Origin of the sequence: Streptosporangium sp. CA-115845, assembly GCF_050943795.1 — a bacterium.
Lineage (GTDB): Bacteria > Actinomycetota > Actinomycetes > Streptosporangiales > Streptosporangiaceae > Streptosporangium.
In genome coordinates this window covers 8,551,491-9,470,932 of sequence record NZ_CP191988.1, presented here as the reverse complement: position 1 = coordinate 9,470,932, position 919,442 = coordinate 8,551,491, and the positions used below count along the sequence as shown (strand labels likewise).

The following is a 919,442-nucleotide window of genomic DNA, read 5'->3' as shown; positions in this document are numbered from 1 at the left end:
CGCCGTACAGGGCCATCCGCCTGCGCGCGTAGAGCGCGAAGTACGCCGGGTTGGTGGCGCCGAGCAGCCGGAACCTGAGCCAGTCGGGATCGTCGGGGCGGTCGCCGCCCACCGGCGCGAAGAACCCCTTCGGTGTGGAGTCGGCGCCGACGACCAGTGCCACGTCGCAGAGGCCGGCCAGGATGCGGGTCCTGGCGATGTCCAGCGCCTGCGCGCCCGAGGCGCACGCCGCGTAGCAGGAGGCGATGCGCGCCCCGTTCCAGCCCATGGCCTGGGCAAAGGTGGCGCCGGCGACGAAGCCCGGGTAGCCGTTCCTGATGGTGTCGGCACCCACCACGAACCGCACGTCCGTCCATTCCAGACCCGCGTCGCGCAGCGCGGCCCTGGCCGCCGCCACCCCGTACTCGACGAAGGGCCGCCCCCACTTGCCCCAGGGGTGCATTCCCGCGCCGAGGATGACGACGTCGCTCATGAACTCTCCCCGTTCCGTCGCTCCGCTGTGGTGCCGGTGGTGCCGAGGGCGCCCCACATCCAGACCGGCGGGCCGTCGGCGAGCGGGCCCGTGGTCAGTTCGAGTTCCATGCCCACCCGCAGGTCGTCCACCGTGAGGTCCTTGACCTGGCCGAGCACGACGATCCCCGTCCCCGTCAGCTCCACCGCCGCGAGGGTGACGGGAACATAGGGATCGGCGGTCACGAACGGGGCGGGCGGCGGGTAGCAGGAGTTGGTGTAGGACCACACGGTGCCCCGGCGCGGCATGCGCGTCTCCACCAGGTCCTCGCCGTCGCAGTACGGGTTGCGGCAGAAGCCCGTCCGGGGCGGAAAGTAGACGGTCCGGCAGTCCGCGCAGCGGGTGCCGAGCAGGTGCGCGGTGCCGCCGTCCACGGTGAACCAGCCGTTGATCACGGGTGCGGTCATAGGGCCAATATGACACAAGCGCTTGCTAGGTAACATCCCCCCTTCGGGGAGCGGGCCCGGCGGAAATCCGTGGGCCGGCCGCCGACCCGCATGTCACGGCGCGGGCGAGAGACGCACGCGGGCTCCCGGCGGCAGGCCCAGCCGTTGGGAGGCGTCGCCGGAGTTGATCGCCAGCGCGACCAGTCCGACCGAGTCGACGAAGGCCACGACCTCCCCGGGAGGGACCGCGGTGAAGGACTCCTTGAACGGCACCGCGAGCCGCCATCCGCCCAGCCAGACCACCAGTGTGTCCCCCGGTGAGACACCCAGCGTCACCAGGTCGGCGGCGCCGATCGACAGCTGGACGTTGCCGTGCCGGTTGACCGACAGCACCTCCCCCTCGGCATAGTCGTCCTGGACCGTCGAGGTGGGCGCGGGCAGCGAGATCAATCGGTTTATCGGGATCTCCGGCCCCAGTTCGGCCGGATGCCGCCCGATCGCCAGATGCGCCGCGACGGGCGCGAAGAGGTCGCGCCCGTGGAAGGTCGGCGAGAGAGGAGGCAGGAAGAACTCCTCGTTGGACAGCTCGTAGGCGGCCCGTGCCCCTCCGCTGGCGTGGATCGCCCACGACAGCAGCCCGTTGTCCGGGCCCAGGAACACGTGGTCGCCGGCCTCGACCGCCACGGCCCTGCGCGAGCCGCTGGGATCCACCGCGGCGACGTGCACGCCGGGAGGCAGGTAGGTGATCGTCTGGGCCAGGATCGCCGCACCGCGCCGCACGTCTCCCAGAGGCACCAGATGGCAAACGTCAATGATCCGCGACTCCGGAGAGATCCCGACGATCACGCCGTGACAGGCGGCGATGTAGCCGTCTTCCAGTCCGTAGTCGGTGAGAAGGCTGATGACAGAGGTCACACTTGGTGACTGTACGGCTCCGCATCCGTCATGAACAGCGCGAAATTCCGGACTATTCTGACTTCGGGCCGCGTGTGCGCGGTGTCATCGCCATGTGCCCCGACCGAGGAGGAAGCCATGGACACCGAGCCGAGCTCCGGCGACAGTGCCGGCGACAGTGCCGACGGCGGGGCTGCCCGAGAGCCCGCATCGCGTGCTCTCACCGACAGGGAGCAGGAGTTGCTCGCCTTCGAGCGCCGGTGGTGGCGCCACGCGGGGGCCAAGGAGCAGGCGGTCCGCGAGGCCTTCGACATCTCCGCGACGCGCTACTACCAGCTGCTCAGTGAGCTCATCGAGCTACCCGCGGCACTTGCCCACGATCCGATGCTGGTCAAGCGCCTGCGCCGGCTCCGTGAGACGCGCCGGAGCGACCGAGCCGCCCGGAAGACGGGCTTTCGCCCCTGATGCCGGGTAACCGATCGCGGAGGGTGGGACCGATGCGGCGTGCCCGGGTTGGCCGAGAAGCCAGAAAGATGGCTTGCGTCGCCGATCTCCGGGTACGACCGGTCGGGCGGACGATCGCCGGAGGGCGGGGCCGATGAGACCGATGAGACGGTGAAGACGGAGAGGAGCCGGACATGACGGCGAACCCGCCCGACGGGCTGAAGGCGATCGTGGCCGACCCCGGGGGAGCGGTGATCGGGCTCGACTTCGACGGCACGCTGTCCCCGATCGTCTCCGACCCCGCGGAGGCCAGAATTCACCCTGATGGGCCCGGGGTGCTGGCCAGGCTCGGCGGCCTGGTCGGCGCCGTGGTGATCGTGACCGGCCGCCCGGCCGCCACGGCCGTCGAGTACGGCTCTCTGGCCGGCGTGCCCGGCGTGGTGGTGCTCGGCCACTACGGCCTCGAACGCTGGGAGGCGGGTGTGCTGGCCGCGCCGCCCGTCCACCCGGGCCTCGACCTGGTCCGGGCGGGGCTCCCCGCGCTGGCCGAGGGGTGGGATGGGGTCAGGGTCGAGGACAAGGAGCGGGCGATGGCCGTGCACACCCGGCAGGCCGCCGACCCGTGGGCGACGCTTGAGGCGCTGCGCGAGCCGGTCGCCGTGCTGGCCGCCAAGGCCGGGCTGGTGGTGGAGCCGGGCAAGTTCGTGCTGGAGCTGCGCCCGCCGGGGATGGACAAGGGGGTGGCGCTGAGCGCCTTCCTGCGCGAGCGGACCGCCAGGTCCGTGCTATTCGCCGGGGACGACCTGGGAGATCTCGCGGCGTTCGCGGCGGTGCGAGCCTCCGGGCTGCCGGGGGTGACGGTGTTCAGCGGGTCGCCCGAGATCGAGGTGGAGGCCGACATCGTGGTGGACGGGCCCCCGGGGGTCCTGGAGCTTCTCAGCTCGATCGCCGACGCCATCGAGGGAGAGGCGCCCCGCTGAGCGGTACCGCCGGCCTGCCCGCTCAGGCGCGCCTGGCGGAGCCGAACAGTAGCCCGCCGACGGCCAGCCCGATCAGGACCGGGACCATGAGGAACGCCTGCTGGGTGCCGAACCCGTCGGCCAGCGCGCCGAGCAGGAACGGCCCGCTCCCCACCGCCAGGCCGGCGAAGATCGAGGCCAGGGCCGACGCCTGGTCCCGCCGCCCGCCGGAGGCGGCCAGCACCCGCGACAGCGCCATCGGGAAGTGCAGCGCGACCCCCAGTCCGGATACGGCCAGGCCCGCGTAGGAGAACACCGGGTCCTCGCTCAGCCAGAAGATCGCCCATCCGGCGGCGGTGACCAGGAGCGCCCCGATGAACAGCGCGGTCGGCGGCACCCGCAGGGCCAGCTGACCCCCGGCCAGCCGCCCCACCGCCAACCCGGCGGTGAACGCCGCGACCGCGGTCGCCGCCACCGCCGCGGGCAGTCCGGTCTGGTCGGAGAACAGCTTGGCCGCCCACAGGTTGAAGCAGAACTCCATCGCGACGCAGCAGAACAGCACGGCCCCGGCCAGGTAGAAGCGCCAGCCGAAGCGGGACCCGGCCTCCGGGGCGGTTCCGGCCGCCGTGTCCCCCCGTTCCGGAATCCAGACGCGCCCCATGAGCAGCGCGAGTAGCACGGTCAGCACGGCGGGTACCAGTAGCGCCGCCCGCCAGCCGAAGACGCTCTGCGCGGTGGCGCTGACCACGAAGGGGACCCCGATGCCGACGATCACACAGACCGCGTTGGCCTCGCTGATCGCCGCCGGGCTCGCGGGACCGTGGTGGTCGTCGAGCGCGGCCATGCCCGAGTACAGGGTGATGGAGGACATCCCGCTGGCGACGCCGTAGCCGAGGAGGGTGATCGACAGCGTGGTGGGGGCCGCCGCGACCAGGAGCGTGCCGACGCTCATCCCGGCCAGTCCGGTCCAGGTGACGGCCCGGCGGCCGATTCTCCTCGTCAACCAGGGGAGGGCGAGGCCGGTGATGATGCCGCCCAGGGCCATCGAGGTCCCGTGCAGCCCGGCGACCGCCTGGGAGATGCCCTGGTCGATGCGGAGCAGCGGGAGCGCGGCGCTGAGGCCGTACAGATAGGTGGCGAAGACACCGAGCTGCAGGTAGATCAGCCAGGTCGCGCGGTCGCGGATCAGCCTGACGGGGGCGATCGCGGTCAATTCAGGCTCCCCGTAGGTAAAAAGGTAGACAGCCGTGAAAACTATCTCACGAGGGTCCGAAGCTTCCTGTCCTTATCCGAGAGCGTCGAGCTGCTCGGCGAACCACCGGTGCGGCGGAAGCGCGGTCGCCGCCGTGGCCAGCAGGGCGCCCCTCCTGGCACGCTCGGCCTCGGGCATCGTCAGCCCCTCGTGTAGCGCGGCGGCCGTGGCCGAGACGTCGTAGGGATTGACGGTCACCGCGTGCTCGCCCAGCTCGGCGGCGGCGCCCGCCTCTCGCGACAGCACCAGCGCGCTGCCCGGCGACAGGATCGGCCCCTCCTTGGCCACCAGGTTCATGCCGTCGCGGATCGGGTTGACCAGCAGCACGTCGGCCAGCCGGTAGGCGGCGAGCGAGCGCGGGTAGTCGTCGTCGACGTTGAGGATCAGCGGGTCCCAGTCCTCGGTGGCGTACTCGTCCTCGATCTCCTTGGCACAGCGCTGCACCGCCGCGGTGTACTCGCGGTACTCGGGCAGGTCGTGCCGGGACGGGTAGGCGAAGGCGAGGTGGGTGACCCGGCCGTGCCACTCCGGGTGGGCCGAGAGGAACTCCCGGTAGGCGACCAGACCCCTGACGATGTTCTTCGACAGCTCCGTCCTGTCGATCCGCACGATCAGCCTGCGGTCGCCCACCTGGGCGCGGAGCGCGGCCATGTGCGACTCCACGTCGGGCTCGGAGGCCCGTGCCCAGAGTGCCTTGCCGTCCACGCCCAGGCTGTGCGTGCCGACCCGGGTGGTCCTGCCCTCGTGCGTGACCGTACGGCTCGCGCGCTCGACCCGGGCGCCGAGCACGGTCTCGCAGCAGTCCATGAACGCCTCGCCCCAGCGGGCGGTCAGGAAACCCGCGTGGTCGGCGCCCAGGATGCCCTCCAGGACCTCGGTCGCGACGTCGTCGGGGAGCAGGCTGAAGTATTCGGGCGGGGCCCACGGGGTGTGCGAGAAGTGGGCTACCCGCAGGTCGGGCCGTTCCCCCCGGAGCATGGCCGGAACCAGGCTCAGGTGGTAGTCCTGCACCATCACCCGCGCCCCGTGCGGGGCATCCTCGGCCAGCGCCGTCGCGAACGTCTCGTTGTACGCCCGGTAGGACTCCCACTCCCTGCGGAACCTGGCGTCGAAATGCGGTCTGTTGGGGGTGTCGTACAGCAGATGGTGGACGAACCAGAGCGTGGAGTTGGCGACCGCGTTGTACGCGCGGTGGAAGGTCGCCGGGGGGATGTCAAGCATGCGCAGCGCCCCGGTCTCGTAGCCCGCCCGGTCGAGGCGGCCGCCGGGCGCCAGCCGCACCGCTCCGCGGTCGCCGTCGGACAGCGCAGCGCAGACCCAGAGGACGTCGAGGTCCTTCGCGACCTCCGACAGGCCCGACACCAGGCCGCCCCCTCCCCTGCGCATGGACAGGGAGCCGTCCTCGGAGAGGGTGAAGGAGACGGGACCGCGGTTGGAGGCCACGAGGATCGCGTTCATCAAATCCTCCAGTGTGGAGACCCCTGCCTTCAGGCGGGGGAGGAAACGCGGCACGGGGCCGCACGGATGTGAATCGAACTCGCGTTCGCACTTAACTGATCTGGTGGTAGAACGTGAGACATGGCGCAGATCGTGAAGCGGGCCTTCAAGTTCCGCTGCCACCCGACCCCCGAGCAGGCCGAAGAGCTCGCCCGGACGTTCGGCTGCGTGCGCCTCGTCTACAACAAAGCCCTCGAAGAACGCACCCGCGCCTACACGCTGGAAGGCCGCAAGGTCTCCTACGTGCAGTCCTCGGCGGCGCTCACCGAGTGGAAGCGCACCGATGATCTCGGCTTCCTGAACGAGGTGTCGTCGGTGCCGCTCCAGCAGGCACTGCGCCACCTGCAGGCGGCGTTCACGAACTTCTTCGCCAAACGCGCCAAGTACCCGACGTTCAAGTCCAAGAAGAAGTCCCGGCTCAGCGCCGAATACACCCGCTCGGCGTTCACCTACCGAAACGGGCGGATCACCCTGGCGAAGATGACCGCGCCACTGAACATCGTGTGGTCGCGTCCGCTGCCCGAGGGCGCGGAGCCGTCCACGGTGACGGTGTCGAAGGACGCGGCGGGGCGCTGGTTCGTGTCGATCCTGTGTGAGGACCGCATCCGCCCGCTGACCCCGACCGGTGACATGGTCGGGGTGGATGCCGGGATCACCTCCTTGGTCACCCTGTCGCGGCCGATCCCGGGCGTGACCGACGCCGACGGCAAGGTCACCAACCCGCGTCATGAGCGGGCCGACCGGCGTAGGCTCGCCAAGGCTCAGCGAAGCCTGGCCCGCAAGGAGAAAGGTTCGGCGAACCGGGTCAAGGCCAAGCTCACGGTGGCGCGGGCGCACGCCCGGATCGCCGACCGCCGCCGCGACTTCCTGCACAAGGTCACCACCTCGATCGTCCGCGAGAACCAAGTGATCGCGATCGAAGACCTCACGGTGCGCAACATGGTGAAAAACCACAGTCTGGCCCGCGCGATCTCGGACGCCTCCTGGCGGGAACTGCGGTCCATGCTGGGGTACAAAGCGCAGTGGTACGGGCGGGAACTCCTGGTCGTGGACCGGTGGTTTCCCTCCTCGAAGTTGTGCTCGGCCTGTGGCGCCCTCCAGCGGTCCATGCCGTTGGGTGTTCGCGAGTGGGTGTGTGCCTGCGGCGCCGTCCACGACCGGGACGTCAACGCCGCCAAGAACATCCTCGCCGCCGGGCTGGCGGAGAGGTGAAACGCCTGTGGAGCCGGTGTAAGACCTCAAGGGAGATTCCTCCTGGCGGGCAGCCGGCGGTGAAGCAGGAACCCTCACGGGCGACCGTGGGAATCCCCTCCCTTCAGGGAGGGGAGGAAGTCAACAGATCCCTTCACTGGCTAGGGACACGCTTGTCCAGAAGATTAACCGGCGCCCGGCCGGGATGCCCTGCTCTTCAGGCCAAGGAAGAATGGCGTTCATTTGAGTGTGTCAGCTCTTGTCGGTAGCTCAGTTAGTGCGTCCCGGTTTCATGACTTTTCGGTGATGGATCGGAAGCGCGGCCCCCCTGATGGCGCCGGTTGGGAAGACGGGGAACCCGGCCCGGGGCGTTCCAAGGGGCGCCCGCGTGGCGTGTGGCTTTTGGGGGCTTAGGGGCAACGGCTGGATTAGGGTGGCGTTGCCCGCGGGGCGCTCTCCCCCTCTTGCTGTGAAAGCCGAGGTCGAGGAGGGAATCATGTCCCGCAGACATGCCGTCGTCACGGGCTGCGTGCTGGTGATCACCGCGCTCACCCTGACGGGCGTGCCGGCCGCCGCCAGACCCCGGACGAAGAGTGTTCCGGTCATCACATCCGTCCGGAAGCCGCCGTCGGGCATGCTGGAGGCGTTCCAACGCGATCTGGGACTGACCAGGCGGCAGGCCCAGGCGCGGCTGCTCAACGAGGCTCGCATGGTTCCGGTCGCGACGCAGCTCCGCAGGAGGCTCGCCGACCGTTTTGGCGGCTCATGGCTGGTGGGAGCCACTTCGCAGACCCTCGTGGTGGCCACCACCGACGAGGCCGACATCCCCCACATCATCGCGGCGGGCGCCCGGGCCGAGATCGTCCCCCGGTCGATGGTGGAACTCCTCCTGATCAAGGAGAAGGTCGATGCCCTGTTGCCCGCCAAGCCACGTGTGGCGGGCGTGCGCTACGTCGATGCGAAGAGGAACAAGGTGGTCGTCCTGTCCGCGCAACCCACGGTGGCCGATAACCTCATCAAGAACGCGAATGTGGACACGGACGCGGTGAGCGTGGTGTCGTCCACCGAGCAACCCCAGCCGCTCCACGACGTACAGGGCGGCGATGCCTACTACGTCGGTGTCGCGAGCCGCTGCTCGATCGGTTTCTCGGTGACCCACGAAGCCCAGGCGGGGTTCGTCAGTGCCGGTCACTGCGGTAGGACGGGTGATGCCACCACCGGTTTCAACCGGGTGCCCCAGGGGACCTTCCAGGCATCTGTCTTCCCGGGCAGCGACTACGCCTGGGTCGCGGTGAACCACAACTGGATGCCCAAGCCGGCGGTCAGCAACGGCATCGGCGGCACCGTGTCCGTCATCGGCTCCAAGGTGGCCGTCGAGGGGGCCTCGGTCTGCCGGTCCGGTTCCACCACCGACTGGCACTGCGGGGTCATCCTGCAGCGCGACACCAGCATCACCTACCCCCAGGGTGTGGTCTCCGGGCTGACCCGCACGAACGTCTGCGCCGAGCCGGGCGACTCGGGTGGCTCGTTCATCTCCGTGGACCAGGCCCAGGGAGTCGCCTCCGGTGGCTCCGGCGACTGCACCACGGGGGGTGTCACCTACTTCCAGCCGATCAACGAGATCCTCACCGCCTACGACCTGACCCTGGTGACCGACGCGATCACCTCGCCGAGCACGGGCACCTGCACCGGCTACCCGAAGATCTACGTCGGTAGTCTGGAGAGCGGTCAGGTCGCCTACCGGCCGAGCACCGGCTACTACCGGGCGACCGTCACCGGCCAGCACCATGGCTGCCTGGACGGGGACGACGGCGTCGATCTCGACCTCTACCTCGAGAAGTGGAAGGGGACCAGCTGGGGCACCGTCGCCGCCTCGGACAGCTCGGGTCCCGACGAGCAGATCAGCTACACCGGCACGGCCGGTGCCTACCGCTACCGGGTGGTCTCGGTGAGCGGCTCCAGCCCCTACACCCTGGGGTTCACGACGCCTTGACGACCGGTCCGGTGTTCCCGGAGGACTCCTCCCGAGGGCACATATAAGGCTGAAGATCAGCATATTTCGGGTTTGTCGACTTTTGTAACGAAGCCGAAGGTCGGCAACGGGGATCCCCGACCGTAGGATGTCCAGCGACCGTGACCGCTGATGGGGGCTCGTGATGGCGCTGGACGAGACGACCGAGGAGCTGGCCCGGGCGGCCGCCCAAGGTGACCACCGCGCGCTCGGCGAGTTGCTGAAGCGTATCGAGCCCGCGGTGCTCCGGCACTGCGGGCGCATCCTGCCCTTCCGGCAGGACGCGGAGGAGGCCTGCCAGGACACCCTGCTGGCGGTGGCACGCAACATCGGTCGCTTCGAGGGGCGCGCCAAGTTCAGCACCTGGCTGCACATCGTGACCGCCAACTGCGCCAGGACCACCTACCGTTCGCTGAAGCGTCGCGCCGCGGAGCAGAGTTCGGACGAGTTGCCGCTGCAGAAGCCGGACGTCGCCAGGGTGAGCGTGATCGCCGGGTCCCGGCTGGACCTGCTCGACGTGATGGAGGCTTTGGAAGCGGAGAAGCCCGACCTCGCCCAGGCACTGGTGCTGCGCGACATCTGCCAGCTCGACTACAACGAGGTGGCCGAGCAGCTCCGCATCCCGCTGGGCACCGCCAAGTCCCGCATTCACCAGGCGCGCAAGTACGTCCAGGGCGCTCTGGGCGACGCCTACGGCTTCTGATCTCGGCGGGTCCGGGGGTTCGCCCCTCGCGAGGGTGAGGCGAGATCCGCTCGAAATCGTCTGCCGCGTGGCGTGTGGCGTTTGAGGCCTTGGAGGCAACGGCTGGATTAGGGTGGCGTTGCCCGTATCGCATGATCGATCTGTGGTGTGCGGCGTTCTCCCCCTCTTGCTGTGAGAGCCGAGGTCGAGGAGAGATCCATGTCCCGCAGACATGTCGTCGCCATGGGCTGCGTGCTGGCGGTCACCGTGCTCCCCCTGACGGGCGTGCCGGCCGCGGCCGGACCGAGGGGGACGGGTGTTCCGGTCACCGCGTCCGCCTGGAAACCGCCGTCGGGCATGCTGGAGGCGCTCCAACGCGACCTGGGCCTGACCAGGGAACAGGCCCAGGCACGCCTGCTCAACGAGGCACGCCTGACGGGAGTGGCGGCGGAGCTCCGTGCGAGACTCGGTGACCGTTTCGGCGGCTCATGGCTGATGGGAACCATCGCGCAGACCCTCGTGGTGGCCACCACCGACGAGGCCGACATCCCCCACATCATCGCGGCGGGCGCCCGGGCCGAGGTCGTCAAGCGGTCGCTGGCGGAACTCGACAGGCACATAAACGGCCTCGACCAGTCGGTACCCGGCGCCAAGAACGAGGGAAGTGTCCGCTATGTCGACGCGAGGAACAACAGGGTCGTCGTGCTGTCGTCGGAGCCGTTGGTCGCGGAGGATCTCATCGAGGCCGCCGGCCTCGACACGGAGGCGGTGAAGGTGGTGCCATCCACCGAGCGGCCCCGGCTCCTCACTGACGTGCAGGGCGGCGACGCCTACTACGTCGGTGTCGCGAGTCGTTGCTCCGTCGGTTTCTCGGTGATGCGCGGGGCCCAGGCGGGTTTCGTCAGTGCCGGTCACTGCGGTAAGACGGGTGATGCCACCACCGGTTTCAACCGGGTGCCCCAGGGGGTCTTCCGGGCGTCGTCCTTTCCCGAGAACGACTATGCCTGGGTCGCGGTGAACGCCGGCTGGACGCCCAAGCCGGTGGTGAGCAACGGCGTCGGCGGCACCGTGCCCGTCGCGGGCTCCAGGCCGGCCCTGGAGGGGGCCTCGATCTGCCGGTCCGGCTCCACCACCGACTGGCACTGTGGCCTCGTCCGGCAGCTCAGCGCCAGTGTCACCTACCCCCAGGGCACCATCCACGGCCTGGGCCGTACCAGTGTCTGCGCCGAGCCGGGTGACTCGGGTGGCTCGTTCATCTCGGTGGACCAGGCCCAGGGGGTCACCTCCGGCGGCTCCGGGGACTGCACCACGGGTGGTGTCACCTACTTCCAGCCGCTCGACGAGATCCTCACCGCCTACGACCTGACCCTGCTGACCGACAGCACCGCCACCTCGTCGGGTGACATCTCCCCGGGCGCCGCTCCATCGGGCAAGCAGGACTGCAACGGCTACCCGAAGACCTACACCGGCACGCTGAACAACGGCCAGTCCGTCTCCCAGCCGAGCCGGTACTACCGGGCCGCCGTCGCCGGTACGCACTCCGCCTGCCTGGACGGCGGTGACGGCGTCGACTTCGACCTCTACCTCCAAAGATGGCAACGGTCGAGCTGGGCCACCGTCGCCACCTCCGACGGCGCGGGTTCCGACGAGCAGATCAGCTACACCGGCCCGCCCGGCTTCTACCGCTACTGGGTGGTCTCGGTGAGCGGCTCCAGCCCCTACACGCTGAGAGCCAAGGCACCCTGACCTGCCTGCCACGGTCCTCGCTCCGGCTCCGGCCGGCGTGCCGCCGAACGGCCTCAAATCGTCTGCCGCGTGGCGTGTGGCGTTTGAGGCCTTGGAGGCAACGGCTGGATTAGGGTGGCGTTGCCCGTATCGCATGATCGATCTGTGGTGTGCGGCGTTCTCCCCCTCCTGCTGTGAGAGCCGAGGTCGAGGAGAGATCCATGTCCCGCAGACATGTCGTCGCCATGGGCTGCGTGCTGGCGGTCACCGCGCTCACCCTGACGGGCGTGCCGGCCGTCGCCGCCGACTCCCGGGCGCAGGACGTTCCGGTCACCGCGTCCGCCTGGAAACCGCCGTCGGGCATGCTGGAGGCGCTCCAACGCGACCTGGGCCTGACCAGGGAACAGGTGCAGGCACGTCTGGCCAACGAGATCCGTATGTCGGGGATCGAGGCAGACCTCCGCGAGGCGCTCGGCGACCGTTTCGGCGGCTCGTGGCTGATGGGAACCATTTCGCAGACTCTCGTGGTGGCCACCACCGACCCCGCCGACCTCCCCACGATCGTCGCGGCGGGCGCCAGAGCCGAACTCGTCAAACGGTCGCTGACCGAACTCGCCGGGCTGATCAGTGACCTTAACGTGGACCTGCCGGGAAAAGGCGGAGGGGGCGATGTGCGCTTCGTCGACGCCAGGAACAACAGGATCGTCATCCTGTCGAAGAGCCCTCTGGCAACCGAGGATCTCGTGGAGGCCGTGGGGGCCGACTCAAGTGTGGTGAAGGTGGTGCCGTCCACCGAGCGGCCCCGGCTCCTCACTGACGTGCAGGGCGGCGACGCCTACTACATCGGCACTTCGAATCGTTGCTCCGTCGGTTTCTCGGTGATGCGCGGGGCCCAGGCGGGTTTCGTCAGTGCCGGTCACTGCGGTAAGACGGGTGATGCCACCACCGGTTTCAACCGGGTGCCCCAGGGGGTCTTCCGGGCGTCGTCCTTTCCCGAGAACGACTATGCCTGGGTCGCGGTGAACGCCGGCTGGACGCCCAAGCCGGTGGTGGGCGACGGCAGTGGCGGTACCGTGCCCGTCGCGGGCTCCAGGCCGGCCCTGGAGGGGGCCTCGATCTGCCGGTCTGGCTCCACCACCGACTGGCACTGCGGCCTCGTCCGGCAGCTCAGCGCCAGTGTCACCTACCCCCAGGGCACCATCCACGGCCTGACTCGTACCAGTGTCTGCGCCGAGCCGGGTGACTCGGGTGGCTCGTTCATCTCGGTGGACCAGGCCCAGGGGGTCACCTCCGGCGGCTCCGGCAACTGCACCTCGGGGGGTGTCACCTACTTCCAGCCGCTCGACGAGATCCTCACCGCCTACGACCTGACCCTGCTGACCGGCGGCGTCGCCACCCCACCAGGCGGCGTCCCGTCCGCTCCGGCGGTCTGCACCGGCTATCCGAAGGTCTACACCGGCATGCTGAACAACGGCCAGTCCGTCTCCCAGCCGAGCCGGTACTACCGGGCCGCCGTCGCCGGTACGCACTCCGCCTGCCTGGACGGCGGTGACGGCGTCGACTTCGACCTCTACCTCCAAAGATGGCAACGGTCGAGCTGGGCCACCGTCGCCACCTCCGACGGCGCGGGTTCCGACGAGCAGATCAGCTACACCGGCCCGCCCGGCTTCTACCGCTACCGGGTGGTCTCGGTGAGCGGCTCCAGCCCCTACACGCTGAGAGCCAAGGCACCCTGACCTGCCTGCCACGGTCTGGCGCGGGAGGTTTCACGGGACGTCCACCGCGACGCGGTGCCTGCCGGCAGCGGCGGCGCGCCTCCCGGGGCCGGGGCGCTCTGTCCGGCAGGTAACACGTCATGTCTCGCAGAGTGAGACAAGTGGCCGGGGCGGCGGTACGGCGATGTAGAGTGCTTAAGACCTGCGTGTCAGGTTTCCAACTGAATATTTGCTCATCCAGAGGGGTGGAGGGATCGGCCCTGCGAAGCCCCGGCAACCATCCCGGTTCAAGACTCGTGATCGACACGAGGTCGGCCGGGACAGGTGCCAATTCCGGTCTGTGACCAGGGTGGTCCGCAGACGAAGATGAGGGAAAGGCCTCGCTTCATGGCGCTCGCAACCACTGAGAACACCACCGCCTCGCTTGGTCGTGTCGAAGACACGCAAAACCAGCCCTTCGGCCCCGCCGTGGCCCTGTCCTGTCGCGAGTGCGGTACCCGCTACGACCTTGGCCCGAGCTTCGCCTGTGCCGAATGTTTCGGGCCCCTTGAGATCGCCTACGACTTCGGGCGGGTGACCCGGGAGCAGATCGCCGAGGGGCCGGCCAACATCTGGCGTTACCGCTCGTTGCTGCCCGTCCCCGCCGACGTGGCCGCCAAGCCCAACATGGAGCCCGGCTGGACCAGGCTCGTCAACGCCGGCAACCTCGCCCGTGAGCTGGGCATGCGCTCGCTGCACGTGAAGGACGACTCCGGCAACCCCACGCACTCTTTCAAGGACCGTGTGGTGGCCATCGCCGTCGAGGCGGCCCGTAACTTCGGCTTCCACACCCTCTCCTGCTCCTCCACCGGCAACCTGGCCGGTGCCGCTGCCGCCGCCGCCGCGCGGGCCGGGCTGGACGCCTGCGTGTTCATCCCCGCGGACCTGGAGCAGGCCAAGGTCGTCATGGCCTCCGTGTACGGGGGCAGGCTCATCGGCATCGAGGGCACCTACGACGATGTGAACCGCTTCTGCTCGGAGCTCATCGGCGACGAGCTGGGCGAGAAGTGGGGCTTCGTCAACGTCAACCTCCGGCCGTACTACGCCGAGGGCTCCAAGACGCTGGCGTACGAGATCGCCGAGCAGCTCGGCTGGCGCGTTCCCGACCAGATCGTCGTGCCGGTCGCGTCGGGCTCCCAGCTCACGAAGATCGACAAGGGTTTCAAGGAGCTGATCGAGCTCGGTCTCGTCGAGGACAGGCCGTACAAGATCTTTGCGGCCCAGGCCGAGGGGTGCTCCCCGGTCTCCGCCGCCTACAAGGCGGGCCACGACGTGATCCGCCCGGTGAAGCCGGACACGATCGCCAAGTCGCTGGCGATCGGCAACCCCGCCGACGGCCCGTACGTGCTGGACATCGCCCGACGCACCGGCGGCGCGGTCGAGGACGTCACCGACCCCGAGATCGTCGACGCGATCCGGTTGCTGGCCAGGACCGAGGGCATCTTCGCCGAGACCGCCGGAGGTGTCACCGTCGGCGTGCTCCGCAAGCTGGTCGCGGCGGGGAGGCTCGACCCGGAGGCGGAGACCGTGGTTCTCAACACCGGCGACGGTCTCAAGACCCTCGACGCGGTGGCCGCCGAGGCGCGCCCCACCGCTGTGATCCGCCCCTCTCTTGACGCATTCCGTGCGGCAATCGCCTAGAAATCATGAAAGGTACTGAACTATGAGCGTTTCTGTGCGGATTCCGACGATTCTCCGGACTTACACCGATGGTGCTGCCGAGGTGAGCGGAGAGGGTGAGACCCTGCGCGACGTCCTCCAGAAGCTTGACGCGGACTTCCCGGGGATCGGCGCCCGAATTCTTGATGAAACGGGTAAGATTCGCCGTTTTGTCAACGTCTATGTCGGAGATGAGGATGTCCGCTTCGCCGACAACCTCGACACGGCCACGCCCTCCGGCGTCCAGATCTCCGTCATCCCGGCGGTCGCCGGGGGCTGAGTCCCGCCCCGCCCGCGCTGCGCCGGTCGCGCCCGCCTCACCTTCCGGAGCGCTCGCGACACCTTCTCCATGACACCCGCCCGGCTTCGGCCGCGTGCGGGTGTCCTGCTTTGTGGCGTAAACCGGTATTCGCGGTGGGGAAAGATAATGTAATCTTTAACTAACTAATAGTGATAGTCAAACTATGTTCTCGTACTAAATGCTCTTGTAAAGAGCCGGTTTGGTGCTTGACTCTGTTGCCCTACCGGTTCCCACAGGTATGGTCGAGGGCGATCGATGTGGCGAAGTCCGCCCCGGAGATTGAGGACCTCGCGCGAGGAATGGGCGTCGTCCTTAAGTCCAGTAAGAGGAGTCGCAAGTGGCGCAGGGCACCGTCAAATGGTTCAACGCGGACAAGGGCTACGGCTTCATCGCGGTAGACGGTGGTAAGGATGTGTTCGTCCATTACTCCGCGATCATGATGGATGGCTACCGTGCACTCGAGCAGGGCCAGCGAGTCGAGTTCGAGATCACCCAGGGTCAGAAGGGTCCCCAGGCGGAGTCCGTCCGGGCGGTCTGACATGGCCGTCCCGTGAACCCGCGGGGAGGGGTCGGCGGACCCCGCGGCAGCGCAGTCCGCTGGATCCGCACCACCTAGGTCCGGCTCGCCTGCCCAATCGGCGAGCCGGGCCTTCGCTTTGCGCGGAACACACACCCGCATGACGCGGAGCATGCGCTGACGTGGCACGGAGCGGATGTCCGCGCCGGGCACGGCGCAGGTCAAGGGATCGTGGCTTGCACTCGACAAGGTAGAGTGCTAAACACATTGTTGGCACTCACGCATAGAGAGTGCCAACCCTGGATCGAGGCGATGGGGCCCACCGAACGGAGTCGTGGGCCCGCATGCCGTCGCGGGCGTCGGCTCGGTCCGGTGCAAGCCACCCTGTCTCTGGGAGGTCTAGCCGTATGGCAGCCAAGATGATCGCGTTTAACGAGGACGCCCGGCGCGGTCTCGAGCGTGGCATGAACCAGCTCGCGGACGCCGTTAAGGTGACCCTCGGCCCCAAGGGCCGCAATGTCGTGCTGGAGAAGAAGTGGGGCGCCCCCACCATCACCAACGATGGTGTCTCCATTGCGAAGGAGATCGAGCTCGAGGACCCGTGGGAGAAGATCGGGGCCGAGCTCGTCAAGGAGGTCGCCAAGAAGACCGATGACGTCGCGGGTGACGGCACCACCACCGCCACCGTGCTCGCTCAGGCTCTCGTACGCGAGGGTCTCCGCAACGTCGCCGCCGGCGCCAACCCGATGTCCCTGAAGAAGGGCATCGAGGCCGCCGTCGAGCGCGTGTCGGAGGAGCTGTCCAAGCTGGCCAAGGACGTGGAGACGAAGGCGCAGATCGCCTCCACCGCTTCCATCTCCGCGGGTGACCCGCAGATCGGCGAGATGATCGCCGAGGCGATGGACAAGGTCGGCAAGGAAGGCGTCATCACCGTCGAGGAGAGCAACACCTTCGGCCTTGAGCTTGAGCTCACCGAGGGCATGCGCTTCGACAAGGGCCTCACCTCGATGTACTTCGTGACCGACCCGGAGCGTATGGAGGCCGTCCTCGACGACCCGTACATCCTGGTCGTCAACTCCAAGGTGTCCGCCAACAAGGACCTGCTCCCGGTTCTCGACAAGGTCGTGCAGGCCGGCAAGCCGCTGCTGATCATCGCCGAGGACGTCGAGGGCGAGGCCCTGGCCACCCTGGTCGTCAACAAGATCCGCGGTCTGTTCCGCTCGGTCGCCGTCAAGGCGCCCGGCTTCGGTGACCGCCGCAAGGCCATGCTGGGCGACATCGGCATCCTGACCGGTGCCCAGGTCATCAGCGAGGACCTCGGCCTCAAGCTGGAGTCCACCACCCTGGACCAGCTCGGCCGTGCCCGTCAGGTCATCGTCACCAAGGACGAGACCACCATCGTCGACGGTGCCGGCGACGCCGAGCAGATCGCCGGTCGGGTCAACCAGATCCGCGCCGAGATCGACAACACCGACTCCGACTACGACCGCGAGAAGCTCCAGGAGCGTCTCGCCAAGCTGGCCGGCGGCGTGGCCGTCATCAAGGCCGGCGCGGCGACCGAGGTCGAGCTCAAGGAGCGCAAGCACCGCATCGAGGACGCCGTTCGCAACGCGAAGGCGGCCGTCGAGGAGGGCATCGTCCCCGGCGGTGGCGTGGCGCTGCTGCAGGCCGGCGCCAAGGCGTTCGACAAGCTGGAGCTCTCCGGCGACGAGGCCACCGGTGCCGCGATCGTCAAGAAGGCCCTTGAGGAGCCGCTGAAGCAGATCGCCGTCAACGCCGGCCTTGAGGGTGGCGTCGTGGTGGAGAAGGTGCGCAACCTTCCCGCGGGTGAGGGCCTCAACGCCGCCACCGGCGAGTACGTCAACCTGTTCGAGACGGGCATCATCGACCCGGCCAAGGTGACGCGTTCCGCCCTGCAGAACGCGGCGTCCATCGCGGCGCTGTTCCTCACCACCGAGGCCGTCATCGCCGAGAAGCCCGAGAAGGCCGCGGCCGCCCCCGCCATGCCCGGCGGCGGCGACATGGACTTCTAAGTCCAACCGCTTTCAGGTAAAAGAGGCGACCCCGGGATCTCGGGGTCGCCTCTTTTGCGTGTCTCCCCGAGGCGTTGTCTGTCGTCGTACGTCTTTGACGGGGGCGGCGCCGCCGGAGAGGCTACGAGCTGTGGCGTTCGATCCGGCGGCCGGCCCGTGCGGAGTCGCGGGCGGGAAGGGGGCCTCGAAAAGCCGGGACCGAGCAGGGCCGGGGGTCCGCGATCACATCCATGCCGTCCGGCCGGCTTCGGTGCTATCAAGCAATAAATGGACAAGGCGGGCGGAACAAGAGTTCAAGCCGGTGTGTCGTTTCCGGGACACGCTGCCGTGCGGCCATAGAACGAAGTCCTTGCTGTAGCGACGGGTTCTTGGTGGTACGGCGGTATGCGAGGGGAACGATGGAGCATAACCACTGGAAATCGCCCGGTCGGTTACAGAGAGGTGGGTGGCGGTCGCGCGTCCGTTCAGCCGTGGTGGCGCTGGTCATCGTGGCCGGACCGGCGGTGCCGACGGCCACGGTTGTGGCGACCACGCCGCCGGAGAACGTCGTTTACGTGGCCAACTCACAGTCGAACACCGTGTCGGTGATCGACACGACGACCAACAAGGTCACCGCCACCATCACCGTCGGTGAGAACCCCATCGGGGTGGCGGTCGCCCCCGACAACGCACATGTCTACGTGACCAACGCGCAGTCGGACAACGTGTCGGTGATCGACACGAGGAGCAACAAGGTCAGTGCCACCATCCCCATCGACGGCCACCCCGTCGGGGTCGACGTCTCCTACGGAGGCACCCGCGTCTACGTGACCGATGTGCAGGCGAACGTCGTGTCGGTGATCGACACGAGGAGCAACAGGGTCATCGCCATCATCCCGGTCGGCCACAGCCCCTTCAGACTCGCCGCCGCTCCCTATCGCCGTGTCTATGTGGCCAATCAGGACTCCGACACCGTGTCGGTGATCGACATGGTGACCAACAGGGTCATCGCCACCATCCCGGTCGGCCACAGTCCGTTCGGGATCAGGTTCTCTCCCACTCGTCCCCGTGTCTATGTGGCCAATCAGGACTCCGACACCGTGTCGGTGATCAACACGAGAACCAACAAGGTCATCGCCGAGATTCCCGCAGGTAACCATCCTTTCAGGATCGCGGTCTCCGATGACGGTGCCTACGTCTACGTGACCAACCTGATCCCGAACGTCGTGACGGTGATCGAGGCCAAGACCAACAAGGTCACCACCACCATCTCGGTCGAGGGCTCTCCTTTCGGAATCACGATCTCCCCCGACGGTGCCCAGATCTATGTGGCCAACCTGGACACGGACAGCGTGACGGTGATCGACCCCAAGACCAACGGGGTCATCAGGGTCATCCCGGTCGGGACAAATCCTTTCGGGATCAGAGCGGCGCATCACATTCGCCGGAGTACCACTCCGATCAGAGCGCGCGGGCCGGGGAGCGGGCCGTAGCGCCCGGCATCGGCGCCCCGGAGTCGCCGATCAGGCGGTCACCCGGCGAGCTGGGCGGGAAGCTCCCGGGCGTGCAGGACGGTCAGTGAGGTGACGGCCCTGGTCAGGACCACATACAGACGGGCCAGGCCGCGGGGTTCGGCGTCGACGATGTCCGCGGGTTCGGCCACGATCACGTGGTCGTACTCCAGGCCCTTGGCCAGGGTCGCCGGGATGACCAGGAGGCGGTGGTCCTCGACGGTGTCGGGGCTCAGCACCCGGTGGTCCAGGTCGGCCAGGGCCTCGGACGCGGCGCCCACCAGGGCGTCGGGGACGATGACGCCGATCGAGCCCTCGCGGGCGAGTGCCTCCCGCGCGGCATGGGCCAGCGCCGCGGCCAGGTCGGGTGCCGGCCGCACCGACAGGGAGCCCGCGCCGGGGCGCAGTGACCGGGGGGCGGCCAGGTCCGGGGCGACGGAGGGCAGCAGCCTGGCCGCGTAGTCGAGGACCTCGCGGGGCACCCGGAAGCCGAGGGTCAACTCGGTGACGGCGCCGTCCTCGAAGCCCAGATGACTCAGGACCTCGGTCCAGGACCGGGCGGACCAGGGCGTGGTGCCCTGGGCGAGGTCGCCCAGGACGGTGGCGGAGCCGGTGCGGCAGCGCCGGCCGAGGGCGCGCAACTGCATCGCCGACAGGTCCTGGGCCTCGTCCACGACCAGGTGGCCCAGCGGGACGGTCCGCTCGATCATGTCGCCCAACTCGTCCATCAGCGCGCCGTCGGCCGCCGACCACTTCGCCGAGCGGAAGGACTTGGGAGGCTTGGGCCAGAGCAGCAGCGACCGCTCGGCGGCGGTGAGATCGTCCTTGGCGGCGGCGGCGAGGAAGGCGGGGTCGCCGAACAGCCGATGGAGCACCTGCTGCGGGGTCAGCTTGGGCCAGACCGCGTCCACGAGCTGCCTGACCGGCTTGGACCTGGCGACCGCGTCCTGCACCCGGTCGTCGGGAGACTCACCGCGCTGCTCCATCCGGACGAGCACCAGGTGGGCGAGCCGCTGGGCGAGCGTCGCGCGCCCCGGACCGTAGCGGGTGGTGCCGCGGAGCGAGGCGACGATCTCGCGGACCTCGTGGTCCGCCACCCGGTAGCGGTTGATCCCCTTGGTGAACAGCACACCCTCGGTGGGCTTGACCACGTGCGCCCACAGGGCGCGTCGTAGCACCCCGACGATCCTCGCGTCGCCCTTGAGCGTGCCGACCGCGGGGTCCTCGGGCGCGGAGTGGTCGCCGAGGATCCCGGCGACCGTGGTCTGGTCGACCTTGACCTCGCCCAGCGCGGGCAGGACCGAGGAGATGTAGGAGAGGAACGCCCGGTTCGGGCCGACGATCATCACGCCCGACCTGGCGAGCCGCTCACGGTGGGTGAAGAGCAGGTAGGCGGCCCGGTGCAGGCCGACGGCGGTCTTCCCGGTGCCGGGGGCACCCTGGACGCACACCGTCCGGCCGAGTTCGGAGCGGACGATCTCGTCCTGGTCGGGCTGGATCGTCGCGACGATGTCGCGCATCGGTCCCGAACGGGGACGCTCGATCTCCTCGGTGAGGATCCTGCTCTGGGCGAGGGCGGCGCCGCCGGAGTCGAGGCGCTCGTCCTCGTAGGCGGTCAGGTCGCCGCCCTGGTAGCCGAATCGGCGACGCAACACGACGCGCATCGGGTCGGACGGGCTGGCCTGGTAGAAGGCCCGCGAGACCGGGGCGCGCCAGTCGATCACCAGGGGGCGGCTGCGCTCGTCGTGGACGTGCCTGCGCCCGACGTAGACCGTGCCGGGAAGGTCGTCGTCCGCCTGGCGGTCGAGGCGGCCGAAGAACAGGGGGGTGCCCGAGTGGTCGGCGAGCGCCGCCACCCGCTGGTCCAGCAGCGCCTGCAGGATCTGCTGGGAGACCCAGTCTCCGGCGGCGTCGGAGGAGAGGGACTGGGCGTGCTCGCGCATCGCGCGCAGCGCCGTTCTGGAGATGGCCAGGTGCTCGCGCTCGGCGGCGAGGATCCGGGCGGGATCGTCGGTTATGTCAGGGGCCAATTGATGTGTGGGCACGCTGAAGCGCCTCCCATTCGATAAACGGAGGTGGTGGCCATCGGGTAGCGAATGGGCCAGCTTAGCGGTGGCGCCGGTGTGTCTCAAAAGGATTGACGCCGGACTGGGGCGCGGCGGGCGCGGGTATTCCGATGGGCATGTGGATCTCCCCTGTCATACCGACGGTCGCCAATCTTCTCCTGGCCGCGCTCTGGGGGCTTTTGGTGTTCGCGGGCTGGGGGGCGGAGGCATTCTGCTCCGACCCGGGCTGCGTGGCTCGGCTGGACGGGGTGGCCGGGGCATCGGCCCTGTTCGCGGTGATCGCGGCCGGTTGCACGGCGGGTGCCTGGCTGGTACCCAGGATTCGCGGTGACGAAAATCGTTTTATCACTCTGATGATCGCTGCGATGATCATGTGGATGATCGCGGAAAGCGTTTTCTTTGTCGGCGGACTGATCGTTCGGTAATCATCCTAACACCCTCCGTCATTCTCCTGTGAAATGGCGAAAAAGCCAGGCGAACATGGTGACTCCCGCAGATCATGGGGGTATGTCGCCAGTGGCCGCAAGGCCTAGCGAGGGGGTGGTTTGTTTGTCGAAAGCCCGCGGGATTTCGTGGACCTGACACAAATTGACGACGTGTTCGCCATGTGGGGCTATTCTCCGGCGAGCACGTCGTCCGCGTCGATGATCTGATATGCGTACCCCTGCTCGGCCAGGAACCGCTGCCGGTGGGCGGCGAAATCCTGATCGACCGTGTCGCGGCTGACCACCGAGTAGAACCGGGCCCCGCCTCCGTTCGCCTTCGGCCGGAGCACCCGGCCGAGCCGCTGCGCCTCCTCCTGCCGCGACCCGAAGGTGCCCGAGACCTGGATGGCCACCGCCGCCTCCGGCAGGTCGATCGAGAAATTGGCGACCTTGGAGACGACCAGGACCTGGATCTCCCTGTCGCGGAACGCCTGGAAGAGCCGCTCCCGCTCCTTGACCTTCGTCTCGCCCTTGATCACCGGCGCGTTCAGGTGCTCGCCCAGCTCGTCGAGCTGGTCGATGTACTGCCCGATGACCAGCACCTGCTCGCCCGGGTGCTGCCGGACCAGCGCCTCGGTCACCCGCGTCTTGGACGGTGTGGTCGCGCAGAACCGGTAGCGCTCCTCGGACTCGGCCATCGCGTAGGCCAGCCGCTCGGCGTCGGTCAGCGTCACCCGCACCTCGACGCAGTCGGCCGGGGCGATCCAGCCCTGGTTCTCCATCTCCCTCCACGGCGCGTCGTACCGCTTGGGGCCGATCAGGGAGAACACGTCGCCCTCGCGGCCGTCCTCGCGTACGAGTGTCGCGGTCAGGCCCACCCGCCGCCTGGCCTGCAGGTCGGCGGTCATCCGGAAGATCGGCGCGGGCAGCAGGTGCACCTCGTCGTAGACGACCAGGCCCCAGTCGCGGGCGTCGAACAGTTCCAGGTGCCGGTAGACGCCCTGCCTGCGGGTCGTCATCACCTGGTACGTGGCGATGGTGACGGGCCGGATCTCCTTCTTCGTACCGGTGTACTCGCCGATCTCGTCCTCGGTCAGCGAGGTCCGCTTGAGCAGCTCCTGCTTCCACTGGTGCGCCGAGACCGTGTTGGTCACCAGGATCAGCGTCGTCGCCTTGGCCTGCGCCATCGCCGCCGCGCCCACGATCGTCTTGCCCGCGCCGCAGGGGAGCACGACGACGCCGGAGCCGCCGTGCCAGAACGCCTCGGCGGCCTCCCGCTGGTAGGCGCGCAGCTCCCAGCCGTCCTCGGTGAGCGCGATCGGGTGGTGCTCGCCGTCGACGTACCCGGCCATGTCCTCGGCGGGCCAGCCCAGCTTGAGCAGATGCTGCTTGATGTTGCCGCGCTCGCTCGGGTGCACGGCCACGCCGTCGTCGCCCAGCCGCTCGCCCAGCAGCGGCTGGATCTTCTTGGAGCGCAGCACCTCCTCCAGCACTGCCCTGTCGGTGCTGGTCAGGACGAGCCCGTGGGCGGGGTGCTTCTCCAGGCGGAGCCTGCCGTACCGCGACATCGTCTCGGCGACGTCGACCAGCAGTGCGTGCGGTACGGGGTAGCGGCTGTGGGCGATCAGCGCGTCGATCACCTGCTCGGCGTCGTGCCCGGCGGCCCGCGCGTTCCACAGCGCCAGGGGGGTGACGCGGTAGGTGTGCACGTGCTCGGGCGCGCGCTCCAGCTCCGCGAACGGGGCGATCGCCTTGCGGCACTCCCCGGCCTTCTCGTGATCGACCTCAAGGAGCAGGGTCTTGTCCGATTGGACGATCAGTGGTCCGTCAGTCACAGACTTCTCCCTATGGTCGCTGCGGGCTACGGCGGATCAGCTCATGGTCGCACTCACGGGTGCGCCCCGCTCCATGTCTCCTGTGTGCAACGGGCGGGAACGCCCAGGCAGTCCCGCCTCCCGCCCGGCGTGACAGATCTCACCACCCGGCGATTCCGCGCCTGCCCGGTCTACGGCACCCCGCGGGTGGCGGTCCCCGGGGATGTTCAGTCGAAGGCGCCGTTGATGCCGGCGATGATGAAGGCGGCCACACCCAGGATGATCAGCCCGATGTTGATGCCGATGCTGATCCAGGTCCACTTGAGCAGGTTCCTGGCACCCGGGGGGTCGGTGTCCACCCTCCCCAGGGCGACACTCGACAGGACGACGCCGACCAGACCGCCGAGGGTCACGTAGCAGCTCAGCGTGAGCACGATGCTGATGACCATGGCGACGATCGCGTGGGTCCTGACACCCTCGGTGTTGCGGTGCGGGGGTGCGCCGTAGCCCTGTCCGTAGCCGGGCTGTCCGTAGCCGGGCTCGCCGTAACCCTGCCCGTAACCCTGCCCGTAGGGCTGCTCGCCGTAGCCCTGAGCGTAGCCGGGCTCGCCGTAACCGGGCTGTCCGTAGCCGGGGGCCTGTCCGTAGCCGGACGGCTGGAAGTGCTCGGAGTGGGGACCCTGCTGGGGCTGACCGTAGCCGGAGGTCTGGCCGGGCCCGGTGTTGTAGGGGCTTTTCCAGTCGTCCGGGTTGGTGCTGGGGCCTTCGGAGTGACCGCTGCTCACTGTGGATCTCTCGCTTCTGTGGAGCTCGGAACATCAACAGATATCACGATATGGGTCGTGAGCCGTGCGCCTTGGCGAATGGACTCGGTCGCATTCCGGCAGCTAGCCCCTACCCCCTGGAACTTTTGCCCATCGCGGCCGCTCAGGCGACGCCCTGCCGCGTCGTCGGCCACCGCGCTACGCCGCGGCTCCCTCCCTCCGCCTCGCGAGGCGCCACCCGACCGATCCTCGCGGTGGCGAGATCCGCGGGACAGAGCCCAAGGCCGGGACGAGACCGAAAAGGGGCCCGCGCGTCCCGGCGAGTGACGCGGTCCCGCAGGACCGGTGACCGAGCTCGCGGCGGCCCCATCCCGAGATCGAGACTACCTCGTGGCCCTTCCCCGGCACGCCGGGGCCGTTCCCGGTCTCGGCCGGATCCGCCGAGAACATCTCAGGCGATGTCGGCGATGTCGGCGATGCCGGTGATGCGGTGCAGGGCGAAGCGGTGCACCGCCGCCCGCGTCTCGTCGTAGGCGGTGAGATAGCCGCCCTCCATCCGGGCCGGTTCGAGGATCCGGCTGGTGGCGTTGCCCTGGGAGTCGAGGTAACCGATCCAGACCTGCGATCCCTGCCGGATGGCCTCGCGCAGGGCGACGATCGTGGAGGTGGCGGGGGAGCGCGGCACCTGGCCGCCGGGGGCGGCCACCGGGGCCCTGCGGGCCTGGTGGGCGGCGTCACCCGCGCGCACGGCGCGGACGGCGGCCGCCACCACGTCGGCCTCGGGGCCGCCGAACGTGACCGGGGCGCGGACCGCCAGGGTGCTCTCGGCCCTGCGGACGTCGAGCTGGTTGATGATCACGTCGCCGTCGAGGGACTCCGCGGCCGGGGCGTAACCCATCGCGCGCAGCGAGTCGACCAGCGTCGGCCGGGAGGACTTGGAAGCGATCACCGTGGGGGCGAGCCGCCGCAGCCGTAGCGGGATCGCCCGCTTGTCGGCCATCACCTCGTCCAGCAGCGAGGAGTCGTCGCACCGCACGTACGCGCTCGCCGTGCCGACGCGCATCCGGCCGTGGCGCCGGGCCACGTCGGTGACCAGGTAGCTGAGCGGTTGCGGCACCGGCGTGGTCGAGTGGCGCTCCAGCATGGCCAGCATCTCCTCGGCGCCCTGCCCGGAGTCCAGCGCCCGCCGGATCGACCGCTCGTCGAAGCGGTAGACCGTCGCACCGCCGGTCGACTCCACCTCGGCCGCCAGTGCCAGCCACCGTCTCAGGTCGCCGGTGAGCGGCCCGGGGGCGACGGCGGTCAGGTCGGCCTGGAGGAGCACGTGGTCGAGCGGCTCGGGCAGCAACGGGAGCAGCAGGCGGGCGGCGGAGGCGGCACGGCCACCGCCTGGGATGCCGGGGTCACCGGAGAGGCCGGGGCCGTCGAGGACCTCGGGAAGCAGGGCGCGGCCGTGGCCGGAGAGCAGTCCGAGGCCGGTGACACCGATCTGCTCGGCCTCGCGCAGCGTGAACTCCACCAGCTGGTCGCGCTGGCCGCCGCGACGGCGGGGCTGCTCCCAGGCCAGACGCATCCGTACCGTGTCGAGAGTGGGGGCCACCCCCGGTGTCGAGGCGAGCATGGCCAGGGTGGTGGCGCGCACCTCGGCGGCGGCGGCGCGGCGCAGGTCGGGATGGAGGGCGTTGAGCAGCCGGTCACGCTCGTCGCGCTCGCCGATGACCCCCGGCACCCGGTCCATGGTGAGCCAGGCGCCTGCCAGCACGGCCCAGCGGTCCTCGGTGGCCTTCACCCGCCAGCCGTCGTAGCCGGGGGTGGGCATCCACTCCCCGTCGACCGCGCCGCTCGCCGCGACCAGCCCCGCCGCGTAGCACACCTCGATGATCAGCCCCGCCACCCACTCGGACAGGTCGAGCAGGGTCGCGACCCGTCTGAGATCGCGCACGGCCAGGCCGCCGCTGCGGAGCACGCCGGGCGGGTCGACGCTCCAGCGTTCGCACAGCTCCTCCACCGCGCGGGTGAAGGTGAACGCCTGTCCGGCCGCCGTACGGTCGGCGAGCCTCTGGTCGCGCTCGGTGCCCCCGGACGTGGGAGGGAGGGGGGACAGGTCCCGGTGAATCCGGCCGTCGCGCAGGAACAGCGCGACCTCGCGGGGCAGCACCACGGTCTCCTCACCGGTGGCGGCCAGCAGCGCGCGGGAGAGGAGCTGCTCGATCGGCGACTGCGCGGTGGCGGCCCGAACCTCGCGGCGGGCGTTGGGCACCCGGCCGCTGGCCGGCCCCCAGGCCAGCTCGTTGAGCGCCGACCGGGCCTGTGGCGAGACCTCCTCGACCAGCCGTCCGATGATCTCCGGATCGCCGAGCAGCGTGGCGAGGGCCTCCCTGGTGTCGCCGCCCTCACCTCCGGCGTCCTGGATCAGCTCGGCCAGCCGCTCGGCGGAATGGTGCCGGAACGCCTCCTCGGCGGGCGGGCCGAGCCCGGCGGGACCGTCCAGCACCCCCCGCACACCGGGGGCCGGAGTCAGGGCCCGGTCGGGCCCGTAGACCAGCGCCATGGTGCGCAGCCGCTCGACCGCCTCCTTGAGGGCGCTCTGGAAGGCCGGGCCTGCCGCCCCCGGCAGGGCGCGGGCCATCTGGGCGCGTAGTGACCGGTAGGAGACAGGGGCGGGGAGCACGACCAGCGTCTCCATGACCGCGAGTGTGAAGCGGTTGAGCCGGTCGAGCGCCCTGCCCACCGCCGACGGGCTGCCGGCTCGCCCGGCCAGCCCCTCCAGATGCGCGGGCACGGGGGTGATGAGCTCGGGGCGTACGGAGACGAGTGCCCGCAATCGGTCGTCGCTCTGACTGCGCAGCCACTCGGTGAACTCCGTGCTCATTCCGTCAATGGTAAGAGGCTTGACCGACATCATGCGGCCTGAGCGAATTCCGTGATCACACGAAGGGGGTGAATCGATCACGTGATGGGTGGTGAATGGGGGAAGAGGCTCACGAGCGAGGCGATGTCGAGAGAGGATGGCCAGCGTGATCGAGCGTGCCGACCAGCTCGTCCTGGACTACGTCAGCAAGGCGGCCGACGCCGCCCAGGGCGTGCTGCAGCCGAGGCAACGGATCGACTTCGTCGCGGTGCTGCGCAGGCGGATCGACGCCGAGCGGGCGGGAACGGACGATCCGGCCGCCGTGGAGAGGGTGCTGGCCCGGTTCGGTGACCCCGCCGCGCTGGTCCGCCGCGAGCTGCGCCGCCTGGGCGTCCAGCCGCGTTCCCGGGCCTCGGGCGTCGTCGCTCCGGCCATGCCTCTTGCCGCGCCCACAGCGGACGATTCCGCCCCCGGCTCCGATCCGGCGGATTCCGGTGCGGCCGGCCGCGAGGCGCGGGACCCCGGTGGGACCGCACCGGGCGATCTCGGTGTCCCCGCTCCCCGTCGGCCCGTGCGGGGGCATCCGTACGCCTCGACGGGAGTCCCCGCGGATGCCGCCGAGCCGGCACCGGGCGATCCCGGCCCCTCGGCCGCTCGCGGGTCGGGGCGAAAGGACCAGGGGGCGTCACCGGTCATTCCCGACGACGGCCCGGGTGGCGGAGAGGACTCCGTGGACGAGTGGGAGGACATCGTGGAGGGCGATCCGCCGACCGAGGAGATACCACCCATCCGGGATTCCTCGCCGCAGGAAACACAGGGCGTGCAGGGAGCACAGGGATCCCCGCCTGAGGCGCGGGAGGCCTCACCGGCGGCACCCGCGGCATCGGGAGCGGTTCGTCCGGAGGACACGGGGCCACGGCCCGAGCTGCCGCCCGGTGTGGCCAGGGGCATGCGAGAGGCGGAGGAGCTACTGGCCAGGCGGCGGGTACGCGGTCAGCGGGGGTGGCCGCGCCGGCGGAGCCCGGCTCGGTCGGGAGAGGACGTCGCCCCCGCCGCGCGTGACACCCGGGCGATCCTGCTGGGCCACCGGCGTGAGACGGTCGGCATGGGCCTGCTCGCCCTGGCCGGGCTGCTGATCCCCATCCCTCTCGCCCCGATCGCGATCTTCCGGATCCCGGTGCTGGTCTGGGCCGTCGCGGTGCTCGTCGTGATCGCCTGCCAGAGCTGGCACACCTCGGACAAGGTGCTCGGGTTGGCCGCTCCGATCGTGAGCTACACCCTCGGTGGCGGCCTGGTCGCCCTCGTCCGGGCCAGGAACGACCTCGGCACCGTGGTGGATGAGTTCTTCGGCATCAGCGGGCTCATGTTCCTGCTGGGCGCGGCATGGGGGGTCTTCTGGCTGGCCTGCCGCCTGCTCGACCCCGAGATCGCCGCGGGGCGGGGAGGCAGGTGACGCTCCGCGGGCCGTGCCGGGGGCTCTCAGCCGATGGCCTGGACCGCCGACCGGGGCAGCAGGCCGAGCGCGAGGCACACCCAGGCGGCGACGAAACGGTCGCGCTCCGCGCGGCCGGGGGGTTCGCCCACGGTCTCCTCGAACAGCCGGTAATGGACCACCGCCCCGCCGAGCACGGCACCGATGGCGGGCCAGTCGGCATCGGCCCCGGCGTACTCGGGCTGGGCGCGAAACCAGGTGGTGATCGCGTCGAACATGGGCTGCAGGAGGCCGCCGCGTACGGTCGCGACCAGCTCGGGGAACTGGCTCAGGTCGCGGAAGAACACGCGCGTGAGGTCTCTCTCCTCGCGGACCTTGGCCAGCCCGGACCTGCACAGGTGGGCCAGCCGCTCCTCGATCTCGGTCGAGGTGTCGACGACGCTGAGTTCGGCCAGGGTCTCGGCGATCTGCGCCCGGGTTCTGGCCGCGTGCTCGTTCACCGCCGCGGCCAGCACCTCGTACTTGGACTTGAAGTGCCGGTAGAGACCCCCGGCGCCCGGTGACAGCCCGGAGGCGGCCTCGATCTCGGCCACCGAGGTTGCCGAGTAGCCCCGCTCGGCGAACAGTCGCAGGGCCTCGTCGATGATCCGCTCGCGCGTTGATCTGGTCATCTCTCTGCCGATACCTCCACCATGACCCTATCCAGTGCCGACCATGCCGGGTCGCACCGCGCCGGTCCAAGCCCGTTGCGAGGGCACGCCGGCCGACTCGCCGAGAGGGCGTGCCGGCCGTCGGGTGCTCAGGGGGAACCGTCCGGGGAGGGACCGTTTGCCGGCGGATAAGTAAATCCTTCCGGTGCAGGGTTCCACAGTGGACGGCGTCATGTACAACACTTGGGATTGGCCATATTTAGGGGGATTTGGCATTCTTTGAGGTCTTCTCGAAGAAACCTCTTCGAGTAGCCGACAAGGAGCGGTGAGTGACCCGATGAACTCGGTGGGATTCGACCTCGATCTGACGCTTGCCGACACCCGCGCGGGCATCGCCGCCGTTTACGACGAGGTGGCGTCGCACACCGGCTTCTTCATCGACAGCGGCGCCGTGCTGGCCAGGCTGGGGCCGCCGCTGGAGTGGGAACTGGCCAACTGGATGCCCGCCGCCGAGGTCCCCGCGGCGGCCGACGTCTACCGGCGGCTTTACCCGTCGATCGCGGTCCCGATCACCACCCTCATGCCCGGTGCGCGCGAGGCGGTCGACGCGGTACGGCGGGCCGGGGGCAGGGTCACCGTGGTGACGGGGAAGAACGCCCGCGACGCGGCGCACACCGTCGAGTTCCTCGGCCTGGAAGTGGACGAGCTCGTCGGATCGGTCTTCGGGGCGGCCAAGGGGCCCGCGCTCGCGACTTTCGGCGCCGCCGCCTATGTTGGAGATCATGTCGCGGACATCGAGGCGGCGCGAGCGGGAGGAGCCGTCAGTGTGGCGGTGGCAACGGGCGTCTATCCGGCGGTGGAACTGCGTGATCACGGAGCAGATGTGATCCTGGGTGATCTGACCGAGTTCACCGAATGGTTCGACAGCTGGCGAACTCCCACGGCTCTTGTGTAATTCGGGCCCCAATACACGGTCGCTCTCGGCGTCCGCTGGGCATAACCTACATCCATTCCTTTTCACGACAGTCTGAACGAGGTCACCCCTGTGCCGAGTGGCAAGGTCAAGTGGTACGACGCCGACAAGGGTTTCGGTTTCCTCACCCGCGACGACGGCGGTGAGGTCTTCGTGCATTCTTCCGCGCTGCCCTCCGGCGTGGACTCCCTCAAGCCGGGCCAGAAGGTCGAGTTCGGTGTGGCCGAGGGGCGCCGCGGCCAGCAGGCGCTCTCGGTTCGAGTGATCGACCAGCCCCCCACGCTCGCCAAGACCGCCAAGCCCAAGGGCAAGCGCAAGAAGCCCGACGAGATGGTCGTCATCGTGGAAGACCTGATCAAGCTTCTGGACACGGTCTCCACGTCGTACCAGAAGGGCAAACACCCCGAGGCCACGCACGCGAAGAAGATCGCTGCCGTGCTCCGGGCGGTGGCCGACGACCTGGACGACTGAGAGCCCGCCGACCGTCCGCCCCCCGCGTGCCCGGCTCAGCCGTGGGGGGTGGTCAGCGGTCTGGTCCGCTTCTCCGTGGGGGCGTTCTCCGGCCGCACGACCACGGTGGCCGTCCCCGCGGCCCGCGGCCTGACCCACTCGGCGGACACCCCGTCCCGGGCGAACCGCTCGGTACCTTCGGCGGGACGAGGCGTGCCCGGACCCCGGGCGGCCTCGACCCTGGCGTCCACCTCCCGGACCCGCCTGCGGCGACGGACCAGCAGCCAGCCGAGCGAGCCCGCCAGCACCACGGTCATCAGGGCCAGCCCGGCCGATCCGCCGGCGAACAGCGAGAGCAGCAGCCCGATCAGGCCGCCCAGCACCCAGGAGATCTGCAGAAAGGCCTCCACCACGCCGAACGTGGACGAGCGCACCTCCTCGCCGATCTCCCGTTGCACGATCGCGTCCAGCGCGAGCTTTCCCAGGCCCTGGGCGAAGGCGGCCACCAGCGCGACCGCCACCGCGCTCCACAGCTGGAAGACGACCGCGGCCAGCACCGTGATCGCGGTCGTCACCGCGAGCGTGGCCAGCACGATGACCTGCGGGGAGTGGTTGCGCACCCAGGAGGCCACGGCCGTGCCCGCCAGCCCGCCGGCGCCGGCGGCCACGGCCAGCACACCGATGGCGACCGTCGGCGGAAGGCCGGGCAGGTTCCTGTCCTGCACGAGGAAGAGCAGGTAGAAGAGGAGAAACCCGGAGTAGAGGCGGATGGCCACGTTGGCCCACATCGCCTCGGCCACCACCGGGCCCACGTTCAGCATCGTGCGCCAGCGGTGCGGCCGCTCCTCGCCGCTCTCGTCCAGCTCCTCCAGGTCGGGGGAGTCGACGTGGCGCGGGAGCCGTACGGCCAGCACGCCCTGGAGCAGGAAGAGCACCGTCGCCCCGCGCAGCACCCACTCGGCGCCGAGCCAGGCGCTGACGCCCGCGCCGACCGGCACCGCGACGCCGGCCGTGACCAGTGCGAACAGGGCGACCCTCGCGTTGGCCGTGACCAGCGCGATGTCGGCGGGCAGCACGCTCGGCATGATCGCCGCACGGGAGACGTTGTACGCCTTCGACAGCACCAGCACGGCCAGCGCCGCCGGGAAGATCGTGAACACGTCGCCGGGGACGATCGCCGCCGCCATCGCGAAGCAGAGCAGCCCGCGGCCGAAGAGGGTGCCGGCCATCACGAAGCGCCGCCCCGAGCGGAACCGGTCGAGGACCGGGCCGACGAAGGGCGCGACCACCACGAACGGGATCATCGTGATCAGCAGGTAGAGGGCGACCTGGCCGCGCGCCTCGTTCACCGGGAGCTTGAAGAGCGTTCCGGCCAGGGCCGCGGTGACCAGGGCGTCACCCGCGCTGTGCGCGGCGGTCAGCTCGATCAACTGGCCCAGCCCGGTGCGGCCCGCGCCCTGGGCGTGGGTCAGCCGTCGCGCGGCCCTGCCCACTCGCTGGGTGCCGTTGACCGCGCCCAGGGCCGCCCGCGTGGTCGCCCGGCCCGTGCCCCGGCCGGCGCGCGCGCCGGCCCGGCCCGCGGCGACGGCCGACCTGCCGACCCGCCGAGAGGCGTCACTCACCGTCTTGCGAACCCGTTCCCACCCAGCTGCCACGTATCAGTCATACCCGAAGGGCGGGGGAGTTGTCCGGTGCGCCTGGTCACTCCCCGGGCTGAAGGGAGTCCGCGGTGCCGTTCGCTCCGGTCATGGGTGAGAATTGAACTGTGAGCGCAGTGAGCGAGCGAGCCAGTAGGGACAGCAGCCGTCGTGCTGCGGGGCTGACGGGAGAAGACTCGTGAGCCGGACTCGATCCCGCGCCGCGGTTCTTGACCAGGCGTGTGTCGCGGCCGTCGACCTGGCCCGTGCCGCCGTCGAGGAGACCGTCAGGCCGGGCGATGTGGGCGAGCACCTCGGGGTCGAGGGCGAGGGCGACCGTGTCGTCACCCACTACTTCGCATGTCTCGACCGCGCCTACCGCGGCTGGCGCTGGGCCGTCACCGTCGCCCGCGCCTCGCGGGCGCGCAACGTGACGGTCAGCGAGGTCGTGCTCCTACCGGGGGCGGGTGCGCTGATGCCGCCGCAGTGGGTGCCCTGGAGCGATCGGCTCCGCCCGGGCGACCTCGGCGTGGGCGACCTGCTGCCCACCTCGGAGGACGACGACCGGCTCGCTCCTGGCTTCACCGAGACCGGTGACGACTCCGACCAGCAGATGATCTTCGAGTACGGCCTCGGCCGGGCCCGGGTGCTCTCCCCGATCGGCCGTGACCGAGCCGTGCGGCGCTGGCACTCCGGCGAGTCGGGACCGCACACCCCGCTCGCGCACGCCGCCCCCGCCCAGTGCTCCACCTGCGGTTTCTACTGGCCGCTCGCGGGTGCGCTGCGTACCGGCTTCGGCGTCTGCGCGAACGAGTACGCCCCCGACGACGGGCGGGTGGTCGCCGCCGACCACGGCTGCGGCGCGCACTCCGAGGCCGCGGTGCTGCCGCACCAGGTCGAGCCGACCGCGCCGATCCTCGACGATCTCTCGCTCTCGTACGACACCGCCGAGGACGTCCCGGAACCCGACCTGATCGGGTCGGTGGACGATACGGCCTCCGAGCCGCTCGGTCACTCCTGACCCGGCGCCGCCGGGTCTGTTCCGCCCCGCAGCCGCCCCCGCCGCCCATCCCAGCGGTCCGCCCGGCCGTCGCCGTTCGGGCGCCGCTCCCGTGGTGTCCCGGCCGGGGCGCCTGGCCGGGTGGGCCCCGACCTTTGGAAGATCGCCTTGACTGACATCTTCGGCACCGAACGACTGCGCTCCACCGTCCTGGCCGCCTGGAAGGCGTCGCCCGCGCGTTTCCGCGAGGACGCCAACGCGGAGGAGGACTTCGCGCTCGGCGGCTACCGTGACCGGCTGATCGTCGAGCTCGCACAGAACGCCGCGGACGCCGCGCTCCGCGCCGGGGTGCCGGGAAGGCTACGGCTCTCGCTGCGCGAGGGTGTGCTGTCGGCGGCCAACATCGGCGCTCCCATCGACACCCACGGGATCGAGGCGCTGTCCACGCTGCGCGTCTCCGCCAAGCGCGGCGACGCCCACGCGGCCGGCCGGTTCGGCGTCGGGTTCGCGGCCGTGGTGTCGGTCTGCGACGAACCGGTGATCGGCTCGCTCGGCTCAGGGGTCGTCCGCTGGTCCCGTGACCAGACCGCCGCCCTGGTGGCCGCCGAGCCCGAGCTGGCCAAGGAGCTCGCCGAGCGCGGAGGGCACGTCCCGCTGCTGCGCCTGCCCTTCCCCGCCGGCCCGGTCGAGATCCCCGCCGGGTTCGACACGCTCGTGCGGCTGCCGCTCCGGGACGGGGCGGCCGAGAGCGCCGTCAGAGCGATGTTGAGGGAGACCAGCCCGGCTCTGCTGCTGGGCCTGCCCGCTCTGGAGGTGATCGAGGTCGACCTGGACGGGGAGACGAGGATCGTCACCGCGGAGGGCTGGAAGGTCGTCTCGGCCTCCGGGCGGTTCACCCCCGAGCAGATGGCCGAGCTCTTCGCCGACCGCCCGACCGAGGAGCGCTCCCGGCCGCACTGGCTGGTCCGCTGGGCCGTACCCGTGAGCGAGGCGACCGGGGAGCCCCGGCCGCTGCCCGCGCCGGTGCCGCCCGTGGTGCACGCGCCCACGCCGAGCGACGAGCCGCTTGACCTGCCCGTGCTGTTGATCGCCTCGTTCCCGATGGCCACCGACCGGAGGCACGTCGCACCGGGCCCGCTGGCCGACTTCCTGGTCGAGCGCGCCGCGGACACCTACCTGGAACTGCTCACCGGTCTGCCGCGGACGCCCCGGCTCCTCGACCTCGTCCCCGGCCTGATGGGCAAGGGCGAGCTTGACGCGAGCATCCGCCGGGCGATCCTGCGCAGGCTCCCGGACGCCCCGCTGCTCCCCGCGCTCTCCCTGCCGGCCGACCAGGGGTCCGAGGCCGGCCCCGGCGAGTCCGGAGCCTCGCCCCTGCTTCCCGACGACCTCGCGGAGAGCGTCGGCGCGGCCTGGGCTCCGCCCGCGGTCGGCGCGGACCTGGTCATCTCGGGGCGGCAGGCGTCCGTGGTCACGGCCACGGCCGAACTGCTGGAGATGGTCGCTCCCCTGATCGGTGGGCTGCTGCCCGCGGGGTGGCCGTCACGGCATCCGGCGATCAACGCGCTCGGCGTCAGGCGGGTGCAGCTCTCCGACATCGTGGACATGCTCTCCGGCGACGCCGTCAAGGACAGGGATCCGGCCTGGTGGCGGTCGCTGTACGAGGTGCTGCCCGCCGACGACCCGGAGGCACTCGGCGCGCTGCCGGTGCCGCTCGCCGACGGCCGCCTGGTCAGGGGGCCGCGCGGCACGCTGCTGCTGACCGACGGCTCCGCGCTGGATCCGGCCGTCCTCGCCCCGCTCGGGCTGCGCGTGGTGCACCCGGACGCGGCCCACCCCCTCCTGCTCAGGCTCGGCGCGGGTGAGGCGACGCCCCGCACGGTCCTGGAGGATCCGCTGACCCGCTCCGCCGTCTCGGAGTCGCTGGAGAGCCCCGACTCGGAACCGGTGGCCCAGGCGGTGCTCGCGCTGGTCGACGCCGCGGGGCTGACCGCGGGCGACGCGCCCTGGCTGGCCGAGCTGGCGCTGCGCGGCGCCGACGGTGAGCTGTACCCGGCGGGTGAACTGCTCCTCGCGGACGGGGCGCTGGCCGGGCTGCTCGACACGGAGACGCACTTCGGCACCGCCGCGCCCGAGCTGGTCGAGCGGTACGGCCGGAGGGTACTCGCCGCGGTCGGGGTGCTCGACGGCTTCGCCGTGGTCAACGACCACGACGTCATGATCGACCCGGACGAGTGCGACCACGACCTCGACCGCGAGGACGAGTGGCTGGAGACGGTTCTCGACCTGCTGCCCGAGATGAACGTGCCGCCGGTCGCCCGGGAGTTCTCCGCGGTCCGGGACCTGGAGTACGTCGCCGACTGGCCCGCCGCCCTCACCCTGCTGTCCCGCCCGCCGCTCCGCTCGGTACTGCACCCGCTGCGGGTCCTGGTGTCGGGGGAGGTCGTGGAGGTTCCGTCCTACACCGCGTGGTGGCTCTCCACGCACCCGGTGCTCGGTGGCAGGCGCCCCACGCAGCTGCGGCTCCCGGCGGGTGACCCGCTGCTGTTCGGCCTGTACGGGGACGCCCCGGCGGATGTCGACGAGGCCGCGCTGGCGATGATCGGCGTCCGGAGCACGCTGGCCGACCTGCTCGCCTCCCACGGAGGTCCGGACGAGCTGCTCGATCTGCTGGGCGACCCCTCCGTGGAGGTCGACCGGGCGCAGCTCCGCTCCCTGTGGGTGGCCCTCGCCGCCGTCGACCCCGCCCGCGTCGCGCCCCCGCGCGCCGTCCGCGCGGTCCTGGGCGACGAGATCGTCGTCGTCGACGCCGCTGACGGCCGGCCGGTGTCCGCCGACGCCGAAACGGGGGCCGGTTCGGGGAACGAGGGCGCGGGCGAGCCGGTCGTGGTCGAGGCGCCCGACCTGCTGCCGCTCGTCGCGGGACGGCCGTTGATCCTGGCCCCGTTCGACCTGGCGGAGGCGCTCTCCGAGCTGCTCGACCTGCCGTTGGCCGGTGAGGAGGCGGCCGGGGAGGTGACGTCCTCGGGTGAGGTCCGCGACGTCCCGCCCGCCGTACGGTCGCTGCTGCCGACCGCGCCCGTGAGCTACGTGGCGCACGAGCGGCTGCTGGTGGACGGTGTCCCCGCGGCCTGGCGGTTCTTCGAGGGCACGGTGCACGCCTCGGATGTGGAGGGGCTGGCGCGCGGGCTCGCCTGGGCGTCCGGCCAGTGGGGCGACCGGCTCGCGGTGGCGGCGCTGCTGCGCGATCCCGCGGCGGTGCCGCTGCTGCTCGCCGAGGCCGACCTGGACAGCTGGACCGCCTCGACCTAGGGGCTCGACCTAGGGGCTCGACCTGGACGATCGTCTCGGGCACGCGTCTTTCGTCAGGTCACGCTCGCACCGGTTCCGGGCACGCTGCCGGAATCGGCGCGGGCGCGGCCGGTACGGGGGGTGGTCGAGCGGCTCAGAAGATCGCCGTGGTGGGCTCGATCGGACCCTCGGACGGGGGCGGGGGACGGCGGTCGCGGCGGCGTACGAACCAGAGGCCGAAAAGGCCGCCGCAGATGCCCGACACGCACATCCAGATCCACCAGCGGTGCTCGGGGTCCGGCTGCACGACCAGGAGGACGACCAGGGCGACGGCCCACAGACCCGTACCCGTGAGGATCGTGAGCGTGTCGTTGGTCTTCAACGGCTGCAGATCCGGACGGCGTGGCTGGTTCACGCGCTCCAGACTAGGCGACGGAGCCGCAGTGTTCGCAAAACGGATTACGTCAAGACGCGAATCCATCTCGAAACCATCACCATCGGCTATCAGGTCTTCCCGGAAGGGGGACTCGCTGTCACCCTGCGTGAGTGAAAGATAGTAAAACCTCCCAAATAAGTGGACTTGACCGTTTCTTCCACATCTCCGACCGGGGCTCCACTGTGGGCCGGGAGGTGCGCGGCGGTCTCGCCACGTTCTTCACGATGGCCTACATCGTCGTGCTCAACCCTCTGATCATCGCTACCGTCCCTGACGTCGAGGGCCAGTTCATCGGCGACGGAAGCGTGCCCAACGTCCCGCTCGTCGCGGCCGGTACCGCTTTTGTGGCGGGAGTGCTCAGCATCCTGATGGGGGTCGTCGGCAAGGTCCCCTTCGCGATGGCCGCGGGCCTCGGCCTGAACGCCTTCGTCACCTTCGGCATCGCCTCGCAGATGTCCTGGGAGTCGGCGATGGGCCTGGTGTTCCTGGAGGGCTTGATCATCGGGCTCCTGGTGCTGACCGGGTTCCGCACCGCGGTGTTCAACGCGATCCCGCCCCAGCTCAAGACCGCGATCAGCGTCGGTATCGGCCTGTTCATCGCTCTGATCGGTTTCGTGGACTCGGGCTTCGTCCGCCGGGTGGCCGCGGGACCGCCTCTGGAACTCGGCATCGCGGGTTCGCTGGCCAGCTGGCCGATCTTCGTCTTCGTGGTCGGTCTGCTGCTGATGGTGGTGCTGGTGGCGCGCAAGACGAAGGGCGCCATCCTGATCGGCATCATCGCCACGACGGTTCTCGCGATCATCGTCCAGGCTGTCACCAGGGTCGGCGCCGCGACGGTACCGGGCCAGGACCCCAACCCGGCGGGCTGGCAGCTCGTCGTTCCGGAAATGCCCAAGGAGATCTTCGGGTTCCACAACCCGCTGGTGCTGTTCGCGGAGTTCGACCCGATCGGCGCCTTCGGCTCGGTCTCGGTCATCGTGGCCCTGCTGCTCATCTTCACCCTGCTGATCACCGACTTCTTCGACACCATGGGCACGATCGTGGGCGTCGGCGGACAGGCCGGGCTGGTCAAGGAGGACGGCAGCCTGCCCAGGACCCGGGAGATCCTCCTCGTCGACTCGATTGGCGCGGCGGCCGGAGGCGCGGCCTCCGTCTCCTCCAACACGACCTACATCGAGTCGGCCGCGGGTGTCGGCGAGGGCGCGCGCACCGGTCTGGCCAGCGTCGTCACCGGTGTTCTGTTCCTGCTGGCGATCTTCTTCTCGCCGCTCGTCGCCGTCGTCCCCTACGAGGCCGCCGCCCCCGCCCTGGTCGTGGTCGGCTTCCTGATGATGACCTCGATCCGGGAGATCGACTTCACCGACTACGAGATCGCCATCCCGGCCTTCCTCACGATCGTGCTGATGCCGTTCACGTACTCGATCGCCACCGGTATTGGTGCGGGTTTCGTTACCTTCGTGCTGATCAAGCTGATCAAGGGCAAGGCCCGCGAGCTCCACTCGCTGATGTGGATCGTCGCGGCGCTGTTCGCCGTCTACTTCGCCCTCGGCCCGATCAAGGCCCTGCTCAACCTGGGCTGAGAAGTGGTGCGGAAGCCGCCTTGGTGCTCGATTTCGTCGGCCACCAAGGCGGCTTTCGCGTGTCAAGGGCGGCTGCTTCACGCCAAGATTGGCGAGCCCTGGCCGTCCGGTGCGCCGTACGGCCCGTGTCGAGAAGTAAACCCCTTGGAGGGAATCACGTGCAGTCGTATATAGTTAGCAAAGGTAATGACTTATGCTAACGAATCACCCCAAGAAGGACCGCGTCGCGATCCTGCGAAGCGACGCCGGTCTGGCTTCGGCCCTGCGCGTGTCTCTGGCACGACTGAACAGGCGCCTGCGCAGGCAGGCCGCGGTGCACTCGCTGACGCCCACCCAGCTCGCGACCCTCGCCGCCGTGGAACGGCATTCCGGGATAACCCTCGGAGAATTGGCCGATCTAGAGAAGGTGCAACCGCCCTCGATGACCCGCGTGATCGCCGTGCTGGTCGAGCGGGGGCTGGTGTCGCGTACACCGCACCCGACCGACCGGCGCCAGGTGACCGTGAGCGTGACCGACCAGGGTTCGGCACTGCTGAAGGAGGAGCGCCGTCTCAAGGACGCGTGGCTGACGCGGCAGCTGAAGGAGCTGACGCCCGAGGAGAGGGCGACGCTCAGGCAGGCGGCCCCGATACTGGAGAAGCTCAGCCGGATCTAGCCGACCCCGAGGAACCCGGGGCCCCGGCGGTCCCGCGTGACGCCGGGGCGTCCGCCGTGCCAGGCGGAAAGTCCAGGAGAAGGCCCAGAAGAAGGCTCGGGCTGAGGGCGCGGATGCGGCGGCGGGCCGCGAGGACCGCCACCGTGAACGAGCTCCAGGCCACCGAGAGCGGATCGGCCCAGGCCGTGCCCGAGACGCGGGACGGGATGTTCCGGTCGCTCCGCGTCTACAACTACCGGCTGTTCGCGGCCGGCGGTGTGGTCTCCAACGTCGGCACCTGGATGCAGCGCACCGCGCAGGACTGGCTGGTGCTCGACCTGACGAAGGGCAGCGCCGCCGCGCTGGGCCTGACCGTCGCGCTGCAGTTCCTGCCGCTGCTGCTGTTCGGCCTCTGGGGCGGCATGCTCGCCGACCGCTACCCCAAGCGGCGGCTGCTGATCGCCTGCCAGTCGTTGATGGGCCTGCTCGCGCTCACCATGGGTGTGCTCACGGTGACCGGCTCGGCCCAGGTCTGGCAGGTCTACGTGATGGCCTTCACGCTCGGCCTCATCGCCTGTGTCGAGGTGCCGACCCGGCAGGCGTTCGTCGTCGAGATGGTCGGCCGCAAGGACCTGTCCAACGCGATCGCGCTGAACGCGTCGAGCTTCAACCTGGCCCGCGTGGTCGGCCCGGCCGTCGCCGGTGTCCTGATCCACGCACTGGGCGGTACCGGTCCGATCTTCCTGATCAACGCGGTGTCGTTCGCCGCGGTGCTCAGCGGCCTGCTGCTGATGCGCACCTCCCAGCTGACCACCCCGGAACCGGTGCCCAGGGGGAAGGGCCAGCTCCGTGAGGGCCTGCGCTACGTGATGGCGCGGCCCGAGCTGCTCATGCCGATACTGCTGATCGCCTTCGTCTCGATGTTCACGCAGTCGTTCTCGATGTCGATAGCGCTGATGGCGCGCGAGACCTTCGGGGCCGGCGCCTCCTCGTTCGGGCTCGCCTCCAGCATGTTCGCGGTCGGAGCGCTGGCGGGTGCCCTCGTGGCGGCACGGCGGATCAAGCCGAGCAGGCACCTGCTGGTCGCCGGCGCCGTCGCGTTCGGCCTGTTCCAGATCGCCAGCGGCCTGGCGCCCTGGTATCCGCTCTACCTGATCATGCTCGTGCCCGCCGGCATCGCGCTGATCTCGGTGAACACCGCGGCCAACGCCGGCGTGCAGCTGGCCACCTCGCCGGAGATGCGCGGCCGGGTGATGGGGATCTACGTGCTCGTGTTCACCGGGGGAGCCCCCCTCGGCGCGCCGCTGCTCGGCTGGATCTCCGAGCTGGGCGGGGTACGTACCGGAGTCGTGATCGGCGGGGTGCTCACCCTGATCGGCACCGCTGCGGCGACAATGCTGACAAGGCTGATCAGCAGGAGGTCGCATGCGGCTGTTCGTGGGATTACCGCCGCCGGCGCCGGCGCGCGATGAGCTCGTCCGCGCCCTCGAACCTCACCTGGCGCGATGGCCGGGGCTGCGCTGGCTGGACGCGGAGAACTGGCACGTGACGCTGTCGTTCCTGGGGGAGGTGCCCGACCGGGTGCTGCCCGAGCTGCGGACGCGCCTCGCCAGGGCGGCCGCGCGGCACGCTCCGATGACGCTGTCCTTCGCCGGCGCCGGCGCGTTTCCCTCGGCGGGCAGGGCACGGGTCTTCTGGACCGGGCTGTGCGGTGACCTCCTCCGGCTGGGCCGCCTGGCCGACTCCGTGGCGGCCGGGGCGCGCCGCGCCGGAGCCGGACAGGCGGAGCACCGGAGGTTCACACCGCATCTGAGTCTGGCCAGATGCCGCCCCGAGACGGACATCGGTCCCCTGGTCGAGGCGTTCGGGCCGTTCTCCGGCACCGAGTGGGAACTGGAGACGGTGCACCTGATACGGAGCGACCTCGGAGCCAAGGTCCGCTACGAAACGGTTGGGGAATGGGACCTGGCGGCGCGGGCACCTCGTGGGCAGGGCTAGGCTCCAGATCGTGGATCGTCCCCGTCGCTGGCTGCTGCCCACGGTGCTCGTGCTGCTCGTGCTCCTCGTGGTGATCGGCGCCCTCGTGTCCTAGGCCCTGTTTCCAGGCGCCCTCGCGGGTACCGCCTACCAGGCGTACTCCTCCGGCGCCGTCTTGAAGCCGGGGAAGATCTCGTCCAGGCGGGCCAGGGCCTTCTCGTCCAGCGTGATCTCCAGCGCCTTGACGGTGCCGTCGAGCTGGTCGAGCGTGCGCGGCCCGATGATCGGCGCGGTGACGACCTTCTGGTGGAGCAGCCAGGCCAGCGCGAGATTGGCCGGGTCCACCCCGAGTTCGTCCGCGAACGCCTCGTAGCGCTCGATCTTGTCGCGGTGCTTCTCCAGCTCGGCGGTGATCTCCTCCGAGGCCGACCGGCCCTTGTCGATCTTCTTGAGGATGCCGCCGAGCAGGCCGCCCGCGAGCGGGCTCCACGGGATCAGACCCAGGCCGTAGTCCTCGGCCGCCGGGATGACCTCAAGCTCGGGGGCGCGGACGATCAGGTTGTAGTGGGACTGCTCGGAGACCAGGCCGAGAGTGTTGCGCCGCCGCGCGCTCTCCTGGGCCTTGGCGATGTGCCAGCCCGCGAAGTTGGACGACCCCACGTACAGGATCTTGCCCTGCTGCTTGAGGATGTCCATGGCCTCCCAGAACTCCTCGAACGGGGTGTTCCGGTCGATGTGGTGTGCCTGGTAGAGATCGATGTAGTCGGTCTGCATCCGCTTCAGCGACGCGTCGGCGGCACGCCGGATGTTGAGCGCGGACAGGCGACCCTCATTGGGCCAGTCGCCCATGTCACCGTAGAGCTTTGTGGCGATCACCGTCTTCTCGCGGCGCTCGCCTCCCTTGGCGAACCATCGACCGATGATCTTCTCGGTGATGCCCTCGCCCTTCTTCCAGCCGTACACGTTGGCCGTGTCGAAGAAGTTGATCCCCAGCTCATGGGCGTGGTCCATGATCGCGAAGGAGTCTTCCTCCGAGGTCAGGGGTCCGAAGTTCATCGTGCCCAGACAGAGGCGGCTGACCTTCAGGCCGGTACGGCCAAGCTGCGTGTATTCCATGCGCCCCACACTAAATACCTGGAGTGCACTCCAGGCGAGCGGATCAGCGGGGAAATCCGTGCCGGCCGGCCCCGTCGCGTCTGTGCCGCCCGCCGGTCCCGCCGGGGCATGATGGCTGGATGCTGAGTAAGCCGGGGGAAGTCTTGGTTCGCGCGTTCGCGGTGGTCGGCCTGACCGCGGCCATGGCCTTCACGGGGCAGAGCGCATCGGTGGGCGATGGGCGGGCGGCATGGGCCGATGCGGGTCATGGCACGGGTCATGGCACGGGGCGGGGGGAGCGGGCGGACGGTGAGGAGCGGATCCTCTTTCGCTTCAAGGACAGCCGGATCAGCGAGTCGAGCGGGCTGGCGGTCTCGCCGACCCACGAGGACGTCTACTACACGCACAACGACAGCGGCGCCGGGCCGGTCTTCTACGCGGTCGGTGCCAAAGGTCAGACCCGCGCGACCTTCACCCTGCGGGGGGCGGAGGCCCGCGACTGGGAGGGCATGGCCGCCTCCATCGACCAGAAGACCGGCCGGGGGGTGCTCTGGTTCGCGGACATCGGCGATAACCTCGACGGGGCCTGGCCTGACATCTCGGTGTACAAGGTCGCGGAGCCCACGGTGCTGAGCGACGCCGTCGTCCCCGCCGTGCGCTATCGCTTCCGCTACGAGGACGGCGGGCACAACGCGGAGGGCATCATGGTGAACCCCCGCACCGGGCGCCTCTACATCGTGACCAAGCAGTTCGCCGGCGCCGTCTACGAGGCACCGAAACGGCTGCGCACCGACCGGGTCAACGTGCTCCGCAAGGTCGGCTCGGCGCCCATCATGGCCACCGACGCCGCCTACGCCCCCGACGGGTCGAGCTTCGTGATCCGGACCTACTTCTCCGCCACGGTCTACCGCGCTCCCGGCGAACAGATCACCCGGGTGACGATGCCGCAGTTGGAGCAGGCCGAGTCGATCGCCTACACGCGTGACGGCAGGTACCTGCTGACCGGTAGCGAGGGGAGGCGCAGCCCGGTCTACCAGGTGCCGCTGCCCGAGGAGGTTCTCCGTGAGGCGGCTCCGGAACCCACGACCGCCCTGCGGCGGGCGGCTCCCACACCGGTTCCCACGCCGGATCCCAAACTGGCCCCCACGCCGGTCGCCGGGGCGAAGGCCGAACAGGACGACACCGGCGAGGACGCTGGGGTGCCGACCTCGGCCGTGCTGCTCTGGCTGGCCATCGCCGCGGGCGCCACGGGCACCATCACCCTGATCGCCCGTAACACCCGCTGAGAGACGGCCGGGCCTTTCCGGAACGCTCGCCGCCCGGCCTCGTGTGCGCTCCGCTCCGTGCGAGCCCGGCCGCGATGGCCGCCGGAAGATACTCAGGCCCGGTTGAGTAGCACAGCACAAGCGGAGCGCAAGTCGTGTCCGCCATCCTTCGGTCATGCGTGACGAGATCCCGGTACCCACCTCCCACCGCTCCCCGCCGCAGGTGAGCTGCCCGGAGTGCGCCGCACCTCTCGCCGGGACGTATGAGCGCTGCCCGAGCTGCGCGCTGCCCCTGCGGGGGCCGGTGGCGGCCGAGCTGTGGCGGCTCGACGGCGCCCTCGCCGGGCTGCGCACCCGCGAGGCGGAGCTTCTTCTACGCCGGGACCACCTCCTCGGCCTGCTGGGCGAGGAGCGGACCCGTCTGGTCGGTGGTGGCCCGCCGATACGGCAGACGTCCCCGGCGACCGGGGAACCGGCCCCGGTCCCCGGGGCGGCACCCCCGCTCGCGTCCCCCTCCGGGCCGCCGGGGGGTGGGGGTGGGGTCGGTCTCCCCGAGCGGCCGGGAGTGGCACCCGGGCCGGGGAGGGACCTCTCGCCCCGGGCGGTGCAGAGCCTGCTGCTCGGCGTTGGCGGGCTGCTGCTGGTCGTCGCCGCAGTCGTGTTCACGGTGGTCAGCTGGGGAAACATGGGCCTCGGCGGACGGGCCGCAGTCCTCGCCGCGGTCACCGGGCTGACCTTCGCCGCGCCGGTGCTCCTGGTGAGGCGCGGGCTCGTCAGCACCGCCGAGACCATCGCGTTGTTCGGCGTCGCGTTGCTCTTCCTTGACGGCTACGCGGCCTGGCGGACAGGGCTGGCCGGTGCCGACGGCCTCGAGGGACCCCACTACGCCGCTCTCCTGTTCGCCCTGGTCGCGCTCGCCGTGGCGGGGTACTCGCGGCTCCTCCCGCTGAGAACGCCGCTGCCCGTCGCGGTCGTCCTCGCCCAGTTCCCGCTCGTGTTGCCGGCCTTCTATGAGACGGCGTCGTGGATCGCCCACGTCGCCCTCGCGGTGACGGCCGCCGCCGACGCCGCCTTCCTGGTCCGTCGCGCCGCCCGCGGCGGGGAGCGGGAGACGTCCGGCGATCTCGCACGGAAGGTGCCTGGGCGTGTTCCGGCCGGTAGGCGCGGGGTGCGGACGACGGTCGCGGCCTGCTTCGGCGTGGTGTGGGGCCTGGGGGTCTGCCACGGGCTCCTGGGCTCCTTCCTGCAACTGCTGAGCCCCTTGCCCGCCGGCGCGGCCGCGGCCTCCTCGGTCAGGGGAGTCCTGCTGGTCGTGCTGGCCGTGATGGGGCTGGCGGTCGCGCGGGGAGTGCGAGACACGGGCTGTCTCGCGGTCGTCACCGCGGTCTCGGCGTTCGCGCTGGCGGCGGGCCTGGCGGCGCCCGTCTGGCCGATGCTGCCGCACACCTGGTGGGTCGTCCCGTACACCGTGGCGGCGCTGGTCACCGTGGCGGTCATGCGGTACGCGCCCGGCCTGGACGAGCCGAGAGTCCGCTCGGTCGGTGCGGTCTCCGCCGGGGTGCTGGCGACGCTCACCGCCCTCCCCTCCGCGGCCGCGGTGGGCTTCACCCTTTTCGCGCCGTTTGATCGACTTGGCGATATTTGGTCGGGATCTCCCGCTTTTGCGGAGGCCCGGTTGATCGCGCCGTTCCCGCAGTTCCCGGTGGTGTCCGGACTACTGGCCGTCGCCTCCATCGCGGCGGCCCTTCGGGGACGGGCGGCCATGGGGTTCGCCGCGCTCGCCACCGGGGCGCTCGCGGTGGCCGTCGCCCCCGTCGCCTTCGGCTGGGGGCACGCGGTGGACCTCACGGTCCTGCTGGCGCTGGCCGTCGCGCTCGTGGTCGGTACGGCCCTGGCAGGGCGACCGCGGTGGGCGGGGGCCCTCGCGGTCGCGGCCGGGACGGTGTCCGCAGTGGCGCTGGCCACCGCGCTCGCCGATCGGACCTCCACGTACGCGGCGCTCGCGGTCCTGCTCGCGGCCTGGGGGGCGGCGGCGTTCACGGCCAGGCTGCGGGAGGCCAGGGCGCTCTCGCTGGTCGTGGGCGCGCTGGCGGCGCCCGGCCTGGTCTGGGCGGTCTGCGCGGGGACCAGGTGGCTCCCCGCCGGTGACGCCCTGTCCCTGTCCCTGGCGGTCGGCGCGGTGCTCGCGGCCCTGCTCGTCTTCCGCCGCCCGGTGGTGGGGGAGGGCCGAACGGTCTCTAGCGCGCCGGAGGCGGAGAAGGGTCGGGCGATCTCCGATCCGGAGGGAGGGGAGGCGTTCGGTCCGAAGGCGGGGCAGAGCAGGGAGGCCCTCGGTTCGGAGACGGGAGAGAGCAAGGTGGGCTTCGGCCTGGAGGCGGAGGAGGGCAGGCGGGGCGGTGATCTCCGCTGGGCCACCGGGCTGGTGTTGAGCGCCGTGCTGGCCGTGTTCGCGGTTCTCTCCGCACATACCGCCGTCGCCGCGACGCTCGCCTTCCACCGCCCCCTCGTACGCCCGTGGACGGCCGTGGACGGTCCGGCGGGCCGCTACCCGTTGCTCGCGGTGGTGATCGTCCTCGTCGCCGTGGCGGCGGTGCTGATCTCCTGGCAGGTCGCGCGGTGGCGGGGCGCGCTCAGGGCGGTGCTGCTCGCCTGGCCCGCGGTGCTGGTGGCCCTTCCGGTGTCGGTCGCTCTGCCGTACAGCGTGGAGGTGGGGTTGTTCGTCGCGGGTGTCGTCCCGACGGCGTGGGTTGTGGCGCGCGGCCGTGCGGGTCGGCTGTTCGGCGGGGTGGCAGCGCTGTGGGCCGCCTTCGTCGCGATCTCCTGGGCTCTGATGAGCGAGCCCGCCACCCTGATCGTCCTGCCGGTCGTGGCGGCGGTCGCCGTGGCGGTCGCGCTCGGAGAGCGGGCGACGCCGGTCACGACCGGACCGGGTGGTCAGGGGACGCCGGTCGCGGCCGGGTCCGGAGACAGGGCGACGCCGGTGGCTCCTGTCGCGGCCGGGATGGCGACGCTGCTGGCGGGAGGGGAGGCGCTGGCGGGAGGACTCGCGCTGGACCGGCCGGTCGCGCACGCGGTGTTCGGCCTGCTCGCCGTGGCCTGCGTGGCGGCGGCCCTGGCCGCCTGGTTCAGGAGGGCGAGGTTCGCGGCGGGGGTGGAGGCGGCGGGGTACGCTCTCGCGGCGGCGGGCCTGTCGCTCGCCTCGGACGGCCTGCCGTCGGCGAGCCTGGCCTTCGCCGTGGTGGGTGTGCTGCTGACCGGGACGGCATTGCGGCCCGACCGGCGGTGGGCCGGATACGCGGGGACGGGGTTTCTGCTGCTGGCCTCCTGGCTGCGGCTGCTCGCCTCCGACGTCAGCGTGGTCGAGGCGTACACGGTGCCGTTCTCGCTGGTGCTGCTGGCGTTCGGCTGGTGGCGGGCGCGGGGCGGGAAGGTGTCGTCCTGGATCGCCTACGGTTCCGGGCTCGCCTCCAGCCTGGTGCCGAGCGTGCTCGCGCTGCTCGCCGGTTCTGGCTGGCTCCGGCCGCTGCTGCTCGGGACGGTCTCGCTGGCCATGCTGCTGGCCGGTGCCCGGTTCCGGCTCCAGGCCCCGGCGGTGCTCGGCGGGCTGGCCCTGGCCGTCGTCGCCCTGCACGAGCTGGCGCCGTGGCTCGTGGAGGTGGCCGTGCTGGTGCCCCGGTGGGTGCCGATGGCGCTGGGCGGGCTGCTGCTCGTCTCCGTCGGCGCGACCTACGAGGCGCGCCTGCGGGACGTGCGGCGCCTGCGGGCCGCGGTCGGCCGGATGCGCTGACCGTTCCGGGCCCGCGAATCCCGGCCGCGCCGGTCGTCGGCGGCCTTCCCGGAGCCCAGCCGCGGTGATCCCGAGGTACGGTCCGCCGGTCTTCCCGGAGCCGGGACACGGCGCTTCTTTCCGGGCTCAGCCGGGAGAGCGCGGGGTGCGTCCGGTCGCGTGGATGGAGGTACGGTCCGCCGGTCTTCCCGGAGCCGGGACACGGCGCTTCTTTCCGGGCTCAGCCGGGAGAGCGCGGGGTGCGTCCGGTCGCGTGGATGGAGGTACGGTCCGCCGGTCTTCCCGGAGCCGGGACACGGCGCTTCTTTCCGGGCTCAGCCGGGAGAGCGCGGGGTGCGTCCGGTGGCGTGGACGAGGGAGGCCGCCACGTCGGCGTCGATGGGAAACCAGGCGTACAGCCCGGTTATCTGCAGGAGACGTTCCAGGACGTCCGACACCTCCGCCAGCCGAAACCAGCCGCCCGCCTCCGAGGTCATGCGCGCGCCGCTGAGAAGCACCCGCAGCCCGGTGGAGTCGCAGAAACTGATCTTCTGGGCGTCGATGACGATCCGGGGGCGGTATTCGGAGACCAGCCGCTCGATGGTCTCCCTGAGTAGTTCGCTGGAGTTGCGGTCGATATCGCCCGCGACGCTGATCACGGTGCAGCCGGCACGCTCGTGGTGGTCGACGCCGATGGAGAGTTCTCTGCTCATCGCCTCGCATTTCCACCCGGTGAAGCTGTCGGTTTCGGCTGTCGTCCGACCTGATCAAGGTATACCCCGCCGGACCACCGGGGTGGGCGACGGGCGGGAGACATGTGCGTAACGGCTACGAGGACCATCGTTCGTCTCCCGTGCCGGCCGGCCGGTCCGGAACGTGACCCCATACCGAAGATGAATGACCGCATCCAGATTTATTGCCCCGACATATTCGGGTATTCCTCAAGCGTCCCGGATGGATTTCCGGCAATAGGCAATGATAGTTAAGAACCAGAGGGGTTATCCCTTCTCTTCCGGTGAGGATTGCCGCTAACTTTCGAAGATGCGCGTTCTGGTAACCGGGGCATCAGGTTTCGTCGGCTCGCATGCGGTCGCCGCGCTTCTCGCCGACGGGCACGAGCCGCTTCTTCTCATACGCAATCCAGAGAGAACGCGCGAAGTGCTGGCCGGTGTCGGGGTGACGGAGCCGATTCCCCTGCACAGGGCCGATATCCGCGACACGGCGGCCGTGCGGGACGGGCTCGAACAGTGTGACGCGGTCATTCACGCCGCCGCGGAAATCGGGGTCATCGGTCGTGTCGGCGACCTGGCCGGTACGAATGTGACCGGAGCGAAGAACGTCCTCGGGCAGGCCGTCGAACTCGGTCTCGACCCGGTCGTGCACATCTCGAGCATCGGCGTCTTCGTGCCCCCGACCGGCCCGGTGATCACGACCGAGAGTCCGCTTTCCACACCGAGGAACGAGTACGGCAGGAGCAAGATCTCCGCCGAGCACTACGCCAGGCGGCTCCAGGAACAGGGGATGCCGGTCACGATCGTCTACCCGGCGGCGGTCGCCGGACCGTGCCAGCCCTCGCTGGACGCGCTGATGGACGGGCTGCGCGCGGGGCTGGAACAGGGATGGCCGATCACCGCCGGCGGCGTCGGCGTCGTCGACGTACGGGATTTGGCTCTCGTGCTCGCCCGCTGCCTCGAACCGGGGCGGGGACCTCGCCGGTTCATGCTGGGCGGGCACTACCTCACCTGGGCGCAGCTCGCCGACGTCTGCGACGAGGTGACCGGGAACCGCTGCCGGAGGTTCCGGGTTCACCGCTCGGTGCTGCGCGGCGCGGCGGCCGTGGTCGACGCGATGAAACTGATCAAGGAGATCGACTACCCGCTGACCAGGGACGCCGTCGAGATGATGGTCACGATGGTCCGCGCGTACGACACCCCGACCCTTGAGGCGCTCGGCGTGGGGCTGCGGCCGGTCCAGGAGACCGTCACCGACTCGCTGCGCTGGCTGGCGCAGGAAGGGCACCTCGGTCTGGACAAGGTCGGCAGGCTGGCGGGTAGTGTCACGCGGTAACGCGATCCCTCCAGCGTGACGGGGGTGGCGGCGGTGACCACCTCACAGTCAGGAGTCGACGATGGACGTCGGGTTGGCCGAGGCCGGTTCGTGGGTGGGCGTCGGCGATGGGTGCCGGGGTCGAGGTGTGGGCGGGGAGCGGCGATGAACGTCGGGGTCGTCGGTGCGGGGATCGTCGGTCTGGCCGTGGCCAGGGAGGTGGCGCTGACCCGGGGGGCCAGGGTGACGGTGCTGGACAAGGAGGACCGCGTCGGAGCCCACCAGACCGGGCACAACAGCGGCGTCGTCCACGCTGGGATCTACTACCGGCCCGGCTCGCTCAAGGCCACGCTCTGCCGTGAGGGCGTGGCACTGCTGCGGCAGTACTGCGCCGAGCACCGCATCCCCTACGACGAGGTCGGCAAGCTCGTCGTCGCCTCGACCTCGGCCGAGCGGCCCGAGCTGCGGCGGATCGCCGAGCGGGCCCGCGCGAACGGGGTTCCCGGCATCGCCGAGCTGGACGCGCTGGCCCTGCGGGAGGTCGAGCCGCACACCGTCGGCACGGGTGCCGTGCACTCCCCGCGCACCGCGATCGCCGACTTCCCCGCCGTCGCCAGGCGTCTGGCCGCGGATGTGGAGGAGAGTGGCGGATCGGTGCTGCTCTCGCATCCGGTGCGCGCGGTACGGGAGACCGCGAGCGGGGTGAAGGTCCTGGCGGGGGAGCGGACGCTGAGCTTCGACCGGCTGATCGTCTGTGCCGGGCTCGGTACCGACACCGTCGCACGGATGGTCAAGGCCGCCGGGGACGTGCGGATCGTCCCTTTCCGCGGTGAGTACTACGCGCTGGCCGGCGCGGCGAAGGACCTGGTCCGAGGGCTCGTCTACCCGGTTCCCGACCCCCGCTACCCGTTCCTCGGCGTGCACCTGACCCGCAGGATCGACGGCGAGGTGCTGGTCGGCCCCAACGCGGTCATGGCGTTGGCGCTGGAGGGCTACTCCTGGCGGGACGTCGACCTGGCGGAGCTGGGCCGGATTCTGGCCTGGCGTGGCACCCGGCGGCTGGCCGCCCGGCACTGGCGGACCGGGATCAGGGAGGTGACCGGTTCGATGGGCAGGAGGTCGTTTCTGAAGGCCGCGCGCCGCTACGTGCCGGCCCTGACCGCCGCCGACCTCGTCAGGACCACCGGCGGTGTTCGCGCACAGGCCGTGGACGCCTCCGGCGGCATGCTGGACGACTTCGCGATCGACGTGCACGGCCGCGTCACCCTCGTGCGCAACGCCCCCTCCCCGGCGGCAACCTCCAGTCTGGCCATTGCCAGACATATTGTGGGGTTAGCCTCTGTGTTGACCAGTTAACTGCTTTCTCATGTGGGCCGGTGAAAATAGACCAGTGACCGACTCACCCGAGGCACGTCTGCTGATCGTCGAGGACGAGCCGAACATCCTTGAGCTTCTGGCCGCGAGCCTGAGGTTCGCCGGGTTCGGCGTCAACACGGCGGGCAACGGCACGGACGCCGTCGCCGCCGTCCAGCGGCACCGGCCCGATCTCATCGTGCTTGACGTGATGCTCCCGGACATGGACGGCTTCGACGTCGTACGGCGTCTGCGCGGCGGCGGCAGCGACACCCCCGTGCTCTTCCTCACCGCGCGCGACGCCACCGAGGACAAGATCCGGGGGCTGACCCTGGGCGGGGACGACTACGTGACCAAGCCGTTCAGCCTGGAAGAGGTCGTGGCCCGGATCAGGGCGGTGTTGCGCCGTACCGGCTCCGGCGACCTCGCCCCCCGCCAGCCCCGGCTCAACTTCGCGGACATCGAGCTCGACGAGGAGAGCCACGAGGTGTGGCGCAAGGGCAAGGCGGTGGCACTGTCACCCACGGAGTTCAAACTGCTCCGCTACTTCATGGCGAACGCGGGGCGGGTGCTGTCCAAGGCCCAGATTCTCGACCACGTGTGGGACTACGACTTCCGGGGCGATGTCGGGATCGTGGAGTCCTACGTCTCCGTGCTCCGTCGCAAGATCGACAACACGGATCCGCGGCTGATCCACACGCTGCGCGGCGTCGGATACGTGTTGCGCCTGCCGCCGACACCGTGATGCTCAACGCGACCCCGCTGCGGGTGAAGCTGATCGCCGTCATCCTGGCCCTGCTGATGATCGCGCTCACCCTCATCGGGTTCGGCAGTGTCTCGATCATGCGTGGTTACCTGATCGACCGCGTCGACACCCAGATCGACATGATGGTCGACACCGCGCTGCGCCGGATGAACCGGGGAGTCATACCGATCGGCAGGCCGCTGTCGCCCGATGCGAAGTTGGAGCTCCGCGACTCCGGTGGCAGGACCTTCGACGCCTACATCGGTGCCGACGTGGAGGGCAAGTCGGGGCCGTCGGTGCCTCAGGGCCAGGACAACCGGCCGTTCGACAGCGGCGGCTGGCGAGCTCGCGCGGTCCCGCTGACCGGCGGTGGAAATCTCGTCGTCGCCGTTGACATGGCCGAGGTCCGGCAGATCGTCGGCCAGCTGGCGCTGGTGGAACTCCTCGGTGGTGGCGGTCTGATGCTGATGCTCGCCGGGGCCGGGATTTTGATCATCCGTAGGAGCCTGCGTCCGCTGGAGGAGATCGAGCGCACCGCCGAGGCCATCGCCGCCGGAGACCTGAGCCGCCGGGTCCCCGATGCCGACCCGCGCACCGAGGTGGGCCGCCTCGGCCGGTCGCTCAACGGCATGCTCGCCCAGATCGAGGCCGCCTTCCGGGCCCGTTCGGAGTCGGAGTCCTCGGCTCGCAGGTCGGAGGAACGCATGCGAAGGTTCGTGGCGGACGCCTCGCACGAGCTCCGCACGCCGCTGACCTCGATCCGGGGGTTCGCCGAGTTCTACCGGCAGGGGCCGGGAATCGACGCCGCGCCGCTGATGCGCCGGGTCGAGTCCGAGGCGGTCAGGATGGGCCTGCTCGTCGACGACCTGCTGATGCTCGCCCGGATGGACCAGCAACGGCCGCTGGTCATGCGCCCGGTCGACCTGCTCGCCATCGCCGCCGACGCCGTCCACGACGCCCGCATCCTCGTCCCTGAGCGCGAGGTCACGCTCTCGGTGGACGGTTCCGCGCTCATCGTCTCCGGTGACGAGGTACGGCTCCGCCAGGTCGTGGGCAACCTCATGACCAACGCGCTCACCCACACTCCCGAGCGGACCCCCGTGCGGGTGGCGCTCTCCGCCGATGACGGGATGGCCGTCATCGAGGTCGCGGACGAGGGGCCCGGCCTCACCTCCGAGCAGTGCGAACGCGTTTTCGAGCGGTTCTACCGCGTCGACTCCGCCCGGGGCCGCCGCGCCCCCGAGGACGGTGGGAGCGGGCTCGGCCTGGCCATCGTGGCCGCGATGGTCGAGGCCCACGGCGGCAGCGTCGCCGTGGACTCGGAACTCGGCAAGGGCGCGACGTTCCGGGTGCTTCTTCCCCTCGCCCCCGAGTCCGGCTGACCTCCCGTCCGGTACGACGCCGTCTGTTCGGGGTGGGGCCGGGGTGTGGCGGCCCCACCCCGGCTCTCGTGCCGACGGTCGTCCGGGCTCAGCGGGCGCCGGTGCCGGACTCCGGCCAGCTGCTGTCGGGGAACTCCCCGCCGGCCGCGCCGCCGGGCAGTACCACCCGGTCGTTCTCGGCCAGCCCTGAGGTGATCTCGACGTACTGGTCGCTCCGGACGCCCGTCTCCACGACCCGCTCGACGCCGCCCCGCACGGTGACCCGGGAGACCCCCGCACTGGTCCTTACCGCCTGGGCCGGGACGTAGAGAGCCTCCGCCGACTTGGCGACGGTCACGGTGACCGAGGCGGTCTGGCCCACCATGAGGTCCGCCGGGGGCTCGTCGAACGCGATCGTGACGCCGTACCTCACCAGGCGGTCCGTGGTGGTCGCGGTGGGGGCGATGCCGGTCACGGTGCCCGTGTACCGCTTCCCCTGCCGGGTGGCCAGGGTGATCGCCGCCTGCTGGCCCAGCTCCAGGCTGCCGATGTCCGACTCGGTGAACAGCGCCTCCACCTGAAGATCGTCCAGGTCTCCCAGGGTGAGGAACGTCCCGGTGCCCGCGCTGTCGCCGACCGCGCCGGCCACGGACATGACGGTGCCGTCGGCGGGAGCGACGATCCGCACGCCCGCCAGTTCCTCCTTGGCGTCGGTCAGCTCCGCCTGGGCCTGCTTCACGCGGGCCTCGGCCTGCTCCACGCTGAGCGTCCCCCGCCCGGCCCCGCCGGCGGAGGCGCCGGCGCCCTGCCCGGTGTTCGGGGCGGTGCCCTGCTTGGCGGCCTGCCCGGAGTTCCGGCCCGCACCCGCACCCGCGTTCGCGCCGGCACCGGCACCTGTGCCCGCGCCGGTGTTCGCGCCCGGCTTCGGGGTGGAGCATCCGGTGGGCCCGGGGGTCGGCGTCCTGGCGGTGGTGGGCCTGGCGGTCGCCGTCGGCCTGGCTGCGCCGGTGGGGGCGGCTGTCGGGCCGGGGTGGGCCGTCGGTCCTGCGGGCCCACCCGGGCCGGTCGTCGGACCGGAGGGCTGGGCCGTGGGCGTCGGCTCCGAGGTCGCGGGCGGCCCGCCACTGTCCGGCCTCGCGGTGACGGTGACCGTCGCGGTGGCCGTCACCGTCACCGTCGGAGCGGCCGTCACGGTGACGGTGACCGTCGGGGCGGGCTGGGGAGAGTCGCCCCCCGGCTGTCCCGCCGCTGACGGGGTGGCCGTGAGCGCGGCGGCCGTCGTGGAGGAGCGCACCGGGTCGGGTACGGGCGTCGGGGTGACCGGTGCCGTCATGAGGCGGTACCCGGCGGGTGCGATACCAGCGGCCGGGACGACCCGTACCTCCCGCTCCGCTCCGGTCGCCTCGGGTGCCGGGGCAGGGGTGCTCGTCCCGGTCGGTGCGGGGGTGGTGCCCGCCCCCGGAGGCCGCGTCGCGGTGGGCTCGCATCCGGTCTGCCCGGCGGGATTGGACCGGTCGGTCCCGGTCCGGCCCGGTGTCGACTGCTGCCGGGGAGCTCCGCCTGTCGCATCCCCTGCTGTGCTTCCGGTCGTGCTTCCTGCCTCCTCCAGCGCCTCCTCGGCCGCCGCGAGCTGTGCCTTCGCGGCGGTGTAGCGCTCGCGTGCGGGTGCGGAGCCGATCCTGGCGAGCACATCCCCCTTGCTGACCTTGTCCCCGGCCCTGACATGGACCTTCGTGACCGTGCCCGATCCGCCGAAGGCCAGGTCCCGGGTGCCGTCGTCCACGGTGTTGCCCGCGGCCGACACCGCGGCGGTCACCGTCCCGCGCCTGGCGGAGGCCAACTCCACCCGGGGAGCCTGGCCGGAGCCGCCGTCGAGCACGACGATCGCGCCCGCGCCCACCAGGACGAGGGCGGCGAGGGCAAGCCCTCCCACGCGCAGGTTCTTCGACAGATGGGTCGGTCTCATGGCGGACAATCCTGGACCGTCTGATTCACAGCATGCTCACAGGCGCCTGAAGGTTTGCTGTGCATCCTGAGCGGTACGACACGGTCTACAGGAAATCTTCAGCCTTTGTCGGGGTAGGTTCAAGCCTGGTACGCCAGGGTCGAGCGCTGTGAAGCTGTCGACCAAGCGCGGAGCGCTGATCGTGAACGGGACCCTCGGGGTCCTGTTGCTGGGCGGAGTGGTGATCGCCTACTCCTCCCTCGGCGGCGAGGCCTCGTCCGCCGACGCCGCGGTGCGGACCGTGCAGGTGGCCCGGGCCTCCGTCTCCGCCTCCGTCTCCGCCTCGGGGACCGTGGCCAGCGCCCGCGCGCGGGCGCTGGATTTCGCATCGAGCGGCACCGTCGAGAAGATCTACGTCAAGGTGGGGGACAAGGTCACCAAGGGCCAGATCCTCGCCAGGCTGGACGACGACTCGGCACAGGAGAGCCTGGACGCGGCCGCCGCCGCCCTCGACACCGCGGACGACGACACCTCGACCGCCGCGGCCTACGCCCAGTACATCACGGCCAGGAACACCTACCGGGCCGCGAAGCGCGCTGTGGACGGCACGGTCATCAAGGCGCCGTTCTCCGGTACGGTCACCGCGGTCAACGGCACGGTCGGGGGCTCCTCGGGCGCCTCCGCCAAGGCCACCGGAAACACGGGCAACTCGGGCAAGGCCGGTTCAGGTTCCTCCGGCGGTGCGGAGAGCGGCTCGGGCGGTTTCATCGACATCGCGGACACCGGCAGGCTCCAACTCGTCGGCACCTTCACGGAGTCCGACGTCACCCGGCTCAAGGTCGGCCAGGTGGCCTCCATCGGGTTCGACGCGCTCAACGGCGTCACCGCGGCCGGGAAGGTCACCCAGATCCAGCCGATCGCCACCACCAGCAACAACGTGGTCCAGTACCCGGTGACGATCTCCTTCACCGAGGTGCCGGACGAGGTCAGGCTGGGCCAGACCGCCACGGTCGGGGTCGTCGTCGAGAGCGTGCGGAACGTGCTCGCGCTCTCCTCCACGGTGATCTCCACCACGGGCTCCCGCAGCACGGTGACGGTCCTGCGCGACGGGCGGCAGGTGCCCGTCCAGGTGGAGGTCGGGGTCAAGGGCGACACGCTCACCGAGATCAGATCCGGGCTGAACGAGGGCGACCAGGTGGTCCGCCCGGCGGCCACCGGGACCACCCAGCAGGGCGGCGGCTTCCCCGGCCTCGGGGGCGGGGGCGGCGGTCGCGGTCGCGGTGGCGGTGGCGGTGGCGGCTTCGGTGGCGGGGGAGGGGCCGGCAGATGACCGTCCCCGTCCTCTCCCTGAAGGACATCACCAAGGTGTACGGCCGGGGAGACGCCGAGGTCCGGGCGTTGCGCGGTGTCTCGCTCAGCGTCGAACGGGGCGACTACGTCGCCATCATGGGCGCCTCCGGATCCGGCAAGTCCACGCTCATGAACATCCTGGGCTGCCTGGACGTGCCCACTTCGGGCGATTACCACATCGATGGCACCGACGTCGGCTCGCTGGACGAGCGCCGGCTCGCCGTGCTCCGCAACCGGAAGATCGGCTTCGTCTTCCAGTCGTTCAACCTCATCCCCCGGATGAGCGCGCTCGCCAACGTCGAGCTGCCCATGGCGTACGGCGGGGTCGGCGCCGCGGACCGGCGGGCCCGCGCCCTGGCGGCCCTGGAGCAGGTCGGTCTCTCCGACCGGGTCCGCCACGAACCGAACGAGCTCTCCGGTGGCCAGCAGCAGCGGGTGGCCGTGGCCAGGGCGCTGGTCACCGCGCCCGCCCTCCTCCTCGCCGACGAGCCGACCGGCAACCTCGACACCGCCTCCACCGAGGACGTGCTGGGCATCCTCGACGGGCTCAGCGTCTCAGGCAGGACGATCGTGATCATCACCCATGAGGACGATGTGGCCGCTCACGCCAAGCGGGTCATCCGCCTGGTGGACGGCCGGATCATCGAGGACCGCCGTCAGGCCCCCGTCGACGGGCTCCCGCCCCGCATGCCGGAGGTCATCGCGTGAGCCAACTGGAGATCCTGCGGTTCGCGCTCCGCGGGCTGGCCGCGAACAAGCTGCGCAGCTTCCTGACCACGCTCGGCATCCTGATCGGGGTGGCGGCCGTGATCCTGCTGGTCGCCTTCGGCGAGGGAGCCTCACAGAGCATCCAGCAGTCCATCCAGCGGCTCGGCGCCAACACCCTCACCATCTCGGCGTCCTTCGCCGGGGGCGGTGGCGGAGGCGGTGCCGGTTTCGGCGGCGCCGGGGGAGGCCGGGTGAGCGCGGGACAGAACACCGGCCCGCGTACCCAGGCCAGGCCGCTCACCCTGGAGGACGCCAGAGCGCTGACCGACCGCGAGCAGGTGCCCTCGGTACGGAGCGTGTCGCCCGTGGTGACCACGAACTCGGCCGCCGCGGTCCACGAGGGCGCCGGCCATACGATCGCGCAGCTCGTGGGCACCTACCCCAGCTACTTCGAGGCGACGAACAAGCCCGTGGAGAGCGGCACCTACTTCGTCAACGACGACGTGATCGCCGCCAGGAAGGTCATGGTGATCGGGCGGACCGTGGCCGAGGGGCTGTTCGGCACCGCCGATCCGGTCGGCAGGCCGGTCAGCGTCTCAGGCGTGCCGTTCACCGTGATCGGGGTGCTCAAGGAGTCGGGCTCCACGGGCATGCAGGACGCCGATGACGTGGCCATCGTGCCGTTGCCCGCCGTGCAGCAGAGCCTGACCGGGTTCGGCGCGCTCGGTTCCATCATCGTGCAGGCGACCGGCGCGGACGCCACCGACTCGGCGCAGGCCGAGGTCACCGCCGTACTCAACCAGCGGCACGGCATCACTCCGACGGGCACCGCGGACTACCGGATCCTGAACCAGGCCACCCTGCAGGAGACGGTCAGCTCGACCATCGGGATCTTCACCGCCCTGCTCGGCGCGGTCGCCGCCATCTCCCTGCTGGTCGGCGGCATCGGCATCACCAACATCATGCTGGTCACCGTCACCGAGCGGACCAGGGAGATCGGCATCAGAAAGGCCATCGGCGCGCCCAGGAGCGCCATTCTCGGCCAGTTCCTGCTGGAGGCGACGGTGCTGAGCCTGGTGGGCGGCCTGTTGGGCGTCGCGATCGCGTTCGCCGGCACCCGCTTCACGATCGCCGGGATCTCACCGGTGCTCGTACCGTCCTCGATCGCACTGGCCCTCGGCGTCTCGGTGGGCATCGGGCTGTTCTTCGGCGGCTACCCGGCCAACCGGGCGGCCAAGCTCCGGCCCATCGAGGCCCTGCGCCACGAGTGACCCGTACGGCTTAGGCAAGGAGAGAGACATGGGCGGCAACGCCGACGAGACGGTCCCGGCGGGGAGATCCCTGGAGGGCTCCCCGTTCCGGGGGGACCTGGACAGCGAGCTGGCGGCCCGGCCGCCGCGCCGGCTGTCCACGCTCACCCTCGTGCTGGGCGCCGGGGTGATGCTCGTGGCAGGGGTGATCGTGGGTATCCAGGTGCAGAAGGCGACGGGTGTCACGTCCGGTCCCACCGGTGTCCCGGGAGCCGCGATGCGGCAGGGCGCGGGTCCCGGCGGTTTCAGTGGATACGGCGGTCTTGGAAACGGGCAGCAGGGTGGCCAGGGCGCGGGCCGGGGCCAAGGGCCGGGGCGGGGCGGTGGTGGCCGGGGCGGCATGACCGTCGGCACCGTGCAGCGGGTGGAGGGCGAGAAGGTCTACCTCCAGACGACCGACGGATCCGTCGTGACGGTGAACACCACGGACGAGACGTCCGTGCGCCTCACCAAGGAGGGCAAGGTCGCGGACCTCAAGCCCGGTGGCACGGTGGTCGTACAGGGAGCCAGGGCCGAGGACGGCTCGGTCAGCGCGACCGCGATCAACGAGGGGGGCGGCCGACGGTGAGCCGGTTCCCAGGAAACGTTCAGCTTCGGCTGAGCTTCGTTCCAGAGAGGTGAGCGAGCCTCGGGGGGTGCTGGACAGAGTGGAAGCCCGATTGCTGGTCGTGGACGACGAACCGAACATCAGGGAGTTGCTCTCGGCCAGCCTGCGACTGTCCGGGTTCGAGGTGGTGACCGCGGTGGACGGTCGGGAGGCCGTGCAGTTCGCCGAGCGCATCCGCCCCGACCTCGTCGTGCTGGACGTGATGCTGCCCGACATGGATGGCTTCGCCGTGGCCGGGCGGCTGCGGGAGATGAGCGGGCAGATGCCGGTGCTCTTCCTCACCGCGCGGGACGGTACCGACGACAAGGTCGCCGGGCTGCGCGTGGCCGACGACTACGTGACCAAGCCGTTCAGCCTGGAGGAGGTGCTCGCCCGTATCCGGGCCGTGCTCCGGCGTACCAGGGGAGACCTCGACCTGCCGGCCCGCCTGCAGGTCGGTGACCTGGAGTTGGACGAGGAGGCGCACCAGGTCTGGCGTTCCGGCGTTCCGGTGCGGCTGTCGCCCACCGAGTTCAAGCTCCTGCACTACTTCATGGTCAACAGCGGCAGGGTGCTGTCCAAGGCACAGATCCTCGACCACGTCTGGAACTACGACTTCGGCGGCGACGCCGGGGTGGTCGAGTCCTACGTCTCCTACCTGCGCCGGAAGGTCGACACGGCCGAGCCGAGGCTCATCCACACCCTCCGCGGGGTGGGGTACGTGCTGCGCCCCCCGCACAGTGATTGAATTTTCAGCCGACATTCAGCTCTACCTGACCTGATTTTGAGTTTTGTGTGTTCAAATAGACACTGCACGACCCCCGATCGCCTCGGAGCCATCCGATGGACTCGGGCTCGCCTCCAGCTGCGGGGGAGACGAGTCCGGCATGGTCCGCGGCTGGGATCCGAGGGCTGGGCCCCACCGCTTTACCGAGTTCGCCCCCGTAACCCGGTCAGGCGGTGGGGCCAATTTCGTCTGGAGGGGGTCCCGCCGGGAGGATCGACGGTCTGCTGGAGGCGACGCGTCGGCCGTGTTCGCCGCCACGACCCGGGCGAGCGGTGGCGCCGATCGCGTCTAGAGAGGCATCCTGTCGGGCAGGATCGACCGTATGGGCGACAACGACGGTCTGCTGGAGACGTTGCGAGAGTTGCGGCGACATCTCGACCGTGACCTGTTCCCTCTCGCGATCGGCGACGTGGCGGCTGACCGCCGGGCACTGCGCGAGCTGACCGGCCAGCTCGACGACTACCTCATCCCCAGGCTGAGCGCCATAGACGCCCCGCTGCTCGCCGTCGTCGGCGGCTCCACCGGGGCCGGCAAGTCCACGCTGGTGAACTCCCTGGTCGGTGCGGACGCCTCCGAGCCCGGCGTGCTGCGGCCCACGACGATGGCCCCCACCCTGGTCACCGGTCCCGCCGACCGCGACTGGTTCACCGCCCAGAACATCCTGCCCGGCCTGCCCCGCGTCACCGGGAACGGCAGGGGCGAGCCCGGCACGCTCAGGGTCGTCAGCACCGAGGCGCTCCCGCCGGGACTGGCCCTGCTGGACGCCCCCGACATCGACTCGGTCGTCACCGCCAACCGCGAGCTGGCCGCCCAACTGCTCGCCGCCGCCGACCTGTGGCTGTTCACCACCACCGCCGCCCGGTACGCCGACGAGGTCCCCTGGAGTTTCCTGCGCTCGGCCAGGGAGCGGAGCACGGCCTTGGCCGTCATCCTCTCCCGGGTGCCGCCGGAGGCACTGGGGGTGGTGCGTAAGGACCTGGCCCGGCTGCTGGAGGCCAACGGTCTGGGCGGAACTCAGCTTTTCGAGGTGCCCGAGCTGGTGCTGCCCGAGGAGAACGCCCGGCTGCCACGCCAGGCGGTCCAGCCGATCGCCGACTGGCTCACCGCCATCGCCGCCGACTCCCGTTCCCGCGCCGACGTGGTGCGCCACACCCTGTCCGGTGCGCTGGAGAGCCTCTCCACCCGCGTTCCCGCGCTCGCCGGAGCGGTCGAGCGCCAGCAGGCCGGGGGCGCCGAACTGCGCTCGATGGCGGACGCCGCCTACGCCGTGGGCCTCTCCTCCTTCGACGAGGGCATGCGAGACGGGTCGCTGCTGAGGGGGGAGGTCCTGGCCCGCTGGCAGGACTTCATCGGGACCGGTGACCTGATGCGCTCCCTGGAGAGCCGGGTCGGCCGGCTCAGGGACCGGGTCGTGGCGTTCGTCACCGGGCGGCCCGCGCCGGAGAGCGAGCTGCGGGTCGCGCTGGAGAGTGGGGTGGAGGCACTGATCAAGTCCTCGGCCGACGGTGCCGCCGAGCGCCTGATGGAGTCGTGGTCGTCGCACCCGGCAGGGCGCGCCCTGCTGGAGCGCGAAGGGGTCGCCACCGCGGGGCGTCTCGGCCGGGCCTCCGCGGACCTGCCCGCCAGGGCGCAGGAGGCGGTCAGGGGCTGGCAGTCGTACGTGCTCGACCTGGTCAGAAAGGAGGGGGCGGACAAGCGGACCACCGCCCGCGTCACCTCGTTCGGACTCAACGGCGCCGGGCTGCTGCTGATGCTCGCGGTGTTCGCCTCGACCGGTGGCCTGACCGGCATCGAGGTCGGCATCGCCGGAGGCACCAGCGTGCTCAGCCAGAAGGTCCTGGAGGCCGTCTTCGGCGACCAGGCCGTCCGCACCCTCACCGTCAAGGCCCGCTCCGACCTGCGTGCCCGGGTGGCGATCCTGCTCGGTGCGGACGCCGACCGCTTCATCGCCCTCCTGGACGCCGTCCAGCCCCCGGAGAGCACCGCCCCCGCCCTCCGCGCCACCGCGGACGCGGTACGCGAGCACCTGCGCGAACTGCCCGTCGCGAACCGCCGGACCGCCCTTTCGCCGGGCGCGGCCCCTGAAGGCTCAGCCCCCGAAGGCGCGGGTTCCGCCGCTTCCGCCACGACGGCGCCTGAAGAAGGCTCGGAGACCGTACGCGATTCCCGGCGACGGCCCGACGGCGTCCAGCATCCGGCCGAAAGGCCGGATTTCCCGCACGCGACCGGTGGACCCGGTCATTCACGCTCGCCGGGCGGATCCGACGGTGCTCCACGGGCGGACGGTGAACCTGATTCTCCGCGTCCGCCGGGCGGACCTGATGACGGGGGCCGGCGGGCTCCCGGCGCGGGAGAGGCGGGCGAGGAGTGAAGCTGCTGCGACGGGAGAAGGCGGTCTCGCTGGACGACCGGCTGGCGGCGCTGGCGCGGGCCGCCGACCTGGCCGACGGGCGGCTGGACGCCGAGGCGGTCGCCGCGGCGCGTTCGGTGGTCTCCCGTGCCGGAGTACGGGCAAGCCTGTCGGTCGACCACACCGCGGTCGCGCTGGCCGGAGCCACCGGCAGCGGTAAGTCCTCGCTGTTCAACCTGCTGTCCGGCACCTCGCTCGCCACGGTCGGGGTCACCCGGCCGACCACCTCGACCGCCCAGGCCGCCCTCTGGGAGGGCGGTGGCGCGGGACCGCTGCTCGACTGGCTGGGTGTCCCCCGCCGCCACGAGCTTCTCGACACCTCAGGCTCGGCCGGTGCCACCCCCGAGAGGGATCGCGAGATCCGCTCCGCTGACGTCGCCCAGGAGGAGTTCGCCTCTGGGGAGCACGAGCTTCTCGACGTTCCCGGCTCCGGCGTTTCCGAGGGTGGTCGCGAGATTCGTTCCGCCGGCCCCGTCCCCGCCGCTCCCGTACCCGTCGGTCAGCCGTCCGGGATGGACGGGGAGGCCGCGGGACTGATCCTGCTCGACCTGCCCGACCACGACTCGATCGAGCCTTCGCACCGGCTGGAGGTCGACCGGCTCGTCGAGCTGGTCGACCTGCTGGTCTGGGTGCTCGATCCGCAGAAGTACGCCGACGCGGCGGTCCATGACCGCTACCTCAGGCCGCTGGCCCGGCACCGGGAGGTCATGGTCGTCGTCCTCAACCAGATCGACCGGCTCTCCCCGGCCGCCGCCGAGCGGTGCCTGAAAGACCTCCGGCGGCTCCTCGACGCCGACGGGCTGGCCGGGGTGCCGGTGATCGGGGTCTCCGCCCGCACCGGCGCGGGCATCCCCGAGCTGCGCTCCCTGCTCGCCTCCCGGGTCGCCGGCCGGCGGTCCTGGGCCGCACGCCTCGCCGCCGACACCGGCATGGCCGCCGACGCGCTCGGAGAGGCGTCCAGCGCCACCACTCCGGGAGAGAACCCCTCGATGGACAATCTGGTGAAGCCGCTGAGGGACGCGCTGTCGGAGGCCGCCGGGGTGCCGGCCGTCGTCGAGGCCGTGGCCAGGTCCTACCGGCACCGCTCGGTCGCCGCCACCGGATGGCCGCCCACCCGGTGGATCCGCCGTCTGCGGCCCGACCCGCTCCGTCGCCTCCGCCTGGACGCCACCAGCCGCGTCTCCGGGGAGCCTGGGGAGCAGGGAGACATCGTCGGGAGGACCTCGATCCCGGTGGCGACGGTCGTCCAGCGCTCCCGGATGGACAACGCGATCAGGGAGGCCGCGAGAAGCGCCTCGGCCGGGCTGCCCGCGCCGTGGACGGCGGCCGTGCGGCAGGCGGCGAGGTCACACGGGGACGAGCTGGAGGACGGCCTGGACCGAGCGGTCGCCACCACCTCTCTCGGTGCCGCCCGGCGGCCCCTGTGGTGGCGGCTGGCCGGGCTGGCGCAGTGGCTGGCGCTGGCGACGGTGCTCGCCGGAGGGGCCTGGCTGCTCGCCCTGCTCGCCATCGACTACCTACGACTTCCGCAGCTCTACCTGCCGACCGCGGGAGAGCTGCCCTGGCCGACCACGCTGCTGATCGGGGGTGTCCTGCTCGGCCTGCTGATCGCGCTGCTCTCCCGGGTGGCCTCCTGGCTCGGCGGCCGGCGCCGCGCCCGCAGGGCGGCGAGGGCGCTGCGGGCGAGTGTCGGCCGGGTCGCCCGCGAGCTGGTGCTCGACCCCATGGAGGAGGAGCTGTCCCGATATCACCGCTTTGCCGAAGCGGTCACGCTGGCCCGGAACGGGACTCGCAGGTGAGGTGATCTCTCAGGAGAGAAGGTGCGCTCTGGGGGCGAGCGCCTCCCGGTAGAAGGGGACGGACCCGGAGAAGGGAGATCGGTGTCCGTCACGCAGGAGGCGCTCAGTTGGGTCCTCACCGCAAGGCCGGGCCGGTCGGTGCCGGTCGGGGCGTCAGGTGAGGGACGGATCAGGCGACGAGGTTGACGTAGTACGTGGAGTAGCCGTTCATGTCGATCAGACGGGTGCCCACGCGCCTGGCCGCGGTGCTGCCGATGTTGATGCAGGAGTCGAAGGCGTTCTGATAGACGTACATCGGGCCGTAGGCGCCGGTCCAGACGGCCCCGTTGGCGGCCTCGGCGTAGTAGGCGGCGTAGCGGTTGTTGGTGTTGAGGACGAACGCCTCGCCGCCCGGGTCGATGGCCCACCAGCCCCGGGTGCCCCACTGGCCGTAGTCGCGGCAGCCGTCGGGGCTGTAGAACATGATCGCGACCCACACCTTGGAGCCGTAGCGGTTACGGAAACGCAGCTGCATGTCTACTCCTCCGCTTCCGTGAACCGCAGGGCGAGGGGCCTGTCGTCAAGCGTCTCGCCGGCCACCGGGGGAAGGTGGTCGTCGCTCTTCGCGACGACCGCGACGCGGTCGGCCGCTCCCGGCCGCTCGCTCGTCTCTCCCGTGCTGGCCGCCGTGGCGTCCGCGAACGCCACCCGGGGGTCCGGGGGATGTTCGGTGCCGTTGTCCGGCATGGTTGCTCACCTACATTCGTTTGAGTGCGTAGGGTGATCGAGCAACAACATACAGTCACATTCAAGGTCATGTAAAGAATCGTTTTCATTTCCACGGCGGGGAGGGTGCGGGAACGTCTTCGTGGGGATCTCGGCCTTACCTCGGCGCCCGGCCTGCCGGTGGAGATCGTGGCAGGCGAGGGGGAGGGGGCGGACGGCTACGTCATCGCCTGTTTCGGCGACCCCGGTCTCGACGCCGCCCGCGAGCTCGCCGCAGGGCCGGTGGTCGGGATCGCCGAGTCTGAAGGAGTCGATCCCCAAGCGCCTTTCGGTAAACCTGTCCTTCGACCCGGAAGCGAAGGGCAGGGCGTCGGATGCTCAGGCACCCTCGTAGAGACGAGCCAGGTCAACGAGTTGTACATCCATGCGGGTCTGCGTGACTTCCCGCAGTTGGGGCATGAAGCCGGCGGCGCTGAACAGTAGAAGCCGGGTGCCGGGGGTGGTGCGGTCGTCGCGACGGATGAGCAGCTCCCGGAGACGCTCAAGGCGCTCAAGGTGAGCGCGGCCGATGACGTCGCCGTACTTCGCCTCACCGATCGCGAGGATGACCTCTTTGCCCTCGCTGTCACGGCCGAAGACGACGACGTCGATTTCGTGGCTGTTCCTGGCCGCCGGGTCGGGCAGAACACCGGAGGCGACTCGGGTACGCAGACCGCCGAGGGTTTCGGGGTGGGCATACCAGCGTGTCCAGGTGCGGGCGAGGTGTTCGAAGTGCGGACCGAGGACCTTGCTGCGGAACGCCGTCTGCGAACGGTCCCAGACCTGCTCGGCATAACCGGGACGCTCCAGGTCGGTCCACTCCGGCCTCATGATCGCGTGATAGAAGCTGAGAATGGGTTCGGTGATGCGGTAGGTGGAACGCTTTCCGTGGAAGGCGTCCGGATCCCGGGCGATCATTCCGACGTCTTCCAGAAGCGTCAGGGAATGACTCAGGTCGGTGGACTTGCGGCCAAGGTATCCGGCAATGCCGCCGCGGGTGTGGTTGCCGTTCGCAATCGCTGACAGAACGCCGTGGTACAAGGCGACGTCCCGTAGCTCGGGTTCTTCGGCGAGGAGGAACCGGGCTTCACGGAACAGAGGGCGCCCCGGGTTGAGCACGTTGCGAATCACCCACGGTCCGAAGTCCTCGATGCCGTCAGGGATGTCGCCAAGGGTGAACTCGCGCCGGTAGGCGGGGGTGCCGCCAACGACGGCGTTGACGAGCAGCGCCAGGGCGGGGTCGGAGATGTCCCAGAAATCCCGGGCCAGCCGGTAGTCAAGGGTGGGGACCACCAACTCCAGGCTCGCACGGCCACGAAGCGGCGCGGTTCCCGCGAGCAGCGACCCCATGAAGGACAGTGCCGACCCACACAGCAGGAGCCGTACGGCGCTGCCCTGACGCTGCCCCTGAGGGCCGAGAGCCCGTTGGATCAGGGAGGGAAGCTGCGGCGAGGCCTTGACCAGATAGGGGAACTCGTCAATGACCGCGGGAGTCGGTCCGGCGACGGCGATGGTCATGAGGAACTCGACGGCCTCGTCCCAGTGTGCGAACCTGCGAGGGACCGGCTCGTCGAGATGGCGGGCGAGTGCCGTGCCGAACTGCTGGAGAGACTCGGTCTCGGTCGCCTCGGTCGCGGCGAAGTAGAACCCCCCTGTCGCACGGCAGACCGCGTCCAGCAGGAAGGTTTTGCCTTGACGACGACGTCCGGACACCACGCCCAGCGTCGCCTCAGGCCCCGGGTAGCGGACGAACCGTGACAACTCCGACCACTCGTAGTCACGATCGAACATCCCTGCCGGCTTGTCCATGATCACCTCCATCAATGATGAGGACGTTTATTATAGGTCAACTCATCATCGGTTCTCAGGGATGGGGCAGAGATGAGAGAGCGAGCGGGGCGCCAGGCCGGGGAGGTCTCGCCGCCGCGCACGCCGTCGGTGTCGAAGGCCCTGCCGGGGAACCGTCACCTTCGGCGGGCCCTCGGAGATCTACGCTCGGGGTGCCCCGTACCAGCGCCAGGTGGTCAGACGCGGGCGCCCGGGGAGTTCGGCGCGTCCGGTGGCCCACAGCAGGGTGGGCCAGGGCTCCGTGCTCGTCGGGGCGTCCGGGAAGAGCCGGGCGAGCACCCGCGAGCACAGGCCGGCGGGCGGGGTCCAGGCGAGCCCCAGCCCCTCGGCCAGATCGTGGGTGTGCACCAGGGTCTCCACGATCCCCATCGCGGCGAAGCCCTCCGGGTCCGACGTCCCGTGCACGTGGTGGGCGCGGACCTCCGGCGGTGTCGTACGCACCATGGCGACCAGCAGCGCGCCGCTCGCCTCCAGCACCTGCAACAGCCCGGCCGGCCCCGCCGCCCGGTCCGCGTGGATGGCGTTCGCGGGGCCTTGGGGTCTTCTGCGCTCCCACGCGAAGGGCACGACGCCGTCCAGGGGCGGTGTCCTGGGGCCCAGTTGGGCGGCGTACGAGAAGAGGTCGTCGCTGAGATGCTCGACGGTCTCCCAGCAGTCCCACTCCAGCGAGCCGGCCTTGTCATCCCAGGCCGACGGGGGCGCCTCCCGGAGGACGCCGACAGCGAGCTGAACGGCCAGGTCAAGGTCGTCCGCCGGCACGGGGGAAGATCCGGCTTCGGTTGATCGGTGCATGGCGGGAACGATATCGCCGGCGTCGGGAGTCGGGCTCCGCCGGAGAGCCTTCGGTGAAAGGAGTGGAACCTTCCCCTGGGGGAGGTTCCACACTGAATCTCATGATGAGCATCGGCGAATTCGCGGAGTTGACCGGACTGAGCCTGAAGGCGCTACGTCTCTACGACGAGCAGGGCCTGCTGAAGCCGACCTCGGTAGACCCGTGGTCGCGGCACCGGCGCTACCGCGCCTCCCAGTTCGCGGTGGCGACCCGGCTGAAGGTGTTGCGCGCGGCCGGTGTCCCACTGGCCGACGTCCCGCGGCTTCTGGCCGATCCTGATACGGCCGCTGCGACGCTCGCCGAGCATCGCAGCAGGGTGGTCGCGGAGCGGGAACACCAGGATGAGGCGTTCGAAGTCCTCGGACGGTTGCTGGGCGGTGAGGATCGCCACGATTGGCAGGTGGCGGAACGCCAGGCGCAGCGGCAGCACTGGGCGGGCGTCGTGCTGCGGATGCCGAGGGGTGACGATCTCACAGCAGACGAGGTGGAACGCGCGAACGAGGAGGCCAACGAGGGGTTCGCCGCGCTGTGGCGGGCCCTGGCGGAGATCGGCAACGCGCCGACCGGCCCGTTCTGGTCGACGTTCCGGGCCACACCCGGCAGTGACACGGCGATCGAGATGATGTGTTGCTGGCCTGTTGCCCAGCCGCTGCCCGCCGGATTCTCGGTGCCGGAACGGACAGTCGAGACCGGCACCGTCGAGGCGGCGCTCGAACTGGTGGTGCGCTGGCGATTCGAGGAGCCGGTGATGATGATCGACGGCGCCGCGCACCCGGCCGTGCTCGCACTGCTCGCCGCGGTGGAGGAGCGCGGACTGGACGTGGACCTGTCCCGCCTACGTCAGATCGGGCTGATGGAGCAGGGGGAGAGCGTGGGGATCGAGGTTGTGATCACGGTGGACCCGGAAGTCAGGTGAGTGGTCCCGTGCCGCCGCCACCGCCCGGTCGGCGGGGCGCACATCGGTCCGCAGGGGCAGGCCGCCGATGGTGAAAGGTCCGTCCACCCCGCGATTATGTCGGCCCCGTCATGGTCTGACCGTGCCGGTACGCGGGACCATGCCATCGCTCACCCGGCTTTCGCGCAAGATCGGTGACGAAGAAATACGACACAAGGTGTCGGGTTTTTGGTCGAGCATGGTTTCACCGGTCGGTATCGATGGCGGGCGTGGACCGGGCCCTACGGATAGACAAGGACTTCAATGCGCGAAACGCCAGAAGAGCTCAAAGAGCTTCAGGCCCTCCTCGACGCCTCCCTCTCCCGCTCCACCTCGCACCTCCGCTCGATCATCAGCAGCGAGCGCACCCTGACCGCGGAGCAGCTCACCGGGGTCCTCACCGGCATGTGCACCCTCGCCCTGTCCACCGTGACGGCGAAGGGCGAGCCGCGGATCAGCGGTGTGGACGGGCACTTCCTGCACGGAAAGTGGCACTTCGGCACGGCGCGCAACGCCGCCAAGGCCCGCCACCTCGCCGCCCGCCCCGCCGTCAGCGCCGCGCACATGCGCGGTGAGGAGCTGGGTGTGTTCACGCACGGCACGGTGGAGATCCTCAACCCCCAGGACGGCGAGCCGGCCGCGGACTGGCCGGACCTGCTCGCGTACTTCAAGGACTTCTACGGTGACGACGCCTTCGACTGGGACAAGGACGTGGTCTACTACCGGCTGCATCCGCACTGGACGGCCGTCTACGCGTCCGACGTCGCGAAACTCACCGCGGCGTCCCACCCCTGATCAGCGGCACAGCCCCTAGCGGGACCATGTCCCCTATGTCCGAGCCGGCTGGGTTGCTGTCAGCTTCTCGGTCGTAAACGACCGAGCGTGCAGCTCCTCGCCGTCGATGGGTTCGACGGTTCAGGCCGCGTCGTCGGCAGCGTGACTCACTGCCCAGCCCGCCACACCGCGCGAGGCGATGTTGCGGGCCGCGTTGACGTCGGCGTGCTCAGCGAAACCGCACGACGTGCAGGAGAAGGTGGCCTGATCGGGCCGGTTCCTCTTGTCCAGAATGTGGGTCTAGATCCTCAGCATCGTTCAAGGCGTTGGCGTCATCGCTCAGGCGCACCGCCTGCAGTCCGAGAGCGGCTTCGGCCCCTCGATGCCCAGCACTCTCAACGTCAACACCTTCATCGGCTGTTGACTCCCGGAGGGGGGTGTCATAAGTTTCACACGGCGATACTTCATAGTATCCCACGAAATTTCGTGACTCACGACCCTAGTGATGCCTGCTGAATCACGGCATCACGGTGGGGTGGACAGCCCGCCCAACGTTTCGGCAACGAGCGGGCGCCATGGCCGCGAGTTTAGGAGACAGGAACATGGAGACGGCGATGTCCAACGCGGCACAGCTACCGACCTTCGATCTCAACGAGCCGGGGGCGCAGGACGAGCTCTACGAGCGCTACGCGGACCTGCGCTCCAAGAGCAGGGTGGTCCACAGCGATCGCTTCGGCGGCTACTACATGCTGACGCGATACGAGGACATCAAGGCCGCGCTCACCCAGCCTGACCTGTTCGCATCCGGCCAGGGTGTCACTATTCCCCATTTCGGACTGCCGATCCCGGCCCTTCCCCTGGAGGCGGACCCGCCCGAGCACAAGGCCTTCCGCGCCTTGCTGCTGCCGCTGTTTCGGCCCAGGCAGGTCGCGAAGTTCGGGGAGTACGTCGAGGAGGTCACCGCCGAGCTCATCGACGCCTTCATCGAGCGGGGCGAGGCCGACCTCAAGGCGGAGCTGTGCGAGGTCGTCCCCTCGCGCCTGACCGAACTTTTCCTCGGCCTGCAAGACGGTGAGTGGCAGCGGCTGCGCAGCTTCGGTCCGAGGCTGCTGCAGACCTCCCGGGAGCAACTGCTCGCCGAGAACGAGGAGGTCGCCCGTGAATTGATGTCGTTCTTCCGGGAGGTGCTCGACCGCAAGCGGGCCGACCCCAAGGACGACCTGCTCAGCCTCCTCGTCACCGCGGAGGTGGACGGCGCGCCGCTGGCCCCGGACCAGGTGCTGGGAATGGCGATCCTGGTCGGGGAGGCCGGGCACGCCACCACGATCAGGTCGCTGACGAGCACGTTCTTGATGTTGGGCCTCGACATGGAGCTGCGGCAGCGGCTGATCGACGACCCGGCGCTGATCCCCGCCACGATCAACGAGATTCTCCGGCTCGAAGCGCCGTCGCAGATGTTCGCCCGGACCGTCACCCGGGACTGCGAGTTCGCCGGGCACCGGTTCAAGGCCGGCGACAAGGTCGGAATCCTCTTCGGCAGCGGCAATCGTGACGACAAGGTCTTCGATCGACCGGACGAGGTCGACCTCGAACGCAAGCCCAACCCGCATCTGTCGTTCGGCGTCGGTATCCACCGCTGCGTCGGAGAACCCCTCGCCCGGCTCGAAATGCAGGTCGTCATCGAGCAGGTGTTGCGCCGTCTGCCGGACTACCGGCTGAAGGATCCGGACAATGTCGAGTGGCTCCCCGGGTTCCGCCGGGAGCTGGCCACCCTGCCCGTCACCTTCTCCGCAGGCGCCAGGATGACCGGATGAGAGCGTTCCGTCTGATCAAGCCAGGCGAGCCGCCGGCAGTTGTCGAGGTGCCCACTCCCCGACCGGGACCGGGCGAGGTGCTGGTCAAGGTCGCGGGGGTCGGCGCCTGCCACACTGACATCACCCTGATGGACGCCGAAGCCGGTTTCACGCCCCCGTTGCCCTTCACGCTGGGGCACGAGGTGTCGGGGTGGGTTGCCGAGCTGGGCGAGGGCGTGACCGGGCTCCACGTTGGGCAGCCCGTGCTGGTCTACATCTCGTGGGGGTGCGGACGCTGCATCCGCTGCGCGAGCGGACTGGATCACTGGTGCTTCAACGGGGCGAACCTGGCCGGGATCGGCCGCGACGGGGGGCTGGCCGACTATCAGCTCGTCCCCGACGCGCGCTACGTCGTCCCGCTGCCAGAGAACCTTGACGTGTTCGAGGCCGCTCCGTTGGCGGACGCCGGTCTGACGCCGTACCACGCGATTCGCCGCTCCGCACACAAGCTGGTGTCGCCGATGTCGACGCTCGTGGTCGTCGGCGTCGGAGGGCTCGGGCACCTGGCGGTCCAGATCGCGCGGGCGACCTCGGCCGCCACCGTTGTCGCCGTCGACATCAGCCAGGACAAGCTCGAGTTCGCGCGCAAGCTCGGTGCCCACCACGCGATCCTGGCAGGGCCCCACGCCGCGGCGGCGGTGAAGGAGATGACTGCGGGCCGTGGTGCCGACCTCGTCGTGGACTTCGTCGGGAGCGACGCCAGCGGCGCGTTCTGCGCCGCCGCGGCGGGAAGTATGGCCGAGATCACGCTCATCGGTGGTGCAGGCGGATCGATAACCGTCGATCATCGCTCGCTGCAGCGCGACACCTCGGTCACCCGCTCCGGGATGGGGTCCATTCCCGACCTGCACGAGGTCGTCGCGCTGGCAGCGTCAGGAGCGATTGGAGTCGAGGTCGATAAGTACCCCTTCGCCGAAGTGGACGCCGTCTACGATCGACTCAGGAACGGCCAGGTCAAGGGGCGCGCGGTCATCACACTGGACTGACACGGGACGGAGCCGGGTCCACCGCTCCGGCGAGTGTTCGCGGGGGCGGCGATCGCAGCAGCCCACTACACGACGCGCGGACACCTCCATCCTGGGACCGGGACGAGCCGTGACGTGGTCGCAAACTCCTATCGACACAGCAGCCACTCCCCGGAGCACGGCCTCGCGAAAGGACCGGCTTGTGACCTCGACCACGAGTCCGGCCCGGGACCTTCGCACCCTGGACTTGTACGACCCGGAGGTGGAGTGCTACCAGGTGCGCGCACCAGGACCGGGTCACCAAGAGCGACCGCTTCGGCGGCTACTACATACTCAACCGCAATGAGGACAGGCTCGAGAAAGGGCGCGGGATGTCGGACGCGAAGTTGACGATGACGATCGGGGGCCGGGCCGTACGGACACCGCGCTCGCTTCCGGTCGTGGACCCGTCGACGGGGGAGGTGGCCGCACACGCCCCCGCCGCGGAGGCGGAGCACGTCGAAGACGTCATGTCGGCGATGGCGGCGGCGCAGCCCGGGTGGGCTGCCGAGTCAGTGGACGCCCGGGCACAGATGATGCGTCAGGGCGCTGACGCGGTCGCCGCCTCGATTGACGAGATCGCCCGGCTTTCGACCCTTGAGCTCGGCGCTCCGCTGGCCTTCTCCAAGGGGCTGGTGATGGGCGTGATCTCCGCCCTGCGGTACTTCGCCGACCTCAAAGTAGCCGGCGAAGTCCTCAGCGACGGTGAGACCGAGCGAGTGGAGGTGTTGCGGCGTCCGGTGGGGCCGGTCGTTGCGATCACCCCGTGGAACGTTCCCGCGTACATGATGGGCCTCAAAATCGGCCCAGCGCTAGCGGCCGGCAACTGCGTGGTGGTCAAGCCGTCGCCCTACACCCCACTCGCCACGCTCCGTGTCGGGGAGATATTGCGCGAGGTGTTCCCGGCAGGGGTGCTGAACGTCGTGTCGGGCACCGACGAACTCGGGCCCATGCTGGTCGGCCACCCCGTCCCGCGGAAGATCACCTTTACCGGTTCGATTCCCACCGGGAAGGCGATCGCCGCGGCCGCCGCCAAGGACCTCAAGCGGGTGACCCTCGAACTGGGCGGCAACGACCCGGCGATCCTGCTCGACGATGTCGATGTCGAGGCGATTGCACCGAAGCTCTTCTGGGCCGCATTCACCAACTCCGGGCAGGTCTGCATCGCGATCAAGCGCATCTACGTCCCTGCGCACCTGCACGACGCCCTCGTCGACGCCCTCGTCGAACTCGTCCCATCGGTGAAGCTCGGGTCAGGGCTGGACGAGAGCACCAACATGGGGCCACTGCAGAACCGCGCGCAGCTCGACTTCGTGTCCGCGCTCGTCGAGGACGCGAACACCAAAGGTGCCACGGTGGCCGCCGGCGGCCGGCCCGAGAACCGGCCAGGCTACTTCTACCCGCCCACCATCATCGCCAACGCCGCCGCAGGGATGCGCGTCGTCGACGAAGAGCAGTTCGGGCCGGTCCTTCCGTTGGTCCCCTACGCCGACCTTGACGAGGCCGTCACCCAGGCCGACCACGGCTACTTCGGCCTCGGCGCCTCGGTGTGGAGTGCGGACCTCGACCGTGCCAACGCAGTCGCCGACCGGTTGGAGGCCGGGCAGGTGTGGGTCAACACCCACCAGTCCACGCTCGGCTTCTCCCAGCCGCTTACCGGCGTCAAGCACAGTGGCCTCGGGGTGGAAAAGGGCCGCTGGGGTCTCGAGACCTTCACCGAGGTGCAGACTCGCTACGTATCGCGGGCCTGACGTTCTGGAACAGGTTCTCATCTTGATCATTAACCTGCACCCTCGGTCGGCTCTGTGAGCCGGCCGGGGGTGTTGCCGATGTTCTGCACTGTGAAGCTCTCAATCGATTCCCGGTCTGTGCAACGCGCCTGCACCATGCTCGGGACATGAGCAACGAGCTTCCCGCCGACCTGCTCGCCGAGGCCGGGCAGTGGATTGCCGAGACCGGTCAGGGCATCACGCCTGCCGAGTACATCGCTCAGGCTGTTCACCGGCAGATGCAGCAGGATTACCGGGCTGCCAAGGAGCGAGAGGCGCGTCGGGTCGAGGCTATCCGCACTTCCAATCCCGAGGGGTTCGCGGCTGGTGAGCGTCGAGCCGAGGAACTGGTCGCCAAGTACTCCAGCCAGAACACGGTGTGAGTGACAGGTTCATCCTGAACCCTCTGCTGTGGGCGATGCGGATACCGCTCCGCACCCAGCCGTACGGCGGTGAAGACACGCCGTTCTGAACCTGCGACCGGGCGGGTCGCACTCTGACGGGCCGGGCGTGTGACGCGAGAATATCACCTACGTCCTATTCATACCCGACAGTCCCCCTTACGGCTTAAATGACGAATTTGCTAGTTAGCGCAGGTATGGCGTCTCTTGTTAAGGCCGCTTAACGGATTCTCTTTGACCCACTCTTTGCCTTAGGTAAGGTTTGTCCGGAAAGCGTGAGGCTGCTGTTTCCTCAGTGGTCGAGAACTACCCGCGAGACCGGGAGCAGGGCGATATGCGAGCCCTCGCTGGAAAAAGCTTGCCCCGGGTCGCATGCAGAGCAGTGGCGATACCCGGGGCGTACGTGAGCCAGCATAACTCACTCCCGGTCACGGCGGGAGATGCACGATGAATCGTGATGAAGCAAAGCGGATCGCGGACCTGCTTTCCCCGGCTCGCCTGGGGCCTTACCTGGCCGCATCAGGTGGGGATCTGGAGGTCGGGCTCCGGCTCTACGCGTGGAACCTGGAGGCGGGGTGCGCCTTCTCGGGTGCGCTGCAGTTCCTTGAGGTCGTGCTGCGTAACGCCATGGACAGTCGGCTTGCCGCACACTACAGGCGCCGTGATTGGTGGAACGAGCCCAGCCTTGTCCTGGCTGACTATGCGCGTCGTGCCGTCGACAAAGCAGAGAGTGCAGTGCGGCAGCGTGGGCAGTTCGTAGCGGACGACATCGTGACGGAGCTTTCGTTCGGTGTCTGGGTGTCGCTCCTGTCTCGCCGGAGCAACTACTACACGCAGCTGTGGTGGCCGGCGCTGAGGCACGAGTTCTCCGGCTACTCCGCTCAGGCACCCGCTGCTCTGCACAACGATCTTTCTCACCTGTGTCAGCTGCGTAATCGGGTGGCGCACTGTGAGCCGATCCATCACCGGCACCTGACGAAGGACTTCGAGAGCCTGCTGGGAGTGCTGGAGGCGATCTCGCCGGAGGCCGCCATGTGCCTGAAGAGGTTCAGTCGGATTCCGGAGGTCCTGGACCGCAAAGCGGGTGTTCTGGACGGCAGCCTGCTCCCTCGGATCTGAGGAGGCCGCTGCATGGGCGTGAAGCTCACGATGGGGGACATCGCAGAGCTTGCCGGGGTCACGCGGCCGGCGGTGAGTAACTGGCGGCGCCGCTATGAGGATTTCCCCCCGCCGGTGGAAGAAAACGTTCCACAGCCGCTGTTCGACTCCACACGAGTGAACACATGGCTCGACTCCCTGCCTCTCCGCGCGACGGAGAAACTGGACGGACACGAGACCTACGGGGAACGGTTCCGGGAGCGATTACGGCTCCGCACGATTTCGGAACTACGGGGAACCCTTCCCGGTGATGACTTGGTGGCGAGAGGGATCGCTCTGGCGGCGGTCACCGCGATCTTGAGGGAGCCGTTCGGAGCGATCCCCTATCACCAGATCAGCCAGAAAAGGCCGGATTTGGTGAACCTGTTTAAGGACCCGCTTGGTGGGTTGGACACCGAGAAGGATCGGTTGTCCGAGATCGTGGCAGAGATGCTCCAGGAGGCTTCGCCGGTCGATGTAGCGGACCGGCTGCTTGAGCAAGCCGACCGGGTCGGCTCCACGATTCGTGCCAGGACTACTCCGCAGCAGGTCAGTGAGTTGATCGCGGCCATCTCAGCGGAGAAACCGTGGCGATCGATATACGACCCGGCGGCTGGTTTCGGGACTCTGCTACGACGACTATTGCGGGGGTCCTCACTGAAGGCTTCAGAGATATTTGCGGCCGACGAGGACATGTTCGCATTGCGGTTGTTAAGGCTGAGTCTTCTCGCGGAGAATCGCGAGGTCACCGCACACTGTCAAAACTCGTTCACAGCCAACGGCATCAAGGCCGACCTCGTTATCTTGGATTCTCCGGTTGTGGCCGGAGATGACAACAGGCAGGAGCTGCCGGATCCGTTCCGCTGGGTGCGACTAGCCCACCGGCATCTCAACCCCGGGGGGCGAGCCCTGGTTGTAGTGCCTGCCTGGGCGCTGAAGAAAACCAGAGCACGCGACAGAAAAGCCAAGTTGCGCGCGGAGCTCACACAGAAAGGCTTGATTCGTGCGGTAGTACGTTTTCCGCCTCGGGTGCACTCGTTCCATGTGGCCGCGGAGCTGGCGCTGGTTGTGGTCGACCAGCAGCCGGATCCGGAACGGCGGGTGTTGCTGGTGGAAGCCGGCACTCTGGCCCGCTCATACGGTGTCGGTTGGATTGCCGAGGTCGCGTCCTTGCTGCGGGATCCGCCGACGGAGCCTGGAAAAGGGATCGCCTGGGTACGGGCCGCCGACTGCGACGATCGGAGATCGCTTCTTCCTGAGCCGAGTATGGCAGAGCCGCCGACAGAGAATACTGCGGCCGATCTGCTCGATGCGCAGCACCGCCTGGCCCGGCTGTTCCCCGACGATCAGGAGTTCCAAAGGATGCCGGTCGTCACCAACCGGGCGGAGAGGGTGTTCCGTGAACTTGGGACGTACAAGAGGTCGAAGCAACTCGTCCTGATCCCCGGTCATCGGATTGCCTCTCGCTACGTGGGCCAGGGCAGCACACCACTTGTGGGAGTTGAGGAACTTCGTAACCTGCGGCGGATCGGTGACCGGACCGTTGACGAACTGGCCCTGGGGATTGATCTCGGAGGGTACGAGGCGGTCAGGTTGACACTGCCGGGTGACGTGATCGTGCTGTCGATCGACCAGATCCACGCCTATGTCGATGTCGAGGGGGACAAGGTCGTGGAGGCTCCCGCGCAGGTGCTTCGGATCAGCAGAAGGAAACGAGAGGACAGGACGACCGAGGAACCCCGGTGGATGACGCCCAGGGTGCTCGCGGCGTTGCTGATGGCGATCGGGGTTCCGGAACACGCCACAGGGCCACTGGTCAGACGCGTTAACCTGGCAGAACTGAGATTGCCCGAACTGACCCCCGACGAAGTGGCGACGCTGGACAGCGTGCTCAGGCAGGTCGAGGAACGTGAAACCGGACTTCGATTCAGGCTCGCGGCACTGCGAAGCTTCGAGACCGCGCTCATGACCGGGGTCGCGGACGGCTCCCTGCGGGTGATCGGGGAGTCGGTCGATGACAGTTGAAAGGGACCACGTGGCACCACCACGCAGGAGCGACTCGGCCGCGCCCGCCGATATCAAGGACGTCCTGTGGAAGGCTGCGGACAAGCTGCGCGGCAGCATGGACGCCGCCGAGTACAAGCACTTCGTGCTCGGGTTGGTCTTCCTGAAGTACGTCTCGGACGCGTTCGCCGAGCGCCGCGACGCGATAGCGGAGGAACTGGCCGCTGACGGTATCGAGGGGGATGCGGCGGAGCGGCTGCTCGACGATCCCGACAGCTATATGAGCGAAGGTGTCTTCTACGTTCCCGAGCCCGCCCGTTATGACCAGGTGGCGGCCAGGGCTAAGACGCCACCGGGTGGGATGACGGTCGGTGAGGTCATCGACAGCGCCATGGCCGCGATCGAGAAGAGGAACCTGGAGCTTGAGGGCGTCCTTCCGAAGATCTTCAACCGGACCGAGGTGGATCAGCGGCGCCTGGGCGAGCTGATCGATCTCATCGGCCGGATCGGTTTCCGCGACGAGGCTAAGAAAGCCCGCGACCTGCTCGGCGAGACCTACGAATACTTCCTGGAGAGGTTCGCCAAGGCCGAGGGTAAACGGGGCGGTGAGTTCTACACTCCGGCCAGCGTGGTGAAGCTCCTGGTGGAGGTCCTGGAACCGCAGCCCGGTGAGCGGGTGTACGACCCAGCCTGCGGCTCCGGCGGCATGTTCGTCCAGGCCGAGAAGTTCATCGAGTCCCATGGCGGCCGTGCCTTCGACATCTCGGTTTTCGGCCAGGAGCTCAACCAGAACACCTGGCGGCTGGCCAAGATGAACCTCGCTATCCACGGCATCGGCGCCAATCTCGGCTCCGAGTGGGGCGACACCTTCCACAACGACCGTCACCCCGACCTACGGGCCGATGTGGTCATGGCCAACCCGCCTTTCAACGTTTCCGACTGGGGTGGCGAACTTCTTGGTATGGATCCTCGGTGGAAGTACGGCGTACCGCCGATCGGCAACGCCAACTTCGCCTGGCTTCAGCACATGGCGGCCAAACTCTCCCCACGTGGCCGAGCCGGGATCGTTCTGGCCAACGGGTCGATGTCGTCCAAACAGTCGGGCGAGGGCGATATTCGCCGTGCCATGATCGAGGCTGATCTAGTCTCCTGCATGATCGCCCTGCCTCCACAGTTGTTTCGCAGTACGCAGATCCCGGCTTGCCTGTGGTTCCTCGCGCGAGATAAGGGACCGACGCGCGGTCTGGCGGACCGGCGCGGTGAGGTGCTCTTCATCGATGCTCGCGACATGGGTGTGATGGAGAACCGGACCGAGCGGGTGCTGACCGAGGAGGAACTCGCCGAGATCGCCGGGGCTTATCGCGCTTGGCGGGGAACGTCCAAGGATCTCTACGTCGACGACGCGGGCTTCTGCTACTCGGCGAATCTCGATGAGATCAAGCAGAACGACTATATTCTCAACCCCGGTCGTTATGTGGGCGCGACCGTTGTCGCAGAGGACATTGAACCTATCGCAGATAAAATCTTCCGATTGACCAAAAAGCTCTTCTCTGACTTTGAGGAATCGGCTCATCTTGAATCTGAGGTTCGCGCTCAGCTCGGGAGGGTTGATGTCTGACTGGCCGACGCGAACTCTTCGAGACCTGATTGCCATCAAGCATGGTTATGCTTTTAAAGGCGAATATTTTTCTGACACTGGTCCTGGGCCGTTACTTGTGACGCCTGGAAATTTCTCCATCGGAGGCGGATTTAAGAATTCCAAGCAAAAATTCTACACAGGTCCGATTCCAGAAGGATTTTTGCTGTCATCTGGTGATCTCATGGTGACGATGACCGACTTGAGTAAGTTTGGAGACACTCTAGGATATCCAGCCCTGGTTCCTGCCGATGCAGACTATCTACATAATCAGCGAATCGGTTTGGTTTCAATTTCCAATCCAAATTTAATCAAAAAGGAGTTCTTGTACTATTTGCTATGTGCCTCGAACTATCGTCAGCATGTAATCGCTGGTGCATCGGGTAGCACTGTAAGGCATACAAGTCCTGATCGTATTCGCGACTTCTCCTTTTCCTGTCCTGGAATCCAAGAGCAGGTAGCCATCGCTCGGGTCTTGAGGGTTTTGGACGATAAGATCGTGGTCAATGAGCGCATCACGGTAGCTGCACTTGAGTTGGCTGAAGCGTACTTCCTTGAAGTTTCGATCTCTTCCGAGCGTAAATCCTCTTCGATTGGTGACCTTGTCGCAGCAGGTTCGGTCGATTTTGGTGATGGGTATCGAACTAAGAGATCTGAGCATGGAAGGCCTGGTATTCCTATTCTTCGGGTCGCCGAAGTTCTTGATGGGCGTATAGAGGCTAAGTTTGAAGACTTCGTTCATGAGGACTATCGGAAATCCATGCAGAAAAAGACCTCCCGGCCAGGCGATATCGTCTTGACGACGAAGGGTACGGTTGGCAGGGTAGCTGTGGTCGGAGCTGATGATCCTGAGTTCGTGTATAGTCCACAGCTTTGCTACTTCCGCGTATATCCCTCTGCGCCGTTCTCTCCCAGCTACTTTCATCTTTGGCTCCGGAGCGACGAGTTTCGTCGTCAAGCTGCGCAAATGAAGGGGCAGACGGATATGGCTGACTATCTCAGTATTGGAGATATCAAACGTCTACGGATTTCTTTTCCAGATCACGCGCGGGGCTCTCAGGTGACAGCCGTTCTTCATCAGCTGGAAGGGCTCATGGACAGTCGTCTTCGCGAGAACCGTACATTGGCTGAGCTCAGAGACACCCTGTTGCCGAAGCTGATCTCGGGCGAGATCAAGATTAAGGACGCGGAGAAGGATGTAGAGAACGTCATCTGACGGCGGGAACCGTGCGGGAAAGTGTCGGTTTCGGGATATATGTTGATTAAACGAGGTATCGGGGGCCAGTAGCGTAGGGAATGAGGGCGCGATGGGGAAGCCGGGCTGGGCTCCGATGGAGGAGGACTGGGAAGCGTACGCTCTCGAATGGCTGGGAGAGTGGGGGTGGGAGCCACTCAGGGGAACTCAGATCGCGCCGGAGAAAGGGCAGCGGCCGAGCTGGGACGAGCTGGTCATCGTGCCCCGGCTCCGGGACGCCATCGAGCGCATCAACCCCGATCTCCCTCAGAAGGCCGTGAACGACGCGGTCAATCAGGTGCTCCGCAGGGAGACGCAACGCGCGTTCAGCGCGAACAAGGCCATACACGAGAAGTTGACCCGTGGAGTGACCGTCTCCTACCGCGACGAGCGCGGCCAGGAGCAGAACCGGACCGCCTGGCTGCTGGACTTCGAAAACGTCAACGTCAACGAGTTCGTCGCGGTCAACCAGGTCACACTCAAGCACGACCGGCGAGAACGACGTTTTGACATTGTCTGCTACGTCAACGGCCTGCCACTCGCGATCTTCGAGTTGAAGCGAGCCGACGACCCCTACGGCACCACCGAAACCGCCTACAACCAGCTCCAGACCTATGTGCGCGAGTTCGGCCCGGTGGGCTTCGCCGTACCGGCGATCGTGGTGGCGAGTGACGGGGTCTCCGCCCGGTACGGTACGCCGTTCACGCCGTGGGAACACATGGCGCCCTGGGATGTGGACGAGCAAGGGGAACCGGTCCGGATCGCTCATGGGACCGCGCTGGAGGTGCTGATCTCGGGGTTGTTCGACCCGCCGCGCTTCATCGACATCCTGGCGAACTTCGTGTCGTTTTCCAGGAAGGGCAACGGACTCAAGCGGCTGGCGAAGGCTCACCAGTTCTACGCGGTCAACACGGCGGTGGCCAAGACGCTGGTCGCCGCAGCCAAGGATGGGCGCGCCGGGGTGGTCTGGCACACCCAGGGGTCGGGCAAGAGCCTGGCGATGGAGTTCTACACCGCGAAGATGCTCCGGCAGCCGGCGCTTGGCAATCCCACGATCGTCCTTCTCACCGACCGGACGGATCTGGACAACCAACTGTTCGAGGAGTTCGCCGCGAGCGAGCTGTTGGGCGAGGCCCCGATCCGGGTGAGTTCGCGTGAGGCACTTCGAGAGCAGCTAAGGACTCGGCCCACCGGGGGGATCGTCTTCTCCACGTTGCAGAAGTTCAGTCTGACCAAGGACGAACGGAACGCGAAAGTCGAGAATCATCCGATGCTCTCGGACCGGCGTAACGTCGTGGTGATCGTCGATGAGGCCCACCGGAGCCACTACGAGTTGGTAGGCGTCAACGGCCTCGCCAGGAACTTACGACAGGCGCTGCCGCACGCCACCTTCATCGCGTTCACCGGAACCCCGATCGCCACCGCAGACGCCAACACCTATGCGGTTTTCGGACCCGTCATCGATGTCTACGACCTGTCCAGGGCCGTTGACGATGGCGCCACGGTGAAAGTGTTCTACGAGAACCGTCACATCCCGGTTCGCTGGCGAGCTGACGTAGACCCCGATGACCTTGATGAGCGGGTGGACGATCTCACCTCCGACCTGGACGATGAAGAACGCCTCAAGGCACGTCATGCCTTCAGCGTCTACGAGGAGATGATCCAGGCCGACGGGCGCCTCGCCAAGGTCGCCTTCGACATCGTCACTCACTGGAAGCATCGCCGCGCGGAGATGCTCAAGACGACGGGGTTCGCGGGCAAGGGATTGATCGTCGGCTTTTCCCGGGCGGTCTGCGCGGCACTCTACGAAGAGATCATCAAACTGGAGGAGAGCTGGCATCACGATAACGACCTTGAGGGAAAGATCAAGGTCGCTTATACCTCTCGCCCTTCGGACAAATGGCCGGTGTCACGCCATGTTCGTAACGCGGGGCAGCTCAAGGAGATCCAGCGTCGGCTGGTGGATGAGACAGACGAGCTTGAATTGGTCATCGTCCGGGACATGTGGCTGACCGGTTTCGACTCGCCGCCGCTGCACACGCTCTATGTGGACAAGCCGATGCGGGGTGCGGCGCTCATGCAGGCCGTCGCCCGGGTGAACCGCCGCTTCAAGGAGAAGGACGCCGGGCTGGTCGTCGACTATCTCGGCATCGCCGAGAGCCTGACCGAGGCACTGGCCGAATACACATCCGCGGACAGGGAGAATCGCACGATCGGTGACCCGACCTCCACAGCGGTCGATCTGGTCGTGGAGCGACATGGGGTGATCTGCGGGATCCTCTCCGGTTATGACTGGCGAGTGGTCAGGGATTCCGGTGCCCCCCGTGCTCATGTGAACGCGGCGCTCGGAACGGTGGACTACCTCCGTGACCCCGTTCGGGAGGCTCAGGACCTGGAGGCACGACGGGAAACCTTGCCCAAACGGTTCACCCAGGCGTACCGGACGATGTCGCAGGCGCTCACTCTCTGCCCCACCCACGAGCGTGTCGCGCCGCTCATGGCCGACATCCGATTCTTTGATTCGGTCCGCCTCTACATGGCCAAGTTCGACGCGGACTCGCGTAGCTCCCGAGGGCTGGCAACCCCGCAGGACATCGAGATCGCGCTACGGGAACTCGCCGCGCAGGCGCTGGACTTCGGTGAGGTGGTGGACATCTACCAGGCCGCCGGGATCGAGAAACCCGACCTGACGAGGCTGGATGAGGTGTTCGTGGAACGCTTCCGCCAGAGCATGCGCCCAAACCTCGCCATCGAGGCTCTACGACGCCGGATCGAAGAGGAGAATCGGGCAGCCAACCGGCTCAACCTTCTCCGCCAGGGCGAGGTGACATCAAAGATCGAAGAGTTGTTCTCCGCTCGCATCAACGCCGCGATGAAGCGCTACGAGAACCAGGCGCTCGGCTCGGCGGAGATCATTGCCCGGTTGATCGATGTCGCCCGCGAACTCGCCGCCGATCGGGGACGAGCAGATGCAATGGGCCTTAACGAAGCCGAGCTGGCCTTCTACGACGCCGTGGCGGCCAATCAGTCAGCCAAGGAGATTCTTGGGGACGCCAAACTGGTGCTGATCGCCCGCGAACTCGTCAAGGCGATCCGGAGCGACGCCGTCATCGACTGGGAGGAACGGGCTCAGGTCCAGGCCCGGTTACGTAGCAAGGTCAAGCGTCTCCTCGCGAAGTACGGATACCCGCCGGACGACGAGCCCGAGGCCGTCAAACTCGTCCTGCGACAGACGAAGGCCGTGGCGCGGGAGTGGGCCACCACCACTCGTTGAACTTTCACGAGCTCTCCGTCCGGGTGGCCAGAGAGCTCGTTGGGGGCGTGAGCCTGAACGGCGGGAAGTCAGTCGCAGTCGCCGTTTTTGATGGTGGCGATGAAGGCGGTCCATTGGTGGGGGGTGAGGGTGAGGGTGGGGCCGGTGGGGTTTTTGCTGTCGCGGATGGCTCGGTGGTTGTTGGAGAGGTTGGCGATTTCGACGCAGTTGCTCGCGTCATCGCCGGAGAGGGTGGATTTGCGCCAGTGGGTGGTGTGAAGTTCCTGGGTCAGGTCGTCCATCGCTGGATTGCCTCCTTGATCATGTCGCGTGAATCGCTCCGGGATAGGGCGTCCGCACGGATCAGGTCGTATCTGAATTCTAGTCTTTTTACCTCTTCGGCCCGCTCGCTTACCCGGTCCCCGGTGCTCTGGGAATCGATGTAGGCCACGGGAGGTGCGCTTCCCGGCATGTCGGCGATGGTGAAGCCGCCCAGCAGGCCGAGCACGTTGCGCGCGGTGTAGGGGAGCACCTGAAGAGAGAGCCATGGGCTCTCCGACATCTCCAGAAGGTAGTGGAACTGGCCCCTCATCACCTCGGGATCGGCGATGGGACGGTGCAGGATGCCCTCGTCCAGGATGGCCCAGAGCATCGAGGGGTCGGGTCGGCGAAGAATGTTCTTCCGGTCCATCCGGGCCACGATGTTCTCCTTCACCTGCTCGGACGTGACGCCGGGGCTGCGGCTGAGGATGGCTTCCGCGTACTGCTCGGTCTGGAGGAGGCCAGGCACTATCAGGGGTTCCCAGATGCGCTGGGAGACCGACAGGGGTTCGAACTCCAGCCAGGGGCGGAACCAGCGGGGGACCTGGGTGGCGACGCGGTCCAGGCGGTCCAGGAGGTCGACGAGCGTTGTGCCCAGGTCGAATGCCTCGTCCAGCTGATGGGCCAGTTTCCTGGTGGGCGCCCGGTGACCGTTCTCCAGCATGCTCAGATGGCTTACCGCGATGGGGACCACGGTGCAGAGTCGCCTCTGGGTAAATCCAGACAAAATCCGGTATTTCCGTAGCTCTCTGCCGAATTGAACGCGTGTGGATTCGTATGAATACGTATCGAACTCCAGCTCCGAGTCCGGCTCGGGCTCCGGATCCACGGCGATGCTCATCTCGGTCTCCTCTCGTTGCCTCTTTAACAGTCTCCTTCATTTTCATTTCCGGGGGAATGGATATTAAGTTCTCGCGGGTTCACAGTGTTGTGAACTTACTTCGCGAACTGTGAACCTGTGATAAGTGCGGATCGGCTTCCGCTGTGCCTCGGCGTTTGGGACCGTGTACCTGTCGAGCTGTAGCTGTCACGGGATGTCAGTTAATGGCTCCGGTGACGGCAGGTCGGCTTAATTCGGTCGGAAGGGGCAATTCCATGGAACCGGAGACGTTCAGCGAAATACTTCTGCCCAGTAATGTCGAAGCCGCTTCGCGGGCGCGGGAGGAGGTCCGTAAATGGCTGGGGGAGAGTCATCCGGCCTATGAGAACGCGCGGCTGGCCGTGTCCGAACTGGTGACCAACGCCGTCCAGCACGCCCGGCACGGGGTCGCAGGCCGAGGGGTTACCGGGCACGTCGCCGGGCGCGGGGTCACTGGGGACGGGATCGCCGGGCAGGCCCAGATCTCCGCTGCAGGGGCTTCCAACAGCGGAGCCGCCAATGTCAGAGCCGCCAATGACAGGGTCGCCAACAACGATCCGCTGATCCTGCGGCTGATGTCGTACGGCGGGTTGCTGCGCGTCGAGGTCGCGGACACGGGCTTGAGCACCGAGGAGCCGCACGCTCGGGCGGACCCGGCATGCCTGCTGATGGAGAACGGCCGGGGACTGGCGATCGTCGGCATGCTCTCCGGCGGGAACTGGGGCTACCGCTCGCACGGCCGGCACCCCGGCCGGACCGTCTGGTGCGAGCTTCCCGCCGATCCGCCCTCTGACGAGGGTCTCACCGAGACGTCAGCCCCGCCGCCTCCGGATGACCTACTCCCCGGAACGCCCGCCTTCGCCCAGATGCCGCTGCCTCAATAGGATGACGCGCCGCTCCCGGCACTCGCTGGGAGCCATTTGAGCCACCCCCGGCGGATGGCGGCACGCGGGTCGTCCCCCACGAAGAACCTGCGACATATGCCGCTCCAGCTCCGCTTCCCCCAGTGGAGTACCCCGCCGGGGGTCTTACCCTGGTGCCGGAACCTGGCTCACGGGCGCCGCCACGGGAGAACGACGGGTGCCACGACGCTTCGGGTAGGCCGGACACATCTTCGGTTGCCCCGAAGTGAGGACGAGCCCGGCACGCTGTCGTCGCGCTGTCGTCGCGACGTGCTGGAGCGCGTTCAGCACTCAAGCGAATCGGAAATCACTCCGGGGAGTCGGCGAAGATCACTATTTCGTCGATGTCGCCGTCGACGGTGACGTGCACCACGTCCATCCCGGTCAGCAGGCTCCGGCCGGAGGCGTCCTCATAGCGCCACCCGAAGCGCGCCCACTCTCCCGGTGCGTCCACCCGGGTGGTGCGGACCATCAGGCAGGGGCCCGACGGATGTCCCTGCACCACCTCGGTGATGAAGTCCTCGACCGCCTTGCGCCCGACACCTCGGCCCAGCGGCCCCCAGAAGACGACGTCGCCGGTAAGGGCACGGCTCAGCAGCGTGGCCCGCCGCGCCGGGTCATCGGCATTGGTCGCCGCGATGAAGGCGTCAACGGCATGGTCGTGGAGGGCGTCATCCGTCACGTCGCGATACTAGCCAGCGGATCCGCATCGCGAAGATGCGAAGTCACCGTTGCCGACTTCGTTTGACTGCTGATGCCTTCGGACAGGTGTGGATTTCGGCGGTCAGGTCGATCACGGGGGCTGACTTGATCTGCCTGATGAGGGCGTCGGCCTCCGCGTTCCAGCGGTGGGTGGAGGCGAGGACGGGATTGACCGGCATGCCGATGCGCTCCTGAGCACGGTCGGCGGCGGCATAGAGGGCAGCCCGATCGACCTCACCGACGACGAGTATGTCAATGTCGTGGGGGACGGGTCCTGGATTTCCAGCATGACGGGCGGCCCACGAGCCGAAGATGAGCAGGCGCTCGGTGCCGGGGATACCGGCGAACTCCTCGCTGATGATCGTGTGAGGGCCGTACATGTAGTTCAGGATCTCGGTCACGGGCCGGAACAGCGGGTGGTCGGGATTGGCATGCAGGACGTGAGATCGCCCGATCTCGGTAGTAGTGATCAGCTCCGCGTCGATGAGGCGATGAACTTCGGCGTGCAAGGTGGAGGGGCTCACGCCCAGATCTCGGCCGAGAGAGGCGAGAGTCCAGTTCTGCCGAGGCCGTAGATAGATGGCGGCCAGGATCTCCGCCTGGGTCTGAGTCTTGAAGATAGGAACGATGGGCGCTGCGACGCTTCGCATAAACCGAATATATCTTCGGTTATACCGAACATCAATCATCACGGTGGCGAGGTTCGGTCCAGGGCCGTCGCGGTGTGCCGTAGGACGTCCAGTAGGGGGATGAGCAGGGGGTGTCGTTCCGCGCCCCGGCGTACGGCGGTGAAGACCCGGCGTTCGGGGCCGGGGACCGGGCGGATCTCGACGCCGGACAGGTCGGTGCCGCGCAGGGCCAGGCGGGGCACCATCGCCACCCCGGCCCCGGCGGCGGCCAGCGCGACCACCGCGCTGAAGTCGTCGGAGGAGTGGGCGAACTCGGGGATGAAGCCCGCGTGCTCGCAGGCCAGCGCGATCACGTCGTGGCAGGGGTTGCCCGGGTAGGGGCCGATCCAGGTCTCCCCGGCCAGGTCCGCGACCGTCACCTCGCGCTCCGAGAGGGCGTGGTCCCGGGGGAGCACCACGTCGAACGGTTCGGAGTAGAGCGGGATGCGCGACAGGCGCCGGTCGTCCTCGGCGGGGGCCCCGCGATACTCCACGGCCACGGCCGCGTCCACCGCGCCGTCCAGGACCATGGTGAGGCTCTGGTCGCCCTCGGCGTCCAGGACCCGCACCCGGATGCCGGGTTCGGCGTCCCGCAGGACGCCGACGGCCGGGGCCACCAGGAGTCCGATCGCGGTGGCGAACGAGGCCACCTTCACCTCGCCCGCGGTACCGGCCGTGTAGGCGGCGATATCGGCCTCGGCCCGCTCAAGCTGGGCGAGGACCTCGTTGGTATGGCCCAGCAGGATACGGCCGACGGCGGTCAGCCGTACGCCCCGGCCGTCGCGGTCGAGCAGCCGGTGGCCCACCTCGTGTTCCAGGGCGGCGAGCTGCTGGGAGACCGCCGAGGGGGTCAGGTACAGCGCGGCGGCGGCCGCGGTGACCGTGCGGTGGTCGGCCACCGCCCGCAGGGTCCTGAGCCGCCGTGTCTCTATCACCTCCGTATTCTCCCCGAGGTCGTTCGTACGCGATGCCTTCGGGAACGCGCTCCCATCGGCACGACCTCGGCCGAACCGTCCGGCGCGGGCTTCCCCGGACCCGCCGTCCCCCTGACCGCGTCCGTTTCCTACAAGACCGCGGCGGGGAGGCATGGTTGGGTTGAGCCGTACCAGGGTCCGGTGTTCCGGCTGGTCACGCGTGTCTTGGCGGGCTGAGGGCGGCCCGCGATCCAGGACACCTCACGACATCCCACCGCGAACCTGTGATCGGAGGACTTGATATGAAAGCCCAACTGGACGTCATCGGCATGGTCGTCGAGGACATGGGCCGCTCGCTGGCCTTCTACCGGCTGCTCGGCCTGGAGGTGCCGCCGGAGGCCGACGGGCAGCCGCACGTCGAGGCGGTCCTGCCCGGCGGCCTGCGCCTCGCCTGGGACACGGTCGAGACGATCCAATCGTTCTACCCCGACTGGCGGCCCGGGAACGGGCAGGGGATGTCGCTGGCGTTCCGGTTCGACACTCCGGCCGAGGTGGACGAGGCGTACGAGCAGCTGGTCCTTCTCGGATATGAGGGGGACAAGGAGCCATGGGACGCGTTCTGGGGGCAGCGGTACGCGGTGATCCACGACCCGGACGGCAACGGCGTCGACCTGTTCGCTCCGAACGCGGAGAGCTGACCGGAGGGCGGACGGCGCGCGGATCGGTTCCGCGCGTCGTGGGCGAGCACGGCCGAGCCTCGGTGATCCCGTCGCGGCGATCTCGTCACGGCGACGGGGGCCGTGACGAGTGCCCATCCGCGGGGCCGGGAGCCGAACTCAGCCGCGGGCGGTGGCGAACGCCGCCAGGGCCCGGTCGACGTCTTCGGTGGAGTGGGCCGCCGAGAGCTGGACCCGGATGCGGGCCTGGCCGTGCGGGACGACGGGGTAGGAGAAGCCGATCACGTAGACGCCCAGCTCCAGCAGGCGTTCGGCCATCGCGGCGGCCTCGGCGGCGTCGCCGATCATCACCGGGACGATGGGGTGGTCGCCGGGCAGGATGTCGAACCCGGCCTCGGTCATACCGGTGCGGAACCGCTCGGTGTTGGCGCGCAGCCGGGTGCGGGCCTCGTCCGAGCCGCTGATCAGGTCGAGGACGCGCAGTGAGGCGGCGGCGATCACCGGGGCCAGGGAGTTGGAGAACAGGTAGGGGCGCGAGCGCTGGCGGAGCAGCTCGCAGATCTCCCTGCGGGCCGCGACGTAGCCGCCGCTGGCCCCGCCGAGCGCCTTGCCGAGCGTGCCGGTGAGGATGTCGACCCGGTCACGTACGCCGTGCAGCTCGGGGGTGCCGCCGCCGTGCTCACCGACGAAGCCGACGGCGTGCGAGTCGTCGACCATCACCATGGCCCCGTACCGCTCCGCCAGGTCGCAGATCTCCGCCAGCGGCGCGACGTAGCCGTCCATGGAGAAGACGCCGTCGGTGACGATCAGCCTGCGCCGGGCGTCGGCGGACTCCTTGAGCCGTGCCTCCAGCTCGGCCAGGTCGCGGTTGGCGTAGCGCAGGCGCCGGGCCTTGGACAGCCGGATGCCGTCGATGACGCTCGCGTGGTTGAGCGCGTCGGAGATCACCGCGTCCCGGTCGTCGAGCAGGGTCTCGAAGACGCCGCCGTTGGCGTCGAAGCACGAGCTGTAGAGGACGGTGTCCTCCTGGCCGAGGAAGGCCGACAGCCGCGCCTCCAGCTCCTTGTGCACCTCCTGGGTGCCGCAGATGAAGCGGACCGAGGCCATGCCGAAGCCCCAGCGGTCCAGGGCCTCCTTGGCGGCGGCGATCACCTCGGGGTGGTCGGCCAGGCCGAGGTAGTTGTTGGCGCAGAAGTTCAGCACCTCACCGCCGCCGGCCACGGCGATGTCGGCGCGCTGCGGGGTGGTGATGACCCGCTCCGGCTTGAGCAGCCCGGCGGATGCGATCTCGTTCAGGGTGGTACGGAAGTCGTCGCGGACGTTGTCGAACATCAGGCGGTCCAATCCAAGGTGATCTTGCCGATTCCGCCGCCGGCGGCGGTGTCGAGGTCGCGGTGGGAGCCGGACATCAGGCTGTCCAGTCCAGGATGACCTTGCCGGTCCTGCCGCCGGCGGCGGTGTCGAAGGCCACGTCGAAGTCGCGGTAGGAGAAGCGGTCGGTGATCACGGGGGAGAGGTCGAGGCCCTTCTCCAGGAGTACGGACATGGCGTACCAGGTCTCGTACATCTCCCGGCCGTAGATGCCCTTGATGGTGATCATCGAGGTCACGATGGTCGCGAAGTCGACGGCGAACTCCTCGGCGGGCAGCCCGAGCATGGCGATCTTCCCGCCGTGCGACATGTTGGCGATCATGTCGCGGAGCGCCTGTGGGTTCCCGGACATCTCCAGCCCCACGTCGAAGCCCTCCCGCATACCGAGTTCCCGCAGGCCGTCGGCGACGGACTTCTCGGCGACGTTCAGCGCCAGGGTGACGCCCAGCTTGTTCGCGATGGCCAGCCGTTCGTGGCTGACGTCGGTGATGACCACGTTGCGGGCGCCCACGTGGGTGGCCACCGCGGCGGCCATCAGCCCGATCGGCCCGGCCCCGGAGATCAGCACGTCCTCGCCGACCATCGGGAACGTCAGGGCGGTGTGCACCGCGTTGCCGAACGGGTCGAAGATCGCCGCCACGTCGAGGTCCACCGGGGTCCGGTGCACCCAGACGTTGGAGGCCGGGAGCGTCACGTACTCGGCGAAGGCGCCGTCCCGGTTGACCCCCAGCCCGACCGTGCTGCGGCACAGGTGCCGCCGTCCGGCCATGCAGTTGCGGCACTTGCCGCAGACCAGGTGCCCCTCGCCGCTGACCAGATCACCGGGGGCGATGTCCTCCACGCCCGGCGCCACCTCGACGACCTCGCCGCAGAACTCGTGCCCGACGACGAGCGGCGTCCGCAGGGTCTGCCGGGCCCAGGCGTCGAAACTCCGGATGTGCAGATCCGTCCCGCAGATCCCGGTCCGCAGAACCCTGATCAGCACCTCTCCGGCGCCGACCGACGGCTCCGGTACGTCAACCAGCCACAGGCCGGGTTCGGCCCTCTCCTTGACCAGCGCTTTCATGCGGATCCCCCCTCAACTCCGAACCCTACGCACTGTGCCCGGCCGCCTTCGGGGGTGTCCATCGCGGTTTTCTTAACCCCGCCCACAGCATTGCTTCACGCCCGATACCCGTTTTCCAGCGGGGTACCCGGACGCTAAACCGCAAATCGGTCAGATGGCCGGTTCTCACACCGAGATCGACCCCCTCGACGGAACCAGCCGCCTCAACGAGGACGACCCCTGTCACGACGACGATCGTCGTGACAGGGGCCTCGAAGCCGGGAGCGGGCGGGTCAGGGAGTGGTGCGGTGGTGCTCCTCCTGGGGGACCGAGAGGCCGTCGGCGGGCAGGGGGGACGGGGCCGCGTTGAGCTGGCGGGGACCCAGATCGGCCTCGGCGGCCTCGGCGACCGCCTCGGCGGCGGCCTGCTCGGCCTGGGCCGTCTCCCTGGCGGTGTCCTCGCTGATCGCGGGGGCCTCGCGGGTGGCGGCCGACTGCGGCAGCGCCTCGGTGAACGCCTTGGAGACGCCCTGGATGGCCGAGGTGACCTCGCTGGGGATCACCCAGAAGGTGTTGTTCGGGCCCTTGGCCAGCTCCGGCAGCACCTGGAGATACTGGTACGCCAGCAGCTTGGGGTCGGGGTCGTTGCGGTGTACGGCCTGGAAGACCTCGTCGATGGCCTGGGACTGGCCCTGGGCCTTGAGGATCGCGGCGCTCCGGTCACCCTCGGCCCGCAGGATCGCGCTCTGCTTGTCACCCTCGGCGGTGAGGATCTGCGACTGCCGCTGGCCCTCGGCGTTGAGGATCGCCGCGCGCTTGTCGCGCTCGGCGCGCATCTGCTTCTCCATCGCCTCCTTGATGCTCTTCGGCGGGTCGATGGCCTTGATCTCCACCCGGTTGACCCGGATGCCCCACTTGCCGGTCGCCTCGTCGAGCACACCGCGGAGCTGGCTGTTGATCGTGTCGCGAGAGGTCAGCGTCATCTCCAGGTCCAGCGAGCCGACGACGTTGCGCAGCGTGGTGACCGTGAGCTGCTCGACGGCCTGGATGTAGTTGGCGATCTCGTACGCCGCCGCCCGGGGGTCGGTGACCTGGAAGTACAGGACCGTGTCGATCTCGACGACCAGGTTGTCCTCGGTGATCACCGGCTGGGGCTGGAAGGAGACGACCTGCTCGCGCAGGTCGATCATCGGATAGACCCGGTCGATGTACGGGATCACGAAGTTGAGGCCGGGCTTGAGCGTGCTGTGGTAGCGGCCGAGCCGCTCCACGTTGCGGGCCCGTGCCTGCGGGACGATGCGCACCGAGCGAATTACGGTGAACACCGCCAGCAGGACGATGAGAAGCCCGGCTATGAGCAGAGCGTCCATGCATTCACTCCCGGGGGTACACGAGAGCGGTCGCGCCCTCGATCTCGATGACGTCGACGGTCGCCCCGGCGGGTATCACCAGGGTCTCGTCGTAGGCTCTGGCGGACCACTCCTCGCCGCCGATCCGCACCCGGCCGTCCTGGCCGGTCACCTCGCGCAGCACGTACGCGGATCTGCCGACGATCGCCTGGATCCCGAACCGCTGGCTCCGGGGCTGCAACCCCTTGAGGTGGCGCCTGGCGACGGGCCGGATCGCGACCACCCCCGCGCCCAGGGAGGCGACGAAGACCAGGAGCTGGAGCGGGATCGGCAGTCCGAGACCGGCGGCGACGGAGGCGACGAGGGCGGCCCCCCCGAGCAGGCCGAGAGCGGTGGTCAGGGTGAAGATCTCGGCGATTCCCAACACGAGCGCCAGGATCAGCCAAACGACCCAGTAGTCCATGCTCCGGCCCTCCTACCTTGTTCAACGGGTCGGACGTCGGGGAGGTTCCTTTCCCTACCGTATGTCTTCTGCTCGACGCCTGTCAGGGGTGGTCACCACCCGCTTACCTCGCGGGTGAGATCCTGCCCGACACCTCGCCCAGGGTGATCACGGTTCCGCCGGGTCCCGGGGCCGTCGCGGTGATCGTAACGGTGTCCCCGTCCTCCAGGAACGACCTGGTGGAGCCGTCGGGCAGCTTGAGCGGCTCGGTCCCGTTCCAGGTCAGCTCGATCAGCGAGCCGCGCTCGCCCGGCCCGGTGCCGGAGATCGTGCCGCTGGCGTAGAGATCGCCGGTGCGCAGCGCGGCGCCGTTGACGGTCATGTGGGCGAGCATCTGGTCGGGCGTCCAGTACATGTCCCGGTACGGAGGCCGGGAGACGACCTCGCCGTTCACCGCGACCTCCAGCCGCAGGTCGAGCCCCCAGGGCTCCTCGCGGCGCAGGTAGCCGAGCGGCTCGGGATCCTGTGCCCGGCCCTCGACGCGCGCCTCGGACAGGGCGGCGAGCGGGGTGATCCACGGTGAGATCGAGGTGGCGAAGGACTTGCCGAGGAACGGGCCGAGCGGGACGTACTCCCAGGCCTGGATGTCGCGGGCGCTCCAGTCGTTCACCAGGGTCACGCCGAACACGTGGTCCTCGAAGCGTCCGGCCCGGTCGCCGAGGGCGGTCGGCGCGCCGACGACGAACCCCAGCTCCGCCTCGATGTCCAGCCTGACGGACGGGCCGAAGACCCCCGCGCCGCGCTGCCCGGACGGCCGGGTGATCGGGGTGCCCGACGCGACCACGGTCCCGGCCCTGCCGTGGTAGCCGACCGGCAGGTGCCGCCAGTTCGGCTTGAGCGGCTCCTCGTCGGGGCGGAAGATCCGGCCCAGGTTGGAGGCGTGCTCCAGCGAGCAGTAGAAGTCGACGTAGTCGGCCACCTCGATCGGCAGGTGCAGCGTCACCTCCGCCAGCGGGACGAGGTGCGGCTCGACTACCGACCGGTCGGTGCGGAGCTTGTTCTGGATCAGGGCGCGGGTGTCCCGCCAGGCGACCGGGCCCCTGGCCATGAAGGCGTTGAGCGAGCCGGTGGCGAACACCTCGTCGTGCAGGGCCCCGGCCAGGTCGACGATCTGGTCGCCGTACCGGACGCCGACGCGAGGGGTCTCCCCCTCGTGGCGGGAGAAGACTCCGTAGGGCAGGTTCTCCAGGCCCCAAGCCATCACGTGCTCTCCTTCGTTGTGCGGGTGGTCGTGCTCGGGCGCCGGGCGACGAGGCCCAGCGCCGTCAGGTCCTCGATCGGGGTGCTCGTGCTGCATGATCCGTACGACACCAGCAGCTTCCTGGCGCGCGTCGCGGTCTCCTGGGGCACGGCCCGCGCGAGCCGCACCAGCTCGCCGACGTCCGTCAGCTTCAGCACCGGCACCGGATCGCGGCCTTCGGTGGCCGCGCAGACCGCGAGGACCAGGTTGAGGAAGCCGTGCCGGTCCACGCCCAGCGCGGAGTCGAAGTGGCGGACCGCGTTGTGCAGGCCCGCGGTCGCCTTGAACGGCACGCCGTACTCCGCGCAGTGCGCGATGAGGGCGCCCAGGTCGACGGCGCTGGGAAAGGCGTCGGCGGTCAGTCCGCCGCAGCGGAACTTCAGGCCGGGCCCCGAGCCGTCGCGCGGCAGGGGCCCACGGACGTCGAGGGGCACCTCGACGAAGAGCCTGGCCCCGGCGGGCAGCTCGTCGGCCAGCCGCTCCGACACGGCCTGAGGTGTCTCGTCCGGCGTCCGCCGCACCTCGACCAGCTCGACGGCGAGGCCGTCGAGTGGCGGGAGGACGGGGGTGTCCATGATCAGGCCGAGCCGGATCGGGAAGGTCAGGTGGTCGCGGAGCTCCGCCAGGCGGCCGGCCGGGCAGAGGAACCGGTGGGTGAGCACCGGATCGTTGCCGGCCAGGTCGTTCCGGTGCCGCTCCAGGGCCTCGGCCATCGGCAGCCCGGTCGGCGGGAACAGTCCGGCGTCGTCGACGAGCCCGCGGAAGAGCGCGGCCGTTCCCGTTCCCAGGTCCGTGTTCAACTCTGTGCCCATGGCCCTGCCCATACCCGGTGGCGACCCGGTGACCGGGTCCGCCCCGCACCTGTACCCGGGCCGGCCGAGGAAGCGGGGCCGGTGCTCGGGCCGGCCGTGGCAGCCGAACCCGCCGCCGGGCACCCGCCCGTCAACGGGCCCACGTCCACGCGTAGCCGGGGTCCTCCACCGACAGGCCGGCGGGGCCGAGGTCGAGGGGACGGAAGGTGTCGACCATCACGGCCAGCTCGCTCGTCTGGGTGTGGCCCTGCCCGACCGCCTCGATGACCGCCTCGACGGCGCCCGGCTGCGGGCCGTGGGTGAACCCGGCCGGATGCAGCGAGACCGAGCCGACGTCGATGCCCGAGCCCCTGCGCGCGGTGTAGTCGCCGCCCGCGTAGAACATCAGCTCGTCGGAGTCGACGTTGTGGTGGTTGTACGGGATCGGGACCGCGTCGGGGTGGAAGTCGAGCGGCCGGGGGCAGAACGAGCAGATCACGAAGTTCGGGCCCTCGAAGGTCTGGTGCACCGGCGGCGGGGCGTGGGTGCGCTTCACGATGGGCTCGAAGTCGTTGATGTTGAACGCGTACGGGTAGAGGCAGCCGTCCCAGCCGACCACGTCGAACGGGTGGTTGCGGTAGACCAGCCAGGTCAGCCCGCCGCGGGTGCGGACCAGCACCGGCACCTCCTCGCCCTCGACGATGAGGGGCTCGCCGGGGGAGCGCAGGTCGCGCTCGCAGTAGGGGGCGTGCTCCAGGAACTGGCCGTGGGTGGACAGGTAGCGCTTGGGGGGGCGGATATGGCCCGCGGCCTCGACGGTGAACGCCGTGACGCGGCCCTGCGGCACCCAGCGGTGGATGGTCCCGGTGGGGATGACGACGTAGTCGCCCTCGCCGGCCTCGATCACCCCGTACGTCGACTCGAACCTGACCCGTCCGCTCGCGATGTAGACGCACTCGTCGCCCATGGAGTTGCGGTAGAGCTCGCTGGGCGTCTCGCTCGCGGCGTACGACATGCGGACGTCGGCGTTGCCGGCGAGCAGACCGCGCCCGGTGACCAGGTCGCCTCCGACCGGCAGGTCCTGGGTGCGCAGGTGACGGGGGGAGAGAGGCAGGTTGGGGACGAGCCGGCCGGCCTCGGTGGGCTCGACGGCCTCGGCCTTGAGGATCGCGGTGGGGAGATGGCGGTGGTAGAGCAGCGACGAGTCGCTGGAGAACCCCTCCTCACCCATCAGCTCCTCGGCGTACAGCCCGCCGTCGGGCCGCCGGAACTGCACGTGCCGCTTGCGAGGTATCTCCCCCACGACCCGGTAGTACGGCATCCGCTTCTCCCGCCCTGTCCGCTTATCGGACACTCATGTCCTTTATACGAACAACCATCGGTCAGGGCGGGATGGATGTCAAACGTCATCCACCGGTTCCCGGTGTGCCGGACGGCCTGACAGCCGGGCGTAACGGTGGTGGAGAAAGAGATGCCGGGGCCGCTGCGCGAGGGATCGGTGTTCCGCCGGCCGGTGCGGGGCCTGGAGAGCCGCACCTCGACCGTCAAGCACGCGGCCCCTGAGGGAGGCCGAACATGAAAGAGGGGCCCGCTGAGGAAGCGGGCCCCGGTTGCTCCGGCGACAGAGCGCCGCTTAGCGCATCAGGGCTTGCGGCCGACGGCGCAGAACTCGTCCACCTCGCGGAGGCCGCCGACGATCGACGGTCCGGGACGCCAGAGCGGGCACGAGACCACGCCGGGCTCCACCAGCTCCAGGCCCTCGAAGTAGCTCGCGATCTGCTCGGGGCTGCGCAGGATGTACGGGACCGAGCCGGCCTCGTTCCAGATGGCGATGGCCTTCTCGAACTCCTCGCCGTTGACGACGTTGGTGCCGTCGGCGACCGCCAGGTAGCTGCCGGAGGGCAGCGCCTCCAGCAGGCGGCGCGTGATCGCCCGCCCCTCGTCGATGTCGGGGATGTGGCCCAGGATGTTCATCAAAATGAGCCCGACGGGCCTGTCGAAGTCCAGGGTGGTCTGGGCCGCCTCCAGGATCCTGCCGGGGTCGCGCAGGTCGGAGTCGATGTACTCGGTCGCGCCCTCGGCGGTGCCGGTCAGCAGGGCGCGGGCGTGCGTCAGCACCATGGGGTCGTTGTCGACGTAGACGATGCGCGCGTCCGGGGCCACCCGCTGGGCAACCTGGTGGGTGTTGTCGGCGGTGGGCAGCCCGGTGCCGATGTCGAGGAACTGGCGGATCCCGCCCTCGCCGGCCATGTACTCGACAGCGCGGGAGAGGAAGGTCCTGGAAGAGCGGGCGATATCCACGATCTCAGGAAATATCCCGACGAACTGGTCGCCGATCTCGCGGTCGATGGCGTAGTTGTCCTTGCCACCGAGCCAGTAGTTCCAGATCCGGGCGGAGTGGGCCACGCCGGAGTCGATCGGAGTCGCCGACCGCCGGTCGGAGGCGTGTGGGGAGGTCTCGTCGGGCACGGGGGCTCTTTCTCTGGCGTCAGGGGGAAGATCTCTATTTTGCCACCTTGCCGGTCCTATGCCGTTCTCGTCATTTTTTGTCGTTTATCGCCGTATTCGGTGCGCGGGGCCGTCCGGCGAATGAGGCCGGACGGCCCGGGGGCGTTGGAATCCGGGGGAGGGGGCCCGGCCGGCCGAGCCGGAAGGGCCGCGGCGAGAGGGCGACCGCGACATGGGGTGATGTCCAGTTTTGTAGCTGCTGGGAGCTTTTGAGGGGACTCTTGCCCATGTATGCGAGGTGTCGTAATGTATGACGAAATATCGAAGCTGCTGGTATGTCTGGAAGGCCGCCGTGGACTCCGTGGGGCAGAGAAGCCGCTCCGAGGCTCTTGGGAGAGCCGTCGATGCGTGAGTTGACGCGCGGTCTCCGACCGTCGGTGCGCCAGCGGGAAGTCGGTCGCCCAGTGAACGAATGGGGGAGCCCGGCGTGAGCCGAGTCGTACGACGCCCCGGTTCGATCACGCGACTACGTGTGCTGGAAGCCGGGAGCGGACTCCCGACGGCCATCGTGGCGCGATTGCTGCATGACTCCGGAGCGACCGTCCTGCGGACCGCGCGGACGGGACCCGACCCGTTCGCCGAGAGATACCCCGCGCTGCGTTCATGGTCCCGTGACTGGATGGAGGTCGATGCCGGAAACGGCATGGACGATGCCCTGGCCTCGGCCGATGTCCTCCTCGTCGGCGCTGAGGATCACCCGGATGCGGGGCCGCCGACGCGTCTTGAGCTCGCTGAGCTGGTCTCCCGGCATCCCCGGCTCGTCGTGCTGGAGATCGACGGTTACGTCCGGGGCACGAACGACGTCACGCCCGCCGTCGACCTGCTGGTGCAGGCCCGGACGGGATTCGTGTTCGAGCAGTTCAGCGACCGGCCGACGCAGATCGCGTTCGCCCCGTCGCTGTACGGTGCCGCCCTGCTCGGCACGATAGGCGTGTGGGCGGCGCTGCACGCACGTCGGCGCACCGGGCGCGGTGGCCGGGTGCGGGTTTCCATGCAGCAGGGGCTGGCACTGTTCTGGCCGCATCTGTGGCTCTCCGCCGAACACCCCGACCAGGCGTTCGACACGGTGCCGCCACGGGATGTGAAGCACCTCGTGCTGCGCTGCGCGGACGGCGGATATCTGCAGATCGTGCTCGGCGTGCCCGGGGCGGTGGCCCGGGTGCATCGGGTGCTGGGCATCCCCGGCCCCGTTGATCCCGCCGACCGGGGTGTTCCCAGCCTGGCCCGCGGCGCGGAGAACTACTTCGCCGACCGTGACCTGTTCAGCCGGTACGCGGCACGCTTCCCGCGCGACGAACTGGTCGAGGCCTTCGCAGCGGCCGGTGTTCCGGTGGAGCCGGTGCTGGCACCGGGGGAGTTCTTCGACGACCCGCAGGTACGCGCGGCAGGGCTGGTCTGCGCCGCCCCGGATGGGCGTGAGTATCCGGCTGGGCCGGTGGACCTTTCGATGGCGGGAGATCCGCCCGCGGTGCGGCCCGTCCCACGGCGGGTGCGGTGCGGTGAGAGCGCGCCCCTGGCCGGTCTGAGGATCGTCGACCTGGGTAACTGGGTGGCCGGACCGTTCGCCTCCAAGCTGCTCGCCGACCTCGGCGCCGATGTGATCAAGGTCGAGCCGCCGGCCGGGCTGTCCAATCTGACCGGTATCCGCAATACCCTGACCTCCAACCGCGGCAAGCGCAGCGCCGTCGTCGACATGAAGACCCCCGAGGGGTACGAGATCGTGCGGCGGCTGGCCGCCACGGCCGACGCGGTGCACCACAACTTCCGGCCCGGCGTCGCCGAGCGCCTTGGCGTGGACGCCGCCTCACTACGGGAGCGCCGGCCCGGCCTGGTGTACCTGCACACCACCGCCTACGGGCGAACCGGGCCGCGTGCGCTGCGCGGTGGGTTCGACATGGTGATGCAGGCGCTGTGCGGGCACGAGGTGCGTGCGGGCGGAGTGGGGAACGAGCCGCTGTGGTACCGCGCCCCGTTCGTGGACTACTGCGCCGGCGCGCTCGGCGCGATCGCTCTGCTCGCGGCCCTGTACGAACGGGACGAGACCGGCGCCCCGGTGGACGCGCACACCAGTCTGCTCGGCGCGGCGATGTTCTTGCGGGGGGAACTGGTTCGGGAACCGAACGGCTCGATCGCGGGTGCCGCGGTGTTGTCCGCCGACCGCACCGGCTTCCATCCGGCCGAGGCGCTGTACCGGGCCGCGGACGGCTGGCTTGCCGTCGCCGCGTACGGCGAGTCGATGGCCACCGCGCTCTCGAACGCGCTGAAGCTGACCGGGCTCGGCCCGCCGTCGACATGGAACGAGCAGGCCGCCCATGCCATCGGCACCGCTATAGGCCGTATGACCTGCGACGACGCTCTGAGTTTGCTGGGCGCCGCAGGAGTGTGGGCGACGCGGTGCACCGGCGACGCCTTCGCGGCGATGCTCGCCGACGACGCGGCGCGCCGGTCCGGTCTGGTGATCAGCGCGCCGGACCCCCGATACGGCCGGGTCACCGGCTGTTTCGGCCCGCTGATCGGCTTCTCCGGCTGGACCCCGGACCCGGACGGCTTCCGCTCGGCGCCGCTTTCCGGCGAGCACACCGCCGCCCTGCTGGCCGAGGTCGGCTACTCCGCCGACGAGCGCGCCCGCCTGGAACGCGACGGCATCGTCCGGGCCGCCCCCGGCGGCCGGATGCTCACAGACCAGATACCCACCACCTGAACGGCATCTGCAGCAGCACGATTTCAAGGACGGTATGACCGCATGACCGCGTACAAGACCATCGAGTTCACCGCCGACGGGCGTCTGGCCTACCTGAAGCTGAACCGCCCCGAGCGGCTCAACGCGCTCAGCGACGAGCTGGAGTCCGAGATCCGCACCGCACTCCTGGAGTTCGACCTGGACGACGACCTCTGGGTACTGATCATCCACGGTGAGGGCCGGGCGTTCTGCGCCGGGCTCGACGTCAAGGAGCACAGCTCGTTCTCGTTCGGCGCCGACGACGCCACCCGTAAGGCCAAGGCGCTGGAGGCGGTGCGCAGCGGCCATGTCGGCGGCGCCCAGCACCTTCGCGGCACCGGCGGCGAGGGCTGGCTGGGCCGGACGGCCAACTACAAGCCGGTCATCGCGGCGGTGCACGGTTACGTGCTGGGCGGCGGCGCGCACCTGGCCGCCGAGTGCGACATGATCGTGGCCGCGGAGGACGCCCGGTTCGCCATCAGCGAGACCACGACCGGCATGTCCGGCTCGCGCACCTGGGCCAAGATCAAGACCTTCATGCCGTCGAAGCTCGCCTCGGAGATGCTCATCACCGGCCGCCGGATCAAGGCCGAGGAACTGCACCGGCTCGGCCTGGTCAACCGGCTGGTCCCGGCGGGCGAGCACCTGAAGGCCGCCGAGGAACTGGCCCGCGAGGTGCTCAAGGCGCCGCCGCTGGCCACCCGGGACGCGGTGCGGGTGACCAGAAAGCAGTGGGTGCCGATCGCGACCGCGCTGGACGAGCAGATGCAGCTGTCCCGACTCGACCTCACCGAGGACTTCCGCGAGGCCGGCCGGGCCTTCGCCGAGAAGCGCCTGCCGAAGTTCCAGGCCAGGTGAGCGGGCAGGACCGGATGAGCACCGGACACCCTTCCGGCGGCAACGCCCCCGGAGGGCACGGAGGGCGACCGCTCGCCGCCGACGGGAATCCCGAAGGCGACACGGGCCCGGCGGCGTCCGGCGGCGGGTTGCCGGGGCACGGGCTGCGCGTCGTCGACCTGGGCACCGGGATGGCCGCGGCACTGGTGAGCACGCTGCTCGCTGACGCCGGAGCGGTCGTGCACCGGGTCGCCCCGCCCAGCGACGAGGTCTTCGACGAGATCTATCCGGCACACCGTGGCTGGCGGTCGGTGACCGTCCCGGCGGACCCGGCCGACCTGGACGCCCTGCTGGCACAGGCCGATGTGTGCCTGGTCGGCGGCGAGGATCATCCGGTGGTCACTCCGCGACACGACGCCGCGGACCTCGCCGACCGGTACCCGCGGCTCGTCGTGGCGCACCTGACCGGCTACGCCGCCGGGCACGCGCCGGGCGCACCCGCGGTGGACCTGCTGGTGCAGGCCCGCACCGGGATGGCCGCCGAGCACTTCAGCGACCGGCCGCTGTACTTCGCCGTGCCGTTCCCCACCTACGGGCAGGCCATGCTGGCCACGCTCGGGGTGTGGGCGGCGCTGCTGGAGCGGGCCGGCAGCGGGCGCGGCCAGGTGGTGGGCGCCTCCCTCCAGCAGGGGGCGGCGCTGTTCATGATGCCGTTCTGGATGCGGGCCGAGCGGCCGGACGCCGAGTTCGGCAAGGTCACCCCGAAGGACGTCAAGCACCTGATCTTCCAGTGCGCCGACGGCGGCTACGTGCAGTTCGTGATGGGTGTGCCGTCGGCGGTGGCCAAGCTGTACCGGATCCTCGGCATCGACGTGCCGGTCGACCCGGCCGACAGGGGCATCCCTCGGGTGGGTGCCTCACCGGACACCTACTTCGGCGATCGACCGCTGATCGCGGCGCATGTGGCGAAGCTGGACCGGGCCGACATCCTGGTCGCGGCCGAGGCCGAAGGACTGCCCGCGGCGCCCGTGCTCGACCTGGGCGAGTTCCTGGACGACGAGCAGCTCGCCGCCAACGGGGTGCTGGTCGACCGGGACGGAAGCACCGGGTCCGGAAACGTGATCGGCTGCCTCGGTTCGACGCCGGCTCCCGCGGAGACGGACGGTCCGGTGGCGACCGGCCCCACCGGAGGCGGGCCGCCGCTGGCCGGTGTGACCGTCCTCGACTTCGGCTCCTACGTGGCCGGTCCGTTCGCCAGCCGGCTGCTCGCCGACCTCGGCGCCTCCGTGCTCAAGGTCGAGTCGCTCGGCGGCGACCCCAACCGCGGCCTGCAAAGGCACTTCCTGGCCGCGCACGTGGGTAAACAAGCCGTGGCGGTTGACGTGAAGACCCCCGAGGGGGCCGAGGTGCTGCGCCGCCTGCTGGCCCGCGCCGACGTGGTCATGCACAACCTGCGGCCCAAAGCGGCCGAGCGGATGGGCGTCTCGCGCGAGGCGGTGCGTGCGGTCAGGCCGGACGCGGTGACCCTTCAGGCGTTCGCGTTCGGGCCAACCGGTCCTCGGGCCGACGCGCCCGGCTTCGACATGGTCATTCAGGCGCTGCTCGGGCTGGAGCGCCGCGCCGGCGGCCCGGACGGCCCGCCGCTGTGGATCAGGACGCCCTACCTGGACTACGTGTCCGGCGCACTCGGCGCGGTCGCCGTGCTGATGGCGCTGCACAGGCGCCGGACCGCGGGCCGGGCCGGAGACATGTGGGTCAGCCTGCTCAACGCCGGCATGTTCCTGCTTTCCGACCTGCTGCGGGAGGCCGACGGCACGCTGCGCGGGGCGCCGCCGCTGGACGGGGCGCTGCAGGGCGTGCACCCCGGAGAGCGGCTGTACCGGGCCGCGGACGGCTGGATCGCGATCGCCGCGCGCACCGAGGAGGCCGCGCTGGCCTTGTGGCGGATCATGCTGCCCGGGGAGCCGCCGCTGCCGCGCGCCGCCTGGGACGGTGCGGTCGCGGCCCGCTTCGACGAGGCCTGCGCCGGGCGCACCGCCACGGACCTGCTCGCCGCGCTGGCGGAGGCGGGCGTCTGGGCCGAGGAGTGCCGCACCGACGGCCTGGCAGAGCTGGAGCGGGTGGAACGGGCCGGGCCGGAGCGCGACCCAGCCGTCGCGCGCCTGCTCGCCGACCGCGCCGACGACCGGTACGGCCGGCTGACCGGCTGCCTCGGCCCGCTGGTCTCCTTCTCCCGCACCGAGACCCCTGCCGACGGCCTGCCCGGCGGTCCCGGCTATGGCGCGCACACCCGGCAAGTCCTCGCCGAACTCGGCTACACCGGCGCCGAGACCGAGGAACTGCTGCGAGCCGGTGCCGTCCGATGACATCCCCAACCGAGGAGTTTCACCATGACCGCTGACTTCGGAGCGTTCGACGGTCCGTCGGTCGCGCCCGAGCTGGCCTACCACACACCGTTCGACGAGGAGGAGGAGCTGTACCGGCAGACTGTCCGGACCTTCCTCGACAAGGAGATCGAGCCCACCTTCCACCAGCTGGGCACTGACAGCGCGTCCCGGCACGCGGCGTGGCGGGCGGCCGGCCGCGCCGGCATCCTGGGCGCGGTGATCCCCGAGGAGTACGGCGGCCCCGGCGCGAGCCCCATCGCCAACGTCATCCTCTCCTACGAGATCGCCCGCTCGCAGTGCTACGGCACCGTGGGCAGCCTGTACTGCACCGACCTCGCCACCAGCGCCTTCCTGGACGGCGCGTCGCCGGAGCTGGCCCGCCAGTGGGCGCCGCGGATCCTGGCGGGGGAGGCCATCCAGTCGATGGCCATCACCGAGCCGGACGCGGGCAGTGACGTGCTGGCCATGCGCAGCTTCGCGGAGCGAGACGGCGACGACTACGTGCTGTCCGGTGACAAGACGTACATCACCAACGGCGACATCGCGGACATGCTGTACGTGGTGGCCAAGACGTCGAAGGAGCGGCGCGGGCGCAGCCTGACCATGTTCCTGGTCACGCCCGAGATGGCCGGGGTGACCCGTCGGAAGCTGGCCACCACCGGCTTCCCGGCCGGCAACACCGCCGAGCTGCACTTCGACCAGGTACGCATCCCGGCCTCGCACGTGCTGGGCGGTGAGGGCGGCGCGATGCGGATCATGATGGGCTCGCTGGCGCTGGACCGGCTGCAGATCGGCTTCCGTGCCCTGGGCCAGGCCGAGCTGGCGTTCCAGCAGACGGTGGAATACGTCAAGCAGCGCGTCGTGTTCGGCAGCCCGCTGTTTGAGTTCCAGAACACGAAGTTCGCGCTGGCCGACATGAAGAGCGAGATCGAGGTCGGCCGGGCGTACCTGCACGAGATGGTGCGCAAGGTGCGCAGCGGCGTCGCCACCGCCACCGAGGGGTCCGTCGGGAAGCTGTGGCTGTGCGAGATGTCCAACCGGGTCATCGACGGGTGCGTACAGCTGTTCGGCGCCATGGGCTTCATGGACGAGACGCCCATCTCACGGATCTACACCTCCAACCGGGTGCTGCGGATCTACGCCGGGACCTCGGAGATCATGAAGCAGTCCATCGCCCGCGACCTCTGACCTGGCCGCGCACGGAGAAGGCCGCCGTCCCCTCCAGGGAACGGCGGCCTTCTCCGTGCGCGGGGCGCTAACGGCGCGGGGCCCAGGGGGCGATGCGGCGGCCGATCCAGGTGACTGAGGACTGCAGTGCGACGCCGATCAGCGACACCGTCACGATGCCCGCGTACATCCGGTCCGCCAGGAACACCTGCCAGGAATTCCAGATGAGGAAGCCCAGGCCGTCCCGGCCCTGCACGAACTCGATGCCGATGACCAGCAGCACCGCGGTCCCGATGGCGATGCGCAGCGAGGTGAACACCTCGGGCACCATCGCCGGCAGGGTCACGTGCCGGAACGTCTGCAGACGGCTCGCTCCGAAGGACCGGGCCGGTTCCAGGTAGCCCTCGGGGATGCCGGCCACCGCGGACATGGTGGAGATCACCACGATGAAGAAGACACCGAACGCCACCAGCAGCACCTTCGGGGTCATGCCCAGCCCGAAGACCATCAGCAGCAGCGGGAGCACCGCGAGCTTGGGCACGGTGTACAGAGCGCTGATGATCGGCTCGATGGCGGTGCGCAGCTTGCGGATGCTGCCGAGCAGCACGCCGAGCAGGATGCCGGCCAGCGATCCGCCCAGGTAGCCCAGCATGAGCACCTGGATCGTACTGGCCGCCGCCTCGATCACCAGGCCGGAGGAGACCAGCTCGACGAAGGAGACCACGATCTCGCTCGGCGGGGGCCAGAACCGCTGGTCGACCAGCCCGCTGCTGGAGATCGCCTGCCATACGGCGAGGATGAGGACGGGCGTACCGAACCGCAGCAGGTTGTCGACCAGGACCCGGCGCCGCTGGAACCGGACGGGGTCGCGCTCAGCGAGGTCCGGCCGGCGCAGGACGATGTCACCGCCCTCCTGGCCGGTCCGTGCCCGCTTCTCCGCCTGTACCAGGTCGGTCATCGTTCCCACCTCTCACTCCCCAAGGTTTCCGGCCGCCCGCTCACGCGGACGCCCGGGAGCGCGGCTCCATCGCGGACCGCAACTGGTCCCAGATCTCGCCTTCCAGCTCCGCGAACGTGGAGCTGCGGCGGATGTCGGCAGAGCGGGGCCGCTCGAACGGCACCTCGAACTCGGCCACCACGCACCCCGGCCGGGAGCCCATCACCATCACCCGGTCGCCGAGCAGGATCGCCTCGTCCAGGTTGTGGGTGATGAAGATGACGGTCCTGCGGTCCTCCTGCCAGAGTTCGAGCAGCTCGGCCTGCATGATCTGGCGTAGCTGCGCGTCCAGCGCGGCGAACGGCTCGTCCATGAGCAGGATCTGCGGCTCCACCGCGAAGGCGCGGGCGATGGAGACCCGCTGCTTCATGCCGCCCGACAGTGCGGACGGGTAGGCGGACGCGAAGTCCGCGAGGCCCAGCCGGGTCAGCCACCGGGAGACCCGCTCCCCGGACACGGCCGCCGGGATCTTGGCGATGTCCAGGCCGAAGCGGACGTTGGCCTCGACGGTCTTCCACGGGAAGATGCTGTAGTCCTGGAACACCACCGAGGTCAGCGGGGCCTCCCCGTTGGTGCTGCGCAGTGACACCTCGCCGGCACTGGGGCTCAGCAGCCCGGCGATGATGCGCAGCAGGGTGGACTTCCCGCACCCCGACGGGCCGACGATGCAGAGGAACTCCCCGTCCCTGACGTCTAGGTCGATGGGGCCCAGAGCCTGGATGCTGGAACCACCGGATGCGAACACCCGTTCCACGCCGCGTACCGCGACTCTATTGTCGTTCACGACTTCTCCGCTCTTCCGGTTCTCGGCTCTCCCGGCCGGCGGCGGTCGCTCCCTGCCGTCGTCATCCGGTGCCCGATAGGTGAAAAGGGGCCCCGCCGCAGCGGGGCCCCGCCGCCAGGCTCAGCCGGCGTTCTTCAGTTCCTCGGTGAAGGAGGTGTTGAAGAGGTTCTGCTCACCGAGATCGTCCTTGTACTGGAGCAGCCCGCTGTCGATGCTGCGGTAGTAGCTCTGGTAGATCGAGGCGTTCTCGGTGTGCACGTTGTAGTCCGCCTCGAAGGCCGAGGGCTCGGTGGTGCGGATGGAGTCCTCGGGGATCTTCTGCGCCGCGGCGAGGGCGGTGACCACCTCCTTGGCCTGCCGGTAGTCCTTGAGCAGGTACTTCTGGGTCGTCCTGGCCAGCGCCCGGGTGAAGGCCAGCCCGGTCTCCCGGTCCTCCTTGATCAGGCGGTCGTCGAACATGTAGAAGACGCCGGTGGTCGGGGCGATCGCGCCCTTGACGAACTCGCAGCACGCGTCATCGGCCACCACCTTCTGGTACGGGGTCGAGGCGTAGGCGGCGCCGACCGCGCCGTTGCGCAGCGCGTTGATCGAGTCGGCTGAGGTCAGGTCCTGCCACTCGACGTCCTTGGGACCGATGGCGACGTTGTTGCTCTTCAGGTGCTCGAACAGCGAGGCCCACAGCGCGGGGCGGTTGCCGCCGGGGCCGGCGAGCTTGACGCCCTTCAGGTCGGTCAGGTCGAACTTCCCGTTGTCGCCGAAGATGCTCTTGTTGACGTACAGGCCCTGGTCGGTGCTCTCGGGCCGGCCGCCGCCGGGGAACACGATCCGGATGTCCTCGCCGGACGCGATGAGGTTGAGCAGGCCGGGGGAGACCTGGGTGGCCAGCACGTCCACGTTGCCCTGCGTCATCATGACCAGCGCATCCTGCGTCTGCAGGAACTCGAACCGGATCTGGATGTTCTCCTTCTCGAACTCCCCGAGGCTGTCGGCGAGCGCGACTGCGGCGTAGGAGCCGACGATCGACGAGATGCCGATCCTGATGGTCTTGCGCTCGGCGAGCGGCTTGGGCTTCAGCTGCGTGGCCAAGGCGTCGTCGCCCGTGGCGGAGAAGGCGCTGACCTCTCGCTTCTCTGTGGCGCCGGAGTCGCCGCCGCAGGCGGTGGTGGCCAGGGTGAGGGCCAGCGGCATCGCCACTGCCATCAGCCTCAAGCTGGGACGCATCGTTCAGTCTCCTCATGGGCTGCGAATCAACCCCGCAGGCCGTTCATCGCTGGGGAGGAGATGACGGCCGGGTGACGGCGGGATTTCGGTAACGGGGGGGATCAGGGGTCGCCTGACACCGGCGCGGCACTGCTGGCCCGCCGGTACGGCGCTCATGGTCGGCTGGTGGCTTGTCGTTGTGGGTGGCGCGGTCGCGGGCGGCGCGGGTGGCCGTGTCGGTGACACGGCCGGGCGTTCTCGCGGTGCCGGAGCCGACCGGGCCGGGAGGTCCGGCTACCGGTCAGTCAGATACTTCATCGAGCATCTCGATATCTCACAATGCATGCCGATATCTCGTGTAAAAATATGGTCTGGGACATGCTGCGTCAAGGATGCGGTGGCCTCGTCTCTGCGGAGGACCGTATCCGGTGTCCCGCTTGGCCATCCGGTCCGTCCTGCGGTGATGGGCCGAGGTCCGGGGTGGGCCGGTGGACTGGTCTGCCCACTCCGGGACGGGGTGGCGGCGGGCGGACGGTCGTACGCCGCGGTACCGACACTCTTGTCTTGGGTAACGACGTACCGTAGCGTATCCCGAAATAGCGACGAAATACTACGTATCTTGACGAAATGGTAATGAAACGCCTGCAAGGGACGTAGTCGGGCGTGCCGGTTGCAGATACAGGCGGCCTGGCGGGCCGGGCGCGCTCGCCGGCCCTGCGCCGTCCGGGCCACGCCGGTTCCGGTGCCTGGGCCGCGGCGGCCGGTCCCGTGCTCCACGGCGGGTGGTCCCGTCCTGTCGACGCCGGATCCCTGCGGGGCCGGATCCCGCCGCCCCGCCGGGCGGCGCCTTCGGACCTTATAGATAGGTCCCGTAATCCCGGTGTAGGTCGCGGCACTCCGTACTCGCGGGTGCCATCCGACAGGAGAACAGGCTTCCGGTGGAATCGGCCGACCGGTCTGGAAGCGGTTCTCCACATGTCAAAGCGGGTTTCGCCGTCCACGGTCATCGCGGTTGGTCTCCGATGTCAAGGCCCCTGGCAGGCAACGGAATTTCGTGTAATATCACGAAAGGTCGCAGCAGAAGCAGATCCTTGGGGGGTCACCGTGCCAGTAGACGCAGCAGTCACCGGGGTGGGGTCGCGATGAGCGCCCGCTCTCTCCTCGGGGACCCCGCCGCCGGTCCGGTCCCCCCGCTGGTGGCCAGCTGCGAGCACTGCCTCACCGTCACGTGGGCGGGCGTGCCCGCCTGCTCGTGCGAGTTCGGCCGCTCCGCCGCGACCGAGGAGTCCGCCCTGGGCATGCGCCTGGGTGCGCCCGGCGGGGCCGCCCGGTGGCCGGATGGGTCCGACTCATTGCCTCCAAGTCGCGATATCTCGTAAGATGCAACGAAATAACATGGAACTGGAAGCGGGGTGGCGCATGGGAGCGGCCGGTATCGAGGCGGCCACGGGCTTGGTCGGACGGGTGGACCTGTCCCGGCTGGTGAACCCTTCATCCGTGGCGATCATTGGAGCATCGGACCGTCCGGGCAGTCTGGGTTCACGAACAGTCGCAAATCTTCTCGACCATTCGGACTTCACTGGCACGGCGTACCTGATCAGCCGGACCAAGAAGACCATCCACGGCCTGCCCTGCCATCAGAGCGTGCTGGACCTGCCGGAGTCCCCCGACGTCGCCCTGCTGGTCGTCCCCGCCGCGCAGACGCTCTCCGTGCTGCGCGAGTGCGCCCAGAAGGGGACCCGGTTCGCCATCGTCTTCACCTCCGGGTTCGGCGAGATGGGTGAGGAGGGCAAGCGGGCCGAGGCGGAGATGGCGCAGATCGGCCGCGAGTCCGGGATGCGCATCTACGGGCCCAATTCACCGGGCCTGTGCAACCTGAACCGGCGGCTCGGCCTGATGTTCTCCCCGTCGTTCCACCTGGACCAGTTCGCCGGCCCGATCGGCCTGGCCACCCAGGGCGGCGGCATCGGCCGCTGCTTCCTGCAGGCCATGGAGCGCGGCGTCGGCGTCGGGTTGTGGGCGTCCACCGGCAACGAGGTCGACCTGACCGTCGCGGACTTCATCCGCCACTACGCCGACGACGACGCCATCACCGTCATCGCCAGCACCATGGAGGGCGTCAAGAACGGCCCCGCCTTCGTGGACGCCGCACTGTACGCCGCCGAGCGCGGCAAGCCGGTCATCGCGCTGAAGGTCGGCCGCTCCGACTACGGCGCCCGGGCCGTCGCCTCGCACACCGGCTCGCTGTCCGGCGCCGCCGAGGTCAACAGCGCGGTGTTCCGGCAGGCCGGGGTCGTCGAGGTCGACGACATGGACGAGCTGATCGACACCGCCGCGCTGTTCGCCCGCAAGCGGCCCACCGGGCGCGAGCGGGTCGCCGTGTACGGGTTCTCCGGCGGCGGCTGCGCGCTCGGCGCCGACGCCGTCGGCAACGCCGGGCTGGAGCTGGCCGAGTTCTCCGACAAGACGCTGGCCCGGGTGCGCGAGGTGCTGCCGGACTACGCCGCGGTGACCAACCCGGTCGACGCCACCTCCGACATCCTCAACCGCACCGAGATCGGCTACGAGAGCCTGCGCGCCGTCGCCGACGACCCCGACGTGGGCCTGGTGCTCTACCCGTTCCCCTGCGACTACGAGGAGCTGACCGAGGCGATCGGCGCGTCCATCGCCCAGGTCCAGCGGGAGACCGAGACGCCGATCCTGCCGGTGTGGATGAGCGACCGGCTCGGTCCCGGCTACGACGAGCTGGTCAAGGGCGGGCTGGTCCCGGTGCGCAGCGTTCGCAACGGCACCGCGGCGTTGCGCCGCTGGGTCGAGCGGGGCCGCTGGACCCACCAGGAGGGGTGGCGCCCGCTCGGTGTCGCGCCGTCCGGCGGCGAGCGGATCGTGCACACCGAGCCGATGGCCAAGAAACTGCTGGACCGGCACGGCGTGCCCGTCCCGGCCTCCGGAGTCGCCGCGACCGCGGACGAGGCGGTCGCCGTCGCCGAGCGCGTCGGGTACCCGGTGGTCCTCAAGGTGGTCAGCGCGCAGATCACCCACAAGAGCGACATCGGCGGCGTCGCCGTCGGCCTCGCCGACGCCGGGCAGGTCCGCGCGGCCTACCACCGGATCCGGGAGGCCGTGCCGGCCGCCCGGCCGGATGCGGAGGTTGGCGGCGTGCTGGTGGAGGCCATGGCCCCGGCCGGTCTGGACGTCCTGGTCGGCGTCTCCCGCGACCCGGTGTTCGGCCAGGTCGTCACCTTCGGCCTGGGCGGCGTCCTGGTCGAACTGTTCGGTGACGTGTCCCGGCGGCTGCTGCCGCTCACCCCGGACCAGGCCCGCGCCCTCGTCGACGAGCCGCGCTGCGCCGCCCTGCTGCACGGTGTGCGCGGCGGCGAGCCCGGCGACGTGGACGCCCTGGTCGACCTGCTGGTCAACGTGTCCCGTTTCGTCGAGGCCAATGCCGCGGCCGTGGACGAACTCGAACTCAACCCGGTGCGGGTGCTGCCCGCGGGACAGGGCGTCGTCGCCCTGGACGCGGTGCTGGTCACCACCGGGCCCGTGGAGGCAACCCAGTGATCAAGACCGAAATCGGCCAGACCACCCCGGACCGCATCACCGTCCGCGGCCACGACCTGGCGAACGAGCTGATCGGGCAGATCGACTTCGTCGACATGATCCTGCTCGTCACCATCGGGCGCCGGTGTGAGGGCAACGAGAAGGACATGCTCAACGCCATCATGGTGACCGTCACCGACCACGGGCTCACCCCGAGCGCGCTGGCCGCCCGGCTCACCTACCTCGGCGCCCCCGAGGCGCCGCAGGCGGCGGTGGCGGCGGGCCTGCTCGGGGCCGGCAGCGTGTTCCTCGGCGCCATGCAGGACGCGGCGGTCATGCTCCGCGAGGCCGGCCGGGACCTCACCGAGGACAGCTCGGACGAGGAGATCGCCAAGACCGCCCGCGAGTTCGCCGCCGCGCGCCGGGCCGCCCGGGCGCCGCTGTACGGGCTCGGCCACAACATCCACGTCGACGGCGACCCGCGGATCCCGGTGCTGCGCGCCGTGTCCGAGCGTAACGGCTACTTCGGCCGGTACTGGCGGCTGCTGCTGGCCCTGGACGAGGCCAGTTCCACGGTGTACTCGCGGCGGCTGCCCGCCAACACCGCCGGAGCGGTCGGCGCCATGGTGCTCAGCATGGACCTGCCGTTGCACCTGGCCCGGGGCCTGGCCCTGGTCGGCCGGTGCGCCGGCCTGCTCGGCCACCTCATCGAGGACGAGCAGGCCCCGATCGGTCAGGAGCTGTGGGACCTGGTGCTGCGCCAGGACGAGCGGAACAAGCTGCCCGGGGATCCCCGATGAGGAGCCCGGACCTGACGAGGAACATGGACCGAGCGGAGAGCCCGGGCCGCCGAGCCGCCGAGGAGTGCCGCCATGCTGCGCGCTGACATGAACGAGACCCTGTCCCGAGTGGGGCGGGGCACGCCGATGGGTGAGTTGTTCCGCCGGTTCTGGCTGCCCGCGGTGCTGACCTCCGAAGTCGCCGAGCCGGACTGTCCCCCGGTGCGGCTGCGCATTCTCGGCGAGGACCTGGTCGCGTTCCGGGACTCCTCCGGAAAGATCGGCATTGTCGCCGCGTACTGCTCACACCGGTTGGCGCCGCTGTTCTTCGGGCGCAACGAGGAGGGCGGGCTGCGCTGCGTCTACCACGGCTGGAAGTTCGACACCGGCGGCCGGTGCATGGAGACGCCCAACGTGCCGCCCGGCGCCCCGGACATCCGCAGGAACGTGGGCATCACCGCCTACCCGGTGCACGAGAGCGCCGGGGTCGCCTGGATCTACATGGGGCCGAAGGAGGTGCAGCCGCCGTTCCCCGCACTGGAGTACGCCAACGTCCCGGCCGAGCACGCGTTCGCCGCCCGCTGGCTGCAGCGCACCAACTGGTCGCAGGGCATGGAGGGCGAGATCGACAGCTCGCACATCAGCTGGCTGCACCGCGACTTCGACAAGAACACCACCAAGCAGAAATCGACCGGCGCGCAGATGTCCAGCGACGCCGCCCCGCACATCGAGCTGCGGCAGACCGAGTACGGCCTGGTCTACGGCGCCCGCCGCGAGCACGAGGGTCAGTACCTGTGGCGGGTCACCCAGTTCATCCTCCCCATGTTCAGCCTCATCCCGCGGGCACCGGGTGACTTCGTCTCGGGCGGCGGCCGGGCCTGGGTGCCGGTCGACGACAACCACACCACCGTCTTCACCTTCGGCTACCGGGTCGACCAGCCCATCGGCCAGGAGGAACTGGACACCTACTACAACAGCGGCGCCCTGTTCCCGCCGCGGATGGAACCTGGCCGGTACGAACTGCCCGACGGGTACGCGATCGACACCTGGCTCCCGCTCGCCAGCAAGGAGAACGACTACCTGCTGGACCGGGAGATGCAGCGCACCGTCAACTTCACCGGCATCTGGGGCGTGCACGACCAGGACCGGGCGCTCGCCGAGAACTCGCGCAGCATCGGCGGTGCCGACCCCGGCATCATCGACCGGTCCGCCGAGCACCTGGTCAGCTCCGACCGGGCGGTGGTCGCCGCCCGGCGGATCCTGATCAACCTCACCGACGCGCTGAAGAAGGGCGTGGAACCGGCCGTCGTCGCCGACCCGGACGCGTTCGGCGTCCGCGCGATCAGCAAGCTCACCCCCATCGCGAGCTTCGACGAGTTCATGGCGGCCTATGGCGAGGAGACCCGGGCGACCGGCGTGTGCCGGCCGGTCCCGGTCGAGTAGGGCCGGCGGATGAGCGCACGCACGCTCGGGCTCGGCCTGGTCGGGCTCGGCCTCGCCGGAGGCGTGATGGCATCGGCCGCCCACACCCATCCGGGCATCCGGCTGGCGGGGGCGGCCGACCCCGACCCCGCACTGAGAGAGCGGTTCGCCGGCGCGGAGGGGCTGCCGGTCCATCCCGGCATCGAGGGGCTGCTGGCCCAGCCCGACGTGGACGCGGTGTACGTGGCCACGCCACACCAGCTGCACCGCGAGCACACCGTCGCCGCGGCCCGGGCCGGCAAGCACGTCGTCGTCGAGAAGCCGATGGCGCTGACGGTCGCCGACTGCGACGCCATGATCGAAGCGGCCGGGGCGGCCGGCGTGGTCCTGGTCGTCGGGCACACCCACGGGTTCAACCCGGCGGTGGCGCTCATCCGGGATCTGGTCGGCTCCGGCGGGTACGGCTCGCTCGGCATGATCGCGCTCTGGAACTACACCGACTTCCTGTACCGGCCGCGCCGTCCCGAGGAGCTGGACAGCGCCCGCGGCGGCGGCATCCTGTACAACCAGATCCCGCACCAGGTCGACATCGCCCGTACCGTCGCCGACCGGCCGGTGCGCTCGGTGCGCGCCACCGCCGCCGTCCTCGACCCGGATCGCCCCACCGAAGGGGTGTGCGCCGCGCTGATCGAGTTCGAGGGCGGCGGCGCCGCCAGCCTGGTGTACAGCGGCTACGACCACTTCGACAGCGACGAGTTGCACGGCTGGATCGCCGAGGGCGGGGGCACCAAGACACCCGCGCACGGCACCGCGCGGCGCCGGCTGGCCGGACTCACCCCCGAGCAGGAGCAACGGTCGCGCACCGCCGACTTCGGGTACGGTGCTCGCTCCCCGCTGCCACCGCCGCACCAGCCGCACTTCGGCGAGCTGGTGGTCACCTGTGCCGGCGCCGACCTGCGCTGTTCGGCGGACGGTGTCACCGCCTACACCGACCGCGGCGTCGAGCAGCTGGCCGTGCCGCGGACGCAGTGGTGGCCGGGCCGGGGGAACGTCCTGCAGGAACTGGTGGACGCGGTCGTGCACGGCCGGCCCGCACAGCACGACGGCGCGTTCGGCCGGGAGACCGTCCGAACCTGCCTGGCCATCGCCGAGTCCGCCCGCGAGCGGCGCGAGGTCTTCCTCAGCACCCAGGAGGTGTCCATCCATGTCCCAGTCCGCTAAGCCCCTGACGGTCCGTGTGCAGGCGGTGCGCTGGGAGGCCGAGTCGGTCCTCTCCTACGAGTTCCGTAGCCCGGACGGGGCGGCGCTGCCTCCGTTCACCGCCGGTGCCCACATCGACCTGCACCTGGGCAACGGCCTGGTGCGCGGCTATTCGCTCTGCGGTGACCAGGCCGAGACCGACCGCTACGTGGTCGCGGTCAACCGCGACCCGAACAGCCGCGGCGGCTCGGAGTGGATTCACGCCAACGTGCGCGCCGGCGAAACGATCACAGTGTCCGCGCCGCGCAACAACTTCCCGCTGACCGAGGACGCGGAGCACAGCGTGCTCATCGCCGGAGGCATCGGGATCACGCCGATGCTCGGCATGGTGCGTCGGCTGGCCGCACTCGGCCGCGACTGGACGCTGTACCTGGCGGTGCGCGCTCGTGGCCAGGCGGCGTTCCTGGACGAGCTGACCCGGCTGGCCGGTGACCGGCCCGACCGGATGCGATTGCACGTCGACGAGGAGAACGACGGTGCCTTCCTGGACATCGAGGCCGTGGTCGCCACGGCGGGCGACACCGCGCACCTGTACTGCTGCGGGCCGGTGCCGATGCTGGAGGCGTTCGAGAAGGCCACCGCGGAGCTGCCGCCGGAGCGCCGCCACCTGGAGTACTTCGCGGGCAAGGACGACGTGGCCACCGAGGGTGGGTTCGAGGTCGAGCTGACTCGCACCGGGATCACGCTGACCATTCCCGAGGGGTCCACCATCCTTGACGCGGTGCTGGAGGCCGGGGTGGACATGCCGTACTCGTGCGGCGAGGGCGTCTGCGGTTCCTGCGAGACCCGGGTGATCTCCGGCACGCCCGACCACCGGGACCTGATCCTCACCGACCAGGAAAGGGAGGCCGGCGAGACCATGATGATCTGCTGCTCCGGCAGCAGTAGTGCCCGGCTCGTCTTGGAGCTGTGAACGGGCCCGCGGGCGGACCGCGACCGACGAGCCGACAGGGCCGGCTGGGCCGGCCAGGCCGAAAAGGAGGAACGAGTGGCTGAGATCGTGCTGGGCATCGGCACCTCGCACAGCCCGCTGCTGGCCATCGAGCCCGCGCTGTGGGCCGAACGCGCCAAGGACGACTACCGTAAACAGGAGCTGTACCTGGCCGACGGCCGGGTGGTGTCCTACGCGGAGCTGGCCGAGGAGATCGGCGACCGGTACGCCGGCCGGGCCGTGCCGGAGAACTTCGAGAAGCAGGCCCTGCAGGCGCAGCAGGCGCTGGACCGGCTGGCCGCGGCCATCGCCGGGGCCGAACTGGACGCACTGGTCGTCATCGGCGACGACCAGGAGGAGCTGTTCAGCCGGGCGCACATGCCGGCGATCGCCGTCTACAACGGCCCGGAGATCGTCACGCACCCGAAGAACGAGGTCAGCCCGAACCTGCCCGGCTGGTACCAGGAAGCCAACAAAGGCTACAAAATGGACGCGGTGCACCGCCACCCGGTCGCCGTCGACCTGGCCGATGGCGTGATCGAGGGGCTGATCGAGGCGGGCGTGGACGTCGCGGTGGCCAGCGAGGTGACCGATCCGCACCAGGCCGGCTTCGGGCATGCCTACGGCTTCGTCATCGACCGGCTCTGCGGTGACCGGCCGATCCCGATCCTGCCGGTCATGCTCAACACCTACTTCCCGCCCAACGTGCCGCGGCCCGGCCGCTGCTACGACGTCGGGCAGGTCATCGGCCGGACCCTGGCCGCGCTGCCCGGCGGACAGCGGGTCGGCGTGGTCGCCTCCGGCGGGCTGACCCACTTCGCGGTCGACGAGGACCTCGACCGGCGGCTGCTGGCCGCCCTGGAATCAGGGGACGTGGACGCGCTGCGCGCGCTGCCACCGTCCGGCCTGCGTTCCGGCAACTCCGAGATCCTTAACTGGATCATGACCGCCGGGGCGGTCGACGGCCTGACCGTGACCGACTCCGAGTACATCCCGGTTCAGCGCACCCCCGCCGGGACCGGCATCGGGCTCGCCTTCCTCGTCTGGCGGCCCGCCCCCTCTGCACCCGGGAGCTCCCTGTGATCATCGACGCGCACGGCCACCTCATCACCCCGCCCGCGGTCTTCGCGGTGCGCACGGTCCTGCAGGCATCCAACGGCCAGCACTCCAAGGAGTGGTACCTGGACCGGTACATCCGGGACGAGGAGATCACGGCCTCCGCCGACAAGGGCGTCCGGCTGATGGACCAGGTCGGCACAGACGTCCAGATCATCTCGCCGCGGCCGTTCGTGCTGATGCACTCGCACCCGGTCGTCAAGGACGTGCGGCTCTGGGTGGAACTGCAGAACGACCTCATCCACCGCACCGTCTCGCTGCACCCGGACCGCTACCGCGGCATGGCCGGACTGCCGCAGGTGACCGGAGAGCCCGTCGAGATCGTCTTCGACGAGCTGGAGCGCGCCATCGGCGAGCTGGGCTTCGTCGGCGTGCTGCTCAACCCCGACCCGGACGAGGGTGGCGGCCGGTCGCCGCGGCTGTCCGACCCGTACTGGTATCCGCTGTGGGCCAAGCTGGTCGAGCTGGACGTGCCCGCGCTGATCCACAGCGCCGGCTGCCGCGGCCGGGAGACCTACGACGAGCACTTCGCCACCGAGGAGAGCCTGGCGGTCACCTCGCTGGTGCACTCCGAGGTGTTCGACCGGTACCCCGATCTGAAGATCATTGTCAGCCACGGCGGCGGCTCCATCCCGTACCAGATCGGCCGCTGGCGCGCGCACTGGTGGCTGGACCTGGCGACCAAGAAGAAGCACATCGCGCAGTACTTCCGCGACCTGGAGCACGCCGGGATGAACGGCGAGCCGCTGCCGGCCGCCCCGGCCGACCTGACCAGCTTCGACGACGCGCTGCGGCAGTTGTGGTTCGACACCGACGTGCACAGCTCCCACTCGCTGGAACTGCTCTTCCGTACCGTCGGCACCGACCGCTGCCTGTTCGGCACCGAGCGCCCCGGCAGCGGCGGCGCGATCAACCCGGCGACCGGCCGCTCCTTCGAGGACTTCAAGTACACCATCGACCGTATCGACTTCCTGACGGACGAGGACCGCGCCCTGATCTACGAGGGCAATGCCCGTCGCGTCTTCTCCAGGCTGGCCCGGTGACCGCCGTGACGGCCGGAGCGGTCACCGCCGAGCTGGTCCGGGAGGCAGCCACGCTGCCCGCGGCCACCCTGCACGAGGCCGCTGGGAAGATCGGCGCGCTGCCGGCGGCGATCGGCCCGGTCCGCCCCGGCATGCGGGTGGCCGGCCCGGCGCTGCCGGTGCTCAGCCCGCCCGGGGACAACCTGTGGCTCCATCGCGCCATCTACGCGGCCGAGCCCGGCGACGTGCTGGTGGTGGCATTCGGCGACGGAACCGACCCGCTGGAGTACGGACACTGGGGCGAGGTCATGGCGGTCGCGGCTCTGCACCGCGGCATCGCCGGACTGGTCACCTCAGGCGGCGTCCGGGACGGTGACCAGATGGCCGAGCGCGGTTTCCCGGTGTTCGCGCCGTCGCTGTGCATCCGCGGCACCGGCAAGGACCCGGACGGCCGCGGCTCGGTCAGCGCGCCGGTCCGGATCGGCGGTGTGACCGTGCACCGCGGCGACCTGGTGGTGGCCGACGGCGACGGCGTCGTGGTGCTGCCCGCGGCTGACGCCGCCGGGGCGGTGCGGGCCGCGGCCCGGCGTGAGGCCGCCGAGCAGGAGATCTTCGACAGGCTCGCCGCCGGCGAGAGCAGCCTGGACATCTACCGGCTGCCCGGTGAGGGGGAGCGGTGAGGCGGCGCAGTGTCTTCGTCCCCGGCCTGGAGCACGGGACGAACCCCATTCCGGCGGCCTCCCGGGTCGGCCCGCTGCTGGCCACCGGAGGCGTCCGCGGCGTTGACCGGATGACCGGTGAGCTGCCGGCGGACGTCCCCGGCCAGGTTCGGCACGCGTTCGCCAACCTGCGGGCCGTGTGCGAGGCCGGTGGTGCCACCACCGGAGACGTGGTGCACGTGACGGTGTTCGCCGCCGCCGACGTGCGGGCCGCGGTGAACGAGGAGTGGGTCGCGATGTTCCCTGACCCGGCCTCCCGGCCCGCCCGGCACCTGATCCGGCACGACCTGCCGGGCGGGATGCTCGTGCAACTGGAGGCCACGGCGTACGTGACGGAAGGAGAGACGGATGGGTGACGATCTGGTCGCACGGCTCGGCGCGCTGGACACCTGCGCGGTGTCGGACGCGATGGACCGGCTGGGCCTGGCCGGGACCGTGCCGGGCCTGGCCCCGCTGACCGGGCACCGCCGCATCGCGGGCCGGGTCACCACGGTGCGGCTGGGCGACGCGGCCGACACGCCGCCGAGCGGGCGGCATCTCGGCACCGCCGCCGTTGAGGCGTCCGGGGCCGGTGACGTCATCGTGGTCGAGCACGGGCGGACCGACGTGTCCGGCTGGGGCGGCATCCTGTCGCTGGCAGCGGTCGGCCGCGGCGTCGAGGGGGTGATCGTGGACGGCGCCTGCCGCGACGTCGACGAGAGCCGCGAGCTCGGACTGCCGCTGTTCGCCCGTGCCGCCGTCCCGGTCACCGCGCGGGGCCGCGTGGTCGAACGTGACTGGAACGTCCCGATCACGATCGGCGGGGTCGGCGTGGCCCCGGGCGATCTGGTGATCGCCGACGGCAGCGGGGTGGTGTTCCTGCCCGCGGCGCGCGCCGGGGAGATCCTCGCCGCCGCCGAGCAGATAGCCGAACGAGAACGGGCGATGGCCGAACAGGTGAGGGCGGGCGTGCCCGTGTCCCAGGTGATGGGCGCCCGCTACGAGACGATGCTGCAGGAGAACCGATGAGCACCACGACGACCACCGCGGCCGACAGCGCGGCCGACAGCGCGATCATCGCCGCGCTCAAGACGCTGAGCTGCACCGACGTCAGCGACGCGATGGACCGGCTGGGCATCGCCGGGCACTGCCTGGGAATCATGCCGCTGGACCGTTCGTTCCGGCTGGCCGGCCGCGCCTGGACGCTGCGCTACGGCCCGGTGGGCCGCGACCCTGGTACGGTCGGCGACTACATCGACGATCTCGGCCCCGGCCAGGTCGTGGTGCTGGACAACCAGGGTCGGCTGGACGCCACCGTCTGGGGCGACCTGCTGACCTACACGGCGGTCCGCAACGGCGTCGAGGGCACCGTCATCGACGGCGTGTGCCGCGACGTCGATCGCTCGGTCACCACCGGCTATCCGGTCTTCTCCCGCGGCAACTGGATGCGCACCGGCAAGGACCGGGTGCGCGTCGAGGAGATCGGCGGCCCGGTGTCGGTCGGCGGTGCCCGGGTCGAGCGGGGCGACTGGCTGCTGGGTGACGGCGACGGCGTACTGTGCATCCCGGCGTCCCGGGTGCACGAGGTGATCACCGCCGCCGAGGAGATCCGGAACGCCGAGGAGCGGATCCGCGATGCGGTGCGGAACGGCCGCTCGCTGCGCGCCGCCCGCGAGGACGTTGGCTACCACAGCCTCCAGACGAGGCGCTGAGGCCGTCGGCGTCCCGGGTTCCGGGGCGCCGGCGGCACCGTGGTGGAACCGCCGCCCGGCCGTTTTCCGGAGCGGGGCCGATGGTGAGAGACAAGGCAGGGTGAGATGAGAGTCAGCGTTGATTTGGACCGGTGTGTCTGCACCGGCACGTGTGCGTTCGTGGCACCCCAGGTGTTCGCGATCGAGAACCACAGCGAACTCGTGGTGCTCCGGCCCGAGCCGGACGAGTCCCTGCGCGACCTGGTCCTCGACGCTGAGGAGCAGTGTCCCACCGGCGCCATCCAGGTCACCGGCTGACGGCCGCGGCCTCGCCCTGACCCGCCCGGCCGGACGGGTCAGGCGCCGCGGCCGAAGACGGTGTCGCGGACCTCCAAGACGATCTCGAGCAGCCGGTTCTCGTCGGCCTGGATCCGCTTGGAGGGGCCGATGATGCCCAGACCGACGATCTCGTCCCCGACGCTGCCCGAGACGGCGAAGGAGCTGACGCCGACCGTGCCCTCGTCGACGGACCGGAACCAGCCGAGCTCGCGGTGCTTGCGCACCTCCTCCTCCAACTCCCGGGGGTTCGTCTTGGTGTTCTCGGTGAGCCGGGGGAGCGGCTTGAGGCGCAGCAGCCGGCTCAGGTCATGCTCGTCGAGCCCGCTCAGCAGTGCCTTCCCGATCGCGGTTCCGTTGATCGTGAACGTGTCGCCGACCTCCACCACGTACCGCAGCCGGTGGCCGCCCTGGGAGACCGCGACGATCTTTATTCGGTCCCCGGTGAGCACCGCGCACGAGGCCGTTTCCCCGGAGCGCTGCGCGAGCAGGCTGCTCGCCTCCGCGCCGAACGCCGACAGCGCGTCGTTCTCGGAGATGGCGGTCGCGGTGGCCAGCAGCCGGCCGGTCGGGTAAAAGCGCCGCGTCGTCGCGGTGCGGCTCACGTAGCCCAGCTCGTGCAGCGTGTTCAGCAGATCGGAGCTGCTGCTCTCCGGGATGTCCAGCAGACGGGCCACCTCGGATTTGGTGAGCTCCCGCTTCTCCCGCGCGAAGATCTCGAAAAGTGCCATCGCCCGGGCCGCCGCGGGCACTGTGGTGCCGCCGGCCTCCACCGGTCCCCCCCGCGACCGTCGTCCGCGTCGTGCGGGCGCGGTCGGTTCCGCAGCCTGTGCCATTGGCAAACCCTCTCACAGTTTTCGCACACATAGGCGCTGCGCGACATCCGTCCCTGATACCCAACGGGCGGAAGGCGACAATCAGATGATCAATACCAGACGTGTGATAAAGGCAGAAAAGTCGCAAATCGCGTCCGCCGCCGGTTCGATCGATGGTGCCGCCAGGCGCCGTCGGTCACGGGTGACCGAATGGTGCCAGCCGGTGTGAAGCGGGACAAGGATACCGTGATGAGGGCGCCTAATCATCGCCAGAGAACACCGCATAGGTGAATGTCCGCGATTTCTTCGCGTTTGCCGCTCCGCGCGGAGCGTGCGACGAAGGCATGTGGATCTTTTGGACTTCCCGGTGGGGACCGTTTCGTCCGGTGACCGGGTACGGGGGCGAACAGGGTCGTACGTCGCCCGGTGGCGCAGGGCCCCGGGCTCCGGGAATCACCGGGTCGGTCCGGTCCGGTGATTCCCGGAACGGCCGCTACGGCATGAACTTGCCGCCGTTGACGTGGAGTGTCTGGCCGGTGATGAAACTCGCCTCATCCGATGCCAGGAATGCGACGGCGTGGGCGATCTCCTCCACCTCCCCGGTTCGTTTCATCGGAATCCTGGAGGTGTCCAGCGGCGCACCCGCCCGAGTGGTCCCCTCGGTCCGGATCGGGCCTGGTGAGACCACGTTGACCCGGATCAGCGGGGCCAGTTCCGCGGCCAGCGCCCTACTCATCCCGAGCACCCCGGCCTTGCTGGCCGAATACGCGATGAGATTCGGATTGGCCATGGAACCGGCGCCGGAGGCGATGTTGACGATGGATCCGCCGCCGGTCTCCACCATGCTCCGGGCGGCTTCCCGGCACACCGTGAACGTGCCGGTCAGATTGACGCCGATGACGAGGTTCCAGATCTCGTCCGTGGTGTCCAGCGCGGGTGCGAACGGAAAAACACCGGCGCTGTTCACCACGGTTCCGATACGCCCGTACTCGGCGACCGCGAACTGTATGAGAGAACGGACGTCATCCGGCTGCATGACGTCCGCGCGAACGGCCGAGGCGGCCACTCCGAAGCGCTCACCGCATTCCGTGGCGACCGCCTGCGCATTGTCCGGATCGAGGTCGGCGATGACGAGCGAATCACCGCGCGAGGCGAATTCCAGAGCGATGGCCTTGCCGATTCCGCGGCCCCCGCCCGTCACCAGTGTCGCGGTGCCCGTTGATTCCGGCACGAGTAATCCTCCATTGTCGAGCGTCCGGTGCCCGGCCGTTCCCGGCAGGGTGCCCGCGCGCGGTCAGGCCCAGCGCACCGGGAGACCGGCCATGCCGCGGGTGAGGAACGAGCCGAGCCACTCGACCCGGTCGGTGTTCAGCGCCAGTCGCGGTGCCGCGGCCAGGTGGGCGAAGGCCACCTGTGCCTCCAGCCGTGCCAGGCTCGCGCCCAGGCACATGTGGATGCCGCCGCCGAAGGTCGCGTGCCGTGAGTTGCCGCGGCGGATGTCGAACCGATGCGGGTCCTCGAACACCGCGGGGTCGCGGTTGGCCGCCGACAGGATCGCGTACACGTGCTCGCCCTTGTTGATCCGCACGCCGTCGAGTTCCATCTCCTCGGGGGCGATCCGGCACAGGCTGTTGCGAGCCGGCCCCTCGTAGCGCAGCATCTCCTCGATCGCGGACGGGATCACGTCCGGGTTCGCCCGCAGGTCGTCGTAGGCCTCGGGGTGAGTGAGCAGCAGGTGCATGCCGTTGGCGATCAGGTTCTTGGTGGTGCTGAACCCGGCCGAGTGCAGCAGCATGCAGTTGGCGATGATCTCCAGGTCGGTGATCTCCTCGCCGGCCTGGATGAGCTGGGAGATGATGTCGGTCCCGCCGGGGGTGGCCCGCCGTTCCTTGATCAGCTCTTCGAAGTACGCGAAGCACTCCGCGGCGGTGGACTCGCGGCGCGCGGCGACGTCGGCGGGTTGGGTCAGTGGCTCCAGCGAGCCGTGCAGTGCCTCGCCCCAGGCCAGGAAGTCGTCCTCCATGGTCGGGGGAACGCCGACGAGCCGGCAGATCAGCCGCAACGGCACCTTGTAGGAGAAGTCCTGGATGAAGTCGAACTCGGCCCGGTCGCGCAGCCCGTCGAGCAGGTCCTGGACGATCTCACTGATGTCCTGCCGGTTCTGCTCGACCGCCCGGGGGGTGAACAGCCGGGAGACGACGGCGCGCAGCCGGGTGTGGTCGGGTGGGTCGCGGAAGGCCAGGCTCTCCAGGAAGATCTGCTGAGTCGGAGTGATGCCCTCCTTGCCCTCCATCTCCTCCCGGCTCCAGCGCCGGTCCTTCACCAGTTGCTGGGTGGCGTCGTAGGACGTCACCAGGATCGGGCCCTGCGCGGTCCGATAGACCGGCGCGTGCTCACGCAGCCGATCGAAGAACCGGTAGGGGTCGGCGGTGATCTCTCCGCGGTCGGGATGGTGCGACGTGAGATAGAGCATCGCCTCCTCGGCGATGCTCCGGCTCTGCGGCGACGCCGCGAGATCGGTTGCCATGCGAGATCTGGCCTCCTCTGTGTGCTCCGTGCAGGCTCTACGAGGCGGGCACGGCGATTCGTCGCCGGTGACGGCGGTCATGCGTGCGGGACCCGGTGGCAGGACGGCCGGCCGGATAACCCTATTGCGAAGCTCTGTCGCACTATACGGTATTTCGTGATGCTAGCCAATGCTTTTGGGGTGTCCGCAACAAGCGGACGGGTCGTGAGGTCGCCCACCGGGCGGGGCGCCCCAGGGGGGCGGGCCGGGTGGCGGGGGTCTCGGCAGGGCTGTGACGTCGAAGTCACGGCATGTCGCGGAGATTCACGGGTGGGCGTTGTTGTCGACATGGCATGGGGAGTGCGAAGTCGGATGACGGGAGATTCGATGGCGGGCGGCCTTGCGGCATGTATGCGAAATATCGTAGGTTTCCACGAAGCTACATGGTTGGCCGACAAAGGTGAGCTGTGACGCTTGAGGATACGCATGGGCGTGGGTCGGCTTACCCCGCCGGGCCGGCTTCCGCCGCCGGGTCCGGGCAGCGCCCGCTCGTGGGCCTTCCGCGGGGCGGCGCATCCGGTACGCGGCGGCAGCGATCAGAGAAAGGCATGAGGATGGCGCCACCGACAGAAGAGGCACAGCGGTTCAGCGGGTGGCCGGTCCACGGCGGCCCGCCGCCCGAGGGCTCGGTGGCCTGGGTGGTCGGGGTGGGGGCACGGCAGGGGACCGGCGCGGCCGTGGCCCGCCGCTTCGCCGCCGCCGGCCTGCACGTGGTCGTCACCGGTCGGACCAAGGAGAAGGTCACCGCGGTCGCCGAGGACATCGAGGCCGCGGGCGGCCGGGCCACCGCCGTCGTCGGCGACGCCGGTTCCGAGGAGGGCCTGCGCGAGTCACTGGCGGTCATCGACGAGCTGGGCACCCTGGCGATCGCCACCTACAACGCCGGCGGCTCGCAGTGGAAGCCCGGCATCCTGGAGATGGACACCGAGTTCTTCGAGTCGGTCTGGCGCACCAACTGCCTGGGCTCCTTCATCACCGGCCGGGAGGCGGCCCGGCGGATGACGGCCTCCGGCGGCGGGGTGATCATGTTCACCGGCTCCGTCTCCGGCCTGATCGCCCGGCCCAAGCTCGCCGCGTACGCCTCGGCGAAGTTCGGGCAGCGCGCGCTGGCCCAGGCGCTGGCCCGTGAGTTCGGCCCGCGTAACGTGCACGTCGCGAACGTGATCGTGCACGGCCCGATCGACGGCGACCGGCTCAACTCGGCGTTCCCGCACGCCAAGGACAGCCGCCCGGCGGACGGCATGGTGGACATCGAGCAGATCGCCGAGACGTTCTGGCAGGTCGCCGTACAGCCCCGGACCGCGTGGACCCAGGAGATGGACATCCGGCCGTACTGCGAGGAGTTCTGATGGCCCCGGGGCCGTACGCCCCGGAGGCGAGGCCCGACTATCCGGGCCGGCTCCGGCTCGACGGCCGCGGGTACGTGGTGCTGGGCACCGGCGACGGCATCGGCGGCGCGGTCTGCGACGCGATCGCGCAGGCCGGGGGCCGGGTGCTGTGCGTGGACCTGGACGGCGAGCGCGTGGGGAAGACCGCGGCACGCTGCGGTGGCGAGGCGATGACCGCCGACGTGACCGACCGGGAGCAGCTGACGGCCGTGTTCGATCGGGCCGAGGAGCTGTTCGGCGAGAGCTTTCACGGCATCGTCGACGTGGTCGGGGTCTCCTTGGCCGAGCCGCTGGCCGACGGTACCGAGGAGTCGATGCGCCGCCAGTTCGACCTGGTGCTACGCCACCCGGTGCTGCTCACCCAGGTCGCGATCCCGCGGCTGGCCGCCCTCGGGCACGGCAGCGTGGTGTTCATCGGCTCACTGGCCGGGACCGCCAACACGCCCCGGCTGGGGCTGTACGGCACGGCGAAGGCGGCTGTGCACCATCTGGCGACGGCCTGCGCCCAGGAGTTCGGGCCCTACGGAGTCCGCACCAACGCCGTCGTCGTCGGCCGGATCCTGGGGTCGGGCGGGACGCCGAACCCGCCGGCGGAGGCGGTGCGCGCCGTGGAGGCGGTCGTCCCGCAACGCCGCTGCGGCTTCCCCGACGACATCGCCTCGGTGGTGCTCTTCCTGCTGTCGGATCTGGCGGGGTACGTCAACGGCGCGGAGATCCCGGTCGACGGCGGGATCGGCGTGGTGTCCCCGCTGCCGAGCACCCACCCCGCCAACCGCTGACCGTTACCTGTTTACGGTCAGCCGAATACTGGCTTCCAGGCGGCAATCGCCAGCCTGGTACACCGGATGTATTCCGACTTGTCGTACGACCATGCGAAGCCCCGAAACGATGCCGGGCTCGCAGCCCGAACCGGCGGGTGCGCGGTCGCCCGCGCCCGGCCCGGAAGGAGAACCATGACGGAGACCACTGGAACCGCGGGCAGCACGGCCCACCCCTCCCGCGACGCCATTCGGCAGACGGTGCTCGGCTACGTGAGGGGATTGGAGAACTCCGACTTCGACGCGGTGGCCGACCTGTTCGCCGACGACGCCTTCTACTCCCACCCGCCCTTCGACCCGGACAGCCCGAAGCGGGCCGAGGTCATCGGGCGGGAGGCGGTGCGGGCGCTGCTCAAGGGCAGGCGCGGCACCAGGAAGTGGTTCCACGAGATCCAGACGCTCTTCGTCGCCGACGACCGCTGCCTGATCGAGGGCATCGTCCGGGAGTCCGAGGGCGGGCCGATCCGGTCCTCCTTCGCCGGGGCGGGCACCTTCGACGCCGAGGCCCGGATCACCCGGTGGGTCGCCTACCGCAGCGTCCCCGCCATCGGCGAGTCCCTGGACTGAGACGTGCCGGATTCGAGAGGCCGGGAAACGGCGGAGGAGGCACCGTGGCGGACGAACTGAAGGGCGCCGTCGCCCTGGTCACCGGGGCCAGCAGTGGGATCGGGCGGGCCACCGCCCTCCGGCTCGCCGCCTCCGGGGCCGCGGTGGCGCTGGTCGCGCGCCGGGAGGACCGGCTCCGCGACCTGTGCGACGAGATCACCGGCCTGGGCGGCGGCGCGGTCGCCCTCCCGGCGGACCTGACCGATCCGGCCCGGGCCGCCGGTGCGGTGGAGGACGCGGTCGCCGCGTACGGGCGGCTGGACATCCTGGTCAACAACGCCGGAGTGATGCTGCTCGGCCCGGTGGCGGACGCGCCGGAGGGGGAGTGGGAGCGCATGCTCGACCTCAACCTCCGCGCCGTGCTGGCGACGACCCGGGCGGCCCTGCCGCACCTGCTGGCCGCGGCGGAGTCCGCGCCGCGCCGGGTGGCCGACGTGGTCAACGTCGGCTCGGTGGCCGGCCAGGGCGCGGGAGCGCGGGCCGGCAACGGCGTGTACGCCTTGACCAAGGCCGGGCTGGCCGCCTTCTCCGAGTCGCTGCGCCAGGAACTGGCCGGGCAGCGGGTCCGGGTGGCGCTGGTCGAGCCCGGTGCCACCGTCACCGAACTGGCCGACCACGTCCGCCCGGAGGTGCTGGCCGAGCGCAGGAAGGCGATGGGTGACGTCGTCCGGCTGTCCGCGGACGACGTCGCCGACGCCGTCGGGTACCTGGTGACCCGCTCCCGCGAGGTGGCGCTGAACAGGATCGTGATCCGGCCGACCGCCCAGGTGTGATCGGCGGACGGTCGCCCCCACCGGCTTTGTAACGAAATATCGGACACATTTATGAAAGGTCGCGACGATATGTCGATCGCGGCCGGCTGGAGGGTGGAACGTGGAGCGTGACGAGACGACGGGCACCGGGCTGCCGGTGTCGGAACCGCCCGTGCCGGCACCATCAGGGCAGGAGCCACCCCTGGCGGGGCTGAAGATCGTCGACTTCTCCGAACTGGCCCCCGGCCCGTTTCTGACCCGGTGCCTGCGCGACCTGGGCGCCGAGATCGACAAGGTGGAACGCCCGGCCAGGGACGGCGCCTTCTCCACCCACCCGGGCACCTACCGGGTGCTCAACGACGGCAAGCAGATCCACGTCCTGGATCTGAAGACCCCGGAGGGCCTGGCCCGCGCCGAGGAGCTGGTGGCCGGGGCCGACGTGCTGGTGGAGGGCTTCCGCCCGGGTGTCATGGACCGGCTCGGCCTCGGGTACGGCACGCTCGCCGGGCGGCACCCCGGCCTGGTCTACGTCTCCATCAGCGGCTTCGGGCAGGAGGGGCCGCTGAGCCGGATACCCGGTCATGACCTCAACTACCTGGCCGCCTCCGGACTGCTCGGCCTGATGGGCGAGCTCGGCGGCCCGCCCGCCCTCGGCGTCGGCGCCCCCGTCGGCGACCTGCTGGGGGCGGTGTACGCGCTCAGCTCCACCCTTACCGCACTGCTCGCCCGCAAGGACACCGGCCGGGGCCGCCACCTGGACGTCTCCATCACCGACTGCCTGATGCACGGCATGAACATGGTGATCGGCCAGCTCCAGGCCGACGGCCGCGCTTCGCTGCGGGAGGCCAGAGAGGCGGTCTTCACCCGCCCGGCCTACGGCGTCTTCGAGACCGCCGACGGCGAGTACCTGAGCATCGCCGCCCTGGAGGAGCACTTCTGGCAGCGCACCGTCGCAGCCCTCGACCTGGACCTGTCCGGCCTGGACACCGCCACCTTGGGGGATCGGCGCCGCAACACCCGCGAGATCAATGCCAGGATCGCCGCGGCGGTGCGCGGCCGGGACGCCGAATCCCTGACCGAGACGCTGGAGGCCGCCGACGTCCCGGTGATGCGGGTGCTGTCGCCGCTGGAGCTGGCGGACTCCCCGCACGCCAGGGAGCGTGGTCTGTTCACCTCCGCCGGCGACATCGGCTACGTCCGCTTCCCGGTGCGGATCGGCGACGAGGCTTAGGAGGAATCGACGTGGACTTCCGACTGGACGAGACGGCGGAGACCCTCGGCGGGCTGACGGGCGGTCTGCTCGCCCGCGGGCTGCCGGACGAGCGGATCGCCTCGGCCGAGTTCGAGGCCGCCGGGTACTCCGAGGAGGCGTGGCACGGTCTGGCCGAGGCCGGTGTCCTGGAGGCGTTCCTCCCCGAGGACCTGGGCGGCACCGACGCCGACGCCGTGGTGCTGGCCGCCGTGCTGCGGCAGGCGGCCCGGTACGGCGGCCTGGTTCCGGCACTGCCCGTGCTGGCCTACGGCCTGCACACCCTGGCCAGGTACGGCGGCACCGAGCACCGGGACCTGCTGGAGAGCGTGGCCAGGGGCGGCGCCCTGGTGACCGGCGCGGTCCGCGGGCCCGGCGGCGGCCGGGCCCTGGACACGGACGTGACGGCCGAGCCGTACGACGGCGGCCACCGGCTGACCGGGGTGCGGACCTACGTCCCGTTCGGCGCGCAGGCCGAGGCGATCCTGGTCCCGGCGCGGATCACCGGCGGACCGGAGGACGGCATCGTCGGGGTCTTCGTGGTGGACGCCGCCGCCCCGGGGCCGGCCGCCGCGGCGCACCCGGTCACCGACCATGTGCCCACCGCCCGGATCGCCCTGGACGCGGTGGCGGTGCCCGGACACGCGCTGCTGGGCGGGCCGGCCCTGGCCGCCGAGGCCGCCGGACACCTGGAGCTGTCCGCGCTGCTGGGGGTGGCCGCCACCGTCTCCGGCCTGCTGGAGCGCGCCATGGAGCTGACCGCCGAGCACGTGAAGGCCAGGAAGCAGTTCGGCCGCGCGCTGGCCCAGTTCCAGGCGGTCACCATGCAGATGGGCGACGTCTTCACGGCGCAGCGCATCCTGGAGAACACCTACCTGGCCGCCGCCTGGCAGCTGGCGGCCGGCCGCACCGCCGAGGCCCGGCGGAGCCTGTCGTCCGCCTGCTACCTGGTCTGCCACGACGCCGTCCCGGCGCTGCTCACCTGCCAGCACCTGCACGGTGGCACCGGCCTCGACATCGACCACCCACTGCACCGGTACGTCACCGGCGGGCTCGCTCTCGGCCAGTTCCTGGGCGGCACCGAGGCCTGCCTGGACGCGGCGGCCGACGCCCGGCTCAGCTGAGAGAGGACACCACCGTGTACATCGACCTGACCCCCGAGGAGCGCGAGCTTCAGCGGGAGGCGGACGCCTACTTCGCCGGCGTGGTGACCGAGCAGGAGCGCGCCCAGCTGCACGAGGACGAGTTCGGCCCCGCGTACCGGGCGGTGTCCCGGCGACTGGGCCGCGACGGCTGGCTCGGCCTGGGCTGGCCGGTGGAGCACGGCGGCCGGGGCCTCGGCCCGATGGCCGACCAGATCGTGGTCAGTACCGCCTTCCGGTACGAGGTCCCCTATCCGCTGGTCACCGTCTACTCGGTCGGCCCGGCACTCCAGGAGTTCGGCACCGCGGAGCAGCGGCGGGAGTTCCTGCCGCGCATCCTCGCCGGCGACCTGCAGGTCTCCATCGGCTACAGCGAGCCCGGCTCCGGCACCGATCTGGCCTCGCTGACCACCTCCGCCCGGCGCGACGGCGACTCCTACGTCGTCAACGGCCAGAAGATGTTCATCTCCGGCGCGCACACCGCCGACTACCTGTGGCTGGCCTGCCGCACCAACCCCGAGGAGCCGCGCACCCGGGGCATCTCGATCCTGCTGCTCGACACCGCCCTGCCTGGCTTCAGCTGGACGCCCATCCGCACGCTGAACCGCTCGCACCAGGTCAACGCCGTCTACTTCGACGACGTCCGGGTACCCGCGAACCGGTTGATCGGCCAGGAGAACAAGGGCTGGTCGGTGGTGGTCAGCCAGCTCAACTCCGAACGGTTCATCGTCGGCCCGGCCGGTAAGATCCAGGCACACCTGGACCGGCTCCGGCACTGGGCCGCCGAGACGCCGCTGGGCACGCCGGGCGGGGAGCGCCGGATGGCCGACCTACCCGAGGTACGCCGGGCGCTCGCCGAGCTCGACGCCATCGTCACCGCGAACGAGCTGCTCAACTGGCGGATCGTCGCAGACACCGGTACCGGCACGCTGGGCGCCGCCGACGCCTCGGTGAACAAGCTGTACAACTCCGAGAGACTGGTCGAGGCCGGTGCCCGGATCGCACAGCTGGTGCAGCGCTACGGTGATCCCGCCGACGAGCTGACCGCCGCCGTGCTGCGCGACACCGACCACGCGTTCAAGACCGAGCTGAAGCTGCCGGTCGGCGGCGGCGTCAGCGAGATCCAGCGCGAGTTGATCGCCACCGTGGGCCTGGGCCTGCCCAGGGCGCCCCGATGAGCGCCCCGGGAGTCCCCGGCGTCGCAGTGGCGGGCGGGACCGGCGCCGGACCCGCGCTGGTCGGGTACGACGCGGACCACGAGCGCGGTGTCGCCGTGCTGACCCTGGACTCGGTCGCCAACCGCAACGCGCTGTCCAGCCCGCTGCTGGACCAGCTGGCCGCACTGCTGCGGCGGGCCGCGGCCGACGACGCCGTCCGGGTCGTCGTACTGCGCGCCAACGGTCCCTCGTTCTGCTCCGGCGCCGATCTCGCGGCGGTGCGCTCCGGCGCGATGACCCCGATCGTCGAGGGTGTCGTCGAGGTGCAGCGCCTCATCGTGACCATGCCCAAGCCGGTGGTGGCGCGGGTGCACGGTACGGTCCGGGCCGGCGGCCTGGGGCTGGTCGCCGCCGCCGACATCGCCGTCGGGGCACTGGAGAGCAGCTACGCCCTCACCGAGGTCCGCCTCGGGCTGGCCGCCGCCGCGGTCAGCCTCACCGTGCTGCCCAGGCTCGGAGACCGGGCCGCCGCCGACTACCTGCTGACCGGCCGGGTCTTCGGCGGAGCCGAGGCCGAGCGGGCCGGGCTGCTGACCCGCGCCGTGCCCGAGGCCGAGCTGGACACCGCGGTCGACGCGTACCTGGAGGACCTGCTGCTGGGCACCCCACAGGGCCTGCGCGAGGCCAAGGCGCTGCTCACCGCCCCGATGCGTGCCCGGATGGACGAGTTCGGCCAGGAGATGGTCGACCTGTCCGCGCGGCTGTTCGCCTCCGCCGAGGCCGGGCGCGCGATCGAGGCCCTGCTGTCCGGGATCCGGCGCTCCCGCGGTGCCTGAGAGCAGGCGGCGGCGGGTGCGGGGAGGGGGACCCCGCCGGGGCGTCAGGTGAGCGAGCCGGACAGTTCGGCGGCGGCGGCGGCGACCCGGGGGCCGACGGACTCCTCGTCAAGGGGGGTGAAGGCGACCACGCCCACCGACGCCTCCAGCCAGGGGAGGCCGGGTACGGGGGCGGCGATGCCCCGGGCGCCCTCCTGGAGTTGCCCCTCGGAGACCTGGTAGCCGGTGCGGCCCTCGCGCAGGGCGAGGATGGCCAGCCCGGCGGCGCCCCGGGTCAGCGGGTGGCGGGACCCCTCGCGGTAGGCGACGTGCATGTTCGTCCAGGAGGGCTCGACCACCGCCACCGCCAGGCCCTCGTCGCCCTCGGCCACCGTCAGGTGCGCGGTCGCGCCCACCTCCTCGGCCAGCCCGCGCAGGGTGGGCAGGGCGCCCTGGCGCAGCAGCGGCTGCACGGCACGGGCCAGGACGAGAACCCCGAAACCCAGGTGGACCCGCCCGGCACTGTCCCGGCGGACGAAGCCCTCGCCCTGCAGGGTGGTGAGCAGGCGGTACACCGCCGGGCGGCTCAGCTCCAGCTCGGCCGCCAGCTCCGTGGGAGTACGGCCCCGGCGCCCGTCGGCGAGCAGGCGGAGCAGTCGCAGGCCGCGCTCCAGGGTCTGCGAGGATTCGGCCGGCATCTAGGACACCCACTGGGCTGGAACCATGCCCCGATTATCGCCGCCGCCCCGGCGCCGGCCGGTACGTCCCCTGCCGAAGGCGAGCACGCTCCGGCCCCGGCGGAGTACGTCGCGGAGATCCTCGACGGCGCCGGGGAGCCCGAGCCCCGCTTCGGCCTGCACGAGCGGGTCCCCGCCAGAGGCCTGCGTACGAGCGGTCAGCCGGATCTGTGACAGGGGATCCGGGGTCCGGCCCGGTTCGCACGAGCGGTCAGATCGATCGGTGATCAGTTGTCATGCCGGTAATAACCGGCAGCCGGGAATGTGGAGGGCTTTGGCAAGAATTGCGAGATACCCCTGACGTAAGTTGCTAGGTCCCTGTACCTCGGCGAGGGGACCTTGAGCATGAGCGAGACGCTGATCGCCCAGGTTGAGCGGTGGGCACGGGAGATCCCTGACGCTCCGGCCTACACCTTCCTTGACTACTCCGCCGGGCGCGACGGGGTGCGGCACACGCTCTCCTGGTCGAGGACCCATCTACGGGCCCGGGCGCTGGCCGTACGGCTGCGCGAGGTGATGCATCCGGGCGAGCGGGTGGCGATCCTGGCGCCGCAGGGGCTGGAGTACGTGGTCGCGATGCTCGGGGCGATGTACGCCCGGGTGATCGCGGTACCGCTCTTCGCGCCGGACCTGCCCGGTCACGCCGACCGGCTGATCCGCGCCTACGCCGATGCCGACCCGGTGTGCGTGCTCACCACGACGCCCGCCCTGGAGGGGGTGCACGCCTTCCTGGACGGCCGCTCCGCGCCCCGGCCCAAGCGGATCATCACCCTGGACACGGTCTCCGACCTGCTGGCCGACGAGTGGGAGCCCGAACCGATCGGCCCCGGCGACCTGGCGTACCTGCAGTACACCTCCGGCTCGACCCGGGCCCCGGCAGGGGTCGAGATCGGCCATGGCAACTTCACGGCCAACGCCAGGCAGCTGTGGACCGCGTTCCGCGCCACCCCCAGGGTGTCCACGGCCGCGCTCTGGCTGCCGCTCTTCCATGACATGGGCCTGATCGCCACCATCGCCGCGCCGATCGTGGGCGGCAACCAGGCGATGTTCATGGACCCGGTGGCGTTCGTCATGCACCCGGTGCGCTGGCTGCGGATGCTCTCCGGGCAGGAGGACGTGTTCACCGGCGGCCCCAACTTCGCCTACGAGTACACGGCGAGCCGGGTCACCGAGGCGGAGAAGGCCACGCTCGACCTGTCCGGGGTGTCGATCATGCTCAACGGCGCCGAGCCGCTCCGGGGCGGCACGATCGACCGTTTCTCCGAGGCGTTCGCCAGGTGCGGGCTGCGGCCCGAGGCGCACACCCCCGGCTACGGCCTGGCCGAGGCGACGGTGTTCGTCACCGCGATGGACCGGGACCTGCCCGCCCGCGTCACCCTGTTCGACCGCGACGCGCTGACCGCGGGGCGCGCGGTGCCGCACCCGGGGCGCGGCCGGGTCAGCGACCTCGTCTCCTGCGGGGTGCCGACGGGCCAGCGGGTGGTCATCGCCTCCGCATCCGGCACGACGTCCGGCACGGCCAGACCTGACGGCGAGGTCGGCGAGATCTGGGTGCGGGGGCCCAACGTGGCGCGGGCCTACTGGCGGGACGCCGAGCGCAGCGCCGAGGTCTTCGGCAACGTCCTCGAAGGGCAGGACGGCACCTGGCTGCGCACCGGTGACCTGGGCGTCATGTACGGGGGCGAGCTCTACGTCACCGGGCGGATCAAGGACCTGATCATCGTCGACGGGCGCAACCACTATCCACAGGATGTGGAGATGACCGTGCAGGAGGCCGAGGAGGCCGTCCGCAGGGACCATGTGGCCGCGTTCGCGGTGCCGGGGGAGGAGACCGAGCGGCTGGTGGTGGTGGCCGAGCGGTCACGGAAGGCCGATGGGCGGGACCTCGGCGAGGTCGCGGCCAACATCCGCGCCGCTGTCACGAAAAATCATGATCTGCGGCTGCATGACTTCGTACTGGTCGAGGCGGGGGCCGTGCCGCGCACGTCCAGCGGGAAGATCGCCAGACGTGCCTGTGCGCGGGCCTACCTGGACGGCGAGTTCCCGGCCGGTGCCGTCCCCGCCGACGGGCTTCCGGCCGATGGGCTTCCGGTCGACGGGCCCTCGGCCGATGGTCAAGGTGCCGACGTCTGATGTTCGAGTCGCTTGGGCGGGCCGTCTACCGAGGGCGCTGGTCCCTGCTGGTCCTGGGGACGGTGTTCGCGGTCCTCGCCGGCTACTTCGGGCTGGGGCTGTTCGGCAGGATGTCCGACGGCGGCTTCGAGGACCCGGGGGCCGAGTCGACCTCGGCCGCCGAGTGGAGCCGGCAGTGGTTCGGCGGCGACTCACCCGACGTGGTGGCCCTCTACACGCATCCCAGGTACGAGGCCGCCGACGAGCGGTTCGAAAAGGACGTGCGGGAAGCGCTCCGCGCGCTGCCCGCCGAGCAGGTCGCGAGCACCACCACCTACTGGTCGGCCAAGGCCGGGGAACTCGTCTCCGAGGACGGGCACTCCACCTACGCGCTGATCACCCTGCGCGGCGGGCAGCTGACCAAGCAGAGCGGGTACGAGAAGATCAGGGACGAGCTCCGCAGGGCGCCCGCCGGATACACGGTCAAGATCGGCGGCAGGATCCCGCTGCTCAAGGACCTCAACGCGCAGACCGGTGCCGACCTGCGGCAGGCCGAGGCCATCTCGATGCCGATACTGCTCGTCCTGCTCGTCATGGTCTTCGGCAGCCTGGTGGCGGCGGGCCTGCCACTGGTCGTCGGGCTGCTCTCGGTGGCCGGGGCACTGTTGCTGCTGAGGCTGCTCACCGAGGTCACGGACGTCTCGGTGTTCTCGCTGAACGTCGTGACGATGCTCGGGCTCGGCCTGGCCATCGACTACTCGCTCTTCGTGCTGAACGCCTTCCGGGAGGAGATCCACCGGGGGGCGTCCACCGAGGCGGCGGTCGTGCGGACCATCGTCACCGCCGGACGCACCGTCGCCTTCTCCGGGCTGACCGTGGCGACCTCGCTCAGCGGGCTGCTGCTCTTCCCACAGATGTTCCTGCGGTCGATAGGGCTGGGCGCGGCGGCGGTGGTGCTGGTCGCGATGGCGTCCGCGATCGTCGTGCTGCCCGCGCTGCTGGCCGTGCTCGGGCCGAAGGTGGACGCGATCAAGGTCATGCCCGACTTCGGCAGTCGCAGAGGCGGGACCTGGCACGCCATCGCGTCCAGCGTGATGCGCCGCCCGGTCGCGTACCTCCTCGGGGTCGGGCTGCTCCTCGTCGCGCTGGCCGCGCCCTTCGCGCACGCGCGGTTCGGCAGCGTGGACCATCGCGTACTGCCGGAGGGGTTCGAGAGCCGCCAGGTGGCCGAGGAGATCAACGCGAGGTTCGCCAAGAACGCCCTCGCGCCGATCGAGGTCATCGTGCTCGTCGAGCGCGACCTGGTCGGGCCGATGACCGCGTCGGCGCCCGGCGCGCTCACCTCCGAGGTCGGTACCCAGCGCGGCCCCATCGGCGTCGGAAACTCGGGGATCACCCCGGTCACCCCGGTCGGCCCGCTGGACGTCAAGGTCTTCGCCGAGCGGCTGGCGGCGCTCGACCACGTCACCGGCGTCGACGTCACCGGCGTCTCCCAGAACAGCGGCGCCGTGCGGCTGGCGGTCCGCTACGACAGGGACCCGATGTCGGACGAGGCCCGCGCGCTGGTCGACAGGATCCGCGAGCTGCCACCCGAGCCGAACTTCCAGGACGTCGTCGTCGGCGGCCCCACCGCGGCCCAGCTGGACCTTCAGGCCAGCCTGCGGGCCACCCTGCCGTGGACCGCACTGGTGGTCTGTCTCATGACGGGCCTGCTGCTGTTCGCCGCGTTCGGCTCGATCCTGCTGCCGGTCAAGGCGATCCTGATGAACGTCGTGTCGCTGGGGGCGTCGTTCGGCGTGATCGTCTGGGCCTTCCAGGACGGCCACCTCGCGAGCGTCCTGGGCTTCACCCCGACGGGGAGCATCGAGGCGACGATCACGGTGCTGATCCTGGCCGTGGTGTTCGGGCTCTCCATGGACTACGAGCTGTTCCTGCTCAGCAGGGTCCGCGCGGAGTGGCTCAGAACCGGCGACAACACCGTGGCCGTGGCGGTCGGGCTGGAGCGGACCGGAGGGGTCATCACCAGCGCGGCCCTGCTGCTGCTGGTCGTCATCGGGGCGTTCTCCACGGCCGGGATCACGATCGTCAAGATGCTCGGTGTCGGCATGTTCGTGGCCATCGTGGTGGACGCCACCCTGGTCAGGGCGCTGCTGGTGCCCGCGACGATGCGACTGATGGGCGAGGCCAACTGGTGGCTGCCGAGCTTCCTGCGCGGCTTCCACCGGCGGATCGAGATCCGCGAGCACGCCACGGGCGAGCTTCCCGCCACGTACGTGATGGTGGAGCGCGCGGGTGCCCCCGGTGCCCACCGCGCCGCTCCCGCGCGCCGCCTCGCCCACTTCCCGCGGCTCCCGCAGATCGCCGCCGGAACCTCCCCTCAGGTTCCCGCCGGGCCTCCCCAGCCACCTCCCGCCGAACCACCGCCGATCGCCCCCGCCGTTCCGGTACGTGTCATCAGGACCGGCCGCGACGGCGACTGGCAGTGGGCCGAGGAGTTTCCCCCGCCCCCCGCCTCACCTCTGGACCCGCATGTCCCGGTACCGGACGCCCGTGCGGCGTGGGAGGAGAGCCGGGGCTCGCGCCCGGACCCGGCGGTACCGCGCAACGGGTCCCGCACCCCGTCTCCCGAGCCCGGTACGGCACGTCCCTGGCGGTCCCGGATCTCGGATGCCTCCTTCCGGCAGAACCGGTCGAATCCCTACCCCATGCCCGGGCTCGACGTCGAGCCGCCCCCGCCCCCGCCCCCTGCCGCCCGGCCGACGGCCAGGCCCGCCGCCGCGTCCACCGCACCGCCGACGTCCGGACCCGGGCCGGCCGGGGGGAGGACCAGGAAGGTCATCAAGCCGAACCTGGACGGTCCCGGCTGGCACTGGGCCGAGGAGCAGGAGAAGCCGTCCGCACCGGAGCCCCTGCTGACCGTGCGGGACGCGATGGAACAGTCTCCCCGTCACCCGGCCCCGGCGCCGGTACCTGAGGAGGTGGGGAGGCCGGAACCCGGGGAGGGGACGGGGGACGCGCGCCGCGTACCGAGCCTGCCGCCGGTCAGCAGCCATCTGATCGACCAGCTGGAGCCGCTGGGGCCGGTGGCCAGGGCGATCGAGCCGGGCCCTCCGGCGTTCCGGCAGGCGATCCCCGAGTCCCCGCAGGCTCCCCCCTCGGACCCCTCCCCGCCTGTGGTTCCGCAGCCCCCGGCCCCGACCTCGGCCCCGTCACCGTCGTCGCTTCCGGCCTCTCAGCTTCCGGCCTCCCAGGTTCCGGTACACCAGGTTCCGGTACACCAGGTTCCGGCCTCCCAGGTTCCGGTACACCAGGTTCCGGCCTCCCAGGTTCCGCGACCTCCGGCGGGGGCGCGGCGGAGGGCGACGGTCCCCGCCTCCCCGCCCGCCGCCGTACCGCGTGGTGCGGGGGAGCCCGTGGGCAGGGCGCCCGCGAGGCGGGAGGCGGAGGAACCGGCGGGAGGCTGGGTCGCGGTGGGCACCAGGACCACGCGGATCGTCCGCCCCAAGGCCGACGGATCCGGCTGGGAGTGGACAGAGGTGGACGAGTGAGCGACCGGGCCGTACCGGGCGCGCGGCCCAGGCCGGACGCACAGGTCGTATCGTCCACCGCGTCGCCATCAGGGTCGCCGGCGACAGCGCCGGCCGCGCAGCGAGGGCTGTTGCTGCTGGTCATCGGGCTGGCTGGATTCGTGACGACCCTGGACAACACCGTCGTGACGGTCGCGCTGCCCACCCTGCAGGCGGAGTTGGGCGCGTCGCCGGCGGCACTCGAATGGGTCGTCACCGGCTACGTCCTCACCTTCTCGGGCTTCATGCTCGCCGGTGGCAGGTTGGCCGACGTCTACGGCCGTCGCAGGGTGCTCGTCGCGGGACTGGCCGTCTTCACGGCGGCGTCCCTCGCGGCGGGGCTGGCCACCTCGGTGGGCGCGCTCGTCGCGGCCAGGCTGGTGCAGGGTTCCGGGTCGGCCCTGATCCTGCCCGCGATGCTGGCGATCGTCGCGGTCGGTAACGACGAGCGGCAGCGGTCCGTCGGGGTCGCCGTCTGGATGGCGTCAGGGGCGGGCGCGCTCGCCCTGGGGCCGGTCGTCGGCGGCTATCTCACCCAGCACGTCCACTGGAGCTGGATCTTCCTGCTCAACGTCCCGCTCGGCGTCCTGATCATCGCGCTCGCGACCGTCACGATCCCGGAGTCGCGCGACGAGCGGGCCGCCCGGGTGGACGTTCCAGGGGTCGCGTCGTCGGTGGCCGTGCTGTCGGCGGGTACCTTCGCCCTGACCTTCGGGGCCGAGCTGGGCTGGACCTCGCCGCCGATCCTGGTCGCGGTGCTGTTCGCGGTGGCCGCCGCCCCGGTCTTCGCCGTCGCCGAGAGGCTCGGCGCGGACCCGATGGTGGATCTCGCGCTGTTCCGGTCGCGAACCTTCACCGGCGGGGTGATCGCCCAGGTGCTCTGGGGACTCGGGGTCAACGGGGTCTTCTTCTTCACCGCGCTGTTCCTGCAGGGCGTGCTCGGTTTCAGTCCCACCGCGTCCGGGCTGGCGTTCGTGCCGCTGGCGCTGCTGGTCGTCGTGGTCACGCCGCTGGTGCCGTTCGCGGAACGCCGGATCGGCGCCGCGCGCACCGTGGCGCTGGGGCTCGTCCTCGTCGCCGCGGGCATGGCCGCCGTCGCGTTCCTGCGCCCGGGGGACGGCTGGGCCGAACTGCTGCCATCGGTATGCGTGATCGGGATCGGCTCGGCGCTGACCATGCCGCTGGGGTCGGCGGTGCTGGGCGCCGTACCCGAATCCAGGGCAGGGGTGGCCGGGGGTGTGTTCAGCGTGGCCCGGGAGATGTCGGGGCTGTTCGGCATCGCGATCATCGGGGTGATCGTCAACGGTTCCGCGAGCTTCACGGCCGGCTACTCGACGGGCCTGCTGGTGGCCGCGGGGCTGGTCGTCACGGGGGCGGCCATCAGCCTGGTGACGCTTCGATGAGGTGCCGGACCGGTGGGTTTCGGCGGGCAGTCGGCTCTGGGAGGCTCCGGTGAGGATCGCGGTCCTGGCGTTCGGCTCGCGGGGTGACACCCAGCCGTGCGTCGCGCTCGGCGCCGGGCTCGCCCGGCGGGGGCATCAGGTCATGATCGTGGCGGCGGGCCGCTACGGCGGGCTGGTCGAGGAGGCGGGGCTGGAGTTCAGCCCGATCAGCGTGGACCCGCTGAAGATCATGGAGTCCGAGGAGGGGCAGGCGTGGCTGCGGAGCGGCCCCACCGGGTTCGCCAGGGGGTTTCGCACGATCGTGGAACCGCTCGCCGAGCGCCTGGTCGCCGAGGTGGACGCGGCCTGCGCCGGAGCCGACCTCGTCCTGTCACCCGCGCTGGGCGGTTTCGGGCACCATCTCTCCGAGCGGTACGGCATGCCGTACGCGCTGCTGCACTTCCAGCCCAGCGAGCCCACCCGGGCCTTTCCCAACCCGCTGGTGCCGTTGCGCACGCTCGGCGGAGCCGGTAACCGGGCCAGCTACGCGCTGGTCGAGGGGTTGAGCTGGCTGCTGCTCGGCCGCATGGTGAACCGGCTGCGGGGCCGGGTGCTCAAGCTCGGGCCCATGCGGGGCAGCCCGTTCCGGCGGGCACGGGCCGATCGAGTGCCGGTGCTGTGCGGGGTCAGTCCCTGGATCGTCGGCCGCCCGCGGGACTGGCCGGACTACGTGCACCTGACCGGTTTCTGGTCGCTTGAGCGTGCGCTGCCCCCCTGCCCCGAGATCGTGGCGTTCCTCGACGCGGGGCCGCCACCGGTCTTCGTGGGTTTCGGCAGCATGGTTCCGGCCGACCCGGTCGCGACGGCGGAGACGGTGGTGGCGGCGCTGCGCCGGGCCGGGGTGCGGGGAGTCCTGCAGGGCATGCCGTACGAGGGCGCCGACGACATGCTCGTCATCGGCGATATCGATCATGGGTGGCTCTTCCCACGGATGGCCGCGGTGGTGCACCACGGCGGCGCCGGGACCACGGGGGCGGGCCTGCGGGCCGGAGTTCCGGGGGTGATCTGCCCCTTCTTCTCCGACCAGCCGTTCTGGGGAGCACGGGTGGCGTCGCTGGGGGCCGGGCCCGCGCCGCTGCCGATCGGAAGGGCCACCGTGGGAGCGCTGGCCGCACGGGTGGTACATGCCGTACGGGATCGGGGAACGCGGGCGGTGGCGGCGCGGCTGGGGGAGCGGCTGCGGGCCGAGGACGGGGTGGGACGCGCGTGCGAGGCGCTCGGAGTCTGACCGTGCCGTTCGGGCCACCCGAGGCCCGCCGGCCGTGCTCCATACCCGCCGGTGACCTCCCGATTTTCCCGCTGGCTGCAATGTGCCGACGCCGCTTCCCCGCGATCCTCGACATGAGGACACGACGGTGGTCGTCATCGACTCGACACCGCGGCGGAGATTCCCCGTCTCCCCGGGCGGCAGCCCTCATCACCATGATGTTGTCCCCGTCGCCCGTTGTCTGCGCCGGCGGCCTGCGTTTGTCGCTTCACGCCAGCGGGATCCCGGCATTCCGGCTACCTGCGACGCTCCGGGCTCCCGCTCGCGTGGGACGCCGGATCAGCCGGAAGGTATCGAAGTCCTGTGGGTCCTTGACTGGGGCTGTTGAGTCCATTGCGATCTGGGTAAAGTGTGGATCGATCGTTTTTTGCCAGCTTTATCCGGGGAGTTCAGGACATGCGACTTACTCTGCGCCGGACCTTCGCCGTCGGCGCCGCGCTCGCGCTCGTCGGGATCATGACGCCCGGGGCCGCGTACTCGCAGGACGATCCCCGCAGCTGCAACGATCTGATGGGGGCCGACGCCCCGGCCTACGTCGTGTGCCACTGGCTGGCCAAGCCGGAAGAGGCCCTCGGCGTCGCGCTCTTCTGGGGCAGCGACGACGCGGCCAACCTCAAGGAGGCCAGCCCGATCGACGGCAAGTTCATCGACTGCTCGGCCGGCGCCTGCCCTGAGCCGCCCGGCGGTGGTGCCGAGGGCGACGAGAACTCCCCCCTCCCCGAGGGCGCGGGAGAGGACGGCGCGCCCCAGTGCGAGGCGGGCCAGCAGTGCTCGATCGACGGGCACGGCGAGGGCGGCGACGGCACCGTCAACAGATCCGAACTGACCGGTGCCGCCACACCGACCTCCACGAGCACCCAGGATCCCGCCGTCGCGGCGGCCGCGCGGACTCCGGCCGGTCAGGCGATCACCGCGGCGAAGGCCCGGCAACTGCGGGTCTGGATCGACACCGAACTGGCCGACGACTGGAAGGCGGGCACCGAGACCTTCACCGCCGCCGTCAAGCGCGTCGGCGCGCTTGCCGCGCGTCCGGAGGTCGCGGGCATCCGGTTCACCTCCCAGCTGGGCTACAACAGCACGTTCACGACGGACGAGGAGATCACCGCGTTCGTCACCGCGGCCTCCGACGCCCTCCGCCAGGCCGCGCCCGGCAAGCGGCTGGGCGTCCACACCGTGGTCCCCGAACTCGCCTGCGGCGCCAACGACACCTGCAAGACGGAGATGCGCAAGCGGTACCCGCTGCTCGCCCCCGAGAAGATCGAGTCCCCGCTGATCGCGGGCCGCGTCGACCAGCTCTCCCTGGACACCGGCCTGCTGTACGGCGGCTACGACACCTGGAAGATCGACGCCGAGCAGGCCCACCGCAACCAGTGGATCCAGGTCCGTGCCCGGTCGTGGGACGTCCTGACCCAGATCGCCGCGGAGGAGACCGGTCTCGTCGGCCAGGTGACCGATGAGCAGATCGCCTCCCGGCTGTCGGTGCCCGTCAAGGACGGCGCCGCCCAGCAGGTGAACGTCTGGACCCGGGCCCAGGACGCCCAGGGCACGGTGAACCGGCTGACCGCCTGGGAACAGCTGAAGAAGCTCACCCCGATCCAGCGCCGCCTGGCCGCCGTCTACGACCCGGCCAACCCCGAGGTGGACGTGACCACCGACCTCAAGAAGCTCTCCGAGGCCTTCGGCCAGATCTATCTCGCGGCCGCCTGACGCACTCTCTCGATCTCCCTCGATCTCCCTCGATGTCCCGGTGAAGCGGCTCAGGCCGGTTTCACCGGGACCGTGGACCGGCAGACCTGGTCGGCGGGGCGAGCGGTGGAGTCCCCGGCCTCCTGGCTTTCCGGATGCCGATGGCCACCAGGCCGGGCGGGGAGAACGTCATATGCCGTCGTGATCGGTGAGATGTTCCAGCGCGGTGAGGTCGATCTCCATGACACTCGTCCCCGGTGGCAGGCCCAGGGCCTGGATCGTGGCGGTGTGCAGCTCGCCGGCGTGGCCGAGCACCGCCTCGCCGACGAGCAGTTCCAGACAGCGTCCAGGGCGCCAGGGCGCGTACTCGGTGGGGCGCGTGATCAGGCCGGCCCCCATGACGTGCGCGGCCGTCCGCGCGGCGTCGACGGCGCGGGCCCACGACGACTCGCCGGTCAGCGCGATGGCGAGATGGCTGGGCTGGGCGGGGACGCCGGTGTTCAGCGCGTCGAGCCGGCTCGCGGTGGGGCGGCGGTCCGCCAGGAGCGAGAGGGCGGGGCCGGCGCCCGTCCGGGCTGCGAAGACCACTCCCTGCTCGAAGAGCGCCGGGTAGTGATTTCCCAGGGCGAGGTTGAGCCCCAGCGCGGCCAGCAGCCCGGGAAGGAGCGTGGTGCGCAGTGACGGCTCGCGCGGGCTGATCGGGTTCGTGAGCGTCAGCGTGGCGCGGCGCGGGTCGTCGGGCGCCAGGCCGAAGGCGTCCCATGCGGCGTCGCAGACGAAGGGGAAGCGCGGCGTCTCGACATACCCCGCCCCCGCCAGCGCGTGCCCGATCCGCCGCCGCAGGCTCTGCGAGCGGGTGAGCCCCCCGCCGGCCTCCCGTCCCCGCGGGCCTCTTCTGCCGTGGCCGCCCCGGATCAACGGGATGATCTCCAAATCGGGTACGGCCCGTGCGGCCGGCACGGCGCGTGTGGTGGCCGTGGTCCGGGGGCGGGGAGTGGGCCTGGGCCTGCCGCCGGGGGCGAACTCGTCCATTCCGAGCGGGAAGCGGATGTCGCCGTCGACGATGTCGCGGATGTCCTTCAGGCCGTGCCGGAGCATCAGGGTGCGCTCGACGCCCACGCCGAAGGCGAACGCGCCGTACCTGTGCGGATCGACGCCGCAGGTGGTCAGCACCCGGGGGCGGACCGTGCCGCACCAGCCCCACTCGATCCATCCCCCGCCGCCGCACGTCCCGCACGGGCCCCCGGAGACGTCCCCGGAGACGTCCTCCCGGACGCCGTGGCAGACCGCGCACTCCACGTACACCTTCGCCGACGGGTCGGTGTAGGCGGACCGGTGGGTGCGGAGCCGGGTCACCGTGCCCCTGCCGAACACGGCGGCGGCGAAGTGGTCGAGGGTCTTCTTCAGGTCGACCATGGTGAGCCCCAGGTCGACGGCGAGGCCCTCGACCTGGTTGAACACCGGGCTGTGGATGGTGTCGGCCGGGTCGGGACGGAAGGCGCGGCCCGCGCAGACCAGGCGGAGTGGCGGGGGCTTGCCGAGCATCGCCCGCACCTGCGCCGGTGAGGTGCGGGTACGCAGCACGAGGCCCGACCTCCCGCCGGGCTCCGAGGGGTCTTCGAGGTGGAAGGCCCGGTCGGGGGTGCGGCCGGGGTGGTCGTCGTCCATGTTGAGCGCGTCAAAGGCGAACCACTCGGCCTCGACCTCGGGTCCTTCGACGATGCGGTAACCAAGGTCGAGAAAGACGTCGGTCATCTGCTCGGCCATGACGGTCACCGGATGCCGGGCCCCGCGCGAGTCGTGCGGCGCGCTCCCGGCACGTCCGCTGGATGCGCTCCTCATTGACTGTGCTGCCTCTTCCTGTGTGAGCGCGCTTCCCCGAGACGGTCAGGCGAGAGCCGCGGGTCACCCTTCGCGGGGATACGACGGCACGCGACCGGACGACCTCGCACGTGAGACCGGAGGTCGCCTTCGGGAAGGGGGATCCGCGTCCGATGTCCGTTACGGAACGCCGGGGTTCACGCGCGACCTCGAACGTTCACCACGCTGGGTGTTGAAACAACTACTCAAAGTTATTATCTGGTCAACGGTGAGTCAACACGCCACCGGGTCGGCGATGAGGGTTCGAGAGGACGGCCGTTCCGTCAGGGGCAGGTCATCGGCGCGTGTCCGCTTCTTTGAGAAGCGGATTCCCCGGGGCCCGCCGAACACCGCCGGGTGATGTCGACGGCAGCGGATCGTCGGGCCGGGACCGGCGACCGCCGCGCGTCCGGCTCTCACGTCCCGCCGAGCAGGTTCCAGGCGTCCTCCTGCTCCCGGGGTGCGGAGGCGTCGTCCTGGGCGGCCTGCAGGCCCAGGGCGGACAGGATCATCGGGAAGGACCTGCGGAACTCGCGCTCCCAGTAGGGCCAGCTGTGGGTGCCGTCCTGGTACAGGTGCACCACGGGCTTGATGCCGTGGAAGCGGAGCTTGGCGATCAGGTCTCTGGCCGTGTAGGCGGAGATCGGCTCGCCGAGATGGGCCGGGCTCCAGGGGGCTCCCGGCGGGTCGAGCTCGCCCAGCCTGCTGGTCGTGCCGCTGGAGATGTAGATGCTCACGCCGCGCAGGTTCCTGGCGTGGGCCGCGGGGTCGTTGGCCTTCCAGACGTTCCGGTTCCTGAGCGGATCGCCCCACAGCGCCTGCGGATCCTGTCCCTCGGAGGCCTGCGCGTTCATGATGAGCTCGGGGATGCCCGGCAGGCGGGTGGACATGACGCCGCTGTAGGCGCCCACGAAGCGGAACATCCCCCGGTGCAGCGCGGCGTACTTCATCGCGCCGTACGCGCCCATGGAGAGCCCCGCGACGGCGCGGCGGCTCCCCGCGCGGTAGCCGGTCTCCAGCAGGCGGCGCACCTCGGAGGTGTGGAAGGTCTCCCAGCCGGGTGCGCCTCCCTTGCCCTTGTTGTACCAGTTCGAGTAGTTGCCCGCCCGGCCCGCCTCGGGCATCACGATGATCGCGTCCATGTTCTCGGTCATGCTCGCGATGTCGGTCATCCGGGTCCACGAGGTGTAGTCGTCGGCGCCGCCGTGCAGCAGGTACAGGACCGGCCAGGTGCGGCGCGCGCCCTTCGACCAGCCCTGGGGCACCAGCACGCGGACCGGCAGGGTCGCGTTGACCGAGGGCGACGAGATCTGGAGGTCGAGCACGCGCGGGCCGAGCCAGGTCTCCTTGACCACGCGCGCGGCGCCCGGCCTGGCGGCAGGCCAGGGCCCCCATGGGCTCCTGACTCCCTTGCCGGCGGAGGGGCTTGGGCTCGGCTGTGGTCTCACCGCCGGTCTCACCGCCGAGGCGGTCCTGCCCGCCGATCTCGCGATCAAGGCGTTGCTCTCCGCGGGTTTCCTCTTCCGGGCGGCCCTTCCCACCGGGTTCGTCTCCGGAGCGGACCGGGCCGCCGTGCCTGCCTCGCCGCTCCGGTCACCGGGCGCCGACGCCCAGGTCGGGTCGGCGTGCGCGGTCGAGGGGAATCCGACGACAAGCGCGGTCGCCAGCGCCAGGAGTCCGCGTCGAGCAGGTCGCATGGTCGTTCCTCCGCCCGGCCTGGAGACAGTGGCCGTGGCAGGCGACCCTAGGCGGGGTGATCACCTCTCAGCTATGAGCGTTCGCAACGAAATGACGCTGTCACTTGCGCTTTAACCACAAATCTCATCAGATATCGCGCGTTATCACGTTCGTTATAAAACGCCGAGATGGATTGTGGTCTGCCATGGCTCCCTTATCCCGATATGTCTGGGTAAGTTTGCCGACCACCTCGGGTGTTCTTGGAGCTGCCACGTGGACCTGTTCGGTGAAGACGAGATTCGCCGCTTCCTCACGGGGCGTATCGCGGCCCGCTGTCGCCTGTCCCTCGCGGATGTCGATCCCGACCGTCCCCTGGAGGCGTTCGGGCTCTCCTCCCGCGACGCCGTCGCGGTGGCGGGGGAGCTGGAGGTGCTCCTCGGCCGCGAGCTGGGACCCACGCTGGTCTGGGAGTATCCCACGATCAACCGCCTGGCCAGGGGGCTCGCGCCCCGCGCGCGGACCGCCCCGGAGAAGGCCGGACCGGCCGTCTCCGACGAGCCGATCGCGGTGATCGGCGTCGGGTGCCGCCTCCCCGGCTCGGTACGCGGCCCCGGAGACTTCTGGCGGCTGCTCATGGCGGGCGGCGACGCCGTCGGCCAGGTGCCCGAGGGCCGCTGGGAGCCCTTCGACGACGGATCTCCCCGCACCGCCGAGGCTCTGGCCAGGACGACCAGGCACGGCGGCTTCCTGGAGGACATCGCCGGGTTCGACGCGGAATTCTTCGGGATCGTCCCCGGCGAGGCCGAGACCATGGACCCGCAGCAGCGGCTGCTGCTGGAGACGGCCTGGGAGGCGCTGGAGCACGCGGGCGTCGCGCCCCGGTCGTTGCGCGGCAGCCGTACCGGCGCGTTCGTCGGTATATCCGGCAACGAGTACGCCCACCTGACCACGGCCGACACCGCGAGGGTGGACGCCTGGACGGCGACGGGCGCGGCGTTCAGCATCGCCGCCAACCGGCTCTCCTACCTGCTGGACCTGCGCGGGCCCAGCCTGGCGGTCGACACCGCGTGCTCGTCCTCGCTGGTCGCCACACACCTCGCCGCAGGCAGCCTCAGGTCGGGGGAGAGCGACCTGGCCATCGCCGCCGGGGTCAACCTGCTGCTCTCACCCGTGATCACCATGGCGTTCGACCAGGGCGGCGGCACCGCGCCCGACGGGCGCTGCAAGAGTTTCGACGCCTCGGCGGACGGGATGGTCAGGGCCGAAGGCTGCGGGGTCGTCGTGCTCAAGAGGCTGTCCGACGCCCAGCGGGACGGCGACCGGGTCATGGCGGTGCTCCGCGCCACCGCGGTGAACCAGGACGGCCGGTCGAACGGGCTGGTCGCGCCCAACCCCGAGGCCCAGGAGGAACTCCTGCGCGGCGCCTACTCGGGTCTGGGCGGTCCCGGCTACATCGAGGCGCACGGCACCGGCACCTTCCTGGGCGATCCGATCGAGGCCCGCGCCGTCGCCGCCGCCCTCTGCGAGGGCCGTACCGCGCCGCTGCTCCTGGGCTCCGCGAAGAGCAACCTCGGCCACCTGGAGGCCGCCGCCGGGATCACCGGCCTGATCAAGACGGTCCTCGCCCTCCATCACGGCGTGATCCCGCCAAGCGTCCACTTCCACCGGCCCAACCCGCACATTCCCTGGGAGCACCTCCAGGTCGTCACCGCCCCCACCCCCTGGCCGGACGGGTACCCCCTGGCGGGTGTCTCCTCCTTCGGCTTCGGCGGCACCAACGCCCACGCCGTCCTGGAGCCCGCTCCGCAGTGGCGGGAACCGGAGAGCGAGGGGCCGGCAGCGAAGATCTTCCTGCTCACGGACGTGTCTCCCGAGCGGGTCAGGGATCATGCCGGGACGCTCGCGGACTGGGCCGACGCCGAACTCGCCGAGCCCGCCCAGCCCGACGCCGCCTCCCCGGACGCGTCCGCCGCCGGGAGCACCCCCGCCCCGGGGGCTCGGCGGCAGGTCTCGCTCGGCGATGTCGCGCACACCCTCGCCCGGCGGGCGGGGCGGGGCAGGGCAGGGGCCGCGGTCGTGGCCGCGAACCGGGAGGAGCTGGTCGCCGGGCTGCGGGCGGTACGGGACGGGGCGGGCGTCACCGGAGCGGCGCCGGCCGGGGGGCGCGGGCCGGTCTGGGTGTTCTCCGGCTACGGATCGCAGTGGGCGGGCATGGGAGCCCGCCTCTACGCGGAAGAGCCGATATTCGCCCGGACCGTCGACGAGCTGGACCCGATGCTCGCCGGGGAGGCGGACATCCGGCTGCGCGAGATCATCGCCGAGGGGGCGGACGCGCCGGGGGTGGCCGTCGCGCAGCCGGTGATCTTCGCGGTGCAGGTGGCGCTGGCCCGGCTCTGGACGGCGTACGGAACGCGGCCGGCGGCGGTCGTCGGGCACTCCATGGGGGAGGTCGCGGCCGCCGTGGTCGCGGGCGGGATCGGGCTGCGGGACGCGGTACGGGTGATCTGCCGCCGGGCCGCGCTGCTCGGCACCATCGGCGGCGGCGGGGCCATGGCGGTGCTTGAGGTGCCCGCCGAGGAGGTGCCCGGTGACCTGCACGTCGCCGTGTACTCCTCGCCCAGGCAGTGCGTCGTCACCGGCGATCCCGGCCGGCTGGCCGCCTTCGCCGCCGAGGTCGAGGCCCGCGGCCTGCTCGCGCGGCTGCTGACCGCCGAGGGTGCCGGGCACTCGCCGCAGGTCAAGCCGCTCCTGCCCAGGATCCGCGAGGCCCTGGAGGGCATCGCGGGCGGCAAGCCGGAGCTCCCGTTCTACTCGACGGTCTTCGACGACCCCCGCGAGGTGCCGACCTTCGAGCCCGCCTACTGGGCGGCGGGGGTCCGCCGCCCGGTCCGCCTGCTCGACGCGATCAGGGCCGCCGCGGCGGACGGTCATACCCTCTTCACCGAGATCAGCCCGCACCCGGTCCTGGCCGGAGCACTGCGCGAGAGCCTTCCCGCGGGAACGGTGATCACCCACTCCCTGCGCCGGGGCCACGACGAGGAGATCCGCGCCCAGCTCGCCGCGACCGTGGTCGCGATGCCCTCGCTGCTGCCGTCCTGCTCCGGCACGCTCGCCGACGTTCCGCCGTCACCCTGGCGGCACGAACGCCACTGGGTCTCCGCCACCAGGTCGTCCGCGCTCCCGCCGGGCACCCATCCGCTGCTCGGGGTGCACGTCGAGAGCCCGGCGGGGCACGTGTGGACGACCAGGCTGGACGACCTGTCCGACGTCCCCTGGCGGCTGGAGCCCGCGGCGTGGCAGCCGCACGGCCTGCCGGTCATGCCGCTGGCCGCGGTCGCGGCCCTGGCCCAGGCGGCGGCCCTCGCCGTGTACGGTCAGGCCGAGCTGGCCGACGTCGCCCTGAACGGCTTCCTGCCGCTGCCCGCCACGGTCACCACCACCCTCACCCCTTCGGGCGAGATCGAGATCGACGCCAGGAACGCCGCCGGGGTCTGGGGCCGGTACGGCGCCGCGAGCGTCGTCGCGGACTCGCCCGTCGTCGCCGCCGTACCCAGCCCGGCCGAGCTGGCCGGACGGCTGCGCGTACCGGCGGGGACGCCGGTCGAGATCGAGGTGCTGGAGCCGGACGGCACCCCGGTCGGGCTGCTGGCCAGGGACGTCCTGGCCGGCGCGCTACCGGTGCCACTGGCGGGCAAGCTGGTGCGGCGCCTCTGGGTCACCGAGGCGGGCACCGGCACCCGGCCCGCGGAGCGGGGACTCGACTCCCCTCGGGGCCGTGGCTGGCTCATCCTGGCCGGAGACGAGAGCCCGCGGGCCGAGCGCCTGGCCGCCGAGCTCGCCGCCGCCGGGCACGCCGCCCGCACGCTCACGATGCCCTGCCTCTCCCCGACTCCCGTCGCGGCCTCATCCCTGGTGCCGGCCCAGCGACCCGCCCCGCACGCCGAGCCCCGCCTCGTACCATCGCCCCCGACCGGGATGCCGGCGAGTGACGAGGTCGTGCTGCTCGTCCCCGCGGGGCTGACCCCGGCGGGGAGCGAGGCGCTGCTCCTCGCCGTGACCGCGGTCGTCCGTGAACTCGTGGGGCCGCGGGCCGGTGCGGGGCCCGGCGGCGGTGCCGGCACCCGCCTGAGGGTCGTCACCGACCGGGCACAGGCCGTACTGGACGGGGAGCCGGGTGACCCGGGGGCCGCCGCGCTGCGCGGGCTGGTCCGGGTCCTGGCCTTCGAGCATCCGGAGCTGCGAGCCTGCCTGGTGGACGTCGACGACACGGAGTCGCTCCTGACGGAGCTGGCGGCCGACGAGCCGGACGACGAGGTCGCCTGGCGCTTCGGCATCCGGTACACCGCCCGGCTCGCCGCGGTACCCGACCTGGCGGGCGGCCCCGACACCGACACCGACACCGGCGCCGGTGCCGGCACGGTCGGGCGGCGCAGGGCGACGCCGGTGGTACGGCGCGGCGGGGGATACCTGATCACCGGAGGGTACGGCGGCCTGGGGCTGGTCGTGGCCCGCTGGCTGGCCGAGCGGGGCGCGGGGCGGATCGTGCTCGGCGGGCGGTCGGGGCCGTCCGCCGAGGGGGCCGCCGAGATCGAGCGGCTGCGCGAGCTGGGCGTCGACGTCCAGGTGGTGACCGGCGACCTGGCCGCGCCGGGGGTCGCCGTACGGCTGGTCAGGGCCGTGATCGACGGAGGGGTGTGGCTCCGTGGCGTGGTGCACGCGGCGGGCGCGCTGGACGACCGTCTCGTCGTCGACGTGGGCTCGCCGGACCTGCACCGGGTCTGGTCGGCCAAGGTCCACGGTGGCCTGGCGCTGCACCGGGCGACCAGGCACGCGAGCCTGGACTGGTGGGTGGCGTTCTCCTCGGCGGCCGCGCTGCTCGGCTCGCCCGGACAGGCCGCCTACGCGGCGGCGAACGCCTGGCTGGACGCGCTCTGCGACCTGCGCAGGTCCGAGGGACTGCCGGGAACGACGATCAACTGGGGCACCTGGGCCGAGGTCGGCGGGGCGAGCCAGGCGGCGCTGCCCGCCGTCTCGCCCATCACGCCCGGCGAGGGAGTCGAGGCGCTGGAGGCACTTCTCGCCGCCGAGGCGGACGCGGCGGGCGTGCTGCGGCTGGACGTGGCGACCGCCGTCGAGCTGTTCCCCGGCATCGCGCGCATGCCGTACTTCGCCGGCCTGGCGGGCGCGGGGGCGAGCGCCGGAGGCTGGGCGGGTGCCGAGGCCCTGGCCGACATGGAGCCGGGCAGGGCCGTCGAGATCGTGGTCGGCAAGATCAGGGAGCGGACGGCGGCGGTGCTGGGGGTCGACGCCGCCTGGCTCCAGGAGGACACGGTGCTCACCGAGGCGGGCCTCGACTCGCTGGCGGCCACCCGGCTGCGCGGCACGATCGAGCACGACTTCGGGGTGGTGGTGCCCGCCGCGCCGATGCTGCAGGGGGCGACCCTCGGGGACGTGGCCATGGCCGTCGCCGCGGAGCTCGGCCTGCGCGGCGCGGCGGCCCTGGCCCGCCAGGTGGAGCCGAGGGACGCGGCGGAGCGGCAGGTCGTCGCCGCGCTCACCCGGATACTCGGGCGCGAGCCGGGGGTGACCGAGGAGATACCCGAGGACGTCCTGCCGGTCCTGCTCGACGTCCTCGGCCGGGAGACGGGCCGTGCCCTCGCCGAGGGCGAGGGCGAACGGGCCGGCCTGCGGACCGGTGCCCAGCTGGCCGACCTGGTGCGGGGGATCGACGAGGAGGAGGCCGCCCGTGGCCTCGTCCGCCCGCTCACCCCCGCCGCCCACGCCTACCTGGCGGTCCGCCCTACGGAGGCGGGGGAGCGGGTGCCGCTCTTCCTGGGGCATCCGGCGGGCGGGACCACGGGGGTGTACTCGCTGCTGGCGGGGCTGCTCGGCGCCGAGCAGGTGGTGTTCGGGCTGGAGCGGCCGGCGGACATGGGCGTGTTCGGCCCCGAGGCCGGGGTCGAGGAGCGGGCCGCCCGGTACGTGGAGGAGATCAGGAAGGTGTGCCCCTCCGGCCCCTACCGGCTGGGGGGTTGGTCGTTCGGGGGAGTCCTGGCGTTCGAGATCGCGCGGCGGCTCGGCGCGGAGAACGTGGAACTGGTCGCGATGATCGACTCGGGTCTGCCCGACGAGGTCGAGGCGGCGGAGCGGGCGGAGATCGTCGCACGGCGGTACGCGGACTTCGCCGCCTATCTCGACGAGACCTACGGGGTGCGGGTCCGCCTCACCGGTGAGGAACTGGTGGCCCTGGACGAGGCCGGGCAGCTCGCGCTGGTGGAGGCGCGCGTCGCCGAGTCGGGGGTGCTGGACCTGCTTGGGGAGGCCATCCTGCGGCACCAGATCACCTCGCACGAGGACACCCGGGCGCTGGAGGCGTACCGGGCGGGGAGCTATCCGGGGCGGGTGCTGCTCTACCGCTCGACGGAACCGACCCCGTGGGCTGTGGAGGACGTCCGCTACGCCCATGCCGACGACCCCTCGCGGGGGTTCGGCCCGTTCAGCCCGGCACTGGAGATCGTCACGATCCCCGGTTCGCACCACCTCAACCTGCTCGATCCGCCACACGTCGAAGTCATCGCCGCTCACCTTGGAGGCCAGGAATGACCCTCGCACAGGCCGTCGTCGACGGCGCCGATCCCGAAGAGCTCGCGCGGCTCGACATCCCCACGACCTTCAGGGCCGCGCACACCCGCAAGGGTGAGGTGGGCATGTTCGGCCGGAGCAGGCACGGCGTGAACGGCGTCGACAAGGACATCACCAGATCCGTCCACGTGGGCGAGGTGCCCATGCCGGAGCTCGGCCCCAACGAGGTGCTGGTCGCCGTCATGGCGAGCGCGATCAACTTCAACACCGTGTGGACGGCCATGTTCGAGCCGATCCCCACCTTCGCCTTCCTGGAGCGGTTCGGGCGCGAGGACCCCCGGCACGACAGGGACTTCCACGTGCTCGGCTCGGACGCCTCCGGGGTGATCGTCCGGATGGGCGCCGCGGTACGGCATTGGAAGATCGGTGACCGGGTCGTCGTCTCGCCCGCCTACGTCGACGAGCAGGACCCGATCAGCCACTCCGACTCCATGCTCGGCTCCGACCTGCGCGCCTGGGGGTTCGAGACCAACTACGGCGGGCTGGCCGAGTTCGCGGTGGTCAGGTCCACCCAGCTGCTGGCCAAGCCCAGGCACCTGACCTGGGAGGAGGCCGCCTGCAACATGCTGTGCGCGTCCACCGCCTACCGCATGCTCGTCAGCGAGCGCGGATCCCGGATGAAGCAGGGCGACGTCGTGCTCGTCTGGGGGGCGACCGGCGGGCTCGGCGCGTACGGCGTGCAGCTGGTGAGGAACGGCGGCGGCATCCCGGTGGGCGTCGTCAGCTCCGTGGAGAAGGCGGAGCTGCTCCGCAGGATGGGCTGCGAACACGTGGTGGACCGCTCGCAGTTCGAGCATCTCGACGATGAGAAGGCCTGGCGGAGGTTCGGCGCCGAGGTCCGCCGCCAGGCCGGCGAGGACCCGCATATCGTCTTCGAGCACACCGGTCAGGACACCTTCGGCGCCTCCGTCTACGTCGCGCGGCGCGGTGGCTCGGTCGTCACGTGCGGGTCGTCCAGCGGCTACGACCACGCCTACGACAACCGGCACCTGTGGATGAAGCTCAAGCGGATCGTCGGCTCCCACGGGGCGAACTACCAGGAGTGCCACGAGGTCAACCGGCTGCTCTCGCTGGGCCTGCTGCATCCCACCCTGTCGGCCGTCTATCCGCTCGCCGAGACCGGCGACGCCGCCCGCGCCGTGCAGCTCAACGAGCACGTCGGCAAGGTGGGCGTGCTCGCCCTGGCGCCCACCGAGGACCTCGGCGTCGAGGACCACGCGCTCAGGGAGCGCGTCGGCGAGGACCGGCTCAGGCTGTTCCGGAGCCGGTAGGGGCGCCGGTGCGGCGGGAGCGGGCCAGAGCCAGCCCGCCGAGGACCATGGCGATCAGCCCGACCACCAGGGCCACGAAACCCCCGACTATTCCGTAGCCGGTGCCGGGACCACCGTCGGCGGCGGCCACCACCAGCCCGCCGATGACCGCGCCGGCCAGCCCCGCCACCAGGGCCACGATGGCCCCCCTTCGGCCGTTGCCGGTGCCGACACGACCGGTGGAGCGGGCCAGAGCCAGCCCGCCGATGACCGCGCCGGCCAGCCCCAGCAGCGCGGCCACCAAGGACCAGAGACGCCCGGAGGTCAAGGTGTAGGCACTGGCGGGGTCCGGCTGGACCACGACGTGCGCGGCCACCGGTGCGGCAAGCTCGAAACCTTCGATCAGGGCGGCTCCGGCCACCGCAAGCACATATCGGACCGACATGAGGTGCTCCTTCTCTCCTGCTGCGAGTGGACGTCGCCTGATCATGTCCGCCGGACCCACCGCCGGTCGTCCGGCGGACGCAGGCAATTCGCGCTGCCGCCGATGCCGCAGCCGGCTACCGCGGACGCCGCAGGAGCCGCGAAGGTACCGCGGGTGCGGTAGCCGGCCGATCATCCGCGCGCAGGAGTCGCCCGCGCGGACATCCGGCTAAGGTGCGCGCATGGGTACGGGACGGGCCGGTGTCAAAGATTGGGCGATCGCCATCTGCGTGGCGGCGACGCTGCTGGTCACCGGGCTGTCCGGGCAGGACTCCGCCACGAACCTCGACCTGGTCGGCTACCCGCTGCTGGCGGCCGGCGGTTTGGCGCTGGCCGCGCGCCGCCGGGCTCCGGTTCCCGTCCTGGCCGTCACCGGGCTGTGCGCGGTGGGTTACCAGGCGGCCGGTTTCGACGTGCCTGCGGTTGCGTACCTGTGCGCGGTGTACGCGGCCGTACGGGCGGGACACCGCACCATCACGGTGGCGGTGAGCGTGACCGTACTGGCCGCTCTCCCCCTCGCGGCCCTGGCCTCGGGTCTGCACGACACGGGCGAGGCGCTCGCGCAGGCCCGGGGCGCCCTGGAGATAGCCTGGCTGATCGCCGCGGGTGCCGCGGGTGAGGCGCTGCGGCAGGCCGAGCGGCGGGCGGAGGAAGCCGAGCGCACCCGGGAGGAGACCGCGCGGCGCCGCGCCGACGAGGAGCGGCTGCACATCGCGCGGGAACTGCACGATTCGCTCACCCACCAGATCTCGATCATCAAGGTGCAGGCCGAAGTCGCCGTCCACGTGGCTCGCAGGCGTGGCGAACAGGTGCCGGAGGCCCTGCTGGCGATCCAGCAGGCCGGACGTGAGGCGACCCGGGAACTGCGTGCGACCCTGCGGGCGCTGCGCGAGGACGACATGACCCCGCCGCGTGGGCTCGACCACGTTCCGGAACTGGTGGAACGGGCCCGTAGCATCGGTCTGGACGCGACGCTGACGATCGAAGGGCAACGACACGACGTGCCGGCCGCGGTGAGCCGGACCGTCTACCGGATCGTTCAGGAGTCGCTCACCAACATCGCCCGCCATGCCGCCGCCGCTACCGCGTCGGTCCGGATCGACTGCCGTCCGGACGCCCTCGCGATACGCATCGATGACGACGGCAGGGCCACACCGGACACCGCCCCGGTGCCCGGCGTCGGGCTGCTCGGGATGCGCGAACGAGTCACCGCCCTCGGCGGCCGGCTGCGCGCGGAGCCGCGCAGCGAGGGAGGCTTCACCGTCCAGGCTGAACTTCCCGTGGACCGAACGTCATGATCCGTGTCCTGCTGGTCGACGACCAGCCGCTCCTGCGCAGCGGATTCCGCGCGCTCCTCGACCTCGAAGACGACATCGAGGTGGTGGCCGAGGCCGGCGACGGGATGCAGGGCCTGGCCCTGGCCAGGGAACATCTGCCCGACATCGCTCTCATCGACATCCAGATGCCGGTCGTCGACGGCATCGAGGCGACCCGGCGCATCGCTGCGGACCCGGCCCTGGCCGGGGTGCACGTCGTCATCCTGACCAACTACGGCTTTGACGAATACGTCTTCGACGCGCTGCGCGCCGGCGCAGCCGGATTCCTCGTCAAGGACATCCAGCCGGAAGACTTCCTGCACGCCGTACGCGTCGCCGCGCGCGGCGACGCGCTGCTCGCCCCGTCGATCACCCGCAGGCTCATCAACAGGTACGTCACCCAGCCGCTCAACACCGGCACGGGGCTGAAAGAACTGACCAACCGCGAACGTGAGGCCGTCGCCCTGGTCGCGCAGGGCCTGTCCAACGACCAGATCGCCGAGCGCATGGTGATCAGCCCGCAGACTGCGAAAACTCACATCAACCGAGCCATGGCCAAGCTCCACGCCCGCGACCGCGCTCAGCTCGTGATCATCGCCTACGAATCCGGACTGGTGGTCCCGCGCGGCTCCTGACCTCTCCTCCCCATCACCCCGCGCTGAACTCTCCGAGCTCGAAACGCCCACCGAGCCCCGGCCGGGGGCAAGACCGGCCATGGCGACGCCGGTCACCCGGAGCTCGTGGACGGCCCGGCTGCCTGGTATCCGCCTCGTGTCTGCCGGGCGGTCCGCGGTGATCAGACCGTTTCCGGCTTCCCGGGGCGTCCGCGGTGATCAGGCCGTTCCGGCGGCGGCGGACTGGCGGGCCCGCAGGACGATCTCCAGCTCGAACCGGACGTCCGGGTCGCTGAGCTGGTCGCCGTACAGCTCCTCCAGTTGCCGCAGGCGATAGCGCACGGTCTGCGGGTGCACGTGGAGCCTGGCGGCGACCTCCCCGGCACCCCGGCCGTGCCGCAACCATGCCAGCAGCGTCTCCGCCAGCCGGTCCTGCTGGCTGGGCCGCAGGTGGGCCAGGGGCGCCAGCCGCACCTTGGTGAGCGCGGTGACCAGCTCCTCGTCCTTGAACACGATCAGCGTGGCCATGTGGTCGGAGCAGCGGAGCAGGCCGCGCTGCTCGGTGAGCACGCCGCGCCTGTGCAGGTCGAGCGCCTCGCGGGCCCAGCGCAGTGAGGTCGCGGCGGCGGCCAGCGGGACTGCGGGACCCACGGCCGCCTTCCAGCCGCGCAGGCCTTTCTCCAGGGTCTGGGCCTGCCCTGGGCCGTCGGGGTCGGGCACGATCAGGCAGGGCCCCGGCCGGTCGAGGCCGGCCAGCACGTCCGGCGGCATCGAGGGGGGACGGTAACCACCGGGATGCTCCTCCAGCGCGACCCCGGCCACGGTCCTGGGCAGCCGCCATCCGGCGGTCTTGGCCAGGTCGGCGATCGCGTCGGGGGACGCGGCCGGCTGGCTGAGCAGCAGGTCCATCAGCCGGTGGCGGCGGCGCTCGATCTCCCCGGCCGCGCGGGCCCTGGCCTCCTCGAACCCTTCGGCCGCGGCGTCGGCCAGTTGGTCGAGATAGACGAAGATGGCCTCCCCCAGGTCGTAGAGGTGCTGCGGGGTGAGGCCGAGTTGCTCGGACTGCTCGGTGAGCCGCCGCCAGGCGACCCGGGCGCCCAGGCGCATCGCGGTCTGCAGGGGGTCGAGGTTGCGGCCCTCGTTGGCCTCGCCGCGCCCGATCGTCCGGAAGACGTCGGGCTCCCACGGCGCGTTGGGGTTCTCGATCCGGTCGACGAACTGGCGCAGGGCCTCGTCCACGGCCAGCCTGATGGCCTTGATGTAGTTCGTGTCGGCCGGCCGGGCATACTCGGGGATCCGCGCCGTGATCTCGTCGATCACCTGGTGTGCGACCTGAGCCAGGCCCGGCCTCAGGAGCCTGGCGGCATTGGCCGGAGCCGAACGCCACAGCCGCTGGTCGGGCAGGTCGTGAGATCTCGCTCTTCGGCCGTTCAAGCCTGGGACAGCGATCCGGGTGTGTTCCTTTGTCGCCATAGACCCTCCTGTCGGAGTGCGCCTCAGATTCTCACCTAATTGACACTTTGGACAATTAGCAAACGCTTGTTCTTGTCTCAAATGCAACATGTGATGTCTTCGACGGGAGGGACTGATCGGGGCTGAGCGGTTCCGTGCCTGGCCAAGGGGTACGGGAGGCGGCCGTGAGACCGGTTGCCGGCGGAACTCGAGTCGGCGGGCCGGTGGCGAGGCCGAGATCGGTGGGGCCGAGGCCGGTGAGACCCGCTGTCGGTGAGACCTGCTCCGGCCGGGCGTCGGTGGTGGTGGGACCGGACCTGATCGGGGTGCCCGGTTCAGGCTCCAGACGGGCACCCCGATCGGATCAGGCCGGTCAGCCCCTGGTCTGGGCGAGATAGCCGGTGAACTCATCCAGGGAGATGAGGCCGTCACCGTCCTGGTCGATCCTGGCGACGGCCGCCTCGGCCGCCTCGGGGGTGATCGGCTGGCCGAGCACCTCCATGAGCCTGGTCAGCTCGGTAACCGAGATGAGGCCGTCACCGTCAACATCGACGATCTTGAAAGTTGTCGCGTAGTCGTCCGCCACGATCGCATCCGCCTTAGGCAGCAGGGAAATCAGACGGCAAGCACACTAGCCCCGTTTTCCGCACGTTGGGGTGGGTGGGGTTCGGCTGAGTCGTTGACTCGCTCGAGCGGCTCGGAACCGGTACGACATGCGGTCGTGAGACAACGCGCGCAGTTCGGTGTCCCGAGTGTGGAAAAGACCCTCGGGGCGCTGCCGGTGGTGGCGGATTTCTGCCGGAAGTTGAGGATCGCCGATGTGGTCGATGCCCTCTGCCCCGTGGGTGACCTGGCCGAACTCACCCACGGCCAAGTCATCGAGGTGCTGGTCGCCAACCGGCTGACCTCTCCGGCGCCGCTGGTCCACGCGGCCGACCGGGCTCAGGCCTGGGCGGTGGGCGAGGCCTTCGGCATCGAGGCCGACCTACTCAACGACGACCGGATCGGCCGAGCGCTGGACGCGATCGCCCCGCACCTGGATCACCTCACCGGATCGGTCGGACCGACCGCGATCGAGGCGTTCGGCGTCGAGGCCTCCCGCATGCACTGGGACATGACCTCGATCTCCCTGCACGGAGCTTATGAGCAGGCCGAACAGGGATATGCGGCGCCGAGGTTCGGCCATCCCAAATGCCCTTTCCGGCTGAACCTGGAGGATCGACCCCTTTCAGGTACCGGCTGAGCTCGGAGGATTGCCCCTGTCCGGGTGCCACACGGGCAGGGGCGCCGCCGATTCGATCGGCGGCGCCCCTTTTTCCGCGCCTTCACGGCTGGAGGGTCAGTGAGTGGTATTGATCAGCCCCGCGCGTTCGCCATCGTCCGGCACGCCTCGGCCCATGTCCGGCACGCGTCGGCGCACTCCTTCATCATCGGGTCGCTCTCCATGGACATGCACGCGTCGGCGCACTTGTTCGCGGCCTTCGCGCACATCGCGGCCATCTCCTTCGCCATCGGCGACTGGCGCATCATCATGTCAGCGCAGAGGCGGGTCATGTCGGCGCAGTCCATGAGCGGGCCTATCAGCGCCATGTCGGCGTACCGACCCCCCTGCATGAGGCAGTAGGTCATGGTCTGCTCGCAACGGCTGTGGCTCTCCAGGCACATGTCAATGCTCTTCTGTACCTGAGGGTTCATCTTCACCGCATGGCTCATGCTTGCTCCCCGTGTTCGTGACCGCTCTGCTTTAACGGCCGAAGATCTCGCACCAGTGTTGTGCCCCGCCGGGCGCCTTGGCCTCCCAGAAAGAAGCGGCTTTAATACCCCGTCGAGATAGTTTTGTGTATAAATTCACCTATCGTCTGTAGGGTTAGTGGGAAAGTCATGGAGGTGGGCGGCTCCTCCCAGATCTGCGAGGAGCCGCCCGCCGGACACCGGGCCGGAACGTGTTCCGGCCCGGTGTCCCCCGCCACTCAGAGCACGGCGCCCGAACCCTGGCGTGCGGGAGCCGGGCCCTTCCGCTTGGGCCGTGGCGGCGCGCCGGGCTTGCGCTTCTCCAGCTCGATCGCCATCGGCCCCGCGACCAGCGAGGAGGAGAGCGTGCCGACGACGATTCCGATCAGCAGCGCCACCGCGAAGTCGGTCAGCGAGTCGCCGCCGAGCACCGCCAGCGCGGCCAGGATGAACAGCGCGCCCAGACCGGTGTTGACGGTACGGGGCACGGTCTGCAGGATCGAGGTGTTGACCACCTCGGCGAACGAGCTCTTCGGCCGCGCACCCCACAGCTCGCGGACCCGGTCGAAGACCACCACCTTGTCGTTGACCGAGTAGCCGATCACGGTGAGCATCGAGGCCAGGAACACCCCGTCCACCGGCTTGCCCAGCCAGGCGAACGCGCCGATCACGATCGCCGCGTCGGCGACCAGGGCCACCACCGTCGCCAGGCCGAACGTCCAGCGGAACCGGAAGGCGAGGTAGGCGAGCTGTGCGGCGAGCGCGACGCCCAGCGCGATCAGCGCGTTGCGGCGCAGCTCGTCCCCGAGGCTCGGCCCGATGAGCTCGTCGCGCTCCTTGGTGACCTGGCCGCCCTCGCTCTCCAGCGCCTTCTCGATCTTCACCACCTCGGCGGGAGTGATCTGACCCGTCCGTACGGAGATGTCCTCATCGGAGGCCTGCACCACCGCGTTGGGGAACCCGGCCTTGCTGACCAGCTCGCGGGCGGCGTCGGCGCTCATCGGGGTGGTCGTGGAGTACTCCACGAGCCTGCCCCCGGTGAACTCCACGCCGAAGTCGAGCCCCCGCACCGCCACCCCGGCCACGGACGCGGCCACCAGCAGACCGGTGATCGCGAAGTACCCGGCGCGGCGGCTCATCAGGTCCGGCTTGCGGGTGTTCAGCCAGGTGCGGACCCGCCCGATGTTGGACAGGCCGGTGATCTTCGGCCGTGCGGACACCACCTTGAACCTCACCGCCCACTGGGCCAGGACGCGGGTGATGACCATCGCGGTGATCAGCGAGGCGATCACACCGATGCTCAGCGTGACGCCGAAGCCGCGTACGGGGCCGGAGGCCAGGAAGAACAGCAGCCCGGCGGCGAGCAGGGTGGTGATGTTGGAGTCGGCCACCGCGCTCCACGCGTTGCGGAACCCCTTCTCCAGCGAGCCCCCGAGGATGGGCGTCTCGGCGTACTCCTCACGTGCCCGTTCGAAGACCAGTACGTTGGCGTCGACGGCCATGCCGATCGCCAGCACGAAGCCCGCCAGTCCCGGCAGGGTGAGCGTGGCGCCGAGCCCCACCAGTGCCGCGTACGAGATGAGGGCGTAGCAGGCCAGGGCGATGGCGGCGAGAAAGCCCACCAGCCGGTAGATCACGATGATGAACAGCGCGGTGAGCGCGATGCCGATGACCGCGGCCCAGGCGCTGGCCTTGATCGCGGCGGCGCCGAGCGTCGGGCCGACGGTCCGCTGCTCGACGATCTCGACGGGCACCGGCAGCGAGCCGCCCTTGATCAGCAGGGCCAGATCCGAGGCCTCCTCGGCGGTGAAGGTACCGGTGATCTGGGTGGTGTTACCCGGCAGGCCGACCTTGCAGCCCACGTCCTCGTTCACCTGGGGGGAGACGATCACCTTGGAGTCGAGCACGATGGCGATCCTGCGCTTGGGGTCGCCCGGCTGGTTGCAGGCCGCCTCGCCGGTCAGCTTGGCCCACGCCGCCCGTCCCTGATCGCGGAAGTCGACGGTGATGAACCAGCCGCTGCCCAGCTGGGCGTCGATCCCGGCCTCGGCACCGCCGACGCCGTCACCGGTGAGGGCGGCCGGTCCGATGTGCAGCGGGGCGCCGCGATCGTCGGGCAGGATCTGCTCTCCCTTGCCCGGCTTGGTCTCCGCTCCCGGGTCGGGGGCGCCGAGGACGGGGTGGAAGGTGAGTTGCGCGGTCTTGCCGATGACCTCGGCGGCCTTGGTCGGGTCCTGCACACCCGGCAGTTCCACGATGATGCGCCGCTCGCCGGAGCGGGCCAGCGGCGCGTCCGCCACGCCCAGGCTGTCGGCCCGGCGGCGGAGCACCTCAAGGGTGCGGTCGGTGGCCGCGGCGTCGGCCTTGACCGTCGGCGAGTCCTTGGTCTCCAGGACGAGTTGGGTACCGCCGCGCAGGTCGAGACCGAGGCGCGGCGACATTGTCAGGGCTATGTACAACGAGGTGGCGATGACGGCGAGCGCCGCTATCGCGCGTACCACCGGGGCACGCGACATGGAAGCCTCCACAGGCTGGGGGAGTTGTCCTCGGTCACGCCGAAGGAGCGTTCAGGGACGGCGGCACGCTTCGCGTACGGCAGGAACGCCTTTCGGCTGGAGAGAAGGCGTTCTCCGGGTACGGGAAAGACGTTTTCGCTCGCGGCGAAGGCGTTTTCACGTACGGCGAAGAGACCCGGAGCGGTTCCGGGGTGTTTCAGCCGGTTGTGGAGGCGGGTGGTGCGCGCCCCGGCCTGACGAGCAGGGCCGCGAGCGGGTGGGTGTCCTCGTCACCCGCCGGGCGGGTGAGCGGGCCGGCGGCGAGGAACAGGTGCCGGAGGTCGGTGGGCGGGGTCGCGAGCGGGTGGCCGCCCCCGCCGCCCAGGCCGGCCCCGGTGCCGGCGAACCCGGAGGCCAGGGAGTGCCGCTGCACGCCGTCCAGGAGCGGGCGCGACAGCGGCTGATGCTCGCCGACGGCCTGGACGACCGCGGTGTGCCGGGCGAGGGCGGCGCTGCTGCCGCCCAGCCCTCCGGAGACCAGCAGCGGCAGCAGCAGGGTCAGCAACCAGCCGAAGGGCGCGCCGCGCCTCAGCTGTCGCATGATCTCCTCCTGACCGTCATCGCTGTCCACCGTAGCCCTTCGGAGCCGCTGCGATCCCCCTCACGTCAACTCCGGGGTGCATTACCCCATAAACGCACAAAGGAAGGGTAATGCGGACGCATGCGACTCACCCATACCGCCGACCTGTGGTGGAAGAGGGGGACCTGCTCCGCGAGGGCGACCGGTTGCCCACTGTCAAGGAGGTCGTGGCGCACCTGGCGATCAACGCCAACACCGTCCTGAAGGCCTACCGCGAACTTGAGTGCGAGGGCCTGGTCGCCGCCCGGCCGGGGGTCGGGACGTTCGTGACCGCGATGCTCACCGACACCTCGCCGGCCGCGTACGGCCCGCTGCGGCTGGAACTGCAGCGCCGGCCGGCCGAGGCCCGCCGGGCGGGCCTCGACGACGAGAGCATCGAGGCCCTGTTCATGACTACCTTTCGGACCACCGCTCAGGAGGACATAGCGTGACTTCTTCCGTCCCGAGGTCACGTTCTGCCCGGAGAACTGCGGCTGATCCTGGGGCGGCCGGGTGGTCGCCTCCATGGTCACCTCTCAGCCCTGAGCGGTCTCCGATCCGGTGTCGCCGGTCTCTCCCAGCTCGGTGAAGAGGGTGAGCTGGAGCCCGGCCGGGCCCTCAAGGCGGGAGTTGAGCGAGTTCCACGGGGTCCGGACGGGTTCGGCGACCACCGTGGCCCCGGCTCCGGCCAGCTTCGCGGTGACGGCGGGGGAGTCGTCGACCTCGAACGCCACCCGGATGTGCCCGGCCACCCGCCGCCCCACCTCGACCTGGTCGATGAACTCCGCCTGCGAAGGATCGGCGATCTCCAGCGTGGCCCGGCCCGCCTCCAGGATCGTCACCCTGCCGTCGGGTGAGGAGTAGGCGGCCCGCTCGGGCAGGCCGAGCACGTCGCGATAGAAACGCAGCGCCTCCTCGTAGTCGGCGGCGGTAACGACCAGGCGCATCTCCCGGACGGTCATGACGGCTCCTCACACGGTCAAAACGATCATCCCGTGCGGGACAGCGTGATCGGCACATCCGGTATTCCTCGCCCGGCTCACCGCGGGCCGGGAACCGGCACGGGCACGGCGCGCTCCCGGCCGGTACGGGCGATCGCCGAGGGCCGGGAACTCATGGCCGGTATGGGCGATCACCGAGGTGTCGTGGGCCCACAACGGCGGGGGCGACCGCCGGGGTGCCGTGGCTCAGGGCCGGTGCGGGTGATCGCGGCGCGGGTCCCGCCTGGTCTTGAGCCTGTCCAGCCGGCGGATCAGCTCGTCGCGGACCTCCACGAGCGCGGCGGGCAGATCCTGCTCGTAGGAGTGGGTCACCAGCGGCTCCGTGCCCGGGAGCACGCATTCGAGCGTCACCCGCTGCTGGGGCGTGTCACGGTCCTTGACGCTCAGCCGCAGCTCCACCGCGTCACCGGGATGGCAGAGCAGCCGCTTTCCCAGCCCGGCCAACCGCTCGATGATCCCCTGACGCTCGCTCTCGGCGAGGCCCGTCCCGAACCTGAGCCGCTCGGCGACGACGCCCTGCTCCTCGGCACTCGCATCTGTCATCGTCGACAGCCTCCTCTGGATGTGGTCACAACATTACAGTCAGTCACCATCGCCGCCCCGGGTGGCGTCGGCCCGACTTCCCATCCGGTGTCGCCGGATGGTGAAACCCGGTACCTCGGCTGCGGATTCTCCTGCTGTAGGGGGGCTAAAATCCCATTCGGTGTCGAGCGCGAGGAGAACGGTCCCGGATGGATCTGAATACGCTGCGTGATGTTTCCGAGCTGAGTGACCCCATCGAGCGCGCACGGGTTCTGGGCCGTCTCATGACCGAGGAGCAGGAGCGCCTTGAGGAGGCGGCGAAGATGCGCCGCCAGGCGATCGCCGAGGCTCGTGACTCCGGCATGGGCCTGGAGGAGATAGGAGCCCACCTGGGCGTCTCCCCGGGCCGGATATCCCAGATGCGGAAGGGGCCGACGGCCCGTGCCCCCGAGGGAGCGGCGGGCCGCGCGCCGAAGGTGCTGGTCCGGCGGGCGCTGCCGACCGACCCCGCCGTGCGCGCCTCCGCGTCCCTCTTTCTCGTCGAGGCGGAGCGGCAGGGGATCAAGCCGGACCGCAGAATGCTCTATGTCGGCCCGGAGCCGGTGAGTGATCACGTGGCGGCCTGCCTGCGCGTCGAGCCCGGCACCGAGGTGATCGCCCGCCGGAAGATGATGACGGCCAACGAGGTTCCGGTACGGATCGCCACCAGCTACTTCCGGGCGGACCTGTTCGGGGGGACGCGCATCGCCGAGCCCGAGTTCGTCAAGCCGTCGCTCCAGTCGGCGCTGATCGCCCTCGGGCACGTCTTCGGCCATGCCGAGGAGAACCTGACGGCTCGCCCGCCGACATCCTTCGAGTACGACACCCTGGAACTCGAACCGGGGGAGTGGGTCGTGCAGGTCCTTCGAGCCGGATACTCCAGCGAGGACACACCGGTCCACGTCCTGGAGACGATCTGCGCCGCGAACAGGCACATCTTCTCGATCGGCCAGGTCTCCGGGGACGACGAGTTCTGACCGGCCTGCCGGCAAACCCGGGCCGGTCACAGCCGTCACGCCCGTCCACTGCCTGATCGTCGAGATCCGGCTCCCCGTACCGTCGAGATCGGAGAGAACGCTGTGACAGTCACGGCCGCGACGCGGACCTCGGTGTCCGTTCCCAAGGACATCCTGGCCCGCCGGGTGCCCGTCGCGCTGAAGCCCGGTGACCGGGTGGAGTTCACCAGGGCGGGCGCCTACGCCTGGAACATCTCCCACCACGATTTCCTGATGCACCGGAGACCGAGCTTCCACTACCTGTCCTGAGGTGGCTCTCCAACCCGGAGGTGAAGATACCTTCAAGTGCGCATATGCTGCGCTTCATCGCTTTCGTGCATAAAAGGGAGAAGCTCGCCGTGTACAAGGAGTTCGCAATCGAGGCTGTGGTCTGGGTCATCCCCGTAGCGGTGCTGCTCGGGCTGGCTTTTATGATCACTGCCTGACCTGGACGCGGCCGAAGAGCCACCACAGCCACACCTGTGAGGCCACCAGCAGGGGAGTGAGCAGCAGCATCGAGGGAGTGAGCAGGGCGAGCGTCGCCGAGTCCGCCAGGTGCTCCGCCAGTGGCAGGCGGGCCCCGGCCAGCAGGCAGACCAGAGTCATCCCGGCCGACGTCAGGGCGTAGACCGTACGCCCGCCCGCGGGCCCGGCGAACCGCCGGGCCCGCTCCAGAGGGGCGCCGTCGAGCCGGAGCCCGGCCAGTGCCAGCCCGTGAGCGGCGAACAGGACGGCCCCCAGCGGAGCGGCGACCAGCGCGCCGAGACCGACGGCGAACCCGTCGCCCATCCCGACGAGGATGACCCCCCAGCTCAGCACCGCCAGCCAGCTGCCCGCGACCACGGCGTTCTCACACCAGGCCCGCCAGGCGGCCCGGTCCACCCGCCCGCGCAGCCAGATCCCCGCGTCACGGGCGACCCAGCCGAGCAGCAGCGCGGCGAACGGCAGGTACATCCCGCTGAGCAACTCCCCCTCCAGCACGGGGAACGCGCCGACCAGTACGCCTACCGCGGTGACCAGCCAGACCTCGTTCGTCAGGAAGAACGGGGTGATGGAGGCGAGCACCCGGCCGCGCTCCTCGGGGGTGCGGCCGAGATACGGCAGCAGCATGCCGACCCCGAGATCCGCGCCCGCGAGGACGAAGTAGCCGACCGCGAAGAACGCGAGCAGGGCGATTTCCATGGCGATTTCCCTTTACGAAGGCCGGTGGACAGCGGGGCTGTCAGAAGGCCAGGACCGGAGTCGGCTCGGCCGGGGCCGAGCCGGTGGCGGGTGCCTCGGGGCCCTGGCGGGCGCTGCGCGCCAGGATCCAGGTGTTGACGGCCACCAGCAGGACGGACAGCGTGGTGAAGGCGATCAGCGAGAACCAGATCGTGCCCGGCGACATGTCGCTCAGCGCGTCCTCGGTCTTCAGCAGGCCGTTCACCATCCAGGGCTGGCGGCCCACCTCCCTGAACACCCAGCCGGCGATCATGGAGACGAACGGCAGCGGGATCATCGCGATCAGCAGCAGATACCAGGCCCGCACCCCCGGGACCGTCCGGCGGAACAAGGCGAGCAGCACGCTCAGCCCCGACACGAGCAGCAGCACCGTGAAGACACCCAGCATGATCATGGCGCCGGCCTGCGTCGGCGCGGTGGGCGGGATGTAGTCCCCCGGACCGTAGGTGGTGACCATCTCGGCCTGCAACTGGGCGATCTCCGCCTCCCGCCCGGCGAAGACGGCGCGCTTCATCGGCTGGAGGGACGGGAACTGCACGCCGCCGAACGCGGCGTTGGCCAGCAGCGCGGGCAGCGTGATGAACACGCCGATCCGCAGGGACCTGCGGAAGAACTCCTGCTCGGCCGTCCCGCGGCGCAGGTGGTAGGCGCTCACTCCGGCGAGGAAGAACCCGGCGACCACCAGGGCACCGGAGAGGATGTGGGCGAACGGGAGGAGCGCGTCGGAGTTGGCGAGCACCGCCGTCGCGTCGGTGAGCCGCAGCGCCCCGTCCACGACCTCGGCGCCGACCGGGTTCTGCAGGAAACCGTTGGCGACGAGGACCCAGTACGCCGAGGCGTAGGCGGTGATCGTGACCACCCAGATCACGCCCAGGTGCGCCCAGCGGTTCAGCCGGTCCCAGCCGAAGATCCACAGGCCCAGGAACGTCGACTCGATGAAGAAGGCGACGAGGGTCTCCATCGCCAGGGAGGCGCCGAACACGTTCCCCGCGAAGTGCGTCAGCCCGCTCCAGGCCATCCCGAGCTGGAACTCCATCACCAGTCCGGTGAGGATGCCCATCGCGTAGTTGATCACATACAGCCGTCCCCAGAACCGGGTCATCCGCATGTGCGTGTCGGAACGCTTCAGCGTCGCCCGGGTCTGCATGACCGCCAGCACCGTGGCCAGGCCGAGGGTGAGGGCCACGAACAGAAAGTGTGCCCCCGAGGTCACGGCGAACTGCAGGCGGGCGAGATCGAGCGTCTCCATACCGCTCATGCTTCCGGCGCGGTCACCGCCCGCGCGTCCCTCCCCGGGAGGCATCTGCCGTACTCCAGGAGTCGCGATCTCCGGCAGTGGCCGTACGACTCCCAGTGCACTGGCCCGGGTTCGCGTGCGGGGTCCGGCCTCGCCGGGGACGAGGGCCGCGTGGGCCTTCCGCAGCAGCGCCCGTGCCGTGGAGACCGGCCAGTCGTGCAGGACGCGGACGAACGACAGCGCGTCGTACCCGCCGGGCACTGGCCGGGGCCGGCTACCCGACGCTCGCCCAGGTGGCCACCGCGACCGAGCGGGAGCTCCGGCGGCTGCACGGCATGGGCCCCAAGGGCGTCCGCGGCCTGCGCGCCGCGCTCGCCGAACGCGATCTCACCCTGGCCGACCAGGAGGGATAAGCCCTGCGACGGCCGGTTGGGCAGGTTCCCCGGCATCGAGTGAAAAGCATTCGACATCCCCGGCGTCACGTTGAAATAGTGGTCGGCGCTGGATGCCGGTAAGGGCGGTGATCCAGCCGGGGCCGGCAGCTCGCTCGTCCGTGTCGCCCGCGTTGTCGCCCGCGTTCTCTCCCTCCCCGGCGGAGGCGCCGGTCGCGCGGGCAGGGCCCCGGTGGATATGTCGATCAACAGTGGGTGAGTCATGATTCCGGTCGGTGAGAAGGAGATCCGCGGATCCTTCGTCAACTGCTCCAAGGGGGAGGCGCGCAGGATCAACCTGCCCAGGAGCCTGCCGGAGACCCCCTGGGCCGACCTTGACTTCCTGGGCTGGCTCGACCCCGGCGCGCCCGACCGCGGCTACCTGGTCGTCGAGCGGCGCGGCGAGCTCGTCGGCGTCACCCTGCGCCTCAGCCGGGAGGTGCGCAGGAGTTATGCCAAGAGCACGGTCTGCTCGATCTGCGTGACACCGCACGCCGGCACCGGGATCTCCCTGTTCGTCGCGCCCAGGGTCGGCGCCGCGGGCCGCCAGGGCAACACGGTCGGCACCTACATGTGCGCCGACCTGGCCTGTTCCCTCTACGTGCGGGACATCAGGAAGACGGAGCTCGGCGTAAGGTTCGAGACGCTCACCAACGAGGAGCGGATCATGCGAGCCGTCGTCAACCTGGAGAGCTTCCTGGACAAGGTCTTCGACGGCGACCTGAGCTCGGGCGCGGCCTGAGCCGTACCCGCCCGGAACCACAGCCGCCCGGAGCCGCGATCGCGGCTCCGGGCGGTCCTGTCACCAGGCGACCGGCAGGGACGTCAGGCCGTACACGACGCTGAAAGAGCGGAAGTGCGCCTCGGGCTCGACCACGCGCAGCTCGGGGAAGCGCCCGAGCAGTGCGGGGAAGGCGATGCGCATCTCCATCCGGGCCAGCGGTGCGCCCAGGCAGTGGTGCACGCCGTGGCCGAAGGCCAGGTGGCCGGGCGCGCCCCGGGTGATGTCCAGCGTCTCGGGGTCGGGCAGGAACCCGGCGTCGCGGTTGGCGGCGGGCAGCGCGCAGACCACCAGCTCGCCGGGCCCGATGACCTGGCCGGCGATCTCGACCTCCGTGGTGGTCACCTTGGCGGTGCCGGAGTGGACGATGCTGAGCCAGCGCAGCAGCTCCTCCACCGCCGCGTCGATGCGCTCGGGCTCCTTCCGCAGCAGCTCCAGCTGGTCGGGATGGCGGAGCAGGGCCAGCGTGCCCAGTCCGAGCATGTTGGAGGTGGTCTCGTGTCCGGCCAGCAGCAGCAGGGTGCCGATGCCGACGAGCTCGTGCACCGTCAGGTCGTCGCCGTGCTCGCGCACCAGCGTGCCGAGCAGTTCCTCCCCGGGGTCGACCCGGGCGCGGGCGACCAGTTCGCCGATGTAGGCGCGCGACTCCAGCTGCGCCGCCAGACGCTCCTCGAAGGGCGCCCCCACATCGAGCATCTTGCTGCTTGTGCGCTGGAAGTCCTCCCGGTCGGCGTACGGCACTCCCAGCAACTCGCAGATCACCAGTGAGGGGATCGGCAGCGCGAACGACGACACCAGGTCGGCCGGGGACCCGGCGCGTTCCATCGCGTCCAGGTGCTCCTCGACGATGCGGGTGATCCGCGGCTCCAGCCGGCGCATCCGGCGGATGGTGAACTCCGGCGTCAGCGCCCGGCGTAGCCGGGTGTGCTCGGGAGGATCGAGGGCGAGCATGTTGCCCGCGCGCAGTGCCGCGACCTCCTCCTTGCTCATCTTCGTGTCGGACGGCACGAAGTCGATCCCCACGGCGTTGCTGAACCGTTCGGGGTCGCTCAGCACCGTCCGTACGTCCGCGTAGCGGGTCACCAACCAGGCGTCGACGCCGAAGGGGGTGCCGGCGCGCCCGATCCCCTCCCCGTCCCGCAGCGCTCCCAGTTCCGGATCCGGGTCGAACCCCGCTCGCCGCATGTACAGCGGAGGCGTCGGAGTCTCGCTCATGTAGCTCCCTTGCTGACCGGCCGTCCTGACTGTTCCGAAAAAACGATAACCAGCCGCCGCCTCCCCGCAAGGGATCCCGGCGGGTGCGATATCGCCCACCGCGCTGACCTGCGCGCGCCTCGGAACCTCCGCCTTGTGAGGACTTATGAGGGCGGCACCGACGCTCCTGCCGGACCGACCGAAAAGGCCGGCGGGCAGGCTGCCACCGGCATGGCGGAGCCGGCCGCGGTGACGATGCTCCGTGCACTCGTATTCGATCTAGCATGACGGTACGGCCCCGTACGGTGATCCGTCCGAGATGCATCCACCTGTTCACGGGGTTCCGGGTGATGACCGCGGTCATCATGCCGGATCGGTGATGTGAGAGGGCGGCAGGACGATGGACACCAAGGGATGGGCGGTCAGCGTCCCCTCGGGGTATCGCGTCGGTGACTGGCGGGTCGGCAGGCCCGTCGCCACGGGGAGCTGGGCGAGCGTCTACCGGGGAACGCGAGACGGGAGCGAGGCGGCACTGAAGTTCCTGCCCACCGGCACGCTCACCCGACGGCAGTTACGGCACCTGCGGGACATGACGGAACGGGAGATACGCCTGCACGACAGGCTCCGGCACCCCCGGCTGATCCGGCTGCGGGAGACGCTGGTCGTCGACGACGCCGGGAACTCCGAACTCGACGGCGCGTGCGTTCTGGTGATGGACCTGGCGGAACGGTCACTGGCCGATCTGATCGGGAAGGGGGCTCCGGTTCCCGGCGCGCCGAGGCTGATCGCCGAGATCTGCGAGGGGCTCGCGCACATGCACGCCGAGAGGTGGGTGCACGGAGACCTCAAGCCCAACAACGTGCTCGTGATGGCCGACGGCTCGGTACGGCTCGCCGACTTCGGCCTGGCCACCGAGATGGACGGGACGCACGGCTACCTTCCCCCGATGGGCTCGGTGGATCACGTGCCTCCCGAGCGCTGGGGGGAGCCGCTGAGCGAGAAGGGGCACGCGGTGCGGGCCTCGGCCGACATCTGGGCGCTGGGCGTGACGGCGTGCCAGCTGTTCACCGGCCACCTTCCCTTCAGCGCCCCCACCGCTCGCGCGCGCTACGTGGCCGCCGCCGAGTACGCGGCGGGCGAGTCCCCCCTGTCGCTTCCGGTCTCGCTGCCCGAGGCCTGGCGCTCCTGGGTCAGGGACTGCCTGGACCCCGACCCGAGGTCCAGGCCCAGCGCGGCCCACCAGCTCTACCGCGCGCGACTGCTGGCCGGCACCTTGGCGGGTTCGCCCCGGCGAACGGGCCGCCGGGTGGCGACGACCATGGCCTCGGCCGTTCTGGTGCTGGCGGGTGTCTCGGGGGCGGGGATGGTCGACTCGCGGGTGGCCGACCCGTTCGGGCGGTGGCTGCGCTCCGACTCCGACATTCCCCGGGAGTATCGCGCGCTGATCGTCGAGGCCGGCACGATGTGCGCCGAGCCGGGTCTGAGCCCGGCACTGGTCGCCGGAATCCTGAAGGCGGAGAGCGGCTTCGACGCGAACCTGTTCGACGAGGCCGAGGGCGAGTACGGCCTCGCGCGCTGGACGCCGTCGGTGCTCCAGTACTACCTGCCGGCCGACCGCCGGGGCACCCTCCTCACCCCGCCCCTCTCGCCCGAGGACACCATCCCCGCCGTCGGCCGCTACCTGTGCGGACGGTTGCCGCTGCTGGCTGGGGTGCCCGGAGACCCCGGGCTGCTGGGCGCTGTGGCGTTCCGCTCCTCCGACGACGTGGTCCGCCAGGAGGGCGGGATTCCCAGGCGCTTCCAGGCCCACGTCGACCTGGTACAGCGACACCGGGCCGCCTACGAGCCGTGATACACCCGTTGCACGGTCCCCGAGGGCGATGACCACTTCACGCTGGTCAACCCCGACGGCGAGGGTGGTCCACCGGGCCACCCTCGACAGGGTGTGATCAGCTGTCCAGCCGCTTCAGATGCTCCTCCCGCACCAGGTCGAAGCGGAGCGCCACGGAGACCAGCGCGGCGCGCTGCCAGTCGGCCTTGCGCGAGCCCGACGGCGGCTTGACGCGCAGTTTCGTACGCGCCAGATAGTCGATGTGGAAGTTGACCGCGGCCCGGGTCAGTTCCGCGCCGCCGGGAACGTCGCGCAGCCGCTCCAGGATCTCCGGCACCGTCGGGATGACCGGGGACGAGCCGTCGCGCAGCCGCGGCTCGCAGAGCGCGATCAGCACGAGAAAGTACTTCGCCGTCTCGTCCACGGGGAAACCGGAGACGGTCGGCTCGCCGACCGCCGCGCTCTCGGGCGCGTCGGGGTCGATGAAGCTGTGCTGCGAGGCGAAGACCAGGAAGGAGCAGGCGCCACCCGCCACCGGGAGCACCACGCGGGCGAACTCGAACGGCACGGGTGCCGCCACCCGCCGCGGAGCCACCTTGAGGAACTCCCCGCCGCCCTCCGGGTTCTCCACGACCAGGGTGGCGTCATGGCTGAGGTTGGTGAGCAGCCAGTAGTCGTCCACGGCCCGGATGATCCCGGCCCGCCGGGAGATCCCCGGATGGTCCAGCGGGAAGTCGACCGGGGCGCTCTCCGTTCCACGGCCGAAGGTGACCTCGCGACCCGGAGGAAGCTCGATGACGACCGCTCCGTCGTCGGGGGCCTCGGCCTGCAAGAGGATCGTCCGCATCTGTTCTGCCCCCTAGCACCCTGGAATCTTCCAGGTTCCCGGAACATCAGCCTATGTCGGACAATGTCGCTGTCAGCGCTGAATGTCAGGGGATCACATCGCGCCGGCGAATGCCGCCCGGGGAGGGGCCACGGTACGTACGCGACCGGTGACCGCCGCCGTGCTGGGGCCACGGCGCCGCCTCCAACGTTCGCGAGAACGCCGGGCCTCTCTCCGGGCTGAAACAGCGGCTGGTCAACGAGGTCCCGCTGTCCTGACAGATCGGCGTGCGCGGGACGGCAGGCTCTTCCTCGCGATGCCGCTGTTCGTCGTCGCTGCCGCCCCTGACCGGCGGTCTCAGGAGGCTCGCACCCTTTTTCCCGAGAAAGCGGGTAACAACCGAGGGCCCCCGGCCACTTCCCGGTGTCAGAAGAACACATCCGGGACGAAGGGGGCGGGGCGGTGACGGACGACTCGCAGAGATTCACCGACATGTACGACGAGTGCCGGCAGCGCGTCTGGGCCTACGTGGTCAGCCGCGCGGGACGGCAGGTCGCGGACGAGGTGGTGAGCGAGACGTTCGCGATCGCCTGGCGACGGCTGGAGGACGTGCCGGAGCCGGCGCTGCCATGGCTCCTCGGGGTGGCCCGCAACGTGCTGCGCGACAACATCCGGGCGGAGATCCGGCGGGACGCGCTCAGCGCCGAGTTGCGGGCCTGGACCGAGGACGACGTCGCGGAGCAGGTCACCGAACGGCTCAGTGTGCTCAGGGCGCTGACCGGGCTGTCGGAGGACGATCGGGAGATCCTGATCCTGACCGCCTGGCAGGGGCTCTCCCCCCGCGACGCGGCCCAGGTCGTCGGCTGCTCTCCGACCACCTTCCGAGTGCGGCTGCACCGCGCTCGCCGGCGGCTCAAACAGCGGATGGACACCGCCGTGAGTCCCGAGCCCCGGATGAGGAACCTCAGCGAGGAGTGGTCATGAACCCCATCGATCAGCTGCGGGCCGCACGCCCCGCGCACCTGGACGACACCCCGGTCGACCCGCGCACCAGGGCCGCCGAGCTCTCCCGCGCCATGGCGCGGCCCCGGCCGGCCCCGGCCAGGCGCAGGATCGTACGCCCGGTGTGGGGTCTCGGCCTCGCCGGAGCCGCCGCGGCCGTGACCGCGGTCGCCGTCACGATCTCCGCGACCGGCGGTACGGCGCCGCGCGCGCCCTCCGCCCAGGTGATCTCGAGCCCGGCGACCACCACCCCGCGCATCGAGCTCTCCGGGCGATCCATCCTGCTCGCCGCCGCCCACGGGGCGGCCCGCCAGCCGGAGGTGACCGGTGCCTACTGGCACACCGTGTCGGTGAGCCGGAACCTGTTCGAGGCGGCCGACGGGGACTACACCGTCGTGGACCGGCAGCGGAACGAGGTGTGGACCCCGTCGGCGACCGGCGGGGAGCAGTGGAGCCGGACGCGCTCCCTCGGCGCGGAACCCGCGGGTCCGGACGACAGGGCGGCCTGGGAGCGGACCGGTTCCCCGGCCGAGATCCAGGTCAGGTCCCCCAAGGGGGGCGACAATCCGAAATTCGGCGATCTCACCCTGTCGACCGAGCCGGGAGCGGCGCAGGACGGCCACGCCCCCCTCGTCGACGGGGACAAGGTGTTCTGGCTGGGCCGCAACGTCACCATGAAGGATCTGCGCGGCCTGCCGGAGGACCCGGACGGGCTCAAGGCGTGGCTGCTGCGCTCGTACGGGGGGCACGGCACCGAGTCGGACGCCCCGATGTCGTCGGACGCCTGGCTGTTCGCCGTCACGGTCGGGCTGATCACCGACATGCCGGTCACCCCGCAGGTGCGCGGTGCCGCCTTCCGGATGCTCGCCGACCTGGAGAGCATCGAGGTCGTCCGGGACGTCGTCGACGCGGAGGGCCGTACCGGCAGCGCCGTCGCCATCGAGGAACGGGTCAGGGCGAAGGCGGACGCCAAGGGCGGCGAGGGGATCCTGCGGAACCGCCTGATCTTCGACGAGGCGAGCGGGCGGGCACTGGCCAGGGACAGCGTCGTGGTACGGCCGGGCGGCCTGCAGGCCGGATTCGCGCCGGGCACGGTGTGGCACTCCCAGACCATCCTCGAAGCCGGTTGGACCGACGAGAAACCCGCCTCCTGACTCCCGGAGGGCTCGCCGCACCGGCTGGCCCTCCGGGCGAGGCGCCGGACCTCCCCAGCCGCTCGGAGAGCGGTACGGATTCGGTGTTCCGTTCCGCCGGCGGCCCGGCGCGCGGTGGCAGACTGAACCGTGTTTGACGTGGATCCGAGCGGGCGGGAGCCGGGATGGGTACGGAGGAACGGATCGAACGGGCCGGGTTGCTCCACGAGCGCGCGATCTTCGGCGGCGAGGGCGAGGCGCTGCTCTGGGCCGCCCTCTTCCACCAGGTGGTCCGCCGCGACGACGACACCGCGGTGCCGATTCTTGAACGCTCGTACGAGCTGGCGACGCGGGTCGGCGACCGGCTGACGATGTCCTACGCGCTCCGGCACCTGGGCGTCGCCGAACACACCGCGGGCCGGTTGGAGGTGGCACGGGAACGCCTGGAGGAGTCGGTACGGCTCCGCCGGGAGCTCGGCTTCCTACCCGGTGTCGCCGCGAATCTGGTCGGGCTGTGCTACATCGCCCTCGCGCAGGGCCGCCGCGACGACGCGCTCGCCCTGGTCGAGGAGGCGGGCGCGCTCGCCGAGGCGACTGGCGCGAAGGCCATCCTGCGCCAGGCCGAGGAGGCACGCGGGCGGCTGTAGGTCGCCTCGCCGGGGCCCGGACGACGGCGAGGCCCTGCTGGGTCCGGGCCCCGCGCAGGACCGGCTCCAGGACGTGATCGGGCTGTTCGCCGGTTATGTCGATGTCGGGAGCGAACTGCGCGACAGACACCGCCGCTAGCCCCGTTTTCCGCCCGCGCCGCATCGTTGCAGGTCAGTAGCTATATCTCGGGGGTAATCACTCCAGTTCGATCGGGGTCACATGCGGAATGCAGGGCTGGCGCCACGGGAAGGGAGAAAGGATTTAGCCTGAAATCAGAGATGCCGATCGTTGGGAGGCGGCCATCGACATCGTTCTGCTCGGGACGGCGCTCTGCCTGTCGTTCCTCTGCGGCTGGACCGTGCTGAGATCGCGCCCGCCACGGAAGGCCACGCTCGGCCGGGACGAGCTCGCCTACCTGGCCGGTGGGCCACCTCGGGTGGTCAACGCCGCACTGGCGGAACTCGTGGTCCGGGGCACGGTCCGGATCTCCACCGATCAGCGGGTGCGGATTGTCGCGGGTAAGGCCGTACCTGAGGGACCGGTGGAGAAGGCCATGGCCGAGGCGTTACGGGCGGCGCCCGACGGCCTGGGGGCCTTCGAACTGCACCGGCTCGTCCAGCACGACGTCGAGCGGTTCACCGCCCATCGCCCTCGTCGTTCGCTGACCATTCTGGCCGTCATCGCGACGGCCGGGCTGTCGGCCATCCTTGTCCTGACGGGCACGAGTGTTCTACGCCCCACCCCGGCGGCCTCCGCCGCGGTCGCGGTGTTCGCGCTGTCCGCCGCAGGCTGCCTGCTCACCCGCCACGCCGTGGGACAGGGATCCCGCCTGCTGCGGAAGGCACGGCTCGCGCGGCCGCACGCTGACCGGACATCGGGTGAACCGGCGGACGTCGTCGGGCCGCGCGTGGCGCTCTACGGCCTGAGCGAGCTGCCCAACCGTAGAGCGAGGGATGCGCTCGGCCACCGGCCCCCTCCTGTCGTTCGCAGGAGGCGGCGAGCACGCCAGGGTTCCTTCCTGCGGGCACCGGAACCCATCCTGCTGGGACAGGGCGAGAACATGAACAACGCCGGAGACGGCGGGGGCGGTGGCGAGGGAGGCGGTTGAGTCTCCATGCCGGTCGGTATCGCCTCTCCGGTACCAACGCCGATCCGCCGCGTCTCCGTGGGCACGGGGCCCGCGGGGACGGCGGCGAGCTCCACGTTCGGGTCAGCCGACGCGCTGGTCGAGCCCCCAGCGACGCCGGAGGGCGTTGTCGGCCGCGCCGAAACACATGTCCACGACGATGCCGATGATCAAAATCACGATCATCGTCGCGAGGAGGCCGGGCGCGTCGGAGAGCTCCCGGGCGTTGTCGAGCTGTTCGCCGATCGACGCCTGGTGGGCGATGATCACGAGAAGCTCGCCCGCCATCAGGGACCGCCACGCGAACGCCCAGCCCTGCTTGAGCCCCGACAGGAACGACGGCAGCGACGCGGGCAGGATGACGTGCCGGTAGAGCGCCAGGCGTCGCAGGCCGAGGATGTGCCCGGCACGGAGCAGGATCGGCGGGGTGTAGTCCACGCCGGCGATCAGTCCGTTGGCGATCGACGGCGCCGCCCCGAGGACGACCACGAACATGATCGCGCTCTCGCTGAGTTTGAAGAACAGGATCGCCAGCGGGAACCACGCGATGGAGGGCATGGTCTGCAGGCCCGTGATCAGGGAGCCGAGCGCTGCCCGCAGAGGCCGGACCCGTGACACGGCCGCGCCGACCACGAGCCCGACCAGCACCGCGATCGCGAACCCGGTGATCGCGCGGCGCATCGTCACGCCCAGGGCCTCGTAGAACTCGGCCTCACCGAGACGGTTCCACAGATCCTCAAGGACGGTCACCGGTCCGGGAAGGACGTACTCCGGGCGCCACCCGCTGAGCACGACCAGCTCCCAGGCGGCGAGGACGAGGACGATCGCCGAGATCATCGGCCAGCTTCTGGCCCAGACCCTTGAGGCCAGGCTCTGCCGTTCCCGGTTGGACAGCTCCAGCGCGTCCAGACCGGCGATGTGCTGGGAAAGATCAGCAGTCATTGGGCACCCGCTACTTCTCGATCCCGGCGCCGACGGGCGGCTGCGCCGCCGGCTTGGCGTGGCGCAGCACCTCCTGGCGCAGCCTGTCGGTGATGGTGGAGGCCAGTTCGGCCACTTCACCGGAGTCGGTACGGCGCGGCCGCGACAGCGTCACCGGGAAGTCCTCGATCACCTTGCCGGGCCTGCTGCTCAGCAGGACGACCCGGTCGCCGAGCCGTACGGCCTCGCGTACGTTGTGGGTGACGAACAGGACGGACAGCTCCCGCTCCCGCCAGATCCGCTCCAGCTCGTCGTGGAGCAGGTCACGGGTCATCGCGTCGAGGGCGCCGAAGGGCTCGTCCATGAGGAGCACGTCGGCGTCCTGGGCGAGGGCCCTGGCGAGCGCGACCCGCTGGCGCATGCCACCGGACAGCTCGTGCGGGCGCTTGCCGCCGAAGCCGCCGAGATGGACGATCTCCAGGAGCTCCGCCGCCCGTGCGCGGCGCTCCTTCTTCGTGGTGTTCCTACCCGAGCTCGTCACCCGGAGCGCCAGCTCGATGTTCCCCGAGACGGTGAGCCAGGGGAACAGGGCCGGCTCCTGGAACATCATCGCGATGCGGGCGTCCCCGGTGTCGATCTCTCCGGCGGTGGGGCGGTCCAGGCCGGCGACGAGGTTGAGCAGCGTGCTCTTGCCGCAGCCGGACGCGCCCAGCAGGCAGACGAACTCGCCCCTGTCCACCGAGAGCGCGACCTGGTCCAGGGCCAGGAGCTCCCTGCCGTACACCTTGGAAACCGCGTCCAGCCGGACCGCGGGCTGGTGCCCGTCGGCCCGGCCGGGGCGCAGCTCCTGTATCGGAGCTGTCACTTCGCCTCCCTGACCGGCGGCTCGCCGGCCCGTGACCGGGCGGGTCGCCTCGACTCTGCTGTGCTGTGCTCGATCACTTGTCGCTCACCGCAGGCCGGCTCTTGGCCGCCAGGACCTCGTTGAGGATGGTGAGGTCGTAGATGCCGTTCAGGTCCACCGGGTCGAGCAGGCCGACCTTCTGGGCGTGGTCGGCGCTGCCGACGAGGGAGGACGCGATCGGGTCGTTGGTGAAGGTGATGTTGCCGAAGGCGCTGTCCAGGACCGCCGGCGCGACGGGCTTGCCGGTCAGCTCCTTCAGCTCCGCGTTGACCGCCTCCTTGGCGCCCGCCGGGTCCGACTGGATGAAGGCGTTGGACTCGACGTGCGCCTCGATCAGCTTCTTCACCAGGTCGGGGTGGTCCTTGAGGAACTGCTGCCGGACGATCAGATGCGTGATCACGAACTGCTTGTTCGGCCAGAGGTCGGCCTCGGTGAGCAGGATCTTGCCCTTGCTCTCCTGGACCAGGCGGCTCGCGAAGGGCTCGGGCACCCAGGCGCCGTCGATGTCGCCGGTGGCGAAGGTCAGCAGGGTCTGGGCGTTCTCCTGGGGGAGGATCGAGACCTCGCCGCCGCCCTTGGTGTCGGTCTCGATCCCCTTCTCCTTGAGCCAGTAGCGCAGCGCGACGTCCTGGGTGTTGCCGAGCTGAGGCGTGGCGATCTTCTTGCCCCTGAGGTCCTCGACTCCGTTGATCTCGGGCTTGACCACGAGGAACACGCCGCCGGACGCCGCACCTGCGACGATCTTGATGGCTTCGCCCTTGGACTTCGACCAGGCGTTGATGGCCGGGTTCGGCCCGATGTAGGTCGCGTCGACGGCGTCGGAGAAGATCGCCTCGGTCGCGGCCGGTCCGGCGTTGAAGGTCGAGACCTTCAGCGTCGCGTCGCTGCCGAGTGCCTTGGCGAAGAAGCCCTTCTGCACCCCGACCAGGGCCGTGGAGTGCGTGATGTTGGGGAAGAAACCGAGACGGACCTCGGTCGTCTTCGCCGTGTCGCCGCCGGAGGACCCCCCGCCTCCTCCGCAGGCCGCCGCGAGGGCTGTCACCGCGACCGCGGCCAGTGCCACTGCCGTCCCCCGGAGCCTGCGAACCCTCATTGCTACTCCTTAATTCCTACTTAATAAGTCGGTTAAGTGCATAAAATGGCAAACGAGTCCTCCTGTCAAGCGGCGGTGACCGCACGGATACGAGTCGTTACCGGTTCGTGTTTCTCGGTGCGACGCCGCCGACGGGACCGTACGGCCGGCCCGCACACATCAAGCGACCAACGCGGCGGCATGAGGGTTCGACCTCAAGATTCGACCTCAAAACCGTGCCGGCTCCTGGACCCCGAGGTGCGAAAGCCGCGGAGCCGACACCTCGGTGCCTCGACACGCGATAACTTCTTGGAACGCATCCCGCATGCGCCCGAGGAAGCCAACGGACAGGACCCAAGATGCGCGTTTCCGTGATCGGATGCGGTCACCTCGGTGCTCCGCACGCCGTCGCGATGGCCGAGATAGGCCATGAGGTGATCGGTGTCGAGTCGGATCCCGACAGGTGCGGAGCCCTGGGCAACGGCATCGCCCCCTTTTTCGAGGAGGGCTTCGAGGACCTTCTGGTCCGGCACACCTCCTCCGGCCGGCTCCGTTTCACCACCGACCTGGGGGAGGCCGCGGACTTCGCCGACCTGCACTTCATCACGGTCGGCACCCCGCTGCGCGAAGACGGCCATGGCTACGACATGGCCCAGGTGATCGACGCGACGCGGTCGCTGGTCCCGCTGCTGAGCAGGCCGGCCACGATCGTCGGCAAGAGCACGGTGATGGTCGGCACCGTCGAACGGCTCCAGAGGATCATCGACGCTGACGCGCGGGTCTCCGGTGTGGAGCTGGTCTGGAATCCGGAGTTCCTGCGCGAGGGTCATGCCGTGCGGGACTCCCTGTTCCCCGACCGGGTCGTGGTCGGCCTGACCTCCCGGCAGGCCCGCGAAGCGGTCGAGGAGGTGTACGCGCCGATCCTCGACCACGGGGTGGGGCTGATCCTCACGGACCCGCCCACGGCGGAGGTGATCAAGTCGGCCGCGAACGCGTTCCTGACCACCAAGATCTCGTTCATCAACGCGATAGCCGAGGTGTGCGAGTTCGTCGGAGCGGACGTGAACACGGTCGCCCACGCGATCGGCGTCGACAAGCGGATCGGGCATGACGGGATGCGGCCGGGCATCGGCTACGGCGGCGGGTGCCTGCCCAAGGACGTGGCGGCCTTCGCGAACCGCGTCGGCGAGCTGGGCGCGCGGAACGCGCACGGATTCCTGACGGCCGTCGAATCGATCAACGCCGACCGGGTCCCGGCGGCGGTCAGGCTGATCGAGAAGGCGCACGGCGGTCCGATCGACGGCCGTACCATCGCCTTCCTCGGCACGGCGTTCAAGGCCGGAACCAGCGACGTACGCGACTCGCCCGCCCTGCGCCTGGCCGAGAGACTGGCCGAACGCGGCGCGACACCGGTCATCTACGACCCCGCGGCCATCGCCGCCACCCGCGAGTTGCACCCCGAATTCAGCTACGCCGACACCGCCGAGCGGGCCATCACGGACGCCGATCTCGTCGTGCTCGCCACCGAGTGGCCGGAGTTCACCGCCGACCCCAAGCTCCCCGCGGACACCGCCGACCTGGTACGCCACCGGGTGCTGGTGGACGTGCGCAACGCGGTCGAGCCGGGCCCGTGGCTCGCCGCCGGATGGGAGGTCTGGCAACTCGGCCGCCGGCCCCAGCGGCCGGGAAAGTAAAGCCGACCCGGGGTTGTCGTGATCGCTTCCGGCAGGGGGTGGCGGTGCTGCCCCTTCAGGCTCGCGTCATGGATCCGCCTTACCGAAAGACAGAACAGCCTCGCGGTTTGCGACACCTCTGCGCCGGGGTCCGCGATCCAAGGAATCCAGCCGGAGCCGTCACAGGCCGGAGGGCTGTCCTGTCTTAGCCGGTGACCGGATGGCGACGGACACCCCGGCGGACAGGAAGGTTTGTCATGAAGATCATGGTAATCGGCGGCACCGGTCTGATCGGGTCGAAGCTCGTGACGAAGCTCGGCGAGCACGGCCACGAGGCGGTGGCGGCAGCCTGCTCGCCGCGGAGGCGGCGGCAGGCGTCGGCCACCACGTCGCGCTCTCGCTGGTGGGGACCGAGCGGCTGCTAGAGAGCGGCTATTTCCGGGCGAAGCTCGCTCAGGAGAAGCTGATCGAGAACTCGTCGATCACGCGCGCTACTTCGGAGCCGAGTTGGGCGAGGGGAGCCTGGTGCCGGCCGGCGACGCGATTCTCGGCGAGACCCGGTACGGCGACTGGCCGGGCCGGACCACGGCCGCGAGGTAGCGCGCCCCCGCCGGACATCGCGACGTCGTCGCGGTCGCCGAGGACCGGTTTCGTCACGCTGCGAAGGAGGCGAACATGTCGACGAGCGGCTGCGGTGCCCGGTCGTTGAAGACGGTCTCCAGACTCTGCGCGGACTCCCGGGCGGACTTCTCACTTCGCTCGAAGAGGGTTGCCTCATAGGCGGACAGCGCGGCCTCGGTGTTCCCCGGGTGGGCGGCGAGCGCCTGTCCCAGATCCGCACCGTCGATCATGGCGAGGTTGGCGCCTTCACCGGCGAAGGGGGACATCAGGTGTGCGGCGTCGCCGAGCAGCGTGACGCCGGGGACGCGCTCCCAGCGGTGTCCGACGGGCAGCGCGTGGATGAGGCGGGGGATCAGCTCGCCGTCGGCGTCGACGATCAGGTTGCGCAGGCCGGAGGCCCAGTCCGTGAAGTGGTTCGACAGCGCGGCCTTGGCGGCGTCGGTATCGGTGAAGTCGATCGTGGACAGCCAGTCCTCGGCAGCGCGCAGCGCGGCGTAGACGTGCAGGCTGCCGTCGGTCCCGCGATGGGCGAGGAATCCCTTCTCCTCCAGCAGGACATGGGCGTGCTTGTCGAGGACTCGCAGGGCTTCGCCACCGGGGTGGACCTTGGCCCGGAACTGCTCGTGCAGTCCAGCGGCGTGCAGGGCTGCCTGGCCGGAGTCCCGGTGGATGTCGAGCATGCGGCCCTGGGCGCGCGCGTGCCGGTCGGCGTCCAGGTCGAAGACGGCGGACTCGATCCCATTCACGTGCAGGACACGGGCCAGGGGCAGGCCACCGAGTCCGGCGCCGATGATGGCTACGGGATGGTGCCTTCGCTCTCTGAGTCGGTTCAGTCCATGGTTCGTGGGGTGGTGCGCGTGCCGTTGATGACGGCCCTGAAGGTCCAGGCCAGGCGCTGCTGGGGGGTGCCGGAGACGAGATCGGCGCCGAGTGCGGCGATGCGTGGATGCGTCTGGGGGGAGACCTCCCCCAGTGCGGCGATGAGCCCGTTGTGTTCATCCTCGGCATCGATGGCGCCGTCGCGGGCGGACTGCTCGGCGGCGGTGGCGGTGGCCACTTGCAAGAGCACGTCCACCCCCCACCCGGCCTGCGCGTCGGGTACCTCGCCCTCGTGCAGCAAGGCGAGGATCGTCTCGACCAGCGCCAGCCGGAAGGTTCCCTGCCGGGCCGTGCCGGAGTGGCCGGTTGAATGTGCCTGTCAGGTTCGAGGTGATGTTTCGGGGGCGACGAGTTCGACCTCGAATCCGTCGGCGTCCTCCAGGTAGGCGGCATAGTGCCGCTCACCACCGGCATGGGGATGACGTTGCGGGAACAGCAGGGTCCAGCCGTGCCGCGGTGCCCGCTCGGCCAGGGTGTCGACCATGGCCCGGCTCTCGACGTGGAAGGCGAGATGGTTCAGGCCGGGGCTCCGACCCGAAACTGCCACACGCGTCTTCGGCAGTCAGATGGTGGGAGTCGCGTCGGGCGGCAGGTGGTATCGTCGCGGTGTGCGAATGATCTGTCGTTTTCTCGGCTGGTGGCGCCCCTGACGGGCGGCACCATTCATCCGCGTACTGACACCGCGGCCGCCCAGTTCGGGCGGCCGTTTTGTGTTCCTGAGCTTTCGGCAGCCCGACCAGGACGGCCCCTGACTCTGAGGGAGCCAACCGATGCCTCGACGACTCACGGGCTTCACCCCGTCCGGCGACCTGCACCTGGGCAACTACATCGGCGCGATCGCCCCGATCATCTCCCAGCAGGCCACAACCGACACGGTGGTGTTCATCTCCGACCTGCACGCCCTGACCCTGGACCACGACCCGGCCAAGGTACGGCGGCGGACGCTGGAGTTCGCCACCATGTTGCTGGCCGCGGGCGCCGACCCCCAGGCGTGCCTGTTCCTGGTCCAGTCGCACGTGCCTGAGCACACCGAGTTGCACTACCTGCTGGAGTGCACCACAGGCTACGGCGAGGCACAACGCATGATCCAGTTCAAGGAGAAGGCCGCCCGCCAGCAGCAGGTGCGGATGTCGCTGCTGACTTACCCGATCCTGATGGCCGCCGACATCCTGCTCTACGACACCGACGAGGTCCCGGTCGGCGAGGACCAGCGCCAGCACGTAGAGCTGGCTCGCGACGTGGCGCAGAGGTTCAACACCCGCTATGGCCCCACCTTCACCGTCCCGCGGGCGGTCAACCCGCCGATCGCAGCCCGGATCATGGACCTGGCCTCGCCCGGCGACAAGATGAGCAAGTCGGCCTCCTCGGCGGCGGGCACTCTGTGTCTGCTGGATGAGCCACAGGTGCTGCGGCGCAAGGTGATGCGCGCGGTCACCGACACCGGAAGCCAGGTGACCTACGACCCGGCACACAAGCCTGGTGTGTCCAACCTGCTTACCATCCTGGCCGCCTGTACGGGTGAGGAGCCATCTCGACTGGCCGGACGGTTCGACCGGTACGGCGAGTTGAAGGAAGCGGTCGCCGATGCCGTGGTGACCACCCTGGCGCCCGTCCGCGAACGCTACCTCGAACTCGCCTGTGACCCGCGGCATGTCCGCACGGCGCTCCGAACCGGTGCCGACCACGCCCATGAACTGGCGGGCAGGAAGATGCGGCAGGTGAAGGCGGCGATCGGCCTGTTGCCCGGCTGAGTCGCCCCCTGTTCTCTCTGGTTGATCATTTCTCGGTGCAGGCGTCGGGTCCCTGTCAGGGACGCGCAACGGCCGGAGCGCGACCTGCGGCCGGGGCGGAAACTCCCAATTCGGAGGCGGTCCCATGGTCGGCGCGGCGGGCTCGGTCCGGTTGACGATGGCGATCGGCCGCAGCGGGCGCATCAGCCCGGCAGCGCCCCCCGCGACCGGCGACCGGGCAGCGGCGACACATCAGTGCGTGGGTGCCGGCGACGCGGCCGAGGTCCGCAGGCGTATCTGCGTGTCCAAGCCGAAGGCGGTGGTGTAGAAGCGGTCGGCGGTGGTGGGGTCGGCCACGTCGAGGGTGACGGATTCGATGGATGCCATGGCCATCACGCTGGTTGTGGCTCTGCGACCGGTGCTTCTTGATTCCTGATCGGTCTGGTCACCTGTTTCGCCACGCACGGTGGCATTCCCGCCGTCGCGCGTGCCGCGTGGTGCCGGTAGGTGCTGGGCGGCACGCCGACCAGTTCGGTGAAGCGGGTGCTGAAGGTGCCCAGTGACGAGCAGCCGACCGCGAAGCAGACCTCGGTGACGCTGAGGTCGCCACGACGTAGCAGTGTCATCGCGCGTTCGATGCGCCGTGTCATCAGATAGGAGTACGGCGACTCGCCGTAGGCGAGCTTGAACCGGCGGCTGAGGTGTCCGGCGGACATGTTCACGCCGCGGGCGAGCGCCTCGACGTTCAGCGGTTGTGCGTACTCCCGGTCGATCCGGTCGCGGACGCGGCGCAGTAGCGCGAGGTCGTTCAGGCGCTGCGCCGCGGCGCGTGCGGGTCCCCACGAGGGGTGACACATGAGAGAACTCCTTCGTATTCTTCGCAGCCGGTCATCATGGCCGAATCGATGACCGGACGGCTCAGCGAAGCTCCTGGATGCGGACCAGGTTGCCCGCGGGATCGCGGAAGGCGCAGTCGCGGGTACCGTACGGCTGCTCGGTCGGCTCCTGGACGACCTCGGCGCCGCCGGCCTGCAGCTTTTCGAAAGTGCCGTCGAGGTCTGCGGCGGCCAGCAGGATGCCGGCATAGGTGCCCTTGGCCATCATCTCGACGATGGTGCGGCGCTCGTCGTCGGTGATGCCGGGGTCGGCGGCCGGCGGCGTCAGGACGATGGACGTGCCTGGCTGGTCGGCGGAGCCGACCGTGATCCAGCGCATCCCGTCGAATCCGACGTCGTTGCGGACCTCGAAGCCGAGGGTGTCGCGGTAGAAGGCCAGGGACGCGTCCGGGTCGTCATGCGGGAGGAAGCTCGTGTGAATGGTGATTTTCATGACAATTAGCCTAGCTGCGGCTCCGTGACCTGTGCTTCTCGATTCCTGATCGATCCGGCCACCTGTTTCGCCACACACGGTCGCACCCCCGCCTGGCGCCTCCTCCTCGGCTGTCGATCGGCCGGAGGAGACCTGCGTTCCGGTCATGGCAGGCCGGGCATGCTCCCGGGCCGGTTCAGGTACCGGAAAATCAACCAGGGCCGCCGCTCGCACCGCGTCATCGCCGGCTCCTCGCCGATGGTCGACTCCGTGGCGATCACGTCGAAATCCGGCCGGCCCACTTGACCTCAACCATGATTCAGCTACGACCCTGGTTCCCGAGGCGTTGGAAGAACGCCGCACACCTCTTGTACCAGCGGAGGACCATCGTGCCCGAAGAGCCGTTCCAGCTCGCAGTGATCGTTGGCAGCGTACGGGACGGCCGGTTCGGCCCGACCATCGCGAACTGGATCACCGACCAGGCCCGCCGGCACGGCGGCTGGAACATCGATGTCATAGACCTGGCCGAGATCGACCTGCCCATGGGGCCACCGGGTTTCGGCGGCACGCCCACACCCGCCGCGACCCGGGCCCTTCGGACGCTGACCCCGCGCCTGGAGGCGGCCGAGGCATTCATCGTGGTCACCCCCGAGTACAACCACAGCTTTCCCGCCTCGCTGAAGAGCGCCATCGACTGGCACAACCGGCAGTGGCACACCAAGCCGATCGCCTTCGTCAGCTACGGCGGCATCTCCGGCGGCCTGCGCGCGGTCGAGCAGCTCCGCCTGGTCTTCGCCGAACTACACGCGGTCACCATCCGCGACACCGTCAGCTTCCAGCACGCCCGGGGTAAGTTCGACAAGGACGGGAAGCCGACCGACCCGAGCGGCTGCACCACCGCCGCCAAGATCATGATCGACCAGCTCGCCTGGTGGGCGCGAACGCTGCGCGACGGCAGGAGGACCTACCCCTACACGCCGTGAATGTGACGTTCTCCAGCTCAAGCTCATACAGTCGGGCGGTGTTGTACGGCAGAGCCGGCGAAAGCGCCGCCATCGACGACCTCATCGAAGCCGTCGGGGCGGGAGAGGGGCGCGCGCTGGTGTTGCGCGGCGAGGCAGGGGTGGGCAAGTCCGCCCTTCTCGACCTGGCCGCGGCGAAATCCACGTCCCCCGTGTTGAGGGCGAGCGGCATCGAGGCGGAGACCGGGCTTGCCTACGCCGCGCTGCACGAGCTCCTGCGTCCGGTGACCGGTCTGCTCGGCAGCCTGCCGGGTCCGCAGCGCGATGCTCTGCGCGGCGCGCTCGGCCTGGCGCGGGGCAGCGCGGACCGCTTCCTGGTGTCGGCTGGTGTGTTGTCGCTCATGGCGGAGGCGGCGGCGGGCGAGGGGCTGCTGGTGCTGGTAGACGACTTCCAGTGGATCGACCAGGCGTCGGCCGACGCGCTCTTGTTCGCCGCCAGGCGGTTGCGCAACGACGGGGTCGGCCTGCTGCTGGCCGTACGCGGTGAGATGGGCGTGCGCGGTCTGCAGGAGCTGCCCGTCAACGGCCTCGACGCCGACAGCGCCCGTCACCTGCTGCGCGGTGCGGCGCCGCAGGTCCAGTCCGCGCTCATCGAGCAGACGGGCGGCAACCCGCTGGCGCTCGGCGAGATCGCCAGGCTGCTCGCTCCGGAGCAGCTCGCCGGTCGAGCACCCCTGCCCGATCCGCTGCCTGGCGGGGCGCTGCTCTTCGGCGAGCAGGTGGCCGCACTCAGCGACAACGCCAGGCTCGTCGCGCTGGTCGCCGCAGTCGAGGGCAGCGGTGATCTCGGTGTGATCATGCGCGCGGCACGGATCCTGAACGTCGATCCTGCCGCGCTCGTGGAGGTGGAGGCCGCTGGTCTGGTGGTCGGCGAGGGCTCGACGATCACGTTCAGGCATCCGCTGGTGCGCTCGGCCATCCAGGACAGCGCGGGCTCGGTACGGCTGCGCGGCGTGCACGCCGCGCTGGCCGAGACGCTTGAGGGCGACCGCCGGGCCTGGCACCTGGCCGCGGCGACCGTGGGCGCCGACGAGCGAGTGGCACACGAGCTGGCTACCACCGCGCGCCGGTCACGCGAGCGCGGCGGTTACGCCGACGCGGCGGTGGCCCTGATCAGAGCGGCGGAGCTCACGCCGGACACGGACAACAGGGCCGGACGGCTCAAGGACGCGGCCACCTCCGCCTGGCTCGGCGGCCGTCCCGGGTTGGCGGAGAGCTGCCTGGCCCAGGCGCGAGAACTACGGCTCGATCCCGAGCTCGACCAGCTCAGAGGCCGGTTCGAGCTGCACACCGGCGATGCCGGCGAGGCGCTGCGGATCTTCAAGGCGGGCAGCAGCCTGGAGGTGCTCGCCGACGCGGCCGAGGCGGCGGCCAACGTCGGCGACGTCGCGGCGATCGTCGAGGTCGGGCGCAGGGCACGGGAATTTCCCGAGTCGTTCCTGCGCGAGGTGCTCGTCGGCATCGGCGCGACGCTGGACGGCGACAGGCGAGGCGGCGCCAGGGCGCTCAGGTGGGCGCTGCAGCGTACGGACACGCTGACGGACGCCGCCGGGTACCTGTGGGCGTCCGCGGCCGCGATGTACCTGGGCGAGACCGACGCCTCCACCGGCTACGTGATCAGGGCGGGCCGGATGGCCAGGATGTCGGGCATGGTGGGCCAGCTGCCCATCGTGCTGGAGTTCGTCTCCACGGCGGAACGGCTGGCCGGCAACCTCGCTGTCAGCGAGGCCATCGCGGAAGAGGGGCTCGGGCTGGCCAGGGAGGCCGGTTACACCAACTCCGTCGCCGCGCACCTGGCCAATCTGGCAGCCGTCGCCGCCTGGCGCGGTGACGAGGCGGCCTGCAGGACGTACGCCAACGAGACTCTCGCGATCGCGATCCCGCATCGGCTCGGGCTGCGCGTGGGCGGGGCGCAGTACGCGCTGGCCATGCTCGACCTGGGGCTTGGCCGCTTCGACGCGGCGCACGCCAGATTGACCTCGGTCGCGGCGAAGGGCGCGGGCGAAGGGCATCCGACCGTGACCTGGCGCTCGGCCCCCGACCGCATCGAGGCGGCCGTGGGCGCGGGTGACCTGGGGGCGGCCAGGCGGACGCTGACCGGGCTGGAGCTGTGGTCGGCCAACGCGCGGTCGCCGGAGTCGCGGGCGCTGCTGGCCCGTTGCCGGGCGCTGGTCGATGACGGTTGCTTCGGCGAGGCGCTGGAGCTGCACACCGAGGCGTTCGAGCGGGCCAGAACGGCGTTGCTGTACGGCGAACGGCTCCGCCGTACGCACAAGCCAGGCGAGGCCAGGCCGCATCTGCGGGCGGCGATGGAGACCTTCGAGCGCGCGGGAGCCGAGCCGTGGGCCAGGCGAGCGTACGAGGAACTACGGGCGACCGGCGAAAGCGTGACCAGGGCCGGGCCCGACGCCCTGGCGATGCTCACCCCGCAGGAACTGCGTATCGCCAGGCTGGTCGCGCAGGGCGCGTCGAGCAAGGAGGTGGCAGCCAAGCTGTTCCTCAGCCCCAGGACGGTCGAGTACCACCTCTACAAGATCTATCCCAAGGTCGGCGTCACCTCACGTACTGAGCTCACGCGGCTAGTAGTCCTACGGATGGCACCGGTGGCCGGAGACGACAAGCTCTGACCATGCAAAACATTGAGCTGTGGAGTGAAGAGTTCGGCAACACGACCGACGAGCCGATCCTGCTGATCATGGGGTCCATGTCGCAGGGCATCCTGTGGCCCGACGAGTTCGTCGGCAGGCTGGCGGCCGGAGGCAGGCGGGTCATCCGCTACGACCATCGCGACACCGGGCGCTCGACCAGCGTCGACTTCGAGGCGTCGCCGTACAGCTGGAGGGACATCAAGGACGATGTCCTGCGGATCATGGATACCCACGGGCTGGAGAGCGCCCACCTGGTCGGCCACTCGGCCGGCGGGCTGCTGGCCCAGTGGGTGGCCGTCGAGCACCCCGAGCGGGTCAGGACGCTGACGGTGATCGGCGCATCGCCGCTTGGCGAGTTCGAGGGCGAAGTGGTCATGCGGGCCCTCATGGGACAGCCCCAGCCTGAGGGCAGCCTGCCGCCGCCCACCAAGGAGTTCGTCGCGTTCTTCCAGCAGACCATCGCGGCAGCGCCGCCCAAGGACCGCAACGAGCAGATCGACCGGCTCATCGCGGAGGCCAGGGTCTTGCACGGCCAGGGAATGCCGTTCGACGAGGACGCCGAGCGGCGCTTGCAGGAACGGATCTTCGAACGTGCCACGAACCTGGCGTCGGTCGTCAACCACCGGCTCGCGCACGGCGCCGAGCCGAGAGTCGAACCGGTGGACAGCCTGCACCTGGTGAAGGCACCCACCCTGGTCGTCGAGGGCACGCACGAGCCGTGCAAGCCGGGTCACGGTGCGCTCATCGCCGAGCGGATCCCCGGGGCCGAGCTGCTGATCATCGAGGGCATGGGGCACATGCTGTCTCCCCCGGTGCACGAGCAGATCGCCGCGGCGATCCTCGCCCACACGGCGGGCTAGCGTGCTCTGAATCCGGCTCATACCCCGCCGCCGATATTCGAGGCCTTACCGAAAGGCAGGACATCGTCGCGGTTTGTGACACCTCGGCGCCGGGGATCCGCAGTCCGAGGAATCTCACCGGAGCTGTCACAGGCCAGACGGCTTTCCCCCCTCCTAGCCGGCGACCGGATGGCGACGGAGGCTCCGGAGGACAGGAAGGCTTGTCATGAAGATCGTGGTAATCGGCGGTACCGGCCTGATCGGGTCGAAGCTCGTGACGAAGCTCGGCGGGCACGGCCACGAGGCGGTGGCGGCAGCACCGCGCACCGGCGTCAACACCCTCACCGGCGAAGGGCTCGCCGAGGCCCTGGCCGGCGCGCAGGTGGTGATCGACGTGTCGAACTCCCCGTCCTTCGAGGACGCCGCGGTACTGGAGTTCTTCGAGACCTCCACCCGAAACCTGCTCGCCGCGGAGGCGGCGGCAGGCGTCGGCCACCACGTCGCGCTGTCGGTGGTGGGGACCGAGCGGCTGCCCGGGAGCGGCTATTTCCGGGCGAAGCTCGCTCAGGAGAAGCTGATCGAGAACTCGTCGATCCCGTACTCGATCGTGCACGCGACGCAGTTCTTCGAGTTCGTCCGGAGCATCGCCGACGCGGCCACCGACGGCGGCACGGTCCGGATGGCCCCCGTGCTCTTCCAGCCCATCGCGGGCGACGAGGTCGCCCAGGCGGTCGGCGGGATCTCGGTGGGATCGCCGGTGAACGGGAGGGTCGAGGTCGCCGGGCCCGAGCGGTTCCGGATGGACGAGTTCTTCACCGACGCCCTGGCCGCCTGGGACGATCCGCGTGAGGTGGTCACCGACCCGCACGCGCGCTACTTCGGAGCCGAGTTGGGCGAGGGGAGCGTGGTGCCGGCCGGCGACGCGATTCTCGGCGAGACCCGGTACGGCGACTGGCCGGGCCGGACCACGACCGGGAGTTGACATCCTCTCCGCCCTAAAGGCCAAGGCCGTGAAGTCATGGGCTGATCGGCGCTGCCAAGATGATGTCGATAGCCCGGCACCGCCCTCTCGGGGTCGTCGATCAGGCAGCGGTGACACATCAGGGCGTGGGGACCGGCGACGCGGCCTCCCATGCGAACCCGTCCGGGTCGGTGAAGGGCCCGGCGTCGCCACCGATCATGAGCCGGTGCGATCCGGTGCCGTCGGGAGAGACGCCGACGTCCTCCGCCCTTGCTCCGCCGCCGCGCGCAACCGGTGGTTCATGGCCTCCTCGACACCAATGGTGATCACGTTGGGGCTGTACGGCAGGCCGCGTAGCGGCTTGCATCGGGAGATGGGCCAGAGTGACGAGCGGTTCCGGCTGGTGGCGTACGGGCAGAACGCCGAGGACGTGGTGTTGACGCGGGCGTTCGCCGATCGACGGGCGGGTTTCTTCGTGGACGTCGGGGCGGGGGAGCCGGTTCGCGGGTCGCTGACGAAGAATCTGGTCGATCGGCTGGGCCGGCGCGGAGTGAGCGTCGAGCCGCTGCCCGGGCGGCGCGGCCCCTCCGGGTTCGTGCCGCCACGCCGGCCTGTCAGGGCGTCCGCCAGTAGGTCATCGTCAAGGACGGGTGTCCCAGCGGTAGAGGGCCCAAGCGCGTCGTAGCAGGCAGCGGACGGTGATGATGGCACTGGCCAGGGCGATGAAGAACTCAACTGGGGCTTCCCGTCGCTCGGTGCAGCGGAGGAGCTTACCGAAGTTGTTCATCCAGGAATTCGTTCGCTCGACTACCCAGCGTCCGCTCGGGTCGAGAACGCATGACGGGACGGCAGGCACAGTTCCCCCGGTGAGCATGCAGCATGGCTGCGAACGGCCTAAGCGGCGGACCGTAGCCTGATCGCGTGGCTGAGAGCGGTCTGCTCTGGATCGGGAAGGCGGCGCTCGGCGTGGAGCATGCGCAGGGCGGTCGTGATGCGCTCCTCGTCCTCAGGCCTGCCGAGACTGCCCATATAGGCGGGAAGAAGCAGACTCAGCGATTCGAGATCGGCGCGTTCGCAAAGCCGCATGAGGAGTGCGCGAATCGGGTTTTCATCCTCTGCCCCCGCCGCTGTATCCGTGGCCCGCAGCCCTCTGGCGATGCAAAGACCGAGCCATTCTCCATACGGGCCTGCCGGAACGTCGGCCAGATGCTCGGCCGCCGACTCGAAGTGCTTACGGGCCTGGTCGGCCTGACCGAGGTCCAAGTGGGCGCGGCCCATGTTGCCGTGGAGTGAGGCGTAGAAGCCGCGGACGCGGTCGTCGCCGACCCGGTCGGCACGGGTCAGGCACTCCTGGTTCCAGCGCAACGTCTCCTGCGGCGTCGGCTGGTGCCTGGCGAGGTAGTGCGCGGCTATGCAGGCGTCGTAGTCGTTCTCGGCGGCTTCCCATGCCCGCAGGAACAGGTCACGCGCGTCGGCCTCCCGGCCTTCGCCTTCGGCTTGCATGCCCTTCGTGCACAGTTGCACGACGACGTTTTCGGGGTTCATCTCGGCTCCTCGGGGGCGGGTGTCTGAGGCGTTGCGGAAAGGTCAGCCGTGGGCGTCGAGGCTGATCGGCATGACCAAGGTGGTGAAGCTTCCTTGGTCCGCGGAACGCACGACGACCGGTTGGGTCACGGTGGAGATCTCCAGTAGGACGTCGGGGCCGACGCTGGCTTCCAAGGCTGGTGCCAGGACGGCCGGGTCGAAGCCGATCCTCAGTGGCAGGTCCTCCTGGCAGACGGCAGGCAGGGCAGTGGCATAGGAGTGATCAGGCAGCGAAACGACAACTTCGTCTTCGCCGAGCCTCAGGGCGATCCCTGGCGTGTCGCCGCAGTTGTAGACGGCGGCGAGCAGCGCCAGCCGGTCCACGATCACGCGGCATTCAGGGAGAGCAAGGGCGGAAAGCATTTCGCGGTAGGCAGGGAACCGGCCGTCGACCACCGGGACAGTGCGGGATTCGGACGTACTGTGTGCTCTGCCCCCGTCCGGTCCGATCTCGATGGTCACCTCGGCGGAACGCGCAGCCCACGCCCCGATCTCGATCAGGGCGGCCGCGTCCATCAGGAATCGGCAGGAAGGTCCATCCATCGCTGCCGGTTTCAGGATGCGCATCGAGAGGCGGTAACGATCGGTGGCCACCAGCCGGACCTCGGCATCGTCGATCTCGACGAGGACACACCTGAGTTCCGGGTGTTGCTCGTCGTGGCCGACGGCCGGCGCGACCTGACGGGCCGCACTGGCCAACTCGACACCGCCGACTCGCACCCAGGCCGGAGATCCAGCCTCGGAGAAGGAGCGCAGAACCGCCGCGATCGTGGCATCAGCCGCCTGGATCTGATTCCGCACTCTGCTCCGGTGCCGCTCCAGCACAGCGCGGGCTTCTTCCGCGGAACCGTCGAGCACCGCGGTGACGTCGGCCAGCGGCAGATCCGCCTCCCGCAGACTTCGCACCAGACGGGCCCGAGGTTCCTGGTCAGGGCTGTAATAGCGGTAACCGGTCACCCCGTCGACGTGCGCAGGTCGCAGAACGTGGCAGTCGTCATAGAAACGCAGCGCGCTCGGGGCGAGACCGACGCGCCGTGCGAAGGCGCTGATGCTCACCAGTTCCGTGGTGCCGTCCATGACCGCGATTCTCGAGGTTCATCCAACTTGAAGGTCAAATCGCACTCGGTCAGCAGCCGACGGAGGCGCGAGCACGAAAGCACCTACTGGCGGAGGCTCTTAGTTGAGTTCGAACCAGATGACGGTTTCGGTGGGGGCGCGATGGAATCCCCAGTTGCGTTTCCTGCGGAGGACGAGGCGGGCCGCCGGGGTGGTGGCGGCCGCATGTGCTCGGCCGGAGCCGTGGGTCGGTGTCAGGTTCGAGGTGATGTTTCGGGGGCGACGAGTTCGACCTCGAATCCGTCGGCGTCCTCCAGGTAGGCGGCATAGTGCCGCTCGCCACCGGCATGGGGGTGACGTTGCGGGAACAGCAGGGTCCAGCCGTGCCGCGGTGCCCGCTCGGCCAGGGTGTCGACCATGGCCCGGCTCTCGACGTGGAAGGCGAGATGGTTCAGGCCGGGGCGCCGCCGGTCGTGTTCGGCCGCGCTGAGAGCGGGCGACTGCTCAAGGACCAGATAGGTGCAGCCGAGCCGCCAGCTACGCCCGTCGGCCCAGTTCTGGAAGAGGGTGTAGCCCAGTTCGCCCAGCAGCCACCCCCAGCCGGCGACGGCCCGTGGCAGGTCCGGCACCCAGAGCTCGACATGGTGCAGCATGCCGGTGGTCGCCTTGCTCATCCCGCGATCCCCTTCCGTGCGTCCGACCAGGATGTCGCACTCGAACCGGGCTCCGGCCCGACCAGCCGTTCGGCACCGGGAAGCTGCGATGACAGGTGTGACTGGGCGGCGCGGACGGCAGCACGCTGGTGCACGGCGACATCCGCCCTGACAACCTGCTCATCACCAGGCCGTGGCGAGGAGCAATTCCGGCTGGTGGCGTACGGGCAGAATGCCGAGGGCGTGGTGTTGGCTGGTGAAGTCGGCCCGGGGCGGGTGGTTGTGACGGCTGAAATGGCCCCACTCTGACGGCTTGGGACGCGCCGGCGCACCAACCAGCCCGGCATCGACATCCACGGCATGGCCGTATCTGTCGAACAGGAGTCAAGTCCATCGGTCAAATTGGGCCTTCTCAGCCGCCCGGTCGGCGGGTTATCAAGAGCCTGAGCCCCGCTCACGACCACCACTCCGATGTGGACGAAGGATGACATGCGCCGGCTATGGGCAGTGATCGTACGAACGCTCTGCATCGCGGCCCTGGCCGCGACCGGGCTCGCCGCGGCCGCCCCGGACGCCGCGGCGGCCGAGCCTCCCCGCCGGGGGTTCGCCGTCGTCAGGAGCGGCGCCGTCGTGGACTCCATGCGCCAGGCGGGCTCGTGGCCGGACGGGCTCAAGGTCGAGGCCACCCCGGGCGGCCCCGGCCAGGTGTTCGTGAGGTTCCCGCAGATCGGCATGGCCACCGGGGGAGTCGCCCACGTCACGGCGATCTCCCAGTCCGCCGACTGGTGCCAGGTCCAGGGCTGGTGGCAGTCGGGCGCCGACGAGATCGTGGCGGTGCAGTGCCACCGGTACGGTGTGGGCCCGATCGCCTCGTGGTTCTCCGTCACCTTCGGGTACAGCGCCCAGTACCTGCCCGCGCCCCAGGCGTTCGGGTACGTGCACTGGGACGGCTCCGCCGTGGCCGCGCGGTTCAACTCCTCGGCGCCGACCGCGGTGAACACCGCCGAGCCGCTGACGGCCCCGGGAACGTGGCGGGTCACCCTGCCGGGGCTCGGCTCGGCGGGCCACGCCGGGAACATCCAGGTCACCGCGGTCGACTCGGCCGTACCGGCACGCTGCAAGCTGGGTGGATGGAGCGCGACGACGGCCGCGCAGAGCATCGTGGTGCGCTGCTACGACGCCACCGGCACATCGCTGAACACCGGATGGAGCCTGACCTACCACCGTGAGCGGGCCATCACCTGGACACCTCAGCCGTACCGCTTCGCCTACACCTTCGACAACGCCCCCGACACCTCGGGCGTCTACGTGCCGACGCCGTACCCGGTCAGCCACAACTCGCAGTCCGGGGGCGTGCAGCTCAGCAGGCCCGCGGTCGCCAGGAAGCAGGTGATCTTCGGTGGTCTCAACGGATACCGGGACAACGTCCAGGTCACCGCGTTCGGCTACGGCTCGGAGTTCTGCAACCTGTTCGCCCCTTGGGAGTCGTACCCGGCGTACGTGAGCATCCGGTACGTCACCTGCTACAACGGCGCCGTCCAGGTCGACCACCCGGCGATGATCACGTACGTGGCCCGCTAGTGCGGTGTTCGTTCAGGTGTTTGAGTAGGCGCCGGTGTGGGCGAGGACTCCCCGCACCCGCTCATCGACCAGGGACGCGGTGATTCCGGCAGGTGTCGCTCTGTCGTGGAGGATTCGGATGGGCGGCCGATCTGCCGCCGTTCCACATCAAGATCCGGGACGCTGCGGGGATCACCAGCCTGGAGGGGCCCGATCCGCCGTCGAAACCGATCAAGGTCTTGGCCTGCCGCCGCCATGGCCGGGCGCCTGGGACGACCTGAACACTTTGCCTTTGCGCTAAGTGTTTCGGTGGGCAATACTTAGCCGCATGGCACAGTATTCGGCGGAGCTCGACGGCGTGTTCGTCGCCCTCGCCGACCCGACGCGGCGCGGCGTCATCCGACGCCTTGGCCGCGGTCCGACGAGCGTGGGCGATCTCGCCCGCGAGTTCCCGATGACCCTTCCCTCCTTTATGAAGCACGTGCGGACGCTCGAGGAGAACGGCCTGATCCGCACGGTCAAGCTCGGCCGGGTGCGCACCTGCGTGCTCAACCGCGACCGTCTCGCTCTCGTCGACGGCTGGCTCGCGGAGCAGCGCCAGATCTGGGAAGAGCGCACCGACCGGCTCGAACGCCTCGTCATCGATCCGAAGGAGAGACGACCATGAACCCCGATCTTGACCTGACCCTGCGGCGGGTCATCCGCGCCCCCCGCGCCGCAGTGTGGAGCGCGTGGACCGATCCCTCCCGCTTTGAGAAGTGGTGGCTCCCGGCGCCGACCGTGTGCCGCGTCGACCGCCTCGACGTCCGGCCCGGCGGCGCGCTCGTGACGCGACTGAGCGACGACGGGGTGGACTTCGTCCCGCACATCAACGCGAGCTTCCTCGTCGTCGACGAGCTCGAACGGATTGTGTTCACGAACGCGATCGACAGCGCCTGGCGCCCCGCGAATCCCGCGCCGGTGCCCATGACAGCCGAGATCACGCTGAGCGATCATCCGGACGGCACGGACTACCGGATCATCGTCCGGCACGGCGATCCGGCCGCCCGCGCACGCCATGAGGAACTCGGCTTCTTCGAAGGCTATGGCTCGGTCACCAAGCAACTCGCCGTGGTCGCGGAGAGCCAGGCCGCGCGGTGAAGATCGCTCTCACGGAGTTCGTCACCCTCGACGGGGTCAGCCAGGGCCCCGGCTCGCCGACCGAGGATACGAGCGACGGCTTCACCCGGGGCGGCTGGCTCGTGCCCCACCTGGACGAACTCTTCGTCCGGCGTACCTCCGACTGGTTGGACCTCGCCGACGGTCTGCTGCTCGGGCGGCGAACCTACGAAGCGTTCGCCCGGGACTGGCCGCAGATCACCGACCCGGACGACCCGTACACCGAGCGGATGAACTCACTACCGAAGTATGTGGTGACCAACACCCTCACCGAAGGGAGCTGGCATCCGACGACCGTGCTCCGCGGCGACCCGATCCAGACCGTCGGGGAACTCAAGGCGCAGCCAGGACGGGAACTCCAGATCCACGGGAGTGCGCGACTCGGCAACGCCCTGTTGGCGGCGGGCCTCGTCGACACGCTCCGGCTCGTCGTCGCCCCGGCCGTGACCGGTTCCGGGCGGCGGCTGCTCGACCACCCGAGCGGACCCGTCGGCCTTCGACTCGTCCACCACGAGGTGACGGCGAACGGCCTGCTGCTGCTCCAGTACGAGACTGTCGGTGCTGCCCCGGTAGCGGAATACGAGGGCGTCACGGCCTTTGTCTAGTGCGGCGACCAGGACCGGATACGTTCACCGGGTTTGATCACGCCGCATTCTCGCACCTACAACACCCCGTGACTCGACTTCGGGCGCCGGAGTGGTGCGGCCACTGTCCGAACACGGATATATCCGAGACCAGGCATGGCACGGCGACGCACGGGCCGAGGCAGCCGCCTGGCCATGGTCGGTCGATCGAGGCCGGGTGCTGAGGCGTGGCGGCGCGGTCCCTTCGGGCTCGCGCCGCCACGCCGGGCCGATCAACCCGAGGGAGAGAAACCGTCCCCCGTTTCTGAGAGAAGTCGACCCCGAGGGGATTCGCCTGTCTCTGCGCTGAGGCCGAGGAACCCGTGGACTACCGGTATGTCGCGATGGGGCGGGCGGGGTACGAGGGCCGTACAGGTCAGCGCCGGTAACCGATGGTGGTGGCCAGGGTCTGCACGCCAGACACCCGAGGGTGTTGGTTGATCAAGGTCACCGCCATCGCGCGGATGGCCGGCCGGGTGCGGACCTCACTGACAGACTCCTGGCATGCGTTCAGCAGCGCCAGCGCGGTCTGTTCAGGTTTGCCCCACTGCCACCATGCCCGGGCCAGGTCGGTGAACAGGCGCCCACGCCGTTCGGGGGTGGGCAGCCGGCGGGGGTGCACGCCGCGCCCAGCGTTCGTAGCGGCATCGCTCAGGTCGGATCTCACGAGCGGGCACTCATGTGTGGCCAGGGGCCCCCACGTGACTCACCAAGATCGTGTACGGAGCCGCCAAGAAGACCTGGGTCTTGCCGAGGACCATCGCGCCTTCGGGTATCTGGGCGCGGTCGCAGCCGGTCGGCCAGAAGGCGAACGTGGGAGCCGGGCCTGCCGGTCCCATGCCTGGATCTGCTCGACCATCGCGATCGCGGCCTCCTCGCCATGCGCTCCGTAGGCACGTGCCTCGAACTCGACTCCGGCGCCCTCCAGGGCCGGGCGTACCGCCAGGTAGGCGAACCAGTCGCCCCGCACGACACCAAAGGGGAATCAGCCACCGCGCTCCTGGTCCAGTTCGGTTCCCCCGTCCACGGCCAGTTTGCAGAAGCCGGGTAGGAAGCCCGCGAACCACAGGTGCAGGTCGGCGAACGAAATCCCGTGCCTGACCGTGACGCCGGACCACACCGCGGCGTGCTCGGTCGCCAGTACGTCATCCAGCAGGTTCGGACTCTCCGGCACCTCAGCGTCGAAATCGTCGAAGCGGAGGTCGACGTGGCGACCTTGGGCGTCGGGGAGCCGGAAGACCCGCTCGGGGTGCTCTCCATCGCCCCGCATCGGGGCCCGGAAGAAATACAAGCGGCTGCGTTCCCTCAAGCGGTTCAAAGCCTGGTGGACCAGGATCCTCGATCGAGACCCCGGCCTGTTCAAGCACTGGGCCTGGGAGAGCAACTTCCTCTGGAAAGGATGAGAAGAGCCGTGTAACGGGCGACGGTTACGCGCGGTTCCGTGGGAACCCAGGGCTGAGACGCCCTGGGCCACCCGACCCTCTGATCTTCGCGTATGCCCTGATTGGCGCTGATGGTGATCTATCACGCATAGCGAGCTGTGACGGTGAGGTCACGTCGATAACGGCTTGGGGAAGAGCGACGGCTCAATACCGTCCTGCGGCAGGCCATCGCCGAACCGGCCATCGAACTCGAACACGCACGAGGCGCCACTGCCCAAGCCGCATCATCGACCTGTTAATCCGATCGGCTGATCGCAGGGGTCCTGGGCGCGACGCCGGGTCGGCGACTCTTGCCAGCACCTCCGAGACTTACGCCGGGTCACCAGGAGGGGCGCGTCGGTGCCCGGATCGCGGCATGAGAGTGCGCCGCGGGCGAAACGCCGCTAAAGATTCCCGTCGCCCTCTCTTCAGCCCGGTAGCGGAAAGAAATCACTGAGCGCGTCCCGAATGCTTTTCCCCAGATCTGTGTGAGCGTCGCCGCCTTCCAAAGATGCGACGATAAACTTTCTGATCAGCAGGGCGTCCGCGTCAGCCATCGCTCAGGGGCTGCTCTGACGGGCGAAACTCGGGTCGGAGGGATCGGCTGCGTCGCAGCGAGAGATTTCTCCGGGGCCGTGTCGATCTGCGGGCCACTCGTTCGACGTGAGGGTGCGAGAGCCGAGAGGCGGCCCCGCTGGACGAGGAGAATGTGTTGCCGAAGTACATGCTGATCATGCGGGGCACCGACGAGTCGAACGCGGCCGTGATGGCCAACATCGACGAGATGATGGCCACGACCCGCCAGTTCATCGAGGACCTGTTCAAGGCCGGCGTCTACGTCGCGGCCGAAGGGCTGGACGATCCGGGCCAGGGCGTCGTGGTCGACTTCAGCGGCGAGGCCCCGGTGGTCACGGACGGGCCGTACGGGGAGACCAAGGAACTGTTCGGGGGCTTCTTCCTGCTCGATGTCGCCTCGAAACAGGAGGCGGTCGAGTGGGCCAAGCGGGTCCCGGCGGCCCCCGGGGCCAAGATCGAGGTCCGGCGGGTGCCCGGGAGCAATGAGGTCCCGCAGGTCGACGAGTGATCGTTAAAGACTGGGCCGGACCCGAGAGCAACGGCCGGATCTGATGGGTACGGCCGATGTCGAGGCCGTCTGGCGGATCGAGTCGGCGCGGATCGTCGCCGCGCTGACCCGGTTCACCGGCGATTTCGGGCTGGCCGAGGACGCGGCCCAGGAGGCGGTGGCCGAGGCGCTGGTGTCGTGGCCGCTCGCCCCTCCGGCGAATCCGGCCGGCTGGCTGATGGCCACGGCCCGGCGGCGGGCGATCGACGCGATCCGCCGCCGGACCGCCCTCCGGGACCGATATGCCCTGCTGGCGGCCGACCCGGCGGTCGACGAAGAAATCGACCCCGACAGGATCGACGACGACGTCCTGGCGCTGATGTTCGTCAGCTGCCACCCGGTGCTCTCCCCCGAGGCCCGGGTGGCGCTGACCCTGCGCGTGGTCGGCGGCCTTTCCAGCGAGGAGATCGCCCGCGCGTTCCTGGTACCCGTGCCGACCGTGCAGGCCCGCATCACCCGGGGCAAGAAGACGATCGCGGCGGCCGGGGTACCGTTCGAGCTGCCGCTGGCCGGCGAGCGCCGGGAACGGCTGTGCGGCGTGCTCAGCGTCATCTACGTGATCTTCACCGAGGGGTCGACGGCCACGTCGGGCGACCGGCTGCTGCGCCCCGACGTCGCGTACGAGGCGATCCGGCTGGCCCGCACGCTGGCCGCGCTGCAGCCGGAAGAGCCGGAGGTGCACGGCCTGCTCGCGTTGTGCGAGCTGACGGCCGCGCGCTTCCCGGCCCGGACCGGCCCGGACGGTTCGCCGGTCCTGCTCCAGGACCAGGACCGGCGGCGGTGGGACTTCTCGGCGATTCGCCGTGGGCTGGCCGCGCTGACCAAGGCATCGACTCGCGGCCTCGGCCCCTACGGCCTGCAGGCCGCGATCGCCGCCACCCACGCGTCGGCGCCCTCGGTCGAGGCGACCGACTGGGACCGGATCGTGGTGCTCTACGAGGCGCTCGACCGGGTCGTGCCCTCGCCGGTGGTCGAGCTCAACCGGGCCGTCGCCGTGGCCATGGCCTCGGGCCCGGCGCAAGCCCTGGCCATCGTGGACGAGCTGATCGCCTCGAACCGGCTCCCCGGTTCGCATTTGGTTCCGACCGTACGCGGCGAGCTGCTGGCCCGGCTCGGACGGCGACCGGAGGCGCGCGCCGAGCTGGAGTTGGCGGCCCGGCTCTGCGCCAACCAGCGCGAACGCTCAGTGCTGCTGCGCAAGGCGGCCACGCTGGGCTGACTTTTTTCAGCTCGGCCAGCCGGGATTCGAGCGCGGCCCGGATGCCGTCGATCGCGTCGGCCACGTCGGCCGAATCCCCGAACGCGGACGGCGGGAGCGCGGCGAACCCGGGGAGGAACTCGCCTGTGGTCGGCGCGTGGACCTCGTCCGGGACCGACCGTGGCCCAGCAGGCGCTTCCGAGCGGCGATGTATGAACCGCCCCGGGTTTGATAGAGACCTCAGGTGAACCGGAAGGAGGTGTACTGGGCGGATTCAACCGGTCGTCGCAACACCTCGATCTTCGAGGAGGATGTTGTGGCGCAAGGAAGGGCGCATGCGGCGCTTCAGGCTGGTCGTCCGCCGCTTCGATCACCGGGGCGGCTTCCGGTCAACCGGCGTGAGGAGAGGCAGAGGTTCTGGAGGCTGATCGCCGAAGGGCTGTCGAGCGAGGAGGCCGCTGTCGCGTGCGGTGTGTCGATGCCGCTGGGGCCGCGGTGGTTTCGTGAGGGTGGCGGTATGCCGCGATTCCGGCCTGCCGCGCGTGCGGCTCCCGGCGGGTTACCGCTTCGCAGCCGCGTTCTCGCCCGACGGCCGTACGGTCACCACGGGCCGACTGGACGGTTTCGTCGTCCTGTGGGACCTCACCGAGCTCGTCGACCTGCGGGCGCACGCCCGCGAACGGGCGTGCGCGATCTCGGACGGCGGGCTCAGCCGTGTCGACTGGTTCCGCTACGTCGGCGCACTGCCCTATTTCGACACCTGCGCCGCGTGAGACGGCCCGCCGTCCGCGGGGCGCAGACCGGCGAGCGCCGCCACCCGCAGTCCGGTGTGGAGCTCGCAGCGCACCCGTCCGTCCCTGAGGTCGCTCCCCGTGATCTCGCGGATCTTGTCGAGCCGGTAGTACAGGGTGCTGCGGTGGATGATCAGGGAGGCGGCCGTCTCCTGGGCGTCGGCGCCGCTGTCGAGGTAGCTTTCCAGAGTCGCCGCCAGTTTCGCACCCGATGGCGCCTCCAGCAGGCGGCGGACCGGCACCGGGAGGTCCTCCAGGGTCAGTGACTCCAGCGGCAACTGGACGAGCAGGCGATCCAGGCCCAGGCCGCTCCAGTGGGCCGACTGGCCGTATCGGGCCGAGTCGGCCGTTGCCGCGCGGCAGGCCATGACCGCCTCACGGTGCGAGGCGTGGACCTGCGCCAGGGACGGCCGGGCGTTGCCGGCCCCGGCCCGGAGCGCCTCCAGCCCCGGACGCCTGAGCAGCTTGGCCAGCCGGTCGGGGTTCACCCGACGAGGGATGACCACCACCCCTTCCTGGCCGAGCACCGCCCCGCACGCCTTCAGCGAGGTCGACTGCGCGATCTCCGTCAGGGCCTGCTCCACCACGAGCCCGGTTCCCGTGGACCGCGCCCCTGTCGGCCCGGTCGGCCTGAAGACCATCGTGGAGTATTGGGCAGCGGAACTCACCGCCTCGATCTCCAGCAGCTCCGCGGCGGCCGTCTCCCGTTTCGCGGCGTCCCCCGAGAGGAGCTCGGTCAGCAGGCGGTGGGACCGTTCCCCGTTCCGCTGGCGCTGCAGTGTCCGCAGGGTCAGTAGAGCACCGATCTCTGGCTCCGCCACCGAGAGGAGCCGACGGTGGCGCGCCGGCACCTCCCCGCCGGGGTCGTGATCGATGTAGGCGATGTATCCGACGAGGTACAGGTCATACCAGACCGGGTAGACGACCCGCGCGGGGGTGCCGTCGTGCGGGGGCAGGCGCACGGGGTTGTGGGCCCTTCTCACCTCATAGGCGGCGATCATCTCCCGGGCGCGGGCGCTGGCCCTGCGGGACAGGATCACCGACCGCCGGACCTCGTCCACGTCGTTCTCGTGGACGCTGAACGCCACGACGTTGAAGTCGGTGTCGTAGAGCACCAGAGGGCGGCCGAGCCGTTCCGCCAGTGTCTGAAGCATGTCGTCGAGACTCATGGAAGCCCCCCTTCCCGTCCGACACCGTGTCGGATTATTCGCCCGCAGATTAGTTCATCTGTTACGAGGCGATTACCAGACGGCGCGCGTAGCCTCCTCGAAACGCGGGTTTCATGGCGGTTTCGAGGAGCCGCCCAGGATTGGAGCGTTTCGTTGAGCCAGTGTGATTTTACTGCGGTCTCCGGCCGCCTGTTCTCCGACGGATGGCGTCCCGGCGGTGGCGGAACCGCCGACGTACGCGAGGTGGCGACCGGCGAACCGATCGGCATGATCGGCCTCGCCGACGTCGCGGACGTCGAGCGGGCCGGGAAGAGCGCCTCGGCCGCGCAGCGCGAATGGTCCAGAGCCTCCTACAAGGAGCGGGCCTCCGTCATGGTCAGGGCGGCCCAGGCGCTGGAGTCCATGCGGGCCGACGTCGTCGAGATGATGATGCGGGAGACGGGCAGCATCCGGGCCAAGGCCGGTCAGGAGGTCTCCAAGGCACTGGACGAGCTGCGTGCGGCGGCCGGTCTCGCCGATCAGCCCTACGGGCAGCTCCTGCCGCACGAGGACGCCTCCGTGCTGAGCATGGCCAGGCGCGTTCCCGTGGGCGTCGTCGGCGTCATCACCCCTTGGAACGCTCCATTGATGCTCGCCATCAGGTCGGTGGCCCCGGCGCTGGTCCTCGGCAACGCCGTCCTGCTCAAGCCGGACGTCAAGACCGCGCTGAGCGGGGGGACGGTGCTCGCCCGGATCTTCGAGGCCGCGGGTCTGCCGACCGGGCTGCTGCACGTCCTTCCCGGTGACGCGCGGACGGGAGAGGCCGTCGTGCGCTCCCGGTACACGTCGGTCATCTCCTTCACCGGCTCCTCCGCCGCCGGACACCGGGTCGGCGAGGTCGCCGGCGCCATGCTCAAGCGGGTGGTGCTGGAACTCGGCGGGAACAACGCGCTCATCGTCCTCGACGACGCCGACCTGGATGCCGCCGTCAACAACGCGGCCTGGGGGTCCCTGCTGCACCAGGGGCAGATCTGCATGGCGACCGGCCGCCACCTCGTGCACGAGCGGATCGCCGACGAGTACGCCGAGCGGCTCACCGAGCACGCCCGTTCCCTCGTCGTCGGCGACCCCAAGCGCGCCGAGGTGCGGGTGGGCCCCCTCATCGACGTGAATCAGGCCGCCCGGGTCCACGCCATCGTCACCTCCTCGGTGGAGTCCGGCGCGGTGCTGCGGACGGGCGGTTCGCACGAGGGCCCCTTCTACCAGCCCACCGTTCTCGACCGGGTCTCCCCGGACGCCGAGGCCTTCACCAAGGAGATCTTCGGCCCGGTGATCCCTGTGACCCGTTTCGCCTCGGACGATGAGGCGGCCGAGCTCGCCGGCCGGACCGCCTACGGCCTCTCCGCGGCGATCCACACGCGGTCCATGCAGCGAGGGCTCGCGCTGGCCGAGCGGCTGCGCACCGGCATGGTCCACATCAACGGGCAGACGATCAACGACTCGGCTCACGTCCCGATGGGCGGCATGGGCGAATCCGGTAACGGCGGCCGCTACGGCGGGCACTGGAACCTGGACGAGTTCACCTACTGGCAGTGGATCACCGCCCGGCCCACCCCGCCCACCTACCCCGTCTGATCTCTCGGAGACCGCCATGACCAACGCGCTCGACAAGGGTGCCCCCATCAGGATCGTCCTCGACCAGTCACGCTGCGAGGGCTACGGATTCTGCGCCGAAGCCGCCCCCGACCTGCTCGAACTCGACGACGAGGGCGAGCTGACCGTCCTGGTGGAGCAGGTCGCGCCCGAAGCGGTCGACCGCGCCGAGGCCGCCGTGCGCGTCTGCCCGGTCGCCGCGCTCAGGCTGGGGTCGTGATCAGGGACATCGTGGTCGTCGGCGGCTCGGCCGCCGCCGTCACCGCCGCCGACGCGCTGCGCCAGTACGGTCACGAGGGCACCATCACGATCGTGAGCGAGGAGCGGCACACGCCCTACGTGCGGCCGCCGCTGTCCAAGGGGATGCTCAAGGGCACGGAGACACCCGAGTCCGTGCTCATGCCACCGCTGCGTGCGGACATCGACTTCCGCCCCCGGACCCGCGCCGTCGGACTCGACCGCGAGCGCCGGCGGGTGCTGCTCGACGGCGATGAGGAGCTCCCCTACGACGGCCTGGTGGTGGCGTCGGGAGCCCGGGCCAGGCGGCTGCGGGCGGAGGACGCCGACGAGTTCGTGGTGCGCGACCTGGACGACGCGCTGCGGCTCCGTGCCGCGCTCGCCGGCGCGGGCTCGCTGCTGGTCGTCGGCGGCGGTTTCCTCGGCATGGAGATCGCCTCGACGGCCCGCGGACTCGGCCTGGAGGTCACCGTCGTCGACCGAGACCCCCCACTGGTGCGCCAGTTCGGGAGTTTCCTGGCCGAGCACATGATCCGCGCCGCCCTTGACGAGGGGGTTCGGATCGTCCGTTCCCCCGATGGCGTCGAACTCCTGGGCGGCGACCGGATCACCGGGGTGCGGACGTCCGGGGGGGAGACGCTGGAGGCCGACGTGGTGGTCAGCGCGGTGGGTGACCTGCCCAACGTCGAATGGCTGGCCGGTTCGGGGCTCGGCGATCCCGCGGGCCTGCTCGTCGACGACAGGTGCCGGGTCGCGCCGGGCATCGTCGCCGCCGGTGACGTCGTCGCCCGCGTCAGCACGCGCACCGGACGGCCCAGGCGCACCCCGCACTGGGGCAGTGCCATCGACCAGGCCAGGACCGCGGCTCAGGCCCTGCTCAAGGGGGACGATGCATCGCCCTACCGGCCCGCGCCGTACTTCTGGACCGAGCAGTGGGGGTTCGACATCAAGATCTGCGGTGAGATCCAGCCTGGCTCGGCCGCGGAGATCCTCTCCGGAGCGATGTCGGAGCGCAGCGCGCTCATCCGGTGGACCCGCGACGGCGCGCCGGTGGCCGCCGCCACGGTGAACCACCGCATGCCCCTGGTCAAGCTGCGCCGGCTCGCGACCTCCGTCTGAGCGACCTCCGTCTGAGCGACCTCCGTCTGAGCGGTCGCCGTCTGAGCGGTCGCCGCCCGAGCGGCCGGCGACGTCTCGGCGCCCGACTCCTCCACCACCACCCTTTCCACACATGGGAGCACAAGGATGACCTCCACCCCCCAGGGCCCGTCCCTCGATCTCGACCTGTTCAGCGACGAGGCCCTGACCGACCCGTTCCCCCTCTACCAGCTGATCCGGGACACCGCCCCGGCCGTCTACCTCCCCAGGTACGACGCCTGGGCGCTGGGCCGGTACGCCGACGTGCGCGCCGCCCTCGCAGACTGGGAGTCCTTCAGCTCCGCCCAGGGGATCGGCCTCAACGACCTGGCGAACGCCGCCACCAGGGGCATGATCATCGCCACCGACCCGCCGGAGCACGACAAGCTCCGCAACGTCCTGGCCGCCAGGCTGTCGCCCAAGGCGATCCGGCAGCTCAAGGAGGACATCGAGCGCCGGGCGGACGAGCTGGTCGAGCCTCTCGTCCAGGGGCGGGAGTTCGACGCGGTCAACGACCTGGCACGCGCCTTCCCCATCTCCATCGTCCTCGACCTGATCGGCCTGCCCCAGGACGGGCGCGACAAGGTGCTCGGCTGGGCCGACGCCGCCTTCTCGGCCAGCGGCCCGCCCGGAGCGCGCACGGATGCCGCGTTCCCCCTCCTGCAGGACCAGCTCGCCTACCTGTCGGGCATCAGGCCCGAGGAGCTGACCCCGGGAAGCATGGGCCGGGCCATCTACGACGCCGCGGCGGAGGGGAAGATCGCCCAGGAGTCCTGCGTCCCCCTCATGTCGGCCTACGTGACGGCCGGGCTCGACACGACGATCAACGCGATCAGCAACGCGGTCTGGTACTTCGCGCGCAACCCGGAGCAGTGGGACCTCCTCCGCCGGGACCCCTCGCTGATCCCCAGCGCGTTCAACGAGGTGCTGCGCATGGAGGCGCCGGTGCAGTTCTTCTGCCGGGTCGCCACCCGCGACGTGGACATCGACGGCGTGCCGCTGCCCGCCGGGTCGCGCCTGATGATGCTGTACGCCTCGGCCAACCGCGACGAGCGCAAGTGGGACGACCCCACCCGGTTCGACGTCACCCGCAACCCGATGGACCAGCTCGCGTTCGGCTACGGCATGCATGGCTGCGCGGGGCAGGGGCTGGCCCGGCTGGAGGGCCACTCGATCCTGGCCGCGCTGGCGCGCCGGGTCGAGCGGTTCGAGGTCGGCGAGCCGGTCCGCCGGCTCAACCAGCTCATCCGCGGGCTCGACGCCCTGCCCGTCGTCGTCCACCCGGCCGCGGCCTGATCTCTGAGGAAAGGCTGGGACAGCATGCGTGCAGTATGGTTCGCCGAACCGGGGCGGATCGAGACCCGGGAGGTGCCCGACCCCCAGGTCGTCGACCCCACCGACGTCGTCGTCGACATCCTCTTCACGGGCATCTGCGGTTCGGACCTGTGGACCTACCGGGGGCTCGTGCCGCACGGCGAGGGGGGCATCGGCCACGAGTTCATCGGCCGGGTGCGGCAGGTGGGGCGCGACGTCGGCACGCTGCGCCCCGGCGACACCGTCATCGCTCCCTTCCTGTTCTCCGACGGTGAGTGCGAGGAGTGCCGGAGGGGCCTGCAGCCGCTCTGCGCGAGCTCGGGCATCTGGGGCAAGGACTGGGACGGCGCCCAGGCCCAGGCCATCCGGGTCCCGCACGCCGACGCGACGCTCGTCGCACTCCCCTGGGAGGACATCGACACCGACCTCGCGCGCAGGCTCATCCCGCTCTGCGACGTGTTCGCGACCGGCACGCACGGTGCCGCGCTGGCCGGTGTCGGAAGCGGCGACACCGTCGTGGTCGTCGGCGACGGGGCGGTGGGCATCTCCGCGGCGATGGCCGCGGCGCGCGCCGGTGCCGCCCGCGTCCTCCTCCTCGGCGACCGGCCCGACCGGCTGAAGGTCGCCGAGGGGGCGGGCGCGGAGACGCTGCGGGTCTCCCGGGACGAGTCGCCCGTCGAGGCCGTCCGCGACCTGCTGGGCGGACGCCTGCCCGACAGGGTCATCGAGTGCGTCGGCATGCAGGGCGCCTTCGACGCGGCGCTCGACGTCGTCCGCCCGGCGGGCACGGTCGGGTTCGTGGGCGTCCCCCACGGGGTGGGGCCGATCCCGCCGGCGCGGATCTTCGGACGGCAGATCCGCGTCGCGGGCGGGGTCGCGCCGGCCCGCCACTACCTGCCGGGGCTGATCGACGACGTCGTGAACGGCCGGCTGGACCCGTCGCCGCTGGTCGACCGGGTCTACGGGCTCGACGAGGCCGCCGCGGGCTACGCCGCGATGGACGACGGTTCGATCCTCAAGGCCGTCCTGCGGACGTCCTGACCCCGGACCCGTTCTCATCCCGGACCTGTCCTGACCCCGGACCTGTCCTGACCCCGGACCCGTTCTCATCCCGGACCCGTTCTCATCCCGGACCTGTCCTGACCCCGGACCTGTCCTCACCCCGGACCCGGTCCGGTTCCGGGCCCATCCTGCCCCCGGATCCGGCCGGAAGGGGGCCGGCCCCAGCCGGCCCGGCCCCTTTCGGCAGCGGCCGGGCCGTACCAGAGCAACCCGCGGCACCCTGCCGCCCTTCCTCCCCAGGGCCGAGGCCCGGGGTCTCCACGCTGGAGGAATCCGATGACAACCACATCCAGAGTCATTGTTCTCGGCGCCGGGATCGGAGGTCTCACCCTGGCGCTCGAACTCCACCGGTCGGGGATCGACTGCGTGGTGCTGGAGGCGGCCACCCAACTGGGCGCCCTCGGGGTCGGGATCAACCTGCTCCCGCACGCCACCCGCAACCTGGCGCGACTGGAGCTGGAGGACGACCTCGCGGCCGTCGCCGTCACCACCCGAGAGTCCGCCTTCTTCAACAGGTTCGGGCAGCTGATCGCCCGTGAGCCGGCGGGCCGTTTCGCGGGCTACCCCTGGCCGCAGTTCTCGATCCACCGGGGCGACCTCCAGCAGGTCCTGCTCCAGGCCGTCCGAGACAGGCTCGGTCCCGACGCGGTACGGCTCGACCACCGGGCCGTCCGCGTGACCCAGGACCGGAACTCGGCCACGGCACACGTCAGGCACGCCGACGGCTCCACCTCGGAGGTCCGCGGCGACATCGTCGTCGGCGCCGACGGCGTCCACTCGGCCGTGCGGGCGCAGCTCCACGGCGACACCGCCGTACCGCACTACACCGGCTACATGATGTGGCGGGGGACGACCGTCTGGCCGCGGTTCCTCACCGGGGCGAGCATGGTGCGGGCCGGGTGGCTGGCGACGGGCAAGATGGTGATCTACCCGATCCGCGACGACGTCAACGCCCGGGGGGACCAGCTCGTCAACTGGGTGGCGGAGGTCGAGGGCCCCATGCTCGACGCCCGCGACTGGAACCGCCCCGGTCTGATCGAGGATTTCATCGGCCCCTTCGCCGACTGGCACTTCGACTGGCTGGATGTGCCGGCGATGATCCGGGCGGCGGAGGAGGTGCTGGAGTACCCCATGGTCGACCAGGACCCCCTCGGACACTGGACCGACGGCCGCGTCACACTCCTCGGCGACGCCGCGCACCCGATGGTGCCCCGCGGCTCGAACGGGGCCGCCCAGGCCATCCTGGACGCCGGTGCCCTGGCCGCGCACCTGGCCGCGAGCGGGGACCCGTACCAGGCCCTCGGCGCCTACGAGGCGGAGCGGCTGGAGGCCACCTCCCGCGTCGTGCTGACCAACCGGGTGAACCCGCCCGACGCCCTCCTGCGGGAGGTCTTCGACCGGACCGGCGACCAGCCCTTCGAGGACATCGCGGACGTCATGACCCCCGAGGAGATCAGCCGGTTCGGCGAGAGCTACCGCGACGTCGCGGGCTTCTCCCTGACAGCGCTCGCACAGCCCTGACCGTTCACACAGCCCTGACCGTTCGCACCGCTGTTCCACCGCCGTGTTCCAGCGGCGTGTCCCCAACTGTTCCCCACCCCGCCCCCTGCCGCCGTGTTCCGACACGGTGTTCCGACACGGTGTCGGAACACGGCCCCGGAGCTTCGTGCGGCCGTCCGGTGCTCCCGCCTCCCGACGGCTCGTAACGTCGGCCACAGGCGGGGCGCCCGGCCGCGAAAGGGCTGCCCGACCGCCTCGGAGACCGCGGAGCCCGGCACGGGAAGCCCCGGAAATCCCCGATCGACTTTCGAAAACGACCCAGGAGACAACGATGGACGTGACCGGCGCCCTCGGCGCGATGACCGGTGACAGGTACCGCGAGAGCCTCGACGACGGCCGGGAGGTCTGGCTGGGCGGCGAGCGCGTGAAGAACGTCGCCGAGCACCCCGCCTTCCGTGGCGCGATCGACGAGTTCGCCAGGCTGTTCGACCTGCGGCTCTCCGACCCCGAGGCCCTTGAGATCGGCACCTTCGTCTCCCCCGAGACGGGCAACCGGGTGAGCCGCTCGTACACGCTGCCGACCACCCCCGAGGAGCTGCGCGCCAAGTTCGCCGCCACCGAGTGGTGGATGCGCGAGAGCTGGGGCCAGCAGGGACGCTCGCCCGACTTCATGGCCAACGTCGTGGTCGGCCTGCACGACTTCCGGGACGAGTTGGAGAAGAACCGCCCCGGCTTCGGCGCGAACGCCGCCGCCTACCACCGCTTCGCCATGGAGCACGACCTCGTCCTCACCCACGCGCTCGGCGACCCGCAGATCGACCGCAGCGCGAGCCCGCTCGACGACCCCGACCTGGCGCTACGCGTGGTGGAGGAGAACGACCGCGGCGTCGTGATTCGCGGAGCCAAGCAACTGGCCACCCTGGCGCCCTTCTCCCACGAGGTCCTCGTCTACCTCAACGGTGTCTCCGCCCAGCGCGGCGCCGAGCGGTTCGTCCTGTGGTTCGCGCTGCCGATGAACGCCAAGGGCCTGAAGATCCTCTGCCGTGAGCCGCTCGGCGCCCACGCCAACGGCCACAGCCACCCCCTCGCCAGTCGCTACGACGAGCAGGACGCCATGCTCTTCTTCGACGACGTCGAGATCCCCTGGGAGCGGCTCTTCCTCCTCGGCGACGGCATGCTGGCCCTGCGCGGTCTGAGCCGCATCAACGCCTGGAGCATGCAGAGCACCCACATCCGCTTCCACGAGCGGCTCAAGGTCTTCGTGTCCGTGGCGGCCATGCTGGCCAGGAGCATCGGCGTGGACGGCTTCCGCGGCATCCAGGAGGACCTCGGGGAGCTGATCTCCTACGCCGAGACCCTGCGCCTGGGCATCGTCGGGGCCGAGATGTCGCCCCAGCGCACCCCGAGCGGGCTCCTCGCACCGGCCTCCAGCTACGGCCTGGGCTTCTGGTCGGCCGAGATCTCCTCGCGGGTGGTGGAGATCGTCCGCCGCGTCGGCGCCTCGGGCCTGATCATGCAGCCGACCGAGGCCGACCTGGCCAACCCCGAGCTGCGCCCCTTCCTGGACAAGTACATGCGCGGGCACGACATCGGCGCGGACCGCAAGGCGCGGCTCTTCCGCCTGGCCTGGGACCTGGTCGGCGACGGCTTCGGCTCCCGCCAGGAGCTGTACGAGTACCTGCACCGCGGCGACCCGGGCGCCGGGCGCACCCGCCTGCTGCGGACCTACGACCGCTCGGCCGTCGACGGCCGCATCACCGACCTCATCTCCTCCCCGCTCCCCGCCTGAGTATCCACCGCCGGACGAGGCGGCCCCGAACCTACGGAAGAACTCATGATCATCGATGTCCACGGTCACCTGACCGCCCCCGCCGAGCTGTACGCATGGAAGGCCGGTCTGCTGTCCCACCGGGGAGCCCACGGAGGCAAGCCCCCGGCCATCAGCGACGATCGGCTGCGCGAGGCCCACTTCGAGCCGCACCCCAGCTTCGGGAACGTCTCCCACTTCGACCACATCGACGGCGCCGGGGTCGACCTCCAGCTCATCTCCCCCCGCCCCTACCAGATGATGCACAGCGAGCAGCCCTCGAAGATCGTGCGCTGGTTCACCGAGGAGACCAACAACATCATCCACCGCTCCTGCGAGCTGTTCCCCGGGCGGTTCAAGGGCGTGGCCGGCCTGCCGCAGAGCCCCGACCTGGACCCGGCGGAGTGGACCGCCGAGCTGCGCCGCACCGTCACCGAACTCGGCTTCGTCGGCGCCCTGCTCAACCCCGACCCCTACGAGGGCACCCAGGTGCCGCCCGCGCTCGGCGACCGCTACTGGTACCCCGTCTATGAGGCTCTGTGCGAGCTGGACGTGCCGGCGCTGATCCACGCCGCCGGTTGCCGGCCGCCGACGCGGGAGCCGTACAGCCTGCACTTCATCCAGGAGGAGACGGTCGCCGTCTGGAGCCTGCTCTCCTCGCGGGTGCTTCAGGACTTCCCCGACCTGAAGATCATTGTTTCGCACGGCGGCGGGGCCATCCCCTACCAGGTCGGCCGCTTCCTGCCCTCCGGCGTCCGCGCCGGCGGCACGCCGTACCTGGAGAAGCTGCGCCGCCTGTGGTTCGACACCTGCCTGTACACCAAGGACTCCATCGAGCTGCTCATCCGCGTCGCGGGCGTCGACCGCTGCCTGTTCGGTACGGAGAAGCCGGGAACCGGCTCCCAGATCAACCCCGAGACCGGCGGCTGGTTCGACGACATCCACCTGCTGGTCAACGACATCGACTGGCTCACCGAGAACGACCGCGAGGCGATCTTCGCCAAGAACGCCGCCGACCTCTTCCGCCTGTAGAGCACCCCAGTCGGACACCCGCACCACACGAAAGGCAGATGATGGCGACAGTCGTGGCCGGCATCGGCACATCACACGGACCGCAACTGAAGACCCCGCCGACCCGCTGGGCCGAGCGGGGGGAGGCCGACCGCCGGAGCTCCACCCTGGAGTTCCGCGGCGCCCGCTACACCTTCGACGAGCTCAAGGCCGCGCGCCAGGACTTCGCGCACGAGTGCACGGACGACGTCCAGGCCGCTCGGTGGGAGGCCTGCCGGCACGCGATGGACGGCCTGGGCGCGCACCTGCGCGACGCGGAGGTGGACGTCCTGGTCATCGTCAGCAGCGACCACAAGGAGGTCTACGACGACCGGCTGCTGCCCGCCTTCGCGATCTACTGGGGTGACGCGGTCGACCACGTCCCCTTCACCCCCGAGCAGCTCGCCGCCATGGCGCCGGGGCTGGCGGAGGCGGCCCACGGCGACGTGCCGGAGCGAACCGTCACCCGTCCCTGCCGGGCGGACCTGGCCCGCCACCTGATCGAGTCGGCGGCCGAGGAGGGCTTCGACGTCGCCGCCTCGCGGAGCCTGCCCGCGGGACGCTACGGCAACCACGGCATCCCCCACGGCTACGGCTTCATCTACCAGCGGATCGTCGGCGAGCGATCCACGGTGCCGATGGTCCCGGTCTTCATCAACACGTTCTACGAGCCGAACCCGCCTTCGGCGCGGCGCTGCCTCGACTTCGGCCGCGCGCTCGGCCGCGCGCTCGCGTCCTTCCCGGAGGACCTGCGGATCGGTGTGGTGGCCTCGGGCGGGCTGTCCCACTTCGTCATCGACGAGGACCTCGACCTGGCCTTTCTCACGGCGCTGAAGGCCGGAGACGAGGAGCACCTGGCGTCGGTTCCGGCGTCGGAGATGCGCTCCGGCAGCTCCGAGCTGCGCAACTGGATCGCCGTCGCCGGGATCGCGGAGGAGACCGGCCTGTCGGTGAGCTCGGTGGACTACCAGCCCTGCTACCGCACCGAGGCCGGCACCGGCAACGCCATGGGATTCGTGACCTGGTCGCCCGCGAGAGAGGAAACCACCCGATGAGCACCCCGGCGAGCACCGCGGCCCCCGGCGGCGCGGCGGCCGAGGTCGTACGGCTCCGCGCCCTGGACAGCTGCGCGATCTCCGACGCGCTCGACACCCTGGGCCTGCCCGGAGCGGTGACCGGCCTGAAGCCGATGTGGCCCGCCGGGCGCGTCATGGCCGGCGTCGTCCGCACCGTCAAGGCGGCGCCCAAGTCCGCGGCCGGACCCGCGACGCACATCGCCACCCCCCTGGTGGCCGTGGCCGACCCCGACGACGTGGTGGTCATCGACAACCACGGGCGCACCGACGTCTCCTGCTGGGGCGGCCTGCTCGCCGAGGCCGCCGTCCAGCGCGGGGTGGCCGGCGTCATCGTCGACGGCGCCTGCCGCGATGTCCAGGACTGCGAGAGCGTCGACCTGCCGCTCTTCGCCCGGACGGCCGTGCCGGTCAGCGCCCGGGGACGGATCGTCCAGGAGGACATGGACGTGCCGATCCAGGTGCGCGGCGTCCGGGTCAACAGCGGCGACCTCGTCATCGCCGACCGCAACGGCGTCGCCTTCGTCGCCCGAGCCGAGATCGGACGTGTCCTGGACCTCGCCGAACGCATCGCCGCCCGCGAACTCGCCATGGCGCGGGCCGTGCGCTCCGGGCGCGACGTCATCGACGTGATGCACGACTCCCAGTTCCCGACGATCACCGCGGAGGCGGTCCCATGACCGACAGCATCGAACAGCGGTTCGCCGCGCTCTCCACCGCGAGCGTCTCCGACGCCCTCGACCGCCTGGGCCGTACCGGCAGCCTGCTCGGCATCGCGCCGCTCGGCCCCGGCCAGAGGATGGTCGGCCGCGCCTACACGGTGCGCTACGTCTCGGCGAGTACCCCGCCGGGGACCGTCGGCGACTACCTGGACGACGTGCCCGCGGGCGGCGTCGTCGTGCTGGACAACGACGGCCGCCTCGACTGCACCGTCTGGGGTGACATCCTCACCGCGGTCTCCCACGCCCGCGGCATCGCCGGAACCGTGATCGACGGCGTCTGCCGCGACGTGCACCGGGCGCTGGACCTCGCCTACCCGATCTACAGCCGGGGACGGTTCATGCGCACAGGCAAGGACCGCGTCGAGGTCGCCCAGGTCCAGGAGCCGGTGAACATCGGCGGAGTCCAGGTCCGGCCGGGCGACCTCATCGTGGGAGACCAGGACGGGGTCGTCGCCGTGCCGCGAGACTGCGAGGACAGGGTTCTGGCGGTCGCCGAGGAGATCTCCGAGCGCGAGGACGGGATCCTGCGGAAGGCGCTCGACGGATCCACCGTCGCCGAGGCCCGCGCGGCCTACGGCTACCACGACCTGCAGCGGAAGGAAGCGTCTTGAGCGCGCCGAGCAGTACGGACGGTCACGTCGGCACCGACGCCGACACCGGGGAACTGCTGGCCATGGGGTCGGCCACCCTGTACGAGGCGTCCGGGCTCGCCTGCGATCTGGACCCCGCGTTCCGCCCGGCCTGGACCGGAGCCCGCCTCGCCGGGACCGCGCTGCCCGTCCAGGCCGCGGCCGGGGACAACCTCCCCCTGCACTGGGCGCTGGAGGCCGCGCGCCCCGGCGACGTCCTCGTCGTCGACGCGGGCGCCGCGCCGTTCGGCTACTGGGGCGAGGTCCTGGCGGTCGCCGCGCAGCGGCGCGGGGTGGTCGGCCTGGTCATCGACGGCGGTGTGCGCGACACCGAACGCATGCGCGCCCTGAGGTTCCCGGCGTTCAGCACGCACGTCGCGATCCGGGGGACGGTGAAGGAGTGGCCCGGCACGGTCGGCTCCCCGATCCTCCTGCGGGGACGGCCCGTCAGGCGCGGTGACCTGGTCGTGGCGGACGAGGACGGGATCGTCGTCATCCCCGCGGACCAGGCCGGGCGCGTTGTGGAGGCGGCCCGGCAGCGGACGGCCAAGGAGGACGCCTACATGCGCCGCCTGCGAGACGGAGAGCTCACCTTGGACATCTACGGATTCCGCGGCCTCGGGTATCCGCCCGGCCACGAGAGGGCGGGGGAGTAGCCCATGAGCGCGCCGACGACAGCTCCGGGCACCGCCGTGGACTCCTTCCGCCGCGCCGCCGGCCTCTTCGCCTCCGGTGTCACCGTGGTGACGACGCGCAACGGCGCCCACCTGTACGGCATCACCGCCACCTCGTTCGTCTCCCTCTCGCTGAACCCCCTGCTGGTGGCGGTGTCCATCAACGCCCACAGCCCCTTCCTGGAGGAGGTGGACACCGCCGGCCGCTTCGCGGTCAGTGTGCTGGAGAGCGGTCAGCGGGACGTGTCGCAGTACTTCTCCACGCGCGGGCGCGGCCGGGCGGAGGGGGCGTTCCCCGGAGTCGCCACCCACGAGGAGCAGACCGGGGCACCCGTCGTCACGGGCTGCCTGAGCTGGTTCGACGCCCGGCTGCACGCGATCCTCCCGGGAGGCGACCACCGCGTCCTCATCGGCGAGGTCGCCGCCGCGGGCGGGACGGCGGGCCGGCCTCTGCTGTACTGGGCGGGCGGCTACCGGCGGCTCGACGCCGCCGACGACGGCACCCCCGACGACCGGATCGAGGCGTTCGCCGACGCCCTCTCGGTACGGCTGCACGAAAGCGGCCTGTCCCCCCAGGAGCTGATCGAGGCCCAGAGCGCGCTGGAGCCGGCCGCCGCCGAACTGGCCGCCTTCCGCCGGAGGACGGACGGACTGGCCGCGCTGCGGGAGGCCCTGGAGGGCTCCCGGGCGGCGGCCTCCAGCTCCGGCCGCTTCACCCAGGAGTCCGTGGCCTTCCACGTGGCCCTGGGCGTGGCCAGCGGCAACCCGGCCATCGCGGCCTCGCTGCAGTCACTCGCCCGCTCCTGCCATGCCCACTACGCGGCCGGCACCGACGCCGAGGCGACCCGGCGGACGCTCGTCGCCCACCAGGAGATATACGACGCCATCGCGGCCGGCGACGCGGTCCGCGCCCGCGAGGCGACGACCGAACACCTGTCGGTGGTGGGCCGACGCCTGTGCCGCCCGGCCGGGCCGGCCGCCACCGCGACCAAGGAGCCATGACATGTCCGTCGACAGCACGCGGGGGACCGTCCGCATCACGGCGGGGCAGGGGCCGGACCAGCCGGAGCGCACACCCGAGCTTGACTCCCTCTACCGGGGGTTCGAAGAGGAACTGCTGGTGCCGCTCTGGACCGAGATCGGCGACCTGATGCCGCGGAGTCCGCGGTCCAAGGCGCTTGCGCACGTCTGGCGGTGGAGCGCGATGCTGCCCCTGGCCGGGCGGGCCGGGGAGCTGGTCCCCGTCGGGCGCGGGGGTGAGCGGCGGGCGATCGCGCTGGCCAACCCGGGCCTGGGCGGGCGGCCGTTCGCGACGCCGACTCTGTGGGCGGCGATCCAGTACCTCCGCCCGGGAGAGGTGGCGCCCGAGCACCGGCACACCCAGAACGCCTTCCGGTTCGTCGTGGAGGGCGAGGGCGTGTGGACCGTCGTCGACGGCGACCCGGTGGCCATGCGCCGGGGCGACTTCCTGCTCACGCCCGGCTGGCGGTGGCACGGCCACCACAACATCGCCACCGAGCCGATGGCCTGGCTGGACGGCCTGGACATCCCCTTCGTCCACGCCACGGACAGTGCCTTCTTCGAGTTCGGCCCCGAGCAGGTGTCGACCACCGAGACGCCGGACCGGTCGCGCTCGGAACGGCTCTGGGCCCACCCGGGGCTGCGCCCCGTCTCCCGGCTCGGCGACACCCCCTCCTCGCCGATCGCCGCCTACCGCTGGGAGCACACCGACGCCGCCCTCCGCGACCAGCTCGACCTGGAGGACGAGGGGCACCCGGGCGTGGTCGAACCCGGCCACGCCGCCGTGCGCTTCACCAACCCCACCACCGGCCACGACGTCATGCCGACGATCCGAGCCGAGTTCCACCGGCTGCGCGAGGGCGCGCTGACCGCGACCCGGCGGGAGGTGGGCTCCTCGGTCTGGCAGGTGTTCGACGGACGCGGGCAGGTGACCGTCGGCGACCGCCGGTGGAGTGTGGAGAGAGGGGACCTGTTCGTCGTCCCCTCCTGGCAGCCGCTGACCGTCGGCGCCGAAACCGGCCTCGACCTCTTCCGGTTCAGCGACACCCCGATCTTCGAGCGTCTGCACCAGGACCGCTCGCATGTGGAAGGAGCACCCCGTTGAAACTCGCGACCCTTCGCGTCCCCGGTGGCACCCGCGCGGTGCGGGTGGAGGACGGCGGATACGTCGACCTGGGGGCGTCGGACGTCGGCGCCCTCCTGGCCCGCCCCGACTGGCGGGAGCACGCCGCGACCGCCCGGGGCGCCGGGATCGAGCCCACCGGGGAGGGGTTCGCGCCGGTCGTCCCCCACCCCGGCAAGATGATCTGCGTCGGGCTCAACTACCGCAACCACATCCTGGAGATGGGCCGGGAGCTCCCCGAGTTCCCGACGCTCTTCGCTAAGTACCCCGAGGCGCTGATCGGCGCCACCGACACCATCGAGCTGGCGCCGGAGTCCGGCGCGGTCGACTGGGAGGCGGAGCTGGGCGTTGTCGTCGGAGCCACGGTACGGCGGGCCACCGTCGAGCAGGCCGAGGCGGCGATCGCGGGGTTCACCGTCGTCAACGACGTCACCATGCGCGACTGGCAGTACCGCTCGCCGGAATGGCTGCAGGGCAAGACGTTCGAGGGCACCACGCCCATCGGCCCGGTGCTGGTCACCCCCGACGAACTGCCCGGCGGCGTGCGTCCGGCACTCACCCTCACCGGGTCGGTCGACGGTGAGACCGTGCAGGAGGCGAGCACCGGCGACCTGGTCTTCGACCCGGTCGAACTGGTCCGCTACGTCTCGACCATCCTGACCCTGCGGCCGGGCGACGTCATCGCCACCGGCACCCCCGGCGGTGTGGGGCACGCCCGGAAGCCTCCCCGCTACCTGGCCGACGGCTCCCGGCTCGTCACCGAGATCAGCGGCATCGGGAGGCTGGACAACGTCGCCCGTGTCCCCGCTTCGGACCCGTCGTGACCGGGGGAGACACCGCCCGTATCCGGTCGCTGGAGTGGATGGAGCGCGGCACGGACCTGTTGGCCGGGGCGCTCGACCGGCTCGCCGACGCCGACCTCGACGGCACCACGCCACTGCCCGGCTGGTCCCGGCGGCATCTGGTGGCCCACCTGGGCTTCAACGCCGCCGCGCTGCGCCGGCTGGCCTCCTGGGCCCGCACCGGCGAGCCCAATCCGATGTACGCCTCGCCGGAGCAGCGCGCGGCGGAGATAGCGGAGGGCGCCTCCTGGCCCGCCGGACGGCTGCGCGACCTGGTCTCCAAGCACAGCGCCGGGCTCCTCGCCGATCTCGCCGCGCTCGACGACCGGCAGTGGGGCGCGCCGGTCGTCACCGCGCAGGGCCGCACCGTCCCCGCGTCCGAGATCCCCTGGCTGCGCGTCCGGGAGGTCGCCGTCCACGCCGTCGACCTCGACGCCGGCGTCGCGTTCGCCGACCTGCCGGTCGACTTGTGCGAGGAGCTCCTCTCCGACGTCGCCGCCCGCCGCTCAGTGAAGGGGGATGACCCCGCCCTGTCGCTGGTGAGCGCGACCGGCCGTACCTGGTCGGTCGACGGGCCGGGCACGCCGGTGCGGGTCGGGGGCGAGCCCGGCGAACTGGCCCGCTGGCTGACCGGGCGCGGGGCGGGCACGCTCACCGACGAGCACGGTGCCCCGCCTCCCGCTCTCACGGCCTGGCTCTGACCCACGCCGGAGAGCGGGCCGCCCGGCTCTGACCACGCCCAAGAGCGCCGACCCGCGCCGGGGAGCGGACCGCTTGGCTCTGACTGCGCCCAAGAGCGGGCCGCTTGGCCGACCCGCGCCGGGGAGCGGACCGCGCCCAAGGGGGCGCTGGCGCGAGGGGGCCCTCGCGCGAGGACGGCCGCCACCGGGGCCGGGGCGGTCGTGCTCAGGACGGCCGCTGGTCGCGCCTGAGCGGGTGGTCCTCGGGGACCTCGACGAGGACGACGGATGTCCCGTCGGGGTCCTCGATCCACATCTCGACGAGGCCCCACGGCTCCTGCCGCGGCTCCCGGGTCACCTGGACTCCCAGGGCGGCCAGCCGTTCGTGCTCGGCCCGGACGTCGCGGACCTGGAGCCATATTCCGACCGCCTGGCCGGACGCGCCCTCGGAGCGCCCGGAGACCTCCAGGAATCCCTGGCCGAGGAAGAACACCACCCCCGGATCGCCGGGCGGCCCGAACTCGCGGTAGACCGCGAGGCCCAGCCCGTCGCGGTAGAACCGGCGGCTGCGGTCGGGGTCGGCGGGGCGGAGGAGAATCCGGCTGCTGAGGACTTCCATGCCCCGGATCATGCCCGCGCCCGAGGAATCCATGGGTGCCGTGGGTTTTCCACAGCCCCTCGCGTTCGTCCTCGTCAGCTCCGAGGTTTCCTTAAAATGCCCCGATGCCTTCTACCGATGTTCCGGGTGAGGTGGCCGGCGCCGTCACCGACGGGCACCTTTACCTCGATCCTCAACCAGGGCACCGTGACAGGGCCGCACAACCCCTCATGTCAACATCCACCATCACACGCTTGAGCAGGCCGAGGAGTTCCCCAGGTGGTTACCGGCTCCCCTTTGCAAGCAGGATGTCAGGAGTTCGAATCTCCTAGGCTCCACCACACTTCAGAGGCCATCTCCCATGATCAGGGAGTGGCCTTTTTGATCTTGTGCAGCAGCAAAATACAGCAACGGCTACGTATCAGGGCTGCTCATCGAACTGGATGAGTGCCGTCCGTGTGCCCTGAGGTGGAGAGGCCATCGTAAGCCTGGCCGCCTTGGTTTCCTATTCCCCTGCCTGCCTCAGGGCTGCAGCCTCTGGCTGTGGGAGGAATTCGGGAGGCGCACTCAGGGAGGCCGGGCTTAGGTGTCGGGTGCGCCAAATGAGCGTGCAGAACAGTGCGCGCCTCGCCGAGGAGTTCGGCAAAGCGCGTGGATCTTCGACGGAGCGTTGTCGTCACGATTCCCGAGAACGGCACCATGGCGTCCGATGTCCGTGGCCATGCAAAGTGGGCCAGACCCACACGCACTTGGCCGTTGACAGCCAGGAGCAGTGTTGTGGCGTGGCCTGCTGGCTCCTGTGCACCTTCAGAACCTTGACCGTTCCGTCGTCGAGACTGACGACGCGCTTCCGGCCGGTCTTAGTGGTGCCCTCGATGCGCTCACCGTCGATGAATGCGGCTGAGCCGGTAATGGTGAGCTGCTTACCGTCGAGTGTGGCGTGCAGGTGAGTGATGGCTGCTTCGAGGTTGACGCTGATCCGTGGAAACGAAGGGCGCAGTGCAGCATCGGATATGATTAGCGCATAAAAAAGTATCCTCTGTCCGTATCGGACAGAGGCTTCATGCTTTCGATCCTAGCGCTCGGGGAATCTACGGCTGGCTCGAAGAAGATCATCGACCATACCGGAGTCGAGGATCCGGGATAGTTTATCAGCTGCGCTTTCTAGGCTGGAAAAGTGCACAGGATCCCATCTGGAAAGTTTCCTGGAAGCCCTGTCTAGAGTCTCGATTAGATCTGGGTCCAGTGCGCGACGTCCTTTGGAGTAAACCTCGGCTAGTTCGTCGATGACGCTGCGGAGGGCCATAGCTGCCCCTCGATCGGTCTTCTCTAGGCGTGTTAGGGCGGAGACTATCTTATCGTCACGAACCTTAAGGCCCTCCGCGACGATCTGCTTCAGGCCGCTGGGTGTAACTTCACGTAGACGTTTGAGTGCTTCAGCGGGACTAGCTTCTCGCTGTTCCTTCCATCGGTGAAGTGTCTCCACTGAATAGTCCTGGGGGCGCTCCTTGTCTATGCGGAGATGGTGAGGCTCGCACAGGAAGATGAGATTTTTGATGTCGCGACGATCATCGTCATCCATCGTATTATCAAATCTTGGACCGTTCGGATATGCAGCTCGAATATGGCTGATGAACCCGATGATGTAGTACTTGCCCTCGTCCTCCCGCAGGACAGGCTCGGGGCAGCCGGGGTAGTAGCACAGTCCGCCGCTGAGATGCGCAAGAGCGGATTTGGTGCCTTGGGTGTAGTCGCGAGGACCTGGCATCCGTTCCTCCTTGAAAGGTATGAGGAGGATAAACAGGCCAGCTGACAGGATCGTGCTATATCCGCGTTAAGGTAACAAGAAGCTTACTCGAATGTTACAGCACCAGACCCATTCGGGTGGGCCGATTTGTCGCCTATGTGATTCATGCACGACAACTGAAAGTCCCTACCTGCGGGCACCCGTAAGTGACGTTTTCTCAGCGACGTCCGCGGAGGTGGTGTACGCGGCTTAGCGATCACGATGGTTGATCCGCTTCATGCTTCTCAGCTTGAACGCTGATGCTGTCAGCTCGTGGGGACAGCACCCAAAAGATGTGATCTTGCTAACGGAAGTGCTAACACCGTCCCTGGGTGTGGGTGGACATCCATAGAAGGTGATCAAGAGTGAGGTGTCTTCGAACGGGATGCTAACCAGGGGCGAGGGCTTCATGGCCCGTGAGACGAAGACGGCGGGATTGATCCTCGATTCCGCCGCGACGATCAGCAAATGTCATGCGTAACCGCGGAACCTGATGGCCCAGTCGTCGAAGTCGTCGCGGAGATGGGCCGGGTCAATGGGCTTGAGGCGGATCTGGGGTCGTTCGTCCATCCACCAGATCTGAAAGTCCGTCACCGTTCCCACCGCGGGCCATCGGCCGGAGTCATGCGACAGGAGAAGGACGTCCACAAAGCCGACCACGGGGAGACGGAGATCCACGAAGATCCCGGTCACTCCGGCGGGCCACGGAGCAGGGAGAACGGTCCCTTGTAGTCTCTGCCCAAGCATGAACTGTGATCGGAGCCGGAGCCATGCTTCCGCGCTCACGGATGTCTCCTCATCACCGGCTCGGCGCATGCCTCATCGGTCGCTCTTCGAGAAGTGCTGGCGTCCTTAGGCCCGCAAGTGCGAGCCAGGGCCGGACAGAACGGCAGATCACGGACGCGGCCGGGCCGGTTACGCGGCACAGTCACGGCGATTGCGCTATGTGCTGATCCTTGACGTCCCTCACTGGCGTGGTCCTGACCCGCCGTCCTCGTCTCGATATCCACGTGTAACGCCGCGCTGCGGCCTGGAGAGTCGAAGATTCGAGGGTGTCAGCGCACATCCAGCCGGGCAGCGCGGGTCAGTAGGTAGCGGCGCTCGGGAAGGCTGGTCGTGAGTCGGGCTGCGGTACGGTACTCCGCGGCCGCAGCCGCCCTCTCGCCGGCTTCCTCAAGCAGGTGCCCGCGCACCGCGTGCAGCCGGTGATGGCCGGCCATCCGCTGGTCCCCGGCTACTGTCTCAAGGACGGCCAGCCCAGCTGCGGGGCCGCTCAACATCGCCACCGCCACAGCGCGGTTCAACGTGACCACCGGGTTGTCAGCGAGCTGGTCGAGCACCTGGTAGAGGGCGGCAACCTGCGCCCAGTCGGTGTCTTCGAAGCGTCTCGCCTCGGAGTGCACGGCGGCGATCGCGGCCTGCAACTGGTACGGACCTGGCCGCTTGCGCGGCAATGCGTCGGTCAGCAACGCGATGCCTTCATCGATCATCACCCGGCGCCACCGGCCGCGGTCCTGTTCCGCGAGCGGGACCAGTTCGCCGTCCACGCCGATGCGGGCCGGACGGCGGGCATCGGTGAGCAGCATCTCGGCGAGCAACCCGCTCACCTCAGGGACATCTGGCAGCAGCCGGTGCACCATCCGGGCCAGGCGGATCGCCTCCGCGCACAACTCGCCGCGATGCAGCGACTCCCCTGCTGTGGCTGTGTAGCCCTCGTTGAAGATGAGGTACAGCACGTGCAGGACGACGTCGAGGCGACGTGTGCGATCCCGGTCATCGGGCATCCGGAACCGGCCGCCCACCTCCAGGATGCGTTTCTTCGCGCGGCTGATCCGCTGCGCGAGCGTCGCCTCGGGTAGCAGGAGCGCGCGGGCGATCTCAGCGGTGGTCAGGCCGCCGACCGCCCGCAGGGTGAGCGCGACCTGCGCGGGCGGATTCAGCGCGGGATGGCAGCACAGGAACAACAGCAGCAGGGTGTCGTCCGCGTCCCCGGCAGGCGGGACGTCGGCCGCCGGTGACAGCAGGTCGGCGGGCAACACGCGTAATGCTTCTTGCTGCTCACGTCGGCGGCGGGCCTGCTCGCTGCGCAGCAGGTCGGTCATACGGCGGGTGGCGACTGTGGTCATCCAGCCCGGCGGATTGTCCGGCATGCCCTGCTTAGGCCACTGGGTCGCGGCCGCGAGCAGCGCCTCCTGAACGGCCTCCTCGGCGAGGTCGAAGTGGCCGTAGCGGCGCGTGAGTGCGGCGAGGACCTGCGGCGCGAGCTCGCGCAGCAGGTCCTCCATCCGCGGGGGTACGGTCACATCTCCCGGCCGGCGTCGTCCATGATCGGCCGCAGTTCCACCCGGCTGTGCACGATCGCCGCAAAGCGCGCGGCCAACTCGACCGCTCGGTCGTGCGAGGCGACGTCGATCACCCCGAACCCGGCGAGCACCTCCTTGGCCTCGGCATACGGTCCATCGGAGGCGACGGGCCGCCCGTCACGGATCTCCACGGTCATCGTGTGCGAGGGGTCGGCCAGCCCGAAGCCGGTCACCATTTCGCCGGAGGCCGCGAGGTCGGCGTAGAACGCCGACATGGAGCGGAAGTGCTCGGCGACCTCCTCTGGAGACCAGGTCGCCTCCGTAGCGCCGAGGCCCAGGATGTCCCACGCCGACGCTTCGCCAAAGGTCATGATCATGTACTTCATCGGGCCAGCTCCTCCACCCGCGTCATGTTCGACTCGTAGCCGCCGCCCGGCCACTGCCAGGCGCCGGCGTTGTGCACGCCATCGGCGTCGAAGGCGCCGACGAACTTGGCCGGGGAGTCGACGCCGTCGTACCAGATTGTGAGGGTATCGTCGGCCAGTTCATAGACGTACTCGAGGATCTCGCCGTTCTGGCTGAAGAAGTGTGAGCGCAGCTGGCCGCTTTCGGCGTGGAAGCCGATGTACTCGACGCCGCGGTTGACCTCACCATCTTGGACGAGCTCGACGTGCTGTACGAGAAAGCCGCCGCCGTCCATCCACTCGTAGCGGACCGTACCCGACAGGCCGGGGCCATCGATGGCCCAGGTGCCGACGAGCGGTTCCAGGCTGCGCAGGGTGTTCATTGTCGCGGTCACGATGTTCTCCTCTGATGTAAAGGTGAAGGGTCAGCGATGGCCGTGCCGCAGTACCGCAACGGCGGCCGCCAGCAGCAAGAACACCAGCGGCAGCGCCGGGCTGGTGCCGAGCGCCGCGACGTTGGTGATGGTGGCGCCGATCATCAGCGCGACGAGTCCGACGGCGGCCGCGCGGGCCAGCTGCGGGACGAGTAGTCCGGCGGCACCCGCGAGCTCGAGGCAACCCACGACGATCCGCAGCCACTGGCCGACCCCGATCTCGGCGAACATGGCCGTCATCTGCGCGTCGCCGAAGAGCTTCAGCAGCCCGCCGGAGGCGAACTGCAGAGCGAGGCCGAGCTGCACGACCCAGGACAGCGCGGTTCGGATGCGGCTGCGGGTCCGGGTAGCGGTCCTGGTCGATGGCGTAGTCGTTGTGGTCACGGTGGTCTCCTTGGTGTGTGCCGTGCTTCACCCTCTCTGTCGGAGACGTGCGGGCGCTCTCGACAGTGCAGCCGAAATCTTTTTGTCGTGGTGACGGGGGTTCAGCCCGCCGGGACCCGCCAGCCGCGAGCGGACGGCCCACCTCTGGTGCTCAGCCGCTGCCGAAGCGCCCAATACCGGCAACGACGCCGAGAAATCATCAAAGAAATGGCTGGTCCCTTGGGTACGCTCGCGTGGATGAGAACGACCTGGCCCTACAGCAGCGAAGTACAGCAACGGAGGCACACAACCCCTGTCGCCGACGACCGTCCCCACACGCCCGACTAGGGAAAGAGACCCTCCACGTCGTGACTGGCTCCCGTTTGCAAGTAGGCGCTCATATGACACCAGCACAAGACACGCTTCACGTTCTCGCTCATACTGATGTGACATGCGCCCTAGCTCAAGCCGGTTTGATCCCTGTATGGGCTCAAGATTGCTTTGTTCCGCGTTTCATGGTTGTCCTCGGGCCCCTGTCGCGCGATTCACCTTGGACCTTGGCTCGATCGGTCTTAATTCGCAACGAGGGGTCAACCGCAAAAGTAGAGGGAGATTTTCTCCACGCCTGCTGCTGCGCTGCTGACTCAGGGGATAGAACCAGGTGGTCAATGTCACATAGTTCGAGCGGCTGAAGATTCTGAGCAGACCGCTCTGCATTCATAGCACTCAGCAAGATCGAGTGCATTGCGTCCACTACCTCGTAGACATTATCTGCTTCATAGTACTTGCGTAGTAACTTGCGGTCACCAATGCGTGCGGCTTGCAGCTTCGTACCTGCTAATGCTGCTACGGTGTCCCCTTTTAGAGACTCGATGAAGCCATCGATTAGCTGCTCACGTAGGTCTTGTCGCGTCTTCAGGCGATGGTTGATGAGAGCGACTGCCATGGCTGCCGTTGCACCGATGAGAGCGCCACCCAGTCCAATGAGCGCGGACACAAGCTGGATCGACATGGGCGAAAGGTAGCGCAACAACCAGCCGCATGGTGGATGAATCGCATTATCTCGTTTCACTCGTCATTACTGGCTCGCTCCAAACACCCGAGGAGTTCGTATGCGTCAACGCTCGATCTCACCGGGTTACCGCTTGACCGCGCTACTCTCCAAGTTGAGCTGGATCCTGCCTAACAGATGCCTGATCTCTTTCAGATGTCCTCCGGTCTCTAGATCTCCACCCGGAACTTGCGTCGCGGGCGGTACTCCGCGCGTGTGGACCTGTACCATCGGTAAGCTGGCTACGTCGCCCAACTTATTTGCAACCATCGACGTAAACGTGTGGCGACGCAGGGATACGGGCTCCATGCTGATGCCCATGGATGTAGAAACTCCTGAGTGGGACTTGCTGAGACATCTGTCTAATGGGGCAGCGTTCAGCGAGGCAGGCAAGATGGCCATTGACTAGGTGGTCGAATCGCTCTCGACAACGCTGGGACCGTCTTGGCTTCGGCGGCAGTACCGGAAGCGGGGGCGTTTGCCGGCCGAACTGTTGATGTTTGCGAGTCACCGCGCAGCGCTCCCACGGTTTTTGATGCTCGCACTAAGACTTGAATCGGCTGCGGGCGAGCCAACCTTTGAACCCGTGCTACAGCAGTTGCGGCAAGAGCCAACAAACTCTGATTGGCGCCACCTCCTGCTTCGGTTGGAAGTGGCACGTGCGGCCAAGGCCGCAGGCTGGCGGTGTCTGTAGGGGCTACAGATCCGAAGGTAGCGGAGACGACTATCGAGACAGCGAATGGTGCGGTGCTGAAGCGGCTTGTGGCGCCACATCTAGCGAGAGAAACGGTCGTCATTTCGCTGCGACCTGAGGCTGCGTCGATGGGGCATGCTTGGGCCGCCGCCTACGCCGGCGAGCTCTCATGGCTTGATGAGGACCTCGCGGCAGCCAAGCTGCCATCACTGGCCACGTTTTAGGCGTGACGGCCTGAACTCACCCCTGAAAGGGGTCAGGGAAGCCCAGACAGGTGAGCGGCAAGTAGGCGGAATCGACGGATCTGCCGAACTCTGCTCTGTTCCGTCGCTGTTCCGTGAGAGCACCAAAAGCAGTAAGAAGTGACGTGAGACGCCCGCAAACGTAACCGCTGCTCAGCGACATGATCGAGCCGTTTCCGCAAGTGACGGCACCCGGCATCCGAGATCACCCAGATCTACGAGGGCAGGGCACACTCAGGGCACATGGGCACGAGAAACAGCGCGAAACGATGAGAACCAGTGAATGCCAAAAGACCAGCTCGCAACGCCTTCTAGTACTCCAGTGACACTTTGCGATCTTCGGCAGGCGGGGTCGCACGAAGACGGCCATCACGCGATCATTCGGAGTTTGTGAAGACACTCGAAGATCGCGTGATGGCCGTGGCCGACAGCGTAGACCCTGCTCGCCCTGGCCTTTCTGGCCGTGGTCGCCGCGGCCCAGCCAGTTACCGACGACCGGCATATAGCGCTGACGATGCCCGAGATCCGCCGTCTGCCGGCCGTACTCCTTCCGCCCGGCCCCGCCGGATAGCGGAGATCTTGCGCTGGTCACAGTGGCGACGCCGCCATCAGGCCATCGCCCGTCGATGCCACTACCAGCGCCGATCTCAACCCTGATCTCAAAATGTCACTGGAGTACTAGAGGTCGTGCCGCCGAGCAACTCGGCCACGCCTAAGCCCTCGTTCGCCTGGCTGGCCCGTATGCGCTGGAGCGCCTGGCCCAAGCCCATCCCGACGACCGCTCGATGATTGTCGAGGTGATCCGGGCCGCCAAATAGCGGGGTTTCGGTATTTTGTGTGAGGTAAGTCACATTCAGGGATTTGCGGGTTCTCGCCCGTCGGTGCACGTTCACGACTGTGATCTTTACCAGGCTTAACAAGGTCTCGAAGTTGCGGCATCGCGGCAGATCATTGCCCCGAGTAACTGGTAAGACACTTTTCTGTGTGTTGACCGTTCTTGTCATCTCGATCAACATCCACGGTGATCGTCCTCTTATTTGCTCTTTATCTGCTCTCTGACGCATGAAGGCCCCTTATCTGGGGTCTGCGTCAGCGTGCCTGCGGAAGGGTTCGGGATGCGGGTTCGGCGCGTGCGAGTTCGGCTGATGGCCCTGGTGATCGGGGTTGTGATGGCGGTTCTGATCTCCGGGGTGGGGGTTCCCGAACGTCTGACTCAGCCGGCGGCCGCGGCCGTTCCCACGTCGGATCCCGAGCCGTCGGTGGATGGACGTGCCGTACCGAAACCCAAGCTCGGTAAAGGTGCGGAGGAAAGCGCACCTGCGGTGGAGCGAAAGGATCCGGTGTGGCCCAAGCCGGGCAGCGCCGAGGTGGAGGTGAAATCCACTCTGGTGCGGGCCGGTGAGTTGCCGGTCCGGGTGGGCGCGGTGAAGTCCGGTGCCGAGGTCGGCACGGTGAAGGTGGAGACGCTGCCGGTCGAGGCGGTACGCAAGCTGGGCGGGGTGGGGGTGGCGGCCCGGTTCGAGCGGGTCGACGGTGGTGATCAACCCGGGAAGGTGCGGGCGGAGTTCTCCTACGCGAGCTTCCGTGACGGGTTCGGCGGTAACTTCGCCGGCCGCCTGCAAATCTGGCGCCTGCCCGCCTGCGCCGTCCAGACGCCGCGTCCGCGCGAGTGCGTGGTGCGCCCGCAGGCGGTGAAGGCGACCAACGACCTGAAATCCGGTGTGCTGGTGGCGGAGGTGGAGATCGGACAGGCTGCACCGGCCAAGGTCCCCGCTGCGCCGAAGAACGACGCGAAGGCCGCCGCGAAGGCGGCGGCCGAGGCGACGGCGGCCAAGCGGCTGGCCGAGGGTTCGGTGTATCTGATGGCCGCCGGGTTGACCGGCCCGGACGGCAACTTCGGCGCCACCGACCTCAAGCCGTCGGGCACCTGGCAGGCAGGCACCTCGGGCGGGTCGTTCAGTTACGACTACCCGCTGCCCGAAGCGCCGTCGCCGATCGGCAATGGCCCCGACCTGTCGCTGGGGTACGAGGCCTCTTCGGTGGACGGTCAGGGGTCGTGGACCAACAACCAGTCCGGGGTGGTGGGTGCCGGTTGGGAGCTGAACAGCGGGTTCATCGAGCGTAAATTCCGCCGCTGCATCGTGGACAACTTCTACAACGAGCAAGCTGACCTGATCTGGACGGCCGAGGAGATCGGCACCGCGGGCAAGGCGTTGTGCTGGGAGTCACCGGACGCCAACGACGGCGACGCGACCACCAACGACATGTCGCAGTCGGAACTGGTGCTCAATGTCGGTGGCCGGTCGGCGCAGATCGTCAAGGACCGTATCTCGGGGCTGTGGAAGACGGTGCCGGACTTCGGCTGGAAGATCGAGCAGTTGCCCGGTGGCGCCGACAGCCAGGCGTACTGGAAGGTGACCTCGGCCGAGGGGCAGGTCTCCCGGTTCGGTTACCGCAAGGACGCTCAGTGGCAGGTGCCGTATGTCGGCAACGAGTCCGGTGAGCCGTGTTACGACCGGTATATCGCCGATGCGATCCCGCCGACCTGTACCGGGGTGTGGCGGTGGAATCTGGACCAGTCGATCGATGCCAACGAGAACGTCATCGACTACACCTATAACCGGGAGACCAACTACTTCTGCCTGCCCAGTTGTCTGCATGAGGCCTATCGGGTGCTGCCGTATGACCGGGGCGGGTTCCTGGCCAAGGCCGAGTGGGGCCACAACACCCAGGTGGCCGGCAGTGTGCCGACCACCCGGACGAGTTTCACCACGTCCGATCGTGGGTCGACCGATGTGCCGACCGACCTCAAATGTGACGTTCAGGTGGGGTGTGCCAACGGTGCGATCGCCTTCTACTCCACCCGCAGGCTGGATTCGGTGCTGACCGAGTCGCTCAACCCGGCCACCAGCGCGTGGGATCCGGTGACCCGGCTGAACATGACCTACACGTGGGTCTACACCCGCACCGACTTCGGCGCGCCGTACGACCCGCTGCTGTGGCTGGACACGGTCCAGCAGACCGGTCTGGCCGGCGGGAGCATCACGCTGCCTGCGACCGACTTCGACGCGACCATGCTGGCCGGGAAGATGGTCTACGACGACATGTCCGACTGGACGGATCTGCTGTCGTGGCGGATGGTGCCGCGGATCGGCGCGATCGCCAACGGGATGGGCGGGCGGATCGAGGTCGTCTACGGCCAGGCCGACCCGTGTTCGGGCGGCAAAGGCCGCGACGGCACCAACTACTTCAACGACCACACGGGTGACTGCTACAAGATCGACATGAGCGAGGGGGGCAACGAGGCCTGGACGCTGTACTACAAGCAGCTGGTCACCAAGGTCACCGAACGCGACATGGTCGCCGCCTCCCCGGACATGGTCAACGGCTACGAGTATCTGGGCGGGCCGGGCTGGGCTTCACCAGTGGAGTACGCCCAGCCGGGGCTGGTGCCGCCGTCCACCGACTGGCGCGGGTACGCCACCGTACGCACCACCCGCGGATCCGGGTCGGACCCGGCGGACTTCACCGTCACCTCTGACACCTTCCTGCGCGGCATGGGCACCTCTGTCACCAACTTCGAGGGCACCACGGTCACCGACGTCAAAGCCCTGCAAGGCCAGGTGCTGCAGGAGCAGAGCTGGAAGCTGACCTCTTTGAGTCCGCGTACCTTCGCCGAGGTCGAATCGACCAGGTATGAGTACACGGTCCAGTCCACCGGCAGCGGCCCGGGGGTGCAGGACCCGGCGTTCGTGCTGCGCACCAAGGAACGCAGCCGCGAACAGGTGAGTGGCGGCACCTGGCGGTGGACCGAGTCACGCACCGCCTACAACGCCGACGGACTGCCCAACAAGGTCAACGACTACGGCGACACCGCGATCGCCACCGACAACACCTGCTCCACCACGACGTACGCCCGTAACGTCGCCGCCGGGCAGTGGTTCACCAACCTGCCCTCGACCGTCGAGCGGCGCTCCGGCGACGACTGCGCCACCGGCGCGGTGCTCGCCAAGAGCATCAGCCTGTACGACGGCGGCACCGACCCGGCGACCAACGCCCCCAGCGACGGCAACGTCACCGAGACCCGCACCTACGCGAGCGCCACCAGCGTCTCCACCACCAAGGCGACCTTCGACGACTACGGCCGGCCGCTGACCTCCACCGACGCGCTGAACAAGACGACCACCACCTCCTACAGCCCCGCGGTGGGATGGCCGCACGTCGGCGCCACCGTCACCAACCCGCTCGGCCACACCGTCACCACCACGTCCTCACACCTGAGCGGGCTACCGGCCTCGCTGGTCGACGCCAACAACAAGCGGCTGGAAATCGACTACGACGCGCTGGGCCGTACCACCACCCTGTGGGGTCCGGGCGAGCCACGCGCCGGCGGCACCCCGACCGCGACCGTCGCCTACGACGTCTCGGCCACCGCACCGGCCAGGACGACGATGCGCAAGCTGCTGTCCGGCACCGGAACGAACGCGAAGTATCTGACCACCTACTCCTACGACGACGGTCTGGGCCGGGCCCGCGAGGTCCAGTCGGCCTCCCCGGCGGGCGGGCGGATCGTCGTGGCCACCACCTATGACGCCCGCGGTCTGACCAGAGCTGTCACCCAGCCGGCCTACAACACCGGCGCGCCGGGCAGCGGGCTGCTCAACCCGGTGCTCACGGCCCTGCCGCAGTGGACCGAGACGCTGTACGACACCCTGCAGCGCCCCACCGCGGTGATCGAGCGCAGCCTGGCCGCCGAACTGCGCCGCACCACCACCGCCTACCCGGGCGCCGACCGGATCGAGGTCACCCCGCCGGTCGGCGGCAAGACCGCCACCGTCTCGGACGCGGCCGGGCGGGCGGTGAAGACCGAGGAGTGGAAGGACGCGGTCGTCCATCACGACACCGTCTACGGCTACGACGTCGCCGGCCAGCTGGCCAAGGTCACCGACGCCAATGGCAACGTCCGCACCTTCTCCTATGACTGGCTGGGCCGACGCACCGCCGCCACCGACCCCGACGCGGGCAGCGGCACCACCGGCTACGACGCCATGGGCCGGATCCTGTGGGGCATCGACGGCAACGGCACGAAGATCTCCTACAGCTACGACGACCTCGGCCGGCGCACCGCCCAGTGGGTCGGCGAGGCCGGCACCGGCACCAAGGCCGCCGAGTGGGTCTACGACACCCTCGCCAAGGGGCAGCTGACATCGGCCACCCGCTACGTCGGCGCCAGCGCCTACACCGACACCGTCACCGGCTACGACGACTCCTACCGGCCGACCGGCACCAAGCTCACCATCCCCGCCGCCGAGGGCGCGCTGGCCGGTGACTACGCCTTCACCGCCGGCTACGACCGGGCCGGTAACCTCACCGGGCAGGGTATGCCCGCCGCCGGTGGACTGTCGGCCGAGACGCTCGCCCTGTCCTACACCGATCTCGGCCTGCCCAAGACGCTGACCTCGAACCACGCTGGCTCCACCACCTACGTCAAGGACACGCTCTATTCGGAGACCGCCCGGGTCTCGGAGCGGCACTACGGCGCGAACGCGCAGGTGAAGCGGGCCTTCACCTGGGACACCTCGACCGGCTGGCTGTCGCGGCTGACCACCACCGCAAAAGCCGACACCGCCACCCCGGTCACAGCCCAAGATGATCAGGTCACCTACAACGCCGCCGGTGAGATCACCCGGATCCTGGACGCCGCCTCCGCCGTCCCCGGCACCACACCGGGCCAGTCCGAATGCTTCACCTACGACGGCCTGTCCCGCCTGAGCGCGGCGTTCACCACCACCACCGCCGCCTCCTGCGCCACCGGCCCCGCCACCGGAGGCGTCGACCCCTACAACCAGAGCTACACCTACGACGGCGTCGGCAACCTCACCGGCCTGACCGACGGGGCGACCACCGCCACCTACACCTACCCCGCCCCGGGCGCCTCGGCGGTACGGCCCAACGCGGTCACCTCCATCGCCCGCGCCGGCGGCACCGTCGGCACCGACACCTACGGCTACGACAACGCCGGGCAGCTGACCGCCCGCACCGTCGGCGGCAAACAGGGCACCTTCACCTGGAACCCGCTCGGCCAGCTGGACAAGGCCGTCATCGACGGCGCCGAGACCTCCATGGTCTACGACGCCGACGGCGAACGGCTGATCCGCCGCGAACCCGACGGCACCGCCACCCTCTACCTCGGTGCGATGGAGCTGGAGCTGTCCGGCGGGACGGTCAAGGCCACCCGCTACTACACCGGCCCGGACGGCTCCACCGTCGCGCTGCGCACCACGAGCGGGATCAAGTGGCTGGCCTCGGGCCTGCACGGCTCCACCCAGCTGGCCGTCGACGACGCCACCGGCCAGGTCGCCCGGGAACGCTACCTGCCCTACGGCCAGCGCCGCGGCTCCGACGACCTGCCCTTCACCGACCGCGGCTTCCTCGGCAAGATCGAAGACGACTCCACCGGCCTGAACTACCTCTCGGCCCGCTACTACGACCCCTCCATCGCCAAGTTCGTCTCCACCGACCCGCTGCTCAGCCTCGACAAACCCCAGTGGCTCAACCCCTACAGCTACGGGGGCAACAACCCGATCGGAGCATCCGACCCCACCGGGCTGCGCCCCGAGGCGCCCACCGGCAAGGCCGATCCCTGTTCCAAGCCCAGCAGCCGGGCCTGCAAGCTCCAGCGCAAGCAGCAGGCCGAGACCAACGCCGCCGCCGCGAAGGCCGAAGTCGACCGGCAGTTCAAACTGATGCTCGACGCGGTCCTGGCCCTGGCCAAGATCGCCGCCGACGAACTCGGCATCACCGCCGGCATCCAGTGCTTCACCACCGGCAACCTCGGCGCCTGCGGCGAAACCGCACTCAACATCCTCGGCTCACTCGCCGGCGGCCTCGCCGGAAAACTCGCCACCAAGTACGCCCTGCCCTGGAAATGGAAGAAGGCCTACGAGCTCGGCAAGAAGCTCTGGAAACACGCGGGCGACGCCATCAACGCCTTCAAGAGCTGGGTCACGGCCAAGGACAAACTAAAGATCGCCGAAAAGGCCAGGGAGACCGCGCAGAAGGCCTACGCGGCATGCGGAAAGCCGAGCAGTTTTGTGCCCGGCACCAAGGTGGTGATGGCCGATGGCACCGAGAAACCCATCGAACAGGTCAAGGTCGGCGACAAGGTCATCGCCACCGACCCCGAGACCGGCACCACGAGGGCGAAACCCATCATTGCGCTCATCACCAGCAAGGGTGTCAAGAACCTGGTGCAGATCACCGTCGACACCGACGGCGACAAGGGCAGCGCCACCGGCGTGGTCATCGCCACCGACGAGCACCCCTTCTGGGTCAGCGATCAGCGCGCCTGGGTGCAGGCCACCAAACTCCAGCCGGGGAAATGGCTGCGAACCAGCGCCGGTAACCAACTCCAGGTCGTGGGAATCGCGAAGTGGACTACTGGCTACCAGCGTGTTCACAACCTCACAGTTGCGGACATTCACACGTACTACGTGGCAGTCGGAGGAGCGGACACTCTTGTCCACAACGCACCCTGCCCTCATGATCTCGACGGAGTCGATCATGCCCTTGACAGGCATGGTCACGACTCCTATGGAGCGAGCGATGACGGGGTATGGGATGAAGGAATCGATGAAAATGTGCTTGGCGAACTCGCCCGTGAGACCGAAGGAAAAGTAGGCAAATATCAGAAGAAGTACGGAACCATCATCTATTATGTGGACGCGGGTAGGATCATCGGCAACACGAAGCGTAGGGGCGGTAAGCTGAGCACAAGATACGCGGTCGTTCGGGATAAGCAGGGCCGCCTAGTCACCATGTATCCGGTGTAACGTATGGCGAGCATAAAAATGCAACTGCTGAGCGAGTTCCGCAGGCCACTTTCTGACGAGATATCCATCTCTCTCGATATCCTGCAGTCGATTCTTTTAGACAGGGAGACGTGCCCCCTCCTTATCCACATAGATGCGTATGGCGATACGGTATTCAACCGCTCGCAAATGGAGGCCATCATTTCGGAAATAGAAGGCCTGCTAAATTCCCCTCATCAATTCTCTCCTGAGCAGAAAATATTTCTCGATCATCTAAAGAACCTGTGCCTCCTAGGGGATGTTGGACCTCATCGCTATCTATGGATAAAAGGGATGTAACGTTTCGACGCAGTCAAGCGAGTGGCTGACCGGCAGGCAATCACGTCGACGATGGCGAGGTTCGGGTCGCTGTAGACGGTGGAGTGGGGCGACTCCGGTGTCCTTCATCCTGGCGGGGGCATCGGTCCAGCAGGCGGGCGGATACAGGAACCGGTTGACGAAGGCATGACCGGCATCAGAGGCGTAGGTGAGCATGGGAAGCACCTGGCAGTTCTCGATCTGCCCGGTGGCGCCGCAGTGCTGCGGTGCCACCCCGACCGATGTAATACGGCTCTTCGATTTTGAGGGTGAACATCCCCCTCAAAATCGAAGAGCCGGTAAACTGAAGGCCGAGGACGTGCCTGAGATCAGACTGGTTGAGCGTGATGGCAAACTATTTACCCTTGACAATCGACGCCTACTCGCCTTCCAGAGAGCTGGAGTTGCCATCCGATACCGTATGGCGACCCCAGCCGAGATTCGGCGCGATCGATTTAAGTTCACCACCAAGAATGGCGGCACCTCCATCAGGGTTCGCAAATAAGAAGATTCCAAATGACAAGAAATCAGAGTCGAGGAAACATGGAAGATCTGAACGATGAAAGTGATCAGGTTGAGTCACGCATGGATTTAGCATCCTTCATCTTGCAGCTTGGAAAAGATCTGAAGTCCCGGCCGGAGGACTGGGAAAATGTAACTCTCACGTCGTATCTTGATGCGCTGGCCGCATGGACTGCGGATATGGAAGGTTACTTCACATCGAAGGGAGAGGCTGTTCCTGAACTCCCCACATGGCAACTGTTCGCCATGATGCTGAAAGCTGCCGCAAGGTACGAATGATCCGGTTAGGTGATCTCAGCGACTTTCACGTCAGGTACTGAGCCGATCGTAAGTTTTGGGACTACTGGTTCAGGCGCCGATGTAGGCCAGGTGAGGGTCGGTGAAGAAGGCCTGGACGATGTCGGAGCGCTTTTGCAGCCGGTGCATGCCGCTGTGCATGGCCGCGGCCAGTTCGTGCTCGTCGGCGACCGCCTCACGGGCCGCCCGGGCCTTGATGTTCTGGCCGACCCACTCATCGGGGTTGAGATCGGGCGCGTAGGCGGGCAGGAAGAACAGGCGCAACCGGCCGCCGGTACGCGCGACAAAATCACGGACCGCCCGGGCGGTGTGGATCGAGGAGCCATCGACGATCAGGAAGATCAGCCCGGTGACGGTCCGCAACAGATGCGCGCAAAACCCGACAAACGCCTACCGGTCCATCGAGCCGCGCCCCAGCCGGTAGCGCAGCGTGCCGTCTGCCCTTACCGCCGAGAACATCTTGACCGAGCAGCGGCCCGCGTCGGCCCTCACCTTTGGACAGGGCCGTCATCGACGGCGCCGAGACCTCCATGGTCTACGACGCCGACGGTGAACGACTGATCCGCCGCGAACCCGACGGCACCGCCACCCTCTACCTCGGGGCGATGGAGCTGGAGCTGTCCGGCGGGACGGTCAAGGCCACCCGCTACTACACCGGCCCCGACGGCTCCACCATCGCACTGCGCACCACCTCCGGCATCCAGTGCTTCACCACCGGCAACCTCGGCGCCTGCGGCGAAACCGCACTCAACATCCTCGGCTCCCTCGCCGGCGGCCTCGCCGGCAAACTCGCCACCAAGTACGCCCTGCCCTGGAAATGGAAGAAGGCCTACGAGCTCGGCAAGAAGCTCTGGAAACACGCGGGCGACGCCATCAACGCCTTCAAGAGCTGGGTCACGGCCAAGGACAAACTAAAGATCGCCGAAAAGGCCAGGGAGACCGCGCAGAAGGCCTACGCGGCATGCGGAAAGCCAAGCAGCTTCGTCCCCGGCACCAAGGTGGCGATGGCCGATGGCACCGAAAAACCCATCGAACAGGTCAAGGTCGGCGACAAGGTCATCGCCACCGACCCCGAGACCGGCACCACGAGGGCGAAACCCATCATTGCGCTCATCACCAGCAAGGGTGTCAAGAACCTGGTGCAGATCACCGTCGACACCGACGGCGACAAGGGCAGCGCCACCGGCGTGGTCATCGCCACCGACGAGCACCCCTTCTGGGTCAGCGATCAGCGCGCCTGGGTACAGGCCACCAAACTCCAGTCCGGCGCATGGTTGTGGACCAGCTCCGGTGACCAGCTCCAGACGGTGGGGATCGCGAAGTGGACCACGGGCCACCAGCGCGTTCATAACCTTACAGTTGCTGAAACCCACACGTACTACGTGCTGGCAGGGGCCACGCCGGTACTCGTACACAATGCCGGTTCGGATGATGACTGTATCCCCGGCTATGAAAACCCTGGCCACCATGACCCGCAGGGTGGTCCGAATCCGTATAATCCCAACAAGGGTGTCTTGCCAACTGACGCGGCAGAGCAGTTTCAAAACAGTACGCTTATAGACGGGGTGCGCTGGACAAAAATCGGCTCCGGCAAGAGAGCTGTCTACTATCGATATTCAAATGACGGACACGGGAATTGGCATTGGAGTGGAAGCTCTAATGGTGTCGATAATCGGGGCAATCCTGTAGAGATTCCCTTGAACCATATCCCTATTCAGATCCGGCGGAGGTAATGGTTGAGGTTCCTTGACGATAGTGGTCGAGTTGGGTTGCTTGTAAGCCCCGTCCTTGGCCACCGTATGTTTCGATTCCAGCTGGTCGTAGACGGCCAACTGGTGGGCGATCGGGATGGGTGTATCCTCGGGTCGGTGATGGCGCAGCTCAAAAATCGGCCGCATATAGACGATAAAAGGCTCGACATGCTGGATACCGATCCTGCCGAATTCATGGAGCTGCTTGCCGCCGACGAATTTCTCCACGACTCGACCATTATGTCGAGCGTAGAGTCACTGGATCGGTGGACAGTGTACAGTTATGTGCGCGCTGGGCTATTTATCATAGTGGCACAGGAAGTCGCAGGGCAGGACGCCAGTCCAATTTTCGTCGCAGGTGTCGATGAAGTCGAGTTCAACTCGATCGTTGACGCAGCTCGAAGGTATTGGCTGGAGTCTCAGTGAGGTGATCTCAGCAAGATCAACTCGGGCAGGTGGTGCTTGATGTCATCAGAATGACGCTGGCGGACATGAACCGGGATGGATCGCGATCGGGCCGTCCTCGGCCGCGACCACGGCGTCTCCCGCGCCACCGCCTACCGCTACCTCGACGAGGTCATCGACGTCCTGGCCGACCAGGCACCCGACCTGCACCAAATATGGTGTTCAGGAACCCTGCTGAATCTACGCTCTTCTGCGAGTTCGATGCGGTCCTCAGTGCTGATTTCTGGCCAGCACTTTGCGCTCTTGCGCAACTACACGGCGATGACCGGATCCAGCTCCTGGTTCTCGATCCTGATGGAGACTCGTACTATGCTCCGGAGTACAACATGTATCCGGCAACCTCGATAGCCCTCACCTCAAGTGCGAATGAGTACTGGGAGGTAATAAGCGAGGAACCTTCCGGCGATGATACCGGCGCAATCGTTTTCTCGGCAGAGGCCATCGCATTGACGGGGGTCTCCGGAGAGTGGGAGTGCTGGGGCGAGAGGAGTTTCTGACCTACGGTGTTTTCGTCCGAAGCGGTACGACGGGCACTGCCACGTCAAGAGGATGTCGAGAACGGCCTGGCGGCTCCGTCTCAGGGGCGGATGTGGCCACCGTGGCCGTACCACATCAAGGAGACCCGGCATGACGATCCAGCGGATGGACAACGTCCTCATCGTTGTCGACGACCTTGACGCTGTTATCTCGTTCTTCGTCGAACTTGGCATGGAGCTGGAGGGCAAGGCGCCGATCGAGGGACGTTGGGTGGAGCGTGTCATCGGGCTCGACGACGTCCGGCAGGACATCGCAATGCTGCGGACCCCGGACGGCCACGGCCGAATCGAGCTGGCGATGTTCCACACGCCGAAGGCGATCAGCGCCGAGCCGAAGGACGCACCGGCGAACACGCTGGGCATTCGTCGCGTCATGTTCGCCGTCGACGACATCGAGGACGTCGTTGCCCGCCTGCGCACCCACGGCGCCGAACTCGTCGGTGAGCTGGCGCGGTACGAGGACAGCTATCGGCTCTGCTACGTCCGCGGCCCCGAGGGCATCATCGTCGGACTGGCCGAACAGCTCGGCTGAAGGCTGCCGTGCACCTAAAGAACCATCCGGGCACCCGCGCCCGGGAGGTGCGCCGGACCGCCGGTCGCGTACGCACCCGCGAGTCCACCGCCACCCCTGACGGCCAGGTACCCCGTGCCACTCAAACTTCGATGGCACGAACCTAATGATCGTCAAGGTTCGGTGGCGCAGGACATTGGTGCGGGCGTTCGCCGATCGTCGGGCGGGAGAGCCGATTCACGGGTCGCCGACCTGAGGTTTCGGTAGTCCCCAAAACCGGGGCGGGGTTGTCGTGATCGCTCCTGGCGGCGCACTGCCGGTTTTGTCAGAGCCCTGGGCCTTTACTCCATCTCCAGTCGTAGTTTTTCCGGCCATACGATGTCGGGGCGGATGATCTTCATCCCGTCAATGGTCTGCCCGAGGGGAAACCCTCATCGCATGTCATGAAGTAGCCGCACTTCGCGCGGAGTGCGGCTGCCAGATGCAGTGCGTCGGTCGCGCCGAAGGGTTTCGAGCACAGCCGTCGACGCTCTGACCGCCCAGCCAGTCCGGTGCGATCCCCAGCAGCTCTGAGACCGGTGCGGGTGTTGTCGGTTCTTCGGGGAGGGGCTCCAGGTGTTCGATATCGATCTTGATCACCTGTCCGCGGTCGTTGCGCCACACCGTCCCACGAGCCAGTACTCGTCTGCGCCACATGCTTTCAACGACGGTCTGCATCTCGGCGGGGAGCCGTCCGGGAACGGCCCGTCGCGTTGAGGGGTCGAACAGGCTCACCGAGGACACGCCCTTGTTCAGACGACGCACGCTCATCTGGTCGATCCAGCCGGCTACCGACCCGAGGGAGACCTGCGTTCCGGTCATGGCGAGCCGGGCATGCTCCCGGACCGGTTCGGATACCGGAAAATGTCGCTCGCGCCGTGTCGTCGTCGGCTTCTCAACGGTAGGGGGCAAACAGCACGTGAGCATCATGGACCGTTGTCCGAGTCCGGGTGACCGCTTCTGCCAAAAGGGCCTGACCTTGGGACAGACTCGGGGTCTGCGCCCAAGATCAGTACATCGGCGCCGGGCTGTCAGGTGAGTTCGAACCAGATGACGGTTCCGGTTAGGTCGCGGTGGAAGCCCCAGCGGGTGGCGAGTTCGTTGACGAGGAGGAGTCCGCGGCCGCCGGTGGCGCTGAGGTGGGGGTTTCTGACGCAGGGGATCTGTGCGGAGCCGGGATCTTGGATGGTGATGATGACGCCGTGCGGGGTGAAGGCCACTGTGACGACGAACTCCCGTGGCCGGTCGTTCGGTGTGGTGTCCGTGGTTCCGGCGCCTGAGGTTTCGGTGTCGGTGGGTTCGGCGTCTGCCGGTTTGGCGTCGGTGCGACCGGCTGAGTGTTCGATGGCGTTGGTGGCCAGTTCGGCGGGGGCGTCGGCCTCGATGAGGCTGATGCGCTGCCGGTAGCGGGTGGGGGAGAGGGCCCACCAGTTCGCGGCCGGGATCGCCAGGTCAGCGGTGGCCGACCTGGCGAGCTGGAGCCGAGCCGCCCCGAAGTTCCAGGTCCATCACGCGGAGCTGTTAACGACGCGCGAACGGTGACCCCCTGACGACGCCTGGGTTCTAGTGCTTGTCGCAACACACCTGATCATTAGGGGCGTGTTGATGGTGAGGCGAGGACCCAAGCGCAGGTTGGATGTCGAGTCGGAGTACTGGGCGACGGTCTGTCCGGAACCCTCGTAGCACCCCAACCACGGCCGGATAGGCGACGGTTGATTACGCGAGGTCGCCAGAGTGGCACCCCATCATGTGGCGCCGCCGATCCACCCCGCCGCTGTAGATCCGCGGCCGATGTCCGTCCCCTCGCGCAGGGCGGTCACGTCACGTGCGCTCGATCGGCAGGGCCGGGCTGGTCGGGTGTTCCGTGGCTGGGCCAGGCGACGTCGTCAACCGCCAGAAACGGCTCGTGGGCCACGGCCGCGGGGGTCACCCCGGCGAACTCCATGACGTCCCGATGCAGGTGGGACTGGTCGGCGTAGCCGCCGTCCGCCGCGACCCCGGCAGCGTCGTGCCCCGCGGCCAGGCGGTGGGCGGCATGGTCGAAGCGGACCAGCTTCGCGGAGCGCTTAGGCGGCAGGCCGATCTGCGCGTGGAATCGCGACCACAGGCGCTTGCGGCTCCAGCCGAGCTCGGCCGCCAATCGCTCCACCCGAACCAGGCCGCGGCTGACCACGATCCGCTGCCAGGCCCAGGCCACCTCCGGCTCGACCGGCGACCCCGCCTCACGCCGACGGGCGAGCAACGCCTCGATCAACGCGAAGCGATCCTGCCAGGAGGAGACCTCGCCCAGTTGCTCGCTGATCCGTGACGCCTGCCTGCCCCACAGGTCGTCCAGCGTCACCACGCAGCCGTCCAGCTCGGCCGGGTCGACGCCCAGAATCGCGCGGGCGACCACAGGGGACAGGCGCATCTGAACACACGCGATGTTCTGGCCTCGCACCCACACCGCGCCGCCGAGCCCGAGCCCGGCGACAAGACTTCCCCGGTGCTGCCGCCCGGCGACGTCCTCAACGACGGGCGAGCCGGCCCCCAAGTCCAGAACCAGCGTCACAGCCGGGTGCGGAATCATCCGGTGACCCTCCGGAGCCATGCCCCGGTCACGGAAGCCGGCCATGGTGACACCCGCCACCCGGCTGCGCCGCACTGAGGATGCGACGTCCCACATAACGGCATCGTCACGTTCGCGCACAGTGGACCGCATGCTCCCATGCTAGGGGAGCCGAGCGAGGGGAACATTTGTTCAATACACCGGCGCGCACCGGCGGCGACAGTGGGCTCATGACCATTCCTGACGGCACCACGGAAAGTTCGACCCTGGCCCTGGACGACGGCGACGTCTACGTGTGCCAGGACGGCCCCCACGATGCCCCCGCACTCGTCCTCATCCACGGGTCCGCCTCCTCGGCACGCTCGTGGGACGCGCTGGTTCCGATGCTGACCGGATCCCATCGCGTCATCCGGATCGACCTGCTCGGGCACGGCCGATCGGCCAAACCGGACGGCCACGACTATGCGACCCCGGACCAGGCACGCCGGGTCGGACAGGCACTGGACCGGCTCGGAGTCAAGCACGCCATATTCGCCGGCCATTCCAGCGGCGGCGTGGTCGCCACCGCCCTCGCCGAGCAACGACCCGATCTGGTGACCGCGCTCGTGCTCATCAACACCGGCCCCAGCCTGGACGCCTTCATCGCGGCTGGGTCCGCCGCCATCGACCCCACGCAGTGGCCGCCGACAGACGAGCAGATCCGCCAGTTCGCGAGCACCGGTTTCAGCCGCGCCGGCTACCAGATCCCGCAACAGCTCCTGGACGAGGTGCGCGCCATGACCTACCACACGCTCACCATGACGATGCAGGCCACAACCGGCTACCTGAAGCAGCAGGCGCTCCCGGAGCGGCTGGCGGTCCTCGGCAAGCCGCTGCTGGTGATCTTCGGCGAGGACGACCGGAGGTGGCGCTCCTCGTCCGCCGCCGATTACCGCGCCGTTCCCGGCGCGAGGGTCGAGCTGCTGCCCGGTCTCGGACACTCACCCATCCTGGAGGATCCGCAGCGGACCGCCACCCCCCTGCTGGCCTTCGCCGAGATCCACGCCGCCTCTTCGACAGAACGATGACCACCACCACCGACCTCGCTCAGACGATCGAGCAACCGGATGCCGACTCCGCGGCGGGACAGAGCATGACACCGCTGCTGCGCCCTCATCTGCGGAGTTTCGCGGCCGTGGTGATCCTGCAGGTCATCGGCGCGCTCGCGGGTCTGGCCCCGCTGCTGGCGGTCGTCGAACTGGGCCGTACCCTGCTGTCGCCCGGCCCGATCGACCACGCTCACGTCTGGACCGTGGTGATCGCGGGTGCGGCCGGCCTGCTCGTCCGGCTGCTGTTCACCGCCGCGTCGTCGGGGATCGGGCATGTTCTCGACAGCCGGGTGCGACTGACGTTCCGCCGGCAGCTGGCCGCGTCGCTGGGACGCGTCCCGATCGGCTGGTTCTCCCGGCGCCGCACCGGCGAGCTGGCCAAGGTGGTGGGCGAGGACGTGAGCGCCGTGCACCCGTTCATCGCCCACGCCCCCGGCGAGCTCGTCGCCGCGTTCGTGGTGCCGCCGGTGTCGCTGATCTACTTGTTCACCGTCGACTGGCGGCTCACGCTGATCACGCTGATCCCGGTGGTGCTGGCGATAGCGCTGGTCCCGCTGCTGATGCTGCCCGCCAGGACGCGCGAGCAGGAGGCCTACGACGCGGCCATGGGACGGATCGCCAGTTCCGTCGTCGAGTTCGTGCAAGGCATCTCGGTGGTCAAGGCGTTCGGCGGAGGCGAGCGCGCCCACCGCACGTTCCTGACGGCCGCCGACGACTTCGTCAGCATCTTCTCCCGCTGGGTGCGCGGCATGTCCGTGATCGCCGCCGGGATGCAGCTGGCGCTGTCGCCGCCGTTCGTGCTGCTCATCGTGCTGATCGGTGGCGCGGCGCTGATCACGTCTGGTGGCCTGGCCCCGGCGGATCTGCTGCCGTTCCTGCTGCTCGGGCTGGGACTGACCGCTCCGGTGGCGGCGCTCGGCCACGGCTTCGACGATCTGCAGAGCGCCGGCCGCGCGGTCGGCCGGATCAAAGACGTGCTCGCGGTCCGGCCACTGCCCGAGCCCGCCCACCCGAGTCCGCCGCAGGGGCACCGGGTGGAACTGCGTGACGTCCGCTTCGCCTACGACGCCGACCACGAGGTGCTGCGCGGCATCGACCTGGTGCTGGAGCCGGGGACGGTCACCGCGGTCGTCGGGCCGTCGGGAAGCGGCAAGTCCACGCTGGTCCAGCTGCTGCCACGGTTCTTCGACCCCACCCACGGCTCGGTCCTTCTTGGCGGCGTCGATCTGCGCGAGATCGGCAGCCGGGAGCTGTATCGGCAGGTGTCCTTCGTCTTCCAGGACGTCCATCTGCTGCGCGTCTCGGTCGCAGACAACATCGCGCTGGCGGTGCCGCGGGCCGGCCGCGACGACGTGGTCCGCGCCGCCCGGCTGGCCGGCATCCACGACCGCATCCTCCAGCTGCCGCGCGGATACGACACGGTGCTCGGTGAAGAGGCCAAGCTGTCCGGAGGCGAGGCGCAGCGGATCTCCATCGCCCGCGCGCTGCTGGCCGACGCGCCCGTTCTGGTGCTGGACGAGGCGACCTCCTTCGCCGACCCGCAGACCGAACAGGCGGTCCGCCGGGCCCTGGCGACGCTGAGCGGTGACCGCACGATCGTCGTCATCGCCCACCGGCTGGAGACGGTCGCCGACGCCGACACCGTCGTGGTGCTGGAGAACGGAGCGATCGTCGAACGCGGCAGGCCCGCCGACCTGCTGACACGAGGCGGAAGGTTCGCCGCGTTCTGGCGATCCCACCGATCCGCCGAGATCGAAACCCACGGTGGCGTACCGCGAGGAGACGAGCCCCGATGATCCGAATGCTGCTGCGCGTGCTCGGAGACGAGTACGCCCGGGCGATGCGCCGCACCGTGATCCTGATGACGATCACCGCGGTGGTCGAAGGTTTGTCCTACGCGCTGCTGGTCCCGGTGCTGCGGGCGCTGCTCGGCGGTACGCCCGCGGACGCCGTGCCCTGGCTGGTCGCGTTCGGGGCCGCGGTCGCCCTCTACGCCGTGCTGCGCTACATCAGCGACTTGTCCGGCATGCGGGTCGGGACCACCATGTTGCGCGGCATGTATCACCGGCTCGGCGAGCACCTGGCCCGCCTCCCCCTCGGCTGGTACAACGCCGGTCGCATCGGCGAGGTGTCCGTCCTGGCCGGCCGCGGCCTCCTGCAAGCCATGGGCGTGGCCGCGCATCTGCTGGCACCGTTCATCTCCGCCCTGGTCACGCCCCTGACCATGGTGGTCGTGATGACCGCCTTCAACTGGCGGATGGGGCTGGCCGCGTTGCTCGCCGCACCCGTCGTGGCGGCGATCCAGGCCTGGACGGCACGCGCGACGGCCGCCGCCGACGCCGAGCGTCACGAACGCGACCAGGAGGCCGGCGGGCGCGTCATCGAATTCCTCCAGGCCCAGCCGGTGCTGCGGGCCGGCGGCCGGACCGGCGAACGCTTCCAGCTGCTCGACGACTCGCTGCTGGATGTCCAGCGCGCCTCCCGCCGTACCGTGCTGGCGACGCTGCCCGGCGCCGTGGGGCTGACGCTCACCGTGCAGGCGACCTTCACCGGGCTACTGGTCCTGGGCGCCCACCTCGCGCTCGGCGGGAACATCGGCGCGGCGGAGATCCTGGCGATCCTGGTGCTGGCCGCCCGCTGCGCCGACCCGCTGCTGTCGCTGTCGGACATCGGCGGCAAACTCCGCGGCGCGCGTTCGGAGCTGGCCAGACTCGAGACGGTGCTGCGCACCGAGCCGCTGCGGGAACCTCGCGAGCCGATCCAGCCTGCGCACCACGGTCTGGAGTTCGACGCCGTCACCTTCCGGCACGGCGGGCGCACGGTGTTCGACGAGGTGTCGCTCACCGTCCCCGAGGGACAGCGGCTTGCGGTCGTCGGGCCGTCGGGAGCGGGCAAGAGCACGCTGCTGCAGCTGCCGGCGCGCTTCTACGACGTGGACGCCGGCGCGGTGCGCGTGGGAGGCGTGGACGTGCGCGCGATCAGCACCGAGGCGTTGATGGCGCGGATCGCCATCGTCTTCCAGGACGTCTACCTCTTCGACGGCACCATCGAGGAGAACGTGCGCCTGGGCTGTCCCGCCGCAGGCGTTGCCGAGGTACGGGCCGCGGCGACTGCGGCACAGCTGGACGAGGTGATCGAGCGCCTGCCCGGCGGATGGGCGACGAACGTCGGCGAGGGCGGCGCGCTGCTGTCCGGTGGGGAGCGCCAGCGGGTCTCGATCGCGCGGGCGCTGCTGAAGAACGCCCCCATCGTGCTGCTCGACGAGGTGACCTCGGCGCTGGACCCGGTCAACGAGGCGGCCGTCCACGAGGGCATCGAACGCCTGATGGCCGGCCGGACGGTGGTGATGGTGGCCCATCGCATGCGCACCGTCCAACGCGCCGACCGCGTCATCTTCCTGGACGGCGGCCGGATCGCGGAGGAAGGCAGCCACGACGAACTGCTCGACCACGGCGGCCGCTACGCCGACTTCTGGAACATCTCCTTGGCTCCCGCTGCGCGGGAATGAGCCGGAGCGTCGGGCGATCCGCCAGGGGCGCTCGTCCATACCGCCGCCCGCCTGGTGTTCGACAACGGCACCACCCCGGCGGCTGCCCGGGAGGCCGTATCTCCCGCATCGGCGACGGCCAATATCAGCGCGGTGAACTCAGACACCGCAGACTCCGTCGCCCTCCGCAACACCCTGGCAGCCGCCGCCTCACCGCCCGGCTCGTCGAACTCCTTCACGACTGGAACCACACCCGGCCCGCCCGGCCGATCATCACCGTCTACCGGGCAGGAACCCCCGACGACCAGCTCGGCCCCGGCGTCCGCATCGAACGTTCCGACACCCGCCTCACGATCACCTGGTGACCCCACCGGAGGAGACGCCGAGTACGCCGACCGCCGAGCGGGAACCGTCCTAGTGCTGTGACCGGAAACCTTCACCGGTCTCGCGTGTAGCCGCTGGCGTCGGTTGGATGTGTCCTACACGTCCGGCTGGCGCGAGGAGGCGCGGTGGGAGAACCGGTCCGAGTACGAAGACTGATGGACGCCGAAGGGCAGAAGCTGCAGCAGATCGTCCGCCGGGGCAGCACCAGTTCGGTCCGGTACCGGCGGGCGATGATCGTGTTGGCTTCGGCCGGGGGGAACACCGTCGCGGTGATCGCGCGCCTGGTGGCCGCCGATGAGGACACCGTCCGCGTGCAGGCTCTGCCCCTGGCCGCGCAGGAGCAGAGCCATGTCGCAGCGTGGCCTCGGGTCAGTCAGTGAAGACCAGCTTGGAGTACTGGTATTGGGTCTTGCCGTTCTCGTCGCCGTTATGGACCCGGCCCGTCATGACCTGGTTGGAGGGCGCCATCGAGGTGTGGCTGCTCTCCTTGTACTGGTCGCTCCAGATCGGGCCGGTCACCTTCACCTGGCGGTTCTGCCAGTACAGCGCGGCGGTGCGGTACCTCGTGGGGCCGTTCTCGTCCTTCTCGTGCCATCTGCCGACCAGCACCTGGTCGGCCGGGGCGACGATATAGCCCTCGCTCTCCTTGCGGGGCTGGGTCCAGTCACCGGAGTGCACGGAGACCTGCTGCCCGTTGATGTAGATCGTTCCGCAGTAGTACGTGGTCGGGGCGTTCTCATCGCCGACGTGCCTGCGGCCGGTGAGCACCTGGTTCACCGGGCAGATGAACTGGGAGTTCTTCTCGGACGGCATCGTCTTGGTGTAACCGGCCCGGACCTCGATCGTGTATTCGGCGGCCGCTGCGGGAGAACCCATGGTCACGGCCGCCAGCGCGGCGACGGCCAGCGCGGCGGACACGGTCGTGCGGTGATTCGTCATCGTCTTTCCTTCTTTCTCGTGCCAGTACGTCTGTGGGTTCAGCCCGCGAAGGTCACCGTCGAGTACTGGTACTGGGTCTTGCCGTTCTCGTCCCCGAGGTGCAGGCGGCCGGTCATGACCTGGTTGTGTCCAGCGGTCCAGGAGTGGTTGTTCTCCTTGTAGATGCCGCTCCAGGTCTTGCTGATCAACTGCACCTGCCGGCCCTGCCAGAACAGCGTCGCGGGGCGGTACCGCGTCATGCCGTTCTCGTCACCGGTGTGCATCCGCCCGGCGATCGCGACGCTCCCCAGGGTGGGTTCGTAGAAGGAGTCCTTCTCCTTCATCTGCGTACTCCAGTCGAGCAGCGACACCCTGACCTGCTCACCGTTGATGAAGATGGAGCTGCAGGAATACGTGGTGTCGGCGTTCTCATCGCCGTAGTGGCTGCGACCGGTGAGCACCTGGTTCGTCGGGCAGGTGAAATTCGACCGCCACTCCTTCACCGTCTCGACGTGAGCGCGCTGAACGCTGATCGTCACCGCCGAGGCCGACGCCGCCGAGACGGGCGCCATCGCCACGATCGCCAGCGCGGCTACCGCCGTCGCGACGGGCATGGCCTTATGAAACATCCCCATACTTGCTGGATCCCCCTGTGTTGCCGCGAATGGATCTCATCCGCCCCACAGGTCTAAAAGATCACGCTTGGAAACGTCTAGGACTTGACTTGGGCGGGTGAGGGTCAGCCCCTCTTACCTGAGCGCTCCTGTTCGATCCACTCCCGCAGAGCGGCAATGCATTGGTCGTCCATCAGTCTTCGTACTCGGACCGGTTCTCCCACCGCGCCTCCTCGCGCCAGCCGGACGTGTAGGACACATCCAACCGACGCCAGCGGCTACACGCGAGACCGGTGAAGGTTTCCGGTCACAGCACTAGCCACGCGTGGCTTTGTTGGTTGAGGACGTGGCGGCGCTGCCTCTCCAGGCTCGCGCCGCCACGTCGGGCTGTCAGGTGAGTTCGAACCAGATGACGGTTCCGGTGGGGGCGCGGTGGAAACCCCAGCGGGTGGCGAGTTCATTGACGAGTAGGAGTTACACCGAAAACCACCGTACAGTTCCAACTCCCCGCCGCCATCCTCGCCCGTATGCTCCACATCCACATCGACGTCGCCTGGCAACGAGCCTCCTCCGGCGACTGGATGACCTACGCCGCCGACGTCAGTCGCCGAAGGAAGGACTCATGAAAGCGTCGATAGTGGTCGCGCAGATCCCCATTACCTGGGACATCACAGAGAATCTGTCGACCATCGCGGCGGTCCTGGCCGACGCTCAGCCGGGCGAGATCGTCGTGCTCCCCGAGGGCGCCCTGTCGGGTTACGGCTCTGACTTATCGGTTCTCAGCCGCCTTGACCCCACGGCGCTCACACGCGCCATCGACTATGTCACCACGTTGGTGCGCGAGAAAGCGGTGCACCTGTTCTGCGGATCACTGCTCTTCGAGCACGGCGCCTGGTGGAACACAGCCCTCTACTTCTCACCGCACGGCACCAGATGGACCTATCGGAAGATCAACTTGGCGATGAACGAGCGCGGCCTGCTGGAAGCCGGATCCGAGCTCCCCACGCTCCAACTTCACCTGGCCGATGGCCCCCTCACCGTCGGCGTCCAGATCTGCCGCGAGATCCGCTTTCCCGAACAATGGCAGTGCCTAGCCGACGCAGGAGCACAAGCCTTCATCTACCTCACCCACGCCGCCAACCTCACCGAGCCGGCCGGAGTCTGGCGAAGCCACCTGATCAGCCGGGCAGCAGAAAACCAGCGGTTCGTCCTCGCCGCCAACGTCGCCGATCCCCACCAGCACTGCCCCAGCATGATTATCTCGCCACGCGGAGAGAGTCTCGCCGAACTGCCCGCCAACAGCACCGGCATACTGCGAGCAACTATCGACACAGATGAGGCCGCCGACTGGTATCTCGGTCAGCGGAGGCGCGACGTCGTCCACCTTCGCTACCTGAACAGGCCGACAGATCAGGCATTCGGACAGTCCTGATATCCGACAGTGCCCGTGGCTCCGTTGGTTGAGGGCGCGGCGGCGCTGCTCCTCCGGGCTCGCGCCGCCACGCCGGTCTGTTATGTGTACCACTGCGTCGCCTCCAGGAGCGCCGCACCGTCGACGGGTCCTGGCTCGACACCCTGCATCCTCGCCTGGACGCCGATCCGGCGACCTGGCACAGCCCTGACCAGGCCACCTCGATCCAGACGACGCGCTACGGCACAGCGATCGCGACCGCATGGGATCGGCTGCATCATCAGCTCACCCGCCGGGCCGCCTGGATCGACCACGACGGCGAGCTGCCGATCATCGAGGGCACGCTCATCCGGCTGACCGTGGAACGGCTGCCAGGCGATGCCCATCCCCGGCCGGTCTGGCCATGGTCCTCAGCCCTGGGCCTGTCGGCCGCCCGGATCGACCTGCTGTGGCAGGCGTTCCTCCGCAGATTCGACCTGGAGCATACGTTCCGGCTCTTCAAAAAGATCAGATTCTCCGGCGGACGTAGGCCCGGATGAACAAGACGGCGCATCCGGCGGAGGCAGTGGCCATGGCCGTCATGGCCTCGGGATCTTTCATGATCGCCGCGTAGATCGCCACCACGAAAGAGATCGCCGCAGCTGTCAGATATGTCTTCCACACAATGGCCGGCACGGGCGGCCGCGAGGGGCGGCCAGGAGGGATCACTGTCACGCTTCACATCCTGCAACACGAGCCCTCCGGCTACGCGCTGATCGATGGGCCGGTCTCGCATCTCCGGCTCGCCCCCCGATTGTTCACGTCCAGGGAGATGGTGTGCGGTAAGCCGCTGCTGAAACGCGAGGATGTACTCCTCCCGATCGGTGAACACCCGATTCGCGGTGAACGGCTTCGCGGACGAGGTATCGGTCTATGTCAACCCATATCGCGCCAGGCGCGATGAACCACGTTCGGAGCAGCTCGCGTACCTTCTCGGAACGTTCCCGGCGTAGGCGTGCGTTGCCGTTGCACAGGACCTCGGCTTCGACCAGGGGAGAGGCGACCATCTCGGCCTCTCGGATGAAGATTCCCTCGAACACCGCGGCGGCGCTGCGCCACCGCTCCTCGCCCGTGCTCTTGTTGATGTCCTCATTACGGGTGATCAAGTCGAGATACACGTTGGCGTCGGGATACACGCGGGGGAGGCTAGGCACGCCTCGCCTCCCGGATGTGGTCGTCGACGCTCTGACCGCCCAGCCAGTCCGGTGCGATCCCCAGCAGCTCCGCGACCGGTGCGGGTGTTGCCGGTTCTTCGGGGAGAGGCTCCAGGTGTTCGATATCGATCTTGACCACCTGTCCGTGGTCGTTGCGCCATACCGTTCCGCGAGCCAGTACTCGTCTACGCCACATGCTTTCCACGACAGCCTGCATCTCGGCGGGAAGCCGTCCAAGAACGGCCCGTCGTGTCGAGGGGTCGAACAGACTCACCGAGGACACGCCCTTGTTCAGACGACGCACGCTCATCTGGTCGATCCAACCGGCTACCGACCCGAGGGAGACCTGCGTTCCGGTCATGGCGAGCCGGGCATGCTCCCGGACCGGTTCGGACACCGGAAAATGCGGACCGGCCGTGTCGTTGACCGTGGCGAGGGAGACTTCCTGGACACCGTTGCCGGGTTTCCCGATCCTCAACAGCCGCTCCACCGTGGTCGCGGTGTAGTACTGGGGAACTTCGGGAGTCTCCTGAAGTTGCTCTACGCCGGAGACCAGCGCGTCGATGGAGGCGAGCAGGGAAGCGTGGTCGCGGCGCGGAGTCTTTCTGGCGCTCAGGCGTACAACCAGCTCCTGGTCGTCATGGCCAAGGTCCTGCACGATCCATGCGGGCCTGACGGTTTTCCGCTGGGCGAAGACATGATCGATCTCATTCAGCGCACGCTGAACCTGGGTGAGAGTATCGGTGTACCGCGCGAGATCGATCCGCTCGCTCCCCTCGCGGAGGCGGATCTCCAACGCATTGGCACTCATGACCTCACCGTAACGGGACCGATGCGACAGGACCATCAACCGGGGCCGTCGCTCGCGCCGCGTCATCGCCGGCTCCTCAGCGGTAGGGGGTAAGCACCCTGGGTGAACAGCACGTGAGCATCATGGACCGTCGCCAGAGTCCGGGCGACCACTTCTGCCGAAAGGATCTGACCTTGGGGCAGGCTCGGGGCCTGCGCCCAAGATCAGTACATCGGCCGGTCTGTCAGGTGAGTTCGAACCAGATGACGGTTCCGGTGGGGTCGCGGTGGAAGCCCCAGCGGGTGGCGAGCTCGTTGACGAGGAGGAGTCCCCGGCCGCCGGTGGCGTCGGGGCGGGGATTTCTGGTGCGGGGGATCCGCGCGGAGCCGGGGTCCTGGACGGTGACGATGACGCCGGGCGGGGTGAAGGCCACCGTGACGACGAACTCCGGTGGCCGGTAGCCCGGGGTGGTGTCCGCAGTTCCGGTGTCTGAAGTTCCGCTGTCGGTCGGCCTGGCGGAGTGTTCGACGGCGTTGGTGGCCAGCTCGCTGGTGAGGAGCATGGCGTCGTCGCGGAGCGGATGATCCTCGCCGAGGATCTCGGCGACGAAGTTCCGCGCGGGCCTGACCTGGTCGGTGGTGGCCGGGAACCGCTGGGAGATGACGGGCGTGTGGTTCGGTGTCGTCGACCAGCCGGGTATCCGGCCCAGGTGCGGTGACCACATCGCGGTGGCCGGTCCGGTGGCGTCGCCGGTTGTCGTCCGGAATCGGTCAGCGAGCACGCCGACGAGTACGGACAGCAGTCGTACGGTCATCCCGGTCACCTCCCTTGCTGGTGATCTCGGTGCTCTGGCTGCCTCCGGCGACCCTGATGTCCCTGACGGTCGTCTGGTGGTCGATGCCGGGTGGCTGTTCGGGGTGGGGGTGGAAGTCCTCGATGTGCTGCATCCGCGCGGCCAGTTCGGCGGGAGTGTCGGCCTCGACGAGGCCGATGTGCTGCCGGTATCGGATGGGGGAGAGTGCCCACCAGTGTCCGGTGGTCTTGCCGTACCAGGGGCACCAGCCGGGGAAGCGGAGCGTCAGCGTGCGCAATGCCCGGGGGTCTTCGCCGGGTTCGTGCCGGAGGTTCTCCACGTTCGCCTCGATGGAGGGCGTGCTCATGCTGTCACCCCCTTCCGGTACGACTCACGTCTGCCGGGCCGTATACCCGGCGGCGATTCGCGCCCGTACGACGGTGCGGCCGGTCGCGAGTGGCGTCCCCTGCTGATGGGAGAACCCACGAAGGGACGGCTCGGCGGGCGTGGGGCCACGGTGGCCGGTGCGGGAGGCGCGGGCAGTCGGCCGCAGAGCCCGAGACGGCGCCGGGCCATCATCCGGGTACGGACCTGGGCCGGGGTGGGGTGTTCCCACAGGTGCCCGGGCCGATGCGGCAGGCTGGCGGCGTCGTGCGCGTACGGGGGATGGCCACACCAGCGACAACCGAGAGGGGTCGGTGGTCGATCGGCATGCCAGCGGACCCGGATGGTCTTTGGGGTTCTACTAGGGTTGAGCACAGTTCGCACCTCCAGTGTGCGGGCGAGGTTCTGCCAGGCGACGTCATTCGCCTGGCAGAACCGTTTTCTTCAGCGTCCTTGGCCTGCTGGTAGCGCCACCGGACTAGCTGAGCTCATAACGGCCCATTCGGGCACTAGCTCCGAGAGCTCCCTAAGAGTTCAAAAGGTGCACTGGGCAATAGTCACACCTTCATCACCCTCGGTGATGGATACTCTTCACATGGTGACGGCTGGCCGCAGAATTTTCAAGGCCAAGATTTCATCGCCAATATTGTCTGGTTTCAGTGGTTAAATTGTTTGATTGGCTCATTTAAGGTGTGAAGAGGGGTCCAATGATCGGCAGTCCTACCGTCAAACGACGACGTCTGAGCGCCGAGCTCATCCGGCTACGCGAGCAAGCTGGCCTCACACACGATGAGGTCGCCAAGCGCTTGGAATGGTCGCGTGGCCGCCTCACTCACATGGAGCAAAATAAGTGGGTTCTGCCTGATATTGGCAATGTTCGGATGCTGCTGGATCTCTACGGCGTTGTTGATGCCGCCGTGCGTGAAGCGATACTCGATCTCGCCAGGCAGTCCCGCGAAAGAGGCTGGTGGGCCAAATACAAGGACGTGTTCGGCGGCAGCCTTCCCGGCTTCGAGGCGGAAGCAACCCAGATCCGCACGGTCGAGCTCGTGACCATCCCCGGTTTGCTGCAGACAGCCGCCTATGCCACGGCAGTCTTCCAAGCAGGACAGGTCCTTGATCAGGCTGCTGTTCGGCGGCGGGTCGAGGCACGCCTGGCCCGGCAGGCGATCCTTACCCGCGACAACCCACCCCAACTCTGGGCCGTCATCGACGAGGCGGCACTGAGGAAGATGGTTGGCGGCCCACTTGTCATGGCCGAGCAACTCGCCCACCTCGTCAACATGGCGATACAACCCAATATCACTGTTCAGGTGCTGCCTGATTCGATCGGTGCGCATGCGGCCATGGGGAGTGGGTTCGTCGTCCTGGACTTCATGGGCGATCTGGATCCATCGATCGTCTATCTGGAGACGCCAACGGACAATCTCTTTTTGGAGCGGGCAGAGGAGGTTCAGGCGTATACGCTCATGTTTAATCGTGTGGTAGCGGCTGCACTGACCGTCGAGCAGTCCGTACGCCATGTGACTGCCTTGGTTGATCAACTAAAGCAGGAGGAGAGGTAACAACCGTGGGCCGAATCACCCCTGTACTCACCTGGCGCAAGAGCAGCCAGAGTGCCCAACAGGACAACTGCGTAGAGATGGCAGAGCTCCCTGACGGCGGCCGTGCCGTACGGGATAGCAAGGACCCGAACGGGCCAGTGCTGCGCTTCGCTAGCGGCGAATGGCAGACATTCATCAGCGGTATTAAAAGCGGATCCTTCGAGGTCTGATTAGCTAACCAATGGTTCAGCTGGATCCTCCATGGCAAGCGACCGACGTTGCCGGAGGTGTGTTCGAGGCTGTAGCAGTAGATCTCAATTCCGCCAATGAGATGACCATCTCATTGGCGGAAAAAAAATGCTGATGAATTAATTGCTCTGCTGCTCATGGAAGACATCAGCGCCGGTCTTTACATGGTCAGAGATCTTGCGTTACCCCGCGATAGCAGCGCGACGGAACAAGTCGGCGGGCATCTCCTCATCGAGCTGCCAGGTCACGGCCATGGGTCTCTCCCCCTGGTGTTCCACGTACCGGGCGGTGCCGTGGAAGACGAACGGTTCGGGGTGGCGGTTCTCGTCCTCCTTGCGCTCCCGGGTGAACAGCAGCACGTGGCTGCCCTCTTGTTCGTGGTTCTGGTAGCGGAGTCCAGTGGCTGACTGCGCGCTCGTGCGGTGCTGAGACTCCCAGTGGAACAGGGTCGGGGTGAGCGCGAAGTCCCGGTACATGGTTTGCGGTGAGAACTCCTTCTCGTTCTTGTGCAAGGTGACGAAGAGCGCGTCGCACCGTGTGGTCGGGATCCATGCGACACCTTCGCGCATGGTTGACGTCATGGAGCCACCCAGCTTCGCCCAGCCGAGGGCCGCGAGGATCTCGTCAGCCGAATACTGGGCGTTGACCGAGAGGGGTACCTGTCCCAGCGGCTCAGGCAGAGGTTTGGCAACGTACCTGGGATGCTCTGCGCCGTAGGCGACTACCTGCCGAATCTCCTCGCATAGCGCGGGCTCGGCGCGCAGCTGCGCGAGAGCCTCGTCGTAGGAGGTGAAGCTGCCGCCGTCGCGCCAGAAGGAGAAGAACAGCATGCGGGCGAAGGTCTGGTCGGTGGGGGAGCACTGGCTATAGAACGGACCGTCGGGTCGTAACAGACGTACGTACGCCTCAGCTCGTCGCTGGTCGTCTACGTGAAGCAGAGCACGTATACGACGGCCAAGCGCATCCTCCATGGGAGAGGCATCATCCTTGATGAGCCCAGTACGGCGCAGCAGTGAAGTCCAGTAGCGTCGGTTGCGGTAGATGTCGTGGATATCGCGGCCAGTGGCTTCGAGGTAGTTAATAAGGGACGTCTCTGCGAGGGAGCGAATCTCCTGGGTGAGTGTAGAGATGGTGGCGTTGAGCTGGACCTTGAGCTCGGCAATCAATCGGTCTTTGGTAACTCGGTCCAAAACGATCTGACATCCTGGCGGCAGCAGCGGGAAGTCCTTGTCTACCTGCTGCTTCAGACGTCCTCTGGCGAACCCAGTTAACGCATGGAATCGGTTCCCGAACCTGTACTCCTTGCGGTGTTGCCCGACGAAGTCGAGGACGGTCAGCACGTCCTTGTCGGGCGTACGGCGTAGTCCACGGCCGAGTTGTTGGAGGAAGACCGTCGCGCTCTCGGTCGGTCGCAGCAGGAGCAGTGTGTTCACATCGGGGATGTCCAAACCCTCGTTGAACAGGTCTACGGCGAAAAGGAACGTGACTTTCCCATCGCGCAGGGCAGCCAGCGCCGCCCTGCGCTCGGCGGGGTCAGTCGATCCGTCCACGGCCAGCGACTTCAGGCCCGCTTCGGTGAAGAACTCGGCCATGAAGTGTGCATGCCGTACTGAGACGCAGAAACCCAAGCCGCGGACCGCCTGCAGGTCGCTGACCTTATCCAGCAGTGCGTTGAACACGAGTCGAGCCCGGTCACTGTCACCGGTAAGGACCTCGTCGAGTTCGCGACCGAGGTAGGCGCCGCGCGACCAGGTTACGCTGCTGAGGTCGGTCTCGTCGTTGATCCCAAAGTAGTGAAAAGGACAGAGCAGGTCGGCGTCTAGAGCGTCCCACAGGCGCAGTTCGGAAGTGATGTGCCGATCGAAGAACTCGTCTTGGACCCAGGTGCCATCGGCTCGCTCAGGGGTGGCGGTGAGGCCGAGCAGTTCCTTCGGCTTGAGGTGATCGATGATCCGCCGGTAGGTGACAGCGGAAGCATGGTGGAACTCATCGATAACCACGACATCAAAGTGGTCGGCGGCGAAAGTGTCGATGCCGCGTGAGTTGAGGGACTGGACTGAGGCGAACACGTGCTGCCAGCGCCGGGACTGATCGTCGCCGACGTGTAGTTCGCCGAAGTCGGGGGCGGCCAGAACCTGCCGGTAGGTGCGCATAGCCTGCTGCAAGATCTCTTTGCGATGTGCAACGAACAGCAGAGAGGGGCGCCGGCCCAATCGCTGTTGCAGGTTGCGATAGTCGAAGGCGGCCACGACCGTCTTTCCGGTTCCGGTAGCCGCCACCAGCAGATTGCGGTGCCGGTCGTGCACAGTCCGCTCGACGTCGAGGTCCTCCAACATCTCTTTCTGATGTGGGAAAGGATGGGGTACCAGCGCGGGGATGTCAAAGATCCGCTCGCCTGCCTTTGAGCGAGACAAAGCCTCATCAAGCCGTTCGCTGTCAGCCTTCGGGTCGTACGGTTCGAACTGCTGTCTGTTCCAGTAAGAATCGAAGGTGCCCTCGAACTTGTCCAGCAGTCGCGGGGTAGTCACTGCAGATAGGCGGACATTCCACTCCAGGCCGTCCAGCAAGGCAGCGCGTGACAGGTTAGAACTGCCGATATAGGCCGTGTCGAAACCGGTACGGCGGCGCAACAGCCAAGCCTTGGCATGCAGGCGGGTTACATTCTGTTCGTAGCTGATCCGGACCTCGGCATCGAAATCATCTACGAGCCGATCCAGCGCCCGCCGCTCGGTCGCGCCCATGTAGGTGGTGGTGATGACACGCAGCGGGACGCCTCGGCGGCGCAGTTCAGCAAGTGGCTTCTCTAGGATGCGCAGCCCGGACCATTTGACGAATGCGCATAGCAGGTCTACCCGATCGGCACTAGCCAGCTCAGCTGCTAGTTCATGTGCCAGGTTCGGGTCCTCCCTGGCATTGGTAAGTAGCGCCGCCTCCGACAGCGAGGTCAACGGCCGCTCAGGAAGGACCGCGCCGGGCACGTCCTTGACGACCGACAACAGCCTGTTCGGTCCGTTCTCGATGGACTCGGGGCCGGCCAGGCGCAGCAAAAGTCGATTCGCCAACTCCACTTGCTCGTCGGTGCTCTTGAGCGCGGTCATCGCTCGGGTTACCGCCTCCCCGATGAACCGGCCGAGCAGGTGAGCGACCTCTTCCCCATCAACCTGAGAGACTTCGACAATGTGGCCCGATTTGCGCCAATATTCAACCTGTTGGGCGAGTTGGCTGGTGAGCAGAGAGTCGTACAGGCCCAGAACGGGTACATCATCCACGGGTTGGTGCCACCTATTCGCGACGTCCGAGGAGGCGCTCCTCCTTGATCGACGATTAGCGTAGCTTCTCCCTGGTGGTGATCAAAAGGATCAGATGTCATGGACTTTCGGACATCCGTAAGGCCGCGGTTGCGGAGTAGTTCCGGAAGTATATTCCGCCGACTTCTCGTGCGACTTCGTTGATGAAAGGGGGTAGCGGATGTCTCTTAAGTGGTAGACCGTCGAACTTTAATCTTTGCAAGATTGAATCTTGCTGCCGCGTTTCCTGTATCGGCTGTATCTGTGTGTCGCCCTTGTTTAATCTTCTCCGGTAGTGACTTCTATGCGAGAGAATCCTGTCTCTAGTTCTTCGTATACACAAGATATCCCTACGTTGCGGAGGAAGTTGATTAGATCGTCACTTGGACGGTGTGGGAGCAGAAGCGCCAATTTTGGCTTGGGGGTGATGTGGCGCTGATAATCAAGTAGCTGGCCAACGCTACGTCGTACTGCATCGCGTGTTGTGGTTCCCTTAGCTTCGTATAGCTCGTTCTCTTCTTGGTCGTACAGGTCTGTAAAAAGAGGGCGAGTCTCGCCCGCTGGGGTAATCTTCCAGCGCTGAAAGTTGCGACCAATGTAGGAGACGTATCTAGCGCAGAGCTCGCTTTCCCGGCGGACGGCAGTTGTTGCTCTTCCTCCAGGATTTTCGAAGGTTTGCGATACGTATGCCTCCAGAGGAACAAGCGCAGCTTCAGTTGTAAGCCGGATATCTCCGCTGCTGCTCTGATCGGTATCGCGATAAAAAACTTCACCCAGTGGGCGGAGTCGGAACACGAAGACAGTGCGTGACTCTTTTTCTTGGTCGAGCGCCTCTTCTAGAAAATATGGTCGCTCTCTATCTACTTCGAACTTGCCGATATAGCGATGGTTCTTCTGACCCGTGCCCGGGATCAGCCCATCGGCTACGAACAAACGGAGAGCGCGGCGCTCTATCCGATGTTTGAGGATGGCTCGATTGCCATCCCGCATTTGCTGATCATCGATTCGTCCTTCACCAGTGTAGAGGAAGATGGTGTGGTCCTCATTCCAGCCATCGAAGTTGTAGCCAAAGGCTTTACCGCGAGTGGGGTCTGAGTAGATGAACACATTCGGAGTCTTTCGAGATGGCTCGATGCCTCCGTACTTGGCGCCCCCGTACCGCGTCATGCGCTCTTCGCGTCCCATAAGCGATCCCACAGGGGTATTCCACCCATCATTGGTCATGCTGGACAAGATAGGGCACTGCGGTGACAAAGTAGAGATTGTCTAGCTATGTCCGATTCAAAGGTGCGAAGCGGGTCTCAAAGATCATCGGGGCGCGGAGACTGCTCTACCTACCCGAGCTGAGCCCGGCTGAGGGGATGTGCTCGGTTCTTAATGCGGCCTATGCAACTCTGCGCCAAGATCGTCGACCGGGTTCGTTCACGCGTCTGTCGACACCCCTGAGAACGCGATTCACGACCCCGTAACCACGATCGGGACTACCGGTCGAGGCCATCCGAGCCGCTGGCCTGCCGGTCGTCCCCGAGCTGTGGATTCCCGCCAGTGAATGCAGCCAGTGCTACGCGGGCTGTGTCGACGACCCGAGGGAGAGCTGACCGTGAAACCACAGTGGGACGACCTTCCCAGCAACGTACGCGGCACCGTCGAGCAGCAGATTGGCCAGGTCCTCAAGGTCGAACCGGTGACCAAGGGACTCATGCCCGGCCTCGCCGCCCGGCTGCACACCGAGGACGGCGGAACCGTCTTCCTCAAGGCCGTCTCCACCGTCAGTCCGGCCGCCTCCCTGTACGAGCGGGAACGACGGGTCGGCACCGTACTGCCGCCCGGACTGCCCGCGCCCCGCCTGCGGTGGAGCGGCGAGGTGGAGGGGTGGATCGTGCTGCTGCACGAGTACGTCGATGGCCGGGACGCCGATCTGTCGCCCGGTTCGCCGGACGTGCCGCTGGTGCTGGACACCCTGGTCGTCCTGAACGAGGCGCTGCTGGCCCGCGTACCGGCCTGGTGGTCCGCACCCGCGGATGCCGTCACCGGCCTGGCCGCGCTGTGGACGCTGTTCCGCCTGTGCAAGGCGCGGTTCGGCCCGGTGGAAGGACGCGATTTCCGGGCGCGGCACGCCGAGCTGCTGGACTGGGCCCGCAGCCACGGGCGACTGTACCGCGCCGGCGTGCTGCACATCCTCGCCTGGTTGGCTTAGATGGACGTCATGTGTGCTCTTCTTCGCCCGAGCCCTCAGTACGGCACCCGCGGTTCCGGAATGATCCTGACGTTCTTCGGCACCGTCTGGTGGCTCGTCGGCTCCGTCGTCCTGGACGGCTCCGCCCGTACCGCCGCCCTCGTCGCCGGAGCCGTCCTCGCCGCGGCCTTGTTCGTCCTTGCTGCCCGCCTCGACGGAACCGGCGGGCGCGAGGCGTACGAACGCAGCGCGCGCGCCTTCAAGTGGAGTAACGTCGGCCAGGGAGTGGGGATCGCGGTCGTCATCGTGGTCGGGAACATCACCGGCGGGTACAGCTGGATACCGGCACTCATCGCGATCGTGGTCGGCGCGCACTTCTTCCCGCTGGCGCGACCGTTCGGCCGCCTCGAGTACCGCTGGACCGGCAGCTTGCTCATCGTCGTCGGCGTGGCAGGCTGCGCCATGGCGCTCTCCGGGGCCTCGGAGTCCGGGGTCCAAACCGTGGCCGGTCTGGGCTCTGCCACCGTCCTGTGGGCCACGACGGTGTGGCACCTCGTCTCCGGCGTCCCTCACAGATCCACGCCGCGACAGCAAAGCGCCGACACAGGTTCCTGATAGGAGTTCGTGCGGGCCGATGTTCCGAGGCCGGTGCTGATGGCGAACATGCGGTGGCTGGCCCGTTACCGCAGGCGCCGGTGTCTGCGCCAAGACATCGCTGACCGGCTGACGGATGTCTTTCGGGAGCCGGATCCTTTGCAGGCGGCGTGCTGTGAGGTCGGTGGACGACGTCCGCGCGTTCGCGGCCGAACACGGCCCGATCGTCTACAAGGCGCTACATCCCGATTCCCTGGGTGTGGCAGGTCCGCGACGGCGGCACGATCACCACTCCTCTTTCCGGGTGGATGGGCGGGGTCGCGTTCGCGCACCTCACCCTTGCCGACGACGGCACCGCCAGTGGGCGGTTCCTGGAGGACGACGTCTACTTCATGACCGCCCGCCCTCATGGCCCGCCTCCGATGTCTTCTCCCTTTCTCGGGATCGGCGACGGCAGGAGCAGCCTGGTGGACCCGCGTGTCCTGGACGATCCGGCCGGGCTGTTCGTGGGGCAGCTGGCCGCGCCGTCGGCGGTGAAACTGGGTGGCGGTGCGGAGGTCGCCCTGCTGGACGTGGCCACCGGCTCACAGGCCACCACCCGGCCCGACCCGGCGGGTGGGTGGACGGTTCGCCAGCACGGTCCGCTGCGGCTGTGGGACGCGGTCGAGGACGCCGTCCTGCTCTGGCAGGACGCGGGATCTCCGCACCAGTCGGCGTACGGGCTCACCGTGAGCGGGGAGCGTCAGCGTGTCTGGCTGGGCGACCCCGGCGGGCCGGGCTGGGACCTGCCCGTCTGAGTTTCCCAGCCGCCGGTGCGGCCTCTCGTGTCGGACCGGCTGCTGGATTCCCTCTATGTCGCCCTGGCCGAGGAGGCCGGACGCGCGTCTGTCCCCTTCCAAGCGTGTGGACATCGGCTGGCACACCTTCCTGGCGTACACCCGCGAGTACCAGGACTTCTGTACGAGGGGCGCCGGCCGGTTCATCCACCACGCGCCCGCTGACACGACTTCCCAGCCCATGACCACGATCGGGACTACCGTCGAAGCCATGCGAGCCGCCGGCCTGCCGGTCGTCCCCGAGCTGTGGATCCCTACCAGCGAATGCAGCCAGTGCTACGCGGGCTGTGCCGACGACCCGAGGGAGAGCTGACCGTGAAACCCCAGTGGGACGACCTCCCCAGCAACGTACGCGCCACCGTCGAGGAGCAGGTCGGCCAGGTCCTCAAGGTCGAACCCGTGACCAAGGGACTTATGCCCGGACTCGCCGCCCGGCTGCACACGGAAAACGGCGGGACCGTCTTCCTCAAGGCCGTCTCCACCGTCAGTCCGGCCGCGTCCCTGTACGAGCGGGAACGACGGGTCGGTGCCGTACTGCCGCCCGGCCTGCCCGCGCCCCGCCTGCGGTGGAGCGGCGAGGTGGAGGGGTGGATCGTGCTGCTGCACGAGTATGTCGACGGCCGGGACGCCGATCTGTCGCCCGGTTCGCCGGATGTGCCGTTGGTGCTGGACACCCTGGTCGTCCTGAACGAGGCGCTCACTCCGTGCCCTGGCGAGGTTCCGGAGGTCGCGGTGAACCTCGCGGGACTGCAGGCCAAGGCCGCGAGTCTGCTCGCCGGGGACCTGCCGGACCGGAGCATGTACGAGACGGCGCTGGCCAAGTTCAGCCTCGATGTGCTGGACGGTGACACCCTGCTCCACTACGACCTGCACCCCGGCAACTTCCGGATCGATGACGGGAAAACGTACGTCATCGACTGGGCGTTCGCGGTGCGTGGTGCCGCGTGGGTGGACGCCGTCATGCTCGCTCCCCGTTTCATCGAGGCGGGCCACACCCCGGAGCAGACCGAGGCGCTGCTGGCCCGGGTACCGGCCTGGCGATCCGCGCCCGCGGACGCGGTCACCGCCGTGGCCGCGCTGTGGACGCTGTTCCGGCTGTACAAGGCGCGGTTCGGCCCGGTGGAAGGACGCGATTTCCGGGCGCGGGCCGCTGAGGCCGGGCGAGTATGGGTGCGGCATCGCTCCTGCTGACCTGCTCCTGGAGGACCTGACGTGACCGTGCATGAGGCCGTAGGGCTTCGCTCTGCTCTCGCTGATCAGCTCACCTGTGGCCCGGTCTGGCGGGAGGCGGTTGAGGCCGTGGCCCGGAGGGCGAGTGGCTGGTCAGTCAGCGCGGGCCGTTGCGGCTCTGGGATGCGGTGGAGGCCGCGCTGCTGGCCTGGCATGACGCCGGCTGCCCTGACCGGTCCGGGTACGGGCTCACCGTCACCGAGGACCGCCAGTACGTCTGGCTGGGCGACCCCGACGGGCCGAGCTGGGACCTACCTGCCTAATTGGGGGTGCGTGCGCTGGAGGTGGATGTCGACTCCGGCACGGTTGCCCTCCCCGGTGAAGCGGCCGAAGCATCTGGTCTCCTTCCAACGACCAGGAGTCGTTGCTGGGTGCGCTTCCGGACGCCTTGCGCCGAGGAAGCCACCCGGTCAGTCTTCGTCGGGCAGGCTGATGGTGAATACCAGGCCGTCGTTGTAGTCGAGGTTCAGCTGCAGGCGGGTCTTCAGTGCTTCGAGGTCGGTGCCATCGATGCGGACGCCGTTCAAGACGATGTCCTGTGCGGCGTCCCGAGCGCGGCCGATGTTCCGGACGATCGTGTATGACGTCCCCCAAGAGCCCTGAACGGTGCTGCGGACAGTCCATCCGGGGCCACGGTGCCGAGTCTCCATGCCGTGGTAGGTGACGGTGCTGCCGGTCGGCGCGTACGCCTCATGGGCGGCAACCGAGACGACGATAGCGCTGTTGAAAGCAGCGCTGAGCAGCTCGCCTTCGGCACACATGCCGTCCTGACCGATGCGGCAGGAGTGGCAGACGCGAGCATGGTAGTCCAGGTTGGACTGGGCGGCGTCTGCAGCGGTCCGGGCGGTGATGACTGCGGCACGCGGGTTGGTTGTCGCAGGTCCCTCTGGGGCGGCCTGGATCTCGTTGTTGGTCACGTGGCTCCCTCTCTAACATTGTCTGGCTATGCAGACGATGTTAGAGAGGGAGGTGAGACTTTCTCCGAGAGAACGGACAAAGAAAAAGGGTCTCGCTCAAAGACGAGACCCGGCGACTACCTCTTCGGCTTCGGCCCTCCGCCTGCGCCCTGTCCTGGCCGGCCGGCCTTCCAGGCGCGCCACTCCGCTTCCCGCTCCGGCAGCCAGCCCTTCACCGCCAGCTTGCCCTCCCCGATCTCCGCGTCCGGCTTCGGATACGGATGCGTCTCCGCGTACCGGTCCAGCCACTTCGTCACCGTGCCCGGCGACACCTCGAACCACGCCGCGACACCGGCCACACCCACATAGCGGACCACCGCCGACCCCTCAGTCCGCTGTCCACCCATGAGGACAAAGTAACCCAAGGGGGGCCGCCCATCGACCGCCCCACTCGGCACTGGTGGGCGACACACCGGAACGAGGCGCGTCTCAGGAGAAAACGCGGGTAGTGAACCAGGTTGCCTGGCTTGATGGGTGGTTCAGATCGGACGAAGTGCCAGAGAGGCGCTTGTCAGAACCGAGGGTGCCTGCGTATCGGCCTTTGGCTCCGTTCGCCCACGCAATGATGAAGAAGATCCCCCTGCCGTCCACCGAGCCTTGCTCGATTGTCCCGACAGCGCCGGGGTAGGAGGCGGTCCCGAAAAATCTCCCGCTGCTGTCCTGAGTCAGGTTAAGCGTTACTGTGAACCCGTTGCTCTGGTAGAGCCGCCATGTGCCACCAGCATAGAATCCAGGCGCCGTGACGGTCACCGTCCGCAGAGCGAAGGGCGTGGCGTCGGCGCCGGCGGCTCGGGACTGGGCGATGCCACCGATGCTCAGAGCGAGACCGAGGCTGACTGCAGCAAGCTTGCTATTCACGGGTAGTTCATTCGTTTTCCCAGGTCAGGTGTGGACAGCATCGCAGCTGAACTCGTCTGTAGCGCGCAGTACGCGCCGAACCGGAAGACGGAAGCCCGAGTCGACGAGATGGACCAGCTGTACGAGCGCCTAGTCCAGGATGGGCTGGACAACACCAACCCCCTCTGTGTCCCACTTGACGCTGACACAGAGGGCGGCACCGCGCACGGTTCCGGCCTCGGCGTCCACCGCTGGGTCGTCGAGCAGACGATCGCCCTGCTGCACTGGTTTCGCCGGCTCCTCACCCGCTGGGAGATCCGCGACGACATTCACGAAGCCTTCTTGACCCCTCGTGCTGGCAATCATCTGCTGGCGACGCCTCAGTAAATGACCAGGCAGAAGACCTCAGGTCAGCGGGCGGTTGCCGCTGGGAGAAGTGCGCCCACGGCGTCGGCGTAGTAGTCCGATTCGGCCACATGGAAGGCGATCTGACGGAAGGTCCATCCCTTGCCGGGTGAGTTGTCGAGCTGGTCGGGGGTGAGCGCGTTCAGCCGGTCCGCCCAGATCTGGGCGAGCCGGGTGAGGCGGCTGCGAGCCTCGTCCAGGTCCTGCTGGCCGAAAGGGGCGAGGTCGGCGGGGGTAGTGATCGCCGAGGCATGCCAGTGATCGGGGATGGTCTCGTGTCCGGCCAATCGGGCTTCCACTTCGGCGAGGTGGTCGAGGAGATGATCGCTCACTCGCCGGATTGCCTTGTGCGGGGTGTAGGTTCGCCCGTCAATCTGTAGCGGGCGGCCATCCCACGCGATCCACGTGGCCGCCAGGCCAAGGACATGGTCGGTCATCGCGGTCACAACCTGTGCCGGCTCGCGGCCATCGGTGGTCGGGGACTCATCGGTCATTGTCGGCCTCTATTTCAAAACGTTGCAGGGATGTCTCCGTCGGGCCACCAGGTGATCGAGATGCCAGAGAGGATTCGGTGACCGACATCCCACACCGTAGGTGGCGAATACTTCGGCGGCCGCCGAAGCATAGAGGTGCTAGAGCACGGCCGCCACGTCCATGAACGGGAAGAGCGGCCTTGTTACCCCAAACCCTCGCATCACAACGGCACGCTATCCGAGTGTTTTGTTAGGAGTTCTGAGGCTGGTCTACCGCGACGAGACGTGGGTGACGCAGGTCGACGGTGTGATGGTCGGGGAGGCGCGCGGTCTCGCCTGCGGGGCGCCCACGTCGTCGTCGACGATGCCCGGCCTGGTCGTGCGGATGTTGGAGGCCGCGAGGATTTCCGGTGGTGAGGAGGTGCTGGAGATCGGGACCGGAACCGGCTACTCCACGGCGCTGATGTGTCATCGGCTCGGCGACAGGGCCGTGACCTCGATTTTCCGGGTGGATCCGCGTGTCCTGGACGATCCGGCCGGGTTGTTCGTGGGGCAGTTGGCCGTGCCGTCGGCGGTGAAACTGGGTGGCGGTGCGGAGGTCGCCCTGGCCGAGGAGGCCGGACGCGCCGGTGGAAGGACGCGATTTCCGGGCGCGGGCCGCCGAGGCCGGGCGGGCCTGGGTGCTCTATCGCTCACTCTGACGGGACGGCCGCACGGAGCAGGTCGAGGACCTCGACGTGCTCGGGATGGAACGAGAGCCGATACTCCCCGTCCTTGGCGGTGGTCACCAGGACCTTCACCCAAAAGTCCTTCTTGTCGTCGTGATCGAGCACGTCGATCTCCGCTCCCGCCAGGGGAATCACGACCTGGACGAACTTCGCCCCCTTGTCGATGGAGAGCACGACCTTCGTCGTCGACACCGTCACGAAGCCGAAGAACACCTTGTCAGGGGCGGGGGCCTTCGGAAGCTGAACGATCCCCCCTTCGACGGTCACCGATCCGTCTGGGTGGCGGATAGGCCGCCGGAGCCAGCGCTCCACCGGAGGACACCCCACACCGCCTAGCAGCGCCGCCAGGACGGCCATAACGGCACCCGCGATGAACCAGAGGACTTTGAAGACTCGTGTCATGCTCCCACCCCCCCGCACGACTAACGTCCGGGTTCGTCCCAGTGGTTCCCCGCGGTCATTCGGCGACTGTGCCCTGATCCGGAGCAAGTCGGACTGTGGCTGATCACCGGACCGGTCCCCGTCCGCGTGCTTCCTGGCCGTTCGATCTCAGCTTGACTCTGCCGTTGCGTAAACATCTACCGTCATGGACGAGCCGGAAGAACCGGCTCGGTGATGGTGGGAAACAGGTGGGCAGGCCATGGCATGGTCGATCGCACAGGTGGCGCGGATGTCCGGAGTGACGTCGAGGACCCTGCGCCATTATGACGAGATCGGGCTGCTGACACCTGCCTGGGTCGGCGGGAACGGCTATCGCCACTACGAGGAGGATCAGCTGCTGCGACTGCAGCAGATCCTGGTACTGCGGGAGCTCGACCTCGGTCTCGCCGAGATCAAGGAAGTCATCGACCGGCACACCGACCCGGTGGCGGCACTGCGCGAGCACCACCGGCGGCTGCTGAGGGAGCGCGACCGGCTGGACGCGGTGGCCCGCATGGTCGCTCGTACCATCACCGAACTCCAGGAGAACGAAGGGAAGAGTGGCATGTCCAAAATCAGTAGGCCGGAGAATCTGTTCGAGGGGTTCGACGGGGCGCGGTACGGTGCGGAGGCCCGCGAGCGGTGGCCGGGGCAGTGGGAGCGGTCCGGGCAGCAGGAGCTCCTGGACACCCTGACTCCGCAGGAGATCGACCGCATGCAGCAGGAGGCGACGGCGGGAATGATCCGGATGGCCGAGCTCATGGCCGCCGGGACACCGGCCAACGACCCCGTGGTTTTCGCCGAGCTCGACGCTCACTACCGGCACATGACCCGATTCTGGACACCGACCGCGGTGGAGTACGCGCGTCTGGGTCAAATGCAGGCCGACGACGAGGGGTTCAGGGCGAATTACGAACGGATCGCCGAGGGCCTGGCCGCGTACATGCGCGACGCCATGGCCGCGTATGCGCACGCACGGTTGAGCTGAACCTCGTCGCATAGGGGTGAAGGAGCTGCAGATCCTTCACACCGTCGCTCCAGAAGCCTCGCCTGCGAGGAGCCTTGACGCCGTCCGCCGCGCCCCCAACGTAGCCATCTGTAGCCGAGGGCGTAGCGCTCGACAGCCGCCTCGGCGAGTTCCACCGTCGGGCCGCTGTGCGGGGCGTCCAGCAGGGCCAGGCGTAGCGAATCTCGGACGGCGGGCAGTGACGCGGTGAGCCAAGGACGGTTCTGCTTCCCTGTGTACCGGGATTTTCACGGTAGTCCCGGTCGGCTGTACGCGGTTCACCGCGCGACCGCGTCCGCATTGGGGGCCGTGACGAGCTGCCGCCGCAGGGGGAGGAACGCCACCAGGTAACCCGCGGCTCCAACCGGGATCAGGTCCAGCGTCACCACGGGCACCAGACTGCTCGCCAGCACCACGCCCACACTCCACCAGGGCAGGAGGCGCCGGTAGGCCAGCATCCCAGTGAGCACTACCATGCCGACGTACAGGAACTGCGGCCCCACCTGGTAGAAAGCGAGATCGACCCCGGGCAGCGCGCGGAACTGGCGGCTGAGCTCGCGCATCCCCGCCTTGTCGGCCGCGAGCAGCCCCTCGACGATGTCCGCCACGAACTGCACGATCGACGCGCCTGCTCCGACCAGCGTGAAGACCACGACTGCCTCCCGGTGTAAGCCAGGGGCGAGGAGGCGGCGGATGCCCAGCACCAGGAACACGAAAAGCACCAGAGCGGCCAGGTTCACCACGTGAGCGGCCTGCCAGTCCAGGCCGGGCCCATACACGCCGTCCATGCGGCCGACTATCCGGATGAGCCCGTACGCGAGCATAAGAAGCGGTGCGGCCACGGCCGCGAATTTGGCGATCTTCATGGAGTCGATGATGATCGTCGCCGATAATCAGGGCATCGGGGGCTACCCCTACTCCTTCCCTGAGGTTACCTCTAGCTGGCGCCGAGGAAGCCACCGGCCCTGCTCGTTCGCGACATGGTCAGTTTCCGCCAGGCAGGCTGATGGTGAATACCAGGCCGTCGTCGTAGTCGAGGTTCAGCTGCAGACGGGTCTTCAATGCTTCGAGGTCGCTGCCATCGACGTCGTCACGGCTGTAGCGGAACAGTGAGAACGTCACTGGCCTGTCATGCCGTACGTCGCGGGCGACCCTGGGGGCCATGGCGAGCACGGTCAACAGGCGGCCCTCCTCATCCTGCGGGATGCCGGTGCGAGCGGTGTCCTCGTCGGTCCATGCCACGGTGTCGGTCCATGCGGCGGTGGTGAACGTGACGGGTAGGAAGCCGAGCTCGGCGCGGAGCACTTGAGAGATTTCGATGAGGGTGCCGTCGGCGCGGTTTCGGCGGCCGGTGAGTCGCGGGTCATCTTGAGCAGGGGTGATGCACTCGATGCGGACGCCGGTCAGGACGACGTCCTGTGTGGTGTCCCGAACGCGGCCGATGTTCCGGACGATCGTGTATGACGTCCCCCAGGAGCCCTGGACGGTGCTGCGGACAGAGTCCATCCGGGGCCGCGGTGCCGAGTTTCCATGCCGTGGTAGGTGACGGGGCTGCCGTTCGGCGCGTACGCCTCGTGGGCGATAACCGAGACGACGACAGCGCTGCTGAAAGTAGCGCTGAGCAGTCCGCCTTCGGTACACATGCCATCCTGACCGACGTGACAGGAGGGGCAGATGCGAACGTGGTAGTCCAGGTTGGACTGGGCGGCGTCTGCGGCGGTCCGGACGGTGATGACTGCGGCACGCGGGTCGGTTGTCGCAGGTCCCTCTGGGGTGGCCTGGATCTCGTTAGCCTCGGTGGGCTCGTGCTCATGGGAGCCCGCCTTTACACCACCACCGGACGCGTGACCTCGGCCTCCGGCCAACCGACAACGGCACAGACCTCGACGTCCACTACCGGATCGCCGACAGCACCGTCGACTCCGCGGACTTCGTCGCGGGCATCGAGATCGGCTTCGGCCAGAGCCTCGACAAGCTCGCGGCGACCCTCGCCGCGGACTCGCACCACACCGAGCGCGACACCGAGCGCGACACCGAGCGCGACACCGAGCGCGACACCGAGCGCGACACCGAGCGCGACACCGAGCGCGACACCGAGCGCGACACCGATAAAAGGAGCACGAAATGACCACCTCGACCGCCCGCAGGGTGACCGCGAACCTGAGCCTCACCATCGACGGGCGCTACAACGGTCCCGGTGGGCCCAGCGATTTCGGGGCGTTCGCCCCGTATGTGACCAGCGAGGTCGCGCGAAACCACATGACCGGCATCTGGGAGAACGCGACGACGGCGCTGCTCGGCCGCATCAATGCCGAGGGGTTCCTGGGGTACTGGCCGTCCGTCGCCGCGGACGAGAACGCCGATCCGCGTGATCGCGGATACGCCAAGTGGCTGGTCGACACGGAAAAGGTGGTCTTCTCGACCACCTTGACCGAAGCGCCGTGGGAACGCACCCGCGTGGTGAACGCCCCCGTCGCCGACGTCGTCGCCGAACTCCAGGCCACCGGCGAGGGCGACATCCTCGTCAACAGCAGCGCCAGCCTCATCAAGCCGCTCCTGTCGGCGGACCTGCTCGACCGGCTGAACATCATGATCTTCCCCGAGATCGCCGGGGGTGGGCGGCGACTGTTCGACGACGGCCTGCCGGCCACGAAGTGGACGCTCACCCACCAGGAGACCGGCGAACTGGGCGAGATCGCCATGGTCTACGACCGAGTCCGCCGAGCCGGTGGCTGATCGCCATCTGTCCGGTGCGCTACATGATGTGGTAGGTCCGTGACGGAGGCGCGATCACCGTCCTCTTTCCGGATGGATGGGCGGGGCCGCGTTCGCACACCTCACCGTTGCCGACGACGGCACCGCCGGTGGGCGGTTCCTGGGACAAAACCTCAGCAATCACCTGGGTCCATGGCGATGAAGCGATAGACGTCTCGTAAGCGCCGGCGGTCTCAAGGGATTGATGTTCCGATCCGAGGAGTACGCCAGACGTCGGTGATGGAGCCGGTGGCGGTGATGTCCCGGGTGGGGTCGCCTTCGACCAGCACCAGGTCCGCGCGCAGACCGGGGGCGATCCGGCCGCGGTCGGTCAGGCCGAAGTGGTGTGCCGGGACGCTGGTCGCGGCGGCGAGCGCCTCTTCGGCGCTGAGCCCGGCCTCGGTGAGCAGACGCAGCTCACGGTGCATGCCGGCGCCGTGGGCGGGCACGAACGGGGTGGCGTCGGTCCCGGCGAGCGGCCTGTGGCCTGTGCACGGCCGTGACCAGGTCGCCGCGCTGTTCATGTCCGTCGCCGCGACGCTGCCCGCCGACGGGCTGGATATCCGTTACCGGCGTATGGCCGGCGACCCGTGCGCGCTCGTCTTCTCCGGCGACAGCCCGCTCGCCGTGGTCGTCGTGGATCTCGCGCCCGGTGGCGACCGGGTCGCCGGCATCTACTCGGTCACCAATCCCGACAAACTCGCCGGGATCCGCTGAACACGACGTCTTGTCAGCCGATGGCACTTTCGACGCCGCGGTGGCCTCGCTCCTGCTGACCTGCTCCTGGAGGACAGGCCGTACGGCCTCCGTGAGCAGCGTGTCCACCGGGCTTTAGTCGGCGACGGCGGCGTCTCGCGGGCCTCCGTAGACGGGGTTCCTGTCGTAGCGCTTTTCGGTGACGAGCAGGCGGATCACCCCCTTGGCGTTCTCCTCCGCCTCCCAGACGATCCAGTCGTCGCCGACGGGCTTCTCCTGCGTGCGCTCCTCGCCGAAACCTCCGGGGTTCCCCGGCGGGATGGACATGATCAGGAAGATGACCTTCCTGCCCCGCTTCCTGAGCTCCGGCAGGACCTCGCCGACGGTCTTCTCGTCCACGCGGAACCCCTCCAGTGAGCGGCCCTTGAGCGTCGCACTCCGGAATTCCGCTTTGATCTCCGCTGGGTCGGGGGCGGGCACGGGCACGCAGGACGTCACCGGCCCCTCCATGAGATAGGTGCTGGTGCTGCTGCTTTCCCCGCTCTCGGGGGCGCTGATGGTCCAGACGAAGGTCTGGCCCGGTCTGAACAGCCTGGTGTCGATCCGCATCTGCCAGCCGTGCTTCTCACCGGGGATGTTCCCCGGCCGGCTGTACAGACCTTGGGGGATGTCCATCACGTGCTTGCCGCGCGGTTGGCGGCATCGCTGTCCCCAGGGAACGTAGTCGACGATGGCGGGAACATCGAGGTTCTTCAGCCGCTTCTCCAACCCCACGGCATCACGGAAGTCACGGACCTGAATGGTCACCATCCCGTTGGCAGCCTTGGTGACGGCCCAGGAGGTCGACACTCCGGAACCGCTCTCCAGCAGGCTCGGGCCTACCACCGCACCCGTGGAGACCACGACCGCGGCCGCCAATCCCAGGGCAAGCCGCCGGGGGGCATACCCACGGGCCCTTGTCACCGTGCCCGGCTCTTCCGAGGTGATCGCGGCCAGCAACGCCCGCGCCTCCGCGTCGGCCGGGTTACCTCCCCGCCTGCCAGGCTCGACCCTGGCCAGCGACTTCACCACTTCGATCTCGTCGATGTTCTTCATAGCGGCCTTTCCACCGGTATAAAACGACTCTCTGTGGTAAAGCTGACATCGGCCGCTGCGAGGGCTCGGGAAAAGCGCCGGCGGGCACGGTGGAGTCTGATGCGCACGGCATTGCGCGACACCCCGAGTGCTGTCGCGATCTCCTCGCGATCCAGGCCCTCCCAGGCGACCAGCGACAGCAGCTCGCGGTCATCGTCGGACAGGGTCCGGAAGACCTGGCCGATCGCTTCGAGCTCGACCTTGCTGTCCGGGGAGTCTCCGTACAGGTCGGCCATCTTGGCATCGAGCCCGATATGGCGTGCCCGTCGGCGGTTGTCACCTCGGTAGTGGTTGGCCAGTACCTTGCGCGCCACGCCGTACAGCCAGAGCGTGGCCTCCTCTCCCTCCGGCAGCTCGTCCACCCGCCGCCAGGCAATGGTGAAGGTCTCCGCCACAACGTCCGCCGCGTCCTGCGGCGAATCACAGCGGCGGGCGGCATAGGCCGTGATCTGGCCGTAGGCCTGGTTGTAGACAGCCTCGAATCTGACCAGCCGCTCGTCATCCACGGGCGGTCCCATGGCAACTCTCCTCATCAACTCACTTAACGGACAACCCTGCCTATGTGCGCGGATGAAGCATCATTTCCAGTCACCACGAAAAAGTTGTCCCGTCTCACCTGGCTGTGCTCGACGCGAGGGGCGTGAGCAGGTCAGATGCGAACTGACCGGGAGAGGCGAGGGGACAGTCCTGGTCGCTGTTGTCGTTGAGATGTGAAGCGAGGGCTCTGCCTCCCCCGGTGTTGTCAGCCGGTCGCGTTTCGGCGATCCTGCCTGACCGCGGCGATCACGCGGTACACAGTTCGCGGCGCTGCCTGGGGGGACGTCGTCATGCTCGCCCCCGTTTCATCGAGGCGGGCCACACCCCGGAGCAGACCGAGGCGCTGCTGGCCCGGGTACCGGCGTGGCGGTCCGCGCCCGCGGACGTGGTGACCGGCCTGGCCGCGCCGTGGACGCTGTTCCGGCTGCACAAGGCGCGGTTCGGCCCGGTGGAAGGACGCGATTTCCGGGCGCGGGCCGCCGAGGCCGGGCGAGCATGGGTGCGGCATCGCTCCCGCTGAACCAGCGGATTCGAGTCTCGGCGTCGGAAATATCTCCCGGTAGGCTGCCGCGATGAACCGTACTCGGCGTGCCGTCGGCGCCGTCGTGGGCTCGGCGGTAGGCGATGCGCTGGGCGCTCCCTTCGAGTTCGGCCTCGCCGGGGTGTTCTCCGCTCGGTTTCCCGTTCCCGGCAAGGAGAACGAGATGTGCGGTGGTGGCGGCTGGCACCCCGACGACGCCACCGAGTTCAACGGTGCCGTCTGGCCCTGTCTCGGCTCGGCGCTCTGGGCACTGCGTACCACTTCCAGCTATGCGGACGCGGTGCGCGTCGCGATCGACCTGGGCGGTGACACCGACACCGTTGCCGCGGTCACCGGCGGTCTCGCCGGTGCGGTCTACGGAGCCGACGCCATCCCCGTACGCTGGACCGAACCCCTGCACAAGCTGCTCGGCCTCGACCCCGCCCATCCACGGCATCGACTCGGATCCGACCTCATAGGACTGGTCCTCACCCGGTTCGGCAGTCGCCCAGCGCCCCTCGATGAGCACCAAACGCCCGCCAGGGCGTAGCAGGCCGATCCATCGGCGCAACGCCTCCTGTGGATCAGGCAGGGTCCACAGCAGGTGACGGGAGAGGATCACATCAAAGGACGTCCCCGCCTGCGCGGGTGGGTTACTCGCGTCACCCACCATCATCAGCGCATCGAAGCCGGCCGCGGTGAGCTTGCGCCGGGCCTGCTCGACCATCAGCGGCGCCAGATCCACCCCGACCGGCCGGTGGCCCTGCTCGGCAAGCACCAAGGACAACGAGCCGGTGCCGCACCCCAGATCCAGGACATCGGCAGGCGAAGGAGGAATCCACGAGCGCAAGCGCTCTCCCCACGCGGCCTTGACTTCTGGATCGCGAAGACCATGGTCGGCCTCCTCGTCGAAGGAAGCGGCGAAAGCGTCCCAGAAGGACGCGATTGAAGTACTGGTTTCCGGCATCGGCCGATCATGTCACCCGTCACTGACAAGAAGACGGGGCAGGCTAAAGCTCTCCTGTCGGCTAGGACGGCTCCACGGTTCAGACGACCTCCACGTACGAGAGTCGCCGGGCGGTTCGTTCACCACGCGCCCGCCGACCCGGCCTCCGGCTACGGGCCGGAGGCCGAGGCGACCGTCAAGGCCGGCCGAGTTGTGTGAATGCGGCCGGTGTCACGTCGGCCACGTCGATGACCCGAGGGAGAGCGCCTCCACTGGTCTGGGCCGCGCGATGAGCCCCAGAGCGGCTCTCCGTGATGTCGCAGGCGTGGTTTCGATCAGCCATCGAGCCGGACTGGCGCATACCGGCCTGGAACGATCCATGTGCGAGCTTCGCGGAAAAATGTAAGTGTCGCCGGACAACCTGGAAGGCGGAATGACGTGAGTGAGACTGCGATTCGGCCGAACGAGACGACGGTGCCGTTGATGCCGTGCGCGTCGGTGGAGAACACCTTGGCGTTCTATGAGGCGCTGGGGTTCGAAGCCGACTACAAACAGAGCAAGCCCTATGTCTTTCTGGCGCTGCGGTGGAGCGGATTCCAACTGCACTTCGGCCCGGCGCCCAAGGACCTGGATCCGGCCCGGGAGGAGTCCGGGGGCTGCCTGGTCATGGTCGATGCCGTGGCGCCGTATCACGCGGCGTTCATCGCGGCGATGCGCCGGGTCCACGGGAAGGTGCTGGGTTCCGGCCTGCCGCGGATCACCCGCTACCGGCCGGGCGCGTCCCGGTTCACGCTGATCGATCCGTCCGGGAACTCGATCACATTCATCCAGCGCGACGAGCCGGTCGAAGTGGAGTACGGCGGCTCGAAGAAGCTGACGGCCCTGGCCAGGGCGCTGGACAACGTCCGGATTCTGCGCGAGTTCAAGAACGATGATCTGCAGGCTTTCCGTGCGCTCAAGTCCGCGGTGCGCAGGCACGGCGCGGACGCTCCGGTGGTCGAGCGGGGCATCGCGCTGTGCCATCTCATCGACCTGGCCGTGGTCCTCGGCGAGCCCACCGATCCGTGGGTCGCCGATGTGCGCGCTCTGGAGCTCAGCACCGACGACCGGCAGCGCATCGAGTCGGAACTCGGGTATCTCCCCGGCCTGCGGGAGTGGCTTCCCTGAGGAGCGCCGTACTGCCGCCCGGCCTTCCCACCCCGCGCCTGAGTGGAGCGGCGAGGGATCGTGCCGCCGCATGAGTACGTCGATCTGCCGCTTGTGCCGGACGCCTCGACCGTCCTGCACGAGGCGCTCACGCCGTGCCCCGGCCGTGCTGTGGACGTTGTTCCACCCGCAGGTGGAAGGACGCGATTTCCGTACCTGTGCGGCCGAGGCCGGACGGGCCTGGGTCGGCGGCGAGCCGTTCCTTCTTGGGCCGGCTGTCGCTCCTCCTCAGTCCTTTCAGGAAAGACAGGTCAGGCCACCCTGGAGGCCGGGGCTGTGAAGGTGTTGCAGGCGCCGGGGGACCGGGTTTCGAAACCGTGCCTCTGCCAGTAGAGCCGGTTCTTGGTCGTGCCGTTGCCCGGAATGCTGCTTTCGACGCGGTGCCGGTCGATGATGAAGTCGTATCCGTGCACCTTGGTGTGGCCCAGGGAGTCCCAGACGCTCCCGATGAAGGCGCCGGCGAGGCAGATGTTCTGCAACGAGATCTTGGCGTTCAGGGCGAGGGCGCCGGCCTTGGACAGTTTCCTGGCGGCTCGGCTCTCCTGCGCGAGGACGCCGACCAGTCGCTGGACGTGATAGCCGTATCCGATGGCGAGGCTTTCGAGCATCCGCGGGTCGTCGATTTCGTCCAGCACGCCGTAGTCGGTGACCATCAGATAGATGGTGCTGTTCTTCTGGCAGTAGAGGCTGAACGTGTCTCCCGGGCGGTAGGTGCCACAGGCGGTCTTGATGCGAGAGCCGTACGCGGCCTTGACCTTCGGCGTGCGGTACGCGATGCCGGCCTTTTTCACCTGCGCCTCCCATGCTCTGTCGAGGCATGCGGAGACGGTGTCGACATAGATCCGGACGGAGTCGAAATCACCGCCCCTGACGGTCGGTTCATCGCAGATCCGGGTCTTTAGTTCTCCGGTCCTGTAGATCGGGTTTTTGGTGAAGGCGGCGGTGCCGGCCGGGACGGGGCCGTTCGATTCCGCGCTCGCCGTGCCGATGAGCGGCGTGCTCGCGAGTACGCCGGCCATCAGCAGGGTGAAAAAGGTACGCATGGCCGCGAACCCTACCGAGACCTCCTAACAAAATGATCTCCACGTATGGCGATGACCCCTTTCCGGGCCGTACGTCGTCGGCCGGCCGCACCGTGGCTGCGGACTCTCAAAGCTCGTCGCCGGCTGGCTCGGCATGCAGGACGGCGGCGTCAGCCGCAGTGACCGAACATCTGCACGTAGGTCGCGGCCGGGGTGATGGACCCGGCGGCCGGATCCGCGCTTCCCCAGGCTGCTTTGGTGTACAGCTCGGTGAAAGCCGGGTTGAGGATGGTGTCGCGGTGTGGCTTGCTGTTCATCCACCAGGTGACGGCCGCCCGCGGCGTGACAGAAGAGGTTCCCCACCCCGCGTAGGTGTTCTCGCCGACGGAGAACGAGGCGCAGCGGCGACCGTAGCCCACCGCCTGGGCACGGCTCAGCGGGGTTGAGCCGGTCTGCGGGTTGATGTGCGGGTCGCACTGGCCGGGGGCGCCCTGCACGGGGCGGCAGTTCTTACCCGGCTCCACCTTTCCCCACCAGCGCAGTCTGACGGCGTCCGCGGCGTGCCTGGCCGCGGCGGTGCCGAGTGTGGGGGCACCGTTCTTGCCCAGCGAGAGGTATCTCTTCAGCGGCTTCAGGCCGGCCCGTTCGGCGTTGACGAGACACAGAACCGCTGTCTCGATGGTGGTCGCCTGCGCCCTGAAGTCGAAACGTCCCCGGCTGGTGTCGGGGAACGCGGACTGGGGCCGGTAGACGACGTCGATGTTCGCGCAGGCTCCGGCGCCTTTCAACGGGGCGGACGCGGCTGCTGCCGGCGGTGCCGGTGAAACGGCGCCGGCCAGGCTCAGCAGGAGGGTGCCGGTCACGGCGACGGCGGCCTGCCTGTGGCGTGATACGGGTCGCCGCTGCTTGCGGGAGAGCTGCAGGAGGCTGCTCATATGGGGGACTCCTCGGCGTCGGTGTCCCTCAGTGATAAGCCGGGAAACTTACAAATGCCTTGCGATGCCCTTAAAGACCCTTCGGCGCATTTTGGTGGTGTTTCGGGGCCGCACTGTGGGGCGAAGCGGCCGGGGCGGGTCCGTTCGAGCCCGCCCTCTCCGTACCGGTGAGCGACACACTCGCGAGTACGCCGGCCATCAGCAGGGCGAAAGGGTACGCATGACGGCGAACCCTACAACCGACATCGAACATCGCCGTCGGGGCGATTCCGGCCAGTACAGTACGTGGGTGGCGAACCTACGGGAGCAGATTCTCACCGAACTCGGCGTCAAGGCGACCATTGTCCCCAAAGTCGAAATCTCGTCGTGGGCACCGACCACGCGGCCGAGGCGGTGACCGGCTTCTTCACCAAGTACGGCGACGGCGGTGTCGACATCACCCCGCTGACCGGACTGACCAAGCGCCAAGGCGCCGCCCTGCTGCAGGAGCTGGGCGCACCACCGAGTGTCTGGGAGAAGGTGCCGACCGCCGACCTCGAGGACGACCGGCCCGCGCTGCCCGACGAGGTGGCACTCGGCCTGAAGTACACCCAGATCGACGACTATCTGGAAGGGGTCGACGTCACGCCGGACCTGGCGGCGAAGGTGGAGTCGGTATACCTCGCGACCCGGCACAAGCGGGCCGTTCCAGTCACCCCACTCGACGACTGGTGGCGGCGTTGATCCCACGGGAGCTGATGGCGGCCGCCCTGGCGGTCGTGACGGTTCCCCTCCTCGGCGGACAGGCCCAGGCCCGGACGTCCTCCTCCGCCATCTCGGTGATGAGCTGGAACGTCTGCGCGGGCACCAACGCCGGCTGCTTCTTCTACGGCAGGAGCATGCTGGCGGTGGCGGCCAAGCCCGGCTACCGTGCCGTCTTCGGCGGGGACCTCAACCTGGCCCCGCCGGACAGCGGGCAGAGCACCGCCGTGAAGAGACGCATCCTGGCGCCGGTCTACGCGGCCTACGCCGAGTGCGACCAGAACGGCGACCGCGACGGACGGTGGACCGAGAAGCACGTCCGCGAGGACGGCGGCGTCTCGAAGCGCAAACTCGACTACCTCTTCGCCCCCAGGGGAAGCGTGACCCGGTGTCATGTGGCGCAGGAGGCCGCCTCCTCCGACCACAAGCCCATCTACCTCAGGGCCAAGCTCGGCTGACCCCCGCGTACGGCGAAGGCCCGGCCGGGCCCTTCGGCCTACGAACGGGGACGGGACCTGGCGGCCGCGCGAGTCCGTCCTCCGTCCTCACAACCAGGAGCCGACCGCGGCGACCAGGGAGACCACCAGGATGACCACCCCGACGGTCAGGAACAGCACGCTGTGCAGCACGCCCTTGCCGCCCACCCCGTCCAGACGGGCGCGCTGGGGTCGCTCGGGGTCGTAGACCACCATGACCTGCTGGCCCGGACGGACCGGCGACGGGTTGGAGCCCAGATCCGACTCGGTCTCCACCACGGAGCCCTGCACCGTCTGGAACTGCAGCGTGGGGTAGTACACGCCGCTGTCGCCGCCGTTGGTGCTGGACCAGCGCAGTCCCACGACGACGCCCGGCACCCGCACCCCGTGCCGCCGCAGCCGCTGCCCGACAGTCATCACCCGGATGCCGACCCCGGCGAACAGCGCTCCGAACGCGATTCCAAACAATGGCACGGTGCTCATGTCCACCGCCTCCTTCTCATCTCGTCCAAGGGCCCGCACCGCGCCGAGCCGTTCCGGCTCGGGAGGACCGCGGATGAGGCTAGAGGCCGACACTGGAGAACGACTTGTAGATCATTGGGGCGCCCCGGCCGCGGGTGACCGCTGTCGACGAGAACCGCCGGCCGCGCACCCGAACGGTCCGTTCAGCGGTCGTCCGCGCGGCGGTGTGGTGGTGTCACGGCCGCGTTGGCGAGGCGGGTGGACAGTTCGCGGAGGTGCCGGGCGAGTTCCGGTGGGGATTCGACCTCGAAGTCGACGTCGAGCATGGCCACCACGAGCACGGCGATGTCCAACGAGTCCGTGGCGAGTTCCAGCAGGCAGGTGTGGTCGTCGACGGGGGTCACGATTCCGTTGACGCGTCCGGTGATGTCCGTCGCGGAGGCGTGCACCCGCAGCCGGGCACGGAGTGGCCACATCTCGAAGCCCATCGTTCTGCGCAGGTAGGCCGCCACGTCGCCGTCGGGTGGTTCGCGGTGGGTGAACCGGGGACCGTTGGGCGTTCGCAGGGACATCCGGTCGACCCGGAAGGTGCGCCAGTCCTTCCGTTCGACGTCCCAGCCGACCAGGTACCACTTCGGCCCCCAGCAGACGAGGCGATGTGGTTCGACGTCGCGGCGGGACTCGGTCTCGTGGTGGCTGACGTAGTCGAAACGCAGCACCTCGGGAGCTCGGATCGCGGCCGAGATCGTGGTGAGCACCGCCGCCTGCACGGTGGGCCCGCCCTTGGACGGCATCGCGACCACCGCGCTTCGCAGCGCGGTGACCCGGTGCCGCAACCGGGACGGCAGCATCTGCTCGACCTTGGCCAGGGCGCGCAGTGAGGCCTCATGGTCCGTCGCCGTGGTCTGCAGCCCGACCGTGACCGCCACCGCCTCATCGTCGTCCAGCAACAGCGGGGGCAGCGAGGCGCCGGATCCGAGCCGGTAACCGCCGGCCGGGCCCATCGAGGCGTGGATCGAATACCCCAGCTCACGGAGCCTGTCGACATCGCGCCGTACCGTTCTGGTGGTGACTCCCAGTCGCTCGGCGAGTTCCGTGCCGGACCAGTCGCGATGCGTCTGCAGCAACGACAGCAGCCGCAGCAGTCGAGTGGGCGTTTCCAACATTCGTCCACTATCGCCGTTGTGTAGGAACGGAGCTGTCCTATACGCGGCGCATTCTTGGCGGCATGAGCACAGAAACGCCCTTCCGCATCGATATCCCGCAGGCAGAGCTCGACGACCTGCGGGACCGGCTGGCCCGTACCCGCTGGCCGGACGAACTGCCCGGTGCCGGCTGGTCCTACGGGGTGAACAGGGGCCACCTCGTCGAGCTGGTCGAGCACTGGCGCACCGGCTACGACTGGCGGGAGCACGAGGCCCGCCTCAACAAGGTCCCGCAGTTCAGCACGGAGATCGACGGGCAGAACATCCATTTCCTGCACGTACGCTCGCCCGAGCCGGACGCCACCCCGCTGATCATCACTCACGGGTGGCCGAGCACGGTGTACGACTTCCTGGACATCCTCGGGCCGCTGACCGACCCGCGGTCACACGGCGGGGACCCGGCGGACGCCTTCCACGTCGTCGTCCCGTCGCTGCCGGGCTTCGCGTTCTCCGGGCCGACCCGGGAGACCGGCTGGGGGATCAACCGCACCGCGCGGGCCTGGGCCGAGCTGATGCGACGCCTGGGGTACGACCGCTACGGCACCCAGGGCGGCGACTGGGGCAGCATCATCTCCCCGGCGATCGGCCGGGCGGACCCGGAGCACGTCATCGGCGTCCATGTCAACGCGCTGGCCAACGCCGCGACAACGGTCGATCCCACCGAGCTGGACACGCTCTCCGCGGCGGACCGGGAGCAGGCCGGGCAGAACCAGAGGTGGTGGTACGGCCGCTCCGGCTACGCCACCCAGATGGCCAACCGGCCGCAGACCCTGGCGTACGCGCTCAACGACTCCCCGGCCGGTCAGCTCGCCTGGAACCTGGAGTGGTTCGTGGACTACGACCCGGCCCGGAGCGAGCAGACCCCGATCGACCGTGACGTCATCCTGACCAACGTCACGATCTTCTGGCTGACCGCGACCGCGGGATCGGCCGCCCGGCTCTACCGTGAGGCCGGGCCGGAGTCGTGGGGCCCGCGCCCCGAGCCCGCACCGGTCCCGACGGGGGTGGCGAACTTCCCCGGCGACCGGGCGATCCGCGGGCTGGCGGAGCTGTCGAACACGATCACCCACTGGTCCCACCACCCCCGCGGCGGCCACTTCGCATCCCTCCAGGCCCCGGACCTGCTGGTCTCGGACATCCGGCAGTTCTTCCGGACAGTACGACCGCGGTAGCGGCGGCCCGCCTTCCACGCCGGGAATATCGGGGCTTCAGGGTGGACGTCACGGATCGATCGCGATCGAGGGAGATGTGGGCTTTCTCGGCTGTCCCCGGGTGACATTGAGGAAGTGCAGGATTCCTCGGGACTGATGCGGGACGGGGTACGGGCCCGGATCGCCGCGCTGGCCCGGGCCGCGGGCGGCGGAGCCCACCGCTGGTCGTCGCCTGTCCTGCTGGGCGTGCTGGCGGCGGGTGCGTTCGGGCCGCTGATCACCGCGGGCATGGGCGGGGCGGCCCTGGTCAGCGCGGCGGTCGGCGCGGTGACGGCGGTCGGCGGGAACGTGCTGACCGACATCGTGAAGGCCGGAGTCCAACGGCTCGGTGACAGGCCTTCGCCGCAGGACCTCGCCACCGAACTGGAGCGGGGCGTCCAGCGGGTGCTGGAGGAGGGCGGCCACCGGGCGGAGACACTGCGCGCGGAGATCGCGGGCGTCCTTCGCGAGATCGACGCGGTCGGCGTCGCGGTCGAGGAGGCGGTGCGGTCGGGCGACCGCGACCTCCAGACGGCCCTGGCGGCAGGCCTCGCCGCGCTCGGCACCGAGTTCGCCGAGTTCGGGTTCGTGCCGGCCGAACTGGAGGAGCGGCTGCGGCTGATCCGCGAGTCGGTGGACCGGCAGAGCGCCGATCTTCAAGTGGCGGTCGGTCTTCAGTATCGGCAGGCCACCGACACCCGCCTGCTGCTGGAACAGGTCTCCGTGATCGAGCGCCGGACCCGCTCGGACCGCGTGGACGGCTCCCCGGTGCGCTGGACGCACGGCTCGCCCTACCGGGGGCTGCTGCCGTTCGGAGAGTCCGAATCGGAGGTGTTCCACGGCCGCGAGGAGATCACCGCCGAGCTGGTCAGCACCCTGTCGCAGCGGCTGACCGGCCCGGGGCTGGTCGTGGTGACCGGAGCCTCGGGCGCGGGCAAGTCGTCGCTGCTGCGAGCGGGCCTGGTCCCGGCGATCGGCCGTGGTGAGCTGTCCGCGGAGACGCGTGACTGGCCGCTGTACGTCATCGACCAGCCGACGCGATCCCCGCTCTCCCGGCTGGCCACGCTGCTGGCCGGACTGGCCGGGCTCGACGCCCCGTCGGTCCTGCAGAGCCTGACCGACGATCCGCGGCACGCCCACCTGCTGGTGCGGCAGGCGCTGGAGGTGAACGCCCGGCGTGCGGACCGGCCGGTCCCCGCCCGGCTGGTGCTGATCATCGACCAGTTCGAGGAGATCTTCTCTCTCGGTGGTGACATCGCGGAGCGGTCGGCCTTCCTCACCGCGCTGGGCGCGATCACCGAGCCCGCCGCCGCCCTGGTGATCCTCGCGGTGCGCGGCGACTTCGTCGACCGTTGCGCGGCCCATCCGCTGCTGGCCGCCGCGCTCCGGCGCGGTCCGTTCATCGTGGGCCCGATGAGCGGCGCCGAGCTGCGGCGCGCCATCACCGGACCCGCGGACGTCGCCGGGCTCACCATCGAGCCCGGCCTGGTCGACGTCATTCTCGCCGAGCTGGGCTCCCCCTCGGACGGGTACGACATCGGAGCCCTCCCGCTGCTCTCCCAGGCCATGCTGACGATCTGGGAGCACCGGGAGGACGACCGGCTCACCGGCCGGGGCTACGCCAGGACCGGGGGAGTGCGCCGCGCGGTCGCCACCAGCGCCGAGGAGGCCTACGCGGGTCTCTCGCCCGCACAACGTGAGCTGGCCCGTGACCTGTTGCGGAGTCTCACCCTCGTCGGCCGCGACGGTGTGCTCGCCCGCCGTCCGATCCCGCGTACCGCATCGCAGGATGTCGCCGGTGTCCTGGAGATCTTCTCCCGGCGCCGTCTGGTCGTCCTCGACGCCGACAGCGCGCAGCTCGCCCATGACGTGCTGCTGCATGCCTGGCCCCGGCTGCGCGACTGGCTGGAGGGCGACCTGTCGAGCTTCGCCCTCTACGGCAGGTTCACCGCCGACGCCGAGGAATGGGCGTCCGGCGACCGCGACCCGTCCTTCCTCTACCGGGGCACCCAGCTGGCCGCCGTCCACGCCGCCAGGCCGAGCTGGACGTCCGAGGCCCATGCGCTGGGCGAGGTCGCCACCGAGTTCCTCGCCGCCGCCGACGCCACCAGGCGCCGGACCGTGCTGGTACGCCGAGCCCTGGCGGTCACCGCCGCTGTGCTGGTGGCGGTGATCGCCCTGACCACCCTGGTCGCCGTCCGGGCGGCCGAGGTGGCCGAGCATGAGCGGACCCTCGCCACCGCCCGCCTGCTCGCCTCCCAGAGCGAGCTGTTCAGCACCGCCGATCCCGCCCTCTCCGCCCGCCTCGCTGCGGCCGCCTACCGGACCGCCCAGACCCCGGAGACGGAACTCGGCCTTCTCAACGTCTACCGCCGCCCCTACCGGGGGAAGCTGCCCGAGCAGAAGGACAGGATCACCGCCTTCGCCTACGCTCCCGACGGGAAGGTCCTCGTCACCGCGGTCAACGACGGCACGGTCCGTTTCTGGGACACCGCGACCCGGCGCCCCTTGAGCAGTGGACTGTCCGGACCGGTCGTCGACGCACTGGCGATCAGCCCCGATGGCGGGACGCTCGCGCTGGCGGTCGGGAACGGGATCTGGCTGTTCGACATGGCGACCCGCACATCGCTCGGGGACGTGGGAATCCCCATCGACGCGGCCATTGATCTGGCCTTCAGCCGTGACGGCAGGACACTGGCGGTGGCGACACCCTCTCAGGTCGTGTTCTGGGACCTTGAGCGAAAGCGCATCGACACTCGTTTCGACGCCGCCGCCGGTGTCTTCGCGATAAAGGTCATCTTCAGCGGGGACGGTGTCCACCTGGCCGCCGTGGGTGCTCCCTCGGGATCGGTCACCGTCTGGAGGATGAAGGACATGCGCAGGATCGCGGTGATCTCCGGCAGCGAGGCCGCTTTCAGCCCCGACGGCAGATACCTGGCGGCGGGCGGGATAGGGGAAGCGGTCCAGGTCTACGAGACGAGGACGGGCCGCTCGGCCGGTCGCTCGCTCCACGGATTCACCGGAAACCTCGACGACGTCGAGTTCAGTCCCGATGGCACCACGCTGGTCACGAGCAGCTGGGACGAGGCCAACGAACCGGACAAGGTCCAGCTCTGGGATGCGGCGAGCGGCAGGCGGAAGGGAAGCCTGATCACCGCCCTGGCCGGAGGCATCAAGTCCGTGGCCTTCAGCCCCGACGGCGGCACCCTCGCGGGGGCGCAGGGGGCCGACGTCCTGTTCTGGGACGCGCGGCACAGCCACGCCGACCTTGTCGAGACCGGGAAGGAGACCAACAGCGCCGTCTTCAGCTCCGACGGGAGAACGCTGGCCACCGCCGGTGTCTCGGCGAGGCTCTGGGACGTGGCGAGCCGCAGGCCGCTCGGACCCGCTCTCCCGGGAAAGCTGGGAATCGGGCTGCCGAGCGTCGCCCTCAGCCCTGACGGAAGGACGTTGGCCGCCTCCGGGAGTGACGGCGCGGTGCTGCTCTGGAGCACGGCCGAGCAGCGGCCGGTCGCTGTCCCGCTGCGCGGGCACACCGGCGACGTCCGGGCGATCGTCTTCAGCCCCGACGGCCGGACCCTGGTCACCGGCGACGACACCAAGATCCTGCTGTGGGATGTGGCGACCAGGACCTTGCGGGCCTCGCTGCCGACCCGGCAGAGAGATCTCGTGTTCGCCGCCGCCTTCAGTCCGGACGGCCGGGTGCTGGCCACCGTGAACGGGACCGACGTCCAGTTCTGGGACGTCTCGACGCACCGGCTCCGGGCGACCCTCGTCTCCACCCATCTGAGCACGATCCGAGCGCTGGCCTTCAGCCCGGACGGGCGGCTGCTGGCCACGGCGAGCCATGACGGCACGGTGCGGTTGTGGGACGCGGCGACGCGACGTCCGGCGGGCGGCGCCCTGGTCGGGCATAACGATGAGATCTTCGCGCTGGCCTTCAGCCCGGACGGCCGGACCCTTGCCAGCGGCGGAGGGGATCGTGCCGTCCTGCTCTGGGATGTGGCGACCCGCCGGGCCCAGGGCGTCCCGTTGACCGGGCACGGCGACTACATCTTCTCGATCGCCTTCAGCCCGGACGGCAGGAGACTGGTGACCGCCGGGCGGGAGACGAGCGTACGGCTCTGGAACGTGGAAAGGCCGGCCGATCCGCTCGGGTTCGCGTGCTCGGTGGCGGGCGGGTCACTGTCGGCGGAGGAGTGGGAGCTTTACGCGCCGGGCGAGAACTACCGGCCCGCCTGTGGGTGACACGACGAGCACACGTCGACGCCCGGCGGCCCCGCTGCTCGGGGAGGCCGCCGGGCCTGGTCCAACGGCGTCAGCCGGCGCTGGTGTTCAGGCTGGGGCCGTCGTCCTCGCTGCCGCTCTCGGTGTGGTCGGTGGGGCCGTCGCCGCCCTTGTCCCCGCCCTTGTCCCCGCCGGGGAACGAGTCGGCGGGGAGGGGCAGGGGGGTCGCCTCGCAGGGCGCGACCGCCCCCTTGACCACCTGCAGCGAGGTCGCCATGGGTGGCCTGTCCGCTCCGGCCTCATCGACGGTGATCGCCAGGACCAGCGTCCGGTCCGCATTGATCTGCCCCTTTTCAATCTTGAACGCGACCCCCTGGCCCTCCTTGCCGATGCTGACCTGTATCTGCCCGCCCGCGCCCGCCTGCTCGCCCCGGGACTGCTGGCAGGTCTGGCCGGCGGGCAGGTAGTCGACCACCGCCCTGACGCCCGCGTCGGCGAGTTCGGCCTGCAGTTCGCCGGGGTCGCGGAACTCGTTGATCCGCACCTCGACCGATCCGTCCGCGCCCTTGTCCACCGCGTAGGCCGGCGTACCGGCTCCGACGAACAGGGTGAGCGCCACCGTGGCGGCCGCCGCGGCCCCCGTCGCCGCGGCGGACAGCCCCAGGAGGCGACGGTTCGGGCCGCGTCGCACCGGTGTCCGAACAGCCATGTCCTCTTCCGCCATTCTTGTAGTGATCTCTGTCTTGAGTGCACTGAGCAGGCGCTCTTCGAAGTTGCCGCTCACGCCTCTCCCTTCACGTACACAGCCGACGGCGAAGCGACGTTCTCCAGGGCGCGTCTGGCCCGATGTAGCCGGACTCGTGCGGTGACCTTGCCGATGCCCAGGGCCGTGGCGGCTTCCGTGACAGTGAGCTGGTCGATCGCCACGAGCTCCAGCACGGCCCGCTCGCCCTCGGGCAGGCCTGCCATCGCCTCCAGCGCGCGCCGCATCCGGCGCTCGGCGTCGATCCGCTCCTCCATCCGGGTGAGATCGTTGTCGTCCATCATTCGTCTGCCCGCGACGCGGCTGGTCGCCCGCACCTCGCGCGCCGCCCTGCGATGGTGGGCCGATACGACGTTGCGTGCCACGCCGTACAGCCACGCGATCTCACTGCCCCGGCCGGGCCGGTAGGTGTTCGCCGAGTCCAGGGCCGCCAGGAAGGTGTCAGCGGTCAGGTCGGCGGCCAGATGAGGGTCGCTCACCCGGCGTACGACGAACCGCATGACAGCGTCGACGTGGCGGCGGTAGAAGGCCTCAAAGGCCTCGGGATCCTCACTGAGGCGCACTGGCCTCGCTCCCTTCGTCGTTCGCCCTTACACCTCTACTTGGACCGAGCGACGCGAAGCGTTTCCGGGCGGACTCGACGTGGCCACCGTCCGGCGGGATCCCGGCCCGAGGCGCGGGCGAAAAGGGCTGGCGGGCTCCTCGTCCCAACAGGCACCATGTGCGGATGCTGATCAGGGAAGCCACCGCTGAGGACTGGCCCGCCATCTGGCCGTTCTTCCATGAGATCGTCGCCGCCGGCGAGACCTTCCCCTACCCGACCGATCTCGGGCAGGACGTCGGGCGCGACTGGTGGCTGCTGCCGTCGCCGAACCGTACGGTCGTCGCCGTCGACGACGCGGGGAAGGTCCTGGGCACGGCGAAGATGAACAACAACCGGGATGGCAACGGCTCGCATGTCGCGAGCGCCAGCTACATGGTCGATCCAGCGCGTTCCGGGCAGGGGGTGGGCCGGGCGCTCTGCGCGTACACGCTGGAGTGGGCACGGGCGGCCGGCTTTCGCGCGATGCAGTTCAACGCGGTCGTGGAGACCAACACGCACGCGGTGAGACTGTACGAGTCGCTCGGCTTCGAGGTGCTGGGCACGGTGCCGGAGGGTTTTCTGCACCCGACGAAGGGCTATGTCGGGCTGCACGTCATGTATCGCGCTCTCTGAGGGGCAGCGAGGCGGGCAGTCCAAAGGGCACGAAGTGGTCGGGGCCGATGAACGAGGTGATCTCACAGATGCGGTCGCCGCGCAGGGTCAGCACGTTGAGCGCCCAGGCGAGGTACGCGCCGAGGTCGTCGTACCAGACGTAGGAGGCCACCGCGGGCTGGCCGTTCGCGCTGGTCGAAAGGTGCCGCCAGTCCGGGCACGCGGTGATCGGGACCCGTACGGCGAAGTCGGTGACGGCCGCCAGGCCGTGGTACCAGTGCGCCAGCGGCGGCATCGACCAGGTGACGTCCTCGGTCAGCAGCGCGACCAGGGCGTCGGCGTCGCCGCTTTCCAGCGCGGCGGAGTACCCGGCGACGATCTCTCGCAGGCGCGCGTCGCCGACCTTCCGCAGGGTCCGCTGCTGGCTGCGGGAGGGGACCTTCTCCGCGACGATCCGGCGGGCTCGTTGCAGGGCACTGTTCACCGACGCGACGCTGGTGTCCATCGTGCCGGCGATCTCGGCGGCGGAGAAGCCGAGAACCTCGAAGAGCAGCAGCGCCGCCCGCTGGTTGCCCGGCAGGTGCTGCAGGGCGGCGACGAAGGCCAGCTCGACGGCTTCGCGCTGCTCGTAGCGCGCGTCCGGGGCGGCCGGCCCTTCGGCGAGGCCCGCGTCGGGATAGGGGCCCAGCCAGGCGACGTCGGCGAGCGGGGCCTCGCCGACCATGGCGTGGTCGCTGGACGGGCCGAGGTCGACGGGCATCGCCCGCCTGCCGCGGCGTTCGACGGTGTCCAGGCAGGTGTGGGTGGCCACGGTGTAGAGCCACGAGCGCAGCGAGCCACGGCCCTCGAAGCGCGCGAGCCCTCGCCACGCCCGCAGCAGGGCGTCCTGCAGGGCGTCGTCGGCGTCGTGGGTGGAGCCGAGCATCCGGTAACAGTGGGCGTGCAACTCCCGGCGGAGTGGCTCCACGAGGCGGGTGAAGGCGGCGTCGTCGCCGTCGCGTGCCCGGGCCAGGTCGGGGTCCTCGGTCCGTGCGGAAGAAACTTCGCTCACAGGCGATGATTCTGCCGCACGGTGGCGGTCCCCTCTTTGACGAGAACACCAGACGAGAACACCAGGAGGACTCCCATGACCCACCATCCCGTGCCCGGCTGGTTCGACATCTCCACGCCCGACGCACCGCGAGCGCGACACTTCTACCAGGAGATGTTCGGCTGGCCGATGAACGTGCTGGACGAGACCTACTCGCTGGTGGGCGGGGAGGGCGGCCGACCGGCGGGCGGGATCGGCCAGGCCGGTCCGGACAGCCCCTACACCGGGATCGTCGTCTACTTCCCGGTCGACGACGTGGACACCGCCCTTGAGCAGGCAGAGAAGCTCGGTGGCAGCCGGAGGCTGGAGCCGCAGAGCGTGCCCGGGATGGGGAGGATAGCCGTGTTCGTCGATCCCGACGGCAACCCCGTCGGCCTGCTGAGCCCCTGACATTCACCACCGACCAAGGAGGACGGGTCGACATGACCGAAACAGAGCTGAAAGCCGATCTGCACCGGTACCTGCAGCAGGCGCGTGAGGCGCTGCTGTGGAAGCTTGACGGGCTCTCGGAGTACGACGCCCGCCGCCCGATGACGCCGACCGGCACCAACCTGCTGGGGCTGGTCAAACACCTGATCGGCGTCGAGTTGCTCTATCTGGGATACGTGTTCGGGCGGCACTTCGAGGAGAAGGTGCCCTGGTTCGGTCCCACCGGCCGCCTGGAGGACATGGACCCCACGGCCGAGGACCCCAACTCGGACATGTGGGCCACCGCCGAGGAGTCCCGCGAGTACGTCGTCGGGCTGTACCGGCGGGCGTGGGAGCACGCGGACGCCACCATCGAGGCGCTTCAGCTGGACGAGACCGGCCACGTGCCGTGGTGGGCCGAGGGGCAGAACAAGCCGACGCTGCACCGGGTCCTGGTCCACCTGACCGCCGAGATCCAGCGGCACACCGGGCACGCCGACATCGTCCGGGAGCTGATCGACGGGGCCGCCGGGGTGCGGGAGGGGAACGACAACCTGGCACCGGGCGACCGGTCGTGGTGGGAGGAGTACCGGAACCGGCTGGAGCGGGTGGCCCGGGAGGCCGGCCAGGGCTGAGCCCGCCTTCGCACCAGGCGGCCGGGGCGGCGGCCGGTCAGCGGCGCTGGTCGCCGCTGCGGCCGCGGCCCCGGTCGCTGGTCAGGGTTGCCAGCAATGGGCCGAGGCGGTACTCCACCGGGGTCGTCAGGGCGATCTCGGTGGTGGACCGGACGACGCCGCGGAGCGTCAGGACCTCCTGGATCAGCGACTGCAGCTCGGCGTGGCTGCGGCAGGCCAGCCGGACCATGACATCGCTGGTGCCGGTGGTGATGCAGACCTCAAGGACCTGGCTCAGCCGCCCGAGCGCGTCGGTGACCTCGCCCAGGGTGCCCTGGGCGAGCTGCAGGTGCAGGAACGCGGTCACCGGCAGGCCGAGGCGCTCCAGGTCGACGCGGGCGCTGAAGCCGGTCAGCACCCCCGACTCGACGAGCCGCTGATAGCGCGCCTGGACCGTGTTCCGCGCGACCCCCAGCCGGGCCGCGAGCTCGCTGGTCCCGGCCCGGGGGTCTTCGGACAGGGCGGTCAGCAGCTCCGCGTCGAGCCGGTCAATGCTGGTCACAGTGCTCACCTGTCGTCGTTTGTGGTGGGTGTTAACTGAGCAGCACGCTCAATATTTCTGCAGAACCTTGACGTGCCAGCCACTCTAACCTCAAATTTACCGACATATGCGTCAGCTCTGGTGAAGGAGGCACACATGACCCAGACCGCCGATCCTGTGGCCGGGGCGGGTGCCCGCATCGACCTCGCCGATCGCTACCGGCCGGGTTCCGGCCCGGTGCTGCTGACGGGAGTCCAGGCCGTCGGCCGGTTGATCGCCGAGCAGCGTGAGCGCGACGAGCGGGCCGGTCTGCGCACCGCCACGTTCGTGTCGGGATACCAGGGCAGCCCGCTGGCCGGTCTCGACAGGACGCTCGCCGGTCTGAGGTCCGACGACCTGCGCCTGCTGCCCGGTCTCAACGAGGAGCTCGGCGCCACCGCCGTCTGGGGCAGCCAGAGCGCCCTGCCCGGCGGGCGGCGTACCCACGACGGCGTGGTGGGTCTCTGGTACGGCAAGGGGCCCGGCGTCGACAGGTCGGGCGACGCGATCCGGCACGCGTCCACGTACGGTGTCGACCCGCGCGGCGGGGTGCTGGCCCTCGCCGGTGACGACCCGGGCTCGTCGTCGTCCACGCTGCCGTGCGTCAGCGAGCGCGCGCTGGCCGCGATGGGGCTGCCCGTGCTGTACCCGCGCGACGCCGAGGAGATGGTCGCCCTCGGGCTGTACGGCATCGCCCTGTCCCGGGCGTCCGGCTGCTGGGTCGGCGTCAAGGTGGTCACCGCGGTGGCCGACGGGCTCTTCACGGTCGACCGCGACTTCGCCGACATGCACATAGAGGTTCCCGGGATCGAGTGGGAGGGGCGGCCGTGGACCTACCGGCAGCGCACCATGCTCTCCCCGACCGACAGCCTGCTCGCCGAGGCCGACCTGTTCGGCCCCCGGTGGGCGATGGTCGAGGCGTTCGGAGCCGCCAACCCGCTGGACGTCGTCGAGGTCGACCCCGCCGACGCCTGGCTCGGGATCGCGGCGCCCGGCGCGACGTACGACGCGGTGCGTCAGGCCCTGGTCGACCTGGGCCTTGACCAGCGGGATCTTGAGCGGGCCGGGATCCGGTTGATGCGGATCGGGATGCCCTACCCGCTCGGGGCCGGCACCCTGCGGCGGTTCGCGCGCGGGCTCCGCCAGATCCTGGTCGTGGAGGAGAAGACCTCCTTCGTCGAGAGCCAGGTGCGTGACCTGCTGTACGGCTCGGCCGACGCTCCGGCGGTGCTGGGAAAGCGGGACGCGGACGGCCGGCCGCTGGTGCCCGCCGGGGGACTGCTGAACGCCGACCGGCTGACCGGGCCGCTGCGCAGGCTGCTCGCCGACCGGGTCGAGCTCGCCCCGCCGCCACGGGCACCCCGGATGGCACTCACCCTGACACCGGTGACGAGCCGCACCCCGTACTTCTGCAGCGGCTGCCCGCACAACCGGTCGACCGTGCTTCCCGAAGGATCGCTGGGGGCCGGCGGCATCGGGTGCCACACCATGGTGACGATCGCCGACCGGGAGAGCGCGCAGGTCACGTCGCTGACCCAGATGGGCGGCGAGGGGACGCAGTGGCTGGGACAGTCGCAGTTCACCGACGTGCCGCACATCTTCCAGAATGTCGGCGACGGCACGTTCTTCCACTCCGGCCAGCTGGCGCTGCAGGCGTGCGTGGCGGCCGGGGTGAACATCACCTACAAGATCCTCTACAACCAGGTCGTCGCGATGACCGGTGCGCAGGACCCTCAGGGGGCCCTGAACGTTCCGGCGCTGACCCGCAAGCTCCACGCCGAGGGCGTGGCCAGGATCATCGTCTGCGCCGAGACGCCCCGCGGTTACGGCAGGCGGGCCCGGTTCGCGCCGGGGACGCTCGTCTGGCACCGTGACCGGCTCGACGAGGCGCAGCGACTCCTTCGCGACGTGCCGGGCGTCACCGTGCTCATCTACGACCAGCAGTGCGCGGCCGAGGCCAGGCGGCTCCGCAAGCGCGGCAGGCTCGCCGAGCGGACCGAACGGGTCGTCATCAACGAGAGCGTCTGCGAGGGGTGCGGCGACTGTGGGGTGAAGAGCAACTGCCTGTCGGTGCAGCCCGTGGAGACCGAGCTCGGACGCAAGACCAGGATCGACCAGACCTCCTGCAACACCGACTACACCTGCCTGCAGGGCGACTGCCCGTCCTTTGTCACCGTACGGGTCGCCCCCTCTGGTGAATCCGCGCCCGGTGGGTCGCGACCCGAGCCGCCCGAGGTGGCGGATCCGGTCATTCCGGTGGCGAGCCCGACGTACGACGTGTTCCTGGCCGGGATCGGCGGCACGGGCATCGTGACGGTCAACGCGGTCCTGGCCACCGCCGCCCTGCACGACGGCCTGCGCAGTGCCGGCCTCGACCAGACCGGCCTGTCGCAGAAGGCGGGCCCGGTGACGTCGCACCTGCGGATCTCGGTCGACGGCGGTGAGCCGGCCAACCGGGTCAGTACCGCCGGTGCCGACACCGTGTTGGCGTTCGACCTGCTGGTGGGCGCCGACGCCAAGCACCTGGCCCTGGCGAACCCCGACCGCACCGTCGCGATCGCCTCGACGAGCCGGACCCCGACCGGGGAGATGGTCTACGACGCCGGGCTCGGCTACCCGGACGCCGAGCCGATGCTCGCACGCCTGCGGAACTCGACCTCCAGGCTGCACGAGCTGGACGCGCTCGGCGCCGCCGAGGCGCTGTTCGGCTCCACGGACGTGGCGAACCTGCTGGTCGTGGGGGCCGCGTTCCAGGCCGGTGCGCTGCCGCTGACCGCGCGGGCCATCGAGCGGGCGATAGCGCTCAACGGGGTGAAGGTCGACCTCAACACCGCCGCCTTCCGCTGGGGCCGGGTCAGCGTCGCCGACCCGGCCGCGTTCGCCCGGGCCGTCTCGGGTGACGGGGGGTGGCCGGCCGCTGCCGGTGGCGGCCCGGACGGCTCCGAGTTCCTGGCCGGCCGGTCGCTGGAGGGCGAGACCGCCCGGCTGGCGGGCCTACGGGCCGTGGAGCTGCGGGCGCACTCCGGTGCGGACCTGGCCCGGCGCTATGTCGACCTCGTCGAGACCGCGTGGACCGCCGAGCGGGCGGTGGGTGAGGCGACGGCCTTCAGCGAGGCGGTGGCCCGTGGCGCGCACCGGCTCTGGGCCTACAAGGACGAGTACGAGGTGGCCCGCCTGCTCACCGACCCCGCCACCGACCCGGTCGCCGGGCAGCTCCCCGGGGCCACGAAGGTCACCTACAACCTGCACCCGCCGATGCTGCGGTCGATGGGAATGAGCAGGAAGCTCAAGCTCGGTCCCTGGTTCCGGCCGGTGCTGCGCGGGCTCGCCAAGGGGCGGGTGCTGAGAGGTACGCCGCTGGACCCGTTCGGGTTCGCGCACGTCCGCCGGCTTGAGCGCGCGCTGGCGGCCGACTACCGGGGCATGGTCGTCGAGCTGGCCCGGACCCTCGACGCGGGTGGCTACGACCGCGCGGTGCGGGCCGCCGAGGCCGCGGAGCTGGTACGCGGCTACGAGGAGGTCAAGCTGGCGGGCGTCGAGCGCTACCGTGAGCGGCGCGGCGAGCTCGGTGTCCCGCTCGCCGACGAGGTGCTGCGGCTCCTGCGCTGATCACGACCTTTGAGATCGGCATCAAGAAACCGGCTCCGGCCAGGCTCGGGAGGGCCCGGCCGACCGGCTTCCGGTGGTCTTCCGGCGGGAGAGGCCCCCCGGCGGGGGAGGTACCCGCTTCGCTAGGCTCGGATGATGGGCTCTTCTAGAACGCTTGTGCTGTGGGACATCGATCACACGCTGGTCAGCATCGACGGGGTTGGCAAGGACATATACGCCGAGGCGTTCCAGACGGTCACCGGGCAGCCGATGCGGCGGGTCGCGGCCATGGCGGGGCGGACCGACTGGGCGATCACGGCGGAGACGCTCCGGATGCACGACGTCGAGGTGTCGGAGGAACTGCTGAGCTCCTTCGTCGCGGCCCTCGCCGAGGCGTTCGTCGTCTACGAGGCGGAGATCTCGCAGCGGGGCAGGGTCCTGGCGGGGGTGCGCGAGGTGCTCGACGTGCTGGCGGGCCGGGTCGACGTGATCCAGTCACTGCTCACCGGGAACATGGAGCCGCTGGCGATCGGCAAGCTCAGGGCGTTCGAGCTGGAGGGTTTCGTGGACTTCGAGGTGGGGGCCTACGGGATGGACCACGAGGACCGCGCGGTGCTGGTGGGCCTGGCGCAGCAGCGTGCCGCGCGGAAGTACGAGGAGTCCTTCACCGCGCGGAACACGGTGCTGGTCGGGGACACGCCGAACGACGTGCTGGCCGGCCTTGAGGGTGGGGCGAGGGTGGTGGCCGTCGCCACCGGTTCCAGTGACGTCCGGGCCCTGAAGGAGGCCGGCGCGGAGCTGGTGCTGGAGGATCTCGCCGACACCGCCGCCGTGGTACGGGCACTCCTGGAGCCGTCGGAGCTGTAGGGCGGTCCCGGCCGTCTCCAGGTGGCCGGGCCGAGCGACCCCATGGCGCGTCCCGCGCGGATTCCCCGTGGTCGCGGGACGGCCGCGCGCCCGCGGCCTCCGGCGAGAGGCGGTCGCCCTACCTTGAGGGCGGACCGGCGGTCATGGCACGTACGTCGACGAGCCCGACCAGTTCCGGCAGGACCGTGCCCAGCGGGGCGTCGACGGCGAGCGTCGCGTAGCCGTCGCCGCGGGTCGGGCCCTGGTTGACGATCGCCACGGGGATGCCGAGCTTCGCGGCGTGCAGCACGAACCGGCGGCCGGACATCACCGTCAGTGACGATCCGAGCACCAGCAGCAGGCGCGCTCGCTCCACCAGGGCGTAGCACGCGCGGACGCGCTCCGGCGGGACGGTCTCCCCGAAGAAGACGACGTCGGGTTTGAGCACCCCCCGGTCACACGCCCGGCAGCCGACCAGCTGGAACCCGTCGACCTCCTCGTCCGCCAGCTCGACGTCGCCGTCCGGGTTGATCGCGCCTGCCCGGGCGGCGAACCGGGGGTTCGCCAGCGTCAGGCGATGATCCAGCTCCTCGCGCGGGCTCGAATCACCGCAGTCCAGGCAGATCACCTGATGCAGGCTGCCGTGCAGCTCGACGACCGCCTCGGCGCCGCCCGCCTGGTGCAGGCCGTCCACGTTCTGTGTCACGATGCCGGCCACCAGGCCGCGCCGCTGGAGCCGCGCGACCGCGTGGTGGCCGCTGTTCGGCCTCGCCCCGGTCATCGCCCGCCACCCGAGGTAGCTCCGCGCCCAGTAGCGCCGCCTGGCGGCCGGGTCGCCGGTGAACGTCTGGTAGGTCATCGGGGTGTGCCGGACCAGGGAGCCGAGCGGCCCCCGGTAGTCGGGAATCCCCGACTCCGTCGATATCCCGGCCCCGCTCAGCACCACGACACCGCCCGCGGCCACCAGCTTCGCCAGCGTGCTCGTATCCTCGCTCACCCTCCCATACTGACCCACCTCGCATACCGCACGCTCTCGGGCCTGCCATCCTGCTCTCCGGGAGCTCGGGGACGGCCGCCCTGTGGGCGTCCGGGGCCGCGTGGTTGTGACGCGGTGCCGCCGGTCGGGGTGTGGTCAGCGGAAGTCGGCGGCGTGGTCGGCCGCCCACCGGTGGAACGGGGTGGCCGGTGCTCCGGTGAGTTCCTCCACGGTGGAGGTGGTCGACTCCGGGGCGGCCACCATCTGCGCGTGCCCGTTGATGATTCCCTCCGCCGCGGCGGGCGGCCAGCCCTGGCCGAGCAGCTCGCGCAGCGCGATCTCCGGTGCGAGCTCCTCCCAGCGCGTCGGCCGGCCGATCGCCTCGCCGATGGCGGTCACCTGCTCCACCTGGGTCAGCGTCTCGGGGCCGGTCAGCACGTACTTCGCCCCGGCGTGGCCGGTGCCGGTGAGCACGCTCACCCCCGCGGCGGCGATGTCACGCTCGTGGATCAGTGGCCTGGCGGCCGCACCGTGCACCCAGCGGACGACGCCGGTGTCCCGGATCTGGGAGACCCACATCAGGGTGTTGGCGGCGAACCCGCCGGGCCGCAGGAACGTCCACTCCGCTCCGGACCGCTCGATCAGTCCCTCGATGAGGGCGTGGGAGCCGAGGATCGAGTTCGGGTCCTGGCCGGGGGCGTCGGACGTGCCGCGCGAGGAGAGATAGACGACGCGGCGGGCGTGTTCGGTGATCCTCTCGATGGTCGCGGGCGCCGCGTGGTCGGCCGCGAGGGTCGGCCAGACGAGGAACACCGAGTCGACCCCGTCCAGGGCGGCGTCCAGGCTGCCGGGGTCGGCCAGGTCGCCGCGTACCACCTCGGCGCCCTCCGGGAGCCTGGCGGACGCGGGATCGCGGGCCAGCACGCGCACGGCGGCGCCCGCGCCGAGGAACTGGGCCACGGCCTGGCCGCCGACCTTGCCGGTCGCCCCGGTAACCAGAATCATGATGATCTCCTTCGTCAGTGGGAACGTCGCGATCAGTCTTCAACTTCAACTTTGGTTCAGGTCAATGGAGTCAGGGAGGATGGGACCGTTGTCCACCGAGCAGCAGCCGTTCCCCGCAAGCGAGGGCGTCCGGCGCGTGGCCGGGACGCCGTGGACGCGCGGGCGGGTCCTCGCGTCGCTCGCAGTGCTGGTCGCCGGGCTGTTGATGTTCCACGACGCCGTGCCGAACGCGGTGGGCAACCTCGGCGGCCTGCTGGAGACGTTCCTGCCCTGGGTCGGCCTGGCGGTTCCCCTGCTGGGGGTTCTGGCGCTGCTGCGGCGTTCGGCTCTCGCGGCGGTGGCCCTGCTGCTCCCCGCGACGGCCTGGGCCGTTCTCTTCGGCGGCCGGCTGCCGCCCGTCGAGCGGGGAGCGGCACACGATCTGACCGTGTCCCAATTGACGGTGTCCCAATTGACGGTGCTCCAGCACAACGTCGCGGACGACAACCCCGACCCGGCCGGAACCGCGCGGGCCCTGGCCGGAGCCGGTGCGGATCTGGTCGCGCTGGAGGAGGTGACCCCCGAGACACTGCCCGTCTACGGGGCCGCCCTCGCGCCGGACCATCCCCACCACGCCGTCGTGGGCACCGTCGGGCTCTGGTCCAGGTATCCCCTCACGGACTCCCGGCCGGTGGACATCAGGCCGAAGGACATCGAGGGCGACTGGAACCGGGGGTTGCGGACCACGGCGCGGACCCCGTACGGCGACGTGGCCGTCTACGTCGCACACCTTCCCTCGCTCCGCGTCCGGCTGCCGGACGGCTTCGGCTCCGGCCGGAGGGACGAGAGCGCCGTCGCGCTGGGCGCGGCCCTCGCCGCGGAGAGGCTGGATCGGGTCATCCTGCTGGGCGATCTCAACGGCACCCTCGACGACCGGGGCCTGGCCCCCCTCACCTCCCGGCTGATCCCGGCGCGGGAGGGTTTCGACTTCAGCTGGCCCGCCGCCTTCCCCGTCGCCAGGATCGACCACGTCATGACCCGCGCGGCGACGCCCGTCAGCACCTGGACCCTGCCCGCCACCGGCAGCGACCACCTGCCGATCGCCGCCCGCATCAAGCTCTGACGCACACAGGCGAGCAGGGGCGGCCGCCGGCCGTCATCCGTGGTCCCGGGTGTCGGTGGTCCCGGGTGTCGGTGGTTCAGGGTGTCGGTGGTTCAGCGTGACGGCCACGTCGATCGCGCCGCCGTGCGGGACGGGCGGGATGTGCGCCCGGCGGCTGCCAACCTGATCCGGATCACGCTCCCGCTCCGGTGTGGGTCGAGGTGAGGTACGGCAGGGCGGTGCGGGCCTGGTCCCCGGCGGCAGCGGAGGTGCTCGCCATGGACGGAGTGGGACAGGGGACGCGGGGAGGTGTTCGGCGTGACCGGAGGCTGCACCGGGACCGGACCGAAGCCCCGGCCCGGCCTGAAGATCAGCGGTGTCCAAGCCATACGATCCTCGGAGGAACCTCCAGCGCGTTTTTCCTGGCCCGCCCGCCGAATCCGACGTGCCTGTCGCCAGATATCGGGCTCTCCGCATGCCTGGACCCCGAGGTCGGCGACTGCTGACAGTTGCCGGCCTCGGGGTCCACGGTGTGGGATGTTTCCGCCGTGGCAGCGATACCGTGTCACGGCGACACTGAAGGCGCCGACGAACGCGATGCCGTTGCAGGCGATCCTCCAGTCACGGTCACAGAACCGGTGGCGGATGTCGTTCCATCCGAGGCAGTGGTGCTTGTGGCGAAACCAACGCACGATCGCCACCACGCATGGTGACAGGCGTGTGCTTGTTCGTCATTCGTCACCGACCGCACGGTCGGCCCGCCCTTGGTTCCTTCGACGACTTCGCCGACGGCCAGGTCCTCCAGATCCGGAGGTCGGGTCGCATCGTCGATTATGTCCGTGGCTCTTCTATCGTGATCTTCTTGCTTGGACCGCAGGAACGATCAACGAGAGCAGCGCAACTGAGGCGAAGCGGGCGCCCCACCGGTGCGGCAGTCGAGAGGCCACTTGACCGTTGGAACCTTGGTGGTGGTAGCGCCGGCCTTGTTCGGAGCGCCGGCCTTGTTCGGAGCGGTGGCCGCGACGTTGTTTCCGAGAGTGGCGCCGACGGCCCCGGGGCTGGTGCCGCCGTTTGCTCCGGGCCTGTGGGGAGGCACTACCCAGTTGCGGGCGTCGGCGTCGGCTTTCTGTCGGGCCTCTGCCTCTGCCTTCTGACGGGCCTCTGCTATGGCCTTGTTGAGTGCCGCTGCCCAGTTGCGGGCGTCGGCGTCGGCCTTGTTGCGGGCCTCTGCCTCTGCCTTCTGTCGGGCTTCTGCTTCGGCTTTCTGCCGGGCCTTTGCCTCTGCTTCGGCCTTGCTACGGGCCTCTGCCTCTGCCTTCTGACGGGCTTCTGCTATGGCCTTGTTGAGTGCCGCTGCCCAGTTGCGGGCGTCGGCGTCGGCCTTGTTGCGGGCCTCTGCCTCAGCTTTCTGTCGGGCCTCTGCCTCTGCTTCGGCCTTGTTGCGGGCCTCTGCTTCTGCCTTCTGCCGGGCGTCGGCGTCGGCCTTGTTGCGGGCCTCTGCTTCTGCCTTCTGCCGGGCGTCGGCGTCGGCCTTGTTGCGGGCCTCTGCCTCAGCTTTCTGTCGGGCTTCTGCTTCTGCTTCGGCCTTGTTGCGGGCCTCTGCTTCTGCCTTCTGCCGGGCTTCTGCTAGGGCCTTGTTGAGTGCCGCTGCCCAGTTGCGGGCCTCTGCCTCTGCTTCGGCCTTGTTGCGGGCTTCTGCTTCTGCCTTTTGCCTGGCTTCTGCTTCTGCTTCGGCCTTGTTGCGGGCTTCTGCTTCGGCCTTCTGTCGGGCCTCCGCCTCTGCCTTTTGCCTGGCTTCTGCTTCTGCTTCGGCCTTGTTGCGGGCTTCTGCTTCGGCCTTCTGTCGGGCCTCCGCCTCTGCCTTTTGCCTGGCTTCTGCCTCTGCTTCGGCCTTGTTGCGGGCCTCTGCTTCGGCCTTCTGTCGGGCCTCTGCCTCGGCCTTCTGCCTGGCCTCTGCCTCTGCATCGGCCCTGTTCCTGGCCTCCGCATCAGCCTTCTGCTTGGCGGCACTGTCGGCGTCGGCAGAGGTGTTCAGATGGAAGTCGACATTCTGATGAATTCTCTGCGACTGGTTCGACAGCTGGCGCTGGAACTGGCGATGCCACGACCGTTGCCTCTGGAACTGCCTCATCACGTGACGGCGCCAGGAAGTCCCGCAGCCACCGCCGCCGCACCAACTGCCTAGAGCGACGCCGGCGCTGGCTGTGGCTGTGGCGCTGGCTGTGGTGATGGCGGTCGCGGCGCCGAGGCCGACAACTCCGCCTGTCAGCACCGTGCCGCCGACGGCGAATACCGCGATGGCGTTTTTGATCTTGGACACTACATGTCCCCCTCAAAAGGATCGATTGCCCCCTGCTTCGACGTTCTCAAAATCGGCTGGAAAACGTCTTCCCTAGCCCTTAGGGATCATCTCTGCGAACCCTTGATTTCCTTGTGTATCGCGGGATAAACGGCGATCATCCACCTCTTTCGCTTGATTACCTCCTGTTGGCGATATTGAACTTATTTATTAACTTGCACATCTCTACGTCAAGGCGCAATGCCGCCAAGTTTATGATCTTTTCGGCAAGTGGCTATAATCTCAAGCATTCAACCTCAAATCCGATAACCAGTCTTTGGTGTTGAATGCTCCTTTCTGGTGGCATCTATCGAGACAAGAGTGGATTGCTGCACAATGCGACTGGATGTCGCTGGCGGGTAGATTATTGGCCTTGGTCATTCAGCTTCATGAAAGATATTTATCCGACATGCGACTGATTTAATGGGGGACGGCCCTGTATATGGTGCTTCGATCCGCCGCGCCAAAAGAACTCTCGTGGGTCTTCCGCGTCGACCGGGGCGGTGCTGTCGCCTGACCGCTGTCGCGCTCCTGTGCTGGGCGCGTGCGCGGGCTTGCCGGCTGCATCCTCGATGACGTCATCGAGCAGGCGAGGGCCGCCTCCGGCTGCCTCGGCTTCGTGCCGGCGGCCGACTCGGAGGAGCCGGATCGGATCAACGCTTACGAGCGGTGGGAGTCGGACGCGCATCTTGAGCGGTTCCGCGGCACGGGCCCGGAGCCCGACCGGCGTGCGGCCATCCGCGACGCGCGGATGGCCAAGCACGGGGTGGCGATGGGGGCGGCGGCGATCCCTACGGCGGTGCCGATGGTCCTGGGGATGTCGCGGGCCTGCTCCCGCAGGGCGCGCTTCTCGTCGGTCAGCGCGCTCAGGTCAGCGCGCTCAGGTCAGCGTGATCAGGTCAGCGTGATCAGGACGGAGCGCTCGGCGGCCGTGGCGACAACGACGCCACGGCCGCACCGGTCCGGCACCGAGCCGGACGGATCACGGTGAGACCGGCGTGGGCACCTCCTCCGCGGTCGTCTCGTCGCCCTCGATCGCCGCACCGCTGAACTGCGCGGAGTACAGGCGGTGGTAGGCGCCGCGGGCGGTGAGCAGCTCGTCGTGGGTGCCGTGCTCGACGATGCTTCCCTCCTCCATCACCAGGATGAGGTCCGCGTCGCGGATGGTCGACAGCCGGTGGGCGATGACGAAGCTGGTGCGGTCCGAGCGCAGCGCGGCCATGGCGTGCTGCACCAGGACCTCGGTGCGGGTGTCGACCGAGCTGGTGGCCTCGTCGAGGATGAGCAGCGACGGATCGGCGAGGAAGGCGCGGGCGATGGTCAGCAGCTGCTTCTCGCCGGCGCTGACGTTGCTCCCCTCCTCGTCGATCACCGTGTCGTAGCCGTCTGGCAGGGTGCGCACGAAACGGTCGACGAAGGTGGCCCGCGCGGCGGCGAGGATCTGCTCCTCAGTGGCCCGGGGGTTGCCGTAGGCGATGTTCTCGCGGATGGTGCCGCCGAACAGCCAGGTGTCCTGGAGCACCATGCCGATGTGCGAACGCAGGTCGTCGCGGCGCATCGCGGTGATGTCGATGCCGTCGAGGGTGATCCGGCCCGAGTTCAGCTCGTAGAAGCGCATGACGAGGTTGACCAGGGTGGTCTTGCCCGCGCCGGTCGGGCCGACGATCGCGACGGTGTGCCCGGGGTCGGCCACCAGGGACAGGTCCTCGATGAGGGGCTGCTCCGGGTCGTAACTGAAGGACACGTGCTCGAACTCGACGCGGCCCCGCCTGGCGGTGGGCACCACCGGGTCGGCCGGGTCGGGCTGCTGCTCCGCGGCGTCGAGCAGCTCGAAGACCCGCTCGGCCGAGGCCACCCCCGACTGCAGCAGGTTGGCCATTGAGGCGACCTGGGTCAGCGGCTGGGTGAACTGCCGGGAGTACTGGATGAACGCCTGCACGTCGCCCAGGCTTATCGAGCCGGTGGCGACCCGCAGGCCACCGACGACGGCGATGGCGACGTAGTTGAGGTTCCCGATGAACATCATCATCGGCATGATGATCCCGGAGATGAACTGGGCGCCGAAGCTGGCCTTGAACAGCTCCTCGTTCCTCTCCCTGAACACCTCCTCGACCTCGGGGCGGCGTCCGAACACCTTCACCAGCTCGTGGCCGGTGAACGCCTCCTCGATGTGGGCGTTCAGGGTGCCGGTGTGCTTCCACTGCGCGACGAAGTGCTTCTGCGAGCGCTTGGCGATCACCCCGGTGACGACCATCGTCAGCGGGATGGTCACCAGGGCGATCAGCGCGAGCAGCGGCGAGATCACGAACATCATCGCGAGCACGCCGATCAACAGCAGCAGCGAGTTCAGCAGCTGGCTCATGGTCTGCTGCAGGGTCTGCGAGACGTTGTCGATGTCGTTGGTGACCCGGCTGAGCAGCTCGCCGCGCGGCTGGCCGTCGAAGAAGCGGAGCGGAAGCCGGTTCAGCTTCTCCTCGACCTCCTCCCGCAGCCGGTAGACGGTGCGCTGCACCACGTCGTTGAGCAGGTACCCCTGGAACCAGGCGAAGACCGACGACGCGACGTAGAGCCCCAGCACCCAGAGCAGGACCGTGCCCAGCGCGCCGAAGTCGATGCCCTGACCGGGGACGACGTCCATCCCCGCGAGCAGGTCGGCGAAGTTGTCGTTGCCGGAGGCGCGGGCCGCCTCGATCGCCTGCTGCGTGCTCGTCCCGGCGGGCAGTTGCTTGCCGATCACCCCGGTGAAGATCAGGTCCGTCGCGTACCCGAGGATCTTCGGCCCGACGACGGAGAACACCACGCTGATCACGGCGAGGCCGATCACGGCCAGCAGCTTCGGGCGATCGGGGCTCATCCGCCGGACCAGCCGCCGCGCGGAGGGACCGAAGTTCATCGACTTCTCCGCGGGCATCCCGGCCCCGCCCATGGGGCCCCGGCCGAAGCCTCCGCCGCCGATGGGTGGCCGCGGTCGCGTCGTCGTCGTCGTGGGACTGTCACTCATGCTGCGGTCTCCGCGGCTAGTTGGGACTCGACGATCTCGATGTACGTCGGGCAGGAATCCAGCAGCTCGTCATGGGTTCCCAGGCCGACGATCACGCCGTCGTCCAGGACGATGATCTGGTCGGCGTCGGCGATGGTGGAGACCCGCTGGCCGACGATGATGACGGCGGCCTCGGCGGTGTGCGGGCGCAGGGCGGCGCGCAGCCGCGCGTCGGTGGCCAGGTCCAGGGCCGAGAACGAGTCGTCGAACAGGTAGATCTCGGGCTTGCTGACCAGTGCCCTGGCGATGGACAGTCGCTGTCGCTGCCCGCCGGACACGTTCGTGCCGCCCTGGGTGATGGGCGCCTCCAGGCCCTCGGGCATCGCCTCGACGAAGTCGCGCGCCTGGGCCACCTCCAGCGCCTCCCACAGCTCCTCGTCGCCGGCGTCCGGGTTGCCGTAGCGCAGGTTGCTGGCGATGGTGCCGCTGAACAGGTACGGCTTCTGCGGCACCAGGCCGATGCGCGACCAGAGCAGCTGGGGGGCGAGGTCGCGGACGTCGACGCCGTTGACCGAGACCGTGCCCGAGGTGGCGTCGAACAGCCTGGGCACCAGCGAGACCAGCGTCGTCTTGCCGGAGCCGGTGCTGCCGATCACGGCGGTGGTCTGCCCCGCCGCCACGCGGAAGGAGATGCCGGACAGCACGGGTGCCTCCGCGCCCGGGTAGCGGAACCCGACGTCGCGCATCTCCAGCTCGGCGCGGCCGCTCACCTGCCGTACCGGGTCGCTGGGCGGCGTCACCGACGACTCGGTGTCGAGCACCTCGGTGATGCGCTCGGCGCAGACCGCGGCGCGCGGGATCATCATCGAGATGAAGCTGGCCATCATCACCGACATGAGGATCTGCATCAGGTACATCAGGAACGCGGTCAGGGCGCCGATCTGCATCTCGCCGCTGTCCACCCGCCCGGCGCCGAACCAGAGCACGGCGATGCTGGAGACGTTGAGGATCAGCATCACGGTGGGGAAGATGAGCGCGGTCAGCCGTCCCACCCGCAGCGCGGTGTCGGTCAGCTCGTCGTTGGCGCCGGCGAACCGGCGGGTCTCCTCACGCTCGCGGACGAAGGCGCGTACCACGCGGATGCCGGTGAGCTGCTCGCGCAGCACCTGGTTCACCCGGTCGATGCGCTCCTGCATCGCGCGGAACTGGGGGACCATGCGGACGATGATCAGACCGATCGAGACCAGCAGCGCGGGGACGCAGACCAGCATGAGCCAGGACAGGCCGAGGTCCTGACGCAGCGCCATGATGATGCCGCCGGCGCCCATGATGGGGGCCGCGACCAGCATCGTGCAGGTCATCACGACGAGCATCTGGACCTGCTGCACGTCGTTGGTCCCGCGGGTGATCAGGGAGGGGGCGCCGAAGTGGGAGACCTCCCTGGCGGAGAAGCCGCCGACCTGGTGGAAGATCGCCGAGCGGACGTCGCGTCCGAACCCCATGGCCGCGTGGGAGCCGTAGTAGACCGCCGCGATCGAGCAGGCGATCTGCACGAGGGAGACGGCCAGCATCCAGCCTCCCGCGGTGAGGATGTAACCGGTGTCGCCGGTGGCCACGCCCTGGTCGATGATGTCGGCGTTCAGGCTGGGCAGATAGAGCGAGGCGATGGTGCCGACCAGTTGCAGAACCACCACGGCGGTCAGCGCCGCCGAGTAGGGGCGCAGGTAGGTGCGGAGCAGGCGGGTCAGCATGGGGTCTCTTTAGGTGGGGTGGCCGGGAGAGGGGCGTCGTACCGGGGGGCCGGCCGTCGGCCGGTCTCGCCCGTCGTCCCGGTAACCGGGATCATGAGGATTTCCTCCAGCGGGGGAGTGTCGGACTCAGCCTGCGACCTGAACTTCGGTTGAGGTCAAGGGAACGGGCCGAGGTGGGGACAGATGCGGTCCTCGACCGGCGGCTTGGAAACGATCTCCGAGAGCGGCAGCGGGTCGCCTTCGATGAACTCCCGATGGTCGCGCGCGACAGGCGGCGGTCATGGCGCAGCCGGTCGTGGGGGCTCGATCGGGCCGGTGAGCACCTGCCGGATGAGGGAGCCCTGGCACGCCGGTCATCTTACAAAGCAAGTGGACAGGCTGCTCACCTATTTATTGCGGTTCAGCCGCATGCGGGGTTCGGGGCGGCGTTTCGAGGGCCAGGAGGTACGGGTGGGGCTGCTGTGAAAGAAGTGATCGTTTCCGGCGGAGCGTGGAACCCTTTTCCGGCAAATGTAGGAAAACGGCGCGAAAACCCCCATCTTTCACCCGATGCGGCGGGCATCATCTGCGATCTACCGTCGTGTGGCAGACAACCTGACATCACCACGACAGCCGTCTGCCTGTCGGCCAGGAGATCACCTGATGCCCCGTGCCCTCGCCCACCGTCCGTGGGTGCCCACCGTCACCGAGGATCGCGTCCAGTCCGTACTGAAGGCCGTGACGGACCAGACCGCCTCCTCGATCCAGAGCGAGATCGAACGGCTGGTGGCCGGCAACCGCCGCATCCACGACATCGAGTCGGTCAACCTGAACCCGGCCACGAACATCATGAACCCCCGGGCCGAGGCGCTGCTCTCGGCCGGCCTCGGGTCGCGGCCGTCACTGGGGTACCCGGGTGAGAAGTACGAGATGGGCCTGGAGGCGATCGAGCAGATCGAGATCATCGCCGCCGAGCTGGCCGCCGAGGTCTTCGGCGCCGGCTACGCCGAGGTACGCGTCGGCTCGGGAGCGCTGGCGAACCTCTACACCTTCATGGCCACCTGCGAGCCCGGTGACACGATCATCGCCCCGCCGGCCGGCATCGGTGGCCACGTCACACACCACGAGCCCGGTGCGGCCGGCCTGTACGGGCTGAACATCGTTCCCGCCCCCATCACGCCGGACGGCTACACGGTGGACGTCGACGCCCTGCGCGAGCTCGCCGAGCGGGTCCGGCCGAAGCTGATCACCATCGGCGGCAGCCTCAACCTGTTCCACCACCCGGTGGCGCGGATCCGCGAGATCGCTGACTCGGTCGGCGCCCGCGTGCTCTTCGACGCCGCCCACCTCTGCGGCATGATCGCCGGAAAGGCGTGGCCGCAGCCGCTGGCGGAGGGCGCCCACCTGATCACCATGAGCACGTACAAGAGCCTGGGCGGGCCGGCGGGCGGGCTCATCGTGACCAACGACGCCGAGCTCGCCGAGCGGCTCGACGCGATCGCCTACCCGGGACTGACCGCCAACTTCGACGCGGGCAAGACCGCCGCGCTCGCCATGACCATGCTCGACTGGAAGGCGGCGGGGCCCGCCTACGCGCAGGAGATGATCGCGACCGCGCGGCGGCTGGCGGACGAGCTGCTCGCCCTCGGCGTCCCGATCTTCGCCGCCGACCGGGGGTGCACCCGCTCCCACCAGTTCTCCGTGCTGGCCCACCGCTACGGCGGCGGGCAGCGGGCCGCCCGGCGGCTGCGCGAGGCGAACCTGCTCAGCAGCGGCATCGGCCTGCCGGTGGAGGCGGTCGAAGGGGACGTGAACGGCCTGCGGATCGGTACGCCGGAGATCGTCAGGCTCGGGATGACCGAGGCGGACATGCCGGAGCTGGCCTCGTTCATCGCCCGCGGCCTGGACGAGAACGTCGACCCGGGCACCGTGGCGCCGGAGGTCACCGAGTGGCGGAGCCGCTTCTCCGGGGTGCGCTTCACGGTGGACAACCCCTCCTGAGGGGGGCATACGCCGCGCCGTGCTGAAATCCGCCCGTACCCCGGTTCCCGTGTTAGCGGCGTGGCAGCCGGGGTAGGGCGGCCGTGCGCCCGTCGCCGTGTCCCCGATCCGCGAGACACGCCTCAGGCGCGCGCCGACCAGCGGGAGAGCAGCTCGGCCTCCCGGTCGGGGGTGATGGTGGCGGCCGTGCCGAAGGACGCCTCCGCCTCGCGGATCTCGCGGATCGACCGTCCCAGGGGGCGCGGGTCGAGCCCCGCGGCGCGGGCGGCGGCGGGGTCGGCGGCGTTGATCGACTTTTGCGGGTCGCCCTCGGACCACAGGGGCAGCGACAGGCCGTTCTCCCCCTCGGCGAGCAGGAAGTCCTGCCCGACCCAGGTCAGGGTGGTTCCCGGCGGCCCGACCTCGGCCACGATCGCCTCCAGCAGGTCGCCGAAGGAGAACGGCGGGGGAGGGCTGACCGCGTGGAAGGTGCCCGGATGCCTCCCCTCGACCATGGAGACGATCCAGGAGGCCATGTCGCGGGCGTCGATCACCTGGATGGGGTCGCCGGGGTCGCCGGGCGCGAGGACCTCGCCGCCGCGCGCGATCCGGTTGACCCAGTAGGTGAAGCGGCCGGTGTGGTCATGCGGGCCGATGACGTACGTGGGCCGTACGACCAGCGTCGAGGCCCCGAACGCGTCCACCGAGGCCCGCTCGCACAGCACCTTCATCGGCCCGTACACCTCGCCGGTCACCGTCTCGGGGATCGGCCCGTCGAGCTCCGCCAGCGGGGAGTCCTCGGTGAAGCCCGGCCGCTCGGGCGCCCGGTAGACCGCGGTGGTGGAGACGAAGGCGTACTGGCCGGTGGAGAGCGCGCCGGCGAGCGAGGTGACCTGCGACGGGTGGTAGGCGCTGACGTCGACCGTCGCGTCCCACCGCCGGTCGCGCAGCACGGACAGGTCGGCATTGCGGTCGGCGAGCAGGTGCTCGGCCTCGGGGAACAGCTCGGGGCCCGTCATGCCCCGGTGCAGCAGGGAGATCTGGTGCCCGGCCGCGATCGCGGCCGCGGTGATGTGCCGGCCGACGAACCGGGTGCCGCCGATGATCAGGATTCGCATACCTCACATTGTGGCGAATCCGCTGAGGTGACTCGCAGCGCGTTTCGCGCCTGGCCGAGGTGGCGGCGGATCGGTCGAAAGGCCGCCGGGCGGCGGCTCCGTGAACGCCGGCACCCGTTCCGGCGATCAGCGGTCAGTAGCCGCCGAACCAGCCGGGGACGTCGAGCCGGAAGACGTCCCCCGAGGTCACGGCGCGCAGGTCGGACTCCAGGGCGCGCAGACGGTCCTCACCGAGGGTCCTCGCCCAGCCGGCGCGCAGGTCCTCGAAGATGCGCGCGGACCTGGCGAGGCTGTCGACGCCCCGCTCGGTGAGCCGCACCGTCTTGCGGCGGGCGTCGTCGGGGTCGGGGCGCCGCTCGACGTAGCCCAGCTGCTCCAGGGTGTCCACGGTCTTGCCAGCCGCCTGCTTGGAGACGCCCAGCCGCCGGCCGAGCTCCACGGCGGTGCTGCCCTCGGGGCCGATCGCCTGCAGCACGAACCCATGCATCGGACGCATGTCGGGGTGTCCCTGGCGGGCGAGCTCCGCGTGGAGCTCGTCGATGAGCATCCGGAAGCCGAGGAAGAGCCTGAGCGGGAGTTCGAAGCCCGGGGGGTCGGCCGGCACGATCGCCTCCCGCCTCGCTGTTCGACAATGGTGTTGTCGAGCTTAGGGACTCTCGCCGTATCTGTCATCCACGGGGTGGCACACACCCCGGGTGGGCATGCGGGCGGGCACCGGCCACGCGAAGGATCGTCTTCACCGCAGGCGCCCGTCGGGGCGGCGCGGGTCCTGGAGCCACTTGTCGGTCTGGCGGGTCGCGTTGGGCGCGCCGGGGGTGCCGGGCGAGCGGCGGGTGGCGCGGGTCTCGGTCACGGTGAAGTCGGCCACCACGTGCCGGTTGTGCAGCAGGAAACCGACGACGCCCGCGATCGCCTGCACGCTGCCCCCCGCGCGGGCGCGGCCGGTCAGGAGGTAGACCAGCGGCGTGGACGGCTGGTCGAGGGCGAAATGGCGGCCGTGGTGGTGCGCGTCCTGGAGCGTTCTTATCGGGATCGGCCGTGAGGTGGTGAACCACGCGGCGACCTCCCAGCAGGGCTGGGCCTGGTCGCCGTCGGTCGACTCCTCATAGCAGGTCGTGCAACCCCGGCGAGCGTCCTGCCCGTGGGGGCACGCCCAGGCGGCGAGGTCGTGCGGCATGCTGCGCTCGGACATGAGCTGACCGTACCTTCCCGTACGGGGAGACCGGCGTTTCGCCGTCCCCCCGCGCCGGGGCATCGGGTTTTCCGCTGGATGGCCCCGGCGTCGTGCTGTCTCGGTGCTGTCGCCTGCCCGGTTCCGGTCCCGGTACTCGTCCGCGCACCCGAGTGCGCCCGCGAAATATCCATGTATTTCGTGGTTTCTGCAGGTCATCGAGAGGAAGGAGTGATCTTGGGGGTGTTTCGAGGTCTTCGGTGTGGGCATCGGACCGATCGGGGGCATCGAACGGGGGACGCATGGCGCGTGGGTTTGACGCGTCCGCTCACTACGGGCGGCGCATCGCCGACGTTCACGACGGCGGCATCACGGTGAACGACTCACCCGGGGGCGTGTGCGGACCCCTGACGGATTCCGGGTTCCCGGCGGACCCGGATCTCCCGGCGTCTCCGGAGCCGCCGAGGTCTCCTGGGCAGCCACGTCTTCCGGATCTCCCGGAGTCCTCGGCACTGTCGCGCCTCCCCGAACTGCTGGGCCCTCCCGGGCCCGGACCGTCACGTGCCACGAAGCCCCCGGGCTCCCCGAAGTCCCCGACGAAGGCCCCGACGAAGGCCCCGACGAAGGCCCCGAGATCCCTGAAGCCCGCGAAGTCTCCGGAGCGCGCGAAGCTCGCCAAGCGCCCGGACCCGCTGGACCTGCCGGTGCCGGGCAGGGTTCCGGTGCTGCCCGCCGCGCGGGGCCCGATCAGCGCCCTGCTCTTCGAACGGCTGGTACACCCACCGCACCGCTTCGGTCTCCTGTCGCTCCCACTGCTGTCGTTCCCCGCCCGCTTCGCGGGCCCGGTCCTCGCGGACGAGGACGTGCAGCTGGCGCTCTTCGTCTGCTACGAGCTGCACCACCGGGGCTTCGAGGGCGTGGACGAGCGGTGGGAGTGGAACCCCTCGCTGCTGGAGGTGCGGGAGATCCTGGAGGCACGGTTCGAGGAGGGACTGGCGCGGGCCGTGTCATGCCCGCCCGCCCAGCGGCCCGAGCACATGAGCCAGGCGCTGACCGATCTGGTGGCCGCCGCCGTCGACGGCCCCGACCTGCCGGGGTTCCTCCAGCGGCAGGCCGACCTCGCGCAGTTCCGCGAGTTCGTCGTGCACCGGTCGATCCACCACCTGAAGGGGGCCGATCAGTGCACCTGGGCGATCCCCCGGCTGAGCGGACGCCCCAAGGCGGCGCTGGTGGGGATCCAGGCGGGCCGGTACGGCGGCGGGCGCGTCGAGCGGATGCACTCCGAGCTTTTCCGTACCACCATGCGCCGGCTGGGCATGGACGACTCCTACGGCGCCTACCTCGACCAAGTCCCGGCGATCACGCTGGCCGTCTCCAACACGATGTCGCTGTTCGGGCTCCACCGGCGTCACCTCGGAGCGCTGCTCGGCCATCTGGCGGCCGCCGAGATGACCTCATCGGTTCCCAACCGTCGCTACTCCAGGGGCCTGCGGAGGCTGGGGGCGGGCGAGGCGGCGAGCCGTTTCTACGACGAGCAGGTGCGGGCCGACGCCGTACCCGAGCAGACCGCCGCGCACGACATGTGCGGCGGGTTCGCACGGCAGCACCCCACGCGGGCCGGTGACGTCCTGTACGGGGCGGCCTGCGCGCTGACCCTGGACCGGCTCTTCGCCGAGCACGTCATGAGCCGGTGGCGGCGCGGCGTCTCGTCACTGCGGGAGGTGGGCGCGGCGCGGCCGTGACCCCGGCCACCGATGGCGTGACGACCGAACCAGGCGGTACCGGCGGGGGGAGGCCCGTACCTCAGTCTCCGCGCCCGCCCATGGCCTGGCGGATCACGTCGCGGGTCCGGTCCACGAGCGCCAGCGGCGTCCCGAGCAGCAGGTTCCTGACCGCCGACTCGGTGCCCGGATGTGGGTGGGTCGGCGCCAGCGCCTCGGCCGCCTTCACCCCGGCGGCCAGGGCCCGGCGCTCGGCCTCGCTGGTCTGGGTGCGGAACCGGGGAAACTCGTGGCGCTCCTCGGCGTGGGCGTGGGCCAGCACCGCCGCCCGCAGGACCTGCAGATGCCCGGAGAAGTCGGGATGGTCGGTGCCCAGCCTCTCCAGGTCGGAGAGCATCTGCTTGGCCTCCCGCTCCTCGGCGAGGCGCTGGTCGACCACCTCGTCCCCATCCTCGATCTTGAGGCGTGCGTAGGGGTGCACGACCTCCTCCTCGGCGGTCTCGTGCACGGCCAGCATCCGCACCAGGCGCTGGAACGCCTCGGCCCGCCGGTTCCCCGCGGGAGCGTCCTCCACCTCGTCGAACAGATCCCTGATCATCACATGCTGGCGCACCAGCAGGTCCACGACGTCGTTCTCATCCATCAGCTCGGGCACGTTCCCGTGGTCACTCATAGGTCCCCCCTTGTCAACAGAACGCTTACCCCCATCCGGGCACCGAAACCTGAGGTGACCCGGCACGGGCCGCGCACCGGTGACCGGGTACCCGGAGACGTCCGCGCGAAGCCGCGGTCAGACGGTGATCCACTCGGTGACGACGGTCGCGCCCGCGAGGTGGCAGCGGAGGCTGAAAGGCCCGGCGGGGACGTCGTGGACGAACCTGCCCAGCTCGTCCGTGGCCAGCGTGACCGGATGGTGCCCGAGGACCTCGACCTCCGCGGGACCCGGTGGCATCAGCTGGCCCACCACGTGCCCGCCGCCGGCGGTCACGGTGACCTCCAGATCGACGGTCAGCTCCGCACCCTGGAAGGTCAGCATCCGCGGCGCCCGCTCACCCCGCACCCGTGAGGGCCCGCTCAGGGAGTCGAAGACCAGCTCGGCCAGCTCGGCGTCGAGCGCGCGGAGCGCGTAGGCCTCGACGGCGGTCTGCAGGAGGTCGGAGGGAACGGGATCGAACAGCTCGACGGCGCGGCGCAGCTCCGCCTCAAGCGCGTCGTCGCTCATCGGAAGCCCCGTTCCGCGAGGAGGACACGCAGCCGCCGCAGGCAGCGCTGCCTGATCGGCCCGATGCTCCCGACGGCGATGCCGAGCGTCGCCGAGACCTCCTGGTAGCTGACCGGCGGCGAGGCCATGAGCAGGCGCAGCAGCCGCCGGCAGTTCTCACCCAACTCCTGGAACGCCTGCCACATGGCCCGCATCCGCTCCCGCTCCATCGAGGCCTCCTCGGCGTCGACCACCGCCTGCTCGGGGGTACGACCGTCGGCGGCGCGGTCGAACACCTCGGGGTCGTCGCTCGGCGAGACCCGCCGGGCGGTTCTGATCACCTTGACGCACTCGTTCCGCGCCGTGCTGGCCAGCCAGGCCCCGACCCTGTCCGGCTCGCGGATCCGCGCGAGGTTCTGCGCGAGCCGGAACCAGGTCGTCTGGTAGACCTCCTGCGCGTCCGCGTCTCTCAGCCCGTGGGCGCGCACGACGGACCACACGAGCGGGCTGAGGCCCTCCACCAGGGATTTCCACGCCGCGGTCTCCCCGTCCACCGCGGCGCGGAAGAGGATGCCGGTCGAGTCTCGATCCACGGTGACGTCCCCTTGCCCTCGGGACTGTCATCGTACGACGGAGGGCCGATTCGGCCGCACCGGTTTTCAGGGCACGACCGGGACACTTTGCACGCTCGACGGCGTCCAGGTGGCGGGGATGAGGGTGGGGGCGGTCAGGCCCTGCACCCCCCTGCCGGACAGGGGGGTGCTCAGGAGCTCGGCGGCGGCCTGCCGGGCGTCGGTCACGTTGTTCCGCACCATGTGATTGACGATCATGCCGACGACCAGGGGCGCGGAGAAGGAGGTGCCGCTCCACTGCGCCAGCCCGTCGAACTCGACGCGTTCGCGGATCGCGTTCGGCGACGCCGCCATCTTCTCGCTGAGCTCGCCCCGGTGCGGGGGGAACTGGCAGGTGCAGTCGTAGGCGGAGCCGTACCGGCAGTGGTCGTAGGTCGAGTGCTGGTAGTCGTAGGGCACCGGGGTGTCGTCCACCGCGGTGAAGGCGCTCACCAGGCGCTCCCCGGGAGCGTACGCCGTCACCCACGGCCCGTGACCGCTGAAGCAGGCCCGGTCCTGGCCGTCCTTCCGCAGCGCGCCCACCGACACGACGGCACCGGCGTAGTCGGGGTCGTCGGCGTAGGCCGCGGGATGGAACCGCTCGTCGCTGCCGTTGTTCCCCGCCGCGGCCACCAGCAGTGTCTCCGGGTGGTCGGTCACCAGCTCCCGCATGAAGTCCTCAAGCCCCATGAGCGTCCTGTGGTCCGTGCTCAGGGTCCCCGCGGACAGGTTGATGATGTCCGGCCACCTGTTCAACGGCCGCATCTCCCTGAGCAGGAGGTCACCCAGGCACTTCTCGGAGATGGCGCCCGCGTTGACGAGCGCCCCGTTCACCGTGATGGCGGCGCTGGGCGCGACGGCGCTGATCAGCCCGGCGATGAAGGTGCCGTGACCGACGTACTGCTTGAGTATCCCCTCGGAGTCCAGCTCGATCTCCTTGCCCTCGCCCTCGACGAGGCTCATCCACGGGTGCGACCGGTAGTTCTCCACCAGTCCCGTGTCGATCACCAGGACGGACACCGGTCCGGCCGTCGCGCCGGCGACCCGCTTGGCCACCGCCGGGTTGGGCGGCCCGCATCGGGCCACGGGTACCGGCTCGTCACCGGGGCAGCAGTTCACCGCGATGGACACGATGTGGTTCCTGGACACCATCCGGCGGCCGTTGGCACGCTCCAGCTCGTCGACGGCCCGCAGCGCGTCCGACACGTCCCGGTCGCGCCAGCGCTCCGCACGGTTCAGCGGCCCGACTCGGATCCTGGACACGCCGCCCGGGCTGTCCTCCTCCTGCAGCTCCACGCCACGGTCACTGCCGCGATCCCGGCGGAACGCCCTCCGGATCGCCTGGGCGACCTCGGGAGCCTCGTCCCGCCTGGCGAGGACGCAGCCCTTCTCATAGAGGAACCTGGGCGAGTCGTCCGGGCCCGCCGCGAGCACGACCTCCTCTCCCATGGCGGCCTGGATCTGGTCGAACTGTTCCTGGAACCTGTCTGGTGCCATGTTCACTGTCCTGTCTCGGAGATTCCTCACATCGCCATGGGTTAGGAGCCGCGGGGCGCCCGGCTGATACACCCCTGCGTACGAGCACAGCGGCATGGACGCTCCGAACACATCACGTCTAACATCGATCCGTGACCGGGGGAAGCCCGCGGGTCCCGCCTTCCGCGGGAGATGCTCTCGACCTGTTGCCCCTGGTGTTCGCCCGTCCCACCGACGCGCTGGCCGGAGCGCGGGTCGTGCTGGCGGGCGCCCCTTCCTTTCATGACGCCTCCGTCGCCCACCAGGTGATCGGCATCTGGCAGCGTGACTTCGGCGACCTCACGACGGCGATCGGCCATCTCCGGCAGGCCCGCGCCCTGGCGGCCAGGTCCGGCTCCGCGGACCGCGAGGCGGACGTGCTGGCGACCCTGGGGGCCGCCCTCATCCACGCGGGCCGTACCAGGCAGGGGATGACGGCGCTGGAGGCGGCGGTCGAGAGGGGCGGCGGGCTCACCGGCGCCCGCGTGCTGTTCCGGCGCGGCTACGTCTGGTGGGTCCTCGGCGGGCACCGTGAGGCGCTCGACGACCTGCGCCGGGCCATCCCCGCCCTGCGCCGGGCACAGGACACGATCTGGACCGCCCGCGCGCTCACGCTCAGGGCCACGGTCCACCTGGCCATGGGATCCGTGGAGCGGGCCGAGGCCGACTTCGTCGCCGCCGAGCGGCTGTGGGACACCACCGACCAGGAGCACGACAAGGCCGACGCGGTGGAGAGCAGAGGACTGGCGGCGTTCAGGTCCGGCGACCTCCCCGCGGCGCTACACCACTTCGACGAGGCCGCGAGCCGTTACCAGGCACTCGGCACGCCCATGTTCGTGCTGCACATCCGGCGGTGCGGGGTGCTCCTGGCGGCCGGGCTGGCGCGCGAGGCGCTGGAGGAGGCCGACGCCGCCACGGAGCTGCTGAACCGCACGGGAGGGCAGACGACCCGCGGCGCCGAACTCCTCCTGATCGCCGCGCGGGCCGCGATCGCGGTGGGCGAGCCGCACGCGGCGACCGCCCGCGCGAGCACGGCCGTCCGGCTCTTCTCCAGCCAGCGCCGCGACTGGTGGCAGGCCCACGCCCGGCTGGTGCTGGTCCAGGCCAGGTTCGCGGCCGGAGAGATCTCCGGCCGCTCGGTACGCGACGCCGCCGCGGTCGCGCTGCGGCTGGCGGAGCTGCGCGCCCCCGAGGCGGTCCAGGCGTCGTTGCTGGCCGGTCGCACCGCCCTCGCCCTCGGCGCCGACGCCGAGGCCGAACGGCACCTGGCCGCCGCGGCCAGGGGCAGATCACGCGGTCCCGCCTTCACCCGGGTGGACGGTTGGGTGGCGCAGGCACTGCGGGCGGCGGCGGCGGGGCGGACCCGCGGCGTGCTGGACGCCTGCCGACGGGGGCTCGACCTGCTGGACGAGTACAGGATGACGCTGGGCGCCTCGGAGCTGCGGGCGCGGGCCACCGCGCAGGGGGCGGAGCTGGCCCTGCTCGCGCAGCGGGCGACCCTCGCCGGAGGGAGCCCCCGCCGGTTCCTCGGCTGGAGCGAGCGCTGGCGCGCCACGGCGCTGGCGGTCCCGCCCACCCGGCCGCCGGACGATCCCGAGCTGCTGCGTGACGTGACGGCCTTCCGCGAGATCAGCAGCCGGATCGAGGCGGCGCGGCAGAAAGGCAGCCCGGCCCCCGCGCTGGAGCGCGAGCAGCGGCGGCTGGAGAGGGGGATCCGCGACCGGACGCTCCGGATGCGCGGCGAGGGCGGCACCGACGGGCACCGCTTCGACGTGGACCTGCTGCTCGGCGAGCTCGGTGACGGGTGGCTGATCGAGATCGTCGCCGTCGACGGCGACCTGCACGTCCTGCTCTGCGGCCGGGGCCGGGTGCGCAGGTTCGCCGCGGGACGGCTGGCCGACGCGGCGATCGACGCCGACCACGCCCGCGCGGGTCTCAGCAGGATCGCGTACGGGGGCTCCGCGGCCAGGCTGCCCATCCTCGAAGCCGGCGGGCGCCGCCTCCAGGAGTCACTGCTCGGCCCCGCGGTGCGCCACCTCGGGGAGGGGCCGGTGGTCGTCGTACCGCCGGGCAGGCTGCACGGCGTGCCCTGGGCGCTGCTGCCCGCGCTGGGGACGCGGGTGCTGAGCGTGTCGCCGTCGGCGAGCGCCTGGCTCCGCGCCCGGCGGATCGAGCCGTCGCCGTCGCGGGAGCGGGTCGTGCTGGTCAGAGGCCCGGGGCTGGCGACGGGTGGTGCCGAGATCCCGCCCCTGGCCGCCAGGTACGGCGAGGCGACGGTGCTGGAGAACGGCACCGCGGTCACCTCGGCCGTGCTCGCGGCGCTGGACGGCAGCAGGCTCGCGCACATCGCCGCGCACGGCACCTTCCGCTCCGACAGTCCGATGTTCTCCTCCCTGGGGATGGACGACGGCCCGCTCACGGCGCACGACCTCGAACGGCTCCGTAGCGCCCCGTACCGGATCGTCCTGTCCAGCTGCGACTCCGGCAGGCTGCAGCCGGTCGGCGCGAACGAGCTGCTCGGCCTCGCCACGGCGCTGCTGCCGCTGGGCACGGCCGGGATCGTGGCGAGCTCGGTGCCGGTCGACGACGAGGCCGTGGTGCCGCTGATGCTCGCCCTGCACGAGGGGCTGCGGCGCGGTCTGAGCATGGCCGAGGCCCTGCGCGACGCCAGGTCGTCGATGCCCGGCGACGCGCTCCACCGTGCGACGGGCTGGTCCTTCTCCGCCATCGGAGCGGCCTGACCCGCCCGGCTCCTCTCATCGGTGCCCGCCCGTCCGGCCGTCGCGCCGGCCGACGGTGAAGAGCCCTTCCAGGCCGGCGCGGTCGCTGCTGCCGAGCCGCGCGTAGGCGTCGCACAGGTGGTTGGCGACCGTGCGGATCGACACCGTGAGCTGCTCGGCGATCTGCCGGTTGGTCAGGCCCGCCGCGGCGAGGCTGACGATCTGCCGCTGGCGGGCGGTCAGCCTCGGCAGCGCGAGGTTGACCAGCGCGGAGCTGCGCGCCCCCTGGCAGGCGCCCGCCAGCGCCGAGGCCCGGTTCCTGGATGCCTGCGAGGCGCGCCGGTCGGAGTGGACGAGGGCGGCGTGCGCGGACGCCTCCGCGGCGTGGAGCATCAGGCCGAGGTCGGCGAGCCCCCGCGCCACCTTGTCCAGGGCGTCCCCGTCGCGCCGGGCCAGCGCGCGGGCGTGCCGCGCCAGCAGGGGAGCGAGGTCCCCCTCCGTACGGTCGGCCAGTTCCCCGAGCCGATCGGCGACCAGCTCGGGGGAGCCGAGCCGCACCACGTCGTGCAGGGCGAACAGGTCGTCTCCGAACAGGCCGTCTCCGGCGACGCCGAGCGCGGACCGCAGGGCGCCGTCGAGGTCTCCCTCGGCGGCGAGCGCCCAGGTCCGCGCCGGTACGGCGGCGGATGCCCACGGCCGGCGGTCCTGGGTGGGCGCCTGCGACCGGCCGGCCCCGGCGGGTGTCGGTGACCGGGTGTCCCCGGCGGATGTCCGCGGCCAGGTGGCCGTGTCGGGCGCGGGCGACCGGGTGTTCCGCGCGGGCGCCGGAGGCCGTGCGCCGGCCGTCTGCCACGGGCGCGTCCATGCCTCCCCGGCGGGGGCGGGACCACGGGAGAGGGCCTGCCAGGCCGTCGTCAGGTCGCCGACGTAGGCGGCGGCGTGGGCGAGTTCGGCCAGGCAGGCGCGGTGGTGGGGAGAGCGGCGCAGTCCCTCGCGGCTCCAGGCCATGGCCTCGCGGGTCTCCCCGCGGAGCCGGGCGACGCGGGCGCGCCGCGCGCAGAACTCCGGCATCGCGGGCTCGTCCCAGCCGGTGTCGTCCTCGGCCATCCGCTCACCGATGCCCCGGGGTATCTCCGCGAGCCTTCCCGCGTACGCGCGTGCGGCCAGTTCCTCGCACTCGGCCGCCAGTGCCGAGGCCCTCGGGGGCCTTCGCCCGCCGGAGGGCCGGCCCGGGCGGGAACGTTCCATCGCGGCCCGCAGCACCGGGCCGTGCAGCGGGTGGACGAGCCGGTCGTCCACGGTGACGAGCCCCCTCGCCCGCAGGCGTTCGAGGACGCCGGGGGCCACGAGGGCGCCCGGCGCATTCGCACCCGTGCCCGCCGCACCCGCGCTCGGCACACCCGTGCCCAGTGGTTCGCCGGACGCGATGAGCTCCAGCGCGTCCCGCTCCTCGGTGTCGAGGTCGCGGATCGTCTCCTCCACCAGCTCCCGGACGCGCGCGGTGATCGGCGGCGTGCCCCGCCAGGTCCAGGTGCCCGACACGTGGCTCAGGTCTCCGCCGGCGTGCACGGCGACGACCAGCTCGCGCAGGAGCCGCAGGTCGCCGCGGCTCGCCCGGTACAGGCGCCGGACGGTGAGGGCGTCCACGTAGCCGCCCACCGCTCGCGCCAGCAGCTCGGCGCAGGCGCGCTCCGTCAGGGGGGCCAGTGCCAGGCGCGGCAGCAGGTTCTCCTCCCAGAGCCTGGAGACGCCCTCCGGCGCGGGCTCGCCCTCCCTGACCGTGACGAGCAGGCGGGTACGCCCGCCGAGTGCCAGCTCGTGGACGAGCGTGGCCGAGGCGTCGTCGAGCAGATGGGCGTCGTCCACGACGAGCACCGACTCACGCATCGCCTCGGGTACGGCCTCGGCGGTCAGGCGGCTCCGGCCGCTGCCCGCCGCACCGGTCACGACGATCCCCCGGCGACCGGTGGAGAGGTTTCGCCGTACGAGATCAAGCTCCTCAGCTCTGGCCGTGAACGGCCAGGGAGACCGTGGGTTTCTCACAGCGATATGAGGCGCGCCGCCCGCCGGTGATACACGCGGAGCCGAGTTCTCCGACATCCGGCTGAAACCGGCTCTCGCCGGTATGCGGGCCCGAGGGCGGGTGGCGCGCGGTCACCTGGTCGCGGTGGTCTCCTCGGGCAGGGTGGGCTCGAAATCGAACCAGATCGGCTGCCAGTCGCTCAGCTCGTGTCTGGTGGCCGCCGCCGTCGGCGGCCCCGACCTGCCGGGGTTCCTCCAGCGGCAGGCCGACCTCGCGCAGTTCCGCGAGTTCGTCGTGCACCGGTCGATCCACCACCTGAAGGGGGCCGATCAGTGCACCTGGGCGATCCCCCGGCTGAGCGGACGCCCCAAGGCGGCGCTGGTGGAGATCCAGGCGGGCCGGTACGGCGGCGGGCGCGTCGAGCGGATGCACTCCGACGCGGCTTCCCGCCGCGCCGGTCACGACGATTCCCCGGTGACCGGCGAGAATGGCGACCGGTTAGGGGAACACCGTCAGTTTCGGGGTGGCGGTCGCGGACAGGCGGGCAAATTGGACGTTAACGTCGGCCGGCCCCCCGCTCCAGTTCTGGTAGCACTTCAGGGAGATCGTCCCCGTGCCGGTCATCTTGACGACGTCATGGAACGCCATGGAGCCGTAGAACTCCTGGGCAGTGTGGAGCTGGCTCTGCTGGCCACCCCCGTAGCTGGACTGGTAGACCTCGCCGTTGGTGGCGTTGAGGTCGCACCGAACGCCGTACTTCTCGTATCCGCCGCTGTAGCGAAGGCTCGCCTGCACAAGGTAGTCACCGGCGGGCACCTCGCGCAGGATGGCCAACTCCTTCGCCGGACCAGAGAGCGCCCCTGAGCCCGTGGCGAAGTAGATCTGGCCGGACTGCGCGGGGGTTTCGCCCTTCGGGCCCTGCGGTCCCTGTGGCCCTTGCGGTCCCGTGGGACCTGTTTGATTCCACGAGATCTTCTTCTCGCCGGGCTGGCATTCGCCTGGCGCGATGGTCGGCGTGGGCTGGGGCGCCAACATGGTCTCGTTCGGAGAAGGCGTCGGGTTCATCGTCGGCTGGGCGGTCGGGGGAATCCGTACGATGCCGCCGCTGCCAACGCACGCGGTGATCACTCCGCTCTCGACCGCCACGGCGGCGACCGCCACCCCCGACCCTCCGACGACCAGTCCGACCAACGCCCCGATCGCCATGCCTCGCTTGTTTCCGCTCATGACCCCGCCCTCCTGAGTGATGGCGCCCTGCCATCGCATCTGAAGGAAAGGTCACATGCGGTACTGGGAACTGACTTGTAGCTCGCTGCAGAGGGAACCGGCTCCCACAGGTATCCAGGTGCCCTGTCCCGCCGGCCCCGCGACGCGCCTGTTGGCGAGCGCCGACAGGCGCTGCCCAGGCACGTGCCCGCCGCGACGCGCGGTCACCTGGTCGCGGTGGTCTCCTCGGGCAGGGTGGGGGGCTCGAAATCGAACCAGATCGGCTGCCAGTCGCTCAGCTCGTGGAAGCGGCGCAGCTCGGCGACGCCGCTGAGCCAGCCCATCCACCCGGCGTACGGGGGGTTGCCCTCGTCGAAGCCGCTCATCATGAAGGTGAGCCGTGTCGCGCCGTCCGAGCCCTCCAGCTCCCAGCTGGAGACGCCGAAGCCCGGCCACTCCAGGGAGAACCTGCGGCCCGGCTCCACCTCGACGACCTTCCCCGGTGCCTCGTCCACCTCGAAGCCGCCCATGGCGAAGCGCCCGCCGACGTACGGCTCGATGTCGATCCGGTAGCCGAACCACCGGCTGAACTTCGCCGAGTCGACGAGCGAGTCGTACACCTTCTCGGGCGAGGCGCCGATGAGGAACCGCTCCTGCATTCGCGGGGAGGTGAAGTCGCACTTCGGGGTGAGCTCGCGGCCCTCCAGGTGGTCGACCAGGTTCGCGATCGACAGGCACCAGAACGTCTGCAGCGTCCCCAGGACGCCGCCGTTGCCGGAGATCGCCTCCCGGTAGTCGAAATGGGTCTGGGAGAGCGACAGGGTGGTCGACTCCGGGCCCTCCTCCGCCAGGCTGATCTCGACGGTCGTCTCCTCGCCGCCGATCGACCAGGACAGGCGCAGCGTGTGGTCGTCGACGTGCAGCGGGCGCTGGTGAGGCGCGTGGCCCTCGGGGATGTGGCGTCCCCAGAACTCGTACCGGTGCGGCAGCTCGACCTCGGCGTGTTCGGCCAGCCAGATCCGCAGCTCGCCCGGGTCGGTCAGGGCGTGGTGGACCGCCTTGAGCGGTGCGGCCACGCGGGCGTTCAGCCTCATCGGCTCACTCACGGGGTTCTCCCTTGGGGTAGCAGGCCACGGCGAGCTTGAAAGCGTCACCTTCGGTGCCGCCGTAGCGGGTGAAAAGGTCCTGCAGGGTGGACTGGAGGTCGTTCAGGAACTCCTGGCGCCGTTCCGGCGGCACCCGGATCTCACCGGACACGCCGACGGACGGCAGCTCGGGCGCGGTCCTGTCCAGTGCGCCGATATCGGCCTGGACCTCCTCCATGAGGTCAAGCAGGTAGCCCAGGCCCAGCTCGTCCTGGGTTCTGCGCAGGCCGATCCGGCCGACGAGACGGGGCGAGAGCCAGTAGGAGCGGGCGCTCGCCTGGTAGACGCCCTCGTGGATGCCGCGCACCCTGCGCTCGGACACCTGGGTCACCAGGCCCGCCTCCACCAGGCGTTTCACGTGGTAGTAGACCCGCTGCGGGGTCTGGTCGAGCAGGGCCGCCACCTCGGTGCACGAGCGCGGCTCGGCGAGCCGCCGCAGCACCTCGATACGCTGCGGTTTGAGCAGCGCCTCGGCCTGATCGATCTGCTCCAGATACAGGACATCTCTCATCGCAAAATCGAGCCTGTACGTAAAATTTCATTTTGTCAATGACTCGGGTGCATCGCCCTCCTGGCAGGGCGGCCAGGACGGAGTCGAAGGGCGCGAGCCCGCACCGCGCGGGTGGGTGGATGCCGAGAGAGCCGCCGGTGCGGGCCGGCCGCCTCACCTTCCGGTCATCGACCCGATCACTGGCCGGGTCACTGGCCGGGTCACTGGCCGCTCCGGATGGCGGATGCGGGCGTCCATTCACGGTGGCGGATGGGGGAGAAGCCGACGCCGGGGCCGTCCTCATCAGGGCTCGGCGCCGGAATGGATCGCGGGCTCTGCGTGATTTTCGGCGATATTAGGGATCTATTCCCGTACATGTCGCGATAGATGCGTAAATAGTCGGTCATCATGGTGTCTGTCCGGGCCCGCGGTAGACCTGGGGGCGGCAGCCCGGCTTCATGGATTCATCCCCGGCCGGACTGGTAAGGGCAGATCCAGGCAAAAACCACGCTGCCGAAATTCACCAGCATGGTGTGCGGGGTCCGGCCTGCCGTCTCGGTGACCTGGAGCCTGACCACGGAACCGGCCCGCATCCAACTCGCCACGTCGTCCTCGGTGGGTTCGTGGCCGTGCAGGCGCAGCATCAGATCGTGGGGCTGACCGGATATCCGTAGATGTAGTTCGCATGTGGGTTCGATATCCGCCATGATTCGCCGTCCAATGTGGCATAGACCCGGCGGGGTTGTCGGCGTCCCTTCGAGCCTACTCCCGCCGTGCGCGCGCCCCCGGACCCGCGTCCGGCGGATGGCCGGTCATCCTGATCGGCAGTGATGAGATGCCCCGCTCACATACTTTCGAGCGCATTGTCGTAATCCTCGACTTCAAAACTGAAAATGCCGGAAAAATCGCTGATTCTTCCCTGTCATTGAGCGGCCATTGAGCATTCAAGTGCTGATTCTCGTGGATATTTTCAGCAATCCGCGATCTCATATTCCCGCCAGTCCTTCGGGATCTTTTCTGGGATGAGGAGAGTCATATGGCCAATTCGCGAAGAATCGCGGCGATCGCGGCCGCGATCGCGACGGCGGTCAGCCTCGGGGCCGTCGGCGCGCAGGCGTCGACGGCGGACGCCCGACGGTCGACGGCGGACGCCCGGTCGGAGGCCGCGGCGCCCACGAGGGGGGTCCGGATCACCCGTTTCCTCGGCGAGCAGCGCCTGCCGAACAAGATGCGGTTCCGGGGGACCACGGTCGGCGGCATCTCCGGCATCGACCGTGACCCGCGTACCGGCACCTGGTACTTCATCTCCGACGACCGGTGGCGCTACAACCCGGCCCGCTTCTACACCGGCCGCCTTGACATCAACCCGGTCACCGGAGCCTTCACCGGGGTGAACCTCACCGGGGTCACCACCCTGCGGCGCCCCGACGGGACCCCCTACCCCGCCTACGGCCGGGCCGAGTCCGCCGATCCTGAGACGATCCGCTACGACAGGTGGAGCGACCGGCTGCTCTGGGGCCACGAGGGCGACCGGCCGGACGCGACGCATCCCGAGATCCCGGTCTCCGACCTGTTCGTCCGCTGGACCAACCCCCGGGGCCGTCACCTCGGGGAGCTGACGACCCCCCGCAACATGAAGATGACCGCCACCGACAGCGGCCCCCGGCGCAACTTCGGCTTCGAGGGCCTGACCTCCACGGCGCGCACCATCACGGCGGTCACCGAGGGCCCCAGGTACGAGGACGGCGAGCCGCCGACCGCCACCAAGGGCGCCCCGGCCCGCATCACCGTGTGGAGCCGCGACGGCAGGCCGCGCGGGCAGTACGTCTACCCGATCGACCCGCTGCCGGCGGCGCCGATCCCGCCGACCGGCCAGTCCGACAGCGGCGTCTCGGAGATCCTGGCGATCGACGACTACCGCTACCTCGCCCTCGAACGCTCCTGGATCGAGGGCGTCAACTACAAGGTCAAGCTGTACGAGATCGACCTGCGCGGCGCCACGAACGTGCTGAACAGGGACAGCCTGTCGACCGGCCGCCCGTACCGCCCGGTTTCCAAGCGCCTGGTCTCCGACCTCAGCACGGTGCGGACACCGGTGCAGAACCTGGAGAGCCTCGCCTGGGGACCGCGTCTGCGCAACGGTGAGTGCACGCTGGTGATCGGTTCCGACGACAACTTCAGCGAGCAGGAGGTCACCCAGTTCCTGGCCTTCGCCGCCAGGGGCTGCTGACAGGGCGGCCGGCACCTACCCGGACGCTGAAAGACTCCGGCGCGGCCGGGACCCACGACACGGGTCCCGGCCGAGCCGGTCCATGTGGGGCCACCTCGCGGGAGGCCGACGAGGATCCCCGGATGCGATCTCCGGGGTCGGTTCCTGAACCCGTGGCCGTGATTCGACACCGAGTGTACGGAAGTCGTTACCGCGCCATTCCGGTCCCTGGTCGGTGTAACTTTCCGCATTAAAGGCCGACACTAATTATCCGGCCCCCGCTGATTCCCGCTCCGTGCGGCTCGCTCGGCTGGATTTTCCCGGCTGGGAAAACCTTCGAAGGCCCGCTTCGCGCTGTCGGCGTGAGGCGGGTTTTCGTCTTTGCGTACCAGGTCATCCGGGTGATCGCCGATCTCCGGGAGCTTTCAGGCCGAGAGGTCCGGCCATTGCCGCCTCGGTCGCCGGCGGGCGACTTTCTTCTCCGATTCCCGCTCCGAGCTATCCGCTACGTGCCAGAATTTTATTCGCGTAATGGCAGATTTAACAATTTGGCTATACGATCGCCGTTCGTGGCTGAAGTTGATCTTTCGGGACCCCGATTGGCCGACGACCTGTTCTTTGTCATGCATGACAATGCGACCGGCCGGATGAGGCTTCATGCCCGCCTGACCGGTCTGGGGCTGGCCGCCGCCATCCTGGGAGAACTGATGCTCGCCGGGCGGATAACCGTGGGATTGGCGGCGGGGCAGATACAGCTCGTCGTTCTCGACGCGGCGCCGCCCGAAGACGCGCTCACCAGGACCGCCCTGGACCACATCGTCGCCGAACCCGCACACCGCTTCCGTACCTGGTTGCAGTTCCTCGCCCGTGCGGCACTCGCCGACGTGGCGGCCCGGATGACCGCCGACGGGCTGCTGCGCCCGCCCGGCAGACGCCCGTCGCGGAGGCAGGTGCCGGTCGACGTGAACATCGCGGCGTGGCCCGGCGGGCGCGTCAACCTGGCGATCCAACGCCGTGAGCCACTTGGCGTCCAGGACAGCGTCCTGCTGGGGCTGCTCGTCGCGACCGGCGGCAACCAGCTCGTCCTGTGGGAGCAGAACCCGAGATACCTCTCCGATTCGATCACCGCCCTCCCGGCGCCGCTCCAGGAACTGATCGCCCAGACCGAGGCTGCCGTAGGTGACTCCGTCATCAGCCGCCGGTGAACCCACCCCCCTCATTTCAAGGATCCCAATGTCCGTGACAGAACGAAGGGCCGGCGCCGTTTCCGCCGCGCTCGCCCAGGACCGCCTCGGTGTGCCGTCGGTGGTGTTCTTCGTCATCTCGGCGGCGGCGCCGCTGACCGTCATCGGTGGCTCGGTGACCGCCGCCTACGCCGCGACCGGCGTGACCGGCGTGCCGCTCGCCTTCATCCTGCTGGGAGCCATCCTGGGCCTGTTCGCCGTCGGTTACGTGACAATGGCCCGGTACGTCGTCAACGCCGGGGCGTTCTACGCGTACACCGCGAAAGGGCTCGGCAGGCCGGTGGGTGTGGCGACCGCGTGGGTCGCGTTGCTGGCCTACAACGCGCTCCAGGTGGGTCTCTACGGCATGATCGGTGCGGCCGCCCAGCCGCTGATCGCCGACTGGTTCGGAAGCTCTCCGCCCTGGTGGGTCATCGGGCTGGTCGCCTGGGTGCTGACCGGGGTGCTCGGTCTCCTGCGGGTCGACGTGAACGGGAAGGTCCTGTCGGTACTGCTGCTGACGGAGATAGCCGTGGTCGTCGTGTTCGACATCGCGGACCTGATCAATCCGGCGGCCTCGGGCTACAGCCTCGACGTCTTCGACCCGTCGAACCTCTTCGTCCCCGGGATCGGTGCGGTGGTCGCGATCTGCATCGCGTCCTTCGCGGGCTTCGAGTCGTCGGTGGTGTTCTCCGAGGAGACCAAGGATCCGAGGCGCACGGTGCCGATCGCGACCTACGTCGCACTCGCCGTCATCTCCGGGCTCTACGCCGTGTCGTCCTGGGCGATGACCGTGCCGATCGGCTCGGACAAGATCGTCGAGACCTCGCGCGAGCAGAGTTCGGCCCTCTTGTTCAACCTGGCCGGGCAGCACCTGGGGGCGACCGTCGCCACCATCGGCTCCCTCCTCTTCGTGACGAGCCTCTTCGCCGCGCTGATCGCCTTCCACAACACGATCTCCCGCTACGTCTTCGCCCTCGGCAGGGAGAGGGTGCTGCCCGAGACCTTCGGTCGTACCTCCCCCCGGACCGGTGCCCCGGTCAACGGCTCGGTGGCGCAGAGTGTCATCGGGCTGGTCACGATCGTCATATACGCGGTCTTCGGCCTGGATCCGGTCGTCCAGCTGTTCTTCACCGTCGGATCGTTCGGTGGCCTGGGACTGCTCATGATGCTGGCGGCCACCTCGATCTCCGTGCTGGTCTTCTTCGCCAAGAACCCCAACGAGGAGAACGCCTGGCGGACCAGGATCGCCCCGGGTATCTCCTCGGTCCTGCTGATCGTGGTCATCGTGCTCGTCATGGCCAACTTCGACACCGTGCTCGGCGTGGCCCCTGACTCCCCGCTGCGCTGGATCATGCCCGCCGTCTACTTCGTCGCCGTGGGGCTCGGCGCCCTGTGGGGACTCGTCCTGCGGGCCAACCGGCCGAAGATATACGCGAACATCGGGCGGGGCGCCCAGGCGGCCGTGGGAGGGACCGAATGACAGAGATCATCCGCGTTCAGAACGCTCCCGGAGCCGCCGAGACCATCGGCGCGATCATCGCCACCTCCTTCCACGAGCAGGAGATCTCGGCCTGGATGATCCCGCCGGACGACGATCGCCGCCGGGTGATGCCCCCCTTCTTCTCCATGGTCACCGAGAGCGCCCTCATCCACGGCGAGGTCCACGCGCCGGCCGACATGTCCGCCGTGGCCGTATGGTTCCGCAAAGGCGCCGAGCCGCTTCCCGAGATCCCCGACCGGGACGCCCGGGTGGAGGCGTTCGCCGGCCCCCACGCGGAGCGCATCGGGCAGATGGGGGAGGTGATGGACAAGCGCCACCCCCACGACCCGCACCACTACCTGGCGTTCCTCGCCGTGCTCCCCGGGTACCAGGGACGGAGGACGGGGACCCGGCTGCTCGAGGAGTACCACCGCGGGCTCGACGAGGCGGGCATATCCGCGTACCTGGAGGCCAGCAGCACCCGCAGCCGCAGGCTCTACCTGCGCCACGGCTATCAGGACCTCGGCGACCCGATGTTCATGCCCGACGGCCCGCCGATGTTCCCCATGTGGCGCCCGCCGAGCCCCTGACCGGGTTATGACCGGAACCCGGGTTCTCGAACGTGTGGTCCGGGGCGCCGGAGACGGCGTCCCGGACCGGCGGCTCGGCGAGAATCCCGGCAGGCGGGGTGTCATGGCGGCGTGATCCGGGTGGGCTCCCGAGCCGATACAGCGCTGGATGATCACGTGCTACCATCCGTTCCATGATCTTCTTTTTCCACCTGCGTTAAGGGACCGTCGGCGAGGCGAGGAACCCCCGTCGTCGACGAGGCGGGGCGGCGTGGCGCCGTCCCGAACCTTGACGTGGGAGAAGAACGATCATCATGCGCACTCGCGCGCGTTTTCTCACCGCCCCGCGTCCCAGCGCCCTCGCCGTCTCGTGACGGCGGCGCGCCTGGTGGCGCGGTGCGTCCGGGGACTGGAGCCCATCGTGGCCGCCGAGATCCTCCAGCTCGGACTCGGTCCGATCACCCATCTGGGCCACCGTGAGGTGCACTTCCGCGCGCCTCGACCGGAGCCCGGGGTGGTCCGGCTGCGCACCGCGGACGACGTGTTCCTGCTCGCCGCCCAACTGCCGGACATCGGAGCGGCCAGAACGGGTGTCGACACGCTCGCCGGGCTCGTGGCCGTCACCGACGTGGACAGGCTGCTCCGGCACCGGCTGGGCTGCGGAGGCTCCGGCGAGCTCGCCGGTGTCGAGGTGTCGGCGTCCTTCCTGGGAAGGCGGAACTTCAACCGGTACGACGCCGAGGACGCCGTCGGCCGGGCCCTGGCGCGGAGGCTGGGAGCCGGCTACCACTCGCGGCGCGGGGGCGTCGCGCCCCCACCGGCCCACAGCGCGTGGCGGCTGATCCTGGACGGCACCCGGGCGACGCTCATGCTGAGGATCACCGACCGGCCACTGCACCGCCGTACCTACAAGCGGTGCACGATCCCGGGCACCCTGCATCCTCCGCTGGCCGCGGCGATGGCCCGGATGGCCGACATCCAGTCCGATCACCGGGTGCTCGACCCCTGCTGCGGTGCCGGAACCCTGCTCATCGAGGCCGGACACCTGCGGCCGGACGCCCGCTTCTGTGGCTTCGACCTGGACCCGGACGCGCTGCGGGCGGCACGCGCGAACGCGGCGGACTTCCGGGCCATCACCGTCCGCCCGGCCGACGCCGGCGACCTGCCGTTGGCCGACGGCAGCATCGACCGCGTCGTGTGCAACCCACCCTGGGGTGCGCAGGTCGCCGCGCACGGCCTGCTCGACGGGGCTCCCTCCCGGTGGTGGACGGAGCTGCGACGGGTCCTCGCCCCCGACGGAACGGCGGTGGTGCTGATCCCCGACACCGACGACCTCGGCACCGCCATCCGGCACCGGCTGGTCCCCGTCCACATCCAGCAGGTCCGGCTCTCCGGCGCCAGGTCGTACATCGTCCGGCTCATGGTGGGGGAGAGGCGTCCACGGCTGACGTCCCGGCGCCGGACACAGGGAGGATGAGCGCGGATGCGGCGGGGGCGACCCCGCCGCATCCGGCCCCTGACCGGCCTCCGCGTGGCGGAGAGCGAGCGGGCCGGGAGGTCAGAGCAGGGCGCGGACCTCGCGTTCGAAGCCCGCGACGTGTTCGGCGGCGAGCCGGGCGGCCTGCTCCTCCTCGCCGTCGACGACGGCGCGCAGCAGCGGGCCGTGCTCCCCGACATGGCCCGCCATGCCGGGAAGCCGGTCGACGAACAGGCACCAGATCCGGGTGGCCAGGTTGTCGTAGCGGACCAGGGTGTCCTCAAGGTAGGGGTTTCCGGTGGCGGCGTACAGGGCGCGGTGCACGCGCAGGTCGAGACGCATCAGCTGCTCCGGCGGCAGGGTGGAGATGCGCTCGGGGGCCAGTTCCGCGCCGAGCTCGCCGAGTGCGATCCGGTCCGCCGGCGTGGCGCGCAGGGCCGCCTTGGCCGCGGCCACCGGCTCCAGCTGCTGCCGGACCTCGGAGATGTGGGCGAGGTCGGTGATGTTGACGTCGGTGGCGAAGGTGCCGCGGCGCGGGTAGGCGACCACGAGTCGCTCACCCTCCAGCCGCTTCAGCGCCTCGCGGACGGGTGTCCTGCCCATGTCGAGTGAGGCGGCGAGGTGGTCCTCCTTGATCGGCATCCCGGGGCGGATGTCGAGCATGACGAGCATGTCGCGGATGGCGCGGTATGCCTGCTCGGCGAGCGAGAGCGGTGACTCGTCGTCCCCGCCCCCTACGTTGACCGTCGCTCGCACCTGACGTAGGTTACCCCACTAACTGATATATCAATAGTTTACTAGGCGGCCTCGACCCGAACGGAGCCTCGGCGTGACCACGAATCCGCTCCCCGAGCACCCCGCCCTGCTCTGGCGCAACCTGGAGCCGAAGCCGTCGTATGACGCGATCGTCGTGGGCGGCGGCGGGCACGGGCTCGCCACCGCCTACTACCTGGCCAGAAACCACGGCATCGGCAACGTGGCGGTGCTGGAGAAGGGCTGGCTGGCCGGCGGCAACATGGCCCGCAACACCACGATCATTCGCTCCAACTACCTGTGGGACGAGAGCGCCGGGATCTACGAGTTCGCGCTGAAGCAGTGGGAGCGGCTGCCCGAGGAACTGGACTACGACTTCCTGTTCAGCCAGCGGGGCGTGCTCAACCTCGCCCACACCCTCCAGGACGTCCGCGAGGCCCACCGCCGGGTCAACGCCAACCGGCTCAACGGTGTCGACGCGGAGTGGCTGGAGGCCGAGGAGGTGGCCGAGGTGTGCCCGATCATCAACATCTCCCCGGACGTCCGCTACCCGGTGCTGGGCGCGACGTTCCAGCCCCGGGCCGGCATCGCCAAGCACGACCACGTGGCCTGGGCCTTCGCCCGCGCCGCGGACGCGCTGGGGGTGGACCTCATCCAGGACTGCGCGGTCACCGGCTTCGTCAAGGACGGCGACCGGGTCGTCGGCGTGCGCACCACGCGGGGCACCGTCAACGCAGGGGTGGTCGGCCTGGCCGCAGCAGGTCACAGCGGTGTTCTGGCGGAGCAGGCCGGCTTCCGGCTGCCGGTCCGGTCGCAACCGCTGCAGGCACTGGTCTCCGAGCTGTACGAGCCGGTCCACCCCACCGTGGTCATGTCGAACCACGTGCACGTCTACGTCTCGCAGGCGCACAAGGGCGAGCTGGTCATGGGCGCCGGCGTGGACTCCTACAACGGTTACGGCCGGCGCGGCTCCTTCCATGTCATCGAGAAGCAGATGGCGGCGGCGATCGAACTGTTCCCGGTCTTCGCCCGCGCGCACGTGCTCCGTACCTGGGGTGGCATCGTCGACGTCTCCCCCGACGCCTCGCCCATCATCGGCAGGACGCCGGTGGAGAACCTCTACGTCAACTGCGGCTGGGGGACCGGCGGGTTCAAGGCCACCCCGTCGGCCGGATGGACCATGGCCCACACCATGGCGACCGGGGAGCCGCACCCGCTGAACGCGCCGTTCTCCCTGGAGCGGTTCACCACCGGCGCCCTCATCGACGAGCACGGCGCCGCGGCCGTGGCCCACTGACCCCGCGATCTCGCCAAGGAGCCGCCGCATGCTGTTGCTGAACTGTCCCTGGTGCGGTCCACGCGACGAGACCGAGTACCACTACGGCGGGCAGGCCCACGTCCGCTACCCGCAGGCCCCGGCCGACCTGACCGACCAGGAATGGGCCGAGTACCTCTTCTTCCGCGACAACCCCGAGGGCCCCTTCGCCGAACGCTGGGTGCACAGCACCGGCTGCCGCCGCTGGTTCAACGTCGTGCGGGACACCACCAGCTACCAGGTGCTCGCCGTCTACCGGCCCACCGACCCCCGCCCGGAAGGATCGCGATGAGCGCCCAGCCCCACCGGCTCCCGTCCGGCGGCCGGATCGACCGTGACACGGTGCTCCGCCTCACCGTCGACGGCCAGGAGCTGACCGGCCACCCGGGTGACACCGTCGCCTCGGCGATGCTGGCCGCGGGCAGGCTCGACGTCGCCCCCTCGATCTACCGGGGGCGCCCGCGCGGCATCGTGGCGGCCGGTGTCGAGGAGCCGAACGCGCTGCTTGAGGTCCTCGGGCGGTGCCCGGAGTCGATGCTCCCGGCCACCACGGTCTCCCTCGTCGACGGGCTGGCCGTGCGGACGCTGTCCGGCCTGGGCCGGCTCGACCCCACCGGTGACGAGGCCGTCTACGACAAGAGGTTCGCGCACACCGACGTCCTGGTCATCGGTGCCGGCCCGGCGGGGCTCGCCGCGGCCTCCGCCGCCGCCAGATCGGGCGCCCGGGTGATCCTCCTCGACGAGCAGTCCGAGCCGGGGGGATCGCTGCTCTCCTGCCGGGAGGAGACGGTGAACGGCTCGCCCGCGCTGGACTGGGTGCGCGAGGTCGTGGCCGAACTCGAATCCGCCCCCGAGGCGAGGGTGCTCGGCCGCACCACCGCCTTCGGTGGCTACGACGACAACTACGTCGTCGCCGTCCAGCACCGCACCGACCATCTCGGTCACCCGGCCCCCGAGGGCGTGTCCCGCCAGCGGGTCTGGCACATCCGGGCGGCGCGGGTCGTGATCGCCACCGGTGCGCACGAGCGCCCGCTGGTCTTCGCGGGCAACGACCGCCCCGGGGTGTTCCTGGCCTCGGCCGTGCGCGGCTACCTCAACCGGTACGCCGTGACGCCCTGCTCCCGCGCCGTGGTGAGCACCACCAACGACAGCGCGTACGACACGGTGACCGACCTGGTCGCGGCCGGCGTCGAGGTGGCGGCCGTGATCGACGCCCGTCCCGCCCTGTCGCCGCGCGCGGCCGAGGTCGCCGGGACCGGAGTGCGTGTCGTGCCGGGCAGCGCGGTCGTCGAGACGACCGGCACCCCACGGGTCGGCGGCGTCCTGGTCAGCGCTCTGGACGACGACGGACTGCTCAGCGGCGACGTCGAGACCATCGGGTGTGACCTGCTCGCCGTCTCCGGCGGCTGGAGTCCCGTCGTACACCTGCACAGCCAGCGGCAGGGCGGGCTGCGCTGGGACGACGTGCTCGCGGCCTTCGTCCCCGAGGGGACCGTCCGCGACCAGCGGGTGGCCGGTTCGGCCCGGGGCACCTTCGACCTCGGCGGCTGCCTCTCGGAAGGCACCGAGGCCGGGGTCGAGGCCGCCGTGGCCGCCGGGTTCCCGATCGAGGCCGAGGCTCCGGTGGGACGGGCGGCCACCGGCGAGTACGGGCCGGTCCGGCAGCTCTGGCTGGTGCCGGGGCGGACCGGTGAGCCGGCCGACTGGCACGAGCACTTCGTCGACCTGCAGCGCGACCAGACCGTCGCCGACATCTGGCGGGCGACCGGTGCGGGCCTGCGCGGCATCGAGCACGTGAAGCGCTACACCTCGATCGGCACCGCGCACGACCAGGGCAGGACCTCCGCCGTGAACGCGATCGGCGTGATCGCCGCCGCTCTCGGCGGCACCCCCGGGGAGATCGGTACGACGTCCTACCGGGCGCCGTACACCCCGGTCTCCTTCGCGGCCCTCGCCGGGCGCGAGCGAGGCGACCTCCTCGACCCCGAACGGACCACCCCGATCCACCCCTGGCACGTCGCGCACGGCGCCAGGTTCGAGATCGTCGGGCAGTGGCTGCGCCCGCGGTACTTCCCCAGGGAAGGTGAGGACATCGACGCGGCGGTCGCCCGCGAGAGCCGGGCCGCCCGGCGGGGCGTCGCCATGATGGACGCCACCACGCTGGGCAAGATCGAGGTCTGCGGCGCCGACGCGGGCGAGTTCCTGGACCGCGTCTACACCAACGCCCACCGGAAACTGCCGGTCGGCTCCGCCAGGTACGGGGTCATGTGCAAGCCCGACGGCATGATCCTGGACGACGGCGTGAACCTGCGCCTCGACCGGAACCGCTTCCTGCTCACCACCACCACCGGCGGTGCGGCCGGTGTCCTCGACTGGCTTGAGGAGTGGCTGCAGACCGAGTGGCCCGAGCTGGACGTGTACTGCACCTCGGTGACCGAGCAGTGGACGACGATCGCGGTGGTGGGCCCGAAGTCGCGGGAGGTGGTCGCGCGGGTGGCCCCGGACCTGGACGTCTCGGCCGAGGCGTTCCCGTTCATGACCTTCCGCGAGACCACGCTGGCCTCCGGTGTACCCGCCAGGATCTGCCGGATCTCCTTCTCCGGCGAACTCGCCTACGAGATCAACGTGTCGGGCTGGTACGGCCTCGCCGTCTGGGAGCAGGTGTACGCCGCCGGAGCGGACCTCGACATCACGCCCTACGGCACCGAGACGATGCACGTGCTCCGCGCGGAGAAGGGGTACCCCATCGTCGGGCAGGACACCGACGGGACCGTCACGCCGCAGGACGCCGGCATGGACTGGGTGGTCTCGAAACGCAAGGACTTCATCGGTAGCCGCTCCTACACCAGGGCGGACACCGCGCGGGCCGACCGCAGGCACCTGATCGGCCTGCTGCCGGTCGACCGGGTGACCCGGCTGCCCGAGGGCACGCAGATCATCGCGCCGGAGGTGCCGGTCACCCCGGAGCGGGGACCCGTCCCGATGCTCGGGCATGTCACCTCCAGCTACCACAGCGAGGCGCTCGGCCGGCCGTTCGCCCTCGCGCTCGTCGCCGGCGGCCGGGACCGGATCGGGGAGATCCTCATCGCCCAGGTGGGCGACTCCCCGGTCGAGGTCGAGGTCACCGGACCCGTGCTGTACGACCCCGAAGGGAACAGGCGTGACGGCTGAACTACGGCGGAGCCCGCTGGCGCACCTTGAGGACCGGATGCGCGGCGCCCGGGGCGGGTCACTGCGGGAGCTGCCGTTCCTGACCATGGTCTCCGTCCGGGTGGCCCCCGGATCCGCGGCCTTCGACCGGATCGGGGCGGTGCTGGGAACCGGCCTGCCGGAGCGGGTCGCGGACACCGCTCAGGCGGGAGCGCACACCGCCCTGTGGCTGGGCCCGGACGAATGGCTCGTGGTCTCGTCGGCCGAACCCGGCCCGCTGGTGGCGGACCTCGTCGAGGCCCTGGCGGGTGATTCCGGCACGGTGGTCGACGTGTCGGCGAACCGGACGATTCTTGAGCTCAGCGGGGCCGCGGCGCGTCAGGTGCTGGAGAAGGGCTGCCCAGCCGACCTGCATCCCCGGTCGTTCGGCCCCGGCGACGCGGTGACGACCACGCTCGGACCGGTGCCCGTGCTGCTCTGGCAGTCCGGTCCCTCGACGTACCTGATCCTGCCCCGCGCCTCCTTCGCCGACTACGTCGCCCGGTGGCTGCTCGACGCGATGACCGAGTTCGCCTCCCAAGCCGGGTGACGTCGACGGTCCAGGAACACACGAACGGGTCGCTTTCCTCCGGGACGCCGGGCCCCTGGTCGGAGACCTCGATGGCGAGCGCGTCTCCGATTTCGACGACGCCGACGCAGACCTTCCCCGCCCCGTGAACGCCGCTTCGCCGACGGCGTCTGCGCGCTGGTGGTGGCGTCGGTGGCGACCGGGTTCGCCGGGGCACTGTTCGATCCGGGGGGGCGCTCGTTGCTGGCCGTCGCCGCCGCGGACCGGCGGGTGCGGGCGTTCGGCTGGTTCAACATGGCAGGACAGACGGGGCTGCTGCTCGGCCCGCTGGCCGGACTCGCCGTGATGGGGCCGGCCTTCGTCCCGCTCGTGGCCTGGCCCGGTCCCGTCCCGCACGTGGCGGTGGCCGACGAGGGCCTCGCCGGGCAGTCGGCCATGGCCCCGATGCTGGTCGCGGCCGCGCTCCTCGCGCTCGGCACCATGCTGATCTGCCCGTTCGAGATGGAGGTGATCGTCGCGATGTCCGGCGGACGGCTGGTCGCCACCCACTACGGGCTGTACGCCACCCTGTCGGGCATCGGGGTCACGGCCGGCAGCGTGCTGACCGGCACGTTGTGGGACGCCGCCGGGCGGTGGGGCCTGGCCTGGCTGCCCTGGACCATCCTGGTCGTGATCGGGTGGGGCTGCGCGCTGGCGATGACGCTGCTGGATCGGCGACGGCTGCTCACCCCGTCCGGGGCGAAAGGTGAACCGGCTCTCATCGAGCGCTGACCAGGTGGTATGCCGCGTTTTTCGGCTCAGCACCCGCCCGGTCGATGATGGCAGGCCGGCCGTCATCTCACCGGTCGCGGCGCGCTCCGGCCGTACCGGCGTCGTGGAGGCCGGCGACGGTCCGGGAAAAGGGTGACCGCCTCCGGGCCGTTGGCGGGGGCCGCTATGGTCGTCCGATGAACTCTCGCCGATCCCCGGGGGTCCTGGAAGCGGAGATCCTCACCGTGCTTCATGAGGCGTCCGGCGCCCTGTCGCCGGGGGAGGTACGTGACCTGCTCAGCGGCAAAGGGGGTGGCGAGCTCTCCTACAGTGCCGTGGTGACCACCCTGACCAGGCTGCACGACAAGGGTGTCGTGACGCGTGAGCGGTCCGGGCGGGCCTACCGCTATGCCGCGCCCGCCGACCCCTCGGGGCTGGTCGCCTGGCGGATGAGACGACTGCTCGACGCCGAGGCCGACCACGCACCCGCCCTGACGCATTTCATCTCCGGGCTCTCGGCCGGCGACGAGGAACTGGTCCGGCGACTGCTGCTGGGGGAAGACCGGTGATCGACCACTTCCTCCTGTCCACGCTCGTGGCTCCCGTGGCACTGGTCGTCTCGATGGCGGCGCTGGTCGACCGGCAACATCCGGCACCGGCGGCGGTGGCCTTCGTATCCTCGGCCGTCGTGGTCGCGGCCGCGAGTTCGGTGAGCGTGGCGGCCGTCTCGATCCATGCCCTCCTGGTCCTCAGCCGGGGTGATCTGCTGGAATGGCCGTACTGGACCGCCCTGGCCTTCCTGGTGATCGCCGTCGCGAGCTTCGCCGGCGGCACCCGGCGGGAGCGGCGGTCGCTGTGCGCCGCTCGTGAGCAGGCCGCCGCCCTTCCCGGCGGCGACGTCGTGGTGGTGGCCGAGAAACGACCGGCTGCCTTCACCCTCCCCGGGCGGCCGGGCCGGATCGTGGTGACCCAGGGCATGCTGGACGCTCTCGGCGAGGAGAGTCACGCGGTGGTCATGGCGCACGAGCACGCCCATCTGAGCGGCCATCATCACCGCTGGCTGCTGGCCAGCCGGTTGGCCGTGGCGGCGCACCCCTTCCTGTGGCAGGTTCGTCACCTGGCGGGATACATGATCGAGCGCTGGGCCGACGAGCGGGCCGCCGAGCAGACCGGTGACCGCAGGGCGACGGCCCGGGCGATCGGCGAGGCGGCCCTGCTGTCCCCCGGTGGTGAGATACCGTCCGGGGCGGTGCCGTTCCTGGGCCTTCGAGGTCCCGGGCCCGTCCCACGCCGGATCGCCGCCCTGCTCAAACCACTGCCCAGCCCGCGCGGCGCGTTCCTGCTCGCGGTTCCCATCCTGGTGGCAGCGGGGTCGGTGGTGTGGACCGGAGAGGCCATCGTCGACCTGACGCAGTCCGGCGGCCTCTGCGAGAGCGGCGTCGACACTCGCCGCTGACTCCGTCCGGGCCGGTATGGCGATGACACACTCGCCCTCCCGCCGACGCCGGAAGTGATCGTCCCGGGAGGCCCGCGGCCGGGTGCGCTCCTCGCCTCGCCTCGCCTCGTACGACGTGCGTAGCCGGGGACCTCTCCTGGAGCCGCGTGTCGCGGTTCCGTCGCGTCGCCACGTCGCCGACCAGGCCCCTTACCGTGACCGGCGCTGGCCCCGCGGCAAGCACTTAGGTTAGGCTCTGCTAACTTCTACAGCGATGTAGCTGTGATCGGGAATTCTTCTCCATGACCGAAGGAGCACCACGGTGCCGACGTTCCTCCCCAAAACCGTGCTCGCGCTGGCCACCACCGGTGTTCTCGTCCTCGGGCTGGCCGCCTGTGGTGGCGAGTCCGCGGACAGCACCGGAGCCGCTGCCGGCCCGACGGCCGACAAGAAGATCACCGTCTACAGCGGGCGCAGCGAGTCGCTGGTCAAGCCCTTGCTGGACAAGTTCACCGCGCAGAGCGGCATCGCCGTCGAGGCCCGCTACGCCAACACCGCGGCCATGGCCGCCCAGCTCCTCGAAGAGGGGGAGAAGTCACCGGCGGACGCCTTCTTCGCCCAGGACGCCGGCGCGCTCGGCGCGGTGGCCAAGAAGGGCATGTTCGCGCCGCTCCCGGCCACCGTGCTCGACAAGGTGCCGGCGACCTACCGCGCCAAGAGCGGGGAATGGGTCGGTGTCACCGCCCGCTCGCGGGTGCTGGCCTACAACCCCGACCTGGTCCCCGCCGCCCAGCTGCCCGCCTCGGTGTTCGACCTCACCGATCCGGCCTGGAAGGGCAAGGTCGGGGTGGCCCCGACCAACGCGTCCTTCCAGGCGTTCGTCACCGCTGTGACGGTGCAGCACGGACAGGCCAAGGCCAAGGAGTTCCTGGCCGGGCTCAAGGCCAACGAGCCGCAGATCCGTGAGGGCAACGGCCCCATCCTGGAGGAGGTCGACTCCGGCAAGCTCGCCGTCGGCCTGATCAACCACTACTACCTGGGCGAGCTGGCCAAGGAGCGGGGTAAGACGCCTGACACGCTCACCGCCAAGCTGCACTTCTTCCCCGACGGCGACAGCGGCGCCCTGGTCAACGTGGCGGGCGTCGGCGTGCTGAAGAAGGCCGCCCAGAATCCTGACGTGCAGGCATTCGTCACCTACCTGCTCGGCGCCGAGGCACAGAAGTACTTCGCCGAGGAGACCTTCGAGTACCCGGTCCTGGCCGACGCCGCACCGCCCGCGGGGGTGCCCGCTCTGGACGAGCTGAAGGTTCCCTCGGTCGACCTGAACGACCTCGACCAGCTTGAGGCGACGATCGCGCTCATCAAGGAATCGGGACTGGTCCCCTGAGAGCGTCACCGCTCTCCGCGAGGCGGCCAGGTCGCGGCGGATCCGCCGCGACCTGGCCGCCGGCCACGCGCATCTTCGCGCCACGGTGGTATGAGCCCTTTTCAGCCTTCTTTCATCGCCGGGACCGGGGCCAGGCGCCCGGTCCACTCGTCGTTGACGTTGCCGGCGTTGACCGGCCGGCGTTGCGAGGCCACGTACAGCCCCGCCGACAGCATCAGGGCGACGGCGAAGACCACCCCCACGCCCAGCACACCGTCGCCGATCACACTCGCGCTCGCCCAGGCCAGCGCCCCCACCGCGGCCGCGGCCGGGAGGGTGACCAGCCACGCGGCGGCCATCCGGGCCGCGACGCTCCAGCGCACCCGGTCCAGGTGCCTGCCGATGCCCGCGCCGATCACCGACCCGGTGCACACGTGCGTGGTCGACAGCGGGAGGCCGAAGTGGGAGGAGGCGAAGATCACGGCCGCCGAGGAGCCCTCCGCGGTGAACCCCTGCGGGGTCTCGATGTCGGTCAGTCCCTTGCCCAGGGTACGGATCACCCGCCAGCCGCCCAGATAGGTGCCCAGCGCGATCGCGGTCGCACTGGCCACGATCACCCACAGCGGCGTTCCCGCGTCCTTGCCGATCGCCCCGGCAGCGATCATCGCCAGCGTGATGACGCCCATCGTCTTCTGCGCGTCGTTGGTGCCGTGGGCCAGCGACACCAGTGACGCCGAGCCGATCTGGCCGTACCTGAGCCCTCGCCCGCGGGTCCCCTCCGGCGCGTTCCCGGTGATGACGTACATCAGGTACGTACCGGCCGCCGCCACCAGGACCGCAGCCAGCGGCGCGAGCACGGCCGGGACCAGCACCTTGGACACGATCTCGGATCCGTTGACCGCCGAGGTGCCCGCCGCGATCACCGTGGCCCCGATCACACCACCGATCAACGCGTGCGAGGAGCTGGAGGGAATGCCGAAGTACCAGGTCAGCAGATTCCAGGCCAGACCGCCGATCAGGCCGGCGAAGACCACCGTCAAGGTGATCGCGCCGGTGTCGACGATGCCCGTCGCGATGGTCGCCGCGACCTTCAGCGACAGGAACGCCCCGGCGAAGTTCAGCACCGCCGACAACCCGACCGCCACCCTGGGCCGCAACGCCCCGGTCGCGATCGAGGTCGCCATGGCGTTGGCCGTGTCGTGAAAACCGTTGGTGAAGTCAAAGGACAGCGCCGTCACGATCACGATGGCGAGCAACACGATGTTCGCATCCATGCCCTCACCTATGACACCTCGGACGACGTTTAAGCACGTCAGAGTGTCCATCGCGCAGAGTTGACCTTACCGTCGGCCGCCCGTTGCCAACGTGGTGCCCGGCGACCCGTCCCGGAGGACCCGGATCGAGGCGACCCGACGATGAAGTGTTCCGACTCCGGAGACATGTAGGGAGTCCTTCTTTTCCTGTCCATTGCATCTTGTGGGCCGTGTCATGTTCGGAGTGCAATAGGCGCATGGCTGTACGTAAGCACTGGTGGAGGCGGCCATGGCCCGCCAGGAGGAGCGTTCCCATTCCGGCTCCTACGGCTCAGGAATTGGCCGCACTGCCGGTGAAGGACCGCGAGGAGCTGCGGCATCAGCGGGCCGGAAGCCGTATGCAGGTGGTAAGCAGTCTCGCGGTGGTTCTGGGGGTGGGATTCACCGCTTTCGGATTGGTCTACACCGCGAGGACCCTGGAGGCCACCCAGGAGGCGCAGATCACCGACCGCTATACCAAGGCGGTCGAGCAGTTGGGTAATAGAGGCTCCCTGGACGCGCGGATTGGCGCGATTTACGCACTGGAGCGGCTGGCCTCAGACTTCGATTGGAAGGCGCCCATCTGGAAGGCGCCAATCTGAACGGGGCGGACCTCACCAAGGCTCACCTGGGTGATGTGCGTTTGAACGGTGCTCAACTGAGGGACGCTCGCCTGATCGGCGCGTACCTGGGCGGTGGTTCGCTGCAGGGGGCGGACATGAGTGGCGCCTATCTGGGCGAGGCGCACCTTAAGGGCACCAGCTTGATCGGTGCCGATCTGGGTGGCGCTAATCTGGACAGGGCGGTTCTGAGTGGATCGGATTTCAGCAGGGCTGATTTGAGCGGCGCAAGCCTAACCGAAACAGATCTGACCGGTGCACGTCTGGGTGGGGCTCAACTGGAGGACGCGGACCTGTCCGGCGCGTATCTTCATGGCGCGGATCTACGGGGTGCGACGGGAATCGATCCTGTTCAGGTGCGCCGCATCGCGAAGACGGACGGCAGGACCAGGTTCTGACGCCGGCATGGCGTTGAGCGGCGAGACGTCTGCGTCCCTGAGATGACGGCGGAGCGGCGTACCGGGTAAGCGAACAGGCGGGACCTTCGGGATCATGAGGTTCCCCGACGCTAAATGATCAGAAGCCGTCGCGGTCATGGAGCATGAGTCGTTCCACGCACCCAATGGTTGTCCTGCACAACGTATCTGTTGAAGACCTTTTTCGTGATTGAAATGCGACGAAAGCGCACTTGTCGTAATGCATACAGCTTCCTGTAATTGAAGAGTGGCTGAGCCATTTGAGATGGGGACACCGGCCGAGGATGATCCCGGTTCGGCTCTTCGGGATGCGGAGCCGCCGAGCGTATGGCGGTCACGTATTTTTCGGATTTTTGCGAAATATCGGGCTAAAAGCAAGGAGGCGAGCGCACGCGCGCCGTGGGAGTTGTGGATCGCCGTCGCGATCGGCATCGTGACGATCACCGGTGCCGCGCTCACCTACGTCTCCATCCGGGTGGACTCCGCGGCCGTGGACGCTGACCGCCAGGCGGTGGTGGAAACCGTCCAGGTGCGGTCGAGCCGGGTGGTCGCCAACGCGCGCAGCCGCTTCGAGGGCAGCCAGATCACCCAGTATCGGGTCATGAACGCGCAGGCGGACGCGATCGAGCCCACCGACCCGGCACAGGCGCGGCTGCTGCGCAGGCTGGCCGACGGTTTCCTGGCCGCCGAGTGGCTCGACCTCCGCTACCGCACCGGCACGGGAGCCACCGCCACCTGGAACCACGACCTGCGCAGGGAGGCCGTCATCCGCGAAAGCGAGTACAACTCGGTCCCGCAGGGGCAGCCCGAGCTGACCGTACGGCGGGCCGACGCTCTGCACGACCGTTCCGGCAGGCTGGCGCTGTGCGTGGTGGCGTCGACTCTGATCCTCGTGGGACTGACGATCGCCCGGCTCGTCCCGGCCCACCGGTGGCGACCCGCCGTGTTCACGGCGTCGCTGCTGGGCTATCTCGCCCTGCTGATCGTCGCGCTCCCGCTGGCCCTGGCTTCCGGGTGAGGCGGATCGATGGAGATCAATCTGGAATCCCCCGCGGTCGAGGACCTCGACACGCCGTACAAGCGCCACCTCTCGCTCGCCGTCGTGCTGATCGCGCTGCTGGGCGGTGCCCTCGGCTATCTCGCCAGTGACGCGGGCGCGCGTGAGGACCGGACGATGCGTGACGCGCAGCGTGCCGCCATCACCGCGATGAGCGAGCACATAACGGTCGAGGCGGAGGCCGAGGAGAACCGGGTCAACCTCGGCGCCATGACCCCCCTGAAGCAGCGGCACGACCTGGACGCGATCCGGGCCGAGCTGCTGGAGAGACGCGCCGAGTCGGCGGCCGCCACCCGCTGGAAGCGGGCGTACTCCCAGGTCCAGAGCACGTCGGCACTGACCTCGGGGAAGTACGTCAACCGGCTGGACATGCTCTACTCCGACCTGTACGTCGATGCGAACCGGGCCACGCTGCGTCAGCAGTCCGCCCAGGAGACCGCGTCGGAGTGGGGCGACAAGAACAACGTCTACGTGGCGGGGGTGACCCTGCTCGCCGTGGCCCTCGCCCTGCTCGGCCTGTCGCTCACCGTCAGCGTGTCCACCCGCCGCTACCTCGTGTGGCCGGCGGCCCTCCTCACCGTCACCTGCCTCGTCAGCTCGGTGGTCGCCCTCGTCACCCCGCCGGAGACGACCTCGGAGGAGGCGGTCAGAGCCGTTGCCGAGGGGGATCGGCTGGCCTCCCTCCGGGACTTCAAGGGGGCGGTCAAGGCGTACGACCGGGCCGCGGCCGCGGACGGCGATTACGTGACGGTCTACGAGCACCGTTCGGCCGCGCGGGTCCTGGCCGCCAGCCCGGAGAGATCGACGTCGAACTACGTCTACAGCTCCGCTCCGCGGAGCGCCTGGGTGGCGGCCGCTGCGGATCTCACCCGGGCGCTCGAACTCGGCGGCGAGCGCTACGTCGTGCTGCTCCGGCTCGGCGGTGTCAACATTCACCTGCCCGATCACAAGAAGGCCGAGGAGTACAGCAGGCGCGCCATCGCACTCAACCCGGCGCCGCCGCTGCCCTGGCTGAACCTGCTGGCGGCACTGGCCGGCCAGGGCCGGGCCGCGGACGCGAGACGGCTGGCGGCCGACCTCATCAAGAGGATCAAAGCCCGGCCGGATCCCGCCGAACGCGCGGAGCTCTACGCCGCCATGCGCACCACCCTGGACATCGTCGCCTCCCAGCGTGACGACATCCGTGACCTGGCCGCCGAACTCCAGGGCGCACTGGTCGGCGCGCAGGGCGAGGAACTGGCCCCGAACACCAGGCAGGCACCGGCCGCGACCGTGTCCAGGCTCGCGGTGGCCGTCCAGGGGGCGCGAATCACCGCGGGCTACACCTACCGGGATCTGCCCAAGGGAGCGCAGGTCGGCATGATCACCTACTACCGCCCGAGTTCCACCGACGAGTGGTCCCAACGCCATGACCTGGTCCAGATCGCGGCCTCGACGCTGGAGAAGTCATCGGGCGAGGGCATCTGGAGTCTCGTGGACGGGAACTGTCCGCCGGCGGGCGAGTACCGGGTCGATCTCTACACGGGCACCCGGCGGCTCGCCTCGGCCACCGCCCCCGTGACGACGGTGAACACCGCGCTGCTGAAGCCGCACAACGACTGGATCGGGGGACTCGCGCTCTGCCGTCCGGACACCTGGAAGTTCTCCGCGGACCTTGCGGGCAGCGCCGAGCTGACCTCTCCCGACAACCGGCAGCAACTGAGCGTACGGGTCACCACGGTGGATCCCCCGTCGGGGAAGCAGGCACGTACGGAACTGACCGAGAGGATCCGGGACGGCCTGATCCGGCGGTTGCCGGCCGGGACCACGGTGACCCGGCGCAACACGGCACAGTTCGGCGGGGTCGAGGGGATCGGCTGGCAGCTGACGGTCAGCGACCAGGAGCAGGCCTACGTCTGGGCCACCCTGGACGACACCGGCCTGCTCCGCACGCTGCTCGCCCGTTTCCCGACGGACGAGTCGAACGAACTCGCCACGCTGGCCACCTATATCCAGTTCGGCTGATCACCCGCGTCGTACGACCAGTGCCTCGACGCCGCCGAGCGGGAGATCGAGGCCGGAGAGCCTCCAGCCGACCTTCGGCTCCCCCGGACGGCATGGCCGCCGATGTACCGGCACGGCATCGGTTCGCACTCCCCCATTCATGTCATGACTGGGGTAACCCGCCTCCCCGTGCCATCGAACGTCAGAAGGCCTAGCCCGCTGACTCTGTATCTGGTACAGATTAATCTATGTATAAGATACACGGTACGACATACACAGAGAGGGCGGGCATGACCGACGTCGCGATCCATGCCCGTGGCCTGAGCAAATCCTTCGGTGCGACGCGGGTGCTGAACAGAGTCGAGCTGACCGTTCCGACCGGCTCGCTGCTGGCCCTGCTCGGACCGAACGGGTCAGGCAAGACGACAACGGTCCGGATCCTGACCACGCTGCTCGCCGCGGACAGCGGCACCGCCACGGTGGGCGGCCACGACGTCGCGCGGGAAGGCGTCGCGGTACGGCGCAGCATCGGCCTGACCGCCCAGCAGGCCACGGTGGACGACCTGCTCACCGGCAGGGAGAACCTGGAGCTGTTCGCCGGCCTGCACCACCTGGGCAGGCGGGAAGCCCGGCGGCGGGCGGCCGAACTCCTCGAACGGTTCGATCTCGGCGCCGCCGCGAACCGCCGGGTCTCCACCTACTCCGGCGGGATGCGCCGCCGCCTCGATCTGGCGGCGAGCATGGTGGCCGTACCGCGGATCCTCTTCCTCGACGAGCCCACCACCGGCCTTGATCCGCGCAGCCGGGCGGAGCTCTGGTCGGTGATCCGCGAGCTGCTCGCCTCCGGCACCACCATCCTGCTGACCACCCAGTACCTGGAGGAGGCCGACCGGCTCGCCGACCGGATCGCGGTGATCAACAACGGCCGCGTCGTCGCCGACGACACCCCGGCCGCCCTCAAGCGCCAGGTGGGTTCCGAGCGCCTGGTGCTACGCCTGTCGCGGGCCGAGGACGCCTCCCGGGCCGGCACCGTCCTGTCCACCGGCACCGGACCGCGTCTCGACGCCGACGCGCGGGAGGTCACCCTGGCACTGCAGGGCCCCGACCAGTTGCGTCACACGCTGAACCTGCTGGCGGAGGAGGGCATCGCCGTCGAGCGGGTCGAGCTGCGCAGCCCCACCCTGGACGACGTCTTCTTCGAGTTCACGGCGGTGACGGCATGAGTGGGACGACGATGGGCGATCTGGGCCGTCTGATCACCCGCGCGCTGCGCCACGAGACGCGCACCCCCGACGCGCTCATCGTGAACATCGCGCTGCCGGCGCTCATCATGATCCTCTTCGTCTACGTCTTCGGCGGCGCGATCACCACCGGGTCCAGCGGGCTGACCTACATCAACTTCGTCGTTCCCACCGTGTTGCTCATGTCCGGCGGGTACGGCGCCGCGTTGACCGCGGTGAGCGTCGCGGACGAGATGACCCGAGGAATGATCGACCGTTTCCGGACCCTGCCCATCAGCGGCTGGGTGGTGCCCGCCGGGCATGTCGTCGCCTCGGTGGTCCGCAACGTGGTGGCGACCGGGATCGCCCTGGCCGTGGCGATCGCCCTGGGTTTCCGCCCCGACGCCACGCTCGCCGACTGGGCGCTGGCGCTGCTGCTCGTCGTCGGGTACGTGCTGGCGGTGTCCGCGATCGCGGTGCTCTGGGGGCTGCTGGTCACCTCGACCCAGGCCGCCGGTGCCTTCAGCTTCGTCGTGATCTTCTTCCCGTACCTGTCGGACGGTGTCGTCCCCGCGGAGACCATGCCGAGCCTGCTCCGCGGTTTCGCCGAGCACCAGCCGACCACGCCGATGGTGAAGACGCTCCGCGGGCTGCTCCTCGACCACCCCATGGGCGACGCGGGGTGGCTCGCCACCGCCTGGCTGGCCGCCGGCGTGGCGATCAGCATCCCCATCGCGGCGGTGCTGTTCCGGCGCCGCACCTCGGCCTAGCCGGGTCGCCGGCCCGGCCCGGCCGGTACGCGGGGAACGCCGGTGCGACCGGCCATGCGGGTGTCCCGACGGGGGAGCACACCACATGGCCGGTCGTTCTCAGGCGGGAGAAGACTAGGGTGTGATCACGAAGCTCGACCCCGGTTCCTTCACGATGTTGCCCTTGGCCGAGTTGGTGATGGTGACGTTCGTCAGCGTCGCGCTGCCGCGGGCGCCGCTCATCGCCAGGATGCCGGCACCGTTGTTGGACCTGTCGATCCGCACATTGGTGATCGCGACGCCCGGCATGTTGCCGCCCCCCGTCTTGAACTGGATGCCGTCGTAGGTCGAGTCGTGGATGTCGGTGTCCCGGATGGTGACACCGGTGATGTCCCGGTTCGCCGCGAAGAGCGTGATGGCGCCGAACTCCTGGTCCTCGTTCCAGAAGACGCCGCCGCACCGGTAGAGCGCGTTGTTGGCTATCAGGGTCTGCCCGGAGAAGGGCAGCGGGTCGTGGTCGGTCGCCAGCATGATGCCCGGGTAGTTCATGGTGTCGTAGACCAGATTATTCTCGATCTTGTTGCCGTAGCCGCCGTAGATCGCGATGCCGGTCGCCCGCCAGGGCAGCTGGATGGTGTTGTTGATGAACTGGTTGTCGTGCCCGATGTCCACCGCCGGGTCCTTGACGTACCGGTTGGCCCAGACCGCCAGGGAGTCGTCGCCGGTGGTGCGGAACGACGAGTTGAACACCCGAGAGTTCCGCGTGCCGTTGCTGAAGTTGATGCCGTCGGCGTAGGTGTTGCGGATGCGCATGCCGCTGAAGTCCAGCCCGTCGGCGGGCCCCCACAGATCCGGGATGTTGTCGTAGTCACGGCCGACCCAGACGCCCACGTTGGCGTGCTCGATCCACACGTTGGAGATCTTGGTGTTCTTGCCGAACCGCCCGTTCAGCCCCACCCCGCCCTCGGCGTTGCCGTCGCCGCCGCGAATGCGGCCCGAGCCGAAGATGGCGATGTCGGAGATCTGGACGTTGTCGTCGATGTCGAAGCCGAAGTTACCCTCGTGCGGGTGGTTGATACCGCCGGTCGCCAGGTGCGGCTCGGTCAGGGTGTACAGCTGGGAGTGCCACATCCCCGCTCCGCGGATCGTGACGTTGCTGATGCCCACCTGGTTGAACTGACCCCGGTTCAGCGGATCGTCGGTGAGGATCTTCTTCTCCTGCCGCCACTGTCCGGCCGGGATCCACACGCAGCCGATGACCCCGTTCTGGTCGTCCGTCACCGCCCGCTGGATGGCGGCCGTGTCGTCGAGCCCGTCGTTGGGCACCGCGCCGTACGTCGTGATCGAGGTGCAACCGGCCGGCTGGCTCGCCGGGGGTGCCACCTGCTCCAGGTCGATCAGGTCGATGATGTAGAACGAGGCCGTGTCGGTGGCGTCGCGCTGCAACCGGAACGTGGTCCCCACCGGGTAGGTCGACGACAGCAGCGCGTGCGACTCGTCGAACAACCGCCGGGCGTCGGCCTGCGGGGTGTTCGTCAGGGATTCCGGGCCGTCGCTGTTCCCGTACAGCCAGCTGTGCCGCGACGAGAAGGTCAGCTTCTGGGCGAAGGTGTTGTTGATGTACAGGCTGATGGTGGCCTCGATGCCGCCGCCGTTCGGCGCGTCGGGGATGGAGTTGCGCACCACGATCGAGTTGGCGGAGTTGGTCGAGGTGAACTCGACGAACTGCCCCGTGCTGTTCAGCCGCACCGACTGCCGCCCTGAGGACTCGGTGGCGAAGTTGGTGTGCCCGAAGGTGCGCAGCGGATCGGTCGTCAGCAGGGTGCCCTGGTACCTGGCGGCCTCGGCCTCGTACTCGACCCACGGAACCGCCGCCCCGCGCCCGACCACGATCGCCTGGGAGAGCGTGTTGTTGGTCTCGTTGGTCTCGGCGACGACGTTGGTCGCGTCGGCGGTGGCGGTGATGGTGGCACCGCCGCTGGTGGCGGTCCAGCTGCCGCTGACGGCCACGTTGACCGTCGCGCCCGCGGCGATCGACGGGGTGTTGGTGTTGAGCGTGGTGCCGCCCACCGTCAGCCGGGTGACCGTGGTCGCGCCCGTCGCGGTGTTCCCGCGGTTCTTCACCGCCACGGTGAAGGTGACCGCCGCGCCGACCGCCGGGTTCGGCGGGTTGGAGCTGATGCTGAGAACCTGCAGGTCGGGGCCGGGAGCCTCGGTGACCACCAGCGGCGACGCCGCGGTGAAGGTGTTGTTGCCCTCGTTCTGCTCGAAGACCGTGTTCGACTCGTCCACCTTGGCACTGACCTGATAGGTCGCCGCGCCGCGGGTGCCGATGTTCGCGGTCACCGTGGCCTGGGCGCCGGCCGCGAGAGCGGCGACCGGAGCGGTGCCGGCCAGCGTGCCGCCGAGGTAGAAGTTGACGTTGGTCGCGCCGGAGGCGGCGGTGCCGATGTTCTTCACCGTGCCGGTCAGCGTGATCGCGTTGGTCTCGATCGGCGCGTTCGGGGACCAGGTGAGAGCCGAGACCGTCAGGTCGGGGTTCGGCGCGGGGACGCCGATGACCTGGAACTCGGCGACCTGCCCGGCGGGTGCGCCGGTGTTGCCGTTGAACTTCAGCTGGATGTCGGCGACGGTGGCGTTGACGTCGATCGTCACCGTGTTGCCGCCGGAGGCCGGGTTGAACGTGTAGTTGGCCGCCGACACCAGGTTGGTGTAGCCCGTGGCGTTCTGCTCCCGGCCCAGGACCTGGATGTTCTGGGTACGGGTGCCCCACGCGGCGTCCGGGTTCAGCTTCAGCACGACCGAGCCGACGCTCGCGTTGGCGCCGAGCTTGACCGCCAGCGTGTTCGGGTAACCGGCGTTGCCCTCCCAGTAGGTGGCCGTGTTGTTGTCGTTGGCGTTGGCCGCGACGAACGTGTGCACGTGGCCGGACTCGACCGTCTCCTTGCCGATGGCCAGGTTCGAACCGGGATCGCCGGTGCCGTTGCGGGTCACCGTGTTGCTGTTCGCCGAGACGTTGCCCGCCGCGTCCTTGGCCCGCACGAAGTACGTCACGGTCGCCGACGCCGGCTGGTCGTCGGTGTAGGTCAGCACGTTGCCGACGCTGCCCCGGAGCTGGTTGCCTGCGTAGACGTCGTACCCGGTGACGCCCACGTTGTCGGTCGAGGCGTTCCAGGTCAGCTTGATCTGGCCGGAGACCGGCTGGGTGAAGGCGAGGTTGCCGGGGGCCGACGGCTTCTCGGTGTCGCCGCCGCCGGCGGCGGCGTAGATCTCGAACTCGGAGATCTGCGCGGCGGGCCAGCCGGTGTTGGCGGTGACGTTGACGCGCCAGTACCGGTGGGTCGCGGCGCCGAAGTCGATCGTGACCTTGTTACCGGTCGCCGGGTCGAACGTGTGGTTCGCCGAGGCCACCACCGTGCTGTAGGTGGAGCCGTCGGCGCTGCCCTGGACCGAGAGGGTCTGGGTGCGGGTCTGCCAGACGGCCGGGGCGGGCACCTTCAGCACGATCTGGTCGACGCTCGTGGCGGTGCCGAGGTCGATCCGCGCCCACTGCGGGAAGCTGTTGTTCGCGCTCTCCCAGTAGGTGTTCTGATTGCCGTCGTTGATGGCCGACACCGTGTACTCGGCGTTGGAACTGCTGGCCTGGGTCGCCTTGCCCGGCGACAGGTTGGGTCCGCCCGCGGCGGAGGCCGGCACGACCGACCCCATGACGAGCAGACCGGCGACGACCGTGGTCGCCAGCATGGCCGCCATCAGCCGTAACGGTCCGTACGGTTTTCTCATTCGCGTTCTTCCATCTCTCGTCGAGCACGACAGGGCCGAGACGTGAAGGCATGCGCCTTCACCGCACACGGATGGGGGGCAGGTGCATGGGCGCAGCGCATTCCTGAAGTTGCGAAGAGCCGCGAGAAAAAGAACTTTTCTTTGCAAGAATCTTGCATAGTGTTGGCCAAAGGTTACATACGTGCTACGACCGCGTCAACGGTTGAAAAACGGCTTCCCGGACTGGCTTGACGCCGGGTGTGAAGAAGGTCGAGACGGCCTGTGGACACCCGGTTGGGGATGGGGGCCGCTGTGGATCGTCAGGATCTCGCCCGCGTCGCGGTCGTACAGCGCCCTCTGGGGCCGGCTGTCGAGATGGCGGCGGCACTATACACCTAACCAAGCGCTTGCTACTCTCCGCGCATGCTCTCCACGATTGTCTGGGGCACCGGCAACGTCGGCCGCGCGGCCATCCGAGCCGTCGAGGCCCATCCGGCGCTGAAACTCGCGGCAGTGCTCGTCCACAACCCCGACAAGGTCGGCCGCGACGCGGGCGACCTCGGCGACCTCGGCCACGAGCTGGGGATCGTCGCCACCGACGACATCGACGCGGTGCTGGCCACCCGTCCGCACGCCGTGGTGTACGCGGCGTCCGGCGACATCCGCCCCGACGAGGCCCTCGCCGACATCATCAGGGCGATCCGGGCCGGAGCCGTGGTCGTCACCCCCTCGCTGTACGCGCTCTACGACCAGCGGGGCGCCCCGCCGGAGCTGCGCGAACCGGTGCTGGCCGCCATCGCGGACGGCGGCGGCTCGCTCTTCGTCTCCGGCGTCGACCCCGGCTGGGGCAACGACGTACTGCCTCTGCTGATCAGCGGGCTCGGCACCGTCGTGGACGTGATCCGCTGCCAGGAGATCTTCGACTACTCCACCTACGACCAGCCCGACTCGGTCCGCTACCTGGTCGGCATGGGCCAGCCGATGGAGTACGAGCCGCCGATGACCGCGCCGACGGTCCCGACCATGGTCTGGGGCGGGCAGGTACGGCTGATGGCCAGGGCGCTCGGCGTCGAACTCGACGAGATCCGCGAGACCCTGGACCGGCGCGCGCTCGACGCCACGGTGAGCACCACGACGATGGGCGAGTTCGAGGCCGGCACCCAGGGCGCGGTCCGGTTCGAGGTACAGGGCATCGTCGAGGGCGAACCCCGCATCGTCATCGAGCACGTCACCCGCATCCACGCCTCCTGTGCCCCGGACTGGCCGATGCCGCCCGACGGCGTCGGTGCCCACCGGGTCATCATCGAGGGCCGCCCGCGTATCGAGGTCACGGTCGAGGCCGTCGACGAGGGCGGCAACCGGTCGGCGGGCGGGAACGCCACCGCGGTCGGCCGCCTGGTGAGCGCCATCGACTGGCTGGTGGACGCGGAACCCGGACTCTACGACGCGCTCGACGTCCCGCTGCGCCCGGCGGTCGGCAAACTCGTAAGGAGAGAACCGTGAACATCGACATCCCCGAGGGCAAGGACGCGATCGGCTACGTGTGGGGGGAGATGGTCCCCGGCATCGGGGTCGCCGCCTCGAAGTTCTCGATGGCGGTGTACGCCCACACCACCCTCGGACTCCGCGAGTTCGAGGCCGCCCGGTTGCGGATCGCGCAGATCAACGGGTGCGTCTTCTGCCTCGACTGGCGGACCGAACGGGACGGGCAGAAGGTCGAGGAGGAGTTCGCCGACGCGGTGACCGAGTGGCGTACCACCGACGCCTTCGACGACCGCACCCGGCTGGCCGCCGAGTACGCCGAGCGGTACGCCCTGGACCACCACGGCCTCGACGACGAGTTCTGGACCCGGATGACCGCGCACTACAGCCAGCTGGAGATCGTGGAGCTGAGCATGAGCCTCGGCTCCTGGCTGGCGTTCGGCCGGCTCAACCACGTGCTGGGCCTGGACACCGTGTGCGTGCTGCCCAGCGGTCGATCGCCCTCGATCTGACCCAAGTTACTTCCCGGTACGTGGTGGCCTAACATCCGGGAAACATGTAGAACTTGTTCTAATACGCCGAGAGTGAGGAAAATCACATGAGTGACAAAACCTCGCGTAGAACAGGTTCCGAAGGCATCTCGCGCCGTGGATTCATCACTGGAACCGGTTCTATCTTGGGAGTCGCGGCGCTCGCGACTCCCGCCACAGCAGCCCAGGCAAAAGCCGCACGCGCAGCCGTTCCGATCGCCGACGGGGCCCGTGTCCCGGCCCTGGTGATCGGCACCGGCTACGGCGGCTCCGTCGCCGCCCTGCGCCTCGCCCAGGCGGGCGTCGACGTGCACATGATCGAGATGGGCATGGCCTGGGACACCCCGGGCTCCGACGGAAAGATCTTCTGCAACACGACCTCGCCGGACCAGCGCTCCTACTGGCTCCGCACCAAGACCAAGGCACCCCTCAACTTCTTCCTCGGCTTCCCGATCGACCGGGACATCCCTCGCTACACCGGCATCCTGGACGCCGAGGAGTTCGGCGGCATCACCGTCTACCAGGGCCGCGGCGTCGGTGGCGGCTCGCTGGTCAACGGCGGGATGGCGGTCACTCCCAAGCGGGAGAACTTCGCCGCCATCCTGCCGTCGGTGAACGCCGACGAGATGTACAACACCTACTACCCGCGCGCCAACGCCGGGCTCGGGGTCGGCACCATCGACCCGGCCTGGTTCGACACCACCGCCTGCTACCAGTACGCCCGGGTCGGCCGCAAGCACGCCCAGCGTTCCGGCTTCCCGTTCGTCTTCGTGCCCGACGTCTACGACTGGGACTACATGAAGCAGGAGGCGGCCGGAACCGTCACCAAGTCGGCGCTGGCCGGTGAGATCCTCTACGGCAACAACCACGGCAAGAAGTCACTGCAGAAGACCTACATCGCCCAGGCCAAGGCCACCGGCAGGGTCACCGTCTCGGCGCTGCACCAGGTCACCTCGGTCGCCCCGGCGGCCGGTGGCGGCTACACGGTCGTCATCGACCAGCTCAACACCACCGGCGCCGTCACGACCACCAAGACCGTGACCGCGGACAAGGTGTTCTTCGCCGCCGGCAGCGTCGGCACCAGCAAGCTGCTGGTCAGGCTGAAGGCCACCGGCGCGCTGCCCAACCTGAACTCCGAGATCGGCAAGGGCTGGGGCGACAACGGCAACGTCATGTGCGGCCGGGCCAACCACCTGTGGGACCCGACCGGCAGCCTCCAGTCGACCATCCCCTGCTCCGGCATCGACAACTGGGACGCCGGCGGCGCGTTCGCCGAGGTCGCCCCGCTGCCCACCGGGATCGAGACCTACGCCTCGCTCTACCTGTCGATCACCAAGAACCCGAACCGGGCCCAGTTCTCCTGGAACGCCGCGACGGGCAAGGTCGACCTGAACTGGCAGCTCGCCTGGAAGCAGCCGTCCATCGACATGGCCAAGACCATCTTCAACAAGATCAACTCCAAGGAGGGGACGATCTACCGGACCGACCTCTTCGGCGTCTACAAGATCTGGAACGACACTTTGACGTACCACCCGCTCGGCGGCGCGGTGCTGAACAAGGCCACCGACAACTACGGGCGTCTTGCGGCTTACCCGGGCCTGTACGTCATCGACGGGTCCCTGATCCCGGGCAACACCAGCGTCAACCCGTTCGTCACCATCACGGCCCTCGCCGAACGGAACATCGAGAGGATCATCGCTACTGATCTGTAGGGATGGTCTGATGACGTCGGCCACGGGCGCGTGTGGCCGACTTTATTTCGAAAAAGTGCATAGGGCAGGCATTACGATGAAATGCTCTGCTCTTCAATCATTCGAAGATATTTCTCGTATGCCTCGTCCACATGACTTGAGCTTCGAATTAGAATCCCTTCCTCCATCCGGTACGTGCGGCTAGGATCTCCACGGAACGATAACCAATTGAAGCTGGTATTTATCCAAGTTCTATCCGAGATTAGAATCTTGGCATGTGAGTTCTTCAGTCGCGCGAAGGTGAAGTTCTCTTTAAACCTGGTAGCGAGATTTCTCAGTCGCGAGAGTGCACGTTCGTGACTGTCGCGATCGTCATCGCCTATTCCATAGGCGATGTGGATCTTCACCTTACGGCGAAGCAGTCTTTCTAGATTTCCGATGAACGTAGTATCTACCACCGAATTTTTGACCCACGGAGCGATAATAAGAAGTCGTCGAGCACTCCCGGTAAGAGCTTCCCGCAAGAACTCTGGGTGCTCATGAACGCTAATGTCGCGAACTTCGAATTTGCTGTGCAGTGGAACTGCGGCAGATTCAACCTCATCAGATTTAGTAGGAATAGCAGCGGGGTAGGTTGTTAGGGGAACCCTGACAGCTTCGAGGTCGTCCGGAAGAGATAGGCGTTCTGCGGGCTCGCCAATGTTGATGCCGAGGGCACTCGGCCCTCCGACGCTCAACAAAGCGCGTTCGTGGAGCGGGCTGAGTTGACCATCGACCACAACCCCAAGTTGCACCTCTGCACGCACATCATCCGCAAAGATCAAGAGCTTTACTGGGAGATAACGATGCTTTTTCGGTGACACACGTTCGACAGCGAGAACGTCTAGCTTACCTTCACGCCTATCGCTGCCCGAGATCAGTTTATTCAGGCTTGCAACCGTTACATCAGAAGGCAAGATGCGTTGACTACGTGCTGCTGGCAAGATAATTAGACCTGCATCCTCGGCTTCCTTCTTCTGCACAAGAAATTCTGGACGATATGATGAAACGGCCCAAGCTAACCGGTCAAAGGTGATGGGCAGCGGACGCTGAACTGGACGAGTCGACTCGAGCTCTACTGCCATGACACGCCCCTGGGCTGTCAGCCCGACAAGAGTCTTTCGGCTAGGCAAGCGCACGAGATTATCTGCTGCTAACTGTTCGACCACTGCGGATTCGGCGAGCTTGAGATCCAGTCCAAGAACGCTGGCCATTTGAGCTGGATCATGGATTCCCATATCAGCAAGTCGGATAACAAACTCGTCGAGCAAGGGCAGCGGCTTCCGCTCTTGCGCTAGGACATCCACTGTCAACTGAGTGACAGGGAGGGCAGCGTCAGCGACCGCGACAAGTCGCAGGCCAGGTCGGCTTGCCTCATATCGCTTAGCGGTTGCAGCGTCAGAGTCGAACACGCTCAGCCTCCGAAATCTTGCAGTCCTGTGGATGCTCTTCCATGTAGTTCACCACCTTCTGTAACGCTCCTGGGCTTGATCGGCAAAAGTCAGCATCACCTATGACCGTTAAGCCATATCGAGCACGGGACAGTGCCACATTGATTCGCCGCCAGTATTTATCGCCGAGGAAACCGAGTTTCCCTTGGGGGTTACTTCGGGTTACAGAAAAGATTGCAAAATCTGCTTCCTTTCCCTGAACCGCATCTACGGATTGAATCTCAACGTTTAGATGCTGGAGCTTGATTCCAGTAAACTTGCGGTGGATCTCGTCAATCTGGAGCCTGTAGGGTGCGATGATCAGAAGGTTTAGCTTACGCCCACTGGGGGGCTTGATAGCACCAAGACCAATCGCAGTGTCGATTGATTTCAACCTGTCCACGACCAGGGCGGCCTCAGCGCGGTTTGCGATGCCACCGTTTGGCCCTTCTTGCTGAAATCGCTCCGAGCCCAGACATCCTGTGTCAATCCATGATACGGGGCCCCACAGTGCATCGTAACCTTTTATTCCATCAACTATTGGAGATTTGAGCTTTTCGTCGTAGAAGCAGGTGGAAACCAGGTCGCCGATTGGCCTAATCATTCGGTATTGCTCGACTAATTCCTGCTGAATTGGAAATGCGGTCTCCTTGATCAAATAGTCGAAGACGGTGGTAGAAACGAACTGAGGGTCCAGACCATACTCCTCAAGCTTTGCCTTCGACCGAAGAAGTTCTTCGTCCATAGGTGGCAGTTGGCGTGTGTCGCCGACTAATATCCACTTATGGGCACGGGCGAGAGGGACGAGAGCCTCTGTTGCAGTCGCTTTGGACGCCTCATCTAGGATACACAAATCAAAATCTAGATCACGAACAGCGGAATGCCCAAGGAATCCTATGCAGGTACCCGCAACAACGTTCGCGGTCTTCAGAAATACATTTGCTAAATGCTTATCGGATGTTAGTCTCAACATCCAGTCGGCCTGGAGTTTAAGTACCTGCAAGAGGTGTCGAGCTGAGCTCTCACCATCGAGTAACAGTTCTACGGCATCTCGTGCTTCCTCTTGGCTAATCGCCTCTCGAATAGTGAGAGCCCCTGCAAGATCACTACGACTTGCTTTGATCAGCTCTTCCTTGCGCTCGAACAATCTATCCAGGAGATCGCGAGTAGCTTCCATATCCTCGGCTAGTCCAAGGCCGGTTGCCAAGTCAGAGGACGGGGCAGAGTTGGAGAGCGCCTTCACCCTTCTCTGTACAATGTCTACTTCGGCCAATACATTTGCAAGTTGCTGAAGGCTCAGGGCAGCTCGAAGGTAAGATTTGTCGATGCGAAGCCGCTTGGACTCTTCCGCAAGATAATCCTCAGCTCGCTTTTGGATCTCGCGTGCCCATCGCTCCATAGCCTTGTCCAGAAGTAGATGCTGAACAGCGGGATCTACACGAGGATCTTCTGGGCGTCCGAGACGAACCAACCCTGGGATGCCGGCCGCATCAAGTCTTTCCAACGCGTTATCCACGGCGACGTGGGTCTGGCTGACGATCAGTACACGTGCCTCTGGATTCTGCCGGAGAAGCTGCGCAACGATCTCAGTGATTACGCTCGTTTTCCCTGTACCAGGTGGCCCCTGGATCAGCAGGAAATCCTTCGAGCCGAGGGCGTAGGAGACAGCCGCTCGCTTACTCTGGTCTAGTTCGCTTCGTTGCCAATCCTCAATGGGGAAGCTTTCGGGTGCTACGCATGTGGTGGGGTCGAGTAACAATGAGCGCAGGTCAGACCGTGCCGCAGTCCCATTTTTGATCTTCTCGATCGCCTCCTGTTGGCGTACAAGAGCTATCTTTGTCGCCTCCAAATACGGGACGAGTTGCCCCCGATTTGGCAGATTGCGTCCTTCGCGGCGTAGCGACAGAGTGACATAATCAGCTTCCTGTCTTACTACTTCTCCTCTAGCCAACGTCCGTCGTGATTCTGGGATCACGACATCCCATTCCTGCCCCAGAAGGTCGAGGCTAACCGACTCTGTTAGTGAGAACGTTACCTCTCTGCCGTTCTTAGCTACCTCACGGCCGTGATAGCTGAGAGGGCGACGCTCACCACGTGCGAGGTCCTCACGTGCATCAAGGACTTGCAGCCACTTATTGAAAAGTTCGTTCTGCTCCTGACGGTTCTGTGCAACCAAACGGGCTTCTTGGCGAGCCAGCTTATGCTCCTCAAGAGCATCAATGAAAGCATCAATGCCTGTCTGAGCCTTGTTAATATCAGACGGAGGGGAGCATTGGAATGAGAAGCTTCGCCCGAGAGAAAGTGCTACACGTTGTGCCTTGTCGCGCCATTCCTCTTCGCATTTCCTAACCCCTACCACCACTAGAGCTGGCTCGGTCTGGTTGCGCTTGAGGGTTATCTGGTAATCATGACCAGTGAGATAGATCGTTTGTTTGTCGTGCCTCTGGTTAGCTGAATCAAACTTAAATTCCGCAGACCCTCCACGGCTGAGGTCTCGTTGTAGTAGATTTGCAGCGACCTGACGATCCTCGAGCGCATTTTCTCCAAGAACATGCCTAATAGCGCTTTTTGTCAATTGGAGCCAGATAATCCCAGCGTCTACACGGACCGCCCGAGCCTCTTTTATGCTATTCAGGCGTTGGGCTAATACGGAGCCATTTGCTGGACGTTGTGACGCATCTGTATTAACGCATTCCTCTAGGAGTCGTCGAATGTCCGGTGGAACGTCGATCCGTGCTAATGCAGGTTGAATATCCCCGTGCTGCCGTAAAGTATCTTTGGTCAGTGCCTGTATAAGAAGCACGGCAAACGAATAGACATCGCGTGCATATGGAAAAGAAGTCTCGTCTACGCCTGGCGGTGTGTACGGTTCTGATCTGAAGTCGCCGACGGTCAGGCCGGGTGGAATCAGCTTTTCCTGCATCTTGGCGATACCAAAGTCGGCTAACTTCGGAGCCCCTGAGCTATTGAATAGCACGTTCTGCGGCTTTATGTCGCGGTGCGCTACTCCTTTGAGGTGCGCATGTGCCAGCGCCTCGGCAAGTGGCTGAGCAACGCTCGAAGAGAGATTATCCCAAGAATATGGGCCTTGCTTGTTTAGAACGTCCGAGAAAGAATCATCTAGCCATTCCAAAACTAGATAATGGCTTTCGCGCCCCGAGTCCCAACCAGAATCCAGCAGCTTGACAATGTTAGGATGGTGAACGGCGCGAAGAGCCTCAGTCTCTCGTTGAAAGAGCTGATGTGTGATCCGTTCATCTGGCACGCCTCGAATGAACTTGATCGCGACCTGCGATCCTTCTGCCTCTATGTCAACAGCTCTTTGAACCTCGGCGAGACCACCGGTTCTCCTGGAGCCCTTGATGAGGTAGTAGCGATCCTTGATCTGCTCTGGCATCCGCCACTCCCCTCGGCAGTGAGCCCTCGCTGCGGGGACCACGTGCACAGTTTGCCCGACAATCTGGAACGGGGCAAAGGCAGCGCTAGCATCGGTTCAAATCGAACCAAGATGGCTGCGCCTGCGGATACGCTGTGTGAACCTTGCACCGCCTCATGTCGTGCTCGGTCTTGTGTAGCCAATCCACCGCCTTCCGGATACCTCGTAACTCCGGCATACCGAACACTGGGTCATAAACCGCCGTCGATGATCTATCTCCCAAGCTTCAGCCTCACTGGGAGTCCACGTGCTTTGGCAGATCGGTGTGTTCCTCTGTCGGCGCCTCCAACTCCGTCAGCGCACCGCGAAGATCCACTGACAAGACGAAGGTAAGTTCGGTGAGCATCTTGGGCGTCGCCGCATCCTCATCGTGGGGATCGATTAGGCCAATATCAAGGTTGACGTCCTTGGTTGCGAGGAGCGCGGCGCCGCTAAAGACCTTAAGACGGCCAGACGCTTCCCGGCGGGCAATGGCACCGTCCGGGTCGGGTTCTCCTACCCCGAAGGCACGCCTCTCGAACTCCCTCAGGTGCCCGGGCAGTAACGGAAGGAACAGAGGGAGGAATAGATGCGCTACCTGGAGTGGCGTATGCAGGACCAACTATCACACAGCTTTACGCAAGGCGATGTCTGAGCACGCCGAGAGGATCTTCGCTGACGCTCTCCCTAGCGTGCTCTCGCTGCTTAGGGACGAAAAGTTACGTTCGACCCTTTCCCCTTGAATGGTCGGCCAGAAGATCATCATCCAGGTCACGTCCACGGAAGTGGTGTGTGAGTTTCCCCAGGTGATGGGTGTGAGGTGTTATTTGTCGGGGTTGTTCTCTGGCTTGGCTTCTTCCGGATCGTCGGGGCCGGGGCCGACGAAGTTGCCGAGGTTGGGGACGGTGTAGACGAGTTTCTCTGTGCGGAGTTGGCGGAGTGCCTTGCGGATGGTGTCCCTGGCTACGCCGAACTCGTGGACGAGCCGAACCTCCGACAGAAGGTGCTTGGGGCCGTACTCGCCTGTGGTGATGCGTTGGCGAAGGACATCGGCGATCTGTTCCCAGCGGGACCGGTCCGGCTCAAAATCGATCATGCTACCTACGATAGAAAGCCATTCCCAGGGGTCTGTATGCGCATCGTGGGATCATACGGGGTAGGACGGGGTAGACAGGCATCCACGATTCTGTTTACCCTGGCTGCATGGCGACGGCAGACAGCAACCTGGACGAGACCTGTCCACCCCCTCCTGAACAGGGCATTTCCCGCATCGATGCGAGTGCGGTGGAGGCTGCCGAGGAGCTCCGTGAAGCCCTGGCCCAGTACGGGATCGCGGCTGATGTGCATGACGGGTACGGGCTGGCGCTCGTGTCGGTGTGGGTGGATTTGATCGTGTGGTGTCGCGAGGGTCAGTTCTGGTGGCGTACCGGGTGAAACCCTCGTCAGTACCGTCCGGTCTACGCCCGGCATTCGCTGGCCGAGCCTGACCGGGCCGCGCATCGGGTTGCCCTGCGGTACGCGGAGTTGCGGCGGATCCAGCCGCTGCCGGAGCCGGAGCAGAGAGCGGCGTACCCGGCATGATCGCGCATCATCGGTGTGCGAGATCGCTCCGGAGGGCTGCCGGGGGAGTCGTGTGGCCTGCGGAGAATCTCCGCCAGGGGTGTTTCCTGGCCTTCGAGCGTGACCGTGAGCAGCCGTTTCGGCTCGTGCCGGTCCGGGGCGAGGAGTACGGGCAGCGGGCCGTCGACCTGGTGTGGGGACAGGTCACCCGGCTCTGCCGGCTGGGCAACGGTGGCCGGGAGAGGAGGCCGCCGCTGTTTCTGCTGGCGGTCTGCTGCTCGTTCGACGCGGACGCCTGCCTGATCACCACCTTGTTCAACCATTCCCCCGTACTGCTCCGGCCTCCTGCGGCGGGGTGGTGAACCCATGAACGGGCGTGACGGCGTTGGTCATGGAGGGGTGGCGCCGTCACGCCTCACCACAGCGGCAACCATGGAGGAGGACGCGATGTCCAAGCAATTCGACCTGTTGGCTTCCACCGCGGGGAACCTGCTGGGGCCTGGGCCGGTGATCGAAGGGTGGCAGACCAGGCAGAGTCGCGGGGAGGTGTTCTTCGCGCGCCGTACCCCCGGCCGGGTGCTGACCGAGCGGGACATGCGCGCAGGGCTGACCCGCTACCTGGTCGCCGAAACGGCCGGGGAACTTCTGCGGCTGGCCACCGAGCAAGAACACATCGAGGACCGGTTGAAGAGGACGCCCCTGAAGTCCTGTCCGCACTGCGGGCGTGTCCAGGGGGAGACGCCGCTGATCGTGACAGCCACCGAGTCGGTCACCGCCGAACGATGCGCCCGCAGTTACGGGCGCCTGGCCGGGTGCGAGCATGTCCGGGCCGAGTGGACCTATCGGCTGCCGTTCCCCGACGGGGCCCGCTGCCGGGACTGCGGCGCCTGCTGGCAGTTCGACCTGATCCCCGCCCAGGTGTCGGCCCGCCTCAACGGCCACACCCCTTCGTAAGAACACCCGGCATCCCGAAGCCGTCCACGAGTTCGTACGCCCAGACGGTCGAGGCGGGGTCTGATCCGGGCACCCTGCGTCAGGCTAAAACAGGATGTTTGGTGATGAAGTTCTCGCTATGGGAGGGGTGGGGGGCTGTGGCGGTGGCAAAGCACGACCTGGAGGCCAGAGGGCCTCGGGCTGATCGACCCAAGCGCTGGCACTTCACGGCGGAGTACAAACGATGCATGGTTGAGCAAGCCGCCGCCGCGTTCAGTTGAGACGCATTCCCAGGGCCGGGAGATGGGGTTGCGGCTCAGCGCGGCGAGCCAGCGCGTACCCGGTTGCGCCGCCCTGCTGGAAGGTCCGCACCACCCGCCAGCCTTGCGTCTCGTAGTAGGCAACGAGACCGGGAAACGGGCCGGCGCCCCGTCTTACCCAAGACCGCCCTTGAAGCGCTGCTTGGTGCAACGCCCACCAGGTGATCAAACTGCCCGGCTTGTGGTGGGCATAGGCGGGATCGGTCACGGTCGTGGGTCACGTCCAGCGAAGTGGTGTACGAGTTGATCTCCGCGTGATCCTGTTTCTGCAGGTTAAGCGGTAAGTGTCTGCGGGATGGGTTTCTGCTGCGGTGTGTCGCTCGTGATCACCCGCATCCGGGCCTTGGCCAGAACATCCAGCCCCATGTAGCGGCGAGCCTCGGTCCACTCGTCGGTCTGCTCGGCCAAAACCGCACCGACAAGACGGACGATCGAGCCCCGGTCGGGGAAGATCCCGACCACGTCGGTGCGGCGGCGGATCTCCTTGTTCAACCGTTCCTGCGGGTTGTTCGACCAGATCTGCTTCCAGATCTCCCGAGGGAAGGCGGCGAAGGCCAGCAGCTCTTCCCGGGCGGCGTCCAGATGCTCGCACGCGGCCGGATACTTGGCCTCCAACGCCTCGATCACCCAGGCGTGCTGGGTGCGCACCTGCTCGGCGGTGGGCTGGTCGAAGATGGTGCGCACCAAGGTCGCCACCCACGGCTGCGCCGACTTCGGAACCGTGGTGAGCAGGTTGCGCAGGTAGTGCGTGCGACAGCGCTGCCAGCAGGCGCCTGGCAGGGTCGCGCCGATCGCGCCGACCAGCCCGGCGTGGGCATCGGAGATGACCAGCTGCACGCCGGACAGGCCGCGCGTCACCAGGCCGCGCAGGAACGCCGGCCAGCCGGCGCCGTCCTCGGCGGAGGTGACCTCCAACCCCAAGATCTCCCTGTTGCCGTTGGCGTTGACCGCGGTGGCCACCAGCACGTGCACGTTGATGATCCGCCCACCCTCGCGGACCTTCTGCGTCAACGCGTCCAGCCAGACGAACGCATACGGGCCGGCGTCCAACGTCCGGGTGCGGAAGGCCTCTACCTGGGCGTCCAGCACCTTGGCCATCTCGCTGACCTGGCTTTTGGAGATGTGTTTGATGCCGAGCTGTTCGACCAGCTTGTCCACCCGCCGGGTGGAGACCCCGAGCAGGTAGCTGGTGGCCACCACGCTGATCAGGGCTTGTTCGGCCCGGCGTCTGCGTTCCAGCAGCCAGTCGGGAAAGTAGGAGCCTGAGCGTAGTTTCGGGATGGCGAGCTCGACGGTGCCGGCCCGGGTGTCCCAGTCGCGAACGCGGTAGCCGTTGCGCCGGTTGGTGCGCTCATCGCTGCGGGTGCCGTACTCGGCGCCGCACAGGCTGTCGGCCTCGGCCGACATCAACGTCTCGGCCATGGTCTTCACCATGGATCGCAACAGATCCGGGTTCCCGTGCTTGATCTGCTCCGCCAGCCAGCTCGCGGGGTCCACACTGTTGTTCACGGCCATCGCTTTCTTCTCCTTCGATCTTGAAGTTCGCACTCGAAGGATCACGCGATGGCCGTCCTCATTTCACGGCGCCACGCCCACTACCTGGGGAAACCTGTACACCACCTCCGTGGACGCAACCCGGTCGTGGCTAGGAACAGCGCAGATTCGGCGCGTTCGGCTTCATCTGGCCAGCCAAGTGATGGCGTGTTCTCAAACACGCTCGTCACTCCGGCTATGGTCGCGGTGGCTGTGTGTACCAGCACCCACGCTGGGATGTCCGAGATGCCTGCCTGCCCGGCGAGCATGTCAGCGTTCTCGTGCCAACCGTCCCAGCCTTCGATCTCGCGTTCCCGCATCCAGGCGGCGCGCGCCCGAATCAGATCAGCGACAGGGCCGATGTCATCACCGGTCGCAGGGCGCATCTCGAACACGGAAGTCACCCTAGCCCTTCGCTAACTCAGGGGCCGGTGAGGCGGCGGTCGCCGTTGGTGGTTACCGCGTAGACCTGCCGGTTGTAGTACGGGTAGTAGTTCCTGATGTTCCGCTTGATCTGGCGGGCGTGCAGCTGCACCGCGTTGAAAATTGCTTTCTTGTCGGGGGCCTGGTGTACGGAAATGCCGTACCTGAGCCTTCAAGTCATCGCTGCTGTTCGGTAGGGGTCCGCGGGGTCGTTCCTGCGCGCCTTCACCTGGGGCAACGTGCGACAGTTGGAGAAGGTCACCCGGCGCTGCCGCCACATCCACCGGCCCCGAGCCCCGGAAGGACACCGGACCGGCCGCGACCCGCGCGCGGCGGCCCCTTCACGGCCACAATCTGGGCTCTGACCTGCGGGATTCGTCCTCGTGGAGTAATCGGACCAGAAAACAATCACAAGGAATCACGCCATGGATTCAGGCTGAGACATGGCTCGATCGAGTTCGACGGAGCCGCGTCGTTCCTGCTCGGAGGGTTAGCGGAAATATGGCGAGAAAGTCCAGCTGATCGGATTTTCGTGCGGAGTTACATATTTCGAGACGCGCTCGTGATCAAGGTCCGGCAGGCTTTCTTTTTTCTTCTCCCTGTCGGACGACCAAGGAATCCATATGAAGCGAGTGATCGCGAGTGTCACGGTGGCCACGGCCGCCCTGCTCGTGGCCGCGGCTCCCGCCCAGGCCGCTCCCGCTCCCGCAGACCCGGTCAAGGCGTTGAAGAGCCGGCTCGTCGCGGGCCAGGGTGTGAAGTTCACCGAACTCAGCACCTTGACATCCTCCCCCTCGTAAACGAGGGGGATTCCCACGGTCGCCCGTGAGGGTTCCTGCTTCACCGCCAGTCGCCCGCCAGGAGAAATCCCCTTTGAGGTCTTACACCGGCTCCACAGGCGTTTTACCTCTCCGCCAGCCCGGCGGCGAGGATGTTCTTCGCGGCGTTGACGTCCCGGTCATGGGCGGCGCCGCAGGCACACACCCAGTCCCGGACGCCCAATGGCATGGACCGCTGGATCGCCCCGCACGCCGAGCACAGCCTGGAGGAGGGGAACCAGCGGTCCACGACGAGGAGTTCCCGCCCGTACCAGGCGGCCTTGTACTCCAGCATGGACCGCATCTGACGCCAGCTCGCATCCGAGATCGCGCGGGCCAGGCTGTGGTTCCTCACCATGTTGCGCACGGTGAGGTCCTCGATCACGACCGTTTGGTTCTCACGGACGAGACGAGTGGTGACCTTGTGCAGGTGATCACGGCGCCGATCACCGATCCGGGCATGGACGCGGGCGACCTTGAGTTTCGCCTTCCGCCGGTTGTTCGACCCCTTCTCCGTGCGGGCGAGGCTGCGCTGAGCCTTGGCCAGGCGCTTGCGGTCGGCCCGCTCGTGCCCGGGGTTGACGATCTTCTCCCCGGTGGAGAGGGTGACCAGGGCGGTGAGGCCCGCGTCCACCCCAACCGTACTCGCGGCCGGGGGGAGCGGGGTGATGCGCTCCTCGACCAGCAGGGACACGAACCAGCGCCCGGCCGCGTCCCTCGACACGGTCACCGTGGACGGCTCGGCCCCCTCGGGCAGCGGACGCGACCACACGATGTCCAGTGGCCCGTTCATCTTCGCGAGGGTGATCCGGCCGTCCTTCCATCGGAAGGCGCTACGGGTGTACTCGGCGCTCGCCCGGGACTTCTTACGGGACTTGAACGTGGGGTACTTCGCGCGTTTGGCGAAGAAGTTGGAGAACGCGGCCTGCAGGTGGCGAAGCGCCTGCTGGAGCGGGACCGAGGACACCTCGGACAGGAACGCGAGGTCCTCGGTCTTCTTCCACGCGGTGAGCGCGGCCGAGGACTCCACGTAGGAGACGCGGCGGCCTTCCTGGGTGTAGGCGCGGGTGCGGTGTTCGAGGGCTTTGTTGTAGACGAGGCGGGCGCAGCCGAACGTGCGAGACAGCTCCGCTGCCTGCTCGTCCGTCGGGTAGAAGCGGAACTTGAATGCCCGCTTCACGATCTGCGCCATGTTTCACACCCTACTGCAAGATCAGTTAAGTGTTGGGTGGGGTGGGTCGTGCGGGTCCAGGCACGCTCAGGCGCTAGAGCGCCTTCCCGCTCCCGTTTCCTCCCCGGCCTGAAGGCCGGGGTATCCACGGGAGTTATTAGATGAAGGAGGAGGGCAAGACCGAGCCCTACCTCAAGCGTACGGGTTCGTTCCAGTTCGGCAGGGCCGGGATCGTCGCCTCGGACATCAGCTCGAAAGGCGCGGCGCCGGTCGACCCGAGGATCGGGCAGCTCAACGGCATGTTCGCCCCCGGGCGGACGATCCGGATCGGCACCACGAGCTACTCCCGGGGTGGCACCTACCGCGACAAGATGCCGAGCGGCAAGAGCTGGTACAAGAGCCCGGACGGCATGACCGGCGACGTGGCCGGCTGGTTCAGCCAGCTGGTGAACGTCGCAGAGCCGGCGACCCTCGCCGCTCTGCTCAAGGGGGCCAAGCAGACGCGTAACACCTACACCGGCACCACCACGTTCGGCCGGCTCGCCAAGGTCTCGCCCTGGTTCCGCGCCACCCTGCCGATCAGGTCGAGCGACAAGACCGTGGTGACGTTCAGGCTCACCGTGGACCGTAACCGGCTCCCGCGGCAGCTGACCACGTCCTTCCCGGTCACCGGCATCTTCGACAGCGCCGGCTGGGAGGGAAAGACGCTCAGCGCCGAGACCCGCTTCACCGGCTGGGGGAGCAGGGTCTCCATCAAGGCTCCGCCCGCGAACAAGGTGACCACCAGGCTTGAGGACAAGGACGGCCTGCCGTAGCGGTGCCGCGCCATGAGACGAGGATCTCCCGGTGTGCTGCCTCCCGCATCGGGGTTCCCCACGAAGCAACGTGGCTGGGGATCCTTCGTCAAGGAAACGGGGCCGCGCCGCCTCAGCGTGGTGATTTCTTGAGGTCACTCTTCGAGGAGGCAGAAGGGATGGCCTGCGGGGTCGGCGTAGACGTGCCATCGACGGGTGGCGTCTCCGGGGTCGAGCAGCGTGGCGCCGAGGGCGAGGACCTGCTGCCGGGCCTGGTCGAGGTCCTTGACGTCGAGATCGAGGTGGAACTGTTGCGGGCGGGTGGGGTCGGGCCAGCGTGGCGGCCGGTAGTCCTCGACGCGTTGGAAGCAGAGCACCAGACCGGTCCTGAGGTGCAGGGTCGCCCAGTCGTCGTCGAGCGACCAGCGGGGGTCGGGCCGGTTGACCGTGCCGCCGAGAAGTCCCCGGTAGAAGCGGGCGAGTTCGAGAACGTCAGAACAGTCCAGCACCACACACTGCAGGCTGCCGATCACATGTCTCCTTGTCAGGGACCGGTGAGGCGGCGGTCGCCGTTGGTGGTCACCACGTAGACCTGCCAGTTGTAGTACGCGTAGTAGTTCCTGATGTCCCGCTTGATCTGGCGGGCGTGCAGTTGCACCGCGTCGACGTACGCCCAGGAGTGGTTGTACGCGTACAGCGCCTTCCGGTAGTCGCGCGGTGCTCCCGAGGCGCGCAGGTAGTTGGCCGCGGCGAGCAGGGCGTCGCGGGTGTCCTGGATGTCGCCGCCCATCCCGTAGGCGGCCCAGGTGCCCGGCATGAACTGCATGGGTCCCTTGGCGCCGGTGTGGCTCGGTGAGCGTACCCGGCCGAACTTGGTCTCGACGAACATCACCGCCGCCAGGATCTCCCAGTCGACGCCGAACCGGCGCTCGGCGTGCCTGAAGTGGCCGAGCAGGACGTCGGCGGGCTTGGCCGGTTGGACGCGGAACTTCGCCGACCCGCTGATGGGGCGGACCAGGGAGAGCAGGTTCCGGATGGCCGTCACGTTGTCCTTCGCCTGCGCGGCCAGGGACTTCGACAGCCTGGCGTAGGTGCGGGAGGCGACCTCCGGGTTGCGGGCGAGATGGCGGTAGAGGCGCTGCTGCTGCAGGGCCAGCAGCACCACAGACTCGGGGGGCTGTCCCTTGCCGGGGTCCCCGTTGCGGATCCAGTCATTGATGGCGCGTCGAAGCCCCTCGATGGTGGTGGTCAGGGAACCGGCCAGCTTCGCCGGATCCTTGGGGATCGCCGCCTTCGGATCGGGCCGGGCGTGCGCCCGCTCTGGGACCTGTGACGTCGGAGTCGGTAGTACGGCTGTCCGGCTTGGCGCGGCAGAGGGGGCGGCACCCGACGAGGCGGCACCCGACGAGGCGGCGCAGCCGGAGGTCGCGACGGCCAGGCCGACGAGCGCCGCGACCATCGGTCTCCACCGGCCGGTACGTACGGCCGGTGGTACGGGCATCGCCCGCCCGCTCGGTCGGTGGCCACGAATTCCCGCGCGCTGATCACTCATCGGTCTCAACGTACCCGAGCGACGGCCCCTTGGGGGTGAGCGCCGAAACCAGCCCAGCCCGGCGCGATCGTATGGGGCACCTGGTACGAGCGACGAGACCGCCGGAACCCGAGCTACCAGAGCGTCCAGGGGCTTTCGCTGCCCCCGCCGAAGGCGGCGGTGCCGCTCCTGCGCCAGCGTTGCCGGACGTCGAGTTTCGCACCTGTGCGCTGAGCGGTGACGGTGAATGGGCCGCAGGTGGCGACCGCGCCGTCGCCGGCCGGTGACAGACCGGTGCAGATCATGGGCGCGGACACGTTGGTATCGGCGTCGGTGTTGTACAGCTGGACGTGTACGTCCGAGCGCACATCGGCGGCGCCCCGGATACGGCCGAGGAGATGGAAGACGTCGCCGACCAGGGCCATGCACGGTGACATCTGTGTGCCGGTGCCGTCTCCGGTGGAGATCCATGCCCTGCACCGCCACTGGGGTTTCGGCTGTTCGGAAGCGGGGGTGTCCGCCGGGGCCTCGACTTCCGGTGCCACCTCCGTCTTCGGCCGTGTGGGTTTCGGCGACGGTGTGGCGGTGCCCTTGGCCTTCTTGGCGGGCTCAGCGGTGATGACCGGCGGGGTGGTGGGCACCGGCTTGGGCTTGGGCTTCCTGGGTGGCGGGGACTCTTCCGAGGAGGTGGCGTCGGTTTGCGGGATCGGTGGTGTGTTCCGGGCCGTCATGGGGGGAGCCAGGGCGGCCGCGGTCGTGGCACGCTCTACCGGCGTGGTGGAACCGGCCTCGCCGGAGGAGCTCACGACCAGGGCCACCGCGGCTGAGGCGGCCAGCGCGGTCGTGACCGCCGCCGCGCCGATCAGGCGCGGCCTGAGCCGCGATCGTGATTCGGGACGGGGACGAGGTGAGGTGGCGGCCATGTCGGAGGCCGCGCCGGGGGCCAGGGGTTCGCGGGTGATCGCGGGGTCGGCCGTCCGGCTGATCGGGGGAAGCGCGGGTAAGCCGGCCAGGGCCGGCACCAGGGCGTGTGCGGTCGCGGCCACGTGATCGATGGAGGGCCGCCGCGCCGGATCCTTCGCGACACAGGCAGTGATCATCGACCAGACGGCATCGGGCATCCCGGCCAGCCTGCGTGGGGCCGAGATCGCGTGCTGGCGCAACACGGCCATCGGATGGTCGCCGACGAAGGGCGGACGTCCGGCCAGCAGCTCGTACAGCACCAGGCCGGTCGCGTAGACGTCCACGGCAGGGGTGGCGGGTTGCCCGTCGGCCACTTCGGGCGCCAGGTAGGAAGGGGTGCCGAGGATCAGGCTGGTCTGGGTCAGACCGGGGCCGTGCGCGAGACGCGCCACGCCGAAGTCGGTCAGCCGTGCCTGTCCGGCGGCATCGACCAGGACGTTCTCCGGTTTGACGTCACGGTGAACCACGCCGTGGGCGTGGGCGTGCGTCAGTGCGTCGGCGATCTGGCCGATCAGGCGTACGGCCTCGGCGGGAGGTAACGAGCCACGCTCACGCAGCAGTGCCCGTAGATCCTTGCCGTCGACGAGATCCATCACCAGGGCGAGCTGGTCGCCCCCCATCACGAAGTCGCGCATCGTGACAATGTGGGAATGGCGCAGCGCGCGCAGCACGTTGCGCTCCTGCACGAACCGCAGTACCAGACCGTCGTCGGCGCTGAGGTTCTTGTGGAGAGCCTTCACCGCCACCGGCTCGCCGGTGGCCACCGAGCGGGCTCTCCACACCGTGCCCATTCCCCCGGTGCCGATCTCTCCCAGCAGCTCGTACCGGCCGGCGAGTAGCGCCTCAAGACCGTCAGCCGTCACGCGTGCCCCCTCGCTTCACCAGGCGATCGTTGAATTAACGAATTCATCGAAACTAGAAGAGATAGCGATATTTTGCCGGATTCCCCCCGCGGGACCGGCTCATTGGGTTGATCGATCCACTCCAGGTGAACGGTAGCCCAGGTGGCGGACAAGCGCCCGCAAGAGGATGCACTCCGCCGGGTCAAGATCGTATAGCGCGATGGCGCATAAAAGAATACGGAGTTTCGGTTCTTGACGCCGGATACCCGGGAGTGCAGGGGGCAAGCTGCGGTCGAGGGCGCGGTAGGCCGGCGAGAACAGCCTCACCGCGTAGGCCGAGATCGGGCCCGGCCGCGAAGTTGACGTTGTCGCCGAGGATGTGCATCCTGACGTGCCATTCCCGGGGGGCTAGGGGCGTGCCGTACAACGCCTGGTCGGCGCGGGTGTCCGGGGTGTCAAGCGAACCTTGGGAAGAGCCCGGCGGGTGTTCCGCCGACCGGCCAGGTGGTGTCCGGCAGGTAGACGACGTGAGCCTGATCTGCGGCTTCCGGGTGGAACAGGACACCCCTGCTCATGCGGGCGGGGAGAGGAGTGTCCCAAGCGGTCATCCTGAGTGCCGTTCACGTCACGCGGGCAGGCGGAAGTGCACTCCAGAGCCCGCTACCCCGGTATCCGGGCACGCAGGGCCTGGATGGACCAGTCGAACACCGGCGCCAGGCTTTCCGGGGCCGGCCAGCCGTTGATCACTGCGAGCAGCCGGAGGTATCGCTCCCTGCGCGGGTCGTTCGCGGTCTCCAGCAGAGCCAGTAGCCGGTGCCGCAGGTCGATGTCGTCGAGGCGGCCGAGGAGGTGCCCGTACTGAGCCGTGACCGCCGCGACGACCGGATCGGCGCGGGGCGAGACCGGATCGATGCCGGCTGCCAGGGCCGGGCCGACCTGGTCGCGGACCACTGCGGCAAAATCGCGACGCGGGCCCGTGGTCCCGCCGTGGGCGCGCTCGGCCGCGTACCGCTCGGCCATGCGGCGCATGCCGGCCCGAAAATCCGGGTCCTGGGACAGTTCGGCCAACTCCACCCACGCCTCGACCTGCTCGGCCTCGGGGTCATCGGGTAGTTCGGGGGTCATCGAGCGGCTGATCCCCCCGAACGCGGGGTCGGCGTCCAGGTCGCCGAAGACGGTGCCGAGAAAGTCGCCGATCAGCCGTCGGCGCTCGTCCTCGGAGAGCTTGGCCAGCTTGTGCATGAGATCCATCTCCTTCGGGGTGGAGCCGCGCTTGGCCACCGCCGTCAGCACCGCGCGCCGCAGGCGCAGCACACGGATCTGCGTCGCCAGTGCTTCGGCGTGCGCCGCGGCGACCTCGGGAAGTGAGATCTCCCGGTCCACGACCTTCCGGATCGTGGGCAGGTCCAGTCCCAGGTCGCGCAGCGTCCGTACCAGGTCCAGGCGTGCGACGGCGTCGATGCCGTAGAGGCGGTAGCCCGTGGGGCCGCGTTCGGCCGGCGGCACGATCCCGCGGTCGGAGTAGAACCGAATGGTCTTGACCGTCAGCCCGGTCCGCCGGGCCAGATCACCGATCGAGTAGAGTGCGTCACCGTCCATGCCCTCACCTTCGCGCCTCCCCCTGGTGGAGACTCAAGCGGCCTCGACTGAGTGCGGCATCCGAAGTACCAGTCATGATCACCTCCGTCCCTTCGACGCCTAGGCTCGTGCGGTACGGGCCTGCGAGTACACGGCTGTCGCCGCCAGGGCCATCAGGCCGAGCATCCAGTACTGCCACGACTGGGAGAGGCCGAGGAAGACCGTGGCGTTCTGGATGACCTGCAGCAGGATGACGCCGAACAGGACGCCGACGAAGCTGCCCCGGCCGCCGAAGATCGAGGCACCGCCGAGCACGACCGCGGTGATGCTGGCCATCGTGTAGCTGACGCCGGCGGTCGGGTCGCCCACGCCGATCTGGGCCATCAGCAGCAGGGCGCCGACCACGGTGAACAGCGCGCTGGCCAGGTAGACCACGAGGTGGACGCGGGCCACCGGGATTCCGCGCTTGCGCGCCGCCTCCTCGGACGAGCCGGCCCCGCGCAGCCGGAGCCCCATCATGGAGCGCCTGGACATCACCTCAAGCGCGACCAGGACGGCGGCACCGACGATCACCGCGTACGGGATGGGGCCGACGCGCGCACCGAGCGCCTCGGTGATGACCGTGGAGATCGAGCCTCCGGGCGAGTCCCGCATGACCAGGGAGAGTCCCTGGAGCGCGGTGTAGGTCACCAGTGTCGCGACCACCGGTGTCACCCGGGCGAATCTCACCAGCATGCCGTTGGTCAGTCCCACACCGGTCGCGGCGAGGATCATCAGGACGAAGCCGAGGATCCACCATCCGGAGCCGTACCCGTCGAGCACGTAGAACGACGCGATGACCACGAGGGTCCCGCTCAGCGGGCCGACCGACAGGTCGATACCTCCGGTGAGCATGACGATGAGCTGGCCCGCGGCGAGGAATAGCACGGGGGCCAGCAGCCCCAGCATGCTGGCGATGTTGAACTCGGACAGGAAGCGGTCGCTCCGGGTCGCGCTCACCGCGGCCAGCAGCACGATCGCGACGGCGAGGAACGCGCTGGGCGCCTGCTCGCTGGAGAGCAGCTTGCGGAACCGGCCGGTGCCTCGTACCCGCCCGGTGGCCTCGGCACTCTGCGCCGAGGTCGCGGCGGTGAGGGACGCCTCGGTGATGGCGTGCTCGGAGATCTGGTCCCCGGTCAGCTCGCGGACGACCTCACCCCGGGAGAAGACCAGCACCCGGTCGCAGAGCCCGGCGAGCTCGACGTTGTCGGAGCTGAGCACCACCACCGGTGTCCCGGAGTCGGCGGTGGAGCGGAGCCGGTGGTAGATGTCGGAGCGGACACCGACGTCGATGCCCTGGGTGGGCTCGTCGCAGAGCAGCACCTTGGGCGCGGAGAGCAGCGACCGGCCGAGCACCACCTTCTGCTGGTTGCCGCCGGACAGGTGGTCGACCGCGGAGTCGGGTGAGGCCACCTTGATGCCGAGTTTCTTGATCTCCTCGGCCACGATCGCGTTCTCCGCCGAGCCGCGTACCACTCCGGCGACCGCGGTCCTGCCGGTGGCGGCGACGCCCAGGTTCTCCTTGACCGACAGTACGGTGGCGACGCCCTCGACGTGCCGTTCCTGGGGCATGAGCACCACCCCGGACCGCCGGGTCCGGCGGGGGCTGCCGAGTTCGACGGCCTGGCCGTCGACGGTGACGGTGCCGCCGGTGACCGGATCGGCACCGCCCAGCGCGCGGATGAACTCGCGCTGCCCGTTGCCCTCCACCCCGGCGAGGCCGAGGACCTCGTTGCGGGCCAGCGTGGTGGTGATCCCGCGGAGCCGGTCCGAGCGCAGGTCACGGACCTTCATCACGACGTCGCCGACCGAGAAGGGGCGCGGCGGGAACAGCGCGTCGATCTCCCGTCCCGCGATGCGGGTGACGATCTCCTCCTCGGTCACCTCCGAGGCCAGGAAGGTGCCGCGGACCTGCCCGTCGCGCAGCACGGTGAGACGGTCGGACAGGGCCATCACGTCGGGCAGCCGGTGGCTGATGTAGACCACCGCCATCCCGTCCGCGGCGAGCTTCCTGACCTGCTCGAACAGCCTCTCGATCTCGGCCACCATGAACGGCTCGGTGGGCTCGTCGAGGATCAGGACGCCGGGCTCGCAGGCGAGGGCTCCGCAGATCTCGACGGCCTGCTTCTCGGCGAGGGTCAACCGGCCGGCCGCGGCGGCCGGGTCGATGTCCATCCCCATGGGCAGCAGTTTTTCCCTGACCCAGTCCTGGGCGTCGCCGAAGGAGGGGCGGAGCCGTTTCGGCACGCTCAGCAGGAGGTTCTCGGTGACCGTGAGGTCGGGGAGAAGTGCCGGATGCTGGAAGGCGATGGCCAGGCCCTGCTCCCTGGCGGCGATCGGCGACGACTGCCGCATCGGCGAGCCCGAGATCTCGACGGTGCCCGCGTCGGGTGCCAGCGCACCGGAGGCCACCGCCATGAGCGTGGACTTTCCGGCGCCGTTCCCGCCGACCAGGGCGTGTACCTCACCCGGGTGCGCCTGAAAATCGACCCCGTCGAGCGCGACGACGCCGGGGAACCGTTTGGTCACCCCACGGAGAACCAGTCCAGCGGTCGATTCGACCATACGAAGGATCACTCCTTACTCGGGCTCAATGTGTTCCGCCGGGCGCGTGCCCGGCGGAAGACAACGAGTGATCAGCTGTAGGCCTGCTTGAGCTGCTCCGGCGTGAGCTCGGAGGACAGGATCGCGCTGGCGGGAAGGTCGGGGTCACACTTGGGGGCCTTCGACTCGTCGAGCGTGTTCTCGAAGATCGGGATGTTGATGATCTCGGGCTCGTCGTTCTTGATTCCCTGGTGCGCGGCGACGGCCTTGCGCAGCGCGAGACGGATGATCCAGGTACGCGAGGACACGGTCACGGTCTGGAAGTTCGGCTGCTTCTTGGAGTTGTCCTTCCAGGCGCAGGCGAAGCCGTTGAGGTCGTTGGCGGTCCACAGCGGCAGCGGCCGGCCGGCCTGCAGGAAGGCGCGGATGCCACCGAGGGAGGCGTCACCGGAGTCGGTGATCACGCCGTCGATGGTCGGGTACTTGGTGAGCAGCCCGGACACGACCTTCTGCATCTGGGCCGGGTTCCAGTTGGTGTCGATCGGCTTGCCTGGGTCGTTCAGCAGCTTGACGTTCGCGCAGGCGGCGTTCTCCTTGAGCTCCTTCTCGATGCCGACCATCTCGGTGATGCTCTGGGTGTTGCCCGGCGTGCCGCCGAGGAAGACCACGTTGCCGCCCTTGTCGCCAAGGGTCTCGCACATCCAGCGGGTCCAGGTCACGCCGTCGTTGACCGTGTTGTGGCCGACGAACGTCGTGTAGTCCGTGCCCGGCTTGCCTCCGGGGTTCGCCGTCCACGGCACCACCTGCACGCCCGCCTTGTAGGCCTCGCGCAGGGTGGGCAGCAGCGCCTCGCCGGCGTCGGGGAAGACCACCAGGGCCTCCACCCCCTGGGCGACCAGGGCCTTGACGTCGCTGATCGCCTTCTGCGGGTTGTTCTGGCCGTCGGCGTACGGCAGCACGGTGATGTTGGGACACTTGCTCGCCTCGTCCTCGAACTCGGCGCGAGCCGTCTTGCGGAAGGCGTTGTCACCGGTGCCGTCGGCCAGGGCGACCTTCACCGGCTTGGTGCCGCAGAAGTCGGCCATGGGGCGGAGCTGGGAGACGTCTCCGGTTCGGGCCACGTCGCTGTAGACGGCCTCGACACCGCCGCCGGCGGCGGCCGGTTCACCGGGGCCACCGGCGCAGCCCGCGGCGCCGAGGGCGGCGAGGGCCAGGACGGCGACAGACTGACGAGTCCGCAGGCGGGTTTTGCTGAGGGACATTGCGATCTCCTGTTGGGGGAGGCCTCTAGGGCGAGGACAGCGTGGAAGCGGGTTTGAGGGAGCGACTTCGCAGCCGCGCTCGTACGGAACTCCAGGGCACCCCGCGGGCCACCACGCTGAGCGCGAGCACACCGGCCTGGACCAGGAGCTGGGTGGCGGTGGAGGCGCCGGCGGCGAGGACCACCTGGTTCAGCTGGGTGAGGAACAGCGCGGCGACGGCGGTGGCGGCCAGGTTGGTGATGCCGCCGGACAGCAGGCTGCCGCCGAGGACGACGGCCGCGATGGTGGGGAGCAGGTAGGTGTTGCCGAGCATGATGTCCGGGGTGCGCAGGTAGCCGGCGAGCAGGACTCCGGCCAGCGAGTAGCAGATACCGGCCACCACGTAGGCGCCCACCTCGTAGGAGCCGGTGGGCAGGCCGAGCAGCCGCGCCGCGGGCCGTCCCGCGCCGACCGCGATGAAGCGCCGGCCGGGCACCGTGTGCCGGATGCCCCAGTGCGCGAGGCCGACCACCACGACCGCGATCAGCAGCAGGTTGGGGATACCCGCCACCGAGCCGACCGCGAACGCGCTCAGCGCGGGACTGGCCGACGCGGGGAAACCGCTGGAGACCTGCAGCACCACGCCGATGAGGATCGAGTTCACCGCCAGCGAGGCGACGAACGCCGCGATGGATAGCCGGACCACGGCGATGCCGATGACCAGTCCGCCCAGCGCGCCCGCGATCAGCCCGAGCGCGACGGCCGCCCAGACCGGGACGCCCGACACCGCGGGCAGTTTGGTGGCCAGCACCGCGGCCAGCGCCATTCCACCGGGCACCGACAGGTCGATGCCGCCGTGCGAGACGACGAGGGTCTGGCCGAGCGCGGCGATCGCCATCACCGCCGCGAACGGGAGCATCGACAGCACGGCGGATCCGGAGAGGCTGCCGGGTGAGATCAGCGGGCTGACGGCGAAGAGCAGCAGCGTGATCAGCCAGATCGAGGAGAACCGGCCGCCCCGGAGGCGGCGCAGGTCGAGCAGCCCGCCAGGACCGGCGCGCTTCGCCGGAGGCGAGGTCGTGTGCCGAGACATTTCCGAGTCCCTTCCTGGAAATCCGTGCTCAGATGGCGGTGTAGCCGCCGTCGACGGCCACGTCCGCGCCGGTCATGAAGCCGGCGGCGGAGCTCAGCAGGAAGGTGACCACCTTGGCCACCTCGTGCGGATCCGCCAGGCGCGCGATCGGATGGCCGGCGATGAGGCTCTGCCGGGCGGCTTCGGGATCGGGCTGGGACCGCAGGTAGGTGGCCAGCTGCTCGGTGGCCACCGAGCCGGGGCTGACCACGTTGCAGCGGATCCCCGAGGCGGCGTAGTCCACGGCGATCTGGCGGGAAAGCTGCAGCACCGCCCCCTTGGAGGCGCAGTACGCGGGCTGGTTGGGCAGGCCGACCGTCCCGGAGATCGAGGAGAGGTTGACGATCGCCCCGGGGGTCCGCTGGGCGAGCATCGCGGTCACCACGTGCTTGCACAGCAGGAAGGTCCCGGTCGCGTTGATGGTCATGACCCGGTTCCAGTCGTCGAGGGTGGTGTCGACCAGCGGTTTCGCCACGATCGTGGCGGCGCAGTTCACCAGCCCGTCGATCCGGCCCCACCGGTCGACGGCGATCCGTACCGCACCGGCGACCGCCTCCTCGTCGGTGACGTCCAGCCCGTGTGCCACGGCGTCGGCACCGTCGGCGCGGAGTTCGGCCGCGAGCCGCTCAACAAGATCGACACGCTGATCGGTGAGCAGGACGGACACGCCGGCTGCCGCGCATTCGCGCGCCGTCGCGGCACCGATCCCGCCTCCGGCACCACTGAGGATCACTACTTCCGGCACGACTCAGTCCCTCTCAAGCACAATGTCCGATTTGGTCGGCCAGACTGACATGCAGCACGCTGCATGTCAATGGCGAAAGCTGCATTGACGTGCAACATGTTGCATGCCACTCTGGGGCATATTCAACTCACGGCGGACCCAAGGGGTGGCACTTTGCCCGGCGCAGATACCGAAACCGGCATCCGGATCGGGGTGGCTCAGATCGGCGTCGACCGAACCGATGTGGCGGCGAACGTCGATCGGGTCGTCGACACCCTGCGAGAGGCCGCCGCGACCGGGCAGCGACTGGTGGTCTTCCCGGAATGCGTGCTCACCGGGTACCTGTTCGACTCCCGGGCCGAGACGCACGCCGCCGCGATCAGCGCGGGGGACCCGAGGATCGGCCGCGTCGTGGACGCCTGCCGTGAGTACTCCACCCACACGGTGGTGGGCCTGCTGGAGGAGGCGGACGGACGCGTCCACAACACCGCCCTGGTGCTCGGACCCACCGGGATCATCGGCAGGTACCGCAAGCAGCACCTGCCCTACCTGGGCGCGGACCGGTTCGTCGACCCGGGCGTCGACGCGGCGCCCCGGGTGGTCGACACCCCCTTCGGCCGGGTCGGCGTGATGATCTGCTTCGACCTGCGGTTCCCCGAGTCCGCCCGCGAGCTCGCGCTGCAGGGCGCCGACATCATCGCGATGCCCACCAACTGGCCGGAGGGAGCGGACATCCTCGCCGACCACATGGTCCGGGTACGCGCCCTGGAGAACCTGGTCTATCTCGCGATCTCGGACCGCGCCGATTCCGAGTCCGGAACCCGCTTCATCGGCAGGAGCCAGATCATCGCCCCCTCCGGGACGGTGCTGGTGGACGCGGGGGAGAAGGAAGGGCTGTTCGGGGCGGCGATCGACATCCGGGAGTCCCGGACGAAGAGGCTGATCATCAGGCCGGGCGAGTTCGAGCTCCCGGTGTTCTCCGGGCGACGCCCCGAGATGTACGGCGAGATCACCCGCCCGGTGACCCCGGGCCGGTAACAGAAAGGCGGACACCACATGTGCGGGCCGGCACTCATCAGCGAGGAGACCAGGAACAGGATCGCGGCGTACTGCGCCACGTTCCGAGAGGTCACCCGTAGCCCATTCGGTCCCGACGACGAGATCGGCATGCTGAACCTGCTCACCCCCGAGGCCTCACGCGAGGTGCTGCGGCGGGCGGACGGCGGCAGCGTCATCGACCTGTCGGTCGACTACTTCGTCGGGATGCCCTCGTGGACGAAGGCCGGCGACCCCGGTTTCCAGCAGTGGATGACGCACACGCCCGCCGGTACCGTCCTGGACGACATCACCGGAATGGGCCGCGCGCAGAACGAGCTGGTCTCCTACTCGGGTGACGCCATCTCGATGTACACGCACTGCGGAACCCACATCGACACGTTGAACCACTTCGGCTACAACGGCCAGATCTGGAACGGGTTCTCCGCCGAGGACCACATCACCTCCCGGCACTGGACCAAGTGCGGTGCCGACAAGATCCCGCCCATCATCGCCCGCGGAGTCCTGTTCGACATCGCCGCGCTGCACGATGTCGACGTGCTCCCGGACAACCACGGGATCGGCGCGGACGACCTGCGCGAGGCGATGCGCCGCCAGAACGTCGAGTTCCGGCCGGGTGACGTGGCGCTGGTGCGTACCGGCCGGATGCGCGCCTGGCCGAAGATCGACGCCTACATCGACAACAGCCCCGGCCTGAACCTGGAGGGGGCGCGGTTCCTCGCCCGGCTCGGCGCCTCGGTCATCGGCGGCGACACCCTCGCCCTGGAGCAGATGCCCGCCGCGGACGAGGAGAACTGGCAGGTCGTGCACACCTACCTCCTGGGGGAGGCGGGCATCCCCATCATGGAGGTGGTCGACTGCGAGCAGATCTCGGCCGAGGGACTCTACGAGTTCGCCTTCGTGGCCGCCGCCCTGAAACTGCGCGGAGCGACCGGCGCCCCGATGCGCCCGCTGGCCATGCCGCTGCGTCCCTGACGCGGCCCCATTCTCCCCTGATCGGATTGACCCCCGGAGGCCTTACCACCATGCCTGCCAAACCCACTGAATCGGTCATCGACCGGAGTCGTACGTCCTACGGTGACGACGGTTTCAGCAAATACCTTCGGCGGGCCTTCCTGGCCTCCAGCGGGTACGACGACGAGGCGCTGGACCGGCCGATCGTCGGGATCGCGGTGACCGGCTCCGACTACAACACCTGTCACCGCGACATGCCCGCCCTGCTCGCGGCGGTCAGGCGCGGGGTCCTGGAGGCCGGTGGCCTTCCGATGGAGTTCCCCACCATCTCGCTCGGGGAGATCCTGACCTCCCCGACGACGATGCTGTTCCGCAACCTGCTCGCGATGGACACCGAGGAGATGATCCGCGCCCTCCCGATGGACGCCGCGGTGCTGCTCGGCGGGTGTGACAAGACCGTGCCGGCCCAGCTGATGGCCGCCGCCTCGTCGGACAAGCCGGTACTGCTTGAGGTCGTCGGACCGATGATGACCGGCAGCTGGCGGGGTGAGCGGCTCGGCGCCTGCACCGACTGCCGGCGCTTCTGGGGCAGGCACCGGGGCGGGGAGCTCGACGAGGCCGAGATCACCGACGTGCGCAAGGAGCTCGTGACGACCGCCGGCACCTGTGCGGTGATGGGAACCGCCTCCACCATGGCCTGCGTCACCGAGACCCTCGGCATGATGCTGCCGGGCGGCGCGACGCCCCCGGCCTCCACCGGCGCCCGGCTCAGGCACGGCGCCGAGACCGGCCGCCGCGCCGTGGAGCTCGCCCGGTCGGGCGGTCCGACCCCCAAGGAGATCCTGACCCCCGCGGCGTTCCGCAACGCCATCCGGGTGCTCTCGGCGATGAGCGGTTCGACGAACGCGCTGATCCACCTGACCGCCGTGGCGCGAAGGGCCGGGGTGGAGCTCAACCTCAGGGACTTCGACGTGATCGGCGCCGAGGTGCCGTTCCTGGTCGACTGCAAGCCCGCGGGCTCGGGGTACCTGGAGGACTTCCACCGTTCCGGAGGGCTTCCCGCGCTGCTGAAGGTCCTCGAACCGCTGCTCGAACCGGAGACCGTCGGGGTCTCGGGGAACACCCTGGGATCGCTGCTCGCCGAGACCCCCGCATGGGAGGACTGGCAGACCACGATCCGCCCGCTGGAGGACCCGCTGGGACCCGCGGGGAGTCTGGCGGCGCTGCACGGCACGCTGGCCCCGGGCGGCGCGGTCATCAAGACCGCCGCCGCGAGTCCCCACCTGATGAACCACACCGGCCCCGCGCTGGTCGTCGACTCGGCGGAGGAGGCGGCCCGGATCCTGGACGACCCGGATCTGGACGTCACCCCGGACCACGTGCTGGTACTGCGCAACGCGGGCCCGATCGCCGCGGGCATGCCCGAGGCCGGTGCCCTGCCCATCCCGGCCAAGCTGGCCCGCGCCGGGATCCGGGACATGGTGCGGGTCTCCGACGCGCGGATGAGCGGCACCTCCTACGGCACCGTGGTGCTGCACTGCGACCCGGAGGCCGCCGCCGGAGGACCGATCGCGCTCGTCCGCAACGGCGACCTCATCAGGCTGGACGTCGCGGCGCGACGGCTCGATCTGCTGGTGGACGAGGACGAGCTGGAGCGGCGACGCGCGGACTTCGTCCCGCCCGAGCTGCCCGAGCGCGGCTGGCGGCGCCTGTACGCGCAGACGGTGCTCCCGGCCGCCGAGGGTGCAGATCTTTCGTTCCTCTGATCCAGCGGAGCAGTAGTGCTGCATGTTGCATGCTGCACTACTGTGCGCGTGGTACCGTTCTTGCCCAACAGCGGTGTCTGATCAGTCAATCGGGCGCCGGACCGATCCCCCCGGGAGTTTGTCGGATGGAACAGATTGCGGTGGACCAGGCATCGCTGACGGCCCGGACCTTCGAGGTGGTTCGCCGTGCCATCATCACCGGCGAACTGGCTCCCGGGACGCTGCACTCCGTGGTGGGGATAGCGGCCCAGCTCGGCGTGTCCAGGACTCCGGTCAGGGAGGCCCTGCTCCAGCTGGCCACGCACGGAGTCGTCAGGTTCGAGCGCAGCCGCGGGGTCCGGATCCTCCAGATGACCACGCGTGACATCGAGGAGATCTACTCGCTCCGCTTCCTGCTGGAGGTCCCCTCGGTGTACCGCGCGGCGACCATGATGAACGACGGCCGGCTGGCGATGGTCTCCGAGGCCCTGGAGAAGATGGGCAAGGCGGGCGAGGCCGGGGACGAACGTCTCTTCCAGGAGGAGGACGTGAAGTTTCACCAGCTCATCCTGGAATCGGCGGGCAACGAACGGGTGACCCAGTGCGTCGCGATGACGCGCGCCCAGATGTCCGCCCGGGGCCTGTCCACGACCAAGACGCGGACGCTCTCCGACATCTGGCGGGTCCACGAGCGCATCCTCGACAACATCCGGGCCCGCGACAGCCAGGGCGCCGCGCAGGCCATGTACGACCACCTGCTGGAGACCACCCGCCTGCTGCTGACCCAGTCGACCGGCGACCCGCAGGCCGGCGCCGGCTTCGAACCCCCGACCCTCCCCACCTTCCCGCACCAGGACCGTACGTAGCGCGTCGTCGCCTGAGTTATCCGGCGCTTTCCTGGAGGGGCTGGGTCAGGTTGACCATGTTTCCGTCAGGGTCGTGGATGTGGGCCACGCGTTCTCCCCAGGGCATGTCGGTCGACGGACCGAGCACCCGTCCGCCGGCCGCTCCGGCCTGCTCCAGCAAGCCGTCGACGTCGTCGACCCGCACGCTCAGCAGGATCCGCTGCGGGGCGGACAGGTCGGTCGCCGCCTCGTTGACCAGTCCGAGTTCCGAGTCACCCAGCTTCAGGTTCACGAAGAAGGTGGGCCCGTCGCCGGGGAAGCGGATCACCTCCACCGCGCCGAGCAGGCGCTCGTAGAAGGCTTGCAGTCGATCCAGGTCGGGTGTGACGATGATGGGCTGGACAGTGGTCATGTCCGCTCCTCCGGTCTGCTGTGATGAGCCGTCCACGGTGATACGCGGTGGCGTCACGAAACTCATCGGTGTCCGCAGGACTAAGCCGGAGCGCCGAAAAGCGGGATCAGCCGGTCGGCGTCCAGGTATGCGGTGATGCCGCTGATCAGGCCCTCGGACACGTCCAGGAGGAGCAGCGCGAAGGGCACGTGGACGCCGTCGGGACCTGGTCTGGTCTGCCAGAACGCCGGCGAGCCGTTCGCCGCGACCGGGACGAGACGCGCGCCCGCGCAGGACGCGTCCGGGTCCAGCAGCGCCTGCTCGATCCGGTCGCGGCCGCGAAGCCACCAGGTGAAGGGAGGCATCGACATCGTCGCGTCCTCGTGCAGCAGGGCGACGAGCGCGGTGATGTCGTGACGCTCGAACGCGCTGCAATAGCGGGCGAGCAGTTCGCGCTGGCCCGGGTCGGACGGCCGGAACGGCTCACCGGGCATGACGTCAACCGTCTTGAGCGTCGACCTTGCCCGCTGCAACGCGCTGGTCACCGACGCGACGGTGGTCTCCAGGAGGTTCGCGACCTCCTCGGCCTTCCAGGTCAGCACATCGCGCAGGATCAGCACCACCCGCTGCCGGGGCGGCAGGTGCTGCAACGCGGCGACGAACGCCAGCCGGATCGTCTCCCGCCGCACGGCCAGCTCTTCCGGATCGCCGTCCATCGGCAGCACGAGACCGTCCGGAACCGGCTGGATCCAGATCCGCTCCGACACCGGCGCACCGATGCTCGGTCCGCCGTCCGCGGCCCGGCTGAGATCCATGGCCAAGGCCCGGCGTTGCGTGCTGCGCAGCATGTCGAGACAGATGTTGGTGGCGATGCTGTAGAGCCAGGTACGCAGCGACGCCCGTTGCTCGTCGTAGCGGTCGAACGCCCGCCAGGCACGCAGCAGCGTTTCCTGCACCGCGTCTTCGGCCTCGAAGCCGGAGCCGAGCAACCGGTAGCAGTAACCGGTCAGTTCGGCCCGGAACGGCTCCAGCCGGGAACCTTCGCCGATCAGCGTCTCCGCCATCCCCTGACCATATGCGCCGTCACCGACACATCACGCGGGGGAGACCGAGGTACCGACGGCGATGTCCGTTGATCCCGCGCGGCGCGTGCCGTCCTACGCGGATTCGACTCAGACCTGCCACTCGTCGTCGCGGAGCAACTCGATCGCGCCGCCGTCATGCCCGATCCCCGTGACGGTGACGTCGGGGCCGCCCACCATGAAGTCGACGTGCACACCGGAGATGTTGACCCCGGCCGCCTCAAGCCCGGCGGCGTCCCGCTCGCGCAGGTGCTCGGGCACGCCCGGAGGCAGGCCGGCACCCCAGGCCAGATGGCAGGTGGCGTTCTCGTCCAGCAGGGTCTCGAGAAAGGTGAGGCCCGATCGCCCGACCGGCGACGAGCCGTCGACCAGGGCCAGCTCGCCCAGACGGGCCGCGCCCGCGTCGGTCGCCTGGTGGGTGCGGACCACGTCGGCGCCGGCGCTCGCCCTCACCTCCGTCACCACCCCACCGGTGAAGGTCAGCTCCAGGTCGCGGATGACGCTCCCGTTGAGCGCGAGTGGCCGCGTCGAACGGACGGTGCCCTCCACCCGGCGGTAGTCAGGCGTGGTGAACACCTCCTCCGTGGGGAGGTTGGCCTGGAAGCGGTGCCCCCGCACGGATTCGAGGCGCGCCGCGGTCCAGTGCGCGTCCGGGAGCAGGCCGATGGTCAGGTCGGTGCCCGGCCCCTCGAACCGGACGGCGTCGAGCCGCATCCCGTTCAGCACCTCCGCGCGGCCCAGCAGCTCGGTGATCCGCTGCTCCCAGGCGGCGCGGGGATCGGGCCGGTCCAGGCGCAGTATCGGGCGCAGGTGCTGCCAGAGGCGGGTCTCGTCCGGCTCCCCGAAGACCGCGCGCGCCCATTCCGCGGTCGGACAGGGGACTATCGCCCAGCGGACGAGGTTGCCGAGCTGCAGCCGCTGCCTCGACGTGAGGTACGGCATGCGGTCCAGGCCCGCCCGTACCTGGTCCTGCCCGGCGAGGAGATCCGGTGCCACGACGCCGCGGATGTTGAGCAGGATGCCGCAGTGGCGGGCCAGTTCCTCGTTGCGTGCGTCCAACCAGGCCGGAACCTCGCTCAGCGTGGCCGCGTCCGCGTGCTGGACCCGGGATCGTTTCGCGTAGGGGTCGAAATACCAGATGTCGGCATAGCGGGCACCCCGGGCGTAGGCCGCCTCGGCCAGGGCACGGGCGAGCGGGGCGTGCTCGATCTCGGCGTTGATCAGCACCCGGTCGCCGGCGACGACCGGTACGGCGACGTCGAAGACGACGTCGGCGTAGCCGGCCAGCTCAGTGGTGGGAATGGTCATGGCTGTCTCCTTGGGGTGAGGTCCTGCGGGCCTTGCGGGAGCGGGAGAGGAACAGCAGTGGCGCCAGGGCCGGCACGCAGCCCGCGACGGCGAAGCCGTAGGCCAGGCCGGACGACTGCACGATGGCGCCCAGCGCGAGCGCGGCCGTCATGAACCCGAGATCGAAGAACGCCGTCGTGGTGGCCACCGCCGAGCCGCGCCGCGCGGCGGGCAGACCGGCCACCGCCATCGTGAGGAACGCGGGAAGCCCCAGCGCCTGCCCGGCGCCGATCACCGCCGCGGCGGCCAGCGCCCCGGTCACGGACGGCCAGGCGACGAGCAGGGCCAGCCCGGCCGCGGTGACCAGCAGCGCCGCGGTCGCCGTCGCACGCGGGTCGATCCGGTTCGTCCATCGTTGGCCGCCGAGCCGCACGGCGAGCAGCACGCCGCCGTAGACGAGGAAGTGCGGGCCGCTGCCGCTTCCGCCCAGCGCGGCGACGTGCAGCGGGAGGAAGGCGCTGAAGGCGGTGTATCCCCACACCGACGCCCAGTACGCCAGCCCGGGACGCAGTCCCGCGCGATGCACGAGCGGCCCGGCCTTCCTCGGGCCGGTGGGATCGCCGGCGTCGGCCGGGCCCGCGGGCAGGAACAGGCAGGCCACGAAGGCCGCGAGGGCGACGGCTCCGGACAGCGCCCATACGGCCCGCAGGCCGGCGACGGAATGGCCGGCCTCGGCGAGCGCCGGTCCGGCGAGCAGGCCGGCGTTGACCGCGATGGAGAAGCGGTTGATCGCGGCACCCGGACGGTCGTGATCGCTGGCCGCGGCGGCCAGACCGACGTAGGCCAGGGCCTCCCCGGCTCCCGCGACGGCCCGGCAGGCCAGGAACAGCGGCAGCGAATCGGCCACGAGCACGGCGAAGGAGGTGATCGCCAGCAGCGCGGCGCCGGTGCAGGCCGCCGCCCTGCGGCCGCGCCGGTCGGCCAGCCGACCGGCCAGTGGGCGGAAGAGCACGGCGCACCCGGCCGTGATCGCCAAGCAGCCGCCGACCAGGCCAGGACCCTGCTCCAGCGGGCCGGTGACGTACTTGGGGATCGTGGGGATGAGCAGCCCGAGCGACAGGAAGCAGGCTCCCGCGCACGCCATCAGCAGGCGGGTCATCGCACATCGTCGAGTTCCAGCAGGATCGCGGTCATGCTCACCTTGACCCGGTCGCCGGAGCGGGGCGGCCCTGCCTTGTCGTGGGCCAGCGCGACCGCCTGCTCGACCAGCCCGACGATCTCCTCCCACACGGCGCGATCCAGCCATACCTCGGCGTCCATGGACATGCGCTGCAGCCTGGTCTGGGCGAGGCGCCGTGCCAGGTCGGTGGTGAGCGCCTCGTGCAGGAGCTGCCGGCCGTTCGCGCGATCTATCCGCGCGCCGCTGGAGGGGTCGTAACGGTAGAGCCGGCGGGGCCTGCCCTTGCCACCCGGTGACGGCCGCTCGTCCACCTGCTGCAGGAAGCCGGCCTCGGCCAGCTGGCGCAGGTGGTAGCTGGCCGAGGCGTGGGCGATGTCCAGCTCCTCCGCGACCTCGGTGGCCGACATGGACGCACCGGTGAGCAGCGACACGATGCGGATCCGGAGCGGGTTCGCCAGCGCACGCAGCGGCACCAGGCCGTCACCCTTTTCCCAAGACATGTTGGGATTATGGCATTTCCAACACCTCTTGGGAAAGGGGTGGCGGGCACCATCCTGGCGCCTCACCGAGTTCACGGTGCCGAGTGGTGGTGACAGGGGACCCCGCCGGCCCACCTCGCGAACGCGTTCTGGCCATGCTCGACGCCGCGCTCCGCTTCAAGCAAAATCTTGGGCCAACCGCACCGGCGGCCGGATTGTTTCGGACGGCGGAATCTGCGGCCGTGAACCACGTAACCGGTTGAAGCGCTGTGTACTCGTCGAGGACTTCGAATGGCGTCCGATGACCAACGGATGAATGAAGTCGGCCCCGGCTGTGGAAGCCCTCGATATCGCGGCTCGGTGGCCCTTCGCTCGACCGGCGAAAAGGTGCCGCTTCGGCCATTCGTTCTTCAACGCCGAAAAGAACGATTTGGCCATGGCGTTATTGTAAAATGTGCCGGTACGGCCAACGGGCCGCCGAATATTCCACCTCTTCGGTGCGGGGGCCGTCGAGGGCCATGCGCACTCCTGACTCGGCAGGCTTCTATAACCTTTGGCTACTGCAGCCCTAGCAAGTGATTTGTCCGGAATCTCTGGGGTGTCTCGGTTCTACCGTGGGTGCGTTCTCATGTCAACCCGCCTCGGTGCGCATTTTTGATGGCCTGCGCCATCAGGCTGACAGAGCCTCAATAAAGTCGCTGTGTTTTGATTATAAGTGAGCTGACAATGCTTTTATGTCTGATGGTAACTCCATGGCCCGTCGGCCCGAATTTTGCGTACCACAAAAACTGGTAGCGATATTGAAAGTCCGGTTGTGGCGGCACACACTCGATGTTGAGAAGGCCACCCCCCAGATTTTTGGAGCCACAATGAACCGAGCCGTAATCGGAATTCACGGGCGTAGAAAATCGATGCTCAGGCGCCTCGCATCCGCCGCCGTCGCGGTGCTCGCCGTGGCATTCCTCTGCGTGCCGCCCGCCGCCGCCCTCGCGCTGCCGACACCAAAGGATCTGACCGCCTTCCTCGACCTCGAATGCTTCAAGACCAACCCGTACCAGCCACCCGCCACCACGCTCACGCTGCGGCACATCAATCCCGTGCTCAGTACCCTGCCGATCGAGACCGTCACCCTCGGCCAGCGTGAGCAGCTGTGCGTGCCGGTCGCCAAGAACACCCAGACGCCGCCGTCGCCCGCGCTCGACTTCATCAAGTACATCGACCTGGCCTGCTACAAGATCTCCGGCACCACGGTGACCACGGGCCTGGTGCTCAGCCACCTCAACCCGCTGTTCCAGAGCCTGCCGCGCACGCAGATCTCCATGAACACCCCGCAGCAGTTGTGCGTGCCGGTCATCAAGAACAACGTGGCCCCACCCGCCGAGGTGCTGTCGCTCGTCCGCCACATCGACCTCAAGTGCTACGGCATCACCCCCAACAACCCGCTGAACCAGCAGGTGTCCCTGCGCCAGCTCAACCCCGTCCTGACCCCGATGATCCCCACGCACGGCGCGCAGATCCTCTACGCCCGCCAGCTGTGCGTCCCGGTGCAGAAGGCCGGTGACAACATCCCGGGTGAAGTGTTCAACATCGTCCGGTGGATCGACCTGGAGAAGTTCGACATCGTCACCCCGGCCCTGCCCACGGTCTCGCTGACCCTGCGGCACATCAACCCCGTCCTCGCCGGCCTCCCGGTCGAGCAGGCCACCCTCAGCGGCGCCAGCCAGCTGGCCCTGCCGGTCGCCAAGAACGGCAACCTCCCCCCGGGCTGATCCGCTGACCCGGAGCCCCTCCACCGGTGCCGGTGGAGGGGCCCATGGATGAGGACGCTCAACCCCGGCCGCTCAGAGCCGCCAGGTCCAGGACGTGGTAGCCGCCCGCCGTCTTCCAATGGAGGTACCTGGCATTGGAGATGCTCACCTTGTCCGTCTCCCGGCCTGGCAGGCGCACCGCGGTACGTGTCCGGGCGTCGAGAAGCCATCCGACCCCGCCCTCGCGCCACGCCGCGAAGCGTCCGTGCCGCGAGATGTCGACGTTCCTGGCACGCGGGTCCAGGCCGGCGACGGTGCCGTCGCCGTACTCCAGGCGATCCCGGTCCCTGCCCACCTGGGCGATGTACGAGGCCGGATCGGGAACGCCGCGCCTGGCCCCGTCCGGGCCGTAACGGGCCGGCGGCGAGCCGGTGAACTCCTCGGGATCCGACGAATCCGCCGCCACCACAGGGGACCTCGCGAGGAAGGTGTCACCCTCCCAGACGATGTCGTACAGTCCCCGCAGCCACAGCCGGGGAGTCCTGTCGCCGGGGCCCATGCGGTAGACGCCCACGTCTCCGGAGGCGTTGGTGACGCACCCGGAGAAGTAGAGCTCACCTCGATGGAACTGGAGGTCGATGGGATATCGCCAGGCGGTCCCGCAGTGCCCCCCGGGAACGCCCCAGGTGTTCATCACCTGCCGGGTCAGGCCGGTGCGCATGTCGGTGACCTCGAGAATCCACCCACCCGGCTCGCTGTTTCCGAGGAGCTTCACCACGCGCGTGCCGTGCGCCGCGGCGGCGGCGGTGTACGACTCCCTGTTCTTGCGTTGCAACAGCGTGCTGCGGCCGGTGACAGGGTCGAGGATGTCGACGTGGTCGAGGTACGGGAGGTACCGGGAGAACCTGCGGACGATGAGCCGCCCGTCGGGCAGGGCGCCGACGACGGAACGGGACATCGTGTCCCTGGAGGGGATCCACAGGATCCTGGCCCGAGGGTAGGCCCGTGCGAAAGGCGTTTCGGCCTTCCGAACGGGAGAGGGCACGGGTGGGGGTGTCTCCGACGGGCCGAGCCACGCCGGCGAAACATCTTCTTCGAAAGGGATGCTCGGAGCCTGTCCGTCGGGGGCCGACGGCGGTACGGCGGGCCCGCAGGCGCAGACTCCCATCAGCAGTACGGTCGCGATCATGCGGGGCCGGTGCTTCACCCGGGTCCGTACCGGGACGGGAGGTTCCCGATCGCGGCTCCGAAGGACACCGTCAGCGCCATCCGTGCCGTCGGCGCCGCGACCCGCCTGCGGTCCAGGGGCCACCGCGAACACCTCCGATCGCACTTCTCGAAGCACCACTGACAACTTAAACGATCGTCATCAGATGGATGAGAAGGTTTCTCCGGGTCTCCTTCGGACGCATGCCTTATCCGATGTGGGTTTGTGCGGTCGGCTCGGGGCGCGGTGTCGGTGTCGCCACCGGTCCGTTTCCCCGAGCCGCCGTCCCGAACCCGCCGTGCGCCTTTCAACGCAACGGGCTCTCCACGTGTCGTGCCCGGTGGTCAGCTTGTCGCCGCCGGTTCGATGGTCCACTGCCCTGCCCGGCGTGTCTGCGCTTGGTGCGCCGGTAGCCGGTGCCCATCAGGGTGAGCCACCGGGTGTGGAAGTGCTCATCCAGTGCCGTCAGGGCGATGCTGGCCAGCAGCGGGGACAAGATCCCGCCCTGGGGAGCGCCGGTGAGGCTGTCTTTGAACAGGCCGTGGTGCATCACCCCGGCCTTGAGGAACGCCTTCACCAGCGCCAGGACGCGCTCGTCGGAGATCCTGGAGCGGATCTGCTCCAGCAACACGGTGTGATCGATCTGATCGAAGCACGCCTCGATGTCGGCCTCCAGCACGACGTGATAACCACGCCGGGCCAGGTAGACGATCTCCTCGATGGCGTCCTGGGTGCGCCGGTTGGGCCGAAACCCGTAGGAGACCGGCAGAAAGCCGGCCTCGAAGATGGGTTCCAGCACCGCCTTGAGCGCGGCCTGCACGACACGATCCTTCACCGTCGGGTGCCCAGATCACGCAGCTTCCCGTTGGCTTTGGGGATCTGCGTCCGCCGCACCGGCGACAGACGATAGGTACGGGCCTTCAACTCGTCCCTGAGCTGCATCAAGAACGGCTGCACTCCCAGCCGGGCTTCGATCGCGGCCACGGTCGGCCCGTCGATCCCGGCCGCGGAGTACTACGGCGGCTCCGTCCCGTCCGCGCTCTTCGGCGGGCAACGCGCCTATCCCGCCCCAAGACGCCGGATGCGCCCGGGAGCGGGACTGATGCGCGGACGGTTCCCACGTTCACTGCCGACCGATCGAGAGGTGAGGTGCCCGGCTATACCCCTGCGGCCTCGCCACGGCTACGCCGTAGTCCTTCACCGTGACCTTCCAGGCCCAGCAGGGGAAACCGACCTGGAAGTTCACCGAGACCGCCTCCGCCATGGCACGGCGAGGCAGTGACGGTGACGCACCGCTGACCAGCCCACATCCACCGGGTTGGAGCCGGCACGCTATCGAGAGGCGTAACAACACCGGTTCCTCGCGTACACCTTCCTCTCTCGCTCACCGGGCCCGGCCCATCCGGTAGTCCCGAGCCGACCCGACTTCGTCGCGGCTGCTCCCACCCTTCCCGGCGTTCCTCCAGGTCAGGCTGCCGCCAGCTTCACCTGTCCGCTACGACAGACAGGCGGCGGAGTCCTTTCACCTCCGCTCGGTCCAACAGCACTTCGCGGCGCACCCCCTCATAACGTGGAGACCGAACCAAGAGAGGTTCGGTCGTGTCAGGAACCACGAGACGTCGCCTTGATCCGGAGTTCCGGGCCGGAGCAGTGAGGATCCCTTTCGCGATCACTGGCCTACGGCTGCACACGGTGACACCCGGCCGTATGTGATCGCTAAGGGGAGCACGCTGAACCCCAGGTCAGGGGCCTTAGGCGATGCGGGCGAGGGTGATCCTGCGTTGGGCATCCGCGGCGGCGTCGATGAGACGCCTGCCGATCTCGGCGAGGTCCGCGGTCTGCATCCGATAGCTGGGCATGCACACGGAGATACCGGCGATCGGCCTTCGGCGGGCGTCGACGACCGCGACTCCGACGCCTCCGACTTCGGGACGGTAGGAGCCGCGGTTGATCGCGTATCCACGGGCGCGCACTTGAGACAACTCCTCGCGGATCTCGGCCTGGTCCGTCATCGACCGCTCGGTATAGCGCTGCAGCGGGACGGCCAGGATCCAGTTGAGTGTTTCGGCGGGTAGGGCGGCCATGAGTGCGAGTCCCGGCGACACACAGTGGGCGGGGGAGCGGCTTCCGAGGGTGCTGACGGAGCGGACCGGTTTCGGTGAGACCAGCTGTTCCAGATAGATGATGTGCCGGCCGTGGAGCTCGGTGAGATGGACGGTCTCCTTGGTGGCATCGTGGAGTTCTTCCAGGATCGGCCGCAATGTGGCCTTGAGGTCGTGCTTCGCCTGCGTGGAGGGCGAGAGGCCGAGGATTCCGGGGCCGAGCCGGTAGTGCAGGTCCGCGTCCTTCACCAACCAGCCACGATCGACGAGTGTCTTGGCGAGCCGGAAGGCGGTCGCCTTTCCGGTGCCGAGCCGGTCCGCGAGCTGGGTGACGGTGAGGCCGCTGCTTTCGGCCAGGAGCTCGATCATCGTCAGCGCCCGGTTCACCGATGACAGTGCCTTGGTGTCAGCCATGTTGTTCACCATAGCGGACCGATCCCCGGAAGAAGTGTTCCGCTATGGTGAACAACCTATTGCGCATTGAGAAACTGCCTGCATATGGTGCACACCACCCCCCCGCAATCGCTGGGGCCCCGGCCTTAGGAGAACCACGTGGACGATGTCAACGGCGTGCGCAAACGCCAGGTGCGATCGGCTGGCATCGCATCCATCACCGGATGGGCGATGGACCTGTATGACCTCACCGTCATCCTGTTCGTGGCCTCGACCATCGGTCCGCTGCTGTTCCCGGAGGGGAACGCGACCCTGCAGCTGACGTTCGTGTACGCCTCGTTCGCGGTCACTCTGCTACTGAGGCCGCTCGGCTCGGCGCTCTTCGGTGCCTACGCAGACCGCAACGGACGCAAACTCGCCATGCTCGTGTCCATCAGCGGTGTCGGCATCTCGACCGCCCTGATGGGCGCCGTACCCACCTACGAGACGGCGGGCTACCTCGCGCCGTCGTTGTTCCTCCTTCTGCGAATGATCCAGGGCATCTTCGTGGGCGGGGTTGTGGCGTCGACGCACACGCTCGGAACCGAGACCGTCCAGCCCGGGCATCGCGGCCTGATGTCGGGCCTGGTCGCGGGTGGCGGCGCGGGTGCCGGAGCCGTCCTGGCGTCGATCGCCTTCTTCGTGATCTCCACGCTGTTCCCGGGAGAGGCCTTCACCACCATGGGGTGGCGGGTCATGTTCTTCACCGGCATCGTCACGGCCATCTTCAGCTTCTACGTCTACCGCCGGACCGAAGAGTCCCCGCTGTGGGCCAAGAACCAGGAGCGTCCCGCCCGGCAGAAGTCGCCCCTGCGGCAGGTCTTCACCGGCCGGTATCGCACCGTGATGCTGGTCAACACCACCGTCACCGCCGGCGGCGCCGCGTTCTACTACCTCACGGTGGGCTTCTTCCCGACCTTCTTCGGTGCGAACATCGGCATCGAGAAGACCCCCGCGGCGATCATCCTGATCATCGCCAACCTGGGTGTGATCGCGGGTGGCATCGTCGGTGGCCGGCTCAGCGACCGGTACGGCCGCCGTCCGGTGTTCGTCGGGTTCGGGACGCTCGTCCTCGTCGCGGTTCCCTTCGTGTACCCGTGGCTGGCGGATCGTCAGCCCGGCGAGGTCGTCCTGGTCACGGTGGTCGCGGCCCTTATGGCCTTCGTGGTGATGGCGGCGGGCGCACCGATGCTCATCTTCCTCAACGAGCGCTTCCCCACCGAGATCCGCGCCACCGGCACGGGGCTGAGCTGGAACCTCGGCTTCGCGATCGGCGGTGTGATGCCCGCGATCGTGACCTTCTTCAGCCCGGAGGTCAGCGACATCCCCTCCCGCCTGGCGATGGGCATCGCCGCCTTCGGCGTGCTGTTCCTGCTGGGGGCGTTCATCGCCGGCGAAACCCGCCATCTGGGCCTCGGCGAGGCGGCCTCCGGTACCGGCTCCGACCGTCCGGCGGGTCTGGACGACCCGGTCGCGCAGAACTGACCCGGCCGGCGACCGCCACCCTTTTCCATCGACGCACTCGGAGGAGTGTCATGCCCCTGATCCGCATCAACCACGCCGCACCGCTGAGCCCGGAGGTCGTCGAGAACCTGCTCCGAACCGTCACAGACGCGTACGTCACGGCGACCGGCTCCGACCCGGCGGCGGTGCACGTACTCGTCGAGCGGGTGCAGCCGGAGAACTGGGCGGTGGGAGGCACCAGCCTCGCCGCCCGGAAAGCCCGCTGAACGCACGATGCCCCAACACCGAAAGGACGCCACGACCATGTCCCATCCCCCGCACGGTCCACTGAGTGACCGGACCGCCGTCGTCACCGGCGCAGGAGGCGGCCTCGGCCGGGCGGTGGCGCGCGCTCTCGCACGATCGGGCGCTCGCGTGGCGTGTGGCGACCTCGACGGGCAGGCTTCGTCGGAGACGGCGCAGGGCATCGTCTCCGACGGAGGGACGGCGCTGTCGTGGCAGGTCGACGTCACCGACGCGGCAGCCGTGCAGGGCTGGCGAGACGAGGTCACCACGCGTCTGGGCCCGGCGTCGATCATCGTCAACGTCGCCGGCGCGATCGACCGGCGGCTGCTCCTCGACCTTGATCACGACGCGTTCATGCGCGCCGTGGACGTCAACCTCGGCGGTCCTTACGCGGTCATCCGGGCGTTCGCCCAGGACCTGCTGGATCGCGGGAACGGCCGGATCGTCAACGTCGCCTCGGTGGCGGGCCTGACCGGATACCCGTGCCCCAGCTATGCCGCGTCCAAGGCGGGACTGGTCAACCTGACCCGGTCCCTCCTCACCGACTTCTGGGGAACCGGCATCACCGTCAACGCCGTGTGCCCGGGCGCGATGGACACGGCCATGTTCAATTCGGCGCAGATCCCCGAGATGGCGCGGCGTAGCCCGGCCGGGAGGATCGTCACCCTGGACGAGGTCGCCGCCACCGTGGAGTTCCTGTGCCAGGACGCCGCGGCCGGGGTGAACGGCGTCGCCCTGCCCGTCGACGGCGGAGCCACCGCCGTCATCAAGTACTTCGACAATGAGTGAGGCATCGGCGATGACGACGGGTCCGGACGACCGCGAGGTCGTCGTGCTCCTCCACAGCCTCGGGACGGACCGGCGCCTGTGGCAGCACCAGGTCACGGCCCTCGCCGGCCGATACCGGGTGATCACTCCCGACAGCCGGGGTCATGGAGGCACGGCCTGGAAGGGGCCGCTGCGTCTGGAGGACTGGGTCGCCGACCTGCACGCGGAACTCGCCTCCGTCTCCGGCGAGGTGCACCTGGTGGGTCTTTCCATGGGCGGCATCCAGGCGGTGGCGTACGCCGAGCGGCATCCCGATCGCGTTCGCAGCCTGGTGCTCGCCAACACCTTCGCCACGCTCGCGCCCGAGATCGCCGACCGCCGGATGGAGACCATCGGGCGGGGAGTGTCCGAGCAGGGCATGGCGGGCTACGCCGAGACGTACCTGGGAGAGACCCTCACCCGGCCGCTCGCGGCCGGGGACCGCGCCGTGCTGCACGACGCCATCGCCTCCGTCTCGGCCGAGGCGTACCTCGCCTCCTCCGAGGTCACCTTCCGGGTGGACAACACCGGTCGCCTGGCCGGCATCGGCGTTCCCACGCTCGTGCTCGCGGGAGCGGACGACGACAAGACCCCGTTGCCGTTGTCGCGGGAACTGGAGCACGGCATCCCTGGGGCTACCCTTCGGGTAATCCCCCAGGCCGGCCATTTGTCCAATATCGAGAACCCGGAAGCGTTCACCGAAGCGCTGACGACGTTCTTCGCCGCGGTCGGCGGCGAGCGGCACCTGGGGAAGGAGACGGCTGTATGACGGTCACCGTCATCACTGGAGGCGCGAGCGGGATCGGTGCGGCCATCACCCGATCCCTGTGCGCGGACGGGCTGCGGGTCGTCGTCGTCGACCTGCGCGTTCCCGAGGAGCGAGTCGACGGCGCGGAGTACGTCGTGGCCGACCTGAGCACCGCCGACGGCATAGCGGCGATGTGCGAAGGGCTCGCCGCCGGCGGCGTGACCCAGGTCGACCACCTCGTGCACTGCGCGGCGGCCACCCACTGGTCGTCGTTCCGCGACACCGAGCGTGAGGTGTGGCAGCGCGTGCTGCGCACCAACCTGGAGGGGAGCATCGCGCTCACCCAGGCGATCGTCCCGATGATGGTCAAGGGCGGCCGGATCGTGCTGTTCGCCTCCGGCACGGTGTTCAAGGGGCCGCGCAACCTCTTCGCCTACGTCGCCTCGAAGGCGGGGGTCATCGGGTTCGCCCGCTGCCTGGCCGACGAACTCGGCGACGACGAGATCACGGTGAACGTGATCAGCCCGGGCATCACCGCGACGCCGATGATCGCGCCGATGGCGCACACCGAGGAGGCGAACATCAGCAGCCGCTCGCTGAAGCGCCGCGCCCTTCCGGAGGACATCGTCGGGCCGGTCAGATTCCTGCTCTCCCCGGGCGCCGCCTTCGTCACCGGCCAGACGCTCTGCGTCGACGGCGGCTCAGTGAAGCACTGAGCCCCCCGCAAACACATCACCGAAACACATCACAGTACTGAAGAGGAAGGGCACAAGCGTGACCAAGCCCAGTCGCCCCGTGCAGACAGTCATGGCCGGAGGTTTCCGCACCGCCTATGTCGAGGCCGGTGACCCCCAGCGCGACACGGTCGTACTCATCCATGACGGCGGTTTCGGCACCACCGCGGAACTCTGCTGGGGACCGGTGATCGACGCCCTGTCCAAGGACTTCCACGTGGTCGCGCCGGAACTCCTCGGCTGGGGCGGCACCGACAAGGCCGTCTTCCTCGACCGGTCCCCCTACGCGGCGCGCATCGTGCACATCGCCGCCTTCTGCCAGGCGCTGGACATCGACCGGGCACACTTCGTCGGCGCCTCCTTCGGCGGCTCCCTGCTGCTGCGGGCCCTGGTGGAACCCGGCAGTCCCTGGCCGGTCGACCGCGCCGTCAGCATCTCCGGCACCGGTGGACCGTTCCGGGTCCCCGAGGGCATCGCCGCGCTCGCCGACTATGAGCCCAGCCTTGAGGCGGCCGAGAAGATGACCCGGTTGATCGTCCGCAGCACCGAAGGACTGGACGACCACATCCGCCGGCGGCATGAGAACAGCCTCATCCCCGGCCACTGGGAGTCGCTGATGGCGCCGCGGCTGAGCAACCCCGCCGTGCAGCGGCAGCTTCCCCCGGACACCTTCCTTGACCGGATGCGCGAGCTGGAGACGCCGCTGCTGCTCGTCGAGGGACGGTACGACACGCTTCTGGAGACCGGATGGTCCAAGAAGCTGACCGACCTCGCGCCCGGGGCGACCGCTGTGGAGGTCGACTACAGCCACGAGCCGAACATCGAGGCCCCGGAGGAGACAAGCCGCATGATCGCCGCTTTCCTCCACAACGGGACAGTGTGACCACCGATGCCGATGCACCGAGAGCACCGTGACGTCATCGGTTCCGCCGAACTCGACTACGACCACATCCTGCCGATCACCGAGGACGACGACTTCATCGCGCGGGCGCTGGCGGAGGCGGAAGTGCCCGCCCTGCTGGCCGCGCTGGCACTGGTCGACGACGATCCCGAACTGCTCGGCGACCAGTTCAAGCCGCCGCTGCCCCCCATGGACTCCGTGATCGCTCCGCAGGGAGGGATGAGCGCGGCGAGCCTGGAGCGCGCACGCGAGGTGGCGCTCAAGGCGCTCGTCCGTTTCCGTGACCGCGGGTCGGTCCTCGCCGAGGAGCCGGGCACGGACGTCCTCAACCGCAGCATGCGGTTCCTCACCAAGGACGCCGGACCCGAATACCTCCCACTGCTCCGCCACGAACTGGGGCTTCCCCGCGGATACGGGGCACCGAACTGGTCGAAGCAGGACATCGCCCCGGAGACGGACTTCACCGTCGCCGTCATCGGGGCCGGCATCGCCGGCATGGCCGCGGCGTACCGCCTCCGCCAGGCCGGTGTGCCGTTCGTGATGTTCGAGAAGAACCCGGAGGTGGGCGGCACCTGGTGGGAGAACGTCTACCCCGGGTGCCGGCTCGACACCCCGAACTACGCCTACAGCTACTCGTTCGCCCAGAAGCCGGACTGGCCGCAGCAGTTCTCCGAGCAGGTGGAGATCGAGGCCTATCTCCAGGACGTGGCGACCCGGTTCGGGCTGCGTCCGCACATCCGCTTCGGCACCGAGGTCGTCGAGGCCCGCTTCGACGAGGCGGCGCTGGGGTGGAACGTGACCACCCGGGACTCCGACGGCGACACCGCCACCCACCACTTCCAGGCGATCATCACCGCGGTCGGGCAGCTCAACCGCCCCAACATCCCCGACATCCCCGGCCGGGACACCTTCGCGGGCCGCTCGTTCCATTCCGCGCAATGGGACCGGGACCTCGACCTCACCGGCCTGCGGGTGGCGGTGATCGGCACCGGCGCCAGCGCGTACCAGATCGTGCCCTCGATCGCCGGCCAGGTCGACCACCTCACGGTGTTCCAGCGCAACGCGCCGTGGATGCTGCCCACACCGACCTACCACGATGACATCCGGCCCGGCATGTCCTGGCTGCTGCGTCACGTGCCGTACTACGGCCGCTGGTACCGGTTCTGGCAGTTCTGGCTGGCTGCCGAGGGCCGGCTGCCGTTCGTCAAGGTCGATCCCGAGTGGACCGATCCGGACTCGACGTCCGCCGCGAACGCCGAACTGCGCCGCCAGCTGCTGGAGCACCTGCGCCGCCAGCTCACCGACCGCCCGGATCTGCTGGCCAAGATGACCCCCACCTACCCGCCCGGCGCCAAGCGGATGACCCGGGACAACGGGGTGTGGGCGGACGCGCTGAAGCGCCCGAACGTCGGCCTCGTCGTCGACCCCATCGAGGCCATCACCGAGAAGGGGGTGCGCACGGCCGACGGGACCGTGCACGAGGTCGACCTCATCGTCTACGCCACCGGCTTCCTCGCCTCGGACTATCTGGAGCCGATGACGATCCGCGGGCGAGACGACCTCGACCTTCATGAGTACTGGGGTGGGGACGCCCGTGCCTACCTCGGGGTCACCGTGCCCAGGTTCCCCAACCTGTTCATGCTGATGGGGCCCAACACCGGCGTGGTGGTCAACGGCAGCGCGATCTTCATGGCGGAGTGCGCGGCCGAGTACACCGTCGAGTGCATCGGGGAGCTGCTGCGATCCGGGTACCGGTCCCTCGACCCGCAGGAGAGCGCCCTGAAGGAGTTCTGCGACCGGGTCGACGCCGGCAACAAGCTCAGGGCCTGGGGCGCCGTCCAGGTCAGCACCTGGTACCAGAACCGGTTCGGGCGGGCCTCCCAGGTCTGGCCGTTCGCGCTGCAGGAGTACTACGAGATCACCCGCTCGCCCGACCTCGCCGACTACGAACTGCTGGGTCACCACACCGAACCGGAGAAGGCCGGATGACCGACCAGGACCTTTCCGTCCCCGCCAGGTCGGACCAGACCATCGTGCGCGTCGCCGCCAGAACCCAGGTCGCCGACGCCGTCGTCGCGCTGACCCTGGAACACCCCCAGGGCGAGCGGCTGCCGGCCTGGACTCCCGGCTCACATGTGGACCTGGTCCTGCCCAGTGGCCTGACCCGCCAGTACTCCCTGTGCGGCGACCGGTGGGACGCGTTCACCTACCGGGTGGCCGTACTCCGCGAGCCCGACGGCCGCGGCGGCTCCGCCGCCGTGCACGACACCCTGCGGCCCGGCGACCTGCTCGGGCTCGGCGGGCCCCGCAACCACTTCCCGATGGTGCCCTCGGACGAATATCTGTTCATCGCCGGAGGCATCGGGATCACCCCGCTGCTGCCGATGATCCGGCAGGCCGACATGGTGGGGGCCGAGTGGAAGCTGCTGTACGGCGGGCGCCGGCGCACGTCGATGGCCTTCCGCGACGAACTCGAGCGCTACGGCGACCGAGTGCGTCTCGTACCGCAGGACGAGTACGGCCTGCTGGACCTGGCCCCCTGGCTCGGCACGCCACGAGAAGGGGCGAAGGTCTACTGCTGCGGCCCCGCCCCCCTGCTCGCCGCGGTCGAGTCGGCCTGCTCCCCGTGGCCGGAGTACAGCCTGCGCACCGAGCGGTTCACCGCGCCGGAACTGGACGCGCCGGCACGCACGGGATCGTTCGAGGTCGAACTGCGCCGCTCGGGCAAGAGCGTCACCGTCGACCCGGACGTCTCCATCCTCGACGCGGTACGCGGCGCGGGCGTCGACATGCTCTCCTCCTGCAGGCAGGGCACCTGCGGCACCTGTGAGGCCGCGGTGCTCGACGGTATTCCCGACCACCGTGACTGCGTTCTGGACGAGGCGGAACGGGCCGCGGGCGACTGCATGCTCATCTGCGTTTCCCGCTCCCGCGGCGACCGCCTCGTCCTCGACCTGTGACCGAGCGTCCATCACGTTCACCGGAGCCGAATCATGACCTCCATCCACCAGGATGCCGCCGCCCTCCCCACCAGTGACATCGACCCGTTCGACCACGAGAACCTACGCGACCGAACCCCCATGCAGATCGCCCTGCGCGAGGCGGGCCCGGTGGTGTACCTCAACCGCTATGACGTCTACGCGCTGGGCCGCTACGACGAGGTCAGCGCCGCCATGCTCGACTGGCAGCACTTCCAGGTCGGCGCCGGTGTCGGTCTGGCCAACTTCCACACCGAGAAGCCTTGGCGCCCTCCCGCCATGCCGACTGAGTCGGACCCTCCCCTGCACGACGCCCCTCGCCGGGTACTCACCAAGGTCCTCAGCCCGCGGGTGCTCCAGCGGCTGCGCGAGCAGTGGACCGCGGACGCCGAGGAGCTCGTCGATCGGCTCGTCGCCGCGGGCGGCGAGTTCGATGCCATGCCCGCCCTGGCCGCCGCCTTCCCGCTCAAGGTCTTCCCCGACGCGGTCGGCCTGCCCGACGAAGGCCGGGAGGATCTCCTGGCCTACGGCGACCTGGTCTTCAACGCCTTCGGCCCCTTCAACGACCTTTTCACCCGCAGCGCGAAGCGGCTGGCCGAACTCTCCGCGTGGGTCACCACCCTGTGCGCCCGGGAGGTTCTCGCCGAGGGCGGGTTCGGCGCCGAGATCTGGGCCGCCTCCGATCGGGGCGACATCACGCCGCAGCAGGCGCCGCTCGTGGTGCGCTCACTGCTGTCGGCCGGGGTCGACACCACCGTGCACGGGATCGCCGCGATCCTGCACGCGTTCGCCACGCATCCGGAGCAGTGGCAGCGGCTACGTGAGCAGCCGCAGCTCGCGCGCGTCGCCTTCGACGAGGCCGTACGCTGGGCCTCCCCCCTGCGGATCGTGTTCCACACCACCGCCACGGAGACGGAGTTCGCCGGCACGACCGTCCCCAAGCACAAGAAGATCCTCATGCTGCTCGGTGCGGCCAACCACGACCCTCGCCGGTGGCACGATCCCGACGCTTTCGATCTCACCCGCGATCCGTCAGGCCACCTGGGTTTCGGCATGGGCATTCACCAGTGTGTCGGCCAGCACGTCGCCCGGCTTGAGGCCGAAGTCCTGCTTACCGTCCTCGCGCGCCGCATCAAGCAGATCGAGCCGGCCGCTCCGCCCCGCAGAGGCCTCAACAACACACTGGAGACCTGGGAGTCCCTCCCCATCCGGGTGAGCAGTTGAGGTCCCGCCTCCGTTATGCGTGGTCTGCGCTTCCTGCTTCGTGACCGGGACGCCGAATACCCCGCCGCCTTTTGTTTCTTGGTGAACGTCCAACGGATCCCCGCATTGAGGATGGCCAGGGTCCGCGGGTGACGGGGGCTGTAGTAGAGGTCGGCGTTCCCGGTGCCGGTGCCACGGTGAGATCTCTGTGGCGTCGAGACCCGGCCGGCGGTGCCGAGGGCCGGGACCGGACGTGAGGCCCGGTCCCGGCATGGATGATCAGCTGTTACGAGGCGTCAGTACTCGACCTTCACCGAGGCCCCGGAGAATGCGGTGGTGGCGTACAGGCTGATGTAGTGGTAGCCGGCCGCCGGGTTGGTCACCGTCAGGGTCTCGCTGTTGCCGGAGTCGGTCGACCGCTGCGTGTACGCCGACTTCGTGGCCCACGCGCTGGGGCTGTAGTAGAGGTCGGCGTTCCCGGTGCCGCCGGACGACGTGACGACGATCCTGGTAGTGCCGGCCGGGAGGTACAGGTAGAAGTAGGCGTGGTTACCGGCGGTCGCGGACACGTTGCCACGCCGGCAGTTCCTGCCCAGTTCCCTGGTGTCGGACGAGGTGCACTCGGGCAGGGTGCCGCCTCCGGACGTCACGGTCACCTGCCTGGTGGTCGACACGGTGGCGCCGCCGTTGTCGGTGACGGTCAGTTTCACCGGGTAGGTGCCCGCCGCGGCGTACGCGTGGGTGGGGTTCGCCGCGGTCGAGGACGCGCCGTCGCCGAATTCCCACGAGCGCGAGGCGATCGTGCCGTCGGAGTCGGTCGAGGTGTCGGTGAAGGTCGCGTTGAGGCCGCTGACCGTGGAGGTGAAGTTCGCGGTCGGCGGCTTGTTCGTGCCGCCGCCGCCCGAGCAGGAGCCGGACGCGCAGGCGGTGAGCCAGCTCGACCAGTCGCTGTCGTAGCGGGTGCCGATGGTGCTGGTCAGGAAGGTGCGGGCGCCGCTCCAGTTGCCCGTCCGGTAGTTGCCGAGGACGGTGCTGACGTCAGCCGGGTGCTTCTCGAACAGGTATCGCACGGCCAGGTAACCCCAGCGGTAGATGCGGGTCGTGTCGTGCGAGTAGTCGGTGTCGAACAGCGTCCTGAGCGGGTACGTCTTCTTGGCCGCCTCGGTGATCGCCGCGTCGTAGGTCACGTTCCGGTAGGAGTACGACACGTACTCGGCGAAGCCCTCGATCCACCAGATGGTCGGAGTGGTGATGCCGGCGGTGAAGTCGCCGTACATGTCGAACCGGCCGTCGAGGTAGTGGGTGTACTCGTGGTTGAGGTTCCAGATCTCGAACGCGGGCCGCAGCCACTCCGCCTCGTAGGCGATGAAGCGCGGCTGGTTACCGGCCGCGGCCGGGTCGCCCTCCAGGTACATGCCGCCGTTGTTGGTGTCGATGCCGAACATCGTCCCGGCGTAGTTCTGGTAGTCGGTGCTGGAGTGGAAGACGACGACTTCGATGGTGGTGTTGTTGTCGTTCGCCACGGGGCGGTTGCCGTCGTTCACCAGGTTGTGGAAGTACGCGTCCTGGCTCTTGAGGCTGTCGCAGGCGGTGGTGAGCTGCGCGGAGGTCAGGGCCTGCGCACGGATCGTGATGCTGGAGCTGCAGGTGTACCGGATCGGCAGAACGGCGGCCGCGAGCCGCGCCTGCAGGTCGCAGGTGTCGTAGTAGGAGCAGTTGGCCTTGTCGTAGTAGTCGGTCATCTCAGCGACGCCGACCCACATGGGCGCGGTCGTCCCGGAGATGTCGCCGCGGTCGAGCAGGGCCTTGGCCATCGGCCGCACCTTCGACCGCAGGGCGGTTTCCTGAAGGAAGCGGGCCATCTCCCGGCCGGCGTTCGACGCCAGGTAGCTCTGGTCGGTGCCGAGCAGGTTCCAGTTGTCGCCGGCGAAGCCGTACAGCGTGTCGATCACGCTGGGGTCCGCCTGGACGGCGGTCACGAACGCCGGGAGCTGGTGGCCGCGGAAGAGCACCGTGTAGACGTTGTTGACCGCGTTCAGCATCCACCAGCTCGCGTTGTAGGAGCTGTTGTAGCCATTGAGCAGCCGCTTCACCACGTAGAGGTAGCGGTCGTTCTCCTCGGCGCTGTCGATCAGCGTGACCGCCTCGGCCAGCACCTCGCCGTTGGCGTCGCTCACCGTCGAGGACGTGGAGTTGCCGAAGAAGGCGTCCAGGCCCGCCTCGATCGCGGTCTTGAGCGACGGGCCGTACGTGCCCACGGTGGACGCGTTGTACCAGTGCACGTAGTAGCCGGCGCGCAGGTAGAGCACGAGCTGAGCGGTGCCGGTGGAGTTGTCACCGGGGTAGTACGACCCGTTGTCACGCAGGCCGTACGCGACGCTGCTCATCTGCGCCTCGCGGAAGGCGTAGTAGGCGTCGCTGCCGGTGAGGCCGAACAGGGTGTTGACGCAGTCGGTCGTGGAGGACTTGATCTGCTGGACCAGGGCGCTTCCGGTCCGGCTGGTGAAGTCGCTCACGGTGCACGCGGCCGCCGCCTGCACCGTGGCGGCGGACTTCGCCTTCTCCTTCATGGACGGGCGCGGGTGCGCCGGGGCGGGCTCGGGCCGATCGTAGTCATGGCGCAGCCGCTCGGTGGAGGAGGGCATCGGCGCCCGTTCGCTGACCGGGAGCGGAGAACGCCGGACGTGGTCGGCGCCGTCGGTCGCGAGCAGCGCCGGCGCGGGGGGCGGCGTCTTACCCGCGGATGCCGTCACGACGGGCTTGGCGATGGGCTCGGTGGCGGCCGACGCGGCCGCCGGTTGTAGGGCGAGCCCCAGGCCGAGGGCCGGGACGAGGACGAACGCGGCCAGTGACGATTTTCTGAGCGCGCGCAGGGGTGGGGTGATTCCCACGAGCAACCTCCGGGGGGTGTGGAAGAACGAGCGTGAGGTTGGATGTGACAGGGGATGTCGCGGCGGCCGGAACGGGCCAGGACGCGGCGGGGGCTCCGCCGGGTCCTGGCGGACCGGCGGGCCACGTGGCTCAGGGATTCGGAGAGCGAAGTGGTGTTGCCGCCCGTAGTTTGGTGACGAAACCAGACCGGCGGTCATAAAGGCGCACATAGTTCTTGGTTATGACCCCGTTGCGGCCCCGTCTGAGCTGCGGCGGAGCGGGTTGGCCCGGCGCGAACAAGTGGGTGTCGTCCGGCCTCGTGCGGCACACGTGACCGGCCCGGAACCGGAATCGCGGCGTGCCGGAGCCTCCCCGGGCTGGTGGAGACGGGGGCGGGAAGGAGGAAGAAACAGTCATGCGTAAGGAGGGGCAACAAATTTTGTCCGAAAATTCAGGCACTGGTCATTAATTGCCGCATAATTCTTTGTTATGGATCTCGATATCCGTCATCTCCGTATGATCTGTGCGATAGCGGAGTCGGGCAGCCTGACCAGAGCGGCAGCTCAGGTGGGGCTTTCCCAGCCGGCCATGACGAACCTGCTGCGCCGGATGGAGACCTTCGTCGGGGGCGAGCTCTTCGTCCGCAGCCGCTCCGGGGTGGAGCCGACACCGCTTGGCAACCAGGTCATCGCCCGCGCCCGGATCGTCCTGTCCGAGGTCGACGCGCTCTTCGGCGACCTGCATGGGCCGTCGGAGACCCGGTCCCTGCGACTGGGCTCGGTCCACGTCGGTTGCGTAGGCAGCATCGTCAACCGGGTCGGCGACGTCCTGCCCGGGCGCGAGATCTCACTACGGATCGAGCCCTCCACGGCGCTGCTGGCGGAGGCGCTCACGCACGGGCGGCTCGACGCGGCGCTGCTCGGCGTCATCGAGGGCTTCGAGGTCACGCTGGCGCCGCCGGTCACCAGCCGGGCGCTGGTATACCGGTATCCGATATTCGTCGCCCTGTCAGCAGGGCACCCGCTCGCGGGAAACGAGGAGATCCGGCTGGCCGACCTCAAGGACGAGGCGTGGATCAGCCCTCCGGGAGCCGACGACGGCTCCCTTGCCGCGCTGCGGGCCTCGTGCCGGGCGGCCGGTTTCGAACCTCGGTTACGCTTCGAGGCGCCGAGCGGCGCCGGCCGCCCCCTGGTGGCGGACGGGCACGGCGTGCGGCTGGTCGATCCCTGCTGGACCGCGGCGCCGGGCACCGTCGTACGACCGCTCAGGGGAGAGCCACAGGTGGCACGGCTGCTCGTCGCGTGGCACAGGGACCGCCTGGGCGATGCGACCGCCGGGGCGCTCTATCGCGGCCTCGCCGCGGCGTTCGTCGACCACGTGCACGACAATCCCCTCTTCGGGCGCTGGTGGGAGGCACACCCCGAGGTACATCCGCTGGTGTGAGGCCGCTCGCCCGGGGACGCGCGTCCTGCCGGGAGACGGCCAGGCCGCTGGAGATCCATTCCCGGTACGGCCCCGAGCGCCTGGCCGGCCAACCGCGGCCGTGCGCGCCGTACAGGCCGCGTTGAAGCAGCGCTGGAAATCCCGTCTTCATGATGCTGTGCTGCTCAAGAGATACCTATGACGCGCATAGGTCACAACGCCTTGCCGTGGAATCAGTGAGCGACCCGGGACGAAGCAGCCCAAGTTGCCCATTTTCGAGATAAGGGAAGAAGCGGACGTACGTCAAACGTCTACCACTTCCAGACATATACCCCTAATGTTCATCGCCATGAAGATTCGTGCGATCATGGTGGCTGCCGGGGCGTCCGTCCTGCTCTTCTCCGGTACGACCAGTGCCTACGCGTATCCGGTCAACGATGCCCCGGACTTGACCAACAACTCTCTTTACGTCGCCGGTAAGCTCCCCGGCGCGGCATGCGCGAAGAAACCCGCCAAGGGAAAGACCCTGGCCTCGGTCACGAAACAGGTCAACGCGATCATCTCCTGCCTGAACAACACCTGGGGTTCCTACCTCAAGGAAGCCAACCTGCAGTTCGTCCCGACCCTGGTGGAGATGAAGGGCAAGTACAAGACCGACTGCCGAGGGCGGACGCTGAGCCCGAAGAAGTCAGCGGTCTTCTACTGCGGGAGACGCGCCAACTTCATCGTGCAGATCCGTTCTGACTGGATCAAGGCGTCCGACGACGTTCAGATTTTCGCGCAGCTGAGCTCGGCGTACGGCGAGCACGTGCAGAACATGGTCGACATCGCCGAGGCCTACAACGCCCTGCACGCCGACGACGGCACTGAGATGTCCGAACAGCTCCGCCGCTACAACCTGCAGGCGCAGTGCATCAGCGGAGTAACCGCCAAGAGCCTGTGGCCCGCTCTCGGCTACCCCGCCAAGGATGCCAAACGCCTGGCGGGCCTGGTGAAGGCCGGGGCGGACAACGGCAAGGGCGGCATCTTCGGCCAGGGGGCCAACCTGGCCTACTGGTTCAACCGGGGCCACTCCACCGGCAACCCCAAGTCGTGCAACACCTGGACCGCCCCGGTCGGCAAGGTCGCGTAGCCCGTCGCGGCGGAGTCCTGTTGCCGCCGTTTTCCCGTTCGACGGCACGGCTCTCACTTCGCGGGCGCCGTGCCGGACCTGGACGGGCTACCGGTGCACGCCCATGCCGATGAGCGTTGCGACACGAGGTCTGAGCTTCCTTCTGTAGTCCGGACACCGGTGGTGTGTCATCAGGTCATTCGACGCCCAGTGCCTTCTTCACCCGGAGGGCGACTTCATCGACGCTCCTCATCGCCTGCCACTCGCCCTCCTCTTCCTGTCCGCCCACGAGCTTCGAGCCGTTGGCGAAGGGCGGTAACGGTGCGCCCGGCCGAGGTGCAAGATCGCGCCGAGGCCATCCCCGATGGGTCCCGGGAGACCCCAACCCCGGCAGCCAGATCAAACCCTCGCCAGGGGCGAGTTGCGGGAGGCTCCTCCTGCGCCCAGCTCGTCGTGAGGAAGCGGGGAACCCGTCGAGAAAGCCCCACGTCTCAACAGTTGTGATCAACCAAGCGATGGCAACAGCACTGGTGATCGGATCGCTGCTGGGCGGAGCCGACGTGGCCCGCGCGGGCGCCGCCGAGATCCCCAAGGGGTTCCTGCTGACCGAGCCCGCAGCGACCGCGGGACCGATCGTGGAGGACGAGGAGTGGTGGAAGATCAGCAACAGTCTGTCCCGGCAGCTCGAACTCAATCCCTGTGGCACGAAGGGGAAACCCCGCGACGGCCGGGTCGCGATGCGCACCATCACATACTCGAACAGCGCTCCCTCCGGGAGCAGCGAACAGCTCGTGCTGTACAGGAGCACCGGGTCCGCCCAGGCCGCGTTCCGCAAGCTTCGGGCGGACCTGGCCAGGTGCCCGAGGCTGGCAACGGCGAAGGGCGACACCGGCTCCGGGTTCGGCTACGTCGGCAAGCCGTTGCGAGTCGGAGACGAGGCCCTGTCTGTCACAGGTCACTTGTACAAGCAGTGGAAGCGTGAGCGTGAGCCCGCCGAACTGGGGATCGTCGCCCGCCGGGGCGCCGCGCTGTTCTTCTACACCGACATCGGCAACGGTCTGGGAGCGGGCAAGAAAATCGTCAACCAGGCGAAGAAGATGACGAAGAAGGTGTGTGACCTGCCCGGGGTGTGCGGGTAAGTCGCCCGTTTCGGGAAAAGACCCATGTACCCCTCGCCGGTGTCGAGCAGTACCGGCAGGGGGCACCGTATGCCGCCGTGTGGCCCATGAGCCACCCGAGTCGACCGGCTCGGCGCCCGGAATCGCCGCGGCCCCTCAGCCGCGACGGCCACGGGCATGGCCGACGGCCTGGACCTTTGACGGGCCATGCGGGTGTGGTCAGGCGTGGCGGCTGACGACGGCGTACTGGACGTCGTGGAAGAAGTTCAGGAACTCCTGGAGAGACAGGGTGAACAGCCCGGTGTTCTGTTCGAAGGGGAGGTTCCCGTCCAGGTCGGGGGAGCCTCGGTGGTGCGGGTTGCGCAGGGTGACGGTCGACTTCTGGAGATCGAGAGCGGCGACCGCCTTGACGAGTGACGCCGCGTTCGTCAGCGCGGTGCCCAGCGCGGGGTTGGTCACGTAGTCGGGGGCCGGCGAGTCTCCCGCGAGCACCAGGCGGACCCCGCTGATCGCGTACTCGTGGCGGGCGAAGATGTAGGGGCACGGGCCGTGCTCGGCCATCGGCTCCGCCAGTGACGCGAGCAGCCTGACGACCCTGTCCGCCCAGAGCTCCTTCGACCGGAGCGGCCGCAGAGCCTTCGTGACCTGCGCGCACGCGTCCTGGAATACGGCGTCCCTCCCCAGGGTCGCGATGGTGTCACGTTCCTCGTCGAGTACGGGCCGCAGCTTCTTCCCGATCTCGGCGAAGTACTGTGCCAACGGGCCCTCGTACCGCTCTCCCAGCGCGATCAGCTCCGCACCGACCTTTCGCCAGCTCACCGAGGCGGTCGGCACCGCGATGCACGGCGAGCTCCCCGCCACCTGATCGGCCACCATGAGCAGCATGTTGAACAGCTCGCCGGTCACCAGGTCGAGCCGCTCCGGGCGCTCGACGACCGCCTTGCCCAACGGTTCCACCTTCACGCCGCGGCTGTAGCGGAGCCGGTGACCGTACAGGCAGGCGAAAAGTACCTCGGAGAACTGCATGCCTTCGCGGATCAGGCGATAGCCGTCCTCCTCCGGGGCGTCCTCGGTGGGAGCGTCGGTGAAGTAGAGGCCGTAGGCGGCGACGAAGGCGGCGAACGCCCTCTCCATGATCGGCACCCAGATGGCCGTCGTCACCGGGAACGCCTCTTCCAGGTACGCGTCGCCCCCCAGGGTCCTGCGGCGTTGCACCACGGAGTTCCCGCATATGGCCCTGACTCGGGCCCCCAGCAGGATGTTTTTCGCACCCAAGGTCGTGCTCTGTACGAAGAGCGGCTCGACGTCGACGAGCTGCGGCAGCCGGAACGATCGATCCATGAAGGAGATCGTCCGAGTGAACGTGACCAGGAAGGCCGACTTGTTCTTCCTGATCATCCGCTTCAGCTGATCGGGGTCGTGGTCGGCGATGGACGCGAGCAGGGACAGGAAGTAGCAGTCGCCGAGGCTTCCCTGGCATACGTCATCGCCGCTCGGCCCGCCCCCGAGGTACAGCTTCTCCTTCTCCTGGGTCAGGCGTACCACCTTCGGCAGCTTCTCGCCGGGGACTTCCGCCGGCTTGTCGAGGACCACGTCGCCGGAGTGGACGGTGAGCCCTTTGGCGACACGGGGCTCGGGCAGCTCGACCATGAAACCGTTCTGAGTCGAGAAGAGGTTCGGTCCGTGCAGGTGCAGCTTCGCGTACGCGGCCTTCGCCTTCATCTCGTCTGTCAGGAAGGTCCCCGGGCGCAGCGTCGCCGTGTCGAGCGCCACCCGAAGGGTGATGGACAGCTCACCGTGTTCCGCCTCCGCGTCGTCGAAGTCCGGCCCTCCGTCCGCGTACACCTCGATCAGATCGGCGAACGCCTCGGCGAGCTCGGGGGGAATGCATTTGAACGCCGCCTCGCGCTCCTTTCCCGTGCGGCCGGCCCACAGCCGCAATATGGTCGGCCACCGTCCTGCGCTGTCCTCGGCGGCGAAGTGCAGAGCGGCCTGCTCGGCCACCTTCCGTACGGCGCCGACCTTCAGCAGGAGACCCGACAACCGGTCGAGGTGTTTCTCCAGTCGCCCCTTCAGCATCGCCCGGCCGGGAACGGCGTCGGTCAGGCCCGTGATGGCGGACTGCACCGCCTCGCAGTGGGCGGCGAACTCCGGCACGCTCGTGACGTCCTGGATCGACGGCGCGGATCCGAGGGTGACGAGTGCCTCGACCTGGGCCGCGTCGGCGTCGGAGACCACCGCCGCGGCGTCCACCCAGCCGGTCTCGCTGCCGATCGTGATCCGGACATTTCCGCTTTCGATCTTAAAAGGCATGTCGGCGAAGGTGAAGACCGTCCCGAATGGGAGAATTTTTGGCGTTTTACTACCATCAGGGGTAAATCCAGACTCACTGATGAATGTTCCGTTCACAGGCCACTCCGGGGCGTATTTCAGGCCGAGTCGGCAGATCCTTTCACTTGGCCTGTATACGGTCAATGAATGGATACATCTTTGTGACTCCGGACAGGATTCCTCCTGGCCTTGCCGATCGAACTCCGCCCGCGGCACGAACACGGTGGACTCCTCCCCCGTCTGAAGATCGTACCGAGCCGACAGGCACCGACCCGAGCCTTATTTTCGTCGTTCTCCCCGTTTCCTCCGCAGATTTGGGTGATCTCCGATACGTGATCAGGACGCCTGCGAAAACAGCTCGATCATGGGAATGAGCAGCGGTTACGCCTACGGGTGTCTCGTGTCACTTCTCGCTCTGAGGGTGAAAGCTGGACGTTACGGTGGTTGGAGGGCCAGTCCGGTCTCGGCGACAAAGCCTGTCAGCGATCGTCCAATTGAGCCACCTGAAGATACTGACCCGCCAGTAGCGGATGCCCGGTATCTGGCGTTGTCCTCTGTGTCAGGCTCAAGTGGAACAGGCCGGTCACAGGGCGATGCCCGGATCACCAGCGCTAGGGCCTGTCCTGTGGATCTTTTGCCCACTACGGTCAGGCGGCGCCTCGCCGCGTTGTCGTCGGTCACCGCAGCACGCTGCGGCTCCCTCCTCCGCCGTGCGAGACACCACCTGACCGATCCTCGCCACGGCAAGATCCACAGGACAGGCCCTAGGAGGGGCAGCGTGAGTGGAGGGACCCCGAGAAGTGATCCAGACGCGGTGAGAGCCGGTGGTCCGGTGGTGCTTTGGTGAGGTGCCGCGCCGGTCAGCCGGAACCGGTCGGTCCGGGAGTGTCGATCCAGCGGGCGGCTGCGTCGAAGGTGTCCGTCGGGGTGCTGTTGAACGCGATCGCCGCGTTGGGAGCGTGTCGTCGTACCAGGTTGACGACCTGCTCGAACAAGTCAAGCTGATCTTCGGATTTTCGTACGCCGCCGCCGATGACGACGCATTCCCAGGGCCGCGCGCGCAGGGTATGGCTGACGATCGTTTCCACGTCGTCGCTGCCGTCGAGGCCGAACAGGCAGGTCTCGACGGCGACGCCGTGCTCGGCGAATCGAGCCATGCCGGCCTCGATCGCGTCGGCCACCGGCTTCGGGTCCCAGGACCCGGGAACCCGATACGGGTCAAGGCCGATTACGAGGACGCGGGGTACCGGGGTTGTTGTGTCCACACCTGGGACCTTACGTCACAGGGGTTGCGGCGCGTGGCTGCGTGGGCTGCTCATCGGTGTGTGCACGACGCGGCGCAGGCCACTGGTGCCTGGTAGCCGAGGGAGCTGTGTCGTCGGCGGTGGTTGTAGTCGTCCTTCCAGTCGCTGATCACGATCCGGGCCGCCCCGGGGCCTTCGTCGTTTTGGGGCTGCCTGGTCAGCCACTCCGAAGACATCCCGCAGTGCTAGGTGTTAAGCGCGGCACGGCAAGATGTTCGGGACTACAGGGCTACCTGTGACACGAACAGGCGGATGCGCTCATCATCCCTTGACTCGCTCCGCGATCCTTCAGGTTCCGCGAGAAAGGTGAGATCAGCGCCAGTAGTCGCGTTCTGGCAGACGCAGCCACACGTCAGGCGGGCCGGTGACCGCGCGCGGGTCAGTCAGCCGCAGGCCCGCATAGGCACATGAGTAGGCAACCGCGTCGTACCGGTAGAGGTAGGAGAACAGGACCTCCAGGGGTCCCTCGTCCTCCCAGGGAGCTCCACCGGGATGCAGGTCCCAGCCGACGATCTCGCCGTCGCGAACGATGCTGCCCTGGTTGCCGCTCTTGGGATTGGCGTACAGGCCGTAGCAGACGGTACCTGCGGACAGTCGCCTGCTGATGCCGGGCGTCTGCGGCATGTACCCCCATGGCTGGGTGACAACGCAGCCGCCGGGTACGTCGGTAACGCCGACGAAGGCCATCGACTCCTCGCTGAAGGGGTCGATCCCGTCGAGGAACTCCTCGGGATCGAGGATCTCGACCGTGGCCTCCAGCCGCCGCGCCGCCTCGGCCGCGTCGATCCCGGCCACGCACGCCAGCCCCGTGCCGTCGCAATAGAGGTCGCTCAGCGCCGCTCTCAGACGTTCGGCCTCCACCACCGCGGCGGCCTCGTCATCTGTCAGGCCGTTCACTCCGATGGGGCGGCCGAACAGGTCGGGTTCCGGGCCGGCCAGGGTGAGGCGCCCGGGTGACCAGCCGCTCATCATCGGCCTCCACGGGTCGGCCCCGGCGGCCACCAGGGCACGGGCGTTGTCGTGGCGCTCCTCGTACACGGCGACCCAGAGGGCGGTGCGGCCCTCGTACATGGCGTCGACGTCCTCCACCCGACCGGCCAGCTCCGCGACCTCCTCGGGTGAACCCTCCTCGGCCGCATCGTGCAACGCCGACTCGTCGTCATACATGCCTATAACTCCTTCCGAAGGTGACATGAAGGACACACTGCGGCACCGACAAAATGGTGCCGGCGAAGATCCATGGGAGCGGGTCGAGGCCCAATGCCCTCGAACCTGTGGTCAGGGGAGGCGAGAATCATGGCCGACCCGGGAAACGCCTTCAAGATCGTCCCCTAGATGTCCTCCGATCATTGACCTACGGTTGCACACGACGGCATCCGGCTGCATCGGCGTTCTATGCCCGGATTTGCTGGAGCGACGCTGTACCATCAGCTGATTGACGCCGACCGGCGCGTCCTGGGCCAATCCGATCGAGGCGCAGTTCGGGCCGTTGCGCAGCTTCGTGATGGGTAACTCGAATCATCCCAATCACACCGTGCCGGCCCGCAAGCTCCAGGCTTATCCGCGCCGGCGTAATGCCAACACGCGTCATCCCGACGTACTGGCCAAGCAACGGAGAGAACGTGCCCGGCTCCGGAGCGAAAAGCAACGCCGATGGGGTCACCCTTGGACCTGAGCCGCGTGATCAGCAAACTCCGTGAACGTTCGTGGTCACCTCACTAGCACCTTTCTTCGTGCGGTACGGTCGGCGGCAAGATACGTCTTTTCATGTCGGATCTTTGGGCGTAATCATGAGGAGTGGGGACTAAAGGCTGGCGGCGTGCCGCGTACGGCGCATTCGCCGTAGGTGCCTTGGCGCTGATCGTCGTCGTAAGCATCAGAGCAGGCTGGTGGGAGGCTCCGAAGGGGCAGGTAGCCCTGGGCTGGGCCTGGCTGGAACGCAGCAGCTGGATATTCGGTGTTCTGAGCGGTTTCCTTGGTTACCTCTCGTGGCGGCTGAGCTCGAAAGCGGCAGCAATTGGGAGTTCAAACGCGGCGGTCGTGCAAAACGGTGATGGAGTCCAGCCAGGTCAGCCTGCGTCCACCAACGCATCGCCGGTAACCACTCAGATGGCCGAACGGCATCCTGAGTTGCTGGACCGGCACAGCGATCGCCAGGAGCTTCGAACGAGACTGCGCAGCGGCCCGTGGGGCGTCATCGTGGTCAGGGGCCAGCCGGGTATCGGAAAGTCGAAGCTCGTGAAAGTGGTCTTGGAGGACCTGGAGCGGTATACACACGGCCGGGATCACCCAAGGATTTGCCCGCATGAGGCCATCCCTGGCGTACGGCTGGACATCAAGACACTCATCGACGACCTCGAGGCCGGGACCGGGCCGGCGACCGACATCCGGCCCGGTGAATCCTCGCTCGCCCGGTTCGAAGCGGCGTTGGAGGCGCTGGGCAATGCTCCCGTAGTGATCGTCATCGAGTGCGCCGAGAACCTGGTGGACCGTAACAGCAAGCATCTGGTGGATTACGACCTGGACGAGGCGTTCGAGATCCTTGCCACTCACCGCCGGCACCGGGTGACGGTCTTGCTCGTCACGCAGCTTCCACCGGAGTCTCCCGAAAGACGCACGTGGCCGTCGGAAGCTCAGACCATCACCATCCGTGGCCTGCCGCGCAAAGAATTCGTTATGTATTTTAACGATCTTGACCGTGACGGCGTGCTCCGTTTGGAGAAGGTGCCCGACGCACTCACCGTTTTCCACGAGAAGCTCCAGGGCAACCTCCGCCTCGCCGAACGGGTGTACGCGATTCTGGCAGGCGACGGCGTGACTGTGTCCACTCTCGCAGGCAAACTGTCCGGATTAGAGACCAAGGAGGTATCGCAGTACCTCTCTGACCTTCTGATCAGAGGCCTCAACCCGATTCAGCGCCGCGTGCTAGAGGTTCTCGCCGCCTACGAGACACCCGTTGCGAGCGCTGCGGTGGCGGAACTCCTGGCTGGGGAATCGCCCGAGGACGAGGTCAGCGGCGTGCTCCAGAAACTGCAGGCCAGGCATATCGTTCACCGCACCTCGGATGAGCGCTACTGCCTGCCGCCGTCGGACGCGGAGTGGACGCCGGAGGACGATGCGGAATGGAGAAATCTACTGCTCGACGCCTCGGACGCGCTGTGGCGGCGTAAGTTGGACGATCCACGTGGCATCGACGACCTCTACCTTCATTTCGCGGCGCTGAACGCAGCGTTGAGAGCCGACCTCTACGGATCGGCCTACGAAAGGATCGATTTCATTGACCGCATACTCCGTAGATGGAACTGCCCGTTCCTGCTGATTGAGCAGCGTGAAGCCGTCAGGGGATCCATAGGCGACGACCATTATGAGATGGCGAACGAGAACGCGCTCGGAGATCTGTATGCGGCGCGAGGGCAGATGGTCAAGGCGGCCGAGGCGTACGACAAGGCACTGCGTTACTCGGACCTCCTGGATGATCCTAAGAACCGCACGAAGATCCGCGCCAACATGGCCATGATGTACTGGCAGCGGAACCAGATTGAGAACGCTTGTGACACTTACAATCTCGCCCTGAGAGACGCGCAGAATGACGGAAATCTGAGGGTTCAGTTGAGCGCGTTCGAGGGCCTGGCGGATTGTCACCGGCGCTGGGGCCAGTACGACGAGGCCGTCAAACTTGCCCAGCAGGCGCTGGCCGTACCAGAGGAACCAGAGTATCCACTCAGCGCTGATGCGCAGGCATACGCCTCCTCCCGAACCGTCAAGATCGCGTTGAAGCTGGCCCGCTGGTATGCCGAACTGGGGCAGGATGCCGACGCGATGCGCCTACTCACCGTTGCCAAGGGCGAGGTGGACGGACACAGAGATGACTCGCTGAAGGTGGCCTACCTGGACGGGAACGCCGACTGGCTGCTCGGTCGGCATGACATCACAGGGGCGATCAAGGACGCGACCTCGGCCGTGGAGAAGGCGCTGCAGGTGCACGACCCTGTCATTCTGCTACAGGCGCGGACCACTCTATGCTTCGCCCACCTGCTAGGGGGTGACTACATCGAGGCCGCACGCAATATCAGAGGCGCCACCCGATACAGGCAGGCGGGTCGTTCCCTCATCGTGCTGGCACTGGATGCGCTGGTTGCCCGGCATCGGTCGAATCCCGGAGAGGCTGACAGACGCTTCAGGGAGTTGCACAAGGAAGCGACGGAGCGGATCCAGCTGGACGACCGGGACTTCACCGCCTGGGACTTCAAGGCGTTCGCCATGTGCGGCAGACGCCTGGACGATTCGGCTGACCTGTCCGAAGCTGTCGAGGCGTTCCGAAAGGCCAGGAGTCTGCCTACCCGCCCTTCTCCGGGCCTGGTGCGGCGTATGAGCGTTCTCTTGCAGGAGCTGGACAAGACCGGCCGGAAGCCGGGGCGCCTGGACTCAGTGATCGAAGCGATCAACGATGGACGGGCCGGTCCCGTCGGAGCATGAAGCCTAGCCTGAGCGTGCAGTTTGGGAACGAACGGTCATGTGGAGCCATCCTTGCTCCTGGGCGTGGATGATTGCCTCAATGCGGGTACGCACGCCCATCTCCTTATACAGCGACTGCAGCAGCCGGAACATCGCGCGCTCCGAGTAGCCGACCTGGTTGGCGAGTTGGGCCACCGTTGTGCCCGCCGCCAGCCGTCGCAGCCATAACAGCTGCTCCGGAGCCGGAGACTGGGAGGTCGTGGCGTCCGTAAGCGCGCCTCTGGCCAGGGCCGCGGAGACGGTCGCCGGGAGCACCGCCTGGCCGTCCATCGTCGCCTCTACAGTGCGCCTCAGCGTCACGGCTGTCACCCCACGCGGGAGCACCGACCGGGCGCCGTCGCGGACCGCTCTCACTCCCAGAGCCACAGAGTCTTCCTCGACCAGCGCGATCACGACATGCGCAACCTTCACCTCCCGTAACCTGTTGAGTACTTCCCAGTCGTGGTCGGACTCCAGTGTCAGCAGCACGAGGTTCCGCCGGCCCGGACGCAGCCATGCCAGCACGTCCGGTGGCGTCTCGACCGTGCAATCGGTCTCGGACAACGCGGCGACGACCCCCTGCTGAAACATGGGTAGGGGATCCACAACCGCGACATGGGCAGTCACCGGTGACGCAGGATCCCTTCTCAGATCGGTACGGCTGTTGCGTGGTCGCAGCACGCCGGCAGCCGAGGCACGAACGGGCTCCAGCCTAGAGATGGAGATTCGTCGAGCGGTCCTGATCGACACGGCTCGCCTGGCAGGGTTCTGCGAGATTGCGTCAGGTTCATGCCAGCGTCTGCCGTGGACCTGCACCCGATGCCTATTTAGCGTCGAGGCCCAGGCGACCCGCTGGGAGGTCTCAATGGTTTACGACGATGACACCGGCCAATCCGACGCGCACATCATCGGCATCAACGATTGGGCGCAGGCCGACGAAAACAGGGCGGTTTCTACCGCGAACCGCAAGCTCATTGTCGACCTTTTCAAAAAGGACCCAACGCTGGGGGCGCTGGGCATCCGCGATCGCCTGAAAGCTCGCGGCCACAATGTCCCACTGGAAGACATCAAGAGCGTTCTCGCCAAGATACGGTCGGCCAACCAGAAGCAGGGCTGACTGTGTTCTCACATTGCGAGATCGAGGGCGATGGGCGGGTTACTGAAGTTGATACAGGCCAGCGTGAGGTGCTCCAGAGATTCCGGACAAGCACGGGCCGTCCGTTCTCCTCCTCGGCTTATTCAGCCGTCTGGCAGGAAACTCGACGGCTGGCCCTCGCTCCCGAACAGGTCGCATCGCCTCTGGCGGCTCGGCCGTACGACCTGCGCCACGCGGCCGTCTCACTCTGGTTGAACGCGGGCGTTCCGGCCACAGCGTTGACGTGCTGCTCCGTGTCTACGCCAAGTGCATGGAAGGACAGCAGCACCGTGCCAATGGGAAGATCGCTGATGCCCTCAGCGGTTGATCCAGAATTATCCTGATGGATTTCTATGGTTGCTGAGTCCGTGGTTATAACGATCGGAGGGCTCAGCGTCATGGTTTTTACATCAAACCCGCCGTCCATATTGCCCCTGTATGCATCGGTCGGGCCTTCCGCGGAGTTTGAAGATGCCTTGTACCCGATGAGCCCAGAAGACATAGGGCTCATCGAATCGGTAGCCAAGCGTACGAGCCATTTCGTAGAAGCCCTTCCCGGGCTCCTTGTCGCCGTACTTGTGAGTGACGATGGATGTCAGAGCAGGTCTTCCCGCCTTTTGCTCATCCTCGAAGATGGCTCCGAGCTGGTGGCTCATCAGAGCTGAATGGGGGTCGAGCTTCACCGTCGCTACCTCGCTCGTGACCTCTCCGTACCACGTCATACGGCGATCGTAGGCCGCGTTCAGGATGCCTGACGAACCTCTTCTTCGGCCGCATCCCACTGCTCGTCGGTTAGACCGAACTGTGAACCTGATCTCCTCATAGCCCTCCCCGTGTTGTAAAATCCGCTGGATTCGACCGTGATCAGAACTTCATGCCAACCGGAAGTGGAATGCTTTCGACAGTCTTCGAATGCGTATCCTTCTCAGCTCGTTTCAAACGGGCGGTTAAAAAACGTGAGCGTGCAGCTTGAGGCGATCACAAGAGTCTTGCCGCTGGGGGAGAAGCCGACAGCGCGCAGCTCGCAGGAATCCTCTCGGTGCACGTGCCACCAGGATGAGCCTGCTTCGCCTCGATAGGGACTGCTGTTCAAGGACAGCATCACGCTCTCAACAGGCCAGTCCGGGGCAACGACGTCGACCGTCCAACCATCAGACGTAGTGGTGTGGAGACCGCCCCCCCACAGACCGGCCATGGGCACGGCGACGCCGGTAAGCGGACCTATCCCCTCGTGGACGAGTTCGTTGGTGTCAGGCCACCCGGCATCGGGGTCCGGGTCACGGGCGATTCGGGTGCCCGTCGAGCACTCGAACAGACCCCTGCCGTTGCTTGATACGACGAGCAACAGGTCATCGGGACGTTCGGGGACCACACCGAACCCGACACAGGACAGGCCGCCCACCGCTACCGGGGGCAACGGCTGCCACGGCGCGGGCGGCGGCTGAAGAGGGGCGGCACGGAAACGAGTGCGTAGCTGATCCTGATACGAGGTCATCCGGCGGTGGGCTTCGGGTAGTAAGGGCGCAAGGTCGCCGCGAGGAGGCGGTCGAGCATCCGGTCCGGCAACATCCGAGACAGGCGGGTGAGCAGGGCCGCGTCGCGGCCGACGGTGTAGCGGGTGCGCGGCCTCGCGGCGGTCACGGCCTTGGCGATCACCCGGGCGGCAGTATCGGTGGAGGTCCCGCCCGTGGTGCCCGCCGCGGTCAGCGCCTTGATCGCCTCGACCAGCGGCCCATAGCGACCTCGGTGCTGCGGCGACATGGCCTCGGCCAGCCGGCTCGTGGTGGCGATGCCCCGTTCGCCCATCTCCGTGCGGACTCCGCCCGGCTCGACGACGACCACCCGCATCCCCAGCGGCGCCACCTCCTGGCGCAGGGCGTCGCTGACCGCCTCCAGGGCGAACTTCGTGCCCGCGTAGGGGCCGAAGGTGGCCATGGCGACCTTTCCGCCGACCGAGCTGATGTTGACCACGCGACCGGAGTGGCGCAGCAGGTCGGGCAACAGCGCCTGGGTGACGGCGACGTGACCGAACAGGTTGACCTCGAACAGTCGGCGCCACTCCTCCAGCGGCAGAGCCTCGACCGGGGCGTTGACGGAGATCCCGGCGTTGTTCACCAGCGCTCGCAACGTGCCTGCCCGCGAGCCGACGCGGGCGGCGAGCTCGGCGATGTGGCCGGGCTGGGTGATGTCGAGGATGACCGGCTCGATGCCCGGGGCGCGGAGCGCGTCGGCGTCACGGTCACGGCGGACGCCGGCGAAGACGTGGAATCCCCGGCGGGCCAGCTCGCGGGCGGAGGCCGCGCCGATCCCGGTCGAGGCTCCGGTCACGACGACACATGGGCGAGTTTCAGATGACATTGTCACCTGAATAACGGTAGGCATTTCAGATGACAGTGTCAACGCTATAGTGGCTCGCATGATCAGCCGTGCGGAATCCGCCGCCGCGACGCGACGCGCCCTCCTGGACGCCGCCGCCGACCTGCTCGACAGCGGCGGTCCTGGCGCGGTGACGTTGCGGGAGGTCGGGGCGCGCGCGGGGGTCACCCGCGGCGCGCCGTACCGGCACTTCTCCGACAAGGACAGCCTGCTCACCGCCATTGCGGCCGAGGCCCTGGACCGGCTCGCGGACCAGGTGGAGGCCGTGCGAGCCGAGCCTCAGGCGTCCCCGGCCGACAAGCTCCAGCGCGCCTTGTCCGCGCTCATGACGATCGGCCGCCGTCAGCCGCACCTGTACCGGCTGATGTTCGCCTCCCCGGCCGGCGGCGACCCGGCCGCGATCCACGCGGCGGCTCAAGCCGCCGACCGCGCCATGGACGTGTTCCTCGCCGTCGTCGCCGAACTGATCGGCGTACGGAACGCCCGGCGCTTCGCGGCACTGCTGCTGACCAGCGTGCACGGGATCACGGACATGGAGGTCAACGGGCATCTGTCCGCCGGCAAGTGGCAGACCACGGCCGAGGAACTCGTCTCGACCCTGGTGTCCATGATCGACCGGCAGGCTCGCAGCAGATAGCCGCACAGAGAACGGCAACGCGCCACTCCTGATGTCACGCACTTTCTGCGCCCCACCTCGCCGCCGCGCGGCCAGACTCGTGTGGTCGGCTTTGGGGCCGCCGCCGATCGTCCTTACTGCGGCATCCTGCCCCATATCTCCATGTTTGGCGGGCCGCGCCCGGATTGGTGCGCTGGCCTAAGGCGATACCTCACCGGACTGGATGCCCGAGGGTCAACCAGTGAAGGACTCGGGGCCGAAGCGACCCCAAGCGACGAAAGCGGCCATGGCGAGGTAGATCAGGTCGCCAACGATCGTGATCTTCTCCCCACGGCACAGACGCATGGTGATCGCGCAGGCGAACAGCAGGACAAGTCCGGTGGCGGCCAGCGGGACCAGGACCGGCGCGATGTCGAGCGCCGCAGGCAGGATCAGGCCAACAGCGGCCAGCTGTTCAACGGCTCCGATGGCTTTGAGGGCACCGGGGCTGAAGTCCAGAACCCATTGGGCGGAGGCACCCAACGCGGCCATCTTCTCCCGCGGCACGAACATCTTGGCGCTACCGGTCAGACAGACGGCGGCCAATACTCCGGCGGTGATCCACAGCGCCACATTCATCGTCAACTCCCTAACCGAGGCCTTCCACACACAAGACGAGACGGCCACCCGATCTGTGACGTCTCCGGACTCCCACCGCAGGGGTACGGCGCACCAACCGCGTGCACTGATGCGAGAGCCCACTCGTCTGGGGAGCGAATGACGGACGTAGGTGGGCGCGGATGGCGGGAGCGGATTCGCCTGTTGCGCCCTGACGCCAGGGCTGCGGAGCTCCGAGATCCGGTGCGGGCGCGGGCGTTGGGACGCCCGCGCCCGCACCGGTCACTGGGTAGCGTCCGAGAGGACCCAGATGGGCACGGGGACACCGGGTGCGTAACTGTTCACGGTGAGGTCGACCCCGATCGCCGGCGCCGGATCCAGGGAGCCGCGCAGCACGATCTCGTTCACGCTGCCGGCCGTACTGGACGCTTGCATGAACCAGCGCTGACCGGATGAGCCGTCGAAGTCGCGGCCGACGTTCCCGGCCGACCCATCCGAGCCACGATCCACCGGCAGCGTTGCGTTGATCGTCTGAATCCAAGGCGCTTTTTTCAGGAAGGAAAGCTTTTCGCGGAGTTCAGAGTTTTCTCGCTCGAGTTCGCGCAGCCGGGCGCGCTCGGGGCCACTGAGGGAGTGTGGTTCTTCTTCCGCTACGCGGGTCTGCGGCCGGAGGAGGCGGCGGACCTTTGTCTGAAGAACTGCACCCTGCCCGAAGCGGGATGGGGTCAGATCATCCTGGAGAGGGCGCGACCGCAGGCGAACAAGCGATGGACCAACTCGGGGGAGACCCACGAGTCGCGCAGCCTCAAGCACCGGGCGAAGAAGGAAACCAGGGAGATCCCCATCCCGCCTGTCCTGGTCGCCATACTCCGTGAGCACATCGACGCCTACGGCACCGAGGACGACGGCCGGCTCTTCCGGACGACCAAGGGAGGTTCCTACTCCAGCTCGGCATGCTCCTACGTCTGGCAGGAAGCGCGAGCGCTCGTCTTCACCGATGAGCAGGTGAGGTCACCGCTCGCCGCCCGACCCTACGACTTGCGACACGCTGCCCTGTCCCTCTGGCTCAACGCGGGCGTGCCGGCTACCGAGGTGGCCAAGCGAGCCGGGCACAGCGTGGAGGTTCTCCACCGGGTCTACGCCAAGTGCATGGAGGGGCAGCAGGAACGGACGAACGGGAAGATCAGCAGCGCTCTCGACGATTGATTGCCATAGATGCTCGCCTCGGGCCCCGGCATAGGCTGGGGTCTTTTTCATTGGGAGCAGCCGCGGTCGTCACGCCGGGCTGGCATGGGCAGCCAGGATGCGCCAGCCGTACTCGTTCGTGTGGACCCAGGTCCGGGTGTAGCTCATCCGTCCGCCGAACGGCGTTCCGGCGAACGTGCCCTCCAGCGTGCCGAGAAAGCAGGTGACACCGGTGCTCCCTTCGACGAGTACGGTGAGGTCCTCCTGGACGAGTTTCGTCATGACCTGTGTCCGCGAGCGGTGGTTGTGGAGATCGAGCTGCTTGGCCTCCGGGTAGCACCTGCCGTCCGGCGGTCCGGTGAAGACGAGCCGCTCGTCGAGCAGCCGGTCCAGCTCCTTGACGTCTCCGGCGAGCTGCGCCGCTTGTAGGCGTTGCTCGGCCTCGTACAGCTCATCTATGAGGGCGCGGTCGACCATGAGGGTTCCTTTCTGGACAAAGGTGTTCGGGAGCTTAGACGGACCTTCGGCAGAAGCGCGCTATCCGATGTGCGGCCCTGTGACCTCGGCCAGGAAATGTTCGATCCGCAGACGCATCGACCGGTCCATCGGCAGTGAGCTGACCTGATCGCGGGGCACCCAGCGCACTTCGCGGGATTCGTCACTTGGCGTCGGCTCTCCGTAGACGGCTCGGCCGGTGAGCACGATGGAGAACTTCTGTCGAGCCTCACCATCGCTGGTGTAGAGGATCACATGCCTGGGGTCGGTGTACGTACCAACCATGCCGGTGATCTTACACCTGATCCCGGTCTCTTCCAGAGTCTCTCGAATGGCCGCCTGCGGTAGGGACTCGCCGAGGTCGATGGCGCCGCCGGGGACAGCCCAGTTGTCGTTGTCGCTGCGGCGGATCATCAGAATGTCCCCGGCATCGTTGGTGACCACGATGTTCACCGACGGGACCAGGCTGTTGGGCGCAGGAGCGGCGGGGTCGTCATAGAAGTCGATCCGGCAGGTCATGGGGCAGAACCCTACCGGCGTGGGCACCGGGCCAGACGCTTTCGAAGCTGTCCAAATAGGTCGAGATCATGTCTCCAACCGAGGCCAAACGCGTCAGGACCAAGCTGCCCCTCCGGGACATCGCTGCTCATGACAGAGCCTCTCCGGCGTTCCTGCGGTCCATCATTCTCTCTCCGGGAAGTCACTCGCCGACGGTGCGCAAGATGTCCATCGCGTGGATCACGTCGGTGACCACGTGGTCCGGCGGGCGCTCATGACCGGCCCAGGCTCCACAGCCGATCCAGACTGTACGCAGGCCGGCTGAGTGAGGTGCTCCAAGGATTCCGGACAGACCACTCGCTAGGGTGGTAACAGTCCGAAGGAGATAGAAACATGCCGAAAGGTTCCAGGCGTAGGTTCAGCCAGGAGTTCAAGGACGAGGCTGTGCGCATGGTCCTCGATGGCCCCCGTACGATCGCCGAGGTCGCCAGAGAGTTCGGCGTCCACGACACCACGCTCGGCAATTGGGTGAACACCTACAAGCGAACGCGTGCGGAAGAAGAACCGCACTCCCTCAGTGGCCCCGAGCGCGCCCGGTTGCGTGAACTCGAGCGGGAAAACTCCGAGCTCCGCGAGAAGCTTTCCTTCTTGAAAAAAGCCGCGGCCTTCTTCGCGGCCGAGAACAATCGGTGACCGCGAAGTTCGAGTTGATCGACGCGGAGAAGGCCAACCATAAGATTGTGAAAATGTGCGACTGGCTGGAGGTGTCCCGCTCGGGGTATTACGAGTGGCGCGACCGGCCCGCCTCGGCGACCGCGCAGCGTCGCGACCTGCTCCAGGACCTGATCGCGGGCATCTTCTACGAGCACGAGGAGGTGTACGGCTACCGGCGCGTCCACGCCGAGTTGCTGCGCCGCGGTGAGCGCTGTTCGGCTGAGCTGGTACGGGTGCTGATGCGCGAGCTGGGCCTGCTGCCGGCGCAGGTGCGGCCCTTCACGCCGAAGCTCACCGAGCAGGGCGCCTTCCGGGGCATCCCCGACCTGGTCAGACGCGATTTCACCGCCGTCCGGCCCGGCGTCAAGCTGGTAGGCGACATCACCTACATCCCGACCTGGGAGGGGTTTTGCTACCTGGCCACGGTGATCGACTGCTACAGCAAGGCCGTGGTGGGGTGGGCGATGGCCGATCACTACCGCACCGAGTTGATCACCGAGGCGATAGAGAACGCGGTACAGGCCTTCACCATTGAAAAGGACGCGATCTTCCACTCCGATAGAGGGTCGAACTACACGTCCGATGAATTTGGTGCCGCACTGAAGAGGTTGGGTATTCGGAGGTCCGTTGGCCGTACCGGCATATGTTACGATAACGCCATGGCCGAATCGTTCTTTTCGGCGTTGAAGAACGAGTGGCTGAAACGGTATGTTTTCACCAGCCGGGCGAAGGCTCGCCGAGCCGTGATCCGTTATATCGAGGGCTTCTACAATCGGCGCCGACTTCATTCATCTGTTGGTTACCGGACGCCATTCGAAGTCCTCGACGAGTACACAGCACTTCAGTCGGTGGCGTAGCTCACGGCCGCAGATTCCGCTGTCCGGAATGATCTCAGCCCCTCAGGGTCTCCGGCATATCAAGCAGGAGTGATAGGAGACTGATCGCCTGTGGTAACCGAGCCGGTGATATCGCGCCCGGCTGCTACCGCTCCCTTTCCTGATGCGGTGACCGTGGTGGTGACGGTGCGGCCAGCGGCGGCGTCAGCCTGCTCCAGCAGGGCCCGCATCTGGGCGGCCAGCTCTGCCATTGCCTCGAGTACCTCTTCCCCCTCGGGAGTTACGCCAAAGATGCGTTGTAGCAGTGCACGTCCCCATTCGACTGTGGCATCAGCAGCCTTTTTATCGGCCCTGGCCAGCACCGCGCCACCATAGGTAGCGACCGCCGTTGTGGCGTACGGCGACACCTCCTGGACCAGGCTCACCAGCTACTCTGCGTCATCCAGTGGCAAGGCTTGACGGAGGAGAGCCGCGGCAGCCGATCGCCCCGACCGACTACGGCTAGCGCCGAAGTGAGCGATCGTCACGGCCGCCACTATGACGACACCACCGAGAAGCTTCCTTGTCTCACGAGGTCTATAGCCTGGCGATCGAAAGCGCGTGGGCGGCGCGGGCCGCGACCGGCCGAAGAGCCGCAGCGCGGCCAGCGACCGCCCGACGCGCGGCGGGCCGCCGCAGGTGGCACGCCTTTAAAAACGAACAGATAAGTTACGTTCGATCTTGAACTGAGTGCTTGCAACTGAGTGCTTGTCGTGTCCCAGGACATGCTCGACACTTCAGTCCCACCAGATGCTTGACGGCTCCGACTGTTTCGAACCAGGCGACGCTCACGCTCCGCGGCAGAAGCGGATGTTCAGCGCCGTCAGGGCGGACAGTCTGTTGCGCGTAGCGGCGATCGCAACCCGCGACGCTTACGCGGCCTGCCCGTTCACCTCGAGCGTGACGCCTGGCTTCTCGGCCCAGAAGGCGAGCAATCCGGCGATCTCCTCCACCCTCGGGAACGGCTCCGGGTAGGACCAGACCACGTCCTCGGCCACACCGTCACCGATCTGAACCGACCAGTAGGCGGCATCGCCCTTGAACGGGCAGTGCGACGTCGTTGTCGATGATCTGAGCATGTCCATCTTCACGTCCGCCGACGGCAGGTAGTACCGCGGTGGACAGCCCGTCTCGGTGAGCACGATCGGCCGGGAGGAGGTCGCGATGACCACGTCCTTGACTCGCACCACGACCTGATCCGATACAGGCGTGACCTCGATTTCATGTCCTCGTGTGTTCATAGACCGATCCCATCAAACGTCCCCCGCGGCCGCCAGCGTAACGCTTCGCGGCATGAGCGGGCGTTCCCGTGTGAGGGAGTGCTGTGTTGCCGGTTGGCGGCTGCGACGTGTAGGACGACTCTTGTCTTACGTCCGTACGCCCGAGGTGCCGGGAGCCGAATCATGGATGATCGTTTCAACGTGATCGTGAGCGCAGGATCGCTGAAGGTGACGGACGAGCACGCAGTGCATTTCCCTCATCGGTGGACGCCCGAGGGCGTGAGCGTCAGGGCGGACTTCACCGGAGGACATCTCCTTCACCTCGCGGCCGCGGGATGCATCCTCAACGACCTTTACCGGGAGGCCGCCGCACTGGGAATCGAACTCCAGGGAGTGCGCGTTTCCGCAGCCGGCGGCTTCGATACCGAGAGCTGGACGTCAACCGGGATCACCTACACCGTCGACGTCAGCTCCACCGCTCCAGCCGAGAGCATCGCCCACCTGATCGACACCGTGGACTCCGTCGCCGAGATCCCCCGCGCCATCCGACGGGGTGCCACCGTGCAGAGGATCGGCTAACCGACCATCCGGGAACGCGACCAACGAGGACTTCCGCACCGCTACGGCGCATGAGCACGCGGTTGGCGGCATGAGCGAGCGTTCCGATCTGGCATCCTTCCGGCATGGGCGTTGCGTCTCGTGCACGCCCGAATCCCTGCGAGGAGTGGGCCTGATGGCGGAGCGAGGCACTGACCACTGGAGTGAAACCTACTGTGACCGGCGCTTCCACCCGCCCCACCTGACGGGCCTGCCCTACTGGTTCTTCTGCCGACTTGAACCCGGCCACGACGGAGACTGCGACTGTGAAGCAGCCCGCGAAGCAACGAACACGACAGACTGAGGGCTATGGGATCGATGTTCCGCAGCTCAACGCCACACACTTCGGGGCGGTACTCGCCGACTGACCGCAACTCGGCAGACCAGTGCGTTCGAGTCCCTTTTGGGGTCATGAGTCAGGTGCCGGAGGCCATGTAGGCGGCGAGGATGTAGTTCGGGTGCCGGTCGAGGTTGTTACGGGCGCGGTCGTAGCGCATCGTGGTGCGCGGGTCGGCGTGGCGGGCAGCTATTTGGACGTCTCGCAGGTCGACTCCTGCGTCGAGCATGGTGGTGACGAAGGTGTGGCGCAGCATGTGCGGGTGGAGCCGTGGTAGCCGCACGACCGATTCGGCCGCGAGGTTCCGTAGGCGTCGGGTTGCGGCGTGCCGGTCCATCCGGGCACCGCGGGTATTGAGCAGAATCGGCCCGCTCACCCGTTCCCCGACGGCGCGTTCGATGGCCCGGCCAACCGCCGGTGGGAGCGGCACCAGGACGACCCGGGTCCCCTTGCCGACGACGCGCAGGACCCGGTGGCCGTGTTCCTCGCCGAGATCGTGGATATCGGCTCCGGTGGCTTCGAAGATCCGTAGTCCGAGGAGGCCGAGCATCGCGACCAGGGCGAAGTCGTTGGGATTGGCAGACTGGCGTGCCACCGACAGCAGTGCCTCGAACTGCAGATGCGACAGCCCAAGAGTCGGGGACTCGGGTGGGACGTTGGGACGGCGGACATGGTCGGCGGGCGAGTGCTCCAGCACCCCGTCGATGACGCAGGTCCGGTAGAAGCCGGCCACGACTGACAGGCGCCGGGACACCGTGGAGGGCCGGAAGCGCCGGATCTCTTGAAGCCAGCGAACATAGAGCTCGACCTGAGCCCGCTGTACGGACAGTGGCTTCAGGTTCCGCTCGGTGCACCAGCCTAGGAAGATCCGAAGATCGGACTTGGTGTGCATCCGAGATGTGCCCTTGTAGCGGGCAAGGTAGGCGGCGGTCGCCATCCGCAGCGGATCAGTACCCACCGCTCCGGTCGTCGCTGGCAGGAACTCATCGAACGAAGTCATACCCGAAGCTGCGCCCCGCCCCGGACGGAAGACCAGAGCCGACCCGCCTACCGACCGCCCAGCTTGCGGCATGGCCGGACGTTCCACCGGGAGCCGCCTACGCTGAGGCTGTGTCCGACGATAACGGAAGCCGGCCAGCCCGCGTCGAGGACGTGCACGAGCTGGCTCTGGCCATGCCGCACGTCACCGTCGAGTACGGGACCGGCGACAATCCGGTCTACCAAGTGGGCGGGAAGTCGTTCGTCTTCTTCCGCAACCCACGGCCGGATGCGGTCGACCCTGACACCGGGGAGCGCTATGTGGATGTGATCGTCTTCTGGGTTGAGTCCGAAGCGGACAAGCAGGCGCTGGTTCAGGACGAGGCGTCGCAGTTCTTCACCACCGCGCACTTCGATGGTCACCCGTCGGTGCTGCTGCGGGCCAGTCGGATCGGTGAGCTCACCCGGAACGAGCTGGCCGAGGTGGTCCAGGACGCGTGGCTGTCCCGCGCATCAGCGCGCAGAGCGGCAGCCTGGCTCCGCGCACATCACCCGGCATGATCACACCTCGCCTCCTTGTCCTGCCTACGGGGCGGCGTGAGGATCGCGGCATGAGAGGGCGAGGATGCGAACGCCGATTCAGGCGGCGATGATTCATGAGCGGGGACGGCCAGTGTCGGTCGACAACGCCCGCAGGAGAGGAGCTTGTTGTGGCGAAGTTTGTGACCATTGGGTACGGCGATCAAGTCGGCTACGACCGCACCGATGCAAGCGTGCGGGACGCGGCGCACGCGCATGACGCCCGATTGCGCCAGGAGAGGGTCGACATGGGCATCGCCGGTCCGCCCGTGCAAGTGCGTAACCACGACGCGGCCGAGGTGACCACGGAGGACGGGCCTTTCATGTCTTCCGCGCTTCCCGTAGCCGGGTTCGCCATCATCGAAGCAGCGACGCTGGCCGAGGCCATCGACATCGTGTCGCGTACGCCTTGCGCCGTCGCGCATGGCGTGGTCGAGGTATGGCCGTTGCAGGAGCCGCAGTAAGTGAAGTCTGCGTCCGCTCGTTCATCGGCAGGGTCGGGCACCCGCTGCCCGACCCTGAACGAACTGTGACGACCGGTCCGCGGCATGAGAGTGCATTGCCGTAGTCCCGCGGCGGCCCGGCGAACCGGTCTGGACGCGACCCGGAAGGTCATCCCGTCCACCCCGGTCAGCGTGTCCACACTTGGGAGGCCCAGAAACAGCGCGAAGCTCTTACGCAGCGAACCCCACGCATGGAGGCGTACTGCCCACACCACGCTGGTCAACGTGGCCGAGGTGCCAGGCCCCTTTCAGAGCACCAAGACGGCGGCGCCGCCTAGTGACCCAGACACGGCCTTGGCCAGGCCAAGGGCGGACTCCTCCAGTGTAAACGTCGCGCCGACGGGCACCGTCAGGGACCCGTCGCCGAGCAGGACGGCCAGTGCGGCGAGCCGGTCACCGTCCGGGCGTACGTAGACACTGGACACGGTGATGCCGCGCTCCTCTGCCGGAGGGTCCGACGTGATCGTGACAAGGCGTCCACCGTCGGCCACCGCCCGCATCGCCTCGACCGCACCACCGCGCACGGCGTTGGCGGCCGCGGCGACACCGGCGCCGCCGGTCAGCCTGCGGACCTCCTCCGGCCAAGCGACGTCATGGTAGTCGAGCACCTCCTGGGCTCCCGCGGCACGGACGCGCTCCCCGCTCGACGGGCCGGCCGTCGCGACCACCCGCAGCCCGCGCAGCGTCGCGAGCATGACGAGCAGCCTCCCGGTGACCCCGCCGGCGCCGTGGACCAGCAGTGTCTCTCCGTCGAGCACCTCGCTCACGACCTGGTCCGCGGTCAGTGCGGGCACCGGAAACGCCCCGCGACCTCCCAGGACACGCCCGCGGGCTTGCGCGCGACCAGGTCTGCGGGCGCGATGAGCCGCTCCGCCCAGGTGCCCTGCTCGCGCAATGGCAGTGGGTGCGTCAGGACCTCGTCACCCGCCGCGAGGCCGGTGACCTCCTCGCCCACGAGAACGATCCGCCCGGTCCCCTGGACACCCAGCGCCATGGGCGGGCTCACCCCGACGTCCCAACCGCCCGTACGCACGATGTCGTCCCAGTTCCCGATCCCGGCCGCCACGACCTCGACGAGCACCTCGTCGGCCGCGAGTGCGCGTGGCTCAGGAAGATCGAGAACCTCCACGTCGCCGCCCACCCGGCGAATGCCCGCTCCACGCATCTCTGCCTCCCGCACAGCCCGCTGGAGACCATTCTGCTCGACGTGCGGTCGGGACCTGGGCAAAGGCCCTCGGATCGTGGGTCTGGAGGCCTACGGTGAGCGACCTGTGCGGTGTGCGGCCGGGTCAGCAGCTGAAGTGCTTCCTCGCGATCTACGGGCGATCAGCCCTGACGCACGCGGAGTCCGCTCATCGGCATGAGTGGACGTAGCAGCTCCCTCTTGGGCCTGCGGTCACGGACGATGAGGAATCGATGCATGATCCCTAGGCCAGCCATCAAGCATCAACTGGACAGATACGTCAAGCATCAGGTGGGATCAGACACTTGAGGTGAGTATTTCTCAGATCGTCTGAGTTGCGGGTTCGGCGCTCTCCCAGACGCGTTCGAAGCTGTCCAAGTAGGTCGTTGCCGTACTGTCGGTTTCGGTGTGCGTCAGGTAAATGACGGGTGCCTCGGGGGCTCGGGTGCCGTAGGCGTGGAGGTTGACCAAGAGGTCATCGTCCGCACGGTAGATCGAGTTGTAGAGCACCGTGTGATGGAGTCTGATCTCGACTCCGTCGACGTTCTGGAGCGGCCGGTAGAGGGTGAGCGCGTTTCGGACGCGGGCGGCCATGACGTCGCCGCCGGTGCCTTCCTCGATGCCGCGGGCCGTCACGTGTGGACTGTCGGGGTGCCCGAGGAGAATGCGCACCCTGGCGCCGGCCTGGGCTCGGTTGGTCAAGATGCGGAGGAGCCCGGCGTCCTCGGCGAGGAACAGCCCGCTGTAGACGAGGATGCTGATCTCCTTGTCCGCGGACTCGAAGAACGTGCGCCAGGTGTCGGCCGACACGGTCCAGCGGTGCGGGTAGACGGCCTTGATCTCACCGGGGAGGCTCCGTCGGTTCCGGATCTCCTCGGGCCACAGGTCGCGCTCGTCGACCTTGAGGAGATCGGCGACCGCCAGACGGTGGCGAGGATGCGGGATGCGGCCGCTGATCCAGCGGGAGACGGTCTTGGGATCCACCGCCAGGCGGGCCGCGACATCGAGGGGTTGCAGCCGCGCCCGGATCAGCGCGTGACGGAGGTTTTCGTTCATCGGGGGTGCACCTTCCGCAGCAGGAGGGCCAGTGCTCGCGACGCTAACACAAGACGTCCCCAGACGTCCCTAACTTGCGGTGCTGGAATCCCACCCGGAAAGCGAAGCTCATCGGCATGGAGCCCGGCTCACGGGCTCCACCCTTCACATCCGATGGGGGTCCTGTTCATGGGAACCGTGAAAGAGAACCAGCAGGCCTACCAGGTCGAGTTGCTCACCGCGCTGCGGAACGAGCTGATCAACCGGGAGATCATCGCCGTCCTGATCGCCGACCAGAAAGACCAGCCGTGCCTGGACGTCACCGACAGCGCGTTCCGTACCCGCCGCATCTACGTCCACCTGCCGTTTCTGTGGTTCTACTGGGGCGACGAGCACGACGAGCGCATCTCCTGCCTGCGCCTGTTCCCCGCGGCCGACGCGATCGCCGACGCGGCCCGGGCCGGCTGGCGCGAGGGGGAGCAGGGAGAGCTCGGCCTCGACTTCAGCAAGATCGTCGATGCCTACCGTTCCTGACGCGATGCCGACGAGGGAGAGCAGGTGGCTGACCGGCGGCCTGATCTATCCGCAGCTCGCCAACCGGCTCCGCGCTCAGATCACCATCGGTGACTACCCGGCGGGCAGCCTCCTGCCGTCTGAGTCGGTTCTGGCCCAGCAGTTCCACGTGGCCAGGACGACCGTACGGCGGAGTCTGGCCGTTCTGGAGGATGAGGGGCTGATCGTCACGCTGCCCGGAAAGGGGCGCGTGGTGAAGAACGCCGACGCGCAGACCCAAGCGTCGTACCGCTATCAGGAGATCGCGGACGCCCTCCGCCAGCAGATCCAAGCCGGGACCCTCGCCGTCGAAACCGCATTGCCCAGCGAGCACACGCTACGGCGGCAGCATGAAGCCTCGCGCAACACCGTCCGTCACGCTCTGGCGGAGCTGGAGCGCGAGGGGCTGATCACGACGGAACATGGCAGGGGTCGGTTTGTGCGGCCTCTCCATGATTGAGACGTCCTGGGACGTCTCATCTGCAATTCTGGATCCGCTCCGGGGGGCGGCGTCTATCGTGAACCGCATGGGACAAGCTGACTGGGCGCGTGACCTGGCCAAACAACTCCTTGCCGCGCCTCTGCCGCGCCGGTGGGCACACACCCAGGGAGTGGCCGCGCGGGCCGAGACGCTGGCACCGATCCTCGGGGAGGAAGCCGATCTGCTGACCGCCTCGGCCTGGCTGCACGACATCGGCTACTCACCCGAGCTGGTCGACACCGGCTTTCACCCGCTGGACGGTGCCCGCTACCTGCGCGATGTCCACCAGGCCGATGACCAGCTGACCCGGCTGGTCGCACATCACTCGTGCGCGGTCTACGAGGCGACTGAGCGAGGTCTGCTGGATGCGCTGAGCGAGGAGTTCGATCGGGAGCGTCCGGAGCTGGTGGAGGCGCTGACCTACTGCGATATGACCACCAGTCCGGACGGTCTCGTCCTGGACGTCGATGCTCGTCTGGCGGAGATCCACTCTCGGTACGGCTCCGAGCACCTGGTCAGCCGGTCCATCACCAACGCGACCCTGTGCATCACCTCGGCCGTGCGAGCGGTCGAAAGTGCGCTGTCCAACGAACTGAGAAAGTACGACAGTTAGGCAGCACGACAGTTAGGCAGTTAGAACGCGTTGGTGCTTGCCAGGTGGGATACCTGGCTATCCGATGTACGGCCCCGTGGCCTCGGCCAGGAAGTGGCCGATCCGCAGCCGCATCGACCGATCCATGGTCAGTGACTCGACCTGGTCGCGGGGCACCCACCGCACTTCGCGGGACTCATCGCTCGGGGTCGGCTCGCCGCTGATCGGCCGGCCACACAGCACGATGGAGAACTCCTGGCGGGCCTCGCCGTTGGAGGTGTAGAGGATGACGTGCCTGGGGTCGGTGTAGGTGCCGACCAGGCCGGTGATCTCGCAGGTGATCCCGGTCTCCTCCAGCGTCTCCCGGATCGCCGCGTCCGGCAGGGACTCGCCCAGGTCGATCGCTCCGCCGGGGACGGCCCAGTTGTCGTTGTCGGTGCGGTGGATCATCAGAATGTCCCCGGCGTCGTTGACGACCACGACGTTCACCGAGGGAACCAGACTGTTGGGCGCGGGTGCTGAGGGGTCGTCGTAGAAGTCCAGCCGGCGGGCCATGGCTCAGGACTCTACCGGGGTGGCCCGGTTCCAGACGGCTTCGAAACTGTCGACGTAGGTCGAGACCATGTCGCCACCGGTGACCTTGCGCAGGTGCATGACCGGGGCATCCGCGGCGAACCTGCCATAGATGTGGGTGTTGACCAGAAGCTGGTCGTCGCCGCGGTAGATGGAGTTGTACAAGATGGTGTCGTGCAGCCGGATCTCCACACCGTCGCGCTGCCGCAGTGACCGGTAGAGGAGGAGCGCGGTCCTGATCTGAGCGGCCATGCCATCGTTGAGACCCTCGTCCGCGCCACGCTGCGCGACCTCCTGGCAAGCAGGATCTCCGAGCAGGATCCGCACCCGTACGCCCGCCTCCGCTTTCTCGGCGAACAGGCGCATGATGCCGGTGTCCTGGGCGATGAAGATGCCGCTGTAGACCAGTACGCCGATCTCCCGCTCGGCCGCCGAGAACAGACGTCCCCAGGTGTCCTTGGGGACGGTCCAGCGGTGCGGATAGACGGTGACGATCTCGCTCTCGGACACCGCCGCCGTCTGTTTGAGTATCAGCGCGCCCGGCCACAGGTCCGCTTCCTCCAGGCCGAGGAGTTTGGCGACCGCGAATCGATGCTTTCGGTACGGTATGCGGCCCTGGGTGATCCACCGCTCCACGGTCTTGGCGTCGACTCCGACGGCCTCGGCCAGTGTGTCGACCGTGGTGCCGTGTTCGAAGAGAGCCACCCGCAACCGCTCGTTCGCCATCTCACCTGCCCGTAAGAAGGGACGTTCAGGGACCTGGCAATCGTAGACCGGCCGTTCTGAACCTGTCCCATCCTGTAGTGATCCCGTCCTGCCTGGTAACGCCCCGTTTTTCGGATTAGTACTACCAGCGCTAACGGTCGACGGCGAGGGGCTATGAATCGAGCAGAAGCGATTCTGTCGGGTCACACAGGCAGGGGTTCGAAGATCCTTGACGATCTGTCCATATGCCGCCCGATCTTCCGGATTTCTCGTTACCATCTTCGATGGAGGCGATTCAATGTACAAGTACAGCCGTGACGAAGAGACGTGGGATCAGCTTACGGAGGTCGGGCTGGAGTTCCTCATCGAGCGTGCTCAAAGCCCAGGTGAGACATCGTACGAAGATCTCAACAATGCTTTGATGCAGAGAACTGGCCTTTCTGGCTTCGACTTTGGGCGGGCTGATGAGCGAGCTGGTATCGGATACCTCTTGGGACTGATCGTGGATAGGACCTATCCAGAAACCAAGCTGATGATTTCGGCACTCGTTACACATAAGGGCGGAACTGACCCGGGTGGCGGCTTCTACGCTCTAGCAACAGAACTTAAGCTGCTCCGGCCAGGCGCTTCGAAGGATGAGAAAGACGTGTTCTGGGTGGATCAATACACTCGAGTGCAGGAGTACTACTCCGGAGCTGTCCGGCCCAGGTCTCACTGATCCGTTAGGCGTCCCGCGTACGCCTGCTGTAGGAGTCGCCGATGTCGGCGCGTCGAATCGACCCTAACATTCAGTCCGAAGCCCTGGAGGAGAGCGCGGAGTTCTACGGCCTCCTGGGCTTGGAGGAGGTCATGAACCACGGCTGGATCATGACCCTCGCCTCTCCGTCCGCTCCCACGGCGCAGGTCAGCATCATGACCGGTGACAAGACGGCACCCGTCACTCCGGACATGAGCATCGAGGTGGATGATGTGGACGCCACCTATGTGGCCATGTGTGACAGTGGTGCCGAGATCGTGCATCCGTTGCAGGACGAGGAGTGGGGCGTCCGCAGGTTCTTCGTCCGTGATCCGAACGGTCGCGTGGTCAACGTCCTGGGGCACCGCTGACCTCGGAGATTCAGGGACAGCGGTAGCAGCCGATGTATGGCACCGCCCGGCCAGCCAGGTGGTGACCGATCCGCACTCGCAGCGACCGGTCCATCGTCAGCGTCTCGACTTCTTCACGCGGCGGAGCCGGACTGCGTAACTCCTATGGAGCCTCTGTGTACTCTCGCAACTAGAAGGCCGCGGTCGAGTTCGATCAACCAGTCAACCGCCTAACGCTCCAAGCCACGCGCCTGGGCGAACTCCGTGGCCCATACCTGGAACGCCTTGTCGAGATCCACGAGGGTGTTGTCCAGATCGAAGAGCGCAAGTCGTTGCACGGTGGATCATCCTAGGTCGGCACTTTGCCGGGTCTGAAAACTCACAGCAAAATGATCTACGTTGTGCTTTGATCTCTCGTTGTAGTGGCGGCAAGAAGAGCAGGAAGTAACTCGGCTGGAATCATGGGGCAGCGATGTCAAAAACGCGCGGGGGACGAATGGCGGCTTCGGGTCGGTGGCTGGCTGCAGGGGGAAGCGCCGCTTTAGCGCTTGGGGTCGCGGCCGCCGCTTGGCCCGCCCTGCAACCATCCTGGTCCGATTACCCTGGCACAGCCAAAGAGGAGGTTGTCTCGGTCAACTCCTCGACGCGCGAGGCGCTCCTTGAGGCCGCTGGCCGTTTCTTGGAGACAGATCCCGATCGTGTCGGAAACTACGTCTTGGCCGGTGAAAGGCCGGATCTCAGTCCGCGTGTGTTCTGCCACGAGGAATTCGTGGAGGTACGCCGGACAAGCTCTCAGCTGTTGCTCGGGGTCGTGGCCGTGTGTGAGGAACTCGCCCGCTCTGGGACCTTGCTCGTGGGCGGCACCGGTTACCGGACCTCGCTTCTTCTGACCGTCGAGTCGGTCAACGGAGGCTTCACCGTACGGCAGGTGGAGGAACCTCTGGACGGAGACCTGAACATCCCTTCGGTGCGCGAGATGTTCTCTCCCGGAGGAGCACCGCGGGCATTGGAACTGGCCGCCACCGGTTCGGACATGCACGATGTGGTCAGAGAAGAGGCCCGCGAGGTCTTCGGCTTGCCCTCGGACACCGATGTCACGTACATCACCGAGTTGGAGAGCACTTCCAGCCCTCGCCCGTAGTCCATGGGCTCATCCACGTGACGTTTCCGGTCAGCCCCTGGCCGGTCCATCTACATGACGGGCATGACCCGCACAAAGATCATTCTGTAGGAGCTTCGGGACGGCTGCGGAATCGGGAGGCTCTGGCGTGTCGGCGGTTCGCCGAGTTGGGGGACGACCTGCGGAAATACCGTCAAGATCATTCCGTGTATATTCCGCAGCCCCTGGCGCAGGGCTGCACCCGGCTGCCTAGATGTGCTGAGGTGTGATCATGAATAGCCCCAGGTCAGGGCCGCATTCGCTGGTAAGAAGAGTGCCCCCGGCATGATTCGAACATGCGACACCCGCTTTAGGAGAGCGGTGCTCTATCCCCTGAGCTACGGAGGCAGGGGCTCCTAGTAAGAGTAGCGAAAGTGGCGAGTGGTTGCGCGCTTGGCGGGGGAGTTCGGGGCGGACTGCGGGTTATCGGTTCGCTGAGCTGGAGTAAAAGGGCGGCAAGTGGGCGGGTGTGCGAGGTTGGGCGAAGTTAGCGTCACGCTCCGTGATTGATAGGAGACGGAAGCGTATCCGTGGGCGCCGGGCGCTGCGGCCGGCGGTGCTGTGTGGCGCGATGCTGGCGCCCGCGCTTCTGGCCGGAGGGTTGCTGGTGGCCGAGCTCACGGGTTACGAGGCGGCCATCCGGATGGCCGACGCCGGTACGGGGCCTGAGGTGTCCGGGGAGGCGGGGGGCGAGGGGCGTGGGGGGCGGCAGGGATCCCGGGAAGGCGCCTGGAATGGTGCGATGTCCCGACCAGGGAGTGGTGGTGAGGCGTCTCGGGTGGGAGCTGGAAGTGGTGCGGAGCCTTGGATGAGGGCTGGGGATGGCCTGGAGCTCCGGGTGGGGGAGGGTGTGGGGCTGCTGGACGGGGGAGTCTCGGAGGCGGATGCGGGACTGTTGGGCGTGGGAGCGGCGGGAGAGGATGCGGGGTCGCTGGGCGGGGAAGTGGCGGGAGAGGGGGCGGGGCTGCTGGGTGGGGAAGCTGAGCTACCGGACGGGGAAGTGTGGGGAGCGGGACTGCTGGATGCGGAAGCGGCGAGGGAAGGCGCTGGGCTCCTGGATGGAGGGGAGCGGGGAGCGGGGGCGGAAGTGACGAGGAAGAGGATGGGGCTGCTGAACGAGGGGGCGACGGGGGATGTGGTGGCGGTGGTGCCGGTCGCGGTTAGGGCGGTGCGGAGCGGGGTGTTCGGGCCGAGGTTACTGCCTCCGCCCCTGCGGCCGGAGCGGGTGTACGGGGGGTGGATGCCGGTCGCCGCGAAATCGGACGTGGGCCGCTCGGCGAGTGGGGGCGGCAGGGTCGGTGGGACGGGCGAACTGGGTGGGTTGAACCAACCGGGCCAACCTGGCTATTTGAACCAACCAGGCCAGCCCGGTTACCTGAATCAACCGGGCCAACCGGGTCGATCAAGTCAATCGGGCCAACTCGGCCAACCGAACCAACTGGGGAGGTCAGGTCAAACGAGCCAGCCGGGTCAAACAGGCCAGCCGGGCAGCATGGACGAGGCGGATGTGGTCGTACCCGTGAGGGTCCCCAGAGACCCCAGAGGGCCGCGGAGGGCCGCGTCGCGGCCGCCGGTGGAGCCTGAGCCTCGGGAGGAGCGGGAGCCCTGGGACGGCTGCCCGGCGGAGTGGCGGGGGACGTGGCTCTGGGAGGTCTGTCAGGAGCACACGCGGCAAGAAGTCTGACTTGTCCGGTCGCAAAAAGGGGTGTTCGGCGCATAACTGCTGTGGAGGTCTGGCCCGGGTAGTTGGCCAGCTGTAGTAGCGTGCGTGCCTGACCCAGGTCACGAGTTCGCAAACGGAGGGGTCGAACGTGCCACCTCGTCGATCAGCGGGTCTGATCGCCGTCGTCGCGACGATGCTTTCCCTCCTGCCGGGGGCCGCTGTCGCGCAGCGTGCGTCGGCGGAGGTTCAGGCCGTCGTCGTCGCCGATCCGGTGAATCTCACAGAGCTGCGTCGCGAGGCGGAGAAGGCGACAAAGGACCTTGAGGCAGCGACCAAGGCGCTGGAGCAGCGGCGGACCCAGATCCGTGACTCGGAGAAGCAGCTCACCGCCAAGCTGAGGGAGCTGCAGGCGGCCGAGAGGGCTTTCGAGCAGGTGCGGCAGCCGCTCTCGGACCTGGTCGGGCTCCTCTACCAGCAGCCCCTCGGCGGGGACGTGGCCGGTTTCCTGTCCGGCGAGTCCAACACGGACACCCTGCGGGCCATGGCCGGTGTCACCCAGCTCGTCGCCGAGCAGGACCTGATCCTCAAGGACAGCAGCCGCCTGCAGCTGGAACGGGAGCGGCTGGCGGGCGAGGCGCAGGAGCTCCGGGCGACCAACCTCCTCGCGGAGGCGCAGATGGGCGCCGAGATCGAGACGCTCAGGGGGCGCTCGCAGAAGATCGTGCAGTCCCTGACCAAGGCGCTGGTGAAGCTGGGTGTCAAGATCAACAAGAATGGGCAGCCGGCGGCCGGGTGTGACCCGACCAGGGCGACCTCGATGGGCGACTTTCCCAACGGGCTCATCCCGCAGGCGTACCTCTGCCCGCTCCAGCAGCCGGGCAACCAGCTGCGCGGTGACGCCGCGCTCGCGTTCATCAGCCTCAACGAGGCGTACAAGCGGCGGTTCGGCAAGCCCATATGCGTGACCGACAGCTACCGGAGCCTGGCCGAGCAGCAGTCGGTCTACTACCGCCGCCCCGGCTTCGCCGCGGTTCCCGGACGGAGCAACCACGGACTGGGGCTCGCGGTCGACCTGTGCGGGGGCGTCGAGCGCTTCCGCTCGGCCGAGTTCAACTGGGTGGAGGCCAACGGCAAGAGGTTCGGCTGGATCCACCCCCAGTGGGCCTACGTCAGTCCTTTCGAGCCCTGGCACTGGGAGTACGACCCCAAGCTCGGCTCCCTGTTGTAGGGGCTCCTGGCAGAACGGTCCGCGGCCTTAGAAGTCGATCTCCCAGAAGAGTGCGCCTGCCTCTTGCGGGCCCGTGAGGATCTCCACCACTGGACCCGGGTCAGTACTGGGAGGCAGGTCGACGGAGAGATAGGTGCCTTGCAGCCACTCGTGGGCCAGGCCGGATACCACGACTTTGCCGTGCAGCAGCTCGTGGAGCTGGTCACGGTGAGGGTGCTGCTGGACCAGGGCGGCGCGCAGGGTGCGGTGGCCCGACTTCTCGACCACAGCGGAGACCAGGTGCTGTTCGTCGATGGTCACGATGTCGCGGTGGCAGATGCCGTAGGTGAAGAACGGCAGGCAGGCGATCTCGAACCTGTCCGGTGCCAGCCGGCGGGTCCACAACTGTTCACGCCAGCCGTCCTGCCGGTCGGAGAGATCTGCGTGGATCATGTAGTTATCGGGTCCACGGCCGATCGGGTTGTCGTGCGTGATGATGGTGATGATGCGCCTCCCCGCGAGAGCTGCCGATGCGGCCATACTGCAGCAATCGGCGCCAGCAGACAGGGGCGCAGCCCAAGCTGAGCAGGGCTTCGTGGACATCATCACGGATCTCTGGAGCACTTCGCCGTCGAGTGGGAACTGCTCAAGCCGCTGCCGGACGAACCGTTCGAGCGAGGTCTGACCGCTGTCACCGAAGATTGATGGCCAGTAGGACCGAGGCTCCGGGCGGCGGAGTGGCGCGGAGACCTTCTGAGGCGCGTAATTCCCGTGCGCGACCTCTTGTCGGCGGTTCACATTTCGGGCATGAATGGATATACCTTCGAGCCCGCCGCCCCCTTGGTGCAGTCGAGCGAACTGCTGGGCTTCCCTCCCGACGCCCGGGTGTTCATCGTCAACTGCGACGACTTCGGGATGTACGACGCGATGCATGCTCGGGTGGCAACACGAAGGTTCCAAGGCTGGGAACGAGCTTGACGAGGCCCAGATCGCGCAGGTAGCGGAGGACGTGACGAGCGGTGTTGTTCCCGACGGCATAGTCGCCCATGATCGCCACGATGCTTGGGACCTTGTGTCCGGGTGGCCACTCACCGCTGTGGATGCGCTGCTCAAACGTCTCTGCGACCTGCTCCCACTTAGGTCGGCCAGGCTCAAAATCGATCATGTTGGCGCCCATATCCGTTGTCGGCATGCCTTACCTATGTAGACCTCGACGGGTCGGCTGCTCACCGTCGACGCCCTGATGAGCTGGGTCGTGGCCGGTTCGGCCGCATCGAGCCGCAGGCGCCTACCTCATGGCCTACCGACCGTGCTCGCCCTCATCCGGCGCCGCCGGACGAGGAGATCCTGCGGCGGTCTCAGATTTCTCCCGTACGGATGCCCATGAGGAAGTCGTTCCAGGTTGCCGGGGAGAAGGTCAGTACGGGGCCTGACGGGTCCTTGCTGTCGCGGACGGCGACGATGTCCGGCAGGTTGGTGGCCACCTCGACGCAGCCGTTGCCGCCGTCGCTAAGGGTGGATTTGCGCCACGCGGGAGTAGGTGTCAGGTCCGGCATCTTGGCATCCTCTGTACGTTCAGGTTGCGGCGGCAATGGCGCGGAGAAAGACGAGGGAATCATCGGGATTAAGTGCCATCGCGCATAGGTGGTCGAAAACCAGGTTATATCGGTACACCTCGGTATCTGCCTCGATGTAGATGCTACTCGCCAGCGTCTCGATATAAACGACGTCCGGATGGGTGCCGGGGAGGCCCAAGATTGCAAAGGGGCCAACAACGGCAGGATGTGCCCCGGTATCGTGTGGCAGGACCTGAATTGTCACGTGTGGTTGCTGGGCCTGGGCAAGCAAGTGGGCGCATTGCTTACTCATCACGCCGGGATCGCCCATTATGCGGCGGAGTGCGGCCTCGTCGATGATCGAATGGATGTTCAGGGGCTCGGGCTTGCTCAACGTGGCCTGGCGAGTCATTCGCACTTCGACGCGCCGATCGATCTTCTCAGCCGGTTCCTGGGACATCATCGTCGCCTCGATGACAGCGCGTGCGTAGCCCTCGGTCTGGAGCAGTCCGTGCACGAGCTGCATGCTGTAACACCTGATCACGGCAGCATCGGACTCCAAACCGATGTAGCCCGCATAGTCGGACGGCAGGTCGTCGTAGGCGTCCCACCATCCGTGCTCACGGACTGACGCCTGCAAGGTGATCAGACTCTGGCGCACCTTCCCTGACACCCCGTAAGCGTCCAGCAGGGTGATCAAGTCGGCAGCCTTCACCCGGGATGTGCAGTGCTCGATACGACTGATCTTGGATGGCTGCCACCCGACTCGTCGCGCCGCCTGCTCTCCGGTGAACCCTTTGAACTCACGAAGCCGACGCAACTCTGACGCCAGTCGGCGCTGCCGTACTGTCGGACCCGAGCCAGCCATCATGATCCAGTCTTCCATGAAGAATAGAAGTTTCTGAAATTCTCTGGAAATCCTAGCGCTCCGCCGTCACCTGGAGAGATGATGCCTGCGACATAAGAATTACGTGATGACTGGAGGATGACTGATGCTCCCTGTCGCTTCATCCTTCCGGGTTATGTGCGTTATGTCGCCATTCGCTCTGAGGGCGTACGTACGTTCCCTTGCCGGGGATGGTACGGATCAGGAAGTCGTCTTTCAGGAGGCGCAAGACCTTCTGGATCGTGGTCCTGGCAACGCCGAACTCCTGTTCCAACTGGGTAAGGCTGGGGATGACGGATCTTTCCCGATATTCGCCACTTACTATGCGCGTACGAAGGGCGCTGTAAAGCTGCTCCCAGATCGTGCGATCTTCGTCCCACTCCATGATTCGTACCGTAGAGGGCTGCACTTTGCCCTACTTAACCCGCTCAGGCTCTACCCTGCTCCACTGTGGTGCACCAGGGTAGAGCCTGGTGCCATGCTCGTTCGTGCCCAGCGACACGAGACCCGCCCGGCGCTGCCACGACCGGACGGGTCCTTGATCAGGAAGGTCCTCCTGAACCGTGACCAACCCTAGTGCTCCGGTTCTCGACCGACAGGCGGCCAGCAGTTGCGGTTGTTTCGTCGACGAGCCGCCGATGCCGATGGGGTGTGCCGCCTGCGGGCACGCGCCCTACGCGCACGGCTGCCCAGACCGGTCCGTCGATCATGAATACGCGCAGCCCTCCGGCGCTCTGATGGCCACGCGACTGGAGGCTCGCTGCACCGGGAACCGCTCCTTGCCCTGCTTCGAGTCGCCCGCTCTCGCGGCCCCGGCGGAGGTGATCCCGCTGGTACCCGCTCAGCGGTCTGCCGAGCAGGCCCCGGCCGCCAAGTCCGCAGTACCGGTATCGCCGCCCCGGCGGGTGCCCTGCCGCCGTCGCCCGGTGCCCCTGGTCAGGTCCGCTCGTACCAGACCGCCCCAGCCCGGGGGCAGGTATCGCTGCGTGCCCCGTCCCGGGCGAACGACCGCCTGCGCTCTGCGTCGCGTAGCGGTCACCTCGTCTTCGTACCGGCCGCCCGGCCCGTACGGCGTACCCCTCCATGTCCTGCCCTGCCCCATGAAGCGGGCCCGTCCTCCGCTACCAACGTCCGGACGGGCCCTTGATCGGATGGAGGTCCAATCAGTGGACGATGTTAGTTCCAGCACCCCAGAGTCGACCATCCCCGGTTGGCGGCTGATCCTCAGTGACGCCGGGCGGCTGTGGGCCAGCAGGGAGGAACCCTTCTCCCTGGCCGCGTTCCACGCCGGAGCCGAACGGACCATCGACGCCGACACCCTCGACACGCTCCGGGCCGAGACCGACCGGCAGGAGGCCATCGCCAAGGAGGCCAATGCCCAGGCGGCTGCCGTCACGGAGACCCCCGCCGGGGAAACGCAGGAGCAGGCCACCGGGCGGGTGATCTCATGATCCGGCGACGGCCCGCCCGCCCGCGTGGACGCCACCGCGGCGGCCAGGCCGCCCCTCCCGTGCCGCACTACACCTGGGACCACGAAGCCCGCGCCGAGGCCGCCATGCTGGAGATCACCTGGCCCGGCTGGGCCGTGCTCTACGGCACCGGCAGTCGTCTCTTCCACGCCATCGCCACCTGGCCCACCCCCGAACCGCTGCTCCTCTGCGACCGCAGCGTCGAGGGGCTCAAGGCGCAGATGCGCGAGGCCGAGACGACCGCGCTCCTGCACCGCTGGGCACTCACCTCCACCTCGGCCAGCATCGGCCACTTCTGAGCAGGCACGGCGGCCACGTCCCTTCCCCGGTCCAGGCCGCCGTGCCGTCTTCAACGCAGACAAGATGCCCGTACGGTACGTGACGCGAGCGGGCGTGCTCATGGCCCGCTCGCGTCCGTCAGGCGGGAGCACCCGATGACCAATCCGTTCCAGCCCTGGGGTTAAAAGCACACTCCTGGGAATCACCTAGCGCGAGCGCCGATCGTGATGGAGAGCCGTCCGCCTGCCTGGGCGGAGGCCAGTTCGGTCGCCTGGGCCGAGGTGGTGGCCAGTACGACGAGGGCGCCTCGTTCCGACTCCTCGTCCGGGGTGGCCAGGACCGTGACGTCCTCGGCCACGGTCGTCGCGGGGGCGGTGCCGTCCCACGTCGAGGTGGCGGCGGCGAGCACGTCCACCACGTCACCCGGCGAGAGCAGGCGCGCGGTCTCGGGGTCGGCGACGCGGACCGGGGTGGCGACCGTTCCGGGGCCGTGGGCGGTCAGCAGGCCGGGGCCGAGCAGGCGGACGTCGGTCAGCGGCTCCCCGCGCCGCGCGGGACCGGCCAGGATCTTTCCGGCGAACGGCGTGCCGGGTCTCAGCGCGCCGTCGGGGACGGTGTCGGGCCTCAGGGCCGCGGGTGTCAGGTCGGTCCCCTTCAGCGCGCCGCCGGGGAGATCCCTGGCGGCGGTCAGGACGATCACCGAGGCGGTGTCCGGGCGCAGGGCCAGCAGGGCGCATCCCATCGCCAGGGCGGCGACGAGGGCGGCGAGTAGGCGGTGACGGCGGACGAGAAGGCGGCGCAGGGCGCGCATGACTGACTCCATGGATGGGAGCCGGGCGGCGCGGTGCCCGTGACGGAACGCCCCGCCGGATGGCGGGACGGGGACGACTGCCGGCGATCCCATGGAATCGGTGATCGCCCGGCGATGTCTCAGGAGGTGGGCTCAGTCGGGGAGGTCGAAGGGGAGCTTCAGGCCGTCGAGGGTGGTGGGGCAGGGGCAGGTGCGGTCTTCGGGGAGGGCGGTGACGATCTCGGAGATCAGGGAGCGCATCCGGGTGACGTTGGTGGCGAAGAAGGCGAGGACCTCCTCGTGGGTGACCCCCTCACCCGCCTCGACCCCGGCGTCGTGGTCGGTGACCAGGGAGATCGAGGTGTAGCAGAGGGCCAGCTCGCGGGCGAGGATGGCCTCGGGGAAGCCGGTCATGCCGACGATCGACCAGCCGTTGCCGCTGAACCAGCGCGACTCCGCGCGGGTCGAGAAGCGCGGGCCCTGGATGACCACGAGGGTGCCGCCGTCGGACACCTCCCAGTCGGCGGAACGCGCGCTGGAGACCGCCGCCTCGCGGCCCGAGGGACAGTAGGGATCGGCGAAGGCGACATGGACGACGCCGCCCTCGTCGTAGTAGGTCTGCGTGCGGCCGGCGGTGCGGTCGACGAGCTGGTCGGGGACGACCAGGGCGCCGGGGCCGATCTCGGGGCGCAGCGAGCCGACCGCGCTGGGGGCCAGCACCTGGCGCACGCCGAGGGAGCGCAGTGCCCACAGGTTCGCCCGGTAGGGGATGAGATGCGGGGGGAAACGATGGTCGCGGCCGTGGCGGGGCACGAAGGCGACCGAGCGCGATCCGATGCGGCCGACGGTGACGACGTCACTCGGTGGCCCGTACGGTGTGGTGATCTCGACCTCTGTGGCGTCGTCGAGCAACGAGTAGAAGCCCGAGCCGCCGATGACTCCGATGTCCGCGCGAGTGCCCATGGCGCCGAGATTAGCGCCACGGCCGGGTCCCTGAGGAGCCCGGGTGACGGCCTGTGGATAACCGCGCACCTCGGGCATCGGGGCCTGGAACCTAGGACGCCGCGGGGGCCGGGCTGCTCGCCACCTTCGCCGGCTTGGAGTCGGACTTCGACTCGGACTTCGAGTCCGACTTCGACTCCGACGAGGTCGAGGAGCTCGACGACTCGGACGACTTCGACGAGTCCGACGAGCCGTTCGAGGAGCTCACCGTGCTGGACGAGGACGACCGGCTGTCGGTCCGGTAGAAGCCCGAACCCTTGAAGACGATGCCGACCGCGGAGAACACCTTGCGCAGGTCACCCGCGCAGCTCGGGCACTCGGTGAGAGCGTCGTCGGAGAACTTCTGGACGATTTCGAACTGGTGGTTACAGGCACTGCAGGCGTACTGGTAGGTGGGCACGCGCTCCTCCTCATGTGGTCCGCGCCGATTGGCACTCTAGTGGCGCGACTGCTAATGGTACGCAGCCGACAAGCTTAAACGCGAGTTGGCGTCTTCGCATTCCAAAGGGAGATCTCGATCAGACGCCACGCTCGCCGTACCAGCCCGCGAGCTTGCCCTTGCGGCTGATCGCCCGCATCCGGCGCTCGACGGTGTCCCGGCAGGCGGCCGTCGTCACGATCAGGAGCTGGTCCTCGACCCTGATCCTGGTGGAGTCGGTGGGGACGAACGTCCGGCCCTCCCTGACGATCAGCGTCACCTGGGCGTCGCGGGGCAGTCGCAGCTCGAAGATCTCCACGCCCTGCAGCTTGGACGTCGGCGGCACCTTGACCTGGAGCAGGTCGGCGTTGAGTTCCTCCAGCGGCGCCGACTCGACCTCCAGGTCGCGGGCCTCGTCGGGGGTGGACAGCCCGAGGAGTTTCGCCACGAACGGCAGGGTCGGCCCCTGCAGCAGCGTGTAGACGACGACGATCACGAAGACCTCGTTGAACACGAGCTTGGCCGTGCCGTTCTCGATGGAGGTGGCGGCCCAGGGGATGGTCGCGAGCACGATGGGCACCGCACCGCGCAACCCGGCCCACGACAGGAACGCCTGTTCCCGCCAGCTGAGCCTGGCGATGCCCGTCAGCCGGGTCAGGAAGGCGGAAACCATGATCGACAGAGGGCGGGCCACCGCGACCAGGATCAGCCCGGCGACCAGGCCGGGTACGACCGCGGCCGGCATCTCCGAAGGGCTGACCAGCACCCCGAGCATGACGAACAGGCCGATCTGGGCCAGCCAGGCCACGCCCTCGGCGAAACCTCGCGAGGACGCCCGGTGCGGCATCCGGGAGTTGCCCATGACCAGCGTCGCGAGATAGATCGCCAGGAAGCCGCTGCCGTGCAGCAACACGGCTCCCGCGTAGGCGACGAACGCGAGGGCCAGCACCGCGATGGGATACAGGCCGGAGACGGGGAGCGCGATGCGGCGCAGCGCGTAGATGCCGAGCGGGGCGATCGCCAGGCCAACGGCCGCGCCCACCACCAGCTCGAAGAGCACGTCGAACAGCGCGACCCCGAGGCTGGGCGAGGTGGCGGTGCTCAGCAGCATCACCGCGATCACCGTGGGCGCGTCGTTGAAACCCGACTCGGCCTCCAGGATGCCCGCGAGGCGCGGTGGCAGGGGCAGGCGGCGCAGCACGGAGAAGACGGCGGCGGCGTCGGTGGAGGCGAGGATCGCGCCGAGCAGCAGCGCGGTCCGCCAGTCCAGGCCGAGGAACAGGTGCACCGAGATCGCGACGGCCGCGATGCTCACCCCCACGCCGACGGTGGCGAGCACCAGGGCGGTGGGAATGGCTCCCTTGACGTAGCTCCAGGTGGTGGTCAGGCCACCCTCGGCCAGGATGATCGCCAGCGCGATCAGGCCTATCTGCTGGGCGAGCTCCGGGTTCTCGAACTGCAGCCCGAGCCCGGACTCACCGAGGAGCACTCCGAAGCCCAGGAAGATCAGAAGGCTGGGCAGTCCGCTCCAGTGGGCGACACGTACGGCGACGACGGCCGCGATGACGACTCCGGCACCGAGAAGCAGCCAGACGTCCAGCCCCATCTGGTCCCCTCTCTGTCTGTGGGGACCATTGTGTCGCATTCGAAACGGGCGTCACGCACGCCCCACACGCACAGCGGGTCACGGTCCGGGTGCACAGCGGCCCGGGACAGGCGGTGATTGTGTGTTCACGATGCCGACTCCGGTGACTCACCGTGGTCGGACACATGTTCCCGGCGCCGGTCGTGGAGATCTCCGGGCCGGTCGGGTGCCCGGGGCGTTGGTGTCGGGGGTTTCCTGGGGCGATCGGGTGCTCGCGTGCCGACTGTGGAGATCTCCGGGCCGGTCTCGTGCTTTTGGGCGATCGGACGCTCAGCTGCCCGTGGCACCCGTCCTGAAGATCCCCTCGGGCATCGCCGCGTAGCGGACCGCCATGTCGTGCGGCTCGGCGGGCACGTCGTCGAGCAACTCGCCCTCGTGCAGCAGGGCCACGGTCGGCACGTTCGGGCCGACCCTGGCCAGTGCCCGGTCGTAGGAGCCGCCGCCCCGCCCGAGCCGCAGGCCGGTGGACCTGTCCACCGCCAGCGCGGGCACGATCACCAGTGCCGCGGTCCTGATCGCGTCGACGCCGCGGCGGGTGTCGACCGGTTCCATGATCCCGAAGCGGCCGGGGGCCAGGGTGTCGGGACCGTCGTACACCGCCCAGTCGAGATCGTTGTCGTCGCGGAGCACCGGCAGGATCACGGTCGCGCCGTGCTTCCACAGGGCGAAGACCAGCCCGTGGGTGGCCGGCTCCGTCCCGGCCGACCAGTAGCAGGCGACGAGCCCGGCCATCTGGACCCAGGGCCGGTCCAGCAGGGATTCCCTGATCTGGACGGAGGCCGCATGGCGCCGCTCATCGGGGATCGCGGCCCGCGCCGCCTCGATAGTGGCACGCAGCCTCAGCTTGTCCACAGGTCCCTCCACTATGGTTTCGGTTATGGCCGACTTCGATGCTGTGACGAAAGCCGTTGTTCCCGCGGCGGGTCTGGGCACCCGTTTTCTTCCGGCGACCAAGGCGACCCCCAAGGAGATGTTGCCGATCGTCGACAAGCCCGCGATCCAGTATGTCGTCGAGGAGGCGGTCTCCGCCGGACTGCTCGACGTCCTCATGGTCACCGGGAAGAACAAGCGTTCCATCGAGGATCACTTCGATCGGGCGATCGAGCTTGAGGAGGCCCTGGAGGCCAAGGGCGACGACGAGCGCCTCTCCCAGGTACGCGAACCCGCGGACCTGGCCACCATCCACTACGTACGGCAGGGCAGGCCGCGCGGCCTCGGCCACGCGGTCCTCTGCGCCAAGCAGCACGTGGGCGACAACCCCTTCGCGTGCCTGCTCGGTGACGACCTCATCGACTACCGCGACGAGCTCCTCAAGCGCATGATCGAGGTACGCGGCGTGTACGGCGGCAGCGTCGTCGCGCTGATGGAGGTCCCCAGGGAGCAGGTCTCCCTGTACGGCTGCGCCGCCATCGTGCCCACCGACGAGGACGACGTGGTCAGGGTGACCGACCTGGTGGAGAAGCCCCCCGCGGAGGAGGCCCCGTCCAACTGGGCGGTCATCGGCCGGTACGTGATCGACCCGGCCGTCTTCGAGGTCCTGGAGAACACCCCGCCGGGGCGCGGCAACGAGATCCAGCTCACCGACGCCCTGCGTACCCTCGCCGGGCGTGGCAGCGACCAGGGCGGCCCGGTGCACGGAGTGCTGTTCCGAGGCCGCCGCTACGACACCGGCAACAAGCTCGACTACCTCCGTACGGTGGTGCAGTTCGCCGCCGACCGCCCCGACCTGGCACCGGAGTTCCTGCCCTGGCTCAAGGAGTTCCTGGCCGCGCGATGAGCTCCATGAGATCGGTCGACGACCACCTTTCCGACATCCTGCGCACGGTCCGGGTCCTCGCTCCGCTGGAGGTGGAGCTGGAGCAGGCGCTGGGCACCACGCTGGCCGAGGAGGTCACGGCCCCGGTTCCGCTGCCGCCCTTCGACAACTCCGCGATGGACGGCTACGCCGTGCGGGCCGAGGACGTCGCCGACGCCCCGGTGACGCTCCCGGTGATCGACGACATCGCGGCCGGCGACGGCCGGATGCAGGCCATCGGCCCCGGCATGGTCATGCGGATCATGACGGGGGCCCCGCTGCCCGCCGGGGCCGACGCGGTGATCCCGGTCGAGTGGACCGACGGCGGTACCGCGCAGGTGGTGATCAACCGCTCCGCGCCGCCGGGGAACGCCATTCGCAGGTCGGGAGAGGACGTGCGCGCCGGTGACGTCGTGCTGCCCGCGGGCACCCCGATCGGGCCCGCGCAGCTCGGAGTGCTGGCCGGGGTGGGCCGCCGCCGGGTGCTGGTGCGGCCCCGTCCGAGGGTGGTGGTGATATCCACCGGGGCCGAGCTGGTCGAGCCCGGCCTGCCCCTGGGCGACGGCCAGATCTGGGAGTCCAACAGCTTCGCTCTGATCGCCGCGGTCCGCGAGGCGGGTGGCGAGGGCTACCGGGCGGGGATCGTCGTCGACGACGCCGCGCGGTTTCTCGACCAGCTCGACGCGCAGCTCCTGCGGGCCGACCTGGTGATCACCAGCGGCGGTGTCTCGATGGGGGCGTACGAGCCGGTCAAGGAGGCCCTCGGGCCGCTCGGCACGGTCCGCTTCGAGCGGGTCGCCATGCAGCCGGGCATGCCCCAGGGTTTCGGTGTGGTCGGCGAGGACCACATCCCGATCTTCGCGTTGCCGGGCAACCCGGTGTCGTCGTTCGTGTCGTTCATGGTGTTCGTCCGGCCCGCGCTGCGGAAGATGGGCGGTCTGGCCGCCGAGCCCACGGCGACCGTGCGGGCGGTCACCACCGGGCCGCTCCGCTCGCCCGAGGGCAAGCGCTCCTACCTGCGCGGCGTGCTCGGCCCCGAGGGCACCGTCGACCCGGTGCGCAGGCAGGGCTCTCACCAGCTCGCCGCGCTGGCCTCGGCCAACGCCCTGATCGTGGTCCCCGAGGACGTCGTCGAGCTTCCCGAGGGCGCGAGTGTGGAGGTCATCCCACTGTGACTGGATTCACGCACATCGACGAGACCGGCGCGGCGCGCATGGTGGACGTCTCGGCCAAGGAGGTCTCCGTCCGTACGGCGACCGCCACCGGCAGGGTGCTGCTCTCGGCCGAGGCCGTGGCGCTGCTGCGGTCGGGGGAGGTCCCCAAGGGCGACGCGATCGGCACCGCGCGGATCGCCGGGATCATGGGTGCCAAGCGGACCCCGGACCTGATCCCGCTCTGCCACCCCATCGCGCTGCACGGGGTCAAGGTCGAGCTGGCCGTGGTCGACGACGGCGTGGAGATCACGGTACGGGTCAAGACCGCCGACCGTACCGGTGTCGAGATGGAGGCGCTGACCGCGGTCTCGGTCGCCGCGCTCGCTCTGATCGACATGGTCAAGGCGGTCGACCCGGCCGCCGTGATCACCGATGTCCGGGTCGAGGAGAAGACCGGCGGCAAGACGGGCGTCTGGACCAGGGGAACCTCATGAGAGCCCTGGTGATCACCGCGTCCAACCGGGCCGCCGCCGGGACGTACCAGGACACGTCCGGGAAGCTGCTGGCCGGGCTGCTCGCCGAGACCGGGTGCGAGGTGGACGGCCCGAGGGTGGTTCCCGACGGCGAGCCGGTCGAGGCGGCGCTGCGCTCCGGGGTGGCCGAGGGGTACGACGTGATCGTCACCACCGGCGGCACCGGGCTGACCCCGGCCGACCTCACCCCGGAGATGACCCGGCGGGTGATCGACCGGGAGGTCCCCGGCATCGCCGAGGCGATCCGCCAGGTCAACCGGGAGAAGGTACCCACCTCGATCCTGTCGCGCGGGCTCGCCGGGCAGGCGGGTGGCACGCTGATCGTCAACCTGCCAGGTTCCTCCGGAGGGGTGCGCGACGGCATGGCCGTGCTGGCGCCGGTGCTCCGGCATGCCGTGGACCAGATCCGCGGGGGAGACCATCCTCGCTGACCCGTACCTTCGCGCGGGCCCGCCCCGGCTCCCATGGCACGGTGACCGGTGTTGGGGGGATGATGGAGGGCGTGGATCGACTTCGTGGCTGGCCGGTGACCCTGACGGAAGGTCCGGTAGGACTTCGACCGCTGCGGCTGCGGGACGTACGCGTCTGGCGGGAGTCGCGGCTGCGCAACGCGAACTGGCTCCGTCCCTGGGAGCCGAGCAATCCTGAAACCCCCCTCTTCAAGACCGGCCTCGGTCCCTACATCTCGATGGCCGGAACCCTCCGCAGGGAGGCCCGGCAGGGCCTCGCACTACCGTGGGTAGTCACCTATGAGGGCGCCTTCGCCGGGCAGCTCACCGTGGGCGCCATCGTCTGGGGCTCCGCCAGGTCGGCACAGATCGGTTACTGGGTGGACGGCGCGCTGGCCGGTCGCGGGATCATCCCCACCGCGGTCGCCATGGCGGTCGATCACTGCTTCTTCACCACGGGGCTGCACCGGGTCGAGGCCAATATCCGGCCGGAAAATCATGCGAGCCGCAGAGTGGTTGAAAAACTTGGGTTCAGGGAAGAGGGCATCAGACGTAGGCATTTGCACATCGATGGTGCCTGGCGTGACCACATCTGTTACGCGCTCACGGTCGAAGACGCGCCGAGAGGGTTGCTTGTGCGGTGGCGGCGGGCCCGTGAGGCGGCCGCCCACGGCGGCACTCCGCACGAAGAGGTTTGAAGATCTCACGACACACCGCATCGAATGCTCGTCAAATAGTGACACGCGGTCTTACGGTGCGTGACATGAGCACATCGAAGGCGCCGGGAGACCACCCGCGTCTTCATGCTGCCCGGAGGTGGCCGTGAGCAGCGTTGTCCTGTATTTGGCCATTGTCATCATGTGGCTGTGCGTGCTCGTGCCCATGTGGTTGCGCCGCGACCGCAACACCCTCGTCGAGACGACCAAGGACCCCGAGTCGTACGCCTACGACGAGGATTCCGCCGAGACCCTGGTCGAGCCACCGCACGGATCCTCCCCGGAGTCCCCGGCCGAGTCCTCCTCGGGAGTCCTTTCCGCCACCGGGACCATGTCGGAGTTCCCGGCGGGCGACGACGCGTCGCCGCCCGCCGGCCGGGAGACCTCGGCGGGTGCCCAGACCGCCCCCGAGACCCCGCCCGCCCGCCGGCCCAACCCGCGGAGGGTCGCGGCCGAGCGCCGTCGCGCCGAGCTCCGCCGCAGGGGGAGGCAGGTGGCCAAGCGCAGGCGGCTGACCTTCTGGTGCGTGCTGCTCCTGCTCGCCTCCGTGGTGACGGCCGCGGTCCAGGTCATCCCATGGTGGGGCGTAGCGCCCTCCGTGGTGCTTCTGGTGGCCTATCTGGCCATTCTCCGGGTCACCGTGCAGATCGACGCCGAGCAGCGGAGAGCGGCCGCCAAGGCCCGCGCGGAACGTGCCAGACGCGCCCGCCGTCGTGCCGCCCTGCTGGAGGCCCAGCGCCCGGTGGCCGAGGTCATCGACCTGACCGCGCTCCGCGACGAACTCTTCGATCAGTACGCCGAGACACCCCGCCGCGCGGTCGGCGACTGACGGTGGCAGTGACGGTGGCTCTGGATGGCGCGAGTGCCCCCGGAAGTTTGCTAATCTAGTCCACGTCTTGGGGATGTAGCGCAGTCCGGTAGCGCACTTCGTTCGCATCGAAGGGGTCAGGGGTTCGAATCCCCTCATCTCCACCAAGGGCCGTTCTTGAAACGGCTGGATTGAGGTTGACGGGATCCCGTCTGATCATCGCGATCAGGCGGGATCTTGTCGTTTCAGGGGTTTCCGAATTGGGTTCGCCCTGGTTTGGGACCTGTGGAGCTGGTGCCTGGAGAGGCCCGGGTGGTGTCAGGCCGCTGGTGGAGGTCCGAGTTCGCGTCGCTGGGCATGGCGAAGCCGACGCCGGGCTGGGTGCTGCGTCACGGTTATCTGGTTTGCGGCTCATGGGGCGGGTGGTGGCCTGCTCCGGCCCATGAGTGGCGTGCGGTCGACGGGCTCTGCTGGAGTTTCGAGGTCGTCAGCGGGTGCGTCGGGTTCGTCTGGGGGCTGGTGGGTGTGGCGCCACTGGTCGAGGAAGTGGTCGTTGGCGACCGCGACGAGCAGCGCGATCAGGATGGTCTGGGCGACGCGGCCGTGGGCGAGCCGGTTCTTCGGATCACCAAGGTCGAGGTCGTGGCCCTTGAGGCGGCCGTTCAGCCCTTCCGTCATGGCCCTGGCAGTGGAGTACGTCCCCGCCAGGAGGGGCTGAGGTAGGGCAGGTCCTGGCGGAACTTGTCGAGGTGGCCGAGGTCGCCGGGGTGCAGGGTGATGGTGTGCTGGTGGCAGATCTTCGGCAGTTCACCGGCCTTATGGTCGGGGGTCGGGGGCAGGACGCGGGGTTTGGCCGCAGGATGGGCGGCTCGCTGCCGGGCGTCGGTCAAGTCGACTGCGGTGGGCCGGCTGGGCTCGCGCTGGTGGAGGCGGTCGAAGCGGGGGCAGGTGACCGACGGGGAAGTGCCTGCTGCCGGGCACTGGAAGCGGATGGCTCCGTCTGCGTTCGCGCTTTGTTTGAGACGCAGCAAGTACGGCCCTCGCGCGTTGATGAGCGCGGTGAGTTCCTGCGATGGTGTGCGGATGGCGGTGTCGTCCAGGCCGGTGGTCGCCTGGGCGAGCCGGTCGGGCATCAGCGGGCAGGCCAGGGTGCCGTCGATGAGCAGGGCGCCGTGGGCACTGCCCTGCACTCCCCGCTGATCGACTTTGTAGTCGAGGGCGAGTCGGTAGCCGAGTTCGCGTGCGGGTTGGGCGAAGTGGGCGGGTTGCTGGTCGGCGTAGGCGCGGTCGACGACGGCGAAGGCGGTGGGGAAGCCGAGCGCGGCCAGGGGTTTCAAGGTGGTGATGGCGTTGGTGCCGATGCGTTTGCCTGGTGTGTCCAGGACCAGGCCGAGCGCCAGTTGCGGGAAGGAACCGAGAACCGAGCGGGTGCGGGCGGCGACGGTGAGAGTGGCGCTGTAGCCGTACTCGGCTGGGCCGGCCCCGGCGGAGTGGTGCCAGCCCGCGGTGATTTCGGTGGAGGCGATCAGTTCGCCGGTGGAGCGGCGAGTTCGGGGTGGGCGGGCGAAGACCGGGGTGGCGGTGGTGTCGATGCCGACGTCGCCGCGGAATCCTGCCAGGTGGCTGCGGCCTTTGCTCCAGCGGACCGGGGTGAGCACGAGTGCGGTGACGATGTCTTGCAGCAGGTTCCGCTGGCGGGTGTGGCTGGGATCGTCGTCTTGCCAGGCGGTGGCGAGCGGGTCGGCCTGGTGCTGGGGCAGGCGGGTGCGGCGGTCGTGCCGGGCCGGATCGAGGAGGCTGGTGAGCCGGTCGAAGGCGCGGTAGAAACGCCGGTTGTCGGCCAGGCAGGCGTGCGGATCGTCGGCAGATGGCCGGTCGGTGTCCAGTCCCAGATGCTCGCGGGAAGTCGGGGACAGACCGAAGGCGGCCAGCCGCCAGGCTTCGGCCAGGGTGGCTTTGCCGCTGTGGTGGATCGAGACCATCAGGCAGACGAGCACCGCCCGGATCGGCATTCCCGCCGGTCCGGGGCGTGGGCCGAGCTCGTTGTCGATCAACGTCATGATGCCGGAGTTGTCCAGCAGGCGGGTGTAGTGGCCGGCGACGGCGTCGGGGATCTGTGCCGTCTGCTTGGTGGGAGGTCGGGGTCGGATGGCTTGGGCTCGGGTGGTGCGCGGCGGCCAGGCGCGTGGCTTCGCCGTACTCACCTGCCGCGGCCGCGCAGCAGCGCGACCGCGGTGAGCTCGTCCAAGGCGCAGGGTCCCGGCGTTAATTCGCTATGTCTCGGTTCGTCGGATTGATCAGATGGCATAGACGGCGAAGGCGTCATCGTGGTTGAGGAGGTCGCGGCGGGCGTGGGCGATGTTGGCGCGGCCGGCCAGCCGGGCGGTGCTGATCGTCAGGTTTCTGAAGCCGGCGAGCGCTCTGGGCGCGGTTCCCGTCCTGACCTGGGAGTTGTCCTCCCGGAAGGTAACGTCCCTGACCCAATGGAGACGGTTTTCCACTGTCCAATGCGCCCGCTCGTAATGGTTGAGATGAGCGGGCCCGGCCGCTTCGGCGGGCAGGCTGGTGATGCCGTACACGATCTCCTTGCTGGTCCAGACACCGTCCAGATCGCCGATATCGCGGCGGAGCCGGAAGGCTTGGCGGGCGCCGGGAAACAGGGTGTCGTCTGCTTCGGCGGTGCGGATGGTGCGGCGTTCGGTGCGGTCGTGCCCGTGATCGTCATCAATGGCGGTGGTCGCGCGCCAGCCGGAGTCCGGGCCGGTCAGCAGGGCTTGGGCGGCGGCACGGGCCAGCGGCTGGTTACCCTTCAAAATGAGGATGTGGTGGGCGTCCAGCTGCTGGGTGATCAGGCGGGCGGTGGCCTTGGTGGTGTGCAGCGCGTCCAAGGTCAGCACCATCCCGGCCGCGTCCAGCCGGGTCAGCAGGGCACGGGCGGCGGGTCCCTCTCCGCGTTTGTCGGCGACCTGGCCTTGGCCCAGGATCACGCCGTGCTCATGACTGATCACCCCGATCAGGAAGACCCGCCCGCCCTGCTCGGTCCGGGCGCCGCGACAGGCCTTGCCGTCGAGGGCCGCGCCGGGCAGCAGCCCGTCGGGGGCGGGATGGGTGAGCCGCCGCTGCGTCACGCGGCGTTGCTCGCGCTCGACAGGTCCGGGGGTGTCGGGGATCTGCGGTACCGGAGCCGCCTGACGTAGCACGTCGGCCACATAACCGCTGATCGCGGTGTCCAGCGCGTCGGCGTCCAGGTCGGCCGGGACCCGACGGAAAGTCCGCTCACTGGGCACGACGAACAGGCCGGTGAACGGATCGCGGTAGGCACCCAGCCGCTCCGGCACCGCTTGCGAGGTCCGGGCGGCCCACTGCCGGATCGCCGGACGCTGTCGCCGCCGACCACGAGCGTGGCGCACGCCGTCAATGTCAAGATGACCACCAGCCGGTGCCGCAGCCCGCAGGTCGAGCGCCGCTCGGGTACGGCCGCCAACCGGCGCATCAACGCCGATTCCACCACGACCGGATCAGCCGTCAGTTCGGCTTCCCACAATGCCAGGTCGGTGAGCTGGTCAAGAGCAGCGGCGCAAGGAGAGCTGGTCAGGGAAGATGGGGACACGAGCGCGACTCCTGCGGCGATCTTCGGATTTGAGACCTGAAAGATCAGCAGAAGTCGCGCTCTTTCGTCTTTCACCTGGCCAAATGCTCAACGTCGCCATACCGCATCAGAACCCGGGAACGCCGGGGCCCTGGTCGACAAGGAAAGAATCGACGGGGCCGCGTATTTGCGTGCGGAAAATCAGTACACTAAAACTTCCTGCCACGAACTGGGGCATACCGTTGGCCTGGCGCACTACGACCCGGCGTTGACCCCCGTGGAGGGCCATGACTGCATGCGAGACGGCCTCTGGGCAGATGGAGAACTGTGGACGCGAACCTATAACTATCATCACATAGACCATATCAATGCATGGTTCTAGCAATTGACGATGCCCATGGAGTATTACTTGAATTCGACGAGCTTCCGTCTCGTGATAGCTCTTACCCTCTCCATTACCATGATCTCCGGCTGCGGCACTCAGCAATCTTCACGAACTTCAGCTGAGATCATTGGACAGACAACCAGAGCAGCGTCCGACATAGACACGTCGGTGCTTCGAACGGCGCTTTTTGATTACGATCACAAGAGTTCGCCCGAGGAGCTAGTTAAATCCAGGGATCATGAGGCCATCGTCGCCGGAAGTGTCGAGGGGTTCGAACAGGGACGAGACATATATGCCATCGAAGGTGACCCATATCCGGAGAAGCGCGTGGTCATGCACGTGCGCGTCGACTCAAGCATAAAGGATAAGGGAATCGTTAGTGACGGCCGCGTCTACGTCGACCTGGACCAAGGTGGTCTATATCACAACGGAAAGCCCCGCAAGTCCCTGGATGATTTTCGAAAGGCCATACCCGCCGGCACAAAAGTAATGCTCTTCCTCTTCTCGGACCGGCGAATGGCCTTTCGGATCGAAGGGGCCGAGAATGGCCTGCCGAGCGGTGCCGTTTTGGCGGCCCCCGACCCACAGGGGATGGTCTTCGACAACGGCCCGAAGCTCCTGGGCGGACAGGAAGACCTGGAAGGCGAGTGGCAGGCGATGAGAAGCGTCGATGAAGTCGCTCTCCGTGTGAAGAAGGCACTGGGCGTCGAATGACCTGATGGCACACGTCATACGAACCGCTGGGCGGTCCGGAGCGGATCTCCGGACCGCCCAGCGGCACTCTGCGCCTTTTCTGTCTGTAGTTGAGGGCAAATTGAACTTCCAGCAAGGCCGCAAGTACTTTACCCGCGCGTACAACGCCAAGACAGATGAGGGAACGCTCCACGTCACGTTCACATCCGCGTTCAAGAAGAAACTGACGATGGAACGCATACTCCTTCAGGACCAAGATGAGCAACATCCTGATGAAGTCGATGTGCTGCTTTCCACTGCCGAGTTCACGGCAAGGGCGCAGCACTACTGTTAAGAATACTTCCGGGCAGTCCTCAAGATAGCCTCCCGGATCTTCTGTGTGAGCTCAGCCGTGACCGCGGTAGCGTCTGGGAAACGATCACCTTCATTTCGGGAAGCGATCTTGTGGGCTCCGGTTCCGTCCCAGGTCAGCTCTACTCGTGAACGCCCCACCAGGTCAGAGGCCACTTCCGAGAGATCGGGGGTGGCCTTCTGCGTTGCTGGGTGACCAACTGAGTGACTATGGGTTGGGGAGGCGCCGCCCAGGCAGCGAACGGAGTCAGGTTTTTGGCTCAGCTGTGTGGCAGGCCGCCTCGTCAGGTGTAGGAACTCAAGTCCCACCTCCGCACAATGCCGTCACCGGTGACGGCGATTGGTTGATCGTTCACCTGGCCGACCGCGGCTACGGGGTCGATGGGGTCGATTCCTGGTTCGCCAGTTCGCCGAGGAGTTCATGCGTGGTCAGGTCCCACACCCGCACGATCTTGTCATAGCCGCCGGTGAGGGCGATCGGTCGGCCGTTGACCTGCCCGACCGCTACCGCATGAACGGCCTCTATGCGGCCGGTCGTCAACGCGCCGCTGGGTACGCGCGTGGTCAGATCCCAGACTCGCCCGTCGTCGCTGGTGACGGCGACCGGTCGGCCGTTCACGTGTCCGACCGCCACCGCCCAGACCGTGTGAGTGAAGTCATCCTTGGCGTGCTCGGCCATCGGCTCGCCGACGGGTTCGCGTGTGGTCAGGTCCCACACGCGCACGGTGTTGTCTCGGCCGCCGGTGACGGCGACCGGCTGACCTTTCATCTGCCCGACCGCCACCGCATGGATGAGGTCGGTGTGGCCGGTCATCGGTTTGCCGATGGGTTTGCGTGTGGTCAGGTCCCACACCCGTACGGTGTTGTCGTAGCCGCCGGTGACGGCGATCGGTCGGCCGTCGACCTCGCTGATCGCCACCGCGTGGATGGCTTCGGTGTGGCCGGCCATCGGTTTGCCGATGGGTTTGTACGTGGTCAGGTCCCACACTCGCACGGTGTTGTCGTAGCCGCCGGTGACGGCGACCGGCTGACCTTTCATCTGCCCGACCGCCACCGCATGGATGATGGCGGTGTGACCGGTCATCGGTTTGCCGATGGGTTTGCGTGTGGTCAGGTCCCACACCCGTACGGTGTTGTCGTAGCCGCCGGTGACGGCGATCGGTCGGCCGTCGACCTCGCTGATCGCCATTGCCTGGACGGCTTCGGTGTGGCCGGTCATCGGCTCGCCGATGGGTTTGTACGTGGTCAGGTCCCACACCTGCATGGTGCCGTCATAGTCGTCGGTGACGGCGATCGGTCGGCCGTTGATCTGCCCGACCGCCACCGCCTCGATGGTGTCATCCAAGTTGACGACATCGTCATAGCCGAACAGTCCTGTGGAAGGCCAGAAGATCGCGAAGAGTGCAATGGACACGACGAGCGTGCCGAGCGCCACGCAGGCCGTCACCGCGGCGATCCACCCAAGGCGTTGGCGGGCGGTCGGGACAGCCTGACCGAGGTCGGGGGAAGCACTCGCGTGTGGCTCGGTCGTGTCGTGGCCGAGTGCCTTGGGATCACCCGTGTCCCGCTGACCCGTATCAGGCACCGTATATCGTCCTTTCCGGTCGGCGTCACATCTCGGGGTGGCCGGGCGGAGCCATCCGATCACCGACAGCCGAGAAAGCGAGCCGTTACGTTCGCTTTTCGAGTCATGACGCCTTACATGTGGTAGATCACACTAAACACTAATCAATCCGCATTGAAGGAGCACTTCCTTCATAATCGTCCGGCCTCGGAAGATCTGTGGCTACCAGCCCCTGAGGGGATTACGCTCAGATTCTGAGCAGTAGCGATGTTTTGTCCCCGCTTAGACCGACCATTACTGTTCCGGGCGGTTCTCAAAGAGGCGGTCCATTGCTTCAGCTCCTTCCAGGAGCATCGGGCGGAGCTGCTTGCGGTAGACGGTCTCGGTGACCGAGGTGTTGCGGTGGCCGACCAGGCGGGAGATGTTCTCCAGGGGTACTCCGGAGTCCGACAGCAGTGAGACGAAGCTGTGCCGCATCTCCCGGGGTGTCCACTCCCTCTCGTTCAGGCCGGCCTTCTTGAGCACGGCCCGGAACGAGCGCCGGACGTTGTGCGCGTCGAGCTCCGTGCCGACTTTGGACGCGAACACGAGGCCGTTGTCCTGCCAGTCGTCACCGGCCGCCCGCTTGGCCACCTCCTGACGCTCGCGGTGGAGCTTGAGCGCGTCAGCACAGCGCCTCGGTATGGCCAGTGTGCGCCGGGATTTGCGGGTCTTGGTGTCGCCGCCCTCCCGCACCGACCGCCAGACCATGATGGACGGCGGGGTGCCGTCGAGGTCGACGTGTGACCAGGTGAGCGCCCGCAGTTCCTCCGTACGGGCCCCGAGCAGCAGCGAGAGCACGATGTAGGCGTGCAGCGCCGTCCCCTCGGACGCTTTGAGCACGGCTTCCGCCTGGTCGAGGGTGAGTGACTTGGACGGACGTCCTTCCTTTCCCCTGGGGATCTCGCAGAGCAGTGCGACGTTCCGCTTCACCTTGTCGCGGGCCTGGGCGCGGGAGATGGTCCGGACGAGGATCGAGCGTAGTTCGCGGAGGGTCCGCGTGCTCAGTTCCTTCGCCTTGTCGGCCAGCCATCGGTCAACGTCGTCCGCGGTGAGGTCGACGAGCTTCCGCGCGCCCAGGCCAGGGATGATGTGCTTGTTCGCGAGGATCGAGCACTTGTCCACCGTCGCGGACCCTCGGCCGCTGAGCCCGAACTCCGGCCGGTTTCATACGGCGTCGGCGACGGTGTAGCCGGTCGAGGAAACGAGGAGCCCGTCTTCGTAGTCGCGGATGATCTCCTTGAGTTTCTTCATGGCCGCGGTCTTGGTTCTGCCGCTGGCCTTCTTCACGATCCGCTTGCCCGCCGGGGTGTAGCCGACCGTCACCGAAGCGATCCAGCGTTGCCGTGTCTCGTCCCAGTGCAGCCCGCCGTCCCCACGGCTACGACGTTCGGTCATCAGACAGCCTCCTGCTCCAGGAGCGCGATGTACTCGCGGATGGCGGATGCTGGGATGAGCCGGGTACGGCCCTTGACCGAGCGCAGCCGTCCCGAGCGCATCAGCTCTGCGGCTTAGGCCGAGCCGTCGCATGGCGTCGGACACCCGGTAGAGCCGGGCCTCGGTGGTCGAGATCAGGCCAGTGGCCAACGGTTCCTCCCGGCGGTGAGAACGCCGAGGCGAGAGCGGATTCCCCGCTGTTCGAGCTGGGCGAGGTCGGACCGTCTTACCCGCCGGTCGAGAGTGCCGGAGGTCTCGGCGGTCTTCGTGGCCTACTTGGCGACATAGCCGGCCACTGCCGCCTCGGAGAGCGCAGCCCCGTCCGGGCCGGTCGACTCGATTCGCCGCACGTCGACCGCGCCCCAGCGCAGCTTTTGCGAGTCTTCGCCGTCCGGGCCGGGGCCGTTGAGACGTACGGCCTTCGCTGCGGACTCGATGGCTTCGGAGAGCAGTTCGACGGTGGCCCAGGCCGGGCGCGTCAAGCCCGGCCGTGCGGTTCTAAGCCCTGGTGAGCCAGGTGACCTGGGCGCCGTTGTCGAAGGACTCGCGCCGGGTAGAGGTGAACAGGGTAGGGCGGAACTGTCCGGAGAACATGGGGATGCCTGTTCCCGCCACCACGGGGTAGCTCTTGAGGATGATCTCGTCGATCTCCGGGAGCAGGGAGGCGGCGAGCTTGCCGCCGCCGCAGAGGTAGATGTCCATGCCGGTGTCCTCGGCCTTTAGCCGCCGGATGAGCTCGATCGGGTCGCCGGTCTCCACCTGCACCGTGGGGTCGTCGATCGTCAGCGTGCTGGAGACGACGTACTGGCGCAGGTGGGAGTACGGGCTGGTGGTGGGGACGTCCAAGGCCGGCTCGTAGGTGCCGCGGCCCATCACCAGCGTGTCGAAGACCTTATTGGGCACGTCTTCGAGGCCGACAAGCTTGCGGACGTGGGTGGGGAGCGTCTCGGGGTAACGGTCGTTTATCCAGGCGGCCATCTGGTCCGACACGGGGTAGAAGTCGAACTCGGCGTTGGGGCCCGCGATGTAGCCGTCGAGTGAGACGGCGATGTAGTAGACAAGCTTTCGCATATCGATCAACTCCCGATGTAGTACTCTGTTTGGAGTGGTTAAAACGTAGTACTACAGGCGGAGTGGTGTCAATGCGGAGAAATCCCGAGCGGCGGCAGGCGCTGATCGACGCGGCCATCGAGGTGCTGGCCAAGGAAGGGGCGCGGGGGCTGACCTTCCGGGCCGTCGACGCGGAGGCGGCTGTGCCCCCGGGCACGGCCTCCAACTACTTCGCCAACCGCGACGACCTGTTCACCCAGGTCGGCGGACGCATCTATGAGCGGTTGCTGCCCGACGAGGCCACGATCGCCCGCAGCCGGGAAGGCGTGCAGGACCAAACCCGCTACGCCGAGCTCATGCACGAACTGGTGGATCGGGTCTCCGCCTTCAACTCCGGCTACCTGGCCCTGCTCGAACTCCGGCTGGAGTCCACTCGGCGCCCCGAGCTGCGCGCCGTGCTGACCAAGCGCATCCGCGAGGACATCGACGCCAACCTCGGCCACCACGCAGCCTCGGGTCTGCCCGGCGACTCGACCTCGGTGCTGCTCCTCTACCTCGCTCTGAACTGGCTCATCGTGGAACGGCTGACGCTGCCCGACATCTTCACCGAGCAGGAGATCCACAAGCTGGTGGACGCCGCCGTGCAAAGATCGCTGAATGCCTGACCCGAGGATGCTGGGAAACGATCATTCCCTACGCGGGAAGCGATCTTCGGACGCTCCTGTCCCGTCAGGTCATCCGCTCTCGTGAACACCCCACAAGACAAAAGGCCCGATTCCAGATCATGGGACCGGGCCTTTTTGCTGCTCAGGTGGCGTGCAGGTCGTTGGTGGCCGGGATCGCGCGGTGTGGTGTCCGCTGAGGGATCCAAGGCTGGAGTCAGCGAAAAGTCAGCGGACGTTCTCGGAGCGGGTGAACTGCCGCGCTGTGACGAGGGGGCCAGCCGATGACTGGGTCAGGCACCGGGGTTGTCGAGGATGACGACGGGGGCATCCTCCACGTCCGGCCACTCGCTCTCCAGGCTCATGCCGGTGGCCGCCTCGATGAAGGCGAACGCCGCGCTGCGCTTACCGCTGTAATCCTCTGGATCGAGGCCGGCGAGCATGGCGCGAAAGTCGGCCAGGACAGTTGGGTCGCCTTCCTCAACGGCGTACTGGGTGAAGAGGAAGTCACGCATCCGCGCTCTGATCTCGCCGTCGGCCGCGTGGAGGATCGTGTAGCCCCCGTTGAAGTGCCAGGTCACCATCCACACGCGTGACTTCGTGCTGAGGGCGGTGAGGACGCGGTCGGACAGGCCGAAGCCGTAGGCGAGTTCGAGGAAGCCCCAGGTTCCTTCTCCTTCGGAGACGAGGAGGACGGGTCGGTTCTCGTCTGCGGCCTCCTCTCGGGGATATTCCATGACGCGCCGCTCGGGATCGCGGCCTCCGTTCAGTTGCCGCAGGAGGTCGTCCACCGTGATCTCTTCGTTGAGGGGTTGCGCCACGGTCCAGGTGAGTCCGTCCTCCAGCCACTGATGCCGCTCGAAGAAACTGCGGTAGTAGTCGATCACATGATCATTGTGATGGAAGCCAGAGACGAAATACGCTCATGTGGTGGAGTTGCCCCGGTTCGGTAGACGCATCAGGGCTTTCGGCTACGCGGCAGCATAGTCGTCTTCGTGAATGGGTTTGAGGGCTTGGCGTCGCTCGTATTCGGCGGGGCTGAGTTGTCCGTTGGCGGAGTGGCGACGGCGCGGGTTGTAGAACCCCTCGATGTAGGCGAATACCGCGCGCTCGGCTTCTGACCTGGTGCGGAAGGTCCGCCGGTCGATCAGCTCGCACTCCAGCGAGGCGAAAAAGCTCTCGGTGACGGCATTGTCGAAGCACGTGCCGGTCCGGCCGGTCGAGGGGCGCACGCCGGCCTGCTCACAACGTCGACCGAACGCGATCAAGGTGTACTGACTGCCCTTGTCGCTGTGATGAATCACCCCGGAGCCGGGGCGGCGCTGGTGGATCGCCATCGCCAAGGCGTCGGTGACCAGCTCGGTGCGCATGTACTCGGCCATCGCCCAGCCGACGATCCTCCAGGAGAACACATCGAGCACGACCGCCAGGTAGAGGAAGCCCTGTCAGGTCGGCACATACGTGATATCGGCGGTCCAGATCCGGTTCGGCTCGGCTGCGGTGAACTTCCGTTGCACCAGATCGTTCGCGGCGCCCCTGCCGTCACAGATCGTCGTTCGCGTGCCCTTGCGACGGCTCACCCCGGCCAGGCCGGCCGCGCGCATCAACCGGGCCACTCTCTTGCGGCCGACACCGATGCCGTCGAGCTCGCGCAGGTCAGCATGGATGCGCGGCGCCCCATAGATCTCATCGGAGGCCGCATGGTGGCGGCGGATCTTCTCGGTCAGCTCCGCGTCCTACCTGGCACGCCTCGACGGACCGCGCCTGGCCCAGGCGTAGTAGCCCTGGCGCGACACACCCAGCGCCCGGGCCGGCAGGGAGACGTCGTGGTGGTCTTTCTCCGCATCGATCAGCCGAAACTTCATCTCAGCGGATCCGTCTCCCGCGCGAAGAAAACCGCGGCCTTACGCAAGATCTCCTTCTCCTCGCGGAGAGTCTTGTTCTCGCGACGCAGTCTGGCCAGTTCGTCCTTCTCGGCGCTGGTCAGGCCGTCGGCGCGGCGGCCGTCATCGAGGTCGGCCTGGCGCACCCAGACACGGATCGACTGCGCGGAGGGCTGGAACTCCTTGGCGAGTTCCTCCGGCGACCGTCCCGCGCGCACCAGCTCGACCATCTGCCGGCGAAACTCCGGCGGATAGTTGTTCGGCACAGTGGACTCCTTCTTTCGGGAACCAGGGTTCCTCAGAGATCAGGTGTCCACCAAAGCGGGTCAACTCCAGCTGGATGTGCGTCGGGTCCTTAAGGACGACCTCCTGCCATTCATCACTGATCGCTGTTTGGCCTGGTCAGAACGGCATCCGTGGCGATTTCGCGACGTCACAACCCTAGTGCAGTTCATCTCGAGGTAACAGTTCAGGAGAGTTCGTCCTCCAACCACTGATGCCACTCGAAGAAACCGCGGTAATAGTCGATCACATGATCATTGTGGCGGAGGTCGAGCCGCAGGATGAAGGCCCGACTTCAGGTAGCGGAATCGAGCTTTCTTGTCGTATCTCCGGTTAACTCCACCAGTCTTGTTCGGGCAGCTTGAGCCACATGCCGGCCTGGCCGTTGATCGATCGGGCGTCAGCCGGACGGAGGCCCGCTCCGGCGAAGCAGTAGGCCTCGGCGTGGTAGTGGTAGAGGTAGGTGGCGAGGATCTCCTCTGCGGATTCTTCGGAGTAGACGTTGCCGCCGCCGGGGTGGGTGTCCCATTCCTCGATGGCGCCGTCACGGGCGATGGCCCCCTGGTTGCCGCTCTTGGGATTGGCGAACAGCCCGTAGCAGACGGTGCCCACCGACAGGCGTTCTATGACGCCGGGGTTGGACGCGGTGTATCCACATGGCTGAAAGACGACGCATCCGCCGGGCACATCGGTGATACGGATGACGGACAAGGTGGCGTCGACATCCGTCCAGGGATCCTCCATGATCTCTTCAACGTCAGCATCATCAGCCGGTACGGCCTCCAGGCGCCGTACCGCCTCGGCAGCGGTGATGTCGGCGACGCAGGCGAGGCTGTGGCCGTCGTCGTCGAAGCGCCCCAACGCGGCGGTCAGACGTCTGGCCTCTGCCACGGCGGCGGCCTCGGTGGCGGATAGGTCGGCCTCCCCAGCGGGAAGAGGGAACAGATCAGGGGTGGGAGTGGCCAGGCTGAGCCGTCCGGGGGACCAGCCGTTCATCATCGGTCGCCACGGGTCCGCTCCGGCGGCGACCAGGGCACGGGCGTTGTCGGGGCGGTTGTTGAAGACGGCGAGCCAGAGTGCGGTGCGGCCCTCATCCTCGGCATCGACGTCGTCGATGCGCCGGACCAGTTCCGCGACCACTTCCGGCGAGCCATTCTCGGCTGCCTGATGGAGGGGCCGTCCATGGAAGTCCGTGCCCGAATTCGGGTCGGCACCCGCGTCGAGTCGAGCACGGATCAGAGCGAGATCCGTCCAGGCGTTCCAGCCCATGCCGGACCATCCGGCTCCTTCGGTGACAGCCATGGCACTCCTTGAGGGGATGTACTGGATACGAGCGCTGATCATGGCGGACAAGGCCGACAAATTCGGGCCGGTGGCGGGAAGTGCCACAAGCAAAGTGCAGCTTTCCGTGGTCATGGTCATCCTGGCGGTCTGACAGAGAGGGACGGCATTGACGGTGTTTGGTACCGGTATCGGGAAAGATCGCGCTATGCGCCTGACTCGTAACCCCCTCGGCCTGCTTTTCACCGGGGCTGTCGGACTGGCCTCGCTCCTGACGCTCTTCGAGGTGAGCACTCCCGGCCTGTCCTACTGGGCATTTCTGCTGGCGCTGTACTGGCTGGCGCTTGCCATCGCCTGGGCCGCACTGTTGGGTAAAGGCGCGCGGGGGCGGGCGCCCTGGATGTTCGTCCCACTCGTACTGGTGCTGGGCACCGTGCTGCTGGTCACGGTCGACGCGCCCCTTCACGCGCGCTTCGCCTTGTCGGAATCGAGCCTGGAGCGCTACGCCCGGTCGGTGCGCGACGACGACGATGGCCGTGATCGGTGGCGGGGCCTGTATCGGGTGGGCTACAAGGAGAAGATCCCGGGAGGAGCGCAGTTCATGGTCACCTCGCTCACGATGAATTGGAAGAGCTACGGCTTCGCCTACAGCCCAGATCGGGCACCAGAAGAGGGCAGGTATGAACACTTCAAGGGCCCTTGGTACATCTGGAGCGATGGGCCCTGAACCCCAACGATGCATGACCTCCCGATTCCACGCCGATGTGTGCCTGTCCCTACCTGAAGGCGCCGATCATCATCATGGACAACCTGTCGGCCAACACCACACCCGCCATCCGCTCCTGGGCGCGCCGTCACAAGGTCGAGTTGTGTCTCACCCCGACGTATGCCTCCCGGGCCAACCCGATCGAGCCGCCTTTCGGGCCGCTGCGCAGTTTCGTGATCGCCAACTCCGACCTGCCCAATCACCTGGTGCTGGCCCGTGATCTGCAGGCCTACCTGCACTGGCGCAACGCCCACGCCCGTCATCCCGATGTGCTGGCCGCCCAGCGCCGCGAACGCGCCCGCATCCGCAGCGAACGACAACAACGCTGGGGACGACCTCGCCCCAAAGCCTCATGAGAGTCAATCCGGGAAACATATGTGGTCACCGCTGGTTATGACGACTTGAAGTGGCTGGACTGAAGTTGACGGGATCCCGTCTGATCATCGCGATCAGGCGGGATCTTGTCGTTTCAGGGGTTCCCGAATCGGGTTCGCCCTGGTTCGGGACCTGTGGAGCTGGTGCCTGGAGAGGCCCGGGTGGTGTCAGGCCGCTGGTGGAGGTCCGAGTTCGCGTCGCTGGGCAGGGCGAAGCCGACGCCGGGCTGGGTGCTGCGTCACGGTTATCTGGTTCGCGGCTCATGGGGCGGGTGGTGGCCTGTGTTGCCCGCCGCCAGCCCTGGCAAGCGTCGGCGGCGTTGATCACTAAGAAGAGGATGCGCCGCCGACCCCTCTGCCGGCCCTCGCGCGCGGATTGGTGAGCGACTCAGTTCCGATGCGTGGGCAGTTCTGGGCGTTCGTCGGTCCAGCCGATCGCCTGGTACGAGGTGGAGAGACGCAACTCCGCCTGCCGCCCGTTCGCGAGCTTGGTGGTGTTCGTCCTCACCTCGGCAAGAAGCAGGCCGGTGCTGGGATCGACCACGAGCCGAACCTTGGTGAACAGGCCCGGCTCTATCTCCTCCTGATAGGTGAGCACCTGCCCGCGCCGGTTCAGCGGATCCGTCATCTCCCCCTCGGCCCGTATGCCGGGCAGAGACGCAAGGATCCGGTACGCGGATGCACGAGTCTCGGGCGAGGCCGGCAGGCCACTGATGATGCCCACACATTCCCGCAGAAGGATGTGCGCCTTCGCCTCCTCCACGTCCATCCCGGATCCGGCCAACTCCAGCCGGCCGATGCGCTCTTCCAGGTAGCTCCGGAGCGTCTCGGGCTCGCTCGGGATCGCGCGCACCTCCTTCCAGGTCATCAACTTCCCCGCCAGGTCACCGGCCGAGCCCTTCCACTTGCCATAAAGCCGTTCGGCGATTCGCTCACCTGCCGCCGCCTCCAGCGGCCTGGACGGGACGGAAAACAGCTGCTCCGTCTTCATGTTCTTGGGGTATCGCCAGCTGGTAGGCGCCCCCGCGGCCCGCCAGGCCGCCTCGTCCTGCGGGGTCGCGGGCTTGACGCCGAGATCCTGCCAGATGCGCCAGTACCGCAGATCCGGCCGCTTCGCCAGCCACGTCTCAAGGGACCGGCTGCCCTCAAGCACATAGCTGCGGGTGGGGTCAGTCAACATCCACTGGTTGACGGTCGCGGTGCGCCAGTAGTCGCCGCTCGCAGGGGCCTTCTCCACGGCGACGGCAGCAGCGAGCAGGATTTGCCAGGCGGTCGGTTCGGCCGTCGCGGACACCGACGTACTGGGCTGAGGCCCGACGGAGATCGTGCTGTCAGACAGCATCGCGGGGGCGATGACCGCTACCGCGGTGGCGGCCGCGGCCAGGCCGAGCAGAGCGCGGCCAGGAGAGGGCATGAGCCGTCGCCGGGCCGGGACGCGCTCCAGCGAGACGATCTCCGCCAGCAGCGCGTCCGCCCCCGCGGTGGACGCCCGGCCGGCCAGGTCCTCATCCAGCATCAGCCGCGCTGGCGCCGTCGTTCGGACAACTTCGCGCACTAGCCGATTGACGAGGAAGATCCGCGTCCACCGCGACTTGTGAGGGCGGTTCCCTTCAAGGAACCGAAGCCGTTGGCTAGCCAGGGATCGGGGAGGCTCATGTTCCAGCTCCTTGATGAGAGCCTTCAGCTCATCCATCGCTGTCCTCCTTCAATGGATTAACGTCACCCAAGGCGTCGCGCACTTTGCGGCGAGCTCGGTTGAGCCGTGACTTGACCGTGCCGAGTGGGATGTCGAGTGCTCGGGCTGCTTCGTCATACGTCATGTCGCTCCAGGCAACGAGGAGCAACACGTCCCGATCCCCTCGTGACAGCAGCGAGAGTGCGTGGAGCAGAGCCGGCCGTGCCCCTGCTGCGATGAGGTCGTGTGTGATCGCTTCTTCCGGCCCCTCGACGCGTTGAAGGGGATGCTGCCGTTCCAGGGCGCGGTAGCGGCTGACCTCCGCCCGGCGATACCGGGCGATGAGCTTGGTTGCGATTCCGAGCAGCCACGGCCGGGCGTCTCGGTAGGAGAGGTCATAGGACCGGCGCCTGCGAAACGCGATCAGGAACGCCTCGTTGACGAGGTCCTCGGCGACTTCAGGGCCGAGCCTGAAAGAGACGTACCGGTAGAGCATCGCGTGATAGCTATCGAACAGGGCCGCGAACGCCTCCGGGTCATTGAGAGAGCTCGCAATGATCTCGGCATCGCTCACCGCGTTCAGCGCGTCAGTCGCCATGGAGGTCTGGTCTGATCATGAAGGTCCTTTCCGCGATGTCGTCAGATATGTATTGCCACGACTCTTTTCAAGTGTTCGCGGGGCTGAGTTTCCCCCGCAGGACGGACGCAGCACGCTGACCCCTCGGGAGCTCGGCTGGGAAACGATCACGACCATCTCGGGAAGTGATCTTCACTTGGGTTTGTGGCTGCGCTGGCGGATGCGACGTGAAAAGGTCCGGGGCCAATACCTCACCCGCATCAGTGAGCGGCCACGACGTCCCCGGTCTGAATCGGACGAGGAGGCGGAAGCGGCTTTTGTGGAGACATGTCCGAATCATGGCAAGGGGAATCTGTCGGTTCCGGCTGATATTCATGATCACCCAGCGTTTCCGATCATCAGTGGAGCCGTGTCATGACGTCAGCGGGCAGATGGGATCACACGGACCCGGCCACGAGGGCCGCCTACCAGCGGTTCGACGAGCTCACCGAGCAGGGACTCGACCCCGGCCCCGGCGTCGACTGGCGGGTCTACGGCACCTACGCGCAGATGAAACTCTGGCTGGGGCCGGAAGGCGGCCACGACTACGACGAGCGGGTGCTGCGCGTGGTCCGGTCGGTGGCCGAGCGCGACATCGACTTCACCTACCGGGAAGCGCACCACCTCATGGGCCGGGCGGAGTACTGGGTGCGGCAGGGGCACACCCGCTACGAGGAGCTGTTCCGGATCCCGCTCGCGGCGGCCCGCCGGTTCGACTACCAGCTGCGCCGGGACCTGCTGCGCTGGCTGACGTCGGGACCGTGGCTGAAGGACGCGCGGACGCTCCTGGCCGAACAGGTGACCGAGCTGCTCACCGAACCCGCCGAGCACGGCCCGGCCGGGGTGGTCCGGGCCGAGATCGGGGACACCGACCACTTCGCCCGCATGCTGGCCGAGGAGTACGGCCCGCGCCTGGTCGAGGTGCTGCCGCTGTTCCGCCACTGGAACACCGCCCGCTCGACCAAACCCAGCGCCCGGTGGCTCAGGAACGCCGCGCGGATGCTCACCCCCGGCGCGGTCGCCCTGGTCCGTGAGTTGCTCACGCGGCTGGTGGCCTACCGGGGCGGAGACTGGGTCGTCCGCTATGACGACGAGGAGTGGTGGGACAAGGTCTTCCTCAAGGAGCACACCATCGTCGTGGTGCGCGGCATCCTGTGGACCTGCCAGGTCATCGACGAGCGCTGGGTGACCTCGCTCGTCACCGACGTCGCGATGACCTGCGGCACCGGCAGCAACGGGATGGGCTCCACGTGCCGCTGCGAACCCGTCACCAACGCCGCCGTCGGCGTCCTGGCCCGCAGGGGCGGCCTCGACGTGATCGTCCCGCTGTCCAGAATCCAGGCGAAGGTGCGCGCGAGGTCCGTACAGAGGAATCTGAGCCTCGCCCTCGACGCGGTGGCCGGCGAGAACGGGCTGACCCGCGAGCAGCTGCTCGACCGGACGGTCCCCACCTTCGGCCTGGACGCCGGCGGCGTCCGCGAGGAGAAGATCGGCGACTACCGGGTCAGGCTGTGCGCCGACGTGCCCGCCCTGCGCTACGTGAACGCCGCCGGCAAGACCGTCAAGTCGCTGCCGAAGGATCTGCGCGCGGAGCTGTCCGACCTGCGGGCCATCCTGAAGGAGCTCAAGCTGGCGCAGGCGGCCGAGCGGTCCCGCTTGGAACAGGCGATCGTCCATGAACGGACGTGGCACTGGCGCGAGGTGACCGAGTACTTCCTCGACCATCCCGTCACCGGCCCCTACGCCCGCACCCTGGTCTGGCAGATCGCCGGCGGCCCGGCGGCCCTGCCGGTCAAGACCGCCGACGGCTGGGAACTGGCCGGCCACCGTCCCGCCCCCGACACCGTGGCAGGCCTGTGGCACCCGATCCACGCGACCGCCGACGAGGTGGCGGCGTGGCGCGACCATCTTCTCGAGGGTGGTGTACGCCAGCCGTTCAAGCAGGTCTTCCGCGAGATCTACCTGCTGACCCCCGCCGAGGAGCGGACCGGCACCTTCTCCAACCGTTTCGCCGGCCACATTCTGCGCTACGGCCAGGCCCGTACCCTGCTGGGCCAGCGCGGCTGGACCGGCCGGTCGATCGGCAACTGGGACTACGCGAACGGCGGCGACCAGGGCGAGGTGGTGCGCGACCTGGCAGGCTGGCAGGCCCGCTGGGCCATGCACATCGTCTCCGCCCCCGGAGCCGAGACCACCTTGCTGTGCGCCACCGAGGGCATCACCTTCCACTGCGACGGGCAACCGGCGTCGATGGCCGACCTGCCGCCGCTGGTGCTGTCGGAGATCCTCCGCGAGGCCGACCTCGCCGTGGGCGTGGCCTCGGTCGCCCGCGACGACCAGGCGCTGATCGGCCACGAACGCTATTGGCGCTCCCACGGCTTCGGCGAGCTGACGGAGACGGCCAAGACCCGGCGCGAGGTGCTGGCGCGGCTGCTGCCGAAACTGAAGATCGCCTCCCGGGTGGAGCTGACCGACAGATTCCTTCTTGTACGGGGTGATCTGAAGACGTACAAGATCCATCTGGGGTCGACGAACATCCTGATGGAGCCCAACGACGCGTACCTGTGCATCGTCCCGGCGAGCGGGCGCGCGGCCGGATCGGTGTTCCTGCCGTTCGAGGACGACGGGGGGACGCTGTCGATGATCCTTTCGAAGGCGTTCCTCCTGGCCAACGACACGGCGATCACCGATCCGACGATCATCCGGCAGCTCGGCTGAACGACCGCTCCCTCTCTGTCAGACTTCTGCGGCTTGCCGCCTCCGTTGCCGTCGCGCCCGACCCGCCCTGTTGGGTGCCGGCCCATCTGCACCCAGTTGTGCAGCGTGTACTCGTTGATACCAAGATCCCGCGCGATGTGCGCGACGGGTTGGCCGGTCTCCTTGACGATACGCACCGCACCGGCCCGGAACTCCGGATCAAGGCGACGTCTCGTGGTTCCTGACACGACCGAACCTCTCTTGGTTCGGTCTCCACGTTATGAGGGGGTGCGCCGCGAAGTGCTGTTGGACCGAGCGGAGGTGAAAGGACTCCGCCGCCTGTCTGTCGTAGCGGACAGGTGAAGCTGGCGGCAGCCTGACCTGGAGGAACGCCGGGAAGGGTGGGAGCAGCCGCGACGAAGTCGGGTCGGCTCGGGACTACCGGATGGGCCGGGCCCGGTGAGCGAGAGAGGAAGGTGTACGCGAGGAACCGGTGTTGTTACGCCTCTCGATAGCGTGCCGGCTCCAACCCGGTGGATGTGGGCTGGTCAGCGGTGCGTCACCGTCACTGCCTCGCCGTGCCATGGCGGAGGCGGTCTCGGTGAACTTCCAGGTCGGTTTCCCCTGCTGGGCCTGGAAGGTCACGGTGAAGGACTACGGCGTAGCCGTGGCGAGGCCGCAGGGGTATAGCCGGGCACCTCACCTCTCGATCGGTCGGCAGTGAACGTGGGAACCGTCCGCGCATCAGTCCCGCTCCCGGGCGCATCCGGCGTCTTGGGGCGGGATAGGCGCGTTGCCCGCCGAAGAGCGCGGACGGGACGGAGCCGCCGTAGTACTCCGCGGCCGGGATCGACGGGCCGACCGTGGCCGCGATCGAAGCCCGGCTGGGAGTGCAGCCGTTCTTGATGCAGCTCAGGGACGAGTTGAAGGCCCGTACCTATCGTCTGTCGCCGGTGCGGCGGACGCAGATCCCCAAAGCCAACGGGAAGCTGCGTGATCTGGGCATCCCGACGGTGAAGGATCGTGTCGTGCAGGCCGCGCTCAAGGCGGTGCTGGAACCCATCTTCGAGGCCGACTTTCTGCCGGTCTCCTACGGGTTTCGGCCCAACCGGCGCACCCAGGACGCCATCGAGGAGATCGTCTACCTGGCCCGGCGTGGCTATCACGTCGTGCTGGAGGCCGACATCGAGGCGTGCTTCGATCAGATCGATCACACCGCGTTGCTGGAGCAGATCCGCTCCAGGATCTCCGACAAGCGCGTCCTGGCGCTGGTGAAGGCGTTCCTCAAGGCCGGGGTGATGCACCACGGCCTGTTCAAAGACAGCCTCACCGGCGCTCCCCAGGGCGGGATCTTGTCCCCGCTGCTGGCCAACATCGCCCTGACGGCACTGGATGAGCACTTCCACACCCAGTGGCTCACCCTGATGGGCACCGGCTACCAGCGCACCAAGCGCAGACACGCCGGGCAGGGCAACTGGCGGCTGATCCGTTACTGCGACGACTTCGTTGTCATGGTGTCCGGGACAGCCGATCAGGCCGAGATGCTGCGCGAGCAGATCACGGCGATTCTGGCCCGGCTCGGCCTGCGCCTGGCAACGGACAAGACCCGTGTGGTCCACGTTGACGACGGGTTCGACTTCCTCGGCCAACACATCCGCCGCCAGCGGAAACGCGGCACGGCCAAGCTCGTCGTCTACACCAAGCCGTCCGCGAGAGCCGTTCAGGTGATCAAGGACCGGACAAACCCAAACGGGCGCCTGCCGTTGATCTGGCCACCACCGACCGGTCACAGTCCGAGCGCCCGCTCCCTGATCGACTGGCACTGACTCAGGGCGTGTCACCCGCCCTGTCCACGATTCCCGAGCCGAGCACCGATGTGCCCGTGCTCTGGCCGTCGCGCACGACCTTCACTCCCATGTAGCGGTAGTCGCCCGAGTTGAGCACGTAGTAGAGCTTGCCGTGTTCCCCCGCGTCGAAGACCACGCCGACGCCGTGGCGGCCGTCCATGTCCGTGGCGTCCTCCTCGACGGAGACATGGGGGATCTTCGCCAGCGCCCGGAACATGGCCGCGGCGGTGTCCGGCGGGATCACGGGCCCGTACTTCATGTACCACCCGATCGTCCCGAACGTCTTGGCGTCCTGCGCGACCTCGGGCGGGCAGGACGGCCCGCAGATCGACAACGGCGTACGCTCCGGAGCGTCGCCACGGAAGTGCCGCAGCAGCGCGTCGGGATCCGTGGGCAGGGCCTCCACCTCCTGCTGGGTGCGTCGCACGGTTGTCGGTCCCTTCTCCACCGGGCCCACCTTCAGCTCCCGGCCTTCCTCGCGCAGCGCCGACCTGATTCCGTCCATGCGATTCCAGGTCTCGAACGCCGGCAGATCGGCCCCCATATGCTGCGACTCCTTGAGGTAAAACCACTGGTCGGGCCGGATCTCGGCGGCCGTGCTCTGGGCCGCCATGAGCGCGGCCCGTTCCAGCACCATCGCCGCGCTCGACGAGGTCGGTCCCGTCTCCGGCCCGCCCCCGCCGGGCCGGACGAGGATTACCGTGGTCGCGGCCGCCAGCACACCCGCCGTGGCCAGCGCGAGCCCGAACCTCATCCGGTACGCGGGTCGCGTGCGTCGTGCGGGAGCCCGCTCCGTGTGCGCGGCCATCCTGAGCCGGACCTCCGACACGTCGGGCTGTTCGGGAACCTCATCGCGCATCTGGCGCAGCATCTCAATCTCGTTCACCTTGGTTTACCCCTCTTCCGGATCGACGCCGGACAGCACCCGGCGTAGTTTGGTCCTCGCCCTGTTCACCCGCGACCGGACGGTCCCCACGGGCACGCCGAGTGCCGCCGCGGCCTCCTCGTACGTCAGCTCCGCCCAGACCACCAGCAACAGCGTGTCCCGGTGCGCCTGGGAGAGCCCGGCCAGCGCCTTTGCCAGCCGCCTGCCTGCCACGCCCGCGCTCACCCGCCGGTCCACCTCGTCCGTGAACGGCTCGGTCGCAGGGTCGACGCCGGTGCGGCTCAGCGCCTTGTACAGGCCGATCTCACGGCGCCGGTGCCTGCGGACGAGGTTGGTGGCGATCCCGTAGAGCCAGGACCGTTCGTTGCCCTTGCTGCCGTCGTACGACGCCAGGTGCTGCAGAGCCACGGCGAATGTCTCGGCCACGATGTCGTCGGCAGGCTCAGGGCCCAGGCGCCGGATGACGTAGCGCTTCAGCTCGGGGGCGTGACGGGTGAACAGGGTGGCGAACCGCTCGGATTCGTGCCAAGGCGACGGGCCTTCGGCGGTGTGGGGCCGGGGTGAGGGAGCCGCCCGGCTCTCGTGTCGCATCTGTCGCCTCTCGGATGTCCTCGTACATGACACGAGTAATTGCCATGACTGCGGGCAAAGTTCCGTGATTTTCGACGATCCTGGGTGACCCAGAGATGATCCTGGACGGACTCAGGGCGGTGTGCCGCCCGAGGCGCCCTCGGGCGAGGCCCGCTTCCAAGCCGGGGAGCGTCGTCGGCTCCGCGGTATCGCCCTCAGCGTGGGAAACGATCAACCGATACGCGGGAAGCGATCTCCTGGAAGGTCCTTGCTGGTCAACGCAGTTCGTGAACACCCCACCAAGGGCCGTTCTTGAGTTGGCTCAGGAACGGCTGACGAGATCCTGGGGCCGCCGGCCGGGCTGATTTCGGCTCGTGCGGTGGCGCTGGTGGTGGACCGCCGGGAAAGCCCGTACGCCCGAGGCGTCGCCCGGTGCTGTCTCGGGCGTGAACAGTTGAGGCAGATGAGATTGATCTTGGCGTTCGGGGCCTACCGTGCGGAGGCTTCGATCCGCCGGGGTACGGCGCCCGCCCGCGGTTCCTTCAGGTCCGGGATGCGGTTGTAGAGGGTGCCCGGGGGACGCCGAGGTGATCGAGCGGCGCGGACGACCACCGGGCGGAGTGCGTCAAACGAAGGTCTCTTGAAGAGTGTCAGGGGTGGATCGCGCTTGGGGTCTCACTCCCCAGGCGGCTCAGCGCCTGCATGGCCTCGCGCTCTATGCGTGAAAGATCGCAGAGGACGGTGCCTGCCTGTGCGAGGCACTGCGCGTCGCCTGATTCACCGGCTTTTGTGATCAGTGCTGCGGCTTCCGTCCACAGGAGGGCTGCCTCGGCGTACAGCCTGTAGCCGGTGCGCAGGTGGCTGCTGTCGAGCAGTTGGGCGCATTCGGCGAGAAAGTCGCGGTAGAGGTTACGGAACAGGGCGCCGCCGGTGCCGGCCTTCTCCATCAGAAGGGCGGCCTGCGGTAGGTCCCGCTGCGGGTTGTCGGTGCGCTGGAGCCAGGTGCGTACCAGCTTGCCGGCCTTTTCGATGCCTCGGTGGCCCAGGTTGGCGATGGGTGGGTTGAGGAAGGCGTCGGCGCAGGCGGTGACGGCGGGAATGATCTGGCTGTGTGGGGGAGGCGGGTTCCTCGGAGCGGTGAGGGTGAAGGAGCGGTGCTTGGCGGTCATCGGGCCGCGTGCGGCTCTGGCCTGGGCGAGGCTGGTCAGGCTGGTGGACACCGCTCCGCCTTGCTGGTCGGTGTCCACCAGGTAGGCGTCGTGGTCGTCGTAGCCGTACATGGCGACGACATGGCCGCCGAAGTGCACCTTTGATCCGAAGTAGTCCAGGTGGTAGCTGTCGAGTTGCAGTCCGACGGGGTGGCCGGCGTCGATGGGGGCCGCCACGTTCTTCCACGCCCTGCGGGGGGAGGTGGTCTCCTGGACCAGGAGTTCCAGTCCGAGTCTGGTGGCCAGGTTTTCGGTGAGGTCGAAAGGCTTGACCCGTCCTCCGAGGAAGGGGAGGTTCATGTTCTTGCTGTCCCAGTAGATGAAGGACAGGCCGGAGCCGAGGCCGAAGAGCATGGGCTCGGACAGATCGAGTCCTTGGTGCCGCAGCAGCACTCCCAGAGCCGTCGTCTCGCAGTGCTGCGTACCGCGGGTGTCGACGTCTCTCACCCTCGTCATGCCGTGCTCTCCTGGATGGGGATGATCAACCGGGTCATCAGTTCTTCTCGTGGTGCCTCTGCCGGTCCGACGAGATAGGCCTCACGTACGGGTGCTTGCGGGCGCAGCCCGCGCTCGTGGACGGCGGCGAAGAGTGCGTTGTAGGCCAGGGGCAGCTGGGCGTAGGGCCCGATGTGCACGGTCTCGGCCACGGGTCCGCCGGGTAGCACCTCGAACTCCAGGCCGGGCGTCCCTGCCCCCTTCGGCGGCTGCGCTCCGACGGCGATCTCCATCCGCTCCTCCAGATCCAGCGGGTACAGCGCCCACAGCGGTGGCTCCCATGTGATTCCCGCATCGCCGAGCGCGGGCAGCAGCCGGCCTACGCACTCCTCGAACTTCTCCCCGATCTCCGCGGGGGCGCAGACCGCTCGTACCACCGCCAGCCGTCGCTCCGGCTCTCTGCCCATCGTCACCTCGTAGCCGGGCAGGCCGCCCGCCGCCAGCCGCTCCAGCATCTCCAGCCGCGCCCGGTCCCTGCTGATCCGTTCGGCCAGCCGGTCCCGTTCAGCGCGCAGGATCTGTGCCCTGGACTCGGGATCGGCGGCCAGGGCCTGGGCGATCACAGCCAGGGGGAGGTCCATTTCGCGCAGCAGGGCGATGGTCAGGGCATCGCGTGCCTGTTCAGGTGCGTAATAGCGGTAGCCGGAACCGGCGTCCACGCGGACCGGAGCCAACAGCCCCGTCTCGTCGTAGTGCCGTAGCTGCTTGACGCTGAGTCGGCACAGGCGGGCGAAGCGCCCGATGGTGAGAAGTTCGTCTTGCACGCCATCATGGTGGACCCTCCCACGGTGGGAGAGTCCAACGCCGTACCCATTGGCCGCCTCGCTCCTTTTCGCCTGGCCGTTCTCCGGGGCGACGAACGCGCCGGTCCTGACGGAGTTTGTCCTTGGTGCCGAGGTCGTCGGGGCCCAGCGTGATGGTCGACTTCTGGCGGATGCGTGGCAGTTCGGCCAGGGGAAAGGGGCGTCTCCTCTCGTGGGCGGGCAGCGGGATCGTGGGTTTGGCGGCCAGGTGGGCGGCGCGCCGACGGGCGTTCGTCGTCCAGGACGGCGAGGTCGACCTGGCCGCGCTGCCCGGCCGCCCCCTGCTGGGAGATGGGGGCACGCCCGCCCTGAACCACTTTGATCGCAGACAGGATGCACCGGGGGACGTCGACCGCCTTGCCGGCCTTTCGGGCAGGCGGCGTCTGTGGCGCGCCCGGAGTCGCCGGATGTGTCGATGCCTGCAGTATCCGCCCGCTGCTCACCGCTTGGGCGGCCTGCGGTACGTGACCGGCTTGTCCCCCTTCCCGGGGAACGCCATGATCAGCAGACGTTGGCCGTTCCCTTGCACTCCCTTCCACTTGAACCAGTCGTAGTGCACGCGGATCCGGTAGTGACCCGCCCGGCCGTTGAGCGACAGGTCGGGAAACTCGGTGCCGCTCAGATCGTCCCTGAGCACGATCTCGCCGGTGGGGCTCTCGTAGCCGACCTCGGCGACATGGTCCCAGCCCCTGGTCTCCACCGGCGGGCGGCGGGTGTAGGTCTCCAGCGTGACGCAGAGGTCGAAGTCGGAGTGCGTCAGGATCATCAGGCGGCCGGGGAGGGCGGCCACCAGGCCGGCGTCCTGAGCCTGTTCGAGCAGGCCGTCCTCGGCCGGGTCCTCGCCGTCCTCGGTCGGCTCGTAGGTCTCCACGACCCCGTAGTCCGTCCACTGGGGTTCCTTCATGCGGATCACCGTGGCCGGTTTGATGAGCGGGCGGTGGCGCGGGCTCGAGTCGCACATGCGCTGCGCGTCGTCCTGCCACTCCTGCATCTCCCGGTCCTGTTCGGCGGCCGCGGCCTTGACCACGGAGCCGGCGCTGGGGCAGATCTCCGCGAGCGGGTAGGTCAGGGCATCGCGCTTCAGCCCCTCCGTCGCCTGAAGGAGGGCGACCTCCTGGGGATCGTTGCGGGTGTAGATGCCGCACAGCCAGCGGGCGCGGGCGAGGATCACGGCGTCGGGCGTGGTGGCGCCGAACTTGATCAGGTTTGCCTGCCGGAGGGAGCACACGAATCGCTGGTCCCGGGTGAGCTCGGGTTCCTCGGGCTCGCCCCTCCACGGCTCGCGTGGGTTGCAGTCCTCGGCCGCGGTGATCGGGCTGCGGGCCTGGTCCGCCACGGGCACGAACCCGAGCGCGACCAGTGTGGCAAGCGCGGCCGGCAGCACGTGGTGACGTACGCGCCGGGCGGGCGCGACCGGATACAGGAACAGCAGGAGCAGGGCGGAGGCGAGCAAGGCCGCGCTGTACCACGACGGTGAGATACCGAAGAAGATCTCACCGTCCTTCCCCTGGGCGAACAGCCCCTCCGGGTAGATCTGCGTGCCTTCGTAGAAGAAGTCGCCGAAGTCCCCTGACGCCGACGTCGCGGTGAGCGCGCTGACGAAGCCCACGGCCGCGGCGATGGTCAGAGCCAGCGTCGTGAACCGCACGAGGTGGCGGGTCCGGCGCAGGACGGCGGCCAGGATCAGCAGCGCGGGACCGCCGACGCCGACGAAGACGTCCAGGACGAACCATGTCAGAGCATGCTCGCTGCCCCCGTCCACGCGGACGAACTGCTCGATCGCGCCTCTGGGGCCGATCCAGAGGTACATGCCGTGCGCGAGGTTGACGGCGGCGGGGATCAGCGGGAGCACGATCGCCACGGCGGGCAGCGGCCACCGCCTGGCCGCCGACCGTGCCGGCGCCTGCCCCGGGACCGGCTGCGGGAGGGGATTCGCCAGCTCGTGGGCGGTCCTGGCCTCCCACACCAGCCCAAAGACGCTGGCAGCGCCGAGGAGTGTGTAGACCGTGAGGATGGTGGGGAACCCGGTGCCGCCGAAGGAGACGATCCCGCTGGGCTGGAGGACGGACACCACCTGCGCGATGACGCCTATCCGGACGGTCGCCGCGCTCCAGCGGGGATCCCTGGCCTGGGCGATCAGGATCGACACCGACCACGCCAGCCAGACCTGGCCGTACCCTCCGGCAAGGGTGAAGATCTGCGCGGCGGAGTTCAGGGCGAAGGCCTCCGTGATGTTCTGGCCGATGCCGCTCACGCAGGCGATGATCCCGACGACGAGTGAGAACAGCCGCAGCCTGCGGGAGACGATGTCACGGAGCACCAGGAAGAACAGCCAGACGATGGACAGCTGCACGAAACCGGAGGAGATCCCCGTCACCGACCAGAACCAGTACATCTCCAGTGCGAGAATCAGCGGGCTGCCGGCGATGACAAGCAGGCCGTGGCCGACGCCGAGGTACAGGGCGAGCCGCAGCAGGCCGACCTTCCTGCCCCGGTCTGTCAGCTCGCCGCGGGCGCGCCCGCGCAGCACCTGCCACAGAGCCCATGCCTGGAGCGCCCCGATGGGGACCAGGACGAGCGCCAGCCCCCACGGGACGGTGAACGTGTCTTCGCCGGGGGCCAGGAACCAGCCCATGCTGGAGTCACGGGTGACGACCTTCCAGAGGAGGTCGCCCCTGTCGGTGGTCAGCGCGAAGGCGCCCAGCGCGGCGACCGCGGCGAGGTAGCCGAGCGCGATCAGGGCGGCGATCCTGCCGAAACGGTAGCGACGCATGGCCATCTCTTGAGGGCGGAGCGGTCAAAGCGCCCAACCCTAGCGAGTCACCAGGAAGTTGATCAAGTCCTGGTGAGTGCGGAGTTTTCGCGAGCCGCTGTCGCTTCTTGCCACGCTGGGGCGCCTGCCCACGTGGTGCGACCCACGAGGTGCAACGGGGCAGGCGGCCTGACGGTCATCCGTGCCGGAACCGGCCGGAGCCATCGGAACGTGCCGGAGAGGTTCACATGGGAAGGCCGCCCGTCACCTAACCGATCAGGCCGTCCCCGATTCCCGGCTCGTGGCCAGGTCAGTGATCAGCGGCTCAGCCAACTCGATCTTGCGATCGCTGCCGACGTCTCAGCTCGTCACGTCAGCCTGGTGGAGACCGGCAAGTCCAACCCGAGCGCCGACATGGTTCTCCGGCTCGCGGATCAGCTCGATGTGCCGTTGCGTGAGCGCAACCGGCTGTTGCTCGCGGCCGGCTTCGCACCCCGGTACGCCGAGCGGCCGCTCGACGGGGACGCGCTGTCGGCGGCCTGGGGCGCGATCGAGAGGGTGCTCCGCGCACATGAGCCGTACCCGGCGCTGGTCCTCGATCGCCGATGGAACATCGTGATGACCAATCGCGCTATTGACCCGTTCCTCGCAGACGTTGCCCCCGACCTGCTGCGGCCGCCGATCAACATGGTGCGGCTGGGACTGGACCCGCGCGGACTCGCTCCTCGGATCGTGAATCTGGCCGAGGTGCGTGGGGTGCTCCGTACCCGAATCGCGCGTCAGCTTGCCACTGCTCCCGACGCCGAGCTCGCTGCGCTCTACGAGGAACTGCTGGCGCCCGGCTCCGAGGGCGAGAGCCACCCGATCGAGTCCGAGGTCGTGATTCCGATGATCTTTCGCTTCGGCGAACGAGAACTGCGGCTGTTCTCGACCACCACCACGTTCGGCACCCCGACGGACATCACCCTGGACGAGGTCGCGATCGAGTCGTACTACCCGACGGACGCGGAGAGCGCCGCCTACTTCACGAAGTCCGACGCCGGCGCTTGAGCGCGGTTCTCGCCGAACGCGTCGCGGCGGTCATCCCCACCCGTTCACGACCGGAGCCTGGGCACTTGTCCACGGCCTCGCCTCCCTCGCCCTCAAGGGCTCCGACCCACCCCGGCTCACACCCGCTCGTGCACACCCCACCCAGGGCGAAGGGACGCTCCCAATATCGAGAGCGGCCCTTTGAGCGTTGTGGGTGACTCACTGAGTGATCTGACTTTGCGCCGCCGGCCGGCTCCGCTATTTCCGGCGGAAGGTGACGATCGACTCGGAATCACCGTTGGCCACGTTGACCATCAGCCACAGCTGGGAAGTGCCGGGGACCCGCTCGATCAGTGCGTGGTGCCCCACCCCGTCCGGCGGGGGTACCTCTTTCGTCCAGTTCCGGCCGTCCCAGTGCAGGACCGAGACCCCACCGGGCTCGTCGTGGTCCTTGCCCGCGAACCAGACGTCGTCAGGCCCGAACGCGGTCACGCTCTGCAGCTCGGCCTTCCACGGCGGGATGGTGGGCCGCTCCCAGGATCGGCCGTTCCAGTGCAGCACCAGGGGCCGTTCACCGATGCCGCCCACCGCCCAGACGTCGTCGGGGCTGATCTGCAAGATCGTGGTGAGGGAGCCCTCGGGCAGCGTGGTCTCCTCGTACCTGCCGTTGTGCCCGTGCCAGATCACGGGCTGCACCGAGTCCCGCATCCCGGCGACCCAGGTGTGACCGGCGCCGCTGTCCACCGCGACCAGCCTGGTCTCCTCGCCGCCGAGCACCTTTTCGGTGACGAAGGCGGTGCCGTTCCAGGTAAGTACCGAAGTGTCCGAGATCACGACCACCCGGCGGCCGTCCACGGCCACGTCCCGCCCGTACCCAGAGAGCCGGTATCGCCGCCAGGCGTGCCCGTCCCAGTGCTGGGCCAGGGTCTCGTCGAAACCTCCGCCCAGCATCCACGCGTTGCGCGGCCCGTCGGAGTCGATGCTCGCCAGGCTGCCCAGAGCATCCTCGACGGGCACCGCGCGCCACCGTGACCCGTCCCAGGTACGCAGCGACGTCCTCACGCTGTCCTCCCAGCCGGTGTACCCGATCGCCCACGCCGACTCGGGACCGACGGCGGTCACGTCGCGCAGGCCACGCTCCCACGCGGTGTCGGTGGACAGACCGGGGACTTGGACCCACCTCTCGGAGATCTCCGTGGTAGGTGTGGCCGATGCCGAAGAGGCCGACACGGTGGGCGTGCTCGACGGTGAGGGGGCCGGCGCGGCGAGCGGGGGCTGCGCGGCACAGCCCAACGTGATCAAGCAGGCGGCCAGCGCCGTCACTCGCGACCTCATAGTGGCAAATCGTACGACTTCCGCCTGCGGTTACCACCGGCCAAGGCCTCAGCCGTCGCTTGATACGCCGCGCGCACTGTCCTGGGCCGCCGCGACCTGGCCGGGCGGCAGACCATGGCCGTCCGGCTCAGGCTGCTGTTCGCCCTGTAAGCCCACGCGCTCCCAACTGTGTGGCGCCACGCACCGACATCAAAGGCTGCGGCGCTCTTGCTGCCTTCGGCCTGACCTCACCGAGCGCTACTCGACTTCAGTGGATTGTTGCCTGGCCGACAAGCATTCATGATCACCAGGCGGGTCGCCGTACTCCGAGGGGAAGCTCGGTCTCTGAGGAGGAACGCGGACAAGCCCGAGTCCGCAGCGAGGACTCGGGCTTGTCTGTCAGTGACCTGCGGCGGAAGGAACCCGTCAGGCGACGCGGGACGCCGGTGCGGTCCAGGTGTTGCACGCGGCAGGGGAAGCGCCGGCGAAACCCCGCTGCAGCCAGGCCGCCCGGTTCTTGCCCGTGCCGTGACTGCGTTCCTTGTTGACCTTCTCATCGCCGCTGCCCCGATAGTGGTCGACGACCTCCTTCCAGTCCTCGCCCCGGTAGTTCTGCGACGACCAGACACTGGCCATGAACACCGCTCCCAGGCAGTCGGCCTGCAGTTCCAAGCGGCGGCTCTGCGCCAGCGCCTGCGTCTTGGTGCGGGCCGGCATGTCTTTGTAGGCGGTCCACATGCCGGTGAGGTTCTGCACGTGGTGGGCGTACTCGTGCGCGATCAGGTGCAGCATCACCGGGTCGGCCGGCGCTTTGACGGCGTAGTCGCTGATCATGATGACCAGTCACCGCTCGCTGGTGCAGTAGCGGCCGGTGTTGTACGGGCCCTCGCCCTGCCCTCGCTGCACATGGCGGATCCGTCCCGACCACGGTGCTGCCGCCTTGACCAGCATGTCCTGGCGTTCCACCACGAGGGTGGACAGCCCTAGTTCGGTGGCAGGCGCAAGGCCGGTCGGACCTGCTCCGATGACGATCACGTCGACGTTCACGCGGAGAGTGTAAGTGTGCTCTGTTCGCTTACCGCAACGATAGTGGGATGCTCAGCCGTGGCATCGGCGCTCAGCGGCCGAACAGTCCATGCGGATCGAACAGGCGCTTCATGTCGCGCTGGTGCGGAGTACGCAGCACGTGGTGCCGAGGCCGTTCCAGATCCGTCGGCGGCGATCCGAACGGATAAGGCGTGCCCCCGGCACGGCAGGCGAGGTGGTGAATGCGGCGGTTGTCGTTCAGCAGGGCCGCGACGCGCGCCGGAGTGGATGGATACGCGTTGGGGAGCAGGCTGAAGAGCACCGGCTGGTCGCCGGCCGGCAGCAGCATGTTCGGCGTGCGCAGGGCGCGACGCGTCAGCACCTGGATGATGACGGGCCCGTGCCGCTGATCTGCCGGCGACCTCGTGTCGAGGGCGGCGCTGATCACGTCCGCCGACCGGCCTGCGGGCAGGAAGACACTGAGATACGGGTGCGGGGCCTGCCACAGCCCCGCCTCGGACATCAGCCGGACGTCCGGGGCCATCCGGTCGGCGAACTCCAGCGCGTCGCACTCCTTCGCGACCCACTGGCCGGGCGGCACGGACAGGCCGGACAACGGATCACACGTCGCTGCGGGCGTCCACCGGTCGCCCACCGGATGGGCGACCTTGATCTGGTAGATCCACGGCCGGTCGTCCGGCGACGGCAGGTGCAGCCTGACGTCGGGGCCGAACGTGAGCGCGAGCCGATCCGGCTCGTTCGGGACCGCGAAGCCCTGAACGGAGGTGACACCCGTGGCGGCGGTCAGGATCCGCTGGTCCTCGATCATCTGGCGGAGGTCCGTATAGAGCGCCTTGCAGGTACGGACGACAGGCGATGCCGGAACCAGGGGAAGCCGTGCGGCGACGATCACGCCGAACTGTCCGAAACCGGCTCGGCTCGCGTCGAAGAGGTGCCGATTCCGCCGAGCAGAGCAGGTCACCACCTCACCGGTGCCCGTCACCACGGTCAGTTCGTCGACGTTGTCGGTCTGGCCGCCGGCGTGGAACGAGGAGCCCCCGAATCCGCCGGCCGACAGAGTCCCTCCGACGCTGAGCCCCAGATAGTCGGTGAGCACCGGAGGGATCAGGCCGTGTTTCAGCGTGTGCCGGACCAGGGTGTCCCAGCGCACGCCGGCGCCCACATCGGCCTGCCGGGTGCGCTCGTCGACGGAGAGGTGGTCCAGTCCTGCGGTCGACAGCGCCAGCCCGCCGGAGACCTGGGCCTGCCCGCCCGTACTGTGCCGCCGGCCCTGTACGCCGATTCCCCAGCCCCGTTCCACGGCGAGGTTCACGGCGGCGGAGACCTGGCCGGCAGTGGTGGCCCTGAGCGCCGCGGAGGGACGGCAGCGGATCAAGCCTCCAAAATCGCCCGTAGCCGCGTCGAGTGCCCCGGCATCGGTCCGAATCGGAAGGCCGACCGCCGCGGGATCGGTCATCGTGATCCGAGAAGGCCGGCGGCGATTGCCACAAGCGAGCGCGCTGGGCGTCCGACCAGGTCCGCGACGTCGGTGGTCACCGGTGCGGCCCAGTTCGTCCGGTACTCCCGGTGTATGTCGATGAAAGAGTCGACCCGCCACGCGGGGATCCCCAGGGCCAGCCATTTTCTCCGCGCGTCCTCCAGGGAGACGTTCACATAACGGATGGGATGGCCGAGTGCCCGGGACAGGCGTTCGGCCACTTCGGCGAAGGACAACGTTTCCGGCCCGGTCAGCGTGTACGACCTGTGCTCGTGCCCGGGTTCGGTGAGGACCGCGGCCGCCGCCGCCGCCACATCCCGATGGTCGATCATGCTGATCCGCGACCCGCCCATGGGTGCCGAGAGCACGCCATCCCCCAGCGAGGCCGCGTAGATGGTGAGGTTGTGCATGAAGAAGTTCGGCCGCAGGTGGGTGTAGGCGAGCCCCGAGGCGACGATCTCGTCCTCGGTCCGGGCGTGCCAGCGCGCCTCTCTCAGCGGAGAGTCCGGGCCGGCGCCCATCGCGGAAACCTTGACCAGGCGACGGACACCCGCCGACACGGCCGCGACCACGACGTTGTGCTGGAGCTCCACCTGAGCGGGCTCCTCCTTGGAGAGCAGGAACACCTGACCGACACCGCTCATGGCGGAGTCAAGGCCACGCGGGTCGTTCATGTTCCCGACCGCGGTCTCGACACCGTGCCGCGCCAGGCTCTCCGCCTTGGCCGCATCGCGGGTCAGCACCCGCACGGGGACAGCCTTCGCGGCGAGCAGTCGCACCAGTTCGCTGCCGATACGGCCGGTGCCGCCGGTGACCAGGATCATGTTCCCTCCCGCCTGACGGTCGGCTTCGGTTCCTTCAGCAGGTGCCGCAGCCGTGCCCGGTGGCAGGCCGGACGCCTCGTATTCCGGGCATGCCCAGCATGGTGACGTTCGGTGGGGTTCCCGCGGGCGTGGGTGGGTGGGCCTGGCGCCTTTCCCAGGTGTCGCCGGCGTTGGTCCGGCGCAGGTGCAGGATGCCGTCGTCGGCGAGGAGGTGGTGCGGGGCCGCGTGGGTGATGGTGGCGGTGACCGCGTCTCCTGGACGTGGGGTCGCGTGGCGGGTTTCGCCGGATGGGGGCGATGGTGTGAAGTGCACGAGGCGGCCGTCGGGTGCCCGTCCCGACAGGCGGCCCGTGGAGCCGTTCTTGCGGCCCTGGCCGTCGGCGATGATCAGTTCGAGGGTCCGGCCCACCTGGCGCTGGTTCTCCTGGAGGCTGATCTGGTCCTGCAGGGCGACGAGCCGGTCGAACCGCTCCTGCACGACGTCCTTGGGGAGCTGGTCGTCGAGTTCGGCCGCCGGGGTGCCGGGACGTTTGGAGTACTGGAACATGTAGGCGCCGGCGAACCGTGCTTGGCGGACGAGGTCGAGGGTGTCCTGGAAGTCGGCTTCGGTCTCGCCGGGGAAGCCGACGATGACGTCGGTGGTGATGGCGGGGTCGGGCAGGACGTCGCGGGCGTATTGGAGGATCTTCAGGTAGCGGTCGCGGCGGTATGACCGGCGCATGGCGCGGAGGACGCGGTCGGACCCGGACTGCAGCGGCATGTGGAGTTGCGGCATGACGTTGGGGGTGTCGGCCATGGCGGTGATCACGTCGTCGGTGAATTCGGCCGGATGGGGGCTGGTGAAGCGGACCCGTTCGAGGCCGTCGATGTCACCGCAGGCGCGTAGCAGCTTGCTGAAGGCCTGGCGGTCTCCGAAGCCAACGCCGTAGGCGTTGACATTCTGTCCGAGGAGGGTGATTTCGAGTGCGCCGTCGTCGACCATGGCTCGGGCCTCGGCGAGGATGTCGCCGGGGCGGCGGTCGGTCTCCTTGCCGCGTAGGGAGGGCACGATGCAGAAGGTGCAGGTGTTGTTGCAGCCGACGGAGATCGCGATCCAGGCGGCGTAGGGGGATTCCCGGTGGGTGGGGAGCGTGGAGGGGAAGGTTTCCAGTGCCTCGCGGATTTCGATCTGAGCGGTCTTGGCTACCTGGGCGCGTCGCAGGAGGGTGGGAAGGGCGGCGATGTTGTGAGTGCCGAAGACGACGTCGACCCAGGGTGCGCGCTTGATGATGGTGCCGCGGTCCTTTTGCGCGAGGCATCCGCCGACGGCGATCTGCATGCCGTCGTGTTTGTGGTCGCGTAATCCGCGGAGGGATCGGTAGAGCTTGTTGTCGGCGTTCTCGCGGACGGCACAGGTGTTGAACACGAGGAGGTCGGGGGGCGTTCCGGGTTGGGCCGGTGTGTATCCGGACGCCTCCAGCATGCCTGCGATGCGTTCTGAGTCGTGCACATTCATTTGGCAGCCGAATGTGCGTACTTCGTAGGTGCCGGGCATCGCGGCCTCCAACCCCTGCGGTTTTCTGCTTTGTGCAGTTGGCAGAGAAGGGCCTCCGTCCCCATGGTGGGGACGGAGGCCCTTGAAACTCTGGAGGCACCGGCTTTTTTGAGAAGCCGTGTCTCCGGGTGGAGTCTTTTTGAGAGACTCGACCCGGAACCCTTTTGAGGGGTTCCCCACCGCCGGGCCCTTTTGAGGGGCCTGACCGCCGACCCTTTTGAGGGGTCGACCGCCTCGGCGGCTTAACCTCGAAGGTAGTCAATCCCCCCATACTCGTCAAGATCTGTCTTAATTTTATCCGAAATGGGGTGACGAAGGAGATGCGGCATGGCGTTATAGCTGGGCAGATGACATAACCGGCATCGCCAATCATGAGTTTCGGCGTCGCCGATTCCCTGGCGGACACGGGGGCGGTGGATGTAAGGGAAATGCCGAGCGAGAGAACAACCACCGGGACGCTGGTTTCACAGCTACCTCTCGGCAGAGGAGAAATTCACGGTCGCGAGTGTGGCGACGGTGTGGAGGTATGGGGCAGGTAGCGTGCAAACCATCGTATGGATGAGGTGTCGCCCCTACCGTCGCAAGATATGCAGACAGTGGATGTACTGGTCGTGGGTGCGGGCCTGGCCGGCCTGCGCACAGCCCGCCTGCTCGCGCGACGGGAACTGAACGTGCTGGTGGTCGACCGTCGCAGGTCGCTGTCGGCGGGCATCCGCACGACAGGGATCTTCGTGCGCCGCACCCTCGATGACTTCGACGTGCCGGATCACCTGCTCGGGCCAGGTGTCCGGGACGTGCTGCTGTATCCGCCGTCGCGGCGGGCACCGATCCGGCTCACCAGCGACCGGGACGAGTACCGCGTGGCCGACATGGCGGCCGTCTACGAGCACGCGCGCCGCGCGGCGGAGTCGGCCGGGGCACGGGTCCTGCTGGGCGTACGGTATGTCGGCGCGTCGATGGGTTCTGTGCGGTTCGCGGGGGCGGAACCGGTGACGGCCCGGTTCGTCGTCGGCGCGGACGGTGCCCGCTCCCGGGTGGCCCGTGATCTCGGCCTTGATGTCAACCGGCGCTTCCTCGTCGGCGCCGAGATCGTCCACCCGATCGCGTCGGGCACGACCACCCCGGCGTTCCACTGCGTGCTGGACCCCCGGGTCGCTCCGGGGTACCTGGGATGGGTCATCGACGACGGCCGGCATGCGCATGTCGGCGTCGCGGGATATCCGAACGCGATGCGCACCGGTATCCGCAACCTGCTGGACGCTTTCGCCGCGGACGCGCCCGGCCACGTGGCGCCGGCCGGTCCGGTCGAGCGTCGAGGTGGTCCGATCCCGGTCGGCGGTGTGCTGCGACGGTTGGCGTGCCCCGCCGGGCTGCTCGTCGGAGACGCGGCGGGCGCGGTGTCGCCGCTGACGGCCGGTGGGCTGGACCCTTGCCTACGCATGTCCGAACTGGCCGCGGCGGTCACCGCCGGGTACCTGCGTACCGGCGACCAACGCGTGCTGAGCCGGTACGACGGGGGCGCGTTGCGGGCCCGGTTCCGAGGCCGGCTGTTGCTGCGCCGCGTGTTCGCCGGCATCCGATCCCCCGCTGTGGCAGAGGCGGCGGTGACCGCGCTACGCGGTCGTGCCCTGGCGGCGCGGATCCTGTTCGGCGACGGCTCGTTTCCCGAGGTCGACCCACGGCTCGCGGACCCGGCGATCGACCACCCCCGCCGGTGACGCCGACCGGCTCCCATGATCCGCCTGTGGTGTACGCCAGGCCCGGATTCCCCGCGACCGAGCGGCACAGGGCGAGCAGCTGATCACGGAGCCGGTGCCGTCCAGCGGAAACCGTAGCGGCCATGGGCACACCGTCAGTCCACGCGGCGGTGACCGCTCGGTGCGGCACGGGCCGATACGGCTCCCAGTGACCTCCAAGCCGGATCCCAGACCCGCCTGCGACGGTGATCCTCTCGAATCAGAGGAAAAGGGGAGTCATGTTCCACCACGGTGTTCGCCGGTTGGCAGCGACGCTGCTGGCCGCCTTGACCGCCGCCGCGCTGCTGCCGTCCGCTCCGGCGGCTGCCAAGCCGGTGCAGGCGAAGATGCCGATCTCGGTACTGCTGTGCAAGTTCCTCGACCGGCCCGAGGAGCCGAAGGACCGGCAGTTCTTCAAGGACATGCTCACCACCGACGGGGTGGGCAAGGGCGGGCTGGCCGACTACGTGACCGAGCAGTCGCGCGGCCGGGTGTCGATCGAGGGCAGTGAGGTGTACGGCTGGTACACCATCCCCAAGACGTTCGAGCAGTGGAACAGCGGGGGGGTGTACGAGTGGTGGGATAAGAAGGAGGACTGTCTGAAGGCCGCCGAGAGCCAGGGCTACCGTCATCCGGCCGGGCGTCCGCTGCTCGTCATGGTCAACACCGACCACGGCGGGGTCGAGAAGACCTTCTACAGCGCCCGTCCCGACCGCTCTGCCGTCCTGGACTCCAGGGCCTGGACCCTGCCGAGGCTCGTCTACGAGGTCTTCTTCCTCTACAACCTCGACTGGGGCTACTCCGAGGTCGGCAGCACCCGGCAGAGGCCCGGCCTCCAGTTCGGCAACCCGTGGGACGTGATGTCGACGGGGCAGACCTTCGCCCCGCCCTCCGAGCACTTCGGGGAAGGGGTGATCGGGCTGGCCGCGCCACGGCTGGACGAACTCGGCTGGCTGCCCGGCTGGCGGGTGCTCACCCTCGGCAAGGACGGAGTCGCCACCCAGACGGTACGGCTCGCGCCGCTGGAGCAGCCTGAGCGGCCCGGCATGCTGATGGTGCGCGTGCCGTACGACCCGGCATCACCGAACCGCTTCCTCACCGTGGAGTTCCGGAAGAAGACCGGCCGCAGCAGCGCCATCCCCGCCGACACCGTCCTCATCCACGACTACGACTACATGGTCGGGCACAACGGGAGCCCCACCCTGCTGGTGGACAGCGTCGAGAACCCGAAGCCGCTCCAGAGCTTCACCAAAGACGGCGTCCAGGTCCGACTCGACTCGATGACCGAGGACTCGGCCACTGTCACCGTCACCACCGACCTCACCACCAAGTGCCGGTACGGCTTTGTCCCGCGTAACGCCGTCGCCGGTGACGACGCCTGCGTGACGGCCGCCGCCCGCGATCAGGCCGCCGCCGACAACCAGAACCAGAACGGCCGCCATGAAGGTGACGGCTCCTGCCGTGTGGGCTTCGTCTTCCGCGGGATCACCGCCGGCGACGCCGCCTGTGTCACCCGCGAGGTCAAGGCGGAGACCGATCGAGACACCGCCGAAGCACCCAACCGGCTGAACACGGCCAAGCACGTGTGGGGGCCGAACGCCTGCAAGGACGAGTACGTCTGGCGCATGGCCGACGACTCCGACTACGTGTGCGTCTCGTTGACCACCCGCTACCAGACCCTGGACGACAACGCCGCCGCCTCCAGCCGCTGGACCGACGGCCCCTACGGGCCGAAGACCTGCGTGGCGGGCTACGTCTGGCGCGAGGCATACATCGGCGACCAGGTCTGCGTCATTCCCGACCGCCGCGACCAGGCCCAGGCGGACAACAAGGCATCCTGGGACCGGGTCCGGACGAGCTGACCCGCCAGCGGCGAGAACGACCCGGCTGCGGCGCGCGGCTCCGACCTGCGCGCCACAGCCGCTTCCACCCGCCACCACCTGGCAGTCGTCCTCCACCAGGCCGACTGGCTGTTGCGATCCCCGGACGCCCCGCATCACCAGGAGGAGCCGTAGGAGCCCGCATTGCGGCAGCCGCTGTGTCCTGGCCTTCCTCAGCGCCTCACCCAGATCCATCCGCTGCCGTCCTCGTCGTAGGAGGGGTTGCCACCGACCGCGATGACCTGGTCCCCTCCGGGGACTCTGGCCATGTCGGAGACCGCAGGGGCGTTGCGGGACTCGGGTGACTTCTCGTAGGTCCAGGAGCGGCCGTCGAAGTGCAGCAGGATGCGATCGTCGTCGTAGGAGTAGTTGGTGGCGCCGAGCCATACCCCGCCGCGGCCGTCCGGGGCCACGGCTCCGAACGAGACCGCTCCCGAAGGGATGCCGTCGGCCAGGTTCCATCGGCTGCCGTCCCAGCGCATCAGCAGTGCGGCCACGCGGTGTCCTGGCCGCACGACCGTGCCCGCGACCCACACCTCTCGCGACGATCTCGCGGCGATGTCGTAGAACTGGACCTTCGCGCCGCTGAACGAGGACGGCGTCGGCGAGATGGTCCAGCGGCGTCCGTCCCAGTGCTCGATCACGGTGAAGGAGTCCGAATCGTCGGTGGCGATGGCCCACACGTCGTCCGGGGTCGCCGCGCTCAACCGCCATATGGAAGGAGAGGGGGCGGAGACCTCGGACCAGCCCGACGGGGACCAGCGCGCGAGGGGAAGAGGACGCCAGGACGGACGGCTGCGTGTGCCGACGTTCTGTTTGCCGGCCACCCATACCTCCGCGGGTCCGGTGACGACGGCGTCATGGACGTCGGCCGAACGCGGCCAGGGCGGTCTTTCCCGGCGTGTCCATCGGCGGCCGTCCCAGCGCCACGCGTCCGCGTCCTTGTCGAAGAGCCAGACGTTGTCCGGGGACGTGCCGGACAGCGCCCTGGGATACAGCAGTCCGTCCGGCGGGCGGGCGGACCGCCACGCGCGGCCGTCCCAGCGCAGCACGCCGCGGCCCTGCCCACCGCCCTCGCCGTCGGCGCCCACCGCCCACGCCTCGCCGGGCCCGGTCACGACGACCTTGGTCATCCCGGCGCCCCCGCCGCCCAGCTGCTCCCACACTCCCGAGGACAGAGCAAGGCCGTCCCCGGCCGGAGTGCTGTGGCCCGGCGCCCTCCTCCGGGATTCGGCGGTGCTCCCCGAACATCCCGCCACGACGAGGCTCAACACCGTGATCGCGGCCGCTTGCCTGATCATGAGTGGATTGTACGGAGAAGCGCCGTGGAGCAGAGGCGCGAAAGCGGAATCCCGGACACCTCGTACGGCAGGCCGGTCACGGACTGGCCGTGCCGCCCGGCGAGATCACGGTGATCGTCGGCGCGAACGCCTGCGGGAAGTCGACGCTCCTGCGCTCCCTGCCCCGGCTGCTCGCGCCCCGCGAGGGCCGTGTCGTCCTGGACGGCAGACAGGTGCACCGCATGCCCGCCAAGGAACTGGCCCGCACGCTCGGACTGCTGCCCCAGTCGCCGGTCGCGCCCGAGGGCATCACCGTGCTCGACCTCGTCGGCCCCGGACGCCAAGGCAATCGCCGACAGGACGGTGCAGCGAGGAGAAAAGCCTGTCAGCTCATATCGCCGTTTCTGTAGAGTTCGGGGTCATGCGTACCCCTCGTATCGTCCTGCTGGCCGGGGCACTGGTCGGCCTGTTGCTTACCGGCACCGCCCATGCCAATGTCGGCACTGCCCGCACCGCCGGCGGTCCGGTTCCCACCGGATCCAAGGCGCTGACCCACAACCCGCTGTACCGCAGCGGCAAGATGACGGTGCCCTGCGGCCGTCACCCGGATGACTTCGCCAGCGTCGGCGCCGCCAAAAAGCACCTGACCGCGATGCTCGGCTGCCTGAACGCCTCGTGGTCCGCGCAGCTGAAGAAGGCCGGCCTGCCGTTCAAGAAGCCGGCGGTCCGGTACCTCACCAAGTCCACCAGCGCATGCGGGTGGCGCTGGCCCGAATATGTGGTCGGCATGTACTGCGTCAAACAGCGGCAGATGGTCGTCCGGATCAACGACTACGCCATCCAGGACCCGGCGGACCCGGACCTCCTGGTGCTGATCGCGCACGAGTACGCCCACCACGTGCAGAATCTCAGCGGCATATGGGCCGCCGTGCGTACACCGGTCCGTAGCAAGGCAAAGGCGCTGGAGCGCAACCGCCGAAATGAGCTGCAGGCCGAGTGCCTGGCGGGGGTGTTCGCGGGGAGCATCTGGCCCTCGCAGCAGTACACGGCCGAGGACTGGGCGGAAGCCGTGGACATTCTCGGGCGTAGCGGTGATGAGGAGATCGGCGCGGACCGCACCCACGGCACGAGCAAGAACCGGGTCGCCTGGCTGCAGCGCGGCTTCGACAGCGCCTCCCCGGCCGCGTGCAACACCTGGACCGCGACAGCGTCCAGCGTCGCCTGACGGCGGCCTCCTCGCGGGAGGGGAAAGCAGTGGCGGGCCCGTCCGCGATCGCTTCGTGCTCATCGCGGCGGGCCCGCTGTCGCTGTGCTCCCGAGCCCCCTTCATGCCGGCTGGTGAGACGGCCGCGTATCGAAGGTCGTGTTCGTCAGGCGTTGTCGCGTCCTGAGGCGCGGGTTCGGGACGGCCGGCCATGCGGGCCATGAGCGCGGTTCACCGCGCTCAACTGTGATCCGCGCAGCGTGGCGTCGGGCGTCGTGAAGGCGTCCTTGCCGGAGGCCGGGGCGGTCACATCTCCCTGGATGACATCCACCCGGGCCAGGGTGGGGACGAACTGCGCCCGGTTCGGCTGACGCCCTCGGCAGTCTGGAAGGATATGACCGTGGACCGCCGTGGTTTCCTGCTCGCCGGGCTCGCCCTGGCCCTCACCGGGTGCGGTCCCTCCGGCATGAAGGGATCCGCTGTGCTCAACGAACAGTCGCTGACCGCCGCCGCCCAGGGCGACGTGGCCAAGGTCCGCGAGGCGATCGCGAACGGGGCCGACATCGAGGCCCGGAACCCGCAGCGCCGTACCGCCCTGCTGCTCGCCGCGGCGGCCGACCACGTGGAGGTCGCCAAGGTCCTGGTGGCCGCGGGCGCGGATCCGAACGCGCTGGACTTTCAGCACGACACGCCCTGGCTGGTGACCGGGGTGACCGGCAGCGTGGCCATGCTTCACGCGCTGCTCCCGGCCAGGCCGGACCTGACCATCAGGAACCGGTACGGCGGAGTCTCGCTGATCCCGGCATGTGAGCGCGGCCATGTGGACTACGTGCGCGAGGTGCTCAAGACGGATATCAACGTCGACCATGTCAACGACCTGGGCTGGACCGGACTGCTGGAGGCGGTCATCCTCGGCGACGGCTCCGCGCCGTACCAGGAGATCGTGGGTCTGCTCATCGCGGGAGGCGCCGACGTGAACCTGGCCGACAAGGACGGCACGACCCCGCTCCAGCACGCACTCGACAGGAGCCAGAGCGAGATCGCCGCCATCCTCCGCTCCGCCGGAGCACGGTAGAAGGGCTTTGTGAAACCGCCGGCCCAGCCGCACCGCCCGCTGCGCTGCGACGAGCCGGCGCGGCCATGAACAGGCGCAGGGAAAGGCGCACGCCCCCGGCTCCCCGGAGTGGTCAGGCTTCCCGAAGGCACCCGCGGCACCGAGTCCGGTGTCCCAAAACCTTGTTGGCGAAAGCCCAAAACGCACCCTAAGATCCGCTACCGATGTTCAAGGCCCCTCCAATCGCCGACCCAAGGACCGCATGTGACGATGCTCAGCAGGCGAAGGCTTCTCCAGGCGGGTACCGCGATGGTGCCCGCGGTCGTGCTCGGCGCGCCGCCCGTGCGGGCGAGCAGCGCCCCGGCGGTGGAGGTGTCCGGGGTCGCGCCCACCGCGCTCGCCGGGTTCGACCAGGTCCTGAAGACCTACATCACTGAGCGCGACATCTCCTGTGCCCAGCTCGCCATCGTCAAGAACGGCAAGCTCGTCCTGGCGCGCGGTTACCGGTACTCCAGCGACGGCCGGGCCGTCCCCGCGGTGTCGCCCACCTCGCTTTTCCGGATCGCGAGCCTGAGCAAGCACATCACCGCCACCGCCATCATGCGCCTGGTCCAGGACGGCAAGCTCAGCCTGGGCGCCTCGGTGGCCGGCCTGCTCGGCCTGTCCACCGCGGCGGATCCCCGGCTGGCCAGTGTGACGGTGCTGCGGCTGCTGCAGCACACCGGCGGCTGGGACAGCGCCATCTCGAAGGACTATCTGTATCTGGACCACGTGATCGCCGGCACGCTCGGCGTACCGCTGCCGATCACTCAGGAGCACATCATCACGTACGCGAGCAGCCGCCCGCTCGACTTCGCCCCCGGCAGCCGCTACGCGTACAGCAACTACGGCTACATGCTGCTCGGCCGGATCGTCGAGAAGGTCTCCGGTCAGAGCTACGAGTCCTACGTCAAGCAGAAGCTGCTGGCGCCCGTCGGCATCACCCGGTTGAAGCTCGGCCGTACGCTCCGCGCCGAGGCCGCGCCCGGCGAGGTGTTCTACGAGTCGCGTTTCACCGGTAAGACCGTCACGGATCCTACGGGCACCGTGGTACCCATCCCGTACGGCGGCTTCAGCATGACCAACCGTGGTCCCGGCGGTGGCTGGCTGGCCTCCGCGGTGGACCTGGTCAGGTTCGCGAAGGTTTTCGACGCGGCCGGTCCGGTGCTCAACGCGACCTCCATCGGCAAGATGTTCGCCAAGCCGGAGATCGGTGTCACCTCAAGCGGTTCCTGGTACGGCGCGGGCTGGTGGGTGCGCCAGGTGACCGGGCACCTCAACACCTGGCACGATGGCTCGCTGCCCGGCACCTACACCTATCTGGCCCGGCTGCAGAACGGCTTCACCTACGCCGCGCTGTTCAACCGCCGGGAGGAGAGCGGCAGCCTCGACTTCGACGTGCTGAGCCCGCGGATCAACGCCGAGATCGGCAAGGTCACCACCTGGCCCACCACCGACCTCAGCTCCCGTTACTTCTGAGCACCTCCCGCCCCCGCCGAGCCGGCGGGGGCATGACGGGGCGTACGCCGTGCGGTCAGCTCCAGTGGTCCCGTTCGGGCAGCCTCAGTCACATGCCGGAGCGTCGACCACGCCGCCTATGGCAAGCGCCGGCGCAGCCGCCGGCAGCAGAAGGACAGCGAAGCCGATCCCGGAGCCGGCGGGGCGGCTTCCTGTCCGAGATGTTCAACGCGTTGAACATCGTGTCGCGGGCTGACGTGGAGGAAACCGGGCGGGTTTTCGCCGGCATCGTCACTGGTCGTGAACGGTCGGGTGCCAATGAGATCACGGAAGCATGATGGGAAACCTGATGACGCTGGATCACCATGGACCGTATGCACAGGTGAAGGCGGGTAGCGGCCAGAGTCGCGCCTGCACCTGGATCGCTGCACATCGAACGGTCCAGGGGTTCGAAATACCTGGCCGCGGACTCCTCCGGACGGTGCCGGCTCGCGCGTATCGCGGCGCACAGGTCGGCGGCCGTGACGACGGCGACCGTCGCCGCCACCGCTGTGACGCGGCCACGTCTCCAGCCGGTGCGGCCGGCGATCGCCCGGCCCAGCAGAGTCAGGTCCGCGGTGCCGAGGGCCGCGATCTGGCTCCTGCCGGTGGTCGGCGCGGTCTTCGACCGTCGACAGCGCCGTACCCGAACAATCAGCGCCACTAGGCTTGTTCGGGGAGGTGGTGGCCGTGTCCGATCAGCGGGGAGGGACCGTCGGCGAGGAGTCCGGGCCGTTGCGCGTGACCATCGGCCATCTCCTGCGGCGGGTCTTCACCGGCATCACCGGTGAGGCCATGCGGGACGGGCCGCAGTCCCGTGACTTCGTGGTGCTCGACGTGCTGGCCGACGAGGACGCGCCCTCGCAGCAGGACCTCGCACACCGTCTCGGCATCAACCGGACGATCATGGTCAAGCTGCTCGACCGGCTCCAGCAGGCCGGTCACGTCACCCGGACCCGCAACCCGGCCAACCGCCGTACCTATGTCCTGTCACTGACCGACGAGGGCCGTACCGCGCTGAAGGACATGCGCCAGGCCGTCGCCGACCGGGACGTCCGGCTCACCGCCCCGCTGACCCCGGCCGAACGGCGGCGCCTCACCGAGCTGCTGAGCAGGCTGGTCGCCCACGACGAGCGGTCCGCCGGCCGGTCCATCGTCGCGAGCACCGAACACCTCATCGCCCAGGCCCACTACCACCTGCGCCGGCTCGGCGACCACAGGTTGGCGGAGTACGGCCTGCGCACCCGTCACTTCGGCCTGCTGCCCGCCCTGGACCGGCTCGGACCCTGCCCCCAGCAGCGACTCGCCCAGTACCTGGACCTCACCGAACCGGCCGCCGCGTCGCTGGTCGAGGAACTCGTCCAGGCCGGGATCGTGGTCCGCGGCCAGGACCCGCACGACCGCCGCCGCTATGCCCTGGAACTCACCGACCTCGGCCGCGCCCGCCTCCCCGCGGTCCGCGACGCGATGCTGGGCGTCGAGCACGACATTGAGAAGACCCTCGGCCCCGAAGGTGCCCAGGACCTCCGCGCCCTGCTCGTCAAGCTCCTGCGGTAGGCGAGTTCAGCGGGAGCGCTCCACTCGGCCCTCGTAGACGGTTCCGTCGGCACCGAAGATCAGGAAGCGGTCGTGGGTGACGGCCAGGACGGTGCCGGAGAAGGTGGCCAGGCCCTGTCACGGGGCCTCGGCGCCGGCCAGGTCCAGGTTGCCGGTCGGCTCGTCGAGCAGGAGCAGGCGCCCGTCTGGCGGCACGTAGGTCAGCCGGTCCACCTCGACACGTCCCGCCACTGCCGCCCCCCTTTACGCCACCCTGCCGGGAGACCGCGCTCCCCGGCAGCCGGCGGGCCGGAGTCGGTGCCGGGGCGGTGGGTGCTCACCGCCCCGACGGGGTCATGCGAAGGTGAAGGTCAGCCGCGGCGCCACTTCTGGTTGGCGCCGCCGTTGCACTCCCAGAGCTGGAGCGGGGTGCCGCCACCGCCCCAGCCGGTGACGTCCACGCACTTGTTGGCCTGCGGGTTGACCAGGTCGCCCGCGCCGCTCAGGACGAACTGCTGTGCCGGGTTGCCGCTGCAGTTGGCGAGCTGGATGGCGGCGCCGTTGGCGGTGGAGCCCCAGGCCACGTCCATGCAGAGGCCGAAGGCGCGGACGGTGCCGTCGCCGGGGAAGGTCCAGTTCTGGGCGTTGGTGTTGTTGCAGTCCCACAGCTGCAGGCGCTGGCCGTCGGCGCCGTTGCTGTTGGGTACGTCGATGCACTTGTCCTGCCAGCCGATGAGCCGGCTGGTGTTCCCGCCGCCGGTGGTGGTCAGGGTCAGGCCGTACGCGCCGAGGACCTCGTTGACCGGCTGGTAGAAGGTGTTGCCGCCGGTCGAGCAGTTTCCGGAGCCGCCGGAGGTGATGCCCTGGGCCTGGTCACCGGTGATCCAGGCGCCGCCCGAGTCGCCGCCCTCGGCGCAGGCGGTGGTCTGGGTGAGCCCGTAGACCAGCGATCCCGAGTAGTTGACGGTCACGTTCTTGGCCTGGATGACGCCGCAGCGCCAGCCGGTGGGGGGTGGACGAGGCGTGAGAGCGCTCTCTTGGGAGAGACTTTTACATTTGTAATATTTCAAGTCAAGAAGGTCATCCCCGAACGTGATCGCCGGGCGGGCGCTCGCAGACCCGCGTCCGGTTGGTGACCTGCGAGGTTTTGGCGCTGCCGGAGATGGCGCCGCGGGCCGGGGCCACCGCGGACTCCGGCGGGAAACACCGGAGGAAGACGTGCTGAGCCGGCCGGGGCGCGTCGTGGAAGCGGCCCCGGCCAGGGGGTGGATCAGATGGAGCCGCTCTCGATCGCCTGCTTCAGGCCCGCCTGGGTCACCTCGTGGGAGGCGACGCCGTTCGCGACGACGAAGTCGATCAGTGAGGTGTCGGCGTCGAAGGTGAGGTACTCGGTGACCTTGGTCTTCCCGCCGGTCAGCTTCGTGAAGACGATCTTCTGGTGCGTGACGACGCCGGGCAGCGACCAGGTGTCCGTCTCGTAGTAGAGGGCGTTCGCGTTGATGCGCTGCTGCGCGTGCGTGTTACTGGTGACGATCGCGCCCTCGTAGGGGATCTCCTCGACGGCGGTGAAGTTGATGTGGCGCTTGCCGTACTTGAACCAGTCCTTGTGGGTGACGACCCGCTTCAGGAACGAGTGCATGCCGACGTGGTTGTTGATGTTGGAATATGCCGCGAACACCTTGGTGGCGGGGGCGTTGATCGTGATCGAGATGCTGCTCTGGGCCCGGCTCCGGCCGGAGCCGGCGGCGGGAGGCGTGGTGTCGTAGAACTTCTGGGTGTCCCATGCGGCCTGCCACTCGGCGGCGAGCTGGGCGTCGCTCGCCGGAGTGTCGGCGCTGGCGGGGCTGGAGAAGACGGTGATGACAAGGGCTGCGGCGAACAGCTGGGCCGCGAGGAGTCGAAGGTGCTTCTTCACGTGTACCCCAAGAGGAGACAATAGGTGCATGTGATCTTCTATCGCATGTTGTTGTGATCTACGAGATTTCGTGGCGAAGAAGTGATAAATTTTCGCGACGCCGTACACCCCGGCGCGATGTACCGGGTGCGGCAGCGCCGGTGACCTCTGCCCTCGGGTGCCCTCAGGTGCGTTCCTGCCGGGGCAGGACCACCTCTCGCAGGATGAGCAGGACGGCCGCGGCGATCGGGATGCCCAGCAGCGCGTCACCGAGCAGGGCGCCGACGATCGTGGCGAGCGGTGGCACGTCGACCGGGCTCTTCAGCACCGCTGCCGCGGGCTCCGGCGCCGCGCCCGGCCGGGCCCTCGTACGGCTCCGGTCGGCCGCGGCGCCGGAGCGCGCGAAGGGAGATCAGGTCATGTTGACGTACTGGCGGGGCCGGAGGGCGTGGCTGCGGAGGGCGGCCAGGGCGGCCGAGCGTCCGGCGGGGGTGAGGCTGCCGTCGACGCGCAGGCCGAAGGCGTCCAGGCGCCTGTTCAGCTCGGTGAGCGAGGCGTCGACCTCCACGGTCTGCCACTCCGCGCAGTCGATCACCGCCGTGACGTGGTCGCGGTCGGCGGGGGCGCCGTCGGCGAGCAGCATCAGCGCCACCTCCCTGGCCGAGGTACGGAAGCCGCTCTCCCCGGAGACGGGGGCGAGCAGCGCGGCGGCGGCGGTCTCCCAGAGCAGGTCGGCGTCGCCGAGCAGGCGCTCACCCGCCGGGGTGGTCACCAGGCGCCTGCCACTCTGGCGCAGCGCGCCCATGTGGCCCTGGGCCACCTCGCGGACCGCCGCCAGCTCCGCGCCGCTCCAGGTGCTCTCCGCGAGTACGGAGCGGGCGAGGTTGTCCCGCTGGGTCAGCGGGATGCCCCCCGGGCGGCGGCCCAGGGCCAGCAGCCAGCGCAGCGCGCCCAGGTGAGCCTCGTCGGGTGCCGGGATGGGGGCGTGCAGGCGCACCTCGAAGGGCTGGGCGAGCTCGCGCCAGGCGGTGCCCCGGCCGAGGACCCAGCGGTTGAGCCGCTCGCCCTGGACCCGGTGGAGCCAGTTGTCGCCGCCCAGCTCCGGACGGGGCGCGGTGAGCCAGTGGCTGGTGAGCGTCTGCCGTTCGGCGGAGTCGGGGGTGAGCCTTCCCGAGACGATGGCCAGCTCCAGCGCGGCCGAGCAGGCGCCGTGCGCGCCCAGCTCCTCAGGGCCCATGATCGAGCTCCAGTGCAGCTCGGGGACGTCGGGCGGGAGCACGCCCGTGGCGTCCAGGGCGCTCTGGTAGGCGGCCATGCCCGCGTCCTCGCCCAGGCGGGCGTAGGTACGCAGGATCTGGGCGGTGGTGGGGGAGGAGCAGAGGGCGGCGTAGCGCTCCAGACCGCCCAGCCGCAGCAGCCGGCCCAGCGCGTGGGCGATCACGGTGCGGTCTCCGGTGACCTTGGAGGGCAGCGTGTACCAGAGGAACTCGCACACGTTGAGCTCGGTGATCGTCTCCAGCGGCTCGCCGCCGGTCAGCCAGTCGATCGCGCTGCGCGCGTGCTCGGCGGAGGCGGGCTCGGAACGCTCCAGCTCCGACAGGAGTGCGGCCACGTCCGGTGCAGGCATGCCTCGAAGTCTGCCGTATGCGGGCCTGCTCTGACGATGAACGTGACGTAATGGATCCTGCACGGTGCCTACCCTAGGAAATGTCTTCTAAGTGGCTCATATGCGAGCTGTCAGATCCAGCCTTTCTTGAAAAGCATTCGTGAACTCCACTCGGCGTAGGGGATGATCTCGGCGGTGAGCACCGGGTGGAGCCACCAGAAGTTGACCAGTGCCAGCAGGGTGAAGGCCCCCACGATCGCGGCACCGGCCATCCGCCGCCCGGGCGGGGCGCCGGACGGGCCGATGATCATTCCGGCCGCGAGCACGATCGCCAGGATCATGAACGGGACCATGGGGATCGCGTAGAACAGGAACATGGTCCGGTTGTCGGCGATCGCCCAGTAGAACCAGGGGAGCCAGCCCGCGACGTAGCCGAGGAGCACGGCTCCGGCGCGCCAGTCACGGGTGGCGACGTACCAGGCGACCATGGCGATGAGGGCGGCCAGGCCGCCGTACCAGATGACCGGGGTGCCGACACCGAGCACCGCCTGCGAGCAGCTGTCGGTGCCGCAGGCGCCCTTGGGGCTCTCGTAGAAGAACGCCACCGGGCGGAGCAGCAGCGGCCAGGACCAGGGGTCCGACTGGTAGTTGTGCGGGGTCGCCAGCCCGGTGTGGAAGCCGAGCACCTGGAAGTGGTAGCTCAGCCAGGAGCGCAGCGAGTCGAAGACGAAGAACACCGGGCCCTGCGAGGTCGCCTGCGCCCAGTTGCGGCCCCAGCCGCCGGGGGAGGCGAACCAGCCGGCCCAGGAGGCGATGTAGGTGAGGGCCGGCAGCAGGGCCAGCGCGGGCAGGGCGCTCGGCAGGTCTTTGCCGAAGACCCCGCCGTACGGTCTGCGCAGGCCGACGGCCCGGCGGGCACCGGCGTCCCAGACCAGTGACATGATCGCGAAGGCGACCAGGAAGAAGATCCCCGACCACTTGACCGCGCAGGCCGCGCCCAGGCAGAGCCCGGCCGCGATCCGCCACGGCCGCAGCCCCAGCCAGGGGCCCTGATCACTGAGCGGCGAGCTCTCGTACCAGTCGACCAGTCTCCCGCGCGCCCAGTCGCGGTCGGCCACCAGGCAGGCGAACCCGGCCAGCACCCAGAACATCAGGAAGATGTCCAGCAGCGCGGTCCGCGACAGCACGTAGTGCAGGCCGTCGACCGCGAGCAGCAGCCCGGCCAGGCAGCCCAGCAGGGTCGAGCGGGTCATCCGGCGGGCCACCCTGGCCAGGATCAGGATCGACAGCACCCCGACGACCGCCCCGGCGAACCTCCAGCCGTAGGGGGTCATGCCGAAGAGCTGCTCGCCCAGACCGATCATCCACTTGCCCAGCGGCGGATGGACCACGTAGGAGGCGCACTTGTCGATCTCCGCGGGCGCGCACTGCTGCCAGATCTCGGTGCCGCCCCGCATCAGGATCTTGTCGGCGTCCTTGACGACGTTGTGCTCGGCACCGAAGTTGATCAGTGCCCAGGCGTCCTTGGCGTAGTACGTCTCGTCGAACATGACCGCGTTCGGGTGACCGAGGTTGGTGAAGCGCAGGATCGCCCCGAACACCGTGACCAGCAGCGGCCCCAGCCAGCCCCACAGGGGGTTTCCCGGCATCGGCGGCACCAGACGGTCACGAACGGAACCCGAGGGCCCGCCGTCGGGCTGGGGCTCCGGCTGCTCTGACGCCTGGCTGGGGAAGTCGGTCACGGCCACCCGGACATCGTACGGTCCCCTTACCGCAGCTAGCCCAGGAAACACCTCACTACAGGACTAAATGGTTAACTTCTCCCCGCGCCGGGGGGCCATCCGAAATGCGGGAGGATGGAACGGTGACGGACAACGGCAGGCTTGTGCTGGCAGGGGCTCCGATCGGGCAGGCGGGCGACGCCTCACCCCGGCTGAGGCTGGCGCTGGAGAGCGCGGACGTGGTCGCGGCGGAGGACACCCGGCGGCTGCGGCGCCTGGCCGGGGAACTGGGCGCCGAGATCGGCGGCCGGGTCGTCTCCTACTACGACGCCAACGAGGCGGGGCGGGCCGCCGAGCTCCTCGGCGCGCTCCAGGACGGCAAGACGGTGCTGGTCATCACCGACGCCGGCATGCCGGGCGTCTCCGACCCCGGCTACCGGCTGACCCACCTGGCGGTCGAGGCCGGGATCGCGGTCACCTCGCTGCCGGGGCCGTCGGCGGTGACCACGGCGCTGGCCGTCTCGGGGCTGCCCAGCGACCGGTTCTGTTTCGAGGGCTTCCCGCCGCGCAAGTCCGGTGAGCGCTCCCGCAGGCTCTCGGCCCTCGCGGAGGAGGAGCGCACGATGGTGTTCTTCGAGGCGCCGCACCGGCTCAGTGCCGCGCTGGCGGCGATGGCGGAGGCGTTCGGCGCCGACCGCCGGGCGGCGGTCTGCCGTGAGCTCACCAAGACCTACGAGGAGGTGCGGCGGGGTGGTCTCGGCGAGCTGGCCGAGTGGGCGGCCGGGGGCGTCAAGGGGGAGATCACCATCGTGGTCGCCGGGTACGCCGGGCAGGCCCTGCCGCCGGTGATCGAGGACCTGGTGGACGAGGTCGCGCGCCGTGAGGAGACGGGGGTGCCGAGGAAGCAGGCGATCGTGGATGTGGCGAAGGCGGCGGGAATCCCCAAACGGGATCTTTACCAAGCTGTCCATCGAGGCTGACTTTTCACCATAATTCCCTGAATGGGATCAACACGGGATCGTCTCTTGCCGCCTATGTCGGGAAATGTCGCCTGGGGCTGGCTGGGGCCGTTGCTGGTCGCGGCCTTCGGGGGGATCCTGCGCTTCGTCGGCCTCGGGCGGCCGAACGCGGTCATGTTCGACGAGACGTACTACGCCAAGGACGCCTGGGCGCTGATCAACCACGGGGTGGAGCGGGCCTCTCTCGGCACCGTGAAGGATCCCATCGCCGACAGGATGATCATCCAGGGGAACACCGACTTCCTGGTCAAGTGCACCCCGCCGGAGGCCGACCCCTGCCCGCTCTACGTGGCCCATCCGCCGCTGGGCAAGTGGATGATCGGTCTGGGCGAGCAGCTCTTCGGCATGACCCCCTACGGCTGGAGGTTCGCCGGGGCGGTCGTCGGGGTGCTGTCGATCCTGATCCTGGCCAGGGTGGCCCGCCGGATGACCCGCTCGACCCTGCTGGGCTGCCTGGCCGGACTGCTGCTCGCGGTCGACGGCCTGCACTACGTGCTGTCGCGTACCGCGCTGCTGGACATCTTCCTGATGTTCTGGGTGCTGGCCGGGTTCGCCTGCCTGGTGGCCGACCGCGACTGGGCGCGCGGGAGACTGGTCGACTGGTACGAGACCTCGCCGCTCAGTGATCAGGGCCCCTGGCTGGGACTGCGGCCGTGGCGGATCGCGGCCGGGCTCTGCCTGGGCGCGGCCTGCGCGGTCAAGTGGTCGGGGATCTTCTTCCTGGTCGCCTTCGCGATCATGTCACTGGTCTGGGACGCCGGTGCCCGCCGGGCCGTCGGCCTGCGCAGACCGTACCTGGGAGTGGTCAACCGGGACCTGACCGGTGCCCTGCTGGCGATGGGCCTGCTGCCGGCCCTCACCTACATCGTCTCCTGGTCCGGCTGGTTCGCCTCGTCGCTCGGCTGGGGCCGCAACTGGGCGCAGGCGACCTCGCAGGGCCCGGTGTTCTTCGTCTTCGACTCGCTGCGCTCCTGGCTGAGCTACCACTTCCAGGTGCTGGGCTTCCACACCGGGCTGAGCGAGGGGCATCCCTACCAGTCCGCACCCTGGACCTGGCCCCTCCTCTCGCGCCCGGTGGCGTTCCACTACCAGAGCCCCAAGGGCGCCTGCGGCACCGACAACTGCGCCGAGGCGGTGCTCGGCGTCGGCACCCCGGTCATCTGGTACGGCGGCCTGGCCGCCCTCATCGCCATGGTCGCCTGGTACGTCGCCACCCGTGACTGGCGCGCCGGGGCCCTGCTCCTCGGCTACGCCGCGGGCTGGCTCCCCTGGTTCTACTACGCCCTCACCGACAACCGGACCATGTACCTGTTCTACGCGATCCCCATGCTCCCCTTCATGATCCTCGCGCTGACCATGGTCGCCGGGCTGATCATCGGGCGGGCCGGCGCCGCGCCCAACCGCAGGGCGCTCGGGGCCGCGGTCGTCGGGGCCTTCACCCTGCTGGCGCTGGTCAACTTCTGGTGGCTCCACCCGGTGCTGGCCGCCGAGGTCATCCCGCACTCCCAGTGGTGGTCGCGGATGCTGTTCCGGAGCTGGGCGTGACGGGTGTGGTGGGTGTGCCGGACGCGGCGGGCCGGGAGAACCCGTGGCGCAGCGAGATCGCGGCCGCCAGGCAGGCCAGCGGCACCGCGGGCAGCAGGTAGCGGTAGTCGAACTCGGCGGTCGCGGCCGGGGCCAGGATGAGACCGAGGGCGGCCAGCCACGGCAGCAGCACGGGGCCGCCCAGCCTGCGCCAGCGCACCGCCACCCCGGCCAGGCCGATCAGCAGCAGCACGCCGATCACGAGGCCGGGCAGCCGGACGATCCGCTGGTAGCCCTGCATGAAGCCCGCCCACGGGTCGTGGACGTCGGTACCGATCACGCGTGGCTTGCCCTGGATCGGCGCGGTCCGCAGGCCCGGATCGTACTTCTGCGCGTCGGTGTCGGTGTTGCCCCGGTACGACGACCAGGCAGGGAGGATCTTGTTCTCCGGCAGGAACTCGTACTGCCGGTAGGTGTTGAAATCCGGGAAGCGCGGCCGGTCCCAGCGGAAGGCGCGGAAGAAGTCGCCGGCCACCAGGCTCAGATAGTCGAGCGGCTGGGACAGGATGGCCCGCTGGGCGAACGCGCCCGCCGTCTTGTTCGTCTCCGGGGTGAACGTGCTGCCCACCCCGAAGGCGTGGAAGCGCTGGCCGTTCTGTGCCCACCAGAGGTACTTCTGCCCGGAGAAGCCGCGCTGGCCCGGCGGCGCGCTGATGCACAGCAGCGCCAGCTCCAGCTCCTCGCGGGGGTCGATCCGCATCTTCTCGCAGTCGGCGAAGAGCGCCGTCCGCATGTAGAGGATCGCGCCGTCACTGTTGGTCATCGCGAAGTTGCCGTACGCGGAGGCGAACCAGGCCATGTAGCCGACCACGGGAAGCGCGCACGCGGTGATCATCGCCGCGATCGTCTTCCATGCCGTGCGCTTGACCAGCAGGTAGACCACGACCAGCGCGAGGATCGGCAGGCCGATCGACCGGGTGAGCGCGGTGAGGGCCAGCAGCAGCCCGATCACCGCGCCGGTCCGCCAGGACATCCGCCGGTGCCAGAGCACCAGCGTGATCACGGCCACGACCAGCAGCATGAACATCGCGTCGGACATGACCAGGTGTTCGAGCTGGATCTGGTACGCGTCGAACAGCACCGGCACCGCGGCCAGCGTCGCCCCCCAGCCGGGCAGGCCGAACCTGCCGCGCAGCAGGGTGTAGATCAGCACCGCGATGCCCAGGCCCATCAGGTGCTGCACGAAGACCACCAGGCCGAAACTGTGCAGCGGCCGCAGCGCCAGGAGCAGGAAGGAGTAGCCGTTCGGGCGCAGCGCACTGGGCCGGTCGGGGTTCACCGCCCCGGAGACGTACTCGTAGGAGTCGTTGAACCACAGGGCCGGGCCATAGCCGAGCATGGTGACCACACGCAGCAGGAACGCCAGCGCGAGGGCGGCCACGAAGAGGCGATGCCGGTACAGGAACGCCCGCAGGCGAGTGACCCGGTCGGGCGGAGGCACGTCCAGGCGAGGGCGGTCGGCGACGGTCACCATGCATTACAGGATGCCAGCCGTTTCAGGGAGTTGACCCGGGCGAGGGGCTTCAGAGGGCATCATGGTGAGACTGGCCTGTGCCGTGACTGAAGGGTTGAGACGTGGAACTGACCGTGGTCATGCCTTGTTTGAACGAGGCGGAGACCGTGGAGACCTGCGTACGCAAGGCACTGGCCTGCATGCGGGAACACGGGATCGACGGGGAAGTGCTGATCGCCGACAACGGCAGCACCGACGGCTCACAGCAGCTCGCACGCGAGGCCGGGGCCCGGGTCGTGCACGTTGACGCCAAGGGGTACGGCAACGCCCTGATGGGCGGCATCCGCGCCGCGCGCGGCCGCTACGTCATCATGGGCGACGCGGACGACTCCTACGACTTCACGGCGCTGCTGCCGTTCGTCGAGCAGCTCCGTGACGGCGCCGACCTGGTGATGGGCAACCGGTTCAAGGGCGGCATCGCGCCGGGCGCCATGCCCCCGCTCCACCGCTACCTGGGCAACCCGGTGCTCTCCTTCATCGGACGCCTCTTCTTTCCCAGCGCGATCGGTGACTTCCACTGCGGCCTGCGCGGTTTCCGGCGCGACTCCATCCTCAGGCTCGGCCTGCAGACCGGCGGGATGGAGTTCGCCAGCGAGATGGTGGTCCGCTCGACCCTGTCGGGCCTGGACGTACGCGAGGTGCCCACCACGCTCTCGCCCGACGGCCGCTCCCGCCCGCCGCACCTGCGCTCCTGGCGCGACGGCTGGCGCCACCTGCGCTTCCTGATGCTCTACAGCCCGCGCTGGCTGTTCTTCATCCCCGGCCTGGTGCTGATGACCCTCGGCCTGGTCGCGGGCGCCGCCCTGACCTTCGGCCCGGTCTACATCGGAAAGCTCGCCTTCGACGTCGACACCCTGGTCGGCGCCTCCGCCATGGTGGTGATCGGCTTCCAGGCGGTGCTGTTCGCGCTGTTCACCAAGGTGTACGCGGCCGAGGAGGGCTTCCTGCCGGAAGATCGGCGGGTGCGCAGGCTCATCGACATCGTCTCCCTGGAGAAGGGGCTGGTCGTCGGCGGGCTGCTGGCCCTGGGCGGTCTGGGCGGCCTGGTCGCCTCCCTGGTCCACTGGCAGACCCGCAGCTTCGGCCCGCTGATCCCCTCGGAGTCGCTGCGCCTCGTCGTGCCCTCGGCCACCGCGCTGATCGTGAGCTTCCAGACGATTTTCGCCGCGCTGTTCATCAGCATCCTCGGCATCCGCCGTACCAAGGAGACGCCCATCGACGTGGCCGCCTCCGCGGCGGAGGAGGCCGCCGAGGCAGTCAAGCGCGCCTCCGCGGCGGCGGAGGTGGCCGCGAGTGCCACTACCGGCAGGGAGAGCACCAAGGCCTGAGCCCGCGTCCCTTAGGCTGGGCACCATGTCCCAGCACATCCTGACCGCGGTCGCCTGGCCCTACGCCAACGGCCCCCGCCACATCGGGCACGTCTCCGGATTCGGCGTGCCATCCGACGTCTTCAGCCGCTATCAGCGGATGGCGGGCAACATGGTGCTCATGGTGAGCGGGACCGACGAGCACGGCACCCCGATCCAGGTGCAGGCCGACAAGGAGGGCCTGAGCGCCCGCGAGCTCGCCGACCGCTACAACAGGGTGATCGTCGAGGATCTCCAGGCGCTCGGCCTGTCCTACGACCTGTTCACCCGGACCACGACCGTGAACCACTACGCGGTGGCACAGGAGATCTTCAAGGGACTCCACGCCAACGGCTACATCTTCCCCCAGACCACGATGGGCGCCATCTCGCCCTCCACCGGGCGCACCCTGCCCGACCGCTACATCGAGGGCACCTGCCCCATCTGCGGTTACGAGGGCGCCCGTGGCGACCAGTGCGACAACTGCGGCAACCAGCTCGACCCGGTCCAGCTGATCAACCCGGTGAGCAAGGTCAACGGCGAGACGCCGGTCTTCGTGGAGACCGAGCACTTCATGCTCGACCTGCCCGCGTTCGCCGAGGTCCTGGCGTCGTGGCTGCGCTCCAAGGAGGGCGACTGGCGGCCCAACGTGCTGAAGTTCGCCCTCAACATGCTCGGCGACATGCAACCCCGCGCGATCAGCCGCGACCTCGACTGGGGCGTGCCGATTCCGCTGGAGGGCTGGAGCGACCAGGCCAACAAGCGGCTCTATGTCTGGTTCGACGCGGTCGTGGGCTACCTCAGCGCCTCCATCGAGTGGGCGCGCCGCTCCGGCGACCCGGAGGCCTGGCGCCGCTGGTGGCAGGACCCTGAGGCCCTCGGCTACTACTTCATGGGCAAGGACAACATCGTCTTCCACGCGGAGATCTGGCCGGCGATGCTGCTCGGCTACAACGGCCAGGGGGCCCGCGACGGCAAGCCGGGCTCGCTCGGCGCGCTGAACCTGCCCGCCGAGGTCGTCTCCAGCGAGTTCCTGACCATGGAGGGACGCAAGTTCTCCTCCTCCCGCCAGGTCGTCATCTACGTGCGTGACTTCCTGGAACGCTACGACGCCGACGCGCTGCGCTACTACATCGCGGTGGCGGGCCCGGAGAACCAGGACACCGACTTCACCTGGTCGGAGTTCCTCAACCGCAACAACGGCGAGCTGGTGGCGGCCTGGGGCAACCTGGTGAACCGCTCGATCTCGATGGCCGCCAAGAACTTCGGGGTCATTCCCGAGGCGGTCGACCTCACCGAGGTCGACCGCGCCATGCTGGAGCGGAGCCGCTCGGCCTTCCCGAAGGTCGCGGCCGAGTTCGAGCAGTGCCGGTTCAAGAACGCGACGAACGAGGCGTTCGAGGTCATCCGCGAGGCCAACAGGTACCTGGCCGAGCAGGAGCCCTGGAAGATCAAGGACAACCCCGAGCGGGTGAAGACCATCCTGCACGTCGCCCTGCAGGTGGTGGACGACGCCAAGACCCTGCTGACCCCGGTGCTGCCCAACTCCTCCAACAAGATCTACGCGATGCTCGGCGGCACCGGTGTCTGGGCGGGCATGCCGGAGATCCAGGAGGTCACCGACGAGGACGGCCGGAGCTACCCGATCATCACCGGCTCCTACGACGGCGCCGCGCGCTGGGAGTCCGTCCCGATCCGGGTGGGCACCCCGCTCTCCCCGCCGACCCCGCTCTTCGTCAAGCTCGACCCGAAGATCGTCGACGAGGAACTGGCCCGTCTGGGCGAGTAGCGGCGAAGGCCACCGGGCCGGGGAACGGGCCGGTCTCACCCGGCCGGCCCCTGCCCGGTAGCGTCGGCCGGCGGGCCGGTGCGCGCGGGGCCATGGCCCGGCCCCGGGCATGGGAACGAGCCGGTCCGCGCGGGGGCGCCGGGCGCGAGCGGGACCGGCTCCTCGGTAGGTTGGACGGCGTGAGCACGCAGAAGCTTCCCGCCGCCCCCGAGCCCCTGCCGGCAGAGGTGTTCGACAGTCACTGTCACCTGGACATCATGGTGGGCAACCGCCAGGCGTCCTCGGGCGATCCGGTCGCGCAGGCCGCGCAGGCGGCTCAGGCGAGCGTCGAGGGCATCCTCGACGAGGCCCGCGCCGTCGGTGTGACGCGGCTCGTCACGATCGGCTACGACCTGCCGTCCTCGCGCTGGAACGCCGAGACGGCCGCGCTCCACCCCGATGTCTATGCCGGGGTGGCCGTCCATCCCAACGAGGCGCACGCCTCGACGCCGGAGACCCTCGCCGAGATCGAACGGCTGGCCCGCCTGCCGCAGGTCAGGGCGGTGGGGGAGACCGGGCTCGACTACTACCGCGACTGGGCGTCGAAGGACGACCAGCACGCCAGTTTCCGGGCGCACATCGAGATCGCCAAGCGGACCGGCAAGGCCCTGGTGATCCATGACCGCGAGGCTCACGACGACGTGCTGCGCGTGCTGGCCGAGCAGGGCGCCCCGGAGGTGGTGGTCTTCCACAGCTTCTCCGGTGACGCCGAGATGGCGAAGCAGTGCGTCGATGCCGGATATTTCATGTCATTTTCTGGGCCAGTCACCTACAAGAACGCCGGATACCTCCGCGAGGCCGCGCGGGTCGCGCCGAGGGAGCTGATCCTCGTCGAGACCGACGCGCCCTACCTCCCGCCCATGCCGCATCGGGGCAAGCCCAACGCGCCCTACCTCATCCCGCTCACGCTGCGCTGCCTCGCGGAGGTCAAGGAGATCGACCTCACCGACCTCGCCGCCGCCGTCAGCGCCAACGGAGAGACCGTCTTCGGCTCCTGGTGAACTCCGGCCAGGTCCATGGCCGCGGGCGTGGGTCACGTACCGACGAGCTTCGCGTGACCTCGCTCAGCCCACCGCGGCGCCGAAGTCGGCGGAGGCACCGCCGTCCAGGGCGGGGATCCTTCCGGTGCCCGGCGAGAGCGGGACCCCCTGGGCGTCGTTGCGGCCCAGCAGGATGACCGTTCCCACGCCCGCCTGGTCGGGGGCGCCGACGACCAGCCGGTTACCGCTGAACCCAACGGACCAGCCGAAGTGGTCGCCGGCCTGACTCTGGGCGATCAGCCGGCTCCCCGCCGGGTCGCCCACCGGTACCAGTCGCACGCCGCCGCGCCGGTCGGGGCCGTCGAAGGGCACGCCCACGGCGAGCCTGACCCCTCCGGAGGCGGTGAACGCCAGCGAGAACCCGTATCCCTCGCCCGCCGCTCCCTCGGAGCCCTGGTCGAAGCCGGCGGCAGGGGCGATCTCCAGGGTGCTTGAGGCCTGGAACAACTGGACAAGACCGGAGTCCTGCACGCCCCCGCCGTCACCGAGCGGGGCGCTCACCGCGAGATAGCCGACGTCGCCCTCCTCGGCATAGGCCATCGCGTAACCGAACAGGTCGCCCGCGCCGGCGTCGACGATCTCGCGGAGGTCCCACTTCTTGCTCCGGTACTCGCTCCGGGACCCGGGTACGTCGAAGATCACTGTGAGCGCCCCCGCGTCCAGTTCGCCCCCGCCGGCCTGGGGTCCCGTTCCGTCGTCGTTCTCGTACGGCGATCCGACCGCGAGATCCGGCTCGCCAGGGACGCCGCCCAGTTTGCCGATCGCCAGCGACCAGCCGAACATGTCGCCGACCTCGCCGTTGCCCGTGACGCCCTTGGACTCCTGGGAGATCCGCCGGCCCTCGCCGGACGTCTCGGTGTCGAACAGGTAGACCGCGCCGGAGTCGGCGACACCGTCGGTGTTCTCGTGCGGGGCGCCGACCGCCACCAGCGTCCCGCCGGAGGCCAGGGACCAGCCGAAGTGAGCGTCGGCCTCGGGGGAGGGAGAGACCAGGCGGATCGTCCTGGGGTCGGGGCCGCCGTGCACCACGTAGACCGCGCCCGCGTCCCGGTAGCCCGCCACGTCCGCGTACGGGGCGCCGATGAGCAGGTCGGCGCAGCCGTCGCCGTCGATCCTGGCCAGCCGCACCGACCACCCGAAGCCGTCACCCGCCTCGGTCTCGGCGACGGTCACGGCCTTCCCGCTTTCCCCCCGGCCGAACAGCACGTGCACGGCACCCGCGCCGGCCGGCCCGCCGGGGTCGGCGAACGGATCGCCGACCGCGATGTCGTCCACCCCGTCGCCGTCGAAGTCGCTCGCGCCCGTTCCGGTGCAGTCGGCGGCCGGGGTGGAAGCGGCATCGGACCAGGCGGATCCGGTGGACGACCACGCGATCGCGGTCGCGGCCACGAGAGAGAGCAGCAGCCTCATGACACCCTCACCTCTATCTCCCCGCCGCCCTCGATCACCGTTCCGGTCAGCTTCGCGGGTTTGCGGGACGGGGGCAGGTCGTAGACCAGGACTCCGTCCACCTTCGCCCCGGGGGGCAGGATGGCCGGCGGCTCCGTCGAGGAGCTCTCGGCGGTGTGCGCCGTGCCGGCGTCGTCGAGCAGGGTGAGCGGGGTGCGGCTGAGCCGGGCCGCCTCCCCGCCGGTGTTGATCAGCGTCCACGGGATCGTGCAGAGCATGCCGCGTACCGGGGTGGCGCCCTCGTAGCCGGTGAGTCCGCACGTCGGGGTGCGCGGGATGATCAGCTGCGGGTCCTTGAGGAAGGAGCCCGTCGTGACCCTGCGGCCCACGCCGGTGGCGCCGGTGCCGCCGGTGCCGCCGGTGACACCGGTACTGCCCGCCCGCGTCTCCCCCCGGTCACCCGGGTCCGGGCCCTGCAGGTTCAGCAGCACGACGACCGTGACGGCCAGTGCCGCGAGCACGGCCAGCCCGGCGAACAGCCAGCGCCGCCGGGGTGCCGTCCTGCCGGCGCCAGGCGTGTCCGGTTCGGCGGAAAGCCGGAGGCCAGATGGCGTCCGGGCCGGGACGGGGCCGGTGAACGGGTGTGACGGCGATGTCGTGGGTTCGGGTCGCGAGGGCGAGCGGGAGTCCGCAGGTGCCGGTGCCGGTGCCGGTGCCGGTGCCGTGGCAGGGCCGGGCGGCGCGGGCGTGGCGGGTGCGGTGGCCGGGTCCGCGGGCTCCTGGATCGGCGGGGCGGGAAACCGCGTCCCCAGGTTCAGCGCGCTGAGCGTCTGGGTGGAGTCGGGCTCCACGTTGGCGGGTGGCTGCCAGGACTCGTGGAGCAGGTCACTGGCTATCAACGTGGGCGGGTCGGCCCGGGTGGGAGCCGGTGAGGACGGAGCGGCGATCCCGCCGCCGACCAGGGCGATCAGCAGGTCCTGGGCGGTGGGCCGCTGGTAGGGGTCCATCGCGGTCGCGCGGCGGGCCAGGTCGTTCAGCGGGGCGGGGAGCGCGCCCAGGTCGGGCGGGTTGTTGAGCAGCCGGGTGGCCATCGTTATCAGGTCGCCCCGCCCGTAGGGGTGGCGGCCGTTGCCCGCGTACGCGACCAGGCAGCCCCAGGCGAAGATGTCCGCGGCCGGCGTGATGGCCAGGCCCCGGACCTGCTCAGGGGCCCACCAGCCGGGGCTGCCGAGTACCTCGCCCGAGCGGGTGAAGCTGTGCGTGGAGTCAAGGGCCCTGGCGATGCCGAAGTCGATCACCCGGGGCCCGGACATGGACAGGATCACGTTGGCGGGTTTGAGGTCGCGGTGCACCAGGCCGGCGATATGGATCGCGGCCAGCGCCGCCGCCACCCCCAGGGCCACGCCGTGCAGCGTTCCGGGCTCCAGCGCGCCGTGTTCGGAGATCTGGCGGGACAGCGGCGTGCCCGCGATGTACTCGGTGACCATGTACGGCCGGTTGTCGTCGCCGGTGCCGTTGTCCAGCACCTGCGCCGTGCAGAACGAGGCCACCCGCCGGGCGTTCTCGACCTCCGCGTGGAATCTCGCGGCGAAGCCGTCCTCGACCGCGACCTCCGCCTTCACCACCTTGAGCGCGACCGGTCGTCCGGCCGGCGCCAGTGCCAGGTAGACGGTCCCCATCCCGCCCTCGCCAAGGCGTCCGAGCAGGCGGTAGGCCCCGATGCGCTCGGGGTCGGTGGATCGCAGCCCTTCGACACCGGGCTGGTTCACGTCCTCTTCACCGGGAAGGTTCCCTTCCTCGCAGTCGGTCCCCCGTATGGCAACGTTATCCACAACGGAACCTCTCGTGCTCCATCACGCGTCCTCGCATGGGCTTCGGTGCGGGAAACTTGTCGGGTGACATGGGAGAGCGACCTTGGGTGATCGAGGCAGACATATCGGAGACCGCAGCGGTTCGGTGGGCGTGCAGTCCGGGCCACTGCGTGAGGGACCAGCATGAGCCTTCTTGGTCCAGCGGAAATACGTATTTTGGCGAACAAGCTCAATATTCGTCCGACGAAGAAGCTCGGCCAGAACTTCGTGATCGACGCGGGCACGGTCCGCAAGATCGTGAGGGTGGCCGAGCTTGAGCCCGATGACGTGGTCATCGAGGTCGGTCCAGGGCTGGGGTCGCTCACGCTCGCGCTGCTTCCCGAGGTCCGCGGCGTGATCGCGGTGGAGATCGATCCCGTTCTCGCCGCCCAGCTGCCGCTGACGGTCGACCGGCACGCCCCGGAGCTCGCCGACCGGCTCACCGTGGTGCTCGCCGACGCCATGCGTGTCCTGCCCGAGGATCTGCCCGCGGAGCGGCCGAGCGCGCTGGTCGCCAACCTTCCCTACAACGTGTCGGTCCCGGTGGTGCTCCACCTGCTGGAGACGCAGCCGTCGCTGCGCAAGGTCCTGATCATGGTCCAGGCCGAGGTCGCCGACCGGCTGGCCGCCGCCCCCGGTTCCAAGGTCTACGGCATCCCCTCGGTCAAGGCCGCCTGGTACGCCGACGTCCGCCGGGCCGGTCCCGTCGGCCGCACCGTCTTCTGGCCGGTTCCCAACGTCGACTCCGGCCTGGTCTCGATGGTCCGGCGGGAGCCGCCCACGACGGTGGCCACCCGCGAGGAGGTCTTCGCGGTGGTGGACGCCGCCTTCGCCCAGCGTCGCAAGACCCTGCGTGCCGCCCTCGCCTCCTGGGCTGGTACGGCCCCCGCCGCGGAGCGGGCGTTGCGGGCCGCCGGGATCAACCCCGCCACGCGCGGCGAGCAGCTTACGATCGAGGATTTCGCGAGGATCGCGGAGAACCGTACGCCTGAAAGCGGTACATAGTGTGATTTGCCGGTTCGTTTACGTGCGGGGGAGAGGGATCCCGTTACGATCTGACGTCGTGACCAGTGAGCGAGCCCCCATGGGGGACGCATGAACTCCGTGACCGTCCGCGTACCAGCGAAGGTCAACCTGCAACTTGCCGTCGGACCGCTGCGGGATGACGGCTACCACGACCTCGTCAACGTCTTCCACGCCGTCTCGATCTTCGATGAGGTCACGGCCACCGCGGAGACCGGGATGAGCGTCCGGGTGGAGGGCGAGTCCGCGGACCAGGTGCCCGAGGACGGAGACAACCTCGCGATCCGGGCGGCCCTCGCGCTGGCCGGGCACGCGGGCCGCCCGTACGGGGTGAACCTGCTCATCCGCAAGTCGATCCCGGTGGCGGGCGGCATGGCGGGCGGCAGCGCCGACGCCGCCGCGGCCCTGGTCGCCTGCAACGAGCTCTGGGGTCTCGGCCTGCCGCGTGAGGACCTGATGGAGATCGCCGCCGACCTCGGCAGCGACGTCCCCTTCGCCCTGCTCGGCGGTACGGCGATCGGCACCGGCAGGGGAGAGCGGCTGACCTCGCTGGAGGTCGCGGGCACCTTCCACTGGGTGTTCGCGCTGGCCGACGGCGGCCTGTCCACGGCCACGGTCTACGCCGAGTGCGACCGCCTCCGCCAGGCGAGCGGCGAGCTGGTGGCCTGGCCCCAGGCCGCCGAGGCACTGCTGGCCGCGCTCCGCGTGGGTGACGCGGAGGCCCTTGGTGCCCAGCTCGGCAACGACCTGCAGCCCGCCGCCGTGGCGCTGCGCGGCTCGCTGGCCCGCACCCTGGACGTGGGGCGGGAGCGGGGCGCCCTCGGCGCGCTGGTCTCCGGCTCCGGGCCCACCTGCGCCTTCCTCGCCCGGTCGGCGGCCCACGCGGGCGAGCTGGCAGCCGACCTGAAGGACGCCGGCGTGGCGCGCGACGTCATCACCGCCCACGGCCCCGTGCCCGGCCCGGCGGTCGTCTAGGCCCCCGTGGTCACCGGCCCCGCGGGCGCACGACCGGCCGGTCTCGCCGGTCGAGGCGGCCATCCGATGGAGGTGCGGGGCCCCCGTTCCCGAAGACGCCGTCAGGGACGGGACGGTTCTCGCGGCGGGGGCCGCGTGGGCCGGGAGCGGATAGGCTTGTCTGGCGATGAATCTGGTCAATCTTGAGTCGGTCTCCCACTCCTACGGTCCCAAGCCCCTGCTCAACGACGTCTCACTCGGCATCGAGGCGGGCGACCGCATCGGCGTGGTCGGCCGCAACGGCGGTGGCAAGACCACCCTCATCTCGGTGATAGCCGGTGACCTCAAGCCCAATGCCGGGCGGGTCACCCATAACCGGGGACTCCAGGTAGGGGTGCTGTCGCAGGGCGACGACCTCGACCCGGTGCGGCCGGTGCGCGACATCGTCCTCGGTGACAGGTCCGAGCACGAGTGGGCGGGTGACGCGGGCATCCGTGAGATCCTCGCCAGCCTGCTCGGCGACATCGACCTGACCGCGCTCGCCGGGAGCCTGTCGGGAGGTGAACGGCGCCGTACCGCCCTGGCCAAGCTGCTCATCGACGAGCACGACCTGATCATCCTGGACGAGCCCACCAACCACCTCGACATCGAGGCCATCGACTGGCTCGCCCGGCACCTGGCCGGCCGCAGGACGGCACTGCTGGTCGTCACCCACGACCGGTGGTTCCTCGACGCGGTCTCCACCAGGACGTGGGAGGTCACAGACGGTTCGGTCGAGCGCTACGAGGGCGGGTACGCCGCGTACGTGCTGGCCAAGGCCGAGCGCGCCCGGGTGGCCGCCGCCTCCGAGGCCCGCCGCCAGAACCTGATGCGCAAGGAGATCGCCTGGCTCCGCCGGGGTCCGCCCGCCCGCACCTCCAAGCCCAAGTTCCGCATCGACGCCGCCCAGGCGTTGATCGCCGACGAGCCTCCGGCCAGGGAGAGCGTCGAACTGGTCAAGTTCGCCGCGGCCCGGCTGGGACGCACGGTCTACGACCTTGAGGACGTCACGCTGCACGCCGGGGGGCCCGGCCAGGGACCGCTGGTCCTCGACCACTCGACCTGGCAGTTCGGTCCCGGCGACCGGATCGGCCTGATCGGAGTGAACGGCTCCGGCAAGTCCTCGCTGCTCCGCCTGCTCGCCGGTACCGTGCACCCCGACTCGGGCAGGCTGGTACGCGGCAAGACGGTCCGCCTGGCGCACCTGTCGCAGGAGTTGGGCGAGCTCGACCCGGAGCGCCGGGTGCTGGAGACCGTCGAGGAGATCCGCAAGTTCGTGCAGGTCGGCAAGAAGGAGTGGACCGCCTCCCAACTGCTGGAGCGCCTCGGCTTCAAGGGGGACGCGCAGTGGAAGGTCGTCGGTGACCTGTCCGGCGGCGAGCGGCGCCGTCTGCAGCTGCTCCGCCTCCTGATGGACGACCCCAACGTGCTGCTGCTCGACGAGCCGACCAACGACCTCGACATCGAGACGCTCAACGAGCTGGAGGACCTGCTCGACGGCTGGCCGGGCACGTTGATCCTGGTCAGTCACGACCGTTACTTCCTGGAGCGGGTCACCGACAGGACCGTCGCCCTGCTCGGTGACCACAGGCTGTCGATGCTCCCCGGCGGAGTGGACGAGTACCTGTCCCGGCGGGCCTCGGGTGCGGCGGTGTCCGCGCGCGCGGCGTCCGGCGCGGTCTCCGGTGCGGCCTCCGCCACCTCGGCCGCGGTCGCGAAGGAGACGGTGGCCGGTCTGTCGGCGCGTGAGGAGCGCGATCTCCGCAAGGAGCTCTCCCGGCTGGAACGCCAGCTCGACAAGCTGAGCGGACGCGAGGCGAAACTGCACGAGTCCATGGCCGACGCCGCCGCCGACTACGAGCGGCTGGCCTCGCTCGACGCGCAGCTGAAGGAGATCCTCGCGGAAAAGGACTCGATCGAGGGTGAGTGGCTGGAACTGGCCGACCGCCTGGGTGAGTGAGCCTTCCCGGAGGCTGCCGATCGCTGCCCGAGCCGTCCGCGAAGGCTCGTGGGTTGGCTGAGGACGGGCGGCGCGCCGGGTTTATCCCGCTGCCCTCGGGCATGGAGGTCAGTGCGCTCCGGTGTCGGTTGCGTCAAAAGGGACGAGTAGCGTGCGCAGCAGGTCCGAAAGGGCCTGCTGTTCGCGTTCCTGCAGGCTCGCGAGGAGCTCGCGTTCGCGGCGCAGCAGGTCGGCGAAGGCGTCGTCCACCCGGGTCCGCCCGGCGTCGGTCAGGGAGACCAGGACGCCGCGCCGGTCCTCGGGGTCGGGGCGCCGCCTCACCAGCCCGGCCGCGGCCAGCCGGTCGATCCGGTTGGTCATCGTCCCCGACGTCACCAGCGTCGCGCGGAGCAGGGCTCCCGGGCTCATCTGGTACGGCTCCCCGGCCCGGCGCAGGGCGGTGAGCACGTCGAACTCCCAGGTCTCCAGGTCGTGCTCGGCGAAGGCGGCCCGGCGGGCGCGGTCGAGGTGGCGGGCCAGCCGGGAGACCCGGCTGAGCACCTGGAGCGGCTCCACGTCGAGGTCCGGGCGTTCCTGATTCCAGGCGGCGACCAGCAGGTCGACCTCGTCCTTCGCCCCGGCCGAACGGCTGGAGTCGTGGTCCGCGTGGTACAGGGTCATACCGGGAGTCTATCTGTCTTGACATCGAGATATCTCGCCGGATATCAATTGTCTTGATGTCGAGATATACCTGGGACCCCGTGATCTACGGTCGCTACGCCGACGAGCGTGCGCGCCCCTTCTTCGATCTTGTTTCCAGGATAGCCGTAGAGAACCCCGGCTACGTGGTCGACGCGGGCTGCGGCACCGGCGAGCTCACCGCCGAGCTCGCCAGGCGCTGGCCGGATGCCCGGGTCCACGGCTTCGACTCCTCGCCCGCCATGATCGAGAAGGCGCCGGCGGGCGGTTCGCTCTCCTTCTCCGTCGACGACGTCACGCGCTGGCGCCCTGAGCGGCCGGTCGACGTGATCGTGTCCAATGCCGTCCTGCACTGGGTGCCCGACCACCGCGAGCTGCTGTCGCGCTGGGTGGAGGCCCTCGCCCCCGGTGGCCGGCTCGCCTTCCAGGTTCCCGGCAACTTCGACGCTCCCAGCCACGCCCTGGTCCGCGAGCTCTGCCGGACGAAGTGGCGCGACCGGCTGGGCGACCTGGCCCGCCCCACCCCGGTCGACGACCCGGCCGGCTATCACGACCTGCTCGCTCGACCGGGCTGTCGGGTGGACGCCTGGGAGACCACCTACCTGCACGTGCTCCCCGGCGACGACGCCGTGCTCTCCTGGATCACCGGCACCGCCCTGCGCCCCATGCTCGACCGCCTGGATCCCGCCGAGGCCGCCGGCTTCCTCGCCGACTGCGCCGCCCTGCTTCGCGAGGCCTACCCCCGCGGGCCGTACGGCACGGTCTTCCCCTTCCGCAGGATCTTCGTGGTCGCCGGGAAGTGACCGGGTGACGCGCCGCCGCCCGCCCGGCGGGGGCCGGCGGGTTGGCGATCTCGGGAGCGGGTTTCCGGCCCAACAACAGGGCATGAATGGATATATGGGCAAATTAGGGGATGACCTGTGGCAATAGAGATCGAGGATAAGTTCGACGTGCCGGAGGATTACCAGCTGCCGGACCTCACCGGACTTCCGGGCGTCGGGGAGGTCGTGGGCCCGAAGAGCCATCGGCTGGTCGCACTCTACTTCGACACGCCCGATCTGAGGCTCGCCGCGCGGGGGATCACCCTGAGAAGGCGCAGGGGCGGCACCGATCCCGGCTGGCACCTCAAGCTTCCCAAGGCCAAGGGCGTACGGCAGGAGATCACCCACCCGCTGACCCGGAGCATCAAGATCGTTCCTGCCGAGCTGGCGGATCTGGTGCTCGCCTACACCCGGGGCGCCCCGCTGGCGCCCGTCGCCGAGTTGGACACTCGCCGTGCCGTCACCACGCTGGTCAACGACACCGGGGTGAGGCTGGTCGAGATCGCCGACGACCGGGTCAAGGGCACCGTGCTCGGCGACGAGCCCCACGTCGAGCGCTGGCACGAGGTCGAGGCGGAGATCCTCCATGGCGACGAGAGGCTGCTGAAGAAGGTCGGAAAGCGGCTGCGCAAGGCCGGCGCCAGTCCCGCCGAATCGGCGAGCAAGCTCGCGCGCCTGTTCGGTGGCGCCGGAGCGGCCCCCGAGCAGCCGCGTGCCAGGACGGCCCCGGGCTCCGCGGGTGAGGTCGCCGTCGGTTATCTCACCGCCCAGGTCGGCGCGTTGCTCACGCAGGACCCCCGGGTCCGCAGGGCCGAGGAGGACGCCGTGCACCAGATGCGCGTCGCCGCCCGGCGGCTCCGCAGCGCGACGAAGTCGTTCAGGACGGTCGTCGGGGGCACCGGGAGCGTCCAGGACGAGCTCAAGTGGCTCGGCGCGGTCCTCGGCGAGGCACGCGACCTGGAGGTCATCCGCGAGCGGTTCGCGAGCAGGCTCGACAGCCTGGACAGCGCGCTGATCGTGGGTCCGGTCAGGGCCCGTCTCAGCTCCGACCTGCTGGACGACGAGCACGAGGCCCTCGACCGGATCAGGGACGCTCTCGGCTCCGAGCGCTACTTCGCCCTGCTCGACGCCCTCGACGACCTGATCGCCACCCCCGTGCTCACCAAGGCCGCCGGCCGGCCCGCGGAGACCCTGAAGGCCGTCGCGGCCAAGAGCTGGCGCCGGGTCGCCAGGGCCTACGACACCGCGCTGTCCATCGAGGACCCCGTCGAGCACGAGCTCGCCATGCACGAAGTGCGTAAGGCGGCCAAGCGGGCCCGTTACACCGCGGAGGTGCCCGGTATGAAGAAGCTGGCCAAGCGGGCGGAGACGGTACAGGAGGCGCTGGGCACCCACATGGACGGCGTCGTCGCGCAGGAACGGCTGGTGGCCGAGGCCGCGAACGCTCGTCTGGCGGGGGAGGACACCTACACCTACGGCGTGCTGACCGGCGTGGAGCGGGCCGGCGCCGAGCGCGCCGGCGAGGAGTTCCCCCGGATCTGGGCCGACACCGCGGCCGCCGTCGCGAAGCTTCTCTGACGTCCTCTCGACCGCCACGCGCTCGGGACCGGCGAGGACCCGGACGGACCCGCTGGAGATCGCGTCAGACGGTGTAGCGGTCCACGGCCACGACCCGGCCGCCGTTGTGGTGCAGCACCGTGAACGCGCCCTTGGCCAGCCGCGCGTCGCCGGACCGGCCGCCGACTTCGGAGATCAGCTCGGGCAGGGTCTTGCCGTGGCCGCAGAGCGCCGTGGGCCGGTTCGAGGCCAGTGCCTTCTCGACCAGGAGCAGGGAGGCCTGGAAGTCGCGGTAGGTCTCCGACAGGACGGGTTCGAGCCGGACCGGCAGGCCGGCCCGTTCGGCGTACGGTTCCAGGGTCTGCACGCACCGCCTGCTGGGGGAGCTGACCAGCTCCGCGGGGCGGAAGGCGCCCAGCACGCTCGCGAGCACCTCGGCCTGCCTCAGGCCGTTCTCGTCGAGCGGCCGGTCGTCGTCGTCGCCCTTCCAGTCCTGCCGGTTGCCTGCCAGGGCGTGCCGTACCAGCACGAGCGGGGTGGTCGCCGGCGATGCCGCGCCGAGCGCGCGGAGCAGCCCGGCATCCCAGTCGTAGGTCAGGCGCCGTGCGGCCTCCTCGACAGGCAACCAGACCACATCGTCGACCTCGCGCCTGTCGGTACGGCTCTCCTCGGAGACCATCCTGGCCAGCCAGTAGTCGACGTGCTTGGGCAGCCCGCCCTTCGTGTAACGGCTCGGCGGCAGCGACCGGCCGAGCTCCACGGTGGTCCCCGTCTCCTCGGCCACCTCGCGCAGCGCGCCGGTGATGGCGTGCTCGCCGTTCTTCAGCTTCCCCTTGGGGAACGACCAGTCGTCGTACTTGGGCCGATGGACGAGGGCGACCTCAGGCGCGTCCGGTGAACCGCGCCAGACGACCGCCCCGGCCGCGCGGATCATGCCGTCCGGGTGGACGGCGTGCTCAGTCATCGACGGCCCTCCACCTACGGGTGCCGATCAGATGGGTCTGCAGGTCATCGCCGGGATGCCGGACCCAGGTCCCGTCCGGGTTGAGCCACCAGGTCGCGGTGTCGTCGGACATGGCCCGGTCCAGCAGGCCGCTGAGGTAGTTCCGCTGCTGCTGGCTGGAGACCTTGACCAGCACCTCCACCCGGCGCTCGATGTTGCGGCGCATCATGTCACCGCTGCCGATCCAGACCTCCGGACGCCGGCCGTGGCCGAACTCGTAGATCCGCGAGTGTTCGAGGAAACGGCCCAGCACGCTCCTGACCCGGATGTTCTCCGACAGCCCCGGTATGCCGGGGCGGAGCGTGCAGACCCCTCGTACCCACAGATCCACCGGTACGCCGGCCCGCGACGCCCGGTAGAGGGCGTCGATGATGGGCTCGTCGACCAGGGAGTTCGTCTTCATCCTGATACCGGCGGGGCGGCCCGCCTCCTGATGGGCGATCTCCCGCTCGATCCTGGCCAGCAGGCCGCCGCGCAGGGAGTGCGGGGCGACCAGCAGCCGCCGGTAGGCCGAGTGGTTGGAGTAGCCGGTCAGGTGGATGAACAGGTCCGTGACATCCTCGCCGACCAGCCGGTCGGCGGTGAGCAGGCCCAGATCCTCGTACAGCCTGGCGGTCTTGGGGTTGTAGTTGCCCGTGCCGATGTGGCAGTAGCTGCGCAGCTCGCCCGAGACCTCCTGCCGCACCACCAGGGCGAGCTTGCAGTGGGTCTTCAGCCCCACGACGCCGTAGACCACGTGGCATCCGGCGCGCTCCAGCTTGCGCGCCCAGGTGATGTTGGCGTGCTCGTCGAACCTGGCCTTGATCTCCACGACCACGACCACCTGCTTGCCCGCCTCGGCGGCGTCGATCAGCGCGTCCACGATCGGTGAGTCGCCGCTGGTGCGGTAGAGGGTCTGCTTGATGGCCAGCACGTTCGGGTCGGCGGCGGCCTGCTCGATGAACCGTTGCACGCTCGTGGAGAACGAGTCGTACGGGTGGTGCAGCAGCACGTCCCGCTCGCGCAGCACCGCGAAGATGTCGTCCTCGACGTGCACCACCTCCGCGGGCACGAACGGGCGGAAGGTCAGCTCGCTCCGGTCGAGGTCGGCGATCGCGTGCAGCCCGGTCAGGTCCAGCGGCCCCGGCAGCCGGCAGATCTCGTGCTCGGCCACTCCCAGCTCGTCCACCAGCAGGTCCAGCACCTCGGGGGTGATGGTGTCCTCGACCTCCAGCCGGACCGGAGGGCCGAAGCGGCGCTTGAGAAGCTCGCGTTCCAAGGCCTGCATGAGGTTCTCGGTGACGTCCTCGTCGACGTCCAGGTCCTCGTTACGGGTCACCCGGAAGGCGTGGTGTTCGACGATCTCCATACCTTTGAAAAGCTGCCCCAGGTGAGCGGCGATGACATCTTCCAGCGGGACGAAACGGTTCATGGACGCCGTGACGAAGCGGGGAAGCCGGCTGGGCACCTTGACCCGGGCGAAGACCGTGTTGCCGGTCGAGGGGTTGCGGACGGTGACCGCCAGGTTCAGTGAGAGTCCCGAGATGTACGGGAAGGGGTGGGCGGGGTCGACGGCCAGCGGCGTCAGCACCGGCCTGATCCGCTCCCTGAAGAGTTTGCGCATCTCGGTGCGCTCGTCGCGGCCGAGGTCGTCCCAGCGCACGATCTCGATGCCCTCGGCGCTCAGCTGCGGGCGGATCCGCTCGTAGAAGCAGGCCGACTGCCGCAGCGCGAGGTCGTTGGCGATCGCCGCGATCCTGGGCAGTTCCTCGCGGGGTTTCAAACCGCTCTTCGTGCGGAGCAGGAGGCCGGTGGCCATCCGCCGTTTCAGCCCGGCCACCCGTACCCGGAAGAACTCGTCCAGGTTGCTGGCGAAGATGGCGAGAAACCGCACTCTCTCCAGCAGCGGCAGGGACGGATCCTCCGCCATCTCCAGAACCCGTTGGTTGAACTGGAGCCAGCTCTCCTCCCGATTGAGGAAGCGCTCTTGCGGGAGAGGAAGTCCGTCGGGGGTGGAACGGGCGAGTTCAGCGGACATATGACCAGAATGCCCGCTTTTGTTGAACAGAACGTTAATTTCGTCTCAACGGGCGCCGTTGTTTACTCACTTGGCTCAAGCTTTTCCCTCTCTTCACCAACGAGTTTCGCTCGCTTGACGGCCTCGCGTTCGGCGGCCCTGGCCTCGCGGAGCATCGCCTTCTCCAGCTCCTTCTGCTCCCGCTCGCGGGCCCGCTCCTGCTCCCTCAGCAGTCGCTGCTGCTCCTTCTGTTCCCGCTCGCGTGCCTTCTCCAGCTCCCGCTGCTCGCGGAGCCGGGCCTTCTCCTGCTCCCTGGCCAGTTTCTCGGCCTCGCGCTGTTCGCGCTCGCGCAGCTTCTCCTGTTCCTTCTGCTCCCGCTCACGGGCCTTCTCCTGCTCCCGGAGCTCCTTTTCGGTCGGGGGCGAGGGCGGCTGAGGCGCGGGCGACCGTGATCCCGCCGAGTGCGGTGACGGCTGGGCGGGGCGGGGCTGCGGGCGTGATCCCGGTGGATGGGGGCCGGTGTCGGCCGGGCGCTGTGGCGCCTGGGCTAGCCGCTGCCCCAGGCCGCGAGAGGAGGCGGTGAGCCGAGGGCTCGGGTCCAGCCCGGTCAGACCGTTCCAGGCCAGGTTGACCAGGTGCGCGGCGACCTCCTCGCGCGACGGACTGCGCACGTCCAGCCACCACTGGCCGGTCAGCGCGACCATGCCGACCAGCATCTGGGCGTACATGGGGGCCAGCTTGGGGTCATAGCCCCGTTCGACGAACTCGTCGACCATGACGTCCTCGACCTGGCTGGCGATGTCGTTGATCAGGCTGGCGAACGTGCCGGTCCCCGAGGCGGCGTGCGAGTCGCGAACGAGGATGCGGAAACCCTCACTGTTCTCCTCCACGTAGGCCAGCAGGGCCAGGGCCGCCCGCTCCAGCTTGATCAGCGAGTGCGAGGCGGACAGGGCCTCGGTCACCATGATCAACAGCTTCTGCATCTCCCGGTCGATGACGACCGCGTACACGCCCTCCTTGCCGCCGAAGTGCTCGTAGACCACCGGCTTGGAGACGTTGGCGGTCGCCGCGATCTCCTCGACCGATGTGCCGTCGAACCCTTTCTCCGCGAACAGGGTCCTGCTGATCTGGATCAGCTGTTCCCGGCGTTCCTTACCTGACATCCGCCGTCGGGGTTCGCTCACGGTTCTAATAATGCTGCTCCGCTGTGTTGATTGCGACGCTGGCGCGTCGCGGTTCGGCCGTGTTAACGGCGACGCTGGCGCGTCGCGGTTCGGCCGCTCTTACCCGGCTCCTTCCCTCGTCGAGCGGGGTCGCTCGTCCCTCGCAACCCCGCTCTCCTCGGTCCAGTCGCCGGCGCGGCCTCACGGGGGAGTCCCTCAGGGACGGAGCACGGGGCATGTCCCCGGGATGTTTTCCGAGGCGGGTGACCGGCACGGCCTCGGGAGGACCGTCCCCGGGGGAGAGGACGCGTCCCCGGGGGGGAGGGAAGGAGAGGTGGGGGTCAGGTGGCGATGCGTTTGGCGGCCAGGCGTTCGGGGGTGGGCCAGCGGACGTCGTAGGCCCAACCGGCCTTCTCGAACCAGCGGATGACACCGGCGCTGAGGTCGATCTGCCCCTTCAGCGCGCCGTGCCGGGCGCAGGTGGGGTCGGAGTGGTGCAGGTTGTGCCAGGACTCGCCGAAGGAGGGGATGGCCAGCCACCACACGTTGCGGGACTTGTCGCGTGATTCGAAGACCTCCTCGCCGAAGACGTGGCAGATGGAGTTGATCGACCAGGTCACATGGTGCAGCAGGCCGACCCTGACCAGGGTGCCCCAGAAGAAACCGGTGGCCATGCCCCACCACGACCAGGTCAGCAGGCCGCCCAGCAGGGCGGGCATGACTATCGTGGTGATCGCCAGGACCGGGAAGAACTTGTGCAGCTTGATGATGTCCGGGTCCTTGACCAGGTCGGGGGCGTACTTCTCACGGTTGGCCCGATCGGCCTCGAACAGCCAGCCCATGTGCGCCCAGAGCAGGCCCTTGGACACGGCCACGAAGCCGGTGCCGAAGCGCCACGGCGAGTGCGGGTCGCCCTCCTTGTCGGAGAACTTGTGGTGCTTGCGATGGGTGGCCACCCAGTCGAGCACCGACATCTCCATCGAGAGGCTGCCCGCGATGCCCAGCGCGATCTTCAACGGGCGCTTGGCCTTGAACGAGCCGTGCGTGAAGTGGCGGTGCAGACCGACGGTGACACCCAGCCCGGTGACCACGTAGAAGACCACCGCGATCACGATGTCGGACCAGCCGAGCCCCCAGCCCCAGGCGAACGGGATGGCCGCGGCCAGGGCGATCAGCGGGGCACCGACGACCACCCCGAAGGTGATGATCTCGGGCAGTGTTTTCGGCTCTGGGTCTACGTCGGGTTTCGGGCCCGGAGCTGGGCGTTCTTCGATGACGGTCATGCGCTACCTCGCGGTGGTTCGGAAAAGGCAAGGATTCACGTGCGGCTACGCCACCGTAACCTACGCCATCGTAAGTTAGGAATCCCTAAGCACCAAGTGTGTGGAAGCTGACCCTCCGGGGCTGGCGCCGTAGCGGCTTCGTAATCTGTTCTACCCGTGTCTGACCTGCCAAACGACGGGTTCTCCAGGCTCATTGCCGGGGCGGCTCGACTTCGCGAGCACGACGGCTTCCAAACCGCGCGCGTTCGACACCGCAGGCTCTGTATCGTAGGGGGGCCAGGCGTACGGGGGTCATCCCTGCGGTCTGGTCGATCCGGCATTGGGTAATTGGCAGCCCGCAAGGTTTTGGTCCTTGTTGTCCAGGTTCGAGTCCTGGTGCCGGAGCCGTCTCTTATGTCTGCTTTATTGGCTCGGCTAGTCGGCTGGGTGGGTTCCCGAACGGGAAGGTATCCTCACGTTGTCGAGCAGGTGACGGTGCCATGCCCTGGGGGTGGATGTCCGTCATCGTGCTCCGTCATGTCTCAGCCGCGACGCCGAGGGAGCCTCGTCCGTGAGTGTGCCGCGCCCGGCCGCCGTGATTGTCCTTGCCGCAGGCGAGGGCACCCGGATGAAGTCGAGAACACCAAAGATCCTTCATGAACTGTGCGGCCGTACCCTGGTCGACCATATGCTCGCCGCCGCGAGAGGGCTCGAACCCGAGCGGCTCATCGTTGTCATCGGCCACGAACGGGAGCGGGTCCAGGCGCATCTGGCCGGCACCGGCCCCGACGCGCAGGTCGTCGTCCAGACCGAGCAGAAGGGCACCGGTCACGCCGTCCGTACCGTCCTGGAGACGGTGGGCACCATCGGCGGCACCGTCCTGGTGACCTATGGCGACACGCCGCTGCTGCGCTCCGAGACCCTCGCGGCCCTGCTCGAACGGCACGGCGAGGACGGTAACGCCGTCACCGTGCTGACGGCCGAGGTTCCCGACCCGTACGGCTACGGCCGGATCATCCGCGACGCCTCGGGGGCGGTTCTGGAGATCGTCGAGGAGAAGGACGCCGACCCCGCGCAGCGGGCGATCAAAGAGATGAACTCCGGCGTCTACGCCTTCGACGGGTCCCTGCTGGCCGACGCGGTCAAGCGAGTGTCCACCTCCAACGCCCAGGGCGAGGAGTACCTCACGGACGTCCTCGCGATCCTGCGCCAGGACGGCCACCGGGTCGGCGCTCACGTCGCGGCCGACTACGTGGAGGTGGAGGGTGTCAACGACCGCGTACAGCTCGCCTTCGCCCGCCAGGTTCTCAACGCGCGCCTGCTGGAGACGCACATGCGGGCCGGGGTGACCGTGGTCGACCCGGCCAGCACCTGGATCGATGTGGACGTCACCCTCGAACAGGACGTGGTGATCCACCCCGGTACCCAGCTGCACGGCCGTACGGCGGTCGCCGAGGGCGCCGAGGTCGGTCCCGCCAGCACGCTGACCGACACCGTCGTCGGTGCGGGGGCGCTGGTGCGCAACGCCGTCTGCACCGAGGCCGTGATCGGCCCCGAGGCCCTGGTCGGGCCGTACGCCTATTTGCGCCCAGGCACCGTGCTGGCGCGCAAGGCCAAGGCCGGAACGTACGTCGAGATGAAGAACGCCCAGGTCGGAGAGGGTGCGAAGGTGCCGCACCTGAGCTATGTGGGTGACGCGACGATCGGCGCCGGCGCCAACATCGGCGCCTCGGCGATCTTCGTCAACTATGACGGGGTCAACAAGCATCACACGACGGTGGGCGAGCACGCCTTCGTCGGATGCGACACCATGCTCGTCGCGCCGGTCAACATCGGCGACGGCGCATATACGGCCGCGGGTTCGGTCATCGACGGAGATGTCCCGGCAGGGAGCATCGGGGTGGCCCGCGGACGGCAACGCAATATCGAAGGGTGGGTCGTGCGCAGGCGCGCGGGCACCAGATCGGCTCAGGCGGCGCTGAAGGCCGCCGAGCCGGGGAAACAGCAGGGGAGCCAGAAGTGAGTGAGCGGAGCGAGCGGCCCGATGGGCGCGGCGTCGCACGGACATCGATGTGCTCTCCGGCGAGGGGGACGGCATGAGCGGCATCAAGAAGACCGGCGAGAAGAACCTGATGTTCTTCTCCGGGCGGGCGCATCCGGAGCTGGCGGACGAGGTGGCGAGTCACCTCGGGGTCGACGCGGCACCGACCACGCTGCGCGACTTCGCCAACGGGGAGATCTACGCCCGCTACCAGGAGTCGGTCCGTGGCTGTGACGCGTTCGTCATGCAGAGCCACACCGGGCCGATCAACCAGTGGATCATGGAGCAGTTGATCATGGTGGACGCGCTCAAGCGCGCCTCCGCCAAGCGGATCACCGTGATCATGCCGTTCTACGGCTACGCCCGCCAGGACAAGAAGGGCCGGGGCCGCGAGCCCATCACCGCCCGCCTGATGGCCGACATGTTCAAGACGGCCGGCGCCGACCGGCTGATGTCGATCGACCTGCACACCTCCCAGATCCAGGGCTTCTTCGACGGCCCGGTGGACCACCTGTTCGCCATGCCCGTCCTGGTCAACTACCTCAAGGACAAGCTCGACCTGGGCACGACCACGATCGTCTCACCCGACACCGGGCGGGTGCGGCTCTCGGAGCGCTGGGCCGACACGCTGGGCACCCCGCTGGCCTTCATCCACAAGCGCCGCGACCTCGACGTGGCCAACCAGGTGAAGGTGAGCGAGGTCGTCGGCCGGGTGAAGGGCCGGACCTGTGTGCTGATCGACGACATGATCGACACCGCGGGCACGATCTGCAAGGCGGCCGACGCCCTCTACGAGCAGGGCGCCACCAACGTGATCGTGGCGGCCACCCACGCGGTCTTCTCCGACCCCGCGGTCGACCGGCTGAAGAACGCCAGGGTCTCCGAGGTCATCGTCACCAACACGTTGCCGCTCCCCGAGGACAAGAGGTTCGACAAGCTCACGGTCCTGTCGATCGCTCCGCTGATCGCCCGGGCCATTAACGAGGTCTTCAGCGACGGTTCGGTGACCAGCCTCTTCGAAGGCGACAGTTAGTTACTCGTCACCTCCCCGCCGAACATCACCTTCCCCCTCGGGGACGCGCCGTCCACCCACCCTGGGAACGTGCCCGTGCCCCGTCCCCGAGGGACGATCCGCGTGAGGTCCCCAGAAACATCCTGGGGACGTGCCCGTGCTCCGTCCCTGAGGGACTCCCCGTGAGGCCGCGCCGGCGACTGGACTGAGGGAGAGCGGGACCGTGAGGCCGCGCCGGCAACTCGCGAGGTACGAGCGGCCCCGGTCGACGAGGGAAGGAGCCGGGTTTGAGCGGCCGAACCGCGACGCGTTAGCGTCGCAGTTAACACGGTAGGCTTGTCAGGTTGCGTTTGTAACGCCTTCCGCTAGGGCGGGTGAGGGGGAACGCAACTTCCGATTCTCGAGATCCCTAGGAGATCAGCCATGTCCGAAGTGGTAATCGCCACCGAGCTCCGCGACAAGTTCGGTAAGGGCGCCGCCCGCAAGATCCGTCGCGAGGACAAGGTGCCCGTCGTCCTTTACGGACACGGCTCCGAGCCGAGGCACCTGTCCCTGCCGGGTCACGAGCTGCTGCTCGCCCTGCGTACGCCGAACGTGCTGATCCGCCTCAAGGGTGCGGTCGACGAGCTCGCGCTGCCCAAGGGTGTTCAGCGCGACCCGCTCAAGGGCTTCCTGGAGCACGTCGACCTCCTGCTCGTCAGGCGCGGCGAGAAGGTCACCGTCGACATTCCCGTCGTCGTGACCGGCGAGGTCGCCGACGGCATCCTCGACCAGCAGCTCGTCTCCGTCTCGGTCGAGACCGAGGCCACCCACATCCCCGAGGGCGTCGAGGTCGACGTCGAGGGCCTGGAGGTCGGCACCCAGATCACCGCCGCCGACCTGAAGCTGCCCAAGGGCACGACCCTCGCCGCCGACCCTGAGGCGCTGGTCCTGATCATCTCCGCGGCCCCGGTCGCCGAGCCGGCGGTCGAGGGCGAGGCCGCCGAGGCTGCTCCGGCCGAGGGCGCGGCCGCCGAGGGTGCCGAGAGCGCCGAGTAGTTTTCTCTGCTAGATCTGTCAGGGCGGCCCGGTCCCGGGCCGCCCTGACGCGCGTATGAAGGGGATGCCGATCGTGGACCGCTGGTTGGTCGTGGGCCTGGGAAACCCCGGGCCGGAGTACGTAGGAAACCGGCACAACGCGGGGTTCATGGTCCTGGACGAGTTGGCCGCGCGTGCCGGTGGGCGGTTCAAGGCGCACAGGTCGCGCTCGGAGGTGCTGGAGGGCCGCCTGGCGGGTGTCCCCGCGGTGCTGGCCAAGCCGCTGTCCTTCATGAACCTGTCCGGTGGACCGGTCAAGGCCCTGGCCGACTTCTACAAGGTCGACCCGGCCCGGGTGATCGTGGTCCACGACGAGCTGGACATCCCGTACGGCGCGCTGAGGGCCAAGCTGGGCGGCGGTGACAACGGTCACAACGGGCTGAAGTCGATCACCAAGTCGCTGGCGACCAAGGACTACCTGCGGGTGCGATTCGGCATCGGCCGCCCGCCGGGCCGGATGGACGCCGCGAGCTATGTCCTGCGTGACTTCGCCACCGCCGAGCGCAAGGATCTCGGGTTCCTGGTCGACCGCGCGGCCGACGTGGTGGAGTCGCTGATCAGGGTCGGCCTGGAGCCGACCCAGAACACCTTCCACGCCGGCGACCTGAACGTTTCAGGACCTCCTCGCTAGCGACGCTGCGCGTCGCGGTTCGGCCGCTGGGACCCGGCTCCTTCCCTCGTCGTTCATCCGCTTCGCTCCTTCACTCCTCAGTCCAGTCCCCGGCGCGGCCTCACGGGTTGTCGGCGACGCTGCGCGTCGCGGTTCGGCCGCTGGGACCCGGCTCCTTCCCTCGTCGTTCATCCGCTTCGCTCCTTCACTCCTCAGTCCAGTCCCCGGCGCGGCCTCACGGGTTGTCGGCGACGCTGCGCGTCGCGGTTCGGCCGCTGGGACCCGGCTCCTTCCCTCGTCGTTCATCCGCTTCGCTCCTTCACTCCTCAGTCCAGTCCCCGGCGCGGCCTCACGGGTTGTCGGCGACGCTGCGCGTCGCGGTTCGGCCGCTGGGACCCGGCTCCTTCCCTCGTCGTTCATCCGCTTCGCTCCTTCACTCCTCAGTCCAGTCCCCGGCGCGGCCTCACGGGTCGTCCCTCAGGGGCGGGGCACGGGCACGTCCTCACGGGGCTTCTTGGGCCGGGGGCGGGGTCAGGGCCATCAGGTTCTGCAGGAGTTCGGCCTGCTCGATGGCGTCGTCCAGGGCGTTGTGCGTGTGCGGCCGCTGGGAGAGCAGGTGCCTGGGCATCTGCCGCTTGGTCGCCCAGCCGATCGGCACCCCCGCCTTGGCCGCGTACAGCGTCTTCATGTCGATGCAGCGCGAGTGTCCGAACGGTGAGGCGCCGGCGAATCGCATGAAGTACCAATAAATCCACATCCAGTCGTAGGAGAGCGGGTAGGCCGCCAGCACCGGTGTGCTGTTCCCGCACGCGTCGCGGATCCACGCGGCGGCCTCCCGCATCGCCTCGGCCGGGTCGCGGCCCTCGCGGATCAGTGTCTCCCGGTCAAGCCCGCTCACGGCGAGCGCCTCGGGCACATGGTCGTCGCTGATCGGCCGCAGCTCCGCGTAGAACGTACGGATCTGCGGATCGACCGGTTCAAAGACCTTTCCGGTCATCCGCCCGGCCACCGCCATACCAAGGCTGACCATCGAATACGGTCCCGGAATGGGGCCATCGGCCTCGACATCCACAGATATGTACGTTTCGGTCTTCAACCTTCGGGCCTCTCTTGTCGCCGCTACCATTACGTAACTGTCTGTCCGTGAACGGTTACGCAGGGGGAGCGCGTGCGCGACGTGACCGCAGTCCAGGCCGTATCCGGAGCCGGATCCGGAGTCGTGCCGGCCTCGCGCCGTCACATGCCGGACTGGGTGCGGGGGCACCGCGCGATGGCCCTCGCCGCCGACACCATCTGCGCCGCCCTGGCCGGAGCCCTCGCGCTGCTCGTTCGATTCGGCGAGGTTACCGCCTACGTTTTCCCGTACGTCATGCTGAGCGCCGCGCTGCCCGCCGTCTGGGTCTGTGTGGTCGCGCTGAACCGCGCCTACGAGCCTCGGCTCATCGGCCTGGGCTCGGAGGAGTTCCAGCGGATTCTCCAGTGCGGCTTCATGCTCACCGCCGCCCTCGCCGTCGGTGCCTACCTCACCAAGACCGATGTGGCCCGCGGCTACGTGGTGCTGGCGCTCCCGCTGACGACGCTGCTCACCCTCCTGGCGCGGTACGGGCTGCGCCGCTCCCTGCACCGCAGGCGGGCCCGGGGCAGGTGCATGCGACGGGTGGTGGCGGTGGGCCACCGGGTGGCGATCACCGAGTTGGTCCGCAGGTTCCGCCGGGAGCGCTACCACGGCATGGAGGTCGTCGGGGCCTGCGCACCGCGTGACGGGATGGGCGACGTGGAGGGCGTGCCGCTTCTCGGCGACTTCTCCGACGTCGCGCTCGCGGTCGGGCAGGTCCATGCCGACACCGTGGCCGTGCTCGCCTGCCCGGAGATGGACGGGGTGGCGCTGCGGCGACTGGCCTGGCGGCTGGAGAAGACCGACACGGACCTGGTCGTGGCCCCCGCGCTGATGGAGGTGGCCGGGCCGCGGATCACCATCCGTCCGGCGGCGGGGCTGCCGCTGCTGCACGTGGACCACCCCGAGATCTCCGGCCTGCGCCAGGTGGTCAAGAACCTGTTCGACCGCATCGGCGCCGGAGTGCTGCTGGCGGTGCTGCTCCCGCTGCTGGTGGGAGTGGCGGCGGCCGTACGGGCCTCCGGGCCCGGACCGGCGTTCTTCCGGCAGACGAGGGTGGGCCGCGACGGCGCCGAGTTCACGATCTACAAGTTCCGGACGATGCGCGCCGACGCCGAGCGCCGGAAGATCACCTTGTCCAGTGACGGACAGGGTCCGCTCTTCAAGATCAAGAATGATCCGAGGGTGACCCCGCTGGGTGCCTGGCTGCGCCGCCACTCGCTGGACGAGCTGCCCCAGCTGATCAACGTGCTGCTGGGACACATGTCCCTGGTGGGCCCTCGGCCGCCACTACCGGAGGAGGTGGCCGGGTACGGTGACGATGTCCGCCGCCGGTTACTGGTCAAGCCGGGCATGACCGGTCTGTGGCAGGTGAGCGGTCGCTCTGACCTGTCCTGGGAGGAATCGGTACGGTTGGACCTGCGTTACGTGGAGAGCTGGTCCCTCATGCTGGACCTGCAGATCCTGTGGAAGACCTGGTCGGCTGTCGCGCGAGGAGCTGGAGCATACTGATGACCGTTCGCGACGATCACACACTCGCCGCGGAGTTGGCGACGACGGCCGGCGAGAAGCTGGCGGCTCTGCGCGCGGAGCGGGGTTTCGGCAACCCTTCCGAGCTGCGCAAGGAGGGTGACATCGCCTCCCACCTGTTCCTGATGGAGGCCCTGGCACGGCTGCGCCCGGACGACAGCGTGCTGTCCGAGGAGGCGACCAGCGAGGAGCGTCTCGACCCGCGCAGGCTCCGCGCCGAGCGGGTCTGGATCGTCGACCCGCTGGACGGCACCCGAGAGTTCGCCGAGGAGGGCCGCGAGGACTGGGCGGTCCATGTGGCGCTCTGGGAGCGTGGCACGCTGACGGCCGGAGCCGTCGCGCTACCGGCCCAGGGCCGTACGCTCTCCACCGTCGAACCTCCGGTGCGGACCGCCCCCGAGGCGGACGCCAGGCCGCGGATCGCGGTCAGCAGGACCCGCCCGCCGGAGTTCGTCCAGAAACTGGCCGCTCTCGTCGGCGCGGACCTGGTACCGATCGGGTCGGCGGGCGCCAAGATCTCCGCGGTGCTCACCGGAGCGGTCGAGGCCTACGTGCACGCCGGGGGCCAGTACGAGTGGGACTCCGCCGCGCCCGTCGCGGTGGCCCTCGCCGCGGGGGCCCACGCCAGCCGCATCGACGGCTCGCAGCTGGCCTACAACCAGCCCGACCCCTCATTGCCGGATATCCTTGTATCCCTACCGGGACTGGCGCCGATGTTGCTCGCTGGAATCCGGGATCTGCACCGCTAATCCCCGCTAGGAGAGTTTGATGCTTCAGCGCGACTACACCACGTCGCAGCTCGACGTCCTCGAGGCAGAGGCCATCCACATCATGCGTGAGGTCGCGGCCGAGTTCGAGCGTCCCTGTCTGCTCTTCTCCGGTGGTAAGGACTCCATCGTCATGCTCCGCATCGCGGAGAAGGCGTTCTGGCCCGCGCCGATTCCCTTTCCACTGATGCACGTCGACACCGGCCACAACTTCACAGAGGTCATCGAGTTCCGTGACCGCCGCGCCGCGCAGCTGGGCGCGCGCCTGGTCGTCGCCAGCGTCCAGGACTCCATCGACGCCGGGCGCGTCGTCGAGGAGACCGGCCGCAGGGCCTCGCGCAACCGGCTGCAGACCACGACGCTGCTGGACGCGATCGAGGAGAACGAGTACGACGCCGTGTTCGGCGGCGCCCGCCGTGACGAGGAGAAGGCCCGCGCCAAGGAGCGGGTGTTCTCCTTCCGTGACGACTTCGGCCAGTGGGACCCCAAGAATCAGCGTCCCGAGCTGTGGAACCTCTACAACGCCAGGATCCGCAAGGGCGAGCACATCCGGGTGTTCCCGCTGTCCAACTGGACCGAGCTCGACATCTGGGACTACATCCGGCGCGAAGGCATCGAGATCCCCTCGATCTACTACGCCCACACCCGCAAGGTGTTCGAGCGCGACGGCATGCTGCTGGCCGACAGCGAGTTCATCACCCGCGACGAGGACGAGCCGCTCCAGGAGATGACGGTCCGCTACCGCACGGTCGGCGACGTGACCTGCACCGGCGCGGTCCAGTCGGGTGCCGTGACGGTTGAGGCGATCATCGAGGAGATCGCCGTGAGCCGGATCACCGAGCGCGGCGCCACCCGCGCCGACGACCGCGCCTCCGAGGCATCCATGGAGGATCGCAAGCGGGAGGGCTACTTCTAGTGCTCACCCACCCTCCCGTCTCCCTTCTTCCCGCGCGGTCCCGCGCCGCACGCCGTACGACCTCTGGAGAGCACCTCTGATGGACATCCTTCGCTTTGCCACGGCGGGAAGCGTCGACGACGGAAAGTCGACGCTCATCGGACGGCTGCTCTTCGACTCCAAGGCGATCTTCGAGGACCAGTTGGAGGCCGTCGAGCGCACCTCCCGGGACCGTGGCACCGAGTACACCGACCTGTCGCTTCTCACCGACGGCCTGCGGGCCGAGCGGGAGCAGGGCATCACCATCGACGTGGCCTACCGCTACTTCGCCACTCCCAAGCGCAAGTTCATCATCGCCGACACCCCCGGGCACATCCAGTACACCCGCAACATGGTCACCGGTGCCTCCACCGCCGACCTGGCGATCGTCCTGATCGACGCGCGCAAGGGCGTGCTGGAGCAGTCACGGCGGCACGCCTTCCTCACCACGCTGCTGCGGGTGCCGCACCTGGTCCTGGCCGTCAACAAGATGGACCTGGTCGACTACGCGCAGGAGCGGTTCGAGGAGATCCGCGAGGAGTTCACCGCCTTCGCCTCCAAGCTGAACGCGCCGGACCTGACGTTCATCCCGATCTCCGCGCTGCACGGTGACAACGTGGTGTCACGCTCGGAGAACACCCCCTGGTACAACGGGTCCTCGCTCCTGCACCACCTGGAGAACGTGCACATCGCCTCCGACCGCAACCTGGTCGACGTGCGCTTCCCCGTGCAGTACGTCATCCGCCCGCAGCGGGCCACCGACCCGGCCTTCCATGACTACCGGGGCTACGCCGGCCAGATCGCCGGAGGCGTGCTGAAGCCGGGGGACGAGGTCATGCACCTGCCCTCGGGCCTGGCCACGCGCATCTCGTCGATCGACACCTTCGACGGGCCGGTCGACGAGGCGTTCGCGCCGATGTCGGTGACCCTCCGGCTGGAGGACGACATCGACATCTCGCGCGGCGACATGATCTGCCGCCCGAACAACCAGCCGCACGTCTCCCAGGAACTGGAGGCGATGATCTGCTGGATGGCGGATTCCAGCAAGCTGGCCCCGCGCGCCAAGCTGACCATCAAGCACACCACCCGTACGGCCCGTGCCCTGGTCAAGGACCTGCACTACCGGCTGGACGTCAACACCCTGCACCGGGACGAGGCCGCCTCCTCGCTCGGCCTCAACGAGATCGGACGCGTCTCGCTCCGCGTCACCCAGCCCCTGTTCGTGGACGACTACGCCCGCAACCGCCTCACCGGTGGCTTCATCCTGGTGGACGAGGCCACCAACAACACGGTCGGCGCCGGCATGATCGTCGACGCCAAGTAGTCCCATCCCGCCGCCCGCGCCCGCAGCCCAAGCCTCTCCCCCCGGTACAACGGGGAGGGCCAGGCTCGGGCCGCGGGCGGTTCGCCGTTCCCGGGCCGTCCACGGCGCCGGGGCTTCGGGAGCACTCCGTTCAGGAGACGGACGCCGCCGAACCCGCTGGGTAGATCCTTTGTCCGTTCTCTGACCTCTCCGTTACGCTCCGCGCTAGCCTCGGCACGTTCCGTATCCGTCGGGTAAGGATTCGTGCCTGTGTCTGATAGTCCGTCACCTGCTCGGGTGGTTTTCCTGGGCGGCCTCGGCCGCAGCGGGACCACGCTGCTGGAGCGCCTGCTCGGGGAGGTCCCCGGCATCGTGCCGCTCGGCGAGGTCGTCCACCTCTGGGCCAGGAGCGTGCTCGCGGACGAGGCCTGCGGATGCGGCGAGCCCTTCGGGGTGTGCCCCTTCTGGGACAAGGTCGGGATGCGTGCGTTCGGGGGCTGGTCCGCGGACCTGGCCCACCGGATGATCGCGCTCAGGGCCCGCGTCGACCGCACCCGGCGCATCCCGACCCTGGCCAGGCTGCTGGCCGAGGAGCGGGCGGGCAACGGCAGGTGGCCGACGCCCGGCACCGCCGAGCTGGACGAGTATGTCGCCGTCCACCGCGATCTGTACGACGCGGCGGGGGAGGTCGCCGACTGCCCGGTCGTGATCGACTCAAGCAAGCACGCCTCGCTGGCCTTCTGCCTGGCGGCGGCCGGGGTCGACGTCCACGTCGTGCACGTGGTCCGCGACCCCCGCGCGGTCGCGCACTCCTGGCGCAGGCGGGTCGAGCGTCCAGAGGACGGGCGTCCGATGACCCACTGGTCACCCTCCCGTACCTCGCTGCACTGGCTGAGTGAGAACCTCAGCCTCGGACTCCTCGCCCGCAGGGGCGTCCCGGTCACCCGGGTCCGCTATGAGGACCTGCTCGGCGCCCCCGCCGACACGCTCAGGCGCCTGGTCGCCGGGATCGGCCTCCCCTGCCGCCTCGACTTCCTCTCGGGCAGCTGGGCGGAGCTCTCGACGGCGCACACCGCCTCGGGCAACCCCATCCGCTTCACGGTCGGCCGCACCGAGCTGACCAGGGACGACAGCTGGTGTGCCGCCGCGGGGTCCCGGCAGCTGCGCCTGGTTACCGCGCTGACCTGGCCGCTCATGATCAAGTACGGCTATCACAGGAGACTCGTCAACGACCCCCTCCTGAAGGAGGGGGCTTGAGGCGCAGCGATGCGCTTTGAAGCCCCGCGTTGACCAGCCCTGGCCATCAGCTCAAGGAGGTGCGTTGTGATGGCTACGTTGAACACGAGATCGCAGACCCACCGGCAGGTGCTTCCTCAGCCTGCCGCTCTGGAATCCGTGGGAGCAGACACGCCCGAGGGTGGGCACGAAACGGCTCACGGACACCGCCGCCAGGCGGTACCTGGTGTTCGACCTGGGCGAGGGGAGACCGGTCCGGCCGCACCGCCGCACCGGCGTCACCCCGAGGGCGCTTCGGTGTCTGAGGGAGCGAGCCGTGAGGTTCACCTGGCCGTGTTCGTCCTGGACGCCCACGGCCACCCGCTCGACCCCTGTCACCCCGCTCGCGCCCGCCGCCTGCTGGCGGCCGGGCGGGCGGTGGTTCACCGCCATACCCCGTTCGTCATCCGTCTTAAGGACCGCGACGCGGCGACCTCGACCGTTGAAGGCGTGCAGGTCGGTATCGACCCCGGCTCCAAGCACACCGGCCTGGCCGTGTTCACCCCGTGCGGCTTAAGCGGCGTGAACCGGGGGGGAAGGTATGCGATCCAGCTCGACCACCGAGGCGCACTGATCCGCGACAGGCTCACCGCCCGCTCGCGGTATCGACGGCGACGCCGTAGCGCGAACCTGCGTTACCGCGCGCCACGGTTTCTCAACCGCACCAAGCCGAAAGGGTGGCTCGCGCCGTCGCTGCGACACCGCGTCGACACCACCATGTCCTGGGTGGCGCGGCTGACCCGGTGGGCGCCCGTGACCGCCGTGCACGTGGAGAAGGTCTCCTTCGACACCCACGCCCTCTCGGCGGGCAAGCCGTTGGAAGGCGTTGAGTATCAGCAGGGCACCCTGGCCGGGTACGAGGTCCGCGAATACCTGCTGGCCAAGTGGGGCCGGGCGTGCGCGTACTGCGGCGCGAGCGGCGTACCGCTCAACCTCGACCACATCCACCCGCGTTCCCGGGGCGGCTCGGACCGGATCAGCAACCTCACCCTGGCCTGCATCGGCTGCAACCAGACCAAGAACGCCACCCCGATCGAGGAATTCCTCAAGGGCAGGCCAGCCCTGCCGGCGAGGATCCTCCGGCAGGCGAAGGCTCCGCTCCGGTGGCTCGTTCGACATCACCACCCGGCACGGTCGCGTCGCCGGAATCAACCACCGGCATGTCCGTCACCTTCAACGCGCGGACGGCTACGGCTACACGACTCGGAAAGAAGCCGATCGACATGACTGACCGGTCAGGGCACGCTCGGGCCTTGACGGCCCTCCCGCTCCCGATTCCTGCCCGGCCTGAGGGCCGGGGCATCCTCGGGAGGTTCTGGTGAACACATCGGTGGGTGTCGTCATCCCCACCCGGGGACACCGGCCCGACCAGCTGCGCGCGGCCACGCTCGCGGTGCTCGGCCAGGACCATTCCGGCCCCGTCGAGGTGGTGGTGGTCGTGGACGGCGGAGATCCGGCCTGGGTCGCCGACCAGGTGGCCGACCTCCTGGCCAGCAGGGCACTGACCCCCGGCCGGCGTGGGGCGCCCTCGCGCGGGGTGCGGGTGATGGCCAACCGGCTCACCCCGGGCCTGCCCGGCGCCCGCAACACCGGCATCGCGGCCCTCGGCACCGATCTTGTCGCCTTCTGCGACGATGACGACCAGTGGCTGCCCGGCAAGGTCGCCGCCCAGGTCGCCGCGCTGGAGGCGGAGCCGGACGCGCGCTTCTCCAGTTGCGCCATCGAGGTCGAGTACGGCTCGCGCCGCATTCCCCGCCTGGCGGGGACCAGCCGTGTCACCTACCGCCATCTGGTGCGCTCGCGCATGGTGATGGTGCACTCCTCGACGTTCGTGTTCCGGCGCGGCGGGCTCTGGGTGGACGAGAGCGCCCCCAAGGGCCAGAACGAGGACTGGGACCTGGCGCTGCGCGCCGCCGCCCAGCACCCCATCGTGCACGTCGACCGGCCTCTGGTCCGGGTGCGCTGGGGGGGCTCCTCGTACGTGGCCCGCTGGGCCGACCGGATCGCCGGGCTGCAGTGGATGCTCGCCCGGCACCCTGATCTGGCCGTGGATCCGCGCGGCGCGGCGCGGGTCTACGGTCAGCTCGCCTTCCACCATGCGGCCCTCGGCCAGCGGCGGGAGGCGGGCCGCTGGGCCTGGCGGGCGTTCACCGCCCGCCACGGCGAGCCCCGGGCACCCATCGCGCTCGCGGTGGCGGCCGGCCTGGTCCCCGCGCGGACCCTGCTCAGCGTCCTGCACCACCGAGGGCACGGCATCTGATGGCGCCCATCACCGAGCGTCCGCGCGTGACGGTCCGCTACGGCCCGCAGGTCGCCCCGCCCTCGGCCGGTCAGGCCGTCGAACGCCTGCCGGTGCTCGCGCGCCACGGCTCGCAGGTCGCCCCGCCCCTGCCGGGGCGGGGCGCCGAACGCCCGTCAATGATCGCTCGCCACGATCTGCTCGTCGCTCCGTCGGAGGTGGGGCGGGCCGCCGATCGTCCGCGCGCGACCGCCCGCTACGACCTGCCGGTGGTTCCCACCATGATGGGGCAGGTCACCGGGCATCCTTTGGCGCCATCTCGCCACAACCCGCAGATCGCCCCGGCCACGACGGGCAAGGCCGTTCACGCCGTGATGTCGATCCCGCCCGTCACCGACCACCGGTCCGCGACCACCGGGTACGGTCCGGTGCCCGGCCTGCCCGCCGTCGCCGGGCGGGCCGGGACGCCGGCCGCCAGGCGGGGGGCGGTGCAGGTCGCCCCCCGCCGGCGGCCCCGGCCGGACAAGGCCACCCGCAGACGCCTGCGCAGGCGCGTGCGGGTGGCGGGCGTCGCGATCGACCCGATGACCGAGGGCGAGGTGGTCGACCACGTGGTCGCCGCGCTGAAACGCGGTGAGGGCGGCCACCTCGTCACCCCGAACATCGACATCAGCCGGATCGTCGCCCGTGACGAGCGGGCCCGCGGGTTCGTCGAAGGCGCCGACCTCGCGGTGGCGGACGGCATGCCGTTGGTGTGGGCGGCGAGACTGCTCGGCACCCCCCTGCCCGGCCGGGTCGCCGGTGCCGACCTGATCTGGTCCCTGTCGGAGGCCGCCGCCTTCTACCGCCATCCCGTGTACCTGCTGGGCGGCCCCGCGGGCGCGGCCGTGCAGGCGGCCTGCGAGCTGGTGGGCCGTCACCCGAAACTGATGATCGCCGGAGTCGACGCCCCGCCGTACGGGTTCGAGGACGATCCGGAGAGCTATGCCCGGGTACGCGACGCCGTGATCGCCGCGGCACCCCGGCTGGTCTTCGTCGGGCTCGGCTTCCCCAAGCAGGAGCGGCTCATCGCCTCGCTCCGCCGGGACCTGCCGGGCACCTGGTTCGTCGGCTGTGGCTCGGCGATCGCCTTCGCCGCGGGCACCGTCCGGCGGGCTCCGGCGTGGATGCGCAGAGGTGGCCTGGAGTGGCTCTTCCGGCTGATCCGGGAGCCTGGCAGGCTGGCTCGCCGCTACCTGGTCGACGACCTGCCGTACGCTCTCAGGCTTCTCGCGGTCTCCCTGCTGCGCGGGCTCTTCTCCTGAGAGACCGTCGTCCGTCAGGAGGCCAGCTCCCTGACCCGGAGGGCCTCCTGCGGGCTCAGCCTGGCGTCGGCCTCGGCGAGGGCGCGGCGCGAGTCCATCGGCCGGTAGGCCGTGCGGGACAGGCCGCTCCAGGCGAAGCCGCCGCTGCCCGCGCCGGACGCGGCGGTGCACGCGCGGCGGACGCGCTCCTCGGCGCGGGCCGACCACGTCAGGCCCGCCCACCCGTACAGGCGGCGAAACTCCGTCAGCGGGTCGCGGGCCAGGTCCTCGTAGCGGGCCAGGGTTATCTGAGGATGCCGCTCGGCCAGGTCGGCGGCGGTGATCCCGGCCGCCCGCCACAGGGCCACCGCCTTGGCGATGCGGTCCTGGGAGCCGACCAGCGGGCGCAGCGCCTCCAGGTGGGGTTGGTCGCGCATCAGCAGTGGCTGTTCGAGTAGCTCGTGGAAGTAGACGGTCCAGCCGAGCCGCTGCCAGCTACCGACGAAAGCCACCGGGTCGCGGAGCAGGATGATCACCCGGCAGCCGAGCCGGTCGGCGAACCATCCGGCGGAGAACAGCGCGAACGGGTCGTCAAGCAGCGCCCGGCGGCCGCCCAGCCGCCCCAGCGTGAACGCGGTGCCGTACCGGACCATCCGTGCCAGGTCGTACGGCGAGCGGTTGCGGCGCAGTTCGGCCCGGAACCCGTAGCGCAGCGCGACGGTGCGGGTGAAGGCGGGCAGCCAGAGCCGCTCGTTGCCGGTGCAGATGTACTGGAAGCGGTGGCCGACCACGGAGTCGAGGACGCCCGGGGAGCCGCCAGGCGGGTGCTCGGGGTTGAGCGGTTCGTTGACGTAGACCAGTTCCCGGCTCGCCGTGAGCATCCTGCCCGTCCAGCTCGTCCCGGTCCTGGGCAGTCCGGTGACCAGTACGGGGGGTGCGGTGCCCATCAGGATGCCCGCCACGGGCTCAGGGCGGCCAGGCTGTGCGCGCCGAAGGGCCGCAGGCCGTACCGGCGGTGGATATGCCAGAGCGGCAGCAGGTTCTTGACCACCGTGCCCCCCGCCCAGCCGAGGGCGGCGCCGAGCGAGCCCAGGGAGGGGATCAGCAGCAGGTCAAGCAGCACGGTCGTGGCGACGGCGGCGGCCAGGTTGGCCAGGCTGGCGCCGGTGTGCCCGGCGGCGGTCAGCACCACGTCGGCCATCCCGCACGCGGTGGCGAGCGTCATCGTCGCGGCCAGCACGATCGCCACCGGTGCCCCGGAGGCGTAGCCGTCCCCGAAGACGGCTCCGAGCAGCCACGGAGCGAGCGCCGCGTACCCGAGCCAGACCGGCCAGGTCAGCAGGGCCAGCCAGACGGTGGCCGACTGGTACAGCTCCCGGGCACGTGGCAGGTCGCCTTCGGCCAGGGCCCGCACCAGCCTCGGTTGGGTGGCCTGCGCCAGGCCCTGGCCGGCCAGCTGTCCCACGACCTTGAAACGGGTGGCGGCGGTGTAGACGGCGGCCTCGGCCGGCCCGGCCAGCAACGCCACGACCACGATGTCCAGCCGCTGGAACACCGCCTGGATCCCGGCCGCCAGCGATCGGGGCCAGGTGTGGCGCCACAGGTCGTGCGCGGTGCCCGGCAGGTAGGGCGTCCGAGGCAGCCGCCGGTGCAACCAGGCCGAGGCCAGCAGCAGCACCGGCAGGTACGGCAGTGCCCAGGCCGCGGCGAGCAGCGGCACCGAATCGCGGCCCGCGAGCACCACGGTCCCGACCAGGGCGAGCTGGGCCAGCGGCTGGAGCACGCCGTCCAGCAGCACGGTCGGCCGCATCGAGCCGAACCCCCGGGTCGCGCTCACCATGACGCCCGAGCACGTCACCGCGGGCAGGGCCATCGCCAGCACCCGCAGCACGGGGTCGGAGGTACTGAGGATGACCGCACAGGCGGCCGCCAGCGAGAGTGACGCGACCGGGACGAGCGCCGCGCGGACGTAGCCGGAGGTGCAGCGGTAGTCGAAAGGACGGGACCTGGCGATGAAGTGGACGAGCCCGTTCCCCGCGTCCAGCCGCAGGACCGTGGCGACCGCCAGGCACAGGGCGGTCGCCGAGAAGAAGACACCCGCCGTCTCCTGGCCCACCCCCCTGGTGACCAGTACGACGGTCAGGAACTGAGCGGCGGCCCCGGCACCCGCGCCCAGCAGCCCCGCCACCCCGCTCCGCGCGGCCCCGGTCAGACCCGCCAGACGGGTGGGGCTCAGCGGCGCCACGACGGCTCCCCGCCCAGCCACGAGGTCAGCAGGGTGTCCTGCTCCTCGAAGCGGCCGGCCAGCTCGCGGCGGAGCCTGCGGGGCATCGGAGCGGGTCTGGTCCTGGCGTTGTGCCGTTCGAACACCGGATCACCGAGGTGCGGCAGCCCGAGGAAGGCCAGCACGCGGTCGTAGACGAGCTCCGGTTCGGCGAAGAACCGGCCGCTGTCGATGACGAGCAGGCGATCCCTGCCGACCAGTGGCTCCAGCCGGGCGAGCTGCTCGGCGTAGCGGCCCCTGGCCAGGTAGGCGTGGTGGCGGTGGGCCAGGTTCGTCGAGTGCGGCGAGTCGCGCAGGGCCTGCGCCGCTCCGGTCAGGCGGTCCTCCTCCAGCTCCACGGCCCTGGCGAAGGACGGCTCCGTCTCGAACCCCCTGGCCAGTTCGTGGGCGTGCGCGGAGAAGGCCCGCTCGACGGGGTCGCGGACCAGCACGATCAGCCTGGTACCCGGCAGGTCGCGGGCGATACGGGGGCCGGCCAGGGGATGGAACAGGTAGTAGGGCGACGACTCGAAGGACTGGGGCCGGCAACCGTACCTGCGTGCCAGCACGGAGGCCGACATCCGCAGCGGAAAGTGCGCCCGGTACCAGGACAGGCCCCGGTCGTACGCCATGTCGAAGTAGTGCACGCCCTTGCGCAGCACCGGTTTGAGGACGAGCGGGTGCTGGGACAGGGCGCGGTACAGGGAGGTGGTGCCGCAGCGCTGCGCCCCGATGATGAGGAAGGAGGGCAGCACCCGGCTCCCCGAGGTGAGGCGTCCCATGCCCCACGTGGCCGCGTGGAGTGAGCGCTTCAGCACGGGTCTCATGGGAGGGTCCCCTGGTGGTCGGCGTGGTCGATCCGGGCGCCCCCCGTGGCCACCTGGAGCGAACGGCTCAGCGCGGGTTTCACAGCAGGCTCTCCTGGGAGTCGACGACGGGGTTGAGCCAGAGTTCCGGTGGGCCGAGGGGCGCGTGGCCGTCGGCCGTGTGCCGGTCGGCGAGCGCGATCAGGTAGCGGATGGCGGTCAGCCGGGATTCGGAGGCCGACAGCCCGAACGGGGCCAGGACCCGCAGGGCCCGCGCCACACAGGCCCTGGCGGCGGTGGCCGGATCGTCGCGGCGCAGGGCCCGTTGGAAGAAGTGGTGGACGGCGTCGAAGCCGAGCGGTACTCCGGTGCCGAACCGCTCCCAGTCCCAGACCAGCAACCGCCCGTCGGGGCCCCGCGAGATGTTCCAGGGCGTCAGGTCACCGTGCCAGGCGAACCCCCGCCCGGAGATCGGCACTGTCCCGGCAGCCTGAGTGGAGACTGCGAGGGCACGATCTGCCGGGACCGGGACCGGCTCCACGGGGATGCGGGCGATCTCGGTGATCGCGTCGGTGAGGACGCCGCAGGGGATCCGTCCCCGCCGTACCGGGAGCGGGGTCAGCGCCAGCACGGACAGGCCGCGCCAGGATCCGTGGTGCAGCACGGCGGGCGGGACGACCGTCTTCAGCGGCACGCCGGCGAGCAGGTCGAGCGTCCGTGCCTCGTGTGCGACGAGCTCCCTGGTCAGGTCGGTGTCGCCGACCTTCACGAAGGCGATCGGCCCGTCGGGGCCGCGCGCCTCCAGGATCGGCTTGCGGTTGGCGCGCAGGGCGGGGCGCACGCGCAGTGTGACGCGGACGGGGGTGTCGAACACCTCGCTCAGGTGGTTCTCGATGCCGTCCTGCCCAGACGGCACGATGAGCCTCCCGCCGGGGTGCCACCAGGCGCGGGGGACCAGCCTGCGGGGGAGCAGCCGGTGGGGGAGCAGGGTGTAGGGTCTCGGGGCGCCGGGACCGGGGAACAGCAGGTCGATGGTCTCGTCGAGGTAGCGCAGACGGGCGCGCGCGTCGTTCATGCGGCGGTGCTCTCCATCGAGTTCCTCCAGAGCAGCGCGAAGGAGATCAGATACAGGCTGAGCGGTGTGAACAGCCCGTCGTAGACGAACATGTAGAGCAGGGTGAGGATCATCACGAGCACCCCCGCCATGCCGATCGGGCTCCGGTCGCGCCAGTGGCGGCGGACGGCCCCGGCGAAGAACGCCACGTAGAGCACGGCCCCGGTGAAGCCCTGCGTGATCATCAGGTACCAGAGCTGGCCGTCGCTCCCCAGCGGCGGGTGGCCGCAGGTGGGACACCAGCCGCTCCTGCCGGTGGTGATCGTCCGGTGGTTGCCCATGGCGTTTCTGGTGTTGCCGTAGCCGATGAGCGGTGAGGTGCCCGCGGCGGCGACGGTCGCCGACACGGTGAAGGCGCGGATGTCGTTGCTGTGCGGGCTGTCCAGCCGCTGGGCCACCATCGCCTGCAGCGGGCTGAGGGCGAACACCAGCGCCCCCGCGGCCAGAGCCGAGCAGGCCGCGATGCGGGCCCGCGTGCCCAGGCGCACCAGGACGTACGCGGCGGCGACGCCGAGCCCGATCCACAGGCCGCGGTTGAGCGAGTAGACGACGGGGATCGCGGCCAGCGCGGTCAGCGGGATCATGGCCAGGCGCCTGCACGGGCCGCCGTACACCCACCAGCCGATCACGAACCAGACGAGCAGCACCGAGATGTTGCCGCCCCAGGCGTTGGCCCACTCGAAAGGCGCCTCCGGGCGGGGGGAGGCGTGGCCGAGGACCTTCTGCACCTGGGCGGCGGTGGGATGGATCAGGTTGTGGACGAAGGGGTTTCCGCTGATCCAGCCGGGGAGGATCAGCTCGACCGGTGAGGTGAACTCGGCGCGCGGGGCGAACACGCCCAGCAGGCCGCCCGCCACGGTTGTGACGAACAGTGCGCCGAGCATGCGCACCAGGGTGAGCTGGGGCAGCTCCTCCTCCGTCAGGTTGCCGAGGTAGAGCACCATGATCGTCAGTGACAGGTAGAGGCAGAGGCGCATCAGGTAGCCGACGAGCCGCCCGGCGCCGAACTCGCCGTAGGTGCCCGGCGGCATCTCGCCGAGCATCAGCGCGCTGATCAGATAGCCCGCCAGGAGCAGCAGCCAGAGCCCGAACCCGCGCGGCGCCCTGATCGGCCGCCTCCGCAGCAGGATCAGGGCCATCGCCGGGGCCACCACGACCACCGACAGGCCACCGAAACCGAGCGCCCACCAGAGTGGATATCCCACCAGGAGCGCGGCGATCGGCCAGGCGGCCGGACGCAGCCTCCTCACAGCCGATGTCCCCTCCGCCCGGCCGTGGCCTGCCGCCCGGATGGAACGTTCCCGAACGCCCCGGGCACGCCCCCGGCGTCCGGGGAGTCCGGTGCGGCCCGGTCACCGCCCGCCAGGCCCGCGAGGGGCCGTTCGGCTCTCCTGGGGCGCGCAGCGCCGGGCTGTGCCGCGGACGAGATGTGCGGGGTCCGCGCGGGGCCGGACGGGAGATCGGCTGGGGCGGCGTCACCGCCGCCGACGAAGGCGCCGATCACGCGGACTCCGCGGTCGTTCAGGGTCCGTACGGCATCCCTCACCTCGCGAGAGGAGGTGCCCGGCACGGCGACCACGAGCACCGCGCCCGCCAGGCCGCGGATCTCCTCGCCGCCGAGGGCGTCCAGACCGGTCAGACGCCTGATGTCGGCGGTGGTCCGCAGGGCGGTGTCGAGGCGGTCACGGAGCCAGGCGACCCCGACCCCGCAGAGCAGTCCCGCCATGAGGCCGCCGCCCAGGTAGAGGGGCGGGCGGGGAGCGCTGGGGGCGGTGGGTGCCACCGCCTTGCTGATCACCGATCCGGGAGTGACGGCGATGGTCTTGAGGGCGTCGTACCTGGCGGTGAGGGTTTGGGCCTGGCGGCCGAGGATGTCCTGCCGCTGGAGGGCGAGGGCTCGCTCCGTGGTGCCCCTGCTCAGCAGGGGAAGCGTGGTGGCGACCTTGGCGAGGCCCGCGTTGACCTGCCTCAGCTTGACCAGCACGGCCTTGAGCTGGGCCGTGAGCATCTGGGTGGACGACTCCCGGCGCTGGGCCAGGTAGGCGAGGGCGTAGGCGCTCGCGCCCGAGGCGGCCGTCTTCGGGTCGGCGGCGGTGCAGGAGATCTCCAGGACCGAGGTGTTGGGCGGCACGGAGACCACGGCGGGACAGCCGGGAGCGCCGGACAGCTCGCGGGCCTTCGCCGCGACCACCGCGGACCGGGCGACCTGGGCCTCGGTGTCGAGATTGAGGGGTTCGCGCTGGCGGTTGGTGACCTGGTTGGTCTGTTCCGGCGAACCGGTGGCGGTCACCAGGACCTGAGCGGAGGCGGTGTAGGAGGGCGGGGTGAGCCGTAGCAGGGCGGCGCCGCCACCGGCTCCGGTGAGGAGCAGGGAACAGATGATCAGCCATCGGCGGCGGAGGAGCGACGCGTAGTCCGCCAGGTCTCCACCTGCGCGGCGGCCGGGGGCGTCCGGTGACGGGCTCATGTTTCGCGTGTGCCTCTCCGGCGAACAGGCGCTGGGAACCCTAGGAACTATAGGTCGGCTGCCCATTCCCCCGAACCAATACACAAGATTTTCTTCGCGTCGATCCCGCTAATCACGGTGAGATAACAGCTATTTATCCGACATTTCCCGTCGGTTGCTCCGAGGCTTCGGCATGGACCGGTAAAGTCGGGGACGAGGCACGTCCAGGCGGTGGGAAGGTGTTTCCCGGTGATGGTCGAAGAATGCGTGTGCGCGACGGCTGTGAGGAACCGGTGCATCGGACAAATGCCACTATGGACATAATTCCGCGTATGGTAAGAATTGCCGGTTCGGCTGTCGTCCTGGCGCTGGGACTGGGCACTCTCGGACTGGGCATAGCGGGGCTGAGCGGGCGCGGCCAGACCTCCAGCGCCTCGAAGACCTCCGACGCCGCGGGTGCCCGGCAGGCGCCGGACATGCCGGGCGCGCCGGGCACCTCACCGGGCACCTCGCCGGGAGCGGAGAGTCCCGGTGCGTCCCGGGAGCCTCGGACGCCCGCGCGGGTACCGGGCCCGACGGGCGAGCGGCCACGGGCCGCCTGCGAGGTCACCGGAAGGCTCGTCCCCTCCTGTGGCGCCTGGTGGGGCGTCGCGCCGGAGATCTTCACCGGGAGGCGTCCCGAGCGGGCACTGGCCGGAGCCGAGCGGCGGATGGGCCGCCCGGCCGACATCATGCACGTCTACCACCGGGGGGACGAGCTCTTCCCGACCCCCGCGGAGCGCGCCATCGCCCGCGATCCCGACGGCCGCAGGCTCCTGCTGATCAACTGGAAGCCCTCCCTGGACCACACCTGGGAGCAGATCGCGCACGGGGCGCTGGACGAGCGGATCGACCGGCTGGCCGCCCACATCGTGAGGACCTTCCCGGAGAAGTTCTTCCTCACGGTCCACCACGAGCCGGAGAACGACGTCAGGGAGGCCCGCGGCGCGGGAATGTCCGCGGCCGACTACGCGGCGATGTTCCGGCACGTGGTGCGGCGCCTGCGGCACGGGGGCGTGACCAACGCCGTCACCGTGATGACCTACATGGGGGCGCCCAACTGGGCGTCGGAGCCCTGGTTCGAGAGGCTCTACCCCGGTGACGACGTGGTCGACTGGGTGGGGATGGACCCCTACGTCGACCACCGGGTCCACAGCTTCGACGGGCTGGTCAACAAGACCCGGCCCGATTTCCCCCGGTGGCCGGGGTTCTACCGCTGGATGAGTGAGCGCTTCCCGGGAAAGCCCGTCATGCTCGCCGAGTGGGGCGTCTTCGAGCGCCACGACCGGCCCGGGTTCAAGGAGTGGTTCTTCGCCTCGGTACGCGAGGAGATCCGCGACTATCCGCGGATCAAAGCCCTGGTCTACTTCGACTCGCCACGCGCCCCCCGGGGCGACACCCGCTTCGACACCACCCCCGGCGGCCGGCGGAGCTTCGCCGAACTCGCCCGCGACCCGCACCTCGACGCCACCGTCCCCGCGGACTGATCCTGACGTCGGCGCGGGCCACGGGACCGGGATCCGTCAGCGGATCCAGCCGCCCTGGATCAGCGGGTCGAGCACCTGGTGCACGGCCCGGTCCACGCTGATGCCCGTGGTGTCGATCTCCAGATCGGCGTCGTCCGGCTCCTCGTACGGATCGGAGATGCCGGTGAACTCGGGAATGAGCCCCGCGCGGGCCTTGGCGTAGAGCCCCTTGCGGTCGCGGCGCTCGCACTCCGCCAGCGGGGTGGAGACGTGGACCAGCAGGAAGTCGGCGCCGACGGCCTCGACCATCGCGCGCACCTCCTCGCGGGTGGCGGCGTAGGGCGCTATGGGTGCGCAGATCGCCAGGCCGCCGTGCCTGGCGACCTCGGCGGCGACGAAGCCGATGCGGCGGATGTTGAGGTCGCGGTCCTCCTTGGAGAAGGTCAGACCCGCCGACAGCAGGTGGCGCACCACGTCGCCGTCGAGGTAGGTCACCGTGCGGCTGCCACGCTCAAGCAGCGCGTCGCGCAGCCCCCGGGCGACGGTCGACTTGCCGGAGCCCGACAGGCCGGTGAAGAAGATCACCAGCCCCCGCCGGTGCGGGGGCCCGGGGATCGTCACGGGGTCCGGACCCGCCAGGTGCTCGGTCGCGCCGTAGGCCTCGGCCACGCGCTCGCGCAGTTCCAGATCGATGGCGGGTTCCCTGGGCGCCAGCGGCACCACCGCCACGAGCGTGCTCTCCGGCAGCCCGTCACGGGCCTTGAGCGCGGCACGGACCACCGCGGGCCCACCCTCGCCGTACGCCAGCGGGAGAAGCAGGATCGACGCCTTCAGCTCCTGCGCGGTCGCCACGATCTCGCCGAGGTCGCTCAGCGGCCCGCGCATGGTGACGGCCAGGACCGCCTCCTGCTCGCCCACCTCCTTGCGGACCCGCGCCGGGGTGTGGCGGAGCCGGGCGAACGGCCCGTGCTCGGGGGCGTCCAGGGCCTCCACGGGGCCGGCGACGAAGCCGTCCTCACGCCCGGTGACGGTCAGCACGGCCAGTGCCGCACCCTCGGGGTCGCGCAGGGTGATCCGGTCGCCGGGGGCGGCGGGGTGGTCGTCGGGCAGCGTGAGGGTGACCGGCGCGGGCCAGGGCGTGCCGTCGGCAAGCGTGCCGTGCTCGTCCACGGAGTGCGCGTCGGCCGAGCTCAGAAAGCCCGTCAGCGGGCTGAGGGCGCCGGAGAGCAGCAGTTCGAGGTCGGCCAGCTCGCGGGCGTCGGGGGTCCACTCGAAAGGCGCCGTCATCTGCTCCCGCTCCACAATCCCGATCGTCGGACTTTCCGGTCCCGCCTGCTCAGGATGGGCGCCCCGTCCGGTGACCCCGGCTCCACCGCTCCGGCGGATCTCAGATCAGCCGGGCGAAATGGCTCTGGGGCTTGCGGATCACCATGGTTATCTCGTCGTGAGACGCGGGCCGGCGGCCCCTGGAGAGGACCTCCACCACCGAGCAGGCGGCGCGGGCAAGCTTACCGAGAGGTCCGTTGAGCGCGGGCCCGCTGCCGGCGGAGATGTCCTCGGTCACCATCAGCCCGCGCACCAGGCAGAAGGAGTGCATCCCCTCGCGCGAGGCGATCTGCTCGTAGACGGCGGGCAGCGGGCCCACCGTTCCCGAGGGGACGAACCTGCGCCACAGCATCCGCCGCAGTCTCGACGGCGCCAGCCGGTCGCAGGCCCCGTACGCCGAGGCCCGGTCGCGCATTCTGACCAGCAGCAACCCGCCGGGGCGCAGGCCGGTGAGCAGCCGGTCGAGCACCAGTTCGGAGTGTTCGATCCGCTCAAGCAGGAACGGCACGTAGACGATGTCGAACGCCCGTGGCGGCACCGGCACGGAGCGCAGGTCGCCCAGCGCCCACGAGTCCAGGTCCTTGCGGGCGGACGTGCTCGTACGCAACGCGGGCAGATCCTCGTCGATCCCGATGACCCTGGCCTCCGCCTGCGCCAGGTCGAGCGGTTCCGGCCATCCGCACCCGGCGATCAGGACATCGAGCCGCCGACCGAGCTGGCTGGTCCACTGCTCCCTGACCCGCTGACTCAACAGGTCGTCTCGATCGACGACCGATCTCACCTCTGACATGTAACCAAGAGTAATCAACCCAGCACGATTCATCGCGCATTTACCGCTGTTACATGGCGGTGTATATGGCGACGCTGCGCGTCGCGGTTCGGGCCTGCCCATGGCGACGCTGGCGCATCGCGGTTCGGCCGCTCTTGTCCGGCTCCTTCCCTCGTCGAGAGGGGTCGCTCGTTCCTCGCGAGTTGCCGGCGACGCTGGCGCGTCGCGGTGAGGCCGCTCTTGTCCGGCTCCTTCCCTCGTCGACCGGGGCCGCTCGTTCCTCGCGACCCCGCTCTCCTCAGTCCAGTCCCCGGCGCGGCCTCACGGTCCCGCTCTCCTCAGTCCAGTCGCCGGCGCGGCCTCACGAGTCAATGGCGACGCTGCGCGTCGCGGTGAGGCCGCTCTTGTCCGGCTCCTTCCCTCGTCGAGAGGGGTCGCTCGTTCCTCGCGACCCCGCTCTCCTCAGTCCAGTCGCCGGCGCGGCCTCACGGGTCGCGGGCGGTCTCGCGTGCCCGAAGGCCGGAGCACCGGTCCGCAATTCGGTAGCCTTGACCAGGTACCCCCCGTGTCCGTACGGCTCGGGGCTGTCGTGTTGCCGTCGTGGGGCTGTGGGCGAATCTGATGAGTCTTTCCGGACTTCTTGACCTTGTCGCCGGGGAGCCTGAGCTGGCTTCCCTTCTTCGGGATGTGCGCGGGGGCGACTCGTCCGACGTGTCGCTGGTCGCGCCGCCTGCGCTCCGTCCCTTCGCGGTGGCCGCGCTGGCCAGGGAGGGCGCGGAGAAGGCGGCCAGGACCGTCCTCGCGGTGACCGCGACCGGCCGCGAGGCCGAGGATCTCGCCTCGGCCCTGACCAGCCTCCTGGACGAGAGCACCGTCGCGGTCTTCCCCGCCTGGGAGACGCTCCCGCACGAGCGCCTGTCGCCGCGCAGCGACACCGTGGGCCAGCGCCTGGCGGTGCTGCGCAGGCTGGCCCACCCGGTCGAGGGCGATCTCTCGGCCGGCCCGCTGCATGTGGTGGTCGCGCCGATCAGGGCGCTGCTCCAGCCGATCGTGCGCGGCCTGGGCGACCTGCGACCGGTGCGGCTGCGCGCCGGGGACGACGCCGATCTCGACAGCGTCGTCCACAGCCTGGTGGAGAACGGCTATCACCGGGTCGACATGGTGGAGAAGCGCGGGGAGGTCGCCGTCAGGGGCGGGCTGCTCGACGTCTTCCCGCCGACCCAGGAGCACCCGCTCCGGCTGGAGTTCTGGGGCGACACCGTCGAGGAGATCCGCTGGTTCAAGGTCGCCGACCAGCGCTCGCTGGAGGTGGCCGAGGACGGGCTGTTCGCCGCCCCCTGCCGGGAGTTGCTGCTGACCGCCGAGGTCAGGGAGAGGGCGAGGGAACTCGCCGAGACGCACCCCTCGCTGGCCGAGATCCTGGAGCAGCTGGCCGAGGGCGTGCCGATGGAGGGCATGGAGGCGTTCGCGCCGGTGCTCGCCGGGGAGATGGACCTGCTCGTCGACCACCTGGGGGAACGAGCGGCGATCTTCGTGTGCGACCCGGAGCGCATTCGCGGGCGCGCGGACGAGCTGGTGCGGACCAGCCAGGAGTTCCTGGAGGCGTCCTGGATCAACGCGGCGTCCGGCGGCGAGGCGCCGATCGACCTGGGTGGGGCGGCGTTCCGCACCCTGGAGGAGATCCGCGACCACGCGCGGCGGCTCGGCCAGCCCTGGTGGTCGCTCGCGCCGTTCGGTGTCGAAGGCGAGGGTGACGGTGCTCAGGGCGGTGGGCCGGACGGCGGGCTGGTGCTGAGGGCGCGCGAGGCGGAGGCCTATCGGGGCGACACCCAGCGGGCGCTGTCGGACATCAAGGGCTGGCTCGACTCCGAGCGGGTGGTCGTCCTGCTGAGCGAGGGCCACGGCCCCGCCGAGCGCATGGTCGAGCTGCTCAAGGGCGTCGACCTGCCCGCGCGCCTGGAGCCGGGCCTTGAGCGGATCCCCGACTCCAAGGTCGTCCACGTCACCACCGGCCTGATCGAGCACGGGTTCGTCACCCCGTCACTGGCCGTGCTGACCCACCTCGACCTGGTCGGCCAGAAGGCGTCGACCAAGGACATGCGGCGGCTGCCGTCCCGGCGCCGCAACATGGTCGATCCGCTCCAGCTCAAGGTCGGCGACAACGTCGTGCACGAGCAGCACGGCGTGGGCCGCTACGTCGAGATGGTGCAGCGCACCGTACAGGGCGCCACCCGTGAGTACCTGGTGATCGAGTACGCCAGGGGCGACCGGCTCTATGTGCCGACCGACCAGCTCGGCGAGGTCACCCGCTACGTCGGCGGCGAGTCGCCCACGCTCAACCGGATGGGCGGCGCCGACTGGGCCAAGGCCAAGACCAAGGCCAAGAAGGCGGTCAAGGAGATCGCCGGAGAGCTGATCCGCCTGTACTCCGCCCGGATGGCCTCGCCGGGACACGCCTTCGCGCCCGACAGCCCGTGGCAGCGTGAGATGGAGGACGCCTTCCCCTATGCCGAGACCGGTGACCAGCTTGAGGCCATCGACGAGGTCAAGCGCGACATGGAGCGCCCGATCCCGATGGACCGGCTGGTCTGCGGCGACGTGGGTTACGGCAAGACCGAGATCGCGGTGCGGGCGGCGTTCAAGGCGGTGCAGGACGGCAAGCAGGTGGCGGTCCTGGTGCCGACCACGCTGCTGGTGCAGCAGCACATGTCGACCTTCGCCGAGCGGTTCTCCGGATTCCCGCTCAATGTCAGGCCGATGTCGCGGTTCCAGAGCGACGGTGAGGTCTCCGCGACCCTGGAAGGTCTGCGCGAGGGCTCGGTCGACGTGGTGATCGGCACGCACCGGCTGTTCTCGTCCGAGGTCAGGTTCAAGCAGCTCGGCCTGATCATCATCGACGAGGAGCAGCGGTTCGGCGTCGAGCACAAGGAGGCCATGAAGCACATGCGCACCCAGGTCGACGTGCTGGCCATGTCCGCGACCCCGATCCCCCGCACGCTGGAGATGGGGCTCACCGGCATCAGGGAGATGTCCACGATCCTCACCCCGCCCGAGGAGCGGCACCCGATCCTCACCTTCGTCGGCCCGTACGACGAGAAGCAGATCGGTGCCGCGGTCCGGCGCGAGCTGATGCGCGACGGCCAGGTCTTCTTCGTCCACAACCGGGTGGCCAGCATCAACAAGGTCGCGGCCATGCTGCGCGAGCTCGTGCCCGAGGCCAGGGTCGCCGTCGCGCACGGCCAGATGCAGGAGCACCAGCTAGAAAAGATCATGGTGGGCTTCTGGGAGCGCGACTTCGACGTGCTCGTCTGCACCACGATCGTCGAGTCGGGCCTGGACGTGCCCAACGCCAACACCCTGATCGTCGACCGGGCCGACAACTACGGACTCTCCCAGCTCCACCAGCTGCGCGGCCGGGTCGGCCGGGGCCGCGAGCGCGGCTATGCCTACTTCCTGTACCCGCCGGAGAAGCCGCTCACCGAGACCGCCCACGAGCGCCTGGCCACCATCTCCCAGCACACCGAGATGGGCGCGGGCATGTACGTGGCGATGAAGGACCTGGAGATCCGCGGCGCGGGCAACATCCTGGGTGCCGAGCAGTCGGGTTTCATCGCGGGCGTCGGCTTCGACCTGTACGTGCGGATGATGGCCGAGGCGGTGCAGGAGCAGAAGGCCAAGCTGGCCGGCACCTACCAGGAGGACGAGCGGCCCGACGTCAAGGTCGAGTTGCCGATCAACGCCCACATCCCGCACGACTACGTCACCTCCGAGCGACTGCGGCTGGAGGCGTACAAGCGGATCGCCGCGATCGGTTCCGACTCCGACATCGGCACGGTGCGCGACGAGCTCGTCGACCGGTACGGACGGCCGCCCCAGCAGGTGGAGAACCTGCTCGAGGTCGCCCGCTTCCGGATTCGCGCCCGCCGTGCCGGGCTCACCGACGTCACCCTGCAGGGCCAGAACATCAAGTTCGCGCCGGTGGAGCTGAAGGACTCCCAGCAGGTCAGGCTCCAGAGGCTGTACCCGAAGGCACTGCTGAAGCAGGCGGCCGGTACGTTGCTGGTGCCCGTACCCAAGACCAGGCCCCTCGGGGGCCAGCCGCTGCGCGATCTGGACCTGCTCAAGTGGTGCGGGGATCTCGTCGAGGCGATGTTCCTCGAAACCGCGCGGGTAGAGTAAGCACGTTTGTCGTGAAGGGAACGCATGTGAAGTCGACCCGAGTGCGCGTCATCCTGGCGGTCGCCGCCGCCGGTGTCGCGCTGACCGCCTGCTCTCCGAACCAGATCGGCGCCGCCGCCGTCGTGGGTGGAGAGCGCATCAGTTCCAGCGAGCTGAGCAAGAACGTCCGCGAGTACGAGGAGGCACTGGCCAAGGCGGGCGTCTCCGCCTCGCAACTGCAGTTCCAGGACAGTGTCCCGCAGCTCGTGCTCTTCCAGCTGGCCAATGCCAAGCAGTACGCGAAGGTCGCGGAGAGCAAGGGCATCACGGTCACCGACGGTGAGATCGACCAGGTGATCGCGGGCCAGGGCGGCCAGGAGAAGTTCGAGCAGCAGATGCTCCAGCAGGCGGTGGCCCCCTCGCACGCCCGCGAGTTCATGAGGTCGCAGGTGCTGATCAGCAAGCTCGTCGCCAAGTACGGCGGCGGCACCGACGAGGCGGCCATCCAGCGCGGCCAGCAGCAGGCGATCAAGGACCTGCAGGCCATGCCGATCACCTGGAACCCGCGCTACGGTCAGCTCAACCAGCAGCGGAGCCAGGAGCAGCCGAGTGTCTTCGTCGACGCCGGCCGTTTCGGTGCCGCCGGGGCCCCCGCCGCCCCTGCCGCCGAGCAGCCCGAGACCCCGCAGCAGTAGCCTCCGGGCATGTCGCTGATCATCGTCACCACCTCGCCCCGGGTCGCCCCGGGGCTGCTCAGCCATCGCGCCTGGCAGGTTCTCGCCGAGGGGCCGGTCCGCACCGGGGCTGCGGACCATCCGCACCTGCCCTACCTGGCGGAGGCCGGGATCGACGTCGAGGTGGTCGCCTGCGACCCCGCCGCGCTGGTCCGCGAGGCGGTGGCGGCGACGGTCGTGTGGCTGGAGGCCGACGAGGCGCTGATGCGCTCCATCGGCCACGCCGCCGTGGCGCGGCAGGACCCGCCGGTGATCGAGGTCGTCCCTGGCTCGTACGACCTGCCGGGCGCGCGGCTGCTCGACCTGGTCTCGGTGATGGACCGGCTGCGGGTCGAATGCCCGTGGGACGCCCGGCAGACCCACGAGTCCCTGGCCCCGTACCTCATCGAGGAGGCCTACGAGGTGCTGGAGACCATCGAGGAGGGCGACCACGCGGCACTGCGCGAGGAGTTGGGCGACCTGCTCCTCCAGGTGGCCTTCCACGCGCGGGTCGCCCGCGAGCGGCTGGACGGGTTCGACATCGACGACGTGGCCGACGGGATCGTCGCCAAGCTCGTCCGCCGCCACCCGCACGTCTTCGCCGACACCCGGGTGGAGGGTGCGGGCGAGGTCAGTGCCAACTGGGAGACCATCAAGGCGGCCGAGCGCGCGGCCAAGAGCGGCGGCGATCCGGGCTCGGCGGTCGACGGCGTCCCGATGGGCCAGCCCGCGCTCTCCCTCGCCGCGCAGCTGCTGCGCCGCGCCGAGCGCACCGGAGCCCCAACGGACCTCCCCGAGGGGGTGCCCGCCGACGGCCTGGGAGCGAAACTCTTCGAGCTCGTACGGCAGGGGCACGCGGCCGGTCTCGACCCCGAGGCCGAGTTGCGCGCCGTCGCCCGCGCCTACCGGCGAGCCATTGGCGACGCCGGCGCGGGTTGATTGCGACGCTGTGTTGATTGCGACGCTGCGCGTCGCGGTGAGGCCGCTCTTATCCGGCTCCTTCCCTCGTCGTTCATCCGCTTCGCTCCTTCACTCCTCAGTCCAGTCGCCGGCGTGTCCTCACGGGTAGTCCCTCAAGGGGGGAAGCACGGGGCGCGTCCTCGGGGCCTCACATGAAAATTGCGCGAACATTGTTCGGAGGCGTCCCGGTCGCCGTGTCGGCAAGTAGATCTCGGTACGCTGCTGAGGCAAACTGTCCTGCGACTTTAGGAGCGTTTCGTGGCTTCCATCGAGGGCGTTACCGCCCGAGAGATTCTTGACTCCCGGGGTAACCCGACGGTCGAGGTCGACATCCTCCTGGACGACGGCAGCCAGGGGCGTGCCGCGGTTCCCAGTGGCGCGTCCACCGGCCAGTTCGAGGCCGTCGAGCTCCGTGACGGCGACGAGCGCTACGGCGGCAAGGGCGTGGAGAAGGCGGTCCTCGGTGTGACCGACGAGATCGCCGACGAGATCCTCGGGTTCGACGCCACCGAGCAGCGCAGCGTCGACCAGATCATGATCGACCTGGACGCCACGCCCAACAAGGCGCGGCTGGGCGCCAACGCGATCCTGGGCGTCTCGCTCGCCGTGGCCAAGGCCGCCGCGGACAGCGCCGAGCTGCCGCTCTTCCGCTACCTGGGCGGGCCGAACGCGCACCTGCTGCCGGTGCCGATGATGAACATCCTGAACGGCGGCGCGCACGCCGACACCAACGTCGACATCCAGGAATTCATGATCGCCCCGATCGGGGCGGAGACGTTCCGCGAGGCCGTGCGGATGGGCACCGAGGTCTACCACGCCCTCAAGGCGGTGCTGAAGGAGAAGGGCTACGCCACCGGCCTCGGCGACGAGGGCGGTTTCGCTCCGAACCTGCCCTCCAACCGTGACGCGCTCGACCTGATCCTGGTCGCCATCGAGAAGGCCGGGTACGTGCCCGGCGAGGACGTCGCGCTGGCCCTCGACGTGGCCGCCTCCGAGTTCCACACGGGCGGCGTCTACACCATCGACGGCAAGGGCCTGTCCGCCACCGAGCTGATCGCCTTCTACGAGGACCTGGTCGCGAACTACCCGCTGGTCTCCATCGAGGACCCGCTGGACGAGAGCGACTGGGAGGGCTGGAACGCCATCACCCGCGCCCTCGGCGACAAGGTCCAGCTGGTCGGCGACGACCTGTTCGTGACCAACCCCGAGCGCCTGGCCCGCGGCATCGCCGAGGGCACCGCCAACGCGCTGCTGGTCAAGGTCAACCAGATCGGTACCCTGACCGAGACCCTCGACGCGGTGGATCTGGCCCACCGCAGCGGTTACCGCTGCATGATGAGCCACCGCTCCGGCGAGACCGAGGACACCACGATCGCCGACCTCGCCGTGGCCACCAACTGCGGCCAGATCAAGACCGGCGCCCCGGCCCGCTCCGACCGGGTGGCCAAGTACAACCAGTTGCTCCGCATCGAGGAGCTTCTGGACGACGCGGCCCGTTACGCGGGTCGGGCGGCCTTCCCGCGTTTCCGGCGGTAGTTTCTTCTGGCGGCTCGCACCCGTTCCGAGCACGGGCCGTACCTCGGGAACGCCGGACCGCGGTCCGGCGTTCCCGAGATACGGAGATCGGCAACCGCCGGTGTCGGAGCCGCTGTGCGGGGCACGGTGGACGGGGCACGGTGGACGGGGCCGCGAGAACGTGGGGACGAGGAGGGGCGCATGGCGACACGGCCGCAGTTGACGGGACGGGCCGCGGTCCTCGCGATCGTGGTGTGCGCGATCGCCATGAGCCTCGCCTACCCCATCAGGGAGTACGTCGCCCAGCGCCGCCAGATCGCCCAGCTGGAGCAGGAGAAGGCCAGGGAGATCGCCGCGATCAAAGCCCTGGACGACCGCCACAAGCAGCTCCTGGACCCCGGTTTCATCAAGCGGCAGGGCAGGGAGCGGCTCTTCTACTGCGACCCCGGGCAGAAGTGCTACGTCGTCATGGGCGAGTCGCCCGCGCCGGGCAGGAACACGGCCGGTGAGCGGAAGGCGGTCGCCAAACCACCGTGGTACGAGACGCTGTGGGACTCGGTCAAGGCCGCCGACAGCGGCACCGGGCAGAAGGCGGCCAGGGCCGCCGGGTGACGCCGATACCCTGGTTGTCATCTTCTTGGGGGTGTCACGAATGGTTGATGACCGCGACGTGGCGGCGGTGGAGCGACAGCTCGGCCGGGCGCCGCGAGGACTGCGCGGGGTGGCGCACCGCTGCCCGTGCGGGCTGCCCGACGTCGTCGAGACCGCACCGAGACTGCCCGACGGATCGCCCTTCCCGACCCTGTTCTACCTCACGTGTCCCAGGGCCGCCTCGGCCATCGGCACGCTGGAGACCTCGGGGATGATGCGGGAGATGCAGGCCAGGCTCGCCGCCGATCCGGAGCTGGCCGAGGCGTATCGGGCCGCCCACGAGGACTACGTGGCGCGCCGTGACGCCGCGGCCGCCACGGACGGCCTGGAGCCGCTGCCCCGCGACATGCAGAGCACCGGGGGCATGCCCACCCGGGTCAAATGCCTGCACGCCCTGGTCGGGCACGAGCTCGCGGTGCCGGGGAGCAACCCCTTCGGCCGTGAGGCCCTCGACGCGCTCGGCGAGTGGTGGGCCGCCGGGCCGTGTGTGGACGTCGAAGACGTAGAGGAGAGCAAGTGATCCGCGTCGCCGCGATCGACTGCGGTACCAACTCCGTCCGCCTGCTCATCGCCGAGGTCGGCAGGGACAGGCTGATCGACGTCGAGCGCCGAATGGAGATCGTCCGGCTGGGGCAGGGGGTCGACGAGACCGGCAGGCTGGCGACGGACGCCCTGGAGCGTACGTTCACCGCCATGCGCGGCTATGCCGAGCTCATCGACCGGCACGCGGCCACCTCGGTCCGCGTGGTCGCCACCAGCGCGACGAGGGACGCCGCCAACCGGCAGGACTTCGTGGACGGCGTACGCGAGATCTTCGGCGTCGAGCCCGAAGTGATCACGGGCGTCGAGGAGGCGGAGCTGTCGTTCGTCGGGGCCACCCGCGAGCTGGTGCGGTTCTCGCCCGAGACGGGACTGCCCGCACCCGAAGGCACTCGCCCCCCGTACCTCGTGGTCGACATCGGCGGCGGCTCGACCGAGTTCGTGCTCGGCTCGACGCATGTGGAGGCCGCGTTCTCCGTCGATATCGGGTGTGTCCGGCTGACCGAGCGCCACCTGCGCGGCGCGGGTGACCCGCCGTCGGCGAAGGCGGTCGAGGCGGTGACCGCCGACATCGACGACGCGCTCGACCAGGTGGCGGCCGAGGTGCCGGTGGAACGGGCGTTGACGCTGGTCGGGCTTGCCGGTTCCGTCACCACGGTCGCCGGAATAGCGCTCGGGCTATCTGAATATGATTCGCAGAAAATTCATCACTCGCGAATTACCGCAGGTCAGGTGCATGACATCGCCGGCAGGTTGCTTGGAATGACCGCCTGGCAGCGGGCGACGATTCCCGTCATGCACCCCGGCAGGGTCGACGTGATCGGGGCGGGCGCGCTCATCCTCGACCGGATAGTGACCCGTTACGGTTTCGGCGATGTGGTCGCCAGCGAGCGCGACATCCTCGACGGCATCGCGTGGTCCGTAGCCACATCATAACAAGACCTAGACAATTCACCTGTTTAGGGAGTATTGAGGAAAGCTTCCCGTTTATGGTTAGGTAAAGAAGCTTTAGTGGGACTTTGCCGTGGGCCCGGCACAGCTTGTTGTCGGGGCGGCAACCGTCTCCAGGGCAAATCTTGCTTCCCAACGAACGGAGCATCCCCTCATGAAGTCCGGACTAGCAAGAAAGCTAGCCGCAGCAGGAGCCAGCGCGGCCATGCTGGCAACCATGGCAGTAGGCATGCTGGCCACGCCCGCAGCGGCGGCCAGTGGGTCGGGTCAGACGGTCGCGGCCGTCGCCAAGCCGAAGCCCGCGGTGTGGGCGGGCACTCCCAAGGCGTCTCCCTCGAAGTACGAGGGTGAGTGCCCGGTCAAGGTGACCTTCTCCTCGAAGATCAAGGTGAAGGCCGTCAAGGCCAAGACCACCGTCGCCTACCGGTGGTTGCGCGGAGACGGATCCAAGGGCAAGGTCCAGACCTTCACCTTCCGCGGCAAGGGCGTCAAGAGCTTCACCGTCAAGGAGAAGGCGACCTTCAAGGGCGATGTCAAGGGCTGGCAGGCCATCCAGCTCCTGGCTCCGCGTGCCGCCACCTCCGCGAAGGGCCGTTTCTCGGTCTCCTGTGGCGCCGGTGAGGACGACCACGAGGTCGTCAGGCCCGGTGTCGGTGCGCAGGTGTGGGTCGACGAGGGTAACTGCGAGGCTACCCTGATCGGTCGGATCAACACCTCCGGCTCCCGCTGGGTGCGTTACCAGTGGGTCGTCAACGGCCGCGTCGTCGACCGTGACGCCGTTCACGTCAACGGCTCGCGCAAGGTCTACCACGTGATCAAGCCCCGTGACGACTTCAGGGGCTGGGCCGAGCTGGAGATCATCGACCCGGTCGAGACCTCGTCCAACCGCGCCTACTTCAAGATCTGGTGCAAGGACACGTCGCCGAAGGTCTCCGCCTACGTCAGCGCCCCGACCGACTACGCCGGCGCCTGCCCGGTGGCCCGCACGTTCACCGGCACGATCAGCGTCTCGCACGTCCGTGGCGCCGTGAAGTACCGCTGGATCCGCGACGGTGTCGCGGGTGACTGGCAGAGCGTCTACTTCAGCGGTCACGGCGCGCAGAGCCAGAGTGTGACCGACACCTGGACCGCCTCGGCGTCCGGCTACGCCAAGCGTGCGATCGAGATCTACGGTGGCCCGACCAGTGGCATCGCGGTGGGCAAGGTCTTCTGCAAGCCCACCTCCACCCCGACCCCCACTCCGACCCCGACCCCGACCCCCACTCCGACCCCCACCGCGACTCTTCCCGCCTGATGGCCTGACAGTCGCGACAGCGTGCCCGGCGGCTGACGCCGGGACGTGTCCGGAGTGAAACAGGCGGTGTCCGCACCCAGCGGGCGCCGCCTGTCGCCTTTCCACTCCGATCGCCCCGCCTCCCCGGCGGGCCTGCGGGAGGCGAGGGCCCGGTGGGCTCCGCGGTCTCCCGCATCGGGCACCATCGGATTCATGACCTGTGTTCCTCCCGGATCCGGCTGGCCCGGTGATCCCGCCCAGCCCGACACCCCCGTCGCCCACGACCCCGCCGAGGTGCGCGAGCTCGCGGAGAAGAGCGGCAGCCTCGCTGAGCTCACGGCCGCCCAGTCGGTCTGCAGGGCCTGTCCGCGCCTGGTGGAGTGGCGCGAGGAGGTGGCGACGGTCAAGAGGCGGGCGTTCGCCGAGGAGACCTACTGGGGCCGGCCCGTCGCCGGATGGGGCGCGGAGCGGCCCAAGATCCTGATCGTCGGACTGGCCCCGGCGGCGCACGGCGGCAACAGGACCGGGAGGATCTTCACCGGCGACCGCAGTGGTGACTGGCTGTTCGCCTCGCTGTACCGGACAGGGCTGGCCGTACAGGAGACCAGCCTGCACGCGGGCGACGGGCAGCGGCTCGTCGGCGCGCGGATGGTGGCGGCGGTCCGGTGCGCTCCGCCCGCGAACAGGCCCGAGCCGGCCGAGCGGGCCACCTGCTTCCCCTGGCTGGCCCGTGAGGTCGCCCTGGTCTCGGCGGACGTACGGGTGGTCGTCGCGCTGGGAGGCTTCGCCTGGCAGGCGATCTGGCCCGCGCTGAAGGACGCCGGATACGCCCTGCCCCGGCCGAGACCGCCCTTCGGGCACGGCGCCGAAGTGGAGATCACATCCCCCGGGGGAAATCCCGCGTACCTTCTCGGCTGCTACCACCCCAGCCAGCAGAACACCTTCACCGGCCGGGTGACCGCACCGATGCTCGATGAGCTCTTCACCAGGGCGAACGTGCTCCGCAACTTGTGAACTCAATCACAATCAGAAGATCGATAGAAATTTTCGCGAGAAGAGAGGGCGTTTCTAGCTATCGGCGAAAATTTCGGATAAATTGCCAGGCTCTAGGCTGGCGCGGCCGGGGGTGCGCACGTATCCTTGTGAAAGGTTTCACAAGCACCGAGACCTAAGGAAGGCGTCGAAGTGGACCGCAACTCCAAGCACATCGTGGTGGTCGGTGGAGGCTATGTCGGCCTTTACACCGTGCTGCGCCTGCAGCACACGCTCCGCAAGGAACTGCGCGAAGGAAGCGTGCGAATCACTGTCCTCACCCCCGAGTCCCACATGACCTACCAGCCCTTCCTGCCCGAGGCGGCCGCCGGAAACCTCTCGCCCCGGCACGTGGTCGTCCCGCTCAGGCGCGTGCTCTCGAAGGCGACGATCCTCAACGGCAAGGTGACCAAGGTCAACCACGCCGCCAAGAGCCTCACCTTCGCGCCCAACGTCGGCACGGCGCACGAGATCGACTACGACATCGTGGTCATGGCCGCGGGCTCGGTCTCCCGTACGCTCCCCATTCCGGGCCTGGCCGACGCCGCGATCGGTTTCAAGACCGTCGGTGAGGCGATCGCGCTGCGAAACCGGGTGCTTGAGCTCCTCGACCGGGCCGAGAGCGACGGCGACGAGGCCCTGCGCAGGCGGGCGCTGACGTTCGTCGTGGTCGGCGGCGGCTTCGCGGGTGTCGAGGCGCTCGCGGAGCTGGAGGACATGGCGGTCGACGCCACCCGCTACTACCGCAACATCTCCCGCGAGGACATGCGCTGGGTCCTCGTGGAGGCCACCGACCGCATCCTGCCCGAGGTCGGCCCCGAGATGGGCAAGTGGACCGCCGAGCAGCTGCGCGAGCGCGGCATCGAGGTCAAGATGAACACCCGCCTCGACTCCTGCGAGGGCGGCCTGGTCAAGCTCTCCGACGGCGACGAGTTCGAGTCCGCCACCATCGTGTGGACCGCCGGGGTGAAGCCCAGCCCGGTCGTCAACGCCGGAGACCTGCCCCTCGACGAGCGTGGCCGGATCAAGACGAGCCCCCGGCTGACCGTGGTCGGCGTCGAGGACGCCTACGCGGCCGGAGACGTGGCGGGCGTGCCCGACGTGACCAACCCGGGCCAGTACTGCGCGCCCAACGCCCAGCACGCCGTACGGCAGGCCAAGGTCCTCGCCGACAACATCACCCGCAGGCTCCACGGGAAGGAGCAGATCGACTACCGGCACAGGTATGTCGGCTCCGTCGCGGGGCTGGGTCTGCACAAGGGGGTCGCCAACGTCTACGGGATCAAGCTCCGCGGGCTTGCCGCGTGGTTCATGCACCGCACCTACCATCTGTCGCGGGTGCCCACGATCAACCGCAAGGTCCGCGTGACGGCCGACTGGACCCTGGCGCTCTTCTTCAAGCGCGAGACCGTCTCTCTCGGAGAGATCGAAGAGCCGCGTACGGAGTTCCGCGCCGCGGCGACGACCTGAACTTCTCCGGGGGTGGACACTCGCGTCCACCCCTGGATTCGTCGTTGTCGGCGGTGTGCTATTCCTTGACCGGGTTCCCGAATCCAGGACGGGTCCGTAGATTTGGAGCAGTGAGTCATGCGACGGTTGGCTTGAGCAGTTACGCATGAGTGGTCCGTTACGTATGATTAGGCGCCCCCGTAGCCCAATGGCAGAGGCAAACCCCTTAAAAGGGTTCGAGTGAGGGTTCGAGTCCCTCCGGGGGTACCGCATTGCCCATTCGACAATCGGCCTGTGACCAGTGCAAATGTGGTCACGGGCCGATTTTTCTTAACTACTTGGGATTCGATGGAACCCTGGTATAAAATAGTAACCATGGGGAACGAGGCGAACCTGGAGCCGATGCTTCGGGCCAATGGGATCGCCCGGCAAGTGATCGATCACCTCGGGGACAAGTGGTCCCTGCTGGTGATCGCGGCCCTGGGGCACGAGGCTCAGCGGTTCTCCCGGCTCAAGGCGCGGATCGAGGGGATCAACCAGCGCATGCTGACCCGAACGTTGCGGGCGCTGGAGCGCGACGGCATCGTCGAGCGCAACGTCTATCCGACCTCGCCGCCCAAGGTGGAATACGTGCTCACCCGGATCGGCCGCGACCTCTCGGTCACCGTGACCGGTCTCTGCGAGTGGGCGCGCCGCAACCTCGACGAGGTCGAGGCGTCACAGCGCCTTTTCGACGAGAGATCGGCGAAGGAGATGTGAGGTCCGGGAACCAGACGCGCCGACCGTTCGTTGGCAACATCGGCGGTAGCCGTACGGTCACTTGAACAACATGGATATCAGCACGATACGGCCGTGTGACAACCGATCTAATACGCTGATCGCGTAGGTCGCAGCGTGGAGGCAGCGATGGAGAGCAAGAACCCCGTATTCAGTCGGCAGGCCAAGGGGCATCAGCAGGGATGGGGCATGCCGACCCCCACCCCTGACCAGCTTCAGGGAATGTACAACACGCCGTCGTACGCGCCGCCCGCACAGCGGACGATGACGATCGACGACGTGGTCGTGCGTGGCTTCATCACGCTCGGCACGCTCGTTGTCTCGGCGGCGGTCGCCTGGGCGCTCAACCTTGGCATGGGCGCGGCGATCGTCGGCGTCATCGTCGGCCTGGTGCTGGCCCTGATCATCTCGTTCAAGCAGAGCACCAACCCCGCGCTGATCCTCGGCTACTCGGTGGCGTACGGCGTCGCCATCGGCGTGATCAGCCACGTTTACAACAATCTGTACAGCGGCATCGTCTTCCAGGCGGTGCTCGGTACGGCTCTGGCGTTCGGTGCCATGCTGACGGTCTACGCGTTGCGCATCATCCGGGTGACGCCGAAGTTCACCAAGTTCGTGGTGGCCGCGGGTCTGGGCCTGATGGGTCTCATGCTCGTCAACCTGCTCGCCGGCTTCTTCATCGAGGACGGCATCGGCATCCGCTCCGGTGGTCCGCTGGCCTACGTGTTCAGCATCGCCGCGATCCTCATCGGCTGCTTCTTCCTGCTGCTGGACTTCGACGAGGTCGAGCGCGGGGTGCGGGCCGGCGCCCCGGAGAAGTACTCGTGGCTGATGGCCTTCGGCCTGACCGTCACCCTGGTCTGGATCTACCTGGAGATCCTGCGCCTGCTGAGCTACTTCTCGAGTAGCGACTGACCGTAACGTCAGGAGGCCCCGCCGGATTCGATCCTGCGGGGTCTTCTTTTTTCTGAGCCGATGTGTGAGTGAACGGAAGGCAACGGGGGATAGACGAACCGCGACGAGAGAGAGCATCTCGGGGCTTGCCATCTGCGCTTTCGTGATGCACTGTCGAGCAAAGGAGCCTATCCGTGGAGGTGCCCATGTCGTTGAACCACTCAATGGAGACGCAGAGCAAGCTGATCGCAAGGGTCCCGGATATCACGGGACGTGCACTCCCCGAGTGGTTCCGAGCCATCGACAACGGCCCGTCGTTCCTTCGCTGTGATGAGCGCGCCACCTGGCTCGCGAGCGAGCACGGGCTGTCCCACGGCTACGCCGCCGCCATAGTGCACGAGCACGAGCGGCACCGCCGTACCCGCCACCTGTAAGTCGACTATCTCCGCCAAGCCCGCGCCACCTTGGTGGTGCGGGCTCTGTCGTGTGCGCCATGATGAGCTCATGGATCATGAAAAGGCGCGCGGATTCATCCGCGCCAACCATCGCGCGATCATGCTGACCTCGCACCTGGACGGACGCCCGCAGCTCTCCCCGGTCACCGTGGGGCTCGACGCGGAGGGGAACCCGATCGTCAGCACCCGGGAGACCGCGGCCAAGGTCCGCAACCTGCGTAGGGACCCGCGACTCTCACTCTGCGTGACCACCGACGCCTTCTTCGGCGAATGGATCCAGATCGACGGCACCGCGGAGATCATCTCGCTGCCCGAGGCGATGGAGACCCTGGTCTCCTACTACCGCGACATCTCCGGTGAGCACCCCGACTGGGACGACTACCGGGCCGCCATGGAGCGGGACCGACGAGTGATCGTGAAGATCACGATCACTCGTGCCGGCCCCGACGTCCACGGCTGACCGGGGCGTCGGGGGTCGGTCCCGGCCCCGGCCTCAGCTGAGGCGTTCCAGCACCATGGCCATGCCCTGGCCGCCGCCGACGCACATGGTCTCCAGCCCGATCGACCTGTCGTGGAAGGCGAGGCTGTTGATCAGGGTGGAGGTGATGCGGGCCCCGGTCATCCCGAAGGGATGGCCCACCGCGATGGCGCCGCCGTTGACGTTGAGCCTGTCGATGTCGATGCCGAGATCCTGGTAGGACGGGATGACCTGGGCGGCGAACGCCTCGTTGATCTCGACGAGGTCCACGTCGCCGATGGACATGCCCGCCCTGGCCAGGGCCTGCTTCGAGGCCTCGACAGGGCCCAGGCCCATGATCTCGGGGGACAGTCCGGTCACGCCGGTGGAGACGATCCGGGCGAGCGGGGTGATACCGAGCTCGGCTGCCCTGGTGTCGCTCATCACGATCACCGCGGCGGCGCCGTCGTTCAGCGCGCAGCAGTTGCCTGCGGTGACCGTGCCGTCGGGCCGGAAGACCGGTTTGAGGGCCGAGACGGCCTCGTAGGTGGTGCCGGCGCGGGGGCCGTCGTCCTTGCTCACCACGGTTCCGTCGGGCAGGGTCACCGGGGTGATGTCCTTCTCCCAGAAGCCGTTGGCGATGGCCTTCTCCGCCAGATTCTGGGACCGGACGCCGAACTCGTCCTGCTCCTGCCGGGAGACGCCCTTCAGCCCGGCGAGGTTCTCCGCGGTCTGGCCCATCGCCACGTAGACGTCGGGCAGCAGGCCGTCCTCGCGCGGGTCGTGCCAGACCTCGCCGCCGCCCTCGGCGGCCCTGGCCGAACGGGCGCGGGCATCGTCGAACAGCGCGTTCTGCGTGTCGGGCAGCGAGTCCGAGTTGCCCTTGGCGAAGCGGGAGACGCACTCCACGCCCGCCGAGACGAACACGTCGCCCTCGCCCGCCTTGATCGCGTGCAGCGCCATCCGGGTGGTCTGCAGGGAGGACGAGCAGTAGCGCGTCACGGTGGTGCCAGGCACGCCGTCCAGGCCGAGCAGGGTGGCGACCACGCGGCCGATGTTGAAGCCCTGCTCGCCGCCCGGCAGGCCGCAGCCCAGCATGAGGTCGTCGATCGTGGTCGGGTCGAGTTGGGGGACCTTGGCAAGCGCGGCCTGGATGATCTGTGCTGTCAGGTCATCGGGGCGGATCTCCTTGAGGGACCCCTTGAAGGCGCGTCCGATGGGCGAGCGCGCGGTCGCGACGATGACTGCCTCGGGCATGTGGCTCTCCTGGGTTCGTATCTGCTCCTCCAGCGGAGCGTACCGTGCGGTATGCCCAAAGCCACGCCCAGGGCGGCATTGAAACAGAACTTTGTACTAGATGCACAGTGCCCCGTCCGGGGACGGGGCACTGTCGCGAGTCGACCGCCCCTCGCGGGCCGCGGATGTCGCGCCCGGTGCCGGTCTCACACATCGGCCACGGATGTCAGCCGTACATGCCGGGCGAGGTGCCGTCGCCGTCCTTGATCCCGTGGAGGCCGCCCTTCTCGTCGCGCCACATCCGCCAGCCGTTCTGGCTGCCGGTGAACCAGGCGGGCGGGACGCCCGGACCGGACACCCGCTTGCCGTCGGCCAGCCTGAACTCGCACAGCGAGGCCACCGAGTAGAACCCGGAGTTCTGGCCCTTGAGCGCGAGCGGTTTGGGATCGGTCGCGCAGAAGGACCAGCCGTGCTCGTCCTTGACATCGGCGTTGCGGCCGGTGGAGAGGTCGAACGTGTTGCCCGGCTTGTCGTGTCGCAGGAAACCGACCTTCTCCATCCGGGGCGGGAAGGCCAGCCACCAGCCGGACTCGGGAACCTGCTCGGCGGAGATCTGGCCGAGCACCCGGCCGCTGTCGGCCTCCAACCGGGCGAACCCGCCGTACTGGCCCTGCTGGTCGACCGGGCGGACCACCGGTGCGAAGCCGGGACTGCCGCTGGGATAGACACGGACCACCGACGGGCGCATCCAGTTGACGGTGCCGTCGGCGAGCTTGACGGAGAACAGGCCGAAGGCTGAGACCTTGCTCGTCTTCGGGTTGGTGTAGGGGGCGACGTACCCGACGAGGTTTCCCGTCGTCGCGCCGAAGGACCAGCCGCCCGACAGGTCGACCCCGGAGCCCAGGGCCTGCTCGACGGGGACCCGCCAGATGACCTTGCCGGTCTTCAGGTCGTGCGACTCCAGGACGGGATGGCGGGCGAGGCGGAGGAAGACCACCCGGGAGGTGTCGGACCACTCGACCTCGGCGATGCCGGGGAGCTTCCATACGATCCTGCCGGTGGCCGGATCGAGCACGACGACGCGGGCGCTCGCGAGCGCGGTGTGCTCGGACACGCACACGAAAGCTCCGCACCGCTGGGGGCCGAAGGTGGAGTGCACCGGGCGGCTCCATCTGCGCGCCCCGGTTCTGGCGTCGAGGCCGACGAGCGTGGCCTTCCAGCGCCCCCGCCTGGCGGGGTCGACCGTCACCGCGACGGTCTGCCCGGTGGCGGTCTCGACGATCGCGGGAGCGGGCACCCCCATCCCCGGCAGGCGGCCCGCCATGGTCGAGGGGTGGGCCCACAGTTTCCTGCCGGTGGCGAGGTCGACGGCCACCGCCTCAAGCGTGCCGTCCGGCTTCATGGAGGTAGTCATGGCTACGCCATCGGCGACGGTGGTACGGCTGACCACGTTCACCTCGGTGTTGTGCCAGGTGGGATGGTCAGGGGTGGCCGCTTCACTGCCGGAGCAGCCGCCCAGGGTCAGAGCTCCGGCGAGCACCAGGGCCGGTTTCGCGAGGGGCCGGATCACGGGTATTCCACTCCAATGCGGGCGAGGCGTTACGGCTTCGCGGCGGAGGGTGACCGTGTTCAGGCGCTGTCGGGTCGCTTTCCGGGCCTCCGGCCGAGCAAGGTCACCCATCGTCCCTGGGGTCCGGTCGCTCGACCGGCGACACGGGTCGCGGAGACCTCGGCGCCGGGCTCCTCCGCGGCCTTGGCCGCCGCGAGGTAGATCGATTCAGTGCGCTGGACGCGAGGTTCGGGCCAAAGCTCCAACGCACTGCATACGGAAGGTAGCACTGCGTAAGCTATCTGGAGATAGCCTTGGCTAGATGGGTGATAACGATCAAGGCCGAACATCTCCGACGGGTTCATGTCGAACTCCGGCCCCAGCAGGTCCGCGAAGGCCACGGTCCGCCCGCCCGCCTCGACCACGGCGACGGTCTGCGCGGCGGCCAGCTGGCGGCTCCACCGCCTGGTCACCCAGCGCAGCGGCTGCGCGATCGGCCTGACCGTGCCGAGGTCGGGACAGGTGCCCACGACCACCTCCGCCCCCGCCTCCCGCAGCCGCCGGACCGCTTTCTGCAGGTGCCGTACGGCCTGGGCCGGTACGGTCTGCGAGGTGACGTCGTTGGCGCCGATGAAAATGACCGCGATCTCGGGCCGGGCCTTGAGCGCCTCGTCGACCTGGTCGCCCAGCTCCGCGGAGGTCGCCCCCGACCTTCCCGCCACGGTCAGCCGCACCGGCCGCTCGGCGATCACGGCCAGCCCGTTGGCGATCAGCACGGCGGGTGTCTCCGCGGGGTTCGTGGTACCCAGGCCGACGGAGGTGGAGTCACCGAGCATGGCCATCCGGATCGGCTCGCCGCCGAAGGCCCCGTACACGCCGTCAGAAGGCGGTCCGTCCATGCCGTGCGGGCGGCCGACCGCGCGGCGGGCCACCATCGCCTCGGCCAGCAGCAGCCCGTAGGTCACCGCGCCGAGCACGGTGACGCCTCCCCCTCCCAGTGCGGCCGCCGCGGCGATGCGACGGGCGGCTCGCGCCGTCCCGGGTGTCCAGATCACGTGACGTTGCTCCCTCCGTACGGGGCGGTAGCGTTGCCTTGGAACATGGCCGAGGTCCCGCCACCCCCATGGGATCACGGCGATCAACACAACAAGCTGACAGAGCTTTGGTATTTCGAGGTGATATTCCGGTGCGCGTACATGACTCGCTCGTCGAACTGATGGGCAACACCCCTCTCGTCCGGCTGCAGAAGGTGACGGAGGGTATTTCCGCCCAGGTGCTGGCGAAGGTGGAGTATTTCAACCCAGGCGGTTCGGTGAAGGACCGCATCGCGGTGCGGATGATCGACGCCGCCGAGAAGTCGGGCGAGTTGCGGCCGGGGGGCACGATCGTGGAGCCCACCTCGGGCAACACCGGAATCGGCCTGGCCATCGTGGCGCAGCAGCGGGGGTACAAGTGCCTGTTCGTGGTGCCGGACAAGGTGGCCCAGGACAAGATCGCGGTGCTGCGCGCCTACGGTGCCGAGGTCGTGGTCTGCCCGACGGCGGTCTCTCCCGATCACCCCGACTCCTACTACTCCGTCTCCGACCGACTGGCCAAGGAGACGCCGAACGCCTGGAAGCCGGACCAGTACTCCAACCCGAACAACCCGGAGAGCCACTATCGCTCCACGGGCCCGGAGATCTGGGAGCAGACCGAGGGCCGGATCACCCACTTCGTGGCGGGCGTCGGCACCGGTGGCACGATCAGCGGCACCGGCCGCTATCTCAAGGAGGTCTCCGGCGGCCGGGTTAAGATCATCGGCGCAGACCCGGAGGGCTCGGTCTACTCCGGCGGCACCGGGCGGCCGTACCTGGTGGAGGGCGTCGGCGAGGACATCTGGCCGGCCACCTACGACACCACGATCTGCGACGAGATCATCGCGGTCTCCGACAAGGACTCCTTCGGCATGACCCGCCGCCTGGCTCGCGAGGAGGCGCTGCTGGTGGGCGGCTCCTGCGGCATGGCGACGGTGGCGGCGCTGCGGGTGGCCTCGCAGGCCGGTCCTGACGACGTGGTCGTGGTGCTGCTGCCCGACGGTGGCCGCGGCTACCTTTCGAAGATCTTCAATGACGAGTGGATGGCCGACTACGGCTTCCTGACCACCTACAGCGACGAGGGCCTGGTCAAGGACGTGCTGACCCGGAAGAACTCCGGTATGCCGGAGTTCGTGCACACCCACCCGTACGAGTCGGTCGACACGGCCATCTCGATCATGCGCGAGTACGGCGTGTCGCAGCTTCCGGTGATGAAGGAGGAGCCGCCGGTCATGGCCGCCGAGGTGGTCGGCTCGATCCTGGAGCGAGACCTGCTGGACGCCCTGTACCGCGGCCGGGTGCGGCCGACCGACCCGCTGGCGGCCCACATGTCGCAGCCGCTGCCGACGATCGGCGCGGGGGAGCCGATCTCCATCGCCGTCGAGGCGCTGGAGAAGGCCGACGCCGCGGTCGTCCTCGACAACGGCAAGCCCGTCGGGCTGCTCACCCGTCAGGACCTGCTTGCCTTCCTCGCCAACCACTGAGCTCGCCAACCACTGAGCTCGCCAACCACTGAGCTCGCCAACCACTGAGCTCGCCGATCACTGAGACCGCCGATCACCGAGACCGCCCGAACGTCGGCAGGGAGACCCCGGTCGGGGTTCGGGCCGTCCCCGCGGGTCAGAGGGGGAACTCGGCCGTCACCTCCCAGGCGCCGGAATGGGTGGGCCCGGCCATGAGCCTGCCGCCGAGCGCCTCGACGCGCTCGGCCATGCCCACCAGGCCGAAGCCGCCGCCGAGGTGGGAGATCCTGACATCGGACGCCGAGCCGTAGTTGCGCACCCGCAGCCGCACGGCGTCCCCGGCAGGGTTTTCCGGGTTCCCCGGCTCCCAGCCGTTCCCCGCGCGCCTGCTCTTGGCCCAGACACGCGGGTCGGAGCCGTCGGTCAGCCTCAGGTCCACCTCGACCCAGCCGGTGCCAGGAGCGTGCCGGCGGACGTTGGTCAGCGACTCCTGGAGGACCCGGTGGAGGGTGGTCATCACCTCCGGGGCCACGGTGCCGTCGGTGATGCCCTGACCGATGTCGAAGGCGACCTGGGGGCCGGCGGTGGAGAAACGCTCGACCATCGTGCGCATGTCCATGAGCGTGCTGCCCGGTGAGCGGGTGGCCTCGTCCTGCGCGCGGAGCACGCTGACCAGGCGGCGCATCGAGGTCAGCGCGTCGGCCCCGGCGCCGGCGATCGCCTCCAGGGAGGGGATCACGGCCTCCGGCTTCCGCTCGGCGACGACCTTGGCGGCCTGCGCCTGCACCACGATCCCGGTGATGTGGTGGGCGACCAGGTCGTGCAGCTCCCTGGCCAGCTCCAGGCGCTCGGCCCGCCGTACCGATTCCACGGCCTCCCTGCGGCGCTCCTGCTGGAAGCGGAGGTAGGCGCCGATACCGGCGGCGAACGACCAGCTCACGAAGAGCAGGAAGCCGGTGACCACACTGGCGGTCGTCTCGTTCAGTCGTACGCAGGAGGCCTCCAGCACGACCATCGCCGCCAGCGAGAACAGCGCGGCCCGCCGCACCGGCTCGATCGCGCGCAGCCCGCCGACGGTGAGGACCAGCAGCGTCCCGATCTCGGCCAGGCCGGGCGTGCCGTTCCCCTCGGCGATGCCGATGACCAGGCTGCACAGGAACGACACCGCCAGCAGGGCGACGAACCCGCCGACCCGCCGGCGGCGGCGCCACAGCACCGCCGCGACGCCCACCACACCGCACACGAGACTCGGCCACGTCGCCCCGTTGCCCGAGCCCGCCACCACCAGAACGTCGATCAGCAGGAGCAGGAGGAGCCAGCCGATCAACACGATCTCGCTGAGCCTTTTGACCCAGTAGACGAGCCGGTTCGTTTCCCCCACGGTCCCAGAGCCTAAACCTGAAGGGGGAGGTGACGTATCGGCCGTTCGGCTGAGCCGTCCCGGTTCGAACCGGCCCTTCAGCGGAGGCGGTGCCAGGGCGGCCGCACCGATGCTTGAGACGTCGAAGGGGGAGAGGGAAATGACCGTCGTCGGAACTCTGCTGCCGGTCGTCGGCCTGCTGGTCGGCGTCGCCCTGACGCTCGCCGACCCGGTCCTGCTCTCGCGGATCACCGGGGAGCGCGCCGAGGGAATCGCGGAGGGTGGTGCGTAGTGGTTGTTCGTGCTCTTCGGTGGGGGAGTGCGGGAGGGCCGTACGGAGCGGTCGTCCGCGCTCTGGGAACGCCGATGTTGCGAGTAGCGTTGACCCCATGAACCAAGGATTCGAGACGCTGGCCATCCACGCAGGTCAGGAACCCGACCCCTACACCGGGGCGGTGGTTCCGCCGATCTACGCGGTATCCACCTACAAGCAGGACGGCGTGGGCGGTCTGCGCGCCGGATATGAGTACAGCCGGTCGGCCAACCCGACCAGGACGGCGCTGGAAGAGGCCATGGCCGCGGTCGAGGGCGGCAGCCGCGGTCTGGCCTTCGCCTCGGGCCTGGCGGCCGAGGACACGGTGCTCCGCACGATCTGCAAGCCGGGCGACCATGTCATCATCCCGAACGACGCCTACGGGGGCACCTATCGCCTGTTCGCCAAGGTTCACGAGCGCTGGGGGTTGCACTACGACCCGGTGCCGCTGGGCGACCTGGCGGCGGTGGCGGCCGCGGTGACCCAGAAGACCAGGATCATCTGGGTGGAGACGCCCACCAACCCGCTGCTCGGCATCGCGGACATCGCGGCCCTGGCCCAGCTCGCGCGCGACTGCGGTGCGTTGCTGGTGGTGGACAACACCTTCGCCTCCCCGTACCTGCAGCAGCCGCTGGCGCTGGGCGCGGACGTCGTCGTGCACTCCACCACCAAGTACGTGGGCGGCCACTCCGACGTGGTCGGCGGCGCGCTCGTCGCACGCGACGCCGGGCTGGGCGAGCAGCTCGCGTACCACCAGAACGCGATGGGCGCGGTGGCCGGGCCGTTCGACGCCTGGCTGACGCTGCGCGGTCTCAAGACGCTCGGGGTGCGGATGGACCGGCACTGCGAGAACGCCGAGCGGGTGGTGGACCTGCTACTCGCCCATCCGCGGGTCACCTCGGTGCTCTATCCGGGCCTGGCCGATCACCCCGGTCACGAGGTGGCGGCCAAGCAGATGAGGCGCTTCGGTGGCATGGTCTCCTTCCGGATGGCCGGGGGGGAGGCCGAGGCGGTCGAGGTGTGCGACCGGACCAGGCTGTTCACCCTGGGCGAGTCGCTCGGCGGGGTGGAGTCGCTGATCGAGCACCCCGGCCGGATGACCCACGCCTCCGTGGCGGGCTCGCCGCTGGAGGTCCCCGGTGACCTGGTCCGCCTGTCGGTCGGCATCGAGTCGATCGACGATCTCCTCGCCGACCTCACCCAGGCGCTGGGGTAGGAACGCGGGCGTGCTCAGGCCGGGTTGAACCAGACCATCAGCGCCAGGATGACGATCCAGATCAGCACGATCACGCCGGAGAACGCGGCGATCCGGCCGACCTGAACCTTGGCGTCGTCCTCCGGGCTCTCGCTGGAGAGGACCCGGATGGCGGCGCCCTGGTCGCGGGCCACCATGAACAGCAGTCCCAAGGTGACGATGAAGAGCGTCATGGAGGCCGACAGGTACGGCCTGCCGAGGAACTCGCGGCCCAGCAACAGGCCGAACAGGAAGATCCCCAGGGAGGCGAAGCCATAGATGCGGGTGGTCTTGTGCAGGTAGCGCAGGACGTCGACGTTCTTGGCACGGATGAATCTGGGAGTGGACATCATGGCGGCGGTCACCGGGCCCAGAGCGAAGATCGAAAAGCCGATGTGCAGCCAAAGCAGCAGGTCTGTCATGTGCCAGACATTAGTCTTCGTCGATCTCTTCTGGGTACGGCTCGCTTGGCCGTCACCGACCTGCAGTGATCTTTTGAAGGAGGTTCCGGTGCGGCGGGCGGGTGGGTCCCGGCCCCTTGGTCGTCCCGCGGGTGCCGTGAAGACCGGGGTGGCCGGACATCTGGGGGGATGTCACTCGCCGTCGATGGCGTCGTGCCGGTCCCGGCCGTGCGGGACCATGCACAACTCGAAGCAGACGCAGACAATGAGCATCAGTGCCACGAGAATTCCCGCGAGCATCGGACTCATTCCTCCCCCTTGAATTGGTGAACTTTCTTTACTAGGTAGACGGCGGCAGTCCCGAAGGCGTTGTTACGGAAGGGTCACGGTTTGAGGAGTGGCCGATCTTCGAATCCTGCTCTGACCACACCCGGGGATGAGTAGGATCGAAAGAGTCCGTTCCCGTGTGATGAGACCGGCGGCGAAGTCGTGGTCGTGCCGGGCGGGCCTTCCAGCGAACAGAGATTAAGACGGCACGAAGGAGTGCCAGCCGTGGCTGTCAAACACGTTGAGCCGTACACCGAGGAGTGGCGGGACCAGCCGGCCCACTATGCCGGCCTCGTGGTCGAAGCCCTGGGTGACCAGGTCGAGAGCTGGTGGCAGGGGCCCTGTGACCCGCGCACCGTCACCGTCCGCCTGGCCGGAGGCGACGCGCTGGTCTGGGACGAGGAGAGCGGCTGGCGCCGTGGCCGCTACGCGAGCGGTGATCCGGGCACCCCCACGGTCCTCGCCGACGATCGCTATCTCGGCGGCGGCCTCCTGCTCTCTCCCCGGCGGATCCCCTCCGCGATCGCCGACGCCCGCGCGGGCGTCGGCAACAGCACGGCGTGGCGTCCCTGCTACCGCTCCTACCGCCACTACCACGACGGCTTCGACCTGGCGCTCGACGGCTACGCCGACTTCTGAGCCCTCAGGTAGGCTGGGGACCCGTCAGCGCGTGCGGCGGGCCCGCAGGAAGTCGCTGACGACGTACTCTCCCAGGCGGTCGGCGCCGGGAGAGAAGACCCGGCCGCCGTTGCGTCGCCCGACCTCGTTCACGAAATCCTTCAGACGCTCGTCATCGGCGAGCATGAAGACGTTGAGCGTCGCTCTGCGCCGGGTCATCTTGTCGACCTCGGCGAGCGTCAGCTCCAGCGTCTCCTGGGTGGGCGGCCACTCGAAGGCCGCCGAGCCGTTGCGCCGCAGGTGGGCGGTGGGCTCACCATCGGTGACCACCAGCACGACCGGCTCGAAGTCGGGGTGGCGGTCCAGGTGGCGCCCGGCGATCAGCAGGGCGTGGTGCAGGTTCGTCCCCTGAACCATGTCCCACTCCAGGCCCGCCAGCTCGTCGGGCTGCAGCACGCGGGCGTAGTTGGAGAAGCCGATGATCTGCACCGAGTCCTGCGGGAACTTCGAGGCCACCAGCGCCTGCAGCGCCATCGCCGTCTGCTTGGCGGCTGCCCAGGTGCCGCGGAGCGCCATCGAATAGGACAGGTCGACCAGCAGGCAGACCGCCGCCGCCGTACGCCGCTCGGTCTCGGCCACCTCGAAGTCGTCGACGGACAGGGTCACCGCGCCGGTGCTCCCTCCGCGCCGGACGCCGTTGATCACCGTGCGGACCACGTCGATCGGCTGCTCGTCGCCGAACCGCCAGGGCCGTGAGGAGCCGGTGAGCTCACCGGCCGAGCCGGCGTCCACCTGGTCGTGATCGCCGCGGCGTCCGCTCTCCAGGGAGGCGAAGACGCGGCGCAGCGCGGTCTCACCCAGGCGCCTGACGGCCTTCGGGGTGAGCTCCAGCTTGCCGCGCCGGCGCAGCAGGTAACCCTGCTGCTCCAGCTCGCGCTCGACCTGCCTGAGCGCCTGCAGGTCGTCGACGGCTGAGCGGCCGAGGGCACGCCGGATCGCGGCCTCGTCGATGTCGTCCATCCGGGCGCCGGGGTAGTCCTGGCGGAGCGCGGCCTCCAGCTGGGTCAGGTCGGCGAGCTCGTCCAGCGCGCTCACCGCGTCGGACATCCCCATCGGCTCGTCGCCGCTCAGCCGCTCCGGGGTGTTCCAGGCGAGGTCGGGGCGGCGGGCATACAGGGACTCGCCCAGGCGGCGCATCTGCTCGTCCAGCCCGGCCTGGGCGAGCGTCTGCTCGATCAGCCGGCCCAGTTCCTCGCGCTGGGCCGGGGTCAGGGAGGCCAGCAGGCGCTGGGTGGCCGCGGCCCGCCGGGCGAGGGTGTCGACCAGCTCCTCCAGGTTCCGCGGCGACTCCGGAAACATGTCCCCATATTTCGACATGAACTGCTCGAAATCAGCCTGAGTGTGCTCGCCACGGGCATCCCGGTCGAGCATGTCGTTCAGGTCGGACATCATCTCCCTGACCCGCTCCATGGCGGCGGGGTCGGGATCGGCCAGGGCCTGCCGCATGCCGCGGAACTGGCTGTCGAGCACCTCCCCGCGCAGCAGGTCGCGCAGTTCCTCGAAGGTCTGCCTGGCGGCGGCCGAGCGCCACCGGTAGTCCCCCAGTTCCCGGATGGCACTCGCCGTGTCGTCGGGAAGGGCGGCCAGCTCCGCCTCACGCAGCCTGGCCTCGTCCGAGGGGTCGGGGAACAGCTCGGCCCGCTCCTGGCCGATCGCCTTGTCCAGCAGTGCCCTGGCCCGCTCCAGCGTGCCGTCCAGGCGCCCGCGCTCGCGTAGCTCCCGGCGCCGGCGCCGCACCTCGCGGAGCAGATCGTCAAGCCCGCGCCGATTCTGCGCGCCCGGCAGGCCCTCCTTGAGCAGGTCCCGCAGGGCGTGGGCGGGGTTGGAACCGGACAGGATCGCGTCGCCCATCCGGTCCAGCGCCGAACGGACGTCGTACGGAGGGGCGAGCGGGTCGGGCCCGTCCCGGTATTCGCCATAGCGATAGCTCATGCCAGACACCTCAGGTGCGGTAGGTCGTCGTGCCGTCCACCTCGTCCTTGGAGAGCCGACGCAGGAGGTACAGGCCCTCCAGGGCGAACTCCAGCGCGGCGGCGGCGTGGCCGGGCGACTCGTCGCCGATGCCGAGCTGGGACATGATCTTCGCCAGGCCCTGCACCGGGCCGATCCTGCGCAGCAGCTCGGCCGCCGGGACCGTCACCCCTGACTCGACCTGGACGCCCTCTGCGAACCTGTCCAGCAGCGGGGCCAGGTCCGTGCCGCCGAGCGTGCCGCGGAACGTCTCGGCCACCGCCCTGCGGAGCAGGTGCGAGAGCACCTCGGTCTCCCGGCCCTCCTCGCTCACCTCGAACTCCACCTTGCCGCGGAGCGTGTGCACGATCCCCGGCAGGTCGGCGACCCTGGCCACCGCGTGGTCCTCGCCGGTCAGCGCCGCACGCCGGACGGCTGAGGCGGCCGCGGTCTCGGCCGCGGCGATGGAGAAGCGTGCCGAGACGCCCGAGCGCGCGTCCACGGCGGTGGACTCGCGGACCAGCCGGGTGAAGCGGGCGATCACCTCGATCAGGTGGTCGGGCAGGTCGGCACCCACCTGGTCGAGAGCGGCCTCCTGACGGATCAGCACCAGCTCGGTCTCGATCGAGAGCGGGTAGTGGGTGCGGATCTCGGCGCCGAAACGGTCCTTCAGCGGAGTGATGATCCGGCCGCGATTGGTGTAGTCCTCGGGGTTGGCGCTGGCGATCAGCAGGATGTCCAGGGGCAGGCGCAGGTTGTAGCCCCTGACCTGGATGTCGCGCTCCTCCAGCACGTTGAGCAGCGAGACCTGGATGCGCTCGGCCAGGTCGGGCAGCTCGTTGACGGAGAACACGCCCCGGTTGCTCCTGGGGACCAGACCGTAGTGGACGGTCTCCGGGTCGCCGAGCGTGCGCCCCTCGGCGATCTTGATTGGATCGATGTCGCCGATCAGGTCGCCGACGGAGGTGTCCGGGGTGGCGAGTTTCTCGCCGTACCGCTCGTCCCGTTGTCTCCAGGAGATCGGCAGTTCCTCACCCGCCTCGTCGGCCAGGCGGCGGCAGCGGACGCACGAGGGCTGGTAGGGATGGTCGTTGATCTCGCAGCCCTCGACGACGGGGGTCCACTCGTCGAGGAGCCCGGTCACGGTGCGGATCAACCGGGTCTTGCCCTGGCCACGCTCACCGAGCAGGACCAGGTCATGGCCGGCGAGCAGCGCCCGCTCCAGGTATGGCAGGACGGTGTCGTCGAAGCCCACGATGCCGGGGAACCGCGACTCTCCTGCCCGCAGGCGGGCCAGGAGGTTCTCACGGATCTCGGCCTTTACCGTACGGTGAATATGGCCGCTCGCGCGCAGCTCGCGCAGAGTACGTGGCTCTGGGATTTGAGGCACGGGATCGAGCCTACGTCCACAACACCCGATCCGGCACTCTCATCCCTCTTTCGGATCTTGACTATTGTGTGGGGCTTGACGCGAGTGCTTGTGTCGGCAGTGGGGAGAATCGCTCCAAGACAAGACACCGGATGACTTCAGGATCAAGCATCAGGACGGCCTCGGAGGGGGACGTCAGAGGGTTCCGGCATTCACGAACTTCACGGCGAGCTTCGGGCGAGACCACGGTCACTCCCGGGCGAGCCGTCAGACAAGAGGGAGAGGCGAGACGAGTGGCGCTGATGACGAGCCGTTTCGCCGATGGCCTCGCGGTGGGGTCCGATCTGGTCGCCGCAGCCGAGACCGCGGTGCGCCAGGCTCTGTCCGGTCTGTCCGGACCCGCTGACCTGCTCTGCTTTTTCATCTGCGGGGACGATCCCGACGACGTCTCCCGCGCCGGACTGCGTGCGATGAGCATGGCACCGGGCGCCGCCGTCCTTGGCTGCAGCGCCACCGGGGTCATCGGTGACGGGCAGGGGGTGGAGGTCACCCCGGCGGTCAGCGCCTGGGCCGCCACCCTCGGCGGGGCCAGGCTGACGACCTTCGCGCTCGACACGCTGCGGACCGACGACCGCTTCGTCGTGGTCGGCCTGCCCGACCGCGGCCCCGACGATCACGCAGCCATCCTGCTCGCCGACCCCTATACCTTCCCCACCGACGGTTTCGTCGAGCGATCGGAGGAGGTCATGGGAGACCTTCCGCTGATCGGCGGTCTGGCCAACGCGATCCAGGGCCGCGGCGCGGTGCGGCTGTTCGCCGACGGAAGGATCTACACCGAGGGGGCCGTCGGGGTGCTGCTCAGCGGTGACCTCAACGTCAGCACCGTGGTCAGCCAGGGCTGCCGCCCGATCGGCCCGACGATGGCCGTCACCTCCGTCGAGGACAACCTGCTGCTCGAACTCGCGGGGCAGCCCGCCCTGGCGCGGCTGGAGGAGATCGTCAGCGCCCTGGACGAGGACGACCGCGACCTGGTCGCCTCGGGGCTGCAGATCGGCATCGCCATGGACGAGTACGCGGAGCGGCACGAGCGCGGCGACTTCCTGATCAGGGGTGTGCTCGGCATCGACCCCGAACGTGAGGCGGTGGCCATCGGCGACGTCGTCGAGATCGGGCGTACCGTCCGGTTCCAGGTCCGCGACGCCGCCACCGCCGACGAGGACCTGTACGAGCTGCTCGACGCCCATCGAGAGGCGTTCGGCCGGGTGGACGGTGCCCTGCTGTTCTCCTGCAACGGCCGGGGCTCGGCCATGTTCGGCAGCGCCGACCACGACGCCGTCGCCGTCCGCGACACCCTGGGCCCCATCGGGGTGGCCGGGTTCTTCGCCGCGGGAGAGGTGGGCCCGGTAGGCGGCCACAACCACGTCCACGGCTTCACCGCCTCGGTCCTGGTCTTCTCCGCCCGTCCGCCCGCCGACCACCCGTAAGATCAGCGGATCTTGAGCTGCTCGTCGCCGAAGCCGGATGGGCCGAGAAGCGATCGGTCCCGCCATTCGGACTGGACGGTCATCGCGAGGCGAGGGCTCTGTTCGCGGTATGGGCCGCTCGGTGTTCGGCGTCCACGATCTTCTCCAGTGTCTCGGGGTCCATGACGATGGCGGACGAGGGGATCTCGGCACGGCTGCGCGGGGAGATCGGCAGGCCGATGGCGGCGAACCGGTTCGCCAGGCGCTCGAACGCCGCACCGTCGACGCCGGAATCGTTGATCAGCGCCTCAAGGAGGGTGCTGCCCCTCGGCGCGAAGAAGGTGCCCTCGCTGTCGATCGCGACGATCGGCGGCCGCTCCGCACGCTCATCCGGGTGCAGCCAGTATCCGTACACGCCATCGCCGTACGAGGGCGAGTTGAACGTCTCCACGACGGGGAACAGGTGGTTCAGCACCTCCGACCAGGACCCGCCGATATCCCGGTTGGCGTCGTCGTCGAACACCGGATGGGTGCTCCCCGGCCCCAGCACGGTGATCTCCATCTCGTACAGCGGGTCGGCGTCCCGGCCCGCGTCCAGGGGCCGGGCGGCCTGGATGGCGACCATCCGCAGCAGCTCGCCGGGGATCGGGCGGTCGCCGAGCCACCGCGTCGCCCATTCGACGTACTCCTCCTCAGTGAACCGCCCATCCGTCATCTCAGGACACCCTGCCCCCCCGGTGTGAGCCACCGCGTACATCTTGCGCTCCGTGTTGTCCAGGAACCGATTCCGATCCCATCTCTGTGAGTCTGCCCGCACCGTCTTGTGAAGTTCTTGTAAGCGACTGGGGGCGATCGCAGGTGGTGGCCGGAGCCCCGTACGGCGCGCGCTCCCGCCCGGTCCGGTGCGAGAACGCGAGCGCGCGTCGTACGATGGCCCGCATGTCGGAGTCCCGGGTGACCTACGAGGATGTGGTCGCCGCGCGCGAGTCGTTGGCCGACGTCGCCCTGCGCACTCCGCTGCTCCACTCACACGTGCTGTCGGGCGTCGTCGGCGGGCCCGTCCACCTCAAGTGCGAGCACCTGCAGCGCTCGGGTTCCTTCAAGATCCGGGGGGCGTACGTCAGGATCGCCGGGCTGACCGAGAGTGAGCGGCGGCGAGGGGTGGTCGCGGCCAGTGCGGGCAACCACGCGCAGGGCGTGGCACTCGCCTCCGGACTGGTCGGGACCTCCTCGACGGTCTACATGCCGCAGGGAGCGCCGCTGCCCAAGGTGGCCGCCACCCGCTCGTACGGCGCCGAGGTGATCTTCGCGGGAGACACCGTGGACGTCGCGCTGGACCGGGCGAGGGAGCACGCCGAGCGGACCGGAGCGGTGTTCATCCACCCCTTCGACCACCCCGCCGTCATCGCCGGGCAGGGCACGATCGGGCTGGAGATCGTGGAGCAGCTCCCCGAGGTCGGCACGATCGTGATGTCGCTGGGCGGCGGCGGGCTGGCCGCCGGGGTCGCGCTGGCGGTCAAGTCGCTGAGGCCGGGCGTGCGGATCGTCGGGGTCCAGGCCGAGCGGGCCGCCGCCTACCCGGCGTCGCTGGCCGCCGGGCATCCGGTCGAGGTCCGGCCCGCCTCGACGATGGCCGACGGCATCGCCGTGGGCCGCCCGGGTGAGCTGCCCTTCGAGCTGATCCACTATCTGGTCGACAACGTCGTCACCGTCACCGAGAGCCAGATCTCCCAGGCGCTGGTGCTCTGTCTCGAACGGGCCAAGCAGGTCGTCGAGCCGGCGGGTGTGGCCGGGGTGGCCGCGATCATGGCCCACCCGCGGGTCTTCGAGCCGCCCGTGGTGGCGGTGCTCTCCGGGGGCAACATCGACCCGCTGCTGCTGGTCAAGGTTCTCCGGCACGGCCTGGCCGCGGCGGGGCGCTATCTCACCGTGCGGGTGCCGCTCTCCGACAGGCCGGGTGCGCTGGCGACGCTGCTGGCCAGGCTGGCGGAACTCGGCGCCAACGTGCTCGACATCGTGCACGAGCGGCTGGGCATGCACCCCGGCGAGGTCGAGGTGCAGCTCCAGCTGGAGACCAGGGGGCCGGTGCACTCCGAGGAGGTGCTGGGCTCCCTGCGGACGGACGGATACAAGATCAGCTTTACCTGAGTCCCCAGGACCCGGCACGCCAGGTTCGCAGCCGGGTCAGGGCGGGCGCGGGGATGCCTCGTCCGGCTTCTCAGGGGGGCCGGACCCGGCCCGTGAGGCCCGCCGCCGCGTCACCAGGTGGACGGCTTCTCCGCGGTGAACAACCAGGCGTCGAAGAGGGCTTCGAGGTTCTTGCCGGAGATCTTCTCGGCCATCGCGATGAACTCCGGGGTCGTGACGCTCCCGTACTTGTGCGTGGCGACCCACTGCTTCAGGAGCTTGAAGAACGCCGGATCGCCGATCCGCTGCCTGAGCGCGTGCAGCGTCATACCGCCCCGGGTGTAGACGGAGTTGTTGAACAGGTCCTCCGGCCTGGCCCGGCCGGGGGCGTAGCTCCAGATGGGGGCGTCGGCGGCGGCGGCGTAGTTCCTGCGGAAGAGCTGTTCGGTGGTGGACCGGCCCTCGTGCTCCGACCAGAGCCACTCGGCGTAGGTCGCGAAGCCCTCGTTGAGCCACAGGTCCTTCCACCGCTTGATGCTGAGGCTGTCGCCGAACCACTGGTGGGCCAGCTCGTGGGCGATGATGTCGTCGTCGGGGGCGAACCCGCCGTACATGGGCTTGGTCTGGTTCTCCAGCGCGTAGCCCGCGGGGAAGTCGTCGACCACGCCCCCGGTCGAGGAGAAGGGGTAGGGGCCAAAGAGCGTGCTCCAGTAGTCGGTGACCTTGCCCGACACGTCGTACAACCTCCGCAGCGAGCCATGGAAGATCGGGTCGACGGCCGCCAGATTCTTCAGGCCCCCGGCGGTCTTGCCCTGAAGCACCTCGAACCTGCCCAGCGTCATGGTGGCCAGGTAACTGGCCATCGGGTGGCTCTCCCGCCACCGGAAGGTCGTCCTGCCCCCGACGGTCCTCGGCTCGCCGACGAGCTCGCCGTTGGCCAGCGCCGTCAGCCCCGCGGGCACGGTGAGCTCGAAGTCGTAGCGCGCCTTGTCGGCGGGGTGGTCGTTGCTGGGGAACCAGGTCTTGGCCCCGTTGGGCTGGCCCGTGACGAAGGCGCCGTCCCGGGTCGGAATGAAGCCGTACGTGCCCAGATTGGAGGAGTTCCGGACAGGTTTGGGCTCTCCGGCGTACGCGACCTCGACGGCGAACGTCGCCTCGTCCGGGATGGACTCGGCGGGGGTGACGGTGAGCTCGCTTCCGGCCCGGTCGAATCTCGCGGGCCTGCCGTCCACGGTGACCCGGCTGACCGTGAAGCCCGAGAGGTCGAGGTTGAAGCTCGCCAGGTGCTGGGTGGCCCGGGCCTCGATCCTGGCCGTCCCGGCCAGGTGTTTGGAAGACGGGGTGTAGCCCAGCTTGAGCAGGTAGTGGTCGACGTCGTAGCCGCCGTTGCCGTCGGTGGGGAAGTCGGAGTCGCCGATCCCGGGGGCGCCGGGCCTGGCCCTGTTGTCGGCGGAGCTGGACATGGGGGAGGCGGAGGGGCCAGACACCGTCGAGTTCACCGTCGAGTTCACTGTCGAGTTCACCGTCGAGTTCGCCGCAGGGACGCTCTCCCCGCTCGACGCGGCACAGGCGACCGTGCCGATGGTCCCGAGCGTGCTGAGCAGAGCGGCGGTCGCCGTGGTGGCCAGCCGTTTGTACGCCATACCCCTAACACTCCTTCCCCGGCCCGCTGAGCCGAGCTCGTGCATGGCACACTACGCGACTGACCTGCGTCGATCAGGCGTCTATGACAAGCGTTCTGGCTGCGATGTCATGCACGGCCTGCTTGCGTGACTGAAAAAGGATGAAAGCCAGGTCTATCCACCCCAGGCAGCAGGTGATGTACATCACCCACCGGACCAGCTCGCGAATCGCGGTCTGCCCGACGTCGGCCCTCCGCCCGCCGAGGTCGGCCACGCGCAGGTGGAAGAGGCGCTTGCCGAGCGTCTGCCCGTTCCAGAAGGCGGTCAGCAGCCAGTAGTACAGAAAGCCGATCACCGCCACCAGGAGGGTCTCCGCGCGGGGCGTTATCGCGACGAAGCCCTCGGAGCCCGTGACGGTGCTGACGGTCCGGTAGCTGAACGGTGCGGAGATGAGGCTGATGATGACGAGGTCGAGGATGCCCGCGAACAGGCGGCGCCATCGTCCACCCAGCCGCATGTCCCCGGCCTGGGGGGACCCGCCGAAGGGCCCCCCGCCGTAGCCGGGACCGGGACCGTAGCCGGGGTCGGGGCCTGGGGTGTGGCCGGGGCCGGATTGCGGGCCGGGGCCGGGGTGCGGGCCGGGGCCGTGGTGAGGACCGGGGCCGGGGCCTGGGTGGCCCGGCCCCGGCGGAGCGGGATCGGACCACGGGTCCGATCCCCGGTCATCCGGCGGTGGCGGTATTGATCCCATTCGCAGGTGATTGCCGGAAGAGCGCCATCACAAAGCCAAAGGCGGTTGTGGGTTACCTCTGAGCCGAGGTCACAGGTTTCCCCTGAGGTCCTGCTCACGCTCGATCGCCTCGAAGAGCGCCTTGAAGTTGCCCTTGCCGAAGCCGAGCGAGCCGTGCCGCTCGATCAGCTCGAAGAACACGGTCGGACGGTCCTGCACCGGCTTGGTGAAGATCTGCAGCAGGTAGCCGTCCTCGTCCCGGTCGACCAGGATCCCGCGCTTCTTCAGCTCCTCGATCGGCGCGCGGACCTCGCCGATGCGCTTCCGCAGTTCCGGGTCGTCGTAGTAGGAGGCGGGAGTGTCCAGGAAGCCGACCCCGGCCTCGCGCATGCGGTCGACGCTGCCGAGGATGTCGTTGGTGGCCAGCGCGATGTGCTGCACGCCGGGGCCGCCGTAGAACTCCAGGTACTCGTCGATCTGCGACTTCTTCCTGGAGATCGCCGGCTCGTTGAGCGGGAACTTCACCTTGCGGGTGCCGTCCGCGACCACCTTGGACATCAACGCCGAGTATTCGGTGGCGATGTCGTCGCCGACGAACTCCGCCATGTTGGTGAAGCCCATGACCCGCTTGTAGAACTCCACCCACTCGTCCATTTTGCCGAGTTCCACGTTGCCGACGCAGTGGTCGACGGCCTGGAACAGGCGGCCGTTCTTCACGTCGGGGGCCGCGACCAGGGGGTCCGCCGGGAGGTAGCCGGGCAGGTAGACACCGCTGTAGTTGGACCTGTCGACGAGGGTGTGCCGGGTCTCGCCGTAGGTGGCGATCGCCGCGACCACCACCTTGCCGTGCTCGTCCTCCAGCACCCGCGGCTCCGACAGCCCCCGCGCGCCCTGGGCGAGCGCGTGGGCGTAGGCCGTGTCCACGTCGGGGACCTCGATGGCGAGGTCGATCACACCGTCACCGTGCTCGGCCACATGGCGGGCGACCTCGGTGCCGGGGCGCACCGCCCCGCGGAACTCGAACCTGGCGGCGCCCGAGGTGAGGACGTACGCCACCTCGTCGCGGCTGCCGTTCTCCGGGCCCCGATAGGCCACGAGCCGCATGCCGAACGCGCTGGAGTAGTAGTGGGCGGCCTGCTTGGCGTTGCCCACCGCGAAAACCACGGAGTCCATACCGTTCACCGGAAAGATATCGCTCATGCGAGTACTTTCTGATTTGCTGGTCTGTTTGTGCAACACTCACATTAAATAGTGCACAATATGCACAATCAGTTGCCGATCATCGCGGAGCACCTGTACATCATGACGATCGATCAGCTCGACGCCCGTCTCATCGCCCTGCTCGCGGCGGAGCCCAGACTCGGGGTGCTGGAGTGCTCGCGGCGGCTCGGAGTGGCCAGGGGGACCGTGCAGGCACGCCTCGATCGGCTGGTCGCCCGGGGGGTGGTCACCGGGTTCGGCCCGGACATCGCCCCCGCGGCACTCGGCTACGACGTGACCGCGTTCGTGACCCTGCAGATCCGCCAGGTCAGCGGGCACGACCCGGTCGCCGTGCAACTCGCGGCCATCCCCGAGGTGCTGGAGGTGCACACGATCACCGGCGGTGACGACATGCACTGCCGCGTGGTGGCGCGCAGCAATGCCGATCTGCAGCGGGTAATTGACCTGATCGTTGACGTCCGGGGCGTGGTCAGGACCTCGTCGGTGATCGCCTTGGACACCCCTGTGCCATACCGTGTTCTGCCTTTGGTGGCCGATGTCCCACGCAAGGGGAGGAGCTAGCCGTACCATGCCAAGCAGGGGCCAGACACCGTTATCCATCGTTTACCCTTAACGGTCCGCGCAACCGTCGGGGGTCTGCGACGGATCCGATCGGGGGGTCACGCGTGCTAAAGGGCGGGACGGGCAGTCCCAGGAGGAAGCTCCTGCGGATCACACTCATCGTCTTCGGCGTCGGTGTCATCTCGGTGATCGGCCTGCTCGGGGTGGTGTGGGCGATGACCCCCATCCCGGACAGCACGCAGCCCAGGGCCACCGCGCAGGGCTCGGTGATCTTCTACCGGGACGGCAAGACCGTGCTGGCCAAGCAGGGGGTCAACCGCAAGAGCGTGACCCTGGACAAGGTTCCGCAGAGCCTGCGGAACGCGGTCATCGCCGCGGAGAACCGCTCGTTCTACAACGACCAGGGCATCTCCCTCAAGGGCACCTTCCGGGCCATGTGGTCCACGGTCACCGGGCAGCAGCTTCAGGGCGGCTCCACGATCACCCAGCAGATGGTCCGCAACTACTACAGCGGTCTCAGCCAGGAACGTTCCATAATCCGCAAGCTCAAGGAGATCATGATCTCCCTGAAGGTGGACCAGTCGAAGTCGAAGGACTGGGTGCTGGAGCAGTACCTCAACACGATCTACTTCGGCCGGGGCGCCGACGGGGTCCAGGCGGCGGCCGACGCCTACTTCCGCAAGGACGTGGGCAAGCTGACCCTCGCCGAGGGGGCCTACCTCGCCGCGGTGATCCAGCAGCCCTCCAGGTTCGCCGACCCGCAGGGCGCGGACCTCTACGCGGCCAGGGACCGCTGGAGGTCGGTGATCGACGGGATGGTGGCCATCGGGGCCGTCACCTCCACCGAGGCCGCCGAGGTGACCTTCCCCACCCTCAGAAAGCCCAAAGCGATCTTCGCGCCCAAGGGGCAGGAGGGCTACATGCTCGACCAGGTGGCGGCCGAGCTCAAAAGCAGGGGCTACACCGACGAGGTCATCAACCAGGGCGGGCTGAAGATCGTATCGACCTTCGACAAGAACCTGATGGCCGCCGCCGAGCGCGCCGTCACCTCGGTCCTGCCGGAGAGCACCCCCAAGAAGGTCCGCGCCGGGCTGGCCGCCGTCGATCCCGCGACCGGTGAGGTCCTCGCCTTCTACGGCGGCCGCGACTACGCCGCCAACAAGTTCGACAACTCGTTCTCGGCCAAGGTACAGGCCGGATCGACCTTCAAGGCGTACACGCTGGCCGCGGCCCTGAACAACGGCTTCGGCCTCGACACCAGGGTCGACGGCAACTCGCCGCTGCGGATCGCCTCCGCAGACATCCCCAACTCGGGCGGCTACTCCTACGGCCAGGTCAACCTCGTCAAGGCGACCCAGAGTTCGGTGAACACCGCCTTCGTCGACCTCGCCCAGAAGATCGGCCTGAACAAGGTGGTCAAGGTCGCCGAGGCCGCCGGAATCCCCGGCAAACAGCTCGACCCGCATCGGGCCGCGGCCACCCTCCCGCTCGGCGTGGCCTCGGTGAGCGCGGTGCAGAACGCCTCGGGCTTCGCCACCTTCGCCGCGGAGGGCGTCCACCGCGAGGCCCATGTGATCCGCTCGGTCACCGACGCCGACGGGAAGGTCGTGAAGAGCTCCACCAGGGGGAAGCGCGCCTTCAGCGAGCAGGCCGCCATCGACGCCACCTACGCGCTGACCCAGGTCGTCGAGGCGGGCACCGGCTCGGGAGCCCGCCTGTACGACCGCCCCGTGGCGGGCAAGACCGGCACCACGGACGAGTCGGCGGCCGTCTGGTTCGCCGGGTTCACCCCGCAGCTGGCGACGGCGGTCAACATGTTCCGCGACGACAACAAGCCGGTGACCGTGAACGGCAGCGCCCAGTACGGCGGATCCTATCCCGCCCAGATCTGGCGCGCCTTCATGACCGAGGCGATGGACGGCAAGCCGGTCAAGGAGTTCAAGGAGCCGTCCAGCTACGGCTACTCCAACCCGTACGACGACTACGGCTCCGGCGGCCGATACGACGACCAGGGCGGTGACCAGGGCATTGTCACCCCCAACCCCGACGAGCCCGGCACTTTCGGCCCCACCCAGAGCACGAGTCCCGGACCGGAGACCCCCGGCCCCGGCCAGACCTCGGCTCCGGGCGACGAGGGGCGGGGTGGCCCCGGCAACGGCCCGGAGGGCCAGGACGGCGGAGGCGGCGACGGGCTCGGTCTCGACGGCCTGGGCCGCCGTGTCGTCGCCCCCGCGGGGAGCGAGTGACCCTACGCCCCGCTCGCCAGCTCGGCTCGCAGGGCCGTGGGGGTGGTGACGGGCATCCGGCAGGTGAAGCCACGGCATACGTAGGCCGCGGGCACGCCTCCCACCAGGCCCCGGCCGGCCAGGAGCGGGATCTCGCCGGAATCGGGCTCTCCGAGTGCCAGGACCAGGCCGGGCAGGGGTGACATCAGAGCGGCCCGGTGCAGGGCCGCCGTCGCCGGATCGCCGGCCGGCCCCACGACCGCGACCTCGATCGGGCCGGCCACCGCCGCCTGTGCCACCGCCAGGCCCCACCCGGCGAACCGGGCGTGCCTGTCGGCCAGGACGGTGACCGTGCCCAGGGCCGCCTCGGCCGCCGCCCTGTGCCGGGACGAGCCGGTCAGCGCCGCGTACGACAGCAGCGCCCCCGCGGCGGCGAACTGGCCGGAGGGGGTGGCGTTGTCCGTCGGGTCCTGCGGGCGCTGGAAGAGCCGCTCGGCGTCGTCGGCGGTGTCGTAGAACCCGCCGGAGCCATCGGAGAACCGCTCCAGAACGGTCTCCAGCAGTGACTCGGCCCGCCGGAACCAGTGGACCTCCCCGGTCACCCCGGAAAGGGTCAGCAGGCCCTCTGCGAGGTCGGCGTAGTCTTCCAGGACCCCCGCGTTGGTGCCGGCGCGGCCGTCGCGGGACGTGCGCAGCAGCCGGTCACCGTCCAGGTGGAGGCCGTCGATCAGGGTGGCCGCCTCGCGCGCCGCCTCGACGAGATCCGGCCGGTCGAACAGGGCGCCGGTCTCGGCGAGGGCGGCGATGGCCAGGCCGTTCCAGGCGGCCACCACCTTGTCGTCGCGCCCGGGCCGCACCCGGCGGGCCCGCGCGGCCAGCAGCGCGGAGCGCACCCGGGCGAACCGCTCGGGATCGGTGGGGTCGGAGGGGAGCTGGAGCACCGAGGTGCCGTGCTCGAACGTCCCCGTCACCTCGAACAGGTCGATCGCCCAGGCACCGTCCTCCTCGCCGAGGACCTCGCGGAGCTCCCGGGGGGTCCAGGCGTAGAACCTGCCCTCCACACCCTCGCTGTCTGCGTCCAGGGCGGAGGCGAAGCCCCCCTCGGGGGTGCGCATCTCGGCCAGCAGCCAGTCGGCGGTCTCCAGCGCCACCCGCCGGCCCAGGGCGGAGCCGCCTGAGCGCCACCAGTGCGTGTAGACCCGCAGGAGCAGGGCGTTGTCGTAGAGCATCTTCTCGAAGTGCGGCACCACCCAGTCCGCGTCCACGCTGTAGCGGGCGAACCCGCCGCCGAGCTGGTCGTAGATGCCACCCCTGGCCATGGCCTCCAGCGTCCGGCCGGCCATGGACGTCGCCGCGTTCGCGGTCGCCCGCGCGTCCTCGCCGGTGGGGGTCGCGCCGTAACGCAGCAGGAACTCCAGGGCCATCGACGGCGGGAACTTGGGCGCTCCGCCGAAGCCGCCGCGGGCCGAGTCGAAGGACTCGGCCAGGCTCTGCACGGCCCGGGTGAGCGTGCTCGGCGTGGGCAGCGGCCCCGACGGCATCGCCGACTGCTCGTTCAGCGCCTCCACGATCTTCGAGCTCTGTTCGAGCACCGCCTCCCGGTCGCCGTTCCAGGCGTTCGACACCCCGGCCAGCAGCCGCTGGAACTGCTGCCTGGGAAAGTAGGTGCCGGTGTAGAAGGGGTGGCCCTCCGGAGTGGCGAAGACGGTCATCGGCCACCCGCCCTGGCCTGTCATGGCCTGGGTGGCCGTCATGTAGACCGCGTCGACGTCCGGACGCTCCTCGCGATCGACCTTCACGTTGACGAAGTGCTCGTTCATCAGCGCGGCCGTGCCGGGGTCCTCGAACGACTCGTGAGCCATTACGTGACACCAGTGACATGCCGAGTAACCGACGCTGATCAGCAGGGGAGCGTTCCGCCGCCGTGCCTCCGCGAAGGCCTCGTCGCCCCAGGCGAACCAGTCGACGGGATTGTCCGCGTGCTGCAGCAGGTAGGGGCTCGTCGCGTCCTTCAAGCGGTTCATGAAGACCCTTCCGGTGTACGCGGTGCGTACTTCTCCTCGCGAGGTGCGCGGAGATCGCGCGTCACGGTTCTTCTCACACTAGACCGAGAGGGACACCGACACCTGGCCGGAACCCGGTTGACGGTCACGGGCAGGGCGTCCGTCCCCGGCGCCGGAAAGTTCCCGGGATCACCGCCCCGGGGTTCCGGGGCGGTGATCCCGGGAACGACCGCGAACGCGCTGCCCACTCGCTGATCGCTCCGGCGGCCCGGCCGAGGGGCTGGAGGTGGCACCGGGCGGGAGGGGAAGCCGGACGTGTGCCAGGTGCTCTCCGAGGCCGTGATCGCGAAGGCCTCCAACCCGCCGAGCCTCCGGGTGCTGCTTCCCGCGAGGTGAGGGTCGTGCCCCAGGGGCCGCCGCGCGGGGCGGACGGTCGTCTTCCCGGTCGCCTCCCGAGGCAGGCTCGCGAGCCGTCGGCCAGGGGAAGGTGTGTTCATCGCGCTTCGGGCGTAGGCTCACTGGGCGTGGATCTCGACTTCGTCTGTGTGCACGCCGGAAGGGCGGCTTCCGAGCTGACCCGGCGTGATGTCGCCCGTGCGCTGCTCGCCGTGCCGTCCGGGGTGGCGCTGGTGGCGCTGCCCGATCTGAGGCGGGCGCTGCTGGCGGCGGGCAACCCGCTGTCGGTGCCGTTCTGGGACTCCGCGAAGGCGACCCTCAGTGCGATCGAGTCCGGCGGTGCGACCGTGGGAGACGTGCAGCGCTGGATGGAGTCCACGGGCACCGAGCCGCTCCTGCTCACCCGCAGCTTCTTCGTCTGGCCTGAGGAGGACGAGCGGGGACCGGTCGGCGAGGAGATGTTCAACCGGCTGGTCGCCTACCTGGAGGAGCGGGTCGCCGCGGGGGAGATCGACCCGGACGCGCTCGCGCGGGGTGACGAGCAGGCCAGGGAGGTCTACGCGGACTTCCAGGAGCGCTGGCTCACCGGCCCGCTGCCCGACGGGCGAGTCCCGGGAACCGTGGTCTCCGACGAGCAGGACGAGGAGCTGTTCGCCGCCTGGGACGAGGAGGAGGCGTTCGCCCTGGGCGAGCTGCGGCGCATCCTGGCCGAGCTGCCCGAGCCCGAGCGGCCTGTCAGGGAGTTGCGGGCCGCGGCCACCCGGCTGCGCGAGGTGCTGGCCGGCCCCGGCTATCCGGGAAACGTGCTGCGGGCCTGCGCCGGGTACGAGGGGGAGCCGCTGCCGGCCGACGACGAGGAGCTCTGGCTGACCGTCACGGCTGGTATCGCGGGGCCGATCTCCGATCTGCCGGAGGAGGAGGACCGGCTGGAGGTCTTCACCGACCTGGACGGGGAGCTCAGCCACGAGGACTCGGTGCTGGCCGCCCTGTGCGCGATCCACCACGCCGACTGGCTGGCCGTGGTCGCGGCCCTGGCCAGGCGCGGTCCCGGGGTGCTGGCCTCGCCCGAGCGAATCGCCCGGCTCATCGCCGAGTCGGAGGACATCGACGTCGACATGGACGAGCCGGAGGACCTGGAAGCGGCCGAGACGCTCTTCAGCTCGGTCACCCCGCTCTGGGCGTGTCTGGGGATCGTCGACAGGACCGAGGTGCTCACCCCACTGGGCCGCTGGGGCCTGCCCAGGGCGCTGGAGCGAGCCTGGTCCTCGACGGACGCCCTCGGGGACTGAGGGCGAGGGCCGCGGTCCGGTCCTCGGCGGACCGACGCCGGGCCGCGCGGAGGGGCCGGTCGGCCAGGTCCGGAGAACCGGGCGCCTGCCGTACGGCCGCCGGGGTCAGGCGTCCTCGTCCAGGAGGTCGAGGTAGCTCTCCGGCACCAGATCCTGGTATTCGGGGTGGCGCCGGATGTAGCGGGCGATGAACGGGCAGAGCGGCACGACCATCCGATCGGAGGCACGGCTCGCGTCGAGAGCCGCGGCGGCCAGCCGCCCGCCCAGGCCCCTGCCCTCGAACTCGGGGAGGATCTCGGTGTGCGTGAAAATGATCTTCCCGGATCGGAGCCGGTACGCGGCGAACCCGGCGACCCCGCCGTCCAGCAGGATCTCGAAGCGGGCGGCCTCGTGGTTGTCGGAGACCTCGATGTCGTCGGCCATGCTCATCCTCGGAGTGTCGGCCCTGCCGGGCGGGTTTTTCGCGCGTGTCATGCCGTCACCGGCTGGGGATCAGGCGATGTGGGTGATCGCCCTGGGGCGTCCCTCGATCGCCCCCGGCAGACCGGGGACGTACGCGGAATCGGGCTAGGGAGCGGTCGGTGTCGTGCTGCCGGCGGTGCTCTGCTGCTTCCTCAGCTCGGCCTCGGAGGGGACCTCGATCCTGGAGATCTGCTTCCTCATCGACTTGACGAGCAGGTAGAGGGCGAACCCCATCGCCGCCACGACGAGGAAGCCCACGAGGCCAGGATTGACGACGGACTCATCGAGGACGTTAGGTGTAATCACACGTCAAGTCTGCCACCGCCGCCTCCCGGTCGCGTCAGTGGCAGGCGTGCGAGACCGTGTCCGCGTGGATTCCGGTGAACAGGTCGTCCTCGGGAAGCTCGACGTCCACGAGCGCGCGAGCCAGGTGGTAGTCCTCGGTCGGCCAGATCTCACGCTGCAGGTCGCGCGGGCAGACGAACCAGAAGCCGTCCGGATCGACCTGGGTGGCGTGCGCGAGCAGTGCCTCGTCGCGGATCTCGAAGTAGTCGCCGCAGGGGACCCGGGTGGTCACCGGCCACTTCTGCGGGCGGTCCTCCCAGCGGGAGATCCAGTCGGCGTAGGGGGAGCCCATGTCGCGGGAGTTCATCGCCTCGTGCAGCGCCTCGAACCGGTCCTTGGTGAAACCCATGTGGTAGTAGAGCTTCAGGGGCTGCCAGGGCTCACCGGTGCCCGGGTAACGGTCGGGGTCGCCCGCCGCCTCGAACGCCTCCACCGAGACCCGGTTGGTCATGATGTGGTCGGGGTGCGGATAGCCGCCGTCGTCGTCGTAGGTGAGGATGACGTGCGGCCTGAACTCGCGGACGGCCGCCACCAGCGGGGCCGAGGCGACCTGGAGGGGCTGCAGGGCGAAGCAGCCCTCGGGTAGCGGTTCGCTCTCGTCCTCGGGCAGGCCGGAGTCGACGAACCCCATGAAGCGCTGCCGCACGCCGAGGATCTCGCGGGCGCGCTCCATCTCCAGGCGCCGCACCTCGCCGATGTTCTCCAGGATCTCCGGGCGCTCCATCTTGGGGTTCAGGATCGACCCGCGTTCGCCCCCGGTGAGCGTACAGACCAGCACGTCCACGCCCTCGGCCACGTAGCGCGCCATGGTGGCGGCGCCTTTGCTCGACTCGTCGTCGGGATGCGCGTGGACGGCCATCAGCCTGAGTGGTGCACTCACGGGCTCGGTGTCTCCTCTGTGTCGGTCGCGCTTCGGATCGTCGTCGGTCGCCTCGCGGACGGCCTAACCTGGCCGTATCCCCCGCTCCGCTCGACGCGGTGCCCCGCGCGCCCTCGGCTTACGTCACTCTGTGAAGAGGTTAGTTTCTCTTGGGCGGTCGCGAGGGCGAGGCCCCCGCAGGGGACAATTGTCTCGGATAACACCGAGGTAGTGCAGGGAGATTCCGTCATGGCCACCAGCGAAGCCGAAAAGGGCCGTCAGAACGGCCCGATCCTCGGCACCCCGGACGATTTTCCCGACCGTCCGGAGAGCAGGGGACGCTTCGTCGTGCACGTCGTGATCGCGATCCTCTGCGCCGTGTGCGCGGGGGGCTGGGGCTATGTGATGTGGGCGTCCAAGGGCAACACGGAGGTCATCGACCAGGTCATCGCGTTCGATGCCAGCCGCGGCGATTCTGTGCAGATCATGTTCGAGGTCGTCAAACCGTCTGATCGCGCGGCGCTCTGCCGGCTGCGGGCCACCGACGTCAGCCACGTCGAGGTCGGCAGCAAGGAGGTCAATATTCCGGCTGGTGAGGGGTATGTTCGGCTTACTGAACGGCTAGAGACCAGTGCTCAGGCCACTTCCGGTCACGTCCAGTACTGCTATCTCGTATAGTGAGACATTTGAGGAGGCGGACGAAGGGCTAACTTGTTAGCCTGTCGAGATTCGACCGTCCGCAACCCCCAAGCACGAAGCCCCCTAGAGGAAGCAAGGAGAACCCGTGGCCGACTCCCACAACGAGAGCGTCACCTGGCTCACTCAGGAGGCGTACGACCGCCTGAAGGCTGAGTTCGAGCATCTCTCGGGGCCCGGGCGCGTCGACATCGCCAAGAAGATCGAGGCGGCCCGCGAAGAGGGCGACCTGAAGGAGAACGGTGGCTACCACGCCGCCAAGGACGAGCAGGGCAAGATGGAGGCCCGTATCTTCCATCTCCGTCAGATCCTGGACAGCGCCAAGGTCGGTGAGGCACCCCGCACCGAAGGCGTGGTCGGCCCGGGAATGACCGTCACCGTCCGCTTCGAGGGCGACGACGAGGAGGTCGCCTTCCTGCTGGCCTCCCGCGAGGAGAGCGGTGCCCCGATCGACGTCTACTCGCCCAAGTCGCCTCTCGGCTCGGCGATCAACGGCAAGAAGATCGGTGAGAAGGCGACCTACACCATGCCGAACGGCCGTTCCAACACCGTCGAGATCCTTGAGGCCGTGCCGTACGTCGGCAACTGACCTCCCCATACTCCGCTGATCCGTTGATCCGCCGGGACGGGTGTCCCGGCGGATTGCCATGTCCTGGAGGATTTGGCGGGGGGTTTGTAGTCTTGCGGTCTTATTGCAGATAAGACGCTTTTTGATGGGTTCGCGTGCATCGCCGGGCGGTGTACGGCACCCTCATAGGGTCGGCCTGGTGGGAGAAGGGGATATGTCGTGTTCGATCGGCGGCCACGTGTCTCCGACCTGATCCGGGAGGCCCGCCAGGACCTCGCCTACCGTCCCCGTCTTCGCTACAGCCGCCGCACCGCCCGTCTGATGAGGCAGGCGGTCCCGATCCTCGCCGTTCTGCTCGTCGGCGTGCTGGCCATCGGCCTGATGATCTACACGCAACTGCCGGAGGCCGATCCGGAGACGGTCACCATGCGCAGGTCCGTCGCCACCGTGCCGACCCAGGTGGCGAAGCCCGTCCAGCCCGCGCAGGCGCCCGCTCCGGTGGCGCCGCTGACCTCGATGCGGAAACCGCATCTTTTCGTCGTGGCGCCCAGGCCGCTCAGTTCGTCGGTGGTGGCCAAGATCGCCCAGCTCTCCGGGGTGCGGGCGGTGGAGCGCACCGACGCCGCAGAGGTGATCCTGGACGGCAAGCGGGTTCAGACGCTCGGGGTGAACCCCTCGACGTTCCGCGCCTACACCCCCAAGCCGACGGCGCGCTCCGACAGGCTCTGGCAGAACGTCTCGGCGGGGGAGGTCGCCGTCTCCTTCGTCCTGGGCAACGACGGGGGCATGCCGCTGGGCAAGACGTTCACCACCGCCGGGCAGAACCTGCGGGTCGGCGCCTACGCCACGATGGGCATGGGCGCCATCGACGCGGTGGTCTCCCGGCCGACCGCCCGCGCACTGGGCATCCCGGAGAACAACGCGCTCGTGGTGAGCGCCCCGAAGGCCGACTCCACGAAGCTGCGCCGCGCGCTCCTGCGCGTACTGCCCAAGGGGGGGCAGGTCGCCGTGATCAACCCGGTGCTGACGGCCCCCCGGAGCACGAACTGGCCGGCCGGTTCCTTCATGACCACTCCCCAGGTCAGGACCGCGCTCGCCGCCGCGATCAGCAAGCTCGGCCGCCCGTACGTGTGGGGCGCGGAGGGTCCGGACAGCTTCGACTGCTCGGGCCTGGTCCAGTGGGCGTACCGCCAGGCGGGGATCACGGTGCCCCGGGTGACGCACCAGCAGTTCGTCTCGGGCCCGCAGATCCCGCTCGCCCAGATCCAGCCGGGGGACCTGCTGTTCTGGCGGCACGATCCCACCAACCCCGGCTACGTCTCGCACGTGGCGATCTACTGGGGAGACGGCAAGATGCTGCAGGCTCCCAGGACCGGCGACGTGGTCAAGCTCAGCCCCGTCACCACCCGCAACTTCGCCGGGGCCGTGCGGGTCAGCCCGGCGGTCGCCGCCCGCGTCCGCTAGGCCCCGTCCCCTGGATCTTTCGCCTACCGGGTGCCGGTGAGCGGGAGGCCGGCGGCGAGCTGCTCGACGGTCGTGGCCTCGTATCCCCGCTCGGCGAACAGACGCAGCGCGTGCTCCTGAATCGCACGGCGGGTCTTCGCCTTCTTGCGCTCGCGCAGCCCTCCGGCGCGTTGGGGTGATCTCATTCGCCGACTCTCGCGTCTGCGCGGGCCGCCATGGACAGCGGCCGTGAACGTTGTAATCTAAATTACATGGAAAAAGATAAAACAATGGAGAAGCTGCGCGGCTGGTTCTCGGGACGGCTGCCCCGGGAATGGTTCGAAGGCGAGCCTGAGATCGTGCTGGACCGTGAGGAGATCGCGGTGGTCGGCAGGCTCCGGGCTCCCCTGCTCGGCGACGACGTCTCGGAGGTGGAGCGTTCCGCCGCGCTGGAGGGCGGCATCCTGCGCTTCCGCGAGGAGACCAGGGAGCGGCGCGTGGAGATCGCGCTGGAGGCCGAGCACCGATTCCGCAGGAAGGTCTCCTGGGGGGTCGCGGTCGGCGGCGAGACGGTGATGTTCACCACACTGTCGGTGCCCGTCATGACCAGGCTCAGGCAGTCGGAGCGCCGGGTGCTCGACACCCTCGTGGCCGCGGGGGTGGCCCGCAGTCGCAGTGACGCGCTCGCCTGGTGCGTACGTCTGGTGGGCGACCACACCGACACCTGGCTGGCGGATTTGAGGGACGCGCTACGGCATGTCGACCGTGTCCGGGCCGCCGGGCCCGACGTGAACTCCTGAGGCTGGGCAGCGGGAATGGCCGATAAATTGGTCTGAACCTGTCGGCTGATTGGTTTAGACCTTTCTCATTGGCCTATACCACTGCGGGAAAGGCTTTTTTAGGGCCGTTTTTTCTGGGTAGGGGCCTCAGAGCCCTGCGGCTCCTGCCAGGCCATACACCTCCGGGGGCGCCGGGTCGGAAGCGCCTTGACATCTGATCGCGCGAATTCACTGGTCTACGCCAATTGGATTAAGCGCGGTTCCGTCGTTAATGATGTTTTGGCCCCGTGAAGCGTAAAGGAGCCCGAGCAGTGTCCCTTACCGTAGACGTGAACACCACCAGCCCGACCAGTCATGCGGAACTGGCCGAATGGGTCAGGGAGATCGCCGAGCTGACACAGCCGGACCGGATCGAATGGTGCGACGGCTCCGAGGCCGAATGGACGCGCCTGACGAACCTGCTGGTCGAGCGAGGGACCTTCACACGCCTGGCCAAGCGGCAGAACAGCTTCCACGCCGCCTCCGACCCCAGCGACGTCGCCCGGGTCGAGGACCGGACCTACATCTGCTCCGAGCGCGAGGAGGACGCCGGGCCGACCAACAACTGGGTCGCCCCCGCCGAGATGCGCCGTACCTTCGGCGAGATCTTCAAAGGCAGCATGCGCGGTCGGACGATGTACGTCGTGCCGTTCTGCATGGGGCCGCTGGGTGGCGAGATCTCCCAGCTCGGTGTGGAGATCACCGACTCGCCTTACGTGGTCGTGTCGATGCGCGTCATGACCCGGATGGGCGAGGACGCGCTGCGCCTCATCGAGGAGCGCGGCGGCTACGTCAAGGCGGTCCACTCGGTCGGTGCCCCGCTCGAACCCGGTCAGGACGACGTGCCGTGGCCGTGCAACTCCGTCAAGTACATCAGCCACTTCCCGGAGACCCGCGAGATCTGGTCCTACGGTTCGGGGTACGGCGGCAACGCCCTGCTCGGCAAGAAGTGCTACGCACTGCGGATCGCCAGCACGATGGCCCGGGACGAGGGCTGGCTGGCCGAGCACATGCTCATCCTCAAGCTCACCCCGCCTTCAGGGGAGACGCGCTACGTCGCGGCGGCCTTCCCGAGCGCGTGCGGCAAGACGAACCTCGCCATGCTCCAGCCGACCATCCCGGGCTGGAAGGTCGAGACGATCGGCGACGACATCGCCTGGATGCGCTTCGGTGACGACGGAAGGCTGCGGGCCATCAACCCCGAGGCGGGCTTCTTCGGCGTCGCTCCCGGCACCGGCGAGTCCACCAACGCCAACGCGATCGAGACGCTCTGGGGCAACAGCATCTTCACGAACGTCGCCCTCACCGACGACGGCGACGTGTGGTGGGAGGGACTCACCGACCAGCCCCCGGCGCACCTGACCGACTGGAAGGGCCGCGACTGGACGCCGGAGTCCGGCGAGCCGGCCGCGCACCCCAACGCCCGCTTCACGGTCCCGGCCGCGCAGTGCCCGACGATCGCCCGTGAGTGGCAGGATCCCGCGGGCGTGCCGATCTCGGCGATCCTGTTCGGCGGGCGCCGCGCCAGTGCGGTCCCGCTGGTGACGGAGGCGCTGAGCTGGCAGCACGGCGTCTTCATCGGGGCCAACATCGCCTCGGAGAAGACCGCCGCCGCCGAGGGCAAGGTCGGTGAGCTGCGCCGCGACCCGTTCGCGATGCTGCCCTTCTGCGGCTACAACATGGGCGACTACTTCGCCCACTGGCTCAAGATCGGCCAGCGTGAGAACGCCGAGCTGCCGCGCGTCTACTACGTGAACTGGTTCCGCAAGAACGATGAGGGCACGTTCATCTGGCCCGGTTTCGGGGAGAACTCGCGCGTGCTCAAGTGGATCGTCGACCGCCTCAACGGCCAGGCGGAGGCGGTGCGCACCCCCATCGGCCTGCTCCCCGCCAGGCTCGACACCGACGGCCTCGCGGTCTCCGAGGAGGACATGCGGACGCTGCTCAGCGTCGACGAGGAGATCTGGCGGCAGGAGGCGGCGCTCATGCCCGCCTTCTTCCAGACCTTCGGCGACCGCCTGCCCCGTGAGCTCTGGGAAGAGCACGAGGCACTCGTCGCCCGCCTGGGCTGACACCGGCAAAGGGGTCGAAGACGGGGGAAACTTCTGACAGGCTGTGCGCGTCCAACCGGATACACGGGACGTCACGCCTGCGATCCCTTTCCCCCGAGGAGGCGGACATGGGGTTCCCGCTGTTCGTCATCGCCTTCGCCGCGGCCCTGGCCATCGTCTCCACGGCCTTCACGCTTGGCCGTGAGCACCGCCGGGTCCGCTCGGCGGTGACCCGCCACCACGGCGGGTCACCGACCCCCTATGAGCTCGCCTACCTTTCCGGAGGCCCGCGCCGAGTGGTCAACACCGCGCTCGGCATGCTGGCCAAAGCCGGTGTGATCCGGGTCTCGCGGGGCGGTCAGGTCAGCCTGGTCGCCGGGGCCCTGCCCGCTTCCGACCCGATCGAGCACGCCGTCACAGTGGCGCTCGCCCAGCGTGGAGGCGCAGCCCCGGTGGGCGAGCTCCGCCACGCGGTGGCCGGTGGACAGGCCGTCGACGGCCTGCACTACCGGCTGCTGGGGCTGGGCCTGCTGGTGCCCGAGAGCGCGCTCGACCACGCGCGGGGACTGCTGAACCGGCTCCTGGTCACCTCGATCGTCGCGCTGGTCCTCGCGGTGGGCATCCTGGTCACGGGCGCCAAGGGGAGACTCGGCGCCGCGGCGCTGCTGGTGGGACTGATCGCGGCGCTCCTCGGGTTCTCCGTCTATGCGCGGCACAAGCGGTTACTGCGCGACGTCCTGAGCCACGCGGGCCACGACGTGCTCGCCTCCGCCCGCAGGACCTACGTCCGGGGCGCCCGCCCCGTCTCGCCCGGCCTGGCCTTCGCCGTCGGCATCCCCGTCGCCCTGTACGGGCTGGGGGAACTCGACGAGCCGGGCCTTGTGGAGGAGCTCCAGCGCCAGAGCGTGAGTGGTTCCGGGAGCGGTTGCGCGGTCGGCGCCTGCGGTGGCGGTGGCGGCGGTGACTTCGGATCCGGGAGCTGGGGCGACTCCGGGGGCGGGTCGAGTGACGGTGGCGGTTGTGGTGGCGGGTCCGGTTGTGGCGGTGGGTGTGGCGGGGGCGGTTGCGGTGGGTGAGCGTGACCCGGTCGCCGCGGCGAGAACGGTCGCCGACGGGGTGTTCCCGGCGGCGGTCGAGCCGGGTGTGGGCATCGGCTGGCGGCCGGAGATCGACCTGACCGTGGAACGGCTGCCCGGGGTCGACTTCGTCGAGGTCGTCGCCGAGAACATCGACCCGGCCCGGCTCCCCGAGTCGCTGCGGGTGCTCCGCGCCCGGGGAGTACCGGTGATCCCGCACGGCGTCGGGCTGGGCATCGGCGGTGCCGAGCACCCCGACCCCCGGCGGCTGGCGCGGCTGGCGGACTGCGCGCGCGCCCTGGAGGCACCGCTGGTCAGCGAGCACCTGGCCTTCGTCAGGGCGGGCGGCATGGAGGCCGGCCACCTACTGCCGGTGCCGCGTACCAGGGCCGCGCTGGCCGTTGTCGCGGAGAACGTGCGGCGGGCGCAGGAGGCGCTTCCCGTCCCGCTGGCCCTGGAGAACGTCGCGGCCCTGTTCGGCTGGCCGGAGGACGAGATGACCGAGGCCGCCTTCCTCGGAGAGCTGGTGGAGATGACCGGCGTCGGGCTCCTGGTCGACGTGGCGAACCTCTATACGAACCAGGTCAACCTGGGTCTGTCGGCCACCGCCGCGCTGGACGGCCTGCCACTGTCCGAACTCGCCTACGCCCATGTCGCCGGGGGCCACTCCCGCGGGGGGCTGTGGCACGACACCCACACCGCCCACGTCCCCGAGGAGGTGCTGGACATCCTCGCGGAGCTGTGCGCCAGGGTCGATCCGCCGGGGGTGCTGCTCGAATGGGACGACGACTACCCCAGCGACGGCGCGCTGGAACGGGAGCTGGGCCGGATCCGCGGCGCGATGTCCGGTGTCTGAGGACGCGGCCAGGGAGGCACTGGCCGGGGCACAGGCGGCGCTGATGGCCGCCCTGGTGGCGGGGGAGGAGGCGCCGCCGGGGTTCGACAGGGAGCGACTGCTGATCCAGGAGTCGAGTCTGATCTCCAAGCGGCGCAGAACGGTGGCCCGTCTCCGGCCCGACCTGGCCGCGCTGCTCGGCGACGGCTTCGCCGCGGAGTTCGACGCGTACGCGCGAGGCCGCCCCAAGCCGCCGGGCGGCTCGCACGCCGACGCCCGCGACTTCGCCGACCGGCTGCGCGCGGCGGGGCGGCTGCCGGAGGAGTCCATCGCCGCTGAGCCCGCCCCCGAGCCCCGCCGATGGCCGCTCTTCGCCAGGCGCCGTTAGAAACGTGTGACCCTCCCTGTTCGTCCATGTTCGTCCCCTGGGTAGTGGACCTCGGGAAGGGAAGTCGTCCCGGAGGTCGGCATGCACATCACCAAGATCATTATCACCGTGCTCGTCGTGCTCCTTCTGGTCGCCGGGCTGATCGCGCTACGCCTGGCCGTGCACTCCTCGCGCGCACGCCGTTCAGTCGGCGCCAGGGGCCGGAAGGCCGGAACGGCGGCTGCCAAGGGTGCCAAGGAGGCCAAGGGTGCCAAGGAGGCCAAGGAGGCCAAGGAGGCCAAGGAGGCCAAGGAGGCCAAGGAGGCCAAGGGCGCCGGGGGCGCCGGGGGCGCCGGGGGCTCTGTGCGGCGGAGGCGCCGTCGGTTAGGTTGAGCCGGTACCTGATCGAGTGCCTGTGCCGGGAGTGACCATGGGGAATTTCGCCGATCACGCGACCTGGCCGCTGCGCCCCGAGGACGAGGGGACGCATCCGGCCGGTGCCGAGCCGCTGTGGAGCGAGTCGGTCTACCTCGACTTCACGGCCGAGGACGGCTCGCTCGCCGGTTACGTCCGGCTGGGCCTGTATCCCAACTGGAACCGCGCCTGGTACTGGGCGTGCCTGGTCGGCGCCGGCAGGCCCACGGTGCTGCTGGTCGATCACCATGTCCCGCTCCCCGGTCCCGACCTCGCGGTGCGGGGCGAGAACTTCCAGGCCACCCATGACGTGACGCTCCCCATGCGGTCCCTGCGGGTGAGCCTCGAGGCCGGGGCGGCCGCCGTCCTCTCCGACCCCGCCCTGGCGTACCGGGACCTGGACGGCGCCGCCACCACCCCGCTGGCGTTCGACCTGGAGTGGCGGAGTACCGGCGAGGCCTACCCCTACGGCTTCGTCCCGCGCTACGAGGTCCCCTGCGAGGTCGCGGGGACCATCCGGGTCGGTGGCGAGGAGATCGCCTTCTCCGGTCATGGTGAGCGCGATCACAGCTGGGGAGAGCGTGACTGGTGGGGGGTGTCGTGGCTGTGGAGCTCGGGCCGGCTCGACGACGGCACGTTCTTCCACGGCATGCGGGCGAACGTCGGTTTCGAGATGCCCTGGCCCTGCTTCACGGCTTCGCCGGGCGGGGCGCTGGAGCACCGTGAGGGCTTCACCGCGGCGAGCGAGTTCGGGGAGGACGGATTCCCGTCCGGGGCGCGGCTGGAGGTGCCGGGGATGCCGATGACCGTCGTCCCGCTCGCCTTCGCCCCGGTCGCCATGACGTCGCCGGACGGGGAGACCGCCCGCTTCCCGCGTGCCCTGTGCCGGTTCGAGGCCTCCGACGGGCGCCTGGGGTACGGATGGACCGAATGGCACCAGCCACCCGGCTGGCGGGGACATGGATGGCGTTGATCACGTTTTGATGGTGTGAGCCGGGGATACCCTCTCTGAGGTGGGGGGAGTGCGTTGTCTCGATGGTTCTTATCTGACCGTTACGCCGGTGGCGTGCCGGGACAGCGTCGGTATGCCGTACGAGATAACGCTCGAACTCCATCGTGACGGCGCGCTGTACGGGACGGTGGGCGAGCGCTGCGGCTGGATTCTCACCCGTCTGGCGCGCGGGATCGCCGAGGCCCGCGCCGGCCACGAGGCGCGGTGGCCCGATCCCGACGACCGCTTCCCCGGCGACGCGGAACTGTTCGCCTTTCGTTACCGGGCCAGGAACGGTGTCGTCGGCGGGGGCGAACTCCGCTGCCAACTGCGCACCATTCCGATCTGGGTGCCCGGACGGCGAGGACCGGCCGGGGCGTGGCGGCTGACCAGGAGAGCGTTCCTGGAGGCGTGGAGCGGCGGCGGGGTGGGTATGCGCGCCGTGCTCACCTCGGCTGAGCTGGGGGTTTTCGTGGAAGAAATCCTCACAGAGGCCGAAGAATGCCTAGGGCCATACAAGCCGGGCAAGTCGGTCAGATCCCTCTAGAGGGGGCGGAGGGGTCCGCGGGACGGCGATAATTGCCTGTCAGCGCCCATTCATGGCGGGTGCTGAGGGAGGGGCTCCAATGGGCGTGCGCGATCTCGTCTATCGACTCTACGAGCGCCGGCTCGAAGCGAAGCTGTCCCGTCAGCGGGAGATGTTTCCCCGGCACGTCGGCGTGATCGTTGACGGTAACCGCCGCTGGGCACGCTCGATGGGCATCGACGACGTGAGCCGCGGACATCGCAAGGGTGCGGACAAGATCTCGGAGCTGCTCGGCTGGTGCCGCGAGGCCGGTGTCGAGGTCGTCACCGTGTGGCTGCTCTCCAGCGAGAACATCAACCGTTCCAAGAACGAGCTGGACCTCCTGATGAAGATCATCGAGGACGTGGTCCAGGAACTCGTGGCCGACGGCTGGCACATCAAGCCCATGGGTGCGCTAGATCTTTTGCCGGACCACACGGCTCGTGTGCTTAAAGATGCAAAAGAAGCGACATCACATCGTCCCGGTTTGATTGTGAACGTTGCCGTTGGGTATGGAGGAAGGCGTGAGATCGCTGATGCGGTGCGCTCCCTTCTCCAGGAGCACGCGAGCAAGGGCGCGAGCATCGAGGACCTTGTCGAGGTCCTCGATGTGGAGCACATCGCGAAGCATCTCTACACGCGCGGCCAGCCCGACCCGGATCTGGTCATCCGTACTTCGGGAGAGCAGCGGCTCTCCGGCTTCCTGCTCTGGCAGAGCGCCCACTCCGAGTTCTACTTCTGCGAGGCCTACTGGCCTGATTTCCGCAGGGTCGACTTCTTGCGGGCACTCCGCTCGTACGCCGCGCGACACCGTAGGTACGGTTCCTGAAACACCACATGAACGACCCCTTTCGGTCAGTCTTAAGCAGTTGGAAGTAGGGCATTCAGGACGTACCGTAAGAAGTAGGAGAGCACGACTCACCTACGCCGGAGAGGGCCCGCCTTTGCGTCACGATTCGCTGAGGAGGGCCGGTCACCGGTCCCTGCTCGGCATTCTCGTGAGCGGGTCCGAGGCCGGTCCGCATCCCAGCTCATGGCAGGGCGCCGTCCTTGGCGCCCGGGGGAGAACGCGTGGCAAACCCTTCGTCCTCACCCACGTCGCCGGCAGTCAAGCGGCGCACGTACGTCCTGGACACCTCGGTGCTCCTGGCGGATCCAACGGCGATGAGCCGTTTCGCCGAGCATGAGGTGGTCATCCCGATCGTCGTCATCACCGAGTTGGAAGGCAAACGCCATCATCCAGAGCTCGGATACTTCGCGCGCAAGGCGCTGAGGTACCTCGACGACCTGAGGGTGACGCACGGACGGCTGGACGAGCCCATGCCGATCGGCGAGGGCACCATCCGGGTCGAACTCAACCACAGTGACCCATCCATCCTGCCCGTCGGGTTCCGGCTCGGCGACAACGACACCCGCATCTTGACCGTGGCCCGTACCCTCGCCGCCGAGGGACACGACGTGGTGCTGGTCTCCAAGGACCTGCCGATGCGGGTGAAGGCCGCCTCCATCGGTCTCGCCGCGGACGAGTACCGCGCCGAACTCGTGGTCGAGTCCGGCTGGACAGGCATGGCGGAGCTCCAGGTGACCTCCGAGGACGTCGAGACGCTCTTCGAGCACGGCACCGCCGACCTGGAGGAGGCGCGCGACCTGCCCACCCACACCGGCCTGCGGCTGCTGTCGAGCAGGGGGTCGGCGCTGGGCAGGGTGCTGCCCGACAAGTCGGTGCGGCTGGTGCGCGGCGACCGCGAGGTGTTCGGCCTGCACGGCCGCTCCGCCGAGCAGCGGATCGCGCTCGACCTGCTGATGGACCCCGAGGTCGGCATCGTCTCGATGGGCGGCCGGGCGGGCACCGGAAAGTCCGCGCTCGCCCTCTGCGCCGGCCTGGAGGCGGTGCTGGAGCGCCGCCAGCACCGCAAGGTCATCGTCTTCCGCCCGCTGTACGCCGTGGGCGGCCAGGAACTGGGCTACCTGCCGGGTTCCGAGAACGAGAAGATGAGCCCGTGGGCACAGGCCGTCTACGACACCCTGGGCGCGGTCACCACGCCCGAGGTGATCGAGGAGGTGATGGACCGGGGCATGCTGGAGGTGCTTCCGCTCACCCACATCCGCGGCCGTTCCCTGCACGACGCCTTCGTCATCGTGGACGAGGCGCAGTCGCTGGAGCGCGGGGTGCTGCTCACCGTGCTGAGCCGGATCGGTGCCAACTCCCGGGTCGTCCTCACCCATGACATCGCCCAGCGCGACAACCTGCGGGTGGGCCGGCACGACGGCGTCGTGGCGGTGGTGGAGAAGCTCAAGGGGCACCCGCTGTTCGCACACGTCACGCTGACCCGCTCGGAGCGCTCGCCGATCGCGGCGCTGGTCACCGAGATGCTGGAGGACATCACGATGTGACGGGTGTGCCGGACCTCCAGGCATGATCGCGCGAAGCGCGGTCGCGGGTGTCGTAAGGCACCCGCGACCGCGCTTCGCGCGTCATCGGCCAGGGGGGCGCTCACGGCGCGTGGACTACGGCACCGGGCGCCAAGGAGCGCTCACGGCGGCAGCCGCACCCCGGGGGCCGCGAGCTTGCGGAACTCGAAGCAGGTGTGCTCGCCCATCGACTCCGGGACTCCGGGGAAGAGCCGGGTGATCTCGACGCTCCAGATGCTCTCCTGCTTGTTCTGCCGGATGGTGCAGGTGATCTGGGCAAGGCCCTCCTTGGAGATCTTGCCCTCGCCCGTGATGATCACATTCAGCCGGTAGCCCAGGCTGTCGTCCGGATCGTTGCGCTGGTCGGTGTTGTCGGAGTACCGGGTGGTTTTGGTGTCGTAGTGGCTGAAGTTGTTGAGCGCGCTGGTCAGTCCCCGTTTCGGCGGCTGCTTGCCCGCCCGGAAGAGGGTGTCGATGATGTTCTTGGCCGAGTCGGAGACCACCGGGATCCTGGCCGGTTCCAGCCGTCCGTCACGGAGCAGATAGACGGTCACCCAGGTCGGGCTGTAGCTGATCACCGGCGGGCGGCCGTAGTCCTGGACCTCGGTGGGAGAGATGCCGCATCCGCACAGGACCGCGAGGGCGGCGAGCAGGCAGGTGAGGCGTCTCATGCCGGGGGCAGCCAGACCGTGAAGAGGGTTCCCGGCCGCTGCGCGCGGACCGAGATCGTGCCGCCGTGCAACTGGGCGTTGGCCCGCGCGATGGACAGGCCGAGCCCGCTGCCGTCGCCCCGGGCGCCCGCCTTGTAGAAGCGGTTGAACACAAACGGCAGATCCTTGGCGGGGATGCCCTTGCCGTGGTCGCGCACCTTCACCTCCAGGCCGTTCGGGGTGCTGCGGGCGGTCACCATCACGGGAGGCTCCCCGTGGCGTAGGGCGTTGCCCACCAGGTTGGCCACGATGACGTCGAAGCGCCTGGGGTCGACGGAGAAGACCAGTCCCTGGGGCACGTTCACCCGTACCTGATCCGACCAGCCGCGCATCTCCAGGCAGTCCCAGATCACGTCGATGATGTTCACGGTGTCCACGTTCAGCGTCGCGGTACCCGAGTCGAACCGGCTCGCCTCGATGAGCTGCTCCACCAGGGTCCGCAGCCGCGCGATCTCCCGCAACACCAGTTGCACGGCGGCCGCGGGCTCGGGGGGCAGCCGCTCGGCCTCCTCGGAGAGCATGTCGGTGACCGCGGTCATCGCGGTCAGCGGAGTCCTGAGCTCGTGGGAGACGTCGGCGACGAAGCGGCGGGACATCGCCTCCAGCGAGCGGAGCTCGGAGACGCTCCGCTCCAGGGCGGCGGCGGTGTCGTTGAACGTGGCGGTGAGTTCGGCGAGCTCGTCCTGGCCGTGCACGGGCAGGCGGGTGTCCAGGTGGCCGGCGCCGAGCGCGCGGGCCGCGGAGCCGAGCCGCCTGACCGGTAGCAGGAGCTGCCGGGCCGACAGCAGTCCCAGGGCCAGCGCGATGATCAGCATGGCGACGCTCGCGACGGCCAGTGGCTGCCGCAGGCCGTTCAGGAGGCGTTCCTCCTCGATGAGGGGGGCGAACACGAAGACGGTCATCCCGGTGGGCTGGGCGGTGTGGATGGGCTCGATCCGCCAGACCGGGGTGCCGATGAGCAGCCACATGCCGCCGTTGATGGTCTGCCGCTTGGCGACCATCCGCTGGGTGGCCCTGGCGGCGAGGTCGCCGGGGACGTCCCTGATGCCGAATTCGCCGTCGGGGTAGAGATAGTCCTCGTAGCGGACCACCACCCTGCCGCCCTGCGGGCGCAGGCTCTTCTGCAGCGCGCTGATCTCGTCGTCGGTCGGCGGGCTGTCTCCGGGCCAGAGCGCGCCGATGGGCACCCTGCTGCCCTCCAGGATGTCGCGCACGTCGCTCACGGCCACCTGCTCGGCACGTCCGATCATGCGGCTCTTGACGAACTCGTAGCCGATCCCGGCGACCAGCGAGGAGGCGGTGACGGCGATCAGGGTGAAGGTGATCACCAGACGGCCGCGCAGGCCGGTGTGGGTACGTTTCACGGTGGGCTGAACCGGTAGCCGAATCCCCGTACCGTGTGGATGAACTCAGGCTCGGCGGGAACCGCCTCTATCTTGGCGCGGACCCGCTGGACACAGGCGTCGACCAGCCGGGAGTCCGCGACGTGCGTGTGGTCCCAGACGGCCCGCAGCAGGTATCTGCGGTTGAGCACCTGGCCGGGATGGCGGACGAGTTCGAGCAGGAGCCGCAGTTCGGTGGGGGTGAGGTGGACCTCGCGGCCGCTCAGCGACACCTTCAGCGCGCCCCTGTCGATGACCAGGTCGCCGAAGGTGATGCGGTCGGAGGCGACCGACTCCATCCGGCGCAGGACGGCGCGGATGCGGGCGTCCAGCACGCGCGGCTCGACCGGCTTGACCACGTAGTCGTCGGCCCCGGCCTCCAGCCCCACGACCACGTCGAGGTCGTCGCCCCTGGCGGTGAGCAGGATCACCGGAAGCTGGTCCAGCCTGCGGATGCGGCGGCACACCTCGACGCCGTCGATGCCGGGCAGCATGACGTCCAGGATGGCGATCTCGGGGCGGCGGGACCTGATGTGCTCAAGCGCCTCCTCACCGCTGGCGTATGCGGTGACGGAGTGGCCCTGCCGGGTGAGCGCCAGCTCCAGCCCGGTCCTGACCGAGGGGTCGTCTTCGACGAGGAGGATGCCTGCCACCGGGTAATCATTCTCCCAAGGCTTGGATGGATCTGCCAGGTCACGAACCCTGACATAAGGCAAACAGTACCTGAACAAGGCAGCCAGGCCACGATTCGGGCGCTTCCGTGATCACATAGGGAGGCGAAGTGGCGCCGTAGGGTAAAATGTGAGCAAAATCACTTCCATCTTTTCCTTGCCGGGAAAGCACCCGTGGCCTGGTGATTAGCTTAGGAGAAGCCCGGTGGATCTCGTATGGCGCCGACCAACTCTTCCGTTCTGGTTGCGGACCACCCCCCTCCGCACGGCAAGCTCATAGGTCGTGAGTCCAGGATCACAGCAACTGAAGGACCGCTCGGCGGCGCCCCGTGCCCGCCGCGCGAACCGCAGAACGGCCAGGACGAAGGCGCCGGGCCGTCTGACCCCCAAACGCGTCCTGATCCTGGGCACCGCGGTCGTGGTCGTGGTGGGTGGCGGAGCCTTCACCGCCTACACCGCGATCCAGAACGCCTCGGCGCCGCCCACGCAGCCGCTCACCCTGGAAGAGATGGCGCAGGTGCTCGGCTCCGACCCGTTCGGCTCCGACCTGGAGTCCGACATGCTGAAGGCCCAGGCGGCCCAGGCGCTCAAGGCCGACAAGATCGCCGCCGAGCGGGACAACCGCAAGGTGCTCAACCCGGTCAAGATCGTTGACGAGGCGCCGGGTGGTGGCGGGTTCAACCCGCAGCGGCTCCCCCCGGGCACCGCCAACCCGACCGGCAACAGGGCGCTGGGCAAGCAGATGCTGGAGTCCAGGGGCTGGGCCGACCAGTGGGGCTGCCTGGAGAAGCTCTGGATGAAGGAGAGCGGCTGGAACGAGCGCGCCATGAACACCTCCAGTGGCGCCTACGGCATCCCCCAGTCCCTCCCCGGCCACAAGATGGCCAGCTCGGGAAGCGACTGGCAGACCAACCCGGCCACCCAGATCGAGTGGGGGCTCACCTACATCAAGGGCCGCTACGGCACGCCCTGTGGGGCCTGGGCCCATTCCCAGGCCAAAGGCTGGTACTGAGAGACCAGGACTCGGCAAGTCTGACCGTCTCCCGGTCCCGGGCATCGCACCCTTGGCCGCATGGATGTGAAGGTCAGCGTGGTAGTGCCGGTGCACAACCCCGGTGATGGCGCCGACGCCTGTATCCGGTCGGTGCTGGAACAGTCGATGGCCTCCGAGGACTACGAGGTGATCTTCGCCGACGACGGCTCCGACGACGGGATCCAGCAGCGCCTCGACGCGGTGGCCGCGGTGCGGTCGAACGTCAAGGTGCTCCACCTGGAGCGGACCGGTTCGCCGATGCGCGGCCGCAACGTCGCACTCATGGTGGCCAGAGGCGAGTACGTCTACCTGCTCGGCCAGACCGACCGTCTGGAACGGATGGCTCTGGAGCTGATGTACCGGCGTGCCGTGGAGACCGAGGCCGACATCCTCATCGGGCGGCTGGTCGACGACCAGAAGCCACCCTCCCCGGTCTTCGACGTCAACCATGAGCGTGCCGACGTGGTCAAGGACCGGCTGCTCACGCTGCTCACCCCGCACAAGCTCTTCCGCAGGGCCTTTCTCGACGACGAGGCGCTGAACTTCTCCGACCCCGGCGGGCGCCTGGCCGAGCAGGCCTTCGTCGTCCGCGCCTACCTGCGGGCCAAGATCATCGTGGTCATGGCCGACCAGATCTGCTGTCACGTCGCCGAGCGGCCCGAGCCGCAGGAGGACCCGTACGTCTGGGCCGCCGAGTTGCGCGAGCTGCTCGACATCGTCGACGACGAGGTCCCCGAGGGCCGCAGGCGCGATCGGATGTACGCCCAGTGGTTCCGCACCGCGGTGCTGCGACGGCTCGGCGGAGGTGCGTTCGCCACCTCCTCCCTGGGCAGGGCGGCCACCTTCACGACCCTGCGCGAGTTGGTGGTCCAGCGTTTTCCGCCGCGCCTCGACCTGCTGCTGCCGGTGCAGTTGCGGGCCCGCGCCGCGCTGCTGCGGTCGGGCAGGCTCGACCAGCTCGTCATGCTGGCCGGAGCCACCCAGGGCACCCACCTGCAGGCCGACCTGATGGACGTCGTCTGGGACGACGGCGTGCTCACCATGGGGCTGACCGTGGAGATCATGCAGCCCGACGGCACCCCGATGCGCTTCATCCCCTACGGGCAGGACGGCCTGCTCTGGGAGCCTCCGGTGCCCCTGGACGGGCTCCGCCTCCCACCCGAGATGGCCGACGTCAGCCAGGCCGCTGCCAGGGCGCGGTTCGAGGTCTACATCAGGCACGAGGAGACCGGGGTCGTCTACTTCCTGCCGGTGGAGTGCTCGATGATCCGCTGCCGTCACCGTAACGGGGTCAGGCTCCAGGTCACCGGCACGGCGCGGCTGGACGTCGACTCGGCGGCCGTGGACGGCCCGCTGACGCCGGGGCTCTGGGAGATCCACGTGCGCATGTACGGGGGGGCTCAGCAGGCCCGTACCCGGGTGACCGGGTCCCCGCTGAACTGCACCGGGGTGGTCGCCGACTACTCCAAGCGGCTGGTCGTCCCCTGGTGGTCGGACCGGGGGGAGCTGGGGATCTGCGTGGAGCCCCGCTCGTTCTCCGAGTCGATCGTCCTGGTCTCGCCGGGTACGACAGTGATCAGGCAGCGCAAGCACGTCTTCGTGGTCGTGCCCGTGCCGTACGTGCCGCCGAGCGGGGGGCCGCCCGTGGAGCTGGTGCTCCGCCAGAGCACCGGCAGGGAACGCGAGGTCGCCGCGCCCGCCCTGGTCGAGCCAGGCGTCCCCGGGCAGCTCGCCGGGCGGCTGATCGCCAAGATCCCGACCCGGCTGGCGTACCGGGAGGGGTTCCTCGCGCCGGGCGTCTGGGCGCCCTTCCTACGGGTGGACGGCAGGGAGACCGGGCTCCGCTTCAAGATGGAGATGAACCGCGGCGGGCGAGTGGAGATCCTCAAGTCCGCCGCGGCCCGGCCTCCCGAGCCCTGGTACCCGCTGCTGAAACGCCTCGCGCTGCGGATACCGGGGGTCAGGAACGCGGTCCGGGTCACCAAGACCGTGCAGCGCCGCTACATGCTCAGCTGACATTCGCCGGGCAGAGACCGGTCAGGCACCCAGCCGGCACTCGTTGGGCAGGTCACCGCCGGAGGGCCTCGGCAGGGTCGCGCTCGGCGGTGGGTTCTGCCCGCGCTCCACCCAGCCCTCCATGGCCTCGAACGCGCTGCGGAAGCACGGCAGCAGCGGGCGAAGCCTGTCGGGGTAGGCGGCGTAGAGGCTGTCCACATGGGTTCCGTCGGTGACCCGGTAGTACCGGAACGGCCGGTGCCCGCCGACCATCTCCGCGTAGACGTCACCGGAGCGGGAGATCGGCAGCAGCGTGTCCAGCGTGCCGTGGATCGTGATCAGCGGCTTGCCGACCCGGCCGGTGAGCCCGATCTTCCGCATCGCCGCGTACGGCTTGCGCGCGTCGTAGTCGTAGTCGGCGTCGCAGGCGGGGGTGCCCGAGGCGCAGAACGGGGTGCCCGCCTCGGCGTCGCCGTCGAAGGTGGGATCGAGCTCCTCGCGGTAGACGCGCTGGGTCAGGTCCCAGTAGTACTGGTAGTGGAAGGGCCACAGGAACTCCGACCCGCGTGCGAACCCGGCGTCGTACATCGCCTGGGTGTCGCCCGCCGGATAGGCCCGCAGCGCCGGGGGCAGGTAGTTGAGCAGGTTGTCGCCCTTGACCCGCCAGAGCGTGCCCTCCCAGTCGATCCCGCCGTCATAGAGCCAGGCCCGGTTCTCCAACTGCCAGCGGACCAGGTATCCGCCGTTGGAGATGCCCGCCGCGTAGGTCCGCTTCGGGAGCCTGCCGTAGCGCTGCGCGACGACGGCCTTGGCCGCGACCGCGACCTGCGTGACCCGGTCGTTCCACTCCGCGACCGCGTCGCCGGGCCTGCGGCCGTCCTGGTGGAAGGTGACGCCGACGTTTCCCTTGTCCGTCACGGCATAGGCGTAGCCCCTGGCCAGAGCCCAGTCGGAGATGGTGAAGTCGTTCGCGTACTGCTCCCTGTTACCGGGGGTGCCCGCGACGACCAGCCCGCCGTTCCAGTCGTCGGGCAGCCGGAGCACGAACTGCGAGTCGTGGTTCCAGCCGTGCGTCGTGTTGGAGGTCGAGGTGTCGGGGAAGTAGCCGTCGACCTGGATGCCGGGCACGCCGGTGGGGTTGACCGCCCCCGCCGGGTGCAGGCCCGCCCAGTCGGCCGGGTCAGTGTGCCCGGAGACGATCGTGCCGGCCGTCGTGAGGTCGTCCAGGCACGCCTTCACCTGGTGCTCGGCCCCAGGCACCACCACCCGGTCCAGCCTGGCGCAGTGCGCCGGAGAGGTCCCCGCGCTCGCCGCGGGACTGCCCGCCAGGAGGGCGGTGAAGACGACGGCGGCGAGCCCTCCGGCCCAGCCGCGACGCGATGGTGTTGCCATGGACACTGTCAGCTCCGCTTCAGATGGTCGTCAATGATGGTGCGGAACTCCTCGGGACGTTCGATGTGCGGGCTGTGACCGGAGTCCAGCACGACCTCGGTGTACGGGCCGTACCGCTCCAGGACGGCGCGGGTCTGGGTGACCATCGGCTGCGCCGGGGTGCCCGGCGACCCGGGGACGACGCCCAGGGCGCCCAGGTGGGCCAGGTCGAACATCGAGGTGTCGGAGACGATCACGTCGGCCTCGCCCCTGACCCACAGGATCGGCGGCTTCGGGTCGATCGTGTGCAGGTCGTCGATCCGGAAGTGCGTCGGTGCGAACGCGTTGAGCACGCCCCGGGTGCCGGGCGAGACCCCCGGCCACTCCTCGGACCCCACCGCGTCACCCGGGTAGTGGTCCTCGCCGGTCCGGGTGGAGAGCATCGACGCGACCAGGGCGTCCTCGTCCCGGATCACCGTGCCGGGCTTCACGTACGTGGTCCGCATCACGTTCCTCGGTGACATCGGGGAGTCGTCGGAGGCGTCTCCCGCCGCGAGCAGCCGCACGAAGTCCGGGTTGGCGGAACCCGCGCCGGCTCCCGTGCCGTCGGGGTGGTTCAGCGCCCCGTCGGGGCCGTGCGTGCCGCCGAAGCCGTACGGGGAGATCGGGTTGACCAGCGTCACGCTCCGCACGACGGCCGGCCGGTCCCGCAGCGCCTGCAGCACCACCCCGCCGCCCATGCTCCAGCCGACCAGGTGCACGCCGTCCAGTCCGAGGGCGTCGACGAGGGCGAGCACGTCGTCGGAGTAGTCCCGCAGGCCGCGGGTGGCGTCGACCGGGGCCGGCTCGGTGTCGCCGAAGCCCCGCAGGTCGACGGCGAGCGGCCGGTGGCCCGCCTCCGCCAGGGCGAGCAGGGTGTCCCGCCAGAAGGCGGAGCTCGACACGTTCCCGTGCACGAACAGCACCGTCTCGCCACCTGCCGCCCCATCGGCGATGGACAGCATGTTCTGGGTGATGCGGGCGGTGGGTACCCGCCGGTTCTCGATGCGCATCAGATGTCTCTCCATCATGCTCAGCGGGTGGTCGGGGCCTCGTCGCGGGTACCGAGGGTGACGAGGTCACGTCCCCGGGTCTCACGTGAGACGTACACGGTGATCAGGGTGAGTACGGCGGCTCCGACCACGTACAGCATGACCGGCAGCGACGACTCGTAGGCGCTCAGCAGGGCCACCGCGATCAGCGGGGCCAGGCCGCCCGCGATGATCGAGGCGAGCTGCGAGCCGATCGACACGCCCGAGTAGCGCATCCTGGTGGCGAACAACTCGGAGAAGAACGCCGCCTGCGGGCCGTACATCGCACCGTGCAGGATCAGCCCGACGGTCACCGCCAGGGTGACCGCGGCGAAGTTCTTCGTGTCGATCAGCGGGAAGAACGCGAAGGCCCACAGGCCCACCCCGGCGGCGCCGAGCAGGTAGACGGGGCGGCGGCCGAGCCGGTCGGAGAGCGCCCCCCACAGCGGGATCGAGACGAAGTGGACGGCCGACCCGATCAGCACCGCGTTGAGCACGACGGGCTTGGTCAGCCCCGCCGACGTCGTCGCGTAGACCAGCACGAACGCGGTGAGGATGTAGTAGGAGACGTTCTCCGCGAAGCGGGCGCCGATCGCGGTGATCACGTCCCGCCAGTGGTGCCTGAACACCTCGACGATCGGCATGGACGGGGCGGGCTCGGCGTTGGCGACGGCCTGCTGGAAGACCGGCGACTCGCTGATGGACAGCCGGATCCACATGCCGACCAGTACCAGCACGCCGGAGAGCAGGAACGGCACCCGCCATCCCCAGCTCAGGAAGGCCTCGTCCGTCTGGATCGCGGCCAGCGCCGCCAGCACGGCGGTGGCCAGCAGGTTGCCGCCGGGGGCGCCCGCCTGCGGCCAGGAGGCCCAGAAGCCGCGGCGCTCCGCGTCGCCGTGCTCGGAGACGATGAGCACCGCGCCTCCCCACTCACCGCCGAGGGCGAAGCCCTGGACGAGCCGGAGCAGGGTCAGCAGCAGCGGCGCCACCATGCCGATCGCGGCGTGGGTCGGCAGGCAGCCGATCAGGAAGGTCGCCCCGCCCATCAGCAGCAGGCTGAGCACCAGCAGTTTCTTACGGCCGACCCGGTCGCCGTAGTGCCCGAAGACCAGTGCGCCCAGCGGGCGGGCCACGAAGCCCACCGCGTAGGTCAGGAACGCCAGCAGGGTGCCGGTCAGCGGCTCCGACTCGGGGAAGAAGAGCTTCGGGAAGACCAGGGCGGCGGCGGAACCGTAAAGGAAGAAGTCATACCACTCGATCGTGGTGCCGACGAGGCTGGCACCGACGATCTTTCCGATGGGGGTTCGGGTTTTCTCTGCCATCTCACTCACCAGGGGGAGTCGCTGTTGGGGGGATTTCGGCTACCGTACGTAGTGACCGGCGCCACTCCTATGGGGATGACAGCCATAGCCGACAAGCGTCCTATGTGGGTGTTCGGGGACCGTGCGATACGCCCGCGGCGGCCGGGCTTGGCGGCCGGGGCTTGGCGCAACCGGGGATCGAGGCGGAGGACCGGGCGGCGCGACCGCGTGGGCCGCTGAGTCAGCCGCTGAGACGGTGCAGGCGGAGAGCGAGTTGGATCTCCAGGGCCCGGTCGGGCGCCTGCCAGTCGTCGCCGAGGAGCTGGCCGATCCGATCCAGGCGCTGGGTGACCGTGTTGACATGGATGTGCAGGGTCTCGCTCGTACGCGACAGCGAGCCGCCCACGCCGAAGTACGCGGTGAGCGTCCGCACCAGCGCGGTGCCCTTGCGGGCGTCGTAGTCGATCACCGGGCCGAGCGTCGAGGTGAGGAACGCCCCGATGTCGCGTCCCTCGCCGACCAGCAGTCCGACGAAGCCGAGCTCTCTGGCGTCGGCGCCGTCTCCGGCCCGCCCCAGGGCCACCAGGGCGTCGGCGCAGCGCTGGGCCTCCCGGTGCCCCGCGGCCACCTCCGCGGCGCCGCGTACGGGTCCTCCGGCGCCCGCCGTGGCCGGGTGGCCCAGCGAGGCGCTCAGTTCGGTCGCCACCCGCTTCGCCAGCGGGCCGGGCCGGTCCCCCGGCAGCAGCAGGACCACCTCGTCACCGCGCTGGGCGGCCAGGCCGTGGTGCAGGGCCGCCTGGGAGGACGCCCAGAAGGCGGCCCGCTCCCGCCCGCCGCTGTGGCGGACCACGACCACCACATGGTCGGCGTCCAGGTTCACGCCCACCCGCCGGGCACGGTCGGCCAGGCCGTCGAGTTCGGGCCGCGAGATCAGGTCGTCGAGCAACTCGCCCCTGACCCGGCCCTCCGCCTCGGCCACCGTGCGCCGGAACAGCAGCAGCAACGCGGTGACCAGCGCGGCCCGCTCCAGGATGCGATGATCGGCGTCCGACATCTGGCCGCCGTTGCGCAACACCAGCGTGCACAGCGGCTCCGCTCCCACGTCCACCGAGGCGACCAGCAGGTTCCCCCGCCACACGGTGCGCCCGAGCGCCCTCGACGACCGTGCGGCGTCCGCGATCACGTCCGCCGCCTTCCGCGGCGGCTGCCCGGAGCCCTCCTTCCGCCCGGCACCGGACCTCCGGGCCGGCTTCCGGGCCGACCTCTGGGTGGATCTCGGCGCCGATCTCTGCTCGGATTCCGCCCGGTCGGGCGTCTCCTCGTCCAGCGTGCCCTCCAGCACGCTCGCGTCCCCGGCGATCGGGCGTCCGGCGTCGTCGAGCACCGTCAGCGAGCCGCCGAGCACCTCCGTCACCACCGCCGCCACGTTTTCGATCCCGCCGCCGCGCAGCACCAGACCGGTCATCCGGTCGTGTGCGAGAGCCGCGCGTTCCACCGCCTGGCTGTGCGCGTTCACCTGCCGGCTGGCCTCGCTGAGCTCCTCCAGCGCGTTCCTGGTCTCCTGCAGCAGCCGGGCGTTGTCGATCGCCACCGCCGCGTGCGCGGCCAGCGAGCCGAGCAGCGCGACCTCGTCCTGGGTGAAGGGCCGTACGCTCCGATTGGCCGCGAACAGCACCCCGATCACACGAGTGCCCAGCTTGAGCGGCACGCCGAGGATGGCGACCAGCCCCTCCTCCAGCACCGCGTCGTCGATGTCGGTCTTGTGCCGGAAGCGCGCGTCGGCGAAGTAGTCGGCGGTCGAGTACGGGGTGGCGGTCTGGGCCACCAGCCCGCCGAGACCCGCGCCCATGGGCAGCCGTAGCGCCCGGAACTTCGCCGAGACCGAGCCGTCGGTCACCCGCATCCAGGTGTCGCCTCGCTCGGGGTCGTGCAGTGTCATGTAGGCGGCATCGGTGCCGAGCAGCTGTCTGGCCCGGTGCACGATGGCCTCCAGGACGGCGTCCAGATCCCGCAGTCCCGCGAGGTCGCCGGCCGTGTCGAACAGTGCGGACAGCTCCGTCTCACGCTTCGCCCTGCGCCGCAGCAATGCCCGTACCTTCAACGCGGTGAGCTTGGCCTCTTCCAGCTCGGCCAGCGCCTCCGCGCCGATCCCGGCGCTCCTCGCCGCGAGAACGGGTCCCTCGAACTCGACCGCCGACGCCTCCCTGGCCAGCAGCTCAAGAAAGACAGTGTTGAATGCGACGCTGGCGCGTCGCGGTTCGGACGCTCTTATCCGGCTCCTTCCCTCGTCACTCATCCGCTTCGCTCCTTCGTTCCTCAGTCCAGTCGCCGGCGCGTCCTCACGGGTAGTCCCTTGAGATGGGGCGTTTGGCCCGTCCCCATGTTGTGTCCTTGCGTGTTGTCGGCGACGCCGGGATCCGGCTCCTTCCCTCGTCGTTCATCCGCTTCGCTCTGTGTTGTCGGCGACGCTGGCGCGTCGCGGTGAGGCCGCTGGGATCCGGCTCCTTCACTCCTCAGTCCAGTCCCCGGCGCGGCCTCACGGGCTCTCCTCGGTCCAGTCGTCGGCGCGGCCTCACGGGCTCTCCTCGGTCCAGTCGCCGGCGCGGCCTCATGGGGGGTCCCTTGGGATGGGGTATTTGGCCCGTCCCTATGTTGTGTCCTTTTTACCTGAGGTGGTTCGCTCCCCGGGGCGGGCTTGTGGGAGGTCAGCGGGCGGTCCAGCCGCCGTCGAGGGGGAGGGAGGTGCCGGTTATGGAGGAGGCGTGCGGGCCACAGAGGTAGGCGACGAGTTCGGCGACCTCGGCGGGTTCGATGAGCCGTTTGATGGCGGCGGGGGCGAGCATGATCTGCTCGACCACCTCGTCCCTGCCGATGCCGTGGGTCCCGGCCTGGGCGCCGATCTGGTTCTCCACCAGGGGGGTACGGACGTAGGCGGGGCTGACGCAGTTGGAGGTGACGCCGTGCGGGGCGCCCTCCAGGGCGATCACCTTGGACAGCCCTTCGAGGGCGTGCTTGGCGGTGACGTACGCGGACTTGTAGGGCGAGGCGCGGAGCCCGTGGACCGAGGAGATGTTGACGATCCGGCCCCAGCCGCGCTCGTACATTCCCGGCAGCGTCTCCCTGACCAGCAGGAAAGGTGCCTCCACCATCACTTTGAGGATTTTGGAGAACACCTCGGGGGGGAACTCCTCGATCGGGGCGACGTGCTGGAATCCCGCGTTGTTCACCAGGATGTCCGTGCCGGGCGGGATCGCCCGGGTGAAGTCCGGTGCCGACAGGTCCGCGACGACGGGTGTCCCCGAGATCTCCGCGGCGACCTTGGCCGCGGCCTCGGCGTCGATGTCGACCACCAGCACGTGTGCTCCGGCCGCGGCCAGCCGGTGCGCGCAGGCGCGCCCGATCCCGCTGCCCGCCCCGGTCACCACGGCTCGCCGACCCGCTAGGTCCATCATGCTGCCGAATCTAGGCAATGACCTGAATCCCAGCCCATGTCGCCCACCCCCACACTCCATTCCCGGTATATGTGGCCTGACTCCGCCCTCCCGCCCGGTTCGGGGAGATGCCGATGCGTGCCGGAGTACGAGCCTCCCGGGCCGGCCACCGCCGAGGGGAAGGCGGTGTCTCAGATGGTGACCGGATACCTGAGCGCCGGCTCGTCGCCGGGGAGGCCGCGGATGCCCCAGTTGACCTTGGGCGACTCCAGGATCACGATCTCCAGGTCCTCGGCGGGGAGATCGAGTGCCTCCCCGGTCCTGGTGAACAGGGCGCGGATCAGCGCGCGCTTGGCCTCGTCCGACGGATCTCGCGGTGGCGTGGGCCGGTCAGGTGGTGCCTCGCGAGGCGGGGAAGGGAGCCGCGACCCGGCGCGGCGGGGCGCGTCCGGGCGACCGTGGCGGGCGGAGGCGCGGTAGGTGGCAGCTAGGACGGAGGCCGGGTCATGGACAGCACGTCGAGCAGGTCGTCGAGCCGTTCCTCGGTGAGGGCGCCGTTGGCGACGTGGCCGCGCTCGATGACGACCTCGCGGATGGTCTTGCGCTCGGCCAGGGCCTGCTTCGCTATCTTGGCGGCCTCCTCGTACCCGACGTAGGGGTTGAGCGGGGTGACGATCGACGGCGAGGACTCCGCGTACTCGCGCAGGCGGTCGGTGTTGGCGGTTATGCCGTGTACGCACCGGTCGGCCAGTAGCCGGGAGGCGTTGGCGATCAGCCGGATGGACTCCAGGATGTTGCGCGCGATGACCGGGAGCATCACGTTGAGCTCGAACGTGCCCGAGGCGCCGGAGAAGGCGATGGCCGCGTCGTTCCCGACGACCTGGGCGACGACCATGGTCACCGCCTCGGGGACGACCGGGTTGACCTTGCCCGGCATGATCGACGAGCCGGGCTGGAGGTCGGGCAGGTTGATCTCGCCCAGCCCCGCCCGGGGACCGGAACCCATCCAGCGGAGATCGTTGGCGATCTTGTTGAGCGAGATCGCGACCGTACGGAGCTGGCCGGAGAGCTCCACGATGGCGTCCCGGGCACCCTGGGCCTCGAAGTGGTCGGGAGCCTCGGAGAACGGCAGCCCGGTGGCCTCGCGCAGCTTCTCGATGACCTTGGCCGCGAAGCCGGGAGGGGTGTTGACGCCGGTGCCGACCGCCGTACCGCCCAGGGGCAGCTGGGCGAGGTGCGGAAGCGCGCCGCGCACCCGCCCGATGGCGTTGTCGATCTGCGTGGCGTACCCGCCGAACTCCTGGCCCAGCGTGACCGGGGTGGCGTCCATCAGGTGCGTGCGCCCCGCCTTCACCACGCCGTCGAACTCCAGTGACTTGTCCCGCAGCGCGGTGGCCAGGTGCCGTAGGGAGGGGAGCAGGTGGTACGACACCTCGGTCATGGCGGCGACGTGGATGGAGGTGGGGAACACGTCGTTGGACGACTGTGAGGCGTTCACGTGGTCGTTGGGGTGGACGGGGCGGCCCAGCCGCTCCTCGGCGAGGGTGGCGATCACCTCGTTGGCGTTCATGTTGGAGGAGGTGCCGGAGCCGGTCTGGAAGACGTCGACGGGGAACTCGCCGTCCCACTCGTTCTCCGCGACGTCGGTGGCGGCCTCGGCGATCGCCTGCGCCATCTCCTTGTCGAGCACCCCCAGTTCGGCGTTGACCTCGGCGGAGAGGGCCTTGATCAGGCCGAGTGCGGAGATGTGCGGAACCTCCAGCCCGCGCCCGGAGACGGGGAAGTTCTCCACCGCCCGCTGGGTCTGCGCCCGCCACTTCGCGCCCGCAGGCACCCGCACCTCGCCCATCGAGTCATGCTCGATCCGATACTCGCTCATACGTCCAGTCTGCGTCCCAGGGAGTGAATCAAACCGGCGGGTGCGGGTTCTTACGGGGGAGTCCTCAGGAGAAGGCGGCCACCACCAGGATCATGATCACTACCAGTGCGATCGCGGCCACGCCCATGAGGACGAGGATGCCGATCGGGGGCTTTTTCGAGGGGGCCTGCCGCTCCCCGGGGGCGCCGGGGGTGTGCCGGCCGTTCTGACCCGCGATCGCGAACAGGTCGGTGCCCAGGCCGGGAGAGCGGCCGAAGGCGCCGTCGGAGGAGTCGGGCCCCGGCGGGCGCCAGGGCTGCGAGGACATCGGGGCTCCCGGGCCGGCGGGCCGGTTGCCGGGGAGCGGGCCGTGCGGCGGGGCGGCGGGAGCTTCCGGGCGTCCGGCGACGGGCGCCCCGAACTCCGGATCGACCGGGGGAAAGCCGTGCGGCGGGGTGGCGGAGAGATCCGGCTTTCCGCTGTCGGGGAATCCGTGCTCGTCCCCCTGCCGCCCGAAGGCGCCCGGGCCGCGACCCGCGGTCGCGGGTCCCCGGGCGACCGGAGTCCCGAGACCGGAAGGGCCCCCTCGCCCCGGGACCGGCCCGCCCGGCTCCGCGAGGGGCGGGCTGTCCGGGTAGGGCGAGGCCGTCGTGCGGCCGGGGGCCGCGGCGGGGGGTTCCGCGGCGGGCGCCGTTCCGCCGGGGATGCGCAGGCCGCCCTTGGGGCGGATGACCACCATGGTGCGGTCGGCGTCGAAGCCGTCGGTGTCGTCGTCCTCCTCCGCGTCCGGTGCGAGGGGTGTCTCCGAGGCGGGAGGGGGCGGTGCGGGGGCGGGGGCGGGGGGGATGGAGTCCGCGAGGTGCGAGGGGGTGTCCGCCACGGCCCGGAGCATCGCGCCCGCCTGAGCGGCTGTCAGCCGCGCCGTGTGGTCCTTCTCCAGCAGCTGTTCGAGCACCGGGCGTAGTGGCCCCGCCTGGGTCGGCGGGTCGACCTGCTCGCTCATCAGCGCGGCCAGGGTCTCCGCCACCGAGGCCCGCTCGTAGGCCGGGCGGCCCTCGACCGCGAAGTACAGCGTGGCGCCGAGGGACCACAGGTCCGACTCGGGTCCGTTGTGCTCGCCGCGGGCCCGCTCGGGCGCGGTGTATCCGGGAGAGCCGATCACCATGCCGGTCTTGGTGAGGCTCGTGTCGCCCTCGGCCTTGGCGATGCCGAAGTCGGTGAGAACCACCCGGCCGTTCTCGGTGATCAGCACGTTGCCGGGCTTGACGTCGCGGTGCAGCACTCCCTGGGCGTGGGCCGCGCGGAGCGCCCCCAGCAGGTCGGCCCCGATCTCGGCGACCAGGCGGGGCGGGAGCGGCCCCTCCTCCTCGATCACCTGCTCCAGGGAGCGTGCCTGCACGAGCTCCATGATGATCCAGGGGCTGCCATCCTCGACGATGGCGTCGTGCACCGTGGCCACCGAGGGATGACTGATACGGGCGGCCGTGCGCCCCTCGCGGATCATCCGTTCCCGAAGTTCGGCGCGTTGCGCCTCGCTGAGGCCGGGCTCCTGACGGATCTCCTTGATCGCGACTTCACGGCCGAGGGAACGGTCACGGGCTTTCCACACTGTGCCCATCGTGCCCCGGCCGAGCGGCGCGATCAGCTCGTAACGGTCCGCGAGCACGCGCATCTGCTGTTCCGGCATGAGAAGAAGATAGCCATTCCACCTTGAGAAGCGCTTTACCCGCGCTTACGGAGTTCCCTCGGCCAGAGAAGACGCGGGAGCATCAACCTTATAAGGGGTGTCATAAAACGGACAAATGGGCGATAGTTTGGCGAAACATCCGCCGGCTTTCTGTGTACGCCCTCGCCAGGGCGCCAGTGCGCGCGAGGTTGGGGCACCGGTGCCGACATCGGCCCGGACGGCGGCGGGGCCGACATGGGCGACGAGAGCCGAGGCGCCGACGTCGGCGCCGGCACCGAGCCGAACCGGTGCAGCCCGCGGTGCTGGGAGCGACGGCCGAACGGCGGAACCGGGGTCCCGCCGGACCCGCCCATGGGCGGCCTGCCGTCGGGGCGCCTGGCGGGCCTGATGTCGGGCCTGACATCGGGCCGTGCGGGCCTGACGTCGGGCCGGGCCGGAGGCATGGTGAAGGAATCCTCGACCAGCCCGCCGGCCGCCACCCGGGCGAGCATCAGCGAGGCCCGTCCGGTGTCGAGCCGGGAGTTCGGGTCGATCGTGAGGAGGCCCCGCAGCACCGGCGTCAGCGGGCCTGCCCGCTCCATGGGGATCGGCTCGCCACTGGTCAGCGCGGCGAGCGCGGCCGCGGCCGTACGGCGGCCGTGCAGGCCGCGGCCCTCGACGGCGGTGTAGAGGGTCGCGCCGAGTGACCACAGGTCGCCGGACGGGCTGGCCTTGGCGCCCAGCACGCGCTCGGGGGCGATGTATCCGGCCGAGCCCAGCACGATGCCCGCCTGGGTGATCGACACGTCGCCTTCCAGCGCGGCCAGGCCGAAGTCGGTGAGCACCGCCCGGTCGTCGGTCACCAGGACGTTGCTGGGCTTCACGTCGCGGTGGAGGATCCCCTTGGCGTGCACGGCGCGCAGCGCCCCCAGGACCTGGCGGCCGATCTCCGCCACCTGGCGTGGCGGCAGCGGGCCGTGGTCCTGCAGGAGCTGCTCCAGCGATCTGGCGCGGAGCAGCTCCATCACGATCCAGGGGCGCTCGTCCTCGGTGACGACGTCGAAGACCGTGATGACCGAGGGGTGGGCGACCATCGCGGTCGCCCGTCCCTCGCGTTCGGTCCTGGCGCACAGCTCGGCGCGGAGATCCTCATCGAGGATCAGGGGGAGGCGGACCTCCTTGACGGCCACCTCGCGGTTGAGCAACTCGTCATGTGCGCGCCAGACAGTGCCCATGCCACCGCGCCCAACCGGTTCTGACAGCCGGTAGCGCGCTGCAAGAAGGTATCCGGGCGGCGCACGCATGTGGTGCAGCTTACCGATTTGCGTAATGAGACCAGTAGAGACCGGGCCGAATCTTCTTGCCAACTTCGGTCAGATTTTCGCGCTCGTAACTGTTGGGAAGCGCTGCGTGATATCTGACAAATTGCGAGGGGCCACAGCTTCTCCCGATAATCGGGACGTATGCAGCGATACTGCAGGTAATAAGCATATTTCCGGCATCGAAGATCGTTGGCGGGCGCCCGAGGTCGAGTTCGTCGACCTCGGGCGCCGGTGTCACGGAGTCCGGGGAAGGCCGGTGGCGGTCAGCGGCGGCCGATGCTCAGGACGGGCCCGGTCGTGTCCGTGAAGAAGTCTTCGCCCTTGTCGTTGACCACGATGAAGGCGGGGAAGTCCTCGACCTCGATCTTCCAGACGGCCTCCATGCCCAGCTCGGGATATTCCAGGACTTCCACCTTCCTGATGCAGTCCTGGGCGAGGCGGGCGGCGGGGCCGCCGATGGAGCCGAGGTAGAAGCCGCCGTGGGTTTTGCAGGCGTCCGTGACCTGCTTGGAGCGGTTGCCCTTGGCAAGCATGATCTTGGAGCCGCCGGCGGCCTGGAAGCGTTCGACGTAGGAGTCCATCCGGCCGGCGGTGGTCGGGCCGAAGGAGCCGGAGGCGTAGCCCTCGGGGGTCTTGGCGGGGCCGGCGTAGTAGACCGCGTGGTCCTTGAGGTACTGCGGCATCTCGCCGCCCGCGTCCAGCAGTTCGCCGATCTTGGCGTGCGCGATGTCGCGGGCCACCACGAGCGGTCCGGTCAGCGACAGGCGGGTCTTGACCGGGTACCTGGTCAGCTCGGAGAGGATCTCCTGCATCGGGCGGTTGAGGTCGATCTTCACCACGTCGTCCGACAGGTGCTCGTCCGTGGTCTCCGGCAGGAACCTGGCCGGGTCGGTCTCCAGCCGCTCCAGGAAGATCCCCGCGGGGGTGATCTTCGCCAGGGCCTGGCGGTCGGCGCTGCAGGAGACCGCGATGGCGACGGGGCAGGAGGCGCCGTGGCGGGGGAGGCGGATGACGCGGACGTCGTGGCAGAAGTACTTGCCGCCGAACTGCGCGCCGATGCCGAGCCTCTGGGTGAGCTCGAAGACCTTGGCCTCCAGGTCGGTGTCGCGGAAGCCGTGGCCTGCGGGGGAGCCTTCGGTGGGGATGGAGTCCAGGTAGCGGGCGCTGGCGTACTTGGCGGTCTTCAGGGCGAACTCGGCGGACGTGCCGCCGACGACGATCGCCAGGTGGTACGGCGGGCAGGCGGCGGTGCCGAGGGAGCGGATCTTCTCCTCCAGGAACTGGAGCATCCGCTTCTCGTTGAGCACGGCCTTCGTCTCCTGGTACAGGAACGACTTGTTGGCGCTGCCACCGCCCTTGGCCATGAACAGCAGCTTGTACTCGTCGGGGTGGCCGAGCGGGTCCTCGGCGTAGAGCTCGATCTGCGCGGGGAGGTTGGAGCCGGTGTTCTTCTCCTCCCACATGGTGATGGGGGCCATCTGGGAGTAGCGCAGGTTCAGCCGGGTGTAGGCGTCGTAGACGCCGCGGGAGATGTGCTCGGCGTCGGCGCCGTCGGTGAGCACGTGGCGGCCGCGCTTGCCCATCACGATCGCGGTGCCGGTGTCCTGGCACATCGGAAGCACGCCGCCCGCCGAGATCGAGGCGTTCTTCAGCAGGTCGAGGGCGACGAAGCGGTCGTTCCCGCTCGACTCGGGGTCCTCGATGATCTTGCGGAGCTGGGCCAGGTGGGACGACCGCAGGTAGTGGGAGATGTCGTGGACGGCGGTCTCGGTGAGCAGTCGCAGTGCCTCGGGCTCGACCTCCAGGAACCTGCGCCCCGCGGCCTCGACGACCCGCACCCCCTCGGTGGTGATCAGGCGGTACTCCGTCTCGTCCGGTCCCATGGGAAGCAGGTCGGTGTAGTCGAACTCGGGCATCGTCGTAGGTCCTCCGTGCGGGCGCCGTTTTCCTAGAGGGTACGGCCCTCGCGATCGTGCCCGACCTTCGCGGTCGGGCGGGAGGCGACTCTCCCCTTCTCTGTGCGAGCACCAGGGGACAGATCGTATGAAAACTACATATTTGGGACAAGAGTTAATGGCATATGCGTCTTTTGTCCACACATGTCCGAAGAAACGAGAGAAGCTGGAAAGGGGCCGGGCCGAGCGTCCGGTGGAGGTTGGGAGACATCATGGACATCGGAAACACCATCATGACCGGTGACATCATCCTGCTGATCCTCGTGGCCGTCTTCGTGGTGGCCGGTCTCGCCATATCACTGATAGCCATCACGCTGACGAGCATCAAGGAAGGCAACGGGCGGACTCCCCAGTGGCCGGTGAGCTGGCCGGACTCTCGGCGGACTGTCCCCAGGCAGCGGATCAGCGCCGAGTCCGGACAGGCGATCCTGCCCCCGCACCAGGGGGCGGTGCCCCTGCAGCGGGCCGACAAGCTCACCGAACGGGTCAGCCTGCCCCCGCAGGACGACGCGTCTTCGCAGGCGGTGAACCTGCCCCGGTAGTGGGCGCACCGGCTCTGAGGCCGATGACGATGCCGGTGACCACCAGTGCCGCGCCGAGCAGGTCGGGCACCGAGGGCGCACCGAGGCCGAGGACCGCGCCGGTGACGATGGCGCCGACCGGGATCAGCCCGGCGAACAGTCCCGCGGTCCCCGGGCCGAGCCGGGGCAGGGCGTCGTACCAGAGGAGGAACGCCACTGTGGTCACGATCAGCGACTGGTAGCCGAGGCCCGCGATCTCGGGTGCGGTCGGCACCCGGATCATCGCGGTGCCGTCCGCGAGCAGGCCCGCGATGACCAGCAGTGGCACGGCCAGCGCCGCCGAATAGGCCGAGACGCGCACGGCGCCCAGCTTCGGCAGCAGCGGGATGGCCAGCATGGAGAAGCAGATCTCGCAGCCCAGCGCGCCCAGCGACCAGAGCAGTCCGGCCAGGTCACCGCTGCCCAGCCCGGTGGCCACCGTGGCTCCGGTGACGACGACCGCCGCCGCCAGCAGGAGCCGGGGTGAGGGGCGCCCGCCGAGCAGGGCCAGTGCCAGCGGCACGGTGCCGAGGACGGTGCCGACCAGGGCCGGGCCGCCGTGCCGGGTGGCCTCGATCACGCACACATTGAAGATCACCAGCCCCGTCAGGGAGAGCGTCGCCAGCAGTGCCGTCTCACGAGGCGTGAGCCGCACGAACCGCAGCCCCGCCATCCGGGTGATCGCGAGAAGGACCGCGGCCGCCAGCAGGTAGCGCATGGCCTGGCCGCCGTAGACCGGATAGTCCCCGATCACCCCGGAGACCCCCGCCAGGGTTCCCACCAGGAACATCGCTCCCGCGGCCTCGCTCAGGCCGCGTAACTCCGGCCGGGAGGCGGTGCTGACATCCACGTTCATGTGCGGAATGCTAGGAAGCCAATGGCTCCCCTGTCGGGTCCAATGAAGCATCGAAACAGAGGACCAATTGGCCGATCTGCATCTCGTCGTCGACCGTGCGGCGGGCGGCGTCGCCGCCCAGATCGCCCGCGAGCTCCGTGAGGCGGTGCGGCGTGGACGCCTGGCGGCCGGGGTCCGGCTGCCCGCCAGCCGCGAGCTGGCCAGGGACCTCGGGCTCTCCCGGGGGGTGGTGGTCGAGGCGTACGAGCAACTCGTCGCCGAGGGCTTCCTGATCTCCAGGACCGGGGTGGGCACCACGGTGGCCCCGGCCGCCGGCCGCCCGGCGGCCCTTCCCGGTGGTCTTGCCGGCGGCCTTTCCCAGCCGCCGGACAGCGCGCCCTCGCCCGCCGATCCCGGGCCGACGAGCCCTGCGGAGGGCCGCGAGCCGTATCACGGGCGCCGCTCCACCGCGCCCGACCTGGGGGCGTTCCCCAGGGAGCGGTGGCTGGCCTCGATGAGGCGTACGCTCGCCGCGCTGCCCGTCGAGGCCCTGGACTACGGCGACCCCGGCGGTGTCTCCGCGCTCCGCGAGGAACTGGCCGCCTACCTCGGGAGGGTCCGGGCGGCCGATGTGGTCCCGGACAACCTGGTGATCGTGGGCGGGGTGGCTCAGGGGTTGAGCCTCACGGTCCAGGCGCTCGCGGGGCGGCTTCCCCGGGCTCGGGCGCGGCACGACCTCGACTGGTTCGTCCAGCGGGTCGAGTACCCGGTGCCCTCCCCGGGCCGGATCCTGCTGGCGGTCGAGGATCCGGCCGGGGTGCGCCAGCTACCGCTGCTCCGCGCGGCGGGAGCCGACCTGGTCGCCGTCCCCGTGGACGACGAGGGCATCGATGTCGGGGCACTGGCCGAGACCGGGGCGCGGGCGGTGATGCTCACTCCCGCGCACCAGTACCCGACGGGGGTCGTGCTCTCGCCCCGCCGCCGCGCCGAGCTGATCGAGTGGGCCGTCGCGACCGGCGCGATGATCCTGGAGGACGACTACGACGCGGAGTTCCGCTTCGACCGCGACCCGGTGGGCTGCCTGCAGGGGCTGGCCGCCGACCGGGTGGTCCTGGTCGGGAGCGTCAGCAAGTCGCTGGCCCCAGGGCTCCGCCTGGGCTGGGCGGTCGCGCCGCCCCGGATCGCCGGGTCGCTGCGGCTGGCCCGCGGTGAGCTGGACATGGGGTCGCCCGTCCTGGAGCAGTACGTCCTGGCCGACTTCGTGGCCACCGGCGACTACGACCGGCACCTGAGGAGGATGCGCCGGCAGTACCGCGCCCGCCGCGACGCCCTGGTGCTGGCCCTCGGCGAGCATCTTCCCGAGATCACCGTGCGGGGCGTCTCCGCCGGGCTCAACCTGCTCGCCGAGCTGCCGTACGGCTGGGACGAGGCATCGGTGGTGGCCAGGGCCGAGGAGTGCGGGCTGGCGGTCGAGCCGGTGGGGCCGATGCGGTACGCCCCCGGCCCGCCCGCGCTGTTGATGGGCTTCGCCCGCCTGCCCGGACACCGCGCGGACCAGGCGGTCCGCGCCCTCGCCAGGGCCCTAGGAGGCTGGTGTTAAACGGCCGCTTAGCGATCATGGTGGAGCGTCACACCCACAGAGCGTCCATTCCGGAGGCAGATTCGGCCTCCAAGTGGAGTGTGTGCTCCCGATCCTCACCGTTTTTGACGGCTTGGTGGAGGGACCAAGATTACTTCGCGCGAAAAACACCAGCCTCCTAGGGGCGCGCGGCGAGTTCCGGTTCCGGCTGGAAACCCCTGGCTAGGAACACGATCAGGGCCACCAGGACCACGGCGGGTACGAACGCCACGCGGACGTTCACCTCGTCGTTGAGGGTGCCGACCACGGCGGCGCCGACGAGGAAGCCGACGTAGTTGAACATGTTGACCCGCGCGATCGCGGTCTCCGCCCCGGCGCCGAGGCGCCCGGCGGCCGAGAACGACTGCGGGGCGATGACGGACAGGCCGATGCCGATCAGGCCGAACGACACGACGGCCACCACGATGCCGGGTGCGACGACGACGCCCAGCGTGCCCACGGCCGCGATCACCGCGCCCGCGCGGACGACCGGCGCGGGTCCGTACCTGCGTACCGCGAGGTCACCGGGGACCCGCGCCAGGAGCATGGTCGCCTGGTAGACGAGGTAGGCGAAGGGAACCAGCCAGCCGCTCGCCGTCAGCGCCTTCTCCATGTAGATCGTGCTGTAGTTGGAGACCGCCGCGTCACCGACGTACAGGAACGCCATCGCCAGGCAGAGCGGGATGATCGGCCGCCACGGCACCCGGGCCGCTGCGTGCGCGGCCTGTTCACCGGCCTTTTCGGCGTCCCGCCCGTAGAGGCGGGGGAGCATGACCACGGAGATCACCGCGCCGATCAGCACCGGGACGGAGAAGGACCAGCCCAGCTCGACGCCGAGCGCGCTGAAGGCGGAGTTGAATCCGGCGCCCAGCATCGAGCCGACACTCCACACGGCGTGGAAGCCGGTCAGCACGCTCATGCCGTACCGGCGCTCCACCGCGACCGCCTGCATGTTCATCGCCGCGTCCACCGCGCCGACGAACAGGCCGAACGCGGCGCTGAGCGCGTACAGCCCGGCGAGCTGCCCGTTCCAGCCGGACAGCGCCACGATGACGCAGACGCCGACCTGGGATACGCGCAGGATCGGGGCACTGCCGTACCGGCTCGCCAGCGGGCCCGCGATCGCGCTGCCGGCACCGGCGATCACCGGTACGAGCAGCAGGACCAGGGTGAGGTCGCCGTCGCTGAGCCCGAACCTGTGCTGGAGGTCGATCACATGGGTGAGCAGGGTGGCGAAGCAGAGGCCCTGGACGAAGAACGCCGCCCAGGTCGCCACGCGCGCCTGTCTGTCACGAGGGAGGGGCACGACGACCTCCGAAGAACATGAGGGGGGTTCAGGTTCTCGTCAGAGTAGGGGCGGCGTACCCGGCGGTCAATGGCCGGTTACCTGCCGGTTCTGCCTACTGGGCCGGGGTTTGCGATAAGACGGAGGGATCGGCGGAGCGCTCGGGAGGCGACGACCCGAGCTCACCGTGCCGGCCGTCCGCTTTTCCGGAACATGTCGGTGACCTGGCGACGCTACCGGAGCCCCGGCAGGGATTATGGTCGAGGTGTGGAGAGTCCCCGGCCCCCTGCCACCCGCCGTCACAGCCCCGAGCCACGTCCCGCCGACCTGAGAGCCGGAGATGCCGATCGAGAGAGGGTGGCCGCCGTACTGGGCGACGCGCTCGCCGACGGGCGTCTCGGCCACGACGAGTACGACGAGCGCGCCGAAGCGCTCTACCGTGCCCGCACGCTGGGAGAGCTCTCCGCACTCACCGCCGACCTGCTCCCGCCCGAGGCACAGCCGCTCCGCACCGACGTCGGCCCGGTGACGGCCCTGTTCGGCTCCCAGGAGCGCAGCGGCCGCTGGGTCGTGCCGACCAGCTTCTCCGCCACCGCGATCTGCGCCAACGTCAAGCTCGACCTGTGCGAGGCGCTGCTCCAGTCCAGCCGGGTGACCCTGCAGGTCACCGTGGTGGGCGGCACCCTCACCCTGATCGTCCCCGAGGGCGTGCGGATCGAGATGCCCGCCTCGTCCTTCATGGGGGGCAAGAAGAACCAGGTCCCCCCGGCCTCGCCCGACGGCCCGGTCATCGAGATCACCGGCGTCGTCACGCTCGGGAACATCGTGGCCAAGTCCCCCAAGCGCCCTCGCCGCCCCTGGTTCCGCCGCTAGCTGGCGCTGTCGAAGTTGATCGCGCTGTACGCCCGCAGCTTCCAGAGCTGGTGCTCGCTCTCGATCTTCCGGATCGTCCCGGAACGGCCGCGCATGACCAGGGAGTTGGTGACGGCCCGTCCCGCGCGGTAGCGGACGCCCTGCATCAGCTCGCCGTCGGTGATCCCGGTGGCGGCGAAGAACACGTCGTCGGACCTGACCAGGTCGTCGGTGCTCAGCGTGGCGTCGAGGTCGAGGCCCGCGTCCAGCGCCCGGCGGCGCTCGGCGTCGTCCTGCGGCCAGAGCCTGCCCTGGATGACGCCGCCCAGGCACTTGAGCGCACACGCGGCGATGATGCCCTCCGGCGTGCCGCCGATGCCGAGCATCAGGTCGACACCGGTGCCCACCCGGGCCGCCATGATCGCACCGGCCACGTCGCCGTCGGTGATGAGCCTGATCCGGGCGCCGGTCTCCCGGATCTCCTGGATGATCTTTTCGTGGCGGGGCCGGTCGAGGACGACCACGGTCACGTCCGAGGGCTCGCCGCCCTTGGCGCGGGCCACCGCGGCGATGTTGTCGGCCACCGGCGCGTTGATGTCCACGGACGAGGCGGCCTCGGGGCCGGTGACCAGCTTGTCCATGTAGAAGACGGCGGACGGGTCGTACATCGAGCCGCGCTCGCTGACCGCGATCACCGAGATCCCGTTGGGCATGCCGAGCGCGGTGAGCCGGGTGCCGTCGATCGGGTCGACGGCCACGTCGCACGCCGCGCCGCTGCCGTCACCCACCTGCTCGCCGTTGTAGAGCATCGGCGCGTTGTCCTTCTCGCCCTCGCCGATCACCACCACGCCGCGCATCGACACCGTGTTGATCAACTGGCGCATCGCGTTCACCGCGGCGCCGTCGGCGCCGTTCTTGTCACCCCGCCCGACCCAGCGGGCCGCGGCCATCGCGGCCGCCTCCGTGACGCGGACCAACTCCAGGGCGAGGTTGCGATCAGGGGCGTGCTCACCCGTGGCGAGGGCGGCAGGAACGGACGTCTGATCGGACATCTGATCGGGCATGGTGGGAAACCCCTCTCGTGGATAATGCAACGATCGTAGTTGGCGCCCCTCTGACCGGTCGGCGGAGGATAATGTGCCCACCATGAGCAGCGACGCAGAACAGCTGGTGAAAGGCGTGGGCGCGCGGACCTCCGAGCGGGGTGCCGCCACGCGCGCCGCGTTGCTGTCCGCCGCCAGGGAGATTTTCGTCACAAGCGGATTCGCCGAGGCCGGGGTCACCGACGTGGTCGCCCGCGCGGGAGCGAGTGTCGGAAGTCTTTATCATCATTTTTCCGGCAAGGCCGACCTCTACCTCACGCTCTTCGACGAGTTCCAGGCCCGGCAGACCCAGCGGACCAAGCAGGCGGTCGGTGAGGCCAGGGCGGCCGGCGAGAGCGATCCGATGCGGCTGTTCATCGCCGGGGCCCGCGCCTACCTGGAGGGTTGCCTGGCCGAGCGGGAGATCTCCGCGCTGTTCCTGCGTGGTGACGGGCCGCCGGGGTTCGAGGTCATCGTGCGCGACCGGCTCCGGCAGTGGGCCAAGCGCAACGCCGCCCTGTTCGAGGGAGACGAGGGAGCGCTGGTCGTGGTCCTCACCGGGGCGCTCGCCGCCGCGGTCTCCGAGGTCGCCCTGTCCGACGACGAGGACGCCTCACGGGCGCTCGTCGAGGACGTGCTGGCCATCATCGCCCAGATCCGCCGCCCCTGAGGGCGGACCACCCTCCCGAACAGATAGTGTCGACAGTCGTGCGAAGGTTCACTCAGGGCTTCTACGGCTATGTGGTCGCGATGGCGGTCTGCCTGGCCGCCGTCGGCCTGTTCCTGCTGGTCACACCGCAGAGCAGGACCGAGCACATCCCCAAGGTCGACTACTCGATCGCGCTGGCCGACCTGCGCCGTACGGCGCCCTTCCAGATGTGGGCCCCCGAGCCCGTCGCCGCCGGGTGGGTCCCGAACAGCTCCCGGAGCACCCGGGAGAACGGCGCCACCACCTGGAAGCTCGGCTTCGCCACCGCCAAGCGCTTCCACGCGATGCTCGCCCAGAGCGACGAGAAGCCCGCGGCCGAGTTCGCCGGCAGGCTCTCCAACACCTCCACGGTCACCGGGACCGTCCAGATCGACGGCGTGACCTGGGAGCAGCGGGTCCGCGAGGACAAGAACCAGCGCTCCCTCGTACGGTTCCTGCCCGACGTCACGATCGTCGTCACCGGAACCGCCCCCTGGGACGAGCTGTCCGCCCTGGCGGGCTCCCTCAAGCAGCAGCCGAGGAACAACTCCTAGCCGAGTGGTTCCGAAGTGATCAGCGGGCGGTCCGGGCGCCGGGAATCGCCGCTGTGACCGGCCACGTGCCGTCTGCGTTCATACCGTGCTCGATGACTCGGCTGCGCGGCGCCTTGTCGAGTTCTTGATGTTTCCCTCCTCGGCCGAGACGGACCTGCTCGGGATGACGCCGAGGCTTGGTGCCTCGACGTTCTCGATCGTCTCAGCGCGCCCAGCCGCTCCAGGAGAGTTCGGCGGCTCGGTCGCCAGCCGAGCGAGAGCGAGCAGCAGGAGTTCGCTGCTGGACCAGTCGGCGCGGTCGCCGCGGCCCAGTTCCACGACGTGCCGCATGACCTCATCGGGGGCAAAGCCCAGCGCGGCGGCGATGTGTTTGGCAGCTTGCAGAAGTTCATGGTCTCGGGCCGCCATGAGGTGGTCCTACCCTTCGGTGAAGATCTGGTCGGCTTCGAGCTGGGCGGTTCGACATCGGTCAGGGAACATCAAGGGTGTTCGATGCCAGGTCGGCGACGACTGCGATGTGGTCTGAGGGCCATGCTCCGCCGACGGGAGCATCGCCGGCGCATTGCACGGAGCGGACACGACCAAGTCCATCAAACGCCTGTGCCCCCTTCCCGTCCAGACTCTCCCGATGGGAAGCGACACCGACGACAAGCCCGGTGAACGCTCTGCCGGCAATCCACAACTCTCGTGAACGACCGGTTTCGTGAGGTTCGCCACCGCGGCGCCGGCCGCTTCCACCGGGCAGGCCGGCGCGGACGGCTACGGCCCACCGCGGGCCCAGGCCGCGCTCGCGGTGGTCGTGCCGGCACTCACCACCTTCCTGCATGCACCTGATGGCCAGAGGTCGAGACCGTCCTAGTCGCCGGGGAGCCCTTCGCCGAGGCGGCCGGCCGGGCCGAGGCCCAGACCGGTTACAAGGTCGCCCTGCTCACCGGCACGATCCCGTACGTGTTCGAACCCGCCCGTCAGGACGGGGCGTTTGGGAAGGATCCCGTCGCCTGAGGAGCGGCCCGTCAGGCGGCGGCGCAGCCAGGGGGTGAGGTGTGTCGCCGCCCAGCGGAGATCGGCGAGCAACGCCGTTCTGCTCCGGGGCAGGTCGGCAGGGAGGGGGGCGGCGGTGCGGCCGAGAGTGGCCAGGACATGGTCGGCGACCCGGCGGTGGCCCAGCGGGTTGAGGTGCAGGCGATCCTCGCTCCACAGCTCGTGACCGTCGAACGCCCGGTCGCCGAACAGGTCGACCAGGTAGGTCCCGCGCCGCTCGGCCACCTCCGTGACCAGATCGTTCATCGCGATGATGCGGGGCCGCAGCACCCGGGGCAGTGGGAGTCGCACGCTCATGTCGGGAAACCGGAAGAGCACCACATCCGCACCCGACGCGCGCAGACGGCCGACCACCTGGTCGAAGCGGTCGTGCATCGCGGCCACGTCGAAGCCGCGCCGCAGCGCGTCGTTGCCACCCGCGGCGACACTGATGAGCGATGGGCTCATCGCGACCGCCGCCTCTACCTGCTCTGCGGCGACATCGTCGAACCTGCGCCCCCGAACGGCCAGGTTCGCGTAGCCGAAACCCGGCGAGCTGAGATCCGCTGCCACGAGATCCGCCCACCCGCGGAACGTGCCGTCGGGAAGCGGGTCGCCGACCCCTTCGGTGAAACTGTCGCCGAGCGCGACGAAGCTCGTCACGGGGTCCACTGCGGGTCACGTCCAAGATGGGCGGCCAACCGCTGATAGACCGATGCGCTGTCAGGGACCTCGACCAGGTGGCCGAACGCCTGCCCCGGTCCACGGCTCAGCGGCATTCGGAGCACCATCTCCAGCGCGGCCTCCGCCAGATCCGGGGCCAGGTCGCCGGGCCGGCCGAGAGCACGGGCTGCGTCCCAGCCGTGCACGACGCCATCGATGAAGTGCATGGAGACGGCGAACGCGCCGGGGAAGACACCGAACTCGCGCACCTCCACCTGCCGTTCGAGCATGCCCTCGGCGGCGAACGCCTCTGTCACCAGGTCGACGGACCGCTGGAAATCCTCGTGGGGATCCGCACCGAGCACGCCGCTGTCCCACACCGAACGGTCAGGGGGAGTGCCGCTCGCGGCGGCGGCGAAGCCGAGATTTTCGCAGACCTGGTGGCGGATCAGCCCGTGCAGGGTCCAGTCGGCGCACGGTGTGGGCCGCCTGAGATCCTCAGGAGTGACAGCGGCGACGACCTTCCCCAACGCGTCGCTCGCCCGCCGGTCGAGTTCGAGAATGTCCATGCGGCTCACCCTAGGAGCGGGAGCGGCCCTGCCTCAGTGCCAAAAACAGCCAAACTGATTGGGCCACTCTAGACTTGCCCTCGTGTACGTGAGCTTGGAAGGGCGCACCGACCTGGCCGGCCAGATCTACCAGCAGATCCGCACCGCCGTGCTCGACGGGCGGCTACGGCACGGTGAGCCGTTGCCCGCCACCCGCGAACTGGCCCGGGAGCTCGTAGTCTCGCGGAACACCGTGAGCGCCGCTTACGACCGGTTGGCCGCCGAGGGCTTCGTCGAAGGCCGGATCGGCGCCGGCACTTTCGTCTGCGCCGACGCCCTGCCGCCTCCGAGTCCCCGGATGGGCCACGGCCGGCTTCGGCCGCGCGCCGTCTGGCAGGGGATCTCCATACCGCGCGGCCTGGATTGGCGGCCCCGCTACGACTTCCGTCCCGGCCTGCCCGACGTCCGGATGTTCCCCTACGAGGCGTGGCGCCGGCTGGTCTCCCGGGAGCTGCGGAGCTCGGCCGTGGGCAGTGGCATGTACGGCGACCCGCTCGGCCACGCCGGGCTGCGCGCGGCCATCGCCAGGCACGTGGGCGTCTCCCGCGCCGTGCTCGCCGATCCCGGCGCCATCGTCGTCACCTCGGGCGCGCAGCAGGCGCTCGATCTGATCGGCCGGGTGCTGCTCGAACCCGGTGACCGGGTGGTCGTCGAGGATCCCGGCTACCCGCCGCCGAGGCGGCTGTTCGAGTCGATGGGCCTGCGGGTCACGTCGGTCCCCGTCGATGGCGAGGGACTGGTGGTGGACGCGCTGCCCGCCGACGCCCGTGCGGTCTACGTCACGCCCTCCCACCAGTTCCCGTTGGGTATGCCGATGTCGCTGGCTCGCCGGATGGCGCTGCTCGCCTGGGCAGAGGAGCGCGGGGCCGCCGTGATCGAGGACGACTACGACAGCGAGTTCAAGTACGGCGGGCGGCCCATCGAGCCGCTGCAGAATCTGGACAGGTCCGGCCGGGTGCTCTACGTCGGCTCGTTCTCCAAGGTCATGCTGCCGACGCTGCGGCTCGGCTTCCTCGTCGCGCCGCCCGCACTGCTGCCGGCCCTCAGCGCGGCCAAGTACGTCACCGACTGGCACACCTCGCTCCCCGGCCAGGCGGCACTGGCCGGCTTCATCGACGAGGGACTGCTGGCCCGGCACGTCCGCAGGATGCGAACCGAGTACGAGGCCCGTCATCGGCGTGTCGTCCAGCGCCTGGCCGGTCCGCTCGACCTGGTGACCTCCGCCGCCGGGCTGCACACCAGCGGCTTCCTGCCGACCGGCCACCGCGGCATCGCCCACCGCGCCCGCGACGCCGGGATCGGCCTGATGTCCCTGTCCGACTTCGCCGTACGCCCGACCCGTCCGGGCCTGGTCATCGGCTACGGCGCCATCCCGCTGGACCAGATCGACGACGGGCTCACCCGGCTCCTCTCGATCATGGACACCGAGGAGGCGCGAGTTCGCGCCGATACCCGCGGGTAGACATACGGTCGGCGTCGAACGGCCGCGCCGGGGTCATCGGCCGGCTGGGCGCCGTTGAAGAAGATCGTCGGAACCGCTCGGCCGGCGTCAGCCGGTCGCCGAGGGCGGGCTAGAAGGGCGTCTCTCCGGCAGGGTCGGAGTGCCGCCGCTGGGCCATGGCGGCCGCGAGCTTCACCCGGGCACCCTGGAGCCACTCCTCGCAGACCGCGGCCAGCTTCTCGCCGCGCTCCCAGAGCTCGATCGACTGTTCCAGGGTGAGTCCGCCCGCCTCAAGGCTGCGGACCACCTCGGTCAGCTCCTCGCGCGCCTGCTCGTACGACGGTCTCTTCTCATCGGCCACGCACCCCACCTTAGATCGTGATGCCCACCCGGTGACGCCGTGCCGTACCGGGACTCGCCACCGGCTCGCGAGGCCTCCCCGCGACGGCGTGCTCGGCAAAGCACCTCCCCGGTCGCTCCGCAGGGGAGTACGGCTGGAAGAATGCCCAGGTGAACGTTCGTGACGCGACCACCGGGGACATCCCCGAGCTGGTGCGCCTCCGTGAGATCCTGGCCGACCGGATGGCGAGGGACGGCAGCCTTCCCATCGAGGAGGAGTGGCAGCAGGCCTACGCGGAGAGCCTCGAAGAGCGGCTGGGCAGCCTCGACACCGCCGTCTACGTGGTGGACTCCCCGGAAAAGGGGCTGGCGGCCTGCGGGATCGGCCTCATCTTCGACCGTTTTCCCGGCCCCAGCCGTCCCGACGGCCGCTACGGCTACATCCAGGGCATGACCACCGACCCGCGCCACCGGCGCAGGGGGCACGGCCGGGCCATCATGGGGGCCCTCCTGGAGTGGTACCGCGACAGTGGGATCCGCAGGGTCGACCTGCACGCCACCTCGGACGCCGAGTCGCTCTACCGGCGGCTGGGGTTCGTCGACGACGGCTACCCCTCGCTCACCTGGCGGGATCACTCCTGACCCGCACCCGGTCGTCGGGGAAGCGCACGGTCAGCTCGTCGCCGGGGGAGACCTCGCTCGCCAGCCGTACGACATCGCCCGAGGGGCGCTGCACGATCGCGTAGCCGCGCTCCAGGGTGGCGGCCGGGGAGAGCGAGACCAGGCGGGCGCGCAGGTGCTCCAGCGAATCGCCCGCGCGGTCCAGGGAACCGGTGAGGGAACGTCGCGCCCGGTCCCTGAGCTGCTCGGCCTGCTCGGCCCTGCGCTCGATCTCACGCACCGGGTCGGCGAGGGAGGGGCGGGAGCGGGCCGCGGCCAGCCAGGCCGTCTCGCGGTCCAGCCAGCCGCCCACCACCCTGCGGCCCCGGTCCCTGAGCTGACGGATCAGCGTCATCTGCTCGCCGACGTCCGGCACCACCTTCTTCGCCGCGTCCGTGGGGGTGGACGCGCGCACGTCGGCGACCAGGTCGAGCAGCGGGTTGTCCTGCTCGTGGCCGATCGCGCTGACCACGGGCGTGCGGCAGGCCGCGACCGCCCGGACGAGCGCCTCGTCGGAGAAGGGCAGCAGGTCCTCCATCGACCCGCCGCCCCGCGCGACCACGATGACGTCGACCTCGGTGTCGGCGTCGAACGTGCGCAGCGCCTCGATGACCTCGCCGACCGCGTACGGCCCCTGCACGGCCACCGGCTCGACCTTGAACCGCACCGCCGGCCAGCGGCGCCGCGAGTTCTCCAGCACGTCGCGCTCGGCGGCCGAGTCCCGGCCGCAGATCAGGCCGACCGTGCCCGGCAGGAACGGCAGCCGCCGTTTCCTGTCGACGCCGAAGAGCCCCTCGGAGGCGAGCAACCGGCGCAACCGCTCCAGCCGCGCCAGCAGTTCGCCCACCCCGACCGGCCGCATCTCCAGCGCGGTGAACGCGAACGAGCCCTTGTTGACCCAGAAATCGGGCTTCAGGTGGGCCACGATCCTCGCGCCGTCGACCGGCCGGGGGACGGTCGCCTCGTAGACACCACGCGGGCAGGTGATCCGGGCCGACACGTTGGCCACCGGGTCACGCAACGTCAGGAACACCGTGCCGCCTCGGGCGGTCAGCTCGGTGATCTGCCCCTCGACCCAGACGGTGCCGAGCTTGCCGATCCAGCCGCCGACCATCTGCAACACCGTGCGAACCGGGAGGGGCTGCTCAGGGGTGGTGTTCGAGCTCATGGCCGGGAGCCTACGCGCCGGAGGCGACTATTCCGCGGCCTCCAGCTTGGCCAGGCGGTTCTCGTACATCCGTACGACGGCCTCGCGGCCTGCGGTGGCGCGCTCGTAGGCGAGCAACTCCCGGATCTGCTCGGACGTCCTGCCGCGCATCCGCGCCCGCAGCGACGCGACGGTCAGCCCCGCGTAGCCGGGCAGCGGCTCGGCCGCCTCGGGTGCCGCGACCCTGGTCTCGGTCACCTCGACCGCCGCGGCGTCGGTGCTCTCGGGCTTCGCGGTCTCGACCCGCTCGACCTCGGCCCGCACCGCCGCGGGCGTCTCGACGGGGGCGCCGCCCTCCGCCACCGGGGTCGCCGGGGCGGCGGCCTTGGTGGTCTTGCGTGCCCTGGTCGTCCTGGCCTTCGGGGCGGCCTTCGGGGCGGCCTTGGGGGCGGCGGCCTCGGACTCCACGGACTCCACGGACTCGGCGGCCTTGGCCTTGGCCCGGGTGGCCCTGGGCTTCTTCGCGGCGGGGGCCTCGGTGGCCGGGGTTTCGGTGGTCTTCGCCTCGGTGGCGGGGGTTTCGGCGGCCTCCGGTTCGACGGTGGCGGGGGTTTCGGTGGTCTTCGCCTCGGTGGCGGGGGTTTCGGCGGCCTCCGGTTCGACGGTGGCGGGGGTTTCGGCGGCCTCCGGTTCGGTGGCGGGGGTCTCCGCGGCCTCCGGTTCGACGGCGGCCGGAGTCTTGGCGGGGGCCGGGGTCCTGGCGGCCTCTGCCTCGGTGGTGGCCTGGGCCTCCGTGGTGGAGGGCTCCACGATGGGGGCCTCGGCGGGCTTGGGCTCGGCGGCCTTGGTCTCCGGGGCGGTGGCCGGTGCCTCGGTGGCGGCCGGGGTCTCGACGGCCTCGACGGCCTCGGTCCTGGCCTCGGTGGCGGAGGGCTCCGCCGCCTTGGGCTTGGCGGGGCTGAAGATGACCGGCTCGCGGGTGGTCCTGGCGCCGTTGCTCTCGGCGGTGGTCGCCTTGTCCGCGGCCTTCTCCGGGCGCGGCGCGAAGATGACGGGCGCGCGGCGGGCGGGCTTCTCCACCTGCTCCGCGGCCTTCTCACCGGTCTCCGCCGACTGGCCGTCGAGCGTCTCGCGGGACCCGTCGGGCTCTTCTCCCTGGCCGGAGGTACCCTTGATCTTGGACCGTACGCGGTCGCCGAGGAGCAGGGCCTGACCCACCCCGCTCAGCGCGGTCTGCAGCATGTGCAGCGGCAGGTCTTTTGCCTTCTGCGTGACATTACGGATCATGTCGGGGACTGACATATCGTCTCCCTGGGAGGTCTGTATCGAGAAAGGCTAGTGTGGCAAGACTGTGCCGCATGAGCTTGTGGGACGTATGGGCTGTCTCGCGGGCGTCTCCACGTAGCATAAGAGCATGACTTCCAAGACCTCCGCGACCCGACGCGTACTGGTGGCGAAGCCCCGCGGTTACTGCGCTGGGGTCGATCGCGCTGTTCAGGCCGTGGAGAAGGCGCTGGAGCAGTACGGTGCCCCGATCTACGTCCGTAAGCAGATCGTCCACAACACCCACGTGGTCAAGACGCTGGAGGCACGCGGAGCGATCTTCGTCGAGGAGACCGAGCAGGTGCCCGAGGGGGCCATCGTGGTCTTCTCCGCCCACGGCGTCTCTCCGGCGGTCCACCAGGAGGCCGCCCGGCGCAGCCTCAAGACGATCGACGCCACCTGCCCGCTGGTGACCAAGGTGCACAACGAGGCCAGGCGCTTCGCCTCCCAGGACTACGACATCCTCCTCATCGGCCACGAGGGTCACGAGGAGGTCGAGGGCACCGCGGGCGAGGCACCCGACCACATCCAGCTCGTCGACGGTCTGGAGTCGGTCGGCGCCGTGCGGGTCAAGGACCCCGAGCGGCTGGTCTGGCTGTCGCAGACCACGCTCTCCGTGGACGAGACGGTCGAGACGGTCTCCCGGCTCAAGGAGCGCTTCCCGAACCTGATCGACCCTCCGAGCGACGACATCTGCTACGCCACCCAGAACCGCCAGGTCGCCGTCAAGGAGATCGCGGCACAGGCGGAGCTGGTCATCGTGGTCGGCTCGGAGAACTCCTCCAACTCCAAGCGGCTGGTCGAGGTCGCCCTCGACCACGGGGCCGACGCCTCCTACCTCGTCGACGACGCCTCGCTCATCGAGGACGCCTGGCTCGACGGTGTCACCACGGTCGGCGTGACGAGCGGCGCCTCGGTGCCGGAGGAACTCGTCACCGAAGTCCTGGCCCGACTCGTCAGGCATGGCTTCGAGGACTTCGAAGAGGTCGAGTCCGTCCAGGAGAGCGTGCGCTTCGCGCTCCCGCACGAGCTGCGCAAGGACCTGCGCGCCACGGTCTGACCGCCCCGCTGTTCGAGGAGTTCCGCCGCCGCTACGGGCATGACGCCGTCCCCGACCCGTCACGGCCGGCCATGGCCGGCCGTGAGCTCTCGTGCCCGGCGGTTACGAGCCCTCGCGCGGTGTGCCGTACACCTTGGGCTCGAAGTATCCCTCGGGCTCGGGGGCGAAGGCGGCGTCGCCGCTCCTCGGCGCGGGAACGGAGGCCTTGCCGACCCTGAGCTCGTCGCGCAGCTCACGGACGCAGCGGGTCAGACCGCGGCGCCAGGCGACGACCAGCACCAGGAGCGAGCCGCCGAACAGCCACGGGGCGCCCTGCGAGAGCGCGGTGTACATGCCCAGACCGAAGGCCTGGATGGGCGTGGACGCGAACAGGGAACGGACCGCCTCGATGAGCACGGTGGTCACGAAGAAGACCAGGGGTGGAGAGACCACCAGCGACAGCAGGTCCCTGCGGTTCACCAGCACCGCCGCGGCCACGCAGCCGGCCACGAACGCCGCCCCGGTCAGCGCCGCCACCCCGAACAGCGCCTGCAGCACGCTGCCCACCAGCGTGGACGCCAGCACGAGGGCCAGCGCGCCCCGGACGGTCAGCCGGATGCCGCCGGCGGCCCGGCCAAGTTCACTCATACGATCACCCCGCCGGCCGGCTGTACGCCGCCTCGCTCGTCCATCACTCGCCCCCATGACCTCGGCCCCACGTCGTCAACCCCGTCGCCTCCAGTGTCCGGCCGTCGGCGCCTTGGGAGAACAGTTTCAGGGCAGGTCGTTGGCCAACCTACCGTTCAGGCGGGATACGAGAGGCGAGCTTGGCTCCTCTTCCGCGAGCAGTTCCGGCGAGGTCAGCGCGCGTGGCAGGTCCTCGACCGCCTGCGGCCTGTCCAGATCGGTCTCGACCAGTCCCAGATCGTTGAGTTTGCGCGCGCTCACCAGCACCCGGGTCTCCAGCGAGCCGACGGTCCTGTTGTACGACTCCACGGCCCGGTTCAGCGAGCGGCCCAGAGCGTCGACGTTACGCCCCATGCTGCTCAGCCGCTCGTACAGCTCCTTGCCGACCTCGAAGATCGCCCGCGCGTTCTCGCTGAGCGCGGCCTGCTGCCAGGCGTACTGCGCGGTGCGGAGCATGGTGATCAGTGTGGTGGGGGTGGCGATGTGGACCCGCCGCCGCATGGCGTACTCCAGCAGGGCGGGGTCGCGCTCCAGCGCCGGGGCGAGGAACGCCTCGCCGGGGATGAACAGCACCATGAACTCCGGTGCCGGGCTGAACGCCTGCCAGTAGGTCTTGGAAGCCAGCCGGTCCACGTGCTCGCGCACGTGACGGGAGTGGGAGTCGAGCCGGGCCGACCGGTGGCCGGGGTCGTTCGACTCGGCGGCCTCCAGGTAGGCGGCGAGGGAGACCTTGGAGTCGACCACGATGTTCTTGCCGCCGGCCAGCCGTACCACCATGTCGGGCCGTAGCACGCCGTCCGGCGTGGTGACGCTCACCTGCTCGTCGAAGTCGCAGAACCGCTGCATCCCGGCGATCTCGGCGACCCTGCGGAGCTGGAGCTCTCCCCACCGGCCCCGGGCCTCGGGGCGTTGCAGGGCCCGCACCAGGGAGCTCGTCTGGGCACGGAGCTGCTCGTTGCTCTCGCGGACGACGTCGATGTGCTTGGCCAGCTCCGCGTGGGCGGCCCGCTGGCCCGTCTGCGTGTCGCGCAGCTGCGTCTCGACGCGGGCCAGGGTGTCCTTCAACGGCTCGATCAGGTGCTCGACCGCCTGCTTGCGCTGCTCCAGCTCACCGGCCGCCTCGGCCCGGTTGGCGGCCAGTCTCGTCTCGGCCAGCTCCAGGAACCGCAGGTTGTTGACGTCGAGCGCCCGGCTCGACAGGGCCTGGAACCGCTCGGAGAGCTGCTCCTCGATGTAGACGACCTTCTCCTCGGCGATCTTCGCGCGGGCCTCGGCGTCGGCCAGACGCGCGATGACGTCGGCGGCTCCCGAGGAGGCGCGCGCCCGGCCCAGCAGGAAGCCGATCGCGAGCCCCGCGGCGAGGCCCACCGCGAGCTGGAAGGAGAGCGCCATGACGTCCACCCCGGCATGATTCCAGGCCCGGTCACTCCTGGCTCGCCGACACGCCTTCCGAAGGCGCCCGGGGCCGGAAGGGGAGCTGCGGAATCGTGTCCGAACCTGGCCGAACCGGGGAGAGTCACCTGGACGGCTCCGGTCGGTGCCGAACCATCGGCGGCGGGCGCCCGAACGGGATGTCCACCACCCTGTGACCTGCCCGTGGCGGGTAGCAGTGGGTGATTCCGCGTAAACTCGGCTCACGTGAGCCTGAGCATCGGCATCGTCGGATTGCCCAACGTCGGCAAGTCAACGCTTTTCAACGCGCTGACGAAGACCGCCAACGCCCTGGCGGCGAACTACCCGTTCGCCACCATCGAGCCCAACGTGGGCATCGTCGGCGTTCCCGACCCGCGTCTTGAGAAGCTGGCCGAGATCTTCGGGTCCGCGAAGATCCTGCCGGCGAAGGTGGAGTTCGTGGACATCGCCGGGCTGGTCCGCGGCGCCTCGGAGGGGCAGGGGCGGGGCAACCAGTTCCTCGCCAACATCCGCGACACCGATGCGATCTGCCAGGTCATCCGGGTCTTCAACGACCCCGACGTGACCCATGTGGACGGCGGCGTCGCCCCCGGGCGCGACATCGAGACGATCAACACCGAGCTGATCCTCGCCGACCTGCAGACCCTGGAGAAGGCGATTCCCCGCCTCCAGAAGGAGTCTCGGACCAACAAGGACCGCAAGTCCGCGCTGGACGCGGCGGAGGCGGCCTTCAAGCTCCTCGACGGCGGCACCACCCTGTACGCCGGGGCCTCCGGGGCCGGGATCGACCCGAAGGACCTGCGCGAGCTGCACCTGCTGACCGCCAAGCCCTTCCTGTACGTCTTCAACCTCGACGCGGACGAGCTGGTGGACGAGGAACTCAGGGCCCGGCTCTCGGCGCTCGTCGCACCGGCCGAGGCCGTCTTCCTGGACGCGAAGATCGAGTCCGAGCTCGTCGAGCTCGACGACTCCGAGGCGCTGGAGCTCCTGCAGTCCGTCGGCCAGGAGGAGTCGGGCCTGGCCCAGCTGGCCAGGGTGGGCTTCGAGACCCTGGGCCTGCAGACCTACCTGACCGCCGGCCCCAAGGAGACCAGGGCCTGGACGATCTCCAAGGGCGCCACCGCCCCTGAGGCGGCCGGGGTCATCCACACCGACTTCCAGCGCGGCTTCATCAAGGCCGAGATCGTCTCCTTCGACGAGCTGGTGGAGACCGGCTCCATCGCCGCCGCCCGCCAGGCCGGCAAGGCCCGGATCGAGGGCAAGGACTACGTCATGCGCGACGGCGACGTGGTGGAGTTCCGCTTCAACGTCTGATCGATCACCCAGAAGGCCCGCGCTCGCCCGATCGAGCGGGGGCCTTCTCCTGTCCTACCAGGTTCGTACCGACTGCTCGGCCGGGAGCGGCCGCGACGCGTTCGCGCGGTCGTCCGCCGGTGATCGTCCCGATGCCCCACCAGGCCCGGTCGACGACCTCCTCGGCCTGCGGCCCGGCCACATCGGACGCCGTGCCGGTGGGCGCCCTCGCGGCCCGATCGTTGTTCGGACTGGGAAACGGGTCCATTCCGTGGGGTTGTGACACTGGGTGACGTATTTCGTGTTAAATGCGCAGGTCGCGACAGTCCGGGGACCGTCCAGTTAGCAATGCGTGGCGTTTGAGTAATCGACCCATGCGCTGGCCAGGGGTAATGCGCTTTTCATTGGGCATCGGCGGCATCGCCGGTCTCGCCGGGGTTCCAGACCGGGTTTGCTCAGTCATCACGATGCCTGCAGCATAGGCGTGGCTTTCCTGGAAGAATCGGCGGGGCGGCTAGAGTAAGTGCGTCACCATGGCCAACGGGATCGGCGGCGATACGACACCGTGCGGCCGAGGATTGACGCGAGCGGAGGCGTGATGGCTCGAAGGTCGACGGTCCAGCGTGATCCCCGGATCGCTGGCGACCCTGAGCTGTCGGCATACCCGGACTTCCCCGACGACCCCGATCTCGGACGCGCCCCGGCGCGCGGGCGGGGCGCGTCGCGTGGCCGCTGGTCCGGTGGAGGCGGTCGCTGGCTGGTGTGGACCGGCCGCGCCGTGCTCTGGGCGCTGATAGTCGTCATCGTGGTGAACGGGGTCCGCGCGCCCTTCGAGCGCTTCACCCAGCAGAACGCCCCCTCGGGCGCGGCACCCGTCTCCGACAACGGGTTCCCCGCCGCCCAGGGGTCCGCCTTCGCGACCCAGTTCGCCGAGGTCTACCTGAACTTCGACGGGGCCCGTCTTGAGGAGAGAGGGTCGCGGCTCGCCCCCTACCTGCCCGAGGGCACGGAGCCGCAGTTCGGCTGGGACGGTTTCGGCCGGATGAGCGCCGGCGCGGTGGAACCGTACGGGATCGAGGTCGTCGACGCGGACAACGCGGTCGTCACCGTCCTCTACCAGTCGGACAACCGCCGCCAGCTCCTGTCGGTGCCCGTCTACCACGACCGGTCCACGAAGAGGTTCGTCGTCGCGGGGCGTCCGGGCATCCTGCCGGCGCCGAAGGCGGCCAACCTGCCGCCCAAGGCCGCACCCGAGCGTGACCGCGCCGCGGAGCAGGAGCTGCGCACCCCGCTGGAAGACTTCTTCAAGGCCTACGCGGCGAGCGACACCGCCTCGCTGCAGCGCTACGCCGACGCCGGGATCACCCTGGAGGGATTCGGTGGCGCGTTCACCTTCCTGCAGCTCAAAGAGCTCGCCGTGCCCCTTGGCGGGGGAGCCGGCCGCGAGGTGACCGCGACGGTCCTGTGGGGTGTGCCGTCAAAGGCGAGGCAGTCCACCGACCCGGAACCCGCGGATCCCGGCCAGATGGAAGGCAAGCTCGAGCAGGCCTATCTGCTCACCGTGGTCAAGCAAGGCGACAAGTGGTTCGTCAAGGACATTCGCGGTGCGTATCGATCTGTGGCGAGGTAACGCATGATCGAATGGTGTCGGTCCACGGTGAGCAGACCCCCCCTGATCGATGAGCCGCCGGTTCGGGTTCGCGCGCGAGTGCGTCGCGGGCCCGTCGCCGCCCGGGGGCCGCGATCGTGAGTACGGAGGACAAGAAGTGATTCTCAAGACCATGCTGCTGAGCGCCCTGGAGTTCGCTCAGCCCACCGCCCCTCCGGCAGGCGTCAACACAGAAGGCCTCGCTGACTTCCTCCGCAGTTTCTTCGCACCGCTCTTCCTCGTCATCGTCTCGGTGGTGGCCCTCTTCTTCCTCTTCACCCGTGAGATCACCAGATTCGTTCAGTTCATCATCCTGGCGATCGCCATCGGAGTGATCTTCTACGTGCCGAACATCATCGAGGTGACTGCCAAGGCGATCGCGGGCGCACTGGGCATCTCGGGGGGTTGAGACCGCCTCCAAACGGTCAAACAAGGAGAGGCGGAGAGGAGGATCACGTGGATCTGCCCACGTACACCAATATCTGGAGGATTGAGAAGCGGCTCTACAAGCTGTACGACCTACGGCTGCCGACGCCGCTCCCGATCGTCTGGATCGGTGGGTTCGTGGGAGTGCTGGCTCCGTGGTCGCTCCTGCTCTACCTGCTCGGCCTGCCCTTCGCGGCCCCCTGGCACGTGATCTACCTGGTGCCGCCCGGTGTCGTCACCTGGCTCTCCACCCGGCCGGTGATCGAGAGCAAGCGGCTCACCGAGCTGCTCCAGTCGCAGATGCGTTACATGGGCGAGCCGCGCACCTGGTGCCGGATGGCCCCCATCTCCGAGCCCGCCGAGGTCGCGCTGAACGGCCGGATCTGGCGGGCCGCGCCGCAGCCCGCCTCGGTCCGGGTCAAGGCGTCGCGCAAGGCCCGCCACGCCCAGTCCAAGCGCGCCGCCGCACGCTCGCGCGAGGTGCGTCCGGCCGTGGCCGCCGCGGCGGTCGCCGCCGCCACCGCCCCGGTCGCCCGCGAGCGCATCGCCTGGGGCGAGACCCGCGCACTCCGGCAGGGCACCGCCCCGGCCCTCGCCCAGACCGAGGCCGCCCGGCCGACCCCGGTCGCCGTCCCCGTCCTGTCCGCGGTGCCCCGCGCCTCGCTGCCCGCCGTGCCCCCGGAGCCGGCTCCCGCCGAGACCGTCACCTCCCTGCCGGATACGCCGATCGCCGACGGCTCCGCCGGCCGGCCCAAGGCCCGGCAGGACCGTCCTCCCGTACGGGAGGACGCCGAGGACACTCCGGCGACGCCCGGCACGCCCGGCACGCCCGGCACGCCCGGCACGCCCGACACGCCCGACACGCCGGAGGCTCCGGCCGCTCCGATCAGCACCGAGGCGCTGCGCAGGCTGCGCAGGCTCGCCGCCTCCGCCGAGGCCCAGCGCGCCGCCGCCCCGCCCGCGCAGCCCGCCTCTCCCGAGCCCGAGGCGTCACCGGAGATCTCCGTGCCCGCCTCGCGCTCTCCCGTCCGGGAGCGTCCCGAGGTCCCGGCCGTGCCGCCGCCCTCGCCCTCGGCTCCGGAGCCGGCCCGGGCGGAGACACCCGCCAAGGGCCGTACGGTGCCCGCCGAGAGGCCGGCCGTCGTGCCCGACCCCGTGGAGAAGCCCTCCGCCCCGTCTGTTCCGTCCTTCGTGCCCAGGTTCGTCGGACCGGCGCCGGCAGGACGTCGTGACGCTGAGGCGGCCGAACTCCCGCCGGACGACAGGAGCGCCCGGCGCCAGCACCGCAGGGGGCGGCCCACGCCGATCGGCCGGGCGGCCGACACCTCGAAGGCATGGCCGCCCGAGCGGCCCGCCGGGACGCAGGCGGGTCCCGGGATCCCGGGGGACACCGGCGTCCAGGCAGGTGCCGGCATGTCGATCCGCGCGGTCCCCTCGGGGGCGGCGAAGGCCGATCCGGTGGCCCCGGTGGTGCCGGTGCCCACCTCCTCGACCGGCGAGGCGGGGGCCAGGGTCCGCCGGGTGGAGTCGGTGGTCGGCCGGGACTCCTCGGGCGGCTGGCGGCGGCTGGCCCAGGTGGTGATCGGGCCTGGCGGCGGCGGCCGTACGGACGGCTCGGAGATCGACGAGGCACGGGCCAGGGCGGTGTTCAGCGGCAGCCGCCGGGTGGTGGTGCTGGGATGCACCGGCGGTGCCGGGCAGACCACGACCGCGCTCATGCTCGGCCACACCCTCGCCCGCTACCGGGAGGACCGGATTCTCGCGGTCGACGCCGGCACCGGCTCGCACGCCCTGTCCGGCCGGATCCAGGGCGAGTCGCCCGAGACCCTGAGCTCCCTGCTCGCCGGCCTCGACAACGTCCAGGGGTATCTGGGCATGCGCGCCTACACCAGCCGTTGTGCCTCGGGGCTGGAGGTTCTCGCCGGGGACACCGACGCCGGTGCCGAGCAGCGCCTGTCCGACCGCACGCTCTTCTCCGACCGGCGGCTCGGCCAGACGATGGACACGCTCGACCGGTACTACAAGATGATCGTCATGGACCCGGCGGCGGCCCTGGCCGCGCGGGTGCTCCCCTACGCGGACCAGCTCGTCCTCGTCGTCCCGGCCAGTGAGGACGGGCCCGACGCGGTGGCCATGACCTACGAGTGGCTCGACGGGCACGGCTGCGCCGACCTCCGTCGCCGGGCGGTCATGGTCGTCAACGGGGTGAGCCGCCGCAGCATGGAGGACGTGGAGCAGGCGGAGGCGGTCGCGCGGGGCAGGTGCCGGGCGATCGTCAGGGTTCCCTGGGAGGACGCGCTGGCTCCCGGCAGGGCCGATCGGGTGGAACCGTCCCACCTGAGGGCGCCGGGCCGCCGGGCGTACCTGGCCCTGGCGGGTGTCGTGGTGGCGGGCTTCGGAACGGTGCAGGCGGGTCGACCCAGCGAGGAGGAACTAGCTCAGTGATCCCCCGGGCGCGAGAAGACGTGGTGAACGGGCGTGACGAGGTGCGGGTGAGCGGGCGGGCCGGAGGCCGTGCAGGCAGGGCCGTACGACCGGTTGGGGAGGGTCTGTGAGTCGTGCGTCCCGAGCGCGCAGCCGCCTCGCCGTCCGGTACTTCGACGACCGGATCCTGCTGACCGACTCGTCGGTCTGGGCCTATTTCAGGCTTCCCACCGTGAGCTACGAGTTCATCACTCCCGAGGAGCGGGAGGCGCTGGCCACCAATGTCACGATCGCGCTGGCCGCCATCCGGATGCCGGACGCCGAGGTGCACCTGCGGGTGGCGCACCGCACCTACCCGGCCGCCGAATGGGCGATGGCGCTGAACGCCACCTCCGACGAGGGCCCCGGCTGGCGTGACTACCTGGAGGACATGTACCGGCACGTCTGGGCCAAGGACTTCTGGACCAAGGAGGTCTACCTCGGCGTGCGGCTCGGCACGCGCGGCAGGCAACTGGGCACCGGGGTCCTCTCCCAGCTCTTCGGCTTCTATCAGCGCAGCGAGAAGGCCCTGGGCATCGAGGACGACCACGTCCCCAAGGCGGAGATCGCCAAGTGGTCCGAGCAGGCGGAGCGGCTGGGCAGGGCGCTGTCGGCCAGCGCCCTGTACGCCAGGCACGCCAGCTCCGTCGAGCTCGCCTGGCTGTTCCAGCACGCCACGACCGGCTCCCTCGGTGACCCTCCGGCCTCGGCCAGCCCCAAGCGGCGGTGGGGGCAGGGGGAGATCGAGTCCCTCGTCGAGGGGCAGATCCACAACGGCAGGGCGCTGCTCCGGATCGAGCAGCCGCACGGTGACTCCTACGTGGCGCACATGTCCTTCGCCCGTTTCCCCGACCTGATGCCCTTCCCCGACGGCGAGCCCTGGATGCACTTCGCCGACCAGCTGCCCTTCCCGGTGGAGATCAGTTCGAGGATGCGGCTGATCCCGCCGGTCAAGGCGAGCAAGGACGTGGCGCGCCAGCTCGCCCACGCCCGTGACATGGACATCCACATCCGCGAGGCCGGGGCGGAGGCACCGCTGGCCCTGGCCGAGCAGATCGACGCGGCCCGGATGCTGGAGCACGGCATCACCAAGGAGCGCCTGCCGTTCGTGTACGGCTGGCACCGGCTGATCGTGTCGGCCCCGACCGAGGAGATCTGCGTGCAGCGGGTCGAGGCGGTCGTGGAGCACTACCGCGACATGGGCATCGACATCGTCAACTCCACCGGCGACCAGTTCTCGCTGTTCTGCGAGACGCTGCCGGGCGAGCGGGTCAGGGTCAACGCCTACGCGCAGCGGCAGCCGCTGCGCACCATCGCGGGCGGCATGGCCACCGCCACCGTCGACCTGGGCGACCGGACGGACGAGGGCGGCTCGGGCTGGATGGGGCCGTACGTGGGGGAGACCCTGGGCCGGGCGCGCAGCATCGTGCACTTCGACCCGCTGGTGGCGGCGACGCGCAACCGGCCCACGGCCATCGCCATCACCGGCGAACCCGGCGGTGGCAAGACCACGCTGGCGCTGTTGATGATCTACCAGATGGCGCTGCGCGGGGTGACGGTCGCGGTCATCGACCCCAAGGGCGACGCCGACTCGCTGGTCCAGCTGCTACGGAAGCGGGGCAGGAAGGCACGGATCATCCCGCTCGGCTCCGCGGCACCGGGCCTGCTCGACCCGTTCTCCTTCGGTGACGACCTCGCGGCCAAGAAGACGATGGCCACCGAGACCCTGCGCCTGCTGCTGCCGCGTATGTCGGAGGAGCGCGAGTCGGCGATGATCCAGGCGGTCGCCGCGGTCTCCAACGCCGAGGACCCGTCGCTGGGCAAGGTGGTCGACTTCCTGGAGCAGACGGACGACGCCGCCTCCAAGAACCTGGGCGCGGTGCTCCGCTCCATGTCCGACATGCATCTGGCCAGGCTCTGCTTCGACCCCTCGGGCGGCGACCAGATCGACACCGAGGGCTGGACCACCGTCTTCACCCTGGGCGGTCTGACCCTGCCCGACGCCTCCACCGGCCGCGACGACTACTCCTACGAGCAGCGGCTGTCGGTGGCGCTGCTCTACCTCGTCGCGCAGTTCGCGCGGGGGCTGATGAACGGCCTGGACCGGCGGACCCCCAAGGCGATCTTCCTGGACGAGGCATGGGCGATCACCTCCACTCCCGAGGGCGCCAAGCTGGTGCCCGAGGTCAGCAGGATGGGCCGCTCCCGCAACACGGCGCTGGTGCTGGTCTCGCAGAACGCCGGTGACCTGCTGAGCGAGCAGGTGACGAACTGTCTCTCCTCGGTGTTCGCGTTCCGCTCCACCGAACGGGTCGAGGTGGAGCACGTGATGGCGCTGCTCGGCGTCGAGGCGTCCGAGGAGCACAAGGCGGTGCTGCGCTCGCTCGGTAACGGTGAGTGCGTCTTCCGGGATCTGGACGGCCGGGCAGGCCGTATCGGGGTGGACCTGATCTCGGATGAGCTGCTGCGCTGGCTGGATACGAACCCTACCCACGACAAACCCGACGAGAAAGTGCATGATCTTCCTGGGGGCGACAGAGTCGGTGGGCCGGGGGCTGCGGCGCTGGAGGTGCGGTCATGAAGGGCTCTCGCAAGAGGGGTTCCCGCAAGGGAAGACTGGGCAGGCGGATCGCCATCGGGCTGGTGGCACTGGCCGCGTTCCTCGCGCTGCCAATGGTGTTCCCCGACGACGCGTCCACGGCCGTCGCCGCCGCTCCCTGCGACATGTCGCCCGACCTGTCCCCGGACATCGTCGCGGGAGGCGTGGACGGCCTGATCAAGCCGCCGGTCCCCGACGCGGCGCAGCCGGGTGCCCAGGCGGCGGCCCCGGCGGTTCAGGGCAACTACGCGACCTACGGCATGAGCGGCCAGTTCTGGCACACCCACCAGCTCGGCTGCGACGACATCGCCGCGGTGATGGGCAACGCGATGGCCAACACGGTCTTCCTGTGGGCCAAGGCGCTGGACCGGCTGACCATCACGACCTACCAGGCGGCCGCCACCGAGGGGCCGCTGGAGTCGATCAAGAACGTCGTCGACGACATGGTGGTCCGCCTGGCCGACGCCATGTACTGGCCGTTCCTGCGGCCGCTGGTGATCCTGGGCGCCATCTGGCTGGCCTGGTACGGGCTGATCCGCAAGCGCGCGACCACCACCGCCGAGGGCGTCATCTGGATGGTCCTCGCGGTCACCGTGGCCGTCTGGTTCTTCAGCCGCCCCGGAGACCTCACCGGGCTGGGCAAGGTCGTCACCGACAAGACCGGCGAGGTGGTCAACTCCGCCTTCTCTGGACTGCCCGGCGCGGGTGGCACCTCCTGCCTGCCTGCCAAGGGCGACCTCAACCCGCAGCCCCAGGGCGGTGGATACGGGCAGAGCGGCGTGCCCGGAGTCGAGCAGAACTCCGACGCGCTCTGGTCCACCCTGGTCTGCAAGCCGTGGCTGATGGGCCAGTTCGGCACGGCCGACGCCGACGCCCCCGTCATCAAGGCGTTCGGCGCCAAGCTGCTGGAGATCCAGACGATCGACGCGGCCGAGATGAAGGCCCAGCAGGCGCCCGAAGCGGGCTCTCACCAGGCACGATACGAGACAGAGATCGCCGACAAGCTGCAGAACACGCCGATCTTCCCCCTTTTCCAGGGCAAGGACTGGACGAACCGGCTGGGGGTCGCGATCGGCGCCTTCATGGCCGCGGTGGTCGCGGGGCTGCTGATCTTCCTGGTGGCGGTCTCGCTGCTGGTGCTCAAGGTCGGGTTCCTGCTGCTGTTGATCCTCGCGCCGGTCTTCCTGCTGATCGGCGTCCATCCGGGATCCGGGCGGATCATCGCCATGCGCTGGGTGGAGATGCTGATCGGCACATTGCTCAGACAGGCGGTGCTGGCCCTCGTCCTGGGCGTGCTCGTGTACGGCTACGCGCTGATCATCTCCACCGCGATGCCGTGGGGCATGCAGGTCATGTTCATGGCGATCCTGACGATCGCGGTGTTCTTCTACCGGCGGCCCTTCCAGCACCTGTTCGCCTCCATGGACGGGCACACGCTCACCACCCGGATGCTCGGCGACGCGGCCACCGCGCCGACCCTGCAGCGGGCCGCGTCCGCGCTGCCGCCGGTCGCCGCGGCCAGGGTGGGCCGCTGGGGCATGCGCAAGGCGGAGCCGATGCTCCAGGCGGCCGCGATGGCCGGCGGAGCCTCCGTCGGCGCGGCGGCCGCCGCCACGGTCGCCCAGGGCAGGGGACGCGGCGAGGACGGCGCCACGCCGGCCACTCCGTCGGGCACCCGGGTCCCGGTCGGCGCGCAACCGGCGCCGCTCGACACCGACTCCCAGGCGGCGGGGCGGCGCAAGGGCACCGGCCGCCCGGTCACCGTGGCCCGCCCGGGCGCGGCGCCACCGCTCAACCTCTCTGGTGCCGGTACGGGCGGCGGCGCGCCCCCCACCAGGTCCGGAGGTTCCTCGGGACGCGGCTCCGGCGGCTGGTTCGGCGGCTCGTCGGGAGGCTGGGCGCCGCAAGGCGGCTCCTCGGGCAACGGGGCGTCCTCGGCGGGCAGGTCGTCCGGCCCCTCGGCGGTCAGGCCCGCCGCGCCGTCCTCGGGTGGCGGCGGCCGGTCGGGCGGCAGCATCTTCGGCGGCTCCTCGCGAGGCGGCTCCGGCTCGGGGTCGCGTAACGGCGGCTCCTCGGGGTCGAAGGGCTCGGGCGGTTCGAGGTCGGGCGAGAGCATCTTCGGCGGCTCGCGGAGTTCCTCCGGCGGTTCGCGGAACCGGGACGCCGGGGGCAGGTCGTCCGAGGCGCCACCGCTCTGGATCACCAGGCGAGCGGAGCGCGGTGGTGATGCCGGTGAGCCGCCACCGTTCTGGCTCCGCCCGTCCAACCCGGACAGGGACTGACGTTGACCGAGGGAGGCAACCGGCGGGGAGCCGTCTTCGCGGTGCTGGTCGCGGTGCTCGCGGCGGTCGGCGTCTATCTGACCATGTGGCCGGAGAGCGGCGGTGGGGTGGAGAACCCGGCAGAGCCCGCGGGTGCCACCCGTACCGTGGCATCGGGACAGGAGCCGGTCGTGGAGCCGACGCGCCCGGAGGCGACGGCCAGCAACGCGCCCTTCGACGTCTACTCCTACCTGCCGATGACCAAGCAGGAGCTGGCGGCCGCAGCCGACTACGCGCAGCGCTTCACCGCCGAGTACGGCACGTTCAGCTACGACGAGGACCCGGCGGTCTACGGCGACCGCCTCAAGGGTTATACCACGGCCGAGTTCTCCGGGGTGATGCTGCGCACGGTCACCTCGCCGGGCACCGTCGAGGCGAACAGGGCCGACGAGGTCGTCTCGGTCGGCGCGGCGCGGGTGAAGGAGATCCGGCAGATCAACAGCGCCTCGGTGGTGTTCGTGGTCGTCGGCACCCAGAACGTCACGGCCAAGAGCGGGGTGAACGAGAGGACCGCGGAGTACGCCGTCACGCTCATCCAAGTCGGTGCCGAATGGCGTGTCCACGACCTCCAGCCGGCGGATTCCGGCCAGGAGGGAGACGAACAGCCTTCCGAGACCGGCGCGGCCGGATGAACGGCGGAACCTCATGAGGGAGAACAGACACCTGCGCCTCGCGCTGGTCCTCGGAGTCGCCGGGCTCTGCATGATCACGCTGATCATGGCGCCGATGATGATGATCAGCGGTTTTCCCTCGTTCCCCTCCATCACCGGGCAGGCGCAACCCGACTGTGGGCAGAACGTCCAGACGGTGGGCGACGAGTCGGAGACCGCGACGTCCGACATCCCCGAGGAGTATCTGAAGCTCTATCGCGAGCACGGGCAGCAGGTCGGCGTGCAGTGGAACGTGCTCGCCGGGGTCGGCAAGCGCGAGACCGACCACGGCCGCTCCACGCTCCCCGGCGTGCGCAGCGGCGTCAACTACGCGGGCGCCGCCGGGCCGATGCAGTTTCTCATCAGCACCTGGGGAGGCAAGGCCAAGATCAAGATCCCGTCCACGTTCAACGGTTACGCCTCCGACGGCGACGGAGACGGCTGGGCCGACGTGTACAACCCGGCTGACGCCATCCTAGGCGCGGCGAAGATGCTGAAGCGGAACGGCGCGCCGGAGGACGTACGGCGTTCGCTGTTCGTCTACAACCGTGCCTGGTGGTACGTCGACCAGGTCATGGAGATCGCCAAGAAGTACGCCAAGGACGGCGAGGTCACCACCCCGCCCGAGGCGGACGACAGCTGCGACGAGCCCATGCTGGAGGCGGCGCCGACCGGCACGGTGGCCGGGATCCTGCAGTACGCGCTGGCCCAGCGCGGCAAGCCCTACATCTGGGGCGGCACCGGGCCCGCCGGCTACGACTGCTCGGGGATCATCTACATGGCCTACCGGAGCGTCGGCCTGACCATCCCGCGCACCACGTTCGTCCAGTGGCCGTTCGGCGTGAAGATCCCCGCGGGGCAGGAGCAGGCGGGGGATCTCGTCTTCTTCAACGCCGGTCCCGGCACCGGCCCGAACCGTCCGGGGCACGTGGGCATGGTGGTGTCGCCGGGCAAGATGATCGAGGCGAGATGCCGGCTGTGCGGGCCGATCAAGGTCACCACCTACCGGGAACGCACCAGCATCATGGGATTCACCCGCCCGCTGCAACACCCCCAGATCCTGGAGCAACTCAAGCTGAGGGAGCAGGGCTGACAGAATCGGGGGCGTCATGTTCGGAGCGGGACGGCCTGGCCTACCCGGCAGGTGAACCGCTTCCTGTTACGGTTCCTGTGTTCGAAGCGGTCAGGGCTTGACCATCGCCCAACTCGGCCGGGGGAAGCGAGAAGCCGCTTTCCTCGGGGAGCGGAGGAGCCACGGAAAAGGTCGTTGTGGGTGCCGCCATCGTCGACGGCCAGGGCAGGCTGCTCGCCGCCCAGCGCGCCGACCCTCCCGAGCTGGCCGGCGGCTGGGAGCTGCCGGGAGGCAAGGTCGACCCCGGCGAGGACGAGCACACGGCGCTGGTCAGGGAGTGCCAGGAGGAGCTCGGCGTACTGATCGAGGTGGGCGAGCGGGTCGGCGGCGACTGGGCGCTCGCCGGCGGCTACGTCCTGCGGGTCTGGTTCGCGGTGATCGCCGAGGGCAGGCCGGAGACCAGGGAGCACCTGGATCTGCGCTGGCTGGAGGTGGACGAGCTCTACGACGTGGCGTGGCTGCCCGCGGACCTGCCAATCGTGCGGGCGGTACAAGGTCGTCTCAACGATGGGCAAGGTCGGTTCAATAAGGATTGATCGACTCCGCACCGTGACATAACTGCTACTGGACGTGGCGATGTCACGTGTCCGTACCCGGGGAACGGAGATATGCGGTGACCGTATGGTGGCGTGGTACTCGGATCGTGTCGGCAGTCGGAGCGGGGGTGCTCATCCTCGGCGGCGCCTCGGGGGTGTACGCCGCCCAGCCGGCCGAGCCGGCCGAGTTGCCCCTCGACCTGGCCGTCGCCCCCGGTACGTGGTCGCGGTGGAGCCGCACCGGAGAGGTGATCCGTTTCCGCATCCGCCTGCGAGGGCCGGGTACCGGCGCGCGGCTGGCGGTCGTGACGACCCCCGCCGATGCCCTCAGAAGCATCGAGTGCCCGGTGGTGACCAGGCCCGCGACACCGCTCCCCAAGGGAACGGCGGTCTGCTCGGTCGGTGACCTGCCCGCCGACGGCGGGCTCGTCGACGTGCTGCTCGCCGCGCCGCAGCGTCCCCGGGACATCACGCTGACCGCGATGGCCCGGATGCGCGGACCCGGTGGCGAGACGGTGCAGCAGGGCCAGGGCACGCTCAAGGGCTCGGATGTGGTGACCCGGCAGGTGCGGGGCACCGTCGGGGGCACCGTCGGGGACGCTGTCGGGGACGCTGTCGGGGACGCTGTCGATGACACCGCCGGAGGCACCGTCGGGGGGCCGGACGCGGTGATGCGGCAGATCCGGGGCGCCGCCGGGATCCCGGAGCCCGCCCACGCCCAGAGGGAGGTCAGGCAGACTCTGCCCGTCTCCGGGGTGAGTGCCGGGGCGTCGCCGTCGCACGGCGGCTCCGGTGTTCCGGAGATCTCCGGCCCTTCCAGGATTTATCTGGGAGATGCTTCGCCGGCCCGGCCCGCGGATCCGTACCCGGGCATGGAGACGCTCGGTGGCGTCGACCTGGTCCTCAACGCTCCCCAGGCAGTCGGGGAGCGGGGCTGGGTTCCGAAGATCGCCCCCGGCGCGTCGAAGGCGGAGAAGGTCGAACAGCGCGCGCTGGCGTTCCTTTTTGACGTTCTGGAAAGGTCGTCGGGCCCCGAGGCGCCGCGATCGGTCGTGGCGGGTGCGGGTGGCAGTGCCGCTACGGGCATGGGCGGGAGCACGGCCGTGCCCTCGACCCCGGTGGCTCCCGTCCCGGCTGTTTCCTCGGCCCCGGCTGCCCCCTCGGCCCCGGTGGCTTCCTCGGCCCCGGTGGCTCCCGAGGGCTCGGTTCAGCCGGGAACGCGGCTTCCCGCCGACGCCGCCGTTCCGGGCACCGCACCGGAGACGAGCGGCGGTGTGGCCGGCCAGGGCCCGGCCGTGGCCGTACCGAAGCCGGTGAAAACACCTGAGGAACAGCTCCTTCAGCGACAGAACGGCAGGAACCATCCGGTCATGGGGTCTCACGCGGGACGCGGGGCGGCCGGGCGGAAGATGTCCAGGAAGCAGCGGGCGGCCTGCCGGTCCAACACGCGCCGCGAGGGGGCGGGCCGGCCGATGCTCGGGCCCGTGGGACCCGGCTATCCGGCAGGCGGCCAGACGGTGATCGGCAAGCCCGGAGCGCGCCGCCCGGCGGTGGCGCCGATGGGGCCCGGTTACCCGGGGGCCGTCCAGTGGCCGGCCGGACAACTCGTCCAGCCCGGTCAGGGCATGCCTGGCCGACCGGCTAAGCCGGGTCAGGGCATGCTCGTCCAGCCTGGTCAGCTCGGTCAGGGCATGCCCGGTCAGCTCAGTCAGGGCATGCTCGTCCAGCCCGGTCAGCTCGGCGCGCAGCCGCAGGGGATGGGGCAGCCGATGCTTCCGGGCCATCCGGGGGCAGGCGGGCAGGGAAAGGCCGGCCGGCCCGGTGCGCCGCAACGGGAAGCGGGCGGGCCGGTCGGTCCCGGCTACCCAGGGACCGGCTACCCAGGGACCGGCTTCCCGGGAGCGGGACAGCAGGTGCCCATGGCGCAGCCGCCGGGCGGCCAGGCACCGATGATGCCGCAGCAGATACCGCCGCTGCCCATGGGGCAGGTGCCGGGTGTACCTGCGCAGGTGCCGCCGGCCTCCGCGGGGATGGCGGGGGCGGGCCAGCCGCCCGGTTTCGGGACCGGGGCCCAGTTCCAGTTGCCGCCGGTGGGATCCTTCCCCGCCGCCGCACAGGTCCCCGTACCGCAGGGTGCGCCCCTCCCGCAGGATCTCGACGGTCCGAACACCCAGGTCCAGGCGGTCGCCGAGTCAAGCCCGCTGCTGACAGGGGTACGGGGCCTACCAGCGGTGGGAGCGGCGGTGGGAGCACTCCTCGGCCTCCTCTGGCTGCAGCGGAGGATCCAGCGCCGCCGTCGTTCGCGACACGTTTTGTAAAAGGCGATTTACTGTTACTTTTGCCCAACTAGTATTTCTTTGGCGTGTTCATGGTTGATTGCACGGAGGGCACCGGTGACGCGAGCACGGCTCAGGGTAGCTGTCTCCGCCGTTGTGATGTCTTTTGGGATCAGCGGTGCCTTCCTGGTCGCCGTGGCACCGCTCACCGGTTCCTCCGTGGCCGGCGCGACGGTCAGGACGATGGTCGCCGACCCGTCGTACATCCCCGGATGTGACGTCGATCCGGCGGGGCCCTGTGAGGAGCCCACGCCGATCGTCACGGTCACGGTCACCGAGGATCCCGGGGGCGGCACTCCGGAGGAGAGCCCGGTCCCGCAGAAGACCGTGACCACCACGGTGACCGTCCCGCCGGCGAAGCCCTCGAAGACCCCGACCCCGCCGCCCGCGCAGGAGCCGGTCGCTCCGCCGGCCCAGGAGACCTCGGCCCCGATCGCTCCGCCGGAGACCGAGGCCAGCCCTTCGGCGTCCGAGGAGGCGGAGGTCCAGTTCCCGGCCAGCACCCCGTCGGACACGCTTCCCGCCGCCACGCCCACCCCCGAAGAGAGCGCCACGTTCGACGAGAACGCCGCCGGCTCCTCCGTGGCCGAGATCCGCAACGCGAACGCCGAGTTCGACGGGGCCACGCTGAGCCGCCAGCTCGGCATCCCGGCGCTGATCCTGGTGCTGCTGGTGCTGTTCGCCGTGCTGATCTTCGAGGGCAGGCTGCGCCGCCTGGCCCACGCCGCGGCCATCCGCCGGGCCGGTCCCCGGGGAATGGGTCCCCGCGTCGATTCGATGGACCCGATGGCCTATCACGGCGGTCCCGGCTACGCCGCCGGACCCGGTTTCGTTCCCGGCCCCTACCAGAGCGGCACGGCCTACGCGCCGATCATCAGCCTCGTCCCGATGCAGATGTACTCTCCGGTCTACCCGGAGGGTTACGCCCCCGGGCAGTACCCCTACGGCTACGAGCAGACGACGGCGTACCTGCCCGGGCCCGGCTACGAGCAGCAGGCCACCGGCCACGGCGACCCGTACGGTCAGACCGTCCAGGGGCAGGTGCCCTACGGCCCGGTGGGCCAGGACGGCTCGGCGGCCGCGTTCCACGGCACCCAGCCCTTCGGCCAGGAACCGCAGGGTGATCGGAACCTGCCGGCCGGCCCCCAGGGCGATTTCCAGCCCTTCGGACCCGAGTCGCAGGGCGCTCCGGGTCAGGGCGCTCTGGGTCAGAGTGGGCCGGGTCAGAGTGGGCCGGACGAGCATGCCCAGCCCGAGTTCCCCGGGGCGCCGTTCCCGCAGGAGCCCGCCCGAGGCGGCCCTGGCGGCCACGGGGGTTCCGTCGACGGGGCGCACGGCAGTGGGGCGCACGGCAGTGGCGGCCCGCCGGTTCACGGTGGTCCCGGCGGTGATACGGCGACGCTGATCGGTCCCGGTGGCCCCGGTAGTCGGCCGGACGCCGGCGAGCAGCCTCCCACGGGGCCGGGCTCGACGGCGGTCTACCCGCTCCCCGGTCAGGACACCGGCAAGAAGAAGCGCGGTCTCTTCCGCCGTTCCAGCTGATCTTCACCGGCCCGGCGGTCACCGTCGTGGCCGGTCGCGGCTCTCCCGAGCCGCTGATCGCGCCGCCGGTCTGAGACACCGCGGAAAGTCGCGGGGGGCTGAGCGCCGTGGTCGAAACATCGGGGAAACACGGCGGCGCCGCCCGGGGAGAGCCCCGTGGGCGGCGCCACCGTGCAGGGGTCAGCTCTTCGAGCCGGAACGCTTGAAGATCTTGTTGCCCAGCCAGACCAGCGGGTCGTACTTCCGGTCGACGACGCGCTCCTTCATGGGAATCAGCGCGTTGTCAGTGATCTTGATGTGCTCGGGGCAGACCTCGGTGCAGCACTTGGTGATGTTGCAGTAGCCCAGGCCGTGCTCCTCCTGAGCGGAGTCCTTGCGGTCGGCCACGTCGTACGGGTGCATGTCCAGCTCGGCGATCCGCATCAGGAAGCGCGGACCGGCGAAGTCGGGCTTGTTCTCCTCGTGGTCACGGATGACGTGACAGACGTTGTTGCACATGAAGCACTCGATGCACTTGCGGAACTCCTGGGACCGCTCGACGTCGATCTGCTGCATGCGGTACTCGCCCGGCTTCACGTCGGCCGGAGGAGTGAAGGACGGGATCTCCCTGGCCTTCTGGTAGTTGTACGAGACGTCCGTGACCAGGTCCTTGATCACCGGGAACGTCCGCATGGGCGTCACGGTGATCGTCTCCTCCTCGCTGAAGGTGGACATCCGGGTCATGCAACCGAGCTTCGGCCTGCCGTTGATCTCCATGGAGCACGAGCCGCACTTGCCGGCCTTGCAGTTCCAGCGGACGGCGAGGTCGGGGGCCTGGGTCGCCTGGAGCCTGTGGATGATGTCGAGAACGACCTCGCCCTCGTTCACCTCGACGGTGAAGTCCTCAAGCTTGCCCTCGCCGCCCTCGCCCCGCCAGACGCGGAACTTCGCCTTGTAACTCATGGTTACTCCTTGGCCAGCGCGTCAAAGGCGGCCAGCTCTTCCTCGGTGATGTACTTCTTCAGCTCGTCGCGGTCGAACAGCGTGATGAGGTCGTCCCGCATCGCGGTCTGGACCTGCTCCTCGACCGTGATGCCGGAGCCGTCCGGGGTGAGGGCACAGCGCAGGATCTTGGTCCGCCACTCGGCGGACATGACCGGGAAGTCGTCACGGGTGTGGCCGCCGCGGCTCTCCTCGCGCAGCAGCGCAGCCTTCGCCACGCACTCCGAGACCAGGAGCATGTTGCGCAGGTCGAGGGCGAGGTGCCAGCCCGGGTTGTAGATCCGGTTGCCGGCCGCGCCGACGTTCTGGGCCCGCTCCTTGAGCTTCTCCACCGCCTCCAGCGCCTCGGAGACCTCCTCGGACTTGCGGATGATGCCGACCAGCTCGTTCATCGTCCGCTGCAGCTCGTGGTGGACCTCGTACGGGTTCTCGCCCGAGTGCTCCAGCGGGGCCAGCGCCTCCGCGCTCGCCGTGGCCACGGACTCCTCGGAGATCTTCGGCCGGGCGGCCAGGCCGTCCACGTACGAGGCCGCTCCCATGCCCGCGCGGCGGCCGAACACCAACAGGTCCGACAGCGAGTTGCCGCCCAGCCGGTTGGAGCCGTGCATGCCGCCGGAGACCTCACCGGCCGCGAACAGGCCGGGTACGGCCGCCGCGCCGGTGTCGGCGTCGACCTCGACGCCGCCCATGATGTAGTGGCAGGTCGGGCCGACCTGCATGGCCTCCTTGGTGATGTCGACGTCGGCCAGCTCCTTGAACTGGTGGTGCATCGACGGCAGCCGCTTGATGATCTCGGCGGCCGGGAGGCGGGTGGAGACGTCGAGGTAGACGCCGCCCTGGGGCGATCCGCGTCCCGCCTTCACCTCGGAGTTGATGGCCCGCGCGACCTCGTCGCGGGGGAGCAGCTCCGGAGGGCGGCGGTTGTTGGCCTGGTCGGTGTACCAGCGGTCGCCCTCCTCCTCGGAGGTGGCGTACTTGTCCTTGAACACCTCGGGGATGTAGTCGAACATGAAGCGCTTGCCCTCGGAGTTCGTCAGCACCCCGCCGTCGCCGCGGACGGACTCGGTGACGAGGATGCCCCGGACCGAGGGCGGCCAGACCATCCCGGTGGGATGGAACTGGATGAACTCCATGTTGATCAGGTTCGCCCCGGCCAGCAGGGCCAGCGCGTGGCCGTCGCCGGTGTACTCCCACGAGTTGGACGTGACCACGTACGACTTGCCGATGCCGCCGGTGGCCAGCACGATCGCGGGGGCGTCGAACAGGATGAGCCTGCCGTTCTCCCGCCAGTAGCCGAAGGCGCCACAGATGGCGTCGCCGTCCTTGAGCAGGCGGGTCACCGTGCATTCCTGGAAGACCTTGATGTACGCCTCGGCGTCACCGTGGAGCTTCTCGTCCTCCTGCTGGAGCGCGACCACCCGCTGCTGCAGGGTGCGGATCAGCTCCAGGCCCGTGCGGTCGCCGACGTGGGCCAGCCGCGGGTACTCGTGCCCGCCGAAGTTACGCTGGCTGATCTTGCCGTCCTTGGTGCGGTCGAACAGCGCGCCCCACGCCTCCAGCTCCCAGACCCGGTCGGGCGCCTCCTTGGCGTGCAGTTCGGCCATCCTCCAGTTGTTGAGGAACTTGCCGCCCCGCATGGTGTCGCGGAAGTGCACCATCCAGTTGTCGTCGCTGTTGACGTTGCCCATGGCCGCGGCGGCGCCGCCCTCGGCCATGACCGTGTGCGCCTTGCCGAACAGGGACTTGCAGACGATCGCCGTACGCTTGCCCTGCTGGCGGGCCTCGATGGCCGCCCGCAGCCCCGCTCCGCCGGCGCCGATGACGACGACGTCGTATTCGTGACGCTCGATTTCCACTGGTGATCCTTATGCGAACGGGAAGGGAATGATGTTCTTGGCGACCAGTCGGACGTAGATGTCGGCGCCCATCACGCTGAACATGGAGATCAGTGCGAGCTCCTGGTGCTTGGCGTTGAGCTTGGAGACGATGCCCCAGGCCCGGTAGCGGACCGGGTGCTTGGAGAAGTGGTTCAGGCGCCCGGCCGTGATGTGCCGGCAGGAGTGGCACGACAGCGTGTACAGGTTGATGAGGATCGCGTTGACGATCAGGATCCACGTGCCCAGGCCGGTCGGCTTGGCGATCAGCGCCTTCACCGCGTCGTACGCCAGGATGAGGCCGATGACGATCGCCGCGTAGAAGAAGTAACGGTGAATGTTCTGAAGAATCAGAGGGAAGCGCGACTCACCAGTGTACTTCTTGTGCGGCTCGGCCACCCCGCACGCCGGGGGCGAGAGCCAGAACCCCCGGTAGTAGGCCTTGCGGTAGTAGTAGCAGGTGAAGCGGAACCCCGCGGGGAGGCCGAGGATCAGCAATCCCGGGGGCAGGGCGTACCAGTCGCCGAACGGGGCGAGGCCGAACAGCCGCGCCTCCTCCGGACAGCTCGTCGCGAGACAGGGTGACGCGAACGGCGCGTGATATGGGGACACGAAGTAGCTCGCGTCGAAGATCGCCCACGTGGCGTAGACGAGGAATGCCGTGAAGATGATGAATGTGACCAGTGGATAGCGCCACCACGGGTCGGTTCGCAGGGTGCGCTCCTTGATCTGCGCACGTTGCCTTCTGGCCGGGCTCTCGGCCGTTGTCTGGGTCATCGAGACCTCTCCACCTCCCGCGAACCCCGCTCGCCTTGGGGTCCGGGTCGTTTCAGTTGTGCCGCGCGCTGGGCCATGGTCGCGCCGGCTCACACGTGCGCGCGCATGTTGGTGGGGGATACGTTACGACGGAGCCCGGGGGTTATGTGAGAGAGGTCACTGGTAATTTCACTAGCCAGGTGTGATTCCTGTCACGTTGGCGCGCAGAGGTGCCCTGCCTGCGACGTCTCACGAGATGGACGATCACAGGGAGGTCTCGGGGGCCGTGAAAACGGGCACCGGAATCCCGGCCTCGGGGATCTCGCCCGGATGGACGACACCCGGCGGACCGGGGGATCCCGCCGCCGGGCGTGGCGTGCCGTCAGTAGTGCTGGCCGGAGTTGGGCAGCTTGACGACGGTCACGAAGAAGTCGTCGATCCGCCGGACCACGCTGATGAACTGGTCGAAGTCGACGGGCTTGGAGACGTAGGCGTTGGCGTGCAGGTTGTAGCTGCGCAGGATGTCCTCCTCGGACTCCGACGTGGTCAGCACCACCACCGGGATCCCGCGGAGCTTCTCGTCGGCCTTTATGTCCTGGAGCACCTCCCGGCCGTCCTTGCGGGGCAGGTTGAGGTCGAGCAGGATCAGGTCGGGCCGGGGCACGTCGGCGTACTCGCCCTCCTTGCGGAGGAAGGACATGGCCTGCTCGCCGTCGTTGACCACGTGCAGCTTGTTGCGGACCTTGTTGAGCTCGAACGCCTCCCGCGTCAGCAGGACGTCGCCCGGGTCGTCCTCGACCAGCAGGACGTCGATCCAGCGCAGGTCATTCATCAGCGGTCTCTCCTGAGGGAAGGGTCCAGCGGAAGGTCGTACCGGTTCTGGTGGTGTTCCCGGGTTCGCCGTCCTCGGTGTCCAGCCAGATGTGACCGCCGTGGTACTCGACGATTTTCTTGCAGAGAGCCAACCCGATGCCGGTGCCCGCGTAGACGTCCCGCCCGTGCAGGCGCTGGAAGATCAGGAAGATGCGGTCAGTGTACTTACTGTCGATGCCGATGCCGTTGTCGGTGCAGGAGAACTCCCACATGTCCCCGTCGCGCCGTACCCCGATGTGGATCTCCGGTGGATCCTCCGAGTGGAACTTGATCGCGTTGCCGATGAGGTTCTGGAAGAGCTGGGTGAGCTGCACCCGGTTGCCGTGCACCCGGGGCAGCTCGTCGTGGGTCACCGTCGCCCCCCCGTCCTCGATCGGCGCGGCGAGGTTGTTCAGCGCGGCCTTGAGCGGCACCGTGGCGTCGATGTCGACGCGCTCGCCGCCCATCCTGCCGACCCGGGAGAAGTCGAGCAGGTCGTTGATCAGCATCTGCATGCGCTTGGCGCCGTCGACCGCGAAGGCGATGTACTGCTTGGCGCGATCGTCGAGCTGGTCGCCGTAGCGCTGCTCCAGCATCTGGGTGAAGCTGGCCACCTTGCGCAGCGGCTCCTGCAGGTCGTGACTGGCCACATAGGCGAACTGCTCCAGCTCGCTGTTGGAGCGCCGCAGCTCCGTCGCCTGGTCCTCCAGCTTGCGCTGCGTCTCCGAGGCCCGTCGCCACTCGGCGAGGATGCGGCGGCGCATCGCGTCGACGTGGCCGGACAGCTCGGCCAGTTCGGCGGGGTGCTCGACCCTGAGCTTGTGGTCGAAGTCCCCCTGAGCGACCGCGCGCACCTGCTCGTTCAGCTCCGCCAGCGGGCGGAGCACCGCGTGGCGCACGATGAGGACCGAGACGATCGCGACCGCGACCAGTGCCCCGGCCACCCCGACGAGCGCGATGTAGAGGGCCTGCCAGCCACGGTCGAGCCGAGCGCTGCCGATCTCGTGCAGCCGGCTCAGGTGGCTCTGCAGATCCGAGAGGGACTGCCGGATCTCGGTGAACCGGGTGGCGTTGATCGTGGCGTTCTGCCGGGCGGCGTCGGTCTTCAGCGTCGGCACCGAGGCGATGACCTGCTCCGCGTAGTCACGCCGCCAGGCGTCTCCGCCGGCCTTCAGCCGGGCCACCTCGGCGCCGACCGCCTGCCGCTCCGGTATCCGGGGGACCAGCGCGGTGAGCGCGTCCATCGCCCGGTGCTCCGCGGCGAGCGCCTCCCGGTAGTCCTTCAGGGAGGTCTCCTCGTTGGTCCTGCCGTACGCCCGCACCGAGCTCTCCTGCGCGGTCAGCGCGTTGGAGATCTCCAGGGTGCGCAGCGTCGCCGGATCGATGACGTCGACCAGGGTCTCCCTGGCCTGGCGCGCGTCCTCGATCGACCTGATCGTGACGACGGCCGAGACCATGAAGATCAGTGCGATGCCCACCCCGGCGAACAGGAACCAGCGCCCCACCGGGAGCTTCCCGAAACCCCTCGCGGGGGTGAGTGCCGGCAGGGGACGAGGGCTGGTGCCGCCGCCCGGACGGTCGGTCATCGTTTTCCGTTCCGTGAGATGAGCACGGTCGCCAGGTCGTCGCTGAGCGCGTCACGGTTCAGCTCGATGACGCGTTCGATGAGGCGGTCGAGTTCGATCCCGCCCTGCTCCTGAACGAGCCTGAGCAGGCCCTCGGTGCCGAGCAGGTCGGGTCCGCCGCCCACGGTGGCCTCGATCAGCCCGTCGGTGTAGAGCAGCAACGACCAGTTGTCGCCGAGCGCGACGTCGATCTCCGACCAGTGCACGTCCTGGAAGATGCCCAGCGGCGGTCCCGAGGGGGTGCCCGGCACCACGCCGATCGCGCCGTCGCGGATCAGCAGCGGCGGCGGGTGGCCGACCACGTGCATCCGCGCGCGGCTGAGCGCGGGGTCGATGGTGGCGATGCACAGGGTGGTGAAGATCTCCGCCGACTTGCGTTCCAGGCGGAGCACCGACTCCAGCGTGCCGAGCAGTTCGTTGCCGGTGTGCCCGGCCAGCACCAGGGTCCGCCAGGCGATCCTGAGCGCGACCCCCAGCGCGGCCTCGTCGGGACCGTGCCCGCACACGTCGCCGACCACCACGTGGACGGCGCCGTCGGGGCTCTGCACGGTGTCCCAGAAGTCACCGGCGAGCAGGGCGCGCCTGCGTCCTGGCAGGTAGCGGGCGTGGTGTTCCAGAATCTCGGTGGTCAGCAGCGGGACCGGGAGGAGCCCGCGTTCGAGGCGGGAGTTCTCCTTGGTGAGCAGTTCGGCCTCGACCAGTCTGCGCTGGGCCAGGTCGGCGCGCTTGCGCTCCATCGCGTAGCGAATCGCCCGCGCCAGCAGGCGACCCTCCACGTCCTGCTTGACCAGGAAGTCCTGGGCGCCCGCGGCGACCGCCTCCACGCCGACGTGGGTGTCGTTCAGGCCGGTCAGCACGAGCACGGCGGCATGCGGCGCCATCGAGAGCACCTGCTCCAGTGCCTCCAGGCCGGTCGCGTCGGGCAGGGAGAGGTCGACGAGCACGCACTGCACGTCGGAGGTCAGCCGGTCCCTGCTCTCGGCCAGGCTCCGCACCCAGATGATCTTCGGCGGGTTCTCCGCCTCGCCGAGCAACTCCTCCACGAGAAAGGCATCGCCCGCGTCGTCCTCGATGAGAAGAAGCGTGAGCGTTTCATTGGCGGGGGCGGTCACTGACGCCTCTTCGTGAACTCGGGAGAACCTGTCAACGCTACGTAGAATAGTGCGACACGTCAGGTACCGGGGTGCCGATGCGAGGTGATTCACCGCCCGCCGGACGCCGGGAGTCAGCCCTGGATGATCAGGTCCAGCCCCTGGGGGAGGCTGCCCTCGTGGGCGGCCTCGGTGAGGAAGAGGAGCAGGGCCGCGCGGAAGGCCTGGGCCGCGCGGGTGGGCTCGACGTCCCTGCGGTGCGCGATGGCGATGGTGCGGCGCAGCCCGGGAGGAGCCAGGGGTGTCCCGGAAAGTCCCGGGCGGCCGTCCAGGACCATCGAGGGCACCAGCGCGACCCCCAGCCCGGCCTCCACGAAGCGCAGCACGGAGTCCATCTCGCCGCCCTCCACCGCGAACCTGGGCTCGAACCCGGCCTGCCGGCAGGCGTTGAGCGTGGCCTCCCGCAGGTCGTATCCGCGTCTGAACATCACCATCGGCCGGTGGCGCAACTCTTCGATGCGCACGTACGGCCTGCGGACGCGGGTGGTCGAGGGAGAGGCGACGACGAGGTTCTCCCGCAGGACCTCCTCGGTGACGAGGGCGGGGTCGTCGCTGTGCAGCGGCATGATGATCAGCGCCAGGTCGAGCTGGCCCCGGGCGAGGGTGCGGACCAGGTCGCGGGAGCCGCCCTCCTCCACGAACAGCTCGATGCCGGGGTAGGCGTGGTGGAACCTGGCCAGCGCGTCGGCGAGCAGCCCCGCGCAGAGCGAGGGCGTGGCGCCCAGCCGGACCCGGCCGCGGCGCAGCCCGGCCAGCTCGCCGACCTCGCTCCTGGCGGTCTCGGCGTCGGCCAGCATGCGGCGGGCCAGCGGTAGCAACGCCTCGCCCGCGGGGGTCAGCGTGACGTTTCCCCGGGCACGACTGAACAGCGGTGCGCCGAGCTCGGCCTCCAGGGCCTTGATCTGCTTGCTCAGCGAGGGCTGGGCTACGCGCATCCGCTCGGCGGCCTGGGTGAAGTGCCGGGCCTCGGCGACCGCCACGAAATAGGCGAGTTGCTGGAGCTGCACGTTTCCCTAGCGTACGGACCCTCCGACCGCGGATTCGGGGCGGGTGGTGGTGAGGGAGACGATGTGAGATTGCTCGCACCACATGGTGAGACGCGGCGCCGCAAGCAGCAGGGACGCAGAGGTGATAGCCGCAGGCTATGGAAACCACATCCGCGATGACTTGGACTTGGATAAATCCCCTTACCTAGCGTCACAAGGGTGACTGCCACGATTGAGCGCGGATCCGCCACCGCGCCTGTGAAACCCCCCGCGGACACCGCGAAGACCGCGAAGCCCGGGCGAAAAGGCGGCTTCCTGGGCTCCTCCAACGGCAAGAAGGCCGTGATGGCCATCACGGGTGCCGTGATGGTGCTCTTCCTCATCGGCCACATGGCCGGAAACCTCAAGAGCTTCGCCGGTGCCGAGTCGTTCAACTCCTACGCGGCCTTCCTGCGGACCATGGGCGAGCCGATCCTCCCGCACCGGGTCCTGCTGACCGTTGTCGAGGTCGTGCTGGTCGTCGCGGTCGCCCTGCACATGTGGTCGGCGATCTCCCTGGCCCGGCGGGCGGGCAAGGCCCGCCCGGTCAAGTACGCGGCCAGGCGCAAGTCCAGGGCGAACGGCTACGCGGTCCACACCATGCGCTACGGCGGCGTCATCATCGTGCTGTTCGTGATCTACCACCTGCTGGACCTGACGTTCGGCGCGGTCAACCCGGCCGGTGGCGGCGCCACCCCCTACGACCGCCTGGTCGAGGGCTTCGCGCCGTCGCGCTGGTGGGTCACCCTGGTCTATGTGCTCGCCCTCGTCATGGTCGGCCTGCACCTGCGCCACGGCCTGTGGAGCGCCTTCCAGACGCTCGGCCTGGCGAGCAGCCGCAGCTACCGCCCGCTGAAGGCCGTCGCCGCGGGCCTGTCGGCGCTGCTGGTCATCGGCTTCCTCGCGGTCCCGGTGGCGGTCGCGATCGGAGTGATCAAGTGAGCAAGAGCGCGAACCCGGCGGATCTTCCGCACGGAGAACAAGGGGTGAGGGCCACGATGAGCACGGGATACACCGAAGGTGAGCCGATCCGTGACACCAAGGCTCCCGACGGCCCGATCGAGGACCGCTGGGAGAAGCGCAAGTTCTCCGCGAAGCTGGTCAACCCGGCCAACAAGCGCAAGCTCCACGTCATCGTCGTGGGCACCGGGCTGGCGGGCGGCTCGGCCGCCGCGACCCTCGGCGAGCTCGGCTACAACGTCACCTCGTTCTGCTACCAGGACACGCCCCGCCGCGCGCACTCCATCGCGGCCCAGGGCGGTATCAACGCCGCCAAGAACTACCGCGGCGACGGCGACTCGATCTACCGGCTCTTCTACGACACGGTCAAGGGCGGTGACTTCCGCGCCCGCGAGTCCAACGTCTACCGGCTCGCCCAGGTCAGTGTGAACATCATCGACCAGGCCGTGGCCCAGGGCGTGCCGTTCGCCCGTGAGTACGGCGGTCTGCTCGACACCCGCTCCTTCGGCGGCGCGCAGGTCTCCCGTACCTTCTACGCCCGAGGCCAGACGGGTCAGCAGCTGCTGCTCGGCGCCTACCAGGCGCTGGAGCGCCAGATCGCGGCCGGCACCGTCAAGATGCACACCCGCCACGAGATGCTCGACCTGATCGTCTCCGACGGCCGGGCACGCGGCGTCATCGTCCGTGACATGGTCACCGGCGAGATCGAGCGGCACGTCGCCGACGCGGTGGTGCTGGCCAGCGGCGGGTACGGCAACGTGTTCTTCCTGTCGACGAACGCCAAGGGCTGTAACACCACGGCGATCTGGCGGGCACACCGGCGCGGCGCGATGTTCGCCAACCCCTGCTACACCCAGATCCACCCGACCTGCATCCCGGTCAGCGGCGACCACCAGTCGAAGCTGACCCTGATGTCGGAGTCGCTGCGCAACGACGGCCGCGTGTGGGTGCCGCTGAAGGCGGGCGACGCCCGTCCGGCCTCGGCGATCCCCGAGGAGGAGCGCGACTACTACCTGGAGCGGATCTACCCGGCGTTCGGCAACCTGGTCCCGCGTGACATCGCCTCCCGCGCGGCCAAGAACGTCTGCGACGAGGGCCGCGGTGTCGGCCCCGGCGGCCTGGGCGTCTACCTCGACTTCGCCGACGCGATCCGCCGTCTGGGCCGCGAGGCGGTGGAGAAGAAGTACGGCAACCTCTTCGAGATGTACGAGCGGATCACCGGCGAGGACCCGTACGCCCAGCCGATGCGCATCTACCCCGCCGTGCACTACACGATGGGCGGCCTGTGGGTGGACTACGACCTGCAGTCCACGATCCCGGGCCTGTTCGTGATCGGCGAGGCCAACTTCTCCGACCACGGCGCCAACCGTCTCGGCGCGTCCGCGCTGATGCAGGGCCTGTCCGACGGCTACTTCGTGCTGCCGACCACGATCGGTGACTACCTCGCGAACGGCCCCTACGGTGAGGTCGACGAGGACGACGTGGCCGAGGCCGAGACCGCGGTGCGCCAGAAGATCGACAAGCTGCTGACGAACAACGGCAACCGCACCGCCGACTCCTACCACCGTGAACTCGGCAAGATCATGTGGGAGTACTGCGGGATGGAGCGTACCGAGGAGTCGCTCCGCAAGGCGCTGGAGCGGATTCCGGAGCTGCGCGAGGAGTTCTGGCAGAACGTGAAGGTCTCCGGCGAGGCCGACGAGCTGAACCAGGCGCTGGAGCGGGCCGGACGGGTCGGCGACTTCTTCGACCTGGCCGAGCTGATGTGCATCGACGCCCTGCACCGAACCGAGTCGTGCGGCGGCCACTTCCGGGCCGAGTCGCAGGACGCCGACGGTGAGGCCCTGCGCGACGACGAGAAATTCTCCTACGTCGCGGCCTGGGAGTACGGCGAGCAGGGCCCGATCCTGCACAAGGAAGACCTCGACTACGAGTACGTCAAGATGAGCCAGCGGAGCTACAAGTGAGTGCACCCGGCGCGGTGAGCGGAGTGGCTCGTGAGGAACGAGCGGTCCGCGCGGCGAATGAGGAGAGGTAAGCGAACCATGAGTATGAACCTCACTCTCAAGGTCTGGCGTCAGAAGGGCCCAGAGGACGAGGGCCGGATGGTCAACTACCGGGTCGAGGACGTGTCACCGGACATGTCCTTCCTGGAGATGCTCGACGTCCTCAACGAGCGGCTCATCCTGGAGGGCGACGACCCGATCGCCTTCGACCACGACTGCCGCGAGGGCATCTGCGGCATGTGCGGCATGGTCATCAACGGCGTCGCGCACGGTGAGCAGGTGGCCACCACCACCTGTCAGCTGCACATGCGGCACTTCGAGGACAACGCGGTCATCACCATCGAGCCGTGGCGCGCCGCGCCCTTCCCGGTGGTGAAGGACCTGGTCGTGGACCGCTCGGCGTTCGACCGGATCATCCAGGCGGGTGGCTTCATCTCCGTCCCGGCCGGTTCGGCCCCCGACGCGCACAGCGTCCCGGTGAAGAAGGTCGACGCCGACGCGGCGTTCGACGCGGCCACCTGCATCGGCTGCGGCGCCTGCGTCGCCGCCTGCCCGAACGGCTCGGCCTCGCTCTTCACCGCGGCCAAGATCACCCACCTGAGCCTGCTGCCGCAGGGCCAGCCCGAGCGCGACTCCCGTGCCGTCGCGATGGTCGAGCAGATGGACGCCGAGGGCTTCGGCGGCTGCACCAACACCGGTGAGTGCACGGCGGTCTGCCCCAAGGGCATCCCGCTGGACACCATCGCCCAGATGAACCACGACTACCTGCGGGCCGCCAAGTAGGCCAGGTGGTCGCCGGGCATCCGGTCCCGTCCCCCGGGGCCGGGTGTCCCGATCGATCATCCGGGCCTTCCCGGGGTCACCGAGCCGTACATCCGAGGTGATGTACGGCTCGCGCCGTCCCGGCGTGGTCCACGCGGAGTTCCCATGTCGGGCGACGACCCCGGAGCTCCGACCGGCGGGGTCAGTGCCGATCCGGCCGGCCGAGGTGGCGGGCGATCTCGTGGCGGACGTCGTCGGCGGTGAGGCCCGCCTGGGTGATGACCCGCATCCCGGGCCCCGTGCCGTCGCGGACCAGGCCGAGCAGCAGGTGCTCGGTGCCGATGTGCTTGTCCTTCAGCCGCAGGGCCTCCCGCAGGGACAGCTCCAGGACCTTCTTGGCGCCGGGGGTGAAAGGAATGTGGCCCCGGGGCACCTTGCGGGCCTGGGGGCGATCCAGGGCGCCGGGGCCGAAGGCGGCCTCGACCTTCTCCCGGATCGCGTCGAGGTCGATGCCGATGGTCTCCAGGGCCTCCGCGTCGAGGTCGCCGGCGCGGGGAGTGCGGCCGACCGCCGCGTCGGCCCGCTCGTGGGTGAGGCCGAGGCCGGTCAGCACCTGGGCGCCGACGCCGTCGTCCTGGCGCAGCAGGCCGAGCAGCAGGTGCTCGGTGCCGATGTGGCCGTGCCGCAGGCGCCGTGCCTCCTCCTGGGCGAGGACCGTCACCCGCCGGGCCTTGTCGGTGAACCTTTCGAACATGGTCAGTCCCTCCGTCTCAGCAGGCCCCGGCCGCCCGCGTACTTCTTGTGCACCGCCTGCCGGCTCACTTCCAGACAGTGCGCGATCTCCTGCCAGGACCAGCCCTGGTCCCTGGCGTTCTCCACCTGGAGGGCCTCCAGCCGGTCGACCAGCGTCCGCAGTGCCCGTACCGCCCGCAGGCCGACGGCCGGATCGCGGCTACCGGCGTCGGATGCCAGTTGCGCCGTATCACTCATGCCTGTCAATTTAGGTTGACGAGGCCCACTTGTCAACCTTGATTGACGGCGACACGCCGGGGAGGCCGAAAATCGTTTGCCGGGCCAGGTCGGAGTTTGTGACCCTTGTTGTGAGATGCGTTCCTTACCGGCCGCCGACCCCGGCCTTCCCGATGCCCGCAGTCCGATCGGCTACCTGTTGTGGGTGGCTCGCATGCAGCGAGGCCCGCTGCTCCTCGGCATCGGCTACGCCACCCTGTGGTGGCTGGCGATGGCGCTGGTACCCGCCGCGATGGGCAACGGCATCGACGCGATCACGGACGAGGACCTGCCGGCCCTGGTCACCTGGGGCGCCGTGGTGCTCGCCCTGGGAATCACCCAGGCCGTCATGGGCATCCTGCGGCACCGGATGGCCGTCTACAACTGGCTGAGTGCCGCCTACCGGACCGTCCAGGTCACCGTCAGGCAGTCGACCCGGCTGGGCGCGACCCTGCCCAAACGCATGTCCACCGGCGAGGTGGTCAGCATCGGCAACTCCGACATCGCCCACATCGGCAACGCGATGGACATCCTGCTCCGCGGCAGCGGAGCCGTCGTCGCCATCGCCGTGGTGACCGTCATCCTGATCGACGCCTCGCCGCCACTGGGCCTGATGGTGCTGGTCGGCCTGCCCCTCGTGGCGGTCGCCGTCGCGCCCCTGCTCAAGCCGCTGCACCGCCGCCAGAACGATCATCGCGACCTGCAGGGCGACCTCGCCACCCGCGCCGCCGACATCGTCACGGGCCTGCGGGTGCTCCGCGGCATCGGCGGTGAGCGGGTCTTCGCCGACCGCTACGGCGCCGAGTCGCAGCGAGTGCGCCACGCCGGCGTGCGGGTGGCCTCCGTCGAGTCGATGCTGGAGGGCGCGCAGGTCCTGCTGCCTGGACTGCTGATCGCCGGGGTGACCTGGCTCGGTGCGACCTTCGCGATACGCGGCGAGATCACGGTCGGTCAGCTCGTCGCCTTCTACGGCTACGCGGTCTTCCTGATCGCCCCGGTGCGCACCCTCACCGAGGCGGCCGACAAGCTGACCAAGGGGCACGTCGCCGCCCGCAGGGTGGTGCGCATCCTGGCGCTGAATCCCGAGGTGGAGGGCGGCAGCGGCCGCTCGGAGGGCGGCCTGCTGCGCGACGTGACCTCCGGGGTGGCGGTGCGTCCCGGCATGCTCACCGCCGTCGCGGCGGCCGTCCCCGAGGAGGCCGTGACCATCGCCGACCGGCTCGGCCGCTACTGCGACGGCGACGTCGACTTCGGCGACGTGGCGCTCGACACCCTGCCGATCTCCGAGGTCCGCCGCCGCATCCTGGTCGCCGACAACGAGGCCCGGCTGTTCGCCGGGGTGCTCAGGGACGAACTGGACGTCGCCGGCCGCGCCTCCGACGAGGAGATCACCCGGGCGTTGCAGGCCGCGTGCGCCGTCGACATCGTCGAGGCGCTGCCCGGCGGCCTGGAGGGGCGCGTGGCCGAGGCCGGCCGGGAGTTCTCCGGCGGCCAGCAGCAGCGGCTCAGGCTCGCCAGGGCGCTGACCCTCGACCCGGAGGTGCTCATCCTCATCGAGCCCACCAGCGCGGTCGACGCGCACAGCGAGGCCCGCATCGCCGACCGGCTGGCCAAGGCCCGCGCGGGCAAGACCACGCTGGTCTGCACGACCAGCCCGCTGGTGCTCGACCGCACCGACCACGTCATCTACGTCGAGGGAGGCGTCGTGCGCGCCCAGGGCACGCACCGGGAGCTGCTGGCCACCCACCCGGGCTACACCGCCGTCGTGACCCGGGGGGAGGAGTCATGAGCAGGCAGATCCTGCCCGTCGCCGACACCGCGCAGGTCCGGGCGTACGCCCGCAGGCTCACCCTGAAATACCCCGGAGAGCTCACCGTGGCGCTGGGCCTGCACGGCCTGGCCGCCGTCGCAGGGCTGGCGGTGCCGTGGCTGCTCGGCGGCCTGGTCCAGGGCGTTCGGGACGGCACCGGGGTCGACGTCACCGCGGTGTCGCTGGCCATCGGCGGCTTCCTGGTCGCCCAGGCGGTGCTGGTCAGGTTCGCCGTCTACGCCTCGGCCAGGCTCGGTGAGAAGGTCCTCGCCGAGCTGCGCGAGGAGTTCGTCGGGCGGGTGCTCGGCCTGCCGCTGTCCGTCGTCGAGCGGGCCGGATCCGGCGACCTGATCTCGCGGACCTCGCGTGACGTCGACTCGCTGTCGCGCACCGTACGGCACGCCGTGCCCGAGACGCTGATCGCGCTGGTCACCTGCCTGATCACCGTCGGCGCGCTGATACTGGTCGGGCCGCTGCTCGCGCTGCCCTCGCTGCTGGCCGTCCCCATCCTGTGGGTCTCCACCCGCTGGTATCTCAACCGGGCCAGGGACGGCTACCTGCGCGAGAGCGCCGCGTACGCCGACATGACCGACGGGCTGGCCGAGACGGTCGGCGGCGCCCGCGCGGTGGAGGCCCTGGGCCTGCAGGAGCGGCGGCACCGCCGCACCGACACCGACATCGCCCGCTCGTGGGCGGCCGAGCGCTACACACTGGGGCTGCGCACCGTCTGGTTCCCCTCGGTCGAGCTCGGCTACGTGATCCCGATCGTGGCGACGCTGGTCATCGGCGGTCTGTTCTATGTCCAGGACTGGGTCTCGGTGTCCCAGGTCACCGCGGCCACGCTCTACGTCCAGCAGCTCATCGACCCGCTCGACCGGCTGCTGATGTGGATCGACGAGCTCCAGGTCGGCGGCGCCTCCATGGCCCGGCTGCTCGGCGTCGCCGAGGTGCCCGACGACCGCGAGGCCACCTCCGCCGCTCCCGATGGCAGTGCGCTGGCGGCCGACGACGTCCGCTACGCCTACCGCGAGGGCCACGACGTGCTGCACGGCATCGACCTGCTGGTCAAGCCGGGCGAGCGGCTGGCCATGGTCGGCCCGTCGGGGGCGGGCAAGTCCACGCTGGGCCGCCTGCTCGCCGGTATCCACGGCCCCCGCACCGGCTCGGTCACCGTGGGCGGCGTCCCGCTGGTCGAGCTGCCCCTGAACGACCTGCGCGGCCAGGTCGCCCTGGTGACCCAGGAGCACCACGTCTTCCGGGGCACGGTGCGCGACAACGTGCTGATCGCCAGGCCCGACGCGGACGACGCGCGGGTCCGCGAGGTGCTGGAGGCCGTGGACGCCTGGGACTGGGTCGAGGACCTGCCCGAGGGGCTCGACACGGCGGTCGGCTCCGGCGGCGAGCACGTTCCCCCCGCCCAGGCCCAGCAGCTGGCCCTGGCCCGGCTGGTGCTGGCCGACCCGCACACCCTGGTCCTCGACGAGGCCACCTCGCTGATCGACCCCCGCGCGGCCCGCCGCCTGGAACGCTCGCTGGCCGCCGTTCTCGAAGGCCGTACGGTGATCGCCATCGCCCACCGCCTCTACACGGCCCACGACGCCGACCGCGTCGCGGTCGTGGAGGACGGCCGCATCGGCGAGCTCGGCTCCCACGAGGAACTGGTCGCCGCGGAAGGCTCCTACGCGGCCCTGTGGCGCAGCTGGCACGGCACCTCCAAGTGACGGGTGCCGCGCCACGGGGGTCAGCTTCGGCGGGCCTTCTGTTCTGAAGGCTCGGGAGGGGCCGGGCGGCGGACGTAGACCGGCGTTCCCGTCGGGGTCATGTCGAACAGGGGCTTGGCGTTGTGCAGCGGGACGCGGATGCAGCCGTGGGACGCGGGGTGCAGCGGGACCCTCTCCGAGCCGTGGAAGCCGACCTCCCCATTGAAGTAGATGGTGTAAAACTGGTCGCCCAGCGGCCCATGGGTCCATCCGGGGGTCCGCCACCAGGCGCGGAAGTCCCCGGTGGGCGTGACGGCGACCCCGCAGCGGCCGTTCTTGCAGTAGTGCTTGTCGTTACCGGTCGAGATATGGGAGACCAGCGCCGGCTTGTCGTCCTGCCAGGCGGTGAGCAACTGGCGACGCAGGTCGATCTCCACCCTGGTGGGCTCCCCGTGGGGCACCAGCGGCCTGACACGCGCCGGGCGGGCGAGTGCCTTCCAGGTCGACGGGTCGATCTCGTCGTCGGCGGGCAGCTCGTTGGCCTTCTGGAAGGCCCATACGGCCGCACGTAGCGCGGGGTCGTACTCCTGACCGGAAGATCCCGGGTTGAACCCCAGCCGGTCGAGACGTTTTTTGATCTCCTGGACCTGGGTTCCCCGGTCACCGGGGCGAAGGGCGGGGAAACGCGACAGTGGGGTGTGCTCGGCACGGGGCGGGTGGTCATCGGCGACGGCGGGTTCGGAGCGTCTCGGTGACGCGATGCCGGTGTTCGCGATGCCGAACGGCAGGCACGAGGTGAGCGCCAGGGCGGTGTTCGCGATCAGAAGGCACTTGACGATTCTCTGCATTTCAGTGAGCCTTTTTGGTCTGTCGTCGCGACCGGGCAGGGTGATATGCGGTGATGGAGGCATCGGGCAACCTCACCGTATTCAGGCCGTCTCGCGTCGACTCCGGGAAGAAAAGAGAATGCTCAGCAGGAGTAGGAGTACGTGCGGTCCGCGACGGCCGCGCGCACCAGGCCGACGGCCTCCTGGGCGCAGCCCCAGGAAAAGCTGAATCCGGCCCCGCCGTGTGCGAAGTTGTAGATGATCCGACCTTCCTCGTCCCATTCGAGGCAGACGTTTTCCTTCCGAAACGGCCGCAATCCGGCCCGTACCGGCTCATCGGGATCCAGCGTGAAACTTCGCAGCGCGGGCATGAAGGCCAGGCAGCGCTCGTACATGTCCCGTACCGGAGCGTGGTTCTCCAGGTTGATTCCGGTGTCCCACTCGTCCTTCTCCGCCAGCCCGCCGAGGACCAGGATCCGCGGACTGCGCGGCACGATGAAGACGATGTCCTGCTCGCCGTTGTTCGCCTCGTCGTGGGAGACGCAGTGGGCCTCGTCGATCCCGTCGTTGCGGACCCGCACCAGCGCACCGCGGAGTGGATACATGCTGACACCGCGGAGCTCGGCGGTGCCGAGCCCCGCGCAGCAGACGATCACCTCGGCGTCGAACCGGTCGAGGAGCTCGGCCTTCCTCTCGGTCAGTGCCCCCTCGATCCGATGCCGTCTGATCCGCACCCCGTGCGTTTTGACCTGCCGCATCAGCCACAGCATGTACCGGTCTGTGTCGATCATGGGCGCCAGGTGGGAGTAGGCGTCGACCACGCCGTAGCCGGGGTCGATGCCGTTCCGCTCGGCGAGCGATCGGTCGCGGACGAAGCCGCGCACCTTTCCCGAGAGCTCCCGCATCTTGTGGAGGTCGTGGGGATTCTCCTCGACGGGGTGCTTGAAATAGAAGTTGGACCTCCGCATGGCCACCCCGGGAACTCCGGACCGGGCCAGCTCCTCGAATATCCGGTACGAGGTGACGCACCAGCTCTTGGAGCGGGCGAGCGAGACCTGGTCGTGGTGGTAACCGCAGACCGCGGGCGGCCACTCCCACAGCGCGCCCGCGACGACCGAGACGATGTCGGGTGCGAACCTGTCCGCGATGACGGTGACCCGGAACCCCTCCCTGGCCAGACACAGCGCGGTCGTCAACCCGCTCACACCGGCTCCGACGACAAGCACCTTCTCTGAATTCGCGCGCACCTGGGAACGCCTTCTTTCTGGATCCGTCCAGCTCGATCAATTTTCGGCGTGGCCGACCGAGGAAGGCCGTCACGACGAGCGCTGAAACTTCTCCAGGGTAAATCGAGGCACCGGTGAACCCCGGAATGGCGGCGAATCCGGGATGGGGGACGGGTGGCCAACGGCGAATGGGAAAAAAGTACCGAACGGGGAAAAGCCATACGCGTCCCAAATTCCGCGATGACGAGCGTTTGGCGGCGTGCCGGATTTTCATCGCCAATCCATGGATCGGCTCGGGAGAATACCGGTGCATTCTTGGCCGTTCCCCGGCGGGCACGGTGGGCGGATCGGGGGCATGGCGGGCTGGATTGCCTACGTTGCCCTGGGGACTCGCCTATATATCCTCGGTGGGACTGTTGGGGGTAGCTGGCCGGTCGAGTCGTACTTGTTCCATAACGTGGCGACCGGAGGAATTCAGCCGCGCGCCCGACGGGGGGACGCCGTGCCGGTGAGCGGTTCGGTGCCGCACCGGCACGGCGTCATTCAGACCAGGGACTTCTTCAGGAAGTCGACCTGGAGCAGCAGCAGGTTCTCCGCCACGACCTCCTGCGGGGTCATGTGGGTGACCCCGGACAGCGGCAGCACGTTGTGCGGGCGACCGGCGGCCAGCAGCGCCGAGGAGAGGCGGAGGGTGTGGGCGGCGACCACGTTGTCGTCGGCCAGGCCGTGGATCAGCAGGAGGGGGCGGTCCAGCTTCTCGGCGTCGGCGAACAGGGACGAGGAGTCGTAGTGTCCCTCGTCGGGGCGGCCGAGGTAACGCTCGGTGTAGCAGGTGTCGTACAGGCGCCAGTCGGTCACCGGGGCGCCCGCGACGGCCGCGTGGAACACGTCGGGACGACGGAGCACGGCCAGGGCGGCCAGGTAGCCGCCGAAGGACCAGCCACGGATGCCGACCCGGGTCAGGTCCAGGTCGTCGGGGAACCGCGCGGCGGCGCCGTGCAGGGCGTCGATCTGGTCCTCCAGGATCGGGGTGGCCAGGTCGTGCAGGACGCCTCGCTCGAACTCGGGGCCCCGCCCCGGGGTGCCGCGGCCGTCGGCCACGACCACCGCGAAACCCTGGTCGGCGAACCACTGGCTGGTCAGGTGCGCCCCGGCCGCGGCCAGCACGCGCTGGGCGTGCGGTCCGCCGTACGGGTCCATCAGGACCGGCAGTCTCGCCGAGCCCGGCACGTGCCCGGAGGGCAGCAGCACCGCGGTGGCCAGGTCGCGCTCGCCCGTCCTGATCAGGGAGACCCGCAGGTCCAGGCCGGGGCGCTCGGCGTACGAGGTGATGTGGCCGCGAGCTTTGCCGTTGTGCAGGACGCGGGTGACCGAGCCCTCGCTGTCGAGGGTCTGGCCGGTGATCACCAGGGTGCCGCCCGCGGTGTGGCCGCTGTAGACGCCGCCCTCGGTCGGGCTGACGAGCGTGATCCGGCCCCTCCGGTACGCCCATACCGCGATCTCGGTGGGTTCCCCGCTCGCCCGGAAGAGCACGGTCTCGCCGTCGATGTCGAGGATCTCGCGGACCTGGAGGGTGGGCGGGGTGACGGGGTCGTCGCCGACGATCAGGCGGTGGCCGCCCTCGGAGGTGGCGGCCCAGACGAGGCTGCCGTCGGCCAGGTGGCCGGGAACGCCGGTGACGATGTCGACCCAGGCGGGGTCGGTGTCCTCGCGCACCAGGGTGGAGGTGCCGGTGGCCGGATCGACGGCGAGCAGCCGCATGGTCCGCTGGTCGCGCGTCATGGTGACGATCGACAGGCCGTGGGCGTCCCAGGCGGCGTTGACCAGGTACTCGTCGTCGAAGGGCACGGGGACGCGGGCCCCGGTGAGGGTCAGCACGAAGAGCTCGACCCCGGCGTTGGCGGTTCCGGCGGAGGGATAGCGCTGCTCGGCGGCGGGCCGGGCCGGGTTGGCCGGGTCGGAGATGTGCCACCGCTGGACCGGCGACTCGTCGGCCCGCTCGACCAGGATCGCGTCCCCCGACGGGGACCACCAGTAGCCCCGCATGCGGTTCATCTCCTCGGAGGCGATGAACTCGGCCAGGCCGTAGGTCACCTCCGGGGCCTCGGGGCGGGCCAGCGCGTGGTCGACCTCGTCCGCCAGGTCCTGGATGTGGAAGGCTCCGCCGGTCACGTAGCCGACGTGTTCTCCGGTGGGGGACATCCGGGGGTCGATCACCGGTCCGGGGGTCTTCAGGTTCCTGATGTACCCGGTCTTCAGATCGACGACGTAGAGGCCGCCGGAGAGCGCGAACGCGGCGGTGGCCACCGTGGCGTCGGTGCTGTATCCGACGATGCCGCCGGCCTGCTCCCGGCTCCGCTCGCGGCGCGCCCGCTCCTCGGGGGGCAGGTTCTCGTCGTCCGCGGCCAGCGCGCGCGGGTCGACGACGAGCCGTTCCGTGCCGCTGAGGACGTCGTACTCCCACAGGCAGGTCACCGGGTCGGAGCCGCCTTTGGTCCGCAGGAAGACGACGCGATCACCGCCCGGAGCGATCGTGAAACCGCGGGGCACTCCGAGGGTGAATCGGCGGGTTCTGGCGTGCAGGCGAGGAAAGCTCTCACTCATACGAGCCATCTTGCCAGTTCCGCGTCGGCTGTCCTGTTTTCCAGAAGTGGTGAATTCGGAGGTTCTGGGCGATCCCTGGCGTCGATACCCTCGAACCTATGACTGACCGGCGCCTGATGCTCGTGCATGCCCATCCGGACGACGAGACGATCGGCAGCGGGGCCACCATGGCCAGGTACGCGGCCCAGGGCGCGCACGTCACGCTGGTGACCTGCACCCTGGGCGAGGAGGGCGAGGTCATCCCGGCTGAGCTGGCCCACCTGACCGCCGATCGCGACGACACCCTGGGAGAGCACCGCGTCTCCGAGCTCGCCGCGGCCTGCGCCGCGCTCGGCGTCACCGACCACCGGTTCCTGGGCGGCCGGGGCCGCTGGCGCGACTCCGGCATGATGGGCGTCGTCTCCAACCAGGCCGCGAACGCCTTCTGGCAGGCCGATCTGGACGAGGCGGCGGGCGAGCTCGTCAGGATCATCCGCGAGGTGCGGCCCCAGGTGCTCGTCACCTACGACGAGAACGGCTTCTACGGCCATCCCGACCACATCCAGGCCCACCGGGTCACCTGGCGGGCCTTCGAGCTGGCGGCGGACCCGGCGTTCGGCGAGGGCGGCCCGTGGCGCGTTTCGAAGTTCTACCACACCGCCATGCCCAGGTCGGTGATGATCAGGGGCGAGGAGGCGATGCGCGAGAACGGCGTCCCCTTCCTGGTCGAGCCGGTCGCCGACCTGTCGTTCGGCTGCGCGGACGATGACGTCACCACCGAGATCGACGCCCGTGCCCACCTCGAACGGAAGATCGACGCGATGCGGGCGCACGCCACCCAGATCAGCGTGAGCCCGCCCTGGTTCGCCCTGTCCAACGACGTCGGCCAGGAGTTGCTCGGGGTCGAGCACTTCATTCTCCGCTCCGGCGCGCGGGGGCCCGCGGGGCCGGGAGCGCCGATCGAGCTGGGAGGGCTCGGCGAGCCTTACGGCCGCGAGGACGACCTCTTCGCCGGGATCGGTTAGCCTCGATGTTTGTGATGGAGCAGGTCCCCGCGACACGCGAGCCCTCGGAGACGGTCGTCACCGTGGCGGTCAACGCGGTGCTCGTCATGCTCGGGCTGCTGATGGGCGTCCTCGGCGGGTTCGAGCACTCCTGGTACATCAGGCCCGTCCCGGTCTCCGCCCTCGTCTGTGTCGCCCTGCTGTTCGCGATCACCTACGGAGCGGGCCGGATGACCCGCGGCAAGGCGGCGGCCCTGTCGTTCGCGATGGGCTGGGCGGTGATCACCATGATCTGGATCACCGGACGGCCGGAGGGCGACCTGGTCATCGCCAACGACCTGTCCGGCTACGTCTACCTCTACGGGAGCCTCGCGGCGGTCGCGGCGGGGGTGCTGCTCGCGCCACCGGCCGCGGAGGGCGGCTCGTGGCTGCTCACCCAGCACGGGTACGGTCCTCGCCCGCAGCCCTCACCCGCCCCGCCGGGCCCGCAGGCCCCACCCGATCAGGGCCCGCCGGGCCCGCAGCCCCCGCAGGTCCCGCCCGGCACCTGAGGCTCGTCCGGTCGGGTTCTGCCCGGACCCGCGAGGTGAGGGCCGCTACCGCGAGCCGTCCGGATGACGCACAATCCCGGTATGCGGCGGTTACATCGGGTACGGCGGACTGTTAATTACATCAACCTGTCCACGCCCCTGGGGCTGCTGCTGGCGCGCCTCGGGCGGGCCAGGGTGGCCGCCGGGCCCGACGGGCTGGTCCTGGCGTACGGCTACCGCTTCCGGTTCCCGATCGCCTCGGCGTTCACCGTGGGCAACGTGGTGCTGACCAAGCACGAGGAGGGCTTCCTCACCGGCGCCCTGCTCAGGCACGAGGACCGGCACGCCTCCCAGTACATGCTCTGCGTGGGCCTGCCGATGCTCCCGCTCTACGTCGTGGCGGTGGCGGTCTCCATGCTGGTCTGCGGCGATCACGCCTCGTGGAACCTCTTCGAGCGGTTGGCGAACCTGGAGGACGGCAACTACGCCCGCAGATCCCCGTGGTGGTTTCGTACTAAATCCTCTTAAAAGGGGATGGATCTCTCTGTGGGGGGATCAACAGGGGGTGAGCCGACGATGACAGAAGGGGACCGCCCATGTCGCAGACGTCCCACCCCGAAGCCGCCGCCGCAGAACTCACAGGCCCTGTCGAAGGGCCGCCCCGCCGTTCCGGGTGGTCGGCCCGGTTCGCCACCCGGCCGGCGCGCGCGTTGAGACAGCTGGGCCGGGCCTCCAAACGGATGGCCGCGGCCGAGGCGGCGGCCGGCTCCGCCACGCTCCCGGAAGCCCCCACCCGGCCGGAGCCGCCCGGACGGCCGGCTCCGCGACCGTCGCCTCCGCCGGACCGCCTGGCACCCCCGCCCCGGCGGTCGTGGCCGGGAGGCTTCAGGGACCGGCTGACCTCGCCGGTCCCGACCTTCCAGGAGCTGCTGGCGATCGTGTGGCACGGCAGGCTCCGCCCGGGGGTCGGGGACGCGGACCGCATCCCGGTCCACCGGGACGGGCTTCCCGGCCCGACGGGGACCGACGCGGTCCTCACCTGGGTGGGCCACGCGACGTACGTGGTGCAGATCGGCGGGCTGACCGTCCTCACCGACCCGGTCTGGTCCAGGAAGATCCCCGGCACCCGGCCCCGCCTGACCCCGCCCGGCGTCGCGTGGGCGGACCTGCCCCGGATCGACGCCGTGGTGATCAGCCACAACCACTACGACCACCTGGACGCGCCGACCGTGCGGCGGCTGCCGCGGAGCACGCCGGTCCTCGTCCCGGCCGGGCTCAGGTCCTGGTTCACCAGACGCGGGTTCCGCCACGTCACCGAGCTCGACTGGTGGGAGAGCACCTGGGTGGGCGGTGTCCGCTTCGACTTCGTCCCCGCCCACCACTGGAGCCGCCGCACGGTCTGGGACACCTGCAGGAGCCTCTGGGGCGGCTGGGTGATCGCCTCCGACGACCAGACGATCTACTTCGCCGGGGACACCGGTTACGGCGAGCGCTTCGCCCAGGTCGGGGCACGCTATCCGGGCGGCATCGACCTGGCCCTGATGCCGGTGGGCGCGTTCGAGCCCCGCTGGTTCATGAAGGCCGCGCACGTCGACCCCGCGCAGGCCGTACGGGCCTGCCAGGACGTCGGGGCCCGCCGGATGGCGACCATGCACTGGGGCACGTTCGTGCTGTCAGGAGAGTCGCTCCTCGCGCCGGTGGAGGAGGCCAGGGCGGCCTGGGCGGAGGCGGGGCGGGACCGCGCCGACCTGTGGGACCTCGCCGTCGGCGAGTCCCGCGTTCTGACGACCTGACGACCTGTTCCTCGATGTCCCGCCCACCGGGTCATCAGGGGCTGAGCGTCAGGACGTTGGTGGCCGCCTCCTTGATGGACTCCTCATGGGCGAGCATGGGGACGGTCTTCCCACTCGCCCAGAGTGGCGCCTGGTCCCAGTAGTTGTCGTGGAACGCGTGGCCGGAGGCGCCGGTCAGGTTGATCCACTGGGATTCGTCCAGGTTCCCCAGGTCGACCACCATTCGCATGGACGGCAGAGCACCCACCGTGTAGTCGGACTGGACGTCCCAGCCGGCGGCGTTGACCGCGTCGTCGCTGCCGGCCACCGGGAACGGGCCCCGGTTGAACAGCCACTCGATCGGGCCGATCCCCGAGGTTCCGAAGCTCTGGTGGACGAGCCTCAGCGAGTGCAGGTCTCCCCAGCGCCAGTCCTTGACATCCGGGCCGAGCCGGGCGTTCAGCTCGTCGTAGGCCAGGGCCATCGCCCGTCGCAGCATGTCGTCCCGGGTCTCGGTACGCGGGGTGCCGCCGTCGTCCCAGAACGCGTCGTCCGGCTTGTCGAGCATGACCCGGACGACCTCGAACCAGCGGTCGCCGCCGCCGGGCCGGGCTCCCTCGGGCAGGTCGTCGTTGAAGGTCTCGATGAGCAGGTGCCGCCAGACGGCGTTGAAGTACATCGCGGGGGCCGAGTCCGCACCCTGCGAGCGGTCCCACTTCCGCAGCAGCTCGCGAGCGTCCTCGGCGGGCCCGGCGATCTTGACGTCCATCAGCTTGGGCACCAGGAAGTCGGCGAAGCCGTTGTCGGTGTCCTGCTGCAGCGCGCTCATCGCCGCCACGTCCACCTTGCCGTCCCGCACCGCGTCGCGGAGGCGGTCCAGGATGCGCTGGGAACGGTATCCGTAGGCCCAGTCCTTGGTGAGGTTGTACGGGTAGCGGGTGGGGTCGATGACCGCGTTGTTGGCGGTCACGATGTAGCCCTCCGGCGGGTTGTAGACGCTGGGCAGCTCGTTGAAGGGGATCGTCGACTGCCAGGCGTACTCGCCGGTCCAGCCCGGCACCGGCCAGGTGCCGTCGCCGCGGCTTCGCACCGGGATCCGCCCGGGGGCCTGGTACCCGATGTTGCCCCCGGTGTCGGCGTAGATCAGGTTCTGTGCGGGCACCTCGAACTTGCTCGCCGCCGCCCGGAACTGCTGCCAGTCCTGCGCGGTGTTCAGCGCGAAGATCGCGTCAGCGGTCCTGCCCGGCTCCAGGGCCGTCCACTTGAGCGCGACCGCGTCGGCCTTCTCCTCGAAGACCGCGTCCATGCCGGGCAGCGTGTCCTTTGTGCTCTGCAGGGCGTCGGAGATGATCGGCCCGTGCATGGTGTCGCGCACCTTGAGCTGTACGTCGGCGCCTCCGGCCACCTTGATCGTCTCAGTCCTGGTGGTCAGCGGCTTCCAGTCGCCCATGAACAGGTACGAGTCATCCTTGATCCGTTCCAGGTAGAGGTCGGCGACGTCCGGGCCGAGGTTGGTGAAGCCCCAGGAGATCCTGTCGTTGTGGCCGATGATCACGCCGGGCACGCCGGAGAAGCTGAACCCGGTGAGGTCGAACGGGCACTCGGGACCTTTGGCGCGGCAGTGCAGTCCGGTCTGGTACCAGACCGAGGGCATGCTCGCGGACAGGTGGGGGTCGTTGGAGAGCAGGGGTTTGCCCGACTTGGTGTGCTTGCCGCCGACCACCCACGAGTTCGAGCCGATGCCGCTGCCGCCCGCCGGGTCGCCCATCAGGCTCGGCACCGCGCGGATGGCCGCCGCCGCCCGGATCAGCGCCCCGGTGGCCGGTGTCCCCGGCGGCTCCGTGACGCTCTTCTTCGGCTCCTCGTCCTGGTCGAACCCGCGTTCGCCGACCGAGCCCCGGGTGACGATCGGCTGGTGGGTGTCGTACGGGTAGGAGGGCCAGAGCTGCTCCACCCGCCCACGGGGCAGCTTGCTCGCCGCGAGGGCCCGGCCGATCTCGTCGGCCATGTTGGAGCGCAGGTCCCAGGCCATGGCCTTGAGCCAGGCCAGCGAGTCGACCGGGGTCCACGGCTCGGGGCGGTAGCCGGGGCTGGTCGCCCGCAGCAGCACGTACTCCAGGCTTCGGTCGGCGAAGCCGTTGTGCCGCTCCATCCAGGCGTTCACCCCGTCGGCGTAGGCGTCCAGGTAGCGCCGGGTCTGCTCGCCGAGCAGGGGCAGCTCCTTCTCCGCCACCTTTCGCCAGCCCATGGTCCGGATGACCTTGTCCTCGGTCAGCGTCGCCGAGCCGAACATCTCCGACAGCCGGCCGGCGGTCACGTGGCGGCGGAAGTCCATCTCGAAGAAGCGGTCCTGCGCGTGCACGTAGCCCTGGGCGAGGAACAGGTCGTCGGGGGAGTCGGCGTAGATATGCGGAATACCCGTTTTATCGCGATATACAGTGACTTTCCCGGTGAGGCCGCGCACCTTGAGCTCGCCTTCGAGCTGAGGGAAGGACGCCCGTACACTCCACACGCCGGCCCCGGCGAACAGTAGACCGAGTACCACGAGGACGGAAAGTACGCGTGCCGGCCACTTGAACGGACGGGGCATCCAGGCGTACGGGCGGAACCTCACAAAAACCTCCTAGGCGACATGCTCCAGCAAGTGTGGCACCACCCCAGAGGTCCCGGCATTGTGATCATTAGCGAAGATGCGGGTATGACACTTTCCACGGCCGATCTGGTCGACGCCCACGGCGCCGCGGTCGCGAGCTGCCTGACCCAGTTCCGCTCCTACGGCCTGCGCACCCGATTCGCGGGCCCGATCGCGACGGTCCGCTGTCTGGAGGACAACGCCCTCGTCAAGCGGGTCCTGGCCACTCCCGGTGCGGGCCGCGTGCTGGTGGTGGACGGTGCGGGCTCGCTGCGCACCGCGCTGATGGGCGACCTCATCGCCGCCTCGGCCGTCTCGTCCGGCTGGTCAGGTGTGGTCGTCAACGGCGCCGTCCGCGACACCGCCGCCCTCGCCGTCCTGGACCTGGGTATCAAGGCCCTCGGATCGAACCCGGCCAAGAGCGCCAAGGAGGGCACCGGCGAGCTCGACGTCCCCGTCACCTTCGGCGAGGTCGTCTTCACCCCCGGCGCCTGGCTCTACAGCGACGAGGACGGCATCCTGGTCAGCCCCGTCGAGCTCTCCTGAGGTGCCGTTCCCGGCCCCTGAGGAGTTCCGGCCCGGAGTGCCGCCCCGCGGCCAGGACCGGGAGCGATCGGAGGAGGAGGTGGTCCCGGTCCTGATGGCAGGTCAGATCGGGCCGATTCCCCAGTGGTGGACGGCGCGGTCTCCGGGAGCGAGCCGGATGACGTCCTCGCCACTGCGGAAGGCGTTCGGCGGGCAGCTCATCGGCTCCACCGCCAGCCCCTGGCGGCGGTGCTCCGCGGGGAGGGTGTCACCGGTGTAGAGCTGGAGCCACTCGATCCCCTCACCCGCCCACAGCTGGACCCCGCGGGTCCCGTCCGCGTCGCTCAGCCGCACCCGTACCAGCCCGTCGGTGCCGCGCTCCAGGTCGGTGAACGCGGTGTCGAGCACCGTCCGGCCGATCGGGCGGGCGGTCCTGAAGTCGTACTCGGTCTCCTTGACGTCCTGGTGGTCGGTGGGGATCTTCCGGTCGTCCACCGCGAGCCACTGGCTCGCGGGAAGTTCCAGAAGCGCGTCGTCGAGGGTGCCGAGCGTCAGGTAGGGATGGGCCCCGAAGCCGTACGGCGCGTCGGTGGTGCCGACGTTCTCCGCGGCCACCTCGACCTCCAGGCCGGACGCGCCCAGCGCGTACCGGATGGACAGATCCAGGATGTGCGGATAGCCGAGCTGGGGGAAGAGCCGCAGCCCCAGCCGGATCGAGGCGTCGTCGCTCGCGAGGACACGCCAGGGGAACGACCGGGAGAAGCCGTGGATCGCGTTGCCGGTCTGCGGCTCGCTCAGCGCGAGCTGCCGCTCCTCGCCGTCGAACGTGTAGCGGCCGTCCTCGACCCTGTTCGGCCAGGGGAGCAGCGGCAGTCCCGCGCCGCCGATCGGGGACAGGTCCTCGGGGAAGTCGACGACGAGCGGCCGGCCGTCCAGGGTGAGGCTCCGCAGGCCGGCCCCGACCTCGGTGATCACCGCCTGGAAACCGCCGGCCGCGATGGTGTACTGAGTCCCGGTGGGCGCGATGTTTGTCACAGTAGGTGGGTCCCATCGTGGTTGCGGGTGAACGGGCCGTCGTCGCGGAGGGCGTCGAGGACGCGGATAGCGCGAGCTTCGGGCATAAGTGTGCACACCTGGTCGAGGGTAAGCCAGGTAGCCTCTGACGCCTCGTCGGTTGGCCGAGGGGCACCGCTGATCGCGTGGCAGCGGAAGGTCAGCGAGACGACGCCAAGGAGCATGTTCTTGTACGCGCCGGTCAACGTCTCGGGCTTGACATGGACGCCGGTCTCCTCCAGGACTTCGCGGACTACCGCCTGCTCCAGCGTCTCGCTCAGTTCGACGACTCCGCCGGGTGGGACCCAGCGGCCGTCATCCTGGCGTTTGATGGCCAGAACGCGGCCATCGGCGTGGAACACGACGGCGGTCACACTGACGGAGTGGCGTGGAAGCTCGGGCATGATCTCCTTCTTACCCTGCGGCCCACTCGTATGACAGCCGCCACTGCTGGCTCGGGAAGACGTTGATGACGGTCTCCACGGCGAGATCGTCAGTCGAGCGGCTCTCCTGCGACGAGCAGGGCCGCCTGGTCGAACTGATGCGGATCCGACTCATCGAGGAAGACCTACCGCTGACGCAGCCGGCGTAGCCGCAATCAGTTCTGCGGGTCGACCCAGTAGTCCGTGAGCATCTCACCCGGCCAACTGGGCTCGTGGACTTCACCGCGCGGACCCATCTCCGTGAAGTACGGCGCCAGATCGTAGACAGGGCTGCCGTCGATCGCGTCGAGGTCAGCCACATACAGGTCCAGGCCGTCAACCTTCAGCAGTCGCGGGAAGGACTGCGCGAGCTGATTGGGGCGGCGGTGGTTGCGATGGACGAACGTGCCGGTGACCGGCCATTGAGGATTGTTGCGCGGGCTCCGAGCGTGCAGAGCGACATCCCCGGATGAAGCCTGGTGGAAGTGCCAGACGACCAGCAGGTGGGAGAACTCCTCCAGGCCCTGGACGACCTCGGCGGGAAATTCCGCATTCAAGCGGATGATCGCCGTGCCACTCCAGTGGTCATCAGTGGGTTCGGTACGTCCACCAACTACGATGCCGATGGGCTTGATCTCCAGTGATTTCGTCATGCGCCTGCCCTCATTCCGCCGATCCGACGTGATCAATCTACGTTTGTCAGGTACGCGGCGGCACGCGCATCCAGTTCGGCGACCGCCGATACCTTACGGCGCCGATACGGGGAGAGAAGCTTACGCATGTCAACGACCACGCGCCGAGCCCGCCCCGAATAGATGCCCTCCTCCATCGTGTCCAGAGCGGTGTTCCAGGTGGCACACGCCTCTTCCACGCCACCGGTAGCGATCTGCATCGCCCCCAAGTGTCCGAGCGTCACCACATGCGTGCGGCGGAAGGCATCCCCTCGTGTCCGTGCGCTACGTCGGAACTGGCGCAGCGCCCCCTGGCGGTCCCCGCCGATCCGCAACGTGCACGCCGTCTCGTGCGCCAGTGAAGCCTCCGCGAAGAAGAAAGTCCGATGCGGCTCCTTGATGCCCTCGCTGGCTGAGGCGAGATCGTCCTCAGCTTTCAGCAGGGCCTTCGCCGCAGCCTGCCGCTGATCACTCGCCGCCAAGGCGCGAGCATGAACGACCCCAAGCAGCGACTTCTCCCGTGGGGTGGCCGAAGCGTAGCTCTGCCCCTGCATGGAAGCCGTGGACAGCTCAAGGCCCTTCCTGTGGAATCCCAGGTCGAGAGCCTGATGCGCCATCGCGCGGAGAACATGACCGCTCAATGGCGGATTTCCGGCATGAGCGGCAAGCTTCACCGCTAACGCAAAATAGTTCTGCGCGGCGGCCTGTTCGTTGTTGTCGAACGCCATCCAACCCGATAAATACGCCAGCTCTGCGGCTGCGGAGAACATGTCGCTTCGCACCTGCCCATCGGGAAAGGTCCCGTGCAGGAACACCGCGACGTCGGACTGCAGGTATTGCACCAGCGCCTTTCTGCCGTGGCCGCCGCCGCGCTGCTGGTCGATCCGCGAGAAAGCGTAAGTGAGCTGCTGTACGGCGTCGACGTCACCACGGCCTATCCGCTGATGCTTCGTCGGCGCGGGGTGCTCTTCAGCCATGGTCTTCCACCAGATCTCATCGGGTAGCGCCAGGGCCGCCACTGAGTACACCGCGCCTGTCAGGAAGTTTCGTCGCCCCGTGTCCAAATCTGCTCTCCCCAGTTCGGTCAGTGCGATCAACGGATCGATGTGCCACTCCAATGCCTCCTGCGCCAGAGCATCGGGGACTGTGAACCCGAGTTCATCTGGTGTGACAACACGCTTCAGACGACGGGACAGTGCCTGACACAGGATTATGGGTGCTGCGCCTGACGGCTTCGTCCCCGCCACCCACATGCTGATGTGGGAGCGGCCGATACTCGTGTAGTCGAGCAGACCGCCCTCCTGGGCGACACGATTGAAAGCGCTCGCCGCTTGCGCCCGTGACCAGGCAGCCTCTTCGAGCAGTACGACCAGCCGCTCATTTCGTTTGCTCGCCACCGCATGCCTCCGCATGACAAACGGATCTTTGGCCACTTTGACCGATTTGCGTATTCGCTAAGGCCGGTTACCGACCATGTGAATAACCATAGCCGCCAGTGCCGAGGTCCTTAACGCAAGCGGACGGAAACCCGCTGACCTGAAATTCAGAAAAACGATCTTTGACCACTTTGACCACCCTCCGGACCTTAGCCCCATACTTCATGCGCTGTGATCTGTGTAGCTTGAACGTCGTGGGACAAACTGTTGGAGGTCCACGATGGCTCACGAAATTACGGGCGCTCTAGTCGACGCGAAGGCGGAGCAGCACGACAAAGCTCTGGCCATCGTGCAGCAGCTACTGAAAGCGCGGGGAATCCGCTCGTACGCCGTTCACACCATCGGTCTGAAGTTGACGGGCGACGACGGCCGGCCGATCCCGCTGGAGAAGCCCAAGCGGCACGTGCCCGAGCTGGTCGTTCACAACGACGTCGGATGGGTGGACGCCACGGTGACCATCGGGCCGCGCTCCGGCTGCTACCTGGTATCCCTCCGCAACGGTCCCGGCCTTGAGACGGTGCGGGAGCCTCGACAGGTCGCGGACCTGATCCTCACCGCTCAACCAGGCGGCAGGTCATGACGGGCGCCGCAGCGACACGGCTTCGCAAGCCCTACATCACGCCGTACGCCGAGGAAACCCTGGATCTGCCGCTGACCTTCGAGTGGGCGGACGGAGTGCACCGGCTGACCTACCGGGATGCGCTCCTGGGGGAGCGCATGTTCGGCGCGCTGTGGGCTCGCTGCGGCACCGCGCAGGAAGGGAGGATCCTGTGGCCCATGGTGCATACGCTGCGGCAACGACGGTGCATGCTGAACCGGCTATGCCGAGTATGTGGCGAGCCGGCCACCGACCCCGACACCGGGCGCATCACCTGGATCATGCCTTTCGCGGCGCCCGGCGCCCTCCGGTCGACCATGTCCACAGCCAACCCGCCCATCTGCAAGGCGCACCTTGGCGAAGCACTGGCCACCTGCCCCCACCTGCGCGTCGGGGCACCGGTCGTGTGCACGGTCAGCGACTACTTCCCGATCGGGGTACTGGCCAACCTGTACGGCGAGGCCGGGCACGGCCGGGTGGTGGAGACCCACCACCAGCGGCACATCGGCCTGGACGAGTTCAACCGGCTTCACCGGGCGCTGGCCACACAGCTGATCGTCCAGGTCCATGACCTCCAGCCAGCAGCCCAGGACTGAGGGCGGACCACGAAAGCCATGATCATCGCACCGCAGGTAACGGCTTCACAGCAGCAAGCCCGCGAGCGGCGGCGCGGCCGTACGCGGGAGCCAGCCCCTCCCTCTTTAAGACTCCCGGGCAGGGACTCCCCTGTCAGGGCCGCACCAGCAACAACGACAGAAAGCAGGACAGCATGACCACAGCGATTGCCCCTTGGGGACTCAACCGGACGACCGAGCCACTTCTGGAGTGCCCGCCGCTGTACGACACGATCCAGTTCGACCCGGTGACCCAGCTCACCAGCTTCCGCAGCCGTGCCGGCGTCATCGTGGACATGGGCAACAAGGTCACCGTGACCACGTCAAAGGGCGGCGGGAGCGACGGCTCCGGCGGTAGCGCCAACGTGGCTGACGACTCCAACACCGACAGCTAGCGGATGCGGCCATCACCACAGACCGTGCTGGTCATCACATCGGTAGAGGACGTCACCGCCAACCTGGTGATCGAGGTGCTGAACGAGCGCCAGGCGCGGGTCGTCCGAGCCGATCCTGCCGATATCGGCGCCGGGCTGATGTTCAGCGCCGCCATTGATGACCGCGGGGAATGGGCTGGCCGGCTGCGTACGGCGAGTCGCGACATCGCGCTCGCGGAGGTTGGGGCGGTGTACTACCGCCGCCCCAACCCGTACTCGGTCCGATTCGCCCACCTGCCCGCCCAGCAAAGCACCTTCGCCACCGCCGAAGCCCAGCACGGGCTCGGCGGCATCCTGCGCACCCTGCACGGCGCGACATACGTCAGCCATCCCGCGGCGATCAACCGCGCCGACTACAAGGTCGCGCAGCTCCGAACGGCTGCCCGGCTCGGGCTGAGCATCCCGCTGAGCCTGATCACCAACGACCTCGAACAGGCGCGGAAGTTCGCCGCCGAGCACGGCCCGATCATCTACAAATCGTTCCGAGGCGTCCCACCCTCTCCGGAGGGTCGCGTTGCGATATGGACACAGCGGGTCACCTCCGAAGACCTGGATGACTCAGTGTCGGTGACCGCCCACCTGTTCCAGCAGGAGGTGCGCAAGGTCGCCGACGCGCGGGTGACAGTGATTGGGCGGCGCGTGTTCGCCAGTAGGATCACCACTCCTGACGGTGCGCTCGACTGGCGCAGCGGCGACTGGGAGCAGTTGACCCATGACCCCATCGACGTACCCGAGCCGATCAGGAACGCTCTACACGCCTACCTCGACCACTTCGGGCTGATGTTCGGCGCGTTCGATTTCGCGCTCGAAGCCAGCGGGAAATGGATCTTCATCGAGTGCAACCCCAACGGGCAGTGGGGCTGGCTGCCTGACTCCGGCGCGATGGCACACGCCCTCGCCGATCTGCTCTTGGAGAGATGGTGGTCGTGAACGACACAGCCATGATGCTCCGCCGCGCGCTGGCGGACACCATAGGTTCCCCCGACTGGCGCAAAGCGCTGGAAGCGGTACCGCGCGAGCTGTTCGTAGGTGATGCCGCCTACCTGGCCGATGCGACCCGTGGTGATCTGTGGACCCCCGTACGTCGCGCTGAGGTCGGCGTGGACGACTGGCTGGCCCTGGTCTACATCGATGAGACGTGGGTGACCCAGGTAGACGGGGTTCTGGCCGAAGAGGCAACGGGGGCGGTGACCGGCTCACCCAGTTCGTCGTCCACAACCCCGAGCCTGGTCGTGCGGATGTTGGAAGCCGCTCAGATCAGCAAGGGTGACAGGGTGCTGGAGATCGGCACCGGCACCGGCTACTCCACTGCGTTGATGTGCCAGCGCCTCGGCGACAGTGTGGTGACCTCGATCGAGTACGACCCCGCCGTGGCCGAGCGTGCGAGGAAAGCCATCACCGAGGTCGGATACGCGCCGACGCTCGTGACCGGGGACGGCCTCCACGGCTACGACGACAACGCCCCCTACGACCGGCTGATCGGCACCTGTTCGGTACGGACGATCCCCCCGGCATGGATGGGGCAGGTCCGCGCCGGAGGGACCATCACCACGCCAACGTGGGGCTGGATGGGCGGAATCGCGTTCGCGCACCTCACCCTCGACGAGGACGGTACGGCGAGCGGACGGTTCCTGAAGGATGACTTGTACTTCATGCGTGCCCGCTCCCACCTGCCGCCGCCGCGGCCACCCATCATGACGGGCATCGGCCAGGCCCGAGAGACCAGGATCGACCCGGCGATCCTCAATGGCGAAGCCCCGCTGTTCGTCGCTCAGCTCGCCGCGCCGGCCGCCCAGCGATCATCGAGCGGAGACACGACAATCCTGTTAGACGTCGGCACCGGATCACGGGCCGACACCAGGCCGAACCCCGGCGGCGGGTGGACGGTTCACCAGCACGGCCCGCTGCGGCTGTGGGACGCGATTGAGGACGCCATCCTGATCTGGCAGGACGCCGGATCTCCGCACCAGTCGGCGTTCGGACTCACCGTCACCAGGGACCGCCAATACGTCTGGCTGGGCGAACCGGACGGCCGGTCCTGGGACCTGCCCGCTTAGGAAACACGAAGAAGCGCCCCGCGCCTCCCAAGGGCTGACCTGCGCGGCGATCACCCACAACCTGCTGCGCGCGACCGGTTGCCTGGCCGGACCCGTCCACGTCCGTGCCCTCGGCGCCTCCCTGCGCCGCCACCTGATCCCCGATTCCGTACGTGACCCTGTCATCACGCGCATCTTCACCTGACCGTCAGGACCAGGTCTGGCCCTCCGGGGTGTCGACGACCTTCACGCCGAGGGCGGCCAGTTCGTCGCGGAGGCGGTCGGAGGCGGCCCAGTCCTGGGCGTCGCGGGCTCGGGCGCGCTGCTCGAGAAGCTCGGCGGCACCCCCGGGCAGGCTCCTCGGCCTGACCGACCGGCCGATGTCGAGGGAGAGGTCCAGGGCGAGGATCTGGTCGAGGTGCAGGAACGCCTCGAAGCGGGAGCCGGGGGCGACCGAGCCGTCGCGCTCCAGCTCGCGCAGCAACCGGAGCGCCAGCGGGGTGTCCAGGTCGTCGTCGAAGGCCGCCTCGATCCGGGAGACCCGATCGGCGGGCATCGGGCCGCTCGGCGACTCCGACCACTCGGCCACCTGACCCCGCCAGCGCCGCAGGGTCCTGTCGGCGGCCCGCAGAGTGTCCCAGGTGAGGTTCATCTGCTGGCGGTGGCGGTGCTCAAGCAGTGCCAGCCGCACGGCCAGCGGGTCCAGGCCCGCATCCGTCACGTCCTTGAGCAGGACCACGTTGCCGGTGGACTTCGACATCTTGCGCCCGTCGAAGAGCAGGTGCTCGCCGTGGACCCAGTGCCGTACCACCTCGCCTCCGGCGGTGGCGTCGGACTGGGCGCGTTCGTCCTCGTGGTGCGGGAAACGCAGGTCGATCCCACCGGTGTGCACGTCGATGCGCTCGCCGAGAAAGCGCAGCGACATGGCCGAGCACTCGATGTGCCAGCCGGGGAAGCCCCGGCCCCACGGTGTCTCCCAGGTCAGTTCCCGGTCCGAGGGCTTCCACAGCGCCCAGTCGGCGTGGAAGCGCTTGCGCGGATCGACGCCCTCGACCCGGTGGCCCGGCCGCAGCCGGTCGAGCCGGTTGCCCGAGATCTCACCGTACGTCGGGAAGGAGGCCGCGTCGAAGAAGACCGACCCGTCGGGCACCGGGTACGCGTGCCCCTTCTCGATCAGCTTGGCGATCATCTCGATCATCAGGTCGATCGTCTCGCTGGCCCGGGGCGAGTGCTCGGGCGGCCGGATGTTCAGCGCGGCCGTGTCAGCGAGGAAGGCGTCCTCGTAGAACCGCGAGATCTCCAGGGCGCTGCGCCCCTCGGCCCTCGCCTGGGCGAGCACCTTGTCCTCGCCGGAGGGGTCGAGCTCGGCGTCGTCGACCAGGTGACCGACGTCCGTGATGTTGCGGCAGACCACCACCCGGACCCGCTGCCGCTCGCTGACCCGCCTGATCAGGTCGGACAGCAGGTAGGACCGGAGATTGCCCACGTGGGCCGACCGGTAGACGGTCGGTCCGCAGGTGTACATCCGCAGCGCGCGGCTCCCCTCGGGAACGATCCGCTCGACCTGGCGATTCCGCGTGTCATACAGGCGCAACATACGCCGAGCCTACGCAATCAACCCCGACGCCACATCGGACGGGCTCTCCACGCACGCGGTTAGACACCACTTTCCAGGAAGGCGAGGATCTCGCGGTCCCCCCGGTCGCGCAGGCGGGCGATCACCTCCTCGCGGGTGCAGCCGTCCGAGAGGCCGATGCGGGCGCCGATCAGCCGGACGCCCTCGGCCTCCGAGGCCACCGGCGCCGTGTAGCCGATCAGGTGCAGCGCACGGTTCAGGGCGGGCAGCGCCGGTGAGGCGGCGGGCAGGTAGCGGGTCAGCAACTCGCCGCCGTCGGAGACGGTCAGGAAGACGTGGTCACCCTCGGAGGCGTTGGTGGCGATCAGGACGGGGCGGATGGAACCCATGGTCGGCTGGTTGTGCCAGCTGATCACCACGTCGCCCGAGGGGGTGGAGGCGGTCAGCTGGCCGCCGGGGGCCATGCCGAGGTGCGCGGCGAAGCCGGTCGGCAGCGGGGAGCCGGAGCCGCGAAGATGCTCGGCGTTGACGTCCACCCGGTGCCACCAGCGCCCGTCGCGGCTGCGGAAGCAGCGCCGGGTCTCCGAGACGTCGCGGCGCGGCTGGTAGTCGGACTGCTCGGCTCCGGCCACCCGGATCCACCCGCGCTGCGTGCGCTCGAAGCCGGGGCCGCCGGCGTACGCGCGGACCGAACTCTCGCTCACGTCGTAGCGCCCGGTGAGGTTGGTGACGATCGTGTTGACGGACGCCTCGCCGTTGGAGCGTTCGATCTCCCTGACGATCATTTCCCGGATGCCCAGATACTGCTCGCCACCCCAGCGCGACAGCCCGTACTTGTTCCGGTCGACCCGCAGGAACCGGTCGTCGGCGGTGAGCTGGTTGCGGATGCCGACGAGGCTGTAGTCCTCGCCGATGCGTTCCTGGATCTCCTCGGGCGTCAGCGGGTTGCCCGCCACCGCGAGCACGGCCTCGGCCTTGTCGTTGACGCTGCGCGGCCAGGGCACCACGTGGTTCTCCAGCACCCGCAGCTGGGGCACCGCGATGAGCCAGCGCTCGGCCACGTCCTCGCGGATGCCGAGCTGGCTGACCAGCGTGACCGCCTCCTCCAGCGGGCGCGGCCCGTCCGTGAACAGCTGCCTGGTCTTCTCCCTGAGCTCGTCCGCGCCGCCCGCGACCAGCCAGCCGTCCACCTGCTCGTAGCCGCTCAGCAGCGTCCTCACGAACCGCCAGGAGGGGATGCCCAGCGTGGCCAGGTCGGTGCGGTGCCAGGGCACCGCCGCGGCCAGGTCGTCGGCGGGCACGGCGGAGCCCAGCCGGCCCCGCAGCCAGGACACGTGGCCGATCAGCGGGGCCGCGTCATCCTTGGCGAGCCAGGCCTCGACATGGTCGCGCAGGTCACGCTCGATCTGCCGGATGCGCTCCCTGGTGACGGAGAAGCGCTGGGCCAGGTCGTCGAGGGTGGCCCGCTGGGAGGCGTAGAGCCGGTCCCTGGCGATGGCCCGCTGCCGCTCGTCCAGCGTGGCGAAGGCCTCGTCGATCAGCTCGGGCAGCGGCCGGTCGGGCCTTGCGGGGCGGGTCCGGGCGACGCTCTCCTCGGTGACCGGTTCGAGCAGTCGCTCCAGCACCCCGGTGAACAGCTTGTGCACCGTCTCGCGGCCGAGCCCTTCGGGCGTGCGTACGCTCGCGGCGGGGTCGGCGAACCTGAGCAGCGGGAGGACGTCGCCGAGCATCAGGTGACCCCAGCACGCCAGGGCGAGGTCGGTCAGGCGTCCGGCGACCTCGGACGTCCCGATGGTGGAGCAGGCCCTGTCGAGCGGAAGCGCCTGCCACCACGCCTCTGGGAGGCGCGGATCGGTTGCGATCGGCGCTACCTGGCCGGGAGAGGTCCAGCGCAAAGGTGGCGCGATGTCGCTCAGGCTGAGGTTCATTGAGGTCCAACCGGCAAAGGGGATTACATCCGCAGTTCAGACTATGTGGTCAGTTGGGAAGGAAGGGACTTGCCCGTCCGGAATGGGATACGTAAAGGAGTTCTTGTGCCCGGGTGCAGGCGACATAGAGCAGGCCGCGCTCCCGTTGGAGATCGTGGGCCCTGGCCGCCGGATCCTCGCCGACGGGGGTCAGCGAGTCGGGGTCGGGCACGATTCCCTCGCCCACACCGATCACCGCGACCCGCCGGAACTCGAGTCCCTTCATGCCGTGCAGCGTCGTCACCCGCACCCCCAGCTCGCGCAGAGCGGTCCGCGCGTCACGCACGAGGCCGGCGGTCCTGGCGGCCACCGCTATCTCCTCGGGCGTCACGCCCTCATCCACCCACTGTCCCACCTGTGCCACCAGCCCCGTCAGCTCATCCTGCGGTGAATCGTAGGCTCGGACCATCGGCCTGAGCCCGTGCCGGGTGCTCCGGAAGCCGTAGAGCTCCTGCACACCGTTGACGAGCCCGTCGGCGGGACCGCCTCCGCGTAGCCGGACTCCCCAGGACAGGATCTCCTGCGGGAGCCGGTACGACACCTGCAGGCGCTGCTGGATCGCGTCGATCCCGACGGCGCCGAGCGTCACCCTCGTGTCGAAGATGCGCTGGTGCGGGTCGCCCACGATGAACAGGTCGTCGCGGGCGTGCGGCACCGCCGCCCGCAGCAGCCGCCACTGCGCGGGGTGCAGGTCCTGCGCCTCGTCCACCACGATGTGCCGGTACGGCTCCCGCACGGGCTCCGTCTCCTCCAGCAGGTCTCCAGTGGTCTGGCCGAGCAGTACCGACGCCTCGGAGGCCAGCTGCAGCAGGGTCCGCTTGCCGCGCTCCCGCAGCCGTCCGGTGACGTGCCCGATCGCTTCCCAGACGGCGCCGCGCTCCTCGGCCGACAACTCGACGCCCCGGCCCGAACGGGGGGTGTCCAGGTACTCCTCCAGGGTCCGGAGGTTCTGCGCCAGCACCACCTGCTCCCACTCGCGGAGCAGGAACGCCGGGCTGTGGCCGGTCGCCGTCTCCTCCCAGAGCGCCGTCAGCTCGGCGGCGCCGACCAGCGAGGGCGGACGGCCCTCGGCCTCCGCGACGATGCGGTGGGCCAGCCGGTCCACGTTGCCGACCTCGATCCGCTTGCGGATCGTCTCGTCCTCGACCAGCAGGTCGAGCCTGGTCGCGAGTTCGGCGCTCAGCCCCTGGGAGAAGGTGACGAGCAGGATCTGGCCGCTCGCGCGCCTGGCCAGGTGGGCCGCCCTGTGCAGGGCGACGAGCGTCTTGCCGGTGCCCGCGCCACCGGTGATCAGCGTCGGCTGCTGGTAGGACTCCCAGTACGCCAGCCGGTGCTGCGGCGGCCGCAGGAACACACACCAGCCGGGCGCGTCGAGCACGCGGTTCAGCTCGCGCGGGTGGTCTGTGAAGACGGCCCGGTCCGGGCTGCGCAGGAGCGCGGCGCCGAAGTCCTCGGGGTTGATCGGCTCGGGTCCCGCGGCGACGGCGCGGCAGTTCTCCAGCTCCCGCCAGGCCCCGGCCATCGACTCGCCCCTGGCGAGCGCCGCCAGCGGCTCGTACTGCGTGGGGGGCAGCAGCGGTTCGAGCGCCTCCAGGGTGAGCTGGTCGGTGATCTGCCTGACCAGCGGCAGGAACCGGCCGTCCACCCCCAGTTCGGCCAGGTCGCTGTCGCAGATCTCGGAGAACAGCCGCGTCGTGGACGCCTCGGCCGCCCTGCGCACCGCGGGCCGTACCCGGTCCAGTGCCTCGGCGTCCCACATCTCGACCACGCCCAGCGCGGTGTTGACACCGAACCGGTAGCGCTGGGCGTACGCCCACGCCTCCGCGTCCGGCAGCACGGTCAGCAGCCAGTAGACGTCCCGCTGCTTGACCACGACGCCCCGGTACCGGTCGGCCAGCCTCAGGGTGGCGACCCGGGGGTCCCTGGCCCCCCTGACCCGCTCGGGGTGCGGAGCACCCGCCACGTTCTGCAGGAACCTGCGCGCCGAGACCACGACGTCCCGGCGCACCGGCTGGGCCAGGGCGCCGAGTTCGACGGGGAAGTCCGGGGAGATGGCGAGGCGGGGCATGAGCTAGGCCAACAGTGACAGGAGATCGCGGTCCCCGCGTTCTCGTAGCCGGGTGAGAAGGTCGGGTATGCCCACGGGGCCCGTCATGCCGACCCGGGTGGCGATGACCCGCCCGGCCTGTTCCGGGGTGCCGCCCGAGGCGGTGTAGCCGACGAGTCTCAGCGCCTGGGCCGTCACCTCCCCCTCGCCCCTGGCGGACGGTAGGTGCCTGGCCCGCAGGACTCCCTCGTCGGAGAGGGTGAGGAACAGGTGGCTGCCCTCCTTGGCCCCCACGTCCTCCAGGAGCGTTCTGAGCGACTCGAGCACGGGCCTGTCGTGCCAGCTGAGGACCAGGTCGCCGACCGCGCTGCTGACCGTGCGGCCCTCACCGGGTGACATCCCGAGGTAGGCGGCGAACCCGCTGGGCAGCGAGCACTCGGCGCCTCGCAGGTGGTCGGAGGTGACGTCGATCCGGAGCCACCAGCGGCCGTCTGGCTGGCGGAAGCAGCGTCTGGTCAGCGAGACGTCCTTCAACGGGCGGAAGGGGGCCTTCGCCGGTTCCCCGTTCTCCCGCGGCGCGCCGGGCGGCTTCTCCGCGATCAGGGCCGGGACGCCGTTCGGGCGCCGGGGAGGCCGTTCGCCCGCGCCGAGGATGCGGAGCTGCGGAACGTTCTCCAGCCACTCCTTGGACACCTCGGGGTGGATGCCCAGCGAGGAGACCATGTCGAGGGCCTTGTTGATGGTCAGCGGCGGCTGGGCGTCGCTGAGCATGTCGCGGGTGCGATGGCGGAGCTCGGCGATGTCGCCCTCCACCAGCCACTCGTCGACCAGGTGGTAACCGGGGAGCGTGGCCAGCACGAACTGCCAGGCCGGGATGTCGAGAGAGTGCAGCTCCAGGGTGTGCCAGTCGGCGGCGTTGATCAGCCGTTCCTTGGGCGCCGCCCTGCCGAGCACCCTTCTCATCTCCTCCAGGTGCTCCCGGTACGGGGCGGCCTCGTCGGAGGCGATCCACTCCCCGAGCTCCCGGCGCAGGTCGACCTCGATGCCGAAGATGACCTCCGGTAGCACCGCGAAGAGCTTGGCCAGCGCCTCCGCGCTCGCCGGGGTGTCGCTGAACAGCCTGTTCTGCGCCACCGCCCAGCGCTTGTCCTCCGCGTTGGCGAAGACACCGTCCACCAGCGCGTGCAGGCTCTCCACAGGCTGCCCGGCCCGACGGCTCCGCGCGGCCTCCTCCGGCTCGGGAGCGCCCGCCGCCTCCGAGGCGGCGGCGGGTACGGAGTCGTCGGTGGAGCCGTCGACGGAGTCGTCGCCGGTTTCGGCGACCGCCTCAACCGGGGCGGCGGCAGCCGCCTCGGCCTCGGGCACGCTCTCGGCGGGGGACTCCCGGACCTCTTCGAACGTGGCACCGGGCACGACGGCCTGAGCCTCCGCGTCGGTCACTGGCGGATCGTTCCTCGCCGGGGCCGGCTGGAAGAGCGATCCAGGGACGGCAGCGGGCTCAGCCTCAGCCGCACGACGTGCCTCGGGCACCGGCAGGGCTTCCGGTACGGCGCCCCCGGCGCTCTCCACGCTCTCGGCCGTGCTCTCGGCAGCGGGCCCTGAAGTGGGCCCTGAAGTGGGCCCTGAAACGGGTTCGGCGGCGGGTTCTGCGGGGGACTCCGCCACGACACCCGCCACGACACCCGGCGCGGTCTCCGGTGCGGGGACGGCTTCAGACTCATTCGGTATGGCATCGGACTTGCCCGGGATTGACTCGCTCCGCGCGGCGGGCGCCTGGACCGAAGCCGGCGGAACCGAAGCCGCCGGGAGCGGGGTCGCCAGGCGTGCGAAGACCGCCGTGAAGAGGGCGTGCAGTAGCGGGACCGGCTGGATGAACGGCTGGTCGCGCAGGTCGTGGCCGGTCAGCGCGAGGAGACCCGGCCAGGATCCCGCGCGGTCGAGGGCTATGGCCGTACAGGGCTCGTCGGCCTCGTCCGGGTCCAGGACGTGCAGTGCGGGCAGCACGTCGCCCACGGTAGCGGCAGGCCAGTGGTTCAGGGCGAGTGCGGTGAGGATCTCCGCCAGCCGCTCAGCAGGCAGCACGGCGAGCACGCGGGCCATCGGCAGGCTCCGCCACCAGGCGTCCGGCAGGTCAGGCTGGTCGCGCAGAAGTGGGATCGTGGCCGCGTCGCTCCAGCGCAGCGGCGGCACGAGGTCACTCAGACAGAAGTTCATCCGTTCCCTTCACCAGCCCCTTAAGCCGCCCGAGACACTCCGTGTGGCCGGGGAACGAGACTCATGGAACAGACCATAGTCTGGCAAATCGCCACGGCGCATTGGGTCGGTTCAGCGGCGTACAGCCGCGAACCGCAGTCGCACGTAGTCGGCCATCCAGCCGGTCTCCCGCCGCAGGGCGGGGGCGGCCAGCTCGTTCACCCGGTGGAGCAGCGAGTCGACCATCTCCATCGGCACTTCCTGGAGCAGCGAACCGGCGAACATCCGCACCCAGTCGGCCGCCCCGTTGGGGCACTCGTCGAGCGGGGTCGGCCGATCGAAGTATTCCAGCAGGCGGACCGTGAAGCCGCCCTTCTCCAGCCTCGTGGCGTACTCGGCGGGGGTGGGGAAGTACCAGGGCAGGCCGGGCTCACGGAGCCCGTACTCCCGCCAGGCGGTGGACAGCGCCGCCGTCAGCGCGGCGCAGTTGCCCGCGCCGCCCATCTCGGCCACGAACCGTCCGCCGGGTGCGAGGGCCTCGCGGACACTGGTGATCACCGCGTCCGGCTCCTGGCCCATCCAGTGCAGGGCCGCGTTGGAGAAGACCGCGTCGTAGGGCTGGGCCACCGTGAAGTCGCGGCCGTCGCCGACTATGAAGTCCAGCCCCGGGTACTGCGCCAGGGCTTTTTCGATCATCGCCTGCGATCCGTCGATCCCCAGGACGTGCGCGCCCCGGGAGGTGATCTCGGCGGTCAGCGTCCCCGTGCCGCAGCCGAGATCCACGATGCGCTCGCCCGGCTGCGGGTCGAGGAGTTCGACCAGGGGGGCGCCATGTGCTGAAACGTACCCAAAGCTGCTGTCGTAGGCGCGAGCGTTCCACCTCGTCAAGCTAGGCGCGTCGTATCGCAAGACGATCAGCTCACATTCTGAGACGCCAGGGCCTCTTATCGGTACTCTCCAGACACTTTAGAGCCTCTGGGAAGTCACGACATATCAGTCTCATCAGCCCCACCCTCATCTCACCTTTCTGGCCCACTCGCGCTGGAGGTAGGCCCTGGCCCTGTCGATCTCCGAGACGGTGAGGATCACGGGCCTCCCGCTGGTGGCGGGGAGCTTGGCCGCGAGTCCGTCGTCCAGGGTGCCGCGCATCTGGAGGGCCTCCATCCTGATCGGGCGGGCATAGCCCTTCAGGAAGAGGTTCTGGCCTCTGTCGGAGAACAGGAACTCCTGCCAGAGCCGGGCGGCGGCAGGGTGTGGGGCCTGCTTGTTGATGGCCTGGACGTAGTACGAGCCGAGCACGGCGTCGCCGGGAATCGCGACCTTCCAGTCCTTGCCGGCGGCCGCCCGCTCGGCGTTGTGGTAGTCCCAGTCGACGACGACCGAGGCCGCCTTGGGGGTCGCCGCGAGGTTGCCCGCGCCCTTGAGGCGGTGGAAGAACTCAACGCCCCGCTCCGCCCTCGCCTCGCCGCCCCTGAGGGAGACGGCCATCACCCCGTTGAAGGCCGCCGAGACCTCCCGGGGGTCGCCGGGCAGCGCGACGCTGTGACCGGGCTTCAGCAGGTCGGAGAAGGAGGCGGGGGCCGCGACCTTGCTCGGGTCGTAGCCGATGGACATGTAGCCGCCGTACCCGGCGTACCAGGTGCCCCGGTGATCCTTGAGATGGTCGGGGATGTCCTGCCAGCCCTGGACCCGGTACGGGGCGAAGAGGTCGGACTTGGACACGGCGACGTCCATGCTCAGGTCGAACACGTCGGGTTTGAGCGCGGGGATGGCCGCGATCTCCCTGGCGCTGTTCGCGTCGGGTTCCAGCTGGTCGACCTTGATTCCGTACTCCTCGGCGAAGGTGTCGATGATCTCGCCGTAGTTCACCCAGTCGCGCGGTAGCGCGATCACCGTGAGGGTCCCCTCCTTCTTGGCCGCCTCGACGAGGCGTTCCATCGTCGAGAAGCCCTCCTTCATGGAGGCGGCCCGGGTGTTGACCGGCGGGAGTTGAATGTTCTGAGGAGCCGGGGCGCCACATCCGGCGATCGTGGCCGTGAGGATCACGGCGGCTGCGGCGCTGGTACGTACGGTCACGGAGAAGATACTCTCCGCTGTCATTCGTCCGGTCGAGCAGGCGCGGCCCTTCCTACCGGACGGCTTATACGTGTCTTGGCGAGCGGCTTACCCGAACGTGCCGGCGGGCGTCTCACGCGCGCGGGGGGCGCGGCTCCTGGACCACCTTCGCCGCGGCGAGCGTCTCCTCGCCGATCTCGACCAGCGTGCCGTCCCGTTTGCGTACGCCGAGCACGCCGTCCCGCCAGAACTCCAGCTCGCCCACCGCGTCCCGGAACCCTTCGGGAACCCGCCTCCGCGTGGTGACTCTTTTGCCCACGTCAGAGGGGGGTATGGTGATATTCAGGCGAGCACCGAAACCAAGGGCCATCGACTTTTGCCCCCTCCCGTTTCAGAGACGTGGCAGGCCCGGCAATACTAGGGCTAAGCAACCCGCGGTCGAAGTCGTGCCTAGGTGCGTAAAGAAGAAGGAGCCCGAGGTGACCTACGTCATCGCGCAGCCTTGCGTGGACGTCCTGGACAAGGCGTGCATCGAGGAGTGCCCTGTCGATTGCATCTACGAGGGGGGACGGATGCTCTACATCCACCCCGACGAATGCGTCGACTGTGGCGCGTGCGAACCCGTCTGTCCGGTGGAGGCCATCTTCTACGAGGACGACCTTCCCGAGCAGTGGAAGGAATTCTACAAGGCGAACGTGGACTTCTTCGAGGACCTGGGGTCGCCCGGCGGCGCCTCCAAGGTCGGCAAGATCGAGAAGGACCACCCGGTCGTCGAGGCGCTGCCCCCGCAGGCCGAGAGCCACTAGGTCCTGTCGGGCGGATCTTGCCGCGGCGAGGATCGGTCGGCTGCCGCCTCGCGGAGCGAAGGAGGTCGCCGCGGCGTGCCGCGGCGACCGGCGACAACGCGGCGGGGTGCCGCCTGACCGGCTGCGGTGGGTGAAAGATCCAAAGGACGGTGTCCGGGGTCCGATGCCGGAGGGGTGAGAAATCGCTCCTCCGGTGCGTGCCACCGGCAGATCCGACAGAGCGAAAGACGACGGCTGAATCAAGTGAGCGCCATTCCCGACCGGTCAGAGAACCCGAACGTGCCCGCGAGGCTCCGATGATCGGCCTGCCGGACTTTCCGTGGGACCGGCTCACGCCGCTGAAGGAACTGGCGGCGTCGCACCCCGACGGGATCGTCGACCTTTCGGTGGGCACCCCCGTCGATCCGGTGCCCGCCATCGTGCGCCAGGCGCTCGCGGACGCCTCGGACAGCCCCGGATACCCGCAGGCCCACGGTTCCGAGCGCCTCCGCTCGGCCGCGGCCGGATGGCTGCGGCGCAGGCACGGAGTGATCCTCGACCAGGCGAACGTGCTGCCGCTGATCGGTTCCAAGGAGTTGGTGGCCTGGCTGCCGACACTGCTCGGTGTCGGGCCGGGACAACGAGTGATCTTCCCCGAGCTGGCCTACCCCACCTACGATGTGGGAGCCCGCCTCGCGGGCGCCGAGCCGTACGCCGCCGACGGGCTGCTCGCGCTCGGGCCGGAGCGGGTGCCGCTGGTCTGGGTCAACTCCCCGTCCAACCCGACGGGTAAGGTCCTGCCCGCCGAGCACCTGCGCAAGGTCGTCGCGTGGGCCCGCGAGCACGGCGCGGTGGTGGCCTCCGACGAGTGCTACATCGAGCTGGGCTGGGAGGAGCAGCCGGTCTCGATCCTGCACCCGGACGTCTGCGGCGGCTCGCACGAGGGCCTGCTGGCGGTGCACTCGCTGTCCAAGCGCTCCAACCTGGCCGGCTACCGCGCCGGGTTCGTCGCCGGCGACCCTGAGCTGATCAAGCGGCTGCTGGAGATACGCAAGCACGCCGGCATGATGATGCCCACGCCGGTCCAGGCGGCGATGGCCGTCGCGCTGGACGACGACGAGCACGCCGAGGAGCAGCGGGCCCGCTACGCCGCCCGCCGCGCGGCGCTCCGTCCCGCCCTGGAGGCGGCCGGTTGGAAGATCGAGCACTCCACGGCGGGTCTGTACCTGTGGGCGTCCAACGGGACGGGTTGCTGGGAGCAGGCCCGCGCGCTGGCCGACAGGGGGATCCTGGTCGCCCCCGGCGACTTCTACGGGACCGCGGGTGAGGGGCACGTCAGGGTCGCCGTGACGGCCGGTGACGAACGCATCAGTGCGGCGATGCGCCGCCTCCAGTAGGATCGCGCGGCATGACCCCCGAGGTCGCCGTGATGCTCGGTTTGAGTGTGCTCACCCTTGTCCTGCTGCTCGGCGCGTTCTTCGCGACGACGCGTCAGGACAGGGGGGCCGACGATCCTGAGCCTCCCGGCGAGACCCCCCCCTCCTCGGTTGGGGCCGCGCAGCCGCCCCAACCGGCCATGGGCCATGTCGGCATCGACTATCCCGACCCCCGTACGATCAAGGTCGGCGACACGATCGAATGCCGGGGTGCGCCCAGCCGTGTTCTCGGCGCCCTGTACCTGTCGTGGCAGGGCACCCAGTGGACCGAGTACCTTCTCGACGACGGCACCCGCCGCTACCAGTGGCTCTCGATCCAGATGCACGACGGCCTGGCGACCGGCGAACCGCCGCACCTGGAGGTGCTGCTGTGGACGCAGGTGCCCACCGAGGGCATGATCCCCGCCAAGACCACCCTGAGCGTCGAGGGGGTCGACTTCCTCCCCATCGACCGTGGCACCGCGGCCTTCCGCGGCGAGGGCGTCACCTCGATGCCCGAGCGGGGTCTGCTCGACTTCGCCGACTACCGGGCGGACGACGGCCGCCTGCTCAGCTTCGAACGCCTGCAGGGCCAGCGCTGGAGAGCCTCACACGCCCAGCCCCTGGCCCCCGGCACGATCAGGATCGAGAAGAAGGGCTGATCCCCCATCACTGGGAGATCTCGACCTTCCCCGCGGGCACCTTGGGGTCGGCCTGCCAGCCGTCGTGGCCGTTCGCGGAGACCCACGACTGGCCGTCGTAACGGATCCTGGTCAGCCCGAACTCCTTGGCGTGGGCGACCGACCAGCCGGCCACCAGCCAGCCGCGCCTGCGCGACGGGGCCTCGAACGCGGCCCCGAGTGCCCTGGTGAGCTCGCGCTTCGCCGCACCCGTGTCGGGGCGCGGGCTCTTGCCCGAGGGAACGGGGAACCAGCAGTGCACGGCCTTGGGGACGCGTCCGGTGAACGCCGCGGCGAGGATCTTCCCGTCCTCCTCGTGCTGGGCGTACGCCGACCCGTCGGCCGAGCGCTGCACCGCCTGGGCCGCCTCGTGCAGCGGCAGCTTCCGGTATCCCTTCACCTTCACCAGCGCGGCGAAGAACTTCTCCGAGGCGTAGACGGGATCGATGAGCTGGCTGGGTTTTCCCCAACCCTGGGAGGGCCGCTGCTGGAACACGCCGACCGAGTCGCGGTCGCCGCCCCTCAGGTTCTCCAGCTTCGACTCCTGGATGGCGGTGGCGTAGGCGATCACGGCGGCCCGCTCGGGCAGCTTCCTGCGGGCCGCCACGGCCGCGATGGCCGCCGCCACCTGGGCCTGCGCGATGTCCAGCTCCAGCGAGCCCTCCGGAGTCGTGATCCTGCACCCCTCGCCGAGGTCGACGAACGGTTTCGCCCGCTTGAGCAGGGCGAACAGACCCGCGGTGATGGCCACCACGAGCACGACCACGATCGCGATGATCGCGATAACCCCTTTTGAGAAGCGCCCTCGCACGGTCAAGAACCTACAGGTCCCCAGCGATTGCTCGGCCTGTGATAACGCTGTGAACACTAGGCTCCGGGCCATGACCCAGAGCGATGCCAGCCCGCTGCCCGCGGCCGTCGACGAGCTGTGGCGGCGCCGGGCCGAGCTGAGCCCCGCCGACGCCGAGGCCCGCGCCGTCGTGGTGAGCGCGGTGGACATGCTCGACGGTGGAAAGGCCCGGGTGGCGGAGGTTTCCCCCACCGGCGAGGTGGTCGTGGACGAGCGCGCCCGGCGGGCCGTCATGCTCGCCTTCCGGGTGCTCGGCATGGCCAGGTCCCAGGTGGGTGATTTCCATCACCATGACCGTCTTCCGCTGAAGACCTCCGTCGACGGGGTACGCGTCGTGCCGGGGGCGATCGCCCGCTGGGGCGCCTACCTGGCCCGAGGCGTGGTGCTGATGCCCTCGTTCGTCGACATCGGCGCCCACCTGGACGAGGGCAGCACCGTGGACACCTGGGTCTCGATCGGTTCGTGCGCCCAGATCGGCAAGAACGTCCACCTGGCCGGTGGGGTCGGCGTCGGAGCGGCGGGCGGCCAGGACGGCGAGGAGGGCTCCGGCGCCGCGGGGGAACCGTCGAGGGCCGCACCCGCGGTCGTCGAGGACGGCGCGCTGATCGGCCGCCGTGCGGTGATCGCGGAGGGGGCCCGGGTGGGCCGGGGCGCGGTGGTCGGCGCCGGGACGATCCTGTCGGGCTCGACCCCTGTCGTCGACGTGCGGACGGGAGAGGAGCTCGGCCGCGGCCGCGTCCCGGACTGGTGTGTGGTGGCAGGGGGGACCCGGCGGCGTGAGTTTCCCGGCGGTACCTTCGGGCTGCGCTGCGTGCTGGTGCTTGAGCGCCTGGAGGAGGGCCGCAGGCCCGGCGGGGCCGAACTCGACCGGATGCTGCACGGACACGGATAGGCGGCCTGCCCGGCAGGGGTCGCCCGGCCCCCACGCCGAACGCGACCGGATGCCGCACGGACACGGACGGGGGCGGCGGGGGCGGGCTCGTCCGGATCCCGCGCGGGCACTAGGGTCGCGGGCATGAGTACGCGTCTGGATCTCACACAGGATGTCGGGGAGCTCACCGCCCGGATCGTGGACGTCGAGTCGGTCAGCGGCGACGAGAAGGCACTGGCCGACGCCGTGGAGGAGGCCCTCCGGCTCCTCCCGCACCTGACGGTCGAGCGCGACGGCGAGTCGATCGTGGCCCGTACCCATCTGGGCCGCGGTGAGCGGGTGGTGATCGCCGGACACCTGGACACCGTCCCCGTCGCCGGCAACCTGCCCAGCCGGGTCGAGGGCGACCTGCTCCACGGCTGCGGCACCTCGGACATGAAGTCCGGCGTCGCGGTCGCCCTGAAGCTGGCGGCGACCCTCACGGAGCCCAGCAGGGACGTGACCTACGTCTTCTACGACTGCGAGGAGATCGAGGCCGAGCGCAACGGCCTGCTCAGGCTCAGCCGCAGGCACCCCGACTGGCTCGCGGGGGACTTCGCGGTGCTCATGGAACCCACCGACGGTACGATCGAGGGCGGCTGCCAGGGCACGCTCAGGGCCCAGATCGTCACCCGGGGCAAGCGGGCGCACAGTGCCAGGTCCTGGTTCGGGGTCAACGCGATCCACGCCGCCCAGCCGGTGCTCGCGATCCTGAACGCCTACCAGGCGAGGCTGCCCGTCGTCGACGGGCTGGAGTACCACGAGGGCCTGAACGCGGTGGGCATCGGCGGTGGCGTCGCGGGCAACGTGATCCCGGACGAGTGCGTGGTGACGGTGAACTACCGCTTCGCCCCCGACCTGTCGCTGGAGGAGGCGCGGGCCCACGTGAGCGAGGTGTTCGAGGGGTACGAGGTCCGCTTCACCGACGGCGCGGCCGCCGCGCGGCCCGGTCTGACCCATCCGGTGGCGGCGGCCTTCGTCGACGCGGTGGGTGGCACGCCGAGGGCCAAGCTCGGCTGGACCGACGTCTCGCTCTTCGCCGGTCTCGGTGTGCCCGCCGTCAACTACGGCCCCGGAGACCCGAATATGGCGCACCAGCAGGGGGAGTTCGTATCACTGAAGAAGATCGCCGACTGTGAGCGCGGAATGCTCGGCTGGCTGTCGTGAAAGGCCGGACTCAGCCGGCCAGGTGTGCCGCTCACGGCGGATCCGCTCCGCCCTGACGTGGGCGGTTACCCCGCGAGGGGCCGGAGCGGTGCCGGGCGCAAATGAAAGTGGCTTTCCTCGCCGGCCATTTGGCGGGGAAAGCCACTTTCAGTCCCGAGCAGCACCCTCGTGCAGTTAGACGCGCTCTCGTCAAAATTCGGTTCCATGTTTTCATGGGGATTTTTCAAGATTTTTCTGGGACGGTACTACGGTGTCCCGCATGAAGAAAACACGTCCCGAACGCCGCCAGGGAGCCGCGGTGGTCCGCGGTGACCTCGTCTCCGACTCCACCTACGACCAGCGGCTTCTTGACCGGAGAGGGCCGGCCGACTGGCTGCACATGGATCCCTGGCGGGTGATGCGGATCCAGGCCGAGTTCGTGGAGGGCTTCGGCCAGCTCGCCGAACTGCCCCAGGCGGTGACCGTGTTCGGATCCGCGCGTACCCCCGCGGGCACCCCCGAGTACGAGATGGGCGTCGAGCTGGGCAAGAGGCTCTCCAGGGCGGGCTACGCCGTGATCACCGGTGGCGGCCCCGGCTGCATGGAGGCCGCCAACAAGGGGGCGGCGGAGTCCGGTGGCGTCTCGGTCGGCCTGGGCATCGAGCTGCCCTTCGAGCAGAGCATGAACGAGTACGTCGACCTCGGCATCGAGTTCCGCTACTTCTTCGTACGCAAGACCATGTTCGTGAAGTACTCCTGCGGCTTCATCACGCTGCCCGGCGGGTTCGGCACCCTGGACGAGCTGTTCGAGGCACTCACCCTGGTCCAGACCGGGAAGGTCACCTCCTTCCCCGTGGTGCTGATGGGCACCGAGTTCTGGGGCGACCTGATCGGCTGGATCAGGAACACCCTCGTGCGGACCGGAAAGATCTCCGCCCGGGACGCGGATCTCATCCACGTCACCGACGACGTGGATGAGGCGGTCCGGATCATCGTGGAGGCCGACCGCACCAGGGGCGGGCGGGCGGGCCGGGGGCGAGCGGAGAAACCCATGACCGTGGCCGGCGACGCCGAATAAGGTCAGGGCGTGTTCATATGTGTGTTCCTCGCGTCTAGTCAGAGAATCGACAAGAAATATCAGGAGCTGGCCGAGGAGGTCGGTACGGAGCTCGCCAGGCGCGGGCACGACCTGGTGAGTGGAGGGGCCAGGGTCTCCTGCATGGGCGCGATCGCCCGAGCGGCCCGCGCGGGCGGCGCCCGCACCGTGGGCGTGATCCCCCAGTCGCTGGTGGACATCGAGCTCGCGGACGAGGGGGCCGACGAGCTGGTGATCACCGGCGACATGCGCGAGCGCAAGGGGGTCATGGACGCCCGCTCCGACGCCTTCCTGGTGCTGCCGGGCGGCATCGGAACACTGGAGGAGCTGTTCGAGATCTGGACGTCCCGCACGCTGGGCCTGCACGACAAGCCCCTGGTGGTCCTCGACCCGTGGGGCATCTACCGGCCGCTGCGGGACCTGGTCGAGGGCATGCAGGAGGCGGGCTTCACCCGGCCGAACGTCTTCGACGCCATCTCCTGGACCGCCACGGTCGACGAGGCGTTCCGGCTGCTGGAGAAGTCGACCAGGCACCTGGAACCGAGCGCCGAGGAACTAGGCGAGGCCACGGCGGGTTAGCGCGGGTGGACGCCGCCCGGCGAGGGAGTCGGTCATCTCGACCGCGAGCCGCACCTGTTCCCGGCGATCCGTACGGAACACGCGGGCACCCGCCCAGGCGCAGATCGAGGCCGCGGTGAGCTCCGCGGCCTCGGCGTCCCGCTCGTCTCCGGCGGTGGCGGCGGCCAGCCTGGCGGGGGTGACGACCACGGTGTGCCCGGCGCGGACGAGCTCCTCGATCTCCCCGATCGAGTGGGCCTCGACCCAGCCGGATTCGCCCGGATCGCCGGGGCCGAGCACGAGGGGGGCCGCCGGCGGGACCGGTGGGACCGCCCCGGTCCGCCCGCTCGGAGAGGCCGGAGCCCGGCCGTCGCCCACCTCGGCGGAGGCGGGCGGTTCAGGGAACGGAGGAGTCACGACCTGATCCTAGGTCAGCGGAGTTGTGGCACGATTCATCTGTGCTGGTCGTATTAGCCCTCGCTGCCGTAGCCGTCATCGCCAGTGTCACGGTGGTCGCCATGGGCCGGGGGGGTGAGCTGAGCGAGTTCGCTCCCGACGTGCCTCCGCTGGACCTGCCCAAGGGCGGCCAGCTCGGTGCCGTCGACTTCATGGCGCTCCAGCTCCCGGTGAGCCTCGTCGGCTATCACACCCAGAGCGTGGACGAGGCGCTGAGCCGGGTCGCCGGAGCCCTGAGCGAGCGCGACACCAGGATCGCCGTGCTGGAACAGCGGGTGGCCGAGCTGCTCGCCGGCAGGCTCCAGGCCCGCCACGATCTCAAGGGCGGCCTGTCCGCCACCCTGCGCGAGCTTGAGGCGCCGTACGAGCTCTCCGGCCACGGCAGGCCCGCGACGGGCAAGGAGCGTTCCGGCGGGTCGTCCGCCGTTTCGCTCACCGAGCGCGAGGTGCCGCACCGGCTCCCCGACGCGGCGGAGCCCGTGCCGGACCCCGTGCCGGACCCCGTGCCGGAGCCCGTGCCGGACCCCGTGCTGGACGAGGGGGATTCCGGCGGGTCACCGGCCGTTCCACGGGTCGAGCACGGGCCGGAGGGGGCCGATGGGCTCCCCGAGGCGGATGAGAATTCCGTGGCGGAGAAGCCGCCCGGCGCGTCGCGGGTCTCCTCGCCGTCCGAGCCGTCCCAGACGCCGGACTCCCCGTCCCCTTCCGGGGCCTCGCCGGAGCCGTCCTCCGGTGCCGTCGGCGTCCACCTCGGTGAGCAGCCGGGGAAGGACGACAAGGAGGAGTCCCGTTGACCGAGACCTCGCGACCCGTTGTGCCCGTGGCACCCGGGGAGCTCGTGCGCTGTGGGTGGGTGAGCGCGGCCTCCGACTACATCGCCTACCACGACGAGGAGTGGGGCCGCCCGGTCACCGGCGACGACCGGGTGTTCGAGCGGATCACGCTGGAGGCGTTCCAGTCCGGCCTGTCCTGGATCACCATCCTGCGCAAGCGGGAGAACTTCCGTGCCGCCTTCGAGGGGTTCTCCATTCCGGCCGTGGCCGCCTTCGCCGAGCAGGACGTCGAACGCCTGCTCGGCGACGCGGGCATCGTCAGGAACCGAGCCAAGATCGAGGCGACGATCGCCAACGCGAGGGCCGCGCTCGGCATCGGCCTGTCCGACCTCGTCTGGAGTCACGCGGACCCCGGCTCGCCGGTTCCGAAGACCCCGGCGGACCTGCCCGCCCAGACCCCCGGTTCCAAGGCGCTGGCCAGGGAGCTCAGGTCACACGGCTTCCGTTTCGTCGGCCCGACCACCGCCTACGCGCTGATGCAGGCCATCGGCCTCGTCAACGACCACCTGGCCGACTGCTGGACACGCCGGGCCTGACGGCCTCCCCCCTCGCGGGCGAGGGGGGCTTGCCGCCGGAAGTCCCCGCCGGCACGTACGCGGTGGTTTCGCGGGATCTTCCGAGACCGGCCACGGGACGTCAGCGGCCCTGGAAGACCGGGCGCTCCTTGGCGAGGAAGGCGCGGGTCGCGTTCAGGTGGTCGTCGGTCTTGGCACAGGCGTCCTGGAGGTCGGCTTCCAGCTCCAGGGCCTCGGCCAGCGAACCGGTCGAGGCGAACCGCAGGGCGCGCTTGGTGGCCGCGTAGGCGCTCGTGGGCCCCTGTGCCAGCCGTACGGCCAGTGCGCGGGCCGCGGTGTCCAGCTCGTCGGCGGGGACGACCTGGGAGACGATCCCGAGTTCGAGCGCGCGGGCCGAGCCGATGGGCTCGCCGAGCAGTAGCAGCTCCGCCGCGCGGCCCGCGCCGACCAGGCGCTGCAGGGTCCAGGAGGCGCCCGAGTCCGGGGCCAGGGCGATGCCGGAGAAGGCCATCGCGAACCTGGCCTTCTCCGAGGCGATTCGCAGGTCGCAGGCGAAGGCCAGCGCGGCGCCCGCGCCCACGGCGACGCCGTTCACCACCGCGACGACCGGCTTGTCCATCTCGGTGATCGTGCGGACGATCGGGTTGTACTGGGTACGTACCGTGTCGTCCAGGCCACGGCCGGCCTCCAGGTTCGCGGCGTGCTCGCCCAGGTCCTGGCCGGCACAGAACGCCCGCCCCGTCCCGGTCAGCAGCACCGCCCGCACGGCGCGCTCCTGCGACGCCGCGGTCACCGCCTCAAGCAGGGCGGTCTTCGCCCGGGAGGTCAGCGAGTTCATCGCCTCCGGCCGGTTGATGACGATGGTGGCGACGGCGTCGTTGACGGAGTAGAGAACGTCGTTCAACAAGGGCTCCTTCAGGCTTCCCGGCTTCGCGTGCTACGGCGCGCCGAGGTGGCGGTCGACGAAGGCGGCAGCGGCTGGGAGCAGCCGTCCGGCCTCGTGTTCGAAGTAGATTCTGGCCTGCTCCCCCGGCCAGCCTCGCGGCAGGAGGTCGGTTGGGAGCCCGGGGCCGCGGAACAGGAAGTTGCGCCAGCCGTGCAGCAGCCTGCTGCGGACGGCGAACACCCGGGCGTCGCTCGCGTTGCCGGGCAGCTCGCCGACCAGGTCCATCGCCTGGGCCAGCCATCTCTGGTAGGCGGCACCGATGCCGTCCAGGTCCCATGTCCTGGCGGCCAGTGCCGCGGGGTCGCCGTCGAGCACCGCGTCGAACCGCTCGGCGCCGACGCCCTCGCCACTGAGGATCGTCTCCAGCTCGGGGGAGGGGCGGGGCCCGATCCAGGTGGTCTCGGACAGGGGCGCGTACCCGATGAAGGACAGCTCGGCCCGGAGGCGCTCCCTTCTGGACCGCTCACGTACGGGCTCCAGCACCAGGATGTGCCACCGGCCGTTCCAGGTGATCGTCCCAACTCGGTAAATTCTCAGCGCGGCTTCGTCGAGGCGGTGCACGCACTTGGGGGTGACCTCGTAGCCGGGGCCCCCGGGCAGCCGGGCGGGAGCCAGCCAGCCTTGCCGTACCATCCGCGAGATGGCGGTGCGCACGGCCGGAGCGGCGATGTCCAGCGAGGCGAGCAGGTGGACGAGGGCGGCCACGGACGCGCGGCCGCCTCGGGATCTGAGGTGATCCCCGTACAGATCGAAGAGCGCGGCGCGGGCGTTCACGAGGACAAGTTTGGCCGTCCGGGGGGTCTCGGACAACGGTCTTGATCGCCGGATGAGCCGACGCTGAGACTGATCGTTCCCATTCTCCGTGCGGAGGCGGGATAATAGGACATCACAGAAGACGTGAATGCGTCGGCCACCCTCGGGTCAGTCGGAGATCCGGAGCCCGAAGCAGGAAGGGATACACGCATGGCGGCTATGAAGCCGAGGACCGGTGATGGTCCGCTGGAGGTCGTCAAGGAAGGCAGGGGGATCGTCATGCGGGTTCCTCTGGAGGGTGGCGGCCGTCTCGTCGTTGAGCTCTCCGCGGACGAGGCAAGCGCCCTTGGTGAGGAACTGAAGAAAATCGTCGGTTGATACCGATCTAAGACAAAGTGGCGGAGCCGGGCCCTATTTGAGCTTGCTCGGGGAGCATGACACCTGCGATGGCCCGCGCGACCGACGATGAACACGGCCCTGGCCGTCGGACCGCCTTGCGGCGGCTCGCGCCAGGGCCGCGGTGTTCTCCCCGGCGTTTTCTCTCCTGCCGGGCCTGACGACTGGAGTCACCCATGCCCATCTCCCCTTACCTGCTCCTGCCCCGCGTGCCCTATGCCCAGGGGCTGTTCGCCGGGGAGGACGCCGAGACCGAGTCCTTCGGCGACGCCGAGTTGCTTGCCGTTCCCTTCGCCGAGGATCTCGCACCCGAGATCGAGCTGCCGGTGCCGGTGGCGGCGTTGCTCGCCCACTACCAGGCCAAGGGCGAGGCGGGTGAGATCGTCGAGGTTCCCGTCGCGAACGGCGACGCCGTGGGCCGGGTGCTCCTCTACGGCGTCGGCGACGGCTCGGCGACGGCCCTGCGCAAGGCCGGCGCGGCGGTGGCGCGGCGTGGTAAGGGCAAGGACGCCATCAGGATCGTGCTGCCCGGCGGGCCGGTGGCCGCCTTCGTGGAGGGCGCGCTGCTGGCCACGTACACCTTCAGGGTCGGCGAGCCGAAGTCCCCCGTGACGACGCTTGAGTTCGTCGGAGACGGGGTCGAGGCGGAGGTCGCCGGCGCGGAGGTGATCGCCGGGGCCGTCACGCTCGCCAGGGACCTGGCCAACACCCCGGCCTCGGTGAAGTCACCGGCCTGGCTCGCCGAGCGCGCCGCCGAGCAGGGCGTCGCCGTGCGGGTGTGGGACGAGCGGGAGCTGCGCTCCGGTGGGTTCGGCGGCCTCCTCGCAGTCGGGAAGGGGGCGGTGAACCCGCCCCGGCTGATCCAGCTCTCCTACCGGCCCGAGGGCGCGACGCGCCACGTGGTCCTGGTCGGTAAGGGCATCACGTACGACACCGGCGGCCTGTCGCTCAAGCCGACCGCCGGCATGGTGTTCATGAAGACCGACATGGCCGGCGGAGCGGTGGTCATCGCGGTCCTGGGCGCGCTGGCCTCGCTCGGCGTGCCGATCCGGGTCACCGGCCTGATCGCCGCCGCCGAGAACGCCTTCTCCGGTACGGCCCAGCGCCCCTCGGACGTGATCACGCAGTACGGCGGCCGGACCGTGGAGGTGCTCAACACCGACGCCGAGGGCCGCCTGGTGCTGGCCGACGCGCTGGCCTACGCCGACGCGGAGCTGGACCCGGACGTCATGGTGGACATCGCCACGCTGACCGGGGCGATCAGCGTGGCCCTGAGCAAGAGTCTCGGCGCGGTCTTCGCCTCCGAGGACGCGCTGGCAGGCGCGCTGGTCGAGGCGGGGGAGGCCAGTGGGGAGCGGCTCTGGCGGATGCCGCTGATCGAGGACTACCTTCCCGCGCTCGACTCGTCGGTGGCCGACCTGACCAACATCGAGGCCGGATCGACCTACGGCGCGGGCTCCGTCACCGCGGCGCTGTTCCTGCGCGAGTTCACCGGCGGGCGGCCCTGGGCACACCTGGACATCGCCGGCGTCGGCCGTAGCGGCGCGGACGAGGGCCTGTTCAGCAAGGGAGCCACCGGATACGGCGTGCGCCTGCTGCTCGAATGGCTGGCGGGGCTCCAGGAGCGGTGATTCCGCGGCTGCCGGGGCGGCGACACCGTCGGTGTCGCCGCCCCGGCAGCCGTCAGTCGGCGAGTTTGACGGCCGCCAGGATGCCGTCTCCGAGAGGCATCATCAGCGGGCGGAGCCGCTCGTCGGAGCGGACGAGCTTGCCGAGCTCCCTGATGGAGACCGTGTCGGGGTCCCGCTGCACGGGGTCGGCCACCCGGTTGCCCAAGAGGGCGTTGTCGAAGACGACGATGCCGCCGACCCGGAGCAGCCGGACGGACTCGGCCAGGTAGTCGGCGTACTCGTGCCTGGCGCCGTCACAGAAGACCAGGTCGTAGCCGCCGTCGGACAGCCGGGGGAGCACGTCGAGGGCGCGGCCGGTGATCAGGCGGGTCCGGCCCCCGGAGAATCCGGCCTGGGCGAAGCTCTGCCTGGCCAGTCGCTGGTGCTCCGGCTCCACGTCCACGCTGGTGAGCGTGCCGTCCTGGCGCATGCCGCGGAGCAGCCACAGGCCTGACACCCCGCAGCCGGTGCCGATCTCCACGACGGCACGGGCGTTGATGGCGGTGGCGAGGAAGCAGAGAGCGGCGCCGCCGCCGGGCAGGATCGGGGGCGCTCCCACCTCGGCGCCGCGCATGCGCGCGGCCAGCAGGATGTCGTCCTCCCTGTGGAACTCATCGGCATAGGCCAGAGTGGCCTCCAACGGACTTGTCGGCGTCTCTGCCATCGGCCTCTCCTCCCGCTTTCTCCGTACACAGTCATATAGGCGCTGGGTCGCAGCCTAAGGGAGGCAGGCCCGATCGGGAACTCATGTCGTCCCCGGTGCGTTGCACGGTTTAAGCGGCCTTTGCCGGTCCTGAAGGTAGTCAGTGCGCACGAAGGGACGAAACCAGGCACTATGGCGATAGCGGTGGTCCCGGAGAGAGGAGTGCTGGTGGACGAGCCTGACCACCAGGCAGAGGCTCCCGTGTCTGATTGGACGCCTCCTACCTGGGAGGAGGTGGTCCGGGCGCACTCGGCGCGAGTGTACCGGCTGGCCTATCGGCTGACCGGCAACGTGCACGATGCGGAAGATCTCACACAGGAGGTCTTCGTCCGGGTCTTCAGGTCGTTGTCGAACTACACGCCAGGCACTTTCGAGGGCTGGCTGCACCGCATCACCACCAACCTGTTCCTCGACATGGCGCGGCGCAAGCAGCGCATCAGGTTCGAGGGGCTCGCCGACGACGCCGCCGAGCGGCTGCGCGGGCGCGAGCCTTCTCCCGCACAGGTGTACGACGACACCCATCTGGAGCCCGACATCCAGGCGGCACTCGACGCCCTCGCGCCCGAGTTCCGCGCGGCCGTCGTTCTGTGTGACATCGAGGGGCTGTCCTACGAGGAGATCGCGGCGACGCTGGGTGTGAAGCTCGGCACGGTTCGGAGCCGGATCCACCGTGGGCGGGCGCAGTTGCGTGAGGCGCTTGAGCATCGCGCGCCGCGGAACGATCCATTCCCCCCGAGCGTTACTCACGGGGAGGAATTCGCATGAGAAATCACAGTCATGACGAATGTCACGACGAGCCACTTGGCAAGGAGTGCGCATGAGTCATCTAGGAGAGCGCGTTTCCGCACTGGTAGACGGTGAGCTGAACCACCACGAGCGTGACCGGGCTCTGTCGCATCTGGCCCTCTGCGCCGACTGCCGGGCCGAGGTCGACGCCGTGCGAGCGCTGAAGAGCCGGTTGCGGTCCCTCGACGGGCCCGCGATGCCGGCCGATCTGACGATGTCCCTGCTGCGGATGGCGGAGCCCGGCGGCCCGTTGCCCCCGCGTGAGCGCCCCTTTCCGGCCTCGCGCACCTTCGGCGGGGCACCCATTCCGAGCATGTACAGCGTCGCTCCCCCCGACAACCGCCCCAGAGGCCGGACCCAAGGACCTCGCCGTACCCGGAGAGCGGGTTACGTCGCGGTGGGTGTCGCCTCGGCGGCCGTGGCGATCGGCACACTGTTCGTGGTAGGCGGGGCCGACCCCAACCCGCGTGTCGTGCCGCCGGTCGACATGTTCGCCAACCAGCACAGGAACACGGCACCCTACGGCGGATCGGCGACGCCCACCTTCTCGCCCACTCCGTGATCCGGCTGCCCGCCACGATCATCCTGGTGGCTGTCATGTTGCTGGGGCTGGTGACGGGCGGTACGGCACACGCGGTCAGGACCTCGCACGCCATACCGCCGGACGAGGCGGAGAACGAGGACACCGGCCTGCACCTGCTCCGTGAGGCGGCGGTCGCGGGCCGGGCCCGCGGATACTCAGGCACCCAGTACGTCACGGTCTGGGGCGCCTCCGGCTCCACCTCCGCGGTGCTGGAGGTGGACAACGTCCCCGGGAAGGGGATGACGGTGCGTACCGAGCCCTTGGGCTCCGTGCAGAGCGCCGATCCAGGCACCCTCGCCGGGGGCATGTCCAGCCCGTCGGAAACGATGCTTGCGGTGCTGGCCCGGAACTACCGGGTCGTGGCCGCCGGGGAGGGGCAAGCCTGCGGGCGCCCCGCCCGCCTCGTGAACATCCTGCGCGCGGACGGCACGGTCGCCGCCCGCTACTGGATCGACAAGGCCGCCGGGCCGGTGCTGCGCCGCGAACTCATGGACGCGAGGGGCCGGGTCGTCAACGTCGGAGCCTTCGTCGATCTGACCCTCGACCCGGTGACCAAGGGGGCGGTGCCCACGGTGCCGCCGCTGGCCACCGGGGGCCTCGACCTCCTGGAGATGCCCCGCCTGCTGGCCGCGGGCTTCCGTATCCCCCGTGCCCTGCCGGGCCGCCTGGAGTTGTTCGCCGCGCGAAGCGCCCCCGCTGGATATTTGTATTTGGGATATTCGGATGGGTTGTCAGTCGTGTCGGTTTTTGTGCAACCCGGAGTGCTTGATGAGGATCATCTCCAGGGTTGGCATGCGGAGCGGCGCAGCGGGCATACGATCTGGATTCGAGGCCCGGTTGGGCAGGAGATGATCTGGGCGAGTGGGGGGCATGTCTATACAGTCTTCGCGGACGCGCCGGCCGACATGGTCGACGCGGCTGTCGCGGCCCTACCGCACGAGCAGGTTCCGGATCTCTGGACGAGGCTCGGCCGAGGTGCGAGTCGCCTGCTCTCGTGGGTCAATCCCTTCGGATGACGTGTGTTTTACACATCTCGTATGCCGCTCGGGGGAAGATTGCCGGGTTGACCCGGTGAGTGGGCATCTGCGAGGCAAGGAGTAGTGAGTATTCGATGACCGACGAGGCCCGTACCGGCCACGGGGCGCACGATGCTGCGGGGCGTACGCCGTCGGACTTCACCGACGGTGGTCACGGCGCTCCGGAGTCCCGCCACGCCGACTCCTCCGGCCCCGAGTTCTCGCGCCCCGAGTTCCTGCCCGCCGGAGAGGGCGCGCCGTCCCAGGCCGAGCAGCCGGGCGACGACGGCTGGAGCCAGTTGGGCGCCCCGCCAGGCGGCGGCCGGTGGGGTGGGCCGCAGGGGCAACCAGAGTTGTTCCGTCACGACGACGGCGGCCAGGGACAGCGCCACGAGCCGGAGAGCTGGGGCGACCCCTCCGGCAGGCCCAGGTACGACACGGCGGTCTTCGCCGCCCACCCGGCTCCGCCCCCGCCGCCCACCCAGGCGTTCGGCATGGGTCCCGGCTGGGCGCCGCCTCCTGGCAGCCCGGGGCTGCCAGGGAGCTTCGGCGGCCCGGCGCCCACGGCGATCCAGCGCGGGCCGCGTACGGCCACGCTGGTCGTCCTCGCCGTGGTGATCGCGTTGCTCGCCTCGCTGCTCGGCAGCGTCGGCACCTATCTCCTCACCAAGCCGACCGGCTCGGGGCGCGACCCCTCCTACAGCCTGGGGAACGCGCCGACCGGCTCCAACGCCCGGCCCCCGGATTCGGTGGCAGGTGTGGCCTCGAAGGTGCTGCCCAGCGTGGTCTCGCTGGCGGTCGAGGGCGGGACGAGTTCCAACACCGGTTCCGGCTTCCTGATCAAGGGCGGCTACGTGGTGACCAACAACCACGTGGTCGCCGGCGCCGATCCCAGCGGCCGGATCCAGATCCAGTTCAACAACCGCAAGTCCACCTCCGCCGTCGTCGTCGGCCGCGATCCCGAGTCCGACCTGGCAGTGGTCAAGCCGGCGGAGACCTTCGGCGCCCCGGAGATCACCCTCGGCAACTCCGACAACGTGGTCGTGGGCGACCCGGTCATCGCCATCGGCTCCCCGCTGGGCCTGACCGGCACCGTCACCTCCGGCATCGTCAGCTCGCTCAACCGTCCCGTTCAGGCGGGTGAGGAGAACAACTCCGAGACCACCTGGCTCAGCGCGGTCCAGACCGACGCGGCCATCAACCCGGGCAACTCCGGGGGGCCACTGGTCAACGGCAACGGCGAGGTGATCGGCGTCAACTCGGCGATCGCCACTCTCGGCAGGTCGGTCGGCGGCCAGAGCGGCAGCATCGGCCTGGGGTTCGCCATCCCGGTGAACCACGCCCGCCGCGTCGCCCAGGAGCTGATCACCACGGGCAAGGCCAAGAAGTCGCGGATCGGTGTCGCCATCGACCCGACCTACCAGGGTGTCGGGGTGCGTATCGCGACCGAGGCCAGTAAGGGTTCCCAGCCGATCGAGCCGAACGGCCCCGCCGCCCAGGCGGGCCTCAAGCCGGGCGACGTCATCCTGGAGGTCGACGGCATCGTGCTGCAGGACGGCAACGAGCTGATCGCGCTGGTCCGCAACAGGGCTCCCGGTGAGAAGCTCTCGGTCAAGTACCAACGCGGCGGTCAGGAGAACACCGCGACCGTGACCGTCGGCACCGCGCCGGACCAACCCTCACCCGAGCCTTCCTGAGCCGCCTGGCAGGGGCGCGCGCTTACCCTTGGCGGTATTAGTCTGGAACCTCTCCGGTATGTAGCCGGAGAGGTGCCCATGGCGTTCTTTCGGTAGGAGATCACCGTGTTCGGACTCGGCTGGCCTGAGATCGTGGCGCTGGTGGTCATCGCCCTCCTCGTCTTCGGCCCGGAGAAACTGCCCCAGGCCGCTGCCCAGGCGGGCAAGACGTTGCGCAACCTGCGCCGGATGGCCAACAACGCGAGAGACGACCTGCGGACCGGGCTGGGGCCGGAGTTCGCCGACTTCGACCCGACCGACCTGAATCCGAAGAACTTCGTCCGCAAGCACCTCACCGCCGACCTTGAGGACGACTGGAACTCCACCCAGGCCACCGCCACCGCCGAACCCGCCCCCTCCTACCCGGTGGGCGGCGAGCTGGGCTACGGCGAGATCCCTCCGTACGACTCCGAGGCGACCTGAGTCCCTCCCGGACGGCCGACGGCGGCGCCCCCCACGAGGGGGCGCCGCCGTCGTCGTGTCGGGGCGGGTGCCGTCAGCCGCGCCGGGTGGGCGAGATGCCGAGCTGGAGGCCCTTGAGGCTGGTCGACTTCTTGCTGAGGGAACCGGCGATGCGGATCAGCTCGGCCGCGGCCGGGGCGTCCGGGTCGGTCAGCACGAGCGGCTTGCCCTCGTCGCCGCCCTCGCGCAGGCGCATGTCGATCGGCACCTGACCGAGGAGCGGCACGCGGGCGCCGAGGGTGCGGGTGAGCGCGTCGGCCACGGTCTGGCCACCGCCCTCGCCGAAGACCGAGACCCGCTCGTCGCAGTGCGGGCAGGGCAGCCATGACATGTTCTCGATGACGCCGGCGATCTGCTGGTGGGTCTGGACGGCGATCGATCCCGCCCGCTCGGCGACCTCGGCGGCGGCCTGCTGCGGGGTGGTCACCACCAGGAGCTCCGCCGAGGGCATCCGCTGCGCCACGGAGATCGCGATGTCACCGGTGCCCGGGGGCAGGTCCATCAGCAGCACGTCCAGGTCGCCCCAGTAGACGTCGGCGAGGAACTGGTGCAGGGCCCGGTCGAGCATGGGGCCGCGCCACACGACGGGGGTGTTGCCCTCCGGCTTGAACATGCCGACCGAGATGACCTTGATGTCATGCGCCACCGGCGGCATGATCATGTCCTCGACCTTGGTGGGACGCTCGGAGGTGCCGAGCATGCGAGGGATGCTGTGGCCGTAGATGTCGGCGTCGACGACGCCGACCTTGAGACCGCTCGCGGCCATCGCGGCGGCCAGGTTGACGGTGACCGACGACTTGCCGACACCGCCCTTGCCGGAGGCGACGGCGAAGACACGGGTCAGCGAGCCGGGCTGGGCGAAGGGGATCTCCTTCTCGGGACCCTTGTTGCCGCGCAGCTTGGTCTGCAGCGCCTTGCGCTGCTCGGGGCTCATGACGTCCATCTCGACGGAGACGCCGGTCACCCCGTCGATCCTGGAGACCGCGGCGGTGACGTCTCGGGTGATGGTGTCCTTCATGGGACAGCCGGACACCGTGAGGAAGATCGCGACACGTACCGCCCCCTCGGGGGAGATGTCGACGCTCTTGACCATTTCGAGCTCGGTGATCGGCCGACGGATCTCAGGGTCGTTGACGGTCGCGAGGGCGGCCATCACCAGTTCCGGGGTAGGTGCCATCGAAGTGTCGGCAACGCGGCGTCACACTGGTGCGACGGAGGATGCCGTCCCTCCTTGTCTGTTATCGATGAGGCGTCTCAAGGGCAGGAACTGCCCGTCGTGGCGCTCGTATGGCTTGGCGAGCGGCCCGATCCCGTCAGGGAACGGTCGGCGTCGGAAGTCCAATGGTATGAACCTCGGAACGTCGGCAGGAATTCCGGCCCCGGCTCTGGTCGCCGGATTCGGACAATTCGCTGTGTAGATGCGCGTGCAACGTTCTAAGGTTACTGGGTGACCCTCACGGCGGGCGAGTCCATGGAGAGCTTCAGCTCGGAGGAGCTGACGCTCTGGCGCATGCTCCAGCGAGCCCAGGTCCGCATCGCCCGGATGCTGGAGGCCGACCTGCTGATCGAGCACGATCTGCCCCTGGCCTCCTACGAAGTCCTCCTGCAACTCTTCGAGGCGCCCGAGCGGCGGCTGAGGATGAACGACCTGGCGGACCGGGTGCTGCTCTCGCGCAGCGGCCTGACCCGGCTCGTCGACCGCCTCCAGCGTGACGGCCTGGTCGAGCGCGAGGCGTGCACCAGTGACGCGCGCGGCCTGTTCGCGGTGCTCACCGACGGGGGTGCGGCGCGGCTGGCCGAGGCCGGCCCCACCTACCTGCGCGGCGTCCGCGCCCAGTTCCTGGACATGCTCGACGCCGACGAGTTGCGGCAGTGCACGGCCATGCTGAACAAGCTCCTGCCCGCCTCCGGCACCGAACCCTGCTGAGGCCCCGCGGCGGGTAGCCGCCGCATCGGCCGTACCCGATACTCCCGCTTGCCCGGGCTCGCGCCGGGCCGCCCCGACCGGTGGCCGGACGGGGCTGTCGAGCGTCATGTCACATACCAGCCCCAGGGTGATGTCGAACACATAAAGGATCTTGCGGACTATACGGACAAAGATTGATATTGCGGATGTTTCCCTAGTTGTTCTGGAGGCTCCGCTTGCCGAAGTTACGGGCAGCTCTTATCGTCCTCGCGGTTCTCGCGGCGGGCGTCACCCCAGCCCACGCGGCCACCCAGCCATCCCTCACCATCGAGCAGGGGCGGTCCCAACCGGTCTTCTCCTACGCCGACGCCGTCCGCGAGCACGTCTACGTCGAGTCGAGTGTCGACAGCGACTCCGATGGGAGGCCGGACCGGGTCCGTGTCGACATCATCAGGCCGAAGGAATCGGGTCCCGGGCTCAAGGTGCCGGTGATCATCGATGAGAGTCCGTACTACGACAACTCCGGCCGGGGTAACGAGGCCGAGCGGAAGGTCTATGACGCCGCCGGGAACGTAGTGAAATTCCCACTGTTCTACGACAACTACTTCGTACCGCGCGGTTACGCCGTCCTCAATGTCGACATGATCGGCACCACCAGGTCCGACGGCTGTCCCGACGTCGGCGGGCAGGCCGACGTGCTGGGCGGCAAGGCCGTGATCGACTGGCTGAACGGCCGCGCCACCGCCTACCACCCCGACGGCACGCCCGCGGTCGCGGACTGGACCACCGGCAAGGCCGCGATGATCGGCAAGTCGTACGACGGCACGCTGGCCAACGCCGTGGCGGCGACCGGCGTGCAGGGGCTGGAGACCATCGTCCCGATCTCGGCGATCAGCTCCTGGTACAAATACCAGCGCTCCAACGGGGTGATCTACAGCTACGACTACATGTCGTGGCTGGGGAACTACGTCGACACCGACCCCGAGGCCAAGTGCGCCGCGGTGCGGGCGCGGCTGGACGCCGAGGACGGCGACGGCACCGGCGACTACAACGGCTTCTGGGCCGAGCGCGACTACATCGCGGGCTCGATGGCCGACGTCTCCAAGGTGCGCGCCAGCGTCTTCGCCGTGCACACGGTCAACGACCTCAACGTCAAGCCCGACAACTTCTCCAAGTGGTGGCAGGCGCTGGCCGGCAGGAACGTGCCCCGCAAGATCTGGGTCGGGCAGTACCAGCACGTCGACCCCTTCGACTTCGAGGGCCGTCGTGACCTCTGGGTCGACACGCTGCACCGCTGGTTCGACTACTGGCTGCTCGGCGTGCAGAACGGCATCATGCGAGAGCCCCGCGCCGACGTGCAGACCAGCCTCGACCGCTGGATCACCCAGCGTGACTGGCCCGCCCCGCTCTCCCTGAAGATCCCCTTCCGCCCCGCGGCCGACGGCTCGTTCGGCCTCGTACCGGCCAGGAAGGGGCAGACCGCTACGTTCACCGACATCCGCCAGTCCGAGGACGCGATGGTGGCCGACGTCGGCACCGTCAAGCCGGGGCGGGTGGCCTTCACCACCGGCGAGCTGCCGCTGGATCTGCGGCTGTCCGGCACGCCCGTGGTGGACCTGCGCGTCGCGCTCGACAGGCCCACCTCGAACCTGACCGCGCTCCTCGTCGACTTCGGCGAGGACACCCGGATCGACTGGCGGCGGGGCCAGGGCATCACCACGGTCGCCGAGGAGAGTTGCCACGGCGAGAGCACGGCCTCCGACGACGGCTGTTACCGGCAGGTCGTCACCAACCGGGCCACCCGGCCACTGGAGATCGTCGCCCGTGGCTGGATCGACGTGCAGAACCGCGACTCGCTCAGCGAGCCCTCGCCACTGCCCCCGGGCACGTACGGCAAGGTCAGCTGGGAGACGCTGCCGCAGGAGTACGTCTTCAAGAAGGGGCACAGGCTGGCCCTCGTGATCGCCGGCACCGACTCGACCTACAGCGCCGAGCGGGCCACCGGCGCGAACGTCACCGTCGACCTGGCGGGGAGCAAGGTCGTGATCCCGCTGGCGATCAGCACCCTCGGCAGCGCCGACGTGCCGAAGGACACGGCCAGGTGGCAGGGCCCGGCGCAGCTGGACCTACCGGTGCCGGAGAACCAGTTCTTCTAGACCGCTGAGGTTCGCGCGGGTCGCGCGCCGGGACACCCGGCGCGCGACCCGTCTTTCACGCCTCCGTGGACGTTCGCGGCTCCTGGAGATCCTCCTGGAGGCGCTGCAGTTCCGAGCGGATGTAGTCGCGGGTGGCCACCTCGCCGAGCGCCATGCGCAGGGCGGCGACCTCCCGGGTGAGGTACTCCAGATCGGTCTGGTTCCGTTCCGCGGCCCTGCGGTCGTGCTCGTTCTGGACCCGGTCACGGTCGTCCTGCCGGTTCTGGGCGAGCAGGATCAGCGGCGCCGCGTACGAGGCCTGCAGGGACAGGATCAGCGTCAGGAAGATGAACGGGTAGGGGTCGAACCGCAGCGGCGGGGGGCCGAAGGCATTCCACAGGCCCCAGACGGTGACGAAGACCGTCATGTAGACCAGGAACCTCGCGGTGCCGAGGAAGCGGGCGATCTGCTCGGAGAGCCGCCCGAACGCCTCGGGGTCGTAGTGCGGACGGAGCCGCAGGCCGGGCTGTCTGGGCTGGTCGAGGCGGTCAGCCATGCCTGTCCTCCTGCTCGCGCCAGTCCTCGGGCAGCAGGTGGTCGAGCACGTCGTCCACCGTGACGGCCCCGACCAGGCGCCCGGCCTCGTTCACCACGGGAGCCGCCACCAGGTTGTAGGTGGCCAGGTAGAAGGCCACCTGGTTCAGGGTGAACTCCGGCCTGATCGGGTCGAGGGAGGTGTCCAGAATGCTGCCGAGCAGTGTGGCCGGCGGCTCGCGCAGCAGCCGCTGGAAGTGGGCCAGGCCGAGGAAGCGGCCGGTGGGTGTCTCGATGGGCGGCCTGGTCACGTAGACCTGCGCGGCCACCGCGGGAGTGAGCTCGCGCCGGCGGATGTTGGCCAGCGCCTCGGCGACCGTCGCGTTCGGCGGCAGGACCACCGGCTCGCTCGTCATCATCCCGCCCGCGGTGTTCTCCGGGTAGATCAGCAGCCGCCTGATCGGCGCGGCCTCCTCGGGCTCCATCAGCGCCATCAGCGCCTCGGCCTGCTCGGCGGGGAGGTCCTGCAGCAGGTCGGCCGCGTCGTCGGGGTCCATCTCCTCCAGCACGTCCGCGGCCCGCTCGGGGGAGAGCCTGCTCAGAATGCTGATCTGATCCCGTTCGGGGAGCTCCTCCAGCACGTCGGCGAGCCGTACGTCGTCAAGGGCCGCCGCCACCTCGACCCGCCGCTTGTCCGGCAACTCGTGCAGTGCCCCTGCCAGGTCGGCGGCGCGCATCGACTCGAAGGCGACCAGCAGGTTGGCGGCGCCCTGGTCCTTCTGGACGGCGCCGAAGCCGTGGACCTCGGCCCAGTCGACGACTCTGGTCGCGCCGCGCCGGCGCAGCCCCATGCCGGGCGTGCTCGGGACCACCGCCACCTTGGTGACCAGCCACTCGGCGCGCCTGGTCTGCTCCATGGCCAGGTCCAGGACCGTCATCCGCTCGCCGTCGACCTCCACACCGAGGTCGAGCAGCTCGGCGACGGCCAGGGTCTCGGTCGCCCGCTGCTCGAACCTGCGCATGTTGAGCTGGCCGCTGAAGACCACGGAACCCGCCTGGGCGGACCGGATCCGGGTGATCGGCAGGAAGACCCGGCGCCGGGGCTGCACCTCGACGACCAGCCCGTGCACATGCGGCGGCGCGCTGCCGGCGATGGCCACCACCACATCACGGACCCGGCCGATCTGGTCCCCGGCGGGGTCGAAGACCGGGGTACCGGCGAGACGCGCGATGAAGATCCTCACATTTGAAGCGTAGGCCGCGTCTCGGGCCTACCGGCTGCTGCCACGCTCCCCGGCTCACATGCCGGAATCGATTTGCTGGCCGGTATACCGACATGACAGCATCAAAGGCGCACAACGGTAATTACGGGAATGGTGTTTCATGAGACGTGCAGGACTGCTGATCGCGCTCGCGTCTGCCCTGTGTTTCGCCTTCTCGGGTTCCATGGCCAAATACGTGGGCGCGGCCGGGCTGGCCCCGCTGGAGGCGGTCTGGGTCCGGATGGCGGGTGCCGGGCTGCTGCTCGTCGCCGTCCTCGCGCTCGCCAAGCCCTCGGCCCTGCGCATCCCCCGCTCGCGGCTGCCGTTCCTGGGGGTGTACGCGGTGGTCGCGGTCGCCGGGGTGCAGGCGCTCTTCTTCCTGGCGCTGACCCGGCTGCCGGTCGGCGTCACCCTGCTGATCGAGTACACCTCGCCGGTACTGGTGCTGCTCTGGGTACGGTTCGTCCGGCGGGTACGACTGCCCCGGGTGGCCTTCGCCGGTGCCGCCGTCGCGGTGGTCGGGCTCGCCATCGTGGTGGAGATCTGGGCGGGCCTCGCCCTCGACCCGCTGGGCCTGCTCATCGCCCTCGCGGCGACGGCGTGCTGCGCCGGATACTTCCTGCTCAGCGACAGCTTCGGTGACGAGATGGACCCGCTCGGCCTGGTCGCCTGGGGCCTGCTCGGTGCCGCCGTGGCGCTCATCCCGATCTCCCGTCCCTGGGACATTCCCTGGGCGGCGCTCGGCACGGTGGCCACCCCGCCGGGCGGCTACCCGCTGCCGGCTGCCGTGGCGCTGGTCTGGCTGATCGTGGTCGCCACGGTCCTCGCCTACATCTTCGGCGTTTTCGCCATCCGCCGACTGTCGGCCGCGGTCGGCTCCACCGTCGCCTCGCTGGAGGTCATCGCCGGGGCGGTGGTCGCCTGGATCCTGCTGGGCGAGGCGCTCGGCCCCTTCCAGATCGCGGGTGGCGTGATCGTCCTGATCGGTGCCTACCTGGCCCAGCGGGCCACCGCCATGCTGCCCGCCCCCGCCCCGGAGGTCAGGGAACCGGTTCCCGTGGGATGAGCCGGATCACCTGGGAGGCGGCGGCCCAGCGCTCCACCAGCCTCGCGCCGTCGGGGGCGTTGAGCCGCTCCTTGGCGAGCGCGGCCACCGCGTCGGCGGCCTTCGTCTGGTCCATCACCTCCACACCGGCGTCGAAGGCCACCAGGCGCCCGCCGTTGTCCTTGCTGCGCAGCGTCACCCGGACCTCATCGGCCTCGGCCAGCCCCGGCAGCGGCTGCTCGCCCCCGCCGGTGACCAAGTAGATCGCGCCGTCGTACCAGGTGTGCCAGGCCAGCCGGGGCCGGTCCAGCGACAGCCACAGGACGCTCGACTTCTTGGCGCCCTCCTCGATCACACCCATGAGACGAATGTACGGCCTGTTCCCCCTCGTGGGGCGATACAGGCCGTACGCGCCGTGAGGTCAGCGCCGGGAGAGCCTCCAGGCGGCCGGGAGCAGCCCGGCCGCGATGGCGACCTTGAGGGCGTCGCCGAGCAGGAAGGGCAGCACGCCCACCGCGATGCCGGTGGCGAGGTCTACCTGGGCGACGGCGATGAGGACCGGCAGGCCGAAGGCGTAGATGACCAGGTTGCCCAGGACCATCGTGCCGACGGTACGCGGGACGGTGCGGTCGCCGCCGCGCTCGGCGAGCTTGCCGACCACGGCCGCGGCGGCGATGAAGCCGATGACGTACCCGAAGGACGCGCCGCCGAAGCCGGAGGTGCCGCCGGCGAACCACGGCACGCCCGCGAGACCGGCCAGCAGGTAGAGCGCCATGCTCAGCGCCGCGCGGTTCATGCCGAGGGCCGCGCCGACCAGCACGACCGCGAAGGTCTGGCCGGTGACCGGGACGGGCGAGCCGGGCAGCGGGAGGCTGAGCTGCGCCGCCAGGCCCGTCAGGGCGGCGCCGCCGACCACGAGCGCGACGTCGCGGGTACGGGAGCCCGGGATGAGGTCGGACAGTACGGCGGGCCTGGTCACAGAGGAAGCGTTTGCCATGGTGCGTGTCTCCTTTGCGGGTTCTTGACGCTCATTCTTGTGAGATCTCCGGCAAAAGCCCTTCGAGATCGCCGCCAAGAACAGGGGGAGGTCTTTGTCCGGACGCCATAGCGCCGCCCGGCCGCCGGTCTGCTTTCCCGCGGGCGCTAGCGTGTGCCCATGCGTTCTCGGCGTTCATGTCTCGCGGTGCCCGGCAGCAACCCCCGATTCCTGGAGAAGGCCCAGGGGCTCCCGGCCGACGAGGTCTTCCTCGATCTGGAGGACTCCGTCGCGCCCCTCGCGAAGGAGGGCGCGCGCAAGAACATCGTGGCGGCGTTGCGCGAGGGCGACTGGTCGGGCCGGACGAGGGTCGTCAGGGTCAACGACCTCGGCACCCAGTGGACCTACCGCGACGTCATCGAGGTCGTGGAGGGTGCGGGGGAGTTCGTCGACTGCCTGATGCTGCCCAAGGTGGAGGACGCGGCCCAGGTGATGTGGCTCGACACGCTGCTCACCCAGATCGAGAAGGCGAACGGTCTCACCGTCGGCAGGATCGGCATCGAGGCCCAGATCGAGAGCGCCAAGGGCCTGGTGAACGTGGACGCCATCGGCGGCGCGTCCCGGCGCCTGGAGACGCTCGTCTTCGGCCCGGCCGACTTCATGGCCTCGATCAACATGCGGACCCTGGTGGTCGGTGAGCAGCCGCCCGGCTACACCGAGGGCGACGCCTACCACTACATCCTGATGCGCATCCTGATGGCCGCCCGGACGCACGGCCTGCAGGCCATCGACGGCCCTTACCTGGCGATCAAGGACCTGGACGGCTTCCGCCGGGTGGCGGGCCGGGCCGCGGCGCTGGGGCTCGACGGGAAGTGGGTGCTCCACCCGACCCAGATCGAGGCCGCGAACGAGGTGTTCTCGCCGTCGCAGGAGGACTACGACCATGCCGAGCTGATCCTCGACGCGTACGAGTACTCCACGACGGTCGAGAGGCGCGGCGCGGTCATGCTCGGCGACGAGATGATCGACGAGGCGTCCAGAAAGATGGCGCTGGTGGTGGTGGCGAAGGGCAGGGCCGCCGGTCTCGCACGAACCACGGCCTTCACCCCGCCCACGGCCTGACGCCGGCGGGGGTCACATGTCGGCGGTGACATGTCGGCGGTGACATGAGGTGGGCCGCGGTGGCCGGCGGGGGAGCCAGGGGTTCCACGGGTCTCGATGGGCTGGTGTGTTTCGGGATTTTTATGGACAAATCGTGATAATCCGGGTGCCCGGCTGATAAATCTGACTAGAGAGGTCTCGTCATCGCGGCCGGGACGTGTTGCTCTTGACTGTGTACGGCAGAGGTCCGGCCGGTCGGCCGCGGGAGGTGATCGTTTCCGGAGAACGGGGTAGTAGTAGGGTCGCGTGCGATTTGCCGCATCCGTAGGGGTTGCGGCCTACCGTTACGGAGACGACTGGAACGGTCCGGGGTGGTGACTCCGGGCTGAAACGGGCTTCCTGCGAGGAGGTGCTGAGCGTGGCCTCGGGCCCCCACGACCCGCGCTCGCGAGAGTGGCCGGCGGATGACGGCGGCGTTCACGACGATGCCATGCGTGCAGGCGGGTCCCAGGAGCCACACGCGTCCCCACCGACGATCCAGCACTCCCCGCCAGGTCCCTCCGGCGACGACGCGCGCGGGCTCTCCATGGCCTCCCCGTGGATGCTCCCGCCGTTCGCGGCGCCGACCCCGGACGACGGCGAGCCGCCCCGGGCCCGCCCGGAAGGGCTCGGCGGCGAGCGGCGCCGTCCGTACGCCCAGCCCTACGCCCCCACCCCCCAGCCCGCCGGGCAGTCGTCCCCGCCAGAGCCCCCCGCCCCCGATCGGCTCGCCGAGGAGCCCGTGGAGGAACGGGATACGGGGCAGGGCCGCCACGCCACACCGGAGCGAGGGCGCCCGCGCCTGGTGGACCGCCCTGACCTCCTGGTCGCCTCGGGGCCGACGCCCGAGCGCGGGGGCAGGCGGAGGAGGGCGGACCGGCCCGATCTCCTGGTCGCCTCGGGGCCGGCCCGCGAGCGGGGCAAGGACGGGCGGACAGCGCCCCCGCAGCCCCCGCCTCCCGCGCCCGAGGACCGGATCAGGATGGAGCCGAGCATTCCGGCGACGCCGGAACCGGCGCCCACTCCGGAACCCGGCTCGACACCCGGGCCGACCTCCGAATCGGAGCCGGGGCCCGAGCCTGAGGGGCCCGGCACGCCCGTCGAGGACGATTTCGAGCCGGTACGCCGGGTGGGGCGCCCACCCGGTGGCAGACCCGCCAGGCCCGACCTGCTCGTCGCGGAGGGCACGCCCGGCAGGCGGGGCCCCAACGGCGGGCGGCATCACCGCTCGGCCGCCGCGCCCTCCGCGGTACGCCGGTCCAGCCCGACCAGGCGCAGGCGTGGCAGGGGCCTGGTGATCCCGTTCCTGATGGTCATGGTCCTCACCGTCGCGGTCGGTGGCGGCCTGGCCCTGTGGGGCTGGGTGAGCAGCCCGTTCGCCACCGGTCTCCGGCTGGTCGGCGACGAGGTGGGCTCGGGCGACGAGAACTTCGTGCCGCGGGCCGGTGTCGGCGGCAACGGCTCGAACCAGGTTCTCAACGCGGTGGCCTCGGTGGGCTCGGTCATGGTCGCGGTCGGCAGCGACACCACCAGCCCGGTACCCAGACCGCTGTTCCTGGTCTCTCCCGACGGCGGCACGACCTGGCAGCTGGGCAGGATGGTCGGCCCGGTGGGGTACGAGACGGGGCCGACCACGGTGGGCCGGGTGGCGGGCGGTGACGGTCGCTGGCTGGCGGCGGGCAACGACCCCCTCGGCTCGGGGCACGGCCTGTGGACCAGCTCCGACGGCTACAGCTGGACCGCCGTCGACCCCGCTGAGCTGGACGCCTTCGCGCGCGGAGACAAGATCATGGACCTGGCCAGGACCGACTCGGGCTTCGTCGCGGTCGGCACGGCCGTGCTGGACGACGGCACCACCGGGGCCGTCGCCTGGGTCTCTCCCGACGGACGCGCCTGGAAACGGGTGGCGACCCGGGAGATCGGCATGCCGGACAAGGTGCGGGGCATCAAGGCGGTCGTCGCCAGGGGGAACGCCGTGGTCGCGCTGGCGGACCCGGCCCAGGGCCAGTCCACCTCGGTCATCCTGCGTTCGGCCGACGGAGGCGGGAGCTGGCAGCGGACCGGCACCGCGCTCAACGACGTCATCCCCGAGCCGGGCGCGCTGGCCGTGGCCGGCGGGGGGTTCGTCCTCGTACCGACCCAGCAACGCAGCGGCAAGGGCGAGGTCCGCGTTTACTGCTCGCCCGAGGGCGCCGACTGGAAGGCCTGCGGGACCATCACCGGCCTGGGGCCCGACGGTTCCGGCGTCAGGCGGCTGGCCTCCTCCTCGGCGGGGGTGGCCGCGGTCGTCGAATCCGGCTTCGAGCGCTACACGGTCCACACCAGCTCCGACGGCCGGGACTGGAGCAAGACCACAGACCTCGGCGAGGTACCGGGCTCGCTGCGGGCGCTCGCCCTGTCCGACACCGGCACCCTCGTCGTCGGCGGCGACGAGCGCGCCGCCGACGTGGACAACAGGGTGGTTCTCATCACCGCGCCCAAGGGCGGAGAACCGATGCCGGTCTCCCTGGGGGGGATCGAGGGCCTGGCCAGAGCCGCCCGCGAGACGGCCAGGGTGGCCGCGGGCGACGGCAGATTCGTCGCGGTGGGTGCCGTCTCAGGTGACGCCGGGATCTGGAGCAGCACCGGCGGTCAGAGCTGGAAGGCGGGCGGCCCGGCGCAGCTCCTCGGTGGCCCGAGGCGGCAGGCGCTCGCCGACGTCGCGCATGGCAGGCGGGGCTGGCTGGCCGCGGGCAGCACGATGACCGACGCCTCCTCCACCGAGCCGCTGCTGCTCACCTCCGCAGACGGTGAGAACTGGCGCAGGGTTCCGGTGCTGGGTCCCCTCGCCCCGGCGGGCGATCACGACTTCCTCGCCCCGCACGCGGTGGCGGCGGGCCCTTCCGGTTATGTCATGGCGGGTGAGGACCGCGGCCCCGCCGCCACCGTGCCCGTCCTGTGGTTCTCCGCCGACCTCAAGCGCTACGCCAGGGCGGCCAGGCTTCCCGCGGGCGGTACGGGCGTGCGGCTGCACGACGTCTCGGCGACCTCGTCCGGATACGTGGCCGTCGGCGGCACCGGCACCGCCGAGCGCGAGACCGGCGTGGTCTGGGTGTCGGCCGACGGGGTCAACTGGAGCGCGCGCAAGCCGGTCCTGCCCCCGGGGGCGACGTCGGCGGGGCTGCGGCACGTGGTCCTGTACGGCGGGGACATCGTCGCGGCCGGCACGGCCAGGACGGAGGAGGGCCAGAAGGCCTTCGGTGCGGTATCCGCGGACAACGGGACGAGCTGGGAGTTCTCCTGGCTCCCCGGGGACACCGCGTCCGCCGTGCAGGATCTCGCCGCGACGCCGGAGGGCGTGGTGGCCGTGGGCTGGCACGGGGTTCCAGGCGAGGGCGACAGCGCGGCCTGGACCTCGGAGGACGGGCTGAACTGGCAGCTTCACACCCCCAGCCAGGGCAGGCTGGACGGCGACGGAGCCCAGTGGCTCGGCGCGGTGGCGGTCCTGGGCGGCCAGGTCGTGGCTCTGGGCCGCTCCACCACCTACAGCGCGGACCACCTCACCCTGTGGCGCTCCAAGCTCACCTCGACACGGTGAGGTGGACCTCGCGCCGCTCACTCCCGCGCGATGACCGCCCACTCGACCAGCGCGTCCAGCAGGCCGGGGGTGAGCGGGAGCCGCTGTAGCTCCGCGCGGGTGACCCAGCGGACGTCCGCGGCGTCGTCCCCGGCGGAGAGCGTGCCGCCGGAGACCTCGGCCAGGTAGTCGCGGATCTCGTAGCGGGCACCGCCGGGACCGGGGCGGTCGACGGTTCCCGCCAGGCGCCCGGGGACGACGGTCAGGCCGGTCTCCTCCAGAACCTCTCTGATGACCGCCTCGGGGTCGGACTCGCCCGGCTCGACCCGGCCGCCGGGGACGGACCACAGCCCCATCCCGGGTGGCCGGCCGCGACGGACCAGGAGCATCCGCCCCGAGCCGTCGAGGATGATCGCCCCCACACAATTTACGCGCACGTGAACAACATTACGGCGTGATAACGACCGGGCCTCTTGACGGATGGGCCGTCGAAGAAGCAGCGTGGGTAGGCGTGAAAGCCGCCCCTACATGCCCACGCTGTTTCGGCCCGCTACGTCCGCCGAGTGCTTGGTCAAGCTCCTGGAGATGCGGTCCCCACGGTGAGGTGCTGCCGTTCCAGCCACCATTGCCTCCCTCCGCCGCCGCGGTGGAGGCCGTCACCCGCATCTCCCGCGTCCCCGTCTGGGTCCCGTGGCCGCTGCCCACGGGGTGGCTGGTCACCGGGTTCGCCCACGTGGGTGACGAGCGCAGCGGCGTACGGGCCACGGTGGTCGCGGTCTCCGGACCCTCGCTGACCTACGGGCCCGCCGATCTGCTGCTCATCGCCGAGGAGCCCGGGGTCGGGCTCGGCGCGGCGTTCGCCGGGCTGGAGAGCACCGATCCCGGCACCGGCTTCGATCAGGGCCCGCCGCACGCCAAGATCGAGGTCAAGGGCCATCCGGCCGCCCTGTGGTGTGTCACCGCCGCCTCCGACCGGGCCGTCTACGTGGGTGAGGCACTGGGGAACTGGCTCTGGGCGGTCGTGTGGCCCGCCGAGGCCGGTTACCTGATGACCCTGGCCGAGCTGTCCCTGCGCGATCTGCGCGACCACGACCAGACCCTCGACCTGCCCTTCGGGGCGTTCTCCCCGCGCCTGGAGGCCCCGGCCCCCTGACCGCCCGCCCGGCATTCGAACCCTTGACCGTTCCGTCCGGACCGGAGGGTGGGGAGAGGCAGTAAAGTTCGGAAGCGTGACAGCGCGTATCGAGCGAGTGGTGACCGAGGGCGTCGTTGATGTCGACGGCGTCGAGCACAAGGTCGAGAACAACACGTGGATCCTGGGTGACGACGAGGATGTCATCGTCATCGACCCCGCGCGCGACGCGGAGGCGATCCTGGAGAAGGTCGGCGAGCGGGAGGTGCTGGCGATCATCTGCACCCACGGCCTGCCCGACCACGTGGGCGCGGCCATCGAGGTCGCGGCCAGAGACGAGGCGGTGATCGCCCTCCATCCCAAGGACAGGCCGCTGTGGCGACTGACCTGGCCGGACACCTGGCCGGACATCGACATGGAGGACGAGGGCCTGTTCGAGGTCGGCGGTGTCCAGCTGGAGGTCATGTCCACCCCGGGCGTCTCCCACGGCGGCGTCTCGCTTTACTGCGAGGCACTGGAGGCGGTCTTCACCGGCAAGACCCTCCAGGCCGACGGCCCCGGCAGGGTCGGCGGTGAGTATCCCGCCCTGGCCGACCAGCTGACCGCCATCGGCGGACGGCTGTTCACCCTGCCCCACGCCACCCGGGTGCTGCCCGCGCACGGCGAGGAGAGCACGATCGGCGACCTGGAGCCTCAGTTCGACGCCTGGCTCTCCGGCTCGCTGACCCGCGGGGCGCAGGAGCAGGAGGAGGGGCCGCTGACCGACGGCACGCGCGCGGCGGGGATCCGGCTGAACCTCCGGGACGAATAGCCCTCGATGGACCAGCTTCCCCTGGATGGCATGCCGCGGCGGCTGTATGCCTGCACGCCGTCGCGGCTGAACAGCTGGCTGGACTGCCCCCGGCGCTACCGGTTCACCTACCTGGATCGGCCCGCGCCGCAGAAGGGCCCGCCGTGGGCGCACAACAGCGTGGGCGTCAGCGTGCACAACGCCCTGGCCGCCTGGTGGCGCGAGCCGTACGAGCGGCGTACGCCCGAGGTCGCCGCCACCCTGCTCACCAGGGGATGGATCAGTGAGGGGTTCCGCGACGCGGAGCAGTCGGCCGCCTGGCGTGACCGGGCCGGGGAGATGGTCCGCGGATACGTGGTGGGCCTCGACCCCGCCGCGGAGCCGGTCGGTGTCGAGCGCACCGTCGCCACGCGTACCTCCGTCGTGGCCCTCTCCGGCCGGGTGGACCGGCTCGACCGGCGCGGCGAGGAGCTGGTCGTGGTCGACTACAAGACCGGCCGGCGCCCGCTGACCACCGACGACGCCCGTTCCTCGCTCGCGCTGGCGGTCTACGCCATCGCCTCCGCGGCGATGATGCACCGTCCCTGCCACCGGGTCGAGCTCCATCACCTGCCGACCGCCTCCGTCGTGGAGTGGGAGCACACCGACGAGTCGCTGGCCCGGCACCTTGGCCGAGCCGAGGAGATCGCCGTCGAGGCCTCCGAGGCCGACGAGCGTTACCGGGCATGGTCGGCCACCCGCCCCGGCGGGACCGGCTCGGCCGCGTCACGGACCAGGGGCATCGGCCGGACCCCGCCCCCGGTGCCGCCCGAGGTCGAGGCCTCCTTCCCGCCCCGTACGGGCCCGCTGTGCTCGTGGTGCGACTTTCGCCGCCACTGCCCCGAGGGCCAGGCAGCGAGCGGCGGCCGCGAGCCGTGGGACGCCCTCGCGGACTGACCGCGCGGCGCATCGTCAGGGGAAGCGTCAGAGGGTGCGTCAGGCGGTGCGGGGCAGCCGGTCCGGCCAGCGGCGCGGGTCGGTCAGCCCCCTGAGCCCCTTGCTCAGGTCGTAACCCGCGGCGCCGAGCCGCTCGCGGGAGGCCCCGAGCATTTCGCGGGTGCCGGGGGTGAACGCCCGGTCGTGGACGTGTTCGGGAAGCGAGTTCATGGTCAGCCGGAACGCTCTCAGCGCCGCTGTCACCGTGCCGGGCGGCACCTCGGGCAGTACGCCGTACAGCTGTCTGGCCCAGTCGGGCAGCGAGTAGTAGCAGAGCGCGCCGAAGGGGAAGTAGGCGGGTTTGCCGGGGGTGAGGGCACGCAGCTCGGCGGGCAGTCGCGGCCAGAGCAGGAAGCGCACGGTGGAGGCGGCCTCGGGGGTGACCCTCAGCGCCGGGCGGACCGAGGCGAGGTAGCCCTCCAGCTCCGCCAGGGAGCCGGGCACGTCCTCGGCGTGCAGGCCGACGTAGGTGGCGCTGCGGCGCTGCTCGGCCAGGTAGCGGTCGGCCTGGCGGTCGCTGAGCCCCAGGCCCGCCCGGCGTGCCACGGTCAGGTAGGAGGAGACCTCCGCGCAGTGCACCCAGAGCAGCAGCTCCGGGTCGTCCACTCGGTGGGTACGGCCGGTGTCGGGGTCGTTGATGCGGAGCCGCCGGTGGATTCCCCGGACGCGGCGGCCGATCTCGTCGGCCTCCGCGGGGCTGCCGAAGGTGACTCTGCCCACGAAGTCCGCCGTGCGGCGGAGCCTCCCGAACGGGTCCTGCTGGAAGTTGGAGTTCTGCCAGACGCCACGCATCGCGAGGGGATGCAGGGCCTGGAGCATGAGGCCGCGGACCCCGCCGACCCACATGGAGCGGTCGATGTGCACCAGCCACGTCGCGGTGTGCGGCGGCTGGACGACGATGTCTTCGATGCTCGCCATAGTAAGTAAATCATTACACGGCATTCGACGACCCGTCCAACAGGGGTCCCATTAGTGGGAAACCCCAGGTCAGCTTCTCGGCCGGCGCTCCGCGGCGTTCCAGAAACGGATGAGCGCGGCGGCCGTGGTCTCCGGGGCCTCCACCGCGGGGGAGTGGGCCGCGCCGGGGACCACCACGCAGTCGGCGTCCAGCCGGCGGGCCATCTCCGACTGCATACGCGGCGGCCAGCCGTCGTCGTGCTCGCCGTACAGGACCAGGGTGGCGACGTCGACCTGGGTGAGCTCGTCGCATCGGTCAGGTGCGGAGAGCACCTCCTCGGTCATCGTGTACATGCCGGTGGGCGAGTTGGCGAACAGCCGCTTGCGCAGGAAGGCGATGATCTCGTCGGAGACCCCGGCGGACAGAGCCTCGGGCTCCATCCGGTTGTGCCACAGGTGTTCCAGCCCGAGGTCGGGCAGTTCCGAGATCATGATGCGGCCCGCGCGCTCGCGGGGCCCGACGATCGCGGCGGGTCCGGAGCTCATGAGCGTGTAGGACCCGAACCGGGTACGGCCGTCGATGACCGCCTCCCGGGTGACCAGGCCGCCGAAGGAGTGGCCGACCAGGTGGATCGGGCCTCCCTGGCCGATCACCTGGGCCAGGACGTCGACGTCGTTGCCGAGCGCGGCGCAGGTGTAGGCGCTCCTGTCGTCGGGGCCGTTCGACTCGAACTGGCCTCGCATGTCGATCGCGATGACCTGGCGACCCGACTGGGCGAGCGTCTGCAGCACCGCGATGAAGTCTTCCTTGCTCCCTGTCAGACCGGGGACCAGCAGGGCCGGCCAGCGCTCAGGAATGCCGCTGACGGGCAGGGCCTCCAGGACGGCGAAGGAGCCCACCGCCGTCTCGATCTGGCGAGAACGGACGCCAGGAGGCATGGTCAGAAAACGCGGCGTACTCACGTAGCCCCACGATACCTCTCTTTTGACGTCCTCCCCCGGCTCGAAAGCCGGGGATTCCAGCACCCGACCTGCGGGTCGGGTCTGCCGGTTCGCGGTTCACCGGCCCGGGCGACCCCGAAGCCTCCCCACGCGGACACGGCACGTCCCGCCGCGTTCGGGGGCGCTTGGCTGTCGTGGAACATCCCAACCCTGTCGAGCCGCATCCGCGTGACGAGAGAGAACCGAGAGGTGCCTCCTCGCCGCGCCGGCGGACGGAGCATCCGCCCTGGCAGTCCGGTGAAAGCGCTCCGTGCGTCCGGGAGCGCGAAAAGGGGCGCCACCGTTATGGTCGCACCCCCTTTTGCAATGCCCGCATCGCTAGTTCGGGCGACGAACTCCTCGCTGCTGGCCGCGCATCTGCGGGCGGCGGCGGCTCTGCACACGCTCGGAGGCCGCCGAGGGGGCGATCTCGTCGTCGTCCGACGCCAGGTCCGGAGACTTGAAGATCACCGCGAACGGGCTCGGCGGAATGATCTTCTCGGGCTGCGGCCGGGGCCTGGAGACCTCCGCCGCGGGCTCGTCGTCCCAGTGCTCGGCCACGTCGTCCTCCACGCCTGCGGTGAACTCCGCCACCGGCTCCTCGTTCCACGCGGGGGTCTCGGCCACCTGCTCGCGCCTGGCACGGCGCTGCCTGCGGACCGGCTCGTCCGTCGCGGAATCGGGATGAGCCGGAGCCTCGGACTCCCCGAGGAGGCTCACCTCGGGGTTCAGCCCGGCCCTGCGGGCACGGCCCCGGCGGGGCGCGGCCTCGGCGGCGTGCTGGTCGTCACGGCTGTCCTTGCGGGGTGCCACGTCCGTCTCCACCTCAGCGATCTCGACGACAGGGGACTCAGCGGGCTGGACCTCCTCGGCCGTGACCGGCGCGGAGCTCTCCTCGCTGGTACGGCCGCCGCGAGTGCGACGGCGCTCGCGGGACGTGCGTGCCGGACGCTCACGACGCTCCTCACGATCGTCCTCACGCCCCTTGCGGGGAGAGCGGGAGCGGATTCGCCCGGTCTCGCCGAGATCCTCGACCTCCTCGGCGGCCAGGCCCGCCCGGGACCGGTTGGCGCGCGGCAGCACGCCCTTGGTGCCCTCGGGGATGCCCAGATCGCTGAAGACGTGCGGGGAGGTCGAATAGGTCTCGACCGGCTCGGGGAAGGGGAGCGAGAGCGCGTTGTTGATGACCTTCCAGCGAGTGAGGTCCTCCCACTCGACGAAGGTCACCGCGACGCCCGTCTTGCCGGCCCGGCCGGTGCGACCGATCCGGTGTACGTACGCCTTCTCGTCCTGCGGGCAGTCGTAGTTGACGACGTGGGTGACGTCGTCGACGTCGATGCCGCGCGCCGCGACGTCCGTCGCGACCAGCACGTCGATCTTGCCGTTGCGGAAGGCGCGCAGAGCCTGCTCGCGCTGGCCCTGGCCGAGGTCACCGTGGACGGCCGCGGCGGCGAAGCCGCGCTCCTTGAGCTGCTCGACGACCATGTCGCAGGCGCGCTTGGTCTCACAGAAGATCATTGTGAGCCCGCGGCCCTCGCACTGCAGCAGGCGGCCGACGATCTCGATCTTGTCCATCCGGTGCGTGCGCCAGACGAACTGGGTCGTCTGCGGGGTCGCCTCGGCCTCGGCGTCGTTGTTCTCGGCCCGCACGTGGGTGGGGCGGGTGAGGTAACGCCTGGACAGGGCGACGATCTCGCCCGGCAGGGTCGCGGAGAACAGCATCGTCTGCCGCTCCGCCGGGATGAGCTTGATGATGCGCTCGATGTCGGGCAGGAAGCCCAGGTCGAGCATCCGGTCGGCCTCGTCGAGGACGAGCGTCCCGATCTGGCTGAGGTCGAGGTGCTTCTGCTTGACCAGGTCGAGCAGGCGGCCCGGGGTGCCGACGATGACGTCGACGCCCTGCTTGAGCGCCTCGATCTGGGGTTCGTAGGCGCGCCCGCCGTACACGGTGAGGATCCGCGAGCCGAGCTTGCCGGCCGCCGTCACGAGGTCCTCGGTGACCTGAACGGCGAGCTCGCGGGTCGGTACCACGACCAGCCCGCGGGGCTTCTTGCGGTTCTTCCTCGGCTTGCCGACACGCTGCAGCATCGCCACGCCGAAGGCGTAGGTCTTGCCGGTGCCGGTGCGCGCCTGGCCGATGATGTCCTGGCCGTTGAGGGCCAGGGGGAGTGCCATTTCCTGGATCGGGAACGGCGCGATGATGCCCTCGGTCTCAAGGGCATCGGCGATCTCTGGGGTGACTCCGAGGTCTCGGAACGTCGTCAGCTTGGCCTGCCTAAATCTCCGTTGAAGGCAGGACTGCCGGGACCACGGGCAGAAAACGTGTTCCCCGTGCCGGGTCCTCGCGGAAGGTCCAGCCTTCTCATGTCATCAGCGACCGCTGCGGCGTCACGCCGACTTTTGGGGGCGTCCGGGAGTGGATATCCCGGATTAACACGGTGCGGTCGCACTTTCACAGAGCAGTGTACTCGATACCACAACGGAGAACCGATTTCTTCGTATTCCCGGTGAATCGCGAGGTCGATCAGATCGTAGGCTGCGTCCATGAGTGATTCCCCTCCCGGTGTCTCCGACCTGCTCGGTGTTCTCGCCTACGCCGAGCTGACGGCGTTCCTCAGGCTCGCCGAGGACGCCACGCGGTACGCCCCCTCGCTGACCGATCGGGCGGCTCTCGGCGGTCTCGCGGCGGCCGAGTACGTGCACTTCGAGCTGCTCCGCGACCGGCTGGCCGACCTCGGGGTGGATCCCGAGGAGGCGATGGCGCCCTTCGAGGGGCCACTGGACGACTGGCATGCCCAGACGGCCCCGGGAGACTGGCTGGAGGCTCTGGTGAAGGCGTATGTGGGCACGGGGATCGCGCTCGACTTCTACCGCGAGGCGGCCGTCGGCGTGGACGACCGGACGCGGAACCTCGTCGAGGAGGTTCTCGCCGACGAGGGACGGTCGCAGTTCGCCGTCGAGAGGGTCGGCGCGGCGCTCCAGGAGGACCCCAAACAGGCGGGGCGGCTGGCGCTGTGGGCCAGGCGGTTGGTCGGGGAGGCGCTGAGCCAGGGACAGCAGGTGGCCGCGGCCAGACCGGAGCTCGCGGCGCTGCTGGTGGACGCGGCGGGGGAGGACATCGGCCGGATGTTCGCCCGGCTGACCGAGAAGCACGGCGACCGGATGGCCGCTCTGGGGCTGTGAACCGCCGGGCCCGAGTCTCCGGTATGGGGACCGGACGGCGGTCCGGGGCGTGTCCTCCGCTCCTGGAGCAGCCGCTGGACCGGCCCGGGGCCTGTTCGCCGGGGGCGGAGTAGGAGAACCGGTCCCGCGGATCAAGGCGCGTGGGGCGCCGAACAGCGTTGACGCGCTCTTCGGCATGAATGCCGAAGATTCAGCCTGTGCCGCTGATGAGGCACTTCTGTGGCTTCCTGTTTCACCGACCTGTGCCACCGAAGTGGTCTTACCGAGTCTCCACAGGCTTTCGAGCCTTCCGGCCCGCGTTCCCGCCCGCCCGGCGGTACCTGACGGCGATGGCGGCGAAACAGCTTTTCCTGCCCCGCTACGCGCGAGAGTCCGCTTCACCCCCGGCGTAAACGCCGGAGCGCTGCGGACGATTCCGGTAGCGTGCGAGACATGAGGGCCTCGCGCCGCTATGGCAGTTCCTTGACGAGATGTGGGCCGAACCGCTGGACCTCGCGTCCCGTGTTACGCAGAGGAGGCGCGGGGTGTCCGGCCGTCGGCCGGGGCCAGGAGCATCTCCGCCGGGTCAGACGTCCGCGCTGCTGCGGTTTCGGCGAGCGGGACGAGTGCTCGGGCACATGGGGGAACGAGCGGTTCTGAGCCGGGCGAGACGTGTGCCGGGCTGTCCGGCGCTCTCGCACTCTCCGTAAGGGGGCGCTCACCCGACGCCGGTGCTCACGCCAGATCCGCGGACCGCGCCGTGCCGGCGGGGGACGACGATCTGGCGCGAGCCTCGGAATCCGTCAGAGCGTGCCGCCGAAGCCGACGGGACGCACCGCCTCCCCGCCGATCTCGATGAAGCCGAGTGACGCGATCGGGATGACGACCTTCCGGCCGCTGGTGTCGGTAAGGGTGAAGACACCGGCGCTGGACGCGAGGGCGGCGCTGATCTCGCTCTCGACCTGGTCGGCCGTGAGGTCGGTCTCCACTACGAGTTCACGGTGCACGGAACGTACGCCGATCTTGATTTCCATCCTGCTCCCTTTCGATGAGGGTTGCTCGTCCCATGGTCACCCCATCGAAGGTTCGACGCGCTGGTTGATCGCGCCAAGCGAACAGAAGTCCCGCGGCCACGGGGCCGCGGGACGTTCTCAGTGGTCGGCGACGGTGCGGGGGAAACCGGAGATGCCGCGCCACGACAGACGTGCGATGAGCTGGGTGGCAGCGTCCTTGGGGATGGAACCGTTACTGCTGATCCAGTAACGCGCGCTGACCTCGGCCATGCCGACCAGCCCGACGCCCAGCAGGCGTGCCTCGTCGCTGGAGCAGCCGGTGTCCTCCTGGATGACCTGGCTGATCATCTCGGCGCTCTCCCGGAGGTTGCGCTCCATGCGCTGGCGGACCGGGGCGGCGTTGCGCAGGTCCGACTCGAACACCAGCCGGAAGGCCTCACCCTGGCTGGAGACGAAGTCGAAGAACGCGCCGATCGCGGCCTGGACACGCTGCTTGTTGTCCGTGGTGGAGGCGAGGGCGTCGCGGCAGCGGGTGATCAGGTCGTCCACATGCAGGTCGAGCAGGGCCAGATAGAGATCCTGCTTGCCTGGGAAGTGCTGGTAGAGGACCGGCTTGCTGACTCCGGCCCGCTCGGCGATCTCGTCCATCGCGGCCGCATGGTAGCCGTTCTCCACGAAGACCTCCTGCGCCGCGCTGAGCAGCTGGCGGCGGCGGGCTGTCCGGGGCAGCCGGGTGCCCCGGGGCTTGGCGTCCGGGGTAGCGGTCACGTGGTCTCCTCGGGTGAAACTCCTGGCGTCTGGGGCCATCCTACGCGCGGGTAACAGGGGTCAGCGATAATCGTCCTCATCGAGCTCGATCGTGCGTCGCTGCTCGAAGGTGTCGGCGGGATCGGCCTCCATGGGAACGGTATCGGGCCACTCCTCGCCTTCCTCCCGCGCGGTCCGATTCTGCTCGGCGGCGTCCGCGGGGTCGACCTCCGCCTCCGCGGAGAGGTCGGCGGACGAGCCGGAGCCACCCTCGCGTGCCGACCGGCGCTGCTCGGCGGCGTCGGCCTCGGGTGTCTCGATCGAGATCTCCTCGGACGGATCGTCGATCGTTTTCCCATGCTCTCTGTCGCCGTGCGCGTTCATGTCTGACATCCCCTGTCGTCATCCGGGCTTCGGCACGTTTTCTGTCCTGACCCGGTTCCTGCAAACGTCGGACATCGCCCAGCGTACGACTTCGGATGCCGCGCGCTGAGAAAGACGCGGCATCGGATTGCCCATGGCGGTACCTGCCGCATTGGTGGTGCTTTGCGGCTGCCCGATGACATTTTAGAACATGTGTGCGAAATGTGGCTGGAGGTGTTGGATCCGGCGGGCCGCGTCGGCGTCGAGGTGGCCGAGGTGAGGCGAGTGCCGCTCGGTTGACATCCGAGAAAGCGGGGAGAGCGGTGGGGGCCGGATATCACAGCGGGGGCCCGCGGTTCGAAAACCGCGGACCCCCGCCTGCAATTCGTGAGAAATGAGAACTCGCACTGTGTCGAGAGTCAGAGGCTCGGGGATTTCTCCTCAAGTTCCCGTATTCGAAATCCGGCCGCTGCTTCTCGGTGAGAAGTGGTGATCACGGCGAATATGGGGTCCTGTCTCTCCGTCGCGGTTCCGAAGCCGCTCACAATCGCGGGTCCGGCCGCGTGGTTTCGGCCTCTGGCCGTGCCGCGCCCCGATCGGGGTGCGCGACCCTGGTCAGGTGACTAGGAGACCGGGGGGGCGCCAAGGTCGTTGTTGCCACCGTTGTTGCCGCCGTTGTTACCGCCGTTGTTGCCACCCTCTTCGTCGCGGCGCTCACGGCGGCGCTCCTCGCGAATGGGCTCGAAGCGGTCCTGGCGGTTGTCGTTCCTGAGGTGGTTGCGGTTGTTGTTGTGGTTGTTGATGATCAGCCTGAAGCGGTGACGGCTGAAACGGCGGTTGCAGCCGCCACCGCAGCCGCCGCCCCAGGTCGGGAAGGCGACGGAGGTGACCGTGGTGGTCATCGCGCTGGCGCTGGTGACGGTGGTCGCTGCGCCCATGCCGACGACTCCGCCGGTCAGCGCCGTGCTGATCGCGAGCCCTGCGAGGACACCCTTGAACTTGGGCATTGCGTTTCCCCCTTGAAAGGATCGGTTGCCCCGATTTTCGGCACTTACCGAATCGGTCGGGAATTACCGGAGATAGCCAGTGATGAGCCATCCCTGGTTGTCATAGTTTCCTGGCATGTCTGCTGATAAACGGAGATCGAAGGCTTTTGCTCTCTCCTTAGCTATTTATCATCGATGTTGAACTCTTATTGATTGATTTCAAATGAAATGTTCTTAATGTCGTATTTGTGCTTTGGGGGGTGGAAGGACGCCGGGTGTTGTCGAGGGGGAGGCGGGGATTCTCACCGGCTTTCTGGGCGGTCCGGTCCGAGGTCGTCTCCAGGGCGCTCCGCTGTCGGATCCGGTGAACGCGGGTGGACGCCGCAGGGGCCGCTCCGGTGCGCCGGCGTCGAGGCGGGTCGAGGTGAGGAAAGGGGGAAGTGGGCGACGGGGTGGGGAAGGTGATGGGTGGGAGGTGGGGCGCATGGGCGAGGGCCCCGCGGTTCGAAAACCGCGGGGCCCCGCTGTAATTCCTGAGAAATGAGAACTCGCACTGTGCTTGGAGTCAGGGGCTTGGGGATTTCTCCTCAAGTTCCCGCATTTGCCGGCCGGCCCCTGTTTCTCGGTGAGAAGTCGTGGTCGTGGCGAATATGGGGTCCTGTCGCTCCGTTACGGTTCCGAAGCCGCTTCGAATCGCGGATTCGGCCGTGAGTGGCCTCATGTTCCGGCTGTGCCGAGCCCTGGTCGGGGTGCGACTCCGGTGATCGGGAGGCCTGCTACTCCCTGTCGTCGCGCTCGGTGAGAACGGGCACGAGGCGGTCGTTGCGGTTGAAGTTGTCCAGGCGGTTGTCGTTGTTGTTGTGGTTGTTGATGATCAGCCTGAAACGCCGGTGGCTGTGGCGGAAGTGCGAGCGGCGGTTGCAGCAGCCGCAGCCGCGCCTGCAGCCGCAGCCGCCGCCGCCGCAGGTCGGGAAGGCGGCGGCGGTGATCGTGCTGGTCGTTGCGCTGGCGCTGGTGGCGGTGGTCGCTGCGCCCATGGCGACGACTCCGCCGGTCAGCGCCGTGCTGATCGCGAGCCCTGCGAGGGCACTCTTGTACTTGGGCATTGCGTTTCCCCCTTGAAAGGATCGGTTGCCCCGATTTTCTGCATTTCCCGGATAAATGGGAAAAGCTGGAGATGATCGATGGTGAGTCATCCCTGGTTGTCATGGTTTCCTGGTATGTCTTCTGACAAACGGAGATCGAAGGCTTTTGCCCTCTTCTTATCTCTTTATGGTTGATGTTGAACTCTTATTGATTGATTTCAAGTGAAATGTTCTTAATGTCGCATTTGTGTTTTGGGGGGTGAGGGATGTTGTCGAGGGGGAGGCGGGGTGAGATGGGGTGCGGTGGGGGAATCCTCGTCGGCTTTCCGGGCGGTTTCGGGGTCGTCTCCGGGGCGTTCTGCTGTCGGATCCGGTGAACGTGGGTGGATGCCGCAGGAGCCGCTCTGGTGCGCCGGCGTCGAGGTGGAGGGAGGTGGGTGCGGGGGTGACGGGGGTGGGGAAGGTGCGGTGCCGGAGGTGGGGCGCATGGGCGAGGGCCCCGCGGTTCGAAAACCACGGGGCCCCGCTGGTAATTCGTGAGAAATGAGAATTCGCACTTTGCTTGGAGTCAGGGGCTTGGGGATTTCTCCTCAAGTTCCGGTATTCGAGGTCCGGCCGCTGTTTCTCGGTGAGAAGCCGTGGTCGTGGCGAATACGGGGTCCTGTCGCTCCGTTACGGTTTCGAAGCCGCTTCGAATCGCGGATTCGGCCGTGAGTGGCCTCATGTTCCGAATGTGCCGAGCCCCGGTCGGGGTGCGACTCCGGTGATCGGGAGGCCTGCTACTCCCTGTCGTCGCGCTCGGTGAGAACGGGCACGAGGCGGTCGTTGCGGTTGAAGTTGTCCAGGTGGTTGTCGTTGTTGCTGCGGTTGTTGAGGATCAGCCTGAAGCGGTGGTGGCTGCGGCGGAAGTGCGAGCGGCCGCCGCAACCGCAGCCGCGGCCGCAGCCGCCGCCCCAGGTCGGGAAGGCGACGGAGGTGACCGTGGTGGTCATCGCGCTGGCGCTGGTGACGGTGGTCGCTGCGCCCATGCCGACGACTCCGCCGGTCAGCGCCGTGCTGATCGCGAGCCCTGCGAGGACACTCTTGTACTTGGGCATTGCGTTTCCCCCTTGAAAGGATCGGTTGCCCCGATTTTCGGCACTTACCGAATCAGTCGGGAATTACCGGAGATGGTGAGTGATGAGCCATCCCTGGTTGTCATGATTTCCTCGTATGTCTGCTGATAAACAGAGATCAAATCCTTTTGCCCTCTCCTTATCTATTTGTGGCCGATCTTGGATGGCTACCGGCTGATTTAAAGTTAAATGTCTTTAATGTCGCTTTTGTTCTGCGGGGGGAGGGGGTCGTGGGGGGCTGTCCAGCTAATAGTGATAAAGTATGCAATAAAAAGATATCTAGCTAAAATAGGCTTATGTGCCTTTTGTGGCATCCGGGGGCTGTCGTCTGTCGTATCGAGAGGCGAACTATCGTGGAAGAGCCGCCGGATGACAGGAGGAGACGCGTGGTACACAAACCGATCCCCAACTGGCAGGGCGAGATGGTCGACCTCGGCGACCAGCGGATCCATGTGCGATCGACTCCGCCAGGCCCTGTGGAGACCGCCGTCTACGTACACGGCCTCGCGGGCTCCGCGACCAACTGGACAGACCTGATGGGTGAGCTCTCCGACGTGGTGACCGGTCATGCCGTCGACCTGCCGGGCGCCGGATACTCGCCCGAGCCGCCCGGCGGCGACTACTCCGTCGACGCCCACGTACGGACCGTCACCGCCCTGATAGAGCGGGTCTCACGGACCCCCGTCCACCTGTTCGGCAACTCCCTGGGCGGAGCCGTCTCCGTGCGGCTCGCCGCCACCCGTCCCGACCTGGTCCGCTCGCTCACCCTGATCTCACCGGCCCTGCCCGACCTGCTGCCCAGGTACGGCCCCGTGCGGGTGGCACTGTCCGCCGTGCCCAGGTTCGGCGAATGGGCGGCGAGCCGGCTGAGCCTGCTGCCCGCCGAGCGCAGGCTCGGTGCCACGCTCGCCATGTGCTACGCCGACGTGGGGAGGATTCACCCGGAGCGGCTCAAGGAGGCGATCGAGGAGGTGCGCCGCCGGGACGGCCTCCCGTACGCGGGGGCGGCACTGATCAACTCGGCGCGCGGCATCGTCGCCGAGTACTTCCGGCGCGGGGAGACGAACCTGTGGCGGCAGGCGGCCCAGGTGACCGCGCCCACGCTGGTCGTGCACGGTCGCCACGACCGGCTCGTCAACCCCCGGATGGCGGCCCGTGCGGGCCGGACGTTCCCGCAGGTGAAACTGGTGCTGCTGCCCGACGCCGGGCACGTGGCCCAGATGGAGTTCCCCGGCAGGGTGGCCCGCGAGGCCAGGATTCTGATAGGTGAGACGGTCCTCACTCCGGTTGGGGAATGACCAGGGCACCAGGTTAGGTTGTGAGTGGAGCGTGCTGCGCTAGCCGTATCGTCAAGACCCCCTGAAACGGGAGCAGAACTGTGTCGTTGCCACCGCTGGTAGAGCCGGCAGCCGAGTTGACCGTCGATGAGGTGCGCCGCTACTCGCGCCACCTGATCATCCCGGACGTGGGCATGGCCGGGCAGAAGCGCCTGAAGAACGCGAAGGTGCTCTGTGTGGGCGCGGGTGGCCTGGGTTCCCCGGGGCTGCTCTATCTCGCCGCCGCCGGAGTGGGCACGCTCGGCGTCATCGACTTCGACGTGGTCGACGAGTCCAACCTGCAGCGGCAGGTCATCCACGGCCAGTCCGACGTGGGCCGCCCCAAGGCCGAGAGTGCCGCGGACAGCGTCAGGGAGATCAACTCCCTGGTCAACGTGGTCATCCACAACGAAGTGCTCACCACGGACAACGTGATGGAGATCTTCGCCGGCTACGACCTGATCGTGGACGGCACGGACAACTTCGCCACCCGTTACATGGTCAACGACGCGGCGGTCCTCCTCGGCAAGCCGTACGTCTGGGGCTCCATCTACCGCTTCGACGGCCAGGCCAGCGTCTTCTGGGCCGAGCACGGCCCCTGCTACCGCTGCCTCTACCCCGAGCCCCCGCCGCCCGGCATGGTCCCCTCGTGCGCCGAGGGCGGCGTGCTCGGCGTGCTGTGCGCGTCGATCGGCTCCATCCAGGTCAACGAGGCCATCAAGCTCCTCACGGGCATCGGTGAGCCGCTGGTCGGCCGTCTGATGATCTACGACGCCCTGGAGATGAACTACCGCTCGGTCAAGGTCCGTAAGGACCCTGAGTGCGTGCTCTGCGGCAAGAACCCGACGGTCACCCAGCTCCTGGAGGACTACGAGGCGTTCTGTGGCGCGGTCTCCGAGGAGGCCCAGGAGGCCGCCTCCGGCTCCACGATCACCGCGGCCGATCTCAAGTCCATGCAGGACGCGGACGAGAACATCTACCTGATCGACGTCCGCGAGCCGAACGAGTACGAGATCGTGTCCATCCCCGGCGCGGTGCTCATCCCCAAGGGCGAGTTCCTCAACGGATCCGCGCTGGAGGGGCTCCCGCAGGACAAGAAGATCGTCCTGCACTGCAAGTCCGGCGCCCGTTCCGCCGAGGTCCTGGCGGTCATCAAGAGCGCGGGCTTCTCCGACGCCGTCCACGTGGGCGGCGGCGTGCTCAGCTGGATCAAGACCATCGACCCGAGCCTGCCGACCTACTGACCGGCCCGGTGGGGTTCTCACCGCCCGCGCCCCGTGGAGCACGCGCCCCACGGGGCGCTCGCCGTTCCCCTGCCGTTCGGGAGGCACTCGCCCCGCCGCCACATGTGCTTTCCGCTCTGACGGATATGGACGGAACGGCGGATGACACCCGCCTCACCGCATTAAGGTCGAGAGCGTGAACGAAGTCCCACGTCAGCGACGGCATTCATGGCCGGCGCTGGTCGTGGCATCGACGCTGACGCTGTTCTGCGCGGTCGTGGCCGGGGTGGCGACCAGTGCCGCCGGAGCGGAGCTCACCCGGGGGCCGACCCAGGCGGAGCTCGATCGGGCGGCACTCGACGAGGTGGCCCGGCGCTGGCAGGCGTGGCCCGCCGGGCGGGTCTTCCCCAAGACGGTCCGTTACGCCGCGGAGCAGGGGGGCGAGGAGAGGGCCCGCAGGGTGGGCATCTCGCCGGAGACCCGCTGTGACGACGCGGTCGACGCCAAGCTGCGCAAGGCGCTCCGGGAGGCCGGCTGCCTGGGCATCCTGCGCGCCACCTACATCGACGCGCTCCAGGGGGTCGTCGTCACCATCGGGGTCGCGGCCTTCACCGACGAGATCGGCGCCACCAGGGCCAAGGCGGCGCTGCCCAAGGGCGACCGGCCCTCGCCGGGCCTGAGGGCGCTGGCCTTCCCCGGCACCGTCACCGACCGGTTCGTCTCCGCGGGACGCCAGGCCGGCCTCGTCCGGCAGGCGGGGCCCTACGTGGTGATGGCCACGGTCGGCCAGACCGACGGCCGGCCCGCCAGCGCGGTCGGCGAGCAGCGGCCCACCCTGTTCGCGTTCACCGGCGACATCGCCGACCGGATCCTCGCCGACCTGACCAGGCCCGCCCGTCCCGACTGTGCCTCCGCGGAGTGGCGATGCTGACCGTGCCGAGGCGTCTGTCCGCCGCCCGCGGGGCGCTCGCGGCGACGATGCTGCTGGCACTGGTGGTGCTGACGGGGGCGGCGGGACTGGCCCCGGCCGCGCGGGCCGACGACGTCAGGGACAGCCAGCAAGAGGTGCTGCGGACCCTCGACCTGCCCGCCGCGTGGCGGGTGTCCGAGGGGGAGGACGTGATCGTGGCCGTGCTCGACTCGGGGGTGGACAGCGGCCACCGCGACCTGGTCGGGTCGGTGATCGAGGGTAAGGACTTCACCGCCGGGGCCAACCCGCGGGGTGTGCAGCCCCTCCGGCTGCACGGCACGTACATGGCGTCGCTGATCGCCGGGCACGGTCACGGGCCAGGCGGGGCGGACGGGGTGATCGGTGTCGCGCCCCGCGCGAAGGTGCTGTCGGTGCGGGTCATCCTGGAGGACGAGGAGCCCGGGTTCCGGGAGTTCAACACCGCCGAGCGTTACGAGAACGTGGTGGCCAGGGGCATCCGGTACGCGGTGGACCACGGTGCCGACGTGATCAACATGTCGATCTCCAAGGAACTGGCGACCAGGGAGGAGCGGTCGGCGATCCGCTACGCGATCTCCAAGGGGGTCGTGCTCGTCGCGGCGGCGGGCAACGACGGCGCCGAGGAGACCGACGCCAGCGGCAACGCCCCCTACTCCTACCCGGCGGCCTTCCCGGGAGTGGTCTCGGTCGCCGCGACGGACCGGGGGCTGCGCCGTGCCTCGTTCTCCAACCGGAACCCCTCGGTCCTGGTGGCCGCGCCGGGGGTGGACATCCTCGGGGCAGGCCCCGGCGACGAGTACTGGGTAGGCCGCGGCACCTCGCAGGCGACCGCCCTGGTATCGGGGGTCGCCGCCCTCATTAAGGCGAAATATCCAGAAATGTCGCCCGTGCTGGTTGTCCAGGCGATCACTGCGGGAGCCACCCGGCGGCCCACCGGCGGCTACGACACCGGCATGGGCTTCGGCGTCGTCAACGCCACCCGGGCACTCGCCGCGGCCGCCAGGATCTCCCGGCACACCCTCACCGCGGAGGGGGCCGGTGGTCACGACCCCGCCCGCCCGCTGGGCCTGGCGGTCGAGCCGGTGCGGGTCGTCCATCGTGACCGGGACAGGATCAATCTGTACGGCGGGGTGGCCGTGGCCGCCGGGCTCGGCGCGATCGCCTGCGTGGTCACGATCGCCGTGTTCGTCGGCCGTGCGCGCTCGTCGACGACCTACCAGGAACCCACGTCCGACGCGGTCACCGCGCCCTGGCCGTGAGCACCGGGCCCGGACCCGGGTCGCGGCCGGAGCCGGGCCGAGGTCGGCACCAAGGTCGGCACCAAGGTCGCCGCCGGAGCCGGCACCGCGAAAATGCACGCCGCTGATAGGGCGGAGAGGGCAGGCGACGTAGCATCGGAGTATGTCGCAGTCAGGGCGGTCCCAGGAGCCGGAGCGGCATCTGGGAGCCCCGGCCTCCCGCGCTCGCGGCGGCTGGCCACCGTCCGGCTCCCGGGTGAGCGCCGCCGGGGGCGGCCGGACCAGGCGGGCGCCCACGCAGGACGCCACGGTCAGGCGGCACCGCGTGCGCTCCTGGCCCGCGGCGGGCCGTGACCGCGCGGCGATTCAGCGTGCCGAACTGGCGGCCCTGGAACAGGGCGTCCGGTTCCGTACGATCTTCCTGATCCTGGTGGGCACGATCCTCGCCATCGCCGCCACCAACGTGCTGACCGGTGCGGTCGGGCTGCTGCGCGAGACGAGTTCGCGCCCGCTGACCGCCGCCGAGCAGGCCCGCTACATCTCCGACGACATCGCCAGGCGCTGGTACACCTGGACCGCGGACCTGGTCTTCCCCGTCGAGCTGGAGTACATCGGCCTCGGCAGGGTCCAGCAGTACGCCCGCAGGGTCGGCCTCGCGCCCGAGGTGGCCTGCGCGGCCGGTACCGACGCGCAGGTGGGGTCGGTGCTCACCCGGCACGGTTGCCGCACGCTGCTGCGGGCCACCTACGTCGACCAGACGTCCACGTTCGTCTTCACCGTGGGCATCGCCGTGCTCGCCGACGAGGAGCGGCGGCTTGCCGCCGCCGCGCAGCTGGCCGTGGACGACAGGGTGGGGGTGCGGCCCGTGGCCTTCCCCGGCACGGCGACCGAGCTGTTCGGGGCGGCCCAGCGCCAGCACAACGCCTGGGTCGGCGTCGGCCCCTACATCGTCTTCTCCACCGCCGGTTACACCGACGGCCGCACCCGCCAGGCGATCGCCCCGGAGGAGATCCTGCACAGCGAGCTGTGGCCCGCGGCCCAGGCGGTCGCGGGGCGCATCGCCAGGGCTCTCGGCGACGAGCCGAGCGCCGTGCCCCAGTGCACCCAGGGGAACGTGTGCTGAGGCGGCGGTTGTGGGCGACGGGAGTGCTGGTCGCGATCTCGGTGGCGGTCCCGGCGGTGCCCGCCTTCGCGACCGTGCCCGCCGAGATACCCGCCGCTCCGGTACTGGCCGCGCCGCCGGAGGGCACCGCCGACGTGCGCGAGGACCAGCGCTGGGTGCTGGAGATGGTGCGCGCGCAGGAGGCGTGGAAGGTCACCAGGGGCTCGGGCGTCACCGTGGCCCTGGTCGACAGCGGGGTGGACGACCAGGTGGCCGAGCTGCGCGGGCGGGTGATCTCCGGACCCGACATGGGATCTGTCAGGTTCGACCGGAGCAAGCCGGACGCCGGACGGCACGGCACCGCCATGGCCTCGCTCATCGCCGGGGCGGGCAACGGCGAGGAAGGTCTTCTCGGGATCGCCCCCGAGGCCAGGATCCTCTCGCTGCCGCTGATCGTCGAGGAGCGGCCCAAGGACGGTTCCACGCTGCCGGAGGAGGATCTGCGCTCGCGCACCGACAGCCCGCTGGCCCGGGCGATCCGTTACGCCGCGGACAACGGCGCCAAGGTCATCAGCATGTCGCTGGGTGCCTACGGGCCGCACCGGAGCGAGCGGGAGGCGGTCTCCTACGCGCTGTCCAGGGGCGTGGTGCTCGTCGCCGCCGTGGGCAACGACGGAGACTCCCAGTACACCCTGGACCACTCCACCTCCTTCTGGAACTTTCCCGCCGGATATTCCGGGGTCATCGGTGTGGGTGCGGTGGACAGGCTGGGCAAGCCGGCGAGCTTCAGCAGTGACAATCTGTCGGTTCTGGTTTCGGCGCCCGGTGCCGGGGTGCCGGTGGTCGTCCCCGGCGGAAACTACGGATCCTCTGAGGGGACCAGTTCGGCGACCGCGCTGGTGGCAGGGGTCGCCGCACTAATAAAAGCGAAATACCCGAATATCGCGCCGCAGATGGTGGCGCAGGCCCTGGTCTCCACGGCTTCGGCGAGTCCCGCCGCCGGCTACGACGACCACATCGGGTTCGGCGTCGTCGACGCCGCCGCGGCGCTCGCCAAGGCGGATCGGCTCGTGGCGGGTGCGGTGGAGATCTCGGTCCCGGATGACAAGCACTTCGGCGCCGGCGTCCCGCACGAGGAGTACAGCAGGCCGGGCCCCGATCCGCTGAGGCTCTGGCTTTACGGAACGGGCCTTGTCGGCGGCCTGGTGGCGTTCGTGGCGGCCGTGGTGATGCTCGGCCGGCACTCGAACGGGAATGGACCGGTAGTGGTCGATGCCGAAACGGCCAAGCGCGGGAGATCGCGGGGATAAGCGCAGTTTGAAGTCAATTAGAACGCGTTTAGGACACTGTTCGGATGCAGTAGTCCGAATGTCGGGATTTACACTCCGGGAAACCTGGAAGGTTCGCTATTCTCCCGCGTTATGGGGTACGAGTTGCGCGTGGAGCGCCCTGCGCCTCTCGCCTTCGCGGAACTCGCGACTGTGCTGGGGCAGGCGGGGTTCGAGTTCAGAGGGTCGCAGGAGTCGGGGGAGGTCCTGGCCCGCCACAATGGCGCGGTTCATGCCATCGCGATATGGAACGGCCGCCTGTCCGGCGCCCCCGGATCGGACTGGCAGGTGGCCCAGCTGGCACGCGTGTCCGCCCTGCTGGGAGCGCAGCTGGTCGGCGAGGACGGCGAGTCCTACGCGATCCGCGGTGGTCTGGTCGAGCAGTTGAACGGCTCGGTGGCCTACGAGTTCGGCAAGCTCGACGAGATCCTCTCGGCCGGACCGACGGTATGGAGCCAGTAGGCCATCCCACCCCGTACGCCGAGCGGGTGCTGGATCTGGTCGAGCGCATTCCGCCCGGCATGGTGATGTCCTACGGCGACATCGCCGAGTATCTCGGTGAGGGCGGCCCGCGCCAGGTCGGCAGGGTGATGTCCACCTGGGGTGGAGGCGTGCCCTGGTGGCGCGTCGTGCACGCCGACGGCACCCCGCCCCCCGGCCACGAGCAACGATGTCTGGCGAACTGGCGCGAGGAACGGACCCCGCTGAGGGGCGCCCGAGCCGATATGCGGGAGGCCAGATGGGACGGAAAGCCTTAGATCACAAAAGCCTGTAAATCCAGGGAACCCTTAATTCACCGCGTAACCGGCCCTGCCGTGGCGCACTACCATGGCCTAGGACAGCGCTCTGTCCGAAAGGCGGTGCTTTCCCCATGGCCATCGGTGCCACCCCCGCACGAGCCAGCGGCGACCCCGTCGTTGATCGTCTTCGGGTTGTCCAGGATCTCTGCGACCGGGGAGAACCACTCGACTCGATCATGGCCGCGGTGTTGGCCGACGGGCTGAAACCGCATGAGCGCCGTCGTTTCGACGCCGACACGCTGGCCGGGCCGCTGGGTTCCCGGCTGGACATCGCCACCAAGCGGGGCGCCGCGCGGCGCCGCGAGTTCGTCACGGTCCTGAAGCCGTACGTGACCGGTGTGGACGCGAGGGTCAAGCGGGACCTGCCGGTCGCCCGCAGGATCGCCTTTCACCTGATCGAGCACCGCGAGATCGACGATCTCGCCGACGGCGACGCGCTGCAGAAGCTCGTGGCCGCCGCCGCGGAGCCGTCCAGGCGCGTCCGCAAGAAACTCCGCTGGTACGCGGATCTGCCGCTCCAGGACGAGCTGCCCGAGGCCCTGTTCCGGCTGCGGGCCGCGGATCTCATCCCGATGACCCAGATCGAGGACGTCTCCTGGTCCGGCGGGCGGCTGCACGTCAGCGGCCACGCCTATCTGGCCGGGCTGTCGGTGCGCAGCCGCCGCTTCAACAGGGCCACGGTGGTGCTGCGCGGCCCGCGCTGGCTGCCGCCGGTGCGGCTGCGCACCCGGAGGGTCTTCCACCCCGAGGCGACCTATGGCGCGGAAGAGGCCGGCTGTAACTACGACTGGTCCGGGTTCGTCGCCGAACTGAGCCCGTGGCCGCTGCGCTGGCGTTCCGCGGTGCGGGCCGTCGTGCGCGGTGGCAAGCGGCTGCTGCGCCGCCGTGCCACCGTGCAGGACACCACCACCTGGCGCGCCGAGATCGTGATCTGGAGCCGGGGCGCCCGCGCCGTCGGCCTGCTGCGCGGTCCCTCCACCGGCCGTACCGAGCGTCCCTCGGGGCTTGACCTCGGCGGGGGGTGGTGGATCCGCCCCGTCTGGACCTCCGACCGGGCGCTCCAGGTGGTGCTACAGCCCACCAGGGCCGAGCTGACCGGCGTGAAGCTGGACGGCGAGCGGCTGGAGGTCCAGGTCTTCCTGCGGGGCAAGGAGGCGAGCAGGGGGCACGCCAGGCTGGACGGTCACCGGATCGCCGCGGACTTCACCCCCGTCGACGGCGGCACCGCGGTCGTCGTGCCGCTCGCCGTGGCCTCCCTGCTGCAGGAACGCGACGGCGGCCGTCTCTGGATCGAGCCCAAGGGCGATCCTGCGGCCTCCGTCATGATCGGCAAGGCGGAGGAGAGCCGTACGGTCGTCGGGGATCGTGAGATCACCGTGCTGCGTGACCGGCGTGACCGGGTGAGCGTCTCCGCGCATCGGATCCGCCCGGTCATCACCGCCGCGACCTGGGACGAGCAGGGCGTGCTCGTCCTGGAGGGCTCCTACCCGGGCTCCGGCGCGGCCGAGTTGACCCTCAAGCACCGCAGCGGGCTGATCCACGCCGTCCCCCTGGAGCGGGAGGGCTCCCGTTTCACGGTCCGGATCGCGGCCGCCGCGATGCCCCGTTTCGGGGACACGGTCCCGCTGGGCAGCGGCACCTGGAGCATGGCGGTCCGCGACCCGGCCGGCCAGATCGTCCCGTTCCGCGTCGACCACGCCATCCTCGACGACCTGGACGAGGACACGAAGATCCGCGACGGCCGTGAATACCGCCTGATCTCCACCCGCTTCGACATTCCGGTGCTCTCCGTCGCCGAGCACCGCCCCGACGACGAGAAGGGCGCCGGCGGCCTGTACGCGCTGCGCCGCGGCTTCTATCCCGCGGAGCGGACCCGCGAGCTGAACGACGCGATCGTCTACGTCGCCTACGACGGGCGGCAGTACGAGGGCAACGTCCGCGCGATCTACGAGGAGCGCGTGCGGCGCGGCGACGCCGGAGAGCACATCTGGGTGGTCAAGGACGGCGCGTTCACGCCGCCGGGCCCCGCGGAGCTCGGCTTCGGCGAGGGCGAGGGGCCGACCGTGGTGCGCGCGGGCAGCCGCGAGCACTACGCGGTGCTGGCCCGCTCGCGGTACGTGGTGACCAACGGCTTCCTGCCGCCCTGGTTCCGGGCGCGAGAGGACCAGACGGTCGTGCAGACCTGGCACGGCACCCCGGTCAAGCGCCTGGGCAACGACCTGCCGCACATGTCCCGTGACCCCAGGCCGCCGGCCTGGCACCGGCAGGCGGTCGAGGTGCGCGGCTGGGACCTGCTGGTCTCCCAGAGCCCCTGGGCGACCCGGGTGCTGCGCAAGGCGTTCGGCTACCAGGGCGAGGTCCTGGAGAGCGGCTACCCGCGCAACGACGTGCTGGTGGCCCCCGACCGCGACGAGGCGGCGGCGCGGATGCGCGCCAGGCTCGGCATCGCCGAGGGGGCGAGGGTGGTGCTCTACGCGCCGACCTACCGCGACTACGACCGCAAGAACGCCTCGATCCGCCTGGACCTGGCCGAGGCGCACCGGGTGCTCGGCCCCGGCCACGAGTTTTTGATCAGGGCGCACTCGATGCAGGCGGCGCCCAACGTGCCCGCCGGCCTCGGGCGCGACGTCACGACATATCCCGATATTACGGATCTGCTGCTGATCGCCGATGTGCTGATCACGGACTACTCGTCGGTCATGTTCGACTTCGCGGCGACCGGCAGGCCGATGCTCTTCTTCACGCACGACCTGCAGCGCTACTCGTCCAAGCGGGGCATGTACCTCGACCTGGCCGCGGAGGCGCCCGGCCCGCTGCTCTCCACCGGGGCCGAGGTCATCAGGGCACTGCGGTCGATCGACGAGGTGATCGCCGCCCACGCCGAGCGGTACGACCTCTTCCAGCGCACCTACGCGCCCCGCGACGACGGCAAGGCGACGGCCAGGCTCGTCGACCACGTCTTCCTCTCCTGAGCGGTTCCCGGGGGCGGCCGCCGGGCGGCCCCCGGGATCGGCCGCCCGGCCCCTGAACCCGTCCCGGGGCGTTCCGGCGCAGGTCAGCGCCTTGCTCTGATCATCGGTCCCACCCGGCCCCGCCGGTAGCCCACCCGGCGAGGCCGACAATCCGCCATGCCGTACCCGCCGACTCGGCACGATCATCGTCCGGGATCTGGTGGAATGGCGAGTTGTGAGTGGTCAGGACTGGCGGCTGGTACGTCGTGAGGGTGCGGGGAGAGCTGTTGCCCCTGTGCTGGACGAGCACCAGCGGGCGGTGGTGGCCCACGAGAGCGGCCCGCTGCTCGTGCTCGCCGGGCCGGGCACCGGCAAGACCACCACGATCGTGGAGACCGTCGTGGACCGGATCGAGCGTCGGGGCATCGACCCCGAGCGGGTGCTCGTCCTCACCTTCAGCCGCAAGGCCGCCGAGGAGTTGCGCGAGCGCATCACGGCCCGGATGCGCCGTACCACCCGCACCCCGCTCTCCCTCACCTTCCACAGCTACGCCTACGCGCTGCTCCGCCGCGAGGCGGTGATCGCCGGAGGGGTGCCGCCGCGCCTGCTGACCGGCCCCGAGCAGCTCCTGGAGATCCGCCGTCTGCTCCACGGCGAGCTGGAGGACGGCGCCGTCCACTGGCCGCAGGACATGCACGAGGCGCTCAAGACGCGCGGCTTCGCCTCCGAGCTCCGTGACTTCCTGGCCCGCGCCGCCGAACGCGGCCTCGACGGGCCGGAGCTGGTCGGGCTGGGCCGCCGCCACGGCCGCCTCGACTGGGTGGCCGCAGGCAGGTTCGCGGACCGCTACCAGGCCAGGTTCGACCTCGATCTCGAACCGGTGCTCGACTACGCGGAGCTGATCCGGGCGGCGGGGGCGCTGCTCTCCGACCCCGAGGTGCGCGACCGCGAGCGATCGGCGTACGACGCCGTCTTCGTCGACGAGTACCAGGACACCGACCCCGCCCAGGAGTTCCTGCTCCAGCAGCTGGCGGGGGAGGGGCGCGACCTGGTCGCGGTCGGAGATCCCGACCAGTCGATCTACGGTTTCCGCGGTGCCGACGTCCGAGGGATCATGAACTTCACCGACCGGTTCCGCGACGCCCACGGCGCGAAGGCCCCCGTCGTCGCGCTGCGCGTCTGTCGCCGCAGCGGCCGGAACCTGCTGCGGGCCACCCGCCGCGTCACCACCCGGCTGCCCGCCACCCCCGGCGGGGCCGCCCACCGCGACCTGCGCGCCCTGCCGGACGCCGACCCCGGTGACGTACGGGTGCTGGTGGCCGACGGGGCACCTCAGGAGGCGGCGATCGTGGCCGACACGCTCCGCAGGGCGCACCTGCTCGACGGGGTCCCCTGGTCGCGGATGGCGGTGCTGGTCCGCTCCGCGACCCGCCAGGTGCCACTGCTGCGCCGCGCCCTGGTCACCGCCGGGGTGCCGGTCGTGGTCGGCGGCAGCGAGGTGCCGCTCTTCCAGGAGCCGGGCGTGCGGCCGCTGATCAGGCTCATCCAGGTGGCGCTGCACCCGGAGACCCTCGACGAGGGGGTGGCGGAAGAGCTGCTGACCGGCGCGCTCGGCGGCACCGACATGATCGGTGTGCGCCGGCTCCGCCGCGCCCTGCGGATCGCCGAGCACGAGGTGCTGGCCCACCCCGCCGAGCACGAGGCGGCCGAGCAGGCGGTTCTCGATGTGGATCTCGATGTGGATCTCGACCTGGAGCGCGAGGCCCCCGGCCCCCGCTCCTCGGGAGAGCTGCTGGTCGCCGCGTTGAAGGACGCGCGGGAGCTGGTGCGGGTGGAGCCGCACGTGGCGCTGCCCGCCGAGCGGGTCGCCGGTCTCATCTCCGCCGCCACCGAGGCCGTACGGCAGGGCGGCACCGCCGAGGACGTGCTGTGGACCGTCTGGCAGGCCACCGGGCTGGCCGGAAAGTGGACCGAGGTCAGCCTCAGGGGCGGCGTCAGGGGCACCATGGCGGACCGTGACCTCGACGCCGTCGTGGCGCTCTTCGACCACACGGCCAGGTTCGTCGACCGGCTCCCGCACGCCGGGGTGGACGTGTTCGTCGAGGACCTGGTGGCCCAGGAGATCCCCGGAGACTCCCTCGCCGCTCGGGCTCCCGACGGAGACAAGGTCCGCATCCTCACCGCGCACCGCTCCAAGGGCCTGGAGTGGGACGTGGTGGTCGTCGCCGGGGTCCAGGAGGGCGCCTGGCCGGACCTGCGGCTGCGCGGGTCCATCCTGAGTACCGACGACATGGTCGCCAGGGCCGAGGGTTCCGAGCACGAGAACCCGGCGGCCGTCTCCGCCGCGCTCGCCTCCCAGCTGCTGGCCGAGGAGCGTCGGCTGTTCTACGTGGTCGCCACCAGGGCCAGGAGCAGGCTCATCGTCACCGCCGTGGGTGGCGACGACACCGAGGAGCGGCCCTCCCGCTTCCTCACCGAGCTGGTGCCCGGCTCGACCGAGGAGGCGGGCGTCGACGAGCGGTCCCGCTGGCTGAGCATGTCCGCGCTGGTGGCCGACCTGCGATCGGCGGTCACCGACTCCACCAGGCCGGAACCGCTGCGCAGGGCGGCGGCCGAGCACCTGGCCAGGCTCGCCGCCGCGGGAGTGCCCGGCGCCCACCCCAACGACTGGTACGCCCTCACCCCCATCTCCGACGACCGCCCGCTGAGCTGGCCCGACGACATCGTGCGGGTCTCGCCCTCGGCGGTGGAGAGCTTCAGCAAGTGCGGCCTGCGCTGGCTGCTGGAGACCTCGGTGGGCGCGGGCGGTACCGACGCGGCCCGAGGCCTGGGCACCGTCGTGCACGCGCTGGCGGTGCTCGCCGCGACCGGCATGCCCACCGAGGAGACTCTCGGCAAGCGCCTGGACGAGATCTGGAACGAGCTCGACTTCGGTGGTGTCTGGTACAACCGCAAGCAGCGCGCGGTCGCCGAGGAGATGATCTCCAAGTTCGTCCGCTGGCACGAGGAGAATCCCCGGACACTGGTCGGCCTGGAGGAGGCGTTCACGGCCATGGTCTCCGAGGGGGTGCAGATCAAGGGCCGGGTCGACCGGGTCGAGCGCGACGGTGAGGGTCGAGCCGTGATCATCGACATCAAGACCGGCAAGACCGGCGCCAAGGACACCGAGCTCGAACGCCACCCCCAGCTCGGCGTCTACCAGCTCGCCGCGCTGCTCGGCGCCTTCCAGCGGCACGGCCTGACCGAGCCGGGCGGTGCGGCCCTGGTCCAGGTGGGCGACGCGGCGGGCAAGAAGCAGGCCAAGGAGCAGACACAGCCTCCCCTGTCCGACGACCCCGAGCCCGGCTGGGCCCGGGACATGGTCGGCACCGTCGCCGTCGGCATGTCAGGGCCGTTCTTCCAGGCCAAGGTCAACGACGGCTGCCGCACCTGCGCCGTACGGTCCAGCTGCCCGGTCAGCAAGAACGGAGACCAGGTGTGCTGAACCGCTCCGGCGCGGGGTGTCTTCGGCACCACGCGCCGTTCCTCGGGCACATCCGTGCCGCTCTCCGGCACCGGGGCCGTGTCGCGTCCACCGGGGGCGCCGCGTGCTGAGCCCGGTTCAGCTTGCCGCCAAGCTGGGCATCCTGCCGCCGACCCCGGAACAGGCGGCCGTGATCGAGGCCGGGCTCGAACCGATGGTCGTGATGGCCGGGGCCGGGTCGGGCAAGAGCGAGACCATGGCCGGGCGCGTCGTCTGGCTGGTCGCCAACGGGCTGCTCCGCCCCGAGCAGGTGCTCGGTCTGACCTTCACCAGGAAGGCCGCCGCGGAGCTGGCCGCGCGGGTGCGCGAGCGGCTCAACGGTCTCGTCGAGGTCGGGCAGGTACCGGCGGAGCTGATGGAGGGCGAGCCGACCATCTCGACGTACCACGCCTACGCGGCCCGTCTGGTCACCGAGCACGCCCTGCGCGAGGCGCTGGAGCCGACCATGCGCCTGGTCTCCCCGGCCGTCTCCTGGCAGCTCGCCAGCCGGGTGGTCAGCGCGTACGACGGACCGATGGAGCAGGTCGAGTGGAGCCCGGCGACCGTCACCCGGGCGGTCCTCGAACTGGCCGGTGAGCTGGCCGAACACCTGCGCACCCCGCAGGACGTGCGCGACGTCGGCGCCAAGCTCGCCCAGCGGTTCGCCGAGCTGCCCGGCACCCCGACCAAGGACCAGCGCAGACCGCTGCTCACCCAGCGGGCCAGGGAGCAGCTGCTGCCGCTGGTCGAGGCGTACAACCGGCTCAAGCGCGGCCGGGAGGTGGTCGACCACGGCGACCAGATGGCGCTGGCCGCCAGGATCGCCGACCGGCACGCCGACGTCGGCGAGATCGAGCGCGGGCGGTTCGCCGTGGTCCTGCTGGACGAGTACCAGGACACCAGCCACGCCCAGCTCGTCCTGCTCCGCGCCCTGTTCGGCGGCGGCCACCCGGTGACGGCGGTGGGCGACCCCTGCCAGTCCATCTACGGCTGGCGCGGTGCCTCGGCGGGCAACCTCACCCGATTCCCCCGTGACTTCAGGACCGCCTCGGGGGAGCTCGCGCCCGTCAACCGCCTGTCGGTCAGCTTCCGCAACGGTGACGCCGTGCTGGACGTCGCCGCCCGGCTCCAGCTGCCGCTCCGGATGGAGGCCAGGGAGGTGCCGGTCCTGGTGCCCGGTAAGAACCGGGTCGAGCGCGGCCGGGTGATGTGCGCCTTCCACGAGACCGCGGACGACGAGGCGCGCCAGGTCGCCCTGGAGATCGCCAGGGTGCTGGGCGTCGAGAACGCGCCCGACGGCATGCCGTGGGGCGACGGCGAGCGTAAGAAGGCCAAGCAGAGCATGTGGGGCGGGCCGCAGTCGCTCCAGCCGCACGACGTGGCGATCCTGGCGCGCAAACGCTCGCAGTTCCCCGCGCTCCGCAAGGCCCTGGAGGAGCGCGGCATCCCGGTCGAGGTCGTCGGCCTGGGCGGACTGCTCCTTGTGCCGGAGGTCGCCGACATCGTCTCCACCCTGCGCGTTATCTACGACCCGAGCGCGGGGGACGCCCTGGTGCGGTTGCTCTCCGGCCCCCGCTGGCGGATCGGCCCCGCCGACCTCAAGGAACTGGGCGAGCGGGCCCGCGAGCTGAACCGGGAGACCCGCGAGGGCGCGTCGCCGGTGGCCGACCCGCTGGACCAGGTGGTGGCCGACATGGCCGAGGAGCGCGGCAGCCTGGTCGACGCCCTCGACGAGCTGCCCGACCGTCCCGCCTGGCAGGATCTGTTCTCCCCGCCGGCGAGGGTGCGGCTGGTCGCCATGGCCCAGGAATTGCGCCTGCTGCGCGCCCACACCGGCCAGCCGCTGCCCGACCTGATCCTGGAGATCGAGCGCAGGCTCGGCCTGGACATCGAGGTGGCGGCCAGGGGGACGGCCGTCGGCCCGTTCGCCGCCCGCGCCGACCTCGACGCCTTCCTGGACGCCGCCGCCCGGTTCGCCGGAGACTCCGAGGATCCCACGCTGGGCGCGTTCCTGGCGTTCCTGAAGGCGGCGGACGAGGAGGAGAACGGCCTGGACGCCGGGCGGGTGGGCGAGAGCAACAGCGTGAAACTAATGACGGTCCATGCCTCCAAGGGGCTGGAATGGCCGGTCGTGGTGGTGCCCGGCCTCTCCCAGGCGCTCTCGAAGGCCGGGACGCTCACCGTCGGCACCGTGTTCCCGGCCCGCTCCACGACCAGCCCGAAGTGGACGGAGAACCCCCGCAAGCTGCCCTACCAGCTCCGTGGAGACGCCTCCGACCTGCCCGGACTGGCCGGGCTGGCCAAGGAGGAGCTGGCCGACTTCGACGAGCGCTGCCGCGACCGCGATCTGCTTGAGGAGCGTCGCCTGGCGTACGTCGCCGTCACCCGCGCCCACTACCTGCTGATCGCCTCCGGCTACCGCTGGGGCACCGCGTCCAGGCCGCTGGAGCCGTCGGACTTCCTGCTGGAGATCCGCGAGACCTGCGGCAGGGTGGACTTCTGGGCCCCGGAGATGGAGGAGGGCGCCACCAACCCGCTCCTCGCCGAGCCGGCCGAGGCCCGGTGGCCGATCGAGCCGGACGACGCCCGCTACGCCGCCGTTCTCGACGGCGCCACCATGGTCGAGGCCGCCCTCGCGGCCCTCGCCGGGGGGCCCGTTCCCGGCTCCGCCGAGGACGTCCCCTTCCTTGACGCTCCCGAGGATGTCCCCTTCCCCGAGGCACCCCGGGACGAGGAGGTGCCCTTCCCCGAAGATCCGTGGGACGAGGACGCGTTCTTCCCCGAGGACCTGTCGGATGGGGAGGATGACCACGGTGACACCGTTCCCGAGGACCAGGGGGGTGGTGATGTGCCCCTTCCCAGCGATCCGCAGGAGGGGAACGTGCCCTCTCCGGGAGCCCAGGGAAACGGGGATGCGTCCTTTCCCGGGGAGGCGGATGTGCCTTTTCCCGGAGCGGTGGACACCTGGCAGGGCGACCGCGCCGATTCCGAGGTCGAGGCAGGGGAGCGGCGGTCGGTGCCGGCGGCCGAGCTGCGGGGATGGGACAGGGAGCGGGCGAAGGCCTGGGAGCGTGACATCGAGCTTCTGCTCAGGGAGCGGGAGATGAACCGGCGGCGCGGTGGCGGCAGGGTGGAGCTGCCCGCCCACCTGACCGTCTCCTCCCTCGTCACGCTGGCCTCCGACCCCAAGGCGCTGGCCAGGCAGATCCGCCGCCCGGTGCCCAGGAAGCCCGCGCCGCTGGCCCGCCGGGGCACCTCCTTCCACCGCTGGCTGGAGGGGCGCTGGGGCCAGCAGCGGCTGATGGACGAGTTCGAGCTGCCCGGCGCGTCCGACGACTTCGAGGAGACCGACGCCCACCTCGACCAGCTGCGCGACCGCTTCGAGGAGAGCGAGTGGGCGGGCAGGGAGCCGCTCGACGTCGAGGTCCCCTTCGAAACCGTGATCGCCGACCGGGTGGTCCGCGGCCGGATGGACGCCGTCTTCCAGATCTCCGAAGGGCGCTACGAGGTCGTCGACTGGAAGACCGGCCGGCGTCCCAGGGGCAGGAAGGCCGAGGCCGCCGCCTCCGTCCAGCTCGCCGCCTACCGGCTGGCCTGGTCCCACCTGGCCGCCGTCCCGCTGGAGCAGGTGGGGGCGGCCTTCCACTACGTCCTGCTGGGCGAGACGGTCCGCCCCGTCGACCTTCTCGACGAGCACGGCCTCGTCACCCTCATTGAGTCGGTTCCCACACTTCCCTGAAAGGCCCCGAACTTCTACCTCTGAGCCCAAGGCGCTGGTAGCTTTACCGACCCCACTCAACCAACGCGGTCGCGGCCTCGCCGGCCACTTGATAGGATACGACTGTATCCATTCGGGAGATGAGGTCACCATGCGCATGCCTGACCGGCCGTCCGCCTTCACCAGCGACTCTGCCCGTGACAAGTACTACGCCGCCTATGACCGAGCGCTCGGCGAGCTGTGGCCGGTGCCGGTGGACGCCATCGACGTGGAGACCCGCGCCGGCAGTGTGCGGATCCACCGGGCCGGGCCCGCTGAGGGGGATCCGGTGGTCCTCCTGGCCGGTGCCGGCGGGAACGCACTGGCCTGGTACCGCTACATCGAGCCGTTGGCGCGCACGCGCCCGGTCCTTGCCGTCGACCCTCTCGGCGAGCCAGGTCGCTCGGTTCAGAGGCGGCCGCTCGCGACCGGTGCCGAGGTCGGCGGCTGGGTCACCGACGTACTGGCCGAGGTCGGCGCCGAGCGCGCACACGTGGCGGGTTTCTCAGCCGGCGGTTGGGCCGCGGTGGAACAGCAACTCGGCGGGGGCGGCCGGGTCGCGGCGCTGACGCTGGTGGACCCGGGCGGCTTCGCGCCGTTGCCCAAGCGGTTCATTCGGTGGGCCCTTGCCGGCGCCATCGCCTCCATGCTCCCTCGTACGTTGCGACACCGCATGGCCGACGTCGTGGACAACGGGGTGCTGCGCGAGGACGAGCTGGTGAGGCTGATGCGGGCCGGATGGTCCTTCCGTCGGCGTGTGCCCATCCCGCCCGCTTACACCGACGAGCAGATACGCGAGGTGTCCGTGCCCGTGCAGGTGCTGCTGGGCGCCCGCAGCGCGCTGCTAGACGCGCAGGCGCTGGCCGCGCGGCTGGCCGACATCGCGCCGTCCTGGCGCGTGGAGATCGTGCCCGGCACCGGACATTCGCTGTCCGTCGAGGCTCCGGACCTGGTCGCCGAGCGGATCCTCAGCTTTCCCGGCCAGGCGCGGCCCGTCATCACAACGCCGAAGCACGTCTAGGAAACCAGTATGCCCAAACAGGTGGATCATGAAGCGCGGCGGCGCCAGTTGACCGAGGCGCTGCTGCGCATCGCCAGCACCCGTGGCCTGCAGGCGGTGTCGATGCGTGAGATCGCCGCCGAGGCCGGGGTCTCGCTGCGCGTCGTCCAGTACTACTTCACGAACAAGCAGGCCTTGCTCGAGTCTGGCCTCACCGAGCTGGGTGCCCGCATGGATCGCCGGGTCAAGCAGCGGGCCGCCGCTGTCGCGGGCGAGCTGACACCGCGAGGCGTTTTCGCCGCCGTCCTCGGCACGATCCTGCCCTTCGACGAGCAGAGCAAACTGGACTCCATGGCCTGGACCGCCTACTACACCGCCGCCCTCACCGACCCGGCGCTCGCCGCGGTCGGTGTCACCCTGCCCAACGCGCTGGAAGACTTCCTCACCGTACGGTTGACCGCCGCGCAGCAGGCCGGGGAGATCGCCCCCGATCGTGACCCGCGTACCGAAGTCGCCGGCCTTCTGGCTCTCGCCAACGGCCTGACCTCCAGTGTCCTCAGCCGGCAGCGCAGCCACGAGGCCGCCACCAAGATCATCGACTACCGTCTGGACCGCCTGTTCGGGTCGGCAGCGGTTTGACCCAGCGGGACCACGGCGGTTGAGAGACATCGGGCATCGCAGCGACAGTCGACCGGTCAGCAGTTCTTCTGTGCGACGGCTTCGATTCTTGGGCCCATTCGCCGGGGCCAACGCCTATCAGTTCGCCGATGTCCTGGGCGTCGCCCAACTCGGCCCGAAGATGTGGGCGAACCCGGAGCGGCACGCGCCGGGCCGTCCGGGTCAGAGGTCGGGGCGGTTCTCGCCGCCGCGCATGCCGTGATCCTGGCCGAAGCGCGCGGAGGCCGGCGAATCATCACCTCCGCGCCACATCTGTACTACGGCATCCCTGATGTTCGACTGGAAATCCTGCCCTGAGCGCCTTCCCGGTAAGCCTTACGAACACCAGGAGGTAGGCGCGCCGGTCCGAAAGGGGATTGTCCGCGCCGGAGGGGAGGTCTACTCTCTGACTTGTTGACCAGATTTCATAATTGGTCATGAGGTCAGAGGGAAAGGTCCCAGAGTGACGGAACGAGCAGGGCAGACCGTCGGTCGCGCCGACCGGATCCTCGACGCGGCGGCCGAGCTGCTCGTACGCCTCGGCTACCGGAAGGTGACGATCGACGACATCGCCCAGTCGGCCGGCATCGGCAAGGGCACCGTCTACCTGCACTGGCGGACCAAGCAGCAGTTGTTCGAGGCCATGCTGCTGCGTGAGACGATCTCCTATGTCGAGGAGCTCCTCGACGAGCTGCGCCGGGACCCGGCGATGCTGCTGCCGCACCGCTTCATCCCCGCGTCGTTCCTCATCGTCGACCGCCGGCCGGTGCTGCGGGCGCTGTCCGAGGGATACCTGCGGCAGACGCAGCGCAGGCCGGCCGACGCCTTCCTGCACAGCCAGGAGTTGCTCGCCTCCGAACGGTTCTACGACCTGATGACCCGGCACGGCCTGTTCCGCGACGACGTGCCGAACCTGGCGTACACGCTGAGCGCGACGATGACCGGGTTCCACGTCTACGAGAATTCGGATCCGATGGCCGTCGTGCTGGACATGCGGGCCAAGGTCGACTCACTCGCCCACGTCATCAGGCACGCCTTCGAACCGGCCGAGCCACCGACCCCGGAGGAACTGGCCAAGGCGGTCTCGGAGATCATCGCCGTCTTCGAGGACCTGATCCCGCCCTACCGCACCTGGATCTACGCGTACGAGAGAACGCACGAGCCCGGCTGATCCCGGACCCGTCCCGATGAGAAAGGCAGACCATGACCACCATCGCCGACACATGGGGCCTGCACGAGGGGCACTTCTGGCTACGCGGAAGGCGGCCGGACCAGCCGGTGAGCTTCGACGCCGGCACCGGGATGTGGAACGTCTACGGCTACCCCGAGGCACTGCGGATTCTCGGCGACCCGAAGACCTTCTCCTCCGATACCAGCCGCGTGGTACCCGAGGTCGCCAGACCCTCCGAGCGCAGCCTGACGCAACTGGACCCGCCCATGCACGGCAAGCTTCGCAAGCTCGTCAGCCACGCCTTCACCCCGAAGGTCGTCGCCGACCTCGAACCGCGCATCGCCGCGCTGACCGGCGAACTGCTCGACGAGGTGGCCGACACGGGCCGGATGGACCTGGTGGCCGATCTCGCCTACCCGCTGCCGGTCATCGTCATCGCGGAACTGCTGGGTGTTCCCGGCTCGGATCGGCACCTGTTCAAGCAGTGGGTCGACAGGATGCTGGAGAACTCCCAGCAGTTCTCCCTCGTCGACCACAGTGTGGAGCAGGCGCGCAACCTTGAGGTCGCCATGGAGCAGGTCAAGCACCTGACCGACTACCTCGGCGAACACGCCGCGGAGCGACGCCTCAGGCCGCGTGCCGACCTGCTCACCAAACTCGTCGAGGCCGAGGTGGACGGCGAGCGCCTCACCCAGACCGAGGTGGTGAACTTCGCCAACATCCTGCTGCTGGCCGGGCACATCACCACCACCATGTTGCTGGGCAACACGGTGCTCTGCCTGGACGCCCACCCCGAGCAATTTGCCCGCGCCCGTGCGGACCGGTCGACGGTCCCCGCCGCGATCGAGGAGTCCCTGCGCTTCTTCAGCCCGTTCGCGGCCCTCGGCCGGGTCACCAACGTCGACGTCGAGCTCGGCGGACAACAGGTGCCCGCCGACCAGCTGCTCATGGTGTGGATCGCGGCGGCCAACCGCGACCCCCGGCAGTTCGCCGACCCCGACGCCTTCGACCCGACCCGTGACCCCAACCCCCACCTCGGTCTCGGCCGGGGCATCCACTTCTGCCTCGGCGCGCCGCTGGCCCGCCTGGAGGGCCGGGTCGCGCTCGACATCCTGCTTGACCGCTTCCCCCACCTGCGCACCGATCCGGACGAGCCGCCGCAGTTCATCCCCAGCCCCAACATGACCGGCGTACGGAAACTGCCGCTGCTCACCTCCGCCGGCTGAGCGGGCCGCTCTGCCAGGAGAAAAGGGGCATGGAAGCAAACGCCTCCGCGCCCCTTTTCTTGGTGTTCGTTGCCCCTAGCAGTATCGGGCGCGGGCGTGCTTGTACCCCAACGCGAATCCGCGCTTGTACTCTGCGGAACCGCTAGGAGTACTGCTGCCCGTGCCGCTCTTGCAGGAGGTCTTGCCGGCCTTGCGTCCGGCCGCGTACCCCTTCTTGCAGTCCTTGTCTTTCTGGCATTGCTTGGTCTGGGATGGCTTCGCCGTCGCGCTGGGCGAGGGGGTGGGGTCGGTCGGGGCCGCACCCGCCATGCCCGCCATGCCGCCGATCAGCGCGACACTCGTCGCGCCGACCGCGATTGCCTGAAGGATTCGGTTGGACATGGTGCTCATCTCCTTTGCCGATCAAGCGGTGCCGTCGTGCCGACCGAGGCTGGACCACGGGACCGCGACATTCTCAGCGGGAGAGTGATACCCGACATTCACTGACAAAAGCACATAAAACGGACTCTTTCTTTCAAACCCATAATTATCGCAAAAGAATTATTCGACAGAGATCTGGGGGTCATTGTTGAACGGCCGAACTCCGGGAAGTATGCGGCTTCGCTGCGCACGCGTCGTCCGGGGGGTCGTGTCCGGTACGACGGCACGGTCTCATGGGAGGCTTTACCGGTGATCATGGCTGTGACCTCCGGGCTGGAGATGTCACAGCCCCAGGTCGAACTGCCCCACCGGCTCTTTACGATGTTCGACACGATCCGGTAGGCCTGCCGGTGACGGAAGCTCTTCCTGGCGATCGCTTTCGTCGACAGTGAGAAGACCAAGACCATCCCGGTCGTGATGGTGGCCTCGGTCATCCTGACGCTCGTACTCTCGCCCGGCACATCATGCGGGTCAGGAGGGCTTGCGGCCCACTCCGACGTAGCCGATCGAGGTGTTCCGCTCGCCGGACAGGGGAGGATCGACGGGGTGCCAGTCCTTGGGGAACACCAGGCCGGGTTCGAGCAGCTCGTAGCCGTCGAAGAAGCGGGAGATCTCCGCGTGCGTGCGCAGGCTCAGCGCCTCGGTGGCCCGGTTGTAGATCTCCAGAGCCTCCGGTGTGCTGTCCGGCTTGGCGTCGATCGCGTGACTGAGAACGAGGTGGCTGCCCGGCGCGCTCGCCTCGGACAGCCGCTGGGTGATCTGGTAGGCGCCCGCGCCGTCGGGGTTCTCGTCCGGGATGAAGTGCAGAATGGCCAGCAGCAGGAACGCCACGGGCCGGTCGAAGTCGACGTGCTCGCGCAGCCGGGCCAGCAGCGTCTCCGGGGCACGCGCGTCGGCCTGCACGATGGTGACGTTGTCGCCGTTCGCCAGGAGCGCCCGGCTGTGCGCGCACACGATGGGGTCGTAGTCCACGTAGACCACGCGGGTGTCGGGCGCGACCGCGTGCGCGATCTCGTGGGTGTTGCCCTGCGTGGGTAGCCCGGAGCCCAGGTCCACGATCTGCCGGACACCCGACTCGACCAGATGGCGTACGGCACGTGCGAGGAACGCCCGGTTCTCCCTCGCGGAGTCGCGGGTCTCGGGAAAGAGCTTCAGAATCTGCTCGGCTGCGGCCCGGTCGGCGGCGAAATTGTCCTTGCCGTCCAGGTAGTAGTCGTACATCCGGGCGACGTTGGGCACGTTCGGGTCGACCCCGTCCGGCGTAGCCTGATCAGTCACACTTTCTCCTGACTTTTCGGCATCCGTCTGGAATTGATGTTAGAGAGTCTTCCGCGCGTTGGCAGCAGGATGAGGTGATCGATGTGGGGTTTCGGCGGCGGACGTCGCGGGGCCGGTGAACGGCCCAAACGGCCTGCCCTCCCGACCGGTCAAGCAAAGCGGCCCCGCCCCATCGAGGGCAGGGCCGCTTCGGGTCAGGAGGTCAGCAGGATATCCACCCGTTGTAGCGCGGAGCCGGGCCGACGCCCGAGATGTAGCGGTATCTCGAAACAGTGCTGGAGCCGGTGCTCCCGTACGGGATGGTGATGCACGGGCCGTCATCTGCGTTTGCGATGTTGAGCTTTTTCCGGTCGGCACCCGTTCCGCCGCCACAGTTGTACCAGGTGCCGTAGACGGTGACGGGGTCTATCGTGCCGATACTCCCACCGCTGCCGCTGTCGCTGCTACGACCGGCACAGGGGTTCGGCTCGGCGTTCGCGGTGGTGGCGCTCAGACCGAGCGACAACACGGCACCCGCGCTGGCAATTGCGATGGTGCGAGTGATCCTGATCGTTGCACGCAAGAATTTCTCCCCGTTCTTCGGTCCAACTTCTTCTGGCTGTCCAACAGATTGCCGTTCCGGCCGTCGGATTTAACAATGGCCAGTGGAGCGTCTCCGAACCTTGGCCGGGCTTTTCCGGGCCCAGAACGCCTGTTCCCCGCCGCAGGCTTCCCGGTCAACGTTCGGTGAGAGGCCACTGGCTGCACAGCCCGACATCGCTCATTCAAGATCGGAGGTTGAGGTCTTGGCTACCTATAAGGTTTCAGAGCCCCTGGATTCCTGGCCGAAAATCCAACGGGTGTGGGTCTGACCTGCGGTTATTTGGCTTCTTGGGGTGGAGGTGGATCCTCGCCGCTTCGGTTCGTACGGTTCGGATACGAGTGCGGCATGCCCCTGTGGATCTCCGACGTCGAATCCGGATCGGTTCATGACCTCGCCGCCGCACGCCTCCGCGAAAGAAATCAGGATCGGATCACAATGGGCATACTCCAGTCAGTGAGAATTCTCCGGAAAGTGGTAGCCGTGGCTGCAGCGCTGGCATCCTTTGCGGGTGCTACGATGATCGTTTCTACCATGGTAGACGCTAGAATATGGGCACCTCGGCTGATGGTGGCGTCCAGCGTTCTTGTTCTATGTTTTATCCCGCTCATGATCATTGAGGCGATTCGCATGTCGTCCGAGAGGGGTGAAAATCCTGATGCCGACGCGTTGCCAAGAACGCCGGACTGACACAGCGAGAGCTCCGCGAACGTAACTGTTCACGTCACGTCCTGGTATAGGACCTGTTCGGCAACGCGGGCATGACCTCGCCCATGGGGTGATTTTCGGGTGACCCTGGCGGAGGATGAGCAATCGTCGTACGGCGAACTCGTGGCCTTGACCGGAGCAGTAAATGACTGCCCGATCAGCGCCTTGACCCGCCAGTACGGTCCCAAGGACTGTGGTCCCCAGCACGAGCGCGTCATCCGGAAAGAGTACGCACTGTTGTGAGCCGGACGGTTTGGAGACCGAAGTGAATGACCTGACAGGAGCCCGGCAAGCGGATCCGCGCGGCGGCGCCCGCTGGAGAATGTCCGCGATCGTGCTTGCCGTGCTCCTGGCCGTCTCCCTGGTCGTAGCGGGACTCGCGTGGAAGCGTGAGCACGACAGGGCCTTGGCTCAGGAGCGCGTCGCACTGGCTCATGGGCTCGCGCTGCACGCCGCGGACCTGCGCGACGCCGCCCCAGGCACGGCCCGGGACCTCGGTGTGGTCGCAGTCAAGATCCACTCTGACGAGCAGACCCGGGCGGGGCTGATCGACACGCTGGTCTGGGGACGCGGCAGCGAGCTCACGCCGGACGCCTCCAGCGAGGTGGCGCTGAGCGGTGACGGGCGGGTCGCGCTGACCGGTGACATCGGCAACGGCGAGGTGAGCGTATGGGACCTCACGACCTGGCTCGACCCCAAGGTCATCCAGAAGTCCGATCGGGTCGCCGCGTTGCAGGGCCACAAGGAGGGCGTGGAGGCGGTGTCGCTGTCCTTCGACGGGCGGACCGCGCTGACCGGCGGCGAAGGCGCCACGATCGTGTGGGATCTCACCGATCCGGCCAAGCCGATCCGGGCGGCCACATTGGCGGGCAAGAGGAAGACCGACAGTGTGCAGGCGCTGGCGTTGTCACACGACGGCCGTACGGCGGTGATCGCCGACGAGGCCGGTGACGTGACCGTGTGGAATCTGACCGACAGGTCCCGTCCAGCGCGCCTGTCGGTGACGAGAGCGCACAACTCCTCCGTCCGCGGCCTCGCACTCAGCGCGGACGGCGGGATCGCCGTCACCGCGGACCACGATGGGGCGGTGACGGTCTGGGACCTCGCCGACCCCTCGCGTCCGGTCAAGTCAGCCGACCTGACCCTGCCCGAGAGGCCCATGATGGAGACGGCGATAAGCGCGGACGGGCGCGTCGCCCTCGTCGAGAACAGGCATCAGGTCGAGGCCTGGAGCCTCGATGACCGGTCGCGTCCGGCTCGTACGGCCATGTTCGAGGTGCCCCTCGGTGACATGTACGACATGGCCTTGACCCCTGATGGGAAGACCGCCCTGCTCGCCGGACCGAGCGATTCCGTGTTTCTCTGGGACCTCTCCAACCCGTCCGGGCCGACCCGGTCGGCCGCGTTGAAGGGATACGCGCGGGAGATCAATTCCGTGGCTCTCGGCGCCGATGGCGGCGTCGCCCTGGCGGCCGGCCCCGGCGGGGCCTCCCTGTGGGATCTCAGCAACCTGGCCGAGGTCGTCGCCGACCTGGAGGAGGCGGCTTGCCACGGTTACAGCAACGCGCAGCTCAGCAAGGCGGACTGGGCCCGCTACGCGGGTGGTGCGAACTGGTCGGACTACGCGGTGGAGGGTATGGACGTCCTTTCCGTCTGCTCCATCACTCCGGGCACCAGGTAACGCTCCACGTGGGCGACCACGTCACGCCCACCTCCCAGTCCTGGATCACGAAACTGCCGTCGTTGCCGTCCACCCAGACCGAAGGACAGCCACCGTGCTCGCTTCCCGGGTCGATGCCGATGAACCGCATCCCGCGTAGGTGGTGTGTACGGGCGATTCCGACCGGGGGTACACGCGCTTGACGTTAGGTAACGGCCTATTGGACGAGCAACGAACGTGCGAGGACTTGCGCACGGGTTTCCTCGCCGAGGTCGTTGACCGCATTCATGGCACTCGGCAGGCCCGCGAAGGCCGTCGACTATCTCTGGTCGAACTCGCCGTTCTTCACGCCGCTGATGAACGCGCGCCACTCACCAGAAGCGAAGTTCAGCGTGGGGCCGTTGGGGTCCTTGCTGTCTCGTACGACTCGGCTGCCGCCGGGGAGGGCCGCTACTTCGACGCAGTTATCGTTGTTAGCCCCGCTGAGGGTGCTCCTGCACCAGGTGAGACCATGAGTGCTTCGGTCCACTGTGCTTCTCCTATCTCTTGAGGTGCTACACGAGTGTCGCCATGTGTCGAACTGATTCCTCTGGTGATAGAGCCAATGTCATCACATGACTGAAAATAAGGCCATATCTCTGGTAGTCCCTCTGCTGCTCAAGCCAGAGGCTTTCCGTCGTGGTCACTGTGTAGATGAGGCTCGGGTCGTCGAGGAAGTCTAGGATGACGAATGCCCCTTCCAGGGCGTGGTGAGCGCCAGCAGAGTCGGGAACCACCTGGATAGTGATGTTTGGTTTGGCTGCCATGTCGATGAGATGGTGAATCTGCTCACGCATCACCTCTGTCCCACCGATTACCTTTCGTAACGCGGCCTCGTCGATCAGCGCCAACAGGGTTGGTGGATTCTCTCTGGTGAGAATTTCCTGACGCGCAAGTCTCGCCTGCACTTGGCGCTCTACGAGACCCTCGTTCAGAACCTGACCGGCTCGCCACACTGCTTTGGCGTAACTCTCTGTCTGAAGCAGACCTGGGACAAGGATGACTTCCCAAGTGCGGATGGCACTGGCGCCCGCTTCGAAGTCGGGCAGGCTGCCACGGAAGACGTCCTGGTACTTCTCCCACCAGCCGCGCTGGCGTGACTCCCTGGCGAGGGTGATCATCGCCTCGCGCTGGTCTTCGTCGGTGACACCGTAGAAGTCGAGCATCAGGCGTATGTCATGGACGCTGGGAAGCTTCCACTCGTTGCGCTCCATTCTCGATATCTTCGACGGCTCCCACTCCAGTCTTCTGGCGGCCTCGGTCACCGAGAGGCCGGCTTCCTGGCGGAGTTGGCGGAATGCCTGAGAAAGCCTCCGTCGCTTGACCGTAGGACTGTTCGCCATGCTGAGACCTCCATTGGGAATTGTCCGATATGACCTCCGGTCAAAGTGGACAATTTGCCGTACAATCACTTGTGCGTTGCGATTTATATTTTGCTCTGCCAGCATGCTAGTGGGCTTGAGGCGAGAAAGTGGGCGCATTGCGACAGTGGTAATGCGCTCGTCCTCGGGGTCTGGGTAAATGTGTCCGAGTTAGTGGTATGTCAGTGATTAGCGCATTTAATGCCACTTGCGGACCGGCAATTCGGGCATGAGCTGCACTTCAGTCATGAATCGACGCCAATAGGCGAGGCCGCCACGGTGCAGCAACACCGTGACGGCCTCTTGAACCGGACGTAGGAGGTCCAATCCGTGATCGATTTTACAAGAGCGGTCCGGGTCATCCGGATGCGCTTCAGTGGTGACCGGCCGCCGACCCCGCTGGGGTGCCGGTGGTGTGGGCATTCGCCGTACGCGCACGATGACCGGTGCCTGCCCCATCGGCAGGCGCACGCCTACGAGCGGCCGACGCCCGCGCAGTTCCGGGCGCGGCTGGCGGAGTGGTGGCGGCTGGGGTTCGCGGGGCGGTTGTCCGCCTCGGCCTCGCTGCGCCCGTTGGGAGAGACGCGGCCGGAACGGCACGGGCGTCACGCCCGGCCCACGGAGCCGGTAGCTGCCGGGTCGCTCGCGCCGTACGGGCGAGGTCGACCACCGGACGATCTCGCCTTGAGCGGGCGGAGGGCGTACCCGGGCATGCTGCGGCAAGGGAAGGCGGCGTGAGCGGGCGGCATCGGCGGGGAGGGCCCGTCGATCAGCGAGACCCACGGCAGTGGGACCGCGAGCAGCGGGAGGTCGCGGCCCGGCTGGATCGGGTCGAGGCGGGCTGGACGGTCATGTACGGGGTGGGCGGACGCCGGTTCTACGCCATCGCCGCCGGATGGGTCCCCGAGCCGCTGGTCGTGCAGGCGGGTACGGCCGAGGAGTTGTGCGCGCTGATGCGCGAGAGCGAGGCCACCGAACCGGCGACGGTGCCGTCACCTGAGCAGCCGCCCGGCGTGCGCATGGTGCCGGAACCCCAACGACAGCCAGAACCCCAACGACAGCCGGAATCCCCAAGGTGGACGGAATCTCACCGGCAGACGGAATCCCACCGGTACGGGCAAGGAGATCCGATGATCGTAGGCACCCCTGACGGGCTCCGGACCGTCTGCTGGGACATTCCCCGTGACCCGGCGACGGTCAGCGAGGCCCGCAGGATGACCCGCGACACCCTCACCGGCTGGGGCCTGGCGCCCGAGTCCGCCGACGACGCGGTGCTGGTGGTCGGCGAGCTGGTGGCGAACGCCACTTTGTACGGCGAAGAACCGATCCGGCTCTCGCTCTGGGGCATGGCCCAGGGAGTCTGCGTACGGGTCACCGACCACGGCTCCGAGCGGCCCCGCAAGCTCAGCCTGGGCGAGGACGCCTCGCACGGCCGGGGGCTCGCGATCGTCGAGGCGCTGGCCGACCGGTGGGGCGTCGTTCCGGTGCCGGGCGGGATCGGCAAGACGGTCTGGGCCGCCTGGGGGATCTCCCGTTCGGAGTCCGACGCGTCCCGCACCGTCGACTGCGCGGAGCTGGTTCCGTCCTCCCGGGTCCGCGAGGAGGCATCCATCGTCCTGGAGAAAGGGGCCCGTGTCCGAGCAGGGGCATGCAAGCGGTCCTCCTCCGTCATCGAGGCGGCGTTCATGGCGTCCGCCCGGTTCCGTACCGGAGACCTGCTCTCCTGACAGGCGGTGCGGACGGCGACCCCGCAGCCGGGTGAGCGCCCGCCGATCGGCGCGTGAACCTCGACCCGCCGCACTGACGGCGAGTCATGAACCGGAGATGACGATTATCACATCGGCCATTGATTCGCCGTTGGTCCGGAACGTATGTTCCTAGCAACATCCGAGTATGCCTCATGTTTTAGGGATTCTCCTATGCATGCACGTCTCAGGCGGACGATCACGGCGGCCTCAGCGCTGCTGATGGCCCTCGCGCTGACATCCCCCCTCGTACCGGCATCCGCATCCGTACCGACGTCCGCGGTCACGGCCGCGGCGGCCTACCCTCCCGACGACTACTGCCTCGGTGAGTGCGCGGACATCCTGCCCCCGGGTCAGAACGGCAACGCGACCCTGGCCGGGATCCTGGCCCACCAGTCGCTGGGCACGAAGCCCAAGCACAGTGACGACCAGCTCGGCAAGTACGCCAACCTGCTGTCCGGCTACACCGGCCTGACCAACGACCAGATCGCCGATTTCTTCAACGACGCCTCGTTCGGCGTCCCCGCCGGGCAGGTGGAGAGCACCATCAGCCCCCGCTCGGACGTGACGATCGTCCGTGACAAGGCGACCGGCGTCCCGCACATCACCGGGACCACCCGCGAGGGCACGATGTTCGGCGCCGGGTACGCGGGCGCGCAGAACCGCCTCTGGGTGATGGACCTGATGCGGCACGTCGGCCGGGGCGAGCTGACCTCGTTCGCCGGAGGCGCGCCGGGCAACCGGGAACTGGAGCAGAGCGCCTGGCGCAACGCCCCGTACACCGAGGCGGACCTGCAGGCGCAGATCACCAGGCTGCGGAACGCGAGCCCCCGGGGCGCGCAGCTCTACACCGACGTCGAGCACTACATAGCCGGTGTCAACGCCTACATCGACACCTGCATGGCCAACCGGGACTGCCCCGGTGAGTACGTGCTGACCGGGCACATGGACGCGGTCACCAACGCGGGCGGCCCGGTGAAGTTCACCATGACCGACCTGGTGGCGATCTCCGGTGTCATCGGCGGCCTGTTCGGCGGCGGCGGCGGTGCGGAGATGCAGTCCGCGCTGGTCCGGGTCGCGGCCCGCGCCAAGTACGGCACGACGGTCGGCGACCAGGTCTGGTCGGCGTTCCGCGCGCAGAACGACCCGGAGACGACGCTCACCCTGCACGACGGCCAGAGCTTCCCCGCGGGGAACGCGCCCGCCGGAGCCACCGGAGTCGTCCTCCCCGACCCGTCGACGGCGCCGGTGAACATCGTCGAGAACAGGACCGGGTCGGCCACCACCCCGGCCTCGGCCCTGACCACCAAGGGCATGCTGGACGGGCTGCTCGTCGACAACTCCCAGCCAGGCATGTCCAACGCCGTGGTGGTCTCGGCGGCCAAGTCGAAGACCGGGCACCCGGTCGCGGTGTTCGGCCCGCAGACCGGCTACTTCGCCCCCCAGCTGCTCATGCTCCAGGAACTCTCCGGACCCGGCATCCGGGCACGCGGCGCGGCCTTCGCCGGACTCAACCTCTACGTGCTGCTCGGCAGGGGCACCGACTACGCCTGGAGCGCGACCTCCAGCGGCCAGGACATCACCGACACCTACGCCCTGCAGCTCTGCGAGCCCGGCGGCGGCGCGGCCACCGTCGCGTCGAACCACTACCTCTACCGGGGCGTCTGCACCGCGATGGAGACGCTGCGCAAGACCAACTCCTGGAAGCCCACGGTCGCCGACTCCACCCCCGCCGGCTCGTACGACCTGGTGATCCAGCGCACCAAGTACGGACTGGTGAGCTGGCGCGGCACGGTCGGCGGGCAGCCCACCGCCTTCACCGCGCTGCGGTCGACGTACCACCACGAGGTCGACTCGGCGATCGGCTTCCAGATGTTCAACGACCCGGCCGCCATGGGCGACGCGACGGCTTTCAAGAACTCGGCCGCCACCATCGGCTTCGCGTTCAACTGGTTCTACGTCAACTCCACCGACTCGGCGTACTTCATGTCGGGCAGCACCCCGGTCAGGTCCTCGGTCTCCGACCCGAACCTGCCGATGACCGCCGACGCGGCCCATGAGTGGGCGGGCTACGACCCGGCCACCAACAGTGCGACCTACACCGCTCCCGCCACCCACCCGCAGGCGGTCAACCAGGACTACTTCGTCAGCTGGAACAACAAGCAGGCCAAGGACTACGGCGCCGCGGACGGCAACTTCAGCTTCGGGCCGGTCCACCGGGCCGACCTGCTGGACGCCCCGATCAAGGCGGCCCTGACCGGAAGCGGCAAGCTCGACCAGGCCGGCACCGTGAAGATTATGGCGGAGGCCGGAGTGACCGACCTGCGGGGCAAGAAGGTGCTGCCCGACCTGCTCCGGGTGATCAACAGCGCCGCGGTGACCGACCCGGCCCTCGCCTCCGCGGTCTCCAAGCTCTCCGCCTGGACGTCGTCGGGTTCCAAGCGGCTGGAGACCTCGCCGGGCAGCAAGGCCTACGCCCATGCCGACGCGATCCGCGCGTTCGACTCGTGGTGGCCCAAGCTGGTCCGCGCGCAGTTCAAGCCGGGGCTGGGAGACGGCCTGTACCAGTCGCTGGTCAACGCCCTCCAGATCAACGAGTCTCCCTCGGGTCATCAGCAGGGCGACAAGTCCAGTCTGCCCACCTCCGCGAACGGCGCGCAGACGCACAAGGGCTCGGCCTTCCAGTACGGCTGGTGGGGTTACGTGAGCAAGGACCTCAGGAACGTGCTCGGTGACCAGGTCACCGGGCCGCTGCCCGCCAGGTACTGCGGGGACGGCACGGTGGCCGGCTGCCGCACCGTCCTGCTGAACAGCCTGTCGGAGGCGCTCGCCGAGCCCGCGGCGACGACCTACCCCGGAGACGACGCGTGCGCGGCGGGCAACCAGTGGTGCGCCGACGCCGTCAAGCAGTCGCCGCTCGGCGGGATCACGCACTCGCTGATCTCCTGGCAGAACCGGCCGACCTACCAGCAGGTCCTGTCCTTCCCGGCCCACCGGGGCGACGCGATCACCAACCTGGCGGAGGGGCGGACGGCCAAGTCGTCGAGCAACCAGTTCCTCTACCCGGCGAGCAGGGCCGTCGACGGCAACCAGACGACCCGCTGGTCGAGCTCGTCCAGCGACAACCAGTACCTCCAGGTCGACCTCGGTTCCGCCACGACCGTGGGCAGGGTCATCCTGCGCTGGGAGGCGGCCTACGGGGCCGGGTACTCGATCCAGACCTCGACCGACGGCTCCACCTGGACCACCGTCTACTCCACCACCGCCGGAAACGGCGGTGTGGACAACGTGACGTTCACCCCGGCCACCGCCCGCCACGTCCGCATGCAGGGCGTCACGCGCGGGACGACGTACGGCTACTCCCTCTACGAGCTGGAGGTCTACCCCCGATAAGGCACGCCCCGAGGTAGCGGACGGGGACGGCGGTGCACCATCACCGCCGTCCCCGCCGTCATGCCGGGAGCAGGATCCTCTCGGGTGGCACTCGCTCAGACCATGGCCAGCGGGTTGGCGACCGGCACGTACCCCGCGGCGCGGTCCGCCGACCGCGCCCACCTGACCGACAGGTTGGCCTTGGCGGGCAGCGGCGCCCCCGACAGCAGGTCCGACAGCGGCCGGGGCCATCCCCGCGACTCCGCGTACCCCGCTAGGACCTTCCCGGCCACCGCCCACAGCTCCCGTGCGGGCCCGGCCCCGGAAAGGGAGGCGGCGATCTCGGCGAGATGGTTGACCATCAGGCAGTAGACCACCCGGCTCCAGCCGGCCTCCGCGTCGTAGCTGAGGGCCTCGGCGACCCGGGCCGGCAGGCCGGACAGGTCGTGCCGCCCGGCGACGAGCTTCGTGCCCTCCATGTCGCGGAAGACCGCCTCCACCGGCAGCCCCTCCGCGTCCACCCCGATCAGCACGTTCTGCAGGTGAGGTTCGAGCACCACGCCGTGGCCGAGGTAGGCGTCGAGCACCGGCAGCGCCACCCGCTCCACGTACGCCCGCCACCAGCGCACCGGATCGGCGGCCGGCACCTGCCGTCCGGCGGCCAGTGCGCCGCTCAGCAGGGGGGTCACCCCGGGTCTGCAGACCGACCACGGGCTGACCCGGACGATGACGCCGAGCCCCTCAAGCAGCCGGGTGCCCAGCTCGGCGGAGCGGTAGCCGGGTTCGGGCAGCCAGCGGGTGCCGGGGAAGGTCGCGGACAGCTCGCCGAACATCGGTCCGAGGCGGCGGCTCAGCTCGACCGCGCCCGCCAGCTCGTACCAGGAGTTCTTCCGCAGGCAGTTGGTGATCCGCACGTCCAGGCTGAACTTCAGGCACCGGTCGATCAGCGGCTCGTAGACGGTACGGACCGACGAGGTGGGAACCGCCATCCGGGTACTGTTCCCCAGGTCGAGAAGCCGGCTGTCGGCCAGCGGCGCGGCCAGGTCGGCCGAGAGCAGCTCCAGCTGCCACGGGTGCGCGGGCAGCAGCGAGTAACCGGGCGGCGCCGCGCCGAGCGCGTCGAGCGAGCCGGCCTCGCCCGCCTCCGCCAGCACGTCGTCTCTGACCCCGAGCAGTCGCAGCGGGAAGCTCGCGTGCGCCTCGGGCGCGTAGCGCAGCCAGCCCGCGCCGCCGCGCGCCTTCGGGCTGGGGTGGAACGGGTGACCGAAGACCAGCGCCTGCTCCGAGGCCAGCCACGGGTCGGCGGGGGGCGGCACGTCCCGCCGGGCCGCGAGCAGCGCCGCCATGGCGTCCCTGCTGGCGGCCACCTGGACGGCGAACTCGTCGTTGCCCTCGCCGAGCTCGGTCTCCACCAGCCGGACGAGCAGGTCCGCCGAGAGCGGCTGCCAGGAGTCGTTCGCCAGCCACTCGGCCCGCCCCTCGAAGCGCAGCGCGAGCCCGCCGTGCGCGCGGGCCCGCAGCAGGGTGTCCGCGACACGCAGCAGCACGTACGGCTCGTCGTGCCTGACCTGCCCGCGAGGTCCCGAGAGCTCCCGCACGCAACAGCGCAGCAGCGCCGCCAGTGAAGCCTCCTCGGCGACGGCTGCGGGGGAGTCGAGGGCGAGGCTGGTCATGGCGTCCTTCTGGTGATCGCGGCCGGTGTGGCCTGGGGGTGCTGGCGGAGGTAGTTCGGCCCGCTCGTGCCGTAGAACTTGTTCACATCCCGCGCACCGGTGCGCGCCTTGTCCACCAGGGTTCCGGCGGTGACCATCGACTTGCCGACGAGCCTGGCGGCGTCCAGGGTCCTGGCTCGCAGCAGCCTGGCCATCGGGTTCTCCCCGTACTCGTCGAGCGCTCCGGCGAGCGCATCGCGGACCAGCCCGGAGGCCCGTGGCGGCGGCAGCGCGCCGAACGCCACGGCGGCGGCCGCCAGGTGCAGGGTGATGGTCACGAACATGTCGGCGAGCGCGTGCGGGTCGTCGGTCAGCATCCGCGCGTCCGTGAAGTCCGGGACCGGGAGGCCGGCACCTCTCAGCAGGTCGGGTGAGGTCAGCAACCCGTCGTTGTCCTTGACGAGCAGCCGCACGACACTTTCGCCTGTGGTATCGGTGCCGAGCACCAGTGAGAGGTTCTGCTGGTGGGCCTCGAGCGCGGTGCCGTACCTGACGAAGAGCCGCACGTGGAAGCGGAACAGCACCCGCAGGTACCTGGCGAGCAGACCGGCGACATCCCCGCCGAACCACCGTCCGGCGAGACCCTCCACGACCAGGCCGCTCCCGGGCAGCGGCGCCGCCAGTGCCGCGACGGGGACGACCTCCCCCACGGGCTGGCGGCGCAGCAGCCAGCCCAGATACTCGTGCCCGGCGTGCCCGTACGTCTGCTCGTCGGCCAGCAGCACCTCGGGGTCGGGCATCGCCCGCAGCAGCAGCTCGGCCCGCGCCCCGTCGGCCAGCGTGCCGGGCTTGATCGACCTCCGGTTGCGCAGCCCGAGGGTGCTGGTGGTCAGCGGCAGCTTCAGGTGCGCGCCCGGGGCGATCTCGACGGTGCGCATCGACAGCGTGGGTCTGACCCGCAGATACGGCTGAGGGGCCACGGTCGCCCACGGAATCTCCTCGACGCGGGGGACCGTCAGCGGGTGCACGGGGAACAGCGCGTGCGTCTCGGCGAGACTCCCCGCCAGCCCGACGGCACGGAACCCGGGTGCCCCCGGCATCTCGGCCCCGGTGAGCCGCTCCCGGGGAACCGCGGCCCAGCGCAGCTCGAAGGCGGGCGCGAACTCCGGTGCGTACCCGGTCAGCTCCTCGTCGGACAGGCCGATCCGGCACCGGGCCGTCGGGTAGACGGGGTGATCGACGAACGCGGCCAGCGTCTCGTACCACACGCTGCCGCGTCCGCCACCGGTTCCCGTCGTGCTCATGGTGCCGTGTCCGGCTCGGTGTCCCGCGGGCCGCCCGGTGCCGGACGTGGCGTCGGACGTGGCGTCGGGGTGCGGGATGGCGGGGTGTGCGGTGGCGGCGGCCAGTCTGGCGAGCACCTCTTCGCGGTGGAGGTCGTGCAGGTCGAGGGCGCGCAGCGCCTCGTGGCACTCCCTGGCGAACGACTCGACCCCGGCCGCGTCGGCGGGGTCGGAGACCTCCCGCAGCGTGTGCAGGACCTCCCGCAGATGGAGTGCCTCCTGCGGGGCCGCGACGAAGTCCTGGAACAGCGAGCCGGGGACCAGCCGCACCCGTCTGCCCCCCGGCAGGACCAGCGCGACGCCGTCCTTGCCGTGGGTCACCCGCCTGGCCAGGCCGCCGTAGTCCTCGCGCAGCAGCGCGTTCAGCACCCGGATGGCGAGGTACGACTCCCGCCCGCGCACCGAACCTCCGCCGATCCCGGAGCTGTTTCTGGAGCCGATCCCGGAGTCGTTCCCGGCGCCCCGGCCGGCCACCCGCCGGCTCGCGGGCTCCCGGCTCATGCGATCACCCACGGGTGCTCCGCCCTGAAGGCCGCGACGGCGGCGTCCACGCCCGCCCGGTCGGGCCCGGTCACGCGGACGATGCCCAGGTAGTCGCGGTTGGTGTTGCTCAGGTCGATCCGGTCGCCCACGGCGCGCAGCGGCCGGTGCCAGATCCGGACCGGGTCGCCGGAGGCGGGGACGACGGTCCCGGGAGCCTCCACCACGGTCCCCGAACGATCGGCGACCAGGCTCAGCGCGGTCCCGTGCCCCCGCACCGGGGCGAGGTCCGCCGGCCCCATCCCGAGATGCGTCCCGAGGACGAGCTCGAACAACGGCACCTGGAGCAGGCTCGCCAGCAGGAAGTCGCAGTGGTCGCCGATCACCCGGTAGTTGACCTCGACGATCCGTGGTCCGGCCGGGGTCATCACGTACTCGGTGTGGCAGGCCCCGAACCCCACCCGGAGTGCCTCCAGCGCCCGCAGCACGTGGTCGCGGCCGGGAGGCGGCTCCCAGTCGAGCCGTTCCTCCACGAAGTGCGGCAGCGGTCCGAGAGTGGTGCGGAAACCGCCGAGCACCCTGATCCGTTCGCCGTCGCCGAGCGTCTCCATCGTGTGCAGGGGGCCGTCGAGATACTCCTCCACGACCAGCGTCTCCGCCGGCCGCCTGTCCCTGATGGACAGGACGGCCGCCGCGAGCTCGCCCGCGTCGTGGACCAGCACGACGTCCTCGCTGGCCACGCCCTCGCACGGTTTCACGACCGAGGGGAAGGGCAGGTCCGCGACCGGCGGGTCGGCCGGTGCCAGCCGCGCGGTACGGACGGTCTCGACCCCGGCCGCGGCCAGCCGCCGCCGGGTGAGCGCCTTGTTCTTGGTGTCGACGCAGGCCCGCCAGTCCTTGCCGGGGAGTCCGAAGTACGCGGCGGCGAGCGCGGTCTCCGCCTGGATGTGGTCGGAGTTCGAGAAGATCGCGTCCGGGGTGCGGTGGTGCGCGACGGTGTCGATCATCGCCCGCGCGTCGCGCACGTCGCAACGGAGCACCTCCGCTCCATGGTCGCGGTACTGTTCCGGCCGGTCGGTGAGGATCGTGACCTCGCACCCGAGTGCGCGTGCCGCCGGGAGGAAGCCGTCGGTGACCGAGTCCGTCGGTTTCAGCGCGGTGAGGTACAGCCGCAATGCAGGAACCCCCGATATCAGGTAAGGCTAACCTAACTCGGTGCATCCTAGCGGGATGGAGATCATCACGCCGGGATGATCGGTCTATTGACCGTATACGTCCGTGTCGTCAAAAGACGGGGTCTTTTCTGGAGGGTCTCCGGCCAGGGGTGACGCCGTCGGCCCTGTGCGGCTCCGCGTTCCGGCGGCGTAATATGTGCACTCGTTTGGGGAGGCGGAACGGCGTGGAGATCACTGCACAAGAAGGACTTCTGGGGCCGCTGCTGCTCGCGCGCAGCGCCATCGACAGGTCGGCGGTGCTCCGCGGCGACACCGAGTGGCTGGAGCGGGCCTGGGCGGACGGCGCGACCAGGGTCGTGGTCGTCGACGACGGGCAGGCGCTGATCCGGCGCAGCGGCGGAGAGGCGGAGCTGGTCCTGCTGTCCACCGCCGACGCTCCCGAGGGAGAGCGTTACCTGCTCGGCGTCGACGCGGAGGGCATCGCCTACTTCGCCGTGACGGCGTCGCCGGCCACCGCCACCCATACCGGCTCCTTCAACCGGATCGTCTCCCCGCTCGACCCCTCGGAACTGGGTGAGGGGCAGACCGTCGTCGCCGGGTTGCGCCAGGTGGGATCGTTGCTGGGCGATCTGGACGCCGGTCTGCTGGTGTACGCGGTCGCCCTGGAGGCGTGGCACTCCACCCACGAGTACTGCCCCCGATGCGGGAGCCGCACCGAGGTGCGGGCCGGCGGGCATGTGCGCGTCTGCCCCAAGGACGACAGCCAGCACTTTCCCCGGGTCGACCCTGCGGTGATCATGCTGATCCACGATGACGACGACAGGTGCCTGCTGGCCAGAGGACCGCAGTGGCCCGAGGGGCGGCTGTCGGTGCTGGCCGGTTTCGTCGAGCCGGGCGAGTCACTGGAACAGGCCGTGGCGCGCGAGGTGTCCGAGGAGGTCGGCGTGCGGGTCGCCGACGCGCGCTACATGGGCAGCCAGCCCTGGCCGTTCCCGCGCAGCCTGATGCTCGGCTTCTTCGCGCGGGCCACGTCGACGGAGTTCGTACTGGACTCCGAGGAGATCGCCGAGGCCCACTGGTTCAGCCGCGCCGAGCTGCTGGCCGCGATGGAGAGCGGCGAGGTGCGCCTGCCGTCGGAGTTGTCGATCGCCCGCAGGCTCATCGAGACCTGGTACGGCGCACCGCTGACCGGCGACTGGTGAACGTGTCCGCCGCCGTGTCCGCCGCCGTGTCCGCCGTACGCCACGGGCGCTGACGGATCCGGCGGCCAAGACCGCGTGGGCTCGGCCGCCGGTGACAGGTGCCCTCTTCGGGGCTTTCACGAGATCTTCTCCGGCCCTGACCCTCGTACCGGTACGCGGTGCACGGGTGTGCGGGGCCAGGCATGGGGTCCCGGTAGTAATGGCGCGGGATCCAACGGATATGCCTTTCACCTGCGCTTATGCAGAGGTCTCAGGCTGATGGGCCAGGCCTGAGCTCTGTTGTCCATGCAGGCCAGAGGCACATCTGTTGGATTTCCGGCCGAAGCTACGGGATCCCCAGCGGGCTCGCGGGGCGCGATGACGAAGCGGGTCTCCACGACGGTCTCGCGGACCACCTCGCGCACCGGGCGGCGAGGACTTCGAGCCCTTATGACGATCTCGCGCGCCCGCGCGTAGGACCCCTCTTAAAACTCTCAAAACTCCTCTCTCCGAGGTGTCGACGTCCCGCCGGAATACCCTCGCGAAAGGGGTCTCCTGCCCGCTGGCTGGAGAACCGCGGCTGACAGGAGACTCCTCCCCTACATGAAGGGATCCACGGGGGGAGCATCACCCGGGCTGAGCGCCACTCACAGGACCCACACCGCGCCCCTCAGGTAGACGAGGTACGTGCGTGCCCTCCAGTACCGCGCGGCCGCCTTGTCGGCCTCGGCGTCAGGCCGCGGTTTTTCGTCGGAGGACTCCCCGTTCACTTTCTCTCTTTTCTCCCGACATGGCGCCGGGTGCCTACCGAACCGTCCGGCGAAACCTGCCAGACGAACGGGCCATGCAGGCGAGAGTAAAAGAGGTCTGAGGCGCTCGCAATCGGCAAACATGCAGGTAGACGCTAAATGACTGTAGAAAACGCGGGTCTGTCGAAGCGTTCTACCTCGGACAACATGAGCAATTCATCTCGCTCGGAAAGCCGAAAAAACTTCTTGTAGATTTTTCTTTCTCGCGGTTCGCGCCCCGAAAAACTCCTCGGTCTCCAGCCTGGTTACCTCGTGTCGGTGGCCACCACTTCAGCGACGGCGCGTCGCCAGCTCGTCGGCCACCCGGGCATGCTCGCGGGCGCGACGGGCCAACTCGGCCGTGCGAACGGCCACGGCATCGGCGAGCGCGACCGCCCGCACCTCCCAGCCCGGAGCCGGGTCCTCTTGGTCGACGAGCCCCAGGAGGTCGTCGACGGCATCGGCGATCTTGTCGGCGTCACCGGCCAGCTCGCCACGTACCTCGGCCAGTCGGTCAGCCAGATCGGCCTCTCGGCGCCGGGCCCGGTAGGCCGCTTGACGACATCCCGCCGAGCAATACCGGGGGCGCCGCCTGGTCACGGGGTCGAGCGGGTGCCACCGGTCGGGTCGCCCCGGGCGTCTCAGCCCGGGGCTCCCACAGAACCGTGCGTAACAATCTCTCGTTACACGGCTCTTGTCGTCCTGGTCACCAGACTGCCGGAACCGTGTTCACCCAGATCCAGTGAGCGAAGAACGCGGGCCGCAGCTTCACGACCCTTTCCCACTGGGCTTGGGCCTTCTTTCGGCTCCGTAGCCGCTTGTACTTGTTGCGCGACCACCGCATCAGGTAGGCGTTGATGCGGGCCAGGAGGGGATGCAGCGCGGAGCGGTAGAACGCCCCGTAGTACTGCATCCAGCCCCGCACGACCGGATTGATCTGCCGTGCGAGGTCGTGTTCGGAGGACCCGGAGCGATGGTGGAGCCGCCAGGCTCGCACCTTCGCCCCCATCTGCTTCAAGGCTTCCTTGCTGACCGCCGGGTTGAAGCCGCAGCGCATCTTCCCGGTCTTCGTCCGCACCCCTCGCGGCCGGAAGGTGAACCCCGGGAACGTGAACGACGTGTGCTCGTGTGAGCCGCGCCGTCTGTCGTCCTTGCAGTACACGATCCGGGTCTTGTCCGGGTGCAGGTGAAGTCCGACCTTGGCCATCCGTCCCTTGATCGCCGCCAACACCCGTTCGGCCTGCCCCAGGCTGGAGCAGTGCACGACCGCGTCGTCGGCGTAGCGCTCGAACACCACATCCGGGAACTCCCGGGCGATCCAGGCGTCGAACGCGTAGTGCAGGAACAGATTCGCCAGGACGGGTGAGATCGCCGACCCCTGCGGGGTTCCACGCTCTCGATCTTGCAAGGTTCCGTCGGGCAGTGCCAGCGGCGCGGCAAGCCACCGCTGGACATACAGCACCACCCACGGCAGGTCGGTGTGCGCCTGGACCGCCTCGACGATCAGAGCCCAAGGCACGGAGTCGAAGAACTTCCGGATGTCGAACTCGACCACCCAGTCGAACTCCCAGCAGTGTTGCCGACAGGCCCCGACCGCATCCAGCGCCGAGCGGCCCGGACGATAGCCATAGGAACTTGGATGGAAGATCGGTTCGACCTTCGCTTCCAGCACCCCGGCTACCACCGTCTGCGCGATCCGATCCGCCACGGTAGGAACGCCCAGCATCCTGGTGCCACCGCCGTGCGCTTTCGGGATCTCCACAGCCATGACCGGAGGCGGAAAGTACGTTCCCGAGGACATTCGATTCCAGATCTTGTACAGGTTGTTCTTCAGATCCTTCTCGAATTCCCCGATGGATACCCCGTCCACCCCAGCTACGCCCTTATTCGCCTTGACCTTCTCCCACGCCACCTGGACAGCCCATTTAGAGATCTCAAACGGCTTGTCCGGTGGTCTACGGTCACGCATTCGCGATCCCCGCATCCCCGCCCGCATCGGGCGGCCACATGCGGAAGCAGGTAAGTCGGCCCCAGGGCCGGTAGATGGTGTTGAACCTCGGAGGTCCCGGCGCATCATGGCGCCGGGGCCCTGTTGGCATTTTCCAGCAGGTCGTTGGGAAGGTTGTATGGACCAAGCATCGATAGCGCGCAGCCCAGGCTCCGCGCCGACGCCGATATGGCTGAACCGGCCCTACGGGCCGACACCGCGGGAAGAGCCGATGGGGCCGATGGGCTTGGGCTCCTCACCACACCGGGTCACAGGCCCGCTCACCGGTTCGACGACGAGGACTACCCCGCCTACAGCATGGGCCGGGCCGCCGAGATGCTCGGCGTCACCCCGGCGTTCCTGCGCAACCTGGGCGCCGCCAAGTTGATCGAGCCGCAGCGCTCCGAGGGCGGTCATCGCCGCTACTCCCGCTACCAGCTCCGCCTGGCCGCCCGCGAACTGGCCGACCAGGGCACCGCCCTGGAGGCCGCCTGCCGCATCATCATCTTGGAAGACCAGCTCGCCGAGGCCCTGCGCATCAACACCGAACTCCACCACCATCGCGCCCGCCACCAGCCCGGCACCGCGAGCCGCATCTCGGCCTGAGGGCCGGCGCCCTCACCCGCGCTGCCGCCCAGCGCACCGCACCAGGCCGGGCTGCCCTGCCTCGCAGCGGCAGGGCAGCCCGGCCTGGTGAAGGCGCACGGCTCACGCGTTGACCTTCATGAAATCCGGGCGAACCGGACAGTTGTGCTGGGGCTCGGGAGAGGCCGCCCCTGCCGCTGGACGCGCGCCTACGCGTAGGGGTGTCCCGCAAGTCCCGAAACGGGGCCACGGTCAGCGGCGGCGCGGGGAACCACCGGTTGGCGTACTCCGGCCGTTTCTTCCTTGACCACCACCCCAACGAGCACGAAAGCGTCGCCGGGGGGTGTACGTCACTCCGTACCTGTTCACCTAATCAACAGCCGGGTCCATAACCGTCGAATGCAACGGCTGGCGTATACCGGCCCGCCTTATCCAAGCAACGCCCGGAGAAAGGACTCCCTACCGCTGCACTTGAAGCTCATAGTGAGTCTGTCCCTGGTGAGGGGGGTAACTGTCAGGGTAGTACCGGCACTGCCAGGTGCCCCCGTAGTTCTTGCCATCAACCCTGCACTGGGCCAGTGTCGTCGCATTGGCCGGGTAGTAGTAATTAATCGTATGCCAGGCCAACGCCGATGCCGTCGGTGTAGTCGATGCCGCTGATGCGGTTATCGGTCCGCTCATGGCACATAGAAGCGCTGCGGCAGCGAGTACGCCGAGTCCCCGTTTGAACACGATCCAAACCTCCGAGTTAACAGACGGTAGATCACCTGATCAATAAACAATAGATCATCTTTTGTGGATTGCGCAAAGTTGACTCGGCCTGGAGGCTCAACGGGGACCTCGGCTGGTTACGGGCTGTATGGGGGCGGCGATCGGAGCCGTCGGACGGGGGCCGCCGCGATCAGGGCCCCTGATCGCCTATCTTGCTGACCCGCCGCATTCTGTGAGCAATTGCATCGGGTGTGTACACGACACGGTTAGCATGCGCCCGCGACCTGCACTGCGGGATCGCGCTTCGGAAGGCACCAATCTCAGTGAAAAGGAGGCATGGAGCTGACCAGGGTGCTTCACTACCATTCGCATCTGATGCGAATTTTTCGCATCAGGAGGGACGCCTGGGAGGGGGACTGTACGGTTTTCGGTGTAACTCCTGATCAAGGAGATACACCTGATGAGTACTGTGATTCAGGCATCCGCAGACATGGACCTGGAGGAAGCCGCGGTGACGCGGAAAGACAAGGCGTCGGATCGCGAGCTGGTAGGCCGGCTGGTCGACCAGGCCCGCGCCGAGGGCATGGATCAGGAACGCTTGACAAGCTGACCTGTGCATCAGTCGGTCCACGACGAGGCATCGGGCCAGTTGTATCTGCGGTCGTCGTCGGTCAGCGGCTGGTAGTGCGTGACAGCGATGAGTTCGCCGGAGTCGTCGAAGCCCCGGAACTTGGCGCGGTCGTCGACATGGCGAATGGCGTGCGGCACGGTGACCAGGCCACTGGCCGGGACGGGCAGGTCGATGACGTCGTCGGCGTAGTGCACCTGCACGGCTGCTACCCGTCGCGTCGCCATCACCGTCAGGTTGGCCACCCACTCGGTATCGGGACGGGCGAGCTGGCCCGACAAGCTCACCAGGTCGCTGCCGTGCCAATCGGGCAGTGGCGCGTCCGGCCGGTGCAGTACCCATTCCGGCATGCCGCCTCCCGAGGCGGCAAACGGATATTCCCACTGTCCGGCCGCTGAGCGTGTCGGTAGGGAGACGTCGTCGTAGAGCTCACTATCCTCGGGGTCGCGGAACACTACGATCAACGACCCGTAGCGGCCCCACTGTCCGGCTGCGGCGATCGCGGCCGAGCCGGGCGGGAGAACTGTGGGAAGCGGCGGTGCGCCGTGGTCAAGCGCGTCGAACACCTCTTGCTCGTCGAAGAACCGGTAGGAGCCATCAGATGACTCATGTTCCGTATCTTCCATAGACCTCAGCGTAACGACGCCCAGACCATGCGCTCAGCCGGTGTCGCTCATAGGGGTCCCGGTAGTAATGGCGCGGGATCCAACGGATATGCCTTTCACCTGCGCTTATGCAGAGGTCTCAGGCTGATGGGCCAGGCCTGAGCTCTGTTGTCCATGCAGGCCAGAGGCACATCTGTTGGATTTCCGGCCGAAGCTACGGGGACCCCTACCTACGGGAACGGCCCTCGTGGAGGAATCGGACCGAAGAGTGATCACAACCCCGTCTCGGGCCCCTCCGGCGGAGCGGTCACCTCCGGCGCGAGCTGCAGGCCCACCACACCAACGATATGCGCGTCGGTGAGGTTCGCGCGGGTGAGGTCGATCCTCGCGCCGGGCGTGTCATGGGCGACGGCACGTCGGCCGATCACGGTGAGTGTGGCCTGCAGGTCGGTCCTCAACCCCGGACCACGAGGTTTCACATTCTCTTCTTCGTCGGTCTCGACGTCTCGGGAGTGCTCCCGGATGAAGGCCACGAGCACCTCCATGACCGTGGGGTGGTCGTGGGCCGGTGTCTCAGCGTGCTAATCGCGGCAGGGTGCGGACTGCGGGATGGGTCAGTGTGACAGTCAGCGCCGCGGTGAGAGCGGCGAGGCCGGCGGTCAGTGCGATGGTCTGGTTCGTGTAGGCCAGCAGGTGTCCGGCGACGAGGGTTCCGACCGGTGCTGCCGATAGTGCGATGAGTCCAAGTGCGCTGGTGACTCGCCCGACGAGGCCGTCGGGTGTGCTGCGGACGAACCAGGTGAGGACGCCGATGTTCGCCACCGGGAAGGTGGCTCCGAACAGGGTCAGGAGCGTGACGGCGGCCGGGGTGGTGGTAGCCAGGGTGAGGCCTGAGCCGACGAGCAGGAGGCCGGCCAGGGTCAGGGCGATGGTGTGTCCGAGGGCGAGGCGGCGCAGTATGAGACGGCTGGCCAGCGCGCCAAGCAGGCTGCCCACGCCGAATCCGGCCTGGAGCAGAGCGAGTTGGGATGGCGGGGCGCCGCGGTGCTGCAGGCCGAGGACGGTGCCGGTGTATAGGATCCAGAACCCGACTGTGGACATGGCGATCACGAGGCTCAGCGGCCGCAGACCGCGGTGTGTGGCAAAGAACCGTATACCGGCCATCAGCTCGCCGACCACCGACGTGCGGGGGCGATCGACTTTTGGTCGCAGGTCGTCGCGGATCGCAGCCGCGCAGGCGGCCGCGATCAGGTTGGCGATGCTGTCGGCGACGTAGGGCAGCGTGCCGGCGACGGAGTAGAGCGCTCCGGCCAGTGGCGGCCCCGTGATGCTTGCGGCCGAGGACCGGGCCTGGTTCAGCGCGAGCGCCGTGTCCAGGTCCTTGGTGGCGACAACCTGCACGAGCGCGGCCTGCTCGGCTGGTGGGTAGCCCATCGACACCGCTCCAGTGGCGCAGGTCACCATGGCCAGCTGGGTGAGGGTCAGGATGCCGAGCCAGGCGGCGACGGGGATCGAGGCGATCAGCGCCGCGTGCCCGACCGCGACGGTGATCATGACGGTGCGCCGGTCGAAGCGATCCGCGAGCCACCCGGCCGGCAGGGTGGCGACGAGCATGCCGATCAGTGACAGGCCCATGATCGTGCTGGCCGCTGCCGGGTCGTGGGTGAGGTCGTAGGCCAGCAGCACCCCGGCCAAACCGGTCATGCTCGCGCTGGTCAGGGTGAGTGTGCGCCCGGCCATCAACAGGCGGTAGGCGCGGTTGCGGCGTAGATCGACCGTGGATGTGCCGACCGGCTGGGAAGCGGCGTCCGGCGGACGAGTCACGGGGTGGGGGCGGAGGGGGCCGCGTGCTGGATCGCTGTGACGACGCTGTCCGGGTACTTGGACAAGATCTGCAGGTGAGAGCAGGGCAGCCTCGCGTCGACGGTGATGTTGGGATGCGCGGCGATGACGGGATCGATCGCGGCGCGCATCGTGCGTAGCTGTTCGTCGGTCGCGCCGGGGTGGCGGGTGGAGGCGATCAGGAACCGGACCGGGCAGGTGATCCGGTCGTAGGCCGGCCCAAGCTGGCCGAGGACGTCGTCGAGTTCGATGTTCACCGTGGCCGCCTCATCGGGCGACATGGTCGTCGACCGGCCGAACAGGGCGAGCAGCCGCATCAGCGGACCCATTTTTCGGAACGTGCTGCGGGTCTTCGCGCGTTCCTCGGCCGACTGCATGGAGATGGGGAAGGCCCCGTCGATGAGGACCAGGCCGGTCACCGCGTCCGGATGGTCCGCGGCGTAGCGGACGGCCACCGCGGCTCCGTAGGACCAGCCGACGAGAATCGGGCGGGCCGTGCCGGTGAGTCCGGTCGTGGCGAGTACCGCGTCCAGGTCTTCTAGGCAGCCCGCGAACGAGTAGTCCGACGACCGCGTCGACCTGCCGCGGGCACGTTCGTCGAAGGAGATGATGCGATATGTGCCGCCCAGCGCGGTGATCACGCGGTTCCAGTCGCGCTGGGTGCCGAAGGCCCCGTTGAGGAGCACCACGGCCGGGTCCGGGCCGGCGTGGTCGGTGGCGTCCAGGACGGCGTCCGCAGACGGGATTCGAAGTTTTTCCGGCATGGGGGATCCTTGGTGGGTAGAGGGGAATCGGGGGGTGGTCAGGGGCGGCGTCGCTGACGACGCCACTCGTCGAGGACCGCGGGCAGCTTCTCGGCGAGGAACTCGTAAAGTTCCATGGCCTCCTGCAGCGTGGCGCGGCGCGGGCTGTCGTGGTCGCCGAGGAAGGCCAACCCGTCCCGGGCGAGAGCGGCGTGTTCCCGGTACACCGCGGCGGTGAAGCCATCCGGTTCGAGGATCCGCGGATCGATCGTCACGTAGTCGGCCTGCTCCCCGGCCGGACGTGACCGCATCAGCGCGTGATGGTCCTCCAGAAGTCGCACCGCGTTCGTGACCGCCGTGCGGCTCGCCTTCAGGTCCTCACTCAGCTGCCCGATGGTCGACCGTTCCCGGGAGCACGTCATCACGTAGCCAAGAACCCGGCCCGCGATCGGGGGGAAGCCGTACTCGCGCGCGTAGAACCGGCCCACCCGGTCGGCGTACGCCAACTCTTCATCGCTCACCATATCGCTATGATGACACACAAGACAGAGATAACACAAATTTGTGTTATCTCTCGCCGGTGGCATGCGTCCCTTCTCATTCGATCTTGCCTGTGTGCACGTGCCCGACCTGCCGAGGTCGGGGCGATCGACGCCGAACGCCTTCGGTGCCCGCCGGCGGGGAAGCGTTGGTGACGCCGGCCGAGTGTGGGCTACCCGAGGAGGCCGACCGGCCGCGGACCGGTGTCCGGATCCAGCGGCGCAGAGTCGCAGGATGGCGCCTGCCCCCGACCGTGACCATCGTGGATCGAACGAGTAAGTGGGGCAACCCCTGGCGCGTCGAGATCGCCCCTCGCGCAGGTGAAAGGCATATCCGTTGGATCCTGCGCCATTACTACCGGGACCCCGGCATGCGGGAGCCCCGGTTTTCGATGGAACCGGGGCTCGGGTGGTGCGGTGGGACGGTTACACGCCCGCCAGGATGCGCTTGACCTCGATCACCGAGGGGTTGGTTCTGACGATCTGGCCGGTGGGGGAGTCGACCACGACGGTGGGCACGACCTGGTTGCCGTTGTTGACGCTCATGACGAACGTGGCGGCGTCCGGATCGCTCTCGATGTCGACCTCGTTGTAGGAGATGCCCTCGCGGCTGAGCTGGCTCTTCAACCGCTTGCAGGGGCCACACCAGGTGGTGGTGTACACAGTCAGCGCCATGTCGTGAAAAATCCCCTCATGTGATGTTCGGCGCCATTGGCAACAACGTGAGAGCCCTTCATCTTCCCGATGAGAGAAGCTTCTCCGCGACCCACTGCTGGACCTGCTCCGCCACGCCGGGCAGCCGGTAAAGAGGTGCGCTGTGCTCGATGCCCTGCTCGGTCAGCACCGTCACCGGCACGCCGACCTGCTGCAGGTGCTCCTTGAGTTGCCTGCTGTGCTCCGCCGACACGAACTCGTCCGACGAGTGCACGATCAGCATGGGCGCGTCGCCGCGGCTCGCGTGCCACGGTACCTCCATGCTGGTCCACACCCTGGCGCACTTGCCGGTGGGCCCGCAGCCCCCGGCGAGCTTGATAGCTGAATCGCGCAATTTGCGCTTGTTCTGGTCGAGGGTGCCGATGCCTTCGGTGTACGCGGTGAGCGGGGAGATCACCGGAGAGATGCCGACCACGCCGCGCAGGCCGGGCAGGCCGTTCTTGTAGGTGCCGACGGCGGTGGCCAGATGGCCTCCGGCGGAGAAGCCGACGACCACGTAGTTGTTCGGGTCGAAGGACCAGCGCGCCGCGTGCCGCCGCGCGGTGGCGATGGCACCGAAGGTGTCGGTGCGCGGGGCCGGCCAGGAGGCGTCGCCCGAGAGACGGTAGTTGATGTTGAAGACCACGTAGCCCTGTTCGGCGTAGCTACGGCTCACCTCGGTCATGTACTTCTTGTCACCCGAGGACCACCAGCCGCCGTGGACCAGGAAGACGCCCGGCCGCTTCAGCTCGTCGGGCTGGTACCAGACGTCCATGCGCTGGCGCACGTGCCGGCCGTAGGCCACGGTCTCGACAAGGGTGCCCTGGACCAGCGGGGTGGCCTCCGTGCTCGGAGACAGAGATGGAGATGGAGATGGAGCCGGCGTCGGGGTGGTCTTGCCCACCTTCCCACCACCGACCTGGGTCGGCGCTGAGATCGCGTGTGCGGACGCGGTCGTGTGCAGCACCGCGGGTCCAACCACCGTCGCCGCCAGAGCGAGCGCACCCACGGTTACCCAGCTTCGCACGGGCCTCTTCCTTCCCCGGAACCAGTCGCACCTCATTGTGGGGCAAAAGGCCCACTTTATGCATCTCGGTGATCGATACAGGTTGAAGGCGGCATGTTGCCAGAATGAGCGAGGTTTGGCCAGAGCCTGGGAGGATGTTGCGGCCCGGTCCGTTCGACTGCTTGTAAGGAGGCTCTGTGGGGCCCGACAACATTCTGGCGGCACTGGATCCAGAGCAGCGTGAGGTGGCCGAAGCCGTCCGGGGACCGGTCTGCGTCCTTGCCGGCGCGGGGACGGGCAAGACCCGGGCCATCACCCATCGCATCGCGCACGCCGTCCGCAACGGGGTGGTCGACGCCCAGGGTGTGCTGGCGGTGACATTCACCACACGGGCGGCCGGTGAGCTCAGGCAGCGGCTGCGCCAGCTCGGCGCGCCGGGCGTGCAGGCGCGCACCTTCCACGCCGCCGCACTGCGTCAGCTCACCTACTTCTGGCCGCGGGTCATCGGCGGTGACCCGCCCAGGGTGATCGAGTCGAAGCTGCCGCTGCTGATCGACGCCTGCCGCTCCCTGCGCAAGAACCAGGACCGCCCGGAGCTGCGCGACATCGCCTCCGAGATCGAGTGGGCCAAGGTCACCCAGATCGGCCCCGAGGACTACGCGGCGGCCGCGAAGAAGGCCGGCCGGACCTCGCCCGTACCGGCCGAGGAGGTCTCCCGGCTCTACGAGGCGTACGAGACCCTCCGCCGCGACCGGCACCTGGTCGACTTCGAGACCATCCTGGAGCTCACCGCGGCCGTGATGACCGAGCACCGCGAGGTGGCCAATGAGATCCGCAGGCAGTACCGCTACTTCGTGGTCGACGAGTACCAGGACGTCAACCCGCTGCAGAAGCTGCTGCTCGACACCTGGCTCGGCGGGCGCGACGACCTGTGCGTGGTCGGCGACCCCAACCAGACGATCTACTCCTTCACCGGAGCCACGCCTCGCTACCTGACGGGTTTCTCGGTCGAGTACCCCAACGCCACCGTGATCAAGTTGGTCCGTGACTACCGCTCCACCCCCCAGGTCGTCTCCCTGGCCAACCGGGTGCTCGACAGGGCGAGGACCCCGCACAAGCTCGCCCTGATCGCCCAGCGTCCGGACGGTCCCGAACCGGTTTTCGCCGAGTACGACGACGAGACCGCCGAGGCGGAGGGGGTGACGCGGGCGGTGCGGAAACTCGTCACCGGCGGCGTACCGACCCGTGAGATCGCCGTGCTGTTCCGGGTCAACGCCCAGTCCGAGGCGTACGAGCAGGCATTCAGCAAGGCCGGCCTGCCGTACGTGCTGCGCGGCGCCGACCGGTTCTTCGAGCGCCCCGAGGTCCGCCAGGCGGTCGTGCTGCTGCGCGGCGCCGCACGCTCCGCCGAACCCGGCGACACGCTCACCTCGACCGTGCACCACATCCTGTCCGGCATCGGGCTCACCCCCGAGGCGCCCGGCGGAGGCAAGGCCCGCGAGAAGTGGGAGTCGCTGAAAGCTCTGGCCGACCTCGCCGAGGACCTCGCCACCGCGGGCGCGGACCTGCCCGCCTTCGTCGCGGAGTTGGAGCGCCGGGCCAGTGAGCAGCACGCGCCGCCGGTCGAGGGGGTCACCCTCGCCTCGCTGCACGCGGCCAAGGGCCTGGAGTGGGACGCGGTCTTCCTCGTCGGCGTCACCGAGGGCATGCTGCCGATCATCTACGCGGAGACACCTGAGCAGATCGAGGAGGAACGTCGCCTCCTGTACGTCGGCGTCACCCGCGCCCGAGCCCACCTGGGGCTGTCGTGGGCGCTGGCGCGTTCGCCGGGAGGCAGGCGCTCCCGCAAACCCTCCCGGTTCCTGGACGGGCTGACCGGTCGTGCCACGCAGCGGAGCCGCACACCCGCGGTGGCTGACCGCCGCGCGGTCGCCGCGCCGATCAGCTGCCGGATCTGCGGGAAGACCCTGATGGCCGCCGCCGAGCAGAAGCTCGGCAGGTGTGCCGCCTGTCCCGCGGACTACGACGAGGCACTGCTCGAAGCGCTGAAGGCATGGCGTACGGGAGTCGCGAAGAAGGAGAAGCTCCCGCAGTGGGCGGTCTTCACCGACGTCACCCTTCAGGCCATCGCCGAGCGGGCACCGGTCTCCGAACAGGACCTGTTAACGATTACGGGAATCGGACGCGTCAAACTGGAGCGCTACGGTGAAGCGGTGTTCGAACTATGCCGTGCCGCCGCAAAACATACGGAGGGCGCGTGAACGAGGCGTTAAAGGAGCTCCTGGACCTGCTTGACCTGGAGCAGATCGAGCTCGACATCTTCAGGGGACGCAGTCCCGAGGAGCGTATCCAGCGTGTCTTCGGTGGTCAGGTGGCCGCGCAGGCCTTGGTCGCCGCGGGGCGGACGGTGCCCGAGGGCCGCGACGTCCACTCGTTGCACGCCTATTTCATTCGCCCGGGAGACCCGGCCATCCCGATCGTCTACAACGTGGAGCGGGTCCGTGACGGCCGCTCCTTCACCACCCGGCGGGTGGTGGCCATCCAGCACGGCAAGGCGATATTCACCATGTCGGCCTCCTTCCACGTGCAGGAGACCGGCGTCGAGCACCAGGCGGCCACGATGCCCCAGGTGATCGATCCTGAGGAACTGCCGTCCTACCAGGACCGGATGCTCCAGATCGTGGGGACGAACTCACTGATACGCGAGTGGGCGTCCAAGCCCAGGCCGGTGGACGCCCGCTATGTGACCCCTCTCACCTGGGAGGCCCAACGCGACCCGGAGCTTCGAGGTTCAAACACCAACGTGTGGTTCCGTTATGAGGCGGAGCTGCCCGACGATCCGCTGCTGCACGTGGTGCTCGCCGCCTACGCCTCCGACTTCACCCTGGTCGACACCGTGCTGCTGACCCACGGCCTGGCCTGGGGCGCCTCCAATGTCTCCGGCGCCTCGCTGGACCACGCGATGTGGTTCCACCGCCCCATCCGGGTGGACGAGTGGGTGCTCTACGCTCAGGAGTCGCCGTGGTCGGGGGCGGCTCGCGGGCTCGCCAAGGGCGAGATGTTCACCCGGTCCGGGGAACTGGCCGTGTCGGTAGTGCAGGAGGCGATGATCCGCGTGAGATAGTCGCAAAGTCGCAGGTAGAAAATATGTTGCCCGCTCTGGTGGCCCGGGTTTAGGGTCATGGTCAAGCGAATCGGACGTTCCTGTCCGACGATCTACGAATGGAGGTGAGTCCGCTGTGAAGAACATCCTGATGTCGTCCCAGATGGGGCTTGCTTCCGTGCGTCGTAACACCGGCCTGCCCTGCGGCAGCCAGGTCTCCCTCGCTCGTGTCGCGGCAGCTCCGGCTCTGCAGGACAACCCTGCCCGCTTCCAGGTCGAGGCCGACCGCCAGGCCGCGTCGATCGCCTTCGTGACGACAGAGGCCCCGGCCGTCCCGACCTTCGTGGGCGCCAGCTACGCAGCAACGACCAAGCACATCGGAAACGGTGGACTGCGCGGTCCGCAACCCTGGAGGCATCCTCCGGTCATAATCTGACCGAGGAAAGAGCCTTCAGGCCGCGGATCCGCACCAGGATCCGCGGCCTTCTTGTTTGTCCGCGTCATTCCTGACCCCCACCCAAGAGGTAGCCGAAGATCAACACCTAGCTGAGAGGTGAAACAGATGGGGGCCCAGACGGTCATGGACCTGATCGACGAAGCCACAATCCCCTGTCGTACCGACCCCGACCTGTGGTTCGCCGAGTCTCCGGAGGACGTGGAGTTCGCCAAGGCGCTCTGCGGAGGCTGCCCGATCCGCCAGGCCTGCCTGGCCCGCGCGCTGGAGCGCGAGGAGCCATGGGGAGTCTGGGGCGGCGAGCTCGTTCTGCGGGGGGCGATCGTCCCCCGGAAGCGTCCGCGCGGACGTCCGCGCAAGAACCCGGTCGCTGCCTGAACAATCCGGTCATCGCCCAGACCACCGAGAACTCGATCAACCAGGAATCACACGTTCCCGAAAGGACCATTCCGATGAGCTACTTCGACACCACGGGGCTCGACCTGCCGTCCATGCAAGAAGAACTGGTACGTGACCGAATACGGACCCTCCACCGCGAGGCGGAGGAGCATCGCAGGGCCGCTGGACTTCAACGTCTCCAACGCGCCCAGCGCGGTGCGGAACGCGCCTCGGCGCGCCTGCGTACCGCGCTCCTGCGCCTCGTCTGATCCGTGAGGATCGACGGCGACGTATAGCGGACGCACAGCGGAACACGGCAGATGAATGAGGGGTGACCCGCTCCGGCGGGCCACCCCTCACGCGTTTCGGCGGTCCACCCCTCACAGGTCTCGCCAGGTCGCCGCTACTTGTGCGTCTCGCCGGGTCGCCACTTGTGCGCCTTACCGGGGCCGCCCTGCACGGGTCTCGCCGGGTCGCTCCTCATGCGATTCGGCGGGTCGCCTCTCATGGGCCTCGCCGAACCTCCCCTTACGCGCCTCGCCGGGCCGTCTCCGGTCAGGCGCTGGCGAGGGTGGGCTCTCCCGTATCCTCGTCGGAGAATCCGGGGACCCAGCGGATGACCTCCTGGCGAAAACGGGCGGTGGCGCCGAGCTGGCAGAGCACGCCGATCCCCGCCGTGTGCACCCGATGGATGAGGACGTACGACGCGGGCAGGTTGAGCTGGCGCACCACGTTGCCCGGACGTAGGTCGGTGGCCATGGCGGCCTGCTGCTGGAGCCACTCCCTGCTGAAGGAGAACTCCTCCACGGAGGTCGGCTCGACGTAGGGAGCGAGGAACGCTCGCAGGGCTTCGGTGTCGATCTCGATGTGCGGGCGGATGAACCCCTCGTCGCGCAGGCCCCGGACCACGGTCTCCATGTCGCCGTTGTTGAAGATGCGGGTCAGCTTCCCGAAGAGCGGCGGGTACCCGTCGGGCAGCCGGTTGACCGCGCCGAAGTCGAGCACGCACATCCTGCCGTCGTCGAGGATCCGGAAGTTGCCCGGGTGGGGGTCGGCGTGGAGCATGCCCAGCCGGGCCGGTGAGGAGAACAGGAACCGGACGAGCTGGAGCCCGGCCCGATCGCGCTCCTCCTGGGTGCCGCCGGTGATGATCCGTGACAGCGGGATGCCGTCGACCCATTCGGAGACGAGCACCTGCTCGTTGGCGGCGATGACATCCGGGATCAGGAAATCGGGGTCGTCCTTGAACTCCTGGGCGAAGGCGTGCTGCGCCTCGGCCTCGCGCAGGTAGTCGAGCTCCTCGATCACCCGTTCGCGCAGCTCGTTCAGGACCGCCTTGATGTCGAGACCGGGCAGTAGCACCCCGAAGAGCTTGCCGAGCCTGGCCAGCTGGGTGAAGTCGGAGAGCAGGGCCTTTCCTGCTCCCGGATACTGGATCTTGACCGCGACCGTCCGGCCGTCGTGCCAGACCGCCTTGTGCACCTGCCCGATCGAAGCGGCCGCGGTGGGCTTGTCGTCGAATGACTGGAAGTTCTCCCGCCAGTCGTCCCCCAACTGCTCGACGAGAACCTTGTGCACGGTCGCGGCGGGAAGCGGCGGAGCCGCGTCCTGGAGCTTGGTCAGGGTCGCGCGGTAGGGGCCGGCGATCTCGGCGGGCAGTGCCGCCTCGAAGATGGACAGCGCCTGGCCGAGCTTCATCGCCCCGCCCTTGAGCTCCCCGAGAACCTTGAAGATCTGCTCGGCGGTGCGTTCCTGGATCTCCTGGGCGACGATCTCGGCCGACTTGCCACCGATCCGTTTCCCGAGACCGAGAGCGGTACGGCCGGCGAACCCGATGGGAAGGGCCGCCAGCTTTGCAGAGCGCGCAACGGCGCGACGCGGAAGGTCACTCACCTCGGTTAGCGGCGTGTCCCCCGTTACAGCGAGACGCCGCTCCCTCCCTTCGCTGTGCTTGTCCGTCAGCGGCAGGTAGCCGACGCGACCATTGTTAGCGAACCCAACTCGTTTCGGAAGCAACGACATTGAGGATGAACACTCCAGGATCGCCTTTTCCACGTCCAATCTGGCAATACTTCCATTGTGCTGTTTGTCACAACGGGTTCACGGCCGTCTATCCAAGCAAGCGCATGACCGGTGGCCGATGCCGCCACCAGCGCGGACAGCGTCGTCCCGCACGCGATCTCCCCTGCGGGGAAGCCGCCCAGGCGCGCAGTGACAATGGGCCAGCCGGGGTCGCGATCGCGTCGCGTCAAATCTAGGCAGTGCAGGCACGTGCTCCGGCCAGGTAGCACCAGCGGACCGACCGAACCGAAGGCCTCGAAGGCGGTTGCCAGCAAATGTGGGATTCCCCACTCGACGAGTTCCCTGACGAGGAGGCCGTCCAGAGGCACCACCGGAGCGAGCACCGCCAGGTCGGGCGGCCTGGCTCCGTCGGCCAGCTGGGCGGCGCCGTCGCCGGTCGACGCGGTGAGGCCGGGCGCCAGCCTCCTGGCCACCGCGACCGCACCGTCCTGCCTGCTCATCCCCACCTCCGTCCAGCCGAGCCCGCCGGGGACGACATCCCGTCGCCGGGTCGTACCGGGATCGACGACGCAGATGTGGCCGACTCCTGAGGCGGCGAGCAGGGCGACGACCTGCGCGCCCACCCGGCCCGCGCCGTAGACCCGCACCCGGGCCTGCTGCCTGCGTTCCAGCACGGCAAGCCCTCCGTCGACCGTGCCGGGGGAGAGGGAGAGCGCGTCCAGATCGGGCTGGAGCCGGTCGCGCTCGGCCATCACGAGCGCGCGCAGCGGGCCGGGACCCGCCGCCGCATCGTCCACCACCCCCCGGCTGACCAGCAGATCGAGCAGGGTCCGGCCGCGCTCCTCACCGAGACCCGCGTCGGTGGCGCCGGCCAGCACGCCCGCGAGATCCCTTACGCCGTCCAGACTCTCCACCCAGCGGCGGACCTCCGGCTCCAGATCGCTCAGCACCACCGCGTGCCGGGGATGCAGGCCGAACTGCAGGGTGCGTCGGTCACGGGCGACGCGGCGCAGCGCGGGCTTCAGGCGTGGTCGCATCAGAGGGCCTTTCCTCGAAGGGGGGCGGCCTGCGGGAGAGCCGGTGAGCAGGCTGGCCGGGCGTGCCAGCGTGCCACGCCCCCGCAGGCTCCCGGACGTCTTTCCCGCCGCCTGTGGATAACTCCTGCCCTGTGGACAACTCCCATCGAGCGGGTTTTCCCGGCAGGCCCCTCGGCGGCCGGGCGGAAAGCGTCGTGGACTACGCTCCCCGGCATGAACGAGATCTTGATTGATCGGCGTGAGAACGGTGTCGCGGTGCTCACCCTGAACCTCCCTGACCTGCGCAATGCGATGACCGATGCGATGACCGCCCGGTGGCGGCAGGCCGTCGCCGGCCTCGCGGCGGACCGCGACCTGCGGTGCGTGGTCGTCACCGGAGCGGGGAAGGCGTTCTGCGCCGGGGGAGAGCTGTCCTGGCTCGCGGAGCGGAGGACCGAGGACATCCCCGCCCTACGCGACCGGATGCTCGGCTTCTACCGGACCTGGCTGGCGATCGCCGATCTGGAGGTGCCGACCATCGCCGCGGTCAACGGCGCCGCCGTCGGGGCGGGGTTGTGCCTCGCCCTCGCCTGTGACCTGGTCTACGCCGCCGAGGAGGCCAAGCTGCTCGCCCCCTTCACCTCGCTCGGCCTGCATCCCGGCATGGCGGCCACCTATCTGCTGCCCAGGGTCGCCGGGGTGGGTGTGGCCAGGGAGATGTTGCTCACAGGGCGGACGATGACAGGGCTGGACGCGGCCTCCGCGGGGCTGGTGAACAGGACGTTTCCCGGTGAGTCGCTGATGGCCGAGGTGCTGGGCATCGCGTCGCGGATCGCCGCCAACGCGCCGATCGCCACCCGGCTCACCAAGGTCGCCCTCGCGGGCGGCGGGCACGCCGATCTCGACGCCGCACTGCGTTGGGAGTCCCTTGCCCAGCCGGTCACCATGGCCTCCGACGACATGCTCGAAGGGTTGGCGGCTCAGCGAGAACAGCGGGTCCCGCGATTCGGCAACGCGTGAGACGGCTGATATCCAGGTTAATTAGATAAGTTGTGACCACACTTGATCGCTCCCGCCGAACAATCGGTGAACGGGGATTGACCAGCGGGAACGTGTTCTACCCCCTGGTGTGAATTCGCCATTCTCGGCTACCGTTCATATGTGCCCCCCGAGACAGTCGAGGTCCGCCGAAGTTCTCGCCGCCGGCGGACGGTTTCTGCGTACCGCGACGGTGAGAAAACGATCGTGCTCCTCCCCGCCGGTCTGAGTAGCACCGACGAGGAACAGTGGGTGCGCCGTATGCTCGATCGACTCGCGGCCAAGGAGCAGCGCAGACGTCCCTCGGACGACGACCTCCTCGATCGAGCCGTCGAGCTGTCGGCCCGCTACCTGGGCGGGGAGGCGAAACCGTCGAGCGTGCGCTGGGTGGAGAACCAGAAACACCGTTGGGGCTCGTGCACCCCGGATCACGGAACCATCAGGATCTCCACGCGCCTGAGGGGCATGCCCTCGTGGGTGGTGGACTATGTGATCATGCACGAGCTCGTCCACCTGCTGGTGCCGAGTCACGGTTCGCGCTTCTGGGTGCTCGTGGAACGATATCCCAAGGCCGAGCGGGCACGGGGTTTCCTGGAGGGATTCTCCACGGCGGCCCACGGCTCCGCGGAGGAATGGTGACAGAGGATCGAGTGGTGGCCGTTCTCGTCACGCCCTCCGTGGCGGACGCGGCCCCGCCGGGAATCGACGCCGCCGACTTCCTGACCGCCGTCGCCGAGGACACCTACGAACTCGTCGCCGGGCTCGACTTCGTCTCACCGGTCGTGGTGACGAGCGTACCGGGCATGGAGGAGATCGTCTGGCCGGGCACCCCTGTCGTTGAGATCCCCGACCTCTCGGGGAGCGCCCTGGTCGAGGCAGCTTTCGCCGCCCTGCCCCACGGCGAGCAGGCGGTCCTGCTGAGCGCCGACGCGCCCGACCTGCCTCCGCTGCTCATCGGCAAGCTCTTCCGCGAACTCGGCCGGGCACGGATCGCCGTCTGCCCTGCCGCGGGCGGTGGCACGGTGGCGCTGGCCGCCCACCTGCCCTACCCGGGCTGGGCCTCGGTGGGCTTCGACGACCTCGACCCGGTCAAGGCGCTCCGTGTCTCGGCGCCCGGCAGCCGTATGGTCGCCAGGGGGCCCGGCTGGCATCGCCTGCGCGCTCCCGGAGACCTCCACCTCCTCGACCCGGGCCTCGAAGGCTGGGACAACACCCGGGCGCTGCTCTCGGCCTGAGCGGCCCGGGTGCCCGAGCCGTCAGAGCGAGGGCAGGCGTAGATCGGCGAAGACGGCCCGGTGATCGGTGCCGGGAACGCTGTGCACGCTGACCGCGTTCACGCCCACCCGCCGGTCCACCACGACATGGTCGATCGTGATCAGCGGCGGGACGCGCTTGTTGACCGGCCAGGTGGGGGTCAGCCCCTCTCCGGCGCTGTCGGCCGCGTCCTGATAGCCGCGGCCAAGAAAACGGCGCATGGCCGCGTGGTCGAGGCTGGCGTTGAAATCGCCCGCGAGGATGCGGATCGTGTCGGGAGCGGCGGAGGGCAGGGCGTCCAGCGCCGCCGTCCAGTCGTACACCTGCCTGCCCAGCGGGGGGAAGGGGTGCACGTCGATGACCTCGACGGGCTTGGCGCCGGGGACGGTCATCAGCGCGGCGGGCATGTTGTGCCCGATCGCCTCGAACAGGTTCTCCCTGGGGGTCAGCGGATACCGGGAGTACAGGCCGCTGCCGCCGGCGCTCCACTCCGGCTCCAGCACCTGGTACGGCATGATGCCGCCAAGACCGGACGCCTCCAGCTTCTCGACCATTCCCGGGGTCAGCTCCTGGGTGCTCAGCACGTCCGGGTCCAGCCGCCGGACCAGATCCATCACGGCGTCGGGCTCGGCATGCCCGAACAGCGTGTTGAGCGTCAGCACCCGCAGCGGCGTTCCCGTCACCACATCCCCGGAGCGGAAGGCCCTGGGGAGCACGCTGAGGCCGAGCGCCGCGGTGGTGACCAGCGCGACGGCCGTCGCGGCCCGGTTACGGGTCAGCACGGACAGCAGCACCGGTACGAGCGAGGCGGCCGCCACGTACGGGGTACCGGTCATGAGCTGGGTGGTCAGCGAGTCGCGTTCGAGTCCGGCCACCCGGGCCACCGCCCAGGCGGCGAACGGCGTCACCGCGGCCCAGGCGAGGGATTTGGGGATCCTCCAGCGCCGCGACGGCGTCACGACCGCACCTCTGGCGCTCCTGTCAGCCACGATGTCTACGCTCACAGTGCCCCGATCCGCTCTGTACAGCCTGATTGGCACGAAGATATCCAGGCAGAGGTGAGACAAGCATAAAACGGTCCAACGCCTGCGGAAGACGGCCGGAAATCGACCGATTCATCGGAATCTATGCGTTCCGGGAAGCCGCCGAGACCGGGAATCTCCCGGTGGCCGCCGGGCCGCCCGGTGCGGTCGTCGCCGAGCCGCACCGGGCGAGCGGCCAGCCATCCGGAGCCACAGCGGCACCGAGCCGCAAGAGCCCGAGCCGGTACCGGGTCGGGCTCCCGGTCAACCGGAGCGCAGGGCCTCGCGGGCGCGGAGGGCCAGGCGGCGGGTCGCCTCGTCGGAGAGTTCGGGGATCTCGTCCACGGGGAACCAGCGCAGGTCGAGCGACTCGGCGCTGATCACGGCCTCGACGTCCGCGGGGGCGACCGCGCCGTACTCCACGTCCAGATGGCTGCTGTGCGGCGGATGGCACCAGACCCGGTGCCGGTCGAGTGCCAGCGGGCCGGGCAGCAGCCGCAGGCCCGGAATGCCGGACTCCTCGGTGGCCTCACGCATCGCCACCGCCTCAAGGGAGACGTCGCCGCGCTCGCAGTGGCCGCCCATGGGCAGCCACATCCCGGCCTTGGGGTGCAGCGTCAGCAGAACCCGCTCGCCGTCGTGGGAGAGCACCGCGGTCGTGGCCGTCAGGTGACCGGTGACGCACTCGCGCCACATCGCGTCATCATGGGCGTGCAGGTGATCAAGGAACCCCTTGCGGAGGATCTCCTCCTCCGCCGTGGGTGCGGTCCACCCCGTGAGCACGTCCCGCGCGTCGGAGCGCAGGCTCACGCGCCGCCCCCACCGGTGTCGCCCTTGTCATCGTCCTCGCCGGGAGCTGCGGGAGGCTCGCGCAGAGATCCCTCCAGGGACGACAGGTCGAGCTCGGGCTCGCCCCGTACGAACCCCTCGGGGTTGTCGAGGTCGTCGGCGGTGGGCATGAGGTCGGGGTGGCTCCAGACCGCGTCGCGGCCGTCGATGCCCCGGTCGGATTCCAACGCCTGCCACAGGGTGGCGGCCTCGCGCAGGCGGCGGGGCCGGAGTTCGAGGCCGACGAGCGTGGCGAAGGTCTGCTCCGCGGGGCCGCCGGTCGCCCTGCGGCGCCGTACGGTCTCCGCTAGTGCCGTCGCCGAGGGGAGCTTGCCGTCCGCGGCGCCGTCCACGACGGTGCCGACCCAGCCCTCGACGAGAGCGAGCATGGTCTCCAGCCGGGACAGGGCGGCCTTCTGCCGCTCGGTCTCCTCGGGCTTGAGCAGGTTGCCGCCGCTCAGCGCCTGCTGGAGCTGCTCGGGATTGTTGAGATCGAGCCCGCGGAGCTGCTCCTCCAGGGCGGAGGCGTCCACCGTGATGCCCCTGGCGTACTCCTCCACGGCTCCGAGCAGGTGCGCGCGCAGCCATGGCACGTGCTGGAACAGCCGGTGGTGGGCCGCCTCACGCAGGGCGAGATAGAGGCGGATCTCCTCGGCGGGGGTCTCCAGACCCTGGCTGAACGCCGAGATGCCGCCGGGCAGCAGGGCGGCGTTGTCCGACAGCGGCAGGCCGATGTCGGTGGCGCCGATCACCTCCAGGGCGAGCGAGCCGATGGCCTGGCCGATCTGCTGGCCGACCATCATGCCGCCCATCTGCTTCATCATTCCCATCAGCGGCCCGGCCATGGCCTGAGCTTCCGGGGGCAGACCGGAGGCGCCGAGCGTGCCGCTCATGGTCTCGACCATGCGGGCGGCGATCGGGTCACAGAGCTTCTGCCAGACGGGGACGGTCTTCTCGATCCACTCCGAACGGCTCCACGCCTGAGGGTTGCTCACCCCGCTCGGTAGGGAGGTGGCCTCATTGAGCCAAAGGTCGGCCAGGTTCAGGGCGTCGACGACCTGGCGTCGCTCGCCCTCCATGACACTGGGATCGCCCTCGGCGACCACAACGTGCCGTGCGATGTTCTTCGCCATGTCCCAGTTGACGGGACCTGAGGTCGGCGGAGCGGAGAGCATGTCAGCGAACTGGCGCATTGCCGCTGCGATCTGCTCCGGGTCGCCGAACATGGCGAACGGATTGTCGTTGGGGTCGTTTTCCCGACCTGGCAAGTCAGTCACCGCTCTACCTCGTGCAGGATGGAGGAGTCCACATCCGCCACGTTATCCGTCGCATGGCGGGTCAGTGCAAAGTGAGGACCTGGTGCCTACCTCGAAACGCTCCCGGCCCCCTGTCGTCGCCGTCACCGGCGCAGCCTCGGGCCTAGGCCGTGCTTTCCTCGCGAAGGTCGCCTCGTCTGCGGATTTCCGCAGGGTTGTGGCCATCGACGAGCAGCGCGGCGATGTGCCCGATGTCACATGGCGGGTGCTCGATGTTCGAGATCCGCTCTTGGCGAACCGCATATCCGATATTGACGTGCTCGTGCACCTGGCCGGTGACTACGCGCTCGACGCCGACCCCGCGGAGCGACGCGCCTACAACCTGCGCGCGGCCCAGACGGTGCTCACCGCCAGTGCCGCGGCGAGGGTGCGGCGGGTCGTGCTGGTCACCAGCGCCATGGTGTACGGAGCCGTGCCCGACAATCCCGTCCCGCTGCCTGAGGATTCCGAGGTCGCCGCCGAGCCGGATACGGGCATGGTCGGCGACCATCTGGAGATCGAGGCACTGGCCCGGCGCTCCCTGCGCAGCCATCCCGGTCTCGACGTGACCGTGGTCAGACCCGCGGTCGTGGTCGGCCCCGGCGTCGACAGCGTGGTGACCCGGCACTTCGAGGCGCCCCGGCTGCTGACCGTCAAGGGATGCAACCCCCGCTGGCAGTTCTGCCACGTGGACGACCTGGTCTCGGTCCTGGAGATGGCGGCGCTCGGCACGGTCTCCGGGGTGGTGGCCGTCGGAGGCGAGGGCTGGCTGGAGCAGGAGCAGGTGGAGGAGATCTCCGGGCTGCGCCGGCTGGAACTGCCCGCAGGGCTGACCTTCGGAACCGCCCAGCGCCTGCACCGCCTCGGCGTCACCCCGGCTCCGGCCACCGACCTGCACTACGTCGTCTACCCCTGGGTGGTCGACTGCGCGACACTGCGCGAGGTCGGCTGGAAGCCGATGTGGACCAACGAGGCCGCGTTCGAGCAGCTCCTGGAGCTGCGTGGCGGCAGGCACGCCGTCGTGGGCCGCCGTCTGTCCGGCAAGGAGGCCACGCTCACCGCGGCCGGCGCCACCGTCGCCGTCCTCGGCACCGCGGCGATCGTCCGCGCCGCCCGCAAGAAGCGCCGCCCCTGACAGCCGCCCGGCAAGCCCGAGCGAGCTTCTGAGGGACCGGCCGTGCCGGGGGACTGGACCTCCGCCCTGTGCCCATGGCCCGAGGGACGACCCAGGAGGACGTGCCTGTGACCATGGCCTGAGGGACTTCCCGTGAGGCCGCGCCGGCGACTGGACTGAGGAGAGCGGGGTCGCGAGGTACGAGCGGCCCCGGTCGACGAGGGAAGGAGCCGGGTAAGAGCGGCCGAACCGCGACGCGCAGCGTCGCCAGTGGTACAGAGCCGGGTAAGAGCGGCCGAACCGCGACGCGCAGCGTCGCCAGTGGTACAGAGCCGGGTAAGAGCGGCCGAACCGCGACGCGCAGCGTCGCCATAAACTCTGTGTGTGGATGTCATCCGGTTGCTCGATATTCGCGACAGCGTGCTCTCCGTCGACGAGGTGCTCGCCGCCGTCGGCAATCACGCCGCGGGTGGTACGACGGTCTTCGTCGGCACGGTACGAGAAGAGGATCACGGCAGGCCGGTCACGAGCCTGTCCTACTCGGCACACCCGAGTGCCACGGGCGAGCTGCGCCGGGTGGCCGAGAAGATCGCCGCGGACTTCCCGGTGACCGCCCTGGCGGCCGTCCACCGGGTCGGCGACCTGAGGCTCGGCGACGTCGCGGTCGTCGTGGCGGTCGCCGCGCCGCACCGCGGTGAGGCGTTCGAGGCATCCAGAAGGTTGATCGACGATCTCAAGAGCCAGGTCCCCATCTGGAAGAACCAGTTTTTCACCGACGGTTCCTCCGAGTGGGTGGGAGCCTGCGATTGATCTCGGCTGAGGGGTATGCGCCCGTCGGCGCGGCGGCGTCCGGGTGCGGTTTCATGACCTGTCGTACGGCATAGGCTTTGTCCATGTCCCGACGAGCCCTGACTTTGATGGTGGCGGGCTTCCTCACGCTCATGCTCGCACTGGTCGGCGCCGTGCTGCCGGTGCCGTACGTCGTGCTGAGCCCTGGGCCGACCGAGAACACCATCGGTGACGTCGACGGCAAACCGGTGATCAGCATCGAGGGACACCAGACGTATCCGACCGACGGCAAGCTCAGCCTCGTCACCGTCGCCTACCAGGGTGGCCCCGGGACCAGGATCGACCTGTTCAGCGCGCTCAGGGGATGGATCGATCCCACCATCGCGGTCGTGCCCGAGGAGACGATCTTCCCTCCGGCGACCACCGCCAAGGAGGTCGAGGAGCAGAACACCCAGGAGATGACGAACTCCCAGGACGATGCGACCGCGGCGGCGCTGACCGAGCTGAGGATTCCCTACAACTCGATCGTGACCGTGGGCTCCGCGGAGAAGGGCATGCCGGCCGACGGGAAGTTCAAGGCCGGTGACGAGATCGTCTCGGTGGACGGCACGCCCGTGGCCGATCGGGAGACCGTCTCCTCCTCCGTTCGCAAGCACAAGCCGGGCGAAGAGGTCAGTTTCGTCGTCAACCGTGGCGCCCAGAGCCTGACCATCGCCGTCCCTACCGTCGCCGGTAAGGACGGAGCACCCATCGTGGGCATCACCATGCGGGTCGGCTACAAGTTCCCCTTCGAGGTCAAGATCAATGTTGGCGACGTCGGCGGGCCGAGCGCGGGGATGATGTTCTCCCTGGGCATCGTCGACAAGCTCACCCCGGGGTCGTTGACCGGCGGCAAGTCCATCGCGGGGACCGGAACGATCACCGCGGAGGGTGACGTGGGCCCGATCGGCGGCATCCAGCAGAAGATGGTCGGTGCCAGGAGGGCCGGTGCGACGGTCTTCCTGACCCCGGCCGACAACTGCGCCGAGGCGGTCAGAGCGATCCCGGACGGGCTCAGGCTGGTCAAGGTCGAGACGCTGCGCGAGGCCGTTCAGGCGATCGACTCGATCCGCACCGGCTCGGGTTCCGTGCAGAGCTGCCCGACCGGCTGACGCCGGAACCGGGCCGGATGCCGACCGTGCGCCAGGACGTCACGGTGCCCCCGATCCGCGGTGGAGGAGCGGCTCCGCGGGCTCGACGACGAGGTGAGCGTCATGTCTGATTTGCAAAGAAAGTTGAATTTTCGGGCCTGGACTTCGTCATGGGGCACTCATCAGGACCCTTGTGCGTTGCTACCGATGGACCCGATACCAGTGGACGTTGTGGCCGGACCGTGCCCGAAAGGCTAAGCGCGCCCCAACTCTCGCCGGTGTAGGTTTCCAGACACGGACCGTGCTCTTACGACAAGGGGTTGGCCTTGAGCTTCCGGACCCCCGGAGCCGGTAGGGCAATGCGCTTGCCCCGCCGGCCACGACTGCTACTTCCCGTCGCGATCACTCTGGTCGTGATAGTCGCGTTATTCTTCCTCTTTGCCGGTATTTTTACCGACTACCTCTGGTACAAATCGGTCGACTACACAGCCGTCTTCTCCGGCGTGATCGTTACTCAGATCCTCCTGTTCGTCGTCGGTGCGCTGCTGATGGTCGGCATCGTCGGCGGCAACATGCTGATGGCGTACCGCATGCGGCCGATGTTCGGCCCCGGGATGTTCGGCGGCGCCAGCGGTGCCGACCGGTATCGGATGGCCCTCGACCCGCACCGCAAGCTGATCTTCCTGATCGGTGTGGCGGTGCTCGGCCTGTTCGCGGGATCATCCTTCTCCGGTCAGTGGAAGACCTGGCTGGAGTTCATCAACGCGACGCCGTTCGGTGAGACCGACCCGCAGTTCGGCTACGACATCTCCTTCTTCATGTTCACCTATCCCTTCATCCGGATGGTGCTGAACTTCCTGTTCGTCGCGGTGGTGCTGTCCGCCCTGCTGTCGGCGATCGTGCACTACCTGTACGGCGGGTTCCGGCTCCAGTCACCCGGCGTGCACGCCTCGCGCGGTGCCCGGGCACACCTTTCGGTGCTGCTCGGCATCTTCGTGCTGCTGAAGGCGGTCGCCTACTGGTACGACCGGTACGGGCTGGTCTTCTCCGACCGGGGCTTCAGACACGGTGCCTCGTACACCGACGTCAACGCGGTGCTTCCCGCCAAGAACATCCTGGCGATCATCGCGCTGATCTGCGCCGTCCTGTTCTTCGCCGGGGTCGTGCGATCCGGCGGCATGCTGCCGGGCGTCGGCTTCGGCCTCCTGGTGCTCTCGGCCATCCTGATCGGCGGGGTCTACCCGGCCCTGGTCGAGCAGTTCCAGGTGAAGCCGAACCAGCAGGGCAAGGAGCAGGAGTACATCAAGCGCAACATCGACGCGACACGAAAAGCCTACGGCGTGGACGACGCCGAGGTGATCGACTACACGGCTCAGGGCGACCCGAGCAAGGTCAACGTCACCGCCGACAGCTCCATCTCCGGCGTGCGCCTGCTCGACCCGAGCCTGGTCGCCAAGACCTACCAGCAGAAGCAGCGGATCCGTGGTTACTACGACTTCCACGAGCCGCTCGACGTCGACCGCTACCCCGACGCGGACGGCACGATCCGTGACACCGTCGTCGCCGTGCGAGAGCTCACCGGACCGCCGGCGGAGCAGAACAACTGGATCAACCGGCACCTCGTCTACACCCACGGCTACGGCTTCGTGGCCGCGCCCGGCAACGAGGTCGACTCCGAGGGCCTGCCCAACTTCGACGCCAAGGACATGCCGGTCACCGGCTCCCTGTCGGAGCGGACGAAGCTCAAGGAATCGCGGATCTACTTCGGCGAGGCACCCGCTTCGACCCAGTACGTCGTCGTCGGCGGCGGCGGGGAGAAGCAGCAGGAGCTCGACTACCCCGAGAGCGGCGGCACCGGTCAGAAGAACACCACCTACGACGGCAAGGGCGGGGTCCCTGTCGGTTCGTTCATCAACAGGATGCTCTACGCCGCCAAGTACGGCGAGATCAACCTGCTGCTCTCCGGGGACATCAACGCGAACTCCAAGATCCTTTACGAGCGCAACCCGCAGGAGCGCATCGCCAAGGCGGCGCCGTTCCTGAGCCTGGACGACAACCCCTATCCCGCCATCGTCGACGGCAGGGTGGTCTGGATCTCCGACGCCTACACCACCTCCAACGCCTACCCGTACTCCCAGAGCAAGAGCCTGGAGGCGATGACGCGGGACACCATCACCGACCCGCGCCTGGTGGTGCCGCAGCCGCGTGACCAGATCAACTACATGCGCAACTCGGTGAAGGCCGTGGTCGACGCCTACGACGGCACCGTCAGCCTGTACGCGTGGGATGAGAAGGACCCCATCCTGCAGACCTGGCGCAAGGCCTTCCCCGGCATCATCAAGCCGCAGACGGAGATGTCGCCCGACCTCAAGCAGCACCTGCGCTACCCGGAGGCGCTGTTCAAGGTCCAGCGCGACGTGCTCTCCCAGTACCACATCTCCGACCCGAACGCCTTCTACAGCGGCCAGGACTTCTGGAACGTCCCGAACGACCCGTCCGGCGACCGCGACACCAAGCAGCCGCCGTACTACCTGTCGGTCAAGATGCCGAAGACCTCGGCGCCCTCGTTCTCGCTGACGACCACGTTCGTGCCGCGTCAGGGGCCCAACCTGGCGGCGTTCATGGCCGTGGACGCCACCCCCGGACCGGATTACGGGAAGCTGCGCATCCTGCGCATGCCGTCCAACACCACGATTCCCGGACCCGGCCAGGTGCAGAACAACTTCCAGAACAAGTTCTCCGGCGAGCTCAACCTGCTCGGACTCGGCCAGGCGAAGGTCCGCTACGGCAACCTGCTGACCCTGCCGTTCGCCGACGGCCTGGTCTACGTCGAGCCGGTCTACGTGGAGATCGCGGCCGCCTCCGGCCAGGAGCCGTACCCGATCCTCCGCCGGGTCCTGGTGGCCTACGGCAGCAAGGTCGGTTCGGCAGACACGCTCAAGGGCGCGTTGGAGCAGGTCTTCGGCGGCGGAACCCCGAGCACGCCGCAGGGCGAGAACACGTCTGGTGGGGCGAAGCCGGAGGAGGCCAAGCCCACCACCGAGCTGGCCAAGTCGATCGACGAGGTGCAGAAGGCGTACGACAAGGCGCAGGAGGCGCTCCAGGCGAACCCGCCGAACTGGACCGAGTACGGCGCCGCCCAGCAGGAGCTTGAGAAGGCGCTGGGCAAGCTGAAGGACACCGCCGAGACAACGGGCGTCACCCCCAGCCCGTCACCCTCGGCGACACCGTCCGGCACACCGGCTCCGTCGGCGACACCGTCGGCGACGCCATCGCCCCCGCCAAGTCCCTAGGGGGCGGCACAGGGCCCAGCGCTATTCGATTCGCGTCCACCTCCAAAGCCGGGTATGGTTCATACATACACCGACGCGGGGTGGAGCAGCTCGGTAGCTCGCTGGGCTCATAACCCAGAGGTCGCAGGTTCAAATCCTGTCCCCGCTACCAACGAAGATCCCGGTCGCCGGAAACGGCGACCGGGATCTTCTGCGTTTCCCCGGCTTCTCCTGAACCGGGGCCGGGAGGCCGGCCGGGTAACCCTCGCGCGGGGTTCACAGCCGGCGTAAAGCGTTCACCACTCAAGCTCTGGCGCCCCGTCCGTGCGCGAGGTGGCGAGTGAGGGCGATGCCTTCGGTCACGGCCGTCCTGACCTACGTGATCACACTGCGACCGGGGCATCCGTGAGTGGGGTGGCGCGGGATAAGTCAACCCGCGTCCCCGCGCCGATTTGCGGTCGGAGGGGAATTGCGGCTAGTGTTCAAGCACACACCGACGCGGGGTGGAGCAGCTCGGTAGCTCGCTGGGCTCATAACCCAGAGGTCGCAGGTTCAAATCCTGTCCCCGCTACCAACGAAGGCCCTGATCTCCAGAAGATCAGGGCCTTCTGCGTTTCCGTGATTGATCTGCCCAGTGCCTCCATGGTCGCTGAAGAGCGAGGAGGGGGTCCGGGGCCGACCTGAGGCACCATCACGGAGCCGTAGCTCGTCCGGCCCCCACCCGGCGATGCCGCGGGACGAAGCCGGGCTTGGTGCGGCGCACCAGCAGGCTCGCCTTGTAAAGAGCCCAGCAGGTGAGGAAGGCCCCGAAGGAGACCTGCCCGATCCACGTCCACGCCGAGGTCTCGACGGCCGCGAACATCACTACACCGGTCCAGACGAAGCCGAAGACGCCCACGAGGGTCGCCGCAGCCCAATTCAGCCCTCGCTGCAACATGCCTGGAGTCTTACAGATCTTGGTTCAAGACCAGGTCAATGACGTGGAACGCCTCATCGGGGGATGCTACGACTTGTGCCGGCACACCGGCGCGCGCGAGCTCCTCCGGTGTTCATCGGGGTGGTTCCGTGAGGATTCTCCTCAAGATAGGCCAGCAGCATGGCCGCTGTGTGGGCGTCTGCCAGGATCCGGTTCACCTCGTCCTCGGATGTCGGGAGCTGGCCACGCTTGGCGAGCTCGTCGGTGAGGAAGGTCAGCGGCTCCGGGTAGCCGGCCGCCTCAGCGGCGACCGTTGCCCGAGCCGCGGTGAGGAGACGCAGGTAGTAGGCGCGGAGGGTCGCCTCTCGCATGCGTGCGTCTTCAAGGTCGTTCAGCAGAGACCTGGCAACCCTCAACAAGTCACCTGGGTGGTTGGCCTCCGCGTCGATGTGCGCGCGGATGTCGTCGAACTCCGAGCGGGTCATGGTGCTCACCTCCACGGCGGAGTCAGGATCCTGACCCTCGCGCCTACTTCGTATCCAGAGTCGATTGCGAATGGCTTGACGTCTGGTTGCGCACTTCGACTTCCTATGACTGTTTGGGACGCGCGAGCCCCGGGGATGGTTGGCAAGTTGTCTCTGTGACGTGAGAGTCCTGGTAGTGTTCTTCTCGCAGGGCAACGAGCCCCCGGATCCAGAATCTCCCGGGTGGGCGGAGTGCCCGGCAAAACCCTCTTACTTTCCCGACAAATCGGGCGTGTCTGCACGAGTTGGACATCGGCCGGATGTTGGAGTAAGTTAGAGGGGTTGCCCTGGAGACAGGGTGGTCGCAATCCTAGCGGGTTCGGCGGGTCTGGGTCGATGGTCGGAAAGCCGACAAGTTGACACAAGTCCGGCAGATCCGATAAGATGGTGACACGGAATGGAACGCCCCGAAGTCCGGGACACCGCGAACGCGGGCCTTCGGACAACGGTGTACGCGTCCGTTTCTTGAGAACTCAACAGTGTGTTAAAAGCCAGTGCATGAAGCACAACCCTGTCCAACCTGCCCTTTCATCGGGGCGGGGGACGGATTCCTTTGGTTGAACATCCATCATGTGAGATGGGTGCTTTCAGCCGGGAGCAACTGTTCAGACATTGTTTGGAGAGTTTGATCCTGGCTCAGGACGAACGCTGGCGGCGTGCTTAACACATGCAAGTCGAGCGGAAAGGCCCTTCGGGGTACTCGAGCGGCGAACGGGTGAGTAACACGTGAGTAACCTGCCCCTGACTCTGGGATAAGCCCGGGAAACTGGGTCTAATACCGGATACGACACCTCCCGGCATCGGGTGGGTGTGGAAAGTCTTTTCGGTTGGGGATGGACTCGCGGCCTATCAGCTTGTTGGTGGGGTAACGGCCTACCAAGGCGACGACGGGTAGCCGGCCTGAGAGGGCGACCGGCCACACTGGGACTGAGACACGGCCCAGACTCCTACGGGAGGCAGCAGTGGGGAATATTGCGCAATGGGCGAAAGCCTGACGCAGCGACGCCGCGTGGGGGATGACGGCCTTCGGGTTGTAAACCTCTTTCAGCAGGGACGAAGTTGACGTGTACCTGCAGAAGAAGCGCCGGCTAACTACGTGCCAGCAGCCGCGGTAATACGTAGGGCGCAAGCGTTGTCCGGAATTATTGGGCGTAAAGAGCTCGTAGGTGGCTTGTCACGTCGGGTGTGAAAGCTTGGGGCTTAACTCCAGGTCTGCATTCGATACGGGCTGGCTAGAGGTAGGTAGGGGAGAACGGAATTCCTGGTGTAGCGGTGAAATGCGCAGATATCAGGAGGAACACCGGTGGCGAAGGCGGTTCTCTGGGCCTTACCTGACGCTGAGGAGCGAAAGCGTGGGGAGCGAACAGGATTAGATACCCTGGTAGTCCACGCTGTAAACGTTGGGCGCTAGGTGTGGGGACCTTCCACGGTTTCCGCGCCGTAGCTAACGCATTAAGCGCCCCGCCTGGGGAGTACGGCCGCAAGGCTAAAACTCAAAGGAATTGACGGGGGCCCGCACAAGCGGCGGAGCATGTTGCTTAATTCGACGCAACGCGAAGAACCTTACCAAGGCTTGACATCGCCCGGAAACACTCAGAGATGGGTGCCTCTTCGGACTGGGTGACAGGTGGTGCATGGCTGTCGTCAGCTCGTGTCGTGAGATGTTGGGTTAAGTCCCGCAACGAGCGCAACCCTTGTTCAATGTTGCCAGCACGCTCCTTCGGGGGTGGTGGGGACTCATTGGAGACTGCCGGGGTCAACTCGGAGGAAGGTGGGGATGACGTCAAGTCATCATGCCCCTTATGTCTTGGGCTGCAAACATGCTACAATGGCCGGTACAGAGGGTTGCGATACCGTGAGGTGGAGCGAATCCCTAAAAGCCGGTCTCAGTTCGGATTGGGGTCTGCAACTCGACCCCATGAAGTCGGAGTCGCTAGTAATCGCAGATCAGCAACGCTGCGGTGAATACGTTCCCGGGCCTTGTACACACCGCCCGTCACGTCACGAAAGTCGGCAACACCCGAAGCCCGTGGCCCAACCAGCTTGTCTGGGGGGAGCGGTCGAAGGTGGGGCTGGCGATTGGGACGAAGTCGTAACAAGGTAGCCGTACCGGAAGGTGCGGCTGGATCACCTCCTTTCTAAGGAGCATCGGCTCTTCTCGCCGGTTTCGGCTGGGAGAAGGGTTCATGTCGTGTCTGCAGGCGTACGTTCTGCACACGGCGCGCTCATTAGTGGAGCACTGGCTAATCGGATGATTCGGGTCTGCCCGGGTCGGCTGGTACCGCCCTGGTTCTTCGGAGCCGGGGAGTGGGAACGTCGGCTGGGAGACGCGGATGGGTCTGGACACACTGTTGGGTCCTGAGGAAACGGACATCATGGCGGGCCCGCCTGTGGCGGGCTTGCTGTCTGTTGGAGCCTCATGCGGGACCATCCTCCTGTCATACCGGTCTGGTTCTTCGGAGCCGGGTGTTGGTGGCGGGGCGGGTTTGGTCGCTGTTTGTTGTTTGAGATTTGCATAGTGGACGCGAGCATCTTTGTGGCCAAGTTTTTTAGGGCACACGGTGGATGCCTTGGCATCAGGAGCCGATGAAGGACGTGGGAGGCTGCGTTAAGCCCCGGGGAGTCGCCAACCAGACTTTGATCCGGGGATGTCCGAATGGGGAAACCTAGCACCAGTCATGTGGTGTTGCCTCCGCCTGAATGTATAGGGCGGTTGGTGGTAACGCGGGGAAGTGAAACATCTCAGTACCCGTAGGAAGAGAAAACAAATTAGTGATTCCGTGAGTAGTGGTGAGCGAAAGCGGATCAGGCTAAACCGTAGGCGTGTGATAGCCGGCAGGCGTTGCGTTTACGGGGTTGTGGGACCCTCTGGGAGGGGCTGCCGTTCCTCCAGACAGTAAGAAATCGATGAGATAGCCGAAGCTTCTGGGAAGTGGCGCCGTAGACCGTGAGAGTCGGGTAGGCGAAATCTTGTCGACTGTTGGAGGGGATCCCAAGTAGCACGGGGCCCGAGAAATCCTGTGTGAATCTGCCAGGACCACCTGGTAAGCCTAAATACTCCCTGATGACCGATAGTGAACAAGTACCGTGAGGGAAAGGTGAAAAGCGCCCCGGTGAGGGGTCGTGAAATAGTACCTGAAACCGTGTGCCTACAAGCCGTAGGAGCGTAAACATTCTTCGGAGTGTTTGTGATGTGACTGCGTGCCTTTTGAAGAATGAGCCTGCGAGTTATGGTGTGTGGCGAGGTTAACCCGTGTGGGGGAGCCGTAGCGAAAGCGAGTCTGAATAGGGCGTTTGAGTCGCATGCTGTAGACCCGAAGCGGAGTGATCTAGGCATGGGCAGGTTGAAGCGCGGGTAAGACCGCGTGGAGGACCGAACCCACCAGGGTTGAAAACCTGGGGGATGACCTGTGTTTAGGGGTGAAAGGCCAATCAAACTCCGTGATAGCTGGTTCTCCCCGAAATGCATTTAGGTGCAGCGTTGCGTGTTTCTTGCCGGAGGTAGAGCACTGGATGGCTAATGGGCCCGACAAGGTTACTGACGTCAGCCAAACTCCGAATGCCGGTAAGTGAGAGCGCAGCAGTGAGACTGCGGGGGATAAGCTCCGTAGTCGAGAGGGAAACAGCCCAGACCACCGACTAAGGCCCCTAAGCGTGTGCTAAGTGGGAAAGGATGTGGAGTCGCAGTGACAACCAGGAGGTTGGCTTAGAAGCAGCCACCCTTGAAAGAGTGCGTAATAGCTCACTGGTCAAGTGATTCTGCGCCGACAATGTAGCGGGGCTCAAGTACACCGCCGAAGTCGTGGCATTCACACGTATAACTGAGCCTTTGTGGTTTAGGTGTGTGGATGGGTAGGGGAGCGTCGTGCGGCCGGTGAAGCAGCGGAGTGATCCAGCTGTGGAGGCTGTGCGAGTGAGAATGCAGGCATGAGTAGCGAATCAGAAGTGAGAAACTTCTGCGCCGGATGACCAAGGGTTCCTGGGGCAGGCTAATCCGCCCAGGGTAAGTCGGGACCTAAGGCGAGGCCGACAGGCGTAGTCGATGGACAACGGGTTGATATTCCCGTACCCGCTACGATGCGCCAATACTGAATCCAGTGATACTAAGGGTCCTTAAGCCCCTAACGCCCTTCGGGGTGTGGGTGAGGCTGAACGCCTGGCCTGAACTGGTAGTAGGTAAGCGATGGGGTGACGCAGGAAGGTAGCCCAGCCCAGGCGATGGTAGTCCTGGGGTAAGCATGTAGGACGTGTTGTAGGCAAATCCGCAGCACATTAAGTCTGAGATGTGATGCCGAGCCGATTGTGGCGAAGTGGGTGATCCTATGCTGCCGAGAAAAGCCTCTAGTGAGTGTCGTGGCGGCCCGTACCCTAAACCGACTCAGGTGGTCAGGTAGAGAATACTAAGGCGATCGGGTGAACTGTGGTTAAGGAACTCGGCAAATTGCCCCCGTAACTTCGGGAGAAGGGGGGCCTTCGCTGGTGACGAACCTTTGCGTTCTGAGCTGGTGGGGGTCGCAGAGGCCAGGGGGAAGCGACTGTTTACTAAAAACACAGGTCCGTGCGAAGTCGTAAGACGATGTATACGGACTGACGCCTGCCCGGTGCTGGAACGTTAAGGGGACCGGTTAGTCGCACTTGTGTGGCGAAGCTGAGAACTTAAGCGCCAGTAAACGGCGGTGGTAACTATAACCATCCTAAGGTAGCGAAATTCCTTGTCGGGTAAGTTCCGACCTGCACGAATGGCGTAACGACTTCCCCGCTGTCTCAACCGCAGACCCGGCGAAATTGCACTACGAGTAAAGATGCTCGTTACGCGCAGCAGGACGGAAAGACCCCGGGACCTTCACTATAGCTTGACATTGGCGTTTGGAACGTCTTGTGTAGGATAGGTGGGAGACGGTGAAGCTATCACGCTAGTGGTGGTGGAGTCATTGGTGAAATACCACTCTGGTCGTTTTGAACGTCTAACTTCGGTCCGTGATCCGGATCAGGGACAGTGTCTGGTGGGTAGTTTAACTGGGGCGGTTGCCTCCTAAAGAGTAACGGAGGCGCCCAAAGGTTCCCTCAGCCTGGTTGGCAATCAGGTGTCGAGTGTAAGTGCACAAGGGAGCTTGACTGTGAGACCGACGGGTCGAGCAGGAGCGAAAGCTGGGACTAGTGATCCGGCGGTGGCATGTGGAAGCGCCGTCGCTCAACGGCTAAAAGGTACCCCGGGGATAACAGGCTGATCTTCCCCAAGAGTCCATATCGACGGGATGGTTTGGCACCTCGATGTCGGCTCGTCGCATCCTGGGGCTGGAGTAGGTCCCAAGGGTTGGGCTGTTCGCCCATTAAAGCGGCACGCGAGCTGGGTTTAGAACGTCGCGAGACAGTTCGGTCCCTATCCGCTGCGCGCGCAGGAGACTTGAAAGGAGCTGTCCCTAGTACGAGAGGACCGGGACGGACGAACCTCTGGTGTGCCAGTTGTTCCGCCAGGAGCACGGCTGGTTGGCTACGTTCGGAAGGGATAACCGCTGAAAGCATCTAAGCGGGAAGCTCGCCTTGAGATGAGGTCTCCCACCACGAGAGTGGGTAAGGCTCCCGGTAGACGACCGGGTTGATAGGCTGGAGGTGGAAGCGCAGTAATGTGTGGAGCTGACCAGTACTAATAGGCCGAGGACTTGACCTCAAAGCAATTCTTGCTCGCGTCCACTAGGCAATTCTGAGACAGCAAACAGTGGTTTGTGTGTTTCATAGTGTTACGGCGGTTATGGCGAAGGGGAAACACCCGGTTACATTCCGAACCCGGAAGTTAAGCTCTTCAGCGCCGATGGTACTGCACCGGGGACGGTGTGGGAGAGTAGGTCGCCGCCGGACAATCTTTATTGAGGGCCCTCACCTTTTGGTGGGGGCCTTCGTGTTTTCCGAGGGGGTTCCGGAAGGGGCTTACCGGGGCTCCCGCCGGTCGGAGTTTTCAGGTCCGTTCAGTGGCCCCGAGCACCTCGATCATTGCCAGCGTGTTCTGGTACTCGCGCCAATGAATGATCTTCCCGTCCCGTGCCCGGAGAATCCCGATGAAGGCGGAGGCGGCCTGGTGGCCGGTGGCGATGACGGTGCCGGTGACCCGTGCCGGCAACCGGCCGCGGGTCAGGCGTCGGCTGCGGCACGGAGCAGGGGCTCGATCCGGTAGGGGACCTGGACGGAGAGGGCGATCGTGGTGTCGGTCCGCTGGACGGCGGGGGAGGCCAGAATGCGGGCGATGATCTCCTGGAGGTCGGGGGTGCTGCGGGCCACCACGCGGCAGAGCAGGTCGGCCTGGCCGCTGGTGCCGTAGACCTCCAGGATCTCGGGAAGAGGCTCCAGCGCCCGTACAGCCTCGTCCAGGCGGCCCTGGGCGATCTGTAGCGAGACGAACGCCAGGATCGGGTATCCGGCTCCCTCAGGGGTGACCGTGGGGCCGAAGTCGGCGATGACGCCGCGGGCGGTCAGTTTCTCGACGCGGGCCTGAACGGTGCCCCGGGCCACGCCGAGCAGGCGGGCCAGCTCGGTCAGGCCGATGCGCGGGTTGGCGCGCATGGTGACCAGGAGGCGGCCGTCCAACTCGTCGATAGACATCCCAACAGGATGGCAGCAGACTGGGCGATTCGACCAGCATAAGCGTGGTATGACCGTACAGTTCTGTGCGGGTCGCCCAGTAAAACTGGCCGCTCTTGTCAACGTTTCTAGAAATTGCTGTCATTTCATACATGTTCGAAGAAGCGCAGTACTTCGCGCCGGTGGCGACCCGTGACGACGGCACGATCGAGGTCCAACTCGGTGCCGGTCATCCAGGTTTCGCCGATCCGGTCTACCGTGCGCGCCGCAACGCGATCGCGGCCCTCGCTGTGGGGTACGTGCCGGGTACGCCGATCCCGACGGCCGAGTACACCGCCCAGGAGCACGAGGTGTGGGCGCTGGTCAGCCGAGAACTCAGCCTGAAGCACCGCGAATACGCCACCATCGAGTATCTGGCCGCGACCGAGCGGCTCGGACTGCCCGCCGAGCGCATCCCGCAGCTACAGGAGGTCGGCGATCTGCTGGAGCCGCTGACCGGGTTCCGCTATATCCCGGCCGCGGGGCTGGTGCCGCTCAGAGATTTCTACGGCGTTCTGGCGGATGGGCTCTTCCACTCCACGCAGTACATCCGGCACCACTCCACGCCGCTGTACACGCCGGAGCCCGACGTGATCCACGAGGTGATCGGGCACGCCAACGCACTGGCCTCCGACCGCTACTCGCGGCTCTACCGGCTGGCCGGGGAGGCGGCGCGGAGGGTCGAGAGCTCCGAGGCGCTGGAGTTCGTCTCGAAGGTCTTCTGGTTCACGATGGAGTTCGGCGTCATGACGGACCAGGGTGAGCTGCGGGCGTACGGGGCGGGCATCCTGTCCTCCTACGGGGAGATCGAAGAGTTCCGGGGCATGGACATCCGGCCGCTGGACGTCGCCGTCATGGGCACCACGCACTACGACATCACGAAATATCAGGACGTTCTCTTCCGAGCCGAGTCGCTGACGCACCTCGAAGACGTCGTCGGTGAGTTCTGGGCGACCTGTGACGACGAGAGCATCGCCTGGCTAACCGCCAGGGTTTCCCAAGGGTAGGTGCAGGTCCAGCGAGACATTCCAAGGCGTAAGTCCTTTTTCTGACTAGATTTCGCTTCATCATCTTCTTAGTGCCTGTTGTGGGATATATCCCGATCGTCACGTAATGGGGGAGACGGTTGGGGTGGATGATGAGAGCCAGGCACCGGGTGGTCGTGGCGGCTGTTCTGCTGGTCACCGCGCAGGTCACCGCCTGTAGCACCTGCCAGGGCCTGACGCCGGTGAGCATCTCCACCCCGACAGCACCCTCTTGGCGGCAGGCGGCACCGGCGTCGGTGCCCCCTCCTCCGGCGCCGTTCCTGGCAGCGGTTCCCGCGCCCACCTTCCCCGGCACCATGGCGCTCGGGATTCCGGGGCGGACGGGGCTCGCCGGCTCGCCGAGGATCCTCTCCGGGGAGCTCACGCACACCCTCGACGGCTTTCTCGTCAGGTACGGCGGTGGCCGGACCGCGGTCTCGGTGCGCGACCTGACCACGGGCCGGCGCTACCGCTACCACCGTGCCCTCCAGTTGCCGATGGCCAGCATCTCCAAGGTGAGCATTCTGACGGCACTGCTGCTCGACACACGGTGGCGCGAGCTCGGCGACCAGGCCAGGTCCGACGCGAGGCACATGATCCGCTTCGGCGACGACGGAGCGGCCGACCGGCTGTACGAGCGGATCGGCCTGGAGCCCGGGCTGGCCAGTGCGAACCGCAGGCTCGGCCTCAAGCGCACCTACACCCCCGGCGGGCAGTGCGTGACCCAGAACTGCTGGGGCACCACGCAGAGCACGGCCGAGGACCAGGTACGGCTGGTCCAGGCGCTGGCCACGGGTAGGAGCCCGCTGGCTCCCGCGGAACGCCGGCGGGTGCTCGGCCTGATGGAGCGGGTGACCCCCGGCCAGAAGTGGGGAATCAGCGCGGGGGCCTGCGAGAACGACCAGGTGTCGCTGAAGAACGGCTGGCTGCGGCACGCGTCGAACGGGCGCTGGGTGGTCGTCAGCGCCGGACTGATCCGCGGGCACGGGCACGACTACGCGGTGGCCGTCCTCACCGAGGACAGTCCGAGCATGAGCGCCGGCATCGCCAAGGTCGAGGGCGTGGCCGCACACGTCATGAAAGCCTTCAGGGGCGAACCCGGCTGCGAGCCGGACGCGAACTGAGCGGCGGGTACCCGTTACGGGGTCCTGTCGACCAGCCGGTAGCCCACCCCGCGCACGGTCTGGATCAGCTGGTCGTCGGTGTCGCCCAGACGCGCGCGGAGACGCTTGACGTGTACCGCGATGGTGTTGGTCGAGGCGGTGTCCGTGGAGTTCCAGACATGCCTCATGATCTGCTCCCGCGTCACGGTTCGGTGCGCGTTACGCATCAGGTAGTGCAGCAGCTCGAACTCGCGCAGCGGCAGGTGGATGATCCGGCCGCCGACCGTGACCTGGTAGGCGTTGACGTCGAGTTCCACCTTGCCGACCACGAGCACCCTGCGGGCCCCGGGCTCGCCGGTGAACGCGGCGTGGACCAGGGGCAGTAGCTCGGGCACCCGGTAGGGGCGGGCCACGCACGCGGTGGCCCCGGCGGCCAGCGCCTGGACGGCCTGCTGGGCGTGTCCCTCGCCCACGCCCAGCAGGACGGGGATCGCCCGCGTCAGCCGTACCGCGCGGACGAACTCCACAGCCCCCAGGACCGGCAGCGAGGCGCTGACGAGAACGACGTCGGGCCGCAGCGCCCCGGCCTGCAGGAGAGCCTGGGCACCGTCGGTGACGCCCGTGACCCGCACCCCTTCGCGTTCCAGGGCCGCGGACAGGTCATGGACCATGGCCGCCTCCGGATCGGCCACCAGCAGTATGGGCGCCGTCCGTCTGTCCCCTTCCAGTTCTGGTGCCGTCTGCGGCTGGAGCACCCGGATCCTCCAATGTGGGTCAGCCGAAGCGACCGGTGATGTAATCCTCGGTCCGCTTGTCGCTGGGGTTGGTGAAGATGCGGCTGGTCTCGTCGAACTCCACCAGGCGGCCGTGCCGCACGCCGGCTTCGTCGACCTCGGCGGTGAAGAAGGCGGTACGGTCGGAGACACGGGCGGCCTGCTGCATGTTGTGGGTGACGATGACGATCGTGTAGTCGCGCGTCAGCTCCTGCATCAGGTCTTCGATCTTGGTGGTCGCGATCGGGTCCAGGGCCGAGCAGGGCTCGTCCATCAGGATGACGTCGGGCTTCACCGCGATCGCCCTGGCGATGCACAGGCGCTGCTGTTGTCCGCCGGACAGGGAGAGCGCGTTCTGCTTGATCTTGTCCTTGACCTCGTCCCAGAGCGCCGCCTTGGTCAGCGCCTCCTCGACGATCTCGTCCATGTTGCCCTTGATCCCGTTGACCCGGGGACCGTAGGCGATGTTGTCGTAGATCGACTTGGGGAAGGGGTTCGGCTTCTGGAAGACCATGCCGATCCGGCGGCGGACCTCGATCGGGTCCACGTGGTCGCCGTACAGGTTCTCGTCGTGGTACAGGATCTCGCCGACCGCGCGGGCGCCGGGGATCAGGTCGTTCATCCGGTTGAAGCAGCGGAGCACCGTGCTCTTGCCGCAGCCGGACGGGCCGATCATGGCCGTGATCTCACGGTTGCCGATGGTCAGGTCGACCCCGCGTACCGCCTCGTAGTCACCATAGAAAACGCTGAGGTTGGAGACGGTGAAGACCGGGTCGAGGGCCTCGATGGTGCGGGGGACTTCGGGGCCGCGCACGTTCACATTCGGCACGGAAATTCCAATCTCGGACATTTCTTACCTCACCAGCGCTTCTGGTAGCGGTTACGGAGCCAGATGGCGACCGAGTTCATCAGGAGCAGGATCGCCAGCAGGATCACGATCGCCGCGGAGGCGAGGATGCTGAACTCCTCCTGGGGCCGGCTGATGAAGCTGTAGATCTGCAACGGCAGGACGGTGAAACTGCTCCAGACACCCTCGGGGTTGAACCGGACCAGCGTCGCGGCGCCGAGCATCAGGAACGGGGCCGCCTCGCCGATCGCACGGGAGAGGGCCAGGATCGAGCCCGTCGCGATACCCGGGATCGCCGCCGGGAGTACCTGGCGGTAGATGGTCTGCCACTGGGTCGCGCCCAGTGCCAGTGAGCCCTCGCGAATGGACGGCGGCACCGCGCGGATGGCCTCGCGCGCGGAGATGATGACGATGGGCAGTACGAGCAGTGAGATGGTGACCGCGCCGGTCATGACCGTGAAGCCGAACTGCAGCCAGCGGGCGATGATGCCCAGGCCGAGGATGCCGTAGACGATCGAGGGAACGGCCGCCAGGTTGGAGATGTTCAGCTCGATCAGCTTGTTGTACCACTTGGTCTTGTCGGCGTACTCCTCAAGGTAGATCGCCGCGAGGATCCCGGTGGGCAGGGCCATGACCGCGGTCAACGCGATGATCCACAAAGTGCCCAGGATGCCCGACTGGATGCCCGAGGTCTCCGGGCGGCGGATCGAGGGCTGGTTCTCCCAGAGCATCGAGTCGAGCCGTGGCCAGCCCTTCTCGACGACGTAGATCAGCAGCATGGCCAGGAACGCCAGAGCGATCGCGAGGCTGGCCAGCAGCGCGATGCGGAAGAGGTGCTCCCTGAGCGGACGTCCCTTGCTCGCCAGTTGCACGGCCGAACGCGGGGTGGAGAGGATGGCCATCAGTCGTAGACCTCGCGATACTTCTGGACCATGCGGGCGCTGAGGTAGTTCATCGCGAAGGTGATCACGAAGAGCAGGGAACCCACCGCGAAGATGGTCTTGTAGGCGATCGAGCCGACCGAGGCGTCGCCGGAGCCGGCCTGGGCGATGAAGGCCGCCATCGTGGACATCTCATTGCCCGGGTAGAGCGTGAAGACGGACTTGAAACCGCCCGCGATCGCGACGATCATCGTCTCCCCCGCGGCCCGGGAGATCGCCAGGATGATGGCGGCGACAATGCCGGAGAACGCGGCGGGGACGACGACGCGCACCGAGGTGAGCATCTTGGAGGCGCCGAGGGCGTACGAGCCCTCGCGCAGGCCGTTCGGCACCGCGGCCATCGAGTCCTCCGACAGCGACGCGACGATCGGAATGATCATCACGCCGACCAGGAGGCCGGCGGCGAGCGCGTTCTTGGCCTCCAGGTCCAGGAAGGGGAAGAGGCTCTTGAACAGCGGCGTGACGAAGGTGAGGGCGAAGAAGCCGAAGACCACCGTCGGAACGCCCGCGAGAACCTCCAGCACCGGCTTGAAGATCTTGCGAGTCCTGCGGGAGGCGTACTCCGACAGGTAGATCGCCGCGGCCAGGCCGAGCGGCACGGCGACCACGACGGCGATGAAGGTGATCTCCACGGTCGCCACGATGAGCGGCCAGACACCGAACGCCGGCGGGTTGAACAGCGGTCCCCAGTCGGTGGACCCGAAGAACTCGCCGATGCTCACCGCGGCGAAGAACTCGACGGTCGGTTCGAGGAGCGCGATGACGATGCCGATCGTGGTCGCCACCGAGACCAGCGCCGCGGTCAGCAGGACAACCTTGACCACGAACTCGCCGTAACGCGGGCGCGACCGCGCCAGGGACCCCGGGGTCCCTGGAACGGTCGTGCGGTGCTGTGCCGACATCAGCCGGCGCTCTTCAGCGACGTGATGTCAGCCTTGAGCTTGGCCTCCTGCTCGGCGTTCAGCGGGACGAACTTGGCGTCCTTGGCGATCGCGTTGATGTTGGACGCGTAGTAGTCGAGGAAGGCCGCGACCTCGGGCCGCTTCGCCGCGGCGGTGGAGGGATAGATGAACAGCGGGCGGGAGAGCGGGGTGTACTTGCCGCCCTGGGCCGCCTCGACGCTCGGGGCCACGCAACCGCTGCCCGAGTCGATCTCCACGGCCTTCAGCTTGTCGGCGTTCTCCTCGAAGTAGGTGAAGCCGAAGTAGCCCAGACCACCCTTGGCGCCCGAGACACCGGTGACGATGTCGTTGTCGTTCTCGCTCGGGCTGTAGTCCTTGCGGCTGGCACCCTCCTCACCGTTGATCTCGTCGGTGAAGTAGTCGAAGGTGCCGGAGTCGGTGCCGGGGCCGTAGAGCTTCAGCGCCTCGGCGGGGAACTTGGCGTCGACGTCCTTCCAGGTCTTGATCTTGCCCTCGGCCGCCGGCTCCCAGATCTTCTTGAGCTGGTCGGTGGTGAGGCAGGTGACCCAGTCGTTCTCCTTGGGAATCACGACGGTCAGCGCGTCGGTCGCCACCGTGAGCTCGGTGAACGTGATGCCCTTCGCCGCGCAGGCCGCCTTCTCCTCGTCCTTGATCGCGCGGGAGGCGTTCGAGATGTCGGTCTCGCCGGCGCAGAACTTCTCGAAGCCGCCGCCGGTGCCCGAGGTGCCGACCGGCACCTTCACCTGCGGCTGCTCCTCGCCGAAGAGTTCGGAGGCGGCCTGGGTGAGGGGAGCCACGGTGCTGGAACCGTCGATCCTGACTTCGCCGCTCAGAGCCGCGCTCGCCTCGGTGGCGGGGGCGGCGGACGAGGTGCTTCCGCCGTTGCTGGGCTTGGCGTCGCCACCGCATGCGGCCGCGAGCGAAACGACAAGCGCGGCCGTCGCCACCGCGCTGAGGCGGCGCTGTCCACTGGTCACGGTTATGTTCCTTCTCCGTAGTGAGATCCGTTCTCGATGTCTTCGATGAAACTGGGGCAAGGTGAACGGAAGTGAAACGAGCCGTGACCGGCACCGGAAGAGGTGAACCCACGGATGTGAATACCTGGGCTTTGGCAGGATTTTCGTCCTGGCTTGCACCCTCGTAGAGCCTTTAGGTGACCCTTTAGAGGGTTTTGGCGGAAATATGACCTGGTGAGCAGGGGAGGACCGCCAGTTCGCCGTCGCCTCCGGCCGCGGTCGTCTCAGGTGTGTCGATCCGTTCACCCTCCCGACATCCTGGGGAAGGTGAACGGACACGGCCCGGGGGCCGACGGGCATGGCGAGTACCCGGGCGTGTGCGGAAGGGCGGACGGCCGTACGGCGCCCGGAGAAGGGACTAGACGGGGAGGGTGAGCGGCCCGCTGCCGAGGCGGTCGAGGACCTTGGTGTGCAGGGGGCCGTTGCTGCACAGCAGGCTGCCACCGTCGATGTCGGGGACACCCGACAGGTCGGTCCAGATGCCGCCCGCCTCCTCGATGATCACGGTCAGTGCCGCGATGTCCCAGGGGGAGAGTTCGGGCTCCGCCGACACGTCGACCGCACCCTCGGCGACCATCATGTGCGACCAGAAGTCACCGTAGGCGCGGCTGCGCCAGACGGAACGGTTCAGGTCGAGGAAGGCGTCGAGCTTCCCGGCCTCCTCCCAGCCGCCGAGGCTGGAGTAGGAGAACGACGCGTCCTCCAGGTAGGCGACGGAGGAGACCTGGCAGCGCGTCGCCTTGGTGAGGCTCTTGCCGGTCCAGGCGCCGCCGTCGCGGGCGGCCCACCAGCGGCGGCCGAGCGCGGGGGCCGAGACCAGGCCCACGACGACCCGGCCCTGGTCCACCAGGGCGATGAGCGTGGCCCAGACGGGCACTCCGCGTACGTAGTTCTTGGTGCCGTCGATCGGGTCGATGATCCACGAGCGCTCGCCGTAGCCGCTCTTGCCGAACTCCTCGCCGATGATGGTGTCACGAGGCCGGGCCCGGCCGAGGGTCGCGCGGATCGCCTGCTCGGTCGCCTGATCGGCATCGCTCACCGGTGTGAGGTCAGGCTTGTTCTCCACCCGCAGGTCCAGGGCCTTGAACCGACGCATGGTCAGATCGTCGGCCGCGTCGGCCATGACGTGCGCGAGGTGAAGATCGTCGTTGTAACCCGTCACGGATGCCAACGCTATCGCGTTGGTGACCGAATTGAGGAGGGTGGGGCGCAAGAGGGACAATCGTGTCGCGTATATGGCGATCCTATGGCGACGCTAACGCGTCGCGGTGAGGGCCTGCCAGTCGCCGGCGCGGCCTCACGGGGAGTCTCTCAAGGGGGAGCGTGGGGCACGTCCTCGCGGTGTTCCTTGGGGGTTAGTCGTCGTCGGGGGTGCCTTCGCGGCTGGCGAGGAGGCGGCGTAGGGAGGTCAGGCGGGCCGGGTCGGCGTGGCCGGCGGCTACCCAGGCGTCCAGGGCGCACTCCTCTGAGAGGTGGTTGCAACCTTTCGGGCAATGGATGGTGCCCTCGATCAGGTCGGGGAAGCCCGCCAGGACCGTCTCCACCGAGACGTGGGCCAGACCGAAGCTGCGCACCCCGGGGGTGTCGATGATCCAGCCACTCTCCGGCAGTTCGAGGGCGACGGCGGAGGTGGAGGTGTGACGGCCCCGGCCGGTCACCGCGTTCACGTGTGAGACGGCCCGGTTGGCGTCCGGCACCAGGGCGTTGACCAGGGTGGACTTACCCACCCCGGAATGGCCGACGAGCACGCTGATCCGGCTCTTGAGGCGCTCTCGCACCTCCACCAGGTCGCCGCCCTTGGAGACCACCACGTACGGCACGCCGAGAGGGGCGTACAGCGAGACCAACTCGTCGGGCGAGGCGAGATCGGACTTGGTGAGGCAGAGCAGCGGCTCGATGTCGGCGTCGAAGGCCGCGACCAGCATCCGATCGATCATGCGGGGCCGGGGCGGTGGATCGGCCAGGGCCGTCACGATGACGAGCTGGTCGGCGTTGGCGACCACGGGGCGCTCGATGCCGTCGGTGTTGTCGGTGTCGTCCGCGGAGCGGCGGAGCATGGAGGCGCGGGGCTCCACCCGCACGACGCGGGCCAACGTGTCGGTCATCCCGGAGACGTCGCCCACCAGGGCCACCCGGTCGCCGACCACGATTCCCTTGCGGCCCAGCTCGCGTGCCTTCATCGCGACCACGACCCGGCCGCTCATCGCTGCGCCCTCCGCCTGGTCCCGCTTGCGGCGGCGCCCCCGCTCGCCCTCCGACTCGACCAGACAGGTGTAGCGTCCACGGTCGACGGCGACCACGAACGCCGGGACCGCGTTCTCATGGGCAGGACGGATCCGGGTCCGGGGTCGGGATCCCTTTCCCGGCCTGACCCTGACGTCATCCTCGTCGTACTCGCGCTTTCTCAGTTTCTCCGCCTTGTCCGGCCCGGTGCGCCCCGCGAGGGGCCGCGACTACCGGGCGCCTCCTGGGCCTGCCGGCCGGTCGCCCCTCACCGCGCGCCGCGCAGCATGTCCGCCCACATCGAGGCGAACTCGGGAAGGGTCTTACCCGTGGTGGCGATGTCCTCCACCTCGACGCCGGGCACCGCCAGCCCGATGACCGCTCCGGCGGTGGCCATCCGGTGGTCGGCGTAGGAGTGGAACACGCCGCCGGTGAGCGGTCGGGGCCGGATCTCCAGGCCGTCCTCGGTCTCGTTCGCGTCGCCGCCGAGACCGTTGATCTCCGCGACCAGAGCGGCCAGCCGGTCGGTCTCGTGCCCGCGGATGTGGGCGACACCGCTGATCCTGCTGGGGGAGTCGGCGAGAGCGGCCAGCGCGGCGATCGTCGGGGTCAGTTCGGCCACGTCGCGCAGGTCCGCCTCGATTCCGGTGATCCGTCCGGTACCGGTGACCGCCAGCCCCTCGGGTGTGTGCTCCACCGAGGCGCCCATGTCGGCCAGCAGCGTGCGCAACTGGTCACCCGGCTGGGTCGTCCGTACGGGCCAGTCGGGAATGGTGACCGTGCCGCCTGTCACCATGGCGGCGGACAGGAACGGTGCCGCATTGGACAGGTCGGGCTCAACCGTGAAGTCCCTCGCCCCGATGGGGCCGGGCTCGACCCGCCAGACGTCCGGCTCGGAGTCGTCCACCACGACGCCGAACTCGCGCAGCATCTGAACGGTCATCTGGATGTGCGGCTGCGAGGGGATCGGCGGGCCGTCATGGCGTACCGTCACGCCCTTCTCGAAGCGCGCGGCGGTCAGCAGCAGGCCGGAGAGGAACTGTGAGGAGCCTGACGCGTCGAGCCTGACCTCGCCGCCGGTCAGCGGCCCCCTGATGGTGAAAGGCAGTGCGTCGCCGGTCACCTCGGCGCCGAGGGCGCGCAGCGCGCGCAGGATCGGGCCCATCGGGCGCTTGCGCGCGTGCGGGTCGCCGTCGAAGAACACCTCGCCCCTGGCCAGTGCCGCCATGGGCGGCACGAAGCGCATGACCGTGCCCGCCAGCCCCACATCGATGTGGGCGCCACTGATGACGGGGCCGGGCGTGATCGCCCAGTCGACGCTCGATGCGCTCTCGTTGGAGGGGGTCATCGTCGCGCCCAGCGCCCGCAGCGCGTCCGCCATCAGATCGGCGTCGCGGCTGCGCAGCGCCAGCCGTACCGTACCGGGTCCCTCGGCCAGTGCGGCGAGCAGCAGTGCGCGGTTGGTCACGGACTTCGATCCGGGCAGGGAAACGGTCGCGCGGACGGGTTCGGTCGCGGCCGGCGCGGGCCACAGCGGAGCGGACATGGCCAAAAGCCTAGCTGTGTTGTCGGCGACACTGCGCGTCGCGGTTCGGGCCTGCCCATGGCGACGCTGGCGCGTCGCGGTTCGGCCGCTCTTGTCCGGCTCCTTCCCTCGTCGACCGGGGCCGCTCGTACCTCGCGAGTTGCCGGCGACGCTAACGCGTCGCGGTTCGGCCGCTCTTGCCCGGCTCCTTCCCTCGTCGACCAGGGCCGCTCGTACCTCGCGACCCCGCTCTCCTCAGTCCAGTCCCCGGCGCGGCCTCGCGACCCCGCTCTCCTCAGTCCAGTCGCCGGCGCGGCCTCACGAGTCAATGGCGACGCTGCGCGTCGCGGTGAGGCCGCTCTTGTCCGGCTCCTTCCCTCGTCGACCGGGGCCGCTCGTACCTCGCGGCCCCGCTCTCCTCAGTCCAGTCGCCGGCGCGGCCTCACGGCCCCGCTCTCCTCGGTCCAGTCCCCGGCGCGGCCTCACGGGGAGTCCCTTGGGAAGAGGTCTTGGGCACTTCCTTGTGGGAGTTCTTCTGGGATTGGCTAGGTGGGGTTTTATGGGTGTCCCTGAGGGGAGGGGGTTTGGGCACTTTCCGATGGGGCTTTTCGGCTTGCTGTGGCGTGGCGTGGCAAAGTGGAGATATGTGCGGGAGATACGCGTCTACGCGGGACAAGCACGAGTTGCTGGAGGAATTCCAGGTCGAGCTTGACGGTGCGGCCGATGACGAACTCAGGCCCGACTACAACGTCGCGCCCACGAAACCGGTGTACGCGGTGATGAGCCGGGTGCCGAAGGCCGATCCGGACGGCCGACCGGTCCGGCAGCTCCGCGTGGTCCGCTGGGGGCTGGTCCCGGCCTGGGCCAAGGACCCCTCCATCGGCTCAAAGATGATCAACGCGCGGGTGGAGACGGTGGCGGAGAAACCCGCCTACCGCAAGGCGTTCGCGGAGCGCAGGTGCCTGCTGCCCGCCGACGGCTATTTCGAGTGGGTCGTGCTCGACGAGAAGGACGCCAAGGGCAGACCGAAGAAGCAGCCCTACTTCGTCCGCCCCGCCGACGGCGGCGTGCTGGCCATGGCGGGGCTGTACGAGTTCTGGCGGGACCGGGGCCGAGCCGAAGACGACCCGCTCTCCTGGCTGGTGACCTGCACGATCATCACGACCGACGCCGTGGACGAGGCCGGTGCGGTACACGACCGGATGCCGATGCTGATCGAGCGCGACCGGTGGGGTGAGTGGCTCGACCCGGGAGTGACCGACGCGCGGGAGTTCCTGATCCCCGCAGGCTCCACCGGGCTGGAGGTCTATCCGGTCTCCACCGCGGTCAACTCGGTGCGCAACAACAGCCCCGAGCTCGTCGAGCCACTGCGGTAGGGGGAGGGTGGTAGTCGGCCGCTCTTTTGAAAACGCTGGTCGATCCGGTGTAAAACTTCCGGCAAGTGGGCATCCGCTGAGGAAAGCGGTGACTCGCGACGAGTGGGCGAGATCACCGTCGCCAGAGCTCACCCCTTGCGCCTGACGGGAGAGTCGGGGATCCCTTCACAGGCCGTCCCCGTTTTCCGGAGGTGCGGATTCGTGGATGTCGCGACCGCGCGCGAGCGCCTGAAGAACATGCTCGCCGAACTTGACCGTTCCATCGGAGTCCTTCGCGGAGATTCACCCGCCGCGGGGGACCGCTCCCCGGCGGACGCCGGTTCCGAGCTGACCGACTCCGACCGCAACCGGGCACTGCTGGAGGGGGCCACCCGGCACCGGGGTTCGGTGATCGAGGCGCTCAGGCGGATGGACGAGGGGTGCTACGGACTCTGTGCGGACTGCGCCGCGCCCGTTCCGGAGGGCAGGCTGGAGGCGCGCCCCGAGGCCGCCCGCTGCCTCCAGTGCCAGTCCAAACGCGAACGCCGACGCTGACCCCGGAAGAATCCAGGGGACGTGCCCGTGATCCTTCCCCAAAGGGACGTGCCGTCCACCCGACCCAGAAAACATCCTGGGGACGTGCCCCATGCCCTCCCTTGAGGGACTCCCCGCGAGGCCGCGCCGGCCTCCCGCATCAGGAATCTCCCCGTGGACGTGCCTTGTGCTCTCTGTCCTTGTGGAACTCCCCGTGAGGCCGCGCCGGGGACTGGACCGAGGAGAGGGAGGTTGCGAGGAACGAGCGACCTGCCTCGACGAGGGAAGGAGCCGGACAAGAGCGGCCTCACCGCGACGCGCCAGCGTCGCCAGAGGCAGTCCCGAACCGCGACGCGTTAGCGTCGCCTTTAACAGGGCCGGCGCGCGCTGGCGACCAGATGGATGCCCACCGTGTCGTCGTCGTCGGGGTGGGTGTCCAGTTCGGTGTTGACCAGCCAGGTGAGCGCCCGGGAGTCGGAGGCGAGCACATGGTCGACGGTCGAGGGGGACAGCACCGTGCGGGGCCGTACCCACTCGACCTCCAGGCCCGCCTCGGTGAGCAGCTCGCGGAGCTGGGCGCTGCTGAAGCAGCGGGTGATGCTGCCGTCGGGCCAGGGTACGAGCATGACCTCGCCGGTCTGGCGCAGGTGGGCCCAGTAGTTCTGCTCGGCGAGGATCGCCATCCCCAGCACCAGGGAGTCGACGCAGACCAGGGTCCGGCCGCCGGGACGCAGAACCCTGACGACATCGTCGATCGCGGACTCGGCCATGAGCTCCACGGACATCGCCCGTTCCTCGGCGAGCACGGCGTCCACGCTGCAGTCGGGCAGGAAGCGCAGGTCGTCGGCGCGTACCTGGCTGACCCTGGAGATGTCGTGCAGCGGTTGGTCGTCCGCGGGCCGGCGGAAGTCGACCATCTCGATCACCCGGTGTCCCGCCTTCGCCGCCTGGACGGCCCAGCGGCCGTTGCCGCAGGACATGTCGAGGACGGTGGAGGGGGTTTCCGGCAGCCATCGACTCAGTTGCTCGGCCACGACCGCGTGATAAAAGGTCCAGTACGGCCCGAGCGCACCTGAGCCGTTCAGCTCTTCGGCCGGGATGGGCAGCACAAGCAGCTCCTGGCGTCGGGAGGATCCGGTGGTCTTTGATTACCTACCGGTACGTATCTTCTTTTCCCCGTACCGGGTCGTTCGTCACCTTCTATCTTGCGGGAACAGATGACTGGACGAGCGTGTTGCAAGCGGACAACGCACGATCCTTTCGGAGGTTGGCAAGCAGATGCTCGCCTTGATCGAACCCGTCACCCGCCCCGGTGGGCGGGCCATCCCCGGTGAGCGGGTATCCTCCGCTCAGTACGGCGTCCCGCGTCAGCAGGACTCCGGCGATCTTAAGGGGGTGGGTCCGGTCCCTGCGACAGACGAGGAGACTCTGGAGCAGCGGAGCACACGGTTCGAGCGGGATGTTATGCCCTATCTCGACCAGCTCTACTCTGCCGCACTTCGGATGACCCGGAACCCCGCGGACGCCGAGGACCTTCTTCAGGAGACCTTCGCCAAGGCATTCGCGTCTTTTCACCAGTTCCAGCAAGGCACGAACCTCAAGGCGTGGCTTTACCGAATCCTGACCAACACCTTCATCAACAGTTACCGCAAGAAGCAGCGGGAGCCCAAGCAGTCGGGCGCCGAGGAGATCGAGGACTGGCAGCTGGCCAGGGCCGAGTCGCACACCTCGGCGGGGTTGAAGTCGGCGGAGGTCGAGGCGCTGGAGCACCTCCCGGACACCGACGTGAAGCAGGCGCTGGCCGCGCTCCCCGAGGAGTTCCGCATCGCGGTCTATCTCGCCGACGTCGAGGGCTTCCCGTACAAGGAGATCGCGGACATCATGGGGACCCCCATCGGGACCGTGATGTCGCGGCTGCACCGTGGCCGTCGCCAGCTGCGGACCCAACTTGAGGACTACGCCCGCGAGCGTGGCCTGGTTCCCGCGGAAGGTGCGAAGTGAGCGAGCGAGACAGGAACGGCGATCCCGCCCCGGTGGCCTCGACACCCCCGGGTGAGGTGATCGCATGAGCTGTGGCGAGCACCACGACACCGACTGTCGTGAGGTCCTGGACAAGGTCTACACCTACCTGGACGGCGAGCTCGACGAGCGCAACTGCGCGGACATCCGCCAGCACCTGGACGAGTGCCACCCCTGCCTGGAGGAGTACGGCCTGGAGCAGGTCGTCAAGCAGCTCGTCGCCAAGCACTGCGGCTGCGACCAGGTCTCGGAGGACCTGCGGGCCAAGGTGCTCAGCCGGATCGACCAGGTACGCTCCGAACTCGCCCACTGACCTCTCCGGAGTCTCCGTACGGTCGTGGTCATCGCGTGTGCCGAGGGGGTGCCGGGTTCTCCCGGCAGGTGAACCGCTTCCCTGTTATGGTTCCTGGGTTCGAAACGGTCATGGCCTGGCCGTCGGTTCTCTCGGCCGAGGGAACCGAGAAGCCACTCCCCTCGTGGAGCGGAGGAGTCACACGACGATGGGGGTTGCTCATGCGCATACTCGTGACCGGTGGGGCGGGATTCATCGGATCCACCCTCGTTGACCGGCTGCTGGCCGACGGGCACGAGGTCGCGGTGGTGGACGACCTGACCGGTGGCGACCGCGGCAACCTGGTCCGCGCCGCGGAGAGCCCCCTGTTCGCCCTGCACGTGATGGACATCCGGGACCCGGCCCTGATCGGCCTGGCGGCCGAGTGGAGACCCGAGGTCGTCTGCCACCTCGCAGCGCAGATCAGCGTGCGCAAGAGCGTGGCCGACCCGGTGCACGACGCCAGGCTCAACGTCGAGGGCACCGCGTCGGTCCTGACGGCCGCACACCACGGTGGCACCCGAAAGGTCGTCTTCGCCTCCTCGGTCGCGGTCTACGGCAGGCCGGCGGTCATCCCGGTCCCCGGCGGCGCGGCGACCGACCCGCGCTCTCCGTACGCGGCCTCCAAGCTCAGCGCGGAGACCTACCTGGCCACGTTCAAGGCGCTCCACGGCATCGACTACACCACGCTGGTGCTCTCCAACGTCTACGGCCCGCGTCAGTCACCGGACGGCGAGGCGGGGGTGGTCGCCATCTTCACGGACGCGCTGCTCAACGGCACCCCCACGGTGGTGTACGGCGACGGCACCCAGACCCGCGACTACATCTTCGTCGACGACGTGGTCGACGGCTTCGCCCGCGCCTGTGGCGCCAAGGGCGGCGGCGGCCGCTTCAACCTGGGCACCGGAGTCGAGACCACCGACCGGAGGCTGCACTCCCTGGTCGCCGCGGCGGCGGGGGCCGCCGACGAGCCGGGTGAGGCCCCGGCCCGCCTGGGAGACCTCCCGGCCATGGCCGTCGATCCGGCTCCCGCCTTCGACGGGCTCGGCTGGCGCCCCCAGACGGACCTGGCCACGGGCCTGAAGGCCACGGTCGACTGGGCGAGGACCAGGCTCGCAACCCCGTAATCCCACCAAGCACCCTCAACTCGTGAGGCCGCACCGAGCGCTGGACCAGGAAGCCCCCTGGGGACATGCCCCATGCCCTCCCCCGAGGGACTCCCCGTGAGGCCGCGCCGGCGACTGGACTGAGGAGAGGGAGGTCGCGAGGAACGAGCGACCTGCCTCGACAAGGGAAGGAGCCGGGTAAGAGCGGCCGAACCGCGACGCGTTAGCGTCGCCAGAGGCAGGCCCGTCAGCAGCCCGTGATTGACCGGTTACGCTTTGCTTGGGATTGGCCGTCTCGCCCTCCTGATCTGGCTCGCTTCTGTAGCCTGAGTGCGAAATCGACGTGGAGGCAGCGCATGTTGAAGGAACCGGTCGACCCGGCCCACCCCGGGATCTCCTGGACCTGAACGCGCGCCCTTTGGAACCCTAGGGTGGCCGCTTTGCGTGGACTGCCGTGGTTTGCCAAGGTCTATCTGATCCTTGTGATCGGAGCCGCCTTCGTGCTGCTCGGATACAGCGTGGCGGCGGACGGTCGTCTGGATCGGCTCGACTGGTCCAACCTCATGGTGCTTGCCCTGCTGTTCCTGGTGTGCGAGTCGGTACCCACCCTGTTGAGCGTCAGGCAGGCGGCGGTGTCGGTCAGCTTCTCCGCCGTGCTCGCCGCGGTGGTGCTGCTCGGCCCCGAGGGGGCGGCGCTGGTCGGCATGACGGCCATGTTCAGCGTGCGGCCCGGCCTGCCGCTGGTGAAGCGGCTGTTCAACAGCGCCCAGTTCGCCATCTGCGGCTACGTCGCGGGCCGGGTCTACGTGGCGCTCGGTGGCAGGGCCGAGGTGCCCACCGTCGCCGGCTTCGACGAGATCATCGTGCCGTTCGCGGGTGCGGCGGCCGTCTTCGTGCCCCTCAACTTCGTCCTGATCGCGTTGGTGCTGGCGGTCACGGGCCAGGCCGATCAGGTGCCGCTGCGGGGCGTGGCCCAGTTCATGGTCTCCTACTTCGGTTACGCCACCTTCGGCCTGCTGATCGCGGGGCTGTGGGCCACGGTCAACTCGATCTCCGCGGTGCTCGTGCTGCTCCCGCTCTTCGTGGCTCGCTGGGCCTTCGGCCAGTACCTCGCGCAGCAGCGCTCCTACGACGCCACGATCGCCGCGCTCTGCCAGGCGGTGGAGACCAAGGACTACTACACGCGCGGCCACTGCACCCGCGTCTCCCTGGCCGCGGGAATGATCGCTGAGGAGATCGGCATGGGGCCCGAGCGGTTGCGCGCGATCCGCTACGCCGGAATGCTCCACGACGTGGGCAAGCTGGGCGTGCCGACCAAGGTGCTGCAGAAGGACGGTCCGCTCAGCGAGGAGGAGTTCGCGGCCATCCAGCTCCATCCGATGCGTGGGCTGGAGATCGTGCGCGGCATCGACTTCCTGGACGAGGCGTTCGCCGGGATCATGCACCACCACGAGCGGCAGGACGGCAAGGGCTACCCGATGGGGCTGGCGGGGGACGAGATCCCGGAGTTCGCCAGGATCATCGCGGTGGCCGACGCCTTCGACTCGATGACCTCGGACCGTTCCTATCGCAACGCCCGCCCGCGCGAGGTGGCCATGACCGAGCTGCGCAAGGGCGCCGGTACCCAGTTCGACCCGGTGATGGTCGTGGCGTTCATCAAGGCGGTCGACCGTGACGGCTGGGAGCCGCCGCGTACCGTCGTCACGCCCCCGGCCGACGTGGCGGAGACCACCACGAAGGACCACGACGACCCGACCATGCCCATTCAGGTGGTGTCCGAGCGATGAACGGCTCCGGCGCCAACCGGGCTTTCCAGGCGCTCGACTCGGGCCAGCTGCTGCTGATCTGCGCGGCGGGCCTGCTGGCGGTGGCCGGGGTGGCCCACACGGCCGCGACAGGGCTGCTCGATCCCCAGATCGCCGTCGCCTTCGGCGCGTTGATCGCGGTGGGTGAACTGGCCAGGCTGACCATGCCCGGTAACAGGGAGGTGGCACCGATCGGCGCGGCGGCCGCGCTCGGTTACACGCTCCTGCTGGACATGGGTGGCGTTCCCACCCGGCACTCGGCGCTCCAGGTCGTCGCGGTGCTCTCGGTCGGCATGGTCGCCGGGGCACTGCCGCACCTCGCGGTGGGCCGCCCACCCCGCCTGGACGCGATGGCGCGCAGGCTGCTCACCGGCGCCCTGCTCGCGCTGGCCTACCGGCCGCTGGCGGGCCCGCTGTTCGACCTGGCCAGAGGCGATGAGAGCGGCTGGTGGCCCGCGCTCGGAGTGATGGCCCTGTTCATCCTGCTCATGGTGGTGGCCGACGTGCTGCTGGCCGCCGCGCTCCGGGCCGAGCAGGTGCGTGCCGCCTTCAAGGTGGCCGTTCACGACGAGCTGTGGATGGCCGCGCCGTTGGGGGTCGCCGTCGCGGCCTCGGGCATCCTGCTCGCGCTCGCCTCGCACAGCATGGGCATGGTCGCGCTGCTGGTCTTCGCGGCGCCGCTGCTGGTCACCCAGGTCGCCTTCCGCAAGTACGCCGGGATCAGGGCCACCTATCTGCAGACTGTACGAGCGTTGTCGCGGGTCACCGAGGTCGGTGGCTATGTCGAGCCGGGGCATTCCCGCCGGGTGAGCCGCCTGGCGGTGGCGGTCGGGCGGGAGCTCGGCACGGCCGAGCCCGAGTTGCTGGAGCTCGAATACGCCGCGCTCATGCACGACATCGGTCAGCTGTCGCTGCGCGACCCGATTCCCGGCGGTGCCACGGTTCTCACCGACCCCGAGCAGGCGCGGCGCATCGCCGAGCTGGGCGCGGAGGTGATCAAGCAGACCGGGGTGCTGGACCGGGTGGCCGAGATCGTCCGTCGTCAGTGTGACACCTGCGCCGAGACGCCGCCCACGGCCAGCCGCATCATCAAGGCGGCCAACGCCTACGACGATCTCGTGGGTGGTTCCAGTGACCGTGATCGGGCAGGCGCCGCGCTGGAGCGTCTCCGTCTCGGCGCGGGCAAGGAGTACGATCCGACGGTCGTCGAGGCGATGGCCAGAGTGATCGACAGGCTGGCCCCGATCCATCGGCTTTAGGCTTTTCCTATAGCTGAACGCTGGCTGAGGCTCTGCCTGGAGCTGCTGGAACGGCCGGAGTCCGTCGACGGAAAGTACGACACAGGACTGGTATCTCGCATGCGAGCATGATCAGCTCTGTCTGGCACAGTTGAAGAACGTTGAACGATGGGAGTTTCCGGTGGCTGAGATCCGCGCTGAGATGGTGGCGAACGTCTGGAAGGTCCTCGTGGCCGAGGGGGACACCGTCGAGGACGGCGACACCCTGCTCATTCTTGAGTCGATGAAGATGGAGATCCCGGTCCTCACCGAGGACGACGGCGTGGTCGCCACGTTGCAGGTCGCCGAGGGCGACGTCATCCAGGAGGGTGACCTGATCGCCGTCATCGAGTAGTTCCGCCCCCGCTCCCGGGAGTGAGGCGCGCGAGGAAGCGCTCGCGGTCGACGACGACGCGCTCGATGGTTCCGCTCGCGACGACGGACTCCCGATCGCGGGCGGTGAAGCCGAAGACCAGGCGGCGGCCGTCGACCTCGGTGAGTTCGACGGCGACCTCGATGTGCGTGCCGACCGGGCTGGCCGCCAGGTGCTCCAGAGAGACCCGTGTGCCCACGGAGGTCTGGCCGGGGGCCAGAGCTCCCGCGACGGCCTGGAGGGTCGCCTGTTCCGCGAGAGCCAGCACGCGGGGGGTGGCCAGCACGGGGACGTCCCCGCTGCCGACCCTCGTCGCGGTGTCCTCCCTCTCCACCATGGTGAGAAGCCGTGCCTGCAGACCGGGAGCGAGCGTCATGCGCGCCAGCATAGGCTCTGGTCCCGTGACCCCGTACTGCGACCACTGCGGCCGTCCGGAGGGTGAGGCCGACCACGCCGGGTGCCGGGCAGCGCGCGTGATGGAGCCGCCCCGTTACTGTGCCCGCTGTCGCCGCCGGATGGTGGTGCAGGTGACCCCCGGCGGCTGGTCCGCGCGCTGCGCCGAGCACGGTGTGACAAGCGGCTGACGGTGATCACCATGTGCCGGTTTTTTCGCCCGAATGCGGTTCGGTCGAGATGGGTTGCTTTTGCCCCGGCTTACGTCTTATCTGCGTAGTCTTGTAGGGTTTTACGGACTTCGCTGATGTGCTGTGGGTTGCCGTTGCGGCACCTGGGTCGGCTGTTTCGGGTATGACGCCCGAGCTGCCCTGGGCGCAAGGGCCTGCAAGGTGTACAAGTACGCCCAAAATTGCCGGGGTTTGTGCGATGCTACGGCACGCGTCTTGTTTGCGAGCCAAACGGCATGCAGGGTTTCGTTACAGCGCCGTGATGGTGCCGCGATGCGAATCCGCTTTGTTGGAGAGCCCTGGCGTAGGAGTGGAGAGGGTTACGGGGGAGTAATGGTGGCCCAAGGCACGACGCTGGCGGGGCGGTATCGCCTGGATACCCGCATCGGCGCCGGCGGTATGGGCGAGGTGTGGAAGGGCGAGGACATGGTCCTGGCCCGCACCGTCGCCGTCAAGGTGCTGCTCCCGGGCCGTACCGACGATCCGGGCTTCCTGGTTCGCTTCCAGGGCGAGGCCAGGGCGATGGCGACGATCAACCATCCCGGGGTCGTCGACGTGTACGACTACGGGGTTCACGAGGTACCCGGCGCGGGGGCTACGGCGTACCTGGTGATGAAGTTCGTCGACGGCGAGCCGCTCGACCGCCTGCTCGGGCGGCTGCGACGCATCGCCCCCGGGGCCGCGATGGACCTCATCTCCCAGGCGGCCTCGGCGCTGCAGGCGGTCCACGACCAGGGCATCGTCCATCGGGACATCAAGCCGGGCAACCTGCTGGTGCGCTCGGACGGCACCCTGGTGCTCACCGACTTCGGCATCGCCAGATCCGACACCGCCAGCCGGCTGACGGACGCGGGCATGGTGCTCGGCACCGCCGCCTACTGCGCGCCGGAGCAGGCGGAGGGCGCACCCGTCACGCCCGCCGTGGACATCTACGCGCTGGGCGTGGTGGCGTACGAGTGCCTGGCCGGGCAGCGCCCGTTCGACGGTGACACGCCGGTCACCATCGCGCTCAAGCACATCCGCGAGGCGCCGCCGCCGCTGCCGCCGGACGTCCCGCCCGCGATTCGGGCGCTTGTGGAGCGCTCCCTCGCCAAGGATCCGGCCCGGCGCTTCCCCAGCGCCATGGCCATGAGCGCCGCCGCGAGGCAGTCGGTCCTCCCACAGGACGCCGAGGCGGGTCCGCAGCAGTCACCGGTCGAGACCGGCTGGCAGGAACAGGCATCCGCCGGACCGCAGACGGGCTGGCAGGGCTCCGCCACACCTCAGCCAGGGCATGGGCCGACGGGTGGCTGGCAGGGGGCCGAGCCGCCCGTGGTCCCGGGTTCGGCGCAGACCACCGAGGCCATCCCCGGTGGGCGTGGCTCCCGCGCCATGAGGAAGCCACGGCGTAAGGGCGGGCTGGTGGCCATGTCCGCCACGGCGGGCGTGATATGCGTTGGTCTCGTGGCAGTGGCGATCAACGGTCTGGCGGCCTCCAGGACGCCAAAAGACAACATGAACGCCCAGGCGACGCCCAGCGTGAGTGAATCGGCGACGCCCAGCGTGAAGCCGCCGCAGAAGCGGCGAGTGCCCAACGTGACGGGTCTGACACCTGAGACGGCCAGAGCCTACTTGAGGAAGGCGGGTCTTAAGGCGACTGTCATCGGGAACGCCGACGCCGGCGGCTCGGAGTGCGCGAAGGTCGTTCAGCAGGAACCGGCCGCCCGGGTCATGTGGGATCCAAGAAAGCCGGTGGAGATCGTGGTGGCCAATGATGGCTGTCCGCCATCGACGGAGCCCTCCGAGCCGCCCCCGACCCCCACCCCGACCCCCACGCCGACCCCCACCCCCACGCCGACCCCCACCCCGACCCCGACCCCCACGCCGGTGCAGAAGAGGAAGGTGCCGAACGTCGTGGGTCTGACACCGTCGGCGGCTGTGGCACAGCTCAAGGCGGCGGGCCTGAAGGCGAAGGTCAGTGAGAGCGCCGACATCGATCACTCACAGTGCTTGAAAGTGGTTCAGCAGGACCCCGGGCCGACTGTCATGTGGGACTCCAGCAAGCCGGTGGAGATCGTGGTGATCAGTGAGAAGTGCCCACCGACCCCCACGCCGACCCCCACGCCGACAACCTAGCCAGATGCCCCCTGCGAGTAGCGAAAGATCCGGTCAACGCGGTGGCGGGTCTCGTCGGCGACAGGCCGACGAGACCGACGCCCGCCGAGTAGGGCCTAGATGCCCGTGGTCTGGCGAGGGTAGGCCACCGAGGGGTCGGTGGCGATGTTGACCATGTAGGGCACACCGGAGTCGAACGCGCGGCGCAGGGCCGGGCCGATCTGCGAGGGGTCGGTGACGAGCTCACCGCCACCGCCGAGGGCGGTCACCACCTGGTCGTAGCGGCACTGCGGCTGGAGGTCCGCGGCCACGTCGTAGCCGTAGAGCATCTGCATGGGGTGCTTCTCCAGGCCCCACATGCCGTTGTTGCCGCAGATCATCACGACCGGCAGGCGGTGCCGCACGAGCGTGTCGACGTCCATCAGCGAGAAGCCGGCCGCACCGTCGCCGAGCAGCAGCACCACCTGCGAGGAGGGACGGGCCACCCTGGCGGCGATGGCGTAACCCAGGCCCGTGCCCAGGCAGCCGTACGGGCCCGGGTCGAGCCAGTTTCCCGGCTGCTTCGGCTCGACGTACTTGCCCGCGTACGAGACGAAGTCGCCGCCGTCGCCGATCACCACGGCGTCGTCGGCGAGGAGCTTGCCCAGCTCGCCGTAGATCCGCATCGGATGGATCGGGTCGGCCGCGGACTCAAGCAGGGCGGCGTCGGCGGTGATGGCGGCCGAGGCCGCCTCGGAGAGTCGGGTCACCCAGGGCGCGTAGGCCTTGGGGGACACGCCCGCTTCGGCACAGGCCGTGCCAAGCCCCCAGAAGAGCAGCGAGAGGTCACCGGCGGCGGTGCCCGCGGGCTCCATGTGCGTGGTCAGCTGCGACGGCGCGTCGGCCAGGTGCACGACCTTGGCGAGCGGGGTGCCGTCCTTGCCGCCGAACCAGCCGTAGCCGAGGCGGAAGTCGATCGGGGTGCCGGCCACGATCACCAGGTCGGCCTGGGAGAACGCCATTCCCCTGGCCCGGGTGACCAGCAGTTCGTGGCCCGCGGGCAGGATGCCGCGGCCCTGGCCGTTGGGGATGACCGGCAGGCGGTATTCCTCGGCGAAGCTCCTGGCGACCTCCTCTGCGCGGTCCATCCACACGTCGGAGCCGAGCACCAGCACCGGGCGCCGGGCCTCGGCGATCAGGCGGGCGATCGCGGCCAGCGCGTCGGGGTCGGGCTCCAGCGGCGACGGGGTCAGCGTCTCGGGAGCCTCTTCGAGCGGAGGCGCGGCCGAGAAGAGGTGGTCCATGTGGAAGTCGAGGAAGACGGGGCCGCGGTGCGGGGCCAGGGCGGTGCGGAAGGCCATCTCCACGTCCTGCGCGACGGAGTCGGCGCCCGAGCCGGTGAAGGCCAGCTTGGTGATCGGTGCGAACAGCGGCGGGTGGTCGATCTCCTGCAGCGCGCCCGAACCCCACCGGGACTGGGGGGCACGGCCGCCCATGACCACGACGGGCGAGCCGTTGAAGTGCGCGGTGGCCACTCCGCTGACGCCGTTGGTGATGCCGGGTCCCGCGGTGAGCACGGCCAGCCCGGGTTTACGGGTGAGCCGCGCGGTCGCCTCGGCGGCGAAGACCGCGCTCTGCTCGTGGCGGACGTCCAGGATGGGCATCCCCTCGTGGACCGCGCCGTCGTAGAGCGGGAAGACATGCCCACCGGACAGGGTGAACATGGTCTCGATGCCGTATGCCTTGGAGATGGCGACCGCGATGTCACCTGCGTGCTTCGGAGACTCCATATCGCGCAACCTACCAGTCAGTCACTTAGCCGAACAGGGATTGTTCTCCCTGCCCAGATCCCCTCGCCTAATGCGGGCAGCACATATGGCATCCGGCTGGAGATAAGGGACCGGCATCCGTCGGCGGGAGGCTCAGAGAGTGTCGGAGAGCGCCTTGATGGGCATCTTCAGGTCCGCCAGCAGGCCGAGGTCGGCCTCGGCCGCGCGGCCCAGGGTGGTCAGATAGTTCCCCACGATGATCGCGTTGATGCCGCCGAGCATGCCGTCGCGGGTGCCCAGGTCGCCCAGGGTCAGCTCGCGACCGCCCGCATAGCGCAGGATCGTGCGGGGCAGCGCGAGCCTGAAGGTGGCGATCGTCCGGAGCGCCTCGGACCCCTCCAGCAGCGGGAAGGACTCGAAGGGCGTGCCGGGGCGCGGGTTGAGGAAGTTCAGCGGGACCTCGTCGGGCGCCAGCTCGCCCAGCTGCCCGGCGAACTCGGCCCGCTGCTCCCGCGTCTCGCCCATGCCCACGATGCCGCCGCAGCACAGTTCCATGCCGGCCTCGCGCACCATCAGGCAGGTGTCCCAGCGCTCCTCCCAGGTGTGGGTGGTGACGACCTTCCCGAAGTGCGACCTCGCGGTCTCCAGGTTGTGGTTGTAGCGGTGCACGCCCATCTCGGCCAGCTCGTCGACCTGCGACTGGGTGAGCATGCCCAGCGAGCACGCGACGTTGATGTCGACCGCCTCGCGGATCGCCTTCACCCCCTGGCGGACCTGGTCCATCAGGCGCTGGTCGGGTCCCCGTACGGCGGCCACGATGCAGAACTCGGTCGCCCCGGTCGCGGCGGTCTCCCTGGCGGCCTCGACCAGAGAGGGGATGTCCAGCCAGAGGGAGCGGACCGGGGAGGAGAACTGCCCCGACTGCGAGCAGAAGTGGCAGTCCTCGGGGCAGCCGCCGGTCTTGAGGGAGACGATCCCCTCGACCTCCACCTCGGGACCACACCATTTCATCCGCACCTCGTGGGCCAGGGCCAGCAGCTCGGCCAGGCGGTCGTCCGGCAGCTCCAGGCAGCGCAGGGCCTGCGCGGCGTCGAGACCTCGGCCTTCTTCCAGCACCTGCGTTCTGGCGATCTCGAGGATGTCGCTCATCAAATACCTCCGGCGTGGAGATCCCGGGTGCGGCCCCGGGAAGGGACGGGATTCCCGGCTTCCACCGGGGAGGACGTCGAGCGGTTCGGATCCGAGGTCGTGGCTACGGGGAAAGCCTAAGCGTGGTGCGGAAGGCGGCGGGGTCGAAGCCACCGCCCAGCGCCGGCCCCAGCCCGGAGTGGGCGGCGCGGGCGAAGGCGTCGCGCTCCAGTAGCCCGGCGCCCTCGGGGAGGGCGCCCGCCAGCGGCCGGGCGGCCAGCATCTCCAGATCCGCGACGTTGCTCCGCTCGGCGAGACCGGGCGTGGCCGGCCAGGAGCCGATCACCACCCCGGCCGGCTCCAGCCCTCGGTGGGCCATCGCCTCCAGCGTCAGCGCGGTGTGGTTGAGCGTGCCCAGCCCGGCTCTGGTCACCAGGAGCACCGGTGCCGAGAGCGTCCTGGCCAGGTCGGCCAGGGTCGCGCCCTCCTCGTCGAAGCGGACGAGGAGTCCGCCCGCCCCCTCGACGATCACCAGCCGGTGTGAGTCGGCCAGCTCGCCGACCCGGTCCGCCACCCGGGCGAGGGAGACCGGCGGCAGACCGGCCAGGCGCGCCGCCGCCGCGGGGGACAGCGCGGCGGGGTACCTGGCCGACTCGAAGGTCGTCCGTACCCCGGACAGCCGGATGACGTCGTCCACGTCGCCGGGTTCGGTGTCCGACACCCCGGTCTGCGCGGGTTTCACCACGGCCACGGAGGAGCCCCGCTCCCTGGCGAGCGAGGCCACCGCCGCGGTGACGACGGTCTTTCCCACCCCGGTGTCGGTCCCGGTGACCACGAGAATGCTCACCCGTCCCAGCTTAGGTGGGTCAGGGGCGGCGCAGGCGGGTGACGAACTTGTAGCGGTCGCCCCGGTACAGGGACTGGGCCCACTCGACCGGGTTGCCGTCCGCGTCGAAGGCGTGCCTGGTGAGCAGGAGCAGCGGCAGGCCCGCGTCGACGCCGAGCACCTGCGCGTCGTACGGGGTGGCCAGCACGGTCTCGATGATCTCCTCGGCGTCGGTCAGTCGCACGTTGTACGCGTTGTACAGCGTCTCGTACAGCGAGGAGTGCATCTCCAGCTCCCGCCGCAGGCGGGGGAAACGCCGGGCCGACAGGTGGGTGGTGTCGATCGACATCGGCTCGCCGCTGGCCAGGCGTAGCCGGTGGATGCGCAGCACGCGGCCGCCGGCGTTGATGGCCAGGCGGCGGGCCAGCTGCTCGTCGGCGGTGACGTAGCTGATGTCAAGGATCTTGGTATCGGGTTCGAGGCCGACGGTCCGCAGATCCCCGGTGTAGGAGGTCAGCTGGAGGACCTGGGCGACCTTGGGCTGTGCGACGAACGTCCCCTTGCCCTGGATGCGCACCAGGCGACCCTCGACCACGAGCTCGGACAGGGCCTGGCGCACCGTGGTGCGCGACGTCTCGAAGCGGACCGCGAGGGCTCGCTCGGGGGGCAGGGCGCTGCCCGCGGGCAGGCTCTTGGTGAGGGTGAGCAGGCTGCGCTTGACGTCGTAGTATTTCGGGATTCTCGGGGAGTCGTCGCTCACATGGTCACCTTCATCTCGGCCACGGCGGTGAGTGCACCCCTGATCACCGCTAGATCGTCGGAACTCAGATTGGCCCGTGCCGTCAACCGCAGGCAAGAGCGGCCGACCGGCACCGAGGGCGGCCGGAAGCATCCGGCACGCACCCCGTGTTCCGCACAGATGAGGGCGGCCCGAAGTGCGATCTCGGGTGGGCCGAGCACGACGGGGACGACCGCACCCGCCGGATCGCCGCTCTCCAGGCCGAGATCGCAGGCCATAGCGGCCAGCTTCCTCGCCATGGTTCGCACGCGTCCGGGCAGTTCGGGCTGATGGTGAAGGATACCGACAGCGGCGAGTGCCGCGGCCACGCTGCCGGGTGCCAGCCCGGTGTCGAAGATGAACGGCCGGCCCGTGTCCACAAGGGTTTGGATCACCTCGGGCGCGCCCAGTACGGCTCCGCCCTGAGCCCCCAGGGACTTGGAAAGTGTGATCGTTCTCACAATTCCCGGCTCGGCCGCCAGCCCCGCGGCGTGCACAGCACCCTGTCCGCGCGGCCCGATGACCCCGATCGCGTGGGCCTCGTCGACGATCAGCAGCGCACCCTGCCGCACCGTCGCCGCGTACAACTCCGCGAGCGGGGCCAGATCGCCGTCCACGGAGAAGACCGCGTCCGTGACCACGATCGCGTGCTCCTCGTCCCGGCAGGCCAGCGCCCTCTCCACGGCGGCGACGTCCCGGTGCGGGGTGATCACGACCCGCGAGCGCGACAGCCGGCAGGCGTCCACTATCGACGCGTGGTTGCCCGCCTCGGAGACCACCAGGGCGCCCCTGCCCAGGGCCGCGACGGCGGCCAGGTTGGCCAGGTAGCCGGAGGAGAACACCAGGGCGCCCTCCGCGCCGGTGAAGGCGCACAGTCGCGCCTCCAGGCGTGCGTGCAAGGCCGTGGAGCCGGTGACCAGGCGGGAACCCGTGGAGCCGGTACCCCAGGTGCGTGTCGCCGCCACGGCCGCCTCGGCCAGCCGCTCGTCCCTGGCCAGGCCGAGGTAGTCGTTGGAGGCCAGATCGACGAGGCCGTCGTCGTCCGGTGTGCGGGCGCGCAGGGTCCGCCGCAGCCCCGCGGCCTCCCTCGTGACCGCCGCCGTACGGAACCGGGCCAGCGGATCAGGGATCTGCTCCATAAGCGGCATCTTTTCAGCAGGACTCACCCGATTCGCGTTCGGGCCTGGAAAGAACGCATGATGCACGGGTGCCGACTCTAAGCGACCTGGCGGTTCGTCACACCGCGCTCGACGATGCGGACCTTGAGTGGATGCACTCGCTGGTCTCCGACTGGCAGCTCCTCGCGGATCTGTCCTTTGCCGACCTGATTCTGTGGATCCCGCTGAAGGACGGCTCCGGCTGGGTCGCGATCGCGCAGATGCGGCCCACCACCGGGCCGACCGTCTATCACGACGACATCGTGGGCATGATCGCGGCGAAGGGCGAACGGCCGCTGCTGGAGACCGCCTGGAACGAGCGGCGTATCTGCCGCGAGGGCGATCCGGACTGGTCGAGCGGGGTGCCGGTGCGCGAGGAGACCATTCCCGTGCGGCGGGCCGACCACTTCCTGGGCGTCATCCAGCGCTCGACGAACCTGTCCTCCGCGCGGACCCCCTCCAGGCTGGAGCTGACGTACCTGCAGAGCGCCTCCGACCTGGCCCAGATGGTGGCCGAGGGCCGCTTCCCGTTCTCCGGTGCGGAGCCGATCCTGGTCCGCTCCCCGCGCGTGGGCGACGGGCTGCTCCGGCTCGACCGGGCGGGCCGTGTCACGTACGCCTCGCCGAACGCGCTGTCGGCCTACCGGCGGCTGGGCCTCACCGCCGACCTGGTCGGTGCGGAGCTGGGCCGTACGACCGCCACGCTCTGTTACTCCGACGAGCCCATCAACGAGAACCTGATGATCGTCGCGAGCGGGCGAGAGCCCAGGGAGACGGAGGTGGAGTCGGGCGGTACCGTGGTGCAGCTGCGGGCGATCCCGCTGATCGTCGGTGGTGGAAGGATCGGCGCTCTGGTGCTCATCAGGGATGTGACCGAGCTGCGCCGCCGCGAGCGAGAGCTGATGACCAAGGACGCCACCATCAGGGAGATCCACCACCGGGTGAAGAACAACCTGCAGACGGTGGCCGCGCTGCTGCGGCTCCAGGCCAGGCGGCTGCGGCTGCCGGAGGGCAGGGAGGCGCTGGAGGAGGCGGTACGCAGGGTCGGGTCGATCGCGATCGTGCACGAGACGCTCTCCCATACGCCCGAGGAGCAGGTGGACTTCGACGACATCGCCGACAGGGTGATCGCGATGACGGGAGAGGTCGCGGCCCCGGAGACGCAGGTCGTGCCGCGCCGGGTCGGGAGCTTCGGGGTGCTGCGCTCGGAGATCGCGACGCCGCTGGCGATGGTCCTCACGGAGTTGCTGCAGAACGCGGTCCAGCACGGGCTGGCGCAGCGTCAGGGTAAGCTCCAGGTGATCGTGTCGCGCGGGGCCGAGCGGTTGGACGTGATCGTGTCCGACAACGGCAGTGGGCTGCCGGAGGACTTCGACCTGGACCAGACCACCAGTCTGGGGTTGCAGATCGTACGGACCCTGGTGGTGGGCGAGTTGTCCGGGCGGCTGGCCATCGAACCGCGACAGGGCGGCGGCACCGAGGTAAGCCTGAGCATCCCCCTCCCCGCGGCCTGAGCAGCGGAGCAGGGAAACCACGTCAGATCGAAACCTCACAGCGAGGCCGCATCGCCGACCGGACCAAGGAGCGGAGCGTCCTTACCGCAACGCGCGGCGTCGCCGTTGACGCAACGCGAAACGGAACAAGTAGGAAGAAAGCGGGTAAGAGCGCTTCACCTCAACGCCACGCCGGTGACCGGTTCAGATGCCACCCTGGGACGTGCCCATGTCCTGCCCCGAGGGACTACCGTGAGGCCGCGCCGGGGACTGGACTGAGGAGAGCGGGGTCGTGAGGAACGAACGACCCTGATCGACGAGGGAAGGAGCCGGGTAAGAGCGGCCGAACCGCGACGCGCCAGCGTCGCCATCGGCACGCGGCCGAACCGCGACGCGCAGCGTCGCCATCGGCACGCGGCCGAACCGCGACGCGCAGCGTCGCATTAGACTCGGGCGCGGGCTCGGGCCGCACGGCGCTTGAAGGCGCGTCGCTCGTCCTCACTCAGGCCGCCCCAGACACCGGCGTCCTGCCCGGACTCCAGTGCCCACTTCAGGCATGCTTCACTGATGGTGCAAGTACGGCAGACCTGCTTCGCTTCTTCGATCTGCATCAGGGCGGGGCCGGTGTTGCCGATCGGGAAGAACAGCTCGGGGTCCACGTCACGGCAGGCAGCTCGGTGGCGCCAGTCCATGCGTCCACTCCTTAGTAAAGAGGAGCCCTTATGCGCTCCAACGGCTCACTTTGTGAAGAGTTTCACTAACCAGCGCGAACAACTCCCCGAGCCGTGGTTCGGCTCGGGGCACGTCCGCTTGATCGCCGATGGCCTGGGAGCGGGGTGCCGCTCAAAGGTCCTACGTTCCGACGTCAATCTCGAGATTGTCAGCCACGCTCAGTACACGCAAGAGGTTTGGGAGAAGGTTTTGCCTGAAATGGGTGTCGGATGCGTCACACAATGACGGGACGTAACGGGTTAGACCACGACTCGTAACGCATTGGGGATAGAGCGGAACGTTATCCTCTCAACCTCCCCCAGGTAGTCCCCATCCAGCTGAAACGCCACGGGCCGCCCGGCACTCAGCGTGAACTCTCTCTCGTCGTGGAGCTGCACCAGATGACGGCCGGTGGGCAGAGTGTCGCGGGCACCGATGATCTGAGGTATCAGCTGGAGCATGCTCGGCAGGCCCAGACGCTGCAGGCCCAGCAGGTCAAGGCCGGTCTCGAAGCTCGCCCACGGGGTCGGTGAGATCGGCCGCGGGCCGATGTACGTCCAGGGCGAGGTGTTGGAGACGACGGCCATGTAGATGCCGCCGGTCGGCGGCACCTCCGGCCCCTCGACGGTCATCGAGGGGTGACGCTTGTCCGTCGACAGGTAGTGGTGCAACGCGGTGTTCACATAGCGCGAGGGTGTGGCCTTGCGGCCGGTGCCCCGTATCCCTTCGACCGCTCTGACCACCTCGGCGTCGTACCCCAGGCCACTACAGAACGTGAAATATCTAGTCTGGCCATCCCAGATCGCCTGACCGAGGCCGACGATCCGCTGCCGGCCGTCACGGATCGCCTCCAGGATCGCCCCCACCGCCTCGACCGGGCCGTTCGGCAGGCCGAGGGCCCTGACGAAGACGTTGGCGCTGCCGCCGGGGATGGCCAGCAGCGCCGGCCGGTCGACCGAACTGCCCTGGTCGCCGCCCTTTCCGTCCACCGGATCGAGCAGTCCGTTCACCGCCTCGTTGATGGTGCCGTCACCGCCCAGTACGGCCAGCACGTCGTAACCGGAGGCGTGGGCCTTGCGGGAGAGCTGTGTCGCGTGCCCCCGGTAGCCGGTCTCCTCGACGGTCAGGTTCATCGTCGCGCTCAGCGCCCTGATGAGCACATCCCTGGTCCGCTGGTTGGTCGTCGTCGCCTTCGGATTCACCAGGAGCATCGCGCGCATAATCTCAGCGTATCCGCCGGCACCCGGACCTCCGCCGAAACCCGACCTTCCGTCAAGATCTGAGCCGAGACGGCAAAGAACGGTGTGGCACCCCCCGGCGATAGGGTTGACACCGTGTCGAACCGTCCGATGACCCTCACCGTCGCCGCCGCCGTCATGGCGGTGGAAGGCGCCACTGCTCTGCTCCTCGGCGGCTACGTCGGTGTGGAGACCGTGATCGGCCGGCCGTCCGACCTGATGACCTCGATCGCCGTCGCGGTGTCCGGGATCATCATCGGCGCGGCCCTGCTCTGGGTCGGATGGGGCATGATCCTCACCGAGCGGTGGGCCCGGAGTCCGGGCGTGCTGACGCAGATCTTCGCCATCCCGATCTCGGTCACGCTGATCCAGTCCGACCAACTGGTGATCGGCATCTCGCTGATCACCCTGGCGGTGATCGGACTGGTCACGCTACTGTCCCCGCCGACGACGCACGCCCTCTACGGGGACCAGGACTAGGCACCTGCCCACCGGGGCCGGTCAGACGGGGCCTCGCCGCGTTGTCACCGGTCACCGCGGCTTCCTCCTCCGCTATACGAGGCACCACCTGACCGATCCTCGCAGGCAGGCCCTAGGCTCTGCCCTGCGGATCTTTTGCCTACTGCGGTCGGTCAGGCGGCGCCTCGCCGCGTTGTCGTCGGTCACCGCAGCACGCTGCGGCTCCCTCCTCCGCCTTGCGAGACACCACCTGACCGATCCTCGCCACGGCAAGATCCACAGGACAGAGCCTAGTCGTCCACGGTCAGGCCCTCGCGGAGCTGGGCGAGTGTCCTGGCGAGCAGCCGGGACACGTGCATCTGCGAGATGCCGAGCTCGGTGGCGATCTGGGACTGTGTCATGTTGCCGAAGAAACGCAGCAGCAGGATCCGCTTCTCGCGCGGAGGCAGCCGCTCCAGCAGGGGCTTGAGCGACTCGCGGTACTCGACGCCCTCCAGGGAGTCGTCCACGATGCCGAGGGAGTCGGCCACCGCCGGCGCGTCGTCATCGCCGGAGTCGGGCGCGTCGAGGGAGACCGTGGAGTAGGCGTTGGCCGACTCCAGCCCTTCGAGCACCTCCTCCTCGCTCATCTTCAGGAACGTGGCCAGCTCGGCCACGGTCGGCGCGCGTCCCTCCCGCTGGGAGAGCTCGCTGATCGCCTTGGTGAGCGAGAGCTTCAGCTCCTGCAGCCGACGCGGCACACGGACCGCCCAGCCCTTGTCACGGAAGTGACGTTTGATCTCGCCGACGATCGTCGGGGTGGCGTAGGTGGAGAACTCCACACCGCGGCCGAGATCGAAACGGTCGATCGACTTGATCAGACCGATGGTCGCGACCTGTGTGAGGTCATCCAGCCACTCGCCCCGGTTGCGGAACCGGCGGGCGAGATATTCGACGAGGGGCAGGTGGAGCTCGACGAGCTCGTCACGGATGCGCTGGCGCCGGGGGTCGTCGGAGGTCAACTCCACCAGCTCTGCGAAGAGCAGGCGCGCACGCACCCGGTCGGGCACCGCGTGGTCGCTGGCGGCCATGGCACGAGTCCTTTCCGTCACGCCGGCCTCGCCGCGCCTCGGCGCTTGCGGAGGACGATCGCCATACGGTCGGGGGAGTCGGTTACGGCATCCACATCATCAGCCAGGGCGGTGAGCACCATCCACGCGAAATCGTCGCGCTTCGGGGGGGTGCTTCCCACCGTGCTGACCTCGACCCGCACCTTCATCAACTGCCCGGTGAGTTCGAACTCGGCGGTCAGATCGGTGCCGGGGACGGCCTGGGTCAGCAGCATCGCACACGCCTCGTCGACCGCGATCCGTAGATCCTCGATCTCGTCCAGCGTGAAGTCCAGCCGTACGGCAAGTGCGGCTGTCGCCGTACGCAGCACGGACAGATAGGCACTCGTCGCCGGCAGCCGGACGCTCACCACGTCACGGATCCCGCCCATGCCGACCGCGGGCGCCTCGGTGTGTTCGGTCACGTTCCTCCTCGCAGAGTCGCTGACTGCAACCTACAGCCCTGAGACGGTGGTTGGCCCATTTGGACTCGCGATCGGAGCGATTTGACTGTATTGATTACGAAGCTAGCGCGTGTCGTGTAGATGGCGACGCTGTACTGTCGGCGACGCTAACGCGTCGCGGTTCGGCCCTGTGCTGACTGCGACGCTAACGCGTTGCTGACTGCGACGCTAACGCGTCGCGGTTCGGCCGCTCTTACCCGGCTCCTTCCCTCGTCGACCGGGGTCGCTCGTTCCTCGCGACCCCGCTCTCCTCAGTCCAGTCGCCGGCGCGGCCTCACGGGTAGTCCCTCAGGGGAAAGCATGGGGCACGTCCCCAGGATGTTTTCTGGGGCGGGTTGACGGCACGTCCGCGCGGAGGTTCCTGGGGCTCTCCGGTCCGGATCAAGGGGTGTCCGGGAACTCCTTGATCCGGATTGCCAGCGCTTCCTCGCGAGTTGCCGGCGACGCCGGCGCGTCGCGGTGAGGCCGCTGGGACCCGGCTCCTTCCCTCGTCGAGCGGGGTCGCTCGTACCTCGCGACCCCGCTCTCCTCAGTCCAGTCGCCGGCGCGGCCTCACGGGTTGGTCGGGAGGATTCTAGGCGGCCTTGGTCTCCCAGAAGATCTTGGAGATCTCGTCGATCTTGCCCAGCAGCTCGTCGGCCTTGGCGACGTCAACGGTGCCCTTGCCGCCGGCCGCGCCCGCGAGCTTGGTGGCCTCCCAGAACAGCTGGTGCAGCTGCGGGTAGGTCTCCAGGTGCGGGGGCTTGAAGTAGTCGGTCCACAGCACCCACAGGTGGTGCTTGACCAGCTCGGCCCGCTCCTCCTTGATGGAGAGCGCACGGGAGCGGAACACCGGGTCCTCGTTTCCGGCGTACTTCTCCATGATGGCCTTGACGGACTCGGCCTCGATGCGGGCCTGGGCCGGGTCGTACACGCCGCAGGGCAGGTCGCAGTGCGCCGACGCGATGTGCCTGGGGCGCAGAAGTCGTGCAAGCATCGGAAATCCTTCCTTGATGCCATGTTCAGAATGGTCCGGTTAACGACCTTACTCGTCTCCGAATGCCCGTGTGGGAGGGGGTTACGCTCGATGAGAGTACGTGTCGCAGGGGACTCGATGCTGCCCGCGCTGCGGTCCGGTGACTGGCTCTGGGTACGGCGCGGAGCGGTGGTGAGGCCCGGGGATCTGGTCGTCGCCCGGCTGCCGTCCGACCCTGCTGTGCTCATCGTCAAACGCGCGGTCTGGGAGGCGGACGGCGGCTGGTGGCTGGAGAGCGACAACCAGCGCGCTCCCGGCAGGCGCGACAGCTGGGACTTCGGCGCGCTGCCCGCGTCGTCGATCGTCGGCCGGGTGGTGCTGCGCTACTGGCCGACCTTCTGGCGGGCCCGGTAGGCGGCGACGTTGGCACGGCTGGCGCACCGCTCCGAGCAGTACCGGCGCGATCGGTTGGAGGAGGTGTCGAGGTAGGCCCTGCGGCAGGGCGGCGCCTGGCAGAGGCCGAGCCGGTCGACGCCGAGATCGGTGATCATGGTGGCGAGTCCCATCACCGCTCCCACGGCGTACTGGTCGGCCATCCGGCCACCCTCGGTGAGGTGCAGATGCCAGCGCTCGCCGTCGTGTCCGGAGATCTGTGGCTGGACCGGGTGGTGGATCAGCAGCGAGTTGAGCCGGTCGACCACCCCCTCCTCGTCGCCCGCCTCGGCGGTCTCGAACACGATCATCAGCTCTTCGCGCAGGTCGCGCAGGGCTTCCAGGTCGCTTCTGGTGATGCGGCAGCCGGGCCGGTAGCGACCGCCCTCTTCCAGGAGCGTGCGCAGCCCTTCGAGACCGGTCAGCCGGTCGGGGCTGTTGATCAGTAGTACGGCCAGCTCCGCGTAGGAGGTCAGGTCCATCTGAGGATCCGTCAATGTAAGAGGTGGCATGGACTTCGAGTATTACACGGTGTGGTGAGGTTAACACCGGGACGACGAAAGTATGGGTCCCCGCCCGTGGTGACAGTCTCAACATGTGGCACAATCGAGCGACGGGTGACCCCCGAACCCTCCAGACGACCGTGCTCAGTGAAGTAGGCCCCGAGCGGCTACCGAAGCCGGGGACAGGCTTCCCGCGGCCGTCTCAGAAGGAACTATCCGTCTGCCTGACTGAACTACAGGGGTCGCTGTGGCCACCATGCCATCTTCCATCTCTCTCGAAGCTCTCGAAGCCCTGGATCTGGATCCGGCCTTCGCCCTGCACCGCGGGGGCAAGCTGGAGGTCCGCTCCACGGTCCCGGTCCGCAACGCCGACGACCTGGCACTCGCCTACACACCTGGCGTGGCCAGAGTCTGCAGCGCGATCGCCGAGAAGCCCGAGCTCGCCAAGGACTACACCTGGATCTCCAACGTGGTCGCCGTCATCTCCGACGGCACCGCGGTGCTCGGTCTCGGAGACATCGGGCCTGCCGCCGCCATGCCGGTCATGGAGGGCAAGGCCCTGCTGTTCAAGCAGTTCGCAGGCGTCGACGCGGTGCCCATCTGCCTGGACTGCACCGACGTGGACGAACTGGTCGAGACGGTCGTCCGGCTCGCCCCCTCCTTCGGGGGGATCAACCTTGAGGACATCAGCGCCCCCCGCTGTTTCGAGGTCGAGGCGCGCCTCCGCGAGATCCTCGACATCCCCGTCTTCCACGACGACCAGCACGGCACCGCGATCGTCGTGCTGGCCGCGTTGAAGAACGCGGCGCGGCTGACCGGTCGCTCGCTGGGCGATCTGCGGGCCGTGGTCGCCGGCGCCGGTGCCTCCGGGATCGCGGTCAGCCGGATCCTGCTCAACGCGGGCATCGGTGACATCGCGGTGGCCGACTCCAAGGGCGTCATCCACCAGGGCCGCGACGGGCTCAACCCGGTGAAGGAGGCCCTGGCGCGCGACAGCAACAGGGCGGGCCTGCACGGTTCCACCGAGCAGGCGCTGGCCGGGGCCGACGTGTTCATCGGGCTGTCCGGCTCGACGGTCTCGGAGGAGGCCATCGCGTCGATGTCCTCCGGTTCGATCGTCTTCGCGCTGTCCAACCCGACGCCCGAGGTGCGGCCGGAGGTCGCGCGCAAGTACGCACAGGTGGTCGCGACCGGCCGTTCCGACTTCCCCAACCAGATCAACAACGTGCTGGCCTTCCCCGGCGTCTTCCGCGGGGCGCTCGACGTCCGCGCCACCACGATCACCGAGAACATGAAGGTCGCCGCCGCCGAGGCGCTGGCCGGGGTGGTCGGGGACGACGATCTGTCGGCCGACTACGTGATCCCCAGCCCGTTCGACGAGCGCGTCGCCCCGGCGGTCATCGCCGCCGTCTCCGAGCAGGCCCGTGCCGACGGGGTCGCCCGTCTCTAGATCGCGACAGCCCAGACGGCACGGCAGGCGAACTCGCCGTCCGGCCGAAGTACGATCACGCCCACCAGGCACACGACCGAACGCCCCTCGCCCGACCGGCGGGGGGCGTTCCTGGTCTCCGGGGACGCCGGTATCCGTCGCGCGTCGTGTTACGGAAAGTGCTTCCTGGCACCTGTGCTCACAGGGGCGCGGGTACGAGCGTCGGCCTGCTCGGCCTTGGAAGGAGCGGGAGAGGCGCGCTCGGTCGTCTCAGAGAGCCCGTTGCCGGCCAGGACTCGCTACCCCATCACGGTCCTGCGGCGGAGACCGAGTCTTCCGCCTCGCGGGGGCGGAGGTGAAACGGGGGCGGGGAGCCTTCACCGGTGAGAATCCGGTGGGAATGGCCGAAGGGGTCCGGCTGGTGCCGGACCCCTTCGGGTGAAGCTGGTGGATCAGGTGAGCCTTGAGGTTTGGACGCTCAGGCTCGGGTGATCGTCAGGAAGCTACTACTACTTGACGATCGTGCCGGACCAGACGTTGGCGGCCTTGCTGTAGACCGTCTGGGTCTCACCGTCGAAGTACGGCGAGGTGATCAGGTCGTAGCGGCCGTTGTTGTCCTGGTCGCCGAACAGGCTGGTGACACCGTTGACGTAGCCGAGACGCTTGGCGTTGCTGTACTTGGCGAGCCAGGGGCCACCGTCGGCGCCGGGGGTGAAGGAGCTCTTCAGGCCAACGTGCTCCTCGACCTTGTGAGCGGCCGACACGTAGGTCTTGCCGGAGGTCTTGCCGTAGGTCCACTTCGGCGTGACACCGGTGTAGGCCTTGTTGCCGTCGGGGTGCGCGTCGGCCGGGTAGCCGAACACGAACACCGTCTGCTCGGGCTTCTGGTTCCAGGTGAAGCCCTGGCCACCGACGTTGTCGCCGAGGCGACCGCTGTCCTTGATGAAGCCGTCGATGACGTAGTAGACCGTCTTGAAGAACGACTTGACGTCGGTCTTCTTCACCCAGAACTTCACCCAGTAGTGGGTGATGGTGTAGTTGCCCTTTTCGTCGATCTTCCGGTAGCCGGGACCGGTGTAGGCGTCGTACTTCGCCTTGGTGGCGTGCTCAACGGTGGTCTTGCCGGGGGCCTTGGCGCCGTTGACCTGGCCGCTGGGGGCCTTGTCGTAGGCGTCCTTGCTGACCTCTTCGAAGACCTTCACCGCGCCGGGGAAGTCCGGGCCGACCGGGTCCTTGATGGTCTCGGCCTTGGCCCAAGCGGCCGAGGTCTCGCCACCGTGCAGGTCCACGGTCTTCTTGTACTCGTCCTCGGTGATCGGGACGTCCTTGCCGAACTTGGCGCCGCTGAAGGCGTCGTAGTCCTTCTGGCTGACTTCCTTGGCGGTGCCGCCACCGATCTGGACACCGTTGTAGACGGTCACGAACGCGTAGTCGCGGTCGCGGTCGTTGTAGACGGAGTAGTCGTAGTGCGTGAACGCGGTCTTACCCACGTAGATGCCGTACGGGGTCTTGCCCTGGTAGTAGCCGGGGACGAAGACCCAGTTGTCCATGACGCTGGCGTTCTTGCTGTCGTCGTAGACGCAGTGGCCGGCGGTCGCGACCAGGTTGCGGTACTTGCCCTGGATCGAGGTGGCCGAGCACCACTTCAGGTCGCCGCTGGAGTCGACGAAGAACACCTTGCCGATGCTCTTGGGCAGGTTGATGTTCTTGACCTTGGCGGCGGTCTTCTTCTCTTCGCCGATCGGGGCGACGATGCCCGGCTTGCCGTCGGGGGTGTAGCCGCCGCTCGCGTTCAGCTTCGCCGTGGCCTTGGTCTCCCAGGTGTAGGGAGTCGCCTTGGCGAGGTTGTTGGTGTGGTCGTTGGCCGCGAGCCAGAACTTGGCGACCTCGACCGCGGACGGGGCGTCCTTGGCCATGGTGTCGTAGGCCCAGTCCGGAACGGCGTTGGCGGTACCGGCCAGACCAGCGGCCAGCAGACCGGTGGCCAGAACGGCGCCACCGGCGGGGAGGAGGATGCGCTTCAAGGGAACTCCTTGGTCTGATGTGGAACGCTTCTTGCGTCCCATGCGTCAGTAAAGGGAATGCCAGAAACATACAGCGCCGATCTTGAACACCGGAAGCCGCTTTGGGGATCAAAGAGGTCCTTGATCACGTCGATGCTGTTCTGTGATGTTTAGACACCCCTGAAGCTGTTGTTGAGGTTGGGGGTTGAGTGCCATGTTTACGCAGATAGACATGGGGTTGTTGTGAAAGTTGCCGATGTGGCGTGAGTGGATGGGTACGTTCGGTTACCAGTGGAATGTGACTCAGATCACATCAAGTTGATGGCACCGATTCCGTGAGAGACACGTCTAAAGGGCCGGCGATCCGGGATCCGGGGGCCAGGTGGGCCGAGCGGCATGCGGGGCGGATGCCGGGAAGGCGCGAGAGCCTCTCTCGGAGGCTTGATCCTTTTGCTGCCGGGCTCCGGGCGCCGGGGGTGGGGAAGACCCTTGCGGGAGGCCCGATCCCTGCTGGCGGCTCATACGGCGTCGCGCGGGTGGCACGGCTCGCGGCCCACGGGGCTACGCCAGGCGGTTACCGGATCTTCAGCCTCTGGCGTCGCCGAGCTCCTTGCCGAAACGGGCGGTCGGGTCGAGTGCCGAGTTCCCTGGCCGGAGGCGCCACAACATCGAAGGGCCCGGCATCTGCCGGGCCCTTCGGTATCTATGTGAAGCCGGTGGTCGCTTCCGCGATCCCGGTGGGAATGGCCGAAGGGGTCCGGCTGGTGCCGGACCCCTTCGGGTGAAGCTGGTGGATCAGGTGAGCCTTGAGGTTTGGACGCTCAGGCTCGGGTGATCGTCAGGAAGCTACTACTACTTGACGATCGTGCCGGACCAGACGTTGGCGGCCTTGCTGTAGACCGTCTGGGTCTCACCGTCGAAGTACGGCGAGGTGATCAGGTCGTAGCGGCCGTTGTTGTCCTGGTCGCCGAACAGGCTGGTGACACCGTTGACGTAGCCGAGACGCTTGGCGTTGCTGTACTTGGCGAGCCAGGGGCCACCGTCGGCGCCGGGGGTGAAGGAGCTCTTCAGGCCAACGTGCTCCTCGACCTTGTGAGCGGCCGACACGTAGGTCTTGCCGGAGGTCTTGCCGTAGGTCCACTTCGGCGTGACACCGGTGTAGGCCTTGTTGCCGTCGGGGTGCGCGTCGGCCGGGTAGCCGAACACGAACACCGTCTGCTCGGGCTTCTGGTTCCAGGTGAAGCCCTGGCCACCGACGTTGTCGCCGAGGCGACCGCTGTCCTTGATGAAGCCGTCGATGACGTAGTAGACCGTCTTGAAGAACGACTTGACGTCGGTCTTCTTCACCCAGAACTTCACCCAGTAGTGGGTGATGGTGTAGTTGCCCTTTTCGTCGATCTTCCGGTAGCCGGGACCGGTGTAGGCGTCGTACTTCGCCTTGGTGGCGTGCTCAACGGTGGTCTTGCCGGGGGCCTTGGCGCCGTTGACCTGGCCGCTGGGGGCCTTGTCGTAGGCGTCCTTGCTGACCTCTTCGAAGACCTTCACCGCGCCGGGGAAGTCCGGGCCGACCGGGTCCTTGATGGTCTCGGCCTTGGCCCAAGCGGCCGAGGTCTCGCCACCGTGCAGGTCCACGGTCTTCTTGTACTCGTCCTCGGTGATCGGGACGTCCTTGCCGAACTTGGCGCCGCTGAAGGCGTCGTAGTCCTTCTGGCTGACTTCCTTGGCGGTGCCGCCACCGATCTGGACACCGTTGTAGACGGTCACGAACGCGTAGTCGCGGTCGCGGTCGTTGTAGACGGAGTAGTCGTAGTGCGTGAACGCGGTCTTACCCACGTAGATGCCGTACGGGGTCTTGCCCTGGTAGTAGCCGGGGACGAAGACCCAGTTGTCCATGACGCTGGCGTTCTTGCTGTCGTCGTAGACGCAGTGGCCGGCGGTCGCGACCAGGTTGCGGTACTTGCCCTGGATCGAGGTGGCCGAGCACCACTTCAGGTCGCCGCTGGAGTCGACGAAGAACACCTTGCCGATGCTCTTGGGCAGGTTGATGTTCTTGACCTTGGCGGCGGTCTTCTTCTCTTCGCCGATCGGGGCGACGATGCCCGGCTTGCCGTCGGGGGTGTAGCCGCCGCTCGCGTTCAGCTTCGCCGTGGCCTTGGTCTCCCAGGTGTAGGGAGTCGCCTTGGCGAGGTTGTTGGTGTGGTCGTTGGCCGCGAGCCAGAACTTGGCGACCTCGACCGCGGACGGGGCGTCCTTGGCCATGGTGTCGTAGGCCCAGTCCGGAACGGCGTTGGCGGTACCGGCCAGACCAGCGGCCAGCAGACCGGTGGCCAGAACGGCGCCACCGGCGGGGAGGAGGATGCGCTTCAAGGGAACTCCTTGGTCTGATGTGGAACGCTTCTTGCGTCCCATGCGTCAGTAAAGGGAATGCCAGAAACATACAGCGCCGATCTTGAACACCGGAAGCCGCTTTGAGAGGGAAGAGGCGGGTCTGGAGCGTCGAGACCGTTTCGTGATGTTTAACTGGCTCTGATGTCGACGCTGTAACCAAAACTTGCTCAAGGTGTTTGCGCAGCTAGACATGATGTTGGGATGAAAGTGGCGGATGTGGCGTGAGTGTCCGCTTACTGTGAGCCACCATGTCTATGTGACATAGATCACATCAAGTTGATGGCACCGATTTCGCCGCGGGCACGTCTAACGCCCCTCTCAAGGCCCGATTCGGCTTTGGCGCCACCTCGAGGCCCGGCCTCCCGCCCCGGAAACGGGTGCGGGACCCGGCGCGTGGCGCCGGGTCCCGCTGGTGGTTCAGGAACGTCGAAGGTACGCGAGCTACTTGTAGAGCTCGCCGTTCGGACCGACGATCCTGCCGGACCACACGTTGGCGGCCTTGCGGTAGATCTCGGCGGTCTCACCGTCGAAGTACGGCGAGGTGATCAGGTCGTAGCGGTCGTTCTGGTCCTGGTCGCCGAAGAGGCTGGTGACACCGTTGACGTAGCCGAGACGCCTGGCGCTGCTGTACTGCGTCAACCACGGGCCGCCGTCGGCGCCGGGGGTGAAGGCGCCCTTGAGACCGACGTGCTCCTCGACCTTCTCCGCCGCGGAGACGTACTCCTTGCCCGACGTCTTGCCGTACAGGTACTTGGGGGTCACGCCGCTGTAGGGCCTGTCGCCGTCGGGGTGCGGGGCGGCGGGGTAGCCGAAGACGTAGACGGGCTTTCCGGTCTTCTGGTTCCAGGTGAAGCCCTGGCCGCCGACGTTGTCACCCAGGCGGCCGACATCCTTGGAGAGCAGGATGTAGTAGTGCGAGCCGCGCGACCACTTGGGACCGCTGAATCCCGCGTACTCGGCCTTGGTGACCTGCTTGACGCCGTTGAAGGCGACTCCGTTGTAGACGGTGACGAAGGCGTAGTCCTTGTCGTAGTCCTCGTAGTTGGCGAAGTCGTAGTGCGTCCACGCCGACTTGCCGACGTAGATGCCCCACGGAGTCTTGCCCTGGTAGTAGCCGGGGACGAAGACCCACTTGTCGAGGGTGTCGCTGTTGCTGCCGGGGTCGTAGACGCAGTGGCCGGCCGTGGCGACCAGGTTGCGGTACTTGCCCTGGATCGAGGTGGCCGAGCACCACCGGTACTGCCCGTTGACGACGAAGAACACCTTGCCGATGGTCTTGGGCAGGTTGACGTTCTTGGCGAGCGACGGGGTGGGCTTCTGGGAACCGGTCGGGCCGACGCTGCCGGGACTGCCGTCGGGGGAGAAACCGCCACCGACCTTCATCTTCGGGGCGCCGGGGTCCGCGTTGTAGACGGTCGCCCTCTTGAGGGCGGCGAAGTTCGAGGCCGCCCAGAAGTTGATGACCGAGACCGCCGAGGAGTTGTTCCCGGCCATCGGGTCGGTCGCCCAGTCGGGGGCGGCCTGGGCGGTGCCCGCCAGGGTGCCGACCAGGGTGGTGGCCAGCAGGGCGGTGGCGGCTGCGGCGCCACCGAGGGGAAGAAGAGAGTGCTTCAAAAGACGAGCTCCTTGCGCTGCAACGTTCCCGGACGTTCGGGAACTGCGGGACGACAAGCTACGAACCTATGCAGGGATCGCCGGGCCAAACGTCATCTAAGCCTCTCTTAAGGCTCTCTTAAGGCGGCTTTATGTTCGGGGTGCCTGCTGGGTGGCCGCCCAGTGATAGGCGGCGTAGGTCGCCGCGATGAAGTACGGGGAGGAGATCCTGTCGTACCTGCGGTCGGTGTCGGTGTCCCACGCGAAGCTGTTGACGCCGTTGAGGTAACCGAGCGCGGTCCTGTTGTCGTAGGAGATCAACCAGGGGCCACCGCTCGCGCCGTTGGTGAATCCGCAGGTCAGGGCGATACCCTGCTCGACCAGGCGAGCAGGTGCCTGCACCTTTTCGGTGCGCCCGTCGCACGACTTGAGCCGCTGGCCGTCGTAGGGCCTGCTGCCGTCGGGGTGCGGGGCGGCGGGGTAGCCGAAGGCGAGGGTGAACATGCCGGTGCCCCGGTTGGTCGCCAGTCCCTGCCCGCCGACGTTGTCCTCCAGGCTTCCGACACCCTCCATCTCGTAGGTGCCGGCGGTCTTACCCGCCTTCCACCTGAAGCCGTCGTGCACGGTGACGAACGCGTAGTCGTAGTCGTAGTCACCCCTGCCGACGAAGTCCTCGTGCAGGTTGAGCGAGTGGCCGACATAGATCCCGTACGGGGTGTTGCCCTTGTCGTAGCCGGGGATGAAGATCCAGTACTCGGCCTGACTGCCCGTCTTGGCGTCGTAGGCGCAGTGTCCGGCCGTCGCGACCAGGTTGTGGTTGGCCGCCGCCACCGAGGAGGCGGAACACCAGTAGTCCTTGTTGCCGATCCGGAAGAACACCTTGCCGACGGTCAGCGGGGAGCCGCCGGAACCCGGAGCCCGCTTCTTCGGGAGGGTGGGCCTGACCAGCGGCGCGGCCCCCCCGGACTTGGCGGCGCTCTTCCCGCCGCCGGCCGCGGTGGTGGTGGTCTCCTCGGTCATGGCTGTCGCGCCGCCCGCCTCTCCGGCGCCGGCGGCTGTGGCGCTTCCGGCCGTGGCGCTTCCGGTGGCGGTGTTTCCGGCGGTGGGGGACGGCGAGGTGGTGGTACCGGATTTCCCCCCGGGTATCGCGGGCACCCCGGGTGTCGCCGGTCCGTTGTCCATGGCCTGCTTGAGCCTGGCCGGGCTCCAGTACTCCGCGATCCGCCGCATGTCGGCGACGCTCTTGGTCAGCGGGATCGAGGTGATGCCGCTGGGCACCGTGTTCAGCGGACCCGCCGCGGCGCTCCCGGCGAACGCCGACGTCATGGTCACACAGGCGGCGATCAGCGCCCCGAGTGTGGCCGTGAGCCGCCGTACGCGGGAGGACATGAGGAGAGTTCCTTTCGGAGGGCCGGAGTTTCGGAGGGCTACCAGGGATGCAAGGGGTGATTTTTCCAGATCAACTTGGTTTTGGGCAGTTCGCTGGACCGATCCGCTCATGCTCCGTTATCTGGTCAGTGTGCCCAAGGGTGTATAAGCACCCCGTGAAGCTGCGGAAAGGGCCCGGTGCGTACCGGGCCCTTCCTGGTTCACACAGCCTGCGTCCTAGGCCGGGAGCTTCCCGGTCCAGAGGTTGGCCGCGTGCTTGTAGATGCCGTACGTCTCACCGTTGAAGTACGGGGTGGTGACGCGGTCGTAGCGGTTGTTCTTGTCGCTGTCGACGGTCAGGCTCACCACACCGTTGAGGTAGCCGGTCCGCTTGCTGTTCTTGTACTGCAGCAGGAAGGGGCCGCCGCTGGCGCCGGGAGTGAAGGCGCACTTGATCGCCTGGTGCTCCTCGGCCTTGTAGGCCGCGACGACGGGAGCGGCGACGGTCGTGCCGTAGCACCACTTCTGGGTGTGACCGGAGTACGGCTTGTCGCCGTCCAGGTGGGCCGAGGTCGGGTAGCCGAACGTGAAGACCTTCTTGCCCAGCTTCTGGTTCCAGGCGAAGCCCTGGCCGCCGACGTTGTCGCCGAGGCGACCGGCGTCGGCCACCGTCGAGATGTAGTGGCGGAAGATCACATACTCCACCGACGCGGTCTTCTTAATGTACTTCACCGCGTAGTAGTGGGTAATGGTGTAGTTACCCTTTTCGTCGATCTTCCGGTAGCCGGGACCCTTGTAGGCGTCGTAGTCGGTCTTGGTGACGTTCTCGACCCGGATCTCGAGCTTGGAACCGGCCTTGGGCCAGTCGCCCTGCGGCAGTTCCTTGCCCTTGAGTGTGACCTTGTCGTTGTTCAGGCCGTAGACCTCGCCGGCGACCTTCTCCCAGGCCCACTTGTCCGTCTCGGACGCGACGGCGAGGGCGCCCTTGTACTGGGGGCCCACCTCGTCCTCGGAGGAGATGTTCTCGACCTTGCCGATGCCACCCTTCTGGGTCCACCTGTCGTAGGTCTCGAAGTCGACGGTGCTGGCGGCCTCGCGGCCCACCCCGCCCTTGTCCACGTGCGCCTTGAAGGTCTTGTAGTCGACCTCCTTCTCCGGCTGCTGCTTGATGCCGTTGTAGACGTTGACGAAGGCGTAGTCGTAGTCGTAGTCCTCGTAGACCGTGAAGTCGTCGTGGGTGTTGACCTTGGCGCCGACGTAGATGCCCCAGGGAGCCTTGCCCTGGTAGTAGCCGGGGATGAACACGAAGTTGTCGAACGGCTTGTTCGTGTCGGTGTCGTAGACGCAGTGGCCGGCGGTGGCGACCAGGTTGCGGTACTTCGACTGCACGGAGCTGCCGGAGCACCAGCGCTCCTGCCCCTTGTTGTCGACGAAGAAGACCTTGCCGACGGTGATCGGGAGGTTCACGTTCCGCGACCGGCCGGCGGACTTGCCGCCCTCGCCGGTGGGGGCGACGACGCCGGGCTTGCCGTCGGCGGCCGCCCTGGCGGCGCCGGTCTTGTTCAGCTTCGCTGAGACGGTGGAGTCGGAGAGGTAGGTCTTCGCCGACTTCAGCTTCGAGGCGGTCCAGTAGCCCGCGATGGCCTTCGCGTTACCGGAGGGGGTGAGCGCCGCCGACTTGATGTCGGGGTCGGCGGTGCTCGCCTGGGCGGTTGCGGGGAGGGAGGCGCCGATCATCGCGGCTGCCGCGAGGGCACCGCCGAGGGGAAGGATCAGGCGCTTGGCTCGGGGGTTCAATGAAGCTCCTTCTTTGTCATGGATCACTCGGGACGCGATCCACGCATGCGTAAAGAGACAAGAGGTGACCGTACTCGGCAAAGATGGGGTAAAGGGCTACAAAACGGGCAAAGGTTCGGACCGATATGATTTCGTTACCAAATCCATGGAACCGGAAATCGGTTCCGCCCGTCTGATCTTCCTTTGCTTGATCGAGCGGTCTCGTGCGGCTTGTTTGAGCGTGTGAACTGCGGAAACGCCGAGACTGGTCGTTGTCCTGACGGTGGGTGTCCCTCGTCTCCGGAACGTTCCGAGGGGAGGGGCCGCGGACGCCGACGCGAGCAGGGGGCCCGATCTTGAGACCGGGCCCCCTGTCGTTCCTCTGGCCGCCCGAATGGCCTTACGGGCTGCTGGCGCGTCGCGGCGAGGTCGCGCGGGTCAGTCGGTCCAGCGGTTGGCCGCGGCCTTGTAGACCTTGTAGGTGTCGCTGTTGAAGTACGGCGAGGAGATCTTGTCGTACCGGTCGTTCTTGTCGGTGTCCCAGGCGATGCTGTTGACGCCGACCAGGTAGCCGGTCCGGCTGGAGCTCTTGTACTTGTAGAGCCACGGGCCGCCGCTCGCGCCCGCGGTGAAGGCGCACTTGAAGCCGATGTGCTCCTGGACGTTGTACTTCGGCGCGGCCGGCATGGCGCCGGTTGTGCCGTAGCACCACTTCATCGTGCGGCCGGAGAAGGGCTTGTCGCCGTCGGGGTGCAGTCCGGCCGGGTAGCCGAAGGCGAAGACCGCTTTCTTGATCTTCTGGTTCCAGGCGAAGCCCTGGCCGCCGACGTTGTCGCCGAGCCGCCCGACCTTCTTGATGATCGGGTGCCACTTGCCGTCCTTGTCCTTCTCCCAGTTCACCTTGAACCCGGAGTGGACGTTGACGAAGGCGTAGTCGTAGTCGTAGTCCTCCTTCACCACGAAGTCGTCGTGCGCGTTGAACCACTTGGCCGCGTAGATGCCGTAGGGGTTCTTGCCGTCCCACGCCTGGTCGCCGTCCCAGTAGGACGGGATGAAGACCCAGTTGTCGTAGAACTGGTTGGTCTTCACGTCGTAGACGCAGTGCGCGGAGGTGGCGACCACGTTGCGGTACTTGCCCTGGACGGAACTGCCGGAGCAGTACTTCCAGCTCTTCGGGTCCGCCGGGTTGGCGCCGGGCAGGGTGAAGAAGACGCGGCCGACGGTGTTGGGCAGGTTGACGTGCCTGCTCTTGGCGGACTTGGCGCCCTCCTCGCCGATCGGCGGGACCGCTCCGCCGGGGCCGTCGGGGCCCGCGGCGCCGGAGGCCTTGCCGCCCTTGATGCTCAGGTCGAGGTCGCCGGTGGCGTCCGTGGCCTTGCGCATGCGCTCGGGCGACCAGAAGGAGGTGGCCTCCGTGGCCGTCTCCGAGGCCGGGGAACTGACCACATCGTTGGGGGCTTGAGCGGCGTTGGCGCCTGTGGTGGCGCCGATCACTCCGGCGATCATGAGAACGCCGGTGAGGGGGATCGTGAGGCGCCGTGCTCGGGAATTCATGGAGCTCCTTTCGTGCTCGGCGTGGAGACGGGACCTCTCCTCGCCGGGAAAACGATCGGAACGTTACTGACTGAATCGAGCGCTCGGCGAGGAATTGACGCCAAAAAGCATTGAATGGTTCCAGGCGATGCGATCTCGTTATTTAAATAGCGATTTGTTATGGTTTAACAAATAGGCATTTTTGCAGGTCATGGTGGGTGTTGAGGGTCTCTGTGGGCATCATTGGCATCATTGGTAACAGCGATTACCGAAGGTTTCTCGAGTAACTCCGGCACCCTCGGCCTATTAAACCGAATTATGTTCTGGTTGAATGTCGGCATGAGTGGAGATCCCCGTACCCCATGCCTTGTCGGCGTCGCCCAGCACACGGTCCGCGTCCAGCCGGGGCCCGAGCCGTTGGATCTGTGGGAACTCGTTGCCCGTGAGGCCGCCGCCGACGCCGGGGCCCCAGGGCTGCTGCACGCCCTCGACTCGATCCAGGTCGTCTACACCGAGTCCTGGCAGTACGACGACCCGGCGGCCAGGCTCGCCGAGCGGCTCGGCGCCGCTCCCCGCCACCGGGCCTACTCCACGGTGAGCGGTACGGCACCGCAACTGCTCCTCGGGGAGGCGGCCTCGATGATCGCCAGGGGTGAGATGGACGCCGCCCTGGTCGCCGGGGCCGAGGCGCTGGCCACCCGCAGAGCCCTGCGCAGGGCGGGGGAGCGCGTGGCGTGGAGCCATCCGGCGAATCCCAAGCCGCCCTACGGCTGGGAGCGGCCCCCGCACCCGGCCGAGCTGGCCCACGAGCTGTTCCTGCCCGTCCACACCTACGCGATCATGGAAACGGCCCGGCGGGCGGCGGCGGGCGAGTCCATCGAGGAGGAGCGGGTGGCGCGAGGGCTGATGATGGCCCCGATGACCGAGGTCGCCGCGGCCAACCCGCACGCCTGGTACCGGGAGGCCGGAAAGCCCTCGGAACTGGTCACTCCGGCCGCGGACAACCGCGTCGTCGGCTGGCCCTACACCAGGCGCACCGTCGCGGTCATGGAGGTGGACCAGGCCGCCGCCGCGATCCTGGTCGGCGACGGGCTCGCCGACCGGCTCGGCATCCCCCGAGACAGGCGCGTCTACCTGCGAGGGTGGTCCTACGCCGAGGACACCTGGGAGGTGGCGGCCCGTCCCGCGCTCGGCTCCTCGCCGGCCATGGCAGCCGCGGCGCGGGCGGCCTTCGCGCGGGCCGGGACCGACCTTGACGAGATGTCCGCGCTGGACGTCTACAGCTGTTTCGCGATCGCGCTCCGCGCCGCCTGCGCGGCAGGAGGGCTCGACCCGCTCGACCCGCGAGGGCTGACCGTCACGGGTGGCCTGCCGTACGCGGGGGGCCCGGCCAGTGACTACGTCCTGCACTCCACGGCGGCGATGGCCGAGCGCCTGCGGGCCGCGCCGGGCCACGGACTGGTCACCGGGGTCGGCATGCACCTGACCAAGCACACCTACGCGGTCTGGTCCACCGAGCCCGGCGGCGCCCTGGGCGACGCCGCACCGGTGTACGTCGCGGAACCGGTGCCGATCGCGGACTCCTACGAGGGACCCGCGACCGTCGCCGGATACACGGTCGCGCACGGCAGGGACGGAGCGGCCGAACGAGGCATCCTGATCGCCGACCTTCCCGGCGGCGGCCGGGCACACGCCCACGTCCGCGGGCCCGACCTGATCGCCGAGGCCGAGTCGCGGGAACTGGTCGGCGCCGAGGTGCGCCTGGTCCCCGAAGGGCCGGTGAACGTCGCGACCTGGTGACGGCCTCCCCGGCGGGTATCGACTCTGATCCGTGCTGGTATCGAGATCGCCCGAATCCGAAGATGGAGTCGCACCGTACCTTCTCGCAGGAGGTGGCCCGGGACGTGGCCGGTGGCCGGTACGACATCATCGAGGCGAGGTCTCCGCGGGGACCTCGGCGCTGGATCGGCGCCGCGGTGCTGGCGGCGCTCCTGGTGGTGCCGGTGGTGGTCCTGCTGGCCGGCCGGGAGCCCGGCGCGGTCCCGCCGCTCCCGCCGCCGGTGTCCACCCGGACGGTGGCCGGTGCCGAGGAGGTCTCCAACGTGCTCTACCCCCGGCCCCGCCGCAGGGGCGGCAGGGAGATCCTCAACGTGGTCTTCCCCGACGGTTCGGCGGCGGAGGTCGACTACCCGGCGGAACTGGGCCTGGCCAGGCTGGGGGTCCGGCCCGCGATGACGGGCAGGCTCGACGGGGAGGTCGGCGCGTACCGGCAGCTGACCGTGCCGCCGGGAGGGCCGGCCGGGGTGGCGATGGGAAGGCCGATGATCCGGAAGCTGGCCGGGAAGGTCACGCTCTGGCACCCCATGAGCCCCGCCGAGGGGGAGGTGCTGCTGTTCGCGTTCGACCCCTGGTTCGTGGCGCTGCGCGATCTCAAGGACGGCATGCCCTTCGAGCAGCGCATGCTCTGGGCGCGCAACCTGCACGGCAGGGTGACCAGGGGCGGCTACCTCGTGCTCGACGCCCAGGCTCCGGTGCGGCTGGCCGGGGCGGGGGAGACCTTCCGCGGCGAGCAGGTGGGGCCGCAGCTGTGGTTCGGCGGGGCCAGGGAGACGCTGCTCGTGCTGGCGCCGGTGCCCGGCTGCGACGTCGCGGCGATCGAGCTCTCCGTGATCGAGCAGCGGCGCCGCTTCTCCGCCGAGACCTGTCAGGACGGTGTGTACGTGGCGGCCTCGGGAGAGCGGGGGCACGTGGAGAGGGCGGTCGCTGAAATAGTCGTCAGGCGGACAGCGTAGGGTGCGGCCATGTTCGCTGTAACCGCCACGCAGATCGATCCCGACAACCCGCTCGCCGGTCTCACCCTCGGTGAGCGTCCGGAACCCCAGGCCCCCGAGGGGTGGACCACCGTCACGGTGAGAGCGGTCTCGCTCAACCACCACGACCTTTTCACCCTGAAGGGCGTGGGCATCCGCGCGGAGCAGCTCCCGATGGTGCTCGGCACCGACGCGGCGGGGTACGACGAGGACGGCAACGAGGTCATCGTGCACTCGGTGATCGGCAACGGTGCCGACGAGACGCTCGACCCGAAGCGTTCCCTGCTGTCGGAGAAGTACGACGGCACCTTCGCCGAGCGGGTCGTCGTGCCCAGGCGCAACCTCGTGCCCAAGCCCGCCGCGCTCAGCTTCGAGGAGGCCGCCTGCCTGCCGACGGCCTGGTTGACCGCCTACCGCATGCTGTTCGACAAGGCCGGGCTGGAGCCGGGCTCGACGGTGCTGGTCCAGGGCGCGGGCGGTGGCGTGGCCACCGCGCTGATCCTGCTGGGCCGGGCCGGGGGATACCGGATCTGGGCGACCAGCCGCTCTGAGAAGAAGCGGGCGCGGGCCCTGGAGCTGGGCGCCGACCAGGTGTTCGAGGACGGTGCCCGGCTGCCCGAGCGGGTCGACGCGGTGATGGAGACCGTCGGCCAGGCGACCTGGGCGCATTCGCTGAAGGCGCTGCGCCCCGGTGGACGGATCGTGATCTCAGGCGCGACCAGCGGAGCGGTCCCGCCGGCCGAGCTGAACCGCATCTTCTTCCTCCAGCTCTCGGTGGTCGGCTCCACCATGGGCACCCGTGACCAGCTGGGCAGGCTCGCCCGCTTCATGGAGCAGACGGGTACCCACCCGCTGATCGACCGGGTTCTCCCGCTGACCGAGGCCCGCGAGGGCATCGCGGCCATGCACGAGGGCGAGCTCTTCGGGAAGGTCGTCTTCACGCTGCCGGGGTGAACGCGGTCCGCGACGGAGCGGAGCACGGCCGGGCACCGATGTGTTCCCGGTCACCTGCGTAAGTAATGGGTTACTTTTCAATCTCCCGGGTGATAGAACACGGATGAGCGATGTATCACCCGGGAGGCCCGGAATGACCGACTCAACCGCGCGCCGCGACCCCGACGCACCGCGCGCCCCCCTCGCCGCACCCACCGGCTCCTCCGCGTACGGCGGTCCCGTCACGCGTGGCGGCCCGGCGGTGAGCGCCGTCCCGACTCTCCCCGAGGCGGGGGACGGCGAGCACGTGCGCAGCGATCCCGAACCGTTCGGCCCCGGTGACCTGCTCTGGGACGGGATGGGCGACCAGCGGCTGATGTTCCTGCTCGGCGGCGGTCTCATCATGCAGGTCATGCACCCGGCGATCGGTGCCGCGGTCGGCCGGCAGTCGGTCTACCGGTCCGACCCGTGGGGACGGCTCACCCGCTCGCTCAACTCGCTGCAGATCTGGGTGTACGGAGGGCCGCAGGCCATCGAGGAGGGCAAGCGCCTGCGTGAGATGCACAAGGACATCAGCGGTGTCGACGCACAGGGCAGGAGCTACCACGCGCTGAGCGCGGGACCGTACGCCTGGGTGCACCTGACCGCCTTCGAGCGCGCCGTCACCATGGCGAAGTACTTCGGCGAGCGGCCGTACACCCCGCAGGAGGAGCGACGTCTGTACGAGGAGATCATCCGCCTGGGCCGGATCCTGCGGGTCCCCGAGCGGATGTTCCCCGCCACGGTCGACGACTACTGGACCTACTTCCACGACATGGTCGACAACACGCTGGAGAACCATCCGACGGCGCACGACGTGCTGGAGACCACGCTCACCGTGGGGGCACCGCCGCTGCTCCGCGGGCCGCTGCGGGCACTGTGGCGCCCGCTCGGCCTGACCTCGGGCCGGCTGAACCACTTCGTCACGGTCGGTACGCTGCCGGACGCCGTCCGCCGGAAGCTGGAACTGCCGTGGACCGCCAGGGACGAGGCGCGGCTGCGCCGTCTCGGCAGGGCGGTCGCCGCGACGATGCCACGCCTGCCCGAGCGGGCCAGATACCTGCCGATCGCCTATCACGCCAGGCGGGCGGCACGCGCACAGGAGCGGCTCACCCGCGCCATGCGCGTCGCCTGAGGAAAGGCCGCCGGTCCGCGCGCGTCGCGCGGCGGGGGAGGACGGACGGTTACCGGAGCGCTTCGCGGATGCGGCGGGCCGCGTCGTACAGGGCGTCCTGCGCGGTGGCCAGGGTCTCCTCGGTGACCTGCGCGTTCGACGCGTCCCTGTGGACCTCCTCGGCGAACTCGGCCAGCATCTGCCCGAGCCGGGCGTCGCCGGCGTGTGACCCCTCGCCAGTGAAGCCGGCGGCCCAGATCCGCTTCCAGTCGTCCTTCCACTCGTGCTTCTGGCGCTGCCATTCCGTCTTCTGCTCGCGCCAGGCCCTGCGCTGGTCGTGCTTGGCCTGCTTCTCCTCGTACCCGGCGCCCTGGCGCACGTCACGTGCCATCTGGGTGAGCTCCTCGCGCAGCGACTTCACGGTGTCGCGCACGTCCTCCTTGACCTCGCGGGCGATGTCGCGGACCGAGTCGGAGATCTCCTGCTCCAGATCGGCGAGCTCGTCGAGGCGGTCGTTGAGCTCGGCGCGGCCCCGGTCGCTGATCGTGAAGACCTTCTTGCCGTTCACGACCTCGTGGGTGACCAGCCCCTCCTCCTCCAGACGGGCCAGGCGCGGGTAGATCGTGCCGGGCGAGGGGGAGTAGACACCGAGGAAGCGATCCTGGAGCAGCCGGATCACCTCGTAACCGTGGCGGGGGCTCTCCTCCAGCAGCTTCAGGAGATAGAGCCGGAGCCTTCCATGACCGAAAACCGGGCTCATGCTTGGGCCCCCTTCAGCAGGGTGACGTCGGCGGAGACGGTGTGCGCCGTCAGGGAGGCCATGCCGCCGCCGATCCGGCCGGTCAGCGACCTCGCGCCGGTCTGGGTGGAGTGGTGGAGTTCGGAGAAGGCGGTGTCGAGCCTGCCCGAGGTGGAGCGGATCTTGACATCGGCGTCCACGGCGTGCGGGAGCCTGAGCACGATGTCGCCGGTGACGCTGTTCAGCGTCACGTGACCGGTCGGCGGGAGCTCCAGGTCGGCGGTGATCCGGCCGGAGACGGTGGTGACGCTGAGACGCCGGGGGGTGCCCTGCGCCACGGTCAGCTCGCCGGAGACGCTCTTGAACGACAGGTCGCCGACCAGGTCGCGGCTCTCCACGTCGCCGGAGACGGTGTCGGCGTTGATCTCCCCGCTCACCCCGTCGAGCACGATGTCACCCGAGACGCCCCTGACCGAGGTGCGGTCCTCGAATCCGGAGACGACCGCGGAGGCGGAGACCACCCCCACGTTGATCGGGCAGCCCTTGGGCGCGGTCAGCGTCAGCGTCGCCCGGCGTCGCCCCGGGCGCAGCCAGCCCAGCAGGCCGTCCCAGGTCAGGTCCTTGTAGGTGACGGTGAGCGTGCCGTCGTCGTCGTGGGTGACGAGCAGCGGTGTGGTGTCCACCTCGGTGACCTCAAGCGTGGCGGGGCCGTCGCCGGCCAGCACCGCCAGCCTGCCCGCCACGATGCGCACGTTCAGCTTTTTCACGGAGTCGAAGGTGAGCTGCTCTGGTTTCTCGATCGTCCACTGCCGCATGTTCGTGACCTCCTTGTGTATGACACGATATGTCGCGTCAGTCGGGAGGTCAAGATATATCGCGTTATTTCAGTCGTCCTCGTCGTCCAGCCGGGCCAGCCAGGTGGCCAGCCGTTCCACCGGAGTCTCGAAGTCCGGGTTCAGGTCGACGAACTCGCGCAGCCGCTCGGCCAGCCAGCCGATGGTGACCTCCTCCTGGCCGCGACGCTCGACGAGCTCCTCGATGCCCCGATCGGTGAAGTACATCGTTCTCCTCGTGGTGACACTTGCCATAACGGGGAAGTCCCCCGCAGAGGTTCCTGCGGGGGACTTCCGTGGTGACGCCTGCACTGCGGACCGCCGCCGGTCGGCGGTCCCTTCCTCTAGACGAAGATCTCGCCCAGCATCTGCTGCAGCTCGGACTCGTGGGCCGAGTGCGAGCCGGTCGCCGGGGAGGAGTTGGCCTTGCGGGAGACCCGCCTGATCGCACGACCACCGAAGACGCCCGGGTTCTCGGCCATCTTGAGCGCCAGGAACGGCCACGGACCCATGTTGAGCGGCTCGTCCTGCGCCCACACCAGCTCGACGTCGGCGGAGTAACGGCTCAGCTCGACCTCCAGCGGGTTGCCGGGGAACGGGTAGAGCCGCTCAAGACGGACGATCGCCACGTCGGTGCGGCCCTGCTTGTCACGGGCCGCCGCCAGGTCGTAGTAGAGCTTGCCGGAGACCAGCACGACCTTGCGGACGCCGGCCGGGGCGACGGTGATGTCGCCGAGCACCGGCTGGAACGACCCCGAGGTGAACTCGCTGACCGACGAGATCGCCGCCTTGTGCCGCAGCAGCGACTTGGGCGTGAACACCACCAGCGGGCGGTGCCGGTTCGACAGCGTCTGCCAGCGCAACAGGTGGAAGTAGTTGGCCGGCACCGTGGGCTGTGCGACGGTCATGTTGTCCTGGGCGCACATCTGCAGGAAGCGCTCGATGCGAGCCGAGGAGTGGTCGGGGCCCTGTCCCTCGTAACCGTGCGGCAGCAGCAGGGTGACGCCGGAGCGCTGGCCCCACTTCTGCTCGCCCGAGGTGAGGTACTCGTCGATGATCGACTGAGCGCCGTTGACGAAGTCGCCGAACTGCGCCTCCCAGGCGACCAGCGCCTCGGGCCGCTCCACGCTGTAGCCGTACTCGAAGCCGAGCGCGGCGTACTCGCTCAGCAGGGAGTCGTAGACGTAGAACTTCGTGGTGCCCTGGTTGAACGTCTTGAGCGGGGTGTGCTCCTCGCCGGTGACGCGGTCGACCAGCACGGCGTGCCGCTGGGTGAACGTGCCGCGCCGGGAGTCCTGGCCGACGAGGCGGACCGGATGACCGTCGATCAGCAGCGACCCGAACGCCAGGGTCTCGCCCATGCCCCAGTCGATGCGCTCCTCGGTGACCATCTGCCCGCGACGCTGCAGCACCGGCAGCAGGCGCGGGTGGACGGTGAAGCCCTCGGGCATGTTGAGCTGGGTCTCCACGATCCGCTTGACGGTCTCCTCGGAGATGGCCGTCTTGACGTCCTCGTGGGACCAGGGGATGGTCTCCATGTCGATCGGACGGGAGAACTCGTCCGTCGACGCGTTGGCCGCCGCGCGGGTCTCGGCGAAGGCGTTCTCCAGCTTGGCCTGGTAGTCGCGGAGCGCGCTCTCGGCCTCCTCGACCGTGATGTCGCCCCGGCCGATCAGCGCCTCGGTGTAGAGCTTGCGGGTGGAGCGCTTGGCGTCGATCAGGTCGTACATCAGCGGCTGGGTGAAGCCCGGGTTGTCCATCTCGTTGTGACCGCGACGCCGGTAGCAGATCAGGTCGATCACGACGTCCTTGCGGAACGCCTGGCGGTACTCGAAGGCCAGGCGGCCGACCCGGACCACGGCCTCGGGGTCGTCACCGTTGACGTGGAAGATCGGGGCCTGGATCATCCGGGCCACGTCGGTGGCGTACACGCTGGAACGCGAGCTGGCCGGGCTGGTGGTGAAACCGACCTGGTTGTTGACCACGATGTGCACGGTGCCACCGGTGCGGTAGCCGCGCAGCTGCGACAGGTTGAGGGTCTCGGCCACCACGCCCTGGCCCGCGAAGGCCGCGTCGCCGTGGACGAGCACGGGCAGGACCGTGAAGCCCTCCTCGCCGCGCTCCAGGAGGTCCTGCTTGGCGCGGACCACGCCCTCCAGGACCGGGTCGACCGTCTCCAGGTGGGAGGGGTTGGCCACGACCGAGGTCCTGAGCTTGGAGCCGTCGGGCGAGACGAAGTCGCCGCTGGCACCCAGGTGGTACTTCACGTCACCGGAGCCGTGGGCGCTGCGCGGGTCGATGTTGCCCTCGAACTCGCCGAAGATCTGCCCGTACGACTTGCCGACGATGTTGGCCAGCACGTTGAGGCGACCGCGGTGGGCCATGCCGACCACGGCCTCGTCGAGCCGCTCCTCGGCCGCGGCGCTCAGCACCGAGTCGAGCAGCGGGATCAGCGACTCGCCGCCCTCCAGCGAGAAGCGCTTCTGCCCCACGAACTTCGTCTGCAGGAACGTCTCGAACGCCTCGGCGGTGTTCAGCCGCTCCAGGACACGCAGCTGCTCGGTGCGGTCGGGCTTGGCGTGCGGCCGCTCGACGCGCGCCTGGATCCAGGCCCGCTCCTCGGGGTTCTGCATGTGCATGTACTCCACGCCGATGGTTCGGCAGTAGGAGTCACGCAGCACGCCGAGAATGTCGCGCAGCTTCATCAGGGGCCGGCCGCCGAAGCCGCCGGTGGCGAACTCGCGCTCCAGGTCCCAGAGGGTCAGACCGTGCGACTTGATGTCGAGGTCGGGGTGCTTGCGCTGCTTGTACTCCAGCGGGTCGGTGTCCGCCATCAGGTGGCCGCGGACCCGGAAGGCGTGGATCAGCTCTATGACACGCGCGGACTTCGCCACGTCGTCGTCGTGCGTGGTGGAGATGTCCTGGACCCAGCGGATCGGCTCGTACGGGATCCGGAGGGCCTCGAAGATCTCGTCGTAGAAGCCGTCCTCGCCCAGCAGCAGCCGGTGGACCTGCCGCAGGAAGTCGCCGGACTGGGCGCCCTGGATGATCCGGTGGTCGTAGGTGCTGGTGAGCGTCATGACCTTGCTCACCGCGAGGCGGGAGAGCGTGTCGGGGGAGGCGCCCTGGTACTCCGCGGGGTACTCCATCGCGCCGACGCCGATGATCGTGCCCTGCCCCGGCATCAGGCGCGGCACCGAGTGCACGGTGCCGATGGTGCCCGGGTTGGTCAGCGAGATCGTGGTGCCGGCGAAGTCGTCGACCCCCAGCTTGCCCGCCCTGGCCTTGCGCACCACGTCCTCGTAGGCGACCCAGAACTGGCGGAAGTCCATCTGCTCGGTCGCCTTGATCGACGGGACCAGGAGCTGACGGGTGCCGTCGCTCTTGGCGACGTCGATGGCCAGGCCCAGGTTGACATGCTCGGGCTTGACCAGCGCCGGCTTGCCGTCGACCTCGGCGTAGGAGTGGTTCATCTCCGGCAGGACCTTGAGGGCCCTGATCACCGCGTAGCCGATGAGATGCGTGAACGACACCTTGCCGCCGCGACCGCGCGACAGGTGGTTGTTGATCACGATCCGGTTGTCGATCAGCAGCTTCGCCGGGACCGCGCGCACGCTGGTCGCCGTCGGGACCACAAGACTGGCCTCCATGTTGGCGGCAGTCCTCGCGGCCGCGCCGCGTAGTCGAACTTCCTCGGCACCGGCGGGCAACTGCGTCTCCTGCTTGGATCGGTCCGCCGGGGCGGCCTTGGCCGCCGTCGGCGCTGGGGTCGTCGTCACGGGGGTCGGGGCGGCCGGAGCCGCGGCGGCCCGGGCTGGGGTAGCCGGGGTCGAGGAAGCGGTGGGTGTCGGAGGAGTGGACGCGGCGGTCGCCGCACCCGGGGGAGCGACTCTGCCGGCCCCTGCATCAGGGTTGTAGTCGGCAAAGAAGCTCCACCAGGCCCGGTCGACCGACTCGGGGTCCTGGAGGTATTTCTGGTACAGCTCGTCGACCAGCCACTCGTTCTGGCCAAAGGCTGCCAGCGGGTTTGTCCGCGACGACTCAGACGACACGGCGGAAATCGCCCTCTTCCGCAGATCGGCGTTGATGATGGAGAACCTGTCCAAGGCTACTCGCCTCGGCCCGGACCTGCGCCACTCTGGCCGCAGCTTCCTTGTCGATCCTCTCAGAACTGTTTAAAACGGTCACCTCCTGGGTAGCCGTTTCGCCCGTTGAGTCCCTGGCCAGCCGGATCCGGCGAGCTCCGTCAGTCCAATCCGACCAGTCGGAATTCTATCTGTAACTGCGGGGTAACGTCTTCGAGCAGGCCGGCCAGTTCGTCTCCTGCGGCCCGCAACTCCTCGATGGACAGGGGCGCGAGCCGCTCCAGCAGGAACAGCGCGTCCGTCGTCTCCTCGGTGATCCGGGTGCGGACGCACTGCCGCCAGTTCCACCGGCGGCAGGTGACCCCCCTGTCGTCACGCCAGACGACCTCGCCGATCTCCGGGTGGTCGATCGCCGGCTCGCCGCTCTCGACGACCTCGAACGGCTCGTCGCCGGCCGCGCGCACCAGCCTTGCCGTCCCCTCGTAGCGGGTCAGGTCCTCTCCGCCGATCGGCAGGCCGTGCCTGATGCTGATCGCGTTGTAGGCGTCGACCACCCGATTGATCTCCGGCGGCGGCATCCGTCTGACCAGGGCGTCCACCGAGGGCCGGGTCCGCTGGGGCTTGGCGCCGAATGCCCGGTATGTTTCCCGCCACGCCTCGACCCTCGCGTCGTCGACCGCCACCGCCTTCTCGGCCGCCTCCGCCAGCCAGGCCCGCGACCTGTCGTCCGTCGGCCCGTTGCGCAGCCCGTACACCCCCATCACCAGCACCGCGAAGTCCGGCCTGAGCGCGCTGACGGCGGGGTCCACCCAGATGTCCTCGATCACGGCCCCAGTTTAGGCGGCGTGCGCGGCGATGCGAGGAAGGACGGGGTGGCCGTCCACTGGACGGCCACCCGCGCCGATCATCCGCAGAGAGTGCCGTTGAGGAGCAGGCGTTCCGGCTTGGGGTTGGGGCCCGGGGCGTCGGCGCCGATGAAGCCGAAGGTGATCGAGCCACCGGGTCTGATGGTCTTGTTCCAGCTGAGGTTCCTGGCGGTCACGGTCGCGCCGTCCTGGGAGATGTCGGCGCTCCAGTGCCGCCGGACGGTCTGGCCGCCGAGGAAGGACCACTTCAGGGTCCAGCCGTCGATGGCCTTCTTGCCGGTGTTGGTGACGGTGACCTGGGTGTTGAACCCCTCGGGCCACTGGCCGTGGTTGGTGTAGGTCACCGTGCACACCCCGGCGGCGGCGGGGGTGTCCAGGTAGGAGGCGATCCAGGCGAGCGGGGAGTTCCAGTTGATGGTCAGCTCGTTGGTGGACCACGACTCAATGTCGTCGATGTAGCAGAACTGGGGCGCGCAACCCCTGAGCTTGGCCTGGGCGACCGGGTCCTGGATGCTGGAGTTCGGGCCGCCCGCCAGGGTGCCGCGCGGTGGGTTGGGCAGGGACGGGTCGAGCTGGTGGGCGTACCAGCGGCTGTGCTGGTTCTTGGCGGCGACCTCGCCGTAGCCGGTCACGTACGACTGGTTGAGGGCGTTGCGCCCGAAGAGGTAGTCCAGCCCCTCCAGCACCCCGTCGCGATACTTCGCCTCGCCGCTGAGGTCGTGGGCGACGGCCATCACGACCATGTTGTTGAGCACCAGGTTGTTGGAGCCCCAGTCGTAGGTCGACGGGTTGTACGGGACGCCGTAGGGGTGGGCCTGCTGGACGGCGAGATACCTGTCGGCGCCCTCCAGCACCGACTGGCGCACCCGTGCCCGGTCGGGGAGCGCGTTGGGCACCGCGGCCAGCTGCAGGCGGCCGAGCTGGGCGGTGTTGCCCCAGTCGAAGCCGCGCTCGCGCCAGATGTCGCCGGTGTGGTGCGGCGAGGCGAGCACGTAGTCCTTGAACTCCTTCTCGGCGGTGGTGAGATAGAGCTCGGCGGCGGCCCAGTAGAACTCGTCGGTCACGTTGTTGTCGTCGTAGGCGCCGCCGCCCACCCCGTCGGAGGCGTCGGCGTACCGCGCGGGGTCGGCCTTGGCCGCGGCCCAGGCCTTCCTGGCGGCGGCGAGGTTGCGCGCGGCGAACGCGGCGTCGTACGGGGCGAAGAGCCGGGCCGCCTGGGCCGCGGTGGCGGCCAGGTTGAGGGTGGCGGCGGTGGAGACCGGGTGCAGCTCGCGCCGCTGCGCGTCGAGGTGGGGCAGGAGCGGCAGGCCCGTCCACGCGGCGTCGTGGATCTTGTGGTGGGCCATCCCCGCGTGTGGCCTGCCGTCCGGGACCTGCATGCTGAGCAGGAACTCCTGCTCCCAGCGGGCCTCGTCGAGGATGTCGGGGACCCCGTTGCCGCTCTCGGGGATGTTGAGATCGCCGTCGGAGTGGATGCCGTCGGCCTTGGCGCGCTCGAAGGCGGACATCAGCTGGTGGACGGAGATACCGCCGTTGACGACGTACTTGCCGTGGTCGCCCGCGTCGTACCAGCCCCCCTTGACGTTCAGCGTGTAGTTGCAGACGCCCGGCTGGCAGGGCACCTCGACGTCCCCCTGGTTGGGGGCCACGCCCGCGTGCCCGGCGGGCCTGCCGTAGCCGGGGCGGAGGGTGTCGAGGATCTGGATGCCGCTGCGCTGGGTGTAGTAGAACTTCAGCGCGTCACCCCTGAGCTCGTCGTAGACGTCGGCGCCGATGTCGAACGGGCGGCTGGTCTCGCCGTCGGCCTCCAGCGTGTAGCCGGTGCCGGGGGTGGTGGTCGAGCCGAAGTCGATCGAGTGCGTGTTCTGGCCGGAGCTTCCGTCGACGCCGCGCGGGACGGTGTCGCCCTGGGCGACGACCTGCCCGCCGCGCCGGAGCTTCCAGCCCACCGGCTCCGTCTCCTCGGTGACGAGCGTGGCCCTCTTCGGCCCGGCGGGCAGGTAGCCGACCATGTTCACCCGGACGCGGGGTCCGGTGTCCGGCCGGTAGACGTCGGGTTCGGCTCCGCCTTTCAGGGAGACGTCGTCCACGCAGAACCTCCACGGGGTGGCGCTGCCCCCGAGTTGGAACGCCACCTGCGCGCCTGGCAGGTCCACCGGTGAGGTGAAGGTGTAGCGGTAGTCGTTGCCCGACACGCTCAGCTCGGGATTGGCCGACAGGTACTGGGTGTAGGGGTCGACCGGGAGCTGGACGAGGGCCCTGGCGACGCGGCCGGGCGTCGCGACGCCGAAGAAGGAGAACTCGTACGTCTCGTCCTTGACCAGGGGGATGTCGTTCTGGCCGACGATGACGTCCCACGGGTTGGCGGTGCCACCGGGGACGTCCGCGCAGAGCCGTCCGTCCTCGATCTCCAACGCGGTGTTGCCGGTGCTCCACCAGGGGGCGGTGCCGGTGTCGAAGGTGCCGTTGACGATCTGTTCGGGACCGTCCGCGGCGGCGGGCAGTGGGGTCAGGGTCACCAGGGCGGCGGCCGTGGCGAGAGCGAGCCAGGCAGGTGGTCTGATCACGGGGGGTCCTTTACGCAGGGGATGCGCCTCGCGGTGGGAGCGTTGGGTGGGAGCCTCCCTGTGGGAGCGCTCCCATCGCGAGGATGTGCCGATGTTTCCAGCGCGTTTCGCCCGCAGTCAATCGACCCCCCTCCGGGGCCGCCCGCTGACCGGGTGAATGACCGATTTGCCCGATGAAACTTTCAGAGCCTCCGGGGGCCGCGTCAGGGAGCGGTCCAGTCGATCTCCGGCCCCCGGGGTACGATCCCGCTCGGGTTGACGTTCGTCTGCGTCACGAAGTAGTGCCGTTTGATCTGGTCGAAGTCGGTCGTGTCGCGGAACGCGGGAATGGCGTACAGCTCGCGGGCGTAGGCCCACAGAGCCGGGTGGTCGACGAGCCGTCGCACCGAGCACTTGAAGTGCGAGTTGTAGACCGCGTCGAACCTGGCGAGCGTGGGGTAGAGCCGCACGTCGCTCTCGGTGAGCGCGTCGCCGTGCAGGCGGCGCCGGCCGGTCAGGCGCTCCTCCAGCAGGTCGAGCGTGGCGAACACGCCGGTGACCGCCTCGTCGTACGCCTCCTGGGAGCGGGCGAACCCGGCCCGGTAGACGCCGTTGTTGAGGCCGTGGAAGATCACTTCGTTCAGCGCGTCGATCTCCTCGCGCAGTTCCTCGGGGTAGAGGTCGGGTGCGCCCTCGGCGTGCCACGGCGTGAAGGCCGTCTCCAGGGTGAGGGTGATCTGCGGGTAGTCGTTGGTGACCAGGCGCTCGGCGGCGATGTCCCAGACGCAGGGCACCGTGTAGCGGCCCTGGTAGCCGGGATCGGTCGCCAGGTAGAGCTCGGAGAGGTAGGTGACTCCCGTCACCGGATCACCTCCGGGTATCCGCCAGCCCTTCTCGTCCCTGATCGGATCGACGATCGTCACCCCGACCACCTCCCGCAGGCCCAGCAGCTCGCGGACGATGAGCGAGCGGTGCGCCCACGGGCAGGCGTAGGAGGCGTAGATCTGGTAGCGGCCGGGCTCCGGCGGATGCTCGCCGCCCGCCTCGATCCGGGTCGTGAACCGGTTCTGCTGCCTGACGAAGCGGCCGTCGCCGGAGATCTCCTTTTCCAGCTTCATGGTATGACGGTACGGGATCTCGAACAGAATATGATTCGGTCGGGGAGGCCGCCGGGCTCTCGAAGAGTTTCATGCAAAACAAGTAGGAAATGTTGACTTGGTTCGGAGTGGTGCGTAGCTTGTCCGGTGTGAGCTGCTATCTGACCTGTTTCGACCAGAAAGCATCGGTGGCCTCATGAGCATCGTGACCGTGGTGGGAAACCCGCGACCCGGGTCGCGCACTCACGGGGTGGCCATCTCGGCGGCGGAGGCCGTAGCCCGGCGGATCGGGGATCAGGAGGCTCCAGAGGTCGTCGATCTGGCGGTCCTGGCTCCGCTGCTGTTCGCCCCGGAGACGGCACCGGAGGTGAGGGCCGCGCTGGAGCTCCTCGCGGGTGCCGATGTACTGGTGGTGGCGAGCCCGACCTACAAGGCCACCTACACCGGCCTGCTCAAGGCGTTCCTCGACCGGCTGCCGGGTGGCGCCCTCGCCTCGGCCGTCGCGCTCCCGCTGCTGGTGATGGGGGACGCCAAGCACTCCCTGGCGGTGGAGGTCCACCTCCGGCCGCTGCTGGTGGAGCTGGGCGCCGTCGTTCCCACGCCGGGTCTCGCGTTGCTGGAGTCGCAGCTCGCCGACCTCGACGCGGTCCTCGGCCCCTGGGCCGACCGGGTCGGCCCGCAGGTGGCGGCGGCACTCGGGCGGCGGACTCCCGCGTGACGCCGGGAAGAGATGGCGGCATTAATGGGTTCTGAGAAGTGTCTTTTATTCCTCGAAGGGGGAAAAGTGACCAAGTGGAGCATCTTGGCGGTACCCCACCCGTCCCTGGGAGAGGTGTCATGACCGAGACCCTGTCCGGCCGAGCGGTCGACGCGGAGCGATTCCGGCAGGCGCTGGCCGTTCACGCGGCCGGGGTCGTCGTCGTCACGGCGCAGTTCGAGGGCGTACCGGTCGGTCTCACGGCCACCTCGTTCGCATCCGTCAGCCTTGCGCCCCCGTTGGTCTCCTTCTATGTGGACCAGTCGTCGAGCACCTGGCCCTGGCTCCGGCGGGCCGATCACTTCGCGGTGAACGTCCTGGCCAGCGATCAGGCCGAGCTGGCCGCGCGTTTCGCGAGGAAGGGCGTCGACCGCTTCGCCGCACCCACCTCCTGGGCCCCGGGGCACCTGGGCGTCCCGCTGCTGGACGGTGTCTCGGCTCACCTGGTCTGTGCCCCCCACTCCACCGTCGACATCGGTGATCACGTCCTGGTCGTCGGACTCGTCACCGAGACGAGCCTCGAACCCGGCGGTCGCCCGCTCCTGTACCACCAGGGCCGTTTTGGGCGCTTCACCCCTCACTCCTGATTGTTGAGGGGAATTTCCGTTTAGTCGGGCAAAGGGGTGTTCCGTGATGGAGCGTTCCCTTCCGTGAGCTCTGACCTTCGGTGCCCTGATGAATTCCATGGCCGATTTCCGGACGGGTGAACGCGACGCGGAGGCGCGGGTGCACGGCGGGTGATCGGTGCATGGGTCTGAGCGGAGAATCCGCTTATTTCGGCAAAAGTGTTAAATACCGGATATCTCTAATCGGCGGCTTCGCGTGCCCCGGTCGCCGTACGGCCGGCCTGCCGCCGGGCTCGCCCGGGTGATGCCTGGCAGTGCTTCCCCGGGGCTTTCTCAGGCGAGGCGGACGGTGCCCCGGCCGGTGGTCAGGGGGAGATCCAGGGCGGTACGGATGCCCGGCGGGGCGGCGCAGAGGGCGGCCACGGAGTTCACGGCATGGGCGGCGGCTCCGGCCAGCCCGTGGGAGATCTCGCTGACGGCGAGCATCAGCTGGGGCATGCCCTCGATGTGGACGCTGAAGCCGGGGTCGGCCCAGCGTGCCACCCGGGTGGCGTCGGCCTTGTAGACGCATTCCACGGTCATCAGGGGACGGCCGCGGACAAGCCCGCTGAACATCCAGCGGGAGGCGCACACGGTGCCCGCCCTGACCAGTCCCGCGGCGATCTCGAACTCCTCTGAGGCGAGCTCGAACTCGTCGCTCTCCTCGACCTCGTCGAGGGTCACGCCGAGGTTGTCGGCGACGAACTGGACGCTCTCGGCGAACAGCGAGCGCTGGAAGGCGCGGAAGGGGCGCACCCCGGCGGTGTAGTCCTTGGCCGAGCGGGTGAAGCCGAACAGATCCACCACGATCTGCCGGGAGGGGTGCCCCCGGAAGTCGGACGACTCCCGGACGTAGATGTGGTCGACCCTGCTGGACAGGCCGGTCAGCGTGAGCGGCAGCATGTCGCTCATGAAACCGGGGTTGACGCCGGTGCCGTGCAGGGACGTCCCGCCCGCCCGGCAGGCGGCCTCCAGACGGTCCACCACCGCCGGGCCGTAGCACTTGGGGTAGACGAACCCGGTGGTGGTGATGACGTTCTTGCCGCTGGCGAGCAGCGCGCAGATGGTCTCCACGTCGTTCGGATGACCCCCGCCGAAGTAGAAGGTCGGCAGCGGCATGTGCAGCACGCAGTCGGCCTCCAGGGCGAGAATCTCCTCGACGTCGTCGGTGCAGACGACGCCGGCCTCGGGGAGTCCCACCAGGAGCCCCGCGTCCCGTCCCACCTTGTCCGGGTCGTAGACCAGCACCCCGGCCAGTTCGAACTCCGGCCGGGTGATGACGCTGCGCAGGGAGTATCTGCCGACTGCGCCGGTGGCCCATTGGACCACACGCAGGGGCGGCGATAAGGACATATGGGGCCTCCAGCCCGAATTGTTGGGCGGGGCCCTGTTGGGAAAGTGAGGGGTGTCATCATTGACCCTCGCCCGTATGGGGCAGAAACTTTAGCAGAAATTAACACGCTCGCTTACTATGCGCAATGATCTCCTATTTTTTGGTTACCGCTCTGGGGGATTTTGGTGCCTTTATCTGGAAGGTGGTCGGTCGCTTCCGGGGGCGCCGCCGGTCGCGTCGGGGGCCGGGGCGTCCGCGATGGCACCGCCGGGGCCAAGCAAGCTATTGTTCAAGAGACTAGAATTATGTTCTCGTAGGAGGGTTGCGGATGTCAGAGCTGCGGTTTGACGGCAGGGTCGCGGTCATCACCGGTGCCGGACACGGTCTCGGCCGTTCGCACGCGCTGTCGCTCGCCGAGCGCGGCGCCAGGGTGGTCGTCAATGACCTGGGTGGTGCGTTGGACGGAACGGGGGCCTCCACCGGGCCCGCCGCCGAGGTGGTCGAGCTGATCAGGAAGAACGGCGGCGAGGCGGCCGCCAGCACCGACAACGTCGCGACCCCCGAGGGGGCCAGGGCGATCGTCCAGACCGCGATCGACGCCTTCGGGCGGCTGGACATCGTCGTCAACAACGCCGGCATCCTGCGGGACAGGTCCTTCGGCAAGATGAGCGTCGAGGAGTTCGACCAGGTTCTCGCCGTCCACGTCCGCGGTTCGTTCCTGGTCAGCCGGGAGGCGTTCCCGTACCTCAAGGAGCAGGGGTACGGCCGGATCGTCAACACCTCCTCGCCCGCCGGGCTGTTCGGCAACTTCGGCCAGGCCAACTACTCCACGGCCAAGATGGGCCTGGTCGGCCTCACCAAGACGCTCGGCATCGAGGGGGCCAGGGCCGGGATCAAGGCCAACGCGATCGCGCCGATCGCCTGGACCCGGATGACCGAGGAACTCCTCCCCGCCGAGTTCGAGGCCAGGTTCACCGCGGAGCGGGTCAGCGCCCTGGTGACCTTCCTGGCGCACGAGGCCTGTGAGACCAGCGGCGAGGTCTTCAGCGTCGGCGGCGGCCGGATCGCCCGGGTGTTCGTGGCCGAGGGGCCCGGCTGGCGGCAGGACGACCACACGGTGGAGGACATCCGCGACAACTGGCAGGCGATCCTCGCCGAGCAGCCGTACCTGACCCCGACCACCCTCGGCCGGCAGGCGACCGCCTCCATGAAGGCCATGCTCTGACGCCGCGGGCCGCGTTCCGGCGGTCCTGAGGCTCAAGGGGCGCTCCCACGTCGGGGGCGCCCCTTCTGCTGTCCGCGCCGGGGGCGGGGCCAGGACTTTTGCTGATTCCTGCAAAAGTCGACGGACTGTTAGTTAAAAGCTCTTCACAAACCCAGCCAAAGGGGGTTAGCTTCTGCACATCCCACTCCGGGTGAGGAGGTGCTGTGAGTCGGGTCACCGTTCGGCCGGAGAGCACGCGCCACCACGGCCGCCGCGCGCCGACCCCGACCGGCTCGTCGAGCCGCACCTGGCGGGGCGGGTGGGGCCTGCGGCGACCACGTCCTCTCGGCCCGACGACGAACCAGTGAGGCCCCATGTCCGAAGCCACCCCCCTGCTGCGCATGCGGGGGATCGTCAAGCAGTTTCCCGGCGTGCGAGCCCTGGACGGTGTCGACCTGGAGGTGCTGCCCGGTGAGGTGCACTGCCTGCTCGGCCAGAACGGTGCCGGGAAGTCCACCCTGATCAAGACCCTGGCGGGCGCTCATCAGCCCGATGAGGGCACGATCACGTTGAACGGTGCGGACGTTCGGCTGTCGAGCCCGATCGCCGCGATCAGGCTCGGCATCTCCACGATCTACCAGGAGCTCGATCTGGTGGACGGGCTGAGTGTGGCGGAGAACGTCTTCCTCGGACACGAGCCGGCCCGGCTGGGGTTCGTCGGGCGGGGGAGGGCGGAGCGGGCGACGCGGGAACTGCTGGCCCGGCTGGGGCACGGTGAGATCCACCCGTCGACGGAGGTGGGACGGCTGTCGCCGGCGGCCAAGCAGGTGGTGAGCATGGCGCGGGCGCTGTCGCACGACACCCGGTTGATCATCATGGACGAGCCGTCGGCGGCGCTGGCCCATGACGAGGTGGGCAACCTGTTCCGGATCATCCGGGAGCTGACCGCTCAGGGGGTCGCGGTGGTCTACATCTCGCACCGGCTGGAGGAGATCCGCGAGATCGGGGACCGGGTGACGGTGCTCAAGGACGGTCGCACGGTCGCGGTGGGGCTGCCGGCCAAGCAGACTCCGACCTCGCGGGTGGTGGCGTTGATGACCGGCCGCGAGGTCGAGTACGTCTTCCCGCCGCGCCGCGCGGAACGCGTCGCGGGGGCCGAGGTGCTGCGGGTCGAAAAGCTCACCGTGCCCGGCGTCTTCACCGACGTGTCGTTCTCGGTGCGGGCGGGAGAGATCGTGGGGCTGGCCGGACTGGTCGGCTCGGGCCGCTCGGAGATCATCGAGGCGGTGTACGGGGCGCGGAGGTTCTCCGGGCAGGTGCTCCTGGAGGGGCGGCCGGTGCGCGGGGGCGGTACGACGGGCGCGGTCCGCCTGGGGATGGGGCTGGCCCCCGAGGAGCGCAAGGCGCAGGCCCTGCTGCTGGACCAGAGCGTGTCGCGCAACATCAGCCTGGCCAGCCTGGGCCGCTACTCGCGGCTGGGGTGGATGGACCGCCGCCGCGAGGCCGCGGACGCGCGGGAGATGGTGCGGGCCCTGGACATCCGGCCGGCCGATCCCGAGCGGCCGGTCAAGACGCTTTCCGGTGGCAACCAGCAGAAGGCGGTGCTGGCGCGGTGGCTGCTCAACGACCGCAAGCTGCTGCTGCTGGACGAGCCGACGCGGGGGGTGGACGTGGGGGCTCGGGCGGAGCTGTACGCGCTGGTGCGGCGGCTGGCCGATGAGGGGATCGGGGTTTTGCTGGTCTCCAGCGAGGTGCCCGAGGTGCTGGGGCTGGCCGATCGGGTGCTGGTCCTGCGGGAGGGCCGGGTCATCCGCGAGGCCGGTGCCGGTGAGCTGGACGAGCACGCCGTCCTCGACATGATCATGGAAGGGAGTGCCCTGTGACATCCCTCTCGACCGGGGGCACCGGGACTGGTGAAAGGAACCGACAGGTCCTCATGAACGTCATCTCTCGTCGCTTCGAGAACACCCTGGTGGGGCTCCGGTGAAGTCGTCCCCGGACGAGCGCGTCGAGGCGTCGGTCCGTAAACCCGTCGTGGTGAGCCCGCTGGCCCGTCTCGGGGAGACGCGCCACCTCGGGCTGGTGATCGCGCTGGTACTGCTGGCGGTGGTGGGCCTGGTCAGGGTGCCCGACACCTTCGCGACCACCTCCAACCTGGTGAGCATCCTGTCGCTGGCCTCGACCATCGGGGTGATCACGGTCGGCATGACCTTCGTGATCATCGGTGGGGGCATCGACCTGTCGGTGGGCGCGGTGATGGCACTGGCGTCGGTGTGGGCGACCACGCTGGCCACCCAGTCCTACGGCCCGCTCGTGATGATCGTGTGCGCGGTGCTGGTCGGTACCGGGGCGGGCCTGGTCAACGGGCTGCTGATCTCCTACGGGCGGATGGTGCCGTTCATCGCGACGCTGGCGATGCTGGTGGCCGCCAGGGGGCTGGCCCAGCGGATGTCCGACCGGCGCACCCAGCTGGTGCAGCAGGGCAACGAGATGATCGTGGAGCTGTCGACGGCCCGGGTGCTGGGCATCCCGGTGCTGGTCTACATCTTCGCGCTGGTGGTGCTGGCCGGGTGGGTGGTGCTGAACCGCACCACGTTCGGCCGGCGCACCTACGCGGTGGGCGGCAACCCCGAGGCGGCCCGGCTGGCGGGCATCGACGTGCGCCGCCACACCGTGTTGCTGTACGCGCTGTCGGGGCTGTGCTGCGGGATCGCGGCGGTTCTGATCATGGCCAGGACCACGACGGGTTCCTCCACGCACGGAGACCTGTACGAGCTGGACGCGATCGCGGCGGTCATCATCGGCGGCACGCTGCTGACCGGGGGACGCGGGTCGATCATCGGGTCGATCCTGGGCCTGCTGATCTTCACTGTGATCACGAATCTGTTCATTCTCAACGGGCTCAACACCAGCGACCAGCTGGTGGCCAAGGGCCTGATCATCGTGGTGGCCGTGCTGCTCCAGCGGCGCGCTCTCACCTCACGGACCTAGGCCCTGTCCCTTGGATCTTCCGCACCCCGAGGTCAGGCGGCGTCTCGCCACGTTGCCGCCGCCTCGCGAGAGGCCGGTTGACCGGTCCTCGCCGTGGCAAGGTCCGCCGGACAGGGCCTGGACCCGCGTCCCGCGGACCGGTCAGGGGTCCGCGGGGCGCGTCACGCTTCCACCCCCCAGTTTCCCCCCAAGAAGGAGCAAGGTCATGACAGAGAACGTCGCTCGCAGGGGTTTCCTGCTCGGCGGTGCGGTCATCGGTGCGGGTGCGCTGGTGACGGCGTGCACCGGCAACGAGGTGGCCGCACCGGCCGGCGCGCCAAGCACGGCGCCGGCGCCGGCGGCCGCGACCGGCGGTAACGAGGCGCCCGGCGACAAGGTGGTCATCGGCTTCTCGGCGCCCGCGGCCGATCACGGCTGGATCGCCGCGATCGCCAAGAACGCCGAGGCCACCGCCAAGCAGTATGCCGACATCGAGTTCAAGCCGGTCGAGCCGACCAATGACATCAACGCGCAGATCTCCGCGGTGGAGTCGCTGATCGCGGCGAAGGTCGCCGCCCTGGTGATCCTGCCGAACGACGGCCAGCAGCTCAACCAGATCGCCCGACAGGCCTCGGACGCGGGCATCCCGGTGATCAACCTGGACCGGGTCTTCCCCGACAAGCTGTCGTACCGCACCTGGATCGGCGGCGACAACTACGGCATGGGCGTCGCGGCCGGCCACTACATCGGCAAGAAGCTCAAGGACAAGGGGGTGGCCAACCCGGTGATCCTGGAGATCCAGGGCATCGCGACGCTGCCGCTGACCCAGGACCGCAGCAAGGGGTTCGAGGACGCGCTGAAGACGTACGGGTTCGCGGTGACGGCCAAGCAGGACGCGCAGTTCACCGTGGAGTCGGGGACCAAGGTCGCGGCGAACCTGATGCAGGCGCACAAGAAGATCGACGCGATCTGGAACCACGACGACGACCAGGGCATCGGCGTGCTGGCCGCGATCAAGGAGGCCGGGCGTAGCGAGTTCTTCATGGTCGGTGGCGCCGGATCGGCCAACGCGATGCGCGACATCAAGGAGGGAACGGGGGTGCTGGAGGCGACGGTGACCTACAGCCCCACGATGGCCTCCTCGGCGATCAAGCTGGCCCGTCTGGTCGCTCAGGGCAAGGGGATGAGCGACCTGGTGGAGAACCAGGTGCCTCAGTCGATCACCCTGGCCTCGGAGACGATCACCAAGGAGAACGTGGACGCCTACCTGCCGCTGGGATTCGAGTCCTGATGGCTCAGGCGGACGAGGCCGCGCCCGGACCGACGTCGACACCGGGGCCGACGTCGGGAACGGCAGGGGGGGAACGCCCGAGGCTGGGTATCGGCATGGTCGGCTACGCGTTCATGGGCCGGGTGCACTCCCAGGCCTGGCGTAGCGCGCCGGCGTTCTTCGACCTGCCGGCCCGGCCGGTGATGGCGGCGCTGTGCGGCCGCTCGGCCGAGGGCACGGCGCGGGCGGCCGAGCAGCTGGGCTGGGCGGCGGTCGAGACCGACTGGCGCGAGCTGATCGCCCGCGAGGACGTCGACGTGGTCGACATCTGCACCCCCGGTGATTCGCACGCGCGGATCGCGATCGCCGCGCTGGAGGCCGGCAAGCACGTGCTGTGCGAGAAGCCGCTGGCCAACACGGTCGCCGAGGCCGAGGCCATGGCGGACGCGGCACGGGCGGCCGCGGCCCGCGGGGTCTACGCGATGGTGGCGTTCAACTACCGGCGGGTGCCCGCGATCGCGCTCGCCGCCCGCTGGGTGGCCGAGGGGCGGCTGGGCGAGATCCGGCACGTGCGGGCGCAGTACCTGCAGGACTGGATCGTCGATCCGGACTTCCCGCTGGTGTGGCGGCTGCGAAAGGAGCTCGCCGGGTCCGGGGCGCTGGGCGACATCGGCGCGCACATCATCGACACCGCGCAGTTCATCACCGGTCAGCACCTGACGCAGGTCTCGGCGCTGACCGAGACCTTCATCACCCGGCGCCCGCTGGCCGAGACCTCGGCCGGGCTGTCGGCCGGTGTCGGCGGCGGTGCCGAGACCGGGGAGGTGGACGTCGATGACGCGGCGCTGTTCATCGGCAGGTTCAGCGGTGGCGCGCTGGCCTCGTTCGAGGCCACCCGGTTCGCCACCGGGCGTAAGAACGCGCTGCGCATCGAGATCAACGGCTCGGCCGCCAGCGTGGCGTTCGACTTCGAGGCCATGAACGAGCTCTGGTTTCACGACCACGCCCTGCCCGCCGAGGAGGCGGGGTTCCGCCGGGTGCTGGTCACCGAGCCGGGGCATCCGTACGCGGGGGCGTGGTGGCCACCGGGGCACGGTCTTGGCTACGAGCACACCTTCACCCACGAGGTGAAGGACTTCGTACAGGCGATCGCCTCCGGCACCGCGCCGTCCCCGTCGTTCGACGACGGGTTGCGGGTCCAGCGCGTGCTGGCCGCGGTCGAGCGCAGCGCCGCCGACCAGAGCCGGCTGACCGCGGTACGGCAGACGTGAACGGGCCGGTCGCCGGTGTGGTGCGCCCACGCGCCGAGCGCGCGGGTGCGCCACCCGGCGCACGCCCCGGTGGGAACAGGTCCATCAACCGTGTGGAGGACGAATGAGCAGGCCGATCACCTTGTTCACCGGCCAGTGGGCCGATCTGCCCTTCGAGGAGGTCTGCCGGCTGGCCTCGGGCTGGGGGTACGACGGATTGGAGATCGCCTGCTGGGGCGATCACTTCGAGGTCGACAGGGCGCTGTCCGAGGACGGCTACATCGATCGCAAGCGGGAGATCCTGGCCAAGCACAACCTGGTCGTGCACGCCATCTCCAACCACCTGGTCGGCCAGGCCGTCTGCGACCATCCCATCGACGAGCGGCACAGGGCCATCCTGCCCGCCCGCGTCTGGGGTGACGGCGAGCCGGAACAGGTTCGCCGCAACGCCGCCGAGGAGATCAAGAACACGGCTCGGGCCGCGGCCAGACTCGGTGTGGACACCGTGGTCGGCTTCACCGGATCGTCCATCTGGCACACCGTGGCGATGTTCCCGCCGGTGCCGCCCGCGATGATCGAGGCCGGCTACGCCGATTTCGCCGCCCGGTGGAACCCGATCCTGGACGTCTTCGACGAGGTGGGGGTGCGTTTCGCCCACGAGGTGCATCCCAGCGAGATCGCCTATGACTACCACAGCACGGTGCGGACTCTGGAGGCCGTCGGGCACCGGCCCGCGTTCGGGCTGAACTGGGACCCCTCGCACATGGTGTGGCAGGAGATCGACCCGGTCGGCTTCATCCTGGACTTCGCCGACCGGATCTACCACGTCGACTGCAAGGACGCCAAGGTCCGCACCGGCGACGGCCGCCGCGGCCGGTTGGCCTCGCACCTGCCCTGGGGCGATCTGCGCCGGGGCTGGGACTTCGTCTCCACCGGCCGGGGCGACGTGCCGTGGGAGGACTGTTTCCGCGCGCTGAACGCGATCGGTTACACCGGGCCGATCTCCATCGAGTGGGAGGACGCGGGCATGGACCGCCTGGACGGCGCCCCCGACGCGCTGGCCGTGATCCGCAGGCTCAACGCCATCACCCCGCCCTCGGCCGCCTTCGACGCGGCCTTCTCCTCCGATTGAGGCGCTCGGGGCCGACGTGCTCGGAGGGGCGTCGCACCGCCGGGGGCTCTTCGAGGACGGGGTGACAGGGGAGGAGCCGGTGACCCGGCCGGGTCACCGGCTCGCCTCGCTCAGGCGGGCGGCCCGGTGACCCGGTGCGCGGGCTCGGTTCCGGACGCCGCTCAGTCCATGACGACGATCTGGCGCAGGACCTCGCCGCCCCTGAGCGCCGCCACGGCGTCGTTGAGGTCGGCCAGCCTGATGCGGGAGCTGATCATGCTCTCCAGGTCGAGCTTGCCGGCCTTGTAGAGTCCCGCGAAGAACGGGAAGTCGCGCCGGACGTCCGAGCCGCCGTACAGCGAGCTGAGGATGTTCTTGCCCTCGAAGAGCAGGCTGAAGGCGCTCAGCGGGACGTTGTCGTCCATCGCGCCCGCGCCCACCACGATCATGTCGCCACCCCGGCGGGTCGCCTGCCAGGCCGTCATGATGGCGGCGGACTTGCCGACGGCCTCGAAGCCGTAGTCGAATCCGGCACCGCCGGTGAGCGTGCCGAGCGCGTCCATCAGCTGGTCGGGGGTGATGGCGTGGGTCGCGCCGACCTTCTTGGCGAGGGCGTGCTTGGACTCCAGCGGGTCGATCGCCAGGATCGTGGTGGCGCCGGAGATGCGGGCACCCTGGATCACCGAGAGGCCGATGCCGCCGGCGCCGACCACGGCGACCGTCGAGCCGGCCTTCACCCTGGCCGTGTTGAGCGCCGCGCCGACGCCGGTGGTGATCCCGCAGCCGATCAGGGCCGCCGCCTCGAAGGGCACCTCGGGGTCGACCTTGATCGCGCCCTGCCAGGGCACGACGATCTCCTCGGACCAGGTGCCGCACCCGGCCATGCCGAACGCCGGGGTGTCGCCGCCGTAGCGGAAGCGGGCGTTGACGAAGCTGTCCATCACGTAGGTCATGCACAGGAACGGCTGGTTGACCAGGCAGTTCGCGCAGGTGCCGCAGGCCGGGGTCCAGTTGATGATGACGTGGTCGCCCGGCTGCACCGTGGTCACGTGGTCGCCGACCTCGACGACCTCTCCGGCGCCCTCGTGGCCGGGGATGACCGGCAGCGGCATGGGCAGCACGCCGCTGATCACCGACAGGTCGGAGTGGCAGACACCGGTGGCCCTGACCTTGACGCGGACGTCCGTCGGGCCCATCGGGGCGAGGGTGAAGTCATCGCGGATGTCGAGCTTGTCGTCGCCGACGGCATGCAGAAGCGCACCACGCATGGGGGGACCTCCTAGTTCTCCTCAACGGAGAGTGCGGCTTTGGGACAGGACCGCACGGCGTGCCGGACGCGGTCCATCATCTCCGGCGGCGGCTCAGGCAGCAGCAGGTGCAGCTGGTCGTCGTCGTCGAGTTCGAAGACCTCCGGGGCGAGTCCCATGCAGATCGCATTGGCCTCGCAGACCAGATAGTCGACTTTGATCTTCATACGGGCCTCCTAGCCGGGAATGGCGAGCTTACGGTGATCCCACGAGATCACACGAGTGGGCTCGACCACAAAGGCGACCCTTTTGCGGCCGGTGTAGGTCACGTACTCGGTGAGCAGCTCCTCCGCGTCGGGCATCCCGGCCATTCGCCTGGCCACGTTCATGCCGACGCCGAGGATGCCCTCGGGATCGTCGATCCTCCGCGCCACCCCGTACACCAGTACGCCGCGCAGATCGGAGTATTCCTCCCCGGCCTCGATCAGGCAGCTCACCCGGGCGTCGCGCTGGATGTTGAGTGTCTTCTGGGCCTTGCCGTAGGTCCAGAAGGAGATCTTGCCCTCGGTCAACCCGTAGAACATGGTCACCATATGTGGGGTGCCGTCCGGGTTGATCGTGCCGAGCTGCAGCTTCCGCGACTCAGCGACGAAAGCCGTCACCTCGTCGTCGGACATCACGATGCGGGCGCGCTGGTTCACGGTGCAAAGTAGAACACGTTCCACAAGGTCGGGCAAGGGCTGATCGGAATGTTGTTCGGTATGGGTAGTCTGCTGTGATGAGCAACGCCACCATGCCCGCCGACCTGCGGTACGCCGCCCAGCACGCCAAGGGTTTCATGCCGCACCAGGAGGGGGTCGCGCTGTTCGAGACCGCCGTCGAGTACGGCCCGCGCGGCCCGATCTGCGAGATCGGCAGCTACTGCGGGAAGTCGGCGGTCTACCTCGGCGCGGGTGCCCGGCAGGCCGGGTCCGTCGTCTTCACGGTGGACCACCACCGGGGCTCCGAGGAGATCCAGCCCGGGTGGGCCCACCATGACCCCACCCTGATGGACCCCCGATTCGGCAAGATGGACTCGCTGCCCACCTTCCGCACCACCATCGCCTCCGCGGGTCTTGAGGAGGAGGTCATCGCGATCGTCGGCAGGTCTGAGCGCGTCGCCGGGCTGTGGAACACCCCGCTGGCGATGCTCTTCATCGACGGCGGCCACTCCGAGCTCCCGGTGACCAGGGACTACGAGGGGTGGGCACCGCACGTCATGCAGGGCGGCGCCCTGGTCTTCCACGACATCTACCCGGACCCGGCCACGGGCGGGCAGGCGCCGTACCACGTCTACCAGCGGGCGCTCGCCTCCGGCGCGTTCAGGGAGGTCCGGCAGGAGGGCTCGCTGCGGGTGCTCGAACGGATCGGCCCCGGCATCGGCTGATCACCCCGTGCGGGGCGCCCGGTGCCGGGCGGGCGGCGGAGCCGTTTCAGCTCCCGGCCCGCGCAGACGATCACCAGGGCGAGGAACGGCCCGAAGACGACGTGGAACTGGACCAGCAGCCCGTAGACCGCCGCCGTGGCCAGGCCGAACACGACCTGGTCGCGCGCCCCGACCGGGGACGTGCCCGGATCGGTGATCACGTAGCCGGTGTAGAGGGCGAAGGCGGTCCCGGTCATCGGCAGCAGGGCGCTGACCGTCGACACGTCGCCCAGACCGCCCCTGAGACACGCCTGCAGGGCGAACCCGCCCGCCCAGCCCAGGACCAGCGGCAGCCTGCCGGTGGGGCCGGCGTTCGCCAGCACGCCCGCTGCCAGCACGGCCAGCGGCACGATCAGGTCGAAAGGACCCGAGACCCACGCGGTGAACTGGTAGGCGGGGGCGAGGCCGACCCACGGGAACAGCAGCAGCACGACGACGATCCCGAAGGCCACCGGATTCAGGAACGCGGCGCCGGGCGCGTCCCCGCCGGTCCGCCTCGCCGGTTTCGTCCTTCCCGCCCCATCCGCCGTTCGCGCCGGCTCCGGCGCCCGCATGCGGAAGAGGTAGGCGCTGCCAACGCCGATCAGGACGGCGAGCACGATCGGCATCAGATGCCCGTTGCCGTACAGCAGCATCGCGCAGAGCAGGCCGCGGATGTAGGAGGGCAGGAAGAAGTCGGCGACCCGGTCGCGGGGCACCCCGAGGTAGCGGGCCGGGCGCCGCCACGCCCACGCCTCCACGGTCTCCAGCACGAACTCGGTGGTCACGCCGGTGAGCGCGCCGGCCACCGGCGCCAGAGGGGACTGCTCGAAGCCGAGCACGGTGTGCCCGAGCACGGTGATCAGGGTGAGGGACCACGCCGACCGCCGGAGCGCCCTGCCTCGGTTCGGGCCGGAGATCCTGGATTTCGCCGTCTCGGGGGGCGGGGCGGCGCTCACGGACGGCGGATCTCCGAGGCGTGGCCGTCGGCCAGCAGGATCCGGTGCCAGCCGGGCTCCAGGGGCACCGACGCGGTACGGGCGCCGCCGCAGGCGTCCCTCCAGGAGATCTCGACGGGGACGGGGGAGTCCGGCAGGTGGTCGCCCAGGCCGAACAGCAGCTCGGGCGCGGAGAAGCCGTTGTGCCCGTTGGCGGGGTAGAGCTGCCTGCTACGCGTGACCCCGCCGGGCAGGCGCACCGTGGCGACGGCCCCGATGGCGGGCCGCGTCAGCCCGGGGCGTGTCCACCCCCGGCGCGCCGGACGGAGCCGTGTCCGGACCGGTTGGGTCAGGGCGGGCCGCTCCGGTCCGGAGCGCGGTGCGGGGGACGGGCGGCAGGGGCCCGCGGGGAGACGGAGCCGCAGGCCCACGAACGGTGCCGTCGGGCCGTGGTTGCTGTAGAGCACCGACTCCGACCACTGGTTGGCGACCGCGAAGTCCAGTCGCCCGTCGTCGTCGACGTCGCCCACCGCGAAGGCCCGGCTGACCGTGCCGTCGCTGTCTCCGCCGACCCCGGCCCGCCGGGCCACGTCCGCGTAGCGGCCGTCCTGACCCCTGGTGAAGAAGGTGTTGGTGTCGCGGCCCGACAGGTCGTCCCCGGCCCGGATGCTCGGCCAGAGCGCGGGGCGGGAGAGGAACAGATCGTTCGCCGACGCCGCCTCCTGCAGTTGCGCCCACCGGTCGACCTCACCCCTGACGAACCCGGTCGCGTGCATGATCTCGTCGTCGCCGTCGTTGTCGAAGTCGGCGGCCTTGACGTCCCAGGACCAGCCGCTGCGGCTCAGCCCCAGCTCCTCACCGAGGTCGTCGTAGGGCGCGTGCCCCCCGTGCAGGTCGCCGGGCCGGGACACGAAGGCGAAGTTGCTCTGGTGCAGCGCGTAGTCCTCGGTGAGGTTGCTCACCAGGATGTCCGGCCTGCCGTCGGAGTTGAGGTCGGTGAAGCCGACGCCCATCCCCTTGAACGAGTCGCGGCCGACGACCCTGGAGGCGGGGGTCGTCAGCTGCCTGGTGCCCCTGGCCTCGGTGAACCGGATCCGGCCGGGCACCGACTCGTTGACCAGCAGCCGGTCAGGGCCGAAGTCGCATGCCAGGTACAGCTCGGGCCGCCCGTCGCCGTCCAGGTCCTGGGTGCCCAGCGCCAGGGTCCAGCCTCCGTTCCCGACCTCGTCGAACACCCCCTCGGCCTCGGTGAACCGCGCCGGTCCGCTCGCCAGGTAGAGCCGGGCGCCGCCGCCGTTGGCGGCGGCGGACAGCGAGTCGGGCATCACCGCACTGCCGGGGTCACCGTCGTTGGGGTCACCGTCGTTGGGGTCGCCGTCGTTGGGGGAACCGTCGCCCAGCACTCGGACGCCGTCGGGGAAGTAGTCGCCGAAGACCAGGTCGAGGCGGCCGTCCCCGTCGAAGTCACCGGTCGTGGCGGCGCTGGTGTTCCAGATCTCCGGCTCCGTGGTCAGCGCGCGGTGGCGGAAGGCGGTTCCGGAAGGGGGTACCCCGGGCACGCGCAGGAAGAGCGAGGGGGAGCGGCCCCAGTAGTAGACGACCAGGTCCTGCCAGCCGTCCTGGTCGAGGTCGGCGGGCAGGCACCCGGCCGGCGCCTCGTACCGTCTGCGATCCGGGGGGACCAGCGTGAACGGCCGGTAGCCCCGGGGGGTTCCCGGCGCCCGCCTGACGGTCACCGTGTCATGGCGGGGATCGACCAGGCACAGGTCGTCGGCGACGACCTCGTTGTCCACGTCGAACAGCGCCACCCCGGCGCCCAGCGACGACACCCAGCCCTGGAGACCGGCGTATCCCGCCGCGACCGGCCGCAGGGTGCGGTCACCGGGGCCCGGGGGCGGCCCGAGCGGCCTCGCGTGGAAGGAGAAGTCGGCCGAGGTCTCCGCGACCGAGGTGTCCGGCAGGCCGGTCAGCCTCCACCCGGCGGCGGCGGCGATCAGGGCGAGGGCTCCCGCCGCGTATCTGCGAATTCCTGACATCGCTCTCACCGCCCCTTCGAGCCGCAGGTGACGATCTCGGCCGCGACCGGCTCGCGGTGGCGTGGTCCGGCATCGTCCGTACCACTCCTTCGAGTCGCGGTCATAAATCGCGGTCGCGCCGTGCCCAGGCCTTCCGGACTCCCGCCCGCCAGGCCTGGTAGTGGTCGCCGCTGTGCGCGTTGTGGCCCAGCGCGACGAGCGCGGTGTCGGTCCAGCCCGCCGCCTCGTCCACTTCGGCCCCGCACAGCACGGGTGCGGCGGCGACGGTGTGCTCGGGGACCACGGCCGATATCAGCCGGGAGGCGCAGGCGAAGGCGCACCCCTGGGCGAGGTGGGCGCGGAAACCGTCCTCGGCCGCGGCGGAGGCCAGCCGCCCCAGGTCCGCGGCGCCGGCACCCCCGGTGTACGTGGCGGCCAGACCCACGCCGCTCCACAGGTCGGCGCGGCGCCCCGCGGGAAACTCGGCGATGCGCAGCACGACGTCATCCGCTCCCGCGCACTCGTGGAACCAGAGCATCCGCCCCAGTCCCTGATCGAAGATCGCCCTCCGGGTCCGATCCATCAGCCCCGCCGTCCGCTGACGTCCCACCGTACGGTCCGCGGAGAAGAAACCCTGGTGGAAGCCGAAGCCGTCGTGGGCCAGCCAGCGCAGCAGCGGGTGCACCGAGCGGACGCCCCACATCGGCCGTAGCCGCATCCGGGCGTACGCCCGGCCGGTGCCCAGGTGGATGAGGTGCGGGTAGCGCATCCCCGGCCCGCTCAGCAGCTCCCGCAGGCGGCGCCCGCCGGTGAGGGTGAGCACGTCGAGGGTGGCGCAGGCCATGCCCGCGCCCTCGTACGCGAAACCGCGCAGGTCCTCGCGGAGGTCGTCGATCCGCTCGGCCTCCCCGGAGAGCACCGCGTTGAACCCGGCCGTGAACGACCGCTCCGCGCCCTCCAGCCGCTCGCGCGCCGGCCCCAGCCGGAACCGCCGCACCCCGAACCCCACCCGGGCGGGGTGCTGCCACAGCAGCCGGGCCACGCCGTTCGGCCTGGGCGGCGCCGACGTCCCCGGAGCCGCCGTCCTCGGCTCGGAAAGGCCGGACTCGGAAAGGCCGGGCTCGGAGAGGTCGGACTCGGAAAGGCCGGGCTCGGAGAGGTCGGGTTCGGCTGAGCCGGGCTCGGAGGAGTCCGGCCGGGGGGAGGAGACCGAGGATTCCTGCGGGCCCGGATGCTCGGCGGGGTCCGCAGGATCGGCCGAACCCGTGGGTTCGGGTCGCCGCGGGGGTGCCGGGTTCGAGGGGGTGGGGGGTGGCGGGTCGGGGGTGCTTTCCGGGACGGCCTCCGCGCCGGCCGTCTCGGTGTCATCGCTCTGAGCTACCGTCCGAGTGCCCTCCGCATTACTCACGGACCCGAACGTAGTGAGCCGCATTCAGCCCTTCAAGCACCACGTTTCTGATTCCGTGCAAAGAAAACGCCGACGTCATGGCCGGAGGCCGGGAGCTCAGCTCCTGGAACGGGCGTGGCTGCAGCCGCAGGCGGCGGTGGGGCGGTCGGTCAGGTACCTGCCCGCGTCGCGGAAGATGCCCGCGGCGGGGGTGTGCCCGGCCAGCGCGTCGGCGGCGAGCACGACCGCGGCCGCGGTGTAGGCGGAGCGCTCGTGGGGGAACCACTTCTCGTTCACGAACTGCCAGCCGGTCCAGTAGGAGCCGTCCTCGTGCCGCAGGTGCTGCATGTCCGAGAAGAGCTTCCGCGCCCGGTCCCGGTCGCCCAGCGCGTCGAGGGTGAGCACCAGCTCGCACGTCTCGGCACCGGTCACCCACGGCTGGTCGGAGACGCAGCGGATGCCGAGGTCCGGCTCCACGAACGTGTCCCACTCCTCGGCCAGCCGTGCCCGCGCGGCCGGGCCGCGCACCGCGCCGCCCAGGATCGGGTAGTACCAGTCCATCGAGAAGCGGCTCTTGTCGGCGAACGCCTCGGGGTGGGCGACCAGCACGTGGCCGAGCTGGTCGGCGGCCAGCTCCCAGTCGGGCTGCGGGTCGCCCAGGTGCTCGCCGAGCAGCACGCCGCAGCGCAGGCCCTGATGGATGGAGGCGCAGCCGGTCAGCAGCGCGTACCCGGCGGGCCTGCCGTCGGCCGCGCGCTCCCAGACGATCTCGCCCCGGGTGGTCTGCAGGCCGACCACGAAGTCCAGCGCCGCCCGGACCGAAGGCCACATCCGCCGGGCGAAGTCCTCGTCGGAGGTCACCAGCAGCTCGTGCCAGACGCCGACCGCGAGGTAGGCGGCGTGGTTGGACTCCCCGCCCTGCTCGACGGCCTCGCCCCCGACCAGCTTCATCGGCCAGGAGCCGTCGGAGCGCTGCGTGCGGACCAGCCAGTCGTACCCCCGGCGGGCGGGACCGGTCAGCCCCGCCACACTCATCGCCATCAGGCACTCGACATGGTTCCAGGCGTCCACGTGCCCCTCGGGCCATGGGACGCCGCCGTCGGGCTCCTGCACCGCCGCGATGCTCTGGGCGGTCTGCACAACCTGTTCCCAGGAGATCATGCGGGCTTCCGGACGTAGAGCACCACGCTCTTGCCGATGAGCGGGTTGAGCACGGCCTCGGCGATCCTGGTGGCGGCGGGGCGCTTCATGATGTCCCAGACCAGCAGCTCGTGGTAGGCCTTGGCCAGCGGGTGGTCGTTGTTGTCGACGCCGACCGCGCACTTGATCCACCAGTACGGCGCGTGCAGGCCGTGGGCGTGGTGGTGTGGGCCGATGGTGAAGCCCGTCGACTTGAGCTTCGCGCTCAGCTCGGCCAGCGTGTAGATGCGGACGTGCCCGCCGGGAGCGGTGTGGTACGCCTCGTCGAGCGCCCAGCAGATCCGTTCCGGCAGGAAGCTCGGCACCGTGATGGCCGCCTGGCCACCCGGCTTGAGGACCCGGAAGATCTCCCGCATCGCGGCCATGTCGTCGGGGATGTGCTCCAGCACCTCGGCCGCGATCACCCGGTCGAAGGCGCCGTCCTCGAACGGCATGTCGAGCGCGTCGCCGGTCACGGTGTCCGCCGTCGCCCCGGGCGGTACCTCGCCGGCCTTGTCCATCGCGGCGAACATGCTCGCCACGCCTTCCAGCTCCCCCGCGTCCATGTCGAAGGCCACCACGTCGGCACCGCGCCGCAGTACCTCGAACGCGTGGCGTCCGCCACCACACCCCAGGTCCAGCACCCGGGTTCCCGGACCCACGGGCAACCGGTCGAAGTCGACAGTCAGCACTGGCCGCTCCTTGTGAGAGGTGATCGTTTCAGGGGGTCGCTCACTTCGCGCGGTGGGCCTGGATGGCCTCGTGGTAGGCCTCCACGGTTCGCTTGGCGACGACGTTCCAGGTGAAGCGTTCCATGACCCGGTCGTAGCCCTTCTTGCCCACCGCGGCCCGCTCCTCGGGAGAGTCGTGCAGGCGGCGCAGCACCGCGGCCAGCTCCTCGGGGTCGCCGGGGGCCACCTGTACGGCGGCGTCGCCGACGACCTCGGGCAGCGCCCCGGTACGGCTGGCGACCAGCGGGGTGCCGCAGGCCATGTGCTCGACGGCGGGCAGCGAGAAGCCCTCGTACAGGGAGGGGACGACCGAGATCTCCGAGGTGGCGATCAGCTCGCCCAGTTCGGTGTCGGAGATGCCGTGCACGAACCTGACCCGGTCCCGCAGCGCCAGCTCGCCGACGAGCTTCTCGGTCGGGCCGCCGGGGGTGGGCCTGCTGACCACCGTCAGATTGACGTCGCGTTCGGTGGCGAGTTTCGCCACGGCCCGCAGCAGCGTCGCGACCCCCTTCATCGGGGAGTCGGCGCTGGCCACCGCGACGATGGAGCCGGGCCGCTTGGGAAGCTCCGGGCGCGGGTGGAAGTAGCGGGTGTCGACGCCCAGCGGGATGAGCCGCATGTTCTTCTGGGGCACGTTGAAGTCGCGGTGGATGTCGGCGAGGGAGGACTCGCTGACGGTCAGGATCGGGCTGAGCCGCGGCGCGACCTTGGCCTGCATGCGCACGAAGCCGTACCAGCGTCGCATGGAGAGCTTCTTGCGCAGCGGAGCGGCCTTCAGCTCGATGCGCCGGTCCACGCTGATCGGGTGGTGGATGGTCCCGACCACGGGGAACAGCTTCTGGATGCCGAGCAGTCCGTAGCCGAGGGTCTGGTTGTCCTGCACCACGTCGAAGTCGCCGACACGCTTCTTCAGCTCGCGGTGTGCACGCAGGGTGAAGGTCAGCGGCTCGGGAAACCCGGCGGTCCACATGGTGCCGACCTCGAGCAGGTCGATCCAGTCGCGGTACTCGCGGAGGCCGGGAGTGCGGAAGGGGTCCTCGTCGCGGTACAGGTCCAGGCTGGGGACCTTGGTGAGGATGACGCCCTCGTCGAGCTCCGGGTAGGGCTGGCCGGAGAGGACCTCCACGCTGTGCCCGAGGGCGACCAGCTCGCGGCTGAGGTGACGCAGGTAGACACCCTGCCCACCGCAGGTCGGCTTGCTGCGATACGACAGCAGTGCCACCCGCAGTGATTCAGCACCCGGCACGGCAACCCCTTTCTCACCCTGCCCGAAAGGGGACAGGTACCGTGAAAGATGACCTTAGTCCTCGGACACTACCATTCGGTAGCTCTGTTGTACCTGATGTGGAATTGTTCCTAGGGCCTGCTTCACCGGGTGCGAGCTGGGAGGTTAACCTGACCGAACAGGATTCGGTGGAACGCGTTCTAGGTGCGCCGTGAGGGAGATAGTGCCCACACGAGGGTAGGACGGTACATTCGCCAATCAAACGGCATAAGACCAGGCATAGGTCCCGCCCCCGCAAGCGAGGAGGACGCGTTGGCCAGGCGCGCGCTGATCACAGGTATCACCGGGCAGGACGGTTCCTATCTGGCCGAGTGCCTGCTCAGTCAGGGCTACGAGGTCTTCGGCATGGCCCGAGGGCAGGCCAATCCACGCGTCTCCCGGCTCCGCAAGCTCCTGCAGGACGTTCAGCTCGTCCGGGGTGACCTGCTCGACCAGGGTTCGCTGATCTCCGCGGTCGAGAAGGTCCAGCCCGACGAGGTCTACAACCTGGGCGCCATCTCGTTCGTCCCCATGTCGTGGGAGCAGGCCGAGCTCACCGGCGAGGTGACCGGCATGGGCGTGCTGCGCATGCTGGAGGCCATCCGGGTCTGCTCCGGGATCTCCTCCTCGCGTACGGCCGCCGGGTCCGGGCAGATCCGGTTCTACCAGGCGTCGTCCTCGGAGATGTTCGGCCAGGTCCGCGAGACCCCGCAGACCGAGATCACCCCCTTCCACCCCCGCTCGCCGTACGGCGTGGCCAAGGCGTACGGGCACTTCCTGACGCAGAACTACCGCGAGTCGTACGGCATGTACGCGGTGTCGGGGATCCTGTTCAACCACGAGTCCCCGCGCAGGGGCGCCGAGTTCGTCACCAGGAAGGTGAGCCTCGGGGTGGCCAGGATCAAGCTCGGCCTCGCCTCGGAGCTGCGCCTGGGCAACATGGAGGCGCGTCGCGACTGGGGGTTCGCCGGAGACTACGTCCGTGCGATGCACCTGATGCTCCAGACGGACACGCCCGAGGACTACGTGATCGGCACCGGCCGCACCCACACCGTCCGCGACCTGACCGAGGCCGCCTTCGCCGCCGCCGGGCTCGACTGGGAGCGGTACGTCGTCACCGACCAGACCCTGCACCGCCCCGCCGAGGTCGACCTGCTCTGCGCCGACCCGAAGAAGGCCCGCGTCCAGCTCGGCTGGGAACCCTCGGTCACCTTCGAGGAGCTGGTGGCGATGATGGTCGAGTCGGACGTCAAGCTGCTCTCCGACGGCGGCGACCCCGACCAGGACTCCTCCTGGCCCTGAGGCCGGGCCTCTCCGGATCGGCGGCCTGGAGCATTCCGGGCCGCGGGGCTTCTGCTCCGGCAGGGGGCCGCCTATCGTCGTTCCTTGGATCAGAAGTGGTTCCGGCCGTCCGCTGACGGGGACGTGGAGACGAGGTGAGCGATGTCCGAGCCGGGCCCGCTGACCGTGGGCGACCCCGAGCGGATCGGCGGCTACCGGCTGAGCGGGGTGCTGGGCGACGGAGGTCAGGGCGTGGTCTACCTCGGCCACGATCCTGCGGACCGCAAGGTCGCGATCAAGGTGCTCCACATCCGGATGGCGACCGATCCCAAGGTGCGCGAGCGGTTCATGCGCGAGGCGGAGATCACCCGCCGGGTCGCGGCGTTCTGCACCGCTCAGGTGCTGGGCGGGGGGATTGTCGGCGATCGGCCCTACCTGGTCAGTGAGTACATCCCCGGGCCTTCGCTGAAGGAACTGGTCACCGGCGACGGGCCGCGGATCGGCAGCGGCCTGGACCGGCTCGCGGTCGCCACCCTGACGGCGCTGGCCGCGATCCACCGGGCAGGGATCATCCACCGTGATTTCAAACCCGACAACGTGATCATGGGCCCGGAGGGGCCGGTGGTCATCGACTTCGGAATCGCCCGGGTGCTGGCCGTCACCACCACGCGTTCGGGGCTGGCGGGCACCCCCGCCTACCTGTCGCCGGAACAGCTTGGCGGTCACCAGGCCGACACGGCGTCGGATGTGTTCAGCTGGGCCGCCACCATGGTGTTCGCCGCCACGCGGCATCCGGCGTTCCCCGGCGCCATACCGGCGGCGGTGATGAACGCCGTCTCCAACCGCGAACCCGACCTCGCCGGAGTGCCCGAGCGTATCCGCCCGCTGCTGGCAGCCTGCCTGGCCAAGGACCCCGGCGCCCGGCCCACCGTGGCCGACCTGCTCGCCGCCCTCACCGGTGAGGAGTCCAGCAGCCGTGAGGAATCCAGCACGGAGGAACCCAGCACGGTGGATCACCGGCCGCGCGGCCCCGCCCCGCCGCCTCCGGCGTCCCGTGTCCCGCGCCGTTCCGTCAGGGGACTGGTGACCGCGGCGGCGATCGCCGCCGTTCTCATCCCGGCTGCCGCGGTCTTCTGGTCGTGGCAACCGGAGTCCCCCGAATCCTCCACCCCGCCGTCCACGACCCCCTCCGAAACCTCCGCCCTGTCGTTACCGTCCTCATCCGCCACGGGTACCACCAGGACCTCCGCTCCGTCACCCGGCCAGACTCCGAAGGCCGTTCCCTTCGGCATGCCGGTCGGTAAGCCGTTCACCGGGCACAGCGGGGGAGTCCATTCGATGGCGGTGGCGGAGTCGCAGGGGCGGCCGGTCGTCGTCTCCGGCGGTGGCGGCGACGAGAGTAACACCGTGCGGGTGTGGGATCTGGCCACCCGCAAGCAGATCGGCGGCCCCTTCACCGGCTACGCGGTCGCGGTGACGGAGTTGGCGGGGCGGCCGGTCGTCGTCTCCGGCGACCACGACGGGATGCGGGTGTGGGATCTGACCACCCGCGAGCAGATCGGCGGGCTGCTCACCGGCCCCGGTACCGGGCTCACGTCCGTGTTGGTGGCGGAGTTGGCGGGGCGGCCGGTCGTCATCGCCACCGGTAACGGAAAGATATATATGTGGGATCTGGCCACCCACGAGCGGATCGGCGGCCCGCTCGTCGCCCACACCGCCTCCGTCGAGTCGATGGCGGTGACGGAGCTGGAGGGGAGGCCGGTGCTCGTCTGCGGCGGCTACAACGAGATGCGGGTGTGGGATCTGACCACCCGCGAGCAGATCGGTAAGTCGTTCACCGGCTACACCGACGACGACGTGACGGTGGAGGTGGCGGTGGCGGAACTGGAGGGGCGGCCGGTCGTCGTCTCCGGCGTCGCGGGTGGCGACGACAGCACCATGCGGGTGTGGGACCTGGCCACCCACGAGCAGATCGGCAGACCGTTCACCGGGCACACCTCGGGAGTCGAGTCGGTGACGGTGACGGAGTTGGCGGGGCGGCCGGTCGTCGTCTCCGGCGGCTACGACGGGGTGCGGGTGTGGGATCTGGCCACCCGCGGGCAGATCGGCAGGCCGTCCACCGGCCGCACCCAGGAGATCACGACGATGCTGGTGACGCGACTGCGGGGGCGGCCGGTCGTCGTCTCCGCCGACTTCGATGGAGAGATACGGGTATGGAGTCTGACTCCGCCCTCCCCCTCCCCCGCGCCCGGCTCCTGAGCGTCCGCCTCTGCCGGATCCCCCGCGGGAGACCTCCCCGCGTCCCGGCCCGGCGGCACTGCCGGAGCCCACCTCCGAGGATCACCGCCTGCCTGGAGAAGGTCCGCGCTGAGGGCGGCACCATCCGCGCGGCCGACCCGGTCGAGAAACCGCTGGAGACCGTCATCCGGCCAAGGATCACCGCGTGGCCGGCGCGTTCGTGGACCCCTCGGTGCGGCCGGCCAGTCGTTCGTAGCGTTGTTTGGCCGCCTGGGGGGTGCCGAGGCCGAGGCCGAAGGCGATCTCCTGCCAGGTGAGGTCGCGGCCGCGCGCCATGAGCAGGAGCGCCGCCTCCAGCTCGTCCATCTCCGCGCGGGCGCGGGGCAGCAGGGTCAGGGCGGCGGTGATGTCGGCGCGGTCCACCTCCGGCTCGCCCTCCTCTCGCTCGGCGACGCCGCTCAGCAGGAACGACACGAGCCGGACGGCCTCGTGCGCCCCGAGGACCGTGGGGTGGACCTGCCGGCGGCGCTGGGCGTCGTCGGTCGCGTGACGCTCGGTGATGCGCGACAGGGAGGCGTACTCGCGGTGTGCTCGCGCCTGGCCCGGGTTCGGAGGCGTGAAGGCACCGGCTGATTCATCGTGGTTCGCGGACATGCGAACCACGATCGCCTGTCGAACGACCTGTTGTCAATAAATCGCGTTAAACAATTTGTTTAAACAAGGTCGCCTCCGCCCCCGACGGAGGCGGAGGCGGATCTCAGGAGGTCGTTGAGGAGGCCGGAGCGGAGTTCGGCGGCGATCCGAGACCGGCGGCAGAGCCGGGCCGCAGACGGTGGCGTCCACCGGGATCGGTCATGTCCTCACCCCCTCGCGTTCCGGCAGACGACGCAGTGCCGGGTGTGCGGAATCCGGCGCAGCCGTCGCAGGGCGATGGACGCCCCGCACCGCCGGCAGGTGCCGTACACCCCGGAGTTCAGCCGTTCGATGGCGGCCTCGATCTCCACGACGGCCGTTCTGGCGCGCTTGGCGCGCCCCCAGGCCAGCGGAATGGGTTCGCCCGCTTCCGGAGGCTCGGGCACATGCTCGTCCCCGGGGAGGGAGTCCTGCTCCGCTCGCGCGGTGGTGAGCCGTTCGTGCAGCAGCGCGCGGAATTCCGCCAACTGCACGGCGTTGCGCCGGTACTCCTCCAGCAGCCTGTCTGACGATCGGATGTCACTCATGACGACATCGACTCCTTGAATGACTCGCGGCGGTCCGGGCAGCGCGCGGTCCGCCATCGTGAAAGCCGGAACCTGGGCACAGGGCGGTGCGCGGCACCGCGCGGCTGAGGGATCTCGGTCGAGTTCACCGCTCGACGGAGGTCTGGAAGGGCTTGGATCTTCTGCCCACCACGGTCAGGCGGCGCCTCGCCACGTTGTCGTCGGTCACCGGGGCACGCCGCGGGCCTTGCGAGGCATCACCTGGCCGATCCTCGCGACGGCAAGATCCGCGGGGCAGGGCCTAGGAAGGAGGTGGACTGCGTGAGGTGACGATCCGCCGAACGTCGTGCCGGGAAACGGCGGCGGGCTCCACGGGGAGCCGGGCGCGAGACGGCGGGGCGCTGGACACCGCCACGGCGCCGACCGCGGGCAGGGAGCGGAGCTGCCCCGGCGTCGGCAGGTGCTCGGCCCCGCCGGCCAGGAGTCTGGGTGCGGTCGCCTGGTGGGCGTCGCCGGTCTGCGGAACCCAGAGGCCGGTGGCGGTGCCGGCGGGCCTTCGCCCGCCGGGACTCGGAGAGGGCGCGATGGCGGCCAGAACGACCATGAGAACAAGACCCACCACGACGGCCGCGGTGGGCCTGGGTGTGCCCCACCGCGGTTCCCTCATCGCCTCGACCATAGTCGACGTTCCACGAAAGGGCACTTCATCGGGAGGCCGGTGCTTTCGCGGGCGGGACGGGTGCCGAGGACCGGCCTTTCGGGATCACCAGGCGGCTGGTGACCGCCGGGCCTCAGGTGACGGAGACCGGCAGGTCCTTGATGCCGTTGATGAAGTTGGAGCGGAGCCGGCGGGCGGGGCCGGCCTGCTCCAGGTTCGGCAGCCGCTCGGCCAGCACCTCGAAGAGCACCCGCAGCTCCAGCTTGGCGAGGTGGTTGCCGAGGCAGAAGTGGGCACCGCCACCGCCGAAGCCGATGTGCGGGTTGGGGTCGCGGCCGATGTCGAAGGTGCCGGGGTCGGCGAACACCTCCTCGTCCCGGTTGGCGGAGCTGTAGAAGACCACGATCTTGTCGTCGGCCTTGACCTCCTGGCCGCCGATCGTCGTGTCGACGGTGGCCGTACGGCGGAAGAGGTTCACCGGGGAGACCCAGCGGACGATCTCGTCGGCCGCGGTGCGGGCCAGGGTGCGGTCGGCGACCAGGCGCCGCCACTGCTCGGGGTGTTCGAAGAAGGCGAGCATGCCGCCCGAGGCCGCGTTGCGGGTGGTCTCGTTGCCCGCGACCACGAGTAGCAGCACGAACAGGTCGAACTCCTCCTCGGTGAGGGTCTCCCCGGCGGCGTCGGGCATGATCAGCTTGGTGACGATGTCCTCGCGGGGCCGTTCCCGGCGCTCGGCGGCCAGGGTGTTGGCGTAGGCGTAGACCTCCATGGCCGCGTCCGTGCCCTCGGCGGGGTCGGTCGCGTAGTCCGGGTCGTTGGCCCCGATCATCCGGTTGGACCAGTTGAAGATCTTGTCCCGGTCCTCGACGGGGGCGCCGAGCAGCTCGCAGATCACGTACAGCGGCAGCAGTGCGGAGATGTCCCTGACGAAGTCGATCGAGCCGCGTGCCTTGGCCTCGTCCACCAGCTCGTGGCAGATGTCGCGGATGTGCTGCTCAAGGGCGCCCATCATGCGGGGGGTGAACCCCCGGTTGACCAGGGAGCGCCGCCGGGTGTGCTCCGGCGGGTCCTGGTTGAGCATCATCATCCGCTGGAGGGCGCGCTGGTCCTCGGGCATCTCGTCGAAGAGCGCGAGCTTCCTGCTTGAGGAGAACAGGTCGGAGCGGCGGGAGACGTGCACCACGTCGGTGTGCCGGGTGACCGCCCAGAAACCCGGCCAGTCCCGTTCGGCGTCACCCGGGTGCGCGTAGACCGGCGCGTTCGCCCGTAGCCAGGCAAGCTGATCGTGCGGCGCGCCGTTCCGCCAGTAGAAGTCCTGGTCGACCAGATCGATGTCCAACGGTCCTCCTGGGTGAACCGGGTCGGCGTGCCCGTGACGCGGCTCGTTGTCGGTGCGGCCTGCGAGTGTGGTCGGCGACATGCTCCCCCGTTCGCGCGGAACGTTCCTCGCGGGACGTCCGTCACGGACGGGACCTCTCTCCCAGGGGGCACGCCGTCCTGACAAGTGGTCGATCTAACGCTTGGTTGGGCTGCTTTCTGAAACGTGTTCTATTACGTGGCGGATGTCCCGTCAAGTCGGGAGCCGCCGGACCACGGTCGCCCGGAACCCTACCTCGTGAGGCCCGGGAGGCGAGTGCTTCCCGGGCTTCAAGGGGATCGGGGGCGACTCCGCACGGGAACCGGCGACGGATCCCGTGCGGGTCAGAACGCGATATCGCGCCAGGTGCCGACCTCGGCGGCGGTCAGTGCCCTCGGCAGGACGGCCATGCGGTGCGGCCCCCGGTCGCGGTGACGGTGACCTTGACCGGGATCGACTCACCGCTCGTTGACGATCGTGTAGGACCTGCCCGCCTTGGCGTCGACGGTGATGACGTCACCGTCGCGGCGCGGGTCGATCGTCCTGCCACGCTCGTCCTCGACGCGGTAGCGGCCACCGATCATGGCGGCCCGGACCTTGAGGGGGCCGGACCTGCCGGCGTGCACGGTGACCCGGTCGGCGTTGCCGTCCTTCCAGGAGGCGTCCACGGTCACGTCACCGCGGGCCCGCAGACCGGTCACCGAGCCGGTGGGCCAGGTCGACGGCAGCGCGGGCAGCACGTGGACGGTGTCGTGCCGGCTCTGCAGCAGCATCTCGGCCATGCCGGAGGTGGCGCCGAAGTTGCCGTCGATCTGGAACGGCGGGTGGGTGTCCCACAGGTTGTCCAGCGTGGAGCCCTTGAGTTGCTCGCCGAGCATCCTGTGCGCGTGGTCGCCGTCCAGCAGGCGCGCCCAGAAGTTGATCTTCCATGCCTTGCTCCAGCCGGTGCCGCCGTCGCCCCGCGCGGTGAGTGAGACCTTGGCCGCCTCGGATTCGGGCGTCCCGGCCGTTATCTGCCGTCCGGGGTGCAGCGCGAACAGGTGGGAGACGTGCCGGTGGGTGTTGCCCCGGTCGTCCAGGTCCTCCTTCCACTCCTGGAGCTGTCCCCAGGAACCGATCCGGATGCCCGGGTCGAGCTTGGCCAGCGCGGCCGTCACCTCGGACTGGAAGGCCCTGTCGGTCTTCAGTTCCTTCGCCGCCTCCAGGGTGTTGGTCAGCAGGTCGAAGACGATCTGCTGGGACATCGAGGCACCCGCGGTGAAGTCGCCCTGCTCGGGGGAGTAGCTGGGGGAGACCACGAGAGCGCCGTCACGCGGGTCGGTGTAGAGGGTGTCCAGCCAGAACTCGGCCGCGCCCTTCATCACCGGGTACGCGGTCTTGCGCAGGTATCCGGTGTCGCCGCTGAAGCGGTAGTGGTCGTACATCTGCTGGGTCAACCACGCCGCCGCGTCCGGGAACCAGAACGCGGTGGCCCAGTTGTGCACGCCGGTGAAGCCGAACGGGTTGGTCTCGTTGTGCACCACCCAGCCGCGCGCCCCGAACATCTCCCGCGCGGTCTTCGCGCCGGGGGCGACCATCGACTGGATGTAGCGGTCGTACGGTTCGGTCGTCTCGGCGAGGTTGGTCTGCTCGGCGAGCCAGTAGTTCATCTGCAGGTTGATGTTGACGTGGTAGTCGGCCGACCAGGGGGGGGTGGTCGAGTTGTTCCACACGCCCTGCAGGTTGGCCGGGAGCGACCCCTTCCTGGAGGAGGCGATCAGCAGGTAGCGGCCGTAGGCGAAGAACATCGCCTCCAGCGCCCGGTCGTCGGCCGAGGCGCCGCCGGTGTACGCCGCGCGGAGCCTGTCGGTCGGGACGGCCGGGGCCCGCTGGCCGAGGTCGAGCCTGACCCGGTCGAACAGCTTCCGGTAGTCGGCCAGGTGGTCGGACCTGAGCTTTTCGTACGACTTCCCGGCGGCCTTGTCGACCGCCGAGGTGACCCTGGCGTGCGGGTCGGCGCCCCGGTAGGTGGGGTAGGTGCCGGCGTAGTCGGTGCCCGCGGACAGCACGAACACCGCGCTGTCGGCGCCCGCGACGGTGATCCGGTCGGTGCCGTCGGTGCGGGAGCCGCCCTGGGTGATCACCTGGACCTGTGACTCGAACCTCATGCCGTTGTCGGCGAGCACACCCCGGACCGTCAGGCGTCCCTTCGAGACCGAGACCTGCCGGTCGGAGCGGGGGGAGGAGGTACGCAGGGTGAAGGAGACCCGGCCCTTCTCGTTGGCGGAGATCCGGCCGACGATGACGTTGCCGGGGTGGCTGGCGAAGTACTCGCGGGAGTAGGTCACGCCATCCGCGGTGTAGCCGACCCTGGCGACCGCGTCGCGCAGGCTCAGCTCCCGGCGGTAGCCGGTGGTGGCCCCGGGGGTCTCGGGCATGTCCAGCCAGAGGTCGCCGAAGGTCTGGTAGGCGCCGAACCCCCTCTTGGGCTGGCCGAGCTTGGCCGCCACCGCCGTGGGGGAGAGCTTGCCGACGCGGTCGATCTCCGCCCTGACCTCGGCGATCGCGTTCGGCCTGGGGGAGGTCCAGTTGCCGAAGTCGTAGCCGTTGGAACCGGGCCCGCCGGTCCACAGGGACTTCTCGTTGAACTGGATCTGCTCGCCGCCGACGCCGCCGAACACCATGGCGCCCAGCGCGCCGTTGCCGATCGGCAGCGCCCGGGTCTCCCAGTCGGTGGCGGGCTTGTCGTACCAGAGCGTCAAGTCATCGGGTGTATCTGCTTGTGTCATGTTCACTGACAGCTCCGCATTCGCCGGACTGAGTCCGTATAGCCCGGTAGTGAGGGTGAGGGTGGCGAGGAGAACTATGGCGAGGCGTCGTCGTGGGGGCGATGCAACGAATTCCTCCGATCACACGGCGGGACTGTTTCTAGGAGATAGCACCGAAACTCCGCCGCAACAAGCCTCATCCTCCGATGTTTGTTCCGAGTTGATCACTCACACCCTCGTCGCCGAAAGCCGCGCCGTAGACGATCTTTGCTCCTGTCTGCCGGGGGAAGTCCGATGACTGAAGGCTGAAATTGAGCCA

823 protein-coding genes, 6 tRNA genes, 3 rRNA genes, 21 pseudogenes and 1 riboswitch (1 of these 854 only partly in view) are annotated in these 919,442 nt (G+C 69.2%); of the genes and pseudogenes, 451 read left to right on the top strand and 402 right to left on the bottom strand.

The window, feature by feature from the left end; all coding sequences use genetic code 11:
* The 3 genes from ACQP0P_RS44930 to ACQP0P_RS44920 all read right to left on the bottom strand — a co-directional run.
* Positions 1–472, bottom strand: partial view of a lipid-transfer protein gene (locus ACQP0P_RS44930; protein WP_433368482.1) — the start only. The gene continues 716 nt to the left of window position 1, outside the view; the window shows 472 of its 1,188 coding nt (coding positions 1–472); its start codon is at positions 470–472; its stop codon lies off the left edge, out of view.
* On the bottom strand, positions 469–918 hold the full coding sequence (locus ACQP0P_RS44925) for a Zn-ribbon domain-containing OB-fold protein (RefSeq protein ID WP_433368479.1): 450 nt from the start codon (positions 916–918) through the stop codon (positions 469–471). Before ACQP0P_RS44925 ends, ACQP0P_RS44930 begins: the two co-directional genes overlap by 4 nt.
* 93 nt (positions 919–1,011) lie before the next feature.
* On the bottom strand, positions 1,012–1,812 hold the full coding sequence (locus tag ACQP0P_RS44920) for an SAM hydrolase/SAM-dependent halogenase family protein (protein WP_433368476.1): 801 nt from the start codon (positions 1,810–1,812) through the stop codon (positions 1,012–1,014).
* Between the two features lie 117 nt (positions 1,813–1,929).
* Between ACQP0P_RS44920 and ACQP0P_RS44915 the strand changes: the two genes are divergently transcribed.
* On the top strand, positions 1,930–2,256 hold the full coding sequence (locus tag ACQP0P_RS44915; protein WP_433368473.1) for a DUF3263 domain-containing protein: 327 nt from the start codon (positions 1,930–1,932) through the stop codon (positions 2,254–2,256).
* Between the two features lie 173 nt (positions 2,257–2,429).
* Positions 2,430–3,215, top strand: a complete 786-nt coding sequence (gene otsB, locus ACQP0P_RS44910; protein WP_433368470.1) for a trehalose-phosphatase — start codon at positions 2,430–2,432, stop codon at positions 3,213–3,215.
* A 22-nt stretch (positions 3,216–3,237) separates the two neighbouring features.
* On the opposite strand, the gene ACQP0P_RS44905 is transcribed toward otsB, so the two are convergent.
* Positions 3,238–4,407 carry an MFS transporter gene (locus ACQP0P_RS44905; protein WP_433368467.1) on the bottom strand — a complete coding sequence of 390 codons (1,170 nt, stop codon included), beginning with the start codon at positions 4,405–4,407 and terminating at the stop codon, positions 3,238–3,240.
* Positions 4,408–4,479: 72 nt separating this feature from the next.
* Positions 4,480–5,904, bottom strand: a complete 1,425-nt coding sequence (locus ACQP0P_RS44900; RefSeq protein WP_433368465.1) for an alpha,alpha-trehalose-phosphate synthase (UDP-forming) — start codon at positions 5,902–5,904, stop codon at positions 4,480–4,482.
* 120 nt (positions 5,905–6,024) lie between these two features.
* On the opposite strand from ACQP0P_RS44900, the pseudogene ACQP0P_RS44895 reads away from it, so the two are divergent.
* The 10 genes and pseudogenes from ACQP0P_RS44895 to ACQP0P_RS44850 form a co-directional block, all read left to right on the top strand.
* Positions 6,025–7,241 (top strand): annotated as a pseudogene (locus ACQP0P_RS44895) (RNA-guided endonuclease InsQ/TnpB family protein); the annotation flags it as partial.
* A gap of 389 nt (positions 7,242–7,630) precedes the next feature.
* A complete protein-coding gene (locus ACQP0P_RS44890) occupies positions 7,631–9,127 on the top strand; it encodes a S1 family peptidase (protein ID WP_433368462.1) in 1,497 nt (498 codons plus the stop codon).
* A 163-nt stretch (positions 9,128–9,290) separates the two neighbouring features.
* A complete protein-coding gene (locus ACQP0P_RS44885) occupies positions 9,291–9,848 on the top strand; it encodes an RNA polymerase sigma factor (RefSeq protein ID WP_355629614.1) in 558 nt (185 codons plus the stop codon).
* A gap of 198 nt (positions 9,849–10,046) precedes the next feature.
* Positions 10,047–11,573: a S1 family peptidase gene (locus ACQP0P_RS44880; protein ID WP_433368459.1), complete on the top strand. Its 1,527-nt coding sequence runs from the start codon at positions 10,047–10,049 to the stop codon at positions 11,571–11,573.
* Between the two features lie 200 nt (positions 11,574–11,773).
* Positions 11,774–13,288, top strand: coding sequence for a S1 family peptidase (locus ACQP0P_RS44875; RefSeq protein WP_433368456.1), 1,515 nt, complete (start codon positions 11,774–11,776; stop codon positions 13,286–13,288).
* A gap of 209 nt (positions 13,289–13,497) precedes the next feature.
* Positions 13,498–13,640, top strand: a riboswitch (SAM riboswitch).
* Positions 13,641–13,654: 14 nt separating this feature from the next.
* Positions 13,655–14,947 carry a threonine synthase gene (thrC, locus tag ACQP0P_RS44870; protein WP_433368453.1) on the top strand — a complete coding sequence of 431 codons (1,293 nt, stop codon included), beginning with the start codon at positions 13,655–13,657 and terminating at the stop codon, positions 14,945–14,947.
* Between the two features lie 22 nt (positions 14,948–14,969).
* Positions 14,970–15,245 (top strand): MoaD/ThiS family protein, encoded by a 276-nt coding sequence (locus ACQP0P_RS44865; RefSeq protein ID WP_433368450.1) that lies wholly within the window; start codon positions 14,970–14,972, stop codon positions 15,243–15,245.
* A gap of 358 nt (positions 15,246–15,603) precedes the next feature.
* Positions 15,604–15,804 carry a cold-shock protein gene (locus tag ACQP0P_RS44860; RefSeq protein ID WP_012895270.1) on the top strand — a complete coding sequence of 67 codons (201 nt, stop codon included), beginning with the start codon at positions 15,604–15,606 and terminating at the stop codon, positions 15,802–15,804.
* Between the two features lie 386 nt (positions 15,805–16,190).
* A complete protein-coding gene (gene groL, locus ACQP0P_RS44855; protein WP_350945793.1) occupies positions 16,191–17,816 on the top strand; it encodes a chaperonin GroEL in 1,626 nt (541 codons plus the stop codon).
* Positions 17,817–18,286: 470 nt separating this feature from the next.
* Complete coding sequence (locus tag ACQP0P_RS44850) at positions 18,287–19,288, top strand: cytochrome D1 domain-containing protein (RefSeq protein WP_433368446.1); 1,002 nt, start codon at positions 18,287–18,289, stop codon at positions 19,286–19,288.
* Positions 19,289–19,326: 38 nt separating this feature from the next.
* On the opposite strand, the gene ACQP0P_RS44845 is transcribed toward ACQP0P_RS44850, so the two are convergent.
* Complete coding sequence (locus tag ACQP0P_RS44845; RefSeq protein ID WP_433368443.1) at positions 19,327–21,351, bottom strand: HelD family protein; 2,025 nt, start codon at positions 21,349–21,351, stop codon at positions 19,327–19,329.
* 131 nt (positions 21,352–21,482) lie between these two features.
* Between ACQP0P_RS44845 and ACQP0P_RS44840 the strand changes: the two genes are divergently transcribed.
* Positions 21,483–21,797 (top strand): hypothetical protein, encoded by a 315-nt coding sequence (locus ACQP0P_RS44840; RefSeq protein WP_433368440.1) that lies wholly within the window; start codon positions 21,483–21,485, stop codon positions 21,795–21,797.
* Positions 21,798–21,985: 188 nt separating this feature from the next.
* Here ACQP0P_RS44840 and ACQP0P_RS44835 read toward each other — a convergent pair whose 3' ends face one another.
* The 3 genes from ACQP0P_RS44835 to ACQP0P_RS44825 form a co-directional block, all read right to left on the bottom strand.
* Positions 21,986–23,632 carry a DNA repair helicase XPB gene (locus ACQP0P_RS44835; protein ID WP_433368437.1) on the bottom strand — a complete coding sequence of 549 codons (1,647 nt, stop codon included), beginning with the start codon at positions 23,630–23,632 and terminating at the stop codon, positions 21,986–21,988.
* A gap of 206 nt (positions 23,633–23,838) precedes the next feature.
* Positions 23,839–24,396 (bottom strand): hypothetical protein, encoded by a 558-nt coding sequence (locus tag ACQP0P_RS44830; protein ID WP_433368434.1) that lies wholly within the window; start codon positions 24,394–24,396, stop codon positions 23,839–23,841.
* A gap of 430 nt (positions 24,397–24,826) precedes the next feature.
* Positions 24,827–27,247: a helicase-associated domain-containing protein gene (locus ACQP0P_RS44825; protein WP_433368432.1), complete on the bottom strand. Its 2,421-nt coding sequence runs from the start codon at positions 27,245–27,247 to the stop codon at positions 24,827–24,829.
* Positions 27,248–27,392: 145 nt separating this feature from the next.
* On the opposite strand from ACQP0P_RS44825, the gene ACQP0P_RS44820 reads away from it, so the two are divergent.
* Entirely contained in the window at positions 27,393–28,679 is a 1,287-nt protein-coding gene (locus ACQP0P_RS44820) for a hypothetical protein (protein ID WP_433368429.1), read from the top strand.
* Between the two features lie 26 nt (positions 28,680–28,705).
* Here ACQP0P_RS44820 and ACQP0P_RS44815 read toward each other — a convergent pair whose 3' ends face one another.
* Positions 28,706–29,329, bottom strand: a complete 624-nt coding sequence (locus ACQP0P_RS44815; protein ID WP_433368426.1) for a TetR/AcrR family transcriptional regulator — start codon at positions 29,327–29,329, stop codon at positions 28,706–28,708.
* Positions 29,330–29,633: 304 nt separating this feature from the next.
* Between ACQP0P_RS44815 and ACQP0P_RS44810 the strand changes: the two genes are divergently transcribed.
* Together ACQP0P_RS44810 and ACQP0P_RS44805 are read left to right on the top strand one after the other, a co-directional pair.
* Positions 29,634–30,263, top strand: a complete 630-nt coding sequence (locus tag ACQP0P_RS44810) for an HAD family hydrolase (protein WP_433368423.1) — start codon at positions 29,634–29,636, stop codon at positions 30,261–30,263.
* A gap of 90 nt (positions 30,264–30,353) precedes the next feature.
* A complete protein-coding gene (locus ACQP0P_RS44805) occupies positions 30,354–30,752 on the top strand; it encodes a cold-shock protein (RefSeq protein WP_355624224.1) in 399 nt (132 codons plus the stop codon).
* 35 nt (positions 30,753–30,787) lie between these two features.
* On the opposite strand, the gene ACQP0P_RS44800 is transcribed toward ACQP0P_RS44805, so the two are convergent.
* Positions 30,788–32,386 carry an MFS transporter gene (locus tag ACQP0P_RS44800; RefSeq protein WP_433368419.1) on the bottom strand — a complete coding sequence of 533 codons (1,599 nt, stop codon included), beginning with the start codon at positions 32,384–32,386 and terminating at the stop codon, positions 30,788–30,790.
* A gap of 181 nt (positions 32,387–32,567) precedes the next feature.
* Between ACQP0P_RS44800 and ACQP0P_RS44795 the strand changes: the two genes are divergently transcribed.
* Complete coding sequence (locus tag ACQP0P_RS44795) at positions 32,568–33,389, top strand: DUF3027 domain-containing protein (RefSeq protein WP_433368416.1); 822 nt, start codon at positions 32,568–32,570, stop codon at positions 33,387–33,389.
* Positions 33,390–33,536: 147 nt separating this feature from the next.
* Positions 33,537–36,680 (top strand): sacsin N-terminal ATP-binding-like domain-containing protein, encoded by a 3,144-nt coding sequence (locus ACQP0P_RS44790; protein WP_433368414.1) that lies wholly within the window; start codon positions 33,537–33,539, stop codon positions 36,678–36,680.
* A gap of 133 nt (positions 36,681–36,813) precedes the next feature.
* Here ACQP0P_RS44790 and ACQP0P_RS44785 read toward each other — a convergent pair whose 3' ends face one another.
* Positions 36,814–37,074, bottom strand: a complete 261-nt coding sequence (locus ACQP0P_RS44785; RefSeq protein ID WP_355557686.1) for a DUF2530 domain-containing protein — start codon at positions 37,072–37,074, stop codon at positions 36,814–36,816.
* 131 nt (positions 37,075–37,205) lie between these two features.
* Between ACQP0P_RS44785 and ACQP0P_RS44780 the strand changes: the two genes are divergently transcribed.
* The 4 genes from ACQP0P_RS44780 (at position 37,206) to thpR (ending at position 41,307) form a co-directional block, all read left to right on the top strand.
* Positions 37,206–38,675 (top strand): NCS2 family permease, encoded by a 1,470-nt coding sequence (locus tag ACQP0P_RS44780; protein WP_433368410.1) that lies wholly within the window; start codon positions 37,206–37,208, stop codon positions 38,673–38,675.
* 193 nt (positions 38,676–38,868) lie between these two features.
* Positions 38,869–39,330 (top strand): MarR family winged helix-turn-helix transcriptional regulator, encoded by a 462-nt coding sequence (locus tag ACQP0P_RS44775; RefSeq protein ID WP_433368408.1) that lies wholly within the window; start codon positions 38,869–38,871, stop codon positions 39,328–39,330.
* Between the two features lie 143 nt (positions 39,331–39,473).
* Positions 39,474–40,781, top strand: a complete 1,308-nt coding sequence (locus tag ACQP0P_RS44770) for an MFS transporter (RefSeq protein WP_433368405.1) — start codon at positions 39,474–39,476, stop codon at positions 40,779–40,781.
* Positions 40,735–41,307 (top strand): RNA 2',3'-cyclic phosphodiesterase, encoded by a 573-nt coding sequence (gene thpR / locus ACQP0P_RS44765; protein WP_433368402.1) that lies wholly within the window; start codon positions 40,735–40,737, stop codon positions 41,305–41,307. Before ACQP0P_RS44770 ends, thpR begins: the two co-directional genes overlap by 47 nt.
* 126 nt (positions 41,308–41,433) lie before the next feature.
* Here the strand turns inward: thpR and ACQP0P_RS44760 are convergent, their stop codons facing one another.
* The gene (locus tag ACQP0P_RS44760) at positions 41,434–42,402 is read right to left on the bottom strand and encodes an aldo/keto reductase (protein WP_433368399.1); all 969 of its coding nucleotides are present in this window, start codon (positions 42,400–42,402) and stop codon (positions 41,434–41,436) included.
* A gap of 119 nt (positions 42,403–42,521) precedes the next feature.
* Between ACQP0P_RS44760 and ACQP0P_RS44755 the strand changes: the two genes are divergently transcribed.
* On the top strand, positions 42,522–43,667 hold the full coding sequence (locus ACQP0P_RS44755) for a hypothetical protein (RefSeq protein WP_433368397.1): 1,146 nt from the start codon (positions 42,522–42,524) through the stop codon (positions 43,665–43,667).
* A 154-nt stretch (positions 43,668–43,821) separates the two neighbouring features.
* Positions 43,822–47,433, top strand: a complete 3,612-nt coding sequence (locus ACQP0P_RS44750) for an SCO7613 C-terminal domain-containing membrane protein (protein ID WP_433368395.1) — start codon at positions 43,822–43,824, stop codon at positions 47,431–47,433.
* A 314-nt stretch (positions 47,434–47,747) separates the two neighbouring features.
* Here ACQP0P_RS44750 and ACQP0P_RS44745 read toward each other — a convergent pair whose 3' ends face one another.
* On the bottom strand, positions 47,748–48,125 hold the full coding sequence (locus ACQP0P_RS44745) for an STAS domain-containing protein (RefSeq protein ID WP_433368392.1): 378 nt from the start codon (positions 48,123–48,125) through the stop codon (positions 47,748–47,750).
* Between the two features lie 328 nt (positions 48,126–48,453).
* Here ACQP0P_RS44745 and ACQP0P_RS44740 point away from each other — a divergent pair, with 328 nt between their 5' ends.
* From ACQP0P_RS44740 to ACQP0P_RS44725, 4 genes are all read left to right on the top strand, one after another.
* Positions 48,454–49,479: an NAD-dependent epimerase/dehydratase family protein gene (locus ACQP0P_RS44740; protein WP_433368389.1), complete on the top strand. Its 1,026-nt coding sequence runs from the start codon at positions 48,454–48,456 to the stop codon at positions 49,477–49,479.
* Between the two features lie 144 nt (positions 49,480–49,623).
* Entirely contained in the window at positions 49,624–50,814 is a 1,191-nt protein-coding gene (gene lhgO / locus ACQP0P_RS44735; RefSeq protein ID WP_433368386.1) for an L-2-hydroxyglutarate oxidase, read from the top strand.
* A 34-nt stretch (positions 50,815–50,848) separates the two neighbouring features.
* A complete protein-coding gene (locus ACQP0P_RS44730; protein ID WP_433368383.1) occupies positions 50,849–51,556 on the top strand; it encodes a response regulator transcription factor in 708 nt (235 codons plus the stop codon).
* Positions 51,556–52,938 (top strand): HAMP domain-containing sensor histidine kinase, encoded by a 1,383-nt coding sequence (locus ACQP0P_RS44725; protein ID WP_433382419.1) that lies wholly within the window; start codon positions 51,556–51,558, stop codon positions 52,936–52,938. The genes ACQP0P_RS44730 and ACQP0P_RS44725 overlap by 1 nt, the downstream gene beginning before the upstream one ends.
* Positions 52,939–53,026: 88 nt before the next feature.
* On the opposite strand, the gene ACQP0P_RS44720 is transcribed toward ACQP0P_RS44725, so the two are convergent.
* Complete coding sequence (locus ACQP0P_RS44720; RefSeq protein WP_433368380.1) at positions 53,027–54,883, bottom strand: efflux RND transporter periplasmic adaptor subunit; 1,857 nt, start codon at positions 54,881–54,883, stop codon at positions 53,027–53,029.
* A gap of 148 nt (positions 54,884–55,031) precedes the next feature.
* Here ACQP0P_RS44720 and ACQP0P_RS44715 point away from each other — a divergent pair, with 148 nt between their 5' ends.
* The 7 genes from ACQP0P_RS44715 to ACQP0P_RS44685 all read left to right on the top strand — a co-directional run bounded on the left by ACQP0P_RS44715 (position 55,032) and on the right by ACQP0P_RS44685 (position 63,812).
* Positions 55,032–56,192 (top strand): efflux RND transporter periplasmic adaptor subunit, encoded by a 1,161-nt coding sequence (locus ACQP0P_RS44715; RefSeq protein WP_433368377.1) that lies wholly within the window; start codon positions 55,032–55,034, stop codon positions 56,190–56,192.
* Entirely contained in the window at positions 56,189–56,920 is a 732-nt protein-coding gene (locus ACQP0P_RS44710; RefSeq protein WP_350959967.1) for an ABC transporter ATP-binding protein, read from the top strand. The genes ACQP0P_RS44715 and ACQP0P_RS44710 overlap by 4 nt, the downstream gene beginning before the upstream one ends.
* Entirely contained in the window at positions 56,917–58,191 is a 1,275-nt protein-coding gene (locus tag ACQP0P_RS44705; RefSeq protein WP_433368373.1) for an ABC transporter permease, read from the top strand. The genes ACQP0P_RS44710 and ACQP0P_RS44705 overlap by 4 nt, the downstream gene beginning before the upstream one ends.
* A gap of 28 nt (positions 58,192–58,219) precedes the next feature.
* Positions 58,220–58,798, top strand: coding sequence for a hypothetical protein (locus ACQP0P_RS44700; RefSeq protein WP_433368371.1), 579 nt, complete (start codon positions 58,220–58,222; stop codon positions 58,796–58,798).
* Between the two features lie 67 nt (positions 58,799–58,865).
* Positions 58,866–59,564: a response regulator transcription factor gene (locus ACQP0P_RS44695; RefSeq protein WP_399527024.1), complete on the top strand. Its 699-nt coding sequence runs from the start codon at positions 58,866–58,868 to the stop codon at positions 59,562–59,564.
* A gap of 361 nt (positions 59,565–59,925) precedes the next feature.
* Positions 59,926–61,974 (top strand): ABC transporter, encoded by a 2,049-nt coding sequence (locus ACQP0P_RS44690; RefSeq protein ID WP_433368368.1) that lies wholly within the window; start codon positions 59,926–59,928, stop codon positions 61,972–61,974.
* Positions 61,971–63,812, top strand: a complete 1,842-nt coding sequence (locus ACQP0P_RS44685; RefSeq protein ID WP_433368365.1) for a GTPase — start codon at positions 61,971–61,973, stop codon at positions 63,810–63,812. The genes ACQP0P_RS44690 and ACQP0P_RS44685 overlap by 4 nt, the downstream gene beginning before the upstream one ends.
* Before the next feature lie 169 nt (positions 63,813–63,981).
* Here ACQP0P_RS44685 and ACQP0P_RS44680 read toward each other — a convergent pair whose 3' ends face one another.
* A complete protein-coding gene (locus ACQP0P_RS44680) occupies positions 63,982–64,326 on the bottom strand; it encodes a DUF1036 domain-containing protein (RefSeq protein WP_343974979.1) in 345 nt (114 codons plus the stop codon).
* A 2-nt stretch (positions 64,327–64,328) separates the two neighbouring features.
* Positions 64,329–64,538 carry a hypothetical protein gene (locus tag ACQP0P_RS44675; protein ID WP_433368361.1) on the bottom strand — a complete coding sequence of 70 codons (210 nt, stop codon included), beginning with the start codon at positions 64,536–64,538 and terminating at the stop codon, positions 64,329–64,331.
* Positions 64,539–64,703: 165 nt separating this feature from the next.
* On the opposite strand from ACQP0P_RS44675, the pseudogene ACQP0P_RS44670 reads away from it, so the two are divergent.
* Positions 64,704–64,820 (top strand): annotated as a pseudogene (locus tag ACQP0P_RS44670) (aspartate/glutamate racemase family protein); the annotation flags it as partial.
* A 75-nt stretch (positions 64,821–64,895) separates the two neighbouring features.
* On the opposite strand, the gene ACQP0P_RS44665 reads toward ACQP0P_RS44670, so the two are convergent.
* Together ACQP0P_RS44665 and ACQP0P_RS44660 are read right to left on the bottom strand one after the other, a co-directional pair.
* A complete protein-coding gene (locus tag ACQP0P_RS44665) occupies positions 64,896–66,365 on the bottom strand; it encodes an AAA family ATPase (protein WP_433368359.1) in 1,470 nt (489 codons plus the stop codon).
* A 180-nt stretch (positions 66,366–66,545) separates the two neighbouring features.
* A complete protein-coding gene (locus ACQP0P_RS44660) occupies positions 66,546–67,196 on the bottom strand; it encodes a hypothetical protein (protein WP_433368356.1) in 651 nt (216 codons plus the stop codon).
* A gap of 101 nt (positions 67,197–67,297) precedes the next feature.
* Here ACQP0P_RS44660 and ACQP0P_RS44655 point away from each other — a divergent pair, with 101 nt between their 5' ends.
* Both ACQP0P_RS44655 and ACQP0P_RS44650 read left to right on the top strand, forming a co-directional pair.
* A complete protein-coding gene (locus ACQP0P_RS44655) occupies positions 67,298–68,152 on the top strand; it encodes a MerR family transcriptional regulator (RefSeq protein ID WP_433368353.1) in 855 nt (284 codons plus the stop codon).
* Positions 68,153–68,434: 282 nt separating this feature from the next.
* Positions 68,435–68,965, top strand: coding sequence for a pyridoxamine 5'-phosphate oxidase family protein (locus ACQP0P_RS44650; protein WP_433368350.1), 531 nt, complete (start codon positions 68,435–68,437; stop codon positions 68,963–68,965).
* Positions 68,966–69,085: 120 nt separating this feature from the next.
* Here the strand turns inward: ACQP0P_RS44650 and ACQP0P_RS44645 are convergent, their stop codons facing one another.
* The gene (locus ACQP0P_RS44645; RefSeq protein WP_433382416.1) at positions 69,086–69,235 is read right to left on the bottom strand and encodes a zinc ribbon domain-containing protein; all 150 of its coding nucleotides are present in this window, start codon (positions 69,233–69,235) and stop codon (positions 69,086–69,088) included.
* A gap of 311 nt (positions 69,236–69,546) precedes the next feature.
* Between ACQP0P_RS44645 and ACQP0P_RS44640 the strand changes: the two genes are divergently transcribed.
* The 9 genes from ACQP0P_RS44640 to ACQP0P_RS44600 all read left to right on the top strand — a co-directional run bounded on the left by ACQP0P_RS44640 (position 69,547) and on the right by ACQP0P_RS44600 (position 83,256).
* Positions 69,547–70,758: a cytochrome P450 gene (locus ACQP0P_RS44640; RefSeq protein ID WP_433368347.1), complete on the top strand. Its 1,212-nt coding sequence runs from the start codon at positions 69,547–69,549 to the stop codon at positions 70,756–70,758.
* Positions 70,755–71,783 (top strand): NAD(P)-dependent alcohol dehydrogenase, encoded by a 1,029-nt coding sequence (locus tag ACQP0P_RS44635; RefSeq protein ID WP_433368344.1) that lies wholly within the window; start codon positions 70,755–70,757, stop codon positions 71,781–71,783. Before ACQP0P_RS44640 ends, ACQP0P_RS44635 begins: the two co-directional genes overlap by 4 nt.
* 350 nt (positions 71,784–72,133) lie before the next feature.
* Positions 72,134–73,552 carry an aldehyde dehydrogenase family protein gene (locus ACQP0P_RS44630; protein WP_433368341.1) on the top strand — a complete coding sequence of 473 codons (1,419 nt, stop codon included), beginning with the start codon at positions 72,134–72,136 and terminating at the stop codon, positions 73,550–73,552.
* Positions 73,553–73,698: 146 nt separating this feature from the next.
* A complete protein-coding gene (locus ACQP0P_RS44625; protein ID WP_433368339.1) occupies positions 73,699–73,953 on the top strand; it encodes a hypothetical protein in 255 nt (84 codons plus the stop codon).
* A gap of 465 nt (positions 73,954–74,418) precedes the next feature.
* Complete coding sequence (locus ACQP0P_RS44620) at positions 74,419–75,090, top strand: hypothetical protein (RefSeq protein WP_433368336.1); 672 nt, start codon at positions 74,419–74,421, stop codon at positions 75,088–75,090.
* Between the two features lie 12 nt (positions 75,091–75,102).
* Positions 75,103–77,133, top strand: coding sequence for an N-6 DNA methylase (locus ACQP0P_RS44615; protein WP_433368333.1), 2,031 nt, complete (start codon positions 75,103–75,105; stop codon positions 77,131–77,133).
* Positions 77,123–78,730, top strand: a complete 1,608-nt coding sequence (locus tag ACQP0P_RS44610; RefSeq protein ID WP_433368330.1) for a type I restriction-modification system subunit M — start codon at positions 77,123–77,125, stop codon at positions 78,728–78,730. Before ACQP0P_RS44615 ends, ACQP0P_RS44610 begins: the two co-directional genes overlap by 11 nt.
* Positions 78,723–79,964, top strand: coding sequence for a restriction endonuclease subunit S (locus tag ACQP0P_RS44605; protein ID WP_433368328.1), 1,242 nt, complete (start codon positions 78,723–78,725; stop codon positions 79,962–79,964). Before ACQP0P_RS44610 ends, ACQP0P_RS44605 begins: the two co-directional genes overlap by 8 nt.
* Positions 79,965–80,055: 91 nt before the next feature.
* A complete protein-coding gene (locus ACQP0P_RS44600) occupies positions 80,056–83,256 on the top strand; it encodes a type I restriction endonuclease subunit R (protein WP_433368325.1) in 3,201 nt (1,066 codons plus the stop codon).
* Positions 83,257–83,324: 68 nt separating this feature from the next.
* Here ACQP0P_RS44600 and ACQP0P_RS44595 read toward each other — a convergent pair whose 3' ends face one another.
* Positions 83,325–83,537, bottom strand: a complete 213-nt coding sequence (locus ACQP0P_RS44595) for a DUF397 domain-containing protein (RefSeq protein ID WP_433368322.1) — start codon at positions 83,535–83,537, stop codon at positions 83,325–83,327.
* The gene (locus tag ACQP0P_RS44590) at positions 83,525–84,397 is read right to left on the bottom strand and encodes a helix-turn-helix domain-containing protein (protein WP_433368319.1); all 873 of its coding nucleotides are present in this window, start codon (positions 84,395–84,397) and stop codon (positions 83,525–83,527) included. Before ACQP0P_RS44590 ends, ACQP0P_RS44595 begins: the two co-directional genes overlap by 13 nt.
* Positions 84,398–84,651: 254 nt before the next feature.
* Between ACQP0P_RS44590 and ACQP0P_RS44585 the strand changes: the two genes are divergently transcribed.
* Complete coding sequence (locus tag ACQP0P_RS44585; RefSeq protein ID WP_433368317.1) at positions 84,652–85,299, top strand: ATP-binding protein; 648 nt, start codon at positions 84,652–84,654, stop codon at positions 85,297–85,299.
* A 325-nt stretch (positions 85,300–85,624) separates the two neighbouring features.
* On the opposite strand, the gene ACQP0P_RS44580 is transcribed toward ACQP0P_RS44585, so the two are convergent.
* From ACQP0P_RS44580 to ACQP0P_RS44570, 3 genes are read right to left on the bottom strand one after another with little or no spacing between them, the layout of a single operon-like run.
* Positions 85,625–85,999: a nuclear transport factor 2 family protein gene (locus tag ACQP0P_RS44580; RefSeq protein ID WP_433368315.1), complete on the bottom strand. Its 375-nt coding sequence runs from the start codon at positions 85,997–85,999 to the stop codon at positions 85,625–85,627.
* Positions 86,000–86,042: 43 nt separating this feature from the next.
* Positions 86,043–86,711: a hypothetical protein gene (locus ACQP0P_RS44575; protein WP_433368312.1), complete on the bottom strand. Its 669-nt coding sequence runs from the start codon at positions 86,709–86,711 to the stop codon at positions 86,043–86,045.
* Complete coding sequence (locus ACQP0P_RS44570) at positions 86,708–87,622, bottom strand: LysR family transcriptional regulator (RefSeq protein WP_433368309.1); 915 nt, start codon at positions 87,620–87,622, stop codon at positions 86,708–86,710. Before ACQP0P_RS44570 ends, ACQP0P_RS44575 begins: the two co-directional genes overlap by 4 nt.
* Before the next feature lie 281 nt (positions 87,623–87,903).
* Between ACQP0P_RS44570 and ACQP0P_RS44565 the strand changes: the two genes are divergently transcribed.
* Entirely contained in the window at positions 87,904–88,299 is a 396-nt protein-coding gene (locus ACQP0P_RS44565) for a VOC family protein (protein ID WP_433368307.1), read from the top strand.
* Between the two features lie 138 nt (positions 88,300–88,437).
* Here ACQP0P_RS44565 and ACQP0P_RS44560 read toward each other — a convergent pair whose 3' ends face one another.
* From ACQP0P_RS44560 to ACQP0P_RS44525, 8 genes are all read right to left on the bottom strand, one after another.
* Positions 88,438–89,610, bottom strand: coding sequence for a glycine C-acetyltransferase (locus ACQP0P_RS44560; protein ID WP_433368304.1), 1,173 nt, complete (start codon positions 89,608–89,610; stop codon positions 88,438–88,440).
* Between the two features lie 76 nt (positions 89,611–89,686).
* Positions 89,687–90,715 (bottom strand): L-threonine 3-dehydrogenase, encoded by a 1,029-nt coding sequence (gene tdh / locus ACQP0P_RS44555; protein WP_433368301.1) that lies wholly within the window; start codon positions 90,713–90,715, stop codon positions 89,687–89,689.
* Between the two features lie 272 nt (positions 90,716–90,987).
* Complete coding sequence (locus ACQP0P_RS44550; protein ID WP_433368298.1) at positions 90,988–92,064, bottom strand: SPFH domain-containing protein; 1,077 nt, start codon at positions 92,062–92,064, stop codon at positions 90,988–90,990.
* Between the two features lie 4 nt (positions 92,065–92,068).
* Positions 92,069–92,506 (bottom strand): NfeD family protein, encoded by a 438-nt coding sequence (locus tag ACQP0P_RS44545; RefSeq protein WP_433368295.1) that lies wholly within the window; start codon positions 92,504–92,506, stop codon positions 92,069–92,071.
* Between the two features lie 103 nt (positions 92,507–92,609).
* The gene (gene fahA, locus ACQP0P_RS44540) at positions 92,610–93,746 is read right to left on the bottom strand and encodes a fumarylacetoacetase (protein WP_433368292.1); all 1,137 of its coding nucleotides are present in this window, start codon (positions 93,744–93,746) and stop codon (positions 92,610–92,612) included.
* Positions 93,746–94,597, bottom strand: coding sequence for a hypothetical protein (locus tag ACQP0P_RS44535; protein ID WP_433368289.1), 852 nt, complete (start codon positions 94,595–94,597; stop codon positions 93,746–93,748). Before ACQP0P_RS44535 ends, fahA begins: the two co-directional genes overlap by 1 nt.
* Before the next feature lie 130 nt (positions 94,598–94,727).
* Complete coding sequence (locus ACQP0P_RS44530; protein ID WP_433382414.1) at positions 94,728–95,897, bottom strand: homogentisate 1,2-dioxygenase; 1,170 nt, start codon at positions 95,895–95,897, stop codon at positions 94,728–94,730.
* Between the two features lie 320 nt (positions 95,898–96,217).
* A complete protein-coding gene (locus tag ACQP0P_RS44525) occupies positions 96,218–97,045 on the bottom strand; it encodes an SAM-dependent methyltransferase (RefSeq protein ID WP_433368286.1) in 828 nt (275 codons plus the stop codon).
* A 466-nt stretch (positions 97,046–97,511) separates the two neighbouring features.
* Here ACQP0P_RS44525 and ACQP0P_RS44520 point away from each other — a divergent pair, with 466 nt between their 5' ends.
* The 4 genes from ACQP0P_RS44520 to ACQP0P_RS44505 are packed head-to-tail and all read left to right on the top strand — an operon-like array spanning position 97,512 to position 104,215.
* Positions 97,512–99,785, top strand: a complete 2,274-nt coding sequence (locus ACQP0P_RS44520; protein ID WP_433368283.1) for a CoA transferase — start codon at positions 97,512–97,514, stop codon at positions 99,783–99,785.
* A 42-nt stretch (positions 99,786–99,827) separates the two neighbouring features.
* Complete coding sequence (locus ACQP0P_RS44515; protein ID WP_433368280.1) at positions 99,828–100,661, top strand: enoyl-CoA hydratase/isomerase family protein; 834 nt, start codon at positions 99,828–99,830, stop codon at positions 100,659–100,661.
* Between the two features lie 14 nt (positions 100,662–100,675).
* Positions 100,676–103,006, top strand: coding sequence for a CoA transferase (locus tag ACQP0P_RS44510; protein WP_433368278.1), 2,331 nt, complete (start codon positions 100,676–100,678; stop codon positions 103,004–103,006).
* A 24-nt stretch (positions 103,007–103,030) separates the two neighbouring features.
* Positions 103,031–104,215 (top strand): acyl-CoA dehydrogenase family protein, encoded by a 1,185-nt coding sequence (locus tag ACQP0P_RS44505; protein WP_433368275.1) that lies wholly within the window; start codon positions 103,031–103,033, stop codon positions 104,213–104,215.
* A 67-nt stretch (positions 104,216–104,282) separates the two neighbouring features.
* Here ACQP0P_RS44505 and ACQP0P_RS44500 read toward each other — a convergent pair whose 3' ends face one another.
* From ACQP0P_RS44500 to ACQP0P_RS44490, 3 genes are all read right to left on the bottom strand, one after another.
* Positions 104,283–105,152: an ABC transporter permease gene (locus tag ACQP0P_RS44500; protein ID WP_433368272.1), complete on the bottom strand. Its 870-nt coding sequence runs from the start codon at positions 105,150–105,152 to the stop codon at positions 104,283–104,285.
* 40 nt (positions 105,153–105,192) lie between these two features.
* Positions 105,193–105,975, bottom strand: coding sequence for an ABC transporter ATP-binding protein (locus tag ACQP0P_RS44495; RefSeq protein WP_433368269.1), 783 nt, complete (start codon positions 105,973–105,975; stop codon positions 105,193–105,195).
* A 120-nt stretch (positions 105,976–106,095) separates the two neighbouring features.
* Positions 106,096–107,196, bottom strand: a complete 1,101-nt coding sequence (locus tag ACQP0P_RS44490; protein ID WP_433368266.1) for an ABC transporter substrate-binding protein — start codon at positions 107,194–107,196, stop codon at positions 106,096–106,098.
* A gap of 1,121 nt (positions 107,197–108,317) precedes the next feature.
* Here ACQP0P_RS44490 and ACQP0P_RS44485 point away from each other — a divergent pair.
* The 13 genes from ACQP0P_RS44485 to ACQP0P_RS44425 all read left to right on the top strand — a co-directional run bounded on the left by ACQP0P_RS44485 (position 108,318) and on the right by ACQP0P_RS44425 (position 119,952).
* The gene (locus tag ACQP0P_RS44485; protein WP_433368263.1) at positions 108,318–108,554 is read left to right on the top strand and encodes a hypothetical protein; all 237 of its coding nucleotides are present in this window, start codon (positions 108,318–108,320) and stop codon (positions 108,552–108,554) included.
* A gap of 16 nt (positions 108,555–108,570) precedes the next feature.
* Entirely contained in the window at positions 108,571–110,736 is a 2,166-nt protein-coding gene (locus ACQP0P_RS44480) for an acetate--CoA ligase family protein (protein ID WP_433368260.1), read from the top strand.
* Positions 110,733–111,515, top strand: coding sequence for a citryl-CoA lyase (locus ACQP0P_RS44475; RefSeq protein ID WP_386312195.1), 783 nt, complete (start codon positions 110,733–110,735; stop codon positions 111,513–111,515). The genes ACQP0P_RS44480 and ACQP0P_RS44475 overlap by 4 nt, the downstream gene beginning before the upstream one ends.
* Positions 111,516–111,587: 72 nt before the next feature.
* Positions 111,588–112,937 carry a Rieske 2Fe-2S domain-containing protein gene (locus ACQP0P_RS44470; protein WP_433368257.1) on the top strand — a complete coding sequence of 450 codons (1,350 nt, stop codon included), beginning with the start codon at positions 111,588–111,590 and terminating at the stop codon, positions 112,935–112,937.
* Positions 112,938–112,946: 9 nt separating this feature from the next.
* Positions 112,947–114,137 (top strand): Gfo/Idh/MocA family protein, encoded by a 1,191-nt coding sequence (locus tag ACQP0P_RS44465; protein ID WP_433368254.1) that lies wholly within the window; start codon positions 112,947–112,949, stop codon positions 114,135–114,137.
* Positions 114,121–115,089, top strand: a complete 969-nt coding sequence (locus ACQP0P_RS44460; protein WP_433368251.1) for a PDR/VanB family oxidoreductase — start codon at positions 114,121–114,123, stop codon at positions 115,087–115,089. The genes ACQP0P_RS44465 and ACQP0P_RS44460 overlap by 17 nt, the downstream gene beginning before the upstream one ends.
* A gap of 75 nt (positions 115,090–115,164) precedes the next feature.
* Positions 115,165–116,190 (top strand): hypothetical protein, encoded by a 1,026-nt coding sequence (locus ACQP0P_RS44455; protein WP_433368248.1) that lies wholly within the window; start codon positions 115,165–115,167, stop codon positions 116,188–116,190.
* Entirely contained in the window at positions 116,187–117,266 is a 1,080-nt protein-coding gene (locus tag ACQP0P_RS44450; RefSeq protein ID WP_433368246.1) for an amidohydrolase family protein, read from the top strand. Before ACQP0P_RS44455 ends, ACQP0P_RS44450 begins: the two co-directional genes overlap by 4 nt.
* Positions 117,263–117,925, top strand: a complete 663-nt coding sequence (locus ACQP0P_RS44445; protein ID WP_433368243.1) for an RraA family protein — start codon at positions 117,263–117,265, stop codon at positions 117,923–117,925. Before ACQP0P_RS44450 ends, ACQP0P_RS44445 begins: the two co-directional genes overlap by 4 nt.
* Complete coding sequence (locus tag ACQP0P_RS44440; protein ID WP_433368241.1) at positions 117,922–118,320, top strand: RidA family protein; 399 nt, start codon at positions 117,922–117,924, stop codon at positions 118,318–118,320. The genes ACQP0P_RS44445 and ACQP0P_RS44440 overlap by 4 nt, the downstream gene beginning before the upstream one ends.
* Complete coding sequence (locus tag ACQP0P_RS44435; RefSeq protein WP_433368238.1) at positions 118,313–118,972, top strand: RraA family protein; 660 nt, start codon at positions 118,313–118,315, stop codon at positions 118,970–118,972. Before ACQP0P_RS44440 ends, ACQP0P_RS44435 begins: the two co-directional genes overlap by 8 nt.
* Positions 118,969–119,655: an RraA family protein gene (locus ACQP0P_RS44430; RefSeq protein WP_433368235.1), complete on the top strand. Its 687-nt coding sequence runs from the start codon at positions 118,969–118,971 to the stop codon at positions 119,653–119,655. The genes ACQP0P_RS44435 and ACQP0P_RS44430 overlap by 4 nt, the downstream gene beginning before the upstream one ends.
* A gap of 105 nt (positions 119,656–119,760) precedes the next feature.
* Entirely contained in the window at positions 119,761–119,952 is a 192-nt protein-coding gene (locus ACQP0P_RS44425) for a ferredoxin (protein WP_433368232.1), read from the top strand.
* A 38-nt stretch (positions 119,953–119,990) separates the two neighbouring features.
* On the opposite strand, the gene ACQP0P_RS44420 is transcribed toward ACQP0P_RS44425, so the two are convergent.
* From ACQP0P_RS44420 to ACQP0P_RS44410, 3 genes are all read right to left on the bottom strand, one after another.
* Positions 119,991–120,701: an IclR family transcriptional regulator gene (locus ACQP0P_RS44420; protein WP_433368229.1), complete on the bottom strand. Its 711-nt coding sequence runs from the start codon at positions 120,699–120,701 to the stop codon at positions 119,991–119,993.
* 577 nt (positions 120,702–121,278) lie between these two features.
* Complete coding sequence (locus tag ACQP0P_RS44415) at positions 121,279–122,016, bottom strand: SDR family NAD(P)-dependent oxidoreductase (RefSeq protein WP_433368227.1); 738 nt, start codon at positions 122,014–122,016, stop codon at positions 121,279–121,281.
* Between the two features lie 63 nt (positions 122,017–122,079).
* The gene (locus ACQP0P_RS44410; RefSeq protein WP_433368224.1) at positions 122,080–123,312 is read right to left on the bottom strand and encodes a cytochrome P450; all 1,233 of its coding nucleotides are present in this window, start codon (positions 123,310–123,312) and stop codon (positions 122,080–122,082) included.
* 593 nt (positions 123,313–123,905) lie between these two features.
* On the opposite strand from ACQP0P_RS44410, the gene ACQP0P_RS44405 reads away from it, so the two are divergent.
* The 8 genes from ACQP0P_RS44405 (at position 123,906) to ACQP0P_RS44370 (ending at position 131,299) form a co-directional block, all read left to right on the top strand.
* Positions 123,906–124,700: an SDR family NAD(P)-dependent oxidoreductase gene (locus ACQP0P_RS44405; RefSeq protein WP_433368222.1), complete on the top strand. Its 795-nt coding sequence runs from the start codon at positions 123,906–123,908 to the stop codon at positions 124,698–124,700.
* Positions 124,700–125,518, top strand: a complete 819-nt coding sequence (locus ACQP0P_RS44400) for an SDR family NAD(P)-dependent oxidoreductase (RefSeq protein WP_433368219.1) — start codon at positions 124,700–124,702, stop codon at positions 125,516–125,518. Before ACQP0P_RS44405 ends, ACQP0P_RS44400 begins: the two co-directional genes overlap by 1 nt.
* 174 nt (positions 125,519–125,692) lie before the next feature.
* Complete coding sequence (locus ACQP0P_RS44395) at positions 125,693–126,124, top strand: nuclear transport factor 2 family protein (RefSeq protein ID WP_433368217.1); 432 nt, start codon at positions 125,693–125,695, stop codon at positions 126,122–126,124.
* Between the two features lie 44 nt (positions 126,125–126,168).
* A complete protein-coding gene (locus ACQP0P_RS44390; RefSeq protein ID WP_433368214.1) occupies positions 126,169–126,936 on the top strand; it encodes an SDR family NAD(P)-dependent oxidoreductase in 768 nt (255 codons plus the stop codon).
* A gap of 100 nt (positions 126,937–127,036) precedes the next feature.
* Entirely contained in the window at positions 127,037–128,146 is a 1,110-nt protein-coding gene (locus ACQP0P_RS44385; RefSeq protein ID WP_433368212.1) for a CaiB/BaiF CoA transferase family protein, read from the top strand.
* A gap of 11 nt (positions 128,147–128,157) precedes the next feature.
* Positions 128,158–129,288, top strand: coding sequence for an acyl-CoA dehydrogenase family protein (locus ACQP0P_RS44380; protein WP_433368209.1), 1,131 nt, complete (start codon positions 128,158–128,160; stop codon positions 129,286–129,288).
* Positions 129,289–129,302: 14 nt separating this feature from the next.
* Entirely contained in the window at positions 129,303–130,484 is a 1,182-nt protein-coding gene (locus ACQP0P_RS44375) for an acyl-CoA dehydrogenase family protein (RefSeq protein WP_433368206.1), read from the top strand.
* The gene (locus tag ACQP0P_RS44370; protein ID WP_433368203.1) at positions 130,481–131,299 is read left to right on the top strand and encodes an enoyl-CoA hydratase-related protein; all 819 of its coding nucleotides are present in this window, start codon (positions 130,481–130,483) and stop codon (positions 131,297–131,299) included. The genes ACQP0P_RS44375 and ACQP0P_RS44370 overlap by 4 nt, the downstream gene beginning before the upstream one ends.
* Positions 131,300–131,343: 44 nt before the next feature.
* Here the strand turns inward: ACQP0P_RS44370 and ACQP0P_RS44365 are convergent, their stop codons facing one another.
* Complete coding sequence (locus tag ACQP0P_RS44365; protein WP_433368200.1) at positions 131,344–131,976, bottom strand: IclR family transcriptional regulator; 633 nt, start codon at positions 131,974–131,976, stop codon at positions 131,344–131,346.
* A complete protein-coding gene (locus tag ACQP0P_RS44360; protein ID WP_433368197.1) occupies positions 131,977–132,138 on the bottom strand; it encodes a hypothetical protein in 162 nt (53 codons plus the stop codon). It abuts the gene before it with no gap.
* Between the two features lie 222 nt (positions 132,139–132,360).
* Between ACQP0P_RS44360 and ACQP0P_RS44355 the strand changes: the two genes are divergently transcribed.
* From ACQP0P_RS44355 to ACQP0P_RS44335, 5 genes are all read left to right on the top strand, one after another.
* Positions 132,361–134,148, top strand: a complete 1,788-nt coding sequence (locus ACQP0P_RS44355; protein WP_433368194.1) for a fatty acyl-AMP ligase — start codon at positions 132,361–132,363, stop codon at positions 134,146–134,148.
* Positions 134,148–137,675, top strand: coding sequence for an MMPL family transporter (locus tag ACQP0P_RS44350; protein ID WP_433368191.1), 3,528 nt, complete (start codon positions 134,148–134,150; stop codon positions 137,673–137,675). The genes ACQP0P_RS44355 and ACQP0P_RS44350 overlap by 1 nt, the downstream gene beginning before the upstream one ends.
* Before the next feature lie 110 nt (positions 137,676–137,785).
* Positions 137,786–139,096: an MFS transporter gene (locus ACQP0P_RS44345; protein WP_433368188.1), complete on the top strand. Its 1,311-nt coding sequence runs from the start codon at positions 137,786–137,788 to the stop codon at positions 139,094–139,096.
* Positions 139,097–139,145: 49 nt separating this feature from the next.
* On the top strand, positions 139,146–140,363 hold the full coding sequence (locus tag ACQP0P_RS44340) for a glycosyltransferase (protein ID WP_433368185.1): 1,218 nt from the start codon (positions 139,146–139,148) through the stop codon (positions 140,361–140,363).
* Between the two features lie 435 nt (positions 140,364–140,798).
* Positions 140,799–142,109, top strand: a complete 1,311-nt coding sequence (locus tag ACQP0P_RS44335) for a hypothetical protein (protein ID WP_433368182.1) — start codon at positions 140,799–140,801, stop codon at positions 142,107–142,109.
* Between the two features lie 168 nt (positions 142,110–142,277).
* Here the strand turns inward: ACQP0P_RS44335 and ACQP0P_RS44330 are convergent, their stop codons facing one another.
* Both ACQP0P_RS44330 and ACQP0P_RS44325 read right to left on the bottom strand, forming a co-directional pair.
* A complete protein-coding gene (locus ACQP0P_RS44330; RefSeq protein ID WP_433368180.1) occupies positions 142,278–143,855 on the bottom strand; it encodes a hypothetical protein in 1,578 nt (525 codons plus the stop codon).
* Positions 143,856–144,364: 509 nt separating this feature from the next.
* A complete protein-coding gene (locus ACQP0P_RS44325; RefSeq protein ID WP_433368177.1) occupies positions 144,365–145,645 on the bottom strand; it encodes an alpha/beta hydrolase-fold protein in 1,281 nt (426 codons plus the stop codon).
* 253 nt (positions 145,646–145,898) lie between these two features.
* On the opposite strand from ACQP0P_RS44325, the gene ACQP0P_RS44320 reads away from it, so the two are divergent.
* The gene (locus ACQP0P_RS44320; protein WP_433368174.1) at positions 145,899–152,228 is read left to right on the top strand and encodes an SDR family NAD(P)-dependent oxidoreductase; all 6,330 of its coding nucleotides are present in this window, start codon (positions 145,899–145,901) and stop codon (positions 152,226–152,228) included.
* The gene (ccrA, locus tag ACQP0P_RS44315; protein WP_433368172.1) at positions 152,225–153,538 is read left to right on the top strand and encodes a crotonyl-CoA carboxylase/reductase; all 1,314 of its coding nucleotides are present in this window, start codon (positions 152,225–152,227) and stop codon (positions 153,536–153,538) included. The genes ACQP0P_RS44320 and ccrA overlap by 4 nt, the downstream gene beginning before the upstream one ends.
* Here the strand turns inward: ccrA and ACQP0P_RS44310 are convergent.
* The gene (locus ACQP0P_RS44310) at positions 153,516–153,962 is read right to left on the bottom strand and encodes a DUF6223 family protein (RefSeq protein WP_433368169.1); all 447 of its coding nucleotides are present in this window, start codon (positions 153,960–153,962) and stop codon (positions 153,516–153,518) included. The genes ccrA and ACQP0P_RS44310 overlap by 23 nt on opposite strands.
* Positions 153,963–154,182: 220 nt before the next feature.
* On the opposite strand from ACQP0P_RS44310, the gene ACQP0P_RS44305 reads away from it, so the two are divergent.
* Together ACQP0P_RS44305 and ACQP0P_RS44300 are read left to right on the top strand one after the other, a co-directional pair.
* Positions 154,183–155,298, top strand: a complete 1,116-nt coding sequence (locus tag ACQP0P_RS44305; protein WP_433368166.1) for a sensor histidine kinase — start codon at positions 154,183–154,185, stop codon at positions 155,296–155,298.
* Positions 155,295–155,951 carry a response regulator gene (locus ACQP0P_RS44300; RefSeq protein WP_433368163.1) on the top strand — a complete coding sequence of 219 codons (657 nt, stop codon included), beginning with the start codon at positions 155,295–155,297 and terminating at the stop codon, positions 155,949–155,951. The genes ACQP0P_RS44305 and ACQP0P_RS44300 overlap by 4 nt, the downstream gene beginning before the upstream one ends.
* A 198-nt stretch (positions 155,952–156,149) precedes the next feature.
* Here ACQP0P_RS44300 and ACQP0P_RS44295 read toward each other — a convergent pair whose 3' ends face one another.
* Positions 156,150–157,403 carry a PucR family transcriptional regulator gene (locus tag ACQP0P_RS44295; protein WP_433368161.1) on the bottom strand — a complete coding sequence of 418 codons (1,254 nt, stop codon included), beginning with the start codon at positions 157,401–157,403 and terminating at the stop codon, positions 156,150–156,152.
* Between the two features lie 352 nt (positions 157,404–157,755).
* Positions 157,756–157,968, bottom strand: a complete 213-nt coding sequence (locus tag ACQP0P_RS44290) for an EF-hand domain-containing protein (RefSeq protein WP_433368158.1) — start codon at positions 157,966–157,968, stop codon at positions 157,756–157,758.
* Between the two features lie 168 nt (positions 157,969–158,136).
* Here ACQP0P_RS44290 and ACQP0P_RS44285 point away from each other — a divergent pair, with 168 nt between their 5' ends.
* Entirely contained in the window at positions 158,137–158,625 is a 489-nt protein-coding gene (locus tag ACQP0P_RS44285) for a DUF4277 domain-containing protein (RefSeq protein ID WP_433368155.1), read from the top strand.
* A gap of 113 nt (positions 158,626–158,738) precedes the next feature.
* On the opposite strand, the gene ACQP0P_RS44280 is transcribed toward ACQP0P_RS44285, so the two are convergent.
* The 3 genes from ACQP0P_RS44280 to ACQP0P_RS44270 form a co-directional block, all read right to left on the bottom strand.
* Positions 158,739–159,095, bottom strand: a complete 357-nt coding sequence (locus ACQP0P_RS44280) for a four-helix bundle copper-binding protein (protein WP_433368153.1) — start codon at positions 159,093–159,095, stop codon at positions 158,739–158,741.
* A gap of 257 nt (positions 159,096–159,352) precedes the next feature.
* Positions 159,353–161,629 (bottom strand): protein translocase subunit SecD, encoded by a 2,277-nt coding sequence (gene secD / locus ACQP0P_RS44275; protein WP_433368150.1) that lies wholly within the window; start codon positions 161,627–161,629, stop codon positions 159,353–159,355.
* Positions 161,630–161,825: 196 nt separating this feature from the next.
* A complete protein-coding gene (locus ACQP0P_RS44270; RefSeq protein ID WP_433368147.1) occupies positions 161,826–162,209 on the bottom strand; it encodes a hypothetical protein in 384 nt (127 codons plus the stop codon).
* Positions 162,210–162,355: 146 nt separating this feature from the next.
* On the opposite strand from ACQP0P_RS44270, the gene ACQP0P_RS44265 reads away from it, so the two are divergent.
* Positions 162,356–162,679 carry a GntR family transcriptional regulator gene (locus ACQP0P_RS44265; RefSeq protein ID WP_433368144.1) on the top strand — a complete coding sequence of 108 codons (324 nt, stop codon included), beginning with the start codon at positions 162,356–162,358 and terminating at the stop codon, positions 162,677–162,679.
* Between the two features lie 84 nt (positions 162,680–162,763).
* On the opposite strand, the gene ACQP0P_RS44260 is transcribed toward ACQP0P_RS44265, so the two are convergent.
* On the bottom strand, positions 162,764–163,189 hold the full coding sequence (locus ACQP0P_RS44260; RefSeq protein ID WP_433368141.1) for a VOC family protein: 426 nt from the start codon (positions 163,187–163,189) through the stop codon (positions 162,764–162,766).
* A 225-nt stretch (positions 163,190–163,414) separates the two neighbouring features.
* Positions 163,415–163,771: a hypothetical protein gene (locus tag ACQP0P_RS44255; protein ID WP_433368139.1), complete on the bottom strand. Its 357-nt coding sequence runs from the start codon at positions 163,769–163,771 to the stop codon at positions 163,415–163,417.
* Positions 163,772–163,959: 188 nt separating this feature from the next.
* On the opposite strand from ACQP0P_RS44255, the gene ACQP0P_RS44250 reads away from it, so the two are divergent.
* The 3 genes from ACQP0P_RS44250 to ACQP0P_RS44240 all read left to right on the top strand — a co-directional run bounded on the left by ACQP0P_RS44250 (position 163,960) and on the right by ACQP0P_RS44240 (position 165,230).
* Positions 163,960–164,766 (top strand): UTRA domain-containing protein, encoded by an 807-nt coding sequence (locus ACQP0P_RS44250; protein ID WP_433368136.1) that lies wholly within the window; start codon positions 163,960–163,962, stop codon positions 164,764–164,766.
* Positions 164,767–164,868: 102 nt separating this feature from the next.
* A complete protein-coding gene (locus ACQP0P_RS44245) occupies positions 164,869–165,054 on the top strand; it encodes a hypothetical protein (protein ID WP_433368133.1) in 186 nt (61 codons plus the stop codon).
* 44 nt (positions 165,055–165,098) lie between these two features.
* Positions 165,099–165,230 carry a hypothetical protein gene (locus ACQP0P_RS44240; protein ID WP_433368130.1) on the top strand — a complete coding sequence of 44 codons (132 nt, stop codon included), beginning with the start codon at positions 165,099–165,101 and terminating at the stop codon, positions 165,228–165,230.
* Here the strand turns inward: ACQP0P_RS44240 and ACQP0P_RS44235 are convergent.
* On the bottom strand, positions 165,220–165,966 hold the full coding sequence (locus ACQP0P_RS44235) for a cytochrome d ubiquinol oxidase subunit II (protein ID WP_433368127.1): 747 nt from the start codon (positions 165,964–165,966) through the stop codon (positions 165,220–165,222). The two genes, ACQP0P_RS44240 and ACQP0P_RS44235, sit on opposite strands and share 11 nt — an antisense overlap.
* A 40-nt stretch (positions 165,967–166,006) precedes the next feature.
* A complete protein-coding gene (locus tag ACQP0P_RS44230) occupies positions 166,007–167,503 on the bottom strand; it encodes a cytochrome ubiquinol oxidase subunit I (RefSeq protein ID WP_433368124.1) in 1,497 nt (498 codons plus the stop codon).
* A 393-nt stretch (positions 167,504–167,896) separates the two neighbouring features.
* Here ACQP0P_RS44230 and ACQP0P_RS44225 point away from each other — a divergent pair, with 393 nt between their 5' ends.
* Positions 167,897–168,415 carry an FBP domain-containing protein gene (locus tag ACQP0P_RS44225; protein ID WP_433368122.1) on the top strand — a complete coding sequence of 173 codons (519 nt, stop codon included), beginning with the start codon at positions 167,897–167,899 and terminating at the stop codon, positions 168,413–168,415.
* A 60-nt stretch (positions 168,416–168,475) separates the two neighbouring features.
* Here ACQP0P_RS44225 and ACQP0P_RS44220 read toward each other — a convergent pair whose 3' ends face one another.
* Positions 168,476–169,669, bottom strand: coding sequence for a cytochrome P450 (locus ACQP0P_RS44220; protein WP_433368120.1), 1,194 nt, complete (start codon positions 169,667–169,669; stop codon positions 168,476–168,478).
* A 379-nt stretch (positions 169,670–170,048) separates the two neighbouring features.
* On the opposite strand from ACQP0P_RS44220, the gene ACQP0P_RS44215 reads away from it, so the two are divergent.
* Positions 170,049–171,500 (top strand): protein kinase domain-containing protein, encoded by a 1,452-nt coding sequence (locus ACQP0P_RS44215; protein ID WP_433368117.1) that lies wholly within the window; start codon positions 170,049–170,051, stop codon positions 171,498–171,500.
* Positions 171,501–171,597: 97 nt separating this feature from the next.
* Here the strand turns inward: ACQP0P_RS44215 and ACQP0P_RS44210 are convergent, their stop codons facing one another.
* Positions 171,598–172,326: a hypothetical protein gene (locus tag ACQP0P_RS44210; protein WP_433368114.1), complete on the bottom strand. Its 729-nt coding sequence runs from the start codon at positions 172,324–172,326 to the stop codon at positions 171,598–171,600.
* Positions 172,327–172,767: 441 nt separating this feature from the next.
* Between ACQP0P_RS44210 and ACQP0P_RS44205 the strand changes: the two genes are divergently transcribed.
* From ACQP0P_RS44205 to ACQP0P_RS44190, 4 genes are all read left to right on the top strand, one after another.
* Positions 172,768–173,289, top strand: a complete 522-nt coding sequence (locus ACQP0P_RS44205) for an RNA polymerase sigma factor (RefSeq protein ID WP_350955113.1) — start codon at positions 172,768–172,770, stop codon at positions 173,287–173,289.
* Complete coding sequence (locus tag ACQP0P_RS44200) at positions 173,286–174,461, top strand: CU044_5270 family protein (protein WP_433368111.1); 1,176 nt, start codon at positions 173,286–173,288, stop codon at positions 174,459–174,461. The genes ACQP0P_RS44205 and ACQP0P_RS44200 overlap by 4 nt, the downstream gene beginning before the upstream one ends.
* A gap of 164 nt (positions 174,462–174,625) precedes the next feature.
* Positions 174,626–175,087 carry a tetratricopeptide repeat protein gene (locus ACQP0P_RS44195; RefSeq protein WP_433368108.1) on the top strand — a complete coding sequence of 154 codons (462 nt, stop codon included), beginning with the start codon at positions 174,626–174,628 and terminating at the stop codon, positions 175,085–175,087.
* 359 nt (positions 175,088–175,446) lie between these two features.
* Positions 175,447–176,196, top strand: a complete 750-nt coding sequence (locus tag ACQP0P_RS44190; RefSeq protein WP_433368105.1) for a TIGR04222 domain-containing membrane protein — start codon at positions 175,447–175,449, stop codon at positions 176,194–176,196.
* Between the two features lie 102 nt (positions 176,197–176,298).
* Here the strand turns inward: ACQP0P_RS44190 and ACQP0P_RS44185 are convergent, their stop codons facing one another.
* The 3 genes from ACQP0P_RS44185 to ACQP0P_RS44175 form a co-directional block, all read right to left on the bottom strand.
* A complete protein-coding gene (locus ACQP0P_RS44185) occupies positions 176,299–177,156 on the bottom strand; it encodes an ABC transporter permease (protein WP_433368102.1) in 858 nt (285 codons plus the stop codon).
* Between the two features lie 10 nt (positions 177,157–177,166).
* Complete coding sequence (locus ACQP0P_RS44180; protein ID WP_433368099.1) at positions 177,167–178,000, bottom strand: ABC transporter ATP-binding protein; 834 nt, start codon at positions 177,998–178,000, stop codon at positions 177,167–177,169.
* Positions 178,001–178,073: 73 nt separating this feature from the next.
* Complete coding sequence (locus ACQP0P_RS44175) at positions 178,074–179,132, bottom strand: ABC transporter substrate-binding protein (protein WP_433368096.1); 1,059 nt, start codon at positions 179,130–179,132, stop codon at positions 178,074–178,076.
* Positions 179,133–179,470: 338 nt separating this feature from the next.
* On the opposite strand from ACQP0P_RS44175, the gene ACQP0P_RS44170 reads away from it, so the two are divergent.
* A complete protein-coding gene (locus ACQP0P_RS44170) occupies positions 179,471–180,805 on the top strand; it encodes a UDP-glucose dehydrogenase family protein (protein WP_433368093.1) in 1,335 nt (444 codons plus the stop codon).
* Between the two features lie 236 nt (positions 180,806–181,041).
* Positions 181,042–181,209: an NAD-dependent epimerase/dehydratase family protein gene (locus ACQP0P_RS44165; protein WP_433368091.1), complete on the top strand. Its 168-nt coding sequence runs from the start codon at positions 181,042–181,044 to the stop codon at positions 181,207–181,209.
* Positions 181,210–181,237: 28 nt separating this feature from the next.
* Here ACQP0P_RS44165 and ACQP0P_RS44160 read toward each other — a convergent pair whose 3' ends face one another.
* The 4 genes from ACQP0P_RS44160 to ACQP0P_RS44145 all read right to left on the bottom strand — a co-directional run bounded on the left by ACQP0P_RS44160 (position 181,238) and on the right by ACQP0P_RS44145 (position 182,831).
* Entirely contained in the window at positions 181,238–181,441 is a 204-nt protein-coding gene (locus ACQP0P_RS44160; protein ID WP_433368088.1) for a hypothetical protein, read from the bottom strand.
* Positions 181,438–182,151, bottom strand: coding sequence for an FAD-dependent oxidoreductase (locus ACQP0P_RS44155; protein ID WP_433368085.1), 714 nt, complete (start codon positions 182,149–182,151; stop codon positions 181,438–181,440). The genes ACQP0P_RS44160 and ACQP0P_RS44155 overlap by 4 nt, the downstream gene beginning before the upstream one ends.
* Before the next feature lie 83 nt (positions 182,152–182,234).
* A complete protein-coding gene (locus ACQP0P_RS44150) occupies positions 182,235–182,525 on the bottom strand; it encodes a hypothetical protein (RefSeq protein WP_433368082.1) in 291 nt (96 codons plus the stop codon).
* A gap of 78 nt (positions 182,526–182,603) precedes the next feature.
* A complete protein-coding gene (locus tag ACQP0P_RS44145) occupies positions 182,604–182,831 on the bottom strand; it encodes a hypothetical protein (protein ID WP_433368079.1) in 228 nt (75 codons plus the stop codon).
* A 223-nt stretch (positions 182,832–183,054) separates the two neighbouring features.
* Between ACQP0P_RS44145 and trpS the strand changes: the two genes are divergently transcribed.
* Positions 183,055–184,035 carry a tryptophan--tRNA ligase gene (gene trpS, locus ACQP0P_RS44140; RefSeq protein ID WP_433368076.1) on the top strand — a complete coding sequence of 327 codons (981 nt, stop codon included), beginning with the start codon at positions 183,055–183,057 and terminating at the stop codon, positions 184,033–184,035.
* Between the two features lie 231 nt (positions 184,036–184,266).
* Here trpS and ACQP0P_RS44135 read toward each other — a convergent pair whose 3' ends face one another.
* From ACQP0P_RS44135 to ACQP0P_RS44125, 3 genes are all read right to left on the bottom strand, one after another.
* Positions 184,267–184,401: a hypothetical protein gene (locus ACQP0P_RS44135; RefSeq protein ID WP_433368074.1), complete on the bottom strand. Its 135-nt coding sequence runs from the start codon at positions 184,399–184,401 to the stop codon at positions 184,267–184,269.
* 5 nt (positions 184,402–184,406) lie between these two features.
* Positions 184,407–184,871: a helix-turn-helix transcriptional regulator gene (locus ACQP0P_RS44130; RefSeq protein WP_433368071.1), complete on the bottom strand. Its 465-nt coding sequence runs from the start codon at positions 184,869–184,871 to the stop codon at positions 184,407–184,409.
* Positions 184,872–184,932: 61 nt separating this feature from the next.
* Positions 184,933–185,343, bottom strand: coding sequence for a VOC family protein (locus ACQP0P_RS44125; RefSeq protein ID WP_433368068.1), 411 nt, complete (start codon positions 185,341–185,343; stop codon positions 184,933–184,935).
* A 368-nt stretch (positions 185,344–185,711) separates the two neighbouring features.
* On the opposite strand from ACQP0P_RS44125, the gene ACQP0P_RS44120 reads away from it, so the two are divergent.
* The 5 genes from ACQP0P_RS44120 (at position 185,712) to ACQP0P_RS44100 (ending at position 191,477) form a co-directional block, all read left to right on the top strand.
* Complete coding sequence (locus tag ACQP0P_RS44120) at positions 185,712–186,305, top strand: NADPH-dependent FMN reductase (RefSeq protein ID WP_433368065.1); 594 nt, start codon at positions 185,712–185,714, stop codon at positions 186,303–186,305.
* A 38-nt stretch (positions 186,306–186,343) separates the two neighbouring features.
* The gene (locus ACQP0P_RS44115) at positions 186,344–188,971 is read left to right on the top strand and encodes a helix-turn-helix transcriptional regulator (protein WP_433368063.1); all 2,628 of its coding nucleotides are present in this window, start codon (positions 186,344–186,346) and stop codon (positions 188,969–188,971) included.
* 2 nt (positions 188,972–188,973) lie between these two features.
* Entirely contained in the window at positions 188,974–189,852 is an 879-nt protein-coding gene (locus ACQP0P_RS44110; protein ID WP_433368060.1) for an alpha/beta fold hydrolase, read from the top strand.
* A 205-nt stretch (positions 189,853–190,057) separates the two neighbouring features.
* Positions 190,058–190,813 carry an SDR family oxidoreductase gene (locus ACQP0P_RS44105; RefSeq protein WP_433368058.1) on the top strand — a complete coding sequence of 252 codons (756 nt, stop codon included), beginning with the start codon at positions 190,058–190,060 and terminating at the stop codon, positions 190,811–190,813.
* Between the two features lie 298 nt (positions 190,814–191,111).
* The gene (locus tag ACQP0P_RS44100; protein WP_433382522.1) at positions 191,112–191,477 is read left to right on the top strand and encodes a hypothetical protein; all 366 of its coding nucleotides are present in this window, start codon (positions 191,112–191,114) and stop codon (positions 191,475–191,477) included.
* Here the strand turns inward: ACQP0P_RS44100 and ACQP0P_RS44095 are convergent.
* From ACQP0P_RS44095 to ACQP0P_RS44080, 4 genes and pseudogenes are all read right to left on the bottom strand, one after another.
* A pseudogene (locus tag ACQP0P_RS44095) lies at positions 191,433–191,624 on the bottom strand (IS5/IS1182 family transposase); the annotation flags it as partial. The gene ACQP0P_RS44100 and the pseudogene ACQP0P_RS44095 sit on opposite strands and share 45 nt — an antisense overlap.
* 62 nt (positions 191,625–191,686) lie before the next feature.
* Entirely contained in the window at positions 191,687–192,337 is a 651-nt protein-coding gene (locus ACQP0P_RS44090; RefSeq protein WP_433368055.1) for a hypothetical protein, read from the bottom strand.
* Positions 192,338–192,379: 42 nt separating this feature from the next.
* On the bottom strand, positions 192,380–193,453 hold the full coding sequence (locus tag ACQP0P_RS44085; RefSeq protein ID WP_433368052.1) for a MerR family transcriptional regulator: 1,074 nt from the start codon (positions 193,451–193,453) through the stop codon (positions 192,380–192,382).
* Between the two features lie 233 nt (positions 193,454–193,686).
* On the bottom strand, positions 193,687–194,106 hold the full coding sequence (locus tag ACQP0P_RS44080) for a VOC family protein (protein WP_433368050.1): 420 nt from the start codon (positions 194,104–194,106) through the stop codon (positions 193,687–193,689).
* 486 nt (positions 194,107–194,592) lie between these two features.
* Between ACQP0P_RS44080 and ACQP0P_RS44075 the strand changes: the two genes are divergently transcribed.
* The 4 genes from ACQP0P_RS44075 (at position 194,593) to ACQP0P_RS44060 (ending at position 197,408) form a co-directional block, all read left to right on the top strand.
* The gene (locus ACQP0P_RS44075; protein WP_433368047.1) at positions 194,593–195,666 is read left to right on the top strand and encodes a hypothetical protein; all 1,074 of its coding nucleotides are present in this window, start codon (positions 194,593–194,595) and stop codon (positions 195,664–195,666) included.
* 307 nt (positions 195,667–195,973) lie between these two features.
* Complete coding sequence (locus ACQP0P_RS44070; RefSeq protein WP_433368044.1) at positions 195,974–196,312, top strand: ArsR/SmtB family transcription factor; 339 nt, start codon at positions 195,974–195,976, stop codon at positions 196,310–196,312.
* Positions 196,309–196,785, top strand: a complete 477-nt coding sequence (locus ACQP0P_RS44065) for an SRPBCC domain-containing protein (protein ID WP_433368041.1) — start codon at positions 196,309–196,311, stop codon at positions 196,783–196,785. The genes ACQP0P_RS44070 and ACQP0P_RS44065 overlap by 4 nt, the downstream gene beginning before the upstream one ends.
* A complete protein-coding gene (locus tag ACQP0P_RS44060) occupies positions 196,782–197,408 on the top strand; it encodes a dihydrofolate reductase family protein (protein ID WP_433368038.1) in 627 nt (208 codons plus the stop codon). Before ACQP0P_RS44065 ends, ACQP0P_RS44060 begins: the two co-directional genes overlap by 4 nt.
* A 394-nt stretch (positions 197,409–197,802) precedes the next feature.
* On the opposite strand, the gene ACQP0P_RS44055 is transcribed toward ACQP0P_RS44060, so the two are convergent.
* Both ACQP0P_RS44055 and ACQP0P_RS44050 read right to left on the bottom strand, forming a co-directional pair.
* Complete coding sequence (locus ACQP0P_RS44055) at positions 197,803–198,093, bottom strand: hypothetical protein (RefSeq protein ID WP_433368036.1); 291 nt, start codon at positions 198,091–198,093, stop codon at positions 197,803–197,805.
* Positions 198,094–198,411: 318 nt separating this feature from the next.
* Positions 198,412–198,717, bottom strand: a complete 306-nt coding sequence (locus tag ACQP0P_RS44050; protein WP_433368033.1) for a hypothetical protein — start codon at positions 198,715–198,717, stop codon at positions 198,412–198,414.
* 854 nt (positions 198,718–199,571) lie between these two features.
* Between ACQP0P_RS44050 and ACQP0P_RS44045 the strand changes: the two are divergent.
* The 4 genes and pseudogenes from ACQP0P_RS44045 to ACQP0P_RS44030 all read left to right on the top strand — a co-directional run bounded on the left by ACQP0P_RS44045 (position 199,572) and on the right by ACQP0P_RS44030 (position 201,941).
* Positions 199,572–199,975: pseudogene (locus ACQP0P_RS44045) on the top strand (YciI family protein).
* A complete protein-coding gene (locus ACQP0P_RS44040) occupies positions 199,975–201,189 on the top strand; it encodes an RNA polymerase sigma factor (RefSeq protein ID WP_433368030.1) in 1,215 nt (404 codons plus the stop codon). The pseudogene ACQP0P_RS44045 and the gene ACQP0P_RS44040 overlap by 1 nt, the downstream one beginning before the upstream one ends.
* Before the next feature lie 277 nt (positions 201,190–201,466).
* Positions 201,467–201,727, top strand: a pseudogene (locus tag ACQP0P_RS44035) (hypothetical protein); the annotation flags it as partial.
* A complete protein-coding gene (locus tag ACQP0P_RS44030; protein ID WP_433368027.1) occupies positions 201,672–201,941 on the top strand; it encodes a hypothetical protein in 270 nt (89 codons plus the stop codon). The pseudogene ACQP0P_RS44035 and the gene ACQP0P_RS44030, both read left to right, overlap by 56 nt.
* On the opposite strand, the gene ACQP0P_RS44025 is transcribed toward ACQP0P_RS44030, so the two are convergent.
* Positions 201,917–203,128 carry a PucR family transcriptional regulator gene (locus ACQP0P_RS44025; RefSeq protein ID WP_433368025.1) on the bottom strand — a complete coding sequence of 404 codons (1,212 nt, stop codon included), beginning with the start codon at positions 203,126–203,128 and terminating at the stop codon, positions 201,917–201,919. The genes ACQP0P_RS44030 and ACQP0P_RS44025 overlap by 25 nt on opposite strands.
* Positions 203,129–203,281: 153 nt before the next feature.
* Between ACQP0P_RS44025 and ACQP0P_RS44020 the strand changes: the two genes are divergently transcribed.
* The 16 genes from ACQP0P_RS44020 (at position 203,282) to ACQP0P_RS43945 (ending at position 219,651) form a co-directional block, all read left to right on the top strand.
* Entirely contained in the window at positions 203,282–204,742 is a 1,461-nt protein-coding gene (locus tag ACQP0P_RS44020) for an aldehyde dehydrogenase family protein (protein WP_433368022.1), read from the top strand.
* 16 nt (positions 204,743–204,758) lie between these two features.
* Positions 204,759–204,980, top strand: coding sequence for a ferredoxin (locus ACQP0P_RS44015; RefSeq protein WP_433368020.1), 222 nt, complete (start codon positions 204,759–204,761; stop codon positions 204,978–204,980).
* The gene (locus ACQP0P_RS44010) at positions 204,977–206,116 is read left to right on the top strand and encodes an NAD(P)/FAD-dependent oxidoreductase (RefSeq protein ID WP_433368017.1); all 1,140 of its coding nucleotides are present in this window, start codon (positions 204,977–204,979) and stop codon (positions 206,114–206,116) included. The genes ACQP0P_RS44015 and ACQP0P_RS44010 overlap by 4 nt, the downstream gene beginning before the upstream one ends.
* A gap of 126 nt (positions 206,117–206,242) precedes the next feature.
* Complete coding sequence (locus ACQP0P_RS44005; protein WP_433368014.1) at positions 206,243–207,430, top strand: cytochrome P450; 1,188 nt, start codon at positions 206,243–206,245, stop codon at positions 207,428–207,430.
* Between the two features lie 24 nt (positions 207,431–207,454).
* Positions 207,455–208,489 carry a zinc-binding dehydrogenase gene (locus tag ACQP0P_RS44000; RefSeq protein WP_433368011.1) on the top strand — a complete coding sequence of 345 codons (1,035 nt, stop codon included), beginning with the start codon at positions 207,455–207,457 and terminating at the stop codon, positions 208,487–208,489.
* A gap of 297 nt (positions 208,490–208,786) precedes the next feature.
* Positions 208,787–210,031, top strand: coding sequence for a flavin-dependent oxidoreductase (locus ACQP0P_RS43995; RefSeq protein ID WP_433368008.1), 1,245 nt, complete (start codon positions 208,787–208,789; stop codon positions 210,029–210,031).
* Positions 210,032–210,341: 310 nt separating this feature from the next.
* A complete protein-coding gene (locus ACQP0P_RS43990; protein WP_433368005.1) occupies positions 210,342–211,799 on the top strand; it encodes a 4-hydroxyphenylacetate 3-hydroxylase family protein in 1,458 nt (485 codons plus the stop codon).
* Between the two features lie 45 nt (positions 211,800–211,844).
* The gene (locus ACQP0P_RS43985) at positions 211,845–212,849 is read left to right on the top strand and encodes an amidohydrolase family protein (protein ID WP_433368002.1); all 1,005 of its coding nucleotides are present in this window, start codon (positions 211,845–211,847) and stop codon (positions 212,847–212,849) included.
* Between the two features lie 38 nt (positions 212,850–212,887).
* Positions 212,888–213,922, top strand: a complete 1,035-nt coding sequence (locus ACQP0P_RS43980) for a hypothetical protein (RefSeq protein ID WP_433368000.1) — start codon at positions 212,888–212,890, stop codon at positions 213,920–213,922.
* Entirely contained in the window at positions 213,919–214,620 is a 702-nt protein-coding gene (locus tag ACQP0P_RS43975; protein WP_433367997.1) for an RraA family protein, read from the top strand. The genes ACQP0P_RS43980 and ACQP0P_RS43975 overlap by 4 nt, the downstream gene beginning before the upstream one ends.
* A complete protein-coding gene (locus ACQP0P_RS43970) occupies positions 214,617–215,273 on the top strand; it encodes an RraA family protein (protein ID WP_433367994.1) in 657 nt (218 codons plus the stop codon). Before ACQP0P_RS43975 ends, ACQP0P_RS43970 begins: the two co-directional genes overlap by 4 nt.
* Complete coding sequence (locus ACQP0P_RS43965; RefSeq protein WP_433367991.1) at positions 215,270–215,947, top strand: 4-carboxy-4-hydroxy-2-oxoadipate aldolase/oxaloacetate decarboxylase; 678 nt, start codon at positions 215,270–215,272, stop codon at positions 215,945–215,947. The genes ACQP0P_RS43970 and ACQP0P_RS43965 overlap by 4 nt, the downstream gene beginning before the upstream one ends.
* A 3-nt stretch (positions 215,948–215,950) precedes the next feature.
* The gene (locus ACQP0P_RS43960) at positions 215,951–216,967 is read left to right on the top strand and encodes a flavin reductase (protein ID WP_433367988.1); all 1,017 of its coding nucleotides are present in this window, start codon (positions 215,951–215,953) and stop codon (positions 216,965–216,967) included.
* Between the two features lies 1 nt (position 216,968).
* Entirely contained in the window at positions 216,969–218,090 is a 1,122-nt protein-coding gene (locus ACQP0P_RS43955) for a cupin domain-containing protein (protein ID WP_433367985.1), read from the top strand.
* Positions 218,087–218,932: a fumarylacetoacetate hydrolase family protein gene (locus tag ACQP0P_RS43950; protein ID WP_433367982.1), complete on the top strand. Its 846-nt coding sequence runs from the start codon at positions 218,087–218,089 to the stop codon at positions 218,930–218,932. Before ACQP0P_RS43955 ends, ACQP0P_RS43950 begins: the two co-directional genes overlap by 4 nt.
* On the top strand, positions 218,929–219,651 hold the full coding sequence (locus tag ACQP0P_RS43945; RefSeq protein ID WP_433367979.1) for a maleylpyruvate isomerase family mycothiol-dependent enzyme: 723 nt from the start codon (positions 218,929–218,931) through the stop codon (positions 219,649–219,651). Before ACQP0P_RS43950 ends, ACQP0P_RS43945 begins: the two co-directional genes overlap by 4 nt.
* Positions 219,652–219,856: 205 nt before the next feature.
* Here ACQP0P_RS43945 and ACQP0P_RS43940 read toward each other — a convergent pair whose 3' ends face one another.
* The 7 genes from ACQP0P_RS43940 to ACQP0P_RS43910 form a co-directional block, all read right to left on the bottom strand.
* On the bottom strand, positions 219,857–220,249 hold the full coding sequence (locus ACQP0P_RS43940; protein ID WP_433367977.1) for a VOC family protein: 393 nt from the start codon (positions 220,247–220,249) through the stop codon (positions 219,857–219,859).
* A 1,054-nt stretch (positions 220,250–221,303) separates the two neighbouring features.
* Positions 221,304–221,996, bottom strand: a complete 693-nt coding sequence (locus tag ACQP0P_RS43935) for a hypothetical protein (RefSeq protein ID WP_433367974.1) — start codon at positions 221,994–221,996, stop codon at positions 221,304–221,306.
* Between the two features lie 1,073 nt (positions 221,997–223,069).
* Positions 223,070–224,299 carry an RNA polymerase sigma factor gene (locus ACQP0P_RS43930; RefSeq protein ID WP_433382411.1) on the bottom strand — a complete coding sequence of 410 codons (1,230 nt, stop codon included), beginning with the start codon at positions 224,297–224,299 and terminating at the stop codon, positions 223,070–223,072.
* Between the two features lie 14 nt (positions 224,300–224,313).
* A complete protein-coding gene (locus ACQP0P_RS43925) occupies positions 224,314–224,703 on the bottom strand; it encodes a YciI family protein (RefSeq protein ID WP_433367972.1) in 390 nt (129 codons plus the stop codon).
* Entirely contained in the window at positions 224,700–225,116 is a 417-nt protein-coding gene (locus ACQP0P_RS43920; RefSeq protein ID WP_433367969.1) for a hypothetical protein, read from the bottom strand. Before ACQP0P_RS43920 ends, ACQP0P_RS43925 begins: the two co-directional genes overlap by 4 nt.
* Positions 225,117–225,146: 30 nt before the next feature.
* Positions 225,147–225,539 carry a DoxX family protein gene (locus ACQP0P_RS43915; protein WP_433367966.1) on the bottom strand — a complete coding sequence of 131 codons (393 nt, stop codon included), beginning with the start codon at positions 225,537–225,539 and terminating at the stop codon, positions 225,147–225,149.
* Between the two features lie 469 nt (positions 225,540–226,008).
* Entirely contained in the window at positions 226,009–226,530 is a 522-nt protein-coding gene (locus ACQP0P_RS43910; RefSeq protein ID WP_433367964.1) for a hypothetical protein, read from the bottom strand.
* Positions 226,531–227,944: 1,414 nt separating this feature from the next.
* Between ACQP0P_RS43910 and ACQP0P_RS43905 the strand changes: the two are divergent.
* Positions 227,945–228,162 (top strand): annotated as a pseudogene (locus ACQP0P_RS43905) (IS701 family transposase); the annotation flags it as partial.
* Between the two features lie 2 nt (positions 228,163–228,164).
* Here ACQP0P_RS43905 and ACQP0P_RS43900 read toward each other — a convergent pair.
* On the bottom strand, positions 228,165–228,521 hold the full coding sequence (locus ACQP0P_RS43900; RefSeq protein WP_433367961.1) for a hypothetical protein: 357 nt from the start codon (positions 228,519–228,521) through the stop codon (positions 228,165–228,167).
* Positions 228,522–228,827: 306 nt separating this feature from the next.
* On the opposite strand from ACQP0P_RS43900, the gene ACQP0P_RS43895 reads away from it, so the two are divergent.
* Complete coding sequence (locus ACQP0P_RS43895; RefSeq protein ID WP_433367959.1) at positions 228,828–235,337, top strand: polymorphic toxin-type HINT domain-containing protein; 6,510 nt, start codon at positions 228,828–228,830, stop codon at positions 235,335–235,337.
* A 408-nt stretch (positions 235,338–235,745) separates the two neighbouring features.
* Here ACQP0P_RS43895 and ACQP0P_RS43890 read toward each other — a convergent pair.
* Positions 235,746–235,916 (bottom strand): annotated as a pseudogene (locus tag ACQP0P_RS43890) (transposase); the annotation flags it as partial.
* Positions 235,917–236,216: 300 nt separating this feature from the next.
* On the opposite strand from ACQP0P_RS43890, the gene ACQP0P_RS43885 reads away from it, so the two are divergent.
* Complete coding sequence (locus tag ACQP0P_RS43885) at positions 236,217–236,474, top strand: DUF7660 family protein (protein WP_433367956.1); 258 nt, start codon at positions 236,217–236,219, stop codon at positions 236,472–236,474.
* Positions 236,475–236,543: 69 nt separating this feature from the next.
* Here the strand turns inward: ACQP0P_RS43885 and ACQP0P_RS43880 are convergent, their stop codons facing one another.
* Positions 236,544–236,855, bottom strand: a complete 312-nt coding sequence (locus ACQP0P_RS43880) for a transposase (protein ID WP_433367954.1) — start codon at positions 236,853–236,855, stop codon at positions 236,544–236,546.
* Between the two features lie 167 nt (positions 236,856–237,022).
* Between ACQP0P_RS43880 and ACQP0P_RS43875 the strand changes: the two genes are divergently transcribed.
* From ACQP0P_RS43875 to ACQP0P_RS43855, 5 genes and pseudogenes are all read left to right on the top strand, one after another.
* Positions 237,023–238,225, top strand: a complete 1,203-nt coding sequence (locus ACQP0P_RS43875) for a polymorphic toxin-type HINT domain-containing protein (RefSeq protein WP_433367951.1) — start codon at positions 237,023–237,025, stop codon at positions 238,223–238,225.
* A 135-nt stretch (positions 238,226–238,360) separates the two neighbouring features.
* On the top strand, positions 238,361–238,669 hold the full coding sequence (locus ACQP0P_RS43870) for a hypothetical protein (RefSeq protein ID WP_433367948.1): 309 nt from the start codon (positions 238,361–238,363) through the stop codon (positions 238,667–238,669).
* 96 nt (positions 238,670–238,765) lie between these two features.
* Positions 238,766–238,876: pseudogene (locus ACQP0P_RS43865) on the top strand (IS5/IS1182 family transposase); the annotation flags it as partial.
* A complete protein-coding gene (locus ACQP0P_RS43860; protein WP_433382519.1) occupies positions 238,864–239,205 on the top strand; it encodes a hypothetical protein in 342 nt (113 codons plus the stop codon). The pseudogene ACQP0P_RS43865 and the gene ACQP0P_RS43860, both read left to right, overlap by 13 nt.
* A gap of 145 nt (positions 239,206–239,350) precedes the next feature.
* Positions 239,351–239,776, top strand: a complete 426-nt coding sequence (locus tag ACQP0P_RS43855; RefSeq protein ID WP_433382408.1) for a VOC family protein — start codon at positions 239,351–239,353, stop codon at positions 239,774–239,776.
* Positions 239,777–240,196: 420 nt separating this feature from the next.
* Here the strand turns inward: ACQP0P_RS43855 and ACQP0P_RS43850 are convergent, their stop codons facing one another.
* The 3 genes from ACQP0P_RS43850 to ACQP0P_RS43840 all read right to left on the bottom strand — a co-directional run bounded on the left by ACQP0P_RS43850 (position 240,197) and on the right by ACQP0P_RS43840 (position 242,495).
* A complete protein-coding gene (locus ACQP0P_RS43850) occupies positions 240,197–240,724 on the bottom strand; it encodes a hypothetical protein (RefSeq protein WP_433367945.1) in 528 nt (175 codons plus the stop codon).
* A gap of 101 nt (positions 240,725–240,825) precedes the next feature.
* On the bottom strand, positions 240,826–241,014 hold the full coding sequence (locus ACQP0P_RS43845; RefSeq protein WP_433367942.1) for an ATP-binding protein: 189 nt from the start codon (positions 241,012–241,014) through the stop codon (positions 240,826–240,828).
* A 596-nt stretch (positions 241,015–241,610) separates the two neighbouring features.
* Complete coding sequence (locus ACQP0P_RS43840) at positions 241,611–242,495, bottom strand: helix-turn-helix domain-containing protein (protein ID WP_433367939.1); 885 nt, start codon at positions 242,493–242,495, stop codon at positions 241,611–241,613.
* A 77-nt stretch (positions 242,496–242,572) separates the two neighbouring features.
* On the opposite strand from ACQP0P_RS43840, the gene ACQP0P_RS43835 reads away from it, so the two are divergent.
* From ACQP0P_RS43835 to ACQP0P_RS43815, 5 genes and pseudogenes are all read left to right on the top strand, one after another.
* Positions 242,573–243,409 (top strand): alpha/beta fold hydrolase, encoded by an 837-nt coding sequence (locus tag ACQP0P_RS43835; RefSeq protein ID WP_433367936.1) that lies wholly within the window; start codon positions 242,573–242,575, stop codon positions 243,407–243,409.
* Complete coding sequence (locus ACQP0P_RS43830; RefSeq protein ID WP_433367933.1) at positions 243,406–245,226, top strand: ABC transporter ATP-binding protein; 1,821 nt, start codon at positions 243,406–243,408, stop codon at positions 245,224–245,226. The genes ACQP0P_RS43835 and ACQP0P_RS43830 overlap by 4 nt, the downstream gene beginning before the upstream one ends.
* Positions 245,223–246,938 carry an ABC transporter ATP-binding protein gene (locus ACQP0P_RS43825; protein ID WP_433367930.1) on the top strand — a complete coding sequence of 572 codons (1,716 nt, stop codon included), beginning with the start codon at positions 245,223–245,225 and terminating at the stop codon, positions 246,936–246,938. Before ACQP0P_RS43830 ends, ACQP0P_RS43825 begins: the two co-directional genes overlap by 4 nt.
* Positions 246,935–247,282, top strand: a complete 348-nt coding sequence (locus tag ACQP0P_RS43820) for a hypothetical protein (protein ID WP_433367927.1) — start codon at positions 246,935–246,937, stop codon at positions 247,280–247,282. Before ACQP0P_RS43825 ends, ACQP0P_RS43820 begins: the two co-directional genes overlap by 4 nt.
* Positions 247,283–247,456: 174 nt before the next feature.
* Positions 247,457–247,612 (top strand): annotated as a pseudogene (locus ACQP0P_RS43815) (IS630 family transposase); the annotation flags it as partial.
* A gap of 58 nt (positions 247,613–247,670) precedes the next feature.
* Here ACQP0P_RS43815 and ACQP0P_RS43810 read toward each other — a convergent pair.
* Complete coding sequence (locus ACQP0P_RS43810; RefSeq protein WP_433367924.1) at positions 247,671–248,240, bottom strand: hypothetical protein; 570 nt, start codon at positions 248,238–248,240, stop codon at positions 247,671–247,673.
* A gap of 38 nt (positions 248,241–248,278) precedes the next feature.
* A complete protein-coding gene (locus ACQP0P_RS43805; protein WP_433367922.1) occupies positions 248,279–248,833 on the bottom strand; it encodes a hypothetical protein in 555 nt (184 codons plus the stop codon).
* A gap of 637 nt (positions 248,834–249,470) precedes the next feature.
* Between ACQP0P_RS43805 and ACQP0P_RS43800 the strand changes: the two genes are divergently transcribed.
* Positions 249,471–250,265 carry a carbon-nitrogen hydrolase family protein gene (locus tag ACQP0P_RS43800; protein ID WP_433367920.1) on the top strand — a complete coding sequence of 265 codons (795 nt, stop codon included), beginning with the start codon at positions 249,471–249,473 and terminating at the stop codon, positions 250,263–250,265.
* 776 nt (positions 250,266–251,041) lie between these two features.
* On the opposite strand, the gene ACQP0P_RS43795 is transcribed toward ACQP0P_RS43800, so the two are convergent.
* The 4 genes from ACQP0P_RS43795 to ACQP0P_RS43780 form a co-directional block, all read right to left on the bottom strand.
* Positions 251,042–251,419 carry a hypothetical protein gene (locus ACQP0P_RS43795; protein ID WP_433367918.1) on the bottom strand — a complete coding sequence of 126 codons (378 nt, stop codon included), beginning with the start codon at positions 251,417–251,419 and terminating at the stop codon, positions 251,042–251,044.
* A gap of 10 nt (positions 251,420–251,429) precedes the next feature.
* Complete coding sequence (locus tag ACQP0P_RS43790; RefSeq protein ID WP_433367915.1) at positions 251,430–252,314, bottom strand: hypothetical protein; 885 nt, start codon at positions 252,312–252,314, stop codon at positions 251,430–251,432.
* Between the two features lie 157 nt (positions 252,315–252,471).
* The gene (locus tag ACQP0P_RS43785) at positions 252,472–253,041 is read right to left on the bottom strand and encodes an ATP-binding protein (RefSeq protein ID WP_433367912.1); all 570 of its coding nucleotides are present in this window, start codon (positions 253,039–253,041) and stop codon (positions 252,472–252,474) included.
* The gene (locus ACQP0P_RS43780) at positions 252,998–253,387 is read right to left on the bottom strand and encodes a hypothetical protein (protein WP_433367909.1); all 390 of its coding nucleotides are present in this window, start codon (positions 253,385–253,387) and stop codon (positions 252,998–253,000) included. The genes ACQP0P_RS43785 and ACQP0P_RS43780 overlap by 44 nt, the downstream gene beginning before the upstream one ends.
* A gap of 724 nt (positions 253,388–254,111) precedes the next feature.
* On the opposite strand from ACQP0P_RS43780, the gene ACQP0P_RS43775 reads away from it, so the two are divergent.
* Complete coding sequence (locus ACQP0P_RS43775; RefSeq protein WP_433367906.1) at positions 254,112–254,969, top strand: helix-turn-helix domain-containing protein; 858 nt, start codon at positions 254,112–254,114, stop codon at positions 254,967–254,969.
* Positions 254,970–255,046: 77 nt separating this feature from the next.
* Entirely contained in the window at positions 255,047–255,178 is a 132-nt protein-coding gene (locus ACQP0P_RS43770) for a DUF397 domain-containing protein (protein ID WP_433382405.1), read from the top strand.
* A gap of 201 nt (positions 255,179–255,379) precedes the next feature.
* Here the strand turns inward: ACQP0P_RS43770 and ACQP0P_RS43765 are convergent, their stop codons facing one another.
* Positions 255,380–258,466 (bottom strand): DUF3427 domain-containing protein, encoded by a 3,087-nt coding sequence (locus ACQP0P_RS43765; protein ID WP_433367903.1) that lies wholly within the window; start codon positions 258,464–258,466, stop codon positions 255,380–255,382.
* A gap of 297 nt (positions 258,467–258,763) precedes the next feature.
* A complete protein-coding gene (locus ACQP0P_RS43760; protein WP_433367900.1) occupies positions 258,764–259,708 on the bottom strand; it encodes a hypothetical protein in 945 nt (314 codons plus the stop codon).
* Positions 259,709–260,084: 376 nt separating this feature from the next.
* Here ACQP0P_RS43760 and ACQP0P_RS43755 point away from each other — a divergent pair, with 376 nt between their 5' ends.
* From ACQP0P_RS43755 to ACQP0P_RS43730, 6 genes are all read left to right on the top strand, one after another.
* Complete coding sequence (locus ACQP0P_RS43755) at positions 260,085–260,681, top strand: hypothetical protein (protein ID WP_433367897.1); 597 nt, start codon at positions 260,085–260,087, stop codon at positions 260,679–260,681.
* Between the two features lie 9 nt (positions 260,682–260,690).
* Positions 260,691–261,275 carry a hypothetical protein gene (locus ACQP0P_RS43750; RefSeq protein ID WP_433367895.1) on the top strand — a complete coding sequence of 195 codons (585 nt, stop codon included), beginning with the start codon at positions 260,691–260,693 and terminating at the stop codon, positions 261,273–261,275.
* Between the two features lie 236 nt (positions 261,276–261,511).
* Positions 261,512–262,051: a hypothetical protein gene (locus ACQP0P_RS43745; RefSeq protein WP_433367892.1), complete on the top strand. Its 540-nt coding sequence runs from the start codon at positions 261,512–261,514 to the stop codon at positions 262,049–262,051.
* 55 nt (positions 262,052–262,106) lie between these two features.
* Positions 262,107–262,403, top strand: coding sequence for a glycine-rich domain-containing protein (locus ACQP0P_RS43740; RefSeq protein ID WP_433367889.1), 297 nt, complete (start codon positions 262,107–262,109; stop codon positions 262,401–262,403).
* Between the two features lie 2 nt (positions 262,404–262,405).
* The gene (locus ACQP0P_RS43735; protein WP_433367886.1) at positions 262,406–263,281 is read left to right on the top strand and encodes a phosphotransferase family protein; all 876 of its coding nucleotides are present in this window, start codon (positions 262,406–262,408) and stop codon (positions 263,279–263,281) included.
* Positions 263,282–263,430: 149 nt separating this feature from the next.
* Positions 263,431–263,583, top strand: a complete 153-nt coding sequence (locus ACQP0P_RS43730; protein ID WP_433367883.1) for a hypothetical protein — start codon at positions 263,431–263,433, stop codon at positions 263,581–263,583.
* Between the two features lie 147 nt (positions 263,584–263,730).
* Here the strand turns inward: ACQP0P_RS43730 and ACQP0P_RS43725 are convergent, their stop codons facing one another.
* The 3 genes from ACQP0P_RS43725 to ACQP0P_RS43715 all read right to left on the bottom strand — a co-directional run bounded on the left by ACQP0P_RS43725 (position 263,731) and on the right by ACQP0P_RS43715 (position 265,134).
* The gene (locus tag ACQP0P_RS43725; RefSeq protein WP_433367880.1) at positions 263,731–264,237 is read right to left on the bottom strand and encodes a hypothetical protein; all 507 of its coding nucleotides are present in this window, start codon (positions 264,235–264,237) and stop codon (positions 263,731–263,733) included.
* 116 nt (positions 264,238–264,353) lie between these two features.
* Positions 264,354–264,623: a hypothetical protein gene (locus ACQP0P_RS43720; RefSeq protein WP_433367877.1), complete on the bottom strand. Its 270-nt coding sequence runs from the start codon at positions 264,621–264,623 to the stop codon at positions 264,354–264,356.
* Positions 264,624–264,705: 82 nt separating this feature from the next.
* On the bottom strand, positions 264,706–265,134 hold the full coding sequence (locus ACQP0P_RS43715) for a hypothetical protein (RefSeq protein WP_433367874.1): 429 nt from the start codon (positions 265,132–265,134) through the stop codon (positions 264,706–264,708).
* Positions 265,135–265,164: 30 nt separating this feature from the next.
* On the opposite strand from ACQP0P_RS43715, the gene ACQP0P_RS43710 reads away from it, so the two are divergent.
* On the top strand, positions 265,165–265,500 hold the full coding sequence (locus ACQP0P_RS43710) for a hypothetical protein (RefSeq protein WP_433367872.1): 336 nt from the start codon (positions 265,165–265,167) through the stop codon (positions 265,498–265,500).
* Positions 265,501–265,523: 23 nt separating this feature from the next.
* Here the strand turns inward: ACQP0P_RS43710 and ACQP0P_RS43705 are convergent, their stop codons facing one another.
* Positions 265,524–266,012: a hypothetical protein gene (locus ACQP0P_RS43705; RefSeq protein ID WP_433367869.1), complete on the bottom strand. Its 489-nt coding sequence runs from the start codon at positions 266,010–266,012 to the stop codon at positions 265,524–265,526.
* Positions 266,013–266,172: 160 nt separating this feature from the next.
* Here ACQP0P_RS43705 and ACQP0P_RS43700 point away from each other — a divergent pair.
* Positions 266,173–266,433 (top strand): annotated as a pseudogene (locus ACQP0P_RS43700) (hypothetical protein); the annotation flags it as partial.
* 250 nt (positions 266,434–266,683) lie between these two features.
* Here the strand turns inward: ACQP0P_RS43700 and ACQP0P_RS43695 are convergent.
* Positions 266,684–267,121: a hypothetical protein gene (locus ACQP0P_RS43695; RefSeq protein WP_433382516.1), complete on the bottom strand. Its 438-nt coding sequence runs from the start codon at positions 267,119–267,121 to the stop codon at positions 266,684–266,686.
* Positions 267,122–267,359: 238 nt separating this feature from the next.
* Here ACQP0P_RS43695 and ACQP0P_RS43690 point away from each other — a divergent pair, with 238 nt between their 5' ends.
* Positions 267,360–268,127, top strand: a complete 768-nt coding sequence (locus tag ACQP0P_RS43690) for a MerR family transcriptional regulator (protein WP_433367866.1) — start codon at positions 267,360–267,362, stop codon at positions 268,125–268,127.
* Positions 268,128–268,423: 296 nt separating this feature from the next.
* Here the strand turns inward: ACQP0P_RS43690 and ACQP0P_RS43685 are convergent, their stop codons facing one another.
* From ACQP0P_RS43685 to ACQP0P_RS43675, 3 genes are all read right to left on the bottom strand, one after another.
* Complete coding sequence (locus ACQP0P_RS43685) at positions 268,424–269,011, bottom strand: hypothetical protein (protein WP_433367863.1); 588 nt, start codon at positions 269,009–269,011, stop codon at positions 268,424–268,426.
* A 118-nt stretch (positions 269,012–269,129) separates the two neighbouring features.
* The gene (locus ACQP0P_RS43680; RefSeq protein ID WP_433367860.1) at positions 269,130–269,651 is read right to left on the bottom strand and encodes a hypothetical protein; all 522 of its coding nucleotides are present in this window, start codon (positions 269,649–269,651) and stop codon (positions 269,130–269,132) included.
* A gap of 387 nt (positions 269,652–270,038) precedes the next feature.
* Complete coding sequence (locus ACQP0P_RS43675; protein ID WP_433367857.1) at positions 270,039–270,266, bottom strand: hypothetical protein; 228 nt, start codon at positions 270,264–270,266, stop codon at positions 270,039–270,041.
* A 3-nt stretch (positions 270,267–270,269) separates the two neighbouring features.
* Between ACQP0P_RS43675 and ACQP0P_RS43670 the strand changes: the two genes are divergently transcribed.
* Positions 270,270–270,881, top strand: coding sequence for a dihydrofolate reductase family protein (locus ACQP0P_RS43670; protein WP_433367854.1), 612 nt, complete (start codon positions 270,270–270,272; stop codon positions 270,879–270,881).
* A gap of 212 nt (positions 270,882–271,093) precedes the next feature.
* Here the strand turns inward: ACQP0P_RS43670 and ACQP0P_RS43665 are convergent, their stop codons facing one another.
* On the bottom strand, positions 271,094–271,423 hold the full coding sequence (locus tag ACQP0P_RS43665; protein ID WP_433367851.1) for an amidohydrolase family protein: 330 nt from the start codon (positions 271,421–271,423) through the stop codon (positions 271,094–271,096).
* On the opposite strand from ACQP0P_RS43665, the gene ACQP0P_RS43660 reads away from it, so the two are divergent.
* The gene (locus ACQP0P_RS43660) at positions 271,326–271,616 is read left to right on the top strand and encodes a hypothetical protein (RefSeq protein ID WP_433382513.1); all 291 of its coding nucleotides are present in this window, start codon (positions 271,326–271,328) and stop codon (positions 271,614–271,616) included. The genes ACQP0P_RS43665 and ACQP0P_RS43660 overlap by 98 nt on opposite strands.
* 114 nt (positions 271,617–271,730) lie before the next feature.
* Here ACQP0P_RS43660 and ACQP0P_RS43655 read toward each other — a convergent pair whose 3' ends face one another.
* Both ACQP0P_RS43655 and ACQP0P_RS43650 read right to left on the bottom strand, forming a co-directional pair.
* A complete protein-coding gene (locus ACQP0P_RS43655; protein ID WP_433367848.1) occupies positions 271,731–272,690 on the bottom strand; it encodes a hypothetical protein in 960 nt (319 codons plus the stop codon).
* Entirely contained in the window at positions 272,687–273,247 is a 561-nt protein-coding gene (locus tag ACQP0P_RS43650; RefSeq protein ID WP_433367846.1) for an RNA polymerase sigma factor, read from the bottom strand. Before ACQP0P_RS43650 ends, ACQP0P_RS43655 begins: the two co-directional genes overlap by 4 nt.
* A gap of 218 nt (positions 273,248–273,465) precedes the next feature.
* Here ACQP0P_RS43650 and ACQP0P_RS43645 point away from each other — a divergent pair, with 218 nt between their 5' ends.
* Together ACQP0P_RS43645 and ACQP0P_RS43640 are read left to right on the top strand one after the other, a co-directional pair.
* Positions 273,466–273,786 carry a hypothetical protein gene (locus ACQP0P_RS43645; RefSeq protein ID WP_433367843.1) on the top strand — a complete coding sequence of 107 codons (321 nt, stop codon included), beginning with the start codon at positions 273,466–273,468 and terminating at the stop codon, positions 273,784–273,786.
* Between the two features lie 52 nt (positions 273,787–273,838).
* Positions 273,839–274,336 (top strand): ADP-ribosylglycohydrolase family protein, encoded by a 498-nt coding sequence (locus ACQP0P_RS43640; RefSeq protein ID WP_433367841.1) that lies wholly within the window; start codon positions 273,839–273,841, stop codon positions 274,334–274,336.
* Here the strand turns inward: ACQP0P_RS43640 and ACQP0P_RS43635 are convergent.
* A pseudogene (locus ACQP0P_RS43635) lies at positions 274,271–274,753 on the bottom strand (class I SAM-dependent methyltransferase); the annotation flags it as partial. The gene ACQP0P_RS43640 and the pseudogene ACQP0P_RS43635 sit on opposite strands and share 66 nt — an antisense overlap.
* 417 nt (positions 274,754–275,170) lie before the next feature.
* Here ACQP0P_RS43635 and ACQP0P_RS43630 point away from each other — a divergent pair.
* Entirely contained in the window at positions 275,171–275,899 is a 729-nt protein-coding gene (locus tag ACQP0P_RS43630) for a glyoxalase (RefSeq protein WP_433367838.1), read from the top strand.
* Positions 275,900–276,189: 290 nt separating this feature from the next.
* Here the strand turns inward: ACQP0P_RS43630 and ACQP0P_RS43625 are convergent, their stop codons facing one another.
* On the bottom strand, positions 276,190–276,981 hold the full coding sequence (locus tag ACQP0P_RS43625; protein WP_433367836.1) for a neutral zinc metallopeptidase: 792 nt from the start codon (positions 276,979–276,981) through the stop codon (positions 276,190–276,192).
* 149 nt (positions 276,982–277,130) lie between these two features.
* Positions 277,131–277,895: a CAP domain-containing protein gene (locus ACQP0P_RS43620; protein WP_433367833.1), complete on the bottom strand. Its 765-nt coding sequence runs from the start codon at positions 277,893–277,895 to the stop codon at positions 277,131–277,133.
* A 354-nt stretch (positions 277,896–278,249) separates the two neighbouring features.
* Between ACQP0P_RS43620 and nadE the strand changes: the two are divergent.
* Positions 278,250–278,618 (top strand): annotated as a pseudogene (gene nadE / locus ACQP0P_RS43615) (NAD(+) synthase); the annotation flags it as partial.
* A complete protein-coding gene (locus tag ACQP0P_RS43610; RefSeq protein ID WP_433367830.1) occupies positions 278,615–279,094 on the top strand; it encodes a hypothetical protein in 480 nt (159 codons plus the stop codon). The pseudogene nadE and the gene ACQP0P_RS43610, both read left to right, overlap by 4 nt.
* Positions 279,095–279,181: 87 nt before the next feature.
* Here the strand turns inward: ACQP0P_RS43610 and ACQP0P_RS43605 are convergent, their stop codons facing one another.
* Positions 279,182–279,595 carry a DUF3592 domain-containing protein gene (locus tag ACQP0P_RS43605; RefSeq protein WP_433367827.1) on the bottom strand — a complete coding sequence of 138 codons (414 nt, stop codon included), beginning with the start codon at positions 279,593–279,595 and terminating at the stop codon, positions 279,182–279,184.
* Between the two features lie 182 nt (positions 279,596–279,777).
* Positions 279,778–280,740, bottom strand: coding sequence for a helix-turn-helix transcriptional regulator (locus ACQP0P_RS43600; protein ID WP_433367824.1), 963 nt, complete (start codon positions 280,738–280,740; stop codon positions 279,778–279,780).
* Positions 280,741–280,802: 62 nt separating this feature from the next.
* Here ACQP0P_RS43600 and ACQP0P_RS43595 point away from each other — a divergent pair, with 62 nt between their 5' ends.
* Entirely contained in the window at positions 280,803–281,951 is a 1,149-nt protein-coding gene (locus ACQP0P_RS43595; protein WP_433367821.1) for an epoxide hydrolase family protein, read from the top strand.
* A 114-nt stretch (positions 281,952–282,065) separates the two neighbouring features.
* A complete protein-coding gene (locus ACQP0P_RS43590; protein WP_433367818.1) occupies positions 282,066–286,217 on the top strand; it encodes an AAA family ATPase in 4,152 nt (1,383 codons plus the stop codon).
* A gap of 70 nt (positions 286,218–286,287) precedes the next feature.
* Here ACQP0P_RS43590 and ACQP0P_RS43585 read toward each other — a convergent pair whose 3' ends face one another.
* Positions 286,288–286,980 carry a hypothetical protein gene (locus tag ACQP0P_RS43585; protein WP_433367816.1) on the bottom strand — a complete coding sequence of 231 codons (693 nt, stop codon included), beginning with the start codon at positions 286,978–286,980 and terminating at the stop codon, positions 286,288–286,290.
* Positions 286,977–287,522, bottom strand: a complete 546-nt coding sequence (locus tag ACQP0P_RS43580; protein WP_433367813.1) for an RNA polymerase sigma factor — start codon at positions 287,520–287,522, stop codon at positions 286,977–286,979. The genes ACQP0P_RS43585 and ACQP0P_RS43580 overlap by 4 nt, the downstream gene beginning before the upstream one ends.
* A 164-nt stretch (positions 287,523–287,686) precedes the next feature.
* Between ACQP0P_RS43580 and ACQP0P_RS43575 the strand changes: the two genes are divergently transcribed.
* Positions 287,687–288,175: an N-acetyltransferase family protein gene (locus tag ACQP0P_RS43575; protein WP_433367810.1), complete on the top strand. Its 489-nt coding sequence runs from the start codon at positions 287,687–287,689 to the stop codon at positions 288,173–288,175.
* Here ACQP0P_RS43575 and ACQP0P_RS43570 read toward each other — a convergent pair.
* Positions 288,156–289,205, bottom strand: a complete 1,050-nt coding sequence (locus ACQP0P_RS43570) for a sigma-70 family RNA polymerase sigma factor (protein ID WP_433367807.1) — start codon at positions 289,203–289,205, stop codon at positions 288,156–288,158. The genes ACQP0P_RS43575 and ACQP0P_RS43570 overlap by 20 nt on opposite strands.
* Before the next feature lie 75 nt (positions 289,206–289,280).
* Between ACQP0P_RS43570 and ACQP0P_RS43565 the strand changes: the two genes are divergently transcribed.
* Positions 289,281–289,634 carry a VOC family protein gene (locus tag ACQP0P_RS43565; RefSeq protein WP_433367804.1) on the top strand — a complete coding sequence of 118 codons (354 nt, stop codon included), beginning with the start codon at positions 289,281–289,283 and terminating at the stop codon, positions 289,632–289,634.
* Positions 289,635–289,666: 32 nt separating this feature from the next.
* Positions 289,667–290,287 carry a DinB family protein gene (locus ACQP0P_RS43560; protein WP_433367802.1) on the top strand — a complete coding sequence of 207 codons (621 nt, stop codon included), beginning with the start codon at positions 289,667–289,669 and terminating at the stop codon, positions 290,285–290,287.
* Positions 290,288–290,324: 37 nt separating this feature from the next.
* Here the strand turns inward: ACQP0P_RS43560 and ACQP0P_RS43555 are convergent, their stop codons facing one another.
* A complete protein-coding gene (locus ACQP0P_RS43555) occupies positions 290,325–290,828 on the bottom strand; it encodes an Lrp/AsnC family transcriptional regulator (protein ID WP_433367800.1) in 504 nt (167 codons plus the stop codon).
* A 135-nt stretch (positions 290,829–290,963) separates the two neighbouring features.
* On the opposite strand from ACQP0P_RS43555, the gene ACQP0P_RS43550 reads away from it, so the two are divergent.
* Together ACQP0P_RS43550 and ACQP0P_RS43545 are read left to right on the top strand one after the other, a co-directional pair.
* Positions 290,964–294,455, top strand: a complete 3,492-nt coding sequence (locus tag ACQP0P_RS43550; protein ID WP_433367798.1) for an indolepyruvate ferredoxin oxidoreductase family protein — start codon at positions 290,964–290,966, stop codon at positions 294,453–294,455.
* 135 nt (positions 294,456–294,590) lie between these two features.
* Entirely contained in the window at positions 294,591–295,301 is a 711-nt protein-coding gene (locus ACQP0P_RS43545) for an HAD family hydrolase (RefSeq protein WP_433367795.1), read from the top strand.
* 118 nt (positions 295,302–295,419) lie between these two features.
* Here ACQP0P_RS43545 and ACQP0P_RS43540 read toward each other — a convergent pair whose 3' ends face one another.
* Positions 295,420–296,277: an NAD-dependent protein deacetylase gene (locus ACQP0P_RS43540; RefSeq protein WP_433367792.1), complete on the bottom strand. Its 858-nt coding sequence runs from the start codon at positions 296,275–296,277 to the stop codon at positions 295,420–295,422.
* 135 nt (positions 296,278–296,412) lie between these two features.
* Positions 296,413–297,261, bottom strand: a complete 849-nt coding sequence (locus ACQP0P_RS43535) for an NAD(P)H-binding protein (protein WP_433367789.1) — start codon at positions 297,259–297,261, stop codon at positions 296,413–296,415.
* Between the two features lie 79 nt (positions 297,262–297,340).
* On the opposite strand from ACQP0P_RS43535, the gene ACQP0P_RS43530 reads away from it, so the two are divergent.
* Positions 297,341–298,363: an endonuclease/exonuclease/phosphatase family protein gene (locus ACQP0P_RS43530; RefSeq protein WP_433367786.1), complete on the top strand. Its 1,023-nt coding sequence runs from the start codon at positions 297,341–297,343 to the stop codon at positions 298,361–298,363.
* An 862-nt stretch (positions 298,364–299,225) separates the two neighbouring features.
* Here the strand turns inward: ACQP0P_RS43530 and ACQP0P_RS43525 are convergent.
* Positions 299,226–300,662, bottom strand: a complete 1,437-nt coding sequence (locus tag ACQP0P_RS43525; RefSeq protein WP_433367783.1) for a hypothetical protein — start codon at positions 300,660–300,662, stop codon at positions 299,226–299,228.
* Between the two features lie 562 nt (positions 300,663–301,224).
* On the opposite strand from ACQP0P_RS43525, the gene ACQP0P_RS43520 reads away from it, so the two are divergent.
* Complete coding sequence (locus tag ACQP0P_RS43520) at positions 301,225–301,671, top strand: putative quinol monooxygenase (RefSeq protein ID WP_433367780.1); 447 nt, start codon at positions 301,225–301,227, stop codon at positions 301,669–301,671.
* Here the strand turns inward: ACQP0P_RS43520 and ACQP0P_RS43515 are convergent.
* The gene (locus ACQP0P_RS43515) at positions 301,663–303,681 is read right to left on the bottom strand and encodes an ABC transporter ATP-binding protein (RefSeq protein WP_433367778.1); all 2,019 of its coding nucleotides are present in this window, start codon (positions 303,679–303,681) and stop codon (positions 301,663–301,665) included. The genes ACQP0P_RS43520 and ACQP0P_RS43515 overlap by 9 nt on opposite strands.
* Positions 303,678–305,411, bottom strand: a complete 1,734-nt coding sequence (locus ACQP0P_RS43510) for an ABC transporter ATP-binding protein (protein ID WP_433367775.1) — start codon at positions 305,409–305,411, stop codon at positions 303,678–303,680. The genes ACQP0P_RS43515 and ACQP0P_RS43510 overlap by 4 nt, the downstream gene beginning before the upstream one ends.
* Positions 305,412–306,053: 642 nt before the next feature.
* On the opposite strand from ACQP0P_RS43510, the gene glyA reads away from it, so the two are divergent.
* Entirely contained in the window at positions 306,054–307,391 is a 1,338-nt protein-coding gene (gene glyA / locus ACQP0P_RS43505; protein ID WP_433367772.1) for a serine hydroxymethyltransferase, read from the top strand.
* A 122-nt stretch (positions 307,392–307,513) separates the two neighbouring features.
* Here glyA and ACQP0P_RS43500 read toward each other — a convergent pair whose 3' ends face one another.
* The 3 genes from ACQP0P_RS43500 to ACQP0P_RS43490 all read right to left on the bottom strand — a co-directional run bounded on the left by ACQP0P_RS43500 (position 307,514) and on the right by ACQP0P_RS43490 (position 309,680).
* The gene (locus ACQP0P_RS43500; RefSeq protein ID WP_433367769.1) at positions 307,514–308,488 is read right to left on the bottom strand and encodes an NAD-dependent epimerase/dehydratase family protein; all 975 of its coding nucleotides are present in this window, start codon (positions 308,486–308,488) and stop codon (positions 307,514–307,516) included.
* 133 nt (positions 308,489–308,621) lie between these two features.
* Positions 308,622–309,092, bottom strand: coding sequence for a MarR family winged helix-turn-helix transcriptional regulator (locus tag ACQP0P_RS43495; RefSeq protein WP_433367767.1), 471 nt, complete (start codon positions 309,090–309,092; stop codon positions 308,622–308,624).
* Positions 309,093–309,224: 132 nt separating this feature from the next.
* Complete coding sequence (locus ACQP0P_RS43490; protein WP_433367764.1) at positions 309,225–309,680, bottom strand: hypothetical protein; 456 nt, start codon at positions 309,678–309,680, stop codon at positions 309,225–309,227.
* 683 nt (positions 309,681–310,363) lie between these two features.
* Between ACQP0P_RS43490 and ACQP0P_RS43485 the strand changes: the two genes are divergently transcribed.
* Entirely contained in the window at positions 310,364–311,401 is a 1,038-nt protein-coding gene (locus ACQP0P_RS43485) for an iron-containing redox enzyme family protein (RefSeq protein WP_433367762.1), read from the top strand.
* Positions 311,402–311,462: 61 nt separating this feature from the next.
* On the opposite strand, the gene ACQP0P_RS43480 is transcribed toward ACQP0P_RS43485, so the two are convergent.
* The 4 genes from ACQP0P_RS43480 to ACQP0P_RS43465 all read right to left on the bottom strand — a co-directional run bounded on the left by ACQP0P_RS43480 (position 311,463) and on the right by ACQP0P_RS43465 (position 314,689).
* Complete coding sequence (locus tag ACQP0P_RS43480; RefSeq protein ID WP_433367760.1) at positions 311,463–312,053, bottom strand: hemerythrin domain-containing protein; 591 nt, start codon at positions 312,051–312,053, stop codon at positions 311,463–311,465.
* 117 nt (positions 312,054–312,170) lie between these two features.
* Positions 312,171–312,602 carry a hypothetical protein gene (locus tag ACQP0P_RS43475; protein ID WP_433367757.1) on the bottom strand — a complete coding sequence of 144 codons (432 nt, stop codon included), beginning with the start codon at positions 312,600–312,602 and terminating at the stop codon, positions 312,171–312,173.
* Positions 312,599–313,174 carry an RNA polymerase sigma factor gene (locus ACQP0P_RS43470; RefSeq protein ID WP_343965779.1) on the bottom strand — a complete coding sequence of 192 codons (576 nt, stop codon included), beginning with the start codon at positions 313,172–313,174 and terminating at the stop codon, positions 312,599–312,601. Before ACQP0P_RS43470 ends, ACQP0P_RS43475 begins: the two co-directional genes overlap by 4 nt.
* Positions 313,175–313,240: 66 nt before the next feature.
* A complete protein-coding gene (locus tag ACQP0P_RS43465) occupies positions 313,241–314,689 on the bottom strand; it encodes a S8/S53 family peptidase (RefSeq protein ID WP_433367753.1) in 1,449 nt (482 codons plus the stop codon).
* A 131-nt stretch (positions 314,690–314,820) separates the two neighbouring features.
* Here ACQP0P_RS43465 and ACQP0P_RS43460 point away from each other — a divergent pair, with 131 nt between their 5' ends.
* Positions 314,821–317,448 (top strand): CHAT domain-containing protein, encoded by a 2,628-nt coding sequence (locus ACQP0P_RS43460; protein WP_433367750.1) that lies wholly within the window; start codon positions 314,821–314,823, stop codon positions 317,446–317,448.
* A gap of 15 nt (positions 317,449–317,463) precedes the next feature.
* Here ACQP0P_RS43460 and ACQP0P_RS43455 read toward each other — a convergent pair whose 3' ends face one another.
* Positions 317,464–319,470: a LuxR C-terminal-related transcriptional regulator gene (locus ACQP0P_RS43455; protein WP_433367747.1), complete on the bottom strand. Its 2,007-nt coding sequence runs from the start codon at positions 319,468–319,470 to the stop codon at positions 317,464–317,466.
* Complete coding sequence (locus ACQP0P_RS43450; RefSeq protein WP_433382511.1) at positions 319,427–319,750, bottom strand: hypothetical protein; 324 nt, start codon at positions 319,748–319,750, stop codon at positions 319,427–319,429. Before ACQP0P_RS43450 ends, ACQP0P_RS43455 begins: the two co-directional genes overlap by 44 nt.
* Here ACQP0P_RS43450 and ACQP0P_RS43445 point away from each other — a divergent pair.
* Positions 319,745–319,831 (top strand): annotated as a pseudogene (locus tag ACQP0P_RS43445) (hypothetical protein); the annotation flags it as partial. The gene ACQP0P_RS43450 and the pseudogene ACQP0P_RS43445 overlap by 6 nt on opposite strands.
* A 117-nt stretch (positions 319,832–319,948) precedes the next feature.
* On the opposite strand, the gene ACQP0P_RS43440 reads toward ACQP0P_RS43445, so the two are convergent.
* From ACQP0P_RS43440 to ACQP0P_RS43425, 4 genes are all read right to left on the bottom strand, one after another.
* A complete protein-coding gene (locus tag ACQP0P_RS43440) occupies positions 319,949–320,677 on the bottom strand; it encodes a hypothetical protein (protein WP_433382508.1) in 729 nt (242 codons plus the stop codon).
* Between the two features lie 203 nt (positions 320,678–320,880).
* Positions 320,881–321,762, bottom strand: a complete 882-nt coding sequence (locus ACQP0P_RS43435; RefSeq protein WP_433367744.1) for an SRPBCC family protein — start codon at positions 321,760–321,762, stop codon at positions 320,881–320,883.
* Positions 321,755–322,312 carry a helix-turn-helix domain-containing protein gene (locus ACQP0P_RS43430; RefSeq protein ID WP_355616765.1) on the bottom strand — a complete coding sequence of 186 codons (558 nt, stop codon included), beginning with the start codon at positions 322,310–322,312 and terminating at the stop codon, positions 321,755–321,757. Before ACQP0P_RS43430 ends, ACQP0P_RS43435 begins: the two co-directional genes overlap by 8 nt.
* Positions 322,313–322,755: 443 nt before the next feature.
* Complete coding sequence (locus ACQP0P_RS43425; protein ID WP_433367741.1) at positions 322,756–322,935, bottom strand: hypothetical protein; 180 nt, start codon at positions 322,933–322,935, stop codon at positions 322,756–322,758.
* Positions 322,936–323,327: 392 nt separating this feature from the next.
* Here ACQP0P_RS43425 and ACQP0P_RS43420 point away from each other — a divergent pair, with 392 nt between their 5' ends.
* The 5 genes from ACQP0P_RS43420 to ACQP0P_RS43400 all read left to right on the top strand — a co-directional run bounded on the left by ACQP0P_RS43420 (position 323,328) and on the right by ACQP0P_RS43400 (position 329,252).
* Positions 323,328–324,521 carry an esterase-like activity of phytase family protein gene (locus ACQP0P_RS43420; protein ID WP_433367738.1) on the top strand — a complete coding sequence of 398 codons (1,194 nt, stop codon included), beginning with the start codon at positions 323,328–323,330 and terminating at the stop codon, positions 324,519–324,521.
* A gap of 548 nt (positions 324,522–325,069) precedes the next feature.
* Positions 325,070–325,705, top strand: a complete 636-nt coding sequence (locus tag ACQP0P_RS43415) for a GOLPH3/VPS74 family protein (protein ID WP_433367736.1) — start codon at positions 325,070–325,072, stop codon at positions 325,703–325,705.
* A 28-nt stretch (positions 325,706–325,733) separates the two neighbouring features.
* Complete coding sequence (locus ACQP0P_RS43410) at positions 325,734–327,206, top strand: APC family permease (RefSeq protein ID WP_433367733.1); 1,473 nt, start codon at positions 325,734–325,736, stop codon at positions 327,204–327,206.
* Positions 327,203–327,796, top strand: a complete 594-nt coding sequence (locus tag ACQP0P_RS43405) for a GNAT family N-acetyltransferase (RefSeq protein WP_433367730.1) — start codon at positions 327,203–327,205, stop codon at positions 327,794–327,796. Before ACQP0P_RS43410 ends, ACQP0P_RS43405 begins: the two co-directional genes overlap by 4 nt.
* Positions 327,797–328,196: 400 nt before the next feature.
* The gene (locus tag ACQP0P_RS43400; protein WP_433367727.1) at positions 328,197–329,252 is read left to right on the top strand and encodes a methyltransferase domain-containing protein; all 1,056 of its coding nucleotides are present in this window, start codon (positions 328,197–328,199) and stop codon (positions 329,250–329,252) included.
* A gap of 81 nt (positions 329,253–329,333) precedes the next feature.
* Here the strand turns inward: ACQP0P_RS43400 and ACQP0P_RS43395 are convergent, their stop codons facing one another.
* On the bottom strand, positions 329,334–330,008 hold the full coding sequence (locus tag ACQP0P_RS43395) for a GntR family transcriptional regulator (protein WP_433367725.1): 675 nt from the start codon (positions 330,006–330,008) through the stop codon (positions 329,334–329,336).
* Between the two features lie 73 nt (positions 330,009–330,081).
* Between ACQP0P_RS43395 and ACQP0P_RS43390 the strand changes: the two genes are divergently transcribed.
* The 8 genes from ACQP0P_RS43390 to ACQP0P_RS43355 all read left to right on the top strand — a co-directional run bounded on the left by ACQP0P_RS43390 (position 330,082) and on the right by ACQP0P_RS43355 (position 338,610).
* The gene (locus tag ACQP0P_RS43390; RefSeq protein WP_433367722.1) at positions 330,082–331,302 is read left to right on the top strand and encodes a sarcosine oxidase subunit beta family protein; all 1,221 of its coding nucleotides are present in this window, start codon (positions 330,082–330,084) and stop codon (positions 331,300–331,302) included.
* A 28-nt stretch (positions 331,303–331,330) separates the two neighbouring features.
* Positions 331,331–331,612 carry a sarcosine oxidase subunit delta gene (locus tag ACQP0P_RS43385; protein WP_350964908.1) on the top strand — a complete coding sequence of 94 codons (282 nt, stop codon included), beginning with the start codon at positions 331,331–331,333 and terminating at the stop codon, positions 331,610–331,612.
* The gene (locus ACQP0P_RS43380; protein ID WP_433367719.1) at positions 331,609–334,491 is read left to right on the top strand and encodes a sarcosine oxidase subunit alpha family protein; all 2,883 of its coding nucleotides are present in this window, start codon (positions 331,609–331,611) and stop codon (positions 334,489–334,491) included. The genes ACQP0P_RS43385 and ACQP0P_RS43380 overlap by 4 nt, the downstream gene beginning before the upstream one ends.
* The gene (locus tag ACQP0P_RS43375; RefSeq protein WP_433367716.1) at positions 334,481–335,059 is read left to right on the top strand and encodes a sarcosine oxidase subunit gamma; all 579 of its coding nucleotides are present in this window, start codon (positions 334,481–334,483) and stop codon (positions 335,057–335,059) included. Before ACQP0P_RS43380 ends, ACQP0P_RS43375 begins: the two co-directional genes overlap by 11 nt.
* Positions 335,060–335,230: 171 nt before the next feature.
* Positions 335,231–335,809: a hypothetical protein gene (locus ACQP0P_RS43370; protein WP_433367714.1), complete on the top strand. Its 579-nt coding sequence runs from the start codon at positions 335,231–335,233 to the stop codon at positions 335,807–335,809.
* A gap of 176 nt (positions 335,810–335,985) precedes the next feature.
* On the top strand, positions 335,986–336,357 hold the full coding sequence (locus ACQP0P_RS43365; protein WP_433367711.1) for a BlaI/MecI/CopY family transcriptional regulator: 372 nt from the start codon (positions 335,986–335,988) through the stop codon (positions 336,355–336,357).
* Positions 336,354–337,244: a M56 family metallopeptidase gene (locus ACQP0P_RS43360; RefSeq protein WP_433367709.1), complete on the top strand. Its 891-nt coding sequence runs from the start codon at positions 336,354–336,356 to the stop codon at positions 337,242–337,244. Before ACQP0P_RS43365 ends, ACQP0P_RS43360 begins: the two co-directional genes overlap by 4 nt.
* A 301-nt stretch (positions 337,245–337,545) precedes the next feature.
* Positions 337,546–338,610 (top strand): iron ABC transporter substrate-binding protein, encoded by a 1,065-nt coding sequence (locus ACQP0P_RS43355; RefSeq protein WP_433367706.1) that lies wholly within the window; start codon positions 337,546–337,548, stop codon positions 338,608–338,610.
* Positions 338,611–338,711: 101 nt separating this feature from the next.
* Here ACQP0P_RS43355 and ACQP0P_RS43350 read toward each other — a convergent pair whose 3' ends face one another.
* Complete coding sequence (locus tag ACQP0P_RS43350) at positions 338,712–339,863, bottom strand: anion permease (RefSeq protein ID WP_433367703.1); 1,152 nt, start codon at positions 339,861–339,863, stop codon at positions 338,712–338,714.
* A gap of 317 nt (positions 339,864–340,180) precedes the next feature.
* Between ACQP0P_RS43350 and ACQP0P_RS43345 the strand changes: the two genes are divergently transcribed.
* From ACQP0P_RS43345 to ACQP0P_RS43320, 6 genes are all read left to right on the top strand, one after another.
* On the top strand, positions 340,181–340,483 hold the full coding sequence (locus ACQP0P_RS43345; RefSeq protein WP_433367700.1) for a hypothetical protein: 303 nt from the start codon (positions 340,181–340,183) through the stop codon (positions 340,481–340,483).
* Positions 340,450–340,899 (top strand): pentapeptide repeat-containing protein, encoded by a 450-nt coding sequence (locus ACQP0P_RS43340; protein WP_433367698.1) that lies wholly within the window; start codon positions 340,450–340,452, stop codon positions 340,897–340,899. The genes ACQP0P_RS43345 and ACQP0P_RS43340 overlap by 34 nt, the downstream gene beginning before the upstream one ends.
* 424 nt (positions 340,900–341,323) lie before the next feature.
* On the top strand, positions 341,324–341,935 hold the full coding sequence (locus tag ACQP0P_RS43335) for a hypothetical protein (protein WP_433367694.1): 612 nt from the start codon (positions 341,324–341,326) through the stop codon (positions 341,933–341,935).
* A 9-nt stretch (positions 341,936–341,944) separates the two neighbouring features.
* Positions 341,945–343,978, top strand: coding sequence for a tetratricopeptide repeat protein (locus ACQP0P_RS43330; protein WP_433367691.1), 2,034 nt, complete (start codon positions 341,945–341,947; stop codon positions 343,976–343,978).
* Between the two features lie 269 nt (positions 343,979–344,247).
* Positions 344,248–345,180 carry an ATP-binding cassette domain-containing protein gene (locus tag ACQP0P_RS43325; protein ID WP_433367688.1) on the top strand — a complete coding sequence of 311 codons (933 nt, stop codon included), beginning with the start codon at positions 344,248–344,250 and terminating at the stop codon, positions 345,178–345,180.
* A complete protein-coding gene (locus tag ACQP0P_RS43320) occupies positions 345,177–345,947 on the top strand; it encodes an ABC transporter permease (protein ID WP_433367685.1) in 771 nt (256 codons plus the stop codon). Before ACQP0P_RS43325 ends, ACQP0P_RS43320 begins: the two co-directional genes overlap by 4 nt.
* 114 nt (positions 345,948–346,061) lie before the next feature.
* Here ACQP0P_RS43320 and ACQP0P_RS43315 read toward each other — a convergent pair whose 3' ends face one another.
* Positions 346,062–349,709: a CARDB domain-containing protein gene (locus ACQP0P_RS43315; RefSeq protein ID WP_433367682.1), complete on the bottom strand. Its 3,648-nt coding sequence runs from the start codon at positions 349,707–349,709 to the stop codon at positions 346,062–346,064.
* 402 nt (positions 349,710–350,111) lie between these two features.
* Here ACQP0P_RS43315 and ACQP0P_RS43310 point away from each other — a divergent pair, with 402 nt between their 5' ends.
* The 3 genes from ACQP0P_RS43310 (at position 350,112) to ACQP0P_RS43300 (ending at position 353,412) form a co-directional block, all read left to right on the top strand.
* Positions 350,112–351,191 (top strand): NAD(P)H-dependent amine dehydrogenase family protein, encoded by a 1,080-nt coding sequence (locus ACQP0P_RS43310; protein WP_433367679.1) that lies wholly within the window; start codon positions 350,112–350,114, stop codon positions 351,189–351,191.
* Complete coding sequence (locus tag ACQP0P_RS43305) at positions 351,188–351,682, top strand: carboxymuconolactone decarboxylase family protein (protein ID WP_433367677.1); 495 nt, start codon at positions 351,188–351,190, stop codon at positions 351,680–351,682. Before ACQP0P_RS43310 ends, ACQP0P_RS43305 begins: the two co-directional genes overlap by 4 nt.
* Before the next feature lie 164 nt (positions 351,683–351,846).
* Positions 351,847–353,412 (top strand): GMC oxidoreductase, encoded by a 1,566-nt coding sequence (locus ACQP0P_RS43300; protein WP_433367674.1) that lies wholly within the window; start codon positions 351,847–351,849, stop codon positions 353,410–353,412.
* 71 nt (positions 353,413–353,483) lie between these two features.
* On the opposite strand, the gene ACQP0P_RS43295 is transcribed toward ACQP0P_RS43300, so the two are convergent.
* The 4 genes from ACQP0P_RS43295 to ACQP0P_RS43280 all read right to left on the bottom strand — a co-directional run bounded on the left by ACQP0P_RS43295 (position 353,484) and on the right by ACQP0P_RS43280 (position 359,371).
* Positions 353,484–354,701: a hypothetical protein gene (locus ACQP0P_RS43295; protein ID WP_433367671.1), complete on the bottom strand. Its 1,218-nt coding sequence runs from the start codon at positions 354,699–354,701 to the stop codon at positions 353,484–353,486.
* 127 nt (positions 354,702–354,828) lie between these two features.
* Positions 354,829–358,257, bottom strand: a complete 3,429-nt coding sequence (locus ACQP0P_RS43290; protein WP_433367668.1) for an AAA domain-containing protein — start codon at positions 358,255–358,257, stop codon at positions 354,829–354,831.
* A gap of 271 nt (positions 358,258–358,528) precedes the next feature.
* Positions 358,529–358,897 carry a hypothetical protein gene (locus ACQP0P_RS43285; protein ID WP_433367665.1) on the bottom strand — a complete coding sequence of 123 codons (369 nt, stop codon included), beginning with the start codon at positions 358,895–358,897 and terminating at the stop codon, positions 358,529–358,531.
* A 201-nt stretch (positions 358,898–359,098) separates the two neighbouring features.
* Entirely contained in the window at positions 359,099–359,371 is a 273-nt protein-coding gene (locus tag ACQP0P_RS43280; RefSeq protein WP_433367663.1) for a GntR family transcriptional regulator, read from the bottom strand.
* 107 nt (positions 359,372–359,478) lie between these two features.
* On the opposite strand from ACQP0P_RS43280, the gene ACQP0P_RS43275 reads away from it, so the two are divergent.
* From ACQP0P_RS43275 to ACQP0P_RS43265, 3 genes are all read left to right on the top strand, one after another.
* Positions 359,479–359,709: a hypothetical protein gene (locus ACQP0P_RS43275; protein WP_433367661.1), complete on the top strand. Its 231-nt coding sequence runs from the start codon at positions 359,479–359,481 to the stop codon at positions 359,707–359,709.
* A 197-nt stretch (positions 359,710–359,906) separates the two neighbouring features.
* Positions 359,907–360,197, top strand: coding sequence for a hypothetical protein (locus ACQP0P_RS43270; RefSeq protein ID WP_433367658.1), 291 nt, complete (start codon positions 359,907–359,909; stop codon positions 360,195–360,197).
* A gap of 85 nt (positions 360,198–360,282) precedes the next feature.
* On the top strand, positions 360,283–360,789 hold the full coding sequence (locus ACQP0P_RS43265) for a hypothetical protein (protein WP_433367655.1): 507 nt from the start codon (positions 360,283–360,285) through the stop codon (positions 360,787–360,789).
* Positions 360,790–361,361: 572 nt separating this feature from the next.
* Here ACQP0P_RS43265 and ACQP0P_RS43260 read toward each other — a convergent pair.
* Entirely contained in the window at positions 361,362–362,603 is a 1,242-nt protein-coding gene (locus ACQP0P_RS43260; RefSeq protein ID WP_433367652.1) for an IS256 family transposase, read from the bottom strand.
* 80 nt (positions 362,604–362,683) lie between these two features.
* Complete coding sequence (locus ACQP0P_RS43255; RefSeq protein WP_433367650.1) at positions 362,684–363,016, bottom strand: hypothetical protein; 333 nt, start codon at positions 363,014–363,016, stop codon at positions 362,684–362,686.
* Between the two features lie 651 nt (positions 363,017–363,667).
* Between ACQP0P_RS43255 and ACQP0P_RS43250 the strand changes: the two genes are divergently transcribed.
* A complete protein-coding gene (locus ACQP0P_RS43250; protein WP_433382505.1) occupies positions 363,668–363,844 on the top strand; it encodes a hypothetical protein in 177 nt (58 codons plus the stop codon).
* Positions 363,845–363,861: 17 nt separating this feature from the next.
* On the opposite strand, the pseudogene ACQP0P_RS43245 reads toward ACQP0P_RS43250, so the two are convergent.
* A pseudogene (locus ACQP0P_RS43245) lies at positions 363,862–365,054 on the bottom strand (RNA-guided endonuclease InsQ/TnpB family protein); the annotation flags it as partial.
* Positions 365,055–365,194: 140 nt separating this feature from the next.
* Between ACQP0P_RS43245 and ACQP0P_RS43240 the strand changes: the two are divergent.
* Positions 365,195–365,848, top strand: coding sequence for a hypothetical protein (locus ACQP0P_RS43240; protein ID WP_433367647.1), 654 nt, complete (start codon positions 365,195–365,197; stop codon positions 365,846–365,848).
* A gap of 134 nt (positions 365,849–365,982) precedes the next feature.
* Here ACQP0P_RS43240 and ACQP0P_RS43235 read toward each other — a convergent pair whose 3' ends face one another.
* From ACQP0P_RS43235 to ACQP0P_RS43200, 8 genes are all read right to left on the bottom strand, one after another.
* A complete protein-coding gene (locus ACQP0P_RS43235; protein ID WP_433367644.1) occupies positions 365,983–366,360 on the bottom strand; it encodes a VOC family protein in 378 nt (125 codons plus the stop codon).
* Positions 366,361–366,371: 11 nt separating this feature from the next.
* Entirely contained in the window at positions 366,372–367,379 is a 1,008-nt protein-coding gene (locus ACQP0P_RS43230; RefSeq protein WP_433367641.1) for a transglycosylase SLT domain-containing protein, read from the bottom strand.
* 113 nt (positions 367,380–367,492) lie between these two features.
* Positions 367,493–369,184 (bottom strand): serine/threonine-protein kinase, encoded by a 1,692-nt coding sequence (locus ACQP0P_RS43225; RefSeq protein WP_433367638.1) that lies wholly within the window; start codon positions 369,182–369,184, stop codon positions 367,493–367,495.
* A gap of 639 nt (positions 369,185–369,823) precedes the next feature.
* Entirely contained in the window at positions 369,824–370,762 is a 939-nt protein-coding gene (locus tag ACQP0P_RS43220; RefSeq protein WP_433367635.1) for a MerR family transcriptional regulator, read from the bottom strand.
* A 99-nt stretch (positions 370,763–370,861) separates the two neighbouring features.
* Positions 370,862–373,345, bottom strand: a complete 2,484-nt coding sequence (locus tag ACQP0P_RS43215; protein ID WP_433367632.1) for an ATP-binding cassette domain-containing protein — start codon at positions 373,343–373,345, stop codon at positions 370,862–370,864.
* 71 nt (positions 373,346–373,416) lie between these two features.
* Positions 373,417–374,586, bottom strand: coding sequence for a substrate-binding domain-containing protein (locus tag ACQP0P_RS43210; RefSeq protein WP_433367629.1), 1,170 nt, complete (start codon positions 374,584–374,586; stop codon positions 373,417–373,419).
* Positions 374,587–374,611: 25 nt separating this feature from the next.
* Entirely contained in the window at positions 374,612–375,658 is a 1,047-nt protein-coding gene (locus ACQP0P_RS43205) for an ABC transporter permease (RefSeq protein ID WP_433367626.1), read from the bottom strand.
* 28 nt (positions 375,659–375,686) lie between these two features.
* On the bottom strand, positions 375,687–376,442 hold the full coding sequence (locus ACQP0P_RS43200; protein WP_433367623.1) for an SDR family NAD(P)-dependent oxidoreductase: 756 nt from the start codon (positions 376,440–376,442) through the stop codon (positions 375,687–375,689).
* Between the two features lie 153 nt (positions 376,443–376,595).
* Here ACQP0P_RS43200 and ACQP0P_RS43195 point away from each other — a divergent pair, with 153 nt between their 5' ends.
* From ACQP0P_RS43195 to ACQP0P_RS43180, 4 genes are all read left to right on the top strand, one after another.
* A complete protein-coding gene (locus ACQP0P_RS43195; RefSeq protein WP_433367620.1) occupies positions 376,596–377,459 on the top strand; it encodes a carbon-nitrogen hydrolase family protein in 864 nt (287 codons plus the stop codon).
* 18 nt (positions 377,460–377,477) lie between these two features.
* Complete coding sequence (locus ACQP0P_RS43190) at positions 377,478–378,452, top strand: cyclase family protein (protein WP_433367617.1); 975 nt, start codon at positions 377,478–377,480, stop codon at positions 378,450–378,452.
* A 50-nt stretch (positions 378,453–378,502) separates the two neighbouring features.
* Positions 378,503–380,197, top strand: coding sequence for a dihydroxy-acid dehydratase (locus tag ACQP0P_RS43185; RefSeq protein ID WP_433367615.1), 1,695 nt, complete (start codon positions 378,503–378,505; stop codon positions 380,195–380,197).
* Positions 380,198–380,322: 125 nt separating this feature from the next.
* Entirely contained in the window at positions 380,323–381,042 is a 720-nt protein-coding gene (locus ACQP0P_RS43180; protein WP_433367612.1) for a GntR family transcriptional regulator, read from the top strand.
* Positions 381,043–381,058: 16 nt separating this feature from the next.
* Here ACQP0P_RS43180 and ACQP0P_RS43175 read toward each other — a convergent pair whose 3' ends face one another.
* The 6 genes from ACQP0P_RS43175 to ACQP0P_RS43150 all read right to left on the bottom strand — a co-directional run bounded on the left by ACQP0P_RS43175 (position 381,059) and on the right by ACQP0P_RS43150 (position 385,878).
* Positions 381,059–381,433 (bottom strand): VOC family protein, encoded by a 375-nt coding sequence (locus ACQP0P_RS43175; RefSeq protein ID WP_433367609.1) that lies wholly within the window; start codon positions 381,431–381,433, stop codon positions 381,059–381,061.
* Positions 381,434–381,513: 80 nt separating this feature from the next.
* A complete protein-coding gene (locus tag ACQP0P_RS43170; RefSeq protein WP_433367607.1) occupies positions 381,514–382,476 on the bottom strand; it encodes a sigma-70 family RNA polymerase sigma factor in 963 nt (320 codons plus the stop codon).
* Positions 382,477–382,584: 108 nt separating this feature from the next.
* The gene (locus ACQP0P_RS43165; protein ID WP_433367604.1) at positions 382,585–383,802 is read right to left on the bottom strand and encodes an aminopeptidase; all 1,218 of its coding nucleotides are present in this window, start codon (positions 383,800–383,802) and stop codon (positions 382,585–382,587) included.
* Positions 383,783–384,940, bottom strand: a complete 1,158-nt coding sequence (locus tag ACQP0P_RS43160) for an MFS transporter (RefSeq protein WP_433367601.1) — start codon at positions 384,938–384,940, stop codon at positions 383,783–383,785. The genes ACQP0P_RS43165 and ACQP0P_RS43160 overlap by 20 nt, the downstream gene beginning before the upstream one ends.
* Positions 384,937–385,461 (bottom strand): ArsR/SmtB family transcription factor, encoded by a 525-nt coding sequence (locus ACQP0P_RS43155; protein ID WP_433367598.1) that lies wholly within the window; start codon positions 385,459–385,461, stop codon positions 384,937–384,939. The genes ACQP0P_RS43160 and ACQP0P_RS43155 overlap by 4 nt, the downstream gene beginning before the upstream one ends.
* A 156-nt stretch (positions 385,462–385,617) precedes the next feature.
* Positions 385,618–385,878, bottom strand: coding sequence for a hypothetical protein (locus tag ACQP0P_RS43150; protein ID WP_433367595.1), 261 nt, complete (start codon positions 385,876–385,878; stop codon positions 385,618–385,620).
* 473 nt (positions 385,879–386,351) lie between these two features.
* Between ACQP0P_RS43150 and ACQP0P_RS43145 the strand changes: the two genes are divergently transcribed.
* Positions 386,352–387,209, top strand: a complete 858-nt coding sequence (locus ACQP0P_RS43145) for a hypothetical protein (protein ID WP_433367593.1) — start codon at positions 386,352–386,354, stop codon at positions 387,207–387,209.
* 58 nt (positions 387,210–387,267) lie between these two features.
* Here the strand turns inward: ACQP0P_RS43145 and ACQP0P_RS43140 are convergent, their stop codons facing one another.
* The 4 genes from ACQP0P_RS43140 to ACQP0P_RS43125 form a co-directional block, all read right to left on the bottom strand.
* Positions 387,268–388,146 (bottom strand): hypothetical protein, encoded by an 879-nt coding sequence (locus ACQP0P_RS43140; RefSeq protein ID WP_433367590.1) that lies wholly within the window; start codon positions 388,144–388,146, stop codon positions 387,268–387,270.
* 556 nt (positions 388,147–388,702) lie between these two features.
* Positions 388,703–389,215 carry a reverse transcriptase domain-containing protein gene (locus tag ACQP0P_RS43135; RefSeq protein WP_433367587.1) on the bottom strand — a complete coding sequence of 171 codons (513 nt, stop codon included), beginning with the start codon at positions 389,213–389,215 and terminating at the stop codon, positions 388,703–388,705.
* Positions 389,216–389,226: 11 nt separating this feature from the next.
* Complete coding sequence (locus ACQP0P_RS43130; RefSeq protein ID WP_433367585.1) at positions 389,227–389,379, bottom strand: hypothetical protein; 153 nt, start codon at positions 389,377–389,379, stop codon at positions 389,227–389,229.
* A gap of 767 nt (positions 389,380–390,146) precedes the next feature.
* On the bottom strand, positions 390,147–390,911 hold the full coding sequence (locus ACQP0P_RS43125; protein WP_433367582.1) for an IclR family transcriptional regulator: 765 nt from the start codon (positions 390,909–390,911) through the stop codon (positions 390,147–390,149).
* Positions 390,912–391,049: 138 nt separating this feature from the next.
* Between ACQP0P_RS43125 and ACQP0P_RS43120 the strand changes: the two genes are divergently transcribed.
* Genes ACQP0P_RS43120 through ACQP0P_RS43080 form a run of 9 tightly spaced genes read left to right on the top strand, consistent with a single transcriptional unit; the run spans position 391,050 to position 400,070 of the window.
* Positions 391,050–392,414: an MFS transporter gene (locus ACQP0P_RS43120; protein WP_433367579.1), complete on the top strand. Its 1,365-nt coding sequence runs from the start codon at positions 391,050–391,052 to the stop codon at positions 392,412–392,414.
* Between the two features lie 50 nt (positions 392,415–392,464).
* A complete protein-coding gene (locus tag ACQP0P_RS43115) occupies positions 392,465–392,659 on the top strand; it encodes a tautomerase family protein (RefSeq protein WP_433367576.1) in 195 nt (64 codons plus the stop codon).
* A gap of 37 nt (positions 392,660–392,696) precedes the next feature.
* Complete coding sequence (locus ACQP0P_RS43110; protein WP_433367573.1) at positions 392,697–393,467, top strand: SDR family NAD(P)-dependent oxidoreductase; 771 nt, start codon at positions 392,697–392,699, stop codon at positions 393,465–393,467.
* A gap of 10 nt (positions 393,468–393,477) precedes the next feature.
* Positions 393,478–394,254 carry an alpha/beta fold hydrolase gene (locus ACQP0P_RS43105; protein WP_433367570.1) on the top strand — a complete coding sequence of 259 codons (777 nt, stop codon included), beginning with the start codon at positions 393,478–393,480 and terminating at the stop codon, positions 394,252–394,254.
* A complete protein-coding gene (locus tag ACQP0P_RS43100; protein WP_433367567.1) occupies positions 394,251–394,949 on the top strand; it encodes an SDR family NAD(P)-dependent oxidoreductase in 699 nt (232 codons plus the stop codon). Before ACQP0P_RS43105 ends, ACQP0P_RS43100 begins: the two co-directional genes overlap by 4 nt.
* Before the next feature lie 58 nt (positions 394,950–395,007).
* A complete protein-coding gene (locus tag ACQP0P_RS43095) occupies positions 395,008–395,850 on the top strand; it encodes an alpha/beta fold hydrolase (RefSeq protein WP_433367564.1) in 843 nt (280 codons plus the stop codon).
* 6 nt (positions 395,851–395,856) lie between these two features.
* Complete coding sequence (locus tag ACQP0P_RS43090) at positions 395,857–397,857, top strand: flavin-containing monooxygenase (protein ID WP_433367561.1); 2,001 nt, start codon at positions 395,857–395,859, stop codon at positions 397,855–397,857.
* The gene (locus ACQP0P_RS43085; protein WP_433367559.1) at positions 397,854–398,828 is read left to right on the top strand and encodes a PDR/VanB family oxidoreductase; all 975 of its coding nucleotides are present in this window, start codon (positions 397,854–397,856) and stop codon (positions 398,826–398,828) included. The genes ACQP0P_RS43090 and ACQP0P_RS43085 overlap by 4 nt, the downstream gene beginning before the upstream one ends.
* A 33-nt stretch (positions 398,829–398,861) precedes the next feature.
* Positions 398,862–400,070 (top strand): cytochrome P450, encoded by a 1,209-nt coding sequence (locus ACQP0P_RS43080; protein ID WP_433367556.1) that lies wholly within the window; start codon positions 398,862–398,864, stop codon positions 400,068–400,070.
* A 275-nt stretch (positions 400,071–400,345) separates the two neighbouring features.
* On the opposite strand, the gene ACQP0P_RS43075 is transcribed toward ACQP0P_RS43080, so the two are convergent.
* Positions 400,346–402,940, bottom strand: a complete 2,595-nt coding sequence (locus tag ACQP0P_RS43075) for a collagenase (protein WP_433367553.1) — start codon at positions 402,938–402,940, stop codon at positions 400,346–400,348.
* Positions 402,941–403,409: 469 nt separating this feature from the next.
* On the opposite strand from ACQP0P_RS43075, the gene ACQP0P_RS43070 reads away from it, so the two are divergent.
* The 3 genes from ACQP0P_RS43070 (at position 403,410) to ACQP0P_RS43060 (ending at position 406,592) form a co-directional block, all read left to right on the top strand.
* Positions 403,410–404,363, top strand: a complete 954-nt coding sequence (locus ACQP0P_RS43070) for a LysR family transcriptional regulator (protein WP_433367550.1) — start codon at positions 403,410–403,412, stop codon at positions 404,361–404,363.
* Positions 404,364–404,691: 328 nt separating this feature from the next.
* The gene (locus tag ACQP0P_RS43065; RefSeq protein WP_433367547.1) at positions 404,692–405,474 is read left to right on the top strand and encodes a neutral zinc metallopeptidase; all 783 of its coding nucleotides are present in this window, start codon (positions 404,692–404,694) and stop codon (positions 405,472–405,474) included.
* Positions 405,475–405,968: 494 nt separating this feature from the next.
* Positions 405,969–406,592, top strand: coding sequence for a hypothetical protein (locus ACQP0P_RS43060; protein WP_433367544.1), 624 nt, complete (start codon positions 405,969–405,971; stop codon positions 406,590–406,592).
* Between the two features lie 198 nt (positions 406,593–406,790).
* On the opposite strand, the gene ACQP0P_RS43055 is transcribed toward ACQP0P_RS43060, so the two are convergent.
* The 4 genes from ACQP0P_RS43055 to ACQP0P_RS43040 form a co-directional block, all read right to left on the bottom strand.
* Positions 406,791–408,884 carry a C2 family cysteine protease gene (locus tag ACQP0P_RS43055; protein ID WP_433367541.1) on the bottom strand — a complete coding sequence of 698 codons (2,094 nt, stop codon included), beginning with the start codon at positions 408,882–408,884 and terminating at the stop codon, positions 406,791–406,793.
* Between the two features lie 878 nt (positions 408,885–409,762).
* Positions 409,763–410,083, bottom strand: coding sequence for a hypothetical protein (locus ACQP0P_RS43050; RefSeq protein ID WP_433367538.1), 321 nt, complete (start codon positions 410,081–410,083; stop codon positions 409,763–409,765).
* A 134-nt stretch (positions 410,084–410,217) separates the two neighbouring features.
* Positions 410,218–410,382, bottom strand: coding sequence for an integrase core domain-containing protein (locus ACQP0P_RS43045; protein WP_433367535.1), 165 nt, complete (start codon positions 410,380–410,382; stop codon positions 410,218–410,220).
* Positions 410,383–410,518: 136 nt separating this feature from the next.
* On the bottom strand, positions 410,519–411,373 hold the full coding sequence (locus ACQP0P_RS43040) for an ankyrin repeat domain-containing protein (protein ID WP_433367532.1): 855 nt from the start codon (positions 411,371–411,373) through the stop codon (positions 410,519–410,521).
* 271 nt (positions 411,374–411,644) lie between these two features.
* Between ACQP0P_RS43040 and ACQP0P_RS43035 the strand changes: the two are divergent.
* Positions 411,645–411,881, top strand: a pseudogene (locus ACQP0P_RS43035) (IS630 family transposase); the annotation flags it as partial.
* Between the two features lie 176 nt (positions 411,882–412,057).
* On the top strand, positions 412,058–414,682 hold the full coding sequence (locus ACQP0P_RS43030; protein WP_433367530.1) for a tetratricopeptide repeat protein: 2,625 nt from the start codon (positions 412,058–412,060) through the stop codon (positions 414,680–414,682).
* 3 nt (positions 414,683–414,685) lie between these two features.
* Here the strand turns inward: ACQP0P_RS43030 and ACQP0P_RS43025 are convergent, their stop codons facing one another.
* A complete protein-coding gene (locus ACQP0P_RS43025) occupies positions 414,686–415,291 on the bottom strand; it encodes a hypothetical protein (protein WP_433367527.1) in 606 nt (201 codons plus the stop codon).
* 127 nt (positions 415,292–415,418) lie between these two features.
* Between ACQP0P_RS43025 and ACQP0P_RS43020 the strand changes: the two genes are divergently transcribed.
* The gene (locus tag ACQP0P_RS43020; RefSeq protein ID WP_433367525.1) at positions 415,419–415,817 is read left to right on the top strand and encodes a hypothetical protein; all 399 of its coding nucleotides are present in this window, start codon (positions 415,419–415,421) and stop codon (positions 415,815–415,817) included.
* A gap of 428 nt (positions 415,818–416,245) precedes the next feature.
* Here ACQP0P_RS43020 and ACQP0P_RS43015 read toward each other — a convergent pair whose 3' ends face one another.
* Together ACQP0P_RS43015 and ACQP0P_RS43010 are read right to left on the bottom strand one after the other, a co-directional pair.
* Positions 416,246–416,557, bottom strand: coding sequence for a hypothetical protein (locus ACQP0P_RS43015; RefSeq protein ID WP_433367522.1), 312 nt, complete (start codon positions 416,555–416,557; stop codon positions 416,246–416,248).
* Between the two features lie 769 nt (positions 416,558–417,326).
* The gene (locus ACQP0P_RS43010; protein WP_433367520.1) at positions 417,327–418,163 is read right to left on the bottom strand and encodes an SDR family oxidoreductase; all 837 of its coding nucleotides are present in this window, start codon (positions 418,161–418,163) and stop codon (positions 417,327–417,329) included.
* A gap of 88 nt (positions 418,164–418,251) precedes the next feature.
* Between ACQP0P_RS43010 and ACQP0P_RS43005 the strand changes: the two genes are divergently transcribed.
* The gene (locus tag ACQP0P_RS43005; protein WP_433367517.1) at positions 418,252–418,848 is read left to right on the top strand and encodes a TetR/AcrR family transcriptional regulator; all 597 of its coding nucleotides are present in this window, start codon (positions 418,252–418,254) and stop codon (positions 418,846–418,848) included.
* A gap of 213 nt (positions 418,849–419,061) precedes the next feature.
* Here the strand turns inward: ACQP0P_RS43005 and ACQP0P_RS43000 are convergent, their stop codons facing one another.
* Together ACQP0P_RS43000 and ACQP0P_RS42995 are read right to left on the bottom strand one after the other, a co-directional pair.
* The gene (locus tag ACQP0P_RS43000; protein ID WP_433367514.1) at positions 419,062–419,445 is read right to left on the bottom strand and encodes a DoxX family protein; all 384 of its coding nucleotides are present in this window, start codon (positions 419,443–419,445) and stop codon (positions 419,062–419,064) included.
* A 261-nt stretch (positions 419,446–419,706) separates the two neighbouring features.
* Positions 419,707–419,832: a hypothetical protein gene (locus ACQP0P_RS42995; protein WP_433367511.1), complete on the bottom strand. Its 126-nt coding sequence runs from the start codon at positions 419,830–419,832 to the stop codon at positions 419,707–419,709.
* Between the two features lie 225 nt (positions 419,833–420,057).
* Here ACQP0P_RS42995 and ACQP0P_RS42990 point away from each other — a divergent pair, with 225 nt between their 5' ends.
* Positions 420,058–420,630 (top strand): hypothetical protein, encoded by a 573-nt coding sequence (locus ACQP0P_RS42990; RefSeq protein ID WP_433367509.1) that lies wholly within the window; start codon positions 420,058–420,060, stop codon positions 420,628–420,630.
* Positions 420,631–420,699: 69 nt separating this feature from the next.
* On the opposite strand, the gene ACQP0P_RS42985 is transcribed toward ACQP0P_RS42990, so the two are convergent.
* Positions 420,700–421,086, bottom strand: coding sequence for a nuclear transport factor 2 family protein (locus ACQP0P_RS42985; protein WP_433367507.1), 387 nt, complete (start codon positions 421,084–421,086; stop codon positions 420,700–420,702).
* 60 nt (positions 421,087–421,146) lie between these two features.
* Positions 421,147–421,623, bottom strand: coding sequence for an NUDIX hydrolase (locus ACQP0P_RS42980; RefSeq protein ID WP_433367504.1), 477 nt, complete (start codon positions 421,621–421,623; stop codon positions 421,147–421,149).
* 372 nt (positions 421,624–421,995) lie between these two features.
* Between ACQP0P_RS42980 and ACQP0P_RS42975 the strand changes: the two genes are divergently transcribed.
* A protein-coding gene (locus tag ACQP0P_RS42975; RefSeq protein WP_433358989.1) for an IS3 family transposase occupies positions 421,996–423,173 on the top strand; the annotation gives its coding sequence in 2 pieces (ribosomal slippage) (positions 421,996–422,254 and positions 422,254–423,173; 1,179 coding nt in all).
* Between the two features lie 59 nt (positions 423,174–423,232).
* Here ACQP0P_RS42975 and ACQP0P_RS42970 read toward each other — a convergent pair.
* Positions 423,233–423,577, bottom strand: a complete 345-nt coding sequence (locus ACQP0P_RS42970) for a hypothetical protein (RefSeq protein WP_433367501.1) — start codon at positions 423,575–423,577, stop codon at positions 423,233–423,235.
* 486 nt (positions 423,578–424,063) lie between these two features.
* Positions 424,064–424,381: a DUF427 domain-containing protein gene (locus ACQP0P_RS42965; protein WP_327107215.1), complete on the bottom strand. Its 318-nt coding sequence runs from the start codon at positions 424,379–424,381 to the stop codon at positions 424,064–424,066.
* 213 nt (positions 424,382–424,594) lie between these two features.
* Between ACQP0P_RS42965 and ACQP0P_RS42960 the strand changes: the two genes are divergently transcribed.
* Positions 424,595–424,990, top strand: a complete 396-nt coding sequence (locus tag ACQP0P_RS42960; protein WP_433367498.1) for an OsmC family protein — start codon at positions 424,595–424,597, stop codon at positions 424,988–424,990.
* Positions 424,991–425,424: 434 nt separating this feature from the next.
* Here ACQP0P_RS42960 and ACQP0P_RS42955 read toward each other — a convergent pair whose 3' ends face one another.
* The gene (locus tag ACQP0P_RS42955) at positions 425,425–426,303 is read right to left on the bottom strand and encodes a tyrosine-type recombinase/integrase (RefSeq protein WP_433367495.1); all 879 of its coding nucleotides are present in this window, start codon (positions 426,301–426,303) and stop codon (positions 425,425–425,427) included.
* Positions 426,304–426,455: 152 nt separating this feature from the next.
* On the opposite strand from ACQP0P_RS42955, the gene ACQP0P_RS42950 reads away from it, so the two are divergent.
* Together ACQP0P_RS42950 and ACQP0P_RS42945 are read left to right on the top strand one after the other, a co-directional pair.
* On the top strand, positions 426,456–426,884 hold the full coding sequence (locus tag ACQP0P_RS42950) for an MmcQ/YjbR family DNA-binding protein (RefSeq protein WP_433367492.1): 429 nt from the start codon (positions 426,456–426,458) through the stop codon (positions 426,882–426,884).
* 149 nt (positions 426,885–427,033) lie between these two features.
* Positions 427,034–427,366, top strand: coding sequence for a YciI family protein (locus ACQP0P_RS42945; RefSeq protein WP_433367489.1), 333 nt, complete (start codon positions 427,034–427,036; stop codon positions 427,364–427,366).
* 287 nt (positions 427,367–427,653) lie between these two features.
* Here the strand turns inward: ACQP0P_RS42945 and ACQP0P_RS42940 are convergent, their stop codons facing one another.
* The 3 genes from ACQP0P_RS42940 to ACQP0P_RS42930 all read right to left on the bottom strand — a co-directional run bounded on the left by ACQP0P_RS42940 (position 427,654) and on the right by ACQP0P_RS42930 (position 429,644).
* Positions 427,654–428,199, bottom strand: a complete 546-nt coding sequence (locus ACQP0P_RS42940; protein ID WP_433367486.1) for a zinc-binding dehydrogenase — start codon at positions 428,197–428,199, stop codon at positions 427,654–427,656.
* The gene (locus ACQP0P_RS42935) at positions 428,187–428,570 is read right to left on the bottom strand and encodes an alcohol dehydrogenase catalytic domain-containing protein (RefSeq protein WP_433367484.1); all 384 of its coding nucleotides are present in this window, start codon (positions 428,568–428,570) and stop codon (positions 428,187–428,189) included. Before ACQP0P_RS42935 ends, ACQP0P_RS42940 begins: the two co-directional genes overlap by 13 nt.
* 339 nt (positions 428,571–428,909) lie before the next feature.
* Positions 428,910–429,644: an XRE family transcriptional regulator gene (locus ACQP0P_RS42930; protein WP_433367481.1), complete on the bottom strand. Its 735-nt coding sequence runs from the start codon at positions 429,642–429,644 to the stop codon at positions 428,910–428,912.
* A 168-nt stretch (positions 429,645–429,812) separates the two neighbouring features.
* Between ACQP0P_RS42930 and ACQP0P_RS42925 the strand changes: the two genes are divergently transcribed.
* From ACQP0P_RS42925 to ACQP0P_RS42915, 3 genes are all read left to right on the top strand, one after another.
* The gene (locus ACQP0P_RS42925; RefSeq protein ID WP_433367478.1) at positions 429,813–430,157 is read left to right on the top strand and encodes a hypothetical protein; all 345 of its coding nucleotides are present in this window, start codon (positions 429,813–429,815) and stop codon (positions 430,155–430,157) included.
* On the top strand, positions 430,141–430,635 hold the full coding sequence (locus ACQP0P_RS42920; protein ID WP_433367475.1) for a GntR family transcriptional regulator: 495 nt from the start codon (positions 430,141–430,143) through the stop codon (positions 430,633–430,635). The genes ACQP0P_RS42925 and ACQP0P_RS42920 overlap by 17 nt, the downstream gene beginning before the upstream one ends.
* Before the next feature lie 67 nt (positions 430,636–430,702).
* Positions 430,703–431,269, top strand: coding sequence for an HD domain-containing protein (locus ACQP0P_RS42915; protein WP_433367472.1), 567 nt, complete (start codon positions 430,703–430,705; stop codon positions 431,267–431,269).
* Between the two features lie 57 nt (positions 431,270–431,326).
* Here ACQP0P_RS42915 and ACQP0P_RS42910 read toward each other — a convergent pair whose 3' ends face one another.
* Together ACQP0P_RS42910 and ACQP0P_RS42905 are read right to left on the bottom strand one after the other, a co-directional pair.
* Entirely contained in the window at positions 431,327–431,803 is a 477-nt protein-coding gene (locus ACQP0P_RS42910; RefSeq protein WP_433367469.1) for an NUDIX hydrolase, read from the bottom strand.
* Positions 431,804–431,806: 3 nt separating this feature from the next.
* Positions 431,807–432,547: a DUF5919 domain-containing protein gene (locus ACQP0P_RS42905; protein ID WP_433367466.1), complete on the bottom strand. Its 741-nt coding sequence runs from the start codon at positions 432,545–432,547 to the stop codon at positions 431,807–431,809.
* Positions 432,548–432,824: 277 nt separating this feature from the next.
* Here ACQP0P_RS42905 and ACQP0P_RS42900 point away from each other — a divergent pair, with 277 nt between their 5' ends.
* From ACQP0P_RS42900 to ACQP0P_RS42890, 3 genes are all read left to right on the top strand, one after another.
* The gene (locus ACQP0P_RS42900; protein ID WP_433367463.1) at positions 432,825–433,244 is read left to right on the top strand and encodes a hypothetical protein; all 420 of its coding nucleotides are present in this window, start codon (positions 432,825–432,827) and stop codon (positions 433,242–433,244) included.
* Between the two features lie 41 nt (positions 433,245–433,285).
* Positions 433,286–433,633: a VOC family protein gene (locus ACQP0P_RS42895; protein ID WP_433367460.1), complete on the top strand. Its 348-nt coding sequence runs from the start codon at positions 433,286–433,288 to the stop codon at positions 433,631–433,633.
* Between the two features lie 727 nt (positions 433,634–434,360).
* Complete coding sequence (locus ACQP0P_RS42890) at positions 434,361–434,753, top strand: hypothetical protein (RefSeq protein ID WP_433367458.1); 393 nt, start codon at positions 434,361–434,363, stop codon at positions 434,751–434,753.
* A 293-nt stretch (positions 434,754–435,046) separates the two neighbouring features.
* Here ACQP0P_RS42890 and ACQP0P_RS42885 read toward each other — a convergent pair.
* Positions 435,047–435,119: transfer RNA gene (locus ACQP0P_RS42885), tRNA-Arg, on the bottom strand.
* 1,463 nt (positions 435,120–436,582) lie between these two features.
* Between ACQP0P_RS42885 and ACQP0P_RS42880 the strand changes: the two genes are divergently transcribed.
* Positions 436,583–437,662, top strand: coding sequence for a D-alanyl-D-alanine carboxypeptidase family protein (locus tag ACQP0P_RS42880; RefSeq protein ID WP_433367455.1), 1,080 nt, complete (start codon positions 436,583–436,585; stop codon positions 437,660–437,662).
* A 27-nt stretch (positions 437,663–437,689) separates the two neighbouring features.
* Here the strand turns inward: ACQP0P_RS42880 and ACQP0P_RS42875 are convergent, their stop codons facing one another.
* Entirely contained in the window at positions 437,690–438,094 is a 405-nt protein-coding gene (locus ACQP0P_RS42875; protein WP_433367452.1) for a DUF4265 domain-containing protein, read from the bottom strand.
* A gap of 354 nt (positions 438,095–438,448) precedes the next feature.
* On the opposite strand from ACQP0P_RS42875, the gene ACQP0P_RS42870 reads away from it, so the two are divergent.
* A complete protein-coding gene (locus tag ACQP0P_RS42870; protein ID WP_433382502.1) occupies positions 438,449–438,619 on the top strand; it encodes a hypothetical protein in 171 nt (56 codons plus the stop codon).
* Here the strand turns inward: ACQP0P_RS42870 and ACQP0P_RS42865 are convergent.
* From ACQP0P_RS42865 to ACQP0P_RS42850, 4 genes are all read right to left on the bottom strand, one after another.
* A complete protein-coding gene (locus tag ACQP0P_RS42865) occupies positions 438,537–438,806 on the bottom strand; it encodes a winged helix-turn-helix domain-containing protein (RefSeq protein ID WP_433382402.1) in 270 nt (89 codons plus the stop codon). The genes ACQP0P_RS42870 and ACQP0P_RS42865 overlap by 83 nt on opposite strands.
* A 193-nt stretch (positions 438,807–438,999) precedes the next feature.
* Entirely contained in the window at positions 439,000–439,197 is a 198-nt protein-coding gene (locus ACQP0P_RS42860) for a DUF397 domain-containing protein (RefSeq protein WP_433367449.1), read from the bottom strand.
* Between the two features lie 19 nt (positions 439,198–439,216).
* Complete coding sequence (locus ACQP0P_RS42855; RefSeq protein WP_433367446.1) at positions 439,217–440,083, bottom strand: helix-turn-helix domain-containing protein; 867 nt, start codon at positions 440,081–440,083, stop codon at positions 439,217–439,219.
* Positions 440,084–440,204: 121 nt separating this feature from the next.
* The gene (locus ACQP0P_RS42850; protein ID WP_364156129.1) at positions 440,205–440,468 is read right to left on the bottom strand and encodes a winged helix-turn-helix domain-containing protein; all 264 of its coding nucleotides are present in this window, start codon (positions 440,466–440,468) and stop codon (positions 440,205–440,207) included.
* A 781-nt stretch (positions 440,469–441,249) separates the two neighbouring features.
* Here ACQP0P_RS42850 and ACQP0P_RS42845 point away from each other — a divergent pair.
* Complete coding sequence (locus ACQP0P_RS42845; protein ID WP_433367442.1) at positions 441,250–441,534, top strand: hypothetical protein; 285 nt, start codon at positions 441,250–441,252, stop codon at positions 441,532–441,534.
* Positions 441,531–441,851, top strand: coding sequence for a hypothetical protein (locus tag ACQP0P_RS42840; RefSeq protein WP_433367439.1), 321 nt, complete (start codon positions 441,531–441,533; stop codon positions 441,849–441,851). Before ACQP0P_RS42845 ends, ACQP0P_RS42840 begins: the two co-directional genes overlap by 4 nt.
* A 182-nt stretch (positions 441,852–442,033) precedes the next feature.
* Here ACQP0P_RS42840 and ACQP0P_RS42835 read toward each other — a convergent pair whose 3' ends face one another.
* Together ACQP0P_RS42835 and ACQP0P_RS42830 are read right to left on the bottom strand one after the other, a co-directional pair.
* Positions 442,034–442,642 carry an RcpC/CpaB family pilus assembly protein gene (locus ACQP0P_RS42835; RefSeq protein WP_433367437.1) on the bottom strand — a complete coding sequence of 203 codons (609 nt, stop codon included), beginning with the start codon at positions 442,640–442,642 and terminating at the stop codon, positions 442,034–442,036.
* A 132-nt stretch (positions 442,643–442,774) separates the two neighbouring features.
* Positions 442,775–443,584, bottom strand: a complete 810-nt coding sequence (locus ACQP0P_RS42830) for an S-methyl-5'-thioadenosine phosphorylase (protein WP_433367434.1) — start codon at positions 443,582–443,584, stop codon at positions 442,775–442,777.
* A gap of 134 nt (positions 443,585–443,718) precedes the next feature.
* Between ACQP0P_RS42830 and ACQP0P_RS42825 the strand changes: the two genes are divergently transcribed.
* On the top strand, positions 443,719–443,868 hold the full coding sequence (locus tag ACQP0P_RS42825; protein WP_433382499.1) for a hypothetical protein: 150 nt from the start codon (positions 443,719–443,721) through the stop codon (positions 443,866–443,868).
* 62 nt (positions 443,869–443,930) lie between these two features.
* On the opposite strand, the pseudogene ACQP0P_RS42820 reads toward ACQP0P_RS42825, so the two are convergent.
* The 3 genes and pseudogenes from ACQP0P_RS42820 to ACQP0P_RS42810 all read right to left on the bottom strand — a co-directional run.
* Positions 443,931–444,023 (bottom strand): annotated as a pseudogene (locus ACQP0P_RS42820) (FmdB family zinc ribbon protein); the annotation flags it as partial.
* Positions 444,024–444,141: 118 nt separating this feature from the next.
* On the bottom strand, positions 444,142–445,647 hold the full coding sequence (locus ACQP0P_RS42815; protein WP_433367431.1) for a potassium/proton antiporter: 1,506 nt from the start codon (positions 445,645–445,647) through the stop codon (positions 444,142–444,144).
* A 309-nt stretch (positions 445,648–445,956) separates the two neighbouring features.
* The gene (locus tag ACQP0P_RS42810; RefSeq protein WP_433367428.1) at positions 445,957–446,538 is read right to left on the bottom strand and encodes a 5-formyltetrahydrofolate cyclo-ligase; all 582 of its coding nucleotides are present in this window, start codon (positions 446,536–446,538) and stop codon (positions 445,957–445,959) included.
* 25 nt (positions 446,539–446,563) lie between these two features.
* Between ACQP0P_RS42810 and galU the strand changes: the two genes are divergently transcribed.
* The 7 genes from galU (at position 446,564) to ACQP0P_RS42775 (ending at position 451,308) form a co-directional block, all read left to right on the top strand.
* The gene (gene galU / locus ACQP0P_RS42805; protein WP_433367426.1) at positions 446,564–447,463 is read left to right on the top strand and encodes a UTP--glucose-1-phosphate uridylyltransferase GalU; all 900 of its coding nucleotides are present in this window, start codon (positions 446,564–446,566) and stop codon (positions 447,461–447,463) included.
* Positions 447,464–447,468: 5 nt separating this feature from the next.
* Positions 447,469–448,656, top strand: a complete 1,188-nt coding sequence (gene glp, locus ACQP0P_RS42800) for a molybdotransferase-like divisome protein Glp (RefSeq protein ID WP_433382399.1) — start codon at positions 447,469–447,471, stop codon at positions 448,654–448,656.
* Between the two features lie 38 nt (positions 448,657–448,694).
* Positions 448,695–449,129: a cyclic pyranopterin monophosphate synthase MoaC gene (gene moaC / locus ACQP0P_RS42795; protein WP_433382396.1), complete on the top strand. Its 435-nt coding sequence runs from the start codon at positions 448,695–448,697 to the stop codon at positions 449,127–449,129.
* A complete protein-coding gene (locus ACQP0P_RS42790; protein ID WP_433367423.1) occupies positions 449,126–449,599 on the top strand; it encodes a MogA/MoaB family molybdenum cofactor biosynthesis protein in 474 nt (157 codons plus the stop codon). Before moaC ends, ACQP0P_RS42790 begins: the two co-directional genes overlap by 4 nt.
* A 62-nt stretch (positions 449,600–449,661) precedes the next feature.
* A complete protein-coding gene (locus ACQP0P_RS42785; RefSeq protein WP_399532428.1) occupies positions 449,662–450,315 on the top strand; it encodes a GNAT family N-acetyltransferase in 654 nt (217 codons plus the stop codon).
* Between the two features lie 124 nt (positions 450,316–450,439).
* Positions 450,440–451,162 (top strand): divisome protein SepX/GlpR, encoded by a 723-nt coding sequence (sepX, locus tag ACQP0P_RS42780; RefSeq protein ID WP_433367420.1) that lies wholly within the window; start codon positions 450,440–450,442, stop codon positions 451,160–451,162.
* A 69-nt stretch (positions 451,163–451,231) separates the two neighbouring features.
* Positions 451,232–451,308, top strand: a tRNA-Ala gene (locus tag ACQP0P_RS42775).
* Positions 451,309–451,552: 244 nt separating this feature from the next.
* On the opposite strand, the gene ACQP0P_RS42770 is transcribed toward ACQP0P_RS42775, so the two are convergent.
* The 3 genes from ACQP0P_RS42770 to ACQP0P_RS42760 form a co-directional block, all read right to left on the bottom strand.
* Positions 451,553–451,819 (bottom strand): hypothetical protein, encoded by a 267-nt coding sequence (locus tag ACQP0P_RS42770; RefSeq protein ID WP_433367417.1) that lies wholly within the window; start codon positions 451,817–451,819, stop codon positions 451,553–451,555.
* Positions 451,816–453,345, bottom strand: coding sequence for a hypothetical protein (locus ACQP0P_RS42765; protein WP_433367414.1), 1,530 nt, complete (start codon positions 453,343–453,345; stop codon positions 451,816–451,818). The genes ACQP0P_RS42770 and ACQP0P_RS42765 overlap by 4 nt, the downstream gene beginning before the upstream one ends.
* 93 nt (positions 453,346–453,438) lie before the next feature.
* On the bottom strand, positions 453,439–454,551 hold the full coding sequence (locus tag ACQP0P_RS42760; protein WP_433367411.1) for an ISAs1 family transposase: 1,113 nt from the start codon (positions 454,549–454,551) through the stop codon (positions 453,439–453,441).
* A 570-nt stretch (positions 454,552–455,121) separates the two neighbouring features.
* Here ACQP0P_RS42760 and ACQP0P_RS42755 point away from each other — a divergent pair.
* The gene (locus tag ACQP0P_RS42755; RefSeq protein WP_433367409.1) at positions 455,122–455,829 is read left to right on the top strand and encodes a hypothetical protein; all 708 of its coding nucleotides are present in this window, start codon (positions 455,122–455,124) and stop codon (positions 455,827–455,829) included.
* Between the two features lie 100 nt (positions 455,830–455,929).
* Positions 455,930–456,142, top strand: coding sequence for a hypothetical protein (locus tag ACQP0P_RS42750; protein ID WP_433367406.1), 213 nt, complete (start codon positions 455,930–455,932; stop codon positions 456,140–456,142).
* 387 nt (positions 456,143–456,529) lie between these two features.
* Here the strand turns inward: ACQP0P_RS42750 and ACQP0P_RS42745 are convergent, their stop codons facing one another.
* The 5 genes from ACQP0P_RS42745 to ACQP0P_RS42725 form a co-directional block, all read right to left on the bottom strand.
* A complete protein-coding gene (locus ACQP0P_RS42745) occupies positions 456,530–457,606 on the bottom strand; it encodes a WD40 repeat domain-containing protein (protein ID WP_433367403.1) in 1,077 nt (358 codons plus the stop codon).
* 411 nt (positions 457,607–458,017) lie between these two features.
* A complete protein-coding gene (locus ACQP0P_RS42740) occupies positions 458,018–458,887 on the bottom strand; it encodes a site-specific integrase (protein ID WP_433367400.1) in 870 nt (289 codons plus the stop codon).
* A 42-nt stretch (positions 458,888–458,929) separates the two neighbouring features.
* Complete coding sequence (locus ACQP0P_RS42735; protein ID WP_433367398.1) at positions 458,930–459,160, bottom strand: hypothetical protein; 231 nt, start codon at positions 459,158–459,160, stop codon at positions 458,930–458,932.
* A gap of 311 nt (positions 459,161–459,471) precedes the next feature.
* Positions 459,472–459,681, bottom strand: a complete 210-nt coding sequence (locus ACQP0P_RS42730) for a replication initiator (RefSeq protein ID WP_433367395.1) — start codon at positions 459,679–459,681, stop codon at positions 459,472–459,474.
* Positions 459,682–459,697: 16 nt separating this feature from the next.
* The gene (locus ACQP0P_RS42725; RefSeq protein WP_433367392.1) at positions 459,698–460,270 is read right to left on the bottom strand and encodes a dihydrofolate reductase family protein; all 573 of its coding nucleotides are present in this window, start codon (positions 460,268–460,270) and stop codon (positions 459,698–459,700) included.
* A 71-nt stretch (positions 460,271–460,341) separates the two neighbouring features.
* On the opposite strand from ACQP0P_RS42725, the gene ACQP0P_RS42720 reads away from it, so the two are divergent.
* Positions 460,342–460,914 carry a TetR/AcrR family transcriptional regulator gene (locus tag ACQP0P_RS42720; RefSeq protein WP_433367389.1) on the top strand — a complete coding sequence of 191 codons (573 nt, stop codon included), beginning with the start codon at positions 460,342–460,344 and terminating at the stop codon, positions 460,912–460,914.
* Positions 460,915–461,204: 290 nt separating this feature from the next.
* Here ACQP0P_RS42720 and ACQP0P_RS42715 read toward each other — a convergent pair whose 3' ends face one another.
* From ACQP0P_RS42715 to ACQP0P_RS42705, 3 genes and pseudogenes are all read right to left on the bottom strand, one after another.
* Complete coding sequence (locus ACQP0P_RS42715; protein ID WP_433367386.1) at positions 461,205–461,798, bottom strand: hypothetical protein; 594 nt, start codon at positions 461,796–461,798, stop codon at positions 461,205–461,207.
* Positions 461,799–461,882: 84 nt separating this feature from the next.
* Positions 461,883–463,024: pseudogene (locus ACQP0P_RS42710) on the bottom strand (IS3 family transposase).
* Positions 463,025–463,409: 385 nt separating this feature from the next.
* A complete protein-coding gene (locus ACQP0P_RS42705) occupies positions 463,410–464,378 on the bottom strand; it encodes an ankyrin repeat domain-containing protein (protein WP_433367383.1) in 969 nt (322 codons plus the stop codon).
* On the opposite strand from ACQP0P_RS42705, the gene ACQP0P_RS42700 reads away from it, so the two are divergent.
* From ACQP0P_RS42700 to ACQP0P_RS42690, 3 genes and pseudogenes are all read left to right on the top strand, one after another.
* The gene (locus ACQP0P_RS42700) at positions 464,377–464,511 is read left to right on the top strand and encodes a hypothetical protein (protein WP_433367381.1); all 135 of its coding nucleotides are present in this window, start codon (positions 464,377–464,379) and stop codon (positions 464,509–464,511) included. The genes ACQP0P_RS42705 and ACQP0P_RS42700 overlap by 2 nt on opposite strands.
* Before the next feature lie 54 nt (positions 464,512–464,565).
* Positions 464,566–465,084 carry a hypothetical protein gene (locus tag ACQP0P_RS42695; protein WP_433367378.1) on the top strand — a complete coding sequence of 173 codons (519 nt, stop codon included), beginning with the start codon at positions 464,566–464,568 and terminating at the stop codon, positions 465,082–465,084.
* A gap of 59 nt (positions 465,085–465,143) precedes the next feature.
* Positions 465,144–465,479: pseudogene (locus ACQP0P_RS42690) on the top strand (transposase); the annotation flags it as partial.
* Between the two features lie 406 nt (positions 465,480–465,885).
* Here ACQP0P_RS42690 and ACQP0P_RS42685 read toward each other — a convergent pair.
* Together ACQP0P_RS42685 and ACQP0P_RS42680 are read right to left on the bottom strand one after the other, a co-directional pair.
* A complete protein-coding gene (locus ACQP0P_RS42685) occupies positions 465,886–467,013 on the bottom strand; it encodes a CU044_5270 family protein (RefSeq protein WP_433367375.1) in 1,128 nt (375 codons plus the stop codon).
* A 169-nt stretch (positions 467,014–467,182) separates the two neighbouring features.
* Positions 467,183–467,770, bottom strand: coding sequence for an RNA polymerase sigma factor (locus ACQP0P_RS42680; protein ID WP_433367372.1), 588 nt, complete (start codon positions 467,768–467,770; stop codon positions 467,183–467,185).
* A 393-nt stretch (positions 467,771–468,163) separates the two neighbouring features.
* Here ACQP0P_RS42680 and ACQP0P_RS42675 point away from each other — a divergent pair, with 393 nt between their 5' ends.
* On the top strand, positions 468,164–470,506 hold the full coding sequence (locus ACQP0P_RS42675; RefSeq protein ID WP_433367369.1) for a DUF4132 domain-containing protein: 2,343 nt from the start codon (positions 468,164–468,166) through the stop codon (positions 470,504–470,506).
* Between the two features lie 842 nt (positions 470,507–471,348).
* A complete protein-coding gene (gene ltrA / locus ACQP0P_RS42670) occupies positions 471,349–472,311 on the top strand; it encodes a group II intron reverse transcriptase/maturase (RefSeq protein ID WP_433367367.1) in 963 nt (320 codons plus the stop codon).
* Between the two features lies 1 nt (position 472,312).
* Here ltrA (ACQP0P_RS42670) and ACQP0P_RS42665 read toward each other — a convergent pair whose 3' ends face one another.
* From ACQP0P_RS42665 to ACQP0P_RS42645, 5 genes are all read right to left on the bottom strand, one after another.
* Complete coding sequence (locus ACQP0P_RS42665) at positions 472,313–473,218, bottom strand: CU044_5270 family protein (RefSeq protein ID WP_433367365.1); 906 nt, start codon at positions 473,216–473,218, stop codon at positions 472,313–472,315.
* A gap of 6 nt (positions 473,219–473,224) precedes the next feature.
* On the bottom strand, positions 473,225–473,809 hold the full coding sequence (locus tag ACQP0P_RS42660) for an RNA polymerase sigma factor (RefSeq protein ID WP_433367362.1): 585 nt from the start codon (positions 473,807–473,809) through the stop codon (positions 473,225–473,227).
* 629 nt (positions 473,810–474,438) lie between these two features.
* Positions 474,439–475,452: a BtrH N-terminal domain-containing protein gene (locus ACQP0P_RS42655; RefSeq protein WP_433367360.1), complete on the bottom strand. Its 1,014-nt coding sequence runs from the start codon at positions 475,450–475,452 to the stop codon at positions 474,439–474,441.
* Complete coding sequence (locus ACQP0P_RS42650) at positions 475,449–476,255, bottom strand: MerR family transcriptional regulator (protein WP_433367357.1); 807 nt, start codon at positions 476,253–476,255, stop codon at positions 475,449–475,451. The genes ACQP0P_RS42655 and ACQP0P_RS42650 overlap by 4 nt, the downstream gene beginning before the upstream one ends.
* A gap of 478 nt (positions 476,256–476,733) precedes the next feature.
* Positions 476,734–479,067, bottom strand: a complete 2,334-nt coding sequence (locus ACQP0P_RS42645; protein WP_433367354.1) for a hypothetical protein — start codon at positions 479,065–479,067, stop codon at positions 476,734–476,736.
* A gap of 360 nt (positions 479,068–479,427) precedes the next feature.
* On the opposite strand from ACQP0P_RS42645, the gene ACQP0P_RS42640 reads away from it, so the two are divergent.
* Positions 479,428–480,096: an XRE family transcriptional regulator gene (locus ACQP0P_RS42640; RefSeq protein WP_433367352.1), complete on the top strand. Its 669-nt coding sequence runs from the start codon at positions 479,428–479,430 to the stop codon at positions 480,094–480,096.
* 237 nt (positions 480,097–480,333) lie between these two features.
* Here ACQP0P_RS42640 and ACQP0P_RS42635 read toward each other — a convergent pair whose 3' ends face one another.
* From ACQP0P_RS42635 to miaB, 6 genes are all read right to left on the bottom strand, one after another.
* On the bottom strand, positions 480,334–481,410 hold the full coding sequence (locus ACQP0P_RS42635; RefSeq protein ID WP_433367350.1) for a hypothetical protein: 1,077 nt from the start codon (positions 481,408–481,410) through the stop codon (positions 480,334–480,336).
* A 405-nt stretch (positions 481,411–481,815) separates the two neighbouring features.
* A complete protein-coding gene (locus ACQP0P_RS42630; RefSeq protein WP_433367347.1) occupies positions 481,816–482,223 on the bottom strand; it encodes a neutral zinc metallopeptidase in 408 nt (135 codons plus the stop codon).
* 9 nt (positions 482,224–482,232) lie between these two features.
* Positions 482,233–482,436, bottom strand: coding sequence for a hypothetical protein (locus ACQP0P_RS42625; protein ID WP_433367344.1), 204 nt, complete (start codon positions 482,434–482,436; stop codon positions 482,233–482,235).
* Between the two features lie 70 nt (positions 482,437–482,506).
* Positions 482,507–483,811 (bottom strand): FAD-binding protein, encoded by a 1,305-nt coding sequence (locus tag ACQP0P_RS42620; RefSeq protein ID WP_433367341.1) that lies wholly within the window; start codon positions 483,809–483,811, stop codon positions 482,507–482,509.
* A gap of 77 nt (positions 483,812–483,888) precedes the next feature.
* Complete coding sequence (locus ACQP0P_RS42615; RefSeq protein WP_433367339.1) at positions 483,889–484,737, bottom strand: SDR family oxidoreductase; 849 nt, start codon at positions 484,735–484,737, stop codon at positions 483,889–483,891.
* A 34-nt stretch (positions 484,738–484,771) separates the two neighbouring features.
* A complete protein-coding gene (miaB, locus tag ACQP0P_RS42610) occupies positions 484,772–486,232 on the bottom strand; it encodes a tRNA (N6-isopentenyl adenosine(37)-C2)-methylthiotransferase MiaB (RefSeq protein ID WP_433367336.1) in 1,461 nt (486 codons plus the stop codon).
* A gap of 626 nt (positions 486,233–486,858) precedes the next feature.
* Here miaB and ACQP0P_RS42605 point away from each other — a divergent pair.
* A complete protein-coding gene (locus ACQP0P_RS42605) occupies positions 486,859–487,989 on the top strand; it encodes an NAD(P)/FAD-dependent oxidoreductase (RefSeq protein WP_433367333.1) in 1,131 nt (376 codons plus the stop codon).
* A 281-nt stretch (positions 487,990–488,270) separates the two neighbouring features.
* On the top strand, positions 488,271–489,869 hold the full coding sequence (locus ACQP0P_RS42600) for a hypothetical protein (protein ID WP_433367330.1): 1,599 nt from the start codon (positions 488,271–488,273) through the stop codon (positions 489,867–489,869).
* A 191-nt stretch (positions 489,870–490,060) separates the two neighbouring features.
* Here the strand turns inward: ACQP0P_RS42600 and ACQP0P_RS42595 are convergent, their stop codons facing one another.
* On the bottom strand, positions 490,061–491,188 hold the full coding sequence (locus ACQP0P_RS42595) for a hypothetical protein (RefSeq protein ID WP_433367327.1): 1,128 nt from the start codon (positions 491,186–491,188) through the stop codon (positions 490,061–490,063).
* Between the two features lie 83 nt (positions 491,189–491,271).
* Between ACQP0P_RS42595 and ACQP0P_RS42590 the strand changes: the two are divergent.
* The 5 genes and pseudogenes from ACQP0P_RS42590 to ACQP0P_RS42570 all read left to right on the top strand — a co-directional run.
* A pseudogene (locus tag ACQP0P_RS42590) lies at positions 491,272–491,523 on the top strand (ATP-binding cassette domain-containing protein); the annotation flags it as partial.
* Positions 491,524–491,588: 65 nt separating this feature from the next.
* Positions 491,589–492,392: a neutral zinc metallopeptidase gene (locus ACQP0P_RS42585; RefSeq protein ID WP_433367324.1), complete on the top strand. Its 804-nt coding sequence runs from the start codon at positions 491,589–491,591 to the stop codon at positions 492,390–492,392.
* Positions 492,393–492,771: 379 nt separating this feature from the next.
* Complete coding sequence (locus tag ACQP0P_RS42580; protein ID WP_433367321.1) at positions 492,772–493,446, top strand: ankyrin repeat domain-containing protein; 675 nt, start codon at positions 492,772–492,774, stop codon at positions 493,444–493,446.
* Between the two features lie 249 nt (positions 493,447–493,695).
* The gene (locus tag ACQP0P_RS42575; protein ID WP_433382392.1) at positions 493,696–494,943 is read left to right on the top strand and encodes a serine hydrolase domain-containing protein; all 1,248 of its coding nucleotides are present in this window, start codon (positions 493,696–493,698) and stop codon (positions 494,941–494,943) included.
* Between the two features lie 708 nt (positions 494,944–495,651).
* A complete protein-coding gene (locus ACQP0P_RS42570; protein WP_433367318.1) occupies positions 495,652–496,518 on the top strand; it encodes a MarR family winged helix-turn-helix transcriptional regulator in 867 nt (288 codons plus the stop codon).
* Positions 496,519–496,524: 6 nt separating this feature from the next.
* Here ACQP0P_RS42570 and ACQP0P_RS42565 read toward each other — a convergent pair.
* The 7 genes and pseudogenes from ACQP0P_RS42565 to ACQP0P_RS42535 all read right to left on the bottom strand — a co-directional run.
* A pseudogene (locus ACQP0P_RS42565) lies at positions 496,525–496,695 on the bottom strand (ABC transporter ATP-binding protein); the annotation flags it as partial.
* 173 nt (positions 496,696–496,868) lie between these two features.
* Positions 496,869–497,165, bottom strand: a complete 297-nt coding sequence (locus tag ACQP0P_RS42560; protein WP_433382389.1) for a ricin-type beta-trefoil lectin domain protein — start codon at positions 497,163–497,165, stop codon at positions 496,869–496,871.
* A gap of 93 nt (positions 497,166–497,258) precedes the next feature.
* Positions 497,259–497,504: pseudogene (locus tag ACQP0P_RS42555) on the bottom strand (S1 family peptidase); the annotation flags it as partial.
* A gap of 263 nt (positions 497,505–497,767) precedes the next feature.
* Complete coding sequence (locus tag ACQP0P_RS42550; protein WP_433367315.1) at positions 497,768–498,412, bottom strand: hypothetical protein; 645 nt, start codon at positions 498,410–498,412, stop codon at positions 497,768–497,770.
* 163 nt (positions 498,413–498,575) lie between these two features.
* Positions 498,576–498,719 (bottom strand): hypothetical protein, encoded by a 144-nt coding sequence (locus ACQP0P_RS42545; protein ID WP_433367313.1) that lies wholly within the window; start codon positions 498,717–498,719, stop codon positions 498,576–498,578.
* Positions 498,720–498,803: 84 nt separating this feature from the next.
* Positions 498,804–500,018 (bottom strand): hypothetical protein, encoded by a 1,215-nt coding sequence (locus ACQP0P_RS42540; RefSeq protein ID WP_433367311.1) that lies wholly within the window; start codon positions 500,016–500,018, stop codon positions 498,804–498,806.
* Positions 500,019–500,128: 110 nt separating this feature from the next.
* On the bottom strand, positions 500,129–501,646 hold the full coding sequence (locus tag ACQP0P_RS42535) for a dolichyl-phosphate-mannose--protein mannosyltransferase (protein WP_433382386.1): 1,518 nt from the start codon (positions 501,644–501,646) through the stop codon (positions 500,129–500,131).
* Between the two features lie 197 nt (positions 501,647–501,843).
* On the opposite strand from ACQP0P_RS42535, the gene rsmI reads away from it, so the two are divergent.
* Together rsmI and ACQP0P_RS42525 are read left to right on the top strand one after the other, a co-directional pair.
* Positions 501,844–502,698 carry a 16S rRNA (cytidine(1402)-2'-O)-methyltransferase gene (rsmI, locus tag ACQP0P_RS42530; RefSeq protein ID WP_433367308.1) on the top strand — a complete coding sequence of 285 codons (855 nt, stop codon included), beginning with the start codon at positions 501,844–501,846 and terminating at the stop codon, positions 502,696–502,698.
* Positions 502,699–502,752: 54 nt separating this feature from the next.
* A complete protein-coding gene (locus tag ACQP0P_RS42525) occupies positions 502,753–504,282 on the top strand; it encodes a dolichyl-phosphate-mannose--protein mannosyltransferase (protein ID WP_433367305.1) in 1,530 nt (509 codons plus the stop codon).
* Here ACQP0P_RS42525 and ACQP0P_RS42520 read toward each other — a convergent pair.
* Entirely contained in the window at positions 504,230–505,795 is a 1,566-nt protein-coding gene (locus tag ACQP0P_RS42520; protein ID WP_433367303.1) for a hypothetical protein, read from the bottom strand. The genes ACQP0P_RS42525 and ACQP0P_RS42520 overlap by 53 nt on opposite strands.
* Positions 505,796–505,896: 101 nt before the next feature.
* Between ACQP0P_RS42520 and ACQP0P_RS42515 the strand changes: the two genes are divergently transcribed.
* From ACQP0P_RS42515 to ACQP0P_RS42505, 3 genes are all read left to right on the top strand, one after another.
* Positions 505,897–507,162, top strand: coding sequence for a glycosyltransferase (locus ACQP0P_RS42515; RefSeq protein ID WP_433367300.1), 1,266 nt, complete (start codon positions 505,897–505,899; stop codon positions 507,160–507,162).
* Positions 507,163–507,187: 25 nt separating this feature from the next.
* Complete coding sequence (metG, locus tag ACQP0P_RS42510; RefSeq protein WP_433367297.1) at positions 507,188–508,969, top strand: methionine--tRNA ligase; 1,782 nt, start codon at positions 507,188–507,190, stop codon at positions 508,967–508,969.
* 179 nt (positions 508,970–509,148) lie between these two features.
* Positions 509,149–510,009, top strand: a complete 861-nt coding sequence (locus ACQP0P_RS42505; protein WP_433367294.1) for a TatD family hydrolase — start codon at positions 509,149–509,151, stop codon at positions 510,007–510,009.
* 63 nt (positions 510,010–510,072) lie between these two features.
* On the opposite strand, the gene ACQP0P_RS42500 is transcribed toward ACQP0P_RS42505, so the two are convergent.
* Both ACQP0P_RS42500 and ACQP0P_RS42495 read right to left on the bottom strand, forming a co-directional pair.
* Complete coding sequence (locus ACQP0P_RS42500) at positions 510,073–511,458, bottom strand: FG-GAP-like repeat-containing protein (protein ID WP_433367291.1); 1,386 nt, start codon at positions 511,456–511,458, stop codon at positions 510,073–510,075.
* Positions 511,455–513,206: a serine/threonine-protein kinase gene (locus tag ACQP0P_RS42495; RefSeq protein ID WP_433367288.1), complete on the bottom strand. Its 1,752-nt coding sequence runs from the start codon at positions 513,204–513,206 to the stop codon at positions 511,455–511,457. Before ACQP0P_RS42495 ends, ACQP0P_RS42500 begins: the two co-directional genes overlap by 4 nt.
* Positions 513,207–513,431: 225 nt before the next feature.
* Between ACQP0P_RS42495 and rsmA the strand changes: the two genes are divergently transcribed.
* From rsmA to ACQP0P_RS42480, 3 genes are all read left to right on the top strand, one after another.
* Positions 513,432–514,292, top strand: coding sequence for a 16S rRNA (adenine(1518)-N(6)/adenine(1519)-N(6))-dimethyltransferase RsmA (gene rsmA, locus ACQP0P_RS42490; RefSeq protein WP_433367286.1), 861 nt, complete (start codon positions 513,432–513,434; stop codon positions 514,290–514,292).
* 90 nt (positions 514,293–514,382) lie between these two features.
* A complete protein-coding gene (locus ACQP0P_RS42485; RefSeq protein WP_433367283.1) occupies positions 514,383–515,285 on the top strand; it encodes a 4-(cytidine 5'-diphospho)-2-C-methyl-D-erythritol kinase in 903 nt (300 codons plus the stop codon).
* Between the two features lie 166 nt (positions 515,286–515,451).
* Entirely contained in the window at positions 515,452–517,263 is a 1,812-nt protein-coding gene (locus ACQP0P_RS42480; protein ID WP_433367280.1) for an ABC-F family ATP-binding cassette domain-containing protein, read from the top strand.
* Positions 517,264–517,371: 108 nt separating this feature from the next.
* On the opposite strand, the gene ACQP0P_RS42475 is transcribed toward ACQP0P_RS42480, so the two are convergent.
* The gene (locus ACQP0P_RS42475) at positions 517,372–517,923 is read right to left on the bottom strand and encodes a MarR family winged helix-turn-helix transcriptional regulator (RefSeq protein ID WP_433367278.1); all 552 of its coding nucleotides are present in this window, start codon (positions 517,921–517,923) and stop codon (positions 517,372–517,374) included.
* A 56-nt stretch (positions 517,924–517,979) separates the two neighbouring features.
* Here ACQP0P_RS42475 and ACQP0P_RS42470 point away from each other — a divergent pair, with 56 nt between their 5' ends.
* Together ACQP0P_RS42470 and ACQP0P_RS42465 are read left to right on the top strand one after the other, a co-directional pair.
* Complete coding sequence (locus ACQP0P_RS42470; protein ID WP_433367275.1) at positions 517,980–518,744, top strand: trans-aconitate 2-methyltransferase; 765 nt, start codon at positions 517,980–517,982, stop codon at positions 518,742–518,744.
* 117 nt (positions 518,745–518,861) lie between these two features.
* On the top strand, positions 518,862–520,340 hold the full coding sequence (locus tag ACQP0P_RS42465) for a CHAD domain-containing protein (protein WP_433367272.1): 1,479 nt from the start codon (positions 518,862–518,864) through the stop codon (positions 520,338–520,340).
* Between the two features lie 64 nt (positions 520,341–520,404).
* On the opposite strand, the gene ACQP0P_RS42460 is transcribed toward ACQP0P_RS42465, so the two are convergent.
* The 4 genes from ACQP0P_RS42460 to ACQP0P_RS42445 all read right to left on the bottom strand — a co-directional run bounded on the left by ACQP0P_RS42460 (position 520,405) and on the right by ACQP0P_RS42445 (position 525,764).
* Positions 520,405–521,283: an NUDIX hydrolase gene (locus ACQP0P_RS42460; RefSeq protein WP_433367269.1), complete on the bottom strand. Its 879-nt coding sequence runs from the start codon at positions 521,281–521,283 to the stop codon at positions 520,405–520,407.
* Positions 521,276–523,339, bottom strand: a complete 2,064-nt coding sequence (locus tag ACQP0P_RS42455; RefSeq protein ID WP_433367267.1) for an RNA degradosome polyphosphate kinase — start codon at positions 523,337–523,339, stop codon at positions 521,276–521,278. The genes ACQP0P_RS42460 and ACQP0P_RS42455 overlap by 8 nt, the downstream gene beginning before the upstream one ends.
* Positions 523,340–523,401: 62 nt before the next feature.
* On the bottom strand, positions 523,402–524,502 hold the full coding sequence (locus ACQP0P_RS42450; protein ID WP_433367264.1) for a TetR family transcriptional regulator: 1,101 nt from the start codon (positions 524,500–524,502) through the stop codon (positions 523,402–523,404).
* Between the two features lie 320 nt (positions 524,503–524,822).
* Positions 524,823–525,764: an acyl-CoA desaturase gene (locus tag ACQP0P_RS42445; RefSeq protein ID WP_433367261.1), complete on the bottom strand. Its 942-nt coding sequence runs from the start codon at positions 525,762–525,764 to the stop codon at positions 524,823–524,825.
* A gap of 312 nt (positions 525,765–526,076) precedes the next feature.
* Between ACQP0P_RS42445 and ACQP0P_RS42440 the strand changes: the two genes are divergently transcribed.
* The 5 genes from ACQP0P_RS42440 (at position 526,077) to pth (ending at position 530,504) form a co-directional block, all read left to right on the top strand.
* Positions 526,077–526,148, top strand: a tRNA-Gln gene (locus ACQP0P_RS42440).
* 166 nt (positions 526,149–526,314) lie between these two features.
* Complete coding sequence (glmU, locus tag ACQP0P_RS42435) at positions 526,315–527,766, top strand: bifunctional UDP-N-acetylglucosamine diphosphorylase/glucosamine-1-phosphate N-acetyltransferase GlmU (RefSeq protein ID WP_433367259.1); 1,452 nt, start codon at positions 526,315–526,317, stop codon at positions 527,764–527,766.
* Positions 527,767–527,839: 73 nt separating this feature from the next.
* Positions 527,840–528,817, top strand: coding sequence for a ribose-phosphate diphosphokinase (locus tag ACQP0P_RS42430; RefSeq protein ID WP_433367256.1), 978 nt, complete (start codon positions 527,840–527,842; stop codon positions 528,815–528,817).
* A gap of 402 nt (positions 528,818–529,219) precedes the next feature.
* Positions 529,220–529,834 (top strand): 50S ribosomal protein L25/general stress protein Ctc, encoded by a 615-nt coding sequence (locus tag ACQP0P_RS42425; protein ID WP_433367254.1) that lies wholly within the window; start codon positions 529,220–529,222, stop codon positions 529,832–529,834.
* A gap of 64 nt (positions 529,835–529,898) precedes the next feature.
* Positions 529,899–530,504 (top strand): aminoacyl-tRNA hydrolase, encoded by a 606-nt coding sequence (pth, locus tag ACQP0P_RS42420; protein ID WP_433367251.1) that lies wholly within the window; start codon positions 529,899–529,901, stop codon positions 530,502–530,504.
* 481 nt (positions 530,505–530,985) lie between these two features.
* Here pth and ACQP0P_RS42415 read toward each other — a convergent pair whose 3' ends face one another.
* Positions 530,986–531,513 (bottom strand): 3'-5' exoribonuclease domain-containing protein, encoded by a 528-nt coding sequence (locus ACQP0P_RS42415; RefSeq protein WP_433367248.1) that lies wholly within the window; start codon positions 531,511–531,513, stop codon positions 530,986–530,988.
* Positions 531,514–531,723: 210 nt separating this feature from the next.
* Between ACQP0P_RS42415 and ACQP0P_RS42410 the strand changes: the two genes are divergently transcribed.
* The 8 genes from ACQP0P_RS42410 to ACQP0P_RS42375 all read left to right on the top strand — a co-directional run bounded on the left by ACQP0P_RS42410 (position 531,724) and on the right by ACQP0P_RS42375 (position 540,949).
* Positions 531,724–533,109, top strand: coding sequence for a sugar transferase (locus ACQP0P_RS42410; RefSeq protein ID WP_433382383.1), 1,386 nt, complete (start codon positions 531,724–531,726; stop codon positions 533,107–533,109).
* Positions 533,109–533,876, top strand: a complete 768-nt coding sequence (locus tag ACQP0P_RS42405; RefSeq protein ID WP_433367245.1) for a 3'(2'),5'-bisphosphate nucleotidase CysQ — start codon at positions 533,109–533,111, stop codon at positions 533,874–533,876. Before ACQP0P_RS42410 ends, ACQP0P_RS42405 begins: the two co-directional genes overlap by 1 nt.
* 19 nt (positions 533,877–533,895) lie before the next feature.
* Positions 533,896–534,810, top strand: a complete 915-nt coding sequence (gene cysD, locus ACQP0P_RS42400) for a sulfate adenylyltransferase subunit CysD (RefSeq protein WP_433367242.1) — start codon at positions 533,896–533,898, stop codon at positions 534,808–534,810.
* Between the two features lie 79 nt (positions 534,811–534,889).
* The gene (cysN, locus tag ACQP0P_RS42395) at positions 534,890–536,152 is read left to right on the top strand and encodes a sulfate adenylyltransferase subunit CysN (protein ID WP_433367239.1); all 1,263 of its coding nucleotides are present in this window, start codon (positions 534,890–534,892) and stop codon (positions 536,150–536,152) included.
* A gap of 249 nt (positions 536,153–536,401) precedes the next feature.
* A complete protein-coding gene (locus ACQP0P_RS42390; RefSeq protein WP_433367237.1) occupies positions 536,402–537,388 on the top strand; it encodes a sulfotransferase in 987 nt (328 codons plus the stop codon).
* 276 nt (positions 537,389–537,664) lie between these two features.
* On the top strand, positions 537,665–538,633 hold the full coding sequence (iscB, locus tag ACQP0P_RS42385; protein ID WP_433367234.1) for an RNA-guided endonuclease IscB: 969 nt from the start codon (positions 537,665–537,667) through the stop codon (positions 538,631–538,633).
* A gap of 91 nt (positions 538,634–538,724) precedes the next feature.
* The gene (locus ACQP0P_RS42380) at positions 538,725–539,666 is read left to right on the top strand and encodes a glycosyltransferase family 2 protein (RefSeq protein ID WP_399529957.1); all 942 of its coding nucleotides are present in this window, start codon (positions 538,725–538,727) and stop codon (positions 539,664–539,666) included.
* 26 nt (positions 539,667–539,692) lie between these two features.
* Positions 539,693–540,949 (top strand): WecB/TagA/CpsF family glycosyltransferase, encoded by a 1,257-nt coding sequence (locus ACQP0P_RS42375; RefSeq protein ID WP_433367231.1) that lies wholly within the window; start codon positions 539,693–539,695, stop codon positions 540,947–540,949.
* A gap of 14 nt (positions 540,950–540,963) precedes the next feature.
* Here the strand turns inward: ACQP0P_RS42375 and ACQP0P_RS42370 are convergent, their stop codons facing one another.
* The 6 genes from ACQP0P_RS42370 to ACQP0P_RS42345 all read right to left on the bottom strand — a co-directional run bounded on the left by ACQP0P_RS42370 (position 540,964) and on the right by ACQP0P_RS42345 (position 547,578).
* Positions 540,964–541,890 carry a sulfotransferase gene (locus tag ACQP0P_RS42370; protein ID WP_433367228.1) on the bottom strand — a complete coding sequence of 309 codons (927 nt, stop codon included), beginning with the start codon at positions 541,888–541,890 and terminating at the stop codon, positions 540,964–540,966.
* Positions 541,875–543,173: a lipopolysaccharide biosynthesis protein gene (locus ACQP0P_RS42365; RefSeq protein WP_433367226.1), complete on the bottom strand. Its 1,299-nt coding sequence runs from the start codon at positions 543,171–543,173 to the stop codon at positions 541,875–541,877. The genes ACQP0P_RS42370 and ACQP0P_RS42365 overlap by 16 nt, the downstream gene beginning before the upstream one ends.
* A complete protein-coding gene (locus ACQP0P_RS42360) occupies positions 543,161–544,018 on the bottom strand; it encodes a sulfotransferase (RefSeq protein ID WP_433367223.1) in 858 nt (285 codons plus the stop codon). Before ACQP0P_RS42360 ends, ACQP0P_RS42365 begins: the two co-directional genes overlap by 13 nt.
* Before the next feature lie 79 nt (positions 544,019–544,097).
* The gene (locus ACQP0P_RS42355) at positions 544,098–545,072 is read right to left on the bottom strand and encodes a hypothetical protein (RefSeq protein ID WP_433367220.1); all 975 of its coding nucleotides are present in this window, start codon (positions 545,070–545,072) and stop codon (positions 544,098–544,100) included.
* Entirely contained in the window at positions 545,069–546,361 is a 1,293-nt protein-coding gene (locus tag ACQP0P_RS42350; RefSeq protein WP_433367217.1) for a hypothetical protein, read from the bottom strand. The genes ACQP0P_RS42355 and ACQP0P_RS42350 overlap by 4 nt, the downstream gene beginning before the upstream one ends.
* On the bottom strand, positions 546,358–547,578 hold the full coding sequence (locus ACQP0P_RS42345) for a YveK family protein (protein ID WP_433367214.1): 1,221 nt from the start codon (positions 547,576–547,578) through the stop codon (positions 546,358–546,360). The genes ACQP0P_RS42350 and ACQP0P_RS42345 overlap by 4 nt, the downstream gene beginning before the upstream one ends.
* Positions 547,579–547,889: 311 nt before the next feature.
* Here ACQP0P_RS42345 and ACQP0P_RS42340 point away from each other — a divergent pair, with 311 nt between their 5' ends.
* Positions 547,890–549,083: a glycoside hydrolase family 26 protein gene (locus ACQP0P_RS42340; RefSeq protein ID WP_433367211.1), complete on the top strand. Its 1,194-nt coding sequence runs from the start codon at positions 547,890–547,892 to the stop codon at positions 549,081–549,083.
* Positions 549,084–549,119: 36 nt separating this feature from the next.
* Here ACQP0P_RS42340 and cysC read toward each other — a convergent pair whose 3' ends face one another.
* Positions 549,120–550,349 (bottom strand): adenylyl-sulfate kinase, encoded by a 1,230-nt coding sequence (cysC, locus tag ACQP0P_RS42335; RefSeq protein ID WP_433367208.1) that lies wholly within the window; start codon positions 550,347–550,349, stop codon positions 549,120–549,122.
* Positions 550,350–550,449: 100 nt separating this feature from the next.
* Positions 550,450–551,178: a class I SAM-dependent methyltransferase gene (locus tag ACQP0P_RS42330; RefSeq protein WP_433367205.1), complete on the bottom strand. Its 729-nt coding sequence runs from the start codon at positions 551,176–551,178 to the stop codon at positions 550,450–550,452.
* Positions 551,179–551,778: 600 nt separating this feature from the next.
* Here ACQP0P_RS42330 and mfd point away from each other — a divergent pair.
* The 15 genes from mfd (at position 551,779) to ACQP0P_RS42255 (ending at position 566,985) form a co-directional block, all read left to right on the top strand.
* Complete coding sequence (gene mfd / locus ACQP0P_RS42325; RefSeq protein ID WP_433367202.1) at positions 551,779–555,336, top strand: transcription-repair coupling factor; 3,558 nt, start codon at positions 551,779–551,781, stop codon at positions 555,334–555,336.
* Positions 555,337–555,362: 26 nt separating this feature from the next.
* Positions 555,363–556,010, top strand: coding sequence for a SurA N-terminal domain-containing protein (locus tag ACQP0P_RS42320; RefSeq protein ID WP_433367199.1), 648 nt, complete (start codon positions 555,363–555,365; stop codon positions 556,008–556,010).
* A gap of 9 nt (positions 556,011–556,019) precedes the next feature.
* Positions 556,020–556,967, top strand: a complete 948-nt coding sequence (locus ACQP0P_RS42315; RefSeq protein WP_433367196.1) for a MazG family protein — start codon at positions 556,020–556,022, stop codon at positions 556,965–556,967.
* Positions 556,968–557,246: 279 nt separating this feature from the next.
* Positions 557,247–558,524 (top strand): phosphopyruvate hydratase, encoded by a 1,278-nt coding sequence (eno, locus tag ACQP0P_RS42310; RefSeq protein WP_433367193.1) that lies wholly within the window; start codon positions 557,247–557,249, stop codon positions 558,522–558,524.
* Positions 558,525–558,704: 180 nt separating this feature from the next.
* Complete coding sequence (locus ACQP0P_RS42305; protein ID WP_433367190.1) at positions 558,705–559,115, top strand: FtsB family cell division protein; 411 nt, start codon at positions 558,705–558,707, stop codon at positions 559,113–559,115.
* Between the two features lie 40 nt (positions 559,116–559,155).
* The gene (locus tag ACQP0P_RS42300) at positions 559,156–559,674 is read left to right on the top strand and encodes a DUF501 domain-containing protein (protein WP_433367187.1); all 519 of its coding nucleotides are present in this window, start codon (positions 559,156–559,158) and stop codon (positions 559,672–559,674) included.
* Positions 559,671–560,630 carry an exopolyphosphatase gene (locus ACQP0P_RS42295; RefSeq protein ID WP_433367184.1) on the top strand — a complete coding sequence of 320 codons (960 nt, stop codon included), beginning with the start codon at positions 559,671–559,673 and terminating at the stop codon, positions 560,628–560,630. Before ACQP0P_RS42300 ends, ACQP0P_RS42295 begins: the two co-directional genes overlap by 4 nt.
* 232 nt (positions 560,631–560,862) lie before the next feature.
* Entirely contained in the window at positions 560,863–561,939 is a 1,077-nt protein-coding gene (locus ACQP0P_RS42290; RefSeq protein WP_433367181.1) for a hypothetical protein, read from the top strand.
* Positions 561,940–562,131: 192 nt separating this feature from the next.
* Positions 562,132–562,932 carry a uracil-DNA glycosylase gene (locus ACQP0P_RS42285; protein WP_433367178.1) on the top strand — a complete coding sequence of 267 codons (801 nt, stop codon included), beginning with the start codon at positions 562,132–562,134 and terminating at the stop codon, positions 562,930–562,932.
* Positions 562,933–563,103: 171 nt separating this feature from the next.
* Positions 563,104–564,420, top strand: a complete 1,317-nt coding sequence (locus ACQP0P_RS42280) for an NAD(P)/FAD-dependent oxidoreductase (RefSeq protein WP_433367175.1) — start codon at positions 563,104–563,106, stop codon at positions 564,418–564,420.
* Positions 564,421–564,593: 173 nt separating this feature from the next.
* A tRNA-Leu gene (locus ACQP0P_RS42275) sits at positions 564,594–564,666 on the top strand.
* 108 nt (positions 564,667–564,774) lie between these two features.
* Entirely contained in the window at positions 564,775–565,158 is a 384-nt protein-coding gene (locus tag ACQP0P_RS42270) for a winged helix-turn-helix transcriptional regulator (RefSeq protein ID WP_433367172.1), read from the top strand.
* Between the two features lie 147 nt (positions 565,159–565,305).
* Positions 565,306–566,091 (top strand): Bax inhibitor-1/YccA family protein, encoded by a 786-nt coding sequence (locus ACQP0P_RS42265; RefSeq protein ID WP_364211771.1) that lies wholly within the window; start codon positions 565,306–565,308, stop codon positions 566,089–566,091.
* Between the two features lie 173 nt (positions 566,092–566,264).
* Positions 566,265–566,504: a DUF4287 domain-containing protein gene (locus tag ACQP0P_RS42260; protein ID WP_433367168.1), complete on the top strand. Its 240-nt coding sequence runs from the start codon at positions 566,265–566,267 to the stop codon at positions 566,502–566,504.
* 70 nt (positions 566,505–566,574) lie between these two features.
* A complete protein-coding gene (locus tag ACQP0P_RS42255) occupies positions 566,575–566,985 on the top strand; it encodes a PPOX class F420-dependent oxidoreductase (protein WP_433367165.1) in 411 nt (136 codons plus the stop codon).
* A 33-nt stretch (positions 566,986–567,018) separates the two neighbouring features.
* Here the strand turns inward: ACQP0P_RS42255 and ACQP0P_RS42250 are convergent, their stop codons facing one another.
* From ACQP0P_RS42250 to ACQP0P_RS42240, 3 genes are all read right to left on the bottom strand, one after another.
* Positions 567,019–568,239 carry an acetyl-CoA C-acetyltransferase gene (locus ACQP0P_RS42250; protein ID WP_433367162.1) on the bottom strand — a complete coding sequence of 407 codons (1,221 nt, stop codon included), beginning with the start codon at positions 568,237–568,239 and terminating at the stop codon, positions 567,019–567,021.
* A 205-nt stretch (positions 568,240–568,444) separates the two neighbouring features.
* Positions 568,445–569,788 carry a PQQ-binding-like beta-propeller repeat protein gene (locus ACQP0P_RS42245; RefSeq protein ID WP_433367159.1) on the bottom strand — a complete coding sequence of 448 codons (1,344 nt, stop codon included), beginning with the start codon at positions 569,786–569,788 and terminating at the stop codon, positions 568,445–568,447.
* 59 nt (positions 569,789–569,847) lie between these two features.
* On the bottom strand, positions 569,848–570,822 hold the full coding sequence (locus ACQP0P_RS42240; RefSeq protein ID WP_433367156.1) for an SGNH/GDSL hydrolase family protein: 975 nt from the start codon (positions 570,820–570,822) through the stop codon (positions 569,848–569,850).
* A 131-nt stretch (positions 570,823–570,953) separates the two neighbouring features.
* Between ACQP0P_RS42240 and ACQP0P_RS42235 the strand changes: the two genes are divergently transcribed.
* On the top strand, positions 570,954–572,324 hold the full coding sequence (locus ACQP0P_RS42235; protein ID WP_433367153.1) for a cystathionine beta-synthase: 1,371 nt from the start codon (positions 570,954–570,956) through the stop codon (positions 572,322–572,324).
* Positions 572,325–572,460: 136 nt separating this feature from the next.
* Here ACQP0P_RS42235 and ACQP0P_RS42230 read toward each other — a convergent pair whose 3' ends face one another.
* A complete protein-coding gene (locus tag ACQP0P_RS42230) occupies positions 572,461–573,684 on the bottom strand; it encodes a sensor histidine kinase (protein ID WP_433367150.1) in 1,224 nt (407 codons plus the stop codon).
* Positions 573,685–573,823: 139 nt separating this feature from the next.
* Between ACQP0P_RS42230 and ACQP0P_RS42225 the strand changes: the two genes are divergently transcribed.
* Complete coding sequence (locus tag ACQP0P_RS42225) at positions 573,824–573,955, top strand: hypothetical protein (RefSeq protein ID WP_433367147.1); 132 nt, start codon at positions 573,824–573,826, stop codon at positions 573,953–573,955.
* 97 nt (positions 573,956–574,052) lie between these two features.
* The gene (locus ACQP0P_RS42220) at positions 574,053–575,192 is read left to right on the top strand and encodes a cystathionine gamma-synthase (protein ID WP_433367144.1); all 1,140 of its coding nucleotides are present in this window, start codon (positions 574,053–574,055) and stop codon (positions 575,190–575,192) included.
* 14 nt (positions 575,193–575,206) lie between these two features.
* Here ACQP0P_RS42220 and ACQP0P_RS42215 read toward each other — a convergent pair whose 3' ends face one another.
* The gene (locus ACQP0P_RS42215) at positions 575,207–575,632 is read right to left on the bottom strand and encodes a hypothetical protein (RefSeq protein WP_030910971.1); all 426 of its coding nucleotides are present in this window, start codon (positions 575,630–575,632) and stop codon (positions 575,207–575,209) included.
* Between the two features lie 531 nt (positions 575,633–576,163).
* Here ACQP0P_RS42215 and ACQP0P_RS42210 point away from each other — a divergent pair.
* A complete protein-coding gene (locus tag ACQP0P_RS42210; RefSeq protein WP_433367140.1) occupies positions 576,164–576,577 on the top strand; it encodes a DUF6292 family protein in 414 nt (137 codons plus the stop codon).
* A gap of 24 nt (positions 576,578–576,601) precedes the next feature.
* On the opposite strand, the gene ACQP0P_RS42205 is transcribed toward ACQP0P_RS42210, so the two are convergent.
* A complete protein-coding gene (locus tag ACQP0P_RS42205; protein ID WP_433367137.1) occupies positions 576,602–578,548 on the bottom strand; it encodes a vWA domain-containing protein in 1,947 nt (648 codons plus the stop codon).
* Positions 578,549–578,558: 10 nt separating this feature from the next.
* A complete protein-coding gene (locus ACQP0P_RS42200; protein WP_433367135.1) occupies positions 578,559–579,956 on the bottom strand; it encodes a sigma 54-interacting transcriptional regulator in 1,398 nt (465 codons plus the stop codon).
* A 281-nt stretch (positions 579,957–580,237) separates the two neighbouring features.
* On the opposite strand from ACQP0P_RS42200, the gene ACQP0P_RS42195 reads away from it, so the two are divergent.
* Positions 580,238–581,419, top strand: a complete 1,182-nt coding sequence (locus ACQP0P_RS42195; RefSeq protein WP_433367132.1) for an FIST signal transduction protein — start codon at positions 580,238–580,240, stop codon at positions 581,417–581,419.
* A gap of 79 nt (positions 581,420–581,498) precedes the next feature.
* Here the strand turns inward: ACQP0P_RS42195 and ACQP0P_RS42190 are convergent, their stop codons facing one another.
* Positions 581,499–582,113, bottom strand: coding sequence for a hypothetical protein (locus tag ACQP0P_RS42190; RefSeq protein WP_433367129.1), 615 nt, complete (start codon positions 582,111–582,113; stop codon positions 581,499–581,501).
* Positions 582,114–582,337: 224 nt separating this feature from the next.
* Here ACQP0P_RS42190 and ilvA point away from each other — a divergent pair, with 224 nt between their 5' ends.
* On the top strand, positions 582,338–583,546 hold the full coding sequence (ilvA, locus tag ACQP0P_RS42185; RefSeq protein WP_433367126.1) for a threonine ammonia-lyase: 1,209 nt from the start codon (positions 582,338–582,340) through the stop codon (positions 583,544–583,546).
* Positions 583,547–583,656: 110 nt separating this feature from the next.
* On the opposite strand, the gene ACQP0P_RS42180 is transcribed toward ilvA, so the two are convergent.
* The 3 genes from ACQP0P_RS42180 to hppD all read right to left on the bottom strand — a co-directional run bounded on the left by ACQP0P_RS42180 (position 583,657) and on the right by hppD (position 587,050).
* Positions 583,657–585,168, bottom strand: coding sequence for a M1 family metallopeptidase (locus tag ACQP0P_RS42180; protein ID WP_433367123.1), 1,512 nt, complete (start codon positions 585,166–585,168; stop codon positions 583,657–583,659).
* Positions 585,169–585,241: 73 nt separating this feature from the next.
* Positions 585,242–585,664: an RDD family protein gene (locus ACQP0P_RS42175; protein WP_433367120.1), complete on the bottom strand. Its 423-nt coding sequence runs from the start codon at positions 585,662–585,664 to the stop codon at positions 585,242–585,244.
* Between the two features lie 303 nt (positions 585,665–585,967).
* A complete protein-coding gene (hppD, locus tag ACQP0P_RS42170; protein WP_433367117.1) occupies positions 585,968–587,050 on the bottom strand; it encodes a 4-hydroxyphenylpyruvate dioxygenase in 1,083 nt (360 codons plus the stop codon).
* 129 nt (positions 587,051–587,179) lie between these two features.
* Between hppD and ACQP0P_RS42165 the strand changes: the two genes are divergently transcribed.
* Entirely contained in the window at positions 587,180–587,659 is a 480-nt protein-coding gene (locus ACQP0P_RS42165; protein WP_030910940.1) for an Lrp/AsnC family transcriptional regulator, read from the top strand.
* 104 nt (positions 587,660–587,763) lie between these two features.
* The gene (locus tag ACQP0P_RS42160) at positions 587,764–589,905 is read left to right on the top strand and encodes a transglycosylase domain-containing protein (protein ID WP_433367115.1); all 2,142 of its coding nucleotides are present in this window, start codon (positions 587,764–587,766) and stop codon (positions 589,903–589,905) included.
* A gap of 2 nt (positions 589,906–589,907) precedes the next feature.
* On the opposite strand, the gene ACQP0P_RS42155 is transcribed toward ACQP0P_RS42160, so the two are convergent.
* A complete protein-coding gene (locus ACQP0P_RS42155; protein ID WP_433367112.1) occupies positions 589,908–591,908 on the bottom strand; it encodes a thioredoxin domain-containing protein in 2,001 nt (666 codons plus the stop codon).
* A gap of 503 nt (positions 591,909–592,411) precedes the next feature.
* Here ACQP0P_RS42155 and ACQP0P_RS42150 point away from each other — a divergent pair.
* Complete coding sequence (locus ACQP0P_RS42150) at positions 592,412–593,572, top strand: hypothetical protein (RefSeq protein ID WP_433367109.1); 1,161 nt, start codon at positions 592,412–592,414, stop codon at positions 593,570–593,572.
* 105 nt (positions 593,573–593,677) lie between these two features.
* On the opposite strand, the gene ACQP0P_RS42145 is transcribed toward ACQP0P_RS42150, so the two are convergent.
* The 3 genes from ACQP0P_RS42145 to mca form a co-directional block, all read right to left on the bottom strand.
* Positions 593,678–594,046, bottom strand: a complete 369-nt coding sequence (locus ACQP0P_RS42145; protein WP_433367106.1) for a GNAT family N-acetyltransferase — start codon at positions 594,044–594,046, stop codon at positions 593,678–593,680.
* A gap of 93 nt (positions 594,047–594,139) precedes the next feature.
* Positions 594,140–594,340, bottom strand: a complete 201-nt coding sequence (locus ACQP0P_RS42140) for a hypothetical protein (RefSeq protein WP_433367103.1) — start codon at positions 594,338–594,340, stop codon at positions 594,140–594,142.
* A gap of 34 nt (positions 594,341–594,374) precedes the next feature.
* Complete coding sequence (mca, locus tag ACQP0P_RS42135) at positions 594,375–595,259, bottom strand: mycothiol conjugate amidase Mca (RefSeq protein ID WP_433367100.1); 885 nt, start codon at positions 595,257–595,259, stop codon at positions 594,375–594,377.
* 228 nt (positions 595,260–595,487) lie between these two features.
* Here mca and ACQP0P_RS42130 point away from each other — a divergent pair, with 228 nt between their 5' ends.
* The 3 genes from ACQP0P_RS42130 to ACQP0P_RS42120 all read left to right on the top strand — a co-directional run bounded on the left by ACQP0P_RS42130 (position 595,488) and on the right by ACQP0P_RS42120 (position 597,966).
* Complete coding sequence (locus ACQP0P_RS42130; RefSeq protein WP_433367097.1) at positions 595,488–595,916, top strand: DUF4307 domain-containing protein; 429 nt, start codon at positions 595,488–595,490, stop codon at positions 595,914–595,916.
* 106 nt (positions 595,917–596,022) lie between these two features.
* Positions 596,023–596,523, top strand: coding sequence for a transcription elongation factor GreA (gene greA / locus ACQP0P_RS42125; RefSeq protein ID WP_343977738.1), 501 nt, complete (start codon positions 596,023–596,025; stop codon positions 596,521–596,523).
* A gap of 198 nt (positions 596,524–596,721) precedes the next feature.
* Positions 596,722–597,966, top strand: coding sequence for a C40 family peptidase (locus ACQP0P_RS42120; RefSeq protein ID WP_433367094.1), 1,245 nt, complete (start codon positions 596,722–596,724; stop codon positions 597,964–597,966).
* Positions 597,967–597,989: 23 nt separating this feature from the next.
* On the opposite strand, the gene ACQP0P_RS42115 is transcribed toward ACQP0P_RS42120, so the two are convergent.
* Entirely contained in the window at positions 597,990–598,151 is a 162-nt protein-coding gene (locus ACQP0P_RS42115; protein WP_433367091.1) for a TetR family transcriptional regulator, read from the bottom strand.
* An 84-nt stretch (positions 598,152–598,235) separates the two neighbouring features.
* On the opposite strand from ACQP0P_RS42115, the gene ACQP0P_RS42110 reads away from it, so the two are divergent.
* The 10 genes from ACQP0P_RS42110 to ACQP0P_RS42065 all read left to right on the top strand — a co-directional run bounded on the left by ACQP0P_RS42110 (position 598,236) and on the right by ACQP0P_RS42065 (position 607,456).
* The gene (locus ACQP0P_RS42110) at positions 598,236–598,745 is read left to right on the top strand and encodes a hypothetical protein (RefSeq protein ID WP_433367088.1); all 510 of its coding nucleotides are present in this window, start codon (positions 598,236–598,238) and stop codon (positions 598,743–598,745) included.
* A gap of 290 nt (positions 598,746–599,035) precedes the next feature.
* Positions 599,036–600,835 carry a phosphoenolpyruvate carboxykinase (GTP) gene (locus tag ACQP0P_RS42105; protein ID WP_433367085.1) on the top strand — a complete coding sequence of 600 codons (1,800 nt, stop codon included), beginning with the start codon at positions 599,036–599,038 and terminating at the stop codon, positions 600,833–600,835.
* Positions 600,836–600,942: 107 nt separating this feature from the next.
* Positions 600,943–601,890 (top strand): TIGR04222 domain-containing membrane protein, encoded by a 948-nt coding sequence (locus ACQP0P_RS42100; RefSeq protein ID WP_433367082.1) that lies wholly within the window; start codon positions 600,943–600,945, stop codon positions 601,888–601,890.
* Positions 601,883–602,746, top strand: coding sequence for a DUF692 domain-containing protein (locus ACQP0P_RS42095; RefSeq protein ID WP_433367079.1), 864 nt, complete (start codon positions 601,883–601,885; stop codon positions 602,744–602,746). The genes ACQP0P_RS42100 and ACQP0P_RS42095 overlap by 8 nt, the downstream gene beginning before the upstream one ends.
* Positions 602,739–603,113, top strand: coding sequence for a hypothetical protein (locus tag ACQP0P_RS42090; RefSeq protein ID WP_433367076.1), 375 nt, complete (start codon positions 602,739–602,741; stop codon positions 603,111–603,113). The genes ACQP0P_RS42095 and ACQP0P_RS42090 overlap by 8 nt, the downstream gene beginning before the upstream one ends.
* An 81-nt stretch (positions 603,114–603,194) precedes the next feature.
* Entirely contained in the window at positions 603,195–603,485 is a 291-nt protein-coding gene (locus ACQP0P_RS42085; protein WP_433367074.1) for a hypothetical protein, read from the top strand.
* A gap of 37 nt (positions 603,486–603,522) precedes the next feature.
* Positions 603,523–604,479, top strand: a complete 957-nt coding sequence (locus tag ACQP0P_RS42080) for a DUF7065 domain-containing protein (protein WP_433367071.1) — start codon at positions 603,523–603,525, stop codon at positions 604,477–604,479.
* 112 nt (positions 604,480–604,591) lie between these two features.
* Positions 604,592–605,044: a hypothetical protein gene (locus ACQP0P_RS42075; RefSeq protein WP_433367068.1), complete on the top strand. Its 453-nt coding sequence runs from the start codon at positions 604,592–604,594 to the stop codon at positions 605,042–605,044.
* Positions 605,045–605,123: 79 nt separating this feature from the next.
* Complete coding sequence (locus ACQP0P_RS42070) at positions 605,124–605,891, top strand: isoprenyl transferase (RefSeq protein ID WP_433367065.1); 768 nt, start codon at positions 605,124–605,126, stop codon at positions 605,889–605,891.
* A 335-nt stretch (positions 605,892–606,226) separates the two neighbouring features.
* Positions 606,227–607,456, top strand: coding sequence for a PhoH family protein (locus ACQP0P_RS42065; protein ID WP_433382380.1), 1,230 nt, complete (start codon positions 606,227–606,229; stop codon positions 607,454–607,456).
* Between the two features lie 140 nt (positions 607,457–607,596).
* On the opposite strand, the gene ACQP0P_RS42060 is transcribed toward ACQP0P_RS42065, so the two are convergent.
* Genes ACQP0P_RS42060 through ACQP0P_RS42050 form a run of 3 tightly spaced genes read right to left on the bottom strand, consistent with a single transcriptional unit; the run spans position 607,597 to position 610,219 of the window.
* Positions 607,597–608,145 (bottom strand): hypothetical protein, encoded by a 549-nt coding sequence (locus ACQP0P_RS42060; RefSeq protein WP_433367062.1) that lies wholly within the window; start codon positions 608,143–608,145, stop codon positions 607,597–607,599.
* Positions 608,142–609,548 (bottom strand): sensor histidine kinase, encoded by a 1,407-nt coding sequence (locus tag ACQP0P_RS42055; RefSeq protein ID WP_433367059.1) that lies wholly within the window; start codon positions 609,546–609,548, stop codon positions 608,142–608,144. The genes ACQP0P_RS42060 and ACQP0P_RS42055 overlap by 4 nt, the downstream gene beginning before the upstream one ends.
* A complete protein-coding gene (locus tag ACQP0P_RS42050; protein WP_030910870.1) occupies positions 609,545–610,219 on the bottom strand; it encodes a response regulator transcription factor in 675 nt (224 codons plus the stop codon). Before ACQP0P_RS42050 ends, ACQP0P_RS42055 begins: the two co-directional genes overlap by 4 nt.
* A 301-nt stretch (positions 610,220–610,520) precedes the next feature.
* On the opposite strand from ACQP0P_RS42050, the gene ACQP0P_RS42045 reads away from it, so the two are divergent.
* The gene (locus ACQP0P_RS42045; protein WP_433367056.1) at positions 610,521–611,249 is read left to right on the top strand and encodes a transglycosylase SLT domain-containing protein; all 729 of its coding nucleotides are present in this window, start codon (positions 610,521–610,523) and stop codon (positions 611,247–611,249) included.
* Positions 611,250–611,309: 60 nt separating this feature from the next.
* Entirely contained in the window at positions 611,310–613,286 is a 1,977-nt protein-coding gene (locus tag ACQP0P_RS42040; protein ID WP_433367053.1) for a glycosyltransferase family 2 protein, read from the top strand.
* A gap of 21 nt (positions 613,287–613,307) precedes the next feature.
* Here ACQP0P_RS42040 and ACQP0P_RS42035 read toward each other — a convergent pair whose 3' ends face one another.
* The 10 genes from ACQP0P_RS42035 to ACQP0P_RS41990 form a co-directional block, all read right to left on the bottom strand.
* On the bottom strand, positions 613,308–614,657 hold the full coding sequence (locus ACQP0P_RS42035) for a tannase/feruloyl esterase family alpha/beta hydrolase (RefSeq protein WP_433367051.1): 1,350 nt from the start codon (positions 614,655–614,657) through the stop codon (positions 613,308–613,310).
* Positions 614,658–614,665: 8 nt separating this feature from the next.
* Positions 614,666–615,688 carry an alpha/beta fold hydrolase gene (locus ACQP0P_RS42030; protein ID WP_433367048.1) on the bottom strand — a complete coding sequence of 341 codons (1,023 nt, stop codon included), beginning with the start codon at positions 615,686–615,688 and terminating at the stop codon, positions 614,666–614,668.
* 20 nt (positions 615,689–615,708) lie between these two features.
* On the bottom strand, positions 615,709–617,028 hold the full coding sequence (locus ACQP0P_RS42025; RefSeq protein WP_433367046.1) for an MFS transporter: 1,320 nt from the start codon (positions 617,026–617,028) through the stop codon (positions 615,709–615,711).
* A 220-nt stretch (positions 617,029–617,248) separates the two neighbouring features.
* Positions 617,249–619,303, bottom strand: coding sequence for a helix-turn-helix domain-containing protein (locus ACQP0P_RS42020; RefSeq protein ID WP_433367043.1), 2,055 nt, complete (start codon positions 619,301–619,303; stop codon positions 617,249–617,251).
* Between the two features lie 409 nt (positions 619,304–619,712).
* Positions 619,713–620,456, bottom strand: coding sequence for a 3-hydroxybutyrate dehydrogenase (locus tag ACQP0P_RS42015; protein ID WP_326646902.1), 744 nt, complete (start codon positions 620,454–620,456; stop codon positions 619,713–619,715).
* A gap of 173 nt (positions 620,457–620,629) precedes the next feature.
* Positions 620,630–620,770, bottom strand: coding sequence for a hypothetical protein (locus ACQP0P_RS42010; RefSeq protein ID WP_433382376.1), 141 nt, complete (start codon positions 620,768–620,770; stop codon positions 620,630–620,632).
* A 155-nt stretch (positions 620,771–620,925) separates the two neighbouring features.
* Positions 620,926–622,317, bottom strand: coding sequence for a class II fumarate hydratase (locus tag ACQP0P_RS42005; RefSeq protein WP_433367040.1), 1,392 nt, complete (start codon positions 622,315–622,317; stop codon positions 620,926–620,928).
* Between the two features lie 64 nt (positions 622,318–622,381).
* Positions 622,382–623,983, bottom strand: a complete 1,602-nt coding sequence (locus ACQP0P_RS42000; RefSeq protein ID WP_433367037.1) for a protein kinase domain-containing protein — start codon at positions 623,981–623,983, stop codon at positions 622,382–622,384.
* A 35-nt stretch (positions 623,984–624,018) separates the two neighbouring features.
* Positions 624,019–625,197: a serine/threonine-protein kinase gene (locus ACQP0P_RS41995; RefSeq protein WP_433367035.1), complete on the bottom strand. Its 1,179-nt coding sequence runs from the start codon at positions 625,195–625,197 to the stop codon at positions 624,019–624,021.
* Between the two features lie 350 nt (positions 625,198–625,547).
* Positions 625,548–627,200: a fumarate hydratase gene (locus ACQP0P_RS41990; RefSeq protein WP_433367032.1), complete on the bottom strand. Its 1,653-nt coding sequence runs from the start codon at positions 627,198–627,200 to the stop codon at positions 625,548–625,550.
* Between the two features lie 251 nt (positions 627,201–627,451).
* On the opposite strand from ACQP0P_RS41990, the gene ACQP0P_RS41985 reads away from it, so the two are divergent.
* On the top strand, positions 627,452–627,781 hold the full coding sequence (locus ACQP0P_RS41985) for a hypothetical protein (RefSeq protein WP_433367030.1): 330 nt from the start codon (positions 627,452–627,454) through the stop codon (positions 627,779–627,781).
* On the opposite strand, the gene ACQP0P_RS41980 is transcribed toward ACQP0P_RS41985, so the two are convergent.
* Complete coding sequence (locus ACQP0P_RS41980) at positions 627,726–628,655, bottom strand: DMT family transporter (RefSeq protein ID WP_433367027.1); 930 nt, start codon at positions 628,653–628,655, stop codon at positions 627,726–627,728. The genes ACQP0P_RS41985 and ACQP0P_RS41980 overlap by 56 nt on opposite strands.
* 67 nt (positions 628,656–628,722) lie before the next feature.
* On the opposite strand from ACQP0P_RS41980, the gene ACQP0P_RS41975 reads away from it, so the two are divergent.
* On the top strand, positions 628,723–630,234 hold the full coding sequence (locus ACQP0P_RS41975) for a PLP-dependent aminotransferase family protein (protein WP_433367024.1): 1,512 nt from the start codon (positions 628,723–628,725) through the stop codon (positions 630,232–630,234).
* 157 nt (positions 630,235–630,391) lie between these two features.
* Here ACQP0P_RS41975 and ACQP0P_RS41970 read toward each other — a convergent pair whose 3' ends face one another.
* A complete protein-coding gene (locus tag ACQP0P_RS41970) occupies positions 630,392–631,528 on the bottom strand; it encodes an MFS transporter (protein WP_433367022.1) in 1,137 nt (378 codons plus the stop codon).
* A 366-nt stretch (positions 631,529–631,894) separates the two neighbouring features.
* Here ACQP0P_RS41970 and ACQP0P_RS41965 point away from each other — a divergent pair, with 366 nt between their 5' ends.
* A complete protein-coding gene (locus ACQP0P_RS41965; RefSeq protein ID WP_433367019.1) occupies positions 631,895–632,410 on the top strand; it encodes a DUF1707 SHOCT-like domain-containing protein in 516 nt (171 codons plus the stop codon).
* Here ACQP0P_RS41965 and glpX read toward each other — a convergent pair.
* Positions 632,407–633,441: a class II fructose-bisphosphatase gene (glpX, locus tag ACQP0P_RS41960; RefSeq protein WP_433367016.1), complete on the bottom strand. Its 1,035-nt coding sequence runs from the start codon at positions 633,439–633,441 to the stop codon at positions 632,407–632,409. The two genes, ACQP0P_RS41965 and glpX, sit on opposite strands and share 4 nt — an antisense overlap.
* Positions 633,442–633,535: 94 nt before the next feature.
* Here glpX and ACQP0P_RS41955 point away from each other — a divergent pair, with 94 nt between their 5' ends.
* Both ACQP0P_RS41955 and ACQP0P_RS41950 read left to right on the top strand, forming a co-directional pair.
* Positions 633,536–634,141, top strand: coding sequence for a TetR/AcrR family transcriptional regulator (locus tag ACQP0P_RS41955; protein WP_433367013.1), 606 nt, complete (start codon positions 633,536–633,538; stop codon positions 634,139–634,141).
* 38 nt (positions 634,142–634,179) lie between these two features.
* Positions 634,180–634,713 (top strand): DUF4245 domain-containing protein, encoded by a 534-nt coding sequence (locus tag ACQP0P_RS41950; RefSeq protein ID WP_433367010.1) that lies wholly within the window; start codon positions 634,180–634,182, stop codon positions 634,711–634,713.
* Between the two features lie 78 nt (positions 634,714–634,791).
* On the opposite strand, the gene ACQP0P_RS41945 is transcribed toward ACQP0P_RS41950, so the two are convergent.
* The 3 genes from ACQP0P_RS41945 to ACQP0P_RS41935 all read right to left on the bottom strand — a co-directional run bounded on the left by ACQP0P_RS41945 (position 634,792) and on the right by ACQP0P_RS41935 (position 636,965).
* Complete coding sequence (locus ACQP0P_RS41945) at positions 634,792–635,121, bottom strand: hypothetical protein (RefSeq protein ID WP_433367007.1); 330 nt, start codon at positions 635,119–635,121, stop codon at positions 634,792–634,794.
* A gap of 447 nt (positions 635,122–635,568) precedes the next feature.
* Positions 635,569–636,396 carry an SGNH/GDSL hydrolase family protein gene (locus ACQP0P_RS41940; protein WP_433367005.1) on the bottom strand — a complete coding sequence of 276 codons (828 nt, stop codon included), beginning with the start codon at positions 636,394–636,396 and terminating at the stop codon, positions 635,569–635,571.
* On the bottom strand, positions 636,393–636,965 hold the full coding sequence (locus tag ACQP0P_RS41935) for a TIGR03086 family metal-binding protein (protein WP_433367002.1): 573 nt from the start codon (positions 636,963–636,965) through the stop codon (positions 636,393–636,395). The genes ACQP0P_RS41940 and ACQP0P_RS41935 overlap by 4 nt, the downstream gene beginning before the upstream one ends.
* A gap of 82 nt (positions 636,966–637,047) precedes the next feature.
* On the opposite strand from ACQP0P_RS41935, the gene ACQP0P_RS41930 reads away from it, so the two are divergent.
* Positions 637,048–638,466, top strand: coding sequence for a PLP-dependent aminotransferase family protein (locus ACQP0P_RS41930; protein WP_433366999.1), 1,419 nt, complete (start codon positions 637,048–637,050; stop codon positions 638,464–638,466).
* Between the two features lie 109 nt (positions 638,467–638,575).
* Here ACQP0P_RS41930 and ACQP0P_RS41925 read toward each other — a convergent pair whose 3' ends face one another.
* Positions 638,576–638,806, bottom strand: a complete 231-nt coding sequence (locus ACQP0P_RS41925; RefSeq protein WP_030910800.1) for an exodeoxyribonuclease VII small subunit — start codon at positions 638,804–638,806, stop codon at positions 638,576–638,578.
* A gap of 149 nt (positions 638,807–638,955) precedes the next feature.
* Here ACQP0P_RS41925 and ACQP0P_RS41920 point away from each other — a divergent pair, with 149 nt between their 5' ends.
* Entirely contained in the window at positions 638,956–639,426 is a 471-nt protein-coding gene (locus ACQP0P_RS41920) for a GNAT family N-acetyltransferase (protein ID WP_433366994.1), read from the top strand.
* Here ACQP0P_RS41920 and xseA read toward each other — a convergent pair.
* Together xseA and ACQP0P_RS41910 are read right to left on the bottom strand one after the other, a co-directional pair.
* Entirely contained in the window at positions 639,404–640,612 is a 1,209-nt protein-coding gene (xseA, locus tag ACQP0P_RS41915) for an exodeoxyribonuclease VII large subunit (RefSeq protein WP_433366992.1), read from the bottom strand. The two genes, ACQP0P_RS41920 and xseA, sit on opposite strands and share 23 nt — an antisense overlap.
* A 27-nt stretch (positions 640,613–640,639) precedes the next feature.
* Positions 640,640–641,893: a hypothetical protein gene (locus ACQP0P_RS41910; RefSeq protein WP_433366989.1), complete on the bottom strand. Its 1,254-nt coding sequence runs from the start codon at positions 641,891–641,893 to the stop codon at positions 640,640–640,642.
* Positions 641,894–642,005: 112 nt separating this feature from the next.
* Here ACQP0P_RS41910 and ACQP0P_RS41905 point away from each other — a divergent pair, with 112 nt between their 5' ends.
* Entirely contained in the window at positions 642,006–642,974 is a 969-nt protein-coding gene (locus tag ACQP0P_RS41905) for a 4-hydroxy-3-methylbut-2-enyl diphosphate reductase (protein WP_433366986.1), read from the top strand.
* Between the two features lie 102 nt (positions 642,975–643,076).
* On the opposite strand, the gene ACQP0P_RS41900 is transcribed toward ACQP0P_RS41905, so the two are convergent.
* Complete coding sequence (locus ACQP0P_RS41900) at positions 643,077–643,601, bottom strand: DUF6542 domain-containing protein (protein WP_433366983.1); 525 nt, start codon at positions 643,599–643,601, stop codon at positions 643,077–643,079.
* A 126-nt stretch (positions 643,602–643,727) separates the two neighbouring features.
* Positions 643,728–645,032 (bottom strand): DNA recombination protein RmuC, encoded by a 1,305-nt coding sequence (locus tag ACQP0P_RS41895; RefSeq protein ID WP_433382373.1) that lies wholly within the window; start codon positions 645,030–645,032, stop codon positions 643,728–643,730.
* A gap of 246 nt (positions 645,033–645,278) precedes the next feature.
* On the opposite strand from ACQP0P_RS41895, the gene ychF reads away from it, so the two are divergent.
* A complete protein-coding gene (gene ychF / locus ACQP0P_RS41890) occupies positions 645,279–646,367 on the top strand; it encodes a redox-regulated ATPase YchF (protein ID WP_433366981.1) in 1,089 nt (362 codons plus the stop codon).
* Positions 646,368–646,371: 4 nt separating this feature from the next.
* Here the strand turns inward: ychF and ACQP0P_RS41885 are convergent, their stop codons facing one another.
* Positions 646,372–646,614, bottom strand: coding sequence for a hypothetical protein (locus tag ACQP0P_RS41885; RefSeq protein WP_433366978.1), 243 nt, complete (start codon positions 646,612–646,614; stop codon positions 646,372–646,374).
* A gap of 330 nt (positions 646,615–646,944) precedes the next feature.
* Here ACQP0P_RS41885 and ACQP0P_RS41880 point away from each other — a divergent pair, with 330 nt between their 5' ends.
* The 10 genes from ACQP0P_RS41880 (at position 646,945) to ACQP0P_RS41835 (ending at position 661,999) form a co-directional block, all read left to right on the top strand.
* The gene (locus tag ACQP0P_RS41880; RefSeq protein ID WP_433366975.1) at positions 646,945–647,976 is read left to right on the top strand and encodes a conjugal transfer protein; all 1,032 of its coding nucleotides are present in this window, start codon (positions 646,945–646,947) and stop codon (positions 647,974–647,976) included.
* Positions 647,977–648,127: 151 nt separating this feature from the next.
* Complete coding sequence (locus ACQP0P_RS41875; RefSeq protein WP_433382370.1) at positions 648,128–648,403, top strand: hypothetical protein; 276 nt, start codon at positions 648,128–648,130, stop codon at positions 648,401–648,403.
* 47 nt (positions 648,404–648,450) lie between these two features.
* Complete coding sequence (locus tag ACQP0P_RS41870) at positions 648,451–650,865, top strand: TcpE family conjugal transfer membrane protein (protein ID WP_433366972.1); 2,415 nt, start codon at positions 648,451–648,453, stop codon at positions 650,863–650,865.
* A gap of 106 nt (positions 650,866–650,971) precedes the next feature.
* Positions 650,972–653,464, top strand: coding sequence for an ATP-binding protein (locus tag ACQP0P_RS41865; RefSeq protein WP_433366969.1), 2,493 nt, complete (start codon positions 650,972–650,974; stop codon positions 653,462–653,464).
* Positions 653,461–655,764: a type IV secretion system protein gene (locus tag ACQP0P_RS41860; RefSeq protein ID WP_433366966.1), complete on the top strand. Its 2,304-nt coding sequence runs from the start codon at positions 653,461–653,463 to the stop codon at positions 655,762–655,764. The genes ACQP0P_RS41865 and ACQP0P_RS41860 overlap by 4 nt, the downstream gene beginning before the upstream one ends.
* Positions 655,765–655,766: 2 nt before the next feature.
* Positions 655,767–656,435 (top strand): hypothetical protein, encoded by a 669-nt coding sequence (locus tag ACQP0P_RS41855; protein WP_433366963.1) that lies wholly within the window; start codon positions 655,767–655,769, stop codon positions 656,433–656,435.
* Positions 656,436–656,448: 13 nt separating this feature from the next.
* Positions 656,449–657,546 carry a C40 family peptidase gene (locus ACQP0P_RS41850; protein WP_433366960.1) on the top strand — a complete coding sequence of 366 codons (1,098 nt, stop codon included), beginning with the start codon at positions 656,449–656,451 and terminating at the stop codon, positions 657,544–657,546.
* Between the two features lie 176 nt (positions 657,547–657,722).
* Complete coding sequence (locus ACQP0P_RS41845; protein WP_350921668.1) at positions 657,723–658,121, top strand: (deoxy)nucleoside triphosphate pyrophosphohydrolase; 399 nt, start codon at positions 657,723–657,725, stop codon at positions 658,119–658,121.
* Positions 658,122–658,228: 107 nt separating this feature from the next.
* Positions 658,229–660,439 (top strand): hypothetical protein, encoded by a 2,211-nt coding sequence (locus ACQP0P_RS41840; RefSeq protein WP_433366957.1) that lies wholly within the window; start codon positions 658,229–658,231, stop codon positions 660,437–660,439.
* A 117-nt stretch (positions 660,440–660,556) separates the two neighbouring features.
* Positions 660,557–661,999 (top strand): hypothetical protein, encoded by a 1,443-nt coding sequence (locus ACQP0P_RS41835; protein WP_433366954.1) that lies wholly within the window; start codon positions 660,557–660,559, stop codon positions 661,997–661,999.
* 180 nt (positions 662,000–662,179) lie between these two features.
* Here the strand turns inward: ACQP0P_RS41835 and ACQP0P_RS41830 are convergent, their stop codons facing one another.
* From ACQP0P_RS41830 to ACQP0P_RS41800, 7 genes are all read right to left on the bottom strand, one after another.
* Complete coding sequence (locus tag ACQP0P_RS41830; protein ID WP_350921675.1) at positions 662,180–662,941, bottom strand: succinate dehydrogenase/fumarate reductase iron-sulfur subunit; 762 nt, start codon at positions 662,939–662,941, stop codon at positions 662,180–662,182.
* Positions 662,942–662,943: 2 nt separating this feature from the next.
* Positions 662,944–664,836: a fumarate reductase/succinate dehydrogenase flavoprotein subunit gene (locus ACQP0P_RS41825; RefSeq protein WP_433366951.1), complete on the bottom strand. Its 1,893-nt coding sequence runs from the start codon at positions 664,834–664,836 to the stop codon at positions 662,944–662,946.
* A 9-nt stretch (positions 664,837–664,845) separates the two neighbouring features.
* Complete coding sequence (locus ACQP0P_RS41820) at positions 664,846–665,631, bottom strand: hypothetical protein (RefSeq protein ID WP_433366948.1); 786 nt, start codon at positions 665,629–665,631, stop codon at positions 664,846–664,848.
* A gap of 361 nt (positions 665,632–665,992) precedes the next feature.
* A complete protein-coding gene (locus ACQP0P_RS41815; RefSeq protein ID WP_350921681.1) occupies positions 665,993–666,442 on the bottom strand; it encodes a response regulator in 450 nt (149 codons plus the stop codon).
* On the bottom strand, positions 666,435–668,048 hold the full coding sequence (locus ACQP0P_RS41810) for a sensor histidine kinase (RefSeq protein ID WP_433366945.1): 1,614 nt from the start codon (positions 668,046–668,048) through the stop codon (positions 666,435–666,437). Before ACQP0P_RS41810 ends, ACQP0P_RS41815 begins: the two co-directional genes overlap by 8 nt.
* On the bottom strand, positions 668,045–669,199 hold the full coding sequence (locus ACQP0P_RS41805; protein WP_433366942.1) for a PP2C family protein-serine/threonine phosphatase: 1,155 nt from the start codon (positions 669,197–669,199) through the stop codon (positions 668,045–668,047). Before ACQP0P_RS41805 ends, ACQP0P_RS41810 begins: the two co-directional genes overlap by 4 nt.
* A 113-nt stretch (positions 669,200–669,312) precedes the next feature.
* Positions 669,313–670,245, bottom strand: coding sequence for a LysR family transcriptional regulator (locus ACQP0P_RS41800; RefSeq protein WP_433366939.1), 933 nt, complete (start codon positions 670,243–670,245; stop codon positions 669,313–669,315).
* 198 nt (positions 670,246–670,443) lie between these two features.
* Here ACQP0P_RS41800 and ACQP0P_RS41795 point away from each other — a divergent pair, with 198 nt between their 5' ends.
* The 3 genes from ACQP0P_RS41795 to ACQP0P_RS41785 all read left to right on the top strand — a co-directional run bounded on the left by ACQP0P_RS41795 (position 670,444) and on the right by ACQP0P_RS41785 (position 674,012).
* Positions 670,444–671,205 carry a succinate dehydrogenase cytochrome b subunit gene (locus ACQP0P_RS41795; protein ID WP_433366936.1) on the top strand — a complete coding sequence of 254 codons (762 nt, stop codon included), beginning with the start codon at positions 670,444–670,446 and terminating at the stop codon, positions 671,203–671,205.
* 56 nt (positions 671,206–671,261) lie between these two features.
* A complete protein-coding gene (locus ACQP0P_RS41790; protein ID WP_433366934.1) occupies positions 671,262–673,190 on the top strand; it encodes a fumarate reductase/succinate dehydrogenase flavoprotein subunit in 1,929 nt (642 codons plus the stop codon).
* Between the two features lie 84 nt (positions 673,191–673,274).
* Entirely contained in the window at positions 673,275–674,012 is a 738-nt protein-coding gene (locus ACQP0P_RS41785) for a succinate dehydrogenase/fumarate reductase iron-sulfur subunit (protein ID WP_386316116.1), read from the top strand.
* 181 nt (positions 674,013–674,193) lie between these two features.
* Here the strand turns inward: ACQP0P_RS41785 and ACQP0P_RS41780 are convergent, their stop codons facing one another.
* Both ACQP0P_RS41780 and ACQP0P_RS41775 read right to left on the bottom strand, forming a co-directional pair.
* Complete coding sequence (locus ACQP0P_RS41780) at positions 674,194–674,745, bottom strand: Clp protease N-terminal domain-containing protein (protein ID WP_433366931.1); 552 nt, start codon at positions 674,743–674,745, stop codon at positions 674,194–674,196.
* A gap of 2 nt (positions 674,746–674,747) precedes the next feature.
* Complete coding sequence (locus tag ACQP0P_RS41775) at positions 674,748–674,981, bottom strand: RNA polymerase subunit sigma-70 (protein ID WP_350921694.1); 234 nt, start codon at positions 674,979–674,981, stop codon at positions 674,748–674,750.
* Positions 674,982–675,096: 115 nt separating this feature from the next.
* Here ACQP0P_RS41775 and ACQP0P_RS41770 point away from each other — a divergent pair, with 115 nt between their 5' ends.
* The gene (locus tag ACQP0P_RS41770) at positions 675,097–676,788 is read left to right on the top strand and encodes an ABC transporter transmembrane domain-containing protein (protein ID WP_433366928.1); all 1,692 of its coding nucleotides are present in this window, start codon (positions 675,097–675,099) and stop codon (positions 676,786–676,788) included.
* Positions 676,785–678,530 (top strand): ABC transporter ATP-binding protein, encoded by a 1,746-nt coding sequence (locus ACQP0P_RS41765; protein ID WP_433366925.1) that lies wholly within the window; start codon positions 676,785–676,787, stop codon positions 678,528–678,530. The genes ACQP0P_RS41770 and ACQP0P_RS41765 overlap by 4 nt, the downstream gene beginning before the upstream one ends.
* Positions 678,531–678,550: 20 nt before the next feature.
* Here ACQP0P_RS41765 and ACQP0P_RS41760 read toward each other — a convergent pair whose 3' ends face one another.
* From ACQP0P_RS41760 to ACQP0P_RS41750, 3 genes are all read right to left on the bottom strand, one after another.
* Entirely contained in the window at positions 678,551–679,357 is an 807-nt protein-coding gene (locus tag ACQP0P_RS41760) for a L,D-transpeptidase family protein (RefSeq protein WP_433366922.1), read from the bottom strand.
* 122 nt (positions 679,358–679,479) lie between these two features.
* A complete protein-coding gene (locus tag ACQP0P_RS41755) occupies positions 679,480–680,583 on the bottom strand; it encodes an FAD-dependent oxidoreductase (protein WP_433366920.1) in 1,104 nt (367 codons plus the stop codon).
* 522 nt (positions 680,584–681,105) lie between these two features.
* On the bottom strand, positions 681,106–683,166 hold the full coding sequence (locus tag ACQP0P_RS41750; RefSeq protein WP_433366917.1) for a prolyl oligopeptidase family serine peptidase: 2,061 nt from the start codon (positions 683,164–683,166) through the stop codon (positions 681,106–681,108).
* Between the two features lie 98 nt (positions 683,167–683,264).
* On the opposite strand from ACQP0P_RS41750, the gene mshB reads away from it, so the two are divergent.
* From mshB to ACQP0P_RS41730, 4 genes are all read left to right on the top strand, one after another.
* Positions 683,265–684,170 carry an N-acetyl-1-D-myo-inositol-2-amino-2-deoxy-alpha-D-glucopyranoside deacetylase gene (gene mshB, locus ACQP0P_RS41745; protein WP_433366915.1) on the top strand — a complete coding sequence of 302 codons (906 nt, stop codon included), beginning with the start codon at positions 683,265–683,267 and terminating at the stop codon, positions 684,168–684,170.
* A 14-nt stretch (positions 684,171–684,184) separates the two neighbouring features.
* On the top strand, positions 684,185–684,700 hold the full coding sequence (locus tag ACQP0P_RS41740) for a DUF6113 family protein (protein WP_433366912.1): 516 nt from the start codon (positions 684,185–684,187) through the stop codon (positions 684,698–684,700).
* Between the two features lie 81 nt (positions 684,701–684,781).
* Positions 684,782–685,207: a hypothetical protein gene (locus ACQP0P_RS41735; protein WP_433366909.1), complete on the top strand. Its 426-nt coding sequence runs from the start codon at positions 684,782–684,784 to the stop codon at positions 685,205–685,207.
* Between the two features lie 68 nt (positions 685,208–685,275).
* The gene (locus ACQP0P_RS41730) at positions 685,276–686,472 is read left to right on the top strand and encodes an MBL fold metallo-hydrolase (RefSeq protein ID WP_433366907.1); all 1,197 of its coding nucleotides are present in this window, start codon (positions 685,276–685,278) and stop codon (positions 686,470–686,472) included.
* 34 nt (positions 686,473–686,506) lie between these two features.
* Here the strand turns inward: ACQP0P_RS41730 and ACQP0P_RS41725 are convergent, their stop codons facing one another.
* Positions 686,507–689,041, bottom strand: coding sequence for a penicillin acylase family protein (locus tag ACQP0P_RS41725; protein ID WP_433382366.1), 2,535 nt, complete (start codon positions 689,039–689,041; stop codon positions 686,507–686,509).
* 108 nt (positions 689,042–689,149) lie between these two features.
* On the opposite strand from ACQP0P_RS41725, the gene rraA reads away from it, so the two are divergent.
* Positions 689,150–689,629, top strand: a complete 480-nt coding sequence (gene rraA, locus ACQP0P_RS41720) for a ribonuclease E activity regulator RraA (protein ID WP_433366904.1) — start codon at positions 689,150–689,152, stop codon at positions 689,627–689,629.
* Between the two features lie 102 nt (positions 689,630–689,731).
* On the opposite strand, the gene ACQP0P_RS41715 is transcribed toward rraA, so the two are convergent.
* Positions 689,732–690,643 (bottom strand): aldose 1-epimerase family protein, encoded by a 912-nt coding sequence (locus ACQP0P_RS41715; protein ID WP_433366901.1) that lies wholly within the window; start codon positions 690,641–690,643, stop codon positions 689,732–689,734.
* Positions 690,640–691,065 (bottom strand): NUDIX hydrolase, encoded by a 426-nt coding sequence (locus ACQP0P_RS41710; RefSeq protein WP_433366898.1) that lies wholly within the window; start codon positions 691,063–691,065, stop codon positions 690,640–690,642. Before ACQP0P_RS41710 ends, ACQP0P_RS41715 begins: the two co-directional genes overlap by 4 nt.
* Before the next feature lie 65 nt (positions 691,066–691,130).
* On the opposite strand from ACQP0P_RS41710, the gene ACQP0P_RS41705 reads away from it, so the two are divergent.
* Complete coding sequence (locus ACQP0P_RS41705) at positions 691,131–691,253, top strand: hypothetical protein (protein WP_433366895.1); 123 nt, start codon at positions 691,131–691,133, stop codon at positions 691,251–691,253.
* A gap of 6 nt (positions 691,254–691,259) precedes the next feature.
* On the opposite strand, the gene ACQP0P_RS41700 is transcribed toward ACQP0P_RS41705, so the two are convergent.
* Complete coding sequence (locus ACQP0P_RS41700; protein ID WP_433366892.1) at positions 691,260–691,736, bottom strand: SAM-dependent methyltransferase; 477 nt, start codon at positions 691,734–691,736, stop codon at positions 691,260–691,262.
* 32 nt (positions 691,737–691,768) lie between these two features.
* Positions 691,769–693,151 (bottom strand): hypothetical protein, encoded by a 1,383-nt coding sequence (locus tag ACQP0P_RS41695; RefSeq protein ID WP_433366889.1) that lies wholly within the window; start codon positions 693,149–693,151, stop codon positions 691,769–691,771.
* Between the two features lie 259 nt (positions 693,152–693,410).
* Here ACQP0P_RS41695 and ACQP0P_RS41690 point away from each other — a divergent pair, with 259 nt between their 5' ends.
* The 5 genes from ACQP0P_RS41690 (at position 693,411) to tgmC (ending at position 696,893) form a co-directional block, all read left to right on the top strand.
* Positions 693,411–693,770 (top strand): hypothetical protein, encoded by a 360-nt coding sequence (locus ACQP0P_RS41690; RefSeq protein WP_433366886.1) that lies wholly within the window; start codon positions 693,411–693,413, stop codon positions 693,768–693,770.
* Positions 693,767–694,384, top strand: coding sequence for a hypothetical protein (locus ACQP0P_RS41685; protein ID WP_433366884.1), 618 nt, complete (start codon positions 693,767–693,769; stop codon positions 694,382–694,384). Before ACQP0P_RS41690 ends, ACQP0P_RS41685 begins: the two co-directional genes overlap by 4 nt.
* Before the next feature lie 173 nt (positions 694,385–694,557).
* Positions 694,558–694,797 carry a putative ATP-grasp-modified RiPP gene (tgmA, locus tag ACQP0P_RS41680; RefSeq protein WP_433366881.1) on the top strand — a complete coding sequence of 80 codons (240 nt, stop codon included), beginning with the start codon at positions 694,558–694,560 and terminating at the stop codon, positions 694,795–694,797.
* A 24-nt stretch (positions 694,798–694,821) separates the two neighbouring features.
* Complete coding sequence (tgmB, locus tag ACQP0P_RS41675; RefSeq protein ID WP_433366878.1) at positions 694,822–695,766, top strand: ATP-grasp ribosomal peptide maturase; 945 nt, start codon at positions 694,822–694,824, stop codon at positions 695,764–695,766.
* The gene (gene tgmC, locus ACQP0P_RS41670; RefSeq protein ID WP_433366876.1) at positions 695,763–696,893 is read left to right on the top strand and encodes an ATP-grasp peptide maturase system methyltransferase; all 1,131 of its coding nucleotides are present in this window, start codon (positions 695,763–695,765) and stop codon (positions 696,891–696,893) included. The genes tgmB and tgmC overlap by 4 nt, the downstream gene beginning before the upstream one ends.
* 187 nt (positions 696,894–697,080) lie before the next feature.
* On the opposite strand, the gene cysS is transcribed toward tgmC, so the two are convergent.
* From cysS to ACQP0P_RS41635, 7 genes are all read right to left on the bottom strand, one after another.
* Positions 697,081–698,469 (bottom strand): cysteine--tRNA ligase, encoded by a 1,389-nt coding sequence (gene cysS / locus ACQP0P_RS41665; protein ID WP_433366874.1) that lies wholly within the window; start codon positions 698,467–698,469, stop codon positions 697,081–697,083.
* Positions 698,470–698,528: 59 nt separating this feature from the next.
* Entirely contained in the window at positions 698,529–700,376 is a 1,848-nt protein-coding gene (locus ACQP0P_RS41660; RefSeq protein WP_433366871.1) for a sigma factor-like helix-turn-helix DNA-binding protein, read from the bottom strand.
* Between the two features lie 49 nt (positions 700,377–700,425).
* Positions 700,426–702,483, bottom strand: a complete 2,058-nt coding sequence (locus ACQP0P_RS41655; RefSeq protein WP_433366868.1) for a UvrD-helicase domain-containing protein — start codon at positions 702,481–702,483, stop codon at positions 700,426–700,428.
* 3 nt (positions 702,484–702,486) lie between these two features.
* Entirely contained in the window at positions 702,487–704,676 is a 2,190-nt protein-coding gene (locus ACQP0P_RS41650) for a hypothetical protein (RefSeq protein ID WP_433366866.1), read from the bottom strand.
* Between the two features lie 111 nt (positions 704,677–704,787).
* Positions 704,788–705,543 carry a class I SAM-dependent methyltransferase gene (locus tag ACQP0P_RS41645; RefSeq protein WP_350921759.1) on the bottom strand — a complete coding sequence of 252 codons (756 nt, stop codon included), beginning with the start codon at positions 705,541–705,543 and terminating at the stop codon, positions 704,788–704,790.
* Between the two features lie 126 nt (positions 705,544–705,669).
* Positions 705,670–706,731 carry an ABC transporter substrate-binding protein gene (locus tag ACQP0P_RS41640; RefSeq protein WP_433366862.1) on the bottom strand — a complete coding sequence of 354 codons (1,062 nt, stop codon included), beginning with the start codon at positions 706,729–706,731 and terminating at the stop codon, positions 705,670–705,672.
* A 112-nt stretch (positions 706,732–706,843) separates the two neighbouring features.
* Entirely contained in the window at positions 706,844–707,029 is a 186-nt protein-coding gene (locus tag ACQP0P_RS41635) for a putative acetyltransferase (protein WP_342666812.1), read from the bottom strand.
* A 160-nt stretch (positions 707,030–707,189) separates the two neighbouring features.
* Between ACQP0P_RS41635 and fdxA the strand changes: the two genes are divergently transcribed.
* The 3 genes from fdxA to ACQP0P_RS41620 all read left to right on the top strand — a co-directional run bounded on the left by fdxA (position 707,190) and on the right by ACQP0P_RS41620 (position 709,572).
* Positions 707,190–707,516, top strand: coding sequence for a ferredoxin (fdxA, locus tag ACQP0P_RS41630; RefSeq protein ID WP_030910647.1), 327 nt, complete (start codon positions 707,190–707,192; stop codon positions 707,514–707,516).
* Positions 707,517–707,812: 296 nt separating this feature from the next.
* Positions 707,813–708,892 (top strand): succinyldiaminopimelate transaminase, encoded by a 1,080-nt coding sequence (gene dapC / locus ACQP0P_RS41625; protein ID WP_433366857.1) that lies wholly within the window; start codon positions 707,813–707,815, stop codon positions 708,890–708,892.
* Between the two features lie 11 nt (positions 708,893–708,903).
* The gene (locus ACQP0P_RS41620; RefSeq protein WP_433366854.1) at positions 708,904–709,572 is read left to right on the top strand and encodes a DUF4178 domain-containing protein; all 669 of its coding nucleotides are present in this window, start codon (positions 708,904–708,906) and stop codon (positions 709,570–709,572) included.
* Between the two features lie 7 nt (positions 709,573–709,579).
* Here ACQP0P_RS41620 and ACQP0P_RS41615 read toward each other — a convergent pair whose 3' ends face one another.
* Positions 709,580–710,356, bottom strand: coding sequence for a hypothetical protein (locus tag ACQP0P_RS41615; protein ID WP_433366851.1), 777 nt, complete (start codon positions 710,354–710,356; stop codon positions 709,580–709,582).
* Between the two features lie 115 nt (positions 710,357–710,471).
* Here ACQP0P_RS41615 and ACQP0P_RS41610 point away from each other — a divergent pair, with 115 nt between their 5' ends.
* The 4 genes from ACQP0P_RS41610 (at position 710,472) to ACQP0P_RS41595 (ending at position 714,171) form a co-directional block, all read left to right on the top strand.
* Positions 710,472–711,332 (top strand): 2,3,4,5-tetrahydropyridine-2,6-dicarboxylate N-succinyltransferase, encoded by an 861-nt coding sequence (locus tag ACQP0P_RS41610; protein ID WP_355550812.1) that lies wholly within the window; start codon positions 710,472–710,474, stop codon positions 711,330–711,332.
* A gap of 123 nt (positions 711,333–711,455) precedes the next feature.
* Positions 711,456–712,517 carry a succinyl-diaminopimelate desuccinylase gene (dapE, locus tag ACQP0P_RS41605; protein WP_433366847.1) on the top strand — a complete coding sequence of 354 codons (1,062 nt, stop codon included), beginning with the start codon at positions 711,456–711,458 and terminating at the stop codon, positions 712,515–712,517.
* A 259-nt stretch (positions 712,518–712,776) separates the two neighbouring features.
* On the top strand, positions 712,777–713,574 hold the full coding sequence (locus ACQP0P_RS41600; RefSeq protein WP_433366845.1) for a TIGR00730 family Rossman fold protein: 798 nt from the start codon (positions 712,777–712,779) through the stop codon (positions 713,572–713,574).
* 9 nt (positions 713,575–713,583) lie between these two features.
* Complete coding sequence (locus ACQP0P_RS41595; RefSeq protein ID WP_433366842.1) at positions 713,584–714,171, top strand: TIGR00730 family Rossman fold protein; 588 nt, start codon at positions 713,584–713,586, stop codon at positions 714,169–714,171.
* Here the strand turns inward: ACQP0P_RS41595 and ACQP0P_RS41590 are convergent.
* Positions 714,148–714,567 carry a hypothetical protein gene (locus ACQP0P_RS41590; protein ID WP_433366839.1) on the bottom strand — a complete coding sequence of 140 codons (420 nt, stop codon included), beginning with the start codon at positions 714,565–714,567 and terminating at the stop codon, positions 714,148–714,150. The two genes, ACQP0P_RS41595 and ACQP0P_RS41590, sit on opposite strands and share 24 nt — an antisense overlap.
* A 41-nt stretch (positions 714,568–714,608) precedes the next feature.
* Between ACQP0P_RS41590 and ACQP0P_RS41585 the strand changes: the two genes are divergently transcribed.
* Entirely contained in the window at positions 714,609–715,400 is a 792-nt protein-coding gene (locus tag ACQP0P_RS41585; protein ID WP_433366836.1) for a hypothetical protein, read from the top strand.
* The gene (locus ACQP0P_RS41580; protein WP_433366833.1) at positions 715,397–715,975 is read left to right on the top strand and encodes a DNA-3-methyladenine glycosylase I; all 579 of its coding nucleotides are present in this window, start codon (positions 715,397–715,399) and stop codon (positions 715,973–715,975) included. Before ACQP0P_RS41585 ends, ACQP0P_RS41580 begins: the two co-directional genes overlap by 4 nt.
* 100 nt (positions 715,976–716,075) lie before the next feature.
* Here the strand turns inward: ACQP0P_RS41580 and ACQP0P_RS41575 are convergent, their stop codons facing one another.
* Both ACQP0P_RS41575 and ACQP0P_RS41570 read right to left on the bottom strand, forming a co-directional pair.
* Complete coding sequence (locus ACQP0P_RS41575) at positions 716,076–716,858, bottom strand: enoyl-CoA hydratase-related protein (protein WP_433366831.1); 783 nt, start codon at positions 716,856–716,858, stop codon at positions 716,076–716,078.
* Between the two features lie 33 nt (positions 716,859–716,891).
* On the bottom strand, positions 716,892–717,674 hold the full coding sequence (locus tag ACQP0P_RS41570) for a PaaX family transcriptional regulator (RefSeq protein WP_433366828.1): 783 nt from the start codon (positions 717,672–717,674) through the stop codon (positions 716,892–716,894).
* A gap of 189 nt (positions 717,675–717,863) precedes the next feature.
* Between ACQP0P_RS41570 and ACQP0P_RS41565 the strand changes: the two genes are divergently transcribed.
* Positions 717,864–718,031, top strand: coding sequence for a DUF3117 domain-containing protein (locus tag ACQP0P_RS41565; protein ID WP_084195322.1), 168 nt, complete (start codon positions 717,864–717,866; stop codon positions 718,029–718,031).
* A 194-nt stretch (positions 718,032–718,225) separates the two neighbouring features.
* Positions 718,226–719,680, top strand: coding sequence for a leucyl aminopeptidase family protein (locus ACQP0P_RS41560; RefSeq protein WP_433366824.1), 1,455 nt, complete (start codon positions 718,226–718,228; stop codon positions 719,678–719,680).
* A gap of 52 nt (positions 719,681–719,732) precedes the next feature.
* On the opposite strand, the gene ACQP0P_RS41555 is transcribed toward ACQP0P_RS41560, so the two are convergent.
* Positions 719,733–720,383, bottom strand: a complete 651-nt coding sequence (locus ACQP0P_RS41555; RefSeq protein ID WP_433366821.1) for an O-methyltransferase — start codon at positions 720,381–720,383, stop codon at positions 719,733–719,735.
* A 171-nt stretch (positions 720,384–720,554) separates the two neighbouring features.
* On the opposite strand from ACQP0P_RS41555, the gene sigE reads away from it, so the two are divergent.
* The 5 genes from sigE to ACQP0P_RS41530 all read left to right on the top strand — a co-directional run bounded on the left by sigE (position 720,555) and on the right by ACQP0P_RS41530 (position 724,966).
* On the top strand, positions 720,555–721,187 hold the full coding sequence (gene sigE, locus ACQP0P_RS41550; RefSeq protein ID WP_350921795.1) for an RNA polymerase sigma factor SigE: 633 nt from the start codon (positions 720,555–720,557) through the stop codon (positions 721,185–721,187).
* 52 nt (positions 721,188–721,239) lie between these two features.
* Positions 721,240–721,770 carry an anti-sigma factor family protein gene (locus tag ACQP0P_RS41545; RefSeq protein ID WP_433366817.1) on the top strand — a complete coding sequence of 177 codons (531 nt, stop codon included), beginning with the start codon at positions 721,240–721,242 and terminating at the stop codon, positions 721,768–721,770.
* Positions 721,767–722,807: a sigma-E factor regulatory protein RseB domain-containing protein gene (locus tag ACQP0P_RS41540; protein WP_433366814.1), complete on the top strand. Its 1,041-nt coding sequence runs from the start codon at positions 721,767–721,769 to the stop codon at positions 722,805–722,807. Before ACQP0P_RS41545 ends, ACQP0P_RS41540 begins: the two co-directional genes overlap by 4 nt.
* 95 nt (positions 722,808–722,902) lie before the next feature.
* Complete coding sequence (locus ACQP0P_RS41535; protein WP_433366811.1) at positions 722,903–724,504, top strand: S1C family serine protease; 1,602 nt, start codon at positions 722,903–722,905, stop codon at positions 724,502–724,504.
* Between the two features lie 105 nt (positions 724,505–724,609).
* A complete protein-coding gene (locus ACQP0P_RS41530) occupies positions 724,610–724,966 on the top strand; it encodes a sec-independent translocase (RefSeq protein ID WP_433366808.1) in 357 nt (118 codons plus the stop codon).
* A 73-nt stretch (positions 724,967–725,039) separates the two neighbouring features.
* Here the strand turns inward: ACQP0P_RS41530 and ACQP0P_RS41525 are convergent, their stop codons facing one another.
* Positions 725,040–726,182: an Mrp/NBP35 family ATP-binding protein gene (locus tag ACQP0P_RS41525; RefSeq protein ID WP_433366805.1), complete on the bottom strand. Its 1,143-nt coding sequence runs from the start codon at positions 726,180–726,182 to the stop codon at positions 725,040–725,042.
* 270 nt (positions 726,183–726,452) lie between these two features.
* Between ACQP0P_RS41525 and ACQP0P_RS41520 the strand changes: the two genes are divergently transcribed.
* Both ACQP0P_RS41520 and ACQP0P_RS41515 read left to right on the top strand, forming a co-directional pair.
* Complete coding sequence (locus ACQP0P_RS41520) at positions 726,453–726,932, top strand: MarR family winged helix-turn-helix transcriptional regulator (RefSeq protein WP_433366802.1); 480 nt, start codon at positions 726,453–726,455, stop codon at positions 726,930–726,932.
* A 215-nt stretch (positions 726,933–727,147) separates the two neighbouring features.
* Positions 727,148–729,067: a Xaa-Pro dipeptidyl-peptidase gene (locus ACQP0P_RS41515; protein WP_433366800.1), complete on the top strand. Its 1,920-nt coding sequence runs from the start codon at positions 727,148–727,150 to the stop codon at positions 729,065–729,067.
* 55 nt (positions 729,068–729,122) lie between these two features.
* Here the strand turns inward: ACQP0P_RS41515 and ACQP0P_RS41510 are convergent, their stop codons facing one another.
* Both ACQP0P_RS41510 and ACQP0P_RS41505 read right to left on the bottom strand, forming a co-directional pair.
* Positions 729,123–729,602 carry a DUF1003 domain-containing protein gene (locus ACQP0P_RS41510; protein WP_433366797.1) on the bottom strand — a complete coding sequence of 160 codons (480 nt, stop codon included), beginning with the start codon at positions 729,600–729,602 and terminating at the stop codon, positions 729,123–729,125.
* A complete protein-coding gene (locus tag ACQP0P_RS41505) occupies positions 729,595–730,824 on the bottom strand; it encodes a magnesium transporter MgtE N-terminal domain-containing protein (protein WP_433366794.1) in 1,230 nt (409 codons plus the stop codon). Before ACQP0P_RS41505 ends, ACQP0P_RS41510 begins: the two co-directional genes overlap by 8 nt.
* Positions 730,825–730,963: 139 nt before the next feature.
* Here ACQP0P_RS41505 and ACQP0P_RS41500 point away from each other — a divergent pair, with 139 nt between their 5' ends.
* Positions 730,964–731,908: an EamA family transporter gene (locus tag ACQP0P_RS41500; RefSeq protein WP_433366791.1), complete on the top strand. Its 945-nt coding sequence runs from the start codon at positions 730,964–730,966 to the stop codon at positions 731,906–731,908.
* On the opposite strand, the gene ACQP0P_RS41495 is transcribed toward ACQP0P_RS41500, so the two are convergent.
* On the bottom strand, positions 731,883–732,248 hold the full coding sequence (locus ACQP0P_RS41495; RefSeq protein ID WP_433366788.1) for a hypothetical protein: 366 nt from the start codon (positions 732,246–732,248) through the stop codon (positions 731,883–731,885). The two genes, ACQP0P_RS41500 and ACQP0P_RS41495, sit on opposite strands and share 26 nt — an antisense overlap.
* A 60-nt stretch (positions 732,249–732,308) precedes the next feature.
* Positions 732,309–732,884 carry a biotin transporter BioY gene (locus tag ACQP0P_RS41490; RefSeq protein ID WP_433366785.1) on the bottom strand — a complete coding sequence of 192 codons (576 nt, stop codon included), beginning with the start codon at positions 732,882–732,884 and terminating at the stop codon, positions 732,309–732,311.
* Between the two features lie 159 nt (positions 732,885–733,043).
* On the opposite strand from ACQP0P_RS41490, the gene ACQP0P_RS41485 reads away from it, so the two are divergent.
* Positions 733,044–733,985 (top strand): HpcH/HpaI aldolase/citrate lyase family protein, encoded by a 942-nt coding sequence (locus ACQP0P_RS41485; protein WP_433366782.1) that lies wholly within the window; start codon positions 733,044–733,046, stop codon positions 733,983–733,985.
* Positions 733,986–734,454: 469 nt separating this feature from the next.
* Positions 734,455–737,580, top strand: a complete 3,126-nt coding sequence (locus ACQP0P_RS41480; RefSeq protein WP_433366780.1) for a hypothetical protein — start codon at positions 734,455–734,457, stop codon at positions 737,578–737,580.
* Between the two features lie 17 nt (positions 737,581–737,597).
* On the opposite strand, the gene ACQP0P_RS41475 is transcribed toward ACQP0P_RS41480, so the two are convergent.
* The gene (locus ACQP0P_RS41475) at positions 737,598–737,996 is read right to left on the bottom strand and encodes an NUDIX hydrolase (RefSeq protein ID WP_350921828.1); all 399 of its coding nucleotides are present in this window, start codon (positions 737,994–737,996) and stop codon (positions 737,598–737,600) included.
* A 17-nt stretch (positions 737,997–738,013) separates the two neighbouring features.
* On the opposite strand from ACQP0P_RS41475, the gene ACQP0P_RS41470 reads away from it, so the two are divergent.
* From ACQP0P_RS41470 to ACQP0P_RS41460, 3 genes are all read left to right on the top strand, one after another.
* A complete protein-coding gene (locus ACQP0P_RS41470) occupies positions 738,014–738,712 on the top strand; it encodes a DUF6758 family protein (protein WP_433366776.1) in 699 nt (232 codons plus the stop codon).
* Positions 738,713–738,788: 76 nt separating this feature from the next.
* Positions 738,789–739,502: an MBL fold metallo-hydrolase gene (locus tag ACQP0P_RS41465; RefSeq protein WP_355565667.1), complete on the top strand. Its 714-nt coding sequence runs from the start codon at positions 738,789–738,791 to the stop codon at positions 739,500–739,502.
* A 30-nt stretch (positions 739,503–739,532) separates the two neighbouring features.
* On the top strand, positions 739,533–740,417 hold the full coding sequence (locus tag ACQP0P_RS41460) for a RecB family exonuclease (protein WP_433366772.1): 885 nt from the start codon (positions 739,533–739,535) through the stop codon (positions 740,415–740,417).
* A gap of 39 nt (positions 740,418–740,456) precedes the next feature.
* On the opposite strand, the gene ACQP0P_RS41455 is transcribed toward ACQP0P_RS41460, so the two are convergent.
* The 3 genes from ACQP0P_RS41455 to ACQP0P_RS41445 all read right to left on the bottom strand — a co-directional run bounded on the left by ACQP0P_RS41455 (position 740,457) and on the right by ACQP0P_RS41445 (position 744,509).
* Positions 740,457–741,374 (bottom strand): oxygenase MpaB family protein, encoded by a 918-nt coding sequence (locus ACQP0P_RS41455; RefSeq protein WP_433366769.1) that lies wholly within the window; start codon positions 741,372–741,374, stop codon positions 740,457–740,459.
* A 69-nt stretch (positions 741,375–741,443) separates the two neighbouring features.
* The gene (locus tag ACQP0P_RS41450) at positions 741,444–742,316 is read right to left on the bottom strand and encodes an alpha/beta fold hydrolase (protein WP_433366767.1); all 873 of its coding nucleotides are present in this window, start codon (positions 742,314–742,316) and stop codon (positions 741,444–741,446) included.
* Between the two features lie 357 nt (positions 742,317–742,673).
* Positions 742,674–744,509, bottom strand: a complete 1,836-nt coding sequence (locus ACQP0P_RS41445; RefSeq protein ID WP_433366764.1) for a DEAD/DEAH box helicase — start codon at positions 744,507–744,509, stop codon at positions 742,674–742,676.
* 369 nt (positions 744,510–744,878) lie between these two features.
* Here ACQP0P_RS41445 and ACQP0P_RS41440 point away from each other — a divergent pair, with 369 nt between their 5' ends.
* The gene (locus ACQP0P_RS41440) at positions 744,879–745,517 is read left to right on the top strand and encodes a ferritin-like fold-containing protein (protein ID WP_433366761.1); all 639 of its coding nucleotides are present in this window, start codon (positions 744,879–744,881) and stop codon (positions 745,515–745,517) included.
* A gap of 782 nt (positions 745,518–746,299) precedes the next feature.
* Here ACQP0P_RS41440 and ACQP0P_RS41435 read toward each other — a convergent pair.
* The 6 genes from ACQP0P_RS41435 to ACQP0P_RS41410 form a co-directional block, all read right to left on the bottom strand.
* Complete coding sequence (locus ACQP0P_RS41435; RefSeq protein WP_433366758.1) at positions 746,300–746,530, bottom strand: DUF3107 domain-containing protein; 231 nt, start codon at positions 746,528–746,530, stop codon at positions 746,300–746,302.
* A gap of 117 nt (positions 746,531–746,647) precedes the next feature.
* Positions 746,648–747,277: a TetR/AcrR family transcriptional regulator gene (locus ACQP0P_RS41430; RefSeq protein WP_030910552.1), complete on the bottom strand. Its 630-nt coding sequence runs from the start codon at positions 747,275–747,277 to the stop codon at positions 746,648–746,650.
* Positions 747,278–747,337: 60 nt separating this feature from the next.
* Positions 747,338–747,640, bottom strand: coding sequence for a hypothetical protein (locus ACQP0P_RS41425; protein WP_433366755.1), 303 nt, complete (start codon positions 747,638–747,640; stop codon positions 747,338–747,340).
* A 602-nt stretch (positions 747,641–748,242) separates the two neighbouring features.
* Positions 748,243–748,626 (bottom strand): hypothetical protein, encoded by a 384-nt coding sequence (locus tag ACQP0P_RS41420; protein ID WP_433366752.1) that lies wholly within the window; start codon positions 748,624–748,626, stop codon positions 748,243–748,245.
* Positions 748,627–749,381: 755 nt separating this feature from the next.
* Entirely contained in the window at positions 749,382–749,711 is a 330-nt protein-coding gene (locus ACQP0P_RS41415) for a hypothetical protein (protein WP_433366750.1), read from the bottom strand.
* 758 nt (positions 749,712–750,469) lie between these two features.
* Positions 750,470–750,787 carry a hypothetical protein gene (locus tag ACQP0P_RS41410; RefSeq protein WP_433366747.1) on the bottom strand — a complete coding sequence of 106 codons (318 nt, stop codon included), beginning with the start codon at positions 750,785–750,787 and terminating at the stop codon, positions 750,470–750,472.
* Positions 750,788–751,191: 404 nt separating this feature from the next.
* Between ACQP0P_RS41410 and ACQP0P_RS41405 the strand changes: the two genes are divergently transcribed.
* From ACQP0P_RS41405 to ACQP0P_RS41335, 15 genes are all read left to right on the top strand, one after another.
* The gene (locus ACQP0P_RS41405; RefSeq protein WP_433366744.1) at positions 751,192–752,103 is read left to right on the top strand and encodes an alpha/beta fold hydrolase; all 912 of its coding nucleotides are present in this window, start codon (positions 751,192–751,194) and stop codon (positions 752,101–752,103) included.
* An 80-nt stretch (positions 752,104–752,183) separates the two neighbouring features.
* Positions 752,184–753,365, top strand: a complete 1,182-nt coding sequence (gene moeZ / locus ACQP0P_RS41400) for an adenylyltransferase/sulfurtransferase MoeZ (RefSeq protein WP_350960963.1) — start codon at positions 752,184–752,186, stop codon at positions 753,363–753,365.
* Between the two features lie 175 nt (positions 753,366–753,540).
* Positions 753,541–754,275 (top strand): hypothetical protein, encoded by a 735-nt coding sequence (locus tag ACQP0P_RS41395; protein ID WP_433366741.1) that lies wholly within the window; start codon positions 753,541–753,543, stop codon positions 754,273–754,275.
* Positions 754,269–755,552, top strand: coding sequence for a S8 family serine peptidase (locus ACQP0P_RS41390; RefSeq protein WP_433366738.1), 1,284 nt, complete (start codon positions 754,269–754,271; stop codon positions 755,550–755,552). The genes ACQP0P_RS41395 and ACQP0P_RS41390 overlap by 7 nt, the downstream gene beginning before the upstream one ends.
* Before the next feature lie 142 nt (positions 755,553–755,694).
* Complete coding sequence (locus ACQP0P_RS41385; RefSeq protein WP_433366735.1) at positions 755,695–756,654, top strand: hypothetical protein; 960 nt, start codon at positions 755,695–755,697, stop codon at positions 756,652–756,654.
* Positions 756,648–757,943 (top strand): S8 family peptidase, encoded by a 1,296-nt coding sequence (locus ACQP0P_RS41380; RefSeq protein ID WP_433366732.1) that lies wholly within the window; start codon positions 756,648–756,650, stop codon positions 757,941–757,943. The genes ACQP0P_RS41385 and ACQP0P_RS41380 overlap by 7 nt, the downstream gene beginning before the upstream one ends.
* A 111-nt stretch (positions 757,944–758,054) precedes the next feature.
* Complete coding sequence (locus tag ACQP0P_RS41375; RefSeq protein ID WP_433366729.1) at positions 758,055–758,423, top strand: hypothetical protein; 369 nt, start codon at positions 758,055–758,057, stop codon at positions 758,421–758,423.
* Positions 758,411–758,719 carry an MGMT family protein gene (locus ACQP0P_RS41370; RefSeq protein ID WP_350921873.1) on the top strand — a complete coding sequence of 103 codons (309 nt, stop codon included), beginning with the start codon at positions 758,411–758,413 and terminating at the stop codon, positions 758,717–758,719. Before ACQP0P_RS41375 ends, ACQP0P_RS41370 begins: the two co-directional genes overlap by 13 nt.
* Before the next feature lie 218 nt (positions 758,720–758,937).
* On the top strand, positions 758,938–761,733 hold the full coding sequence (locus ACQP0P_RS41365; protein ID WP_433366725.1) for a CDP-glycerol glycerophosphotransferase family protein: 2,796 nt from the start codon (positions 758,938–758,940) through the stop codon (positions 761,731–761,733).
* 214 nt (positions 761,734–761,947) lie between these two features.
* Positions 761,948–765,196, top strand: coding sequence for an ATP-dependent helicase (locus ACQP0P_RS41360; protein ID WP_433366722.1), 3,249 nt, complete (start codon positions 761,948–761,950; stop codon positions 765,194–765,196).
* Positions 765,197–765,299: 103 nt separating this feature from the next.
* The gene (locus tag ACQP0P_RS41355; protein WP_433366719.1) at positions 765,300–768,953 is read left to right on the top strand and encodes an ATP-dependent helicase; all 3,654 of its coding nucleotides are present in this window, start codon (positions 765,300–765,302) and stop codon (positions 768,951–768,953) included.
* 130 nt (positions 768,954–769,083) lie between these two features.
* Positions 769,084–769,992: an alpha/beta fold hydrolase gene (locus ACQP0P_RS41350; RefSeq protein WP_433366716.1), complete on the top strand. Its 909-nt coding sequence runs from the start codon at positions 769,084–769,086 to the stop codon at positions 769,990–769,992.
* Between the two features lie 9 nt (positions 769,993–770,001).
* Positions 770,002–770,610, top strand: coding sequence for a TetR/AcrR family transcriptional regulator (locus ACQP0P_RS41345; protein ID WP_433366713.1), 609 nt, complete (start codon positions 770,002–770,004; stop codon positions 770,608–770,610).
* A 481-nt stretch (positions 770,611–771,091) separates the two neighbouring features.
* The gene (locus ACQP0P_RS41340) at positions 771,092–771,799 is read left to right on the top strand and encodes a TetR/AcrR family transcriptional regulator (protein WP_433366710.1); all 708 of its coding nucleotides are present in this window, start codon (positions 771,092–771,094) and stop codon (positions 771,797–771,799) included.
* Between the two features lie 32 nt (positions 771,800–771,831).
* Complete coding sequence (locus tag ACQP0P_RS41335) at positions 771,832–773,025, top strand: cytochrome P450 (RefSeq protein WP_433366707.1); 1,194 nt, start codon at positions 771,832–771,834, stop codon at positions 773,023–773,025.
* A 75-nt stretch (positions 773,026–773,100) separates the two neighbouring features.
* Here the strand turns inward: ACQP0P_RS41335 and ACQP0P_RS41330 are convergent, their stop codons facing one another.
* The 4 genes from ACQP0P_RS41330 to ACQP0P_RS41315 form a co-directional block, all read right to left on the bottom strand.
* A complete protein-coding gene (locus tag ACQP0P_RS41330; RefSeq protein WP_433366705.1) occupies positions 773,101–773,415 on the bottom strand; it encodes a hypothetical protein in 315 nt (104 codons plus the stop codon).
* 89 nt (positions 773,416–773,504) lie between these two features.
* The gene (locus ACQP0P_RS41325; protein ID WP_433366702.1) at positions 773,505–773,879 is read right to left on the bottom strand and encodes a hypothetical protein; all 375 of its coding nucleotides are present in this window, start codon (positions 773,877–773,879) and stop codon (positions 773,505–773,507) included.
* Between the two features lie 37 nt (positions 773,880–773,916).
* Entirely contained in the window at positions 773,917–774,723 is an 807-nt protein-coding gene (locus tag ACQP0P_RS41320) for an SAM-dependent methyltransferase (protein ID WP_433366699.1), read from the bottom strand.
* A gap of 202 nt (positions 774,724–774,925) precedes the next feature.
* Positions 774,926–775,285 (bottom strand): hypothetical protein, encoded by a 360-nt coding sequence (locus ACQP0P_RS41315; RefSeq protein ID WP_433366696.1) that lies wholly within the window; start codon positions 775,283–775,285, stop codon positions 774,926–774,928.
* Between the two features lie 366 nt (positions 775,286–775,651).
* Between ACQP0P_RS41315 and ACQP0P_RS41310 the strand changes: the two genes are divergently transcribed.
* Together ACQP0P_RS41310 and ACQP0P_RS41305 are read left to right on the top strand one after the other, a co-directional pair.
* Positions 775,652–775,993, top strand: coding sequence for a hypothetical protein (locus ACQP0P_RS41310; RefSeq protein ID WP_433366693.1), 342 nt, complete (start codon positions 775,652–775,654; stop codon positions 775,991–775,993).
* 283 nt (positions 775,994–776,276) lie between these two features.
* Positions 776,277–777,692 (top strand): WD40 repeat domain-containing protein, encoded by a 1,416-nt coding sequence (locus ACQP0P_RS41305; RefSeq protein WP_433366691.1) that lies wholly within the window; start codon positions 776,277–776,279, stop codon positions 777,690–777,692.
* Here the strand turns inward: ACQP0P_RS41305 and ACQP0P_RS41300 are convergent.
* The 3 genes from ACQP0P_RS41300 to ACQP0P_RS41290 all read right to left on the bottom strand — a co-directional run bounded on the left by ACQP0P_RS41300 (position 777,673) and on the right by ACQP0P_RS41290 (position 779,053).
* A complete protein-coding gene (locus tag ACQP0P_RS41300) occupies positions 777,673–777,822 on the bottom strand; it encodes a hypothetical protein (protein ID WP_433366689.1) in 150 nt (49 codons plus the stop codon). The genes ACQP0P_RS41305 and ACQP0P_RS41300 overlap by 20 nt on opposite strands.
* Positions 777,823–777,990: 168 nt before the next feature.
* On the bottom strand, positions 777,991–778,200 hold the full coding sequence (locus ACQP0P_RS41295; RefSeq protein WP_433366686.1) for a DUF397 domain-containing protein: 210 nt from the start codon (positions 778,198–778,200) through the stop codon (positions 777,991–777,993).
* A gap of 25 nt (positions 778,201–778,225) precedes the next feature.
* Positions 778,226–779,053 carry a helix-turn-helix domain-containing protein gene (locus tag ACQP0P_RS41290; RefSeq protein ID WP_433366683.1) on the bottom strand — a complete coding sequence of 276 codons (828 nt, stop codon included), beginning with the start codon at positions 779,051–779,053 and terminating at the stop codon, positions 778,226–778,228.
* A gap of 348 nt (positions 779,054–779,401) precedes the next feature.
* Between ACQP0P_RS41290 and ACQP0P_RS41285 the strand changes: the two genes are divergently transcribed.
* From ACQP0P_RS41285 to ACQP0P_RS41275, 3 genes are all read left to right on the top strand, one after another.
* Entirely contained in the window at positions 779,402–779,809 is a 408-nt protein-coding gene (locus ACQP0P_RS41285) for a hypothetical protein (RefSeq protein ID WP_433366680.1), read from the top strand.
* Positions 779,806–780,798 (top strand): ATP-binding protein, encoded by a 993-nt coding sequence (locus ACQP0P_RS41280; RefSeq protein ID WP_433366677.1) that lies wholly within the window; start codon positions 779,806–779,808, stop codon positions 780,796–780,798. The genes ACQP0P_RS41285 and ACQP0P_RS41280 overlap by 4 nt, the downstream gene beginning before the upstream one ends.
* A gap of 192 nt (positions 780,799–780,990) precedes the next feature.
* Positions 780,991–784,209: a penicillin acylase family protein gene (locus ACQP0P_RS41275; protein WP_433366675.1), complete on the top strand. Its 3,219-nt coding sequence runs from the start codon at positions 780,991–780,993 to the stop codon at positions 784,207–784,209.
* Between the two features lie 95 nt (positions 784,210–784,304).
* Here ACQP0P_RS41275 and ACQP0P_RS41270 read toward each other — a convergent pair whose 3' ends face one another.
* From ACQP0P_RS41270 to ACQP0P_RS41260, 3 genes are read right to left on the bottom strand one after another with little or no spacing between them, the layout of a single operon-like run.
* Entirely contained in the window at positions 784,305–785,861 is a 1,557-nt protein-coding gene (locus ACQP0P_RS41270) for an IucA/IucC family protein (RefSeq protein ID WP_433366672.1), read from the bottom strand.
* Complete coding sequence (locus tag ACQP0P_RS41265; RefSeq protein ID WP_433366669.1) at positions 785,858–787,696, bottom strand: IucA/IucC family protein; 1,839 nt, start codon at positions 787,694–787,696, stop codon at positions 785,858–785,860. Before ACQP0P_RS41265 ends, ACQP0P_RS41270 begins: the two co-directional genes overlap by 4 nt.
* Entirely contained in the window at positions 787,681–788,838 is a 1,158-nt protein-coding gene (locus tag ACQP0P_RS41260; protein WP_433366666.1) for a siderophore biosynthesis protein, read from the bottom strand. The genes ACQP0P_RS41265 and ACQP0P_RS41260 overlap by 16 nt, the downstream gene beginning before the upstream one ends.
* Before the next feature lie 224 nt (positions 788,839–789,062).
* Here ACQP0P_RS41260 and nudC point away from each other — a divergent pair, with 224 nt between their 5' ends.
* On the top strand, positions 789,063–790,040 hold the full coding sequence (gene nudC, locus ACQP0P_RS41255; RefSeq protein WP_433366663.1) for an NAD(+) diphosphatase: 978 nt from the start codon (positions 789,063–789,065) through the stop codon (positions 790,038–790,040).
* Positions 790,041–790,666: 626 nt separating this feature from the next.
* On the opposite strand, the gene ACQP0P_RS41250 is transcribed toward nudC, so the two are convergent.
* The 3 genes from ACQP0P_RS41250 to ltrA (ACQP0P_RS41240) form a co-directional block, all read right to left on the bottom strand.
* Complete coding sequence (locus ACQP0P_RS41250) at positions 790,667–790,789, bottom strand: hypothetical protein (protein ID WP_433366660.1); 123 nt, start codon at positions 790,787–790,789, stop codon at positions 790,667–790,669.
* Between the two features lie 309 nt (positions 790,790–791,098).
* Positions 791,099–791,407 carry a hypothetical protein gene (locus ACQP0P_RS41245; RefSeq protein ID WP_433366658.1) on the bottom strand — a complete coding sequence of 103 codons (309 nt, stop codon included), beginning with the start codon at positions 791,405–791,407 and terminating at the stop codon, positions 791,099–791,101.
* A 106-nt stretch (positions 791,408–791,513) separates the two neighbouring features.
* Positions 791,514–792,776: a group II intron reverse transcriptase/maturase gene (gene ltrA, locus ACQP0P_RS41240; protein ID WP_433366655.1), complete on the bottom strand. Its 1,263-nt coding sequence runs from the start codon at positions 792,774–792,776 to the stop codon at positions 791,514–791,516.
* Between the two features lie 336 nt (positions 792,777–793,112).
* Here ltrA (ACQP0P_RS41240) and ACQP0P_RS41235 point away from each other — a divergent pair, with 336 nt between their 5' ends.
* Complete coding sequence (locus ACQP0P_RS41235; protein WP_433382363.1) at positions 793,113–793,400, top strand: MerR family DNA-binding transcriptional regulator; 288 nt, start codon at positions 793,113–793,115, stop codon at positions 793,398–793,400.
* A 1,150-nt stretch (positions 793,401–794,550) separates the two neighbouring features.
* A complete protein-coding gene (locus ACQP0P_RS41230; protein WP_433366653.1) occupies positions 794,551–794,700 on the top strand; it encodes a hypothetical protein in 150 nt (49 codons plus the stop codon).
* An 8-nt stretch (positions 794,701–794,708) separates the two neighbouring features.
* Here the strand turns inward: ACQP0P_RS41230 and ACQP0P_RS41225 are convergent, their stop codons facing one another.
* The 7 genes from ACQP0P_RS41225 to ACQP0P_RS41195 all read right to left on the bottom strand — a co-directional run bounded on the left by ACQP0P_RS41225 (position 794,709) and on the right by ACQP0P_RS41195 (position 800,167).
* Positions 794,709–795,344: a hypothetical protein gene (locus ACQP0P_RS41225; RefSeq protein WP_433366650.1), complete on the bottom strand. Its 636-nt coding sequence runs from the start codon at positions 795,342–795,344 to the stop codon at positions 794,709–794,711.
* Between the two features lie 251 nt (positions 795,345–795,595).
* Positions 795,596–795,868 carry a hypothetical protein gene (locus ACQP0P_RS41220; RefSeq protein ID WP_433366647.1) on the bottom strand — a complete coding sequence of 91 codons (273 nt, stop codon included), beginning with the start codon at positions 795,866–795,868 and terminating at the stop codon, positions 795,596–795,598.
* Between the two features lie 28 nt (positions 795,869–795,896).
* Positions 795,897–797,147, bottom strand: a complete 1,251-nt coding sequence (locus tag ACQP0P_RS41215; protein ID WP_433366644.1) for an MFS transporter — start codon at positions 797,145–797,147, stop codon at positions 795,897–795,899.
* Complete coding sequence (locus tag ACQP0P_RS41210; RefSeq protein ID WP_433366641.1) at positions 797,144–797,929, bottom strand: alpha/beta fold hydrolase; 786 nt, start codon at positions 797,927–797,929, stop codon at positions 797,144–797,146. Before ACQP0P_RS41210 ends, ACQP0P_RS41215 begins: the two co-directional genes overlap by 4 nt.
* A gap of 38 nt (positions 797,930–797,967) precedes the next feature.
* Positions 797,968–798,432: a GbsR/MarR family transcriptional regulator gene (locus ACQP0P_RS41205; RefSeq protein WP_433366638.1), complete on the bottom strand. Its 465-nt coding sequence runs from the start codon at positions 798,430–798,432 to the stop codon at positions 797,968–797,970.
* A 441-nt stretch (positions 798,433–798,873) separates the two neighbouring features.
* Entirely contained in the window at positions 798,874–799,122 is a 249-nt protein-coding gene (locus ACQP0P_RS41200; protein WP_433366635.1) for a mycoredoxin, read from the bottom strand.
* 58 nt (positions 799,123–799,180) lie between these two features.
* Positions 799,181–800,167: an alpha/beta hydrolase gene (locus ACQP0P_RS41195; protein ID WP_433366632.1), complete on the bottom strand. Its 987-nt coding sequence runs from the start codon at positions 800,165–800,167 to the stop codon at positions 799,181–799,183.
* Between the two features lie 176 nt (positions 800,168–800,343).
* On the opposite strand from ACQP0P_RS41195, the gene ACQP0P_RS41190 reads away from it, so the two are divergent.
* The 5 genes from ACQP0P_RS41190 (at position 800,344) to ACQP0P_RS41170 (ending at position 804,350) form a co-directional block, all read left to right on the top strand.
* Positions 800,344–802,407, top strand: coding sequence for an ATP-dependent DNA helicase UvrD2 (locus ACQP0P_RS41190; RefSeq protein WP_433366629.1), 2,064 nt, complete (start codon positions 800,344–800,346; stop codon positions 802,405–802,407).
* Positions 802,404–803,270 carry an acyl-CoA thioesterase II gene (gene tesB, locus ACQP0P_RS41185; protein ID WP_433366626.1) on the top strand — a complete coding sequence of 289 codons (867 nt, stop codon included), beginning with the start codon at positions 802,404–802,406 and terminating at the stop codon, positions 803,268–803,270. Before ACQP0P_RS41190 ends, tesB begins: the two co-directional genes overlap by 4 nt.
* 115 nt (positions 803,271–803,385) lie before the next feature.
* Positions 803,386–803,685 (top strand): hypothetical protein, encoded by a 300-nt coding sequence (locus ACQP0P_RS41180; protein WP_433366623.1) that lies wholly within the window; start codon positions 803,386–803,388, stop codon positions 803,683–803,685.
* A 126-nt stretch (positions 803,686–803,811) separates the two neighbouring features.
* Positions 803,812–804,081, top strand: coding sequence for a WhiB family transcriptional regulator (locus ACQP0P_RS41175; RefSeq protein WP_030910441.1), 270 nt, complete (start codon positions 803,812–803,814; stop codon positions 804,079–804,081).
* Positions 804,082–804,155: 74 nt separating this feature from the next.
* Entirely contained in the window at positions 804,156–804,350 is a 195-nt protein-coding gene (locus ACQP0P_RS41170; protein ID WP_433366619.1) for a hypothetical protein, read from the top strand.
* Positions 804,351–804,636: 286 nt separating this feature from the next.
* Here ACQP0P_RS41170 and ACQP0P_RS41165 read toward each other — a convergent pair whose 3' ends face one another.
* A complete protein-coding gene (locus tag ACQP0P_RS41165; protein WP_433366616.1) occupies positions 804,637–805,974 on the bottom strand; it encodes an ABC1 kinase family protein in 1,338 nt (445 codons plus the stop codon).
* A gap of 65 nt (positions 805,975–806,039) precedes the next feature.
* Complete coding sequence (locus tag ACQP0P_RS41160) at positions 806,040–807,140, bottom strand: ThiF family adenylyltransferase (protein ID WP_433366613.1); 1,101 nt, start codon at positions 807,138–807,140, stop codon at positions 806,040–806,042.
* 213 nt (positions 807,141–807,353) lie between these two features.
* On the opposite strand from ACQP0P_RS41160, the gene ACQP0P_RS41155 reads away from it, so the two are divergent.
* The 3 genes from ACQP0P_RS41155 (at position 807,354) to ACQP0P_RS41145 (ending at position 809,392) form a co-directional block, all read left to right on the top strand.
* Complete coding sequence (locus ACQP0P_RS41155) at positions 807,354–808,139, top strand: enoyl-CoA hydratase/isomerase family protein (RefSeq protein WP_433366610.1); 786 nt, start codon at positions 807,354–807,356, stop codon at positions 808,137–808,139.
* Between the two features lie 141 nt (positions 808,140–808,280).
* The gene (locus ACQP0P_RS41150; protein WP_433366607.1) at positions 808,281–808,796 is read left to right on the top strand and encodes a M48 metallopeptidase family protein; all 516 of its coding nucleotides are present in this window, start codon (positions 808,281–808,283) and stop codon (positions 808,794–808,796) included.
* Between the two features lie 14 nt (positions 808,797–808,810).
* Entirely contained in the window at positions 808,811–809,392 is a 582-nt protein-coding gene (locus tag ACQP0P_RS41145) for a DUF2064 domain-containing protein (RefSeq protein WP_433366605.1), read from the top strand.
* A gap of 21 nt (positions 809,393–809,413) precedes the next feature.
* On the opposite strand, the gene ACQP0P_RS41140 is transcribed toward ACQP0P_RS41145, so the two are convergent.
* From ACQP0P_RS41140 to ACQP0P_RS41130, 3 genes are all read right to left on the bottom strand, one after another.
* Positions 809,414–810,400, bottom strand: coding sequence for an endonuclease/exonuclease/phosphatase family protein (locus ACQP0P_RS41140; protein WP_433366602.1), 987 nt, complete (start codon positions 810,398–810,400; stop codon positions 809,414–809,416).
* Positions 810,401–810,697: 297 nt separating this feature from the next.
* Complete coding sequence (locus ACQP0P_RS41135) at positions 810,698–811,243, bottom strand: NUDIX hydrolase (protein ID WP_433366600.1); 546 nt, start codon at positions 811,241–811,243, stop codon at positions 810,698–810,700.
* Positions 811,240–812,538 (bottom strand): zinc-dependent metalloprotease, encoded by a 1,299-nt coding sequence (locus ACQP0P_RS41130; RefSeq protein WP_433366597.1) that lies wholly within the window; start codon positions 812,536–812,538, stop codon positions 811,240–811,242. Before ACQP0P_RS41130 ends, ACQP0P_RS41135 begins: the two co-directional genes overlap by 4 nt.
* 79 nt (positions 812,539–812,617) lie before the next feature.
* Here ACQP0P_RS41130 and ACQP0P_RS41125 point away from each other — a divergent pair, with 79 nt between their 5' ends.
* The 6 genes from ACQP0P_RS41125 (at position 812,618) to ACQP0P_RS41100 (ending at position 819,435) form a co-directional block, all read left to right on the top strand.
* Positions 812,618–813,691 (top strand): NAD-dependent epimerase/dehydratase family protein, encoded by a 1,074-nt coding sequence (locus ACQP0P_RS41125; RefSeq protein WP_433382360.1) that lies wholly within the window; start codon positions 812,618–812,620, stop codon positions 813,689–813,691.
* A 363-nt stretch (positions 813,692–814,054) separates the two neighbouring features.
* On the top strand, positions 814,055–814,480 hold the full coding sequence (locus tag ACQP0P_RS41120) for a molybdenum cofactor biosynthesis protein MoaE (RefSeq protein ID WP_433366594.1): 426 nt from the start codon (positions 814,055–814,057) through the stop codon (positions 814,478–814,480).
* Between the two features lie 83 nt (positions 814,481–814,563).
* Complete coding sequence (locus ACQP0P_RS41115) at positions 814,564–815,610, top strand: YlbL family protein (protein WP_433366591.1); 1,047 nt, start codon at positions 814,564–814,566, stop codon at positions 815,608–815,610.
* A 338-nt stretch (positions 815,611–815,948) separates the two neighbouring features.
* A complete protein-coding gene (locus ACQP0P_RS41110; RefSeq protein ID WP_433366588.1) occupies positions 815,949–818,882 on the top strand; it encodes a UPF0182 family membrane protein in 2,934 nt (977 codons plus the stop codon).
* Between the two features lie 74 nt (positions 818,883–818,956).
* A tRNA-Met gene (locus tag ACQP0P_RS41105) sits at positions 818,957–819,033 on the top strand.
* A gap of 325 nt (positions 819,034–819,358) precedes the next feature.
* Positions 819,359–819,435, top strand: a tRNA-Met gene (locus tag ACQP0P_RS41100).
* A 117-nt stretch (positions 819,436–819,552) separates the two neighbouring features.
* Here the strand turns inward: ACQP0P_RS41100 and ACQP0P_RS41095 are convergent.
* On the bottom strand, positions 819,553–819,798 hold the full coding sequence (locus tag ACQP0P_RS41095) for a hypothetical protein (protein ID WP_433366586.1): 246 nt from the start codon (positions 819,796–819,798) through the stop codon (positions 819,553–819,555).
* A 53-nt stretch (positions 819,799–819,851) separates the two neighbouring features.
* Entirely contained in the window at positions 819,852–820,262 is a 411-nt protein-coding gene (locus ACQP0P_RS41090) for a hypothetical protein (protein ID WP_433366583.1), read from the bottom strand.
* Positions 820,263–820,914: 652 nt separating this feature from the next.
* On the opposite strand from ACQP0P_RS41090, the gene ACQP0P_RS41085 reads away from it, so the two are divergent.
* The 3 genes from ACQP0P_RS41085 (at position 820,915) to rrf (ending at position 826,157) form a co-directional block, all read left to right on the top strand.
* Positions 820,915–822,439, top strand: a 16S ribosomal RNA gene (locus ACQP0P_RS41085).
* A 400-nt stretch (positions 822,440–822,839) separates the two neighbouring features.
* A 23S ribosomal RNA gene (locus ACQP0P_RS41080) occupies positions 822,840–825,969 on the top strand.
* 71 nt (positions 825,970–826,040) lie between these two features.
* Positions 826,041–826,157: ribosomal RNA gene (rrf, locus tag ACQP0P_RS41075) — 5S ribosomal RNA — on the top strand.
* Together the 16S, 23S and 5S rRNA genes form the textbook arrangement of a ribosomal RNA operon.
* Before the next feature lie 97 nt (positions 826,158–826,254).
* Here the strand turns inward: rrf and ACQP0P_RS41070 are convergent.
* Positions 826,255–826,416 (bottom strand): nuclear transport factor 2 family protein, encoded by a 162-nt coding sequence (locus ACQP0P_RS41070; RefSeq protein ID WP_433366580.1) that lies wholly within the window; start codon positions 826,414–826,416, stop codon positions 826,255–826,257.
* Positions 826,417–826,427: 11 nt separating this feature from the next.
* Positions 826,428–826,895 carry an Lrp/AsnC family transcriptional regulator gene (locus tag ACQP0P_RS41065; RefSeq protein ID WP_433366578.1) on the bottom strand — a complete coding sequence of 156 codons (468 nt, stop codon included), beginning with the start codon at positions 826,893–826,895 and terminating at the stop codon, positions 826,428–826,430.
* 131 nt (positions 826,896–827,026) lie between these two features.
* On the opposite strand from ACQP0P_RS41065, the gene ACQP0P_RS41060 reads away from it, so the two are divergent.
* Both ACQP0P_RS41060 and ACQP0P_RS41055 read left to right on the top strand, forming a co-directional pair.
* Positions 827,027–827,920 (top strand): phenylalanine 4-monooxygenase, encoded by an 894-nt coding sequence (locus ACQP0P_RS41060; RefSeq protein ID WP_433366575.1) that lies wholly within the window; start codon positions 827,027–827,029, stop codon positions 827,918–827,920.
* Positions 827,921–828,048: 128 nt separating this feature from the next.
* Positions 828,049–829,062 carry a serine hydrolase gene (locus ACQP0P_RS41055; protein ID WP_433366572.1) on the top strand — a complete coding sequence of 338 codons (1,014 nt, stop codon included), beginning with the start codon at positions 828,049–828,051 and terminating at the stop codon, positions 829,060–829,062.
* Between the two features lie 14 nt (positions 829,063–829,076).
* Here the strand turns inward: ACQP0P_RS41055 and ACQP0P_RS41050 are convergent, their stop codons facing one another.
* From ACQP0P_RS41050 to aroA, 8 genes are all read right to left on the bottom strand, one after another.
* Positions 829,077–829,796 (bottom strand): response regulator transcription factor, encoded by a 720-nt coding sequence (locus tag ACQP0P_RS41050; RefSeq protein ID WP_433366569.1) that lies wholly within the window; start codon positions 829,794–829,796, stop codon positions 829,077–829,079.
* Between the two features lie 19 nt (positions 829,797–829,815).
* Entirely contained in the window at positions 829,816–830,643 is an 828-nt protein-coding gene (pstB, locus tag ACQP0P_RS41045) for a phosphate ABC transporter ATP-binding protein PstB (protein WP_386324170.1), read from the bottom strand.
* Between the two features lie 29 nt (positions 830,644–830,672).
* Positions 830,673–831,563 (bottom strand): phosphate ABC transporter permease PstA, encoded by an 891-nt coding sequence (gene pstA, locus ACQP0P_RS41040; protein WP_433366566.1) that lies wholly within the window; start codon positions 831,561–831,563, stop codon positions 830,673–830,675.
* Positions 831,563–832,426: a phosphate ABC transporter permease subunit PstC gene (pstC, locus tag ACQP0P_RS41035; RefSeq protein ID WP_433366563.1), complete on the bottom strand. Its 864-nt coding sequence runs from the start codon at positions 832,424–832,426 to the stop codon at positions 831,563–831,565. Before pstC ends, pstA begins: the two co-directional genes overlap by 1 nt.
* Before the next feature lie 77 nt (positions 832,427–832,503).
* On the bottom strand, positions 832,504–833,502 hold the full coding sequence (locus ACQP0P_RS41030) for a PstS family phosphate ABC transporter substrate-binding protein (protein WP_433366560.1): 999 nt from the start codon (positions 833,500–833,502) through the stop codon (positions 832,504–832,506).
* A 397-nt stretch (positions 833,503–833,899) separates the two neighbouring features.
* Entirely contained in the window at positions 833,900–834,703 is an 804-nt protein-coding gene (gene hisN, locus ACQP0P_RS41025) for a histidinol-phosphatase (RefSeq protein WP_433366557.1), read from the bottom strand.
* A gap of 193 nt (positions 834,704–834,896) precedes the next feature.
* Positions 834,897–835,949 (bottom strand): ribosome small subunit-dependent GTPase A, encoded by a 1,053-nt coding sequence (rsgA, locus tag ACQP0P_RS41020; RefSeq protein WP_433382357.1) that lies wholly within the window; start codon positions 835,947–835,949, stop codon positions 834,897–834,899.
* 83 nt (positions 835,950–836,032) lie between these two features.
* Positions 836,033–837,310 (bottom strand): 3-phosphoshikimate 1-carboxyvinyltransferase, encoded by a 1,278-nt coding sequence (aroA, locus tag ACQP0P_RS41015; protein ID WP_433366554.1) that lies wholly within the window; start codon positions 837,308–837,310, stop codon positions 836,033–836,035.
* 623 nt (positions 837,311–837,933) lie between these two features.
* Here aroA and ACQP0P_RS41010 point away from each other — a divergent pair.
* Entirely contained in the window at positions 837,934–838,665 is a 732-nt protein-coding gene (locus ACQP0P_RS41010; protein ID WP_355568720.1) for an SOS response-associated peptidase, read from the top strand.
* A 201-nt stretch (positions 838,666–838,866) separates the two neighbouring features.
* The gene (locus tag ACQP0P_RS41005; RefSeq protein WP_030924883.1) at positions 838,867–839,199 is read left to right on the top strand and encodes a TraR/DksA family transcriptional regulator; all 333 of its coding nucleotides are present in this window, start codon (positions 838,867–838,869) and stop codon (positions 839,197–839,199) included.
* 347 nt (positions 839,200–839,546) lie between these two features.
* Here the strand turns inward: ACQP0P_RS41005 and ACQP0P_RS41000 are convergent, their stop codons facing one another.
* Positions 839,547–840,287: a class I SAM-dependent methyltransferase gene (locus ACQP0P_RS41000; protein WP_433366549.1), complete on the bottom strand. Its 741-nt coding sequence runs from the start codon at positions 840,285–840,287 to the stop codon at positions 839,547–839,549.
* Between the two features lie 355 nt (positions 840,288–840,642).
* On the opposite strand from ACQP0P_RS41000, the gene ACQP0P_RS40995 reads away from it, so the two are divergent.
* The 6 genes from ACQP0P_RS40995 (at position 840,643) to ACQP0P_RS40970 (ending at position 846,071) form a co-directional block, all read left to right on the top strand.
* Positions 840,643–841,179 (top strand): sigma-70 family RNA polymerase sigma factor, encoded by a 537-nt coding sequence (locus ACQP0P_RS40995; RefSeq protein WP_433382355.1) that lies wholly within the window; start codon positions 840,643–840,645, stop codon positions 841,177–841,179.
* Positions 841,180–841,243: 64 nt separating this feature from the next.
* Positions 841,244–841,510: a mycothiol system anti-sigma-R factor gene (rsrA, locus tag ACQP0P_RS40990; RefSeq protein ID WP_030924877.1), complete on the top strand. Its 267-nt coding sequence runs from the start codon at positions 841,244–841,246 to the stop codon at positions 841,508–841,510.
* A 200-nt stretch (positions 841,511–841,710) separates the two neighbouring features.
* A complete protein-coding gene (locus ACQP0P_RS40985; RefSeq protein ID WP_433366546.1) occupies positions 841,711–842,655 on the top strand; it encodes an NAD-dependent epimerase/dehydratase family protein in 945 nt (314 codons plus the stop codon).
* 419 nt (positions 842,656–843,074) lie between these two features.
* On the top strand, positions 843,075–844,421 hold the full coding sequence (locus tag ACQP0P_RS40980; protein WP_433366543.1) for an HD-GYP domain-containing protein: 1,347 nt from the start codon (positions 843,075–843,077) through the stop codon (positions 844,419–844,421).
* Positions 844,418–845,698 (top strand): HD-GYP domain-containing protein, encoded by a 1,281-nt coding sequence (locus ACQP0P_RS40975; protein WP_433366540.1) that lies wholly within the window; start codon positions 844,418–844,420, stop codon positions 845,696–845,698. The genes ACQP0P_RS40980 and ACQP0P_RS40975 overlap by 4 nt, the downstream gene beginning before the upstream one ends.
* A 160-nt stretch (positions 845,699–845,858) precedes the next feature.
* The gene (locus ACQP0P_RS40970) at positions 845,859–846,071 is read left to right on the top strand and encodes a biotin/lipoyl-binding carrier protein (protein ID WP_433366538.1); all 213 of its coding nucleotides are present in this window, start codon (positions 845,859–845,861) and stop codon (positions 846,069–846,071) included.
* On the opposite strand, the gene ACQP0P_RS40965 is transcribed toward ACQP0P_RS40970, so the two are convergent.
* Positions 846,061–846,465, bottom strand: coding sequence for a thioesterase family protein (locus ACQP0P_RS40965; protein WP_433366535.1), 405 nt, complete (start codon positions 846,463–846,465; stop codon positions 846,061–846,063). The two genes, ACQP0P_RS40970 and ACQP0P_RS40965, sit on opposite strands and share 11 nt — an antisense overlap.
* A 580-nt stretch (positions 846,466–847,045) precedes the next feature.
* Between ACQP0P_RS40965 and ACQP0P_RS40960 the strand changes: the two genes are divergently transcribed.
* Complete coding sequence (locus ACQP0P_RS40960; RefSeq protein WP_433366532.1) at positions 847,046–848,827, top strand: protein kinase domain-containing protein; 1,782 nt, start codon at positions 847,046–847,048, stop codon at positions 848,825–848,827.
* Positions 848,828–848,922: 95 nt separating this feature from the next.
* Here the strand turns inward: ACQP0P_RS40960 and ACQP0P_RS40955 are convergent, their stop codons facing one another.
* The 5 genes from ACQP0P_RS40955 to ACQP0P_RS40935 all read right to left on the bottom strand — a co-directional run bounded on the left by ACQP0P_RS40955 (position 848,923) and on the right by ACQP0P_RS40935 (position 854,425).
* A complete protein-coding gene (locus ACQP0P_RS40955; protein WP_433366529.1) occupies positions 848,923–850,575 on the bottom strand; it encodes an acetolactate synthase in 1,653 nt (550 codons plus the stop codon).
* Positions 850,576–850,707: 132 nt separating this feature from the next.
* On the bottom strand, positions 850,708–851,703 hold the full coding sequence (gene bioB / locus ACQP0P_RS40950) for a biotin synthase BioB (RefSeq protein ID WP_433366526.1): 996 nt from the start codon (positions 851,701–851,703) through the stop codon (positions 850,708–850,710).
* A gap of 103 nt (positions 851,704–851,806) precedes the next feature.
* Complete coding sequence (gene bioD, locus ACQP0P_RS40945) at positions 851,807–852,529, bottom strand: dethiobiotin synthase (protein WP_433366523.1); 723 nt, start codon at positions 852,527–852,529, stop codon at positions 851,807–851,809.
* Positions 852,530–852,548: 19 nt separating this feature from the next.
* Entirely contained in the window at positions 852,549–853,268 is a 720-nt protein-coding gene (locus ACQP0P_RS40940; protein ID WP_030924850.1) for a GntR family transcriptional regulator, read from the bottom strand.
* Entirely contained in the window at positions 853,265–854,425 is a 1,161-nt protein-coding gene (locus ACQP0P_RS40935; protein WP_433366520.1) for an 8-amino-7-oxononanoate synthase, read from the bottom strand. The genes ACQP0P_RS40940 and ACQP0P_RS40935 overlap by 4 nt, the downstream gene beginning before the upstream one ends.
* Positions 854,426–854,493: 68 nt before the next feature.
* On the opposite strand from ACQP0P_RS40935, the gene ACQP0P_RS40930 reads away from it, so the two are divergent.
* Positions 854,494–855,957 carry a PAS domain-containing sensor histidine kinase gene (locus tag ACQP0P_RS40930; protein WP_350914278.1) on the top strand — a complete coding sequence of 488 codons (1,464 nt, stop codon included), beginning with the start codon at positions 854,494–854,496 and terminating at the stop codon, positions 855,955–855,957.
* Between the two features lie 422 nt (positions 855,958–856,379).
* On the opposite strand, the gene ACQP0P_RS40925 is transcribed toward ACQP0P_RS40930, so the two are convergent.
* Together ACQP0P_RS40925 and ACQP0P_RS40920 are read right to left on the bottom strand one after the other, a co-directional pair.
* The gene (locus ACQP0P_RS40925; RefSeq protein ID WP_433366517.1) at positions 856,380–856,628 is read right to left on the bottom strand and encodes a WhiB family transcriptional regulator; all 249 of its coding nucleotides are present in this window, start codon (positions 856,626–856,628) and stop codon (positions 856,380–856,382) included.
* A 279-nt stretch (positions 856,629–856,907) separates the two neighbouring features.
* Positions 856,908–857,867: a diacylglycerol/lipid kinase family protein gene (locus ACQP0P_RS40920; protein ID WP_433366514.1), complete on the bottom strand. Its 960-nt coding sequence runs from the start codon at positions 857,865–857,867 to the stop codon at positions 856,908–856,910.
* 114 nt (positions 857,868–857,981) lie between these two features.
* On the opposite strand from ACQP0P_RS40920, the gene ACQP0P_RS40915 reads away from it, so the two are divergent.
* Entirely contained in the window at positions 857,982–858,365 is a 384-nt protein-coding gene (locus ACQP0P_RS40915) for a hypothetical protein (protein WP_433366511.1), read from the top strand.
* Positions 858,366–858,634: 269 nt separating this feature from the next.
* Here the strand turns inward: ACQP0P_RS40915 and ACQP0P_RS40910 are convergent, their stop codons facing one another.
* From ACQP0P_RS40910 to sodN, 3 genes are all read right to left on the bottom strand, one after another.
* Positions 858,635–859,435, bottom strand: a complete 801-nt coding sequence (locus ACQP0P_RS40910) for an RNA polymerase sigma factor SigF (RefSeq protein ID WP_030924834.1) — start codon at positions 859,433–859,435, stop codon at positions 858,635–858,637.
* Positions 859,432–859,857 carry an anti-sigma factor gene (locus ACQP0P_RS40905; RefSeq protein WP_030924831.1) on the bottom strand — a complete coding sequence of 142 codons (426 nt, stop codon included), beginning with the start codon at positions 859,855–859,857 and terminating at the stop codon, positions 859,432–859,434. The genes ACQP0P_RS40910 and ACQP0P_RS40905 overlap by 4 nt, the downstream gene beginning before the upstream one ends.
* A gap of 613 nt (positions 859,858–860,470) precedes the next feature.
* Entirely contained in the window at positions 860,471–860,872 is a 402-nt protein-coding gene (gene sodN, locus ACQP0P_RS40900; RefSeq protein ID WP_350914286.1) for a superoxide dismutase, Ni, read from the bottom strand.
* 90 nt (positions 860,873–860,962) lie between these two features.
* Between sodN and ACQP0P_RS40895 the strand changes: the two genes are divergently transcribed.
* Positions 860,963–861,265: a S24 family peptidase gene (locus tag ACQP0P_RS40895; protein ID WP_433366506.1), complete on the top strand. Its 303-nt coding sequence runs from the start codon at positions 860,963–860,965 to the stop codon at positions 861,263–861,265.
* Here ACQP0P_RS40895 and ACQP0P_RS40890 read toward each other — a convergent pair.
* A complete protein-coding gene (locus ACQP0P_RS40890; protein WP_433366503.1) occupies positions 861,235–861,765 on the bottom strand; it encodes a CGNR zinc finger domain-containing protein in 531 nt (176 codons plus the stop codon). The genes ACQP0P_RS40895 and ACQP0P_RS40890 overlap by 31 nt on opposite strands.
* A 277-nt stretch (positions 861,766–862,042) precedes the next feature.
* Between ACQP0P_RS40890 and ACQP0P_RS40885 the strand changes: the two genes are divergently transcribed.
* A complete protein-coding gene (locus tag ACQP0P_RS40885) occupies positions 862,043–863,236 on the top strand; it encodes an NAD(P)-dependent malic enzyme (RefSeq protein ID WP_433366500.1) in 1,194 nt (397 codons plus the stop codon).
* A 488-nt stretch (positions 863,237–863,724) separates the two neighbouring features.
* Here the strand turns inward: ACQP0P_RS40885 and ACQP0P_RS40880 are convergent, their stop codons facing one another.
* From ACQP0P_RS40880 to ACQP0P_RS40855, 6 genes are all read right to left on the bottom strand, one after another.
* Positions 863,725–865,239, bottom strand: a complete 1,515-nt coding sequence (locus ACQP0P_RS40880; protein WP_433366497.1) for a hypothetical protein — start codon at positions 865,237–865,239, stop codon at positions 863,725–863,727.
* An 831-nt stretch (positions 865,240–866,070) separates the two neighbouring features.
* Complete coding sequence (locus ACQP0P_RS40875) at positions 866,071–867,585, bottom strand: hypothetical protein (RefSeq protein WP_433366497.1); 1,515 nt, start codon at positions 867,583–867,585, stop codon at positions 866,071–866,073.
* A 462-nt stretch (positions 867,586–868,047) separates the two neighbouring features.
* Positions 868,048–869,220: a trypsin-like serine peptidase gene (locus ACQP0P_RS40870; protein ID WP_433366494.1), complete on the bottom strand. Its 1,173-nt coding sequence runs from the start codon at positions 869,218–869,220 to the stop codon at positions 868,048–868,050.
* A gap of 129 nt (positions 869,221–869,349) precedes the next feature.
* On the bottom strand, positions 869,350–870,588 hold the full coding sequence (locus ACQP0P_RS40865) for a trypsin-like serine peptidase (RefSeq protein WP_433366491.1): 1,239 nt from the start codon (positions 870,586–870,588) through the stop codon (positions 869,350–869,352).
* A gap of 216 nt (positions 870,589–870,804) precedes the next feature.
* On the bottom strand, positions 870,805–872,364 hold the full coding sequence (locus ACQP0P_RS40860; protein WP_433366487.1) for a hypothetical protein: 1,560 nt from the start codon (positions 872,362–872,364) through the stop codon (positions 870,805–870,807).
* Positions 872,365–872,781: 417 nt separating this feature from the next.
* Positions 872,782–873,897: a trypsin-like serine peptidase gene (locus ACQP0P_RS40855; RefSeq protein ID WP_433366484.1), complete on the bottom strand. Its 1,116-nt coding sequence runs from the start codon at positions 873,895–873,897 to the stop codon at positions 872,782–872,784.
* Between the two features lie 318 nt (positions 873,898–874,215).
* On the opposite strand from ACQP0P_RS40855, the gene ACQP0P_RS40850 reads away from it, so the two are divergent.
* The 4 genes from ACQP0P_RS40850 to ACQP0P_RS40835 all read left to right on the top strand — a co-directional run bounded on the left by ACQP0P_RS40850 (position 874,216) and on the right by ACQP0P_RS40835 (position 878,793).
* Entirely contained in the window at positions 874,216–875,676 is a 1,461-nt protein-coding gene (locus ACQP0P_RS40850; RefSeq protein ID WP_433366481.1) for an acetyl-CoA synthetase, read from the top strand.
* 62 nt (positions 875,677–875,738) lie between these two features.
* Positions 875,739–876,668, top strand: a complete 930-nt coding sequence (locus tag ACQP0P_RS40845) for a hypothetical protein (protein WP_433366478.1) — start codon at positions 875,739–875,741, stop codon at positions 876,666–876,668.
* Between the two features lie 9 nt (positions 876,669–876,677).
* The gene (locus tag ACQP0P_RS40840) at positions 876,678–877,640 is read left to right on the top strand and encodes a zinc-binding dehydrogenase (RefSeq protein ID WP_433366476.1); all 963 of its coding nucleotides are present in this window, start codon (positions 876,678–876,680) and stop codon (positions 877,638–877,640) included.
* Between the two features lie 133 nt (positions 877,641–877,773).
* Positions 877,774–878,793, top strand: coding sequence for an oxygenase MpaB family protein (locus ACQP0P_RS40835; protein ID WP_433366473.1), 1,020 nt, complete (start codon positions 877,774–877,776; stop codon positions 878,791–878,793).
* A gap of 49 nt (positions 878,794–878,842) precedes the next feature.
* Here ACQP0P_RS40835 and ACQP0P_RS40830 read toward each other — a convergent pair whose 3' ends face one another.
* The 7 genes from ACQP0P_RS40830 to ACQP0P_RS40800 form a co-directional block, all read right to left on the bottom strand.
* Positions 878,843–879,532: a PadR family transcriptional regulator gene (locus ACQP0P_RS40830; RefSeq protein WP_433366470.1), complete on the bottom strand. Its 690-nt coding sequence runs from the start codon at positions 879,530–879,532 to the stop codon at positions 878,843–878,845.
* Positions 879,529–880,326 (bottom strand): DUF4097 family beta strand repeat-containing protein, encoded by a 798-nt coding sequence (locus ACQP0P_RS40825; protein ID WP_433366467.1) that lies wholly within the window; start codon positions 880,324–880,326, stop codon positions 879,529–879,531. Before ACQP0P_RS40825 ends, ACQP0P_RS40830 begins: the two co-directional genes overlap by 4 nt.
* Before the next feature lie 69 nt (positions 880,327–880,395).
* Positions 880,396–880,572, bottom strand: coding sequence for a DUF6104 family protein (locus ACQP0P_RS40820; protein WP_169750152.1), 177 nt, complete (start codon positions 880,570–880,572; stop codon positions 880,396–880,398).
* 116 nt (positions 880,573–880,688) lie between these two features.
* Positions 880,689–884,396 carry a multifunctional oxoglutarate decarboxylase/oxoglutarate dehydrogenase thiamine pyrophosphate-binding subunit/dihydrolipoyllysine-residue succinyltransferase subunit gene (locus ACQP0P_RS40815; protein ID WP_433366464.1) on the bottom strand — a complete coding sequence of 1,236 codons (3,708 nt, stop codon included), beginning with the start codon at positions 884,394–884,396 and terminating at the stop codon, positions 880,689–880,691.
* A 194-nt stretch (positions 884,397–884,590) separates the two neighbouring features.
* On the bottom strand, positions 884,591–885,256 hold the full coding sequence (locus ACQP0P_RS40810; protein ID WP_433366461.1) for a B3/B4 domain-containing protein: 666 nt from the start codon (positions 885,254–885,256) through the stop codon (positions 884,591–884,593).
* Positions 885,257–885,333: 77 nt separating this feature from the next.
* Complete coding sequence (locus tag ACQP0P_RS40805; RefSeq protein WP_433366458.1) at positions 885,334–887,862, bottom strand: glycoside hydrolase family 9 protein; 2,529 nt, start codon at positions 887,860–887,862, stop codon at positions 885,334–885,336.
* 203 nt (positions 887,863–888,065) lie between these two features.
* Positions 888,066–888,959 (bottom strand): glutathione S-transferase family protein, encoded by an 894-nt coding sequence (locus tag ACQP0P_RS40800; RefSeq protein WP_433366453.1) that lies wholly within the window; start codon positions 888,957–888,959, stop codon positions 888,066–888,068.
* 175 nt (positions 888,960–889,134) lie between these two features.
* On the opposite strand from ACQP0P_RS40800, the gene ACQP0P_RS40795 reads away from it, so the two are divergent.
* Entirely contained in the window at positions 889,135–889,656 is a 522-nt protein-coding gene (locus ACQP0P_RS40795; RefSeq protein ID WP_433366451.1) for an NADPH-dependent FMN reductase, read from the top strand.
* A gap of 119 nt (positions 889,657–889,775) precedes the next feature.
* Positions 889,776–890,282: a flavin reductase family protein gene (locus ACQP0P_RS40790; protein WP_433366449.1), complete on the top strand. Its 507-nt coding sequence runs from the start codon at positions 889,776–889,778 to the stop codon at positions 890,280–890,282.
* Between the two features lie 312 nt (positions 890,283–890,594).
* Here the strand turns inward: ACQP0P_RS40790 and ACQP0P_RS40785 are convergent, their stop codons facing one another.
* On the bottom strand, positions 890,595–891,653 hold the full coding sequence (locus ACQP0P_RS40785; RefSeq protein ID WP_433366446.1) for an NAD(P)H-dependent amine dehydrogenase family protein: 1,059 nt from the start codon (positions 891,651–891,653) through the stop codon (positions 890,595–890,597).
* A gap of 308 nt (positions 891,654–891,961) precedes the next feature.
* Between ACQP0P_RS40785 and ACQP0P_RS40780 the strand changes: the two genes are divergently transcribed.
* From ACQP0P_RS40780 to ACQP0P_RS40755, 6 genes are all read left to right on the top strand, one after another.
* Entirely contained in the window at positions 891,962–892,858 is an 897-nt protein-coding gene (locus ACQP0P_RS40780) for an SDR family oxidoreductase (protein WP_433366443.1), read from the top strand.
* A gap of 353 nt (positions 892,859–893,211) precedes the next feature.
* Positions 893,212–894,720, top strand: coding sequence for a sugar ABC transporter ATP-binding protein (locus tag ACQP0P_RS40775; RefSeq protein ID WP_433366440.1), 1,509 nt, complete (start codon positions 893,212–893,214; stop codon positions 894,718–894,720).
* A gap of 100 nt (positions 894,721–894,820) precedes the next feature.
* Positions 894,821–895,828, top strand: a complete 1,008-nt coding sequence (locus tag ACQP0P_RS40770) for an ABC transporter permease (protein ID WP_433366437.1) — start codon at positions 894,821–894,823, stop codon at positions 895,826–895,828.
* A gap of 205 nt (positions 895,829–896,033) precedes the next feature.
* Positions 896,034–897,098, top strand: a complete 1,065-nt coding sequence (locus ACQP0P_RS40765; RefSeq protein WP_433366435.1) for an ABC transporter substrate-binding protein — start codon at positions 896,034–896,036, stop codon at positions 897,096–897,098.
* 95 nt (positions 897,099–897,193) lie between these two features.
* On the top strand, positions 897,194–898,348 hold the full coding sequence (locus ACQP0P_RS40760) for a Gfo/Idh/MocA family protein (RefSeq protein ID WP_433366432.1): 1,155 nt from the start codon (positions 897,194–897,196) through the stop codon (positions 898,346–898,348).
* 103 nt (positions 898,349–898,451) lie between these two features.
* Positions 898,452–899,459: a sugar phosphate isomerase/epimerase family protein gene (locus ACQP0P_RS40755; protein ID WP_350914347.1), complete on the top strand. Its 1,008-nt coding sequence runs from the start codon at positions 898,452–898,454 to the stop codon at positions 899,457–899,459.
* Positions 899,460–899,620: 161 nt separating this feature from the next.
* On the opposite strand, the gene ACQP0P_RS40750 is transcribed toward ACQP0P_RS40755, so the two are convergent.
* The 3 genes from ACQP0P_RS40750 to ACQP0P_RS40740 are packed head-to-tail and all read right to left on the bottom strand — an operon-like array spanning position 899,621 to position 901,386.
* Entirely contained in the window at positions 899,621–900,706 is a 1,086-nt protein-coding gene (locus tag ACQP0P_RS40750) for an alcohol dehydrogenase catalytic domain-containing protein (RefSeq protein ID WP_433366429.1), read from the bottom strand.
* An 11-nt stretch (positions 900,707–900,717) separates the two neighbouring features.
* Complete coding sequence (locus tag ACQP0P_RS40745; RefSeq protein WP_030913934.1) at positions 900,718–900,912, bottom strand: ferredoxin; 195 nt, start codon at positions 900,910–900,912, stop codon at positions 900,718–900,720.
* A gap of 9 nt (positions 900,913–900,921) precedes the next feature.
* Entirely contained in the window at positions 900,922–901,386 is a 465-nt protein-coding gene (locus ACQP0P_RS40740; protein ID WP_433366425.1) for a pyridoxamine 5'-phosphate oxidase family protein, read from the bottom strand.
* 77 nt (positions 901,387–901,463) lie between these two features.
* On the opposite strand from ACQP0P_RS40740, the gene ACQP0P_RS40735 reads away from it, so the two are divergent.
* The gene (locus ACQP0P_RS40735) at positions 901,464–902,111 is read left to right on the top strand and encodes a class I SAM-dependent methyltransferase (RefSeq protein WP_433366422.1); all 648 of its coding nucleotides are present in this window, start codon (positions 901,464–901,466) and stop codon (positions 902,109–902,111) included.
* Here the strand turns inward: ACQP0P_RS40735 and ACQP0P_RS40730 are convergent.
* The 6 genes from ACQP0P_RS40730 to ACQP0P_RS40705 all read right to left on the bottom strand — a co-directional run bounded on the left by ACQP0P_RS40730 (position 902,018) and on the right by ACQP0P_RS40705 (position 909,625).
* Positions 902,018–903,088, bottom strand: coding sequence for an enediyne biosynthesis protein UnbU (locus tag ACQP0P_RS40730; protein WP_433366419.1), 1,071 nt, complete (start codon positions 903,086–903,088; stop codon positions 902,018–902,020). The two genes, ACQP0P_RS40735 and ACQP0P_RS40730, sit on opposite strands and share 94 nt — an antisense overlap.
* Positions 903,085–905,103, bottom strand: coding sequence for a CRTAC1 family protein (locus ACQP0P_RS40725; RefSeq protein ID WP_433366416.1), 2,019 nt, complete (start codon positions 905,101–905,103; stop codon positions 903,085–903,087). Before ACQP0P_RS40725 ends, ACQP0P_RS40730 begins: the two co-directional genes overlap by 4 nt.
* A gap of 100 nt (positions 905,104–905,203) precedes the next feature.
* Entirely contained in the window at positions 905,204–906,490 is a 1,287-nt protein-coding gene (locus tag ACQP0P_RS40720) for a DUF1702 family protein (RefSeq protein WP_433366413.1), read from the bottom strand.
* A 96-nt stretch (positions 906,491–906,586) separates the two neighbouring features.
* Positions 906,587–907,630: a prenyltransferase gene (locus ACQP0P_RS40715; protein WP_433366410.1), complete on the bottom strand. Its 1,044-nt coding sequence runs from the start codon at positions 907,628–907,630 to the stop codon at positions 906,587–906,589.
* Positions 907,627–908,340 carry a class I SAM-dependent methyltransferase gene (locus tag ACQP0P_RS40710; protein WP_433366407.1) on the bottom strand — a complete coding sequence of 238 codons (714 nt, stop codon included), beginning with the start codon at positions 908,338–908,340 and terminating at the stop codon, positions 907,627–907,629. Before ACQP0P_RS40710 ends, ACQP0P_RS40715 begins: the two co-directional genes overlap by 4 nt.
* A 40-nt stretch (positions 908,341–908,380) precedes the next feature.
* Positions 908,381–909,625, bottom strand: a complete 1,245-nt coding sequence (locus ACQP0P_RS40705) for a glycosyltransferase family 4 protein (RefSeq protein WP_433366404.1) — start codon at positions 909,623–909,625, stop codon at positions 908,381–908,383.
* Positions 909,626–909,916: 291 nt separating this feature from the next.
* On the opposite strand from ACQP0P_RS40705, the gene ACQP0P_RS40700 reads away from it, so the two are divergent.
* The gene (locus ACQP0P_RS40700) at positions 909,917–910,945 is read left to right on the top strand and encodes a GDP-mannose 4,6-dehydratase (protein WP_433366401.1); all 1,029 of its coding nucleotides are present in this window, start codon (positions 909,917–909,919) and stop codon (positions 910,943–910,945) included.
* A gap of 141 nt (positions 910,946–911,086) precedes the next feature.
* Positions 911,087–913,183: a WD40 repeat domain-containing serine/threonine protein kinase gene (locus ACQP0P_RS40695; protein ID WP_433366398.1), complete on the top strand. Its 2,097-nt coding sequence runs from the start codon at positions 911,087–911,089 to the stop codon at positions 913,181–913,183.
* Between the two features lie 177 nt (positions 913,184–913,360).
* Here ACQP0P_RS40695 and ACQP0P_RS40690 read toward each other — a convergent pair whose 3' ends face one another.
* The 5 genes from ACQP0P_RS40690 to ACQP0P_RS40670 all read right to left on the bottom strand — a co-directional run bounded on the left by ACQP0P_RS40690 (position 913,361) and on the right by ACQP0P_RS40670 (position 919,117).
* Positions 913,361–913,816 carry a DNA-binding protein gene (locus tag ACQP0P_RS40690; protein WP_433366394.1) on the bottom strand — a complete coding sequence of 152 codons (456 nt, stop codon included), beginning with the start codon at positions 913,814–913,816 and terminating at the stop codon, positions 913,361–913,363.
* A gap of 206 nt (positions 913,817–914,022) precedes the next feature.
* Positions 914,023–914,382 carry a TraR/DksA family transcriptional regulator gene (locus ACQP0P_RS40685; RefSeq protein WP_433366391.1) on the bottom strand — a complete coding sequence of 120 codons (360 nt, stop codon included), beginning with the start codon at positions 914,380–914,382 and terminating at the stop codon, positions 914,023–914,025.
* Positions 914,383–914,662: 280 nt separating this feature from the next.
* Positions 914,663–915,028: a hypothetical protein gene (locus ACQP0P_RS40680; protein WP_433366388.1), complete on the bottom strand. Its 366-nt coding sequence runs from the start codon at positions 915,026–915,028 to the stop codon at positions 914,663–914,665.
* A gap of 124 nt (positions 915,029–915,152) precedes the next feature.
* Positions 915,153–916,358 (bottom strand): cytochrome P450, encoded by a 1,206-nt coding sequence (locus tag ACQP0P_RS40675; RefSeq protein WP_433366385.1) that lies wholly within the window; start codon positions 916,356–916,358, stop codon positions 915,153–915,155.
* A 476-nt stretch (positions 916,359–916,834) separates the two neighbouring features.
* Positions 916,835–919,117: a glycoside hydrolase family 95 protein gene (locus tag ACQP0P_RS40670; RefSeq protein ID WP_433366382.1), complete on the bottom strand. Its 2,283-nt coding sequence runs from the start codon at positions 919,115–919,117 to the stop codon at positions 916,835–916,837.
* Positions 919,118–919,442: the final 325 nt, after the last annotated feature.

Coding starts and splice junctions, on each gene's coding strand:
- ACQP0P_RS44925 (WP_433368479.1), bottom strand. CDS start 918: ATGACCGCACCCGTGATCAACGGCTGGTTCACCGTGGACGGCGGCACC.
- ACQP0P_RS44915 (WP_433368473.1), top strand. CDS start 1,930: ATGGACACCGAGCCGAGCTCCGGCGACAGTGCCGGCGACAGTGCCGAC.
- otsB (WP_433368470.1), top strand. CDS start 2,430: ATGACGGCGAACCCGCCCGACGGGCTGAAGGCGATCGTGGCCGACCCC.
- ACQP0P_RS44900 (WP_433368465.1), bottom strand. CDS start 5,904: ATGAACGCGATCCTCGTGGCCTCCAACCGCGGTCCCGTCTCCTTCACC.
- ACQP0P_RS44890 (WP_433368462.1), top strand. CDS start 7,631: ATGTCCCGCAGACATGCCGTCGTCACGGGCTGCGTGCTGGTGATCACC.
- ACQP0P_RS44885 (WP_355629614.1), top strand. CDS start 9,291: ATGGCGCTGGACGAGACGACCGAGGAGCTGGCCCGGGCGGCCGCCCAA.
- ACQP0P_RS44880 (WP_433368459.1), top strand. CDS start 10,047: ATGTCCCGCAGACATGTCGTCGCCATGGGCTGCGTGCTGGCGGTCACC.
- ACQP0P_RS44875 (WP_433368456.1), top strand. CDS start 11,774: ATGTCCCGCAGACATGTCGTCGCCATGGGCTGCGTGCTGGCGGTCACC.
- thrC (WP_433368453.1), top strand. CDS start 13,655: ATGGCGCTCGCAACCACTGAGAACACCACCGCCTCGCTTGGTCGTGTC.
- ACQP0P_RS44865 (WP_433368450.1), top strand. CDS start 14,970: ATGAGCGTTTCTGTGCGGATTCCGACGATTCTCCGGACTTACACCGAT.
- groL (WP_350945793.1), top strand. CDS start 16,191: ATGGCAGCCAAGATGATCGCGTTTAACGAGGACGCCCGGCGCGGTCTC.
- ACQP0P_RS44840 (WP_433368440.1), top strand. CDS start 21,483: ATGGGCATGTGGATCTCCCCTGTCATACCGACGGTCGCCAATCTTCTC.
- ACQP0P_RS44825 (WP_433368432.1), bottom strand. CDS start 27,247: ATGAGCACGGAGTTCACCGAGTGGCTGCGCAGTCAGAGCGACGACCGA.
- ACQP0P_RS44815 (WP_433368426.1), bottom strand. CDS start 29,329: ATGACCAGATCAACGCGCGAGCGGATCATCGACGAGGCCCTGCGACTG.
- ACQP0P_RS44775 (WP_433368408.1), top strand. CDS start 38,869: ATGCTAACGAATCACCCCAAGAAGGACCGCGTCGCGATCCTGCGAAGC.
- thpR (WP_433368402.1), top strand. CDS start 40,735: ATGCGGCTGTTCGTGGGATTACCGCCGCCGGCGCCGGCGCGCGATGAG.
- ACQP0P_RS44760 (WP_433368399.1), bottom strand. CDS start 42,402: ATGGAATACACGCAGCTTGGCCGTACCGGCCTGAAGGTCAGCCGCCTC.
- ACQP0P_RS44755 (WP_433368397.1), top strand. CDS start 42,522: ATGCTGAGTAAGCCGGGGGAAGTCTTGGTTCGCGCGTTCGCGGTGGTC.
- ACQP0P_RS44750 (WP_433368395.1), top strand. CDS start 43,822: ATGCGTGACGAGATCCCGGTACCCACCTCCCACCGCTCCCCGCCGCAG.
- ACQP0P_RS44745 (WP_433368392.1), bottom strand. CDS start 48,125: ATGAGCAGAGAACTCTCCATCGGCGTCGACCACCACGAGCGTGCCGGC.
- ACQP0P_RS44740 (WP_433368389.1), top strand. CDS start 48,454: ATGCGCGTTCTGGTAACCGGGGCATCAGGTTTCGTCGGCTCGCATGCG.
- lhgO (WP_433368386.1), top strand. CDS start 49,624: ATGAACGTCGGGGTCGTCGGTGCGGGGATCGTCGGTCTGGCCGTGGCC.
- ACQP0P_RS44725 (WP_433382419.1), top strand. CDS start 51,556: ATGCTCAACGCGACCCCGCTGCGGGTGAAGCTGATCGCCGTCATCCTG.
- ACQP0P_RS44720 (WP_433368380.1), bottom strand. CDS start 54,883: ATGAGACCGACCCATCTGTCGAAGAACCTGCGCGTGGGAGGGCTTGCC.
- ACQP0P_RS44710 (WP_350959967.1), top strand. CDS start 56,189: ATGACCGTCCCCGTCCTCTCCCTGAAGGACATCACCAAGGTGTACGGC.
- ACQP0P_RS44700 (WP_433368371.1), top strand. CDS start 58,220: ATGGGCGGCAACGCCGACGAGACGGTCCCGGCGGGGAGATCCCTGGAG.
- ACQP0P_RS44690 (WP_433368368.1), top strand. CDS start 59,926: ATGGGCGACAACGACGGTCTGCTGGAGACGTTGCGAGAGTTGCGGCGA.
- ACQP0P_RS44680 (WP_343974979.1), bottom strand. CDS start 64,326: ATGCAGCTGCGTTTCCGTAACCGCTACGGCTCCAAGGTGTGGGTCGCG.
- ACQP0P_RS44675 (WP_433368361.1), bottom strand. CDS start 64,538: ATGCCGGACAACGGCACCGAACATCCCCCGGACCCCCGGGTGGCGTTC.
- ACQP0P_RS44665 (WP_433368359.1), bottom strand. CDS start 66,365: ATGGACAAGCCGGCAGGGATGTTCGATCGTGACTACGAGTGGTCGGAG.
- ACQP0P_RS44660 (WP_433368356.1), bottom strand. CDS start 67,196: ATGCACCGATCAACCGAAGCCGGATCTTCCCCCGTGCCGGCGGACGAC.
- ACQP0P_RS44655 (WP_433368353.1), top strand. CDS start 67,298: ATGATGAGCATCGGCGAATTCGCGGAGTTGACCGGACTGAGCCTGAAG.
- ACQP0P_RS44650 (WP_433368350.1), top strand. CDS start 68,435: ATGCGCGAAACGCCAGAAGAGCTCAAAGAGCTTCAGGCCCTCCTCGAC.
- ACQP0P_RS44640 (WP_433368347.1), top strand. CDS start 69,547: ATGGAGACGGCGATGTCCAACGCGGCACAGCTACCGACCTTCGATCTC.
- ACQP0P_RS44635 (WP_433368344.1), top strand. CDS start 70,755: ATGAGAGCGTTCCGTCTGATCAAGCCAGGCGAGCCGCCGGCAGTTGTC.
- ACQP0P_RS44630 (WP_433368341.1), top strand. CDS start 72,134: ATGTCGGACGCGAAGTTGACGATGACGATCGGGGGCCGGGCCGTACGG.
- ACQP0P_RS44625 (WP_433368339.1), top strand. CDS start 73,699: ATGAGCAACGAGCTTCCCGCCGACCTGCTCGCCGAGGCCGGGCAGTGG.
- ACQP0P_RS44620 (WP_433368336.1), top strand. CDS start 74,419: ATGAATCGTGATGAAGCAAAGCGGATCGCGGACCTGCTTTCCCCGGCT.
- ACQP0P_RS44615 (WP_433368333.1), top strand. CDS start 75,103: ATGGGCGTGAAGCTCACGATGGGGGACATCGCAGAGCTTGCCGGGGTC.
- ACQP0P_RS44610 (WP_433368330.1), top strand. CDS start 77,123: ATGACAGTTGAAAGGGACCACGTGGCACCACCACGCAGGAGCGACTCG.
- ACQP0P_RS44605 (WP_433368328.1), top strand. CDS start 78,723: ATGTCTGACTGGCCGACGCGAACTCTTCGAGACCTGATTGCCATCAAG.
- ACQP0P_RS44600 (WP_433368325.1), top strand. CDS start 80,056: ATGGGGAAGCCGGGCTGGGCTCCGATGGAGGAGGACTGGGAAGCGTAC.
- ACQP0P_RS44595 (WP_433368322.1), bottom strand. CDS start 83,537: ATGGACGACCTGACCCAGGAACTTCACACCACCCACTGGCGCAAATCC.
- ACQP0P_RS44590 (WP_433368319.1), bottom strand. CDS start 84,397: ATGAGCATCGCCGTGGATCCGGAGCCCGAGCCGGACTCGGAGCTGGAG.
- ACQP0P_RS44585 (WP_433368317.1), top strand. CDS start 84,652: ATGGAACCGGAGACGTTCAGCGAAATACTTCTGCCCAGTAATGTCGAA.
- ACQP0P_RS44565 (WP_433368307.1), top strand. CDS start 87,904: ATGAAAGCCCAACTGGACGTCATCGGCATGGTCGTCGAGGACATGGGC.
- ACQP0P_RS44560 (WP_433368304.1), bottom strand. CDS start 89,610: ATGTTCGACAACGTCCGCGACGACTTCCGTACCACCCTGAACGAGATC.
- tdh (WP_433368301.1), bottom strand. CDS start 90,715: ATGAAAGCGCTGGTCAAGGAGAGGGCCGAACCCGGCCTGTGGCTGGTT.
- ACQP0P_RS44550 (WP_433368298.1), bottom strand. CDS start 92,064: ATGGACGCTCTGCTCATAGCCGGGCTTCTCATCGTCCTGCTGGCGGTG.
- ACQP0P_RS44545 (WP_433368295.1), bottom strand. CDS start 92,506: ATGGACTACTGGGTCGTTTGGCTGATCCTGGCGCTCGTGTTGGGAATC.
- fahA (WP_433368292.1), bottom strand. CDS start 93,746: ATGGCTTGGGGCCTGGAGAACCTGCCCTACGGAGTCTTCTCCCGCCAC.
- ACQP0P_RS44535 (WP_433368289.1), bottom strand. CDS start 94,597: ATGGGCACAGAGTTGAACACGGACCTGGGAACGGGAACGGCCGCGCTC.
- ACQP0P_RS44530 (WP_433382414.1), bottom strand. CDS start 95,897: ATGCCGTACTACCGGGTCGTGGGGGAGATACCTCGCAAGCGGCACGTG.
- ACQP0P_RS44515 (WP_433368280.1), top strand. CDS start 99,828: ATGACCGCGTACAAGACCATCGAGTTCACCGCCGACGGGCGTCTGGCC.
- ACQP0P_RS44510 (WP_433368278.1), top strand. CDS start 100,676: ATGAGCACCGGACACCCTTCCGGCGGCAACGCCCCCGGAGGGCACGGA.
- ACQP0P_RS44505 (WP_433368275.1), top strand. CDS start 103,031: ATGACCGCTGACTTCGGAGCGTTCGACGGTCCGTCGGTCGCGCCCGAG.
- ACQP0P_RS44500 (WP_433368272.1), bottom strand. CDS start 105,152: ATGACCGACCTGGTACAGGCGGAGAAGCGGGCACGGACCGGCCAGGAG.
- ACQP0P_RS44490 (WP_433368266.1), bottom strand. CDS start 107,196: ATGCGTCCCAGCTTGAGGCTGATGGCAGTGGCGATGCCGCTGGCCCTC.
- ACQP0P_RS44485 (WP_433368263.1), top strand. CDS start 108,318: ATGAGCGCCCGCTCTCTCCTCGGGGACCCCGCCGCCGGTCCGGTCCCC.
- ACQP0P_RS44480 (WP_433368260.1), top strand. CDS start 108,571: ATGGAACTGGAAGCGGGGTGGCGCATGGGAGCGGCCGGTATCGAGGCG.
- ACQP0P_RS44470 (WP_433368257.1), top strand. CDS start 111,588: ATGCTGCGCGCTGACATGAACGAGACCCTGTCCCGAGTGGGGCGGGGC.
- ACQP0P_RS44465 (WP_433368254.1), top strand. CDS start 112,947: ATGAGCGCACGCACGCTCGGGCTCGGCCTGGTCGGGCTCGGCCTCGCC.
- ACQP0P_RS44460 (WP_433368251.1), top strand. CDS start 114,121: ATGTCCCAGTCCGCTAAGCCCCTGACGGTCCGTGTGCAGGCGGTGCGC.
- ACQP0P_RS44435 (WP_433368238.1), top strand. CDS start 118,313: ATGGGTGACGATCTGGTCGCACGGCTCGGCGCGCTGGACACCTGCGCG.
- ACQP0P_RS44430 (WP_433368235.1), top strand. CDS start 118,969: ATGAGCACCACGACGACCACCGCGGCCGACAGCGCGGCCGACAGCGCG.
- ACQP0P_RS44425 (WP_433368232.1), top strand. CDS start 119,761: ATGAGAGTCAGCGTTGATTTGGACCGGTGTGTCTGCACCGGCACGTGT.
- ACQP0P_RS44420 (WP_433368229.1), bottom strand. CDS start 120,701: ATGGCACTTTTCGAGATCTTCGCGCGGGAGAAGCGGGAGCTCACCAAA.
- ACQP0P_RS44410 (WP_433368224.1), bottom strand. CDS start 123,312: ATGGCAACCGATCTCGCGGCGTCGCCGCAGAGCCGGAGCATCGCCGAG.
- ACQP0P_RS44405 (WP_433368222.1), top strand. CDS start 123,906: ATGGCGCCACCGACAGAAGAGGCACAGCGGTTCAGCGGGTGGCCGGTC.
- ACQP0P_RS44400 (WP_433368219.1), top strand. CDS start 124,700: ATGGCCCCGGGGCCGTACGCCCCGGAGGCGAGGCCCGACTATCCGGGC.
- ACQP0P_RS44395 (WP_433368217.1), top strand. CDS start 125,693: ATGACGGAGACCACTGGAACCGCGGGCAGCACGGCCCACCCCTCCCGC.
- ACQP0P_RS44370 (WP_433368203.1), top strand. CDS start 130,481: ATGAGCGCCCCGGGAGTCCCCGGCGTCGCAGTGGCGGGCGGGACCGGC.
- ACQP0P_RS44365 (WP_433368200.1), bottom strand. CDS start 131,976: ATGCCGGCCGAATCCTCGCAGACCCTGGAGCGCGGCCTGCGACTGCTC.
- ACQP0P_RS44355 (WP_433368194.1), top strand. CDS start 132,361: ATGAGCGAGACGCTGATCGCCCAGGTTGAGCGGTGGGCACGGGAGATC.
- ACQP0P_RS44350 (WP_433368191.1), top strand. CDS start 134,148: ATGTTCGAGTCGCTTGGGCGGGCCGTCTACCGAGGGCGCTGGTCCCTG.
- ACQP0P_RS44335 (WP_433368182.1), top strand. CDS start 140,799: ATGCGACTTACTCTGCGCCGGACCTTCGCCGTCGGCGCCGCGCTCGCG.
- ACQP0P_RS44330 (WP_433368180.1), bottom strand. CDS start 143,855: ATGGCCGAGCAGATGACCGACGTCTTTCTCGACCTTGGTTACCGCATC.
- ACQP0P_RS44325 (WP_433368177.1), bottom strand. CDS start 145,645: ATGCGACCTGCTCGACGCGGACTCCTGGCGCTGGCGACCGCGCTTGTC.
- ccrA (WP_433368172.1), top strand. CDS start 152,225: ATGACCCTCGCACAGGCCGTCGTCGACGGCGCCGATCCCGAAGAGCTC.
- ACQP0P_RS44310 (WP_433368169.1), bottom strand. CDS start 153,962: ATGTCGGTCCGATATGTGCTTGCGGTGGCCGGAGCCGCCCTGATCGAA.
- ACQP0P_RS44305 (WP_433368166.1), top strand. CDS start 154,183: ATGGGTACGGGACGGGCCGGTGTCAAAGATTGGGCGATCGCCATCTGC.
- ACQP0P_RS44300 (WP_433368163.1), top strand. CDS start 155,295: ATGATCCGTGTCCTGCTGGTCGACGACCAGCCGCTCCTGCGCAGCGGA.
- ACQP0P_RS44295 (WP_433368161.1), bottom strand. CDS start 157,403: ATGGCGACAAAGGAACACACCCGGATCGCTGTCCCAGGCTTGAACGGC.
- ACQP0P_RS44280 (WP_433368153.1), bottom strand. CDS start 159,095: ATGAGCCATGCGGTGAAGATGAACCCTCAGGTACAGAAGAGCATTGAC.
- secD (WP_433368150.1), bottom strand. CDS start 161,629: ATGTCGCGTGCCCCGGTGGTACGCGCGATAGCGGCGCTCGCCGTCATC.
- ACQP0P_RS44270 (WP_433368147.1), bottom strand. CDS start 162,209: ATGCGACAGCTGAGGCGCGGCGCGCCCTTCGGCTGGTTGCTGACCCTG.
- ACQP0P_RS44260 (WP_433368141.1), bottom strand. CDS start 163,189: ATGACCGTCCGGGAGATGCGCCTGGTCGTTACCGCCGCCGACTACGAG.
- ACQP0P_RS44255 (WP_433368139.1), bottom strand. CDS start 163,771: ATGACAGATGCGAGTGCCGAGGAGCAGGGCGTCGTCGCCGAGCGGCTC.
- ACQP0P_RS44250 (WP_433368136.1), top strand. CDS start 163,960: ATGGATCTGAATACGCTGCGTGATGTTTCCGAGCTGAGTGACCCCATC.
- ACQP0P_RS44240 (WP_433368130.1), top strand. CDS start 165,099: ATGCTGCGCTTCATCGCTTTCGTGCATAAAAGGGAGAAGCTCGCCGTG.
- ACQP0P_RS44235 (WP_433368127.1), bottom strand. CDS start 165,966: ATGGAAATCGCCCTGCTCGCGTTCTTCGCGGTCGGCTACTTCGTCCTC.
- ACQP0P_RS44225 (WP_433368122.1), top strand. CDS start 167,897: ATGATTCCGGTCGGTGAGAAGGAGATCCGCGGATCCTTCGTCAACTGC.
- ACQP0P_RS44220 (WP_433368120.1), bottom strand. CDS start 169,669: ATGAGCGAGACTCCGACGCCTCCGCTGTACATGCGGCGAGCGGGGTTC.
- ACQP0P_RS44215 (WP_433368117.1), top strand. CDS start 170,049: ATGGACACCAAGGGATGGGCGGTCAGCGTCCCCTCGGGGTATCGCGTC.
- ACQP0P_RS44210 (WP_433368114.1), bottom strand. CDS start 172,326: ATGCGGACGATCCTCTTGCAGGCCGAGGCCCCCGACGACGGAGCGGTC.
- ACQP0P_RS44200 (WP_433368111.1), top strand. CDS start 173,286: ATGAACCCCATCGATCAGCTGCGGGCCGCACGCCCCGCGCACCTGGAC.
- ACQP0P_RS44195 (WP_433368108.1), top strand. CDS start 174,626: ATGGGTACGGAGGAACGGATCGAACGGGCCGGGTTGCTCCACGAGCGC.
- ACQP0P_RS44185 (WP_433368102.1), bottom strand. CDS start 177,156: ATGACTGCTGATCTTTCCCAGCACATCGCCGGTCTGGACGCGCTGGAG.
- ACQP0P_RS44175 (WP_433368096.1), bottom strand. CDS start 179,132: ATGAGGGTTCGCAGGCTCCGGGGGACGGCAGTGGCACTGGCCGCGGTC.
- ACQP0P_RS44170 (WP_433368093.1), top strand. CDS start 179,471: ATGCGCGTTTCCGTGATCGGATGCGGTCACCTCGGTGCTCCGCACGCC.
- ACQP0P_RS44165 (WP_433368091.1), top strand. CDS start 181,042: ATGAAGATCATGGTAATCGGCGGCACCGGTCTGATCGGGTCGAAGCTC.
- trpS (WP_433368076.1), top strand. CDS start 183,055: ATGCCTCGACGACTCACGGGCTTCACCCCGTCCGGCGACCTGCACCTG.
- ACQP0P_RS44135 (WP_433368074.1), bottom strand. CDS start 184,401: ATGGCATCCATCGAATCCGTCACCCTCGACGTGGCCGACCCCACCACC.
- ACQP0P_RS44130 (WP_433368071.1), bottom strand. CDS start 184,871: ATGTGTCACCCCTCGTGGGGACCCGCACGCGCCGCGGCGCAGCGCCTG.
- ACQP0P_RS44125 (WP_433368068.1), bottom strand. CDS start 185,343: ATGAAAATCACCATTCACACGAGCTTCCTCCCGCATGACGACCCGGAC.
- ACQP0P_RS44110 (WP_433368060.1), top strand. CDS start 188,974: ATGCAAAACATTGAGCTGTGGAGTGAAGAGTTCGGCAACACGACCGAC.
- ACQP0P_RS44105 (WP_433368058.1), top strand. CDS start 190,058: ATGAAGATCGTGGTAATCGGCGGTACCGGCCTGATCGGGTCGAAGCTC.
- ACQP0P_RS44100 (WP_433382522.1), top strand. CDS start 191,112: ATGGTGATCACGTTGGGGCTGTACGGCAGGCCGCGTAGCGGCTTGCAT.
- ACQP0P_RS44090 (WP_433368055.1), bottom strand. CDS start 192,337: ATGAACCCCGAAAACGTCGTCGTGCAACTGTGCACGAAGGGCATGCAA.
- ACQP0P_RS44085 (WP_433368052.1), bottom strand. CDS start 193,453: ATGGACGGCACCACGGAACTGGTGAGCATCAGCGCCTTCGCACGGCGC.
- ACQP0P_RS44080 (WP_433368050.1), bottom strand. CDS start 194,106: ATGAGCAAGGCGACCACCGGCATGCTGCACCATGTCGAGCTCTGGGTG.
- ACQP0P_RS44070 (WP_433368044.1), top strand. CDS start 195,974: ATGGCACAGTATTCGGCGGAGCTCGACGGCGTGTTCGTCGCCCTCGCC.
- ACQP0P_RS44065 (WP_433368041.1), top strand. CDS start 196,309: ATGAACCCCGATCTTGACCTGACCCTGCGGCGGGTCATCCGCGCCCCC.
- ACQP0P_RS44040 (WP_433368030.1), top strand. CDS start 199,975: ATGGGTACGGCCGATGTCGAGGCCGTCTGGCGGATCGAGTCGGCGCGG.
- ACQP0P_RS44025 (WP_433368025.1), bottom strand. CDS start 203,128: ATGAGTCTCGACGACATGCTTCAGACACTGGCGGAACGGCTCGGCCGC.
- ACQP0P_RS44015 (WP_433368020.1), top strand. CDS start 204,759: ATGACCAACGCGCTCGACAAGGGTGCCCCCATCAGGATCGTCCTCGAC.
- ACQP0P_RS44005 (WP_433368014.1), top strand. CDS start 206,243: ATGACCTCCACCCCCCAGGGCCCGTCCCTCGATCTCGACCTGTTCAGC.
- ACQP0P_RS44000 (WP_433368011.1), top strand. CDS start 207,455: ATGCGTGCAGTATGGTTCGCCGAACCGGGGCGGATCGAGACCCGGGAG.
- ACQP0P_RS43995 (WP_433368008.1), top strand. CDS start 208,787: ATGACAACCACATCCAGAGTCATTGTTCTCGGCGCCGGGATCGGAGGT.
- ACQP0P_RS43990 (WP_433368005.1), top strand. CDS start 210,342: ATGGACGTGACCGGCGCCCTCGGCGCGATGACCGGTGACAGGTACCGC.
- ACQP0P_RS43985 (WP_433368002.1), top strand. CDS start 211,845: ATGATCATCGATGTCCACGGTCACCTGACCGCCCCCGCCGAGCTGTAC.
- ACQP0P_RS43980 (WP_433368000.1), top strand. CDS start 212,888: ATGATGGCGACAGTCGTGGCCGGCATCGGCACATCACACGGACCGCAA.
- ACQP0P_RS43975 (WP_433367997.1), top strand. CDS start 213,919: ATGAGCACCCCGGCGAGCACCGCGGCCCCCGGCGGCGCGGCGGCCGAG.
- ACQP0P_RS43970 (WP_433367994.1), top strand. CDS start 214,617: ATGACCGACAGCATCGAACAGCGGTTCGCCGCGCTCTCCACCGCGAGC.
- ACQP0P_RS43960 (WP_433367988.1), top strand. CDS start 215,951: ATGAGCGCGCCGACGACAGCTCCGGGCACCGCCGTGGACTCCTTCCGC.
- ACQP0P_RS43955 (WP_433367985.1), top strand. CDS start 216,969: ATGTCCGTCGACAGCACGCGGGGGACCGTCCGCATCACGGCGGGGCAG.
- ACQP0P_RS43940 (WP_433367977.1), bottom strand. CDS start 220,249: ATGGAAGTCCTCAGCAGCCGGATTCTCCTCCGCCCCGCCGACCCCGAC.
- ACQP0P_RS43935 (WP_433367974.1), bottom strand. CDS start 221,996: ATGCCAGGTCCTCGCGACTACACCCAAGGCACCAAATCCGCTCTTGCG.
- ACQP0P_RS43930 (WP_433382411.1), bottom strand. CDS start 224,299: ATGGAGGACCTGCTGCGCGAGCTCGCGCCGCAGGTCCTCGCCGCACTC.
- ACQP0P_RS43925 (WP_433367972.1), bottom strand. CDS start 224,703: ATGAAGTACATGATCATGACCTTTGGCGAAGCGTCGGCGTGGGACATC.
- ACQP0P_RS43910 (WP_433367964.1), bottom strand. CDS start 226,530: ATGTCGATCCAGCTTGTGTCCGCGCTCATTGGACTGGGTGGCGCTCTC.
- ACQP0P_RS43900 (WP_433367961.1), bottom strand. CDS start 228,521: ATGTTGATCGAGATGACAAGAACGGTCAACACACAGAAAAGTGTCTTA.
- ACQP0P_RS43885 (WP_433367956.1), top strand. CDS start 236,217: ATGGAAGATCTGAACGATGAAAGTGATCAGGTTGAGTCACGCATGGAT.
- ACQP0P_RS43875 (WP_433367951.1), top strand. CDS start 237,023: ATGGTCTACGACGCCGACGGTGAACGACTGATCCGCCGCGAACCCGAC.
- ACQP0P_RS43860 (WP_433382519.1), top strand. CDS start 238,864: ATGGTGTTCAGGAACCCTGCTGAATCTACGCTCTTCTGCGAGTTCGAT.
- ACQP0P_RS43855 (WP_433382408.1), top strand. CDS start 239,351: ATGGACAACGTCCTCATCGTTGTCGACGACCTTGACGCTGTTATCTCG.
- ACQP0P_RS43850 (WP_433367945.1), bottom strand. CDS start 240,724: ATGATGCTCACGTGCTGTTTGCCCCCTACCGTTGAGAAGCCGACGACG.
- ACQP0P_RS43840 (WP_433367939.1), bottom strand. CDS start 242,495: ATGCGGTCCACTGTGCGCGAACGTGACGATGCCGTTATGTGGGACGTC.
- ACQP0P_RS43835 (WP_433367936.1), top strand. CDS start 242,573: ATGACCATTCCTGACGGCACCACGGAAAGTTCGACCCTGGCCCTGGAC.
- ACQP0P_RS43830 (WP_433367933.1), top strand. CDS start 243,406: ATGACCACCACCACCGACCTCGCTCAGACGATCGAGCAACCGGATGCC.
- ACQP0P_RS43825 (WP_433367930.1), top strand. CDS start 245,223: ATGATCCGAATGCTGCTGCGCGTGCTCGGAGACGAGTACGCCCGGGCG.
- ACQP0P_RS43820 (WP_433367927.1), top strand. CDS start 246,935: ATGAGCCGGAGCGTCGGGCGATCCGCCAGGGGCGCTCGTCCATACCGC.
- ACQP0P_RS43810 (WP_433367924.1), bottom strand. CDS start 248,240: ATGACGAATCACCGCACGACCGTGTCCGCCGCGCTGGCCGTCGCCGCG.
- ACQP0P_RS43805 (WP_433367922.1), bottom strand. CDS start 248,833: ATGCCCGTCGCGACGGCGGTAGCCGCGCTGGCGATCGTGGCGATGGCG.
- ACQP0P_RS43790 (WP_433367915.1), bottom strand. CDS start 252,314: ATGACGCGGCGCGAGCGACGGCCCCGGTTGATGGTCCTGTCGCATCGG.
- ACQP0P_RS43785 (WP_433367912.1), bottom strand. CDS start 253,041: ATGACCGTACGACTGCTGTCCGTACTCGTCGGCGTGCTCGCTGACCGA.
- ACQP0P_RS43780 (WP_433367909.1), bottom strand. CDS start 253,387: ATGAGCACGCCCTCCATCGAGGCGAACGTGGAGAACCTCCGGCACGAA.
- ACQP0P_RS43775 (WP_433367906.1), top strand. CDS start 254,112: ATGATCGGCAGTCCTACCGTCAAACGACGACGTCTGAGCGCCGAGCTC.
- ACQP0P_RS43770 (WP_433382405.1), top strand. CDS start 255,047: ATGGCAGAGCTCCCTGACGGCGGCCGTGCCGTACGGGATAGCAAGGAC.
- ACQP0P_RS43760 (WP_433367900.1), bottom strand. CDS start 259,708: ATGACCAATGATGGGTGGAATACCCCTGTGGGATCGCTTATGGGACGC.
- ACQP0P_RS43750 (WP_433367895.1), top strand. CDS start 260,691: ATGTGTGCTCTTCTTCGCCCGAGCCCTCAGTACGGCACCCGCGGTTCC.
- ACQP0P_RS43740 (WP_433367889.1), top strand. CDS start 262,107: ATGTCGCCCTGGCCGAGGAGGCCGGACGCGCGTCTGTCCCCTTCCAAG.
- ACQP0P_RS43720 (WP_433367877.1), bottom strand. CDS start 264,623: ATGGGTGGACAGCGGACTGAGGGGTCGGCGGTGGTCCGCTATGTGGGT.
- ACQP0P_RS43705 (WP_433367869.1), bottom strand. CDS start 266,012: ATGACCGATGAGTCCCCGACCACCGATGGCCGCGAGCCGGCACAGGTT.
- ACQP0P_RS43695 (WP_433382516.1), bottom strand. CDS start 267,121: ATGACACGAGTCTTCAAAGTCCTCTGGTTCATCGCGGGTGCCGTTATG.
- ACQP0P_RS43690 (WP_433367866.1), top strand. CDS start 267,360: ATGGCATGGTCGATCGCACAGGTGGCGCGGATGTCCGGAGTGACGTCG.
- ACQP0P_RS43685 (WP_433367863.1), bottom strand. CDS start 269,011: ATGAAGATCGCCAAATTCGCGGCCGTGGCCGCACCGCTTCTTATGCTC.
- ACQP0P_RS43680 (WP_433367860.1), bottom strand. CDS start 269,651: ATGGACTCTGTCCGCAGCACCGTCCAGGGCTCCTGGGGGACGTCATAC.
- ACQP0P_RS43670 (WP_433367854.1), top strand. CDS start 270,270: ATGACCACCTCGACCGCCCGCAGGGTGACCGCGAACCTGAGCCTCACC.
- ACQP0P_RS43660 (WP_433382513.1), top strand. CDS start 271,326: ATGCCGGCGCCGTGGGCGGGCACGAACGGGGTGGCGTCGGTCCCGGCG.
- ACQP0P_RS43665 (WP_433367851.1), bottom strand. CDS start 271,423: ATGAACAGCGCGGCGACCTGGTCACGGCCGTGCACAGGCCACAGGCCG.
- ACQP0P_RS43655 (WP_433367848.1), bottom strand. CDS start 272,690: ATGAAGAACATCGACGAGATCGAAGTGGTGAAGTCGCTGGCCAGGGTC.
- ACQP0P_RS43650 (WP_433367846.1), bottom strand. CDS start 273,247: ATGGGACCGCCCGTGGATGACGAGCGGCTGGTCAGATTCGAGGCTGTC.
- ACQP0P_RS43640 (WP_433367841.1), top strand. CDS start 273,839: ATGAACCGTACTCGGCGTGCCGTCGGCGCCGTCGTGGGCTCGGCGGTA.
- ACQP0P_RS43625 (WP_433367836.1), bottom strand. CDS start 276,981: ATGCGTACCTTTTTCACCCTGCTGATGGCCGGCGTACTCGCGAGCACG.
- ACQP0P_RS43620 (WP_433367833.1), bottom strand. CDS start 277,895: ATGAGCAGCCTCCTGCAGCTCTCCCGCAAGCAGCGGCGACCCGTATCA.
- ACQP0P_RS43605 (WP_433367827.1), bottom strand. CDS start 279,595: ATGAGCACCGTGCCATTGTTTGGAATCGCGTTCGGAGCGCTGTTCGCC.
- ACQP0P_RS43600 (WP_433367824.1), bottom strand. CDS start 280,740: ATGTTGGAAACGCCCACTCGACTGCTGCGGCTGCTGTCGTTGCTGCAG.
- ACQP0P_RS43595 (WP_433367821.1), top strand. CDS start 280,803: ATGAGCACAGAAACGCCCTTCCGCATCGATATCCCGCAGGCAGAGCTC.
- ACQP0P_RS43575 (WP_433367810.1), top strand. CDS start 287,687: ATGCTGATCAGGGAAGCCACCGCTGAGGACTGGCCCGCCATCTGGCCG.
- ACQP0P_RS43565 (WP_433367804.1), top strand. CDS start 289,281: ATGACCCACCATCCCGTGCCCGGCTGGTTCGACATCTCCACGCCCGAC.
- ACQP0P_RS43560 (WP_433367802.1), top strand. CDS start 289,667: ATGACCGAAACAGAGCTGAAAGCCGATCTGCACCGGTACCTGCAGCAG.
- ACQP0P_RS43550 (WP_433367798.1), top strand. CDS start 290,964: ATGACCCAGACCGCCGATCCTGTGGCCGGGGCGGGTGCCCGCATCGAC.
- ACQP0P_RS43545 (WP_433367795.1), top strand. CDS start 294,591: ATGGGCTCTTCTAGAACGCTTGTGCTGTGGGACATCGATCACACGCTG.
- ACQP0P_RS43535 (WP_433367789.1), bottom strand. CDS start 297,261: ATGATTCTGGTTACCGGGGCGACCGGCAAGGTCGGCGGCCAGGCCGTG.
- ACQP0P_RS43530 (WP_433367786.1), top strand. CDS start 297,341: ATGGGACCGTTGTCCACCGAGCAGCAGCCGTTCCCCGCAAGCGAGGGC.
- ACQP0P_RS43515 (WP_433367778.1), bottom strand. CDS start 303,681: ATGAGTGACAGTCCCACGACGACGACGACGCGACCGCGGCCACCCATC.
- ACQP0P_RS43510 (WP_433367775.1), bottom strand. CDS start 305,411: ATGCTGACCCGCCTGCTCCGCACCTACCTGCGCCCCTACTCGGCGGCG.
- glyA (WP_433367772.1), top strand. CDS start 306,054: ATGCCCCGTGCCCTCGCCCACCGTCCGTGGGTGCCCACCGTCACCGAG.
- ACQP0P_RS43500 (WP_433367769.1), bottom strand. CDS start 308,488: ATGCGAATCCTGATCATCGGCGGCACCCGGTTCGTCGGCCGGCACATC.
- ACQP0P_RS43490 (WP_433367764.1), bottom strand. CDS start 309,680: ATGTCCGAGCGCAGCATGCCGCACGACCTCGCCGCCTGGGCGTGCCCC.
- ACQP0P_RS43480 (WP_433367760.1), bottom strand. CDS start 312,053: ATGAGTGACCACGGGAACGTGCCCGAGCTGATGGATGAGAACGACGTC.
- ACQP0P_RS43475 (WP_433367757.1), bottom strand. CDS start 312,602: ATGAGCGACGACGCGCTTGAGGCGGAGCTGCGCCGCGCCGTCGAGCTG.
- ACQP0P_RS43465 (WP_433367753.1), bottom strand. CDS start 314,689: ATGGCACCAGACAGGTTCCAGGAACAGTTCGACCAGATCCAGGCCGCC.
- ACQP0P_RS43440 (WP_433382508.1), bottom strand. CDS start 320,677: ATGAGCGGAAACAAGCGAGGCATGGCGATCGGGGCGTTGGTCGGACTG.
- ACQP0P_RS43430 (WP_355616765.1), bottom strand. CDS start 322,312: ATGAGAGATGTCCTGTATCTGGAGCAGATCGATCAGGCCGAGGCGCTG.
- ACQP0P_RS43425 (WP_433367741.1), bottom strand. CDS start 322,935: ATGCTGCGCCTGCACGGCCACGAACCCACCGAGGACGACGTGGCGAGT.
- ACQP0P_RS43420 (WP_433367738.1), top strand. CDS start 323,328: ATGGCCAATTCGCGAAGAATCGCGGCGATCGCGGCCGCGATCGCGACG.
- ACQP0P_RS43410 (WP_433367733.1), top strand. CDS start 325,734: ATGTCCGTGACAGAACGAAGGGCCGGCGCCGTTTCCGCCGCGCTCGCC.
- ACQP0P_RS43405 (WP_433367730.1), top strand. CDS start 327,203: ATGACAGAGATCATCCGCGTTCAGAACGCTCCCGGAGCCGCCGAGACC.
- ACQP0P_RS43385 (WP_350964908.1), top strand. CDS start 331,331: ATGCTGTTGCTGAACTGTCCCTGGTGCGGTCCACGCGACGAGACCGAG.
- ACQP0P_RS43380 (WP_433367719.1), top strand. CDS start 331,609: ATGAGCGCCCAGCCCCACCGGCTCCCGTCCGGCGGCCGGATCGACCGT.
- ACQP0P_RS43365 (WP_433367711.1), top strand. CDS start 335,986: ATGAACTCTCGCCGATCCCCGGGGGTCCTGGAAGCGGAGATCCTCACC.
- ACQP0P_RS43350 (WP_433367703.1), bottom strand. CDS start 339,863: ATGGATGCGAACATCGTGTTGCTCGCCATCGTGATCGTGACGGCGCTG.
- ACQP0P_RS43330 (WP_433367691.1), top strand. CDS start 341,945: ATGGAGATCAATCTGGAATCCCCCGCGGTCGAGGACCTCGACACGCCG.
- ACQP0P_RS43325 (WP_433367688.1), top strand. CDS start 344,248: ATGACCGACGTCGCGATCCATGCCCGTGGCCTGAGCAAATCCTTCGGT.
- ACQP0P_RS43320 (WP_433367685.1), top strand. CDS start 345,177: ATGAGTGGGACGACGATGGGCGATCTGGGCCGTCTGATCACCCGCGCG.
- ACQP0P_RS43315 (WP_433367682.1), bottom strand. CDS start 349,709: ATGAGAAAACCGTACGGACCGTTACGGCTGATGGCGGCCATGCTGGCG.
- ACQP0P_RS43310 (WP_433367679.1), top strand. CDS start 350,112: ATGCTCTCCACGATTGTCTGGGGCACCGGCAACGTCGGCCGCGCGGCC.
- ACQP0P_RS43290 (WP_433367668.1), bottom strand. CDS start 358,257: ATGCCAGAGCAGATCAAGGATCGCTACTACCTCATCAAGGGCTCCAGG.
- ACQP0P_RS43280 (WP_433367663.1), bottom strand. CDS start 359,371: ATGATCGATTTTGAGCCGGACCGGTCCCGCTGGGAACAGATCGCCGAT.
- ACQP0P_RS43275 (WP_433367661.1), top strand. CDS start 359,479: ATGGCGACGGCAGACAGCAACCTGGACGAGACCTGTCCACCCCCTCCT.
- ACQP0P_RS43265 (WP_433367655.1), top strand. CDS start 360,283: ATGTCCAAGCAATTCGACCTGTTGGCTTCCACCGCGGGGAACCTGCTG.
- ACQP0P_RS43260 (WP_433367652.1), bottom strand. CDS start 362,603: ATGGCCGTGAACAACAGTGTGGACCCCGCGAGCTGGCTGGCGGAGCAG.
- ACQP0P_RS43250 (WP_433382505.1), top strand. CDS start 363,668: ATGAAGCGAGTGATCGCGAGTGTCACGGTGGCCACGGCCGCCCTGCTC.
- ACQP0P_RS43240 (WP_433367647.1), top strand. CDS start 365,195: ATGAAGGAGGAGGGCAAGACCGAGCCCTACCTCAAGCGTACGGGTTCG.
- ACQP0P_RS43230 (WP_433367641.1), bottom strand. CDS start 367,379: ATGAGTGATCAGCGCGCGGGAATTCGTGGCCACCGACCGAGCGGGCGG.
- ACQP0P_RS43220 (WP_433367635.1), bottom strand. CDS start 370,762: ATGGACGGTGACGCACTCTACTCGATCGGTGATCTGGCCCGGCGGACC.
- ACQP0P_RS43215 (WP_433367632.1), bottom strand. CDS start 373,345: ATGGTCGAATCGACCGCTGGACTGGTTCTCCGTGGGGTGACCAAACGG.
- ACQP0P_RS43210 (WP_433367629.1), bottom strand. CDS start 374,586: ATGTCCCTCAGCAAAACCCGCCTGCGGACTCGTCAGTCTGTCGCCGTC.
- ACQP0P_RS43205 (WP_433367626.1), bottom strand. CDS start 375,658: ATGTCTCGGCACACGACCTCGCCTCCGGCGAAGCGCGCCGGTCCTGGC.
- ACQP0P_RS43190 (WP_433367617.1), top strand. CDS start 377,478: ATGTGCGGGCCGGCACTCATCAGCGAGGAGACCAGGAACAGGATCGCG.
- ACQP0P_RS43185 (WP_433367615.1), top strand. CDS start 378,503: ATGCCTGCCAAACCCACTGAATCGGTCATCGACCGGAGTCGTACGTCC.
- ACQP0P_RS43180 (WP_433367612.1), top strand. CDS start 380,323: ATGGAACAGATTGCGGTGGACCAGGCATCGCTGACGGCCCGGACCTTC.
- ACQP0P_RS43175 (WP_433367609.1), bottom strand. CDS start 381,433: ATGACCACTGTCCAGCCCATCATCGTCACACCCGACCTGGATCGACTG.
- ACQP0P_RS43170 (WP_433367607.1), bottom strand. CDS start 382,476: ATGGCGGAGACGCTGATCGGCGAAGGTTCCCGGCTGGAGCCGTTCCGG.
- ACQP0P_RS43165 (WP_433367604.1), bottom strand. CDS start 383,802: ATGACCATTCCCACCACTGAGCTGGCCGGCTACGCCGACGTCGTCTTC.
- ACQP0P_RS43160 (WP_433367601.1), bottom strand. CDS start 384,940: ATGACCCGCCTGCTGATGGCGTGCGCGGGAGCCTGCTTCCTGTCGCTC.
- ACQP0P_RS43155 (WP_433367598.1), bottom strand. CDS start 385,461: ATGTCTTGGGAAAAGGGTGACGGCCTGGTGCCGCTGCGTGCGCTGGCG.
- ACQP0P_RS43150 (WP_433367595.1), bottom strand. CDS start 385,878: ATGGCCAAATCGTTCTTTTCGGCGTTGAAGAACGAATGGCCGAAGCGG.
- ACQP0P_RS43145 (WP_433367593.1), top strand. CDS start 386,352: ATGCTCAGGCGCCTCGCATCCGCCGCCGTCGCGGTGCTCGCCGTGGCA.
- ACQP0P_RS43140 (WP_433367590.1), bottom strand. CDS start 388,146: ATGTCCCGTTCCGTCGTCGGCGCCCTGCCCGACGGGCGGCTCATCGTC.
- ACQP0P_RS43125 (WP_433367582.1), bottom strand. CDS start 390,911: ATGGCTGACACCAAGGCACTGTCATCGGTGAACCGGGCGCTGACGATG.
- ACQP0P_RS43115 (WP_433367576.1), top strand. CDS start 392,465: ATGCCCCTGATCCGCATCAACCACGCCGCACCGCTGAGCCCGGAGGTC.
- ACQP0P_RS43110 (WP_433367573.1), top strand. CDS start 392,697: ATGTCCCATCCCCCGCACGGTCCACTGAGTGACCGGACCGCCGTCGTC.
- ACQP0P_RS43105 (WP_433367570.1), top strand. CDS start 393,478: ATGACGACGGGTCCGGACGACCGCGAGGTCGTCGTGCTCCTCCACAGC.
- ACQP0P_RS43100 (WP_433367567.1), top strand. CDS start 394,251: ATGACGGTCACCGTCATCACTGGAGGCGCGAGCGGGATCGGTGCGGCC.
- ACQP0P_RS43090 (WP_433367561.1), top strand. CDS start 395,857: ATGCCGATGCACCGAGAGCACCGTGACGTCATCGGTTCCGCCGAACTC.
- ACQP0P_RS43085 (WP_433367559.1), top strand. CDS start 397,854: ATGACCGACCAGGACCTTTCCGTCCCCGCCAGGTCGGACCAGACCATC.
- ACQP0P_RS43080 (WP_433367556.1), top strand. CDS start 398,862: ATGACCTCCATCCACCAGGATGCCGCCGCCCTCCCCACCAGTGACATC.
- ACQP0P_RS43070 (WP_433367550.1), top strand. CDS start 403,410: ATGGATCTCGATATCCGTCATCTCCGTATGATCTGTGCGATAGCGGAG.
- ACQP0P_RS43065 (WP_433367547.1), top strand. CDS start 404,692: ATGAAGATTCGTGCGATCATGGTGGCTGCCGGGGCGTCCGTCCTGCTC.
- ACQP0P_RS43060 (WP_433367544.1), top strand. CDS start 405,969: ATGGCAACAGCACTGGTGATCGGATCGCTGCTGGGCGGAGCCGACGTG.
- ACQP0P_RS43055 (WP_433367541.1), bottom strand. CDS start 408,884: ATGCCTTTTAAGATCGAAAGCGGAAATGTCCGGATCACGATCGGCAGC.
- ACQP0P_RS43045 (WP_433367535.1), bottom strand. CDS start 410,382: ATGTCTTCGGAGTGGCTGACCAGGCAGCCCCAAAACGACGAAGGCCCC.
- ACQP0P_RS43040 (WP_433367532.1), bottom strand. CDS start 411,373: ATGTATGACGACGAGTCGGCGTTGCACGATGCGGCCGAGGAGGGTTCA.
- ACQP0P_RS43025 (WP_433367527.1), bottom strand. CDS start 415,291: ATGTTTCAGCAGGGGGTCGTCGCCGCGTTGTCCGAGACCGATTGCACG.
- ACQP0P_RS43020 (WP_433367525.1), top strand. CDS start 415,419: ATGGAGATTCGTCGAGCGGTCCTGATCGACACGGCTCGCCTGGCAGGG.
- ACQP0P_RS43015 (WP_433367522.1), bottom strand. CDS start 416,557: ATGACGTGGTACGGAGAGGTCACGAGCGAGGTAGCGACGGTGAAGCTC.
- ACQP0P_RS43005 (WP_433367517.1), top strand. CDS start 418,252: ATGATCAGCCGTGCGGAATCCGCCGCCGCGACGCGACGCGCCCTCCTG.
- ACQP0P_RS43000 (WP_433367514.1), bottom strand. CDS start 419,445: ATGAATGTGGCGCTGTGGATCACCGCCGGAGTATTGGCCGCCGTCTGT.
- ACQP0P_RS42985 (WP_433367507.1), bottom strand. CDS start 421,086: ATGGTCGACCGCGCCCTCATAGATGAGCTGTACGAGGCCGAGCAACGC.
- ACQP0P_RS42980 (WP_433367504.1), bottom strand. CDS start 421,623: ATGACCTGCCGGATCGACTTCTATGACGACCCCGCCGCTCCTGCGCCC.
- ACQP0P_RS42960 (WP_433367498.1), top strand. CDS start 424,595: ATGGATGATCGTTTCAACGTGATCGTGAGCGCAGGATCGCTGAAGGTG.
- ACQP0P_RS42935 (WP_433367484.1), bottom strand. CDS start 428,570: ATGCGTGGAGCGGGCATTCGCCGGGTGGGCGGCGACGTGGAGGTTCTC.
- ACQP0P_RS42930 (WP_433367481.1), bottom strand. CDS start 429,644: ATGAACGAAAACCTCCGTCACGCGCTGATCCGGGCGCGGCTGCAACCC.
- ACQP0P_RS42925 (WP_433367478.1), top strand. CDS start 429,813: ATGGGAACCGTGAAAGAGAACCAGCAGGCCTACCAGGTCGAGTTGCTC.
- ACQP0P_RS42920 (WP_433367475.1), top strand. CDS start 430,141: ATGCCTACCGTTCCTGACGCGATGCCGACGAGGGAGAGCAGGTGGCTG.
- ACQP0P_RS42915 (WP_433367472.1), top strand. CDS start 430,703: ATGGGACAAGCTGACTGGGCGCGTGACCTGGCCAAACAACTCCTTGCC.
- ACQP0P_RS42910 (WP_433367469.1), bottom strand. CDS start 431,803: ATGGCCCGCCGGCTGGACTTCTACGACGACCCCTCAGCACCCGCGCCC.
- ACQP0P_RS42905 (WP_433367466.1), bottom strand. CDS start 432,547: ATGGCGAACGAGCGGTTGCGGGTGGCTCTCTTCGAACACGGCACCACG.
- ACQP0P_RS42900 (WP_433367463.1), top strand. CDS start 432,825: ATGTACAAGTACAGCCGTGACGAAGAGACGTGGGATCAGCTTACGGAG.
- ACQP0P_RS42895 (WP_433367460.1), top strand. CDS start 433,286: ATGTCGGCGCGTCGAATCGACCCTAACATTCAGTCCGAAGCCCTGGAG.
- ACQP0P_RS42875 (WP_433367452.1), bottom strand. CDS start 438,094: ATGATCCACGCAGATCTCTCCGACCGGCAGGACGGCTGGCGTGAACAG.
- ACQP0P_RS42870 (WP_433382502.1), top strand. CDS start 438,449: ATGAATGGATATACCTTCGAGCCCGCCGCCCCCTTGGTGCAGTCGAGC.
- ACQP0P_RS42865 (WP_433382402.1), bottom strand. CDS start 438,806: ATGATCGATTTTGAGCCTGGCCGACCTAAGTGGGAGCAGGTCGCAGAG.
- ACQP0P_RS42860 (WP_433367449.1), bottom strand. CDS start 439,197: ATGCCGGACCTGACACCTACTCCCGCGTGGCGCAAATCCACCCTTAGC.
- ACQP0P_RS42855 (WP_433367446.1), bottom strand. CDS start 440,083: ATGGAAGACTGGATCATGATGGCTGGCTCGGGTCCGACAGTACGGCAG.
- ACQP0P_RS42850 (WP_364156129.1), bottom strand. CDS start 440,468: ATGGAGTGGGACGAAGATCGCACGATCTGGGAGCAGCTTTACAGCGCC.
- ACQP0P_RS42840 (WP_433367439.1), top strand. CDS start 441,531: ATGATCCGGCGACGGCCCGCCCGCCCGCGTGGACGCCACCGCGGCGGC.
- ACQP0P_RS42835 (WP_433367437.1), bottom strand. CDS start 442,642: ATGCGCGCCCTGCGCCGCCTTCTCGTCCGCCGTCACCGCCTACTCGCC.
- ACQP0P_RS42830 (WP_433367434.1), bottom strand. CDS start 443,584: ATGGGCACTCGCGCGGACATCGGAGTCATCGGCGGCTCGGGCTTCTAC.
- ACQP0P_RS42815 (WP_433367431.1), bottom strand. CDS start 445,647: ATGGGGCTGGACGTCTGGCTGCTTCTCGGTGCCGGAGTCGTCATCGCG.
- galU (WP_433367426.1), top strand. CDS start 446,564: ATGGCCGACTTCGATGCTGTGACGAAAGCCGTTGTTCCCGCGGCGGGT.
- glp (WP_433382399.1), top strand. CDS start 447,469: ATGAGATCGGTCGACGACCACCTTTCCGACATCCTGCGCACGGTCCGG.
- moaC (WP_433382396.1), top strand. CDS start 448,695: ATGGTGGACGTCTCGGCCAAGGAGGTCTCCGTCCGTACGGCGACCGCC.
- ACQP0P_RS42790 (WP_433367423.1), top strand. CDS start 449,126: ATGAGAGCCCTGGTGATCACCGCGTCCAACCGGGCCGCCGCCGGGACG.
- ACQP0P_RS42785 (WP_399532428.1), top strand. CDS start 449,662: ATGGAGGGCGTGGATCGACTTCGTGGCTGGCCGGTGACCCTGACGGAA.
- ACQP0P_RS42770 (WP_433367417.1), bottom strand. CDS start 451,819: ATGACGGAAGGGCTGAACGGCCGCCTCAAGGGCCACGACCTCGACCTT.
- ACQP0P_RS42755 (WP_433367409.1), top strand. CDS start 455,122: ATGCCCATGGAGTATTACTTGAATTCGACGAGCTTCCGTCTCGTGATA.
- ACQP0P_RS42735 (WP_433367398.1), bottom strand. CDS start 459,160: ATGACCGAACGTCGTAGCCGTGGGGACGGCGGGCTGCACTGGGACGAG.
- ACQP0P_RS42725 (WP_433367392.1), bottom strand. CDS start 460,270: ATGCGAAAGCTTGTCTACTACATCGCCGTCTCACTCGACGGCTACATC.
- ACQP0P_RS42720 (WP_433367389.1), top strand. CDS start 460,342: ATGCGGAGAAATCCCGAGCGGCGGCAGGCGCTGATCGACGCGGCCATC.
- ACQP0P_RS42700 (WP_433367381.1), top strand. CDS start 464,377: ATGGCACTCCTTGAGGGGATGTACTGGATACGAGCGCTGATCATGGCG.
- ACQP0P_RS42705 (WP_433367383.1), bottom strand. CDS start 464,378: ATGGCTGTCACCGAAGGAGCCGGATGGTCCGGCATGGGCTGGAACGCC.
- ACQP0P_RS42695 (WP_433367378.1), top strand. CDS start 464,566: ATGCGCCTGACTCGTAACCCCCTCGGCCTGCTTTTCACCGGGGCTGTC.
- ACQP0P_RS42685 (WP_433367375.1), bottom strand. CDS start 467,013: ATGCTGGATGAGGACCTGGCCGGCCGGGCGTCCACCGCGGGGGCGGAC.
- ACQP0P_RS42680 (WP_433367372.1), bottom strand. CDS start 467,770: ATGGCGACTGACGCGCTGAACGCGGTGAGCGATGCCGAGATCATTGCG.
- ACQP0P_RS42675 (WP_433367369.1), top strand. CDS start 468,164: ATGACGTCAGCGGGCAGATGGGATCACACGGACCCGGCCACGAGGGCC.
- ACQP0P_RS42660 (WP_433367362.1), bottom strand. CDS start 473,809: ATGCGACACGAGAGCCGGGCGGCTCCCTCACCCCGGCCCCACACCGCC.
- ACQP0P_RS42655 (WP_433367360.1), bottom strand. CDS start 475,452: ATGACGAGGGTGAGAGACGTCGACACCCGCGGTACGCAGCACTGCGAG.
- ACQP0P_RS42645 (WP_433367354.1), bottom strand. CDS start 479,067: ATGCGTCGCTACCGTTTCGGCAGGATCGCCGCCCTGATCGCGCTCGGC.
- ACQP0P_RS42635 (WP_433367350.1), bottom strand. CDS start 481,410: ATGAGGTCGCGAGTGACGGCGCTGGCCGCCTGCTTGATCACGTTGGGC.
- ACQP0P_RS42630 (WP_433367347.1), bottom strand. CDS start 482,223: ATGATCAGCGACTACGCCGTCAAAGCGCCGGCCGACCCGGTGATGCTG.
- ACQP0P_RS42615 (WP_433367339.1), bottom strand. CDS start 484,737: ATGATCCTGGTCACCGGCGGCACCGGCCGTATCGGCAGCGAACTGGTG.
- miaB (WP_433367336.1), bottom strand. CDS start 486,232: ATGAATGTGCACGACTCAGAACGCATCGCAGGCATGCTGGAGGCGTCC.
- ACQP0P_RS42605 (WP_433367333.1), top strand. CDS start 486,859: ATGCAGACAGTGGATGTACTGGTCGTGGGTGCGGGCCTGGCCGGCCTG.
- ACQP0P_RS42595 (WP_433367327.1), bottom strand. CDS start 491,188: ATGATCAGGCAAGCGGCCGCGATCACGGTGTTGAGCCTCGTCGTGGCG.
- ACQP0P_RS42585 (WP_433367324.1), top strand. CDS start 491,589: ATGCGTACCCCTCGTATCGTCCTGCTGGCCGGGGCACTGGTCGGCCTG.
- ACQP0P_RS42575 (WP_433382392.1), top strand. CDS start 493,696: ATGCTCAGCAGGCGAAGGCTTCTCCAGGCGGGTACCGCGATGGTGCCC.
- ACQP0P_RS42540 (WP_433367311.1), bottom strand. CDS start 500,018: ATGCCTGCACCGGACGTGGCCGCACTCCTGTCGGAGCTGGAGCGTTCC.
- ACQP0P_RS42535 (WP_433382386.1), bottom strand. CDS start 501,646: ATGCCGGGAAACCCCCTGTGGGGCTGGCTGGGGCCGCTGCTGGTCACG.
- rsmI (WP_433367308.1), top strand. CDS start 501,844: ATGCGGGAGGATGGAACGGTGACGGACAACGGCAGGCTTGTGCTGGCA.
- ACQP0P_RS42525 (WP_433367305.1), top strand. CDS start 502,753: ATGTCGGGAAATGTCGCCTGGGGCTGGCTGGGGCCGTTGCTGGTCGCG.
- ACQP0P_RS42520 (WP_433367303.1), bottom strand. CDS start 505,795: ATGGTGACCGTCGCCGACCGCCCTCGCCTGGACGTGCCTCCGCCCGAC.
- metG (WP_433367297.1), top strand. CDS start 507,188: ATGTCCCAGCACATCCTGACCGCGGTCGCCTGGCCCTACGCCAACGGC.
- ACQP0P_RS42500 (WP_433367291.1), bottom strand. CDS start 511,458: ATGAGGCTGCTGCTCTCTCTCGTGGCCGCGACCGCGATCGCGTGGTCG.
- rsmA (WP_433367286.1), top strand. CDS start 513,432: ATGAGCCTTCTTGGTCCAGCGGAAATACGTATTTTGGCGAACAAGCTC.
- ACQP0P_RS42485 (WP_433367283.1), top strand. CDS start 514,383: ATGAACTCCGTGACCGTCCGCGTACCAGCGAAGGTCAACCTGCAACTT.
- ACQP0P_RS42480 (WP_433367280.1), top strand. CDS start 515,452: ATGAATCTGGTCAATCTTGAGTCGGTCTCCCACTCCTACGGTCCCAAG.
- ACQP0P_RS42475 (WP_433367278.1), bottom strand. CDS start 517,923: ATGACCCTGTACCACGCGGACCACGACTCCAGCCGTTCGGCCGGGGCG.
- ACQP0P_RS42470 (WP_433367275.1), top strand. CDS start 517,980: ATGTCGAGATATACCTGGGACCCCGTGATCTACGGTCGCTACGCCGAC.
- ACQP0P_RS42460 (WP_433367269.1), bottom strand. CDS start 521,283: ATGACTGAGCACGCCGTCCACCCGGACGGCATGATCCGCGCGGCCGGG.
- ACQP0P_RS42455 (WP_433367267.1), bottom strand. CDS start 523,339: ATGTCCGCTGAACTCGCCCGTTCCACCCCCGACGGACTTCCTCTCCCG.
- ACQP0P_RS42445 (WP_433367261.1), bottom strand. CDS start 525,764: ATGACCGTCATCGAAGAACGCCCAGCTCCGGGCCCGAAACCCGACGTA.
- ACQP0P_RS42430 (WP_433367256.1), top strand. CDS start 527,840: ATGAGCGGCATCAAGAAGACCGGCGAGAAGAACCTGATGTTCTTCTCC.
- ACQP0P_RS42425 (WP_433367254.1), top strand. CDS start 529,220: ATGTCCGAAGTGGTAATCGCCACCGAGCTCCGCGACAAGTTCGGTAAG.
- pth (WP_433367251.1), top strand. CDS start 529,899: ATGCCGATCGTGGACCGCTGGTTGGTCGTGGGCCTGGGAAACCCCGGG.
- ACQP0P_RS42415 (WP_433367248.1), bottom strand. CDS start 531,513: ATGGTCAGCCTTGGTATGGCGGTGGCCGGGCGGATGACCGGAAAGGTC.
- ACQP0P_RS42410 (WP_433382383.1), top strand. CDS start 531,724: ATGCCGGACTGGGTGCGGGGGCACCGCGCGATGGCCCTCGCCGCCGAC.
- ACQP0P_RS42405 (WP_433367245.1), top strand. CDS start 533,109: ATGACCGTTCGCGACGATCACACACTCGCCGCGGAGTTGGCGACGACG.
- cysD (WP_433367242.1), top strand. CDS start 533,896: ATGCTTCAGCGCGACTACACCACGTCGCAGCTCGACGTCCTCGAGGCA.
- cysN (WP_433367239.1), top strand. CDS start 534,890: ATGGACATCCTTCGCTTTGCCACGGCGGGAAGCGTCGACGACGGAAAG.
- ACQP0P_RS42360 (WP_433367223.1), bottom strand. CDS start 544,018: ATGAGACCCGTGCTGAAGCGCTCACTCCACGCGGCCACGTGGGGCATG.
- ACQP0P_RS42355 (WP_433367220.1), bottom strand. CDS start 545,072: ATGAACGACGCGCGCGCCCGTCTGCGCTACCTCGACGAGACCATCGAC.
- ACQP0P_RS42345 (WP_433367214.1), bottom strand. CDS start 547,578: ATGAGCCCGTCACCGGACGCCCCCGGCCGCCGCGCAGGTGGAGACCTG.
- ACQP0P_RS42340 (WP_433367211.1), top strand. CDS start 547,890: ATGGTAAGAATTGCCGGTTCGGCTGTCGTCCTGGCGCTGGGACTGGGC.
- cysC (WP_433367208.1), bottom strand. CDS start 550,349: ATGACGGCGCCTTTCGAGTGGACCCCCGACGCCCGCGAGCTGGCCGAC.
- ACQP0P_RS42330 (WP_433367205.1), bottom strand. CDS start 551,178: ATGTCAGAGGTGAGATCGGTCGTCGATCGAGACGACCTGTTGAGTCAG.
- mfd (WP_433367202.1), top strand. CDS start 551,779: ATGAGTCTTTCCGGACTTCTTGACCTTGTCGCCGGGGAGCCTGAGCTG.
- ACQP0P_RS42315 (WP_433367196.1), top strand. CDS start 556,020: ATGTCGCTGATCATCGTCACCACCTCGCCCCGGGTCGCCCCGGGGCTG.
- ACQP0P_RS42305 (WP_433367190.1), top strand. CDS start 558,705: ATGGCGACACGGCCGCAGTTGACGGGACGGGCCGCGGTCCTCGCGATC.
- ACQP0P_RS42300 (WP_433367187.1), top strand. CDS start 559,156: ATGGTTGATGACCGCGACGTGGCGGCGGTGGAGCGACAGCTCGGCCGG.
- ACQP0P_RS42290 (WP_433367181.1), top strand. CDS start 560,863: ATGGCAGTAGGCATGCTGGCCACGCCCGCAGCGGCGGCCAGTGGGTCG.
- ACQP0P_RS42285 (WP_433367178.1), top strand. CDS start 562,132: ATGACCTGTGTTCCTCCCGGATCCGGCTGGCCCGGTGATCCCGCCCAG.
- ACQP0P_RS42270 (WP_433367172.1), top strand. CDS start 564,775: ATGGGGAACGAGGCGAACCTGGAGCCGATGCTTCGGGCCAATGGGATC.
- ACQP0P_RS42265 (WP_364211771.1), top strand. CDS start 565,306: ATGGAGAGCAAGAACCCCGTATTCAGTCGGCAGGCCAAGGGGCATCAG.
- ACQP0P_RS42255 (WP_433367165.1), top strand. CDS start 566,575: ATGGATCATGAAAAGGCGCGCGGATTCATCCGCGCCAACCATCGCGCG.
- ACQP0P_RS42250 (WP_433367162.1), bottom strand. CDS start 568,239: ATGCCCGAGGCAGTCATCGTCGCGACCGCGCGCTCGCCCATCGGACGC.
- ACQP0P_RS42225 (WP_433367147.1), top strand. CDS start 573,824: ATGACCGTCGTCGGAACTCTGCTGCCGGTCGTCGGCCTGCTGGTCGGC.
- ACQP0P_RS42220 (WP_433367144.1), top strand. CDS start 574,053: ATGAACCAAGGATTCGAGACGCTGGCCATCCACGCAGGTCAGGAACCC.
- ACQP0P_RS42215 (WP_030910971.1), bottom strand. CDS start 575,632: ATGACAGACCTGCTGCTTTGGCTGCACATCGGCTTTTCGATCTTCGCT.
- ACQP0P_RS42205 (WP_433367137.1), bottom strand. CDS start 578,548: ATGAGCTATCGCTATGGCGAATACCGGGACGGGCCCGACCCGCTCGCC.
- ACQP0P_RS42195 (WP_433367132.1), top strand. CDS start 580,238: ATGACGAGCCGTTTCGCCGATGGCCTCGCGGTGGGGTCCGATCTGGTC.
- ACQP0P_RS42190 (WP_433367129.1), bottom strand. CDS start 582,113: ATGACGGATGGGCGGTTCACTGAGGAGGAGTACGTCGAATGGGCGACG.
- ilvA (WP_433367126.1), top strand. CDS start 582,338: ATGTCGGAGTCCCGGGTGACCTACGAGGATGTGGTCGCCGCGCGCGAG.
- ACQP0P_RS42180 (WP_433367123.1), bottom strand. CDS start 585,168: ATGGCGTACAAACGGCTGGCCACCACGGCGACCGCCGCTCTGCTCAGC.
- ACQP0P_RS42175 (WP_433367120.1), bottom strand. CDS start 585,664: ATGCGGCTGGGTGGACGATGGCGCCGCCTGTTCGCGGGCATCCTCGAC.
- hppD (WP_433367117.1), bottom strand. CDS start 587,050: ATGGACTCCGTGGTTTTCGCGGTGGGCAACGCCAAGCAGGCCGCCCAC.
- ACQP0P_RS42165 (WP_030910940.1), top strand. CDS start 587,180: ATGACGATCGATCAGCTCGACGCCCGTCTCATCGCCCTGCTCGCGGCG.
- ACQP0P_RS42155 (WP_433367112.1), bottom strand. CDS start 591,908: ATGAACCGCTTGAAGGACGCGACGAGCCCCTACCTGCTGCAGCACGCG.
- ACQP0P_RS42145 (WP_433367106.1), bottom strand. CDS start 594,046: ATGACACGCGCGAAAAACCCGCCCGGCAGGGCCGACACTCCGAGGATG.
- ACQP0P_RS42130 (WP_433367097.1), top strand. CDS start 595,488: ATGGCCACCAGCGAAGCCGAAAAGGGCCGTCAGAACGGCCCGATCCTC.
- ACQP0P_RS42115 (WP_433367091.1), bottom strand. CDS start 598,151: ATGAGATCACCCCAACGCGCCGGAGGGCTGCGCGAGCGCAAGAAGGCG.
- ACQP0P_RS42110 (WP_433367088.1), top strand. CDS start 598,236: ATGGAGAAGCTGCGCGGCTGGTTCTCGGGACGGCTGCCCCGGGAATGG.
- ACQP0P_RS42100 (WP_433367082.1), top strand. CDS start 600,943: ATGGGGTTCCCGCTGTTCGTCATCGCCTTCGCCGCGGCCCTGGCCATC.
- ACQP0P_RS42085 (WP_433367074.1), top strand. CDS start 603,195: ATGCACATCACCAAGATCATTATCACCGTGCTCGTCGTGCTCCTTCTG.
- ACQP0P_RS42080 (WP_433367071.1), top strand. CDS start 603,523: ATGGGGAATTTCGCCGATCACGCGACCTGGCCGCTGCGCCCCGAGGAC.
- ACQP0P_RS42075 (WP_433367068.1), top strand. CDS start 604,592: ATGCCGTACGAGATAACGCTCGAACTCCATCGTGACGGCGCGCTGTAC.
- ACQP0P_RS42070 (WP_433367065.1), top strand. CDS start 605,124: ATGGGCGTGCGCGATCTCGTCTATCGACTCTACGAGCGCCGGCTCGAA.
- ACQP0P_RS42065 (WP_433382380.1), top strand. CDS start 606,227: ATGAGCCGTTTCGCCGAGCATGAGGTGGTCATCCCGATCGTCGTCATC.
- ACQP0P_RS42060 (WP_433367062.1), bottom strand. CDS start 608,145: ATGAGACGCCTCACCTGCCTGCTCGCCGCCCTCGCGGTCCTGTGCGGA.
- ACQP0P_RS42040 (WP_433367053.1), top strand. CDS start 611,310: ATGGATGTGAAGGTCAGCGTGGTAGTGCCGGTGCACAACCCCGGTGAT.
- ACQP0P_RS42035 (WP_433367051.1), bottom strand. CDS start 614,657: ATGGCAACACCATCGCGTCGCGGCTGGGCCGGAGGGCTCGCCGCCGTC.
- ACQP0P_RS42030 (WP_433367048.1), bottom strand. CDS start 615,688: ATGCGCATCGAGAACCGGCGGGTACCCACCGCCCGCATCACCCAGAAC.
- ACQP0P_RS42025 (WP_433367046.1), bottom strand. CDS start 617,028: ATGGCAGAGAAAACCCGAACCCCCATCGGAAAGATCGTCGGTGCCAGC.
- ACQP0P_RS42020 (WP_433367043.1), bottom strand. CDS start 619,303: ATGAGTGACGAGGGAAGGAGCCGGATAAGAGCGTCCGAACCGCGACGC.
- ACQP0P_RS42015 (WP_326646902.1), bottom strand. CDS start 620,456: ATGGACCTAGCGGGTCGGCGAGCCGTGGTGACCGGGGCGGGCAGCGGG.
- ACQP0P_RS42005 (WP_433367040.1), bottom strand. CDS start 622,317: ATGAGCGAGTATCGGATCGAGCATGACTCGATGGGCGAGGTGCGGGTG.
- ACQP0P_RS42000 (WP_433367037.1), bottom strand. CDS start 623,983: ATGCCGGAACAGCAGATGCGCGTGCTCGCGGACCGTTACGAGCTGATC.
- ACQP0P_RS41995 (WP_433367035.1), bottom strand. CDS start 625,197: ATGGGCACTGTCTGGCGCGCACATGACGAGTTGCTCAACCGCGAGGTG.
- ACQP0P_RS41990 (WP_433367032.1), bottom strand. CDS start 627,200: ATGCCCGAGTTCGACTACACCGACCTGCTTCCCATGGGACCGGACGAG.
- ACQP0P_RS41985 (WP_433367030.1), top strand. CDS start 627,452: ATGGACATCGGAAACACCATCATGACCGGTGACATCATCCTGCTGATC.
- ACQP0P_RS41980 (WP_433367027.1), bottom strand. CDS start 628,655: ATGAACGTGGATGTCAGCACCGCCTCCCGGCCGGAGTTACGCGGCCTG.
- glpX (WP_433367016.1), bottom strand. CDS start 633,441: ATGTCCGATCAGACGTCCGTTCCTGCCGCCCTCGCCACGGGTGAGCAC.
- ACQP0P_RS41955 (WP_433367013.1), top strand. CDS start 633,536: ATGAGCAGCGACGCAGAACAGCTGGTGAAAGGCGTGGGCGCGCGGACC.
- ACQP0P_RS41945 (WP_433367007.1), bottom strand. CDS start 635,121: ATGGCGGCCCGAGACCATGAACTTCTGCAAGCTGCCAAACACATCGCC.
- ACQP0P_RS41935 (WP_433367002.1), bottom strand. CDS start 636,965: ATGGACATTCTCGAACTCGACCGGCGGGCGAGCGACGCGTTGGGGAAG.
- xseA (WP_433366992.1), bottom strand. CDS start 640,612: ATGAGCTCGAACACCACCCCTGAGCAGCCCCTCCCGGTTCGCACGGTG.
- ACQP0P_RS41910 (WP_433366989.1), bottom strand. CDS start 641,893: ATGTCAGTCCCCGACATGATCCGTAATGTCACGCAGAAGGCAAAAGAC.
- ACQP0P_RS41905 (WP_433366986.1), top strand. CDS start 642,006: ATGACTTCCAAGACCTCCGCGACCCGACGCGTACTGGTGGCGAAGCCC.
- ACQP0P_RS41900 (WP_433366983.1), bottom strand. CDS start 643,601: ATGAGTGAACTTGGCCGGGCCGCCGGCGGCATCCGGCTGACCGTCCGG.
- ACQP0P_RS41895 (WP_433382373.1), bottom strand. CDS start 645,032: ATGGCGCTCTCCTTCCAGCTCGCGGTGGGCCTCGCCGCGGGGCTCGCG.
- ACQP0P_RS41885 (WP_433366978.1), bottom strand. CDS start 646,614: ATGGACCCGTTTCCCAGTCCGAACAACGATCGGGCCGCGAGGGCGCCC.
- ACQP0P_RS41880 (WP_433366975.1), top strand. CDS start 646,945: ATGGCTCGAAGGTCGACGGTCCAGCGTGATCCCCGGATCGCTGGCGAC.
- ACQP0P_RS41875 (WP_433382370.1), top strand. CDS start 648,128: ATGCTGCTGAGCGCCCTGGAGTTCGCTCAGCCCACCGCCCCTCCGGCA.
- ACQP0P_RS41860 (WP_433366966.1), top strand. CDS start 653,461: ATGAAGGGCTCTCGCAAGAGGGGTTCCCGCAAGGGAAGACTGGGCAGG.
- ACQP0P_RS41850 (WP_433366960.1), top strand. CDS start 656,449: ATGAGGGAGAACAGACACCTGCGCCTCGCGCTGGTCCTCGGAGTCGCC.
- ACQP0P_RS41835 (WP_433366954.1), top strand. CDS start 660,557: ATGTCTTTTGGGATCAGCGGTGCCTTCCTGGTCGCCGTGGCACCGCTC.
- ACQP0P_RS41830 (WP_350921675.1), bottom strand. CDS start 662,941: ATGAGTTACAAGGCGAAGTTCCGCGTCTGGCGGGGCGAGGGCGGCGAG.
- ACQP0P_RS41820 (WP_433366948.1), bottom strand. CDS start 665,631: ATGACCCAGACAACGGCCGAGAGCCCGGCCAGAAGGCAACGTGCGCAG.
- ACQP0P_RS41815 (WP_350921681.1), bottom strand. CDS start 666,442: ATGAATGACCTGCGCTGGATCGACGTCCTGCTGGTCGAGGACGACCCG.
- ACQP0P_RS41810 (WP_433366945.1), bottom strand. CDS start 668,048: ATGACCGACCGTCCGGGCGGCGGCACCAGCCCTCGTCCCCTGCCGGCA.
- ACQP0P_RS41790 (WP_433366934.1), top strand. CDS start 671,262: ATGAGCACGGGATACACCGAAGGTGAGCCGATCCGTGACACCAAGGCT.
- ACQP0P_RS41785 (WP_386316116.1), top strand. CDS start 673,275: ATGAACCTCACTCTCAAGGTCTGGCGTCAGAAGGGCCCAGAGGACGAG.
- ACQP0P_RS41780 (WP_433366931.1), bottom strand. CDS start 674,745: ATGTTCGAAAGGTTCACCGACAAGGCCCGGCGGGTGACGGTCCTCGCC.
- ACQP0P_RS41775 (WP_350921694.1), bottom strand. CDS start 674,981: ATGAGTGATACGGCGCAACTGGCATCCGACGCCGGTAGCCGCGATCCG.
- ACQP0P_RS41770 (WP_433366928.1), top strand. CDS start 675,097: ATGCGTTCCTTACCGGCCGCCGACCCCGGCCTTCCCGATGCCCGCAGT.
- ACQP0P_RS41765 (WP_433366925.1), top strand. CDS start 676,785: ATGAGCAGGCAGATCCTGCCCGTCGCCGACACCGCGCAGGTCCGGGCG.
- ACQP0P_RS41760 (WP_433366922.1), bottom strand. CDS start 679,357: ATGCAGAGAATCGTCAAGTGCCTTCTGATCGCGAACACCGCCCTGGCG.
- ACQP0P_RS41750 (WP_433366917.1), bottom strand. CDS start 683,166: ATGAGTGAGAGCTTTCCTCGCCTGCACGCCAGAACCCGCCGATTCACC.
- mshB (WP_433366915.1), top strand. CDS start 683,265: ATGACTGACCGGCGCCTGATGCTCGTGCATGCCCATCCGGACGACGAG.
- ACQP0P_RS41740 (WP_433366912.1), top strand. CDS start 684,185: ATGGAGCAGGTCCCCGCGACACGCGAGCCCTCGGAGACGGTCGTCACC.
- ACQP0P_RS41735 (WP_433366909.1), top strand. CDS start 684,782: ATGCGGCGGTTACATCGGGTACGGCGGACTGTTAATTACATCAACCTG.
- ACQP0P_RS41730 (WP_433366907.1), top strand. CDS start 685,276: ATGTCGCAGACGTCCCACCCCGAAGCCGCCGCCGCAGAACTCACAGGC.
- ACQP0P_RS41725 (WP_433382366.1), bottom strand. CDS start 689,041: ATGCCCCGTCCGTTCAAGTGGCCGGCACGCGTACTTTCCGTCCTCGTG.
- rraA (WP_433366904.1), top strand. CDS start 689,150: ATGACACTTTCCACGGCCGATCTGGTCGACGCCCACGGCGCCGCGGTC.
- ACQP0P_RS41710 (WP_433366898.1), bottom strand. CDS start 691,065: ATGCCCGAGCTTCCACGCCACTCCGTCAGTGTGACCGCCGTCGTGTTC.
- ACQP0P_RS41705 (WP_433366895.1), top strand. CDS start 691,131: ATGACGGTCTCCACGGCGAGATCGTCAGTCGAGCGGCTCTCCTGCGAC.
- ACQP0P_RS41700 (WP_433366892.1), bottom strand. CDS start 691,736: ATGACGAAATCACTGGAGATCAAGCCCATCGGCATCGTAGTTGGTGGA.
- ACQP0P_RS41690 (WP_433366886.1), top strand. CDS start 693,411: ATGGCTCACGAAATTACGGGCGCTCTAGTCGACGCGAAGGCGGAGCAG.
- ACQP0P_RS41685 (WP_433366884.1), top strand. CDS start 693,767: ATGACGGGCGCCGCAGCGACACGGCTTCGCAAGCCCTACATCACGCCG.
- tgmA (WP_433366881.1), top strand. CDS start 694,558: ATGACCACAGCGATTGCCCCTTGGGGACTCAACCGGACGACCGAGCCA.
- cysS (WP_433366874.1), bottom strand. CDS start 698,469: ATGTTGCGCCTGTATGACACGCGGAATCGCCAGGTCGAGCGGATCGTT.
- ACQP0P_RS41660 (WP_433366871.1), bottom strand. CDS start 700,376: ATGAACCTCAGCCTGAGCGACATCGCGCCACCTTTGCGCTGGACCTCT.
- ACQP0P_RS41655 (WP_433366868.1), bottom strand. CDS start 702,483: ATGCCCCGCCTCGCCATCTCCCCGGACTTCCCCGTCGAACTCGGCGCC.
- ACQP0P_RS41650 (WP_433366866.1), bottom strand. CDS start 704,676: ATGAACTTCTGTCTGAGTGACCTCGTGCCGCCGCTGCGCTGGAGCGAC.
- dapC (WP_433366857.1), top strand. CDS start 707,813: ATGATCGGCCTGCCGGACTTTCCGTGGGACCGGCTCACGCCGCTGAAG.
- ACQP0P_RS41620 (WP_433366854.1), top strand. CDS start 708,904: ATGACCCCCGAGGTCGCCGTGATGCTCGGTTTGAGTGTGCTCACCCTT.
- ACQP0P_RS41610 (WP_355550812.1), top strand. CDS start 710,472: ATGACCCAGAGCGATGCCAGCCCGCTGCCCGCGGCCGTCGACGAGCTG.
- dapE (WP_433366847.1), top strand. CDS start 711,456: ATGAGTACGCGTCTGGATCTCACACAGGATGTCGGGGAGCTCACCGCC.
- ACQP0P_RS41600 (WP_433366845.1), top strand. CDS start 712,777: ATGAAGAAAACACGTCCCGAACGCCGCCAGGGAGCCGCGGTGGTCCGC.
- ACQP0P_RS41565 (WP_084195322.1), top strand. CDS start 717,864: ATGGCGGCTATGAAGCCGAGGACCGGTGATGGTCCGCTGGAGGTCGTC.
- ACQP0P_RS41560 (WP_433366824.1), top strand. CDS start 718,226: ATGCCCATCTCCCCTTACCTGCTCCTGCCCCGCGTGCCCTATGCCCAG.
- ACQP0P_RS41555 (WP_433366821.1), bottom strand. CDS start 720,383: ATGGCAGAGACGCCGACAAGTCCGTTGGAGGCCACTCTGGCCTATGCC.
- sigE (WP_350921795.1), top strand. CDS start 720,555: ATGGCGATAGCGGTGGTCCCGGAGAGAGGAGTGCTGGTGGACGAGCCT.
- ACQP0P_RS41545 (WP_433366817.1), top strand. CDS start 721,240: ATGAGTCATCTAGGAGAGCGCGTTTCCGCACTGGTAGACGGTGAGCTG.
- ACQP0P_RS41535 (WP_433366811.1), top strand. CDS start 722,903: ATGACCGACGAGGCCCGTACCGGCCACGGGGCGCACGATGCTGCGGGG.
- ACQP0P_RS41525 (WP_433366805.1), bottom strand. CDS start 726,182: ATGGCACCTACCCCGGAACTGGTGATGGCCGCCCTCGCGACCGTCAAC.
- ACQP0P_RS41510 (WP_433366797.1), bottom strand. CDS start 729,602: ATGGCTGACCGCCTCGACCAGCCCAGACAGCCCGGCCTGCGGCTCCGT.
- ACQP0P_RS41500 (WP_433366791.1), top strand. CDS start 730,964: ATGAGACGTGCAGGACTGCTGATCGCGCTCGCGTCTGCCCTGTGTTTC.
- ACQP0P_RS41495 (WP_433366788.1), bottom strand. CDS start 732,248: ATGGGTGTGATCGAGGAGGGCGCCAAGAAGTCGAGCGTCCTGTGGCTG.
- ACQP0P_RS41490 (WP_433366785.1), bottom strand. CDS start 732,884: ATGGCAAACGCTTCCTCTGTGACCAGGCCCGCCGTACTGTCCGACCTC.
- ACQP0P_RS41485 (WP_433366782.1), top strand. CDS start 733,044: ATGCGTTCTCGGCGTTCATGTCTCGCGGTGCCCGGCAGCAACCCCCGA.
- ACQP0P_RS41480 (WP_433366780.1), top strand. CDS start 734,455: ATGCGTGCAGGCGGGTCCCAGGAGCCACACGCGTCCCCACCGACGATC.
- ACQP0P_RS41460 (WP_433366772.1), top strand. CDS start 739,533: ATGCCGCGGCGGCTGTATGCCTGCACGCCGTCGCGGCTGAACAGCTGG.
- ACQP0P_RS41455 (WP_433366769.1), bottom strand. CDS start 741,374: ATGGCGAGCATCGAAGACATCGTCGTCCAGCCGCCGCACACCGCGACG.
- ACQP0P_RS41445 (WP_433366764.1), bottom strand. CDS start 744,509: ATGGCACTCCCCCTGGCCCTCAACGGCCAGGACATCATCGGCCAGGCG.
- ACQP0P_RS41440 (WP_433366761.1), top strand. CDS start 744,879: ATGAGTGATTCCCCTCCCGGTGTCTCCGACCTGCTCGGTGTTCTCGCC.
- ACQP0P_RS41435 (WP_433366758.1), bottom strand. CDS start 746,530: ATGGAAATCAAGATCGGCGTACGTTCCGTGCACCGTGAACTCGTAGTG.
- ACQP0P_RS41425 (WP_433366755.1), bottom strand. CDS start 747,640: ATGAACGCGCACGGCGACAGAGAGCATGGGAAAACGATCGACGATCCG.
- ACQP0P_RS41420 (WP_433366752.1), bottom strand. CDS start 748,626: ATGCCCAAGTTCAAGGGTGTCCTCGCAGGGCTCGCGATCAGCACGGCG.
- ACQP0P_RS41415 (WP_433366750.1), bottom strand. CDS start 749,711: ATGCCCAAGTACAAGAGTGCCCTCGCAGGGCTCGCGATCAGCACGGCG.
- ACQP0P_RS41410 (WP_433366747.1), bottom strand. CDS start 750,787: ATGCCCAAGTACAAGAGTGTCCTCGCAGGGCTCGCGATCAGCACGGCG.
- ACQP0P_RS41390 (WP_433366738.1), top strand. CDS start 754,269: ATGCTGACCGTGCCGAGGCGTCTGTCCGCCGCCCGCGGGGCGCTCGCG.
- ACQP0P_RS41385 (WP_433366735.1), top strand. CDS start 755,695: ATGTCGCAGTCAGGGCGGTCCCAGGAGCCGGAGCGGCATCTGGGAGCC.
- ACQP0P_RS41375 (WP_433366729.1), top strand. CDS start 758,055: ATGGGGTACGAGTTGCGCGTGGAGCGCCCTGCGCCTCTCGCCTTCGCG.
- ACQP0P_RS41370 (WP_350921873.1), top strand. CDS start 758,411: ATGGAGCCAGTAGGCCATCCCACCCCGTACGCCGAGCGGGTGCTGGAT.
- ACQP0P_RS41365 (WP_433366725.1), top strand. CDS start 758,938: ATGGCCGCGGTGTTGGCCGACGGGCTGAAACCGCATGAGCGCCGTCGT.
- ACQP0P_RS41350 (WP_433366716.1), top strand. CDS start 769,084: ATGCGCATGCCTGACCGGCCGTCCGCCTTCACCAGCGACTCTGCCCGT.
- ACQP0P_RS41345 (WP_433366713.1), top strand. CDS start 770,002: ATGCCCAAACAGGTGGATCATGAAGCGCGGCGGCGCCAGTTGACCGAG.
- ACQP0P_RS41335 (WP_433366707.1), top strand. CDS start 771,832: ATGACCACCATCGCCGACACATGGGGCCTGCACGAGGGGCACTTCTGG.
- ACQP0P_RS41330 (WP_433366705.1), bottom strand. CDS start 773,415: ATGAGCACCATGTCCAACCGAATCCTTCAGGCAATCGCGGTCGGCGCG.
- ACQP0P_RS41325 (WP_433366702.1), bottom strand. CDS start 773,879: ATGACCGAGGCCACCATCACGACCGGGATGGTCTTGGTCTTCTCACTG.
- ACQP0P_RS41310 (WP_433366693.1), top strand. CDS start 775,652: ATGCCCCTGTGGATCTCCGACGTCGAATCCGGATCGGTTCATGACCTC.
- ACQP0P_RS41300 (WP_433366689.1), bottom strand. CDS start 777,822: ATGCGGTTCATCGGCATCGACCCGGGAAGCGAGCACGGTGGCTGTCCT.
- ACQP0P_RS41290 (WP_433366683.1), bottom strand. CDS start 779,053: ATGGCGAACAGTCCTACGGTCAAGCGACGGAGGCTTTCTCAGGCATTC.
- ACQP0P_RS41275 (WP_433366675.1), top strand. CDS start 780,991: ATGCATGCACGTCTCAGGCGGACGATCACGGCGGCCTCAGCGCTGCTG.
- ACQP0P_RS41270 (WP_433366672.1), bottom strand. CDS start 785,861: ATGACCAGCCTCGCCCTCGACTCCCCCGCAGCCGTCGCCGAGGAGGCT.
- ltrA (WP_433366655.1), bottom strand. CDS start 792,776: ATGCGTGACCGTAGACCACCGGACAAGCCGTTTGAGATCTCTAAATGG.
- ACQP0P_RS41235 (WP_433382363.1), top strand. CDS start 793,113: ATGGGCCGGGCCGCCGAGATGCTCGGCGTCACCCCGGCGTTCCTGCGC.
- ACQP0P_RS41230 (WP_433366653.1), top strand. CDS start 794,551: ATGAGTACTGTGATTCAGGCATCCGCAGACATGGACCTGGAGGAAGCC.
- ACQP0P_RS41225 (WP_433366650.1), bottom strand. CDS start 795,344: ATGGAAGATACGGAACATGAGTCATCTGATGGCTCCTACCGGTTCTTC.
- ACQP0P_RS41220 (WP_433366647.1), bottom strand. CDS start 795,868: ATGGAGGTGCTCGTGGCCTTCATCCGGGAGCACTCCCGAGACGTCGAG.
- ACQP0P_RS41210 (WP_433366641.1), bottom strand. CDS start 797,929: ATGCCGGAAAAACTTCGAATCCCGTCTGCGGACGCCGTCCTGGACGCC.
- ACQP0P_RS41205 (WP_433366638.1), bottom strand. CDS start 798,432: ATGGTGAGCGATGAAGAGTTGGCGTACGCCGACCGGGTGGGCCGGTTC.
- ACQP0P_RS41200 (WP_433366635.1), bottom strand. CDS start 799,122: ATGGCGCTGACTGTGTACACCACCACCTGGTGTGGCCCCTGCAAGCGG.
- ACQP0P_RS41175 (WP_030910441.1), top strand. CDS start 803,812: ATGGGGGCCCAGACGGTCATGGACCTGATCGACGAAGCCACAATCCCC.
- ACQP0P_RS41170 (WP_433366619.1), top strand. CDS start 804,156: ATGAGCTACTTCGACACCACGGGGCTCGACCTGCCGTCCATGCAAGAA.
- ACQP0P_RS41160 (WP_433366613.1), bottom strand. CDS start 807,140: ATGCGACCACGCCTGAAGCCCGCGCTGCGCCGCGTCGCCCGTGACCGA.
- ACQP0P_RS41155 (WP_433366610.1), top strand. CDS start 807,354: ATGAACGAGATCTTGATTGATCGGCGTGAGAACGGTGTCGCGGTGCTC.
- ACQP0P_RS41115 (WP_433366591.1), top strand. CDS start 814,564: ATGTCCCGACGAGCCCTGACTTTGATGGTGGCGGGCTTCCTCACGCTC.
- ACQP0P_RS41110 (WP_433366588.1), top strand. CDS start 815,949: ATGCGCTTGCCCCGCCGGCCACGACTGCTACTTCCCGTCGCGATCACT.
- ACQP0P_RS41095 (WP_433366586.1), bottom strand. CDS start 819,798: ATGTTGCAGCGAGGGCTGAATTGGGCTGCGGCGACCCTCGTGGGCGTC.
- ACQP0P_RS41090 (WP_433366583.1), bottom strand. CDS start 820,262: ATGACCCGCTCGGAGTTCGACGACATCCGCGCGCACATCGACGCGGAG.
- ACQP0P_RS41065 (WP_433366578.1), bottom strand. CDS start 826,895: ATGTCTATCGACGAGTTGGACGGCCGCCTCCTGGTCACCATGCGCGCC.
- ACQP0P_RS41060 (WP_433366575.1), top strand. CDS start 827,027: ATGTTCGAAGAAGCGCAGTACTTCGCGCCGGTGGCGACCCGTGACGAC.
- ACQP0P_RS41055 (WP_433366572.1), top strand. CDS start 828,049: ATGATGAGAGCCAGGCACCGGGTGGTCGTGGCGGCTGTTCTGCTGGTC.
- pstA (WP_433366566.1), bottom strand. CDS start 831,563: ATGGCCATCCTCTCCACCCCGCGTTCGGCCGTGCAACTGGCGAGCAAG.
- aroA (WP_433366554.1), bottom strand. CDS start 837,310: ATGTCCGCTCCGCTGTGGCCCGCGCCGGCCGCGACCGAACCCGTCCGC.
- ACQP0P_RS41010 (WP_355568720.1), top strand. CDS start 837,934: ATGTGCGGGAGATACGCGTCTACGCGGGACAAGCACGAGTTGCTGGAG.
- ACQP0P_RS40995 (WP_433382355.1), top strand. CDS start 840,643: ATGCCCTATCTCGACCAGCTCTACTCTGCCGCACTTCGGATGACCCGG.
- rsrA (WP_030924877.1), top strand. CDS start 841,244: ATGAGCTGTGGCGAGCACCACGACACCGACTGTCGTGAGGTCCTGGAC.
- ACQP0P_RS40985 (WP_433366546.1), top strand. CDS start 841,711: ATGCGCATACTCGTGACCGGTGGGGCGGGATTCATCGGATCCACCCTC.
- ACQP0P_RS40975 (WP_433366540.1), top strand. CDS start 844,418: ATGAACGGCTCCGGCGCCAACCGGGCTTTCCAGGCGCTCGACTCGGGC.
- ACQP0P_RS40965 (WP_433366535.1), bottom strand. CDS start 846,465: ATGACGCTCGCTCCCGGTCTGCAGGCACGGCTTCTCACCATGGTGGAG.
- ACQP0P_RS40960 (WP_433366532.1), top strand. CDS start 847,046: ATGGTGGCCCAAGGCACGACGCTGGCGGGGCGGTATCGCCTGGATACC.
- ACQP0P_RS40955 (WP_433366529.1), bottom strand. CDS start 850,575: ATGGAGTCTCCGAAGCACGCAGGTGACATCGCGGTCGCCATCTCCAAG.
- bioB (WP_433366526.1), bottom strand. CDS start 851,703: ATGAGCGACATCCTCGAGATCGCCAGAACGCAGGTGCTGGAAGAAGGC.
- ACQP0P_RS40935 (WP_433366520.1), bottom strand. CDS start 854,425: ATGGAGCAGATCCCTGATCCGCTGGCCCGGTTCCGTACGGCGGCGGTC.
- ACQP0P_RS40925 (WP_433366517.1), bottom strand. CDS start 856,628: ATGGACTGGCGCCACCGAGCTGCCTGCCGTGACGTGGACCCCGAGCTG.
- ACQP0P_RS40920 (WP_433366514.1), bottom strand. CDS start 857,867: ATGCGCGCGATGCTCCTGGTGAATCCGAAGGCGACGACGACCAACCAG.
- sodN (WP_350914286.1), bottom strand. CDS start 860,872: ATGCTTGCACGACTTCTGCGCCCCAGGCACATCGCGTCGGCGCACTGC.
- ACQP0P_RS40895 (WP_433366506.1), top strand. CDS start 860,963: ATGAGAGTACGTGTCGCAGGGGACTCGATGCTGCCCGCGCTGCGGTCC.
- ACQP0P_RS40890 (WP_433366503.1), bottom strand. CDS start 861,765: ATGGACCTGACCTCCTACGCGGAGCTGGCCGTACTACTGATCAACAGC.
- ACQP0P_RS40885 (WP_433366500.1), top strand. CDS start 862,043: ATGCCATCTTCCATCTCTCTCGAAGCTCTCGAAGCCCTGGATCTGGAT.
- ACQP0P_RS40865 (WP_433366491.1), bottom strand. CDS start 870,588: ATGTCCTCCCGCGTACGGCGGCTCACGGCCACACTCGGGGCGCTGATC.
- ACQP0P_RS40855 (WP_433366484.1), bottom strand. CDS start 873,897: ATGAATTCCCGAGCACGGCGCCTCACGATCCCCCTCACCGGCGTTCTC.
- ACQP0P_RS40850 (WP_433366481.1), top strand. CDS start 874,216: ATGAGTGGAGATCCCCGTACCCCATGCCTTGTCGGCGTCGCCCAGCAC.
- ACQP0P_RS40845 (WP_433366478.1), top strand. CDS start 875,739: ATGGAGTCGCACCGTACCTTCTCGCAGGAGGTGGCCCGGGACGTGGCC.
- ACQP0P_RS40840 (WP_433366476.1), top strand. CDS start 876,678: ATGTTCGCTGTAACCGCCACGCAGATCGATCCCGACAACCCGCTCGCC.
- ACQP0P_RS40835 (WP_433366473.1), top strand. CDS start 877,774: ATGACCGACTCAACCGCGCGCCGCGACCCCGACGCACCGCGCGCCCCC.
- ACQP0P_RS40830 (WP_433366470.1), bottom strand. CDS start 879,532: ATGAGCCCGGTTTTCGGTCATGGAAGGCTCCGGCTCTATCTCCTGAAG.
- ACQP0P_RS40825 (WP_433366467.1), bottom strand. CDS start 880,326: ATGCGGCAGTGGACGATCGAGAAACCAGAGCAGCTCACCTTCGACTCC.
- ACQP0P_RS40820 (WP_169750152.1), bottom strand. CDS start 880,572: ATGTACTTCACCGATCGGGGCATCGAGGAGCTCGTCGAGCGTCGCGGC.
- ACQP0P_RS40800 (WP_433366453.1), bottom strand. CDS start 888,959: ATGAAGCTGGAAAAGGAGATCTCCGGCGACGGCCGCTTCGTCAGGCAG.
- ACQP0P_RS40795 (WP_433366451.1), top strand. CDS start 889,135: ATGAGCATCGTGACCGTGGTGGGAAACCCGCGACCCGGGTCGCGCACT.
- ACQP0P_RS40790 (WP_433366449.1), top strand. CDS start 889,776: ATGACCGAGACCCTGTCCGGCCGAGCGGTCGACGCGGAGCGATTCCGG.
- ACQP0P_RS40785 (WP_433366446.1), bottom strand. CDS start 891,653: ATGTCCTTATCGCCGCCCCTGCGTGTGGTCCAATGGGCCACCGGCGCA.
- ACQP0P_RS40780 (WP_433366443.1), top strand. CDS start 891,962: ATGTCAGAGCTGCGGTTTGACGGCAGGGTCGCGGTCATCACCGGTGCC.
- ACQP0P_RS40775 (WP_433366440.1), top strand. CDS start 893,212: ATGTCCGAAGCCACCCCCCTGCTGCGCATGCGGGGGATCGTCAAGCAG.
- ACQP0P_RS40765 (WP_433366435.1), top strand. CDS start 896,034: ATGACAGAGAACGTCGCTCGCAGGGGTTTCCTGCTCGGCGGTGCGGTC.
- ACQP0P_RS40760 (WP_433366432.1), top strand. CDS start 897,194: ATGGTCGGCTACGCGTTCATGGGCCGGGTGCACTCCCAGGCCTGGCGT.
- ACQP0P_RS40755 (WP_350914347.1), top strand. CDS start 898,452: ATGAGCAGGCCGATCACCTTGTTCACCGGCCAGTGGGCCGATCTGCCC.
- ACQP0P_RS40750 (WP_433366429.1), bottom strand. CDS start 900,706: ATGCGTGGTGCGCTTCTGCATGCCGTCGGCGACGACAAGCTCGACATC.
- ACQP0P_RS40745 (WP_030913934.1), bottom strand. CDS start 900,912: ATGAAGATCAAAGTCGACTATCTGGTCTGCGAGGCCAATGCGATCTGC.
- ACQP0P_RS40735 (WP_433366422.1), top strand. CDS start 901,464: ATGAGCAACGCCACCATGCCCGCCGACCTGCGGTACGCCGCCCAGCAC.
- ACQP0P_RS40725 (WP_433366416.1), bottom strand. CDS start 905,103: ATGTCAGGAATTCGCAGATACGCGGCGGGAGCCCTCGCCCTGATCGCC.
- ACQP0P_RS40715 (WP_433366410.1), bottom strand. CDS start 907,630: ATGATCTCCTGGGAACAGGTTGTGCAGACCGCCCAGAGCATCGCGGCG.
- ACQP0P_RS40695 (WP_433366398.1), top strand. CDS start 911,087: ATGTCCGAGCCGGGCCCGCTGACCGTGGGCGACCCCGAGCGGATCGGC.
- ACQP0P_RS40690 (WP_433366394.1), bottom strand. CDS start 913,816: ATGTCCGCGAACCACGATGAATCAGCCGGTGCCTTCACGCCTCCGAAC.
- ACQP0P_RS40685 (WP_433366391.1), bottom strand. CDS start 914,382: ATGAGTGACATCCGATCGTCAGACAGGCTGCTGGAGGAGTACCGGCGC.
- ACQP0P_RS40680 (WP_433366388.1), bottom strand. CDS start 915,028: ATGAGGGAACCGCGGTGGGGCACACCCAGGCCCACCGCGGCCGTCGTG.